Raw genomic sequence first — 910211 nt, 5'->3', positions numbered from 1 at the left:
GACCTGCTGAGCACGTACGGCGACCGCGGCAACGCCCTGGTCGTGGAGCGCCGGGCCCGCCAGCGCGGCCTCGGGGTGACCCGGATCGACGTCCGCTCCGACCAGGCGGTGCCGACCTCCGGCGACATCTACCTGATCGGCGGCGGCGAGGACCGCCCGCAGCGGCTCGCCGCCGAGCGGCTGCGCAACGACGGCGGCCTGGTCCGGGCCGCCGAGAACGGCGCGATCATCTTCTCGGTGTGCGCCGGTTTCCAGATCCTCGGCCACGAGTTCATCAACGACCTGGGACAGCGCGAGCCGGGCCTCGGCCTGCTGGACGTGTGGACCACCCGCGGCGAGGGCGCCCGGTGCGTCGGCGACGTGCTCGCCGACGTCGACCCGCAGCTCGGCCTGCCGCAGCTGACCGGCTTCGAGAACCACCAGGGCGTCACCCACCTCGGCGAGGGCGCCAAGCCGCTCGCCCGGGTGCAGGTCGGCCGGGGCAACGGCACCGGCGACGGCACCGAGGGCGCCTGGCGGGACACCGTCTTCGGCACCTACCTGCACGGCCCGGTGATGGCCCGCAACCCCGCCGTCGCCGACATGCTGCTCAAGCTGGCGCTGGACGTGAGCGCCCTGCCGCCGGCCGACACCACCTGGTACGACGCGCTGCGCACCGAGCGCATCGCCGCCACCACCCGTCCCGCGTAGCTTTCGGCCGGGCCCGCTGACCGCGATGTGGTCGGCGGGTCCGCCGAGGGGGCGATCCATAGCAGAATAGAGGGGCCCGGACGCACCACCCTCCTCGGCGTCGGGGCCAGCAGTTACGTGTGGCGCGTCGAGGATGCCGCTCCCGCGTCGGTTTCTGCCCGGCCGGACACAGGAACCGTATGCTGTGCAGCAGGCTGGTTTCGGGCGTTTTGTCCGTTTCCCACCCACCAGTCCGGCCGTCCGAACTTCCCCCAGCCCGACGGCTGGGAGGAGCCCCCAGGGGAGTTGGCAAAGCAATGCGTATTGGTGTCCTGACCAGCGGTGGTGACTGCCCCGGCCTGAACGCCGTGATCCGCTCCGTGGTCCACCGGGGGGTGGTCGACCACGGCGACGAGATCATCGGCTTCCAGGACGGATGGCGCGGTCTCCTGGAGGGTGTCCACCGCCCGCTGACCCTGGATTCGGTGAGCGGCATCCTGGCCCAGGGCGGCACGATCCTCGGCTCCTCGCGGGTCCAGCCCAGCCACCTGCGGGACGGCGTCGAGCGGGCCAAGAAGCTCCTCTCCGACCTCGGCATCGACGCGGTCATCCCGATCGGCGGCGAGGGCACGCTCAAGGCCGCGAAGCTGATGAGCGACGGCGGCGTCCCGGTCATCGGCGTCCCGAAGACCATCGACAACGACATCGCCTGCACCGACGTCACCTTCGGCTTCGACACCGCCGTCACGGTGGCCACCGACGCCCTGGACCGCCTCAAGACCACCGCCGAGTCGCACCAGCGGGTCATGGTGGTCGAGGTGATGGGCCGCCACACCGGCTGGATCGCCCTCAACGCGGGCATGGCCGCCGGCGCCCACGCGATCGTCGTCCCGGAGCGCCCGTTCCACATCGACAAGCTCACCGAGGTCGTCCGCGAGCGCTTCGAGCGGCAGAAGAAGTTCGCGATCGTGGTCTGCGCCGAGGGCGCCAAGCCCGAGCCCGGCACCATGCCGTGGGAGGAGGGCACCAAGGACATGTACGGCCACGAGCGCTTCACCGGCATCGCCACCCAGCTCTCCCGCGAGCTGGAGCACCGCCTCGGCAAGGAGGCCCGCCCGGTCATCCTCGGCCACACCCAGCGCGGCGGCACCCCCACCGCGTACGACCGGGTGCTCGCCACCCGCTTCGGCTGGCACGCCGTCGAGGCCGCCCACAAGGGCGCCTTCGGCCACATCACCGCCCTGCAGGGCACCGACATCAAGCTGGTGCCGCTCGCCGAGGCGGTCGCCGAGCTGAAGACCGTCCCCGCCGAGCGCTACGTCGAGGCCGAGACCGTCATCTGACGCACCGTCGGAGTCAGGCCCCCGCCTTGCCGCGGGGGCCTTTCTCCGCTCCCCTTTCTTGACCGATCGGTCCGGATCGGCCTAGGGTCGGGACCATGGCGAGGACCAAGGAGTTCGATCCCGACGCGGCACTGCGCTCCGCCCTGGACCTGTTCTGGGAGCGCGGGTACGAGGCCACCTCGATGGCCGACCTGACCGAACGTCTCGGGATCGGCCGGGCCAGCCTCTACGCCACCTTCGGCAGCAAGCACCAGCTCTTCCTGCGCGCCCTCGACCGCTACCGCGAGGTCGGCGACGGACGGCTGCTCGACGAACTCTCCGCCCCCGGCCCGGCGCTGCCCGCCGTCCGCGCGGTGGTCCGCCGCTTCGCCGAGGAAGGCGTCCACGACCAGCGCCGCCGGGGCTGCCTGGTCACCAACACCGCCGCCGAACTCGCCGGCCACGACCCCGACGCCGAACGCCGCGTCCAGGCCAGCTGGGACCGGCTCGAACTGCTGCTCGCCTCCGCCCTCACCCGCGCCCGCGCCCAGGGCGAACTCCCCGCCGGCCGCGACCCGCAGGCGCTCGCCCGGATGCTGCTGGTGCTGCTCCAGGGCCTGCGGGTGGTCGGCCGGACGGCCGGCGAGCCCGCCCGGCTGCGCCAGGCCGCCGAGCAGGCCCTGACCCTCCTCGACTGAGCTCCGCCGTCGCGCCGCCCTTTCCGCATCCTCATTCTGTACCGATCGTTCCAATCAAGGAGTACGCCATGACCCACTCCCGGACCGTCCTGGTCACCGGCGCCGGCAGCGGCCTCGGCCGGGGCATCGCGCTCGCCTTCGCCGCCGAGGGCGCCGCCGTCGCCGTCGCCGGACGCAGCGCCGAACCGCTCGCCGGGACCGTCGCCCTGATCGAGGCCGCCGGCGGCCGGGCCCTCGCCCTCCCCACCGACATCACCGACCCCGCACAGGCCGAACGCCTCGTCACCGACACCGTCCGGGCCTTCGGCTCACTGGACGTCGCGGTCAACAACGCCGGCATCTTCCGCGGCGGCCGCCCCCTCGCCGACCAGCCGCTCGACGACTGGCGCGCCGTCCTCGACACCAACGTCCTCGGCGTGGTCGCCGCGATGCGGCCGCAGATCGCCTGGATGCGCGCACACGGCGGCGGAGCCATCGTCAACATCGCCTCCAACCTCGGCGCGCACCGCCGCCGCCCCGGCCTCGCCGCGTACATCGCCTCCAAGGCCGCCGTCTCCGCGCTCACCCGGGCCGCCGCGCTCGACCACATCGCCGACGGCGTCCGCATCAACGCCGTCAGCCCCGGCGCCGCCGACACCACCATGTCGCTGCTCCCCGGCGAGACCCCCGAGGAGCGGGACGCCCGGATGAAGGAGCAGTCCCCGCTCGGCCGGGTCTCCACCGTCGACGAGGTCGCCGCCGCCGTCCGCTACCTCGCCTCCCCCGCCGCCGCCTCCGTCGTCGGCACCGACCTCGTCATCGACGGCGGAGCGGCCGCCTGACCCTCCGGCACGACCCGCCGCCCGCACCGGACCGGCGAGCCGCACTCCCGCGCGGTACGCCCCTCCGGCTAGCGTGGGCGCCATGGAGATCCTCGCGTACGGCGTGCTGGCGGACGAGCGACCCATCCTGGAGCGGGCCTTCGCGGCCCGCCACCGGCTGCGCTGCCTCGACGTCTTCCTCAACCGCGACACCGCGCCGCTCGCCGCCGGCTACCCGGCCGTCTCCAGCAGCGTCAACGGCGAACTCGACGCCGACACCCTCGCACTCCTCGCGGCCGGCGGCACCCGGCTGATCGCCCAGCGCTCCACCGGCTTCAACAACATCGACCTCGACGCGGCCGCCGGACTCGGCCTCACCGTCGCCCGGGTCTCCCACTACAGCCCCCACTCCGTCGCCGAACACGCCTGGACCCTCGCCCTCGCCGTCAACCGGCGCCTCTCCCGCGCCGCCAACCGCTCCCGCGAGTTCGACTTCCGGCTCGACGGGCTGCTCGGCCGGGACATCCACGGCATGACGGTCGGCGTCGTCGGCACCGGCAAGATCGGCGAGTGCTTCACCCGCATCGCCCACGGCTTCGGCACCGAACTCCTCGGCTGGGACATCACCGAGAACCCCGCCTGCCGCGACCTCGGCATGACCTACGTCGACCTCGACCAGCTCCTCACCCGCAGCGACATCGTCAGCCTGCACGTCCCGCTGCTCCCCGCCACCCACCACCTGATCGACGCGGCCGCCCTCGCCGCCATGAAACCCGACGCCATCCTGGTCAACTCCAGCCGCGGCGGCCTGGTCGACAGCGCCGCCCTCGTCGAGAGCCTCCGCGCCGGCCGCCTCGCCGGCGTCGGCCTCGACGTGTACGAGGAGGAGACCGGCGTCTTCTTCACCGACCTCTCCATCAGCGGCATCACCGACGACGTCCTCGCCCGTCTGGTGTCCTTCCCCCAGGTCGTCGTCACCTCCCACCAGGCCTACTTCACCCGCACCGCCGTCGGCCAGATCATCGACGCCACCCTCCGCAACGTCGACGACTTCGAGGCCGGCCGCCGCAGCGAGAACACCCTCATCCCGCTCGCGGAGTGAGGTCGGCGGCACCGAACCCGACCGAGAAGCGGTGGCACCACAGCACCGCGCTGCGGAACCTCGACAGATCGGTGCCGGCCGGAACGGTGTAGTTCTGGTTCCCCAGGTTGCCCTTCAGCCGGTCGAGTTCGAGCGCACCGTCGCCGAGGCTGTCCAGCCGGGAGACGGCGGCAGGCTCGGCGGACAGGTACACGCGGACATCCGGACCGTCCGAGGTGCTCAGGTTCTCCAGCCGCAGCACGGTGCTGCCGTCCGGGAGCCTCACCAGCCGCGCGGCGCCGGTGGTGGTGTGCTCGCCGGACCGGAAGCTCCCGCTCGCCAGCTCGACGGGCCCCGGGGCGGCCGCACCGGCGCTCGGCGTCCCACCGGCCGCACCGGCGCTCGGCGTCCCACCGGCCGCACCGGCGGGGGGCCACGCAGCGGCCGGGGAGACGCGCGCGGCACCCGCCGTCGGCAGTGCTTCGTCGACCGCCGTGTCCGTGAACGCCTTCCACGGCGCGAACAACCACAGCCCTACGGCGGCCGCAGCCACTGCCACGGCGCCGAGCAGCGCCCACAATCGGCGTCCGTTCACAGGTCGTCCCTCCGGGTCGGTGCGTCGTCAGGTCCCAGCCAAGCACGCGAACCGGCCGTCTCCCGGTGCCGGCGGCGGCCGGTCATCCTTCGGTAAGGAATCAGGGCACGACCGGCCGGGCGGGTGGTGCCCACGTGGGCCGCGGTGATCCCACTCCAAAGGGACCGGGCGCCCGCGCGCGGGCGACCCCGGCCCGGGGGTCGCGTGAAGGTCCGGTGTAAGCGGCACCTAGGCTGGACCGGAAGCAAAACGGGCGAAACGGAAAGCGGGACCCGCCGATGGGCGACGGCATGGCAGGGATGCACCACCACGGAGGGGGGAGCCTCGGCCCGTTCGGCCTCTCCTCCGCCCTCGGCTGGTCGCCCGACTGGCCCTTCCTGGTCGGCTGCCTGCTGGCCCTCGGCCTGTACGCCGCCGCCGCCGTCCGCCTGTGGCGGCGCGGCGACCGCTGGCCGGTCGGCCGCCTGATCGCCTGGGTGGCCGGCGTCGGCACCATCCTGCTGGTCACCTGCTCCGGGCTGAACGACTACGGCATGGTGCTGTTCAGCGCGCACATGATCCAGCACATGGTGCTCTCCATGCTGTCCCCGATCCTGCTGCTGCTCGGCGCGCCGATCACCCTCGCGCTGCGCGCCCTGCGCCCCGCCCCCAAGGGCAGCGGCAAGGGCCCGCGCGAGCTGCTGGTCGCCCTGCTGCACAGCCGGTACGTGCGGGTGGTCTCGCACCCGGCGTTCACCATCCCGCTGTTCATCGCCAGCCTGTACGGGGTGTACTTCTCCCCGCTGTTCGACTTCCTGATGCAGTACCGTCTCGGGCACATCGGGATGATGGTGCACTTCCTCGCGGTCGGCCTGGTCTTCTTCTGGCCGATCATGGGCGTCGACCCGGGCCCGCACCGGCCGGGCTTCGTGATGCGGATCATCGAACTTTTCATGGGCATGCCGTTCCACGCCTTCTTCGGCGTCGCCGTGATGATGGCCACCCACCCGCTGGTCGACACCTTCACCTCCGAGACGGCCCCGCCCGGCACCGACCTGCTCAAGGACCAGCAGATCGCCGGCGGCATCACCTGGGCGTTCGGCGAGATCCCCACCGCGATCGTGCTGATCGCGCTCACCCTGCAGTGGGCCCGCTCGGAGGAACGCCAGGCCCGCCGCGCCGACCGCGCCGCCGACCGCGACGGCGACGCCGAGCTCGCCGCGTACAACGCGTACCTCGCCTCGCTCGACCGGCGCGACCAGCAGACCGCGTCCTGATCCCGTCCGGCCCCGGCCCCGGCCCGCACCCGCGGACCGGGGCTCTTCGCTGCCCCCTGTCGGCAGTGTCGTCAGCCGATGCCCTGGCGGTCCGGGTCGAGCGCGAAGGCCCGGTTCTGCGGGTCGGCGACGTGCTCGCCGACAGCGCGCTCCAGCAGCTCGCGCTGGAGCAGCAGCGGGCCGCGCCGCTCCGGCGGGGTGATCCGCAGCAGGTCGTCCAGGGCCGCCACCAGCCGCCGGGTCAGCTGCGGCTGGCCGCCACCGCACACCCGGATCTCGGTGAACGCCAGGTCCACCGTCGCCGACCACCCCGGCACCGGCTGCACCAGGCGCACCGCGCCGTCCTTGTCCCGGTGCCGCAGCTCCCCCATCGGGCAAGGGGCCAGCATCGCCAGCAGCTGGTGGATCCGGTCCACCGCCTGCACCGCCGTCGTCGGATCGTTCACCGCCGGCGACAGCGCCCGGATCGCGATGTCCACCAGCTGGCGGAAGCCGAAACTCAGGTCCTGGTGCATCGTGCGGTCCACGCCGACGTTCAGCGCCCGGGTGATCCGCCACGGCCGCGGCGGCGTCCCGCCGACCACCACCACCGTCGGCGTACCCGGCGCGATGAAGTCACCGATCCGCGGCACCAGGTGCAGCACCGCGCCGTGCTTGCGCGCCAGCCGCAGCAGCCACGCGATGTTCACGTCCCGCAGCACCCCCGCCCGGCCCTCGTGCAGCAGCGTCAGCCCCTCGCCCGGCAGCTCCCCCGGCAGATCCCCCGGCAGATCCGCCTCCGGCACCAGCCGCCGGTACTGCGCCAGCACCGCCACCGACTCCCGGGTCACCCGGTCGATCACGTGCGGCACCCGCAGCAGCCGCAGCGTCGCCTGCACGTACAGCACGAACAGCGCCAGGCTCAGCATCACCAGCGCCAGCGCCACCACCGTCGAGAACACCTGGGCGGTCTGCGCCTGCGACGGGTCCGTGGTGTCCTCGTACGTCAGCTGCACCAGCAGCGTGAACACGAACGTCGCCAGGCACACCGAGAACGTCGCTTTCGTCAGCCGGCTGCGCACGTACAGGCGCAGCACCCGCGGGCTGAACTGGCTCGCCGCCATCTGCAGCGCCACCAGCGAGATCGAGAACACCACACCGATGAACGTCAGCATCGCCGAGCTGACGGTCGACACCACGCCCTTCGCCGCACTCGTGAACCGCAGCAGCGCCTCGGCGTCCTCCGTCTGCGCCGACACCTCCTGGAACAGCTGCTGGTCCAGCTCGCCGGTCAGACCCGCCAGCACCACCGCCACCGCACACGCCACGAACGGCGCCACCCAGAACGACTCGCGGACGTGCTCCCGCAACGGCGACAGCGGCCGGTACCTGCGCCCCCGCGACACCCGAGCCATCATCCCGCCAGGCTAGACGCCCGACCGCCCCCGCCCCGGAACCCCAAGATCACCTCTCGTATCGTGTCGCCATGAGCACCCCGGACGCCCCCGACCGGCACGACGACTCCGCCCTCGACGAAGCCCTCGCCCGCGCCGCCCGCGCCAACCGCCTCGGCTGGACCGCCGTCACCAGCGTCACCGGCTTCCTCGTCGTCCTGGCCCTCGCCCTGGCCATGCTCGTCGTCCTCGCGGTCCTCGCCGCCGGCTACCTCATGATCGTCAGCGACACCTGACCCACGGGCGACCACCATCGGCCCGTCCCCGTGGCGCGACTGCCCACCTTCTCGGATCGCTGCCACGTCGAGCTCATGCCGCGCATCGCCCGGCATCTCTGGAAATCGAGCCCCACAGCGGTGGCCGACGCACTGGGCCGGAAAATCACATTGCCGGCGGCGGCGTGACCTGACAGATGACTACGAGTTCAAGCCGGGGGACGACGTAGTAGGCGAGCAGGCCTCCAGTGACGTCCAGGTACCGCATCGGCTCTCCGCTGCCCTGGTATATGGTGCCGTCCAAGTACAGCGCCTCCGCAGCACGGACCAGCTCGGCTGCCCGATGCTCGACGGCGGTGAGAAAGTCTGCAGGACAACCGCCGGCGACCTGCGCCTCGTCCGGGAGGTACTCCCAGCTCCAGGTCATCCGTTCACCGCTGCGAATGCAGCTCTGTAGAGCTTGGCAACGGTGACTGCGTGCTCGCGGCGCTCGGCAACCGTCTCCGCGTGGTTCGCCAGGTAGTTCGCCCGGTGGTACGACTTGGCAGTCTCGGGGTGGCGCTCGATCTCCACAACGGCCGCCCAATGGGCGACGAACGCCCGAAGCGGCTGCACGCTGCCCGCACTGATGGCCTCGGCCATCGCCTTGGTCTGCCCGTCGACCATCTCCGGGAGCCGATCGACGGCAACAACCGCGAGCGCGGCCTTGAGCGCGGCTGGGCTCTGCTCGGGCCGGGGAATGAGCTCGACTCCATCGTGTGCCGGCTGACTCATCGCGGGGCACTCCTCTCCTCGGTAGTGAGGCTACTCGGTCTCCGTAGGCCGGTTGACAAGAACATCCCGGGCCGGCTGCGCGGCTCGCCGTCATGGTTGGGCACGGGCCGTACAGGTCACGTCGGGTAAGTGACCAGGACGGCGGCACCGCTCGTCCGGCGGGCACCGGCCCGCCGGACACTGTGAGGATCACCGGCATGGACAGTGGCGACGGCAATGGTCAGGCGCTGACACAGCGAACCTCACCGACACGCCGATGTCGGTCCTACGACCGCCGCCGCCGTCACCGGCTCCGGCTCCGGCGTCGATGTCGATGTCGATGTCGATGTCGATGTCGGAGCGTTCAGCCGTTGGCACTGACCTGAGAAGTCGTCACGTGGCCGCGGGCCCCACCAAGGTGCCGAAGGCAGAGGTTCCCCGTGTCAGTCCGAGTTGTGCCACATCAGGACGGCCGGGCCCTCCGGGGTGATCACCGGGATCCAGGCCTCGTCGGCCTCGCGGATCCGGCTCTCGTCCAGTCGCAGAGGGTGCGGCTCGTCGGCCGTCCCGTCGGACACCCAGTAGCGGATGGCGCCGACGATCCCGCGGAGCCTGTCCCGCTCGGCATCCGGCCAGCTGTGGTTCCAGGTGCCGGAGCCACGGAAATGCTTCTCGAACAGCTCGCGCAGCGCGTCGAGCTCGGCGCGGGCGAACAGCGGGACCAGGAAGCCCTCGACCTGCCCGTGCCGGCAGGCGGTTCCGTACGGGCTACCGGGCGGCGGGGTGGAGGAGGAGCCGGCGCAGGGCGAGGGCGTCGGGGGCGAGGGCGGTGAGGAGGGTGGCGTCGGGGGTGGGGAGGATGAGGAGGACGGCGTCGGTGTCGGGGGGCGGCGGGGGTGGGGCGGGGTCGCCGACGGTGAGGAGTTGGCCGGCGGTGCGGTGGGGGCCGAGGACGGCGGGGCCGTTCCAGGCGGGGGCGCCGGGGCCGATGTCGGTCTGCTGGTCGAGGACGGTGCGGCCGGTGCGGGTGACGGTGAGTCGGGTGGTGAGGCGGCCGGGTGGGGTGCCGGTGGACCAGTCGTGGTGGCGGCCGAGGACCTGTTCCTCGCGGTAGCGGAGCCGGGCACCGGCGGCGAGCCGGATCCGGACGCGGGTGATGAGGTGGCTTCCGCTCGCGGCGACGACCTGTTCGGGGAGCCAGTGGAGGGTGGCGTCCTCGCCGACGGTGAGGTCGAGGTCGTAGTGGGCGGGTACGGGGTGCGGTCCGGTGTGCGGTCCGGGGAGGCTGACGGTGGCGGCGGCGCTGGCGACGTGCAGGGCCGCACCGGCCCGGACGTCGATGCGCAGGCCGATCCGGTCGCCGCCGAGCGGCCCGGCCATCGAGCCGATGACGGTGACGCGGGCGGCGCCGCCTTCGCCGTCGCGGGTACGGCGGAGGGCGAGCGGCCCGGCTCCGGCGAGTTCGGGCAGGGCGGTGCCACCGCGGCCGTCGGGTTCGGCGGTGATCCGCGCCTGCGCACGGACGGTGGTGGCGGCGTTCGCGCTGCGGACAGGGTCGCTCCCGGCACCGGCGGCAGCCGTCCTGGCACGGGCGGGGACGCTCCCGGCACGGACAGGGTCGCTCCCGGCAGCGGCGGCAGCCGTCCTGGCACGGGCGGGGGCGGTCGCGGCGCGGGCGGTCGCGGGCGCGGGGGCGGTCGCGGCGCGGGCGGGGGCAGCGGTGGAGCCGCCGGCGGGGACGGGGGCGACCGCGGGCCTGGTCAGGTCCGCCATGCGGCGAGCCGTTCGCGGACCCAGGCGGCGACGGGTGCGACGCCGTCGGGGGCGGAGAGGGCGGTGAAGACGGTGGGCAGGGCGCCGCGCTGGGCCTCGGCGTCGCGGGCCATGACGTCGAGGTCGGCGCCGACCAGCGGGGCGAGGTCGGTCTTGTTGATGACGAGCAGGTCGGAGGTGGAGACGCCGGGGCCGCCCTTGCGCGGGATCTTGTCGCCGCCGGAGACGTCGATGACGAAGATCTGGTGGTCGACCAGGCCGCGGCTGAAGGTGGCGGTGAGGTTGTCGCCGCCGGATTCGACCAGGACGAGGTCGAGGGGGCCGACGGCGGCCTCGAGTTCCTCGACGGCTTCGAGGTTGGCGGAGATGTCGTCGCGGATGGCGGTGTGCGGACAACAGCCGGTCTCGACGGCGGCGATCCGGTCGGGCGGCAGGACGGCGTTGCGCAGCAGGAACTCGGCGTCCTCGGTGGTGTAGATGTCGTTGGTGACGACGGCGAGGGAGAGTTCCTCGCGCAGGGCACGGCAGAGGGCGGCGACGGTGGCGGTCTTGCCGGAGCCGACCGGCCCGCCGAGCCCGATCCGCAGCGCACGGCGCGCGGGGGATGCGGAGCCGGCTGCGGCGGACGCGGGGGCTGCGGGGACGGCGGTCGCGTAGGTGTGCCGGGTGGGGGCGTCGTGGAGGTCCACGTGGTCACGATGCAAAGAGACGCACCTTCCAAGTGCTGTGCTGTTCGGCGTGGATGTCGAGCAGCGGGGCGGAGGCGGCGGGCAGCCGGTGCTGCGCGGCCGCGCGGGTGGCCGCGGCGGCGACGGCGTCGACCTGCGGGGCGAGTTCGGCGAGTGCGGCGGCGACCTGGTAGGGGTCGAGGCCGAGCAGCCGGACGCAGGCGGTGGCGGGGCCGTTGACGCTCTCGTAGGCGGTGGCGGTGGCGGCGTCGCGGGGGGCGAGCCCGGCGGCGTAGGCGACGGCGCCGAGGACGACGGGGTGGTGGGCGCCGCCGGGGTACTGGGTGGCGAGGTGTTCGAGGACGGGGTGGGGCCAGGCGGCGCGGGCGGCGCGCAGGAGTTGCCGTCCGAGGCGGCGGCTGACGGACCGCAGGGCGGGTGACGGGGTGCGGGCTTCGGCGGCCTCGTCGAGTTCGACGAGGTCCTGGCCGTCGGCGCAGGCCCGGCAGGCGGCGGCCGCGAGTGCGGCGGCCGTCAGCCCGGCGGTGTGGAGGCGTCCGGTGAGGAACGCGGCCATGGTGGCGGTGTCGTGGATCCGTCCGGCTTTGACGGCGGCTTCGGCGCCACCGGAGTGGGCGTGTCCGCCGGCGGGGAAGCGGCCGTCGGCGAGGAGGAGCAGTGCGGCAGTGTTCACGGTGGCCGTCAGAACAGGAAGTACCGTTGGGTCATCGGCAGTTCGGCGGCGGGCGCCGGGACGACCGCTTCCCCGTCGACGGTCACGGTGAAGGTGTCGGGGTCGACCCGGACGTCGGGCCTCGCGGTGTTGTTGGCCATCTGGTCCTTGGTGACGCCGCGGGTGTTCCGGATCGCGGTGAACTGCTTGGCCAGGCCGAGCCGTTCGGGCAGTCCGTCGTCGAGGGCGGCCTGGGCGGTGAAGTTGAGCGAGTTGCGGCCGGGGGCGCGTCCGGTGGCGCCGAACATCGGCCGGGGCAGCACGGGTTGCGGGGTGGGGATGGACGCGTTGGCGTCGCCCATCTGGGCCCACGCGATCTGCCCGCCCTTGATCACCAGGTCGGGTTTGACGCCGAAGAAGGCCGGTGACCAGAGCACCAGGTCGGCGAGCTTGCCGGTCTCCACGGAGCCGATCTCGCCGTCCAGGCCCTGGGCCCTGGCCGGGTTGATGGTGTACTTGGCGACGTACCGCCTGGCGCGGGTGTTGTCGGCGCGTCCGTCGCCGTCGAGCGGGCCGCGCCGGGCCTTCATCACGTGCGCGGTCTGCCAGGTCCGCAGGACGACCTCGCCGATCCGGCCCATGGCCTGCGAGTCGGAGCTGATGATGGAGATCGCGCCGAGGTCGTGCAGCAGGTCCTCGGCAGCGATGGTGGAGGGCCGGATCCGCGATTCGGCGAAGGCGAGGTCCTCGGGCACGTGCGGGCTGAGGTGGTGGCAGACCATCAGCATGTCGAGGTGTTCGTCGACGGTGTTGACGGTGTGTGGGCGGGTCGGGTTGGTGGAGCTGGGCAGCACGTTGAGCGCGCCGACCACGGTGATGATGTCGGGTGCGTGCCCGCCGCCCGCGCCTTCGGTGTGGTAGGCGTGGATGCCGCGCCCGGCGATCGCCGCCAGGGTGTCGCCGACGAATCCGGCCTCGTTCAGGGTGTCGGTGTGGAGGGCGAGTTGGGCGCCGCTCTCCTCGCAGACCCGCAGGCAGGCGTCGATGGCCGCCGGTGTCGCGCCCCAGTCCTCGTGGATCTTGAATCCGAGGGCGCCGCCGCGCAGTTGGGCGTGCATGGCCGCGGTGTTGACGGTGTTGCCCTTGCCGAGCAGGCCGATGTTGACCGGCAGGTCGTCCATCGCGGCGAACATCCGGGCCAGGTGCCAGGAGCCCGGGGTGATGGTGGTCGCCTTGGTGCCCTCGGCGGGTCCGGTGCCGCCGCCGACCAGCGTGGTGATGCCCGCGGCCAGCGCCTCGTCCGCCAACTGCGGGCAGATGAAGTGCACATGGGCGTCGATGGCGCCGGCGGTGAGGATCTTCCCGTTCCCGGCGATCACCTCGGTCTCCGGGCCGATCACCAGGTCGGGGTGGACGCCGTCCATGGTCTCGGGGTTGCCGGCCTTGCCGAGCGCGGTGATCCGGCCGTCGCGCAGGCCGATGTCGGCCTTCACCACGCCCCAGTGGTCGAGCACCACCGCGCCGGTGATGACCGTGTCCGGTGCGCCGTCGGCGCGCGAGGCACGGCCCTGGCCCATGGATTCGCGGATCACCTTGCCGCCGCCGAACACCGCCTCGTCGCCGCCGCGGCTGCGGTCCTCCTCGACCTCGATCAGCAGGTCGGTGTCGGCGAGCCGGATCCGGTCGCCGACCGTGGGACCGTACAGGTCGGCGTAGCGCTCCCGGGTGAGGTACAGCGCGTGGCGGTCAGTCATCGAGCCGCCCTCCCGTCTCGCCGCGCAGCCCGTGGACCTCGCGCAGGCCGCCGAGCGGGACGAGTTCGACCTCCACGGGGATGCCCGGTTCGAACCGGACCGCGGTGCCGGCCGGGATGTTGAGCCGCTGCCCGCGGGCCGCGGCGCGGTCGAGCTCCAGGCCGGGGTTGGCCTCGGCGAAGTGGTAGTGCGAGCCGACCTGCACCGGCCGGTCGGCGGTGTTCAGGACCCGGACGCGGGTGACGGCGCGGTCCGCGTTCAGCCCGATCTCCCCCTCGCCGTACAGGACTTCGCCCGGGACGAAGGCCCCGCTCACCGGATCGGCCCGTGCACGGTGACCAGCTTGGTGCCGTCCGGGAAGGTGGCCTCCACCTGGACGTCGGGGATCATCTCGGGGATCCCGTCCATCACGTCCTTGCGGCCGAGCACCTCCCGGCCGGAGGCCATCAGTTCGACCACGGTACGGCCGTCGCGGGCGCCCTCCAGCACGTGGGAGGTGATCAGGGCGACGGCCTCGGGGTGGTTGAGCCGCAGTCCGCGTTCGCGGCGGGCGCGGGCCACGTCGGCGGCCACGTGGATGAGCAGGCGTTCCTGCTCGCGGGGGGTGAGCTTCATCGGGTTCGCACCTCGGGTGGGGAGTGCCGGACCTGCTGATCGGGACAGTCGATCAACAGATTGTTTACGCCGGATTACGGCGGACTTTCCCCGTCGTAACCGGCGCCGCACTCGCTATCGGGTGGGGGCTGAACCGGAGTCTCACGCCACGAACGTACTACGCCGACGGCCCGTTGACGCGGATGCGCGCGGCGACCGGCAGGTGGTCGCTGCCGGTCGCGGGCAGGGTCCAGGTCCGCACCGGGGTCAGGCCGCGGCACAGGATCTGGTCGATCCTGGCCACCGGGAAGGCCGCCGGCCAGGAGAAGTCGAAGCCGGAGCGGGCGGCGGTCAGCCGCGAGGTCACCGGGGCCAGCCCGCGGTCGTCCAGGGTGCTGTTGAAATCGCCCGCAAGGATGACGCGTTGCAGCGGCTCCGCGTCCAGCACGGCGGCCAGCTTCCCGGCGCTCTCGTCCCGCCGCTCGGAGGTGAAGCCGCCCAGGCCGCCGAACCTGACCGACGGCAGGTGCGCGACGTACACGGCGACCTCGCCGTCCGGGGTGTGCGCGACGACCCGCAGGCCGCGCTTCCAGTACACCTGCAGACCACTCGGCTTGAGGTCGACCGGGCGGACCTCCGACAGCGGGTGGCGCGACCACAGTCCGACCGTGCCCGAGCGGGCGCGGTACGGGTAGGCGGCCGCCAACTCCTGCTCGTAGACGGCCGTCGCGGGGTCCATCAGCTCCTCGACGGCGACCAGGTCCGCGCCGGTCGCGGCCAGCGCCCGGGCGGTACCTCGGGGATCCTCGTTCTGCGCGGCCACGTTGTGCTGCACCACCGTGAGGTCGTACGCCCCGTCGCCGCCGGGCAGCAGCCGGCCGCCGAACGCGAACGTCCAGGCCAGCGCGGGGAGCAGGGCGGCCGCCGCGAGCCGCCGCGAGCGCCTGAGCAGCGCGCCGAGCAGGAGGACCGGCACCGCGAGACCGAGCCAGGGCAGCAACGCCTCCAGCAGACTCCCCAGGTGCCACGGCGTGTTCGGCACCAGGCGGTGGCCGAGCAGCAGCACGGCGACCGCCACCGGGACGGCCCGTGCGGCCCGGACCCGCCGCAGCGTTCGCGCCCGCAGTCCGATCCGGCGCAGTCCGATCCGGCGCGACCCGATCCGGCGCAGTCCGACCCCGCGGAGCTCGGTCACCAGCCGCTTGATCATTCGCATGCAGGCGGGGACGCCGCCGCGTACGCTCGGGGTTCCACCCGTGGATCAGCGGCCCAACGAGGAGTACCGACGTGCCCGCCCGTTTCAAGGACCTGTGCATCGACGCCCACGACCACCACGCGCTCGCCGACTGGTGGTGCGCGGCGATGGGGTACGTCCGCCGTCCGGGCGAGCCGCGGCCCGAGGACTGGCCGGTGCCGATCGTCGACCCGGCCGGCGCGGGCCCGCTGATCTGGGTCAACCGGGTGCCGGAGCCGAAGACCGTGAAGAACCGCATGCACCTCGACGTGGTGGGCGACCCGGCCGAACTGCTGGCGCTCGGCGCGACCCTGGTGCGAGGGCGCGACGACGACATCGAGTGGGACGTCCTCGCCGACCCGGAGGGCAACGAGTTCTGCGTCTTCGCCCCGCGCGACTGAGTCGGGGCGGACCGGTCGGGGCGGGCGGGGCCGCTCAGCCCACCGGCGCGGGGGCCGGCTCGGGTGCGACCGGCTTCGCCACGTCGTCCAGCGAGCGGATCCGCAGGATCGGCGAGGGCAGCAGCCACAGCACGCACAGGGTGCCGCCGACCGCCGCCACCATCAGCGCGGTCCGCACCCCGAGCGTGGTGCCCAGCACGCCGCCGAGCAGCGCGCCCAGCGGCCGGATCCCGTAGTTGACGGTGTTGAACGCGCCGGAGACGCGGCTGCGCATGTCGTCCGGGATGACGCTCGCCTGCAGCGAGTTGAGGTTGATGTCGAACCACATCACCCCGATGCCGCCGAGGAACTGGGCCGCCGCCAGCGCCCCGGTCCGCGCCCAGAACGGGCCGCCGGCCACCGCCGTCAGCGCCATCGACGCGGGGAAGAGCACCGCGCCGAGCGCGATCGTCGGGCCGACGCCGAGCCGGCGCGACACGGCGGGGGCGACCAGCGCGGCCAGCAGGCTGCCGGTCGCGCCGACGCCGAAGGCGAGGCCGATCGCGCCCGCCGACAGCCCGAGGATCCGGCTCGCCAGCAGCACCGTCAGGCTGTAGCCGACGAAGGTGAACAGGTTGACCGTCGTGCACGTGCCGAGGCTCGCCCGCAGGACCGGGTGCCGGACGATGAACGCCAACCCCAGCCGTGCCCGGGTCAGCATCGACGGCCCGGCCGGCCCCGGCTCCGCCTCCTCCACCGCCGTCCGCCCGATCAGCACCGCCGACCCGACGAACGACACCGCGTCCACCAGCACCGCGAACGGCGCCGTCAGCAGCTGCACCAGCCCGCCGCCGACCGCCGGACCGGCCACGAACGACGCCGAACGGCTGGCGCTCAGACGGCTGTTGGCGGTGATGTACGCCGACTGCGGCACCAGCTTGGCGAAGTACGACGGGTAGGCGGTGTTGAACAGCACCCCGGCCGCACCCGTCACCACCGCCACCGCGTACAGCTGGACCAGGGTCAGCGCACCCGCGAGCGCGGCGGCCGGGACGGTGAGCAGCGCCGCCGCGCGCACCAGGTCCGCCACCACCATCAGCCGCCGCTTGCTGCGCCGCTGGTCCACCCAGGCGCCGAGGAACACCGCCAGCAGGTTCGGCCCCCACACCATGGCCGTCAGCGCCGACACCTCCGTCACCGACGCGTCCAGGGCGCCGACCGCGATCAGCGGCAGGGCGAGCTCGGAGATCCGGTCGCCGAACTGCGATATCGACTGGCCGGCCCACAGCCTGCGGAATCCCCGCGCGTGTCTGTCGTCACTCATCTACCAGGCTCCTTCTGCCCGTTGGCCGGTCGAAGGACGCGCGTGCGGAGCGCACGGCAGGGCCGCGGCGGGGCGCGTCCTCGATCTCGGCGAAGCCGGTGGCGGTACGAATCACCCACGCCACCCGTCCGGTCACTCGCGCCGCGGCCCCTCCAGGGATCGCCGGGCGCGCCGGATGCCCACACCGTATCCTGTTTCGACCCGAACCAAACACCTGATCAGTCGTCAACTTCGGTTCGGCTGCCGAGTCTCCGGTACGCCCGGGCCAGGTTCCCCCGGACGGACACCGCGCCCGGACCGGTGCCGCCGAGGACGAGCCCGCCCTGGGCCAGGGTGGTCCCGCACAGCGGCGCCGTGCGGGCGTCGCGGCCCACCGCCCTCGGCGGCAGGCCGTCACCCGGCCCCGTCCACCGCCTCCACCTCCGCCTCGACGCCCCGGCCCCGCAGCCGCCGCGCCAGCAGCGCGACCTCCGGCACCGTCGCCCCGTACGTGCCGGCGACGAGCGCCGTCAGTGCCGCACCGGCCGCGCCGAGGCCGAGCCCGAACAGTGTGCGGACCTCCGCCAGCGCCGCGACCCGCGAGCCCCCGGCGAGCAGCAGCCGGCCCCGTCCGCCCTCGGCGAGCAGGCGGGCCCGCAGGCCGGGCGGCTCCTCGCCGAACCCGTCGCCGCACACCATCGTCGCGGCCCCGCACGCGCAGCGGTACTCGATCCCCCACTCCAGCCGGTCGCGCACCAGCGCCTGCCCGCCCTCGCAGCGCATCGCTGCGCCGCAGCGCTCGCACGCCTCGGTCCACTCCACCCCCGCACCGATCATTCGCCGGCCGACTCCTTTGTCTTCATCCCGCCCTCAGTCGGTCTTCAGCTCGTCGAGGGAGGACCGCATCGCGGCGCGCGCCCGGGTGAACCAGTCGGCGAGGACGGCGACCTCGTCCGGCGTGTAGTCGGCGAAGAGCTCGCCGAGGCGGGCGTAGAACGGGCCGTAGACGGCCATGATCCGGTCCTGCGCGGTGTCGTCCATGACCACGCGGACCCGCCGCCGGTCGCCCGGGTCCGCCTCGCGGCGGGCGTAGCCGGCCCGTTCCAGGCGGTTGAGGACGCCGGTCACGGCGCCGGTGGTGAGCTGGGCTCGTTCGGCGAGGTCGCCGGCGGCGAGCTGCTCGCCGGCGAGGGCGGCCTCGATGACGAAGCCGAGGCAGGTGAGGTCGGTGACGTTGAGCCCGAGCCGCGCGGCGATGTCCTGCTGGCCGAACTGGGCCAGCGCGATCATGCGGTCCATCGCGTAGAGCGCCTGCTCGGCGGTCGCCTCGGGGCGCGGCTTGCCCTTCACGGGACATCTCCTTAGCATCTAAGTTACTTAGCTCGTGAGATAAATGCTCACACCGCGGGCCGGCCTTCGCACGCCCGGCCACGCGGACCCCATCACACCAAAGAAGGCGACATGGGCGCACACGACCACCACGACATGGGCCACACCGTCGCCGGCTGGACCGGCACGGCCGTCGCCGTCTTCGGCACCACCGCGACCGGCCTGGCGCTCATCGCCGGGTCCACCGCCGGACTGATCGCCGGCACCGCCCTCACCGCCCTCGGCAGCCTCGCCGCCTGGCTGCTCCACCTCGCCGGCTGGGGCAAGCCCAGCGGCCCCCGGCCTCCGCACGCCCGCAACTGGCGCCACCGCGACACCGCCGCCCGCACCGGCCACCCCGCCTGCCTCGGCTGCCGCCTCGCCGGCCGCACCCCGGCCGCACCGACACCGGTGCCGGCGCCGGCCCCTCGGGTGACCGACCTCCCGGGCGCCCCCGCCGACCGCCCGGCCCCGACCGGTGGGCCCGCCCCGACCCCGTCCGCCGTCGCCGGCTGACCGCCGGGCCACGCGCCGTCCCCCGCAGCCGCCTTCCGCCTGCCACCCGCTGCCGCCACCCGCCCGCCCCCTCCACCCGCCGTCGCGCGCGGACCCGCTCCCCGCCAGGCGGGCTCGCGGGCGCCTACTCCCCCTCCAACAGCCCGCCCACCGCGCGCTGCGCCGCCGCCACCATCGCGGGGCTGCGCCGCCGGTAGTACTGCAGCTCCATCAGGGCGACCGACACCGCCCAGCCCCGCCCGCGCGCCCACATCGCCTCGTCCGCGCCGGCCGCCGCCCGGAGCTCCTTCCGTGCCCCGCCCGGCAGCACGTACCAGGCGGGGAGCAGGTCCACCGCCGGGTCGCCGAGCCCGAAGCAGCCGAAGTCGATCACCGCCCCGAGCCGCCCGCCGGGCCCCAGCAGCATGTTGCCGGACTGCAGGTCGGCGTGGATCCACACCGGCTCGCCCGGCCGGTCCGGCGCCTCCAGGGCCGACTCCCAGACGGCGAGCAGTGCGCCCGGGTCCGGCACCAGGTCCGCTGCCGCCGCCAGCGCCGCGCGCGTGGCCGCGTCCCGCGAGGCGAGCGACTCGCTGCGGTACGCGGCGTGGCCGCCGGCCGTGCCCGCGCCGTGCAGTGCCCGTACGAAGGCGCCGAGCTCCCCCGCCAGCGCCTCGGGCTGCTCCAGCCGCCCCGGCACGGGCACCTCGCCGTCCAGCCACCGGTGCACCGCCCACGCCCACGGGTACGCGGCGTCCGCCTCGCCCAGCGCCACCGGCTCCGGCACCGCCGTCGGCAGCAGCGGCGCCAGCCGGGGCAGCCACGCGTCCTCGCGCGCCAGGTCCTCGGCCGCGGCGGCGATCCTCGGCAGCCGGACGGACAGCCCGTCCCCCAGCCGGTAGATCACGTTGGACGTCCCGCCCGAGCGCACCCGCGCCACCGGCAGCCCCGCCCACTGCGGGAACTGCTCAGCCACCAACCTCCGGACCAGCGCCTCGTCGATCTCCGGCTCACCCTCGTGCAGCCTGCTCATCCGCCCCGCCCCCTCCCGATCAAGACCGTCCACGCTACCCGCGCCCGCTCCCCGGGGCATCCGACATATCGGCCGGGTCGACTTGTCCGCGCCGCGGGGTACCGTCGGAAGAGGTGGCGCCGCTGTCGGGCCCACCGATCCGCCCGGTGGGCCGAACCTGGAGTACGCGTCGTGAACAACAAGGTGCCGCTCGACGACCTGGTCCGGCTGCGCCGCGCCCGGGACAGGATGGACCGCGACTACGCCGAGCCCCTAGACGTCCCCGCGCTCGCCCGGGTCGCCCTGATGTCGGCGGGGCACTTCTCGCGCAGCTTCCGCGCCGCGTTCGGCGAGACGCCGTACAGCTACCTCATGACCCGCCGGATCGAACGGGCGAAGGCGCTGCTGCGGCGCGGCGACCTGTCCGTCACCGAGGTGTGCATGGCGGTCGGTTGCACCTCGCTCGGCTCGTTCAGCACCCGGTTCACCGAACTGGTCGGCGAGAGCCCCAGCGCGTACCGCGCCCGCGACCACCGGCACAGCGCCGCCATCCCCGCCTGCATCGTCAAACTGCACACCCGTCCCGTCAGGAACGGAGAAGCCAAAGCCGCCGGCCGTCCGTAGCGTGAAGCCATGGAAAACAAGCTCTCGCAGTGCTTCATCGCCGTCGACGACCACGAGAAGGCCCTCGCCTTCTACCGCGACGCCCTCGGCCTCGAGGTCCGCAACGACGTCGGCTTCGAGAACATGCGGTGGGTGACCGTCGCCTCCCCCTCCCAGCCGGACGTCGAGATCGTCCTCGAACCCCCGCTCGCCGACCCGAACGCCTCCGACGCCGACCGGCAGGCCGTCGCCGAGCTGATGGCCAAGGGTCTGCTGCGCGGCGTCATCTTCCGCACCGACGACGTCGACGCCACCTTCGAGAAGGTCCGCGCCACCGGCGCCGACGTCCTCCAGGAGCCGATGGACCAGCCGTACGGCGTCCGCGACTGCGCCTTCCGCGACCCGGCCGGCAACATGGTCCGCATCAACCAGCCCAAGTAGTCCCGCCCGGCCGGCCACCGGCACGGCCCGCCGTCGGGCGCCGCCCTCTCCACCAGGAGAGGGCGGCGCCCCCGCACGTCCCGGCCGCTCCTCCCCGTCCCGGGTGGGCCGGGGCCGTCCTGCGTGGGCTAGGGTCGCTCCCGGCCGCGACCTTGATCATCCGCGCGGCGCGACCGGGGAGGGACCGAACGATGACGACGACCGCATTCGACGCCTACGAGCGCCGCACCTGGGCCGGACGGGCCGAAGCGTACGCGGGGAGCTTCGCGCGACTCTGCGCCCACCCCGTGCCGCAACTGCTCGACGCCGCCGCGGTCGGCGACGGCACCCGCCTCCTCGACGTCGGCACCGGGACCGGCACCGTGGCCGCCGCCGCCTGCGAACGCGGCGCCGAGGTCACCGCCGTCGACGCCGAACCCAGCATGCTCGCCCTCGCCGCGCAGGCCGCGCCGGCCGCCGGGGTGCTGCCCGCCACCCTCCCCGAACTCCCCTTCGAGGACGGGACGTTCGACGCCGTCGTCGGCAACTTCGTACTCAACCACGTGGGCCGCCCGCGCCAGGCCCTCACCGAACTCCGCCGCGTGCTGCGCCCCGGCGGCCGACTCGCCCTCACCATCTGGGCCGTCCCCGCCCCGCCCGGCCAGGCCCTCCTCGGCCGCGCCGTCGAAGCCGCCGGCCTCACCCGGCCCGCCCACCTGCCCCCGCTCGCCACCGAGGACGACTTCACCCGCACCCCCGACGGCCTCACCGCCCTCCTCACCGCCGCCGGCCTCCACGACGCCACCTGCACCACCCTCGCCTGGGACCACCGCGCCACCCCCGACGAATGGTGGAGCGGCCCGGAAGCCGGCGTCGCCTTCATCGGCCAACTCCTCCTCGCCCAAACCCCCGAGACCCGCGCCGAGGTCCGGCGCCACTTCGACACCCTCGCCCAGCCGTTCCTCGCCCCCGACGGCCTGCTCACCCTCCCCCACGCCGCCCTCCTCACCACCGCCCACCGCTGACCCCCTCCGCCTGACGGTCATCGCTCCGGCCATGCGTACGATCGCCCCCGTGAACGAAACGCAGGACATAGTCCAGTGGATGATCCATCTGCTCTGGAAGGACACGGCCCGGCAACTCGGAGTTGTCGCCCTCACCCTCGTCGGCATCGCCTCCCTCGCCCGGATCGAGCGGTCACGACGGACAGCGGGACGTTGACAGGCCCGGCCCTCGCGCGATCGGCGCCGAACCCCGGCGCACCGGAGAGATCACCGGCTAGGGTGGCCAGGTGCGTTCTACCGGGGGAAGGGACCAGCACATGACGAGGCGTCTTGTTCTGCTGATCGCGGCGATGTTGACCATCGCCGCCTGCAGCTCGGGCGGATCCGCCGACGGCGACGGCGAGTTGGCCTGCGCACTGGTGCGGAAGCTGCCCGACCGGATGCCCGACCAGCCGTCCGGCGACTCCTCGGACCACTCCTTCGACGTCGCGCTGGGCCGACTGAACACGGCTGCGGAACTGGCCCGGGTGGCCGCCCTCCAGGACACCAAGTACCAGCCGCTCGCCGACAACCTCGCCACCGCCCGGCAGACGTTCTCCACCACCTTCGACATCCACCGCGCCGAACCGGGCATCAAGCAGGCCCGCACCCACTGCTGACCACCGCCGGGCCCGCCCGCGCGTCCGACCTGCGCGAAACCGGGATGCCCTGAACGTCCGCCACTGCGACACTGGCCGCCGTGACGCGACCCGAACTCTCCGAACTCGACCACCTGCGAGAGACGGAACGGCTCGCCGACGCGGTCGTGTCCGCCGCCTCGGCCGAGGGCCTGCTCCCGTACGAGCCCGACGCCGGGGAGGCGACGCGCCTGCAGCGGGCCGTGAACGCGCTCGGCTTCGGCGGCCGGCCGTGACCTGGGAGGGAGTGCGCGAGCAGGTACTGGCCCTGCGGGAGGCGCCGTTCCCGCACCGGGCCTTCGGCGTCGGCGGGGCGGGGTCCGGGCGCGCCATCCACCTGGACCGGCCTCTCAGCGAGGCCGAGGTGGCAGCAGCCGAGCTGGAGCGACGCGTACGGAGGCGACCCTGAAGGGCGTCGTCTCCGCCCGCCGGCCGTACGCGCGAAGCCGCGTGGACGGTTCGCCCGCTGGTTCGGGGGGTGACGGCCCCGGTTGGGCCCGGGTGGGCGGTCCGCTCCCGCCGGTGGGCTCGTGGCGCTACCGTCGTCAGTGCGGGCCCGGGCCGGGTCCGGGTGGGTCGAGCGGGAGAGGGCGGTGGTGGGGATGAGCGCCCAGCCCACCGAGCACGGTGGGGGCCGTTTCGGGCTGCCGCCGATGGACACCGTGCAGGAGCTGCGGGCCGCGCTGCGGGCCGGCCACGGCTTCCCCGGTGACGCCGAGCGCCTGGACGGCGAGCTCGCCGCCCAGTTGCTGCGCCGGGTGCCGGTCGACCGGGTGGTCGACGTCGACGAGCTCGGCACCGTCGTCGACCTGGCCACGGTCGCCGAGATCCTGGCGGCCTACCGCGGCCGGGTGCTGCTGGCCGCCGACCCGGACGCCGTCGACGCGGTCGACCGGGCCGTCGCCGACCTGCTCGACCGGTCGGGCGCCGAGTGAGCGACCCGGACCACCAGGACGGCGACGCCGTCTCCGTCGTCACCGACCGGGCGGCCCGGCGGGCCAAGGAACTGGGCGCGGAGAACGTCCTGGAGCGGCTGCGCCGCGAGCTGCAGTTCCGGCCCCGTCTGGGCCGGCCGATCCGCACGGTCACCGAGGGCGGGTTGCGGGTCGAGCTGTACTCCACCCGCATCGAGGGCGACCCGGCCGCCGGCCGTCCCGCCGTCGACGTGGTCCATGCCTACTCCCCCGCACCACCGCGGCCGCCCACCGTGCGGATCGCCGCCGTCGTCCCCGAGGACCCGCCCCGGCACCACTCCCGCCCGCGGGGAGTCGACCCGACCGGGGGCCGCTAGCCGCTCTGCCGCATGGCGAACAGTTCCAGGTGGCCGCAGTGCGGGCAGCGGAAGGCGTCGATCTGGAAACGGGGCCGGCCCAGCCGCTTGGCGCCGCCGAGCGGGCCGCGCTCCAGCGGGCCGGCCACCCAGCGGGCGTAGCCGAGGCTGCCCTGGCCGCTGTCCTCGACGAAGCCTTGGTCGAGTCCGGTGTTCCCGCAGTGGGTGCACCTCAGGTCCGTGGTCACGGTGGGAGTGTAGGTCGGACCCGTGGCGGCGGGACAGGGGCCGGGATGCGTCAGCCGAGCAGTTGCTCGGCGCGGACGAGGGCCTGGTGCCACTGGTCGGCGACCGCGCGCAGCTGGGGTTCCCGGTCCTTGATCAGGGCGTTCTGCTGCTCGATCTCCACGGTCTGCCAGGCCGTCAGGTAGCCGGTGCTGCGCTTGCACTCCACGTCGCGCACGGCGACCGCCTTCTCGCGGGCGTCCGGCGTGGGGCCGACGCCCGGTGCGCCGGGGCGCCAGGCCGGATCGCCGGCGGCCTGGTGCGGGTCGGCGTAGTCGTAGCCGGAGCCGTGCATGCAGGCGCTCCACTTGGCGTCCGCGTCCTTGGCGCGCGGGTCGGCGGCGGTCTTGTTCCAGCCTTCCTGGACGGCGGTCTCCACGGCGTCGGTGCCGTCGGCGTACCCGCTCGGCAGGCCGAGCCGCTGTTCGGCCTCGCCGCGGCAGCCGCCCCGGCCGGCTTCCTGCGGGGTGGTCGCACCGGGCTTCTCCCCGGTGTACGCGGCGACGACGGCCTCGGTCATGGCCGCGTTCCGCGCCTCGACGGCGCGCTTGCGCTCGGCGAGTTGCTCGGCGGTCACCCCGGCCGGGGGCGGTACGCGGTAGCCGGTCGCGGCCACGGTGCGGGCGTCGCTGACGCCGTACCGCCGTTCGTCGCTGTCGTGCTCGACGCCCTGTGCGGCGGGCCTGGCGGGCCAGGTCAGGCCCTGGGCGCGCATGCAGTCGGCGGCGATCCGGTCGGCGGCCTGCTGGAGGTGGTCCTGCTGGGCCGCGGTGAGGCGGTACGCGTCGAGGGGCAGGACGGGGACGACCGCCCCGGCGACGGTCCGGGTCGGCAGTGCGGACGAGAAGGCGCTCGGTTCGGCGGGCGGCCGGTCGGCCTGGCAGCCGGTGACGGCCGTGACGGCGGTGACGGCGCAGAGCAGCGCGGCCGCGCCGAGCAGCCGGGGCCGGGGCCGGGGACGCAGGGCCACGTGGTTCTCCTGGATTCTGGAATTCCGGTCGGACGGCACGGGAAAGGGGCGCCCCCGTCATTTCGGGGGCGCCCCGGAATTCGTTACGGGCAGCCGGCGTTCGAGGTGAAACAGTGCGAGCTGAAGGCGTTGTTGAAGATGGTGTTGAGGGCGTTGAACTTGCCGCCGCCGGGCACGACCTTGACGCTGCCGGTGTAGTTGGCGCCGGTGAACAGCTTCAGCGAGCTGTCGGGGTCTCGGTTCCAGACGGACCCGACGCTGTCGTTGATCGGCATCTCGGTCCCGTAGTACGTGCCGGTGTAGCTGGGCTTGCTGTACAGGGTGTCGTACACCCAGCCCGCGTAGTCGTACGTGTAGTAGAGGCACGCCTCGCCGCCGCCGGCGGACTCGCAGACGCCGTTGTAGCTGCCGGCCGAGGCGGTGCCGGCCATGCCGACGGTGAGCGCGGCGGCGCCGAGCACGCCGACGACGGCCTTCTTGAAAGCTCGCATTCCCCACTCCTTGTAAAGGATGAAACGGACCCGAACTGTCTGTCGCGGAACTGAAGTTCACCAGCTCGCAACAATTCGATCCTATGCGTGCGCACATCCTTGACCAGAGCCATAACCAGCCATTGCCAAGCACCGCCCCGGGCATGACATCCGCCCGGCATCCGGAGACCGCTCGTCAACAGTCGGACGTTCGCGTGACAAATGGAACGGCTCGCGGAGCCAAACGTGAAGCGGACCACAGGGACCGGCGTGAAGGGAGTGGCTGGAATCAACGGCACTGCGGCAGGTCCGGAGCGGGGACTGCGCGGAGTTGGTGCGGGCTTCCGCCGGAGTTCACCCGGGGCGGGGCGTGGGGCGCCTAGGGTCCCCGGAGGGCCCCGCGGCGGCACCCGAAGCAGCGCGCGGGGCACGTCAGCGCCGATTCGCCACCGGGGAGAGCCAGATGACGCACCGTCCGATCGACGACCCGACCGCCTCGCGCCGGTCGTTCCTGCGCGCGAGCGGCGCGGTGGGCCTGGGCGCGGTCGCGCTCGGCGCCGGCGCGTCGCAGGCGTTCGCGGACGACAGCCTGGGCGGCCGGCCCGGCCAGGGCAACGAGGGCCGCCAGGGCGACGAGGGCGGCGGCGACGGCCGGCGGGCCGGCACCCGCCCGCCCGTCCGCACCGGCACCGCGCTGGACCGCCTGCCGCACCCGCTGGTGGTCGCGCACCGCGGTGCGAGCGGCTACCGCCCGGAGGAGACGCTCGGCGCGTACGAGCTCGCGCTGGAGCTGGGCGCGGACGTGATCGAGCAGGACCTCGTCCCCACCAAGGACGGGCACCTGGTCGTCCGGCACGAGAACAACATCGCCGAGACCACCGACGTCGCGGACCACAAGGAGTTCGCGGCCCGCCGCACCACCAGGACCGTGGACGGCACGGCGATCACCGGCTGGTTCACCGAGGACTTCACCCTCGCCGAGCTGCGCACCCTGCGCGCCAAGGAGCGCCTGCCGCTGCAGCGCCAGCGCAACACGCTCTACGACGGCCGCTGGGCGGTGCCGACCTTCCGCGAGGTGGTGGAGTTCGCCGACAGGCGCTCACGCACCCTCGGCCGCGACGTGTGGCTGTACGTGGAGACCAAGCACCCCTCCTACTTCCGCTCGATCGGCCTGCCGCTGGAGGAGCGCCTGGCGGACGAGCTGCGCCGCGGCGGCCTGGCGGGCCGGGGCGGCCGGGCGATCCTGCAGTCCTTCGAGCCGAGCAGCCTGCAGCGCCTGGCGAAGCTGGTCGACAACCCGCGGATCCAGCTACTGGGCGCCGCCAACACCCAGCCGTACGACTTCGTGCTGGCGGGCGACAGGCGGACGGTGGCGGACCTGGTGACGAAGGAGGGGCTGCGCTGGATCGCCTCCTTCGCGCACGGCATCGGCCCGACCACCCAGCTGATCGCGCCGGTCGACGCGACGGGCAGGCTGCAGCCGTCCACCACCCTGGCGCCGGACGCGCACGCGGCCGGGCTGCTGCTACACCCGTACACGGTGCGCAACGAGAACTCCTTCCTCCCCGCGGACTTCCGCAAGGGCACCGACCCGGCGGCGTACGGCGACGCGATCGGCTGGGCGCGGTACCTGTACGAGCAGGGCGTGGACGGCTTCTTCACCGACAACGCGGACACCTCCCTCCTCGCCCGCGCCGACTTCTGGGCCTCGCGCGGCGTGAGCTGACGGCCGGCCCGGCCCCGGACGGGCCTCGACAGGAATATGGCGATCGGTCTACTGTTTCCGGCATGGGAGCGAAGGGCGAGGAGACCCGGGCCCGGCTGGTCGCGGCCACCCGGCAGCTGATCGAGGCACAGGGCTACTACGGCACCGGCCTCAACCAGGTGCTGGCGGAGAGCGGCGCGCCGCGCGGTTCGCTGTACTTCCACTTCCCCGAGGGGAAGGACCAGCTGGTCGCCCAGGCGCTGGCCGAGGCCGGGCGGGACGTGGCGCTGCTCATCGCCGGGATGACCGGCGGCGAGCTGTCCGCCGCCGAGGTGGTGCGCGGGCTGCTGGACGCCTTCGGCGAGCGGATGGAGCAGTCCGGGTACGCCAGGGGCTGCCCGCTGGCCACCGTGGCGCTGGAGACGGCGGCCGGGCACGAGGAGCTGCGGCGGGTCTGCGGGAGCGCGTACGCCGAGTGGCAGGGCGCGCTCGCGGACCGGCTGGTCCGCGACGGCCGCGACCGCGACTCGGCGGACGCGGCGGCCGGCTCGGCGCTCGCCCTGGTGGAGGGCGCGCTGCTGCTCGCCCGGGTGCAGCACAGCCGCCTGCCGCTCGTGCAGGCCGCGCGCGCGGTCGACCTGCTGCTCGCCTGACCTGCGGGGAATCCGCGCCCACACCCTTCCATCGCTTCAAAATATGCAGATCGGTCCACTTAAATACCACAGGGAGCTGCACCATGACCGCACTCGTCCTCGGCGCCAACGGCTTCATCGGCCGCTGGCTGACCCTCCACCTGCTCACCCGCGAGGACACCGCCGCCCCCGTCACCGCCGCCGTCCGCGGCGAGGACACCGCCCTGCGCGCCTGGCTGCGCGACCACGGCGCGGACGACCGCGCGCTGACCACCGTCCGCGCCGACGTCTCCCGCCCCGACCTGGGCCTCTCCCCCGCCGACCACGAGCACCTGTCCGCCGCCACCCGCGACGTGTACAACCTGGCCGCGCTCTACCGCTTCGGCCTGACCCGCGCCGAGGCGGCGGCGGTCAACGCGGACGGCGCGGCACACACCGTCCGCTGGGCGGCGGGACTGCCCCGGCTGCGGCGCCTGGTGCACCTGTCCGGCTACCGGGTGGGCCTCGCGCCGTCCACGGCCTACCCGCTGCCGGACGCGGACGAGCGCTACCGCACCGAGGGCGCGTACGAGGCGTCCAAGCGCGAGGGGGACGCGGCGGTGCGCGTCCTCGCGCCGCGGCTGGGGGTGCCGGTGACGGTGGTCAATCCGGCCGTGGTGATCGGGCACTCGGTGACCGGCGAGTGCGAGCAGTTCCTCGGCCTGGCGCCGTTGGTCGAGCAACTGCACGAGGGCCGGCTGCCGGCGCTGGCGGGCAGCCGGCGGACGTTCGTCCCGGTGGTCGCGGTGGACCACCTGGCCGCGTTCCTGGCGGCCGTCCCGGAGCACGACATCGAGCCCCTGCAGCTGCACACCGTCCTGGACCCGGCGACCCCGCCGCTGCCGGAGCTGGTCGGGACGGTGGCCCGGCACCTGGGCGTGCGGGCGCCGCGCCTCACCGTGCCGCTCGCCCTCGTGCGGCTGCTGCCGGAGCGGCTGACCGGGGTCGACCGGGAGGCGCTGTCGTTCCTGTCGGAGGACCGGTACGACACCGCGTCGGCCGAGCGCCTGGAGGCGGCGGCCGGCCTGGCGCACCCGCCGGTGGACGAGCTGCTCGGCCGGTGGGCGGCCCGTCTGGTGGCCGACCGGTCGACCGTCCGGGACCGGCCCGCCCGATCGGCCCCGCGAGCGGCGACTACCGGCCAGTAGCTTCTGTTTCGGCCGAGTTCACCCGATGCTCGACCGATGTCTTGTAGCGCGTACGCGGGCCCGAGTTGACTACACAACAGCCCGCGAGTTGACGGGCACTCGACATACCTTTCCGGAGCATCCATGCCCCAGACCCACCCTCGTCGCGCCACGCGGCTGACCGCCGCCGTCGCCACCGCCGCCGCCCTGGCGACCGGCCCGCTGGCCGCCGCGCCGGCCCGCGCGGAGACCGCGCCGGCCACCGTGGCACCGCTCGACGTGCTGACGTACAACGTCTTCCTGATGAGCAAGAACCTCTACCCGAACTGGGGCCAGGACCACCGCGCCAACGCGATCGCGACCGCGGACTTCTTCCAGGGCCACGACGTGGTGGTCCTGCAGGAGGCGTTCGACAACGCCGCCTCCGACGCGCTGACCGCCAAGGCCTCGGCCGCGTACCCGTACCACACCCCCGTGGTCGGCCGGTCGACCGGCGGCTGGGACGCGACCGGCGGCAACTACAACGCGGCCACCCCCGAGGACGGCGGCGTCACGCTGCTCTCCAAGTGGCCGATCCTGCGCAAGGAGCAGTACGTCTTCAAGGACGCGTGCGGCGCCGACTGGTGGTCGAACAAGGGCTTCGTCTACGCCGTGCTGAACGTCGACGGGCAGCGCACCCACGTGGTCGGCACCCACCTGCAGTCCACCGACTCGGGCTGCTCCGGCGGCCAGCCGGCCACCGTGCGGGCGGCGCAGCTGGACGCGATGAAGGCGTTCCTGGACGCCAAGAACATCCCGGCGAGCGAGCCGATCGTGATCGCGGGCGACCTGAACGTGAACTCGCACGACTCCGAGTACCCGTCGATGCTGGCGCACGGCAACCTGGCGCCGGCCTCCACCCGGGACGGCTGGACGAACTCCTTCGACACGGTGGACAACTCCATCGCGGCCTACCGCTACCCGGGTGAGCCGAAGGAGGACCTGGACTACGTCCTGTACCGGGCCGACCACGCCCGCCCGCAGGCGTACACCAACACCGTGCACCGCTTCCACTCCTCGCCGTGGACGGTGACCAGCTGGTTCAAGGACTACACGTACACCGACCTCTCGGACCACTACCCGCTGATCGCGGGCTGACCGGCACGACCGGTGCGACACCGTTCCGCCCCGGGCAGGCGCCCGGGGCGGAACGGGTTCAGGGTGGACGTAGCCGGGCCCGTCCGCCCTCCGGAGGTGCAGTGCCGTGATCGTCCACCCCGCGTACCCGGTCGATCCGTGGTGCCTGCGCGAGGAGCGGCTGGACACCGACGTGCTGGCGCAGAGCGAGTCGCTGTTCGCGCTGTCCAACGGGCACCTGGGCTGGCGGGGCACGCTGGACGAGGGCGAGCCGCGCGGCCTGTCCGGCAGCTACCTGAACGGCGTGTACGAGGGGCACCGGCGGCACGCCCCGGAGCCGCAGTACGGCAGCCCGGAGACCGAGCAGACGGTGGTCGACGTCACCGACGGCAAGCTGGTCCGGCTGCTGGTCGACGACGAGCCGTTCGACCTGCGGTACGGCCGCCTGCGCGGCCACCGGCGGGTGCTGGACCTGCGCTCGGGCGTGCTGGAGCGGGTGGTGGAGTGGACCTCGCCGTCGGGCCGGACGGTCCGGGTGCGGTCCTGGCGGCTGGTGTCGCTGACCCAGCGGGCGATCGGCGCGATCGCGTACGAGGTGGAGCCGGTGGACGGCGAGGCGCGGATCGTGCTGCAGTCCGAGCTGCTGGCCAACGCCACCGCGCCCACCGACGACGACGCCGTGCTGGTCGGCGAGGAGCACGCCGCGCAGGGCACCGCCCTGCGCCTGGTGCACCGGACCCGGCACAGCGGGCTGCGGGTGGCGGTGGCGGCGGAGCACACCCTCGACGGCCCCTCGGGCACCGCGGTGCAGGCCTCCGCAGGGCCGGACCTGGCGCGGCTGACGGTGACCTCGCGGCTGCGGCCGGGGCAGGTGCTGCGGCTGGAGAAACTGGTGGCGCACGGCTGGTCGGCGGTGCGCTCGCGCCCGGCGGTGGCCGACCAGGTGGACGCGGCGCTGACCGTCGCCCGCGACACCGGCTGGGACGGCCTGGTGGCCGAGCAGCGGCGGTTCCTGGACGCGCTCTGGGCGGGCGCGGACGTCCGGGTGGACGGGGACGAGGAGCTGCAGCTGGCGGTGCGGTTCGGGCTGTTCCAGGTGGTGCAGGCGGCGGCCCGGGCGGAGGAGCGGGCGGTGCCGGTGAAGGGGCTGACCGGCCCGGGGTACGACGGGCACTGCTTCTGGGACAGTGAGCTGTTCGTGCTGCAGGTGCTCTGCTACACCTTCCCGTCGGCGGTCGCCCCGGCGCTGCGCTGGCGGCACCGGACGCTGCCGGCCGCGCTGCGGCGGGCGGCGCGCCTGGGCCTGGAGGGCGCGGCGTTCCCCTGGCGGACCATCAACGGCGAGGAGGGGGCGGGGTACTGGCCGACCGGGCTGGCGGCGTTCCACGTGAACGCGGACATCGCGGACGCGGTGGTGCGCTACACCTCCGCCACCGACGACCTGCTGTTCGACCGGGAGGCGGGCCTGGAGCTGCTGGTGCACACGGCGCGGCTGTGGCACTCGCTGGGGCACGTCGACCACCGGGGCGCCTTCCACCTGGACGGGGTGACCGGCCCGGACGAGTACAGCGCGGTGGTGGACGACAACGTGTTCACCAACCTGATGGCCCAGCAGAACCTGCGGGCGGCGGCGGACGCTGCCGAGCGCAACGCCGACCTGGCGCTGGCGCTCGGGGTGAGCGACGCGGAGACGGCGGCTTGGCGGGACGCGGCGCTGCACCTGGCGCTGCCGTACAACGGGCTGCTGGGGGTGCACGAGCAGTCCGCGGGGTTCACCGGGCACCAGGTGTGGGACTTCGAGGGGACCCCGCCGGACGCGTACCCGCTGTGGCGGCACCGGTCCTACTTCCAGCTGTACCGCAAGCAGGTGGTCAAGCAGGCGGACCTGGTGCTGGCGATGCAGCTGCGCGGGGAGGCGTTCAGTCCGGCGCAGAAGGCCCGCAACTTCGCGTACTACGAGGCGCTGACGGTCCGGGACTCCCCGCTGTCGGCGCACAGCCAGGCGGTGCTCGCGGCCGAGGTGGGGCAGCTGGAGCTGGCGTACGACTACCTGGCCGAGAGCGCCCTGACGGATCCGGCCGACCCGGAGCGCGACACCCGCGACGGCCTGCACCTGGCGGCGCTCGCCGGGACGTGGATCGGCCTGGTCGCCGGGTTCGGCGGGATGCGGCACCACGGGGACGCGCTCACGTTCGCGCCCCGGCTGCCGGGGCGGCTGACCGGGCTCTGCTTCACCGTGCGCTTCCAGCGGCGGCTGGTGCGCGTCGAGGTGGCGGCCGAGCGGGCCGAGTACCGGCTGCTGGACGGACCCGAGCTGGAGCTGTGGCACCACGGCGAGCCGTTCACGCTGACCCGGGACGCACCGGTCACACTGCCCGTACCCGAACCGCGTCCGCTGCCCAGGGCCGTCCAGCCGCCCGGACGCCGGCCGGTCCGCCGCACGCCCGAACCGCCCGAACCGCCCGAACCGCCCGAAGCACCCGAACCGCCCGACGACGAGGAGTGACCCCGCCATGCCGATCGCCACCGTCAACCCGGCCACCGGCCAGACCCTGGAAACCTTCGCTCCATTCAGCCTGGACGAGGTCGAACGGCGCCTCGCCCTCGCCGAGCGGACGTACGCGTCCTGGCGGACCACCGGCTTCCCCGAGCGCGCCCGGCTGCTGCACCGGGCCGCCGACCTGCTGGACGAACGGCAGGAGGACATCGCCCGCACCATGACGCTGGAGATGGGCAAGCCGATCGGCGCGGCCCGCGCGGAGGCCGCCAAGTGCGCCAAGGCGATGCGCTGGTACGCCGACCGCTCGCACACGCTGCTCGCCGACGAGCGCCCGGCGCCCGAGGACGTCGCCGACTCGGGCGGCACCGGCGCGTACGTGCGCTACCGGCCGCTCGGCCCGGTGCTCGCGGTGATGCCGTGGAACTTCCCGTTCTGGCAGGTGGTGCGGTTCGCGGCGCCCGCGCTGATGGCGGGCAACGTGGGGCTGCTCAAGCACGCGTCCAACGTGCCGCGCACCGCGCTGGCGCTGGAGGAGCTGTTCCTGGCGGCCGGCTACCCGGAGGGGTGCTTCCAGACGCTGCTGATCGGCTCCGCCGGGGTGGAGGGCGTCATCCGCGACCGTCGGGTGGCGGCCGTGACGCTCACCGGCAGCGAGGGCGCGGGCCGCGCGGTCGCGGCGGTCGCCGGCGACGAGGTGAAGAAGACCGTCCTGGAGCTCGGCGGCAGCGACCCGTTCCTGGTCATGCCCTCCGCCGACCTGCCCGCCGCGGTCGCCAAGGCCGTCACCGCGCGGGTGCAGAACAACGGCCAGTCCTGCATCGCCGCCAAGCGCTTCATCGTGCACGCCGAGGTGTACGCGGCGTTCCTCGCCGCCTTCACCGACCGGATGCGCGAGCTGGTCGTCGGCGACCCGATGGAGGAGGCCACCGAGGTCGGCCCGCTCGCCACCAGCCAGGGCCGCGCCGACCTGGAGGAGCTGGTCGCCGACGCGGTCGCGCAGGGCGCCGTCGTCGAGTGCGGCGGCGAGCGGCCCGAGGGCCCGACCGGCTGGTACTACCTGCCGACCGTGCTCTCCGGGGTGACGCCCGGGATGCGGATCCACCACGAGGAGGCGTTCGGCCCGGTCGCCACCGTGTACCGCGCGGAGAGCCTGGCGGAGGCCGTCGCGATCGCCAACGACTCGCCGTACGGCCTGAGTTCCAACGTCTGGACGACCGACCCGGCCGAACAGGCGGAGTGCGTCCGGGACCTGCAGGCCGGCGGGGTGTTCTTCAACGGCATGACCGCCTCGCACCCCGCCTTCCCGTTCGGCGGCACCAAGCGCTCAGGCTACGGACGGGAGCTGTCCGGGCACGGCATCCGCGAGTTCTGCAACATCACCACCGTCTGGAACGGCCGCTGACGCCGCACCCCCGCGGGGCCGGCGTCAGGCGAGGCGGTGCTGCGCCGCCTGGTGCCGGCCCCAGAACTGGGCGACCAGCCCGACGAAGGTGATGAACCAGATCAGTGCGAAGACCCCTGTCATCGCCGGGTGGTTGTCGTACTGCACCGCCACCATGAGCACCCCGATCGACAGTGCGACCAGGAACACCAGCGAGGTGTTGTGCTTCGCCGTCACGAAGTCGTAGAAGCGCCGGAACACGTTCGGCCGCTTCGGCCGCTTCCCCGCAGTCACGCCCTGGGCCATCTCGCCCACCTCCGCTCGCGATCGTCCCCCGCCCTCCGAGTATCGCCCCGCCCCACCGGGGCGGCAGCTCCACACCGGAAACCCCTTGCGGCGCCTTGCCAGCGTCGCGGCATGACCGATCCCGTCCCCACCGGCCCCGTCCCCGTCCCCGGCGTGCGCACCCCGCTCGGGGTGCTCCGCTTCTCGGCGGTGGTGGACGGCCACCGGGTACCCGGCGCGGCGGAGGAGGCGACGGCCGACGGTCTCCGCTGGTCGCACCCGCGCTTCGGGCTGGAGCTCGTGGTCAAGCCCTTCGAACCGCCCTGCTCGGACCCGGACCTGGCGCGGCCCGTGGACGGCTGCTGGGGCGCGGTCTGGCGGGTCACCGCGCACGAGCCGCTGCACCGGGTGCGCCTCGCCGCCGCGTTCGCCGCCGTGCCGCCGGGGGTCGAGGCGCAGTGGGACGGCGGCCAGGGCCTCACCGCGGTCGAGCTCCACGACGGGCGGACCGTGCTCCACCTGGGCGGGCCGGACGACGAGGACCTGTGCCTCCGGGCCGGCGCCGACGTCCCGGCCCGCTGGGGCGGGCTGCTGGAGCAGGTCTACCGGCGGTCGGCGAAGTGGGGCTCCGAGGTGCGGCCCGACCACCGGGGGCTGGCCTGGGTGCTGCCGCCGATGGAGCCCGGCGAGCACGTCCTGGTACAGGCCGCGGTGGCCTGGCGCGAGCTCCGGCCGGACGACCCGGAGGACGACATGTCGACCTGGTGGGCGGTGCTGGTGAACCCGGAGCACGTCCTCAGGGGCTGAGCGCCGCCCGGACGGTGCGGGTGAGCGCGGGGACGGCGGCACGCAGGTCGCCGTCGGGACCGGTGAGTTCGCGGGCCAGCGCGTCGTAGGTCTCGAAACCTGTCAGCGCGGCGAGCAGCGCGCCGGCGTCCTCGGGGGCGTCGGGCAGGCGCGCGGTGAGGACGCGGGCGCCCTGGTGGCGGCGGGCGTCGCGCTCCGCGACGACCCGGCCGGTCTCCTCGTCGAGCGCGGCGAGGGCACGCAGTCGGCGGGTGCACAGCCGGTCTGCGGCCCAGAAGTCGCCGAACGCGGCGACGAAGCCGTCGACCGCCTGCCACGGGTCGGCGGTGGTGAACACCTCGGGGAGCCGGTCCAGGCCGCCCTCGGCGGCGAGCGCGTCGCAGACCGCCTCCAGCAGGCCGGTGCGCGATCCGAACTGGTAGTACACGGTGGCGCGGGCGACGTCCGCCCGGCGGGCGACCGCGTCGAGCGAGAGCGCGCCGGTCTCGGCGAGGTGCCCGCGGGCGGCCTCGACGATCCGGGCGCGCGTCTCCTCGACGTCCGCCTGCCGCTGTCCCATCCGGTACGACCGGGGGCTCATCGCCTCGCCTCCACTGCGTCTGATCGAGCTGGTGAGACTGGCAGTATCCCCCGGACGGCCGGTCAGAGGATCACGCGGCCGCCGCTTACGTCCAGCGTCTGGCCGGTGATCCAGCCGGACGCGCCGGAGGCGAGGAACAGCGCGGCGTCGGCGATGTCCCGCGGTTCGCCGAGCCGGCCGAGCGGGTGCGCGGCGGCCACCTGGCGCTGCACCTCGGGCGGCATCTGCGCGGCGGTCCGCTCGGTGCGCACCGCCCCGGGGGCGATCGCGTTGACCCGCACACCGTCCGCGGCGACCTCGGCGGCGAGGTGGCGGGTGAGCATCAGCACCCCGGCCTTGGCGGCCGCGTACGCCGCGCTCGCACCGCCGGGCAGGCGGCCGGCTGTGGAGGCCATGGTGACGACCGAGCCGCGGCGCCGTCCGACCAGGCCGGGCAGGAAGGCGCGGACGGTGAGGAAGGTGGCGGTGAGGTTGCCGTCCAGGACCGAGCGCCAGTGCTGCTCGCTCTCCCGGACCGTCGGCACGGGGTGGCCGTCGCCGCCCGCGAAGGCGGCGAGCACCTCGACCGGTCCGAGCCGCTCGGCGACGGCGGCGGCCGCCCGGGCGAGCGCGTCGGCATCGGTGCAGTCGGCGGTGACGGCGAGCGCCTTCGCGCCGGCCGCGCGCAGCTGGTCCGCGACGGCGTCCAGCGCTGCGGTGTCGCGGCCGAGCACGGCGACGGCGGCACCCTGGCGGGCGAAGGCGCGGGCGGTCCCGGCGCCGATGCCCCGGCTGCCGCCGGTGATCACGACGACCTGGCCGGCCAGGTCGGGGTAGCGGGTGTCGTCCATGGTTCCTCACCCTTCGGTGCGGCGTGGTGGGTGTGGTTCACTGTTTTCAGTCATACAGCCTGTCTGACTGAATTGCCAAGGCCGACAGCGCGGCCACCGCCACCGTCGGCCCGCCGCCTTCCGGAAGGAACCACCGATGCGCATCGCCGTCCTGGGAGCCGCCTGCCGCACCGGCCGGCTCGTCACCGACCTCGCCCTCGCCGCCGGCCACCGGGTCACCGCCGTCGTCCGCGACCCCGCCAAGCTGCCCGCGTTCGCCCACGGCGCCCCCGAGGCGGTCCGGGCGGACGTCCAGCAGCCCGGCGCGCTGCGCGCCGCACTCACCGGGCAGGACGCCGTCGTCTCCACGCTCGGCACCGCGAGCCGCGCGGCCACCACCGTCTTCTCCGACGCCGCCCGCGAACTCACCGGCCTGCCGTGGCTGCGGCACGTCCTCGTGATGTCCTCGGCCGGACTGGAGAGCGACCACCTGCCGTTCGCCCAACGGGTGGTGACCCGGCTGGTGGTCGACCGCGTCTACCGCGAGGTGCACCACGACCTGCAGCGGATGGAGGGCGTTCTGGCCGCCTCCGACCTGCCGTGGACGGTCCTGCGCGTTCCGGTGCTCAAGGACGGCCCCGCCGCCCCCGAGCCCCTCACCGCCTATGACCGTCCGCTCCCCCGTGCCGGCACCGCCACCCGCGCCACCGTCGCCACCTGGCTGGTCGCCCACCTCTGCGACCCGGCGACCGTCCGCCACCGGATCGCCCTCGCCGACGGATGACCGGCCGACGGACGACCCGCCGACGGGTGATCAGCCGGCGCGTTCGCCCGCGGTGAGCAGCACCAGGCCGGCCGCCGACACCGCCAGGCCGCACCAGGACGCGGCGGGCAGCCGCTCACCGAGCACCACCACGCCCAGCACCGCCGCCACCGCAGGTTCGGCGAGGGTCAGCGCGGTGGCGGTCGCGGCGGGCGTGCGGCGCAGCCCGTACCCGAACAGGCGGTACGCGAGGAAGACCGTGAACAGCGCGAGGTAGCCGGCCACGGCGGCCCCGGCGCCGGTCGCCAGCCAGCGCGGGTCGAGGGCGAGCACCAGGGGGAGCACGGCCAGCCCGGCGCCGCCGAACAGCACGCCCATCACCGCGTCCGACGGCCGCCCGGCGCCGATCAGCCGCCCGCCGATCAGCGAGTACCCGGCGTACGCGAGCCCGGCTGCCGCCGCGAGCAGCACCCCCGCCAGGTCGATCCGCCCCGCGGCGCCGCCCAGCACCAGCAGCGCGCACCCGAGCACGGCGGCGGCCGTCCCGGCGGCCCAGCGGGCGGTCGGCCGGTGCCGGCCGGTGACCCGGGCGAGCAGGCCGGCGAAGACCGGGGCGCTGCCGAGGGCGATCACGGTGGCCACCGCGACGCCGGTGCGGGCGACGGCCGGGTAGAACGCCACCGGGTACCCGGCCACCGCCGGGACGCCGGCGGCGAGCAGCCACCGTTCGCGGCGGGTCCAGGTCGGGCGGGGGCGGCCGGCCAGGGAGGTCAGGTAGAGGAGCACGCCGCCGAGGGCGAGGCCCGCGCAGCCGATCGCGGCGGCGGGCGCCCCGGCGGGGGCGAGGGACGCGGTGGTCCCGGTGGTGCCCCACAGGACGGCGGCGCCGAGGACCGGCGCGGGGCCGGTCCGCAGGTCGGCGCGGGCAGGGGTGGGCGGGGAGGTGCGGTTCGGCACGGCGGTGACTCCTCCGTCGTCGCGGGCGTTCGGGATCTGCTCCGGAACGGGCGCACGGCGACGGGCCCCTCCGCGGGGCCGTCACACGGGTCGGATCGTCGCGCGCCCGGTCAGCCCGCGAGCGGCGGCAGGACGACGTGCCAGTAGCTGTTCACCCGGCGATCGTACCCGTCCGGCGGGCGCGGCCCGGGTCCGGCGGCGGGTACACGATCAGGTGTGGAGATCCGTCCGATGCTGGCCACGGCGAGTACGCGCCGCGCTTTCGACGAGCGCTGGGTACTGGAACGGAAACTCGACGGCGTCCGGGCCCTCGCCGAGCGGGACGGCGACCGGGTGCGGCTGTGGTCCCGGACCGGCAAGGCGTTGGAGGCCGGCTACCCGGAGCTGGTCGCGGCGCTCGCCGCCCAGCCCGTCCCGCGCTTCACCGTGGACGGCGAGATCGTCGCCCTCGACGGGGACGTCACCAGCTTCGCGCTGCTCCAGCAGCGGATGGGCCTGCAGGACCCGGTCCTCGCGGCGGCCAGCGGCGTCGCCGTCACGTACTTCCTCTTCGACGTGGTCTCCCTGATGGGGCACGACACCACCGCGCTGCCGCTGACCGACCGCAAGGCGCTGCTCGCCGAGTCGATCGCCTTCGCCGGCCCGCTGCGCTACACCGAGCACCGGCGGGCGCCGGCCGGGCCGGCGCCGCTCGCCGCGGCGTGCGCCGCGGGCTGGGAGGGGCTGATCGCCAAACGCGCGGACAGCCGGTACCTGCCGCGCCGCTCGGCGGACTGGCTGAAGCTCAAGTGCGAGGCCGGGCAGGAGCTGGTGATCGGCGGGTTCACCGACCCGGCGGGCTCCCGGGCCGGCTTTGGCGCGCTGCTGCTCGGCTACCACGAGGGCGGACGGCTGCGGTACGCCGGCAAGGTCGGCACCGGCTTCGACACCCGGACGCTCCACGCGCTGCGCGCCGTCCTGGACGGGCTCGTCCGCGCCGACAGCCCGTTCGGCGAGGACGTGCCGGTGCGCCGACCGCACTGGGTCGAGCCCCGGCTCGTCGCCCAGGTCGCGTTCACCGAGTGGACGCAGGACGGGCGGCTGCGCGCCCCGCGCTTCCTCGGACTCCGCCACGACCGTCCGGCCGGCGAGGTCGTCCGCGAATGACCGGCCGTCAGCCGGTCGCGGCCGCCTCCTCCGCCACCGCTTCGGTCTCCGCAGGCTTCTCCGGCTCCGCCGGCAGCGTCCGCACCGAGCGCAGCCCCAGCAGCGCCAGCGCACACGGCACCGCGACCGCCGACATCGCCACCAACCCCGTCCGCACGCCCACCACCTCCGTCAACGGGCCCGCCAGCGCGAGACCCAGCGGCATCAGCCCCGCCGACAGCAGGTGGTCGAAGGAACTCACCCGCGACAGCGACCGCTCCGGGATGTGCGTCTGCAGGGCGGTCTCCCACAGCACGAAGAACACCGACACCGCGACACCCGTCACCGCCTCCAGCACCGCGATCAGCACCACCGGACCGCCGCAGCCGATCACCACCGCCTGACAGGACGCCACCGCCAGCGCCGCGGCCGCCACCACCATCGGACGGTCCGGGCGCAGCCGGTACAGCCACAGGTCCCCGGCCAGCGCGCCGACCCCGAACGCGGCCGTCACCAGCGCCCAGCTGTTCGCGCCGCCCCACTCGCGGTCCGCGAGCACCGGACCGAGCACGAACACCGCCGGCAGCACCACCACGTGGTACATCGACATCCCCGCCATGCCCGCCCACACCCACGGGCGGCTGCGCACCTCGTCCCAGCCCTCGCGCAGCTCCCGCAGGAACGGCTCCCGCTCCGCCGGACGGTCCGCCGGACGCGCCACCCCCAACCGGGCCAGGAAGACCGCGCTCACCGCGAAACTCACCGCGTCGAACGCCAGCGCACCGCCCGGACCGACCGCCGCGATCAGCCCTCCCGCGACCGCCGGACCCACCACCACGCTGCCCGACATCACCACCCCGCGCAGCGCGTTCGCCTCACGCAGCCGCTCCGTCGGCACCAGCAGCGGCAGCAGCCCGCTCGACGCCGGCGTGAAGAACGCCGTCGCCGCCCCCGACACCGCCATCAGCGCGACCAGCTCGCCCACCCCGCAGCGGCCCGCCAGCAACAGCGCCGCCGCAGCCGCCTGCACCGCGAACCGCGCCGCGTCCGCCACCAGCATCACCCGGTGCCTCGGCAGCCGGTCCGCCCACACCCCGCCGACCGGCACCAGCAGGAGCAGCGGCACCAGCCCCGCCGCCGTCACCCACCCCACGTCCGCCGCCGAACCGCCCACCGACAGCACCGCGAACGGCAGCACCACGAACGTCACCCGGTCACCCAGCACCGACAGCGACTGCCCGAAGAACAACCGGGCGAACAACGGCTCGTCACGCAGAACCGACGGCAGGGCGAGTCTCACGGCAACACCGATCACGAAGCAGCAGGCAGGGCAGCCCACGACGCTAGACCAGCTCCCCGCCCCGCGGCACCCGCTTTTCCGCCGGGCTCGGAGTCGAGCGCCACGCGGTACCGCTCCGCGTCCCCGATCCCTGGCAAAGGGCGTTCCCCGGGCCCTGGGTGCCCTGGCCGGTCACGAGGCAGCCGACCGCCCGGCCGTCGAGGTAGGGGGCGGGGCGGTCGCGGAGCTCCTCCAGGTGGTCGAGGGCGTTCCTCAGCAGGCCGGAGACGGATCCGTGGCAGCAGGGCGATCCCAGCAGCAGGCCGTCTGCGGCGGCGACGGACCCGACCAGGTCGAGGGCCGCGCCGTCGGATGCCGCACCGGGGGTCCCGTGGAGCGGGAGGCGGAGGCGTTCACCGGTGAAGAGGTCCACCCGTGCGCCCAGCGCCTCGGCGTGGGCCGCCGCTCGGCGCAGCAGGCGCTCGGTGGACGAGGGGGTGGACGCGCTGCCGCACAGCGCGGCGATTCTGACCGGGCCTGTCATGGCGGCTGCCCCGCTTTCTGCTGGTCGGTTCGGATGCGGCGCGCGCGGCCGGATGCGGCGCGCGCGGCCGGACGCGGCGCGCGGCGGTCGCCGTCAGCCGGCGGCGGCGCATTCGGCGCTGAGGGCCTCCAGTTCCTCCCGGTCGGCGCCGGGCAGGGCGAGGGCGCGCCGGTAGTCGGCGAGGGCGAGGTCGGGGCGGCCGTCGGCCTGGTGGGCGATGCCGCGGTTGAGCAGGACGTCGGGGTCGTCGCCGATCAGGTCGAGGAGGGTGGTGAGGTCGGTGACGGCGTCCGGGTGGCGGCCCTGCGCGTGGTGGACGACGGCGCGGTTGAGGAGCGCGGCGGGGTAGTCGGGGTCGAGGGCGAGGGCGGCGTCGAGCGCTTCGCGGGCCCGGTCGAGTTCGCCGCACTGCAGGGCGACGGTGCCGCGCATGCAGAGCAGTCGGGGGTCCAGCGGGCGCAGGGCCAGCCCGGCGGTGACGTCGGCGTCCGCGGCCTCGAACTCCTCCAGGTCAAGGAGGAGTTCGGCGCGGGCGAGCCGGGTGTCGAGGTCGTCGGGTTCCATCTCCAGGACGTAGCCGAAGTCGGCGAGCGCACCCTTGGTGTCGCCGGCCTCGACGCGGGCGGTGCCGCGGTTGTAGTACAGCTCGGGGAAGGGCGGCGCGAGCTCGACCGCGCGGTCGTAGTCGGCGAGGGCGGCGTCGAAGTCGCCGCGGGTGCGGTGGATCCGGGCCCGCTCGGAGAGGTAGTCGGTGTAGTAGGGGTCGAGTTCGACCAGCGTGGAGTAGTCGGCGTACGCCTCGTCCAGCCGGTCGGTGGCGGTGAGCAACCGGGCCCGGTTGTAGAGCAGTTGGGAGCGGTGCAGCCGCCACTGCGCGTCGGTGAGCTTCGCGTCGAGCCGGGCGATGCAGGACTCGACCAGCTCCAGGGCCCGGCCGAGGTTGCCGCGGTGCATCTCGACCAGGGCGAGGCCGTTGTCGTGGAAGACGCTGTAGGTGAGCCGGTCGGCGGGGTCGGGGAGGATGCTCGCGATCGCGACGGCGTTGTTCTGCCAGCGCAGGGCGAGGTCGTGGTCGCGGGGCCGCAGGAAGCGGGTGTGCAGCATGGCGATGGAGTAGCTGGTCATCATGTGGACCTTGGGGTCCGTGAACCGCTGGATGACGTCGAGGTAGAGGTCCATCGACTGCTCGTGGCGGCCGAGCGGGATGCAGGCCGCGGCCGCCTGGTGGGTGAACTCCCAGAAGTCGTGCGGGTGGACGTCCGGGTCGGTGACGGCGCGGCCGCGCAGGCCGAGGTCGATCACCGCCGCCGAGAACCCGACCTCCACGCAGTGCCGCTGGGCCGCGAGCAGCGCGGTGCGGCCCGCCCCGGAGGGGTCGCTGCCGTGCTCGCGGTGGTACGTCAGCGCGCCGACCCGCACGCCCGGGTGGAGTTCGGCGGCCTCCAGCTCCTCGGCGCGCCGGTCGTGCAGGTGGGCCCGCAGCTCGGGCGGTGCCTGGCGGTAGGCGCGCAGCTCGGCGGGGTCGTCGGACGCGCAGTCGCCGCGGACGTACGCGCGCGCCAGCTCCTCGTCCGTGCGCACCGGCGGTTCTGCGCTCGACCCGTCCGCTTCCCGGGCCCGTTCGGCGCAGCGTTCGAGGGCGCGGTGGAGTTCCTCGGGCAGGTCGCCGGTGCCGGTGCGGACGGTCAGCCGCAGTCGGGCGGGGTCGGCCCGGCGCAGCAGGAGGGCGACCACTTCCTGGGTGGTCGGTTCGGCGCGGTCCACCTGGTGGAGGACGAGGTGCGGCGCGGGTTAGCCGGCCGTGTGCAGTCGGGCGGCGTGGGCGATCAGGAAGGAGACCACGCCCTGGCTCATGCAGCGGATCATCCCGGCGCCGAAGAACCGGGTGCGCTCCTCGAACGTGGACTCGATCGCCAGGGTCTGCGGCGCGGGGCCGATCAGGTCCGCCAGGTCGGGCATCCCGTACAGCAGCTCCACGCGGTGGAAGTCCACCAGGTCGGGCCACCGGCGGACGGCCTCGGGCAGCACGGCGCGCAGCACGGTGTCGACCCCGGTGTACGGCCCGCGCAGACGCCCGTGGCAGCCGGCGACGATCTCGCTGGCGGCAGGCTGCGCCGACTGCGGCGGCACCGCCGGGAGCTCGCTGACGATCCAGCGGTGACTGGGCATGTCGGTTCACCCTTCCATCGGGACGGTCGGAGTCGGTGCGGCCACGGGCGCCGCGGCGGACCCGCGCCCGGCGGGCCGGCGCTGCTCGCGGCGCTTGCGGCGGGCGAGGACGATCAGCGTGGCGCCCTGGGCCGCGTTCAGGAGCAGGGACAGCAGCGAGTCCCAGAAGTGCGCGTCGACGCGTCCGGAGCCGAGGGCGTGGGCGGCGATCCGCAGGTAGTCGAGGGTGATCGGGATGCTGGCGAAGGCGGTGATCCCCACCAGGACGCAGAACCCGAGCACGATGAACGGCCCGTAGAAGGTGCCGACCCGGCGGTCCTGCTCGGTCCACTGGTTCTCGTCGACCTGCCGCTCCGGACGGCCCAGCAGGCGCCAGATCCGGTTCCGCAGCACGGCCTTGGCGGCGTCGTGCAGGTCGTAGCAGTGCAGGGCGGTGGCGAAGACGTAGTACAGGTCGGTGCGCAGGTACAGCTGGAACTGCCAGCAGATCCGCATCACCACGGTGAAGCCGAGGGCGAGGCAGACCCGGCCGGTGGTGGAGAGGACGCCGTCGGCGTCGCGGCCGGCCTGGGCGATCAGGCCGAGTGCGGCCAGCACCACGGCGTCGCAGAGCATGCCGGCCAGGAACGGCAGGTAGCGCTTGCGGCGCTCGACGCTGAGCAGTCCGTTGGTCTCGGTCTCGGCCACGATGTAGGTCAGCCGGTTGCTCAGCCGCAGCTTGGTCGGCAGGCCCAGCCGGCGGCCGGCCAGGATGTGGAAGCCCTCGTGGGCGAGCAGCAGCGGCACCTGCCCGAAGGTGATCACCAGTTGGACCACCAGCAGCGACCTGACGAAGAAGATCTGCGACGGGTGCGGGCGCAGGTCGTCGTGCCCGGCGAGGGTCACCGACCACAGCGCCACGACCGCCAAGTAGCAGCACCACGCCACCGGGGAGAACGCCGCGCGGCCCAGCCCGCGGAACCGGACGGGCGCCGCGGGGGCGTCCGCCTGCTCGGCCCCGGCGTCGCGGACGAAGCCCAATTCACGGATCGTGTCGAGGAAATCCTCGACGTCGACCTCTTCCTCGAAGGTCTCCTCGTACCACTCGGCCGCCCGGTCCGGGGGCATCCCCTCGGCGATCCTCCGGAGCAGCTCCGCGCCGTCCGCCGGAAATACCGCGTACGAGCCGGTGTCGAGTCGGCCGACCAGCACCTCGTCGCCTTCCGGAACGAAACTCAACTCGTGCAGCGCGATGGTCGATTCGCTCACGGTGCTCCAAAACCTCGAATGAACCGATCTGCCCGGCATTCGGGCCGCACCCGCGCGCACCGGACGGATCCGGTGCGCGCGGGTGGACTCACGGGGTCACCGTCAGGCGTTGACGGAGTACGGACACTGGCACGCCGCCGAGGTCAGGCGCACATCGCCGGTCCGGCGGACGGTGATCTTCTTGGCCGTCTTCTTCAGTGCAGCAGTCGACTTCACAAGAACCTCCCTGCTCGCTGTTGTCCCGACCGGACGGCCGGGCGGGAGCAACCCTGCCCGTTTGAATATGACACGTCAATAGACGCGGTGTGAACTACGATGAACCACGGAGATCCAATTCCGGGACGCCCGTGATTGAGCTGCTGCGTTTCGCCTTCGAACCGACGGAAATTCCCTGACGGTCCGTCAGGAAGGCGAGTGGTAATCCTTTCTGGAGATACCGGAAGGAATGCCCGGGAAAACGCGCTGCCCCTGGTGCGCGTGGTGCCGGAACGGCGGGTGGGCCGACGGGCCGGCTCCCGCACCCGCAACCGAGCAGCCGCACCACGCGCGGATCACGGGCCCCGAGGCGCCCGGGGACGGCACCACGGGGTGCCGGCGGCCGGCTGCGGGCACGGCCGCACGATCGCCGGACCCATCGGGTTGCGGCCGGTCGGCCGTCAGCCCAGCAGCAGCATCGCGACACCGGGGCAGCGCGCCATCGGGGACCCGATCGCCCTTGCGCCACCGGCGCCCGATTCCTGCACCGCCGCACGGCCCCCGTCATGACGACTCGCCCGGCCGCGGCCCGGAGTGACCCGAATGCCCGTTCCGACGGGCAGTCACGGGAAGGTGACCCTACGTTGCCTTTCGAGGGGGCTTCCCGATGAGAGGTGCGCATTCCGATGGCAGGTAAGTTCGAGCTGTACGTGGACGAGTCCGGCAACCACCGCTTCCGCCTCAAGGCGAGCAACGGGGCGATCGTGGTGACGGGCGACCCGGAGGAGAGCCGGGAGCAGTGCCTGAAGAGCATCGAGTCGATCCGCAAGCTCGCGCCGTACGCGCAGCTGCAGGAGGCCTGACCGGGCTCGACGACGAGGGCGCCGGCCGCGATGTCGCGGTCCGGCGCCCTCGGCGTGCCGGCGGGTGCCGGCGGGGTGGTGGGGCGGTGGGGTCAGTACACGCTGACGCCGTAGGCGCTGAGCGCCTCGGTGACCGGCTGGAAGTACGTGGTGCCGCCGCTGCTGCAGTTGCCGCTGCCGCCGGAGGTGAGGCCGTGGGCGGTGTTGCCAGAGTAGAGTGCGCCGCCGCTGTCGCCGGGCTCGGCGCAGACGGTGGTCTTGATCAGGCCGCGGACGGTGCCCTCGGCGTAGTTGACGGTGGCGTTGAGGGCGGTGACCTTGCCGCTGTGCACCTTGGTGGTGGAGCCGCTGCGGTAGACGGTGGCGCCGACCGACGGGGTGGAGGCGGCGGTGATCCGCCGGGTGGTGCCGTTGTAGAGGTCGACGGCGGACGGGGGGACGGTGCCGTTGGTGTACTTCACCAGCGCGAAGTCGTCGCTCGGGAAGCGCGAGTTGCTGGTGGTGCCGAGCTTGGTGGTCTGCCCGCTGTTGGCGTACCAGGTGGAGACCACGTTGCCGCAGTGGCCGGCGGTCAGGAAGTAGTACGTGGAGCCGGAGCGCACGTTGAACCCGAGCGAGCAGCGGTAGCCGCCGCCCCAGATCGCGTCGCCGCCGGCCAGCCGGGTGGACAGGGTGTCGGCGGTGCGCTCGACGCGGACGGCCTGGCCGAGGCCGCGGGCGGTGTGCTGGAGGCGCTCCAGGGCGGCGCCGGTGACGGTGGCGTCGGCGGTGACCACCACCTGGTCGGTGGCGGGGTCGACGGCCCACGCCGTCCCGGGGATCGCGGCGGAGCGGTCGAGTTCCGCGGTGGCGGCCTGCAGCTGGGTGCCGCTGCGGGTGACGGTGCGCGGGACGGCGCCGGTGGCGCGGACGGCGTCGGCGGCCGCCCGGTCGGTGACGGTGACGACGAGCCGGCCCGCGTCGTCGAGGTAGGAGCCGGCCGTCCGGTCGGCGCCGAGGCGGGCGTCCAGGTCGGCGGCGACGGCGTTCGCGCGCTCGGCGGAGAAGGGGGTGGTGGGGGCGGCTTGGGCGGGCAGGGCGAGAGCGGTACCGGTGAGCAGGGTCGCGGCGGCGGTGACGAGGACGGCGGCGCGACGGCTGGTGCGGCGGTTCCTCATGCGGGTCTCCCTCGGTCCGGCGGTTGGGGGCCGGCGGTGCGGGCACGACCGGACGGCGCATGCCCGGGATCGACTGTGGGGAAGTGTCGAACTGTCACATGTCCACGTCAAGGGGGTCGGCCGAGGATTCGCCAAGCCGCCCGCGGCTCTGCACACACCGGTCCGCGTGCGCAAGGGATCTTCGCGAATGCCTCACAAGCGGCACCTGTCCCCGGTCGCCGTGCCATGCCTAGGCTCGGCAGATCCTCCCGAATCGTGGAAGCCGAAAGACACCCATGAGCTACTGCGCGCCGTGCCGGCGCTACCTCAACGGCGCACTCTCCTGCCCCGGCTGCGGCGCCCGGGCCACCGCCGGCCCCGGGCCGGACACACCGCACGGGCCCGGGCCGGACGGGCAGCACGGGCCCGTGCCGGACGCGCCGCACGCACCCCACGAGCCGTACGCGCCGCACCGGACCCACTCGCCGGACGCGCCCTACGCGCCGCACCCGCCGGAGGCGTCGACCGCCCCGCTGCCGTCCGTCCGGCCGTCCGGCTCCCCCGCGCCGGCCCCCGGTGGCGGCACCCGACGCCGCCGCCCGTCCGGCCACGCGGGCCGGCGGATCGCCATCCTCACGGCCGCCGGGCTGGTCCTCGGCGGCGCCGGTGTCCTCGCCGCCGCGAACACCGACACGGGTACGGATCCGGCCCAGCCCGCGCCCACGTCGCAGCCCGACCGGCTCCCGCAGCCCTCCGTCTCGACCGCCCTGCCGCTCCCGAGCAGCAGCGCCAAGCCGAGCGCCAGCACGGCCAAGCCCTCGCGCAGCGCGAGCAGCACCGCCAAGCCCAGCGGCAGCGCCACCCCGACCTCGGCCGCGCCTACGACCGCCACTCCCACCACCGCCGCGCCTCCGACCCAGGCGACCACGCCGCCGAGCCCGAAGCCCTCGCCCTCCCCCACCTGCACCCCGGTCCTGTTCTGGTGCCGCTGAGGCCCGGCGGACCCGCCCCGCGCTGATCCCCGCTCAGCCGCCGGACGTACCGGAGCCCCCGGACGTACCGGGGCCGCCGGACGCACCCGAGCCGCCGGGCACCAGCAGGACGGCGAGCTCGCCGAGCAGCCGGAAGAGCGTGTCGGTCCGGTCGCCGCGGCACTCGGTCGGCAGCAGGATCCGGACCGCGTCGACCAGCAATCGGTGCGGCCGTCCGTCGCCGAGGGCGCAGATCCAGGCCAGCGCGCCGAACAGGGCCGCCGAGGCCAGCGGCTCGGCCTCGGCCCACCGCTCGGCCGCCGTCCGCAACGCGCCGACCAGGCGCAACCCCCGTTCCCGGTCGCCCGCCTGCACGGCCGCCCAGGCGAACGCGGTCGCCAGGGCGACACCCGGAAGTGACACGTCCTGCAGGGCCTCGTCGGCCAGCTCCTCGATCTCCTCCTCCACGTCCTCGAACATCTCCGCGACGAGCTCGGCCGAGGGACCTCCCGAGGGAGTGCCCGGCGGACCGCCCGACGGACCGAACCAGGCGGAGGCCAGCACGATCGCCAGCCGCGCCACCAGCTCCACGTCGTCCTGCGCCCTGCCGCCGCCCGGGGCCCGGCCCAGCAGCCCTGCCGCCTGCCGCAGGAACTCCGCGGTGTCCGGTTCGCCCGCCAGGCCGCCGACCCAGAGCGCGGTGGAGTCGAGGGCGAGCCGGTCGGCGTCGCCCAGTCCTTCGGCGTCCGCCGTCGCCCGGGCCAGCCACTGCCGGTGCAGGTCGACGCGCCCGGACATGACCGCGATCAGTGCCGCCAGGACGTGCGCGAGGCTCCGGCCCGGCCCGTCCTCGCCCTTCAGCGTGTCGCCGTCCACGACCTCGCCGGCGGCGGTGGTCGCGAGGTCGTGCAGGCCCAGGTGGGCCGCCGCCCAGCCGGCGAGCAGGCCGAGCATGATCCGGTCGCCGACCCCGGTGCCCTCGGCGCGGGCCGCCTCCAGGGCGCGTTCCAGGTACGGCCGTCCCTGCTCCGGCTCGCCGGTCCGGCCGGCGAGCCAACCGAGCGCGGCCAGGCCCATGCCCTTCTCGCCGGCCTCCAGGTCGTCGAAGGCCGGTGCCAGCGTGGTGATCAGTTCGGCCAGGCGTCCCTCCGGGGCGCCCCGGGTGCCCGCCCACGCGCCGGCGACCCGCACGATCCGTTGGTCCTCGTCGTCGAGTTCGCGGCTCTCGGCCAGCCGGACCAGATCGGCCGCCCGGTGCGGCAGCCCGGCGGCCGCGTACAGCGTCGCCGCCACGGTCAGGACGAACGCGTGGCCCGCCTCGTCGCCGTCCGCGACGGCCCCGGCGAGCGCCAGGACCCGGTCCAGCTGGCCGCTTCCCCCGTCCGGCAGGCCCAGCCGGGCTCCCACCCAGGCGGCTCCGACCGCGAGGACGGCCCTGAACGGGTCCGACTCCTCCTCCGGGTCCGCGTCGTTCCGCACGGCCCCGCGCTGCGCGTCCTGGATCAGCCGGGCGTGCCTCGCCGCGCCCGGCCGGTCCCCGGCGCGGTCGAGCGCGAACGCGTACCCCGCGCCGGCCGCGGTCCGGAGGGTGCTGTCGGTGAGCGAGCGCAGCAGGTGCGGGACCGGCCGGAGGCAGCGGGCGGCCCGCCGACGCTCGCCGCACTGTTCGGCCACCAGAGCGAGCCCGGTCAGGGTGAGCAGTTCGCCGAGCGGGTTGCCGTGGACGGTGCGGGCCAGGTCGAACGCCCGGTCCAGCAGGCCGGCGGGGTCCGGCAGCGCCCAGCCGGTCACCGCGACCGTGGCCGTGCCGACCGGTCCGTCGAGCGTCACCCGGCCGTCGAGCGGGCCTGGTTCGACCCGGGCGGCGGTGACCCGCAGCCGGTCGCCGTCGATCCAGGCGCGGACGGGGCCCTCGGTCCGCAGCCGTGAGAGCCCGGCCAGCGGCAGCGCGCCGAGGGTGAGTTCGGCGGTCGGCCGGACGGCGCCCGGTCGGAGCAGACCGAGATCCACCGCGGTGGCGGGCAACTCCAGTCGGACGTGCGCCAGTTCGCGGTCGGCGGCGGTGGAGACCCGGCGGCTGTCGTCGCCGGACAGCTCCTCCAGGCGGCGCAGCGCGGCCAGTGCGACGGGCAGGTCGGCACTGCGGGCGAGCGCGCCGAGGTCGCCGATGCCGATCTCGCGGATCCGCGGGTCGGCTTCGGCGAGCAGCCGGGTCAGGTCGGCGGGCAGGTCGCCCTCGGTGATCGCGCGCCGGGGGCTGCGGGCCACGTACAGGCTCTTGCGGACGCCGAACTCCCAGCGGTCCGGGGTCTGCCGGGGGGATTCGGCGCGGACCCGCTCGGCGACGTACTCGTACAGCTCGCCGAGCGAGACCAGGCCGTCCTCGTCCCGGTCCGCGTCGCCGGAGCGGATGCCCTCGACCAGGGCGCTGGTGAAGACCGAGGCGGTGGGCTCGCCGTGCCGGCCGGTGCCGTCCTTCTCCAGGGCCCACTCGGTGGCGCTGGAGGCGGTGAGCACGGCGAGGCCGCGGCCGCCGGAGATCGCCTCGCCGACCCGCTCGCCGAGGTCGAGGGCGTCGGTGGAGCGGGCGAGCGTGCCGCGGGCGAACGCGCCGGCGAAGCAGCAGTCGAGCAGCAGCAGGGCGCTGGACGCCCGCCCGGCCCGCATCATGCGCAGGACGGCCGCGCTGTCGACGCCGGTCGACACCAGGCGCTGCGGGCGGGTGTTGCTCGCCGCGAGGTAGAGCCCGCCGCCGTCGTCCTTGAGGCCGTGGCAGCCGAAGTGCAGCAGGACGTCGTCCTGCCGGCCGCTGCCGGCGAGCAGTTCCTCCAGGTGCTCGGCCACTTCCCAGCTGCGCGGGTTGGCCAGCACCTCCACCTCGAAGGCGCCGAGCGAGGGGTCGGCCAGGACCTCGGCCAGCGCCTCGGCGTCCCGCAGCGGGGTGGCGAGGGCGGGGAGGCGGTCGTCCAGGTACGTGTCGACGGCGACGAGCAGTGCCCGGCGGCGGCCCGGCACGCCCTCAGTCCCTGCGGACGGCGGCGACGAACGCCTCCACGGCCCGCTCCTGCTGCTCCGCGGTGGCGTCGCCGAGCACCAGGGTGGCATCGCCGACCGTCAGTTCGACGGTCCGCTCGGGTCGCCGTTCCCGCCAGGCCCGCAGCACCTGGACGACGGTGCGCAGCAGCGCCGCGGAGGCGCCCATCGCCACGACCAGTTCGCCGACGGTGCCGCCGTCGACGGCCCGGGCGCCGTCCGGGGCCTCGGTGCGGGCCCGCGCCACCTCGGTCACCGGGGTGTCGAGCAGCTCGGTGCGCACCGCCGCGGTCAATTCGTCGAGTTCCTCCGGCTCGGCGCCGAGGTCGTCCAGCCGTATGCTCATCGTCACATCTGACACACCGCCACATGTTGCCACAGCACCGCCGCGCCGAGTCACCCGTTGTCCCCAACTCCGGTGAGGGAAGGGCGACACGGCCTACCGGACGACCGGGGAGGCGCGGCGGGTGCGGTATACCTGCGGGGGAACGGAGAGGCAGGTGGCCGCGGTGATCCGTCGGCGGGTGCTGGTGTCGGGGCTGGTGCAGGGCGTGTTCTTCCGGGACACCTGCCGCCGGGAGGCGGCCGGTGCCGGTGTCGCCGGCTGGGTGCGCAACCTGCCGGACGGGCGGGTGGAGGCGGCGTTCGAGGGCGAGCCGGAGGCGGTGGAGCGGATGATCGCCTGGTGCCGGCGCGGACCGAGCCGCGCGGTGGTCGGCGACGTCCGGGTCTCCGACGAGGAGCCCTCGGGCGCCTCCGGCTTCGAGGTCACCGGCTGAGGCACCTCCCTACCGCTTCGACAGTGCGGGGTAGCCGGGCAGCGGCGGGACGTCCCAGGCGGCGGCGACCCGGTCCAGCAGGCCGCGCATCGTGGCGGCGAACGCGGGGTACTCGGTCAGCCCGGCGGCCTGGCGCCAGCGGTGGACGAGCAGTTGGCGGACGGTGGCGACGGGCCGCCGGGTGCGGTGCAGCGGCCGGTCCTCGGCGCTGCGGGCGAGCAGCCGGACGGTGGCGTCCACCGTCCACACGGCGACGGCCTGCCGGATCCCGGCCTCCCAGACCGTGTCGTCCGCGAGCCGCGGGTACCGGCCGACGACCTCGGCGCGGTAAGCCCGTTCGGCGGCGTCGGCGAGGTCGGCGGGGAGGTCGAAGACGCACCAGCAGGTGGAGAACGGCATCCGGCAGTACGCGGCGGTGAGGAACACCGACTGGTAGCCGCAGGTCTCGAAGTCGATCAGCCGCAGGCCGCCGGCGGTGATCAGGTTGTTGTCGGGGCAGGTGTCGCCGGGGGTGAACGCGGGGTAGTCCGCGCCGCCGGCCGTGCCGATCGCGGCGAGTTCCCCGGCCAGGCCGGGTTCGACCGCGAGGCCGGCGGCCTCCAGCAGCTCGGGCAGCGATGCGGCGTTGCGGGCCTGCCACGGGTCGAGCGACCAGATCGGCAGCGCGGTGCGGGCGTAGCGGAGCGCCGACGCCTCGAACTCCCGTCGCCGGTCGACGGAGGCGGCGCCGAGCGCGCCGAGGCCGCGGGCCCAGGCGAGCAGCGCGTCCCGGACGGCGTCCGGGTCGTCGCCGAGCAGCAGGTCGGCGAGGGTCGGGGCGGTGCCCAGGTCGGTCATCACCAGGATCGGCCGGTCCTCGTCGGGGAGGGCGGCGAGCAGGTCGGGGCCGCCGAGGCCGAGCGCGAGTCCGGCGGCCTCGGCGGCGAACGCGCGCAGGGCGCCCTCCTCGTCGGCGAACGCCTTGAGGACCACCGTTCCGCCGTCGGCCGTCCGGCAGCGCAGGACGGTGCTGCGCGGGCTGCCGCCGAGGTCGAGGGGGTCGCTCAGGGTGGTGCCCAGAGCCCGGCCGGCCGAACGCGTGATCGTCTCCACCCGCGCCATCCTGGCAGGTTCACGCCCGCTTGGGCACCCGTATCAGCCTGCCGCCCCCGGCAGCCGCCGGGGGCGGTGCCGTCCGGCCGCGGTGGCCAGCGCGAGGGCCGCCAGCGCCTCGGGCGCGCCCGCCTGGCCGCGGACCCCGGGGAAGGCGTTCACGTCGACGACCACCGGCCGCCCGCCCGCGTCCAGGACGTCCACGCCGTACACGTCCAGCCCGAACGCCTCTCCGCAGGAGAACGCCAACTCCCGGTAGCCGTCCGGCAGTCGGTCGAGGTCCAGGCTCCGGGAGGCCCGCACCGGGCCGTCCGCCAGCTCGGAGTGGCGCAGCTCGGCGAAGAGCCGGCCGCCGACCACCCACAGCTTGTGGTCCCAGCCGTCCGCCGGGGCCGGCTCCTGCACCACCACGTCCTCGCCCGGCCACCGCTCGGCGAGCTCCGCCAGCTGCCGCGCCGAGGAGACCAGGGCCACCAGGTCCTGCTTGCTGCTGCGCCGGCTCTTCACCACCACCGGCCGCCGGTAGGCGAGTCGGTCGACCGGGCCGGCGTGGGAGGTCTCGGCGAACGGCAGTCCGGCGTCGCGGGCGCACCGCGCCATCGCCACCCGGTCCTGGCAGAACCCGGTCGAGGCGGCGGAGTTGAGGACGGGCGTGCCGGACTCCTCCAGCCGCCGGGCCTGTTCGAGCGCGGCCGGTGTCCGGGCCTTGAGCAGCACCACGTCGCAGCCCTCCCCCGCCGGCACCACCCGGTGGCCGCCGGCCCGCAGCACCTGCGCCGCGCCGGCCAGCAGCGGATGGTCCGGCGCGGGGGTCAGCAGCCCGACGGCGACCGTCACGACGCGGCCCGCACCGAGGGGACCGGCACCGGGACCGACGGCCAGGAGGAGCCGTTGGTCGCCAGCCGGACCACCGTCCGGGCCACCGTGGAGACCGCGTCCGGCACCTGTCGGAAGCTCGGGAAGTCGTTGACGTCGACCACCACCGGGCCGTCCGGGCCGAGCAGGATGTCCACGCCGTACAGGTCGAGCCCGAACACCTCGCCGACCTGCGCGGCCACCGCCGCGACCTCCGCGCCGAGCGCCACCGGCCGCTCCCGGTGCGGGTGGTGGGGGTGCAGCGGCGAGGTCCGTTCGGTGGCGAACAGCTCGCCGCCCGCGCAGTACACCTTCAGGTCCAGCCCGGCGTTGGGCACGTACGGCTGCGCGATCAGCAGGCCCTCGCCGTCCACCAGTCCGGCCAGCAGGGCGAGTTCCTCCGGCCGCTCGACCAGGTGCACCGACCGCCCCGAGCTGCCGTCGGCGGGCTTCACCACCAGCGGGTAGTGCGCCTCGGGTATCGCGGCGAACTCCGCCACGTCCACCGCCGCCCAGGTCGGCGGGACCGGCAGGCCCCGGTGTGCGGCGATCACGGCCGCCTGCGCCTTGTCGCGCACCGGACGGATCGACCGGGCGTCGTTGACCGTCGTCAGGCCCACGGCCGCGGCCGCCTCCAGCAGCCCCAGCCCGGGCCCGCCCGACACCGTCTTCAGCACCCAGGCGTCATGTCGGCCGGAACGGACCTCGGCGGCCAGGTCGACCAGCGAACCGCCGGGCCGCAGCACGTCCACCCGGTGGCCCCACTCGGTCAGCCGGCGCACCACGTCGAGCGGCATGCCGTCGTTGCGGTAGTGCTCCTCGACCAGAAAGCAGAACCTCATCCCCCACCACGCTCCCCTCCGCGCCCGGGGATCGCCCGGGGTTGTTCCAGCGCCCCAGGATGCCACGGATGGCCGAGCCAAGATCGCCCGACCGGTCCTGAAACCGCAACAACCGGGTCACAGCGGGCCACCGCACCCGGGCCGTCGTCACAACTCCGTCCCGAAGCCGTCCCCGCAGGCCACAGCCGTGAAACAGCCGCGCCCCCGACATGGCCACGGCATTACGCTCCCTTGGTGATTCCTTTCCCGAGCGGGGAAGACTACCGACGACGGCAAGGAGGCAGGGTGCGGGACTCCGCCAGAACGGTCCACGTGCAGGACATACCCACCACGCCCGCGCAGGGCGACCGGCCGGGCCCGGCCTGTGCCGGCCCGGCCGGGCCGGTCGGCGCGCTGCGGCCCAGCGGGCTGCACGACCTGCGCGGCCGCCCGGCGCCCGTCGTGCTCGGCTACCCGGCCGGCGACCTGGTGGTCGTCTCCGGGCTGCCCGGCGGCGGCAAGAGCACCCTGATGCGGCGCTGCGCCCGCGCCCCGATCATCGACTCCCAGCACTCCCGGCTGCTCTTCGAGCACCGGCTGCCCCGGCTGCTGCCGTACGCGCTGTACCGGCCGCTGGTCCGCGTCTTCCACTATCGGCGGCTGCGGCGGGCGCTCGCCGGCGGCGGGCCGCTCGTCGTGCACGACTGCGGGACGCTGCCGTGGGTCCGCACCTGGCTGTCGCGCACCGCAGCCCGGCAGGGCCGGGCCCTGCACCTCATCCTGCTCGACGCGAGCCCCGCCGAGGCCGCCGCCGGCCAGCGCGCCCGCGGCCGCCGCGTCTCCACCTACGCCTTCGCCCGCCACCGCCGCGCCACCGCCGCGCTGCGCACCCGGCTCGGCACCGCCGGCCCCACCACGGCCGGCTTCGCCACCGCCGTCCTCCTCGACCGTCCCGCCGCCCGTGACCTCCAGGACATCGAGTTCACCGACTGACGCCCCCTGAGCCCCGGCCGGCCCCGCCTGCGGCGGGCGACCGGCTCCGACCGGGCGGCCCGCAGCCGCCCACCGCCCCTGCGGCGGGCGGTGGCCTCCGGCCGGGGAACCCAGAAGCCGCGCTGCGCCGGGCCGCGCCGGCAGCGTCGCCTACCGGGGAATCCCGAAGCCGCGCTGCGGCGGGCCGCGCCAAGCGGCGTCTCCTGCCGGGGCGGCCGAGGGCACGACGCGGCGTGGCGGGCGGCCGAGGCCACGGCGGGGCGGGGCGGGGCGGGCGGTCGAGGCCACGGCGGGGCGGGGCGGGGCGGGCGGTCGAGGCCACGGCGTGGCGGGGCGGGGCGGGCGGTCGAGGCCACGGCGTGGCGGGCGGCCGAAGGCACGGCGGGGCGGTCGGCCGAGGGCACGGCGGGGCGGGGCGGGGCGGGCGGTCGAGGCCACAGCGCGGCGGGCGGCCGAAGGCACAACGCGGCGCGGCGGGCGGCCGAAGGCACAACGCGGCGCGGCGGGCGGCCGAAGGCACGGCGGGGCGGTCGGCCGAGGGCACGGCGGGGCGGGGCGGGGCGGGCGGTCGAGGCCACAGCGCGGCGGGCGGCCGAAGGCACAACGCGGCGCGGCGGGCGGCCGAAGGCACAACGCGGCGCGGCGGGCGGCCGAAGGCACGGCAGGGTGGGGCGGTTCACTCCTTCGCCCGGCGGATCGCCCGTTCCAGGGGGCCGGTCAGGTGAGCCGGAGCGTGCCGTCGCGCGGCGGCGCGGGTCGGCTGGCTACCGTACCGGCATGCCGACCCCCCAGCCCTCGTTCGGGCCGCGCGTCCGCCGGCTCGCGGACCGCCTGAGCGCCCAGTACCACACCGCGATCTCCCCGCAGTACGACCAGGGCCGGCGCTCCTGGACGCTGCGCTGGTACGACGGTCCGACGGCCGCGTCGGTCCGGGCCGCGCTCGGCCGGGCGGAGCCGGAGCACGCGGCCGTGCTGGTCCGGCGGGACGTGTCGACCCGGGCGCTGGCACTCGCCGCGATCCGGGAGACCCGGGCCGGAGCGATGCACCGCTTCGTCGGCAGCTGGGGCCAGCGCTACCACCTGGAGCAGCTGCTCGTCGACCGGGCCGATCCCGACCGCCCGGAGGGCCCGCGCGAGGCGGCGATGCTGGAGCGCCTGCTCACCGCCGCCACGGAGGGCGGCCGCTGGTCGGCGCCGGACGAGTCCCGCGCCTTCGAGCTCGTCGCCCGCCACGGGATCGCGTGGCTGCTGCCGGCCGACCGCCTCGCCGGCCCGGACGACCGGGACGGGCTGGCGCTCCGGCCGCTCGAGTACCTGACGGCCCGTTACGCGACCGGCGTGCACCGCACCGCGTGGGAGACCGCGCTGGCCACCCTGCCGCTGCGCACCGCGGTGGCGGCCGCGCAGGCGGACCCCGAGCCGGTGCCGGACGCCGCCCGCGCCGCGCTCGCCCTGCTGCCGGACCTGCGCGCGCAGCTCGCCGGGGAGCTCGACCGCGCCCAGGAGCAGCTCGCCCGCGCGGCGCACTCCTGACCCACCGTCATCATCCGCCGCTGCCACGGGAATTGCGTGTCACATTCACGCATCGGGCCCCTCCGGCTCCCTTGACGCCCCCTGCGGCCCGCCGTACGGTCACCTGGCTCACCGTCCTGGGGGAACAGGGGGAACGGCCATGGAGTGGTACCTCGCGGTGCTGAAGAACTACGTCGGATTCGAAGGCCGGGCGCACCGCCGGGAGTTCTGGATGTTCACGCTGGTGAGCGTGGTCATCTCGATCGTCCTGACAATCATCGACCGGATCCTGGGCATCCGGGTCATCGACAACCTCTACACCCTCGCGGTGCTCCTCCCGAGCCTCGCGGTGGGTGCCCGCCGACTCCACGACACCGGCCGCTCCGGCTGGTGGCAGCTGCTGTCGATCACCGTGATCGGCATCATCCCGCTGATCGTCTTCTGGGCGCAGGAGGGCAGCACGGAGGCCAACAAGTACGGCACCGTCCCGGCCCCCGCGGCCGTCTGACGCCCACCGACACCGACCGACACCGACACCGACGACGCGTGGTCGGCGGGTCCTTCCGGATCCGCCGGCCACGGCCGTGTCGCGTTCAGCGGCCCTTGGCCTCGAAGCGGGTGAAGTCCCGTCCGGCCGGGCCGGCCTGGCAGAACAGCGACTGCCCGACGACCGTGTCGGGCGCGCCGACCAGGGCGCAGAGGCTGCGCAGCAGCTCCTCGGAGGAGGTGCGGGTGCCGTCGGGCGCGGGGTCGTTGCGGATCGCTCCGAGCGCGTGGACGTCCGGCAGCCCGGCCTTGGCGGCGACCTTCGCGCAGCACTCGTGCCAGCCGCGCAGGTCGGCCTCGCGCGCTGCCGGGTCCTCGGGCGGGGTCCAGTCCTCGGCCCAGCCGATCGAGTCGTAGCTGCCGCCGGCGTAGCAGGCGGTGGCGCCCGCCCCGCCGTCGCCGGCCTCCAGCAGCCAGGTGGCGGTCTTGAGCTCGACGGCGAGCCGCCACGCGGGGTCGATCAGGCGGCCGCGGGAGATCCGGCCGAAGCGCGGCCTGGGCGGGTCGAAGAGCAGGGCCGTCCCGCCGGCCCGGTCGGTCCCGGGGTAGAGGTAGCCGCCGAGCTTGGAACTCTGCAGCGCGGTCAGCACCCGGTCGGCGGGGGCGGCGGTGACGACGGCGTAGGTGGGCACGGTGCTTCTCTCGTACGTCGGGGGCGGAACGGGCGCGGAACGGGCGCGGGACGGGCGCGGGTCAGTCGGCGGGGCGCAACGCCGAGGCCGCGTAGCGCAGTTCGGCGGGCACGGCGGCGTCGACGGCCCGCACCGCGGGGCCGAGGTCGGCCCACAGGTCGGGCAGCAGCGGGATGACGCAGGTGGAGCGGCCGAAGACGATCCGGCCGGGTCCGCGCATCTCGACCCCGACCACCTCGGTGTACGGGACGTGGTGCACGGTGCCGTCGGGCTCCCGGGCGTACAGCCCGGCGTCGGTGACGACCAGCCGGGCCCGGCGGGCGGCGCCGTAGCGCAGCCGGTCGAGCAGCGGGGCGCGGAAGACCCGGCCCCCGGCGGGCAGGCCGTCGGCGGTGGCGGTGCACGCGCTCTGCGGCAGCGGCGAGCCGTCCGGGCGGCGCACGTCCAGCTCGACGTCCTCGGGGACGACGACGAGCGCGGTGTCGAGGGCGGCGGCGAACGCCTGCCGGACCTGCTCGGGGGTGGTCGCGGCGGCCTCGGCGAGCCGGGCCTCGGGGGCCCGGTAGGTCCCGTCGAAGAGCAGTTCGGCGGCGGCCTCGCCGAGTTCGTACACGGTGGAGCGCGGGTCCTGCCAGACCTCGCGCAGGCTCTCCACCTCGTCCGCCAGTTCCTGTTCGGTCACGCCGTCGCGGGCGAGGCGCAGGGCCTCCTCCCAGAGCAGCTCGGCGACCTTCTGCTCCTGGCCCTCGCGGGCGTCCAGGCTGATGGTCCGTTCGCCCGTGCCGGGGCCGGTGTACACGGAGGCGGAGCCGACATCGTAGGAGAGCCCGTGCCGGTGGCGGACGGTCTCGCGCAGGCGCTGGGCGAGCACCTGGGTGGCGAGGGCCAGGGCCTGGTCGTCGAGGTCACCGCGCAGGGCGAGGCCGGGGCCGGGGACGCAGTCCTCGCCCCAGGAGGGGCCGGCGTTCAGGACCGGCTGGGCGGCGCCCCGCACGGGCCGCTCGCCGGCGGGCAGCGGCAGCCGCAGGCCGGCCGGCGGCGGGCCGGTGAGGACCAGCACCGCGTTGCCGGCGTGGAAGTAGCGGGCGGCGGTCTCCCGGACGGCCTCCGTCGGGATCCGGTCGGCGCCGGGCCCGCGGTAGGCGGCCAGGCCGACGCCCTGGATGCCGTACCGGCGGGAGAGCAGTTCGCCGGTCTGCGGGTCGGCGACCCGGCCGCCCTCGGCGGCCAGCACGCCGGCCTCCTGCTCGATCCGCTCCAGCGGGAGCGCGCCGAGCGCGGTGCAGACCCGCTCCAGGAAGGCGGCCACCTGCTCGGGGCGGCCGGTGCAGGTGAACTGGGTGAGGCTCAGGTCGACCGACGCGTTGTGGTCGTGGTGCAGCCGCGGCAGCGTGCTCATCGCCAGGTGCTCGATGAGGTGGGTGACGCCGAGCGTGCGCAGCGTCTCGTCGCGGGCCCCGCACCCGAAGACCAGGACGGCCTCCAGCGGGCCGGGCGCCTCCGCCCACAGAACCGGAATCGTGTCGATGACCTCGTGTTTCACCGGGCGATCATAGGCAGACCCAGGTCACAGGACGGCATCGCGGGCGAGCAGTGCGGCCTGGACCCGGTTCTCGCAGCCGAGCTTGGCGAGGATCCGGCTGACGTACGTCTTCACGGTGGCCTCGCTCATGTGGAGCCGGGCGCCGGTGTCGGCGTTGGAGAGTCCCTCGCCGAGCAGGTCGACCACCTCGCGTTCGCGCGGGGTGAGGGCGGCCAGCCGTTGCCGGGCCGCCTCGCCGCGGGCGGTGGCGGGGCCGGCGGCCAGCGAGTCGACGATGTGCCGGGTGGCGGCGGGCGAGAGGAAGGCGTGGCCGGTGGCGGCGGCGCGAACCGCCTGGATCAGTTCGCCGGGCGCGGTGTCCTTGAGCAGGAACCCGGCGCCGCCGGCGCCGATCGCGCGCAGCACGTTGTCCCGCTCGCCGAAGGTGGTGAGCACGATCGCCCGGGCACCGGGCGCCACCCGGGGCAGTTCGGCGAGGGCGGCGAGCCCGTCCAGGACGGGCATCTGGATGTCCAGCAGCACCACGTCCGCGCGCAGCGGGCCGGCGAGGTCGAGCGCCTGTCGGCCGTCGGCGGCCTCGCCGACCACCTCGATGTCGTCGGCGGAGGTGAGGATCATCCGGATGCCGGCCCGGATGAGCGGCTCGTCGTCGGCCACGAGGACGCGGATCACGTGCGGAGTCTCCCGGTGGGGGTGGTCGGGTGGTCGGGTGGTCGGGTGGTCGGCTACACCTTGCCACGGACGTGCTGCTTGTCGACCAGCACGCCGTCGCGGAAGCAGAACCGCACCGCGTCCTGGGTGGTGCTGAAGCCCACCTCGGTGTCGGTGGTGAACCAGCGGCAGTCCGCGCCCGGCGGCTCGTCGGGCAGCAGCTTGTGCAGGTCGCCGGTGAGGATCCGGCTGCCGCGCGGCAGCCTGGCGTCGACGGCCGCCTCGTCCTGCCCGACCTCGATCGACTCGTAGACGCTCAGCGGGACGGTCGAGTTCTCCGCCGCCTCGATGAACTGCACGACGCCCCACACCAGGACGCCGAACACCGCGGCGACCACCACCAGCGCGCCGCACGCGCAGCCCAGCGCGGGGCTGCGCCGGCGCGGTGGGTCGGGGACGGGCGGCAGCTGCGCGAGGTCCTCGTCCTCGGCGGTCCCGGCGCCGGGCCGGCCGTCCGCCCGGTACGGCAGCACCCCGGCGAGCCGGAACCCGCCGCCGGGCGTGGCGCCCGAGTGCACCATCCCGCCGAGCAGCCGGGCCCGCTCCCGCAGGCCGGTCAGCCCCTGGCCGCCGCTGACCGCGGCCGGCTGCCCGCCCTGCGGCGCGGGCCCGTTGACCACCTCGACCAGCAGCGCGTCCGGCTCCCAGCGCAGCGCCACGGTGATCGGCGCGGCCGGCGCGTGCTTGTGCGCGTTGGTCAGCCCCTCCTGGACGATCCGGTACGCGGCGTGGCCGGTGGCGGCGGCGAGCGGGTGCGGTTCCCCGTCGCGGCGCAGCTCGACGGCGGTGCCGGCGGCCCGGGAGGCCTCGACCAGCTTCTGCACCGCGTCGACGCCGCCCGCCTCGGGCACCGAGTCGTCCCGCAGCAGGCCGACCACCTCGCGCAGTTCGCGCATCGCGCCGGTGGCGGCCAGGCGCAGCACGGTCACCGTCTCGCGCTGGCGGTCGGTCAGCGTCCGGTCCACCTCCAGCGCGCCGGTGTGCACGGAGAGCAGGGCGAGCTGGTGGCCGAGGCTGTCGTGCATGTCCTGGGCGATCCGGTGGCGTTCGCGCAGCCGGGCCTGGTGGGCGATCATCGCGCGCTCGCGGACCAGCTGTTCGTTGCGCTCGTGGAGCGTGCTGAGCAGGGTGTGCCGCTGCGCGCGGTAGCGGCCGAACACGCCGGGCAGCACGGCGAGCAGCAGGAACCCGGTCACCGTGACCCCGAGCAGGCCGGGCAGCGGCAGGTCGTCCGGGTCGATCAGGAACGCGGTGGCCGGCACCAGCAGCAGCGAGCCGAGGAACCAGGCGGCGGCCGGCAGCGCGCGGACGATCCGCCGGCCGGCGGAGTACCCGGCGACGGTGAGCAGCGGGACGAACCCGCCCGGCCCGGCGGAGCAGAGCGCCGCGCCGGCCAGCACCGGGCCGGGCAGTCCCCGGCGCAGCAGGTGGAGCGCGGCCGTCGCCGTGCCGACCGCGGCCGCCCGCAGCGGCTGCCCCGTGCCGAGAATCTCGATCCCCGCCCCGAGCAGCGCCAGCAGGAGGGCCCCGGCCCCTTCCCGTACCCGGGCCCGCCGGTCCCACGGCCCGGGCAGCGCGCGCCGGACCAGCCCCTTCACCGTCTCGCTCACCCGCCGAGGCTAACCCGGACGGGCCGGCGCCGACTGCCCTCCAAAGTCGCCCCCGCCTCCGACGAAAGTCGCTCCCCCGTCGGTGCCCCGGGCCGGGTGCGCGGGGTGACAAGTGCCGCCGCTACCCGGAGGGTTCGCGGCGGGTGAGCAGGAGGGCGACATCGTCGGCGCGGTGCTCGATGCGGCTGGCGCGGCCGAGCAGCAGGTCGGCGAGGGCCTCCAGGTCGGGGGCCGCGGCGTGGGCGAGGGTGGTGCGCAGCCGGTCGATGCCTTCCGAGACGGCGGCACCGGGCCGTTCGACCAGGCCGTCGGTGTAGAGCGCGACGATCGCCCCGGCGGGGAGGGTGCCCCGGGTCACCGGGTACTCGACGCTGCGGTCGATGCCGAGCAGCGGGCCGCCGGCCACGTCGAGGATCTCGGTCCGCCCGTCCGCGTGGCGCAGGAGCGGTGGCAGGTGTCCGGCCCGGGCCGCGATGTAGCGTCCGTCGACGGGGTCGAGCCGCAGCAGGCAGCAGCTGGCGAGCAGTCCGGCGTCGAGGTCGACCAGCAGGTGGTTGGTGCGCGCGAGGACGTCCTGCGGCGAGCTGCCGCCGGTGGCGAACGCCCTCGCGGCGGAGCGCAGTTGGCCCATCACTGCGGCGGCGCCGACATTGTGGCCCTCGACGTCGCCGATGACCAGCCACACCCCGCCCGCGGTGGCGACGGCGTCGTACCAGTCGCCGCCGATCTCCATGCCGCGGGTGCCGGGCAGGTACCGGGCCGCGATGGTGAGTTCGGGGACTTCGGGGAGCCGGTGCGGGAGCAGCGCCTGCTGCAGTCCGCGGGCGAGGGCGAACTCGGCGTCGTAGAGGCGGGCCCGTTCGAGTGCCTGGGCGATCAGGCCGCCGAGGGCGGAGAGCACCGCCCGGTCCTCGGCGGTGAAGGTCCGCCGCTGTTCGAAGCCGAGGATGCAGCTGCCGACCGGGTGGCCGGAGGCGATCAGCGGCAGGAACGCCCAGGCGTGCATCTCGTCGCGGGTGATGCCGGGGTAGGCGGCGTCCAGCTCGCCCTCGGACTCGAAGAAGATCGGCGCGCCGGTGGCCAGGGCCTCGGTGCCGGGCAGCCGGGCGCGCAGCGGCGTGCCCTCGAAGGGGTCGAGGAATCCGGTGGGGTAACCGGTCTGGGCGACCAGGTGCATCCGTCCGGAGCGCGCCAGGTAGAGCGCGATCTCCTGCCCGCCGAAGCCGGGCAGGATCTGGTCGATCACGCAGTCGCAGACCTCCTGCACGGTGACGGCCTCGGTGAGCGCGCTGGCCAGTTGCAGCAGGTGGTAGACCGCGCCGACGCTGGCCCGGGTCGGCGGCGGCGCCTCGGGGAGGGTGGTGCGGTGGTCGCCGGGCGAGGAGGCGGGGATGATCCGTCCGGTCAGTCCGTGGGCGTCGGGGTAGAGCGAGAAGGCGAGCCAGTGGTCGGGCGGGCGGCAGGCGAGGAAGGCGGTCGGCTGCTGGGAGAGCATCGCGGCGCGGTAGCGGTCCTCGTAGGCGGGGTCGGCGAGCCAGGTGAGGACCGACCAGGGGTGCCGGCCGAGCAGCAGGTCCCGGTCGGTGTCGAGGAGCAGCTCGGCGCTGCGGTTGAGGTAGCCGAGCCGGCCCTCCGGGTCGAGGGCGAAGACCCCGTCGCGCAGCCGTTCGACGGCGGCGACCGCGGCGCCGGCCGCTCCGGCGTCGAGCACGGCGACGACCAGGTGCGAGCCGCCGCCCACCGCCCGGCCGCGCAGGTCCAGGATCCGGTGGCCGCCGCTGGGGTCCAGGGTGCGCACCTGGCGGGCGAACCCGCCGCCGCCGCGCGCCGCCGCGCGGGCGGTCTGGCGCAGCAGGTCGACGTCCTCGGGGACGATTCGCTCCAGCAGGGTGGCGCCGCGGCCGTCGAAGTCCTCGATGCCCAGGATCGTCGCGAGCTCGTCGTCCACGCTGAGCCGGTTGTCGGTGAGGTCCCACTCGAAGAAGCCCAGCCTCAGGGCGCCGCCGCTCGGGTCCGGCAGGGAGACGGCGGCGGGGTAGCCGTCACCGTGCACCCGCTCCCCGAACGGGGCGAGGGCGGCGCCCATCCGGTGGGCGGCGGCGCGCAGCTGGCGGCGGGCGGTGGGCGGCGGCCCGGCCGGGGAGGCGGGCCAGAGCACGGAGAGCACGCCGAAGACCTGTTCGCCGTCGACGATCGGGACGGCCGCCGAGGCGTAGGCGTAGGGCATGCCGACGGCGAGCCGGGGGTAGCGCCGCATCGCGTCGTCCGCGCCGGAGAGCAGCACGGTGCGGCCGGTGCGGTAGGTCTCGGCGACGGGCAGCGGGGCGGCGACCGGGATCCGCCGGAAGGCGTCGAGCAGGGCCAGCGGCACGCCCGCGACGGCGCTGATCACCAGCGAGCGGCGGTCGGCGGAGCGCAGGTAGAACATGCCGCCGTAGGCCGCGGTGGTGCGGACGGCCTGGACCAGGGTGTCCGCCAGCAGCGGCCCGACCTCCTCGGCCCAGGCTCCGGCCGGCTGCCCGTCCAGGACCTGCAGCAGTTCGTCGGAGGGAGGCAGCAGGACGTCGGGGGCCGCGGCAGGCGCCGGGTCGGGCCGGTCGCTGCCGCCGAGGGGTGGCGGGCTGTGCGGGTCCGCCGGCACGCCCTGGCGCATGTTCTTCTCTGTACGCCGCGCCGCCGGGGGCTGTCAACCGCTGCCGGGCCGGGCGCCCGTGGGGCCGTCCGGGTGAGAGCTGGTTGGTCCGGTCGTGGCGCGGGGACGATCCGCCGGTATGCCGATCGGATCATCCACCCGCCGTAGCCGGACGCTCACCGGCGCCGCCTGGCTGAGCGCCGTCCTGGCCGCCGCGCTGACCGGCTGCGGCACTTCGGCCGAGCAGGCCGCGCCGCCGCCCGACCAGGTCCCCGCCGCTCCCCCGGCCGTGCGGCCCGCCGTCCAGCCGGAGCGCGCCGACCGGCAGGAGCTGAACGCCCAGGCCGCCGCGGCCCAGCGCGAGGCGGCCGCGCAGCGCCGCGTCCAGACCGCCCGCCGCTGGGGCCTGGCCGCCGTCCCGCTGCGCGCCCCGGCCGCGCCCCGCAGCAAGCCGGAGCTGGCCGAGGGCCCCGGCGTGAAGCGGGCCGCCGGGCTGCCGCCGGTGGTGTACCGGGTGCCTACCCAGGACAAGGTGGTCTTCCTGACCGTCGACGACGGCGCCGAGAAGGACCCGGAGTTCAGCCGGATGCTGGCCGAGCTGGAGGTGCCGGTCAGCGCCTTCCTCTCCGACTACCTGGCCCGCTCCGACTACGAGTACTTCCGCCGGCTGGAGCGGCAGGGCGTCGCGATCCAGAACCACACCGTCAACCACCCCGACCTGCGCCGCCTGGACGACACCCGCCAGCAGCAGGAGATCTGCGGCCAGCAGGACCGCCTGGAGCACGAGATCGGCACCCGCCCGCGCCTGTTCCGCCCGCCGTACGGCGAGTACACCGCCACCAGCCTGCGGATCGCCGCCGGGTGCGGGATCACCGCCGTGCCGCTGTGGAACGAGGAGGCGTTCGCCGACCACCTCGAGTACCGCTACGCCGACCAGCGCCTGCACCCCGGCGACATCGTCCTCACCCACTTCCGCGGCCCGGACAGCTGGAAGGGCACCATGACCGACATGCTGCGCCGGTTCCTGGACGCCGCCACCGCGCAGGGCTTCGCCGTAGCCCGGCTGGAGGACTACCTCTGAGCCGCGCTCCGGGCGGCCGACCGTCCCACCATGCGAAAAGGCCCCACCCGGCGGGGCCTTGGCGTGATCGACTGGGCGCTCCACCTCCCCGGAAGGAGCCCCGCGATGCTGCCCTCCCTCGACGGACTGACCTTCGCCCCCACCGGCCGGGCCGAAACCGGTGAGGTCGACACGGCGACCCGGTTCGGCTACCGCGAGCAGGACGGCCGGATCTGGGCCTCGTACCGGGGCGGCGAGATCGTCCACGGCCACCTGGTCGGCACCCGGGTCGGCGACACCCTGGAGTTCCGGTACGTCCAGCTCAACCAGGCCGGGGAGACCAGCAGCGGACGCTGCGTCAGCGAACTGTCCCGGCTGGCGGACGGCCGGCTCCGGCTCGACGAGACCTGGGCCTGGGAGTCCCGCGAGGGCTCCGGCACCAGCGCGGTCGAGGAGATCCTGCCCGCCCGCCGCGAGACGCGCACCACGTACTGACCGCACCCCGCGGGCGTACCGCTCCAGCTCGGCGACCTGCCGCGACACCGCGGACCCGAGCACCTGCTCGGCGCCTGCCGGCAGACCTCGCGGAAGGGGCGGGGAGCGGCCGGTTCCGTGGCGGTCATGCCAGGCCCGGCGGTGAAACGTTTCCGGACATGCCGAAGGCCGCCCCTTCCCGACAACAAGGGGCGGCCGCGTTCCGGCGGTGCGTCAGACGCTCAGCACCTGGCCGGGGTAGATCAGGTCCGGGTTGGACCCGATGGTCTGGGCGTTCTTGGCGTACAGCGCGTCGGCGCTGGTGCCGTTGGCGCCGGCGATGGCGCTCAGGGTGTCACCGGACTTGACGGTGTAGCTGCCGGCGGCGGTGTCCTGCTCGGCGGCCTGCGGGGCCTGGGGGGCCTGCGCGCGGCTCTCGGAGCGGGAGGCCTTGGCCGAGGAGTCGGTGGTCGACGCCGAGGAGTCGGCGGTCGACGCCGAGGAGTCGGTGGTCGACTTGGTGGTGGTCGACTTGGAGGTGGCGGTGGACGAGGAGGTGTCCACGTCGGCGGCGGCGCCGCCCTTGGTCAGACCGGCCTGGACGGAGCAGACGGGCCAGGCACCCGGGCCCTGGTCGGCCAGCACCTTCTCGGCGACGGAGATCTGCTGCGCCTTGGTGGCCTGGTTGGCCTGCGGCGCGTACTGGGTGCCGCCGTAGGCGGCCCAGGTGCTGGAGGTGAACTGCAGGCCACCGTAGAAGCCGTTACCGGTGTTGATGGACCAGTCACCGGTGGACTCGCACTGCGCGACCTTGTCCCAGGTGGAGACGGGCGCGGCGGAAGCCGAGGTCGCCGCGACGAGGCCGGCCACCGGAAGGACTGCCACGGCGGTGCCGGCGACGATGGCCGCACGCAGGCGGTTGCGCTTGCGGCCGCCGTTCTCGGTGGTGGCGGTCGCGGTGGCGGTCTCGTTACGGAAGATCATGCGGTTCCTTTCGGAAGTCCCGGGGGCAGGCAGGCGGAACCAGGGCTCGGGAGAGCCCGTCCTCGCTCGTACCTGTTCGTCGCGGGCGGTCGGCCGAACCTGCCGGCCGGCCTGCGCCTCGGTCACCCCGCGTCCCTGCGGGCGGCGTGTTCGCCGCGCCGGGGAGTCTGTCCTGCTCGGGTGATCCCGGGTGGTGCGCCCTGCACCGGTTTCGAAGTTACGGGTCCTGGGCAGCCATGCCAAGCATTCACAGGTCTTCGCAGCTCAGAGCATGGTTACCGGCGGTACAGCACGCTCATCGGCAACGACCGGGCCGCATTTCACGCGGCCGGCCGCCGCGCCGAGTGACCCGCTTCACCCGGTTTCGGAGCCACTCGGACGGGTGGCGTCGACGGTCCGTGACCGCCGCCCCACGCTGCGCCCACCGTCAACCACCGCCGCTATGGGCCGGACCACACCGGCCACGGTCCGCCTCCCGGACGGCCACTCTCCGTGCCCGGTCAGCCCGGCCAGGCGAGCCGGATCGCCAGGCACGCCACCAGCCCGTAACCGGCCGCGTACGTCGCGCGCCGCACTCCCGGCCGCAGCCGGGCCCCGGCCAGCGCACCGGCCGCGGCGAGCAGCTCCTGCCACAGCAGCGAGGCCGCGAACACCGCCGCCACGTACACCGCCCCGCCCGATCCACCGGACCCGCCGCTGCCCCGGGCCGCGATCAGCGCGGTGAAGTAGAGCGCCGTCATCGGGTTCACCAGGGTGAGCAGCCCGAACCGGACGAAGGAGCGGAACGCGCCGCCCTCACCCCCGCCCGCGGCCTCCCCGGGCCCGGCCTGCGCCGACTGCGCGGCGCCGCGCAGCGAGAGCAGCCCGCGCACCGCGATCACCGCGAGCAGCACCGCCGACAGCAGCCGCACCCAGCCCTCGTACCCGGCCAGCGCCCGCGCCAGCTGCGGTCCGACCAGCACCGCCACCGCCGCGTACAGCCCGTCCACCACCGCGACCGCCGCCGCCCCGCTCGCGGCGGGCCGCCAGCCGCGCCGCCCCTCCTGGAGCAGCAGGACCCCGATCGCACCCAGGGGCATCGCCACGCCCAGGCCTGCCGCCGCGCCTTCGGCGGCCGTCGTCATCAGGGATCCCGTCATCGCGCCAGGGTGGCGCACCGACCCGGCGCGACGCACCGGGTTTTCGGTGGGCTAGGGTCCCTGGCCAGGCCGGCTCGAATTTTTCCAAACAGGTTTTCGTTATCGGAGCCGGGCCGCCGGATCTCCCAGTGCGTGAGGGCAGGACCGGACAGGCGACACACAGAGGTGGACCGCGCAGTGGAGAGCGAACGCGCAGCGGCGCTGGTCGGACAGGCACAGCTCGGCGACCGGCAGGCGACCGCCGAGCTGATCAGCGGGCACCTTCCGCTGGTGTACAACATCGTCGGGCGCGCCCTCTCCGGGCACCCGGACACCGACGACGTGGTGCAGGAGACGATGCTCCGCGCGGTCGACGGGCTGCCCGGGCTGCGCGACCCGTACGGGTTCCGCTCCTGGGTGGTGGCGATCGCGATGAACCAGATCCGCCGCCGCCACCGGGACGCCCAGCCCACCCTGCCGGGCGACGACATCGACTCGGCGTACGGGATGGCCGACCCGGGCTCCGACTTCGTGGGGCTGACCATCGTCCGGCTCGGCCTGTCCGAGCAGCGCCGCGAGGTCGCCGAGGCGACCCGCTGGCTCGACCCCGGCGACCAGGACCTGCTCTCCCTGTGGTGGCAGGAGGCGGCCGGCGAGCTCAGCCGCGCCGAGCTGGCCGCCGCCCTGGAGATATCGTCCGCGCACGCCGCGGTCCGGGTGCAGCGGATGAAGACGCAGCTGGAGGCGGCCCGGGTGGTCGTCCGCGCGCTCGCCGTCAACCCGCCCTGCCCGTGGCTGGCCGAGCTGACCGCCGGCTGGGACGGCGCGCCCAGCGCGCTGTGGCGCAAGCGGATCGGCCGGCACGCGAAGGAGTGCCACGGCTGCGGGCGGATGCGCGACGGGCTGATGCCGGCCGAGGGGCTGCTGGCGGGCCTGGCGATGATCCCGATCCCGGACGCCTTCGGCCACTCCGCCTGGGCGCTCACCGCCGCCGCGGGCAGCGGCGGCGGCACGGCCGGCCTCGCCACCGGCGGCGCGGGCACGGGCACGGGCGGTGCAGGTGCGGGCGGTGCAGGTGCGGGCGCGGGCGGCTCGGGCGCGGGCGGCTCGGGCGGTGGCCACGCGCTGCGTTCGCACCGGCGGGCCGGTGGCGGCGGGCGGCGCCGGGTCGCCCCGCGCGGCCGCAAGCCGCTGGCGGTCGGCGGTGCTGCGGTGGTGGTCGTGATCGCGGGCGTCCTCACCATCGGCCGGCCCGACCCCGCCCCGGCCCAGCCGGACGCGGCCCCGCCGGCCACCACCGAGGTCGTCCCGGCCGCGGTGACCTCCCCCTCCCCCACGCCGACCCCGACGCCCTCGCCCACCCCGACCCCCACCCCCACGCCGACCCCGACGGTGGCTTCCTCCTCCCCGGCGCCCCGCACGCCCACCGCCAGTGCCCAGCAGCAGGTGCTGGACCTGGTGAACAGCGAGCGCGCCCGCAACGGCTGCGGCCCGATGCGGGTGAACGCGCAGCTCCAGCAGGCCGCGCAGCGGCACTCGGACGACATGGCGGCGCGCGACTTCTTCGACCACACCAACCCGGACGGCGTCGGCCCGCAGCAGCGGATCGACGCGACGGGCTACCGCTGGAGCCGCTGGGGCGAGAACATCGCCCGCGGCCAGCAGGGCGCCTCCTCCGTGATGACCAGTTGGATGAACAGCCCGGGCCACCGCGCCAACATCCTGAACTGCTCGTTCACCGAGATGGGCGTCGGCATCCACACCGGCAGCGGCGGCCCGTGGTGGACCCAGGACTTCGGCACCCCCCTGTAGCGCGCGGCCCGTCCGGTCACTCGGTGGCGGCCGCCGCCGTGTCCCGCTGCCGGGGCACCGCGTCCTGCGGTGCGCCCGGCACGGTGCGGGCGTCGGCGAGGGCGTCCTCCACCGACTCGTGCACGTCGAAGATCCGCTCGATCCCGAACAGCGCGAGCACCTTGCGGGTGTGCGACTCGGCCGGCGGCAGGACGAGCCGCAGTCGGCCGCCGCGCGCGGCGAGCAGCCGCCGGGTGGCGACCAGCACCGCGAAACCGGTGGAGTCGCAGAAGTCGAGTCGACCGATGTCGACGACCAGGTGCAGGCAGCCCTCGGTGACCAGCCGCTGGAGGCGCTCGCGCAGGGCGACCACCCCGGCGATGTCGATCTCCCCCGCGACCTGGACCACTGTCCAGCCGTACCGCTCCCCGTAGCTCACGCTGAGTGCCACGCCCGTGCCTTTCTGCTGCCGTACTGCGACAAAAGCGATGTTGGTCCCGGTGGAGCCGACGGAGATTCCCCCCGGTCATTTGCGGGCCATGCGGCCTCTGCCCGGCCTCGCGCCCGCCAATCGCGCCGCAGGTGACGATTTCGCGGCTGCGGGGCGGATATTCCGCGAATTCCGGGCGCGGGGTGATCCGACCCGCTACCTGTCCGCTTCCCCGGGTGTGCACCCGACACGCAGGGCGGCCGGGGATCTTCGCGATATCCGCACGCACGGCCCCGGAGATCATTCCCAGCGCGCCCGGTGATACTCCTTTCCGGAGCGCGCGGATCCACCTCCGATGAGCCAGTCTGAAATTCGGAATGGTTCGCGAAGATCCACCGGAGGGAATCGCCATGATCACCACCGAATTCGTACCCGGCTCACCCTGCTGGATCGACCTCGGCGCACCCGACCCGACCGCCGCCGCGGCCTTCTACGGTTCGGTGCTCGGCTGGAAGTACCACCCGATCGCCGCCGAGGAAGGGGCCGAGGCCGGCGAGGAGGAGGGTGCCTACGGGCTGCTGAGCTCGGAGGGCGAGGCAGTCGGTGCGATCGGGCGGCTCACCGAGGAGGGCGCCCGCTCGGCCTGGATGATCTACTTCCGCACCGACGACGTGGAGGCCACCGCCCGGGCGGTCGAGGAGGCCGGCGGCACCGTCCGCGTCCCGCCGATGGACGCCGGCGGCTGGGCGTGGATGGCGCAGTTCAGCGACCCGCTGGGCGGGCAGTTCGCCGTCTGGAAGCCGGGGAAGTCGCCCGGACTGGAGGCGGTCGACCGCCCGGGCAGCCTCAACTGGGTCGAGCTGTACACCACCGACGCGGCCGACGCCCGCGAGTTCTACCGGCGCGTCTTCGGCTGGCGCTACGACGACACGGAGCTGCCCGGCGGCGGGGGCAGCTACAGCATGATCACCCCCGCCGGGCAGCCGATGGAGCGGATGCACGGCGGCCTGATGGAGCTCCCCGCCGAGGCGCTCGTCCTCACCGGCGGACGCCCGTACTGGCACCCGATCTTCGCGGTCGCGGACTGCGACGCGGCGGTGGCCGCGAGCACGGCCGGCGGCGGTTCCGTCCAGATGGGCCCGGACGACACGCCCGGCGTCGGACGGCTCGCGGTCTGCCTCGACTCCTCCGGCGCGGACTACGTCCTGCTCACGCCGGAGGGCCGCACCGACTGACGGGCCGTCACGTGCGGTCGTGGTCGCCCGTCGCGCCGTCCAGCAGCTCGCGCATGACGTCCAGGTGGCCGGCGTGCCGGGCGGTCTCCGTGGTCATGTGGATCAGCACCCAGCGCAGCGACACCGTCTCGCCGAACCACGCGGTGCCGGTGTCCTCCAGCGCCAGCTCGGCGATCACCCGGTCCGACGCCTCGCACGCCCGCCGGTAGAACGCCAGCACGTCCTCCGTCGTCTCGTCCGGCTCGATCCGCAGGTCGGAGTCCTGGTCCGCGTCCAGGTCGAAGGGCAGCGGGCCGGTCTCCCGGCCGAACGCCTCGCTGAACCAGCCGAACTCCGCGCCGCCCAGGTGCTTCACCAGCCCGAGCAGACTGTTGCCGCCCGGCGTCATCGGGCGGCGCAGTTGCTCGTCGTCCAGCCCCTCCAACTTCCACAGCACCGCGTCCCGGTGCCGGTCCAGCGCGACGTGGAGGCTGGTCTTCTCGTCCCCGGTGAACGGCACGCGCTTCATCATGATCGCGACCCTAGCAGCGCCCACCGACACCCCCGCCGCCCCACCCGACGGCAGCTCACCGGGCAACGGTGGAGCGGGAGACGAAGCGGCGCTGCCAGGGGGTCTCGACCGCGCGCGGGTGGTAGTGGTCGCGGACGAAGCCGACGGCCGCCGCCGGGGCGACGCCGTCGAGGACGGCGAGGCAGGCGAGGGCGGTGCCGGTGCGGCCGCGTCCGCCGCCGCAGGCGACCTCGACCCGCTCGTGCTCCGCCCGGGTCCACAGCTCGCGCAGCGCGGCGGCGAAGTCGACCGGATCGGCCGGGAGCCGGAAGTCCGGCCAGCGGACCCAGCGTTGCGGCCACGCCGTCGCCGCCGGCGGCCGCCCGAGCAGGTACAGGCCCCAGGCGGGCCGGGGGCCGTCCGGGACGGGCCGCCGCAGCGCCCGTCCGCGCACCAGCCGCCCGGATGGCAGCCGCAGCACGCCCTCCGCCGCCGGATCCCAGCTCTGCCCGTCACCACCGGTCGGTCCCATGACACGCATCCTGGCACCCCGTCCACCGCCGGCCCAGCGCATACCGTGGAACGGCCACGGCCCCCATCGCGCGAGGACAGCCATGCGGAAGATCATCCTGATGATGTCGGTCTCCCTGGACGGCTACATCGAGCGCCCGGACCGCCGGATCGACTGGCACCGGGTCGACGACGAGCTCCACGGCTTCCTCAACGACGAGCTGCGCACCATGGGCGCGTTCATCCACGGCCGGGTGACGTACGACCTGATGGCCGCGTACTGGCCGACCGCCGACCAGGACCGGCAGGCCCCGCCGGCGATCGTGGACTTCGCCGGGATCTGGCGGTCGATGCCGAAGGTCGTGTACTCGCGCACGCTCGACCACGCCGACTGGAACACCACCGTCCGCCACGAGGTGGACCCGGCCGAGGTGCGGGCGATGAAGGCCGGGCCGGGCGGCGACATCGTGGTGGGCGGCGCCGACCTGGGGGCCGCGTTCCGCGAGCACGGCCTCGTCGACGCCTACCGGGTGCTGGTGCACCCGGTGCTGATCGGCCGGGGGAAGCGGCTCTTCCCGCCGACCGACCTCGAACAGCCGCTCACCCTGACCCGCAGCCGCACCTTCTCCAACGGCGTGGTCCTGCTCGACTACGTCAGGGACGACGCCGCCTGACGCCGCCTGACGCAGCGCCGGTGGCGCGCTCCGGCTACCAGCGGCCGTGCACCTGGGCGCGGATCCGCCGGTCGTACAGCTCGCGGACCGCGTCCAGCGTCGCCTCCGGCAGCGCGGGGAGGTCGGCGGCGGACGCGTTCGCGCGGGCCTGCTCGGCCGAGCGGGCGCCGGGGATCACCGAGCTGACGCCGGGCTGCTGCAGGATCCAGCGCAGCGCGGTCTGCGCCGGGGTGGCCCCGGCCGGGGCGAGCTGCGCGAACTCGACGGCGGCCTCGACACCCGTCGCGTAGTCGACGCCGGAGAAGGTCTCGCCCTGGTCGAAGGCGGAGCCGTCGCGGTTGTAGGTGCGGTGGTCGTCCTTGGGGAAGACCGTCTCCGCGGTGTACCGGCCGGACAGCAGGCCGCTGGCCAGCGGCACCCGGGCGATGATGCCGACCCCGGCGGCCTGCGCGGCGGGCAGCACCGCCTCCAGCGGCTTGAGCCGGAACGGGTTGAGGATGATCTGCACGCTCGCCACGCCCGGCCGGGCGATCGCGGTGAGCGCCTCCTCGCAGGTCTCCACGCTGACGCCGTACGCGGCGATCTTCTGCTCGGCGACCAGGGTGTCCAGCGCGTCGAACACCTCGCCGGAGGAGTACACCGGGGTCGGCGGGCAGTGCAGCTGCACCAGGTCGAGCCGGTCGGTGTCCAGGTTGCGCAGAGAACGCTCCACCCAGGGGCGGAAGTTGTCCATCACGTAGTTCTCGGGCAGCTGCGGCAGGCGGCGGCCGAGCTTGGTGGCCACGAAGATGCCGGCGCCCGCGCCGGGCCCGTGCAGGTAGCGGCCGATCAGCTGCTCGCTGCGGCCGTCGCCGTACACGTCGGCGGTGTCGAAGAAGGTCACCCCGGCCTCGACGGCGGCGTCGAGGACGGCGAGCGCGGTGCTCTCCTCCACGTCGCCCCAGTCCGCGCCGAGTTGCCACGTGCCCAGGCCGACCACCGACACCGCGCGGCCGGTCCGGCCGAGCACTCGCTGCTCCACGTCGTCTGTTCCTCTCCACCGGGTCGCCGGCCGTCCGCGGCCGGACTCGTGCCACGATAACCCGCCCGGGGCCCCGATCCCGGGACGGACCCCGCCGATCCGCTTCTCCGCCGGCCCGCCCGCCACTGACCGGGCGCCCGGCCGACCGGGTTCGCCCTGCCCGACGGCTCCCGACCCGAAGGCGCCGCGATCGACCCGCCGCCCACCACGCCGTTCAACGTGGTTGCGGTGCCGCAGACCTGACGGACAGTCGGCCCGTAGAGTGGCCCCATGACCACGGACATACGGATCGAGCGGGCCAACCACCTCTACGAGCGCGCCGTCTTCACCGGCGACACCGACGCCCTCACCGTCGCGGAGGTCGGCCTCGATGCCGCCGAGGCCGACCTCGCCCTGGCCCGCGGCCGCCTGGTGCACGCCCGCTACCTCGACGACCGGGTCGAGGACGCACGGGAGTTGGAGCTGTTCGAGCGCGCCGCCGAGCTGTACGCCGAGCTCGGCGACGCGCGCGGCGAGGGCGAGGCGCTGTTCTGGATCGGCGCCTTCCACCAGGTCGTCCGCGAGGACGGCCCGACCGCCCTGCCCGCGTTCGAACGCGCCCTGGAGCTCGCCACCAGGGCCGGCGACCGGCTGACCGTCTCCTACGTCCTGCGCCACCTCGGCTTCGCCGAGCAGTACGCCGGACGACCGGAGGCAGCCCTCCCCCTCTTCGAGGAGTCCACCCGCCTGCGCCGCGAGCTGGACTTCCGGCCGGGCGTGGCCGCCAACCTCATCGCCCTCGCGCACGTCGCCGCCGACCAGCAGCGCCCCGCCGACGCCACCGCCCTCCTCGCCGAGGCCGACGCCCTCGCCGCCGCCTGCGAGGCCCACGCCGTCCGGCGCTGGGTCACCGAAGCCCGCGAGCGCCTCGACCTGCCGTAGGCCGCCCCGGCCCGGGGCACGGCGCCCGCTCCTCGCTCCGCGCCACGGTCAGCGCAGGGTGCGGAGGGACTCCCGCAGGCGGCGGGCGTCGTGCAGGCGCTGCTCGTAGCGGGCGCCGAGGGCCAGCAGCAGGAGGCCGGCGAAGGCGAGCGGCACCCAGCGCGGCAGCAGGCCGAGAGCCTGGACGACCGTCGGCGCGAGCTCGTGCCCGGCCGTGAGCAGGGCGGTCGCGGCACCCAGCAGCAGCGGCGCCTGGAGCCGCAGCCGGACGCCGGCCACCGTGACGGCGAGCGCGCCCACGCCGAGCAGCAGCGGCCGCACCCAGTGCCCGTCCGACCAGAGCGCGAGCACGCTCGGCAGGAACGCGAGCGACAGGCCGGGGCCGTACGTCGACCAGGACGCCGCGCCCGGGTCCTGCCGGTGCCGCCGGTGGCCGATCGCGAGGGCGACGACCGCGAGCGGGAGCGTGTACGCCTCCGGCGTCCGGACGTCCCAGAGGGCGAGCCGCACCCAGGAGGAGCAGGTCAGCAGCGCCCCCGCCGCCACGGCCGCCGGCACCCGCCGGTCGGCCCGCAGCGCCACGCCGAGCGCCGTCACACCGCTCACCGCCAGCGCGAACGCCAGCACCCCCGGGCGGCTCAGGAGCAGCGGCAGCGCCACCGCCGCCAGCGCGTACCCGGCGAACTCCACCGCGAGGGACAGCGCCCCGGCCGCCCGCCCGGACACCGCCGGCTCCGCCGCCCCGGGCTGCGAGGGCGCCGCCTCCGTCCGCAGCACGGCGGCGAGCGGCGCGGACAGGACCGCCACCGCCAGGACGGCGAGCACCACGCCGGACGCCGACAGGCCGCCGACCGTGCCGACCGCGGCCGCCTCACCGCCGAGCAGCAGCACACCGGCCGCGCCCGCCGCGGACGCCACCGTCGCGCCGCGCCACGCGAGCAGCGCTGCCAGCAGCACGCACACCCCGAGCACCACGACCGTCGCCGACCGGTCCGCCGACGCCCACAGCAGTGCCGGCGCGAGCCCGCCGCACAGCGCCGCGAGGACGCCCGGCCGGGCGCCGCGCAGCACCAGCGCCGCGGTGGCGAGCACCCCGAGCACCAGGGGCACCGCGACCGCGACGCCGTACGTCGCGCCGGCCGCCACCGGCAGCAGCGCCACCGTCACCACGCCGATCGCGGACGCCGCCGCCTCGGTGCCGAGGGGCCGCAGTCCGTGCGCGAGCACCACCGCGCCGGCGCACAGCGCCAGTCCGACCAGCGGCGCGGCGCCCAGCTCCCACGTCCAGCCGGGCGAGGGGGCACCGGCCCAGGCCGCGTCGGCGTGCGCCACGGGTTCCGTGATCGCCCGGAGCAGCGCGGGAACGGCCGCGAGCGTGGTCAGCAGCACCGCACCGCCGCCCGCCGCGGCCAGCCCGAGGGCGGTCTTGGCCCGTCGTGCGCCGACCGGCGTGCGGCGCAGGACGCTCACGGCGGCGAGCAGCAGCAGCGCCGGCGCCTCGTACGCGACGGCCGTCCAGTCCGTGCCCGCCAGGTGCCGCAGGACGCCGCCGAGGGCGACGACCAGGGCGGCCCCGGCCGCGGCGGCCGGGAGCGGCCGGACCGACGACGGCAGCGCGGCCTGCCCGGCGAGCACCAGCCCGAGCAGCGCCAGCCCGCCGAGCGGCAGCACCGCCCACGCGGCCTCCCCCGCACCGCCCGCCGCCGCGGAGCCGGCCCCGGCGAGCAGCCCGCCGGCCGCCGCCCACAGCGCGGCGAACCCCGCCACGCACTGCCACAGCACGGCCCGGCCGTCCCGCACCGGCCGCAGACCCACCGCGCCCGCCACCGGCCACGCCCCGCCGGGCCCGCCCGGGAAGGCACCCGTCGGCCACGCCCCGGCGGCACCGCCCGGCAGGCCCGTGCCCGCCGCCGACGGCGCGGCGCCCGCGGACGCCTGCGCCCCACCGGCACTCGCACCGTTCGAAGAACTGGTTGTAGTACTGGCCGCAGCACCCGGCAGCCCCGCGCCGCCGCCGGTCGGTCCGTCGCCCGCCGGCGTGCCGGCCTCCGCCGGAGCGACGGCCGCCGGGGCCGGTCGCGCCGGCCGCGCGGTCCGGCGGGCGACGCCGAGCAGGAGCACGTCGACCGCGGTCGCACCGACCATCGCCGCCGCGTACGCCTGCACGGCCACCACCTCCGCCGCGACGAGCGCGAGCAGGACGGGGATCCGCGTCATCAGGAAGCCGACCACCAATGGGAAGCGCAGGCTCAGCGCCCGTCCGTACCCGAGTGCGCCCGCCGCGACGACGCCGGTGACGACCGCCCAGTAGGCCGCGCCGTCGCCGCCGTCGAGCCCGGCCAGGCCGGCGGCGCGGGCCGCGTACCCGTCGAGCAGGACGAGGCCGAGGCCGATGCCTGCGGCCGCCTCGGCGGTGGCGGTGAGGCCGCGCCGCAGGAGCGGCCTCGGGACGGCGAGCGCGAGCGCGGTGAGCGCGAGCAGCACGGCCGCGCGCCCGCCGATCCCGAGGTAGCCCCAGCTGACCACGGTGAAGACCAGGGCGGCGACGCTGACCAGCAGGCCGCCGAGGACGAGCAGCACGGTCTGGGCCGACCGCCCCGACACCTCCGCCCGGCCGTCGCCGGCCTGCTGACCGGCACCGGCGGCCCACCCCGGACCTACCGGCCCACCGGCACCACCCGGGCCGGCCGCCCACCCCGCACCGGCCGGAGCTCCGCCCCACGCCGCGCCCGCGGGGCGGTCCCGCAGGGCCCGCAGCCGGGCCAGCAGTCCTTCCCGCTGGGCGAGCAGCGCGGCGCGCTGCTGCTCGACCATGCCGAGCGCGACCTCGATCTGCCAGAGTGCTCCGGCGTCGGGGCCGGTGAGCGGCAGGCGGCAGTGCGGGCAGGCGGTGTGTGCGCCGGGGCCGAGGGCGGTGCGGCAGTCGGGGCAGAGCGGCACGGGGCTGGTCATGCCGAGAGTGTGGCGGTCCAGGCGGCCGCCGTACATGAGTACGGCTACTCAACCTCGCGGATCACCGTGCGGCCGGGCCGGTCCAACCCGCCGGGACGTGGCCGAGCCGGACGCGCTGCGGGTGGTCGCCGACGGCGACGCTCGCGGTCGGCTGCCCGGTGGCGAAGTCGATGGCGGTGACCCGGTCGGCGCCGCTCTCGGAGATGACGCAGGACTTGCCGTCGCCGCTGACGGTGGCCCAGTAGGGCTTCTGGGCGGGGACGAGCGGGCCCTCGGTGAGGGTGGCGCGGTCGACGACGGTCGCGTAGTCGTCCATGGTGCCGGCGACGCACAGCTTGCTGCCGTCGGGGCTCGTGGAGAGGCCGTGGTGGCGGGAGTCGTTGACCCAGGTGGTGCGGTCCTCGCTGGTGGCGGGGTTCTTGGGCAGGGTCTTGACCCGGGTGATCCGGTCGGCGGCGACGTCGTACTCGACCAGGCCGTTGAAGAAGGAGACCTGGAAGTAGAGCTGCCGCCCGTCGGGGCTGAACGCGGCGGGGCGGACGGCGTCGGAGAGGTCGGAGCGGCCGAAGGCGTCGAGGCGCTCGCGCATGTCGACGGTGCGGATCGGCGCGTAGGTGTCGGCGTCGACGACGGTGATGTGCCGGTCGCCCTTGGTCCAGTCGAGCCAGGGGGCGTCGAGCGCGGTGGTGACCTCGCCGATGGACATGTTCCACAGCTGGTGGCCGCCGTCGGTGAAGAGGTTCTCGTGCGGCTTGTCGCCGGTGGCGAACGAGCCGAGCTGCCGTCCGGTGCGCACGTCGAGGACGTGCACGGTGTTGGCGGTGGAGGCGGAGACCGCGACGCGCGTGCCGTCGGGCGAGAGCGCCATGTGGTCGGCGCGGTAACCGGCGACCGGGAAGCGCCAGTTGATCCGCCCGGTGGCGATGTCGACGGAGACCACGTCGGCGAAGCTGGGGCGGGAGACGACCACGGCGGTGCCGTCGGGCGTGGAGTACATGTCGTCGACGAACTGGTCGTGGCCCTCGCCGGGGCCGAGCCGGACGCCGAGGAAGTACGCGAGCTTGACCGGGTTGAGGTAGATCTCGGTGAGCCGCTGGTCGCGGTCGGGGACGACGTCGATCCGGCCGATCCGGGCGAGGTCGCCGCCGGAGCGGATCACGTCGGCGGTGCCGTCCCAGTTGTTGCCGACGAACATCACCTCGCGGAGGTCCGCGGGTGCGGCGACGGCCGTGGGGGCGGCGGTGAGCGGGGCGAGCGTCAGGGCGGCGGCCAGGCCGCACACCGCCCGGAGGCGCAGAGAGCGGGAAAGGGCCATCGCCAACTCCTCGGCAGCGAGCACGAATTCTGAAACGAACGGTAGTCAGATTTGGCGCTACTCGACGGTAGGGACCGGCCCCGTCCGCTGGCAAGACCCCGGTCCGCCACAATTCACCGACGGCACACGAGGAGCGGGGACAGCACGTGGCGCGACCGGACAGGCAGTACGGCGGGCGGACGGCCGAGGCGCGCCGGGCGGAGCGGCGCGAGCGCTTCCTCGCGGCGGCGCTCGACCAGTTCGGCAGCCGGCCCGGCTACCGGGCGGCGTCGGTGGCGGGCCTGTGCGAGGCGGCCGGCCTGTCGACCCGCCAGTTCTACGAGGAGTTCCGCAACCTGGAGGACGTCCTCGCCCGGCTGCACCTGCGGGTCAACGACCTCGCCGAGCAGGCCGTCCTGAACGCCCTGCCGGCGGTCGCCGGGCTGCCGTTCGAGCAGCGGATCGCCGCGGTCCTGCGCGCGTACGTCACGGCGGCCACCGAGGACCCGCGGCGGCTGCGCATCGCGTTCGTCGAGATCGTCGGCGTGAGCGAGGCGCTGGAGACCCAGCGGCTGGACCGCCGGGCCCGCTGGGTGGCCCTGCTCACCGCCGAGGCGGACGCCGCCGCCGAACGCGGCGAGGCGGCGACCCGCGACTACCGGATCGCCGCCACCGCCTTCATCGGCGCCGTCAACGGCCTGCTCCACGACTGGACGGCGGGCCGCGTCACCGCCACCCTCGACGAGGTGGTCGCCGAGCTCACCGCACTGCTGAGGGGCGCCTCCCGCCCCGGGTAGGCGCGTGCCGGCCCTACTGGAGTTCGAGCACCAGCTTGCCGGTGTTCTCGCCGCGGAAGAGCATCTGCAGGGTGGCGGGGAAGTCCTCGACCCCGCCGCGGACGACGTGCTCCTTGACCTTGATCCGGCCCTCGCCGATCCAGCCGGCCAGCTCCAGCGCGGCCTCGCCGTAGCGCTTGGCGTAGTCGAAGACCACGAAGCCCTCCATCCGGGCCCGGCGCACCAGCAGGCTCAGGTAGTTGGACGGGCCCTGCACGCCGGACTCGCTGTTGTACTGGCTGATCGCGCCGCAGACCACCACCCGGGCGCGCATCGCGAGCCGGGTGAGCGCGGCGTCGAGGATGTCGCCGCCGACGTTGTCGAAGTAGACGTCGATCCCGTCGGGGGCGTGCTCGCGCAGCGCCTTGCGGACGTCCTCGGAGCGGTAGTCGATCGCCGCGTCGAAGCCCAGCTCCTCGGTGAGCATCGCGCACTTGTCGGCGCCGCCGGCGATCCCGACCACCCGGCAGCCCTTCACCTTGGCGATCTGCCCGACGATGGTGCCGACCGCGCCGGCGGCGCCGGAGACCACGACGGTCTCGCCCTCCTGGAGCGCGCCGACGTCCAGCAGGCCGAAGTACGCGGTCATGCCGGGCATGCCGAGCGCGCCGAGGTAGGTGGAGAGCGGGGCGAGGGCCGGGTCGACCTTGAGCGTGCCCCGGCCGTCGGAGACGGCGTGCTCCTGGACGCCGAAGGTGCCGACCACGAAGTCGCCGGGCTGGTACCCGGGGTGCCGCGACGCGGTCACCTCGATCACCGAGCCGGCCCGCATCACCTCGCCGAGGCCGACCGGCGGCAGGTAGGAGGGCCGGTCGTCCAGCCAGCCGCGCATCGCCGGGTCGAGCGAGACGTAGCGGGTGCGCCCGGCGAACTCGCCCTCGCCCGGCTCCCGCACGGGCTCCTCGGCGAGGCTCCAGTCCTCGGACTTGACCTCCCCGACCGGGCGGGCGGCGAGGCGGATCTGGCGGTTGGTGCCCGGCATGGAGGTCTCCTGACGTCGACGAGGGGTGGCAGCCCTGAGCCCGAGCATCATAAGCAAGCGCTTAGTCATCTGACCAGGCCGCACCGCTGTCCCCGGCTACCGGTACCGTCTCGGTGCGAGGGGACAGGTCGGAGTGGGGGGTGTGGGGGCATGGAGGCACTGGAGCCGGGCGACCCTCGCCGGGTCGGCGAGTACCGGCTGCTGCGGCGGCTGGGCGCGGGCGGCATGGGCGAGGTCTACCTGGGCCGCAGTCCGGGCGGGCGCACCGTCGCGGTGAAGCTGGTCCGCGGCGAGTACGCGGCCGACCGGGAGTTCCGCAGCCGGTTCCGGCAGGAGGTCGAGGCCGCCCGCCGGGTCGGCGGGCAGTGGACGGCGCCGGTGCTGGACGCCGACACCGAGGGCGAGCACCCCTGGGTGGCGACCGGGTACGTCGCCGGGCCCCCGCTGGGCGAGGCGGTCCGCGAGTTCGGCCCGCTGCCGCCCGCCGTGGTCCGGGCGCTCGGCGCGGGCCTGGCCGAGACCCTGGAGCACGTCCACGGCACCGGCCTGGTCCACCGGGACATCAAGCCGTCCAACATCCTGCTCGCCCTCGACGGGCCGCGCCTGATCGACTTCGGCATCGCCCGCGCGCTCGACGCGGCCACCGCCCTGACCCGCTCCGGGTACGTGGTCGGCTCGCCCGGCTACATGTCCCCCGAGCAGGCGGGCGGCCGCCCCGCCGGGCCGCCCGGCGACGTCTTCTCGCTCGGCGCCGCCCTCGCGTACGCCGCGACCGGCATCGCCCCGTTCGGCGAGGGCGTCAGCGCCGCCGTCCTGCTCTACCGGGTCCTGCACGAGGCCCCGGACCTCTCCGGGCTCGACGGGGAGCTGCGCGCGGTCATCCTCGACTGCCTCGCCAAGGACCCGGACGACCGGCCCGTCCCGGCCGAGCTGCGCCGCCGCCTGACCACCGCCGGCCCGGGCACCGTCCGGCTCGGCCAGCGCGGCTGGCTGCCGTCGGCCGTCTCCGAGTCGGTCGGCCGCCTCGCCGTCGAGCTCCTCGCCCTGGACACCGAACCGGCGCCCGCCGACGCCGTCCCGGCCCACCCGCCGACCGTCACCGACGGCGCGGCCGCCGTCGAACAGCCGCCGGGCGAGCAGCCGGTGGTGCTCGGCGCGCCGACCGCGCCGCACGGGCCGTCCGGGCGCCGGGCCCTGCCGATCGTCCTCGCCGCGGCCGCGGCGGTGGCCGCGACCGCCGGCGGGGTCACGCTCTGGCTCACCCGCGACACCGGCACCGCGGGCGACGGCGGGCGCACGGCCGCCGTGCCGCCCGCCTCCCCCAGCCCGTCGCCCTCACCGTCCCCCAGCCCCTCGCCCTCACCCAGCCCCTCCCCCACCAGCCTGGTGCCGGCCGCCTTCCTGGGCGTCTGGCAGGGCGACGTCCACCAGGTCGACCGGGACAACCAGGGCAAGTACCGGATCCAGTTCTCCCCCGGCAACCCGGGCGCCAACGTCGGCCGCGCCTCCACCACCTGGGAGTCCACCGGCGTCCCCTGCGCCGCCGTGGACGAGCTCGCCTCGGTGAGCGGCAACACGGTCACCGTCCTGGAGACCACCACCTCGGTCAGCGCGAGCTGCGCCGGCGACGTGGCCCTGAAGATCGTCTTCACCCTCACCGAGGACGGCCACCTGATCGCCCGGCAGGACGGGTTCGTCGACGTCCAGCTCTCCCGCCAGCAGTGACCGCCGCTAGGGTTGGCGGGGTGGACAGCCCCCTCGGCCCGGACCGGGTCGACGCCTACCTGCGGCGGATCGGCGCGGCCCGCCCCGCGCGGGCCGACGCGGACGCCCTCGCCCGGCTCCAGCACGCCCACCTGACCAGCGTCCCCTTCGAGAACCTCGCCATCCACCTCGGCGAGCCGATCGACCTCGACCGGGACGCGCTGCTCGGCAAGCTGCTGGACCGCCGCCGCGGCGGTTTCTGCTACGAACTCAACGGCGCTTTCGCCGAGTTGCTGCGCGCACTCGGCTACCGGGTGTCCCTGCTCGGTGCCCGGGTGTTCGGCGACGGCCGGCTCGGCCCGCCCTTCGACCATCTCGCCCTGCGGGTCGACCTCGACGAGCCGTGGCTGGTCGACGTCGGCTTCGGCCGCTTCAGCACCCGCCCGCTGCGCCTCGACGAACGCGGCGTCCAGCACGACCCGGCCGGTGGGTTCACCGTCACCGGGCACGGCCCCGACCTGGACGTCGCCCTCGGCGGCGAGCCCCAGTACCGCCTCGACCAGCGCCCGTACGAGCTCGCCGACTTCGCCCCCACCTGCTGGTGGCAGGCGACCTCGCCGGCGTCGCACTTCACCCGCTCCACCACCTGTTCCCTGCTCACCCCGGACGGCGGCCGGACCACCCTGAGCGGCCTGCGCCTGATCCGCACCGCCCCGGACGGCGCCCGCGAGGTCCACCGCCTCACCGGCCCCGAAGCCCTCGCCGCCTACCGCGACCACTTCGGCATCACCCTCGACCGCCTCCCCGCCGACCCCGCCGCGCAGCCCGCCCCGGCGCCGTGACCGGCGGTCCGGGCACCCGCGGGTGCCCGGACGGGCGGAAGGCCCCGCAGCCGGGGCTGCGGGGCCTTCGCGTCGGTCGCCCGGGTGTCAGGCGAGGGAGGCCAGGGCCTCGTTGAAGGTGGCGGACGGGCGCATCACGGCCGCGGCCTTGGCCGGGTCGGGCTGGTAGTAGCCACCGAGCTCGACCGGGGAGCCCTGGACGGCGATCAGCTCGGAGACGATGGTCTCCTCCTGCTCGGTCAGGGTCTTGGCGAGCGGGGCGAAGGCCTCGGCGAGCTGGGCGTCGTCGGTCTGCTTGGCCAGCTCCTGGGCCCAGTAGGTGGCCAGGTAGAAGTGGCTGCCGCGGTTGTCGATGCCGCCGAGGCGGCGGCTCGGCGACTTGTCCTCGTTGAGGAAGGTGCCGGTGGCGCGGTCGAGGGTGTCGGCCAGGACCTTGGCGCGCGGGTTGTCGGCGACCTGGGCGAGGTGCTCGAAGCTGGCGGCCAGGGCGAAGAACTCGCCGAGGCTGTCCCAGCGCAGGTAGTTCTCCTTGACCAGCTGCTGGACGTGCTTCGGGGCGGAGCCGCCGGCGCCGGTCTCGAACAGGCCGCCGCCGTTCATCAGCGGGACGACCGAGAGCATCTTGGCGCTGGTGCCGAGCTCCAGGATCGGGAACAGGTCGGTCAGGTAGTCGCGGAGCACGTTGCCGGTGACCGAGATGGTGTCCTCGCCGCGGCGGATGCGCTCCAGCGAGAAGGCGGTGGCCTCCACCGGGGAGAGGATCTCGATCTGCAGGCCCTCGGTGTCGTGCTGCGGCAGGTACTCGTTGACCTTGCCGATGAGCACGGCGTCGTGGGCGCGCTCGGCGTCGAGCCAGAAGACGGCCGGGGAGCCGGTGGCGCGGGCGCGGGAGACGGCGAGCTTGACCCAGTCCTGGATCGGCGCGTCCTTGGTCTGGCAGGAGCGGAAGATGTCGCCGGCCTGGACGACCTGCTCCAGCACGGTCTCGCCGTTGGCGTCCACCAGGCGGACGGTGCCGGCGGAGGCGATCTCGAAGGTCTTGTCGTGGGAGCCGTACTCCTCGGCCGCCTGGGCCATCAGGCCGACGTTCGGCACCGAGCCCATGGTGGCCGGGTCGAACGCGCCGTGGGCGCGGCAGTCGTCGATGACGGTCTGGTAGACGCCCGCGTAGCTGCTGTCCGGGAGGACAGCGAGGGTGTCGGCCTCCTGGCCGTCCGGGCCCCACATGTGGCCGGAGGTGCGGATCATGGCCGGCATCGAGGCGTCCACGATGACGTCGCTCGGCACGTGCAGGTTGGTGATGCCCTTGTCGGAGTCGACCATGGCGAGCTCCGGGCCGGCGGCGATCTCGGCGTCGAAGGAGGCCTTGATCTCCGCGCCCTGCGGGAGCGCGTCCAGGCCGGCCAGGATCGAGCCGAGGCCGTTGTTCGGGGTCAGGCCGGCGGCGGCCAGCACCTCGCCGTACTGGGCGAAGGTCTGCGGGAAGAAGGCGCGCACGACGTGGCCGAAGATGATGGGGTCGGAGACCTTCATCATGGTGGCCTTGAGGTGCACCGAGAACAGCACGCCGTCGGCCTTGGCCTTGGCGACCTGGGCGGCGAGGAACTCGCGCAGCGCGGCGACGCGCATCACGGAGGCGTCGACGACCTCGCCGACCTGGACCGGGACGGTCTCGCGCAGCACGGTGACGGTGCCGTCGGCGGCGACGTGCTCGATGCGCAGCGCGCCGGCCTCGGCGATGACGGCGGACTTCTCGGTGGAGCGGAAGTCGTTGACGCCCATGGTGGCGACGTTGGTCTTGGAGTCGGCCGACCAGGCGCCCATCCGGTGCGGGTGGGTCTTGGCGTAGTTCTTGACCGACAGCGGCGCGCGGCGGTCGGAGTTGCCCTCGCGCAGGACCGGGTTGACGGCGCTGCCCTTGACCTTGTCGTAGCGGGCGCGGGTGTCGCGCTCCTCGTCGGTCTTCGGCTCGTCCGGGTAGTCCGGCAGGGCGTAGCCCTGGGACTGCAGCTCGGCGATGGCGGCCTTGAGCTGCGGGATGGAGGCCGAGATGTTCGGCAGCTTGATGATGTTGGCGGCCGGGGTCTTGGCCAGCTCGCCGAGCTCGGCGAGGGCGTCGGCGATCCGCTGGCCCTCCTCCAGACGCTCCGGGAAGCTCGCGATGATGCGCCCGGCCAGCGAGATGTCGCGGGTCTCCACACTGACGCCCGCGGTCGCGGCGTAGGCCTGCACGACCGGCAGGAACGAATACGTCGCCAGGGCCGGGGCCTCGTCGGTGTGGGTGTAGATGATGGTCGAGTCTGTCACCGGTACTCCGCTTCCACGTCTAGAACGTCTTGACATCAAGATATCTCATCACGCCCACGGAGCACGCTCTCACCCGCCCGGCCGACCATGCCTCCCCACATCCGGGCCCGCCCGACGTAGCGTGGTGTGTCCGGGTTCGTCCCGTTCCCGCAGTGACTCCCTGGAGGTGGACCGTGGCGGTGCCCGCAGCCCGCATCGTGTTCGACGACGCCGACCGCGCCGCCGTGGCGGAGGCGGTGACCGAGATGCTCGGCACCGGCGCGCTGACCCTCGGACCGTGGACCCAGCGCTTCGAGCAGTCCTTCGCCACCGAGCACGGCGCCTCGCACGCCGTCGCGGTGGCCAGCGGCACGGCCGCGCTGGAGATCGTCCTGCGCACCCTGGACGTCCGGGGGCGCGACGTGGTCGTCCCGGCGGTCACCTTCTACGCCACCGCCGGCGCCGTGCTGCACGCGGGCGGGCGGCCGGTGCTCGCGGACGTAGACCCGGACACCCTGGCACTCAGCGCCGCCACCGTGGAGGCCGTGCTCACCCCCGACACCGCGGCGGTGGTCCTGGTCCACATCGGCGGGCTGGTCTCCCCCGGGGTGGACGCGCTCGCCGCGCTCTGCGAGGCCCGCGGCATCCCGCTGGTCGAGGACGCGGCGCACGCCCACGGCAGCAGCTTCCAGGGCCGCCCGGCCGGGACCTTCGGCGTCGCCGGGGCCTTCTCGTTCTACCCGACCAAGGTGGTGACCAGCGGCGAGGGCGGCATGATCCTCACCGAGTCGCCGGAGCTGCGCGACGAGGCCCGCATCCACCGCGACCAGGGCAAGGGCTCCTTCGGCACCAACCACCACGTCCGCGAGGGCGCCTCCTGGCGGCTCAGCGAGGCGAACGCCGCCGTCGGCACCGTCCACCTGCGCCGGCTCAAGGAGTTCGTCGAGACCCGCCGCCGGGTCGCCGGCCGCTACGACGCCGCGCTCACCGCGCTCGACGGGCTCACCCCGGTCCTGGAGCCGCCCGGCAGCCGGTCCAACTACTACAAGTACGTGGCGCTGCTGCCGTCCGGCGTCGACCGGGCCGAGTTCAAGCGGCTCTGCGCCGAGGAGCACGGCGTCCGCCTCTCCGGCGAGGTGTACGACCTGCCGCTGCACCACCAGCCCGTCCTCTCCGCCCACCGCGACCTGCGGCTGCCGGTCGCCGAGGACGTCTGCGCCCGGCAGGTCTGCCTGCCGGTGCTCTCCGACATGACCGAGGACGAGACCGACCAGGTCATCGACGCCGTCACCGCCGTCCACCGCCGCCTCGCCGGCTGACAGAGAAGGAGCACCGCCGTGCGCGTCGCCGTCACCGGGGGCTGCGGGTTCATCGGATCGCACGTCGTCGACCGGCTGCTGGCCGCCGGTCACGAGGTGCTGGTCGTCGACACCGCCGACCGCTACCTCAACCCGTCCGCCGAGCACGTCCGCCTCGACATCCTCGACCTGCCCGGCCTCACCGGCGCCTTCGAGGGCTGCGAGGTCGCCTTCCACCTGGCCGCCATGGCCGACGTGGAGAAGGTCACCGCCGACCCGGTCGGTGCGGTCCGCTGCAACATCGACGGCACCGAGACCGTCCTGGAGGCCGCCCGCCGCGCCGGGCTCGGCCACACCGTCCTCGCCTCCACCGTCTGGGTGTACGGCGCCGCCCTCGCCGAGCCCACCCTCGACGGCGAGGAGCAGGAACTCGACGAACGCACCCCCATCGACCTCGACCGCAGCGGCCACCTCTACGTCGCCACCAAGCTCGCCGCCGAGATGCTCATGCACAGCTACCGCGAGCTGTACGGCCAGCACTTCACGATCCTGCGCTACGGCATCCCGTACGGGCCGCGGATGCGCGACGAGCTGGTGGTCGCCCGTTTCGTGCAGGCCGCGCTGGCCGGCCGGCCGATCACCATCGCCGGCGGCGGCCTGCAGACCCGCAACTTCGTCTACGTCGAGGACCTCGCCGACGCCCACGTCCGGGCGCTGTCCCCCGCCGCGCAGGACCAGACCTTCGCCCTGGAGGGCGCCACCGCGATCTCCATCCGGGAGATCGCCGACACCGTCGACCGGCTGCTCGGCCCGATCACCGTCGAGGAGGTCGAGGCCCGCACCGCCGACTACGCCGGCCGCCGGATCTCCAACGCCGCCGCCAAGCGCCTGCTCGGCTGGTCGCCGCGGACCAGCTTCGCCGACGGCGTCCAGCGGTACGCCGACTGGTACCGCGCCACCACCGGCGGGCCGCGCTGAGCGGCGACCGCCCGCCGCACGCCCTGCTGGTCTCCGGCTCCCTCGGCCAGGGCCACGACGTGATGGCCCGGGCCTGTGCCGACACCCTGGAGGAACACGGCTGGACCACCGACACGGTGGACGCCATGGCCCTGCTCGGCGACCACTCCGGCGCGGCCGGCGAGGCGGTCTTCCGCCGGCTGCTCGCCCTTCCCGGCGTGTACGACGCCTTCCACTTCTCGGCGCTGCGGCCCGGCGCCCGGATCGCCCTCGCCGCCGACGCCGCAGCCCGGCGGCGCCTGGTCCCGGCGCTGCGCGGGCTCCTCGCCCGGCAGCGGCCCCGGCTCGTCGTCTCGGTGTTCGCCACCGCCACCTCCGCCGTCAACCAGCTGCTCGCCACCTGGCCCGCCGGTGTCCGGCACATGGTGCTGTGCACCGACGTCACCCCGCACCGGCTCTGGGTCCAGGACGGCACCGACCTCTTCCTGGTCACCTCGGAGGTCGCCGCCTGCGCCGTCCGCCGCTACCGGCCGCACGCCCCGGTCGCCGTCCTGCCCGCGCCGCTGCGCGACCCCTTCTACCGGCCGCCCACCCGGGCGGAGGCCCGCGCCGAGACCGGGGTGCCCGACGACGCCCGGTGCGTGCTGCTGATGTCCGGCTCCTGGGGCCTCGGGCCGCTCGCCCGCGCCGCCGCCGAACTCTCCGACGCCGGCCCGCACGTCCTCGCCGTCGCCGGCAGCAACACCGAGCTCGAGCGCCGGCTGCGCACCACCGCCCGCACCCGGCCCCGGCTGCACCCGTACGGCTGGACCGACCGGATGCCCGCGCTGATGGCCGCCGCCGACCTGGTCGTCACCAGCTCCGGCGACACCTGCAGCGAGGCCCGCGCGATCGGGCGGCGCCTGCTGCTGCTGGACGTCGTCCAGGGGCACGGCCGCGACAACCTCCAGCACGAACTGGAGCTCGGCCACGCCGACGTCACCTCCGCCCACCCCTCCGACGTCGTCCGCAGCGCCCTCGCCGCCCTCGACCGGCCCGCCCCCGCCCCGTCCCTGGGCGCCACCCCCGCCCCGTGGCGCACCGGCTTCACCAAGGCCCTCGCCGACCTGGGCCTGCCGACCGCCTGACCCGGCGGCCGGGCGCAGCCCCCCGTCAGGTGGGGCGGATCCCCTGCCGGGGGGCGTCGCTGCGGCAGCGCCGTTCGACGGCGGGATCCCCTCCACGGCCGCCGGCCGGGCAGCCGCCGTCCCGTGGCGCACCGTCTCCGCCAGGTGACCCGCCGCCAGGGCCGTCAGGCCGCCGGGACCGCGTGGTCGCGGAGGGGGCCGAGGGCCAGGCCGCGGGCGGCGCAGTGGTCGGCGATCAGGGGGAGGGCGGCCAGGGTGGTCCGCCAGGAGCCCGGGGCGGAGGTGCAGTCGGAGTCGTGCAGGAGCAGGGTGGCGCCGGGGCGCAGGCGGGGGGCGGCGGCGGCGAGCACCGAGGCGGGGGTGGCGTCGTCGGTCCAGTCGCGGCCCCAGGCCGTCCACAGCACGGGGCGCAGCCCGAGCCGGCGGGATGCCGCGGCGAGGCCCGCGGTGAGCACCCCGTACGGCGGCCGGTACCACTGCGGCTCCTCGCAGCAGTACGCGGTGACGGCGTCCCGGGTGCGGCGCAGCTCGGCCAGGTCGCGGCGGGGCGCCGGGTACCACGGGACGCGGTGGTGCCAGCCGTGCACGGCGACCTCGTGGCCGCGCAGGACCAGCTCGCGCCCCAGGTCGGGGTGGCGTTCCAGGGCGTCGCCGAGCAGGAAGAAGGTGGCGCGGGCGCCGATCCGGTCGAGGGCGTCCAGGACGGGCGGGGTGCCCGTCGGGTCGGGCCCGTCGTCGAAGGTCAGCGCGACGTGCCCGGGGCGTTCGCCGTACCCGGCGGTGCGCCGTGCCAGGTGGTGGCGGACGGGTGGCAGCCGGACGGCGGCCGGTGCCAGGTGCAGCAGCTCGACGCCCGCGGCCGCCGCAGCGGCCGCGCCCGTCGCGGCGGTGGCGCGCATCAGCCGAACCGGTCCGCCAGCCGCCGGAACGCGCCCGGGGCGAGGCCGTGGATGCGGGCCGGCCCGGCGAGCCACGCCGGCACGAACACCCGGTCGCGGCGGGTGGTGATGGTGGCGACCACCGAGTCGGCGACCTTCCCGGCGGACACCGGGCGGGGCCGCTCCCGCTGGTAGGGGGTGCCGCGCCGGGCGAAGAACGGGGTGTCGACCGGGCCGGGCAGCACGATCCGGACGTCGACGCCGGTGCCGCGCAGCTCGTACCAGAGGCTCTCGGCGAACATCGCCAGCCCCGCCTTGGTGGCGGCGTACGCGGTCTCGTCGCGGACGCCCACCTGGCCGGCCATCGAACCGAGCAGCACGATCCGGCCGTGCCGGCGGGCCAGCATGCCCGGCAGCAGCTCCCGGGCCAGGCGCAGCGGGGCGCCCAGGTTGACCTCCAGCATCCGGTCCACGGCGTCCGGCGGCGTCTGGACGAACGGGCCGCGCCAGCCCAGCCCGGCGCTGGCGACCAGCACGTCCACCTGGCCGGTGGCGGCGAGCGCCGCGTCGGCCAGCAGGCGTGGGCCGTCCGGGGTGGAGAGGTCCTGCGGCAGCGCCTTGCCGCCGGTGCGGTCGGCGACCTCGGCCAGCCGGTCGGGGTCGGTGCCGGAGAGGAGTAAGCGCCAGCCGGCTCCGGCCAGGCGGTCGGCGGTGGCGGCGCCGATGCCGGAGGAGGCTCCGGTGATCAGCGCCACCGGGGTTTCGCCCTGTCGGGTGTCGTCCGAGCCCATGTGCACCTGCCCGGTCGGGGGTACGTTCGGCTCCCCACGATCCCACCGCACCGCCCGACGGGCGACCGGGGTGTCAGCCCGTGGCGACCTGCTCGCGCAGGGTGGCGGTGAGCAGCGGCATGTACGCGGGGGAGCACGCGAACAGCACCGGCTCCCCGCGGTCGCGGCACTCGGCCACCTGCCAGGAGCGGCGGACCGCGGCGGGGTCGGTCTTCGCCCGCTCGCGCACCCGGACCAGCTCCAGGTGCACCAGCGGGACCGGCCGCCGGTTCAGGCCCGGCTCCTCGGTCGGCGCGACCGCGAGCGTGCTCCGGGAGGCGCTCAGGAAGCCGATCGTCGGCCGGCAGTACGGTCGGTCGCCGATCGCGCTGCCCTCGAAGCTCACCACCTGCCCCGCCTCGACCGCCGCGGTCAGCTTCCGGGCCCGCCGCCGCTCACCGCCGCCGGGCACCGGCAGCAGGGTCAGCACTCCGAGCAGGATGTCGAGCAGCATCCGGTCCCCCTGGTGACGTCGTGTCGACACGGACGACGAGCAACCGGGGCCGTCGGTTCCGGCGGCCGCCTGCCTCCGGCTGTCCGACGCGGTCCGAGGGCGACGGCCCGGCGGGAGCGGTCTAGCGGGGCGCGGGGGCGCGTTCGGCGGGGTGGTCGGCGGTGGGGTCGGTGCCGGGTTCGGGTTCGGCGAAGCGGGCGAGCAGGAAGGTGCCGCCGACCGCGAGGAGGAAGCCGAGCACCGCGCACCAGGCGTAGCCGGGCCTGGCGGTGTCGCCGAGCGCCAGCACCCCGACCACCGCCGGGCCGAAGGTCTCCGACAGGGTTCCGGCCGCGGTCGCGGCGGTGACGGTGCCGCGTTGCAGGGCGAGCGCGTACGCGACGTAGCCGCCGACCCCGCCGAGCGCCAGCGCGTACGTGGCCGGGTCGGCGAGCACCGCGGTGATGCTGCTCGCGTCGAGTACCCGGACGGCGAGGCTGGTGACGCCGAAGCCGACGCCCGCGAGCAGGCCGAGCCCGGCGGCGGCCGCGTTGCCGGCCCGGCGCGCGAGCAGGGCGGTGCCGACCAGCATCAGCGCGGTGGTGCCGAGCAGCGCCAGGTGGAACGCCGACGGGGCGTCCTCCCGGCCCTCGGTGCCGGAGCCGACGGTGAGCAGCAGCAGGCCGGCGACGACGGCGGTGATGCCCGCCGTGTCGCTGCGGTGCAGGTGGGTGCCGAGCATCCGGACGGCGGCCAGCGCGGTGACCGCGAGGCTGGCGTTGGTGACCGCCTGCACGGTGAACAGCGGGAGCGTGCGCAGCGCGACGATGCTCAGCGCGAAGCCCGCGATGTCCATGACGGTGCCGAGGACGAACGGCCAGCTGCGCACCAGCGCGGCCAGCAGCCCGGCCCGGACCCGGTCGGCGTGGGGCGCGGCGCGGGCGCCGCGCGCCTGGAAGACCGAGCCGAATCCGAAGCACGCGGTCGCGGCGAGGGCCGCGGTCAGTCCGAGCAGCATCGGCGCCTCCGGCCGGGTACGGCGGTGGGTGGTCCGCCACCAGTCTGGGCCGGGCGGGCCGCTCGGCGCAGGTCGGCGCGGGTCGACGCCGGGCCGCACCGGGGAGCCCGCGGGCGCCCCTCCCCCGGGGCGTCACCGGCTGCGTACACTCCGTCAGGTCAGCCTTCGCACGTCGTACGTCGCCGAGGAGCAGCCCGATGGCCACCGCAGTCGTCCGTGAGGTACCCGAGTTGGACGCCGCCGCGGTCGCCGAGTGGCGGGCCGGGCGGCGGCCGCTGGTGGAGTTGATGGCGCGGGCGCAGCGGGAGCTGGGCGGGGTCGCGGGGTTCCGGCTGGGCGAGGGGCCGCCGACGGTGGTGGTGACGGATCCGGCGGCGGTGCAGCACGTGCTGGCGCTGCACCCGGAAACGTACGCGAAGCGCTCGCACCGGGCGCGGATGCTGGTCGGCGACGGCGTGCTGTCGGCGTCCGGCGAGGCGTGGCGCAACCAGCGGCGGCTGCTGCAGGCGCAGTTCACCGGGCCGGGGATGCGCCGCTACCAGCACCGGCTGGAGGCGGCGGCCCGCGCGACGGCCGAGCGCTGGGCGGGCCACGCGCGGACCGGCGAGCCGGTGGACGTCGGCGAGGAGATGCGGCTCTTCGCGCTGGACACCGTCTGGCGGGCGCTGACCGGCCATCCGGTGGACGCGGCGACGGCGGAGCAGCTCGGCGGGGTCGCGGCGGTCGTCGAGGCGCTGCCGAGCCTTCCGGCCGACGCGGTGGAGCCGCCGCCGGCCGTCGCGGCGGACCTGGCGCGGATCGACGAGGTGGCGCACCGGGCGATCGCGGCCGCCCGGACGGGTGAGGCCGGTCCGGACGGGCCGGGGCTGCTGCACCTGCTGGTCGAGGCGGGCGAGGAGCGGCCGGAGTACACCGACGCGCTGATCCGCGACGAGCTGGTGACCCTGCTGATGGCCGGGCACGAGACCACGGCGTCCACCCTGACCTGGCTGTACCTGCTGCTCGACGGCGCCCCCGAGGCCCGTGCGTGGGCGCTCGCCGCCGGGCCGGACGGCTCCGCGGGGCGCCGCACGGCGATCGACGCGCTGGCGTCCGAGGCGCTGCGGCTGTACCCGTCGGCGTGGATGCTGCCGCGGCGGGCGATCGTCGACGACGTCCTGCTCAGCCACCGCATCGAGGCCGGCAGCGACGTCCTCAGCTGCCCGTACCTCACCCACCGCGATCCCGGGCTCTGGGCGGAGCCCGGGCGCTTCGACCCGCGCCGGTTCACCGAGCCCGGCGGGCGGCCCGCGCAGCAGGGCGCGTACCTGCCGTTCGGCATCGGCGCCCGCGCCTGCCTGGGCATCCGCTTCGCCCAGCGGGAGATGCTGGCCCTGCTCGAACTGCTGCTCCCCGCACGCACGGTGGCCTTCCACGGGCCCGCACCCGCCGCCGCCTTCGGGCTCACCGTCCGCCCCGCCGGCCCGACCCCGGCGACCGTCGGCTGACGGCGGACGCCCGCTAATTGCGTGGCCGGGCAGGCGGGTTGCTCCTAGACTCGGCTCCCAGAGCGCGCCGCCGGTTCGGGCCGCGCGCACCGTGACGGGTCCGGAGGGGGGCGAGGGGCATGCGTGAGCGCTGCGTCCTCGTCGTTCCCGCGTCGCGGTTCGAGGTGATCCTGGTGTCCCCGTCCGCCCGGTGCCGGCTGCGCGGCCGCCACCGGACGTCCTGACGCGACACCTCGCTCCGACGTTCCGTCAGGGCCAATTGCGCCGCCCTGTTCAGGTTCCACCTCGAAAGGCCATCGGGCCATGCGCATCGACCTCACCCGCAACCTCGGCATCCTCGCCCACGTGGACGCCGGCAAGACCACCGTCACCGAGCGGATCCTCTACCTGACCGGCCTGACGCACCGCCGGGGCGAGGTCCACGACGGCACCACCGTCACGGACTTCGACCCGCAGGAGCGCGACCGGGGCATCACCATCTTCGCGGCGGCCGCCAGCTGCGTCTGGGACGGCCACCGGCTGAACGTCGTCGACACGCCCGGGCACGTCGACTTCACCGACGAGGTGGAGCGTTCGCTGCGGGTGCTGGACGGCGCGGTCGCGGTGTTCGACGCGGTCGCGGGTGTCGAGCCGCAGAGCGAGACGGTGTGGCGGCAGGCGGACCGGCACGGCGTGCCGCGGATCGCCTTCGTCAACAAGCTCGACCGGGCCGGTGCGGACCTGGACCTCGCGGTCGCCTCGATCCGCGAGCGGCTGGGTGTCGTCCCGCTGGTGGTGCAGCTGCCGATCGGCGCCGAGGACGCCTTCACGGGTCTGGTCGACCTGGTCCGGATGACGGCCCTGAGCTGGCCCGACGGCACGGACGGGGTCGTCGCCGGCCCGGTGCCGGAGGAGCTGCGCGCCGAGGCGGGCCGCCGTCGCCGGCTGCTGGAGGAGGCGGTCGCCGAGCTGCACCCCGCGGCGCTGGAGGAGTACTGCGCCACCGCCGCGCTCTCCCCCGCCACGCTGACGGCCGCCCTGCGCGACCTGACGCACGGCGGGCAGGGCGTGGTGGTGCTGGCCGGCTCGGCGTACCGCAACCGGGGCATCGAGCCGCTGCTGGACGCGGTCACCGCCTACCTGCCCTCGCCCTCGGACGTGCCGCCGGTGCGCGGCCTGCCGGTCGGGGCTGCGGCGGTCGGGGCGGCGGACGGGGACGCGGTGGAGCGGCCGGCCGATCCGGCGGCGCCGTTCGCGGGGCTGGTGTTCAAGGTGACCGTCGGCGACAGCGGCCGGCTCGGCTTCCTGCGGGTGTACGCGGGGACGCTGCGCCGGGGCGACACCGTGCTGGACGCGGGGGCCGGCCGGACCGAGCGGGTCCGGCGGATCTTCCGGGTCCGGGCCGACCGGCACACCGAGGTGGCGGAGGCGGTGGCGGGCGACATCGTCGCCGTGGTCGGGCCGAAGGCGGCCGCGACCGGGGCGACGCTGTGCGCGCCGGACGCCCCGCTGCTGCTGGAACCGCCGACGGCGGCCGCCCCGGTGGTCTCGGTGGCCGTCGAGGCCCGGCGGACCGTCGACACCGACCGGCTGGCCGTCGCGCTGGCCCGGCTGGTGGAGGAGGACCCGTCGCTGACCGTCCGGACCGATCCGGAGACCGGCCAGACCGTGCTGTCCGGCATGGGCGAGCTGCACCTGGAGGTGGCGGTGGAGAAGGTCCGCCGCGCCACCGGGCTGGAGGTCGCCGTCGGCCGGCCGCAGGTCGCGCTGCGCGAGACCGTGGTGCGCGGGGTGAGCGGGCTGACGTACCGGCACGCCAAGCAGGACGGCGGCGCCGGGCAGTTCGCCCAGGTGGTGCTGGACGTGGCGCCGCTCGACCAGGCGAACACGGACTTCGTGTTCGGCTCGGCCGTGGTCGGCGGGCGGGTGCCGAAGGAGTACGTGCAGGCCGTCGAGGCGGGCTGCCGGGACGCCCTCGCCGAGGGGCCGCTCGGCGGCCACCCGGTGACCGGGCTGCGGGTGACCCTGACCGACGGGGCCACCCACGTCAAGGACTCCTCGGAGCTCGCCTTCCGCACCGCCGGGCGGCTCGCGCTGCGCGAGGCGCTGCGGCGCTGCGCGGTGCAGCTGCTCGAACCGGTCGCGGAGGTCACGGTGACCGTGCCGGAGGAGAGCGTCGGCGCGGTGGTCGGCGACCTGTCGGCCCGGCGCGGCCGGATCAGCGGCTCCACCGCCCGCGGCGGCAGCGCGGTGGTCACGGCGACCGTGCCGCTGGCCGAACTGTTCGGCTGGGCGACCCGGCTGCGCAGCCGTACCAGCGGCCGCGGCGGCTTCACCACCCGCCCGGCCGGCTACGCCCCGGCACCGCCGGCGGCAGCCGGATAGCGGCGGGCCCCCGTCCGGGCGAATGCGCGGGCGGGGGCCGTCCGGGGCACAGTGAAAGGGACGGAACTCGCACACCGGGGCGATCGTCACCGGGGCGATCGTCACCGGGACGGAGAGCGAGGGACTGCACCGCATGACACCGACCACCCTGCGCACCCGGCTCAGCCCCCGCCTGTTCTGGTCCGCCCTGGCGGTCGCCACGCTGCTGGTCGTGCTGCTCTCGCTGCTCTCCAGCACCACGGCCCGGCTCTCGCCGCTGCTGATCGTGCTGCCGGCGCTGGCCGCCGGCCTGGGCTCCGTCCGGCAGACGCTGATCGCCTCCGGCTGGGTGCTGGCCCTGCTCGGGGCGTCCTTCGCCTACGAGCCGCCCGAGCAGGTGACCGACGGGGTCACCGAGAGCGTCGCGGCGGTCGCCTTCCTGGCCCTGGCCGTCTCCGCCTGCCGCTGGCGCACCCACCGCGAGCAGGAGCTGGAGCGCCTGCGCACCACCCTGGTGGCACTGCAGCAGCAGATCCTGCGGCCGCTGCCGGTGGTCACCCGGGAGGTGCTGATGCACGGCGTCTACGCACCGGTCGAGGAGGACCGGCAGGTCGGCGGCGACATCTACGAGATCGTCCAGTCGCCGTTCGGCACCCGGGTGCTGATCGGCGACGTGCAGGGCAAGGGCCTGGCGGCGATCGGCGCCGGCTTCGCGGTGCTGGGCGCGTTCCGCGAGGCGGCGTACCGGGAGCCGACGCTGTCGGCGGTGGTCGACGCGCTCGAGGACGCGGTGGTGCGGCACAACGAGTTCGCCGAGCAGAACGGCGAGCCGACCCGCTTCGTCACGGCGCTGCTGCTCAGCGTCGACGGCGAACCCGAGGTGCAGGCCGTCAACTGCGGGCACGTGCCGCCGTTCGTGCTCGACGGCCCCGGCGGCCACGGCCCGCTGGACCTCGCGGACACCGCCGTCCCGCTCGGCCTCGCCGCGCTCGCCTCCGAGCCGCGGGTGGTGCAGTGGTTCGAACTGCCCGAGCGCACCACCCTGCTGCTGTACACCGACGGCGTCTCCGAGGCCCGCGACCGCAGCGGCGCCTTCTACCCGCTGGAGGAGCGGCTGCCCGAGCTCGCCGGGCTCCCCGCCGCCGACCTGGTCACCGCGCTGCGCGCCGACATCGACCGCTTCACCGCCGGGGCCCGCCGCGACGACATCGCGGCGCTCTCGCTGCGCCGCGCCCCGGCGCTGGGCTGAGCCCGCCGGCGGTGCGGACGCACACGGGTGCGTCACAGCGGTGCGCACCGCGTTCGGAGCTTGTGGAGATGGCGGCCGGGCCGCGTGGCCGGCCCGGAGGACGGGTACGCGCCGCCGGTACCGGCGCCCGCCCCGGCCGGGGCGGGGCCGGTCACAGAAGGGCGATCCGATGTCGAACTCCGCCGTCCACCCGGTGTCCGTCACGCTGCCGGAGAGCCCGCAGCCCGACGTCCCCGTCGCCGTGGAGCTGCGCTTCGACAGCGACCGTCCGTACGCGGCGTGCCTGGCGTTCCCGGTGGCGGAGTGCGGCTGCGCCGACGAGGGGCTGCGGCTGTGCTGGTACTTCAGCCGCGACCTGCTCAACGAGGGCCGGCACGCCCCGGCGGGGCTGGGCGACGTCGAGGTCCGGCCCGGGGGGCCGGGCAGCGTGCTGATCACCCTGCAGGGCCCGGACGGGCACGCGGTGCTCAACGCCCCGACCGACGCCGTGGCGGCGTTCCTGGCCGAGTGCTTCGCCCTGGTGCCCGCCGGGTCGGAGACCGACCACCTGGACATCGACGGCGTCCTGGTCCACCTCCTGGGCGGCGACGGACCGCGGACCGCCTGAGCCGGACTACGGATGATGGCGCACTGCCCAACCTCGGCGACCCGTATTGTTTCCGGCCCCCGGGTGCGCCGACCGTGGGACGCGTCAACCGTCCGGCCGTCACCCGGGAGAGCCGATGAACCGCGTCCACGTCCGCCCCGCCGCGGTCGACAGCGCCGGGTTCCGGCTGGAGCCGGGCGGGCACGCCACCGACCACCTGCGCAACTGGGTGTGCGGGAGCCTGCGCCGCTGGGGGCTGGAGCCGCTGGCGCCCGACCTCGAACTGATCGCCACCGAGCTGGCGGGCAACGCCCTGCGCCACGGTGAGCTCCCGGCCAGGGCCACGCTGGAGCTGCTGCCGGCCCGCGGGGTGCGCCTGGCGGTCACCGACGCCGGACCCGGCTTCCTCCCGGAGCCGGTGGTCGCCTCCTGGGAGGACGACGCCGAGGGGGCGGGCCGCGGCCGGGGGCTGATGATCGTCTCCGCGCTCAGCACCGCCTGGGGAGTGGACCGCCTGGACCTCGGCCAGCGGGTGTGGGCCGACCTCGTCCCGCACTGACCCGCACCGCCCCTCCCCCGCCGCGGGCCGGGCGCGCTCACGCCGTCGGCACCGGCCCGGTGGTCGAGCGGATCACCAGCTCCGGGTCGAACAGCAGCTCTCCGGTGGGTGTGTCCCGGCCGCCGACCAGGGCCAGCACGCTGCGCCCGACCTCCAGCGCGAGGCGGTCGGCGGGCTGGCGCACCGTGGTCAGCGGCGGGTCGACGAACTCGGTGATCATCGAGCCGTCGTAGCCGACCACCGAGAGGTCCTCGGGCACCGAGCGGCCGAGCCGGCGCGCCCCGCGCACCACGCCCAGCGCCATGAAGTCGCTGGCGGCCACGATCGCGGTGGCGCCCAGGTCGAGGAGCGCGCCGGCCGCGGCCTGCCCGCCCTCCACCGTGTACGACTGCCGGATCACCAGGCGCTCCGGGTCGACGGCGCCGCGCCGGGCCATGGCCTCCAGGAAGCCCTGCACCCGGCGGTCGGCCGGCTGGTTGCCCGCCGGGCCGGAGGCCATGCCGATCACCCGGTGGCCCAGCCGGTGGAGGTGGTCGACGGCCAGTTCGGCGGCCAGCCGGTCGTCGGTGGAGAACACCGGGACCGGGACGCCGTCCGCGAACTCGCCGTTGACCCCGAGGTAGGGGATGCGGCGGGTGCGCAGCATCTCGTAGATGTCGGTGTCCGCGCCGTCCACGGTGTTGGAGGCGGAGAGGAAGACCACCGCGGCGATGCCCTTGTCGATGATCGCGGCGATGTACTCGCGCTCCTGCACGCCGCCGGGGAAGGAGGGGCACAGGACCGTCTTGAGGCCGTGCGGCGCGAGCGCCGACTCGATGCGTTCGGCGACGTCCGCGAAGAAGGGGTTGGAGACGTGCTCGGTGACCACGGCGACGATCTGCCCCTGGACGGAGCGCTCGTAGCCGAGTTCGGCCATGGCCCGCTCGACCGCGTCCCGGGTCTTCTTCGCCACGCCCTGGCGGCGGTTGATCACCCGACTGACCGTCGCCTCGCTCACACCCGCGTGAGCGGCGATCTCGACGATGCCGATCTTCATGCCCTCCCCTTCACCGGACGGTCCACCGGGCCGTTCACACGCTGCTTCGAATCCGGGCCAGCCCCATCCGCGGGACCGGCACGCTGCGCAGGCCCGGCACGAGAGTGGTCTGGACCCGGTCGATCATACGGCCGTCGGCGGCGTGCACCTCGATCTCCGCGGCCAGCTCCCCGCCGTGCACCTCCAGCACCAGTCGGTCCGCCGAACTCCCGTTGACCAGCACGGTTTCGGTGAAGTCGGCCGGGCGCAGCGGCACCGCGCGCCCGGTGTGCACGTCGAGCACGCACACGCCGTCGGCGACGGACTCCACCACCGTGTAGAGCTCGTCGGGGCGGCCCGGCTCGACCCGGCCGTCCAGCAGCTGCGGCCGCAGGGCGCGCCACTGGGCGAGCCAGAAGCGCAGCGCGGCCAGGTGCTCCTCGGGCAGGGCGTCCAGGCGGACGGAGACCTGCGGGACGGCGTGCAGGGTGCTGATCAGGTGGCGGGCGCAGGACTCGACGGGCGCCCCGGCCTCCCACATCAGCGGGTCGCTGTGGACCGCTCCGCCGACGGCGAGCAGCGCGGTGTCGATGGTGCGGACCCGGTTGCCGGTGGAGTCGCCGGGGCAGTCGAAGGAGCGCAGCATGTTGCCGAAGGCGGCCATGCCGGGGCCGACGTAGGGCTGGCGCAGTTCGAGGAGCACGTCCGGGCGGACGGCCTCCAGGCCGGTGCGCAGGTCGGCGAGCAGCAGGGTCAGGGCCCGGCCGACGTCGCCGCCGCCGTCGTGGGCGTAGACCATCGCCTCGTCGAGGAAGTCGACCTTGAGGCCGTCGAGTCCGTGCTCGCGGACCAGGCGCACGCACAGGTCGACGACGTGGGCGCGGACCTCGGGCCGGCGCGGGTCGAGGACGTTCGCTCCGGGGACGCCGGCGGCGGTGGGGGCGTACGGCTCCCACCGGTCGTGGCAGGCGGCCTTGGGGCCGAGCAGCAGCGGGGCGACCCAAGCGAGGTAGCGCAGGCCGGTGTCGCGGACCCGGGCGACGTGGCCGGCGAAGTCGGGGAACTTGCGCGGGTCGGGCGTCCAGTCGCCGACGCCGGCGTAGCCGCGGCCGCTGCCGTGCTCCTGCCAGCCGTCGTCGAGGATCAGGGCGCCGAAGCCCAGGCCGGCGGCGAGCCGGGCCTGCTTCTCGACCTCGGCGGCGGTGACGTTCTGGTTGTAGGCGTACCAGGTGCAGTAGAGCGGGACGCGGGCGGCCTCCGGCACCGGCATCGCCCGGGTGCGGTCGGTGAACCAGGCGCGCAGCGGGCGCAGCGCGGCGGCGACCGAGGGGGCGCGCGGGACGAGCAGCAGGCGGTGCGGCTGCTCGGCGGGCGGCAGGTGGAGGTGGACGACGTGGGTGTCGTTCTCCTCCGAGACGCCGTAGCGCAGGGCCACTTCGGGCACCGGGTCGGCGGTGGCGAAGGTGAGCAGGGTGGCGCCCGCGTAGTCGTACAGGCAGCCGGCCGCCAGGCCGTCGACCAGGCTGACGGTGGAACGGCCCTCCCAGTCGGCGACCAGGGTGCGGCGCCAGTCGGCGCCGGGGTGCCAGTAGCCGGCGGCGTCGCCGAGCGGGACGGACAGCCGCACCTCGACCGGGACGCGCGGGGCGTCGATCCGCAGCACCCGGACGCCCGGTGCGGCCTCTTCCAGGGTCCAGTCCGCGTCGGTGCCGCCGGCCAGGACGGCGACCTCGACCTCGTCGAGCAGCGGCGCGTAGCGGGCCGGGGCGAGTTCGGCGGTGGTGACGGCCTCGGGGGCCTGGGTGGTCACGGTGGTCACTCCTTGACGGCACCGGCCAGCAGGCCGGAGACGAAGTGGCGCTGGAGGGCGAGGAAGACGATCGCCATCGGGATCGCGGCGACGGCGGTGCCGGCCATGATCGCGCCGTAGTCGGTGTCGACGACGCCCTTGAGCGAGGCGAGCGCCACGGGGATGGTCAGCGAGGCGCTGTCGCGCAGCACGATCAGCGGCCAGACGAAGTCGTTCCACTGGAAGAGGAACAGGAAGATCGCCAGGGCGGCGAGGGCGGGCCTCATCGGGGGCAGCACGACCTTGAGGAACAGCCGCAGTTCGCCGCAGCCGTCGACCCGGCCGGAGTCGAGCAGCTCGTCCGGGATCGTGCCCATGGACTGGCGCATCAGGAAGATCCCGAACGGCAGGGCCAGGTTGGGCACGATGACGGCCTGGTAGGTGTTGAGCCACTCCAGGTCCGCCATCATCTTGAACAGCGGCACCAGGGTGACCTGGGCGGGGATGACCAGGCCGAGCATCAGCAGCCCGAAGAGGGCGTCGCGGCCGCGGAAGCGGTACTTGGCGAAGGCGTAGCCGGCCAGGGTGCACACGGTGCCCGCGCAGAGGGTGTAGATCACCGCGATGAGCAGGGAGTTGAGCACGACCCGGCCGAACTGGGCGGTGGTCTGCAGGCTCTGCAGGTTGTCCAGCAGGTGCCCGCCGGGCATCAGCGGCGGCGGCGAGTCGAAGATCTCGTTGCTGCTGCGGGTGGCGGCGACGACCAGCCAGTAGAACGGCAGGAGCACCGCGGCCAGGGCGATGGCCAGGCTCCAGGTGAGGAGGATGCTGTTGCGCAGGCGGCCCGGGGCGGCCCGGGGCCCGGCGCGGTGGGTGGGCGTCATGACTTGTCTCCCAGCACCTTGAACTGGACCAGCCCGAGGATGCCGATCAGGACGGCCAGGGCGTAGGCGATGGCGGACGCGTAGCCGAAGTCGAAGAAGGTGAAGGCGTTCTGGTACAGGTACACGCCGATGGTCAGGGTGGCGTTGTCGGGCCCGCCGTGGGTGAGGATGAACGGCTCGTCGAAGATCTGCAGGGTGCCGATGGTGGAGAGCACCGTGGTCAGCAGCAGCGCGGGGCGCAGGCCCGGCAGGGTGACGTGGCGGAAGGCGCCGACCGCCCCGGCGCCGTCCACGGAGGCGGCGTCGTACAGCTCGCGCGGGATCGACTGCAGCCGGGCGAGCAGGATCACCGCGTTGTAGCCGGTGTAGTGCCAGGTCAGCGCCAGCCCGAGGGAGATCCGCGCCCAGAGCGGGTCGGTCAGCCACGGGACGGCGTCGAGGCCGACCGACTGCAGCAGCCAGTTGACCAGGCCGTACTTCTCGTTCAGCAGCACCGAGAAGATCACGCCGTAGGCGACCAGGCCGGTGACCATCGGCAGGAAGAAGCCGAGCCGGAAGACGGCACGTGCCCGCAGGACCGCGGAGTTGAAGGCGACGGCGAGGCCGGTGGCCAGGGCGAGCATGACCGGGACCTGGACCAGCAGGATGACGGCGGTGTTCTTCAGCGCGGTCCAGAACAGCGGGTCGTCCAGCAGCCGGGTGTAGTTGTCGGCGCCGACGAAGGTGTCGGTGCCGTCGATCGTCTTGTGGAGGCTGAGGACGAACGACCAGGCGATGGGGTAGAGCTTGAAGGCGGCGAACAGGGCCAGCGCGGGGAGGACGAACAGGTACGGGGCCAGGCGGCGGCCGGTCAGCCGGGGCGGCCCCGGTCGGGGGGCCGCCCTTCGCGCCGGGGCCGGCCGCCGGGTGGTGGCGGTGCTCATCGGACGACCTTGCGGCCCGTCTGCTGGCCGAGCTGGTCCGCGGCGGCCTTCAGGACCTCGGCGGGGTCGGCGCCCTTGAGCAGGACCTTGGTCTGCGCGTCGGTGACGACCTTGAGCGCGCGGGCGTAGTCGGCGCTGTAGTTGTACGCGGGGGACGGCGCCTCGAGGGCGTTCAGGAAGATCTCGCCCTTCTTCTGGCCGGAGAAGAATTCCGAGGGGGCGTGGAAGACCGGGTCCTCGTACGCCTTGATCAGCGCCGGGGCGATGCCCTTCTCCTTGTAGATCTTCACCTGGTTCTCGGGGCGGGTGAGCACGAACTCGACGAACTTCCACGCGGCGGCCTGCTGCTTGCTGCTGCCGGCGATCGCCAGGTGGGTGGAGTTGACGGTGGCGGCGTTGCTGCCGCCGCGGCGGACGGTCGGGGGCAGGCGCACGCCCCACTTGCCCTTCTCCTGCGGGACGGTCTCCTCGATGATGCCGCCGAACCAGGTCGGCCAGGGCACCACCGCGTTGGTGCCGGCCTTGATGGAGGAGATCAGCGCGTTCCAGCCGCCGGAGAGGTCGCTGACCAGGCCGGCGTCGTTGAGCTGCTTGATGAGGGTCATGGCGCGGACGGCCTGGGGCGAGTCCAGGGTGATGCCGCCGTCGAGGTCGAAGTAGAAGGCTCCCTGGAGCTGGAGCAGCATCTGGAAGAAGTTCGCGGCGTCCGGCTGGGAGGCGGGCTTGTCGATGCCGAGCAGGTACTTGCCGGTCTTCGCCTTGATGACCTTGCCGGCCTCGACGGTGTCGTCCCAGGTGTCCAGCGCCTTGACGTCCACGCCGGCCTGCTCGAAGACGTCGGCGCGGTAGTAGAAGCCCGCCGAGTTGGCCTCCCACGGCAGGGCGTTCACCCGGCCGCCCTTGGGGGCGACGGTGGCCCACATGCCCTGGGCGAAGGCGTCCTTGTACTGGTTCGCGCCGAGCTTGGAGAGGTCGGCCAGGCCGTTCGGGAACTTCTCCACGTAGCCGGGGAGGTAGTCGACGCCGATGTGCAGCACGTCGGCGAGGCCGCTGCCGCCGGCCGCCAGGGCGGTGGTGATCTTGTCCCAGATGGCCGGGTTGCCGATGTCCTGGACGGTCACCTTGATGTCCGGGTACTGCGCGTTGAACGCGGGGACCAGCGCCTTCATCTCGGCGGCCGGGCCGGCCCAGCTCCAGACGGTGATCTCGCCCTTGGTCGCCGACCCGGCCGCACCCGAGCCGCTGTCGCCCGCGGCCCCGCTGCCGCTGCAGGCCGTCAGGCCCGACAGCCCGGCGCCCGCCGCGAGCGCGCCACCGGCTCTCAGAACGCCTCTACGCGTGATGTCCATGATCGAACCACCTTGCTCCAGGTCGGCCGACGTGCCGACGGAGCAGGACGCTAGCAATCGCGCCACACCGCTTGCAAGATGTCATTGGAAGTTTTCTGACGGATCCGTCATCGAAAGCTTGCAAGTCTATTGAGCGCCTCCCAATCGGAGTGCTAGCGTCCGGCTCCACCCCCACCTCCCCCGGAGCCCCCATGCGCCCCTTCCGCCCCACGCGTGCGGCCCTGCTCGCCGCGATCTGCCTGACCGCCTCCCTCGCACCGCTCGGCGCCCTGCCGCCCGCCGCCGCCCTCTCCCCCGGCGCCCTCGCCGTGGCCAACCCCGGTTTCGAGCAGGGCGCCACCGGCTGGAACCTCACCGCCGGCACCGGCACCGCCACCAACAACCCGCACGCCGGCACCCGGCTGGCCTACCTCGACGCCGGCGCCGGCAAGAAGATCTGGCAGACCGTCACCGCCACCGGCGACGGCAGCTACGACGTCTCGGCGTGGATCGCCACCGGCGCCGCGGGCGGCGCGTTCACCGTCCGCGTCAACGGCACGGCCGCCGGCAGCCTCGCGCTGCCGTCCCGCGCCGCGTACGCCCGGTACACCCTCCCCGGGATCGCCGTGCACAGCGGCGACCAGGTGGAGATCGCCTTCACCTCCGGCACCGGCTGGATCAACGCCGACGACGTCTCCGTGGCGGCCTCCGGGCCCGCCGCGGTCAACCCGGGCTTCGAGCAGGGCGCCAACGGCTGGAACTTCACCACCGGCACCGGCACCGCCACCAACAACCCGCACGCCGGCACCCGGCTGGCCTACCTCGACGCCGGCGCCGGCAAGAAGGTCTGGCAGACCGTCACCGCCCGCACCTCGGGCGCCTACAGCGTCTCCGCCTGGATCGCCACCGGCGCCGCGGGCGGCGCGTTCACCGTGCGCGTCAACGGGACGACGGCCGGCAGCGTGGCCCTCCCCGCCCGGTCCGGCTACGCCCGCTACACCGTCGGCCGGTTCGGTGTGAACCCCGGCGACCAGGTCGAGATCGCCGTCACCTCCGGCACCGGCTGGATCAACGTGGACGACGTGATGGTCTCCCCCGCGCCCGCCGTCGACCCGCAGGTCACCTCCTCCGACCCCAGGATCGCCGCGCTGTTCGACTGGGCGAAGCGCAAGGCCGGCAGCTGGGTCCAGCTCCCCGGCTCCAGCGGCCCGGTCAACGTCGACGAGAACAACACCTCCGGCACCGGCAGCGCCACCTACGAGGCCTCCTACTGGGCGGGCTACGCGCACCGCAGCGCCTTCTACAGCCGCGACACCTCCCACCAGGTCGCCGGCGCGGCCGCGCTCGGCCTCGGCACCGAGAACCTGAGCATGCTCGGCGCGTTCGCCGCCACCTCCACCGCCGAGCAGCAGTACTACCCCGTGTGGGCGCTGAACTTCGACGACCGGACCAACCTGTCCATCGACTACTACTCCCCCACCAACTTCGTCCGCGAGGTGCCCGCGGCCTTCGACCTGGTCGAGCAGGCCGACAAGGCCTACCGCTGGAGCGGCGACCCGGCCTGGGTCGAGGACCGCGCGCTGTGGGACTACTACCGGCACGCCACCAAGGAGTTCGTCGAGCTGCACGACTCCGCCAAGCCCAACGGCGTCGCCGAGGGCACCGGGAACGGCATCTTCTCCGGCGCCGCCAGCTACGACGAGAGCGGCGGCGAGCACTTCGCCGAGGCCGGCGACTCGATCGGCGCCCAGTACCAGGCGTTCCTCGCCATGGCCGACCTCGCCGCCGGCAAGGGCGACAGCACGCTGTCCGCCCAGTACGCGCAGAAGGCCGCCGACCTAAAGACCTACTTCAACACCACCTGGAGCGGCACCGGCTCCGGCGCGGCCATGGTCCGCGGCTACTCCACCAGCGGCACCCCCGTCACCGGCTGGGGCAAGGAGAACAGCTGGTTCATGCCGATGAAGCGGATCATCGACCCCGGCCCCCGCAACGACGCCTACCTCGACTACGTCGACCAGCAGGCCGCCGGCGCCGACCGGCCCGCCAACATCGAGGCGTACACCTACCTGCCCGACACCTTCTTCGCCCACAACCGCAACGACACCGCCTGGAAGTGGATGCAGTACGTCTACGACCGGCGCGACGACCAGCACACCGTCGCCCAGCAGGGCCCCAACGGCGACTACCCCGAGGTCTCCTTCACCCTGGTCGGCCAGACCGTCGAAGGACTGATGGGCGTCGCCCCGAACGCCCCGGCCCGCTCCCTGGCCACCGCCCCGCACCTGCCCACCGGCACCGGCTGGCTGCAGATCAGCGACCTGGCGATCGGGCACAACACCTTCACGCTGCGCCACGACGGCGCGACCAGGTCCACCCTCACCAACACCACCGGCGCCGACGCCTACACCTGGGAGGCGCGCTTCCCCGGCACCCGGGCCACCGTCACCGTCAACGGGGTCGCCCGGGCGGCCACCACCCGGACCGTCGACGGCACCGTCTACAGCTGTGCCACCGTCACCGTCGCCCCCGGCGCCACCGTCACGGTCGACGCCTCCTGACCGGCTCCTGACGCGCTGTCCGCCGAACGCCTCCGCCCCCTCCGGACTGCCGGAGGGGGCGGAATCAGGTGGTCGGCGGGCGGCTCGGCCCCAGCACCGCCGCCAGGGCGAAGCCGAGCCCGGCGGCGAGCAGGTGGCCCACCGCGGTGAAGTCGGGCAGCGGGCCGCCGGGCCACTCGGCCCCGGCCAGCGGCCAGCCGAGGACGAACAGCGCCCACGGGAGCCGCGCCCACCGCGGCACCGCCAGGACACCGAGCGCCAGCACGGTCTGCGCGCCGTAGCTGATCCCGAAGTCCGAGGCGTGCCGCACCTCCGGCGGGTACCAGCCCCGGTGCAGCGCGAGCACGATCACCGCCGCGGTGAGCAGCGTCGCCGCGAGGTGCCCGCCGAGGAAGACCGCCGCCGCCCGGGCCGCGCCCCAGCGCCGCTCCGCCCAGGCGAGGAAGCAGCCCACGCCCAGCCCGAGCGTGATCAGCGTCCCGACGATCCCGGTCGAGGCGAGGTCGGTGAGCGTCCCGTCGAAGAACAGGGCACTGCCGAGCAGCGCGGGCACCGGGTGGTCGCCGAGGTTGTCCAGGTTGGTGCCGAGGTAGTCGAGCAGGCCGGCCGAGGGCCCGTACACCACCCAGGCGTGCCCGGCCAGCAGCAGGCACAGGTAGCCGAAGGCCAGGGGCGAGCGCCGCACGTAGTCCATGATCCGAGTGTGACCGGGTGCGGCACCGGCCCGTCAGCCGGCCGCCCGCTTCACCAGCTCGGCGATCCGGGCCTCGTCCTGCTCGGACAGCTCGGTCAGCGCGTACGCCACCGGCCACATCGCGCCGTCGTCGAGCCGGGCGACGTCGTTGAAGCCGAAGGTCGCGTACCGGCTCTTGAACTTCTCCGCGCTCTGGAAGAAGCACAGCACCTTGCCGTCCTTGGCGTACGCGGGCATGCCGTACCAGAGCTTCGGGGCCAGGTGGGGCGCGGCGGCCTTGACCACGGCGTGCAGGCGCTCGGCCATCACCCGGTCCTCGGGCGCCATCTCGGCGATCTTGGCGACCACGGCCGCCTCCTCCTCGGCGGCCTTCTCGGCCTTGCCGGCGCGGCGCGAGGCGGCCTTCAGCTCCCTCGCGTGCTCCTTCATCGCGTCGCGCTCTTCCTTGGTGAAACCGTCGTAGGACGCGGAGTCGGAGGTGGCAGCCATGGTGGGGTTCCCTTCGGGGTGGACGTGCTCTGACATCTTCACAGCGGACGGCCGCGCGGGCGGCCTCTTCGGAACTGACGGGTGTTCGGCGCGGCGCGGATCAGCCCCAGGCGCCGGCGATCTGGCGGGTGGTGGCGTTGAGCCGGTTGAACAGGTTGGTGACGCCCACCATCAGGACGATCGAGGCGAGCTGCTTCTCGTCGAAGTAGGTGGCGGCGGTGTCCCAGATCCCGTCGTCGACCGCGTCCGGGCGGTCGGCCAGCCGGGTGGCCGCCTCGGCGAGGGCCAGCGCGGCGCGCTCCTCGTCGGAGAAGTACGGGGCCTCCCGCCAGGCGGCGACGGTCGCCAGCTTGTCCTCGCTCACCCCCGCCTTGCGGGAGGTCTTCACCCCGCCGTCGACGCAGGCGCTGCAGCCGTTGATCTGGCTGACCCGCAGGTGCACCAGCTCCAGGACGTCGCCCTCGACACCGCCGGCCTCCGTCGCCTTCAGGAGGCCCTGGATCGACTGCATCGCGCCGGGCAGGACGGCGGCGGGGTTCTTCATGCGGGACTGCATCACGGTGACTCCCTCGTGGTGGTCGGTGCCCCGTTCCCCCGGGGCGTGACACCATCACAGCCGAGGCCGCCGTGCCGGACCACGGCCGTGGGACACTGTGGGACAGTCGATGCGGCCGCGACCAGCACGGATCCGGCCGGGACGATTTCTGTCGGGGCGGGACACGGGGGCGTGCAATGACCGGGACGGCACAGCAGGACGGGATCGCGGATCCCGCGGAGGAACTCGCCGGGCGGCTGCGACTGCTCCAGGAGCTCTCCGGCCGGGGCGTGCGCGCCCTCGCCCGGGACACCGGGCTCAGCTCCTCCTCGCTCTCCCGCTACCTCGGCGGGCAGACCGTCCCGCCGTGGCCCGCCGTGGTGGCGCTCTGCCGCCTGGTCGCCCGCGACCCCCGTCCGCTGCGCCCGCTGTGGGAGCGGACCGCCAACCCGCTGCCCGCGCCGCCCAAGGCCAGCCGCCAGGGCCGGCCCCGGCCGCGCAACGACCTGCCCCGCGACCTGCCGGACTTCACCGGCCGCGGCGCCCAGCTCGACGCCGTCCTCGCGGCGCTGGGCAGCCACGGCGCGGTGGCGCTGGACGGCATGGCGGGCGTCGGCAAGACCTCGCTCGCCGTGCACGCCGCGCACCGGCTCGCCGCCGAGTACCCGGACGCCCAGCTCTACGTCGACCTGCACGGCTTCACCGAGGGCCGCGACCCGATGGACCCCGGCTCCGCACTGCGGATGCTGCTCGGCGCGCTCGACGTCCCGTCCGAGAAGGTGCCGCAGGACAGCCTCGAGGAGCTCTCCGCCTGCTTCCGCTCCGAACTCGCCGGCCGCAAGGCCGTCGTGCTGCTGGACAACGCCGTCGACGCCGCCCAGGTCCGCCCGCTGCTGCCCGGCGCCGGACCGTCCGTCGTCCTGGTCACCAGCCGCAACCGGCTGCTCGGCCTGGACGAGGTGCCCCCGGTCTCGCTCGACGTGCTGACCGCCGAGGAGAGCGCCGAACTGCTCGCCCGCGCCAGTGGCGACCCCGCCGGCCCGGACGGCCGGCTCGCCCGCGAACCCGAGCACGCCGCCGAGGTCCTGCGCCTGTGCGGCCGGCTGCCGCTCGCCCTGCGCCTGGCCGCCGCCCGGCTGCGCCACCGCCCGGGCTGGACGGTCGGCATCCTGGTCGAGCGCCTGGCCGAGGGCGCCACCGAGTTCGACACCGCCTTCGCCATGTCGGTACGGCAGTTGGACCGCGCCCAGGCCCGGCTGTTCCGCCTGCTCGGGCTGCTGCCGGGCGGGACCTTCGACGAGTACCTGGCCGCCGCGCTCGCCGACCTGCCGCTGCGCACCACCCGGGCGATCCTGGAGGACCTGCTCGACGCGCACCTCGTCCAGCAGCCGACCGCCGGGCGCTACCGGCTGCACGACCTGGTCCAGCAGCACGCCCGCCGGGCCGGCGCCGAACAGGACTCCCCCGCCGAACAGCAGCGCGCCCTCGGCCGGCTGCTCGACTACTACGTCCACGCGGCCGCCGCCGCCGACGCCGCGATGCCCTTCCTGGTCCCCGGCCGGGCGCCCACGGCCGGCCCGGCGCCCGCCGAACTCCCGCGCTTCGCCGACAAGAACGCCGCCTTCGCCTGGCTGGCCGGCGAGTACGAGAACCTGATCGGCGCCTTCGAGGCCGCCTCCGCGGTCGGCGCCGACACCCACGTCCTCGAACTCCCCCGCTACCTGCGCTCGTACTTCGCCCGGCGCTGCGGCACCACCCACCTCAACGTGCTGTTCGAACGCTCCGTCGCCGCCGCCGAGCGCCTCGGCGACCCGCTGCAGCTGGCCGAGGCCCGCAGCGACCTCGGCTTCGCCCGCTGGAACGCGGGCCGGCTCGCCGAGGCCGACGCCGAGTACGCGGCCGCCGCCGCACCCATGTCCGCCGCCGGCGACCTCCGCCCGGCCGCCGAACTCACCATGCGGCGCGGCTACCTGAGCTGGGACCGCGGCGGCACCACCGAACCGCTGGAACTCTTCCGGGAGGCCGGCCGGCTGTACGAGCGCTCCGACTGCCCCAGCGGCGCGGCCCACGCCTCCGCCGCCCAGGCCTGGGCGCTGCTCCAGCTCGGCCACCGCGAGGAGGCGGCCGGACTCGCCCGCGAGGTCCTCGCCGTACCGCACCAGGACCCCGCCTGGCCGCCCACCCTCACCGCCCGGATCACCCTCGGCGTCGCCACCGCCGAGGAGCACCCCGAGGAGGCCGTCGCCCACCTGGAGCACGCGCTCGAACTCGCCCGCGCCGACGGCCACCTGAACAACCAGGCCTGGTGCCTCAACTGCCTCGGCGTCGCCCACCGCCAGGCCGGCCGCCACGAGGAGGCGCTCGCCCACCACCGCGAGGCCTTCGCCCTGCTCGACGAGCTCTTCGAGGAGCACTGGAAGCTCCGCTTCCTCAACGGCTACGCCGAGACCTGCCGCCTCGCCGGCCTCACCGAGGAGGCGCTGCGCCTGCACCGGCAGGCCCTGGACCTCGCCCCCAGGCTCGGCCGCCGGTACGAGGAGGCGCAGGCGCACGAGGGGCTCGCCGCGCTGCTCGCCGGCACCGACCCGGCCGCCGCCGAAGGGCACCGCACGGCCGCGCAGGCGCTGCGCGCCGACCTGGGCACCAGCTGCTGAGCCCTCCCCCGGGCCGTCCGACCGGCGTGCCGGTCGGACGATCCGGCCGGTCCAGCGGCGAGGATGGCGGGCGGGCCCGGCGACCCGGCGGGCCCGTACGGCACCCGACGGGAGAGACCGGAACGATGAGCGACCGCCACCACGTCCTGCTGATCGGCTTCACCGACGCCGCCGCCTGCCGCCTCGCGTACGAGGACGCCAAGCACCTGCCGGGCCTGCGCCAGGCCGCCGTGCTGGAGCGTTCCGCCGACGGCATCATCGACGTCCCCGAGAGCCACACCCGCGGCGCGGGGGTCCCCACCGTCGGCGGCGGCATGGTCGGCGGGCTCGTCGGCCTGCTCGGCGGGCCGATCGGCGCCCTGCTCGGCTTCGCCGCCGGCGCGGCCATCGGCAACGCCGCCGAGCAGAACTGGGAGCGCGACGGCGGCGCCGGACTCATCCTGCTCAGCGCGCAGGTGCAGGACGGCACCGCGATGCTCGTCGTCGACCTCACCGAGTCCGACCCCGGACCGGCCGACCGGCTGGCCGCCGACCACGGCGGCCACCTCGAACGCCGGGCGGCCGAGGAGTTCGCCGAGGAGGTCCGCAAGGCCCGCGAGGCGGCCGAGCAGGCCCCGCCCGAGGACGAGTAGACCGGCCCCCTAGACGGGCCCGGCGGCGGGCGAGGGGCGGCCGCCGCGCGGCTTCGGCGGCTTGGGCTGGTGGCTGTCGAGTGCGTGCCCGGTGCGGTCGTCGGTGTGCCACGCCTGCGACTGGAACGCCAGGAACACCCCCACCCAGCGCGACTCGGACGGCAGGCGGATCAGCAGCGCGCCGTCCTGCCACACGCCGTCGTCGCCGCGGAACCGGCCGCTGTTGCCCTGGTTCATGTGCACGTCGTGCACCCCGTTGCCCGGCTCGAAGCCGAACACCTTGTCCGGCTCGCCCGGCTCGGCCGGCCAGCGCTGGCCGAACACGTACAGCACCGCCGCCGGGTCCTCGATCGCCCGCAGCACCTGGCGGTCCAGCAGGTCGGGCAGGTCGTTGTCGGCACCCGGACGGTCCGGCGGCAGCGTCCGCATCGCCGATCGCTCGAACAGCTTGCCGCGGACGAAGTCCAGCGCGGCGCCGCCCTGCCGCGACGGCAGCGCCCGCCAGCCCGCCGCGGTGGCCGGCAGCAGCGCCGTCACCGGGTGCGAGAAGTCCTCGTCCACCAGGTACAGCAGCTCCGAGGGCGCCTGCTGGGACTCGACGTTGACCGCCGCGCGGAAGTGCGTGCCGGACTCGTCCAGCAGGTGGATCTGGTAGTGCGGGGTGTCCGTCGCCCCCTCACGGCGGCGGTCGACGGCCCGGGCGGCGAGCACGCCGTAGTGGTCGATGGGCATCCGGTGTCCTCCCGGCGGACGGGGTGTGGGCGGCTTCCTCGCCCACACCCTCTCGCACCCGGCCCCGGAGCGGACGCCCCGTCACCCGATGTTCACCCGCGGGAGCACCTGTCAGAGGCGTTCGGGCACCGGGTTGCCGACGGCTTCGACGGCGCGGCGGACGGGGACCTTCAGCAGGACCACGAAGCCGATCACGAAGAAGATCAGCAGCGAGATGATCGCGGAGCGGTAGCTGCCGGTGATCTGGTAGGCGAGGCCGAAGACGAGCGGGCCCATCCAGCTGGTGCCGCGGTCGCTGACCTTGTAGACGCTGAAGTACTCGGCCTCCCGGCCGGCCGGGATCAGGTGGGAGAACAGCGAGCGGGAGAGCGCCTGGCTGCCGCCGAGGACGAGGCCGATCATGCAGGCGAGGGCGTAGAACCAGATCGGCTCGTGGGCGGGCATCAGGTAGCCGAGGGCGAGGGTGAGGACCCAGGCGACCAGCGAGCCGAGGATGGTCTTCTTGGCGCCGTGGCGCGCGGCGATCCGGCCGAGCAGCAGGGCGCCGCCGATGGCCACGATCTGCACCAGCAGGACGGCGGAGACCAGCGTGGACTCCTCCATGCCGAGCTCCTTGCTGCCGTACAGCGAGGCCTGGGAGACCACGGTCTGGATGCCGTCGTTGTAGCAGAGGAAGGCGCCGAGGTAGAGCAGGGTCAGCGGGTACTTCCGCATGCCCCGCAGCGTGGCGGCGAGTTCGCGCAGGCTGCCGGAGGCGGGCCGGTCGGCGACGGCGGGGGTGTGACCGGGGGCGACGCCGGCCCGGGAGGGCAGGCGGAGCAGCGGCACGACGGTGAACAGCGCCCACCAGAGGCCGGCCGAGGCGAGGCAGATGCGGACGGCGGTGCCGGTGGAGAGTCCGAGCGCGTCGTGGCCCCGGAACAGGGCGAAGTTGGCGATCAGCAGGACTCCGCCGCCGGCGTAGCCGTACGCCCAGCCCTTGGAGGAGACCGAGTCGCGCTGGTCGGGGCCGGCGAGGCCGGGGAGGTAGGCGTAGGAGAGGGCGACGGAGACGGCGTACGCGATGTTGGCGACGATCAGCAGTCCGCCGCCGAGCAGGTAGTCGTCGCCGCCGAGGAAGAACATCGCCATGGTGGCGACGGCGCCTATGTAGGCGAAGCCGCACATCAGTTCCTTGTGCCGGCCGGTGCGGTCGGCGACGGTGCCGGTGAACAGCATCACGGCGACGGAGAGCAGCACGGAGAAGGAGACCGTGTAGGGGAAGAACGAGCCGGCCCGGATGGTGAGGCCGAGGGGGTGCACGTCGCCGGACGCGTCGGCGGCGCTCTCGGCGACCGAGGTCAGGTAGGGTCCGAGGAAGACCGTCAGGACGGTGGCCGAGAAGGCCGCGTTGGCCCAGTCGTTGATGTACCAGCCGAACTGCTGCCGGCGCAGGGTACGCCCGTCGTCGTCGGTCGCCGGGTGCTCCGGCAGGTCGGTCGCGGTGCTCATGGGGTTCCAATCACCGTGCTGGAGCCGGTGCTGCCGTCGGTCCAGCAGCCGCGCTCGCCGAGGACGTCCCGCAGGACGTCGATGCGATCGGCCATGATGCCATCCACGCCGAGGTCCAGGAGAGCCCGGATCCGGGCGGGATCGTCCACGGTCCAGACGTGCACCTGCAGGCCGAGGCGGTGGGCGGTGCGGACGAAGGACCGGTCGACCACCGGGACGCCCCACTGGCGTTCGGGGACCTGGGCGCAGATACCGGCGAACGGGGCCCGGCCGGCCGCCGGGCCGGCCAGCGAGCGCAGGCGCAGCCGGGCGACCTCGCGCGGGCCGAGCGAGGTGGCGAGCCGGGGGCCGGCGGCGGCCCGGACGGCGGCAAGCCGGCGGTCGGAGAAGCCGCCGACGCAGACCCGGTCCCAGGCGGCGGTGCGGCGGACCGCCTCGACCAGCGGGGCGACGGCGGGCGCCGCCTTCACGTCGATGTTGAACCGGGCGTCGGGGAAGGCGCCGAGCAGGTCCTCCAGCAGCGGGACGGGTTCGGTGCCGCCGATCCGGGCCTGCCTGACGGCCTGCCAGGGCAGGTCGGCGACGGCGCCGGTGCGGTCGGTGACCCGGTCGAGGCGGGAGTCGTGGAAGGCGACCAGCACCCCGTCGGCGGTCGCGTGCACGTCCGTCTCCAGGTAGCGGTACCCGAGGGCGACGGCGGCCTCGAAGGCGGCGAGCGAGTTCTCGGGGCGGCCGAGGTCGCCGCCGCGGTGGGCGAAGGCCAGCGGGCCGGAATGGTCGAGGAAGGGGTGCATGGCGTTACAGTATTACGCATCATGTCAACCAGTAACGTCGGTGCGCGGAAGGGGCCCGGTGCCGCAGACTCGGACCGAGCGTTTCTCCGACCCGAGGATGGTTTGTGATGGTTGACCGGCCCCTGACGCTGATGGCGGTGCACGCGCACCCCGACGACGAGGCCACCGGGACGGGGGGTGTCCTCGCCCGGTACGCGGCGGAGGGCGTCCGGACGGTCCTGGTCACCTGTACCGACGGCGGCTGCGGCGACGGTCCGGGGGGCGTCAAGCCCGGCGAGCCCGGGCACGACCCGGCGGCCGTCGCCGCGATGCGCCGCCGGGAACTGGAGGCCAGCTGCCAGGTCCTGAGCATCGATCACCTGGAGCTGCTGGGCTACGCCGACTCCGGGATGATGGGCTGGGCGGCGAACGAGGCCCCCGGCGCGTTCTGGGGCACCCCGGTGGAGGAGGGCGCCGCCCGCCTCGCCGAGCTGCTGCGGCACTACCGGCCGGACGTGGTGGTGACCTACGACGAGAACGGGTTCTACGGCCACCCCGACCACATCCAGGCCAACCGGATCACCATGGCGGCGCTGGAGCTGACCGGCCAGACCCCGAAGGTCTACTGGACCACCGCGCCGCGCTCCGCGATGCAGCGCTTCGGCGAGGTCATGCACGAGTTCGGCGGCACCGAGCCGGATCCGGCGGAGGCCGCCGCGCTGGCCGAGATCGGCCTCCCCGACGAGGAGATCACCACCTGGGTGGACACCACCGCGCACGCCGGGCAGAAGTTCGACTCGCTGGCCGCGCACGCCAGCCAGGGCGAGAACATCTTCTTCCTCAAGATGGGCAAGGAGCGCTTCGCCGAGCTGATGGGCGTGGAGACCTTCGTCCGGGTCCGGGACACCACCGGCGCCCCGCTGCCCGAGGACGACCTCTTCGCCGGCCTGCGCTGACCCTCCGCCGGCCCGTCAGGGCGCGTCGGCCGTGGTGATCCGGGGCAGCGCCTGCGGGTGGTTCTCGCACAGGTAGCCGATGAGGTGTTCGCGCAGCCGGCAGCGGAGCTCGAACGCGTCATCGGCGTCGGCCGCCGTGGCCAGCGCCCGGACGACGATGGTGGTCGGCGTGGTGTCGACCACCTGCAGGGCGGAGCCCTGCCCGTCCCACAGCTCGCACTTGGCCAGGAAGTCCTCGAACTCCTGCCGCATCAGCCCGACCGGCGCCCGGTGGTCCAGGTGGAACAGGGCGGTGCCGGTGATGCGGCGGGAGCGGCGCGACCAGTTCTCGAACGGGCGGCCGACGAAGTACGACATCGGCATCACCAGTCGGCGCTGGTCCCAGGTCGCGATCACCACGGAGGTGAGGGTGATCTCCTCGACCGTCCCCCACTCGCCGGCCACCACCACGATGTCCCCGATCCGGGCCAGGTCGCCGAAGGCCATCTGCACCCCCGCGAAGACGTTGGCCAGGGTGCTCTGCGCCGCCACGCCCGCCACCAGGCCGACCAGCCCGGCGGAGGCCAGCAGGCTCGTCCCGACCCCGCGCACCGCGGGAAAGGTCATCAGCGCGGCGCCCAGGGTCACCACGGCGACCACCGCCTGGCAGATCCGGCCGAGCAGACCGGCCTGGGTACGGGCCCGGCCCGCCAGCTCCGGATCGCGGCGGTGCACCGCCAGCCGGGTGCCGAACTCCACCACCAGCGCCGCCAGCCGGGCGCACAGCCAGCCGCCGGAGCCGATCGCGAGCACCACGGCCAGGTGCCGCAGCCCCTCGCGGGCGGCGGGCGGCGCGTCGATCCACGGCAGCGCGACCGCGAGCAGCAGGCACACGGTCAGCGCCAGCACCGGCCGCCGGCACCGGCGCACCAGGCCCGGCGCGCCGGTCGTGCTGCCGGGCACCCGCAACCGCCGGGCCAGCAGCTGCGCCGTCCGGTCGAGGCCGTACGCGACCAGGACGGCCGCGGCGACCACGACCGCGAGGCGGAGCAGGCTCCACCACATGTCCGGTTCTCCTTCCGCTCCCCGTTGCCGCGGCGGCTCAGGCGGCCAGCAGGCTCTTCAGTCCCCGGTCCCAGTCGATCAGCGCGTCCTCCGCCCCGGGCGGGACGAGCCGGGCGGTGGCGGCCAGCAGCCCGGAGACCGCCGCGGCGGGGGCGGCGAGCAGGGCGATGCCGTCGCGGCCCTCCAGCGCGATCAGCACCCGGGTCTCGTCGAAGGGCGCGACGTGCACGTCACCCTCGCCGACCGGGGCGTCCAGGCCGGCGATCAGCAGGTCGCGCGAGAGCATCCACACGGCGCCCGGTTGGAACGGGCCGAAGTCGAGCTCCACCGCGTGGGGGTCGTCGGTCCGGTACGTCCAGTCGACGTCCAGGTCGCGGCTGCGCTCGTCGCCGGTCATCAGGCGCATGGTGATCCGGGTGGTGAGTCGTTCCATGGGCGGGTTCCCCTCCTCGTCCGTCGTGGTCGCCGGGTCAACCGGCCATCGGGGTGGCCCGCGCCTCGACGTGGTGCTTGAAGTCGTTCAGGTCGTCGATGACGCGCCGGTCCACGAAGCCCAGGGCCTCCGCGAGGTGCTCCCAGAGCCCGTGCGGTTCGATCTCCAGCTGCAGCATCAGCCGGGTCGTGCCGGCGTCCACCTGGTGGAAGGTGACCACGCCGCTGTGGTTCACCGGGCCGGTCGCGCCCGCCCAGGCCACCCGTTCGCCCTCGACCACCTCGGTGGTCACGCTCTCGCTCCCGTCGGCCCGCATGAACTGCGGGAAGTCCTCGCAGCGGACCCAGTGCCGGTAGACCTCGTCGAGCGGCGCCGCCACCTCGACCGACTCCTCTATCCGTCCCATCGTCTCCTCCTCGGACTCCGCTCCCCGCCCCGCTGCCGCGAGGGCGCCGGGCGGCCTGCCGGGTTTCGGGTGCCCCGATCCCCCGCGGGCATGCACGACGGGCCGCAACCGTTACCGGGCCGGTCGGACCATCGGTCGTTCACGAAACCCTCACGACCGGAGGCCACATGGATGCCGCACCACCGGGTACCCGGGGACGGACCGTATGCCGAGGGGAAAGGACCGACATGGCCACGACCAGTGACGAACTCCTCCACCGCGCGACGCTTCCGGGCCGGCCCGCAGCCGTGGAGGTCGAGCCTCCGGGCACCCCTCGCACCACCGTGCCGGAGCTCGCCGACCTGGGGGACCCCCGGCAGGTCGCGCCCGCCGACGCCCGCGAGCTGACCCGGGTCCTGCTGGTCCGGCTCGCCTCGCTGGAGGAGGGCACCCGCGAGTACTCGTACGTGCGCTCCACCCTGATCGAGCTCAACCTCTCGCTGGTCCGGTACGCGATCCGCCGCGTCGGCAGCCGCGGGGAGTCGCAGGAGGACCTGCTGCAGGTCGGCTCGATCGGCCTGATCAAGGCGATCGACCGGTTCGACCCCGACCACGGCGTGGAGTTCACCACGTACGCCGTGCCGACCATCCTCGGCGAGATCCGCCGGCACTTCCGCGACACCACCTGGGCAGTCCACGTGCCGCGGCGCCTGCAGGAGCTGCGCATCACCCTCGCCAAGTCCCGCGACGTGCTGTTCCAGCGGCTCGGCCGGGCGCCGACCGTCCGCGAGCTCGCCGAGCACCTCGGCCTGCCCGAGGAGGAGGTGATCGAGGGGCTCGCGGCCGCCAACGGCCACACCGCAGGCTCCCTGGACGCCCCGGCGGCCGAGGGCCAGGAGGACTCCAACCCGCTCGCCCGGCAGCTCGGCCAGGAGGACTCCCGGTTCGTCACCACCGAGGACCTGGTCGTCCTCAAGCCGGCGATCGCCGCCCTGCCGGAGCGCGACCGGCTGGTCCTCTCGCTGCGCTTCGGCGAGGACCTCACCCAGTCGCAGATCGGCGACCGGCTCGGGCTGTCCCAGATGCAGATCTCCCGCATCCTCAGCCGCATCCTCAAGCAGCTCCACGCCGAACTCGTCGCCGACTGAGCCGCACTCGCGTAAACTCGGACGGCACAGCTGCGGGAGGGGAACACCACGACGATGCAGGCGGAGAAGACGATGCCCGAGCCGGGGTTGCTCGTCCGCACCTGGCACACCGACACCCGAGCGGCCGTCTGCGCGCTGGCGGGCGACCTCGACATCGAGACCCTCGCCCCCGCCGGGCAGGCGCTCGACGAACTGGTCGAGCAGCGCCCGCCGCTGCTCGTCGTCGACCTGCGCGGCATCGACTTCTGCGACTCCTCCGGGCTGAACCTGCTCCTGCAGACCCGGCTGGCGGCCGCCGCCGCGCAGGTGGGCTTCCGGCTCGCCGCACCCTCCGCGACCGTGCAGCGACTGCTGGAGCTCACCTGCGCCGACACCGTGTTCTCACTCCACCCGTCGCTCGACGAGGCCCTCGCCGCCCCGCTCTGACCCCCGCCGCCGACCGGCGGCGGGGGCGCACGGAGCACCTGGAACGCCCGGTCGCCGCGGGCAGCACGCATGATCCGGCCACAACCGGGAACCAGACGCAACGACCACCGCGCCGACACCGAAAGGGGGACCGCCCATGACGACCAGCCGGGCCGCCCTCCACGGCGACCGGCCGGGCACCGGCCCCACGCTGCCGCCCGGCGGTCAGCGCCGACGGCTGCACCTGGCCGGCCTGCCCAAGCCCGTCGCCCGCGCCCGGGCGTACACCGCGGAGGCCGTCGCCGACTGGTCGTGGCCGACCGGCGGCGCCGGTGCCGACGACATCGTGCTGCTGGTCGCCGAACTGGTCGCCAACGCGATGCTGCACGCCGGCGGCCCGGTGGACCTCGTCCTCGACGCCTCCACCAGCCGCCTGCGGATCGAGGTCAGCGACCGGTCGACCGACCTGCCCGAACCCCGCCGGCCGCACCGCCCCGGCCTACCGGGCGGTCACGGCCTCTTCATCGTCGAACGCGCCGCCACCCGCTGGGGCGCCCAGCCGCACACCGACGGCAAGACGGTCTGGGCCGAGATCGACGCCCACCCCCCGCACCCCGGCGACTGACCGCCCGCCACCGGTCGACCCACCGGCACCGGCCGTCCGATGACCACCGGCTGACCGGTGGTCATCGGTTTCCGGGCCCGGTGTACCGTCGGACGATGACCGGCTCCCCTCGGGTACGCGTCGCGACCTTCAACGTCCTGCACGGGCGACGGCTCCCGGGCCCCGAACCCGCCACCGCCGGACCGCTGGTCGACGCCGTCGCCGCGCTGGACGCCGACGTCCTGGCCCTCCAGGAGCTCGACCGCCACCAACCCCGCTCCGGCCGCCTCGACCAGGCCCGGGCGGTCGCCGAGGCCACCGGCGCCGCCGACTGGCGCTACGCCTCCGCCTTCCACGCCCGCGCCCTGCCGGGCCGAGCCTGGGCGCGCGACCCCGCCGAACCCGGGCTGCGGGTGCACGGCCCGCACGACGGGGGCCACGACGGCGGCCTCCCCTCGCACGGCATCGCGCTGCTCTCCCGGCTCCCGGTGCTGGGCTGGCACTCCCGGCGGTTCCCCGCGCCGCCGCTGGCCGTTCCGCTGCCACTGGCCGGGCGGGCCGGCCCCACCGTGGTCCGCGACCATCCGCGGGCCGCCCTCGCCGCCGTGCTGGCGGGGCCGCGCGGCCCGTTCACCGCGGTGGCGCTGCACCTGTCGTTCGTCCCGGGGTGGAACGTCCTCCAGCTCCTCGCCGTGCACCGATGGATCGCCGGCCTGCCCCGGCCGCACCTCCTGCTGGGCGACCTCAACCTCGCCGGGCCGCTCCCCGCCGCCGTGCTCGGCGCCGCCGAACTGCTCCGCCCGTCACGGCCGCGCTCCTCCTGGCGCGCGCTGGCCCGGGCCCGGACCTTCCCGGCGCACCGCCCGCGCGTCCAGCTCGACCACGTCCTCGCCGCCGGCCCGGTGCCGCCCGGTACCGCCCCCGCGCGGGCCCCCGGGGCCGCGGTCTCGGACCACCGGCCGCTGGTGGTCGACCTGCACCTGTAGCCACGCGGCACGCAGCCGTGCCCCGGGCCTGGGCCCGGGGCACGGCTGTCCAGCGGTCATCGCCTGCGATCAACGGCCCTGGAGGGACTTCACGTTGTCGCCGAAGGTCCAGCCCTTGGAGCCGTCCCAGTTGATCGACCAGGTCATCAGGCCCTTCAGCTGGCCGCTGTAGGAGCTGTACGCCTGGCTGACCAGGCTCGGCGCCATGTAGCCGCCGCCCGCACCGGGCTGGGCCGGCAGGCCGGGCACCTGCTTGTCGTACGGCACCTTGATGGTGGTGCCCTGGATGGTCAGGCCGTTGTTGAGGCAGGTGGTCTGGGCGGTGAAGCCCTGCACGGTGCCGGCCTGGTACGAGTCGCCCGAGCAGCCGTACATGCTGCCGTTGTAGTACTGCATGTTCAGCCACCACAGGCGGCCGTTGTCGACGTACTTCTTGATGATCGGCAGGTACGCGCCCCAGATCGAGCCATAGGTGACGCTGCCGCCGGTGACGTACGCGGTCTCCGGCGCCATGGTGAGGCCGAAGCCGGCCGGCATCTGCGCGAGGACGCCGTCGATGATGCGGATCAGGTTGGACTGCGAGGCGGACAGCGTGCCGATGCTGCCGCTGCCGGACAGGCCGGTCTCGATGTCGATGTCGATGCCGTCGAAGTTGTACTTCTTCAGGATCGGGACGACGGTCGCCACGAACTTGTCGGCGACGGCGCTGGAGCTCAGGTCGATGCCCGCGGTGGCGCCGCCGATCGACATCAGCAGCGTGGCACCGGCCGCCTTGGCCTGGCACATCTCGGCGGGGGTGGAGACCTTGACGCCGGCGTCCATGCCGTCCTGCCACAGGACGGTGCCGTCGGAGAGGATCACCGGGAACGCGGCGTTGATGACGTTGTAGCCGTGCGCGGCGATCCGGCTGTCCGTGATGGGCACCCAGCCCATGCCCGGGTGAACGCCGTTGGAGGCGCCGTCCCAGTTCTCCCAGTAGCCCTGGAGGACCTTGCCGGCCGGCTTGGGCTTGGTGGCACAGGTCTCGCTGCCCGTACCGCTCGGCGAGGGGCTGGTCGAGGTGCTGCTGGACGGGCTGGCACTGGTGCTGGTGCTCGGCGAGGCGCTGGTCGACGGGCTCGCGCTGGTGGACGGGCTCGCGCTGGTGCTGGTGCTCGGCGAGGGGCTGCTGCCGCCGGGGCCGGTGAGCGAGAGGTCGTCCGCGTAGTACGCGGGCTGGCCGTACCAGCCGTGCACGAAGACGGTCACCGAGGTGGTGCTCGCCCCGGTGGTGAAGGCGACGCTGAGCTGCCCGTACGAGGCGTTGCCCGGCGTCCAGGTGGAGGCGTTGACGCCGGTGCCGGTGGCGCCCAGGTAGACGTAGCTGCCCTGCACGTAGGCGCTGAGCGTGTACTGGGAGTTGGGCTGCACGCTGATGGTCTGGCTGCACTGCGCGGAGTCCTGGCCGGACGGGGTCGCCTTCAGGGCGGAGGTGCCGCCGTGCACCGGGCTGCCGACGACCGCGCCGGAACCGCCGGTGCAGGTCCAGCCGGAGAGCCCGTCCTCGAAGCCGGCGTTGGCCACGAGGTTGGGGACGGCGGCGCCGGCCGTGACCGAACCGGTGACGGCGAGGCCCGCGGCGATGACGGCGGCGGCGCTGACTCCGGCCAGCGAACGCCTCAGCGCCACTGGTCGGTTCTCGGCATGGCTGATCCGGTTCACCTGCGATGCGCGGAACATGCTGTGCTCCCTTCCCGCCGAGCGTCATGGGCATGACCGACGCGTGGGGGCGTGACGCCCGGCTCTGGGTGAGGTGGGGACATGTGGGGGTGTGCCGGACCGGATCGTAGGAAGGGGCGGCAAGTCTCGTCAATAGGTCTGGACCATTGCAAGGGGTATGGACCAATTGAGCGAGGGTCAGCCACCCGCCGCCAGGCCCGCGAGTCGCGTGGCGGCGCCGAAATCCGCCCGGGGCGGGCGCGCTTCGCGGCGCCCGTACGGTGCGTCCCGGGGCGTGACGGCCTAGCCGGGCAGCAGGCCCGACACCCCGCCGACCTGCTCCCACAGGCTGAACAGGCTGAAGGAGGCGGTCAGCGGCAGCACCGCGACCCCGGCGGCGGCGGCGCGCAGCCGGCCACGGGCCGTGCACACGGCCGCCAGCAGCGCCGGCAGCACCAGCAGTGCGAGCGGCCACCAGCCGTCCATCAGGTACCGCGTGCCGTAGCCGCCCTGGGCCCGCGTCAGCGCGAAGCCGGCCGCCAGGCCGGCGAGCACCAGCAGCCGGGAGCGCCGGTCCGGCCGCTCCAGCAGGTCGGGCGGGGCGGCGGTCAGCAGCACGCCGCCGAGCAGGTACGGCAGCAGGGCGGTGGCGCCGTACATCAGCTGCCAGCCGTCCGGCGCGCCGGCGGCCAGCAGGCCGATCCGCACCGTGCCGAGCAGGGCCGTCCCGAGGGCGAGCGTCCGGACCGCCCGCCAGGCGCCGAGCGCGGCCGCCGCGGCCAGCAGGACGGGGACCACGGTCAGGCCGAGCACGGCGAGGTGGCCGGGCAGTTCGGTCCAGGGCGCGGCGAGACCCGCCCGGGCGGCGACCCGCACCTCGCGGGTGCGCGGGTCGGCGAGGCCGGGCAGGGCCACCAGCCCCGCCAGCGCGCCGGCCAGCAGCGGTGCGGCGGCGGCCAGCAGCCGCCCGCCGACGGCGGTGGCGGCCACGCCGGTGCGCAGCCGCAGGCCGTACGCGGCGAGGTCGAACGCCTCCCGGGCGCAGGCCAGCGCCCCGGCGCCGGCCGTGGTGTCGGTGAACACCTCGGCGAGTTCGGCGCCGCGCTCGCGGCGGTAGCCGGCGGGGTAGAGCGCGAGGGCGGTGCGCAGCGCCGCCGTGCGAGCGGTCACGCGCCGGCCCCGCGCGGGCGGACCGCCGCGGTGCCGAGGCGGCGCTGCGCCTCGGCGGCGACGGTGCGCAGCCGTTCGGCCTCGACGGCCAGGACGTCGCGCCCGGCGGCGGTGAGGGCGTAGGTGCGGCGGGCCCGTCCGTCGACCACCTCCTCGGCGGCGATCTCGATCAGCTCTTGCTGGAGCAGCCGGTCGAGGGCCCCGTAGAGCGTGCCGGTGCGCATCCGCACCCGCCCCCCGGAGATCGCGTCGACCTCGCCGATCAGCGCGTATCCGTGCCGGGGGGCGTCGGCCAGGGCGGTGAGCAGCAGCAGGGTGGACTCCTGCATGGCACGTTCGGTCATGGGACTACATATACCGCCGGACGTCCTATCCGGGCCACCTCACGCCCACGGCCCCCACCGCCTCCACCACCTCGCACCGCCCGCTCACCGGTAGCGGTGCCCGCCGCGCTCCCGTCGGGCCGCGCCCAGCAGGCCGGCCAGCAGCGGGAGCACCAGGACCAGCAGGGCGATGGTCGGCCACGGCGCGTCGGACAGCTGGACCGACGGCGAGCCCGGCTGCCCGGCGGCCCGCGAGCGCAGCAGGGCGAAGGCCGGGACGGCTCCGCTGACCGTGCCGAGCACCGCGCCGAGCAGCGCGATCAGACCGGCCTGCAGTCCGGCCAGGGTGCGCCGGGTGCGCGGCCGGGCGCCGATCGCGCTGAGCACCGCCCGGTCGCGGCGGGCGTCGGCGGCGGCCAGCGCGGTGGCCACCACCGCGGCGCCCAGCACCACCAGGGCGGCGAAGCCGCTCAGCGCCACCCCGGTCAGGCCGGTGGTCGGCCGATAGCCGCGCTCCACCTCCAGGGTGGCGTACGGGGCGAGGCGGGAGACCGTGGCGGCGGCCCGCCGTTCGGCCTTCTCCGGGGTCGGGCTCGACGGGAGCCAGATCGAGCCGACCGGCTCGACCGCCAGCCCCATCCGGCGGACCGCCTGGGCGCCGATCACCAGGGGCGCGTAGCGCCGGTCGGCCGGCCGTTCGACCAGCACGCCCTCCACGCTCTCCTCCCGCACCGCGCCGTTCGCGCCCTGCATCCGCAGCAGCACCCGTCCGTCGTGCAGGTAGCCGGGGTCGGTGACGACCGCCTTCCCGGCGGCGAGCGCGGCCTCGGCGGCCGGGTCGCGCAGCGCCAGCAGGTTGTGCAGGACGGCCGCGTCGCCGACCGTCAGCGGGCTGCTGACGGTCTGTCCGTAGCGCTGGCCGCCGTCCGCGTACACGGTGGCCCGGCAGCCCTCGCAGAAGAGGTACTCCGCCTGGTAGAGGTCGGCGCGTTCGCCGAGGGCGGGCAGGTCCTGGGCGAGCGCGGTGCGCAGTCGGGGCAGCGCCGCCGTGTCGCCGTGGATCTCCAACTGGACGGCGTCGAGCGGCCGCTGGAGCCGGTAGGCGGCCCGGTCCTGGACCTGCGAGCCGGTGGTGTGCACGCCGACCGCGACGGCCCCGGCCACCGCGGCGAGCACGGCGGCCACCGCGGGAGCGGTCCGGGAGCGGTGCCGGGCGGTGTCGCGCAGCGCGAGCCTGGGGCCCAGCGGCAGCCGGCCGGCGAGCCGGCCGCACAGGGCCAGCAGCGACGGGGTGAGCAGCAGCAGCCCGAGTTCGGCGGTGACCGCCCCGGCCAGCACCGACAGGGTGCGCGGGGAGAGCCCGGCGAGCACCGGCTCCCCGCCGGCCTGCCCGGCGACCGCGCCGTACAGGGCGAGGCCCGCCCCGGCGGCGACGGTCAGCAGCCCGAGCAGCGGCACCCAGCGGCCGGGCGGGCGGACGGTGTCGCGGCCGTTCAGTCCGGCCAGCACCTCGCGCCGTCCGGCCTGGACGGCGGGCACCAGGGCCGCCAGCAGCGCGGTCGCGACGCCGGTCGCGGCGATCAGCGCCAGGTCGAGCGGACGCAGCGCCAGGTGCCCGAACCGGCTGCCGCCGAGCCCTTCGATCCAGGGCCGCAGCAGTGCCACCAGGCCGCAGCCGGCCGCCGTGCCGAGCCCGGCCCCGACGGCGCCCAGTACCAGGCCGCCGCCCAGCACCACCGCGCGGACGTGCCCGGGCCGGCCGCCCGCGGCGCCGAGCAGGGCGAGCCGGCGCCTGGCCTGCCGGGCGCCGATCGCGAACGCCGGGCCGGCCAGCAGGGTCACCTCCAGCAGCGCCAGGGCCGCGGTGGTCGCGGCCGCCATCGCGGTGCGCTCGCGCTGGTCCGCGGCGCCGATCGCCTCCTGCCGGTCCATCGCCGCGGCGGGCGGGTTCTGCGCCACCTGCCGGGCGGCCAGCGTGTAGCCGTAGCGGTTCAACTCCCGTACCCGGTCCCAGTCGAGCGTGGCACCGGCGGGCAGCTGGACCAGCCAGGCGGCCTTGCGGGCGGCGGCCTCGTCCGCCTGCGTGCCGAGCGGCGCGAGGCCCGCGGCGGCCTGGACGCCGTCCAACTGCCCGTACAACTGGCCCGGACGGGCAACCAGTTCGACCTTGCGCAGGTCACCGGGGTGCTCCACCGTCCCGGTCAGGGTGAACGGCGCGGACTCCAGGCCCTGGACGGTCACCGTGTCCCCCAGCCGCAGCCCGGTCTCCGCCAGGAACTCCCGGGTGGCGGCGGCCTCGCGCGGGGCGGTGGGTGCGCGGCCGGCCACCAGGTCCAGCCGCCCCTGCCACAGGGGCCGGGTCAGGTCCGCCTCGAAGGTCTCGACCGGCATCAGCCCGTCCGGGGTCCGCACCCCCGCCACCGGCCCGCTGCGGGCCGGCACCAACCAGCTGCCCGCCGGCAGCAACCCGCCCAGCAGCGCGACCGGTTCGGTCTCCATCGCGCGGCGCTGCTCGGCACTCGGCACGGCGCCGGCCGGCTGCGGCAGGGTGCGCACCCCGTCGTCGGGGAAGACCGCCTGCTCGACCGTCCGCCCCGGGGCGTAGGCCCCGATCAGCGCGTCGGCCCGGCCCATCAGCCGGTCCGAGCGCTCGGCCGCGGTCAGCTGTCCGCTGCGGTGCACCACGTCCGCGCCGGCCACGCCCAGCACCGGCAGCGCGACCATCGCCGCCACCAGCGCGCTGCGGCCGCGCGCCCGCCACGCGTCCCGGCGGGCGATCCGTAGCGCCACCCGCCACGACCCGGCGCTCACCGGGCCGCCCCGGCCTGCGCGTGCGGGGACCGGTCGGCGGTCCGCCGCTGCACCGCCTGGTCGACGATCCGGCCGTCGCGCAGGAAGACCACCCGGTCCGCCCAGGCCGCGTGCGCCGCATCGTGCGTGACCATCACCACCGCCGCCCCCGCGTCGCAGCGGGCCCGCAGCACGCCGAGGACCGCCTCGCCGGTGGCGGAGTCCAGCGCACCGGTCGGCTCGTCCGCCAGCACCAGGCGGCGTTCTCCGATCAGCGCGCGGGCGATCGCGACCCGCTGCTGCTGGCCGCCCGACAGGGCGTCGGGGAAGCGCTCGGCGAGCTCGCCGATGCCCAGCTCCTCCAGCGCGGCCAGCGCCTCGCGCCGGGCCGTGCGGGCGGAGCAGCCGTCCAGCTCCCGCGGCAGCGCGATGTTCTCGGCGGCGGTCAGCGCCGGGATCAGGTTGTAGCTCTGGAACACGTACCCGACCGAGCGGCGGCGCACATCGGCCAGCCGGCCGCGGCTCAGTCCGTCCAGCGGCGTGCCCTCGACCAGCACCCGGCCGCCGGTCGGCCGGTCCAGCCCCCCGGCCAGCGCCAGCAGCGTGGACTTGCCGGACCCGGACGGGCCCATCACCGCCACGAACTCCCCCGCGCGCACCGCGAGATCCACCTCGCGCAATGCGTACACCTCGGCCGCACCGCTGCCGTGCACCCGACTGACGCCCTCAAGGATCAACGAATCATGTTGCATACCGAGTATGTATAGCGAGGCCGCGCGCAATACTCAAGTGCACGACATAAGTAGTCTAGCTGACTATGCTCGACCGTCGGGGCAATTGACATGCCCGACACGCCCTCCCATGATGGGAGCGCTCCCACGCCCCATCCGTCGCACGCGTCGTCGACGGCCGGACGCGGCGCACCCGCGCCGCGCCGTCCTCCGTCCACCGACCGGCTCCGGGGCCTGGCCCCGGGTCGGCGTCCCCCACCCGGGAGGAACACCCATGCTGTTCCGCAGGAGATCGGACCGGCTCCGCCGCCCCCTCACCGTCACCGCCTCGGTCGCCCTGGCACTGGCGGCCGCCGCCCTGCCGCTGTCCACCCCCGCCGCGGCCGACCCGGCCGACCCGGCCGCCACCGGCGACACCACGGTCACGGTCAACGCCGGGGCCGGCCTGGGCACCGTCGGCCCCGCCGCGCTCGGCGCCAACACCGCCATCTGGGACTCGGCCATGAACGACCCCGAGGTGGCCACCCTCTACCGGGCCGCCGGGATCGGCGCGCTGCGCTACCCGGGCGGCTCCTACTCCGACATCTACCACTGGGTCGACAACACCGCGCCCGGCGGCTACGTCGCCCCGGGCACCGGCTTCGGCGCCTTCATGGGGACCGTCAGGGCCACCGGCGCCCAGCCGATCCTGATCGCCAACTACGGCTCCGGCACCGCCCAGGAGGCCGCCGACTGGGTCCGCTACGCCAACCTCACCAAGGGCTACGGGGCGAAGTACTGGGAGATCGGCAACGAGATCTACGGCAACGGCGTCTACGGCAGCGGCTGGGAGAACGACACCCACGCCGACAAGTCGCCCGACCAGTACGCCCGCGAGGTCAAGGCGTACGCCGCCGCGATGAAGGCCGTCGACCCGACCGTGAAGATCGGCGCGGTGCTCACCATGCCCGGCAACTGGCCGGACGGCATCGTCGCCGCCGGCGGCACCGGCGACTGGAACCACACCGTGCTCGCCGCCGTCGCCCACGACGTCGACTTCGTCAGCGTCCACTGGTACCCCAACACCAGCACCGGCGACCAGTCGCTGGCCGCCGTGCGACAACTGCCCGGCGAGCTCCGCGAGGTGCGCGACCTGCTGGACCGGTACGCGGGCGCCGACTCCGCCCGCATCGGCATCGCGATGACCGAGGTGAACTCCAACTCCGGCGGCGGCGCCTTCACCACCCGCCCCAACGGCCTGTTCGCCGCCGAGGCCATGAGCACCGCGCTGGAGAACGGCGTCTTCACCGTGGACTGGTGGGACACCCACAACGGCGCCGGCGCCATCACCACCGTGGGCGGCGAGACCGACTACGGCGACATGGGCATGCTGTCGAACGGCAGTTGCACCGGCAGCGTCTGCGAACCGGCGGTGAACACCCCGTTCGCGCCCTACCACGGCATCAAGGCGCTCGGCGCGCTCGGCGACCCGGGCGACACCATGGTCGCCTCGGGCTCCTCCGGCTCGGACGTCTCCTCGCACGCGGTGCTCCGCGCCAACGGCGACCTCGGCGTCCTGCTGCTCAACAAGAACTCCTCGGCCCAGCACACCGTCGACCTGCAGTACCTGGGCTTCACCGCCGGCCCCGCCGCCCCCGCCGTCCAGCGGTGGGCGCCCGGCGACGACGGCCTGGTGGACGCCACCGGCACCGCCACCGCCGCCTCGGTGACCCTGGCCCCGTACTCCCTCACCGTGCTGACCCTGCACCCGAAGAGCGGCACCGGCTCCTCCGCCGCCACCGTCGGCACCCCCGGCACCCCGCGGACCACCTCGGTGGACGCCAACACCGTCGCCCTCAGCTGGCCCGCCGCCACCGGCGCGGTCGACCGCTACGAGGTCTACGAGCAGCTCGGCACCACCCTCCAGCTGCTCGGCTCGTCCACCGGCACCACCGCCACCCTCCACAACCTGCCGCCGGGCTCCCGGCACACCGTCAACGTCCTGGCCCGGGACCAGGCCGGGCGCCTCTCCCGCCCCTCCGAGCCGCTGACCTTCACCACCGGCACGCCGAGCGACAGCACCTGCGCCGTCACCTACCGGGTCACCACCGGCTGGGGCAACGGCTTCGTCGCCGACGTCGCGGTGAGCAACCTCGGCCCGGCCGACATCAACGGCTGGACGCTCGACTTCGACTGGCCCTCCACCGGGCAGTCCGCCGCCTCCTGGTGGAACGCCGTCGTCCACGAGGACGGCCGGCACGTCCGCGTCACCAACGGCGACTCCAACGCGCGCCTCGCGCCGAACGGCGGCAACACCGCGAGCTTCGGCTTCGTCGGCGCCAACAACGGCGCCAACCCGACCCCGACGGTCTTCCGCCTCAACGGAACGGTCTGCCGCACCGTCAGCTGACCTGCACCACCCCGGGCGGGGGTCCTCGGCCCCCGCCCGGCACCGGGCGCTACGCTTCCGTCCCACGACCGTGGACCCGGGGGGTGCGACGTGCTGTTCGACCGACTGACGACCGCCTGGACGGCCCTCCCCTGGGACGAGGCGGTCGAACGCTTCCCGTTCCTGGCCGGCCCGGAGCTGGAGTTCGACGGACTCTTCAGCGAGGAGCCCTCGCACGTCCTCGTCCACGACGGCGACCTGCACGTCGCCGGCGGCGCGGCCCTCGCCGGACGCCCCCTCACCTCCCGGCCGCCGCGCGGCTGACAGTCCGTCGAGGGGCGCCCCGCTCAGTCGCCGACCCGCCCGGCCTGGATCTGGCGGCCCTCGGTGGTGGTGACCACCACCGGCACGCCGTCCGGGATCTGCCCCTGGAGCGCGGCCAGCAGCGACTCGACCGGCGGCAGATCCGCGGGCGCCCGGACCTGGACGTACAGGGTGCGCGAGTGCGCCTGGACGTTGACCACGGAGGCCCCGGGCGAGTCCGCCAGCCAGTCGGCCGTCGCGTTCGTGGCCCGCGTCGTCCACAGCTGGACCAGCAAGGCGCCCGCGGTGTTCGCCGCCAGCACCAGGCCGACCGCGGCGAACACCAGGCCGAGCGCCACGTAGGTACGGCGCACCGGACCCGCCTCGCGCTGCCGGCCCGCCGTCGCGTACCCCAGGCCGCCGAACACCGCGATGCCGGCCGCCACCATGGCCACCAGGTTGGACACGAAGAGCACGAACGAGCCCAGGGCCAGCCACCAGGCCCCCTGCCCGGCACAGACGCCGGTCACCACCAGCGGCGGCACCAGCGAGATCGCGATCGCCACCCCGGGCAGGACCGCCGCGACGTCCCGGCGGGAGAGGGCCACGGCCCCGGCGAGGCCCGTGGCGAGCGCGGCCACCAGGTCCAGCAGGCCCGGCGAGGTGCGGCTGGAGATCTGACTGTCCGACAGCAGGTCGTAGGAGGCGGGCACCACCAGCGAGGCCAGCGCGCCGATCGCCACCACCAGCAGGCCGCCGCCGGTCACGAACAGGGCCGCCGTCGACTTGCGGCGCTGCACCGCGCCGAGCGCGATCCCCATGATCGGCGTCGACAGCGGCGCGATGATCATCGCGCCGATCACGGTGGCCGTGGAGTCCGTCAGCACCCCGGCGGCCGCGATCACCGCCGCCAGGACCAGCATCGTCCAGAACGCCGACTGTTTCGAGCGCCGGTCCCCCGCCGACAGGTCCAGGTCCTCCTCCAACTCCTCCAGGGAGCGCCGCTGATGATCAGGGAGGAGGCGATCGCGGAGGCTGCTGAGCACCAGCCGATTGTCACACCGCACGGTCCCGGCGGCCGCGCGCCACGCGCGCCGTCCCTCCGGACGGGGCAACGACCGCTGGCTACGCTCGGGGCGTGAGCAACCCACTCCAGGATCCGGGGTTCTTCCGGAACCCGTACCCCGCCTTCGCGGCACTCCGCAGCGCCTCGCCGGTCCAGCGGGTACCCGGCGGCGGAGGCCGGTCGAGCTACCTCGTCACCGGATACGCCGAAGCCCGGGAGGCATTCGCCGACCCGCGGCTGTCGAAGGACACCGCGCGCTTCTTCGCCGGCCGGGACACCGGGCGCAACCTGCACCCGGCCGTCTCCCGGAGCATGCTGGCGACCGACCCGCCGCAGCACACCCGGCTGCGCGGCCTGGTGGCGAAGTCGTTCACCTCCGGGGCCGTCGCCCGGCTGCACCCGTACATCGAGAGCGTGACGGACGAGCTGCTCGACGCCTGGGTGCCCGGCGACCGGACCGACGCCGTCGCGAGCCTCGCCGTCCCGCTGCCCGTCACCGTCGTCTGCCGGCTGCTGGGCGTCCCCGAGGCCGACCGCGCGGCGGTCCGCACCTGGTCGGACGAGCTCTTCGCGGCCGGCCGTCCCGACCGGATCGACGCCGCCTCCCACGCCCTCGCCGACTACTTCGCCGACCTCGTCGCGGCCAAGCGCCGCAGCCCCGACGACAGCCTGCTCACCGAGCTGGTCCGGGTCCGCGACGGCGGCGACCGCCTCGGTGAGGACGAGCTGGTCTCCCTCGCGGTGCTCCTCCTCGTCGCCGGGCACGAGACCACCACCCATCTGATCGGCAACGGACTCCTGGCCCTGCTCCGGGCCCCGGAGGCCCTTCGCCGCCTGCGCGAGAACCCCGACCTGGTCGGAGCGGCCGTCGACGAACTGCTCCGGCTGGACTCCCCCGTCAGCACGGCCACCTTCCGGTTCGCGACCGAGGACATCACCCTGGGCGGCACCGGGATCCCCGCCGGATCGCCCGTCCTCATCGCGCCGGGCGCCGCCAACCGCGACCCCACCCGCTTCCCCGAGCCGGACCGCCTCGACCTCGACCGCGACCCCACCGGGCACCTCGCCTTCGGCCACGGCATCCACCGCTGCCTCGGCGCACCCCTGGCCCGCGCCGAGGGCACCGTCGCCCTCCGCGCCCTCGTCACCCGCTTCCCCGCGCTCCGCCTCGCCGTCCCCGCCGAGGACCTGCAGTGGCGCCACACCCGCCTGATGCGCGGCCTGGTCTCCCTGCCCGTCCTGCCGTGACCGGGCCGCCGCTCAACGGTGCGCAGGAATACGAGGGCCCCGTAAGTTGCTCAGTAGCAGCGCAAGCCGAAGTCCACCACTGAGGAGAAGACCATGGCGACCGAGAAGGCCGTCCTTGCCGGAGGCTGTTTCTGGGGCATGGAGGAGCTCTTCCGCCGCCAGCCCGGGGTGGTCTCCACCCGCGTGGGCTACACCGGCGGCGAGGTCCCGAACGCCACCTACCGCAACCACGGCAACCACGCCGAGGCCATCGAGGTGCTCTACGACCCGGCCCGGACGGACTTCCGGGCCCTGCTGGAGTTCTTCTTCCAGATCCACGACCCGTCGACCAGGGACCGCCAGGGCAACGACATCGGGGCCAGCTACCGCTCGGGGATCTTCTACCTCAGCGACGAGCAGAAGCGGGTCGCCGAGGACACCATCGCCGACGTCGACGCCTCGGGCCTGTGGCCGGGCAAGGTCGTCACCGAGGTCACCCCGGCCGGCGACTTCTGGGAGGCCGAGCCGGAGCACCAGGACTACCTGCAGAAGTTCCCCAACGGGTACACCTGCCACTTCCCCCGCCCCGGCTGGAAGCTCCCCCGCCGCGCGGACGCCTGACCCCGCCCCCGCCGAGGGCCGGCCGGGGTGCGGCCGGTCCTCGGCGGACGGCTCAGAAGTGCAGCGCGCCGATGGTGCGGACGGTCCGGGCGAGGGCCCGGACGAGTTCGTTCTCGTCGTCGCGGCGCCACACCAGGGCGTACGGAATCGTCCCCATCTCCGGCATGGGGACGAACTTCACGTGCGACATGGACCAGTAGCGGGTGACGTGGGACGGGAAGGGGTGGACGATCTCGCCGGTGATGACGAGGTTGATCAGCTCGTCGGCGTCGGTGGCCGATTCGATGCGTTCGATCGCCTTGCCCCGGGGCGTGTGGAACGACAGGTAGCCGTCCTCCCACCCGTCGGGCATCCCGGGGGGCATGGCGTGGCCGAAGTCGCCCAGCGCCTCGACCGGGATCTCCGGTCGGCCGGCGAGTTCGTGGTCCGCGGCGACGGCCAGCACGCGCGGGTCGTGGAAGAGGACCGGGCCGACGGTGAGATCCGGCTCGTCGACCGGTAGCCAGGCGACGAAGACGTCCATGTCGCCGTCGCGGAGCCGCTCGAACGGTTCGACGTACGGCGCCCTGCGGATCTGCAGCTCGCACTCGGGGTGCTGGGAGCGGAACGCTTCCCAGTAGTGGTGCAGGTCGGGCACGTTGAAGGGCATCATGCCGACCCGAAGGCGTACGGCCTTGCCGCGGGCGGCCAGCCGGGCACGTTCGAGACTGTCCCGCAAGTGCGCGTGGACCGGCCGCAGATCGGCACACAGCTGGCGGCCGAGCGGAGTCAGGCGGACCTGGCGGCGGTTGGAGCGGTCGAACAGCAGACCGCCGATCTGCCGCTCCTGACGGGCGATCACCTGGCTGACGCGCGCCTGGGTGAGGTGCAGCCGGGCGGCCGCCCGGCCGAAGTGCAGTTCCTCCGCCAGGGTCAGGAATATCTCGATCTCACGTAACTCCATGCGCCCCCGGACCCCCCGTCATAAGCCTGATTTATCGGATCCTACTGATCTTGGGCGTTGATGGCGGGGACGACCCACTGAAAGATCGCCAGCAGACCGAACCCCTGCCGGAGCGGAGTGCCATGACGATCGTCGACACCGAACCCACCAGCCGCGTCTGGTTCATCACCGGTGCGAGCCGCGGTCTCGGCCGCGCCTTCGCCGAGGCCGCCCTGACGGCCGGTGACCGCGTCGTGGCCGCCGCGCGCACCGCGCCGGCACTGCACGAGCTGGCGAGCGCCCACCCCGGCCGGGTCCTGCCGCTGACCCTGGACGTGACCGACCGGGCCGCCGTGTTCGCCGCCGTCGCCGAGGCGGTCGGCCGCTTCGGGCGGCTCGACGTCGTCGTCAACAACGCCGGAATGCTCTCGATGGGCATGGTCGAGGAGTTCACCGAGGCCGAGGCCCGCGCCCAGCTGGACGTCAACTTCTTCGGCGCGCTCTGGGTGAGCCAGGCCGTCATGCCCGTGCTGCGCGGACAGCGCTCCGGCCACCTCGTGCAGGTCTCCAGCATCGCCGCGCTGGGCGGCTTCCCCAGCACCGGGCTCTACAGCGCCAGCAAGTTCGCCCTGGAAGGCCTCAGTGAGGCCCTCGCCCAGGAGGCAGCCGGCTTCGGCGTCAAGGTGAGCATCCTTCAGCCCGGCGGCTACTGGACCGACCTGTACACCGCGATGCGCAGCACCAGCCCGCTGGAGGCGTACGGTCCGCTCCGCGAGGAGCTGGCCCGGCAGTTCGCCGAAGGGTCGGTCGACAGCGATCCGAAGCTCGCCGCGGCCGCGCTGCTCACGCTGGTCGACAGCGACGAGCCGCCGCTGCGCCTCCTCCTGGGCAGCATGGTCTACGACCTCGCCTTCGACATCGCCCGCACCCGGGCGGACACCTGGGCACGCTGGGAAGACGTCAGCCGCGCCGCGGAACACGCGATCGCCGGTCCGGCCTGACGGCCCGGGACGAGGCGGCATGTCGTTCCGCACCACGGCCGAGGTCGTCCACCGCTTCAACCGCGCCTTCCTCCACCACGACGTCTCGCTGCTCGCCGACGTGCTCGCCGACGACTGCGTGATGGAGGCGAAACAGCCGGCCCCCGACGGCGCCCGCTACGAAGGCCGCGCCGCGTGCCTGGAGTACTGCCGGGCCCTCGCCGAGGACCCCTCCAGGCAGTACGAGCCGGAGGCCGTCGTCGTCACCGGGGAGCGGGCGACGGTCCGCTGGCGGTGCCGCTTCGGCGACGACCCGGCCGATACGGTCCGCGGCGTGACCCTCGCGCTCGTCCGGGACGGCCTGATCGTCGAGGCCCTCGGCTACAGCAAGACCTCGGCCGGCGCCCCGCCGGTCGGGGACGGACACCCTGGACATCATCGGGAGCCATGACATGCGGGTGCTGTTGGTGGCGTACGGTTCGCGCGGAGACGTCGAACCGATGCTCGGACTCGGCGCGGCCCTGCGGGACCTCGACACGGAGGTACGGGTGTGCGCACCGCCAGACTTCGCGGAGCTGCTGGACGGCGCCGGCCTGTCCCTGGTGCCGCTCGGGCCGTCGCTGCGCGAGATGGCGACCGAGGCGGTGAACGGGACGGCGCAGCCCCCGGCGGAGAGCATGTCCGAGCGCGCGGCCCGGATGGTCTCCGCCACGTACGCATCCGTCGCCGCGGCGGCCGAGGGGTGCGACGCGGTGGTGGCCACCGGTCTGCTGCCCGCGGCCGCCGCCGCCCGGTCGGTGGCCGAGGAATGGGGCATCCCCTACCGGTTCGTCGCGTACTTCCCGTCCTACCTGCCGTCACCGCACCACCCGCCGCTCGCCTGGCCGGGCCGGCCGATCCCGCCGGACGTGACCGACAACCGGGTGCTGTGGGAGCAGAACGCGCAGCACCTGGACGAACTGTTCGGCGAGGCGGTCAACACCCACCGGGCGACCGTCGGCCTGCCACCGGTGGCCGACGTCCGCGGCCACGTCCTCACCGACCGTCCGTGGCTGGCCGCCGACCCGGTCCTCAGCCCGTGGCCGCGATCGGCGGACCTCGAGGTGCTGCAGACCGGCGCCTGGATCCGGCCGGACCGACGGCCGCTCCCCGCCGACCTGAAGGCCTTCCTGGACTCCGGCGAACCACCCGTGTACGTGGGCTTCGGCAGCATGCCCCTCCGCGACGCGCAGGGCGTCGCCCGGGCGGCCGTCGAGGCGGTCCGCGTCCAGGGACACCGCATCCTCCTCTCCCGCGGCTGGGCCGACCTGACCTGGACCGACGCGGACGGCGACTGCTTCCCGGTCGGCGAGGTCAACCATCAGGCGCTGTTCGGCCGGGTCGCCGCCGTCGTGCACCACGGCGGCGCCGGTACCACCACGACCGCCGCCCGGGCCGGCACGCCCCAGGTCGTGGTACCCCGGATGGCGGACCAGCCGTACTGGGCCGGCCGGGTCGCCGAGCTCGGCATCGGCGCGGCGCACGAGGGTCCGGAGCCGACCGCCGACTCCCTGTCCGCCGCGCTCGGCAAGGCTCTGACCCCCGACACCCGTTCACGGGCGAGGGAGCTGGCCGCCGCGATCCGCACCGACGGGGCGACGGTGGCCGCGAAGCTGCTGCGGGACGCCGTCGGTCCCTCGTGATGCCCGGTCTGCTCGCCCCTGCTGTCGAACACTCGAGAGGAACGGACAGGAAGGTCCTTGTGCTGGGTTCCACCGGCTACATCGGGTCCGCCGTGGCACGGCGGCTGACGGCGGACGGCCACCACGTGGTGCACTTCGTCAAGGACGCCGGGCGGCTCGGTCCCGACGCGGCGCCGCGCGTGGGTGACCTGACCGATCCGGCTTCACTGCGGGCCGCCGTCACCGACGACATCGACGCCGTGCCGAACCTCGCCACGCCGACCGGCGACGAGGTGGACGCGGCGGCCGTGGGCGCGCTGCCCGAGCGGTTGCGCGGCACGGGGCGGGCGTTCGTGTACACCAGCGGCGTGTGGGTGCTCGGCGCCACCGGGGACACCCGGTCGACGAGGACGCCGCCGGTGGCACCGGCCGGGCCGAGAGCTGGCCGCTCGACCAGGCCGCCGCCACCGTGGGCACCCCGTTCGCCGAGGCCCTGGCCCTGGACCAGGTCGTGTCCGGGCGCCGTGCCGTCACCGGCCTGGGCTGGCGGCCCGGCCGCCCGCACGTCCTGACCGAGCTCGCCGGTCCGGCCGGAGCGGCCGCGGCTGACGACCGGCAGCGGGCCACCCGCGCGGGCGGCTGCGCCGCCGTCAGCCGGCCGCCTGCAGGGGGACGGCGTCGTCCGTCCGGTAGTCGAGCCGGTTGGTGACGGAGACGACGCCGTCCACGCTCCGGCACAGCCGCTCCAGCACGGGGATCACGCTGCGGCGATCGACCCGGCCGGCGAGCGACACCTGCCCGTCCGCCACTTGGACGTCCAGCGAGTCCGGGGCGATCCCCAGGGTGTGGAGCAGGACGTCGTTGCGGATCTCCTCGCGGATGGCCCGGTCGTGGCGCAGGTAGACGCGCAGCAGGTCGGCGCGGCTGACGATGCCCACCAGGCGTCCCGCCTCGTCGACGACGAGGAGCCGCTTGAGCCGCTTGCGCTGCATCAGGCGGGCGGCTTCGACGACGGTCCACTCGGGCCGGGCGCACACGGCCGGGCTCGTCATGAGCTCGCCGGCGGTGGTGGCGCGGCTCCTGGACCGGGCGGCGGACGGGAGGTGAGGGGCGATCAGCAGCCCCGCGGGGTCCTCCTGGGCGGCCTGGTTGAGGATCAGGTCGGCCTCGGACACCAGGCCGAGCGGCCGGTCCTGGTCGTCGAGGACCGGCACCGAGGTGATGTCGTTCTCGGCGAGCAGCCGGGTGATCTCCTTGAATCCGGTGTCGGGCGCCACGTGCACGACGGCGGACGTCATCAGCTCTCCCACGATCCGGTGTCGCATCGCCGGTCCTCCTCTCGTCCGGGGGGCGGGCCTGCCGCCCCGACCGCCTCCAACCCTCGGCCCTGGGCCGGACCGCGAACAGGGCCGTCGGGTCCGGCCGTCCCGGGACCTTCAGTCCGGTGCGCACCGCCCACCCGCGCGGGGGCCCGGCCGCACCGTCCGGCTGGTCGCGAGCATGCCGGAGGCCCCCCGGGCGCCGTAGCCGCCCGGGGGACCTCCATGCCGTGCGTTCTCAGGCGGTGGCCGCCCGCCGTACCCGGACGGCGGTGAAGGCGAGGGCGGCGGCCGCGACGACGGTCAGTGCGGCCAGCCCGGCCGCATAGGTCTGGTACGCGCCGTAGAGCGCACCCATCACCAGCGGCGGGACGAACCCGCCGAGGCCGCCGGCCGCGCCGACGACGCCGATCGCCATACCGCGCCGCTCGGGCGGGTACCAGGCGTTGACGAACGGCACGCCGACCGCGAACGAGGTGCCGCCGGTACCCAGGAAGAAGCCGCCGATCAGCAGGGCGGTCAGCGAGGTGTGCCCGGCGAGGCCGAGGTAGAGCACCGGGACCACGGTGGCGGCGGACACCAGCGGCATCATCACGCGCCCGCCGTAGCGGTCGGTGAGCGCACCCACGGGGATCCGGCCGAGGGAGCCGACGATCACCGGGACGGCGACGAGCAGCGACACCTGGAAGGAGTCGAGCTGCAGAGCGTCCTTGAACCGCGTGCCGAGCGGGCTGAGCAGCGCCCAGGCCCAGAAGTTGAGCGCGAAGCCGAGGGTGGCCAGGGCCAGCATCAGCGCCCCTCGCCCGGGCCGCTGGACCACGGCACCGCCGTGCCCGTCGCCACCGGCGCCCGACTGCCGCCGGGCGCAACCGCGGTCCTCCGCCGCGAGCACGGCGGGCCGATGGCTCCCGACGGCCTCCTGCACCCGTCCCTGCCGGGTCCGTTGGCCCCGGGGCACGACATCCGGCCGCAGGGCCAGGAGTGCCGCCGGGGCGAGCTGCTCCTCCCGGCAGGCACCGTCGTCACCCCGGCCGTGCTGGGCCTGGCCGCGGCCGCCGGGTACGACCGCCTTGCGGTCCACCGCCGGCCCACCGTGGAACTGCTGCTGCTCGGCGACGAGTTGCTGGCATCGGGCCTGCCCGGACGGGGCCGGGTCCGCGACGTCCTCGGCCCGCTGCTGCCGCCCTGGCTGCGCGGCGCCGGTGCCGAACTCGTCGTCGTCCGGCGGCTGGTGGACGATCCGGCGGCTGTGCGGCCGGCGACGTCGTCGAGTTGCTGGACGTCCCCGGCAGCTGACCGCCGGTGCGTTCCGTTGTCAGCCGTTGGTGAGCGGCATGGAGCCGGGGCCGCACGACGCACCCGGCTCCTGGGTCTGCGGGCCCTGGACGTACGTGGTGAAGAACCTCTCCACCCGGGGGTCGGAGGCGCTGTCCAGGACGAGTTGGGTGCCCCAGGCGGTCAGGGTGACGGTGCCCTGCTGGTCGGGGTAGGGGCTCATGAAGGAGTACGGCGTGACCTCGACCTTCGCCGACAGGGCCCGGATGTCCTCCGGGGTGGCCCGGCCGTTGTAGGTGACCCAGACGGCGCCGTGCTCCAGGGAGTGGACGGCGTTCTCGTCGGTGACCGGCCGGTCGTAGACCTTGCCGGTGCAGTCGAGCCAGACCGGGTTGTGGTCGCCGCCGACCGGCGGGGTCTGCGAGTAGGCCACCGTGCCGGTGACGTGGGTCCGGAAGAGATGGTCGTAGGTCCGCACGCCGGGTGTCGAAGTGGGCGCCGCACAACACGAGTCCGGGCAGGTCCGCGAGGCCGACCGTGCGAGCCGGTTCCACGGCCTCCGGCTGCCGGGCGAACAGGGCCTCCGCCCCAGGCCGGTCGGTGCTCCGGCGATCTCGCCGGCCCGGAGCTTGCGCTGTTGATGTTCATGGCCGCCACCCTCGGGTGGCCGGCCGTGCCCCGGCCAGGGCCGAACGACCCCCGGTCCGGGTCATTGGGGCCGTTCGGCCCTTCCTGCCCGTGGACGGCCGGAACAGGGTTGGGGAACACGGGTGCGAATGCCCGTGCCCGGTATCGCGGAAGGATCGAGGATGTGAGCGAGCTGATCACCGGCACCCCGGGGCGGGCCCGGCGGATGGAGCCGCTCGACCCTGCCGAGTGCCTCCGCCTCGCCGGCAGCGTCCCGTTCGGCCGGATCGTCTTCACCCAGCGCGCGCTGCCGGCCATCAGGCCGGTCAACCACGTCGTCGTCGACGGGGCAGTGGTGATCCGGACCAACGAGGGCAGCGCGCTGACCATCGCCGCGCAGAACCCGGACACCCGGGGCGTGGTGGTCGCCTTCGAAGCAGACGCCATCGACCCGGTCGACCGCCTCGGCTGGAGCATCGTGGTCACGGGCTTCGCCGAACTGGTCACCGATCCGGCCGAGATCCGGCGGTACTCCCGGCAGGTCCACCCCTGGATCGAGGGCACGATGGACTCGGTCGTCCGCATCCGGCCCGACCTGGTCACCGGCTTCCGCCTCACCGCGGATTGACGCACCCGCAACTCGTCCACGCCCCACTGCCGCCCGCACCGGCCGGCCGGCCCGCCGCGGCACGATCGCGGCAGGCTCCGCCAGGCCTGCGGCCCGTTCTGCCCGGAACGCCCGTCTGCGAGAATCGGGCGGTCGAACACAAGGGCGGATACAGAGGTCGGGAGGTTCCCCTTGGGCGGGAACGAGGTGCGTCCGAGGATTCCGCAGCTGCGGCTGGACGAGCTGCTGACGGAACTCCAGGCGAGGATCGACGCTGCCCGGGGCACCCGGGACCGGGTGCACAGCCTGCTGGAGGCCGTGCTGTCGGTGGGCCGTGAACTGGATCTGACCCACGTGCTGCGGAGCATCGTCGAAGCCGCCGCCGTTCTGGTGGACGCCCAGTACGCGGCGCTCGGCGTGATCGGCCCCGACGGCGAGACCCTGTCGGAGTTCCTCACCGTGGGGTTGCCGGAGGAGGAGATCGCGAAGATCGGCCCGTACCCGACGGGCCGGGGCATCCTGGGCGAGCTGATCCGGCATCCCGAGCCGCTGCGGCTGTCCGACCTGTCCGCGCACCCGGGGTCCTACGGCTTCCCGGCGAACCATCCACCGATGCGGACCTTCCTCGGCGTACCCGTGCGGGTGCGTGACGAGGTGTTCGGCCACCTGTACCTCACCGACAAGCGCGGCGGCGGGGACTTCGAGGCCGATGACGAGTCGGTGATCTCGACGCTGGCGGTGGCCGCCGGTGTGGCGATCGACAACGCCCGGCTGTACGAGGAGGCGCAGCGCCAGCAGCGCTGGCTGAGTGCGAGTGCGGAGATCACCCGGGGGTTGCTGTCCGGCCGGTCGCGGTCGCAGGTGCTGGAGCTGATCGCCCAGCGGGCCCGGGAGATCACCGGGGCGGAGCTGGCGGACGTGTCGGTGCCCGTGCCGGGCACCGATACGGTGCGGGTGGAGCTCGCGCTGGGTGCCGACGAGGCCGCGCGGCTGGGCCTGGTGGTGCCGCTGGCCGGCTCGCTGTCGGGTGAGGCTTGCGCCCTGGGTGCGCCGGCGACGACGGCCGACCTTTCCGGTGATCCGAGGCTGTCGGCCGGCCCCCGGCGCTTCGACGGACTGGGGCCGGCGGTGGCGGTGCCGCTCGGCCGGACCGCCGGGCAGGTGGGGAGCGTGCTGCTGCTGGCCAGGCGTTCGGGTGAGCCCGCTTTCACCGAGCGGGAAATCGGCCCGCTGGTGGGCTTCGCGGACCAGGCCGCGCTGGCGCTGGAGCTGGCGGAGCGACGCAAGGACGCCGAGCAGCTGGCCATGCTGGAGGACCGCGACCGGATCGCCCGCGACCTGCACGACCTGGCGATCCAGCGGCTGTTCGCGACCGGGATGACGCTGCAGAGCGCGGCCCGCTTCATCGACCATTCCGGCGCCTCCGACCGGGTGCTGCGGGCGGTCGGCGACCTGGACGAGACCATCAAGATCATCCGATCGACGATCTTCGGCCTGCGCGCCCGGGACGAGCGCACGACCCAGGGCCTGCGCGCCCAGGTGGTCCGGGTGGTCGAGGAGGCACAGCCGGTGCTGGGCTTCGCGCCCAGGCTGAGCATGGAGGGCCTGCTCGACACCGACGTGCCGGCGCAGGTGGCCGATCACGTGGTGGCGGTGCTGGGTGAGGCACTCAGCAACGCGGCCCGGCATGCGCGGGCCCGCCAGGTCGAGGTGGCGCTGCAGGCCACCGGGAGCCGCGTCGTCCTGACGGTGCAGGACGACGGCGTGGGCATCCCGGAGCAGGGCCGGCGCAGCGGTCTGCGCAATCTCGCGGAACGCGCCGAGAGCGCGGGGGGCACGCTGGAGTTGGCGGCCGCGCCGGACGGCGGCACCCGGCTGGTCTGGTCGGCGCCACTGGGCTGACCTGGGCCGGTCTGGGCCGGCCGCCCCGGGGGCATGCCGGACCTGGGCGCGGACGACAGTCCGGTGGGCGGGGCTCAGCCCTGCCTGCGGCCGGCCCGGCCGGACCACACGGGTTCCACCTGGGCCCGCGGTGGGTGCTGGGGGTGGCCGGGGAGTTCCTTCGCCGGTGCCCGGGCGGCCGTCCGGGCGGTGACGGCGTCTCGGGCGCTCGTTCGGGCGGCGGCGGTGTCAGGCGTGGGACACCACGGCCACCGCGGCCTGCGCATGGTGGAGTACGGCGTGGGCGACCGATCCGAGCCTGGCACCGAGCCCGAGCGGCCGGTCGCGGCGGCCGACGACCACCAGGGCGGCTCCCGCGCTGTGGGTGAGGACGGCCTGGGCCGCTCCGCCGAGCCGGACCTCCTCGACCACCGCGGTGTCGGGGTACTTGGCCCGCCAAGGGGCCAGCGCCTCGGCCAGCGCGGCCTTCCGGCTCGCCTCCTGCTCGGCCGTGTCCACCTGGGGCGCCATCCAGCCGGTGGCCGACCAGGCCGGCACCAGGTCCCAGCCGTGGACGGCCCGCAGGCGGGCGCCCCGCAGTTCGGCCTCTTCGAAGGCCAGGTCCAGGACCTCCTCGGCGGGGTGGCGGAGGTCCAGCCCGACGACGACCTCGGGCTCGCCGTGCCCGGCCTCCTCGGCCCCGGCGGGCTTCGCGGCCCGGACCATGACCACCGGAACGTCGGCGCGCGCGGCCACCGAGAGTCCGACCGAGCCGACCAGGAGGCCGGCGAAGCCGCTGAGTCCGCGGGAGCCCAGGACCAGGAGCTCGTGGCCGCGCGCGACGGAGACCAGGCCGTCGGCCGGGTCGTCGCCCACCAGGGCGGTCTCCACGGCCAGGCCGGGGCGGGCGTCGCGGATCCGCCGCTCGATGTCGGTCAGGGCCCGCAGCGCCGCGGGCCGCAGGTCTCCGGGCCAGAACGCGTCGACGTCGCCGGTGCCGAGCCAGGGCCAGACGTGGACGATCAGCAGCGCGGTGCCGCGCCGCTCGGCCTCCTCGGCGGCCCAGAAGGCGGCGGCCTCGCTCTGCGGTGTGCCGTCGACCCCGGCCAGGATGTGACGTGACATCAGGAAGCTCCTCGGTGATGGGCCCGGGGTTCGGATCGCCGCAGGCCGCGCACCCTCACTCTCCCGGCGGTCGTCGGGGCGTCAAAGGGACTGGCCGGACCCTGTTCCCGGGCCACTGGTCCTGCCCGGCAGCTGCCGTACGGGCCGTCCGTCCGTTCGCCGGGGCGGGTGTCCGCACGCGGTGGCCGGGGTCGACGCCCGGCCGAGCGGCCTGCGGCGGGCCGACCGGCCCGGGACCCTCGGGGCGCCGAGCACGGGACCGGTGGCGTCCGCCGAGGGACGGACGGCCCTGGGGCGGGCCGGGCAGGCTGGCCGAAGATCGTCTCCGGCGGGCAGCGAGGACAGCGCCTCCCGTCCGGTCCTCTCCCGGGGACCTTCGCCCACGGCGCGGCCACCCGGTCCACGGAAGTGTGCGCACCGACCGAACAGGAGCACCTCTCATGAACCGTCAGACGATCCGGTCCGCCACCGACATCGTGGTGGAGACCCGGGTGACGTGTCCTCGGCCGACCCCGAGTATGCGAGGACGAAGCTCGCCGCCGTACTCGACCGGCTCGACGGGCCGATCCTGGCAGCACGGGTGAGGCTCACTCAGGATCCCAACCACGCCGCGGCCAGGCCCTCCCTCGCCCAGGCCGTGGTCGACCTCAACGGCCGCCCGGTGCGCGCCCACGTCGCGGCCGCCACCATGCCGGAGGCCGTCGACCTCCTCCATCCTCCAGGACCGGCTGCGCTCGCGGATCAACCGCCTTCGGCACCTCGGTGACGACCACCGCCGCCACGCCGTCGAGCCGCGGCTCCGGGACGAGGACCACGGCGCGGAGCACCGCCCGCAGCGCCGGGGGCTCGCCCCGGACGAGCAGCGGATCGTCCGTCACACGTCCTACAGCCTGCCCCGCCGGACCGCCTTGGAGGCGGTGCTCGACATGGAGGCGACGGGCTACGACTTCCACCTGTTCACCGACGCCACGACGGGCCAGGACAGCGCCGTCTCCCGCGACCCGGCGACCGGCGTCCACCACCCCGCCGCGGCCGGCCCGGCACCGGACGCGGGCGACCACGGCGCGCCGGAGCTCGCCGTCGGCCAGGCGGTCGAGCGCCTCGACCTGAGCGGGCTGCCGTTCGTGTTCTTCACTGCCCCGGCGACCGGCCGGGGCAACGTCCTCTACCACCGCTACGACGGCCACTACGGCCTCATCGTCCCCGCGCTGTAACTGCCGTCCTCCATCACCTCGACCCTCAAGGGGGAACCATGCTTTCCGCCGAATCGGCCACCCTGGTCCGCGCCACCCTGCCCGCCGTCGGAGCGGCCCTCGACGAGATCACCACCCGGTTCTACGCCACCATGTTCAGTGACCGCCCGGAGCTGCTGGACGGGATGTTCAACCGCGGCAACCAGGCCAGCGGCGCCCAGCGGCAGGCCCTGGCCGGCTCGGTCGCCGCCTTCGCGTCGGCGCTCGTCACGGAGCCCGGCACCTACCCGCAGGCCGTGCTGGACCGGATCGCGCACAAGCACGTCGCGGTGGGCGTCACGGAGGACCAGTACGTGATCGTCCACAAGTACCTGTTCGCCGCCATCGCCGACGTGCTCGGCGACGCCGTCACCCCCGAGGTCGCCGCCGCCTGGGACGAGGTGTACTGGCTGATGGCCGGCGCCCTGATCGCCCAGGAGGCCCGCCTGTACCAGGACGCCCGGGTCGAGCCGGGCCACACCTGGCGCCGGTGGGCCGTGGTGGAGCGCGTCGAGGAGACCCCGGACACGGTGTCCTTCCTGCTGCGCCCCGCCGACGGCGCCCCCGCGCCGCGTGCCACGGCCGGCCAGTACGTCAGCGTCCGCGTCCGGATGCCCGACGGCATCCACCAGCTGCGCCAGTACAGCCTCTCCTCCGCTCCCGGCGACGACCTGCGCCGGATCACCGTCAAGCGGGTCCACGGCCACGGCGCACCCGACGGCGAGGTCTCCACCCTGCTCCACGACACGGTGGACAGCGGCGACCAGCTCGACCTCTCGGCGCCGTTCGGCGCCGTGGTCCTCGACGACACCGCCGACCCGCTGGTCCTGGTCTCCGCCGGGATCGGCTGCACGCCGATGGTCGGCATGCTCGAACACCTCGCCGCGACGCACTCCACCCGCCCGGTCACCGTGCTGCACGCCGACCGCTCGCCCGGCGAGCACGCACTGCGTCCCCGGACCCGTGAGCTCCTCCGCCGACTCCCCGGCTCCCGGGCCGAGTTCTGGTACCAGGAGCCCGACGCGCAGGAGCCGGACGCCCACCCGGGCCTGCTCGACCTGACCGGCGCGGACCTGCCCGCGGACGCCCTGGTCTACCTGTGCGGCCCGCCGGCCTTCATGCGCGAGGCCCGCACGCAGCTGATCCGGGCCGGCATACCCGCGCGCCGCATCCGGTACGAGATGTTCGGCCCCGACCTGTGGCTGGCGGACGCCACCGGCTGAACGGCCGGCACCGGTGGGGCCACAGGTCCCGGTCGGCGGCCGCGGGGACGTATCCCGATCGGCCCTGTACCCGGCCGCCTGCGGAGCGTGACGATGGTCGCAGGCCCGAGGCGTCCCTTCCGGATGCAGGGGGACTACCGGGGGGCTACCGCAAGGAGACGATCACCATGGAACTGCCCGTCACCGTAGGGGTGGACGCCTCCCCCGCGAGCCTGGCGGCCGCCGACTGGGCGGCCCGTGAGGCCGAGCTGCGCGACCGTCCGCTGCGCGTCCTGCACGCACTGCCCCTGATGCCGCACCTGCTGCCCGGCCGGGAGGCCCGGCCGGCCGCGGAAAGCGCTGCGCTGCTCCACGAGGTCCGGCACGTCCTCGCCGTCCGCCGCCCGCAGGTGCGCACCCGCACCGAGGAGGTCCACGACCTCGCCACCGCCGCCCTGGTGGCGGCCGCCGAGGACGCCGAACTGCTGGTCCTCGGCGCCCGCGGCCACGGCGGCTTCCCCGCGCTGCGGGTCGGCGCCACCGCCCTGCACGTCGCCGCCCGGGCCGGCTGCCCGACCGTCCTCCTCCCGGTCGACCCGCCCGGCGACGGCCCGCGCGACCACGTCGTGGTCGGCGTGGACGCCCGCCGCCCCGCCGAGGCCGCGCTCGAGTTCGCCTTCGCCGCCGCCAGGCGCTACGGCCTGCCGCTGCGGGCGGTGCACGCCTTCCCCGCCCTGCCGTCCGGCGCGGCCGGCGGCCGCCGCGGCGAGGAGGCCGCGCTGCTCGCCGACGCCCTCGTACCCTGGGCGGCCGCCCATCCGGACGTCGAGGTCGCGGCGGACGCGGAGCCCGCGGGCGCGGGCCTGCTGCTGGTCGAGGCCTCGGCGAAGGCCCGGCTGCTGGTCGTCGGCCGCCGCCCGATCACCTCGGTGGGGCGCCTCGGCCCGGTCGCCCACGCGGTCCTGCACCACGCCGAGTGCCCGGTCGCCGTCGTCCCCGAGGCGTAGCCCGCCCACCCCTGACCGCACGAGTACCGACAACCAGTCAGCCGGAGGTCGAAGACATGTTCCAGTCCGTAGTGGTGGGAGTCGACGGATCGACGCAGAGCGCGGCCGCCGCCGAATGGGCCGCCCACCAGGCCCACCGCACCGGCCGCACCCTGCGGCTGGTCCACGTCGTGGCGGCCGACCGCAATGCTCCCGCGCCGGCCGACGATCCGGCGGACACCGTGCCGCAGGCGGTCACCGCGATCCGCGACCGCCTCGCGGCGCGGCTGCCCGGCCTGACGATCACCTGCCGGGAGGTCCCCGGCAACCCCGCGTACGCGCCGCCGCGGGCGAGCACGCGGGCCTGCTGGTGCTCGGCTCGCAGGGCCTGGGCAGCCTCGCGGCCGGCTGACCGGCTCGGTCGCCCTGCGGACCGGGGCCCACGCCACCTCCCCCACGGTGCTCGTCCGCCGATGCCACAGGCCTGGGCGGCCCGCACGGAGACGTGGTGGCGGGCGTGGAGGGCAGTCGGCCGTGCGACGCGGCGGTCCTCCGCTTCGCCTTCGAACAGGCGGCCGAGCGGGGCGCCGCCCTGCGCGCGGTCCAGAGCCGGACCGAGCCCACCGGCCCCTCCACCACTGAGGCACCCATCGATCACAGCGAGATCAGGGACTCGCTGGCGGCCACCGAGCAGCTGTGCCTCCAGGACACCCTCGCCCGGCGGCGGGAGAAGTTCCCCGAGGTCCGCACCGAGGCCCAGGTGATCGCCTGGAGTCCGGACCGGAGCCTGGCCGAAACCTCCCGCACGGCTGAGCCCGCCCCATCCGACTCTGCCGCACTCCGCCGGTCCGCCGCTCAGCGGTGCTCGGGGTTCTCGAAGTCGAAGCGGCAGCCGGCGTCCCAGGCGGAGCGCTGGTTGCCGTGGGCGGGGATGCCGCCGGCGTCCTTGAGCATGCGGGCGACGTGGAGCAGGTTCCAGGTCATGAAGGTCGCGTTGCGGTTGGTGAAGTCGTTCTCCGGCCCGCCCGAGCCCTCGTCGAGGTACGACGGGCCGGGGCCGGCGGGGCCGACCCAGCCGGCGTCGGCCTGCGGCGGGATGACGTAGCCGAGGTGTTGCAGGCTGTAGACGACGTTCATCGCGCAGTGCTTCGCGCCGTCCTCGTTGCCGGTGATCAGGCAGCCACCGACCCGCCCGTAGTACGCGTACTGGCCGTGTTCGTTGAGGATCGACGAGCAGGCGTACAGCCGCTCGATCACCTTCTTCATGACGGAGGAGTTGTCGCCGAGCCAGACCGGGCCCGCGAGGACCAGGATGTCGGCGGCCATCACGCGGGAGTAGACGACCGGCCACTCGTCGGTCTCCCAGCCGTGCTCGGTCATGTCGGGCCAGACGCCGGTGGCGAGGTCGAGGTCGACGGCGCGCAGTTCGTCGACAGTGACGCCCTGGCGCTGCATGATCCCGGTGCTGATGTCGATCAGGCCCTGGGTGTGGCTGCGTTCCGGCGAGCGCTTGAGCGTGCAGTTGATGAACAGGGCGGACAGTCCGTCGAATCGCGGCCCGGCCGCCCCGTCGCCGTGGCTGGTCATGCCCGCCATGCCAGCACACCGCCCCCGCGGGGTCGAGCATCCTCCCCCGTCCGGCCCATCCCGGCGGGTCGCCGAAGGATTCTCGGCGGGTCGGGAACATTCGAGGCGACGGGCGGGTTCTTGGCTGGCGGACCGGTCCCGTTCCGATTAGGAGAACCCTCATGAGCCTGTACGACGTCCCGCTGCGCACCCTGGCGGGCGAGCCCGCTTCGCTGGCCGACCACAAGGGGAAGGCGCTGCTCCTGGTGAACGTCGCGTCGAAGTGCGGGCTGACCCCGCAGTACGCGGGCCTGGAGCGGCTGCAGCAGCAGTACGGCGAGCGCGGCTTCACGGTGCTGGGCTTCCCGTGCAACCAGTTCCTGGGGCAGGAGCCGGGCAGCGCGGAGGAGATCCAGACCTTCTGCTCGACCACGTACGGGGTGTCGTTCCCGCTGTTCGAGAAGCTGGACGTGAACGGCGAAGACCGGCACCCGCTGTACGCCCGGCTGACCGAGGTCGCGGACGAGGCCGGCGAGGCGGGCGACGTGCAGTGGAACTTCGAGAAGTTCCTGGTGTCGCCGGACGGCGCGGTGGTGGGCCGGTTCCGCCCGCGCACCGAGCCGGAGGCGGCGGAGCTGGTCGCGGCCATCGAGGCGCAGCTGCCGGCGTGAGTCCGGTCCGGCCCGCCCCGCCGGTGCGGGGCGGGCCGGCCAGAGCGCAGGAACGATTCAGCAGGCGTTGAGCAGGCTGGTCAGCGCGGACTTCTCGGCGCTGTCGACGCTCAGGCTGTAGTAGTACTTCACCTGCACCCAGGCGCGGGTGTAGGTGCAGCGGTAGGACGACTGGGGCAGCCAGTGCGCCGGGTCCTGGTCGCCCTTGGCGCGGTTGGAGCTGGCGGAGACGGCGATCAGCTGCGGGCGGGTGAGGTCGTTGGCGAAGTTCTGGCGCTGGGCGGTGGTCCAGTTCCAGGCGCCGGAGCGCCAGGCCTCGGCGAGCGGCACCAGGTGGTCGATGTCGAAGCTGGAGGCGGTGGTGGTGGAGACGCCGTCGTACACCGAGTACCAGCTGCCACTGGTCGCGGCGCAGGCGGAGTCGGTGACCACGTTGCTGCCGTCGCGCTTGAGGACCGTCTCGCGGGTGTTGCAGGTGCCGGAGATGGTGATCCAGTGCGGGAAGAGCGCGCGGTCGTAGGTGGTGGTGTGCGACTCGGCGGCGACGGTGAGCGAGGCCAGGTAGGTCTTGGCGGTCGCGGTGGAGACGGGGGTCGGCAGGGCGGCGTCGGCGGTGCCCGCACCGGCGAGCAGGCCGGTCGCGGCGAGCAGGGCGGCGCTGAGGGCGGCGGCGGTGCGGCGTATCGCGGACATGCGTGACTCCCAGGGGGCGCGGGGGCAGGGGGAAGCATCCGGTGCTCGGGAACCCGGCCGGACGGTGTGTCAGCATGCCGCGCCCGGGGGCTACGCGGGTAGACCCGGGACGTTAACTTTTCCGAACACCCGAACCCCCGTCAGACGTCCGCCGGGCGACACCGGCTGTCGCACCCCGTCCGCGGAGCAGCGGGGCCGCACGACGAACCGCCCCCGCCGGCGGGGCCGACGGGGGCGGTGGGTGCGGTGCGACGGATGGACTGCGGTGGACGCGGGGGTGGATGCCCGGGAGCCGGACGGGCCGTCAGGCCTCGCCGGGGTGCCAGGCAGGCCACTCCCACGGGCGGTCGTCCCACACCACCTTGACCGGATCGTGCGGGTCGAGATCGGGGAAGTGGTGCTTGACCTCGGGTTCGAACTCCTCGGGCGCGAGGGGCTTCCACCCCGAGCCCTGGAAATGGACCAGGCGGTAGCGGCTGTCGGTGCGGAACTCCGCGACCTTGACGAGTGGTTCCTCGGTGCTGTTGCTCTGCATGCCGCCAGCATCGGGCGCCCGCCGCGCGGATGCACGCCCGCGTCCTCCGTGCGGTGGCAACGCCCGGCTCCCCCGGCGCGCCGCCGTGACACCGGGCTCCGCGCTGTGCGGACGTGCCGGATCCGCCCGCGGCTCGTTGAGCAGGTCGCCCCGCCGGGCCGACCGGTCGGCGGGGCCGGTGCGGCACGGAAGGACGGACGTGGACGAACAGTGGCAGCCGCCGTGGCAGTACGGCTGGGAGCAGCAGCCCGCTCCCCCGCCGCCCGCACCGTGGGCGCCACCGGTCGCCCCGCCGCCGCGCCGCCGCCGGCGGGCGGCCGGGGTCACGGCGGCCGCGCTGGGCGGCGCCCTGCTGCTCGGCGGCTCGCTCGCGATGTGCTCGGCGGGCGACGAGGACCCGGACCGGGCCGTGCTCACCGCCGGCCGCCTGCCCACACCGTCCGACCCGGCCCCGTCCTCCACCGGCGCCCCTGACGCCGCGAACCCGAGCCCGACCCCGCCGCCCTCGCCGCGGTCGGCGCCGGCCTCCGCGACGCCCGGCACACCGGGGGCCACCGGTGAGCCGTCGGCCTCGGCGGCACCGAGCCCGCGCCGTCCGACCCGCCCGAAGCCCTCGGCGTCCCGCCGCCCGGCCGGCGCGACGGCCTCGCCGAAGGCGCCGGACGGCGCCGCGCCGCTCTCCTCCGTGCAGCTCTGCGCGGCGGCGGAGCGCGTCGGCGAGTGGGCGCCGGGCTCGGAGCAGGCCCGGATCTGCCGCAGCCTCTACGGCGGTTGAGGCGGCCGGGACCACCGGTGCGCGGTGCACCCGGAGCAGCCCGCCCCGAGGCGCCCGGGACGCCCGGGGCGGCAATGACCCGTGCGGGCATCACGTGGGCCACGGTTCCGCTACACCCCTGGGGCGGGACGGGCCCGCTGCCGTACCGTGGAGGCCGCACCGCACCCGACCTGGAGGCCTCCGTGAGCAAGTCCGTTCCGTCCCGCCCCGCTTCCGGGCGCCGCGCGCGCGGACTCGACGGGGATGCCGTCAGCCGCTCCGCGTGGGGGCTGTACATGGAGACCAAGCGGCCGGGCGCGCCCGGGATGGGGTCGCGCCTGGCGGCGCTGCCCCGCCTGGTGCGGGACGTGCTGCGCGGCAGCTACCCGGGCGTGGGCCGCGGGAAGCTGCTGGTGCTGGCGCTGCTGGTCGGCGTGTACCTGGTGAGCCCGCTGGACGCGGTGCCGGACGTCATCCCGGTGCTCGGCTGGACCGACGACACCGCCGTCCTGCTCTGGTTCCTGTCCGGCCTGACCCGGGAGTCGGGCCGGTACGTGGAGTGGCTGGCCGGCGGTGCCGGTCCGGAGGGACGGGCCGCGCAGGCGGCTCAGAAGCCGCTGTCGTAGGTGTAGTGCCGGGTGTGGTCGAGCATGTCGGCCGGGGTGGTGTCGTTCCACGGCTTCATCGTGCCGGTCAGCGCGACCACGTTGCGGGTGGCGGCGGTCGGCAGGTAGCCCCGGTCCGGGTGGCGGCGCTGCCACTCGGCCCACAGCTTGTCGATGAAGCAGTGGTGCAGCCAGAACACCGGGTCGTTGGGCGACATCCCGGTGGCCATCAGGCCGCCCACCCAGACGTGCACCCGGTTGTGCAGGTTGGCGCCGCGCCACCCCTCCAGCCGGTTGCGGAACCCCTCGGAGGCGCTGTTCCACGGCGGGGCGTCGTACGTCTCGATCGCGAGCACCGTCTCCACCTCGGCCCGGGTGGGCAGTTGGGCGACGGCGGTGCCGAGCGAGCGCCGCAGGTAGTCGCGGGTGTCCGGGCGGACGCCGAGCGTCCAGCGCCCGCCGGAGGCGGCGAACGGCCCGGTGGTGACCCGCCCGTCGCTCGACCGGCCGTTGCCGCCGAGCAGGTCCGGCCCCCACGGGCCGGCGTCGGCGGCGCGGTCCGCGGTCCAGTCCCAGTACGGGAGGGAGACCTCGGGGTTGACGCTCTGCAGGTCCCGCTCGAAGTCGAGCAGGAAGCGGCGGTGCCAGGGCAGGAAGGACGGCGAGCGGTGCCCGGTCCGCTCGCCGTTGTCGGTGTCGCCGACGATGAAGCGGTTGTGGGTGGAGACGTAGGTGTCGTACTTGCCCTGGCGCTTGAGCTCCAGGACGGCGGCGACGAAGTCGCGCTTCTCCTTGGGCGTCAGGGTGGACTGGTTCTTGCGGACGGTGGCCATGCGTGGCTCCTCGGGGTCGGTCTGCTGCTGCGGGTGGTGCCGTACGGCTGACGGCGGTTCGGCGTCAGCCGATCGGGAGCAGCGCGGCGCCCTGGAGGTCGAGCACGGCGGCGCGGGCGAGCGCCCGCGGGGTGCCGTACGTCTGGTAGTGGTTGACGACGCTGATCCAGCTGCCGTCGGCGTTCTGCATCGCGTGCAGTTCCTGACCGTCGATCAGGACGGTCCAGCCGCCGTGGTGCTGGTGCTCGGCGGAGGGCCGGCCCTGGATGCGGCGGCCCCGGTAGACCTCGTCGAAGCCCTCGACGGGGTGCTGGTGGCCGGCGGCCGGTGCGGCCTGGGCCTCGGGGCCGGTACGGCCCACGACGGCCAGGCCGGCGACGGTGGCGAGGGCGACGCCGGAGCCCTGGAGCATCCGACGGCGCGTCAGTTCGGTGGTGGTGATGCCGGTTTCAGGCATGCGGGAACCCCCCGGGTTGCGAAGGTGGTGGAAGGCGCGCCCGCGAACGGTGGGCAGGCGCGCGCACCGCGACTCCCCGTTCGCGGCGACACCTTCATGATCGCAAACCGGTCCGGGCGGGCGGAACGGCCGATCGGCGGGGGTCGATCGGCGGAGTCGGACCAGCTGCTACCTGCGGCGGAGCGCCAGCCGGGCGTACCCCTTCAGCAGGGCGGGGACGACCAGGTAGACGGCGAGCGGAACCACGACCAGCGTCAGCACGAACGCCCGCAGCACCGGCGGCCAGTCGGCGGACACCGGGGCGATGGCGGTCATCGCGATGGCGACCAGCGGGAAGATCGCCAGCCAGGTGATCACCGCGCGGACGTGCACGGACGGCGGCGGGGACTGCGGTGCGGGCTGGGATGCGGGCTGCGGTGCGGGCTGGGACGCGGGCGACTGCGCGGACAGGGCGGGGCCTCCGGGGACGGGCGGACTGGGGACGGAGCGGGGCTCAGAGGGTCTTGGCGAGGCGCTCGAAGCGCAGGTCCGGCCGGAGCGGGATGCCGAAGCGCTCGTCGCCGTACGGGAAGGGCGAGAACTCGCCGGTCCGGCTGAAGCCGCGCCGCTCGTACCAGGCGATCAGGTCGGCCCGCTGCTCGATCACCGTCATCTCCAGCTCGGCGACGCCCCACTCCTCGCGGGCCAGCCGCTCGGCGCGCTCCAGCACCACCCGGCCGAGACCGCCGCCCTGGCGCACCGGGCGGACCGAGAACATCCCGAAGTAGGCGCTGTCGCCCCGCCGTTCGAGGTGGCAGCAGGCCAGCAGCTCGCCGTCCTGCTCGGCGACCAGCACCACCGAGTCCGGCTTGCCGATCACCTCCGCGACGCCGGCCGCGTCGGTGCGCTGCCCGTCCAGCAGGTCCGCCTCGGTCGTCCAGCCGTCCCTGCTGGCGTCGCCCCGGTACGCGGACTCCACCAGCGCCACCAGCGCCGGGACGTCCGTCTGCTCGGCGGTGCGGAAGGTCAGCTCGGGTGCCACGGTTGCTCCAGACGTCGTACGGAAACCGCCGCCATCGTGCCACAGCCGCCCACCGGACGGACCACGGGCAACCGATCACGGGCACCGGGCCGCTGCCCCCGCCGTTTCCCCCTCTGCCGTCGCTCCCAGCGCCTTCGCCGCGCACGCCAGGGCGGCGGGCAGGTCGCTGGCCCAGCCGTCGGTGGTGCGGCCCTCGTGCAGCGAGTGGCCGCGGCTGCGCGGAACGAGGTGGTAGCCGTCCTCGGCCAGCGTGCGCAGGTTCCGCCGCACCGCCGGCCGGCGCAGCGCGGTCGCCGGGATCGCCGGACCCACCACCACGGGCGCCTCCGTGTTCAGGACGGTGGTCAGCGCCAGGTCGTCGGCGATGCCGTTGGCCAGCTTGCCGACGAAGTTCGTGGTGGCGGGCAGCACCAGGACCAGGTCCGCCCAGGCGGCGAGCTCCTGGTGCGCGATGGTGCCCTGCCCGGTGTCCCAGCCCGGCCCGCTGACCGGCGCGCCCGTCGCCACCGCGACCGCGCGGCGGGACACCAGCGTCTCGGCGGACGCCGTCAGGCACACCCGCACCGACCAGCCGCAACTGCCCCGCAGCCACATCGCCCAGGTCGGCAGGTTCACCACCGCGAACGCGCCGGTGCCGACCAGCAGCACCTGCCCGCGCGGCAGTTCCAGCGGGGGCCGCGGGCCTGCGGCAGCCGGTTCGGTCGTCATGGCGAGCGGTCCTCCGGAACGGGAGCGGGAAGGGGACGTGGGAACGGGAAGAGGACGTGGGAGCGGGGTCAGGACAGGAGCAGGACGCGGTCCCAGACCGGGTCGGGGTCGTCCGGCTGCGGGAGCGCGGTGAGCAGCACGGCCCCGACCCCCGCAGCGCCCTCCAGGATGCCCGGGTTGTCCTCGCCGACCAGCGGCTGGGCGCGGTCCCAGCCGAGCGCGCGGTCCGCGGGGGCGTGGTGACGGAAGCCGTACGGGGCGCCGGCGTCCCACTGCCCGGCGAGCCGCGAGGCCAGCGCGAGGGCGTGACCGGTCAGCTCCGCGTCCCCGGCGATCCGGCCCGCCCGCCACAGGCACTGCACCAGGCCCGCCTCGCCGTGGCAGAGCGACGGCCCCTTCAGGTGCGCGAGCGTGTGCGGCCGGGCGAGCAGCGCGTGCGCGCCCGCCACCGCCAGCCGGTGCCAGGCGCCCGTACCGGTCACCAGCGCGGCCCGCAGCAGCGCGGTGGCGACACCGGCCGCGCCGTAGCACCACGCGCCACCGGACTCCGCGGCCGCGAACCCGGACGGCGGGGTGCGTTCGCCGCGGGCCCGGGCCAGCTCGTCGTCGTACGGGAGGCGCGGCTCCCAGTACGGGCCGTACGCGTCGTGGTCGGCCCGGTCGGCCAGCCAGTCACCGATCCGGTGCATCGCCTCCGGCTGGCCGTCGACGGTGACCCCCAGCTCGGCGCTGCGGGCGAGCAGCGCCAGCGGGCCGGCGATGCCGTGGGCCAGGCCCAGGTTCACGTCCCCGCGCGGGAAGTGGCGACGGTCGGCGTCCGTCGGCTGCCGGTGCGCGGGCACCCACCAGCCGGGCAGCCGGCGGCCGTCGACCGTCACCGGCCGGGACACCGCGACCAGGTGGCGGAGCGTGTCGCGGAGCGCAGGCTCGGCGGCGGCCCGCTCCTGCGCGTCGCCCTCCGTGACCGCGGCGAGCAGCAGCCGCCCGGTACCCGCGGCGCCGCTGATCGCGTCGTACGTGGACCAGCCCACCCCCGGGCCGGGCGGGTCCGCGGCGAGGCGCTGCTGCTGCTCGCCCGCGACGTGCGCGGTCAGGGTGTGCAGCAGCCGCGGGTAGTGGCCGCCCGGACGGGCCGCGACCTGGACGGCGGCGAGCACCGCCGCCGGACCGTACTGCAGCCCGGCGGAGCCGGTGCCCGCCAGCGCGTTCGCGGCGGCGACCACCTGCGTGTGCGCCGCCGCCCGCCACCGGGCGTCCCGCCGGGCCAGCTCCCCCAGGAACAGCGCCGCCCCGGCCGCCCCCTCCAACGCCACCGCCGACCCGCCCACCACCCCGCGGGCCAGGGCCGCCGCCACCCGCCCGACGACGTCACCGACCACCTCGCCCGCCGCCCCGGGAGCATCTGCAGCTACCCCGTCCACCGCCGCCCCGGGAGCACCCGCCGGACGGTCGGCACCGCCGCTCTGCGCCGCCCCGGTTCGCCGGGAGGCACCCGGCCCCGCCACCGCGTCCGAGGCGGCGCCTGTCCGCGCCGCAGCCCCGGCCGGCCGAGCACCCGTCGAATCCGCCGCAGGCGCCCCACCCGCCGGGCGGCCCGCGTCGCCGCCCGCGGTCGTCGCACCCGCCGCAGGCACCTCCCCCACCGGACGACCCAGGCTGCCGCTCGGCGCAGCCACCGTCCCCCGGGCACCCTCCGAGGCCGCCACAGCCGCCGGGCCCGCCGCAGGCACCTCCCTCACCGGACGACCCGGACTGCCGCTCGAGGCAGCCGCCAGCCGTGCGGTGCCCGGCTCGGGCGTGGGCGGGGTGTCCGTGGTCGCGGGCGGCTGGGTGCGCATGGGCGGGTCTCCCGGGTGGTCAGGCCTGGTGGCGGCGGCGGTCGGCGTTGCCGAGGACGCAGGCGCGGGCGAGGGCGAGGGCGCGGCGTTCGGCTTCGTGGTCGGGGCCGAGCAGGCGGTTGCAGGACATGTGCAGGAGTCCGGCGACGACCCGGGGCAGGGGTGACCAGTCGGCGTCGCGGGCGGCGAGTGCGTCGAGTTCCTGCCGGTAGGCGTGCAGGTGGGCGGCCTGGTCCTGGAGTGCGGCGCGGACGGCCGCCCCGGCGGGGTGGAGGTCGAGGGCGGGCCAGCCGCCGGCGGGGTCGACGAGGCGCAGCCAGTGGGCGCGCCGGGTGCGGAATCCGTCGGGCAGGTCGGCGCCGGCCGCGGCGCTGTCGGCGAGCCAGGCGGCGGCGGGTTCCCGGTAGCGGGAGGTGTCGCCGGGTGGCATGCCGGCCGCGTGGGCGATCGAGGCGAGGGACAGGGCGGTGAGCGTCTCCCGGTCCCAGGTGATGCCGTCGGTGGTGACGGGTGTGCCGCGGGCGACGCGGAGCAGGGTCAGGGCGGTGCGGCTGTCGGCGGCGAAGAACCGTTCGGCGGCGGGTTGGGCCTCGGGGCCGCCGTAGCGTTCCCATTCGGGCTCGTAGCTGTCGAGGACGACGCGTCCGACGAGGCCTTCCGCGGTCCAGCCGCAGACGGCGGTGCGGAGTCGGGGCAGCAGGTCGCCCCAGAGGCGTTCGGCGGGCCCGTGGAAGCGCAGGCGGACGTGGTCGTCGGGGTCGCGGTAGCGGATGTAGAACCAGCGGTCGATCACCTCGCGCACGTCGTCGGGGAGTGCGGCGAGGCAGGGGGTGAGGCGTTCGGTGAGGAAGGCCTCGGTCTGGCGTCCGGCGAGGTAGAGCTTGGCGTAGAGCCAGTCGCCGCCGGGTTCGGCGGCGCGGCTGCCGGCGTGGTCGCCGCAGGCCCGGCCGGAGGGCCGGTCGGCGGTCCGGTCGGCGGCCCGGTCGGCGGCCCGATCGGTGGCCCGGCCGGAGGGCCGCGCGGGCGGTTCGTCGCGGGCGGCGGTGAAGGCGAGGGCGAGTTCGGCGGTGTGCGGGTGGCCTTGGCGGTCGAGGAGCCAGCCGTCCGGCCGGTCCTCGCCGCCGGGGAGTTCGACGGCGAGGAGGTCGGGGTCCTTGGTGAGGGCGTCGCGCAGGAGTTCGCGGTGCCAGGGTTCGGCGAGGTCGACGGGAAGCCGCTGGTCCGCCCTGGTGAGGACGGTCTGCCGGGGTACGCGCCAGCGGCGGCGCCAGTCCGCGACGGCGTCGCGCCACCGGTCCGGGGGGAGGGTGACGTGGTCGGCGAGCTCGTCGAGCCGCCAGCGTGCGGGAGCGAGGACGGTGCGGCCGTACCGGACGCGCGGCAGGTAGGGCGCACCGGCGGCGGCGCCCCAGTCGAAGGCGGCGTAGCTGCGGTGGGCGTCGCGGCCGAGTTCGAGCAGGAGGCGGGCGGCGTTGGGGGCCTGGCCGTGGAGGTCGAGCGCGTGGTGGGCGTGCGGGCGCAGGCGCCGTCCGGACGGCATGTGGACGGCGTACAGGTACTCGGTGGTGGCGGCGACGCCGATCCGGTCCAGTGGCACCGTGGTGGCTTCGGGGTCGGGCGGCAACCCGATCGACACCTGGTGTGCCACCGTCCGCGGGCTGTTGGCGATGTTGAGCGCGCGCGTGGTGCGCGGCTGGTACGCGACGGCCAGCTCCAGCGGCCCGTCCCCGGTGCCCTGCCCCGTCTCCGTGGCCTCCGGGTGGAGCAGCGCGGCGAGTTCCTGGTGCACCCCGCCCGCCAGGCCCGCGAAGCGTCCGAACGTCGCGCCCGCCTCGGCCGGCCCCGGACCGTTCCCGCCGACCAGCAGGAACTCCCCGTTCGCCAGGGCTTTTTCGTCGGCGGCGACCAGGGCGCAGAAGAGTTCGCAGGAGTGCGGCGGCCGGGCCCGGTCCGCGCCGGCCGGGGCGAGGCGGTCCACCAGCGCGTCGTCGAGCAGGACCTCCCGGCGGCCGTCCCGGACCGCCTCCGCCGCCAACCGGCCGAGCAGCAGGTCGCGTTGGCGATCGGATGGCCGCGGCGGGTCCTCGCTCCGGGTGGACTGCGGCCACCGGTACCCGGCGGGTGCGCCCAGGCCCACGGTCTCGTCGAGGAGTTCGAGCAGCGGGACGACCCGGTCGGTGCCGTACCGCTCCAGGAAGTCGCGGTGGTAGCCGCGCAGCGTCGGCATCCCGGGGCCGGGCGGCGAGAGCCGCCACAGCGCGCCGAGGGCCCGGGCCGCCTCCTCGGCGACGGCCGGGGGCAGGTGCAGTTCCGCGCCGAGCGCCAGGTCGACGTGGACCAGCCGGTCGGAGTCGGCGAGCCTGCGCATGCCGTCCTCCAGCCCGGCGAGGGCGGCGGTCCGCCCGGCCGGGCGGGCGGCGTCGTACCGGTCGCGGTCGGCGGCGACCGAGCGCAGCGCGGCGAGCATCGGAAGCCGGGTGCCGGCGGCGCGCTCGGCGTCGGCCAGCACGTCCACCACCCGGCCGAGCGGGTCGCCGCCGTCGAGCACCGGGCGCAGGCCGGTGATCAGGAACTCCTGGCCCACCAGCGTGCTCAGCATCCCCGCGAACGCCCCGGCCGGAGCCTGCGGGAACCGCCGCTCCAGCTCCCCGACGACCGACCCGAACTCTGCGCCGCCGGCGCAGAGTTCGAGGGCCGCCGCGACGGCGGGCGTGAGCCGCACGGACACCTCGCTGCGTGCGGCGTCGCCGGCGCCCGCACCCGGGTTGGACGGCGCGGCCATCACCAGCCGGCCGCCGCGGGTGAGGATCCCGGCGTGCGCGTGCAGGGTGAGGTGGGGCAGCAGCTCGGGGTCCCGCTCCAACTGCTGGATGACCCGGAACAGCCAGTCGAGGTCGGCCCGGGTGCGGGTGGAGTCCGGGGCGTCCCAGGTCAGTTCGACGGGGGTGCCGCCGTCACCGAAGCGCACCGGCGCGACGCCCGCGAAGCGCCCGAACGGGGTGCTGCGCGAGCGCAGCCGCAGCTCGTACCGGAGCACCGAGACGACGGCGCGGCGCAGTTGGGCGTCGGTCCGGGTGGCGAGTCCGGCGGGGCGGGTGGCGGCGTCGACCAGCCGGGCGAGCGAGGGGCTGGCCACCCGCAGCGCGTCCATGAACGGGCCGTCGGCCGCCGCGCCGCGCAGCAGGTCCCGGCAGGCGGCGGGGCTCAGTCCGGCCCACGGGTCGGTGGCGGCGCCGACGGCGGGCCGCGCCCAACCGGGGCGGCGGTCGCGGCCGCGCGCGGGGGCCCGGAGCAGGGCGACCGGTGCGGGGCGGAAGAGCGGCGGATGCGGTGCGGCGTGCGGTGACGGCATCGGGTCGGTCCCCCGGGGTCGGAACGGTGGGCGGACGGAGCGGACGGCGGGCACCCGGGGCCCGGGGCCCGGCGGTTGAGGCCCGGGGCCCGGGGCCCGGCGGTCGGACGGGACCGCCGGGCCCGGTGCGGCGGGCTTCAGCACCCGCGACGGATCGTCGGCGAGCGACGGCGGCAGGTCAGCAGTAGCAGGTGCTCGGCACGCAGGAGCTGCAGGTCAGGCTGCAACCGAAACTGGTGAAGCCGGCCTCGGCGCCGGTCTCCGTCACCTCGATGCGCACGTCGAGGTCGAAGAGCTCGTCGAGCTGGGCCGCGTCGACGTCGACGGGGAGGGTCGCGGTGGGCATGGTGCCTCCTGGGGCTCGGTGGGATGGACGAACGGTTCCTTCGCACGTGCGCGGTCCCACTGTTCCCGGTTGCCCTCGAACCGATCTGCAGCTCCCCTGGAGCGCCGCCGGAGCACTCCCCCCACCGGGCGTGACAGGCTTGGGCCCATGGACACGGACGTGCAGCCGCCCCTCCCCCTGCTGGTCGTGGACGCCGCCAATGTGGTGGGCTCGGTGCCGGACGGGTGGTGGCGCGACCGCCGGGGCGCGGCGGAGCGGCTGCGCGACGCACTGGTCCCGGTCGCCGCCGACGGGCTGCCCGGCGGGCCGTGGGCCGGGCGGCTGGAGGTGGTCCTGGTGGTGGAGGGCGCCGCCAGGGCGGTGGACCCGGTGCCTGCCGTGCGGGTGGTGGCGGCGAGCGGCTCGGGCGACGACCGGATCGTCGAGCTGGTCGCCGGGGCGCTGGCCGCGACGCCCGGCCGCGCCTGCCTGGTGGTCACCGCGGACCGCGGACTCCGCTCCCGGGTCACCGCCCTGGGCGCCGAGGTCACCGGCCCACGCACTGTCCGCCCCGCCTGACCGACCGCCCCCGCCCCGCCTGACCGACCGCCCCCGCCCCGCCTGACCGACCGCCCCCGCCCCGCCTGACCGACCGCCCCGCCGGGCCGACCCCGCCCGCAGGCCGGCGATCGCAGGCGTGTTCGGAGTTCCGCGCCCGCCGCTCCGACCGTACGGGTACAGTCCGACCCAGGCGGGCCGACCTCCTGCGGCCCGATTCGCCTACCAGGAAGGCCTCTTGATGGACACTCAGCGCTGCCCGTTCCGGCTCGACCCGACCGGCGCGGACGTGCAGGGCGAGGGCGCCGCGCTGCGTGCGCTCGGCCCGGCGACGCCGGTCGAGCTGCCCGGCGGCCTGCGGGCGTGGTCGGTGACGGACCCGGGCCTGATCAAGCGGCTGCTGACCGATCCGCGGGTGTCCAAGGACGCCCACCAGCACTGGCCGGCGTACGTCGACGGGGAGATAGCGGAGGACTGGCCGCTGCGGATCTGGGTGGATGTCCGCAACGCGCTGACCGCGTACGGCAGCGAGCACACCCGACTGCGCCGGCTGATCGGCCCGGCCTTCAGCGCACGCCGGGTCCGCGCGCTCGCCCCGGCGATCGAGCGGATCACCGCCGAGCTGCTCGACCGGCTCGCCGAGGAGCCGGCCGGGGCGCCGGTCGACCTGCACGCCCGGTTCACCTGGGTGCTGCCGCTGATGGTGGTCAACACCCTGCTCGGCGTGCCGGAGGACCTGCACGACGCGTTCCGCACCACCGTGGGCAGCCTGTTCGACACCGGTGCCGACGCCGAGCAGGCCGTGCGCAACGCGCAGGCGGTGTACGCGCTGCTCGCCCGCCTGGTCGAGGCCAAGCGGCAGGAGCCCGGCGAGGACGTCACCAGCGCGCTCATCCAGGCGCACGACGACGAGACCGGCACCGGGCTGTCCGAGCAGGAGCTGCTGGACTCCGTCCTGCTGCTGATCGGCGCGGGCCACGAGACCACCGTCAACCTGCTCGACCACGCCGTGCTCAACCTGACCGCGCACCCGGAGCAGCTGGAGGCGGTCCGCAAGGACCCGGCCCGCTGGGCGGACGCGATCGAGGAGACTCTGCGCCACCAGGCGCCGGTCGCCAGCATCATCCCGCGCTTCGCCGTCGAGGACCTGCACGACGAGGAGACCGGCATCACCTTCCCGCGCGGCGAGATGCTGGTCGTCAACTTCGCTGCGGCCGGCCGCGACCCCGGCCTGCACGGCGAGAGCGCCGACCGCTTCGACCTCGACCGCGAGACCCGGCGCGACCACCTCTCCTTCGGCCACGGCACCCACTACTGCCTGGGCGCCGAACTCGCCCGCCTGGAGGCCCGGATCGCACTCGCCGCGCTCTTCGACCGCTTCCCCCGGCTCACCCCGGCCGTCCCGCCGGCCGAGCTGCGTCCGCTGGAGTCCTTCATCTCCAACGGCCACCGGGAGCTGCCGGTCCTGCTCCGCCCCTGAGGCCGGTCCACCGACGTCTGAAGTCCCAACTCCTGCCCACGGCACCAGATATGTGTGTTCGTCACACGTTCACACTTTCAACGATGTAACGTCAACACGCTGTTGAATGTCGCGGGCATGACTATATCTTGCTGCGTACGCGGCCGACCCCGGCCGCGTCCACGTCCAGATCCACGGACCGAGGAGACGTCATGCCCGCTTCCGGCACCACCGCACTCCTGCTCCGCCGCACCGCCACCGCGGTCGCCACCTCCGCCCTGCTGCTCGGCACCGCCGCCGCGGTGCCCGCGCAGGCGGCCAAGCCGACACCCGCGTTCCACCCCGAGCTCGACTACGCGGGTTCCACCGTCACCGCCCACGAGGGAAGAGGCGCCGGCGCGCCGATCGCCGCACTGGCCGCCACCCAGACGCCCGGCATGGACGTCTCCGGCTGGCAGGGCAACGTGGCCTGGAGCACGGCCCGGGCCAACGGCGCCCGCTTCGCCTACGTCAAGGCGACCGAGGGCACCGGCTACACCAACCCGTACTTCGCCCAGCAGTACAACGGCTCCTACAACGCCGGAATGATCCGCGGCGCCTACCACTTCGCCCTGCCGGACCGCTCCAGCGGCGCCACCCAGGCCAACTACTTCGTCGACCACGGCGGCGGCTGGTCGAAGGACGGCAAGACCCTGCCGCCGGCCCTCGACATCGAGTACAACCCGTACGGCGCGACCTGCTACGGCCTGAGCCAGTCCTCGATGGTCAGCTGGATCCGTTCCTTCTCCAACACGGTGCACACCCGCACCGGCCGGTACCCGGTCATCTACACCACCACCAACTGGTGGCAGACCTGCACCGGCAACAACTCCTCCTTCGGCACCACCAACCCGCTCTGGGTGGCCCGCTACGCGTCCACCGTCGGCACCCTGCCGGCCGGCTGGTCCTACCAGACCATCTGGCAGTACGCCGACTCCGGCGTCTTCCCGGGCGACCAGAACTACTTCAACGGCGCCTTCGACCGCGTCCAGGCCCTCGCGAACGGCTGACCCGCCACCGCCACCGGCGGGCCCGCGCACGCTGCACGCGTGCGCGGGCCCGCCCGGTCAGCCGGAGTTCCGGCTCGTGCGCCTGCGCACGCGCGCGGGCGCCGGCGCCCACTCCTCGGCGCGCTACCAGAACCGTCCCGAAGCACGCATCGGACCAGGTGGAGGCCGGGTGGGGAGCGCACAGAACCAGCCATGCCATGTCACATGGCGGACTTCCGGGGCAGACATCCGCAGATCTGGTTCGTTTCTTGACTTGGATCTTGTCCATCGTAGGATCGGTTCCGAGGACGTCAAACAAAATCGCTTCTTCAGCACCGTGATCCGCCCCGTTCCGGAAGGATTCCCATGTCTGAGAACAACGAGCCCATCGTCACCGAGGAGCCCCAGGGGGGTGGCGGCTGCCCGGTCCCGCACGGCAGGGCGCTGCATCCGACCCAGGGCGGCGGCAACCGCCAGTGGTGGCCGCAGCGGCTCAACCTGAAGATCCTCGCCAAGAACCCCGCGGTGGCGAACCCGCTCGGTGAGGACTTCGACTACGCGGCGGCGTTCACGGCGCTGGACCTGCCCGCGGTGAAGCGGGACATCGAGACCGCGCTCACCACCTCGCAGGACTGGTGGCCCGCCGACTTCGGCCACTACGGCCCGTTCATCATCCGGATGGCGTGGCACAGCGCCGGCACCTACCGGATCAGCGACGGCCGCGGCGGCGCGGGCGCCGGCCAGCAGCGCTTCGCCCCGCTGAACAGCTGGCCGGACAACGCCAACCTGGACAAGGCCCGCCGCCTGCTGTGGCCGGTCAAGAAGAAGTACGGCCAGAGCCTGTCCTGGGCGGACCTGATGGTCCTGGCCGGCAACGTCGCGCTGGAGTCGATGGGCTTCGAGACCTTCGGCTTCGGCGGCGGCCGCGAGGACGTCTGGGAGCCGGAGGAGGACGTCTACTGGGGCCCGGAGACCACCTGGCTGGGCGACGAGCGCTACACCGGCGACCGCAACCTGGAGAGCCCGCTCGGCGCCGTCCAGATGGGCCTGATCTACGTCAACCCGGAGGGCCCCAACGGCAATCCGGACCCGATCGCGGCGGCGCGCGACATCCGCGAGACCTTCCACCGGATGGCGATGAACGACGAGGAGACCGTCGCCCTCATCGCCGGCGGCCACACCTTCGGCAAGACCCACGGCGCCGGCCCGGCCGACAACGTGGGCGCCGACCCCGAGGACGCTCCGCTGGAGGAGCAGGGCCTCGGCTGGCGGAGCAGCTTCCGCAGCGGCAAGGGCGCGGACGCGATCACCTCCGGTCTGGAGGTCACCTGGACCACCACGCCGACCCGGTGGAGCAACGGCTTCTTCCACAACCTCTTCGAGTACGAGTACGAGCTCACCAAGAGCCCGGCCGGTGCCCACCAGTGGGTGGCGAAGAACGCCGAGGCGGTCGTCCCGGACGCCTTCGACCCGGCGAAGAAGCACCTGCCGACCATGCTCACCACCGACCTGGCGCTGCGCTTCGACCCGGTGTACGGGCCGATCTCCCGGCGCTTCTACGAGAACCCGGACCAGTTCGCGGACGCCTTCGCCCGCGCCTGGTACAAACTGACGCACCGTGACATGGGCCCGGTCGTCCGCTACCTGGGCCCGGAGGTGCCCAGCGAGGAACTGCTCTGGCAGGACCCGCTGCCGGCCCGCACCGGCGAGCTGCCCACCGCCGCCGACCTGGCCGCGCTCAAGCAGCAGGTGCTCGACTCCGGCCTGACCGTCGCCCAGCTGGTCTCCACCGCCTGGGCCGCCGCCTCGTCCTTCCGCGGCAGCGACAAGCGGGGCGGCGCCAACGGCGGCCGGATCCGCCTGGAGCCGCAGCGCAGCTGGGAGGTCAACGACCCGGACCGGCTCGCCCAGGTGCTGCGCACCCTGGAGGGCGTCCAGGCGTCCTTCAACACCGGCGGCAAGCACATCTCGTTCGCCGACCTGGTCGTCCTCGCGGGCAACGCGGGCGTCGAGAAGGCCGCCAAGGACGCCGGTTTCACGGTCGAGGTGCCGTTCCACGCGGGCCGCGTCGACGCCTCGCAGGAGCAGACGGACACCGAGTCCTTCGCCGCGCTGGAGCCGGCCGCGGACGGCTTCCGCAACTACCTCGGCAAGGGCACCCGCCTGCCCGCCGAGTTCCTGCTGATCGACAAGGCCAACCTGCTCACCCTGAGCGCGCCCGAGATGACCGTCCTGGTCGGCGGCCTGCGGGTGCTCGGCGCCAACCACCAGGAGTCGGCGCACGGCGTGTTCACCACCGCGCCCGGCACGCTGACGAACGACTTCTTCGTCAACCTGCTGGACCTCGGCACCACCTGGACGGCGACCTCCTCGGACGGCAGCGCGTTCGAGGGCCGCGACGCGAACGGCGCGGTCAAGTGGACCGGCACCCGGGCCGACCTGGTGTTCGGCTCCAACTCCGAGCTGCGGGCGCTGGCCGAGGTGTACGCGAGCGACGACGCCAAGCAGAAGTTCGTGGCGGACTTCGTCGCGGCCTGGGCCAAGGTCATGGACCTGGACCGGTTCGACCTGGTCTGACGCACTCCCCCGACCGGGCCGGCCCACCACGGGCCGGCCCGGTCCGGCGTTCCCGGAGCCGGTGCGCCCGGCTCAGAAAGTGTTGGGTAATCGGATGATCACTCGTTCTTGAGGTCGTCGGCGAGGCGGCGGGCCGCTTCGGTCTCGATGGGACCGTGCGGTTCGATCTCCTCGCCGGCGAGGCGGGCGGCCATGAGCCGGATCATCGCGACCTTGATCATCGCTTCGGCGTGCGCGGTCTTGCGCTCGTAGTCCCGTGCCAACCGTCTGCACCGTCCCAGCCAGGAGAATGTCCGCTCGACCACCCACCTGCGGGGCAGTACCTGGAACCCTTTCACATCGGCGTTGCGCGGCACCGCAACGATCTCCAGCCCTTCGTGCTCGGCCGCCCAGCCGACCAGTCCCGCGTCGACCACGTTCACGTATCCGCCGTCCACCCAGACCAGCCCGACCTGCGGAAACGAGCTCCGGATCCCGGCGAGAACCAACTTCGCGCCCGCCCGGTCCTGCACCGAGGCCGAGTGCACCACCGCCCGCAGCACCAGTCCGCAGGTGTCCACCAGCAGGTGCCGCTTGCGGCCCCGCACGCGCTTGCCCGCGTCGTAGCCGACCGCCTGCCCGCCCTGGTGGCTGCGGGCGGACTGCGAGTCCAGCACCGCCGCCGAGGGCTGCGGATCCCGCCCGTCCGCCACCCGCACCCGCTCGCGCAGCGTGTCGTGGACCCGGTTCCAGGTGCCGTCCGCAGTCCAGGCCCGGAACCACCGGTAGGCCGCGTCCCACGGGGCCAGATCGTGCGGCACCAACCGCCAGGCGCAACCGCTGACCAGCACATACAGCACCGTGTCCACGACCAGCCGGCGCGGGAACTTCAGCGGCCGACCCGCCCTGCGCGGATCCCGCACCGGCAGCAGCGGCTCGATCACCGCCCACTGGGCATCCGTCAACGACGAGGAATAGGAAGGCTTGCACGCACAGACACACATGGCGGTGATCTTCACGGACACCGTGGCCGCAAAGATCACCGCCAGGGCATCACACCAAGCAGTTGATCAATTACCCAACACTTTCTCAGGCGTGGTCGTGCCAGACGGCGGAGGTGATCCGCCAGCCCTCGGGGGTGCGCACGCACTGGAAGGCGATCGCCCCGCCGCCGGCGAACGGATCCCCGTCCAGGCGGCCCGACTTGGCGTACTCGGCGAAGCGCGAGGCGATCCCGCCGAACAGCTCGGTCCGCCCCCCGGTCTCCCACTCGGCGAACTCGGTGACCCGCCCGCCCGGCAGCAGCACCGCGCGCCGGGACTCGACGAACTCCTCCACGCCCCAGCACGCGTACGCGGGCGCGGTGACGGCCAGCAGCCCGCCCGGCACGAACAGCCCGCGCAGCGTCTCCAGCGGCGGCACCCGGCCTTCCCGGCTGTCGAAGGCGGCGAAGAACGCGCCGGTCAGAGCGGTGATCTCGGCAGTGGCATCGGCGGTGGTCTCGGCGGTGGCATCGGCGGTGGCATCGGGTCCGGACATGCGCGCGAAGCTAGCACGACCGGCGCGGCGCACTGCCCGTCGGGCGGGCGGTCGTCGATACTGGCAGGCATGCGGGTGGCGTTGATGACGGCCGGGTCGCGGGGCGACGTGGCGCCGTTCACCGGTCTGGGGCATGCGCTGGAGCAGGCCGGCCACCGGGTCACCCTGGTCACCCACGAGCGCTTCGCCGGGCTGGCCGCCGACGCCGGGCTGGGCTTCCACGCCCTGCCGGTGGATCCGCGCGCGGTGCTGGAGTCCGGCCGCGGGCAGGGCCTGCACCGCAGTGCCGGCGGCGCCGCGAAGCTGGTCCGGATGCTGTCGATGGCCCGCTCGCTGGTCGGCCGGATGACCGACGACCTGCTCGCCGCCGCCCGGGAGGCCGACGCGCTGCTGCTGTCCGCCTCCTTCGCGCCGCTCGGCCACGCGATCGGCGCCGGCCTGGGCCTGCCCACCGTCGGCCTGAACCTCCAACCGATCGACGCCACCGCCGTTTTCGCGCCGCCGCTGGTCACCGCCGGGTCCTGGGGGCCGTTCGCCAACCGGCTCGCCGGGCAGGGCGTGAACCTCGCGCTGGAGGAGGTCTTCCGCGGCGCGGTGCGCAACGTCCGGCACCGCCTCGGCCTGCCGCCGAGCGGTCCGCGGGCCTCCCGGCGGGCCCGCGAGCGCCAGGACTGGCCGGTGCTGCACGGTTTCAGCCCGCTGGTGGTCCCCCGGCCGCGCGACTGGCGGCCCGGGCTGCGGCTGGCAGGCTACTGGTGGCCGTACGACCCCCCGGACGCCCGGCTCCCGGCCGCGGTGGAGGATTTCCTCGCCTCCGGCCCGCCGCCGGTGTACGTCGGGCTGGGCAGCGCCACCGTGCCCGACCCCGAGCGGCTCAGCCGGACCGTGGTCACCGCGCTGCGCACCGCGGGCCTGCGCGGGATCGTCCAGCGCGGCTGGGCCGGCCTGCACGCCGAGGGCGAGGACGTGCTCACCGTGGACGAGCTGCCGCACAGCCTGCTCTTCCCGCGCACGGCCGCCGTGGTGCACCACGGCGGCGCCGGCACCACGGCCGCGACCCTGCGGGCCGGGGTGCCGTCCGTACCGGTGCCGGTCCAGTTCGACGCCGCGTTCTGGGCGTCCCGCCAGGTCGCCCTCGGCGTGGCCCCCGCGGCCCTCCCGCTGCGCCGGGTGACCCCCGGGCACCTCGCCGCCGCCCTGCGCGCCGCCACCGTCGACCCCGCCTTCACCGACCGCGCCCGCGCCCTCGCCACCCGCCTGGCGGCCGAGGACTCCACCGCACCCGTCCTGGCCGCCCTGCCCGGCTGAGCCTGTGCTACCGCGCGGCCGTCGGACGGCCGGTCCACCAGTTGCCGGGAGCGTCGGGATCGGTGCTGGTCCAGTACTCGAGGATCGCGGTGACGAACTCCTCGCGGGAGAGCGTGCCGTCGCCGTCCCGGTCCAGGTGCCGGAAGGCCTCGTCCGCCGCCGCGCGCTCCAGCAGCGGGAAGTGGCCGCGCTGGAAGACGAAGAACTCGTCGGCGTCCACCACTCCGTCGCCGTCGGTGTCCGCGAGGGCGAGGAAGGTCTCGGCGAGCCCGTCGAGCGCCGCGCGGGCGACCTCGGGGCGGTCGGCGAGCGAGCCGGTGGAGCGCAGGAACACCTCCCGGGTGACGGCGTCCGTGCCGGGCGGCAGGTGCGGCAGGTGCACCTCCCGCCAGATCCCCAGGTAGGCGTCGACCACCTTCCGCTCCTCGGCCGAGCCCTCCGGGTGGCCCAGCGAGCGGGCCACCGCGGTGCCCATCGCCCGGTGGTCCGCCTCGGTGAGCCGCCCGTCGCCGTCCGCGTCCAACTGGTCGAACCCCCGGGAGATCTTCGCCCGCAACAGGTCCAGCCCCACGACCGCCGCCTCTCGCCGCGCCGCCGCCACCGGCGGTCCGCCTCTACCGACGGTCCGTCATACCACGGCCGGTACGGGCAGGGTGAGCTCCCAGGTGTCGACGGCGAAGTCGACGGCCATGCCGTGCCGCCGGTAGAGCGCGGGCGCGCCGCTGCGGTTGGCGGTGTCGACGCCGAGGCCGACCCGGTCGCGGCCGCGCGCGGCGTACTGGGCGAAGAACCAGCGCAGCAGGTGCCCGCCGACGCCCCGGCCGCGGGCGTCCGCGAGGACGCCGAGCTGGGAGGCCCAGCCGCACGCCGCCCGGTCGTCGCGGGTGCGCAGCACCGCGACGTCGCCCCGGCCGGCGAGGGTGGCGATCCAGGTGAGCGTCCAGTCGGCGTGGGCGCCGTCGATGTCCGCCAGCCACTGCTCGTAGCCGCGCGGCTGGAAGTCGAAGTGCTCGGCGAAGGACTCCTGGAGCAGCCGGTGCGCGGTCCGCCGGTCGGCCTCGGTGCGGCACGCGCGCAGGGTGAGGCCGGGCAAGGGGGCCGGGGCCGGGTCGGCCGCCGGGTCGACGGCGCGGGTGAGCACGTGGTGGCGGCGGACCGCCTGCCAGCCGCGGTCCTGCATCGCGGCGGTGTCCACGGTCGGCGCGCTGTTCAGCAGCAGGTGCAGGACGGCCCGGTCGGCGCCGTTGGCGGCGGCGCGTTCGACCGCGCGGGCCTCCATCAGCTCGAACAGGCGCAGTGCCCCGGCCTGCTGCTCGGGCAGCACGTACTGGTCGAGGTCGAGCCGCCCTCCGCCGGACGGGTCGCGCAGCAGGCCGTAGCCGACCGGGCGGCCGTCCTCGCCGATCAGCAGCCAGGAGTCGCGGGCGAGGTCCACGTCGGGGTGGCGCAGGTCGGCGGCGACCTCGTGCAGCTCGGTCTCGGCGCGGCCGATCTCCAGCAGGTCGACCTGGTTGAGGAGGTCGCAGATCGCCTCGGCGTCGTCGACGGTGGCCGGGCGTACGGTGCTCACGGGGTTCGCTCCTTCGGGTGAGGGGTCGCTACCGGGACAGCGTGCCCGGGGCCGCGTGCAATCCGCGTGCAAGGTGTTCACGCGCCCTGCGAGACTGGTCGCCGGGATCTCGGGGAGCGACGGGGAAGGCGGTGGCACGGTGGCCGGCGAGCCGTGGGAGCTGGACGTGCTCGGGCCGCTGCGGGTGCGCTCCGCGGGCCGTCCGCTGCCGCTCGGCGGGGCGCGCCAGCGCGCCGTGCTGGCCGCGCTGCTGCTCGCGGCGGGCCGGACGGTCCCGCTCGCCGACCTGGTCGACGCGGTCTGGGACGGGCGCGAGCCCGCCAGCGCGGTGAACACCCTGCAGAGCTACGTCTCCCGGCTGCGCGGCCTGCTCTCCGCCGCGGGCCCGCCCCACGCGCCCCACGCGCCCCGCGAGCCCCGCGCACCGCGTGAGCCGCACGCGCCGGGCGGGCCCGAGGGCCCGGGCCGCCCCGCGCTGCTGGCCGAGCCGGGCGGCGGCTACCGCCTCGCGGTGGATCCCGAGCAGGTGGACGCCCTGCGCTTCGAGCGGCTGCTCGCCGAGGGCCGCGCCCGGCTGGCCGAGGGCGACGCCGAGGGTGCCCGCGACCCGCTCGCCGCAGCCCTGCGGTTGTGGCGCGGCCCGGTGCTCGGCGGGGACGCGGTCTCGGCGCGGCTGCGCTGGCCGTGCGAGCGGCTGGAGGAGCTGCGGCTGGCCGCGGTGGAGGCCGCCGCCGAGACGGACCTGCTGCTCGGCCGCCCGCAGGCCGCGGTCTCCCGGCTGTGGCAGCCCGCCGCCGAGTTCCCGCTGCGCGAGGCGCCGCTCGCCCTGCTGCTGCGGGCCCTGCACGCGTCCGGCCGCTCGGCCGAGGCCCTGGCGCTGTACGGCCGCACCCGCGTCAGGCTGGCCGAGGAGCTGGGCGTGGACCCCGGGCCGGGGCTGGTCGCCGCGCACCGCGCCGTCCTGACCGGCGAGTCCGCCCCGCCGGCCGTGCCGGCCGCGGCCCGGCACCGGCCGTTCGTCCCGGTCGACTTCGCGGTGCCGCAGGGGCTGTCGGCCGCCCGCTTCGAGCTGCGTCCGATCACCATCCGGGACGTCCCGGAGGACCACGCCCTGGTGACGGCCTCCCGCGACCGCCTCTGGGCGAGGTACGGCGAGTCCTGGCAGTGGCCGCCGCCGGGCCTCACCGAGGAGCAGGACCTCATCCAGCTGGCCTGGCACCAGCAGGAGTTCACCCGCCGCACCTCCTTCGCCTACGCGCTCACCGCCCCCGGCGACGGCCGCCAGCTCGGCTGCGTCTACCTCGACCCGGCCACCGGGGGCACCGCCGACGCCGAGCTCGCCTACTGGACGGCGGACGGCCACGGCCCCACGCTGGAGCGCGAGCTGGCCGCCGAACTGGACCGCTGGCTGGCCGCCCGCTGGCCCTGGCGCACCGTCGCCCGGCCGCGCCACCACGACCCGGCCCGCTGACGCCGGGTGGTCCTCCCGCGCGCGAACACGGGAGGACCACCCGCCCCTCAGCAGTCGGGAACGGTCACGCCGTTGTTGTCCTTGGCCACGTCGTTGCCCCACCGCGACAGGTAGAACGCCGACACCCACTGACCGCCCGGACCGACGTCCGGATCCGTCTTCAGCCACCAGTGGTTGAAGCTCCCACCACTGGAGATCTCCCGGCCCCACGCCTTGCAGAACACGTAGTTGGTGCCCTGGTACAGCGTCCCGGTCGCCGCCGTACTGGTCGGCGAACCGTAGACCGGGGCGTTGGCGAAGGTGTCCACCCAGTACTTGCCGGTGGCGGGCGGGGCGCCGCCTCCGGCGCAGTCGGGAACGGTCACGCCGTTGTTGTCCTTGGCCACGTCGTTGCCCCACCGCGACAGGTAGAACGCCGACACCCACTGACCGCCCGGACCGACGTCCGGATCCGTCTTCAGCCACCAGTGGTTGAAGCTCCCACCACTGGAGATCTCCCGGCCCCACGCCTTGCAGAACACGTAGTTGGTGCCCTGGTACAGCGTCCCGGTCGCCACCGTGCTGGTCGGCGAACCGTAGACCGGGGCGTTGGCGAAGGTGTCCACCCAGTACTGGCCCGGCGTGGACGGCGGCGGCGTGGTGCCGCCGCCACCGGGGCCGTACAGGCGGATGGATCCGTAGTAGTCGCCGTGCGAGTACAGCGTGGCGACCTGGACGCGGCCGCCGGAGTACGGGGCCTCCGCGATGTACCCCTGGCCGAGGTAGATCGCGACGTGGTGGATGGTCGATGCGGTGTCGCCGTAGAACACCAGGTCGCCGGGGAGCAGCGGTGCCGTGCCGTCGCCGCGGTAGTAGCGGGCGACGGCCCGTGAGGACGGCCACTGGGTGCGGGTGGTGCCGTTGATCACGTCGCTGCCGACGGCGAGGTAGTACGCGTAGCGGACCATGCCGGAGCAGTCGAGTCCGCGCACGTTGCAGTCGTTGGGCGCGCCGTTGGACGCGTCGCAGATGCCGTACGTGGGGCCGGGCGTGGCGCCGTGCCCGCCGCCCCAGGAGTAGGGGGTGCCGATCAGGCCGCAGGCGGAGCGGACCGCGGCCTCGGCCTGCGGGGCTGCGCCGGAGGAGAGGACGGCGCAGGCAGGGGCCGCCTGGGCCTGCTGGACGCCGGCGAAGAAGACCGCGAACGAGGCGAGCACCGAGAGGACCGCGGCGCACCGCAGCGGCCGGACCAGCCGACGGGGAAGAAGGTTTACGCGCGTAGCCATGGGACCGTCCGAAGGTGTCGGAGACGGGAGAGCGGATCGGCGGGCATCCTTCCGGTCCGCCGGCGGAGCGGTCAATGGGTCTGACACACACCTGACAGATTCCTGCACCGGCGGCCGACGGCACGTCAGCTGCCGTTCCACGGACCGAAACTGCGTGGACGCCCCGCCGGGGACCCGCCTAGCCTGCGGCGAAACCCCGGACCCCCGAGGAGGACCCCCATGCCGGCGACGCCGCAGTTCCGCCCCGCCCGCCCCGAGGACGCCGAGCAGGTGGCGCGGCTGCACACCGACAGCTGGCGCCGCCACTACCGCGGCGCGTACGCCGACGCGTACCTGGACGGCGACATCCTCTCGGACCGCCGCACGGTCTGGTCCGCGCGGCTGGCCGCCCCGGCCGGCGCGGTGACGCTGCTCGCCGAGGACCCGCCGGGGTCGCTGCTCGGCTTCGTCCACCTGGTGCCGGACGAGGACGCGGTGCACGGCAGCCTGGTCGACAACCTGCACGTCGTCCACGGCCGCCACCGCTCCGGCCTCGGCACCGAGCTGCTCACCCGGGCCGCCGCCGCGGCCGCCGAACGGGCCGCCGGGCCCGCCCTCCACCTGTGGGTGCACGAGCGGAACACCGCCGCCCGGGCGTTCTACCGCGCGCTCGGCGGCAGCCCGGTGGAGCGCGTCCCGGTCGCCCCGCCCGGCGGCCGGCCGGAGCGGCTCGACGGCACCCCGTACAAGCTCCGCCTGGTGTGGCCGGACGCCGCCGCACTGGCCGCCCGGCGGCTAACGTGAGCCGGATGACCGACGCCTACGAGCTGACGCTGTCCGTCCGCCTCCCCGCCACCACCCCCGGGCACCGACTGGCCGCCCTCCGCGGCCACCTCGGGGATCCCGGCTCCCCCGCGACGCCCGACGCCGCGCCGCCCTCCCCCGCGCCGCCCTCCCCCGCGCTGCTCGACTGCGCGGGCGAGCTCACCGAGGCGCCCGACGGCTGGGTGCTGACGGCGCACCGGAGCGTCCGCGCCGAGGAGTTCGGGCCGCTCGGGGAGCTGCTGGCGGAGCTCGCCGGGCTGACCGGGATCGAGGGCCCGGTGGTGCTGGGCCAGCTCCGGTCGCCGGCGAGCCAGGTCGCCGAGCCGCTGCTGACCCGCCGGGGCGCGGTGGTCTGGCCGGTCGGAGCCGCCTGACCTCGGCCCTCGCGCCGGGACACGACACAATGACGCCATGAGCGTGATCTTCACCCTGGCCGGGCTCGCCCTGTTCGGCATCACCATCGCGGGCATCCTGCGCACCCTGGTGGTGCCGCGCGGGCTGTACTCGGCGCTGGTGTTCCGGATCTGGGCGCTGCTGCGCGCCGGGCTGCGACTGGCGACGGCGCCGTTCGGCGGCGGGTACCCGGCGATCGACCGGGCGCAGACCTGGCTGGCGCCGCTGATCCTGGTCGGCATGCTGACCACCTGGCTGGGCGGGATGCTGCTGGCGTACACGCTGCTGCTGCACGGCACCTCGGACCTCACCTGGGCGGTGTCCTTCCGGGAGGCCGGGTCGAGCCTGTTCACGCTGGGCTTCGCGAGCGGCGAGCGGCTGCACCTGTCGGTGATCGACTTCATGGCGGCGGCCACCGGCCCGCTGATCATCGCGCTGCTGATCGCCTACCTGCCGACGCTGTACGGCGCGTACAACCGCCGGGAGCTGGAGGTCACCCTGCTGCAGTCCCGGGCCGGCGAGCCGGCCTGGGGGCCGGAGCTGCTGGCCCGGCAGTCGCTGGTGTCGACCGAGACCGCACTGCCGGAGCTCTACCGGGACTGGGAGCGGCTGGCGGCGGACCTCGGCGAGAGCCACTCCAACTACCCGGTGCTGATCTCCTTCCGCTCGCCGCAGCCGCACCGCAGCTGGGTGGTCGGCCTGACCGCGGTGCTGGACGCGGCCGCGATGCAGCTGGCCCTCGACCCGCGCACGGCACCGCCGGAGGCCCGGCTGGTGCTGCGGGCCGGCTTCACCGCGCTGCGCGACATCGCCCGGACGCTGCGCATCGACTTCGACCCGGACCCGGACCCGGACGGCCCGATCCGGCTGAGCTTCCACGAGTTCGACGCGGCGGTGGCGATGGTGGTGGCCAGCGGCTTCCGCAAGGAGCGGACCGCCGAGGAGGCGTGGCCGCACTTCCGGGGCTGGCGGGTCAACTACGAGGCGCTGGTGTACGAGCTGGCCCGCCGCAGCGACGCGGTGCCGGCCCTGTGGACCGGCTCCCGCGACTTCCCGTCCGTCCCCATCCCGCCCCGCCGCCCGGCGGACCGCCGACCGAAGCTCTAACCCCGGCCGCGCCCCCGCTCCCGCCAGGCCCGCTCCCACTGCCGGGTCAGCGCGGGGTAGACGACCAGGTACCGGAACGGGGCGATCAGCGCCATGTACAGCCGGCCGAGCCGCCCGTTCGACTTCACCAGGACGGCCATCCGCAGCTCGTACCCGCCGGCGTCGGCCGGCGCCCAGCCCAGGTGCATCACCGCGTGGACCGTCCGGTTGGCGATCTCGGCGGCGGACTCCGTCGGCAGCAGGTACACCGGGCTGAACGGGGTGCCGTCCGGGGCGACGCCCTCGGTGGTGCGGCGCAGCTCCTCGGGGATCCGCTCGCGCAGCGACCGGACCCGGGCGCCGAGTCCGGCCCGGTCGTCGTCCCAGCCGAGCAGCGCCCCGAGCTTCCAGCGCACTGCGAAGAGCAGCCGAGCGGCGGGCGACTGCCGGCCGAAGCCGCCGTCGGAGCGCATCGCGTCGAGCATCACCGGGAAGTCCTCGGGCCCGGCGCCGGGGGTGCGGAAGGACCAGACGTCCTCGACCCGGAAGTCGCGGGTGTACTCGTGGATCCGCCAAGGCTGTGCGGTGTAGGCCGTGCGGGCACGTTTCATGACTGCCTCCCCCATGTATACGCTTGCGTACAGAACCAGGCTAGACCTATTTGTACGGTGGCGTACACAGGCCCCGCCGGGCGGCGGGAGGAAGGCAGGAGAGGCCGTGGCGGCGACAGCGCGCACCCCGCGCGAGCGGTGGGTGGAGGAGGGCCTGCGGGCTCTGGCCGACGGCGGGCCGGACGCGGTGCGCGTCGAGGCGCTGGCGAAGCGGATCGGCGTCACCAAGGGCGGCTTCTACGGGCACTTCGCCGACCGCGACGCCCTGCTCGGCGAGGTGCTGGACGCCTGGGAGCGGGAGAGCGTCGACGAGGTGATCGCGCAGGTGGAGCGCGAGGGCGGCGACCCGCGGACCCGGGCGACCCGGGCGGGCACGCTGACCTTCTCCGAGCGGCTGCTGCCGGTCGACCTGGCGGTGCGCGACTGGGCGCGGCGGGACGCGGGGGTCGCGGAGCGGCTGCGCCGGGTCGACAACCGGCGGATGGCCCTGCTGCGCGAGGCGATCGGCGCCTCCTGCGCCGACCCGGACGAGGTGGAGGCCCGCGCGCTGCTCGCCTTCTGCGTGGCGATCGGCCACCACTGGCTGGCCGCCGACCACCCGGGCCGCACCCGCCCGCAGGTGCTGGCCCGGGCGGGCGACCTGGTCTTCGAACGCCCCTCGGACTGATCCGCGCTACGCGGTCAGCGCCCGCTCGGCCTCGGCGAGGAGTTCGACCACCCGCAGCCCGAAGGCGGCGTCGCACGGGTGCGCCGGGCCCCCGTCGGCGGCGGCGAGCAGCGCGTCCACGGCCCGGCCGAAGGCGGCCGTCGGGTGCTCGCCGCGCCCCGGCATGGCGCTCACGCCGCCGGCGCCGCGCAGCTCGAAGGCGACGCCGTCGACGGCGGCCCCGGGCGGGGCGGTGAGGCTGAGGGTGACGGTGCTGGAGGCGCCGCCGGCGTGCCGCAGCACCAGGTGGACGGTGTCCCCGGGCCCGGGCGCGGCGGTCAGTTTCTCGACGTCGCCGAGGACCGGCAGCAGGACGGACAGGGCGTGCGGGCCGACGTCCCACAGCGCGCCCTTCTCCCGCCGCCAGGCGGAGGCGGCGTACGGGCTGTCGGTGGTGAAGACCGCGCCGATCCACTCGCAGCGGGCGGTGAACCAGTCCTCGCGCGCGGCCTGCTCGGCCAGCCAGGGCGCCTGCTCGCCGCCGAAGCGGACGGTGAAGAAGACCACCGAGGCGAGGCCGCGCTCCTCCACCGCGCCGGCGACCGCGGCCGCGTCGGCGACGGTCACCGCGACCGGCTTGTCGAGCAGCAGGTGGCGGCCGGCCTCGGCGGCCTGCACCGCGTACCGGGCCTGGACCTCGGGCGGCAGGGCGATGGAGACCGCGTCCACGTCGGCGAGCAGTTCCTCGACGCTCCCGTACGCGCGCACGCCGTGCGCCTCGGCGAGTTCGCGGGCGGCCTCGGGGCGGCGGCCCCAGACGCCGGCGAACTCCGCGCCGGGGTGCGCGGCGAGGGCGGGGGCGTGCACGAAGCCCGCCCAGGGTCCGGTGCCGAGCAGTCCTATGCGCACGGGTCAGCCCTCCACGCGGATCAGGGTGAAGCCGTCGTAGCCCTTGGTGCCGACGGTCTGGACGGAGGTGGCGCTGACCCGCGGCTCGGCGGCGATCAGGTCGTGCATGTGCCGGGTGCCGACGATCGCCGGGTCGGTGCTGTCGGCGTCGGCGACCGCTCCGCCGCGCACCACGTTGTCGACGACGATCAGCGAGCCGGGGCGGGTGAGCTCCAGGGCGCGCTGGTAGTACAGCGGGTTGCTGGGCTTGTCGGCGTCGATGAAGACCAGGTCGAAGGGGTCGCCGCCCTCCTCGACCAGCTGCTCCAGGCTGTCGGCGGCGCGGCCGACCCGGACCTCGACGGTGTCGGCGAAGCCGGCGTGCGCCAGGTTGGCGGTGGCGACGGCGGCGTGCGCCGGGTCGAGCTCCAGGGTGATCAGCCGGCCGTCCTCGGGCAGCGCGCGGGCCAGCCAGATCGCGCTGTACCCGCCGAGGGTGCCGACCTCCAGGATCCGCCGGGCGCCGACGGTGCGGGCCAGCAGGTGGAGCAGCTTGCCCTGGTTCGGGGCGACGTTGATGTGCGGCAGCCCGGCGGCGTCGGCCGCGGCGAGGGCCGCTTCGAGCGGCTCGTCGTGGCCGATCAGCACCTCGCTGAAGTACTCGTCGACCGCTGTCCACTGCTGCTGGCTCACCGCTGCCTCCAGGGCTGGCTCCGTGTGCGCTCCGTCGGCCCGACCCTAGCGGACCTGCGATCACGGTCGGCGGCGACAGCCCGTCAGTCGGCGGGCTGCTCGACGGGCCGCGCGGGCTGCATCGGCGGCACGGGCTCGCCGCTCGGGCCGCCGGACTGCTCGGGGTGCGCGGCGCGGGACTTCGCGGCGCGGCGCTTGAGGACCAGCGCGGAGCCGGCACCGAACACCACGGCCGCGCCGAGGCCGATGTAGGAGGCGCCCTTGAGGTACTCCTCGGCGGCCTTGCCGACCTGGTACACCAGCAGCGTGGTGCCGCCGGCCCAGACCACGCCGCCGAGCACGTTGGCGATCAGGAAGCGCCAGTACGGCATCTTCAGGGTGCCGGCCAGCGGCCCGGCGAAGATCCGCAGCAGGGCGATGAAGCGGCCGAAGAAGACCGCCCACATGCCCCACTTGTCGAAGGCCCGCTCGGCGGTCGCCAGGTGTTCGGGCCCGAAGTGCTTGGGGAAGCGCCGGCCGAGCTTCTCGAACAGCGGCCGGCCGCCCCTGCGCCCGATGGCGTAGCCGATGGTGTCGCCGATGATCGCGCCGGCGATGGCGCACAGGGCGACGCCCCAGGGGCTGACGACGCCCTGGGCGGCGAGCAGGGAGGCGGTGACGAGGGCGATCTCGCCGGGCAGCGGGATGCCGAGGCTCTCCAGGCCGATGATCAGTCCGATGAGCGCGTACACCGAGGTCGGCGGGACGCTCTCGATCCACTGGTCGAGGTGCAGCAAGGCGGAGTACCTCCGTCGGTAAGGGCGGGTGGGGCCAGACTAACCGCTCTCACCGCCCTCCCGACCGCCCCGGTTCCGCCGGTCCGAAAGATCGTCCTCGGGGCGTAGGGCGGCTACACCTCGGAGAGGATGTCCTCCAGGTCCTGGGCCGCCGCCCGGGCGCCGAGGGTGGCGGCCACGCCGACGACGTTGAGCACCACCTCCGCCACCCCGGCGTCGGCGAAGCGGCGCAGGGCGTCCCGCACATCCCGGGCGGTGCCGTACGGGAACAGCCCGGCGTCGATCAGCTTGCGGGCGTCCGAGCGCTCGCCGGTGACCCGGATGCCGGCCTGCCGCAGGGTGTCCTGGTAGTGCGGCGCCTGGAGGTGCATGCCGCAGGTGGCGAAGGCGAGCTCCTCGGCGTCCCGGCCGTCCCGGGCGAGCGCGCAGGGCACGATGGCGGTCACCGGGACGGGCTCGCGCCCGGCCGCGGCGCTGCCCTTGCGCACGGCGGGCACCAGGACGTCGCGCAGGTGGTCGGGTGGGCAGAGCCAGGCCACCGCGTCGTCGGCGATCTCCCCGGCGAGCTCGGCCATCCTGGGCCGCAGCACGCCGAGGCCGATCCGGACGTCGGCGGAGCGGATCGGCACCATCCGGGCGGTGGTCGGGTAGTACGCGCCCCCGCTCTCCACGAACTCGCCGTTGACCAGGGCGCGGACGGTCGTCACGTACTCCCGCACGGCGGTCAGCGGGCTGCGGTAGGGCTGCCCGAGGATGCCGCGCTGGTAGTCCACCGCGCCCGGGCCGTACGCGGCGAGCACCTGCTGCCCGGTGGTCAGGGCGGTGCTGCGGGCCTCCATCGCCGCGTGGTACGGGGAGCGCAGCGGCGTCAGGTTGACCCCGAAGCCGCTGGGCACCCGGATGCCGATGCCCGCCAGCCAGCTGACCAGCTGGTGGTTGTCGATGACCTGGGACTGTCCCTGCCAGAACCGCGCGGCGCGGGTCCAGCGGACCAGGTTGGCGAACGGGACGGCCTGTTCGGGCCGGACCGCGGTGATCGGGAGCACGATCGAGTGGCGCACGGCCGGGTCTCCTAACAGGTCAGGGCGGCCGGGACCCCGTGGGCGAGGGCCTCGGGGTCGAGCAGCATCAGGTCGGTGTCGGCGACGCCGGACCAGCCGAGCAGGTAGCCGATCAGCGAGGTCCGGCCGGCGGCGCCGGTGTAGTAGCCGTGCTCGCGGGCCAGCTCGATCACCCGGCCCTGGTGGGCGAGCGCCTGCTCGGCGAGCGTGCGCTCGCCGGTGAGCCCGGCGGCGGCCAGCAGCGACTGCTGCACGCCGCTGCTGCCGTGGCAGACCGAGAGCTCCACCGGCCCGTCCGGGAGCTCGGTGGCGGCGTCGACCAGCGCGGCCAGCGGGCCGCGGGCCAGCCAGTCGGTGCGTCCGGCGGCCCGGCAGATCTCGGCGGCGGCCAGCAGCACCCCGGCGGCGCCCTTGCACCACCCGGTGACGGCGGGCCGGTGGCCGGGCAGCCGCTCGGCCAGCCAGTCGAAGGCCTCCCGGGCCGCGGCGGGCTCGTCGAGCACCCGGCCGGCCCGGGCCCGGGCCCACCACAGGCCGAGCTCGCCGTGGGCGAGTTCCATCGGGGCACCGCTCGGCCGCGCCCGGTCGGGGGCGAAGGCGAGGCGGCGGACCGCGTCCAGGTGCGCCCGGTCGACCGGCAGGCCGCGCTCGGCGCGGGAGAGCAGCACCATCAGGACGCCGGCCGGGCCGTTGGCCACGTCGGCCTCCAGCTTCTCGCCGCGCTGCTCCAGTTCGCGGACCAGGGCGTCCAGCCAGGCCCGGTCGACGGCGTGCGGGCGGGCCAGCAGCACGGACGCGAGGCCGGAGAACACCGATTCGGGGATGGTGGCGAGCGTGTGCGGGTAGTCCGCGACCAGCGCGGCGAGCCCGCGGTCGGACGCCTCGCGCAGCTCGGCGAACCGCGCGCCGCGGCGGGCGGCGGTGCGGTACAGCCGGGCGATGCCTCCCATGTCGTGGAAGGCGATGTGGTTGCCGGGGGTGACGGTGGCGGCGCCGCGGTCGGGTCCGATGCTGCCGAGCCAGCCCGCCTGCGGGCCGTCGGGCGCGTCGATCCGGACGGCGAGGTCGGCGATCACCTCGGCGATCCGCGGGCCCCAGGCGCCGGGGGCGGCCATGGTCAGGGCCGCGCCGTGGAAGACGCCGTGCGCGGACAGGCCCTCCGGGGTGCCGGTCAGGTCGCCGAGGCACTCCTCGATCAGGAACTGGTGGTAGTGCTCGTGCCGGCCGGCCGCCATCCGGACGCCCCGACGGGCGTTGTCGAGGGCCGAGACGGTGAAGAAGTCCTCGATGCCGCCGGTGTGCGAGGCGAGCCCGGTGGAGTCGCCCCGGGTCAGGAAGTACGGGATGTTCCCGCCGTCCAGCGACTCGGCCTCGGCCCGGCGCAGCCAGGCGGCCTGCCTGCTCTCCAGCTTCCGGGGGAAGCGGTGCAGGTGACCGTGGAGCCGGTCGGTCTCGGCCTGGGAGACGAGGTACTTGGGGTGGGTGGAGGCGTCCAGGTAGCGGGCGTACACCTCGGTGGTGCGCAGCACGCAGCGCACCGGCAGCCCGGGGTGGCGGGCCAGGACCTGCTCGGCACCGCCGGAGCGCAGGAAGGCCAGCGCGTCGCGGTAGCCGGCCATCAGGTCCGGGACGTGCGCGGTGATCGGCAGGGCGGTGGCCCCGAGCCGGGGCACGTTGAGGCGGTGGCTGTAGCTGATGCCGCCCCACTCGACCCTGACGGCGTCGGTGCCGGCGTCGACGACCTGGGGCTTGCGCATGGCCGACTGCTGCTCGCCGAGCACGCCGGCGCCGGAGACCATCACGTCGATCACGGCACCGGGGTTGACCACCGGGAGCAGCATGGTGGAGGTGACCGAGTTCTTCATGTGGTTGATCAGGGTGTTGGACAGGGTGTCGTTGTCCACGCCGGCGTCGGCCCGCACCAGGGTCTCGGTGTCGATCAGGCAGGGGTGCTCGCCGTGCGCCAGCAGGTTCTCGTCGTGCAGGTCGGTGGCGCCGACCGCGCTGAGCAGGCAGGTGAGCGCGCCGAAGCGGTAGAAGTAGCGCGCCGGCTGATCGGGTGCGCGCATCGGCTCGGGTGCGGTGAAGAGCTGCCAGCCGTGGCCGTCGGCGGTGACCGAGTCGGGGACGCAGCCGTCCATCGGGTGGGCGAGGTACGGCTGCGCGGCGGCCAGCAGGTCGCGGGCGAAGTCGTCGGCGGTGAGCGGCCGCGGCTTGTACACCAGGCGCAGGCCGCCCTCGGTGGTGACGAACAGGACGCTGCGGTTGTCGTTGTGCGGGTCGGACCCGGCGGGCTCCACGGCCGTGATCCGCTCCGCCGCGGCCGGGCCGAGGGCGGCGGCCAGCGGCGCGCGGTCCTTGAGGTGGGCGGTGAACACCTCGCCGTACGCGGCGGCGGTGTTGCGGGTGACCGTGGCGAGGCGCCGGGCCAGCACGGGGTGGCGCTCCAGCACCTCGGCGTACCGCCGGTCGGCCCCCGGCCCGGCGGTGAAGGCGTCGAGGGCGGTGGCGCTGTCCGGGTCGGGGGGCAGGCCCAGGGCCTCGCGGTGGCGGTGGAACTCCGCGATCAGCGTCCGGTAGGCGTGGCCCTCGACGGTGGACAGGGCCACCTCCCACAGCCGGTGGGCGACCGCGCCGCGGTGCTCGGCGGCGACGGCGTCCTCGAAGTCGGGGCCGAGCAGGTCGCGCAGCCGGGGCAGCGGCAGCGCCCGGGTGTAGAAGGGCAGGAAGGCCCGGATGGTGACGGCTGGCTCGGTCATGCTGTCCCGCCCGTGAGAGTGGTGGTGTCCGCGTCGGTGTACAGGGCGGCGTAGGCCGCCTGGTTGTCCATCAGTTCCTGGTGGGTGCCGTGCTCGATGACCCGGCCGCCGCTGAAGACGTAGATCCGGTCGGCGTGCCGGATGGTGGCCAGCCGGTGCGCGATGATCACCTGGGTGGCGCCGAGCTCCTCGATGATCTGCGCGACCCGGCGCTCGTTCAGGGTGTCCAGCGAGGCGGTCGCCTCGTCCATCACGATGATCCTGGGCCGCTGGAGCATGACGCGGACGATGGCGAGCCGCTGGCGCTGGCCGCCGGAGAAGTTGGCGCCCAGTTCGGAGACCAGGGTCTTCAGGCCCATCGGCAGGTCGTCGATGAAGTCGAGGATGCCGACGGAGGCGCAGTACTCGCGGACCGTGGCCGGGTCGATGTCCTGACCGAGGGTCAGGTTCTCCAGGATGGTCCGGTTGTGCAGGTGTACCTCCTGCGGGATGTAGCCGATCTGGCGGCGCAGGAAGGTGCGGTCGTAGTCGTCCGCGGGGCGGCCGGCGAACTCGATCGTCCCGCCGGTGGGCCGGTGCAGCCCGCAGATCAGCCGGCCGAGGGTGGACTTGCCCGAGCCGGAGGCGCCGACCAGGGCGATCCGGGCCCCGGCCGGGATGTCCAGCGACACCTCCTTGAGCACCGGGTCGCTGTGCCGGGTGTACCGGAAGCCGACCTCGCGCAGCCGGATCGAGGTGTCGGCGAGGGTGGTGAGCCCGCCGCCGGCGGGCTCCGGCTCGTGGGTGGTGATGTCGCTGATCCGGGCCATGTAGCGGGAGGCCTCGGAGAACTCGGTGAACATCTGGAAGACCGAGCCGGACAGCGAGAAGTAGGTGGCGGACACCGACTGGACGGCGATCGCCGAGCCGAGCGTCACCTCCCCGCGGGAGACCAGGTAGAGGCTGGCCAGCAGCAGCACCAGCGGCCCGAACATCTGGGTGGTGCCGGCGAGTCCGGCGATCCAGCCCTGCTGGAGCCGCATCCGGGCGCGCATCGCGTCCAGCGAGGCCTGGTAGGTGTGCTCCCACTCGTCGGCGAACTGCTCGGCGTAGCCGCCCATCTTGATCGTCGGGATGGAGACGATCGCGTCCAGCTGGGTGGACTGGCTGCGGCCGACCTGGCTGATCTCCGCGTCGGTCACCTCCTTGACTCGGGTGCGGGTCAGCCACAGGTGCAGCGCGTTGGCCGAGAACAGCGCGGCGGCGACCAGCCCCAGCCGCCACTCGACCACGAACAGGTAGCCGCCGATGCAGACCAGGGTGCCGACGTCGAGGACGCCCTGCGCGATCCGCGAGGAGAGCAGGTCGCGCACCGCGTTGACGGTGTTGAGCCGGAACAGCAGCTCGCCGGGCTGCCGGGTGGTGAAGAACTTGTACGGCAGCGCGAGCAGGCGGCGGAAGGTGTGCGCCATCAGGTGACGGCCCATCACCGAGATCAGCGAGGAGAGCACCGCCACCCGCAGCAGCCACAGCAGCAGGTAGCCGGCGCCGGCTGCGGCGAGCGCCCCGATCACCACCGCGAGCCCCGCCGCGTCCTGCCAGTGCTCCTGCCGGTCGACCGCCCACTTGGTGAGCGCCGGCACGCCCAGCACCGCGCCGTACCCGCCGAGCGAGAGCAGCGCCACCAGGGCCATCCGCGGCCGTGAGCGCTCGGCGAACAGCGGGACGGTGCGCCAGTCGCGGGTGGCCGGCAGGGTCTGCCGGCGGAACTCCGGGCCGGGCTCGGGGGCGATCACCACGTCGCTGAAGCCGCGCTCCAGTTCGGCGCGGGTCAGCCGGCGCCGGCCGACCGCCGGGTCCATGACGGTCGCGGTCCGGCCGTCGAAGCGCTCCAGGACGACGAAGTGGTACTCCTCCCAGTAGAGGATCACCGGGGTGGTGAAGCCCTTCAGCGCGTCGATGTGCCGGGCCCGGAACATCTTGGTCCGCATGCCGCGCGAGCGCAGGAAGTCGGCCAGCTGCTTGGCGCCGAGCCCGTCCCGGCCGGCCTCCAGGTCCTGCCGGACGGTGACGAAGTCCTCGGTGCGCCCCCAGTGGCGCATGATCGCGATGCAGCAGCACAGGCCGCACTCGGTCTGGGTGACCTGGGTGACCGTGGGGACGCGGCGGGCCATCAGGCACCCCCGCCGGTCAGCGCGAGCGGCGAGGTCCGCAGCTCGGGCGCGAGCCGGTTGACCAGGTGCAGCAGCACGCCCGAGGTGCCGACCATGACGCTGTTGGTGTGCGCGTAGCGGCTGTGCCGGTCGGCGAGCTTGCGCTCGAACACCTCCGGGACCAGCCACTCGCGCTCGACCCGCGCCAGCCGGGCGGCCAGCTCCCGGTCGCCGCGGGCGGCGGCGATCCCGGTGAGCACGTCGTGGTTGCCCAGGTCGCCGTGGCACCAGGTGAGGTTGCGGCCGAAACCGACCCGCAGGGTGTTGGCCACCGCCTGCTCCAGCCGCCGCTCGCGGTCGGGCGCGCCGGGGTGGGCGGCGAGCGCCAGCGCGATGCCGGCCGCGCCGTGGCACCAGCCGGTGGAGAACCGGTCGGGTGTCGCGGTGTTGGAGAACCAGTCGCCCACCGCGGGGTCGTGGAACGCCTCCAGCCGCTCCAGCAGCAGGCCGGTCGCGGCCCCGACCCGGCCGGCCGCCTCCTCGCCCGCCGAGCCGCGCAGCACGCCCAGCGCGTGCAGGATCCCGGCGACGCCGTGCGCGAACCCGGACTGCCCGGCCCACGCCGGGTCCGACCGCTCGACGGCCGCGCACAGCCGCCCGACCAGTCCGGGCAGCGCGGCGGCGGCGTGCGGGCCGCCGACCGCGGCGACCACCCGCGCGGTGCCGGCCAGGCCGCCGATCACGTCGGCCGGCCCGCCCTCGGCCGGGAGCTGGGCGAGCACCAGGGGCAGCGCCTCCTGCGCGGCCTTGGCCCAGGCCGGCTCGTCCAGCAGCTCCCCCGCCGCGTGCAGGGCGAACAGCAGGCCGGTCATCCCGGTGTACGCGCCCGGGCCGGTCTGCTCGACGCTGCGCTGCTCGTAACGCTGGGAGGCGAGGATGTCGGCGCTGGTCGAGAAGATCTGCCGGGCGACGTCGGCGTACCGCTCCTCGCCGAGCAGCCGGCCGGCCGCGGCGAGCGCGAGGGCCGGGCCGCTGCGCCCGGTGTACAGGTCGTAGCCGAGCACCCCGCACGGCCAGGGGCGCTGCGCGGCGGCCGAGGCCAGCGGTCCGATCCAGGTGCGCGGCAGGTGGGCGAACTTGTCGGGCAGGCTGGTGGCGACCAGCTCGTCGGCGATCCGGCGGGCCAGCGCGCGCAGGTCGCGCTGCTCGGCGGGCGCCCGCCGCGCGCTCCAGGCGGCCGCACCGCTCAGGTGGTTGTCGGGGAAGCGGGCGCAGAAGGTCGAGTAGAGCAGCGTCAGCTGGCGGTCCACCGCGGTCTCGTCCAGGGCCGCCGCCTTGGCCAGCGCCCGGTCCAGCGGCGAGGCGTCGAGCCGGGCCCCGGTGTCCGTGCCGTCGGCGTCGTACAGCGCGGTGCCGGTCGCATCCGCGGTGAAGTACGGGACGTCGCGTTCGGCGAGCTGGCGCAGTTCGGCCGCGACGATGCCGCGGTCGCTGGTCTTGGAGGCGATCGCGATCCGCTTGAGCAGCGCGAGGTTGGTCGCGGGGTCGGCCATCGCGGCGGCCGAGGCGGTCATCCGCAGGGTCTGCGCGTACAGCGCCGTCGGGTTGTGGACGTAGCGCACCCGCAGCGTGGCGGCGACCTCCCGGAGCATCGCCGCCCAGCCGTCCGGGTCGCGCCGCACCGCGCCGGTGACGGCGGTGAACCCCTCGGCCATCGCGTCGGCGAGGCGCAGGACCTGCCGCTCGTCGGCGGCCGGGACGACGGTGCCGCGCGGCTCGGCCGGCTGGGCCCGCAGGACCATCCGGATCCGGTCGGTGAACGGCTCCTCGAAGGTCAGTCCCTTGAACGGCGCGGTGCCCTGGTTGTCGCCGCCGAGGAAACCGAGGTCGACGTGGCCGGCGTCGCCGTCCTTCCCGGCGAGCACCAGCGGCAGGATGCCGACGCCGTACAGCGAGCGGGCGATGGTGTCGTACGCGTTGCCCTCGGCCTCCGGCCGGGGTCCGGCGTGCACCCTGGCGGGGTGCAGCAGCGTCTCCAGGTCGACCGGGACGGGGCCGCGCCGGGTGGCGACGATGTTCTCGAAGTGCATGTCCCGGGCGTCCAGCAGGTGGAGCAGCGCGCCGAGTTCGCCGCAGGCCCGCATGAACGGCCCGGCGTCCTCGCGGACGTCCTCGGCCTCGACGAACTCGACGTAGCCGTAGCCGTCCCGCACCAGGGTGCGGGCGGCCGGCAGCCGGGTGCCGGCGGTCCGGTCGAGGTGGGCGGCGATCCGCTCGTACGCGGCCTCGCCGGAGACGTCGCGGGGCTTGAGGACCAGCCGGGCGCCGGAGGCGAAGGTGAGGACGCCGACGCTGCGGCCGTGCGCGTGGCTGTCGCCGTCGGAGCGGCCGATCGAGGCGACCGGGTCGTCGGCGGCGATGCCGAAGTGCTCGGCGAGCGCCGCGCGGTCCGCGGTCAGCCGTTCGCACTGCTCGGTGAAGGCGTCGACGGTGTTGCGGACGATGTGCGAGACCGCCGCGCCGAGCACCGGGAAGTCGGCGAGGGAGTCCTGCCAGGCCCCGGTGACGAAGCAGCGGTAGCGGTCCTGCGGGGTGTCGCCGGCCAGCCGGCCCTCGCCGGACGCCTTGTTGACGGCCGCGACCAGCGCGCGGGCGCAGGTGTCCTTCAGCCGGGCCTCGGCGCGGGCGAGGAGTTCCCGGGTGACCTGCTCGGGGTCCTGGAACAGTGCCGCGTACCGGCCGACCGGGTCCGGTGCGCAGACGGCGGCGGCGAGCGCGCGGACGATCCGCTGGAACGGGTACGCCTCGTCGGCGACGGTCCATGCCCGAACGGTCGGTGATAGGCTGTCAGGTGGTGAGACGTGCGCGGCGGTGAGGTACGGCAGCACGGCGCCGTCGAAGGCGGCGAGCGGCTCGATGGTCTCCTGGATTTCCGCGCTGTCGAACTCCGGATAAAAACTGTTGAGAGAATTCACCTGTTCTGTGCTCCGTCAGACGTGGGCGCGGAAGGGAAACAGTCCGCCGGTGGAGTGGGGATCATTGCGGGATCCCCACTCCACCGGCTTTCTCATGCCTGGTTCACCGGGCGTGCGTCAGCACTTGCTGGTGCACTTGGTGGTGGGGCAGAAGGCGCTGCTGGCAGCGACCGTGATGGCGATGGAGCACGGAACGGTGGTGGTACCGCCGTGCGCGTCCTCCTCGCCCAGCTCGATCAGCTCCAGCTCGTCCCAGGCGCCCAGGAAATCCTGCTTCTCCATTGTCGAACTCCTCAGCCGAGTTGAATTCCGGACCTGCCGTTCCGCAACGTCAGTTGCAGTTCGGCTGGCACTCCTTGGTCAGGGTGCACCAACCACCCTTGTTGCCGAGCCAGTCGCTCAGCGAGAACGTGTTCGTGGTGCACGCGCCGTACGCGACACCGTCGAAGTCCTGCTCCGCGATCTCCTCGACAAGAGAAACGTCGCCGTCGAAAGCCATGGGAAATCACCTCCGATTCGAATCCCGAATTCCGTTTGACGCACCTCGGTCAGGTCGCCGGAAATGAAGTTACATGCCGTTCACACTCGACACAACGGAAAGTGTCATGTGATGCCCGTCACACAGCGGAATTCAATTGGTATTCGAGTTCCGCTCGAGTTGGCCGTGAATGGGCCCGCACGCGGGCGGGTAGAACACCGGGGACCGCACCGCAGCGCACGAGGAGAAATGCGATCATGTTCGGATTCGGAAAGAAGTCCAAGAACTCCGACACCCCCGAGGGATCCGAGCAGCAGGCCGACGGGGCCCGCCGCCGGCAGGAGGAGAAGGCCGCCCGCAAGGCCCGCCGGCGCGCCAAGTACGGCCCCGGCTCCGACGCGGAGACCACCGCCGTCGGCATCTCCGGCATCATCCACGGCTGACCGCACGCACGCGCAGGGGCCCGGGGAGCGAACTCCCCGGGCCCCTGCCGTCGCTGCGCGCTCAGGCGTCCCTGCGCCGCACCGCCGCGTACCCGGCGGCCACCACCAGCGCCGTCCACACCGCGAGCACGCCCAGGCCGCTCCAGGCGCCCAGCACGGTGTCCCCCGGCGGGTCGCGGTAGAGCGCCAGCCCGCCCGCCACGTCCGGCAGGAACTGCGCCACCACGCGCACCCCCGGCAGGTTGCTCAGCATCGTCGAGACCGTGAAGAACAGCGGCAGCAGGATGCCCAGCGTCAGCGCCGAACTGCGCAGCACGCCCGCCAGACCCATGCAGAACAGGCACAGCAGGGTCGCGTACAACACCGCCCCGACCAGCGACCGCAGCACGCCCGGGTCGGCCGGGCCGGCGGTCGGCGCCCCGCCCGCGGTCGCCTGCGTGGTGAAGAACGCGACCGGCACCGCCACCGCCGACGCCACCAGCGCGGCCGCCGCCCCGGTGGCGAGCTTGGCGGTGTAGAACACCTCGCGCCGGGGCACCGCCGCCAGCGAGCTGCGGATCGTCCCGGAGGCGTACTCGCTGGTGACGATCAGCACGCCGAACACCACCAGCGCGATCAGCCCCAGCCGCAGGCCACTGTGGCCCGCGGAGATCGGGTCGAACGAGGCGGGCGCCGGCCGGTCGGCGTAACTGCGGCGCAGCAGCAGACCGGTGAGCAGGCCCACCACGACGCTCAGCAGGACGTACCAGACCAGGCTCCACCACAGGGAGCGCAGCGTGCGCACCTTGGTCCACTCGAAGGCCACGGCCGGCCTCAGCCGCTCCACGGTCGCCGCCATCACTCCGCCCCCTGCTGACGCGCCCGGTACTCGACGGCACCGGCGGTGAACTCCATGAACGCCTCTTCCAGCGACACCGTCGCCGGGCTGATCCCGTAGACCACGACCTGGTGCTCGGCGGCCAGTTCGCCGACCGTCCGGACGTCCGCGCCGTGCACCTCGACGACGCTGCGCTCGGGCCCGTCCCGCAGCTCCAGGCCGCGCGCCGCCAGCACCTCGCGCAGCCGCTCCGGCTGCGGCGTGGTGACCACCACCCCGCCGCGGGAGCCCTGCGACACGAACTCCTCGACGGACATCTCCGCGAGCAGCCGGCCCCGGCCGATCACCACCAGGTGGCTCGCGGTCAGCGCCATCTCGCTCATCAGGTGGCTGGAGACCAGCACCGCCCGCCCCTCCTGGGCCAGGCCCTTCATCAACTGCCGGATCCACAGCACCCCTTCGGGGTCGAGTCCGTTGACCGGCTCGTCCAGCAGCAGCACCTGCGGATCGCCCAGCAGCGCGGCGGCGACACCGAGCCGCTGGGCCATGCCGAGCGACAACCCCTTGGCCCGCTGGTCCGCCACCGCCGCGAGGCCGACCAGCTCCAGCATCTCGTCGGCCCGACGGTCGGGGATCCGGTTGCTGCGGGCCAGCCCCAGCAGGTGGGCGCGGACGCTGCGCCGACCGTGCGCGGAGCGGGCGTCCAGCAGCGCCCCGACGGTCCGCAGCGGCGCGTCCAGGTCCTGGTAGCACCGGCCGCCGATCAGCACCTGGCCGGAGCTGGGCCGGTCGAGTCCGATGACGGCGCGCATGGTGGTCGACTTCCCCGCGCCGTTGGGGCCGAGGAAGCCGGTCACTCGGCCGGGTTCGACCCGGAAACTGAGGTCGTCGACGGCCAGGGTCCGTCCGTAGTACTTGGTGAGTCGCTGTACCTCGATCACGTCTGCCCCCATCGTGTCGGTAAGGCGGCCATCACGCGCTCCCCGCCCTCGCGGCGGCGGCGATCCGCTCCAGGACCGCGGCGTGGCGCCGGAACGCCTCCCGGCCCTGCGGGGTGAGCCGGACCTGGGTCCGGCGGGCGCCCGGCGCGTTCTGCTTGCGGATCTCCACGTAGCCTTCGCCGGCCAGCGCGGAGAGCTGCTTGGACAGGGCCGAGTCGCTGGTGGCGACCGCGTCCCGGACGAACCCGAACTCGGCCCAGCCGGCCGGCGCGAGCAGGGCGACGATCGCCAGCCGCGCCGGGACGTGCAGGAACTCGTCGAAGTCACTGTCCATCGGTGCCCGGATCCGGCTCCGCGGGCGCCCGGCCCGGCACCGTCGCCGCGGCCCGCACCCGGCCGGCCGCCACCAGACCGGCCAGGCAGACCGCGGCCGCCGCCACCGCGTGCGGCGCCGGCACCCCGGCCGCGCCCGCCGCCCCCGCCAGCAGCCGGAAGACCGCCACCAGGGCGACGCCCGCCGCGGCGGCCAGCACCGCCTGCCGCCCGCCGAGCGGCAGGCGCACCGGGGCCCGGCGCAGACAGACCGTCAGCTGCACGGCCAACAGGCCCACCGCGGGGAACAGCACCGCGCCGCCCCACGGGTTGGGCAGGTCGAAGGAGGCGAAGGAGATGAACAGGGCCACCGCCGCGACCAGCACGTTCGCCCCGGAGAACCCGTACCGCGCGGAGGCGGCTCGGGTCTGCCGGTGCCGGTACTGCAGGTCGTCGAGCGCGGCTCGAGCCTCGTCGGGTTTCATACGGCTGCCCGCCTTCCACGGCGTCGGATGCGACTTTCCTCTCAGGAAAGTAGCACGGACTTTCCCGACAGGAAAGAACCCCCGCCCTCCGAAAGGATGTCCGGTGGGCGGGGGTTGACGTCGCGTCAGACGAGTGGGATCAGCCGGCGGTCACCGTGACCGTGGCGCCCGGGGCGACGGTGACGGTGGCGGAGCTGTACGCCACCCCGTGGTCGCTGCCGGCGAGGGCGGTCTGCGGCACGCCGTTCACCGTGACGGTGGCGTGCGCGCCGGGGAAGCGGGCCTCCCAGGTGTACGTCCCGGTCGCCGAGTTGTTGGTGAGGGTGGTGCCGGTCGCGCCGTCCTGGCGCAGCGTGACGGTGTCCCCGCCGACCGGGATGTCGGCCACCTGCAGCCAGTCCATGCCGGAAGGCAGCCGGGAGATGGTGGTCAGCGACCGGTTCGGGGCGTCGGGGGTCAGGCCCAGCAGCCCGGCCACGGTCTGGCCGACCAGGGTGAACGACACCTCCGGGTAGTCGCCGTTGGGGCCCTGCGCGGCGTTGATGTGCTGGGTGTCGCGCTGGTCGTAGACGTAGCCCATCCACTTCCACGCGGTGTCGGGCCGGCCGTTGGCGAAGAAGGTGTCGGGCAGGTAGGTGTACGCCTCGATGTTCCGCGGGCGGGCCGGACCCTGCGCCTGCTGGTCGATGTAGTCGAGGTAGGCGTCGTTGCGCGGCCCCGGCTCGATGATCTGCTTCATCGGCATGAACCAGCTGTTCTCCTTGCCCCAGCCGGTGAACACCCGGCCGTCGGTGGAGTAGCCGCGCACCATCTCCGCACCCGAGCCGGATCCGCTCCAGTCGTCGTTGAAGTACGCCTTCAACGCGGCCGCCCGGGCGTCGTACGCCTCGGCGACCGCGGTGTCGCCACGGCCGCGCGCCAGCGAGGCGACCGCCAGCAGCGCCTGGTACTGCGAGGCGATGCCGTCGCCCGCCTCCGCCAGGCTCTCGCCGCCCTGCTCGTCGTAGCTGGCGGTGCCCTGGAAGATCCCGCCGCCGGTGCCCTCCGCGACCGCGACGCCCGGGCCGTTGTCCTTGGCGCCGTTGTGCAGGTCGATGAACTCACTTGTGGCGTGCCGGTAGAAGTCCCAGAGCGCCGGATCCTCCACGTACGCGCGGTCGCCGCTCCACCGGTACGCCTGGTTGGCCTTCTCCACCAGCTCGAAGGTGGCCGGCACCTCCCGGACGAAGCTGCCCGAGTTCTGGTAGTCGATCGCCAGGTAGGTGGTGGTGTCGAAGTTCAGCGCCCACACCGGGTAGTACTTGTGCGCCTCCGTGGCCGAAGCGGCGAAGGAGCGCAGCATGGCGCGGTTCTCCGCGTTCAGGCCCAGCACCTGGGCGCCGACCAGCTGGTGCGTCATGTCGCGCGAGTAGTAGCCGCTGCGGTTGGCGTAGCCCGCCCAGTACGACGGGCCGTACGCGCCGGTGCCGCTGCCGCTCGTGCGGTTCTCGTCCACGTTGATCGCGCCGACGGTGCCGGGCAGCTGCACCCAGGAGTTGGCCTTGCGCTTCGCCCAGTCGAACATCTCGACGACCTTCGGGTCGGAGGAGGTCGCGACCGGGTCGGCCGGAGCCGCCGGGGAGACCATCACGTCGTCCGCGTTGACCCAGGCGTCACCGGACTCGAACGCGATCTCCAGCAGGTCGCCGCGCTCCACCACGACCCGGCTCACCGTGTAGCGGGCGTACGCGGTGCGCGCCGGCAGCACCACCGAGCCCGCCCCGACACCGTTCACCTTCACTGTGAACCGACCGTTCGGGCCACCGGTGGCGATCCACGCGGAGATGTCGAAGCGCCCGGAGGCGGCCGCCGTGACGGTCTGACTGACCCGCTTCCCCGCACCCCCGTCCAGGTACGCCTGCCGGGCGCCGCCGTGCGGATGGTTGGTGCCGACACCGGTGCCGGCGCTGAAGGTCCAGCCCTTGGTGCCCTTCTCGAACCCGGGATTGGTGACGGCCAGAGGCACCATCCCCTTCGCCGGCGCGGCGTGCGCGGCGGTGGCGGCGGTGTACGGCGCGAGCGGGACGAGCAGGGCGATCGCGGTGAGCAGCGGCAGGTGGGCGCGCCTCATGGGTTCTCCCGGACGTGAGGGTGACGGTGGGTGGACCGCGAGGGACGCTAACAGCGGCGCTCGGGGGCCTGCAATGGATCGGTGGAATATTTCTCAGATTCAGCGAGTGCTGGACTGAAAACTTTCACCCATGCCGTGCAATCAGCCTCCCCGAGTCCGTCACGGCGCCGCCCGGCAGCCGTATGATGCAGGTCACCGCCGCCGTGGAAGGGGTCGCATGAAGGTCGGGATCACCGAGGTCGCCGCACGCGCCGGAGTCAGCGAGGCGACCGTCAGCCGGGTGATCAACCGGCGGCAGGGCGTCGCCAAGAAGACCCGCGACGCCGTCGAGGAGGCGATGGCCGAGCTCGGCTACGAACGCCCCCGGCCCGGCCAGCTGATCGCCGTGGTCACCGAGCACGTCTCCAACCCGTTCTTCGCCGACGTCGCCGAACGCATCGAGTCCGCGCTCGCCCCGCACGGCCTCAAGACGGTGCTCTGCCCGGCATTCCCCGGCGGCGTCCAGGAACGCGAGTTCATCGCCGAACTGGTCGACCGCGGCGTCGCCGCCGTCGTCTTCCTCTCCGCCAGCAACACCCTCGTCGGAGCCGACACCTCCACCTACGGCATGCTGCGCGACCGCCGCATCCCGTATATCGGCGTCAACGGCCCGTTCGCGGACGGCCACCCGGTACCCGTCTACTCCACCGACGACCGGCTCGCCGCCGAACTCGCCGTCGACCACCTCCACCGGCTCGGCCACCGCACCATCGGCATGGCCTCCGGACCGGCCGGCAACCACCCCGCCGACCGGCGCGTCGAGGGCTTCCTCACCGCGATGCGCCGACGCGGCATCGAGGACGCCGAACGCCGGGTGATCCGCCAGTCCTACACCGTCGAAGGCGGCCAGGCCGCCGCCGCCACCCTGCTCGGGCTCGGCGCCACCGCGATCGTCGCCGCCAGCGACCTCATGGCCCTCGGCGCGATCCGCGGCATCCGCCGCCACGGCCGCACCGTCCCGGACGACGTCTCCGTCATCGGCTACGACGGCACCACCATCACCGAGTTCACCGACCCGCCCCTCACCACCGTCCGCCAGCCCGCCGACCGCCTCGCCCTCGAAGTCGGCCGCTCCGTCCTCGCCCTCGTCACCGCCCGCGACGTCCCCCTCGGCGAACTCCTCTTCGACCCCGAACTCGTCATCCGCGCCACCACCGCCCCACCCCCCACAACCTGACCCACCCCCGGCCGAAGACGAACTCCCCGCCGACAGCACGCCCTCCCCCGCGGAGGCGGATCCGCTCTCGCCCAGGCCTCCCGCCGAAGGCGGCCCCCGCCGGAGGCGCCTCCACGCCAAAGGCGAGCTCCCCGCCGGAGGCGGATCCGCTCTCGCACGGGCCTTCCCCACCGAAAGTGAGCTCGCCGCCGAGAGCACGTTCCCCCGCCCGAGGCGGCCCCCGCCGGAGGCGCCTCCACGCCGAAGGCGAGCTCCCCGCCGGAGGCGGATCCGCTCTCGCACGGGCCTTCCCCGCCGAAGGCGAGCTCCCCGCCGAGAGCACGTTCTCCCCGCCGAAGGCGGCTCCGTTCTCGCGGGTCTCCCCCCGCCGGAGGCGCACGCACGGCAACCGCCGGAGCCCGGCTCGCCCTCCGGAGGGGTGGGCGAGCCGGGTCGGCGGATGCGGGTGTCAGCAGGTGACGGTGGTCTCCAGGCTGACCGGTCGCGGCGACCACGGGTAGCTCGCCACGGCGAAGCCGGCCTTCACGGTCGAGCCGCACGCGACCGTCCCGGAGATCCCCCGCACCTCGACGATCGAGGAGTTGAAGATCACCGACCGGCTCAGCGTCCCCGCGGGCGCCTCACTGGTCAGCGTGGTGAACAGCTCCTGCCCGAACGGCGACGGGCTGCCGGGGCTGGGCGGGCCGGCGAGCGAGACGCGGCCGTACACCTCGACCTGGTCGCCGGTGATGTCGGCGCAGACGCGGGTGTTGAGGCCGGCCTGCAGCCCGGACGCGCCGCACACCGTGGTGGTGGCGGTGGTCTGGGCGGACGCGGTGGCGGGCGCGACGGCGATCAGCGCGAGGCCGGCGGCACCGGCCGCGAGCACGAGCTTGCGAGACATGGGAAAAGTCCTCCCCTGGGCTTCGCATTTCCGGACCTTCCGGCGAATGCAATGTCACATTACAACCCCACTGTGACCGTGGGGTGACCGAACGGCCACGGAGTGACGCACACCACGCGAACAAACCGGATGCCCACCCTCCGGCGGCCCGCCTAGGGTGCTGCTCATGAACGCGCTCACCGTCACCACGCTCGCCGACCGTCCGCACCTCACCCCGGCCCTGTGGCAGATGCCGGACAGCTGGCAGCCGTTCATGCTGCATGACCCGGTCGCGGGCGCCCATCTGGGCCGGGTCCCGGAGCTGTTCCCCGAGTTCGTGCTGGTGGCGACGGACGCGGACGGCGAACTGGTCGGGCGCGGCCTGAGCGTCCCGTTCCACCAGGCGAACCCGAAGCGCGCCGCCGGCCTCCCCGACCGGGGCTGGGACATGGTGCTGCTCTGGGCGTTCGCCGACCACGCCCGCGGCGACCGTCCGGACCTGGTGACGGCGCTGGAGATCGCGGTCCGCCCGGACCTCCAGGGCCGCGGCCTGTCCGGCGTCCTGCTCGGCGCGATGCGGGACAACGCGCGCCGCCACGGGTTCCCGGCGGTGGTCGCCCCGGTCCGCCCGAGCGCCAAGCACCTGGAGCCGCAGTCCCCGATGTCGGAGTACGCGTTCCGGGTGCGCGAGCAGGACGGGCTGCCGCACGACCCGTGGCTGCGGGTGCACGTCCGCGCGGGTGCGACCGTGGAGAAGGTCGCCCCGGCGTCGATGACCATCTCCGGTTCGCTCGCCGAGTGGCGCGAGTGGACCGGCCTGCCCTTCGACACCGACGGCCCGGTGACCGTCCCGACCGCCCTCGCCCCGGTCCACTGCGACCTCGCCGCCGACAGCGCCGTCTACGTGGAGCCGAACGTCTGGGTCCGCCACACCCTCTGACGGGTCGGCACAGGGCCCCGACGCGTCAGCACACCGCCGTCAGGCCATCCACGGGCTCCGCCACGCCCGGTCGAAGACCGCCCGCAGCCAGGGTTCCCGGACTGCGGGCATCCACGCCAGGACCTCCCGGAAGACCTGCCTCGACGGCTCGAACACCCACACCGGCCGGAGCGGCAGCGGATCGTCCCGCTCGACTCCCTCCGGCAGTCCACCGACCACCGGCAGTCGACTCCGCTCGCCGGGGGACACCAGCCACGCCCACACCTCGGCCGCGAGCGGGACCAGGACCGCCTCACCGCCGCCTCCGGGCGGCGCCCACACCTCGCCGCTCTGCGGATGGAGTGGCACCAGCAGCAGCTCCGCGTCGGGTACGCCGAGCCCGGGCCCGGCCAGTGCCAGCCGTCGCTCCGGCTCCCCGCCCGGCAGCAGCGCGGCGAGCGCCCGTTCCAGGTACGGCGCGGCCTGCGGGTCCACGACGGCCACCGGCCGCCCGCCCGAGGCCGCGGCCACGTGGGCCAGCGCGGCCCCCGTCGCGGCCTGCCACCGGTCGCTCCACCAGCCGCGCGGCTCCACCGGCGGCAGCGCCCGGTCCTCCCCGGTGATCTCCTCCCACCCGGCGGGTGCGGGTTCCGACGGCGCTCCGGGCAGTCGGCGCACCGCGCGAGGGTCCAGCCGGACAGCCTGCCACTGCCCGCAGTCGTCGATCCGGCTGCCCACCGGCAGGCCGCACTCCGCGCAGGCCAGATTCGGCCGGTCCGCCCCGCCGACGCCCAGGCAGCCCTCGCCGCACCACTGCGGGACGAGCACCACCCCGCCGACGTCGCCGGGCGCGAGGACGACCGTCCCGGTCGGGCCGTCGGAGATTCCCCACAGCGGCGCGAACAGCCCGCGCTCCGCGGCCCGTTCCGCTCCGAGGTCCTCCCACTGCTGCCACGGCGGGCCGTACGGCCGGGGGTCGACGGCGTAGCTGCCGGGTTCCAGCAGCGGTGGCAGCAGGTCGTGTCCGCCGCGGAGGGCGGCGTGCGCCGGCAGGGCCACCTCCGACACCGCGGCCGTCAACCGGGCACCGCACTCCCCGCACCCGAACACCGCCAAGCGTCCGCCCCTCTCCTCGTCGGAGCCCGATTCTCACCGGCTCCCCGACCCGGGGCCAACGGGTTTTCAGCCGACGCTGAACGCCCCGGCGGGCGGTGGCGGGGAGTCCTGGGCCTCGGCGTCGGTGACCGGCCGGGCCCCGCGGACGAAGCGGGCCAGTTCCTCGTCGCCGACCATCCGCGCGGGGAACGGGTCGCCCGCGACCTTGCGCGCCAACTCGGCCTCGGGCAGCGGCCGGTCGGAGCCGAGCAGCATGACGTTGCCGTAGCGCCGGCCGCGCAGCACGCCGGGTTCGGCGACCAGGCAGCTGTACTCGAACACTTCCCGGACGGTGGCGGCCTGCGCCTTGGCGAAGGCGAGCGGCGGGCCGTCGGCGAGGTTGGCGGCGTACCGCCCGCCGGGGCGCAGCGCGGCGGCCGCGTGCCGCAGGAACTCGACGCTGGTCAGGTGCCCGGGGGTACGGGAGCCGCGGAACACGTCGGCGACCACCAGGTCGTACGTCGCCTCCCCTGCCTGCGCCAGTGCTTCGCGCGCGTCCCCGACCTGCACCGCGATGCCGTCCGGCCAGGGCAGCACCTCGCCGACCAGGTCCATCAGCGGCCCGTCGATCTCGGCGACCCGCTGCCGCGAGCCGGGCCGGGTGGCGGCCAGGTAGCGGGGCAGGGTGAGCGCCCCGCCGCCGAGGTGCAGCGCGTCGACGGCCTCGCCCGCCGGGAACCCGGTGTCCACCAGGTGTGCGATCCGCTGGACGTACTCGAACTCGAGGTGGGTCGGGTCCGCCAGGTCGACGTACGACTGCGGCGTGCCGTCGAGGGTGAGCAGCCAGCCGCCGTCCCGGTCCAGATCGGGCATCAGCTTCGCCGTGCCGAGCGCGACGGCCCGCTGCACCGGCAGCGGCTCGCCCGCACCGCTCCCGTCGCCCGCACCGCTCCCGTCGCTCACACCGCACCCGGCACGTACGCGCCGAGCCAGCGGTCGAGCTCGGCGAAGACCTGGTCGCGGGCCTGCTCGCCGCTGAGCACCAGGTCGTGCACGCCGCCCTCGATCCGGACGACGGTGACGTGCCGGCCGAGGCGGGGGCCGAGCGCGGCGATGTCGTCGGCGCGCAGCACAGCGTCGGCGGTGTGCAGCGTGGGGTGCCACTTGGTGGTGGCGATGGAGGCGGTGGAGGCCATCAGCAGGATCGGGCAGTCGACGGCGAGGCCGCGCCGGACCTGGCGGTGGCCGCGCTGGATGGCGGCGAGCCAGCCGGCGTACAGCGGGAAGCCCTCGGCGGGCTTGAGGGTGAGGTCGAACTCCCACGCGCCGCGGTGCTCGCGGTGCAGGCTGTGCACGTAGTGCGGGTTGAGCGTGGTGGGCAGCTTGCGGGTGGCGGAGAGCCGGCCGATCGCCTCGACCGCGGGGGCGCCGAGGGTGCGGACGGCCGGGGCGGCGGGCATCGACAGGAACGGGCTGTTGAGGAACAGCCCGTCGACGATGCCCCGCCCGGCGCGCCGGTTCGCCCACAGGGCGGTGACCAGGCCGCCGGTGGAGTGGCCGTTGACCACCAGGGTGCGGTGGCCGTCGAGTTCGCGGATGACGCGGGCGGCCTCGTCGAGCTCCTCGTCGTAGGCGGCGAGGTCGCGGATGAAGTTCGGCGAGTGGTGGGGGCGCAGCGAGCGGCCGTACTTGCGCAGGTCGAGCGCGTAGAAGGAGTAGCCGGCGGCGGTGAAGTGGTCGGCGAGGTGGGTCTGGAAGAAGTAGTCGACGTAGCCGTGCACGTAGAGCACGGCCTTGTCCGAGCCGGGGACGAGGCGCCGGACGAGGGTGGCGGAGACGGCGCCCTCCTCGTCGGGGCTCAGCGGCAGTTCCACGGCCTCGTAGGGTTCGCCGAGGATGTCCGTCCGAAACTCCATGCGCTCTCTCCCGTGCCCCTCACCGGGCGCGCCGCCTGCCGGCCCGCCCGGTGCCGACGATACCGTCCGGTAGCAAGGGTCAGCGCGTCCACTCCGCCGCGAGGAGGCCGAGGATCGTTTCGTCGGCGAACCCTCCGTACACCCAGGTCGAGCTGCGCAGGGTGCCCTCGACGGTGAAGCCGGCCCGCTCCGCGGCCTTGATCATCGGGGTGTTGTCGGCGAGCGTCTCGACCTGGAGCCGGTTGAGGCCGCGCACGGCGAAGCCGTAGTCGCAGAGCACCCGGACGACGTCGGCGCCCAGCCCCTTGCCGCGGTGCGCGGGGCGCAGTGCGAGGCCGAGGTGCGCGGAGCGCTTGTGCGGGTCGATGCCCCACAGCACGGCCTCGCCGAGGAGTTCGCCGCCGGCGAGGTCGACCGCCGAGAAGCAGACCACGTCCTCGGGCAGGTCGTCGACCCGGAAGGGGTTGCCGGCGGTGGCGCCCGGCGCCACCGGCCGCCACGGGCGGTCGTCGCCCCGGGTCCGGGTGACCACGTCACCGTGCAGTTCGTCCAGCAGGACGGGGATGTCGTCCTCGTGGCGGGCCCGCAGCCCGATCTTCGCTCCGTGCAACATGTGACATTGCTATCGACCACGATCCGCCGCCGGCAACTGAATTGGCAACCCCTGCCGGGCGTGCCATGCTCCTGCGGTGATCGACACGCCCCGTCTGCGGCTGCGCCGCTTCCGCCCCGAGGACGCGCCGGCGCTGGCCGCGTACCGCTCCGACCCGCAGGTGGCCCGCTACCAGGGCTGGGAGTCGCCGCTCTCCGCGGAGGCCGCCGCGGCGCAGGTCGCCTCGTACGCCGCCGGCGACCCGCGACGGCCGGGCTGGTTCCAGTACGCGATCGAACTGCGCGCCGAGGGCCGGCTGATCGGCGACCTCGGGGTGGGCCTGCACGAGAACCTGCGGCAGGCGGAGGTGGGCTTCACCCTGGCCGCCGACCGGCAGGGGCAGGGCTACGCGAGCGAGGCGGTCCGGGCGCTGGTGGACGCGCTCTTCGCGGGCGGCCTGCACAAGGTGTCGGCCGAGTGCGACGCGCGCAACGCGTCCTCGGCCCGGCTGCTGGAGCGGGTCGGCTTCCGGCGCGAGGGCCTGCGGCGCTCGCACACCTGGTTCAAGGGCGAGTGGACCGACGACCTGGTGTTCGGCCTGCTGGCGGACGACCCCCGGCCGACCGGCCCCGGGTCCTGACGCACCCCCCGGATCCTGACGGCCGCAGGCATTAGGTCGGTAACGTTCCGCGGTCTCCCCTGTCGCGGGCCCGGCGGATGCGCCTAGGCTTCCTCGGCATGCCGATCTTTGGACGACGCCGCACCTCCGCCCCGCGCCTGGCGCCCGAGCTGGACGACGCCGAGCTCGGGCGGGTCCGCAAGCACCTGACGGCCCCCCAGGTGCAGGGGCAGCTCGACCTGTCGGCGGGTCTGGTGGAGCAGTTGCTGCGGGACACCGGCACCGACTGGGACCTGCGCACCCACCGCCTGGCGGTGCTGGCGGAGGCGGCGTCGCCGGGTCTGGCGCAGGTGTGGCGTCGTCAGCGGCCGAGGGACGCCGATCCGTTGGTCTTCCAGGTCTGGGCCGAGCTGGCCCAGGCCCGGCGGGACGGTGCGGTGGAGGACCCGCGGGGGCTGTTGGAGCGCTGCCACCGCGCGGCCGACCTGGTCCCGGCCGACCCGACGCCGTGGATCGCCCGGCTGGGCGCACTGCGCCTGCTGAGCCGCCCGTCGGAGGAGGTCTACCCGGTGTGCCGGGAGATCGGCTCGCGCGATCCGTGGAACCGCGCCGCACACCTGGAGATGCTGGGCTACCTGTCGCCGGCGGAGTGCGGTTCGCACGCGCAGGCACTGGACTTCGTGGACGCGGTCCGGGCCGCGGCCCCGGCGAACTCCGCGGTGGCCGGCCTGGAGCTGGCCCTGCTGCTGGAGCGCTACCGGGCCACCCTGGCGGCCGGCGGGGTGACCGCGCTGGGCGCCCGCCGCCGCTGGACCCGGCCGGACGCGGAGGCCGCGCTGGAGCGCGCGCTCACCTGGACGCTGCCGGGCGCGCTGAGCCACGCCGGCGCTCCGGCCGACCTCAACCTGCTGGCGTACGCGCTGGTGCAGGCGGGCCGGCTGCGCGAGGCGGCGACGGTGTTCGAGGTGCTGGGCGCGACGGTGGCGCCCTGGCCGTGGGCGCTGGACGGCGAGCCGCTGCAGCAGTTCGAGTACTGGCGCGAGCAGGCCCTCACGGCGTGACCGGTCGCTCCCCCCGGCGTGACCGGGCCGCTCACGGCGTGACCGGGCCCGCCTGAGCGGTCCCGGTCCCCCCGTCGCCGCGCCGGCCGCGCCGCCCGATCTCCCCCGTGCGGCCGCGCAGCACCGAGACGATGCCCATCCCGGCGGCGCAGACCGGGACGGCGAGCAGCGCCCCGATGATCCCGGCGACGCCCGCCCCCGCCACCACGGCGATCATGATGGTGGCGGGGTGCAGTTCGACGGTGCGGCTCTGGATGACCGGTTGCAGCACGTTGCCCTCGACGGCCTGCACGGCCAGTACCACGCCGAGCGCCCAGAGCGCGGTGCCGAGCCCGCCGTCGGCGAGCGCGACCAGCACCGCGACGGTGCCGGACAGGAAGGCGCCGATGAACGGGATGTAGGCGCCGAGGAAGACCAGCGCGCCGAGGCCGGGCGCGCCGGGGACGCCGAGGACCACCAGGCCGACGGTGATGAAGAAGGCGTCGATCGCGGCGATCAGCGTGGTGCCGCGCATGAACCCGGCCATCGCGTTGAACGCCTGCCGGCCGCAGGCGACCACCGTCTCGGCCTGGGCGGGCGGCAGGACGTCGCGGACCAGGTCGCCGCTGCGGTGGCCGTCGCGCAGGAAGAAGAAGACCAGGGCCAGGGCCAGCACCCCGCCGGTGGCCAGCTGGGTGACGAAGCCGAGCCCGGAGATCACGCCGTTGGCGAGCTGGGTGACCATGGTGCTGCCGTTGCCGGCGCTCTGCTGGATGCCCTGCTGGATGCGGTCGCCGACCGGGCCGAGCCACTCGGCGATCCGGTTGCCCGCCTCGGTGAGCGCGGAGGCGATCTCGGGGGCGCTGTGCACCAGGGAGTTGACCAGCAGGGCGAGCACCCCGCTGACCGCCAGCACCAGCACCGCGCAGGTCAGCCCGGCGGCGAGGCCCCGGCGGACGCGGTGCTCCACCAGCCAGGGCATCACGGGGTGGAGCAGCGAGGTGGCCAGCAGCGAGATGATCACCGGGATGGTGGCGGCCCGCAGCGCGACGAAGGCGTAGACGACGAAGGCGGCGACGGCGATGAAGAGGATCACCGCCGCGGACCAGGCCGCGGCCAGGCGTACGGGGGGCGGCAACCGGTCTCTCATGAAGACATATCAGCACACAAGAGATCGAATGCCCCGAATCGCCCCGTTCCGGGCGTGCCCGCCGGCGGGCCGTCAGCCCGCCTGCACCTCCACCGGGCCCTCGCGCCCGGCGAACTCCAGCACCCGCCGGCCCTCCGCCGCCACCTGCCGGTCGACCGCGCTCCCCCAGGGCGCGAACGGCCGCACCCGCACCCGGTCCTGGTCCAGCCACCACTGCCCGGCGACCAGTCCGTCGACCAGGACCGTGCCGGCGACCAGCCCGTTCTGCGTCATCACCAGCGGCCGGTACTCCTCCGGCAGCACCCGGGTCCGGTCGGCGTGCGAGAGGATCAGGTTGTCGAACGGCGCGACCAGCCGGACCGGCACCGCCAGGTCCGCCGACGGGCGCGGCGCGTCCGGCAGGTCGTACAGCGTGCGGCCCGCCTCGTCCTCGAACCGCACGAGGTCGGGCGCCAGCCGCGCGAGCACCGCGGCCAGGCCGGTCAGGCCGCACCACTTCTGCACGTCCGCGGCGCTCGCCGGGCCGAACGCGGCCAGGTAGCGCAGCACCATCCGCTCCAGCGACGGCTCCCGCGCGGGCGCCGTCCGCCCGAGCCAGAGCTCGGCCGTGGTGTGGGCGGCCGGGCCGCTCCTGCCCCAGACCCCTCGCGGCGGCACCTGGACCAGCGTCAGCTCGGACCGCGCGGCCTGCGCCAGCGCGGCCGCCGGCAGGCCGGTGAACTCCTCGGCCAGCAGCTCGCCGAGCCGCTGGAAGGTCAGCGGCTCGGCCTCCACCAGCTTGCGGGCGGACGCCGCCAGCGCCGGGTAGTCGATCCCGGGCAACTGCCTGCCCCAGTTGCCGCGCACGGCCCGGTCGAGCACCGGCTGCACCAGGGGGCGCAGCTCCAGGCAGTCCTCGGCCGTGACCAGGTGGATGGTGCCGCGCTGCAGGGCGACCCGGACGGCCTCCCGCCGCTCGATCGACCCGCTCAGCCGCTCCGGCCGGAAGCCGTCGATCCGGGCCAGCAGCCCCAGGTACGGCGGCTCCGGCGCGGCCTGCGCCTGCAGGCCCACCAGGTGCTCCAGCACCGCGCCGACCGGCAGGTCGACCCGCTCGATCAGGTGCTGACGGGCCAGCAGCGCCCGTCCGAGCGCCCGTCGGCCGAGCACCGCGCTCACCGCACGGCCGCCCGCCGGTCGATGGTCGAGCGCAGCAGCGCGACGCGGTTGCTGGTCAGCGAGTCGACGCCGGCGGCCAGCAGGCGGTTCATGGTCCGCCGCAGGTCGACGGTCCAGGCGGAGACCCGCAGACCCGCGTCGTGCGCGGCGTCCACCAGGCGCGGCTCGGCCATCGCGAACGGCGGGTTGAGGTAGTGCGGGCGCAGCTCGTCCAGCAGGGTCCGGCCGGGCAGTCGGGGCTGCTTCCAGGTCAGTGACAGCTCGGCGTGCGGGGCGAGCTCCCGGACGGCCAGCATCGCGGCGACGGGGCCGCAGAAGCCGACCCGGTCCTCGGCGCCGAGCTCGGTGACGGTCCGCCAGGCGGCGGCGACCGGGCCCGCGTCGTCCAGGTCGAGCAGGAGCCGGCCGCCGCTCGCCGCGGCGGTCTCCAGCGCCTCCGCCAGGGTCGGCACCCGCAGGCCGGGGCTGCCGAGGTCGGCCAGCTGCTCGGCGGTGATCCCGGCCAGCGGGCGCGGGTCGTCCCACAGCCGCTCCAGCGTCGGGTCGTGCAGCAGCACCGGCACGCGGTCGCGGGTGAGCCGGACGTCCACCTCCACCAGGTCGGCGCCGGCCGCGAGGGCCGAGGCGATCGAGGGCAGGGTGTTCTCGCGGTACCGGTACGGGTCGCCGCGGTGGGCGACCGCCAGGACGGTACGGGACATGGGGGGCAGCAGACCTCTCTCCATCGCTCAGCGCCGCTCGATCACCACGTTGGTGGACTTCACCACGGCGGTCGCGGGCGCCCCCGGCACCAGGCCCAGCTCCTCCGCCGAGTCCCGGCTGATCAGCGAGACCACCCGGAACGGCCCGGCCTGCACCTCCACCTGCGCGGCCACGTCGCCGAGCACCACGCTGGTGACGATCCCGGGGAAGCGGTTGCGGGCCGACGAGCGACCCTCCGCCTCGGCGGTCTCGGGCCTGGCCAACTCACGGGCGAACGCCGCCAGTTCGGCGCCGCCGATGATCCGGTGGCCGTGCTCGTCGCGCTCCGCGGGCAGCCGGCCCGCGTCCACCCAGCGGCGCATCGTGTCGGCGCTGACGCCGAGCATCGCGGCGGCCTCGCCGATGCGGTACGAGTGGACCGGCCGGTCGGGCTTGGCCATGGCGCGCTGCTCCTGCGGGTCGGGGGCGCGGCGGGGTCCCCGCCGCTCGCCGCCATCCTGCCCTACCGGGCCCCGACCGGGCGACACACCCGCCCCTGACGCCCCGTCGGCCCCAGCGCCGCACCCGGGCCTACGCCTCCGCGCCGCCGAACAGCTCCCGCCGCACCGCGTCCCCGGCGGTGAGCACCGCCCCCGCGAGCACCGCGCCGCCGCCCGCCCTGCCGGCCCGCACCTCGGTGCGGATCGGGCCGAGCGCCGCCAACTGCCGCTCCACCCGCGCGGCGAGCACCGGCCCGCCGGCCCGGCCGAGCTCGCCGCCCAGCACCACGCACCCCGGGTCGAGCACCACGGTGACTGCCGAGACGCCGAGCGCGATCCGCCCGGCCAGCTCCTCCAGGAACTCCTCCGCCCCGCCCGCGACCGCCGCCGCCACCAGCGCCGCCGCCGCGGCCAGCACCCCGCCCTCGGGCACGGCCAGGCCCCGCCGCCGCCCGAGCGCGCAGATCGCCGCGCCGCTCACCAGCGAGTGGAAGCCGCCCTCGCACCCCGTCGCACTCGGCAGCCCGACCGCGCCCGGCACCGGCAGGAAGCCGATCTCGCCGGCGCCGCCGGACGCACCGCGCCGCAGCCGGCCGCCCAGCACCACCGACGCGCCGACCCCGAGGCCGAGCCAGAGCAGCGCGAAGTCGTCGCGGTCGCTGGCGGCGCCGATCCGGTGCTCGGCGATCCCGGCCAGGTTGACCTCGTTCTCCAGGATCACGTCGGTGCCGGGCCGGGAGCGCAGCGCCTCCAGCAGCCCGGCGTGCCAGCGCGGCAGCTTGCCGGAGTTGTTCAGCTCGCCGGTCGCCGGGTCGACCAGCCCGGGGATGCCGACCGCCACGGTGTGCAGCTCGCGCGCGCCCGCCTCCTCCGCGGCGGCGAGCAGCGCCTTCACCGCCCGCTCCGGCAGGTCCGCGTCGTCGGCCTCCGCGGCCAGTTCGGCCGTGGCGAGGGTGCGCCCGGCCAGGTCGGCGACCACCAGCGACACGCCGGTCGAGCGGACGTCGATGCCCGCCAGGTGCGCCCGGTCGGCGACCAGCGCGTACAGCCGGGCGTTCGGCCCGCGCCGCAGCTGCGCGCTCTCCCCGGCCGGGGCGACCAGGCCGCCGCGCTGCAGCCGCTCCAACAGGTCGGCGACGGTGGGCCGGGAGAGCCCGGTCAGGGTGCGCAGCTCGGACGCGGTCAGCGGCCCCCGCTCCAGCAGGAGGTCGAGAGCCAGCCGGTCGTTGATGGCGCGGGCGGTGCTCGGCGTGGCCGTACGCGCGGTCGTCATGAGCCTGCATCCTTCCAGAGGTTTCTATCAGGATCCCTTCCTGATAGTTTATCGGCATCACGACCACCCACAAGCACCGCAGTAGGGGGAAGCCCAGCCATGGGTGACGCATTGAAGGACGTACGCCGCGCCCGGGTGAGCGTCGCGCTGGTCTTCGCCGTGCACGGCGCGGTGACCGGTACGTTCGCCACCCGCATCCCGTGGATCCAGGACCACCTCGACCTCAGCCCCGGGCAGCTCGGCCTCGCCCTGGTCTTCCCCGCCGTCGGCGCCTCGCTCGCGATGCCGCTGGCCAGCCGGATCGTCCACCGCTTCGGCGCCCGGGCCGCGCTCCAGGGCCTGCTGACCCTCTGGTGCCTGGCCATCGTGCTGCCCGGCCTCGCGCCCGACCTGGCGCTGCTCTGCCTCGGCCTCTTCCTCTTCGGCGCCACCGCCGGCATGTCCGACGTGGCGATGAACGCCCAGGGCGTCGAGGTCGAGGAGCGGCTCGGCACCTCCATCATGTCCGGCCTGCACGGCATGTGGAGCCTCGGCGGACTGGTCGCCTCCGCCTTCGGCGTGCTCGCCGCGCACCAGCACCTCGACGCGCGCGTGCACTTCGCCGTCACCGCCGCCGTCCTCACGGTGCTCGCCCAGATCGTCTGCCGCGGCGTCCTCGACGTCCGCCCCGCGGCGGAGGAGGAGGCGCCGCCGCGCTTCGCCCTCCCGCCCAAGGAGGCGCTGCTGATCGGCCTGGTCGGGTTCTGCGCGGTGTTCGCCGAGGGCGCCTCGGCCGACTGGTCCGGCGTCTACCTGCGCGACGTCACCGGCTCCTCCGCCTCCACCGCCGCCGCCTGCTACACCGCCTTCGCCGCCACCATGACCCTCGCCCGGCTCTGCGGCGACGCCGCGGTCCGCCGCCTCGGCCCGGTCCGCGCCGTCCGCATCAGCGGCGCCGTCGCGACCACCGGCGGCCTGCTCGTCGTCCTCGCCGACACCCCGTACCTCGCCATCCCCGGCTTCGCCCTGATCGGCATCGGCATCGCCGTCGTCGTCCCGCTCGCCTTCGCCGCCGCCGGCCGGGCCGGCAGCAACCCCAGCCAGTCCATCGCCGGCGTCGCCACCATCACCTACACCTCCGGCCTGGTCGCCCCCGCCGTCATCGGCGGCATCGCCCAGGCCACCTCCCTCACCGTCTCCTTCGCCGTGGTCACCGTGCTCACCGCGGCCCTGGTGCCCAGCGCCACCGCCCTGCGCCGCCGCCGCAGCGAGCGCCCGGTCGCCGCGAACGTCCCCGAGCGCGTCTGAGGTCCACGCCCCGCACTCCCCGAAGGGGTGGACGTCCACCGACGTCCACCCCTTCGCCGTCGAACCGGTCCACCGGCCCCGGCCGAAGAACGCACCGCGAACCGCAGTGCTCCGCGGCGCCGCCCCGTACGACACCGCTTCCCCGCCCTCCCGGGCCACGCCGCCCCCGGCCGGAAGCCGATGCACCCACCACCCGCCGAGCGGCAACGCGCCCCGCCACGGGCTCGCCCCGCCTCCGGAGGCGCCCGCTCCCGGCCGCTGCCGGCCCGCGCCCGTCGCGCCCCGAAACCCGCTCGCCACCGGCCTGCCCCGCGGGGCAGCATGCTCGGGTGATCGTCTCCCCGCCGTCCGATGCGGCGCTCGCCTGGGCCGCCGAAGCCGTGGGCGGCCGTCCCGGCTCAGCCTCGACCGTCCGCCGACTCGCCGGTGGCGCCCACGCCTCGACCCACCTGATCCGCACCGGCACCGGCGACCTGGTGCTGCGCCGCTTCCCCGCCGGGGACACCGCGGCCGTGCAGGAGGCCCTGGTCCTGCGGGCGCTCGACGGCCTGGACGGCTGGGCGCCGCGCCTGGTCGCCGCCGACCCGGACGGCAGCCGGACGGGCAGCCCGGCCGTACTGATCTCCCGGCTGCGCGGTCGCGCGGACATCACCCCGCGCGACCCGCACGCGGCCGCCGCCCTCCTCGGCGCCGCCCTCGCCCGGGTCCACGCCGTCCCGCTCTCCCGCCTCCCGGCCCTGCGCGACGCGATGGCGGCGCCGAGCACCGCTCAGCACCCCGCCCCGGACGCCGGGCCGGCCGGCCCTCCGGTCGCCGCCGGCCGGCACCGGCTGGCCGCGCAGCCGTCCGTCCTGACCCACTTCGACTTCTGGACCGGCAACGTCCTGTGGACCGGCCCCGAGCTGACCGGCGTCGTCGACTGGTCCGGCGCCTGCCGCGCCCCCCGCGGCTTCGACGTCGGCTGGTGCCGCCTGGACCTCGCCGTCCTGCACGGCCCGGACGTCGCCGACTCCTTCCTCGCCGCCTACCAGCGCGCGGCCGGCACCACCGTCGCCGACCTCGCCCTGTGGGACCTGTTCGCCCTGGCGAACTCCCACCGCTCCGTCGAGACGTGGCTCCCCAACTACCACGACCTCGGCCGGGTCGACCTGACCACCGCCGACCTCCGCGCCCGCCACACCGCCTGGACCACCCACCGCCTCGCCGCCCACTGACCACCCGATTCCCCCGCCGGCCGCGCCCCGTGCGATGCTCACCGCCGTGAACAGTCCTGAACCGCGCAATCCGATCGGCGCCCACGTCCCCGTGGCGGGACGCGGTCTGGCCGGCACCGGCCTGCCGTACGCGGCCGGGGTGGGCGCCGAGACGGTGCAGGTCTTCGTCGCCAATCCGCGCGGGTGGGCGACTCCGGCGGGCAACCGCGCGCAGGACGAGGCGTTCCGCACGGCGTGCGCCGAGCAGGGCATCCGCTCCTTCGTCCACGCGCCGTACCTGATCAACTTCGGTTCGGACTCGGCGGCGACCCGCGAACGGTCCGCGGAGTCGCTGCGGCACTCCCTGCACCGCTCCCACGCGATCGGCGCCGAGGGCACCGTGGTGCACACCGGTTCCGCGCTGTGCGGGACCCGCGCCGAGGCGCTGGCGATGGTCCGCGAGAGCGTGCTGCCGCTGCTCGACGAACTGGACGGGCTCGGCCCGGACGCCCCGCGCCTGCTGCTGGAGCCGACCGCGGGCCAGGGCAGTTCGCTCTGCTCGCGGATGGAGGACCTGGCGGCGTACGCCGAGGCGCTGGACCACCATCCCCTGCTCGGCGTCTGCCTGGACACCTGCCACGCCTTCGCCGCGGGTCACGACCTCGCCGCGCCGGGCGGTGTCGCGGCGATGCTGGACGCCCTGACCGACGCGGTCGGGCCCGGACGCCTGCGGCTGATCCACGCCAACGACTCGAAGGACGTCGCCGGAGCCCGCAAGGACCGCCACGAGAACATCGGCGCCGGCCACATCGGCAGGTCCGCGTTCCGGGAGCTCCTCGCCCACCCCGCCACCGCCGGTGTGCCCCTCGTCATCGAGACCCCGGACGGCCGTCACGACCCCGACCGGGTCGAGGGCGCCCTGCACGCCCGGGACATCGCCACCCTCAAGTCGCTCCGCGCGTAGCAGCCGGTACGGTCCCACCGCCTTCCCCGGAAGACGGTCGGCTTTCCGCCCGGGTTAGGCTCACGCCTGTGCTCCGCTCCCCCTGGCTGCGTCTCGCGCTGCTGTTCGTCGTCCTCGCCGCGGCGGCGGCCTCCCTGCTGCTCTGGGATCCCGCGCAGGTGCTGGCCGCCGCGACCGGCCCGTGGCGGATGCCGATCGCGCTGGCCGCGTACGGTTTCGGCACCGTCGCCTTCCTGCCGCGCCCGGCGCTGAACGCGGCGGCGGGCCTGCTGTTCGGCGCGGTGTGGGGGGTGCCGCTGGCGGTGGCGGGCTCGGTCCTGGCGGCTGCGGTGTCGTTCTGGCTGGGGCGCGGGCTGGGCCGGGACGCGCTGCGCCGGTTCCTGCGCGGCCGGGTGCTCACCGCGATCGACCGCGGTCTCACCGATCAGGGTTTCCGCAGCGTCCTGCTGATCCGGCTGTTCCCGGGGGCGCCGTTCCAGGCGGGCAACTTCGTCTGCGCGTTCTCCGGCGTGCGGTTCCTGCCGTACGTCGCCGCGACCGCGCTCGGCGTGATCCCGACCACGACCGCGCACGTGGTGGCGGGCGCGAGCGCGGGCCACCCCGGTTCGCCGGCGTTCCTGATCTCGTCCTCGGTGATCGTCGCGATGTTCCTGTTCAGCGGCTACTCGTTCTGGCGGGCCCGGCGCCGCAGCCGCACCGCCGCCACGGCGGCAACCACCACCGCACCGGCCGCACCGGCGTCGACGACGGCCTGACCCCCGACCGCTTCGTCGGCTCACCGCCGCACCGACGGACTCCACTCCCCGAGCGCCCGCAGCGCCACCGTGTTGACCGCCATCAGCACCGCCAGCACCACCGCCCAGGTGCCGTGCCCGCTCAGGGCGAGCGCCGCGACGGCGCCGCCCCACACCACCGCCTGGGTCAGGTACCACGCGGCCACCGCGTCGGGCACCGACCGCCTGGGCGCCGCGTAGCGCCCCCACAGCACCGCCGCGCCGACCGGCAGCGCCAGCGCGACGAGCACCCGCACCGCCGTCGGCCCGGGCACCGCGTACCCGCCGACCGCGAGGGCGGCGAGCGCCGCCAGTTCGAGCAGGAAACGTCCCACCAGGTTGGCCCCGGTCAGCACTCCTCGCACAGCTCCCCCTCGGTTCCCCGTCCGGGCGCCGGCCGGTCCCTCGCCGCCGGCGCCCGGACAGGATAGGGGCTCCCGGCAAATCCACTGGCAGGACGTCCGCCGCCTGCCCCAGACTGGCCGTCATGACCACGACGACGCAGCGCGTAGACCCTCCCCTGTCCGCCGACGAGACCACCATGCTGACCGGGTGGCTCGACTACCACCGCGCGACGCTCGCCCTCAAGTGCGAGGGCCTGACCGACGAGCAGCTCCGCGAACGCTCCACCCCGCCGTCCACGCTCTCCCTGCTCGGCCTGGTCCGGCACATGGCGGAGGTGGAGCAATTCTGGTTCCTGGCGATCCTCGACGGGCAGGACCTCGGCGAGGACGGCATCTACTGGACCCGCGAGGACGAGGACGGCGACTTCAACAACGTCGACACCGCCGACCCGGCCGCCGACTTCGCGGTGTGGCGGCAACAGATCGAGCTGGCCCGCGCGGCCGCCGCCGGCCTGCCGCTGGACACCGTGGGCAAGCGGGAGCGGCGCGGCGAGAAGGTTTCGCTGCGCTGGATCCTGGTGCACATGATCGAGGAGTACGCGCGCCACAACGGACACGCCGACCTGCTCCGCGAGCGGATCGACGGCGCCACCGGGGAGTGAACCCGTTACGTGATCGTTGACAGACAGTCAACTGCGGTCTGACCTCCACCGATATGGTCTACGCGCGCAACCGTCGGGCGACCAGCGGCGTCACAGGCTTTTGTCCGGACTTTCCGGTATTTCCTGCACGCCACGACCCGTCCGGCGGTCGCGAGCGGGCACCAGAGCGATGATCAGTGCGATACTCGGACAGTTCCAACAAGTGGATGACGTGTCAAAACGACCCGTCGCCCCGGGGGACCAGTACGGGACGAGACAGGGAGGCCGCGGCAATGGGAGCACTGCGCGACGAGCACCACAACGGATGGCTGATGCCCTCCGGCAGCTACCCGGCCGCCGTGTACGAGGATCAGTGGGACGGTGAGGACACTCTGCCGAGCGCCCAGCCCGCACCCGCCCGGATCGTCTCGCTGCGCCCGACCGGCTTCGAGGCCGCCCGCACCGTGGGCGAGCACATCCGCGCCGCGACCCCGGTGGTCATGGACCTCACCGAGATGGACGAGGCCGAGGCCAAGCGTATGGTCGACTTCGCGTCCGGCCTGATCTTCGGCACCCGCGGCAACATCGAGCGGATCGCCCGCCGGGTGTTCCTGCTCACCCCGGCGGACGTCGAGGTGATGGTGATCGACCGCCCGCTCGACGACTCCGGCTTCTACAACCAGAGCTGACCCGCCCTCACCACCCCCTGGCCGGGGGCCGCCTGACGCGGCGCCCGGCCTTCACGCACGCCCCGGCCCGCACGCCCGGCCGGCGCGCTACTCGACCGAGCGGCCCGCGACCAGCCCGTCCATCACCTGGTCCAGGCCCCAGCGGAACTGTTCCCCGGTGACGTGGCGCGCGACGGCCCCCGCGCTAGCGGCCGTCCTCGGGTACGCCCCGGCCGGCACCCCGCGCAGCGCCGCCCGCCGCCCTGTTCGCCCTCGGCCTGGTCGACCGAACGGTCCGCGAGCCGGTGGAGATGCGCTACGAGTTCGCCGAGCCGTTCGTGGTCGACAGCTCCCGCTTCACCGCCGAGCTCGGCGGCCGCGCCACTCCGCTCGGCGAGGCCCTCGACCGCACCCTGCACGACCACCGTACGACCACCGCACGGCGGCCGCCTGAGACTCGCGCCGATAAAATGAGACATGGGTGTCTCATCTGCCCTACACTGGTCTCATGGCTACTGACCGCGACTCGGTGCTGGAGGCCGCCGTCGGCGTGCTTTCGCGACGCCCGACCGCCCACCTCGACGAGATCGCCCGCGCGGCCGGCATCAGCCGTGCCACGCTGCACCGGATCTTCCCGGGCCGCGAGGCGCTGATCCGCGAGGTGGGCGCGCTCGGCCTGCGCCGTTTCGCCGCCGCCCTGGACACCGCCCGGATCGAGGAGGGCGACGCCCAGGAGGCCTTCCGCCGCCTGGTGGACGCGGTCGTGCCCGACGCCGCACTGTGCGCCTTCCTCGCCGGCGAGAACCAGCTCTACGACGACCAGGAGATCAACGATCTCTGGGAGTTCCAGGACGCCCGGGTCCGCGCGCTCTTCCTGCGCGGCCAGCAGCAGGGCGTCTTCCGGGTGGAGCTCTCGGCCGGCTGGCTCAGCGAGGCCTTCTTCGACCTCGTGGCCGGCATCGGCTGGGCCGTCCAGGACGGACGCCTCGCCCCGCGCGACAGCGCCTTCTCGCTCGCCGAGCTCTTCCTCGGCGGCAGCCTACGGAGACCCGATACACCATGAGCACCAACCTGCCCGTCACCAACCGCCGCTGGGCCGGCCTGGGCGTCCTCGTCCTCGCCGTCACCCTGGTCGCGGTCGACGCCACGGTGCTGTCCCTCGCCATCCCGTCCATCAGCGAGACCCTCCGCCCCAGCGGTACCCAGCTGCTGTGGATCGGCGACGTCTACTCCTTCGTCCTGGCCGGCCTGCTGGTCTCCATGGGCGCCCTCAGCGACCGGCTCGGCCGCAAGCGGGTGCTGCTGGTCGGCTCGGCCGCGTTCGGCGCGGCCTCGCTGCTCGCCGCGTACGCCCCGAGCCCGGGCTGGCTGATCCTGGCCCGCGCCCTGCTCGGCGTGGCCGGCGCGACGATCATGCCGTCCACCCTCTCCCTGATCCGCACGCTCTTCCCGGACGCCCGCGAGCGGGCCACCGCGATCGGCATCTGGGGCGCCGGCGCGACCGCCGGCGCGGCGCTCGGCCCGCTGGTCGGCGGCGTGCTGCTGGAGCACTTCTGGTGGGGCTCGGTCTTCCTGCTGAACCTGCCGGTGCTGGCCCTGCTGCTGGTGTTCGGCGCCTGGCTGCTGCCGGAGTCGCGCGACCCGCGGCCGGGCCGCTGGGACGTGCTGAGCGTGTTCCTCTCGATGGCCGGTGTGATCGGCGTGGTGTACGCGATCAAGGAGCTGGCCGCCGACGGCCTGTCCTCCTGGTCGTCCCCGCTGGTGCTGCTGCTCGGCGCGGGCGCGCTGCTCTGGTTCGTCCGCCGCCAGCTGCGGCTGGAGACCCCGCTGCTGGACGTCCGGCTGTTCACCGACCGGCGCTTCACCGCGGCCGTGGTGGCCTCGCTGACCGCGCTGATCGGCCTGTCCGGCGTGATCTTCTGCGTCTCGCAGTACCTGCAGCTGGTCCGCGGCTACGCCCCGCTCACCGCCGGCCTGGCCGAGATGCCGGCCTTCGTCGGCGCGGTGGTCGGCGGTCTGCTGACCGCCCGGCTGGCGCGGCGCGCGGGCAACCGGGCGGCGCTGGCCGGCGGCCTGTTCGCGATGGGCGCCGGCATCGCCCTGCTCGGCCTGGTCCGGCAGGACAGCGCGTACCTGCTGTTCGGCGCGTCCTTCCTGGTGGTGGGCACGGCCGAGGGCGTGGTCTACACGCTCGCCTCCGACCTGGTGCTGGGCTCCGCCCCGGCCGACAAGGCGGGCGCGGCCTCGGCCGTCTCGGAGACCGCGTACGAGCTGGGCACCGCGCTCGGCATCGCGCTGGTCGGCTCGGTGGTGACCGCCATCTACGCGGGCGGCTTCACCGTCCCGTCGGGCACCCCGGCCGAGACCGGCGAGCAGGCCCGGGAGTCGCTGGGCGGTGCGGTCGAGGCCGCCGGCGCCCTGCCCGGCCCGGTCGCCGACCAGCTGCTGGACGGCGCCCGGACGTCCTTCGTCCACGGCATGAACGTCGCCGCCTGGCTGGCCGCCGCCCTGCTGCTCGCCGCGGCCGCCCTCTGCTGGCGCTTCCTGCGCACCCCGAAGGCCCCGACCGCCCCGGCCCCCGCCGAGGACAGGCAGCTCGTCGCCTGACCCCTCCCCCTTCCGGCGCGGCGGGCGGCACACTGAACCCGTGCCGCCCACCGCGCCGCGAGCGTCCGTCAGGCGCGGTTCAGCGAGCGGCTGACGCCCGCCAGGACGGCGGTGGTGAGCACCCAGCCGGTGGCGATCAGCGCGTAGCCGACCCACTGGTGGTAGTCGGTCCAGTACCAGGCCGTGCGCTGCCCGAAACCGCCGATCGGCACGAGCAGGTCGAGCGTGTACACGAAGGAGCTGAACGGCGCCTGCCCGGCCTGCACCGGCGTCGGGTGCCCGTGCCGGAACAGCACGGTGCCGGCGGCGGTGAGCACCAGCAGCCACACCCCCGCCTGCCACGGCCGGTAGCCGTACCCGACGGTGGTGTCCAGCAGCCGCCCCCACGCCCGCCCGAGCGGCCCGAGGGTGCGCCGCCGCCTGCGCTGCTTGGCCAGCAGCACCCGCCGCGCGTCGTCGTCGTGCCCGATCTTCCGGTACCAGGCGGCGAGTTGCTCGTACGGCTGCGGCGCGTACCCGGGCAGTGCGGCCAGCCAGGCGAGGCGCCGCCCGACCGGGTCGCTCTCGCCGGACGGCCGGTGGATGGAGGTGTAGGTGAAGCCGTCCAACCGGGTGTCGGCGGGCCAGCTGTGTTCGTTGTCGTGCAGCACGGCGGCCTGCGCCTCCTCCAGGTCGACCGGCCCGGTGGGGGTGGCGGCGACGGTGAGCCGCAGGTCGCCGGCCTGCAGCCGGCCGGCGTGCAGCGCCCCGTCGAGTACGGCGCGGTCCAGGGAGAGCAGGCTGCGCACGCTCGCCCCGGGCAGCCGGACGGCGCCGCGGGCGACGAAGCCGTCGGCGAGGACCATGGTGGTGGCGCTGAGGTCGTCGCCGCTGAAGGCCTCCCGCCCGGGGTTGTCGATCACGGCCCGTTCCATGAACAGCCCGCCGTTGAACTGGGCGCCGACCAGCCGCAGTCCGCCGCGTGCGACGAACCCGTGCCGGGCGAAGAAGCCGCCGTCCAGCACCATGCCGCCGGCCCACAGCGCCCACACGTCCGTGCCCTCGGCGGGCCGTCCGCCGTCCAGGAACTCGCGGGCGGTGAGCCGGGCGCCGCTGAGCCGGAGTTCGCCGGTGACGTGCGCGCGGGTGAGGGTGAGCCGTCCGTCGATCACCGAGTTCTCGAAGAACAGGTTGCCGTCGACCTTGAGCAGCCAGCCGTCCAGCCCGGGGACGAGGCAGCCGATCAGCCCGGTGGAGCGCATCGACGCCCCGCGCAGCACCACCGGCTCCTCGAAGTGGCATCCGGTGAACGTGACCGCGTGCGCGACCGCGCCGTCACCGAGGTCCAGCGCCCCGGTGATCCGCGCCCCGGCCAGCCGCAGCGCCCCGGGGGCGTCCCCCAGCAGCAACTCCCGCAGCAGCCGGGCCGGTACGGTCCGCTCCTCGCCCCACCGGCCGCCGGCCCGGACGTCCTCGTCCGGGCCTTCGCGCAGGTCGATCACGGCCCCGGCAGCGAACGCCGCCCGCACCCGCTCCTCGACCGGCGCGGCCGCCGGACCCGTCGTACCCGCTGTCGTCCCCGTCGTCGGCAACGCCGCGCCTCCCCGTCGAGCTCCCCACCCTGACGGGGCACGATCCTAGGCGGCGCAGCGCGGCGCGCGCGGTGACCCGCCGCCTGAGCTCTTGCTCACATCGCGGCCCGAGCGTTCGACAGAGCCACCGCACGCCTGCTTACGTGGGTGGACGAACCGTTGTCCGCCCACCGCCCGGAGGAGGCACCGCCGTGCAGCTGTCGTACGCCCTCGTCACCGAGGAGGACTTCCCCGGCGGTCTGGCCTGCTCCGGCTGCCACCGGCCGATCGCGGCGGGGCAGCCGTACAGCGAGACCGTCGGCGGGATGCTCGGGGACACCCCGGTCGTCGAGCTGGTCTGCGTCTACTGCTGAGGGTCAGTTCACCGAGCGGAGGATGACGTCCTCGTAGTCGCCGGCGTCCGGGAGGGTGTCGGCCGCGAGGGCCTCCAGACCCGGCTCGGCGTCGGATTCAGAAGCGGAGGTGGCCAGGAGGCCGTCCAGTTCGGTCTGCTCGTCGATGACCCGTCCAGTGTGCGTGTCCATGCACCCATGATCCCTCCGATCGCCCGTCACGGCCCGGAACGGGGCCGTGGTGACGCCCGATCGGGTGTACGACGCGCCGGACCGGGGGTACCGGCAACGCCCTTGCGGCTGTACAGAAGTGGCAACCCGCCCGGAGACGACCCTAGCTTCGACCTGGCGGCCCCGACCGGGCCGCGTTCCCACGTCTCCGAAGCGAAGCGGGTCATCCGCCCATGACTGCACGACTCGCCCCGGCCGCGATGCTGGCCGCCGCACTGCTCACCATCCCCGCCGCACCGGCCCAGGCGGCCGGTCCAACCGTCCACCGCCTGCGGGCGGGCGTCACCCCGCAGGCCGTCCAGGCCGTGCTGGACGCCGCCCGCCCGGGCGACACCGTGGAACTCCCCGCCGGGACCGTGCCCGGCGGTCTGACCGTCTCCGTCGACCGGCTCACCCTGCGCGGCCAGGGCCCCGGCCGGACGGTGCTGCGCCCCGACACCGGCGCGACCGGCGCGTGCGCCGCCGCCGGGCACGGGCTGTGCGTCACGGGCCTGCCCGGCAGCCCGGTGCACGGCGTACGGATCGAGGCCCTGGCCGTCGAGGGCTTCACCAAGGACGGTCTGCACGCCTCGCAGACCGACGCCCTGACCGTCCGCGCCGTCGCCGCCCGGGCCAACGGCCAGCAGGGCGTCTCCACCGACGCGTCCACCGGCTCGCTGCTGACCGCCGTGGAGGCGAGCGGCAACGGCCAGGCGGGCATCTTCGTCGCCAACGCGGTGGACCACGAGGGCGGCGCCCTGGACACCGACGGCAGCGAGGTCTTCGGCAACCGGCTGACCGGCAACCGGATCGGCGTGGTGCTGCGCCGGGTCCGGAACATCACGGTCGAGGCCAACCTGATCGGCGACAACTGCGGCGGGGTGTTCGTGGTCGGCGACGAGGGCGTTCCCCGGGCCGGCGCGCTGACCGTGCGCGACAACACGGTGGACGCCAACAACCGCTACTGCGCGCCCAATCCGCGCCTGGACTTCATCCAGGGCACCGGCATCCTGCTGACCGGCACCGAGGACACCGTGGTGACCGGCAACCGGGTGACCGGCAACACCGGCGCCTCGCCGATGTCCGGCGGCATCGTGCTGTTCCACTCGCTGGTCGGCGCGCCCAACTCAGGTGCCACGGTGACCGGCAACCTGCTGAGCGGCAACGGTCCGGCCGACATCGCCGACCGCGACACCGGCTCCGGCAACCTGCTGGACGGCAACGTCTGCCGCACCTCCCTGCCCGCCGGCCACTGCTGACCGCCCAGCGCCGCACCCCGCCGTACCCCGACACGCCCGACACGCCCACGACCGAAGGAGGCCGCACCCCATGGCCACCGCCACCGCCCCCGACACCACCGCCGCCGCCCCGCCCTCGATGCTGCTGCGCGAGCTGGTCTTCGGCGCCGCCTGCGCGGGCGCCCTGCGCGCCGCCGCCCGCCTCGGGCTGCCCGACGCACTCGGCGAGCAGCCCGCCGCACCCGCCGAACTCGCCACCGCGCTCGGGGTCGAGGCCCGCCCGCTGGGCCGCCTGCTGCGCGCCCTGGCCAGCTACGGCGTCTTCACCGAGACCCCGGACGGCCGCTACGCGCACACCCCGCTCTCCCGGCTGCTGCGCGAGGACGAGCCGGGCAGCCTGCGGGCCATCGCGCTGTGGTGCACCGAGCCGTGGACCTGGCAGTCCTGGTCCCGCCTGGACGACGCGGTGCGCACCGGGCGCAGCGTCTTCACCGACACCTTCGGCAAGGAGTTCTTCCAGTACCTGCACGACGACGCCCCGGACTCGGCGGCCGTCTTCGACCGGGCGATGAGCCAGTCCAGCCGCCAGTCCGCCGAGGACCTGACCGCCTTCCTGGACCTGACCGGCGTCTCCTCGGTCGCGGACATCGGCGGCGGCCAGGGCCAGGTGCTGGCCAACCTGCTGGCCGCCCACCCGGGCCTGCACGGCACGCTCCTGGACCTGCCGCAGGTGGTCGCCCAGGCCGACGAACGGCTCCGCCCCGGAGGCGAGTTCGCCGACCGGGCGCGGCTGGTCCCGGGCGACTGCCGGGAGGACGTCCCGGTCGGGGCCGACCTCTACCTGATCAAGAACATCCTGGAGTGGGACGACGGTTCCACCCGCCGCACCCTGGCCAACGTGATCCGGGCGGCCCGGCCCGGCGCCCGGGTGGTGATCGTGGAGAACCTGGTCGACGACACCCCCTCGATGCGCTTCACCACCGCGATGGACCTGCTCCTGCTGCTGAACGTCGGCGGCGCCAAGCACACCACCGCCAGCATGACCGCGCTGATCGAGCAGTCCGGTCTGCGGCTGCACGCGGTCGAGCCGGTCAACCCGTACCTGCACGCCTTCGAGTGCACGGTCTGACCGACCGGGGCAACGCGAGAGGGGCCGCGCACGGCGCGGCCCCTCTCGCGTTGCCGCCTCACGCCTTCAGGTGCGCGAAGACGACCACGTTGGCGGTGTAGTCCTTGGCCTTGTGGTCGTAGACGCCGCCGCAGGTGATCAGGCGCAGCTGGGCGTCGGGGGTGTCGCCGTAGACCCGGTCGTCGGGGAAGGCGTTCTTGGCGAAGGTCTCCACGCTGTCGACGACGAAGGTGGCGGTCGTGCCGTCGGCCCGGGTGACGTCGACGGTGTTGCCCGTGACCAGCAGGCTCAGCAGCAGGAAGACCGCCGGCCCGCTCTTGGTGTCCACGTGGCCCGCCATCACGGCGCTGCCGGCCTCCCCGGGGGCGGCGCCGCCGCTGTACCAGCCGACCAGGTTGCGGTTGTCGACGGGCGGCGCGGCGAGCCGCCCGTCGGCCTCCAGGCCGAGCTGGCTGACGGGGGCGTCGACGGCGATCTGCGGGATCCGGATCCGGGTGGGCTGCGAGCGCGGCAGCGCGGGCGCCCGGGCCCCGCGGGCGGCTGCGGCGGACGGAGCGGCGGAGGCGGAGACGGAGGTGGACGCGGCCGGTGCGGAGGCTTCGTCGACCGGCTTGGCGTCCACCGAGTTGTAGAGGACCAGCACGCCGAGCGCGGCCGCGCCGAGGCCGAGGCGCAGCAGCTTTCCGCCGGGCTGGGGGGTGGGTGGGTTCATCGGTGGTGCGTGCCTTCCTCGGCGGAGACGCCCGGCCGGGCCGGCTGCCCGGGTGGGCGGCCGGCCCGGCGGGTGTCCCGGGGTGGTGACGGGTCAGAGCGCCAGGCCCGGCTTGGCGGCGGTCCGGCGGCGGCGCATCGCCAGCACCGAGACGCCGACCCCGCCGGCCAGCAGGACCGCGCCGGTCGCGGCGCCGCCGCCGGACAGCGCGAGGCCGCCGCCGCCGGTGTGCACGCCGCCGTGCGGCTTGTGGTGCTTGCTGTCGGAGCCCTTCGACCCGTGCTCGGACGTCGCGGAGCCCGAGGAGCTCGACGAGCCGGCGGCGGCCTCGGCCGCCGGTTCGGCGGCTGCGGGTTCCGCGGCGGACGGAGCGGCGGGGGCCGGAGCGGCGGGGGCGGCCTCGGCGGCCTTGGAGCCGCCGTCCCAGCCGCCGCCCTGGTGGCTGCCGGCATCGGGCGGGACGTCGGCGAGGGCTGCGGGGGCGCCGAGCAGGAGGGTGGCGGCAACGGCCGCGCCGGTCACGAGGGTGCGTGCAGAACGCATGGGGGTGGGAACCTTTCCGATGGCCGCGCGGGCCGGCCCGTTGCCGGCCCGTGGTGTCGCGGCGCCGTGGACCACGCTGCGCCCGCCGACCGGGTGCCGCGAGCCGGGTGCGGCATCCCGGGCGTCCTGCTGGGCCCTTCGGGTGCGGGGGGTCAACCCGGGCGCGTGCCCTGCCGATAGGGGGTCAGACGGCCGTTTCCTCGGCCATGGCGGCGACCAGTCCGGTGGTGTGCCGCCCGGCCCGGTAGCGCGGGTCGGCCAGGGTGCGGCGCAGGTACCCGGCGGTGGTGCGCACCCCCGGCCCGTCGATCCGGAACTCGGCGAGGGCGCGGTCGAGTCGGGCGACGGCCTGTTCACGGTCGGGTGCCCAGGCGATCGTCTTGGCGAGCAGCGAGTCGTAGTCGGGGCCGACCACCCAGCCGGGGTAGGCGTGGGTGTCGACCCGGACGAACGGGCCGCCGGGCGGGGTGAACTCGCTGAGCAGGCCGGGGGTGGGCACGAAGTCCCGCTCGGGGTCCTCGGCGTTCACCCGGGCCTCCACCGCGCTCCCCCGCACCACCACGTCCTGCTGCCCGTAGCCGAGCGGCTCGCCGGCCGCGATCCGCAGCTGCTCGCGCACCAGGTCGATGCCGGTCACCATCTCGGTGACCGGGTGCTCCACCTGGAGGCGGCAGTTGACCTCCATCAGGAAGAAGCCGCCGTCGGGCGCGAGGACGAACTCGAAGGTGCCGGCGCCGACGTAGCCGGCGGCGAGGGCGCCCTGCACGGCGGCCGCACAGATCCGGTCGCGCAGCGCGCGGGGCAGGTTGGGGGCCGGGGACTCCTCGATCAGCTTCTGGTGGCGGCGCTGCACCGAGCAGTCCCGCTCGCCGAGGTGGACGGCGTTGCCGTGGCGGTCGCACAGCACCTGGACCTCGATGTGCCGGGCGCCGTCGACGTACCGCTCCAGGTAGAGCCGGTCGTCGCCGAAGACGGCCCGGGCGTGGGCGCGGGTGTCCTGGAAGGCGGGGGCGAGCTGGTCGCCGTCGCGGACCACGGCCATGCCGCGTCCGCCGCCGCCGGCCACCGCCTTGAGGATCACGGGGTAGCCGACCCGGTCGGCGAGCTGCCGGGCCTCGGCGGGGCCGGTGACCACGCCGGTGGAGCCGGGCAGGACGGGCAGTCCGGCCTCGGCCATCAGTCGGCGGGCCATCGCCTTGTCGCCGAGCCGCTCCATGACGTGCGCGGGCGGGCCGATGAAGGTCAGGCCGTTGGCCTCGCAGACCTCGGCGAAGTCGGGGTCCTCGGAGAGGAAGCCGTACCCGGGGTGGACCGCCTCGGCGCCGGTGCTGAGCGCGGCCTCGATCAGTGCGGGGATGTTCAGGTAGCTCGACTTCGCGGCGGGCGGCCCGAGGTGGACGGCCCGGTCGGCGAGCCGGACCACCGCCGAGTCGCGGTCGGCGGTGGAGTACGCGGCGACGGTGCGGATGCCCAGTTCGCGACAGGTCCGGGCGACCCGGACGGCTATCTCGCCGCGGTTGGCGATCAGTACGGTGGTGAACACGTCGGCCCCTCAGGCGAGTCGGACGGCGATCAGCGGCTGCTGGAACTCCACCGGCGCGGCGTCGGGGGCGAGGATCTCGACCACGGTGCCGGCCGCGTCGGCCTCGACGGGGGTCATCATCTTCATGACCTCCAGCAGGCCGATCGGCTGTCCGGCCGCGACGGTGTCGCCGACCCGGACGTAGGGCGGGGAGCCGGGTTCGGGCGCGTGGTAGAAGGTGCCGATCATCGGTGCCTTCACCTGGTGCGGGCCGGCGGTCTCCGGCTCGGCGGCGGCGGGTGCTGCGGGGGCCTCCGCCACGACGCCGACGGCCGGGGAGGTGACCGGCTTCCAGTGGATCTCGACCGCCGTGCCGAGGTGTTCGAGGCGGATCCGGGCGGGCAGCTCGGGCCTGATCCGGGCCAGTTCGGCGATGCTCCGGCAGAGCGCGGTCAGGTCCGCGGTCGGCCCGGCGGTCAGGTCGGCGGGGTCGCCGGTGAGCTCGGTGGTCACGGCTGGCTCCTCTCGGCAGGTGCCTCGGCGGCGGCGCCGAAGGCGTGGAAGCGGTTCCTGCGGTCGGCGAGCAGCCGCTGCGGGTCCCAGGGGATGAGTTCGTGCAGGGCGCTGACCAGGGCGGCCTCCAGCAGTCCGGCGGCGGCCGCGTGGTCCTGGTGGGCGCCGTCGGGCGGTTCGGGGACGACGCCGTCGACCACGCCGAGGGCGAGCAGATCGCGGGCGTGCAGGCGCAGCGCGTCGGCGGCGGTGGGGGCGGCCTGCGGGTCCTTCCAGAGGATCGCGGCGCAGCCCTCGGGGCTGATCACCGAGTAGATGCCGTTGGCACTGACCAGGACGAGGTCGGCGACCGCGAGCGCCAGGGCGCCGCCGCTGCCGCCCTCGCCGATCAGCACGGCGACGATCGGCACGGGCAGCCGGGCCATCAGCCGCAGGTTCTCGGCGATGGCGGCGGCCTGGCCGCCCTCCTCGGCGTCGGGGCCGGGGTTGGCGCCGGGGGTGTCGATCAGGGTGACCACCGGCAGGCCGAGCTTGGCAGCCAGCCGCATCAGCCGGGCGGCCTTGCGGTAGCCGGAGGGCGCGGCCATGCCGAAGTTGCGGCGGCGGCGCTCGCCGAGGTCGGGGCCGCCCTTGTGGTGGCCGATCAGCATCACGGACGTACCGGCGACGCGTCCGGTGCCGGCGACGATGGCGGGGCAGTCCTCGCTGAGCCGGTCGCCGTGGAGTTCCTGGAAGTCGTCGACCAGCCGCCGGACGTAGTCCAGGGTGGTGGGGCGTTCGGGGTGGCGGGCGAGCCGGACGCCTTCCCAGGCGTCCCGGTCGGTCAGTTCGTCGGCGGCGCGCAGGATCGCCTCGGTGGATCCGGCCTCCGGCGCGCTCGGGGCGAGCGGCGGGCGCAGCCCCAGCAGCCGGCCGAGCACCGGGCGGACCCCGATCCGCGGGACGACGTCGTCGACCATGCCGTGCTCCAGCAGGAACTCCGCGGTCTGGAAGCCCTCCGGCAGCCGCTCCCCCGTGGTCTGTTCGATCACCCGCGGGCCGGCGAAGCCCATCCGGGCACCGGGCTCGGCGATGATCACGTCGGCCAGGGTGGCGAAGGAGGCGGCCACCCCGCCGTACGTCGGGTCGGTGATCACCGAGACCGTCAGGATGCCGGCCTCGTCGAGTTCGGCGAGCGCCTGGGCGGTCTTGGCCATCTGCATCAGGGAGAGCACGCCCTCCTGCATCCGGGCGCCGCCGGAGGCGGTGACCATGACCAGCGGGACGCGCCGGGCGAGGGCGGTGTGCGCGGCCTGGGTGATCAGCGCGCCGACGGCGCAGCCGAGGCTGCCGCCGAGGAAGCGGAAGTCCATCACGGCGACCACCGCGGGCTGGCCCTCGATCAGTCCGGCGGCGCACAGCACGGCCTCGCTGAGACCGGTGTCGGCGCGGGCCTCGTCCAGCCGCTCCGTGTAGGAGCGGCTGTCGACGAAGTCGAGCGGGTCGTGCACCGCGGCGGCACCGTCGAGCGGCTCGGCGGTGCCGGGGTCGAGCAGCTGCGCCAGCCGCTGCGGTGCGGTGAGCCGGCCGTGCCGGCCGCAGTCGGGGCAGACCCGCAGGTTCCTGACCCATCGTTTTCCGTAGACCAGGGCGGCGCAGCCCTCGCAGCGCACCCAGTCGGGTTCCTGCTCGTCTCGGTCCACGTCCACGTCGGGTCTCCATTCCTCGGGCGGTCGCGGGGCCGGTCAGTGACCGGTCCGCTCCCAGCGGTAGAACTCCCGGGCCATGGCGTCCTTGGGCGAGCGCCAGGTGGCCGGGTCGTACGCGTCGACGTAGACCGCGAGCCGGTCGCTGATCGAGCGGAACTCGGGGTGCGAGGCGTACCGGGCGACCTCCGGCCCGGCCGGGCGCTCGGACTCGATCAGGTGCAGGTAGACGTCGCCGAACTGGAACAGGCTGCGGCCGGTGACCCCGATCAGGTGCGGCAGCTCGCCGCGGTCGGAGTCGGCGAACACGTCCGCGATGTGGTCGGCGGTGTCGGGCTTCATCCGGGCGACGATCAGCGACCGGTGGGGGCCGGTCACGAAAGACCCGCCCGGTGTTCGACCTTGGCGCGGATCAGCTCCATCTGGACCTTGGAGTTCTGGTTGATCCGGTCGGTCATCCCGGCGTCGTCGATCGGCGCGGTGGGCTTCATCGCGAAGTCCTGGATCCAGCGCATGCTGGTGCCCTGCGGCACCTCCTCGTACTCCCAGCGGATCTCCATGAACTCGAACGGTCCGGGTTCGACCCGGCGGGCCCGGACGGTGAGCTTGTCGCGGTCGGCCTCGCGCTCGGAGACCCAGCTCCACACCTGGCCGTTCTCGTCGGGGTGCATGGTGAGCCGGAAGCGGACCAGCTGGCCCTGCCGGTCGATGACCTCGACGGAGGCGTACTCGCTGAACAGCTGCGGCCAGTTCTCCAGGTCGTTGGTGACGTCCCAGACCAGGTCGACGGGCGCGTTGATGACGATGGTGTTGTCGGTGTGTCCGGGCATCTCAGGCGCTCGCCTTCACGGTGGAGTTGACGGTCTGCAGGAACTCGGCGACCGGGCGGCCGAGCAGGTCGGAGCTGTCGATGGAGACGCCGTAGCGGTTCTCCAGGTCGGCGAGGACGCCGAGCACGCCCAGCGAGTCCACGCCGAGGTCGAGGAACATGCAGCCGGGGTCGGCCAGTTCCTCGGGGGTGACGGTGACGCCGGCCCGGGTCTTGATCAGGGTGGCGAGGTCGTCATGGGTGATCTCGGAACTCATCGGATTCCTCCAGTGGGTGAGGGTTTGTCAGGCCCGGCGCAGCACGAGGGCCGCGTTCGAACCCATCAGTCCGCGGCTGAGCACCAGGGCGGTGCGCGGCTCGGCGGAGCGGGCGTAGCCGGTGACCAGGTCGATCTCCGCCTCGCACGCGGTGGTGTTCGGGGTGGGCGGGATCAGGCCGTTCTCCAGGGCGAGCACGGCGGCGGCCACGTCGAGCGCGGGCGAGCCGCAGTGCGCGCGGCCGGTGCCGGCCTTGGGGGCGGTGACGGGGACTCGGCCGGCGTGCTCGCCGAGCGCGTCGGCGAGCGCGAGCGCCTCGGCCCGGTCGGCCTCGGGGACGCCGAGGGCGTCGGCGAAGACCACGTCGACCTCGTCGGGCGCGCAGCGCGCCTCGGCGAGCGCCCCGCGGATCGCCCGGGCCAGCCCCTCCCGGGACTCCGCCCAGCGCGCCGCGCCGGTGAAGGTGGCGCCGTGGCCGGCCAGGTGGGCCCGCACCCGGGCGCCGCGGTCGCGGGCGTGCCGCTCGTCCTCGACCACGAACATCGCGCCGCCCTCGGCGGGCACGAAGCCGGCCGCCGCCCGGTCGAAGGGCAGGTAGGCCCGTTCGGGGTCCTCGACGAGCGACAGGCCCGGGTAGCCGAGCTGGCACACCATCGAGTACGGGGCGATCGGCGCCTCCGCGGCGCCGGCCACCACCGCCTCGGTGCCCCGTCCGATCGCTCGGGCGGCGTGCGCCAGCGCGTCCAGGCCGCCCGCCTCGTCCGCGGCGACCACCCCGCAGGGGCCCTTGAAACCGCCGCGGATGGAGATCTGACCTGTGGAGGCCGCGTAGAACCAGGCGATCGACTGGTACGGGCCGACGTGGTGCGGCCCGTTGCCCCAGAGCTGCTGGAGCTCGCGCTGGCCGAACTCGCCGCCGCCGGAGCCGGCCGCGGTGACCACGCCGACGGTGAACGGGTCCTCCACCTCCAGGGCCGCCTCGTCGATGGCCAGCGCGGCGGCGGCCATCGCGAAGTGGGTGAAGCGGTCGGTCTGCACCAGGTACCGCTCCTCGACGAACGACCTGGCGTCGAAGCCGCGCACCAGCCCGGCGACCCGCAGCGGGAGCCGGTCGCAGCCCTCCCGGTCGATCGGGGTGAGGGCCGAGCGGCCCTCCCGGGTGGCCTTCCAGTAGTCGTCGGCGCCGATCCCGGTCGGGGCGATCACGCCGACGCCGGTGAGCACCGCGCTGCGTCCGTTCACGCCGCCACCCCCGTCCGGCTGAGCACCACGGCGGACTGGAAGCCGCCGAAGCCGCTGCCGACCGAGAGCACGTGCCGCAGCGGCACCTCCCGCGCGGTGCGCGGGACGTAGTCCAGGTCGCACTCCGGGTCGGGCTTCTCGTAGTTGGCGGTCGGCGGGACCACGCCGTGGTGCAGCGCCAGCGTGCAGGCGACCAGTTCGATCGCGCCGATGGCGCCCAGCGAGTGGCCGACCATCGACTTGATCGAGCTCATCGGGGTGCGCCGGGCGTGCTCGCCGAGCGAGCGCTTGACCGCGGCGGTCTCGTGCCGGTCGTTCTGCTTCGTGCCGGAGCCGTGGGCGTTGACGTAGTCCACGTCCTCGCCGTTGATCCGGGCGTGGGCCAGGGCCCGGTCGATCGCCTGCGACATCTCCAGGCCCTCCTGGGTGAGGCCGGTCATGTGGTAGGCGTTGCCGAAGGTGGCGAAGCCGCCGAGTTCGGCGTAGATCCGGGCCCCGCGCCGGCGGGCGTGCTCCAGCTCCTCCAGCACCAGGACGGCGCCGCCCTCGCCGAGCACGAAGCCGTCCCGGGAGGCGTCGAACGGCCGGGAGGCGTGCGCCGGGTCGTCGTTGCGCGCCGAGGTGGCCTTGATCGCGTCGAAGCAGGCGACCGTGATCGGGGAGATCGGCGAGTCGCTGGCACCGGCGATCACCACGTCCGCGCGGCCCTCCTCGACGGCCATCGCCGCGTAGCCGACCGCGTCCAGGCCGGAGGTGCACCCGGTGGAGACGGTCTGCACCGGGCCGCCCGTGCCGAACCGCTCGGCCACCGCCGCCGCCAGCGAGCTGGGCTGGAACGCCCGCTCCAGGTGCGGCCCGGCCGGGCGGTGGTCGACCGCCCAACGCGCCCCGTGCGAGGAGACCTTGACGTAGTCGTGCTCCAGCCGGGTGGTGCCGCCGACGGCGGTGCCGAGCGAGACGCCGATCCGCCACGGGTCCTCGGCCGCCAGGTCGATCCCGCTGTCGGCGACCGCCTCGGCGGCGGCCACCAGCGCGAACTGCACGTAGCGGTCGTGGGTGGCGCACTGCTCGGCGTCCAGGCCGTGCGCCGCCGGGTCGAAGTCGCACTCGGCGGCGATCCGGGAGCGGAAGCCCTCCGGGTCGAACAGGGTGATCCCCCGGGTGGCGGTGCGCCCGGCGGTGAGCAGCGCCCAGAACGAGGGGACGCCGACACCGCCGGGAGCGACCACGCCGATCCCGGTCACCGCGACCCGGCGCGTCACGACACCGCCCCGAGGGGTTCCGGCGGACCCGCCTGGGTGGCCTCCACCACGGTCTCCTCGGTGTCCACGTGCCCGAGCTCGGGGCGCGGCGCCAGCGGGCCGAGGTGGAAGACCAGCCGGGCCTGGGTGGCGCCGACGTTGCGGAAGCGGTGCCGCATCCCGATCGGGATCATCAGCCCCTGGTCGGGCCCCAGCCGCTGGGTCTTCCCGTCCAGGTCCACCTCCAGGTCGCCCTCGACCACGAGGACGAACTCCTCGGAGTACGGGTGGTAGTGCTCACCGATCCGGTCCCCCGGCTCGACGAGCGCCATCCCCATGAAGCCGCTGGTCGCGCCGACAGTCGTCGGGGTGAGCATGGCCCGCAGGTCACCGCCGCGGCGGCAGTTCGGGGGTGCGTCGTCGACGTGGACGACGCGTGGGATCTCCGTGGTCATGGAACGTCCTCTCGGGAAGGTGCGGGCTGGGGATGGGGGCTCCGGGACCGGAGCGGAGGGACGGATCAGGCGGTGGGCGAGACCCGGTCGGTGATCTGCGTCATCGCGCAGGCGGCCAGCAGGTGGCGCATCCCGTCCGCGCTGGGCAGCGGGTGCTCGGCGGGGACGTCGACCAGCTTGGCCAGCACCGTCGAGGCGCGCGGGCCGGCCAGGCCGAGCGCGGTCTGCGGGTCGTCCTGCGGCGAGCCGGTCAGGTCGACCAGGCGGACCACCCGGTCCTCGCGCTGGAACACGGTGGCCCGTACCAGCGGTGACGCCGGGTCGGCGACGGCCTGCTCGTCCTGCCGGGCGAGCAGCTCGGCGACGGCGGCGCCGCAGCCGGTCCGTACCGGGTAGTTGAACGCGAACCGGGCCGTGGCGCCCGTCGGTTCGGCCGACCGGGCGTGGTGGTGGACGGCGGGCAGCGCGGCCTTCATGAAGAAGTCGCGGGCGGCCAGCGGGTCGTTCAGGTCGCGGGCGACCTCCAGGTGGGGGTTGATCGCCTCCTCGACCGCGCGGACCTCCGGCTGCATCGCCACGTGCCGCAGCGCCGCCACCAGGTCGCCGACCACTTCCACCGAACGGACCACCCGGTTGCCGTCCATGAACAGCGTGGTGCGCACCAGCCGGGTCTCGGCGTCCACCTGGGCGTTCGGCGAGCGGTAGCCCGCCAGGATCCCGGCCACCTTCTGCTCGCTGCCCGGCTTCACGGTGAAGGTCAGCGCGTGCCGGATCACCCCGTCCGGGCCGGGACGGGGCGCCAGCGGCACCCCGGCGACCGTCTCGCCGGGCGCCAGCGGGCGGTGCCCGCTGTCCACGGCGAGCCGGCCGGAGGTCTCGCGCATCACGTTGAAGCGCAGCGAACGGGTGTCGCGCACGCAGCCGTGCAGCGGCTTGACCATCTCGCGGTGCTCCGGGCTGTCCACCCAGCTGAGGAACGGCGCGGCGCTCTCCCACTCGCTGGTGATCAGCCACCGGGACGGGTCCTCGATGGACTGGCACAGCTGGTCGGTGATGTGCCCCGGCACCGCGGAGACCTGGTACCTGAGCTGCTCGTAGGCGGCGAGGAAGCGGTCCTGGGCGCCGTCCTGCACGTCGCACAGCAGAACGACCCGCAGCCGGGCGGCGCGGGGGTCGGTGGAGTCGATGGTGGATTCGGACAACAGGGTCATGGAAGTTCCCGTCAAGGCTCGAACAGGGTCAGGTCGATCGTGGTGGCGAGTGCGGGACGGCGCGAGAGTTCGCATCCATCCGAGCGAAGCACCCTCTGTGTCCGTCCGACCGTGGGAATCCATCAGCGGACGGGGGCAGTCGAGTGCAACGGAGAGACCAGAACTGATGGACACACAGACCGCCGGCCGGGTGCCGGTGCTGATCGCGGGCGGCTCCCTGGTGGGCCTGTCCGCCTCGCTCTTCCTCGGCCGGCTCGGGGTGCCGCACCTCTTGGCGGAGCGGCACGCCGAGACCTCGCGTCACCCGCGCGGACGCGGCAACAACCTGCGGACCATGGAGCTCTTCCGGGTCGCCCGGGTGGAGGACGACATCCGCGCCGCCGCCTCGGTGCTCGCCGACAACCACGGCATCCTGCAGGCCGACACGCTGACCGGTGCGGAGCAGGAGTGGCTGTTCCGGGAGATCGACCCCGGTGGGGGCCTCGCCCGGTTCAGCCCGTCCGGATGGTGCCTGTGCAGCCAGAACGACCTCGAACCGGTCCTGCTGCGGCACGCCCGGCAACGGGGTGACGTCCGCTTCGGGACGGAGCTGACCGGGTTCACGGTGGACTCCGAAGGAGTGGACTGCACGCTGTTGGACCGGGAGAGTGGCGCGGTGTCCACCGTTCGGGCGGACTACCTGGTCGCTGCGGACGGGCCGCGCAGCCCCGTCCGCACCGCGCTGGGCATCGCGCAGACCGGCCGCGGCGACCTGTTCCACAACATCAGCGTCACCTTCCGCGCCAAGCGGCTCGCCGACGCCGTCGGGGACCGGCTGTTCATCGCCTGCTACCTCACCGACCCGGCGGGCGCGGGCGCGCTGCTGCCCGTCGACAACCGCGAGCAGTGGGTGTTCCACCTGCCCTGGCACCCCGAGCGCGGCGAGACCGTCGAGGACTTCACCGACGAACGGTGCATCGCCCACATCCGCGCCGCCGCCGGCATCCCCGACCTCGAGGTGGAGATCACCGGACGCGCCCCCTGGCACGCCGCCGAACGGGTCGCCGAACGGTACTCCGCCGGACGGGTGTTCCTGGTCGGGGACGCCGCCCACGAAATGCCGCCGACCGGGGCGTTCGGTTCCAACACCGGCATCCAGGACGCGCACAACCTCGCCTGGAAGCTCGCCGCCGTCCTCGACGGCTGGGCCGGGCCGCGGCTCCTCGACACCTACGGGCCCGAGCGGCAGCCGGTCGCCGTCCACACCGCCGCACGGGCGGCCGAGCGCTCGGCGGAGCACAAGCACCCCGGCTTCGACGCCACGCCCGGCGGCGGGCGGCAGACCAACGTGCTCGCCGTCGCACTCGGGTACCGGTACGCGGCCGGCGCGCTCAGCGGAGCGGCCGCGGACGACCCGGTGATCCCCGAACGCTTCGCGCCCGACGGCTCGGTGGGCAGCCGGGCACCGCACGTCTGGCTCCGCCGGGGCGAGGAACGGCTCTCCACGCTCGACCTGTTCGAACGCGAGCCGGTCCTGCTCGCCACCGACCCCGCCTGGCGCGCCGCCGCGGCCACGGTCGCCGCCGAGACCGGCGTGCCGCTGCGCTGCCACGTCCTCGGCCCCGCCCCGGACGCCGACCTCCACCCCGAACCCGCAACCGGCCCCGCCGCAGGCGGTGTTCCGCCGGCGGCGGGCTCGGCGGGCGGCGACAGGGAAGGCAGCGGCCCTGCCGGGCACGCCGGAGCCGGGAGGCCGGGAGCCGCGGGCAACGTCGCAGGCGGCCACCTGGCTGCCCCGGTGGGCAGCGCCGCAGAGACTGCCGGCACCGCAAGGCACGCCGGAGGCGATGTTCCGCCTACGGCGGGCGCGGCGGCCGGCAGGGAAGGCAGCGGCCCTGCTGGCCACGCCGGAGCCGGAAGGCCGGGAGCCGCAGGCGGCCGCCTGGCTGCCCCGGTGGGCAGCGGTGCAGAGACTGTCGGCGGCGCCGGGGGTGGGACGCCGTCGGTGGGCGGGCGGCCTCCGGGGGCCGGGGCCGTCGTGGTGGGGTGGCCGGAGGGCTACGGGCTCGGTGCGGGCGGGGCGGTGCTGGTGCGCCCCGACGGGTTCGTGGCGTGGCGGGCCGCCGGGCCGGTGGCGGACCGGGCGGGGGCGTTGCGGGCCGCGGTGCGGGAGGTGTTCGCGCTCGCGTGACGGCATGGCGCGGCGGGCCGGCGACCTCGATCGGTCGCCGGCCCGCCGCGTCGGTTCAGGGCCGGGAGTCGGTGAGCGCGGTGGCCAGGGCCAGCAGCACCAGGCCGACGACCACCGCCAGGCTCAGCTGGAACGCCGCCGACCAGGAGCCGGTGACGCCGAGGCGGGCGAAGAAGACCGCGCCGACCGCCGCGATGCCGGCGGCGGAGCCGATCCGCTGCGCGGTCTGCAGGACGCCCGCCGCGCTGCCTGCCCGTTTCACCGGGACCTCTCCCAGGGTGAGCACCTGGTTGGGCGAGACCACCAGCCCGCTGCCGACACCGGCGAGCAGCAGCGGCCCGGCGGTCGCCCAGCCGACGTGCGGTCCGGACCAGAGGTGGACGGCGAGCGCGGCCAGGGCGAGGCCGACCGCCGAGAGGGCGAGGCCGCCGGCCACCAGCCGCCGCCCGTACCGGTGGACGACCCGCCCGCCGAGGTTCGACGCCACCGCCGAGGCCAGCGCGAACGGTGTGATCGCCAGGCCCGCGCCGAGCGCCGACCAGTGCTCGCCGTTCTGCAGGTACAGCGTGAAGACGAAGAACACGGCGGTGAACCCGGCGAAGTACACCAGCGAGACCAGCGAGCCGACGGTGAACGACCGGGCCCGGAACAGCTCGGGGTTGACCAGCGGTTCGCGGGTGCGGGCGTAGCGGCGCTCCCACCCGGCGAAGCCGGCCAGCAGCCCGGCGGCCGGCAGCAGGAGCAGCCAGGTGGACGCCCGGTGGACGTCCTCCACCAGCGGGAACAGCAGCAGCACGGTGCCGGTGCCGAGCAGCAGCACGCCGACCGGGTCGTAGTCCGGCCGGCGGCCGGTGCGCTGCGGCGGTGGCGGGAGCAGCCGGTGGGCGACGGGCAGGAGCGCCAGTCCGATCGGCAGGTTGACGTAGAACACCCAGCGCCAGCCCTCGTGCGCGCCGAAGAGGGCGATCAGCAGGCCGCCGAGCAGCGGTCCGACGGCGGTGGAGAAGCCGATGGTGGTGCCGAGCAGCCCGAACGCCCGGCCGCGTTCGGGTCCGCTGAACAGCTGTTGGATGAACCCGGAGACCTGCGGGACGAGCAGGCCGCCGGACAGGCCCTGCAGCAGGCGCGCGGCGACCAGCCAGGCCTCGTTCTGCGCGGCGCCGGCGAGGGCGCTGGTCGCGGTGAACAGGGCGAGCCCGGTGAGGAAGACCGGCCGTCGGCCGATCGCGTCGCCGAGCCGCCCGGCGGGCACCAGCACCAGTCCGAAGGCGAGTGAGTAGCCGGAGAGCACCCACTGCAGTCCGCTCTCGGACAGGTGCAGCCCGCCGCGCACGGACGGCAGGGCGACGTTGACGATCGACACGTCCAGCAGCGTCATGAAGCCGGCCACCAGGCAGACCGCCAGCGCCTGCCAGCGCCGGCGGTCTCCTGGTGCGGTGCGCTCAGCGGTCGGCAGCGGGGTCGCGCCGCTCACCGCCGGCTCAGGCGCCCGTGCGGGGGACGGCCAGGGTCAGCTGCTTGGCGTCGGCGGCGGCCGGCGGGGTGGCGCCGAGGTCGGTGACGGTGGCGACCACGATCCCGTCGATGCCGTCCAGCCAGTTGAAGGTCTTGGAGGAGACGATCACCTCCTGCGGGTGGGCGGTGCCGTCGCAGACCACCGTCGCGGGCGAGGTGCGGGTGCTGCCGAAGGCGACGTTGTCCTTGTCCTCGGGGTCGGTCTGCTCGACCGAGGTGTTCAGCGAGCGGGCGCCGTCCGGCGCGGAGCAGGTGTAGACGAGGTCGACCCTGACCCGCCCCGGGTACTTGCCGTCGATCGCCGCGCCCTTGATCTCGACCACCGTGGCGGACACGGGCGCCGGGCCGGAGGTGGGCGGGTCGTCCGTCGCGGTCGCCTGATTGACCGTCGCCACCACCGCGACGAGGGCGATCGCGCCGCCCAGGGCCTTGCCGAGCATGGGTCCTCCTCGGAACCGGGGGTATGCGACCGACTATCCGTCAGCCGCTCGCCTCCGGCGATCCGGGTGCGCCGAGCGGAGCACGCCCGTTCAGCGGTAGGGGAGTTCGATCTCGGCCCAGACGACCTTGCCCTCGCGGGTGGGGCGGGTGCCCCAGCGGTGCGCGAGCTCGCTGACCAGGTGGATGCCGCGGCCGCCCTCGTCCTCCTCCGCGGAGGCCCGCAGGCGGGGCGACTGCCCGCCGGCGTCCGCGACCTCCAGGGTGAGGGTGCGGTCGCGGAACAGCCGCAGCCGGCGCGGCGCGTCGGCGTGCAGCAGGGCGTTGGTGACCAGCTCGCTGACGACCAGTTCGGCGTAGTCGGTGAGCCCGGCCAGGCCCCACGCCTGGAGGGTGGTGCGGGTGAAGGCGCGGGCCTTCGCGGGCAGCGGGCCGTTGCCGGGCAGCTGCAGGGTGGCGATCCGGTCGGCGGGCACCGGCAGCACCCGCGCCATGATCATCGCGATGTCGTCGTCCGTGCCGTCGGTGACCAGGGCGCTCAGCACCGCGTCGCAGCTCTCCTCCAGGGTGCGGCCCCGGTCGGCGAGGGTGCGGGAGAGCAGTTGGATGCCGTCGTCCAGGTCGCGGCCGCGCCGCTCCACCAGCCCGTCGGTGTAGAGCGCGATCAGCGCGCCCGCGGGCAGGGTGAACTCCACGCTCTCGAACACCGCACCGCCCACGCCCAGCGGCAGCCCGGGCGGCAGCTCGACGATGTGCGGGGTGCCGTCCGGGTCGATCCGCACCGGCGGGAGGTGGCCGGCCGAGGCGATCGTGCAGGTGCGGTCCACCGGGTCGTACACCGCGCAGACGCAGGTCGCGAACTGGCCCTCGCCGATCGCCGACGCCGTCTCGTCGAGCCGGGTGAGCACCTGCTCGGGCGTCAGGTCCAGGGTCGCCAGGGTCCGCGCCACGGTGCGCAGCTGGCCCATGGTGGCGGCGGCCCGGATGCCGTGGCCCATCACGTCGCCCACCACCAGCGCCACCCGCCCGCAGGACAGCGGCACCACGTCGAACCAGTCGCCGCCGACCTCGCTGACCACGCTGGAGGGGATGTAGCGGTGGGCGATCTCCAGGCCCATGGTGCGGTGGATCTCCTGCGGGAGCAGGCTGCGCTGCAGGGTCAGCGCGGTCTCCCGCTCGCGGCGGTACAGGCGTGCGTTGTCGATCGCCAGCGCCGCGCGCGCCACCAGCTCCTCGGCGAGCGCCACGTCGGCGGCGGTGAACGCCTCCGGGTTGCGGGTGCGGACGAACTCAGCTCCGCCCAGCACCATGCCCCGGGCTATCACCGGCACCATCAGGTACGAGTGGATGCCGGCCTCGATGCCCGGCGCGACCCGGTCCGGCGAGGGCACCAGACCGCTCAGGACCTCCTCGTCCACGTACGGCTTCAGCAGCGGGCGGCCGCTGCGCAGGCACTGGGTGTAGATCCGCTTCGCGTCGTACTCGGCGCTCAGCCCGACCGCGTCCGCGACGTTGGTCAGCCCGGAGCCGTACGCCTCGCCGACGGCGACCGCGCGCAGCTGGACCGGGCGGTCCGGCTGGATCGGCGCGGGCTCCTCGCCGCGCAGCACCGGCTCCAGCAGGTCGACGGTGGCGAAGTCGGCGAACCGCGGGACGACCGCCTCGATCAGCTCCTCGGCGGTGCGCTTCAGGTCCAGCGTGGTGCCGATCCGGGCCGTGGCCGAGGCCAGCAGGGCGAGGCGCTCCTGCGCGCGGGAGGCGCGGGCCTCGGCGCGGAACCGCTCGGTCACGTCGATGATCGAGGAGCTGACGCCCAGCACCCGGCCGGTGGAGTCCTCCAGCCGGAAGTACGACGCCGACCAGGCGCGGTCGCGGCGCGGATCGCCCGGGGTGCGGCCGTGCGAACGGGCGTCCACGACGGGCCGGCCGGTCGCCAGCACCTGCCGCATCACGGCCTCGATCTCGGCGCTGTTCAGCCCCGGCAGCACGGCGCTTATCCGCCGGTTCAGGTGGTCGGCGATCGGCAGGCCGTTGATCCGCGCGAGCGCGTCGTTGAGGCGGACGAACCGCAGGTCGGTGTCGTACACCGCCAGGCCGATCGGCGACTGGGTGAAGAACCCGTCCAGGATCGCCAGGTCCGCCTCCACCTGGCGCAGCGACTCCACGTCCGAGGCGGTCGCCAGCAGCATCGGGCGCCCGCCCGGGCCGGCGATCGGGTAGGTGTGGAACTCCAGCTCGATCGCGTGGCCGTCGCGGTGGCGGACGGGGTAGACGCCCGACCAGCCGGGGCCCGACATGATCTCGGCGAAGAGGTTGAGCACGCCCTTGCGCTCGCCCTCCGGGACCAGGAAGCGCGCCACGTACGTGCCCACCACCTCGGCGGCGGGCCAGCCGGTGAGCGCCTCCGCCTCCTCGCTCCAGTGCAGCACCCGGCCGTCGTCCTGGACCAGGGCGGTGGCGAGCGGGACGAGGCGGTGGCCGGCCAGGCGCGCGGAAGCGGCGCCCGCCGCGTCGCGGCCGGGCGTCGATGCGGAGTGCTCGAAACCGTGCATGATCAGTCAATCACCCGCCCGGTTCCTTCCCACCGTGACCCGGCCCAATCCGGTTCCCACCCAGACTGCACGGCCCACCGCCGTCCGGCGACCCGCGGGACACGTCGGAGTGGCGGCCGAACGCCCGGCGGCCGACCCGCACGACGGCGACGGGAGCCCCCGGCGCCGCAGCCGCCGACCGGCGGGCCGCGGCGGGCTCCGGCCCGGTGTCAGCCGGTCGGGTGGAGGACGGACTCCAGGAGGGACGACCAGTGCTGGACGATGCCCTTGCGGCGGGGGGCGTCGTCGGTGAGGAGGTTGGCGAGGCCGAGGCCGCGGGCGAGGTCGAGGGTGGCCTGGACGGTCTCGCGCACGCCCGGGGTGGCCTCGTCCGCGCCGAGGAACTCCACGGCCGCCCGGTGGGCCTCGCGGCCGACGTGGTTCTCCAGGGTGACGATCCGCTCCCGCAGCGTCGCCTCGGTGGCGGCGGCCACCCACAGGTGGAGGGCGGCGCGGAACAGCGGCCCGGTGTACAGCCGGACGATCATCTCCACCACCGCCTCGGTCCGGGCCGGGCCGGCGGCCGGCAGCCCGTCCGCGTGCGCGCGGACGGCGGCCAGCCGCTCGGCGGCGACGTGCTCGACAGCCGCGGTGAACAGGTCCTCGCGGGTCGGGAAGTGGTGCTGCGCCGCGCCGCGGGTCACCCCGGCGCGCTCGGCGACGACGGCGACGGTGGAGCCGTTCCAGCCGAGTTCGGCCAGGCACTCCACGGCCGCCTCCAGCAGCCGGCGCCGGGTGGCGCGGCTGCGGTCCTGCTGGGGGGTGCGGGAGGCGGCGTGGGTGCTGGTCATCGGTGCTTCCTGCCGGTCGGTGCGGGTCGGGCCCGATCCTCTCAGACCGGCCGGGCGGCGCGGGCGCGCAGCTCCCGCCGGAGGATCTTCCCGCTGGCGGACTTGGGGACGGCGTCGAGGAACTCCACCGCGCGGACCTTCTTGTACGGGGCGACCTGCCGGGCGACGAACTCGATCACCTCCTGCTCGGCGAGATCGCAGCCGAAGGCGCGGACCACGTACGCCTTGGGCCGCTCCTCGCCGTCGGCGCCGACCTCGCCGACCACGGCGGCGTCGCTGATCTGCGGGTGGGTCAGCAGCAGGGCCTCGAGTTCGGCGGGGGCGACCTGGTAGCCCTTGTACTTGATGAGCTCCTTCACCCGGTCGACGACGTACAGGTAGCCGCGCTCGTCGACCCGGCCGACGTCGCCGGTGTGCAGCCAGCCGTCGGCGTCGATCATCGCGTCGGTCTCGCCGGGGCGGCCGAAGTAGCCCTTCATCACCTGGGGGCCGCGGAAGAGCAGTTCGCCGGCCTCGCCGACGCCGAGGTCGGTGCCGGGGTCGTCGAGGGAGACGATCCGCAGCTCGGTGGAGGCGATCATGCGGCCGACGGCGCCGGGCGGCGGGGCCGGGTCGTCCTTGGGGACGACGTGGGTGACGGGGCTGAGCTCGGTCATGCCATAGCCCTGGAGCAGGTGCGGCAGGCCGAGGCGGCGGGCGCAGGCCGCGGCGAGTTCGGCGTCCAGCGGGGCGGCGGCGCTGAGCACGTTGCGCACCGAGGAGAGGTCGTAGCGGTCGACCAGCGGGTGCTTGGCGAGGGCCAGGGCGATCGGCGGGGCGATGAAGACGCTCTCGATCCGGTGCTCCTGGATGGCGTTCAGGAACTGCTCCAGGTCGAAGCGCGGCAGCACGACCACGGTGGACCCGCAGCGCAGCGGCTGGTTGAGCAGCGCGGTGAGGCCGTAGATGTGGAAGAAGGGCAGGACGGCGAGGATCCGCTCGCCGGGGGCGGTGGTGTGCACCGCGGTGATCTGCGCCAGGTTGGTGGAGACGGAGCGGTGGGTGAGCATCACGCCCTTGGGCAGGCCGGTGGTGCCGCTGGAGTAGGGCAGCACGGCGATGTCGGTGCCCGGGTCGATGGCGGGCGCGGGCTCGGGGGCGGTGGAGGCCAGCAGGTCGGTGAGCGAGCGGTGGCCCTCCGCACTGTCGCAGACGAAGATCTCGGCGACGGGCGTGCCGTCCAGGGCCCCGGCGGCGGCGGTGGCGACCGGCAGGAAGGCTGCGATGGTGATGATCCAGCGGGCACCGGAGTCGCGGAGCTGGCCGGTGAGTTCGGCGGCGGTGCTGAGCGAGCTGACCGTGGTGACGGTGGCACCGGCCCGGGTGGCGCCGTAGAAGGCGGCCGGGTAGGCGACGGTGTTGGGGCTGAACAGCGCGACCACGTCGCCCGGGCGGACCCCCGCCTCGGCCAGGCCCGCGGCGATCCGGCGGCTGCCCGCGTCGAGTTCGGCGTAGCTGACGCTGCGGCCGGTGATGCCGTCGATCAGTGCCGGGGTGTCCGCGTGGGCGGCGGAGCCGCCGAGGACGGCGTCGTGGATCGGCAGGTCGAGCGGGGCGACGTCGGGGTAGTCGCTGCGGAACACCATGCGGGCCTCCTGGCCGGTCGGGCGGGGCGGTCCGCTCCAGGGTGACGTGCGGACCGCCGCGCCGACAGGGTTCTGTCATGAACTTCCGGTTGATCGACCCGTCGGTTCAGTAGGAGCGGGGCAGGCCGAGGGTGTGCTGGGCGACGTAGTTGAGGATCATCTCCCGGCTGACCGGGGCGATCCGGCCGACCCGGGTCGCGGTGATCAGGGCCGCCAGACCGTACTCCTGGGTCAGGCCGTTGCCGCCGAGGGTGTGCACGGCCTGGTCGACCGCGCGGCAGGAGGCCTCCCCCGCCGCGTACTTGGCCATGTTGGCGGCCTCCCCGGCGGCCAGGTCGTCCCCGGCGTCGTAGAGCAGGGCGGCCTTGCGCATCATCAACCGGGCCAGCTCCACCTCCACCGCGCACTGGGCGAGCGGGTGGGCGATGCCCTGGTGGGCGCCGATCGGGCGGTCCCAGACCGTCCGGGTCTTCGCGTACTCCACCGCGGTGTCCAGGGCGTGCCGGGCGATGCCGAGGGTGAACGCGGCGGTCATGATGCGCTCGGGGTTGAGACCGGCGAAGAGCTGCAGCAGGCCGGCGTCCTCGTCGCCGACCAGTGCCTCGGCGGGGAGCCGGACGTCGTCCAGGAAGACCTGGAACTGCTTCTCCGGGGCGGTGAGTTCCATCGGGATCGGGGTGTACTCGAAGCCCGGGGTGTCGCGCGGGACGACGAACAGCGCGGGCTTCAGCCGGCCGGTCCTGGCGTCCTCGGTGCGGCCGACGAAGAGCACGGCGTCGGCGTGGTCGATGCCGGAGACGAACACCTTGCGGCCGGAGAGCAGCCAGTCGTCGCCGTCGCGGCGGGCGACGGTGGAGATCCGGTGCGAGTTCGAGCCGGCGTCGGGTTCGGTGATGCCGAAGGCCATCCGGCGGCTGCCGTCGGCCAGGCCCGGCAGCCACTGGCGCTTCTGCTCCTCGGTGCCGAAGCGGGCGATCACCGTGCCGCAGATCGCCGGGCTGACGATCAGCATCAGCAGCGGACAGCCGGCCGCGCCCAACTCCTCGAGCACGATCGACAGTTCGGTCACTCCGGCACCACCGCCGCCGTACTCGGCGGGCAGGTTGACGCCGAGGTACCCCAGCTTCGCCGCCTCGGTCCAGAGTTCGTCCACGGGTTGGCCGGCCCGGGCCTTCGCCCGGAAGTAGGCGGGGCCGTAGCGGCGGGCCAGGTCGCCGACGGCGCGGCGGAGGGTCTGCTGTTCGTCCGATTCCAGGAGGACGTGCGCGGTCACGGTGCGGGTCCTTTCGGCGAGGGTGTTCGGGCGTGCGCGTGCGGGTGGTCCACGTGCGGTGGCGCTCGGGCGTGCGGGTGCGGTGGCGTGCGGGTGCGGTGGCGTGGGGGCGCGCTCAGGCGTGCGGGGTGATCACGGCGAGGGCCGTGCCGGGAGCGACCTGGTCGCCGGGGTTGGCGTGCAGCGCGGTGAGCAGGCCGTCGGCGGGGGCGGTGATGCGGTGCTCCATCTTCATCGCCTCCAGCCAGAGCAGCGGCTGGCCCGCGGTGACGGTGTCGCCGGGCTTGGCGGCGACCCGGACGACGGTGCCGGGCATCGGCGCGACCAGCGTGCCGGGGGCGAGCTGCTCGGCCGGGTCGGGGAAGCGGTCGAGCGCGGTCAGCACCGTGGCGCCGGCCGGCCCGTCCACGTACACCCGCCGGTCGTGGCGGGCGACGTGGTGGGTGCGGCGGACGCCCGCGACCAGCAGGGTGACCCGGTCCGGCGCGGAGTCGAGCAGGACGGTGCCCGGGTGGCCCTCGGCGCGCAGCCCGTCCCGGATGATCCGGTAGCGGACCTCCAGCTCCTCGCCGTCGGCGGCCAGGTAGCGCTTGGACTGCGGCTGGGAGGGCAGGTTGCGCCAGCCGGAGGGCAGTGCGGTGCGGCGCTCGGCGGCGTCCGCGAGCGCGGCGGCGAGCGCCGCCTCGCCGGCCGCCCCGGGCGCCTTTCCGGTCAGGTCGGCGGCGTGCTCGGTCAGGAAGCCGGTGTGCAGGTGCTCGGCGAGGAAGGCCGGGTGGCGCAGCGCGTCGACCAGCAACTGCCGGTTGGTGGCCGGGCCGTGGATCCGGGCGCGGGCGAGCGCGTCGGCGAGCCGGCGGGCGGCGGCGGCCCGGGTGGGTGCCCAGGCGATCACCTTGGCGAGCATCGCGTCGTAGTGGACGGTGATCTCGTCGCCCGCGCCGCAGCCCGCGTCCAGGCGCAGCCCGCGGCCTTCGAACTCCTGGTGCGGGAGCGTGAGTTCGAGGCGGTGCAGGGTGCCGGTGGCGGGCTGCCAGTCGCGTCGCGGGTCCTCGGCGTAGAGCCGGGCCTCGATCGCGCAGCCGGTGGCGGCGGGCGGTTCGGCGGGCAGCGTCCCGCCCTCGGCGACCTGGAGCTGGAGGGCGACCAGGTCGAGTCCGGTGACCGCCTCGGTGACCGGGTGCTCGACCTGCAGCCGGGTGTTCATCTCCAGGAAGAAGAACCGCCCGTCCGGGGCGAGCAGGAACTCGGCCGTCCCGGCGCCGACGTAGCCGATCGCCCGGGCGGCGGAGACCGCGGCGGCGTGCAGTTCGGCGCGCAGCGCGTCCGGCAGGCCGGGGGCGGGCGCCTCCTCGATCACCTTCTGGTGGCGGCGCTGCAGCGAGCAGTCGCGGTCGCCGACGGCGAGCACGGTGCCGTGGGTGTCGGCCATCAGCTGGACCTCGACGTGCCGCCCGGCGGGCAGGTACGGCTCGCAGAACACCTCGTCGGAGCCGAACGCGCCGAGCGCCTCCGCCCGGGCCGCGGCCAGCGCCTGCGGCAGCTCGGCCAGGTCGCGCACCACCCGCATGCCCCGGCCGCCGCCGCCCGCCGCCGCCTTGACCAGCAGCGGCAGGTCCGCCTCGGTCGGTTCGGCGCCGACGCTCAGCACCGGGACGCCGGCCGCCGCCATCAGCCGCTTGGCGCCGGTCTTGGAGCCCATCGCCTCGATCGCCGCGGCGGGCGGGCCGATCCAGCGCAGGCCGGCGGCCTCCACGGCGCGGGCGAAGTCGGCGTTCTCGGAGAGGAATCCGTACCCCGGGTGCACGGCGTCCGCGCCCGCCGCGCGGGCCGCGGCGACCAGCAGGTCGGCGCGCAGGTAGGTGTCGGCCGGTGCCGCGCCGGGCAGCCGGACGGCGGTGTCGGCCTCCCGGACGTGCGGCGCGCCGGCGTCCGGGTCGGAGTACACCGCGACGGTGGCGATGCCCAGGTCGCGGCAGGTGCGGAAGATCCGGCGGGCGATCTCGCCCCGGTTGGCGACCAGCAGAGAGGTGATCATCGGGTTGCAGTCCTCACGTCCTCGGCGTCCTGGGTCCTTCTCGGCGTCGCTCGCGGCGCACCTCACGGCGTACATCACGGCGTCGCCGGCGTCGTCGCTCGCGTCGTCACATCCGGAAGACGCCGTAGCCGCGCGCGCCCTCCACCGGGGCGCTGTGGATCGCGGACAGGCACAGGCCCAGCACCGTGCGGGTGTCCCGGGGGTCGATCACCCCGTCGTCGTACAGCCGGCCGGAGAGGAAGACCGGCAGCGACTCGGCCTCGATCTGCTGCTCGACCATGGCGCGGATCGCCGCGTCCGCGTCCTCGTCGTACGGCTGCCCCTTCGCCGCCGCCGACTGCCGGGCCACGATCGACAGCACCCCGGCGAGCTGCTGCGGGCCCATCACGGCCGACTTGGCGCTCGGCCAGGCGAACAGGAACCGCGGGTCGTACGCCCGGCCGCACATGCCGTAGTGCCCGGCGCCGTAGGAGGCCCCCATCAGCACCGAGACGTGCGGGACGCGGCTGTTCGCCACCGCGTTGATCATCATCGCGCCGTGCTTGATGATGCCGCCCTGCTCGTACGCCTGCCCGACCATGTAGCCGGTGGTGTTGTGCAGGAAGAGCAGCGGGACGTCCCGCTGGTTGGCGAGCTGGATGAACTGGGCGGCCTTCTGCGACTCCTCGCTGAACAGCACGCCCTGGGCGTTCGCCAGGATGCCCACCGGGTAGCCGTGGACCGAGGCCCAGCCGGTCGCCAGGCTCGTGCCGTACAGCGGCTTGAACTCGTCGAAGTCCGAGCCGTCGACCACCCGGGCGATCACCTCGCGCGGGTCGAACGGGACCTTCAGGTCACCGGGGACGACGCCGAGCAGCTCGTCCTCGTCGTACTTCGGGGTGAGCGGCGAACGCTCGGGCTCGGGGCCGGACTTGCGCCAGTTCAGCCGGCGGACGATCCGGCGGGCCAGGCGGCAGGCGTCCGGCTCGTCCAGCGCGAAGTGGTCGGCCAGCCCGGAGGTGCGGGCGTGCATCTCGGCGCCGCCCAACTCCTCGTCGTCCGCGTCCTCGCCGGTCGCCATCTTCACCAGGGGCGGCCCGCCGAGGAAGACCTTGGCCCGCTCCTTGACCATCACCGTGTGGTCGGACATGCCCGGCACGTACGCGCCGCCCGCCGTCGAGTTGCCGAACACCACGGCCACGGTGGGGATTCCGGCCGCGGAGAGCCGGGTCAGGTCGCGGAACAGCGCGCCGCCCGGGATGAAGATCTCCTTCTGGCTGGGCAGGTCCGCGCCGCCCGACTCCACCAGGTTGACCAGCGGCAGCCGGTTGCGCAGTGCGATCTCGTTGGCCCGCAGCGCCTTGCGCAGCGTCCACGGGTTGCTGGCGCCGCCGCGGACCGTCGGGTCGTTGGCGGTGATCACGCACTCGGTGCCCTCGATCACCCCGATCCCGGTGACCAGCGCGGCGCCCACCGGGTAGTCGCTGCCCCACGCCGCCAGCGGGGAGAGCTCCAGGAACGGCGAGTCCGGGTCGATCAGCAGCTCGATCCGTTCGCGCGGCAGCAGCTTGCCCCGCTTGCGGTGGCGCTCCACGTACTTGGGGCCGCCGCCGGCCAGCGCCTTGGCGTGCTCGGCGTCCAGCTCGGTCAGCCGCTCCAGCATCGCGGCGCGGTTGGCCGCGTACTCGGGCGCGGCGGTGTCCAGTCGGGTGGGCAGCACGGTCACAGCAGCACCTCCGGGATGTCCAGGTGGCGGGAGCGCAGCCACTCCCCCAGCGCCTTGGCCTGCGGGTCGAAACGGGCCTGCGCGGCGACGCCCTCGCCGAGCAGGCCGGCGACGGTGAAGTTCACCGCGCGGAGGTTCGGGAGCAGATGGCGTTCGATGTCCAAGTCGGCGGTCTCCGGGAGGAGTCGGCGGAGCAGGTCGGTGGTCAGGGTGTGCGCGAGCCAGCGCCACGCCTCGTCGGTCCGCACCCAGACGCCGAGGTTGGCGTCGCCGCCCTTGTCGCCGCTGCGCGCCCCGGCGACCGCGCCGAGCGGGCCCCGACGGGTGGCCGACTCGGGCAGCGGGGGCGGGAGTTCGGGGTGCGGGTGGTGCCCGCGCCCGGCGGGGTCGCCGGCGGCCGACCGCGGTTCGGCTGCCGACGGCGGGGCGACGGTCGACGGCGGGGCGACGGGCAGCCGCGTGCCGTCGGGCAGGACGGCGGTGTGCTCGACGTCCTTCTGGTCGACGTACACCGCCTCGAACACGCCGTACGGGCTGCCCGGCCCGGGCGGTGCGGTGAGGTGGAAGCCCGGGTAGCCGGCCAGGGCGAGCTCCACGGCGGCGGCGGAGAGCGCGCGGCCGACCCGGCGCTCCTCCGGGTCGCGGACGGTCAGCCGCAGCAGGGCGGCGGCCGTCTCCTCGGTGTCGGCGTCCGGGTGGTCGGTGCGGGCGAGGCTCCAGCGGACCTCGGCCGGTGGGTCGGCGGCGATCGCATCGTTGATCTGTCGCTTCGTCAACTCGGCTTTGGCGTCGATGTCCAGGCCGGTGAGGACGAACACCACCTCGTTGCGGTAACCGGCCAGCCGGTTCAGGCCGACCTTGAGCGCGGGCGGCGGTGCCTCGCCGCGCACCCCGTCGATCCGGACCCGGTCCGGGCCCTCCTCGGTCAGCCGGGCGGTGTCCAGCCGGGCGGTGACGTCCGGGTTGAGGTAGCGCGGACCGGCGGTCTCGTACAGGAGCTGGGCGGTCACGGTGCCGGTGGTGACGGCGCCGCCGGTGCCCGGGTGCTTGGTGATCACGCTGCTGCCGTCCGCGTGCAGCTCCGCGATCGGGAAGCCCGGCCGGAGGACGTCGTGCTCACGGAAGAACGCGTAGTTGCCGCCGGTCGCCTGCGCCCCGCACTCCAGCACGTGGCCCGCCACCACCGCCCCGGCGAGCGCGTCGAGGTCGTTCGGGCCCCAGCCGAAGTGCGCGATCCCCGGGCCGACCACCAGCGCCGCGTCGGTGACCCGGCCGGTGACCACCACGTCCGCCCCGGCCCGCAGGCACGCCGCGATGCCCTGGGCACCGAGGTAGGCGTTGGCCGCGAGCAGACCCGGCCCGGTGGGCGGGAGTTCGGCGCGTCGGGGCAGCAGGTCGTCGCCGGCGACGTGCGCGACCCGGGCCGCCAGGCCCTGCCGGTCCGCGAGCTCGCGCAGCGCGGCGGCCAGGCCGGCGGGGTTCAGGCCGCCCGCGTTGACGACGATCCGCACCCCGCGGTCCAGCGCCAGCGCGAGGCACTCCTCGGCCTGCCGCAGGAAGGTCTTCGCATAGCCGAGCCGCGGGTCCTTCAACCGGTCCCGGGCCAGGATCAGCATGGTCAACTCGGCCAGGTAGTCGCCGGTCAGGACGTCCAGCGGCCCACCGGTCAGCATCTCCCGGAACGCCCCGAACCGGTCCCCGTAGAACCCGGACGCATTGCCGATCCGCAACACCGCGCGCCTCCCCTTCGACCGCCTTCGAGGCAGCAGCCTGGCAGCGCACGGGAAACAAATCAAGCATGCATGCTTGTTTTTCTCCCGGACGATCGCCCGCCTCCCGAAGCCGGCCTCACCGTCCGTCCGCGGGTGATCCGGCGGATGCGCTGCCGACCCGCCAAGGGCCGTGGCCGGTGGGTCGGTCCGGCAGCCAGTGCAGCTCGTGTGCCAGGGCCTTGGCGACGGCACGGACACGGCGGTGCAGTGGCGACTGCTCGCTCGGGAGGACCAGGTGGTACGTCAGGCTGGGCGCGCCCCGCAGCGGTCGCCAGGTGAGACCGGCCGGCTGCGCCGTGGCCGCGGCTTCTCCGGCCGGGGCGAGGGTGACCCCGTCGCGCAGGTCGCGCTGGGACATGTCGAAGGAGACTGCGGGCGTGTGGAATCGGGGGTGCGGTCGGACGTCCCGGAACAGCGCGGACAGCTGGTCGTGGACCACGGGGTTGGCCGCGCGGTCCGGAAGTCGCAGCGGATACCCGGCCGCCTCGGCGATCTCGATCTCCGGGTGGTCGGCCAGCGGATGGTGCTGCGCCAGCTGGACCCCGATGCGCGCACGGCGCAGCAGGAACCGGCGCACGCCGCGGCCCGGCTGTTCACCGCGGGTGATCCCGGCATCGATGCGGCCGTCGGCGACCGCGGCGGAGATCTCCGGTGTCGCCATCGGGGCCGCGCCGACCTCGAGTCCGCGGTTGCCGCGCATCAGCCTGTCCACCAGGGCGGGTGCCGTCTCGGCCCCGGCGCTGAGGCTGTGTCCGATGCGCAGCGCGACCGGTCCACCGGCCGCCGCGCTCCGGGCCGCGTCCCACGCCCGGTCGAGCGCCGCCAGCGCGGGCGGCGCGGACTCCGCCAGAGCCGCACCGGCCGTGGTCAACGCGACGGTGCGCGTGTTGCGGACCAGCAGGGCCGTACCGAGTTCCGCCTCCAATCGGCGCATCCGGGCGCTGAGTGCGGGCTGTGCGACACCGATCCGGGCGGCCGCGCGGGTGAAGTTCAACTCCTGTGCCAGCACCAGGAAGTACCGCAGGCTCACCGTATCCGGCGCCACACGCCCTCCCCGCCGATTGATAACGATCCGTTCTGAGCCTATCCCGGACCGGTCTTTCCCCCGGCCGCACATCGAGCCCTAACCTGCGCATGCCGGGATCGATCCGAGTGCCGGTCCGAGGCCGGACGTGTCCGGCCGAACACGGGAGGTTTCCCATGGCCAAGGGCTACTGGGCGAGTGTCTACCCCGCCGCTTCCGACCCGGAGGGGCTGGCTGCCTACAGCAGGCTGGCGGGTCCGGCTGTCCGGGCCGCGGGCGGGCGGACCCTCTCCCGTGACGGTCGAGTCGTCGCCCACGAGGCCGGAACCACCCAACGCGTCGTCCTGATCGAGTTCGACAGCTTCGAACAGGCCGTCGCGGCGTACGAGAGCGAGGCGTACCAGGAGGCGCTGGTGGCCCTCCCCGACGGCTTCGAGCGCGACTTCCGCATCGTCGAAGGCGTCGACTGACCGGCCGACCCGCGCCGGCGGAACGCGGACGGGGGCGGCCGAGGGGGTCAGAGCCGGCGGAGCCGGAGGACGGCGGTGCGCATCGGCAGGGTGAACCCGCCGACGGCGGTCTCCGGGCGGCTCGCGAGGTAGCCGCGGATCCGGTCGAGCGCGGCCTCCCGATCGGCGTCCGGCATGACGAGCATGCCGGCGCGGGTCGCGAGGGTGGCGGCGAGGGAGTCGGCGGTGCGCGGCTGGCCGTGCGCGAACTCGGCCCGCTCCGGGGAGCCGAAGCGGACGTCGGCGCCGACCTCGGGGAGGTGCATGCCGGCCGTGGCGGCGCGCCACTCGGCGGGCGTGTCGCGCGGGCCGATGGCGGCGGTGCCGGCGATCCGGGCGAGCCCGGCGACCCACTCCACGTCGTCGTCCAGCACGTTCCACAGGCCCGCCAGGACACCGCCCGGCGCGAGCACCCGGGCGATCTCGGGCCCGGCGAGCGCCATGTCGAACCAGTGCATGGCGTTGCCGGCCAGGACCGCGTCGACGGATCCGTCGGGCAGCGGGACGCTCTCCGCGCTCCCCGGCAGGGCACGGACGCCCGGCAGCCCGCCCCGCAGTTCGGCGAGCATCGCCGGATCGGGCTCGACCGCGACGACCTCCGCTCCCGCGGCGAGCAGGGTGGCGGTCAGCTTGCCGGTGCCCGCGCCGAGGTCGAGGACGCGCGGGCCGGGCGCGGGTTCGAGGGCCCAGCGCACCGCGGCCCGCGCGTAGTCCGGGCGGTGCTCCGCGTACGCAACCGCCGCGCCGCCGAAGGACGATGCGTGCCGTGACCGTTCGCCGTGGTCCATCCGGTCACGCTAGCCGCGACAGCGGGCCCGGACAAGCAAGCGGACGGCCGGTCAGCTCCTCGGGAGGCCGACGTCGACCAGTCCGGCGGCCCGGTCCGGGTCCTGCTCGGCGCGGGCGAGCAGGGCTTCGACGTCCCAGGCGAGGTCGTCGGGAAGGCTGAGGGTGAGGCCCTGGTCGAAGCGGTCCACGGTGAGCCCGATGTCCAGGTCGGGGCGGATCCGGTCGAGGGTGGTGAGCAGTTGCCAGGCGGCGGCCAGGAGCTGCTCCTGGACGGACGGGTCGCAGGCGCGGAGGGCCTCGGTGACGCCGGGGTCGGCGGGGTCGTACTGCCGCAGCGCGGGCAGGAGTTCGGGGGCGCCGAGGATCCGGGCGGCGGTGAAGGTGAGGACGTGCGCCCCGTCCTCGTCCCGCAGCAGCTCGGCGAGGAGCGGGACGGCGTCCGGGTCGCGGCGGCGGGCCAGGCCGCGGACGGCCTCCTCGCGGGTCTCCCGGTGCGGGTCGGTGAGGCGGCCGCGGAGGGCCGCACGGACGGCCGGGCCGTCCACCGGGAGCTGGAAGCCGAGGGTGAAGGCGGCCCAGTTGCGGACGTCCGGCACCTCGTCCCCGGTCAGGGCGGTCAGCGCGGCGACGACCGGTTCGACGGGCGGGCAGGTGCCGAGCGCGACGGCGGTCTCCTGGCGGACGCCGGCGTCCGGGTGGGCGGCGAGGGCGCAGAGGACGGAGGTGGCGCGCGCGTCCTCGGTGCGGCCCAGGGCGCGGGCCAGGTCGGCCAGCACCTCCGGGTCGGACTCGCCGGCGGCCGCGGCGAGCAGGGCGGCCGACGCGGCCGTGCGCAGCCCGGGGTGCAGGTCGGCGGTGCGGCCGAGGAGGTCGCAGCCGGTGGCGCGCTCGCCGGTGTCGGCGGAGGCGGTCAGGGCGATCGCCAGGGGCAGGGCGGCCTCGCCGTCGTCGGCGGCCTCCTGGAGCAGTGCGTCGCGGTCACCCGGTGGGGAGGTGAGGGCCCGTTGGACGAGCTGCGCGGTGTTCATGGCGCCATTCTGCCCCGGGACGGCGGACGGCCCCGCCGACCGGGTGGGTGGTCGGCGGGGCCGTCGGTGCGCGGGGCGTCAGTCGGTGCCGAGCTCCATGGCGGCGCGGTCGAGGGCCTGGCCCTCCTCGCCGGTGGCGGTGCCGGCCGCGATGGCCTCGGCGCCGCCCTGCGGCATGGCGCCGATCAGGCCGGTCGCGGCGGCCTGGGCCGCGCCCTGCAGGGCGTCCCGGGTGTCGCCGAAGATGCCCAGGCCCGCGTACTGCTCGAGCTTGGCCCGGGAGTCGGCGATGTCGAGGTTGCGCATGGTCAGCTGGCCGATCCGGTCGACCGGGCCGAAGGCGGCGTCCTCGGTGCGCTCCATGGAGAGCTTGTCCGGGTGGTAGCTGAACGCCGGGCCGGTGGTGTCCATGATCGAGTAGTCCTCGCCGCGACGCAGGCGCAGCGTCACCTCGCCGGTGACGGCGGAGCCGACCCAGCGCTGCAGGGACTCGCGGATCATCAGCGCCTGCGGGTCCAGCCAGCGGCCCTCGTACATCAGGCGGCCGAGGCGGCGGCCCTCGTTGTGGTACTGGGCGACGGTGTCCTCGTTGTGGATCGCGTTGACCAGGCGCTCGTAGGCGGCGAACAGCAGCGCCATGCCGGGCGCCTCGTAGATGCCGCGGCTCTTGGCCTCGATGATCCGGTTCTCGATCTGGTCGGACATGCCGAGGCCGTGCCGGCCGCCGATCGCGTTGGCCTCCATGACCAGGTCGACCGGGGTGGCGAACTCGCGGCCGTTGATGGTCACCGGACGGCCCTGGCGGAAGCCGATGGTGACGTCCTCGGCGGCGATCTCGACCGACGGGTCCCAGAAGCGGACGCCCATGATCGGGTCGACGATCTCGACGCCGTTGTCCAGGTGCTCCAGGGTCTTCGCCTCGTGGGTGGCGCCCCAGATGTTGGCGTCGGTGGAGTACGCCTTCTCGGTGCTGTCGCGGTAGGGGAGGTCGTGGGCGAGCAGCCACTCCGACATCTCCTTGCGGCCGCCGAGCTCGGTGACGAAGTCGGCGTCCAGCCACGGCTTGTAGATCCGCAGGTGCGGGTTGGCCAGCAGGCCGTAGCGGTAGAACCGCTCGATGTCGTTGCCCTTGAAGGTCGAGCCGTCGCCCCAGATCTGGACGTCGTCCTCGAGCATCGCGCGGACCAGCAGCGTGCCGGTCACCGCGCGGCCGAGCGGCGTGGTGTTGAAGTACGCGCGCCCGCCGGAGCGGATGTGGAACGCGCCGCAGGTCAGCGCCGCCAGGCCCTCCTCGACCAACGCCGCACGGCAGTCGACCAGCCGCGCGACCTCGGCGCCGTACGCCAGCGCGCGGCCGGGCACCGAGTCGATGTCGGGCTCGTCGTACTGGCCGATGTTGGCGGTGTAGGTGCAGGGGACGGCACCCTTGTCGCGCATCCAGGCGACCGCGACGGAGGTGTCGAGTCCGCCGGAGAAGGCGATGCCGACGCGCTCGCCGGTGGGCAGGGAGGTGAGAACCTTGGACATGGGAAAAGTATGCATCATGCAGCATGCCCATGCAACGCCCGCCCGCCCGACGTCCGACAGGCGGACGGCCGGACCCCGGCCGCAGGACGGACGTACGGCGAGGATACCGACCGGCGGCGGAGGGAATGACGGCATGACGATCACCGCGACACCCCCGCGACCGGAGGCCGGTGCGCCGCTGCGCCAGGCGCGTTGCTGCTGGGACTGGCCGAGCAGCTCGACGTGCCGGTGCGGGAGCGGAACTCGCTGCTGCTCGCCGCCCAGGAGCCGTACCCGGCGCTGGTGGTGGGCGGCACGTACCAGGTGGCCCCGGCCGGGGCCTTTCGCGGCTGCCCGGCCGGGGACGGCTCCACCGTGCCGCCGAGGGCACGGGGTCGATTACCTGTCAGGTCATGCTCCGACCGCCCCGCCGGTCCCCCCGCCGACCGCTCGGCGCGTGCGGGCCCGGCGGGCCCGCCACCGGCGCAGCGCCCAGCAGAGCACCGCGGCGTACAGCCAGCCCGCGAGGATGTCGATGACGAAGTGTTCGGCGCCGTAGACCAGGGTGAACGCCATGGCGAGCGGGTACGCGGCGAGCAGCACGCGGACCGGGCGGGTGGCGGTCGGCCAGAAGAACACGGCCAGCATCATCGGGTACGCGGAGTGCAGCGAGGGCATCGCGGCGACGTCGTTGGCGAAGCGGCTGCCGTTCTCGAAGACCGAGCCGGCCCGGGGCAGTCCGCTGACGTCGAGGACGGCGGAGACGATCCGGGTGAGCTCGGGCAGGTGGCCCTCGGCGGAGGTGAGCCACGGCGGGTCGGCCGGGTAGAGCACGTAGGTGGCGAAGCCGGCGAAGGTGACCGCGAGGTAGAGCGCGAGCAGCGCCTTGAAGCGGTCGCGGCGGCGCCGCCACAGGACGGCGAGCAGCACGAAGACCGCGAAGAAGTGCGACATGTAGACGACGACCGCGGCGTAGTCGTACCAGTGCGGGCTGCCGGGGGTCCACAGCCAGTGCTGCAGGCGCACCGTCCAGGTCTCGCCGCCGCCGACGAAGGTGTCGAAGGCGAGCTGGGGCGCCCAGTGCGGGGCCCACGGGGTGTGGGCGCCGTAGCCGCGCAGCAGCGAGTACGTCCAGACGGCCGCCATCACCGGGATCCAGTCGCGCAGCACGCTCAGCCAGCCGGTGCGGCCGCCGCTGTGCACGGAGCCGGCGACCAGGGCGGCGATCAGCCAGCAGAACACCACGTCGTTCTGGTACGGCAGGCCGTAGGTGTTCAGGTACCAGAGCAGTGCGAGGGCGAAGAGCGGCCAGGCCAGCAGGCGGGGGCTCGGGCGCGGTCGGGTGCGCCGCGCCGGGCGGGTCAGGTCGATCATGTCCGCAAGCTAGCAACGCGACCTGGGAACCTTCCTTACGCGACTCACCTGCGGACTCAGTGAATTCTCAGACGTGCCGGTCATCCCGCTCAGTGGGCGGTGGGCGCGCCGAGGTCGAGGGTGAAGCTGAACCGGTCGCCCCGGTAGAGCGTCCGGACCTGCTCGAACGGGGCGCCGGCGGCGTCCCGGCTGCGGCGGTGCAGCAGCAGCATCGGCAGCGCGGGCGGGGTGCCGATCAGCAGCGCCTCGCGCGGGGTGGCGAGCACGGTCTCGATCCGCTCGTGGGCGCCGCCGAGCTCCAGGCCCTGGGCGCGCAGGTAGGCGTAGAAGGAGCCGGCCGGGTCGAAGTCGCCGTCCAGCCGGGGCACCCGGGCGACGGCCACGTAGGTGCTCTCCAGGCCGACCCGCTCCTCGTCGGCGTACAGCACCCGCTCCAGGTGCCAGACCGGCTCGTCCTCCTCGACGCCGAGCGCCCCGGCCAGGCCGGGGTCGGCGGGCAGCCGGTCCAGGGCGACCAGGGTGCGGCCGGGGCGCAGGCCCTGGCGGGTGACGCCCTCGGTGTAGCTGGCCAGCGAGAGCGGCTGTTCGATCTTGGCTCCGGCGACCACGGTGCCGCGGCCCAGGCGGCGCAGCCGGCCCTCCAGCAGCAGGTCGCGCAGGGCTTGGCGCAGGGTCGCCCGGGCCACCCCGTAGCGGGCCGACAGCTCGATCTCGGTGGGCAGCCGGCCGCCGGGGCCGAGCTCGCCGAGCAGGTCCTCCAGCTGCGTCTTGACCAGGTAGTACTTGGGGACGCGGCCGTGCTCGGGAACGCCGGAGCGGGCCGGGGCGACGGGTGGCCGGGGGCTGCCGTGGTTCACCGCGCCACCCTATTTCGAGACCCGCGGAGCGGGGAAGCCGCGCCGGCCCGACCGGTCCGGACTACGCCTGCTGGTGGCGTCCGGGGGTGGTGCCGAAGGCGTGCCGGAAGGCCTCGATGAAGGCGCTGGGTGACCGGAAGCCGCAGGCGGCCGCGGTCGCGGTGACGGAGCGGCCCTCGGCGAGCAGCACCAGGGCGTGCTGGAGCCGCAGCTGGGTGCGCCACTGCGGGAAGCCCAGTCCGAGGTCGCGGCGGAACAGTCGGCTGAGGGTGCGTTCGGCGGCGCCGACGGCCCGTCCGAGCTCGGCCAGCGACCGGTCGTCGGCGGGGTCCGCGGTCAGCAGCGCCGCGACGTCCCGCAGCCGCGGGTCCTCGGGCTGCGGAAGTCCCAGCGGGAGTTCGGGGGCGTGCACGAGCTGGTCCAGCGCCGCCTGCTCCAGGGTCCTGGCCGGGCGCCCGGCGGGGGCGTCGGGTCCGGTGAGGTGGGCGATGATCTCGCGCAGCAGCGGGGTGACGGCCAGCACGGCGGGCGAGGTCAGGCGCAGCGGATTGGTCCCGGCGGGGAACACCAGGCACCTCAACTCGCTCGGCCCGTGCGCCTGCTGGGCGTGCGGCACACCTGCGGGCAGCCACACCGACCGGTGCGGCGGCACCACCCACTGCCCGTGCGGCGTGCTCACCCGCAGCACGCCCCGGCCCGGGCTGATCAGCTGGTTGACGTCGTGCCAGTGCCAGTCGATCCGTTCGCGGTCCGCCAGCGGGCGGCGGCTGGGGGCGACCTCTTCGAGGTGCGCCGCCCCCGGGTCGGCCTCGGCGGATTGGCGGGTGGGCGACATGGGTTGGCAGAGTACCGGAAGCCCGCACGGGGATGCGGCGGCCAGGCTGGTCCCATGACGAGCGAAACGGCCGGCGTCTGGCGCCGGATGCGGATGTGGGGCGCGGCGCACGCCGTGGACGACCTGTACCAGGGCCTGGTGCCCGCCGTGGTCCCGTACTTCGTCCTCGAGCGCGGCTACGGGTACGTGGCGGCGGGCGGGCTGACGCTGGCGGCGACGCTGGGCAGCGCGGTTCCGCAGCCCCTGGTCGGACTGCTGGTGGACCGCCGGCCGCTGCCCTGGCTGTCCGCCGCGGGCCTCGCCCTGGCCGGGGTCGGCGCGGGGCTGAGCGGACTCGCCGACGGGTACCCGCTGGTGTGGCTGCTGGTGCTGCTCTCCGGCCTCGGCGTGGCGCTCTTCCACCCGGCCGCCGGGCGGGCCGCCCGGGAGGCCGCCGGGGACTCGGCCGGCGCGATGAGCGTGTTCGCGGCGGGCGGCAGCGTCGGGTTCTTCCTCGCACCGGTCCTCGCCACCCCGCTGCTGGCGGGCTGGGGCGTGCGGGCCACCGCGGTCTTCGTGCTGCCGGCCCTGCTGATGGCGGCCGTGCTGTTCCGCGCCCGGCACCGGACCCACGCGCACGCCGACGGAGGGGCGCGGCGCACCGGGAAGGACCGGTGGGGCCCGTTCGCGGTGCTGACCGGCGTGGAGGTCGTCCGCTCGGTGGTGTTCTTCGGCGTCAGCACCTTCATCGAGCTGTACTGGCTCCGGCACCTGCACGCCTCCCACCTGCTCGCGGGCGCGGCCCTCACCTGCTTCCTGCTCGGCGGCGTCGCCGGGACCCTCGGCGGCGGCCGGCTCGCCGACCGGATCGGCATGGTCCGGACCGCCCGGTGGGGCACCGCCCTCACCGTCCCGGCGCTGGTGCTGCTGCGGGTGGCGCCGGGCCAGTGGGCGCCGCTGCTGTTCGCGGTGGTGGCCGGCGCGATGCTCAACCTGCCGTTCGCCGTCCTGGTCAAGCTCGGCCAGGACTACCTGCCCACCCGCCCCGGCACGGCGGCCGGCGTGACCCTCGGGCTGGCCGTCAGCGTCGGCGGTCTGGTCGCCCCGCTGTTCGGGCTGCTCGCCCAGCAGTACGGGCCGCAGGGCGTCCTGACCCTGCTTCCGGCGGTGCCGCTGCTGGGCGTCGCGCTCGGCGCGTTCATGGTCGAACCGGGCCGCTGGGCGGCGCCGACCCAACCCGAAGAAGATAACGAATCGGTAACCGGTCTGGTCTGAATTTCGGAAGTTGTTCACTCAACCGTGGACTCGGAGTGGGGGCGGCCTCGCCCGGGCCGCCCATTCTCGGTGCCGGTGCAAGCCGCACCGCGACGTTCACTCCTCCAGGGAGCCCCCGTGCGCATCGCCCGTCCCGTCCGCACCGCACTCGCCGCCGCCGCCGTCACCGCCACCCTGCTGCCGGCCGTCGCCGGCACCCCCGCGTCCGCCGCCACCGGCCCGTACAACGGCCTGCCGAACGGCACCAAGTCGGCGAAGACGCTGGTCATCGGCATCGACGGCACCCGCTACGACAAGCTGCTCACCGCCGACGCGCCCAACGTCAAGGCGCTGATGGCCGGCGGCATGACCGCCACCAGCAACCTGTACGCCAACCCGCTGGCGCCCACCCTGTCCGGCCCGGGCTGGTCCACCATCGGCACCGGCGTGTGGCCCGACAAGCACAAGGTGGTGGACAACACCTTCGCCGGCGCGCGCTTCGACCTCTACCCGGACTTCGCCGGCCGCCTGGAGAGCGCCGACCCGGCCACCTCCACCCTGGTCATCGGCTCCTGGAACCCGATCACCGCCAACGTCTTCAACGGCAGCGCGGACGTGCGGATCGCCGAGAGCGAGAACGACGTCAAGACCGCCTCCGACGCCGCCGACTACCTCGCCCACGGCAACCCGGACGCCACCTTCCTGCACTTCGACGAGGTCGACGAGGCCGGCCACAACTACGGCGGCGCGTCCACCCAGTACCTGGCCGCCATCCACTCCGTCGACGGCCTGGTCGGCCAGGTGGTCAACGCCGTCAAGTCCCGTCCCACGTACGCCTCCGAGGACTGGACGATCCTGGTCACCACCGACCACGGCCACACCGACGCGGGCGGTCACGGCGGCAACTCCGCCAACGAGCGGCAGACCTTCGTGGTCGCCAACGGCGCCGGCTACGCCGCCGGTTCGACCCGCAAGGACGTCAAGCCCGTCGACATCGCGCCGACCGTCCTCAAGCACGAGGGCGCCGCGATCGACCCGGCCTGGGGCCTGGACGGCAAGCCGATCGACGAGATCACCCCGGACGCCTTCGACGCGCTCCGCCCCAGCCTGCAGTCCCGGGTCGACGAGACCGGCATCGCCACCACGGTCAAGGGCTTCACCCACACCCCGCCCACCGGGTGGACCGTCGACAACTCCCGGATGCCCAGCGGCGGCGTCACCGAGTGGCGCGGCTGGGCCTTCGCCACCGACGAGTTCTGGACCGCCGCGCAGCTCGGCCAGTCCCGCGAGACCAACGTCCGCGCCCGCAACGTCTTCGCCGTCGCCGACTCCGACGAGTGGGACGACAAGGCGCACGGCACCGGCCAGTTCGACTCGACCCTGATCAGCCCCAAGTACGCCGTCTCCGGCGCCGGTTCGGGCGTGCTGTCGTTCGCCGGCAACTACAAGGTGGACGGCCCGCAGACCGGCGACGTGTACGTGGTCTTCGACAACGGCACCCCGCAGCCGGTCAAGTCCTACCGCAGCGACCTGAACTCCTTCGAGAAGCTGCCGGTCACCATCCCGGCCGGCACCTCCACCGTCCAGTTCCAGTTCCGCTACACCGGCACCAACAGCGCCTTCTGGACCGTCGACCAGGTCGCCTTCACCTCCTGACCGCGAGCCGGATCCTGCCCGGCCGGTGGCGCCACCGGCCGGGCAGGGGCTAGGGTCGGCGCCATGTTCCTCGTCCGCGACTAGAGACGCGCACCGCGACCGCACCCGCCACCGGCGGTGCGGTCCTCCGCCGTCCCTGTCCACCGGCGCGCCGTCCGCGCGCCGTTCTTTTCGAGGAACTCCCGTGTCCTATCGCGCAGTTCTGCGTGCCCCCGGCGTGCGCCGGGTCTTCGTCGCCGCCATGGTCGGGCGGCTCTCCTACGGCACCGTCCCGCTCTCGCTGATGCTCGCCGTCTCGGGCGGCGGGGCCTACGCCCGCGCCGGGCTGGTGATGGCCGCCTTCGCCACCTCCTCGGTCCTCCTCACCCCCGTGCGGGCCGGCCTGGTCGACCGGTACGGCGCGCGGCGGGTGCTGCCGCCGATGGCGGCCGGGTACGCGCTGGTGCTGTGCGCCTTCGCGGCGGCCACCTGGCAGGGCGGCACGCCGGCCGCCGTCCTGTTCGCACTCGCCGTCGCGGCGGGCGTGTCCGCCCCGCCGCTCGGGCCGGTCACCCGCGCGCTGTGGAGCCACCTGCTCGGCGACGGGCCGCTCCGGCAGCGGGCCTACAGTCTGGACACCGTCTGCGAGGAACTCCTCTACGTCGGTGGCCCGTTGCTCGCCGGCCTGCTGGCCGCCACCGTCCGGCCCCAGTACGGGCTGCTGCTGAGTGCCGTCCTGGTGCTCGGCGGAACGGCCGCCCTCGCCGCGTCCGTCCGGGGCGGCGTCGCCGAACCGCGCGACACCCCGCGCCCGCGCGGCGGCGGTCTCGCGCTGCTGGCGCGGACCCGGCAGCCGCTCGCCGTGGCGGCGGGCGCCGGCGCCGGGCTCGGTGCGTTCGGCCTGCTGGTCGTGGTCTTCGCCGGGCACCACGGGCAGGCGGCCGACGCCGCCTGGGTCGAGGCCGCCCTGGCCGCGGGCAGCGCGGTCGGCGGGCTGACGCTCGGCGCGGTCGACTGGCGCGCGCCGGCGACGACCCGGCTCACCGTGCTCACCCTGACCCTGGCGGGGGCGCTCGCCCTCGCCGCGGCGGCGGCGAACGTCCCGCTGCTCGCCCTGTGCGCCGCGCTCGCCGGCCTGTCCGTCGCCCCCACGCTGACCACCGCCTACCTGGTCACCGACGGGCTGGCCGGCCCCGACCGGCGGACCCAGGCCGGGGCCTGGGTCAACGCGGCCTTCAACGCCGGCGGTTCGATCGGCACCGCCGCCATCGGCCTGGCCGCCGACCGGCTCCCGGCGGCACTCTGCTTCCTCCTCGCGGCGGCACCCGTCCTCGCCGCCCTCACCGCCACCACCCGCCCGGCCGGGCGGGAACGGCCGGCGCCGGCGGACCATCAGTCGGCGGCGGTCCCGTTCGGGGTGGAGGTGAAGTAGCCGAGCGGCCCCACGGCGGGTGCGGTGCCGGGCGACTGCCCGGGTTCCGGGGCGCTCCCGAACCGCGAGGACCGAGGCGGCAGCCGTCCGGCGGGAACCGCGCGGGTGCCACCGGCGGGCTGACGGGCGGTTCCCCGGGTTCCGGTGCGGAGCGGAGCGGCCCCACGGCGGGTGCGGTGCCGGGCGGCTGCCCGGGATCCGGGGCGCTCCCGAACCGCGAGGACCGAGGCGGCAGCCGCCCGGCGGGAACCGCGCGGGTGGCGCCGACGGGCCGCTCCGTCCGGCCGGTCAGGCTGCCGGGCGGAGCGGTGGCGCGGCGGGGTGCTCGGGTGCGGGCGGGGGCGGGAGCTGGGGGCGGCGGCGCAGGACGCTGCGCAGGACGGACGGGGCGAACAGCGCCTGCGGCGGCTGCCGCAGGTTGGCGACGCCGAGGAAGGCGGCGGCCACGGCGGGATCGTCGGCGGCCGCGCGGTGCAGCCGGGCGATGTAGCCGTTCAGGAAGCGGACCCGGGCGGTGCGGCGGCCCTGGACGGACGGGAAGCGGAGGTCGCCGCCGACGGACATGTCCCACGGGACGTCGGTGATCTTCGCGGCATGGCGGAAGAACCGGCGGGCGAGCCCGGGGCCCGGGTCGGCCGTGAGGCAGTCGCGCAGGGCGGCGGCCTCGCGGGCGGCGACCGTCATGCCCTGGCCGTAGCTGGGGTTGAACTGGCAGAGCGCGTCGCCGATCACCAGGTAGCCCTCGGGGAAGCGGGTCAGCCGCTCGTACCGGCGCCGGATGGAGACCGGGATCCGCATCCGGCGGGGCGGGCCGAGGGGCTCCAGGCGCTGCAGCAGCTCGTGCAGGTCGGGCGCGGGCAGGGTGCGGGCGAACTCGAGGTAGCCGTCCGGGTCGCCGGCCGGGTGGTTGCCGCCGAGGCCGAAGAGGGTGACCAGCCAGCGGTCGCCCTCGGCGCGCAGGGCGACGCCGCCGCGCGGGTTGCTGCCCTGGGCGCCGATGATGACGGCGTCGGCGTCCAGGTCGCCGGGGACGTGCCGGTACTCGCGGGAGGAGTAGACGAGTCCGGAGTCGATCCGCTCCTCGGGGGCAGGTCCGTAGCCGAGGCCGGCCAGCCAGGTCTCCCCGCGGTTGCCGCGCCCGGTGGCGTCCACGAACAGGTCGCTGGGCAGCAGTTCGGGTTCGGCGTTGACGCGCAGCAGGCGGACGGCGGTGACCGGCCCGCCGGGGCGTTCGGCGACGGGTTCGAGGACCTCGCAGTGCTGGCGGATCTCGACGCCCGGCAGCGCGGCGACCCGGGTGCGCAGGTAGTGTTCGAGGGCCGGGCGGCTGATCAGCAGGCAGGGCAGGTCGGAGCTGCCGGCGGCCATCCGGTGGCCGTCGTTGATCCAGCGGACGTCGGCCTGGGCGTCGCGGACCATCGCGCCGCGGGCGAGCAGGTCCTCGCGCAGCCCGGGGAAGAGGTCCTCCAGGATCTCGAATCCCTTGGCGAGCAGTCCGTGGGCGTGGTGGCTCTGCGGGACGCCCCGGCGGGCGCCGGCCTCGTCGGGCAGGGTGTCGCGTTCGATGATGCTGACGGTCCGGTAGGTGTCGCTGAGTACCCGCGCGGTGAGCAGTCCGGCGATTCCCGCTCCGGCGACGACGGCGTGGTCGTGTCCTGCCATGGTGTCTCCCTCGATCCGTCGACCTCCCGTCGACGGATTAAGCATGACGTCCGCGAGTAAGCATCCGATTGACGCCGGAAAAACGCAGGTCAGGCGTGGGCCCGGCGCTCAGGTGGGCAGGTGCCGGGCGGGGCTGGGCGCGATGGCGCGCGGCTGCTCGACGGTGAGGACCGGCGTGGGCCGGCTCGCGGGCCCGCGCGGACCGGCGCTGTTGTGGGCGAGGGCCACCACCCGCAGGCCGTCGGGGCGCAGCACGTCGACCACCCGGCGGCCGGGTTGCGGCCCACCTGGCTCTCCACGATCCGGGTGCCGTCCGGCAGGGTGCGAGCGCCGGCGTAGACCTGGGCGGCGGAGCCCGCCGTGAGTTCCAGGAACCCCGCGTCACCGTGCTCCGCCTCGCCCCGTGCCCGGGCCCGTCCCGTACGCCCGCTCCCCCTCGGCTGCGGCGGCCCCTGCGGGCCGCTCCCATCGGAAGGAGGTACCGGCGGGGGCCGGACGTTACAGCGGGGTTCGCGTTTTCTTCGCGGAGGGACGGGTCAGCTGAAGTTCAGGGTGCGGTCCGCGGTGATCCCGAGGGCCTTCAACCACTGCTGGCAGTTCTCGCAGGGCATCCGCTTGACCCAGAACCGGCCGGTGCTGCCGTGGACGGTGCGGGCGTCCATCGCGGCGATCCGGCCGTCCTTGAAGGTGGCCCGCGTCCCGCACAGCGCCTCGTACGCCGCGTCCGCGGTGGCGAAGCCGTTCTGGTACACCCACTGGTCGAGGGCGTAGGCCTCCGCGCAGCCGGTGGCGCTCCAGTCCTCCATCCTGGTGACCCGCGGGCGGATCAGGTCGTAGGTGACGTGGAGCAGGCCGCCGCCGCTGTTGGCGCCGGTGTACGCCCGTCCGCCGAGCACCAGGACGGCCTTCACCCGTGCCTCCCTCCCCTTCGGGGCGGGCCGTCCGAGGCGCTTGGTGAGCTCCTCGGCCAGGATGTCGGCGTTGCTCTTCTTGCCGGCCGCCTTCGGCGCGGCGGCCCGCGGTGCGGTGGCGTCCTTGGTCAGCAGGAGGCGGCGCAGCCGGTCGGCCAGGTCCTTGAAGGAGGCCCACTCCCCGGCGGTGAGCTTCCAGGCGGCCCACGCCTCGTAGGCGTCCAGCCCGGCCTGCGCCTCGTGGCCGGTGGTGAGGTCCTGGAGGTACCGGCAGACCATCCTCAGGTCGTAGGCCTGGTCGCCCGGGGTGCGGCCGTCCAGGGTCTGCCCGTCGTCCAGCTGCCGGATCGCCCGCCTGGCGATGCCGGCGACGGCCGCCAGCGCGGCCAGCGCCTCGGCGTCGTCGTCGGGTGCGGCGCCCTGGTCGCGCAGCCAGTCCTTCTCGACCTGCGTCAGGCCGGTGAGCACCGTCTCCAGGTGCGCGGGCGGGACGTCATTGGTCTCGTGCAGCATCGGAATTCGTTCCTTCCGCCGGTGGCAGCTCCGGTCGGCGACGCTACCCGCGCCACCCGGCCGCCACCGGCGGAAGTCCTGAACTCGCCCACGTCGATCGGGCATTGTGGCCGATCGCCGCCCCCTCGGCTCAGCCGGCGGCGATCCGCTCGACCACCGTCTCGCACAACTCGTGGGTGGCCAGGGCGTCGTGGGCGTCCAGCACCTTGCCGTGCCGCACCGCGTCCAGGAAGTGCAGCACCACCTGCTCGATGCCGCGCTGGCGGGCGACCGGCACCCAGTCGCCGCGGCGGCGCAGCGAGGGCTGGCCGTGGTGGTCGACCACCTCGGCGAGGTTGTGCACCTCGCGCTTGGCGTTGCCGCCGGAGACCTCCAGCACCTCCTCGGTGGAGCCGGAGACGCGGTTCATGATGCCGAGCGCGGTGAAGCCGTGACCGGCCAGGGTGAGCACCAGGTGCTCGACCAGGCCGTCGCGCACCCGGGAGCGGACGTCGACGTGCTCGATCTCGCCGGGGGCGAGGAAGCGCAGGGTGTCGACGACGTGGATGAAGTCGTCGTACACCAGGGTGCGGGCGGCCTCCGGCAGCCCCTCGCGGTGCTTCTGCAGGACGATCAGGTCGCGCGGCCGTTCCTGGGCGAGCAGGTAGCCGGGCGCGTAGCGGCGGTTGAAGCCGACCAGCAGCGACCGGCCGGTGGTGTCGGCGAGCTCGACCAGCCGCCGGGCGCCCGCCAGGTCGTACGCCAGCGGCTTGTCCACGTACACGTCGACGCCGGCCCGCAGCAGCTGTTCGACGATCGGCACGTGCTGGTCGGTGGCGGCGTGCACGAAGGCGGCCCGGATGCCGCTGTCGATCACCGCGCCGAGGTCGGTGTAGCGGTGCGGGATGCGGTACGCGTCGCCGATGCGCTCGACCTTGGCCCGGTCGCGGGTCATCAGCCGCAGATCCAGGCCGGGTTGGGCGGTGAGGACCGGGAGGTACGCCTTCTGGGCGATGTCGCCGAGTCCGATCACCGCCACCGGGATGGTCGCGCCGTCGAGGTCGAGAGAGTGGTCGCTCATCGCTTGCGCTCCTGCCGAGGGTGGGGTGGCGGCCGGGTGCCGTCACCCGACCCGCGCCGCCTGGAGCATATGCCAGAACCCTCGCTGAGCAGTCAGGATGTCGTGAGATCGGCCGATTCGGTTCGGTCCAGCCCGGCGGCGGCGCCGGCCAGCGCGTCCAGGACCGGGCGGATCAGGGGGTGCTGCTCGGCTCCGCTGCGCACCGCCGCGAACACCTTGCGGGTGGCCAGTTCGCTGTCCACCGGACGCACCGCCACCCCCGCCAGGTCGCTCCCGCGCAGTGCCGAGCGGGGCACCAGCGCGACCCCGGCCCCCGCCGAGGCGAGCGCGACGACCGCCCGGAAGTCGTCCGAGGAGTGCACCAGGCGCGGCTGGAAACCGGCGTGCTCGCAGGCGAGCAGCACCACGTCGTGGCAGGGGTTGCCCGGGTAGGGTCCGATCCAGGGTTCGGCGGCCAGGTCGGCGACCGCGAGCGGCGCTTCGGTGCCGGCCAGCGGGTGGGTCAGCGGCAGCACCGCCTGGAAGGGCTCCGCGTACAGCGGCAGCCGGGTCAGCCGGCGGTCGTCCGCGCGCGGCGCGCCCCGGTACTCGACGGCGACCGCCAGGTCCGCCTGGCCGTCCAGCAGCATCGGCAGGCTGGCGTCGCCCTCGGCGTCCAGCACCTTGAGCCGCACCCCGGGCGCGGACTCCGCGAGCGCGGCGATGGCGGGGGCCAGCACCAGGGCGATGCCGGTGGCGAAGGCCGCCACGGTGACCTCGCCGGCGGCGCCCGCGCTGTACGCCGCGAGGTCGGCCTCGGCGCGCTCCAGCTGGGCGAGCACCGCGTCCGCGTGGCCGAGCAGGATCTCCCCCGCCGCGGTCAGCCGCACCCCGCGGCCGTCCCGCAGCAGCAGGCTGTGCCCGGTCTCCTGCTCCAGCGCGGCCAGCTGCTGCGACACCGCCGAGGGCGTCAGGTACAGCGCCGCGGCGGCGGCCGTCACGGTCCGGTGGTCGGCCACGGCCCGCAGGGTCCGCAGCCGTCGTGCGTCGATCACGCGGTCAATTCTGCCAGCCGGGTGGAGGTGCCCTGCCCGTGAGCAGGCACTGGACCGCGACGCCCGCCGTCAGCACGGCCGCCCCGCCCACCGCGTCCAGCACCCAGTGGTTCGCGGTCGCCACCACCACGAACAGCGTGACCAGCGGGTACCCGACCGCCAGGGCCCGCAGCAGCGGGCCGCGCGCGGTGGTCACCACCGCCAGCGCGCACCAGGCCGCCCACGCGATGTGCAGCGACGGCATCGCCGCGTACTGGTTGGTCAGCACGGTCAGCGGGCCGAGCGGCGCACTGTCCGGTGTGCCGTACGGGGTGTCCCGCAGGCCGAGGCCGGGGGTCAGCCGGGGCGGGGCGAGCGGGTAGCCCCAGAAACCGACCAGGGCCAGGCCGGTCGCCGCGAACAGCACCGTCCGCGCGGGGCGGTAGCGGGCCGGGTGGCGCACGTACAGCCAGGCGAGGACGGTGAGCGGAACGGCGAAGTGCAGCAGGGTGTAGTAGCCGTGGGCCGCCTTCAGCAGCCAAGTCGCCCGGAGTGCCCAGGTGTTGACCGTCCGCTCGATGTCCAGGCCGAGGAGCCGCTCGACCCGGGCGACCTCCAGGGCGTGGGCCACGGCCTCGGAGGCGCGGGCGGGCGCGGCGTTGCGGACCCAGGTGTACCCCGCGTAGCAGACCTGGATCAGCAGCAGTTCCAGGAGCAGGTTGGGCCGGGACAGCGGGCGGAGGGCGGCGGGCAGCAGCGGGACGCCACGCCGGCCGGACGGGCGGGGCGGCGGCGCTGCGCGGCGGACCTCCCAGCACGGGTCCCGGCGGATGCGGAAGCGCAGCGCGCAGGCCACCGCGAGCAGGGCCAGGGCGGGGGCGTTGCGCAGCAGCACCCCGGTGAACGGTTCGATCCCGGGGTCCAGGACGCTGCTCGGCAGCAGGACCAGCACGGCTGCCGTGAGCGGCCAGAGCGTGCGGTCCTCCGGGCGGCGGCCGAGCCGTCCGCTGCCCGCGAGCAGCAGCCAGCCCAGGTCCGCCGGACGGGCCGTCGGGGCGAGCGCGGTGGCGGCGCAGCCGAGCACACCGAGCGCGAGCAGCCGCTGCCCGTCGGCGGCAAGCCGGGCGCTGCGGCGGAGCGCGAGCAGCACGGCGACGGCGGCGACCGCCGACCAGCCGAGCAGCAGTGGCAGCCCGTGGACGCCGAGCCGGTGCCCCACCCCGAGCAGCGACTGGTCGCCGAGGCCGGCCTCTCCACCCGGCGACCAGCGCCCGATCGCGCCGGCGGGGTCGGCGGCGAGGACGGCGGCCGGGACGGCGAGCGCGGTCAGCGCCGCGGTCCGGCCCCGGCACCGCCACAGCGGCAGGGCGAGGAGCAGCAGGCCGGGCTGGAGCGCGACGGCTCCGCCGAGCGCCGCGCCTGCGGCCACGGCGCCGCCACGCGGCACCGGCCGGGCGGGCAGGAGGGCGGCGAGCGCCAGCGCGAGGGCCGCGACCCCGCCGGCGGCGGCCGCGGGCGGGCCTCGGAGCGCCGCGACCGCGAGGAGGGCCGCGAGGCCGGCCGCCACGGCGGCCGGCCGGGGCACCGCGCGGGCGGCGCGGCCCGGGTACGGCACCCCGCGAGCGGTCGAACCCCCGCGCTGCCCGCCGCCGGCGACAGGCCCCGGGCCGTCCGCTCCCCCGACGGCAGGCCCCGCGCGCTGCCCGACGCCGGCCGCGGGCCCCGGGCCGTCCGCTCCCCCGACGGCGCGGCCGGGGTACGGCGCTCTTGGCGCGCGGGGGCCGTGGGCCACGCCGCCGGTCGCCTCGGGCGTCGCGGCGGACAGGTGGTCGCGCATCCCGCTCTCCTCTCGCCGGGTCCACCCGGGCGCCTGCCCGGGAAGCGGCCGCGAACCACGCGGACCGGGAAAGGAGCGAGCCGCCGGCCCCGGGGTGGTTCGAGGGTGGGGGGCCGGCGGCTCGGGGGAGGGTGGTCAGGCGTCGAGCGCCTCGCGGGCGTCGATGAAGGCGGCCACGGCGCGCTCCACGTCCTCGGTGGAGTGGGCGGCGGAGAGCTGGACCCGGATCCGGGCCTGGCCGTGCGGGACGACCGGGTAGGAGAACCCGATCACGTACACGCCGCGCTCCAGCAGCAGCTCGGCGAGCCGGCCGGCCCGCGCCGCGTCGCCGATCATGACCGGGGCGATGGCGTGCTCGCCGGGCAGGATCTCGAAGCCCGCCTCGGTCATCTTCGTCCGGAACAGCGCGGTGTTGGCCGCGAGCCGCTCGCGCAGGTCGTCGGAGGTCTCCAGCAGGTCGAGGACCTTCAGCGAGGCTGCGGCGATGACCGGCGCCAGCGAGTTGGAGAACAGGTACGGGCGCGAGCGCTGGCGCAGCAGGGCGACGATCTCGCGGCGCGCGGCGACGTAGCCGCCGCTGGCCCCGCCGAGGGCCTTGCCCAGGGTGCCGGTGATGATGTCGACCCGGTCCATCACGCCGTGCAGCTCGGGGGTGCCGCGCCCGCCGGGGCCGACGAAGCCGACGGCGTGCGAGTCGTCGACCATGACCATGGCGTCGTAGCGGTCGGCCAGGTCGCAGATCTCCGCCAGCGGGGCGATGTAGCCGTCCATCGAGAACACGCCGTCGGTGACGATCAGGCGGCGGCGGGCGTCCTGCGAGGCCTGGAGCTGCTTCTCCAGGTCGGCGAGGTCGCGGTTGGCGTAGCGGTGGCGGCGGGCCTTGGAGAGCCGGATGCCGTCGATGATCGACGCGTGGTTGAGCGCGTCGGAGATCACCGCGTCGCGCTCGTCCAGCAGGGTCTCGAAGACGCCGCCGTTGGCGTCGAAGCAGGACGAGTAGAGGATCGTGTCCTCCTGCCCGAGGAAGTGCGACAGCCGCTGCTCCAGCTCCTTGTGCACGTCCTGGGTGCCGCAGATGAAGCGCACGGACGCCATGCCGTAGCCCCAGCGGTCCAGCGCGTCCTTGGCGGCCGCGATCACCTCGGGGTGGTCGGCCAGGCCCAGGTAGTTGTTGGCGCAGAAGTTCAGCACCTCGCCGCCGGTGCCGGAGGTGACCGTCACGGAGGCGGACTGCGGGCTGCCGATGACCCGCTCGGGCTTGAACAGTCCGGCCTCGCGGATCTCGGTCAGCGTGGCGGCGAGGTCGTCGCGGACGTTGTCGAACACGGGGAGGGTTCTCCTAACGGGAGGTCGGGCGGGCGGTGCTCAGACGGTCCAGTCGAGGATGACCTTGCCGCAGTTGCCGCTCGCGGCCTCGTCGAAGGCGGCGTCGAAGTCGGCGGCGGCGTAGCGGCCGGTGATCACGGGGCTGAGGTCGAGACCGCCCTCCAGCAGGACGGACATCGCGTACCAGGTCTCGAACATCTCGCGGCCGTAGATGCCCTTGATGGTGATCATCGAGGTGACGATCCGCGCCCAGTCGACCGGGAAGTCGTTCGCCGGCAGGCCCAGCATGGCGATCTTCCCGCCGTGGGTCATGTTGGCGATCATCGACTGCATGGCCTCGGGGCGGCCGGACATCTCCAGGCCGACGTCGAAGCCCTCGCGCAGGCCGAGCTTCTGCTGGCCCTCCTCGATGGTGTGCTTGGAGACGTCCAGCGCCAGCGAGACGCCCACCTGGCGGGCGAGCTCCAGCCGGTACTCGGAGACGTCGGTGATCATCACGTTGCGGGCGCCGGCGTGCCGGGCGACGGCGGCGGCCATGATGCCGATCGGGCCGGCGCCGGTGACCAGCACGTCCTCGCCGACCAGCGGGAAGGAGAGCGCGGTGTGCACGGCGTTGCCGAACGGGTCGAAGATCGCGGCGACGTCCAGGTCGACCGGCACCCGGTGCACCCAGACGTTGCTCGCCGGCAGCGCCACGTACTCGGCGAAGGCGCCGTCGCGGTTGACGCCGAGGCCGACGGTGTTGCGGCACAGGTGGCGGCGGCCGGCCAGGCAGTTGCGGCACTTGCCGCAGACCAGGTGGCCCTCGCCGCTGACCAGGTCGCCGACGTTGACGTCGGCGACGGCCGCGCCGATCGCGGCGACCTCGCCGACGAACTCGTGGCCGATGGTCATCGGCGTGCGGATCGTCTGCTGGGCCCAGCCGTCCCACTTGCGGATGTGCAGGTCGGTGCCGCAGATGCCGGTGCGCAGCACCTTGATCAGCACGTCGCCGGGGCCGATCTCCGGCTCGGGGACGTCGATCATCCAGAGTCCGGGTTCGGCGTTCTGCTTGACGAGTGCCTTCACTGCGAGCGCTCCTGACGCACGGAGGGAGGGGCCGGGTGCGACCCGAGGTTGAAATCTGCCTGGTCGGAGGGGGTGCGGTCCATCGAGGAATTCTTAACGGGGGCCACAGCAGGGCTGAACGATCGTGCCCGGCCAGGGCCGCGACCCGGACGGCGGTGCGGCGAATGCCACCCGTACGGAGCAGCCCCGGGAACCCTGACGGAGGTTCAGCAGTGCGGTCCCGAACCGTGGGCGGGCCTTGACATGACCAATTGGTCCAGTCCATTTTGTTGTCCGCGCTCCCACGCACCTCCACCCCCACACCCCCACCGGAGGTCCCCCGTGCACGCCCGCACCCGCCGCACCCGCCTGCCCGCCGCCGGCGTGGCCGCCCTGCTGGCGGCGGCCGCCGCCGTCACCGTGCCGAGCACCGCGCACGCCGCGAACATCCTGACCAACCCCGGCTTCGAGACCGGCACGCTCTCCGGCTGGTCCTGCTCGGGCGGCACCGGCTCGGTCGTCACCACCCCCGTGCACTCCGGCAGCAAGGCCCTGGCCGGCGCCGCCAGTGCGAGCGACAACGCCAAGTGCACCCAGACCGTCCAGGTCCAGCCGAACACGACCTACAGCCTCTCCGGCTGGGTCCGCGGCGCCTACGTGTACCTGGGCGTCACCGGCGGCACCTCCACCTGGACGCCGTCCGCCGCCAACTGGCAGCAGCTGTCGGTCTCCTTCACCACCGGCGCCGCGCAGACCACCGCCGAGATCTACACCAACGGCTGGTACGGCCAGGGCACCTACTACGCGGACGACATCAGCCTGGACGGCCCCGGCGGGGGCGGCGACACCCAGGCGCCGACCGTGCCCGGCTCGCTGGCCTCCACCGGCAAGACCGCGAACTCGGTCTCGCTCTCCTGGACGGCCTCCACCGACAACGTCGGCGTCACCGCCTACGACGTCTACCAGGGCGGAGCCCTGGTCACCACGGTCACCGGCACCAGCGCCACCGTCGGCGGCCTGGCCGCGAACACCGCCTACACCTTCACCGTCAAGGCCCGTGACGCGGCCGGCAACGCCTCCGCCGCCTCCAACGCGCTGACCGTCACCACCAACCCCACCGGTGGCGACACCCAGGCGCCCACCGCGCCCGGCTCGCTGGCCTCCACCGCCAAGACCACCAGCTCGGTCTCGCTCTCCTGGACGGCCTCCACCGACAACGTCGGCGTCACCGCCTACGACGTCTACCGGGGCTCCACGCTCGCCACCACGGTCACCGGCACCAGCGCCACCGTCGGCGGCCTGGCCGCGAACACCGCCTACACCTTCACGGTCAAGGCCCGCGACGCGGCCGGCAACACCTCGGCGGCCTCCAACGCGCTGACCGTCACCACCGACCCGAGCACCGGCGGCACCGGCTTCAAGCAGGCCGCGCCGTACCTGTACAACGGCTGGGGCAACCCGCCGGCCGCCACCACCGTGATGAACGCGACCGGCATCAAGTGGTTCACCATGGCGTTCATCCTCTCCTCGGGCGGCTGCAACGCCTCCTGGGACGGGCAGCGCCCGCTGACCGGCGGCGTCGACCAGCAGACGATCAACTCGGTGCGGGCGGCCGGCGGCGACGTCGTCCCGTCCTTCGGCGGCTGGTCGGGCAACAAGCTCGGCCCGAACTGCGCCGACGCCAACGCCCTGGCCGGTGCCTACCAGTCGGTGATCAGCGCCTACAACCTCAAGGCGATCGACATCGACATCGAGAACACCGACGAGTTCGAGAACTACACCGTCCAGGACCGGATCCTCGGCGCCCTGAAGATCGTCAAGCAGAACAACCCCGGCCTGAGGACCATCGTCACCTTCGGCACCTCGACCTCCGGCCCGACCGCGGCCGGCAACCGCCTGATCGAGCAGTCCAAGGCGATCGGCGCCGACATCGACGTCTTCACCATCATGCCGTTCGACTTCGGCAACGCCTCGACCAACATGTACACCGCCACCGTGAGCGCGGCCACCGGCCTCAAGAACAAGCTGAAGTCCACCTTCGGCTGGGACGACGCCACCGCCTACGCCCACCTCGGCATCTCCGGCATGAACGGTCTCAGCGACAACAACGAGACCACCACCGTCCAGAACTGGACCGACATCCGCGACTGGGCCAACACCAACCACATCGCCCGCCTGGCGTTCTGGTCGGTCAACCGCGACCGCGGCTGCGCCGGCGGCGGCCTGCAGGAAACCTGCTCCGGCATCGCCCAGAACGACTGGCAGTTCACCTCCATCACCGCCGGCTTCACCGGCTGACGCACCGCCGCACCACCCCTGACGCCCCGCCGGTTCCCCCCGGCGGGGCGTCAGCCCGTGGGTGCGCTCACTCCGGCCGCGGGGCCGGCAGCTGCCAGATCGGGTGGTCGGCGGGCGGGCGGCCGACCGCCCGGGCCAGCGGCCGGTTGCCGGGCAGCAGGCCGGCCCGGGCCGCGTTGAGGAACGCCAGGTGCCGCGCCTCCAACTGCTCGCGCAGCGGCAGCCAGGCGTCCATGCCGTGCCGGCCGCCGCGCAACGCGTGGCTGATCACCCACAGTTCGGCGTCCATCGCGTCGGCGGCCGCCGCCACCTCCGGCGGGGCGACCAGCCGGACCAGGCCGAGCGCCCGGTTCCACTCCGACCAGTCGAACTCCTCCTGCACGCCGGTCCTGGCCCACCGGCTGAAGTACCGGTGCACCTCCACGTACCCGCGCAGCACGTCGGCGCACGCGTCCCGGCAGGCGTCGCGCCCCCACTGCCGCTCCTGCGCCCGGCTGCCGAGCCTTCCGCCGGCCACCACCCCCGCGAGGGTCGCGACCGCCCCGAACGCCGACCCGGCGATCTCCCACACACCCGTCATGCCCGCCAGTATCGACCGCCCGGCCGGCCCTCCGTCAGGCCGTTCCCGGCCAGGGACCGCTCGGCGGGACGCGTCGCCCGGTCAGGCCAGGCCACCGCTGGCGCGGATGTTCTGGCCGGTGACCCAGCCGCCGTCCGGGCCGACCAGGAAGGCCACCACGTCGGCCACGTCCGAGGGGCGCCCGAGGCGCCCCAGCGGGGTCAGCGCGGCGACCGCCTCCAGGGCCTGCGGCGGGTTGGCGCCGCGCAGCAGCTCGGTGTCGGTGGCGCCCGGCGAGACGGTGTTGACGGTGATGCCGCGCGCCCCGAGCTCCCGGGCGGCGATCGAGGTCAGCTGCTCGACCGCGCCCTTGCTCGCGGCGTACGCGGCGATGCCGGGGGCGGGCCGGACGGTGTTCACGGTGGAGATGTTGACGATCCGACCGCCGTCCCGCATGACCCGCGCGGCGTGCCGGACCGTCAGGAACACCGACCGCAGGTTGACCGCCAGCACCCGGTCGAAGTCCTCCGCCCCGGTCTCGGCGAGCGGGGTCGGCCGGTAGGTGGTCGCCGCGTTGTTGACCAGGACGTCCAGGCCGTCCAGGTGCTCGTCGGCGGCGGCCATCAGCCGCTCCGCCCCGTCCGGCAGCGCCAGGTCCGCCCGGACGGCGGTCGCCCGGCCGCCCGCCGCCTCCACCGCGCGGACCACCTCGGCGGCCGCCTCCTCGCCGGTCGCGTAGCCGAACACCACGTGCGCGCCGTCGCGGCACAGCCGCTCGACGATCGCCCGCCCGATCCCCCGCGACCCGCCGGTCACCACCGCGGTCCTCCCGGTCAGCACAGCCCCCGCCTCCGCATCCGCATCCGAACAGACCAATCGAGGGCGCAGCATCTCACGGACGGGCGGCCGGGCGGGGCCGGCGTGGTGGACTGGGGCCATGGCGGCTCAGGGCACCTGGATGTTTCCCGGCGGGCACACCCACGCGCGGCTGGGCCCGCTGCTGCTGGTGCTGACCTTCGCGGGCGGGCTGGTCGACGCGGTGAGCTTCCTGGACCTCGGCAAGGTCTTCGTCGCCAACATGACCGGGAACGTGGCCTTCCTCGGGCTCGCGCTCACGGGTGTGGACGAGCTCTCCGCCCCCGCGTCCGGGACCGCGCTGGCCGGGTTCCTGGCGGGCGCCGCGGTGGCGGGCCGGGTGGCGCCCCGGGCGGGCGGGCACCGCCTGCTGTCGCTGGTGGTGGGGGCGCAGGCGGCGCTGGTCGCGGTGTCGCTGGGCGCGCAGCTGGCGGGCGCGGGCCGGTACCCGGTGCTGGTGCCGCTGGCGCTCGGGATGGGGCTGCAGAACGGGGTGGTCCACCGCCTGGCCCTGCCGGACCTGCCGACCACGGTGGTGACCCGGGGCCTCGCCGGGCTGGCCGCCGACCCGCTCGGCCCGGCCACCGTCCGGCGGGCGCTGACCGCCCTCGCCCTGTTCCTCGGTGCGCTGACCGGCGGGGTGCTGCACTTCCACGTGGAGCCGCGCGCGGCGCTGGCCGCCGTCCTGGCCCTGCTGCTCGCCGTCGCGGTGGCGGCCCGGTTCCCGTCCCGCGGCAGCCAGTAGCACCTTCCGCACCTCAAGCGGCACACGTGTCCCGGTAGTCGGTCCCGGGCAGGTAGCGTGCCCACTCCTCGCGGTCCAGGCCGCCACCCGCCACCAGGCACGCGGTCCGGTCGAGGTGGTCGCGCAGGTCGTAGGCCGGCCTCAGGTCCCAGAGGGCCAGCTCGCCACTGGCACCCGCGGCCGTCAACGTCCTGCCGTCGGTCGAGAAGACCAGGCCCTTGACACTCTCAGTGCCACTCGTCAGCGGCACACTGAGTTGACGGGGCTGGGCGCGGTTGCCGAGGTCCCACAGCAGGACGGCGCCGCCGGGCCCACCGGTCGCCAGGATGTCCCCCGACGGCGAGACGGCCACGACGGGTGGGGTGAGGCTGGTGCCGTAGGGGGCGAGCGGATCACCGATGCGGCGGGCGCGCTCGGGATCCGTGAGGTCCCACAGGATGACGGCCCCCTTGCCGTCGACGCCGGCCAGCAGGTCTCCGTCCGGGGACATCGCGACCCCACCCACCTCGCTTCCTTGGCCGAACAGCACCGGTCCCACCTGGTGCGCACGGCCGGGATCGGTGATGTCCCACAGCCGGACGGCGTTCATGTCCCCGGGGTCCTCGGGAACACCGGGGACGGGCGACGGAGGGATTCCTGTGGGATCGACGGGTTCGAGCCGCAACTCTCCTTCGCTGTCCGAGACGGTGATGGTGGGTCGGGGTACCGGACTGCGCGTGGTCGCCGGGGCTCCGGAGCCGTGGACCAGCGCCAGGACGCGACCGTCGCGGACCCGCCAGACGCCCAGCAGGCTCATGTCCTGCAGTGCCTTTCCGATCTGTCGGGGCAGGCCCGGAGTCCCGACCTCCCAGAGGACCACACCCCAGTCGCCCGTCATGAGGGTCTTCCCGTCGGCGGAGAACATCAGGATCCGCGTCGGTCCGGCGGAGCCGAGTGACCAGGACTCCGACCGTCGTGGGTGCTCACGATCGGCGAGGTCCCACAGGATGACGGTCCCCTCGGTGTCGCTCGTGGCCAGGGTCCTTCCGTCGGGCGAGAAGGCAGCGGAGTAGACCCCCTGCCCGGTGTGTCCGGTGAGGGTGGCGAGGAGGCGCGGTCGGGCCGGATCAGCCGTGTCCCAGAGGTCGACGGTGTTGTCCTGGCTGCCCGTCGCCAGCAGCTTTCCGTCCTGGGACACGGCGAGTGACTCGAGCAGCCCCAGCTCGTCCTGGTGTCCACCGAACGGAGGCCCGAAGGTGCGGGGCTGGCCGACGCGGTCCAGGTTCCACAGGGTGACGAGGCCGTTGCCGCCTCCGCCGGCAACCCTCCTGCCGTCCGGTGAGAATGCCACGACGCTGGGTGACTGACCACCCGCCAGTAGGTCGACGGCCCGGGGCCGGCCGATCTGGGTGGCGTCCCACAGGACCAGTCCGACGCCTTGGTCGTCGGTGGTGGCCATCGTCGCGCCCGTCGGCGCGAAGAAGACCGTCCGCCAACCGATCGCATTCTGGGCCACCGCTCCGGCGGCACGTGGCTCGGCGGGATTGCCGATGTCCCACAGCTCCGGCCCGAACGTTCCCGCGACGACCAGGGCCCGGCCGTCGCCCGAGAAGGTGAGCGAGTGCACGTTATACGGCTGGGCGGGGACGATCCGCCCGACCTGCCGAGGGGCCTCGCGCTGTCGGACGTCCCACAGCAGCACCGGGTTCTTGTCGGTCCGGCCGGCGGCCGTGGCCATCATGGTGCCGTCCGGGGAGAAGGCCAGTCTGTCCACCGGTTCGGGGTAGGCGGTGAGGGGCGGCCCGATCGGCTGTGGCTGGGCGGGGTCTTTCAGGTCCCACAGCTGGAGCCCGGGCGTGGCCGTTACCGCCCTGGCGAGCACCGCGCCGTCCGGTGAGAACCAGGTGCCGGACGAGGCCGCCCGGTCAGCCGCCAGGGGTGTGCCGGCCAGGCTGGGATGCTGCGGGTCGGCCAGGTCCCAGACGGCGACGGCCCCCTTGGCATCCGCTGCGACCAGTCGGCTGTCGCGCACCGAGAACACGACCTTCTCGGCGCCGTCGCCGTCGGGGATGGCGAGGGGTTCACCCAGCTGACGCGCCTGGTGGGGCTCGTTCACGTCCCACAGCATGACGCCGCCCCGCTGGAAGCCGGCCGCCAGGTACCGGCCGCTGGGCGAGTACGCCACCGACCGGATCTCGCTGTCCACGCCGGTGAGCTGGCCCGCGTACGGAGTCGTGCTGACCACTCGTTGCAGTGACCCGTAGGTGTCCGCGTCGCCGTGCAGCCGATGGGCCGCGATGTCGAGCCTCAGCGCGCTCCGCGGGTCGCTGTTCATCGCTGCATCCGCCTTCGCCATCAGCAGCCGGACCGTGGCGACCTTCTGTTGCTCCTGTGCGGTGGAGCGCTGCTGGAGGGCTACGACGGCGGCGCCGGAAGCGAGCAGGGCCAGCACGGCCAGGACCGCGATCACCGCCCGCCGTCTGCGCACCGAGCGCCGGGCGTTACGGACGGACGCTGCGAGGAAGGCTGCGGCAGTGGTGCTCGGCCGGTCACCGTCCGCGTGTCCGGCCCACTCCCGGGCGGCCTGCAGACGGATACCGCGGTAGAGCAGGCTCGGATCGCGGCGGGCGTCGGCCCACTCCTGTGCGGCCTGTTCCAACTGTTGCCGGACGATCAGACCGCTCCGGTCGGTGTCGATTCACCGGCGGAGCCGCGGCCAGGCCCGGAGCAGGGCCTCGTGGGTGATCCCGACGGTGTTCTGACGCTGGGTCAACAGTCGGCCGCGGGTGAACGCGTCGACGACCACCGCGACGGTGTCCGGGTCGTCGCCGATACCGTCGAGCTCGGCACGCGCCACCTGGCGGCGGGTGTCCTGGGTCCCGTCTCCGATCCTCACCAGCCGGAGGAGCAGCGCGCGTGCGATCCGCTGCCCGGCCGGGTCGAGTGCGGCGAACCGGCGCTCGGCGGTGTTCGCGATGGCCTGGTGGATACCCCCGGTGGCCCGGTAGCCGTCCACGGTCAGGGTGCGGCCTTGCCGCTGCTGCCAGGTGGCCCGCAGGGCGTGGGCCAGGTAGGGCAGTCTCCCGACCTCATACGCACCGCTGCCGCTGTTGTCCGCAGTGGTGCCGGCCGCTGCGTCGTCGGTGTCCCCGCCGCGGTCACCGCCGCTCGGGTACGAGTCGGCGCCGAGGTCGCGCAGCAGTACCTCGACCAGGCCGGGCTCCACCTCCAGACCCACGTCCCTGGCGGGGAAGAGGACGGCCTCCCGCAGTTCGTCCTGCGTCATCGGCCCGACCAGCACCTGGCCTTGCCGAAGGGCTTCGCGCAGCTGGGGGAAGCCGGCGCAGGCACCGTAGAAGTCCGACCGCAGGCCATACACGACAACGGCCGGCGGGCTTTCCCGGCCGGTGCCCGTCCCTGCCAGCCCGGCCAGCACGTCGAGGAACCGGTGCTGTTCCCGCTCGTCGGCCCCGAGGGTGAACAGCTCCTCCAACTGGTCGACCACCACGACCAGCCTGCCATCCCGGCCACCGGCTCCGCCGAGCGCCGAGCGCAACCGCGCAGCTCCCGACGCGGAGCCGGCGTCCTCGACCTCCTGCAGCGTCAGTCCGGCGATCTCAGCGAGGCCTGCCTCCAGCGAGGCCATGGGCCAGTCCGTGGGGGTGATCAGCACCTGCGGCCAGTCGGCAGAGCCCGCGACCGGCAGCGCGCCCCGCCGGACGGCCGGCAGCAGTCCGGCCCGCAGCAGCGAGGACTTGCCGGCCCCCGAGGGCGCGGTCACCACCAACGGCCCGCCGGTGACCAGCCGCTCGTCCAGCCGCAGCAGCAGGTCGGCGGTCAGCCTGTCGCGGCCGAAGAACCAGCGGGCCTGGTCGGCCTCGAACGCGGCGAGCCCGGGGTACGGGCACTCACCGGCGTCCGCGTCCGGTGCGATCGGCACGGTCCGTCGGGTGCGGCGGACGCCGTCCTCGTAGTGCACATGCAGGTCGCGCTCGGCGATGTACTGGTCGCGGGCCGCCTGGAAGATCCGGCTACGGTCGGCACCCCAGGCCCGGAGGCCGGGCTCGCCGCTCCCTGTGTCGCTCACGAGTCGGTGATGTGCTGGTCGCGGCCGGCCTGGAAGACCCGTGCGTGGCCGGACGCCTCCGCTTTCATCGTCAGCTTCCCGATCCGGGTCCGCTCGTCGGCCGGCAGCACCGGGGTGAGCCGCTCCTCCAGCATCCGCCGGACCTCTTCGATCAACGCCGCGTCCTCCCGGACCAGTCGCTGAAGCTCGGCCTGCCAGGTGCCGGCCAGCGCCTGCTCGGTCTCGGCGTCGCCCGTCCGGCGGGCCTCCAGGACTTCCGCCCGTACGGTCTCCAGCTCGGCGCCCACCTGCTCGGCGCGCTCCGGATGCACCCTGCGCCACAGCCCGACGGCCGCGTCCCGGGCCTGTTCCCACGCACTGGTGGCCATGGCGGACACCAGCGTGGTGCCTGCGGCCATCACGATCGGATCCATCCGCACCTCCTCGGACCATTCCGAGGCACCACCGTAGGGAGACGGAAGACCGGATTCCGCACGCCTCACCGTGATCCGGCTGCCGACAACCCGGCCGGGTCAACGCGCAGGTCCGAGCGGTCCGCCCGCGGCAGCTGGTGAAGCCGGGTCAGTGGACCGGCTCGGCGTAGTCGGGCAGGTCGATGTCGGCGGCCTTGGCGAACTGGGCGGCCATCAGGGGGCGCATCGGCCAGCGGGTCATCCAGCGCATCGAGGCGGCCCGCATCCGGATGGCGAGGGCACTGTTGGGCGCGAAGCCGCCCATGCCGCCGGGCGGCAGCTCCTGGGCCTTGGTGACGTACGGGCGCATCAGCTCCTCGTACCGGGCCAGGGCGGTGCCGAAGTCGCCCCGGGAGGAGGCGAGTTCGCCGGCCAGCAGGTAGCCGCCGACCAGGGCGAGGCTGGTGCCGAGGCCGGTGAGCGGGGTGGGGCAGTAGCCGGCGTCGCCGACCAGGGTGACCCGGCCGCGCGACCAGCCGTCCAGGTGGACCTGGCCCATCGACTCGAAGAAGAAGTCGTCGGCGCGGTGCATCGCCTCGATCAGCCGCGGGGTCTGCCAGCCGGCGCCCGCGAAGCGCTCGGCGATCAGCCGGCGCTGGGCGCCGAGGTCGCGGCGGTCGTACGCGAGCGGGCCGGAGCGGAAGCTGAGACCGGCCTTGACCTCGCCGGGCCGGCGGCCGGGGCGGGCGGAGGAGACCAGGCCGCCGGGGGTGTTGTGCATCAGGTACCAGCCGTCGAGGTCGAGGTCGAGCTCGGCGGTGAACCAGGCGGTGTAGCCGCCGATCGGCCGGAAGCACCCGTCGGCGCGGCCGAAGGCGAGCCGGCGGACGGTGGAGTGCACGCCGTCGGCGCCGACCACCAGCGCGAAGCGGCGCGGGGCGGCCTTCTCGAAGGTGACGGTCACTCCGTCGGCGTCCTGGTCGAGGGCGGTGACGGTGTCGTCGAAGAGGTACTCGGTGTCCTGGCGGGTCGCGTCGTACAGCAGGTCGGCGAGGTCGCCGCGGAGGATCTCGATCTCCGAGACGATCCCCTCGCCGCCGAAGGCGTCGGCGGGCATCCGGGCGTCGATCCGGCCGCGGGAGTCGACCAGGGCGAAGCCGCGCTGTTCCAGGGAGACCGCGCGGGCGGCCTCCATCAGGCCCATCCGGGTGATGACGGTCCGTCCGGCACCGCGCAGGTCGACGGCCTGGCCGCCGGGTCGCGGCGCGGGGGCGCGCTCGACGACGACGGGGGCGAAGCCGGCTCGGCGTAGCCAGTACGCGAGAGCGGGTCCGGCGATTCCTGCACCTGAGACGAGGATGTCGTTGTTCTCCATGACTCGAATGTACGGTGTACGCGTGCACTACTGCAAGCCTTGATATGGCAGTTCAAGTGGCATCCGCACTAGTGCACCAGGGCGTCAAAGGGGCGCGCTGCGGGTATTCGCACAGGCCCGGCGCTAGGGTGAGTGCACTAGTACACGGAGGTGGTCGGTGGAGCGGTACAGCCAGATCGTGGCCGAACTGCGGGGTCGGATCGAGAGCGGGCGGCTGGCACCCGGCGACCGGGTGCCCTCCACCCGGGAGATCACCCGCGAGTGGGGCGTGGCGATGGCCACCGCAACCCGGGTGCTCACCGAACTGCGCACCGCCGGGCTGGTCCGGGCAGTGCCGGGCGTGGGCACGGTGGTGGCCGCCGTCGACCGCCCCGCCGGAGCCGCCCCGCCCTCCGAAGCCGCCCCGTCCGCGGCGCCGGCCGCCCCGGCCCGCAGGGGCGCCGCCGCGCCGCCGGCCGCGCCCCGCCCGCAGCCCGGGGAGCCCGCGCTGACGCCGGAGCGGATCGTGGCCGCCGCCGTCGCGGTGGCCGACGCGGAAGGGCTCGCCGCACTCTCCATGCGCCGGGTGGCGGCCGAGCTCGGCGCCGCCACCATGTCGCTGTACCGCCACGTGGCCGACAAGGAGGACCTGCTCTTCCGGATGCTCGACGCCGCCTTCGCCGGCCACCCGCTGCCCGCCGACCCGCCGCCCGGCTGGCGGGAGCGGCTCGACCTGGCGGCCCGCCGGCTCTGGGCGGCGTTCCGCCGGCACCCGTGGCTGGCCTCCGCGATGTCGCTGACCCGGCCGCAGCCGGTGGCGAGCGCCCTGCCGTACACCGAGTGGGTGCTGGCCGCGCTGGAGGACCGCGGGCTGGACGACCAGACCGTCTTCACCGCGCACCTGGTGCTGCTGAACTACGTCCGCGGCGTCGCGCTCAACCTGGAGCTGGAGCGGGAGGCGGAGGCGCAGACCGGCCAGACCAGCGAGGAGTGGATGGACGCCCAGGAGGACGAGCTGTCCGTCCTGCTCGACCCGGCCCGCTTCCCGCGGCTGGCCGCGATGGCCTCCGCGGGGTACGACTTCCAGCTGGACGGGCTGTTCGAGTTCGGCCTCGCCCGGATGCTGGACGGGCTGGCGGTCCTCATCGGCGAGCGGCCGTGACCGGCGGGCGGCCCTGACCGGCGGTCAGCGCAGCAGCTCCCCCAGGTCGTAGGAGACCGGTTCCTCCAACTGGACGTAGGTGCAGCTCCCCGGCTCCCGGTCCGGCCGCCAGCGCTTGAACTGCGTGGTGTGCCGGAACCGGGTGCCCTCCATGTGGTCGTACCCGACCTCCACCACCCGTTCGGGACGTAGCGGCACCCAGGACAGGTCCTTCTTCCCGGTCCACCGGCTGACCGCGCCGGGCAACCGGGAGGAGGCCTGCGCCTCCTCGTCCGCCCACGCCGCCCACGGATGGCCGCCCAGGTCGTCCAGCCGCAGCGGTGCCAGCTCCTCGACCAGTTCGCGGCGGCGGGCCATCGGGAAGGAGGCGCTCACCCCGACGTGCTGCAGTTGCCCGCCCTCGTCGTACAGGCCGAGCAGCAGCGAGCCGACGACCGGGCCGCTCTTGTGCTCGCGGTAACCCGCCAGCACGCAGTCCGCGGTCCGGACATGCTTCACCTTGAACATCGAGCGCTCGCCCGGGCGGTACGGCTGGTCGAGGGGCTTGGCCACCACCCCGTCCAGCCCGGCGCCCTCGTACTGGGCGAACCAGGTCCGGGCGGTGTCCAGGTCGGTGGTGGCGGGCGCCAGGTGGATCGGCGGGGCGACGCCGGCGAACGCGGCGGCCAGCGCCTCGCGGCGGTCCGCGAGCGGCTGCTCGGCGAGCGGGGCGTCGTCCAGCGCGAGCAGGTCGAAGGCGACGAAGGAGGCGGGCGTGCGCTCGGCGAGGGTGCGCACCCGGGAGGCGGCGGGGTGGATCCGCTCCAGCAGCTCCTCGAAGTGCAGCCGGCCGTCGTGCGCGATCACGATCTCCCCGTCCACCACGCAGCGCGGCGGCAGCACGGCCTTCACCGCCTCCACCAGCTCCGGGAAGTACCTGGTCAGCGTCTTGCCGGTGCGACTGCCCAGCTCGACCTCGTCGCCGTCGCGGAAGACGATCGCGCGGAAGCCGTCCCACTTCGCCTCGTACTGCATGCCGGGCGGGATCTCGGCGACCGACTTGGCGAGCATCGGCGCCACGGGCGGCATCACGGGGAGGTCCATGGCTCCGATGGTCGCCCGCTGGACGCGCGGCCGCCCGGCGGGAACTGCCGGACAGGCCTAGCGTGGGGGCCATGGCTGGAGCTGTGGAGCTGGAGGTGGACGGCCGGGCGGTGCGGCTGTCCAACCCCGACAAGGTGTACTTCCCGGAGCCCGGGTTCACCAAGCGGGACGTCGCCGAGTACTACCTGGCGGTCGCGCCCGGCGTGCTGCGCGGGCTGCGGAACCGCCCGACCACCCTGCAGCGCTTCCCGGACGGGGTGGAGGGCGAGTTCTTCTACCAGAAGCGCGCGCCCAAGGGCCTGCCCGAGTGGCTGCCGACCGCGCGGATCGCCTTCCCCAGCGGCCGCACCGCGGACGAGGTCTGCCCCACCGAACCGGCCGCCGTGCTGTGGGCGGCCAACCTCGGGTGCCTCACCTTCCACCCGTGGCCGGTCCGCAGGGACGACACCGAGCACCCCGACGAGCTGCGGATCGACCTCGACCCGCAGCCCGGCACCGACTTCCACGACGCCGTCCGGGCGGCGCACGCGCTGCGCGAGGTCCTCGACGCGTACGGGCTGCGCGGCTGGCCGAAGACGTCCGGCGGGCGCGGACTGCACGTCTACGTGCCCGTCGAGCCGCGCTGGACCTTCACCGACTGCCGGCACGCCGTCATCGCCCTCGGCCGCGAACTGGAGCACCGGATGCCCGGCGAGGTCACCACCCAGTGGTGGAAGGAGGAGCGGGGCGAGGCCATCTTCGTCGACTACAACCAGATGGCCCGCGACCGCACCATCGCCTCGCCGTACTCGCTGCGCCCCCGGCCGCAGGCCACCGTCTCCACCCCGCTGCGCTGGGAGGAGCTCGACGAGGTCTCCCCCGCCGACTTCACGCTGCGCACCGTGCCCGAGCGCTTCGCCGAACTCGGCGACGTGCACGCCGACATGGAGCAGCACGCGTTCTCGCTGGAGGCCGCGCTGGAGCTCTACGCGCACCAGGGCGCCGGCGACCTGCCGTACCCGCCGGACCATCCGAAGATGCCCGGCGAGCCGGACCGGGTGCAGCCCAGCCGCGCGAAGAAGCACTGACCGTGGGCGGCGCCGAACCGATGGCGGGCCGGCCGTACATGCCCGGGTACGGGATCCGGCCGGCCGCCGAGGGCAGCGGGCTGCTCTCCTGGTCCTGGGCGCGGCGGCAGCTGACCGACTCGCACGAGTACTGGGTGGCCACCACCCGGCCCGACGGGCGGCCGCACCTGATGCCGGTCTGGGGCGTCTGGCTGGAGGACGCGCTGTGGTTCAGCAGCGGGCTGCGCTCGCGCAAGGCCCGCAACCTCGCCGAGCAGCCGATGTGCGCCGTCGCCACCGACAACGCCCTCGACCCGGTCGTCGTCGAGGGCCACGCGGAGATCGTCACCGGCCTCGCCGACATCGGCCTGTTCCTGGACACCCTCAACGCCAAGTACCGGACGGCGTACCGGATCGACTTCCTCGACCCGGGCGTCAACGCCACGGTCCGGGTCGACCCGGTGCAGGCGATCGGCCTGGTCCAGCGGGACTTCACCGGCTCCCCGACCCGCTGGCGCTTCCGCTGACCGGCCCGGATATCCGCTTGTGCGGGCCGGGCGGCGCTGGGAGCCTTCCCCCCATGTCCGAAACCGCCCGCACCCCCGACGTGGCCCAGCTCTTCTCGCACGGCCGGCTGACCGCGATCCCCCGCCGCCCGGCCCGGCGCCGACAGCTCCTGGAGCACCTCGTCGAGACCCTCCTGGAGCCCGGCCGCACCTACACCGAGCCCGAGGTCAACGACGCGCTGCGCACCGTCCACGACGACTGCGCGGCGCTGCGCCGCTACCTGGTCGTCGCCGGCCTGCTGCTGCGCAGCCCCGACGGCGCGGAGTACCGCCGGGCGGCCTGAGCCTCCCGGCGGCCGGACGCTCAGCCGAAGGAGAGCGGGGCCCTGACCTCCCCGAGCAGCTCGCGGGTGCGGGAGAAGGCGCCCAGCCGCACCGCCGCGACGATCCAGGCGGCCCCGAACGTCCAGACCGAGAGGGCCTCGCAGAGGTAGAGGGGCGTGACGGTCCAACGGCTGCCCCAGCCGGTCAGACCGGCGACGACCGCGACGGCCAGGAAGAAGGGGATCAGGAGGCCCGCGGCCAGGTAGAAGCGGTTGACGGCCGGGCCCGCCGGGCCGGACCGGCCCCGGAACGAGACCAGGCAGAAGACCGCCAGCGCGCAGAGCAGCACTCCGGCGAACACCAGGTGCAGCACACCGACCACCTCCTGGAAGGCGGTGGCCGCCCTCGGCATGGTGGGGAACAGCGCGACGCCGATCGCGAACCACCCGGCGACGCTGGTCCACACGTCGTCACGCCGGTCGTAGCGGTAGCCGATCAGGAACACGCCGAGCGCGCACAGGCTGCCGACGAAGACGTTCCGGGTGCTGGTGTAGTACGAGCCGCTCATGCTGGCGGGCATGATGTCGGTGGGGTGGCCCAGCTGCACGAAGATCCAGTTGCCGAGCGGCAGGGCGATCGGGAGCAGCAGCCCGATCACGCCGACGCCGAGGCGCAGTCGCATCACCGTCCGCCGGTCCTGGTCGGCCGACCAGGACCGGACGCCGTCGTCGCCGTTGTCGCCGTTGCTCATGCCGACTCCCTCCCGGACACGGGGGTACCGCAGGGCAGTATGCCCGCGGAGCAGCACGATTCCACCTGCTCGGAGGGGGTGTCGGGCTCGGACCGGCCGGGTGTCGGGGTCGGACCGGCCGGGTGCCGGCGCGGGGCGCCGCTCGCGCGCCCCGGGATCGCTCCCCCGGGCCCCTCGCCCGGAATCACTCGCCGGGGTAGCGGACTCCGATCCGGTCGCGGACGGCGTCCAGGGTGCGCATCACGGCGAGGGTGGTGTCGAGCGGGACGAGCGGGGACTCGCTCTCGCCGGCCCGCAGGCAGCGGATCACCTCGGCGGCCTCCAGGCCGTAGCCGTGGCCGGTGCGGGCGGGGGCGACGTACGGCTCGGGCTCGCGGCCGGCGCGGTGCAGGGTGAAGCCGGCGGGGTGGAAGAAGTCTCGGTCGAGTTCGATCCGGCCCTCGGTGCCCTGGACGGAGGCGCGCTGGCCGCAGTGGGCGTCGAGCGAGCAGGAGAGCAGTGCGGTGGCGCCGCCCGGGTGGCCGAGCACGACGGCGGTGTTGGCGTCCACGCCGCGCTCGGTGAGGCGGGCCCAGGCCTGGACGGACTCCGGCTCGCCGAGCAGCAGTTGGGCGAAGGCCACCGGGTAGACGCCGAGGTCGAGCAGGGCGCCGCCGCCGACCGCCGGGTCCCACAGCCGGTGGCCGGGGTCGGCCGGGCCGGGGAAGCCGAACTCGGCCTGGACGGACCGGACCTCACCGATCGCGCCGTCGGCGACCAGCTCGGTGATCCGGCGGACCGCCGGGTCGAGGTAGGTCCACATCGCCTCCATCAGGAGGACGTCCCGCTTGCGGGCGAGCGAGACCAGCTCGGCGGCCTGCCCGGCGTTGAGCGTGAACGGCTTCTCGCAGAGCACCGCCTTCCCCGCGTCCAGCATCAGCGCGGTCGAGGCGTGGTGGTCGCTGTGCGGGGTCGCCACGTACACCACGTCGACCTCGGGGTCGGCGGCCAGCTCCGCGCGGCTGCCGTACGCCCGGGGTATGCCGTGGCGGCCGGCGAAGGCGCGGGCGGACGCCTCGGAGCGGGAGGCGACGGCGACCACCCGGGCGTCGGGTACGGCGGCGAGGTCCTCGGTGAAGGCGGCGGCGATCCCGCCGGTGGCGAGGATGCCCCAGCGGACCGGACGGTCGGTGATCGGCTGCACGGCGGGGTCCTTCGGTCGGTGCGGAAGCGGGTCCCGCCGAGCCTAAGGGCGGCGCAGGCTGCGCAGGTACTCCTGATTGAGGCGTGAGATGCCGGTCAGCGGGATGCCCTTGGGGCAGGCGGTGGCGCACTCGCCGGTGTTGGTGCAGCCGCCGAAGCCCTCGGCGTCCATGGTCTCCACCATGGACCGCACCCGGCTGCCGCGTTCCGGCGCGCCCTGCGGCAGCACGTTCAGGTGGACCACCTTGGCGGCGGTGAAGAGCATCGCCGAGCCGTTCGGGCAGGCGGCCACGCAGGCGCCGCAGCCGATGCACTCGGCGTGCTCGAAGGCCAGCTCGGCGGTGTCCCTGGGGACGGGCGTGGCGTGCGCCTCGGGGGCGGAGCCGGTGGGCGCGGTGATGTACCCGCCGGAGCCGATGATCCGGTCCAGCGCGGTGCGGTCGACCACCAGGTCCTTGACCACCGGGAAGGCGCCGGCCCGCCAGGGCTCGACGTCGATGGTGTCGCCGTCCTCGAAGTGCCGCATGTGCAGCTGGCAGGTGGTGGTGCGCTCGGGGCCGTGGGCGCGGCCGTTGATGACCATGCCGCAGGCGCCGCAGATGCCCTCGCGGCAGTCGTGGTCGAAGGCGACGGGCTGCTCGCCGCGCAGGATCAGCTCCTCGTTGAGGGTGTCGAGCATCTCCAGGAAGGACATGTCCGGGCTGATCCCGCTGACGCGGTACTCGGTCATCGCGCCGGGGGCGTCGGGCCCCGCCTGGCGCCAGATCCGCAGGGTGAGGTTCACGCGTAGCTCCGCTGGGTGGGGTGGACGTGTTCGAAGACCAGCTCTTCGCGGTGCAGGACGGGCGCGCCGCCGGTGTGCTCCCAGGCGGCGACGTAGGAGAACTCGCCGTCCCGGCGGGCGGCTTCGCCCTCCGGCGTGGCGGACTCGGCCCGGAAGTGGCCGCCGCAGGACTCGGTGCGGTGCAGCGCGTCCAGGCACATCAGCTCGGCCAGGTCGAAGTAGTCGACCAGCCGGTTGGCCTTCTCCAGCGCCTGGTTGAGCTCCTCGCCGGTGCCGGGCACCTTGATCCGGCGCCAGAACTCGGCGCGCAGCTCCGGGATCGCGGCGAGCGCGCGGCGCAGGCCGGCGTCGTCGCGGGCCATCCCGCACTCGTCCCAGAGCAGGTCGCCGAGTTCGCGGTGGAAGGAGTCGGGGGTGCGGTCGCCGTCCACGGCGAGGATCAGGTTCAGCCGGTCCGCGGCGTCCGCGGTGACCTCGGCGATCTCCGGGTGGTCGGCGGGGACGGGGTCGAGCCGGGTGGCGCCCAGGTAGTGGTTGAGGGTGGGCGGCAGCACGAAGTAGCCGTCGGCCAGGCCCTGCATCAGGGCGCTGGCGCCGAGCCGGTTGGCGCCGTGGTCGGAGAAGTTGGCCTCGCCGATCGCGAACAGGCCCGGGACCGTGGTCTGCAGGTCGTAGTCCACCCACAGGCCGCCCATGGTGTAGTGGATCGCCGGGTAGATCCGCATCGGCACGGTGTACGGGTCCTCGGCGGTGATCCGCTGGTACATCTCGAAGAGGTTGCCGTACTTGGCCTCCACCGCGGCCCGGCCCATCCGGGCGATGGCGTCGGCGAAGTCCAGGTACACGCCCTGTCCGCCGGGGCCGACGCCGCGGCCCTCGTCGCAGACGTTCTTGGCGGCGCGGGAGGCGATGTCGCGGGGCACCAGGTTGCCGAAGGCCGGGTAGATCCGCTCCAGGTAGTAGTCGCGCTCGTCCTCGGGGATCTCGCCCGGCGGGCGGGTGTCGCCCTTCGCCCTGGGCACCCAGATCCGGCCGTCGTTGCGCAGCGACTCGCTCATCAGGGTGAGCTTGGACTGGTGGTCGCCGGAGCGCGGGATGCAGGTCGGGTGGATCTGGGTGAAGCAGGGGTTGGCGAAGTACGCGCCGCGCCGGTGGGCCCGCCAGACCGCGGTGGCGTTGGAGTTCTTGGCGTTGGTGGAGAGGTGGAAGACGTTGCCGTAGCCGCCGGTGGCCAGCACCACCGCGTCCGCGAGGTGGGTGGTGAGCTCGCCGGTGACCAGGTCGCGGGCGAGGATGCCGCGGGCCCGGCCGTCCACCACGAGGAGGTCGAGCATCTCGGTGCGGGCGTGCATCTCGACGTTCCCGGCGGCGATCTGCCGGGAGAGCGCCTGGTAGGCGCCGAGCAGCAGCTGCTGGCCAGTCTGGCCGCGGGCGTAGAAGGTGCGGGAGACCTGGACGCCGCCGAAGGAGCGGGTGTCGAGCAGCCCGCCGTACTCGCGGGCGAACGGCACGCCCTGGGCGACGCACTGGTCGATGATCTCCACCGAGACCTGGGCGAGGCGGTGCACGTTGGACTCGCGGGCGCGGAAGTCGCCGCCCTTGACGGTGTCGTAGAACAGCCGGCGGATCGAGTCGCCGTCGTTGCGGTAGTTCTTGGCCGCGTTGATGCCGCCCTGGGCGGCGATCGAGTGGGCGCGGCGCGGGGAGTCCTGGAAGCAGAACTGCACGACGCGGTAGCCCTGTTCGGCGAGGGTGGCGCCGGCCGCGCCGCCGGCCAGGCCGGTGCCGACCACGATCACCGTGTGCCGGCGGCGGTTGGCCGGGTTGACCAGCTTGGCCTCGAACCGCCGGGTGTCCCAACGCTGTTCGATCGGCCCGGCGGGCGCGGCGGTGTCGGCGATCGGCGCGCCGACGGTGTAGTCGAGGTAGGAGCTCATCGGACCACTCCGGTCATCACGGCGACGGGGACGGACAGGAACCCGGCGGTCAGCAGCAGGGCGGTGGCATTGGCGACGGCCTTCAACGCCCGGTCGCGGCGCGGGTTGTTGGCACCCAGGGTCTGCGCCGCGCTCCAGAAGCCGTGCCGGATGTGCAGGCCCAGCGCCAGCATCGCGACGACGTAGATCCCGCCGCCGTACCAGGTGGAGAAGGACGCCACGACGTTCCGGTACGGGTGGCCCTCCTCGGCGGCCGGGTTCACGGTCAGCGTGGTCAGGTCGAGGATGTGCCAGACGATGAACAGGCCGAGGATCACCCCGCCCCAGCGCATCGTCCGGGTCGCGTAGCTCGGCCGCTGCCGCCGGTGGACGTACTGCTGCGGGCGGGCCCGCCGGTCGCGCCTGCTGAGCTGGTACGCGGCGGTGCCGTGCGCGAGCACCGCCGCCAGCAGGACGAACCGGGCCAGCCAGAGGAACCAGCCGTAGTGCAGGACGGGCTCGCCCAGGGTGCGCAGCCAGTGCGCGTAGCCGTCGATGTCCCGCGGGCCGAAGAAGACCTTGAGGTTGCCCAGCATGTGGGCGACCAGGTACAGCAGCATCAGCAGCCCGCTGACCGCCATGACCGCCTTCTTGCCGACGGAGGAGCGCCAGAGGGTCACCAGGGTGGACGGGTGCGGGGCCGTCCGGGTGGGGAGTGCCATGGTCGCAACGCTAGGCAGCGGCACCCGGGCGCGTCCAAGACATGGATCCCGGGCTTTCGATAGGCAGCACCTATGGTGGGAGGTGTGCAGCTACAACAGCTCCGGTACTTCCTGGCCGTCGCCGACGCCCGGCACTTCACCCGCGCCGCCGAACTGACCCACGTCTCGCAGCCCTCGCTCTCCCAGCAGATCCGGCAGCTCGAACGGGAGCTCGGCGCCGAGCTGTTCCACCGCGCGCGGGCCGGGGCCGAGCTCACCGACGCGGGCGAGGCCCTGCTGCCGCTGGCCCGCCGGATCATCGCCGACACCGAGTCGGCCCGGCTCGCCGTGCAGGAGACCGTGCAGCTGCGGCGCGGCCGGGTGCGGTTCGGGGCGACGCCCAGCCTGTGCGTCAGCCTGGTGCCGGACGTGCTGCGCGCCTTCCGCGCCCGCCACCCCGGGGTGGACCTGCTGCTCCGCGAGGACGGCTCCCGGGACCTGGTGCGCAGCCTGGAGGCCGGCGAGCTGGACCTCGCCCTGGTGATCACCCCGCGGGACGCGGACGCCCCGGCCGGGCTGCAGGTCACACCGGTGCTGCACGAGGAGCTGGTGCTGGTCTCGGCCGAGCCGCTGCCCCGGCGCCGGGCCCGGATCGAGGACCTGCGCGAGCGGCCGCTGGTGATGTTCCGCGAGGGCTACGACCTGCGCGAGGCGACGCTCGCCGCGTGCCGGGCGGCCGGGTTCGAGCCGAGGTACGCGGTCGAGGGCGGGGAGATGGACGCGGTGCTCGCCTCCGTCCGGGCCGGGATCGGGCCGGCCGTCCTGCCGGGGATGGTCGCCGCCCGCTCCGGCCTCGCGGTGGCGCCCTTCGCGGGCGCCGGACTGGGCCGCACCGTCTCGGTGGCGCACGGGCGGGAGGTGCCGCTCAGCCGGGCCGCCGCGGAGTTCCGGACGGTCCTGCTCTCCCATCTTGCGGACGTATGATATTGAACATGTTCGAAAAGATCTTGTTCGAGGCGGCGGCCGGCCGCTTCCCCACGCCCGACGGCTCGGTGACCGTCGTCCCGCAACCCTCCGACCGGGAGGCCGGGATCCTCTCGCTGACCGCGCACGCCGTGGTCTTCTGCGACGAGGACCCCGCCTGGATCCGGCGGATCATCGCCGAGGCACCGATCGACCCGTTCGCCGCGCCGCTCTCCCCGTACGTCCAGATCGCGCTCGCCGAACGCACCGGACGCAACCTCGGCAACATCGACATGCTCACCGTCGCCGACCGGCTGCCCGGCGCACCCGCGCTGCCGCTCACCGAGATCACCGACCGGGAGCACCCCCGGGTCGTCCGGGCGCTCAAGTACCGCGACGACGTCCGCGCCTGGACCGCCGACGGCGGGGTGCTCGCCCTCGGCCGCGGCGTCGCCGGCCGCTGGGAGGCCGCGATCGAGGTCGAGCCCGACGCCCGCCACGCCGGCCTCGGCCGCGCCCTCGCCCTGGCCGCCCGCCACCTCGTCCCGACCGGCGACGTCGTCTGGGCCCAGCAGGCCCCGGGCAACGCCCGCAGCGTCCGCGCCTTCCGCTCCGCGGGCTACCGCCCGATCGGCGCCGAGGTCCTGCTCGTGCGGCACAGCCTCGTCTGACCGCCCGGGGCCGGTGGCGGGTCAGTGGTCGTCGAGTTGGGCGAGTTCGGCGCGGGTGCGGACGTTGTGGCGGCGGTAGAGGCGGGTCAGGTTGGCCTCGACGGCCTTGACCGAGAGGTGCAGGGCGGCGGCGATCTCGCGGTTGGTGGCGCCCTCGCGGACGAGCTTGACCAGGTGGGTCTGGAGCGGCGTGGGGTCGGCGGCGGCGGGGTCGAGGTCGGCGAGGGCGGCCTCGGTGTGCCGCAGCCACGGGGTGCAGCCCGCCCGGGCGTAGCGGGCGGCGGCCTCGCACAGGGCGGTCCGCGCGGCGGCGCGGCGGCGGGCGCGGCGCTCCAGCTGGCCGAGCACGAGGTGGGCGCGGGCCAGTTCGAGCGGGTAGGGGTGCTCGGCGGGGATCCGCTCGCGGAGGGTGTCGGCGGCGGTGCGCGGGTCGCCGGTGGCGGCGGCGAGGACGGCCTCGGCGCGGTGCAGGCCGAGCCGGACGACCTCGCGGCCGAGCCGGTCGACCCGGACGGAGGCGTCGGCGAGGGCGTCGGCGGCCTCGCCGGGCCGGCCGGCGAGGGCGAGGGCCTCGGCCAGGTCGGCGTCGAGCAGGAAGAGCGAGGGGTCGGTGAACTGGAGCCGGCGCAGCAGCCGTCTCGCCTCCAGGAAGTGCCCGGCGGCGGCTTCGGGGGTGCCGGTGAGCAGGTCGACCCGGCCGCGCAGGCCGTGCGCGTAGGCGAGCCATTCGCGGTCGCGGTCGCTCTCGGCGGCGCGGATCGCGGAGTCGAGCAGGTCGGCGGCGCGTTCGGCGCTTCCGCCGGCGAGCTCGGCGGCGCCGCCGAGGACGCGGGCCGGTCCGGGGTTGGGTTCGATGCGCTCGCGCAGCTCGTACGCGGCCCGCCCGGCGGCGTAGGACTCGGTGCAGCGGCCGGCCCGCTCGTAGACCGAGGCGGCGATGTAGTGGACGTTGCACAGGTCCTCGGTGCGGCCGGCCCGTTCGACCTCGGTGCGCAGTGCCTCGACCTCGGCGAGGGCGCGGTCGACGGCGCCGGTGCGCAGGTGGGCGACGGCCAGGCCCTGGCGGACGAAGACGCCGGCGGCGGTGAGCGGGCGGCCCTCGGAGAGGCTGCGGCCGCGTTCGAGCAGGGCGAGGCCGTGGGCGGGGTCGGTGACGAGTTCGATCGGGGCGCGGACGGCGAGGAGTTCGACGAGCAGGTCGGTGTCGCCGGCGGCGGCGGCGTCGTGTTCGGCGGCGGCGAGTTCGACGAAGCCGGCGGTGTGGTCGGCGCGGTGCAGGGCGCGGACGGCCCGCTCCTGGTGGACGGCGGCGCTCAGCGCGGGGGTGCCGTGCGCGTCGTCGGCGGCAGTGGCGAGCAGCGGGTCGGCCCCGGGGTGGTCGGGGCCCAGCAGTCGGGCGAGCAGCAGCGCGGCGTGCACCCGGACGTCGGCGGCGGGGGCGTCCGCGAGGCGTTCGCCGCAGGCGCGGGCGAGGTCGGGCAGGCCGGCGGTGGCGGCGTTGCGGGCGGCGGCGAGCAGCCGGCGGGTGGCGGCGTCGGGGTCGTCGGGGGTGAGGTCGGCGGCGAGGCGCAGGAGTTCGGCGGCGGTGGCGGGGGCGCCGCGGGTGAGGGCGGTGGCGGCGGCCGCGTCGAGTTCGGCGGCGAGCGCCGGGTCGGGTTCGGCGGCGGCGAGGGCGCGGTGGCGGGCGCGTTCGACGGGGTCGGCGGTGCGGTCGGCGAGCAGCCGGTGGGCGGCGCGGCGGGCGGGTGCCGGGGTGTCGGCGGCGACCAGTTCGGCGAGCAGTGGGTGGCTGAACTGGAGGGCGCCGCCGGGCCCGTGGACCAGGACGCCGTGCTCGACGGCGACGGTGAGCGGGGCGGCGGTGTCGGCGGGCAGTCCGGTGCCGGTGCGGGCGGCGGCGAGCACGGTGAGGGCCTGCCGGGCGTCGGCGGGCAGCGCGGTGAGGCGTTCGGCCATCAGTTCGCGCAGCCGCTGCGGGACGCTGAGCGGCCGTCCGGGGTCGGTGGCGAGCGCGGCCTCGGCGCCGGGGGTGCCGAGCGCACGCCCCAACTCCAGTGCGAAGTAGGGGTTTCCGGCGCTGGCGGCGTGGATCCGGGTCAGTGTCAGGCCGGACAGGCGCAGGCCCAGGCGCTCCTGCAGCAGGGTGCCGACGGCGAGTTCGCCGAGCGGGCCGACGGGTATCTCGGTGACCGGTCCGGGGCAGAGTTCGGTCATCCGCGGTTCGCTGTCGGCGCGTTCGGTGCGCTCGGTGACGGCGAAGCGGATCGGGCGGCCGGCGAGCCGGCGGGCGGCGAAGGCGATCACCTGGCGGCTGGCCTGGTCGAGCCACTGGGTGTCGTCCAGCAGGACGAGCACCGGGCCGCGGTCGGCGAGCCGGCGCAGGGCCTCCAGCACGGCGACCCGGACCGCCAACGGGTCGGTGGCGGTGCCGGGTTCGGGTGCGCTGTGCAGCAGGGCCCGCTCCAGGGCGTGCCGCAGGTGGGCGGGAAGCTCCTCGGCGAGGCCGGGGAGGGCCTCGCCGAGGAGGTCGATCAGGGCCAGGTGCGGCAGTCCGGCTTCGGCGGCGGTCGGGCTGCTGCGCAGGACCGCCTCCCCCGCGGATCCGGCTTCGCTCCCCAGCGTGTCGAGCAGCGCCGTCTTGCCGATGCCCGCCGGGCCGTGCAGCAGCACGCTGCCCTGACCGTCGAGGGCCGACCGGATCCGGTTCAGCAGGTCGGTCCGGTCGACGAGTTGGGCACGGACCGGCCCGCCGCCCGGTGGGGCGACGCGGCCGGGGCCCTGGGGGGCGCTGGTCATGGCGGCCAGTGTGCCGCCTCCGGCGCCCGGGCGCGAGAGTACTCGGCGGTACCGAGTGGTTCAGACCACCGAGCACTCCCGGGGAGCGGGGCTCAGCCCAGCGCGACGTCGTCCACCAGGAAGGTGGTGGCGAGGTACGCGTCCTCCTGCCCGGCGAACTCCACCGTCACGTTCTGGCCCTTGTAGACGCTCAGGTCGACGGTGCGCTGCACGTACGAGGCACTCGCGTTGGCGTTGGAGTACGTCGCCAGGGTAGCGCCGTTGACCTTCACCTTGAGCGTGTCGTACGCGGTCGCGCCGCTCTCCGCGGTGGTGACCTTCAGCCAGAAGGTGAGCTTCGGGCTGCCGGCGGCGGGCACCGCGACGTTCGCCTGGGACACCGACTCGGTGGCGGCGCTGCCGTAGCCCATCATCCAGGCGTACCAGGAGCCGCCGTGCGCGGCCTGCTGGGTGGAGTTGGTGATGTCCTCGGCGCTCTGCGTCCAGCCGGTGGTGCCCTGCTCGAAGCCGCCGTTGACCAGGGCGTTCCCGCCCGGGCCCGTCGGGCTGGAGGTGGGGCTCGGGGACGGGTTGCCGTTGCCCGGGTCGGGCAGGGCGGTGCCGACGCTGACGGCCGCCCACGCCTTGGAGACCAGGTACCGCTCCTGGGAGTTGGTGCCGTACAGGTCGGCGGCCGCCTGCAGGGTCGCCGTGCGGGCGCCGGAGTAGTTGGTGGTGGAGGTCATGTAGGCGCTCAGCGCGCGGTACCAGACGGCGGCGGCCTTGTCCTTGCCGATGCCGGCGAAGGTGTCGTTGTTGCAGGTGGTGCCGTTGTGCGAGCGGCCGCCGATGGTCTTCGCCCCGGTGCCCTCGGACGCCAGGTAGAAGAAGTGGTTGCCGATGCCGGAGGAGTAGTGCACGTCCACCGAGCCGGCGCTGGAGTTCCAGCAGCCGAGGCTGCTGCCGTCGGCCGCGGGGTTGTCCATCCGGCGGAAGTAGCCGCTGGACATGTTGAGCTTCTCGCCGATGTAGTAGTCGCCCGGGTCGTTGGCGTTCGCGGCGTAGAACTCCACCATGGTGCCGAAGATGTCGGAGGTCGCCTCGTTGAGGCCGCCGGACTCGCCGGAGTAGTTCAGGTTCGCGGTGGCGGCGGTGACGCCGTGGCTCATCTCGTGGCCCGCGACGTCGAGCGAGGTCAGCGGGGTGTTGGCGTTCTGCGAGCTGCCGTCGCCGAACGACATGCAGAAGCAGCTGTCGTCGTAGAAGGCGTTCAGCAGGTTGTTGTCGACGTGCACGTACGCGGGCGCGCCGCGGCCGTCGTTGCGGATGCCGCTGCGGTTGAAGGTGTTCTTGTAGTAGTCCCAGGTCTTCGCCAGGCCGAAGGCCGCGTCCACGCCCGCCGACTCGCGGTTGGAGTTGCTGCCGTTGCCCCAGGAGTTGCTGGTCTTGGTGAACAGCCGGGCGTTCTGCCGCGGGTTGGACTGCGGGCTGTTGTTGGAGTCGTAGATCGCGGTGTTGCCGTGCAGCGCGTCGGTGAGGGTGTAGCTGCTGCCCGACTGGGTGGTCTCCAGCGACACCTGGCCGTCGTGGATGCCGTTGCCGGTGCCGGAGACGTCCTGGTGCAGCTCGTAGCTGTCCAGCAGCGTGCCTTGCGCGGCGTCGGTGATCACGGCCTCCCGGGTGTCCCCGCCGGCCTCGCCGGCGCCGGTCACGGTGGTCCGGTACGCCAGCACCGGCACCTTGCCGACCGCGTACACCACCAGCTGGCCCTCGGCGGTGTCCGCCTTGGCGTTCTTCACGTGCCGGGCGTGCCGGACGGCGGCCGAGGAGGCGTCCTTCGCCGCCTGCTTCGGCGTGGTGGAGGCGAGCACGATCGCCCCCTTGTGTGCCTGGTCCGAGCCGGTGATCCGGCCGTCCGCGGCGCGGTGCACCACCAGGTCGCCGCCGACCACCGGCAGGCCGCGGAAGGTGCGGTCGTAGCGGACGTGGCGGGCGCCGTCGGCGTCCACCAGGACGTCCTTCACCACCAGCTGCTCGTCGCCGCCGAGGCCGAGCGCGCGGGCCGTCGCCGACGCCTCCCGGTCGCCGGCAGAGAGCGCCTGCGCGCGGGCGTCGGCGGACAGGGCCTGGAAACCGGGGATCGCCCGGGCCGAGGCGGGACTGGCCAGGGCGGCGGACTGGCTGAGCGCGACGGTCGCCGTGCCCAGGGTCAGGGCAGCGGCCACGGCCGCCGCCAGGGCGGTCTTGCGGGTCATCACATTCCTCCCGCCGAGCCGGGGTTGAGGGGGACGGACACCCGTCGCCCATGGGGGAGAACGGCGGGGCCGGTGACAGCTCGGCGGGGAGGACGCTAGGACGGCGGCATGTCCATGCGGTACGCCTCACGGCGGGTGCAAGGGTTCCGCAAGGGGGCGGCCGAGGGGTCCGCACGGGGTGCGCCGAGGGCTCACTCCCCCTTCGGGACCCGCCGCTCCCCCGGGGGCAGCAGCAGGATCTCCAGGGCGTTCGCGCAGGCCAGGGCGCGGGCCAGCTGCCGGGGCAGGGCCGCGTCGGGGAGCAGCTCGGGCGTGGAGCGCAGCGCGAGCGCGGCGTGCGCCTCGCCCTTGGCGTTCAGCACCGGCACCGCGAGGGTGCGCACCCCGACCGCGGACTCGCCCTCGTTCAGGGCGTAGCCGCGCTCGCGGACCAGGGCGAGTTCGGCGCGCAGCGCGGCCGGGTCGGTGATGGTGCGCTCGGTGTGGGCGGTCAGCGCCAGGCCGTCCTCGGCCGGGGCGACGACACCTTCATCCTGTCCGGCTACCCCCTGCTGGAGGAGTCCTACCGGGTCGCCGAGACGATCCTGCCCGCACTGCGCGGGCAGCGCGGGCCGGGCGGTGTCACGGCGCGGTGGCGGCGATCACCCGGACCGCCTCGGCGATCTGGGTGTCCGTCAGGTCGGCGCGGGCCGTGAGCCGCAGGCGGGAGATGCCGTCGGGGACGGACGGGGGACGGAAGCAGCCGACGGCGAGGCCGGCGGTGCGGCAGTCGGCGGCCCACCGGACGGCGGCCTCCGGGCCCGGGGCGCGGACGGAGACCACCGCGGCGTCCGGCTCGGAGGCGTGCAGGCCCTCGGCGCGCAGCCGGTCGGCGAGGGTGCGGGCGACGTACCGGGCGCGCTCGGCGCGTTCGGGCTCGGCGCGCAACAGGCGCAGCGCGCCGAGGGCGGCGCCGACCGCCGCGGGGGCGAGTCCGGTGTCGAAGATGAAGGTGCGCGCGGTCTCGGTCAGGTGCCGGATCACCCGGCGCGGCCCGAGGACGGCCCCGCCCTGCGAGCCGAGGGACTTGGAGAGGGTCACGGTGGCGACGGTGTCGGGCTCGCCCGCGAGGCCGCCGGCGGCGGGGGCGCCGCTGCCGCCGGGGCCGAGCACGCCGAGCCCGTGCGCGTCGTCGACCAGCAGCGCGGCGCCGAACTCGCGCGCCACGGCCGAGTGTTCGCGCAGCGGCGCGGCGTTGCCGTCCACCGAGAACACCGAGTCGCTGACCACCAGGGCCCGCCGGTGGGTGCGCTCCGCGAGGATCCGCCGGACGCCCTCGGGGTCGCTGTGCGGGGCGCGGCGGACGTCGCTGCGGGCGAGCCGGCAGCCGTCGATCAGCGAGGCGTGGTTGTACGCGTCGGAGACGATCACGGTGTCCGGGTCGGTGAGCGCGGTGAGCGCGGCGAGGTTGGCGGCGTACCCGGAGGAGAAGACCAGGGCGGCCTCGAAGCCGCAGAACGCGGCGAGCTCGTCCTCGAGTTCGGTGTGCAGGGCGGTGGTGCCGGTGACCAGGCGGGAGCCGGTGGAGCCGCCGCCCCAGCGCAGTGCGGCCTCGGCGGCGGCGCCGGTGACGGCGGGGTGGTGCACCAGGCCGAGGTAGTCGTTGCTCGCCAGGTCGAGGACCGGGTCGTCGGCGGGCCGGCTGCGCAGGGTCCGGGTGAGTCCGGCGGCGGCCCGGAGGTCGGCCGCCTCGTCGAGCCAGTCGAAGACGGCGGCGGGGGCTAGGGCGGCGGACTGCTGCGGGGCGGAGTGGACCATGTTCGGCACTCTGTCACCCGGCGTCCGCTGCGGGCAATGTGCGGCGCGGCACACCGGGCGCGCGCCCTGCATCCGTCCCGGGCGCGTTCGGCGCGTGCTCCGGCGCGCCGCCGCGGTACGACCATCGGACGGTTGGACAGTCCGTGTCGCGCCGGTTGACCCGCCCCACCGGGACCGGCAAGATCGCCGCGGAGGAGACCATGACCCTGGATCCGGCCGCGCCCGTCCGCGAGGACGTGCCGCCCGTCATCGGCCCGGCGCACGCCCTGGGCACCGTCCTGGCCGAGCTCTTCGAGCCGGCCGTGCACCGCGTCGCCGTCACCGAACCACCGGGCGGGCCGCTGGACGCCGCCGCCGAGGCGTACGGGCTGCGCCGCTACCGGATCCCGCCCACCCCGCAGGGGCGGCTGGACGTCGAGCAGCTGCTGCGCCTGCCGGTGAAGGGCATCCTGCTGGCCGCCGACCCGCTGCACGGGCTGGACCGGCTGCTGGACCGCTTCCCCGGCCCGGTGATCGTGCTGGCCGGGCCCGGTGCGGCCCCTGCGCCGCACGAGCGACTGGTGCTGCTGCGGCAGCCGCCGGGCGGCGCGGCCCGGACGGGCGGGGCCTGAGCCGGCGTCGCCGACGGCCGCCCGGCCCGACGCTCTGCGCAGTCCGGTCTGCGGTCTCCGGACGCGGCACCCGTTGGCCGCCGGCCCCCGGGCTCCGCGACCTGCCGGTCCTGCTACCGATCGCCCGCCCGCCGTCACCGCCGTAGCGGAGCAGCGCCGCCCGGGTCCCCCGTCCCAACGGCGTTGCCCTCACGGCAGCGTCGCCCTCACGGCAGCGTCGCCGTCCGGCCGCAGCCGGCTCCGCCGGGGCCCGGCATCAGCGGCCGGTGACCCCGGTGGTGCCGGTGCCGCCGAGGGCGGCGGTGGTGGGGGCGACGGCATCGGGGCCGGGCCGGCCGCGGTGCACGCGGTCGAGGTGCAGGTCGCCGCCGGCGCCCCGCCCGGTGAGCCGGTGGGCCAGGGCGGGGGTGTCGAGCGGGGCCGGTTCGCCGCGGACGGTCCAGACGGCCGGGCGGCCCCAGAGTGCGTGCTCGACCTGTTCCAGCCAGCGGGTCACCCCACGGCGGGAGCCGAGCGCCGCGCCCGACAGCACCGCCGGTTCCTGCAGCAGCGCGCCCCAGCCGCCGAGGTCGGCGGCCGGCCCGCCGATGGTGAGCAGCGGGAGCCCGTGGCGGTGGACCAGCATCTCGGGCGCACCGTCGATGATCTTGTTGATGGTGAGGGTGGGCCGGTGCGCGACCCGTCCGGCTTCCTCCCGCAGGCCCGGCACCGGCAGCGGCGCGGCGCCCCAGAGCGCTCCCACCCGGTCCAGCCACTCCCGCAACTCGCGGTAGCTGCCCGGCCGGGGCTCCTCCAGCATCCGCGGCGAGCGGAGCAGCAGCAGGTCCCGTCCCAGCTCGGCGCGGGCGGCCTGGAGGAGCATCCGGATGCTCACGTTGCCGCCCCGCTCCGCCCGGGCGAGCGGGGTGAGCAGCAGCTGCGAGCTGTCGAGGCGGTGCTGGAAGGCCACCGCCATCGGCTCGGTGTACGACCGGGGCGACCAGCCCGCCTCCGGCAGGCCGCCGGGCAGCAGCGGCGACCAGGCCGCCAGCCAGGCGGCCAGCTCGGTGGGGGTGCGGACCGTGCCGTACAGCGGGACGGGGCCGGCCGGGGCGCCGTCGAGCGACACGAACTCGAAGGCCCGGTCCGGCCGGGAGGGCTCGCCGAGCGGGGCGAGCTCCAGCCGGGGTTCGCCGTGACGCAGACCGGCGCTGGTGCGCACGTGCACGCCGTCCGCGCCGAGCCCGGCCAGCCGGCGGGCGAGCTCGGCCCGGCCCAGCCCGCTGCCGAGGAGCTCTCCGTAGACGTGCTCCTCGGTGCGGCGGCCCCAGAGCGCGTACGCGCCCGGCCGGCCGACCAGTTGCTCCTCGATCCCGCCGAGCCAGTCCTCCAGCGGACCGTCCCCGCCCCGCCACTCCAGCGGATCACGCATCGCGCCCGCACCTCCCCCGTCACTGCCGGATGGTACGGCTCAGGCCCCCGCGTCGGGCAGGGCGGCCTGCATCCGGGCGCGGGCCCGGCGGCCGTAGCCGATCGTGTAGTAGATCAGTCCGCCGAGGAACGCCCACGGCATGATGCTGCTGACGGTCAGCATGGTGGCGGTGGACAGCACGAAGGTCAGGGCCGCCTTCACCACCGACTCGACCAGGAACGCCACGCCCCAGATCACGGTCAGCCGGCGCTGCCCGCGCCGGAAGCCCTCGTACTGCCACAGGCCGTTCCAGCGGGCGACGCCCTCGGGGGTGCCGCCGGAGGCGAACTTGCGGCCGAAGTAGAACATCGCCGGGCGGGCCGTGAACAGGGTGGCCAGGAAGCCGAGCCCGATCAGCGCGGTGAGCGCCGAGTCCTTGAGGAAGATCAGCTCGGTGGTGTTGTACGCCAGCGCACTGGCCGCGCCGAGCACCATGGTGACCAGGGTGAAGATGCCGAACTCGTCGAGTCGGCGGTGCAGGGCGAAGTACAGCCCCAGGTCGACGACCGGCCAGGCGGAGGAGATCAGCAGCGCGGTCGGCTCGGAGTGGCCGCTGCCGGTCAGCGCGTTGTAGGTGAGGATGGGCGCGAGGATGTTGAGCAGCAGCGTCGGGCCCCAGTCGAGGAGCAGCTTCAGACCCTTCGACGAGGGCTCTGGAACGCTCTGGGCGACGGTTTCTGACGTGGTTTCGGACATGCCGGAGTTCCCCCGAGGTGGATCTTTTCGAATGATCGGCCGAACAGCCGACGAGCAGTCATATCAGCATCCGGACCGCCAGGAAAAGATCATGAAAGTAAAATCCGCTTGCCCGCCCGGTCGACGTCCTGCCACGCTTCCGCCCATGACGAACCGAGAGGCGGTCTCCGCCGCCCGCCGATGACCGGCCGGACGCCCGCAGGACGGGCGCCCCGCACCCCGCTGCCCGACCGGCTCGCCACCGCCCTCGCCCTGCGCGAGGAGTGGCTGCGGCACGGACTGGCCGCCGCCCCCGCCGACCGGCCGCGTGCCGAAGCCGCCGTCCGCGAGCTGTACGCCCTCGCCGGCACGCCACCACCCCGGTTCACCTGGGTGGACTCCCCCGCCGCCGCCCGGCCGCTGCTGCCCGGCACCCGCACCCCGCGGTTCGCCGAGACCGCCCGGCTGCGCCCCGCCGACTGGCCGCTCGCCTCCCGGCTCGCCGCACTCCAGTCCGCCCTGCGGGAGCGGCTGGACGCCCGGGTCCGCGGCCGGCCCGCCACCACCTGGGGCACGCCGGCGCCGGCCCGGCAGCTGGCCCGGACGCAGCCGCCGCGGGCCGCCCTCGCCGCCGGCGTCGACCCGGACGTACTGGCCGACGTCGCGGTGCGCGAAGCGCTGTCCGGCACGCTGGGCGACGCGGTCCGCGGGCCGCTGCGCACCGCGCTGCTCGGCACCGCGGCTTCCGGGACGACCTGGTACGGGCAGCACGACGCCGCCTGGGTCGGCCCGTACGACGTCCTCGCCCGCGCCGGACTGGCCCGCTTCGACCCCGACGACCTCCGGCTGCTCGGCCCGTGGGCCGAACTCGCCCGCAGCACCGGCTGGTGGTGGCCCGACGCGACCCACTGCGTGCTCGCCGAGCGGCCCGCCGCCGTGCACACCGAGCCGCTCGCCCACGCCCACCACGGCGAGCGGCGGCTGCACCGGGCCGACGGCCCGGCCGTGCGCTTCGCGGACGGCGCGGCGCTGTACGTCGTGCACGGCACGCCGGTGCCGGAGTGGGTGGTGACCGGGCCGACGGTGGAACTGATCCACGCCGAACCGAACGTCGAGGTCCGTCGCTGCGCGATCGAGCGGCTCGGCTGGGACGCGTACATCGGGCTGGCCGGGCTGCGGCTGCTGGCCGAGGCCCCCGACCCGGGCAACCCGGGCTTCCGCCTGCGCCTGTACGACCTCCCCCGGGAGGCGGCGCCGGTGCCCGCCCGGCTGCTGCTCGCCGTCAACGGCTCCGCCGAGCCGGACGGCCGGCGCAGACGCTACGGCCTGGCCGTACCACCGCACTTCGACGACGCGCTGGCGGCGGCCGGCTGGTCGTACGGGCTGAGCGGGGCGCAGTACGCCACGCTCGTCCGCCGCACCTGAACCCCGACCGAGAGGTGAACCCCATGACCATGACCCTGGCCCAGCTCACCGCCCGCACCGGCCTCGACGTCCTCGACCACCTGGAACGGGAACTGACCGTCCCGGTGGTGGACGGGCTCCAGGCGCAGGGCGACCTGATCGTCGTCCCGCACCACCTGGTGCCCACCGTCACCGACACCTCGTGGACCGTCTGGCAGGACGTCCCACCGGACGGCGTCGAGCTGCTGCGCGGCGCCGGCGGCGGCAACCCGCACACCCTGGTCGCCGACCCCGGCACCTGCCGCTGGACCACCTCCGTCCGCGACCCGCTGCGGCTCGCCCTCGGCCTGCTGGAGACCACCGCCGTCGCCTACCTGATCCACCCCGAGCACGGCGGCACCGGCATCGCCCCGGGCCGCTACGTCGTCCGCCGCCAGCGCGAACGCGGCCGCACCACCACCGCGTTCGGCGCCGACCGCCTGGTGGCCGACTGATGGCCCGGTACTCCGTCGACCGGGTGCTCGGTGACCGTCCGTTCGCGCAGATCGGGCGGCCGAGCGTGGCCGAGCGCAGCGACGACCACGGCGTGGTCGTGGTCGGCGGCAGTCTCGGCGCCCTCCAGTGGCAGGGCCGCGACGCCGGCGCGGTGCGCCGCTACCGGATCGGCGTGTTCGACCTGGTCGGTCTGCGCTGCCGGGCCCTGGCCGACTCCCGGTGGCCGGTCAACGCGGTCGCGCTCCACCCCGAGCTCCCGCTCGCCGCCGTCGGCACCGGGTGCTACGACGGCGGCTACTCCTTCGAGGGCGAGCTGCTGCTGGTCGACCTGGCGACCGGGGAGAGCGTGCCGCTGCTGGAGGGCTGCCGGGAGGTCCGCTCGGTGCGCTGGCGCGACGCGCGGGTCCTGGAGGCCGTGCTGGCGCCGTACGACGACTACGAGGACGACGCCGCGCACCGGGTGGGCCACGCGGTCGCGATCGCGTGCGAGGACTGGACCGCCGCCCGACCGCGGATGGTCCCGCCGGGTCGGCAGACCGGTCCGCGGGTGCCGTGCGCCCGGCCCGAGGAGGGCCCGGCCGCCGAGGCGCTGCTCGCCGCGCTGTGTTCGGCGCACGGCGAGGAATGGACACCGCGCCGCCAGGTCTGGGCGGTGGAGGTCCTGCCGGACGGCCGGACCGTCGCCGTGCTGGACGGAGTGCGGGCCGAGTGCCGACTGCCGTCGGGCGAGGTGCAGTGGTCGCTGCCCGATCCGGACGGCGGCCGCCAGCTGCTCCTGGCACCCGACCGCCGGTCGGCGTGGGTGACCACCCCGCGCCGGGCCCGGTGGCTCCCGGGCGAGGGATGGCGGGCGCGCCCGGCACTGGTGGAGCGGCTGTCGCTGGAGGACGGGCGGACGCTGGCCGCCGTGGAGCCGGCCGCTCCGGCGGTGCTGGCCGCGAGCCGCGACGGGCGCCTGGCGGCCCGGGACTCCGACCACGGGGAGAAGAGCCCCCGGGTGCGGCTGCTCGCGCCGGACTCCGGCGCCGAGCTCGACTCGCTCGGCGTGGGCCGGTACGACCTGTTCAACCACTGGTTCGACGTCCGCGACTGCCCGGAGCTGCTGTTCCTGGTGGGCGGCGGGCGGCACGGCGTCGCGGGCAAGGAGGTCGCCGCGCTGGATCCCGAGCGGCGGCGGATGCGCCTGCTCTTCCCCCTGGAGTGGGACCGGACACGTCGTGGCCACCTGTTCGGCGGGCCGGGCGTCCACCTCGACGAGGACGGCGGCGGGGCGGCGCTGGTGCACGCCGGAGCGGTGCACGACGGGGCCGGACTGCTGCCCGGCAACGCCTTCGTGGTCCGCCGCCGGCTCCCCGACGGCGAGGCGACGTGGGTGTTCACCGCCGACCGCCACGTCCTGGCCGTCGCCGCCGACCCGGAGCACGTGTACGCGGGCATCGCCGACGGCGAGTTGGTGGTCCTGGACCGCCACGACGGCTCGGTGCGCCACCGCGGGCGGCTGACGGTCGACGGCCTTCCGGTGGTGCCGCTGTCGCTGGCCGCGCCGGGTGGCGGAAGGCTGCTGGTCGGCACGACGGACGGGCGGATCCTGGACGGGCGGATCCTGGACGGGCCGCTCGGGTCGGAGTGACCCCCGGTCGGGTCCGTGGCGCACGGACCCGACCGGGCGGCCGGTCAGCGGAACGCCGGGACGACGCTCGCGCCGTACGCGTCGATGGTGGACTCGACGGCGTCGTGCATCGCGTAGACCGCGAACTGGTCGACGCCCAGGGCCCGCAGCTCCTCCAGCCGCTCCAGGTGCGTCTCCACCGGGCCGATCAGGCAGAAGCGGTCGACGATCTCGTCGGGGACGAACGCGGTGTCGGGGTTGTCGACCCGGCCGTGGTGGCTGTAGTCGTAGCCCTGCCGGTCCTTGATGTAGGCGGTGAGGGCGTCCGGCACCAGGCCGGAATGCTCGCCGTAGCGGGCGACCAGGTCGGCGACGTGGTTGCCGACCATGCCGCCGAACCAGCGGCACTGCTCGCGGGCGTGCGCCATCGCCTCCGGCGAGTCGTCGGCGGTGACGTACGCCGGCGCGGCCACGCAGACGGTGACCGAGGCGGGGTCGCGCCCGGCCTCGACGGCGGCCGCCCGGACGGCCTTCACCATCCACTCGGTGAGGTACGGGTCGGCGAGCTGCAGGATGAACCCGTCCGCCTCGCGGCCGCACAGGGCGAGCGCCTTCGGGCCGTACGCGCCCATCCAGATCGGCAGTTCGGCGCCCGGCTGCACCCAGGGGATGTGCAGCTCGGTGCCGTCGATCTCGACGCTGCGCCCCTCGGCGAGCGCCTTGACGGCGCGCATGGCCTGGGAGAGCCGGTCCAGCGAGGCGGGCTTGCGGCCCGCCACGCGCTGCGCGGAGTCGCCGCGGCCGATGCCGCAGACCGTCCGGTTGCCGTACATGTCGTTGAGGGTCGCGAACAGGGAGGCGGTGACCTCCCAGGTGCGGGTGGCGGGGTTGGTGACCATGGGGCCGACGGTGAGCCGGGTGGTCTCGGCGAGGATCCGGCTGTAGATGACGAAGGGCTCCTGCCAGAGCACCACCGAGTCGAAGGTCCAGCCGTGGCTGAAGCCGGCCGCCTCCGCCCGTTTCATCCGGTCGATGAGCAGTCGTGCGGGCGGGTCGGCCTGGAGGACGAGTCCGATGTCCACTGATCTCCTTGCGGGGTGGGTCAGATGAGGTACTGGCAGGTGGCGCGCGGCTGGAAGCGGCCGTGGCCGGCCCGGCCGAGCCAGCGGTCGCCGTCGACCACCACGGTGCCGCGGGAGAGCACGGTGCGGACCCGGCCGGTGAGCTGCCGGCCCTCGTACGCCGAGTAGTCGACGTTCATGTGGTGGGTCCGGGCGGACAGCGTCTGGGTGGCGGAGGGGTCGTACAGCACGATGTCGGCGTCGGCGCCGGGGGCGATGGTGCCCTTGCGCGGGTAGAGGCCGAACATCCGGGCGGGGGTGGCGCAGGCGATCTCGATCCAGCGGCGGCGCGAGAGGTGGCCGTCGACGACGGCCTGGTGCAGCAGGTCCATCCGGTTCTCGACGCCCGGCAGGCCGTTGGGGATCTTCGAAAAGTCGCCGCGGCCGAGCTCCTTCTGCCCGACGAAGCAGAACGGGCAGTGGTCGGTGGAGACCACCTGAAGGTCGTTGGTCCGCAGGCCCCTCCAGAGCGCCGCCTGGTGCTCCTTGGGCCGCAGCGGGGTGGAGCAGACGTACTTGGCGCCCTCGAAGCCGGGCTCGGCGAGGTTGTCGGTCGACAGGTACAGGTACTGCGGGCAGGTCTCGCCGAAGACGTTGAGGCCCTGGTCGCGGGCGGCGGCGAGCTCGGCGACCGCGGAGGCGGCGGAGACGTGCACCACGTACAGCGGGGAGCCGGCCACCTGGGAGAGCTTGATCGCGCGGTGGACCGCCTCGGCCTCCAGCAGCTCCCGGCGGACCTCGCCGTGGTAGCGCGGGTCGGTGTGCCCGGCGGCCAGCGCCTGCTCGACCAGCACGTCGATGGCCAGGCCGTTCTCGGCGTGCATCATGACCAGGCCGCCGTTGTCGGCGCCGCGCTGCATGGCCCGCAGGATCCGCCCGTCGTCGCTGTAGAACACGCCCGGGTAGGCCATGAACAGCTTGAAGGAGCTCACCCCCTCCGCGACCAGCAGGTCCATCTCCTTCAGGCTGTGCTCGTTGACGTCGGCCAGGATCATGTGGAAGCCGTAGTCGATCGCGCAGTTGCCGTCGGCCTTCGCGTGCCAGGCGTCCAGCCCGGCCCGCAGGGTGGCGCCGACGCCCTGCACGGCGAAGTCCACGATCGTGGTGGTGCCGCCCCAGGCGGCGGCCCGGGTGCCGGTCTCGAAGGTGTCGGAGGCGGAGGTGCCGCCGAACGGCAGCTCCATGTGGGTGTGCGCGTCGACGCCGCCGGGGATCACGTACAGCCCGCGGGCGTCGATCTCGCGGTCCGCCGTCCAGCCCTCGGCCGCGGACGTCCCGAAGGCCGCCAGCGCCACCACCCGCTCGCCCTCGATCAGGACGTCGGCGTGCATCTCCTCGGCCGCGGTGACCACCAGGCCGCCGCGGATCACGGTACGGGTCACGGCTGCTCCCCTCACGCCTCGGTCAGCGGACCGTAGGCGTCCGGCCGGCGGTCGCGGTAGAAGGCCCACTGCCGGCGGACCTGGTCGATCAGGTCCAGGTCGAGGTCGCGGACGACCAGCTCCTCGTCCTTGTCGGAGGCGACCTCGCCGACGAACTGGCCGCGCGGGTCGACGAAGTAGCTGGTGCCGTAGAAGTCGTTGTCGCCGTACTCCTCGACGCCGACCCGGTTGATCGCCGCCACGTAGTACTCGTTGGCGACGGCGGCGGCCGGCTGCTCCAGCTGCCACAGGTACGCGGACAGGCCGCGGCTGGTCGCCGAGGGGTTGTAGACGATCTCGGCGCCGGCCATGCCGAGCGCCCGCCAGCCCTCCGGGAAGTGCCGGTCGTAGCAGATGTACACGCCGACCTTGCCGACCGCGGTGTCGAACACCGGCCAGCCCAGGTTGCCGGGCTTGAAGTAGTACTTCTCCCAGAAGCCCTTGACCTGCGGGATGTGGTGCTTGCGGTACTTGCCGAGGTAGCTGCCGTCGGCGTCGATCACGGCCGCGGTGTTGTAGTAGAAGCCGGACTGCTCGACCTCGTACACCGGCACCACGATCACCAGGCCCAGCTCCTTGGCGAGCGCGCTCATCCGCCGGACGGTCGGGCCGTCCGGCACCGGCTCGGCCCAGCCGTAGTGCTCGGGCTCCTGGACCTGGCAGAAGTACGGCGCGTTGAAGACCTCCTGGAAGCCGATCACCCGGGCACCCTGGGCGGCGGCCTCGCGCGCCGCCCGCTCGTGCGCCGCGATCATCGTCTCCTTGTCCCCCGTCCACGCGGTCTGGAACAGAGCGGCACGTACGACTCGACTCATGGCGGACTCCCTCGCAGCAGCGGTGTGACCGTGAGACTAGGAGTACTGCCCCGTTGTGACCCGCGTCACGCGCCGGGTGTCCGGAAGTTCTCTCTCGGATTGGAGAGCGCTCTCAACCCTTGTTCGACACCTGAACGCCGGATGCGAACGATGAGGTTCCGTCAGGGCCCTTCGCCCGCACGGGGAAAGAACTTGGCTCTTTGACATTGCCATGACTTGAAAGCCGCCCCTAGGATCCCGCCAGAGAGCGCTCTCAACGAGAAGGGTGACACCTCATGGCAACCCCCACCCGCCGCCGACTCTTCGGCGGCCTGCTGCCAGCCCTCGGCGCCGGCCTGCTCGCGGCCGCGCTGATCACCTCCCCCACCACCGCCACCGGCGCCGCGACCCCCGCCTCCGTCGCACCGGTCGCCGCGTCGACCTGGAACGACGACTTCGACGGGCCCGCCGGTGCGGCCGCCGACCCGTCCAAGTGGACGATGGAGACCGGCGGTTCCGGCAACGGCAACCACGAGCTGCAGTACTACACGCCGGGCGCCCAGAACGCCGCCCTGGACGGCCAGGGCCACCTGGTCATCACCGCCAAGCGGAGCAGCGGCGGCCTCAGCTGCTGGTACGGCACCTGTCAGTACACCTCGGCCCGGCTGAACACCGCCCAGACCTTCTCCCAGGCGTACGGGCACTTCGAGTCGCGGATCAAGATCCCGCGCGGCCAGGGCATCTGGCCGGCCTTCTGGATGCTGGGCAACGACCTCGGCTCGGTGGGCTGGCCCAACAGCGGCGAGATCGACATCATGGAGAACATCGGTCGCGAGCCGGGCACCGTGCACGGCACCATCCACGGCCCGGGCTACTCGGGCGCCGGCGGCATCGGCGCGCCGTACAGCCTGCCGGCCGGGCAGTCCTTCGCGGACGCCTTCCACACCTTCGCGGTCGACTGGAGCCCCACCGCGATCAAGTGGTCGGTCGACGGCAACGTCTACCAGACCCGCACCCCCGCCGACCTGGGCGGCAACCGCTGGGTCTTCGACCACCCGTTCTTCGTGATCCTCAACCTGGCGGTCGGCGGTGACTGGCCGGGCAGCCCGGACGGCTCCTCGACCTACCCGCAGACCATGGTCGTCGACTACGTGCACACCACCACCTGGGGCGGCAGCACCGGCGGCTCGTACACCGGGCGGATCACCGGCCCGGGCGGGATGTGCATGGACGTGGCCGGCGGCTCCAGCGCCGACAGCACGCCGATCCAGCTGCACAACTGCACCGGCAGCGCGGCGCAGCAGTGGACCGTGGGCACCGACGGCACGGTCCGCGCGCTCGGCAAGTGCCTGGACGTCGCGGCCGCCTCGCACAACGACGGCGCGGTCATCCAGCTGTACACCTGCAACGGCACCAGCGCCCAGCAGTGGAACCACCGCTCCGGCAACGACTTCCTGAACCCCGGCTCCGGCAAGTGCCTGGACTCGCCGAACGGTTCCTCGGCGGACGGCACCCGGCTCCAGCTGTGGACCTGCAACGGCACCGCCGCCCAGAAGTGGATCCTGGGCTGACCCCGGCCCCTTCCCGCGCGGCCGGCCCTCCCCCCGGCCGGCCGCGCACCCCCACCACCCCTTGACAGCTCCACCCCCGCAAGGAACGGACACCCCCACATGACCCCGTCCCACCGCGCGCCCCTCTCCCGCCGGAAGCTGCTCGCCGCGGCCGGCGCCGCGCTCGCCGTGCCGCTCACCGCCACCTGGCTGAGCGCCGGCGCCGAGGCCCAGACGCCCGCCACCCTGGCGATGGACCTGGCCAACACCACCGGCAGCAACACCGTCTACGCCTACGTGGTCGGCCGCGACCCGTCCGCGGGCGGCAGCTGGGCCTTCGTCCAGGCCGACGGCGCGAGCCTCTACCACCCGCCGAACCCGGCCAACGACCAGACGCCGCTGGGCGTGGACTGCGCCATCGCGCTGAACGCCTCGGGCGCCGCCCCGCGCCGGGTCACCCTGCCGCACCTGGACAGCGGCCGGATCTACTTCTCGGTCGGCGCGAAGCTCACCTTCCTGATGAACCGGGGCGGCGGCCTGGCCATGCCCTCGGTGCTCAACCCGAGCGACCCGAACGCGAACGTCCGCCACGACTTCTGCGAATTCACGTTCAACAACGACCAGTTGTTCGCGAACATCACCTTCGTCGACATGGTCTGCCTGCCGATCGCCTTCCAGCTGGAGACCCCGCAGGGCACCCAGACCGTGCGCGGCCTGCCGGCCGACGGCCTGGCCCGGGTGGCGTCCGCGCTGCGCGCGCAGTCCGCCTCGGACGGCAGCGACTGGAGCAAGCTGATCGTCAACCGCAACGGCTCGGACCTGCGGGTGCTCAGCCCGAACCTGGCGATCCGCGGCAACGGCGCGCTGTTCCCCGGGTACTTCGACTCCTACGTCGACCAGGTGTGGTCCAAGTACGCCGGCACCGACCTGAAGATCGACACCCAGTACACCTGGGGCGTGGTGACCGGCCGGGTCAGCGGCGGCACCCTGGCCTTCCCCGGGGTGGGCAGCTTCAGCAAGCCCTCCACGGCGGCGATCTTCTCCTGCAGCGACGCGCCGTTCACCACCGGCAACGACCTGATGGGCAACATCAGCGCCCGGCTGGCCGCCGCGTTCAACCGCACCACCCTGCTGGACAACGCCAACCAGCCGACCGGCGAGAACCCGGCCGCGTTCTACACCAAGGCGCGCACCAACCACTACGCCCGGATCCTGCACTCCACCACGCCCGACGGGCTCGGCTACGCCTTCCCGTACGACGACGTCCACCCGGCCGGGGTGGACTTCGAGGGCAAGGTGCAGCACGGCAGCCCGAGCCGGTTCGTGGTCACGGTCGGCGGCCTGTCCGGGTCCACCCCCTCGCCCTCGCCGAGCGCCAGCGCCACCGGCGGTGCGGTGAGCGCCTTCGCCACCGTCCAGGCCGAGTCCTACCGCGCCCAGTCCGGCTCGCAGACCGAGGCCTGCTCCGACACCGGCGGCGGCTCGGACGTCGGCTGGCTCGCCAACGGCGACTGGCTCCGCTACACGCTGGACTTCGGCTCCACCGGCGCCACCCGGTTCGACGCCCGGGTCGCCTCCGGCGCCGCGGCCGGGGTCAGCGGCCTGGTGCAGGTCCGCCTCGGCAGCCCCACGGCGACGCCGATCGGCAGCTTCGCGCTGGCCAACACGGGCGGCTGGCAGACCTGGCGGACGGTGCCCGCGGACATCACCCGCACCACCGGAGTCAAGGACGTCTACCTGACGTTCAGCTCCGGCCAGCCGGCCGACTTCGTCAACCTCAACTGGTTCGTCTTCTCCTGACGCACCACCGACTCCCCGGGCGGCCGCCGCCGCGGCCGCCCGGGGCTCCGTACGCCCGCTCCGGGGTCACTCCACCGTCAGCACGACCTTGCCGGTGACCCGGCCGGTGTCGCCGAGGGCGTGGCCCTTCGCCGCGTCCGCCAGCGGGAGGACCGCCTCCACCACCGGGCGCAGCCGCCCTGCCGCGAGCAGGCCGGCGATCTCCCGCATGCCCTGCTGGTCCGCCTCGACCAGCAGCGGCACCGCGCTCACGCCGAGCTCGGCGGCCCGTTCGGCGAGGTTGCCGGGCACGTCCATCAGCGCGATGGTGACCAGCCGCCCGCCGGGCTTCAGCACCTCCAGCGAGCGCAGCGCGGTGTCCCCGCCGATGGTGTCGAGCACCACGTCGACCTTGTCGACCGCGGTGAAGTCCTCGGTGCGGTAGTCGACCATCTCGTCGGCGCCGAGCCCGCGCACCACCTCGTGCTTGGCGGCGCTGGCGGTGCCGATCACGTACGCGCCGCGCTCCTTGGCGATCTGCACCGCCAGGTGCCCGACCCCGCCGGCGGCGGCGTGCACCAGGACCCGCTCGCCGGGCCGGACGTCGGCCGCGTCCACCAGGGCCTGCCAGGCGGTGAGCGCGGCCAGCGGCGCGGCGCCGGCCTGCACGTGGTCGAGGGCGGCGGGCTTGCGGACCAGGGCGCGGGCCGGGGCGACCGCGTACTCGGCGAAGGAGCCGACGCCGTACGGGTAGGGCAGCATGCCGAAGACCTCGTCGCCCGGCGCGTGCAGGGTCACGCCGGTGCCGACGGCCTCGACGGTGCCGGAGAGGTCCCAGCCGAGCACCAGCGGGAGGCGGTCGAGGAAGCCGGGGAACTGCCGGTGCTTCCAGTCGGTGGGGTTCATGCCGGCCGCGCGGACCCGGACCAGCACCTCGGAGGGGCCGGGGACCGGGCGCTCCACCTCGATCTCCGCGAGGACCTCGGGGGTGCCGTAGCTGTTCTGGCTGATCGCCTTCATCGTCGTCATGCGTCCAGCCTGCGCCGGGTCGACCTGCGGAAACAGTGGCCCGATGGCCATGATGTGCAAGAATTGGGCCATGCACCGTGTTGTCGTCCTCGCCCTGGACGGGGTCATCCCCTTCGAGCTGAGCCTGGCCTCCCGCCTGTTCGGGGCGGCCACCGACGCCGCCGGGCGGCCGCTGTACGAGGTGGTGACCTGCTCGCCGGACGGGCGTCCGGTGCGCACCGACGCCGACTTCTCGATCACCGTGGAGCACGACGCCACCGCCCTCGCCGGGGCGGACACCGTGGTGGTCCCGGCCTCCGAGGAGTTCGTCCGGATCACCGACCGGTCCTCCCTCCCGGCGCCCGCCGCCGAGGCGCTCGCCCTGATCCCCCCGGACGCCCGGATCGCGGCCATCTGCATCTCCGCCTTCCCGCTGGCCGCCGCCGGGCTGCTGGACGGCCTGCCCGCCGCCACCCACTGGCACCACGCCGAGCACTTCCGCCGCCACTACCCGCGGGTCGACCTGGCGCCGGACGTGCTCTACGTGGACGCCGGCCGGATCCACACCTCGGCGGGCGCCGCGGCCGGGATCGACCTGCTGCTGCACCTGATCCGGCTCGACCACGGCAGCGGCGTCGCCAACCAGGTCGCCCGCCGCTGTGTGGTCCCGCCGCAGCGCGAGGGCGGGCAGGCCCAGTACGTGGAGCGGCCGGTGCCGGAGCGCACCGACGCCGGCACCTCGGTCACCCGCGCCTGGGCCCTCGACCGCCTGCACGAGCCGCTGCAGCTCGCCGACCTCGCGGACCACGCGCGGATGAGCCGCCGCACCTTCACCCGGCGCTTCCGCGCCGAGACCGGCCTCAGCCCCGGCCAGTGGCTCACCCAGCAGCGCCTGGACCTGGCCCGCCACCTGCTGGAGACCACCGACCTGGCGGTGACCCGGATCGCCGAGCGGGTCGGCTTCGGCACCGACGTGACCCTGCGCCAGCACCTGCACACGGCGATCGGCGTCTCCCCGGGCACCTACCGGCGCACCTTCCGCGAGTGACGGGCCGGTGCCCGCCGGGCGGCCCGGTGCCCGCCATCTCCTTTGCCCCGGCCCCGGCCGAACAGGCAAGATAGGCCGGTGACCCTCCTGGACCTGATGCCGAAGCCCGCCACGCCCGACTCGCTGTTCGAGACCTTCGCCGAGTGGGCGACGGAGCGCGGCATCACCCTCTACCCGGCCCAGGAGGAGGCGCTGATCGAGCTGGTCTCCGGGAACAACGTGATCCTGGCGACCCCGACCGGCTCCGGGAAGTCGCTGGTCGCGGCGGGTGCGCACTTCGCGGCCCTGGCCGAGGGCAAGCGCACCTTCTACACCGCGCCGATCAAGGCGCTGGTGTCGGAGAAGTTCTTCGACCTGTGCAAGATCTTCGGCACCGAGCAGGTCGGCATGATGACCGGCGACGCCTCGGTCAACCCGACCGCGCCGATCATCTGCTGCACCGCCGAGGTGCTCGCCCAGATCGCCCTGCACGACGGCGACCGGGCCGACATCGGCCAGGTCGTGATGGACGAGTTCCACTTCTACGCCGAGCCGGACCGCGGCTGGGCCTGGCAGATCCCGATCATCGAGCTGCCGCAGGTGCAGTTCCTGCTGATGTCCGCGACCCTCGGCGACGTCCGCCGCTTCGAGGAGGACCTGACCCGGCGCACCGGCCGCCCGACCACCGCGGTCCGCTCGGCGACCCGCCCGGTCCCGCTGTTCTACGAGTACCGGCGCACCAACCTGCACGACACCCTGGAGGAGCTGCTGAAGACCGGTCAGGCGCCGGTCTACGTCGTGCACTTCACCCAGAAGGAAGCCGTCGAGCGGGCCCAGTCGCTGATGAGCATCAACATGTGCTCCAAGGCGGAGAAGGACGCCATCGCCGACCTGATCGGCAACTTCCGCTTCACCACCAAGTTCGGCCGCAACCTCTCCCGGTTCGTGCGGCACGGCATCGGCGTGCACCACGCCGGCATGCTGCCCAAGTACCGCCGGCTGGTCGAGCGCCTCGCCCAGGCCGGCCTGCTGAAGGTCATCTGCGGCACCGACACCCTCGGCGTCGGCGTCAACGTGCCGATCCGCACCGTGCTGTTCACCGCGCTCTCCAAGTACGACGGCCAGCGGGTGCGGATCCTGCGCGCCCGCGAGTTCCACCAGATCGCCGGCCGGGCCGGCCGGGCCGGGTTCGACACCGTCGGCCAGGTGGTCGCCCAGGCGCCCGAGCACGTGGTGGAGAACGAGAAGGCGCTGGCCAAGGCCGGCGACGACCCCAAGAAGAAGAAGAAGGTCGTCCGCAAGAAGGCCCCCGACGGCTTCGTCAGCTGGTCGGAGGAGACCTTCGAGCGCCTGATCGCCGCCGACCCGGAACCGCTGGTCTCCCGCTTCAAGGTCAGCCACGCCATGCTGCTGTCGGTGATCGGCCGCCCCGGCGACCCGTTCGACGCCATGCGCCACCTGCTCACCGACAACCACGAGGAGCGCCCGGCGCAGCGCCGCCACATCCGCTCGGCGATCCAGATCTACCGCTCGCTGGTCGAGGGCGGCATCGTCGAGAAGCTGGACCAGCCGGACGCCGAGGGCCGCACCGTGCGCCTCACCCTCGACCTGCAGGAGAACTTCGCGCTCAACCAGCCGCTGTCCACCTTCGCGCTGGCCGCCTTCGACGTCCTGGACCCGGAGTCCCCCTCGTACGCGCTCGACGTGGTCTCGGTGGTCGAGGCCACCTTGGACGACCCGCGGCAGATCCTCGCCGCGCAGGAGAACAAGGCCCGCGGCGAGGCCGTCGCCGAGATGAAGCGCGACGGCATCGAGTACGAGGAGCGGATGGAGCGGCTCCAGGAGATCACCTACCCGCGGCCGCTGGAGGAGCTCCTCGGCCACGCGTACGAGGTCTACCGCCGGGCGCACCCGTGGATCGGCGACCACCCGCTGCGGCCCAAGGCGGTGGTGCGCGACCTGTACGAGCGGGCCATGACCTTCTCGGACTACGTCGGCTTCTACGAGCTCGCCCGGACCGAGGGCATCGTGCTGCGCTACCTCGCGGGCGCGTACAAGGCGCTGGAGCAGACCGTCCCGGACGACCTGAAGACCGACGACCTCAAGGACATCATCGCCTGGCTCGGCGAGCTCGTCCGCCAGGTCGACTCCTCGCTGCTCGACGAGTGGGAGGCGCTGGCCAACCCGACCGAGCCGGAGGCGGGCGAGGTCCGCCTCGACGACAAGCCGGCGCCGGTCACCGCCAACGCGCGGGCCTTCCGGGTGCTGGTGCGCAACGAGATGTTCCGCCGGGTCGAGCTCGCCGCGCTGGAGCACTACGACGTGCTGGCCGAGCTGGACGGCGAGTACGGCTGGGACGCCGACCGCTGGGCGGACGCGATGGACGGCTACTGGGACGAGTACGACGACCTCGGCACCGGCCCGGACGCGCGCGGCCCGAAGATGCTGCTCATCGAGGAGGTCGAGGACGAGGGCCTGTGGCGGGTCCGGCAGATCTTCGACGACCCGAACGGCGACCAGGACTGGGGCATCAGCGCCGAGGTCGACCTCTACGGCTCCGACGAGGAGGGCCGGGCGGTCCTGAAGGTGACCGCCGTGGGGCCGGTCCGCTGAATCCGCCCCCGCCGGCCGGGGCGGCTACATCCAGCTGAAGGGGGCCCGGGCGACGTACGCCGCCGCCCGGGTGGACTCCTGCAGCGCCTGGTCCGGGGTGTTGCCGGCCCGCTGGTCGGCGTACCGGGAGACGGTGACGGTCAGGTAGTGGCCCGCCGTGGCCACCCTGGCGGCGGTCATCGGCTTCGCGGTGCCGTTCACCGCCGGGGGCGGCGTGCCGTCGGGCAGGGTGAAGGCGAACGCCGCCGCCTTGTCGCCGAGCGCCTGCGCGGCCTTCGCCGCCGCGCCCGCGTCGTTGAAGCGCAGCACCGTCACGCTGGTGACCACCGGCTGGTCGGCGCGGCTGAACGCGACCGCCACGTACGCCTGGCAGTCGAGGTCCTTCAGCGCGTCGTGCGCCCGGTCGGCCTGGGTCTCCACGCAGTCGGTGCCCTGCCGCGCGGCCGTCCGCCGGGCCCGGTAGCCGTCCTGGTCGACGATCCGCTGCGCCGGGAAGTAGCGTTCGGCGGTGAACGCCTGAGCCTCCGTCGGCGCCTGGGCCGCCTGCGCGCCCGGCGGCGGCACGGCGGCCGGCGCCTTGCTGCTGGTGGGCCCGAGGCCGGGCAGCAGGTCGCCCGGGTGCGGTCGCGACACCACCCACACCCCGCCCGCGGCCACTCCGGCCAGCGCGCACCAGAGCACTATGCGGTTGCGCCGGGGGCGGCGAGGTGTCGTCATGGCGCAGATTGTAGACATCCGATACGACCAATCCGACCGGCAGGGGCGCACGTACCTGCGGGTAGGGCGTACGTGACCTGTGCCACTACCGAGTGCTCCGACACTGTGACAACTCGCACACCCCGGCGGCGATCTTCTGGCGGGTTCCCTCTGGCGGAACGCGAGCCCCGCCAGGCAGGATCAGGCGCATGGATCTGCTCGACACCCTCACCGCCAAGGGCCTGCGCCGGGAACTCCCCACCCGCGAGGAAGCCCTGGCCGTTCTCGCCACCACCGACGACGAGCTGATGGACGTCGTCGCGGCCGCCGGGCGGGTCCGCCGGCAATGGTTCGGCCGCCGGGTCAAGCTCAACTACCTGGTCAACCTGAAGAGCGGCCTCTGCCCGGAGGACTGCAACTACTGCTCCCAGCGGCTCGGCTCCAAGGCGGAGATCCTCAAGTACACCTGGCTCAAGCCCGAGCAGGCGGCCGACGCGGCCCGGGCCGGCGTCGCCGGCGGCGCCAAGCGGGTCTGCCTGGTCGCCTCCGGCCGCGGCCCGACGGACCGTGACATCGACCGGGTCGCCGACACCATCGCCGCGATCAAGGACGCCGACGAGAACGTCGAGGTGTGCGCCTGCCTCGGCCTGCTCTCCGACAACCAGGCCGAGCGCCTGAAGGCGGCCGGCGCCGACGCCTACAACCACAACCTCAACACCTCCGAGGCCACGTACGGCGAGATCACCACCACGCACACCTACGCCGACCGGGTCGACACCGTCACCAAGGCGCACGGCGCGGGCCTGTCCGCCTGCTCCGGCCTGATCGCCGGCATGGGCGAGACCGACGAGGACCTGGTCGACGTGGTGTTCGCGCTGCGCGAGCTCGACCCCGACTCGGTGCCGGTCAACTTCCTCATCCCGTTCGAGGGCACCCCGCTCGCCAAGGAGTGGAACCTCACCCCGCAGCGCTGCCTGCGCATCCTGGCGATGGTCCGCTTCGTCTGCCCCGACATCGAGGTCCGGATCGCCGGCGGCCGCGAGGTCCACCTGCGCTCGATGCAGCCGCTCGGCCTGCACATCGCCAACTCGATCTTCCTCGGCGACTACCTCACCAGCGAGGGCCAGGCCGGCCAGGCCGACCTCGACATGATCAAGGACGCCGGCTTCGAGGTCGAGGGCGCCGAGCAGACCACCCTGCCCCGCCACCGGGTGGAGGCCGGCACGGGCGGCGGCTGCGGCTCGGTCTGCGGCTCCTCCGCCGCCCCCGCCGAGGCCCACGGCTGCGGCGACGCCTGCGGCGGCTGCGGCGGGCACGAGGAGCTCGCCGCGGCAGCGGCGGCCGTCGACGAGCAGGACGCCGACGACGAGGCCCGCACCGACCTGGTGAAGGTCCGCCGCCGCGGCGCCGGCACCGAGCTGGCCCCGAACGCCTGATGGACCCGCGCCACCTCCTCGACCTCGACCGGGCCCACGTCTGGCACCCGTACGCGCCGATGCCGGGCACCGTCGACCCGTACGTCGTCGAGTCCGCCTCCGGAGTCCGGCTGCGCCTCGCGCAGCCGGTCGCCGGCCGGGACGAACTCGTCGACGGCATGTCCTCCTGGTGGGCCGCCATCCACGGCTACGGCCACCCGGTCCTGGACGAGGCGGTCCGCGCGCAGCTCGGCCGGATGAGCCACGTGATGTTCGGCGGGCTCACCCACGAGCCCGCCGTCCGGCTCGCCGCCCGGCTGGTGGAGATCACCCCCGAACCGCTGCAGCACGTCTTCCTCGGCGACTCCGGCTCGGTCGCGGTCGAGGTCGCGATGAAGATGTGCCTCCAGTACTGGGTGTCCGTCGGCCGACCCGCCAAGCGCCGCCTGCTCACCTGGCGCGGCGGCTACCACGGCGACACCTTCCACCCGATGTCGGTCTGCGACCCCGAGGGCGGCATGCACGCCCTGTGGGGCGGCGTCCTCCCGCACCAGGTCTTCGCCGAGGAGCCGCCCGGCGGGTACGACGCCCCGCTCGACGGGGCGTACGCCGCGCACCTCGCCGAACTGATCGAGCGTCACGCCGGCGAGCTCGCCGCCGTGATCGTCGAACCGGTCGTCCAGGGCGCGGGCGGGATGCGCTTCCACTCCCCCGCGTACCTGCGGCTGCTGCGCGAACTCTGCGACCGGCACGACGTCCTGCTGGTCTTCGACGAGATCGCCACCGGCTTCGGCCGCACCGGCGAACTCTTCGCCGCCGACCACGCCCGGGTCTCCCCCGACGTGATGTGCCTCGGCAAGGCGCTGACCGGCGGCTACCTCACCATGGCCGCCACCCTGTGCACCTCGCGGATCGCCGACGGCATCAGCCGCGGCGAGGTCCCCGTGCTCGCGCACGGCCCGACGTTCATGGGCAACCCGCTGGCCGCCGCGGTCGCCAACGCCTCCATCGACCTGCTGCTCGGCCAGGACTGGCAGGTGGAGGTCAAGCGGATCGAGACCGGCCTGCGGGCCGGGCTCGCCGACGCGGCGTCCGTACCCGGCGTCCACGACGTCCGGGTGCTCGGCGCGATCGGCGTCGTCCAGCTCGACCACCCGGTCGACATGCGGGCCGCGACCGCCGCGGCGGCGGCCGAGGGCGTGTGGCTGCGGCCGTTCCGCGACCTGATCTACACCATGCCGCCGTACGTCACGGACGACACCGACCTGGGCCGCATCACGGCGGCGGTGCGTGCGGCGGCAGCCGCAGGCTAGCTTTTCGGGGGCGCGTGGGGGTACCTCCCGGCCGGAGGCAACCCCGGGGTTGGCCGCACCAGCGCTGTTGGCCAACCCCGTGGTCGGCGTCGCGGTTCCCCGAGCCCCCGATGACATCTCCCGCCGTTCGAAAGGAACCCCCTGTGTCCGTCCTCTTCATCACCGGGACCGGGACCGAGGTCGGGAAGACCGTGGTGACCGCGGCGGTGGCCGCGCTGGCGGGGCCGTCGGTGGCCGTGCTGAAGCCGGGGCAGACCGGCGTCGCGGTCGGCGAGCCGGGCGACGCCGCCGAGGTGGTCCGGCTGGCCGGCCCGCACGTGGCGACCGCCGAACTCGCCCGCTACCCCGAGCCGCTGGCCCCCGACACGGCCGCCCGCCGTTCCGGCCTGCCCACGCTAGGCCCGGACGCGGTCGCGAAGGCGGTCGCCGGCCTCGCCGCCGAGCACGCCACCGTCCTGGTGGAGGGCGCCGGCGGCCTGCTGGTCCGCTACGACGAACAGGGCCGGGGGCTGGCCGAGATGGCGGCGGCGACCCTCGCGCTCGGCGTGGACGTCGAGTTCCTGGTGGTGGTCGCCGCGGGCCTGGGCACCCTGAACTCGACCGCGCTGACCCTGGAGGCACTGCGCGCCCGCGGACTGCGCACCCGCGGCGTGGTGATCGGCAGCTGGCCCGAGGACGCCGATCTGGCGGCCCGCTGCAACCTGGCCGATCTGCCCGCGGCGGCGGAGGTGCCGCTGCTCGGGGCGCTGCCGGCCGGTTCGGCGGCCGAGGGCGGGGCGCCGTTCCACGCGGTGGCCCGGGCCTCGCTCGCGCCCGCGCTCGGCGGCGCGTGGGACGCGGCGGCGTTCGCCGCCCGGCACGCCCCGGGTGCTCACCCGGTCGGGTGAGTCCGCGGCGGGCACCGCGTGTGCACCGGCCGCACCGGCCGGGCGCGGCGGATCCTGGCGGGATGAACTCCCGCCCTCCGCTTGCCGCCCCGTCCGCCGCCGCCCGGACCGCCGTCGGCCCGACCCGGCGCGGTGTCCTGTTCGGCGCCGGCGGCGCTCTCGCGGCCGCCGTGCTCGCCGCCTGCTCCAGCGGCGACTCGAACGCTCCGTCGCCGTCGGCCACCACGGCGGCGTCCGGGTCGCCGTCCCCCACGGTGACCACCGGCACCGTCACCGTCACGATCAAGGACTTCGCCTTCAGCCCGACCCCGCTGATCGTCGCCCCGGGCACCCGGATCGTGGTGACCAACCAGGACTCGGAGTCCCACACGCTCACCGCGACGGCGTCCGGGGGAGGTGGCTTCGACACCGGGATCCTCACCACCGGCAAGTCCGTGGAGATCACCGCGCCGACGCAGCCGGGCGACTACCCGTACACGTGCAGCATCCACCCGACGATGAAGGGCACCCTCACCGTCGCCTGAGCCCAGCCGAGCCGATCGGAGCCGAGCCGCCGTCACCGCCGCCCGTCCGGCAGGGCCGTTGACACCCCGCCACCGGCTCTCTAGCGTGGCCTTCACCCATTACCGGCCAGTAGGGATCGGCATGCCCGCGCAGCGCCCGTACGACCTCGTCCTGTTCGGCGCGACCGGCTTCACCGGCGGGCTGACCGCCGAGTACCTGGCGCGGCACGCGCCGGCCGGCTGCCGGTGGGCGCTGGCGGGCCGCAACCCGGCCAAGCTGGCGGCGGTGCGCGGGCGGCTGGCGGCGATCGACCCGGCGTGCGCCGATCTGCCGCTGCTGACGGCGGACGCGTCCGATCCGGCGTCGCTGCGCGAGGTCGCCGGGCAGGCCCGGGTGGTGATCTCCACGGTCGGTCCGTACATCCGGTACGGCGAGCCGCTGGTCGCCGCGTGCGCGGAGGCCGGCACCGACTACGTGGACCTCACCGGCGAGCCGGAGTTCGTCGACCTGATGTACGTGAAGCACCACGCGCGGGCGGTGGAGTCCGGCGCCCGGCTGGTGCACGCGTGCGGCTTCGACTCGGTGCCCCACGACCTGGGCGCGCTGTTCACCGTCGGGCACCTGCCGAAGGGTTCGCCGATCTCGCTCCAGGGCTTCGTGCGCGCCGGCGGCTCGCCGTCCGGCGGGACGCTGGCCTCCGCGCTGGCCGCGATGTCCGGCCGCGCGGCATGCTGGAGGCCGCGCGGCGCCGGCGCGCGGTCGAGCCGCAGCCGCTGGAGCGCCGGGTGCGGATCGAGTACGGGCTGCCGCGCCGCTCCCGCGACGCCCGGGCGTGGATCGTGCCGATGCCCGCGATCGACCCGCAGGTGGTGGCCCGTTCCGCGGCCGCGCTGCCCGCGTACGGCCCGGACTTCCGCTACGGGCACTTCGCCGCCGTCAAGCACCTGCCGGTCGCGGTGGTCGGCGCCCTCGGCGTGGTCCTGCTCGCCCTGGCCGCCCAACTCCCGGCCCTGCGGCGGGCGGTGAGCGTGCTGCACCGGCCGGGCCAGGGCCCGGACGAGCGGCGGCGGGCCCGTTCCTGGTTCACCGTCCGGTTCGTCGGCGAGAGCGACGGGCAGCGGGTGTGGACCGAGGTGTCCGGCGGCGACCCGGGCTACGGCGAGACGGCGAAGATGCTCGCCGAGTCCGCGCTCTGCCTGGCCTTCGACGAACTCCCGCCCACCGCCGGCCAGGTGACCACCGCCACCGCGATGGGTCCGGCGCTGATCGAGCGGCTCACCGCGGCCGGGCTGCGCTTCACCGTGCTCCCCGCCCCGCCCACCGGCGCCCCCGGCCGCTGACCGGGCGCCCCCGGCGGGCGCCCGGCCGGCCCGGCCGTCAGCGGAAGGACTTCACCCAGCGGCGCCAGCGGGTCTCGCGGACGTAGCCGGCCGAGGTCCAGGCGTGCTGCGCGCGCTCGTTCGACTCCAGCACCATCGCGTCGGCGCGGCGCCCGCCCACCGCCGCGAAGCGGTCCTCCGCCGCCCGCAGCAGCGCGCCCGCGAGGCCCTGCCGCCGGTGCGCGGGCAGGACGGCCAGCCGGTAGAGCGAGCAGCGCCAGCCGTCGTACCCGGCGATCACCGAGCCGACCAGCAGGCCGTCGAGCTCGGCGAGGATCAGCGCCTGCGGGTCGCGCTCGATCAGCCGGGTCACGCCGTCCACGTCGTCGGTGATGGACGTGCCCTCGGCCGCCTCCTTCCAGAAGGCGAGGACGGGGTGCACGTCGTCGAGGGTGGCGGTCCTGATCCGCGGTTCGCTCATGACCGGCAGCCAAACACCCGGCCGGCCGGGCCCGCGCGCAATTCCGCTCCGCGAGACACCCGGCTCGGTCTACCCGAGGGGCTCGACGGGCTGGCGCAGCACGGTCCGCAGCTTCTCGGGCGCGGTGCGGCGGGGGTCGCCGAGGTAGATCTCGTGGTGCCGGCCGGTCGGCCGCAGGCCGTTGGCGGCGAGGTAGCGGTGGTGGAGTTCGTGCAGCAGCGGCGCCTCGTCGTCGTACGAGCCGGTGTGCAGCACCTGCGCGCTGGGGCCCTCGTGCAGGGTGAGGTGCCGGACCAGGGCGATCGCCGGGTTCTTCTTCCTGGCCAGCGCGGTCTCCCGGGCGTCCTCGATCGTCCGTTCGTCGATCCAGGGCGGCATGCAGATGAGCATGGTCCAGTTCCAGCTGTCCTTGGCACCGGTGGTGAACGCCTCGTACCGCTCCGCCCACCACAGGCCCTCCAGCGGGGGGACCACGAAGTCGCCGCCCCCGGTGCGCTTCGCCGCGAACTTCACGGTGTACGCGACCGCGTAGAGCGCCTCGACCGCCGCGGTGTACGCGGGCGCGGTGTTCGGGTTGCCGGTGCCGTCGACCGCGAGGAACTGCTGCTCGGGCACGTCGATCACGGCCCAGGCGGTGTTCCCGGGCGCGTAGAGCTCCTTCTGCTCGCGCTTGACGTCGTACGCCGCCATCGGGCGGGACCTCCTCGTGGTCAGCCGGCGAGACGCCAGACGGTGGTCGTCTTGCGGGCGGCGTCCTCCAGGTCGGCGACCACGGGGACGTCGTAGGCGGCGAGGGCGGTGAAGCGCTCGCGCGGGAGGTAGCGGCGGCCCGGATCGCCGACGACGACCTCGGCGCCGCGGGCGCGGGCCCGCTCCAGGAAGGGGAGGAAGCGGGCGGCCATCGCGCGCTCGTAGAAGACGTCCCCGGCGAGCACCACCTCGGCCGGGCCGCCGTCACCGTCCAGCAGGTCCTCCACGGCGGCCGAGATCCGGACGCCGTTCAGCTCCGCGTTGATGCCGATCGCGGTCACCGCGTACGCGTCGATCTCGGCGGCCCGCACCGAGCTCGCCCCGCGCAGCGCCGCCGCGACCCCGACCAGGCCGGAGCCCGCCGCCAGGTCCAGGACCGTACGGCCGGCGACCAGTTCGGGATGGTCCAGCACGTACCGGGCGACCCCGACCCCGCCGGCCCAGGCGAACGCCCAGAACGGCGGCGGCATGCCGATCTCGCCCCGCGCGGTCTCGGTGGTCTCCCACAGCGCGATGGCGTCCTCGGCCATGTGCAGGCGGACCTCCGGCACGAACGGCACCGGCTGGACCTGGGTGTGGGCCCGGACGAACGCCGCATCCGCGGCGGTGTCGGACGGCTGACGGACCCTCGTCGCGTTCGGCATGCCCGCAGCATAGAGGTAGCGGACAGCGCCCGGCGGCCATGACGTCGCGCCTCGCAGCTCACGGTCACGGATCACGTACCGTTTCGATACCGAAGCCGTTATGAGCTGCGGAAATGCTCGCGGCCGCGCAGACGCGCGAGTAGCATCCGCCAGGTGTCCCCCGGTCGCGGCGCGCCACCGCGCCGTGCCGTCGGGCGGCTCAGCACTCCCGGGCGGCCGGCGGCGGCGATCCGCCGTACCGGTGGCCCGCGTACTCGGCACCGCGCGCCAGGGCAGTCGCGCGAACGCGGAAGGGCAGCGACTTGGCGGATCGGCTCACCGGAGGGGACTCCTCGCTGCTGCGGCGGATCAACGCGGCGGTCACCCTGCGGGCGCTGCGCGACGGGCAGTCGCTCACCCTCACCCAGCTGGTCGGCGACACCGGGCTGTCCCGCCCCACGGTCGAGGGTGTGATCGAGGGCCTGGTGCAGTCCGGTCTGGTCGCCGAGGTGGACCAGGCGCAGGAGTCGGGGCGTCAGCGCGGACGGCCGGCCCGCTGGTTCCGCTTCCGGGCCGAGGCCGGGCACGTGCTCGGCATCGAAATAGGGGTCCACGACATCCGGGTCATCCTCGCCGACCTCACCGGCGAGCTGCTCGGCAGCCACGCCAAGCAGGTCGACGAGACCCTCGACGCCGAGGAGCGGCTCGGCCTGGTCCGCACCACCGTCGTCGAGGTGCTGCGCAAGGCCGGCGTCTCGCGCGACAACCTCTGGTCGGTCGCCGTCGGCACCCCCGGCATCGTCGACCGGGACGGCACCGTCAAGCTCGGCACCGCGATCCCCGGCTGGACCGGCCTGGACCTCGGCGCCCGGCTGCGCCGCTCCTTCCGCTGCCCCGTGGTGATCGAGAACGACGCCAACCTCGCCGCCATCGCCGAACAGTGGAAGGGCGCGGCGGTCGGCAAGGACGACATCGTCTTCGTCATGGCCGGACTCAGCCCCGGCGCCGGTTCGCTGATCGGCGGGCGGCTGCACCGCGGCTTCGGCGGCGCGGCCGGCGAGATCGGCGCGCTGCACCTGCTGGGCCAGGAGGCCACCCCGGAGCGGCTGCTCTCCACCACCGGCAAGCCGCTCGACCCGCTGGACGAGGCCGCCGTCGCCCGGGTGCTGCGGCTCGCCCGCGAGGGCGACGAGGTCGCCCAGGTCGCCACCGACCGCTTCCTGCGCCGCCTGGTGCACGACGTGACCGCGCTGGTCCTCGCCCTCGACCCCGAACTGGTCGTCGTCGGCGGCTGGGCCGCCGGCCTCGACGGCGTCCTCGAACCGCTGCGCGAGCAGCTCTCGCTCTACACCCTGCGCGCCCCCGAGGTCGCCCTCGCCGCCCTCGGCTCCGAGGTCGTCGCGATGGGCGCCCTGCGCGTCGCCCTCGACCACGTCGAGGAACAGCTCTTCGCCGTCGACCCCCCACCGGCGCGGTAGCGGCACCCGGGAACGCCGGAGGGCCCGTGCGCACCGGGTGCGCACGGGCCCTCCGCTCTGCCTGTCGTCCTTCGGCCGCGCTCAGGAGGCGGAGCGGACCGGGACGTCGGACTGGACCGGGGTGACCTCGACCAGGCCGGTCTCACCGAAGGTCAGCTTGCAGGTGTCGGCGCGGTAGGTGGAGACGGCCAGCGCGGCGAGCCTGCCACTCGCGGCGTACTGAGTGGTGACCACCAGCACCGGGGTGCCCGGGGGGCGCTCCAGCAGCGCGGCCGAGTCGGCCTCGGCGACGCCCAGCTCGACCGAGCGGGACTCGCCGTCGATGCCGAGCCGCTCCAGCTGGCGCAGCATCGCGCGGGCCCGGTCGCTCTCGGCGGCGAACTCGGCGAGGTGCGGCAGCGCGGCGGCCGGCACGTGCAGCGACTCGGTGGCCATGGTGACGCCCTGGACCAGGCGCAGGCGGCGCAGGGTGTGCACCGGCGCGCCCTCGGCCACGCCGAGCGCGCGGGCCAGCTGCGCGGAGGCGGGGGAGGTCACGCAGTCGACGATCCGCCAGGCCTGGCTGCGCGCCGAGCCCGGCCAGCTCGCCTCCCGCCCGTTGACGGGGACGCCGACCCGCGGGGCGGCGATCAGCGTGCCGATGCCGCGGCGGCGGACCAGCCGGCCCTCCAGCTCCAGCTGGTCGAGGGCCTGGCGCAGGGTGGCCCGGGCCACGCCGAAGCGGGCGGCGAGCTCACGCTCGTTCGGCAGGACCTGGCCGGTGGAGAACTCCGAGTCGATGGTGCGCACCAGCACCGTACGCAGGTGCCAGTACTTCGGCTCCGGTACTGCCGTGAGCTGTCCTTGCCCCACCGTGTCCTCCACCCTGAAAGGCGGCCGCCCGGCTCCCCCGTTTCGGCAGGTGGGGAGGGCGGGCTTTATCCGTCCTTCTTTATTAAAGGTCTTTGCAGTAAGTGACCCTAGGGGGTGGCGGCGGAGATGGTCAAGACCAATGACGTCAAGACCAGTGGCCGGACTCGCGGCGAACGCCGGGTACCCTCGCTGGGTGACCAGGGTTACCAGCGTGAACGTGAACGGCATCCGTGCGGCCGCCAAGAAGGGCTTCCTCGAGTGGCTCGCCGCCACCAAGTCCGAGGTGGTGTGCCTCCAGGAGGTACGGGCGGAGGTCGGGCAGTTCGCCGAGGTGCTGGCGGGGATGGAGGGCTGGCACGCGGTCTGGGCGCCCGCCGCCGCGAAGGGGCGGGCCGGCGTGGCCGTGCTCTCCCGCCGCGAGCCGGAGCGCCGGCAGATCGGCTTCGGGTCCGCCGAATTCGACAATTCGGGCAGATATGCCGAAATCGACCTCCCCGGTCTGACCGTGGCCAGCCTGTACCTCCCCTCCGGCGAGGTCGGCACCGAACGCCAGGACGAGAAGGAACGCTTCATGGCGGAATTCCTCGTCCACCTCGCCGAGCTGCGCACCCGGTCGGCCGAGGAGGGCCGCGAGGTCGTGGTCTGCGGCGACTGGAACATCGCCCACCGCGAGGCCGACCTCAAGAACTGGAAGGCCAACCAGAAGAAGGCCGGCTTCCTCCCCGAGGAGCGCGCCTGGTTCGGCCGCGTCCTCGACGAGGCCGGCTACGTCGACGTCGTCCGACAGCTCAACCCCGACCAGGAGGGCCCCTACTCCTGGTGGTCCTACCGCGGCCGCGCCTTCGACAACGACGCCGGCTGGCGCATCGACTACCTCATGGCCAGCCCCGGCCTCGCCGCCCGCGCCACCGAGGCCTTCGTCGAGCGCGCCGCCACCCACGCCGAGCGCTGGTCCGACCACGCGCCCGTCACGGCGGTCTTCGACCCCAAGCTCTGAGGTCGACGTTCGGCATCCGGCGGCTCTCCGCGCTGCGGAGGGCTGCTGGAGTACGTCGGCCAGTTGGTCGGGGGACGCCGCCCGCGCCGGACGGTCTCGGCGCAGTCCTCCTTGGCGTTGGCGCAGCGGACGTCGGCGTGGGCCGTCCGGCCGGGTCACCGGCTTCGCTCGTCCGGGCCTTCCGACGCCGCTCCCAGCCCGGGGGAGGTCTCCAGGAGGCCGTCCGGCGCGGCCTGCTTCCAGGAGTCCACGAGGATGTCGTACAACTCGTTCACGTCCTCCAGGGCTCCGAGCCGCACGCGCACCCAGGCGGAGGACGCCTCGTGGGCGGGAACCCAGAACTTCTCCGGCTCGGCAGCGATCAACTCCGCCCGTTCGTGCTTCGGGCACCGCACCGCGAACGAGGTCTGATCGTCCGGGACCGTGATGAACATCTTCCCGGCGAACCTGAAGGTCGGCATGCCCCATGCCTCCTTCTCCACGGTCTCCGGGAGGCGCAGGGCGATACGGCGGACGTCATCGGCATCGGGCACGCTCACCACCCTAGACCCGCGGCGGGGAGCGACCCGAGGTGACCGCGGAGTCCCGGCGACGACAGGCCGGAAGGACGTCCACGAGCAGTCGGTCGGGCCCGACACCCCGTCAGCGCCGCACGCCGTCGATCGCGAGCCGCAGCTGCCGGGGCCCGCGCAGCACCGCGTTGGTGCGGTACGGCGGCGGGTCCTCCACCAGCCTCGGCCGCTCCAGCCGGCGGGCGAGCTCAGCCAGCGCCAACTGCGCCTCCAGGCGGGCGAGCGGCGCGCCGAAGCAGCTGTGGATGCCGCTGCCGAGGCCGAGGTGCTGGATGTCCACCCGGTCGGGGTCGAAGCGGTCCGGGTCCGCGAACCGCTTCGGGTCGCGGTTGCCCGCGGCCACCACCAGCCAGAGCGGCGCCCCCTTGGGGATGGTCGTGCCGGCCACCTCGATGTCGGTGATCGGCGTACGGCTGGGGATCATCTGCACCGGCGGCTCGTACCGCAGCAGCTCCTCCACCAGAGGCACCGCCAGCCGCTCGTCGGCGCGCAGCCGCTCCAGCACCTCCGGGTGGCGCAGCAGGGTGAGCATGCCGTTGGTGATCAGGTTGACGGTGGTCTCGTGCCCGGCGATGAGCAGGAGGGCGGCGGTGCTGAGCACCTCCATGCTGCTCATCCGCCCCTCGGGGCCGTCGCCGACGGCGAGTTGGGAGAGCATGTCGTCGCCGGGCGTCTTGCGGCGTTCTTCGATCAGCCCGTTCAGGTAGAGACCGAGTTCGATCCGGGCCTGCTGGGCTGAGCGGTCGCGCTCGGTGGCGTCCTGGCCCGGCAGAGGGTCGAGGGTGGCGACGAGGGTGTCGGCCCAGCCGTGGAAGCGGCTCTCGTCCTCGCGCGGGATGCCCAGGAGGCGGCAGATCACGGTCACCGGGAACGGGTAGGAGAAGCGCTCGACCAGGTCGATCTCGTCGCCGTCCAGGGCGTCGACGAGGTCGGTGACGATGGTCTTCAGTTCGCCGCGCATGCCGTCGACGCGGTGCGGGCTGTGCGGCGGGCCGAAGGGGCGGTTGGTGATGGCCCGCAGCCGGTCGTGCTCGGGCGGGTCCAGCCGCAGGAAGTTCGGCGGCAGCACGCCGCCGGTGTCGTCCCCCTGCTCCCCGGACACGGCCGTGTCCGGCACTGTCCGGTAGCGGCGCTCGGAACTGATCCGCGGATCGTGGAGCAGGGCGCGCACCAGGTGGTAGCCGCCGACCGCGTACGGGCCGGTCGCGTCGTGGTGGACCGGCTTCTCCCGCAGGCGGGCGTACAGCGGGTACGGGTCGTGGCGGTTCGAGTAGTCGGTGATCTGTTGCAACAGCGAGAGGTCGGTCACGGCGGTCCTCGGATCGGTGGGGCACCACGCACGTCGTGCGGTACGCGGCGGGCGGCACGCGGCAGGCGGCAGGCGCAGGGGCAGGGGCAGGGGCAGGCAGGCGGGCGCCGGTCAGGCCCGGCCGGGGGTGAAGGCGACGGTCCGGTCGGCCGGGGAGTAGCCGCTGACGGTGACCGTGGGGCCGTGCGTGGGCACGGACGGGTCGGGGAACCCGGCCGGGCGCGGCCCTGCGCCCTCCTTGGGCGGGTCCATGGTCGGGAACGGCGGCGGGAAGGGAGCGGTGCGCTGGATCAGGTCCTCGTAGAACGGGAGCCAGCGGCCGTGGTCGAAGGTGACCGCGCCGATCACCCGCCCCTGGTGCCCGTACACCGCGGTGAAGCGGCGCCCGGTGAGGGAGCCCTGGGTGACCATGATCTCCTCACCCATCGACGGCACCCCGACCGACTTGATGTTCACCCCGAACTGGGACGACCAGAAGGCCGGCACCCACAGGTGGGGTCGCCGGTCGTGGGCGGCACTGATCATGTTGTGCGCGGCGATCTGTGCCTGCTCGACGGCGTTGCCCCAGTGCTCCAGGGAGAGGAACTGGTAGCCGAACAGCGGGTGCGGCGCGCGCGCCACGTCGCCGGCCACGAACACGTCGTCGGTGACGATGCCGCGCACGTCGAACGCCCGGCAGCCGGCGTCGCAGGCGATCCCGCGCGGACCGGCGCCCAGCCCCGAACCGGCGAGCCAGTCGGTGTTGCGGATCGCGCCGAGCGAGACGACGACGACGTCGGCGTCGACCGTCGAACCGTCCGACAGGGCGACCGAGCGGACCCGGCCCGCCGCGTCGCCCTGCAGGGCGGTGACGGTCACCGAGCACCGCAGGTCGACCCCGGCGTCGAGGTGCATCTGCGTCGCCACCTCGCCGATCACCCCGCCCAACGCGCCCACCAGCGGCGCGGACCCGCGCTCGGCGACGGTGACGGCCAGACCGCGTTCCCGGCACGCCGAGGCGATCTCCGAACCCGTGAACCCGGCCCCGATCACCAGCACCCGGCGCGGGCCCGCCGCCAGGCGGCGCTCCAGCGCCGCGGAGTCGTCGCGGCCGCGCAGCACGAACACGCCGTCCAGGGCGGCCTCGGCCGGGTGCGGCCAGGGGCGGGCCCGCACCCCGGTCGTGATCAGCAGCCGGTCGTACTCCACCTCGTCGCCGTCGGCCAGCTTCACCCGCCGAGCGGCCATGTCCAGCCCGGTCGCCGCGCTGCCGAGCCGCCAGTGCGCATCCAGCTCCCGCCGTCGCGGCAGCGCGGTGTGCTCGGCGGACGCCATGCCCAGCAGTACCTGCTTCGACAGCGGCGGCCGGTCGTACGGGCCGCACGGCTCGTCGCCGATCAGTGTGAGCGAACCCGTGAAGCCCTCGTCCCGCAGGGTCTCCGCTGCCCTCAGCCCGGCGAGGGAGGCACCCACGATCACGATGCGCCCCTCGCGTCGCAGCTGCTCCAGCCACCCGTCTCCGTTCACCGCCCACCACCTCCGGCGGTGCCCTCACCGTCGACCGGCGCGCTCCGCTCCTCGTCCCCGGCGTCGACGAGGATCGCCTGTACCGGACACGCCGCGACCGCCCGCGCGAGACGCTCGCGCTGCTCGGCCCCCGCCCGGGGGGCGTAGAGCAGCGCCTCCTCCCCGTGCATCCTGAAGACGTCCGGCGCGAGGAAGGCGCACTGCGCGTACCCCTGACAACGATTGAGATCAACGACCACCCTCACCCGGGCACCATCCTCACGACACGCAGTCAACGTCCACGCCAGCCTCCGTCACCGCGGCCGCCGCCGCCTGGTGTGAGACCCCCATCGAGTGACGCGCCCGGCCCCGCGCCGACCACCGCCCGGACCGGCACCAGAGCCGTCGTACTGCCACGAGTGACCCCCTCCGCCGAGGCGAGCAGACGCATCCGAGCCACCCGTGCTCGAACGGGTGGACCGTTTCAGGAGGCGCCACCGAGGCGTCGCGGCGGTCTTCGACCACAAGTTCCGACCGGACCGTCCGGACCCTGTTGCAGGGGCCGCTCACGGCAGGGGCCTCACGGCGCTGCGCGGGCTCCGCCTACTCCACGTGTGCGGCGGTCACGGTCCACGTTCCGTTCGACGTGCCGTCCAACCGCAGATCGAACGCGAGGGTGATCGGCCTGCGCTCGTGCGCGTCACCATGGAGCACCTGCTCGGTTCGCCGGTCGACTTCGTAGTAGACGCCCTCCGCGTCGACTGCGACACGGAAGACGATCGGGTCGCGCGAGACCAGCGAGCGCACCGTGACCGATGCGACGAGGGCGTCACGCATGACGGTTCGATCGACGGTGCGCACGGACGTGAAGTCCAGGCTGCCGTCGTTCATGACCCACTCCTCGAGGAACCGCTCCACGGCGACCTCGAGCACCGACTTGTCGAACCGGCCGTCGAGCACACTCAGATCGCCGGCGGCGGCGTCGGCGTCCGTGCTCCAGGAGACGTTGGTGAGCGACAGGACGTCGCTCACGCCCCGGGCCGCCGCGGTCTTCCCGGCCACCTCGAGCACTGCCTCCCGGGCGACCTCCTTCTGGTCCCAGCCGTCCGTCTCGATGGCGTTGGACAGGTGGTGCGCCCCCTCGGCCGCCTGCTCCACCGACGACGCGATCCACTCTCCGGCCGAGCTCTTGCGCAGCGTCCAGTACTCGACCGGGCGCGTCGATCCGTCCTTCCGCACGGCATCCCGGCCGTGCTCGCGGCGCACGTAGTCATCGAGCGTCGCGGTGATGCGGAACGTGACGGTGTCGTTCAGCTCGCCCGCGCGATTCGCGACATCGACCAACTCGACCTCCGGGCCGGAGACGATTTCCACGACGTTGACCTCGCCACGCGACTTGTAGTCGCGCAGCTGGTCGGCCCACTTGCCGTAGAGCACCGGGGAGAGGATGTCCTGCAGAGTGGCGTGGTCGTGTTCCGTCCACGCGCGTTGGGCAGTCACGTACAGCCATGCCGCGCGGCGCTCGAGCGCCGCGCGGTCGAAGGTCGCGTCCGTGTCGGCGAGCGCGTCGACCCGGGCCTCGACCAGGGCGGCGCGTTCGCCCGCCTGTGCGTCCGCGCGGTGCGCCGCCCGGTCCGACACCGTGTTCAAGCCGTCGGCCCGTTCCGCCTTCCGGCGACGGGACCTGAGCCACAGGACCAGGAGGAGCACGACCACGATGACCAACAGGGTCAGGAGCACACCGACTCCGGCTGCGTAGCCGAAGCCGCCGCTGGAACCATGGCCGTAGCCGCTGCCCTTCGACCCGCGGGAGCCGCCACCACGGCTGCCCCCGCCCCCGCTGAACCCGTGGCTACCGCCCCCGCCGCGGGCCTGCGCGACGGACGGGCTGCTCAGCGCGACGGCTCCGACCGCCACGGCCATCCATCGACCGGCGCGCACCCGGCTCCCCCTTCAAGAGTCAGGACCCTTCCCACGCCAGCCTACAAGCCGGACCACCCGGGACGTTCTGCGGCGAACGGCCGATGAGCCGGGGCAGCCGGTCGCCCGGGTCGAACTCCTCGCCACTCCGGGAGGGGACGATCAACGAGGACCGGGTGGACTCCGTCAGCGCACCGGCCTGCGGGCTCCCCGGGCTCCTCGGGCTCCGCCTCGTGGAAGACCACCGTCATCCGCGCACCGGCACCGTCCGGGGTGCACGGGGCGGCGTCCGCTCCACCGGCACCACCGTCCCGTCGGGCGCGCGCGAAGAAGGCGGGCACCTGCTCCGGGCCCGCCGAGGTCCACCCGGGCGGGCCGTACACCGGGCCCGTCCAGGTCGTTCTTCGGCGTCCCCGCTCCGGCCATCGGGCCGATTCTCCCGGTCCCGGGTCGCGGTGTCGCCGAATGACACGGGCAGGGCCTCTGGCTCTGGGATGGACGCCGTCCTTCCGGGCAGACGCGCAGCGGGAGGGCCGGTCGGCGGCCCGGTACGGCAGCACCGCACGGAGGACGACATGGGCTCCGCAGCCGACTCGTACGAGTCGTACTGGATGGCCACCGCGCCGGGACCGGAGTACCCGCGGCTGACCGAGTCGCTGGAGGTGGACGCGGTGGTGGTCGGCGGCGGGGTCGCCGGGCTGTGCACCGCGGGGGAGCTCGCCCGGGCGGGCTGCCGGGTCGCCTTGGTCGAGGCCGACCGGATCGCGTCCGGGGTCACCGGCCACACCACGGCGAAGCTCTCCGCCCTGCACGGCCTCCGGTACGCGCGGCTGGCCCGAGAGCAGGGCACCGACCGGGCCCGGTGGTACGCGCAGTCCCAGCAGGAGGCGGTCGAGCACGTCGTCCGCACGGCCGCCGAACTCGGCGTCGATTGCCAGTTGGAACGGGTGCCCGGCTACGTCTACACCGAGACGGAGGACGCGCTGGAGGACGTCCGGGCGGAGGCCCGCGCGGCTGCGGACGCCGGGCTGGCCGCGGTGTTCACGGAGGAGACCGGCCTGCCGTTCCGGGTGGCGGGCGCGGTGCGGGTGGCGGACCAGGCGCAGTTCCACCCGCGCCGGTACCTGCTGGCGCTGGCCGAGGACCTGGTGGCCCGCGGCGGGCTGGTCTTCGAGCACACCCGGGCGACCGGTCTGACCGAGGGTCGCCCCTGCCGGGTCACCACCGAAGGCGGGGCGGTGGTGAGCGCCGCCGAGGTCGTGGTCGCCACCCACTACCCGGTCTTCGACCGGGCGCTGCTGTTCGCCCGTCTGCGGCCGGTACGGGAACTGGTCGTCGCCGGCGCCGTGCCGGAGGACGCCGACCCGCAGGGGATGTACGTGACGCCGGAACACCGCACCCGCTCGGTGCGCACAGCGCCCTACGGGGACGGGAGGCGGCTGCTGATCGTCACCGGCGAGAAGTTCACCCCGGGCAGCAGCGGGGTGCGCCGCCGCCACGACCGGCTGGCGGACTGGGCCTGCGAGCGGTTCCCGAGCCTGCGGCCCGGCTACCGTTGGGCGGCGCAGGACAACTCCACCACCGACGGTGTTCCGTACGTCGGCCGCTTCCACGTCGGCACCCAGCACGTGCACGTCGCCGCCGGCTTCGACGGCTGGGGCATGAGTGGTGGCGTGATGGCCGGCCGGCTGCTGGCCGGTGTGATCATCGGCGACGAGCCGCGCTGGGCGCCGCTGTACGACCCCCGGCGGCTGAGACCGCTGCGCGAGGCCCCCGCCCTGGTGAAGTTCCAGGCCGAGGTGGCCCGACACCTGGTGGGTGACTGGATCGGAGTGCCGTCCATGCCGGACGACCAGGACCTCGGAGCGGGCGAGGGCGCGGTGGTACGGTTCCACGGCCGCCGGGTCGCGGTCTGCCGTGACCGGGAGGGCCGGTTGCACACGGTGGGCGCGCGGTGCACGCACCTGGGCTGCACGGTGCACTTCAACGAGGCCGAGCAGAGTTGGGACTGTCCGTGCCACGGCTCGCGCTTCGCACTCGACGGCACGGTGGTGCAGGGGCCCGCCACCCGCCCGCTCGAACCGCTCGACACCGATCCGCCCGGCCCCGCGCCCGGCCGGCAGGACGACGCCCGCTAGAACCCAGGGACGGTTCCGCGAACGGATCGCCCTGCGCGCCCTGCACTACGACGACAGGGTGGTCGGGCCGCACGTGCAGGCCTCGGGCCGCCCGGCGGCCGCCCGACTGGGGAGGCGCGATGTCGGCCGCGCCTCGCGGGTGTGCGGGCCGGTCCGGGGTAGCGTGCCGGAAAGCGTCCGCGCGGAAGTGAGTGCCCCGCATGTCGAACCTGCTCGGCCGCCACCGTGCGGTCATGCCGTCCTGGCTGTCGCTCTACTACGAGCAGCCGATCGAGATCGTGAGCGGCCGGGGCCGCCGCGTCACGGACTCCGACGGGCGCACGTACCTCGATTTCTTCGCCGGCATCCTCACCACCATGCTCGGCTACGACGTGCCCGAGGTCCGCGAGGCCGTGGAGCGGCAGCTGCGCACCGGGGTCGCGCACACCTCGACGCTGTACCTGATCCGCTCCCAGGTGGAATTGGCCGAGCAGATCGCCGCGCTGTCGGGCATCGCGGACGCCAAGGTGTTCTTCACCAACTCCGGGACGGAGGCCAACGAGACGGCGCTGCTGCTGGCCACCAACGCCCGCCGCTCCGACCAGGTGCTCGCGCTGCGCAACAGCTACCACGGGCGCTCGTACGGGGCGATGGCCGTCACCGGCAACCGGGGGTGGAAGAACTCCTCGCTGTCGCCGGTCAACGTGCACTACCTGCACGGCACCGACCGCGACCGCTTCCCGCACCTGTCGGACGAGGAGTTCCTGGCCTTCTGCGCGGACGACCTGCGGCAGGTCCTCGCCACCGCCACCGCCACCGACGTCGCGTGCCTGATCGCGGAGCCGGTCCAGGGCGTGGGCGGCTTCACCGTCGCACCCGACGGGCTGCTCGCGCGGTACCGGGAGATCCTCGACGAGCACGGGATCCTGCTGGTCTCCGACGAGGTGCAGACCGGCTGGGGCCGCACCGGCGAGCACTTCTGGGGCATCCAGGCGCACGGCGTGACGCCCGACGTGATGACCTTCGCGAAGGGGCTCGGGAACGGCTTCGCGATCGGCGGCGTCGTCGCGGACGGCGCGCTGATGGACGCCCTCCCGGCCAACGGCATCTCCACCTTCGGCGGCAACCCGGTCGCGACCGCGGCGGCGAAGGCCACCCTGGACTACCTGCTCGCCCACGACCTCCAGGCCAACGCGCGCCGGCTCGGCCGCCTGCTGGTCGACGGCCTGCGGACCGCGGTCGAGAAGCTCCCGGTGGTGGGGGACGTCCGCGGCAGGGGCCTGATGCTCGCCGTGGACCTGGTGGACCCGGACGGCGGCGCGCCGAGTCCGGCCCTGGCCGCCCGGGTGCTGGAGGAGGCGAAGCGGCGCGGCCTGCTCATCGGCAAGGGCGGCCTGCACGGCCACACCCTGCGGATGGCTCCCCCGCTCACCCTCACCGAGGACGAGGCGACGGAGGGGCTCGGCATCCTCGTCGACTCCCTCACGGCCGTCTGCTGAGACTCCCCCACCGCCTCCCCGGACGCTACGCCCGGCCCACCGTGCCGGGCCGCGCCTGCGCGGGCAGCTTGCCCGCCCTCATCAGCGCCCACTGGAGCAGCACGACCGCCAGGGCCGCCCCGACCGCCGCAGCCCTGCCCAGGGCGCTCGCCGACCCGCTGCGCAGCGCCGCCGAGAACGGCACGGCCAGCACCGTCACCGCGACGGCCGGACCGGCCGCGTACCAGGCGGCGAACATCAGCGGCCCGGTGCTCCCGCCGGCCCCCTGCGAGCGGTACAGCAGATCGCGGCGGGCCGCCCCGCGGCAGGCGTTCACCAGCCCGGCCGCGACCAGGGCCGGCACGGCGAGCGGCGCGACCCAGGCCGCCGCCCCTCCCCCGGACGCGAGCACCACGACCGACCCCGCCGCCGCCAGGACCAGGCCGAGCACGGTGGGCACCACCGCGTGACGCAGCATCAGCCCGGCGAACGGGTACGGGGACCAGGACGCGCGGCGCACGTCGTCGGTCTCGATCCGGGCGGGCTCCAGCAGCTGGGCGACGGCCAGGTAGCCGAAGACCAGGGCGACCGCCGTGACGCCCCAGGAGACCGGGCCCCGGGTGCCGTGCGCCAGCACCGCGCAGAGCAGGGCCGGTACGGTCAGCAGCACGGCACGCCCGAGCCGCGCGGGCGCGCGGAGCAGCGAGAGCGTGTCCCGCCAGTACAGCACCAGCCAGGACCGCCGGGGCACCGGCAGCCGGAGCCGCACCTGTCTGCCGCCGCCCTGGGCGCCGGCCACGGCCAGCCGCGCGGCGCGCAGCTCGACCGTCCGCAGCGCGGCCAGCACCCCCGCCGCCGTCCTGGCCCGCTCGCGCAGCAGGGGCAGCGACACCGCGGCGACGGACCGGTCCGCGAGCACCAGGCAGACCGCGGTCGGGACGACCAGCAGGACGGCCGCGACCGCACCGCCGGGAACGGCCGCGGGCGTCGGGGCCAGCGCGGCGATCCCCGCCCAGCCCCACGGGCCCGACCACAGCTCCACCCGCTCCAGCCAGTGGACGGGGTGCCCGGCGACCGCCAGTGCGCTCTGCACCGCGAGCAGCAGGATCACCACGGTCGCGTACGGGGTGAGCCGGCGCACCCAGCGGGCGGCCGCCCGGCTGCGCTGCACCAGCAGCCCCGCGCAGACGCCCAGCAGCGGCAGGCAGACCGCGCCGGCCAGGCACCAGCCGAGGGCCGCGGGCAGGCCGACCCGCACGGTCAGGCCGAGCGCCACCATGCCGCCGACCGCGATCAGCAGTCCGGGGAAGGCGGCCAGTCCGCAGGACAGCCAGAACCAGGGCCGCAGCACCGGGCGCGGCCGGACCGGGTGCGCCAGCAGCCAGTCGGTGGTGGCCCTCGGCGGCACCACCGGCCCCCGCCACAGCCCGTCACGGACCGCCAGCAGCACGGTCGCCAGCCCGACCGCGGCGACACCGCTGGGCAGGGCGGCCAGCAGCTCGGGGCCGTGCCCGGTGTAGTCGGCACCCATCGACGCCTGGAGGAAGAGGCCGAAACTGGGGATGCCGCCCCAGATCACCAGGATGAGCACGGTGCAGTAGAGCGCGAACGCGATCTGCTTGAACCGGTTGCGCCGGTGCGGTGCGCGCAGGGCGCGCAGCAGCGCGAGGGCCTCGTCGGTCCAGTCGTCGTCCGCCGTCCAGTCCTCCGCTTCCGCGGACACCGCTTCGGGCCCCGCGTCGATCCGGCTCACCGGGCACCCGCCGACGCGGCACCGGCCGGCGCGGTGTCGGCGAGGACCTCGGCGGGCGCACCCTGCCTGACGATCCGCCCCTCCTCCAGCACCACCACCCGGTCGGCGACCTCCAGGGCCAGGTCGGTGTGGTGGGTGACCAGCAGCACCGCCACCCCGTCGGCGAGCTCCGCCGTCAGCAGTTCGGCGAGCCGCCGACGCGCCTCGGGGTCGAGCCGCTGCTCGGGCTCGTCCAGCAGCAGCAGGTCGCGGGGCCGGACCAGCGCGCACGCCAGCAGCAGGGCCTGCATCTGTCCCGACGAGAGCGCCGACGGCAGCGCGTCGGCCCGCTCGGTGAGCGCCCGCATCTCCAGCACCTGCGCGACCCAGTCGGCGGCGTCCGCGACCCCGTGCGCGACGGCGACCAGCAGCAGGTGCTCACGCACGGTCAGGTCGGGGTAGCAGGCGACGGTGTCGCCGACCACCGCGACCCGGGCCCGGATCCGGGGGTCGTTCTCGTCCATCGCCAGACCGTCGAACCGCACCGTCCCCCTGGTCGGCAGGTCGCGGCCCGCCGCGACCCGCAGCAGCGTCGACTTCCCGGAGCCGTTGTGCCCGAGCAGCGCCACGCACTCACCGGCCGCCAGGTCGAGGTCGACGGGGTGCAGCACCTCCCGGTCGCCGTACGAGCGGCTCACCCCGGTCAGCCGGAGCAGGGCTCCGCGCGCGCGGGCGGCGGGTGGGGTGGAGTTCCTGGCCATGCGGGCAACGCCTCTCGACAAGCAGTTCGGCCAAGTCCGGCCCCGGGCGCTACAGTCTGCGCGACCGATCCGCATTCGATCAAACCCCGCGAGGAACACACGTGAACGTCCGTCTGGCAGTGCACCTGATCGCGTCGACAGCGCTGGCACTGGCACTGGTCTTCACCGGGCTGGCGCTCGGCGGCCCCGGCCTCGCCCTGCTGGGCTTCGTCCTCTGGTTCCTGGTGGAGGCAGTGATCAAGGCGCTGCTCCCGCACTCCTTCCACCCCGGCGTCGAGGGCGCCCAGCCGACCTCGGCCGTGTACCGGGGCTGGGCGGCCAAGCTCGTCGCCGGCACCGCCCTGGGCCGGACCCGGACGGTGGAGGGCGACGCCGCCCGCCTCGCGGCCGGCACCCGGCTGTGCACGCTCTCCTTCGGCGTGCGCGACGGCAGCCAGACCCTCGGCAACCTGCTGCTCCAGCGCACCCCCGACGGCACGACGGCCCTCGCCTGGCGCGGCCGCGGCAAGGACGTGGGCATCCACCCGATCGTCCCGCCCACCCCGGTCCTCCACGCGGGCCGGAACCAGCAGAACGCCACCCAGGCCCGCCTCGGCTACCGCACGGCCCTGCAGTTCGGCCAGGACACCTACTGGCTCCGCGACCACGACGCCGCCCTCCTGAAGGCCGTCCTCACCCCGGCGGCCCCGGGCGGCGCCGGGCCCGTCGCACCGGCCACCGCCTGAGCGGCTCCCCGCCGCAGCCCGGCCGGCCGCCTCAGCCGGCCGGGTCGTACCAGGTGTCGTCGCCGGCGAGGAGGGCGTCGGCCTCCTTGGGCCCCCAGGTGCCCCTGGCGTAGGGGTGCACCGGGACGGCGTCGCCGAGCACGGGGTCGACGATGCGCCAGGCTGCCTCGACCGTGTCCTGCCGGGCGAACAGCCAGCGGTCGCCGTCCAGCGCGGCGCCGATCAGGCGGTCGTAGGGGCGCATGTCCGATCCGGGGATCTCGCTGAAGGCCAGTTCCTCGTGCTTGGCCTGCCAGCCGCCGCCGGGCTGCTTGCCGGCGAGGGTGAACGCCACCTGGGTCTCGGGCCAGATCCGGAAGCGGAGCATGTTGGTCGCGGGCACCGGGCGCAGCCCGAAGACGTCGTGCGGGGCGCGGCGGAAGCGGATGCTGACCTCGGTGGCGGTCACCGGCAGGCACTTCCCGGCGCGGATGACGATCGGCACGTCGGCCCAGCGCCAGGAATCGGCGGCCAGCCGGATCGCGGCGTAGGTCTCGACGGTGGACTTCGGGTCGACGCCGGCCACGTCCAGGTAGCCGTCGTACTGGCCGCGCACGATGTGGTCGGCGTCGAGCGGTTGCAGCGAGGTGACGGCGAGGGCCTTGGAGTCCCGCCAGGCACTCAGGCCCTGTCCGGAGGGCGGGTCGGCCAGGACGGTGGCGAGGACCTGGAGCATGTGGTTCTGGATCACGTCCCGGACGGCGCCGGTGCGGTCGTAGAAGCGGCCGCGGTCGGAGACGTCGAACGCCTCGGCCATGGTGATCTGGATGCTCTCGACGTGCGTGCGGTTGAGCAGCGGCTCGATCACGGAGTTGGCGAAGCGTGCGAACAGCACGTTCTCGACGGGGTCGAGTCCGAGCCAGTGGTCGACGCGGTAGACGGCGTCCTCGGGGAAGTGCTCGTGCATGGTGGCGTTGAGCTCGCGGGCGCTGGCCAGGTCGGTGCCGAAGGGCTTCTCGACCATGATGCGGGCGTCCTTCGCCCGGCCGGCGGTGGCGATGCCCCGGGCGATCCGGCCGAAGAGCGGCGGCGGTACTTCCAGGTAGTACAGGGCCCGCCCGCCGGCGCCCATGGCCTCGGACATCGCCGTGTAGGTGGCGTCGTCGTCGAGGTCACCGTCGACGTAGCGCAGCAGGCCGAGCATCTTGGTCGCGGCGGGGCTCTTGGGGTCCATGCCGTTGAGGGTGAGCGAGGCCTCGGCGTAGCCGCGGAACTGCTGCAGGTCCCAGCCGGCCTTGGCCACGCCGACGATCGGTACGTCGAGGACACCGCGGTCGACCAGGCCGACCAGGGCGGGGAAGGTCTCCAGCTTGGCGAGGTCGCCGGTGGCCCCGAAGATCACCAGCGCGTCCATCTGTCGTGTCGTCATCGCGAACTCTCCTGTGGGGTCCGGGTGATGCGGGTGATCCGGTGGTCAGCGCAGCCGGTCGGCGATGTGGTCGCCGACCCGGAGCGCGTTGGCGATGGCGGTGAGCGAGGGGTTCACGGCGCCGATGCTCGGGAAGAAGGAGGTGTCGACGACGTAGAGGTTGTCCACGTCGTGGGCCCGGCAGTTGACGTCGAGGGCGGACGCGGCCGGGTCGGTGCCGAACCGCACGGTGCCCGCCTGGTGGGCGGTGGCGCCGATCGGCATGCCCTTGTGCAGGTAGATGCTGTGCGAGAGCAAGTGGTGCGGGTGCATGCCGAGTTGGCCCAGCATCCCCTGGAGCTTGTGGCGCAGCCGCTTGAGCCCGGCGGTGTTGTTCTTCTCGTCCAGGGCGAGGTGGATGCCGCCGTCGGCGTCCAGGGTCACCCGGTTGTCCGGGTGGGGCAGGTCCTCGCCGCAGAGCCAGAAGTCGACGGCGTGGTGGGCGAGCACCTCGAACGGCATGTCGGGCGAGACGGCGCCGGCCCAGCGCGGGGCCTCGCCGTGGATCTGCTCGGCGTCGGACTTGCCGAGCATCTGGATGCCGCCGAGCGGGTAGTCCCAGTCGTCGGCGCCGAGGTACCAGTCGTTCACGGCGAGCGTCTTCTGGAACAGGGTGGGGTTCGGCTCCTTCGACACCGCCATCAGCGCCAGGTTGTTGTGCCGCATGTAGTGGCGGCCGACGGTGCCGGAGCTGTTGGCCAGTCCGCCCGGGTGCTTGTCGTTGGCGGACCTCAGCAGCAGGACGGCGGAGTTGACGGCGCCGCAGGCGACCACGACGACGTCCGCGGCGAAGGTGGCGGTGCTGCCGTCCCCGAGTTCGGCGACCACGCCGGTGACGCTCCGGCCGGTGGGGTCGGTCTCGAGCCGGCGCACGTCCGCCCGGGTGACCATGGTGACGTTGTCGTGCTCCAGGGCCGGGTCGACGCAGATCACCTGGGCGTCGGACTTGGCACCGAGCAGGCACGGGAAGCCGTCGACCCGGTCGCAGCGGATGCAGGCACTGCCGTGGACCGCCCGGCCCTGGTCGTCCTGGATGAGGTTGACGCCGATCGGCAGGTGGAAGGGGTGCAGGCCGTGCTTCTCCAGGTCGTCGCTGAGCTGCTGGATGCGCGGCTCGTGTTCGACGGGTGGGAAGGGGTAGTCGGCGCTCGCCGGGCCGGCGGTCGGGTCCTCGCCGTGGCGGCCGTGCACCCGGTAGAGCTGCTCGGCCTGGGTGTAGTACGGCTCCAGATCCTGGTAGTCGATCGGCCAGGCCGGTGAGACGCCGCCGTGGTGGCGGAGTTCGCCGAAGTCCTCGGGGCGCAGCCGGAACAGGGCGGCGCCGTAGAACTTGGTGTTGCCGCCGACGTAGTAGTTGACCTCGGGCGGGAAGGCGTTGCCGTCCTTGTCGTACCAGTACTCGGGGGCGCGGTACTTGCCTTTGACGAAGACCGCTGTGGAGTCCCAGTTGTCCCGTTCGCGGGGCAGGTAGTCGCCGCGTTCGAGGACGAGGATCCGTTTGCCGGTCGGCGCCAGCCGATGGGCGAGGGTGCCGCCGCCGGCGCCGGTGCCGATGACGACGACGTCGTAGTGCTGGTCACCGGCCACGGAGAGTTCCGATCTGGAGTCGTTGCCTGCCCCGGGTCGGGTGTCCGCCCCCGCGGTGACCGCCGCGGCGGGGGTGTCATCACCGCTCCGCCGTCCGGCAGGACAGGTGCCGTCCTCTGCAAGCTACAACCGGCACGGCCCGGCGGCACCTCAGGGCCGGTCCGGGCCCTTCGGCGCGGCCCGGCCGCGGGAGTCCGCTGTCAGGGCCCGGAGGGCCGTCTCCACGGTCCGCTCCGCGCTGCCGGAGGCGTCCACGGTGGCGCCGGGCTCGTCGGGCCGGAGCGGTTCCAGGAGCCGGTACTGCGAGTCGAGCAACTGAGGTGGCATGAAGTGCCCGTGCCGGGCGGTGATCCGTTCCAGCGCCACGGCGGGATCGAGAGACAGGTGGAGGAACCACACCTCGGCGCCCGGCGGCCGCAGCCGGTCGCGGTAGTCGCGCCGCAGTGCCGAGCACGCGATGACGCCGCCGCCCTGCTCGGCGGTGGTGCGGATCCACGCGGCGACGGCCGCCAGCCAGGGGCGGCGGTCGGCGTCGTCGAGGGGCCGTCCGGAGGCCATCTTGGCGCGGTTCGCGGCCGGGTGGAGGTCGTCGGCGTCGGCGAACGGCACGTCGAGCCGGTCGGCGAGCAGGCGGCCGACCGTCGTCTTCCCGCTGGCGGAGACGCCCGTCACGATCACCACGCGGTTGCCGAGCCGGTTCCTGGCCATGGTGCGCGGGCCTCCCTGCGCCGGTTGCGGGACCATGGGTGCCGTATCCACTGTCGTCCAGCGGGGGCCCGGCCGCCGCCGGGCGCACCGGGGGCGGTTCTCCGGACCGCCGGGCACGGGAGGTCCCCGCATGGCTGCTGCGACCGGCGGTTCCACCGGGGCCGGGGTGATGCTCCCGTATCCGCCGTCGGAGCTCGGCGGCCTGCCCGAGGGCTGGCGGGCCCTCGTCTGGGACGGTGACGGCCCCGCTCCGGCCGACGGGGTGCTGGGCGACGTCGAGTTCCTCGTCGTCCCGTACACCCGTACCGGCGCGGCGCTGCCGCTGCTGGGTCGACTGCCGGCCCTGCGGGTGGTGCAGTCCCTGAGCGCGGGGGTGGAGAACCTGCTGCCGCACGTACCCGCGGGGGTCACGCTCTGCAATGCCCGGGGGGTGCACGACACGAGTACGGCCGAGCACGCGGTGACGCTGCTGCTGGCCGCGCTGCGCGGGATCCCCGGGCTCGTCCGGGCCCAGGAGGCGGGGCGGTGGTCGTCGGGGTTCCGTCCGGCGCTGGCCGACCGGACCGTCCTGGTCCTGGGCTACGGGGCGATCGGCAGCGCCGTGGAGGCCCGGCTCGCCCCGTTCGAGTGCGAGGTCCTGCGGGTCGCCCGGACCGCCCGCAGCGCGCCGCGCGGGCCGGTGCACGGGCTGGACGAGCTGCCGTCGCTGCTGCCGCGCGCCGACGCGGTGGTGCTGACCCTGCCGCTCACCGACCGGACCCGGGGCCTGGTCGACGCCGCGTTCCTGGCCCGACTGGGGGACGGCGCAGTGCTGGTGAACGTCGGCCGCGGCGCGGTCGTGGACACCGCGGCGCTGCTCGCGGAACTGCGGACCGGGCGCCTGGCAGCGGCGCTGGACGTCACGGACCCGGAGCCGCTCCCGCCGGGGCACGCCCTGTGGACGGCACCGAACACGCTGATCACCCCGCACGTGGCCGCGACCACCTCGGCCTTCCGCCCGCGCGCGCTGGCCCTCGTCCGGGCCCAGCTGGCCCGGTACGCCTCCGGCGAGCCACTGGCCAACGTGGTGGACCCGACGGCGAACCAGGAGTGATGACCTGTCAGAGGATCGCGATCGGGTTCACCGGCGAGCCGGTGGCCCGCAGCAGCCGCAGCGGCGCGACCACGCACAGGAAGGACCAGCGCCGCTCCCGTCCGCACAGCGGCACGAGGTCCTCGAACTGCAGGTAGTCGAGCAGGTGGACGCCCATCGCGTGCACGGCGAGCACGTGGACGGGGTAGTCCACGCCCTCGGTCCGGGACGGTGCGGCGTCGTTGTTGCCGTCGCTGCCCAGGGCCACCACCCGCCGTTCGGCGAGGAACTCCATCGCGCGGGGGTGGAGCCCGGCACGGGCCGCCGAAGCGTCCCAGGGGCCCTGTTCGGCCCTGCGGCGGCGGTGGCCGACCCGGACGAACAGCAGGTCGCCCGGGCCGACCCGGACCCCTTGGGCGGCCTCCGCCGCGGCCAGTTCCTCGGCCCCCACCTGGTCGCCGGGTTCCAGCCAGGGCACCCCGCGCAGCCGCGGGACGTCCAGCAGGACGCCCCGGCCGACGATCCCGTCCCGGAGCAGGTCCACCGAGAGGGCGTCGGCCCCGTGGGGGGTGAGGGTGTCCGCGTCGACGCCGCCGTACAGCGTTCCGTCGTAGACCACGTGGCACAGCGCGTCCAGGTGGCTGTCGGCGTCGCCGTGCACGTTCATGGCGATCCGGTCCCGGGCGAAGTCCAGTCCCTCGTCGGGCAGGTGGCCGGCCACCGCTCCGGTCATCCGGTGGACGGCCGGCTCGGGATTGTCCGGTCCCTCGCCGGTCTCCACCGGCGCCGCCAGCGAGACCCGCAGCCCCGCCCGCACCTCACGGGCGGCGGCCGCCACGCGCTGCGGGGTGAGCTCGGCGAGGGCGCCGTCCGGCCGGTCGCGGCGCAGCCGCCGGTACAGCGCGCGGAACTCGGCGGCGGTGACCGGTGCGGCCGTCGGGTCGACCGCCACTCAGGAGCCCCGCTTCCCGTCCAGCGCCGCGTCCAGGGTGTTGGCCGCCATGATCAGCGAGAGGTGGGTGAACGCCTGCGGGAAGTTGCCGAGTTGCTCGCCGGACGGGCCGATCTCCTCGGCGAACAGGCCGACGTGGTTGGCGTAGGTGAGCATCTTCTCGAAGGCGTAGCGGGCCTGCCGCAGGCGCCCGGCGCGGGCGAGCGCGTCGACGTGCAGGAAGGTGCAGAGGCTGAAGGTGCCCTCCGAGCCGCGCAGTCCGTCGGGCGAGGCGGCGGGGTCGTAGCGGTAGACCAGGCTGTCGGAGACGAGCTTGCGGTCCATCGCGTCGAGGGTGGACAGCCAGGCCGGGTCGCGCGGTGCGAGCAGGCCCACGCGCGGGATCAGCAGCAGGGAGGCGTCCAGGACGTCGCCGTCGTAGTGCTGGACGAGGGCCTGCTCCTTCTCGCTCCAGCCCCGGGTCATGATCTGGTCCAGGATCGCGTTGCGGGTGTCGCGCCAGCGCGCGATGTCGGCGGGGCGGCTGAAGTGCTCGGCCAGCTTGATGCCCCGGTCGAAGGCGACCCAGGTCATCACCCGGCTGTAGGTGAAGTCCTTGCGGCCGCCGCGGGTCTCCCAGATGCCCTCGTCGGGACGGTCCCAGTTGTCGGTGAGCCAGTCGAGCATCCGTGCGGTCGCCTGCCAGCCGCGGTAGCCGGCCTGGACGCCGATCTCGCGCCCCTCGGCGAGCGCGTAGAGCGCCTCGCCGTAGATGTCCAGCTGCAGTTGGTCCATCGCGGCGTTGCCCGCGCGCACGGGGTAGGAGCCGCGGTACCCCTCGAAGTGCTCCAGGACCTCCTCGGTCAGCTGCGGGTCGCCGTCCACCCGGTACATGATCTGCAGCCGCTCGCCGGGCATCTCCAGCCGTTCGTGGAGCCGGTCGCTGAGCCAGTGGGTGTACGCGCCGGCCTCCTCGGTGAAACCGAGGTCGAGCAGCGCGCGCACCGACAGCGACGCGTCCCGGACCCAGGTGAAGCGGTAGTCCCAGTTGCGCTCGCCGCCGACCTGCTCGGGCAGGCCCATGGTGGCGGCGGCGATCGGCGCACCCGTCGGGTGGTAGGTGAGCAGTTTGAGGGTGATCGCGGACCGCCGGACCATGTCGGGCCAGCGGCCGCGGTAGTTCGCCGTGCGGACCCAGTCCTGCCAGAAGTTGACGGCGTCCCAGAGCTGCTCGGTGATCGCGGCCTCGTCCGCCCGGGGCGGCGCGGCGCCGTCCGCCGCGCAGACGGTGAGCACGGCCCCGGCCGTCTCGCCGGCGCTGAGCGTGACCGTGGCGGCCACGTCGTCCCCGCTGCGCTCCACCGGGAAGGTGGTGCGCAGGTGCAGGGCCATGCCGGGGGTGTGGAAGGCGGCGTACCGGTCGTCGAGGTGCAGCTCGTGCTTCGCCCGGCCGTAGTCGAAGCGCGGACGGCAGTCCAGGGAGAACGTGACGGTGCCGCGGACCACGCGGATCGCCCGGATCACGGTGTGCCGGTCGGACGGGCTGCCGGAGGTGTTGGGCGGCATCCAGTCGATCAGCTCGCCGACGCCCTCGGGTGACATGAACCGGGTGACCAGGACGGCGGTGTCCGGGTAGTAGAGCTGGCGGTAGGTCACGTCGTCGGCCTCGGGGCCGATCCGGAAGTGCCCGCCCCGGTCGTGGTCCAGCAGCGCGGCGAAGATGCTCGGCGAGTCGACCCTGGGCGCGGCGAACCAGTCCATCACGCCCTTGGCGGAGACCAGCGCGACGGTCTGGAGGTCTCCCACCAGGCCGTGGTCGGCGATCGGCGGGTAGCGGTCCATCAACACACTCCGAACTCGAGATCCAACCCCCCTCCTGACGCCGGCCGGGGCCCTCCCCCGCCCGGTCCGTTCCACTGCGCGACGTCGGCCGGTCCGCCCCCGGACGGCCGGTCCGCCGCTACCCGTCGTCCCCGGGCGTTCCCGCCGCCGCGGTGTCGGCGTCGGTGAGCGGTTCCAACCGGCCCTGCGTGTCGAGCCGGTAGACCAGCACCAGGGCCGGGCCGACCAGGACGACCGCGATGAGCGTCACGATCCCCAGCCAGCGCAGGCTCTGGGCGGCCCCGGCCGCCTGGTCGACGGTCAGCGAGGTCGGCAGGAGGTAGGGCCGCTGGGCGAATCCCCAGGCCAGGACGGCCAGCGCGACGGTCGCCACCGCGGACCAGCGGGACGGGCCGTGGAGCCGGCGCAGCAGGAGCAGGACGGTGGCCAGACCGCAGACCCCGGACAGGACGACCATCAGCAGTCCGAGGCCGCCGGTGAGGCCGTCCCACACGTACCGCGCGTCGTCCCGGGTGACCGGCAGGGCGACCAGCGCCAGCACGACGAGGGCCGCGAAGGCGGCCCAGGCCCGCAGCCGGAAGTAGTCGACCAGGTCGTCCGCTCCGAAGCGTCGGGCGTCCGAGCTCAGGAACACCGCTCCGAGGAAGGCGGTGGAGGCGATGGCGAGCAGACCCGCCATGAGCGAGGTCGGGTTGGCCCAGGCGTCCGCGGACGCCGTGGTGCCGACCGCCACCCGCCCGGAGGCGATGCCGCCCAGCACCGCTCCGAGGAAGAACGGTGTCAGGAGCGAGGAGATCGCGAACGCGGCCCCGTAGACCCGCCGTTGGGCGAGCCGCCGGGTCGGCTTGCGCAGCGCGAAGCCGGCGCCGCGGAGCACCTGCCCGAGCGCCGCGAGGGCCAGCGGCAGCCACAGCGCCTCGAAGACCGCCTGGAACATCGAGGGGAAGCCGGTCCACATCAGGATCAGGACGAAGATCAACCAGACGTTGTTGACCTCCCACACCGGCGCCATCGCGTGGTCGATCAGCCAGCGGGGCCGCTTCCCGCGCTCGGCGCCACCGGCCAGCAGGTCCCAGAATCCGGCGCCGTAGTCGGTACCGCCGGCGCAGGCGTAGGCGGCGATGGCGAGCACGATCAGCCAGGCGACGAGGTCGGCCATCACCGGTCACCGCCCGACGTCGTGTCGGGTCCGTCGGGCGCCGCCCCCACCCGGTCGGGCGGACGCTGGCCCCTGGGGCCGTAGGGGGTGTCGGTCTCCGGATCGAGCGTCCCGCGGACCGCCTCGCCCGCGTCGGCAAGTCGCCAACGGGTGCGCATCTTCAACAGGACGGCCAGGAAGGCCGCGAACACGGCCGCGTACAGCACCACGACGATGCCGAGCATGGTCCAGATCCCCGGGGCCCGGGTAGAGGTGACGGCCTCGGACACCCGCATGTCGAAGTACACGATCCACGGCTGGCGGCCGACCTCCGTGGTGATCCATCCGCACTCCACGGTGATCAGGCACGCGGCACCCGCCAGCGCGGCGCAGCGGAAGAACCACCGGTTCGGGGGCAGGTCCCGGTGCCGCCACCAGATCCAGGCGTACCAGAGGGCGAGCAGGATCAGCACGCTGCCGATGGTGGCCATGATGTCGAACGCCCAGTGCGCGATGGTCGCCTGCGTGGCCGTGGGGCGGTCGGACGCGGCCACCGAGGTCAGCCCGGTGACCTCGGTGCTGGGCTTGAACCCGGCGAGGATCGAGTCCAGTTGCGGGATCTTGATCCCTCCGGAGACCGTCCCGTCCTCGTTCAGCCGGCCGAAGACGTACTCGGGCACGTGCGTGTCTGTGTCCCAGACGAGTTCCATGGCGGCGAACTTGACCGGCTGTTTGTTGAAGACCGCGCGGGCGGCGGAGTCGCCGAGGAAGAACTGGACGGGGGTGAGGATCGCGGCGACGGTGAACGGCACGGTGAACCCGAGCTTGTGGTAGCGGTCGCGTCTGCCGCGCAGCCAGCCGGTCGCGTACACGCCGGCGACCACGTAACCGGCGGTCATGAACATCGCGACCAGGAAGTGCCAGTACTGCGGCCCGAACATCGGGGTGAAGATCGCCTGGCGCACGTCGACGTCGACGGGGTTGCCCTGGGCGTCCAGGGTGAAGCCCTGCGGGGTGTTCATCCAGGAGTTGGCCGCGATGATGCCGAACGCCCCCAGGGCGGCGGTCAGCGGCAGCGGCACGGCCAGCCACCAGTGCGTCCACGGCTTGAGCCGCCGCCAGCCGTACAGGTAGATCGCGATCAGGACGGCCTCGAGGAAGAACGCCCACGCCTCCACGCCGAAGCCCACGCCGAAGACGTCCCCCCAGCGCCCCATCATCCCCGGCCACAGCAGACCGAACTCCAAGGACAGCACCGTGCCGGTGACGATGCCGATGGCGAACTGCACCGCCATCACCGCCGACCAGCGCCGGGCCAGCAGCAGGGCGACGGGGTCGTTGCGGCGCAGCCCGCGGTAGTGCATCAGCACCGTGATGAACGGCAGCGCGACCCCGAACGGCACCAGCAGGATGTGCGTGGCCAGGGTGAAGGCCATCTGCTCACGGGCCGGCAGGAGCTGTGGGGGTGTGCTCGCCAGCTGGACGGCGATGCTGAGCATGGACGCCTCGACGGTTCGCCCCGCACAGGGCGGGGCTGAGGGGAACGGCGGACGTACGACCATAAGCACGGTGCGCGGTCGGCCCCCGGTTCGGCACGCCAGCCGGCCGCCGCCCTCCGGTCACGTCACCGGTACGGGCCAACGGTCCGCCACGAGGGTGCCCACCGGCCCAGAGGGCCCGGCAGCGCCTGGACGTGCCCGCCGCACCCCGGGCGAGGAGCAGGTCAGTAGCGGAACGCCCCGACCACCCGGTCCTCGTCGCTGTCCGTTCTCCCGCCCGTGGCGCGGCATCCTCGCACGCCTCGCCGGCTCCGCGTCAGGGGCTTGCGCCCCCGGATCAGGCGGGGTAGCGGATGGAGCCGAGGGGCGGGCAGGGGACGAGGGTGGTGTCGGCACCGGGGCGGGGGACGTAGGCGCGGGCCTGGGCGGCCAGCCACGAGCGGGTGTCGTGGTCGTCGGCGTGCCAGGCGTCGTAGCGGGCGCGGGGGTGGTCCCAGTCGCCGTCGATGAGGTGGAGGCTGGTGTTGCCGGCGCTGCGCTGGAACTCCGCCTTCATGACGGCCTGTTGGAGTGCGGTCTGGGTGGCGGCGAGCTCGATGCGGGTGGCGAGGACGCCGGCGGTGTGGGGTTCGTGGGTGGGCAGGGGGGCCTTCGGGAGCGAGGAGACGCCGCTGTCGAGGCGGCCGATGTTGTCGACGGCCATGTCCTGGGCGGCGCGCGCCATGGTCTGCATCTCGTGGTGCAGCCAGTGGAACTCGTCGAGGTCGGCCTGGGTGATGCGCATGCGCCGGTACAGGGCCTGGAAGCGGGGGTCGTGGTGCAGTGGTCGCACGTGGGGGGGTGTGCAGTGCGACGCAGTCGTTGAAACCGGCCGTCACGGCGATGTCGAGGTGCTGGATCGCCAGGTCCGCCTGCCCGCGGACGAGGGCCAGGCCGGCGAGGGTGCCGTGGCTCGCGGCGGCGAGCCAGTCGGCGTCCGGGCCGAGTGCGGCGGCGAGCGGTATGACCTCCTGGATGCCCGCGGCGGCGGCGGTGCCCTGGCGGCCGGCGGGACCGTGGGTCAGCAGCGTGACCAGCAGTTCGTGGTAGCTGCCGGCCAGCGAGTCGACGGTGGTGCGGGCCATGGATCTCCTCGGGCGCCGGACGGGCCGGTGAGCGGACTGGACGTCAGTTCTGTGTGGTCCCGGTGGAGATGACGGACGGGCGGGGCGGGTGGTTCCTGCCACGGGGCGCTACGGCACCAGCACCACGAGCACCGGGCCGGTGGCGAAGGTCATGGCGCTGCCGTCGGGCAGGGTGAAGGCGGTGCCCGCGGCGGCGTCGGGCCGGTCCCAGTGGGTGTTCCAGACCTTGCCGTCGCGCAGCACCTGGGCGTCGCCGGACCCGACGGTCCGGGTGAACACCTCGTTGTCGGGGTGTCCGGCGTTGAAGTCGGTGAACGCCCCGGGGACGATGCTGACGTGCTGGACGACGACGGTCGCGGTGCCGGTCCAGCCGTGGCGGCCGTCGACGGTGACGTCGTACGTGCTGCCGTTGTGGTGGGCGCCGATGGAGGCGGCCGGCAGCCGCCAGGTCATGGCGGTGAGCGGGCTGCCGCCGTCCGGCGCGGGGCCGAAGACGAAGCCCGGGGAGCGGGCCGGTACGGACGGGTGTTCGGCCAGGATGCGGTGCGGGTCGACGAAGGTGGGGTCGACCCCGTTGTTGCTGAAGACGCCGGGGTCGGTGGCCGGGGTGACGTTCCGCAGGTCGGCGCGGGCTAGGAGCGGGAGGAGTCCGCCGATGGCGCCGCTGTAGGCGAAGTCGACGCGTCCGTACTGCTGGAGGAGCGGGATGTCGGTCTCCCGGGCGGAGCGTACGGGGCCGATCAGGGCGGGCAGGTGGTTGGCGTCGTACACGGCGAGGAACCGGGACTGGCCGCCCTCCACCTCGATCCAGTAGACGATGTCGGCCTGGGCGAGCCCCTGGTGGATCGCCTGGATGTGCGCGCCGACGTTGTCGATCTTCACGGCGAGCAGGTTGCCGGCCGTGCCGACGTTGTCGAGCGGGTTCCCGGACGGTGCGGACGGCTGCGCCGGTGGTTCGGACGGGGCGCCTGCGCACCCCTGGACGGCGGCGAGCGCGATGACCGCCGCGAGTATCGGGGCGAGCCGGTGAGGGGTGCGGCGGCGGGCTGCCGATGCGTGGGCCGTGCTGCGGATGTTCACCGGTGTTCCCTCTCCGTCGGCGGAGCGGGGCGGGTGTGCGTCGGGTGGGTCCGGGCCGCCGACATCGCGGTTCTCACCCGTCATTGTCGGACACGACGGGCCGGCCCGGGTCGGTTCCCGCCGCCGAGGACGGGGTGCGGTCAGTCGCCGTGCCGGCCGTCGCCGTCCGGGGGTGGCCAGGAGTGGTTGGCCTCGCCCGGGGCGAGGCGGTTCACCACCTCGGCGAGGGCGACGCAGGCCTGCTCGATGGTGCGCAGGGTGTTGTCGCGTTCGGTGGTGACGGCGGCGAGCAGCAGGCCGGTCAGGGCGGCGACGCCGTTGAGCGCCTGCAGGACGACCATGGTGGCGAGGACGCTGTGGCCGGCGAACGGGCCGGTGTGGTGGATGGCCGCGGGGACGGCGAAGACGGACACCACCAGGGCGCACGGCGCCGCGCCGAGCAGTTGGAAGCGCAGCGCCGCCCACATCACCACCGGGAAGACCAGGAAGAGCAGCGAGAGCGGACTGTGGGTGACGACGACGACCACACCCCCGGTGATCACCAGGAGCGCGAGGCCCTCGACCCAGCGGAGCAGCGGCACGTCGCGGGGCATCCGGGCGCCGTACAGCGCGAGCAGCAGCGGTGCGACGACCAGCACGCCCATCGCGTCCCCGGTCCACCAGGCCGTCCAGGCCGGCCAGAACTGGTCGACGGCCAGCGCGTCGTCGGCCACCAGGACGAGGCAGGCGACGGTCGCGCTGACGAGCGTGGAGGCGAGCGCCCCCAGGAAGACCAGCGCCACGCCGTCCCGCAGCCGGTCGAGCTCGACCCGGAAGTCCACCCGGGTGAGCAGCAGGGCGGCGACGACCGGGGCGAGCGTGCTGCCCGCCGCGATGCCGAAGGAGGCGGGGGTGAGCGCCCCGAATCCCGAGATGACCAGAAGGGCGCCGAGCGCGATCCCGGGCCACACTCGCAGGCCGAACAGCAGCAGACCGGCCACGGCGACGCCGGTGGGCGGCCACAGCGGGGTGACGTGGATGCCGCCGACCACGACCTGCGCGAGCAGGCCGAGCTTGCCCCCCGCCCAGTACGCGAGCGCGACGCCGAGGATCGACAGGCCGGTGACCGCGGTCCTCCGGGCCTTCGCGTTGCGCAGCACAGCAGCCATCAGACCGCACGCCGCCGCCCGGACCCGGCCGTGACACGCCCGCCGGGCCCGCCGGGGCCCGCACGATCACCCTCCGGCGGCGGCGTCACGCTTCGTCACGGCGGCGCACCGGGCCGGCGGCGTCACGGTTCGTCGTGGCAGATCACCAGGACGGCGGCGTCGTCGGAGTGCCCGGTGAGGTCGGCGACCTCGATCACCCGGGCGGCCAGCTCTCCCGGCTCGGTGCCGACCCCGGCGCGCACCCGCCGCAGGACCTGGTCCAACCCCTCGTCGAGCGGGAACGAGGGCCCCTCGACCACACCGTCGGTGACCAGGACGACCGCTTCGGTCCCCGTCAGGCGGCGCCGGGTCACCGGGTACTCCTCGCCGGGCTCGATGCCGAGCGGCAGCCCCACCTCCTCGGCCTCCTCGACGTCCTCCACGCCGGAGCGGCCGTCGGCGGTGGCCCAGATCGCCGGGACGTGGCCGGCCCGGGCGGCCGACAGCTCCCGGGTGGCGGGGTCGAACCGCAGGTAGCAGCAGGTGGCGAAGAGGCCGTCGGACAGCGACAGCAGCAGTTCGTTGGTCCGGCTCAGCACCTCGCCGGGGTCGCTCGCGGCGGTGGCCAGCGCCCGCAGGCCGATCCGGACCTGGCCCATGAACACGGCCGCCTCGACGTCGTGGCCCTGCACGTCGCCGATGGTCAGCCCGAGCGTCCCGTCCGGGAGCCGGAAGCCGTCGTACCAGTCGCCGCCGATGTCCAGGCCGTGGCGCGCGGGCGCGTACCGGGCGGCGGTCCGCAGCCCGGGCAGGCTCGGCAGCGCGGCGGGGAGCAGCTCGCGCTGCAGCGCCATGGCGAGCTCGACCCGGGCGCGCTGCATCTCGACGTGCTCCAGCGCCTGCGCGGTGAGCCTGCCGAGCCGGCCCAGCAGCTCGTGCGCGCTCGCAGGATGTGAGGGACGGCGACGGCTCACGGGCGGCTCCAGCACTGCGTCGGCTGACGGTCGGCGGTCGCTGCCCTCCCGCCGCACGTGTCCCATTGTCGCTTCACCCGATCGGACCCGCCCCCGCGCGCCCGGGGACCGCCCCGACCGACGGGCGGGGCGGCCGACCACCGCAGGCGAAAAGCCCTGGCCGCGGCCCGTCCACCGGGGACGTCGCGCGGCGGCTGCGCCTGCTCGCACCGCACATCCGGCTGACCGGGACCGTCGATCGGCTGGTGCGCGGCCGCGGCACCTCGGCCGAGGCCGGGTGGGGTCGCCGCGCGGTGCCGCGCAGCCGGTCAGGTGCGCAGGTGGGAGGCGCCGTTGAGGTCGAGGACGGCGCCGGAGGACCATTCGGCGGCGGGTGAGGCGAGCCACAGCACGGCGGCGGCGATCTCCTCCGCGGTGGCGACGCGGTCGAAGGGGCTCTGGGCGCGGATCGCGGCGCCCTCGGGCCCCTCCAGGCGCGGGGCGACCCGTTCGGTGGCGAAGAAGCCGGGTGCGACCGAGGCGACGGCGATGCCGTGCGGGGCGAGGGAGACGGCGAGCGACTGGCCGAGCGCGTGGACGGCCGCCTTGGTGGCGCCGTAGGCGGGGTGGTCGGGTTCGCCGCGGAAGGCGCCGCGGGAGCCGACGTTGACGATCCGTCCGCCGGTGCCCTGGTCGATCATGCGGCGGGCGGCGAGGTGGCTGAGGTTGGCGGTGGCGAGCAGGTTGACGTCGACGTGCTGCCGCCAGAGGGCCACCCACTCCTCGTACGGCGTCTCGGGGAGCGGGTGGCGGACGTTCACCGCCGCGTTGTTCACCAGGACGTCGATCCCGCCGAGCGCCGCGGCGGCCGCGTCGGCGACGGCGGCCGCGCCGGCCGGGTCGGTGAGGTCGCCGCCGGTGAGCGCGTGGCCGTCGCCGGCGAGCGAGTCGAGGGTGGCGCGGGCCTCGTCGGCGCGGGTGCCGTAGTGGACGGCGACCCGGTCGCCGTTGGCGGCGAACGCCTGGGCGACGGCGCGGCCGAGGCCCCGCGAGGCGCCGCTGACCAGGACGCGGCGGCCGGTGGCGGGAATCGTCATGGCAGCACCCTAGCGCCGGGAGAGCAGCTCGAAATATTGCTGTAATTTTCAGCAAGGCGTTGCCATGAGGTGGGGCCGTTGCTAGCTTCTGCGGCACCCACCCTCGTGTTTGGAGCCAACACGTGCGAAGACACCTCGCACTCCTCGCCGGAGCCGTCTGCCTGTCCCTCGGCCTGTCCGCCTGCGGTTCGACGGGCGCCGGCGCGGGCGACGCGGCCGCCAAGGACCGCACCCTGACGATCTGGGCCGACGAGAAGCGCGCCGACGTGCTGCGGCCGTTCGCCGAGGCCTTCGCCGCCAAGAAGGGCGTGCGGGCCGAGGTCGTCGGCATCCCGCAGAACCAGCAGCAGGAGTTCGTCGACGCCTCCAAGGCGGGCCGGGCGCCGGACGTGATGGTCGGCGCCCACGACTGGATCGGCAACCTGGTGCAGAACGACCTGATCGACCCGGTCGAGGTCCTCGACAACCGCCTCGGCGACTACGTCGACGTGGCCCGCCGCGCGGTGACGTACCAGGGCAAGTACTACGCGATCCCGTACGCGGTGGAGAGCCTGGTGCTGTTCCGCAACACCGCCCTCGTGCCGGAGGCGCCGCGCACCTTCGACGACCTGGTCGCCACCGGCGAGACCCTGCGCAAGGCGGGGAAGGTCTCCCAGGCGCTCGGGTACACCGTCAGCTCCCCGGACGGACAGGCCGGCGACACCTACCACATGTACCCGCTGTTCAGCTCGGCCGGCGGCTACCTGTTCGGCTCCGACTCCCGGGGCGACTCCGACCCGTCGGACCTGGGCGTGGGCAAGCCCGGCTCGGTCGCGGCCTTCGAGAAGATCGCGGCGCTCGGCGAGAAGGGCTCGGGCGTGCTCCGCAACTCCTACAGCTCCGACAGCTCGGCGGCCGCGTTCCTGTCCGGGAAGACGCCGTTCCTGGTGTCCGGCCCGTGGCGGCTGTCCGACGTGCGGTCCGCGGGCATGAAGTACGCGATCTCCCCGGTGCCGGGCTTCGCCGGCAAGGAGCCCGCGCGCTCCTTCGTCGGGGTCCAGTCCTTCTTCGTCGCCAGCAAGGGGAAGAACAAGGACCTCGGGCAGGAGTTCGTGCTCTCCACCCTCGGCAACCTCGAACTGGCCGACGCCCTGTTCAAGGCCGAGCCGCGGATGCCCGCGCTCAAGGAGGCGCTCGACCACGCCCGGCAGGGCGATCCCGACGTCGGCGCGTTCGAGCAGGCGGCCGCCGCGGGGGTGCCGCTGCCCTCCATCCCCCAGATGTCCGCGATCTGGGGACCGTTCAACACCCTGATCCACCAGGCGGTGAAGGGCGATCCGGTGCCGCCCGCCGTCGCCGCGGCGAACAAGGCGATCAAGGACCAGCTCGGCGTCAGGTGAGGACCGCCGCGGGCGGGCGTCCGGCGGGTCCGACGACCGGCCGGGGCCCGTCCGCCGTCAATCCGATGATCGGCTCATCGGCGCGGCCATCCGGGTTTCCGGCCCGGCGCGCGGCATCATGTGTGCCTGTGCGACGGGAGGAGGCCCATGTCCGTGGATGTCCCCGACCCCTGGTGGCGCCGGGTGGTCCCGGGGCTGCCCGGCCTGGCGGTGCTGCGCCGCTACCGGCGCGCCTGGCTGCGCGGCGACCTGCTGGCGGGCGTCACGGTGGCGGCCTACCTGGTGCCGCAGGTCATGGCGTACGGCAGCGTGGCGGGCCTGCCGCCGGTCACCGGCCTGTGGGCGATCCTGCCGGCGATCGTGCTGTACGCCGTCGTGGGCTCCTCGCGGCGCCTTTCGGTCGGCCCGGAGTCGACCACCGCGCTGATGACGGCGACCGTGGTGGCACCGCTGGCGGGCGGTGATCCCGCCCGCTACGCGGTGCTGGCGGCGAGCCTGGCCATGGTGGTCGGCATCCTGTGCGTCCTGGCGTGGGTCGCCCGGCTGGGCTTCGTCGCCGACCTGCTCTCGCGGCCGGTGCTGGTCGGCTACCTGGCCGGTGTGGCACTGATCATGATGGTGGACCAGCTCTCCAAGCTCACCGGGATCGACGTCGAGGGCGAGGGCTTCTTCCCCCAGCTGGTCTCGTTCGCCTCGAACCTCTCGGGCGCGCACGTGGCCACCGTGGTGTTCTCCGCGGCGACCCTGCTGTTCCTCTTCCTGGTGGCCCGCTTCCTGCCGAAGATCCCCGGTCCGCTGCTGGCGGTGGTGCTCGGCACGGCCGTCTCCGCCGCGTTCTCGCTGCAGGACCACGGCCTCGCGGTGATCGGCGACATCCCGGCCGGGCTGCCCCGTCCGAAGCTGCCGGACCTCGGCGAACTCAACCACCTGCTGCTGCCGGCACTCGGCATCCTGCTGGTCGGCTACACCGACTTCATCCTCACCGCGCGCGCCTTCGAGGCACGCGGCGAGGGCGAGAAGCTCGACGCCAACCAGGAGCTGCTGGGCCTCGGCGCGGCCAACCTCGGCGCCGGCTTCTTCCAGGGCTTCCCGGTCAGCAGCAGCGCCAGCCGCACCGCGCTGGCCGAGTCCGCGGGCGGCCGCACCCAGGTGTACGCGCTCGCGGCCGGGGCGGGCGTGGTCGCCGTCCTGCTCTTCCTCAGCCCGCTGCTGCACGACACCCCGGACGCGGTGCTCGGCGCCCTGGTGGTGTACGCCGCGATCCGGATGATCGACGTCGCGGGCTTCCGCCGCCTGGCGTCCTTCCGCAGCCGCGAGCTGCTGCTGGCGCTCGGCTGCCTGGTCGGCGTGCTCGCCCTGGACATCCTGTACGGCGTGCTGGTGGCCGTGGGCCTGTCGGTGGTGGAACTGCTCAGCCGGGTCGCCCGCCCGCACGACGCGATCCTCGGCGAGGTCCCGGGCCTCGCCGGGATGCACGACGTGGACGACTACCCGCAGGCGCGCACCATCCCCGGCCTGGTGATCTACCGCTACGACTCGCCGCTGTTCTTCGCCAACGCCGAGGACTTCCACCACCGGGCCCTGGCCACCCTCGACGGCCAGCCGGAGCCGGTGCGCTGGTTCGTCCTCAACACCGAGGCCAACGTCGAGGTCGACATCACCGCGCTCGACGCGCTGGACGCGCTGCGCCGCGAGCTCGCCGACCGCGGCATCGTGCTCGCCCTCGCCCGGGTCAAGCAGGACCTGCGCGACTCCCTGGACGCGTACGGGCTGAGCGGAACGGTCGGCGAGGAGCGGATCTTCCCGACCCTCGCCACCGCGGTGGCCGCCTTCCACGCGGCAGGCAACGGCCCGGGCTAGGACGCCTCGACGGCCTGGGGCCGGGCGCGGCGGGCGAGCAGCTTGCCGAGCTCCCAGAGCAGGAGGAAGGCGACGGCGGCCAGCAGCGCCCAGCCGAACTGCCGGGCGTTCAGGTCGGTGGTGCCGAGGATCCGGTGGAAGAGGTCCATCTGGGTGACCGCCACCGCGAGGACGAACTCGCCGAGGGCCGCCAGGTTCATCTGCTTGCTGTCGAAGGTGTCGGTGCGCAGCACCGAGCCGCGCTCGCTGCGGCACTCGAAGGCGGCCACGATCAGGCAGAGCGCGAAGGCGGTGAAGGCGATCGAGTTGCCGACGGCGGCGCTGTCGTAGAGGTGCTCGCCGAGCTTGATCAGGCCGAGCAGGGCGACGGTGACGGCGAGCCCGGCGAGTCCGACGGTGACCATCACGGGCGGGGTGAGCACGGTCTCCCCCCGCGGGCGCGGCCGGCGCCGCATCAGCCCCGGGCTCTCCCGGTCGAAGCCGAGCGCGAAGCCGAACGGCGCGTTGACCACGAAGTGGATCCACAGCACCTGGGGCGGGGTGAACGGCTCGCCCGCGGCGATGTTGAGGACGGTCGCGCCGAGGAAGGTCAGCACGAAGGTGACCAGCAGCAGCAGGACGAACCGGATGTACTTGGTGAGGTTGTCGTAGAGCTTCCGGCCCTCCTCCACCGCGTAGACGATGGTGGCGAAGTTGTCGTCGGCGAGGACCATCCGGCTGGCGTTCTTGGCGACGTCGGTGCCGCTGCCCATCGCGATGCCGATGTCGGCGGCCTTGATGGCCGGGGCGTCGTTGACGCCGTCGCCGGTCATCGCGACCACGTCGCCCTTCTTCTTGAGCGTGTCGGCGAGCAGCACCTTGTGCTCCGGGGCGACCCGGCCGACCACGCCGATGCCGTCGATCCTCGCCAGCCGCTCCTGCTCGGTCAGCGCGGCGAAGTCGGCGCCGAGCATGGCCTCGCCCTCGATGCCGAGCTGCCGGGCGATCGCCTCGCCGGTGGTGACGTCGTCGCCGGTCACCATCCGGACCCTGATGTGGGCGGCCTGCGCGGCGGCGACCGCGGCCTTGGACTCCTCGCGCGGCGGGTCGACCATGCCGACCAGGCTGGTCATCCTCAGGTCGGTGACCAGGCCGAGCAGGTCGCCGTCCGGGTCGAAGTCGGCCGGGTCCAGGTCGCGGACGGCGGCGGCCATCACCCGGCGGCCCTCGCCGCCCATCCGCTCGTTCTGCGCCTCGGCGCGGCCGCTCAGGTCGGCGTCCCACGGGACGCCCGCCCCGGCCGCGAGCGCCGATGTCGCCCGCGCCATCACCGCGGGCGCGGCACCCTTGACGAAGCAGCGCACCACCGGGCGGCCGTCGGCGTCCTTCGCCTCGTTGAAGGTGGCCATCAGTTTGTAGCCGGGGTCGAAGGGCAGGGTGGCCAGGCGCGGGTAGCGGTCCCGGGTGGCCTCGATGTCGAGCCCGGCCTTGTGGCCGAGCACCAGCAGCGCCCCCTCGGTGGGGTCGCCGACCACCTCGCCGTCCACCAGCTTGGCGTCGTTGGCGAGCAGGTACGGCAGCACCGCGTCCTCGATGGTCGGCGCGGAGCCCGCCGCGTGGGTGATCCGGCCCTCCAGCGCGTAGCCGGTGCCGGAGACGGTGTACCGGTCGGTGGGGCTGAGCACCTCGACGACCGTCATCTGGTTCATCGTCAGGGTGCCGGTCTTGTCGGAGTTGATCGCCGAGGTGAAGCCGAGCGTCTCGACCGAGGGCAGTTCCTTGACGATGGCGTTCCGCTTCGCCAGGTTGAGGCTGCCGACCGAGAGGATCACCTGGCTGACCGTGGGCAGCGCCTCCGGGATCGCGGCGATCGCCAGCGACACCGCGCTGACGAACAGGACGTCCCAGGCCTGGTCGCGGCTGCGGCCGAGCGCGAACATCACGATCATCGTCAGGCCGGCCGCCGCGGCGATCCACAGCGTCAGGGTGTTGAGTTCCCGGGTGAGCGGCGACTCCTCCTTCTCGGTCGCCGACAGCATGCCGGAGATCTTGCCGAGCTCGGTGTCGGCGCCGGTCGCGGTGACCACCATCAGGCCGCTGCCGTGGGTCACCGGGGTGTTCATGAACGCCATGTTGGTCTGGTCGCCCGGCGACAGCCGGTCGCCGGTGAGGGTGGCGACGTCCTTCACCGCGGGGACGCTCTCGCCGGTCAGCGCCGACTCGTCGATCTGCAGCGAACTGGCCGTGAAGATCCGTCCGTCGGCGGGCACCTCGTCGCCGGAGGCCAGGTGGACGATGTCGCCGACCACCAGCTGCTCGGCCGGGACCTCCGCCTCGCTGCCGTCCCGGCGGACCCGGGCGGTCGCCTCCATCATCTGCTTCAGCGCGTTCATCGCGCTCTCCGCCTTGCCCTCCTGCCGCAGGCCCACCACCGCGTTGAACACGGTCAGCACCAGCAGCAGGATCGCGGTGGACCACTCCTGGATGGCGAGCGAGACCACCGCCGCCGCCACCAGGATGATCTGCATGTAACTGCGGTACTGGGCGAGCAGCCGCAGCCAGCCGGGCGTCGGCTTCTCCTCGGGCAGCGCGTTCGGCCCGTTCGCGGCGAGCAGCTGCGCCGCCCGTCCCGCGCCGAGCCCCACTGCCGGGTCCACGCCGAACGCGGCCAGCGCCTCCTCGCCCGGCCGCGCGTACCACGGGCTCCCCTCCGTGCGCTCCGTCATGCCTGCTCCTCCAAACGGCGCCTGGCGTCGCCCAGCTGGGCCTTGGCCTCGTCGTCGAGCTCGGGGTACTGCGGGTCGATCTCCAGGAGGGTGTTGATCAGCACCGCCGCGGCGCAGATCCGCGCGAACCACTTGCGGTCCGCGGGCACCACGTACCAGGGCGCCCAGGGGGTGCTGGTGGCGGAGAGCATCTTGGAGAAGGCCCGCTGGTAGTCGTCCCAGCGGTCGCGCTCGCGGATGTCGGCGGCGGAGAACTTCCAGTTCTTCTCGGGCAGGTCGATCCGCTTGAGGAAGCGCTGGCGCTGCTCCTCCTCGGAGAGGTTGAGGAAGACCTTCACCACCTTGAAGCCGTTGTCGGTGAGGTAGCGCTCCCAGTCGTTGATCTCCCGGTAGCGGCGCTTCCACAGGCCCGGGCCCTGCGCCTCCTCGGGCAGCCGCTGCCGGTCGAGGTTCTCCGGGTGCACCCGCACCACCAGGACCTCCTCGTAGTGCGAGCGGTTGAAGATCGCGATGTCGCCGCGCGCCGGGAGGCGCTGGGCGTACCGCCAGAGGTAGTCGTGGTCGAGCTCCTCCGCGGAGGGCACCTTGAAGCTGCTCACGTGGACGCCCTGCGGGTTGACCCCGCTCATCACGTGGCGGATCGTCCCGTCCTTGCCGCCCGCGTCGATCGCCTGCAGGCAGAACAGGACGCCGTAGCTGTTCTGGGCGGCCAGCTTCCCCTGGAGGTCGGCCAGCATCTCCACCCCGGCGCGGAGCAGCTCCTGGCCGTCGCGCTTCTTCAGCCCGCCCTTGTACCGGGGGTCGAAGTCCCGGCCGAGATCGACCTTCGAGCCCGGCTCCACCCGGAGGGGCTCGATGAACTCCGTGATCCGTTGAGCCGCCCGTCTGTCCACCATCGCCGGCACCAGGTCCTCTCGGGTCCGAAGGCACTTCCTGCCACCGTCGGACCGCCGACCGGGCCCGTCAAACGGGCGGCGGCCGTTCGGGTTGCCGCGCAGTGCGGGCGCGCCCGGTCACAGGTGCGCGAGCAGGTCCCGGAGCGGGGCGGGGGTCCGCTCGGCGGTGAGCGCCTCGGCCAGCAGCCGGCCGTAGCGGATCTTGCGGCCCTTCCTGGTGCCGAGGAAGCGCCGCAGCTGCCGCTGCGCGGGCCGGCCCTGCTGGGCGGGCTGGCGCACGAAGGTCCGCCAGGCCGGCAGGTCGCCCCCGGCCGCCAGGATCTCCTCGACCGCGGGGACGCCCAGCGCGCGGACCAGCTCGTCCTCCAGGTCCGCCGCGCAGACGAAGAAGCCGTCGCTCGGCGCACCGGCCCGCTCCAGGCCGCGCACGTAGAAGCCCTGCTCGCCCTCGTCGGACAGCCCGGCGAGGCGCAGGCCCAGCCCCGGCGGCCCGAGCAGCTCGGCGTAGCGGGCGATGTTGGTGGCGCCGCCCATGGGCAGGACGCACACCCCTTCGGCGGCCAGGTCCCGGCCGCGGCCGGCGGCCAGCGCCTCGACGGCCGCCAGGTCGCTCAGCCCTTCCACCAGGACCGCCGTCCGGACACCGGCCGTGTCCGGCGGGGCCGCTCCGCGCATCACCCAGCCGGTGGCCGCCTCCCGGAACCGCTGCATGTCCGCCATGGCGGCGATTCTGCCCCGGCCCCGGGCGGGGGCGGCACCGGTTTTCCGGTCAGCCGGCCGTCCGGAGCCGCGGCCGGGCGTGCTGCTCCCAGTCGACGATCTGGATGGCGGCGCCGGCGGCCTCCTCGCCGCGGCAGTGGGCGTGGTGGCGGCGGGCGATCCCGTCCAGGTCGAGGTGGCGGCCGAAGGCGGGGTGGCCGGCCAGCCGCCCGGCGTAGGACCAGAGGTGCGGGTGGTCGGCGATCCGGTCGACGGCGTCGGCGTCGAGGTGCCAGCGGTGCACGGTGTCCAGCTGGACCAGGGTGGTCCAGAGCTGGACGTCGGCGAGGGTGAGGTCGTCGCCGAGCACGTGGTCGTGGGCGGCGAGCCGGCGCTCGACGGCGTCCAGGCCGTCGAGGAGGGCGCCCAGCGCCTCGGCGCGCTCGGCCGGGTCGGCGTCGACCCGGCCGGCCAGCTGGGCCGGGGCGTCGATGCCGCGCTCGCACAGCTGCCGGACCGCCTCGATCGCCCCGGCGGCGCCGCGCGGGCGGAGCTCGTCCGGTCCGGGGAAGCGGCGGGCCAGGTCGGTGAGGATCTCGACGGCGTCGGTGCTGACGATGCGCCCGCTCCAGCCGTCGCTGAGCACGGGCGCCTGGGCCGGCCCGGTGTACCGGTGCGAACTGGCCTCGTACAGCGGACGCAGCGCGGTGTAGCCGTCGGCTCCGGCGTCCGGCAGGGCGGGGAGGACGGTGATCGGGAGGGTGTCGTCGAGCCCGAGCAGGCTGTGGACCACGGCGATCCGCAGGGAACTCGGACAGGAGAGCGCCAGGTGGAGGCGGTAGCGGTGCGGCACCGGGTAGTAGCCGCTGCGGGCGTCGTGGCCGATCCGGCCGCGGAGGGAGGGCAGGGCGGAGGGGAACGAGGCGGACATGGGTCTCCCGGGGTGGAGGCACGCGGAAGCGCGCACGGCGAGGGGGTGTGCGGAGAGACGGGAGAACTCACGCCTCTGCCATGCTGCTGCACACCCGCTGCAGGTCGATGTGGCGACGGCTGGTCAGCATCGGGAGCGTCCGGACCGCACAGGCCGCGCCCTCGCCCACCGACTCCGTACGCCTCACGACACTCCCGCCCAGGTCCGAGGATTTCTCGCTCCGGAGTGTCGCCCCGCGGGCGCGCCCCGTCAAGGGTGCCCGCAGGGCGAGACGGCGATTGACGACGCGTCAGCCGATCGGTCGCCACCCCAGAGCGGGGGCCAGCCCGGTGGCGATGTCGGTGAGGATCTGCACGTAGTCCTCGTGGCCGAAGCTGAACGGCAGGGCGAAGGCCACCTCCTCGACCTCGCGGTACGCGGCGTGCCCGGACAGCCGTTCGGCGATCTCGGCGGACGTCCCGACCAGGTCCTCGGCGTACATGATCCGACCCGGGCCCTGCGGGGCGGTGGTGCGCGAGGTCCGGCCGCGGACGTACTCCACGTACTTGGCGCGCTGCGCCGCCGTGGCGCCGTCGGTCGGGATGACCACCAGCCCCTGCGAGACCCGGGCCTTGGCGCCCTCGGGGTGCTCGGCCCGGAAGGCGAGGATCTGCGAGCGCTGGATCTCGGCGAAGTCCTCCGACTCCTCGGCCCGGACCACGTTGCTGGTGAGCAGGTTGAGTCCCTGCCCGCCCGCCCAGCGGGCCGAGCCGAGGCTGCCGGCGCCGTACCAGACCCGCTCGGCCAGGCCGGGGGCGACGGGCTGCACCCGGTCGGAGTAGACCTCGATGCCCTCGACGCCGCTGAAGTCGGTGGCCGGCTCGCCGCGGAGGAAGGACAGCAGCCGCTCCGCCCGGCGGTGGCCGAACTCCTCGGCCCCGGCGGTGTCCGGGTGGAGCGCCGGCGCGATCCGGTCGTAGTGGTGGGGCCGGCCGACGCTGATGCCGGGCTGGAGGCGGCCGCCGGAGAGCAGGTCGACGGTCGCCAGGTCCTCGGCCAGCCGCAGCGGGTTCTCCCAGCCGAGCGGGATGACCGCGGTGCCCAGCCGGATCCGGCTGGTGCGCTGGGTGGCGGCCGCCAGCACGGCGACCGGTGAGGAGATCCCGTACTGCAGGTGGCGGTGGCGCACCCAGGCGCTGTCGAAGCCGAGCTGCTCGCCGAGTTCGATCAGCCGCAGCGTCGACTCGTGGCCCCGGCCCGGGTCGGCCGGGTCGAACAGTCCGATGGTCAGGAACCCGAGACGGCGCAACGGCCGCGGGGAGGTGGGCTGGGACATGGCGTTGCTCCGGTGCGACGGGGGCGGGCGGTTCAGAGGACCTTGGACAGGAAGGCCCGGGTGCGTTCGTGCCGGGGTCGGTCCAGGATCTCGGCGGGCGGGCCCTGTTCGACGACCACGCCGCCGTCCATGAAGACCACGGTGTCCGCGACCTCGCGGGCGAACCCGATCTCGTGGGTGACGACGATCATGGTGGTGCCGGTGCGGGCGAGGTCCCGGATCACGTCCAGGACCTCGCCGACCAGTTCGGGGTCGAGGGCGGAGGTCGGCTCGTCGAGCAGCAGCACCTTGGGTTCGAGCGCCAGCGCACGGGCGATCGCCACCCGCTGCTGCTGGCCGCCGGACAACCGGCCGGGGTAGGCGTCCGCGTGCTCGGCGAGGCCGACCCGGGCGAGCAGTTCCAAGGCCGACGAACGGGCCTTCGCCCGGGGGCGTTTGAGTACGTGGACCGGCGCCTCGACGATGTTCTCCAGGACCGTGAGGTGCGGGAAGAGGTGGAAGTTCTGGAACACGAAGCCGATGCCGGTGCGCCGGCGCAGCACCTCGCGCTCGGGCCGCTCGCGCAGCTTCCCGCCGGTGTAGCGGTAGCCGATCGGTTCGCCGTCGATGGCGACGTGTCCCCGGTCGGGCTTCTCCAGGTGGTTGACCGCCCGCAACAGGGTGGACTTGCCCGAGCCGGACGGGCCGAGGATCACGGTGACCGAACCGGCCGCGACCTGGAGGTCCACCCCGCGCAGCACGTCCAGCCGCCCGAAGCTCTTGTGCACGCCCCGGACGTCGACCATCACGGCGGCGCTCACGGGTGCTCCGGCGGGCTGATCAGGGACTCCTTGATCGCGGAGTCGGCGATGCCCCACTTGCGCAGGATGCGCTCGTAACTGCCGTCCTTGATCAGCTGGTTGACGGCCGCCTGGAAGGCCGGGGTGAGCGGCGAGCCCTTGGCGAAGGCGAAGCCGACGTCGAGCCGGTGGAACTCGCCGAGGAAGCGGGTGTTGGCCGCGGGCCGGCTCTCCTGGTACCGCAGGCCGTTGATGGTGGACATCACGGTGTCCACCCGGCCCTGCTGCAGGCTGGTCAGGACGGCGGCGCTGTCGGAGAACACCTTCACCTCGTACGGCTTGCGGCCGGCGGCGGCGCAGACGTCCTTGCGGGCGTTCAGCGTGGACTCGAAGGTCGTCCCGGCGCCGGTGCCGATGGTCAGCCCGCACAGCTGGAGCAGGTCGGTGACCGGCTTCAGCGAGGTGTCGTCCTTGCGGACCGCGAAGCCCTGGCCGTCGTCGATGTAGGTGACGAAGTCGATGGTCTTCAGCCGTGCCGTGGTGACGCCGAAGTTGCCGGTGCCCACGTCGTACTTGCCGCTGCCGAGCGCGGGCAGGATCGACTCGAAGGACGCCTCCTGCCGCTCCACGGTGATGCCCAGGACCTTGGCGACGGCGTCGGTGATGTCGATGTCGACGCCCGCCGCCTCCTTCTTCGCCGGGTCCGGGTAGTACGAGGACGGCGGGGCGCCGACCGAGGCGCCGACCTTCACCACGCCCGCCGCACGGACGGCCTCGGGCAGCAGCGCGGCCACCGCGTCCACCTTCCGCTCCGCCGCGACCACGTCCTCGCCTGGGCCGGGCGGGCCGGCCGGGGCCGGGGCGGTGGAGCCGCAGCCGGCGGCCAGCAGGACGGTCGCCACGGCGGCCAGGGGTGCGCGTCTCACGGGGGTGTTCCTCCTGGGGTGCGTCGCGGTCATGCCTGCACGGCGATCGGCTGGTGGCGGTCGCGCTCGGCGCGGGCGGCCTTCTCGGCGTCGCGCTTGGCGACCTCCTCGCGGACGATCGGGATGACGTACCGGCCGAAGTCGATCGCGTCGTCCAGCAGGTGGTAGCCGCGCGCGGAGAGGATGTCGACGCCCAGGTCGTAGTAGTCCAGCAGCGCCTGGGCGACCGTCTCGGGCGTGCCCACCAGGGCGTTGGAGTTGCCGGCCCCGCCGGTGGCGGCGGCGGTCGGCGTCCACAGCGCGCGGTCGTAGCGCTCGCCGGCCGCCGCGATCTCCAGCAGCCGCTGCGAGCCGGTGTTCTCCGGGCGGAAGGCGCCGTCCGAGCCCGGCCCGCCCCGCCGGAGCGGGCCGCCGCCACCCGCCCGGCGGGCGTGGATGGCTGCCACGGTGCGGTGCGCCTTCTCCCAGGCCAGCTCCTCGGTCGGCGCGATGATCGGCCGGAACGCCACCTGGATCCGCGGCACGTCGGTGCGGCCGGCCGCCGCTGCGGCCGTCTTCACCGCCTCGATCTGCTCGGCCGTCCGGGCCAGCGGCTCGCCCCACAGGCAGTAGACGTCGGCCTCGGCGCCGCCCACCGCGTACGCCGCGGGCGAGGAGCCGCCGAAGGAGATGCCGGGCCGCGGCTGCTGCACCGGGAAGACGTCCGAGACGAAGTCGCGGAAGCGGTAGTGCTCGCCCTCGTGGTCGAAGGGCTCGGTGCTGGTCCAGGCCCGCTTGACGATCCGGATGTACTCGCCGGTCCGGTCGTAGCGCTGGTCCTTGGTCAGGAAGTCGCCCTCGCGCTGCTGTTCGTGGTCGTTGCCGCCGGTGATGAAGTGCACGGTCAGCCGGCCGTCGCTGATCCGGTCGAGGGTGGCGAAGGTCTTGGCGGCGAAGGTGGGGTACGAGACGTTCGGGCGGTGGGCGAGCAGGATCTGCAGCCGGTCCAGCTTGGCGGCGAGGAAGGCCGCGGCCGGGGCCGGGTCGGGCGAGCCGGCGCCGTAGGCGAACAGCACCCGGTCCCAGCCGTTGTCCTCGTGGGCGCGGCCCAGCCGCAGGGTGTAGTCGCGGTCGAAGGAGGCCGTGGTGCGGGCGGTGGTCTCCGAACCGTCGCCGGTGGCGGCGATCCCGAGGAACTCGACGGGCATGGCGGGGCGGCCTTTCGGGAGGAGGCGCTGGGTAAGGGAGGCTTTCGGGCGGAGGGCGGGCTCCGCCGGCCGGCCCGCCCGGGATCGGGCGGCGGCGCGCGGGGCAGGACGGAGCGAACGGGGCGGGACGGCGCGGGGCAGGACGGAACGGCGCGGGGACGCGCGGGGCAGGACGGAACGGCGCGGGGACGCGCGGCGGCGGCCGGTCAGCTGGAGCGAACGGCGCGGGAGGGGCGGCGGGGTGCGGCCGACGACCGTCCGCGGACACCGGCTCCGCGACGCGGAGCGGCCGGACGGGGCATCGGCCCGCGGCGGTGACCGAGGGAGGCCACTGCGGGGAAGAACGGGCCGGTCGTCAGGCCCGCCGCCGGATCAGCCGCGACACGCCGCGGACCACACCCGACCGAAGTCGATGTGGTCGCGGGTGACCAGGGGCGGCACGGCGTACATGGCGCTAGTTGAACAGTGATCGTCCCGATCCGTCAACCACCCTCCCGGCGTCCGGAGCCCGGACCGCGGTTGACAACGCACATCCGCACCCCCGTACGATCGCGGACGGAGCGAGTGAGCAACGGGCCCGGGGCCCGGCCGCGTTGAGGGACGCGGAGTGCGCGACGGCAGTACCTCCATCCGCCCTGCCGCACGGGAGTCCCTCCGCCATGGCCACCTCGCAGCACCTCCTGCCCGCCTCCGCCGCCGCCCCACCGGGCGCGGTCCCCGCCGACACCCCGATCGTCCCCCGCCGCCGGCTCGGCCGGGCCGCCTCCGGCCTGCTGGTCGCCCTGCTCGCCCTGGCGGCGGTGGCCTCCGTCGCCCGCAACCGCGCCTTCCAATGGGACGTGGTGGCGCAGTACTTCGGCTCCGAGGCGGTGCTCGACGGGCTGGCGCTGACCCTGTGGCTGACCGCCCTCACGGTGGCCGCCGGCTTCGCCCTCGGCACGGTGCTGGCCGTCATGCGGCTCTCCGACAACCCGGTGCTGCGGGCCGTGAGCTGGGGCTACACCTGGCTGTTCCGCTCCACCCCGCCGCTGGTCCAGCTGCTGTTCTTCTTCAACATCGGCGCGCTCTACCCGACCGTCAGCCTGCGCGTGCCGTTCGGCGGACCCGAGCTGCTGCACGCGCGGACGGTGAACCTGCTCGGCCCGACCCTCACCGCGGTCATCGGCCTCACCCTGCTGGAGGCCGCGTTCGCCGCCGAGGTGGTGCGCGGCGGCGTCCTGTCGGTCGACCGCGGCCAGTTGGAGGCCGCCCGCTCGCTCGGGCTCGGCCGCGTCCGGGTGCTGCGGCGGATCGTCGTCCCGCAGGCGATGCGCGCGATCGTCCCCGCCGCCGGCAACATGCTGATCGGCGCCCTCAAGGGCACCAGCATCGTCAGCGTGCTGGCCGTCCACGACCTGCTCTACTCGGTGCAGCTGGTCTACAACCAGACGTACGAGATCATCCCGCTGCTGACGGTGGCCACGCTCTGGTACCTCGCGGTCACCGCCGTGCTCGCGGTCGGCCAGTACTACCTGGAGCGGCACTTCGGCCGCGGCTTCCGGACCGGCGGTGCGCGATGACCACCCTGGTGATCGTCGGCGCGGGGCCGCGCGCCACCGGGCTGCTGGAGCGGATCGTCGCCAACGCGGCCGAACTCCTGCCGCCCGAACGCCCGTTGCACGTCCACCTGGTCGACCCGCATCCGCCGGGCCCGGGCCGGATCTGGCGGCACGAGCAGTCCCCGCTGCTGCGGATGAACTCGATGGCCGAGGACGTCACCATGTTCACCGACGCCTCCTCGACCGTCGAGGGGCCGGTCCGCCCCGGCCCCTCGCTCGCCGAATGGGCCGCCGCCCAGCACGAGTTCGAGCCCTACCGGGAGCAGGACGACCCCGCGGTCGCCGCCGAACTGCGCGCCCTCGCCCCCACCGACTTCCCCACCCGGCGCGCCCAGAGCGCCTACCTGGACTGGGTGTTCCGCCGGGTGCTCGCCCAGCGTCCCGGGCACCTCACCGTCACCGTCCACCGGGCCACCGCCCTGGAGCTGACCGGACCGCCCGACGGACCCCAGGAGGTCCGGCTCACCAACACCACCCTGCGCGCCGACCACGTCGTCCTCACCCTCGGCCACCTGGGCTCCGCCCCCGCCGCCGAACACGAGGCGCTCGCCGACTTCGCCCACCGGCACGGCCGCTGCTACCTCCCTCCCGCCTTCACCTCAGACACCGACCTCAGCGCCGTCGCCCCCGGCGAGCACGTCCTCGTCCGCGGCCTCGGCCTCGCCTTCGTCGACCTGGTCGCCCTGCTCACCGAAGGCCGCGGCGGACGGTACGAACGCACCCCCACCGGCCCCGTCTACCGGCCCTCCGGCCGCGAACCCGTCCTCCACGTCGGCTCGCGCCGCGGCGTCCCCTACCACTCCAAGACCGGCTACCGCCTGCAAGGGCCGCCGGCGCCGCTCCCCCGCTACTTCGACGCCGCCGCCGTCGACGCCCTGCCCGGCGGCGACGGGCCGCTCGAACTGCGGCGCGACCTCTGGCCGTTGATGGCCAAGGAGATCGGCTTCGGCCACTACCACGAGCTGTTCCACGCCCACCCGGGGCGGACCGCCCTGCCCTGGCCGGACTTCCTCGCCGCGTACGACCGCCTCGACTGGTACTCCCCCGCCCTCACCGAGCTCGTCGCCGCCGCCGTCCCCGACCCCGCCGACCGGCTCGACCTGGAAGCCCTCGACCGCCCGCTCGGCGGCCGCACCTTCGACACCTCCGAGCAGCTCCAACGGCACCTGCGCGACCACCTCGCCCACGACGCGGACCGGCGCGCCGACCCGGCCCACAGCGCCGACCTCGGCGCCTTCCTCGCCCTGCTCTCGCTCTACGGCCAACTCCCCCGGATCGCCGCCGGCGGCCGGCTCACCGCCCGCTCCACCGCCGAGGAACTCGACGGCTGGTGGTCGGGGTTCTTCAACTCCGTCGCCTCCGGGCCGCCCGGCTTCCGCCTGCGGCAGCTGCACGCGCTCTCCGAGGCCGGCGTGGTCCGCTTCCTCGGCGCCGACCTGCGCGTCACCACCGACGAGACCACCGGCACCTTCCACGCCACCAGCCCCACCGTGCCCGGCCACCACGTCACCGCCACCGCACTCGTCGACGGCCACCTGCCCCGGCCGACCGTGACCCGCACCGACGACCCCCTGCTGCGCGGCCTCCACCGCGCCGGCGAGATCACCGAACGCACCCTCACCGACGCCACCGGGACGTACCGCTCCGGCCTGATCGCCGTCTCCCCGACCGACGGCCGGATCCTCGACCCCACCCTCGGCGGCGCCCCGCACCCCCGCCGCCGCGCCCTCGGCCCGCACACCGACGCCCGCGCGCAAGCCGCCTTCGCCCGCCCCCGCACCGACGCCCCGGCCTTCCGCCAGAACGATGCCGCGGCCCGGGCGATCCTGCGGAGCATCGCCCCGGCGCCCGTCCCGCCGCCGGCGCGACAGCGCCGACCGGCTCCGGTCCCGACCGGCTGACCGCGACGCACTGCACCGCCCCTGGAGCGCGCTGCGCCGTCCCGCCGGAGGCGGTCGCGGTGCGGGCGTGGCGCCGCGGACCCGGCGTCAGCCGCTGCGCGGGGCCGCGAGGCGGGCGAGGTCGGCGGGGTCGTGGGCGCAGATGAGGTCGAGACCCGGGTCCGCGGTGCGCTGGAGGTCGCGCAGGCGCTCCAGGTTGTGCAGGCGGGCCCGGTTGTCGGCCGCCATGAGCCGCTGGAAGGCGACCAGCGCCGGGGGCCGCCGCGCCGCGGGGTCGACGTCTCCGCGGGAGAACCAGGCGTCGCCGCCGTGCAGCAGCCAGCCGCCGTCCTCGCGCCGGACGGCGACGCCGCAGTGCCCGCGGGTGTGGCCGATCAGCGGCACCAGCAGGATCTCCGGGGTGACGCCGGGCAGCGGCCGGGCCGCCTCGAAGCCGTGCCAGCTCTCGCCTCCGGCCTTGTGCTCGACCCAGCGCGGCCCGTGCGCCCACTGCGCGGCGCGGTAGCGGTCGCGCTCGTTCCGGTTCGCCGGGTTCCGTGCGGCGGCCAACTCCTCGGCGAGGACGTGCACCTGGGCCTGCGGGAAGTCACCGAGGCCGCCGGCGTGGTCCAGGTCGAGGTGGGTGAGCACGATGTGCCGGACGTCCTCCGGCCGGTGACCGAGCGCCCGGACCTGGTGCAGGGCGGTCCCGGCGAGGTCCAGCCGGGGCCGGACGGCGGCCCGGAACGGCGCCCCGAGCCGCGCGGGGTCGGCGACGTCGCCCGTCCCGAAGCCGGTGTCGACCAGGATCAGTCCGTCGCCGCTCTCGATCAGCAGGCAGTGGCCGACCAGCCGCCCGACCAGGGCGCCGCCGCTGCCGAGCAGGGCCCGCCCACCGAACGGGCACATGGTGGCGCAGTCCAGGTGGTGGATGGTCATGCGGCCTCCCGGCTCGGTGACGGCGGCCCGTTCGGGACCACCGCTCGACATCGCGCGGATGTTACCACCGGGTCACCGCACCGCTTCCCGCGTTCCCGGATTCCAGACCTCCACACATGTGGCCGGGCTGTGAAGTCTGCGTGTCTGACGCCTTGTCATGTCGCCCTTCGGAACCTACCGTCGTGTGCCGGAAGCGGGCCCACCAGGCCCGCCCCGTCCACCACTTGGAGGCGTCACATGCCCGCAGCCCTGCTCGAACCGCCGTTTCTGATCGACGACGAGGCCCTCGCGTTCGAGGACGACGACCGCACCGACCGCGAGTGCACGGCGTGCCTCGCCGACCCCTGGGTGACCGCCACCACGCGGTTCGCCTGCGAGAACAACTCCTAGCGGTGGCGGGGTCCATCGCCGGCCGCCGCGCCTGGTCCGACGACACCTGGTCGTACCTGAACGATCCGCGGATGCCGGCGGTGGACCACGGCTGGAAACTGCACGTCTCGGCCCGCCCCGGCGACCTCGACCGGGTGACGGAGCTCGTCCTGCCGGTGCTGCTCCGGCACGTCTGCCACGCCAAGTGGGCCGTCGGCCCGGAGACCCTGCGGACGCTCAACTCCGGTGCGTCCGGCGCGGGCGCCGTCGGCAAGGCGGTCACGGTCTACCCCGCGCCGGGGACCGTCACGGCGATCGCCGACGAGCTGGTGGCGGCGCTGCGCGGCTGCGAGGGACCGCGGATCGTCAGCGACCGGCGGATCGACCCCGGAGCGCCGGTCTACTACCGGTACGGACCCTTCACCGGCGACTACCGGACCGGCCGCGGCGGCCGGCTGGAATCGGTGATGACCGGCCCCGACGGCCGGGCCTTCGACGGCCTCGCCACCGCCGCGTACCGGTGCCCGCCCTGGGCCCGCGACCCCTTCGCGGAACGGGATCCGGACACCGGACGGTCCGCGGCGCCCACGTCCGGGCCGACCGGCGGGCATCACCGCGTCACCGGCGGGCGCTACCGCGTCACCGGCGGCATCGCCCGCAAGCCGCAGGGCAACCTCTACCGCGCCGTGGACCTGACCGACGGCCGACCGGTCGTGATCAAGCAGGCCAGGGCCTTCGTCGCCGAGGACGCGTCCGGCTCGGACGCCCGCGACCGGCTGCGCCACGAGCGGGCGGTCCTGACCGCACTCGACGGCGTCCCCGGCGTTCCGCGCGTGCTCGACTGGTTCCGGCACGACGCGGACACGGACGCGGACGCGTACCTGGTGATGACCGACTGCGGCGACCGGGACCTGCGCCGGGAGGTCCAGGAGCGCGGGCCGTTCCGCAACGACGACAGCGGTTCGGCCCGGACGCTCCCCGCACTGGCGCGGGGGCTCCTGCGACTGCTCGACGACATCCACGCGCGGGGCGTGGTGGTCCGCGACCTGAAACCGGACAACGTGGTCCTCGACGCCGAAGGCCGCTGCCACCTCGTCGATTTCGGGATCGGCGCGCTCGGCGGCACCGCCCCGGACGGCGCCACCCCCGGCTACAGCGAGCCGGTCCGGCGGCCGGACGGACCGGCCGGGCCCGCGGACGACCACTACGCGCTCGGCGCCACCCTGCACTTCGCCGCGACCGGACTCGACCCGGTGGTCGTGGGCACCGACACCACGCTCCAGCGGGACCGCACCCTCGAATGCCTGGCCTGGGCCCTCCCCGGCGAGAAGGATTGGCAACTCCGCTCCCTGATCGATGACTTGATGAGCCTCGATCCGGCGGTGCGCAGCGCCGGCGCCGCCCGGCTGCGCTCCGGCGCCCCCGCGGCGGCACCGGTCCGGTCACGGGTGTCCCGGCCACCGCTGCCGGACGACGCGCTGCTCGCCGAGATCGCCGAGCACACCCTCGCGTACTGTGTCGAGGAGGCCCGGCGGATCATCGACCCGGCGAGCTCCGCCCGCGCCGGCGCCCCGACCGCGGTGGACGTCTACGGCGGCACGTCCGGCACCGGGCTGGAACTCCTGCACCACACCGGGCAGTCCGGGGTGCGCGAGACCGTCGACGCCCTGGCCCGGTGGACCGCCGGGCAGCGGCGCAACCTGTCGCCCGGCTTCTGGTCGGGCCGCACCGGCGTCGAACTGTTCCTCACGGCGGCAGCCCCTGCGCCCCACCCCGGCGGCAACCTGCCGGACGGCCGACGCCGCGAGGCGGACCTGGCCAAAGGCCCCGGCCGGTACCGAGGCGCCCGGCCCGAAGAGAACAGGCCCTCCGGCGCCCCGCCCGGGGGCGGCCACCCCGCACAGCCGGAACGGGGACCCGACGGCGGGCTGCGGCAAGGCCCCCGTCCCGGGGAGAACGCGCCCGCCGACCACCTGCCCCGGGCCGGCGGCGGCCCCGCACTGCCCGAGCGGGGGCCGGGCGGCGGGCCGCCGGAGGCGGACCTGATCGAGGGCGTCGCCGGGATCGGCGTCGGCCGGCTGCTGCTCGCCCGGCACGCCCGCGCGGCCGGTGACGACGCGCTCGCCGCCCGGCACCTGGACGTGGCCGCCGCGTGCGAGCGGATGCTGGCGACCGGCGGGGCCCGGCTGACCCCGGCCGGTGCCACGACCACCGGCAGCGCCGCACTGGCCGAGGGCATGGCCCACGGCCGGGCGGGAGTCGCCTACTTCCTGCTCGAGTACGCGGCCGCCACCGGCGACCCGGCGGCCGTCCGGCGGGCCCGGGAGGCGTGCGCGCAGCTGGCCGGGGTGACGCCGCGCGTCCTCGCTGCCGCCGCCCGGCCCGAAGCGACGCGCCGCTACGGCTCGTGGTGCCGCGGCCTGGCCGGGATCGGGACGGTCCTGGTCCGGGCGGCCGACCGGCTGGAGGAGCCCCGGTACCTGGAGCTCGCCCGGGACACCGCCCGCGCCTGCGCGGGCGTCGCACCGCGGATGCCGCTGGTGACCCAGTGCTGCGGGCTGGCTGGCGTCGGCGAGCTGATGGTGGACGTCGCGACGGCCACCGACGACGAGGAGTTCTGGGAAGCGGCCCGGACGGTCGCCGCCCTCGCCCTGAGCCGCAGCGGCGGTACCCGGGCCCGTCCCGTCCTCCCGGACGCGGACCTCGTCCGGGCGAGCGCCGGCTGGGCGGGCGGCTCGGCCGGGGTCCTCGCCTTCTTCCGGCGGCTGCGCGACCGGGGCGGCCCGCGCCTGGGTCTGCTCGACCCGGTCGGGTGAGCGGCCCGTCCGGGGGCGGGCCTGCGGTACTGTCGGCGCCATGAGCGAGATCGTGCGTGCACCGTTCGGCGAATTCCAGGTGGTCCGTAAGGCGTTGGAGGTCTGCGACGACCTCGCCGCGCCGGTGGCCGACGCGTTGAAGAACTGGGACGACCGCGAGGCGGCGGAGTCCGTCCTGTACGTGGACACCGACCCGGCGAATGCCGACACCGCGGTCTTCTGCGAGACGTACGCCGTGCCGCCGGAGCTCTCCGCGAACTGCGTGGTCGTCGCCGCCAAGCGCGGCGGCGAGGTCACCCTCGCCGCAGGCCTGGTCCGCGCCGACCGGCGGCTGGACGTCAACACGGCGGTGCGCAAGCACCTGGGCGCGCGCAAGGCGTCGTTCGCGCCGACGGACGTCGCGGTCGCCGACTCCGGCATGGAGTACGGCGGCATCACCGCGATCGGCCTGCCGGCCGGGTGGCCGCTGCTCGTCGACGAGGCGGTGACCGCGCTGCCGCACGTCCTGATCGGCAGCGGGCAGCGGCGCGGCAAGCTCATCCTCCCCGGCTGGGCGGTCGCCCGGCTCCCCCGCGCGGAGGTCCTCGCCGACCTGGCGATCTGAGGGCCGTTACCGGCCGGGGACGGCGCGGACCGGGTGCTTGCTCAGGATGGACACCCGGTTGAAGGCGTTGATGGCCACGGCCACCCAGATCACCGCCGAGAGCTGGTCGTCCGTCAGCACCTCTCGGGCGACGGCGTAGGCGTCCTCCTGGAGTGCGGCGTCGGCCGGGCTGGTGGTGGCCTCGGCGAGGCCGAGCGCGGCGCGCTCCTGCGGCGTGAACAGCTCGGTGTCGCGCCAGGCGGCGAGCACGCCCAGGCGCTGGGTGGTCTCGCCCGCCTGGATCGCGGCGCGGGTGTGCAGGTGGAGGCAGTACGCGCAGCCGTTGATCTGCGAGACCCGCAGGTTGACCAGCTCCACCAGACGGCGGTCGAGGCCGGCGTCGGCGGCCGTCGCCCGCACCGCCTCGGCGGTCGCCAGCATCGCTTGGTAGGCCCGGGGGCTCTGCTTGTCGACGTAGACGCGGTGCTGCGCGGTGGCGGTGGCGGTGGTCCGGTCGGTCAACCTGGGCTCCTCGGGTCGGCGGTGCGCTTCCTGCTCCATGATAGTTTAATCTGAAACCATTCTGTGAGTCTGGAGGCCGCCGTGACCACCGTCGAGACCGTCGAGACCACCGGGACCGGCCCGCAGGTCGAGGTCCTCCCCGCCCGCGACGTCCCGCTCGGCGGACCGCGCGCGATGACCGTCCGCCGCACCCTGCCGCAACGCGACCGCACCCTCATCGGCGCCTGGTGCTTCGTCGACCACTACGGCCCCGACGACGTCGCCGCGACCGGCGGCATGGACGTCGCCCCGCACCCGCACACCGGCCTGCAGACCGTGAGCTGGCTGTTCAGCGGCGAGATCGAACACCGCGACAGCCTCGGCGTCCACGCCTTCGTCCGCCCCGGCGAGCTCAACCTGATGACCGGCGGCCACGGCATCTGCCACTCCGAGACCTCCACCGCCGCCACCACCGTCCTGCACGGCGTCCAGCTCTGGGTCGCCCTCCCCGAGCAGCACCGGCACACCGCACGCGACTTCCACCACCACGCGCCCGCGCCCGTCCCGCTCGACGGCGGCGAAGCCCGCGTCTTCCTCGGCACCCTCGCCGGCGACACCTCGCCCGTCCCCACCTTCACCCCGCTGCTCGGCGCCGAACTCACCCTCGACCCGGGCGCCACCGTCACCCTCGCCGTCGACCCCGCCTTCGAACACGGCCTCCTCGTCGACCACGGCACCCTCACCCTCGCCGGCACCCCGCTCCACCCCGCCGACCTCGGCTACCTCGCTCCCGGCGCCGCCACCCTCGCCCTCACCAACACCGGCACCACCCCGGCCCGCGCCGTCCTGCTCGGCGGCCCGCCGTTCAGCGAGCAGATCGTCATGTGGTGGAACTTCATCGGCCGCACCCACGAGGACATCGCCCGCGCCCGCGACGAGTGGCAGCAGCAGAGCGACCGCTTCGGCGAGGTCCACGGCTACCCGGGCGACCGCCTCCCCGCCCCCGACCTCCCCAACCTCGCCCTCAAGCCCCGCGGCAACCGTCACTGACCTGCGGGTACCGCGGAGGGCGGCCGATGGGGCAGGGCCCGGCCACCGCCGCTCCTCCGCAGTACCGGCGGGGCCCCGCCCGCAGGTGTGCCGATACGTGACTGATTCGCCCGACGCCCCCGCCGCCTACGGTCGGAGGCATCGGACGGAACACCCCACGACACCCCGGGAGCACCACATGACCGCCTACGCGCTGGCCCAGGTCCACTCGGTCGAGTTCGGCCCCGACATCGTCGAGTACCTGGAGCGCATCGACGCCACCCTCGAACCCTTCGACGGCCGGTTCCTCGTCCACTGCGGCACCTCGGAGACCGTGGAGGGCGCCGGGCCGCAGGGCGGCTCGATCGTCATCGAGTTCCCGAACTACGAGCGGGCCCGCGCCTGGTGGGACTCGCCCGCCTACCGGCAGATCCTGCCGCTGCGCACCCGGCACATGGCCGCCGACATCGTCCTCGTCGAGGGCGTGCCGTCCGGCTACCGCGGCGCGGACGCGCTCGCGCACTGACCCGGCCCGCACAGTTCCCGGCCCGGACGGGAGGCGAGCCCTGTCCGGGCGCGAGAGACGGCGCCCCCGGGCCGGTCAGTGCGGCCGGTCTCCCGGCTCCGCGTTGAGCCAGGCGCCGATCCGCGGCAGGGCCTCGGGACCGCTGTCGCTCTCGACCGACGCGGCGAGGTCGGCGATCGTGACGGCCGCCAGCGACGCGCGCCACGCGGCGTCGGCCGCACCCATCGCCCGGGCGACGGGGCACGGCTTCGTGCACTGCTCCGGCGGCGTTCCCATCGGCCCGCGCTGGCGTATCTCGGTGCAGACGAAGGCCGGGCTCGCCCCGTCGACGGCCTGCACCACGTCCAGCAGGCTGACCTCCGCGGGCTTCTTGGTGAGCACGTAGCCGCCTGTCTTGCCCTGGACCGAGCGCACCAGTCCCGCTCGGGACAGCGCCTGCATCTGCTTGGCCAGATAGCTGGGGGACACGTCGTGCAGCGCGGCCAGCCGGGCCGCCGGCACCGGCTCGTCGGCCGCGGTCAGCACCACGCAGCAGTGCAGCGCCCACTCCACGCCACCCGACAGCTTCATGTCTCCTCCATTTGACTCGGATAAAGAGTATCCGAGTAGAATCCCGGATATCAGATGTCCGAGTTTGGGGGCTCGACCCACCCAGGAGGCGCACCATGAAGATCACCGTCATCGGCACCGGACTCATCGGCTCGCAGCTCGCCGCCGAGCTGACCGCACGAGGCCACGCGGTGACCTCGGCCTCGCTGTCCTCCGGTGTCGACCTGCTCACCGGAGCCGGCCTCGACACGGCACTCGCCGGCGCCGAGGTCGTGGTCAACGCGACCAACTCCCCCACCTTCGACGAGCAGTCGATCGCGTTCTTCCGGACCACCGTCGGCAACCTGCTCGCCGCGGGCGAGCGGGCCGGGGTGCGCCACCAGGTGGTCCTGTCCATCGTCGGCGTGGACCGGGTCCCCGACCTGGACTACTACCGGGCGAAGGTGCTCCAGGAGGAGCTGCTGCGCGGCGGTCCGACGCCGTACTCGATCGTGCGCGCCACCCAGTTCTTCGAGTTCATGGAGCCGACCATGGCGTGGACCTCGGACGAGAGCGCGGTGCGGCTGCCCGCGACTCCGCTGCGACCGATCGCCAGCCGCGACGTCGTCGACGCCCTGGCGGACGTGGCCACCGGTGCACCGCTCGGCGGGGTCCTCGAGGTCGCCGGCCCCGACACCTTCCCGCTCGACGAGATCGGCCGCATGACACTGGCCGCCCGGGGCGACCGCCGCCCCGTCGTCGTCGACGACCGGGCCGGCCTGTTCGCCGCCGTCCCCGGAGACGTCCTGACCCCCGGGCCCGGCGCCCGCATCGCACCGACCCGCTACCGGGACTGGCTCAACGGCTGACCGTGCCCGCGGCTCGCGGAGCCGGGCGGGACAGATCACCGAAGCGCCGTGACAGTCGGCACCGGCCCACGGCGCTTCCCGGAGCCGGACCTCCGGCACGTCGTCTCCCCGGCTGCGGGAGCAACCGATCGGAGTGCGCGGCGGGTGGCTACCCGACGAGGCGGCCGGAGCAGGCCGTACATGTCCTCCCGTCCGTGTCCGGGCACTGGTACCGCAGGCAGCCGAGACAGATGGTGATGTTCTCCGTCCGCCAGGTCACGCCGTGGCAGCGGCAGCGCACCCGGGTGCGGAGCAGGGCGTCCCAGCCCCGGGGGCCGCCGATGGCCGCGTAGCAGGCGTCCACGTACGCACGGGTGAGGTCGTCGTCGGCCCGGTCGTGGTGGCGGGCGTCGAGCCACCACAGGTGGAGGGCGAAGAAGGCGGCGCCGGACGCCAGCCGGTCCTGGCCGCGTCCGCTGCCCGTCCAGGCGGTCACGGCGCGGTCCACGCGCTCCTCGAACGGGGTGCCGCGCCCGTCCGCACCGAAGATCGTCTCGTCCGACGTCCCACCCCTGTTGATCAGACCGGATGCCGGCGTGCGCAGCACGCACGGCGGTTCAGCCTATGTCGCGCTCCTACGACCACTTCTGCCTCGTCGCAGTCCTCGCCCGGGTCGAAGCCGAACAGGGGACCCCGGCAACGACGCCGGCGGCGCACGCCGACGCGGGGTCGGGGTACGCCGCCGTGGGCGGGGCGGGGGCCGGTCACTGGGGATCGCGGTTGAACACCGCCTGCGACCAGCGGTAGCCGAGGACGGTCAGGCCCAGGCACCACAGCAGGGCGATCCACCAGTTGTTGCCGATCTCCGTGCCGAGCAGCAGGCCGCGCAGGGTCTCGATGGCCGGGGTGAACGGCTGGTACTGGGCGACCGGCTGGAACCAGCCCGGCATGGAGTGGACCGGGACGAAGGTGCTGGAGATCAGCGGCAGGAAGATCAGCGGCATGGCGGTGTTGCTCGCGGCCTCCGCGTTGGGGCTGATCAGTCCCATGCCGACGGCGATCCAGGTCAGTGCCAGGGCGAACAGGACGAGCAGCCCGAACGCGGCGAGCCACTCCAGCGGCGTGGCGCCGACCGAGCGGAAGCCGATGGCGACGCCGACGGCACCGACCAGGACCACGCCGGCGACCGCCTGGAGGACGCTGCCCGCGACGTGCCCGATCAGGACCGACCCGCGGTGGACCGCCATGGTGCGGAAGCGGGCGATGATGCCCTCGCTCATGTCGGTGGCGACCGAGACCGCGGTGCCGATGGTGGTGCTGCCGATGGTCATCAGCAGGATGCCCGGCACCAGGTAGGCGATGTACGCGGAGCGGTTGCCGCCGCCGATGCCCGCGCTCATGGTGTCGCCGAAGATGTAGACGAAGAGCAGGAGCAGCATGACGGGTGTCAGCAGCAGGTTGAGGGTGAGTGACGGGTAGCGCCGCGCGTGCAGCAGGTTGCGCCGGAGCATGGTCGACGAGTCGCGCACGGCGAGGGACAGGGAGCTCATCGGGAGGCCTCCTCGGGCTGGGCGGGGGCGGTGGGCGCGCCGGTCAGGGCGAAGAACACGTCGTCGAGGTCGGGGGTGTGCACGGTGAGTTCGTCGGCCTGGACGCCCGCCGCGTCGAGCCGGTCGAGGATCGCGCGCAGGTCGCGCTGGCTGCCGTCGCTGGGGAGTTGGAGCGCCAGCGTCTCGGCGTGCTCGGCGGCGTCGGGCAGCGCGGTGGCGGCCGAGCGGTACGCCGCCGGGTCGAGGAAGCGGAGCCGGACGTGTCCGCCGGGGATCAGTCGCTTCAACTCCTCGGCAGTGCCCTCGGCGACGATCCGGCCGTCGTTCAACACCGCGATGCGGTCAGCGAGTTCGTCGGCCTCCTCCAGGTACTGGGTGGTGAGGAAGACGGTCACGCCGTCGGCGACCAGCTCGCGGATGATGCCCCACATGGTGTGGCGGGAGCGCGGATCCAGGCCGGTGGTCGGCTCGTCGAGGAAGATGATCCGCGGGCTGCCGACCAGGGTCATGGCGATGTCCAGGCGGCGCTTCATGCCGCCGGAGTAGGTGGAGGCGGGCTTCTTCGCCGCCTCCACCAGGTCGAAGCGCTCCAGCAGCCGGGTGACGGTGCTCCGGCCCTCGCGCTTGGGGAGGTGGTGCAGGTCGGCCATCAGCAGCATGTTCTCCTCCCCGGTGATCAGCCCGTCAACGGCGGAGAACTGTCCGGTGACGCCGATCGCGGCCCGTACGGCCTGCGGTGCGCCGGCCAGGTCGTGGCCGGCGACCTGGGCCCTGCCCTCGTCCGCGCCGACCAGGGTGGAGAGGATCTTCACGGTGGTGGTCTTGCCGGCACCGTTCTGCCCGAGCAGGGCGAACACGGAGCCGGCCGGGATCCGCAGGTCGATCCCGTCGAGGACGACCTTGTCGCCGTAGGACTTGCGCAGGCCGGTGGCGGTGATGGCGGCGGGCGGCTGGGGGCCGCCCTGCTCGCGGGGCGCGGGCACGGCAGTTGAAGGCATGGGGCTCTCCCGTTCGAGGAGTGGAGTGACGGGTGGTCAGAGGCTGCGGGCGGTGATGTCGCCGCGCGTGGTGGTGGCGCGGATCCGGAGCTCGGCGGCGCCGCCGCCGCGCAGGGAGTTGCTGATCCGGCCGAGGGTGGTGCCGGCGTCCAGTGCGGCGGACGCTCCCGCGGCGGCGGCGACGGTGATGTCGCCGCTCAGAGTGGAGAGCACGACCGCGCCGCGCACGGCCTCGGCGATCCGGATGTCACCCCGGGTCGTGGAGATCTCCGCCGGGCCGTTGAGCCGGCCGACCTCCACGTCGCCGTCGACGGCGGCAAGGCGGACGGCCGCGGCCTCCTCGATCGCGATCCGGCGGTAGGCGCCCTCGACGGCGACCTCGCCGAGCCGACCGGTGCCGGCGAACTCGCAGGCGGAGGAGCGCAGTTCGACTCCGGAGTCGGCGGGCAGCAGGACGGTGACGTCCAGTGCCCCGGACGGGCCGACGAGCGAGCCGTCCGCCTGCGGGACGTGGATCCTCAGGACCCCGTCGGCGTACGAGACGACGGCCCGCTCGGCGGCCTGGACGTCCCGCTTCCGGCCCGGGTCGGCCGGCCGGACCTCGACCGCGGTGTCGGCGCGGTCGCCGGCGACCACCTGGAGACGACCGGCGGGGATGTCGAGAACGGCGGCGACCGGGGCGGGGGTGGCGAACTTCTGCATGACGAGCTCCTTGGGCTTCGCGGTTTCTTATGATGGAAACGCTACGTTGCTTTTCACAACCCGGCAATCAGCTCGGCGCGATGGATCTGCTTTTATACAGGTCAGAGCGGAGAATATGTTGCAATGGGGGCGGAAGTAACGCAACGTCAGTCGGCGGTGCATTGCAATGGATGGCGAGTGAACGCTACGCGGTGGGCGGGCCGCAGCCGAGCCGGTCGGCGATCACGGCCAGCACGTGCCGCAGGTCGCGGGACATCCGGGCCCGCAGGCCCGCCTCGGCGGTCCCGGCGGTGAATCCCGGGTGCTCGGGTCGGAGCCGGTGCACGCGGTGGGTCACCCGCGTGCCGGCGGCGCAGGCCTCGGCGGTGTGCACGCCGGCGTACCAGCTCTGCACCGCCAGCCGCGAACCGGGCCGGTCGACCTCGATGTCCACCGGGCTCAACGACCCGGCGAACTCGGCACGGTAGGCCCCGGCGGCGGCCCCCGCCACCACTGTCATCGCTCCCTGGCGCGCCGCCGGGGCCCGGGCCAGGACCAACAGGTTGTCGTCGCCGACCCGCCCCTCGGCGACGGAGAGCAGGAGCGCGACGACGGCGTCGACCGGCGCGGGGAGCGTCCCGTGCACCTCCCAGCGGGCCGGCAGCGCGTCCAGCTCGGCGAGCAGGGAGGGAGTTGTGGGCGTGGTGTCCATGGCGGAGAGCCTGGCCGCGACACGCCGGCCGGGGCCATCGGTGCCGGGTCGCCCGGGACAGCGCCCGGCCCGCCCACCCCTTGGCGCGGCTGCGCCCACGGCCCTGCCGCCGGCCGGCCGGCGGGTGTCCCGGGACGGGACGGGACAGCGCACCGCGCACGGGACCGGACGGAAACGGCCCCGCACGGGACCGGATGGGACCGGACGGGACAGCCCCGCACGGGACCGGACGGAACAACCCCCCACCGGACGGACGGGACAGCGCGCCCCGCACGGGACGGGACGGCTCAGCTCCGCCCTCCGCGGCGGGCCGGGACGGGAGCCGTCGTTCCGTGCCCGGGACGGCTCAGGACACCCGGGCCAGACCCGAACGCGCCGCCGGCACCAGGTAGTCGAGGGCGTGCGCGGCCGCGAGCTCCAGCACCGCCGCGAACTGCGGTGCGGCGGCCGCCCCGTCGCCCGCGGCCAGGCAGGCCTCCCCGTACGCGAGGTGGCTCCGGGCCAGCCAGTGCGGCTCGCCGACCCGTCGGAGGATCCCGGTGGCCTCGGCGTGCCCGGCGGCCGCCTCCGCGGCCCGGCCCAGCCGGCGCAGGGCGACGGCGGCGTCCGTGAGGCTCACCGCCTCGAACACCGCGTGCCGGGTGGTCCGGTTGATCCCGGTGGACCGCTCGGCGAACGCCAGGGCGCCCTCCGCGTCGCCCTCCCCGAGGGCGGCCCAGCCGAGCACGTCCAGGCACATCCGCTCGGTCTGCCCGTCCAGGCCCCGCGCGGTGTCGATCACCTGCGTGACGGCCTCGCGTGCCTCCGCGAACCTGCCCAGCTGCACCAGGGCCTGACCCAGGCCACCGAGCACCCGGACGCGCACCGCGACCGCGTCCGGCGGCACCAACTCCTCGGCCTGTCGCAGGAGTTCCACGGCCTCCGCCGCACGGTCGACGTACCCCAGGCTCTCGGCCAGCTGGTGGAGGGCCATCACCTCGCCGATCGTGTCGCCCTCCGCGGCCATCAGTCCGCGGGCCGACCGCAGTTCGGCCACCGCCTCGCCCGGCCGGCCGACCCGCATCAGCGTGACGCCCAGCAGGTACCGGTGCGAGGCGAGCATCCGGCGGTCGCCCAGCCGCTCCGCGGCGGCCAGGCTGAGCTCCAGTCCACGGCGCTGCTCCGCCACGCCGCCGCGGCGCGCGTTGGAGATCGTGCCGAGCTGGGCCAGGCCGACCGCCGTGGCGTCGATCCGCAGCTCCACGGCGAGGGCGAACGCCGCGGTGAGGTTGCCCCACTCGGCGTCCACCCAGTCGAGCGCCCGGTCGTGGTCGGCGAAGCCGGGGAGCGCGGGCGGCGGCTGGGTCACGGCGACCGGCAGCGGGACCAGCACCTCGGTCAGTGCCTTCACCGCCAGCAGGCCGCTCAGGTAGTAGTCGCCCAGCCGGGCGACCGCCGGCCCGGGGTCGACCTCCTCACCGTCCGGGGCGGCGTCCGCGCGGGCGGCCTGGCGCAGCAGGTCGTGCATCCGGTAGCGGCCCGCCGCCGGTTCCTGGAGCAGGTGGACGTCGACCAGGTCCTCCAGCAGGGAGCGGGCGTTTCCCAGCGGGATCCCGGCCAGGGCGGCCGCGCCGTACGCGTCGACGTCCTCGCCCGGCACCAGGCCGAGCAGCCGGAACATCCTGCGCTGCGCCGCGTCCAGCTGGCGCAGCGACATCGCGAACACGTCCGAGACAGCCAACTCCCCCTCGCGCAGGCGCTCCACCAGGGTGTCGACGGTCCACGCCGGGCGGTGCCGGAGCCGGGCGGCCGCGACCCGGACGGCCAGCGGCAGGTTCCCGCAGCGGCGCAGCACCTCGCCGACGTCGCCGGGCCGGCTGCCGCCGGCGGATTCCACGAACAGCTCCGCCGCCTCTCCGGCCGGCAGGACGTCCAGCGAGACCGGCCGGACGCCGTCCAGCTCCACCATCCGGCGGCGGCTGGTGACCACGGCGAAGCTGCGGCCCGCGCCGGGCAGCAGGTCGCGCACCTGGGCGGCGTCGGCGGCGTTGTCCAGCAGGACCAGCGCCCGCCGGGTCGACAGCTCCGACCGCCAGAGCGCGGCCCGCTCGGCGACCGCATCGGGGATCCGGCCGGGCGGCAGCCCGAGGGCGGACAGCAGCACCCGCAGTGCCTCGGCGGGTTCCAGCGGTTCCCGTCCCGGGGTGAAGCCGTGCAGGTCCAGGTAGAGCTGGCCTCCGGGGAACTCGGCGGTCAGCCGGTGCGCGGCGTGCACCGCCAGCGCGGTCTTGCCCACCCCGCCCATGCCGTCCACCGCCACCACCGACGACTCCCGTGCGGCGGACAGGAGTTCGTCCAGCGTCTCGCGCCGACCGACGAACGGGGTCACGTCGTGCGGGAGTTCGTTGCGCACCGGCGGGGCGGAGGGCGCGCTCGGCTCCGCCGGGCCGCTCCGGGCCCGCTCCCACACCTCGCGCAGCGGGCGCGGGTCGCGGCCCGCCGCCCGGCACAGCGCCACCACCGTGGGCCACGGCGGGACGGTCTGCCCGGAGAAGTACCGCGACAGCGAGGAGCTGCTGCCCCGGACGTCCCGGGCCAGCTCGCGCAGACTGCGTCCCGTCAGGTCGCGCAGCTGCCGCAGCTGCGCCGCCAACTCCTCGGCCATCCCCGCCCGCCCCTCGTCCGGTCGACGCCCCGATGGTAGGCGTTGCGATCTTCGACGGGCGCAGCCGGACCCCGGGCATCGGGGCGGCGGACGTCAGGGCGTGGCGGGCGGCTCGCCGTGCAGGCTGGGCAGGTTGACGACGATCGCCTCCTGGGTGGAGCGGGCGATCACCACCACGGCCTCGTGCTCGGGGTCGGGGTTCTCCTCGCGGTGCGGGACGAACGGCGGGACGAAGATGTAGTCGCCCGGACCGGTGCGCAGCCTGACCTCCTCCGGTTCGCCGGAGGAGTGGTCGAGGAAGACGAACTCGGGGTGGCCGCTGATCACGTGGATCGCGGTCTCCGACTCGCCGTGGTGGTGGTCGGAGGAGGCGGTGGCGGGGGCGACGTGGGTCTGCCCCATCCAGAGCTTCTCCGAGCCGACGGTGCTTCCGCTGATCGCCGCGAACCGCCGCATGCCGCCGGTCTGCGCGGTGTCGCCGTCGAGGGCGTCGGCGCGGATGTGGTGCAGGCGGGCGCGGAGCGGGGCGGTGTCGGACGGCGCGGGGAGGTGGGGGTGGAAGCCTTCGCCGGCACAGGTCTGCCCGCTCCCGTCGCTCGCCGGGGCGGGACGGTGGTGCTCGGCGGACATGGGTTCTCCCGGTGGTGGGCTGCGCGCGGAACGGGCGAGACGGGGCCCCCGAGGGGGTCGCGGGGTGCGGTCGCGGGGTGCGCGGATCGAGGGGAACGCTAGGCGTGTCCGGAAAAGGATGTCAAGAGGTATCCTTTCGGGCGGCTCCCCAAACCACATCCCCGGGGTGGCACTTGAAGGCGGTCCGGCCCGGGTGATACTCGGGGGTATGCATATTTCCGCGAAGGCGGACTACGCCACCCGTGCGCTGGTGGAACTCGCCTGCGACACGGAGCGTCCGCTCACCTGCGAGGCGATCGCCTCCTCCCAGGAGATCCCGTTCCGCTTCCTGAAGTCGGTGGTCGGCGACCTGCGCCGGGCCGGCCTGGTCCGCAGCCAACGGGGCTGCGAGGGCGGCTACTGGCTCGGCCGTCCCGCCGCGGACATCACCCTGCTGGACGTCGTCCGCGCGGTGGACGGCGAGCTGATCACTCTGCGCGGCGAGCCGCTGTCGGGGCTCGCCTACCCCGGACCGGCCGACGCCCTGCCGGGGATCTGGCGCGAGGTCGAGGAACGGGCCGGCGAGGTGCTGGCGGGCACCACCGTCGAGGCCCTGGTGCGCCGTTCCCGGCGGCCGGCCGCGCGCCTGGCCGTGGAGGCGGTGTGACCGGCGGGGCCTCCGCCCTGGAGGTGGTGGAGTACACCGACCCGTTCTGTCCGTGGGCCTGGGGGGCGGAGCCGGTACTGCGCCGGCTCCGCCGGGAGCTGGACGGGGTGGCCGTCCACCGCCGGGTGTTCGGCATCCTGTTCGACGAGGACGAGGAGCCGGCGCCGGACCCGGCCGCGGAGACCGCCTGGTACGCCGGGTTCGTGGCCAGGGTCTCCGGGCACACGGGCGCGCCGCGGCCGGTGCGGCTGCGGTGGGTCGCGGCGAGCAGCTGGCCCGCCTCGCTGGCCGCCGCGGCGGCCGAGCAGCAGGGGCCGGAGGTGGCCGAGCGCGTCCTGCGGCGGCTGCGCGAGTCGGCGTTCGTCCGCGGCGAGCCCGCCGACACGCCGGAGCGGATCGCGGCGGCGCTGCACGGGGTGCCCGGCCTGGACGCGGACCGGCTCGCGACCGCGGCGGCCTCGCCCGCGGTGCGGGAGCGGGTCGCCCGGGACCGTGCGGAGACCCGGGCGCCGCGCGCCGAGGTGGTGGGCCTGCGCGGGGACGGCCCGCATCCCGGCGGGGCAAAGGAGACCGAGGACGGCTACCGGTACGCGCTGCCCACGGTGGCCTTCCACGGCCCGGCGGGCTGCCGGGTGGTGCCGGGCTGGCGCGGGCTGGAGGAGTACCTGGCCGCCGCGCGGGCGGTCCGCCCCGGCCTGCCGTCCGCGCCGCGAGGGCGTCCGGACCCGGCCGAACTCCTCCACCGCCACCGGAGCCTGACGGCGCCGGAGGCCCCGGACGGCCCGCCGCCGGGCGCCGTGACGCTGACCACCGGCGCCGGACCGCTCCACCTGTCCGCAGCCGAGGCCGCCGTCTCCCCGCTGCTCAGCGATCCCCACTGACCCGGAGCTCCCCGGCCCCTCCCGGAGCTCGCGCCCGGCACCGGGCCCTGCGCGCCACCGGGCCCTGCGCGCCGCCGGGCGGCGTGCCACCGCGGCAGCGGCCGAGTCGCCGCGCATCCTCGACGGGACGCCCTGCGACGCGTCAACTCTCTTTCCCAGTAACGTGTTTAGCCCCCTTCTCGTCTCCTCGCAGCCCGCCGGGGCGACCCGGCGACCGCCCACCCAATGGGACACCTTTTGGTGTCCATTGACATCGGGCCCCGTCGCCCGACAGGATGACGCCATGCTTTCGACGCACCCCAACGTGGTGTGCCGCTACGTGGACTTCCGGCGCACCAGCAGCGATCTCTGTCTCTGAGTGCCCTTCTCCGCCGGCGGCACGGCCGCCCGCGGACCCCGGAGCGCGGTTCCCCCGCGCCGAACGGCCGGCTCTCGCCGCCGTGCCGGGCTTCCTCCCTCCTGGCACCGCCCCGCCCGTGACCGGGTGACGGCGTACGCCGCCCCCCCCTTTTCCCGGTGTCCTGTCGCGCCGCCGTGCCCCGCCCTCCGCCGTCCCCCGTCGACGGCGACCGTGCGGGCATCCGCCGCGCCACGAAAGGTGACGCACGCCCATGACCAGCACCGCCCTGCCCTCCTCGCCCCTTGCCAGACGCTCCTTCCTCGGCCTCGGACTCGGTGCGGGAGCCGCTCTCGCCCTCGCCGCGTGCGGCGGGACGACCGTCGCGCCGAGCGGCTCGGCCGACGCGGCCGGCTCCTCCGGAACCCTCAAGTGGGGCTGGGCGCTGCCCACTTCGTGGGACCCGGTGTTCTCCTCGGCGGGCTGGGACGTGCACGTGCTCTCCCTGGTGTACGCCGGTCTGACCAAGCTCGACGAGAGCGGGAAGGCCGTTCCCGCCCTGGCCGCCTCCTGGAAGTACGACGCCGACGGCACCCGTCTGACGTTCACGCTGCGCCCGGGGCTGGCCTTCGAGGACGGCTCTCCGCTGGACGCCACCGCGGTGAAGAAGAGCCTGGACCGCGGCCGCACCGACCCGAAGTCGCTGGTCGCCCCGCAGCTCACCCAGGTCAAGCAGGTGCTGGCGCCGGACGCCACCACCGTGGTGCTCGAACTGAGCTCTCCCGACTACCAGTTGCCGAACCTGCTGGCGGGCAAGACCGGTCTGGTGGTGAACCCGAAGGCGTTCGAGGTGGACGCCGCGGCGCTGGCGTCCAAGCCCGCCGGCGCCGGCCCGTTCAGCCTGGTCTCGTACGTGCAGAACAGCAAGGCCGTGCTCAAGCGCAATCCGCAGTACTGGGACGCTGGTTCGATCAAGCTGGAGAACTTCGAGGTCTACCCGCTGCCGGACGCCGCCACGGTGGTCAGCGGGCTGCAGTCCGGGCAGTTCGACGTCGCGCAGATCCCCGGCAGCCAGGTGGAGGCGGCCAAGGCCGCCGGATTGGAGGTACAGGAGATCCCGTCGCTGGTGGTGGCGGTGCTGGACGTCAACACCACCAAGGCGCCGTTCGACAACCCGGACGTGGTGGAGGCGCTGAAGTTCGCGATCGACCGCGAAGCGCTGGTGAAGACCCAGCTGTTCGGCCATGGCGAGGTCAACTACCAGCCTTTCCCCAAGGGTTACGTCGGCCACGACCCGGGCTCCGAGGACCTGTTCCGCTACGACCCGGACAAGGCCCGGGCGCTGCTGGCGAAGGCCGGACACCCGGACGGCGTCGACCTGACCCTCACCACCACCGCCGCGCAGGGCCTGCCCGAGCAGGTGCAGGCGCAGCTGAAGCAGGTCGGCATCCGGGCTAACATCGAGGTGATCCCGGCCGCCCAGGCCACCCAGATCGTCTACGTGCAGCACTCCAAGGCGCTGTTCACCGATCAGTTCGCGGGCCGCGACTCGGCCGCCCAGGCGTTCCAGGTGCTGTTCGGCGAGCAGGGGTTGATGAACCCGGGCCGCAGCACCCCGCCGGAGCTGGCGGCGGCGGTGAAGCAGGTCTCGCGCACCCCGCTGGACTCGCCGGACTACCCGAAGGCGCTGCAGGCGGCGACCGCGGTGGCGGTGCGCACCATGCCGAACGTGTTCCTGTACAGCGTGCCCCGGCTGCTGGCCCGGCGCCGCTCGGTATCGGCGATCCCCGCGTTCACCGTGGTGCAGCGGTTCGAAGGGGTGAAGGTCGGATGAGCGGGGCGGCGCTCCCCGTACCGGCCGGGCGGGCCGCGGGGTGGGTGGCCCGCCGCGCGGTGCGGACGCCCCGGTCGGCCGGGCGGGTGCTGGCGTCGGCCGTCACGGTGTTCCTGCTGTCGTCCGTGCTGACCTTCGGGCTCGGCGCGGTCTCCGACGCCAACCCGGCGGCCGCGGTGCTCGGCGAGACCGCGACGCCGGCCGACATCGCCCGGCTGGACCACGAGTTCGGCCTGGACCGGCCGCTGTGGGCGCAGTTCGGCAGCTGGCTGGGCCACGCCGTCCAGGGCGACCTCGGCCGGTCCTGGTTCACCACCCTGCCGGTGACGGACTCGATCACGGCCGCCCTGCCGGTCGACCTGTCGATGGCCGGGCTGGCTCTGCTGTTCGCCGTCCTGCTCGGCTCGGCGGCGGGCATCGCCGCCGCGCTGCGCCCCGGCGGGCGCCTGGACCGGGTGGTCACCGCCCTGTGCACGCTGCTGGGCACGCTGCCCGCGTTCGTGGTCGCGATCGGCCTGATCACCCTGGTCGCCGTGCAGTTGCGGCTGCTGCCGTCCGGCGGCTACGTGCCGCTCGACCAGGATCCGGCCGAATGGCTGCGGTACGCGCTGCTCCCGGCGCTGGCCCTGAGCCTGGACGCGGCGGCGGGCATCGCCCGGCAGCTGCGCACCTCGCTGGTCGGCGCGCTGCGGGAGAACTACGCGACCGGCGCGGTGATGCGCGGCCTGTCCCGGCGGCGGGTGCTCTTCGGGCACGTGCTGCGCAACGCGGCGGGGCCGGCGGTCACCGTGCTCGGGATGAGCGTGCCGATGCTGATCGGCGGCGCCGTGGTCACCGAACGGATCTTCAACCTGCCGGGGATCGCCCAGCTGTCGCTGCGCGCCGCCGAACAGCACGACGTCCCGGTGATCCAGGGCACCCTGCTGGTGACGGTCGCGGTGGTGCTGGTCGCCAACCTGGCCGTGGACGCCGGGCTGCTCGCCCTCAACCCCGCCGCCCGCAGGGCGCCGTCCCCGGCGGGTGCGCGGTGAGGGCCGTGCTGCGCCGCCCGGTGGTGGCCCTCTCGCTCGCGGTGCTGGCCGCGGTCGCGCTGCTGGCCGTCCTCGGCGGCCGGCTCGCCCCGCTCGACCCGCTCGCGCAGGACACCGCCCAGCTGCTCCGGGGCCCGAGCGCCGAGCACCTGCTGGGCACCGACTACCTGGGCCGGGACGTGCTGAGCAGGCTGCTGGCCGGCACCGGCCTCTCGGTGGCGGCAGCGGTGGAGGCGGTCGGCGCGGCGCTGCTGCTGGGCGTCCTGCCCGGGCTGGCCTCGGTGCGCTTCTCGGCCCCGCTCGCCTGGCTGTCGCTGCGCGCGGTGGACGCCCTGATGACCCTGCCGTTCGCGCTGTTCGCGATCGCCGCGGTCGGCGTCCTCGGCAACGGCCTGCACCAGGCGATGCTGGCGCTCGGCGTGCTGCTCGCCCCGCTGTTCTTCCGGGTGGCCCGGGCGGCGGCGCTCGGCCTGGACCGCGCCCAGTACGTCGAGGCCGCCGAACTGATGGGTGCGGGACGGCTGACGGTGCTGCGCACCCACGTGTGGCGCAAGGTGCTGCCGACCGTGGCGGTCACGGCCGCGCACGCGCTGGCCACCAGCCTGCTCACGGTCGCCTCGCTGACCTTCCTCGGCATCGGCGTCCAACCGCCCGCGCCGACCTGGGGCGGCATGCTCGCCGGCGACCTGGGCTTCCTCGCCCAGCAGCCGTGGGCACCCGCCCTGCCCGCCGCGCTGATCATGCTGACGGTCGGCGCACTCAACCTGCTGGCCGACGCCCTCCAGGACGCCGACCCCGCCGGAAGCGCCGACCCCGCCGGGGGCCGCGGGTCCGAGCGCCCCGCCGACGGGCCGTCAGCCCTGCGAAAGACGACGGAGAGGGAGGAGAGCCATGAGCGCCACCACGTCCACGCCTGACCTGGACACCCGGCCCGCCGCCGCGGCCGAACGCCCCGTACCCGGAGGCCCCGTATCCGGACAACCCGTACCCGGGCGGCCCGTGCTGGAGGTCGAGGGTCTGCGGGTCACCGTCGGCCGGGGCCGGACCGAGGCGGTGCGGGAGGTGTCCTTCACCGTCCGCGCCGGGGAAGCCGTGGGGCTGGTCGGCGAGTCCGGCAGCGGCAAGACGCTGACCTGCCGCGCCGTCCTCGGCCTGCCCGCGGCCGGCGTGTCCGCCACCGCCGACACGCTCGACCTCGGCGGCACCGATCTGCTCGGCCTGGACGGGCCCGGCTGGCAGCGGCTGCGCGGCAGCCGGCTCGGCGCGGTCTTCCAGGACCCGGGCTCGTACCTCAACCCGTCGCTCACCGTGGGACGGCAGCTCGCCGAACCGCTGCGGGCGCACGGCGGCCTGAACCGGACCGAGGCCCGCCGCCGGGCCGTCGAGCTCTTCGACTCGGTCGGGCTGCGCGACCCGGAGGCGGTGTACGACCGCTACCCGCACGAGCTGTCCGGCGGCATGCTGCAGCGGGTCCTGATCGCGATCGCGGTCGGCGGCGACCCGGACCTGCTGGTGGCCGACGAGGCCACCACCGCGCTGGACACCGTCGTCCAGGCCGAGGTGCTCGACCTGCTGGCACGGCTGCGCACCGAGCGCGGCCTCGGCCTGCTGCTGGTCAGCCACGACCTGGCCGTGGTCGCCGAAGTCACCGACCGCCTGCTGGTGTTCTACGCCGGCGAGGTCGTCGAGGACGGCCCCACCGCCGAGGTCGTCGCCTCCCCCGCCCACCCGTACACCGAGGCGCTGCTGGCGGTCGCCGGGCTCGGCGACCACCGCCGTGGCCCCCTGCCGGTCATCCCCGGCCACCCGCCGGCGCCGGGCGAGGCCCCCACCGGCTGCCGGTTCGCACCGCGCTGCGAGTACGCCGCCGAGGCGTGCACCGGCGCCCCCGTCGCCCTGCTCCCCCGCGGCGAAGGCCGCGCGGTCCGCTGCCGCCGCGCGGACGAGCTCACCCTCGGGCCCGAGCGCCCGGCCACCACCTGACGAACCGTCAACCCTGCTGGAGGGAGAAGACCATGACCACGTCCGTCGCCGCTCCCGAGGATCCGCTGCTCGACGTGCGCGACCTGCGGGTCGCGTTCGAACCGGGGACTCCGGTGCTCGACGGGGTCGACCTGGCGGTGCGGGCCGGGGAGGTCCTGGGGGTGATCGGCGAGACCGGCTCCGGGAAGACCACCCTGGCGCGGGCCGTCGTCGGACTCGCCCCCGTCGCCGCCGGGCGCATCACCGTCGACGGCCTCGACCGGACCGCCCTGCGCGGCCGGGCCCTGCGGGACGCCCGCCGGGCCGGAACGGTCCAGTACATGTTCCAGGACCCGCTGCGCTCCCTGGACCCCGACCTGACCGTCCTCCGGCTGGTCGGCCAGCCGCTCGCCATCACCGGGGTGCCCGTCGAGGAGCGCCGCCACCGGGTGCTCGCCGCGCTCGACCTGGTCGGCCTCGACCACGCCCTCGCCGACCGCCGGCCCGCCCAGCTCTCCGGCGGCCAGCGCCAGCGGGTCGCCCTGGCGCGGGCGATCGTCACCCGTCCCCGGCTGCTGCTCGCCGACGAACCGGTGTCCGCATTGGACGCCTCCAGCCGCAACCACGTGCTGCGGCTGCTCGACGAGCTGCGCGGCGAACTCGGCCTCGCCGTCGTCCTGATCTCGCACGACCTGGACTCGCTCGCCGGCGTCGCCGACCGGCTCGCCGTGCTGTACCGGGGCCGGGTCGTGGAGAGCGGGCCGACCGACGCCGTGCTGCGCAGCCCGCTGCACCCGTACACCGCGCTGCTCGCCGCCTCCGCACCCGGCGGCGGCCCGGCACGGCACGCCGAACTGGCCGTCCTGCGCTCCGCCGCCACCCGGCCGCCGGCCGCCTCCGGATGCGCCTTCGCCCATCGCTGCCCGTTCGCCGACGCCGCGTGCGCGCCTCGACCGGAGTTTCGTACGCCCGCCGCCGACCGCGCCGCGGCCTGCCACCACGCGCCCGACTGGCGTACCCGGCTCGCCGCCTGACGATCCGTCAGGTCCCGCGGCCACCGACCGGCCCCACCGCCGTACGGGCGGCCCGCCCGCCTGCGGCCCCTCCTGCCTACCCGCCGCCTGCCCACCGCCCGAGCACCCGAGCTCCCGATCCGCGCACCGACCCCCGTCCCGGAGGCCGACCGATGACCACCACCGCCCCACCGACCTTCCCCGCACCGGCCCTGGACCGCCTGCCCGAGCTCACCCGCGCCCTGGCCGCCTGCGCCGCCACCCACGACCGGGACGCCGAACTCCCCCTGCGGGACTTCGAACTCGTCCACGAGGCAGGCCTGTTGACGGCGACCGTGGCCGCCCGGCACGGCGGACCGCAGGCCGGGCTGGCGGACACCGTACGGATCCTGCGGGCCCTGGGCGCGGGCGACCCGGCGGTGGCGCTGGTCACCGCGATGACGCTGTTCACCCACGCCGCCGAGGCGCGGACACCGTCCTGGCCGGCGGGCCCGCTGGGCGAACTGCTCACCGAGTCCGCGCGCCGTCCGGTCCTGGTCAACGCGCTGCGGGTGGAGCCCGACCTGGGCAGCCCGGTCCGCGGCGGCCTGCCCGCGACGACCGCGCGCCGGGCGCCCGACGGCGGCTGGCGGCTGACCGGCCGCAAGATCTACTCGACCGGCGCGTACCTGCTGGACTGGCTGCTGGTCTGGGCCGTCACCGACGAGGACCGGCCGCGGGTGGGTTCGTTCCTGGTCCGCGCGGGCAGTCCGGGCCTCGCCGTCGAACCGGTCTGGGACCACCTCGGCCTGCGCGCCTCGCGCAGCGACGACGTGCTGTTCACCGACGTCCCGGTGCCGGCGGACCACGTCGCCGGCCTGTCCCACCCGGGCGTCGACGGCGGGCGCGACCCGGTCGGCGGCGTCTGGAACAGCCTCGGCCTGGCCGCGCTGTACCTGGGCGTCGCGGACGCCGCCCGCGACTGGCTGCTCGGCTTCCTGCACGAGCGGACCCCGAGCGCGCTCGGCGCGCCGCTCGCCACGCTGGCCCGCTTCCAGTCCGCGGTCGGCGAGATCGAGGTGGCGCTGGCCGGGGCGAACCGGCTGGTGGCCGCCCTCGCCGCGGCCGTCGACGCCGGGGAGCCCGGCGCCGCCGACGAGGCCGGCGGCGCGAAGGTGCTCGCCACCCGGGCCGCGATCGACGCCGTCCAGCAGGCCGTGGCCCTGGTCGGCAACCACGGCCTGGCCCGCCGCAACCCGCTCGAACGCCACCTGCGGAACGTGCTGTGCGCCCGCGTCCACACCCCGCAGGACGACTCGGTGCTGCTCACCGCGGGCCGCACCGCCCTCGACCGGTCCCGACCGGTCGCCTGACCTCCCGTCACCTCTCCCGGCAGTTCCCGTCCCGATCACGTGAGGAAACCACCGTGCCCGTCGAAATCATCGGCATGATCTCCACCCACGACGTCTCCGAGACCCGCCCGGCCACCGGTCCGGTGGTGGACGTCGACTACACCCGCCGCTTCGCCCGGGCGCACGAGCAGGCCGGCTTCGACCGGATCCTGATCGCCCAGTCCTCGGCGAGCCCCGACCCGAACCAGGTCGCGGCGTTCGCCGCCGCGAACACCGAGCGGCTCGGCCTGCTGGTCGCCCACCGCCCCGGCTTCCTCGCGCCGACCGTCGCCGCCCGCACCTTCGCCACCCTCGACCAGTTCTCCGGCGGCCGGGTCGCCGTCCACATCATCACCGGCGGCCACGACGCCGAGCAGCGCCGCGACGGCGACTACCTGAGCAAGGACGAGCGCTACGCCCGCACCGACGACTACCTGACGGTGGTGAAGAAGGCGTGGACCGAGGACGCGCCGTTCGACCACGACGGCCCCTACTACCGGCTGGCGGACTTCCACTCCGAGGTCCGGCCCGTCCAGCAGCCGCGCATCCCGCTGTACTTCGGCGGCTCCTCGGAGGCCGCGTACCGGGTGGGCGGCAAGCACGCCGACACCTTCGCGCTGTGGGGCGAGCCGCTGGCCGAGACCGCCGAGCAGATCGCCCGGGTCCGGGCCGCCGCGGAGGCCGCCGGACGCGACACCGCCCCGGGCATCAGCGTCTCCTTCCGGCCGATCCTCGGCCGCACCGACGAGGAGGCCTGGGAGCGGGCGCAGGGCATCCTCGGCACCATCGAGCGGCGCGGCGACGCGTTCGGCGGACGGCGCGCCGTGCTGCCGGTCGGTCCCGGCGCCACGCCGCAGAACGTCGGCTCGCAGCGGCTGCTGGCCGCCGCCGCCAAGGGCGACCGGCACGACCGCGCCCTGTGGACCGCCACCGCCAGGGCCACCGGCGCGGCAGGCAACTCGACCGCGCTGGTCGGCTCCCCGGAGACGGTGGCACAGGCCCTGCTGGACTACGTGGACATCGGCGCGACCACGCTGCTGATCCGCGGCTACGACCCGCTGGACGACGCGCTGGACTACGGCCGCGAGCTGCTGCCGCTGGTCCGCGCGGAGGTCGCCCGCCGCGACGCCGCCGCTGCCGCCACCGCCGTGCCGGCCGGGGCGGGCGCCCGATGACCGCGCCCGCACCCGAGCTGCTCCGCCAGGAGCGGTGGGAGCCCGCCGAGGGCACCGCCGTCCGCGGCACGGTGGTCCTGCTGCCCGGACGCGGCGAACACCCCGGCGTGTACGCCCGGTTCGGGCGGCGGCTGGCCTTCGACGGCTACCGCCTGGTGGTCCCCGACCCGGTCACCGCTCACCCGGCCGGTCCGGTGGACGTCCCGCGCACCGCGTGGGACGTCGACCCGGCCGACGGAGCAGGAGCCGACCCGTCCCCGGCATCCTGGTCCGACCGGCGGATCGAGCGACTGGGCCGCGACCTGGCGGTGCTGACCGCCGACGAACGGGAGCGGCACGGCGGCCCGGTGGTCCTGGCGGGCTCCGACACCGGCGCCCTGCTCGCCCTCGCCACCGCCACCGCCGTCCCGGCCGACGGGCTGCTGCTCGCCGGCCTCCCGACCCCGCGCAGTGAGGCACCGGCCCCCGCCCCGGCCCTGCTCGACGGGCCGGACGCCGCGGACCGCTCGGCGGCCACGGCCGTCGGGTCGTCGGGCGTCGGGTCGTCGGGCGTCGGGTCGTCACCGGACTGGGCGGACGACGAGCTGTCCGCGCGGACCGCGTGCCCGGTGCACCGCGGACTGCTCTCCGGGTCACCGGAGTTCCGACCCGGAGCCCTGTCCGACCCGGTGGCCGCCGAGCTCGTCGCCGCCGCCGCGGCGGCCCGGCCGACCGTCCCCGTCCTGGCTTTCCACGGCCTGGCAGACCAGGTCGCGCCGGCGGAGGCCCTCCGGGCGCTGGCCCGGCGGCTGCCGTCGGTGGACGCGGTCGGGGTCGCCGACGGCCGCCACGACGTGTTCAACGACGCCGCGCACCGCAGCGTCGCCGCCCGCACGGTGCAGTGGCTGGAGGCCCTGCGGGCCGGCCACGACCGGCAGCCGCAGGCACCGGCCCCGCTGCTCGTGCCGCTCGCGGCCACCGCCGCGCAGGGCCCGGTCCGTTGACCGCCACGCCCGCCGCTTCGGGCCCGCCCCGGCCCGGAGGCACCCGCCCCGCGGCCGGCGCCGCTCACGGCCGCCCCTTCGCGGTGCCCCGGCCGTCGACCGCCGCGCCCGCCGTCACGCCCGCCGCACGCCGCCGTGCCCTCCGCTCCGGGGGCCGGGCCCCGGGGCCCACCGTCCGTCCGAGGAAAGGACTCCGCCCATGACCGCCGTCGACGAACGGCCGCCCGCCACCGCGCCGGCCGAGCTGCTCCGCCGCACCCTGCGCCGGCACGCCGCCGGCGTGGTGGTGATCACCGCCGCCGGCCCGGCCGGGCCGGTCGGGCTGACCGCCACCTCCTTCACCTCGGTGAGCCTCGAACCCGCCCTGGTCTCCTTCTACCTGTCGACCACCGCGTCCACGGCGCCCGCGGTACGCGCGGCGGACGCGTTCACCGTGCACCTCCTGCACCGGGGGCAGGAGGAGCTGGCCCGGACCTTCGCCCGCAGCGGCGTCGACCGGTTCGCCGGCGTCCCGTGGTCCGCGGGCCCGCACGGCACCCCGCTGCTGGACGGCGCCGCCGCCCGCCTGACGGCCCGCCGGGTCGGTCTGCACCCGGTCGGCGACCACCTGCTGGTGGTCGGCGAGGTACTGGCGGCGGACGCCGAGGGCGGCGAGCCGCTGGTGCACCACGACGGCGGTTTCGGCGGGTTCGCGCCCGGCGCCGGGGAGGGTCCGTGGCGCTGAGCGTGCACTGGTTCCTGCCGACCACCGGTGACAGCCGCCAGGTGGTCGGCGGAGGCCACGGCTCGACCCCGGGGACGGCCGGTTCCGACCGGCCGCCGTCCCTCGGCCACCTCGGGCAGATCGCGCGGGCGGCCGAACAGCTCGGCTTCGCCGGTGCGCTCACCCCGACCGGCCCGTGGTGCGAGGACGCCTGGCTGACCACCGCGATGCTGACCGGCCTGACCGAGCGGCTCACCTTTCTGGTGGCGTTCCGGCCCGGCCTGGTCTCCCCGACGCTGGCCGCCCAGATGGCGACCACGTACCAGAACCTCTTCGGCGGACGGCTGGCGCTCAACGTGGTCACCGGCGGCGAGTCGGAGGAGCAGCGCGCGTACGGGGACTTCCTCGACAAGGACGGGCGCTACGCGCGCGCCGACGAGTTCCTGTCGGTGACCGGGCGGCTGTGGCGCGGCGAGCGGGTCGACCACGACGGCCCGCACCTGCGGGTCGAGGGGGCCCGGCTGAAACGGCTGCCCGACCCGGTGCCGGAGGTGTACTTCGGCGGTTCCTCGGCGGCGGCCGAGCGGGTCGCCGCCCGGCACGCGGACGTGTACCTCACCTGGGGCGAGCCCCCCGGCCGGGTCGCGGAGAAGATCGACCGGATCCGGACGCTGGCCGCCGCGCACGGGCGTCGGCCGCGGTTCGGCATCCGGCTGCACACCATCACCCGCGACACCTCCGCCGAGGCCTGGTCGGAGGCCGACCGGCTGCTCGCCGGGATGGACCCGGCACGGATCCGCGCCACCCAGGAGGCCCTGGCGCGGAGCGAGTCGGAGGGCCAGCGGCGGATGCGCGAGCTGCACGGCGGCGAGGTCGGGCGCCTGGAGGTCCACCCGAACCTGTGGGCCGGCTTCGGCCTGGTCCGCGGCGGCGCCGGAACCGCCCTGGTCGGCAGCCACGCCGAGGTCGCCGACCGGATCGAGGAGTACCACCGCCTGGGCGTCGACGAGTTCATCCTCTCCGGCGTGCCCCACCTGGAGGAGGCCTACCGGGTCGGCGAGGGCCTGCTCCCCGTCCTCACCGCCCGCGGCCTCCTGCCTGCGGCTGCCGGGCACCCCGGCTGATCCGGCCGTGCACCACGTGCCGGGGCGGCCGGAGAGCGGAGCGGTTCGAGTCGCACGTGGATCACCCCCAAGAACGGCCCGCCGGCCTGCACCCCTGCTGGCAGGGCGCTCCAGCCCGTACCGGCCTCGGCCAGGCCGTCGCCCAACCTGACGGTGCAGGCCCGGGCGATGGGACTGGCCGCACACCAGTTCCGCGCCTTCGACCTGGAAGGGCTCACCGCGGGCCGGAGCTGACGCCCGGTCGGGCGGTCGTCTCCATGATCGCGGTGGGCCGGGCCGCCGGAGGGCCCCCGGAGGGCCGGACCCGGCACAGCGTCGCGCGGCTGCGCTCCGCCCCTACGGAGGGACCATGACCACGCGGACTTCGTCGACCTGCTGTGCGACGCCGCCCGGCGGGGCGTCGCCGTCGACCTGCCGGTGCCCGGACGGCACACCTACAAGCGGGGGTGCCGACTGGCAGGCGAACGGCACTTCGACGAGGACCTGGCGTGCAGCGAGGTCGTCACTCCCGACCGCCGGCACCGCCGCGGCGCCGCACCGCGCGCCCCGGAGGCGGCGGTGGGGAGGTCCACGGGCGCCGGGCCGCGGGTGCCGTCATCCGGTTGCGGTCGGGGCGAGGTCGGGGCGGATGTCGAAGACGGCGTCGGTACCGGTCAGTTCGAGGAGCCTGGCCACGGGGCCCGACACGCGGACCAGGACCAGGGACAGCTCGGCCTTCAGGGCTTCGAGGCGCGTGGCGAGCAGCAGGTTGAGTCCGGTGGAGTCGCAGAACGACAGGCGCCCGCAGTCCAGTACGATCCGTCCGGCGGCCCGGGCGAGTGCCTCGTCCAGCTGTGCGCGGAGCACGTGGGCGCTGTCGTAGTCGAGTTCACCCACCGGGGACAGGACAACCGCGCCGTCCTCGGCACGCAGGCCGACGGTGAGCCGCACGTCCTCGGGTCCGGTGACCGGTGAGGAGGTCGCCCCGGGACGGGCGGGGTCGTTGTCGTGCATCGGCACTCCTTCGTTCGAACCGACGGCCGCGACCTGCGGCAGGCCGCAGGCGGTGTCGGTACGACCATACGGGTTGTTCCGCCGTCGGTCATGATCCTCCGGCGTCGCGGTCACCGGCCGCGCGGGGTCCGGTGCCGCACGGCGGCCGACCGACTGCCCCGGACCGTGCCGGCCCGCGTCAACCCGCGCTCTCCGGGCCGAAGCCGGCGGAGGCGGGCGGCAGGACGAAGGTGACCCGGATGCGCTTGCCCCCGACGGGCAGCGGCTGGACCTGGCAGGTCGAGGTGAGGGCCTGGACGATGGCCCAGCCGCGGCCGCCCCCGGAGGCCGGGTCGCGTCCGTGGAACGGCTGGGCGACGGGATGGCGGTCGTCGCCGTCCTCGACGTCGACGACCAGGCGGGCCCCGCCGGGCTCCAGGCGGGCGGCGAAGGCGGTCAGGCCGCCGCCGTGGCGCAGGGCGTTGGCGACGAGTTCGGTCACCACGAGCTGGACGTCGGCCAGGACGCGGCCGTCCGGGTGCACGTCGCCGCCCAGCAGCTGCGCGACGACGGCGCGGGCCTGCCCGGCGGTCCGCACGGCCCCGGGCGCCTGCTCCTGCCGGGCGGCGGTGTCCGGGGACGGCGGCCGGGCCTCGTCGTGGCGCATGAATGACCTCGAATCGTCTACGGCGCCGTACACCCCGGCCGACGGGTCCGGGCGGGGGATCGGGAGGCATGTGCCCCCGCGGGTGGGGATGATGCGGTGCGAACGGTGCCGCGTCACCCGGCTCCGGGCTCGCGCGGGGGTCGGCGCAGCAGTTCGGCGGCCGCCGTCCGGGCCCCGTGCAGACTGTCGGCGACGGTGAAGTAGTCGTCGGTCGCGGTGACCTCCAGCAGGCGCAGGACCGCGGGGGCGAGCGGCCCGAGCAGGACCAGGGCGCCGGCGGCGTCCTCCATGCGCTGCTGGGCGAGGACCAGGGTCCGCAGCGTGGAGGAGTCGGCGAAGGTGACCGCGGAGAGGTCCAGCACGAGCGCCTCGGCCCCGCCGGCCAGCGCGGAGTCCACGGCCTCGGCGAGTTCGCGTTCGCCGGTGAAGTCCAGCTCACCGCGCAGCCGGAGCACGGTGGTTCCGGGCGGCCCGCCGGGTGCTTCCGATGTGTCCGTCATGGCGGTCATGCTAGCCCGGCACGTCAACCTCGCTGTTCCGGGCCGTCGCGAGTCGCGGTGATTGCGTCGGCGCGGGGCGGGCATCCGGTGGGTCGCGGAGTGCGGGCCCGGCACAATGATCGGGCGGCGGCGCGGTCGGGCGGCGCCGGATCGGAGGGAGGCGGCCGGTGGCGGCTGGGCGGGGCGGCGGTCGGGCGGTCTTCGGTTCCGATCCGCTGGTCGGTGCCGATCTGGCGCGGGTGGACTGGGCGGCCACGCCGCTGGGCGATCCGGCGCACTGGCCGCAGAGCCTGCGCTCGGCGGTCGACATCCTGCTGTCCTCGCGGTTCGCGATGTGGATGGCGTGGGGGCCGGAGCTGACGTTCCTCTGCAACGACGCGTACCGGCGCGACACGCTCGGCAGCAAGTACCCGTGGGCGCTCGGCCGCCCGTTGCAGGAGGTGTGGGCGGAGGTCTGGGAGGACGCCGGGCCGCGCATCGAGCACGTCCTGACCGAGGGCGAGGCGACCTGGGACGAGGCGCTGCCGCTGCGGCTGCAGCGCTCCGGCTACGCCGAGGAGAGCTACCACACCTTCTCCTACAGCCCGTTGCGCGACGAGAGCGACGCCGTGGTGGGCGTGCTGTGCGTGGTCAGCGAGGAGACCCAGCGGGTGGTCGCGGAGCGTCGGATGGCCACGCTGCGCGACCTGGGCTCCGATCCGGGGGCGGTGCGCACCGAGGGCGAGTTCCTCGCCTTCACCGCCGAGCAGCTCGCCCGCAACCCCTACGACCTGCCCTTCACCCTGACGTACCTGTTCGACGACCGGGGCGGCGCGCACCTCGCCGCGTCCTCCGGGATGCCGGCGGGCCACCCCGCCGCACCCGCCCGGATCGGGCCCGACGACCCGGGGCCGTGGCCGACCGGCCCCGCCCGCGGCGGCGAGGCGGTGTCGGTGCCGCTGGAGGGCGGCCGGTTCGCCGACCTGCCGTGCGGGGCCTGGGAGGAGCCGCCCCGGCAGGCCCTGCTGGTGCCGCTGGACAGCCCGGGCGGCGGCGGGCCGAGCGGTTTCCTGGTCGTCGGTCTGAACCGGCACCGCCCCTCGGACGAGGCCTACCGCGACTTCGCGGGCCTGGTCGCGGGCCGGCTGGCGGCCGGGATCGCCAGTGCCCGCGGTCACGAGGCGCAGCAGCGGCGCGCGGAGCAACTGGCCGAACTGGACCGGGCGAAGACCGCGTTCTTCTCCAACATCAGCCACGAGTTCCGCACCCCGCTGACCCTGATCGCCGGGCCGGCCGAGGGTCTGCGGCAGCGGCTCGCGGACGCCGACCCGGACGTCCGGGAGGACGTGGAGACCATCCACCGCAACGCGCTGCGGCTGAGCCGGTTGGTGAACAGCCTGCTGGACTTCTCCCGGATCGAGGCGGGCCGGATGCGGGCCCGTCCGGAGCCGGTCGACCTCTCGCGGGTCACCGCCGAGCTGGCCGCCGTCTTCCGTTCGGCCGTCCGGCGCGCCGGGCTGGAGCTGGACGTCGACTGCCCGCCGCTCACGGCGCCGGTCATGGTGGACCCGGGCCTGTGGGAGAAGGTCGTCTTCAACCTGCTGGGCAACGCGCTGAAGTTCACCTTCGACGGGACGATCCGGGTGCGGGTGCGCGAGCGGGACGGACAGGCCCGGGTCACCGTCGAGGACACCGGGATCGGCATCCCGGCCGCGGAGCTGCCGCACCTCTTCGACCGTTTCCACCGGGTGGAGAACAGCCGTGCGCGCTCGCACGAGGGGAGCGGCATCGGTCTCGCCCTGGCCAAGGAACTCGTGGACCTGCACGGTGGGACGATCACCGCTGCCTCCGTCCCGGACCGCGGCACGGTGTTCACCGTCGCCCTGCCGTTGGCGGGCGGCCTTCCCGCCGGGCCCGTCCGGACCCTCCCGGACGGGCCGGCGGGTGACGGCGCCGCGGTCGCCGACGCCTACGTCCAGGAGGCGCTGCGGTGGGAGCCGCGCCCCGGCGACGGGGCGCACCGGGACGACGGGGGCCGGGGGCGCAGCGAGGACGCCGGGCCCGAGCCTGCCCCGCAGCCGGCCGGCGCCGGGCCCGCCCACGTCCTGGTCGTCGACGACAACGCCGACATGCGCGGCTACCTGGCCCGGATCCTGCGCGGCGCCGGGCACCGGGTCACCTCGGTCGGCGACGGCGCGCGGGCCCTGTCCGCCGTCCGCTCCTGCGCCCCCGACCTGGTGATCAGCGATGTGATGATGCCCGGCACGGACGGCCTGCAGCTCGTCGCGGCGCTGCGCGCCGACCCGCGCACCGCCGCCCTGCCGGTGCTGCTGCTGTCGGCGCGGGCGGGCCGCGACGACGCCATCGACGGCTTCGAGTCGGGGGCCGACGACTACCTCGTCAAGCCCTTCGCCGCCGCCGACCTGCTGGCCCGGGTGCGCGCCGCCCTGCGGCTGGCCCGGCTGCGCGAGCACCACGCCCGGTGGCACGAGGCCCTGGTCGACTCCTTGCAGGACGCCTTCTTCGTCTGCGACGAGGAGGGCACGGTGATCCGGACGAACGCGGCGTTCGCCGCCCTGCTCGGCCACGGCGCCGAGGGGCTGCCCCTCCGTCCGCCGCACCAGTGGTGGCCGGACCCGGACACCGACCCGGAGGGCCACCGGCGGGCGGCCGACGCCCTCGCGCTGATGACCTCCGCCGACCACGGCAGTTGCACCGTCCCCGCCGTCCACCGCGACGGGCGCCGCATCCTGGCCCACGTCACGTTCACCCGGGTCAAGGACCCGTCCACCGGACGCACCGTCACCGTCGGGACCTTCCGGGACGTCACCGCCGAGCACTACGCCGTCCGGCGCGAGAGCGCGCTGGCCTCCCTCGGCGACTGCCTGACCCGGGCCACCACCGCCGACGAGGCACTGGCCGGCGCGCTCGAAGAACTGCGCTCCCTGTGGAGCGCGCGCCGGGTGGTGGCCGCCCGCTTCGACCGCGCCGACACCACGGCCCCGCCCCGGATCACCGCCGCCCGCACCGCCCCTGACGGCCAGGAGACCGGACCGGCCGGCCCCGCGGCCGGACCGGACGCACCGGCCGGCGGCTGGGCGGACCTGTCCGGGGCCGAGCGGGACGCGCTGGGCGCGCTCGCCGTCGCGCCGCCCCTCACCCCGGCCGCCGGTCCCGCCGGGGCGGGCGTCCGGCTGGAGCATCCCGACGGGCCGCTCGCCCTGCTGGTGGACCTGGGCGGACGCCGCCGCTTCGGGCCGGAGGACGAACTGCTGCTCACCCTGCTGGCCGGTCGCCTGGCCCAGGGGCTGGCCCGCGCCCACCGGATCGACCAGGAACGCGAGACCGCGCTGGCCCTGCAGCGCGCCATCCTGGGCCCGGCCCGGCTGCCGGAGAACTTCGCCGTCCGCTACGAGCCGGCCACCCCGCCCCTGGAGGTCGGCGGCGACTGGTACGACACCGTGCCGCTGCCCGACGGCCGGATCGGCATCATCGTCGGCGACTGCGTCGGCCGCGGCCTGGCCGCCGCCAGCGTGATGGGGCAGTTGCGCAGCGCCTGCCGCGCCCTGCTGCTCCAGGACCACAGCCCGGCCCGGACGCTCACCGCCCTGGACGCGTTCGCCGCCGGCGTCCCCGGCGCGATCTGCACCACCGTCTTCTGCGGCGTCCTCGCCCCGGACACCGGCGAACTGCGCTACTCCAGCGCCGGGCACCCGCCCGGCGTGCTGACCCGGGCCGACCGCACCGCGGTCCTCCTCGACGCCGGACGCTCCCTCCCGCTGGCCGTCCGCCCCGGCCGGCCGCGCCCCGAGGCCACCGCGGTCCTGCCCGCCCGTTCCACCCTGCTGCTCTACACGGACGGGCTCGTCGAGCGGCGGCGCAGCGGCCTGTCCGACGGGATCGCGGAGGCCGGCCGCGCCGTCGCCGCGGGCATGCACCTGCCGACGGCGGACCTCCCGGACCACGTGATGGGCCGTCTCTCCCCCGCCGACGGCTACGAGGACGACGTGGCCGTCCTGCTCTACCGGCACCCGGGACGTCTGGAGCTGACGTTCCCCGGCCGCCCCGAGGCGCTTGCGGCCGTCCGCCGGGACCTGCGTGCCTGGCTGGCGGAGTGCGGCGTCCCGGCCGGCAGCGTCGGGGAGCTCCTGACCGCCGGCGAGCAGGTCCTCGCCACGGCGGCGGGCGGCCCCGGCACCACCGTGCGCCTGACCGCGGACGTGACCGCCGACCGGCTGCGCCTGGGCGTCGGGCCCGCCGGGGGCGCCACCGCCGTCGCGGTGGAGGCCGCCGTCCCGGGCTGAGCGGAGCCGTCCGGCCCCGCCGGCGGCCCGGGCCGCGCCCGGTGGCTCAGGCCGGCGGCCGGTCGGCGCACAGGTAGTCCGCCGTCCCGGTGAGGTGCAGCAGGCGGTCGAGCTGGGCCGGCCGGTGGTCGAGCAGCAGGCGGCGGCCGGCGGCGTCCATGTCGCGGCGTATCTGGAGCAGCACGGACAGGCCCATCGAGTCGCACAGCGACATGCCCCGGCAGTCGACCCGGAGCACCTCGGCCCCCGGCGCGGCGGCGAGGCGCTCCGCGACGGTCCGCAGGAAGTCCTCGCAGTTCTCGTGGTCGAGTTCGCCCTCCACCGGGACGGTGACCGTGCGCGGTGCGGAGTCGTCCGGTCGGGGTTCGGGGACGGGGTGGGTGGTCATTCGGGTGTCCCGGGGGTCGGCAGCGGGCGCGGGGCGGGGCCCGCCGGAGGCAGGGCGGACGTCAGCACCGAGACGCTGCGCGGCAGGTCGCGCAGCTGATCGCGCAGGACCTTCAGGGAGAAGGCGAGGAAGACGTCCGGGACGGAGCGGGCGACGAGGATCTCCCGGGTCCACCCCGTGAACGTGGTGAAGAGGTCCTGGTCCCCGGTGTAGAGGGCGACGGAGAGGTGCTCGACGATGTGGGCCAGGTCGTCGAGGGTGTGTGCGCGCTGCAGGTCGGTGTAGGACCGGACGGCGGGGAACTCCCGTTCCAGGGCGGCCATCACGGCGGCGACCAGTTCCCGGGAGCTCCGGCTGACCAGGGTGTACTCCTGGTCGGCGAGGTGCGGCAGGTCGTCGCAGGGCTGGTGCGGGCCGGCGGGCAGCGGGATCCCCCGGGCGAGGCGTTCGGCCGCCGCGCGGGCGTCCGGGGCCCAGGCGTCGGCACCGAGCAGCCGGGCGTGGCGGCCGTCGGGACCGAACGCCGCGCCGCCCGCGATGACCGGCACGCCCGCTGCCTGCGCCGCCGTGATCGCGGTGTGGGCGGCGGGAAGCCGGGTGGTCAGCGAGGCGGACAGGGCCAGCGCGTCGGGGGCGGTGCGGTGCAGGTGCGCGATGAGGTGGGGGGTGGGGCACTGGGCGCCGAGGTAGTCGACCCGCCAGCCGCGCAGCATCAGCACTTCGGCCAGCAGCCGGGCGGGGAAGGCGTGCCATTCGCCGTCGACGCAGGCCACCGCGATCCGGCCGCGGTCCGGCGGCCGGGCCGCGGAGAACGCCGGGTGCCCGGCGGCGACGGCCACCACCCGTTCGTTGACGGCGGTGGCGGCGTGCTCCTGGATCACCGTGATCCGGTCGGCCGCCCACTCCAGGCCGATCCGGGCCTGGAGCGCGCCGATCACGTCGAGCAGCAGCGACTCCGGAGGGAGGCCCTCGTCCAGGGCCTGCGTCGCGAGGGCGGCGGCCCGGGCCTGGTCGCCGCCGACGACGGCCTCCCAGAGGTCCTCGGTCCAGGCCGCCCCGGCGCCGGCCCGGTCGCCGGCCCGGGGGTGTGTCGTGGTCGGTGCTTCGACGGTCATGCCGCACGTCCTCGCTGTCCGCCGCCCACGGCCAGGTGGCCGCGCGGGGGCGCGGCGATGACCATGACCGCCATGTCGTCGTGCCGGCCCTCCCGGATCCACTGCGCGGTGAGCATCTGCACCCGTTCGACGATCGCTTCCGCGGGCATGCCCGCGCACTCGCCGAGCGCCTGGCGCAGCCGGTGGTCGCCGAACTGCTCCCGGCCGGTCGGCCCGCCCTTGGCCTCGGTGATCCCGTCGCTGTACAGGACGCAGGCGTCACCGGGGTCGAGCAGCACGGTGTCGGTCCGGGTGGTGGACTCCGGCAGGACGCCCACGATGCTGCCCAGAGTGCTGGAGTCGGCCACCCGGCCGTCCGCGCGGACGACCATCGGCGCGGGGTGTCCGGCGGCCGACAGCCGGACCCGGACCCGGTCGTCCTCACGGCGCACCGAGGCCAGCACCAGGGTGGCGAACCGGGCGTGGCGGGACGTCAGCAGCGCTTGGTTCAGGAGTTGCAGGACCCGCCCGTGGTCGTCGGCGAGCGGCAGCAGCGCGTGCAGCGTGTTGCGCACCTTGCCGGTCATGACGGCGGCCTCCATGCCCTTCCCGCTGACGTCGCCGAGCAGGGCGAGCGTCTCGCCGTCCGGGTCGACGGCCGGGTGGACGTCGTAGAAGTCGCCGCCGATCCGGTCCCGCTCGACGGAGGCCCGGTAGCCGCCCGCGAAGTCGACCCCGTTCAGGTGCTCGAGCCGCGGCGGGAGCAGCTCGCGCATCAGCAGGTCGGTGACGGAGGCCTGCTCGGAGTACATGACGGCCGCGGACACGGCCGCGCCCGCCCGGGCGGCGAACATCCGGGCGAAGACCTCCTCCTCGGTGGAGAACGGGCCGGCGCCCGCCGCGCGCAGCAGCACCAGCGCCCCGGCCGGGACGCCGTGGCCGGGCAGCGGGGTGACCAGCACCGAGCCCACCCGGCCGAGGCCGTCCGGCACCAGCCACCGCGGCGTGGCGTCCGGGTCGATCCACCGCGAGGGCACCGGCGGGAAGCCCTGCAGGGCCTCGGCCAGGCCCGGCACCTCGGACGGGTCGGCCCGCACCTGGACGCGGGCCGGGTCGCCGCCGCGCAGGCACGACACGAAGCGCAGCGTCCGTCCCGAGCCGGGGGCCACCACCACGGCGGCGTCGGCGAGGTGCAGCGCCGCCTGGCGGACCACGGTCTCCTGGATGCGGTCGACGTTCAGCGAGGACAGCAGGAGGCCGGACAGCCGGGTCAGCAGCTCCCAGTCGCAGGGGCCGCCCGTGGCCGTCCGGGGCAGCAGGCCCGCACAGCCGTCGGCGGCGACGAACCACCACACCGCGCTGCCGTCGTCCCGCGGCGAGGGGTGGGCCTCGATCGGGCCGGCCACCGGGTCGGTGTGCCAGGCGGTGCTCGGCCGGGTGCCGTCGGAGGGGAGGGCCAGGTGGGCCCGGCGCAGCCACTGCGGCACCGCGGCCGACGGCCGGCCGTCGGGCTCGCCCAGGAGGCGCCGGGCACTGTCGTTGGCGTGCAGCAGTCCGGCGTCGGCGCCGAGCACCGCCACCGGGTAGGGGGAACCGGCGAGGAACTCCCAGCCGGTGGTCGACGCGGGGGAAGTCGGAGAAGCCATCGTCCGGGCCCTGACGGACCCTCACCTCGCAATTCGGTTTCCGTCGCCCGGCCGGGCCCGAGGAGGGCCACCGCCGGTCGGCGGGTTCGGCGCGGCGGGCCGGACCCGGCAGCCGGATCCGACGGGCCGTGCCCGGACCCGCCATGCTACCCGCCGTCCGGCGGGCCCCCGGGCCGTACGTTCCCGGAGGGGCCCGGGAGGCGAGGGCTTACCATGCCCGTCATGACCGATCACACGCGCAGCGCCACCGGGGCGGGCCCGGTGGGCGTCGAGACGGTACGGGCGCAGGGCGAGCTCGACTGGGAGGACGCCCAGGAGTTCGCGCAGCGGTTGACGACCGCGCTGGCCCGCTCGCCCCGGCTGCTGGTGGTGGACCTCGCCCAGGTCACGTTCGCGGACTCCTCGGTGCTGCAGGCGCTGCTCACCGCCCACCGGCGGACCGCCGAGGACGGGGGGCGGCTCGTCCTGGCCGGCCCGCTGCCGGAGGCCGTCCGCAGGCTGCTCGACCTCGCCTCCGCCACCGGGTACTTCCACATCGCGGCGGACGCGGCCGCCGCGGCGGACAGCGGGGCCGGACCGGCCGCGACCCGGCCGCCGCAAGCGCCGCCGGTGTGACGTCCCGCCGTCCGGTCCCCCGGACACCCGAAGCGCCCCCGTCCCGTCCGATTCGAGGCCCCCACATGTCCCGTGCCGAGACCGACCCGACACGGTGGTGCGACCAGACAGCCCACCCGTTCCCGCCGGTGCGCACCGCGGCCCAGGCCAGGGCCGCCGTCGCCGTGGCGCTCGCCGGGCATCCCGGGGCCTGCGCCCGGCTGCGCGGCGACGCCCGGCTCGCCGTCACCGAACTGGTCACCAACGCGATCCGGCACGCCGGTGGGGTCACCGGGTTCGCCGTCCGGACGAGCGGCGGCGGGCGCGTCCTGACGATCGACGTGGAGGACGCCACCGACGCCCACCCGCGGGGCGACGCCGCCAACCTGCAGGACCCCACCCGGCTGGGCGGTCGGGGCTGGCCCCTGGTCCTGCTCCTCGCCGCCTCCTGGGAGATCCACCCGCTGCCGGGCGGCGGCAAGCGCATCCGGGTCACGCTGACGACCTGAGCCGGCGGCGGATCCCGGCACCGCCGCCCGCCCGGAAAAGAAATCCGGTTCCACCCCGCATACCTCGCCGCGAACGGGGCAGACGGCGCCCGGTGCTCCGGCCGACCCGGTCGGGGCACCTGTGCCGTCGTACGGACGGCCGGCCCCGACCACGGGCCGAACGAGCGAGGAGAACGCCTGATGGCGGTGGAGCATGGGTCGGAGCGGCTCGTCGAGCTGCTGACCCGGGACGACGCGGTGCAGGACCAGTGGGTGACGGCCGTGGCGGCGACCCTGGGCGGCCGGATCAGCCGCGCGGAGCTGGAGCGCGAGCTGACCGACTTCTTCCAGGCCCTGGTCCACGCCCTGGGCACGGGCGGCCTGGACTGGCAGGACGAGGCCTACTCCGAGGTGCGGGCGCTGCTCGTGGAGCTCTCCCGCAACCGGGCCAGGCACGGCTTCACGCCGAGCGAGACGGCCATCAGCGTCTTCGCCTGCAAGGACGTCCTGGCGCCCACCACGGACAGCACCGCCGCGGACATCACGGCCTACCTCCAGCTGACCCGGCTGCTCGACGCGCTCGGCCTGTTCACCATCGAGGCCTACGCCCGGACCCGGGAGGAGATCATCAGCGCCCAGGCCGAGCAGCTGCTCGAACTGTCCACCCCCGTGGTCAAACTGTGGGAGGGCGTGGTCGCCGTCCCGCTGGTGGGAACCCTCGACTCGGTGCGCACCCAGGTCGTGATGGAGAAGCTCCTGCAGAGCCTGGTGGACTCGGAGTCCGAGCACGCCATCATCGACATCACCGGCGTACCCGCCGTCGACACCGAGGTCGCCCAGCACCTGCTGAAGACCGTGGTCGCCGCCCGGCTGATGGGCGCCGAGTGCACCATCTCGGGCATCCGCCCGCAGATCGCGCAGACCCTGGTGGCGCTCGGCGTCCAGTTCGGCGACATCGTCACCAAGGCCACCCTGGCCGACGCCCTGCGCCACGTGCTGGACCGCACCGGCAACGCCGCGCCCGCCGGCGGCCCCCGGTGAGCGACCGCGTCCCCGTCCTGAAGATCGGGCGGTTCCTGCTGGTCTCGATCCAGATCGACCTGGAGGACCAGATCGTCCTGGACCTCCAGGACGACCTCGCCGAGCGCATCGTCGAAACCGGCGCGAACGGCGTCGTCATCGACATCACCGCGCTGGAGATCGTCGACTCCTTCGTCGGCCGGATGCTCGCCAACACCGCCGCCATCTCCCGCATGCTGGACGCGGAGACCGTGGTCGTCGGCATGCGTCCGGCGGTGGCCATCACCCTGGTCGAACTGGGGCTCTCGCTGGGCGGGGTGCGCACCGCGCTCACCTTGGAGAAGGGCCTGGCGCTGCTCGAACGCGACCGCGGCGCCCGTACGGTCAGCCCGTGACCGGGCAGACGGTGGAGGACGAGCAGACCGTCCCGATCGGTTCCAACGACGACGTGGTCCGGGCCCGGCAGACCGTCCGGACGTACGCCCAGCAGCGCGGGCTGTCGCTGGTCGACCAGACCAAGCTGGTCACCGCGGCCAGCGAGCTCGCCCGCAACACGCTGGTCTACGGCGGTGGCGGCCGGATGCGCTGCGCCACCGTCCGCAGCGGGGCCCGGGTCGGCGTGCACGCCGTGTTCGAGGACAGCGGGCCGGGCATCCCCGACCTGGACCTCGCCCTCACCGACGGCTGGACCTCGGGCGGCGGCCTCGGCCTCGGCCTCAGCGGCGCCCGGCGGCTGGTCGACGAGTTCGAACTGCACAGCGAGCCCGGCGTCGGCACGAAGGTGTCGGTGACCAAGTGGGCCCGCTGACCTCCCCCCTGACGGAGGGCGAGGACACCGTGTGGTTCCGCCACTCCGACTCGCTGCCCGCCGCCGCCCGCAGCGCGGCGCGTCAGCTCGCCCGCCGCATCGGCCTGCTGCCGGAGCGGGTCGCCGAAGTCGAGCTCGCCGTCAGCGAGGCCGCCACCAACCTGCGCCGGCACGCCGTCGACGGGGCGATGGTGCTGCGCGTGGTGCGCACGGACGCCGAGGCGGCGCTCGAGTTCGTCACCGTCGACAGCGGGCCCGGGATGGCGGACGTCCCCGCCGCGCTCGCCGACGGCTACTCCTCCGCCCTCAGCCTCGGCATCGGCCTGGGAGCCGTCTCCCGGCTCGCCGACGCCTTCGACCTGCACTCCCTGCCGGGCCGGGGCACCGTGCTGACCGCCCGGTTCTGGAACCGCACCCCGGCCGGCCGGGCGGCCGTCGCCGGGGGCGAGCCGGTCGCGGCCGGTCTGACCCGCCCGATGAGCGGTCAGGAACTCTGCGGCGACGCCTGGGCGACGCGCCCCGTCGGTCCCGCCCCGGCGGGGCCCCTCCCGGGCGGCCCGGACCCGCACCGCCCGGCCACGACGGCGGCGCGCCTCGACTGGTCGGTGCTGACCAACCGGACGCACCGCACCCACCCCTCCCCCGGGCCGGGCCGGGCGGACGCCGCCGGGGCCTTCCTGCTGATGTTCTGCGACGGCCTGGGCCACGGCCCGCTCGCCGCCCGGGCGGCCTCGGACGCGGTCGCCGCGTTCCACCGCAGCACCGCGTACCTGCCCGAGCAGGTGCTCTCCGACCTGCACCTGGCCCTGCGGACCGGGCGCGGCGGGGCCGTCGCCGTCGCCCTGGTCGAACCCGCCGCCGCGCGGCTCACGTTCTGCGGCGTGGGGAACGTCAGCGCCTTCCTGGTCGACACCGCGACCGGCGCCCGGCGCTCGTTGCCGTCCGCACCCGGCATCGTCGGCCACCAGCTGCGCGCGCCGCACACCGTCCGGCAGGAGCTCCCGCCCGGCAGCGCGGTCGTCCTGCACTCGGACGGGCTGACCGACCGCTGGAAGCCCTCCGACGTGCCCGGCCTGTTCGCCCACCTTCCCGTCACCACCGCCGCGCTGCTGCTGCGCGAGGCGGGGGTGCGCCGGGACGACGCCGGTGTGGTCGTCGCGAGGGGTGCCTGGTGAACGGACCGACCGATCCGCCGCCGGTGCGCCTGGACACCATGCCCGTCGCAGCCGTCCAGGACACCTTCGCGCTGCGCCGCAGCGCCTGCGCGGTCGCCGACCTGCTCGGCGCCGACAGCCAGGACGCCGTCCGGCTGGCCACCGCGCTGAGCGAGCTCGGCCGCGGCGTGCTCGGCGCCGACCGCCTCACCGCGGCGTTCTCCCTGCGCCCGGGGCCGGTGCCCGCCCTGCTCGTCACCCTGGCCTGGCAGGGCGGCCACCAGCTGCCCGCCGAGGCGTTGGAGGCCTCCGCGCGGCTGCTGCCCACCCACCACGAACACACCCGCGAGGGCGGCCGGGTGCGCGTCGAACAACGGCTCGGCCCGGCCCTCGACCCGGACCCGGACCTCGTCGACCGGGCGCGCCGCCTGCTCGCCGCCCACACCGGCCCGAGCGCCCTGGAGGACTCCCGGGAGCAGACCCGCGACCTGATCGCCGCGCTCGAGAAGACCCGCGCCCAGCGCGAGGAACTCCGCCGCCTCAACGCCGAGTTGGAGGAGACCAACCGGGGGGTGCTGGCGCTGTACTCGGAGCTGTCCGGGGAGCTGGAGGAGACCAACCGGGGCGTCGTCGCGCTGTACGCCGAACTCGACGAGAAGTCACGCCAGCTGCGCGAGGCCAGCGAGGCCAAGAGCAGGTTCTGGGCGAACGTCAGCCACGAGCTGCGCACCCCCGTCAACGCCGTCGTCGGCCTGGCCGAACTGCTGCGCAGCGACGCCGACGTCCCGGCCGACGAACGCGACCACCGGCTGTCGCTGATCGCCGACTCCGGCCGCACCCTGCTCGCCCTGGTGGACGAGCTGCTCGACGTCGCGAAGGCGGAGTCCGGCACGCTCGAACCGCACTGGGCGCCGCTGGACCTGCGCGCCGTGCTGAGCCACCTGGACGGCACCCTGCGCGGGCAGGCCCGCCCCGGCGTCGCCCTGCGCATCGGGCCGCCGCCGCCCGCGGCACTGCTCGGCGACGAGACGATGCTGACCCAGATCCTGCGCAACCTGCTGTCCAACGCGCTGAAGTTCACCGAGCAGGGGTGGGTGGGCCTGGACAGCCGGGTCGAGGACGACCCGGACGGCCGGCGGACCCTGGTGCTGACCGTGACCGACACCGGCGTCGGCATCCCGCCCGACCAGCACGAACGAGTCTTCGAGGAGTTCTACCAGGTGAAGGGCCCGCACCAGCGCGGCCGCCGCGGGACGGGCCTCGGCCTGCCCTACGCCCGCCGCCTGACCGAGATCCTGGGCGGCACGCTGCACCTGGACAGCGCCCCCGGGCACGGCACCACGATCACCGTCCGGCTGCCCGCCGACCCGGCCCCGGCGGACGGCCCGCGCCGCGAGCTGCTGGTCGTGGTCGACGACGACGCGGCGTTCCGGGACGTCCTGCGGCCGCTGCTGCACGAGTTCGCCGACCGGGTCGTCGAGGTCGGGGACGGCACGACCGCGCACGCCGCGGTCCGCGAGGTCCGGCCGGACGGGATCGTCCTCGACCTGCACCTCGGGGAGGTCGACGGCTACCGGGTCCTCGCCGAGCTGCGGGCCGACCCCGAACTGCGGCACATCCCGGTGGTCGTCCTGACCTCCGCCTCGCTCACCGCCGCCGACCGCGGCCGACTGGCGCACGCCCGCGCCGTGCTGTCCAAGTCCGGCCTCACCGGCGGCCGGATCGCCGCCGCCCTGTCCGACCCCCGCCCGGCCGCACCGCGCCGGCCGCGCCCACCCGAGGACGGATCGTGACCACGGCCAGCCCGGACGCCGGACCCGCCACCGTCCTGGTGCTCGACGACAACGACACCACCCGCTACATCGTCGGCAGTTGGCTGCGCCGCTCCGGGCACACCGTGGTCGAGGCGGTCGACGGCACCCAGGCCCTCGCCCTGCTGGACCGCACCCCCGCCGCCGAACTGCCCGAGATCGCCGTGGTCGACATCAGCCTGCCCGACATGACCGGGTTCGAGGTGTGCGAGCGCATCAAACGCCGCCCCCGCACCGCGGCCCTGCCCGTCGTGCACATCTCCGCCACCGCGATCGAGGCCAGCGACCGCACCCAGGGTCTGCACCGCGGCGCCGACGCCTACCTGACCGAACCCATCGACGCGGCCGAACTCCAGGCCACCGTCACCGCCGTGCTGCGCTACACCCGGGCCCGCCGCCGCGCCGAGCGCCTCGCCGCCCGGGTCGCCGCCCTGCACCGCAGCACCCTCGCCCTGTACGGCGCCGCCGACGCCGACGCCCTGGTCACCGCGGCCGCGCTCGGCGCGCTCGAACTCGGCGCCGCCCGGGCCACCGCGATCGCCCTCGGAGCGGACCGCGACACCCTGCACCTGGCGCACCACGGCCCCGACGACCCGGCGGCGCGCCTGCTCCAAGCCCCGCCCATCCTGCTCGACGCCCTCGCCCACCACACCCTGGGCGACGCCACCGGCACCGACACCGCCCCGCTCGACACCGACACGTGGCGGTCCCTGCTGGCCGACCACGGCCTGGCCGGCGCGGGCCTGCCCACCGGGCCGACCGCCCTGGTGGCGGCCCGCACCAAACCGGGCCGGCCGCTGCTCGCCGTGGCCGTCGACCGGGACGCGGTCGCCACCCCCGACGGGCGCAGCCTGCTCTCGCAGCTCACCCAGGCCGCCGCACTCGCCCTGGAAGCCCAGCGCAGCCAGGCCGAGGAGCACGCCCTCGCGCTCACCCTGCAGCGCAGCTTCCTGCCCAGCCGGCTGCCCGCCGTCCCCGGCGTCGAACTCGCCGTCCGGTACGAACCCGCCTCGGCCCGCAACGAGATCGGCGGCGACTTCTACGAGGCCGTCGACACCCCCGCCGGCCTGCTGCTGGCGATCGGGGACGTGGCCGGCCACTCCCTGGAGGCCGCCATGGCCATGGGCGAACTGCGCCACGCGCTGCGCGCCTACGCCATCGAGGGCCACGACCCGCAGACCCTGCTGCACCGGCTGGACACCCTGCTCACCCGGCTGCGCCCCGGCGTGACCGCGACGGTGTGCCTGGTGCTGATCACCCCCGACCGCCGCACCCTCGTGGTCGCGAACGCCGGCCACCCGCCGCCGCTGCTGCGGCTGCCCGACGGCACCACCCGCTACCTGACCGAGCACGGCATCCTGCTCGGCCTGAACATGCCGCAACCACCCGCCGCCGAGTTCGCGGTGCCCCCGGGCAGCACGCTGCTCCTGGTCACCGACGGCCTGATCGAAGTGCCCGGCGAGCACCTCGACACGGGCCTGGCCGCCCTGCGGGAAACCTTCGCCGCAACCCCGCCGGACCTGGACCGGACCGGCGACCTGCTGCTGTCCGCGTTCGCCGGCGCGCAGAGCGACGACATCGCGCTGCTCGTCGCCCGCCTGCACTGACCGCCCTCCCCCACTCCCTCCCGCACCGTACGGAGCACCCGTGCCCGAGTACGCCCTGACCGTCGAGGTCCGCACCCACCCTGGCGGGGCAACCGTCGTGGTGCTCGCGGGCGAGCTCGACTACCACACCGCACCGCGCCTGCACCGGGCCGTCGAGCGGACCCCCGAGACGCTGCCCCTCGTGCTGGACCTCGCGCTGCTGAGCTTCTGCGACTCCCTCGGCGTGGCCGAACTGCTCTTCGCGTTCCGCCGCACCCAGGCCGCCGGCACCTCGCTCGCCCTGGCCGGCACCACGGCCGACGTCGCGCGGCTGCTCGCCATGACCGGGGTGGACCGGCTGCTGCCCCGTCACGACACCGTCGATGCCGCCGTCGACGCACTGCGGTAGGTCCCGGTCGCGTCCACCGCGCACCTGTCGTCACCCGATCTCCGGGTGCGGGGCCCACGGGCCGGAGCCGGCCCACGGCATCGGCCGCGGAGCCGGCTCCCGGTGGGGCCTGCGAGCCGCCCTACCAGCGGTACCAGCGGTAGCGGCCCGAGGAGTGGGTGCCACGGGCGACGAAGCCGACCAGCCACACCACCAGGACGACGAGCAGGGGAACCATGAAGACCTCCACAGTCGGTGTCGGACCGCCGCTTGCCCCCGTCGGCTCCGAACATTCGGCGAATCTTCGGAGCCGACGGGGGCAGACGAGGTCCGGTGAACGACACCGACCGCGAGAACGCGATCGAGATCGAGGAGGAGCAATGAGCACCGGCGACAAGATCGAGAACACCGGCGACAAGGCCAAGGGCAAGGTCAAGGAGACCGTCGGCAAGGCCGTCGGCAACGAGCGCCTCGAGGCCGAGGGCAAGGCCGACCAGGTCAAGGGCGACCTCAAGCAGGCCGGCGAGCACGTCAAGGACGCCTTCAAGGGCTGACCGCGGACACCTGCCGGCCGGCGGGGTCCCACCCGGACGGGGTGGGACCCCGCCGGCCTGCGCGACCCTGCTCACCGGGATCACCCCGCGCGATCGTGCAGGACCGCCGATGGGGCGTCTCCGCGTCCCGGGTGGTGACCGGCCTCCGGGCCGTCCGCGCCGGGGGGGTGCCTCTATGGGGTTCGTCAAGGAAATCGGGCTGCGTCCGGGCGCGCTGGCCGGGCAGCATGGCGACATGCCGGATCTGCTGTGGGACAACGTCAGGAACTTCTTCGACCCTGAGCTGATAGGTGCTCTGCCGGACGTGTGTGTGGAGGGCACCACGGTCGAGGACTGGCAGGCAATGTTTGACCTGGTCCGGTCGAGCGGATGGACGTGGGATTACCTGGAGGGCGGAGTCGCGGGTCCGCTGCCTTCTGCGGCGGAGGTGCTGGCGCGGCCCGTTGATGCGGAGACGGTCGATCTGCGGGTCTGGCCGGTCCCGGGCGTGCTGGCGATCTTCCGTCCGATGTCTGTCGAGGAGATCGACTTCGATGTCGACCTTCGCGAACTGCAGGGCCAGGAAGGCGTAGACGTCCTGTGCGAGTTCCTGGCCGCGGTCGGTCGTCGGCTCGGCAAGCAGGTGGTCATGACGGCCGAAGGCGACTACGGGAACCCGGTGCTCGGTTTCGACCCTGCGGCGGACCGTGTGCTGCTGATGGCGGACCCGCAGCTCAGCTGACTGCTGTGGCCGGCCGGGACTCGTAGAAGGTCCCGTCGCGGAGCATCGCGAACAGGACGTCGACCCGGCGTCTGGCCAGGCAGAGGAGAGCCTGAGTATGGCGTTTCCCCTGACCGATCTTCTTGTCGTAGTAGGCGCGGGAGGCCGGATCGCCGAGCGAGGCGAACGCGGCCAGGAAGAACGCCCGTTTCAGCTGCTTGTTGCCCCGGCGGGAGGGTTGCTCACCGCGTATGGAGGACCCGGAACTGCGGGTCGCAGGGGCGAGCCCGGCGTAGGAGGCGAGGTGGGCGGCGGTCGGGAACGCGCTCGCGTCGCCGACGTCGATCAGAACCCGGGCACCGGTCCGGGTTCCGATGCCGGGCATGGAGGTGAGGATCTTCGAGAGGGGGTGCTCGTCCAGCAGTTCCTGGATCCGCTTCTCCAGGACCTTGCGCTGGTCGAGGACAGCCCGCAGCGAGCCGGCCAGACTCGGCACGATCAGCGCGGCTGCCTCGGTGCCCGGGACGACGACGGTCTGCTCGTCGAACGCGGTGAGGATGTCCTCGACCAGGCGCTCGAACATGCGCGGGGCCAACGGCCGGGCGATGTTCAGCAGGCGGCGGCGTCCGGCCTTGCGCAGGGCGGCCGGCGAGCCGAACCGCTCCAGCAGGGCCAGCACCGCGGGGTGGTCGAGCCGCGGCCCCAGCACGCGCTCCAGATGCGGGTGGATCTGGGTGAGCAGGCCGCGCAGCCGGTTGGCGATCCTGGTTGCCTCGCCGGCGAGGTCGTCGTCGAAGCCGACGATCATCTCCAGCTCGGCGATGGTCTCGTCGGCGAGCTCGATACCGCACAGGGTGTGCGGCATGGTGCGGGCGGCGTCCGCGATGATGGCCGCGTCACGGGCGTCGGCCTTGGCCTCGCCGGGGTAGAGGTCGGCGATGCGGCGCATCGTGAGGCCGGGTAGGCAGGCGACGCGGCAGCCGGCGTCCCGGGCGACCGCGAGCGGCAGGGCGCCGATGGAGGCCGGCTGGTCGACCACGACCAGGACGGTGCCGTGCTTCGCGGTGAGCTTGTCCAGCACGGCCCGCATCTTGGGCTCGCTGTTCGGCAGCCGCTTGTCGAAGACCCGTTTACCGGCCCGGGTCATCGCGGTTCCGTGGTGTTCGCCCTTGCCGACGTCCAGGCCGAGGAAGACGTCCACGTCGTCGGTGTCGATCACGCTGATCCCTTACGAGGTCGTGCTGTCCCGGCCTCGTTGGCGTGGCACCAGTTGCCGGCATCCACGTTACAAAGAGCCTCCCAGCGAGCTGGTGGTCCTGCCTCTATCAGCGGTCTACCGATGCCTCCGGCCCGGTGACACCACCCCCGGATCATGCGAACTACAGGGGGGAACAGTCATGCCGGACCGGAGGCCGAGAGCCCCGTTGCGGGGCCACGAAGACGGTAACGGGGGGGCGGACGGCCCGTCAGGAAGGGCGGCGGGCTACTTGGCGGCCGCGCCCTCGACGACGGCCGGCGGGGCGCCGTCCTGCGGTTGCGCCTGCCCGGTGGCCTTCGCGCGGCGGATGCCGGGGATGGCGAGGGTGACCAGGGCGGCGGTCACGGCCGCGCCCGCGCCGATCATGAAAGCGGTGCGGAAGCCGCTCTCGGACGGCAGCGCGTGGCCGTGGAAGTCGACGGTCATGTGGGCCAGCACCACGCCGATGACGGCGGAGGAGCTGGAGGTGCCGATGGAGCGCATCAGGGTGTTCAGGCCGTTGGCGGCGGCGGTCTCGGAGACCGGGACGGCGCCCATGATCAGCGCGGGCATGGCCGCGTAGGCGAACGCGATGCCCCCGCTGATCAGGCAGGAGAAGACCAGGACGCCCCAGGCGTGGCCCATCAGTCCGAGCGCGGCGAGGTAGCCGGCCGCGATGATCACCGTACCGACCAGCAGCGAGACCTTGGGCCCCTTGGCCTTGGAGAGCTTGGCGGAGAACGGGGAGATCAGCATCATCACCAGGCCGGCGGGGGCCATCCACAGGCCGGCGGCGACCATCGACCGGCCGAGGCCGTAGCCGGTGGCGGTGGGCATCTGCAGCAGCTGCGGGGAGACCAGGCTCATCGCGTACATCGCGAAGCCGACCACCACGGAGGCCAGGTTGGTCATCAGCACCTGGCGGCGGGCGCTGGTGCGCAGGTCGACCAGCGGCTGCTCGGTGCGCAGCTCCCACCAGCCCCAGACCGGGAGCACGATCACGGCGGCGGCGAGCATGCCGAGGGTGCCGGAGGAACCCCAACCCCAGTCGCTGCCCTTGGAGATGGCGAGCAGCAGGGCGACCAGGCCGATGGTGAGGCCGATCGCGCCGACGGTGTCGAAGCGTCCGCCGGAGCGCACCGGGGACTCGGGGACGAGCACCACGACGGCGGCGGCGACCAGCGCACCGAGCGCGGCGGAGATCCAGAACAGCGCGTGCCAGCTGGCGTGCTGGGCGATGACGGCGGACAGCGGCAGACCGAACGCGCCGCCGATGCCGAGCGAGGAGCTCATCAGCGCCATCGAGGAGCCGAGCTTCTGCGGGGGCAGCTCGTCGCGCATGATGCTGATGCCGAGCGGGATGACGCCCGCGCCGACGCCCTGCAGGGCCCGGCCGATCACCATCGGGGCGAGCGCGTCGCTGAAGCCGCAGATCAGCGAGCCGATCACCAGCAGGGTGAGGCTGACCAGCAGGATCCGGCGCTTGCCGTACATGTCGCCGAGTCGGCCGAGCACCGGGGTGGCGACGGCGCCGGCCAGCAGGGTGGCGGTGATCGCCCAGGACGCGTTGGCCGCCGAAGTGTGCAGCAGGTCGGGCAGTTCGGGGATCAGCGGGACGACCAGGGTCTGCATCAGCGAGACCACGATGCCCGCGCCGGCGAGCACTCCGACGACGGGGCCGGTGCGTGCCTGACTCATGGGGTTGTTCTCATCTCTCTAGCTCCATATGCATGATGCATATAATGTGTACCATACATATCAACCCGGTCGGGATATGCTGCTGAAAGGTGACGCACGGGACGGAGGAGCACGGAGGAGCATGCGGCGCGACAAGGAACTCGCCCTGATCGAGCGGGAGATGATGCTCCTCAGCCGCCACCAGGTGCTCGCCACCGCCCGCACCTCCAGCGGCCCCGACAGCCTGGAGCGCAGCGCCTACACGCTGCTCAGCCGGATCGAGACCGAGGGCCCCCTGACCATCGGCCAACTCGCCGAGGCCTTCGGCCTGGACACCTCCACCGTCAACCGGCAGACCGCCGCGATGCTCCGCTCCGGCCTGGTCGAGCGGATCCCCGATCCGGACGGCGGAATGGCCCGCAAGCTGCAGATCACCGCCGAGGGGCTGCGCCGTCTGCGCCAGGACCGCGACTGGTCGATCGAAGGCCTGTCCAGGGTCGTCACCGACTGGACGGCCGACGACCTGGCCGCCTTCGCCGAGGCGCTGGAACGCTTCAACCGGGACATCGAGAAGCTCCAGGGCCGCCCCTGGCCGCGCACCTGACCCCCGCGGCGCCTGCGGCGGGCGACCCCGGCCGGGGCCGTGCGGACAGCGGGAGGGCACCGGGCAGGTTGCCCGCCCGCCGGCCGGGTAGCCGGGATGCCGAAGCATCCGACGTGGGGAGAACTCCGATGACCGCACCGCGCAAACCCGGGCCCGACGAGCAAGGCCGGCGGGACGCCGAGGGCGACCGCAGCTACGGCGACCGGGCCGCGGGCACCCGGACGACCCGGGAGCACGATCCGGACGTCCGCGGCCCGCGCGCCGGCTACGACGCGACCGCCGACGCCGCCGACCGCACCGGCATCACCGCACCGGACGACCGGGACGACGACCCCGGGCAACAGTGAGCACCACGGAGCAGGCCGAGCGGCGCAACGAGGGCGGCCGCACCGGCCGCCTTCCTCCGGGCTGTGGCGGCCGCAGCCGTCGTCCCTGCCGGCCCCGGGGCGACCGCCGATCAGGTGGCCTCCACGTCCCCGGCCGTTAGGGGATGGGCAGGACGGGTACGCGACGGAGCCGGAGAGTCCGGTTTCGTCCTGGAGGCAACGGTGAAGGATTCGACCGATCGGATCGCGGACCCCTGGGGCGGCCGCACCCCGTACCCGCCCGGCGCCGCGTGGCCGGCGCGCACCGACACCCACCTCGCCGCCGGGGTGACGCCCGCCGCAGTGGACCGCTGGGTGCAGAGCGCCTCACTGCTGCACTCCAACGGCGACGCGATGGACATCGCGGTGAAGGACGGCCGGATCGTCGGCGTGCGGGGCCGGGCGGACGACCGGGTCAACCGGGGGCGGCTCGGCCCCAAGGACCTGTTCGGCTGGCAGGCCAACGCCTCCCCCGACCGCCTCACCCGGCCGCTGGTGCGCGAGGGCGGGCGCCTGGTGGAGTCCGGCTGGGACACCGCCATGGGCCGGATCGTCGCCCGTTCCAAGGAACTCCTGCGCGAGCGCGGACCCGGGTCGATCGGCTTCTACACCACCGGCCAGCTGTTCCTGGAGGAGTACTACACCCTCGCGGTCATCGCCCGCGCCGGCATCGGCACCAACCACCTCGACGGCAACACCCGACTGTGCACCGCCACCGCCGGCGAGGCGCTCAAGGAGACCTTCGGCTGCGACGGCCAGCCCGGCTCGTACGCCGACATCGACCACGCCGACACCATCGCCCTGTTCGGCCACAACATGGCGGAGACGCAGCCGGTCCTGTGGATGCGGGTCCTGGACCGGTTGGCCGGGCCGGACGCACCGCGGCTGCTGTGCGTGGACCCCCGGCCCACCCGGGTCGCCCGGCACGCCGCCGTCCACCTCGCGCCGCGCGCGGGCACCAACGTGGCGCTGCTGAACGCCCTGCTGCACGAGCTGATCCGCACCGACCGGGTCGACCACGCGTACGTCGAAGCGCACTGCGTCGGCTTCGACGAGCTGGCGGCGCGGGTCGCCGACTGCACCGCCGAGTGGGCTGCCGCGATCTGCGACGTCCCCGCCCGGACGATCACCGAGGCCGCCGAGTTGCTGGGCAGCGCCGAGCGGCTGCTCTCCACCGTCCTGCAGGGCTTCTACCAGTCCCACCAGGCGACCGCCGCCGCCGTCCAGGTCAACAACCTGCACCTGCTCCGCGGCATGCTCGGCCGCCCCGGCTGCGGTCTGCTCCAGATGAACGGCCAGCCCACCGCGCAGAACACCCGCGAGTGCGGCGCCAACGGCGACCTGCCGGGTTTCCGCAACTGGGAGAACGAGCAGCACGTCGCCGACCTCGCCCGGATCTGGAACGTCGCCCCCGAGAAGATCCCCCACTACGCGCCCCCGACCCCCGCGATGCAGATGTTCCGGTTCGCCGAACAGGGCAGCATCCGGATGCTGTGGATCAGTGGCACCAACCCCGCCGTCTCCCTGCCCGAACTGCACCGCATCCGCGACATCCTGGGACAGGATCGGCTCTTCACCGTCGTCCAGGACCTCTTCCTCACCGAGACCGCCCAGCTCGCCGACGTCGTGCTGCCCGCCGCGACGTGGGGCGAGAAGACCGGCACCTTCACCAACGCCGACCGCACCGTCCACCTCTCGGACAAGGCCGTGGAACCGCCCGGCGAGGCCCGCCCCGACCTGGACATCTTCCTCGACTACGCCCGCCGGATGGACTTCCGCGACAAGGACGACGGCCCGCTGATCACCTGGCACGACCCGCAGTCCGCGTTCCAGGCGTGGCAGAAGTGCAGCGCCGGCCGTCCCTGCGACTACACCGGGCTCAGCTACGACGGGCTCCGCGGCGGCAGCGGCATCCAGTGGCCCTGCACCGAGCAGGCCCCGGACGGCACCGAGCGCCTGTACACCGACGGGCCCGCCTGGGCGCACGCCGAAGCCTGCGAGAGCTTCGGCAAGGACCTGGTCACCGGCGCCCCCGTCACCGAGGTCGAGTACCGCGCCCTGAACCCCGACGGGAAGGCGGTGATCAAAGCCGCCGAGTACCTGCCCCCGCACGAGGACACCAGCGAGGAGTACCCGCTCCAGCTGAACACCGGCCGCACCATCTACCACTTCCACACCCGCACCAAGACCGGCCGCGTCCCCCAGCTCGACAGCGCCGCGCCCGACGTCTGGGCCGAGATGTCGGCGGCCGAAGCCGCCGCCCGGGACCTGCGGGAGGGCGACCTCGTCGAGGTCAGCACCCCGCGCGGGGCGGTGGCCGCCAGGCTGCGCATCACCGCCATCCGCGACGGCATGGTCTTCCTGCCGTTCCACTACGGCTACTGGGACACCGCCGAAGGCCACCGCCCGGCCCCGGACACGGCCGGGCGCGCCGCCAACGAAACCACCGTCACGGACTGGGACCCGGCGTCCAAACAGCCCCTCTACAAGACCGCCGCCGCCCGGGTCGCACTCCTCCGGCGCACCGACGGCACCCCCGGTCCCGCGCCCACCACCACCGCCTCCGCGCCCCTCGACCCCGGCAGCGCGCCGGCCACCACCGGTGGGCCCGCCGCCCACGCCACGCAGCACACCGACGACGAGGAAGGAACCCGGCCATGAGCGGCATCACCCTCGTCCTCAAAGCCCTGCACCACGGCGAACGGGACCTCGAGGAGGAACTCCTGAAGGCGGCCGAACGCCACCGCACCGACCACGAGATCCACCACGTCGCCACCGACATCGCCCGCTGGTCCCACGAGCACGCGGCGCGCCTGGCCGACACCGGCCGGCACTACGGCCTCGACCTGTCCGGCCCTGCCGACGACCCGTCACCGGGCTTCCTGGCGACCCTCCGCGAGAAGGCCGCCGAGGCCGTCGGCCGCCGTCCGGAACCCGGACTGCTGCTCCTGCACGACCTGCGCGACCTCCACCTGGCCGCCACCGGGAACTCCCTCCACTGGGAAATGCTCGCCCAGGCCGCCCGGGCGACCACCGACAGCCGCCTCCTCGACCTGGCGACCGCCTGTCACCCGCAGACCCTGCGCCAGATGCGCTGGACCAACAGCATGATCAAAACGCTCTCCCCGCAGCTGATCACGAGCGTGTGACCGGCCACCGCGCACGCGCGCCGGTCCGAATCGCACGCGGTCCCGCCCTGCCTGTCCGGGACATCACGGCCCGCTGCGATCTCACCGAGCAGGCCGCGCAGCGGATCATCGCCGGCCTCGAAGCCCCGTACGCGGGGCCCTCGGCGCTCCGGGTGCCGACGAGACCGGTCGCCCACGTCCCGAGTGGAACGGGTGGCACCGGGTAAGCGCACGCACCCCGCTGATCACGACACGCCGGAGGTGACCGCTCATGGCCGCCACAGACCCGAGCACCCGGACGGCCCCCGGCGGCTCCCGCACCAGGAGGCCGCCGATGATCGCCCGGGCCGCCAACGTCGGCCAGCGGACGGAGACCTGCGACGAGCGGGCGGACCGCCTCTGGATGGACCTGATGCACGAGGTCCGGGTGGTGCTGACCGCGGTGCAGCTGCTCTTCGCGTTCCTCCTCGCGGCCGTCTTCACCCCCGCCTACGAGCGGCTGGACCACACCGAGCGCCTCCTCTACCTGCTGTGCCTGGTGAGCGGTGCGGGTGCGCTGGTCGCGTTGACGGGCCCGGTCGCCCTCCACCGGCTGGTCACCGGGCTGAAGGTCAAGACCGAGGCGGTCGCCTGGGCCTCCCGCCTCGTCACGGTCGCCCTGGCCCTCCTGCTCACGATGACGTCCCTGGGCCTGCTGGTCGTCATGCGGCAGATCACCGGAGCGTTCACGGCCCTGCTGCTGACCATCGCGCTGACTCTCTGGTGCGGCCTGTGCTGGGGCGTTCCCGCGTTCCTGCTCCGGCGCAACCTGCGCATCGGACGGCAGCCCTCGCACCGGCACGACCCGGTGAGCCCCCACGATGTCCCGCGCCCGAGGAAGGGTTGCACGAGTCCTCGCCCCATGGGCCCGAAGGGCGCGTCGGCGGCCTGCCCCGAGGACCGTCGCGTGCCGCGGCGGGGCGCCCCCTGACGGGCGGGTGAACGCAGGCCATGGCGGCGAGAACACCTGAGCACCGCATCACCGCACCGGGCTTGCGGGTCGACGGGCCCCGGGCCGTCCGCCGGCGGCAGCGCCGACGCTTCCGGCCAGGCGGGCTCGTCGCGCCCCGTCGACGGCCCGAGCCGGATCCGCGCGGCAACGGTTCTCGAACGGCAGGCCCGGCCGGCCGATGACGTCCTTGCGCGGAAACTCTGTCGGCGGGGTGGCGGAGTGACCGGCCGCGGGTCGGGTAGGCGCGGTGATTCGTAAGGAAGGCCGGACCGGTACAGAGGAGGGATTGTCCGTGGTTGAGACACCAGGTTCGGGTGAGGACCGGGGCACCACCGCGGTGATGGCCCAGACCGCCCAGGAGAAGGCCGCCGAGAGCGCCGCCACCGTGGGCCGCCAGGCGTCCGAGGTGGCCGGCACCGCCAAGGAGCAGGCCGCGAAGGTGGTCGAGGAAGCCGGCACGCAGGCCCAGGAGTTGCTCGGCGGACTGCGCGAGCAGCTCGGGCAGCAGGCGCAGACCCAGGGCCGGCGGCTGGCGCAGACCATCCGCACCCTGGCCGGGGAGTTGGAGGAGATGGGCCGGCACGGGCCGGCAGGGTCGGTCACCACGTCCCTGGTCGGGCGCCTGGCGGACGGCGGGCACCAGGTGGCCGGCCGGATCGAGGAGCGCGGTCCGCAGGGGCTGCTGGACGACGTGCAGGACTTCGCCCGCCGTCGGCCCGGGATGTTCCTGGCCGGCGCCGCACTGGCGGGCCTGGCGGTCGGCCGCACCGGCAAGGGCGTGAGCACCGCACCCGACAACGACAGCGACAGCGGCGGCAGCAGCAGCGGCTCGAACGGCCCGTCGGGCGACGGCGGCTCGGCCGGGGTGTCGCGGGCGACTCCCGCACCCGCGGCGGGCCCGCTGCCCTCGGCGGTGGACGCGCCCACCGACCCCTACCAGGCGGCCGGGCAGTCGCAGCCGCCGCACATCACCCCCGACCCGCCGCACGCGCACCCCGACGGCCCGCCGCCGTCCGGGCCGGGCGGGCGGTGGCAGCAGCCCGACATCGGCAGGTGAGCCGTGGCCACCGCCTACGACCGGCCCCCGCACACCACCCGCACCCGCGACAACCCCGACGGCGCCGCCGCGCCGCACCCGGACCACGCGCCGGGCTCGCTCGGTGAGCTGGTCGGCGAGATCGCCCAGGACCTGAGCGCCCTGGTCCGGGAGGAGATCACCCTGGCGAAGGCCGAACTGAAGGAGGAAGCCGGCAAGGCCGGCAAGGCCGGCGGGCTGCTCGCCGGCGCGGGCTACGCCGCCCACCTGCTGGTGCTCTTCGGCAGCCTGACCGTCATGTTCGCCCTCGGCGAGGCCGTCGACCTGGTGTGGGCCGCACTGATCGTCGCGGCGCTGTGGGGCGCCGCCGCGGCCGTCCTCTACGCCAGGGGCCGCACCCGGCTCAGGGACGTCAACCTCAAACCCGAGCACACCGTCCAGACCCTGAAGGAGGACGCCGCATGGGCGCGACACCCGACCAGCTGAGAGGCGAAGTGGAGGCCCGCCGGGCCCACCTCGCCCACCACGTGGACCTCCTGGCCGACCGGATGGCGCCCCGCCGGGTCGCCAGGCGCCGCATCGACGCCTCCCGTCGGCGACTGACCGACATGAAGGAGCAGGTGATGGGCACTGCGAACGACACCGCCCACGGCACGCGCGACCTGGCCGAACGGGCCGGCGACACCGCCGGCCAACTGGCCCACCGGGTCGGCGACACCGCCGGCCAGCTGGGCCAGCGCATCGGCGACACCGCAGGCCAGGCGAGCGACGCCGTCCAGCACACCCCGGCCCGGGTGCGCCGGCAGACCCGCGGCAACCCGCTCGCGGCCGGCATCATCGCCTTCGGCGCCGGCATGCTCGCCGGAACACTCCTGCCGGTCTCCCAGGCCGAGCAACGCGCCGGCGCCCACCTGCGCGAACACGCCGACGACCTGGTCGAGCCGCTCAAGCAGGCCGCCGGCACGGCCGCGCAGGAGATCAAGGAAGAGATGACCGAGCCCGCCCGGGACGCCGTCGAATCCGTCAAATCCACCGCCCAGGACGCGCTGGACACCACCAAGGACACCGGCCGCCAGGCCGCCCGGACCACCGCCGAGGAGGTCAAACAGACCGGCCAGGACGCCGCCCGAGAAATCCGCGACCAAGCAGGCACCTGACACCACAGCTCACAGGCCCGTCGAAACACAGTCCGCGGCGCCGCACCCGTACGGGGAGCGGCGCCGCGGCGGTCCCGGCACCGGCGCTCAGCCGACGGGCACGGCGTGCAGACAGGCGGGCGGGGCCGGGCCGGAGCCGGGAGCGAGGACTCTGGCGGCGCCGCCATGGATCTCCACCTGCAGGCCGGTTTCCGGGTCTCCGTAGACGGGGGAGCCGGCCGCGGTGTGGCCGCCGGTGTACTCGACGATCACGACCTGGGGCGGGGAGTGCGAGCCGAACGGTGCCGGCACCGTGACCGCGTAGCGCGGGTTGCCGGTCATGACGGTTCCTCATCGCGTGTGTGGGCGTCGGTGAGGGCCGCACCGACGCTCGGGCTGATGGCGAAGACCGCGTCCGTACCGGTGGCGTCCAGCAGGTCCTTCACCGGTCGGGAGGGCGCGGCCAGCCCGGATCGACCGGGCACGGCCATGGGGCGGCCAGGGCGGCAGCTGAGCCGCACCGGCTCCCGCACGCTCTTCCGCGCTCCGGGGGCCGCCACCGGCACCGGGCCTGGCGGGCGTGTCAGGCCGCGGCGGTGAGTTCGGCGCGGCCGAACAGCAGGGCCCAGCCGCGGGGCAGGTGGTCCAGGAGCCGGCTGGTGAGGTGCTCGCCGGCGAGGTCGCCGACGGCGGCGAGCACGGTGGAGACGTCCCAGCGGGCGGCGGTCAGGCTGGTGCCCAGGGCGTCGGCCACCGCTTCGACGAAGGCGGGCGCGGTGACCGGCTCGGGCAGCGGGATCTGCGCGGCGAAGACGGTCCGCTCCCGTTCGGGCAGGACGGCTGCGAGGTCGCACCGGTCTTCCGCGGTGAGCTGGGAGCCCAGCAGGGCCAGGACCGCGTCCAGGACGCGCCGGGCCTCGTCGTCGCTGGGGTAGCGGCCGAGGGTTCGGACCTGCTGCAGCAGGCGGCGGTGCCGTGTCATGGGTGTCGGCCTTTCCGGGTCGGGCCGCGCCGGGCGGCGGTGTGCGGCGCGGGGAGCGGTGGTGGAGGTCAGGGGCGGTGGCCGGGTTCGGGCCGGCCGAACAGCAGGTCGTAGCCGGGCGGCAGCTGGAACAGGACCCGCTCCATCAGGTCGTCGCCGGCCGCGTCCGCCACGGTGGACAGGACCGCGCCGACGTCCCACAGGGCCGTGGTCTCGGTGGCGCCGTCGATCCAGGCGGCGGTGGCCCGGACGAACCGGTCGGGACTGAGCGGTTCGGCGGCCTGCAGCGGGTTGAGCAGGATCAGCGAGAGGGTCTCCGGGAGGCATCGGGCCAGGTCGGCCCGGACGTCACCGACGAGATGGGCGCCGAGCAGCGCCAGAACGACGCGGGCGGAGCGTTCCGCCTCTTCGGGCGTCTTGTACTCACCGCGTTCCTGGACGTCTTCGAGGAACGCTTCCCATCGCAGCGTCACTGCGGTCTCCTCCCTCAGGGGTCGGAACCGGGGGTGTTCCGCGCCGTCCCCTGGGGAGGCGGGACGGCGCGGGACGTCCGGTGGGTGCGGCCGGTCAGGCCTGGATCTGCTTGCGGCCGCCGCTGTGGCTGATCGCGATCTTGCGGGGCTTGGCCTTCTCCGCGACCGGGATCCTCAGGGTCAGCACACCCGCGTCGTAGTCGGCGCTGATCCCGGCCGGATCGAGGGTGTCGGAGAGCATCACCTGCCGGGAGAACACACCCAGCGGCCGCTCGGACAGCTCCCACTTCACCTCATCGCCCTGGTGACGCGGACGGCGCTCGGCCTTCACCGTCAGCATGTTCCGCTCGACGTCGATGTCGATCGCCTCCGGATCGACACCCGGCAGGTCGAAGCAGACCACGTACTCGTCCCCCACCCGGTAGGCGTCCAACGGCATCGGCGCCGGACGCGACCAGGTCCCGTTCGTCCCCAGGAACTGCTGGGTCAGCCGGTCCAGTTCGCGGAACGGGTCAGTGCGCATCAGCATCGCGAAACACCTCCAACTGGTTCAAAGGGTGCCAGTGCGCTTCACCTGAATCCGTTCTAACATGTCATCCATCCGATGACAACCATGCGAGTCACCCAAGGAGTGACAGACGTGGGGAAGCCCCCGAACACACCCGACACCACCGGACCGGCGTCCTTCCTCGCCGCCGCCACCGCCCTCGCCGCCATCGACCACGCCGTCCACACCGCCCGCACCACCCCCACCACCGACACCCACGCCACCACCACCGACACCGGCCCCCAACCCGCCCTCGCCGCCCTCCTCCTGCTGCGCGAACTGCGCACCGAACTCGCCGGCTGGGAAGCCGGCCTGGTCGAGACCGCCCGCGCCCAAGGCGCCACCTGGGCCGACCTCGCCCACCCCATGGGCGTCGCCAGCCGCCAGGCAGCCGAGAACCGCTACCTGCGCCTGCGCCCCCACCACCCACACCCTACCCACCAGACCGGCGCCGAACGCGTCAAAGCCGTCCGCGACCGCCGCGCCGCCGACCGCGCCGTCACCGCCTGGGCCCGCGACCACGCCACCGACCTGCGCATCCTCGCCGCCCGCATCACCACCTGCAACGACATCGCCCCCGCCGGCCACCCCACCCTCACCGCCCTCACCACCGCCCTGGGCACCACCGACCCCGCCGACCTGATAACCCCCCTCACCGACATCCGCCCCCACCTCGGCACCGCCCACCCCGACCTCACCGCCCGCCTCGACGACCTCACCCACCGAACCGACCGACTCCGCCATGACAGCGACCAACAACGCGCCTGACCAAACCACCACCGACGAGGGCGACCGCTGGCAGCACCTCCTCGACCGGCTCACCGCCCTCGAACACCGCATCCACCAGCTCAACGCCGCCACGATCTCCGCACTCGACACCCACCTCGCCCGCCTCGAAACCCTCCGCCACCACCTCGCCCACCGACCGTGGCCCCCCGGCGCGGCCGACTCCCCCGGTCCCCGGCGGCCGCCGCTTCGCCCCCGCGGAGGACCGGACCCGGCACCGGCAGCGCACCGGCCGGACGCCGGCGGCCCGGCCGGGCGGCGTCGGGAGGCCGCGTCGGCGGGAGGCCCGCGGACCCGCGCCCCGGCGCACCCATGGCCGTCCGTCGGGTGAACCCGCGGGGCGGACGCCGGCGCCCCGCCCTCCCGGCCGGCCACCGGCCGCCGATCGGGATCCCGCGCGGCACGGGCGATCCGGGCCGCCGGCCTGCGGCTGGGCTACCGGGCGATGTGCAGGACGCAGATGTCGTCGCGTCGTCCGCGGGCCGGGTCGAGCTCGTCGAGGATGCCGTCGAGCGGGCGCGGATGGCCGACGCAGGCTTCCGCGGTGGAGGCGAGGCGGGCCAGCCCTTCGTCGAGTGCCTGCCCGCGCTGCTCGATCAGGCCGTCCGTGTAGATCAGCAGGTGGTCGCCCGGTTCGAGGGTCAGGGTGGCGGCCTCGTAGCGGGGGGTGGCGGTCGCGCCGAGCAGGATGCCCTCCGGCAGCGGCAGGTAGCGGGCGCGCCCCCGGCGGACGAGCAGCGGCGGCGGGTGGCCGGCACGGGCCCAGGTCAGCTTCGCGGTGTCGGGTTCGTAGCGGGCCAGGATCATGGTGGCGGTGGTGGGGTTCTGCTGAGCGGTGTGCAGGAGGAGGGTGTTGAGGCGGCCGAGGATCGTCTGCGGGGGGATGCCGGCGGTGATGGCCATGCTTTTGGCGCTGAAGCGCAGCTGCGCCATCGTGGCGACCGCGTCGAGGCCGTGGCCGGCGACGTCGCCGACGACCAGCAGGGCGCTGCCGTCGGGGAGTTCGATCGCGCTGTACCAGTCGCCGCCGACGTCGAGGTCCTGCTGCTGGGGGCGGTAGGAGACGTCCACGGTGAGGCCGGCGAGGAGCAGGGACCGCTGGTCGAGCGGTAGCAGGGCGTGCTGGAGGCGGGCGGCGAGCTGGCGCTCGGACGTGAGCCGGGTCTGCTGGGCGAGCGCCGTGCGCTCCTGGTCGAGCAGGCGCTGTTCGGCCTGCTTCTCGGCGGTGCGGTCCTGGAAGAACCCGTGGACCTCCACCGGATTGCCGTGGGCGTCGCTCTCGGCCTCGGCGACGATCCGCACGTGCCGCACCTGTCCGGCCGGGGTGGTGATCCGGAAGGTGTGGTCGATCGGCTCCCCGTCACCCAGGAGCCGCTGCACGGTTTCACCCAGTGCGGGCAGGTCCTCCGCGAGGACGTGGCGGGGCAGCTCCTCCAGGGTCATCGGCCCGAGCTCGGGATCGCGGTCGAAGACCGCGTAGGTCTGCTCCGACCAAGTGATCACGTCGCGGACCAGGTCCCAGTCCGCCCAGCCCATGCCCCCCAAGCGCTGCATCACGGTGAGCCTGCGCTGCTCGCGCTCGCCGCTGTCCAGGCGGGCCCAGGAGACGACCAGTCCGCCGCGGCAGGCCGCGGCCCGGACGGCGAAGCGGGAAAGCCGCGGGATCCCTGCGAGGACCTCCTCGTACTGGAACGGCTCGCCCTCCCAGCGGCCCCCGGTGGCCAGGGCCCGCAGGTACCCGTGCCACAGCTCGGTGCCCACCACGGTCGGGTACGTCTCCACGACGCTCAGGCCGACCAGGTTGCCGCCCCGGCGCCCGCCGATGTCGACCGCCTCGGGCGAAGCCGCGGCGATGCGGAAGTCGACCACCTCGCCGTCCGCGTCGCGCACCGGCAGCAGGAAGGTCACCGAGCCGGGGAGGGCGTCCAGCATCTCCTGGACCGCCGGTACCGCCGGCGTTCCTGCGCCGTCGTCGGCGGGCGTCGGTCGGGAGAGAAGGTAGCGGGCGCGCGAGAACGCGTCGCCGGTGATGTCCACGGCCCCACCCTAGTGACCGGCCCAGTCGCCCCACCAGGCCGCACGGTGGCGGGTCGGACGACCGGAGGCCGTCCACGGTCTCATCGACGGTGTCAGGTGGTGCTCGGGGGTGTGCGAAGTGCCCGGGGTGGGCGAAGCCCCACCGTGCCGCGGACCCGGTGACCACGGAGGTGTCGGCCGACGTCGCGTTCGATGCCACCGGGAACGCGTCGGGCTGACCCGGGCGTGATCTGCAGCCGTCCGGCGAGGACGGCCCCCGCCGACGGCTGAGCCGGCTGTCGTCGGTCAGCGCGGCGGCGGGGCGCCGGGGCGGCGGGGCGGCGGGGCGGCTACGGAGCGTGGGTCGCGGGAGGTGGTAGGTCGCATTCGGCCCAGACGGTTTTGCCGCCGTCACCGGGGTGACAGCCCCAGGCGTGGGCGAGGCGGTCGATGATCCGCAGGCCGTGGCCGTGCGGGGTGTCCGGCGACAGGGACTGCACGCGCGGTCGGGCGGGGGTCGCGTCGGTGACCTCGATCCGGATCCGGTTCACCGGGGTCCGGCACAGCTCCAGGGCGAGCGGGCCGCCGGCGTGCTCGGCAGCGTTGGCGAGGAGTTCGGCGGCCACCAGGACGATGTCCGCGATGGCGGCCGGGTCCGCGCCGGGGTGCCAGGCCCGGAGGGTTCCACGGGTGAAGTCGATGCCCGCGCTCACGTCGGGCGCCGACCTCGCAGGGAAGGCGAGGCGGCGGTGGAAGGCCGGTTCGACCGGCAGCGGACGCAAGGGCACTCCCGAAATGGGCCGGATGCTGCCGGGCGTCTTCCCGCTCGCGGTCGGGCCACTCCTCGTGGCGCCTGCTGGTCCTCACGTGCTCAGTGCGTGCGCCGGAGTACGGGCTGCGGGCTGCGGGCAGGACGGTGTCGACCTCGGTGATGCGCAGGGCGCGGCGGGCGGGCCCCGGAGGGGCGACCAGGACCAGGCGCACGCCCCGGCCGTCTCGAGCTCGAGGAGCCCGCCGAGCTCCGCCACAGCAGCCAAAGTCGGGTGAGTCCACGAGCAGGTCGCACAGGTGGGCGACCGTCAGAGGCCGAAGTCGCCGCCTTCGACAGAGGATGGGCAGGCCGATGGCGGTCAGGACGACGGGAGCAGGATGTGGCCCCGGCGGCTGAGCGCCTTGGCGATGACGGCACCGTCGGCGAGGTGGGCACCGCTGCGGCGGCCGCCGGTCGCTGGTGACCGAAGTCCTGGGCCGGTAAAACGATGGCGCACCCCGGAGACGCTGCCTCACCTCAGGTCACTGGGCGGGCAGGCCCGCCATCACCTGCCGCCAGGCCGGATCGAGGGCGATTGCGGACAGCTCGGACAGGCCCAGCAGCGGGGCATTGGTGTACGGCCGCGTCCCGTCCTCCCCGTCCCCCCCGGGATTATTGCTCGCCGTCACCATCACCTGCGACCCGTCCGGCCACTCCAGCACTGCGCTCCAGGTCTGGAGCCCTGAGGCGTCCGCCAGCTGCCGGACCATCAGCGTTGTGCCGTCCGGCTGCCGGGTCGCTGTGCAGGTGGGCTTCGTGCATTTGGCCGTGGAGAGCAGGGAGGTGCGGGAGAAAGTGATGCCGACGCCGCCCCGGCCGCTGCCCTTGGTGAGGGCGAAGCCGGCGGCCAGGACCTTGGAAGGCTCACCCGAGGGCCACTGTCCGCCCGGGTCCACCCGGAACGGCGCGCTGAGCTGCAGGTCGGACGGTAGCTTCCCCCGCAGCAGATCGAGCAGCTGCGCCGAGTCGGTCGGCGCCACGGGCGCGGTGCTGCTCGGAACCGGGCCGGGCGAGGTGCTCATCGCGGCCGGCGGGAGCGGCCCGGGAGCGGCCGCCGGCCCCAGCCGGCTCAGGCCCAGCCCGGCCGTCCCGACCACCAGCACCGCGGCGACCGCCAGCTGGGCCTGCCGGATCCGGCGCAACCGCCGTCCCCGGACCGCGGCCCGGTGGACCAGGTCGGGACTGTGCGGGGAGAACCCCCGCACGGCGAGGTCGAAGGCGTCGTGCAGCTCGTGGTCGGACTGCTGCTCGTGGATCACGGTGCTCTCCGGTCCGTCGGGGGGCGTGGGCTGCGGGTGCTGGTTCGAGGCCGTCATGACCGGCTCAGTTCTGCGAAGTCGTGGCCGAGGACCTGCCGCAGCCGGTCCTTGGCCCTGAGGCTGCGCGACCGCACCGAACCGACGCTGATCCCGGTCAGCTGAGCGGTCTCCTCCACCGAGCGGTCCTCCCAGTAGCGCAGGACGAGCACCGTGCGGTCCTTGGCCGACAGCTGGGCCAGCGCCTCCAGCAGCGCCATCCGCAGCGTCGGGTCCTCCGGCCGACCGCTCTTCTCGGGCAGGTCGCCCACCGGGCGCTCGCCGGAGCGGCGCAGCCTGCGCTGGGAGATGAAGGTTCGGGTCAGCACCGTGTGGGCGTACGCCACGGGTGCCTCGGTGCGGTCGATCCGCCACCAGGACCGGTACATCTTCGCCAACGTCTCCTGGACCAGGTCCTCCGCCAGGTGCCAGTCGCCGGTCAACAGGCAGGCCGTGTGGAACAGCCTGCGGCTGTGGGCGTGTGCGAACTCCAAATAGCCCGCGGGTGCTTCCCCCACCAGATGATCCTTCCGAGCTCGGTTGTCACAGCACCCACGCCGCGACCCCGGGCGGACGTTACACACCCAGCCTGAAGAAGCTTTCTCCCCTTGTCCCTCTCCGACGCCGTCGCCGACCCGACCTCGCCGAGGAGCACCACCACGCCGGCCCCGCTGCCGGCGGGTGACGCTGGGAGGAGGGGGACGGCCGCGGACCCCGAGCGCGGCCGTCCCCCTGACCTCCGGTCAGCGGGGTTGCGCGGAACGGTCCGCGTCGGCGCCAAGCAGCGCTAGAAGTCTGATGAAGATGTTGGGTTCTGGCCTCGTCGCGTGTGCGGTGGGGCCAGACTCGTTTCGTGGCGATGGGGGAATGGGCTGGGGAGTTGGTCGGGCCGGATGTGTGGGAGACCTGCCGGGAGTTGATCCCGGCCGGGAGTGTGTTCGCGTTCCTGGCCGAGCACCGGGAGGCCCTGTTCCCGGGCTCGATGTTCGCGGACATGTATCCGTCGAGGAACGGGCGGCCGAGTATGCCGCCGCAGGTCCTGGCGGCGGCCGTGGTCCTGCAGAGCCTGCACGGCCTGTCGGACGTCGACACGGTCCAGCAGTTGCGGTGCGACCTGCGGTGGAAGGCCGCGTGCGGGCTCGGCCTGCACGACACCGCGTTCGACCCGTCGCTGCTGGCCTACTTCCGGCGCCGGCTGCAGCGCTCACCGGATCCGAACCGGTTGTTCGCCCGGGTCAAGGAGGTGGTGGCGGCCACCGGCGTGCTCAGGGGCAGGCAGCGGCGGGCGCTGGACTCCACCGTGCTGGACGACGCGGTGGCCACCCAGGACACCGTCACCCAGCTGATCGCCGCGATCCGCCGGGTGATCCGGGACGTCCCCGACGCGGAGCGGACCGCCGCCGCGTGGTGCACCGCCCACGACTACACCGACCCGGGCAAGCCCCGCATCGCCTGGAGTGACGAGGCCGCCCGCACCGCACTGGTGGACGCCCTGGTCACCGACGCGCTGAACCTGCTGGGCCGCCTGCCCGAACGGCCACTGGACGAGAAGGCCGCGGACGCCGTCGGACTGCTGGCCCTGGTCGCCGGTCAGGACGTCGAGGTCGCCGACGGCTCCGACGGACGCGACGGCCGATGGCGGATCGCCCGCGGCACCGCCCGCGACCGCATCGTGTCCACGGTGGACCCCGAGGCCCGGCACATCCACAAGAACCGCACCCGCCACCAGGAGGGCTTCCGCGCCCACGCCGCGTTCGAGCCCGAGACCGGTCTGCTGACCGAGGTCGCCCTCACCGCCGGCACCGGAGCGGACAACCACGAGGCCGCCGTCGCCCAGGACCTGCTCGCCGACGAGACCGGGACCCTGACCGTCCTCGGCGACACCGCCTACGGCACCGGCGACCTGCGCGAAGCCCTCGAGGACGACGGCCACACCCTGATCATCAAGCCCCCGCCACTGCGGCAGGCCGTCCCCGGCGGCTTCACCGGCGACGACTTCCACGTCGACACCCACGCCGGCACCGTCACCTGCCCCGCCGGCCACACCAAACCCCTCGGCCGCCCGGATGCCAAGGGCGCCCGGGCAGCCCAGTTCAAGAAGCTCTGCACCGACTGTCCCCTGCGCGATCGGTGCACCCGCTCCAAGACCGGCCGAGCATTCCAGGTCCACGCCCACTACGACCGCCTGAAAGCCGCCCGCGACCAGGCAGCCGACCCCGACTGGCAGGCCGAATACCGCCGCTGGCGGCCACCGGTCGAACGCGCCATTGCCTGGCTCACCGCACAGGCCAACCGCCGCGTCCCCTACCGAGGCGTCCTGAGGAACGACACCTGGCTCCACAACCGCGCCGCCGCACTCAACCTCCGCCGACTGATCAACCTCGGACTCACCCGCACCCGCCACACCTGGACCATCACCCCCACCACCACATAGCGCAGAAGGGCCGCCCCAACCGGGACAGCCCTCCCAATGCCAAGATCTTCATCAGACTTCTAGATGCCGCCGTGCTGCTTCAGCGCGCGCCTGCTCTGGGCGAACAGCATGCCGCCATTGACGCTCTTGCGGCAGACCACGACGGCGACGACGTCTCGTGCCACCGCCTGTGGGATTTCCTCAAAGAGGCAGGCGACCGACAGGCCGGCATTCTGCGCTCCCGGATGAGGGTGCCGGCGCGGGGAATGCGCCTACCGCTCAGGAGGCGGGTCTGGCGACCAGGATCTGGATGGGTTTCCCCGCTGCCGCGAGCCGGTCCGCGGTGACGGTCAGGTGGCCGTCGAAGCCTCCGGTGATCTCCGCGACCACCGCGAGCCCGCCGCCGGTGAATGTCAGGGTGACATCCCGGCAGCGGGTGTGGCGGACCGTGTTGGTGACCAGCTCGGTGACGATCAGCTGGACGGCGTCGAGCACGCTCCTGCCCGGGGGCACGCCCCAGGCGATGAAGGCCGTTCTGGCGGTGCGGGCCGCCCACGGGATCGATGCCGCGGTGTTGGCGAGCTCCACCCGGTAGGTCCGCCCCTGCGGCGGTTCCGGACGCCGCACGTCAGGCACCTGCCGCGGGATGGCCGTGCAGGTGGCGTCTGGCACAGGAGATCGCATCGGGGGTGGCGGCGAACACGCGGTGCCCGGCGTGGAGGGCGTCGAGGACACCGAGGGCGTCCAGCGTCTTGAGGTGGCCCTCCTGCACGCCGGAGACCAGGACGAGGATGCCCCGCCGTTCCAGTTTGGTGATGGCGTCGCCGAGGACCAGGGCTCCGGTGGCGTCGATCGCGCTGACTCGGGACAGGCGCAGGATGACGGCCTTGACGTCGGTGGTCTCGGCGAGTTCCAGCAGGAAGCGGTGGGCCCCGGCGAAGAAGACGGGACCGTCGATCCGGTAGGCGACGATGTGCTCGGCGAGCAGCGCCTGCTCCTCGGCGTGGTGGTCGGCCGGTGGGAGCCCCTCGTGCAGCGGCACCCTGGTCAGTGCGGCGGAGCGGGCCACCTGACGCAGGGCCAGCGCGCCGGCGACCAGGAGGCCGACGATGACGGCGGTGACCAGGTCGAAGGCGAGCGTCGCTCCGGCGGTCAGGACCAGGATCGCGGCCTCGCCGCGGCCGCTGCGGGCCAGGGCCCGCAGCGAGGCGACCTCGACCATGCGCACCGCGGTGGCGATCAGCACACCGGCGAGCGCGGCGAGCGGGATGCCGGAGACGAGCGGGGCCGCGGCGAACACGACCAGGGCCAGCGCGGCGGCGTGGACGAGTGCGGCGAGCCGGGAGGCGGCTCCCGAGCGGACGTTGACGGCGGTGCGGGCGATGGCGCCGGTCGCGGCGACGCCGCCGAACAACGGGGCGAGGAGGTTCGCGATGCCCTGGCCGAACAGTTCGCGGTCGCTGTCGTGCCGCTCCGAGACGCTCATCGCATCCGCGGCCGTGGCCGACATCAACGACTCGAGCGCCGCCAGGGCCGCCACCGCCAGCGCGGCACTCGCCAGGTGCGGGATCTCACCGACGTGCAGGAAGGCCAGCGAGGGCGCGGGCAACCCTGCGGGCAGGTGCCCGATCGTGGCCACGTCCAACCCGGCCGAACCGGCGACGACGGTGGCCGCGGCGACCGCCGGCAACGAGAACGGGATGCCCGGGCGCAGCCGGGCGCCGATCAGCATCACCGCCGCCACGCCGGCCGCGAGTGCGGCACTCGCCAGGTGCGGTCCGGCGGCGAAGGCGACGACGGCGTCCCAGGCGCCGATCACGACGTTCTCCGCCCCGGAGGGCCGCACTCCGAGCGCGGCGGGCACCTGCTGGAGGCCGATCACTCCGGCGATGCCGAGGGTGAATCCTTCCACCACCGGTGCCGGCACGTAGGCCATGAACCGGCCGGCCCCGCCGAGCGCGGCGGCGACCAACAGGACGCCCGCGAGCAGTCCGACCGTCAGAACGCCCGCACTGCCGTACTGGTGGACGATCGGGACCAGGACGACGGTCATCGCACCGGTCGGACCGCTCACTTGGAGGTTGGAGCCGCCGAAGAACGCCGCCAGCGCGCCCGCCACCACCGCGGTCGCCAATCCGGCCTGGGCACCCGCTCCGGAGGCCACGCCGAAGCCGAGGGCCAGCGGCAGCGCGACGATCGCCACCGTCAGCCCGGCCAGCAGGTCCTTGCGCGGGGAGCGGCCCATCGTCGCCAGGACGTCCCGGGTCGGCAGCACCGCCCGCAGCCGTCTTCCCGTGCGCCGGACGAGAACCGCGAGGACGGGGGCGGCCGTGAGGTCCGCGGAAGTCCCGCTCATGCCCGGTGCACCTGGTGGTCGGGCTCGCGCAGCTCGGCGAGCAGCGCCTCCTGATCGGTGATCATCTCGGTGAGGATCCGGCGGGCGGCGCGCAGCAGGTCGACCACGTCCGGCGTGCTCAGCGCGTACACGACGGTGTTGCCCTCCCGGGTCGCCGTCACCAGCTGCGCCCGGCGCAGCACGCCCAGCTGCTGGGAGAGGTTCGAGGGCTCGACCTCGATGGCGGCCAGCAGCTCGCGCACCGGGCACGGCCCGTCCTGGAGCAGCTCCAGGACCCGGATCCGGACCGGGTGACCGAGCGTGCGGAAGAACTCCGCCTTGGCCTGGTAGAGCGGGACCGCCATCGCTCAGCCCTCCTCCTCTTCGTCCACCGAGTGACCCGGACCACCGGATTCACAGATAAAGCATCTCTGAATGTGAAGAATTCTTCAACTCACGATCATTGCAAGTCGGCGCCGGGCCGGAACCGTTCAATCACGGTCGGTCTCGATCGGCAGGGCGCGCCACATCGCTGCGATCCGTAGCCTCACGGACACGATCGGTCGACCGCCACGACGGCAGCGGGCCGGCACCCACGTGCACCGACCAACAGCAGGGAGCAGCGAACCGTGAACGGAGTCGACCAGGCACTCAAGGACGCGATGGCCATCGACGGGGCGCTCGGCGTGGCACTCGTCGACCTCGAGAGCGGCATGGCCCTGGGCACCCGGACGACGCTCTCCACCCTCGACCCGGCCCTCGCCGCCGCCGGCCACACCGACATCGTCCGGGCCACCCAGCAAGCCCTCGCCACCACCGGCCTCGACACCGAGACGATCGAGGACATCCTCACCAGCCTCACGGCCCAGTACCACCTCATCCGACCGCTCCGCCGGAGCAACGGCAGCCGCCTGTTCCTGTCCCTCGTCCTCGACCGCACCCGCGCGAACCTCGCCATGGCCCGGCACCACCTGCACCTCATCGAAACCGGGCTCGACGTGTAGGAGGAGCGCCGTCCACGAGGCCGGAGCCGTGACGCGGGCGTCTGGGACGCGGCGGCCTCCGCGTCCCACCGGCGGGGAAGCCGGTGGGCGCGCCGGTCACGTCACGTCACGCCACGTCGCGGTGGACGTCGGGATGCGTGGCGTCGCCCGCGAGGACCGCGTCGACGGTCCGGGTGAACTCGACGAGCTTGTCGGCGCTCAGCCCGGCGGCCGTGACCAGCGGCCCCTCCGAAGCGACCAGCCACGACCGGTAGTCGCGCAGGAACGCCCGGAACCGGGCGACCCGGTCGTCGTCGGTGAGGTGCTCGTCGGCGCCCAGGTCGGAGAGGCCGTTGGCCTGCCGCCCGATCGCGCCCAGCCAGAAGGCCTGCCATTCGCGCAGCCAAGGCACCGTGCGGTAGTCGGCGTTGGCCTCGACGTACATCGCCGCCAACGCCATGAAGGTCTCCTGCTGGACGTCGTGGGCGTGCGCCCAGTGCCCGCAGAACCTGAACATCGACCAGCTCACGCCCTGTCCGCCTCTCCGTAGCCGTGGCCTCCTCGGTAGCCCGCCGGGCTCCGCGGCCCCACGGAATTCCCGACCCGGGTAGGGTGGGCAACTCGGTGAGCGGAGGGGGTACTTGATGGCTTCGTCGGCCGACAGTCAGCAGACAGTCGTGGCCAGGCTCTACTGGGACGGCGTGGAAGCCCGCTCCCGGGCGCAGCGGGCCGAGGGCGCGGAGCAGCGCCGTCTGCTCCTCCGGTCGCTGGACCTGCACGGCCGGGCGGCGGACATCCTGCGCGCGGAACTCGACGGCTGCCCGGACGAACCGCTGCTGAGCGAGCAACTCGCCTCCCTGCTCTACTCCCTGGGCTCCTCGCAGACCGCTGCGGAGCTGACCGGGGACGCCGTGTCGTCCCTCGACGAGAGCGAGCACCACTACCAGCGCTCCGCCCTCGCCCCGGCGGACCTCGCCTCCCGGATCGGCGACGTCCGGGCGCGCCGCGCGGCCGCGCACTCCGCCGCCGGGCACGCCGCCTCCGCCCTCGTGGACTGCGACCGGGCGGTGGAGGTGTACGCCGGAGCCGGGTTGCCGTCGGCGCCGCCCCCTCGCTCGCTCGACTTCGCCCGCCTGCTCAGTGTCGTCGCGGTCGTCCAGGCGCGGTACGGCGACCCCGACCAGGCCCTGTTCTGCGCCGGAGAGGCCCTCGCCCGGTACCGGGAAGCGATCGACGCCGTGGCCGCCGACCCCGACGCCCACCTCCCGTACGCCAACGGCATGGCGGCGGACGTCGCGTCCCGGATCGAGGCCGCGCGGGGTAACTGGGACCACGCGCTGGGTGTGGACGGCTTCGTGCTGAGCATCGCCGAACAGGGCCTCGGCGACCTCGCCGGCGCGCTGGCCCGCACCGGCGTCCACCTGCGTGCCGCCGGCCGCCCGGCCGACGCCGCTCCCCTGCTCGCCAGAGCCGCCGGGCTCGATCCGGCGGCCGTCCCCGCCCAGCAGCGCGTCCTCGACGAAGGGGTGCCGGTCACCCTCGGCGAGGCCCTCCTGCGCGCGGGGTCCGCCCTGGGCGAACCCGTCGAGGCCCTTCACCGCGCCCTGGTCTCCGGCGGGTCCGCCACCGTGACGGGCCGCCTGGGCGACCCCCGGGAGGCCGCACCGTATGCCCGCCGCCTGGGCCTGCTCGCCTCGGACCTGGTCCGGGCGGACGGCGACCCGGACGTCGCGTGGCGGCTCGCGCTGGAAGGCCACCTGCTGTACGACACCGCCCTCCGGCACCTCGGCGGGTCCCCCGGGGATTGGCTGCGCGCACACGGCGAGGGGTGGGCCCGCACCGGGATCACCGCCCTGCGACTGGCCGGATCACGGCACGAGCCGGCTGTCCGCGACGATCTGCGCCGACTGCTGGCGGCGCTCTCCGACCGCCTGGAGGAACTGGCCGCGTCGGGCCACCCCGTCGCGGGAGCCGCGGAACTCGCGCGCCTGACGGCCCGGTGAGCCCGGCGGGCCCGCCGCCCGGGTCGACCCCGCCGGGCCGGGCCGCCCCCGGCCGGGGGTCCTGCGGTGCGTTCCGCGATCAGGGGGCAGCCATGGACGAGACCTCGGACGCACGTGCCGAACTGGACCGGCTGGGCCGGGCACTGCGTGGGCAACTGGTCGCGCTGGTGAAGGATCTGACGGTCCGCGTCCACCTCCGCCGGCTGTCCCTGGACGAGCCGGAGGTCGCCGACCGGCGCGAGCCGCTGCGCTACCACTACGCGACGGTGTACCAGGGCGACCGCCCGGCCACCGTCACGGCTGCCGAGACGGCTTCCCGTGCGTCCCGCCTCCTCCGCGCGGCCGGCTGGGAGGTCACCGTGTCGGAGGAGGACGATGACGGCAGGCGCTGGAGGGTGGTCGTCGCCCACCGGGACGGCAACCGCATCCGCATCGGGACCTGTGACGAAGTACCCGCGGTGGCGTTCCGCGGCCGGACGCCGGCGCTGGTCATCCGGCCACCGCGGCCACCGGCCTCGCGCGCGGATCGGCTCAGGGCACGGCGCGGGCGATGAGGAGGGCGACGTCGTCCTGGTTGTCGGGGCGGCGAAGAGCGCTGAGGAGAAGGTCGCAGGTGTCCTCCAGGGGCCGGCGGGGGCCGGCGAGGAGGTCGGTGAGGGTTTGCAGGCGCTGGTCGATGTCCTGGTCACGGACTTCGACGAGGCCGTCGGTGTAGAGGACGAGGTCGTCGCCGGTGCGCAGGGTGAGGTCACGGGCCGGGAAGGGCAGGCCGCCGACGCCGAGCGGCGGGCCCGGGTCGAGGCGGACGGGGTGGGGGGCGTGGCCGGGGCGGGCGAGCACGGGGGGCGGGTGGCCGGCGCAGGCGAGGCGGCAGCGGCCCGTGGCGGGGTCGTAGAGGGCGATCACGGAGGTGGCCATGGCGTCGCCGAGGTCGCGGGTGACGGCGTCGAGGTGGGTGAGGAGGTCGGCCGGGTCCGAGGTGAGGCGGGCCAGGGCGCGGATGGTGGTGCGGAGCTGTCCCATGGTGGCGGCCGCGGTGATGCCCGAGCCCATGACGTCGCCGACGACCAGCAGGGTGCGGCCGCCGTCGACCGGGATGACGTCGAACCAGTCGCCGCCGGTCTCGTCGGTGGCGCTGGCGGGCTGGTAGCGGTGGGCGATGGACAGGCCCGGCGGGTCGGGGGCGTGCCGGGGCGGCAGCAGGTGGCGCTGGAGGGCGAGAGTGGCCTGGCGCTGGTGCTGGTACCAGCGGGCGTTGTCGATGGCGACGGCGGCGCGGGCGGCGAGTTCACTCGCGAGCAGGACGTCGTCCTGGTCGAAGGGAGCGGGCGTCCGGGTGCGTTTGAGGTCGAGGGCGCCGAGGACCCGGCCGCGGGCGATGAGGGGAACGGCCAGGTAGGAGTGGACGCCGGCTTCGGCGAGGAGGCGAGCGGCGTTCTCGTCCCGGGCGATCCGGGTCAGGTCCGCGGCGGTGACACGGGGGACGAGGACGGGGCGGCCGCCGACGGCGGCCTGGGTGACCAACCGGTGCGGGTGGTAGCGGGTGACCTCGCCGATCGGGTCGGCGGCGTCGGTGGCCGGAGTGCTGTCAGCGGCTTTGATCGCCATCGCGCGGAACTGGGCGGACCCGTCGTCCGCGCGGGTCGTCGCGCCCGGCAGGGCGGCGTCGAGCAGGTCGACGGCGGCGATGTCGGCCACTTCCGGCACGGTCACCTCTGCGAGCTCGCGGGCGGTGGTGGGCAGGTCGAGGGTGGTGCCGACCCGGATGGAGGCGTCGGCGATCAGCGACAGGCGGCGCCGGGCCCGGGCAGCGGCGACGGACTGCTCGTAGGGTTCCGTGATGTCGATGACCGAGACCGCCAGCCCGATCACCCGGTGGGCCTGGTCCTCCAGGCGGTAGAACGACGAGCTCCAGGCGTGGGTGCGGTCGTCGTGCGGCACGCGGCCGACGGCGAACTCGTCGAGCACCGGCCGGCCGGTGGCGAGCACCTGGCGCATCCGGTCCTCGATCGCACCGACGTCCAGGTGCGGCAGGACCTCGTGCGGGGTGCGGCCGCGGTGTTCGGCGGCGGGCAGGCCGTTGATCTTCTCCAGGGCGGGGTTGACCATGACGTAGCGCAGGTCCTCGTCCAGGACCGCGAGTCCGATGGGTGCCTGGTCGACGATCCGCGCGGCCAGGGCCAGGTCGCGTTCCAGGCGTCGCACGGTCTCGCGGGGGGAGGCGAGGCCGAGGGCGTACAACGTACCGGAGGCGGCTTGCAGGCGGGTGTTGCGGAACTCGACCAGCATGGTGCGGCCGTCCTTGTGCTGGACGGGGAACGCCCCGGCCCAGGTGCCCCCGCCGGCCATCACCTGTTCGAACGCCTGGTGCACCTGTGCGCGGCGCCCTTCCTCCACCAGCAGCCGCGAAGCCTCGCGGCCCAGGGCCTCCTCGCAGGTGTAGCCGAACAGGTCCTCGGCGGGTGGGCTCCACAGGGTGATGCGGCCGTGGTCGTCGAGGACGACGGCGGCCACCCCCAGGACGTCCAGCAGCCCGCCGGCCGCCATCGCGGCATCCGCCGGGCCGAGTCGGCGCGCCATCACCACCACCTCCATCGCCCCTTCGACTGCGGGGCCGCTGGTCCCTCCATCGTGCGCCGCCCCCCTCCGGACGCCAGTCGGCCCGGCGGCCGGCAGGTCCGGGCGCCGTCCCGGCGACTGCAGCCGTCCGCACCACCGCCCGCGCCGAAACGGCGGCCGCCGGTGGGCGGGGCCCTGCTCAACGAGGCGTTCAGCGACGACGGCCCCACGATCGTCAACGACTGCTTCGACGAGTGACGGCTGCGGTCCGGCCACCGACGCGACTGAAAGATTTTTCGCCAACTTGCGCAAGAAGCGCGCCCGGCTCCGCAACCGGGGGCACGATCGCCCGACGTGCACACAGGGGGCGCGCCGCACCCTCCTCGATCGTTCAAACATTGAACGAAGCACAGGACAGGCGCCCCAAGTTGCGGCCGATTCTCTTCTATAAATGAACGAATGAGTCGGCTTGAGTCCGCCCTTTGCTCCAAGTCATGTTGAGATGTGGCGCAGAGAGCGGCCCCCGTGCCGCCGTCCTCGTGCTCTTGAAGGGAACCCTCATGACCCTGACCCATGCCCGAGCCGCCCTCCTCGGACGAGCGCTCCTGTTCGCCGCGTTGCTCCTGGCCCTACTCGGCGGCACCGTCGCCCGCTCCCACGCCGCCGACTCCGGGGACGCCGCCCCCCTCACCAGCTTCCGGGCCACCGCCACCACCGTGTGGGGCCAGGGCCTCTTCGTCGTCGGCGACCTCGCCGAACTCGGCGCGTGGGACCCGGCCAAGGCCGTCCCCCTCAGCACCGACGCGGGCACCTACCCGCTGTGGACCGGCACGGCCCCACTGCCGCCCGACACGGCCGTCCAGTACAAGTACCTGAAGAAGAACCCCGACGGCACCGTCATCTGGGAGGGCGGCGACAACCGTACCGGCGTCACTCCGCCGACCGGCGCGCCCACCTTCACCGACACCTGGCAGGAGACCGCTCCCCCGTGCCTGAGCTACTCCAGTGACTGGCGCTACACCTTCGTCACCAATGCCTGCGCCCAGCCCTACTCCGTACAACTCACCTACGTCAGCGGCACGTCCAGCCCCTGCCGGTACACGGAGCCCGGGGACGTGGTCACGTTCGCCGGCTACGGCACCAACGGCAACTACGTGACGCAGCTGCGGCTCTGCTGATCCCGTGCGAGCCCGACCCGGGTGGAAGCTCGCCGGTCACTCGGGCGCCGGGGCCGATGCCGATGCCGATGCCGGGGAAACGGCGTGCGCGAGCTGGACCCGCGAGTGGACGCCGAGTTTCCGGTAGACCCGGGTCAGGGTCGCTTCCACGGTCTTGACGCTGACGGTGAGGGCCGCGGCGATGTCGCGGTTGCTCGCTCCGCCGGCGGCGAGCCGGGCGCAGCGCTGTTCGCCGGGGGTGAGGCGCGGACCGGGGGCGCCGTCCGCGGGGGTGCGGTCGAGGCGGTCGAGGGCTCGTGCGGCTGCTTCGGCCCACGGGTGGGCCTCGTGGGCGGTGAAGAGGTCGGCGGCGCTGCGGGCCGCCGCGCGGGCGCTCGCGCGGCGGCGTCCGCGCCGTTCGGTGTGGCTGAGGGCCAGCAGGGTCCGCCCGCGTTCGATGGGGAGGTGCAGGAGGCGGTCGGCCGTGTCGGTGAGGCGGTGGGCGGCCGTGTCGTAGTCGCCCCAGGCGGCATCCAGGAGGGCCCGGGCGCGTTCGAGCGCGGGCAGCGCGGAGTGTCGGCCGAGGTCGGTGGCGGTGCGGTGGGCGTCGGTCAGCAGGCGGTGGGCCTGGTCGCAGCGGCCCAGGGCGATGAGGGCTTCGGCAAGGTCGGCGTGCCAGCGCAGGACGGTCGGGTCGTGGACGTGCTGGAGTTCCTCCAGGGTGCGTACCTCCTCCAGGGCCTCCAGGGCTTCCTTGGGACGTCCGGTGACGAGCAGGAGGTGCCCGAGGGCGAAGAGGTTGCGGGAGAGGAAGACCCGGTTGCGCTCCTGCCGGGAGGCGTCCGCTCCGCGGCGGGCGTGGGCGAGCGCGAGGTCGGTGCGCGAGGCGGTGCCCTCGACGAGGGCGGAGGTGTAGCAGGCCGGCCCGGGCGGGAGAGCGGCCCGGTCGGTCAGCGTCTGGGCTCGGGCGGCGTAGTCGAGGGCCCGGCCGCACCGGCCGGCGCGGATCTCCACCTCGGCGAGGCTGCGCAGGACGTCCACGGTGCCCTCGGCGTCCCCGGCCCGCTCGGCCTGGACGAGCAGGGGCAGCAGTGCGGTTCGGGCGTCGTCCGGGCGGTCGTCGAAGAGGGCGTGGCGGGCGGCGAGGTGTTCGGGCCCGGCGTTGGCGGGGACGGGGCTGGTGCGGGGCAGGGACAGCGCGCGGTCGAGCGTGGTCTCGGCGTCCGGGCTGCCGAGGATGCGTTGGACGCGCGCCTGCATGGTCAGGGCCAGGGCGGCGGTGGTGGTGTCCCCGGCGGCCCCGGCGAGGTCGGCTGCCTGGGCGGCCAGGGCGGCGGCCTGGGCGGGGGCGCCTTCGTTGATGTTGGCCCGGATGGCTCGGCGGAGCAGGATCCGGGCGATCAGGTCGGGTCGGCCGGCCGCCTCGTGGACGGCCCCGGCGAACAGTTCGTCGGCGCCGTCGAGGCGCTGTCCGCTGGCGTCGAGCAGGATCAGGAGGGCGCCGACGCGTTCTGCGGGGCTGCTGTCGTGGTCCAGGACGAGGCGGGCGGCGGCCCGACCGCGCCGGAGGTCGCCGCACCGGGCGGCGTCGTGCGCGGCCGTCAGGGCCCGTTCGGTGAGCAGCCCGGTGTCCTCGCGCGGGGTGCGTTCGGCGGCGAGGAGGGAGAGTTCGGCCGCCAGCGGGTGCTCGCCGCGCAGCCGGGCGTGGCCGGCTGCGCGGGCGGCGTCGCGCGCGGTGTGCCGGGCCGTACGCGGGTCGCCGGTGTCGGCCGCCAGCGCGGTGTGCCGGTCGCGCCTGACGCTGTCGTGGCTGGCTTCGGCCAGGCGGGCGTGCAGGGCCCTGCGGACGGCGGCCGGCAGCCGGGTCGCCAGTTCCGTGGCGGTCGCCGAGGCGGTGAACCGCAGCGTTCCGCCGCGCTGCCCGATCTCCAGCAGCCCGGCCGCCTCGGCCTCGGCCAGGAGGTTCCCGGCTGCCGGTCCGGCGAGGCGGGTGAGCAGCTCGACGTCGGGCCGGTCGTCCAGCGCCGCGAGCGTCAGCAGCTCCTGCACCCGGTCCGGTACCTCGTCCAGCCACTCCCCGACCAGTCGTCGGGCGGTCGGTGGAAGGACCGGGTCGTCCCCGCCGTCCGGGTCGGCGGTCGGGCCCGCGGCGTCGGCGAGCGCCAGGGCGAGCGCCGGGTTCCCGCCGCTGAGGGCGTGGATCCTCGCGACCTCGCGGGGGGCGGGCCGGTACGGCGACAGCAGCGCCGCGACCTGATGGGCCGTCAGGGCGGGGACGCGGACCGCGCAGGCGTCCGCTCCGCACCAGTGGCCGCCGGCTCCGGGCCGCCAGGTGCGCTCGGCCGCGATGACGGGAAGCTCCGGGGCCAGGCGCAGGGCCCAGCCGAGGACGGCCGCGCTGGCCGCGTCCAGCCACTGGGCGTTGTCGACCAGCAAGGTCATGGCCGGTGCGTCCCGCAGCAGTGCGGCGGTCAACCGGCGGAGCCGGAGGGCCGGGCCGGCGTGGTCCGAGGGGCGCGGCTCGCCGGACGCCTCGTCCAGCGCCGCCGCGAGTTCCCGCGCGGCCGGCAGCGACGGGAGGGCCATCGCGAGTTCCAGCAGCCCCGCGTAGGCGACCCGGGTGTCCTGCGGGCCCGGGGCCAGCCGCAGGACGGGCAGGCCGAGCCGCCGTGCCAGGACACCGGCCGCGGTGGTTTTCCCGATCCCGGGCGGCCCGAACAGCACCGCGCGGCGGGTGCCGTCCACCTCCTCCGGCACCACCGGCAGCACGGCGCCGGCCGTCCCGTCGAGCACGCTCACCCACGTCGCAGAGTCTGGCATCGGGCCATGGTGCGCCCTCGGGACCGTTCCGGTCCAGGTCAAGGGGTTGCCCTGATTTCGGCCACCCCCCGCTTTCCCTAACGTCATCGCCACAGTCGAGCTGTCCCCGGCTGCCGGACGTCCCCCCACCCCTCCGACGACGTCCTGCGGCTGCCCCCTCTACCCCAGCTCGGCGGGAGGATTGCGATGTCCCGCAAGAACGCCCTGGCCGCCGCCGTCGCGGCCGCCCTCGCCCTCGGCACCGTGACCGTGGTGGCGACCCAGTCCACCGCGGCGGCCCGCGGCTCCTCCGCCCGACCCGGCGCCGGGTTCCGGGCGATGGCGGCCGAGGTCCGTGGCGAGGCGATGCGCACGGCCGACCGGGAGGCCGCCGCGACGGCCCGCGCGCTCGGCTTCGGCGCCGACGAGAGGCTGGCGGTGAAGGACGTCCTGGTGGACGCCGACGGTGCCCGTCACGTGCGCTACGACCGCACCTTCCGGGGCCTGCCCGTCATCGGCGGCGACCTGGTCGTCCACTACGACGCGAACGGCAGGGCCACCGGCTCCGACCAGGCCCACCGGGGCGCGCTCAAGGTCGTCGGCACCACGCCGAAGCTCAGCGCGGCCGACGCCTCGGCCGCGGCCGTCCGGCACGCCAAGCACGTCAAGAACGCCAAGCCGGACGCCGCGGACAGCAGCGCCCTGGTGGTGTACGCGGTCGGCAAGGTTCCGGTGCTGGCGTACCGCTCCACCGTCACCGGCGAGGGCGATGCCGGCGCCGCCTCGCGCGAGGCCGTGATCGTCGACGCGGCCAGCGGCGCGCCGCTGGACCAGTACGAACTGCACCAGGGCGTCACCGGGACCGGCAACGGCACCACCGTCGGCCAGGTCTCCATCGAGACCACCCAGTCCGGCAGCAGCTACACCCTGACCGATGCCGCGCACGGCGGCACCATCGTCTACGACTCGTACAACAGCTCGCAGTCGAACCCGAAGCAGAACGCCCGGACGTTCTCCAAGTCCACCAACTCCTGGGGCAACGGCACCACGTCGAGCCGCGAGAGCGCCGCCGTCGACGCCTCCTACGGCCTGGCGAAGACCTGGGACTTCTACAAGGACACCTTCAACCGCTCCGGCATCCGCAACGACGGCCGCGGCGCGCCCGCGTACGTGCACGTCGACACCAGCCTGCTGAACGCGTTCTACGACGACGACTGCTTCTGCATGTTCTTCGGCGACGGCTCCTCGCAGAACAGCAACACCCCCGTCACCGCGCTCGACGTGGCCGGCCACGAGATGAGCCACGGCGTCACCGCCGCCACCGCGAACCTGAACTACTCGGGCGAGTCCGGCGGCCTCAACGAGGCGACCTCGGACATCTTCGGCACCATGGTGGAGTTCTACGCCAACAACGCCGGAGACCCGGGCGACTACTACATCGGCGAGAAGCTCAACATGTCCGGCGGCTACATGCGCCGGATGGACAACCCCTCGCTCGACGGCTCCTCGTTGTCCTGCTACAGCTCCAGCGCCGGCTCGGTGGACGTCCACCTCTCCTCCGGCATCGGCAACCACTTCTTCTACCTGGCGTCCGAGGGCACCGGGGCGAAGACCATCGGCGGCCGCTCGCACAACGGCACCACCTGCAACAACGACACCTTCGCCGGCATCGGCAAGGACAAGGCCGCCGCCGTCTGGTACCGGGCGCTGAGCGCCTACATGACCTCCACCACCAACTACTCCGGCGCCCGCACGGCCACCCTGCAGGCGGCCGCCGACCTGTACGGCACCAACTCCCAGGAGCGGTACCTGGTCTCCAAGGCGTGGGCGGCGGTCAGCGTCGGCACCGCCCTGCCCGACCCCGGCACCGGGACCCCGAGCCCGAGCCCCACCTCCAGCTCGACCCCGGCCCCGAGCCCGACCCCTAGCCCGACCGCGACCTCCACCCCGGCCCCGACCGGGAACGCCCTGGTCAACGGCGGCTTCGAGCAGGGCACCACCGGCTGGACGCAGAGCGACAACGACATCACCAACTCCACCCTGCAAGCGGCCCACGGCGGCTCCTGGTACGCCTGGATGATGGGCTACGGCACCTCCGCCGTCGAGTCCCTCTCCCAGAGCGGCATCGCCGTGCCCGCCACCGGCACCCCCAAGCTCACCTTCTGGCTGAAGGTCACCACCCAGGAGACCGGCACCACCGTCTACGACACCCTCAAGGTCAACGTCAACGGCACCACCCTGGCGACGTACTCCAACGCCAACGCCGGCACCTCGTACGTGCAGAAGACCGTCGACCTGTCCGCCTACAAGGGCCGGACGGTGCAGCTCGAGTTCGCCGGTACCGAGGACGCCTACCTGGCGACCACCTTCCTGGTCGACGACATCGCCATCGGCTGACCGGCCTGCGGGGCCCCGTGACCCGGCCGGGTTGCGGGGCCCCGCGCGGTTTCCGCTGCCGACCGGGGGGCGATGAAAGGTATTGCTGAAAGTTTCAGTCACGCATAAACTCTGCCGATACGACCGGATAGGGCGTAGCGCACTCCAGACTGCCACCGCACCAGGGTGCCCCTGCGCATCGGGCGCACCCGCGGCCCACCCCCCTCGCCGCGGCCATGCACCTGCGCACGGCGTGTCCCGCGCCCATCGGCTGCCCCAGCACTGGAGATGCCATGGCTTTCGCCTCCGCAGCAACCGCACCCGACACCACCTGCCGGGCCGCGCCCACCGCCCGGCCATCCGGCGGGTCCCCGCTCCCGGAGCCGTTCTGGCTGGTGACGGCACCGACCCTTTCCCATCACGGGACCACGGGCATCCAGACCTTCGCCGTCCGCGCCGCTTCCCTGCGCGTCGCCCTGGGCCGCGCCCGCGAGGCGGCGCACACCGAGACCGCCGTGCTGCGGCGCCGCGCGGCGCTGATCGACGTCTCCGCGGCGACCGCCACCCGCCTCTGAAGGGGCACCCGCACCAGCCCGGAAGTTGCAGACATGCATGGCCCGGTCGAATCGCTCACGGGCTCGGCGGCGTCGTGCGCAGGCCTTCGAGGAGGGTCGCGAGGTAGCGGCGCGCGGTGTCGACGCGGTCGGCGGGGGCGCCACCGTGGACGCTCACCGCGTGGGCGATGCCGCACATGAGCGGGACGAGGTCGGCGGCGGTGAGGTCGGGGCGGACCACTGCGGCGTCGCGGGCCCGGGCGAGGAGTGCGGCGCCGGTCGCCGCGAGCGACCTCTTGAGTTCCGTCGTTCGCGGCACGGCGTCCGTGGCCGCGGCCGCGACCGGGGGCAGGGCGGCGTCGGTGACCTGCGCCTCGACGGTGCGGAACAGGAAGCCCGTCAGGCCGCGCCAGGGGTCGGCGTCGTCCAGGGCCTGCCGTCCCTGGGCGGCCAGGGCCTCCAGGCAGGGGGTGGCGACGGTCTCCAGCAACGCCTCCGGCGTGGCGAAGTGCCGGTAGACGGTGCCGACCCCGAGGCCGGCCCGGCGGGCGACGTCGTTGAGCTGCAACGGTGTTCCCTCGTCGACCAGGTCGCGGGCGACGGAGACGATCCGCTCCCAGTTGCGGGCCGCGTCCTTGCGCAGAGGAGTCGTCATGGGGCCATGCTAATCGGATGGTTGATCCGGTTGACCGCCGACCGCCCCCGTCCGCCCGCACCGCGGCGGTACGCCGCTCAGACGGGCGCGAGGGGTGCGTGCAGTTCGCTCAGCCGGCGCACGGCTTCGGCGACGCGGGGATCGACCGCCGCCCGGTGCGGGGCGATCGGCCGCGCCCGGGCGCCGATGACGATGCCGGTCCGGCCCGCCAGTGCGCCGTCGGCGGCGGCCACGATGGAGGGCCTGGCCGCCGTGGACGCCGGACCGGAGGTCGAGCGTTCGAACCTGCGGCGCACCAGCGGCCACAGCAGCCGCAGGGCGGGCGAGACGATCTTCGGGTCGGTCATGGTGCCGTTGGTCATGCCGGTCGCGGCCCCTCCGGGATCGGCGGCGAAGACCGAGACGCCCGTGCCGTCCAGCCGGGCGGCCAGGTCCAACGTGTAGGCCAGGTTGGCGAGTTTGGCCCGCCCGTACCAGTGGAAGCCGTAGTAGCCGCCCGGCGGTTCGACGGCGTCGAACCGCCGCTTGGCCACCGCGACCGCGCCCGACGTCACGTTCACGATCCTGCTCGGCGCACCGGCCGCGAGCGTGGGAAGCAGCAGTTCGGTGAGGAGGTAGGGCGAGAGGTGGTTGACGAGGAACGACGCCTCGACACCGCCCCGGGTCCGGCGCTCGGCGAACATCGCCCCGACGTTGTTGACCAGCACCGCCAGCGGCTCCCCCGAGGAGGCCTGATCGAGAGCGATCCTCCGGGCGAGCGCACGCACCTGCTCGAGCGAGGCGAGGTCCGCGGGCAGGAACCGGGCCGGGGACGCCGGGCGCGTCGCGTTGATCCGCTCGACGGCCTCGGCCCCCCGCTCTTCGTCGCGTCCGATCACGGTGACCGCGAATCCGGCGGCGGCCAGCCCCAGCGCCGTCTCCAGTCCGATGCCGCCTGTTCCGGCCGTGACCACGGCAGCCTTTCCCATGCGCTCCTCCACGGGCAGTCAATCGGATAAGTAATCCGCTTAGGCGCGACGGTAGCACACATCCGGATGAACTATCCGCTTGAAGCTCCGGCCGCGCAGCGCAGCCGCCCGCAGGGGACGGACCGAGCACCCGGCGCCCGGTGTCAGCGGCCGTGTCGACGCCGGCGACCGACCTGCCCGCGGCCGCACCGGCTCCTGAGGACCAGGACGGCGGCACCGGCCGCGGCCGCGGCCGCCAGGAGTACGCCACGGACTCTTCACCGGGGGGCTTCCTGGGGGCGGCGGAAAGGACGGCGGTGCCGGCGCTCTCCTCGGAGGCGCCGGCACCCGGTCGGATCAGCCGGTCACGCGGAACGTGGCGTCAGCGCGTCCGGTCGTGGTGGTGATCGGGTCGAGTCGCAGCTCGTACGCGTAGTGCCGGAGGTAGCGGTCCGGGAAGTTGTACGACTGAAAGGAGGACCAGGTCGGGTCGGCGAGCCCGGCGACCCGGCGGAAGGTCGCGTCCTGGGCGAACCGGCTGCTGCCGTCGTTGCGGACGAGCTGGAAGTCGTAGTCGGAGTGCCGCAGGAAGTAGCCGGGGAAGTTCACCGACTCGAAGGAGACGGTGCCGGCACCGGCGAGGCCGGGTCGGAGGCGGAACCGGGAGTCGTCGAGCGGGCTGACGTTCGGGTCGAGGCGCACGTCGAAGTCGGCCTGCCGGACGTAGCGGTCCGGGAAGTTGAACGACTGGAGCCGCTGCGCCGGGGTGCCGGGCCAGCGGGCGAGGACGCGGCTCTCCTCGGCGGCCGTCAGGTTGAGGATCCAGCCGTGGCGCTTCTTCGTACCGCCCATGGTGTAGTCGCTGGACGCCTGCTTCCGGTAGGCGGCCGGGTCGGACGGGTCGGTGGTCAGGACGGGCATGTAGCCGCCGCCGCTGGCGTACTGGTCGAGGTAGAGGGCCCACTTGTCGGTGCCGTTGAACTTCATCCACATCGGGCCCTCGACCTGCCTGCCGGTGAGGCCGATGCCGGAGAGGTTGCCGAGGTCGGTCCACGTCCCGAAGATCGAGTCGCTGCCTTCGAGGGTGATCTGCCCGTCGCCGGAGGCCCGCACGTAGCGGTAGTGGCCGACGCCGGCCGGAACCCCGATGATCTGGGTGTCGATGATTTCCTGGGTGCCGGGGCGGTCGATGTACAGCTGCGGGGTGGTGATGGTGCGGAAGTCACTGGTGCGGGCGGCGAAGATGCGGTGCTTCTTCGTGCCGTTCAGGGGCACGTTCGTCGCCCAGTAGAGGACGTAGTCGTTGGTCTCGGGGTTCCAGATCGCCTCGGGCGCCCAGGCGTTGCGCCCGTCCGGGATCGCGCCGGCGACGTTGAGCAGCCACGGGTCCGACCAGGTGACCAGGTCCGTCGACTCCCACACCACCAGGTTGCGGCTGGCGTTGTTGACGGCCTGGTCCCAGTTCTGCCCGCAGCCGATGCACAGGTCGGTCGCGATGATCCAGTACCGGCTTCCGTCGGGAGAGCGCACCAGCGCGGGGTCGCGCACCCCCTTGGTGCCGATCGTCGAACGCAGGACCGTCCCGCCGCCGTTGAGGTCGTTCCAGTGCACGCCGTCCGTGCTGTGGGAGAGGTACATCTGCTGGTTGGCCGCCCCTTCCCCGATGAAGTGCACCATCAGGTAGCCGGGGCCGGCCGCGGCGGCACGCTGGGGTGCGGCCACCGCCAAGCCGGTGAAGAGGAGGCAGACGGCGAGCAGTGTCGCCGACAGCCGTGCGCGGAGCGCGGGCATGGGCATCTCCTGTCGTTCTCGGAGGAGTGTTAGCGCTAACAATTCAGCAGGCAAGACGTCGGACCGGCCGTTACCCAATCTTGATCCAGCGCAGGAGAACGACCGGCTCGCGATCGCTCCGGGCGGGACGGCGAACTGCCGTGGCTACTGTGTGCGTTAACAGTTAGATGTCTTGACGGTACATCAACGTGTGGCCATAGTGATGTCGGCGCAGCACCACCAGGGCGTCCGACCCGTCTTGCGCGCTCCCATTTCCCGGCAAAATTGTTAGCGTTAACAATATATGGGGGCGCCTTCTTCCTTCTCCACCCGCGAAGGAGTCCGTTCATGACCATGAGATCGTGGCCGAGCCGCGCCCGGCGGGCGCTGTCGGTGACCGGAACGACGGCCGTGCTCCTCGTCGGGCTGCTCACCGGAGCGGCTACCGCCCGGACCGCCGCCGGCACCGGCCGGTTCGCCGCGGACGCCACCTTCTGCGCCAAGCCGGGGAACAGCGGCACGGGCTCCTCCCGGCAGTCACTCGACCACCCGGCCGAGTACCTGCGCCACTACCGCCTCGCCGGCTGCACCGCGAGCGACGGCGGCACCAATGCCTGGGACAACCCGCCGTCATGGGCCCAGGACTCCAGCCGGCTCGCCGTCTCCCCCTGGGGCTGACGAGCGGCCCGTGCCGACCGGCTGCCGAAGACGGCCCGCCGGCAGGCACCCGGAGGCGTCAGCGCCGCCCGCGCCGCCCGCTCGGACGGACGCCGGCAGGTGCGTGGACGCCCACCCCCACCCCCACCCTGTGAAGGAGACCTTCATGGTCGAACTGTCGATCCGCAGGCTCGGGCGAGCTCTGCTCGCAACGGGCGCGACCGCCGCCCTCGCCGTCGGCATGCTCACCGCCACGGCCGCGACCTCGCAGGCCGCCACCCAGGGGCCCTGCGACATCTACGCCTCGGGCGGCACCCCCTGCGTCGCCGCGCACAGCACCACCCGCGCCCTGTACGGGACGTACAACGGACCGCTGTACCAGGTCAGGCGCGCCTCCGACAACGCGACCAGGGACATCGGCCTGCTCAGCACCGGCGGGTACGCCGACGCCGCGCAGCAGGACTCCTTCTGCGCGGCCACCAGCTGTGTCATCACCGTCATCTACGACCAGTCGCCCAAGGGCAACCACCTCACCCAGGCGCCCGCCGGCGGCGCGGCGGGCGGGCCGGACAACCTCGCCAACGCCTTCGAGGCGCCGGTCACCGTCGCCGGGCACAAGGCGTACGGCGTCTACGTGGCCCCCGGCACCGGCTACCGGAACAACAACACCCACGGCATCGCCACCGGCGACCAGCCCGAGGGCATGTACGCGATCTTCGACGGCACGCACTTCAACGGGGGCTGCTGCTTCGACTACGGCAACGCCGAGACCAACAACCTGGACACCGGCAACGGCCACATGGAGGCCCTCTACTTCGGCAACAACAAGAGCTGGGGCTCGGGCAGCGGCAACGGGCCCTGGGTCATGGCCGACCTGGAGAACGGCCTGTTCTCCGGGGTCAACCGCGGGTTCAACGCGGGCGACCCCAGTGTCAGCAACCGGTTCCTGACCGCCATGCTCAAGGGCGGCCCGAACCAGTGGGCGCTCCGCGGCGGCGACGCCCAGTCGGGTGGCCTGTCCACCTTCTACAACGGGGTGCGGCCCAATGCCACGGGTTACAACCCGATGCACAAGGAGGGCGCGATCATCCTCGGCATCGGCGGTGACAACAGCAAGTGGGCCCAGGGCACCTTCTACGAAGGCGTCATGACCTCGGGCTACCCCTCGGACGCCACCGAGAACGCCGTCCAGGCCAACATCACCGCGGCCGGCTACACCAGCGGCTCGACCGGCACCGGCACCCTCGCCCCCGGCTCCCGGATCTCGCTGCGGGCCACCACGGCGCCGTGCTGCACCTCGCACTACCTGCGCCACGACGACGCCGACACCAAGGTCGTCATCTCCGCCGCCAACGCCTCCAGCCCGGCCGTCGACAGGGCCGACGCCACCTGGATCGTCCGCACCGGCCTGGCCGACGCCTCCTGCGTGTCGTTCGAGTCCGCCAACAGCCCCGGGCAGTTCCTGCGCCACTACAACTACCAGCTCAACCTGAACACCGACGACGGCGGCGGCGCGTTCGCGCAGGACGCCACCTTCTGCCCCACCGCGGGCAACAGCGGGACCGGCACCTCCTTCCGGTCCGCCAACTTCGCGACGAAGTACCTGCGCCACTACAACTACACGGCCTACATCGCGAGCAACGGCGGTTCCAACGCCTGGGACAGCGCCAACAGTTGGGCCGCCGACACCAGCTGGCTGGTCACCCAGCCGCTGGGCTGACCCGCACCGCCGTCCCAGCAGGCCAACCCGCCCGGCCGCAGGCCCCCGCCCGCGGCCGGGCCCTCCCGGGAAGGATCCCCCGCCATGCTCCCCCCACGGTTCAACGGGCGGCGGCTGCGCCTCCTCGCAGCCGCCGCACTGATGCTCACCGCCTGCGTCACCGCCTCCACCACCACGACCGCCGAGGCCGCGCCGGGCAGCCCCGCGTCCACCCCGCCGCTGGGCTGGAACAGCTGGAACAGCTTCGGGTGCGGCGTCGACGAGTCGAAGGTCCGCCAGGCCGCCGACGCGATGGTCTCCTCCGGCATGAAGGACGCCGGCTACCGCTACGTCGTCGTCGACGACTGCTGGTTCGACCCGCAGCGCGACGGCGCGGGCAACCTCCGGGCAAACCCGACCAAGTTCCCCGGCGGCATGAAGGCGCTCGGGGACTACATCCACAGCAAGGGCCTGAAGTTCGGCCTCTACGAGGCGCCCAACGAGCGCACCTGCGCCCAGGCCGTGGGTTCCTACTCCGGCTCCACCGGCAGCAAGGGCCACGAAGCCCAGGACGCCACCACCTTCGCCTCGTGGGGCGTGGACTACCTCAAGTACGACTGGTGCTCGTCCGCCGGCACGCTGGACCAGCAGGTCGCGCAGTTCACCCTCATGCGCGACGCCCTGCGCGCCACCGGCCGCCCCGTCGTCTACAGCATCAACCCCAACAGCCTGCACGCCATCACCGGCTCCTCGTACAACTGGGGTGAGGTCGCGGACCTGTGGCGGACGACCGAGGACCTGCTCGACATCTGGCAGAACGGCAACACCAACAGCTACCCGATGGGTGTGGGCAACGTCCTCGACATCGACGCGCCGCTGGCCGCCCAGTCGGGCCCCGGCCACTGGAACGACCCCGACATGCTCGTGGTCGGCCGCCCCGGCCTGTCCCTGACCGAGTCCCGCTCCCACTTCGCCCTCTGGTCGCTGCTCTCGGCGCCCCTCATCGCGGGCAACGACATCCGGACCATGTCCGGCGACGTGAGCGCGATCCTGCGCAACCCCCGTCTGCTGGCGGTGAACCAGGACGCGCTCGGCGCCGGCGGCCGCCGGGTGCGCGACGACGGCGACACCGAGGTGTTCGCCAAGCCCCTGTCCGACGGCTCGGTCGCCGTGGGCCTGTTCAACCGCGGGAGCGGCACCGCGACCGTCACCGCCACGGCCGCGCAGATCGGCCTCGGCGGAGGGCCGTTCACCCTCACCGACCTGTGGACCGGCGGCACGTCGAGCACGTCCGGCACGGTCTCGGCCGGCGTCCCGGCGCACGGCGTCGCCGTGTACCGGGTGTCCGGCGGCAGCCCGCTGGCCTCCACCACCGCACGGCTGCGCGGCACCGGGTCCGGCCGCTGCCTGGACGTGGACCGGGCCGCCACGGCGGCCGGGACGGCGACGCTGATCTGGGACTGCCACAGCGCCGCCAACCAGCTCTGGACCACCTGGGCCGGAGGCGAGATCCGCGTCTACGGCGACAAGTGCCTGGACGCCTCCGGTCGGGGCACCGCCGACGGCACGCGGGTCGTCATCTGGCCCTGCAACGGCCAGGACAACCAGAAGTGGACCGTGCAGTCCGACGGGTCGGTCCGCAACGTCCACGCCGGGCTGTGCCTGGACGCCGACCACGCGGGGACCGCCAACGGCACCGCGGTCATCCTGTGGACCTGCAACGGCCAGAACAACCAGAAGTGGACGGCACTCCGGTAAGCCGCGTCCTCGTCCGGGAGGAGTGAACGGGGGCACGGTGGATGCGCGGCCCGGCCGGGCCGCGCGTCCACCGCGGTTCAGCCCGGGTACGGGAGGTGGGCCTCCTGGGTGCCGCCCGGCCGGCTGTGCAGGGCGCCGTCGGGGCCTCCGACGCGCACGTGCCACGGGTGCGGACTGTCGGTGGTGACGGTGAGCCGCTCGCCGGTGCGGCGGAGGTGGAAGCGGGCGGCGTCGCCGAGGCCCTCGGTGCGGGGGACGGTGACGGTCCGCTCGGCGCCGTCGGCGAACGCGTGGACCCGCAGTTCGACGCCGTCGGCCCACGCGGAGACCGGGCGCCGGTCGTCGGCGGCGAGCGGGACGACGGAGTCGGGGCGGGCGAGCAGCGGCAGGGTGTGGAAGCCGTGCCGTTCCCTGGCCCAGCGCGGGCCGACGACCTGCTGTCCGGTCAGCAGGTTGGTCCAGGTGCCCTCGGGCACGTAGTACTCGACGGTGCCGTCGTCGGTGAACACCGGGGCGACCAGCAGGTCGTCCCCGAGCAGGTACTGCCGGTCGAGGGTGGCCGCGGCCGGGTCGTCGGGGAACTCGAGCACCATGGCGCGCATCACCGGGATGCCGGTGGTGTGCGCGTGCTGGGCGGCACGTTGCAGGTAGGGCGCGAGGCGGTGCTTGAGCAGGGTGAACTCGCGGGTGACCTCGACCGCCTCGTCGCCGTAGTCCCAGGGCACGCGGTAGGACTTGCTGCCGTGCAGCCGGCTGTGCGAGGAGAGCAGGCCGAACTGCACCCAGCGTTTGAAGACGGTCGGCGTGGGGGTGCCTTCGAAGCCGCCGATGTCGTGGCTCCAGAAGCCGAAGCCCGACAGTCCGAGGGAGAGGCCGCCGCGCAGCGACTCCGCCATGGCGTTGAAGTGCGACTCGCAGTCGCCGCCCCAGTGCACCGGGTACTGCTGGCCGCCGGCGGTGGCGGAGCGGGCGAACAGCAGGGCCTCGCCCTCCCCGCGTTCCTCGCGCAGCAGCTCGAAGACGGCCCGGTTGTACAGGTGGGTGTAGTAGTTGTGCATCCGCTCGGGGTCGGAGCCGTCGTGCCAGACGACATCGGTGGGGATGCGCTCGCCGAAGTCGGTCTTGACGCAGTCCACGCCGTGCGCGAGCAGGCCGCGCAGCCTGCCGGTGTACCAGTCGCGGGCGGCGGGGTTGGTGAAGTCCACCAGGGCCATGCCCGGCTGCCACAGGTCCCACTGCCAGACGCTGCCGTCCGCCCGGCGGACCAGGTACCCGGCCCGCCTGCCCTCCTCGAAGAGGGCGGACTTCTGCGCGATGTACGGGTTGATCCAGGCGGAGATCCGCAGGCCCTGCTGCTTGAGCCGGGCCAGCATGCCCACCGGGTCGGGGAAGGTGCCGGCGTCCCAGTCGAAGTCGCACCACTGGTACTCGCGCATCCAGAAGCAGTCGAGGTGGAACACGCTGAGCGGGATGCCGCGCTCGAGCATGCCGCCGACGAAGCGGTTGACGGTGGCCTCGTCGTAGTCGGTGGTGAAGGAGGTGGTCAGCCAGAGTCCGAGCGCCCAGGCGGGCGGCAGGGCGGGCCGGCCGGTGAGCGCGGTGTAGCGCCGCAGGATCTCCTTGGGGGTGGGACCGTGGACGACGTAGTACTCCAGTTCCTGGTCCTCGACGCTGAACTGCACCTGGCCGACCGACTCGGAGCCGACCTCGTAGGAGACCTTCCCGGGGTGGTTGACGAAGACGCCGTAGCCGCGGTTGGTCAGATGGAACGGGATGTTCTTGTAGGCCTGTTCGCTGCTGGTGCCGCCGTCGGCCTGCCAGATGTCGACCACCTGGCCGTTGCGGACGAACGGGGTGAAGCGCTCGCCGAGGCCGTAGACCAGCTCGCCGACGCCCAGGGCGAGTTGGCCGAGCATGTGGTGCCGGCCGTCGGCGTCGGTGGCGAAGCCGGTGCCGCGTTCACCGGCGCTGGTCAGCACCCGGCCGCCTGCGGTGAACTCCAGGTGCCAGGGCCGGGAGGTGTCGATGCGCAGCGTCAGCTCGCCGGCGCCGAGTTCCAGCACGTCCCCCTCGCGGCGGACCTTTCCGCTGCGCGGCTCGGCGCCGGGCAGGGCGAACTCCGGCCCTCGGCGGACGGAGCCGGCGTGGTGGGTGGTGCGCACCCCGATCACGCCCTCGGCCGGCGACCAGCACTCGACGGTCAGCAGCGGGCTGTTGAGCGTGTCGCCGCGGCCGCGGACGTGCTTGACCGGGGCGTAGAGGGTGATCCGGTGCTCCTCGGCCCGGACGTCGGCGACCTCGGCGGCGTAGCGGGCGGTGCAGCCCGGGCGCATCAGCCAGTAGCCGTCGGTGAACTTCATCGGGCGGTGTCCTCCGTCCGCGCGCGGTGCGCGGTGATCAGGGCCCGGTACCAGTGGTAGCTGTCCTTGGGCAGGCGGGTCAGGGTGTCGTAGTCGACGCGGACCAGACCGAAGCGCTGGTCGTAGCCGCGCGCCCACTCGAAGTTGTCCAGCAGCGACCAGAGGTAGTAGCCGCGGACGTCGACCCCGGCGGCGGCCGCGTCGGCCACGGCGGCCAGGTGCGCGGCGAGGTAGCGGGTGCGCTCCGGGTCGTGGACGGATCCGTCGGGGCGGACCGTGTCCTCGAAGGCCGCGCCGTTCTCGGTGATCCAGACCGGCGGCAGCTGCGGGTAGCGGGTGTGCAGGTTGCACAGCAATTCGGTGAGCGCGCCGGGGACGACGGGCCAGGCCATGGTGGTGTGGGGCGTGCCGTACGGGTCGAGTTCCGCGACGCCGATGTCCACGGCCGTGCGGGCTCCGGGGTCCTCGGTGCGGTGCGCGGCGGCGGCGACGGTGATCGGGCGGTAGAAGTTGACGCCGAGGAAGTCCAGCGGCGTGCCGATCACTTCCAGGTCGCCGGGCAGCCGCCACGGGCCGTCCGCGAGGCCGCCCCAGGTCTCGGCCTCCTGGGCGGGGTAGCGGCCGGCGAGCAGCGGCTCGGTCCAGACGTCGTTGTGCAGCACCTCGGCGCGGCGCCGGGCCGCCTGGTCCTCGGGGCGGCCGGAGGCCGCGTGGATGCGGTCGAGGTTGAGGGCGATGCCGACCTCGCGGGCCCCGGCGGCCCGGAGCTCCCGCACCGCCAGGCCGTGGGCGAGGAGGAGGTGGTGCGCGGCGGCCAGTGCGCCGCGGCCCTCCCGGGCGCCGGGGGCGTGCCTGCCCTCGGCGTAGCCGACGAACGCGGAGCAGTACGGCTCGTTGAGGGTGATCCAGCGGGCCACCCGGTCGCCGTAGCGCTCGGCGGCGAGCGCCGTGTAGTCGGCGAACGCCTCGGCGGTCCCGCGGACCCGCCAGCCCCCGCGGTCCTCCAGGGCCTGCGGCAGGTCCCAGTGGTAGAGGGTGACGGCGGGCTGGATCCCGGCGGCCAGCAGCTCGTCGATCAGCCGGTCGTAGAAGTCCAGGCCCTTCGGGTTGGCCGGGCCGGTGCCCCGGGGCACCAGGCGCGGCCAGGCGATCGAGAAGCGGTAGGTGTCGACGCCGAGCCGGTGGAGCAGGCCCACGTCCTCCCGGTAGCGGTGGTAGTGGTCGCAGGCGGTGTCGCCGGTGGCGCCGCCGAGGGTGCGGCCGGGGGTGTGGCTGAAGGTGTCCCAGATGGAGGGGGCCCGGCCGTCCTGGTCGTGGGCGCCCTCGATCTGGTACGCGGCGGTGGCCGCGCCGAACCGGAATCCGGCGGGCAGCGCGGGGAAGTCCGGCGTCTCCCAGGGGGTCATCGCGGTCACCGCCCCGGCGCGAGGCCGCGCTGCTGCAGCCAGGCGAGCTGGACGGGCGGGTTGGAGCCGCAGCCGCCGGCGTGGTCGGCGAACGGCCAGACCGTCATGGTGCGGTCCTCGCCCGCGTAGCGGTTGAACGCGGCGTAGACCGTACGGGGTGGGCAGACCGGGTCCATCAGTCCGACGCTGAACAGGGCGGGGGCGGTGGCCCGCTGGGCGAAGTGGACCCCGTCGAAGTGGTCGAGGGTGTCGAAGGCCTGCTGGACGCGGTGCCGGCTGTGCCACCGCAGGTACTTGACGATCTCCTGGTACGGGCCTTCCAGGGCGGTCTGCGCGCCTTGGCGGTAGTGGCACAGGAACGGGACGTCCGGCATCACCGCCGCCACCCGGCTCCCGGACAGGCCGGCCGCGGCGAGGGCGAGGCCGCCGCCCTGGCTGCCTCCGGTGAGCACGATCCGGTCACCGTCGAGACCGGGCAGCTGTCCGACGGCGTCGACGGCGCGCACGCAGTCGGTGATCAGCCGCCGGTAGTAGTGGTTCTCGGGGGACTCGATGCCCCGGGTCATGAAGCCCTCGACCCATTGGGTGCCCTCCCCCGCGTCCCGGTCGGGGGTGTCGTGGCCCTGGCCGCGGCTGTCCACCACGAGTTGGGCGTAGCCCGCGGTGGGCCAGAACAGGTGCTCGGTGGGCAGGCCGCGGCCGCCGCTGTAGCCGATGTACGTGACGACGACCGGTAGCGGCCCGTCCGCGCCGCGCGGGCGCAGCAGCCAGGCCGCCACCGGCTCCCCGTCCCAGCCGGGGAACCGTACGTCGTCGACCTCGAGGGTGCGCAGTCCGTACTGCGCGGTGACGCGTTCGGTCTTGGCCGCCCCGTCGTGCGACCGGGCCTCGGCGAGGGTGCGCCGCCAGAACTCGTCGAAGTCCTGCGGGGCGCTCGAATCGGGCCGGTAGTCGACGAGTTCGTCGATTCCGAGATCGGTGACAGGCATCGGGTCGTCCTCCGGGTGGCGCGATGACGAGGTGGTGTGGTGGGGGGTGGGGGGTGACATGCGGGACGCCTCCGGGGTGGTGGGGCTCAGCCGGCGGTGTCGGTGGCGCCGAAACGGAACGCGGCCAGGCGCACACCGCCGTGCAGGGTCACCTGCAGGTCGTGGACCCCGACCAGCGGGGTGGACAGCTCGGCCACCACCGTGGTCCAGCTGTACCGGTCGCCGGTGACCGGGACGTCGATCTTCGCCACCGGCTGGTCGCCGACCCGGAACTCCAGCCGTGCCGCGCCGGTACCGACGGCCTCCCGGGCGGTCTCCACCTCCACCCGGGCAGCGCCCGACAGATCGAGGCGGCGGAAGGACAGCACGGCGGGGCGGGCCGGGTCGGCCGGGGTGACGGCGTCGCCCTCGGTGCGGGTGGCGTCGACCAGGGCGCTGTCCGCCTGCTCGTCGAAGTCCGCGGCCAGGACGCGGCGTTCGATCACCGCACGGGGCCGCGGCGGCGGTCCGGTCACGGTGAGCGGCGCGGTGAGCACCGGGTGCTCGGCCGAGCGGGCGACGACGATCTCGTACGCACCGGGGTCGACGGTGAAGGCACCGGTGGCGACGTCCCAGTGGGCGAACCGGTCGGCCGGCAGGTGGAAGCCCAGCTCGCGGCTCTCGCCCGGCTCCAGGCGGACCTTGGTGAAGTCCGCCAGGCGCAGCCGGGGTGCCCGGTAGCGGGCGTCCAGGGCGCGGACGTAGAGCTGGACCACCTCGCTGCCGGCCCGCCGTCCGGTGTTGGCCAGGGTCAGGGTGGCGTCGAGGGCACCGTCCCGGTCGATCGAGGTCTCGGACAGCCGCAGGTCGCGGTGGGTGAACTCGGTGTAGGAGAGGCCGTGTCCGAAGGGGTAGAGCGGCGCGGCGCGGTGGTACTGGTAGGTCCAGCCGGCCGTGATGATGTCGTAGTCCAGCGGTGCCGGCAGGGTGTCGTGGCCCCGGTACCAGGTCTGCGGGAGGCGGCCGGCGGGCTCGGCGTCACCGAGCAGCACGGCGGCCAGCGCGTGGCCGGTCTCCTGGCCGCCGTGGGAGGTCCACAGCACGGCGGGCAGGTGGGCGTCCGCCCAGTCGAGCGCGTACGGGTAGCTGCTCATCACCACCAGCGCGGTCTGCGGGCGGACGGCGGCGACGGCGCGCAGGAGCGCCTCCTGCCCGGCGGGCAGGGCGGTGTCGACCCGGTCCTCGGTCTCGCGGCCGTTGATCAGCGGGTGGTTGCCGAGCACCACGACCGCCGCGTCGGCGTCCTCGGCCGCCGCCCGGGCCTCGGCGGTGCCGTCGCGCAGCACCTCGCGCCGGAAGCGCTCGGCTGCTTCCGGGCTCTCGGCGGTGACGGTGACCCGGCCGCCGGCCGGGTCGACGGCGGCGTAGCGGCCGGTGAACACCGAGCGCACCAGCACGGCGCCGTCCTCGGCCGGCTCCAGGTGGAAGGTCTCCCGGACGGACCAGCTCTTGATCACCCGCGTGGAGGCCGCCAGGGTGGCGTCCTCCTGGAGGCAGAGGTAGCGGCCGGTGTCGGCCTCGCGCAGGGTCAGCACGGCGCGTCCCCAGTCGGTCACGTCGAACGCGGCCCCGCCGAGCAGTTCGCCGGTGGTGCGCGAGCGCAGCGTGATCCGGTCGCTGCCCTCCACCCGGACCACCTCGCCGCCGAGGTCGCCGAGCGCGGCGGTCAGGCCGTCGGCGACCGTGGCCCGGTAGGGCAGGGTGCCGCTGTACCAGTCCTCGCACAGGGTGTCGGAGAGCGGACCGATCACGGCGACCCGTGAGGTGCGGGCGGACCCCAGTGGCAACAGGCCGTCGTTCTTGAGCAGCACCGTCGACTCGACGGCGGCCCGCCGGGCCAGCTCGCGGTGCTCGGGGCAGTTCACCACGTCCGGACCGATGCCGGCGTACGGGTCCAGCTCGGGGTCGAACTCGCCGAGGCGGAACCTCACGTCGAGCTGGCGGCGGACCGCGGCGTCGACGTCGTCCTGGGAGACCAGGCCGCGCTCCAGGGCTTCGCGCAGCCGGCCGACGACCGTGTCGCTGTCCTCGCCGTGGTCGGTGAAGTTGTCGATGCCCGCCTTGAGCGCGGCCGCGTGCCCCTCCGCGTGGTCGTCGAAGTAGTGCTCGGGGTCGACCAGGTTGGACGGGGCCTCGGCGTCGCTGACCACGAACAACTCGTGCCCGGTCCCGCGCGCCCAGCGGCGCAGCTCGTCCTCGATCAGCGGGCTGACGTGGCACGGGCGGCCGTTGACCAGGTTGTAGGCGGCCATCGCGCCGGTGGCGGCGCCCGAGGCGACGACCGGGCGGAAGGCCGCCAGGTCGTACTCCTGCAGGACCCGGGGGCGCAGGCCCGAGGAGGTGGTGCAGCGGCCGTCCTCGTTGTTGTAGGCGAGGAAGTGCTTGAGCACCGGCGCCGTCCGCAGGTAGGTCGGGTGGTCGCCGGCCAGGCCGCGGCAGTATGCCGTGCCGAGCCGGGCGGTGTGCACCGGGTCCTCCGAGTAGCCCTCCTCGTTGCGTCCCCAGCGGGGGTCGCGCAGCAGGTTCAGCACGGGGGCCCAGGCCTGGAGGCTGGTGGGCCCGCGGTCGGGGGCGACCGCGGGCGGGCGGGTCCGGTGGAAGGCGCGCAGCTCGACCGAGACCGCCTCGGCGACCCGCCTCAGCAGCGCTTCGTCCCAGCTCGCGCCGAGGCCGACGGCCTGCGGGAAGACCGTCGCCTCCCCCAGCCAGGCGACGCCGTGCAGCGCCTCGCTGCCGGTGCGGAAGGCGGCGATGCCCAGGCGCGGCACGGCCGGCACGTACTGGTGCAGCATCGCGAGGCGCTCCTCGGGCGTGAGCCGCCCCAGCAGGTCGTCGATGCGCTTGCGCAGCGGCAGCGCGGAGTCGCGGAACGGATGCAGCTCGGCTGCGGGTACGGACGCGGAGGTCACCGGGAGAACCCTTCGGGCTGGTGGGGCGCAGGGGCCGTTCGTCGAAGCGCTTCGACGCTGACACGCTCTCTTCCCCATGTCAATTATCTTGCAAGTGAGGGATTTTGTATTTGTTCAGCCTCTTGCCGAATCGGAAACGCGTCGTTAGTGTCACCGCAACATTCAAGCGCTTCGACGCTTTCGGCGGAGAGGGGGTCGCACCACCATGGGATCCGGCTTGAACCGCAGGAGCTTCCTGAGCACGGCCGCCGCGGTCGCGGGAACCGCCGCGACCACCGAGGAGGCCTGAAGGCATCCCCGGCGCCACCTTCTACCGCCGGGACGTCCTGGAAGCCCGGGGCATCACGGCCGAGCAGGCGAGGTCCGCCGACGACCTGATGAACCTCGGAAAGGAACCGACCACGTGTCAGAGCAGCTCCAACCGGCCGCCACCGTCCCCAACCCGGTGATCCCCGGTTTCCACCCCGACCCCAGCGTCTGCCGCGTGGGCGACGACTACTACCTGGTGTGCTCCAGCTTCGAGTACTTCCCCGGCATCCCGGTCTTCCACAGCCGCGACCTGGTGAACTGGACGCAGATCGGCAACGCCCTCGACCGGCCGAGCCAGCTGCGCCTGCCGCGCGACATGCCGTCCTCCGGCGGCATCTACGCGCCGACCCTGCGCCACCACGACGGCCGCTTCTGGCTGATCGTCACCAACGTCGGCGACGGCGGCAACATGCTCTTCACCGCCACCGACCCGGCCGGCCCCTGGTCGGACCCGGTCCGACTGCCCGGGGTGCCCGGGATCGACCCGGACCTGGCCTGGGACGAGGACGGCACCTGCTGGTGCACCGTCGCCGGCGTCTCCCAGGTCCGCATCGACCCGACGACCGGCGAGACCCTCGGCGAGCCGTACCGGATCTGGTCCGGCACCCCCGGCGCGATGGCCCCCGAGGCCCCGCACCTCTACCGGATCGGCGACCACTGGTACCTGGTGATCGCGGAGGGCGGCACCGAACGGAGCCACGGCGTCTCCGTCGCCCGCGGCCGGACGCCCTCCGGCCCGTTCGAGCCCTGCCCGGCCAACCCGGTCCTGACCCACCGCGGCATCGCCAGTCCGATCCAGAACACCGGGCACGCCGACCTCGTCCAGGCGCCCGACGGCTCCTGGTGGATGGTGCTGCTCGCGGTCCGGCCGCGCGGCGGCACCCCCGGCTGGCACGTCCTCGGCCGGGAGACCTTCCTCGCCCCCGTCGAGTGGGTGGACGGCTGGCCGGTCGTCGGCGGGGTCACCTCCGAACTGCCCACCCCGGCCTGGCCGCTGCACCCCGCCGTCGCCGCACCGGCCCGGGACGACTTCGACCAGGCCGAACTGCACCCCCGGTGGATCTCGGTGCGCGAGCGCCCGGAGGGCTCGTGCACCACGAAGGAACGATCCGGCTGGCTCACCCTGCGCGCCGTCGGCGCCTCCCTGGACGACAACGACGCGGTGTTCGTCGGCCGGCGCCAGCAGCACCTCGCCTGCCGGGCCCGCACCCTGATCGATCCCGCCGACGGCCGCGGCGGTCTGGCCGTCCGCCTGGACGAGGAGCACCACTACGAGATCGAGGCGGCCGACGGCGAGGTGAAGGTCTTCGCCCGGATCGGCCCGCTGCGCACCGAGGTCGCCACCCGGCCGGTGCCCGCCGGAGCGGTGGTGCTCGGCGTGGAGATCGCTCCGGAACCCCCGCGTGGCGCAAGGACCGGGCCGGACACCCTCTCCTTCGGCATCGAGGAGCACAACGGCACGTTCACCGTGCTCGCCACCCTCGCCGGACGCTACCTGTCCACCGAGGTCGCCGGCGGCTTCACCGGACGCGTCATCGGCATGTACGCCGCGGCCGGCACCGTCCACTTCGACCGGTTCGACTACGAGCCGCTCCCGCTCCCCTGACCTCCCGTCGGGGATCCCCGCACCCTGCCCACCCTGAAGGGACACCCCGGTCGCCGTCCGGTACGTGGAGCCCGGCACCTCGCAGGTGCCGTCCGCCCGGCAGTTCGCCGTCGAGCAGCCGGCCGCCCGGGGTCTGACGGAGGAGGCGTTCGTCACCGAGCTGGTCGTCAGCGAGCTGGTCACCAACGCCGTCAAGTACGGCGGGCCGCCGACCGGGCTGCGACTGATCGGGGACGCGGCGCTGATCTGCGAGGTCTCCGACGCCGGCAAGGCCACCCCGCACCTGCGCCGGGCCCGCGACTTCGACGAGGGCGGCCGAGGCCTCATGCTCGTCGCCCAGCCGGCCCAGGGGTGGGGCACCCGGCACAGCAGGAGCGGCAAGACGATCTGGTGCGCCCGGGCCATCGAGCCCCGGTAGCGAACGCCGGCTGCCCCGCCCTCGCGGCGGCCGCGCCCCGCTCGGAGAAATTTCCCGATCGAGGACGGCAACCTCTTCGCGACCGGTGGCCACTGGGAGGTGACACGACGACCTGGCCTACCGGACGGACGAGGATGAGCACAACGAAGCACGGCGCTGCGCACAGGCGCGGGCACAACCGCGGCAAGACCGTCGGCATCCCAGTGGCGCTGAGCGCCGCGGCAGCGCTGGTCTGCCTGGTGTTCGCAGTGCTCCCCGGCGGCGGAGCCGCCACGGGCGGGCCGGCCGGCGCCACCGTGGGCGCCCCGGCGGCGGGCTCCACGGCGGGGTCGGGTTCCTCCGCTCCGGCGGCCGGAGCGCCGTCCGACCCGGCGCAGCCGTCGGCCTCCGCTCCGGCCTCCCCGTCCTCCTCCGCCTCCCCGTCCGCTTCCGTCCCGGCCCGGGCCTCCGCCTCGGCCGCGGCGAAGCCGGCGGCTCCCGCGGCGGCTCCCGCGGGAGGACGGATCCGCCCCGGGGTCGGCTACCAGGGCGTGGCGACCGCCTACGAGGCCGCCGACGGCAACGGCGCCTGCCTGTTCGGCCCGTCCGGCGACATGATGATCGCGGCGATGAACCACACCGACTACGAGACGTCCCGGGCGTGCGGGGCGTACGTGCGGATCAAGGCGTCCAACGGCGCCTCGATCACGGTGCGGATCGTCAACGAGTGCCCGCTGCCCTGCGCCCCGGGGCAGATCGACCTCAGCCAGCAGGCGTTCGCCGAGCTCGCCGATCTCAAGGTCGGCCGGCTCCCGATCACCTGGAGCCTGCTGAGCCCCGCCGACGCGCCGCAGACGCTCTCCGTCCGGTACCAGACCGGGTCCAGCCAGTACTGGTGCGCCATCCAGGTGATCGGCCACCGGAACCCGGTCGCCGCCCTGGAGGTGCAGACCGGGACGGGCTGGCGGCAGCTCCCGCGCACCGGCTACAACTACTTCACGGCCGCCGACGGCAAGGGCTGCGGCGCCCGGATCAGGATCACCGACCTCTACGGCGAGCAACTGACCGTGGACGGCATCGCGGTGAGGGCGAACGTGGTGCAGGCCACCCCGGTCCAGTTCTCCCGGCACTGACGTGGCATCCATCCACCACGGCCACGCCGCCGGCCGCCGTTCGGACGCGGTGGCGGGCGCTGTTACGCTTCGGCCGATTGTTAACGCACACACCGCGAGGAGAGGGCGACCGAGGGAGATGCGCCTGGACGAGGCGTCCGCGGAGTTCCACGACTTCTTCGAACGCCACTACGCCGAACTGGTCCGCCTGGCCTACCTGCTGACCGGCGAGCCGCACGCGGCGGACGACATCGCCGCGGACGCCCTGGTGGCGCTGTGGCAGAACTGGGACCGCTTCCGCGCGGCCCGCCACCCGCAGGCCTACGCGCGGGGCGTGGTGGCCAACCTGGTGCGCGAGCGCATCCGCAGCGCCGTCCGCGAACGGCGCAGGATCACGCTGTTCTGGTCGCGGTCCCCCGAGACGACCGACCTGCCGGACATGGCCGGCTCCATGGACGTCCGGGCGGCGCTCGCCCGGCTGCCGTTCCGCAAGCGGGCGTGCGTCGTGCTGCGCCATGCCTTCGACCTGTCGGAGAAGGACACCGCCATGGCGCTGGGCATATCGGTCGGTACGGTGAAGAGCCAGACTTCGAAAGCGATGGCCGAGTTGGAGCGACTGCTCGGCACACCGGCGACCGGTGAGCCGGTACTGGGAGGGAGGAGCAGGTGAACGAGGAGATCAGCCGGCAGCTGCGAGAGGCTGCCGCACACCACCACCCCGACCGGGCCACGATCGTCGCGCTGGTCGAGCAGCGCGCGGCGGGCCCGACGCTCCCGCACCGCGCGCCCTCGATCGCCCGGTCCGGGCGCAGGGTCCTCCTCGCCGCCCTCGCCACGGCCGGCCTCCTGGCCACCGGCGGCCTCGCCGTCGCCGGCATCGTGAACGGCCAGCCGCCGGCCCCCGCGGTGACGACGGCACCCGCCGCTTCGGCCCCCCTCGACAGCCCCGTGCCGTCCGCGCCCTCCACCGCGACCGGTCCGGCGCCGAGCACCACCGGAGGGTCGCGCCCGAGTGCGACTCCGACGCTCCCGACCGGGCGGGTCCAGAACGGTCCGCTGTGGACCGAGGGTTCGGTGGACGCGAAGAGCACGGTCTACTGGGGCCAGAGCAGCGTTGCCGTCGGCACCTCCCAGCAGCTCGGCTCGCTCACGGTGGAGCTGCGGATCACGCAGACCGGCGGGGTGCGCGAAACGGGTTCCTGGCGGACCCTGCCGGCCGACGACTTCACCGTCACCGTCCAGGAGACCGGCGGTGCGCTGGTGTACCGCTGGGTTCTCAAGCCCGGCCGCACCGTGCCGGCCGGGCAGCACGTGTTCGCCGCGCAGTTCAACCACGCCACCGGCGTCCGGGCCACGGCCGGCGACAGCTACCGCGTCGATGCCAGGACGGCCGCCTCCTCCCCCACCCTCCGAGGAGGCTTCGCCCCGGCCCACTGACGGCTCCACCGCGCCGCTCGCCGACCCGCCACCTCATCGGGAACTCGGGTTCGGCACGCCCGGTCCGATGGGGCCCCGGGCGCGGAGGCCGTCCCAGAAGGTCGGGGGACGTGCGGGATGGGTGCAGGGGAGGGCGATGGCGGCGGGGAGGACCTCGTCCAGGGCGAACTGGTCGAGGAGGGCGCAGCGGCCGGCGGGCATCACGTCGTCCCGCCCGGGGGCGGCCCCGGGGATCTCCCGGAAGCAGTGCCCGGAGCGCTGTCGCTCATCGTGGTGCCCGGGACTCCCCGGCGATGTCCGGCTCGCCCGCGTGGTCGAGCACCTGGGCAGGCCGGAGAAGCGTCCGACCGGCCGGATCGCCTGCTCCAGCCGCTCGACCGCCACCAACCCTCGTTCGGCATCGTCTCGTTGAAGCCGTTCCCGGGCCCGGCACGCCCTGGAGCAGGCTGCGCAGCGACCGGAGGTGGCCGCCCCCCGGCCGGGTGCCGGGGGGCGGACTCTCACTGGGAACCGACGGTCGCCCCGACGGGGTCAGGACGGGTCGCCGTACTGGAGGCCGCGTCCATTGGTGCCGATGTAGACGCGACCGTAGACGTCGGGGTCGCCGGTGATGATGCCGATGCTGCCGATGGCCCCCCACTGGTGGGCGTCGTCGTTGATGCGGAGCCAGGTGGCGCCCTTGTCGACGGAGCGGAAGACCCCGGTGACGTCCTTGACCGTGCCGATCAGGTACAGGGCCTGGTAGGAGGCGCCGGGCGCCGCCTTGCCGAAGCCGAGGGCGGAGGCGGACTGCACCGGGGCGACCGGGGTGAAGGTGCGGCCGCCGTCGATGGAGTGCAGCAGCCCCTTTCCACCGCCGGAGATCCACAGGTCTCCCGCGATGCCCGGGGCGGCCGTCAGCCGGCCGGAGGGCAGGTCGGCGGCGCGGGCGGTGAAGGTCGCGCCGCCGTCGGTGCTGGCGTGGAGCACGCCGCCGGACAGCGAGTAGAACGTGGCGGCCGCGGAACGGTCGGCGACCACCTCGGCGTCGGTGCCCAGGCCGTTGACCCGCGACCAGCTCGACCCCCTGTCGGTCGAGCGGTACGGCACCTGGCCCGCCCCCGTCCAGACGGTGGTGGAGCCGTCCGCCGAGAGGGCGACACGGCCCGCCTGGGCCCCTGCCGGCTTCGCCCTGAAGCCCGTCCAGGTGAGGCCGCCGTCGGTGGAGTAGGCGCCGTCCTGTTCACCGCCGCGGCCGACCCGGACCATCACCGAGGGGTTGGACTGGGCGAAGTCGATGTCGGTGCTGCTGCTCATCAGCGGGTTCTTCAACCGCCCGGCGGGCACCTCGGTCAGGGAGTCGTACCGGAAGCCGCCCTGGTCGCCCATCGAGGTGATCAGGGCGGCGCCGCCGGGCGGGGCGATCGCGTCCGCGAGCGCCGTCTCCTCCAGTCCGCGGGCCCCCGCGGTCCAGTGGCTGGTGCCGCCGCCGTCGGTGGCGGTGACGTCCTTGCTGCGCCAGATGCCGTTGCCGGTGCCGTACAGCGCGTGCCCGGAGTCGAAGGGGTCGATGGCCAGGGCGGTCATCCAGTGCCCGATGCCGGTACCGACGTACGGAGCGCCGGAGGCGTCCCGCACCGACGTGCCCGCCAGCGCCTTCCAGGTCGCGCCGCCGTCGGTGGACCGGTAGACCTCGTCCTCGGGCCACCAGCGGTCGAGGGTGGTGACCATGACCGTCGACGGCTTCTGCGGGTCGACGGCCAGACCGGAGAACCCGTAGCCGCCCTTGGACGGGGAGACGTCCTTCCACGCCCCGCCGACCGGCGCGTACTTCCACACCGACCCGCCCGTCACGCCGTTGGGGCCGAGGGCGTTGGTGTACGTCAGGTACAGCGAGCCGTCACCGGAGAGCACGCCGTGCTGCGGCAGCTGGCCGGTGGGCTGCCCGGGGACGGCCTGCCAGGTGCTGCCGCCGTCGGTCGAGCGGTAGAGGGAGGTGGACCTGTCGCCGACGCCGACGTAGACCGTCCTGCTGCCGGAGGGGCCGTACGTCACGAAGGAGACGCCCCCGCCGCTGCTCGCCCCGTCCTTGACCGGGAACGAGGAGACCTGGCTCCACGTCGCACCGCGGTCGGTGCTGCGCCACAGCCCGTTCTTCCGGGTGCCGAGCAGCAGGGTGTCGTGGTTCGCGGGGTCGACCGCCAGCCGCTCGCCGGCGCCCCGCCCGTCCTCGTTGCCGCCCAGCTTGAACGGCAGCTCGGTGCGCTGGAAGGTGCGGCCCCGGTCGGTGGAGCGCAGGATCGCGGCGTTGCCGGCCCACTCGTTGGTGTAGGTGCCGGCCGCGAGGTAGAGCCGGTCGGGGTCGACGGGGTCGGTGGCCAGCGAGTCAATTCCCAGCAGGTTCCAGTCCTTCTCGCCGATCCAGTCGGTCAGCGGGATCCACTGCTCGGCCCCGGTGTCCCAGCGGTAGGCGCCGCCCATGTCGGTGCGCGCGTACAGCAGGCCCTTCTCCCGCTGGTTGAACACCAGCCCGGTGACGTAACCACCGCCCACCACCTGGGCGTTCTTCCACGCGTACGACCCGTTCCCGGCGGTGCTCGCACCGCCCGTCTTCACCAGCTTCCACTGCTGGTTGGCGCCGCCCCAGCCGGGATACTGGATGACGGCCGCGCCCTGGTCCGTGGAGCCCGCGGACACGTCCAGCACCTGACCGCTCCTGCGGGAGGTGAAGGTCACCGCGTCGGATCCGCTCACGTCGTCGATCCGCCACTGCTGCGACGCCGAGGACCTGTCCGTCTGCTGCTCGGCGGCGGCCGTCCGGGCGGTCGAGTCGCCGGCTGTGCCCAGGACCTTGCCGCTGTTGCGGTTCACCAGCTCGTAGTAGCCGTCCCCGACGGGCTTCAGGCGCCACTGCTGGTTGGCGGTGTTCTGATCGGTCCACTGCTGGATGCGGGTGCCGTCGGCGGTGGAGAAGCCGTTGACGTCCAGCACCTTGCCGCTGCGCACCGAGACCAGCCGGTAGTACGCGTCGCCGTCGACCGTCGCGGCCTGGGACTCCTCGTGGGTGACCACGAAGTACGACCCGACCGCGACGGGCACGCCGAGCAGCAGGGCGGTCGCGCTCACGCGACGGCGGTGGCGTCCGCGGCGGCCGCTGTGGGGGGAGTTGCTCATGGGTAGACGTTTCTCCTTGCGAACCGTGCACGAGGGAACAGCGGATCCCGGCACCGAACCGGCAGGATCCGTCTCCTTGTGGCCGCAGACCCCGCAAAGGGTTGCCGCGAGCGGGTGCGGCGCCGGGTGAACCGACGCGGAAGGACCCTCCGACAGGCCGTCAGCACACGGCTCCGAAGCGATTGATGGGTCCGATCCGGCCCGTAGACCTACCCGATCGTCCGCAACGGGCCACTTCCCCGGCCTTCTTGCTCGACGCCTGGACAGCACCCCCGGCGGTCACCTGTACATACATCCCATCTCTCCGATGCGGCGGCACGCGATGGTCGTGGTCGAGCACGACTGACCGGACCGACCGCTGCCCGTCGGGGGGGGTGGGTCCGCGGGTCACCCGGCGGGCAGCAGGGTCGGGTTCGCCATGATCCGGCGGACCGTCGTCAGCGCCGCGCCCAGCAGAGGCCCGCGTCGGCCCAGGGCGGAGGGGCGCAGCGCGTCCGGGGCCCAGGGGCGGACGGTGACCCGGGCGGCCAGTTCGGCGCGGACGGACGGCAGCAGCCAGTCGGCGAGTTCGGCGTAGGCGCCGCCGAGAACCAGCCCGTCCGGGTCGATGAGGTCGACGGTGGCGGTGAGGGCCAGGCCGAGGGCGCGGCCCGCGCGGTCCAGCGCCGCCAGGGTCGGAGCGTGAGCGGCGCCGGCCCGCTCGGCCAGCAGGGCGACCGGATCCGCGCCGGGCGGGGTGAGGCCGGCCTCGCGCAGCACGGCCGCCTCCCCCGCGTACTGCTCCAGGCACCCGCGGCCTCCGCAGGCGCAGTCGGGGCCGTCGGGGTGGACGGGGAAGTGGCCGAGCTCGCCGGCGAATCCCCGGGTGCCCCGGAACAGCCGCCCGTCGAGCACCAGGGCCGCTCCGATCCCGGCCGCGGCGGAGACGTGCACGAAGGTCGCCGAGGGCCGCCCCGCGGTCCAGTACTCGGCCAGCGCACCGAGGTTGGCCTCGTTCTCCGGCTCGGGGACGGTGTCGGGGTCGGGCCAGTGGTCGGCGAGCCGGACGCCGCGCCAGCCGAGGTTGGGAACGATCTCGACAAGTCCGCCGGGCTCGTTCGACACCACTCCGGGCAGGGCCAGGACACGGCCCTCGACGCGCAGCCCGAGGGCGGACGCCTCGGCTTCGGCCTCGGCGGCCAGCGCCGCCGCGTCCTCCAGGACCCGCCCGGCGGGGCGCCCCGCGTTGGCCCGCTCCACCCGGCGCCACACCCGGGTGTCGCCGCGCAGGTCCACCACGCACGCGGCGAGGTGGGCGACGCCGATCTCCAGGCCGAGGCCGGCCGGTCCTTCGGAGCTCATGGCCAGGGCTCGGCCGGGTCGGCCGACCCGGCCGCTGGCGGTGGCCGCCGCCTCGGTCACCGCGCCCCGGCTGATCAGTTCGTCGACCAGGGAGGAGACGGCTGCCCTGGTCAGCCCGACGTGCCCGGCGAGGTCCGCGCGGGACACCGGGCTGTGGGCGGCGACCGCGCCGAGGACGACGGCCAGGTTCTGTCGGCGCATGTCCTGGAGCGACGCCGGCCCGCTCGTCGCGCTGACGCTCGCCCTGCCGCCCACTGCCATGCGCCGCCCCCTGCCGCCCCCCGGCCGGGGCTCCCTGCTGGGCCCCGGCCCGACGCAGGCTACCGCCATCCGTCGGGCCGGGTGACGGCCTTGCGGCGAAGGGCGCCAGGGACGGCACGGATGCGGTAGGAGCACGGGCCGGTCCCTCCTCACACGGTGCGGGGGCCGTCCCCGTGGTCGGGGATCGGCAGGCGTGCTCCGCCCTGGAGGGCGGACTGGTGGGCGATGATGCCGGGGAGGGTGTAGCGGGCGGCGGTCCACGCGTCCACCGGCGGCGGCGTCCGCGTGGTCACCGCGGTGGCGAAGTCGTCGGCGAGGAAGTGGTGGCTGCCTTCGTGCCCGTTGGGGGCGTGCGCGAACTCGCGCGGGAGCCGGGAGCGGTCGTGGACGGGGGCGGTCCCGGAGGCGAAGGCGGCCCGGAGCTCCGGGGCGAGGTGGGCGAGCGAGGGGTCGTCCGGTGCGAGGGTGGGGGCGGGGCGCAGGTGCGCGGTGACGTCCTGCTCGCCCTTCTTGTCCTGCCACAGGCTGACCGGGCCGAGTTGCTCGAAGACCGCCTCCGTGCCGAAGTAGCGGAAGCGCGACTCCTTGCCGATGTACCCGACCCTGCGGAACTCGTTCGTGCGGAAGCTGCCGCCGCCCGCGACCTCGAACAGGGCGGTCGCGTTGGAGAAGTCGTTGTCGAACCGGCTGATCCCGCGGTCGAAGACGCCGTCGCCCCGCTCGTCCGGGACGCCGATCGCCGAGACGCTCACGGTGTGCGTCCGCCAGGCCCCGAGGACTCCGCCGATCGAATGGGTGGGGTAGAGCAGCGGCGGGTAGCTGGCGGTGGCCTTCCAGTCCGCACCGCCGCTGTACTTGTACGCGTCGTAGAAGCCCCAGTCCATGTCGTGGACGTAGTCGCCCTCCGCGTAGAAGATCCGGCCGAACGCCCCCGAGGCGATCCGCTCCCGCGCGTAGACGGTCGCCGGGTGGTAGTGGCTCGTCTCGCCCATCATGTAGATCCGGCCGGTCTCCTCGACCGCCGCGATGATCTCCGCGATCTCGGCCTCGGTCACGGCCATCGGGACCGCGCTGTACACGTCCTTGCCCGCGCGCAGCGCCCGCACGGCGAGCGGGCCGTGCGTCCAGCGCTGGGTGAGGATCGCGACGGCGTCGAGATCGGAGTCGAGCACGGCCTCGAACGAGGGGAGCGTGCCGGCCAGGTCGTAGTCGGTGACGAGTCGCTCGGCACGTTCCGGCAGGAGGTCGGTGACCCTGATGTCACCGACGTCCGGGTGCAGGCGCCAGAGCTTGGCGAACGAACCGGCGAACTGGCCGGCGCCGACGATGCCGAGTGAGAACACGTGATCCTCCGTCAGGGTGGCGAGGGGCAGGCGGCTTCGCCCGCGCGCGGCAACACCTGCGCGGACGCCGCTCCACGACGATAGGATCCGAGTTCACGCGACGTCTGTACCGCTACGAAGTGGGAACTTCTTGGATCCTCAGGGTGCCCTGGTCGACGAACCGTCCTACCTGCGGAGCTGGTCCGGGCAGCCGACGCCGATGACGGCGGCGCACCGGCACGACGACCTCGAAATCAACTTCGTGGCCGACGGCGGCCCGATGCTGTACCTCTACGGCGGTGAACTCCTCGAAGTCGCCGCGGGCGGCCTCGCCGCGTTCTGGGCCGCCGTCCCGCACCAGTTGGTGGAGAGCCGGGCGACCCGGGTCCACTGGCTGCACGTGCCGTTCGACCGGTTCCTGGCCTGGGGACTGCCGCAGTCGCTCGTGGCCCGGGTGCTCTCGGGCGCGCCGGTGGTCTCTCCGGCGGACCGTGCCGACGCGAGCGACCCGGCGAAGTTCACCCAGTGGGCCGCCGACCTGGGATCCGGAGACGACGAACTGCACCGCATCGCGATGCTGGAGATCCAGGCACGGGTCCGGCGCCTGGCGCTCGCCACCGTCGGCGATCCGGTGCACCGCTACGCCGGGGACGATCCGGCGCTGCGCCAGGCGGTGTCGATGGCACGGCACATCGCGCGCCACTTCCGCGAACCGATCACCGTCGCGGACGTCGCCGCGGCGGCGAACGTCCACCCGACCTACGCCATGACCCAGTTCCGCAAAGTCGTCCGCACCACGATCGGCGACTACCTGAGGCTGTACCGGCTCGCCGAGGCACGCCGACTGCTCGTCACCACCGACCTCACCGCGAGCCAGGTCGCCACGGCCGCCGGCTTCGGTTCCGTCAGCCGCTTCTACCGGGTCTTCACCGACGCCTGTGGCGTCACTCCGGCACGGTTCCGGCGCAGCCGCGGTCTCTGACGGCGGGTCGGCGGGGCAGGGAGGAGAGCCGGGGCCGGTCCCCGTCTCCCGCTGGGCCCCGGACGGCCCGCGCCCCGGTACGCCGTCCGTTCATTCCCCGCAACCTTGACACCACTGTCCGTCAAGCCTGAGGATCACATCTGTGAACCTGTCAGACAGCCAGACAGGTGGCCCCGCTCCCCGTCGCGTCAGCGCGATGGAAGCGGTCTTCGGCCACCTCCGCAACGCCATCGAGCGCGGCGAGTACGCGGTCGGCGACAAGCTCCCCTCCGAGGCCGAGCTGTGCCGCACCCTGGAAGTCAGCCGACCGGTCCTGCGGGAGGCGCTCCGGGCCCTGCAAGCCGTGGGACTGACGGCGTCGAAGACGGGCAAGGGCACCTTCGTCCTCGCCAACACCGTCGACGACCCGACCTTCGGCGACTACGCCGCCAGCCATCTCCTCGAAGTGCGACGGCACATCGAGATCCCGGTCGCCGGGTACGCGGCCCTGCGGCGCACCCCCGAGGACCTCGACCACCTGGCCCATCTCCTCGACCGGATGGAGCGGGAGACGGACACCACCGCATGGGTCGCCATGGACTCCCTCTTCCACCTGGCCCTGGCCGAGGCGGCCCAGAACCCGGTCTTCCGCCGGATCATCGAGGAGATCCGCGACGCGCTGGCCCGCCAGTCGGCCTTCCTCAACGAGCTGTGCGGCCGGCGCGACCAGTCCAACTGCGAGCACCGGGCGATCCTCGAGGCCCTGGTCGACGGTTCCGAACAGGACGCGATGGCGGCCATGTCCCACCACCTGCAGGTCGTCGAGTCGACCCTCACCGACATCGTGCGCCCCCGTCGCACGGACTCCCCCACGGAAGGCGGACCACAGGCGTGAGCGAGCAGCTCCTCGAGGACGGGACGCACCACCCGTCCCCCGGCCACGTCGACGCCGGTGACACCGGCTACAGCAAGTCCCTCAAGGCCCGGCACGTCAACATGATCGCCATCGGCGGCGCCATCGGCACCGGCCTCTTCCTCGGCGCCGGCGGCCGGCTCGCCGACGCCGGCCCCTCCCTGTTCGTGGCGTACGCCGTCTGCGGCGTCTTCGCCTTCCTGGTGGTCCGGGCCCTCGGCGAACTGGTGCTCTACCGCCCGTCCTCCGGCGCCTTCGTGTCGTACGCCCGGGAGTTCCTGGGCGAGAAGGGCGCGTACACCGCGGGCTGGATGTACTTCCTCAACTGGGCCACCACCGGCATCGCCGACATCACGGCGGTCGCCACCTACACCCACTACTGGGGCATGTTCTCCGACGTGCCGCAGTGGGTGATCGCGCTGGTGGCGCTGGCCGTGGTGCTCACCGTCAACCTCATCTCGGTGCGGATCTTCGGCGAGCTGGAGTTCTGGTTCGCCATCGTCAAGGTCGGCGCGCTGCTCGCCTTCATGGGCATCGGCGTCTTCCTGCTGGCCACCCGGCACCCGATCGACGGCAGCGTGCCCGGCCCCGCGCTGATCACCGACCACGGCGGCGTCTTCCCCAACGGCCTGCTGCCGATGCTGCTGATCATCCAGGGCGTGGTCTTCGCCTACGCCTCCGTCGAACTGGTCGGCGTCGCTGCCGGGGAGACCGAGCACCCCGAGCAGATCCTGCCGAAGGCGATCAACTCGATCATGTGGCGGGTGGGCCTGTTCTACGTCGGCTCCGTCGTTCTGCTGTCGATGCTGCTGCCCTGGAACAAGTACAGCGCGGGCCAGAGCCCGTTCGTGACCGTGCTGTCCCAGATCGGCGTCCCGGCGGCCGGCGACGTGATGAACCTGGTCGTGCTGACCGCCGCGATGTCCTCGCTCAACTCCGGTCTGTACTCCACCGGCCGCATCCTGCGCTCGATGGCCGTCAACGGCTCAGCACCCGCGTTCACCGCCCGGATGAGCCGCAGTCAGGTCCCGTACGGCGGCATCCTGCTGACCAGCGGTGTGTGCGTGCTCGGCGTCGGGCTCAACTTCGTCGTCCCGGCCGAGGCGTTCGAGATCGTGCTCAACTTCGCGGCGATCGGCATCCTCACCACCTGGGGCATGATCATGGTCTGCCACCTGCTGTTCTGGCGGAAGACCCGGGCCGGCGAGCTGACCCGCCCGAGCTACCGGCTGCCCGGCTCCCCGTGGACCGAACTGGTGACGCTGGCCTTCCTGGTCACCGTGCTGGTCCTGATGTACGCCGACGGCGGCGCCGGCCGCACCACCGTGCTGTGCCTGCCGCTGATCGCCGGCGTGCTGGTCGCCGGCTGGTACGCCATCCGCGGCCGCCTGGCGAAGGCCGGCGCGCCGGCCCCCGCCGACTCCGCCGACTCCGGCGACTGACCGGTCCCGCCCACTCCGACCAGCGACGAACCCCCACCGATCGAGGCAGCATGCGCAGCAGCATCCCGGCGGACCCGCCCGCCGTCCGCGAACCCCAGCACGTCCCCGTGGCCCACGTGGTCCGCGGCGGGCTGGTCGAGGGGGTGCACCACGGCTCCGTGGTCGTCCTCGACGCCGACGGCACCGTCCGCCACCGGCTCGGCGACGTCGAGGCGGCCTGCTACCCGCGGTCGGCCCTCAAGCCGGTCCAGGCCGTCGCGATGGTCCGCGCCGGGCTGCCGCTCGACGGCGCTCTGCTCGCCCTCGCCATGGGCAGCCACTCCGGCGAGGAGCGGCACCTCGCCGGCGCCCGCCGGATCCTGGAGCTGGCCGGCCTCACCCCGGACGACCTGCGCAACGTCGCCGACCTCCCGTACGCGCCGGCCGTCCGCGACGCGTGGCTGCGCGAGGGCCGCCGGCCCTCCCGGCTGGCCCAGAACTGCTCCGGCAAGCACGCGGCGATGCTCTACCTGTGCGCGCTCAACGGCTGGCCGCTGCAGACCTACCTCGACCCCGGGCACCCGCTGCAGACCTCGATCGTCGACGTGGTCGAGCACCTGACCGGCCAGCGCATCGCCCGGACCACCGTGGACGGGTGCGGCGCCCCGCTGTTCGCCGTCTCGCTGACCGGCCTGGCCCGCGCCGCCGCCCGGATCGGCGCCGCCGCCCCTGGCACCCCGGAGCGCCGGGTGGCGGACGCCCTGCGCGGCCACCCGGAAATGGCCTCCGGCATCGGACGCGACGTCGCCGCCCTGATGCGAGCGGTGCCCGGGCTGATCGCCAAGGACGGCTTCGAGGGCGTCCAGGTCGCGGCGCTGCCCGACGGCCGCGCCGTCGCCGTGAAGATCGCCGACGGGGCGGACCGGGCCCGGGTCCCGGTCGCGGCCGCCGCCCTGGCCCGGGCCGGCGTCGACCCGGCGCTGCTCACCGCCTTCACCGGGGAGAGCGTGCTCGGCGGCGGCCTCCCGGTCGGCGCCGTCCGCGCCGTCGACGCACCTGCGCTGCGCCCCACTCCCGTCGACTGACGCACCGACAGCCGAGGGACGCGCCGACCACCGAGGCCGTCCCTCACCCCCGGCGTGCCCGCCGACCCGATCCCAGGACGAGGAGCCCACTCCGATGAACGACGCCACCCGCAGCGAGCACGACCTGCTGGGCGACCGCGACGTCCCCGCCGACGCCTACTGGGGCGTCCACACCCTGCGCGCCACCGAGAACTTCCCCATCACCGGGACGCCGATCTCCACCTACCCGCACCTGATCGACGCCCTCGCCGCGGTCAAGGAGGCCGCCGCGCTCGCCAACGAGGAGCTCGGCCTGCTCACCCCCGAGAAGGCGGCCGCGATCACCACCGCCTGCCACGAGATCCGCTCGGGCCGACTGCACGAGCAGTTCGTGGTCGACGTCATCCAGGGCGGTGCCGGCACCTCGACCAACATGAACGCCAACGAGGTGATCGCCAACCGGGCGCTGGAGCTCCTGGGCCGCACCAAGGGCGACTACCGGCATCTGCACCCCAACGAGGACGTCAACCTCGGCCAGTCCACCAACGACGTCTACCCGACCGCCGTCAGGATCGCGACCGTCATCGCGGTGCACGGCCTGCTCGACGCGATGGCCGTCCTCCAGGACGCCTTCGCCCGCAAGGCCGTCGAGTTCCGCGACGTGCTGAAGATGGGCCGGACCCAGCTCCAGGACGCCGTGCCGATGACGCTCGGCCAGGAGTTCTCCGCGTTCGCGGTGATGCTCGACGAGGACCGCAGCCGGCTCGCCGAGGCGGTCGAACTGATCCACGAGATCAACCTCGGCGCGACGGCGATCGGGACGGGTCTCAACGCCCCGGCCGGGTACGCCGAGGCGGCCCGCCGTCACCTGGCCGCGATCACGGGGCTGCCGCTGGTCACCGCCGCCAACCTGGTCGAGGCCACCCAGGACTGCGGTGCCTTCGTCCAGATGTCCGGGGTGCTCAAGCGGATCGCGGTCAAGCTGTCGAAGACCTGCAACGACCTGCGGCTGCTCTCGTCCGGGCCGCGCGCCGGGCTCGGCGAGATCAACCTCCCACCGGTGCAGGCCGGTTCGAGCATCATGCCGGGCAAGGTCAACCCGGTGATACCCGAGGTGGTCAACCAGGTCGCGTTCGAGGTGATCGGCAACGACATCGCCGTCACCATGGCCGCCGAGGCCGGGCAGCTCCAGCTCAACGCCTTCGAGCCGATCATCCTGCACTCCCTGTCGGAGTCCGTCACGCACCTGCGGGCCGCCTGCCTCACCCTGGCGGAGCGCTGCGTGTCAGGCATCACCGCCAACACCGAGACGCTGCGGGCGACCGTCGAGAACTCCATCGGCCTGGTCACCGCCCTCAACCCGCACATCGGGTACACGGCCGCGACCGACATCGCCAAGGAGGCCCTGGCCAGCGGCCGGGGTGTGGCCGAACTCGTCCTGGAGCGAGGCCTGTTGCCGGCCGAGCGGCTCGCGGCGCTGCTCCGCCCCGAGGTCCTCGCGGGCAGCGGGACGCCGGCCTGACGCATCGCGGCAGCGAACTCCTCCTCGGCACCGCGCGGCCCTCGACCGGCACCGGCGGGTGGTGGGCCGCCACCCGGGCCCGGGGCGTGAACCTCGCGGACGGGCGACGGTCAGCGCTGGGTGTGGATCAGGCCGAGCTTGTCGACGTTGTCGCCCGAGCGCCCGGTGAAGCCGGTGATCTGCCACCCGGCGGGCGCGGTCCTGGTGACGCAGTCGGAGGTGGTGGTGCCGCCGGTCAGGGCGCGGCCCAGGTTGGTGGTGAACGTCGCGGAGAAGATCCGGGTCCGCCCGTTGTACCGGCCCTGGCAGAGGGTCACCGAGTCGAGGTACTCGCCGCTTCCCAGGACGAGCGAGGCGGCGGTGCCGCCGGTGCCGCCGTGAACCGGCCCGGTGCCGTCCGCGAGCGTGAGCCCCACCTGGTCGACGCGTGCGCCGGCGCGCAGCGTGACCGCCGACACCCGGGCGCCCGGCGCGATGCGGTCGACGTCGTTGAAGTGGTCGCCGTGCGGGCCGCCGAACTGCTCGCTCGCCCGGTAGGCGGGATTCGCGCTCCAGGTGAGGCCGACGGCGATCGGGTCGTGGTCGGAGAGCATCAGGCCGGCCCGGTCGAGGAAGTCGGCGTGCCTGTTGGCGTACGACGTCGCGGTGAGCGCGACCAGTCGGCTGCCGCGGTAGAGGACCTTGTCGACGACCTCGCAGGTGTCGGTCACCGCGTCCCCGTCGCACAGCAGCGGGTCGGTGCCGGGCTCGGGCGCCACTCCGCCGCGTTCCAGGGCCACCCAGGCATCGGTGAGTCCGTTGTCGGCGGCGAAGGCGGCGATGGTGTCGGCGGCCCGGGTGTACCGGGTGTTGGTGTCGCCCGCCACCAGGACCGCGTTGCCGGCCGAGTGGGTCCGGATGTGGGCGGTGAGCTGGGCCAGGTTCGCGGCGCGGGCCTGCTCGTCGCCGTCCTTGGTACCGGCGTTGGCGTGCAGGTTGTACGCGTCCAGGTAGACGCCTTCGGCGAGGCGTACCCGCATGAAGGTGAAGCCCTTGGGCGTGAGGCAGTCGCCCGAGTCGAGTCGGCAGTCGTCCCACCGCACCCGTTCGAAGTCGTCGCCGTCGTGGGCGGACCGGGAGAGGGTGTTGAGGCCGCTGCCGATGCCCGCGCCGCCGCTGGTCGCGGTGCGGTAGGGGTGCGAGTCGGCCGCGTAGAGGGCCGCGTGGTAGTTGAAGTCCTCCTGGACGTGCACCAGGTCGTAGGGCGCGAGCCGCCGGCCGATCGCGGTGGTGCTCGTCTGCCTGTCGGTGGAGGCGCTGGACAGCACCTGGGGCAGCCCGGCCACGTTGTACGTCAGCACGGACAGCGAGCCCTCGGCCGCGACCGGCGCGGCATGGGCGGGAACGACGCCGAGCAGGCAGGCCGCGGCGGCCGCGGTGACGACTCCGGCGAGGCGGCGGACGAGGTGTTCCATCGGACTCCGATCAGGAGGCGCAGTGACCCGGCGCCCGGAGCGTACGAGTGCCGAATGTCCGCGTCAACATCGCCCGGCCATGGCGATCACTTCTCTGACCTGCTGTTTTCTCTGAGAATGCCTGGTGGCCGGGGCACCGGAAGTGAGCGTGAACAGGCAGGTCCGGGCAGCGTGTCGCCATGCGGCGGTTCCGTCCGGGCGGCGGGCGTCTGGTTCGATGAGGTCGCGACCGTCGCATGTCGAGAAGGGATCGGGTCCTGAGTACGTCGTTCGCCGAGGCGCTGTCCGTCGGCCTGCTGGTGCTGGTGCTGGTCTGCGCGGTGGCGCGCCCCTTCGGCTGGCCGGAGGCGGTGGTCGCGGTGCCCGCCGCCGCGGTGGTGGTCGGCACCGGCGCGATCTCCCTCGACCACGCGGCGGAGGAGGTGGCGCGGCTCGGCCCGGTGATCGGCTTCCTCGCGGCCGTGCTGGTGCTCGCGCAACTGTGCGACGACGAGGGCCTGTTCCACGCCTGCGGGGCATGGATGGCCCGCACGTCGGCGGGCCGGCCGGGGCGGCTGCTGGTCCAGGTGTTCGCCGCCGCCTCGGTGATCACGGCGGTGCTGAGCCTGGACGCCACCGTGGTGCTGCTGACCCCGGTGGTGTTCGCCACGGCGGCCCGGCTCGGGGCCCGTCCGAAGCCGCACGTCTACGCCTGCACCCACCTCTCCAACACCGCGTCCCTCCTCCTGCCGGTCTCCAACCTGACGAACCTGCTGGCGCTGGCGGCCAGCGGGCTGAGCTTCACCCGGTTCGCGGCGCTGATGGCCCTGCCCTGGGTGGTGGCGATCGCCGTCGAGTACGCGGTCTTCCGGCGTTTCTTCGCCGCCGACCTGGACGCCGGCGCCACGGCGGCGGCGACCGGCGAGGAACCGGAGATGCCGCTGTTCGCGCTGCTGACCGTCGCCGGCACCCTGGCGGGCTTCGTGCTCACCTCGGTCATCGGCATCGACCCGGCCTGGGCCGCACTGGCGGGCGCCCTGGTGCTCGGTGTCCGGGCGCTGGCCCGGCGCCGCACCACCCCGCGGGCGGTCCTGCGGTCGGTGAGCGTGCCGTTCCTGGCGTTCGTCCTGGCGCTCGGCGTGGTGGTGCGGGCGGTCGTCGACAACGGCCTCGCCGATGCGCTCGGCGACCTGGTGCCGAGCGGCCACGGTCTGGCGGCGCTGCTCGGCATCGCCGCGCTGGCCGCCGTCCTGGCGAACGTCATCAACAACCTGCCCGCCACCCTCGTCCTGCTCCCCCTCACCGCTCCGGCCGGGCCGGGCGCGGTCCTGGCGGTCCTGCTCGGCGTCAACATCGGCCCCAACCTCACCTACGCGGGCTCGCTCGCCACCCTGCTGTGGCGGCGCATCGTCCACGCGCACGACAGCGCGGTCGGCCTCAAGGAGTTCACCCTGCTGGGCCTGCTGACCGTGCCTGCTTCCCTGCTCCTGGCGGTCCTGGCACTGTGGGGATCACTTCACGCGATAGGAGTGTGACACCGTGGCAGTCGTCGTGTGGATCACCGAGGGCACCTGGCCGGCCTGCGTCGACGCGGCCCGCACGGGCGTCCCGCAGGGGGCGGAGATCGTCCTGCTGTACGTCGCGGGGACGGAGGTGCCGGGCGCCGCGCACGGGGCGTTCGCGGGACTGCTCGGCCGGGGACACCCCGGCCCGCGGCACCCGGCGGCCGGTTGGGGCAGCGATCCGGGCGACCGCATGGAGGAACTCGCCTCCGCCACCGGCGAGAACCTGCTGCGGGCCGCCGCCGAACGCCTGACCCGGCCCTGCACGGTCCGCGTCGCGCACGGCCGGGTCGAACGGGAGGTGGTCGCCGCCGCGGAGGGCGCCGAGCTGCTGGTGCTCGCCCGCGACGGCTCCCGCGCCCACCCCGGACCGCACAGCCTGGGCCCGGCCGCCCGCTACGTCGTCGACCACGCCCGCTGCCCCGTCCTGCTGGTCTGGCCCGACCCCCTGCCGGACCACTAGGGACCACCGGAGGCCCACCCGGCCGCCCCGCGGGCGGCCGTCCCCAGGACGGCGCCGGCGTCCGCGCTCCCGCCGCGGGCGCCGCGCCGGCCGTGTCCGACGGATCTCCAGCCCTCCGACCGCCGGTCAGCCGCGCGGGCGGCTCCACGGGGCGAAGGTCAGCGGCGGATTCGCGTTGCGCACCAGGGTCATGGCCTGCTCGGGCCACCAGGCGCCGGCCGCCGGGTCGACGGTGCCGTACTCCGGGTCGACCGTGCCGCCGGGGATGTTGCGGTTGCACTGGCCGTCGGACTGGCCGATGGTCTTGATCCACAGGTAGGCGTCGACCAGCGGGGTGCCGGTGGCGGCGGTGGGCCGGTCGCCGATGCCGCGGCCGGGCGGGTTGCACCAGACCTGCGGGTCTCCGCTGTACTTGCCGGGCGGCGGAGTCCAGGCGCCCTTGCCGTTGCGCCCGGTGTCGACGACGAAGTGGGTGAGCTGGTCGATCGGCGGGGTGCCGACGTTCTGCCGGAACCAGTCGTCGGTCCAGTGCCAGGTGCCGGGGTCGTCGGCGTCGACCGCGTTGCCGGGCTGCCCGTCGTTGGGAGCGGCGGGCGAGTAGTACTGGCTGGCGCACCAGTCGGTGTGGCCGCGGGCGTGCTCCGGGCCCTTGGTGGCGAACCACAGGCAGTCGGAGACCCAGGTGCCGTACCGGTCGGACGGGCCGGTGGCGAAGAAGTTGGAGACGTTCAGCGAGAAGCCCTGCGCGCGTTCGACGCCCGCGTCGAGCAGTCGCTCGGCGGCGTTCCCCACGCTCTGCCAGTGGCTGTTGCCGGCGTCGAGGTAGACGACCGTGTTGGGCTGCTGTTCGAAGGCGTCGATCCCGTGGCGCAGGTCGGCGAGCCGTCCGGCCGTGAGCACGCCGGTGGGGTCGCTGGTCGGCGAGCAGTCGGAGGGCAGGTTGGCGAGGGCGTCCGGTTCGAGGACGATCACGGCCTTCTCCTTGCCGACCCCTCGGGCCAGGGCCGAGATCCACTCCCGGTACTCGGCGTCGGACTGCGCGCCTCCGCTGGAGTACTGCGAGCAGTCCCGCAGCGGCACGTTGTAGGCCACGATCACCGGGACGGTGCCGGTCCGGGCCGCGCGGCGGACCAGGGAGCGGGCGCGGGACTCCGCCTCGGCGGGGGTGCCGTCGGTGAACCAGTGGGCCTGCGGCCAGCTCGCCAGCTCGGCCATCGCGGTGGCACCGGCGAAGTCGTGCTTCAGCAGGTAGCGGACGGCCTGCTTCGCGGCATCGCTGTCCGGGTCGACGTAGAAGCGGGTGCCGGCGGGCAGGGTGTGTCCGGTTCCCGGCCGGTCCTGGGCGTGGGCCGGGCCCGGCACGGCGAGCCCGGTCACCAGGGCGGCCAGTGCGACCGGGACCAGCGGGCGGGGGATGCGCGGTTTCATCGGGTTTCCTCGGGTGGGCGCCCGGGGCCGGCGCGACGGGCCGGCCCCGGGCGGGGGATGGTGATCCGCGGTCAGTAGCCGTAGATCAGCTTGTAGGCGACCTCGGGCAGGAACTGCCCGGCGGTGGATCCGGTGCCGGTGCCGCAGTTGCCGTCGGACTCACCGGGGGACTTGACCCACAGCAGCATCTCGGGGCCGCCGCCGGCGCGGGTGGTGGGTGTGCCGATCCGGCGGCCCGGCGGGTTGCACCAGGTGCCGTCGGAGCCGTTCCCGTTGCGGCTGGTGTCGACCACGTACGGCTTGGTGTAGCCGTACGAGGACTTCAGCGCCGAGCTGACGGCGTTGCCGTAGGTGGTGTTCTGAGCGGTGGTGTAGAAGTTCGACACGTTCAGCGAGAACCCGTGGGCTCCGCCGACTCCCGCGTCGGCCAGCAGCCTGGCCATGGTGGTGGCGCCGAGCCAGCCGGGGTTGCCGGCGTCCAGGTAGACCCAGGTGTTGGGGGCCTTGGCGGTGAACTGGGCGATGGCGTTGCGCAGCATGCCGTTGCGCTCGGAGATCTGGGCGGGTGTCATGCAGCTCTCGTGCCCGAGCGCGTCGGGTTCGAGGACGACCAGCGCGGGCCGGGTGCCGATGCCGCCGGCGAAGGCGGCGATCCAGGTGTTGTAGTCGGCGGCCGATCCCGCACCGCCGCCGGACTGACCGGCGCAGATGTCCCGGTTGGGGATGTTGTAGGCCACCAGGACGGGCAACTTCCCGGAGGCTGCCGCGGCGCCGACGTAGGAGCCGGTCGCCGTTCCGATGGTGCCGCTCCAGTTCCCGAACCAGCGGGCGGCCGGAACGTTGGCGATCGACGCCTGGATGGCGGCGGCGCGGCCGTCCCCGCGGTGGGAGTTGACCCACTGCTGGGCGCTGGAGTTCGGGTCGGTGTAGAAGCCGTTGGTCATTCCGGTGGGGTCGGCCGCGTACGCCGTCCCGGGGTGGACCGCGACCAGGAGGGCGGTCAGCGCTGGTGCGATGAGCAGAGCCGTGCTGCGGCGCGAGCGGCGCATGTGGCTTCCTCCGCTGTGGGTGGGGTGGGGGTGGAAGCGCTTCCAGTTGCCAGATGATTGATGCTTCCCAATGTGATGTCAAGAGTTCGGCACAACTTCCACCCGGCGCCCGGCGGCTGTACAGTCCCGAAACTGGAAGCGCTTCCAGTCGTTCCGGACGGACGGCGGTACGCTGTGCAACGGCATCACAACCGAGGTGGATCACCATGACGGACGAAGCGACGCACCGAAGGCCGACCCTGGACGAGGTCGCCGAGCGGGCCGGCGTGTCTCGCACGGCGGCGTCCAGGGCGCTCAACAACGCCCCGAACGTGAGCCGCGACAAGCGCGAGGCCGTGCTCCGCGCGATCGAGGAGCTCGGGTACGTCCCGAATCCGACCGCCCGCGCACTGGCGACCCAGCAGGCCGGGGCGGTGGCCCTGATCATCTCCGGCGAGGACCCGGCGGTGCTGGCCGACCCGTTCTACGGACAGGTCATCGCCGGCGCCTCGACCGTGCTGGAGGAGACCGACCTGCACCTGGTGCTGTGCCTGGCCACCTCCGCCCGCGGACAGGTCCGGGTCAAGCAGTTGCTGCGGACCCGCGCGGTCGACGGGGTGATGCTGATGTCCCTGCGCGGGGACGATCCGCTCACCCGGCTGGCCCTGACGGCCGGTGTGCCCGCCGTCTTCGGCGGCAAGCCGCTGCACGGCGACGTCCCGTACTACGTCGACGTCGACAACGTCCTCGGCGCCCGACAGGCGACGGAGCACCTGATCTCCCGCGGCCGCACCAGGATCGCGACCCTCACCGGGCCGCTGGACACCGACGTCGGCCGGGCCCGCAGGCGCGGCTACCTGGAGGCCATGACCCTCGCGGGCCTCCACTACCGCGCGGAGGAGAGCGGCGACTTCACCGAACGCAGCGGAATCGCCGCCATGGAGGCCCTGCTGGCCCGCCATCCGGACCTCGACGCGGTGTTCGCCGCCAACGACAACATGGCGGCCGGGGCCCTGCGGGTGCTGGACCGTGCGGGCCGGGCCGTTCCGGCCGACGTCGCCCTGGCCGGCTTCGACGGCCTGGCGGTTTCCGAGATCACCGAGCCACCGCTGACCACGGTCCACCAGCCGATACGGAACATCGGCCGGGAGATGACCCGCATGCTGCTCGCGCTGATCGCGGGTGAGAACCCGAGCCCGCTCGTCCTGCCCACCACGCTCGTCCAGCGCGATTCCACCTGACCTTCCGCCACCCCACCGCCCGCGCCGCACCGTCCTGCGGCGCGGCGGTCGACCACGCCCCTGACCAGCGGCTACACGTCCGGGGATCAGCCAAGATCACCTCTTGACAGCCGCCCACCACCGGGAGCAGGGTTTCACCCAACCTCCTGGGAGCGCTCCCATCCACCGCGCTCCACGGCCCCCGGCCGTGTCCCTCCGGGCGGTTTCCCACCCTTCGCGCCCCGCCACCACTCCTGGAGGATCCATGTCCCCGCACCGCCGTCCCCGCAGAACGGCCGCCCTCGTCTCCGCCGCCGCCGTCACCGCGCTGCTGGCGACCGGCTGCTCCTCGTCCGGCTCCGGCTCGGACGACCCGAACGCGAAGATCACGCTCAGCGTGGGCGACTTCGGCACCTTCGGCTACAAGGAGGCCGGGCTCTTCGACGAGTACATGAAGGCCCACCCGAACATCACCATCACCGAGAACACCACCACCCAGGAGGGCGACTACTGGACCGCCCTGCAGACCCGGCTGTCGGGTGGCGGTCTCGACGACATCCAGGCCCTGGAGGTGAGCCGGATCGCCCTGGCCACCTCCGACCAGCTCAGCGGCGCGTTCACCGACATGTCGAAGGCCGCGGGCGTCGAGAAGGACGCCTACCTGCCGTGGAAGTGGCAGCAGGCGACCACCGCCGACGGCCGGACCATCGGCCTCGGCACCGACGTCGGCCCGATGGCGATCTGCTACCGGCAGGACCTGTTCGCCGCCGCCGGCCTGCCCTCCGACCCGGCGCAGGTCAGCGCCCTGTGGGCGGGCGACTGGGCGAAGTACGTGGAGACGGGCCGCCAGTTCCAGGCCAAGGCGCCCAAGGGCACCTACTTCATGGACACCGCCACCGGGCTCTACAACGGCGTCGTCTCCTCCAGCGCCGAGCAGTACTACCGCAAGGGCAAGCTCGCCTACCAGGACTCCGCCGGTGTGCGCAGCGGCTGGAAGCTGGCCGCCGAGGCGGTCCAGGCCGGAGTCACCCAGGGGCTCAAGGAGTTCGACACCCCCTGGCAGACGGCGTTCTCCAACTCCACCTTCGCCACCACGGTCTGCCCGTCCTGGCAGCAGGCGAACATCGAGAAGTTCTCCGGCCCGGGCAACGCCGGCAAGTGGAACATCGCGCAGGCGCCCGCCGCCGGCAACTGGGGCGGCTCCTTCCTCGCGGTGCCGGCCTCCGGCAAGCACGTCGCCCAGGCCCAGGCGCTGGCCGTCTGGCTGACCGCGCCGGAGCAGCAGGCCAAGGTCTTCCAGAAGGTCGGCAACATCCCGGCCAACCAGAAGGCGTACGCGCTGCCCGGCGTCACCGACTTCACCAACCCCTACATCGGCCCGAAGGCCCCCACCGGCCAGATCTTCTCCACCGCGGCGAAGGCCATCACCCCGGCGGAGACCGGCCCCCACCACGGCGACCTGCACGGGGCGTTCAGCAACGGCGTGCTGCTGATGGAGCAGAACCACAAGAGCGCCGACGAGGCCTGGGCCGCCACCCTCAAGCAGGTGGCGAGCAGCGTCCAGTAGGTCCCGGGCGCAGCGCCGTACGGGCCCGACCGCCGGCTGCCCGTGCGGCGCCGCCCCGCCGCGGGCGGCCGGCCGGTTGCCCGCTCTCCCCACCCCTTTCACGAACGACGCGTCGAGCCACCCGGCGGTCGACACGGCACGGAGGAAACCTGTGGCCACCCCCACCCGCACGGACCGGAGCGACCCGGCCGGTCCGCCGCCCACCGCCCCGCAGGGCCGCCGGGAGCCGACCGCCCTGCGCAGCCGCCTGCACCGCTGGGGCCATCTCGCGTCGCCCTACCTGTTCGTCGCGCCCTTCTTCCTGGTGTTCGCCGCCTTCGGCCTCTTCCCGCTGCTGTACACCGGCTGGCTGTCCCTGCACCGGGTCAGCCTCTACAACGTGGACAAGGCCGACTGGGTGGGTCTGCAGAACTACTCGGACCTGCTGTTCGGCCCGCCCAGCCACTACTTCTGGAACGCCCTGGGCAACACCGTCACCCTCGGCGTGCTGTCCACCGTCCCGCAGCTGCTGGCCGCGCTCGGCCTCGCGCACCTGCTCAACTACCGGCTCCCGGCCCGCGGTTTCTTCCGCACCGCACTGCTCGCGCCGTACGCGACCTCGGTGGCCGCCGCCACCCTGGTGTTCGCGCTGATCTTCAGCCCCGAGGGCGGCATGGCCAACTGGCTGCTCGGCCTGGTGGGGGCGGGCCCGGTCCGCTGGGAGGCCGGACCGTGGAGCTCGCAGATCGCCGTCTCGGTGATCGTCATCTGGCGGTGGACCGGCTACAACGCGCTGATCTACCTCGCCGCGATGCAGGCCATCCCCCGCGAACTGTACGAGGCCGCCGCCATCGACGGCGCCAACCGCTGGCAGCAGTTCCGCAACGTCACCGTTCCCGAACTGCGCCCCACCATCCTGTTCACCGTCGTGGTCTCCTCCATCGGGGCCACCCAACTCTTCGGCGAGCCCTACCTCTTCGGCGGCCAGAGCGGCCACCAGGGCGGCGCGGACCACCAGTACGAGACCCTCGGCATCTTCATGTACGACCAGGGCTTCCACAGCAGCATGCTCGGCCGCGCCTCCGCCATCGCCTGGATCATGTTCGGCCTGCTCCTGCTGGTCGGCCTGGCCAACACCCTGATCGCCCGCCGCCTGCGCTCCGCCACGTGAGCGGGAAGGACCGGACCATGACCACCGCCTCCGACATCCCTGCCACCCGCCGCCGAGCGGGGCGACGGCCGCGGCTGCGCGCCTCCGGCGCGGGCGACCAGCACCGGGCCGGCCCGCTCGCCCTGACCACGCTGGTGCTGGTCGCGCTCGCCTCCCTGTTCCCGCTGTACTGGACCCTGGTCGCGGCCTCCACCGACAGCCACCGGGTGATCTCCACCCCGCCGCCGCTGCTTCCCGGCGGGAACCTGTTCCACAACGTCGGCTACGTCTGGCACAACGCCGGAGCGCGCGGCATGGGCGTCGCGCTGCTCAACTCGACCCTGGTCGCCGGTACCGTCGCGCTCAGCACCGTGGCGTTCTCCGTGCTGGCCGGCTTCGCGTTCGCCAAGCTGCGCTTTCCCGGCCGCGGCGCGCTGCTCGCCCTGGTGGTCGCCACCATGGCGGTTCCCGCCCAGGTCAGCATCGTCCCGCTGTTCATCCTGATGAAGCACCTCGGGCTGGGCAACCAGCTCGGCGCCCTGATCCTGCCGACGCTCGTCACCGCCTTCGGCGTGTTCTTCATGCGCCAGTACCTCACCCAGGCCCTGCCCACCGAACTGCTGGAGGCCGCCCGGGTCGACGGAGCCAACTCGCTCCGGGTCATCTGGCACGTCGTCGTCCCGGTCGCCCGGCCGGCCATGGCGGTACTGGGAATGCTCGCCTTCGTGCAGTCCTGGAACGACTTCCTGTGGCCCATCATCGCGATGAACGGCGCCACCAACCCCACCGTCCAGGTCGCCCTGGCCGGGCTGGGCACCGGTTGGTCCACCGACTGGTCGGTCATCACCGCCGGCGCGCTCGTCGGCACCCTACCGCTGCTGCTGGTGTTCACCGTCTTCGGCCGGCAGATCGTCGGCGGCATCACGCAGGGTGCCCTCAAGGGCTGATCAGGCCCCCTCCGCCACCTCCGCACACCTTCCTGGAGCGCCTCCCCCATGACCACCGCGTCCCCCTCCCCCCAGTCCCCGCGCCGCCCGTTCCCCGCGCACTTCGCCTGGGGCGCGGCCACCGCCGCCTACCAGATCGAGGGCGCCGTCGCCGAGGACGGCCGCACCGCATCGATCTGGGACACCTTCAGCCACACCCCCGGCAAGGTGGTCGGCGGCGACACCGGCGACATCGCCGTCGACCACTACCACCGGTTCCGCGAGGACGTCCGGATGATGGCCGACCTCGGCCTCACCTCCTACCGCTTCTCGCTCGCCTGGCCCCGGATCCAGCCCACCGGCCGCGGCCCCGCCGTCGAACGCGGCCTGGACTTCTACCGCGCCCTGTGCGACGAACTGCTCGCCCACGGCATCGCCCCCGTCGCCACCCTCTACCACTGGGACCTCCCCCAGGAACTGGAGTCCGCCGGCGGCTGGCCCCACCGCGAGACCGCCTTCCGCTTCGCCGAGTACGCCGGCCTCGCCGCCGAGGCCCTCGGCGACCGGGTCTCCACCTGGACCACCCTCAACGAACCCTGGTGCAGCGCCTTCCTCGGCTACGGCTCCGGCGTGCACGCCCCCGGCCGCACCAACCCCGCCGACGCCCTCAAGGCCGCCCACCACCTCAACCTCGGCCACGGCCTCGCCGTCGGCGCCCTGCGCTCCGCCCTCCCGGCCGGCTCCCGGATCGCCGTCTCGCTCAACCTGCACGCCGTCCGCCCGCTCAGCGGGCACCCGGACGACCTGGAGGCCGCCCGCCGGATCGAGGCCGTCGGCAACCGGATCTTCACCGGCCCGATGTTCGAGGGCGAGTACCCGGCCGACCTGATCGCCGACACCTCGCACCTCGTCAAGTGGGAGGAGCTCGTCCACGACGGCGACCTCGCCGAGATCAGCCGGCCGATCGACCTGCTCGGCCTCAACTACTACAACCCGACCGTGGTCTCCTCCGCCGGCAACGCCAAGGACCTCCCCCGGCACGACGGCCACGGCGACAGCACGCACAGCCCCTGGCCGGGCGCCGAGGACGTCGCCTTCCACCTCGCCAACGAGGACGTCACCGCCATGGGGTGGCCGATCGACCCGACCGGCCTGTCCGACTCGCTGACCTCGCTGTACCGCAAGCACGGGCTTCCGCTGCTGGTCACCGAGAACGGCGCCGCGTTCGAGGACGTCGTCTCCGCCGACGGCAGCGTCCACGACCCGGAGCGGATCCGCTACATCGAGGGCCACCTCGGCGCGATCGCCGACGCCATCGAGGCCGGCGCCGACGTCCGCGGCTACTACCTGTGGTCGCTGATGGACAACTTCGAATGGGCCTACGGCTACGGCAAGCGCTTCGGCATGGTCCACGTGGACTACGACACGCTGGCCCGCACCCCGAAGTCCAGCGCCCACTGGTACTCGCAGGTGATCCGCCGGGGCGGGCCGGCCTGACCGCCGCTTTATCGAAAGTTTCGAAGACACTTGGTCGAATGTTTCGCGTTGCCTTGCCGACGCCTGCGACATCCAGAAGATTCGACCGATTTCCTCCTCCAGGAATCTTCTGCGACACCGTACTGACCAGGGATTATTTGAATCAGGGTGGGGCGGGGCAGAGTTCGAATCTATCGGACCATCGACCGAAAGTATTGACAGCCCGTCAGGCTCAGGCCAACACTGTCGCCGTCGACAAATCCGAAGAGCCCGGACAGGGCTGTTTGCGCCAACTGGCCTGGCCTGCTTGGTCGTTCAGTCCATCCGACGCTCTGCACCGCCGCGCGACAGCGCCGCTGCCGACCGCCCCCACGGCCGGCAGCGGCCAGGTCCGCACTCCCCACCCACCCCCCAGCAGGACGGATCACTCCCGTGAACCTCCCCCGCACGAAGAGCCGCACGTCCGGCCGCCTCCGGCGGCACGCCCGCAAGGCACGCGCCCTCGCACCGGCCCTCGCGATCGTCCTGGTCCTGCCCGGCACGGCCGAGGCCGCGACCGTCACCGGGAACCAGACCGGTAGTGACGGCGGGTACTTCTACTCGTTCTGGACCGAAGGCACCGGAGCGGCGTCGATGTCCCTGAACGGCGGCGGCAACTACAGCACGTCGTGGACCAACGCCGGCAACTTCGTGGCCGGAAAGGGCTGGAGCACCGGCTCACGCAACCCGGTGACGTACTCGGGTACGTGGAGCACCAACGGGAACGCGTACCTGTCGCTCTACGGCTGGAGCACCAACCCGCTCGTCGAGTACTACATCGTCGAGAACTACGGCTCCTACAAGCCCACCGGCACCTACAAGGGCACCGTGACCAGTGACGGCGGGACGTACGACATCTACGAGACGACGCGCTACAACGCACCGTCCATCGAAGGCGTCAAGACGTTCAACCAGTACTGGAGCGTCCGTCAGGCCAAGCGGACGGGCGGGACCATCACCGTCGCGAACCACTTCGACGCGTGGGCCCGGTACGGCATGAACCTCGGCACCATGAACTACGAGATCATGGCGACCGAGGGCTACCGGAGCAGCGGCAGCTCCAACATCACGCTGGGCTCCTCCACCGGCGGCGGTACGGGCGGCGGTGGAGGCTGCACCGCAACGCTCTCCGCCGGCGCCTCGTGGAGCGACCGCTACAACCTGAATGTCTCGGTCACGGGGGCGAGCACCTGGAAGGTGACCGTCAAGGTCCCGTCCCCGGAGAAGATCAGCTCGACCTGGAACATCAACTCGTCCTACCCCGACGCCCAGACACTGGTCGCCACCCCCAACGGCGCGGGCAACAACTGGGGCATGACCATCATGAAGAACGGCAGCACCACCTGGCCCACGGTCTCCTGCAGCGTGGGCTGAGCCCGGCGAGGAGGGCCGGCTCCCTGCGCGCTGCACTGCCGTTCTCCCAGCTGCCAGGCAGGGCGAAGTGATGTGGGAGCGACAACACGACGCCCTGCCTGGTGCCCCGCAGCCTCCTCGGTGGGCGTCAGTTGCTCCCGTGGGCGGCGAGGGTGGCGGTGACGGTGTCGAGCAGCTCGTTCCAGGAGGTCTCGAACTTCTCCACGCCCTCGTCCTCGAGCACCTGGACGACGTCGTCGTAGTCGACGCCGGCGGCCGCGACGGCCTCCAGGACGGCCTTGGCGTCCGCGTAGTTCGGGCGGACGGTGTCACCGGTGACCACGCCGTGGTCGTCGGTGGCGTCCAGGGTGGCCTCGGGCATGGTGTTGACGGTGCCGGGGGCGACCAGCTCGGTCACGTACAGGGTGTCCGGGAGGTTCGGGTCCTTGACGCCGGTGGAGGCCCACAGCGGACGCTGCGGCTTGGCGCCGGCGGCCTCCAGCGCCTTCCAGCGGTCGGAGGGCTCCTGACGACCGTCGGCGGAGCCGAACACCTCTTCGTAGGCCTGGTAGGCGAGGCGGGCGTTGGCCAGGGCGGCCTTGCCCTTGAGCTCCTTGGCGGCGCCGCCGACCTTGTCGAGGCGCTTGTCGATCTCGGTGTCCACGCGGGAGACGAAGAAGGACGCGACCGACTCGATCGAGGAGAGGTCGAGGCCGGTGGCCTTGGCCTGCTCCAGACCGGTCAGGTAGGCGTCCATCACCTCGCGGTAGCGCTCCAGCGAGAAGATCAGCGTGACGTTGACGCTGATGCCCTTGGCCAGCACGGCGGTGATGGCGGGCAGGCCGGCCTTGGTGGCCGGGATCTTGATGAACACGTTCGGGCGGTCGACCAGCCACCACAGCTGCTTGGCCTCGGCCACCGTCGCCGCGGTGCTGTGGGCCAGGCGCGGGTCGACCTCGATGGAGACCCGGCCGTCGCGGCCGCCTGTGGCGTCGTAGACCGGGCGCAGCACGTCGGCGGCGTCGCGCACGTCCGAGGTGGTGATCATGCGGACGGCCTCGTCGGTGGTCAGCTTGCGGACCGCGAGGTCCTCCAGCTGGCCGGCGTAGGCGCCGTTGCCGCCGATCGCCTTCTGGAAGATGGTCGGGTTGGTGGTCACGCCGACCACGTGCTTCTCCTGCACCAGCTCGGCCAGGTTGCCGGAGTTCAGTCGCTCGCGGCTCAGGTCGTCCAGCCAGATCGCCACGCCCTCGTCGCTGAGGCGCTTCAATGCATCGGTCATGGGGGTCCTTTCGTTCTGTCCTGCGGGGAGCCGTCCGTCCGGGCGTGTGCCGCTCCGTCAGCGGCCGGCGGTGAACCGGTAGACCGTGGTGGAGCGGTACGCCTCGCCGGGGTGCAGGACGGTGGAGGGGTATTCGGGCCGGTGCGGCGAGTCGGGATAGTGCTGGGTCTCCAGGGCGATGCCCGCGTGGGCCAGGTAGGGGCGGCCGGAGCGCCCGGTGACCGAGCCGTCGAAGTGGTTCCCGGTGTATACCTGCAGGCCTGGCTCGGTGGTCCGGCACTCGAGGCGGCGTCCGCTGGCAGGGTCGGTCAGGACCGCTACGGTCCGCAGTCCCGTACCGTTCAGTACCCAGTTGTGGTCGTAGCCGCCGCCGGCCCGGTCGAGCTGCGGGTGGCGGGCGGCCAGCCGCTCGCCGATCGGACGGGTTTCCCGGAGGTCGAACGCGGTTCCGGTGACGGATTCGACGGGGCCGAGCGGGATCAGGTCCTCGTCGACGGGGAGGTAGCCGGAGGCGTCGACCCTCAGCAGGTGTTCGAGGACGGTACCGCTGCCTTCGCCCGCGAGGTTGAAGTAGGCGTGGTTGGTGAGGTTGACCACGGTGGACGCGTCGCTGGTGGCCCCGTACTCGATGGTCAACTCGCCGTCGGCATCGAGGAGGTAGCTGACCTCGGCGGTGAGTGCGCCGGGGAAGCCCTGGTCGCCGTCCGGGCTGTGCAGGCGCAGCCGGACCCCGACGCGCCCGTCCTTCCGGACGGGCACGCCTTCCCACAGCCGGGTCGCGAAGCCGTCCGGTCCCCCGTGCAGGGTGTGCCCGGTGTCCTGGGTGGCGAGCTGGTGGACGGCACCGCCCAGGGGCAGCTCGCCACCGGCCACGCGGTTGGCGTACCGGCCGACCGTTGCCCCGAAGTACGCCGCTCCGCCCAGCAGTTCCGCGACCTGCCCGCCTCCGAGGACGACGTTGGTGCGGTGACCGTCCCGGTCGGGCACGTGGATGGCTTCGAGGCGGGCCCCGAGGCTCAGCACTTCCGCCATGACGCCACCCGGAGCGCCGAAGGTCCAGCGGGTGATCCACCGGCCGTCGGGGAGCGGCGCGACCTGGGACTGGGCGATTCTCAGTCGCGCGGGACTGGCACCTGATTCGAGCGGCACGGCAACTCCGTTGGGCCTACGGCACGGGAAGGGACGACGACGCCCCGGGTACACGGGCGCCGTCGGTCCTGGGTGACAGGGATCGCCATCCGGAGGCATACGGTTCTCATCCCGTCCGGACGAGAGCGGCGCAGCAGACTGCGGATCGGCGGTGCGTGTGGGCGGCTTCGGCTCAGAAGCCCTGGGCGAGGCGGTAGTAGGCCTGGTTCCAGCGCAGTTCGCGGGTGAAGCGGCGGATGCTGGTGTCCTGGTCGATCACCACCAGCTCGGTGGCGAGCATCTCGGCGAGGTCCTCCAGTTCCTCGGTGCCCACGGCGCGGGAGAGCACCGTGTGGTGGGGCGCGCCGGCGGTCAGCCACGCCTCGGTGGAGGTCCGCAGGTCCGGGCGGGGCTTCCAGACCGCGCGGGCGACCGGCAGGGCGGGCAGCGGCTCCGCGGGGTCGACCACGTCGATCTCGTTGGCGACCAGCCGGAACCGCTCGCCCATGTCGGCCAGACCGACCACCACCGCGGGGCCCGGCTCGGCGTCGAAGACCAGCCGCACCGGGTCCTCCCGGCCGCCGATCCCCAGCGGGTGCACCTCGCACGACGGCACCGCGGCGGCGATCGACGGACAGACCTCCAGCATGTGCGCGCCCAGGATCACCTCCCGCCCCGGCTCCAGGTGGTAGGTGTAGTCCTCCATGAAGGACGTGCCACCGGGCAGGCCGGAGGCGACCGTCTTCAGGGTCCGCAGCAGCACCGAGGTCTTCCAGTCGCCCTCACCGCCGAAGCCGTAGCCGTCGGCCATCAACCGCTGGACCGCCAGCCCCGGAAGCTGGCGCAGGCCCCCCAGGTCCTCGAAGTTGGTGGTGAACGCCCCGAAGCCGCCCTCCTGAAGGAAGCCCCGCAGGCCGGCCTCGATCCGGGCCGCGTAGCGCAGCGAGGCGTGCCGCTCGCCACCGGGGCGCAGCTCGGGCGCCAGACGGTAGCGCTGGTCGTAGTCCTTGACCAGCTCGGTGACCGCGCTGTCGGCGACCGCGTCCACGGCGGCGACCAGGTCGTTGACGCCGTAGGTGTTGACGGAGACGCCGAAGCGCCGCTGGGCCTCGACCTTGTCGCCCTCGGTGACGGCGACGTCGCGCATGTTGTCGCCGAACCGGGCCAGGCGCAGGGTGGCGAGTTCGGCGCGGCCGGCGGCCGCGCGGGCCCAGGCGCCGACCCGGCGCGCCACGGTCGGGTCGGAGACGTGGCCGGCGACGGTCTTGCGGGAAACGCCGAGGCGGGCCTGCACGAAGCCGAACTCGCGGTCGCCGTGGGCGGCCTGGTTCAGGTTCATGAAGTCCATGTCGATGGTGGACCAGGGCAGTTCACGGTTGGCCTGGGTGTGCAGGTGGAGCAGCGGCTTGCGCAGCGCGTCCAGGCCGGCGATCCACATCTTCGCCGGGGAGAAGGTGTGCATCCAGGCGATCAGGCCGATGCAGGTGTCGTCGGCGTTGGCGTCCAGGCAGATCCGGCGGATCGCGTCGGCGTCGGTGAGGACCGGCTTCCAGACGATCCGCACCGCCACGGCCGGATCAGCGTCCAGCTGGTCGGCGATGGCGCGGGACTGGTCGGCGACCTGGCGCAGGGTGTCCTGGCCGTAGAGGCCCTGGCTGCCGGTGAGGAACCAGATCTCGCGGCCTGCGAATGCGTGGGTCATCGGGGTTCGGCTCCTTAGCGGGCAGCGGGCTGCTGGCCGTAGACGTGCTGGTAGCGGTGGTTGAGGTGGTCGATGTCGGCCTGCGCGATCGGCACCGGCTCGCCCAGCTGACGACAGATGTGCACGGTGCGGGCCACGTCCTCGCACATCACCGCGGCCTTCACCGCGGCCTTCGCGTCCGCTCCGATGGTGAACACGCCGTGGCTCTTCATCAGCACCGCCGGCGAGCGGTGACCGGTCAGGGTGTCCACGATGCCCCGGCCGATCGAGTCGTCACCGATCAACGCGAACGGGCCGACGGGGATCTCCGCGCCGAACTCGTCCGCCATCGCGGTCAGCACGCACGGCACCGCCTCGCCCCGGGCGGCCCAGGCACTGGCATACGTGGAATGGGTGTGCACCACACCCCCCACCCCGGGCATCGCGCGATACACGTAGGCGTGCGCGGCCGTGTCCGAGGACGGCGAATGCTCGCCCTCCACGACATTGCCGTCCAGATCGCACAGGATCATGCTCGCCGGGGTCAGCTCGTCGTAGGACACCCCGCTGGGCTTGATGACCATCAGGTCCTCACCCGGCACCCGCGCGGACACGTTCCCCGCCGTCCACACCACCAGCCCGTAACGGACCAGCTCCTGATGCAGATCACTCACCTGACGCCGGATCAGTTCAATGGTGTCGCTCATGGGTGTGTCAGTCCTCGCTGTCGTGGGTGAGGGCGGCGTTGCGGATGCGGCGCAGGCGGTGGAGCTGCTTGTCGGGGCCGGTGCCGAAGTGGTCGTGCAGGGCCCGGTACTCGGCGAACAGCGCGTCGTAGGCGTCCGCGCGGGCGGTGTCGGGCCGGTAGGCGGCGCGCTCGACCCGGCCCATCGCCGCGGCGGCGGCCCGCACGTCCCGATGGGCGCCGGCCGCGACCGCGGCGTGGATCGCCGAGCCCAGCGCCGGGCCCTGCTCGGAGAGCGCGAGCGAGACCGGGCGGCGCAGCACGTCCGCGTAGATCTGCATGAGCAGGGTGTTCTTCTTCAGGCCGCCGGTGACCACGAACTCGGTGACCGGCACGCCGCCGGCCTCGAGTGCTTCGACGATCACGCGGGTGCCGTAGGCGGTGGCCTCCAGCAGGGCGCGGTAGATCTCCTCGGGGCGGGTGGCCAGGGTCAGGCCCACGATCACGCCGGACAGGTGGTGGTCGACCAGGGTGGAGCGGTTGCCGTTCATCCAGTCCAGGGCGACCAGGCCGTGGCCGCCGACCGGCTGGTCGGCGATCTTGCGGGTCAGGAGCTGGTGCAGGTCCTCGCCGCGCGCCTGCGCCTCGGCCAGGTAGTCGGCGGGCACGCCCTGGCGCAGCCACCAGGCGAAGATGTCGCCGACCGCGCTCTGCCCGGCCTCGTAACCCCAGGCGCCGGCGACGATGCCGCCCTCGACCACACCGCAGATGCCGGGGACCTCCGCCGGCGCGGGGCCGTTGACCACGTGGCAGGTGGAGGTGCCCATGATGGCCAGCAGCCGGCCGTTGTCCACCGCCTGCGCGGCCGGCGCCGCCACGTGCGCGTCCACGTTCCCGGCGGCCACCGCGATACCCTCCGGCAGGCCCGTCCAGGCCGCGGCCTGGGCGGTCAGCGACCCGACCCGCGAGCCCAGCGGCGCGAGCGGGTGCTCCAGCCGGGTCCGGGCGAAGTCCGCGAAACCCGGGTGCAGGGCCGCCAGGTACTCCTCACTCGGATAGGAGCCGTCCTGATGGATCCCCTTGTACCCGGCCGTGCAGGCATTGCGGGACTCGGCACCGGTGAGCTGCCACACGATCCAGTCCGCCGCCTCGATCCACCGCTCGCACGCCGCATAGACCGCCGGGTCCTCCTCCAGCACCTGCAACGCCTTGGCGTACTGCCACTCCGCGGAGATCCTCCCGCCGTAACGGTGGATCCACTTCTCACCCCGCGCACGGGCCAGCGCATTGATCCGGTCCGCCTGCCCCTGCGCCGCATGGTGCTTCCACAACTTCGGCCAGGCATGCGGACGACCCGCCCACTGCGCAAGCTCGGCAAGCGGCGTGCCGTCCGCCAGCACCGGCAACACCGTGCACGCCGTGAAATCCGTCGCGATACCGACCACCGCAGAAGGATCGACACCCGCCGCCGCCACCGCCGCCGGAACGGCCTCGCGCAACACCTCACGCCAATCCTCGAAATGCTGCAACGCCCAATCCGGAGGCAGCCGCAAACCCGAACCGGGCAACCGCTCCTCGATCACCGCATGGGCATACGGATGCACGGCGGTACCCAACTCCTCGCCGTCACGGACCCGCACCACCACCGCACGGCCCGACAGAGTCCCGAAGTCGATACCGACCACATAGCTCTCCGGTCCACTCGCCTGGTCTCGGGAGAAGGTCACGGTCACTGTCTCTTCCTCGGTGCATCGAAACGGAAGCTGCATGGCAGCTGAATGGGCGCCGGCCGCCGGCGGTCCCGCAGCACTGCGGGGCCGGCGGCCGGCAAATGTTCCGCCGACCTCACCCTCAAGAGGGACGGAACAGGGACCGCTCGGGCCGTCCGACGAAGCGGAGACGGTTGGCCCGGCGGAGTCGCAACAGGATTGTCGGCACTGGCACATGGCCTGTCGGGCGCACGCGGAGGAGCGCCGGTGGCACCTGGTCGGTCGTTACCTGCGCCGGGTGGTGATGACGCGCTGCAGGACGATGAAGACGAACAGCAGGCAGCCGATCACGATCCGGGTCCACCACGAGCTGAGGGTGCCCTGGAAACTGATGACGGTCTGGATGAGGCCCAGGACCAGGACGCCGAGGACGGTGCCGAGCAGGTAGCCGGAGCCGCCGGTGAGCAGGGTGCCGCCGATCACCACCGCGGCGATCGCGTCGAGTTCGAGTCCGACCGCGTGCAGCCCGTACCCGGAGAGCATGTAGAAGGTCAGCAGGACGCCGCCGAGCGCCGAGCAGAAGCCGCTGATCGCGTACACGGTGGTCTTGGTCCGCCCGACGGGCAGTCCCATCAGCAGGGCGGACTGCTCGCTGCCGCCGATCGCGTACACGTTCCGTCCGAGCCGGGTGTGGTGGAGCACCACGAATCCGGCCGCGATCACCAGCAGGGCGATCACCACGCTCGGCGAGACGAACAGGTCGCCGAGCGGGATCCGGGTCTGCGCCATCGCCGTGTACGACGGGTCGGTGATCGAGATCGACTCGATGCTGATGGTGTAGCAGAGGCCGCGGGCCAGGAACATGCCCGCCAGCGTGACGATGAACGGCTGGATCTCGAAGGTGTGGATCACCCACCCCATCACCCATCCGCCCGCCGTGCCCATCAGCAGGACCAGGGGGATGACCAGCAGCGGCGGCCAGCCGTGCCGTTCGACCAGCCAGGCGGAGACCATGGTGGACAGGGCGACGACGGCGCCGACGGACAGGTCGATGCCTCCGGTCAGCACCACGAAGGTCATGCCGACCGCGACGACGAGCAGGAAGGCGTTGTCGATCAGGAGGTTGAGCAGGACCTGCCCGGAGAAGAAGCCGTCGTACTGGACCGAGCCGACGGTGAACATCGACACCAGCAGGACGGAGGTGACCAGCAGCGGGACCTGTCCGCGCATCCTGGTCAGCAGGGTGTTGGCGTTCATGCGCCGACCTCCCGGTTGGTCGTGGCGGTGGTCGCGCCGGCCGTGGACCGCTGCCGGGGGGCGGCGCCCCGTCCCGCGCCGCCGCGGCGGCGGGCCAGCTTGGCGCGGAAGTTGGGCGACTGGATCAGGCAGACCGTGATCACCACGAAGGCCTTGAAGACCAGGGTGGTCTCCGGCGGGATGCCGACGGTGTAGACGGTGGTGGAGAGCGTCTGGATGATCAGCGCACCAAGCACGGTGCCGCCGATCGAGAACCGGCCGCCGGTCAGCGAGGTCCCGCCGACCACCACCGCGAGGATGGCGTCCAGCTCGATCCACAGGCCGGCGTTGTTGCCGTCGGCCGCCGAGACGTTGGAGGACACCATCAGTCCGGCGAGGGCCGCGCACAGCGCGCTGAACACGTACACCAGCCCGATCAGGCGCATCGCCCGGATACCGACCAGCCGGCTGGCCACCGGGTTGCCGCCGACCGACTCCAGCAGCAGGCCGAGCGCGGTGGAACGGGTCAGCAGCGCGGTGAGCACCGCGACCAGGCCGCTGAGCAGGATCGCGAACGGCATGGCCAGCCAGTAGCCGCCGCCGATCAGCTTGTACGGCTCGCTGGTGACGGTGATGATCTGCCCGTCGGTGACGAGTTGGGCGACCCCGCGGCCGGCGACCATCAGGATCAGGGTCGCGATGATCGGCTGCACCCCGACCTTCGCCACCAGGACGCCGTTGGCCAGACCCAGCACGAGCGCCGTTCCCAGCGCGATGCCGACGGCGGCGAGGACCGTGCCGAGGCTGCCGGGATCCGAGGACTCACTGATGTGCAGGCACGCCAGCGCACCGGCGATCGCGACGGTGGAGCCGACCGACAGGTCGATGCCGCCGGTGGCGATCACCAGGGTCATGCCGAGCGACACCAGGATGAGCGGCGCGCCGAAGTGCAGGATGTCGATCAGCGAGCCGTAGAGGTGGCCGTCCTTGAGGTGGACGGCGAAGAAGTCCGGCGTGAAGGCGAGGTTGGCCAGCAGCAGGACGGCCAGCACCGCGGCCGGCCAGAACAGCCGGTGCCGGACCACTGCCCCGACCCCTCGAGTGGTCGTGGTGCTCACTGTTCCGCTCCGCTCGCGATGGTGGCCATGACGCGCTCCGGGGTGAGAGCGCCGTCGTTGCGCAACTGGGCGACCATCCGGCGGTCGCGCAGCACCCCGACCCGGTGGCTCAGCCGCAGCACCTCGTCCAGTTCGGCGGAGATGAACAGCACGGCCATGCCCTTCTCGGCGAGGTCCGCGACCAGCTTCTGGATCTCGGCCTTGGCGCCGATGTCGATGCCGCGGGTGGGCTCGTCGAGGATCAACAGCTTGGGGTCGGTGATCAGCCAGCGGGCCAGCAGGACCTTCTGCTGGTTGCCGCCGCTGAGGTTGCGGACCAGTGCCTCCGGATTGCCCGGGCGGATGTCCAGGGCGCGGATCCAGCGCAGTGCCAGCTCGTCCTGCGCGGTGCGCGACAGCGGCCGGGCCCAGCCGCGGGCCGCCTGGAGGGCCAGCACGATGTTCTCCCGGACGGTCAACTCGCCGACCAGGCCCTCGGTCTTGCGGTTCTCCGAGCAGAAGGCGATGCCGTGCGCGATCGCGTCGCGCGGGCTGCGCAGCTCGGTCTCGGTGCCGTTGATCCGCACGGTGCCCCGGTCCTTGTGGTCGGCGCCGAACAGCAGCCGGGCCGCCTCGGTCCGGCCGGACCCCAGCAGGCCCGCCAGGCCCACCACCTCGCCGGGCCGGACGACGAGATCGTACGGTTCGACGGCACCGCGCCTGGCCAGGCCCTCGGCCTGCACGAAGGCCCGGTCGGTGGTCGGCACGGCACGCTCGCGGCGCTTGCCGCCGGCGAGTTGGTCGAGCCCGGCGAGTTCCGCGCCGATCATCCGGGAGACCAGCTCGACCTGGTTCAACTCGCTGGTCAGGTACTCGCCCTCGTGCCGTCCGCCCCGCAGCACGGTCATCCTGTCGCAGATCTCGTAGATCTGGTCGAGGAAGTGCGACACGAACAGGATGGCGACCCCCTGGTCGCGCAACCTCCGCATCACGGTGAAGAGTTGGAGGACCTCGTCGCGGTCCAGGCTGGACGTCGGCTCGTCCAGGATCAGCACCTTCGCCGAGACGGCCACCGCGCGGACGATGGCGACCAGCTGCTGGACGGCGATGGAGTGGCTGTCCAGCGGCGCACTGACGTCGATGTCCAGCTCCAGCGTGCGGACCAACTCGGCTGCCCGGCGCCGCATTTCGGCCCAGTCGATCATTCCGAGGCGGCGCGGCTCGCGGCCGATGAAGATGTTCTCCGCGACCGACAGGTTCGGGCAGAGGTTCACCTCCTGGTAGACGGTGCTGATGCCCGCCTGCTGGGCCTGCAGCGGACCGGCGATCCGCACCCGCCGCCCGGCCAGCAGCACCTCGCCACCGTCCGCCGGGTGGACGCCGGTCAGCACCTTGATCAGCGTGGACTTGCCGGCGCCGTTCTCCCCCATCAGGGCGTGCACCTCGCCGGGGAAGAGCCGGAAATCGACTCCGTCCAGCGCCACCACCCCGGGGAACTCCTTGCGGATCCCCCGCACTTCCAGGACCGGTTGCCGATGCACCCCGGTTCTCCTCTCCTCGTGCGAACCCGGGCCCGTCCGGGGAGCGGTCCGCCGACCGCTCCCCGGACGGGCGGGCCCGGTCAGTACTGGCGGGACGGCAGCGCGGCCGTGGCCTGCTCGGGCGTGAACGTGCCCTCCTCGGTCTTGATCCGGCGCGGCACCTGCTCGCCGGCCTTGACCTTCTTCACCAGGTCCATCAACTGGTCGCCCAGGAGCGGGTTGCACTCCACGTCATAGTTGATCTTGCCCTGGCTCATCGCCGTGAACGCGTCCTTCACGCCGTCCACCGACACGATCTTGATGTCGGTACCGGGCTTCTTGCCGGCCTCCTCGATCGCCTGGATCGCACCCAGCGCCATGTCGTCGTTGTGCGCGTACAGCACGTCGATCTTCGGCTGCGCCTTCAGGAAGGCCTGCATGACCTCCTTGCCCTTGGCGCGGGTGAAGTCACCGGTCTGCGAGGCGACCACCTTGAACTTCGCGTCCGCCTTGATCACGTCGCCGAACCCGGCCTTGCGGTCGTTGGCCGGCGCCGAACCGGTGGTGCCCTGCAGCTCGACGATGTTCACGTCGCCGGACTTGCCCTGGTACTCCTTCACCAGCCAGTCGCCCGCCTTCTTGCCCTCCTCGACGAAGTCCGAGCCCAGGAAGGACACGTAGAGCGACTCGTCCTTGGAGTCCACCGCCCGGTCGGTCAGGATCACCGGGATCTTGGCGTCCTTCGCCTCCTTCAGCACGGTGTCCCAACCCGACTCCACCACCGGCGAGAAGGCGATCACGTCCACCTTCTGCTGGATGAACGAGCGGATCGCCTTGATCTGGTTCTCCTGCTTCTGCTGCGCGTCGGAGAACTTCAGCTCGATGCCCGCCTTCTTCGCGGACTCCTGCACCGACTTGGTGTTCGCGGTGCGCCAGCCGCTCTCGGCGCCGACCTGCGAGAAGCCCACGACGAGCTTGTGGCCGGAGCCCTTGTCGGCCGAGTTCCCGCCACCGCCGGAACCACACGCAGCGAGAACGGTGACCATCGCACCGGCGACCAGGGCCGCCGCAGCTCTCTTGGACATGGTGGGACTTCCTCTCGGGATCGTCGATCGCACGGACGGCACGGCCGGCCGGCGTTCACGGGAATGGGCGAGACGACCAGGGGCGGGGCGCGACCGGTGGGGGCGCACCATCTCGTCCGTGTGAACGCGGTGTGGCGACGCCGTTTCGCTTGATGGAGATTGTTAGCGCTCACAATCAGTGCGGACAACCCCCGCGTCGCGCCGTTATCCAATCTTGACCCTCTACGGCAGGCACAAGGGGCAAAGGCCGCAGGCCACTTGGCCGGCCGGAGCCGCGGACCGGGTCCGCGGGTCGCACCTGCGCGGCCACCGCCCGCCCCGACCCCGGCGACTCGGCCACCGGGCCGTCCGCGCATCGTGATCAGGTTTACCCGGAACGCCTTGACACCCCGGCTCCCCCGGTGCTTTTCTCCGTGCCACGGGTCGGCTCCGAGGCTTTGTTGTGAGCGCTAACAGGATCCGTCCGTCTCCCCCACCCCAGGGCCTGCCCCGCCCCCGTCGAACGGGCGCCTCGTACCCCGATCCGCTCCGGATCCCGTACACCGGCGGTCGGGCCCTGCCCCGAACCCCCCCACAGGAGGGTGCACATGAAGACTCGCGGTGAGGTCCACAGGGCCTCGCATCGGCGAGGCTGGCGGTCGCAGCTGGCAGCAGTTCTGTCGGTGGTCTTCCTGGCCGGCTTCCTGGTCGCGGTCGACACCGGCAGCGCCTCGGCGGCCTCGGTCGACACGGCCAAGTGGTACGTGCTGGTCAATCGCAACAGCGGCAAGGCGTTGGACGACTACAACTTCGCCACCGCCGACGGTTCGCCCGTCGTCCAGTGGGCCCGTTCCGACAACCAGGCGCAGCAGTGGCGCTTCCTGGACTCGGGCAACGGCTACTACCGGTTGCAGAACCGCAACTCCGGCAAGGTCCTGGACGACTACAACCTCTCCACCAGCGACGGCGCCGCCATCGTCCAGTGGAGCGACCTGAACGGCACCAACCAGCAGTTCAGCCTCGCCGACTCGGCCGGCGGCTACGTCCGCCTCCTCAACCGGCACAGCGGCAAGGCCGTCGAGGTCCAGGGCGCCTCCGCCGCGGACGGCGGCAAGGTCGTCCAGTACGCCGACTGGGGCGGCAGCAACCAGCAGTGGCAGCTCGTCCCGGTCGCCGACGCCGGCTCGGGCGGCACCGGCTCGCTGCCGTCCACCTTCCGCTGGACCTCCAGCGGAGTGCTGGCCGGCCCGAAGCCCGACACCGCCCACAACGACATCGCGGCCATCAAGGACTTCTCCGTCATCCGGCACAACAACAAGTGGATCGTGTACGCGACCACCGCCAGCAAGACCGCCGGCTGGAACCTCGAGCAGTTCACCTTCTCCGACTGGTCCCAGGCCGCCTCCGCGACCCCGACCTACCTGGACGCTTCCGGGATCGGAACCGGCTACCGCGCCGCCCCCCAGGTCTTCTACTTCGCGCCGCAGAACCTCTGGTACATGGTCTACCAGACCGGCCCGCCGTCCTACTCGACCAGCACCGACCCCAGCAACCCGGCCCTGTGGACCGCGCCGAAGCCCTTCATCGCGAACGAGCCGGCCGTCGTCACGCAGAACAAGGGCGACGGCACCTGGATCGACTTCTGGACGATCTGCGACACCGCCAACTGCCACCTGTTCTTCGCCGACGACAACGGCCACATGTACCGGGCGCAGACCACCCTGGCCAACTTCCCGAACGGCTTCGGCAACACCCAGCTCATCATGTCGGACACCAAGAACAACCTCTTCGAGGCGTCCAACGTCTACAAGGTCCAGGGCAAGGACCAGTACCTGATGATCGTCGAGGCCATCGGCTCGACCGGCCGCCGCTACTTCCGGTCCTGGACCTCCAGCAGCCTCACCGGGACCTGGACCCCGCTGGCCGCCACGGAGAACGAGCCCTTCGCCGGACGCAACAACGTCACCTTCAACGGCACCGCCTGGACCCAGGACTTCAGCCACGGCGAGATGGTCCGGGCGAGCAACGACCAGAGCCTCACCATCAGCCCGTGCAAGCTCCAGTACGTCTACCAGGGCCTCGACCCCGCCACCCCCTGGCAGACTCCGTACATCGAACTCCCTTACCGGATGGGCCTGCTGACCCAGAGCAACAGCACTTGCTGAACCCGCCGGACATTCCGGGTGGCCCGGTCGCGGAACGCGACCGGGCCACCCGGCCCGCAGCACCGCCCAGGTCGGCCACCCGCCCCGGCCCCGTCGTCGCGAGCATGGGCGAACACCACAGGCGGGTACTCTTCCGAGGTACCGATGCGCGCGACTCCACTGCTTCCCCCGCACCCCGCGAGGCGGAACAGCCGCCCGGTACACGTCCGCAATCGCTGAGGGAGTGACAGGTTGGGGACCGAAACGGCAGGCCCGGACGCGCGGCAGCCGGTGATGGCGGACGTCGCGAAGCTGGCCGGGGTGTCGCACCAGACGGTGTCGCGGGTGCTCAACGGTGCCCCGCACGTCCGGCCCGGGACCAGGAAGCGGGTCCTCGCGGCCATCCGCGAGCTCGACTACCGCCCCAACTCGGCCGCACGTGCGCTGGCCACCCGCCGCTCCCAGACACTCGGCGTGGTCAGCTTCGGCTCCACGCTCTACGGGCCGGCGTCGATGCTGGACGGCATAGAGCGGGCGGCCCGCAGCGCCGGGTACTTCGTCAGCGTCGCCAGCCTGCGCTCACTGGACAGCCGCTCCCTCCAGGAGGCCGTCGACCGGTTGCGCGACCAGGGCGTCGAAGGCGTCGCGGTGATCGCCCCGCAGACGTCAGCGGTCAGCGCCGTCACCAAGCTGTCCAGCTCGGTGCCGATCGTCGCCGTCGGCTCCGGCACCCGCTCGAGCATTCCGATGGTCTCGGTCGACAACCGCGCCGGCGCGGAGGCCGCCACCCGGCAACTGCTCGACCTCGGCCACCTCACCGTCCACCATCTGGCCGGCCCCTCCGGCTGGTTGGAGAGCCAGGACCGTCAGCAGGGCTGGCAGCGCGCGCTGGAATCCGTCGGCGCCCGCACACCGGTCGTGGAGACCGGCGACTGGAGCGCCCGCTCCGGATACGAGGCGGGGCAGCGGATCGCGCGTCTGCCCGAGGTCACCGCGGTGTTCTGCGCCAACGACCACATGGCCCTCGGCCTGCTCCGGGCCCTGCACGAGGCCGGCCGCGCGGTGCCGGGCGACATCAGCGTCGTCGGCTTCGACGACATCCCCGAGGCCGCCTACTTCACCCCGCCGCTGACCACCGTCCGCCAGGACTTCGGCGAACTCGGCCGCCGCGCCCTCGAACTCCTCGTCGCCGAACTCTCCGGCAGCCCCCACCCCGGCACCCGCGTCCGGATCGCGCCGGAGATGGTCCTGCGCCGCAGCACCGGCCCGGCGCTTCGCCCCGATCGGTGACACGGCTGCGACCAGGGGGCACCGCACGGCGACGGGTCCAGCCGCGGTGCGGCCGGCGCCGTCGCGGACCCGGCCGGGCGGATGCCGATCGAGTGGGCGGTGCCGAGGAGGCCGAACACCCCGACGACGGCGGCAGCGCCGGAATGCGGCCCGGCACCGGCTGCCCGCGCGGCAGCGGGCGGCACGATGCCCCGACCATCGGCATCCTGCCGCCCGCACCCACCGCCCGCGCCCCGGGTGCGCGGGCATCAGATCAGAGGAAGCGCCAGAGGTGGTCCGACGTGCCGTTGTCGTCCCACAGGACGATCTGGGCGCCCTGGGAGGCGGACGCACCGGAGACGCCGAGGACGCGACCGCTCGTGGCGGACTGGATGCGGAAGGTGTCGCCGCCGCCGTGGCGCAGCCGCCAGCGGTGGTCCCCGGCCCCGTCGTCCGTCCACTGGACGATCCTGGCGCCGTTGGCCGTGCCGCCGCCCTCCACGGCGAGGACCTTGCCGCTGTGGGAGTTCTTGAACCGCAGGTGGCCTCCGGAATCGACCACGGCCGTCCACAGGTGGTCGGCGGTGCCGTTGTCGCCCCACTGGATCACCTGGGCGCCGTCGGCGGTCGACATGGTCTGCACGCCGAGCAGCAGCCCGCTGCCCACGTTCTGGATGCGCCGGGTGCCGGTCGGGACGAACCACCACCGGCTGGTGGCCGAGCCGGTGTCCGGGACCTGGACGGCGAACGCGCCCTGGGCGGTGGAGGCGCCGGCGATGCCGAGCAGCTTGCCGCTGTTGGCGTTGCGCAGGCCGTGCGAGCCGTCGGCCGTCCCGACGACCGTCCACCGGTGGTCGGCGGTGCCGTTGTCCGACCACTGGAGCACGGAGGCGTTGTCGGCGGTGGACATGTTCTGCACGCCCAGGACCTTGCCGCTGTTGGCGTTGCGCAGGCGCAGCGCGTCGCCGTCGACGACCGGGGCCCAGTCGTGGTCGGCGGTGCCGCTGTCGCCCCACTGGAGGGCGGGCCCGCCGTCCGCGGTGGACATGTTCTGCACGCCGAGCACGAGCCCGCTGCCCGCGTTGAGCAGGCGGAACCCGCTGCTCCTGGTGTTCCAGTAGACGGAGTAGTTGAAGCCCTGCGCGTCGTGGAAGGGACTCAGGCCGACGGGGGCTCCGTTGGCGGTCGCGGTGAAGGCGAGGCCCGTGGTGCCGGTGCGGGTGACCGACGCCGGGTCGAGGACCGGGAGCGCGGACAGCGCGGTGCTGCCGTAGTTGCCGCACAGCACGACCGGGCCGTAGGTCACCGCGGCGACGTCCGGGTTGTCGTTGGCGGCCCGGAGCGTGACCCGCATGGGCAGCTTGACGGTCACCGTGTCGCCGGAGGCCCAGGCACGGGTGACGGTGGCGTAGCTGCCGGGCGCGGTGGCGACGTTCTGCACCGTGCCGTTGACGCTCACGGTGGCGCCGGACGTCCAGGCCGGGATCCGGATGCGCATCGACCAGGTGTCGCCCGCGCTGCCGCCGATCGTGAGCGTGGTGGTGTCCTCCGCGGGGTAGGCGGTGGTCTGGGTGACCGTGAGGCCGCGCTCCGCCCAGGTGAGGACCGTGGGCGCGAACAGGTTCACGATCAGCGTGGTGCCGTCGTGGAAGTAGACGGAGTCCGCCAGTTTGGTGTTGGACTCCATGCCGGTGCCCTGGCAGCACCAGAAGGAGTCGTAGTCGGTGCTCCAGGTGCCGCCGCCCCAGGCCGGGCCGACCCCGCGGCGGCCGCCGGGCCTGAGCGGGGTGAAGTAGGTGACGTGCCCGTGCGGGTCGGCGGGGTTCTGCGCACCGACGACGTGGTTGAGCAGGGTGCGCTCGTAGAAGTCGAAGTAGCCGGCTCGGCCCGGGTCCAACTGCCAGAGTTCGCGCGTGAGTTTGAGCATGTTGTACGAGTTGCAGAGTTCGCAGGTGTCGTTGGTCAGCTGGGTGGCGATCGCGTCGGGTGCGCGGAAGTGCTCGGCCTGGCTGTTGCCGCCGATGGCGTAGCTGTGCGCGGTGGTGCAAATGTTCCAGGCCTGGGAGGCGATGTCGCGGTAGCGCGCCGTCCCGGTGGCGCGGTATTCGCGGACGGCTCCGATCCACTTCGGCACCTGGGTGTTCGCGTGCAGGCCGTTGAGCTGGTCCTGTCCGGCGGCCAGCGGGTCGAAGACGGCCGCGTGGTCGAAGCGTTGGGCGACCGTCAGCCAGCGCGCGTCCCCGGTCTGCAGGTGGAGGTCGGCCAGGACCTCGTTCATGCCGCCGAACTCGGTGCCCATCAGCGCCTGCATCTGGCTCCGGGTGAGCCGGCCGGTGCGCAGGTCGACCCAGCCGGCGAGGCCCAGCAGGACGTCCCGGGCCTGGCTGCTGCCCAGCAGGCGCCACACGTCGAGCAGACCGGCCATGGTCTTGTGGACGCAGTAGTAGGGGACGTTGCCGTTCTTGAGCGAGCCGGACTCGAGCTGGGCGAAGTCGTTCTCGGGGAAGCCCGACAGGTAGCCGGCGGAGAATCCCGCTGCGGCGTTGTTGGCCTGGCACTTGGCCAGCTCGGCCACCATGTGGGCGGCCTTGTCCCGGCAGACGGTGTCGCCGGCGCCCGCGTACGCCTGGGCCCACGCGCTGAGGAAGTGCCCCTGCACGTGGGTGCGGAACGGGAACGACGGCGCGTCCCAGCCTCCGGTCGCGGCAGCGGCGTTGGTGGACAGCCGGTGGTTCGCACGGAAGTTGTACAGCAGGCGGTCGACGTCGACGAAGCGCAGGTACGCCAGGGTCCGGTCCTGGTTGTCGCGCAAGCGGCCGGCCGTGAGCCGGACCTGGCCGAGGTCGAAGGGCTGCGTCGAGGAGCCGGCGGCTTCGGCTGCCTCCGCGGCCGCCGGGGCGAGGCCGAGACCGATGGCGGGGGCGAGGGTCAGCACGCCGGTCGCCTTGAGCAGGCTGCGGCGGTTCAGGGGAACGGGCGACATCGCGGGGACTGGTCCTTCCGGGTGGGGAGGAGACCGATGCACAGCACGGCGCGGAGTGTTAACGCTAACAACTGACGTCGGACGAAAGCGCGCCGGTCGGCGGAGGCGCACGTGGAGATGGCGCCGAAGGACCGCGGACCGCGGAGAGCGCCAGGTCCGACCTTCGACGAGTGCCACGTTTATACCCCCGCCGTCCGGACCCCGTCCAGAGGTGCGGCAGAACGGCGCGGCCTCGAAACATTTCGATCCCCCATGACCTTCCCAGGCCCGGACTGCCACCCCAGGCCCCTCAACTGCTTCCGGACGCACGACCATTGACTGGAGAATATCCGCACAGATAGCTTCCGAATCATTCGCAGAGATTTCGAAACTTTCGAAATCCCTTGGCAGCCACGAGGAGTCCACTGTGCAACTACGCCGTCAGCTGGGGGCCGCGGTAGCCGCAGCCGCCGTTCTCCTGCTCGCCCCCTCCGCGGTCGCGACCGCCGGAGACGCCGGGGACAAGAGGCCGTCCGCGGCCGGCGACTCGCTGCGCGCCCTCGGCGCCCATCAGGGCCTGGGCATCGGAACGGCCGTCGACATGGCCCACTTGGGCTCCGACCGGAACTACACCGACATCGTCGCCGACCAGTTCTCGGTGGTGACGCCGGAGAACGCCATGAAGTGGGAGGCGGTGGAGCCCACCCGGGGCGCCCACGACTGGCGGCCGGCCGATCAGCTCGTCCAATTCGCCCGGCAGCACGGGCAGTCGGTCCGGGGCCACACCCTGATGTGGCACAACCAGCTGCCCGCCTGGCTCACCACCGGGGTCGACAACGGCACCATCAGCGACCCGCAGCTGCGCGAGATCCTCCATCGGCACGTCACGGACGAGGTCGGCCACTTCCGCGGCCAGGTCTGGCAGTGGGACGTGGTCAACGAGGTCTTCGCCAATTCCTGGGACAAGGCTCTGCCCAACGGCCTGAACAGCGAAGACTTCTGGATCAGGCACCTGGGCGAGGGCATCGTCGCCGACGTCTTCCGCTGGGCCCACCAGGCGGATCCGAAGGCCCTGCTGTTCTACAACGACTACAACATCGCGGGCCAGGACGGCAGCAACGCGAAGTTCACCGCGGTCCACGACTACGTCGAGCGGCTCCTCGCCCAGGGCGTGCCGATCGACGGCATCGGCGAGCAGGGCCACCTGGACACCCAGTACGGATTCGACCCCCAGCGCTTCCAGGCCGACCTGCAGTCCTACGCGGACCTGGGCCTGAAGGTCGCCGTCACCGAGGCCGACGTGCGCACCTTCGTGAACAACGCGACGGAGCAGGTGCCGACGAGCCAGCTCGCCGCGTTCGCCCAGCCGTACGAGTTCTCCGAGATGCTGAAGGCCTGCCAACTCGTCCGGCAGTGCGTCTCGTTCACCGCCTGGGGCGTGTACGACGGCGACTCGTGGATCCCCGGCACGTTCAGCGGCACGGGCTACGGCCTGCTCTACGACGTGGACATGCGGCCGAAGCCCGCCTACTTCGCCCTCCGGAAGGACCTCGCCCTGGCCGCCGACAGCGCGCGTCACGACGGCGGCAGGAAGTAGCTCCCCCACCGGCTCCGCGGCCCGGCGGAAGGTCCGGCGGCCTCCGGTCCGGCACACCTGCGGCAGCCGGCCCCCGGCACGCGCGGCCGGCCCGCACGGGCGCCACCCCCGTGGGCGCCCGGCGGGCCGGCCGACGGGTCACCCCATCGACCACTGTTGGTTCGTGCCGCCACTGCAGCTCCACAGCTGGACGGGGGTGCCGTCGGCGGTCCCCAGCCCGGCCACGTCCAGGCAGAGCCCCGACTGCACTCCGGTGACGGTCCCGTTCGGGTTGACCTGCCACTGCTGGTTGGGCTGCCCGTTGCAGGACCAGACGATGACCTTGGTGCCGTTGGTGGTGCCCTTGGCGCTGGCGTCCAGGCACAGCGTGCTGCCACCGACGGCCACGGTCAGCTGGTTCGACGCCGTTCGGGTCCAGGTCTGGTTCGCGCCGCCGCCGCAGGCGGAGATCTGCTGCTGGGTCCCCGCCGTCGTGCTCGGGTCGGTCAGGCACTTGCCCGCGGCCACCGCGCGCAGCGCGCCTGTCGTGCTCCCCGAGGAGGCCGCGTCCAGCCCCATGAAGTGGACCGCGTTGGCGGCCATCCCCGCTCCCTGGACCGGCAGTTGGTGCCCGGCTCCGGCAATGCTGTACGCCTCGACCTGGGTGGTGCCGGCGCTGTTGTTGTACCGGGTCCGGGTCCAGCCGGAGGCGGGGGTGTCGGTGGCCGACGGCGTCCGGCTCACGCCGAGGACGTCGGTCCACTGCTTGATCTCTTCACCGAAGTTGTTGTAGTTCAGGATGGTGTCGGCGGTCCCGTGCCAGAGCTGCACGCGCGGCCGCGGACCGGTGTAGCCGGGGTAGGCCGTGTTCCGCACCAGGCCGCCCCACTGCTGCGGGGTCATGGACACCCGGCCCTGCGCACAGGCCGAGTTCCAGCCGCGCACCGTTCCGGTGGCGAAGCAGTGGTAGGGCACTCCCATGAAGGCCGCGCCGGCCTTGAACACGTCGGGGTAGTCGGCGAGCATGACGTTGGTCATCATGCCGCCCGAGGACTCCCCGGTGACGTAGACGGCGTTGGCGTTGCCGCCGTAGTGCTGCTCCGCGTAGGTGATCATCGACATCAGCCCGACCGGATCGCTGCCGCCGTTGCGGGTCAGCGCCTGGTCCGAGGAGACGTCCCAGCAACTGCCGCTGGGGCTCGTCGAGGGGTAGATGACGAGGAACCCGTACTGGTCGGCGAGCGAGGCGAAGTCGGTGCTCGAGTACATGTAGGGGCCCGTGCCCTGGCAGCCGTGGAGGGCCAGCAGGATCGGCGGGTTGGGCTTGACGCCGGCCGGCACGTACACGTGCATCAGCAGGCCGGTCGGGTTGGTGCCGAAGTTCGTGACCTGGGTGAGCGAGGCGGCAGCGGCCCGTGGGGCCGCCTGCAGGCTCAGGCCCACCGCGAGGCCGACCACGGCGATGACGCCGATCAGCCTGGACACGAACGAGCGGGATCGGGACATGGGACCTCTCCGTCGATTGCATGAGCGTGAGAAGGTTCCGGCGCCACCACGGATGAAACGTCAACGATACTCGTGCCAGTCGGTCGCCGGCGTCAACAACCGTGCAGCGAACGCCCGGTGGGAGGGAGCGACAGCCTCCGAAGGCCCGGGGCCGCCCCGGCGGCCCGGACCCCCGGGCCGTCGCCCCGGCTGCGGGTTGACCGCTGCGCGGAGTATTGACAACTGGCAATGCCTGATACAGATTTCACCGAGGCAAACTTGGAGAGGCTTGCCCCGCAGAAAGTTTGTTAGCGCTAACAGGAGTGCTCGAGGGCCCGGCGCCCACCCCTTCCCTCGAGCCCCCGCCCACCCCACTCCGCGCGCCACCCGGCGGAACACCCGCGCTCGCACGACCGCCGGCACGCCCAGCCTCTCCCGGCGCGTGACTCCCCCCACCCAAGGAGAACGATCCGTCATGCCCTGGCTCAACGGAACAACCCGTCTCCGCAACGTTCTGGCGCCGGCTGCCTGTACCGCAGTCGGCGTGATCGCCGCCCTCGTCCCCGTCCCCGCCGCGCAGGCCGCCGGGGCAGGCACCCTCGGCGACGCGGCGGCCGGGAGCGGCCGCTACTTCGGCACCGCGGTGGCTGCCGGAAGGCTGGGCGACGCGACGTACGCCACCGTCCTCGACCGGGAATTCAAGATGGTCACCCCGGAGAACGAGATGAAGTGGGACACCGTCGAACCGTCCCGCGGATCGTTCAACTTCGCCCCCGCCGACGCGATCGTCAACCACGCCACCGCCCACGGCCAGCGCATGCGCGGCCACACCCTGGTCTGGCACTCCCAACTCCCCAACTGGGTCAATGCCATCGGCGACGCGAACACCCTGCGCACCGTGATGAACAACCACATCACCACCGAGATGAACCACTACAAGGGGAAGATCTACGCCTGGGACGTGGTCAACGAGGCCTTCGCCGACGGCGGCAGCGGCCAGCACCGCCCCTCGGTGTTCCAGAACCTGCTGGGCAACGGCTTCATCGAGGAGGCCTTCCGCACCGCCCGCAGCACCGATGCCTCGGCCAAGCTCTGCTACAACGACTACAGCATCGAGAACTGGACCGACGCCAAGACCCAGGGCGTCTACCGGATGGTCAAGGACTTCAAGTCCCGGGGCGTGCCGATCGACTGCGTCGGCTTCCAGAGCCACTTCGGCGCGGGCGGCCCCCCGGCGAGCCTCCGGACCACCCTCGCCAACTTCGCCGCCCTCGGCGTCGACGTCCAGCTCACCGAGCTCGACATCGCCCAGGCCTCCCCCACCGCCTACACCGCCACCGTCCAGGCCTGCCTCGACGTCCCCCGCTGCACCGGCATCACGGTCTGGGGCATCCGCGACAGCGACTCCTGGCGCACCGGAGAGAACCCCCTGCTCTTCGACAACAACGGCAACAAGAAGCCGGCCTACAGCGCCACGCTCGCCACCCTCGGCGGAGGCGGCAGCACCGGCGGCGGCATCGTCTCCGGGGCCGCCTACTCACTCACCGACGTGGCAGCGGGACGCGTCCTCGACGAGCCCGCCGGACAGAACGGCAACGGCACCGTCCTCCAGGTGTGGGACGCCAGCGGCGCCGCCAACCAGCAGTGGCGCGCCGGCCAGAACAGCGACGGCTCCTACACCCTCACCAACATCGCCAGCGGCCGCGTCCTGGACGAACCCGGGGGCAGGACCACCAACGGGACGAGGATGCAGGTCTGGGACGCCAACGGCGGCGCCAACCAGCACTGGAAGGCCACCCGCAACAGCGACGGCTCCTACACCCTCACCAACGTCGCCAGCGGCCGGGCACTGGAAACCCCGGGAGGCCAGACCGCCAACGGCACCCCCGTCCAGATCTGGGACTCCACCGGCGGCGCCAACCAGCACTGGACCCTCAGGTGAGCCCAGCCACCGGGGCGGCGCCGCAGCAGACCGATGAGGACCACGGAATCCGGCACCATCCCGGGCACTGACCCGCGTCGGGCGTGCGCGCGCTCACGGCGGCCGCGCATGTGAGCGCCAACAGAAGCCGTGTGGCAGACATCCCTACTCTCAGGAGGTTCCCGTGCGCAGACGACGTTCCAACCACCGTCGGCTGACCGTGCTGTTCACAGCGCTGCTCGCGGCCGTGGCGGCCCTGGCGACGGTGCTCGTCGCCAACCCGGCCCAGGCCGCCACCACCGGCGCCCTGCGCGGTGTGGGGTCCAACCGGTGTCTCGACGTGGCGAACGCCAGCCAGAGCGACGGCGCACCGGTGCAGATCTACGACTGCTGGAACGGTGCCAACCAGCTCTGGACGGCGACCGACAGCGGCCAGCTGACCGTCTACGGCAACAAGTGCCTGGACGTTCCCGGCCACGCCACGACGGCCGGTACCCGGGTGCAGATCTGGACCTGCAGCGGTGGCGCCAACCAGCAGTGGAAGGTCAACGCGGACGGCTCGATCGTCGGCGTCGAGTCCGGGCTGTGCCTGGACGTCACCGGCTCGGGCACGGCCAACGGCACCGCCGTGGAGATCTGGACCTGCAACGGCCGCAGCAACCAGCAGTGGAGCGGCCTGTCGTCCACCCCGACCACGCCTCCGACCGGGACGTGCGCCCTCCCCTCGACCTACCGCTGGACCTCCACCGGAGCACTCGCGCAGCCGGCCAACGGCTGGGCGGCGGTGAAGGACTTCACCGACGTCGTCTACAACGGCAAGCACCTGGTCTACGCGTCCAACGTCAACGGCTCCTCCTACGGCTCGATGATGTTCAACCCCTTCACCAACTGGTCGGACATGGCCACCACCGGCCAGACCGGCATGAACCAGGCCACCGTGGCACCCACCCTGTTCTACTTCGCACCCAAGAACATCTGGGTCCTCGCCTACCAGTGGGGCGCCTGGCCGTTCATCTACCGCACCTCCAGCGACCCCACCAACCCCAACGGCTGGTCCGCGCCGCAACCCCTGTTCACCGGCAGCATCCCCGGCGCCGCCCCCATCGACCAGACCCTGATCGCCGACGGCCAGAACATGTACCTGTTCTTCGCCGGTGACAACGGCAGCATCTACCGGGCCAGCATGCCCCTCGGCAACTTCCCCGGGAACTTCGGCTCCTCCTACACCACCGTCATGACCGACACCGTGAAGAACCTCTTCGAAGCACCCCAGGTCTACAAGGTCAAGGACCAGAACCAGTACCTCATGATCGTCGAAGCCCGCGGCGCCAACGAGCAGCGCTACTTCCGCTCCTTCACCGCCACCAGCCTGGGCGGCACCTGGACCCCCCAGGCCGCCACCGAGAGCAACCCCTTCGCCGGCAAGGCCAACAGCGGCGCCACCTGGACCAACGACATCAGCCACGGCGACCTCGTCCGCACCAACCCCGACCAGACCATGACCATCGACCCCTGCAACCTCCAACTCCTCTACCAGGGCAAGTCCCCCACCGCCACCGGCCCCTACGACCAGCTCCCCTGGCGCCCGGGCCTGCTCACCCTCCAGCGCTGATCCGCCCCGATCCCCAGCCGCCCGTCGGCTGGGGATCCTTCCTGTGCCGAGCCCCAAGCCGCCGCCGCGAACCGTCGCGGGGCGCTTTCTGCGGTTCTGCGCGGCCGACGGCTCCGGCGCGCGCGGTCCGAGGCATCCCGGAGGGACGCCGACCAGCTCGTCGAGATCTTCGAGAGCCGTGCTCCCAGCGTTCTGCGGTTGCAGTAACGAGATCGCTCATGGCTCAGGCCGCCTTCCCGTGTCACGAAGACTCCCAGTAGAAGCGTCCCTCCAACCGGTCGGGGCTGAGGAAGCCGAAGCCGTACCCGTATCCGAAGTTGAGGAAGTACCTGTCGCCGTCGTCAGGGCTGTCCTGAAGCCGGATGAAGAAGAGCCACGGCTCCTCGACCTGCGCTGTTGTGTGCGGGAACGACGCGGTCCCGCCGAGATACTCCACCAGGTCGGCGCCGAAGAAGTCGACGTCGTCAGGACTGTCGCCGCGCATGAACGCCTCCCACGCCACATCGCGGGCCACCTGCCGCTCAAGGTGGTCCGGCGCTGTCGCGAAGTCCACATGGAACTCGACAGGGATCTCCTCTTCGTCGGGGCCCCACCGCCACAGGGTCCGACCGCGGGTGTCGGTACTTCCGATGGACGCGAACGGCGGGATCCGGCCGCCAGGCTGCACGAGCAGCAGGCCGTCACCGTCCTGCGGGCCGAGGCCGCCCATGATGCGGCCGTCCTCTCCGACAAAGAGGTACGCGAGCCGGAGCTCGTCCCCGGGTACCGGAAACTGGCCGATGAACACCAGGGGGTGGCCAGTGACCGGATCGACTGGCCAGCAGGGCTCTTCGAGCCAGACCGGCTCGCCACCGAGCTTCGCGACCGGCGCGGTGACGGGCTCGTCCGCCGCCCGGAGTGTCAACGTCAGCCGGGGCAGGAACGCCGCGTCATAGGGGCCGCGCGCCCCCGCCGATGGTCGGGAGAACATGGCGAGAGCCTACGGCTCCGCGATGACAGATCGGGGCCGGCCTCCCCACGCTCGGCCGGGCCCAAGCCGGCGCTTGGACCGATCGGACGCCTCCAGTGTCGCAAGATCGGCAGCAGAGCCCGCGACTTCGCACCCGCCCGGGCACAGGAGTCAGTACCCCGACGCCAGGAACCGGCCCGGCCGGTCTCTCCCCATGATCCGGAGAACCCCGGCCGTTCGTCGGCCGGGGTTCTGCGGGTCGGGTGGGAGGGATCCGGTCAGCGCTGGAGGGTGAGCAGGCCCGGCCGGTAGGGGAGCTGGTCGTAGGGGCCGGTGGCGGTGGGGGACTTGCCCTGGTAGAGGAGTTGGAGGTTGCAGGGGTCGATGGTCATGGTCTGGTCGGGGTTGGTGCGGACGAGGTCGCCGTGGCTGATGTCGTTGGTCCAGGTGGCGCCGCTGTTGGCCTTGCCGGCGAAGGGGTTGCTCTCGGTGGCGGCCTGGGGGGTCCAGGTGCCGCCCAGGCTGGTGGCGGTGAAGGAGCGGAAGTAGCGCTGCTCGTTGGCGCCGCGGGCTTCGACGATCATGAGGTACTGGTTCTGGTCCTTGACCTTGTAGACCTGGGGTGCTTCGAAGAGGTTCTTCACGGTGTCGGTCATGACGGTGGTGTAGGAGGAGCCGAAGTTCCCGGGGAAGTTGCCGAGGGGCATGCTGGCCCGGTAGATGCTGCCGTTGTCACCGGCGAAGAACAGGTACATGTTCTGGCCGTCGGCGATCAGGGTCTGGTCGATGGGGGCGGCGCCGGGGATGCTGCCGGTGAACAGGGGTTGCGGCGCGGACCAGCCGTTGGGGTTGGTGGGGTCGCTGGAGGTGCGGTAGATGAACGGCCAGGCGCCCCACTGGTAGGCGAGGACCCAGATGTTCTTGGGTGCGAAGTAGAACAGGGTGGGTGCCACGGTGGCCTGGTTCATGCCGGTCTGGCCGGTGGTGGCCATGTCCGACCAGTTGGTGAAGGGGTTGAACATCATCGAGCCGTAGGAGGAGCCGTTGACGTTGGACGCGTAGACCAGGTGCTTGCCGTTGTAGACGACGTCGGTGAAGTCCTTCACCGCCGCCCAGCCGTTGGCCGGCTGCGCGAGTGCTCCGGTGGAGGTCCAGCGGTAGGTCGAGGGGAGGGCGCACGTCCCGGTCGGAGGCGTGGTCGGGGTCGTCCCGGACAGGCCGGTCCACTTCTGGTTGCTGCCGCCGGACCAGCAGGTGTACAGCTGGATCTTGGTGCCGTTGCCCGTGCCCGCGCCCACGGCGTCGAGGCAGAGCCCGGACCGGACGCCGGCGATCGAGCCGTCCGCGTTGGCGTTCCACCGCTGGTCGTCGCCGCCGGTGCAGTCCGTGATGACCACCGCGGTGCCGTTGCCGGTGCCCTTGTCCTTGGCCGCCAGGCACTTCTTGCCGTAGACCGTCAGCTGCTTGTCGGCGGTGTAGGTCCAGCGCTGGTTGGTCTGCCCGTTGCAGTCCCACAGCTGGGCCTGGGTGTTGTTGGCGCTGCTGAAGCCGTTGATGTCGATGCACCGCCCGGAGGCGACGCCCTTGATCTGGCCGGTGGTGTTCCCGCCGCCCGCGCCGGTGTCCGTACCAGTGCCGGGGGCCGCCTTGAGGGCGTTCATGACGGCGGTGTACGCCGCCTTGGGCTTGCCGCTCCTGTCGAACAGCAGCGGGTTCTCGCCGCCGCGCCAGGAGTCGCTGTCCCGAACTCCCCAGACCGTGATGCCGGTGCAACGGGCGACCGCCAGGCACGAGTTGACCGCATTGGCGTAGTGGGTGGCCGGGGCCTGGGCGATGTCCAGCTCGGTGATCTGGACGTCCACGCCCAGTGCGGCGAAGTTGGCGAGCGTGTTCTGGTAGCCGGCCGGTGCCCCGCCGCTGCCGAAGTGGCTCTGGAAGCCGACGCAGTCGATCGGCACGCCCCGGGACTTGAAGTCCTTGACCATCCGGTAGACGCCCTGGGTCTTGGCGTCGGTCCAGTTCTCGATGTTGTAGTCGTTGTAGCAGAGCTTGGCCGCCGGGTCGGCGGTCCGTGCGGTGCGGAACGCCTCCTCGATGAAGCCGTCGCCCAGCACGTCCTGGAAGACGGAGCTGCGGTGCTTGCCGCTGCCGCCGTCCTCGAACGCCTCGTTGACCACGTCCCAGGCGTAGATCTTCCCCTTGTAGTGCGACATCTCGGTGGTGATGTGGTTGTTCATCACACTGCGCAGGCCCGCCGCGTCCTTGATGGTCCCGACCCAGCCGGGCAGTTGGGAGTGCCAGACCAGGGTGTGGCCGCGCATCCGCTGGTTGTGTGCCGAGGCCCGGTCGACGATCCGGTCGGCGGCCCCGAAGGTGAAGTTGTTGCGGGAGGGCTCGACGGCGTCCCACTTCATCTCGTTCTCCGGGGTGACCATGCTGAACTCCCGGTCCGCGATCGCGGTGTACGCCGAGTCGCCGAGCCGCCCGGCGGCCACCGCCGTACCGAAGTACCGGCCGGACGGGGCGGCCTGGGTGCCCAGCGCGGCCGCTCCTGCGGATTCGGGGAGGAGCGCGACGACACCGGCCACCAGAGCGGCGGCCGAGGTCCCTGTCGCCACCACCCTGCGGCGCCGGCTGAGCCGGTGCATGCCCCTCATGACTCTCCTCGGGAACCGCGGGTCGTCCGGGGCGCCGCAGCGGCGTGCCCCTCGGTCGGGGGTCGGTGGGTGTGTCGCGTCATGCGGGTGGCTCTCTTCCGGGATGCCTCGATGGGAATGTCGGGGCACCCGCCACACCGGCCAGTCGGTCGGCGGGACGAGTGCCCCACACAATGAGGAGGCTTCCGGACCCGCAGGTCCGTAACGGAAAATCGGCGCCGCGCACAGGATTTCCCGGTGATGCATCTCGCAGGCGAAAAGCGTTACGCCGGGCCCGGTCGTCCGGTCGTCCCGGTCACGGCCGGGCGCCGCGCACGAGGAAGGAGGCTTGGGCGGCGAAGGCCGGGGTGCCGTCGGAGCCGTCGAGCCGGATGCCGCCGTCGCGGTGGCGCAGGACCGACCCGGGGTAGTTGTGCGCGTGCAGGGTCACCGACCCGGCGACCGATCCGGGCTCCGGGCAGAAGGTGGCGTCCTCACGGAACAGTTCGCTGCCGTCGTCGGTGCTCAGCCGCAGCCGCAGGTCCCGATGGCGCAGGTAACGGCCGTCGGCGGCCCGGAAGGTGACGCACCGCGGGTCGGCCAGGCCGGCCAGCACCGTGAAGGCGGCCCGCTGCCGGGCCTGGGGGCTGCTGGACGCGTCGACCCGGCCGAGGGTCGCGACGTCACCGGTGTACGTGAGGTACTGGCCGGGCTGGTCCACCGCCTCCAACGACTGGACGCCCAACGGGACGACAGCCGGCACTACGGACGGACCGGCGGACGGACCGGCGGACGGACCAACGGCGGACGGTCCGGCGGACGGAGTCACCGGGGCCTGCGCGCCGCCCGTGGGGGCGGCGGTGACAGCGGGCTGCCGGGGCCCCTGTTCGGGCCAGACCGCGTAGGTGGTGGCGGCCCCGGCGACGAGCACCGCCGCGGTGCCGAGCGCGGCCAGCGGATGCGCGGTCACCGCGGAGAGCTTGGCGACCAGCGGCCCGTGCAGACCGGCTCCCCCGGTCGCCGTGCCGGCGGCGACGGGCGACCCGGCCGAGCCGAAAGCGACGGGCGGCCCGACGGCGGCGGACGCGACCGAGCCGAAGCCGGCCCCGGCGGCGCCCGCGGCCGCCGCCCCCGGCAGCAGACCCTTGGCGACCAGCGCGGCGAGCAGCCCGACCGGGACCACCAGCGGTGCGACACCGAGCAGCAGGCGCTCGGCCGGGATACGTTCCGCCGTCGGGGCGCAGAGCGGGCACTCCCGGGTGTGTCGCGCGATCCGTTTGCGCCACACCGACGACGGGAGACCGTCCCAGCCGCCAACGGTCCCGTCCAACTGCGGACAGCGCGGGTCGGCGTTCAGCGCGGCCACGATCGTCCGGCTCAGGTCCAGTTGCTCGCGCATGCGTTGCAGGCGCACCCCGACGTGGGCGGCGGTGAGCCCCGTCGCGGCGGCGATCTCGTCACGGCTCAGCGCGCCGGCGCCCTCCTGCCACCAGAGCGCCCACAGTGCCCGGTGGTCCGGGTCGAGCCAGCGGCCGGCTTCCACGACCTGGCGCCGCTCGTCCGACACGTGCAGCCTGAGGATCGTCAGGTCCTCGAGGCGGGCGTGGGCGTCCGGTATCCGCTCCGCCTCCTCGATCACCGCGCGCCGGTCCGCGACGACGCGCTGCCGGTGCCGGTGGGTGCTGATCTGACGGAGCGCGATCAACACCAGCCAGGACCGGAAGCTCTCCGGCTCGCGCAGGGCGGGCAGGTCCCGCACCACGCGCAGCAGGGTCTCCTGGACGACGTCGTCCACGTCGGCGTGGCCGCTCAGCGCCCGCCCGACGATGTTGTAGAGCAGCGGCAGGTACGCGGCGAGCAGGTCCTCGCGCGCCCGCTCGTCCCCCGCCCGTGCCGCGGCCACCAGGTCCGTGCGGTCCGTGTCGATGAGCCCCATCCCCACCTCGCTCAAGGGGAGTCCGCCGCCGAGTGCGGCGCTGACGCGCCGTCGCGTCAAGGCGCCACACCCTAGCGTCGGCAGCGGACCCGGCCAAAACCCGGCGCGGCCGGGTTGCTCCGGGACGAGGCCCCTCGGGGCTGCCGGAGCGGCAGCCCCGAGACCGGTGCCGCCTGCCCCTTCGCTCCGCGCCCCGGCCACCGGGTGGGCCCACCGCCCCGCCCGGGCAGGGGGAGGAGCGGCGGACAGGTCGGGTCATGTGCCGGCGCCGGGCTCCTGGTCTCCGTGGGCCTGGCGGAGCTGTTCGTTGATGCGCAGGGCCTCTTCGAGCTGGTCCTCCAGGACGACGATGCGGCAGGCCGCCTCGATGGGGGTGCCCTGACCGACCAGGTCCCGGGCGCGCATGGCGATGCGCAGCTGGTAGCGGGAGTAGCGGCGGTGTCCGCCGTCGGAGCGCAGTGGGGTGATGAGGCGGTGTTCGCCGAGGGCCCGTAGGAAGGCGGGGGTGGTGCCGGTCATCTCGGCGGCGCGGCCCATGGTGTAGGCGGGGTAGTCGTCGTCGTCGAGTTTGTCGGGTGTGTCGGAGCTGGCCGTTGTAGTCACTGCACCTCTCTGGTTCTCGGGGAGAACGCGTCGAGGGGCCCCGGCGCCGTCTCGGCTCCGGGGCCCCGAAGGGGAACAACACCATCTACCGGCCTCGGGCCGGCCCTCTTGCTTCCGCGCCGCCCCGGGGGGATGGGGTGCGCGGGGATCGCGTGTGCGTGACCGGAAACCACCGTCCTTCGTGTCTTGAGGGAGGTCTGCGGTGTCCGCCCGGACGAGACGCTGCTCGCGGGCCGGGCGATCCTGATGGCGCTTGTGCCCTCCGTTCATCCTCTGCACTGCTCGGTCGTTTTTCGGGTCCTGCGTACCCGGCACGCGCGCCCGCAGCCTGGACGCCTTTGCCGGGATCCTGCTCGTTCTCCGGCTGCTGTCACCACTGGTGGCGGCCCCTGACACCTGCGGGCCGCCCGGTCCGGCGGCCAGCCCCGTCGCCTGTCGTGCACACCTGGCTTCGGAACTCCACCGCCGGACCGATCCTGCGAACTTCCGTCCAACAACCCGGCCAGTTCGTGTCTGGCGGGTATCGCCGACTGCTGTCTACGAGAGAAACGTTAGACCGACCAACGGGCAATGTCTACTCCCGCGAGAACAGATTTTGCCGCACGGGCGAGACAGGTAGTCTTCCGCTGCGCGGGCGGCCACCCCGGCCGGCCGCCGCGCATCCGAGGCGACGACGGCACCGCACAGGGAGGCGGCAGTGGAACACCCCGCACCCGCGGCACCGGCCACGACCCGGGACGGGCAGACGGACCTCATCGGGGCGATCACCGAAGCGGTCCGCGACGGCGACGGCCGCACCGTCCGACGGTTGCTGGCCCGCTTCGCCGACAGGGCCACCGTCACCGACCTCTACGCCCTGTGCGACGCCCTCCACACCGTCCGGCGCCGGACCGTGTGACCCCGCGCCGCTCCGGGCCTGCCCGGTCGAGCCGGCCACCCGACCGGGGGCGGGCCCGCGCAGGGCGAAGGGAGCAACACGCACTCGGGTGCCGCCCGGTGTATGGCCGGAGGCGCCAGTGGGTAGAACCCGGTCAGGAAGAGGACCCGGCCGGCATTCCCCCCACGGAATGCACGACCGGGCCCAGGTAAGGCACCCGGGCCGCCCCAGCGCTCCCCCCACGGAGCAGGCAGAGGCGGCCCGCTCCTTGCGCGCTCACCGACACGCACAGTACATGCCAAATCGACGGAGCGCTACCAGGGGCCCACCGATCGTTCGGTAGCCGGTGATCGACCGTCAGCCCTCGGCATCCGATCGCGGAAACAGGGCCGGGAAAACCGGAACACGGGTTCACACTTGTGGTGTGGCGGAGAACCTCGGGCCGCGCACGAGCTGGACCTTCCTGACCCAGCACGCCCGGGTCCTGATGCCGATCTCGCGCGACACGGAGGTGCGCGTGCGGGATCTGACCGCCGCGTGCGGGCTGACCGAGCGGGCGGTGCAGGCGATCGTCACCGACCTGGAGAGCGCCGGCTACCTGACCCGCTCCCGCCACGGGCGCCGCAACCACTACCAGGTGGTGCGGCACACCTTCTTCCGGCACCCGGCCGAAGCCGGGCACGAGATCGGCGACTTCCTGGCGCTGTTCGCCGACCCACCGTCCGGCCCAGGCCCCGACGCCGACCGTGACCTTCGTCCCCGGGGTGATCATCATGAGGACCACGACCAGTGATCGCGCCCTCGGCCGGTTCGTCGGCCGCGCGCTCCCATGCCCCGACTGCGGCATGCCGCGGGCGTGGGAACAGGCGGCCGTCGGGACGCTCGACGGACATCCGACCGGCATCTGGCAGCCGGCCGCCTGCCCCGATCCCGTCTGTCGGGCCGCCTCGCGCCGCAACGCCGCCGATCGCCACCGGGCAGGGGGTGGGCGCGATGGACGATGAGTTCGTCGAGGTGAGCGAGGACGGCCTGCCGGTGGCGGCCTGCGCCAAGCTCACCGAGCTGAGGGACCTGGCCCACTCGGCAGCGGCCTGCTGGGACACCGGTGACCGACCCGGCGCGTTCGCCGCAGTCAGCGCAGCCATCCCGGTGGCCGCCGCGGCCGCGACCGCGTTGAACATCCTGCTCGAACTCGAACAGGCCGAGATCCGGTTCGCGGAGAGACAGCGCCGGCACCGGCAGGACGGTGCGGCCGCGTGGTCGGCCGAGCCTTCCACCCGCCCGTGAGGCGGCGATGCGCCCGAGCGACCCGGACGGGGAACGCACGCCGTGAGGACGTGAGGACCCGCGACGCCTCGTCCACCCACCGCCCTGTCAGCGCGCCGGCGCTGCGGACCACCGCCGAGGTGCGCATGGAACCGCGCGTCCGGGGCATCCGACCGACGCGGGCCCGACCGATTCCCCCCCTCGGCCGGGCCCGCCAGCCCCGGCGGTCGGCGCGGGCGCTGGATCTTCACCGGTCCGGACCCGGTGGCACCAGCCGCCCGTCCGAGCAGTCCATGTGCGGACGGCACGTCAGATCTGCTGCGGGCAATGGCACTTGCAGGCGGGCAGTCCCGTTCGGGCGCGCCTGCGGGGGCGGAGGCTTCGAGGCGGTGCGGTTGCGGCGGCGGCGAGAGCGGTGCCGAATCGACAGGGGCCCACCCGGCCCACACCAGCTCCGGGCCCTGACACGAGGGCCGGTCACCGAACCGAAGGATTTCGTAATGAGCAAGGTGCAGGAATCGATCGACGTGGACGTGCCGATCAGCACCGCCTACAACCAGTGGACGCAGTTCGAGGACTTCCCGCTGTTCATGGACGGCGTCGAGGAGATCACGCAGATCGACGACCGGCACAACCACTGGAAGACGAAGATCGCCGGTGTCAGCCGGGAGTTCGACACCGAGATCGTCGACCAGGTCCCGGACGACCACGTCAGCTGGCGCACCACCAGCGGCGACGTGAAGCAGACCGGCATGGTCTCCTTCCAACCCCTGGACGCCCGCCACACCCGCATCGTCATGTCCATGGACTACCAGCCCGAAGGACTGGCCGAGAAGGCCGCCGACATGATGAACATGCTCGACCGACAGGTCAAGGGCGACCTCAAGCGCTTCAAGCACTTCATCGAGGAACGCGGCACCGAGACCGGCAGCTACCGCGAACGCCTCTGAACGACGTCCGACACCCCACCACGCCGGGGCGGGCCCACCACCCGGTGGACCCGCCCCGACGCCGTTCACCGACCCCGGCGGGCGGTCAGGTGTGCAGGAGACTGTTGCGGCCGTCGTGGCCGTCGGCCGCCTCCTCGTCGAACCAGTAGTCGCCATGAGCGAGGTAACGGAAGCCGAGCCGCTGGTCGTGGGGGAGCGCGACCGTCACCGCCCGGCTGCCGTCCGGGCGTGCGGTCAACGGGTGGGCACCCGGCCGCCACTCGTTGAAGTCCCCCACCACACTGGCCTCCCCCGCCGGGTGGCCGACGGGGAGAACGAAGGTGACCTGGGTGTGCTTCTTGTTCCGGCTGCGTTCCAGCATGGGGACTGATCACTCCTCGGAGTTCAGGACGATGTCCCTCGATACTCACCCCGTCGGCGCGGAAAGCACGGCGCGCAGGCGCGGGGACGGCCCCGATGTCACCCGGGCGCAGCAGCCGCGGACGCTACGGCCGGCTCTGCCGTAGCCCCAGGCCACGCCCCGGCCGGTCGGTGGGGCCGGCCGCCCTGCGGCCTTCGCCGCGCGGGCCCGGTTCAGCCGCGCGGGCCCGGTTCAGCCGGGGCGCACGCCGTGGTCGCACGTCGGGCAGATCCGTCCAGCCCAGCGCGGCGGCCACCAGCGCCCGTTCGGTCCGGCCGGCTGCCAGGGATCGCTGAGCATCAGCGCGGTGTCCCGCCCGCACACCGTGACCAGCCCGGGGTCCCGGGGCACCTCGGGGTCGGAGGGCGCCGCGTGCACCAGATGGACCTCCGAGGGCTCCGGGGGCTCGCCGGCGATCAGCATCAGCGGGGCGTCGGCGGGCTCCGTCAGCTCGAGCAGGACGACGACGGGCATGGGCACCACCCTGAGGCCACCCACGCGGATCCGCACCCCGTGCCCGACCTGCCGCCGTCAGGGGAGGACGCCCGTGGGACGCGCCCCTCCCGTTCCTACCCGCGGGAGCCGGACCTCCCCCTGAAGAAGAAGCCCACCAGCCACAGCACCAGGAGTCCCAGGGCGACCCACCACAGCACGTGGACCGCGAAGCCGGCGCCGAACAGGATCAAAATCAACAGCAGGACAAGCAGCAGAGCGACCATCGTCATCACCTTCTCGAACCGCGTATGTCCGGCTGCCGGCGGCCGCAATCGCCACCCTGCCCACAAGGTTCCGGGCGCCGGGTACGCGGGAACGTGCCCGTGCGGCGGGGCGGCTGCACGTGCGGCCCCTCGCGGGGCCTGCGGCGGCACCTGGGATCATGAACGCATGCCCGAGGAATCGAACCTGCTGTCAGGCCTGTGGCCGCTTGTGCCGTCCGGTGCGACCGACTGGTTGCTGGAGCTGTGCGGCGATGGTGCGACCGGGTTCATGCCGCCGGCGATGCCCGATGCCGTCTGGGTGCTCAACGCCATGTACGAGCACGAGCAGGGGCCGTCCGAGGTGTCGTACCACGAGTACCGCCAGGCGCGTCTGGCGGACGGGAGCGTCCGACCCGCCACCTTTGCGGGCATCGACCTCGAAGCGGGTGTCACCACGGGAGGCGGACTGGGCCGCGCCGAGCACCCCGGCCGCAACTGGCGGCGGCTGCGCTGGGCGGAACTCGCCCGGCGCACCGGCAATCCCGTCGTGCCCGACGGGCTGCTGCCCTCCCGCCGCTGTTTTCCCTCGGCCAAGAAAGAGGGCAGCTGGCCGCTCGGTATCGTCCCGCCCACCGAGGGGAGCCTGGACCGTGAGACATGGACCCGGCTGATCGCCGTCCTCACCGAGCACAGCCCCGCAGGTCCGGACACCCGCTGCCTGGCGTACCACAACCCGTTGATGCTCAGGACCGCCGACTTCGACAACCTCCATGTGCGGGCGGGACGCCTCGGCGATGCCGCGGTCCTGTACGACCATCCCGAGGTCGACTTCAGCCCCTCCAACCTCTGGGCGGAGGACCGCTCATGGGTCCTGTGCACCGACTACGACCTGTGGGCCACCAAGGTCGCCGGACCCCCGTGCCTGATCGAAGAGCTGCTGAACGACCCCGGGATCGAAGCGGTACGACTGCCCTGGGCTCCCTGACGACGAGCTGCACCGGGCCGTCCCCGGCCTCGGAGCGGCGTGGTGGAGCATCACCGGCCGGGGTGCGGCTCCTGGAGTCGCCGGGAATGGGACGAATCGGTAGGAGTCGGGAATACCGGCCGGGAGTCGGGGCATGCGATGCCCGACCGATCAATCGACTCGAAGGGGAGTGCAGCCATGAGCAAGCTGCAGGAATCGATCGACGTGGACGTGCCGATCAGCACCGCCTACAACCAGTGGACGCAGTTCGAGGACTTCCCGCTGTTCATGGACGGCGTCGAGGAGATCACGCAGATCGACGACCGGCACAACCACTGGAAGACGAAGATCGCCGGTGTCAGCCGGGAGTTCGACACCGAGATCGTCGACCAGGTCCCGGACGACCACGTCAGCTGGCGCACCACCAGCGGCGACGTGAAGCAGACCGGCATGGTCTCCTTCCAACCCCTGGACGCCCGCCACACCCGCATCGTCATGTCCATGGACTACCAGCCCGAAGGACTGGCCGAGAAGGCCGCCGACATGATGAACATGCTCGACCGACAGGTCAAGGGCGACCTCAAGCGCTTCAAGCACTTCATCGAGGAACGCGGCACCGAGACCGGCAGCTACCGCGAACGCCTCTGAACGACGTCCGACACCCCACCACCCCGGGGCGGGCCCACCACCCGGTGGACCCGCCGTGTAGGCCCGGTGCTCCGGGGCAGGCGTACAGGTCGAACCCGCCACGATTCGCACGGGCACCGTTAGTGGAGAGACGAACGGAGGCTGTCGGATGATCGAGATCGCCGACATCCGCGAATGGCGCGAGCACGACGTCACCGACACGGACGGAAAGAAGATCGGGACCCTGGAGTCGATCTACGTGGACACCGCGACCGACCAGCCGTCGTTCGCGACGGTGACCGTCGGCCTGCCCACCCGGCACCGCCTGGTCTTCGTCCCCCTCGCCGGGGCCCAGGTCGGCCCCGGATACCTGAAGGTCGCCTTCGCCAAGGCCACGGTGAAGGACGCCCCGGCCATCGACACCGACGGCGAGCTGCTCGCCGGCCAGGAACCCGAGGTCTTCGCGTACTACCGCCTCGAATACCTGCCCGGCGCAGGCGGGGAACGCCGCCTGGCCAGGCGCTGACCGGATGGGAGAAGACAGATGGCCTGGATCCTGCTGCTCGTCCTCGTGGCGGTCGTCCTCGGCATCGTGGGAGCCGTAGCCGACGGACTGCTCTACCTGCTCGTCATCGGTGTGCTCGTGTTCGTCGCCGCGATCGCCCTGGGGGCCGCCCGTTTCCGGCGCGGCGGGCGGCGCCCCGTGCGGTGAACCGTCCCACCGGGTCTCGTCACCACTTGCTCCAGGGCGTGTTCCAGCCGCTGTAGCCGTTCGAGGGGTCGACGTCCTTCCCGACCGAGTTCTTGATGGTGACGACGTCTCCGACCATGGAGTCGGCGTAGAACTTGCCGGCCGGGGAGCCGTCGTCGCCGTAGTCGCCCTTGGCGTCCTGCAGCCCGACGCAGCCGTGGCTGACGTTCTCGTGGCCGAAGACACTCGGATCCGACCAGTTGTTGCCGTGGACGTACGTGCCCGAGTCGGTCAGGCGCAGCGAGTGCGGGACGCGCTCCTTGTAGGCGTCGCCTTCCAGGCCGGGGACGGTGGAGGAGTCCATCACCTCGGAGGGGATCTTGGCCATGACGACCATGGTGCCGTTGTAGGCGTTCCAGGACGCGGGGCTGCTCTTGCCGGTGCTGATGGGGACGGTCTCGACGACGCGGCGGTCCTTCTCGACGGTCATCAGGTGGGTGGCGGCGTCGACGGTGCTGCGCTTGTCGCGGCCGATGGTGAAGGTCTGGTCGCTGTCGATACCGCCGTAGACGCCGGGTGCGACCTCGACGCTCTTGAGGCGGTAGTGGACGGTGACCTTGCTCCCGGCGCTCCAGAAGTTCTCGGGGCGGAAGTCGACCCAGCGGTCGCTGAACCAGTGGCCCTTCACCTGGACGCCGTCGGGCGTGTCGAAGGAGACGGCCCGCTCGACGGCGTTCCGGTCCTTGACGTCCCGGTCGAACCGCAGCCGTACGATCATGCCGACGCCGTAGGTGGCGCCGTCGGTGATGTTGTCGTGCGGGCCCGCGTCCTTGGTCGGGGTGAGGGTCGAGAACGAACTGTCGGAGGCGGTCGGCCTGCCGGCGGTGTCCACGCCCTCGGCGTGCACGGCGTACCGGGAGGAGACCGCGAGGCCGCCCGTCGGGGCCCAGGCGGTGTCGCCGTCACCCAGTGAGCCGGGCACTTCCTTGCCGGACTGGTCCGTGACCGTGACCTTGGTCAGCTTCCCGCCGGCAACCGACACCTTCAGCCCGTCGGCCGGCTTGACGTTCTCGGCGCCGGCGGCCGGCGCGATGCTGATCCGAGCGGCCGAGACCGCGCTCGCTGAGGAACCCGGGCCTCCCTGCCCCCCACCCGTCGACGCCGGGCCGGCGCTACCGCTGCAAGCCGCCGTACACCACAGCACGCCTGCGACGGCCCCGGCCCCCATGACCTTTCCCAGCCTGTTCATCGTGCTCCCCCTTCTGGCTACTGCAGACGTACACGTAGTGACGGGCACGACGGTTTCACCGCGTCCCGTCCCAGTGCGTCCGCCGAGCCCGTGGTCGCGTCGGCGGGGTGCCGGCGGCCGGTGCCCTCGGGACGTCCGGAGCACCCTGAAGCCGCGCTCCGGACGTCCGCGACGTACGGTGAGGAGGTCGAGCTGCGGGGACGGGCGCGACGGACTCCCGGCCCTCGGTGCCCGCCCCCGGGGGTGGTGGTGGGCGGGACGGACTTCCGAGGAGCAACACCGCGCGTGGCCGACGGTGTGCACGCACCGACCATGCGGTCGGCCCCGGGCACGGCACCATGGTCGATACGCACCGGCGCACGGCTGTCCGTCCAGGAAAGGAACGATCATGGCCGCCACCCTTCGCGTGTCCTTCCGCCAGGCGCTGCCCGGAACGGTCCTGCTGGTCCTGGACGGTCCCGCGGACTACGACAACGTCGACCGCCTCCGCCATGCCCTCGCCTCGGCCCTCGCCGGCCCCCCTGTCCCCGACACGGTGGTCGTCGACTGCTCCCGCCTCGGGTTCTTCTCCTCCACCGGGCTCAACGAGTTCATCAGGGCGCGACGCAACGCCCTCGACGCCGGAATCGACTTCCGTCTGACCTCGCCGAGTGCCCAGATGGCGCGCGTGCTGCAGATCACCGAGGCCGACAGCCTCTTCCACATCGCCCCGCCCCTCCCGCCCCAGTAGGACCACCGGCCCGCGTCAGCGCCGGGCGTGGGTACCGCGCGCGGCCGGCAGCCTCATCTCCACCCAGACCACCTTGCCCGCCCCCGCCCGGGTGGTGCCCCAGGCCCGTGCGAGCCGGTCGACGATCCGCAGGCCGTAGCCCTGCAGCTCACCCTGCTCGGGGTGGCGCAGCCGCGGCGGGGTGTACGCCGCGTCCGTCACCCCGATCCCCAGACCGTCGCCGTCCACGTCGAAGCGCAGGTCCAGGGCCAGCGGGCCCCCGGCGTGCCCGGCGGCGTTGGCGAGCAGCTCGGCGGCCACCAGGAGGACGTCGTCCACGGCTGCGGGATCCGCGCCGGGCCGCCGCCGCGCCAGAGCACGGCGGGTGAAGGCCACCCCCCGGCGCACACACCGCCGCGCACCGGGCGGAAAGCCCAGCCGGTAGTAGAAGGCCGGGGCGGGGAGGAGTCTGCGCATGACGGTGTCCGTGCCAAATGCGTGTCGGGTCGGTCGAGTCGGTCGGGTCCGTGCCACAGGCGTCTGCCCGGGGGGAAGGCCGCTACACGGCGAGTGACCGGTCGGCTCTGTCCGCGCGGTTCGGGCCGCGTCGTCGCGGACGCCGCCGAGCGGGCGGTCCGGGCTCCTGCGGTCATCCGGTCGGCGTCCTCGGCCCGCCCGGCGTCCGCAGCGGCTCCTGGTCCGACCCGCACAGCGGCAGCAGGCCCGCGCCGGGGGGACATCGTGGTGTGGAATGTGGTCGGCGGACGCGTGGGTCGGGGCGACGGGGGTAGGTGCGAGGTACCGGCTCGGCGTCATCTCGGCGTTCGCCGGATGCCCGTCGGCTGTCGCCGCACTGTCTCCCGATTCCCGCGCGGATGCGATGCCCCGGCCCACAGGATCGAACCGTGGAGCCGTTGGTGGGTTCGGAAGGAACGTGCGCCATGACCGTCGAGGATTCGCCTCTGCCTGCCGACCGGACCGTGGTGGGCGGGATGCCCGACGCCGCGATCACCGTCACCAACCGCGACGGCTCGGTGGTGTGCGCGCTCGCCGGGGCCCTGCACCACGACAACGTCGGCCAGGTCCGCCGGGCGCTGAACCGGGCGCTCCGACTGCAGCCCGGAGTGCTGGCCGTCGACCTGTCCGCCGTCGACCTGCTCACCTCCGCCGGGCTCAACGCCTTGCTGACCGTCCGCCGCGAGGCGCTCGAACGCGGCGTCCGCCTGGTCGTGGTCGCGCCCTCCAGGCCCGCGCGTCACGTCCTGCGCATCACGCAGGTCGACACCGTCCTGCCGATGGCGCCCACCCTCGAGCACGCGCTGCGCGACGGGGGCGAAGACCCACCGGCCCGCGAGGGGTAGCCCGGCGGCCGGCGGAAAGACGCGAGGGCAGACTCCGTCCCTCCGGGGGTGCTTCCCGTGTGTGCCATGCCGCCCGCACCAGCCTTCCACCGCCAGCTCTCCTTCCCGGCCGGGCCCCTGCCGGTGAGCGAGGGCATCGGCTTCACGCGCCGCACCCTCACCGCCTGGTTCCCCCGTGCGAACCCCGCCGCCTGCGCCGAGATCGTCCTGATCGCCGCCGAACTCCTCGCCAACGCCGTCCAGCACGCCGGCGGCCCCCTCACCCTGGGCCTGCGCATGACGCAGAGCGGCCGGATCCGGATCACCGTCACCGACGCCGGCGCCGAAGCCCCGCAGGTCGGGCCGGCACTGCCGGAAAGACCCGGCGGGCACGGCATGCGGATCGTCGACCACCTCGCCCGCGCCTGGGGCACCGACCCCGTGGCCGGCGGCAAGGGCGTCTGGGCCGAGTGCGACCCGCCGACCACCTCCGTCCCGTAGCCGCACCCGGCGGCGGACGGCCGGCACACCGGGCCGGCTCCCGGGCCCTTCGCCCTGCGCGACAAAAGGTCGCGGGCGTTGCGCACCGCCCGGGCCGGAAGGGCGAGGACGTGACGGCCGTACGTCGACGCTGAGTCATCGCCGCAGGTCGGACGGGTGACTACGGATGATTTCCTGGGGGTGCCCAAAGGTGCGCACCCGCATTGTTACCGCGGTGGTGGTCACGGAACGTGGGGACGGGGAAAGCCCGCTCATCTCGGGAGCACCGATGTTCACCACCGACACCACCACCGACCGCACCGGCGCCGTCGGTGCGCAGCCCGGCCGGACCAGGACGGCGGAGTACTCGATGGCGGCGACCGCCGTCGCGGTGTCCGGTTTCCGGAACTTCGCCCGTGACACGGCGGCCCGGTGGATGATCTCACCCGACGACACGGGGCTGGCCCTGGTGGTGAGCGAGCTGGTCGGCAACGCGGTCCGGCACAGCGGCAGTGCGGACGTCAGCCTGCTGCTCTCCGCCACGGTGACCACGCTGACCGTCGAGGTGCGGGACTCCGGCCGGTGGCGGCGGCCCTCCGCGCCCGTGACGGACGGGCTCGCCTGCGGGGGGCGCGGGCTGGACATCGTCGAGGCCTGCGCCACCCGGACGACCGTCCACCGGACGCTCGCCGGCACCCGGGTGATCGCCGTCCTGCCGCTCGGCTGACGGGACGCGCCCCGAGCGCCGCCCCGGCCCCGCAGGACACGCGCCCTGTGCGTGATGGAGCCTCCCGGGGGCCGGACTGCGGTGAGGACAACGGGGCAGGTGATCGTCCTGGCCGAGGTTCCCGAGCGTCCGAGGACGTCCACCAGGTCTACGCGGTCATCGACCGGCTCCGCGCCGCCCACCGCACCTACGCATCGAGGCCTGAGCCCTCCGGGGACGCCGGGGCGTCGGCCCGTGCGCTGGGGGCGAACCCGCTCCCCTGCTCGGCGAACACCCTGATCGCGGCGCCCATGAACTCCACCATCCCGGGGTGGTAGGAATCGTGGAACGCCCTCATGGCCTCGTCCTCGGCGTAGAAGAGCGACATGCCGACGTAGGCCTCCCTGGAGGGGGTGTAGAAGCGGCAGGCGATGTCGAAGTGCCTGCGGACGAGTTCCTGGATCTCCGGATCCCCGGGCAGGGAGCCGCCGTCCAGGAGCGCGGTGATCTCCCGGTACAGGACGTCCCAGTCCCGGTGGACCCCCTCCCTGTCCACGTGTTCCCAGTGGTTGGTCCCGGCCAGGCTCCTCGCCTGCTCCTGCGCCAACGACCGGCGACACTCGTCCTCGTAACTGTTCCCCACGGCACCCGATCCCATCGTTTCGTCGTCGACCGGCCACCGATGATCAACTTGCCGGTCCGGGGCGAAGGCTGACACACAGCCACCGGACCGGCAAACCAATTACCGGACCCTCCGGCGCTCCGTCACGGGTGGCCGGCCGGCGCAGAATCTGAAGCAGGCAATACATCTGGTGAAACTATCGCCGTATCTGTATCTTCTGTTCCACCCCTGCAGGGTCCTCAGGCATCCCCCCACAGCCGAGAGTTGGAGGCCCCATGTCCTTCGGAAGCCCCTCCCGTCGCCGCACCGGCCGCGTGCTGGTCGCCACCACCCTGGCAGCCACGGCAGTGCTGTCACTGCCGGCGGTCGCGGAGGCGAAGGTGACGCGCTACCGCCAAGGAAGCGCGAGCGACGTCAGCCGCCCGGCCTGGAGCGGCCCGGCGTACACGATGAACGGCTCGGGTGCGGTCGTCCCCGCGACCATGACCAAGGCCGTGGACGCCATCAGGGGAGGCAGCGGGAGCATCGACGTCACGGTGCTCGCCGCGTCCGCGGCGTCCGGCAGCCCGACGCCGGAGTGCGACGTGATCATGGGCCTGCCGAACGTCAACTCCTGCACCACCTACGTCCTGACCTCGACCCAGGACGCGTCGAACTCCCAGGTGAACACCGACGTGCGGAACTCGGAGTTCGTCTACTTCGCCGGCGGCAACCAGTGCAACTACGCCCGCTGGAAGGGCACCCCCCTCCAGGCGTCGGTCCAGTCGGTCGTCGCCAAGGGCGGCGGCGTCGGTGGCGGCAGCGCGGGTCACCACATCAACAGCTCCGTCGTCTACGACGCCTGCACCGCGAGCACCGACTCCGCGACCGCCCTCGCCAATCCTTACGACCGGAGCGTCACCTTCACCACCGGCATGTTCAGCTGGCCGAACTACGGCGACACCGTCAACGACTCCCACTTCGTCAGCCGCGACCGGATGGGGCGCACCATGGCGTTCGTCGCCAGGGCGTTGAAGGACGGCCTGACCTCCTCCGGCAAGGCCTGGGGGGTGGGCGTCGAGGAGGGCGGCTCGCTGTTCGTCGACAAGAACGGGCTCGCGACGCTGTCGGCCGAGGACGCCTACGTCGTCCTCGGCGACCACCAGCCCGAACAGGCCGCCTCGGGCAAGCCCCTGACGTTCTCGAACTTCAAGATCTGGCGTCTGACGCCGGGCAGCACCTACGACTTCGCGAACCGTCCGACCTGCGGGTACTACACCCGCAGCGTCGTCAACGGTGTCGCGGACTCCAACCTCTACTCCGGGACGCCGGTCTGCTGACCGTCCGCCCGTCGCCCGTGCGGTCCGCCGAATCGTCCGGCGGGCCGCACGGGTTCGCGCCGGGGCGGTGCGTCAGGTGAGGCCGGAGCGGGTGGCGATCTCCTCGCTGTGCCGCATGTGCTGGTGGGCACGGTCGCCGAGCTCCGATATGAGGCCGGCGACCACGCTCTCGACCACTGCCAGGGTGGGCACGAGGCTGTCGTACGGGGACGGGGCTCCGACCTGGCTGGAGAAGACGACTTCCGCGTGGGTGCTCACCGGGGAGAGCCAGGTGTCGGTGAACAGGACGACGCGCCCCCCTGCTTCCTTGACCAGTTCGGCGACGGTGACCTTGTCCTCCTCGTAGCGCCGGTAGTCGAAGACGACGAGGACGTCCCGGCGCGCGAGGGAGGCGAGCAGGGCGGTGCGTTCGACGGCCCGGTCGGGCAGGAAGCGAACGTTGTCGCGCACCTGCATCAGGTGCAGTCCCAGGTACTGGGCGAAGAGGTTGGTGAAGCGGCCGCCGGCGAGGGTGATGCGCCGCTTGGGGTCGGCGAGGAGCTGCACCGCGCGGTCCAGGTCGTGCGGGGTCACCTCGGCGAGGGTGCGGTCGACCGCCGCGGTGAAGACCTTGCGGCCGTGGGCGAGCAGCCCGGCCGCTCCGGCCTGCACGTCGGCGGAGTCGGATCCGGCGGCCTTGTAGTTGCCGGCGCTGTAAAGGGTGACGGGCGAGGCGTGGCGTTCGTCGAGCTCCGTGCGCAGCGCCGCCTGGAAGTCGGGGAAGCCCCGGTAGCCGAGGCGGTTGACGAACCTGATGACGGTGGGGGCGCTGACGTCGGCACGCTCGGCGAGGGTGGCGATGGTCTCGAATCCTGCGGCCGGCCAGCCTGCGAGCAGGATCCTGCCGACCTTGCGCTCGGCGGGGCTGCAGTCGCCGAGCCGTTGGCGGATGTCCTCGGCGAGCGTGACGGTGGGCATGGGCGGGGTTCCCTTCCCGGTCTTCGGGCGGATCGTCGGTGGTGCTCGGTGGTACGCGGTGGATCGTGTCTCCGCAGCCTAGCGAAGTGCCGGGCTGCGGAGATCCCCGAGCGGGCGGGCTGGTGCGGCGCGGGTCCGCCGGGCCGTCAGCCGGCGGCGGGGCGGACGCCGATCTCGAGGTCGGCGAAGGTGGCGGTGGTGGTGCCGTCGGTGGTCCAGGCGCGGGTGTCGCCGCGCTTGCGGAAGAGGACCTCGAAGGCGGGGCCGGTTTCGAAGGTGCCGGCGGTCGCGGTGCGCTGGGCGGTGGTGGCGGTGAGGGCGCGGGCGGTGCCGGAGAAGGAGTAGGGGACGCCGTCGGGGTTGTCGACGGAGTAGAACGCGTCGTGGTTGGCGGGCACGGCGGTGGCGGCGGAGGCGGCGAGGGGCTTCTTGCCGTCGGCGGCGTGGACGTGCCAGGTGCGCGGGTCGTAGTGGTCGCCGTCGGTGAGGTAGCTGTAGCGGACGCCGTCGATCGCCCAGCGGCCCTGGACGGTGCTGGTGCGGGCCGAGCGCAGGTCGAAGACGGAGACGCCGTGGGTGCCCAGGACCCGCAGGCTCTCGTCGCGGGTGCCGGCGTGCTCGACCTCGATCGCGGTGTTCTCGTCGAGGGCGAAGACGCGCTTGTGGCCGGTGTCCGCCGCCAGGCGGATCGCGCGGCCCTCCCGGCCGTAGGTGCCGGTGTGGGTGTCGAGCAGGCCGGCGTCGAAGAGGCCGAAGCCGCCCTGGGGGATGTAGCCGAGGCGAGTGGGGTCCTCGAAGTAGCCGGGGGCGCTGCCGTCGCGCAGCGCCTGGTAGCTGTCGCCGCCGCTGACCATGTCGGGGCCGGAGGCGATCTGGGCGCCGGCGCTGGAGCCTGCGACGACGGCGCCGGCGGCGAGCTTGCGGCGGATGGCGGCCATGACCTCGGAGTCGGTGTGGGCGTCGCCGTGCAGGAGGCTGGTGATGTACCGGTACTGGTCGCCGCCCCCGAAGAAGAAGCCGGTCATCGACTCGACCTGGGCGACGACGGCGTCGGAGTCGGCTGCGTCGACGTGCTCGATGTCGATGGGCACCCACTGGGCGTCGGCCGCGCCGTAGTGCTTGAAGAGGTCCGCGTAGTAGAGACCGTTGCAGTGCGAGTTGGAGCAGGCGTTCGGGTCCGCGGCGTCGGGGTCCTGGCTCTCGGGGACGGAGGCGGCGGTCAGGACGCCGATGCGTGCCTTTCCGACGCCGCCGGCCTTGTGGACGATCTCGCCGTAGATCTCGCTGTTGCCGTCCTTGAGGCCTCCGCCGACGAGGATCAGGGTGCCTCCGGCCTCGGCGGGCCGGGCGTCGGCGGTCTGGGCGGTCGAGGCGAGGACGGTCAGTGCGGCCGCGAGGGCGAGAGCGGTCCGCCCGCAGCGGGTGCGGAGGTGTCGGTTCATCCGGAGCTCCATGGGGTCGTGTGAGGGAACCGTGCGTCGCCGGGTGCGCGCCCGAGGGCGGCGCACACCCGGCGATGGGTGGCCCGGGCGGGCGGGCGAGCAGCCCGCCCGGGCCGGTCGTGGTGGCCGGTGGGCCCGTGTGCGGTTGCGCGGCGGGGTCAGCGACGCCCGAGGCGCTCGGTGAGCGTGGCCAGCAGGGCGATGCGGCCCGGAGCGCTCACGATGTCCAGCCACTCCTCGGGGGTGTGGTCGGCCCCGCCGACCGGGCCGAGGCCGTCGAGGGTGGGGATGCCGAGGCCGGAGGTGAAGTTCGCGTCACCGACACCGCCCGTGGAGGCGCCGTGGATCTGCATGCCGAGATCGGCGGCGGTGCGCAGCGCGAGGGCGAGCACGGCCGCCGCCTCGCAGGTGTGCTCCATGGGCGGGCAGAGGTCCAGCTGCTCGACGCGGGCGGTGGTGCCCTCGACGACGGTGCGGGCGGCGGCCGTGCGGATCTCGGCGATCGCGGTGTGCAGGCCGGCGGTGGTGGCGGCCCGGACCTCGACCTGGAGCTCGGCCTGGGGACAGACGATGTTGGTCCGGGTCCCCGCCCGCACCACGCCGACGTTCAGGGTGACCCCTGGCCAGCGGCCGTTGAGGGCCTGCAGGGCGACGACGAGGTGGGCGGCGGCGAGTGCGGCGTTGGCGCCCCGCTCGGGCTCGATGCCGGCGTGGGCGGCCCGGCCGGTGACGGTGATCAGGAGGTCGGCGACGCCCTTGCGTTCGATGACCAGGTCGCCGTTCTCGCGGGCGCACTCCAGGCCGAGGGCGACGTGCGCCCCGGCCGCGACGCGCTCGGTCACCGGACGGCTGGCCGGCGAGCCGACCTCCTCGTCCGGGGTGGCGAGGACGACGAGTTCGGCGAACCCGGTGCGGCCGTGGCGGGTGAGGAGTTCGGCTGCGGTCACCCCGGCCAGGAGGCCGCCCTTGTCGTCACTGACGCCCGGGCCGTGCGCGCGGCCGTCCGCCGAGCGGAAGGGGCGGGCGGCGGCGGTGCCGTCCTCGAAGACGGTGTCCATGTGCCCGATCAGGACGATCCGCGCTCCCCCCTCCTCGACGGGCACGGAGCCGGTCAGTCTGGCGACGAGGACGTCTCCGAAGCGGCGCCCCTGCACCTGTGCGGGCGTGATGCGCTCGGTGCTGAACCCGATCGAGCGCAGCCGCTCCTCGAACCAGTCGGCGACCCGGTTCACGCCGTCGGCGTTGTAGGACCCGGAGTCGATGGAGACGAGGTGGGCCAGGTCGTCGAGGTAGCGGGGAAGGGCTGCCTGCGCGGCGGCCGACAACTCGGCCGCGGCCGTGCGGTGCGCCTGGTCGGCGGGGGCGCTCACAGGACCTTGGAGAGGAACGCCTTGGTGCGCTCCTGTTCCGGGTCGACCAGGACCTTGCGCGGGTCGCCGGCCTCGACGACGACGCCCTCGTCCATGAACACGGCCGTGTCGCCGACCTCGCGGGCGAAGCCGATCTCGTGGGTGACCACGACCATGGTCATGCCGTCCGCGGCCAGGTCGCGCATGACGTCGAGGACGTCGCCGACCAGCTCGGGGTCGAGCGCGGAGGTGGGCTCGTCGAACAGCATCAGCTTGGGCTTCATCGCCAGCGCGCGGGCGATCGCCACGCGCTGCTGCTGGCCGCCGGACAGCTGCGCCGGGTAGTGGTCGGCGCGGTCGCCGAGGCCGACCCTGTCCAGGAGCAGCTGCGCCTCGGCCCTGGCGGTCGCCGTGTTCACCTTGGCGACCCTCACCGGTGCCTCCATGACGTTCTGGAGGGCGGTCAGGTGGGGGAAGAGGTTGAAGCGCTGGAAGACCATGCCGATCTCCCGGCGGCGCTCGGCGACCTCCGACTCCCGCAGCTCGTGCAGGCGGTTCCCGGCCTGCCGGTAGCCGACCAGGTCGCCGTCGACGGACAGGCGGCCGCCGTCGACCTTCTCCAGGTGGTTGATGCAGCGCAGGAAGGTGGACTTGCCGGAGCCGGACGGGCCGAGCAGGCAGCAGACCTGGCCGCGTTCGACGGTGAGGTCGATGCCCTTGAGGACCTCGAGCTTGCCGTAGTGCTTGCGCACGCCCTGGGCGTGCACCATGGGCTGGGCCATCGGATCAGCCCTTCCGGTTGCGGTTCGACGGGAGGAGGTCCGCGACGCCGACGAACATGCGGCGCAGCGGGGAGACGTGGCCGGCACGGCTGGTGCCGCGACCGTAGCGGCGCTCCAGCCAGGCCTGGGGGACGCTCAGGACGGTGGTCAGGGCGAGGTACCACAGGGCGGCGACGACGAGCATCGGGATGACCTGGTAGTTCTGCGCGTACACGTCCTGGATGTTGGACATCAGGTCGTGGGCGGCGATCACCGACACGTAGGCGGTGGTCTTGAGCATGTTGATGGTCTCGTTGCCCATCGGCGGGATGATGACCTTCATCGCCTGCGGGAGGACGATGCGGCGCATCGTCAGGGCGGGCTTCATGCCCAGCGAGTGGGCGGCCTCTGTCTGGCCGGGGTCGACGGACTGGATGCCGGCGCGGACGATCTCGGAGGCGTAGGCGGCCTCGTTGAGGCCGAGCGCCAGCAGGGCCGCGATCGACGGGGTGAGCAGCTGGTTGGTGTCGAACTCGACGAAGGTGATCGTCGTGAACGGGATGCCGATCATCAGGTGCTTGTAGAGGGCGGCGGCGTAGGCCCAGAAGATGATCTGGACCAGCAGCGGGGTGCCGCGGAACAGCCAGACGAAGAGGGTGGACAGCCCGTACAGGACCGGGTTGCTCGACAGGCGCATGACGGCGACGAGGGTGCCGAGCGCCAGGCCGACGGCCATGGCGGCGACGGTCAGCCACAGGGTGGTGACGAGTCCGTCGAAGATGAGGTCGGCGAACAGGTAGTGGCCGACGACGTCCCAGTGCAGGTTCGGGTTCTTGGCGAGCGAGCCGACCAGGCCGACCAGGGAGACCAGGGCGAGGGCGGCGGCGATCCAGCGGCCCCAGTGGCGCACGGGGACGGCGACCAGCTGGTCGGGGTCGGGCGTGCCCGTCGTGGTGGCCCCGGTGGAGCGGTGTGCGGTGGTCGGCATGTCAGTCCACCGCGCCGTTCTTGGTGGCGGACTTGACGGCGATGGACGCGACGCCGTACTTGTCGAAGATCTTGGCGAGCGAGCCGTCGTCGATGAGCGACTGCAGGGCCTTCTGGACGGCGTCGGTCAGCTGCGGCAGGTTCTTGGCGATCGCGATGCCGTTCGGGGAGGCGTTGTAGCCGCCCTGGGCCGCCGGGTCGTCGACGACCTCGAAGGTCGCACCGTTGTCGGCGGTCTTCGCGGTCCAGCCCGCCGCCGGCTTGGTGAGGACGTCGGCGACCACCTTGCCGGAGCGCAGCGCGAGCTGGGCGTCGGAGTCCTTGGGGAACGCCTGGACGTCGATCGGCGCCCTGCCCGCCGCCTTGCAGGCGTCCTGGTGCTTGTCGAGGAGCTTCTGCTGGTTGGTGCCGGTCTGGACGGCGGTCTTCTTCCCGCACAGGTCGTCGAGGGTGACGATCTTGTCGGGGTTGCCCTTGGCGACCATGATGCCGGTGCCGGAGGCGGAGTAGTCGACGAAGTCGACGACCTTCTCCCGCTCCTTGTTGTCGGTGATGGCGCTGATCGCCGCGTCGTACTTGCCGGCCTGGATGGCCGGGACGATGCCGTCGAACTTCTGCGCCTGGAACTCGAAGGCCACACCGAGCTTCGCGCCGAGGGCCTGGCCGAGGTCGTAGTCGAGGCCGGTCATCTCGCTCTTGCCCTCGGCCACGTACATCTCGAAGGGCGGGTACGGGATGTCGGTGGCGACCCGCACCTTGCCCGCCTTCTTGATCGCGTCGGGCAGGGCGCCGTGCAGGGCGGCGTCGGGGCTGATGGCGACACCTGCCACCGTGACCGCGGTCGCGGAGGCGGCGGCGGGGGCCTTGGCGGCGTCGGCGGGGGCGTCGTCCCCCTTGCTCCCGCAGGCGGTCAGGGTGAGGGAGCCGCACAGGGCGAGGGCGGCCAGCAGGGCCGATCTGCGAGAGGCAGAGGAGTTCACGGAGCAACCTTTCGAGAACCTGAGCGGCGCCGAGGGGCTGCGCCGCAAGCCAGGACGTTACAGGTAAACCATGTTGATGGCCATATGTAATGAAGGATACGAATAGGTAACGCTCGACAAGCCCGAGGCAAAGCCCTGATGGAAGCTCAGATGGTCAAGGTTTCGCCGCATCCGCTCGTTACATCTATCGCCATCATGACTTGATCTGTATGTTCCGTTCCCAGTGCGACGCAGGGCATCTCGCCTCTGCCAGCGCGCCCCCCGTCCTGCCCGGCCCCTCTCCGGGCGGACGCATCCCTCCTCGCCCGGCCTGCCACGAACGGCGGCCCGGCCTCCCCCACAGGAGCACGCATGACCATGTCCGCACGCCCCGCAGCCCGCCGCCGCGCCGCCGGACCCGCGGTCGCCGCGATCGCGCTGGCCACCGCCCTCGTGTCGCCCGCCTCCAGCGCCCGGGCGGCCACCCCCGTCACCGGCAGCCTCATCCTGGCGGGCGGCGCCGTCGCGGCCACGAACTCCGCGGTCTACGGCACCTTCCTCAGCAAGGCGGGCGGCGCGTCCAACGCCCGCATCGGCATCATCACCGCGGCCTCCGACGTGCCCGCCAACGACCCGAACGCGGCCGACCCGAACACCTGCAGCAACTCGGTGTGCAACGGCACCTACTACGCGAACCTGCTGAAGAACACCTACGGCGCGGCCGACGCCCAGTGGATCCCGATCGACCTCGACCACGTCTCCAACAACTCCAGCCAGAGCGTCATCAACCAGATCAACTCCATGACCGGGTTCTTCTTCGGCGGCGGCGACCAGAGCCGGCTCGTCACCACGCTCCTCAAGAGCGACAACACCGACTCCCCCGCCCTCGCCGCGATCCGCGCCAAGTTCACCGCCGGCGCGGCGATCATGGGCACCAGCGCCGGCACCACCATCGCCAACGGACGCGACATGGTCACCGGCGGCGAGAGCTGGGACGCCCTGCGCTACGGCTCCTACACCAGCATCAGCAGCAGCTACCCCGACGACCTGTCCTACCGCCCCGAAGGCGGCTTCAACTTCTTCACCTCCGGCCTGCTCGACACCCACTTCGCCGCCCGCGGCCGCGAAGGACGCATCACCCGCCTCGCCGCCGACACCGGCCACACCCGCGCCTTCGGCATCGACGAGGACACCGCCCTCGTCGTCACGAACCCCGGATCCACCAACGAGACCGACACCGTCGTCGGCACCAACGGCGTCTCCGTCTTCGACCTGCGCACCGCCACCATCGGCACCCACAGCGGCTACTGGTCGATCGACAACGTCAAGTGGTCCTACCTCACCAGCGGCGACAGCTACAACCCGACCACCTGGACCCAGACCTCCCCCAAGCCCGCCCACAACCCCGGCACCGGCACCGTCGGCAGCCGCTGGAGCGACGTCTTCTCCTCCCCCGAGCCCACCACCGGCCACCCGTACCAGATGGTCAAGATGGCCACCGAACTCGTGAACGCCGGCCGCAGCACCTACCAGTACGGCATCAGCTACGAGAGCGGCCCGACCTTCGAGGCCGACCTCACCAAGGGCACCGGCTACCAGGCCTGGAAGAGCGGCACCACGGTCTCCTTCGCCAACCTGACCACCCACCTCTACGTCTACTGATCCCGAACACCGGGCCCGGGAGGGCTATCGCACCTCCCGTCATGCGGTCAGCAGCCGCTCGATGTGGTCCAGGGCGCCCGTCAGATCGTGGGGCCGAACCAGACCCTGCGGCCTGGACGGGGCCCACCCCGGGCCCGCGGCCAGCACGAAGGGGTGCGAGCGGCTGCCCCGGCCTCCCCAGGCCGCCTCCATCGCCTGACGGGCGAGCGCGTGATCGGCGGTCCGGTCGGTCTGGGACCAGAGGGCCACGGCAGCGGGCCCGGTTCTGCGGACCGCTTCCAGCAGGGCCTGCGCCGGAACGGCGGGGCCGAGCATTCGACTGGGCAGCCCGCGTTCGGCGAGTCCGGCCACCAGGGCGTCCAGCGGCAGGGTGTGGAGTTCTCTCGGGGTCCCGGCGAGCAGCGCGAAAGGCCCGGGGCGGGGATCGCCGCAGCGGTCGGCGACCACGCGGAGCGCCGTGGAGACGTGCCAGGACAGGAGGTGCTCGACCTCCACGTACCGCTCCCCCTCGGCGGCCCACTTCCGGCCGGCAGCGCGAAGCGCGGGAGCCATCACCTCGGTCCAGGCACCCACGACCCCCAGGTCCGCGACCACCGTCCGCAGGATCCGGGAGACCTCCACCGAGTCCAGCCGCACGGCGGCACGCGCCAGCCCGCGGCACTCGGGCCTGACGGGCCCGACCGGCAGCGCAGAACTGCCTCCCGGCGCAGCCGGGCGCTCCGTGGACACCGGCCGACCCCGGACGGCTCCAGCCGTGCCGCCGGAGACCGTCCGGTCGGACGCGGACCGCAGCGCCGACCGTGCCGCTTCACCCGGTGCGACGCCCCGGGCCGTCAGGGCGCACATGGTCTCGAGCACCGCAATGTCCTGCGGGCTCCACCGGCGGTGCCGACCGGTCTCGTGGTGCGCGGGGCCGATGCCGTAGCGCCGCTCCCAGGACCGGACGGTCGTCGGCGACACCCCGAAGCGGCGGGCCACGTCACCGGTGGTGACGCCGACTCCTCCGGCGTGGTCGCCGAGGGCAGCCGGCCTCTCGGGGGACTGGGATGTCACTGGTCCCGCCATCTGAAGATCCTCCTCGTCCTGACGGACAGACCGGTCCGGGCGGGTTGCGTCCGGGCAGGCGGCCGCAGGAACCACCGGCCGCGCCACCGCCCTGCGACGCCGGAGAAGTCGATCGGGCGAAGGGCCGGTCGTACGCGCCGCGGCCTCGAACCCGCCCGGGAGGCGCAGCTCTCCAGTGCCGAGGTGGACTGCCATCACGATCACGCCCCGTCGACGGTGACGGGTCGAGCTTGGCACTGCCCTCCGTCGTTCTCCCTTCGCACCGCTTGTGCAGTGGAAGCCGGCGCCCCTGCCCTGCGCCTGGCGGCGGCCCTGTCACCGCAGCCTGGTTGGGTGCGGCCATGACGGACTGGTCGCTCTTCACCCACGCTCACGGCTCTGCCGACGACATTCCGGCGCTGCTGGAGCGGGTCGAAGCCGAACCCGGAACGGAGCGTCGGAGCGATCTGTGGCAAGGGCGGACCGCCCGCTCCGTGGTCTCCGACCCCGCCGACTACGGTCACCCGACGGAAGCCGTCCTCGGCTTCGAAGGCGTCCCCAAGTGGAGCGAGGGCGACCTGCACGGCGTGCGGCGCCGATTTCTGCGTGGCGGACCAGGTGTGAGGTGGCTCCTTCCCCTTGCGGGGGAGGAGCCACGGACCGGCAGTCGCGGTGCTTCGCGGCGCAACCCTCAGGGGAGGGCCGGCGTGCTCACCGGGTCGGGCCTGCGATGCCGGCAGGAGCCGAGCCGCTCAGCCGGCGCGAGGTCGCGGGGGCCGCCGCCTCGGGATGGCGGTGTCGCCAGTAGGGGTTGTCCAGGGGCAGCTTGGCACTCACCCGCCCGTACATCCCGAAGGTGGCGATGACCAGGCCCATCACGAAGCTGAAGAGGACGTTGGGGATCCGGAACGCCAGTACGTTGGCGCCCGAGTCGAGCAGGGCGAGGTTGACGAACCCGCTCAGGACGAAGAGGGTTCCTACCACGATGTTGATCGTCGAAGCGGTGTTCCCGCCGATGGCCGCGCCGACGATCAGCACCGCCGCGGTGGCGATGGAGATCCAACTCAGCAGTCCGTTGCTGGTCAGTCCGGCCACGCTCTGGCCGGTGGTGCTGAAGAACGCCAGACCGTCGGCCAGGCCCAGGCAGCCGAAGACCAGCAGCACCACGCCGCACAGACCGGCACCGATCCGGTAGACGTTGGCGAGGCGGTGGTCGACGGGAAGCTCGTCGCGGAAGTCCATGACAGTCCTCCTTTTCGCTCCTCGGAGACGGGCGCCTCCGCTCTCCACCATCGGCGGTGCGCGTTCGGGGGGGACAGTTGCACCGCTTGCGCACCGCTTGGTGGACGCAGGGCGGTCGGCCTGCGGAGGGGCTATCCGCCGACCAGGCGACGCGGATCGAGCAGGTCGTCGAGGACCTCGGCCGGAAGGACCTCCGCTTCGCGCGCCACGTCGCGGACCGGGCGCCGCTGCGCGACCGCGCGGCGGGCGAGCTCGGTGGACAGCTCGTACCCGAGGACGGGGTTGAGCGCGGTGGCCAGGACGGCGGACCCACTGGCCTGGCTGTAGGTCCGTTCGGCGTCCGCCCGGATGCCGGCGATGCAGGCTCCGGCGAGGAGCGAGCAGGCCGCCGCGAGCCGGCGCTGGGCGGTCAGGAGGGTGTGGGCGATCAGCGGCTCGAAGGCGTTGAGCTGCAGCTGGCCCGCCTGGGCGGCGAGCGAGACGGCGGTGTCGGCGGCGATGACGTCGAAGCAGACCTGGGTGACGGCTTCGGGGATGACGGGGTTGACCTTGCCGGGCATGATGCTGGATCCGGCCTGCAGTTCGGGGAGTTTGATCTCGGCGAGGCCGGCCTGGGGTCCGGAGGCCAGCAGGCGCAGGTCGTTGCAGAGCTTGACCAGGCGCAGCGCGAATCGCTTGAGGGCGCTGGAGAGTTCGATGAACGCTCCGGTGCTCTGGGTGGCTTCGACGAGGTCGCGGGCCGGGTGGACGGGGACGCCGGTGATGCGGGCGAGGTGGTCGGCGCAGGCCTGTGCGAAGCCGGGGTGGGCGTTGAGGCCGGTGCCGATGGCGGTGCCGCCCATGTTGATCTCGCACAGGGCCTCGGCGGAGCGGTGCAGGACGGTGATGTCGTCGCGGACTCCGAGTTCGAAGGCCCTGAATTCCTGACCGAGGGTCATGGGGACGGCGTCCTGCAGTTGGGTGCGGCCGAGTTTGACGATGTCTTCGAAGGCGGTGGCGCGTTCGGCGAGCGCGGTGGCGAGGCGGTCCATGGACGGCATGAGCACGCGGGTCGCTTCGTGGAGCGCCAGTTTGACGGCGGTGGGGTAGGCGTCGTTGGTGCTCTGTCCGAGGTTGACGTGGTCGTTGGGGCTGAGCAGCGCGTAGTTGCCGGGCTCGCTCCCCAGGAGTTGCAGGGCCCTGTTGGCGATGACCTCGTTGGCGTTCATGTTGGTCGAGGTCCCGGCGCCGCCCTGGAGGACGTCGACGACGAAGTGCTCGTGCCACAGGCCGGAGCGGATCTCTTGGCACGCGGCGGCGATGGCGTCACCGAGGCCGGTGTCGAGGACGCCGAGGTCGCAGTGCGCGAGTGCGGCGGCCTGCTTCACCGCGGCGATGGCGGCGACGAGTTCGGGGTGCACGGAGATGGGGGTCCCCGTCAGGGGGAAGTTCTCGGCGGCCCTGAGGGTGTGGATGCCGATGTAGGCGTCGGCGGGCAGTTCGCGGTCGCCGAGGAGGTCGTGCTCGACGCGCTGGGCGCTGTTGCCGGGCGCGGGAGGTGTCGGGTGAGGGTTCACGGTCTTCCAGGGTCTGTCACGGGGACCGCACAGCTGGTACTGAGCGTTTCAGATCTAGTAACTAGCAGAGCAATCGTAATTTCCGCAACAGCCCCACCGCGTCGAACCCCGGCCCGAGGACACCGTTGCGGGAATGTAACTCTCGATACATTCACTCACGTCATGCTTCAGATGTAACTTCTGTTCGCGCCGCGTCACCTTCCTCCCCGGCGCACGACCGAAGGACTCCCGCCATGACCTCGCACAGCACCGCTGCGACCAGAGTGATCACCTCCCTGGCCCTGGCGACCGCCTGCAGCCTCGCACTCACCGCGTGCGGCTCCTCCAAGGCCGACACGCCGGCGGACGGCAAGGCCGCGGCCCCGGCCGCCGCGGCCACCTCCATCAACGGCGTCACGATCTCCACGGACCCCAAGCTCACCGAGCGGCTGCCCGAAGCGATCAAGAAGGCCGGCAAGGTCCGGGTCGCGACCGACCTGCCGTACCCGCCCTTCGAGATGTACATCGCCGAAGGAAGCAAGGAGATCACCGGCATCGACTACGACCTGGGACAGGCGATCGGCGCCCGACTGGGCGTCAAGTTCGAGTTCGCGAGCCAGAAGTTCGACGGCCTCCTCCCCGCGGTGCAGGCGGGCAAGTTCGACGCCGTCATGTCCGCCATGACGGACAAGAAGGAGCGCGAGCAGGCCGTCGACTTCGTCGACTACATCAACGCGGGCCCCGGCTGGCTCGTCAAGAAGGGCAACCCCGACGGCATCAAGGTCGTCACCGACGTGTGCGGCAAGAGCGTCTCGGTGCAGACCGGCACCAACCACCAGAAGATCCTCGAGCAGCGCCAGGAGCTGTGCAAGCAGCAGGGCAGGCCCCCGATCACCGTCCTCGCCTTCCCGAAGGACTCCGAGGCGCAGCTGGCGCTGCGGGCGGGCAAGGTCTCCGCGGACTTCCTCGACGAGGTGACGGCGGCGTACGTGGCGGACACGGCGGACGGGGGCACCACGTTCGAGACCGTCGTCGGCAAGGAGGCCGTCGGGCCGACGAGCTCCTCCCCGATCGGGATCGGTGTGGCCAAGTCGGTGCCAGGTCTGAAGGAGGCCATCCAGGCGGCGCTGCAGTCGCTGATGGACGACGGCTCCTACGGCAAGATCCTCGCGGGCTACCACGTGTCCAACATCGCGATCCCGAAGGCGACCATCAACGGCGCCCTCGACTGACCTGACGGTCCGCGACCGGCAGCCGCAGCCCGTCTCCCCCATGCGGGGAGACGGGCTGCGGCTGCTCCGTCGTCCCGCGCGCGCCTCGACCGCGGCCGGCAGGCCCGCCGTTCCTGGGACGCGTTCCCACCGTCCCTCCGACGCGCGGTCCGCCCCACCGGGCGGGGCGGCCGCCGGGGCCCCAGGCGCCGAAAATCAACCGGGTGAGTTGCGTGAGGTCCGGGGAAGAAGCCCCTCATGAGACAGCTCAGCGAATCTGCCGGGGCACCGTCCGCGCCGACGTGGCGGGCCCATGCGGCGGCCACTGCGGCGGTGGCCGTCGCCGCCACCACGGCCTCGATCCCCAGCGGGGGCGGCAGCGACTGGTACCGCCGGCTGGCCAAACCGGCCTGGCAGCCGCCCTCGTGGCTGTTCGGCGCCGTGTGGACCCCGCTGTACGCCTCGATCGCGTACGCCGGCGGGCGCGCCCTGGCCCGCGCCGACGGGGCCCGCCGCCGGCACTACGCGTTCAGCCTGGGCGTGAACCTCGCGGTCAACGCCTCGTGGTCCTGGCTCTTCTTCCGCTTCCACCGACCATGGGCCGCGGCCGCTTCCACCCTCCTGCTCGACATCTCCAACGCCGACCTCGTCCGCCGCAGCGCCCGGATCGACGCCACGGCGGCGCGCGTGCTGGTGCCGTACGCGACGTGGTCGCTGTTCGCCACCGCCCTCTCCGCCGACATCGCGGTGCGCAACACGTGAGGCCGACCCGGTGACGCCGCTCCGGCGGCGGTGCACGTGGCCGGCGACCTCGCTCCGGCGAACGGTTCGCGGGGCGTGGGCACGGTCCGCTCCTCGGGGCGGTCCGTGGACAGGTCGGGGGCGGGACGGCGCGCCGCAGGGGGGTCGGCGCGCCGTCCCGCCGATTCAGGTGGTCGAGGGTTCCTTCGCGGGGCGGGCGGTCTCGGGCTCGCCGGGCCACCAGAAGCGCCGCCCGGTGAGCAGGACCAGCGCGGGAACGAGGACGGTGCGCACCAGGAGGGTGTCGAGGAGCACACCGATGCCGACGATGATGCCGATCTGGGTGAGGGTGATGAGCGGCAGGACGCCGAGGACGGCGAACACGGCGGCGAGGAGGATTCCGGCGCTGGTGATGACGCCTCCGGTGGAGGCGAGGGCGCGCAGGACCGCACGGCGGGTGTCGTGGCCGGCGACGGTGTCCTCGCGGGTGCGGGCGATGAGGAAGATGTTGTAGTCGACTCCCAACGCGACGAGGAAGAGGAAGGACAGCAGGGGGACGTTGGTGTCCATGGCGGGGAAGTCGTAGAACGTGCGGAAGATCGTCCAGCTGGCGCCGAGGGCGGCGAAGTAGGACAGGATCACGGTCGCGACCAGCAGGAGCGGTGCCACGACGGCGCGCAGCAGGGCGACGAGCACGATCAGGACGATCGCGAGGACGAGGGGGACGACGACGCGGGTGTCGTGGGCGTTGGCGCGGGAGGTGTCGTAGGCCTCTGCGGTGGTGCCGCCGACGAGGGCCCGGGAGTCGGGGACCTGTGCGACGCTCCGGCGCAGTTGGTCGATGGCGCGGTCGGAGGCGGCGGTGCCGGGGGCGGCGTCGAGGACGACGTCGGCGCGGGCCCAGCGGTCGGTGTGGGCTCCGGGGGTGACGGAGACGACGCCGGGGACCTGGCGGGCGGCTTCGAGGACCTGGTCGGCCGCCGCGGGGGTGGAGACCAGGGTCAGGGGGTCGACGGCCCCGGCGGGCTGGACGGCGGCGAGGGTGCGCTGTCCGAGGATGGCCTCGGGGGTCTTGCGGAAGGAGTCTTCCTGGGCGAGGCCGGTCTTGAGGCCGAGCGTTCCCGAGGCGAGGACGAGCAGGACGGCGGTCCCCGCGAGGGCGACCTGGGCGGGCCGCTTGGCGACGCCCTGGCCGATGCGGGACCACAGGCCGCGGCGGTCGGCGGTGACCGGGTCGCCGACCTTCGGGATCAGCGGCCAGAACAGCCACCGGCCGGGCAGGACGAGGGCGGCGGGCAGGACGACGAGGCCGAAGAGCATGGCGGTGAGGATGCCGACGGCGCCCGCGAAGCCGAGGCCGCGGTTGCCGGTGAGTTCGGCGGCCAGCAGCGTGAGCAGGCTCAGCACCACCGTGGTCCCGCTGGCGAGTACGGCGGGGGCGGTGCCGCGCCAGGCGCGTGCCATGGCGGTGAACCGGTCGTCGGTGAGGTGGAGTTCGTCGCGGTAGCGGGAGACCAGCAGCAGGGCGTAGTCCGTGCCGGCGCCGAAGACCAGGACGGAGAGGATGCCGGAGGCGGAGGCGTCGACTTCGACGCCGGCGTGCGGGGCGAGGACGCCGACCAGGATGCCGGCCATGCGGTCGCCGGCGCCGACGACGAGCAGCGGCACCAGCCACAGGACGGGGCTGCGGTAGGTGATCAGGAGCAGCACCGCGACGACGGAGGCGGTGGCGATGAGCAGGGTGCTGTCGGCGCCGGCGAAGACCTTGGTGATGTCGGCGCGGACGGCGGGTCCGCCGGTGACCTGGGCCTGCAGGGGCGCGGTGAGGTTTTCGGAGGCGCTCTGGCGGATGCGGTCGATGGTGGCGGTGTTCTCGTCGTCGCCCGCCCCGGTGGGCAGCAGGACGGCGACGGTGGCGACCTTGTTCTGGACGATCTGCGGGCGGGCGGCTCCGGGTGCCAGTCCGAGGGTGCCGAGGGTTGCGGACCGTTGGGTGATGAGCGCCTGCTGGTCGGCGGTGAGCGGGCTGCCGTCGCTGTTGCTGTAGACGACGATCGCGGGTGCGGCGGCACCGGTCGGGAAGGTCTTGACGATCTCGGCGACCTCGGCGGACTGGGCGGAGGCGGGGAGGGAGGTTCCGGTGGCCTCCGTGGTGGTGGCGTCCGAGGGGCCGAGGGTGAAGGCGGCGCCCAGGCCGATGACGGTCAGCAGGAGGACCAGCCAGGCGACGGCGCGGGGGCGCGCGGGGCCGACGGTGTGGTCGCTGTTGGCGGTGGACCGGCTCGGGCGGCCGGTCGTGGTTCGGGACACGGGAACGCACCCTCTAGAGTCGTTAAGTAACTTAGCGATCCCTACCGTGTCAGAATTGCCGGTATGGCGCAACACCACTCGTTCGGAGCCGCGGCCGATGCGGATGGGACCGCCGCACGGCCCCTCCCCCGCGCCGGCGCGCCGGCGGGTGACGACCTCTCCGCCGCGCTGCGCCAGGTCCTGACCCTCACCCAGCTGGCGCGCGCCGAACTCGCCGAGCGGCTCGGCATGCCGCTGACGAACGTCGAGGCGGTCGAGCACGTGCTCATCGCCAGGAACGCCGGGGCGCCGATCGGCCCGGTCGAACTGTCGCGAAGGCTCGGAGTCACCAGCGCCGCCGGGACGCAGTCGGTGAACCGGCTCGTTGCGGAGGGCCACCTGACCCGCGGCCCCCACCCCGACGACCGGCGCCGTCAGATCCTGGACGTGACGACGTCCGGCTTCGAGCACGTCATGGGCGAACTCGCGCCGCTGCTGGGCCTGGTCCTCGGCGCCGCCGACGGCCTGACCGACGAGGAACGGGCGGGCGCCAAAAGGTACTTGGAGCTTGTGGCAGCCGCCTACCGCCGATACCTCGAGCCGCAGGCCCGAGGCGAAGAGGAAGCCGGGCCCGGCGCGCACCGCACCGGGCCCGGGTCGGAACGGAAGGCCTCGCCGGCCGCCCGGCAGGCACCGCCGACGGCGGGTCCTCAGCCGGTCCCGGCACTGACCCGGCGGTCGAAGCGGGTACTGCGGTCGCCCTCCGGCCCGCCGGTGACCCCGTCCTCGTAGTGCGCGAGGGCCAGGCCCAGGCCGAAGAAGGTCGGCGCCCACTCGCCGACGAAGATCCCCCACCGGTCGGCGCGTTCGATGCCGGCCTGCTCCGCCTTCATCGACACGATCCAGCTCGCCAGGGAGAGTCCCACCGAGCCGAGCGCGGCCGCGTAGGCGTGCTCACTGGTGATACCGGCTTCGTGAAGCTTGCGAACGATCATCATGGCGATCACTCCTCCTCGGGATGCCCTTGCGACTCAGCCTGCGCGCAGCCGCTCCCCAGCGGCAGTCGCATCGGTTGCGCACGCATTGGCCGCTCCGAGGCCGGGCGGGTGCGGCTACGACGGCGCGCGGGTCGCGCCGCGCATCGCACGGATCAGCCGCTCGGCGGCGAACCGGGGGCCCGCGGCGAGGGCCTCGGCGCGCCTGGCCGCACTCCCGCGCGTGCCCGCCGCCAGCAGCTCCCGCAGGGCCGCGCCGGCGGCTTCGACATCCACGGTGTTGGGATCCCCCGAGATGCCGAGGCTGGCTCGCTCGGCATCGTGGGCAATGGCGAACTGGTCGCTGGAGAACGGCAGGACGAGCGCCGGCACGCCGGCCGTCAGGCATTCCGTGAAGGAGTTGTTGCCTCCGTGGTGCGCCATCACAGCGGTGTGCGCCAGGAGCTGCTGTTGCGGGACGGACTCGGCGATGCGCAGCCGCTCCGGCGGCGCTGCCGCCAGCCGGGGATCGCGGGCCAGCTCTTCGACCCGGTCGCCCGCTGCGACGATCACCGACGCGTCCGTGTGGTCGAGTGCTGCCCGGGCGATCGTGCGCAGGACGTCGTGGCGGGCGGAGAGGAAGGTGCCGAAAGCGATCAGGACCAGCGGGCGCCCGCCGGAGGTCAGGCGGTCGACCGTGGCCCGCCAGCTGTCGTCCAGCCCGGATTCCGCGGGCTCGGGTGTGCAGTGCCCGGCGTAGATGGGCACCGGGCCCTTCGGGGCGGGAGGAAGCCACGGCAGGGGAAGGTAGTTGAACACCACGGCGTGGGGCGAGCACAGGGCGAAGGCCCGTCCGGGCGGGGGCCGGTCCGGCGCATGCCGTTCGGCCACGCGGTGGAACGCCTCGGTGAACGCCTCGTCGTTCACGGCCGCTTCCGCTCGGAGGTGCGCGAGGTCGCCGGGGTCCGGGCGGACGGTGTCGGGCCAGGCGTACGGCAGTCCGAAGAACGCCTCCGGGCCGGCGGGGATGTAGCTGGGATGGCCGGGGCAGAACGTGGCGTACGGCAGGTCCAGGCAGTGCATGGCCAGGGTCACCGGGTAGCTGAGCTGGTCCACCAGGTACCAGTCGGGTCGCACGGTCCGGTCGAGGTCGCGGATCTCCGTCAGGATCCGGTCGGGGTCGGCGAGCATGTCGGCCCGTCGGTGACGTGCCTGGGCGAGCAGGGCCGCGACGGCGCCCGTGCGGGTCGCGTCCAGGAATTCCCGCAGCCGTTCGGCTTCGCTGCCGGCCTGCTCCGTCCGCTCCGCGATGCCGGTGTTGGCGTTGCGGGTGACGGTGAGCCCGGCGAAGCCGAGGCCGTGGGCCCGGGCCAGGCCGGCGAACGCCGGTGCGCAGGCCAGCGTGACGTCCGCCCCGGTGTCGCGCAGCGCCGCGCCCAGAACGCTCAGGGGCGTGGCGTGCGAGCGGAAGGGCGGGCTGATGACGACGACTCGAGGCACGGATCCTCCGTTGCCGGCACGTTCAGCGGTCGCGGGCGGCGGCCGGGAGCGGGTGCCGCTCCTGTCGATGATGCCACGCGGGCATGCGCGGGTCCGCCCACGCGCTCCCTTCGACCCGCACCATCCGATGCGGGGCCCGGTTCCGAAACCGTCTGTGGCAGCGCCACCGACGAAGGGCCCACCCCGATGCCGCGTGACACCTCCGCTCCGTTCGACGCGACCCCCTCCGCGACTCCCCACGAGGACGTGGCGGCCCGGTGGCGCCACCACTGGTGGAACCCCGGAGCGCCCGTCCCGGAGGGCGACGACCTCCTGTCACTGCTGGCCCGGGCCGAGTACGGCCACGGTCCCCACCGCCGGAACGGCCACACGCCCCCTCCCGACGACCTCCTGGCAGCGGACCTGCGCAGGGCCGCGCGATCCGCAACGCCCACCGCTCCGCTGACGCTGGTGGCCGCGGCCGGCGGCACCCCGGTGCTGCAGACCGCCCTCGCCGAAGCCTGGGCGGTCACCGTCGCCGCGGGCCACCGGGAGCACGCGACCTCCGCCCTGCGCAGCAGGCTCCTGCTGCCCGTCGCCGCCGCGGAGGCCGCGTGCCTGCTCGACCTCGCCGAGGCCCACGCCCTCCGCCCCCTCACCGCCTCCGAGTGCGCCGCCCGAGCCCGCAGCAGGGATCCGCGCGAACGGCACGCGGCCTGGCGCTACCTCTCCGGCATCCCCGACGGGGGGCGTGTCCTGCCGCCCGGCCCAGGCGCCGCCGCCGGCCCCTACGAGGCACTGCTGCTGTCGGCGGCCTGGGAGCGGGCGGTGCCCGACGCGCAGCCGGGCGCCCTGTTCCGCCGAGCCGTCCATGACCTGCCCGAACGCACCGGCGCAGGGCTCGTCGCGGCGCAGTCGATGATGATGGGGCAGCTGGGCGACCCCGGGGTCGGTCTCAGCGGGGGGATGAGCGTCCTGGTCGCCGGCCTGGGCGATGCCATGGCGGCCACCCGCCAGGTCTCACGGGTCCTCACCCTCGTCCTGCTGGACTCCGAGCACCTTCGCCGCGGTCGTCCGCTGGTCGAGCAGATCGGCTCCGGGCACTGGGCGTTGGGGATCCCGGTGCGCGGCGGGGGGCCGGTCGATCCTGCGACGGCGCTGTGCCTGCGCCCTGCCGTCGCCTGGTGGGCGAGTCGCCTCCTGGCGCTTCCCGGCGCCGCTCCGGACGTCGTGCACGCACGCTTCGCGGACGACTGTTCGCTGGCCGTGGCCGACGCCGCCCGACGCCGCGGCGCCCGATTCGTGTTCACCGCCACGCCCGATCCGCACCGCACCATGACCGAGCGGCACCGGGGCCTGCCCCGCACCTCGCGCAGCGAACCCGCCGACGCGCTGCGCCTGGACCTGCACCGGATCTTCGTCGCCGACCGCCTGGTGGCCCGGTCCGACCTGCTGGTCGCCATCCCCGGGCGCGCCGGCGACGGCGACCTCGCGGAGCACTTCCCCCAGATCCGCGCCGGGGCGCCCGCACGGCGCATCGCCTCCCCGCCGGAAGGGATTCCCCCCTTCACCCCGATGCCCGGCGACGAGCAGGTCGCCGACACCCTCATGGCCCGGCTCTACCGGGACGGCGACCGGCCCGACGGCCTCGACCCCGCGGCACGCGCCAGGCGCCTGATCCTCAGCGTCGGCCGTCTGCACCCCGTGAAGCAGCAGGACAGGCTGGTGGAGGCCTGGCTCGAATCGGGCCTGCACCGCTCCACGACGATGCTGCTGGTCGGAGGATCGGCCACCCGCGCCACCCCTGTCGAGACCGAGATGCGGGCCAGGATCGCCAAGCTCCTCTCCGGACATCCGCAGGCGCGCCGCCACATCGCCCTGTGGCCCGCCCTGCCCAACCGCCAGGTGAGGCTCCTCGAACGCACGCTCGCGGGCCTGCGCGCCGGCCAGGCCCTGTACGTCTGCCCCAGCGCCAAGGAGGAGTTCGGTCTCGCCGTCCTCGAAGCGATGGACTCCGGACTCCCCGCGGCAGGCCCACGGCGCGGAGGCGTGCCCCACTACATCCATGACGGCGCCAACGGTTTCCTCCTCCCCACGGAATCCACCTCCGCGTTGGCGAAGCGGCTGGCCGCACTCGCCGACCTCGCCGACGGCGAGCTGGCCCGTGTCGCCGATGAGGGCCGCAAGAGCGTGGCCCTGCGCTTCTCGGCGTCGACGATGGCCGAGTCCCTCGTCGCCGAATACAGCCGGCTCACCGGACCGTCCTCCGGCGCTCGCCCTCACGAGTGATCGGCAGTGGGTCCAACCGGCCGTGCACGCCGCCCCGTTCGGCCCACGCACCGCGGGCTCACGCGGGGTACGGACCCGCTCCCCGGCCGGGGACCGCTCCCCGGCCGGGCCCGCAAGGAGATGGGCTGCGGTGTGCCGAGTGGCGGCGGACTGCGCAGGCGCCGCGGCCTTCGAACGGTGATGCGGCCAACCGGTCCGGCCTTGGCAGGGCGCCCGCCGTGCCAAGGCCGGATGTGCGCACCGAGCGGGGGGTCGGCCGCAGCTCGCGGCAGCCACGGGTGCGCCGGGCGGGGCCTCGCGGGTGGTTCGGTGGTCAGTGCGACGGGCCGCAGCTCGCCGGCGGCTTCGACGGCCGCGTTCGGATCGGGGCCAGCACGACCCCGTGTCTTCCAGCAGGAGCGCGACGGCACCGGCTTTCCGGCTCTCGGTGGGACATGGGCGGAGGATTTCGGGCCGCGTCTTCAGCCGTGACGGCTTGGGTTCGTCCTGGCCGCACGGCGGGCTGGTGCGGCTGGACGGGCGTCCGGGGCCGGGGACAGCACTGCCGGCCGCCGCTCGCGGGGAGCGGCGGCCGACGGGGTGCGGTCGGTCAGGAGGTGGGCATCAGGACGGTGTCGACGATGTAGACGGTGGCGTTCGAGGTCTGCACGTTGCCGCACACGACCTTGGAGTTGCCGTTGACGGTGAACGCCTCGCCCGAGCCGGTGACGGTGAGGTTGCTGCCCTCGAGGGTCTTGTGGTCACCGGGCAGGGACGCCGGGGTCAGCCGGTCGGGGGTCACGTGGTAGGTGAGGACCTTGGTGAGCTTCGCCTTGTCGGCGAGAAGCGCGTCCAGCTGGTCCTTCGGCACCTTGGCGAAGGCGTCGTTGGTCGGCGCGAACACCGTGATGTTCTGGGCGGAGTTGAGGGTGTCGACCAGACCGGCCTGCTTCACCGCGGTCACCAGCGTGGACAGGGCGGGGTTGTTCGACGCGGCGGTGGCGACGGGGTCCTTCGCCATGCCGGCGAACGAGCCCGCGCCGTCCGCCGGCACGGCCGCACACCCGGCGCCGAACGGCTGGTCCGCCATGGCGGCGCCGGAGGCGGCGGAGCCGGCGGCCGAGGACGCGGCAGAGGACGGGGTCGTCGTCGGGGAGGCCGCGGAGCCGGACGAGTCACTGCTGCAGGCAGTGAGGCTGAGCGCCAGCGCCCCGGCGGCGAACAGGGCTGCGAGCGAGGTGCGTCGGGAGACGACGGAGCTCATCGGGATTCTCCTCGTATCGTTTGCCATTGCTGGGAAAATGGGCCGTCGCGGGTTGTTCCGGCGCGGCGGCGGCTTACAACTGTCATTCGGCGCGACACGGGCCGCGGATGGGTGCCGGTTCCTGATTTTTCTCAGGACGCGACCGGGACCCGGCTGGGGACGCACGTACCGGGGCGCCGCGGCGCGGCCGGCGGGGCGCGGTCAGGAAGTGGGCACGACGGCGACGAGGGCGGGCGGGACGGCTTCGGTGATCTGCTTGCCGCTGAGCATGCCGCGCCCCATGGGCGCCGGGGGGACGACGAGCCGTTCGACGCCACCGAGGCCGGCGGACCGCACCGGGTAGCGGACAGACCCCGGTCCCTGGCTGACGTCACCTACACCGACGTCAGCCTCACCGACACCGCCAACGGCGTCGCGGGGACCGTCGCCGGTACCTCCAGCGCGTGTTCTCCACCTTCCGCAAGCAACCCCGCTGTCCAGCCGTCAGGGCGAACCGTCTCGCGTGGACTTGCCGGCGGCAGCGGAGGTCGGTGGATGGGCGCGTCGTTCTTCCACGCCGGTGGCGGCATCTACCGGTGCGGCCGGGACGGCGGCGTGTTCGCCGTGCACGCCGGGCAGGCGCCGGACGGCTTCGCGCACCCCGATGCCACGCAGGCAACGACCGTGCCGACGGCGAGGCGACCTGAACGCCCTCCCGGCACAGGACGGGCCGTCGGCGCAGACTCGCCCCCCGTCGGCGCCCCGCGGTCACGGTGACAGCCCCCGGCCGCAGCGACTGCGGGCGGGGGCCGCCGTGGTGGTGCGGGTCGGGTCAGAGGGCCTTGCCGTTGACGTACAGCGTGGCGGGGCCGTTGGGGGTGCGGGCGCCGGCCGCGACGGTGCCGTAGGTGATCGCGCCCTCGGCGATCGCTCCGTCGGTGGTGGTGCCGGGGGTGATGGCGCCGTCGACGACGACGCCGTCGGTGACGGGGCCGTCGGTGACCGCGCCGGGCGTGATGACGTTGCTGAGGGCCGTGATCTTGTCGGCGTTGGAGCTGCGGAGGCAGTCGTCCGGGTTCTCGCCCGGCGCGGCGTCCCACGCCCCCCAGGCGACGCTGGTCACCGGGGCGAACGCGTAGTCACCGAACGCGTAGTCACCGAAGGCGTAGTCACCGAACGACCAGGTCCCGAAGGCGTAGTCGCCGAACGACCAGTCGCCGAAGGACGGGGCGTTCCAGTCGGCGGTGCCGGTCTCGTACGTCGGCTCGCCCTTCCAGCCCTTGAGGATGAACCCCGTGTACTGGTTGGCCTTGCGGGCGTCGACGTCGATGTCGTAGCCGAGCGTGCCGGTGACGGTCCCGGCGCGGCTGCCGGTCCGGGTTCCCTCACGGGAGGCGTCCCGGCTGCCGTCACGGCTGCCCACCCGGGAGCCGCTCCGGCTACCGGTGCGCTCGCCGTCGCGCACCCCGTCGCGGTGGAACGTCTTGGTGCCGCTGCCGTTGGTGAACGTGCAGGTCAAGTCCTGCGAGACGGCCTGGGTCGCCGACTGGGTGCCGGCCTGCGCCGCCACCTGGCTGCCGGCCTGGGTGCCTGCCTGCGTCCCGGCCTGGGTGGCGGCCTGCGACAACGACTGGATCGTCGGCTGCTTGGCGGTGAACACCAGGCTCTTGCTGTCCACCGCCTTCTGCAGGGCCGCGTTGTTGTAGCCGAGCGCGGTCTGGACGTCGCCCTTGCCGACGAAGCCGGTACCGGTCGCCGAGTCGAAGCCGACCGACGCCGAGGCGGGGGTGGCCCCGAGGGCGATCGCCACCGCGGACACGGCGACGCCGCCGGCGAGCTTGCTGCGCATGTGCATGTAATCGAATCTTTCTTCGTGTCGAAATTCGAACACAATGGCCGACCTCGGGGCGCCCTTGCGCCCCTCCCCCGGGTTCCCGGCCGGCGGCCGCGGCAGGATCCGCGCCGCGAGACCAATTGGCCCAGAACGCAGATCCGAAGTACAGCGCAAACCGGCTTTCGCGACCATCTCGTGGCGGAGCGTCAGCTCATTCGAGGGGTATTTCCGGATTCCCTGACACGGGGACGCATGAGCCATAGGCTGGCACGGCCTGACACCCGATCCGCGAAGCCCCGATCGCGGGCTCTGGACGCGTCCGCGACAGAACGCGTCTCTACGGCTCGATTTTCCGGCCGCTGATTACCCGCGGCCGGCATGCGCATGGACAGACTCGCTTGCGACAGGCGCCACCCATGCCCTCCCGATCCCGGAATCAGGATTCGGCGCTCCGCTCACAGCCGCCTTTCAGCTTTCCTTCAGCCCCCGTGCAGGCTGAATGAATCCACCGGATTATTGCCGTGCACATGGAGAATTCCCCGGGTGGCCCCACAGCCTGAAGGGCCCATCCACGCCCGCCGGCCGTCGGGCCGCGGCGCGCCCGGTGGGCGCGTCGGTGGCGCCGCGCGGCGGGCGGGCCGTACGGTCGGGCTGCCGGGACGGGACGACGAGGGGTGTGCGGACGATGGGTGCGAGCGGGGAGTTCGACCTGGTGGTGGTCGGCGGCGGGCCGACCGGCGAGAACCTGGCCGACCGGGCGGTGGCCGGCGGGCTGAGCGTCGCCCTGGTCGAGCACCAGCTGGTCGGCGGCGAGTGCTCGTACTGGGCGTGCGTCCCGAGCAAGGCGCTGCTGCGCCCGCCCGCGGCGCTGCGCGAGGCCCGCAGGCTGCCCGGCGCCGGGGAGTCGGTGCGCGGGGCGATCGACGCGGACGCGGTGCTGCGGCGCCGGGACTCGTTCGTCGGGGACTGGAAGGACGACGGGCAGGCCGAGTGGCTGGCGTCCGTCGGGATCGAGCTGGTCCGGGGGCACGGGCGGCTCGACGGCGAGCGCCGGGTCGTGGTGGAGGGCCGGGACGGGGAGCGGCGGGTGCTGACCGCGCGTCACGCGGTCGCGGTCTGCACCGGGACGACGGCCGCGCTGCCCCCGCTCCCCGGGCTCGGCGCGGCCGGGGTGTGGACCAGCCGGGAGGCGACCAGCGCCCACGAGGTGCCCGGACGGCTGGCGGTGGTCGGCGGCGGGGTGGTGGCCGTGGAGATGGCCACCGCCTGGGCCGGGTTGGGCAGCCGGGTGACGGTGCTGGTGCGCGGATCGGGGCTGCTGCCGCGGATGGAGCCGTTCGCGGGCGAGCTGGTCGCCGAGGCGCTGGCCGACGCCGGGGTGGACGTGCGGTTCGGGGTGTCGGTGGGCGGCGTGGAGCGGGCCGGGGAGCTGGTCCTGGACCTCGGCGAGGGCGGTGAACTGCGGACCGACGAGGTGCTGTTCGCCACCGGCCGGCGGCCGGCCACCGGTGACCTCGGGCTGGAGAGCGTCGGCCTGGAGCCCGGCGGCTGGATCGAGGTGGACGACACCGGGCTGGCCACCGGTGTGCCGGGCGGCTGGCTGTACGCCGCCGGCGACGTGAACCACCGTGCGCTCCTCACCCATCAGGGCAAGTACCAGGGCCGGATCTTCGGCGCCGTGATCGCCGACCGGGCGGCCGGCCGGGAGCTCGACATGGCGCCGTGGGGCCGCAGCGTGGCGACCGCCGACCTCGCGGCCGTCCCGCAGGTGGTCTTCGCCGACCCGGAGGTCGCCGCCGTGGGCCTCACCCTGGCCGAGGCGGAGGCCGCGGGCCGGCGGGTCCGGGCAGTGGACTACGACCTCGGTAATGTGGCCGGCGCCGGCCTGCACGCCGACGGCTACCGCGGCCGGGCCCGGGCCGTCGTGGACCTCGACCGCGAGACCCTGCTCGGCGTCACCTTCGTCGGCCCCGGCGTCGCCGAACTCCTCCACTCCGCCACGATCGCCGTCACCGCCGAGGTCCCGCTCGCCCGGCTCTGGCACGCCGTCCCCGCCTTCCCCACCATCAGCGAGGTCTGGCTCCGCCTCCTGGAGACCTACCGCGGCTGACCGCGCCCGGCCACGACCGGCCACGGCATCCACGGAGGACGCGGTGGGCACAGCAGCGGACCGCGGCGGGGGACTCGTCCCCAGGCCGCCGAGGACTCCTGCAGCGCCGAAGGCCGCCCTGGCGGTCGTGGCACCGGGACGGCGCGCCCCCACCACCGGAGTCCGTCCCTGGCACAGCGGTCGGGCGGCCCCGAGGAGGCGCGCTCGCACCTGACGGTCTCCAGCGAGCTCCTGCGCGCCGCCACGCGGGCGGCCCGGAGGCCGCCGGCCGCGGGGCGGCGTGATGTGCGCCACAGAGGTTGGTGTCCGTGCGCGGGAACGGCGTTGGTGCGTGCAGCGACGAGGCGTGCGGAGCGGGGGCGTGCGGCACCGGTGGCCGGGGTGGGGGCAGGGTAGGGGCGAGGCGCGGCGGGGTGGTTGTCCGCGGGTGGCGCTAGGTTTCCGACATCAGCGCGAACGGGGTGGATTCTCCCCCGGTCTGTCGCGGTGGTTCCGAGACGTGTGGCGCAGGATGTGGGGACCGTTATGGGCTGGGTGGCGGCGGGCGACGGGTACGAGGTCGCTCTCGTGGAGGGTCGGGTGACGGCGCGTTCGACGGCCGGGCGTTCGGCGGGCCGGCAGTTGAAGACGCTGCCGAAGGCGGTGCGGGAGCATCCGGAGACGGACCGGCTGCGCCGGTTCGCGGAGTGGCTGGACCGTCACGCCGCGTCCTGCCGGGAGCAGGTGGACGCGTGGATGGTCTCCTCGCTGCCGGTGCCGACCGGCCTGCTGGCCCGGGTGTGGCCGGACGAGGCGTGGCAGGCGGCGCTGCGCGACCTGGTGGTGGTCGGTGACGGCGAGGACGAGGTGGGTTTCCTGCGCGACGCGACGCCGGACGGCGAGTTGCGGCTGGTCGACCTGGACGGCGAGACGGTGCGCATCTCCCCCGCGGTGGTGACCCTGCCGCATCCGGTGCTGCTCGACGACCTGGACGAACTGCGGGAGTTCGCGGCGGAGTTGGGTGTCGTCCAGGGGGTGGACCAGATCCACCGGGCGACCTGGCTGCGGCCGGCGGAGCTGCCGGAGAAGGACACCGAGGTCAAGGAGTTCGCGGGCGGGCGGTTCCCGTCGCGGTTCCGGCTGGCGGCGCGGGCGACCTCGCTGGGCTACAAGGTGTCGGGCGGTTACGCGACGACCCGGGTGCGGGACGGCGGGCGGACGGTGGAGCCGGCGGTGTGGATCGGCGAGCCGTACTGGGACGGCGATTCGGAGACCGGGGCGCTGTGCTGGCGGGACGCCGAGGGCCGGCAGCTGGCGCTGCGCGAGGTCGGGCCGGTGGCCTGGTCCGAGGGGATGCGGATGGCCGCCGCACTGCACGCCGGCCGCACGGTCGAGGAGGGGAAGAACGCGTGAGCACCGGGAACGAGGACATGATGACGGGCAACCAGGCGGACGAGCTGCTGCTGGCCGGTGCGGTGCTGGCGCCGGGCACCCGGGGTGCGGGTGAGCGCGCGGTGGCGCTGACCGCCCGCAGCTACCGCCACCCCGCCCTGGACGACCGGGTGGTGGTCCGGCTGGTGCCCGGCGAGCTGGGTGTCGCGGAGGACCAGGCGGCCGGTTTCCTGGGCCTGGTGCCGGCGGCCGAGCCGGTCGAGGTGGGCCTGGGCCTGCGGCAGGCGCTGGGCTTCCCGGAGTGGGTGCTGGCGCACCACCCGGAGGACGGCCACCACGCGCTGGGCATCGTGCCGGAGCTGGAGCGGGTCGCCAAGCAGGCGGTCTCCAAGCCGAAGGCGGCGATGGAGGCGTACCAGCAGATCGGCGAGCGGCTGGCGGCTGCGGTGCCGCACTTCCTGCCGACCTTCTACGAGCAGGCCGGCCGGGTGTTCCTGGGCGCGGAGAACGCGCAGTACGCGGCGCAGCTGTTCGCCCGGGCCCGCCGGGCGGAGGCGCAGCACGGCCTTCCGCTGGACGAGCAGCGGCTGGACGCGGTGTTCCTGGAGTTCGCGCTGGCCGGCGCGCTGCCGGTGAAGGTGCTGTCGGGGTACGCCAAGGAGCTGAGCGCCCGGGTGCCGGCGGCGGAGGCGTTCGAACGGTTCCGGCGGCTGTGCGTGCGCCGCACGGCGGGCGGTCTGGAGCCGTCGCCGGTGATGGCGACCGACCTGCGCCGCCTGGCGAAGGCGGCGGGCGCGGACCCGGAGGCCGCGGAGGGCGACTACCTGGCCGAGCTGCTGACCCTGCCGGCGACGCTGCGGGCGGGCGCGGGCTGGTGGCAGAAGCACCGCGGGGCGCTGGTGGCGCTGGCGCGGCGCGACGAGGTGGCGCGCGGGCGGCTGCTGGAGGTGATGCCGTCCTCGTACGACACCTCGATGCCCGGTTCCTGGGTGGAGCTGCTGGAGGAGTCGGGTGCCTCGGCCGCGCTGTACGACGGCGCGGAGGGCGGCCCGTCGGACGGGGTGGCCGGCTGGTTCGCCCGGTTCCAGGCCTGGCGCGGTGAGCGCTGGGGCTCGGCGCACATCCGGGCGCTGTACCCGCTGGTGGAGCGGATCGCCGGGCGGCTGCGGGCGGAGCACGAGGCGGCCGGTACGGCCGTGAAGTTCACCGGCGCCGACGTCGACCTGCTGGACCTGCTGCTGGCGCTGGGCGTGCCGGTCGCGGACCCTTCGGAGCACGACGCGCTGCGCCTGGAGCAGTGGGCGCAGGAGGAGGAGCGGCGCGACCTGGTGGCGCTGGCGGCCGATCCGCGGTTCCGGCCGGCGTTCCGGCACGGCGCGAACCGGTTCTCCGACGACCCGTCGGGCCGGCAGGCGCTGAAGGTGCTGGTGGAGTCGCCCGGCGGCCGTCCGATGCTGGCCGAGTGGATGGCGCAGGTCGCCCGGGAGCCGCTGGCCGCGGGCCTGCCGGAGCTGTCGGGCGCGTTCAACCGGCTGGGCTGGCTGCCCGGCGAGGTGCTGGTGCTCGCCGAGGACGAGGTGCGGGCCGCCGCGGCGACCGAGGTCGCGCCGGTGCTGGCGCGCGCCCTGCGGGCCGGTCTGCTGGACGAACTGGCCTGGCCCGCCTGGGAGGAGGCGGCGAGCGAGCTGGTGCCGCGGCCGAAGGTCGACGAGATCGTCGTCGCGGACGCCTGGCCGAACCTGATCGCGGCCGGCCCCTCGCAGGTCCGGGTGATCGGCGCCGAGGGCACCGTGCTCAGCCACGACCTGCGGATCCCCGCCGGGGACAGCAGCAACGACCTGGGCTTCCACCACGTGGACGGCTCGCTGCTGGTGCAGTGGGTCTCGCGGGCCAACAACCACCGCTGCATGGGCTACTGGCACACCGACGCCGACCGGGTGTTCGCCATGCCGGAGAACACGGCGCGGCGCGGCACCCGCACCACCTGGCTGGGTTCGATGACCAGCCACAGCCTCCCGCTCGCGGGCGGCGGCTGCACCGGCGGCCACGGCGTGGTGCACGCCGGGGACACCGCGCTGCCCTCCGAGCGCACCGTGATCAGCGACGGGCGCTCCTTCTGGGTGTGGGCCGACCCGGGCGGCGACGACCCGTACACCTGGATGGAGTACGACCCGGCGAGCAACACGGTGGGCCGCGCCGGCGGGCCGGCCTTCCTCGCGGACGCGCTGCGCGGCGCCCCCGCCGGGAGCAGCCTCTCCTCGGGCTGGGTGATGCCCGCGCCCGGCGCCGTGCCCGCCCCCGCCGGGGTGCCGGTCGACGGCGTGCTGGGCTGGCGCACCGTGGCGCTGCCGGACGGCTCGCACCGCGGCGAGGACCTGGCCGGACGCAGCGTCACCCTGGCCGAGGGCCAGGGCCGACCGGTGCGGATCGTCGACTTCCCGGGCGCCGACCGCCCGGTGACGGTCGTCCAGGACGGCACGTACAGCATCCGGCTGGTCGACGCCGACGGCGTCACCACCGCCACCGCCCGCACCGACGACGCGCCCGGCGTGTTCGCCGAGGGCACCCCGATCCTGCCGCCGCTGCGCTTCTGGCACCTCCTGCAGGCCCGCGACCCGGAGGGTTCGGCGGCGCTGCGCCGGATGGACGACGGCACCGCCGGCAAGCTGATGCAGGCCGCCGCCGCGGCCGACCCGCAGCGCCCCGAGGAGCTGCTCGCCGCCGTCCGCGCCGTGCTGCCCGAGGTCACCGCCGACGGCCTGGTGGCCGGTGTCGCCGGGCTGCTGCGCTACGCGGTCGGCCCGCAGCAGCGGCTGGCCGCGGTCGCCGAGCGCCTGGAGCTGGAGCTGTCCGGCGGCGGCGAGCCCGTCGAGGAGGCCCCCGGCCCCGGCGACGCGGAGCTGCAGTCCGCGCTCAACGGCCTCGGCGCGCTCAACCGCTGGTACAACAACGGCCGGTACGCCGCCGAGCAGGTCCGCTTCCTGGCCCGCGCCACCGACCCGGAGGCCGGGGCCGCCGCGCCCGGCACGACCCACCTGGACGCCACCGAGCTGCCGGGCGAGCGGATCGACTGGGAGGTGCTGCCGGTCCTGCCCGCGGCGATGGCGCTGCGCGCGGTGTCCACCGTCGTCCCGGAGGAGGACCGGGAGGCCGTCCGCGGCCTGTTCGAGGTGCTGGCCGGGCTCGGGCTCACCACCGCGGCGGGGGCCGCCCGCTGGCAGCGCCTCCGGCTGCACGTCGAGGCCCGCCACCTGGCCGCGCCGGACGGCTCGACCCGCTGGGGCAACCGCGACGCGCTGCTGCCGCTCGGCGGCGGGGCCTTCCTGCTCTTCGTCGACGCGGCCGTGGCCACCAACGGCGACACCACCTCCAAGGCCTTCATGCACGACCCGACCGGCCGGTTCGAGGTGCCCGCGCCGTACACCGTGCAGTCCCGCGAGCCGGTCGACGGCGCCATGACCGACGACCGGGCGACCGCGTTGCTCGCGTACGGCGAGGGCCGGGAGCCCGCGCCGTGGCTGCCCGCCGCCGCCGAGCGCTTCGCCCAGCTCACCGGCGTCACCCTGACGCTGGCCACCCTGGTGACCGCCGGCCTGCCGCACGTCGACGTCTGGGAGCGCAGCTTCCTGCCCGCCGGGACCCGCAAGCTGCTCGGGGTGAAGGTCGCCGACGCGGCCCTCGCCAAGGACGAGCTGCGCGCGCTCGGCGCCCCGACCCGCCGCGCGCTGCTCGCCGCCCTGCTGCCCGCCGACCCGGCCCGGCTGTGGACCGAGGGCCCGGACGTGGCCGCCGCCGCCCAGGTCTGGAACGACAAGGTCGGCCGCCGGACCGCCGTCCCGGAGGCGCTGCTCGCCGAGGCGGTCCGCGCGGTCCGCACCGGCCGGCAGGCCCGCGAACTGCTCGGCGCCGTCCTCGACCCGGCCGGCTCCCCCGAGCTGACCGAGGACCTGGAGTGGACCGTCCGCGGCGACCGCTGCGTGCCGGTCGAGAACCGACCCGGCTTCACCGCCGCCACCCTGGTCGGCACGGTCGCGATGGCCGGCTGGCTCGCCCACCGGCTGCCCGCCGGCGACCCGCTGCGCGCCGCGCTGCCCGCCGCGCTCGCCGCCGTCCGCGACCGGCTCGCCCACCCCGACCTGCTGCTCGACCTCGGCAGCTACGTCAGCCTGACCGACTTCCGCAAGGTCGCCGGCACCCCGACCGAGGTCGCCGAGGGCTACGAGCGGTACGGCGCGGTCATCATGGCCACCCACGACCTCCAGCCCGCCCCCGGCATCCGCACCGCGCTGCTCGACGCGGCCGGCGAGGACCCGTACCTGCCCGCGCTGCGCGCCAACCCCGCCGCGCTGTTCCCGGCCGAGGCCGCGCTCCGGGCGGTCCGCTCCGCCGGGTTCGAGGCCCTGCTCGCCGACCCCGGCGACCCCGCCGCCGGCGAGCGCGGCCAGGACGGCACCTGGTGGCCGCAGGACCCGTCCCGGTCGGCGCCCGACCTGGTCGCCGCCGCCGGCGAGAAGCACGGCCTCGGCGCGGACGCCGCCACGCTCTACCTGATGCTGCTCGCCCAGCCCGACCCGACCGACCGCAACACCGCCCGCTGGACCGGCTGGCGGCCCGCCCGCCTCAAGGCCGCCCGCGCCGAACTCGCCGCCACCGACCTGGTCGTCCAGGCCACCCGCAGCCGCGCCGGCCGGACGCTCTTCCTGCCCGGCGGCTGGAGCGAGCAGCGCAGCCCGCGCCTGCCGCTGGAGACCTGGAAGCTCCCGCTGCTCAGCGACGGCGGCGACGCCCTCGGCGTGCTGCTGCCCGCCGAACCGGCGGCCGCGCTGTACCGGCGCGCCTGGCAGCGCCTGCTCGACGGCGACCTGCCGCGCTTCGAGGAACTCAAGGCGCCCAAGGCCCGCCGCGGCCGCCGCCGCTGACCCCCTCGTCCGACCGTCACAGAGGACCCACGCATGAGCCCCACCACCGACCAGGCCACCGACCAGGCCGCCCCGCAGGCCCGGCAGATCCTGCCGGCCGAGGAGCGCCACGACCTGGAACTCGCCTTCCTCGCCGCCCACGACGAGGGCCCCCGCCCGCCCGGCTGGGCACTCACCCCGAGCGCCGTCGTCACCTTCGTCTGCGGCAGCGACGGCACCGCCCTCACCCTGCCGCCCAAGCGGCGCAAGGACGGCGCGCTGCCCGCCAAGCTGGTCGTCGCACCGAAGTTCGTCGGCGAGCGCGCCCTCGTCGAGCGCTGCGTCGTCACCCTCGCCGGCGAGCGCGGCCTGCTGCTCGTCGGCGAACCCGGCACCGCCAAGTCGATGCTCTCCGAGCTGCTCTCCGCCGCCGTCAGCGGCACCAGCGAGCTCACCGTGCAGGGCACCGCCGGCACCACCGAGGACGCCTTCCGCTACGGCTGGAACTACGCGCTGCTGCTCGCCCAGGGCCCCACCCCGCAGGCCCTGGTCGCCTCCCCCGTGATGACCGCGATGCGCACCGGCAGGGTCGCCCGGATCGAAGAGGTCACCCGCTGCCTGCCCGAGGTGCAGGACGCACTGGTGTCCATCCTGTCCGACCGCCGGGTCAGCGTGCCCGAACTCGCCGGCACCCCCGACGCCACCGTGGCCGCCGTCCCCGGCTTCACCGTCATCGCCACCGCCAACCTCCGCGACCGGGGCGTCTCCGAGATGTCCGCAGCCCTCAAGCGGCGCTTCAACTTCGAGACCGTCCACCCGATCGCCGACGCCGACGCCGAGACCACCCTGGTCCGCACCCAGGCCACCGCCGCCGTCCAGCGCGCCGGAGCCGCCTTCGGCGTCGACGACGCGGTGCTCGACGTCCTCGTCACCGTCTTCCGCGACCTGCGCACCGGCCGCTCCGCCGAGGGCTGGGACGTGGAGCGGCCCGGCACCGTGATGTCCACCGCCGAAGCCGTGCACGTCGCCGCCTCGCTCGGCCTCGCCCGCGCCTACCTGCCCGGCGGCGACGTCCTCGACCTCGTCCCCGGCCACCTGCTGGGCGCCGTCCGCAAGGACGACCCCGCCGACCACGGCCGCCTGCTCGGCTACTGGGACGGGCCGGTGCGACGCCGCGCCGAGGACGGCTCCGCGATGTGGCGCCGCCTCTGGGACCTGCGGGAGAACCTTCGTTGACCGCTCCCGCCCCCTCCCCCGCCGCCCTTCCGGACGACGCCGTCGCGGCCGTGGTCGCCGACCCGCGGGACGCGGTGGAGGCGCTCGCCGCCTCCACCCGGCCCCACCTGATCGGCGTCCGCCACCACAGCCCCGCGCTGGCCGCCGTCCTGCCCGCGCTGCTCGACGCCGCCGACCCGCAGGTCGTCTGCGTCGAGCTGCCGGCCGACTTCCAGCACTGGCTCCCCCACCTCGCCGACCCCGGCACCGTCGCCCCCGTCGCCCTCGCCGGCGCCGACCGGGACGGACGGCTCGGCTTCTACCCGTTCGCCGACTTCTCGCCCGAACTCGCCGCGATCCGCTGGGCGCGCGAGCACGGCGTCGACGTGCTCTGCTGCGACCTGCCGCTCGGCGACAAGGGCTGGCACGCCGGCTCCGACCCGGCCGCCCACCGCGCCGGGCCGACGTACGCGGACGGCCTCCAGTCCGCCGGCACCGGGCGCGACGGCGACGACCTGTGGGACCGCTCCGTCGAGGTGCGGGCCCCCGGCAGCACGCCCGACGCGGTCCGCCGCGCCGCGCTCGCCGTCGGTTGGGCCCTCCGCCAGGACGCCGCCGCCCGCGGCGGCGTCCCCGCCGGCGACCTCGCCCGCGAGGCCCGCATGCGCGAGGTGATCGCCCACGCCGCCACCGGCGGCCGCCGCGTCACCGCCGTCATCGGCTCCTTCCACGCCCCGGCCCTGAGCGCACCACCCGCACAGCCGGACGCCCCGTCCGCCGACGGCGGGCCGCAGGCTCGGCCGCTCGACGGAACCACTGCCGGGACGGACGTGCCCGACAGCGGGCTACCGGCCGACACCCCGTCCGCCGGGGCGGGCCCGGGCGCCGGAGGCCCACCGGCCACGCTGCCGGAAGCTGCTTCGGCCGACGTCCCGTCCACCGGGGCGGAACCGGGCGCCGTGCCGGTCGGGCTGCTCGACGTGCCCGCCGGCGAGGACGGGCCGGTGACCTCGCTCGTGCCCTACACCTTCGACCTGCTCGACGCCCGGTCCGGCTACCCCGCCGGGATCCGCGACCCGCGCTGGCAGCAGGCCGTGCTCACCGCGCAGGGCGACCCCGGGCGGGTGTACGAGGCCGCCGCGCGGGCGATCACCGACGTGTGCCGCGAGCTGCGCGGCGCCGGCCACCCGGCCGGCACCGGCGAGGCCGCCGAGACGCTGCGGCTGGCGGGCGACCTCGCCCGGCTCCGCGGACTGCCCGCCCCCGGCCGCGGTGAACTGCTGGAGGCGGTGAGCAGCGTGCTCGGCCAGGGCGAACCGCTCGGCCGCGGCCGCGCCCTCGCCCGTGCGCTGGAGACCGTCCTGGTCGGCGCCGACCGCGGCCGCCTCGCGCCGGGCACCCCGCGCTCGGGCCTCGGCCCGTCCGTCGAGGCGGAGTTGGCCGAACTGCGGCTGCCCTGCCCGGACGACCCCGAGTCGCGCGAGCTGCGGCTGGACCCGTTGCGGTCCGCGCTGGACGGCCGCCGCGAGGTGCTGCTGCAGCGCCTCACGGTCTGCGGTGTCGGCTACGGCACGCCGATCGACGTGTCCGGCACCGGGGACGGCTCCGCGCTGACCACCCGCTGGCGGATGGCGTGGACGCCGTCCGCCACCGCCCGCCTGGACCTGGCGGGCGTCCGGGGCGTCACCGCCGAGCTCGCCGCCGCCGGCACCCTGCGGGAGACCGCCCGCCGCCAGGCCGCGGACGGCGGTCCGACCTGTGCCCAGGCGCTGGACGGGCTGCGCGCCGCCGCCCGCTGCGACCTCCCGGCCCTGGTCGCCGAACGGCTCGACGAGGCCGGGCAGCTGCTGCCCGCCTCCGCGACGCTGCCCGAACTCCTCGACGCGCTGGAGCTGTTGGAGGCGCTGCGGCGCGCCCACCTGCCCGGCACCACCGAGCCGTCCCGGGAGCGGGCCGGCGAGCTGGCGGTCGTCCTGCTGGACGCCGCGGTCCGGGCACTGCCGGGCCTGGCCGGCAGCGAGGAGGCGTCGGACGCCGCCGCGCTGGTGGCGCTCGCCACCCGGGCCGGCGACCACCGGCTCGGCCTGCGGATGGACGACGCCCTCGACGGCCTCGCCCGTACCGGCTCGCCGCTGATCCAGGGCGCCGCGCTCGCCTCCCGGGTCCTGCTCGACCTGGACACCGCGGACCGGTTGGGCACCCGCGCCGCCGGCTGGGTCGACGCGGCGGCGGACGCCGTCGGACGGCTCCGGCTGGCCCGGCTGCTGACCGGCCTGCTCACGGCCGGCGGCCCGCTGCTGCAGTACGCGCCGGACGCGCTCGGCCCGCTGCTGGGACGGATCGACGCCCTCCCGGACGGGGGCTTCCTGGAGCGGCTGCCCGCCCTGCGGGCCGGGTTCGACGCGCTCAGCCCGGCCGGGCGCGGCCGTCTGCTGGACACCGTCGCCGAACGCCTCGGCGAGCGGCCCGACCTGACCCTCGCCGCGCCGCCCGCCCTGCTCGCCCTCTGGACGGCCGCCGACACCGCCGCGGCCGCCGCCCTCACCGCCCTCGGCCTCCCCGGCCTTCCGGCCACCACGGCGCAGCCGTCACCGGTCGGCCCGCCCAGCGACGCGCGCGCCGGTTCCGTCGATCCGGCGGCCGGCCGGGCCGCTGACCCGGCTCCGCCATCGGCAACCGCCGCCCCCGGCGGAGCGCACAGCGGCAGCCCCGTCCCGGCGCCGGACGCAACCGGCACGGCGCTGCCCACGCAGGACGGGCCGGCCGCCGATGCCGCACCCGGCCCGGCGCAGCCCGTCACCGACCCGGTGCCCGGGACCGCTCCGCGGCTTGCGCCGGCGGACCGTTGGCGGCTGCTGCTCGGCCGGGAGCCGGAGCGGCTGCCCGAGCACGCCCGCCGCTACGCGCACGCGCTGGACGAGCTGTACGGCGCGGGTCGCGGCGAGGGCGCCGGCGATCTGACCGGCGGGTCCGGCAGCGGTGGCGGCCAGGAGGCGTCGTTCCCGACGGCCCGCGAGTGGTCGGCGGAGCTGGAGGCGCTGTTCGGCGCGGACGTGCGGGAGGAGGTGCTGGCGGCGGCGGCCGATGCGGGCCGTACCGATGTGCTGGCGGAGCTGGACCCGGCGTCCGTCCGCCCGTCGGTGGAGCTGCTGACCTCGGTGCTGAACCTGGCGGGCGGCATGCCGGAGCACCAGTTGGCCCGGCTGCGCCCGCTGGTGCGCCGCCTGGTCGACGAGCTGGCGCGGGAGTTGGCGACCCGGCTGCGGCCCGCGCTGACGGGTCTGGCGACGCCGCGGCCGACCCGCCGTCCGGGTGGCCGGATCGACCTGCCGCGCACGCTGCGGGCGAACCTGGCGCACACCCGGCGGCTGGAGGACGGCCGGACGGTCGTCGTGCCGGAGCAGCCGGTGTTCAGCACCCGTTCCCGCCGGGAGGCGGACTGGCGGCTGGTCCTGGTGGTCGACGTCTCCGGCTCGATGGAGGCGTCGGTGATCTGGTCGGCGCTGACGGCGGCGGTGCTGGGCGGGGTGCCGACCCTGTCGACGCACTTCCTGGCGTTCTCCACGCAGGTCGCCGATCTGACGGAGCGGGTGTCGGATCCGCTGTCGCTGCTGCTGGAGGTGAAGGTGGGCGGCGGTACGCACATCGCCGGCGCGCTCGCCCACGCCCGCTCGCTGGTGACCGTGCCGAGCCGGACCCTGATGGTGGTGGTCAGCGACTTCGAGGAGGGCTACCCGCTGGGCGGCCTGCTCGGCGAGGTCCGGGCGCTGGCGTCGTCGGGGGTGCACCTGATGGGCTGCGCCGCGCTGGACGACGCCGGTGCGCCGCGCTACTCGGTGCCGGTGGCACGGCAGTTGGTGGCGGCCGGGATGCCGGTGGCCGCGCTCAGTCCTCTCGCCCTCGCCCGCTGGGTCGGCGACCGTCTCCGCGGAGAGCCCCGATGACCGACGTTGTTGAACTGCCGCCCGTCGCACCGGAGGTGCTGGCGACCGCGGTGGAGTCCCTGACGTCCCGGCTGCGCAGGAAGCTGGACGCGGCGGTGGAGCAGTACGCGGCGCTGCCGGTGCTGCCCGCACCGGACGGCGCCGGTGTCGCGGTGCAGTGCGGCGAGGACGCCGTGGTGGTCCTGGCGCCGGGGCCGGACGGTACGGTCCGCGAGGACGGGCAGGCCCGGTGCAGCTGTCTGCTGGCGCCGCGCTGCCTGCACCGGGCGGCGGTCCTGGGCTGCTGCCCGCTCGCCGACCCGCCGGCCGCGGCCCCGGCCGCTCCGGCGGACGCCGAAGCCGCGACCCGGGCAGCCGCCGAGCCCGCCGCCGGGCCCGAGCCCCGGTCCGAGCCGTCCCCCGCCCCGGGCGAGCCGGCCCGGCCGGAGCCGGTCGAGCCGACGCCCGCCCAGCGGCGGGCCGCCGCGGAGCTGTGGGCGGCGGCCGCGGCGGTCCTCGCCGCGGGGGTGCCGGCGGCCGGGGCGGTTCCGCAGGCGGAGCTGCTGCGGGCGGCGCACACCGCCCGCCTGGCGGACCTGCACCGGGCGGAGGCGGCGGCGCTGCGCGTGGTGCGCGGCCTGCGCAGCGCCCGCGCCCGGTACAGCAGTCACCGGACGGCCGATCTGGCCGCGTCGCTGCGCGAACTCCTGCTGGTCACCGCGCTGTTGCGGTCCGGTCCGGCCGACCGGTCGGTGCTGGGCACGGCGCGGCGGGCGTACAGGCCGGGGGGCGCGCTGCGGGTGCAGGGCGTGTTCCGGGAGCCGGTGCTCTCCGCGACGGGTTACGGCGGTGTGGTGACGTACCTGGTGACCGAGGACGGCCGCTGGGTGTCGGTCTCGGACGTCAAGCCCGGCGGCCCGTCGCGGGCCCGGGCCGCGGGTACCGCACCGGTGTCGGTGGGGGCGGCGGCGCTCGACCACGAGCAGCTCTCCCGGGGCGGTCTGCTGGTCTCGGGCGCGACCGTGTCCGCGGACGGCCGGCTGGGCTCCGGCCGGGGTGTGCGGGCCAATCCGATCGCCGGCCTGGAGTGGGGTGCGGGGCCGTTGGCGGCGGTGTTCGCCCGTCCGCTGGCGCAGGCGGCGGCGGAGCGGTTGGCGGACGGCGTGCTCGCGGATCCTGAGCTCGGCGAGGGGGCGCGCCGACCGGTCGGCTGCGACCTGGTGCTCCTGGGCGCCGACCGGGACAGCGTGCTGGCCCGGGAGCTGGACCCCGCCACGGGCGGTGCCCGGGGTCCGCTGGTCCGGCTGGTCGCGGCGAACAGCCACCCCGAGCTGGCGCACGCCGCCAACCTGGCGCGGTTGGCGGAGCACCCGGGGCTGCGGGTCCGGGTGCTCGGCCGGGTCGACCCGGACCGGGCCGCGACGCTTCGACCGCTGGTGGTGGCGCCGGTGCCCGGTACGGAGGACACGCTGCGCCTGCCGCCGGAGTGGAAGGGCCGCGCGGACCTGGGGTACCAGCTGCTCCAGGGCGCGAACTTCCCCGCCGCGACCGGGGACGGGCCGCTGCTCGGGGCGGCCGGTGCGGACCTGCTGCGCGACTCCCCGCTGTGGCGCCTGCGGCGCCAGGTGGAGCTCGCGGTCGCCGGCGGGCGGCGGGCGGTCGCCGAGGCACAGCGCAGCGGCGGCGCCCGGACCGACGACGCCGCGCTGCGGCGCACCGGCTTCCGGACGGCGGCGGAGCTGACCGGCGCGCTGGCGGCCGAGGCGGACCGACGGCAGCGGGACGTGTTCGGCCGGCTGGGCGACGCCGACGCCGACCGGTACGCGGAGTGCTGGCTGGCGGCGGCGGTCCACCTGACGGCGGCCGAGCGGGAGCTGGTCCGGGCCAGCTGGTACGCCGGGGACGAGTGGGGCGACAGCTCCTCCGGTGACGGCCGGGGCCCGGTCCCGGTCCCGTCCCCGGGCTGACCGCGGCGCCCGTCCCGGCTGCCCGCCGGCCGGACCGGCGGGCCGGACTCCGCCGGGGCACAGGCCGCCCGGCGGGCCGGGCTCCGGGTGCAGGCCCGGTGCGGGGCGGGCTGACCGCGGCTCCCGTCCCCCGCCGGACCCCGGGCGAGCACACCGGCGCCGGGCCGGTCGGCATCACCGCCCGATCCGCAGCGGCACAGGCCGCCCGGCAGCGCCCGCTCGCCGGCGGGGCGCCCGGACGGGGCCGCGGGGTGACGACGGATCAGCCGGAGCGCGGGACGTACCACTGCTGGTACGTGTTGCCCGGCGTGCAGGTCTGCATGGTCGGGGCCTTGCCGGCGCCGTTGTCGGTGAGGCAGGTGGAGCCCATGTAGTCGCGGAGGTAGACGGCGCCCTGGGTGGGGGCGCCCACGATCGACCAGCTGGTCAGCACGCTGAAGCCGTCCTTGAGCCGGACGCCGCCGTCGTTGGTCTGTTCCAGCGGCGGCTTGCTGAGGCTGCACGGGTAGAGGGTGTACCAGCCACCCGGGTCGGGGGCCGAGCGGGCCCAGCCGTAGCCGGTGTTGCGGTCCATCAGGGTGCCGGTGCCGCCCGCCAGCGAGTCGGCGGCGAGACCGAGCCGCTTCCCGCTGCCGACGCCGGTGACGTACCCCCAGCTGCTGCCGCCGCAGCCCTGCGGCGGGGTGCCCTGGGCGGGGCTCGTCGTGGTCTGCTGGGGGGCGGGGGTGGTGGCGGGCGGCCGGGTGGTCCCGGTGCCCGCGCTGCCGCCGCCCGCCCCAGCGCCGGCCCCGGCTCCCGTACCCGCTCCGGTGCCCGTGCCCGCGCCGGTACCCGCTCCGCCCGCGGCGCCCTGCTCGGGCGCCGGGCTGCCCGACGGCCGGCCGGGCGCGGCCGAAGGGCTGCCGGTGTCCGCCGCCGCGGACGGCGTGCCGCTGCCGCCCGTCGCGCTCGCGGAGCCGGGGGTCAGCGGCGCGGAGGCCGAGGCGGACGACTGCGGGCCGCTTCCCTGGGCGTTGGACTGCCAGGGCGCCTGCTGGATCAGCAGGGCGGTGCCCACGCCGGTGGTGATCACCACCGGGATCACGATCGGGACGAGCAGCCGGCCGCGCCGCCGTTCGCGGCCACCGGCGGCGGTCGCGGCGTCCGGGGCCGGTCGGGGTCGCGGGGCGGGCACGGTGGCGAACACGGTCGGTTCGGGGACGGCGACGCCCGCGCCGGGTCCGGCGGCGGCCGCGCGGGCGGCGGCCGCCATCGCGGCGGCGTCGGGGAACCGGTCGGCGGGGTCCTTGGCGAGTGCGGTGGCGACGAAGTCCCGGACGGCCTGCGGGAATCCGTCGTTCAGCTGCGGCGGGGGCTGCTGGATGTGCTTGAGCACCACTTCCAGCACCGAATCGCCGGTGAACGGCAGTTGGCCGGTGAGCAGTTCGAAGCAGACCACGCCGATCGAGTACAGGTCGCACTGCGGGGTGGCGGCCTTGCCGTCGGCCTGCTCGGGGGCGATGTACAGGGCGGTGCCGAGCACGGAGTTGGTGGTGGTGATCTTCGTACCGGCCATCGCCGCTGCGATGCCGAAGTCGGTGACGGTGACGCCGCCGTCCTCGCGCAGCATCAGGTTGGACGGTTTGACGTCGCGGTGCACGATGTTCAGCTGGTGGGCGGCGTGCAGCGCGTCCAGGGCGTCGGCGAGGATGCCGAGCGCCCGGCCGGGGACCAGCGGGCCCTCGTCGGCGAGCACCCGGTGCAGCGGCCGGCCCTCGATGAACTCCATGACCAGGTAGGCGACCCGGGTGTCGGATTCCTCGTCGTCGTCGGCCGGTTCGGCGTAGTCGTGGACGCGGACGATGCCCGGGTGCTCGATCGCCGCCAGTACCCGGGCCTCGCGGCGGAAGCGCTCGGTGAAGCTGCGCTCCTCCGCCATCCCGGGCTGCATGATCTTGACGGCGACCTGCCGCTTCAGCACGCCGTCGTCGGCCCGCCAGACGTCGCCCATGCCTCCGCTGCCGACCCGCTCGACGAGCGTGTAGCGCCCGCCGAGCACGGTCCCCCGACCCCGCATCCCCGCATCCCCCGTCACTGTTGTCCGACGATCCGTCAGTTGGCGCGGTCAGTCTGCCAGATCACGGACAAACGGCCGGACCCGCCGGAGTACCGGCTCTGCAACAGCGTGCAGTGGTACACCCGACGGGCCCGGCCGTTCCGCCGGTCAGGTCCCGTACACCCCGACCTCGTAGAGCGAGTAGCCCCACTGGGTGCCGCGCTGGGCGCCGTGCACCCGCACCCAGCGGGCGTTCGCCGGGTCGAAGCGGGCGGTGTCCAGGCCGCCGTTGCCGCTGTCGGTGGACCACACGGTCCGCCAGTTCGCGCCGTCGGTGGAGACCTCGATGCGGTAGCCCTTGCCGTAGGCGCGCTCCCAGTCGAGGGTGACCCGGTCGATCCGGCGGACCGCGCCGAGGTCGACCTGCCACCACTGGTCGTCGTTCCAGTCGCTCGCCCAGCGGCTGCCCCGGTCGCCGTCCACCGCCCGGTCGGGGCGGTAGCTGGTGAACAGGTTCCACTCCGAGGAGCTGGCGGAGGCGGAGGCGCCGCGCGCCAGGTCGGTGCCGGCGTCGTGCCGCTCGGTGGCCTTCCAGGTGGTGAGGTACGACTCGGCGCCGTGCATCAGGTCGTCGATCACTCCCTGGCCGCCGCTGAGCCGGATCTGCTCGATCCAGTCCGGCACCATCCCGTCGTGCGCGACGCCGTCGGTGTTGACGTCCCAGGTCCGCTGGCCGGTGACCTGGCGGTCGATCACCGAGCCGCCGTCGGCGCTGCGGAAGGGGTACTTCACGGCGTTGGGCGCGTCCGCGCCGACCGGGCCGGGCCAGCCGCCGACGCCGTTGAGGTCGGTGCCGTAGCCGTAGCCGACGCCGTACTTGTCGCGCAGCGCCTTGGTGCGGGCGGCCTCGGCGACGAAGCCCTCGGCGGAGTGGTCGTACTGAGCGATGAAGCCGCCGAGCCGGTACAGCCGCTCGGTCCACTGGAGGTCCATCCAGGAGTGGCTGGAGATCACGCCCGGGTAGTTCGAGGTCTCCAGGATGTCGAACGCCCGGTCGGCCGCCTTGACGCTCATGTGGTCGACTTCCAGCATCATGTGACGCTGCATCATGCCGCGCACCGCGTACTCGCCGAGCCTGGTGAGGCCGCGGGTGTTGCACTGCGCGTCGCCCGCGTACGAGGGCACGGTCACGCCCGCCGGGAGCATCGCGTTGGCCTGGGCGGTGGGCAGCCCGATCGGGTTGTCGTGCTGCGGGCCGGTGCACTTCTCGGTCTGCCAGAAGGTGCCGGTGGACAGGAACTGGCCGGCGTTGACCGCGACGCCGATGGTGCCCTCGTCGAACCGGACGCCGCACAGCGCGTTGTCGAACTTGTGGCAGAGGAACATGCTGCGCACCCCGAGCCGGTACAGCTCGTCGAGGCCGCGGTCGATGGCGTCCTCGTCGCACTGCGGCACGTCCAGGATCATCTTGCAGCCGAACGGCTCGGAGGTCTCCACGCCGAGCACCACCGCGAGCTTGCCCTGGGCGACCACGTCGCGGGCCTGGGCGGAGTCGGTGACGATCCGGAACCAGCCCTTGCCGGGCCCGCCGTACATCGTGTCGACGTAGTCCTGGAGCTCGTAGCTCTTGCGGGCCTCCAGCCGGATCGCGTCCATCTCGTCGCAGCCGCGGTCCTTGTACGGGTAGATGGAGCAGAGCAGCCCGTTGGTGACCAGGTCGTTGACGAGCACCCGCTGGCCGCCGCGCCAGGCGCGCTCCACCCAGGCGTAGTAGTTCTGCTGGTGGCTCAGCGAGTCGTGGGCCGGCCAGTCCTTGAACGTCGGCCAGCCGACCGGGTCGTGGTGGCCGTCGGCGCCGCCGGTGACGTTCTCGAAGAGGGCGAGCGCGCCGTCGGGGTAGTGCTCGGGGCAGTCCTTGAGCGCGTCGGCGACGCCCTTGGTGGAGAACACCGACCCGCAGATGATCCGGCCGCCGAAGCCCTCGGCCGACATCAGGTGGTTGTGCGCGTCGACGAAGCCGCGGACCTTCCCGGCGGAGTCGGTGCCGCGGAACGGCTCGCCGGTGACGTTGATCTGCGAGTCCGGCGCGGGCCTCGCGGTCGGGTTCCACCATCCGTCGGCGGCCCGGGCCTGCCGCGCCGGGCCGGCGAACAGTGCCGCGGTCAGGACCAGTAACAGGGACAGCACCGACGTGACGACACGTCGGACCTTCGCGTGCGCAGCCAAAACAACACCTCTGCTCGGGGTGGGGGGAGGGTAGTCGCGCGATGGTGCTGGATCCATCGGAAGAATCCCGAGCGGTAAACGGCGCGTCAAGGCTTGGGGACGAATTACTTACCAGTCAGTATCAATGTCTGAGGTCGCAGCACCGCGGGGGCTCCACGGCACCGGGCCAGGAGGAATTACTTTCCGGGTCACGAAACCGCGCGCCGGTTCAGTAATGGGGATCTTCCTGACCCGGGAGCCCCCCGCTTCCGCCGCCGTCAGGGGGTGACGGGAACGTTGGTCAGACCCGACACCGCGCCGGTGGCCGTGTTCGAGGCGTACACCGTGTTGGGGCGGCCGGCGCACGCCGAGACCGAGGTCACCTTGATCGCGTAGGCGCCGACCCCGCCGAGGTCGGAGCGGTTGCCGCGCCAGGTGTTGCCGCAGCCGTTGGCGAACGCCGGTGTGGTGGACGGGTTGTGGGTCTCGTAGCCGTTGGCGAAGGTGCCGGGCGCGGCGAACGTCCCGGTGTTGTTCTCGATCAGGTAGTCGACGCCTTTGACGTCCACCCAGGAGTCCGCGGAGTTCTGCCCGCTGATGCCCCGGCCGTCGAAGGTGTTGCCGCGGATCGTCCCGCCGGTGGTGCCTTCCTTGACGTCGATCAGCTCGGCGGCCACGTACGGGCCGATCCGGTTGTTCTCCACCAGCACCCGGTCGGAGCGGTCCACTCCCCCGGAGTTGCCGTGGCAGCCCCAGTTGGAGCCGGCCGACCCGAGGTAGACGCCCTCGCCGTACCCCGGCTGGACCAGGCCGGTGTACTCCACCACCGAGTTGCGGATCACCCCGTCGGCGGAGGACCGGCGGAAGTGCACCCCCTCGTCCTCGGTGTGGTGCACGTAGAGGCCGTCGATCGTCACGTGCGGCGAACTGTCCAGCACCACGCCCTTCTTGGCGTCCCGCACGGTGAAGCCGGTGAGGTTCCAGTACGGGGCGCCGTACAGCCACAGGCCGTAGCCCGGGTCCCAGCCCGCGGTGGGCGCGGGGCAGGCCGGGGCCTCGCCGGACGGGCCGTCGTTGACCAGCACGGCGGTGCGCGGACCGGTCAGGGTGATCGGCGCGGCCGCCGTGCCGGCCCGCTGCGCGAGGAACGCGCCGTGGTACTCGCCGGGGGCCAGCCGGATCGTCCGGCCGGGCGCCGCGTCCGCCAGCGCGGCGGACAGCTGGGCGGCCGTGGCGACGTCCACCACCGGGCCGGTCGGCGTCGGGGTGGGGGTGGGTGACGGATTCGGGGAGGGGCTCGCCGTAGGCGTCGGTGTCGGCGTCGGCGCGGGTGTGCCGCTCCCGCCCCCGCCGCACGGGGCGCCGTTGACCGTGCAGTTGAGCGGCAGGCCGCCGCCCGCGGCGTTGAAGCCGAAGCTCTGGGTGGCGCCCGGCGCGACGGTGCCGTTCCAGCCCAGGTTGACGAAGGTGTAGTGGGTACCGCTCTGCGACCGGGTGGCGGACCAGCTGCCGGCGACGGTCGTGCCGGCGGGCAGGTCGAACTCCACCGTCCAGCCGGTCGCGGCGGCGTCACCGCTGTTGCCGACGGTGATCCGGGCACCGTAGCCGGTGTCCCAGACGGAGGACTGGGCGAACGCGGCGGTCAGGTGGGGCGCGGCCGCGTGGGCGGGCAGGGCGGTCACCGCCGCGCCGACGGCGAGCGCGGCGGCGAGGGCCCCGATCAGGGGTGTGCGCAGGGTGGGCAAAGGTCCTCCACGGTACGGGAGTCGACGGGGGGAGGTGCAGGGAGCCCGTCAGCCCCGGTACTGGGCCACGATCTTGGTGAAGGCGTACGGCGACTGCGCGATGCCGCTGCAGGCGTCGGCGTCCGTGCCGCTGCCGCAGGCGCGGTCACGGTTGACCGACCAGAAGGAGAAGCGGGCCAGGTGGTGCTGCTGGGCGTAGGCGAGGATGGTCCGGAAGTCGCCGGTGGTGACGGTCTCGCCGGGCTCGTCGGTGGTGCCGTTCATCGAGGAGACGCCGGTGTGCCGCCAGGCCGCGTCGTCGCTGTAGCCGTACGCGCTCTTCACCGCGGCCTTCAGGCCGTTCAGGGCGGAGACGGTCGCCTGCCCCATGGTGCCGGTGTGCCCGCCGAAGTCGAACGGCATCACCACCCAGCCGTCGTTGGCGAGTCCGGCGGCGGCGGCGCGCCTGATCAGGTCCTTGCCGGTGGCGTCCGGGCCGCTGGGCGTGGTGCCCATGGTGATGTAGGTGACCAGCCCGGGGTTCTTCGCCCTGACCGCCTTCAGCGCGTCGACGACCCGCTGGCGGACGGTGGCGTCGGAGAACTCGGTGTCCTCGATGTCGATGTCGAGCGCCTTGAGGTGGTAGGCGTCGATCACCTTCTGGTACGCACCGGCCAGCGCGCCGGCGCTGCGGCACTTCTCGCCCAGCTTGTTGCCGCTCCAGCCGCCGACCGAGACCACGATGTCGCCGCCGGCCGCCCTGACGGACTTGATCGCGGCCTCGTCGGAGCCGCCGAGCAGCGGCCGGCTGCCGTCCCACTTGGGGTTGCAGCCGCCGTCGGACAGGACGAAGGCGAAGGTGAACCAGGTGACGCCGGTCGCGGCCATCACGTCGGTGGGCTTCTGCGGGCTGCCCCAGCCGAGGTACTCGTACGGGGCGGCGGCCATCGCGCCCGGCGCGGCGGCAGCCGGGAGCGGGGCCGCACCGGCGGAGGCGGGGAGCAGGGCGAGCACGGTGGGGGCGAGTACCGCGGCCGCGAGGGCACGCGTGGGTCTGGGCACGTCTACTCGATTCTCTGGTCACGGGGAGGACAGAGCATGCGGACACGGGTGGCCACCGGCGACGCGGAACTCAGCATCCCGAGCTGACAGCAGAGGGTCAAGAGGAATAGTCAGGAAACTTTACTGATGGTGCCGAAGGCCCGCGCAGGGTCTCGGGTACGCTGTGTCATGATCATCTCCGGGGGTGAACGGGGGCGGACCAGGCAGTGTGCGATCGATCGCCACCGCAGCGGGATTGATCGCTGACGCTCCGTCAAATCCTGTTGATGACATGCGCATTCGGCGTACTCGCAGGTTACCGTCCGGTCATCTGCGGCTGGTAGGAGTGACCGGGCCAGCGGTCGCACGGGGAGGAATCACATGACGGGACCCATCGTCGAACACGAGTCGGCGGTGCTGATCATCGGCGCCGGACCGGCCGGCCTGGTGCTCGGGAACCTGCTGCTGGCGGCGGGCGTGGAGTGCGTCGTCGTCGAACGGCGCAGCCGCGCGTACGTCGAACAGCGGGCCCGCGCCGGGTTCCTGGCCTCGGACACGGTCCGCACGCTGAGCCGGCACGGCCTCGCGGACGGGCTGCTGGCCGGGGGGCAGACCCACGACGTCTGCCAGTTCCGCACCGAACAGGGGGAATTCACGCTCAAGTACGGGGAGTTGGGCAACCGCGAGGCGCACACCGTCTACCCGCAGCAGTTCCTGGTCCGCGACCTGGTCGCGGAGTACCTGCGCCGGGGCGGCGAGTTGCACTTCGACACCCCGGTGACCGGGCTGGGCGGCCTGGACGGCGAGCGGCCGTGGCTGCTGGCCGAGGCGCCCGACGGCACCGCGCACCGGTTCCGCGGCCGCTACGTCGCCGGGTGCGACGGGCGGCAGGGCGTGGCCCGCACCGCGCTGCCCGACGGCGCGGTCGGGCGGCTGCGGCGCGGCCACGGCGTCTCCTGGCTGGCGCTGCTCGCCGAGGCCCCGCCGAGCCTCGGCGCGGTCGCGTACGCCGTCCACGAGCGCGGCTTCGCCGGGCACATGGCCCGCACCCCCTCGGTCACCCGCTACTACCTGCAGTGCGAACCGGGCACCGACCCGGAGAGCTGGGACGAGGACCGGATCTGGGCCGAACTGGAGCTGCGGATGCGCGCCGACCGGCACGGGCCGCTCAAGCGCGGGCCGATCGTCGAACGCGCGGTGGTCGACCTCGAGTCCGACGTGCTGGACCCGATCCAGTACGGTCCGCTGTTCCTGGTCGGAGACGCCGCGGCGCTGATCAGCCCGTCCGCCGCCAAGGGCGCCAACCTCGCGGTGATGGCCGCCGAGGTGCTCGCCCGGGCCTTCACCGCGGACCTGCGCGACGGCGACCCGGCACCGCTCGCCCGCTACTCCGCCGACTGCCTGCCGGTGATCTGGCGCGCCCAGGAGTTCTCGCACTGGATGATCGGCCTGCTGCACGCACCGCCCGGCGACGACGAGGAGTCCCGCTTCCTGCGCGCCCTGCGCACCGCCCGTCTGGAGAGCCTGCGCACCTCCCGCACCCATCAGGACCACTTCGCCGAGAACTACGTCGGCCTCGGACCGACACCGAACCACGGGGAATCACGATGACCACGACCGCCGCACCCGGAACCGCGCTGCCCGCCCAGGCGGTGGCCGGTGCCGACCTCGCCCGGATCGACCGCGCCACCGCGTTCGTCCGCGCCCACGACACCCGCAGCGCGCTCGCCGAGCTGCTGCCCGACCTGGACGATTGCGAACTCACCTCGCTCGGACGGCACTTGCGCCTGGCGCACACCGCCGTCCTGGTCTTCCCGCCCTCCCTGGAGGCGCTCCGCGCCGAGCTGGCCGGCCGCGGCATGACGCCCGGCGAGACCGTGCCGAGCGTGGTCGTCCGCCAGCGCCTCGCCTCGCGGTACCGCCGCCCGACCGCCGAGCTGGAGGTCGGCATCCTGCACACCCGGGTACCCGACGCCGCCGCTGGTGGCGCCGACGAGGTGGAGATCTTCGCCCTCCCCGTGCCCGAGCACTCCGGCCTGGCTCCGGTCGCCGACGCCGAACGGGCCGCCGACCACGAGGCGCACACCGCCTTCGACCTGCCCGCGCCCGACGACGTGGTGCTGGCCGGCCTGTCCGCGCTGCTCACCGACCGGGCCGGCGCCCGCGCCGACGGCGGCGGCTACAATGCGCACGAGAACGCCACCGTCCTCTACTTCCGCACCGACCGGCACCGGCTGGAGCTGTACGCGGCCGGCCAGCACGCCGCCGCCCTCTCCGCCCACCTGCGGCGCTCCGCCGCCGACACCACCGCCGAACCCGCCGACCGGCTGCTGCGGCAGCTGACCGGCGCCTGGGAGACCCAGGCCATCGCGGTCGCCGCCGAGCTGCGCCTGGCCGACCTGCTGGACGCCCACCCCGGCGCCACCGCCGCGCAGTTGGCCACCGAGACCGGGACGCACGCGGAGAGCCTGGGCCGGCTGCTGCGCTACCTGGCGAGCCTCGGGCTGCTCACCCGCCACGACGGCGACGACGGCCACGGCGGCGACCCGGGCGACGCCGGGTACCGGCTCACCGCGACCGGCCGGCTGCTGCACGCCGACACCCCGGAGTCGCTGCGCCCGCTCGCACTGCTGTACGGAGGAACGTTCTACCAGTCCTTCGGCCACCTGCGGCACGCCGTACGCACCGGCGAGGAGGCGTTCGCGGAGCTGTTCGGCGAGCACCACTTCCCGTACTTCGCGCGGAAGCCGGAGTCGGCCGACCTGTTCGACCGGGCGATGGCGGCCAGCGCGCGGATGTTCGGCCCGGTCGCCGAGCTGGTCGACTTCTCCGCCGCCGAGCTGGTGGTCGACGTGGCCGGCGGCAACGGCACGCTGCTCGGCCGGGTGCTGCGCGCCGCCCCGCACCTGCGCGGCCTGCTGCTGGAGCGCCCGCACGCGATCGAGGCGGCCCGCACCGCGCTGGGCGCGGCCGGCGTCGCGGACCGCTGCGCGTTCGTCGCCGGGGACTTCACCGCCTCCGTCCCGGCGGGCGGGGACGTCTACATCCTCTCCCGGGTGCTGCACGACTGGGACGACCGGCGGTGCGCCGAGATCCTCGGCCGGGTCGCCGACGCGATGGCCCCCGGCAGTGAACTGCTCGTGGTGGAACGGCTGCTGCCCGCGGACGACAGCCCCTCGCTGGCCGTCGCCTGGGACGTCCACATGCTCTGCAACGTGGGCGGCCGCGAGCGCACCGAGGCGCACTACGCCAGGCTGCTGGCCGACGCGGGCTTCGACCTGGTGGCCCGGCACGACCTGCCGCTCGACGGCGCCCTGCTGCGCGCCCGGCGGCGCTGATCGGCGGCGCTGACCGGCGGCGCTGACCGGCGGCCCGCCGGTCCCGGGCCCGTCCGCGCACCTCGGACGGGCCGGGGCCCGGCGGGCGCGGGCCGACGGGCGCGGCCCGGCTCGGGGCCCGAGGTCAGCCCGGCCCGTTCAGGCGGCGGCGAGCTGCGCGGTGCCGGCCAGCGCCGACGCGAACCGGGCGACCGTCCCGGCCAGCGCGGCGGCGCTGTCCCCGGCGAGGAACGCGGCACCGTCCGGCGCCGTGCCCAGCTCGCGGTCCAGCACGTACCGGCCCGGCGCGACCTGCGCGCCGAGCGCGGTCAGCACCGGCCGCAGCGCGTAGTCCAGCGCCAGCACGTGGGCCGCCGACCCGCCGGTGGCCAGCGGCAGCACCGGCTTGCCCTCCAGCCCGTGCCGCGGCAGCAGGTCGAGGAAGACCTTCAACAGCCCCGAGTACGCGGCCTGGTAGATCGGGGTGGCGACCACCAGCGCGTCCGCCTCGGCGACCAGCCGCACCGCGCGGGCGATCGACGGGTCCGCGGTGCGCGCGGCCAGCAGCGGCTCGGCGGGCAGCTCGCGCAGCGCCAGGCTGTGCACCCGGTGTCCCCGGGCGCGCAGGTCGGCGGCGGCCAGCTCGGCCAGCCGGGCGGTCCGCGAGGCGGGTGACGGGCTGCCCGAGAGGGCGAGGACGGTGGCCATGGCTGCCTTCCGGAACGGCGGGGTGGTTCGGACACTATCGGGCCGACCGGCGGCCGTCGCCGGCCGGCCGGCCCACTTCGTCAACTCGCGCTGCGTCAGCCCGCGCTGCGGGCCGTGCACTCGGCGCGACGCCCGCGGAGCCGGGACAGCTCCGTCACCACCTCCGCCGAGTCCGCCTCGTCCTGCGCCGCCGCGACCTCGGGCAGCAGCAGGTCGATCGCAGCCGCGTAGTCCGCGGCGGCGGCCGCCCAGTCGCCGCAACTCTCGTGTGCCAGAGCCCGGTTGGCGCGGACCACCGGGTCGTCCTCCAGCCGCAGCGAGCGGCCGAGGCAGCGCACCGACTCCTCGGCCTCGCCCCGCTCGTACGCCAGCACACCGAGCGCGGCCCAGGCGGCGGGCAGGTCGGGGTCACCGGCGAGCGCGGCCTCCAGGTCCGCGCGGGCCTCCTCGGGACGGTCGTCGTCCTGGGCGAGCAGGCCGCGCAGCGCCAGCAGGTGCGGCTGCCCGGCCTCGCGCGCCAGGCCCGCGGCGATGTCCTCGGCCGCGCCCCGGGCGTCGCCGAGCGCGTGGCGCAGCCCGGCCCGGTTGACGTACGCGTCGAGGAACTCCGGGTCCAGCTCCAGCACCCGGTCCAAGTCGGCCAGGGCTGCGTCCAGGTCGCCGAGTTCGAGCCGCAGGTCGGCCCGGTTGTAGACCGCCTCGGGGTACGGCGGGGAGGTCCGGATGGCGTGCTCGTAGTCCGCCAGCGCCTCCTCGTCGCGGCCCAACTTGCGCAGCAGCACCGCGCGTTCGAAGTAGTACTCGCTGTGGTGCGGGTCCTGGTCGATCACCCGGTCGTACGCGGCGGCGCCGGCCTCCGGGCCGACCAGGCGGGCCAGCAGCTGGGCCCGGTTGTACTCCAGGACCGAGCGGTGCTGGCCCTGGTCCTCCGCGTCCAGCGCGCCGTCCATCCGCTCGATGCCGGCCTCGACCAGTTCGAGGGCGCGGGCCGGGTCGCCGAGGTGCATCTCGATCAGCGCCAGGCCGTTCTCGTTGAAGGTCCGGTTGTAGGCGCGCCGGGCGTCGGTGTCGGCGAGGCGGGAGAGCGCGACCGCGGTGTTGACCCACCCCTTCGCCTTGCGGTGGTCGCGCCGCTCGGGCTCCAGGTAGCGGGTGTAGACCATGGCGCGGCCGTACGCCGCCGACATGTGGACGGCGGGCAGCGCGGTGCTCGCGCAGGCGTCGTCGTACAGCGCGAGGGCCTCGTCGGCGCGGCCGCCCATCACGCTGTAGGCGATGGTCATCCGGGCCGTGACCAGCCAGCACTCCTCGGGGCGGGTCGTCCAGTCGAGCACCGCGTGGGTGAGCGGGCCGAGTTCGGCCAGGGCGTCGTAGAAGCCCTCCAGCAGGCACTCCTGCAGGGCGTCCTGAAGGGCGAGGGCGCCCGCGCCGGCCGGGTCGGTGCCCAGCGCGCGGTGGTGGGCGAGCGGTCCGCGCAGCAGCGACGCCTCGCCGGCCAGGGCGGCGGCCGCCAGCTCCTCGGCGCGGGCCTCGTGCAGCCGGGCGCGTTCGGCGGGCTCCAGCTCGGCGTAGCAGGCGGCGGCCGCCGGGTCGTCGGTGCTGCGGTCGGCGGCGACCCAGCCGGCGGCCAGCTCCCAGCGGGCGGCCGGGTCGTCGGGCAGCGGCCCGAGCGGCGTGGCGGGCGCCTCGCGCGGCGTGGTGTGCGCGGCCAGCGCGTCGGCCAGCGGCTGCGGGACGTCCCGGCCCGCGGTGCAGATCACGATCCGCAGGCGCTGCGGGTCGGCGCGGCGCAGCAGCAGGGCCAGCCAGTCGGCATCCGTCCGGTCGGCGTGCTCGGCGTGCCGCACCACCAGGGTCGCGGGCGCGTCCAGCACCGCGGTGAGGAAGTCGATCAGCCCGTGCGCGATCCGGGTGGTGCGGATGTACGGGTAGTAGCGGGTGCGCTTCTGCGGGGCGGTCAGCGAGGTCAGGGTCTCCCGGCGGCACGGCAGGACGGTGCGCAACTCCGGTGCGGCGGCCAGGATCTCGATGTCGTGCCGGACGGCCGGCTCCGGGTCGGCGGCCAGCACCCCGGGTACCAGCTGCCGCATCAGCGCCCCGGCGGCGGTGAACGGCCCGCGCAGCCGGCGGTGCGCGTCGAGCACGGCGAGCACCGGCGGCACGCCCGGCTCGGCCAGCGCGTCGGCGACCAGCGCGCGTGCGGCGCTCTCGTCGGGCGCGATCAGCCAGTGGTGCGGGCGCCGCGCGGCGGCGGACGGCGGACGGTCAGACGGGCCGGACATGGACTCCCCCTTGGTGTGCCTCGGTCGAACTCGTACTCGTGCTGCCTGTGCTCGTCGTGCTCGTGCTCGTGCCTGTGCTCGTCGTGCTCGTGCTGCCTGCGCTCGTCGTCGCGCCCGTGCTCGTGTCTGTGCTCGTCGTCGCGTCCGTGCTCGTGTCGTGGGCGGCGCGGCTCCGTCGCCGCCAGGCCCGCCAGGCGCCGTACGCCACCGCGAGGAGCTGCACCCCGACCATCGCCAGGGCGAACGCCGCGTCCGCGAGCCGGGTGAACGGCACCGAGCCGTCCCGGACCGTCGCCAGCGCGGAGGCGGTGAACCGCCAGCCGACCGGCAGCACCACGGTCGCCAGCATCACCGTCATCGCGGCGTACCCGAGCAGGTACGCCGGGGCGTACCAGCGCACCGCGGCGGCGTCCTTCGGGTGCCAGCGGCTCTCGTCGGTCAGCAGGTCGGCGCGGCCGCGCAACCGGTTCAGCCGGTTGGCGACGTACGCGCGGGCCGTGCCGTGCGGGTCGCTGCCGCCGAGCACGACGAGCGCGAGGTGGTACAGGTCGGTGCGCAGGAAGAAGTAGAACTGGGCCAGCAGCCGCGGGATCGCGGTGAACGCCAGCGCCAGACAGACCCGCCCGGCGGTGCTCGGCGTGCCGTCCGGCCCGCAGCCCGCCCAGGCGGCCAGCGTCAGCGCGGCCATGCCGAGGACGTCCACCAGCATCCCGGCCAGCACCGGCAGCAGGCGGCTGCGCCGGGGCAGCACCACCAGGCCGTCCAGCGCGGTCTCGAAGGTGACGAAGTACAGGCGGCGGCTGATCCGCAGCGTGGTGCGCAGGCCCAGCCGGCGGCCCGCCAGGACGTGCCCGTACTCGTGCAGCAGCATGAACACCGGCTGGCTGACGAACACCACCAGCTGGACCAGCAGCGCGTACGGGCTGAAGAACAGGTTGCCCGGGCGCGGCAGCAGCACCGGCCGGTCCGCGCAGGCGAGGACGGCGGCGGCGAGCAGCGCGACGTACGCGAGCCAGGCGGGCCGGGAGAACAGGGCCCGGCCGAGCCACTGCAGCGGCACCGCGCGGGAGGCGGCCCCACCCGCGTCCCGGTCCTCCGCCTCCGCCTCGCCGAGCAGGAAGTCGAGTTCGCGCAGGGTGTCGAGGAAGTCGTCGAGGTCGACCTCCTCGCCGAACTCGGCGCGGTACCAGTCGGCCGCCTGCCGCGGGTCGGTGCCGGTCTCCAGGCGGCGCAGCAGCGCGGCCCCGTCGGGCGGGAACGCCCCGTAGGAGTCGATGTCGGTGCGGCCGACCACCACCTCGTCCCCCTGGTCGAGGTAGGTCAGCCGGTGGAAGCGGAGCGGTGCGTCGTTCACCATCGGGTGCCCCTGTCCTTCGGCGGGTCCGGCCCCGTCCGGCGGGCCGGGGGCACTGCACGCCCCCGGTCCGCCGGACGGTCGCTGTCAGATGCAGCAGCAGTTGCCGTAGCCGTAGTTGGTGCACAGCGCGGTCAGCCGCACCGCGCCCGGCTTGCGGACGACGATCTTCTTGCCGGTGACGACCTTCTTCACGGTGGAATCCCCCTTCTGGTTCGGTGCGCTGCGCCGGTCGGCGCCTCGCATGTGACCAGAGTGCGACGCCGCCGTTTACACGGGATAAACACCGGGTTGCCCCGCAGCTCAGGCGTATCTTTACGTGAACAACCTTTGCTGGAAAGGCACTTGAGGATCACTGGGCGGGGCGCCGGCCCGGCCCCGCCGCACCCCCGTACGCTCGGACCATGACCTCGCCGGACTTCATCGTCCTCACCACCACCCACGACGACCAGGACGCCGCCCGCGCCCTGGCCGCGTCGCTCGTCGGCGAGCGGCTCGCCGCCTGCGCCCAGGTGTACCCCGTCGAGTCGGTGTACTGGTGGGACGGCGCGGTGCGGAACGCCACCGAGTGGCGGATCGACCTCAAGACCCGCGCCGACCGCGCCGACCGCCTCACCGCCCGGATCGCCGAGCTCCACACCTACGACACCCCCGAGGTCGTCGCCGTCCCCGTCGTCACCGGCTCCCCGTCCTACCTCGCCTGGCTCGCGGCGGAGACCGCCGGCTGACCCACGACCCGCTCCGCGGGGATGGTCGTTCCTCCGTCGCCGAGGGGCCGGGCCGGAGGCCGGGCGGGCCGTCAGTGCGCGGGCCGCGGCCGCTCGACGGGGCCCTGGGCGACCTCGATGTTGTCGTGGAGCGCGTCCGCCGCCTCGGCGGTGGCGGTGGCGGAGACCAGCAGCAGGAGCAGCACGACCGCGCCCGCCCGGCGGGCGAGCGGGCCGGCGCTCGGCGGGGGCGCGAGCAGGGCGCTCATCCGCCGCGGCACCGGGCCCGCCGTCGCCGTGAGGACGGAGGCGGGACGCCGCGCGAGCGGGGTCGCGGAGGCGGCGAGCGCGGCCCTGCCGACCGCCCGCGCGGCCAGCCGGCGGTCGCCGACGGCGGCGGCCGCCTGCTCGTCGGCCCACCGCTCGCACTGGTAGGCGATCGGCGCGCGGAGCGCCCGCAGCGCGGGGTGCAGGCAGGCCGCCAGGTCGGCGGTCAGCGCGAGCAGGTGGTGGCGGCAGCGGAGGTGGGCGCGTTCGTGGGCGAGCAGGACGGCCTGCTCGTCGGGGGCGAGGCTGCCCAGCATCCCGGAGGTCACGACGACGGTTCCCGGCCGGCCGGGGAGGGCGAAGGCGTCGGGCTTGGCGTCGGGGAGGACGACCAGGTCGCCGGCGCGGCCGGCCGCCGCACCGCGGATCGCCGCGTGGTAGCGGCGGGAGTCGTGCCGGCGCAGGGTCCGGACGGCGGCCCAGGCGGACGCGGCGCCGACGGGCAGCGCGGCGCAGCCGAGCGCCAGGGTGACCGGGCCGTCGGGCAGCAGCGGCGGGGAGAGGTGGCCGAGGGCGGCGACCGGCGGCAGGTGCAGCAGGGCGTCGGCGGCCAGCAGGGCGACGGCGGTGCCGGCCAGGACGCCGGCGACGGCGGTGGCGAGGGTGAGCAGGAGCGCCGCCCAGCGGGGCGGGAGCAGCGCGGCGAGCCGGCGGGCGGCCGGGACGGTGATCCACGGGGCGAGGAGCGGTGCCCAGATCGCCCAGGTCACCGCGGGTCCTGCGGGTCGGCGGAGGCGGCGAGCAGGGCGCGGACGACTTCCTCGTCGTCGGCGCTGAGCCGGGAGATGAAGCGGGCGAGGGTGCCGGGGCGGTCGCCGCCGCGGTCGAGTTCGCTGTGCATCCGCTGGGCGGAGAGCGCGGCGGGGTCCTCGACGGCGGCGCTGTACGCGAAGCCCCGACCCTGCCGGGTGCGCCGCACGCTCCCCTTGTCGTACAGGCGGGCGAGGATGGTGGCGACCGTGGTGCGGGCCAGCTCGCCGGGGAGGGACTGCTGCACCTCGGGCGCGGTGAGCGGCCGGTCGGCGGCCCACAGGGCGGCCAGGACCGCGCTCTCCAGTTCGCCCGCCTGGCGTCGTGTCGGGTCGTTCACCTGGCCCGGCCTCCCTGTGCCGTCTACATCGGCGTAGTCCGTCGACGGGGTCTAGTATCGCCCGTCCGGGTCATTCGTCCTACCGGCGGCCGCCAGCAGCGGCACCGTGAGCGCCAGCCACCCGGCCGCCAGCAGCCACCCGCCGAGGATGTCCAACGGCCAGTGCACGCCCAGGTAGACGCGGGTCGCGCCGACGGCGGCGGCCACCACGCCGATCACTGCCACGACGGCGCCGGTCCACGCCCTGCGGACGCCCCGCAGCAGCGCCCAGCCGAGCAGACCGCCGGCGAGGGCCGCGGTGAAGGCGTGCCCCGACGGGAAGGACCAGCCGGACGGCGAGGCGCCGATCCAGTCCGCGACCGGGGGCCGGGGGCGGGCGAAGGCGTGCATCAGTCCGTTCCGGACCAGCTGGCCCGCGGCCAGGACCAGGACGGGCGCGCCGACGGCGAGCAGCACCGGCCGGCGCGGGGTGCGCGGCAGCGGCCGGGCGAGGAGCAGGCCCGCGGCGGCGGCCGCGAGGTACGGCGCGACTCCCGCGCCGAGGACGGTGACCGCCTCGGCGGTACTGACCGCCCAGGCCGGGCGGTGCGCGACCGACCAGTCGTGCAGGGCCGACTCCGCCGGGAGGGGCGCCCAGTCGCGGGCGGCGAGCAGGACGGCGAGCACGGCGAAGAGCAGCAACGGCACGACGACCGCCCCGGTCCGGCGGGTACGGAGGGCGGGGCCGGGCACCGTCACGTCCCGAGCAGCAGGCGCAGCCGGCCCGCCCGCAGGGACGCCACGGCCGGGCCCGCGAGCAGGGCCGCACGGGCCAGCAGTGCACCGAGGGCCAGCCCCAGCAGCGCGCCCGCCAGGACGTCGTGCGGGTAGTGCACGCCGACGAACACCCGGGAGGCGCCCATCGCGACCGCCGCCAGGGCGGCCGCCGCGCCGAGCCGCCGGTCGCACCGCCACAGGACCGCGGCCGCGGCGAAGGCGATCACCGTGTGGTTGCTCGGCAGCGACCAGTCGCCCGGGCCCGGGCAGGCTTCCAGGGTGGTCCCGGCCGGGAGCACCCGGCACGGGCGCGGCTCGCGCAGCACGGACTTCAGGGCGGTGTCGACGGCGAAGACGGCCACCACGATCAGCGGGGCGGCGAGCGCCACGGCCATGCCCGGGGCGGACGCCCGGCGGGCCCGCCACCACGCGGCGAGCATCAGCATGGCGAAGACCGCCAGGCCGTAGGCGGACCACAGCGCCACCGACTCCCCGACCGCGGCCGGGGCACGGTGGGCGAGGCCGGTGACGTCCAGGTAGAGCGAGCCGTCGATGCGCGAGCCGTCGAGGGCGAGGAGGGTGGTGCTCACCGGCATGGGCGGGCGCCTCTCGTCGGGGACGCCTCGGCGCCCGGTTGTGTCTACAGCAATGTAGACACAAGCGGGCTGTCGAGGCCAATCCGGCGGCTACCCGGCGAGGGCGCCGTCGCTCCTCCGCAGCCCGGTGCGCCTCGGGCCCACGGCCCGCACCCCAGGAGCCGGGGGCCGCTCCCAGCGGCCCGCCAGGTCGGCGTAGCGGGGGGACTCGGCGAGCAGCCGGTCGTGGGTGCCGAGGCGGGTGTCGCTGCCGTCGAGGAGGAGGACGCGGCGGGCCCGGCGGGCGGAGCCCATCCGGTGGGCGATCACGATCAGCGCACCGTCGCGGTCGGCGAAGGCCTGCTCGGCGCGGGCCTCGGCGGCCGCGTCGAGGTGGCAGGTCGCCTCGTCGAGGACGACCAGCCGGGCCGGCGAGAGGTGCACCCGGGCGAGGGCCAGGAGCTGGCGCTCGCCCTCGGAGAGCGCGGACGGGGAGTCGATCGGCGCGTCGTAGCCGCCCAGGCGTTCGACCAGCGGCTCCAGGCCGAGCGCCCGGACGGACGCGTCGAGCGCCGCGGGGTCGGCGTCCGGGGCGAGGTAGGTGAGGTTCTCGCGGACGGTACCGGTGAAGACGTACGCCTCCTGCGGGATCAGCGCGACCTCGCGGCGCAGCCACGCGGACGGCACCCGGTCGAGCGGCACCCCGCCGTACGTGACCGTGCCGCCGGTCGGTGCCTCCAGGCCGGTGAGCAGCAGGGCGAGGGTGGACTTCCCGATGCCGCTCGGTCCGACCACGGCCAGGTGGTCGCACGGCTCCAGCCGGAGGTCGAACCCGTCGACGACCGGCGCGGCGTGCGGCCCGTACCGGAAGGTGAGTCCGCGCACGGCGAGCCCGCCCGGGCCGGGCACGCCGTCCGGAGCCGGGTCGGACGCCGCCGGAGCGGTGGTCGCCTCGGCCAACCGGCGCAGGACCGCGTCGAGTTGGACGCCCCAGGTGCCCAGCAGGGTGGAGAGCGAGCGCAGCGCCGGGTCCAGTCCGGTGATCAGGTACGTCACCGCGCCGGCCGCCGCTCCGGCGCTCAGCCGGCCGGAGCCGACCAGGCCCGGCAGGGCCGGCACCACGACGAGCAGCGGGAGTTGGGAGCCGAGCAGGACGACCGCGCGGCGGCCCGCACCCGCCCGGCCGAGCGCGGCGACAGCGCGGGCCTGCGCCTCGGTGGCGGCGTCGACGGCCGCCCGGGCCCGGTCGCGGGCACCGCACGCGACCACGTCGCGCAGGGCGTCGAGGACCCCGCCGGCCTCCCGGGCGAGCGCCTCGTCCGCCAGCAGCACGGCGCGCTGGCGGGCCGCCAGGGTACGCAGCAGCAGGGCGAGCAGCAGCAGGGCGGCGGCGACGCACGGCAGCACCAGCAGGGCGACCGCGCCGGACAGCGCGGCGAGCCCGACCACCGCCGCGACCAGGGCGAACGCCACCTGCCGGACGGTGCGCAGCAGCGCGGCGACCAGGTTGCGGACGCTCTCCACCTGCTCGGTGAGACGGGCGACCGCGGCCGGGTCCCGCGGTTCGCGGCCGGTGGCCCAGGCGTGGACGGAGCCGGACACGGTCCGCCGGACGAGGGCGTCGCGCAGCGGCTCGACCACGTCGCTCAGGGCGGGGAAGATCCGGCGCACCGCGAACGCGCGGACGGCGAGCGCGGCGCCGAACAGCAGCAGCCAGCCGAACCCGGCCCACGGACGCTGCGCGAGGAACCCCCGGTCGAGCGCGGCGGCCAGCAGCACGCCGGACAGCAGCGGCGGCGCGGCCTCCACCAGCGACCAGCCCGCCACCCGCGCCAACGGACCCGGACGGGAGGCGAGTTCGGCACACAACAGGCGCAGCCCGGCGGTCCGGCGGGGCGGAACGGGCCGCGCCGCAGCCGGGTCGACGGGGGTCAACGCGCCGGACATGGCGCTCCTTCCGGTACGGCGGACTCCGAGGCCGCCGGGTCGAAGACCGCCCGGTACGCCGGGTCGGTGTCCCACAGCTCCGCGTGGCGGCCCGTACCGCGCACCCGGCCCGCGTCCAGCCAGACCACCAGGTCGGCGCGGGCGGCGGTGGCGGCGCGGTGGGTGACGAGCAGCCGGGTGCGGTCGGCGAGGCCCTCGACGATGGCCGTCTCCACCCGGGCGGCGGTGACGGTGTCCAGGCTGGAGAGGGCGTCGTCCAGCACCAGGACCCGGGCGTCCTGGGCGACGGCGCGGGCCAGTCCGAGGCGCTGCGCCTCGCCGCCGGACCTCGGCGCCTCGGCGAGCGGGGTGTCGTACCGGCCCGGCAACCGGTCGACGAACGCGGCGATCCCGGCCGCCCCCGCGGCGGCCCGGACCGCCGCCGCGCCGGCGGCGCCCGCACCCCCGTCGGGGCGGCCGTACCCGATCGCCGCCGCGACCGTGTCGCCGGGCAGGCCGGGCCGGGCGAACGCGCAGGCCACGGCGGAGCGCAGGGCGTCCTCGCGGAGTGCGGTGAGCGGGATTCCGTCGAGCAGGACGCTGCCCCCGTCGGGGTCGAGCAGCCGGGCGGCGAGCCCGGCGAGGGTGCTTCGCCCGGAGCCGGACCGGCCCACCACGGCGACCAGCGCACCCGGCGGCAGGGTGAGCCGCACACCGTCCAGGACCGTCCGGTCGGCTGCCCGGACGGTCACCGAGCGGAACTCCAGCAGGCCTTTGGGGCGAGGGAGTTCACGTGTTCCGGCGGGGGGAGGCGGCAGGTCGAGGACCTCGGCGAGCCGACGGGCGCCGGCCCGCGCCTGGGCGACGCCCATCAGCGCGTCCGCCTGGTTGAACAGGGCGGTGCCGAGCAGGGTGTACGAGGCCGCCGCGAGCAGTTGGCCCGCGCTCAACCGGCCGGCCGCCACGCCCGCGCCGCCGGTGGCCAGCACGGCCACCTCGACCAGCGGCAGCAGCAGGCCGAGCCGCCACGCCGCACCCGCCTGCGCCAGCCACAGGCTCCGTCCGGCAGTGGAGAGTTCGGCCAGCGGGGCGAGCACCCGCTCGGTCTCCCGGGCGGCGGTGCCGCAGGCGCGGACGGTACGGGCACCCCGCATGGCGTCCGCCAACAGCGCGGCGATCCGGCCCAGGTGGCGCTGGTAGGTCAGGGACAGCTCCGAGGAGCCGGCCACGAACCGGCGCATCACCGCGACCGCCGGGACGGTGCCCAGCAGGAACGCCACCGCGAGCGGCCAGTCGATCAGTGCCAGCGCCAGCAGCCCGCCGAGCGAGGTGAGGGCGGCGGTCGCGGCACCGACCAGCGCCGGCGCGACCGAGGCCGCGCGGGAGGCCGCGCCGATCAGGCGGCTGTTGAGGTCGCCGGCCGGAACGGCCCGCAGCGCGGACGGCCCGGCCGCCAGGACGTGGGCGGTCAGGTCGCGGCGCAGCCGCGCGGTGACGGCGGCGGAGGCGGCGGGGCCGGCGGCCGCCGCCAGCATGTCGGCGAGGGCGGCGAGCAGGAGCAGCGCGGCGAGGACGGCGACGGCGCCGACCGGGACGGTGCCGCGCAGGGCGCCGTCGACGGCGGCGGACGCGGCGGCGGGCAGGGCGAGGCCGGCGCCCGCGGCGGTGAGGGTGGCCGCGGCGAGGGCGACGGTCCAGCCGGGTGTCCGGCGGACCGCATCGGCGAGCAGTCGGTCGCCGGTCCGGGCCGGGCCCGGCGGCCGGGCGGCGCCTGCGGTGCGGCGTCGGGGCTTCATCGGTGGGCACTCCTGGTCACGGGCGGCGGGTGGCCGACTCGGCGGACGGCGGGGCAACGGCGATGCGGCAACGGCGGCGGGGCCGGGTCCGGCGGGCGGGGCGGGAAGGTGTCCCGCCCGGCCCCCGGGCCCGGCCCCGGGATCAGCCCGGCGTCGACGCCGGATCCGCGCCGCCCGCCGGGGCGGCGCGGGTCCGGTCGTCAACGCGCGGTCAGCGCGGCGTGGTTCAGCCGGTCCAGGTGCAGGTGAACCAGCAGGTGTCCTCGCAGCGGCCGAGACCCGCGGGCTCCTCCTCGGTCAGCTGCTGCAGGGCGTCCAGCTCCAGGTCGAACTCCATGACGAACTCCTTCTCCGTGGTGGGTGACGGTGCTTGTGGGGTGGTTCAGCCGGTCCAGGTGCAGGTGAACCAGCAGGTGTCCTCGCAGCGGCCCAGGCCCGCGGGCTCCTCCTCGGTCAGCTGCTGCAGGGCGTCCAGCTCCAGGTCGAACTCCATGACGAACTCCTTCTTCGGTTTCTTCGATGTCACGTGGGTGTGCGGGTCGGTCAGTTGGTCCAGGCGCAGGTGAACCAGCAGGTGCTCTCGCAGCGGCCGAGGCCGGCCGGCTCCTCCTCGGTCAGCTGCTGCAGGGCGTCGAGCTCGAGCTCGATGTCCATGGGTGTCCCCCCTTTCTCCGTCGGTGTGCGGGTGGTGCGGGTGCGCCGGTGTCGGCGCTCCTCCGGGCGGGGCGTCAGAGCGCGCCCGTACGGAGGAAGTCGGTGAGGGCGGTGCGGACGGCCGCGCCGCCGGGGCCGCCGGGCGGGTAGTGCCCGGCCCCGGGGATCTCCCGGTGGGCGAAGTCCGTGCCGGGGCGGCGGCCGAGGGCGAGCAGCCGGTCGCGCAGCTCGCGGGACTGGCCGACGGGGACGACCTCGTCCCGTTCGCCGTGGAGCAGCAGCAGGGGCACCCGGATCCGCTCCGCCTGCCGGTACAGGTCGCGTTCGGCGGCCGTCTCGGCGGGTGCGGCGAGCCGGTCCAGCAGCGAACGCACCCCGGGCGAGCCGGCGGCGGCCAGGCGCGGTACGGAGAGGAACGGTGCCACGGCGGCGCAGCGCGACCAGCGGTCGGGCGCCCCGGCGGCGGCCAGCACGGCGAGCCAGGCGCCGTAGCTGATGCCGTACAGGGCAGGCGCCTCCAGGCCGTTGGCCGTCCGCCAGGCGGCGAGTTCACGGCCGGCCCGCTGGACGTCGTCGAGGTCGGGGCCGCCCCAGTCGTCACGGATCGCGTCCCGGTGGGCGGCTCCGTAGCCGGTGCTGCCGCGCTGGTTGAGGGCTACGACGGCGATGCCGGCGGCGGCGAACTCGCGCAGCAGCGGGTCGAACTCGTACCGCCAGGCGGCGGACGGGCCGCCGTGCAGGGCGAGTACGGCCCGTTCGGCCGTCCACGGGTCGCCGTACACCACGGCCTCCGAGCCGGCGACCTCCCGCAGGGCGGCCGAGGGTCGCCCGGCCGGCCGGGCCCGGTGGCGGCCGGGCACGGTGACCGGGGCGGCGGGCGTGTCGGGGGTGGAGTGGATCAGCTGCAGCCCCGCCCTCCCCCAGTGCGCGCGGTCGCCGAACGTGCCTGGGGCGGATGGCAGTTCGACGGCCGTGTCGGTCGCGAGGTCGTGGACGAGCAGCCGGTCGACCGCGCCGTGCCCGGAGCGGACCGCGAGTCGGCCGCCGGACGGGTCGATGGCGAGCGGCCGGACCGTCCCGGGAAGGGAGTTGAGGCCGTCCGGGTACGCGGTCGGCGTGCTGCCGTCGAGCGGGCGCAGGCCCAGCCGGTGGCCGCCGCCGGCGGTGGGGACGGCGACCAGGGCCCGTCCGCCGCCGGTGAGCAGCAGGCGTTCGCCCGCTTCGGCGCCGGGCAGCGGGGTGGTCCGGCCGGTCGCCGTGTCGACGATCGCTCCGTGGGCCGCGCCGCCGGCGACGACCAGTCCGGCCAGGTGCCGCCGGTCGAGCCAGCTGCCGCCGAGCAGGCCGCCGGGGATCCCGGCGAGGTCGGCCAGCTCCGGGCCGGGGCCGGTGAGCAGGCGCAGGGTGGAGCGGCGGTCGCCGTCGGTGGTGACCAGGACGGCCAGGGCGTCGCGTCCGGGCCAGGGCAGCAGCCGGACGGCGGCGTGGTGCACGGTGCCGAGCGGCCGGGGCCGGTCGTCGCCGGGGGTGGCGGTGAGCAGGTCGTGCCGTCCCCCGCCGCCGCGGCAGAGCAGCAGGCGGCCGTCGGGCAGCGGCAGGCACTGGGTGCGCGGGGTCTCAGCGTCCCCGGCGGCGGGCAGGTGCGCCCGCTCGGGGGCGCCGTCGCGCAGCGTCCAGAGCTCGGCGGTGTAGCGGCCGTCGGCCCGGGCGGCGAGGCAGCCGAGCCGGTCTCCGTCGGCGGAGTACGCGATGCCCAGCCGGGCGTGGACCGCGGGCGCGGCGGTGAGCGTCGTCGCGGTCATCGGGCCGCCTCCGGGCCCGGGACGGGAAGCCAGGGGCGCGGGCCGCCGTGCTGCAGGCGGTGCAGGAAGTCGAGGGCGCCGGCGGTTCCGGTCTGGTAGTCGGCGACCACGTCCACGGCGGTCTCGTCGGGGATCAGCCGCCGGCCGTCGCGGACGGTGTGCCGGACGTCGATGCAGGCGGCCAGCTCCTCGGCGTGCCCGAGCCAGCGGGGTTCGCCCAGCAGGTGGGCGAGGTCGAGCAGGAACTGGCCGTTCCCGGCGAGGCCGTGGCAGGTGGCGGGCGAGGTCTGCCAGCGCTGCCGCACGACGGCCGCGCCCGCCGCCTCCGCTGCCGTGCGGAAGCGGGCCTCCCCGGTGGCGGCCCACAGCCGGACCAGGAAGGTCCCGACGCCGGACGAGCCGCTGCACCAGTTCGGCAGCCGGCTGTCGGTGCCGGACGCGGCGCCCTCGCCGGTGCCCCACCAGGCGGCGTCGCCGTCGTGGTCGGCGGCGGCGAGCAGGCTGTCCCCGGCGCGGACCGCGAGGGCCCGCAGGTCCTCGCGGTCCGCGGCCCGGCCGGCGGCGAGCAGGAAGGTGCCGATGCCGGCGGTGCCGTGCGCGAAGCCGTGGTGGGTGAGGCCGGCCAGCGCCGAGTCGAAGTCGGCGGGGATCGGCCAGCAGACCCGTCCGCCGGGGTGCTGCTCGGTGCGCTCGGCCAGGCCGTCGGCGGCCTGCTCGGCGCGGACCAGGAAATCGGGGTCGCCGGTGGCGTGCCAGAGGTGGAGCTGGGTGAGCCCGGCCCCGGCCGCGCCGTGGCAGACGTCGGGATTCGGCCAGCTCAGCGGTGTCCGGCGGGCCAGGTCGAGGGCGCGGCCGGCCATCGCCGGGTCGCCCAGCACGCGGGCGGCGTCGTACAGCGCCCAGGCGGTGCCGGAGCGGCCGAAGTAGAGGCCGGGCAGCACGGTCGGTTCGGCGGGCAGGGCGCGCTCCAGCCAGTCGGCGGCGGTGCGCAGCCCGGCGAGCGCGGCGGCGCTGCGCGGCGCCAGGCGGGTGAGCAGGGCGACCGGCCCGGCGGCGCCGTGCTGGACCGCCACCGGGTCGGTGGTGGCGCCGAACCCGCCGGTGGTCCACAGGCGTTGGGCGTCGGGTGCCATGGTGGCGAGCAGGTGGTCCAGGCCGTCGGCGAGCAGCCGCTCGCACCGTTCGGGCGCGATCGCGGCCCGGGCCGGTCCGGCGGTCAGGCCGGCGGGCACCGCCGCGGGCGGCACCGGTCGCGGGTCGGCGAGTTCGGCGCGCACCGCGTCGAGTCCCGGCCGCCGGGCGGGATCCTCGTCCAGCAGCGCGAGGACCAGCGGCGCCAGCCGCCGTACGGCGCGGCTGCGGACCCCGGCGACGGCGAGCAGCTCGCCGAGCCGGACCGCGAAGGGCCGACCGGGCGGGTCGTCCGGGGCGAACACCGGGTCCGCGCCGGTGGCGAGGTGGAACAGCACCGCGCCGAGGCTGTACAGGTCGGCGCCGAAACCCGGTGCGGGCGACCACCGTTCGGCCGCCATCTGCTCGGGCGCGGCGTAGCCGGGAGTGCCCGCGCGGTGGACGTACGTGCCGGGCGCGGTGGCGAGTTCGACGTCGACCAGGGCGACCAGGTCGCCACCGTCCACCATCAGGTTGTTGGGGGTGAGGTCGCGCAGCACCAGGCCGTGCCCGTGCACCTCGGCGAGCAGGTCGGTGATCCGGCGGGCCAGGGCGAGCACCCGCCCGACGGGCGGGCCGGTGAGCCCGGCGGGGCCGGTCAGGTGGTCGGCGGTCCAGCGGCGCAGCGGGACGCCGGGCACCACGCTCTGGGCGAGGAAGAGGTCCTGGCCGTGCTCGAAGAGGGCGAGGCCGCGCGGGGCGCGGTCGAGGTCGGCCAGCCGGTCGAGGACGGCCGCCTCGCGCCGCAGCGCGTCCCGGGCGTCCTCCCCGTTCGGCCGGGCCGCGGTGTGCGGGCGAGCCTGCTTGAGGATCACGGCCGCGCCGGTCACCCGGTCGACCGCGCGGAAGACACCGCCCTTGTTGGCGTGCCGGATCGCCCCGCGCACCTCGTACCGCCCGCCGAGCAGCACCGGCCCGGCGGTCCGGGCCGCCGCCTCCGGGGCGGGGAACGGACAGGTGGCCCACGCGGGCGGCGTGTACGCGGGCCGCCGCTCGTCGCGCACCGACCCGCCGTCCGGACCGGTGAGCCGCAGCTCGTAGCTGCCGTCGTTGCCGAGCTCCCGCCGACCGCGGAAGACGCCGTAGCGGTAGTGCACCAGGCTGCCGGGGCGGTACGGACGGTCGGAGAGGATCCGCTGGCCCGGCAGCCCGGCGGTGGCCCGGTCGAGCGCCTCGGCGACCCGCAGCGCCTGGTCGTCGTCCACCGGGTAGGCGGTGAGGAACTTGCCCGCCCCGGCCCGGTCGTAGCGGCCGGAGACCAGCGCCTCGACCCGCTCCAGCGTGCCGGCGAACTTGAACGCGCAGTCCAGCGCGAACAGCTGCTCGGCGGCCCGGGCCAGCACGTGCGGCGCGGACAGCGGGGTGGCCGACACGTGCAGCTTCCAGCCCTGCGGACGGGGCCGGTGGGCGGGCGGCAGCAGCCGGGTCCAGAACTCCTCGGCCCGCAGCTCCCAGCCGGTGGCACCGGCACGCTCCATCACCAGCCGCACCTGCCCGGCCAGCGGGAACTCCGCCGCGCCCGTCGCAACCGCAGCCGCACCCGCCGGCGCGCCCTGCCCGATCTCCCGCTCGTCCGTGACCGCCTGTCGCCCCGTCACTTCCCCGCCTCCCCCGTTGCCGTCCCCCTTGCAGGCACTACGGTGCTGCGCCGCGGACGCCGGGCACAGAGCAGTCCACTACTCAACCGGGCGGCGCCCACTACTCACCCCGGCGCGACACGACCGGAACGCATCGGTTCGATTCCGCCGGACGCTGCGACAATGGCCTGCGGCACCGCATCCGAACCGGGGGGTAAACGATGACTGCCGCGTACCGACGCCTGCCCATGTCCCTGTCCGGCCTGCCCTTCGTCGGGCGCCGCGCCGAACTCTCGGCCCTTCGCTCGGCGTTGCGCCGACCGACCGTACGGGCGGCGGTCGTCACCGGGCCGCCCGGCGCCGGGAAGAGCCGCACCGGTGAGGAGTTCCTGGTCGCCGCCGAGCAGGCCGGACACCGATGTTGGCGGATCAGAGCCACCGAGGCGGCGGCCGCGGTGCCGCTGCTCGCCCTGGCGCCGCTCCTGCCGCCGCAGCACGCCGACGACCCGGTGGAACTGTTCCGCGAGGTCGCCCGGAAGGTCACCGGCGGCGGACCCCGCCCGGTCGTCCTGGTCGACGACGCCCACCGGCTCGACCCCACCTCGCTCTCCCTGCTCGGCCTGCTCGCCGAACAGGCCGGGCTCTTCCTCGTCGCCACCCTGCCCGCCGAGACCGACCTGCCGGAGATCCTGCGCACCTGGTGGCGGCAGGACACCCTGCGACACGTCCCGCTCGACCCGTTCGGCCCGCAGGAGACCGGCGAACTGCTGCACGCCGCACTCGGCGGCCCCGTCGCCGCACCGGCCCGGGCCGCCTTCGACACCGCCGGGGGCGGAAACCCGCTCCTGCTCCGCGAGTTGCTGCGCACCGCCGTCACCGCCGGCACCCTGCGCGACATCCGCGGCATCTGGTGCCTCGACGGCTCCCTCGACCAACTCACCGTCGACGGCCTCGTCCCCGACCTGCTCCGCGACCTGCCCCGCGAACAGCGCACCGTCCTCGAACTCCTCGCCCACTGCGGCCCCGTCGGCCTCGACGACGCCCTCCACCACGCCACCGCCGACGCCCTCGCCGAACTCGAGGAACTCGACCTGCTCACCGTCTGGACGGACGACCGCCGCACCCACACCGCCCTCGCCCACGCCTGGCACGCACCCCTGCTCCGCGCCCGCACCACCCTCGTCCGCGCCCGCGCCCTGCTGCTCGGGCAGGCCGCCCGGGTCCGCGCCCACGGCGCCCGCCGCGGCGGCGACGAACTCGCCCTCGCCTGCTGGGACCTCGACGCCACCGGCACCGCCTGCCCCGATCTGCTGGTGCGCGCCGCCGGGCAGGCCCTGCGCAGCGACGACGTCCCCACCATGTGCCGGCTCGCCCGCGCCGCCCTCCTCCACGGACCGAACGTCGCCGCCGGCCTGATGCTCGGCGAAGCCCTCGGCCAGCAGGGCGACTTCGCCGAAGCCCTGCCCGTCCTGCGCGACGCCTTCGCCGCCGCCCGCACCGGGACCGACGTCGCGGCCGCCGCCGTCACCCTCGCCACCACCCTCTTCTACGGCGTCGAACAGCCCGCCGACGCCATGGCCGTCCTCACCGGAGCCACCACCCGCATCGGCCCCCACCCCGCCCTCACCGCCTGCGAAGCCACCCTCCTCACCGCCGCCGGCCGCACCGCCGAGGCCCAGCTGGCCCTCACCCGCCACCCCGCCGCCGCGACAACCGCAGAGCAACCCGCCACAGGCGCCGCCGTGCCCGCAACCGCCAGCGCGCTCCACCAGCCCGCCGCAGGCGCGAGCGAGCCCACGTCCGTGCCCGCCGCACGCGCAGGGCAGCCCGCACCCCCGCCGCAGCAGCAGCCCGCCGCAGGCGCGAGCGGCCCGGCAGCCGTCACCGAACCCCCCGCCGGAGGCGGGTCGCAGGGGAGCGTCCTCGAACTCCAGGCCCGCCTGCGCGTCGAGATGGCCTCCGGCCGCGTCGCGGACGCGGTGGAGACCTGCCGGACCGCCTACGCCGCCCACCGGCGCCTCGCCGACCGGTCCGCCGTCTACTACCCGGCCCGCAACCTCTACCTCCTCGCGGTGGCCCTGTTGGAGGCGGGCCGGCTGCCGGAGGGCGAGGCGGCGGCCCGGGAGGGCCAGGCGGCGATGCTGCGTTCGCCCGTTCCGGCGCTGACCGCGTGGTTCCCGTGGGCGCTGGGCCGGATCGCCCTGGAGCGGGGCCGTCCGGCGTCCGCGCTGGCGCATTTCCGTGAGGCCCGCGCGCAGGCGCGGTTGCGCCGCCAGCCGTTCGTGGAACGGCGTGCGCTCGCGGGCGCGGTGCTGGCGGCGGCCCATCTCGGGCAGGTCGCCCCGGAGGCGGCGGAGCTGGACGGTCCGGCCGGGCCGGACGCGCCGGTCCGTGCCTGGGACACCGTCCGCGCGCAGGCGTGGGCGACGCTGTGCGCCGGCAATCTGCCGACGGCCGCGGCGCTGCTGCGGTCCGCCGCGGGGCACGCGCTCGCGGACGGGGAGGTGACGGCGGCGGTCGCGATGCTGGACGACCTGGTGCGCTGGGGCGTGGCCGAGGAGGCGGACGCGCTCGCGGCGGCGGCGGCCCGGATGCAGGGCCCGTACGCGGCGGCCCGCGCCGAGTTGGCGTTGGCGGCGGGCGCGGGCCGCGCGGAGGCGCTGGAGGCTGCGGCGGAGCGGCTCGCCGGGCTGGGTGCGGACCTGCGGGCGGCGGAGGGTTTCGCGGCGGCGGCGCTCGCCTGGCAGGCGGCGGGGCACCGGGGCCGGTCGGCGCGGGCGGCGCAGCGTTCGCAGGATCTGGCGGCGGGGTGCGAGGGTGCCGCGACGCCGGGTCTGACGCCGTTGCCGGGTGCGGATCCGCTGAGTTCCCGCGAGCGGGAGATCGCGCTGATGGCGGCGCGGGGCCGGACGAGTCGGGAGATCGCCGCGGAGTGCGTCCTGTCGACCCGTACGGTCGACAACCACCTGGCGCGGATCTACCGCAAGCTCGGCATCTCCAACCGCACGGAGCTGCCGGGCATCCTGCTCCCCGCCGCCGGGGTCTGACACCTCTCCCCTGCCATGTGACCGGCGAGTAGGGTGGCGCGGGACGGTACTGCGCGAACGGGGGTCGGCCGGGATGGGCGAGCTGCACACGGGCTTCTTCGGCTCGGTGGACGAGGTGGTCGAGCGGCTGGCCAAGGCGGGCTACCTGGCCTCGCAGGCGGTGGCCACCACCGTCTTCCTGGCGGACCGCCTCGGCAAGCCGCTGCTGGTGGAGGGCCCGGCGGGGGTCGGCAAGACGGAGCTCGCCAAGGCGGTCGCGGCGGTGGCGGACGCGCGGCTGGTCCGTCTGCAGTGCTACGAAGGCATCGACGAGTCCCGGGCGCTGTACGAGTGGAACCACGCCAAGCAGTTGCTGCGGATCACCGCGGGCCGTGACGGCGGCTGGGACGCCGCCCGGACCGACGTGTTCGGCGAGGAGTTCCTGCTGCCGCGCCCGCTGCTGACGGCGATCCGGAACGACGGGCCGACGGTCCTGCTGGTGGACGAGACGGACAAGGCGGACCTGGAGGTGGAGGCGCTGCTCCTGGAGGTCCTGGGCGACTTCCAGGTGACCGTCCCGGAGTTGGGGACGATCCGGGCCGCGCGGCGCCCGTTCGTGCTGCTCACCTCGAATGCGACCCGCGAGCTGTCGGAGGCGCTGCGCCGCCGCTGCCTCTTCCTCCATCTGGGCTTCCCGGACGCGGAGTTGGAGGAGCGGATCGTCCGCCTGCGGGTGCCCGGGCTGGACGCGGCACTGGCCGCCTCGCTGGTCCGGGTGGTGAACGCGCTGCGGGCGATGGACCTGCGCAAGGCCCCGTCGGTCGCCGAGACCGTCGACTGGGCGCGCACCCTGCTCGCCCTGGGCGCCGACCGGCTGGACGAGGAGGTGGTCCGGACGAGCCTGGGCGTGGTCCTCAAGCACCAGGAGGACATCGTGCGCGCCGCCGAGAAGCTCACCCCGGCATGACCGGCGCGACCGGCACGAATGACCCGGCGGCCCGACTGACCGGCCTGGTCCGGGCGTTGCGCGGGCACGGCATCCCGATCGGGCCGGCCGAGACCGTGGACGCGGCGGCGGTCGCCGGGGCGCTGGGCTTCGCCGACCGCGAGCGGCTGCGCGAGGGGCTGGCCGCCGCAGTCCTCCGCTCCTCGACCCAGCGGACCGTCTTCGACCCGGTGTTCGACCTGTTCTTCCCGCTCGGGGTGGGCCGACCGGAAGCCGCCCGCGAGCAGGCGGCCGCGCCGGACGTCGAGGAGCTGCGCGCCCGCCTGGCCGAGGCGCTGGCGAGCGGGGACCGCACCGCGCTCGCCCGGCTGGCCGGCGAGGCGGTGGACGCGCTGGGCCGCTACGGATCGGCCCCGGGCTCGGACGGCTTCTCCGCGCACCAGGCGCTCGGTCGCCTCCAGCCGGAGACGCTGCTGGCCCGGGTGCTCGCCGGCCTGGGCCGGGACAGCGCCGGAACGGGCAGCGCCGGCGCCGCCTTCACCGACCGCCTGGAGGCGGACGAAGTGCGCCGCCGGATCCGCGAGTTCCGCGCCCGGGTCGGCACCGAGGCACGCCGCCGGGTGGCCGAGCTGCGCGGTACCGAGCGGATCGCCGCCCGCGCCGTCGCGCCCACCGTCGACCAACTCGACTTCCTCACCGCGGGCCGCGAGCAGCTCGCCGAACTGCGGCGTGCCGTCCAGCCGTTGGCCCGCAAACTGGCCACCCGGCTGGCCGCCCGGCGGCGCCGGGCGGCGCGCGGGCAGCTGGACCTGCGGCGGACGCTGCGCCGCTCGCTGTCCACCGGCGGAGTGCCGCTGCGGCCCGCCTACCGGCAACGGCGGCCCGGCAAGCCGGATTTGGTGCTGCTGTGCGACGTCTCCGGCTCGGTGGCGGGGTTCTCTGACTTCACCGTGCTGCTGGTCCGGGCGATCAGCGAACAGTTCGGCCGGGTCCGGGTGTTCGCCTTCGTCAACCGCACCGCGGAGGTCACCCACCTGCTCACCGGTCCGAGCGCGGCGCCCGCCGGGGCGGCCCGTCGCATCCTCACCGAGGCGAAGGTGGCGGGCTACCACGGCAGCAGCGACTACGGCGCGGCGCTCCGCCAGTTCGCCGACGAGCACCTGACCGCGGTCGGCCCCCGCACCGCGGTCCTGGTCCTCGGCGACGCCCGCACCAACGGCTTCGACCCCGACACCGACGCCCTGCGCCGGATCGCCGCCGCCGCGCGCCGCGTCCACTGGCTCAACCCCGAGCCGCCGTCCCAGTGGGGCTCCGGCGACTCCGCGGCCCTCGCCTACGCCCAGGTCGTCCCCATGCACCCCTGCCGCAACGCCCGCCGGCTCACCGCCCTCGCCTCCCGCCTCCTCCCCGTCTGACGACCGGGGGCCACCCGGCACCCGGGGCCACCCGGCAGCTGCGGCTCACGGGCGGCCGGTGAGGGTGACGATGGAGGAGTCCCAGTCGGGGCCGTGCGGGACGACGGCGCTGAGCACGACGTCGGTGTGGTGGGTCCAGGAGTTGATCCGGGCGTGGACGTTCTGCTCGCAGGTCTTCTTCACCACGTCTCCGCCCAGGTAGGAGCCGAGGTGCATGTTGACGGCCCTCAGCTCGACGCAGCCGGAGACCGCCTCGATGTAGCCGCGCAGCCGGTAGCCGTTGTTCTCCTTGGTGACGGTCAGGTCGGCGACGCCGTCGCTGGAGCCGTCGCCCGCGGTCGCGTGCAGGTAGATGCTCTGCTCCTGCACCGTCCCCCGGCCGGTGCCCGCCGCTGCCGCGCCGGGCAGGGCCGCGCAGAGGACAAGGGCCAGTACTGCTGCACCACGACGCACGGACGCTCCCGATTCCCCGAAGGCTCACGATCGACGTGGCGCTCAACGGCGCCGGCGCCCGCCGGGACACGGTCCACTGCTCCGTCCGGACGACGCGGCCGGACTACCCTGGGCGCATGCGCGTACGTCCGATGCTCGACAGTCCGGTGGACGGCGGCGGTCCGCCGGCCGCCCGCCCCGGCGGCCCGGAGGACATCGCCGGGCTGCTCGCCGCGCGCGGTGTCGCGGTGCTGAGCGGGGCGGGACTGTCCACCGAGTCGGGGATCCCCGACTACCGGGGTGCGACCGGCCGGCACCGCCGACACCGGCCGATGACGTTCCAGGAGTTCACCGCGGGCGAGGAGGCCCGCCGCCGGTACTGGGCGCGCAGCCACGTCGGCTGGCGGACGATCACCGGCGCCCGCCCGAACGCGGGCCACCACGCGGTAGAGGCGCTGCGCCGCACGGGCCACGTCTCCGCGGTGATCACCCAGAACGTGGACGGCCTGCACCGGGCGGCCGGCACCGCCGACGCGGTCGAGCTGCACGGCGGCCTGGACCGGGTCCTCTGCCTGGGCTGCGGGCGCACCTCCACCCGGGAGCGGCTGGACGCGCGCCTGCACGAGCTGAACGGCACGCCGGGCCGGGCGGAGGGTGTCCGGGTGAACCCGGACGGCGACGTGGAACTGCCGGACGAGCTGGTGGCCGGTTTCCGGGTGGCGCCGTGCGAGGCGTGCGGCGGCGTCCTCAAGCCGGACGTGGTGTTCTTCGGCGAGAACGTGCCCAAGCCCCGGGTCGAGCACTGCTACCGGCTGGTGGAAGCGGCGTCCGGCCTGCTGGTGCTGGGGTCCTCGCTCACCGTGATGTCGGGCCTGCGCTTCGTCCGGTACGCCGCCAAGGCCGGCAAGCCGGTGGTGATCGTCAACCAGGGTCCGACCCGCGGCGACGGGCTGGCCACCGCCACGGTCGACCTCCCGCTCGGCCCGACCCTGACCGCCCTCGCCGACCGTCTCAAGGGCTGACGGCCGTCGGGCGACGCCGGCTCAGCGCGGGTACCCGAGCCCGTCCAGCACCTCGGGCGCCAGGCCGAACGCGGTGGTCATGCCGATGCCGGAGGTGACCGAGACGACCCGGACGCCCTCGGCGGGCTCGGCGATCAGGAACGGCTCCGGCGCGGAGGCGTACACGCCGCGCCAGCGCTCGCGCACGGTGAGGCCGTCGACGCCGAGCAGCTCGGCGGTCTCGGCGAGCACGGCGGCGTCCAGCGCCTCGTCCTCGAACGGGTCGAGGGTGGTGCCGTAGGCGTGGGTGTCGCCGATGGTGAGGGTGCCGTCGGGGCGCTGGGTGTACATCAGGTTGAGGCCGATGCCGATCAGGTCGGGCCGTTCGGCGGTGAGGCGCTCGCGGACGGCGGGCAGGCTCGGGCAGGCCTCGTAGCCGCTGTAGCGCAGCAGCGAGTAGCCGGTCTGCACGGCGGGTTCGACGGTGGCGCCGCCGGGGGCGTCGACCCGCAGCATCCGCAGCGCGCAGCGCCGGACGCCGAACCGCGCGGCGAGCTCCGGGTAGTGCCGGTCGACGTCGTGGCCGGTGGCGAGGACGATCGTGCGGGCGGTGAGGGTGCCGCGGCTGGTGTGGACGGCGCCCGGCTCGATCGCGTGGGCGCTGGTGGTCCAGTGGAAGGCGGCGCCGCGCCCGGCCAGGTGGCGGGCGATGGCGTGGGCCGCGGCGCGCGGGTCGACCCGCAGGTCGTCGGGGAGGAGGGCGCCGCCGAGGACGCCGGTGCCGACCGGGATCCGCTCGGCGACCTGTCCGGCGGTGAGCGGGCGGACCTCGTCGCCGCGCAGCTCGGCGAACTCGCGCAGGACGGCGAGTTCGTCCTCGGCGCGGGCGACCATCACGGTGCCGGTACGGCGGTGCCAGAAGCCGGCCTCCTCGGCGAGGCGGGCCCAGGTGGCGCGGGCGTTGCGGGCGTAGCGCAGGGCGTCGCCGTCCTGGGCGGTGCCGCAGGCGTGGCCGAAGTTGCGGACGGAGGCGCCGGTGGCGCGGTCGCCGCGTTCCACCACGGCGACCGTGAGGCCTCGCTCCAGGGCTTCGTGGGCGTGGGCGAGGCCGACGATGCCGGCGCCGATGACGACGACGTCCGCCGAGCCGAGCGGGGAGGGCATGTGCTGGGGTCTCCGTTCCGGGTTCTCCGCGCCCAAGCCGTCCAAGTTGTATGGACAACTGGGCCTACGCGGAGAATCTATGATCACCACCCGCACCCCGCCGAGAGACGGCCCGTGAACAGCCGGTGAACACCACCGCCCCTCAGAGGGGCCGCTCCGTGCTGAGCGCGGCCAGCAGCGGGGCGAGGAACTGCCGCTCCAGGCGCCCGGGCGGCAGCTGCTCGGGCTCCACGTACGCCTGGGCGAGCGCGCCCTCGCGCAGGGCGATCAGCAGCCGGGCCACCTCATCGGGGTCCGCGGTGAGGGTGCGCCCGGCCCGGGCCAGGTACTCGGTGAGACCGCGGGCGATCTCGGCACGCAGCCGGGCGTCGTGCCGGGCGAGCACCCAGGCGGCCTGCGGGTCGCGGATCGCGTGCAGGGTGAACTCCATGGTGACCAGGTACCAGGCGCGCTCGGCGGGCTCGACCTCGGCGAGCGCCTCGGCGACCCCGTCCAGGGTCAGCGCCCCGTCCGCCACGGCGTCGATCCGCTCCCGGATCCGGGCGACGATCCGTTCGCTGTGCTGGTCGAAGAGCGCCAGGAACAGCTCTTCCTTGCTGCTGAAGTTGGAGTAGAAGGCACCCCGGGTGTACCCGGCCCGCTCGCAGATCTGCTCGATGGTGGCGGCACGGAAGCCCAGCTCGGCAAAGGTCTCCAGGGCGGCGTCGAGCAGCGCGGCGCGGGTGCGCGGGCGGCGCCTGGTCTCTCCCTTGGGCATGGGCGGGCCTTCCTCGTGCGGTGATCGACTCACGATACCGCTCCCGATCCGATCGGATGCATCGACGTATCCGATACGCGCGTGTATCTTTTGGCCCGTCCCACCCTCCGGCCAGCCCCCACCCCCCGCAGGACTCTGGAGCCCCCATGAGCACTCCCGAAGCCCTCTCCGCCGCCATCGGCCCGGTCCCCGCCGGCGTGACGATCCCGCTGCCGCCGACCTTCGAGGACGTGGCGGCCGAACGCCAGTACCGCAAGGAGCAACTGGCGGCCGGATTCCGGCTGTTCGGCCGCTTCGGGTTCTCCGAGGGGGTGGCCGGCCACATCACGGTGCGCGACCCGGAGCACCCGGACCGGTTCTGGGTGAACCCGTTCGGCATGAGTTTCCACCAGATCAGGGCCTCCGACCTGATCCTGGTCGACCACGAGGGCACCCTGGTGCACGGCAACCGCCCGGTGAACAAGGCAGCCTTCGTCATCCACTCGCAGGTGCACGCCGCCCGCCCGGACGCGATCGCCGCCGCGCACTCCCACTCGCTGCACGGCAAGGCCTTCTCCAGCCTCGGCATCCCGCTCGACCCGATCACCCAGGACGCCTGCGCCTTCTTCGAGGACCACGCCGTGTACAGCGACTACCGCGGCGTGGTCAACGAGATCGAGGAGGGCAAGCGGATCGCCCAGGCGCTCGGCCCGCACAAGGCGGTGATCCTGCAGAACCACGGCCTGCTCACGGTCGGGCAGTCGGTCGCCGAGGCGGTCTGGTGGTTCGTCACCATGGAGCGCTCCTGCCAGGCGCAGCTGCTGGCGATGGCGGCGGGCACCCCCAAGCTGATAGACCGGGAGACCGCGCTGATCACCCGTGGTCAGCTCGGCAGCTCGCTGGCCGGCTGGTTCCAGGCCCGACCGCTGTGGGACCAGATCACCGCCTCCGACCCCGACCTGTTCGACTGACCCTCTCCACTCGACGCCGAGCCCCGAGGACGTACCCGTGCCGGACCCCGCCCGCCGCCCCCGGATCGCCGTCCTCGGCGCCGGCTCGATCGGCTGCCACCTCGGCGGCCTGCTCGCCTCCGCCGCCGAGGTCACGCTGATCGGCCGCCCGGCCGCGATGGCCGCGATCGAACGGGACGGACTCACCCTGACCGGCCCGGGCGACGCCCGGCGCACCGTCCGCGACCTGCGCCTGGCCACCGACCCGGCGGCTGCCGCCGGGGCCGACCACGTGCTGGTCGCGGTGAAGTCCGCCGACACGGCCGCCGCGGGCCGGGAGCTGGCCGCGGCCACCGGCCCGGAGACGGTCGTGGTCAGCTTCCAGAACGGGCTGCACAACCCGGAGCTGCTCCGCGGCGAACTGCCCGGCCGCACGGTGCTCGCCGGGATGGTGCCCTACAACGTGGTCCGCAGCGGGGAGGCGGGCTACCACCAGGGCAGCGCGGGCCGGCTGATGGTCGAGGACGGGCCGGGTGCCGCCGACCTCGCGGCCACCGCCGCGCGGGCCGGGCTCGGCCTGGAACTGCGCTCCGACATGCCGGGCGTGCAGGCGGCCAAGCTGCTGATGAACCTCAACAACGCGGTCAACGCGCTCTCCGGGCTCCCGCTGCGCGAGCAGCTCGGGCAGCGCGCCTACCGGGCGTGCCTGGCCCGCTGCCAGCGCGAGGCGCTGGCGGCCTTCGCCGCGGAGCGGATCGTCCCGGCGCGGCTCGGGCCCGTCCCGTCGCGGTTGATGCCTGCCGTGCTGGGCCTGCCCGACGGGCTGTTCCGGCGGCTGGCAGGGGCGAGCCTGCGGATCGACGCGCAGGCCCGCTCCTCGATGTGGGAGGACCTGGAGCGGTCCCGGCCCACCGAGATCGGCAGCCTCCAGGGCGAGATCACCGCCCTCGCCGAGCGCCACCGGCTGCCGGCGCCCGCCAACGCGCGGCTGGCCGAACTGGTCCGCGCCGCCGAGTCCGGGGGCCGCCGCGACTGGGGCGGCCCCGAACTGCTGGCGGCGCTCGACGCCTGATCGGGCGCCGGGCGGGTGACGGGAGCCGGTCAGGTGAACAGGTCGGGGAACAGGTCCTCGAACGGCTGGGTGGTCACCGAGACGCCCCGGCCGAAGGGATCGTCGAAGTCCCAGATCAGGAACAGCAGGAAGGCGATCAGCGCGGCGAACGCGCCCGCCAGGAACAGCTCCCGCGCCGAGCGGCGGATCTGCAGCGTGAACACCATGCCGACGGTCACCACCGCGCCGACGATCAGTCCGAACCACACCAGGCCCGGCATGGTCGGCCCGGTGCTCTGGCCGCGCGCGTTGCGGGCCTCGTCGGCGGCGGCGATCCGGTCCAGCATCGGCTGGTACGCCTGCGCCTCCAGGTCGTTCTGCGGCGCCCGCTCGGCGACGTCGGTCCGCAGCTTGGCCAGCAGCGCGGTGCCCTCCGGCGCGATCGAGCCGTGGTCGCGCATGTACTGCCACTCGGTGTCGACCACGTACGAGACGTAGGCGTCGACGTCCTTGCGGACCTGGTCCCGGTAGTCGGCCGGGAAGACCTGGACCCGCTGGCTGACCTCGCGCAGCGTCTGGGCCTCGTGCAGGGTGTCGTCCTGCGCCGCGGCCCGGCCCTCCCACACACCGGCGATGGCGAGGCCGAGGACGATCGCGTAGATGACGCCGATCATCATCGTGATGTACTCGATGACGTCCGGCGTCTGGGACGGGTCGTCGTCCTCGGGTACCCGTCGCTGCCTGAGCACCACCACCGCGATGACCACGGCGCAGGCCGCGGACATCGCGATGGCGAGCGCCAGCCACTCGGACATGGCGTCTCCTGTTCGGTCTTCACTGAAGGGTTGGTAGAACGTTTCCCCGCGCCGTCGGGAGCGGGGACCGGGTCAGGACCGGCCGCGGCCCATGCCTCCGGCCCGGCCGCGCGGCTTGAGCGCGGCGGCCGCGAGCACCGCGGGCACCGTGACGACCGCCATCGTGGTGGTGGTCGGGAGCGTGCGGCGGCGCGGCGGCTCGGCGCGCGGGGGCGGTGGCGGGTAGCGCAGGGCGACCGGCCGCGGGCTGGGCGGCGCGGAGCTCGGCGGGGGCGGCGGCACCGCGGCGACGCTGCGCGAGGGCGGCGGTGCGGGCCGGCTCGGGGTCGGCGTCGGGGTCACCACCGGCCGGGGGACGACCGGCGGCACCGGGGTGGGCGTCGGGGTCGGCGTGGGCTTCGGCGCGGCCGTGGGTGTCGGCTTCGGCGAAGGCGTCGGCTCGGGTGTCGGCGTCGGGCAGGGGTGGGTCGGGTGCGGCGGATGGCTCGGGTGCGCCGGGTGGGTGGGGTGCGGCGGACGGTCCGGGTGGCCCGGCCCGACACCGACCCCGACGCCGCCTCCGGCCCCGACCGACACCCCGTTGCCGACGTGCACCGAGACGCCGCCCGCCACCACGGTGGTGTCCACCCCGACCTCGACGCAGACGTGGACGTGTCCGTGCCCGCGGTCGCTCGCGGGCGCGGCGGCCGCGCCGGACAGCACGCCGCAGATCGCGGCCGCACCGGCGAGCGCACCGGCTATCCGGGCGGAGGGTCTGATCCTGGGCTGCATGGGGCGGGACGGCCCTTCCTGGTGTCGGCCGGAGGGCGCACCCCACCGGATCCAAGATCCAACTGACGCACCCTCAACTGGTCCCAGCGCCGACTGGTTACGGCCGCGGGCGATTTCGACGCCATCGGACAGCGCACCCCTCACCGTCGACCCCCACGCCTGACGCCCAGTCAGCTCGACTGCGTCCGTGCGGAACAGTAGGTCGTCCGGCGCCTCCGCGGCCGCCCCGGGCGCCCGCCTGCACCCGATCAGGTGAACCTGGCCGCCCCGGCGGTTGGCGGCACCCGGAAACGGAAACAACCACCGCCCGGCGCAGGAGAGGCACGCCGGGCGGTGGGGCCCGAGGGGAGGCTCGGGAGGAGGGGGCGGATCGGGGGTCGGAGCGAGGGGTCAGAGCAGCGGGCCGGTGACCGGCAGCACCACCTGGCAGGGGATCGGCCGCGGGTGGGCCGGGTCCAGCGCGTTCAGCACGTCGGTCAGCGCGATCGGGTCGTAGGCGATCTCCAGGTGGTCGGTGGCGTCCAGCGCGCACTGCTGCTGCACCGTGATGTTGGTGACGTGCGGCCCGTCCGGCAGGAAGGCGTTGGTGTACGGGGTGACCACCTCGTCGAACCCGGTGGCGATCACGGTGTACTCGACGCCGGGGACGGTCTGCCCGCCCGCGTTGAGCGCGGTGATGAAGTCCGAGCCGATCTCCTGCTGCACGCAGGCCTGGCACGGCCCGCTCAGGAAGTCGTTGGCGGGCGCCAGGACGTGCAGCCGGCGGGCGAGTTCGGTGATGCCGTCGAGCGTGGTGCCCTGGTTGCTGGGCGCCAGGCCGACCAGCTTGCCGACCTTGGCGGCGCCGCCCAGGTTCTTCAGGTAGTACCGCGGCAGCATGCCGCCCTGCGAGTGGCCGACCAGGTCGACCTCGGCCGCACCGGTGGCGGTCAGCACCCGGTCCACGAAGCCGGCCAGCACGGCCGCGCCGTCCTCGATCGCCCCGGTGCCCTGGATCGGCGACCAGGCCGCCGGGCCGCCGTAGTCGAACGCGTAGACGCAGTACCCGGCGTTCGCCAGCAGCGGTGCGGCTCCCCGCCAGTTGTCGTTCATGTTCTCCAGCGTGCCGTGCACCAGCACCACCGGCGCGGGGTGCGCGGCGCTCGGCCGGCAGGACCAGTCGTTGGCGCCCGGCGGCGACTGCTCGGGGGCCGGGAAGCCGGCCAGGAAGCCGGTCGAGAAGTGCGTCTCGACCTGGTACCCGCCCGCCGCCGCGGCGGGCGGGGCACCCGTCGCCGCCAGACCGGCCACCGCGACGAGTGCCGCCGCCGCCATCCGCGCTCTCTTCGCTCTCATTTCCGCACCGACTTCCGCGTCGCCGGAATTCCCTGGCATCCGGACCGGCCACGAAAACTAGGAGCGCCCCACCGGTCCGTCAACAGACCCGCCACTGGTCCGGAAGAAGTGCGACCGCGGGTGCACGCAATTTCCCCGCCCACGCCCGAAACCTGTCACGACCCTGAGCACTTTGCACCGCATCCCCCCTCCAAGTGCCGCACAACGTCACGTCAGACCTATTGACCCGTCGGTAACATCAGCTCCATACTCCAACCGGCCGCCCGCCCGCCACCCACCCGAAGGAGTCGACTTGACCGGCCCCTGGGGCAACCTCCCGCGGAATTTCGCGGCGGAACTCAGACCCGAGCAGAAGACCCTCGCAGCCGAGATCATCCGCGAGATCCGGGCGGCCGTTCCGGAATTCTCCCGGCCGCTCGCGGGGAAATTCGGGACGGGAATACAGCACGGCGTGGAGACCGCGCTGGCCGAGTTCGGCGATCTGGTCGAGGGCACCGCCGCGCCCGATCCGGCACGGCTGCGGGTGTACCGCTCGCTCGGCCGCGGCGAGCTCGCCGAGGGCCGCAGCCTGGACGCGCTGCAGGCCGCGTACCGGATCGGCGCCCGGGTGGCCTGGCGCCGGTACGCCCGGGTGGCCCGGCGCTGCGGGCTGAACTCCGAACAACTGGCCACCCTGGCCGAGGCGGTGTTCGCGCACATCGACGAGATCGCCGCCGCCGGCGTGCAGGGCTACGTCGAGGCGCGGGCCGACCGGGCCGGGGCGCTCGGGCGCTCCCGCCACCGGCTGCTGGCCCTGCTGCTGGCCGGCGCCCCGGCGGAGGAGATCGAGCAGGCCGCGACCGCCGCCGACTGGCCGCTGCCCCGGCGGGTCGCCTGCGTCGCCCTGGACGCCCCCACCGCCGAACGTCCGCGCGGCGAGCGGCTGCCCGACCCGGTGCTCGCCGCCCTCGACCAGCCCGAGCCCCACCTGCTGGTCCCCGAGCCGGAGTCGTACCTGGACGACATCCGGGTGGTGCAGGCGCTGGCCGGGCGCGGCGCGGTGGTCGGCCCGGCCGTCCCGCTGCACCAGGCCGCCGACTCGCTGCGCTGGGCCCGCCTGGTCCGCGCGCGGCTGCCGCTCCCGCCGCAGCAGCCGGTCGACTGCCGCGACCGGCTGCCCGACCTCCTGCTGCTCGCCGACCCGGCGCTGGTCCGGCTGATCGCCGAGCACCGGCTGGCCCCGCTGGCCGGGCTGACCGCCAAGCAGCGCGAGCGCCTCGCCGCCACCCTCTCCGCGTGGCTGCGCACCGAGCACGGCACCGCGCCGGAGGTCGCCGCCCGGCTGGGCATCCATCCGCAGACCGCGCGCCGGCGGCTGCACCGGGTCCAGGAGCTGTTCGGGCCCGCCCTCACCTCGCCGGACGCCCGTTTCGAGCTGGAGATCGCGCTCCGCGCGGCCCTCTGACGCCCGAGCCCTTCATGTGGGAGCGCTCCCAGAAGTATTGACGGACCATCTGCTCTCTGGCTTTATATTGACGGCTTCCGCAGTCAGGGTGTGGGAGCGCTCCCGGACGACCCCCCACACGTCCAGAGAGGACCAGACCATGCGCATCCAGCTGCGCCGTCGCCTGCGCCGGCTCGGCGCGGGCACCGCGGCCTTCGCCGCGGCGCTCGCCGTGCTCGCCTCCCCCGTCGCGGCCGTCCCCGCCCAGGCCGCCGCCGCACCCGGCACCGGGTACTGGCACACCAACGGCCGGCAGATCCTGGACGAGGCCAACCAGCCCGTCCGGATCGCCGGCATCAACTGGTTCGGCTTCGAGACCGCCAACTACGTGGCCCACGGCCTGTGGAGCCGCGACTACAAGTCGATGATCGACCAGATGAAGTCGCTCGGGTACAACACCATCCGGCTGCCCTACAGCGACGACATCTTCAAGGGCACCACCCCGGTCAGCATCAACACCTCCGGCGGCATGAACGCCGACCTGGTGGGCCTCAACTCGCTCGGCGTGATGGACAGGATCGTCAACTACGCGGGCAGCACCGGCCTCAAGGTGATCCTCGACCGCCACCGCCCGGACTCGGGCGGGCAGTCCGCGCTCTGGTACACCGCCTCGGTGCCCGAGTCCACCTGGCTCGCCAACCTCAGGTCCATCGCCACCCGGTACAACGGCAACCCCGCCGTGATCGGCATCGACCTGCACAACGAGCCGCACGACCCGGCCTGCTGGGGCTGCGGCGACCAGACGACCGACTGGCGGCTGGCCGCACAGCGCGGCGGCGAGGCGGTCCTGGCCGGCAACCCGAAGCTGCTGGTCTTCGTCGAGGGCGTGCAGACCTTCAACGGCAGCTCGTACTGGTGGGGCGGCAACCTGCAGGGCGCCGGCCAGTACCCGGTCCAACTCAGCGTCGCCAACCGGGTGGTGTACTCGGCGCACGACTACGCCACCAGCGTCGCGCAGCAGAGCTGGTTCTCCGACCCGTCCTTCCCCGCCAACATGCCCGGCATCTGGGACAAGAACTGGGGCTACCTGTACAACCAGAACATCGCCCCGGTCTGGCTCGGCGAGTTCGGCACCACGCTGCAGTCCACCACCGACCAGACCTGGCTCAAGGCCCTGGTCCAGTACCTGCGGCCGACCGCCACCAGCGGCGCCGACGCCTTCCACTGGACCTTCTGGTCCTGGAACCCCAACTCCGGTGACACCGGCGGCATCCTGAACGACGACTGGACCAGCGTCAACACCGCCAAGGACGGCTACCTGGCCTCGATCAAGGCCCCCGGCTTCGGCAGCTCCACCGGAGGCGGCGGCGACACCCAGGCACCCACCGCGCCCACCGGCCTGGCCGTCACCTCCACCACCAGCAGCAGCGTCTCGCTCTCCTGGACGGCCGCCACCGACAACACCGGCGTCACCGGCTACGAGGTCTACCGCGGCACCACCAAGGTCGCCACCGTCACCGGCACCGCGTACACCGACACCGGCCTGACCGCCGCCACCGCGTACGCCTACAGCGTCCGGGCCCGGGACGCGGCCGGGAACGTCTCCGCCGCCTCCGCCGGCGTCACCGCGACCACCGCCACCTCCGGCGGCGGCACCGGCAGCGGCTGCACCGCCACCATCGGGCTCAACGACTGGGGCAGCGGCCTGACCGCGACGGTGACCGTCACCAACACCGGCACCCGGCCCACCACCGGCTGGCAGGTCAGCTGGAACTGGCCGACCTCCCTGACCGTCACCGGCTCGTGGAGCGCCACGGTCACCCGCAGCGGCCAGAGCATCACCGCGACCAACCTGTCCTACAACGGCGCGCTGGCGCCCGCCGCGAGCACCAGCTTCGGCGTCCAGGCCTCGCGCTCCGACGCCGGCGCCCCGGCGACCGCGACCGCGGTCTGCACCGCGCTCTGACCCACTCCCCCCACCCGCGGTGTGCGGCAGCCCCTCCCCCGGAGCTGCCGCACACCGCTCACTCCGTTCCGGCCCCGGCCTCCCGGCTCCGGCGCGCCCGGGCCACCAGGACCGCGACCACCGCGCCGCCGGCACCCACCAGCACCACCAGCCCGCCGAGCAGCGGCCGGCGGAACCCGCCCGACGACGCCACCGGGTCGGCCACCGTCCGCACGGCCGCGGCGGCAGGGACGGACGCCCCGGCCGACGTGGACGGCGAAGCGGACGCCGACGGCGAGGCCTCGGCGGTCGTCGAGGCGCTGGGCGACGGCGACGCGACAGCAGCCGGCGCGGCGCTGCTCGGGGACACCGCCGCACGCGACGCGGACGGCACCGCGGCGGCCGTCCGCGAGGCCGTGGCCTTCGGCGCGGCCGAGCGGGTGGTCGGCGCGGGCGCGGCGGCCCCGCCCCCGTAGCGGAAGGTGGCCGTCGGGCTGCTCCCGATGCTGTCGAGCGTGCCGTAGACGTACTGCGGGCCGTTCATCAGCGAGTAGCTGATGACGCCGTTGCCCAGCACGTGCACGGTCCCGCGGGACGCGTCGGGGCCGAACGTCACGGTGGCCCGGACGGTCATGGAGCCGTGCGGCTCGATGAACAGCACCCGCTCCCGCTCGTTGAGCGACCAGCCGCCGTTGCCCTCGACGTGGTCCGAGGCCCGCCAGGCCCCGGTCGCCGGGTCGTTCCACAGCACGGTGATGCCGGTGTCCTGCCTCCCGCCCTGCTGGGCGAAGTTCCACATGCTCAGGTAGAAACCCGTCACGTTGATCCGGTACTGGGACGTCGACCGGACGGTCATCGTCACCGTGAAGCTCCCGCCGACCGGCAGCGAGCCGGGCACGCCGGTCATCGTGGTGCTGATCGAGCCGTTGCCCGCGGCCGAGGCCGACCCCGGCAGGAGCAGGAGCAGCAGGGCGGCCGCGGCGAGCACGACGACACGGCGGGCAGGACGGTGCACGGAATCCCCCAGGTGAGCCGCGGCTCCGCCGTATGCGGAGCGAGCGGTGCCGCATGCTAGCAGTGCCCCGGCGGGTGATCCGCGCGGGCGGGGTGCGAGGATGGGGGCTTCCGCCCCCGGTGGCGGACCACGTCGACAGGCCGCGCCCATCCCGCAGCGGCCACAGGGCACGCGACGCGGTCCGGCTGCGAACCCCGGCAGACCCCCGGCGGTGCTCTCTCCTTCCCTCCACGCAAGAAGAGTGCGATGCGCCCTACCCTCATCCCCTTCCCCCTTTCCCTCCCGCTCCGCGCCCTGGCGGCGGCCGGCACCGGTTCGCTGCTGCTGGGTGCCTGCTCGGCGCCGACCAGTCCGGCCGACCGGACGGCGGCCGAGCTGCGGGCCCGCGTCCCGCAGCCGGTGCGTGCCGCCGGTGTGCTGCGGATCGCTTCCGACCTCAACTACCCGCCGGTCGACTTCAGGACCCCGGAGGCGCCCTGGGCCGGCCTGGACCCGGACCTCGCGGCGGCGATCGGCAACTACCTGGGCCTGAAGATCGAGTTCGTGAACATGCCCTTCGACCAGGTGATCCCGTCCGTCCAGCAGAAGAAGATCGACCTGGCGATGTCCGCGGTGATCGACACCCGGCGCCGCCAGGAGGGCACCGACGACAACCACCAGCAGGTCGACCCGGGGGTGGACTTCATCGACTACTTCATGACGGGGACGTCGATCCTGGTCCGCAACGGCAACCCGCTGGGCATCTCCTCCCTGGACAGCCTGTGCGGCCGGACGGTGGCCGTGCAGCGCGGCACCATCCAGGCCGAGGTGGGCCGGCGGCAGATCAACGCCTGCCTGAAGGTCGACAAGCCGATGAAGCTCCACGAGCTGGAGACCGACGCGCTGGCCCAGGCCGAGGTGTCCGCCGGCACCGCCGCCGCCGACCTGAACGACTATCCGGTCGCGGTGTACAACACCGCCCCGGAGCGCGGCGGCCGGTTCGCCATGGTCGGCGCGTACGGGCAGTCCAGCCCGTACGGCATCACGCTGAACAGGCGCGACACCGAGCTGCGGGACGTGCTGGCCCACACCCTGGACCAGCTGATCCGCAACGGCGACTACGACCGGATCCTCACCAAGTGGGGCGTCCAGCGCGGCGCGGTGACCAGCGCCGTGGTCAACGGCGGTCTGTAGCCCCGGCGGTTCGGGCGCGGTTCAGGCGCCGAGCGCCACCGGTGCGCCGACCAGTGAGCCGTACTCGGTCCACGAGCCGTCGTAGTTCTTCACGTTGCCGTAGCCCAGCAGCTCGGTGAGTGCGAACCAGGTGTGCGCGGAGCGCTCGCCGATCCTGCAGTACGCGACCACCTCACGTCCGCCGTCGATGCCCGCGCTCCCGTACAGGGCGCGCAGCTCGGCGGCGGACTTGAAGGTGCCGTCGTCGTTGGCCGCCTGCGACCAGGGGATGTTGACCGCGCCGGGGATGTGGCCCGGCACCTGGGCCTGTTCCTGCGGCAGGTGCGGCGGGGCGAGCCGCTCGCCGCGGTACTCCTCGGGCGAGCGGACGTCCACCAGGCCGAGTTCGCCGCCGGTGCGGGCGAGCACCTCGTAGCGCAGCGCGCGGATCTCGGGCCGTTCGCGGCCGTCGACGGTGTATCCGGTGTGCTGGTAGTCCATCACCTCGTGGGTGAGTCCACGGCCCTCCGACTCCCATTTCCTGCGGCCGCCGTCGAGCAGTTTCACCGCCTCGAAGCCGCGCAGTCGCAGGATCCAGTACGCGTACGCCGCGAACCAGTTGTCGTTGCCGCCGTACAGCACCACGGTGGTGTCGTCCTCGACCCCGGCGGCGGACAGCAGCCGGCCGAGCGCCTCCCGGTCGAGGTGGTCCCGGCCGACGGGGCTGTGCAGGTCGGTGGTCCAGTTCCAGCCGACCGCGCCCGGGATGTGGCCCCGGTCGTAGGCGGCGGTGTCCTCGTCGACGTCGACGATGCGAACGGTGCCGTCCGTCAGGTGGGCGGCCAACCACTCGGTGGAGACCAGCCGTTCCGGGTGCGCGTAGCCGTTGCCGCTCATCGCCCGGTCCTCCTCTCCTCCCCCGCTCCGATCAGATCGGCCGCGCCGCCGGTCACCACGGCGGTCACCGGCACTCCCGCCCGCGCGAGCAGTCCGGCGGCGACGGCGGCCCGCCGCCCCCGGCCGCACACCGTCCACACCTCACCCGTGAACTCCCCGGCCCGTTGGGCTATTTGTCCGAGCGGGACGGCCAGCGCGCCGGGCACCGGCGGCTCCGGCCGGGTGCGGACGTCCAGCACGGTCACCGCGCCGGGCCCGCGCGCGGCCAACTCCCGCACGTCGGCGGTCGCGAAGGACGCCACCGGCCGTCCGGTCGCCGCCCAGGCCCCGACCCCGCCCGCCAGGTGCCCGAGCGCCCGGTAGCCGATCCGCAGCAGCTGCCGGACGGCCTCGGCGGCCGCCTCGGCCAGCGGCTCCGGCAGCACCAGCACCAGGTCGGTGCCGAACGGGACGGTCTCCCCGACCACCGCGGCGAACGCGTCGTCCAGCTCGTGGCCCAGCGAGCCCGGCAGGTGCGCGTCGGCGTACCCGCGGCGGTCGCGGGCGTCCACCACGGTCGCACCGCGCAGCGCCAGGTGCTCCGCCTCGCCGGGCGTCAGCGGCGGCAGCACCGGCGGGTGCCCGAGCACCGGCGGCCCGGCCCGGTTGATCGGCGCCATGTGCCGGTAGTAGCCGGGCACCGGCGGCAGCCCGCGCAGCCGCCCGGCCAGGAACTCCGCCTCGTCGGCGGCCAGCAGCCCGGGGTTGCCGAGCCGCTGCGCGCCGACCGTGCTGGTCCGGGCCCCCGGCGCCGCGGCGGCCGCGCAGGAGCTGCCGGCGCCGTGGGTGGGCAGCACCCGGGTGGCGTCCGGCAGCGCGGCCAGCCGGCGCAGCGAGCGGTACTGCGCCCGGGTCAGCTCCTCGGTGCGGCCCGGGCCGAGCAGGTCGGTCCGGCCGGAGGCGCCGACCAGCAGGCTGCCGCCGGTGAACACCGCTTCGGGCCCGTCCTGCGGCCGCTCCCGGTGGTGCACCAGGTACGCGGTGTGCTCGGCCGTGTGCCCCGGCGTCTCCAGCGCGCGGACGACCGCGTCGCCGACCGCGACCTCGTCGTCCTCCACCAGCGGCAGGTGGGCGAACCCGTACCCGGCCGCCGCCGGCCCCGCCACCGTCGCCCCGGTCGCCTCCCGCACCTCCAGCGCCCCCGAGAGGTAGTCGTTGTGCACGTGCGTCTCCAGCACGTACCGCACCCGCACCCCGCGCCGCCGGCACGCCTCCAGCACCGGCCAGCAGTCCCGCTGCGGATCCACGTACGCCGCCTCGTCACCGCTCACCAGCAGGTAGCTGGAGTCGCCCAGCCCGGCGGTGACGATCGCCTCGTAGCCGATCCCGTCCACCCGCGCTCACCCGCTCCCGTTCAGTGCGCGACCACGTCCAGCGCCGCCGCCGGATTGCAGCCGTAGCCGTCCGCGTTCCACGGCGCCCGGAGCGGCTGCGCGGCGCCGCTCGCGTCCGTCGCCCGGACCTCGATCCGGTGGCCGCCGGGGCGCTCCGGCAGCCAGCGGTACGACCAGTCGCACCACGCGTACCGGCTACCGCCGCGCAGCCGCGCCGGCCGCCAGGCGCCGCCGTCGATCCGCACCTCGACCCGTTCCACCGGCCCGGCGCCCGACCACGCGTGCCCGCGCAGCTCCGTCTCCGCGCCGACCCGCAGCCGCGCACCCGGCGCCGGCTCGGTGATCAGCGAGCGGACCCGGACGGTGGTGACCGGGCCGTCCTCGGTGCCGCCGTCGGTGCCGTGCGAGTCCCGGTAGACGTACGAGCCGCCCTGGAACGGGCCGCTGAACGGCTGCTCCACCGACCGCACCGCCACCAGCCACTTCACGTCCGCGACCCCGTACAGCCCGGGTGCCACCAGCCGGACCGGCGCGCCGTGCTCGGCGGTCAGCGGGCGGCCGTTCAGTTCGAGGGCGAGCAGGGTGTCCGGGTGCAGGGCGGCGGCCACCGGCAGGCTGCGCTCGAACGGGGTCCGCCGGCCGCCGACCGTCCCGCTGTCGGCGCCGGTGAACACGTACTCGGCGGCCCCCGGGTCCAGCCCCGCCCGCTCGGCGACCGCGGCGAACGGAACGCCGGCGAACAGCGCGCACCCCACCGCCCGCTCGTCCCACGGCACGCCGGGCGCGGGCGGCCGCATCAGGCTCCGCCCGTTGCCCGCGCACTCCAGCACCGCCTCCACCTCGCGCCGGCCCGAGGCCCGCAGCTCGGCGAGGCGGAACTCCGCCGCACCGACCCGCAGCCGCCAGCCGTCCGGGTCGATCCGGGGCACCGCGAAGTGCGAGCGCACGAACAGCGCGTCCGCCGCCGTGCGGTGCGCCGCGAGCGCCGCCGCAGGCGTCTGCGCGTTGAACGGCTCCGCCGTGACCGTCTCGGGCCCGCCCATACCTCGAATCTACGCCCGGGGGGTGGCGGGGAGCGCGTCGTCGGGGGCCCCGGGCGCGTGCCGCCGCAGGTAGCCGTCGACCGCGGCGGCGGCCGCCAGCATCGCCCGCCCGCGCGCCGTCACCCGCTCCCGCCAACCCTCCAGCGCTGCCCGCAGCGGCTCCGCGCCGCCCGCCTCCCGGACCCGCCCCAGCACCCGGGCGATCTGCTCCAGCCCGTACCCGCCACGGCGCAGCTGGTGCGCCAGCAGCACGTCCCGCACGTCCGCGGGCGCGTACACCCGGTACCCGGTCCGCCGGTCCCGGGCCGGCGCCACCAGCCCGGCCCGCTCCCACGCCCGCAGCGTCGCCGCCCGCACCCCCAGCCGCCGCGCCAACGGCCCGATGGACGTCTCCGCCGCGGCGACCGGATCCGCCTCCACCAGGTGGCCGACCGCCGCCGCCACCTCGTCGAGCGTCCGCCGGTCGGCCGCCAGCTGCTCGTGGCTCCCGTCGATCAGCCGCAGCGCCTCCCCCGGCTCCCCCGCGTTCAACGCCCCCATCACCGCCGTCGCCGTCGCGTGCCCGTGCGCGGGCACCAGCGCCAGGAACGTCCGCAACGCGGCCGCGTGCCGCGGCCCGTACCGCCGGTACCCGTGCGCCGAACGCTCCGCGGGCGGCAGGATCCCCGCGTCCTCGTAGTTGCGGACCGCCTGCGTGGACAGTCCGTGCTCCCGCGCCAGATCGACCGGCCTCAATGCGGTGTTTGAAACTTTTCCCACCACTACCGCCCGAACTCGCGTCAAAGCCTCCACCGAACCTTCAACGATAGCGTTGAAGGCATGACCACCCAGCTGCAGGACGCCGCCCGGCCCTACTCCCCCGCCGCCCTCACCTCACTGCTCTCCCCCGACACCCGCGTCCTCGCGCTCGGCGAACCGACCCACGGCGTGGACGCCTTCCTCGACCTGCGCAACGAGCTCCTCGTCCACCTCGTCGAGCACGAGGGCTACCGCTCCGTCGCCGTCGAGAGCGACTGCCTCGCCGCCCTGACCGCCGACGCGTACGTCACCGAGGGCGCCGGCGACCTCGACACCGTCATGGCCACCGGGTTCAGCCACGGGTTCGGCGCCTCCGCCGCCAACCGCGCCCTGCTGAGCTGGATGCGCGACCACAACGGGACGTGCGCGCCCGAGGACCGGGTCCGCTTCCACGGCGTCGACGGCCCGCTGGAGATCACCGGCGCCGCCTCGCCGCGACCCGTGCTCACCGCCCTCCGCGACCACCTCGCCACCCACCTCGGCCCCGGCCTCGTCCCCTCCGCCGAAACCCTCGACGCCCTGCTCGGCCCCGACGGCCGCTGGACCCACCCGGACGTGATGACGGACCCCGGCGCCTCACCCGGCCGCACCGACGACGCCCGCGAACTGCGCCTGCTCGCCGACGACCTGCAGTCCCTGCTCACCGCCCACGCCCCGCAGCTCCTGGCCGCCGCCTCCACCGAGGCCCACCGCCGCGCCGAGCTGTACGCCCGCACCGCCACCGGCCTGCTCCGCTACCACGCGGCCCTCGCCGACACCTCGCCCCACCGCATCGCCACCCTGCTCGGCCTGCGCGCCACGATGATGGCCGACAACCTCGACGCGGTCCTGCGCACCGAGGAACGGCGGGGCCGCACCCTGGTGTTCGCCCACAACGCGCACCTGCAGCGCAACCTCAGCAGCCTCACCATGGGCGGCACGCTCTTCGAGTGGTGGAGCCTCGGCGCGATCCTCTCCGCCCGCCTCGGCACCGGCTACGCCTTCGCCGCCACCACCTTCGGCACCCGCAACGGCACCGACACCCCCGCCCCCACCACCCTCGAAGGCCTCCTCGCCGCCCTCCCCCACCCGCGCACCCTGGTCGACCCCCGCCGCCTCGCCACCGCCCTGCCCCAGCAGCCCGACCTGCGGACCCCCGCCGACCACACCTACTTCCCCCTCGACCCGGCCACCACCGACCTCACCGACGCCGTCGTCTTCCTCCCGGAGATCTGACGCCCCGGCCGGGGCCGCCGGGCCGGACCCGGCCCTGCCGGGCGGCCGTCAGCTCCCACGGCGACTCGACCGGGTGGTGCCGCCGCGGCCCGGTCGGCAGCAGGTCCGTGGCCGCGAGCACGGCCGGCCGGGCGGTTTCGCCGCAGCTCGCGGACCGGACGCTCCCGTGGCCGACGGCCACGGTCGCGGCGCACAACTCCTCGGCGGTGCGTCCCCGCCGCCGGCAGCAGCGCCGAACGTGCCGGCGGAACCAGAGCCTGACGCTTCATCATCCCCCGGATTCGGTCGGGACGCTCTACGTCCCGACCGGCCCGGCGGGCGGGCGTCCCCCTATGGTCCGTACCGCCAGGGCGCCGGCCTCGCAGGCGGCGGTGGCGGCGTCGGCCGGGCCGGCGCCCCTGAGCCTCGCGGCGAGGTAGGTGCCGGTGAACGCGTCGCCCGCGCCGGTGGTGTCGAGCGGTTCGACCGGACGGGCCGGTACCCGGGCGGCGATCCGGTCGCCGACGGCGACGACCGCGCCGTCCCCGCCGAGTTTGACCACCGCCTCGCCGAAGCGCCGCGCCAGCGCCAGCGCGGCGGCCTCCGGTTCCTGCTCGCCGCTGAGCAGCCGCGCCTCGTCGAGGTTCGGCAGCAGCAGCCCGGCGCCGACGACCGCCGCGAGGAACCGGTCCCGTCCCAGCCCGGCGATGAATCCGGCGGACGCCGGGTCGACGCTCACCGGCACCCCGCGCCGCGCCGCCTCCCGGGTCACCGTCGCCGCCAACTCCCGTCCGGGCCCGGTGAAGCAGAGGTAGCCGGACAGGTGGACGCGGCCCGCGCCGTCGAGCAGCGACGGGTCCCAGTCGGCGGGGCCGAGGTGCGCGGTGGCGCCGCTGTCGGTGAGGAAGCTGCGTTCGGCGGTGGCGTCGACCAGGGCGATCACCACGGCCGTGGCCGTCTCCCGGTCGACGGTCAGGAACGACCGGACGCCGCTCGCCGCGAGCTCCCGCCGGTGCCAGTCCGCGGCGTCCGCGCCGACCCGGCCGAGCAGCCGGACGGCCGCCCCGGCGCGGGCGGCCCAGGCGGCGGCGTTCGCCCCGGCGCCGCCGGGCCGGACGGCGATCCGGGCGGCGGTGTCGGTGCGCGGCGCCGGCGGGTCGCCGTGCCGGGCGACGATGTCGGTGACCACGTCCCCGACGACCAGCAGCGCACCGGCCGCGCCCCCGCCGAGCCCGCCGCCCGCCCCACCGGCGGTGCCGGCACCGGTCCCCGCTGCCTGACCGCCGGTGCCGTGGCCGGCTCCGGCCGCACCTCCATCGGCTCCGCCGCCCGGCTCGGCGTCCGGCTCGGCGCCCGTCATCCGCGCGCCCACTCCACCGCGATCCGCGCGGCGAGCCGGACGTTGCCGCGGACGGCCGCGAGGTTGGCCTCCAGTGAGGCGCCCGCGGTGTGCTCGGTGAGGTACGCGAGCAGGAACGGGGTGGCGGCCTGCCCGCCGACGCCGGCGCGTTCGGCGGCGGCGAGCCCGTCCGCGAGGACGCGGTCGTGCAGGGCGGGGTCGAGCTGTTCGGCCTCGTCGACGGGGTTGGCCACGACCAGCGCGGTGTCGAGGCCGCCGAGCGCGTCCTGGGCCCGCATCGCGGCGGCGACCTCGGCGGGGCCGTCCACCGTCCAGTCGACCGGGCGGCCGGAGCGGGTCAGGTAGAAGCCGGGGAAGTCGCCGGTTTGGTGGCCGGCCACGGCGACGCCGAGGGTCTCCAGGCGTTCCAGGGTGGCGGGTACGTCGAGGATGGACTTGACGCCGGCGCAGACCACGGTGATCCGGATCCGGGCGAGCAGCCCGAGGTCGGCGGACTCGTCCATGGTGGTCGCCCAGCCGCGGTGGACCCCGCCGAGCCCGCCGGTGGCGAACACCCGGATCCCGGCCCGGGCGGCGAGGAAGGCCGTGCCGGAGACGGTGGTGGCCCCGCTCGCGCCGGCCGCGACGGCGAGGGCCAGGTCGCGGTGGCCGAGCTTGCGCAGGCCGTCCTCGGCGGCGACCCGCTCCAACTCGGCTTTGCCGAGGCCGATCCGGGGCACCCCGTCGAGCACCGCGACGGTGGCGGGCACCGCCCCGCCGGCCCGGACCAGCGCCTCCAACTCCTCCGCGACCGCGAGGTTCCGCGGCCGGGGCAGCCCGTGCGCGATGATCGTCGACTCCAGTGCCACCACGGGTCGCCCGTCCGCCAGGGCGTCCCGTACCTCCTCCGAGATCTCCATGCGGAGATACCTGGCACGCCGGAGCCCTCCCGAAACCCCTTCGGGGGCCCGCGCGCTCGCGGGCCCCCGAAGGGTCGTGCTCAGCCGATGAGGGCCGGCCGGTGGAGGATCAGCTGCTGGTGGCGACCGCCGGGCGGGGCGCGGTGGTGCCGGGCTTGCTGAAGAAGAAGTAGGCCAGGGTCGGCACCAGGTAGAGCGCCCAGACGCCCACCTGCAGCCAGGTCGGGTCGGGCTGGAAGTTGAACACGCCCTTGAGCAGCGTCCCGTACCAGCTGTCCTGCGGGACGGTGGAGCTGATGTCGAAGGCGAGCTCGTGCAGGCCCGGCACCCAGCCGGCCTCCTGCAGGTCGTGCACGCCGTAGGCGAGCACGCCGGCCGCCACCACGACGAGCATCGCGCCGGTCCAGGTGAAGAACTTGGCGAGGTTGATCTTCAGGGCGCCGCGGTAGAACAGCCAGCCGAGCACCACCGAGGTGAGCAGGCCGAGCACCGCGCCGACCAGCGGGTTCCAGCCGTCGCCGGTGGCCTGCACGGCGGTCCAGATGAACAGCGCGGTCTCCAGGCCCTCGCGGCCGACCGCCAGGAAGGCGGTGACGACGAGCGCGACGGTGCCCATCGCGAGCGCGGCGTCCAGCTTGCCGTGCAGTTCGGACTTCAGGTGCCGGGCGGTGCGGCGCATCCAGAAGACCATCCAGGTGACCAGGCCGACGGCGATGATCGACAGGCTGCCGCCGAGCGCCTCCTGGGCCTCGAAGGAGAGCTGGGAGGAGCCGAACTGCAGCACCGCGCCGAACGCCATGGACAGCGCGACGGCGACGGCGATGCCCGCCCAGACCGGCGCGAGCCGGTCCTTGCGGCCGGTCTTCACCAGGTAGGCGATCAGGATGCAGACGACCAGGCTGGCTTCCAGGCCCTCGCGCAGGCCGATCAGGTAGTTGGCGAACACGTCGGCTCTCCTCGGAAACGGTGGTACGGACGGCGGACGGGCTCAGCCGAAGAGGGCCTGGCCCCACCACTCGCCGGGCTTGCGGATGCCGGGCGGGCAGGCGAAGTGGCCGGAGCCGACGTGCTCGATGTACTCGTTGAGCGCGTCGTTGGCGGCCAGCTTGGTCTGCAGCGGGACGAACGCCTTGCGGGTGTCGCGCTGGTAGGCGAGGAAGAACAGGCCGGCGTCGAGGCGGCCGAGGCCGTCGCTGCCGTCGGTGAAGGAGAAGCCGCGCCGCAGGATCATCAGGCCGTCGTTGCTGTCGGGGTGGGCGAGGCGCACGTGCGCGTCGTCCTTCATGGCCTTCAGGTCCGGGGTGTCGCGCTCCTTCTGCTTGCCGATCGGGGCGCCTTCGAGCTTGGTGCGCCCGATGACCTCCTCCTGCTCCTTGAGCGAGGTGCGGTCCCAGGTCTCGATGGTCATCCGGATGCGGCGGGCGACCAGGTAGGAGCCGCCGGTCATCCACTCGGGGCCGTCGCCGGCGCCGACCCAGACGTGCTTCGCCAGCGCGGCGTCGTCGGTGCCCGCGATGTTGTGGGTGCCGTCCTTGAAGCCCATCAGGTTGCGCGGGGTCTGCGCGTCGGGCGTGGTGGAGGAGGTCTTGCCGAAGCCGAGCTGCGACCAGCGGACGTTGACCACGCCCATGCCGATCCGGGCCAGGTTGCGGATCGCGTGGACGGCGATCATCGGGTCGTCGGCGCAGGCCTGGACGCAGATGTCGCCGCCGACCCGGTTCGGGTCGAGCCGGTCGCCGCGGAACTTGGGCAGGTCGACCAGGGCCTCGGGCCGCTTGGCCTTCAGGCCGAAGCGGTCGACGCCGTCCTTCTCGAACAGGGTGGGGCCGAAGCCCACGGTGAGGGTGAGCCGGGAGGCCGGCAGGCCGAGGGCCTCGCCGGTGTCGTCCGGCGGGGCCTCGGGCAGGCCGCCGGTGGCGCCGGCGCCGACCTCGCGGCCGGCGGTCATCGCGGCGGCGGCCTTGGTCCACTCCTTCAGCATCTTCACCAGGGCGTCGCGGTCCTTGGTGATGACGTCGAACGCGGCGAAGTGCAGCCGGTCCTGGACCGGGGTGGAGATGCCCGACTGGTGCTCGCCGTAGAACGGGACGTCCACGGCCTGCTTCGCGGGCACCGGGTCCTCGGCGTGCCGGGTGGCGGCGGCGACCGTGCCGACACCGGCGGCGCCGATCGCCACGCCCGCTCCCGCCCAGCCGATGACGGCGCGTCGGCTCAGCCCGGGGCGCTGCTCGGCGCCCTCGGTGCCGCTTCCGGCGTTCTCCGTGCTGTCCGCGTGCTCGGCGGTCATCGTCTGTGTTCCTTCGCGCTGGGGGGAGTGGGACTCGGCGGTGAAACTACCGGACCTACTGGACGACGACGGCGGCGGCCAGCTTGGACAGCGGCTCGCCCAGCGAGTTCACCGCGTCCTGGAAGGTCTTGCGCTCGGCCTCGGTGACCTTGTCGTACGAGGTGTAGGCGTCGCCCTGCTTGTACTTGGCGAGCAGCGCCTGGATCGCGTCGAACTCGCCGTCCAGGGTCTTGGCCAGCGCGGCGTCCTTCTCGGCGGCGACCGGCTTCAGCAGCTCGTACGCCTTGCGGGCGCCCTCGACGTTGGCGGCGAAGTCGGACAGGTCGGTGTGGGAGTAGCGGTCCTCCTCACCGGTGATCTTGTTCTTGGAGACCTCGTCCAGCAGTTCCTTGGCGCCGTTGGCCATGCCGGTGGCGGTGATCTCGGCCTGCGGGATGCGCTTCTGCCAGTCGGTCAGGTCGGCGACCAGCTGGTCGGCGAGCTTCTTGTCCGAGTCGTCGATCTTGTTGTCGGCCCAGAGCGACTTCTCGATCTTGTGCCAGCCGGTCCACTCCTGGCCGGGCTCCAGGGCGTCCTCGCGGGTGTCGGTCTTCGGGTCGACGTCGCCGAAGCTCTCGGCGACCGGCTCGGTGCGCTCCCAGCCGACCCGGGAGGCGGCGAACAGGGCCTTGGCCTTCTCCAGGTCGCCGGCCTTGACGGCGTCGGCGAACTGGGTGACCACCGGGATGGTGGCGTCGGCCTGCTCCTGGGCGTACTTGCGGTACGCGTCGACCGCGGACTCCAGGCGCGGGTCCTTCTTGGCCTCGGTGCCGCCGGTGACGGTGATCTTCTGGCGGATGCCGTCACCGGTCTGGCCGGGCTTGCAGGCGACCTCGTAGGTGCCGGCCTTGACCTCGGCGTTGATGGTGGCCTTGGTGCCGGGGCCGATGTTCTCGCGCTCGGTGACGATCTTGTCGCCCTCGCCGTAGATGTAGACCTCGGTGGTCTTCGAGCCCTTGTTGGCGATGGCGAGCTCGATGTGCCCGGCGGGGAAGGTGGTCTTCGACAGCTCGCAGGCGGTGTCGGTCGCGTTCACCTGGATCGCGTCGGCGGAGCCGCCGTCCTTCTTGGAGGAGCAACCGGCCAGCGCGGCACCGGCCACGGCGATGGAGAGCAGCGTGACTGCGGTCGAACGACGGGCGGACATGAACACTCCACGGGCGGGGGTCGGAACGGGCGGGACTCGCAAGGCCGGGCAGCGGGGATCAGGTCCGATCCCCGCTGCCCGGTAAGCTAAGGCATACCTTAGAGGCAGCCGGGAACGCCGTCGATATCGGGGCGGCCACGAAACGGATATCCGCCACCCGGCCACCGCTCCCCCGCTGTTCGGCGGGTGCCTGCGGATCCGTCAACCAGCGACGGAAATTGTCGACTTGACGCCACGTCGGCTCGCCGCGCCGTCCGCCCCGGATGTGACCGGCACCACCCCTCCGCCCACGAACGCAGACGCCCGGACCCAGCCCGTGGCACTCAGTGCCGCAGGCCGTGCCCGATTTCCAAGGATCCGGCACTCAGTACCTTTACAGGCGGCACTGAGTGCCATAGCGTCCTCCTCGGCAGGCGCCACGACCGCACGCCCGGCGACGGGCGGCGGTACGGCGGCGCACCCGGGCTCGAAGAGGAGACGGCCATGACCCCGCTCGTCGCGATCGCACCCACCTCGCCCTCCACCCCGGAGGACGGCGAACTGACCTACCGCCGGTGCCACTGGTGCCGCTCCGCGGCCGCGGTCACCTGCATGCTCTGCCCGGTCTGCGGCTCGGCCGACCTGGAGCCGGCCCGCGGCGCCGGCCAGGGCACGGTGCAGCGCCTGCTTCGCCCGACCCGCCGCGGCTCGCACCCCGACCGCCCCTACCTGGTGACCCTGGACGAGGGCTTCTCCGTCCAGGCCGCGGTGGTCGGCGGCCTCCCGGGCGCCGTCCCGATCGGCACCCGCGTCCAGCTCACCACCAGCGAGGACGAGGGCCGCCACCTCACCTTCCGTCCGGTCCCGCGCGCCTACTAGACCCTCCGCCGGGCCCCGCGGGCACGACTCCCCCGCACCTCCTCCGCCGTTCCCCCACGACTTCGGCCGAAGGGCGCCGGGTCCGGGGACGGATCCGGCCTACCTGTCAAGAACTCGTGCACGCACCACACCGGCTCGGTTACTGTCGGCTCCGTTGCCTGGACCGGGGGAAGGTGCACGGAGACGTGGTTGAGCTGACACTGCCTCAGCGGGCATGTTCGGAAGTGAAGTTGACGGCCGCCGCCGGCGGGGAGGCGGCGCTGCGGCTGGCCTGGCCCACCGGGCTGGCCGCCAACCCGGCGGCCCCGGCCGCCGTGCTGGACCGACTGCTGGCCGCCGAGCGCCGACCCGACGAGGACCGCTGGCTCTCCGCCCGTGCGCTGCCGGCCGGCACCGTGGAGGCGGCCCTCGCCCACCCGGCCCCGGCGGTGCGCCGCCGGCTCGCCGACAACCCGCACCTGCCGCCCGCCCTGCTCGGCCGGCTCGCCCTGGACCGCGACCGCACCGTGCGCCGCGCCTGCGCGCTGGCCGCCGCCGAGCGCCAGGTGGTGCTGCCCGTCGAGGCGCTGGCCGCGCTGGCCGGCGACCGGGACGCGAACAACCGCCGCCTGGTGCCCGCCTGCCCGGGCCTGCCGGCCGACCTGCGGGCGGCGCTGGCCCGCGACCCGCAGCCCGCCGTCCGGGCCGCCGCGATCACCCGCGAGGGCTGGCCGCAGCTGCCCGCCGGGCTCCGGCACGAGCTGACGGCCGACCGTGACCCGGTGGTGCGGGCGGCCGTCCGGCTGGCCCGCCGCACCGAGCGCCCGCTGCCGCGCACCCTGGCGGAGTACATCGCCGAGAGCGACCCGCGCCGCCGCGAGCGGGCCGCCGCCCGCGCGCCGATCGAGCGCCGGCTCGGCGAGTGGCTGCGCTACGACGACGACCCGTGGATCCGCACCGCCGTGGCCGGCAACCCGCACCTGCCGACCGACCTGGCGCTCGCCCTGGCCGTCGACCCGGTCGAGCAGGTGCGCCTCGCGGTCTCGGTCCGCCCGGACCTGACGGAGCCGCAGCGGGCCGCGATCCGGATCTCCGTCCCGGACGGCCGCACCGCCGCACCGGCCTGGGTGACGGCCCGGCACGGCGACCCCGTGGCGCTGGCCGAACTGGCGGCCTCCGCGCACCCGCTGCTGCGCCGCGGCGCGGCCGCGGCGCCGGGCCTGCCGGCCGAGGCGGTCCGCGCGCTGGCCGCCGACCCGGACCCGGGGGTCCGCCTGGCGCTGGCCGAGCACTGCCCGGACGCCCCGCACGAGCTGCTGGTGGAGCTGTACGCGGGCGGCCGCGGCCGGGCCCACGACGCGCTGGCCGAGCGGCCGAACTTCGCCCGCCCGGGCCTGGCCCGGTTCGCCGGCCACCCGGACGCCCGGCTGCGCCTGGCCGCGCTGCGCGACCCGCAGGTGGCGCCCGAGCTGGTGGAGCGGCTGACCGCCGACCCGGACCGGGCGGTGGCCCGGGCCGCCGCCCGCCACCCCCGGCTGCCGCTGCCCGCGCTGCGCCGGCTGCTGGCCTCGGAGCTGGCGGAGGCCGCGGCGGCCAACCCGGCCCTGCCGCTGGAGCTGATGCACTGCCTGCTCGACCTGTCCGACGTGCCCCCGGCGGCGGAGCGACCCGGGGTGTGACCGGGGAATGACTCCCGATCGGTGAATGTTCAACGAGTCACCGAGAGAGGAGCCACCCGTGAGCACCACCCGCGAGGAGACCACCGTCCAGCGCTGGGAGCGCGCCCGCCTGTACTTCGACTCCAAGGCGTACGCGGACGCGGCCCCGATGCTGGCCGAGGTGGTCGCCGAGGTCCCCGAGCAGGTCGCCCCGCGCCTGCTGCTGGCCCGCGCCTACTACCACTCCGCCCAGCTGCGCCGGGCCGAGGAGCAGCTGCGCGAGGTGATCGCGCGCGACCCGGTCGAGCACTACGCCCACCTGATGCTGGGCCGGGTGCTGCAGCGGCAGGGCCGGGCCGCCGAGGCCGCGCCGTACCTGCGGCTGGCCGCGGCCTTCGAGGGCGGGTCCGCAGAACTGTGAGCGGCCGCCCCCGGGCCGGGCGTTTGCCCGGCCCGGGGGCCGGAGGCAGGCTGGACGCGAGGAGGAGGTGCGCATGACCACCCTCGAGGAGCAGATCGACGTCACCACCCCGGTCGGCCGGACCTGGGAGCAGTTGCACCGGGTCGCCGACTACCCGCGGTTCGTCGCCGGGCTGCGGCACGCCGCCGCGCACGGCCGCAACCGGGCCCGGCTGGACGTGGAGATCGGCGGGGTGCGGCGGTCGTTCGTCGCCGAGCTGACCGATCACGGCCGGGGGCGGGTGATGACCTGGCAGACCGTGGACGGGGTGCACCTGAAGGGCACCTTCGCGCTGCGTCCGCTGGACGAGACGCACACCCAGGTGCAGCTGCGCCTGGAGTACGACCCGGAGACGCTGCGGGACGACCTGGGCGGCGGCCCGGTGGGGTTCGCGCAGAGCCACACCATCGAGGAGGCGGTCCGGACCGACCTGGCGCTGTTCAAGGAGCTGGTCGAGCACCGCTGAGCTCGGCCCAGATCACCTTGCCGGTGGCGGTGTACCGGGTGCCCCAGCGTTCGGCGAGCTGCGCGACCAGGAACAGGCCGCGGCCGCCCTCGTCGGTGTCGGCGGCGTAGCGCAGGTGCGGCGAGGTGGAGCTGCCGTCGGCGACCTCGCAGATCAGCGCCCGGTCGAGGATCAGCCGGACCCGGATCGGCCCGCTGGCGTACCGGATCGCGTTGGTGATCAGTTCGCTGAGGATCAGCTCGGCGGCGAAGCCCTGCTCGACCAGTCCCCACGCCTCGATCTGCCGGGTGGCCTCGGCGCGGACGCCCGCGACGGCGGCCGGGTCCTCCGGGACCTCCCACTGCGCGACCAGGTCGGCGGGCAGCGCGCGGGTGCGGGCGACCAGCAGCGCGATGTCGTCGGTGGGGGTGACGGGCAGCAGCGTGGAGAGCACGTCGGCGCAGGTCTGCTGGGGGCTGCGGTCGGGGTGCGCGAGGGTCGCGCGGAGCAGCTCCAGGCCCTCGTCGATGTCCCGGTCGCGGGACTCGACCAGTCCGTCGGTGTAGAGGACCAGCCGGCTGCCCTCGGGCAGGAGCAGTTCGGCGGTCTCGAAGGGGTGGCCGACCAGGCCGAGCGGCGGTCCGGCGGGGACCTCGGGGAACTCCACCCGGCCGTCGGGGTGGACCAGGGCGGGCAGCAGGTGTCCGGCCCGGGCCACCGCGCACTGCCGGGAGACCGGGTCGTAGACCGCGTACAGGCAGGTGGCGCCGGTGATCGGGACCTGTCCGTCGGTGTCCCGGTCCTGGTCGAGCCGGTTGACCAGGTCGTCGAGGTGGCCGAGGAGCTCGTCGGGCGGCAGGTCGAGGGCGGTGAAGTTGTGCACGGCGGTGCGCAGCCGGCCCATGGTGGCGGCGGCGTGCAGGCCGTGGCCGACCACGTCGCCGACGACCAGGGCGACCCGGGCACCGGGCAGCGGGATGACGTCGAACCAGTCGCCGCCGACCCCGGCCTGCGCGGGCAGGTAGCGGTAGGCGACGTCCAGCGCGGACTGCTGGGGCAGGGCGCCGGGCAGCAGGCTGTGCTGCAGGGTGACGGCCATGCCGTGCTCGCGGGTGTAGCGGCGGGCGTTCTCGATCGAGATGGCGGCGCGGGCGACCAGCTCCTCGGCGAGCGAGCGGTCGTCGGCGTCGAAGGACTCCGGGCGGGCGGAGGCCCGCCAGAAGGTGGCGATGCCCAGCACCACGCCGCCGACGGTGAGCGGGACGGCGATCAGCGAGTGCAGGCCCTGCTCCCGGGCGCCGGCGGCGGCCGTGGGGTGGGCGTCGGCCCAGCGGCGGATCGCGTCGGTCAGGTCGGTCTCCAGCACCGTGCGGTGTTCGGCGAGGGCGCGGGCGCGGGGGGTGCCGGGCACGATCGGGACGTCGGCGCCGACCGGCAGCAGCAGCGGGGCGGGGGTGACGCCGGTGAGCGCGGTGCGGCGCATCGGGGAGGCCGGGTCCGGGCCGGGCGGTTCGCCGCGGAGCACGGGCTCGGCGAGGTCGACGGCCGCGTAGTCGGCGAGCGCGGGGACCAGCGCCTCGGCCAGCTCCTCGCAGGTGCGGCCGATGTCGAGGGTGGTGCCGATCGCGCCGCTGGCGTCGTACAGCTGCTGCAGGCGGCGGCGGGCCAGGTCGGCCTTGCCGCCGAGCACCCGCAGTTCGGTGGTGTCGCGGAAGGTGGCGACGTAGCCGGGCGGGCCGCCGCCGCGGTCGGTGGGGCGGACGTTGACGGCGAGCAGCCGGTCACCGGCGGTGACCACCTCGTCGCTGGCCTCGCCGCCGGAGGCGAGCAGTTCGGCGACCGGGCGGGCCAGGCCCAGGTCGGGGACGCGGCGGCCCTCGGAGTCGGACGGCAGGGCGAGCAGTCGGCGGGCTTCGTCGTTGGCGAGCAGCAGGCGCTGTTCGGCGCCGATGATCAGGACGCCCTCGCGGACAGCGTGCAGCACCGCGTCGTGGTGCTCGTACATCCTGGTCATCTCGGTCGGGCCGAGGCCGCGGGTCTGCCGGCGCAGCCGTCGGGAGATCAGGAAGGCGCCGCCGCCGGCGCACAGCAGGGCGGCCGCGGCGGCGCCGATCAGCACCGGCAGCTGGCGGTCGGCGCTGGCGCTGATCTGGCTGATCCGGACGCCGGAGGAGACCGCGCCGACCACGGTGCCGTCCTGGTCGGTGACCGGGACGACGGCCTGGACCAGGCGGCCGATGGTGCCGTTGACGGTCTCGGTGACGACCTGCCCGCGCAGCGCCGGCTCGTAGGTGCCGACGAACTTCTTGCCGATCCGGTCGGGCAGCGGGTGGGTGTAGCGGATGCCGTCGGTGGAGAGCACCACCAGGAAGTCGACACCGGACTTGACCCGGGCCTCCTCGGCGCTGGGCTGCAGGACCGCGGTCGGGTCGGGCGAGCGGAGGGCCGCGACGATGCCCGGCGAGCTGGCGTAGGTCTGGGCGACCGCGACGGAGCGGTTGCGCGCCTCGTCGGCGCTGTCGGCCCGGGACTGCAGGACGGACTCGACCGCGGCGGCGGCCACCACCAGCAGCAGGACGACCAGCTGCAGCACGAAGACCTGGCCCGCCACGCTCCGTACGTCGAGGGCCGCCCGGAACCGGGCCATCCGGGTCATGGGTTATGTCTACACTCCCCTCCCCCCGTGGGCCAATGAGTCGGTCAGGGTCGGCCGTCCTGGAGTCCGGCGAGGTCGGCGTCGCCCTGGACCAGGGCGCCGGCCTGTTCGACGGTGAGCGGCCTGGCGAACAGGTAGCCCTGGCCGAGCGGGCACCCCATGGCGGCGAGCAGCTGCCGCTGGGCGTCGTTCTCGATGCCCTCGGCGATCACCTGGACGCCGAGCGTGTCGGCGATCCGCGTGATGCCCTCGACCAGGGCGTACTGCTGCTCGGACAGGCCCAGGCCGTCGATGAAGGACTTGTCGATCTTCAGCACCGAGATCGGGAACTCGCGCAGGTAGCTGAGCGAGGAGTAGCCGGTGCCGAAGTCGTCGATGGCGATCCGCACGCCGAGGTCGCGCAGGGTGCGCATGTCGGTGCGGACGCGTTCGTCGCGCCGCATCAGGACGCTCTCGGTGAGCTCCAGGATCAGGGTGCCGGGCCTGATGCCGCTGCTCTCCACGACGCGGCGGACGGTGTCGACGAAGCCGGCGTCGCGGAACTGCCGGGCCGAGACGTTGACGCTGACCCGCAGCGGCAGCCGGCCGCCGGCGGTGCGCCGGTCGCCGCTGAGCTTCTGCCAGGCGGTGGCCTCGGTGACGGCCCGCTCCAGCACCCAGGCGCCCAGCGGGACGATCTGGCCGCTCTCCTCGGCGAGCGCGATGAAGTCCTCGGGCAGGACCATGCCGCGGCGCTCGTGCGGCCAGCGGACCAGCGCCTCGAAGGCCACCAGGTCGCCGCTGGCCAGGTCGACGATCGGCTGGTAGTACAGCGCGAAGGCGGATTCGGCGATGGCGGTGTCCAGGCTCTCGTTCAGCTCGTGCCGCTCGACCAGCCCGGCCTGCAGCTGCGGCTGGTAGCGGCTCCACTGCCGCTTGCCGGCCGCCTTCGCCTCGTACAGCGCCAGGTCGGCGTGGGTGAGCAGCTCGGCGGCGTCCACGCTGTCCTCGGTGGTGGCCACGCCGATGCTGGCGGCCACCCGGACGGCGCCGGAGGAGAGCCGGAAGGGCTCCTCGAAGACGGCGAGCACCGCGTCGGCGGTGCGGCCGACGTCCGCCGGGGAGAGCGCGTCCTCGACCAGCACCGCGAACTCGTCGCCGCCGAGGCGGGCGGCGGTGTCGGAGGTGCGCAGCGCGGTGGAGACCCGCAGCGAGACCGCGACCAGCAGCTCGTCGCCGATCGCGTGGCCCTGGGTGTCGTTGACCACCTTGAAGTCGTCCAGGTCGATGAAGAGCACCCCGGTGACGGTGCCGCGGCGCTCGCTGCGGGCCAGCGCGTGGCCGACCCGGTCCAGGAACAGCACCCGGTTGGCCAGGCCGGTCAGCGAGTCGTGGAAGGCCCGGTGGGTCAGCTCGCGCTCCATCTGCCGCTGGTCGGTGACGTCGCGCAGGGTGAGCACCAGGCCGGCCACGGTGGGGTCGGCGCGCAGGTCGTTCCAGCGCACCTCGGCCTCGATCACGCTGTGGTCGCTGCGCAGCAGCCGCCAGTGCTCGCGCTGCTCGGCCTGCTCGCGGGTGCGCATCCGGGCCAGCGCCTGCTGGACGGCGCGGACGTCCTCGGGCGGCACCAGGTCGGTCAGCGGGACGCCGGCCGGCTCGTGGTGGCCGAGCACCCGCTCGGCCGAGGAGGAGGCGTACCGGATGCCGTCCTGGTCGTCGAGGATCAGGATCACGTCCGAGCCGGACTGCACCAGGGTGCGGAAGTAGAGCTCGCTGTTGTGCTGGTTGACCTGCCGGCTGAGCATCACCCGCTCGACGGCGAGCGCGGCCTGCCCGGCCAGGATGTCCAGGGAGCCCCATAAGGCGGTCAGCCGGTGCTCGGTGCCGCCGACGACCAGGACGCCGATCAGCGGCTCGCCGAGGGCCCGCTGCTCCAGCGCCAGCGGGCAGACCAGGACGGACGGCGAGCCGGCGAACTGCTCCTCCAGGCCGCCGCCCAGCTCCTCCACCGGCAGCAGCCGGCTGGTGCGCACCTCGTCCATCCGCGGCACCCGCAGCACCCCCTCGCACGGGTTGCGCCCGGCCTTCAAGGCGCCGTCCTCGCAGACCGCCAGCAGGGCGGCTCCCGGCTCGTTGGGCGGCAGCAGCGAGGCCGCCGCGGACTGCACGGAGTCGGCGACCTCGCTGACGGTGACCGCCCCGGCCAGCCGGGCGCCGGCCATCCGCAGCGCCCGCTCCCGGTCCAGCTGGTTGCGGTGCACCACCACGATCCCGGCCAACCGGGCCAGCACCAGCAGGAACAGCACCGCCGAGAACGCGGCGATCACCCCGGCGTGGCTGCTGTCCCCGCGGTAGACGTCGAACAGCAGCATCGCGGGGGCGATCAGCGAGGCCAGGGTGAGCAGCGCCAGCCGGCCCTTGGTGATGTCGGTCGGCTGGGTGGGGATCGGCCGGGTCAGCTCCACCATCGACGGGTGCAGCGCGGCGGCGCCCCACAGCGTGTAGAACGCGGCCCAGCCGAAGTCCACCGGGGTGCCGATGTGCCACACGCCGTGCAGCTGGATCAGGCCGTACAGGACGTCGGAGGCCAGCATGCCGAGCGAGCCGACGGTGAGCAGCAGCAGCGCCCGGCTCTTGCCGCCGCGCGGCACCAGCAGCCGCATCAGCATCAGCAGCAGCAGCACGTCGCCCAGCGGGTACGCGATCGAGACGGCCTTCTGGAACCAGCTCAGGTCCGGGTTCCGCTCGTACGGGACGATCAGGTACAGCCAGACCAGCAGGGCCAGACCCACCGTGAGGATGAGCGCGTCCAGCATCGAGCCGCGGTCCTGGTGGGCGGTCCGCCAGCGGATGAAGCCGGCCACGCCGAGCGCGTACAGCAGGTACTCGGCCAGGTAGAAGGCGTCGGCCAGGGTCGGGTAGGTCAGGACGTGCAGGTACTCGGTGTAGACGACCTGCGTGACCTCGCCGATGGTGAAGCTCAGGTTGGCCGCGGCCAGCACGTACCAGTAGCCGGGGTGCGCCGGCCGGTTCATCCGGGTGCCGAGCACGATGGCGCCGACCCCGCTGAGGCCCATCGCCGTCCACCAGATGATCCGGTCGTCCGGGTTCAGGTAGTAGACGAGCGTGAGCAGGCCCATCCAGCCGAAGTAACAGACCGTCAGGCGCTGTCGACTGCGAGTCAACCGACTACCTCCCTCACGGAGGCTCCGGGGCACTGCCTTCCCAATATACCCAGCGATATCGCTGTCGCGCCGGACGTGCCTATAGTCGGAATGTCGGCGCCGATTTCCCGGACGCCGTCCACTTCCGCATCACCCGAGGTCAGTGCCGGTGGAAAAGGAACCCTCCCCCCAGCCGCCCGGATCGGGTCCGAGCACGGTGGTGAGCAACGACGAAGGATCGTACGCGATCTGGCCGGACGCGCTGCCGGTCCCTGCGGGCTGGACCCGGGAATGGGGCCCGGGCGGCCGCGACGGCTGCCGCGACGCCGTCGCCCGCCTCGCCGCCGGGACCCGCCTCCACGGTGTGCGACCGGACCTGCGCGGCGGGTACGGGCCCACCGTGCCCGCGCTGTTCCGCCGCCAGGCCCAGCGGACGCCCGACGCGCCGGCCCTGCTCTCCGAGGGACGGCGGATCGACTACCGCGAGCTCGACGAGCGCAGCGACCGGCTCGCCGCCGGGCTGCGCCGCCGCGGCGCCGCGGCCGAGACCGTGGTCGCCGTCCGCCTCGAACGCTCCGTGCCGCTGGTGGTCGCCCTGCTCGGGGTGCTGAAGGCCGGCGCCGCCTTCCTGCCGCTCGACCCGGACCACCCTCCGCAGCGGTTACGGCAGTTGACCGCCGACGCGGAGGCGGTCCTGGTGCTCGCCGACCCGAACGCCGTGGAAGAGCTCTCCTGTGACGGTCCGGTGCCCGCCGACCCGCTGCCCGAGGACCTGGCGTACCTGATCTACACCTCCGGCACCACCGGCACCCCCAAGGGCGTCCCGGTCAACCACCGGGCCTTCGCCCTCACCCTCACCCGGGTCGCCGAGGCGTACGAGCTCTCCCCCGCCGACCGGGTCCTCCAACTCGGCGCGCTCGGCTTCGACACCGCGCTGGAGCAGATCTTCGCCCCGCTGCTCAGCGGATCCACCCTGGTACTCGGCGGGCGGCACACCTGGGCGCCGATCGAGCTCGCCCACCGCATCCCCGAACTCGGGATCACCGTCGCCGACCTGACACCCACCTACTGGCACCGGCTGCTCGACCTGCTGCCCGAGGACGCCCACGGCGCCGACTGGCTGCGGCTGCTGATCGTCGGCGGCGAGACCGTGCACGCCGAGGACTGCCGCACCGCGCTGCGCCGCCAGCCGCACACCAGGCGCATCAACGCCTACGGCCTCACCGAGACCGCCATCACCTCCACCCTGTGCGAGCTGCACGACGAGCTGGTCGGCGGCCTCGGACACGCCCCCGTCCCGGTCGGCCGCCCGCTGCTGGGCACCTACGTGCACGTCCTGGACGGCGAGTTGAACCCGGTGCCGCCCGGCCGCAAGGGCGAGGTCTACCTCGGCGGGGCGGCCCTGGCCCGCGGCTACTGGAAGAACCCGGTGCTCACCGCCGAGCGCTTCCTGCCCGACCCGTACGCCGGCCGGCCCGGCGAGCGGATGTACCGCACCGGCGACACCGGGCGCTGGCGCCCCGACGGCAACCTCGAACTGCTCGGCCGGATCGACGACCAGGTCAAGATCCGCGGCTTCCGGGTCGACCCCGCCGAGATCGAGGCCGTCCTCACCGCCCACCCCGCCGTCGGCCAGGCCCGGGTGATCGCCACCGACGGCGCTGGCGCCGGACGCGCCCTCACCGCGTACTACACCGGCACCGCGACCCCCGCCGCCGAACTGCGCACCTTCCTCGCCGGGCACCTCCCCGACCCGCTCGTCCCGGCCGCCTACGTGGCCGTCGACGGGATGCCGCTCACCCCCGGCGGCAAGATCGACAACCGCCGGCTCGCCGAGATCGCCCGGCCCGCCGCCCGCCCCGGCAACGGAAGCGCCGCCGCGGAACACGGACTCGCCTACCTGTGGGCCCAGTTGCTCGGCGTCGACGAGGTCGCCAGCGAGGACGACTTCTTCCAGCTCGGCGGCAACTCGCTGCTCGCCATGGAGATGCTCGCCCGTGCCCGGATCATGTTCGGCCTCGGCGTCGACCGGGTCCGCGAACTCACCCGCGCGCTGCTGAGCGACCCCACCCTCGGCTCCTTCACCGTCGCCGTCCACGCCGCCCGCACCGGCCACGCCGCCGACCCCGGCACCGACGCCGTCGACTTCACCGCCGAAGCCGAACTCGGCGTCCCCGTCCGGCGGACCGACGGCGGCCCGAACTGGGCCGACCCCGCCGAACTGCTGCTCACCGGCGCCACCGGCTTCTGCGGCGCCCACCTGCTGCACACCCTGCTCGCCACCACCGACGCCCGGATCCACTGCCTGGTCCGCGCCGCCGACCCCGAACACGCCCTGGAGCGCCTGCGCGCCGCCCACCAGCACTTCCTGCACCGCGACCTGCACGCCCCGGACCGGGTCGTCCCCCTGGTCGGCGACCTCGCCGAACCCCTGCTCGGACTCCCCCGTGCCGTCTTCGAGGACCTGGCCGGCCGGCTCGACACCGTCCACCACCTCGGCGGACAGGTCAACTTCCTCTACCCGTACCGGCAGCTGCGCGCCGCCAACGTCGGCGGCACCCGCGAGATCGTCCGCCTCGCCGGCCACTCCCGGGGCATCCCCGTCCACTACCTCTCCAGCATGGCCGTCCTCGCCGGACACGGCGCCGCCGGACAGCGCCACGTCGACGAGACCACCCCGCTCGACCACCCCGACCTGCTCTCCGTCGGCTACGTCGAGAGCAAGTGGGTCGCCGAGGCCCTGCTGCACAACGCCGCCCGCGCCGGCCTCCCGGTCGCCATCCACCGGGTCAACGACGTCACCGGCGACCTGGCCACCGGCACCATGAACCCCGGCACCGAACTCTGCGCGCTCATCCGCTACTTCGCCGACAGCGGCACCGTCCCCGACGTCGACCTGCCGCTCGACTTCGTCCCCGCCGACACCTTCACCCGCGCCCTCGCCCACCTCGCCACCCACGCCCCCGCGGACGGCCGCGTCCACCACCTCACCAACCCGAACCCCGCCGACCTGCCCAGGCTCGCCGACCGGCTCCGCGCCCACGGCCGGCCGGTCTCCGAACTCGCCTACGGGGACTGGGTCGAACAGCTGGTCGCGTTCGCCGCCGACCACCCCGAGCACCCCATCACGCCCTTCGCGCCGCTCTTCGTCGACCGCTGCGCCGGACCCACCCGGCTCACCATCAGCGAGATGTACTTCCGGCCCACCTTCCCGCAGTTCAGCCGCACCAACGCCGAGAAGGGGCTGGCCGGCAGCGGCATCGAGTTCCCGCCCGTCGACACCGAACTGCTCGACTTCTACCTCGACCGGATGACCACCAACGGCCAGCTGGACCCCGTCCCGTGACCGACGACCCCCCGGCGCACCCCGTGACCGCCGCCGGCCGGCCCGAGGCCGACCCGGCCGCCTGGTGGAGCACCGTCGACCCCGCCCGCGCCCCCGCCGACGCCCCCGCGGCCTTCTGCCCCGACCTCGACCCGCGGACCCTGCTCGCCGCCTACGCCCACGGGCTCTTCCCGCTCCCCGCCGCCGACCTCTACGGCGAACTGCTCAACGAGACCCGGTACGAGCCGCTGGTCGCCGCCGGCGCCATCGCGCTGCACGGCCCGGGCCCCACCTCCCCGTACACCGTCGCCTGGTGGTCCCCGGACCCGCGGCCCGTCATCCCCACCGCCACCGGAGTGCCGCTCAGCCGCCGGCTCAGGCGGCGACTGCGCAACTCCGGCTGGACCACCACCGCCGACCACGCCTTCCCCGAGGTCGTCGCCGCCTGCGCCGCCGACCGCCGCCCCCGGTGGCTCACCGACGACCTGCAGGCCTCGCTCCGCGAACTGCACACCGCCGGACACGCCCACAGCGTCGAAGTCCGCGACCGCGAGGGCGAGCTGATCGCAGGCGCGTTCGGCATCCGGGTCGGCGCGGTGCTCAGCCTGGACTCCATGTTCCACCGCCGCCCCGACGCCGCCCGGGTCGCCCTCGCCGACCTCGCCACCCGCTTCGCCGCCGCCGGCGGCCACCACCTCGACGCCCAGTGGGACAGCCCCCACATCCGCACCCTCGGCGCCGCCCCCGTCCCCCGGGCCGACTACCTCGCCCTGCTGCGCACCCCGCACACCGCCGGCCCGCCCGACCCCGCGCCCCGGCCGGCGGCCCGCCTCGCGCCGCCGGAGCAGCACTGAGCCACCCCGGCGACGCCTCCGGCTCAGTTCCGACCCGGGCTCCGGCTCCGGCCTGGCGGACCGCACAGCGTGCCCGAGCTCGGCGCCGGCCCGGCCCCGGCTAGCGCACCGCGGGCACCGGCGCCCGGACCGCGCGGCCCGAGCCCATCGGGATCAGTGCCGCCGCCAGCAGCGGGAAGGCCACCACCGCCGCGAAGGTCCACCCGTACCCGTGCCCGGTGATCGCCGCGCCCGCCAGCGGCGGCACCAGCACCACCATCGCGTGCTGCCACACCCCGTGCACGCCCAGCGCCCGGCCCGCCCAGACCGGGCCCGCGTACTCGGCGACCGCCGTGTTGTGCAGCCCGTTGGTGGACACCGTCAGCCCCGACGCCAGCAGCAGCGCCGTCGCCCCCGCCCAGGAGCCCCACCACGCGCCCAGGGCCAGCAGCCCCAGGTCCGCCGCCGTGGCCAGCGCCAGCCGCCGCATCGGCACCACCCGGCTGCCCGCCCGGTCGGACCACCAGCCCGCCAGCAGCCGCACCCCCGCGCCCGCCAGGTTCGCCACCGCCAGCACCGTCCCCGCCGTCGCCGGCGCCCAGCCGCGCGCCTCGATCAGGAAGACCAGCGCGAACCCGGTCACCACGAACTGCGGCACGCACAGCAGCCCCGCCGCCGCGTGCAGCCGCCACAGGTACCAACCCCGGTACGGCGAACGGGTCCGCGCCGCCTCCGCCCGCGAGGGCCGCGGCGGATCCACCGCCGCCACCGCGATCGCCAGCCCGGACCCGCCGCACAGCACCGCGCAGAACCCCAACGCCCCGGCCACACCCACCTGTTCGGCGATCGGCGGCAGGCAGACCGCCGCCAGCCCGGTGCCCAGCGGCTGCGACGCCTGCCGCACGCCCATCGCCACCCCGCGCCGGTCCGGCGGGAACCAGCCGATCACCAGCCGGCCGGACGCCGAGTTCACCGACGACCCGGCCACGCCCGCCAGCACCAGCAGCGCCCCCAGCCACCGCACGTCCCCCGCCGCCGGCACCGCGGCCGCCAGCACCACCGCCGCCGACAGCAGACCCGCCGACAGCGCGAACCGCTCCCCGTACCGGTCCGCCACCACTCCCCAGCCGACCAGCCCGGCCAGGATCCCGAAGATCGGACACGCCACCAGCACCCCGGCCCCCGCGAGCGAGAGGCCCAGGTCCCGGCGGAACGCCGGTATCAGGTACGGCAACCCGTACAGCACGACGGTGCTGGCCGTCTGGCCGCCCGTCCCGAGCGCCAGCATCAGCCATCTGCGGTGGTTCCGGTTCTCCTCCATGCCCGGAACGATAGGGATCTCCCACATGTCGAGACCGGACATTTCACATCCCGAGACGGCCGGTTCACGACCCTTTCCCTGTCAGCCCGCCGCGGCACAATCGGGGCATGACGAAGATGCCGCGCACGACCTGCGAGTTCTGCCGCCGAACCGTCGCCGCCCTCCCCCACGGTGTGGCCCAGTGGCGGGCCAGTCGCCACGACGCACCGGACGTGCCGCGCGAGTCCACCGGCGCGCTGGTCAGCTGCATCGGCTCGCTGCGCCCGGTCGAGCCCGCCGCCCTCGACCTCCAGCTCCCCCTCCCCGGCCAGGAGCAGCAGGCCGCCGGCACCACCCTGTTCTGACCCTCAGGGCCTCAGGACCTCAGGGCCTCAGGCGGCCTTCGACGCCAGCGTGATGACCGTGATGTCCGACGGCGCACCGACCCGCACCGGCGGCCCCCACGCACCCGCGCCCCGCGTCACGTACAGCTGCGTGTCGCCGTACCGCTCCAGCCCGGCGACCGTCGGATTCGCCAGCTCCGCCAGGTAGTTGCCCGGCCACAGCTGCCCGCCGTGGGTGTGGCCGGAGAGCTGCAGGTCCACGCCCCACTTGACGGTGTCGTGGATGGTGACCGGCTGGTGCGCGAGCAGCACCGACGCACGGGCCCGGTCGCGGTCGCCCAACGCCCTGGCGTAGTCCGGGCCGTGGCCCTCCGCCGTGCCGGCGATGTCGTTCACCCCGGCCAGGTCGAAGTACGGCAGCTCGGTGCGGTCGTTCTCCAGCGGGTGCACGCCCAGCTCCCGGACGAACTCCACCCACGGCGCCGCACCGGAGAAGTACTCGTGGTTGCCGGTGACGAAGAACGCGCCGTCCCGGGCCCGCAGGTCCGCCAGCGGCCGGGCGGCCGGACCGAGGTCGGGCACGCTGCCGTCGACCAGGTCACCGACGACGGCGATCAGGTCCGGCTGGGTCGCGTTGATGGTGTCGACGATCCGGCGGGTGTGCCCCCGACCCAGGATCGGCCCGAGGTGGATGTCGCTGACCACCGCGATCCGGTAGCCGTGCGCGGCCCGCGGCAGCTTCGCCAGCGGCACCGTCACCTGCTTCACCCGCGGCCCGCGCAGCACCCCGTACGCGCCGTTGCCCACCACGCCCGCCGCGACGCCGCCCGCCGCGACGGCGACCGCCCGCGACACGAACAGCCGCCGCGACGCGTCGACCGGCTCCCGTCCGCGCTCGGGCTCCCCCGCCGTCGTCCCCGCCGTCGTCTCCGCCGCGCCCGTGGGGTCCGCCGGGTCAGCCGGACCGCTCCCCGCGCTCGCCGCCACCGGCACCGCAACCGCCGCCGGCTCGGCCGCCCGCCGCCGGGGCCACCGCAGCAGCACCGGCCGGACCAGCTCGCCGACGGCGAGCGCCAGCACCAGGTACAGCATCACCGGCAGCCACAGGTACCCGGGCCACGCCAGCCACCGCTCGGCCGCCATCGGCAGCACCCGCCCACCGAGCAGCGCCCCGAACGACAGCACCGGGAGCACCACCGCCAGCACCGTGCCCGCCCGCCGCCACCGGCCGCCCGGACGCGACACGTCCCGCACCAGCCGCCGCCACAGGTACCACTGCCCCGCACCGATCAGCACGAGGGCGACCACCAACACCACCACGATCACCATGCCAGCCAGTATCGGCGCCCCCGCCCCCCGCACCGCCACCGCCCCTGACCGGGCCGGCGGGCGTCAGGCGGCGAGCCTCGCGCGCTGCCGGGCGGTCAGGGCGCGGATCACCAGGACGGCCAGGACGCCGGCGACCGCACCGGTGATCTGGTCGAAGGCGGAGTAACCGTCCGGGTGGGCCTGGGTCTGCATGAGGACGGCCGCGCCGAGGGTCTTCGCCAGCCAGGCGGCCCACCAGGCGTTGAGCAGCCACTCGCCGCCGCGCGGTCCGCTCGCCCGCCAGATGTCGAGCGTGACGCGGTACGGGATCCAGAAGTTCGCCAGCGGGACGAACCAGCCGCCGACCGCGAGCCCCGGCCCGAACCGGTGCCCGGCCGGGTCGAAGGCCCGGGCGTTGTGGCGGCAGCGGCTGAACCAGCGGAGGAAGAGCACGACGCTCCCCACCATCAGCACCAGGCCGACCGGCACGTACGCCGCGAAGAACCCGGACCGCGTCCCGCCCGCCAGTCCCACCGCGAGCTGGGCGACCGTGTACGCCGCGATCACCGCCTGCGCGGCGACGGCCGCGGGCCCCGGGTCCACGACCGGCTTCTCCACGACCGGCTGCTCCCCGACCGTGACGTCCTGACGCGCCGCCTCGCCGACTGCTTCCGTACTCACCCGAGCTCCTGAGCGTCCGCCCGCGTTGTCGATCATGCGCGGGACCGGATGGAGCGTAGCCCCGCCGGCTCGGGCCGGTGAGCCCGGGGCGCCGGTGGCGGAGGCGACATCGGGCGGATCCCCGGACGACGGTTCCCGCACCGACTAGCCTCGGGCCCGGGACCGAAGGTCTCGGCCCGTCGGGACGTTCGGGAGGACGACGTGCTCCGGCTCCACCTCACCGCGGCGGACATCGGACGCACCCGGCTCACCCTGCTCGGGCCGCTCGCCGAGACCCAACTCGCCCTGAGCACCGCCCAGCACCGCGGCGAGGACGACCTCCTCGGCGGCTGGCGCCGGCGCGTGCGCAGCCAACTGCACGGCGAGGCCCGGGAGCTGGCCGTCGGCATCGCCCACCCCGCCGGACCGCTCGACCTGCTCACCGTCGCCGGGCCGGCGGACCGGCTCGACGACGGCCTCGACCGGCTGACCGCCCGCCGCGGGCTGATCGCCGCCGAGATCGCCGACGCGCCGGACGGACTGCGGGCCAGGATCCCCCGCTTCGTCGCGGGCGCCGCGCGGGGCGAGGCACAGGCCACGGCGAGCCTGACGGCGGCGTTCCGGACCGCCCACCGGGTGTCCGTGGCACCGCACTGGGACCGGATCGAGCGGGTGCTGACCGCCGAACGGGCCGCCAAGGCCACCGAGATGGTCACCGGCGGCACGGACGCGCTGCTCGGCTCGCTCCACCCCGGCGTCCGCTGGCGCCCGCCCGTCCTCGAAGTGGACTACCGCCCGCACACCCCCGGCCGGACCGACATCCACCTGTGCGGGCAGGGCCTGCTGCTCGCACCCTCGGCGCTCGCCCGCTCGATCCACCTCTACCTGCCCCTGCACGAGGACGAGCAGTTGCTGCTCGTCTACCCCGTCCTGCGCGACACCCTGGCGGCGGCGCGCGTCCTCACCGCCGACGCACCGGGCGGCCGGGCGCTCGACGCCCTGATCGGCACCACCCGGGCCGCCGTCCTGCGCACCGCCGACGGCGGCACCACCACCGGCGACCTCGCCCGCCGCCTCGGTATCTCGGCCGGCGGTGCCAGCCAGCACGCCACCGTGCTCCGCGACGCCGGGCTGCTCCACAGCCACCGCCTCGGGCGCCGGATCCAGCACACCCTCACCCCGCTCGGCGAAGCCCTCCTCTCCCGGGACGACCGGACTTCCACCTGACCGGCCCGGGCCTCGCACCCACGCGCCGCCGACGGCGGAGGAGCCGCGCCGCCGAGTGCGGCGAGTTGCCGCTCGGGCCGCGCGCCCTCGCGCCTCGGACGGTCGCCCGGGGGAAGGGGACGAGCCGGTCGGTCACCCGCGCGGGCAAGGGCGAGGTGGCGCGCCGGTACGCCGCCGGTAACCGGCGGCCGCGTCGGCGGGCGAGGGTTCCCGTCCGGGTCTCGCGCCTATGCGTGGTCGGCGGTCGCGCGGTGGAGGAGGTCCAGGTGATCGGGGCCGAGGCGGTCGGTGAGGGCGGCGGCGAGGGCGAGGAGTTCGGCGCGGGTGGCGGGGTCGGGGCGGAGTCGGCAACTGGCCGCGGCCCGGCGGACGAGGCCAACGGCGTCGGCGGCGGCTCGGGCGGCGAGGCGCGGGTCGGGGTCGGCGGCGACCCGCAGCTGCACCAGCAGCCGGGCGACCGGGTCGGGTTCGTGGAGCAGGTGGTAGCCGGCCCGACGGACGACCGCCCGGTCCTCGTCGTCGAGCAGGGCGCGGGCGTATCCGTCCGGAAGGCCGGCTGCGAGGGGTCGCAGCAGGTCCGCGGCGGCCCGGACCACGCGCGGTGAACGGTCCCGCAGCAGCGGCAGGACGGGCGCCACGGGCGCTTCGGTGCCGGCGAGTTGCCGCAGCCCGCGCAGCGCCCGGGCCCGAACGGCGTCCGCCGGATGCGCCAGCAGGCCCGTCAGCAGCGGGATGTCACCGCGCCCGCCGGTTTCGGCCAGCCCGTCGATCACAGCGAGCACCGCCGGCCCGCCACCGCCCCCGCCCGCGACCGCGCCGCCGGCCCGCGCCGAGGCCCCGGCCGCGCCCGGGACATCCGTCATGTCCCAGATGTCCCGGGCGCCGCCGCGGGCGCTGTCCGTCACGGCGCCCGTCACGGCCCCGCTCCCGTCGGGCGCGCTCGCCGGGCGAAGGGCCTCGCCTGCCGCCGCCAGTTCGGCGACGCGCGCGCGGTAGAAGCCGAGCGGTTCGGCTCCGCTGCGGCGCGCGGCGTCGCGGGCCCGGGCCCGGACCAGCGCGTCGGGGTCGTCCAGGTGCCGGGTGACGTCGTCCAGGTGTCCGAGCCGGGCGAGGCCGGTGAGGGCGGCGGCGCGGACGTAGCCGTGCGGGGAGCGGGCGAGCCGGCGCAACGGGTCGGGCTGTCCGGACCAAACAGCGGCCTTGGCGGTCGATTCGGCGGCGGCGGCCCGCAGGCCGGGGTCGGCACCGTGTTCGGCGAGGGCGAGCAGGTCGCGCGGGCCGAGCCGCCGTCCGCCTTCGCGGAGCGCGAACTGCCGGACGGCGGCGACCGGTGAGGCGAGGAGCAGGGCGAGCAGGTCGGGTTCGTTGCGGCCGGGTGGCTCGGCGAGGGCGGCAACGAGTTGCCGGCGGGGGAAGCTGCCGCGATTGCGCGCGGTGAGCAGCAGGGCGGTGGGTGCGGCGGCGGGCCCGTACGTGGCGGGGGCACGGTCGAGGAGGCGGAGCAGACCGGTGCGGGCGAGGTCGCGGACGGGTTCGACCCAGTCGGCGGTGCGCAGGACGAGCCAGGGGGTGAGCTCGGGGTCGGGCGAGGCGATGATCTGCCGCACAGCCAGCTCCCGGACCCAGCCGTTGGCGTGGGAGGCGGCGAGGGCGAGGGCGGCCCGGTCGGCGCGGCCTCCCCGGACGGCGGTCTCGGCGGCGGTGAGCTGCGGGAAGGCGCGGGCGTCCCAGCGGTGGACCCGGCGGATCCGGTCGTCCAGGGCGGCGAGTTCGCGCGGGTGCCGGGCGAGCCGGGTGAGGGCTCGGCCGGCCCGGTCGGGGTCGTCGCTGGTCAGGGCGCCGATCAGGGCCTGGTTCGTCCGCATGTCCGCCGTCCTTCAGGGCGTCCGCCTCCAGCCCGACAGGTTTTCACATCCGTGAACACCAAACACATGTGCAGTCGCACCTCTTGACCGCCCCTCAGAATCGCCCCTACCTTCGGCCCACAGACAAGTCCACCGTTCATACACGTGAACATCCACTCGAGGGACTTCCATGCGTATTCCCCGCTCGCTCCTCCTCGGCACGGCGTCGCTGCTCGCCGCGGCGATCGCGTTCCCCGGCACCGCGTCCGCCGCGTCCACGGTCACTCCGCACTGGGAGGGGATCGGCCGGGCGGCCCTGGCGGCGTCCGACGGCTGGGGTTCGGCGACCACCGGCACGACGGGCGGCGGCGCGGCGGACGCCGGGCACGCGTTCCTGGTGCACGACCGGGCCGAGCTGGTGGCGGCGCTGGGCGGCGACAACGCCACCAACGCGGGCAACGCCACCCCCAAGATCATCTACTTGGCCGGGACGATCGACCTGAACACCGACGACGCCGGCCGCCCGCTCACCTGCGCCGACTACGCCGCGGGCACGGGCTACTCGCTCCCCGCCTACCTGGCGGCGTACGACCCGGCGACCTGGGGGACGGCCACCGAGCCCAGCGGGCCGCTGGAGGACGCCCGGGACGCGGCGCAGAAGGCGCAGGCCCGGCAGATCCAGATCAACGTCGGCGCGAACACCACGATCGTCGGGCTGCGGCACACCGCGCGGATCCTCGGCGGCGGGTTCGTGGTGAAGAACGTCGACAATGTGATCATCCGCAACACCACGTTCGAGGACGCCGCGGACTGCTTCCCGTCCTGGGACCCGAAGGACGGCGCGACCGGCAACTGGAACTCCGAGTACGACTCGGTGACCCTCTACAACGCCACCCACGTCTGGGCGGACCACAACACCTTCACCGACGGCCGCAACCCCGACGCGGCGCAGCCGCAGTACTTCGGGCGGCCGTACCAGGTGCACGACGGCCAGCTGGACGTCACCAACGGCTCGGACTACGTCACCGCCTCGTGGAACGCCTTCGAGGACCACGACAAGACCAACCTGGTGGGCAGCAGCAACACGTCCAAGGTCGACCCGGGGCACCTGCGAGTGACCTTCCACCACAACCTGTGGTCCAACACCGTGCAGCGGGCCCCGCGGGTGCGGTTCGGGCAGGTGGACGTCTTCAACAACTACTACGCGGTCGGCGCGGAGGAGTACGAGTACAGCATCGGCGTCGGCAAGTCCTCGCAGATCGTCGCGGAGGCGAACTACTTCGAGCTGCCGGCGAACGCCCCGGCCGGGAAGGTCCTCTACAACTGGGGCGGCACCGGGCTGAGCGCGACCGGCAACCTGGTCAACGGCGCGCCGGTCGACCTGGCGGCCGCCTTCAACGAGGCGCACCCGGCCACGCCGCTCGCCGCCGAGAGCACCTGGACGCCGACCCTGCGCCTGCGGGTCGACCGCGCGGACAAGCTGCCGCACCTGGTCGGCCACCACGCCGGCATCGGCCACCTCTGACCCCTGCGGGGCCCTCCCCCGCCGGTCACCGCCGTGCGGTCACCCCCGGGTGACCGCACGGTCGCGCTGCGCCGAAGGTCCTCCGCGGTTCCTGTGAGCCCGCCCACACGCCCCACCGCGACTACGGCCCTGCATAGTCGTCGCCCCCGCCCGGCGGACGCCGACGACCGGGCCGGACGGCCGGGCGGCTCCGGACGCTCCCGGAATTCCGCAGGTCAGCCGGGAAATCGGCGCCAATCGGACATCCCGGGTTTGGTCGGCGCGGGGGCCGGGTAAACCGGGGTGACGCGCCCGAGTCGATCACGGGCGCACTGCCGTGCCTACTACCGGCAGTAGTTTTCGAGCCCGTTGCGCCGCCATAAGGGCCTCTGCCAAGAATGTCCCGGTCGCAAGGCGGCGCGGCTCTCTCCCGCCGCGCCAACCCGCCCGCCCCGCGCCGTACGGCCGGGGCGCACGGCCGTCCGACACGGTCCGCGGGCCTGTTCCCCGAACACGCTTCGCGATGCCCGTGTGCCCGGATACGGCACCGCGAGACGGAAGAGGTCGCCCGCCCATGCAGCACCGCAAGACCCACCAGCTCCGCGCGAAGCTGCAGAACCGCCGCAACGCGCTGATCACCGGCGTCGCCACCCTGGCGGTGGCGGGCTCCGCCACGCTGGCCATCGCCCTGCCGCAGGACGCCACGACCGCCGAGGCCGCAGCCCCGCCCACCGCCGTCGCCGCCGCCACCCCCGACGTGGACCAGCTGGCCGCCGCGCAGGCCCAGGCCGCCGCCGAGGCGCAGGCCTCGGCCGAGGCCTCGGCGAAGGCGTCCGCGGAGGCCCAGGCCGCCGCCGAGGCGTCCGCGAAGGCGGAGGCCGACGCGAAGGCCGCTGCCGACGCCAAGGCGGCCGCGGACGCGAAGGCCGCCGCCGACGCGAAGGCCAAGGCGGACGCCGAGGCCAAGGCGAAGGCCGCCGCACAGGCGAAGGCCGCTGCCGCCGCCAAGGCCGCCGCCGACGCGAAGGCGAAGGCCGACGCCGAGGCCGCCTCCCGCTCGCAGGCCCGCTCCGCGCTGACCTCGACCTACTCGGGCACCCCGCAGCAGATCGCCGCGCAGATCGTCCCGGCCTCCCAGCTGCAGTGCTTCTCCAACATCGTGGAGCGCGAGTCCAGCTGGAACGTGCACGCCACCAACCCCTCCTCGGGCGCGTACGGCCTGGTCCAGGCGCTCCCGGCGTCCAAGATGGCCTCGGCCGGCGCGGACTGGCGGGACAACCCGGCCACCCAGATCAAGTGGGGCCTGCAGTACATGAACGAGACCTACGGCAGCCCGTGCGCGGCCTGGTCGTTCTGGCAGGCGCACAACTGGTACTGATCCAGTCAATACCGACCCGTACCGGTCGGTAGTTGTAGAGCGGGCGTGCTCGCGGAGTGAAGATTCCGCACACGTCCGCTCGATCTTGTCCCGGCTTGGGCGTTTTCGCGCGGCTTCCGGCCTTTGCGTGCTGGTGTCCCCGCCCATAGCCTCTGCGGCCATGGCCGACTCACCTCTGATCTCCGTCGTGGTCCCCGCCTACGACCTGCAGCAGCAGCTCAAGGAATGCCTGGACTCGCTGCTCGCCCAGTCCTTCCGCGGCTTCGAGATCGTCCTGGTGGTCGACCGCTCCCCGGAGTGCCCCGAGCGGCTGGTCGAGGCGTACGAGATGCGCGACCCCCGGGTCACCGTGCTCCGCCTGAACGCGGCCGTCGGCATCGGCCGCAGCCGCAACGCCGGCGCCGCCCAGGCCCGCGGCCGGTACGTGCTCTTCCTGGACAGCGACCACCTGCTCGCCCCGGACGCGCTGCAGGCGATGGCCGACCGGCTGGAGGAGACCGGCGACCTCGACGTCCTGCTGTTCGGCCACAACCGCGAGCACCGCGGCCGGATCTGGCCCGGCGGCGCGTCCGAGCTGCTGGCCGCGGCCGGCCCGGAGGTGTTCGCCCCGCTGGAGCGGCCCGAGCTGCTCGGCGCCCCGCCGCTCGCCTGGGACCGGCTGATCCGCCGCGAGGCCGTCCCCGCCTTCCCGGACGGGCACTACGAGGAGGTGCCCGCCGTCCACGAGTCGCTGCTGGCCGCCGGGCGGATCGCGGTGCTGGACCGCGAGTGCGTGACCATCCGCCGCCGCCACACCCTGCACCCGGTGGGCTCGCCGGGCAGCAGCCACTTCGACGTCTTCGACCAGTACGAGCACAGCTTCGGCCTGCTGGAGCGCACCGCCGACGCGGAACCGGCCCGCCCGCACCTGTTCACCCGGATGATCCGGCACTACCTCTTCGTCTTCGACCTGGCGGGCTGCGTGCCCCGGGCCGAGCGGCCGCAGTTCTTCCACCGCGCCGCCGAGCACTACCGGCGCTTCGTCCCCGAGGGCTACCGCCGGCCGGACGGGCGGGAGGGCATCAAGTTCTCGCTGCTCGCCACCGGGGCGTACGCGGCCTTCGAGGTGGCCAAGCTCTCGCACATCGCGCGCGGCGCGGTCGGCCGGCGGTAGCGGCGACCCAGGCCGTTCCCCGGTCGGTCCCGGCCCGGTAGAATCGACGGACAGTCAGTTTCGCCCGACAGATCGGGACTTCCATGTCGGAGCCGAACACCCCGTCGCGACACCCCGGGCCGGCCGGGCCCCGGACGCTCTCCGTCCGGTCCACCACGCTGCTCGGCTTCGTCCTGATCGCGGAGGCCGCGCTCTGCCTCGCGGTGCTGATCTCGATCTGGGCGCCGCTCAGCGACCTCACCTCGCCGCAGGCGCCGAAGGCCGTCGTCTGGTGGCCGCTGGGCCTCGGCCCGGTCCGGCTGACCGCCAACACCGCACTGCTGGTCGTGGTGGTGGCCACCAGCGGCCTCGGCAGCTTCGTGCACGCGGCCACCTCCTTCGCCACCTACGCCGGCAAGCACAGCCTGGTGCGCAGTTGGGTGCCCTGGTACCTGCTGCGCTCGGGGATCGGCGCGGCGCTCGCGGTGCTGGTCTACTTCCTGCTGCGCGGCGGCCTGTTCGCGGGCGGCACCGAGGGCAACGCCACCAACCCGTACGGCTTCGCCGGGGTCGCGGGCCTGTGCGGCCTGTTCTCCAAGCAGGCGACCGACAAGCTGCGCGAGGTCTTCGACACCATCCTGGCCACCCACGACGAGCCCGACCCGAAGGACCACCGGGGCGGCGAGCTTCCGCCCGCCGCCCCGGTGGTGACGGTGGTGCCGGTGGTGCCGACCATCCCGACGGTCCCGGCCCCGCCGACGCCCTAGCAGGACAGGTTGCCCCCGGTCGGCACGCCCAGGATCGCGGTGAAGTTCTGGTAGGAGTTGATCCGGGACTGCACCTGGGCGGGGTTGCCGCCGTTGCACTCGATCGAACCGTTGATGGAGCGGATGGTCTCGCCGAAGCCCGCGCCGTTGACCATCGCGTTGTGCGCGGTCATGGTGCCGGGTCCGTTCTGGGTCATCCAGTACCAGATGCCGGTCTTCCAGGCAACGGCGGCGTCGGTCTGCACCAGGTTCGGGTTGTTCAGCAGGTTGATGCCGAGCGCGTCGCCGGCGGCCTTGTAGTTGAAGTTCCAGCTGAGCTGGATCGGGCCGCGCCCGTAGTACGCGGCCTGGCCGGCCGGGCACCCGTACGGCTGCGAGGTGTCGCAGTAGTGCGGGTAGTTGGCGGTGTTCTGCTCGACGATGTGGACCAGCCCGCCGGTCTCGTGGTTGACGTTGGCGAGGAACGCCGCCGCCTCCTGCTTCTTCACCGTGTCGCTGCCGGTCTTGGCGAAGCCGGGGTAGGCGCTCAGGGCCGCGACCAGGCCGGAGTAGGTGTAGAAGGAGTTCCGGTTCGGGAACATCCGGTTGAACTGGGCCTCGGAGACCACGAACCCGCCGGGGTTCGGCGGGGTGGAGGTGGAGCCGCCACTGCAGCTGTACGGGTCCCAGTACCAGGTGGAGACGACCGGGTCGTAGCCCGGGTTGTCGTGCTCGGCGATGTACAGGTTGCCGTCGGTGTAGCGGACCACGGTGCCGGTGGTGTAGTTCTGGCCGGCTTTCCACGCGGGGTAGGTGCAGTTGCCGGTCGGCGTGGGGGTGGGGGTCGAGCCGCCGCCGCAGGTGCCCTGGTCGGCCCAGACGCCGGAGCCGCCGGTGGAGGGGGTCTCGCCCTGGGTCCACCACTTGGCCTGCCAGTTGTGGCCGTTGTAGGAGGCGGTCATGCCGCCGGTGTAGACGGTGGCGGCCGCGTAGGGGGTCGCGCAGCTCGCCGCGTAGGCGGGGGAGGCGAGCGGGGTGAGCGCGGCGAGCCCTGCGGCGGCGGCCGCCGAGGCGAGCATCGCGATGATCCTGCGCTTGGACATGTGCCACTCCTCGTGGGGGATCGAGTGGGGGTGCCACGCACTCAAGCGCTTTGGTCCAGACCTGTCAAGAGGTCTGGACCATAACGGGATTGAGGGTCCGTCACTACACGTGCGCGGTGCCGCCGCCGGCCGCCATCGCGGCGGCGATCCGGCGGTTGTTCTCCCGCCACTCCTCCTCCGGCAGCCGCGGCAGCATCTCCTCCCACAGCGGCAGCAGCGAGCCGCGCAGCTGCAGCATGCCTTCGGGCCGGGCGGTCAGCCACAGGTGGAAGTGGGCGGCGCCGTCGCCCCAGCGGTTGACGTGCACCCGGGCGACGCCGTCCAGCGAGCGCACCGCGCGCTCCACCCGCTGCAGCAGCGGGCCGATCTCGGCGGACCGCTCGGCCGGCAGGTCGGCCAGGTCGTGGTGGGCCCGCGGCTGGAGCAGCAGCACCGCGGGCACGCCGGGCGCCTCGCGGACGCCGGTCAGCCGCCAGTTCTCGTCCGTCCACAGGTAGCTGTCGTCCGCGCGGGCGCAGATCGCGCAGTCGTCCGGACCGTCCTCGCCGTCCCGGGGCGGCTCGGGCAGTGCGACCGGATCCAGGACGCGGCCGGTCGGCCCGCCCTCGTAGGGGAAGATGTCCCAGCTGGCGGCGCCGTCCTCGGGGACGACCAGGCGCTCGCCGATCGGCTGGCGCGCGAGGTACGGGGTCGGGGCGGTTCCGTTCGTTTCGATCATGTGCGCGAGCCTGCCAGACGACGCCGCGTCGCCGCATGCGGATACCGATCGCCTGCGATCATCGACACCATGGCCACCTCCGACGCCGTCGGCCGTACCGCCGACCTGGCCCGTGCCCTGCGCTCGACCCTCCGCGGCGAGGTCCGCTTCGGGGCGGCCGAGCGCGCGGTCTACAGCCAGGACGCCTCCAACTACCGCCAGGTGCCGCGCGGCGTGGTCAAACCCGCCGACGCGGACGACGTCCGGGCCGCGGTGGCCCTGTGCCGCGAGTACGGGGTGCCGGTGGTGCCGCGCGGCGCGGGCACCAGCATCGGCGGGCAGGCGACCGGACCCGGCGCCGTGGTGCTGGACTTCCGCCGCCACCTGAACCGCGTCCTCGCCGTCGACCCCGGCACCCGCACCGCCCGGGTCGAACCCGGCGCCGTCCTGGACGACCTGCAGGCCGCCGCCCGCCCGTACGGGCTGCGCTTCGGGCCCGACCCGTCCACGCACAGCCGCTGCACCCTCGGCGGCATGATCGGCAACAACGCCTGCGGCGCCCATTCGGTCGCCTGGGGCCGCACCTCGGACCACCTGCACTCGCTCGACCTGCTGCTCGCCGACGGCACCGAGCTCACCGTCGGCGGCCCGCTCACCCCGGCCGGGCGCGACCGGCTCGCCGCCCGGACCGGCCGCGCCGGCGAACTCCACCGCGCCCTGCAGGCCCTGGCCGCCGACCACCTGGCGCTGCTGCGCCGCGCCATGCCCGCCCTGCCGCGCCGGGGCTCCGGCTACGCGCTGGACGCGCTGCTGCCCGAGCACGGCCACGACCTGGCGCGGGCGCTCGCCGGGTCGGAGGGCAGCTGCGCGGTGCTGCTGGGCGCCACCGTCGGCCTGGTCGACGCCCCCGCCGCCCGGGCGCTGGTGGTCGCCGGGTACCCGGACGAGGCGGCCGCCGCCGACGCGCTGCCCGACCTGCTGCCGCTCGGGCCGCTCACCGCCGAGGGGATGGCCGCCGACCTGCTCGCCGCCCTCGCCGCGGCGGGCCGCCGGCCGGCCGTCCTCGACCGGCTGCCGGACGGCGCCTGCTGGCTGTTCCTGGAGACCGGCGGGGCGGACACCGCCGAGGCCGCGGACCGGGCCCGCACGCTGGCCGCCGCCGTCCGCCGCACCCCGCGGGCCACCGTCACCGTGCTGGACGACCCCGGGGAGCAGCGCCGGCTGTGGGCCGTGCGGGAGGCGGCCGCCGGGATCGTCACCCGGCTGCCCGACCCGGCCGTGCCGGGCGGCGTCCCGGCCTGGCCCGGCTGGGAGGACTCCGCGGTCCCGGTCGAGCGGCTCGGCGACTACCTGCGGGCGCTGCGCGGGCTGCTGGCCCGGCACGGCCTGCGCGGCGTCCCGTTCGGGCACTTCGGGGAGGGCTGCGTCCACCTGCGGCTGGACTTCCCGCTCGCCGAACGGCCTTGGGTCTTCCGGGAGTTCATGGAGGAGGCGGCCGACCTGGCGGTGGCGCACGGCGGCTCGCTCTCCGGTGAGCACGGCGACGGGCAGGCCCGCTCCGAGCTGCTGTCCCGGATGTACCCGCCCGAGGTCCTGGCGCTGTTCGGCCGGTTCAAGCGGATCTGGGACCCGGAGAACCTGCTCAACCCCGGCGTCCTGGTCGACCCGCGCCCGCTCGACGCCGACCTGCGGGTCGCCGGCCGCTTCCGCGCGCTGCCGCTCGCCCTGCCGTACGAGCGCGACGGCGGCAGCCTGCTGAACGCGGTGCACCGCTGCGTCGGCGTCGCCAAGTGCGTGGACACCGCGAGCGGCGTGATGTGCCCCAGCTACATGGCGACCGGCGAGGAGCGGCACTCCACCCGCGGCCGGGCCCGGCTGCTGGCCGAGATGCTGCGCGGGGAGCTGGTCACCGACGGCTGGCGCTCGGCGGAGGTCCGGGAGGCGCTCGACCTGTGCCTGGGCTGCAAGGGCTGCGCGAGCGAGTGCCCGGTCCAGGTCGACCTGGCCACCTACAAGGCGGAGTTCCTGCACCAGCACTACCGGTGGCGGCCGCGCCCGCGCTCGCACCTGGCGCTCGGCTGGCTGCCGCTCTGGCTGCGCGGCGCCGCGCTGGCCCCGGGCCTGTTCAACGTCCTCGCGCGGCACCGCGGCGCGGCGGCGGTGCTGCGCCGGGCGGCCGGCATCGACCGGCGCCGCTCGCTGCCGGCGCTGCCGCCGGAGACCTTCGGACGCTGGTTCCGCCGGTACCGCGCCGCCCACCCCGAACCCGTGGGGGCCACCCCGGTGCTGCTCTGGCCGGACTCGATGGCCGACCTGCTCGACCCGGCGCCCGCGCGGGCCGCCGTGCTGGCGCTGGAACGCCTCGGCTTCGCGGTCCGGCTGCCGGCCGGCCGGGTCTGCTGCGGCCTCACCCTGGTCTCCACCGGCCAACTCTCGCTCGCCCGATGGGTGATGCGCCGCAGCCTGGCCCGGCTGCCGCCCGACCTCCCGGTGGTCGGCCTGGAGCCCAGCTGCACCGCCACCCTGCGCGAGGAGTGGCCGCGCCTGATCGGTGAGCACCGGCTGCCCGCCAGGGTGCGGACCTTCGCCGAGCTCCTGGACGACCACGGGGTGGACCTCCCCCGCCTGGGGGACACCGCCCTCACCCAGGTGCACTGCCACCAGCACGCGGTGCTCGGCACCGACGCCGACCGCCGGGTGGCCGAGCGCCTCGGCCTCGCCAACACCGTCCTGGACTCCGGCTGTTGCGGCCTGGCCGGCAGCTTCGGGATGGAGCGCGGCCACTACGAGGTGTCGGTGGCCGCCGCCGAACGGGTGCTGCTGCCCGCCGTCCGCGCGGCGGCTCCGGACACCCTGCTGCTCGCCGACGGGCTCAGCTGCCGCACCCAGATCAACGACCTGGCCCCGGGCCACCGCCCGCTGCACCTGGCCGAAGTGGTCCTCCGAGCGCTCGGGATCAACTGAATCGTGGGCGAATTGGTGAAACATGTCACCACTTCGCACCGTGCCGGTGGGCAGCTCGGACGTGTAGGTTCCTGCGTCCAAGGGGAGGCGCTCACCACGCGTCAGTCCCCGCGCAGATCCCCCCGTCAACAGCTCCTCCGACGAGAGAGACACGAGAGATGTCTGCACACGACCCTACGGACCACCCACCGCAGCGCCTCGGCGTCGTCGCCGAGTCGACCGCCGGTGAGACCCGCGTGGCCGCCACCCCGGCGACCGTCCGCGGGCTGCTCGCGCTCGGCTACGAGGTCGTGGTCGAGTCCGGAGCGGGCTCCGCGTCGGGTTTCACCGACGCGGCGTACGTCGAGGCCGGCGCGGGCATCGGTGACGCCTGGGCCGCCGACGTCGTGATCAAGGTCAACGCCCCGAGCACCGGCGAGATCGCCCGGCTGCGGGACGGCGCCACCCTGGTCGGCCTGCTGTCCCCCGCGCTCCGCCCGGACCTGCTGGAGGCCCTGTCGGCCCGTCCGGTGACCGCGCTGGCGCTGGACGCGGTGCCCCGGATCTCGCGCGCCCAGTCGATGGACGTGCTCAGCTCGATGGCGAACATCGCCGGCTACCGGGCGGTGATCGAGGCCGCGCACGTCTTCGGGCGCTTCTTCACCGGCCAGGTCACCGCCGCCGGCAAGGTCCCGCCCGCGAAGGTCCTGGTGGCCGGCGCGGGCGTGGCGGGCCTCGCCGCGATCGGCGCCGCGTCCAGCCTCGGCGCGATCGTCCGGGCCACCGACCCGCGGCCCGAGGTCGCCGACCAGGTGAAGTCGCTCGGCGGCGAGTACCTGCCGGTGAACGTCACCCAGGAGGCCAGCACCGACGGCTACGCCAAGGCCACCTCCGCCGACTACGACCGCGCCGCCGCCGAGCTCTACAGCGAGCAGGCCAGGGACGTGGACATCATCGTCACCACCGCGCTGATCCCGGGCCGGCCCGCGCCGCGCCTGATCACCGCCGAGGACGTGGCGGCGATGAAGCCCGGCAGCGTGATCGTCGACATGGCGGCCGCCCAGGGCGGCAACGTCGCGGGCACCGTCGCGGGCCGCACCGTGGTCACCGACAACGGCGTGACCATCATCGGCTACACCGACCTGGCCTCCCGGCTGCCCGCCCAGGCCTCGCAGCTGTTCGGCACCAACCTGGTCAACCTGCTGAAGCTGGTCACGCCCGGCAAGGACGGCCGGCTCACCCTCGACTTCGAGGACGTGGTGCAGCGGGCGGTGACCGTGGTCCGCGAGGGCGAGACCACCTGGCCGCCGCCGGCCGTGTCGGTCTCGGCCGCCCCGGCCGCCCAACCCGCCGCCGCGCCGGCCGCCGCCGCGCCCGAGCCGTCCCGGCTGACCCCGGCCGTCCGGTACGGCCTGATCGGCGCCGGCATGCTGGCGATGTTCCTGCTGGTCGCCTTCGCCCCGGCCCAACTGGCCGCCAACTTCACGGTGTTCGCACTGGCCGTGGTGATCGGCTACTACGTGATCGGCAAGGTCCACCACGCGCTGCACACCCCGCTGATGTCGGTGACCAACGCGATCTCCGGAATCGTGATCATCGGCGCGCTGCTGCAGATCGGGCACGAGAGCACGCTGGTCACCGTACTGGCGTTCGTCGCGATCCTGCTGACCAGCGTGAACATCTTCGGCGGCTTCGCCGTCACCCGCCGCATGCTGAACATGTTCTCGAAAGGCTGAGCCACGATGACATCCACGACGGCCTCCCACGCCGCCGACCTGGTCGCGGCACTGCTCTTCATCCTCAGCCTGGCCGGGCTCTCCCAGCACCGCACCTCCCGCGCCGGCGTCGTCTACGGCATCGCCGGCATGGCCCTCGCCCTGGTCGCCACCGTGGTGGTGGCCGCCCAGTCGATCTCGGCCGGCGCGGTCGCGCTGATCCTGATCGCGATGGCGATCGGCGCCGTGCTCGGCATCTGGCGGGCCCGCAAGGTCGAGATGACCGAGATGCCCGAGCTGATCGCCGTGCTGCACAGCTTCGTCGGCCTGGCCGCGGTGCTGGTCGGCTGGAACAGCTACCTGGAGGTGGAGGCGCACGGCGCCGCGCAGACCGCGGTCGGCGCCGACCTGCTGGGCATCCACCACGCCGAGGTGTTCATCGGCATCTTCATCGGCGCGGTCACCTTCACCGGCTCGATCGTCGCCTTCCTGAAGCTGTCCGCCCGGATCGCCTCCCGGCCGCTGGTCCTGCCCGGCAAGAACCTGCTCAACCTGGGCGCGCTCGGCGCCTTCGTCGCCCTGACCGTCTGGTTCACCGTCAGCCCGAACCTCGGCCTGATGATCGCGGTCACCGTGCTGGCCCTGCTGCTCGGCTGGCACCTGGTCGCCTCGATCGGCGGCGGCGACATGCCGGTCGTCGTCTCGATGCTCAACAGCTACTCCGGCTGGGCGGCGGCGGCAGCGGGCTTCCTGCTCGACAACAACCTGCTGATCGTCACCGGCGCCCTGGTCGGCTCCTCCGGTGCGTACCTCTCGTACATCATGTGCAAGGCGATGAACCGCTCCTTCATCTCCGTCATCGCCGGCGGCTTCGGCATCGAGGCGCCGTCCGGCGGCGACCAGGAGCAGGGCGAGCACCGCGAGATCCGCGCCCAGGAGGCGGCCGAGCTCCTCTCCCGGGCCGGCTCGGTGGTGATCACCCCTGGCTACGGCATGGCGGTGGCGCAGGCCCAGCACCCGGTCGCCGAGCTCACCCGCCGGCTGCGCGAGCGCGGCGTCGAGGTCCGCTTCGGCGTCCACCCGGTGGCCGGCCGGCTGCCCGGGCACATGAACGTGCTGCTCGCCGAGGCCAAGGTGCCGTACGACATCGTCCTGGAGATGGACGAGATCAACGACGACTTCTCCGACACCACCGTGGTGCTGGTCATCGGTGCCAACGACACCGTCAACCCGGCCGCCACCGAGGACCCGACCAGCCCGATCGCCGGCATGCCGGTGCTGAAGGTGTGGGAGGCGGAGCACGTGGTCGTGTTCAAGCGCTCGATGGCCTCCGGCTACGCGGGCGTGCAGAACCCGCTCTTCTTCCGGGAGAACAGCAGCATGCTGTTCGGCGACGCCAAGCAGAGCGTGGAGGACATCCTGCGCGCCCTCGACGCCGACGCCCCCGACGAGGCGGCGAACCGCAGGCCGACCGCGGTCGGCCGCTGAGAACGGGCACGACGGAGGCCGGGTGGATCGTCCACCCGGCCTCCGGGCCGTTCAGTCCTGGATCCGCCGCCAGGGCTGCTCCGCCTCCAGGGCGTAGGCGAGTTCGAGCAGCGTCCGCTCCCGGCCGTGCCCGGCGGAGAGGTGGACGCCCAGCGGCAGTCCGGACGCCGTCACCCCGGTCGGCAGCGACAGGCCCGGACCGCCGGAGACGTTGTTGACCGGCGTGAACGCCACGTAGTCCTGCAGCCGTCGCAGCAGTTCCTCGAACGGCACGTTCGGGCTGAGGTGGCCCAGCTCCGGGGTGGTGTGCGCCAGGGTCGGCGACAGGATCGCGTCGTACGTCCGGAACAGCCCGGCGTACTCCGCCTCCACCGCCCGCAGCCGGCGCAGCACGCCCGGGATCCGCGTCCACTCGCGGGTGAAGACGCCGCGCAGGCCCAGCGTCAGTCCGTCCAGCCGCTTGGCGCGGAAGCCGCGGTCCAGCACCAGCCGGCCACTGGCCGCGATGACGAACGCGATGTAGCCCCAGTACAGCGTGAAGTCCCGCTGGAACTCGGCGCCGAACGGCAGCACCACCGGGTCGATCGTGTGGCCGAGCGCCTCCAGCCGGGCGGCCGTGCGCTCGACCGCGGCCCGGGTCTCGGCGTCGCTGGCCACCACCGGGGAGTCCAGCACCAGCCCGATCCTCCTGGGCTTGCCGCCCGGCCCTTGGACCAGGCCCAGCGGCGGCAACGAGGCGTTGCGGTGGTGGAGTTCGGCGGCCGCCAGAAAGGCGGCCGTGTCGCGCACCGAGCGGGTCAGCACCCCGTCCGTCACCAGGTCGATCGGCAGCCGGCGGCCGTCCTCGTTGAGCACCAGCCGGCCGCGCGTCGGCTTCAGGCCGACCAGCCCGCAGGCCGCGGCCGGGATCCGGATCGACCCGCCGCCGTCGTTGGCGTGCGCGATCGGCACCACCCCGGCGGCGACCAGCGCGGCCGAACCGCCGGACGACGCGCCCGCCGAGTGGCCGGTGCTCCACGGGTTGCGCACCGGGTCGGCGGCCGCGTACTCGGTGGAGGCGTTCAGCCCGAACTCCGGCAGCCGGGTCTTTCCCAGCACCTGCAGACCGGTGGACAGGAACTGGCCGGCGAACCCCGCCGTCCGGCGGGCCGGCCCGGCCCGGAACGCCGCCGAGCCCTGGTTGGTCGGCAGGCCGCGCAGGTTCACGTTGTCCTTGAGGAAGCTCGGCACGCCGTACAGCGGCGCATCGCGCTGCGCCGCCAGCCGGGGCGCGTGGTACGCGGCGTGCGCCACCGGGTTGAGCGCGCCGTCCACCGACTGCGCCCGCCGGGACGCCGCCGACGCCAGCTCCGCCGGGCTGACCTCGCCCTTGCGGACCAGCTCCGCCAGCGCCACCGCGTCGTGCTCCCCGAGCGCGTCGTCCCCGAACGCGTGCACCCGCTCCGCCGCCATCCGGCTCCCCCTCGTCGCTACCAGTCGGTAATACCGCACAGTTGGCTGGAGTGTAGGCCGCCCGCGCTCCGACCCGGAACCCCCCGCGCCGTCCGCCCTCCGCCGACGCCCCGACGCCCGACCTGCACGCCGTCCGGCCGGGGGCCGCGAAACACCCTCGGTCGAACGGGATCCGGCGGCGCGGGCTTCGCCCTACCATCCCCTCATGGCGACTCTCAGCACCGTCGAGGCGGACAAGATCCTGGCCGACAACTTCGCGCCCTGGGTGCAGGCCCTCGGCCTAACCGTCACCGAGACCGGGGAGCGGCACGCCGTGCTGCGGCTGCCCTGGTCCGACCAACTCGCCCGGGAGGGCGGCGGCATGTCCGGGCAGGCGCTGATGGCTGCGGCCGACACCGCGACCGTGGTGGCGATCTCCGCGGCCCGCGGCGGCTTCGGGCCGATGACCACCATCCAGCAGTCCACCACCTTCCAGCGCGCCGTGGTCGGCACCGACGTCCTGGTCACCGCCCGGGTCACCAAGCTCGGCCGGCGGCTCGGCTTCATCGAGGTGACGCTGTGCGCCGAGGGCGAGGAGGAGCCGGCCGCGCACGCCACCACCGTGTACGCCTTCCCGGGCTGAGGTCCACGCCTCCTTCGGCCGCACGCCCGCGAACCGGCGCCGTCCAACCCCTGTTCGCCGCCCCTACCGCGCAGTAGCCTCGCCGGGCCGAACCACCCACCGGCCGGCCCGACCTGGAGGCTGCATGCGCACCGCCCCGCCCACCCGCCGCCCCGCCCGCGTCCTGCTCACCGCCGCGCTCTGCGCGCTGACCCTCGGGGCGGCCGCCACCCCCGCCGCCGCCGACTCCGCCGCCTCGGCCCGCAACCACCCCGCCGAGTACTACCTGGCGCTCGGCGACTCGCTCGCCGCCGGCTACCAGTCCCTGCCGGGCGGCGGCCACGTGGTGGGCCGCGGCTACGCCCAGGACCTGGCCCGCACCCTGGAGGGCCGCGCACACGCCGCGGGCCGCCCGTTCTCCTTCACCGACCTGGGCTGCCCCGGCGAGACCTCCGGGTCGATGGCGGACGGCGGCTGCCGCTACCCCCACTCCTGGTCCGGATCCCAACTGACCAACGCCGTCTCGTACTTGAAGGCTCATCGCAAGGACCGGGTGGTGGTCACCCTGGACATCGGCGCCAACGACGTGGACGGCTGCGCGAGCGGCGGCAGCCTCGACCTGCCGTGCGCGCTGAACGGCATCGCCACCGTCCGCCGCAACCTCGACCGGATCCTCGGCGAGCTGCGGGCCGCCGCCGGGCCGCACACCCGGATCGTCGGCATGAACCTCTACGACCCGTTCCTGGCCGCCTGGTTGACCGGCGACCAGGGCAAGGCACTGGCCACCCTCTCGGTCCCGCTCGCCGGGGCGCTGAACGGCGTCATCGAGCAGGTCGACGCCGCGCACCGGGTGCCGACCGCCGACGTGGCGGGCGCCTTCGACACCGGCGCCTTCCTGCCGATGGTCCCGCTCGGCGGGCAACTCGTGCCGCTCAACGTCGCCCGGGTCATGCAGTGGACCAACATGGCGCGCGGCGACATCCACGCCAACGACGCCGGCTACCAGGTGATCGCGGACGCCTTCCTCGCCGAACTCTGAGCCCCGGGCACCGCCGGGCCCCGGGCCTCACCGGGCGCTGCGCCCTCGGCCCCGCCGGGCTCCGCGCGCACGGGTGTGGCTCCGCGCGCACGGGTGTGGGCGCCGGCCTCTCCAGCCGGCGCCCACCCGCTCGGGGCCCGTTCCCGCTACTCCGCGCAGATCGTCGTCACGAACTCCGCCACCCGCTCCTGCGGCAGGTGCCGGGCGATGTCCGCCTCACTGATCATCCCCACCAGCTTGTGGTCGGGGTGGTTGATCACCGGCAGCCGCCGCACCAGGTGCTGCTCCATGATCCGCAGGACCTGCTCGGCGTCCTCGTCCTCCTCGACCACCATCGGGCGTCCGACCGCCAGGTCGACCGCCAGGACGGTGCTCGGGTCGTGGCCCTCGGCCACGCACTTGAGGACGATGTCCCGGTCGGTGAGGATCCCCAGCAGCTTCTGGTTCTCCCCGCAGATGGGCAGCGCGCCCACGTCGCGCTCCCGCATGATCCGCGCCGCATCGGCCAGCGTCTGCTGGTCGCCGATGCACTCGGCCCCCGCGTGCATGATCTCTCCGGCTGTGGTCATCTCGGGCCTCCCGCGTCCGTGGCCGATCGCCCCGCCCTCTCCTCTCCATCCTCTGCCGCTCCGCCCGCACCCGCCACCGGGGCCCCGTCGGCGGCCGCCCGGGCCGTCGGGGGCTCCAGCGGGTCGCGGGCCAGCACCTCGTCCAGGGCCGGGAGTTCGAGCTGCTCCATCTCGCGCTCCACCTCCTTGACCGCCTCCACGGGCGACTTCCCGTTGCGGTCGGTGGCGCTCTCCAGGAAGCGCAGCAGCTCCACCGGGAACGGCAGGACCAGGGTCGAGTTCTTCTCCGCCGCGACCTCCACCACCGTCTGCAGCAACCGCAGTTGGAGTGCGGCCGGGGTCGCGCTCATGATCGCCGCCGCCTCCGAGAGCCGCGCCGACGCCTGGAACTCGCCGTCCGCGGTGATGATCCGGGCCCGCCGCTCCCGGTCCGCCTCGGCCTGCCGGGCCATCGAGCGCTTCATCGACTCGGGCAGCGCCACGTCCTTGATCTCCACCCGGTCGATCTCGACGCCCCACCCGAGGGCGGGCGAGTCCAGCATCAGCTCCAGGCCCTGGTTGATCGGCTCGCGGTTGGCCAGCAGGTCGTCCAGCTCGCTCTTGCCGATGATCGACCGCAGCGAGGTCTGCGCCACCTGCGACATCGCGAAGCCGTAGTCCTGCACGTTGACGATCGCCTTCACCGGGTCGACCACCCGGAAGTACACCACCGCGTCGACCCGCACGGTCACGTTGTCCCGGGTGATGCCCTCCTGCGCCGGGATCGGCATCGTGACGATCTGGACGTTCACCTTCCGTATCCGGTCCGCCACCGGCATCAGCCACGCCAGACCCGGACCCCGCACCTCGTCCTGCACCCGGCCGAACCGGAACACCACACCCCGCTGGAACTGCTGCACCATCCGGACGCTCAGCCCGGCGCAGACGGCCAGCACCACCAGCAGCGCCACCAACGCGTCAACAACGATCATCGCCGTCACCTCGGACCCGACAGAACCCCGGACCCCACGTCCACGCTACTCCGCGCGTGCCCGGTCGCCGCGCGTCCTACCATCGGCGCCATGGAGCACCCGCCCGTCCTCGACCCCGCCCCCGCCGCCGAGGCCGCCCGCACCGTCGCCGAGCTCGACGACCAGGTGGTCCACTGCCGGGCCTGCCCCCGCCTGGTCGCCTGGCGCGAGGAGGCCGCCCGCACCAAGCGCCGCGCCTACCTGGACCAGGAGTACTGGGCCCGCCCGATCCCCGGCTTCGGCCCCACCGACGCCCCGCTCGCCCTGGTCGGCCTCGCCCCCGCCGCCCACGGCGGCAACCGCACCGGCCGCATCTTCACCGGCGACCCCTCCGGCGACCTGCTGTACGCCACCCTCCACCGGCTCGGCCTGGCCAACCAGCCGCACTCCACCTGGCGCGACGACGGCCTGCGGCTGCACGGCGTGCGGATCACCGACCCGGTGCGCTGCTGCCCGCCCGACAACAAGCCCACTCCCGGGGAGCGCGACACCTGCCGGCCCTGGATCGTCCGCGAGCTGCTGCTGATGCGCCCCACCCTGCGCGCCGTCGTCGCCCTCGGCGGCTTCGCCTGGCAGGCCCTGCTCCCCGCCCTCGCCGCCGCCGGCTGGCAGCTCCCCCGCCCCCGTCCCGCCTTCACCCACGGCGCCCACGCCGTCCTCCCCGCCACCGACGGCGGCCCGCCCCTCCACCTCTACGGCTGCTTCCACGTCAGCCCCCGCAACACCTACACCGGCCGCCTCACCCCCGCCATGCTCACCGACCTCCTCGCCGAGGCCGCCGCCACCGCCGGCCTCCGCTGACCGGCGCTGACCGGCGCTCCCGGGGTCAGCGCAGCTCCGGCGGCCGCTGCCCGGCCTCCCGCCACACCGCCGGGAGCTGTTCGCGGACCAGGTGCATCTCGCCCAGCTGAAGCCCGTACAGCACCCCGTACCCGAAGCCGCCGTCCGAGAGGGTGCGGACGGTGCGGGCGGCGACGGCCGCGTCCTGGTGCCGGCCGAGCAGGTCCTGCAAGGTCTTCATCCGCGCGGTGAACCCGGCGGCCGGTTCGCCGACCGCCTCCCCCGCGTAGCGGGCCCGCTTCGCGGCCTTCCGCGCCTCGTGCAGGGCGCCCTCGGTCGCCCCGCCGGGCCCGGCGGCCAGCGCGGCCTCCACCCGGACCGCGGTCCGGCGCCACTCGCGGCGCAGCACCCGGGTCGCCTCCGGCCCGGCCGGCTGCCGGGCGCGCTTCGACAGCCTCGGGTCCCGGGCGAGCTCGGCGAGCTCCCGGGTCAGGTCCCGCCACCGTCCGCCGCCCAGTTCGGCGAGCACCTGCGGTCGGCTGTCCGCCGCCTGCCGGGCGGACCACCGGGCGAGGTCGGCGAGCACGCCGTCGCGCCCGCCGTCCGCCGGCAGCTCCCGCGCCTGGGCGAGCAGCCGCTCCGCGAGCACCTCCCCGTCGCGCGCGTCGCCGAGCGCCGCGCCGACCTCGCGCAGCCGCCGGACCGTCCCGCCGCGGTCCCCGTCGAGCAGGCCGCGGTAGGAGCGCAGCGCGCCGCGCAGCCGCCGGGCCGCGACCCGGAGCTGGTGCACGGAGTCGGCCTCGTCGGCACGGACGGCCGCCTCCAGGTCGAGGACCCGCGCGGCCTGCTCCCGGATCCGCGCGGCCAGCAGTTCCCCCGCCGTCCCCCGCACTCTCCGCGCCAAGGCCGTCCACCTCCCGCCGTCTCCCAGCGTAGGCCCGCGCGACGGCGCGCGATCGGCCCGGCGCGCCGCCGACCGGGGCCTGCGGCCGGCTGCCTACGGTGTGCTGCATGAGCGATCCGGAGCAGAACAAGGCGACCGCGAAGGCCTTCTACCACCTGATGTTCAACGAGTGCCGGCCCGCCGACGCGGTCGAGCGCTTCGTCGGTGACACCTACATCCAGCACAACCCGCACGTCGGCGACGGCAAGCAGGCGTTCGTCGCGTACTTCGAACGGATGGCGGCGGAGTACCCCGGCAAGCGGGTGGAGTTCCGGCGGGTGGTGGCGGAGGGCGACCTGGTGGTCCTGCACTGCCACCAGGTGTGGCCGGCCGAGGAGTACGCCGGGATCGACATCTTCCGGTTCGACGCGGACGGCCGGATCGTCGAGCACTGGGACGTGCTGCAGGTGATCCCGGCCACCTCCGCGAACGGCAACTCGATGTTCTGACACGGCCTTCACACGCCCTCTGGCATACTCCAACACCATGACCGACAACCGTGCGACCAGGGCCCTGCGGGCCGCGGTGTTCACCGCGCTCGCCGTGCCGCTGGCCGCGCTGGGGCAGGTCGTGGTCACCGGGCGTGCGCTGCCGCTCACGCTGGTGGCGGTGGCGGGAGTCGCGGTCTTCGCGCTGGCGCTCGCGCTGGACGGCGCACGGCACCGGTTCTGGCAGCTCGCCGCGATCCTGGTGCCGGTCGAGCTGGTGCTCAACACCGTGTTCAACCTCGGCCAGGATGCGTGTGCCAGTGCCGCGCAGACCCACGGCATGAACCTGCTGGTCTGCGGTGGCGACTCGCTCACCGACGGCTCGCCGCTGGCCGGCCTGACCGGCACCTCCACGGGCGCCCTCCAGGCCCTGGTCCTGGCGGTCCACCTGGCGCTCGCACTGGCCGCCGCCGCCTGGCTGCGCCTGGGCCACGCCGCGCTGTCCGGCCTCGCCGACGCGCTCTCCGCACTCGCCGCGCTGCTGCCCTCCCCGTGGCGGTCGCTGCTGCTCGCGGTGCTCCCGGCCTGCCCGGCCGTCCTCCTCCCCCCGCCCGGCCACGCGGACTCCCCGGTCCGGCCGCAGGGCGTGGTCCCCTCTCCCGCTCCCCGGCGCGGTCCGCCGGCGCTCGCGCTCGCCGCCTGACACCGTCCGTTCGCACGGACCTGTCGGCCGCGACGCCCTCCCAGCGCCCCCTTTCCCTTCACCGGTACGAGGCCGCGCCGCGCGCGCCCGTACGCCGAGGAGTCGACGGACCACCATGAGCAACAACAACACCACCACCGGCAACAACCGCCCGACCGCCCGCCAGCGCCTGCAGGAGGCGCAGCGCCGCGAGGCCAAGGCCGCCGCCGTCCGCCGCCGCGCGGTGATCGGCGTCAGCGTCCTCGCCGCCCTCGCGGTGGTGGGCGGCGCGACCGCGATCGCGATCTCCACCGCCGACGGCGGCAGCTCCGCCGCCGCCTCGTCCGCACCCGTGGTCACCCCCGCCAACACCTCCGGCCCGGACGGCACCGTGGTCGTCTACGGCAAGGCCGACGCCCCGCACACCCTCGCGGTGTACGAGGACTTCCGCTGCCCGGTCTGCCAGAAGCTGGAGGCCGGCGCCGGACAGTCGATCACCCAGCTCGCCGACGACGGCACCTACAAGATCGAGTACCACCTGGCCGCCTTCCTCGACAGCAACCTGGGCGGCAAGGGCTCGCACACGGCGCTGGCCGCCGCCGGTGCGGCGCTGGACGAGGGCCCGGACAAGTTCAAGAAGTTCCACGACGTCCTCTACGCCAACCAGCCCGAGGAGCGCGAGGACGGCTTCGGCGACGTCAACCGGATCCTCGAACTCGCCGACCAGGTGCCCGGCCTGAAGACCGAGGCCTTCACCAAGGCCGTCACCGAGGGCACCTACCTGCCCTGGGCCGACAAGGTCGCCGCCGCCTTCGACAAGAGCGGCGTGCGCGGCACCCCGACCGTCCTCCTCGACGGCAAGCAGCTCAACGTCTTCGGCCAGAACGGCAGCCCGCTCAGCGGCGACCAGTACACCGCGCTGGTCCGCCAGACGGTCGGGGCCTGACCCATGACCGACAGAACCCCCGCCACCAGCGGCGCCCCCGTCACCGACGGCGCCCCCGTCGCGGTGCCCGTCGCCGCGAGCCGCCGCTTCGGCTGGCTGCTGCTGATCGGCGGCCTGCTCGGCCTGGCCGCGTCCGCCGTCCTCACCGTCGACAAGATCCGGCTGCTGAAGGACCCGTCCTACTCGCCGTCCTGCAACATCAATCCGATCATCAGCTGCGGCTCGATCATGCGCACCGCGCAGGCCGAGGCCTTCGGCTTCCCCAACTCGCTGATCGGGCTCGCCGCGTTCGGCGCCGTCACCGCGATCGGCGCCGGCGTCCTCGCCGGCGCCGCCCACCGCCGCTGGTTCTGGCTCGGCCTCCAGGCCGGCACCACCCTCGGCCTCGGCTTCGTACTGTGGCTGATCGACCAGGCCCTCTACGAGATCGGCGCGCTCTGCCCGTACTGCATGGTCGTCTGGGCCGTGGTCTTCCCGCTCTTCTGGTACACCACCCTGCACAACCTCCGCACCGGCGTCGTCCCCGCCCCCCGCTGGTGGCCCGCCGTCGCCCGCCGGCACTGGATCGCCCCCGCGCTCTGGTACCTGGGCATCGCCCTGCTGATCCTCAACCGCTTCTGGTACTACTGGCGCACCCTGCTCTGACCCGGCCCGCACGACGGCCCCCACCTGCGGCTTCGCAGAGGGGGCCGTCGGCATGCTCCCCGCGGGCCGTCCGCGCGCTCGACCGGGCTCCGCACGCGGCGCCAAGGGCCCGAGTGGGCCCGTCTGGCCATCAGAGGCGCCGCGCGGTCCAGGACTTGCGCCACGGATTGCACGGGCCGAGGCTTGAAGCAGGTGGTGTTGGCCCGCAGCATCGCGGCGGCTGGACATCAGGTCGTCGAGTCCGCCGCTTCCCGCTCGTCCTCATGGAGGAGCCATGGCTGTCAGGATCGGGGCCGATGTGCAATCCGACGTCACCGGGAGAGGCAAGTCCTCCTGGCGTCAGAGATGTGCCTCGTACATTGCGGACCTGCAATCCCAGGTTGACAGGCTGCGCCCCCTGGTGGCACACGAGAACATCAGCATCGTCAACATGGCCGACAAGCATCTGGAAGCTGCCCGGCAGGCCGTCACGACACCGGTGGGGCTGCGGGCGATATGGTCGGGCTCCGCCGTGGACAGGGCCTGGCCGAATCTCCACAAGACCGAAGAGGCGATTCTCCGGATATCCCCCAGGGCCGACCTCCGATGGTGCGGGGCGACCGTGCTCGCCAAGGCGGAGCAGCACCTCGGAGCGCAGGACCCCCGGAGGAGGCTCCTGGAAGGCCACCTGAACGACAACAGCCACGAACTGGACGAGCACTTCCGGGATCTGGCAGTTCGCACGCTGCAGGCGGCCAATGATGCGGCGGACTCGGAGCGGGCCCAGGTCCGGACGTTCCGCAATTTCCTGCTGTGCTCCGTGTTCGCCCTGACGATCCTCGTCGTCCTGTCCCTGGCCTGGGGATTCCTCTACCCGGAAGCCCTGCCGGAGAAGACGTGCTTCTACCCCAACGGCCAGCGGCAGTGCCCTGTCGGCGCCGGCGCGCCTTCAGGTGCCGACCTGATGCTCGTGGAGTTCATCGGGATGTGTGCGGCCGCGGTGGCGGGCGCGATCTCGCTCCGGCACATCCAGGGCACTGCGACTCCCTACATGGTGCCGATGGTGCTCATGCTGCTGAGGCTTCCGATCGGCGCGCTCTCGGCCCTCCTGGGAATCATTCTGGTGCGCGGGCAGTTCGTCCCCGGCCTCACCTATCTGGACACCAGCGGCCAGATCGCCGCGTGGGCGATATTCTTCGGCGTCGCCCAGGAGTCCATCACCCGGATGATCGATCAGCAGGGAAACCGCGTGCTCGACAATGCCCGGGGATCCATGAAGGAATTTGCCACCGTGCCGACGCGGGAGTGACAGGGGACCGACACAGTAACCGTGGACGGCAAGACCGCGCGGCTCGCGCACCGACCACGGCTCGGCGCCGGAGACGACCAGGTTGGGCCGGAACCGGTCCATCGGAACGGCCGGGTCTCCGGTGTCCACGGCGATGTGCCGGTTGAGCGCGGCGAGCGAGGCGGTGGTGGTCAGCAGCACCGGGTAGCCGTCGGCCATGCTGGTGCTGGCGTGCCCGCGGCCGTTGTCGTAGTCGACGGGCCGGCTGGTCGCGGGGTCGCCGAGGTGGAGCAGGCGGACGTCGCCGAGCCGCGCGCCGAGCCATGGCTCGGTGCGGCTGTCGGCCGGGAGCACGGGGAAGCGGGAGCCGAAGACGTCGGCGAGGGCGGGCGCGGCTCCTGTCGGCGCGCTCGGCCGGGCCACGTGGATGGACTCGCCCGCCGGGTCGAGGACGGTCAGCGAGCCGTCCGGATGCGGCAGTGCCCGGTAGCGGGCGAGAGCCGGGTTCTGGCGCTGGGTCAGTGCGCGGCCGGCAGGGTCGGCGAGCATCCGTCTCCGGTCCCCGGCCAGGCCCCACGGCTCGGCCTTGACCTGCGCGGGGTCCAGGCCGCGGGCCGACTTGAGCGGGTAGACGTGGAGTGCGGTCAACCGGGGCACGACGGTGATCCCTCTGCGGGAGGGGTGTGCCGCCCCCGGGGCCGGGTGGCTGATCCCGGGGGCGGCACGTTGTCGATCAGGGTCGGCGGTCAGTGATCGGCCTTCCCGCCCCGCACCACGCAGGAGGCGTTGTTCTCCCAGCCCCAGCCGTCACCGTCCGGGTCCGACGACGCACTCGCGCAGTACGGGTACCCGTTCGGCGCCTTGCTCGGCAGCGGCGACGCCGTCGCACCGGTGTCGGCCTTCCCGCCCCGCACCACGCAGGAGGCGTTGTTCTCCCAGCCCCACCCGTCACCGTCCGGGTCCGACGACGCACTCGCGCAGTACGGGTACCCGTTCGGCGCCTTGCTCGGCAGCGGGTCGACGACCGGGGACTGCGACTGGCTGGGCCGGTCGTAGATCGTCGCGGGCCGGGCGGTGGCGGCGATGCCGTTGGCGCCGTTGAAGAAGCGGTTGCCCCACGCGGTCAGCGAGTTCTTGTCGAAGTTGTTGACCAGGTCGAGGTACTCCACGCCGCCGCCGTTGCCGCTCCAGGACCAGCCGATGTAGCCGACCGAGAGCGACTGGGCGGTGGCCATGATGGCGTCCTCGTCGGGGTTGCCGTCACTGTGCTGGGCACCGAACTCGCCCACCACGATCGGCAGTCGGGCGTTGACGTAGCTGCCGAGGTAGCTCTGTACCTCGGCCGCGGTGTCGTAGACGCCGTACATGTGGATCGAGAAGATCGTGTTGCGGTCGGTGTCCGCAGCGAACACCGATGCCGCGTTGTCGCGCATGGTGTTGGACCAGTCCTGGCCCCAGTTCGGGCCGTCGACCATCAGGGCGTGGTGCAGGCCGGCACCGCGGATCTTGGCGACGGCACTCTTGGTGGCCGCCGTCCAGGCGCTGTAACCGGTGTTGCCCCAGGGCTCGTTGGCGATGTTGACGACGGCGTAGCTCTCCTGGCCGTCGAGGACGCTCTTGTTGTCGACCCAGAACTGTGCGGCCCGGTCGAGGGTGGTGGCGGCACCGTCCTCGCCGTACCCGGTGGCGTCGTGGACCTCCAGGACGCAGACGACCTTGGCGGCCTTGCACTGCGCGATCAGCGCGGAGATCTGCGCGGAGCTGGTGCGGGTCCAGCGGTCGCCGTTGCTGAGCACGACCCGGACGGTGTTGGCGCCCTTCGCGGCGATGTCGGCGATCGCGGTGGTCTGGCCGGGGTACCAGGCGTACGCGTGGTTGACTCCGCGCATCACGAACTGGCTTCCGTTGGCCTCGTAGATCCGGCCGTTGCTGACGTGGATGCCGGAGGCGGCGGCCTCGGCGCTGTTCGGGGTGAACCCGAAGACCGAGAACAGCAGCCCGAGGACGGCTGCGACCGCTGCTCCGACGGCCGTGAGCGCCCTGCGGCTCGGCGGCTTTTCCATGGCTCTCCTCACATCGTGGGGGTGGGGGTCCGGCCGGCCGACGCAGGTCGAGGCAGGGCCCCGGGCAGCGGGGCCCTCGACAGGCGGAGGGAGCACGGTCAGGCCGATCGTCAACGGCGCGCTCGTCTACCCGCCAGAGGTGGCGGCGGGGACCTGGCAACGTTGTCGAAGAGATGCTGACACGCCGCCAGTCACTGGTCAATGGAGGGCACTTAACCGATTAATCTTCCGCGTCCTCCGCATCCCGGAACGACGTCGGGCCGGACCCGCCCGAGGGCGGACCGGCCCGCAGGGGGTCGGAGCACGGCGCTGCGCCTACAGCACCGCTCGCGTCGGTTCGACGCAGAAGACCGCCTCCCGCACCTGCTCGGCGGTCGGCACGCCCGCACCGCGCACCCGGACGGTGGTGCGCTCACCGGGCAGCAGGGTGATCAGCCCGCGGTCGGCCGAGGCGGCGGGGTCGATCCGGTCGGCCTGCAGCAGCAGGTCGCGGACCAGCGTGCGCGCGGTGACCACGACGTCGACGGCGGCACCGCCGGCGGCATCCTCCACGGCCTCGACCGCCAGCTCGAACTCGGGCTTGGGATAGGCGAACACCTTGTCGGCGACCGGGAAGTGGACGGCCCGCAGGCCGTCCGCGTCGGCGACCAGGTACTCCCTGGCGGAGCCCTCCCCGGGCAGCAGTTCGGCCGGAACGGGCAGCTGGTGGACGGCGCGGGGTCCGGCGGTGAGCTGCACGGCGCTCTCGGCCAACAGCCGGCCGTCGGCATCCAGGCGGCGCAGGCGCAGCGTGGTGCTCCAGGCCTCGGCGGCCTGGTTGACCAGGGCGATCCGGGGAGCGCCGTCGCGGTCGGCGGGCTGCAGGGTGAGCAACCGGTCGGCGTAGAGCCTGCGCAGTTCGTGGTGGAGCGGCTTGAGCCGACCGTCGCCGTCGATCGCCGCCCAGGAGGAGACCGGCCAGCAGTCGTTGATCTGCCAGACCACGGTGCCTGCGCAGCGCGGCCAGTGCGAGCGCCAGTGCTCGATGCCGGTGGCGACGGCGCGGGCCTGGACCACCTGGGTGAGGTAGTGCCAGCGGTCGAAGTCGGCGGGCAGCTCGAAGTGCCGCGCCACGCCCCGGTCCAGCTTGCCGTTGCCGTCCTCCGCCTTCTGGTGGTGCAGCATGCCGGGCGAGTCGGCGGCGAGCGCCTCGGTGGGCAGCGCGCGGCGGATGGTGGCGTACGCGGGCGGGGCCTGCCAGCCGAACTCGGCGACGAAGCGGGGGACGGAGTCCCGGTACTCGGCGAAGTCCTGCCGGTTCCAGACCTCCCAGGAGTGATGGGTGCCGTGGTCGACGTCGTTGGGGTGGTGGTCCCAGCTGTCGGACCACGGGCTTCCGGCGGCGTAGGGGCGGGTGGGGTCGAGTTCGGCGACGATCCGGGGCAGCACGCCCAGGTAGTAGCCCTCGCCCCAGGAGTCGCCCCCGAGCTCCTCCTCCCAGCCCCAGTCGCGGAAACCCCACAGGTTCTCGTTGTTGCCGTTCCACAGCACCAGCGACGGGTGCGGCATCAGGCGGACGACGTTGTCGCGGGCCTCGGCCTCGATCTCGCCGCGCAGCGGCTGCTCCTCGGGGTAGGCGGAGCAGGCGAACAGGAAGTCCTGCCAGACCAGCAGGCCGAGTTCGTCGCAGGTCTCGTAGAAGGCCTCCTGCTCGTAGATGCCGCCGCCCCAGACCCGGATCAGATCCAGGTTGGCGTCGGCGGCCTGCTGCAGGCGGGTGCGGTACCGGTCGGGGGTGACCCGGGTGATCAGGGTGTCGTCCGGGATCCAGTTCGCGCCGCGGACGAACAGCGGTTCGCCGTTGACCGCCAGGGTGAAAGGGGTGCCGGTCTCGTCGGCGGTGCGGTGCAGCTCGACGGTCCGGAAGCCGATCAAGCGGCTCCAGCCGTCGAGCGGGGCGTCGCCGTCGGCGAGGGTCACGTCGAGCTCGTAGCGGGGCTGGTCGCCGTAGCCGCGGGGCCACCAGAGGGCGACGTCGGCGGCCTCCAGGGTGAGGACGCCGGTGTCGCCGTCGAGGACGGCCTCGGCGTGCGCGCCGGCGACGGAGGCGCGGACGGTGAGCGGGCGCCCGGCGCCGTTCTCGGTGCGCTCCAGGGTGAGGTGGAGCTCGACCCGGCCGGTGGAGCCGTCGACGGTGACCAGCGGGCGGACCTCGGCGAGCCGGGCCGTGGACCAGTGCTCCAGGCGTGCGGGCTTCCAGATGCCCGCGCCGGGCAGGGTCGGGCCCCAGTCCCAGCCGAAGCTGCTGGCCATCTTGCGGATGTACTGGAAGGGCTCCGGGTACACGTTGGGCCGGTCGCCGACCAGGGCGCGGACCCGTTCGGCCTCGGTGTAGGCGCTGGTGAACCGCACCTCCAGCTCGCCGGCCAGGCCGGTGGCGTCGAAGCGGTAGCGGCGGTGCATGTTGCGGGTGGAGCCGAGCTCGGTGCCGCCGAGGGTGATGGTGGCGGCGGTGTCGAGGCCGTCGAAGACCAGGTCGGTGCGCTCGTGGCGGCTGTCGTGGGCGGGCAGGTCGAGGGTGTAGGTCCAGTCGCGGCGGCCGACCCAGGCCACGTCCGACTCATTGGCGTCCAGGAACGGGTCGGGGATCAGCCCGGCGTTCAGCAGGTCGGTGTGGACGCAGCCGGGCACCGCGGCGGGCAGCCGGTCCTCTCCGTGGTGCAGGCTCCAGCCCTGGTCGAGCGGGGTGGTGTCCTTCATCTGTGCGGCTCCTCGTGGACGTCGGGCGGACCGGTGGTCGAATGTGCGGCGCGAGCAGAACCGTAACCCGGCGGGGCGACCCTGTCTATAAACCGGTTACGTGAATACCTTGATGGTTTCAGTCGTCGCCATTAAGGCATCAAGCTGCGAGTATGCTGGGGTCCAGCCTCCAGGGATGGCCACAGAGGCCGCTCCGACCAAGGAAGAGCTTTACCGGTTCATGCAGGATTCGGCCGGCAGGCCGCCGTCGGCGGCGCACGTCGCTCCCCGCCGCCGAACGCCCGCAGCCGGCCTGCGGGCGCGGGGTGGCGCGCGCCGCAGGCCGGCGGAGGGACCGTCGGGGCGTCAGTACGTGCTGCAGGTCGTCCCGTTGAGGGTGAAGGCGGTCGGGGTGCCGTTGGTGCCGGCGGTGGAGGTACCGCTGAAACCGAAGTTCACGCTGCCGCCGGCCGCGATGGCGGTGTTGTAGGACGCCGGGTTGCCGGCCGTCACCTGCTTGCCGGACTGCGTGCTCACCGCGTTCCACATGGAGCTGACCTGCTGGTTCCCGGGGAACGAGAAGACCAGCTGCCAGCCGTTGACGGTGGCGCTCCCGGTGTTCTTGATGGTCACGTCGCCGTTGAAGCTGCCGCCCCAGTCGGACAGGACGTAGTGCACCGCACAGTTCCCGGCCGGGGCCGGGGTGCTGGACGAGGCGGAGGGGGACGGCGGGGTCGACGCCGAGGCGGAGGGCGACGGCGAGGCCGACGCGGAGGTGGACGCGGACGGGCTCGGGCTAGGGCTCGGGCTCGACGTGCCGTCCATCAGGCCGGACTTGGCCCGCATCCGGTCGGAGTGGGCGCGGAACAAGGCGAGTTCGGGGGCTCCGGCCATGACGCCGAACTTGCCGTCCACGTTGTGGTCCTCGTACCACCAGAACGCGCTGCCGTCACCGCCGGCCGCTTCGAAGTCCGGGAAGATCTGGCTCCACCAGGCCGATCGGTCCACGTTGTGCACGTTGAACTCGCCCATGAAGAAGGGCTTTCCGACCTTGCCGTGGGAGTCGGCGATCCACGACCGGATCAGCGCCTTGGTCTGGTCGATGCTCAGGTTCGCCCAGGCCTCGGTCGGGTACGGGTGCGCCGAGGCGTAGTCGATGTACGGCGACTGCTGCACATACACGAACGGGTTGCCCTCGTCGCCGCCGAAGCCGTACGCGGTGCCGTGGCCCTCGATGCCGACGCCCAGCAGGTGCTTGGAGTCGATGCCCTTGACGAAGGCCCCCATCTCGTCGACCCAGGCCCGCAGCGTGGTGCCGTTGACGTTCTCGGCGGCGCTCTGCCCCTCGTAGCGGGGCTCGTTCATCAGGTCCCAGGCGAAGACGGTCGGGTCGTCCTTGTACTTGACGCCGCTGTAGTGGTTGACCCTGTTGAGCGCGTAGGACACGTAGTTCTTGTACGAGGTGAAGCAGCCGGGGCAGCGAGCCCGGTCGAAGAACGCGGCCCGGCCGGGCTGGCCGCCGGACACCCCCTCCCACTGGAGACGGGCGTCGATCCCGCCGTACGCCTCCCAGTAGTTCTCGAACACCGGGATCAGCCGGATGCCGTGGGCCTTCGCCGACTGGATGATGTAGTCGAACTGGGCGAACTCCTGCTCGTCGTAGACCCCCTTGGACCTCTCGAAGCCGTGCCAGTTCTCGTGGTTGAACATCCACAGCCGCACCACGTCGACCTTGTCCGCCTGCAGGTTGGCGAACTGTGCGTCGATCCGCGCCTTGTCCATGAACTGCGACTCGGTGTCCCCCGACGCCGAGCCGTAGGTGAACATGTCGTAGGTGTTGGTGCCCGCGAAGTAGTACTCCTTGCCGTTCAGGCAGAAGTGGACACCGCACCGGGTGGCGAACGCGTCGGCCGTGTCCGCCTGCGCGGTGTCGGCCCGTCCGAGGGTGAGGCCGCCCGCCGCGACGGCGGCGGCGAGCAGGAAGGCCGTCGGCGCGAGGCGCGAGGCGCGGCGGGTCCGGATTCTCTGGTGCACGCTGATCCCTTTCGTCCCGTGAGTGGGGGTGGGAGGGGCGGGTGGAAGAAGCGGTGCGGACGGCGACGGGTGTTGGGGCGTGACCGTCCGCACCGGGTCTTGCGGGGAGGTGCTCCTGACGCATGGGGCGGGGTTGTCAGCCACCCGCCAGATCGGCTGCTTAACCGATTAATGCACGGAGACCGTACGGGCGGTTAGACATCGTTGTCAACGGGTGGTTAACCGCTTGTTTCCAAGCTGGCCGGTCGGCGGGTACCGGGCTGCAGTGCGCGGGGCGCGCGTAGTAGCTTGAGGGCAGAACAGACCCGCACCACCCGTGCGACGAACCGTCCCGAAAGGTCCCGTGGAGCAGGTGTCCCAGCAGCAGAGCCCGCCGGCGAAGCGGCCCACCATCGCCGACATCGCCAGGATCGTCGGCGTGTCCAAGGTCTCCGTCTCCAACGCCTTGAACGGTCAACCGGGTGTCTCGGACGCGACCCGCGCCAGGATCGCCGCCGTCGCGGAGGAGCTCGGATTCGTCCGCAACAGCGCCGCCCGCGCCCTCAGCGGCGCCAAGTCCGCCGCCGTCGGCCTCGCCCTGTGCCGACCCGCCCGGATGCTCGGCACCGAGCCGTTCTTCATGGAACTGATCGGCGGGATCGAGAACGTCCTCTCCGACGCCTCCTACTCCCTCGCGCTCCAGGTCGTCTCCGACCACGAGCGCGGCCTGGAGGCCTACCGCCGGTGGTGGGGCGAACGCCACATCGACGGCGCGATCCTCGTCGACCTGCGCGAGAACGACGCCCGGATCCCGGCCATGGAGGAGATGGGCCTGCCCACCGTGGTCATCGGCCACCCCTCCGGCTCGGGCCGGCTGACCCCCGTCTGGTCGGACGACGCCGCCGCCGTCCGCGAGACGATGGAGTACCTGGCCGCCCTCGGCCACCGCCGGATCGCACGGATCGCCGGCCTCACCGGCCTGGTCCACACCGCCATCCGTGACCGCGCCTACGACGCCGCCTGCGCCGACCTCGGCCTCGAATCCCTCCCGGTCGCGCACACCGACTACACCGGGGAGGAGGGCGCCCGCGCCACCCGCCGGCTGCTCCTCTCCCCCACCCGTCCCACCGCGATCCTCTACGACAACGACATCACCGCCGTCGCCGGACTCTCGGTCGCCCAGGAACTCGGTCTCTCCGTCCCCCGCGACCTCTCCCTGGTCGCCTGGGACGACTCGCCGCTCGTCCAGGTCGTCCGGCCCCCGCTGACCGCCCTCACCCGCGACATCCACGCCTACGGTGCCAACGCCGCCCGGACCCTGCTCGCACTCGTCGAAGGGCGCCCGGTCGACGGCTACCAGGACCGGGCGCCGCAGCTCACCCCCCGCGGATCCACCGCGGCACCGGCCGCCGCGGGCTGACGGCCCGCCGGTCCCAGCCGGGCGATCCGGACGGTCCCCCGACTGCCGGACGGCCCCCGGCTACCGGCCCGGCGCCGGCCCCGTGGTGCCGCGTGGCACCAGCACGGGCGTGCCCGCGGGACGGGAATCGGCACGGCCCGTGTCGATCAGTTCCAACAGACAGCGGGCCACCTCCTCACCCACGGCGAAGGGGTCGTGGCTGAGGGCGGACAGCTGCGGGCGGGTGATCCGGCAGAGGTCCGAGTCGTCCCAGGCGACCAGCGAGACGTCCCGGGGGACGGAGAGCCCCAGCTCCTCGGCCACCGCGATGCCCGCGACCGCCGTCAGGTCGTTGTCGTAGACGATGGCGGTGGGGCGGTCCGCGGCGGTGAGCAGGGTCCGGGTGGCCCGGGCACCGGCCTGGGCCGAGAGGTCGGTGGGGAGGATGCGCGCGGTGACGTCGGGGAGGGCCGCGACCGTGGCGGTGAAGGCCTCGGAGCGCAGCAGCGTGCGCCCGAGGGTCTCGGGGCCGGCGACGCGGGCGATCCGGCGGTGGCCGAGCAGGGCGAGGTAGCGGACGGCCTCGGCGACGGCGGTGGCGTCGTCGGTCCAGACCGCGGGGAACGGGCCGGACAGCGCCGGCTGGCTGACCGCCACGACCGGCATGCCGAGCCGGTGGAGCGGGTCGAGCCGGGGGTCGTCCGCGACGACCCCGACCAGCACCGAGCCGTTGACCCGGCCCGACTGCCACCACTGCCGGTAGAGCGCGATCTCCGCGTCCCGGTCCGGGGCGGTGTGGAGCAGCAGCGAGCAGGGCCGCTCGGCCAGCACCTGCTCGATGCCGCCGATCAGTGCCATCTGGACCTGGTCGAGCCCGGCAGCGGCCGCACCGCGGGTGAGGGCCATGCCGATGGTGTGGACCCGGTCGCCCTGGGCGAGGGAACGGGCCGCGAGGTTCGGCGACCAGCCGAGTTCGCGCGCCGCGTCGACGATCCGCTGCCGGGTCGCCTCGGAGACGCCCGGCCGGTCGTTGAGGGCGAGCGAGACCGCCCCGGCGGACACGCCGGCCCGCGCGGCCACGTCCCGGATCGTCACCCGACGCTGCATCCTCCGCCTCACTCCCGTCCGGGCCACCGCGGCCACCTGCTGGTCCCCATCCTGTCAGGTGTCCGCGGCCGTGCGGGCACCCGCTCCCGCCGCCGCGCGGCATCCGCCGACCGCGCCCCGGGGCGACTCCGGACGGCGCCGCGGCTGCCGCGAGACGGGCGTCAGCGCCCCGGCGGGACCTCGCCGGAACCGCGCGGGATCAGCACGGTGGGGATCTCCAGCCGGGCCGGGGCGGCGGCGTCGCCGCCCAGGCGGTCGAACAGGCGCCGGGCGGCGAGTGCGCCGAGCGCCGTGGGGTCCTGGGCCACCACGGTGAGGGCGGGGGTGAGCAGGTCCGCGAGTTCCAGGTCGTCGAAGCCGACCACCGCGGGGCGGCCCGCGGCGGGAAGGTGGTGCAGCGCGGCGAGGGTGACCCGGTTGTTGGCGGTGAACAGGGCGGTGACGGCCTCGGGGCCGGTGGTGAGGCGACGGACAGCGGCGGCGACCCGGGCCCGGTCGGTGGTCCCGCAGTCGATCCAGCGTTCGTCGACCGGCAGCCCGGCCTCGGCCATCGCCTCCCGGTAGCCGCGGGCGCGCTCGGCAGCGGTGTGGATGCCCGGCTGGTCGCCGATGAAGCCGATCCGGCGGTGTCCGTGGGCGATCAGGTGGGCGGTGCCCTGGCGTGCCCCGCCCGCGTTGTCGCTGAGCACGGCGTCCGCGTCGATGTCGCTGCCGGGCCGGTCGAGGAAGACCACGGGTGTGCCCGACTCGACCTCGGGCAGCAGGTAGCGGTGGTCGTCCCCGGCCGGGACGACAATCAGCCCGTCCACCCGGCGGGCGCAGAAGGCGAGCGCCAACTCCCTTTCACGGTCGGGGTCCTCACCACTGGAGCCGGTGAAGAGCAGGCATCCCTCGGCCGCCGCGACCTGCTCGACGGCCCGTGACAGCGCGGAGGAGAACGGGTCACTGATGTCCTCCAGCAGGAGCGCGACACTCGCCGTCCGGCCGGTCCGCAGCAGCCGCGCGCTGTCGTTGCGCCGGAACCCGAGCTCCGTGATCGCCGCCTGCACCCGCGCGGCCATCTCGGGGGTGACCCCGCTCTCGCCGTTGACCACCCGGGAGACGGTCTTCAGCCCGACGCCGGCGGCTGCCGCCACGTCCTTCATGGTCGGGCGGGCACCGGCGCGCTGGTTTCCGGAAGGGGTGCTGGTCATGGCAGGAAGGATAGTGCGACGACGCCTTCCGCCGCCCGGGACGGCGGTCACCGGGCGGCGGAGGCCGATCGACGACGGTGTGTCGGATCAGGCCGACATCGCCTTGGCGTGGGCGGCGAACAGCTGGGCGGTGGTGCGGGTCGGGTTGGCCGGGTCGTTGTTCCACATGACGCTGTGCCCGTCGTAGTCGGGGTAGAAGGACCCGTCGTCGACCCGGGAGGTGAGCAGCCAGAACTGGTCGCCGGCGCCGCCGCCGGTACGGACGGCCTCGGTCCACGCCGCGTAGGCGCGGTCGCGGGCGGCGGTGTCGGGGATGTCGCGCCCGGCGTCGATCTGCAGGCCGAACTCCTCGACGACCACCGGCTTGCCGAGGGCGCGGCCGTCCGCGAGGTGGTCCGTGATCCAGCGGGTGCCCCAGTCGGTGGCGTCGGTTCCGGGCTTGCCGCCGCTGGTCTCGCCCCAGTTCTGCGGGTAGACGTGCACGGTGCCGTAGTCGACGGCCGGCAGCGCGGTGAGCTTCAGCCAGTCGTTGCCCTCGTAGTCCGAGTACGGGTAGTCGCTGTGGCCGGCCCGGCCGTAGAAGCCCTCGTCGCCGACGGCGAGCAGCTGGCGGGGGGCCAGCGACTTGACGTACGCGCTCATCTCGCGGGCCCAACCGAGCAGGTTCGCACCGGACTTGTCGCTGCGGCAGCGCGGCTCGTTGGCGAGTTCCCAGGCCATGACGGTCGGGTCGGCGTCGTACCGCAGGCCGGTGTAGCGGTTGCGGCGCTGGATCACGTGCTTGGCCCAGGCCCGGTAGGCCTTCCGGCAGTTGGCGTCGGTGTAGAAGCGGTCGTGGTTGGTGCCGTCGCCGTAGGAGTCGTCGGGGAGACCGAGGAACCAGGAGACGTACTGCTGCATGCCGCCGTAGTCGGGCCAGTTGTTGACCAGTGGAAGGACCAGGCGCAGGCCGAGCAGGCCGGCCTTGTGGACGGTGTAGTCGAGGCTGTCGAAGGCCGCCTCGTCGTAGCTGAACGGCTTCGGCTGCAGGGCGCGGTAGGAGCGGCCGTCGCCGTCGGCGAAGGCCCAGGCGCGGACCACCGTCAGGCCCATCGCGGCGGCGTCGTCCAGAACCGCGTCGATCATGTAGTGGGACTGCTGGTGGAGGTAGTAGCAGTTGGTGCCGCCGAAGCGGAACTTCGATCCGCCGATCCGCAGTTCGCCGCCCCTGGCGGTGACGAACGGGCGGTTCCCGCCGTTCCCGCGGGCCTGGCCTTCCGGGATCCCGGACTCGGCGTCCCGGTCGGCGGCGAACGCGGTGCTGCCGAGCAGCGGGGTGGAGGCGAGGCCGAGGGCGGCCGCGCCCAGCAGGGTGCGGCGGCTGGTGGTGCGGGGTCGGTCGTTCACGTGCGTCCTCCGGACAAGGGGTGGGGTGGTGCCTGGGGGTCGTGAAGTCTGGGGCGGCGCGCGGTTCAGCGGGCCTCGGGGACTTTCGCGCGGAACACGGTGGCGTCTCCGGCCAGCCGGAGCGGGGCCGCGCAGGCCGGCAGGTACGCGGATTCGCCGGGGCCGAGCGCCGGGCCACCGTCGATCCGCGCGATGCCGCGCACGCACAACAGGATCTGCGGACCGTCGTCGGCGATCTCCGCGGGCGGGCCTAGCTCGATCCGGGAGAGGCTGAACTCCTCGGCGGGCGTCCGGAACTCGAGCTCACCGGGGCCGATCGGGACGGCCGGCGCGAACTGCGGGACGGTGGGCCGGAAGTCGACCACCGCGGCGAGCGCCGCGGTGTCGACGTGCTTGGGCGTGAGCCCGCACCGCAGCACGTTGTCCGAGTTGGCCATGATCTCGACCCCGAGACCGCGCAGGTAGGCGTGCGGGACGCCGGCGTCGAGGTAGAGAGCCTGTCCGGCGACCAGTCGGACGTGGTTGAGCAGCATCGCGGCGAGGATCCCCGGGTCGCCCGGGTAGTCGCGGGCGGCATCCCGGTAGACGGCCCAGGTGGGCGCGTCCGCGCCGTCGCCCGAGGCCAGCCGGACGAGTACGGGCGGCAGTTCGGCGGCAGCCCGTTCTCCCCGCGCACGCTCCCCCGCGAGTGCCGAGGTCAGGACTGAGCGCAGGGCCTGCTCGGCCGGCTCCTCGCGAAGCACCTCGATCCACGGATCCAGTACCGGCAGCGCCAGCCGCGCCCAGAGCCCGGCGGTCTCCCGCGGGTCGCGGAATCCGCAGAGGGCGTCGAACTCGCCCAGTGCGCAGATCAGTTCGGGCTTGTGGCTGCGGTCGCGGTAGATCCGGTGCGGGGCGTCCAGCGGGATGCCTGCGGCGTCCTCGGCGGCGTACCCCGCCGCGGCCTGCCCGGCCGTCGGGTGGACCTGCACGGAGAGCGCGTGCTCGGCCGCCAGCACCTTCAGCAGGAAGGGCAGCCGGGGTCCGAAGCGCCCGGCCACCCGCGGTCCGACCTCGCGCTGCGGATCCCGGGCGATGACGCTGTCGAGCGTCTCGCCGCCGTGGCCGCGGTCGATCCGGGAGGGCGCGCCGGGGTGGGCACCCATCCAGAGTTCGGCCTCGGGTTCACCGGTGGGCCGACGGCCCGTCAGTTCCGCCAGAGCGGTGGTCGAGCCCCAGGCGTAGGGGCGGACGGTGGTGGCGAGCAGGTCGGCGGTCATGCGGCGCTCCGGAGGGACGGGCCCCGGCCCGGCCCCGAACTTCCTTACCCTCAAAAGAAGTCGGGGACGGGCCGGGAGTCTTGGAAAGGTGGATCAGTGGGTCGGCGGGGCACTGCTGCCACGCGGCACCAGGACGGGAGTGGGGGCCGGCCCGGTGGGCGCTCCGCGGTGCTCGACGACGTCGAACAGGGTGCGGGCGACCTGGGCGCCGTACCCGTGGACGTCGTGGCTCATCGCGGACAGCGCGGGGTGGGTGAGCCGGCACAACTGGGAGTCGTCCCAGGCGATCAGCGACAGGTCGCCGGGTACCTGGAGGCCGAACTCGGCGGCCACCGAGATCCCGGCCACGGCCATGATGTCGTTGTCGTAGATGATCGCGGTCGGGCGCTCGGCGGAGGCCAGCAGCATCCGCGTGGCCCGGGCGCCGGCCTGACCGGAGAAGTCGGTCGGGACACTGCGCGGCGGTTCCAGCCCGAGCTGCTCGGCGACGGCGGCGAGGGCCCGGGTGCGGATCGCGGTGTGACCGAGGTCCGGGTCGCCGCCGACCCGGGCGATCCGGCGGTGGCCGAGCATCGCCAGGTAGCGGACGGCGTCCTCGACGGCGGCGGAGTCGTCGGTCCACACCGCAGGCAGCTCATCGCCGACCAGTCCGGGGTGTCCGGCGGCGACGGCGGGCATGCCGAGCGCGCGGAGCGCGGGGATCCGCGGATCGGCCTCGGTGAGGTCGACCAGGACGGAGCCGCTGACCCGACGAGTGCGCCACCAGGTGCGGTGCACGGAGATCTCCTGCTCGCGGTCGCGCACCAGGCGCAGCAGCAGGGTCGCCGAGCGTTCCTCCAGCACGCTCTCGATGCCGGAGATGAACTCCATGTAGAAGGGCTCCAGGCCGAGTTGGCGGGCCGGCCGGGTGATGACGAGTCCGACCGTCTCGCTGCCCGGGGCGAGTCGGGCCAGGCTCCGGGCCGCCTGGCTCGGGACCCAGCCCAGGTCGGCGGCGGCGGCCCGGATGCGTTCCCTGGTGGGGCCGGACACCCCGGGCCGGTCGTTGAGGGCCAGCGACACGGCCCCGGCGGAGACACCGGCGAGAGCGGCGACGTCGCGGATGGTGACGCGTCCGTTCATCACCCCGCCTCCTTCGCGGTGCCGGCCGCCGCCGGCCGGTCCGGCGGCGGCACCGCGGCGCAGGTGCGGTGCGGCCGCCGGACCGGCTCCTCCGGCGGTCCGCTCACTTGCTCGATCCGGCGGCGAAGCCGGCGTAGATCAGACGCTGCAGGGCGAGGAAGACCACCAGGGTCGGCAGGATGACCAGGATCGTGCCGGCCGAGATGATCTCCCAGTTCACGCCGAACGGCCCCTGGAAGCGGAACAGCGAGGTGGAGATGGTGCCGAGGTCGCTGGACGGCATGTAGAGGAAGGGGATGAAGAAGTCGTTGTAGACGGTCACACCCTTGACGATCACCACGGTGGCGATGGCGGGCTTCAGCATCGGCAGGATGATCCGCCAGTAGACGGTGAAGGTGTTGGCGCCGTCGAGCCGGGCCGCCTCGTCCAGCGAGATCGGGATGGAGCGGATGAACTGCAGGAAGATGTAGATCGAGATGATGTCGGTGCCGAGGTACAGCAGGATCGGCGCCCAGCGGGTGTTGAACGCGCCCAGGTCGTTGACGATCTGGAAGGTCGCGACCTGGGTGGTGACGCTGGGCACCAGGCTGGCGAGCAGGAACAGCGCCATCACGAGCTTCTTCAGCCGGAACTCGAACCGGTCGATGGCGTAGGCGGTCATCGAGCCGATGACGACCGTGCCGGTCACCGAGATCAGCAGGATGAACGAGGTGTTGAGGAAGGCGGGCAGCATCTTGCCCTGGGTGAAGGCGATCCGGAAGTTCTCGAGGTTGAGCCAGTTGCCCGGCAGGTCGAGCGGCCCGGTGTTGAGCGCCTCCGAGCGGGTCTTGAGCGAGGTGAGGAGGATCACGACCAGCGGGACCAGCACGACGGCGGAGGCCAGGACCAGCGACAGGTACTTGGCTCCGCTCGCGGCGGCCGAGCGGGCGTGGATCCTCCGCCCGGTGCGCGGGGGCTTCACGGGGGTGGCGGGGGCGGTGGTCACGAGAGTTCAACCCTCTCCTCCGGCACCAGACGGCGCTGGATCCAGGTGACGAGCAGGATCATGGCCAGCAGCACCACGGCGCTGGCCGAGGCCAGGCCGAACTTGTCGAACTTGAAGGCCATGTTGATGCTCTGGATGACGAAGGTCTGCGAGCCGTTGGCGCCGCCGGTCATGATGTACGGGATCTCGAACACCGCCAGCGAGCCCGAGACCGCGAGGATCGCGCTGAGGCTGATCACCGGTTTGATGCTGGGCGCGATGATGTGCCGGAACTGCTGCCAGCGATTGGCGCCGTCCAGCGCGGCGGCCTCGTACAGGTGCGGCGGGATGGACTGGACAGCGCCGAGGAACAGCACCAGGTTGAGACCGGTGTAGCGCCAGACCGACACGCCGGCCAGCGACTTGTTGACCAGGTCGGGGTCACCCGTCCAGAGGAACTTGCCGTGGATGCCCACGAGTTCGAGCAGCGAGTCGAGCGTTCCGTGGGGCTGGAAGAAGTACAGGAAGACGAAGCCGATCGCGACGCCGTTGATCAGGTAGGGGAAGAACAGGATGCCCTTGAACAGGTTCCGGAACTTCGTGTTGAAGCTGAGCACGGTGGCGAAGTACAGGGCCAGACAGATCTGCACCACGGCGGCGAGCAGGTAGACACCGCTGACCAGGAACACCTTGAACAGCTCGGGCCGGGTGAACAGGTCGGTGTAGTTCTTGAGCCCGACGTTGTTCTTCTCCGGGCTGATGCCGTCCCAGTCGCTGAAGCTGTAGCCGATCATGTCGCCGATCGGCAGGTAGGTGAACGTCACCAGCAGCACGAGCGGTACCAGCAGGTACAGCCACGGGGTGAACCACCAGTGCCGGCGGACGCCCTTGCGCCGGGAGGCGCGGCGGCGGGTGGTCGGGGCCGACGCGCCGGTCGCGGCGTCGGTCGCCCTCGCCCCGCCTGTCGCGGCGGTCTGCGCGGGGGGCGTTCCGGTGCCCCGGTCCCTCTGCAGTGCAGTCATCTTCGTTCCTTCGTAGGTCCTGGCACCCGGTGAGCGGCGCGGCCCGGCGCTCTCGCCGTCAGGGCCGGGCACGGGTCGCGCCGCTCGGTCGGGTCGGTCAGCCGACCGTCTTCTGCGACGCGGACCACTTCTTGTTCAGCTCGGCGAAGTAGCTGTTCTGGTCGCCGGCGGCGGCGCCGCGCGCGATGTCGACCAGCTTCTGCCGGTAGTCCGGTGCGTCCAGGTTGATCTCCGCACCCTTGTCGATCTTCTTGACCGTGGCCAGCTTCTCCTGGTTCTGGCCGATCATCTGCACCCCCTTCTCGGTGAAGGGCTTGAGCGCGCCGGGGAGTTCGGTGCCCTTGACGGAGGAGATGCCCTGCTCGTTCTGGGCGGCACCGGACTTGTTGATGAACCAGTCGACCCAGGCGCGGGCCGCCTCCTGGTTCTTGGAGTGCTTGTTGATCGCGTACTTGTAGTCCGGCTGCAGGACGGTGCACGGCTTGCCACTGGTCGACGGGAACGGCATGTAGCCGATGTCGTCCGGGCTCGCACCGGCCTTGGTGGCGGCGTCGCGCATCTGCGAGATGGACCACGAGCCCAGGTACATCGACCCGATCTTGCCGGTGGCCAGCAGGCTCTTCGAGTTGTCCCAGTTGGTGGTGGTCGGGTCGTCCTCGGTGAGCTTCTCGTGGACGGCCGAGTACAGCAGGCTGTCGATGGTGAATATGTCGTTGCCGCCGGTCCACGGGGTGGCGGTGGAGGCCATCGCGTCCTTGGCGGCGGGGTTGCAGCTCGGCGAGCCGATCGCGTCGGTCCACTGCCGCAGCGGCCAGCCGTCGTGGTAGTTGGTGTAGTACGGGGTCGCCTGGCCCTTGGCCTTGATGGCCTTCAGGTCGGTGACGAACTCCTCGGGGGTCTTCGGCCACTCGGTGACGCCGGCGTCCGCCCAGACCTTCTTGTTGTAGACGAAACCGGTCACGGTGCCGTAGTTGGCGATGCCGTAGACCTTGCCGCCGACCGTCGAGTAGTCGGTCCACTGGTACTGCTTCGACAGCTCGGCCGCGTCGCCCAACGGCGAGAAGAAGTTCGGGAACTGGGCGATCGACAGGTCCGAGGGGATCGGCAGCACGTCACCGTAGTTCTCGGTGTTCATGCGGATCTTGACTTCGCCCTCGTAGTCCTTCATCCCCTCGAACTTCACCTTGACGTTCGGGTAGATCTTGGTGAACGCGGCGGCGTACTTGTCGAGGGTGCCGTCGCCCAGCTGATCCGTACGGTTCGTCAGGACCGTGATGGTGCCGGACACCTTGCTCGCGTCCGAGTTGACCGTCTGGGCGGAGGAAGCGCTGCCGCCGCCACTGCTACACGCCGTGAGCACCACCATGGTCGCGGCCGCAACGGCCACCCATCCTCTGCGCATCTCGCTCATCCTTCGCGCTGATCGTCTTGTGACACGGGGGAGAGACAGCCACCGGGGTGCAATCGGCCTCCCTGGCTGCTGGACGCTTAACGTAGACGTCACATCCCGGCCATGTCCATAGAGCGGTCAACATTGATATCCACGAGATTTGTTACTCGCAAAGCCCTTATTTACTAAAACTTTGCCTAACGAGTAAGTGGATCAGGTTCGTTATCGGACCGCGACCGAGACTCGCTGGACAACGTTGTCAGAGGGGGTCAGAATCGGCGGGAAGGACCGGCAGCGCCCAGCCCAGGCACCGTGGCGCTCCCCTGCTACACCCGCGGAGACGTCACAATGAGTTACGACATGGCCGGTACCGACCTCGCCGCCGGACCCCCGTGGTCAGCACCCGGCGGGGCCGCTCACAGGCCGCTGCTGGCGGCCCTCGACATCGGCGGCACCAAGATCGCGGGCGCCCTGGTCGGCACCGACGGTTCGCTGCTGCACCAGCTCCAGGTGCCCACTCCCGCCGACGGCGACCGGCACGAGCTGATGGCCGCCGTCGACCACGTCCTCGACGACCTCGCCCGGCTTCCCGAGTGGCAGGGCGTCCGGGCCCTCGGCATCGGCAGCGCCGGCCCGGTCGACATCGCCGCCGGCACCGTCAGCCCGGTCAACCTGCCCGGCTGGCGTGACTTCCCGCTGCGCTCCGAGGCCGCCGAGCACCCCGCCGTCCACGGTCTGCCCGTGGTCCTCGGCGGCGACGCGGTCGCGATGGCCGCCGCCGAACACTGGCGGGGCGCCGCCCGCCCGTACCGCAACGCCCTCTGCCTGGTGGTCTCGACCGGCGTCGGTGCCGGGCTCGTCCTCGACGGCCGCCTGCGCACCGGCACCACGGGCAACGCCGGACACCTCGGGCACATCAGCGTCGACCTCGACGGCCGGCCGTGCCCCTGCGGCTCCCGCGGCTGCGTCGAGGGGATCGCCTCCGGCACCGCCATCGCCCGCACGGCCGACGAACTCGGCTGGCGGCCGGGCCGCGGCGGCGATGCCACGGCGGGTGCCGTCGCCGCCGCGGCCCGGGCCGGCGACCCGCTCGCCCTCACCGCTTTCGACCTCGCCGCCCGAGCCCTGGCAGCCGGCATCGCCGCCACCGCCACCCTGGTCGAACTCGACGCCGCGGTCGTCGGCGGCGGCGTCGCCAAGGCCGGGCCCGTCCTCTTCGAGCCGCTGGCCCGGCACCTCGCCTCCTACACCGCGCTGTCCTTCACCCGCGGCCTGCGCCTGCTCCCGGCCGAGCTCGGCACCAACGCCGGCCTGGTCGGCGCCGCCGCCTTCGCCCGCACCGCGCTGCCCGCCCACCGCTGACCGCCCACCGCTGACCGCCCACCGCCGAGGGCGCTGCCGCCGACCGTCGGCCGGAACCGGCGCGACCGCTGCCCGGACGGCCGTCGCCCCCGTACGTTCCGCGGTGGACGCCGACAGGCGGGACGACGACAGGCGGGACGACGGCGGGCGGGACGACGGCGGGCGGCGGCAGACAGGGGCGAGCGTGCGGGAAGGCATCATCCGCAATCCGGTGCTGCCCGGGTCGCATCCGGATCCGTCGATCCTGCAGGTGGGTGACGACCACTACGTGGCGGCGTCCACGTTCGAGTGGTTTCCGGGAGTTCGGCTGCACCACTCCACCGACCCGGTCGACTGGCGTCCGCTGGGCGGCGCTCACCGACGCGGCTGCTGGACCTGACCGGCTGCCCGGACTCGGCCGGGGTCCGGGCGCCCAACCTGTCCTACGCGGACGGGCTGTTCCACCTGCTCTTCTCCAACGTCTCCAGCTGCACGGGCGGTTTCACCGACTGCCCGAACTTCCTGGTCACCGCGCCGGCGATCGACGGCCCGTGGTCGGATCCGGTGCCGCTGCACGCGCGCGGTTTCGACACCTCGCTGTTCCACGACGGCGCGGACAGCCGGCTGCTCAACCTGGTGCACGACTGGCGTCCGGGGTACGGGGGTTCGGCCGGGCTGGAGGCGACCCGGTACGACCGGGCGGCCCGCCGGCTGGTCGGGGGGCCGAGGCCGCTGGCGCTGCCGCCGCGGGCGGGCTGGACCGAGGGCCCGAACCTGTACCGCCGGGGCCCCTGGTACTACCTGCTGACGGCGGACGGCGGCACCGGCTGGGAACACCGGGTGACCGTCGCCCGCTCGCGCGCCCTCACCGGCCCGCACGAACGCGACCCGCGCGGCCCGCTGGTCACCGCCCGCGACCGTCCCGGCCTGCCGTTGCAGAAGGCCGGCCACGGCAGCCTGACGGAGGCCGCGGACGGCCGCTGGTGGCTGGCGTACCTGGTCGCCCGCCCGCTCGGCCGGTGCGGTCCGTGCGTCCTCGGCCGGGAGACGGCGCTCGCGCCGGTCGAGTGGACGGCCGACGGCCGGCTCCGCGTCCCCACCGGCCTGCCCGCCGTGGCGGTCCACCTCGCCACGCCGCCAGTCGCAGCACCGCACGTACCGGCGCCGCCCTCGGTCGACGTGCCGCCGCCGACACGCCCGCGCCGACAGGCCGCCCCGACCCGCCCCCGCAGCAGCCGGACTCGGACGACTTCGACCGCCCGGTGCTCGGCCCGGCATGGTCCACGCTGCGCCGCCCCGCCGGCGCGGACTGGCTCAGCCTCACCGAGCGGCCCGGCCGTCTGCGGGTGCGCGGCGGCCGCTCCCCGCAGAGCCTGGTCGGTCCGAGCCTGGTGGCCCGCCGGATGACCGCGCCGCGCTGCTCGTTCACGGCGGAGGTGGAGTTCCGGCCGCGGTCGTTCCAGCAGTCGGCGGGCGTCACCGCGTACTACACCACGCTCAACTGGTATTTCCTGCACGTCACCGCGGGCGACGCCGGCCGGCGCGTGCTGCGGCTCGTGAGCAGCGACCGCGGGGTGGTCCGGTTCGAGGAGGCGGCCGACGCGGTCCTCGCGGAAGGCGCCGCGCCGCGGCTCGGTGTGGACGTGGACTGCGGTGAACTGCGGTTCCGCCACCGGGCGGACGCGGCGTGGCGCCCGTTCGGCCCGGTGCTCGGCGCGACGGTGCTGTCGGACGAGCACGCGGAGCACGTGGAGCACGGCGTGATCCGCGAGACGGGCTCCACCGGCGCCTCCGTCGGCCCGTGGGTCCGGGACCTGACCGGCGGGTCGGGGAGTGTCTCCCACCTCTTCCCCGAATGATGATCCCAAGTCGTATCAACACCAAGGTTCACCTGATCGAGTACATGGCGAGGCGCATCGCTCTGATGGAGCATCAGATCGTTTAGCGTTCTCTGCGGAGCCGGGATCAACTCCGGACCCTCACAAAGCCTTTTCACCCCCTCCTCTCACCCCGGTGTCACGCCATGCTGCCCTGACGCCGGCCGTTCCCGAAGGAGTGCACTGCCCGATGTCCGTGGAGACGAGCCCGGAGGCGCAGGCGGCGCAGCCGGCGCAGACCAGCCTTGCGACTGCTGCTGCCCGCAACCTGGCGACGACGACCAAGTCGGCGCCGCAGATGCAGGAGATCACCTCGCGGTGGCTGCTGCGGATGCTGCCGTGGGTGCAGACCTCCGGTGGTACCTACCGGGTCAACCGGCGGCTGGTGTACACCGTGGGTGACGGCCGGATCGAGTTCGTGCAGACCGGCGCGCAGGTGCGGGTGATCCCGCAGGAGCTGGGCGAGCTGGCGCTGCTGCGCGGCTTCGAGGACGTCGAGGTGCTGACCGCGATCGCGGACCGGTGCGTGCAGCGGGACTTCCGCGCCGGCGAGGTCCTGGTCGAGCGCGGCGCCCCGGCGGCCGAGATCCACCTGATCGCGCACGGCCGGATCAACCAGGTCGGCACCGGCAAGTACGGTGACGACGCGGTCGTCGGCGTCCTGGCGGACGGTGACCGGTTCGGCGAGAACGCCCTGTTGGACGAGGACGCCACCTGGGACTACACCGCCACCGCGAAGACCAACGGCACCCTGCTCACCCTCACCCGCGCCGACTTCGCCCGGATCGTCACGCTGTCGCCGGCGCTCCAGGCGCACCTGGCGGAGTTCTCCTCGCTGCCCCTGCAGCGGCAGAACGAGCTCGGCGAGGCCGAGATCGCGATGTCGTCGGGCCACACCGGTGAGGTCGAACTCCCCAGCGCCTTCGTGGACTACGAGCTCAACCCGCGCGAGTACGAGCTGTCGATCGCGCAGACCGTGCTGCGCGTCCACACCCGCGTCGCGGACCTGTACAACCACCCGATGAACCAGGTCGAGCAGCAGCTCAAGCTCACCGTCGAGGCGCTCCGCGAGCGCCAGGAGCACGAGCTGATCAACAACCGCGAGTTCGGCCTGCTCCACAACGCCGCGTTCGACCAGCGCATCCAGACCCACTCCGGCCCGCCCACCCCGGACGACCTGGACGAGCTCCTCTCGCGCCGCCGCGACAGCGAGTTCTTCCTGGCCCACCCCAAGGCCATCGCGGCGATCGGCCGCGAGTTCAACTCCCGTGGCCTGTACCCGGACCACGTCGACCTGCATGGGCACAAGATCCCCGCCTGGCGCGGCATCCCGATCCTGCCCTGCAACAAGATCCCGATCAACGCCGACAACACCAGCTCGATCCTGGTGATGCGGACCGGTGAGGACAACCAGGGCGTCATCGGCCTGCACCAGACCGGCATCCCGGACGAGTTCCAGCCGAGCCTGTCGGTGCGCTTCATGGGCATCGACGAGAAGGCGATCATCAACTACCTCGTCACCGCCTACTACTCGGCCGCCATCCTGGTCCCCGACGCCGTCGGCGTCCTGGAGAACGTCGAGATCGCCCACGGCCGCAGCTGACGGCCCGTCCGGGGGTTTCCCCGCGCCACGTGATCCGCGACCGGTCGTACGCCGCACGGCAGTCGGCGGGCGGCCGGTCGTGGACGCGCCGTGTCCGCGCGCGGCCGGAAGGCGGCGGTGCGCGGGCACGCGCCTGACGAACGACGTTGACGGACCACTGCGGACAGAGGCGGTACGGCGATGAGCGCCACCAACCTGGAACAGATCCTCCGCGGCCCGCGCGGCCTGGGCACCGCGGGCCTGTACCTGACGCCCGGCACACCGGCCGCACCCACCACGCCCCAGGACCTCGAACAGCCCGCCGACGGGGCGACCGGGGCGGCCGAGCTGCCGGCCGGGCCGACGGTCCCCGCGCCGACCGGGCCCACCGCCGCGCTGCTCGCGCACGCGGTCCCCGCGCCGGCCCCTGCCCCTGCGAGCGGGAAGCCGAAGCTCGGCGACCCGATCCCGGGCCTGTACTACCACCCGGTGCCGGAGCCGGACGCGCTGCGGGTGGCCGAGGTCGGCCGCCGGATCAAGGAGTGGGCGCTGGAGGAGGTGGAGCTCTACCCGCCGGAGTGGGAGGACCAGTTCGACGGCTTCTCGATCGGCAAGTACATGGTGGCGTGCCACCCGGACGCTCCCACCATCGACCACCTGATGATCGCCACCCGGCTGATGGCGGCCGAGAACGCGGTGGACGACTGCTACTGCGAGGACCACGGCGGTTCGCCGATCGGCCTCGGCGGCCGGCTGCTGATGGCGCACACCGCGCTGGACCCGGTGCACACCACGGCCGAGTACCAGGCGCCGTGGGAGGCGTCGCTGTCCGCCGACCCGCCGCGCCGGGCGTACCGGTCGGCGATGGAGTACTTCAACCGGGCGGCCACCCCGTCCCAGGCGGACCGTTTCCGCCACGACATGGCCCGGCTGCACCTCGGCTACCTCGCCGAGGCGGCGTGGGCGGAGACGGACCACGTCCCGGAGGTCTGGGAGTACCTGGCGATGCGCCAGTTCAACAACTTCCGGCCGTGTCCGACCATCACCGACACGGTCGGCGGCTACGAGCTGCCGATCGACCTGCACGCCCAGCCGGCGATGCAGCGGGTGATCGGCCTCGCCTCCAACGCGACCACGATCGTCAACGACCTCTACTCGTACACCAAGGAACTCGCCTCCCCCGGGCGGCACATGAACCTGCCGGTGGTGATCGCCGAGCGCGAGGGCTGCTCCGAGCGCGAGGCGTACCTGAAGGCGATCGAGGTCCACAACGACCTGATGCGCGCGTTCGAGGCGGAGGCCGCCCAACTGGCCGCCGCCACTCCCCTCCCGGTGGTGCTGCGCTTCCTGCGCGGCGTGGCGACCTGGGTGGACGGCAACCACTACTGGCACCAGACCAACACGTTCCGCTACAGCCTGCCCGACTTCTGGTAACCCGAAGTCGTCCCGTATCCCAAGGAGCCCGTTTTAATGACCATGACCGACCTCTCCGCCGCTGCCATCCCCGGTCCGGCCACCCCGTACCAGGGCGACATCGCCCGGTACTGGGACCACGAGGCCCGGCCCGTCAACCTTCGCCTCGGCGACGTCGACGGTCTGTACCACCACCACTACGGCATCGGCGAGGTCGACCACGCGTCCCTCGGCGACCCGGAGGACAGCGAGCACGAGAAGAAGGTCGTCGCCGAGCTGCACCGACTGGAGTCCGCCCAGGCCGAGGTGCTGCTGGACCACCTGGGTCCGATCGGCCGCGACGACACCCTGCTGGACGCCGGCTGCGGCCGCGGCGGCTCCTCGGTGATGGCGCACCAGCGCTTCGGCTGCAAGGTCGAGGGTGTCACCCTCTCCGCCAAGCAGGCCGAGTTCGGCAACCGGCGGGCGCGCGAGCTGGGCATCGACGGCTCGGTCCGCGCGCAGGTCTGCAACATGCTGGACACCCCCTTCGAGAAGGGGCAGATGGCGGCGTCGTGGAACAACGAGTCGAGCATGTACGTCGACCTGGACGACCTGTTCGCCGAGCACTCCCGCCTGCTGCGGGTGGGCGGGCGCTACGTCACCATCACCGGCTGCTGGAACCCGAAGTACGGGCAGCCCTCGAAGTGGGTGTCGCAGATCAACGCGCACTTCGAGTGCAACATCCACTCCCGCCGCGAGTACCTGCGCGCGATGGCCGACAACCGCCTGGTGCCGCAGGCCGTCATCGACCTGACCCCGGACACCCTCCCGTACTGGGAGCTGCGGGCGACCTCCTCGCTGGTCACCGGCATCGAGGAGGCGTTCCTGGAGTCCTACAAGGACGGCTCGTTCCAGTACGTGCTGATCGCGGCCGACCGGGTCTGACCGACCCCCGCCGAGCCGGCCTCCCGGGACGCCGCCCGGGAGGCCTTCAGCCGTCCTCCGGCAGATCCTCCTCGTCCTCGTCCCGGTCCTCGTCCCGGTCCTCGTCCCGGGCGTCGTCGAGCGGGCGGCGCCGGACCGCGGCCGCGACCAGCGCGGCGATCACCAGCAGCGGTCCGAGCACGGCGGCGCTGATCTCGTCCCAGCCGCCCTGGTGGGCGAGTCGGACGCTCATGCGCCCGCCAGCAGGGCGATCCCGGCGGTGGTGTAGCCGATCATCACGGCCAGCATCGGGTACTGCCCGGTCCGCGCGTACCGGCGCGGCATCAGCGCCACCGACCGGTCGTGCGCGGCGATCACGCCCACCAGGTGGCCGGCCACGATCGCGCCGACCTGGACCAGCGCGATGCCGCCGGCGGGCAGCAGCAGGTAGTCGATCCGCCGGCCGGCCAGTCCGAACGGGTCCCAGCCGCGTCCCAGCGGGTCACCCGCCAGCAGCATCCCAACCTGCCCCTGGAACAGCGCGAACGAGAAGTAGTGCGCCACCGTGTAGCCGAGCATCACGGGCACCAGCGTGTGCCCGAACTCCGCGTACGGGCCAGTCGATCGACGCAGGTACGGCAGGCTGAGCCGGACCGCGAGCAGGTACGTCAGCGCCACCGCGCCGACCGAGCCCGCGAGCCCGGCGGTGCCCAGCAGCAGGTACGCGGCCCGGCCGGTGCCCTGGACGGCGTCGGACCACAGGGGGGTGCGGCTGAGGCCGTCGAAGGCGGTGGAGCCGAGCAGCAGCACCACCGCGCGGGTGGTCGCGCCGCTCCGCGGCAGCCCGGCGAGGCCGTCGAGCGGGTTGCGCAGCACGGGAGTTCCGTCGGCGCGCCGGCCGAGCGGCGAGACGGCGCCGATCAGCGCGGTGTACGCGCCGAACGCCTCGGCGCGCTCGAACCACGCCGGGCCGTACCGGGCGCCGGCGAGGACCTGGACCAGCGCGTAGCCGGTGACGAACACCGCCACGGCCCGCGGCGAGGCGGAGTGGTCGTACACCAGCTCCAGCCAGAGGAAGGCCGAGAGCCCGGCGAGCGCGGGCCGGTTCGAGACCCGCTCCGGCAGCGGACGGCGCGGCAGGGCCCGCCCCGCCAGGGCGGCGAGCGGGCGCAGCGGGTCGAGCCGGCGCCAGGCCCCCGCGCCCAGCAGCAGGGTGAGCGGTACCAGGCCGACCCAGAACCAGACGTACCACCAGGTCGGTGCCGGGTTGCGGGCCGGGTCGTCGGGCCCGGCCCAGGCGGCGGCGAGCAGCGCGGTGAGCAGGGCGCCGCCGAGCAGCCGGCCGGCGGTGCGGGTCGCCCGGTGGTCGAGGGTGCGGACCACGCCCGGTGGCAGCGGGCGTCCGGCGTCCGGTCGGCCGAGCCGGGGGGGTGCTCCAGAACGCGCCGAGCACCAGGAAGGACGCCAGCAGCGCGAGGGCCGCCCCGCCGACCGCGAGCCAGAGCGGCAGCGGCAGGTCGGAGCGGCCGCCGAGGCCGTGGGCGAGCGTGGTCACCGGACCTCGAAGCGCAGCAGGCTCAGGTGCGCCTCCTCCAGCTCGACCTCGAACCGGCCGGGGATGTCTGCGGTGAACCGGATCGTCACCGGCCGGCCGGGGGCGGCGTCGCCGTGCAGGTCGTAGCCGTGGACGTGCACCTCGTCGCTGACGTCGGCCTCCACGGTGAGCACCACGGCCCGGCCGAGCGGCACCACGGGCCGCCCGGCCGGGCCGCTGACCTGCCCGCCGCTCACCCGCACCCGCAGCTCCACGTCGGTCGGGGACGCCGCCGGGGCGGCCGTCGCGCCGGCCGGCGAGGGCCCGTCCGCCGCCCCCGTTCCGTTCGACGCCGGGGCGGCAGCGGACGGAGGCGCCGGGGTTGCGGGCGGGGCCGCCGGGGCGGCGGTGCCGCATCCGGTGGCGAGCAGCAGCGCGGTGAGCGCTCCGGCAGTGCCGACGGCGGCGGTGCGGGCGGGGGTCCTGGGCATGGTGGCGGACGGGTCCTTCGGTGTCAGGCGGTACGGGCCGCGGGGCCGGTTCGGGCGGCGGCGGGCCGGGAGGCCCGGGCGAGCACCAGCACGGTGGTACCCAGCATCAGGGCGAAGACCACGGCGACCGCCAGGTAGCCGGTGGTCCAGGCCCAGCCGGGCACGTCCAGCCGGGTCTCGCGCTGGAGGATGCTCTGCTCACGGACGAACGGCCGGACGGCGCCGTCCTCGGCGGGCACGGCGGCGGCCGGGATGGCCGGGTCCGCGGGCAGGTAGACCGGGACGGCGACCAGGTCGCCGGTGCCGCGGTGCAGCCGGATCAGCGTCTTCCACTTGGCGCCGCCGGCCCGGACGGGCTTCTCGGTCCGGTACAGGCCGTCGCCGATGCGCTGCAGGTCCTGCCGTTCGATGGCGCCGCCCTGCCAGGAGAAGACGCTGAACCACACGGCGCCTTCGGCGAGTCCGGCGGGCTCGACGCGGACGGTGAGGTTCACCTCGCGGTCCGCGGGGTCACCGGTCGCCGGCCCGGCGTCGGTGAGGGAGAGCGCGGCGGTGCCGTGCGTGTCGGCGGTCGGCGGGATCACCCAGGCGCAGGCGGCGAGCACTGCGGCGAGGCCGAGCGCGGCCGCCGTCCGGCCGGGTGTGCTGCGGGCGGGTTCCGGGTCCGCGCCGGGGGCGACGGTGTCCAGCCGTCCGGCGAGCCACACCCCGGCGAGCGCTCCGGCGGCGCCGACGGCCGCGCACAGCGGTACGGCGGTGGCGAGCAGGCCGGCCGGCCAGGCGAGCGGCATGCCGATCCGGGTCCACCCGGCCTCGACGAGCACCCCGACGGTGCCGATCAGCAGGCCGGACACCAGGGCGAAGCGGGTCCGGCGCGCCGTGCCCAGGGTCAGGGCCACCGCCTCGACCAGCAGGGCGGAGCCGAGCACCAGCGGGATGTGCGGCACGCTGGTGTCCAGCAGCCGGTCGATCCCGCCGATGGTCAGCCGCAGCACGAAGTACACCGCCCAGACCAGCAGCAGGCTGCCGCGGAACAGCCGGGCGCGGGCGGCCGGCAGGGCGATCGCGGCGAAGGCGGTGAGCAGCACCGGGTCGGCGAGCAGCGGGAACTGCGGCCCGCCGAGGTCGAACTCCATCAGGTAGGCGGAGAGGCAGAGCACCACCCAGGCGGCGGTGCCCAGTTCGTAGCCGACCAGGAAGCCCTTCCGTCCGACGACCTGCTGCGCCTCCGCGCACAGCAGCCAGGAGCCGAAGAGCGCGAACAGCGCGCCGCCGAGCAGCAGCACGTGGGTCGGGCCCCACAGGGTGACGTCCTGGCCGAACATCCGGTGCCAGACGTCGTCCATCGGGAAGGCGACGAAGCCGAAGAGTCCGCCGATCAGGATCAGCGCGGCCCCGTACGGGACCCTCCAGCCGCGCCCGATCCGCAGCGGCCGCCGGGGCAGCGGGCGGCGGGCCAGGGCGATGGCGAAGCCGCCGGTGGCGACCATGCCGAGCAGGCCGAAGAAGATGAAGTAGTGGGCCGGGTTGGCCAGCGGGCCCTCGTCGCGGCCGAAGTCGTAGTGGTACGGGACGTCCCAGTAGACGCCGATGCCGGCGAGCACGATCGACTGCAGGTGCAGCGGCCCGGTGAGCGCGGCCCAGCGCGGCACGTCGGTGAGCGCGGCCAGCCGGTCGGCCAGCTTGCCGACCGGGGTGGCGCGGCCGAGGGCCTCGCGCCACACGACGTGGGCGACCGCGGCGAAGACCAGCATCGTCACGCCGAAGACGACCAGGATCTGGGTGAACGGGGCGCCGCCGGCCGGTGCGGGGCCGGCGGCGGCCAGCAGGTGCCGCATGGTCAGGCGCTCCCGTCCGTCGCGGCGCCGACGGCGCTGCCGCCCGCACCGGCCGCTCCGCCCGCGCCGACCGGCCGCAGCCGGTCGGCGGCGGTCGCGGCGAGCCGGGGTTCGAGGCGCGCGACCTCGCGCGGGCCGAGCCGCCCGAGCACGCCGGGGACCGCGCCGCGGACGGCCTGCATGCCGCGCAGCCACCACTGGGCGTAGACGTGCGGGGAGCGCCGCGCGATGCCGGCGACGATCCGCTCGACGGCCGGCTCCAGCGGGTAGGTCTTGTTGGCGGGCCACGGCAGCCGGGCCCGCATCTCGCGCAGCACCTCGTCCCGGTCGGCGCCGCGGACCATGTCGGTGTCGGTCCAACTGAGGTACCCGACGCCGACCTTGACGCCCTTGTGGCCCGTCTCGGCGCGCAGCGCGTGGGCGAACGACTCGACGCCGGCCTTGGAGGCGCAGTAGGCGGTCATCAGCGGGGCGGGGGTGAGCGCGGCGAGCGAGGCGACCTGCAGCAGGTAGCCGCCGCTGTCGATCAGGGCGGGCAGGAAGGCCCGTGCGGTGGCGACGGAGCCGAGCAGGTTGACCTCGATCACCCGGCTGAACATCCGGTGGTCGGCGTCCAGCAGCGGGCCGCCGAGGGCGATGCCGGCGTTGGCCACGACGGTGTCGATCCGGCCGTAGTGCGCGCGGATCGCGTCGGCGACGGCGGCGAGCGTCTCCAGGTCGGTGACGTCGGCCTCCCAGCTGGTGGCGTCGGGCCCGCAGGTCCTGGCGACGGTGGCGAGTTCGTCCGGCTCCAGGCCGACCAGGGCGACCTTGGCGCCGCGGGCGGCGAGGCGCTGGGCGAGCAGTGCGCCGACGCCGCGGGCGGCTCCGGTGACGACGGCGACCTGGTCGGACAGCGGCGGGGTGCGGGTCATCGGGCGGCTCTCCCCTGCTCGGACCGCGGCCGGGTGGGGGCGGCGGCGGTGGGACGGTGGGGTGCGGTGAGGTGGTCCGCCACCAGGCGGCGGATCTCGGCGGCGACGGCGTCGGGGCTCTCCACCGGCGACATGTGGCCGATCGAGGGGAGTTCGACCAGGCGCTCGGGTCGCGGCAGCGCGGCGTGCAGGCGGTGGGCGTGCGGGGGCGGGGTCATCCGGTCGCGGGTGCCGTAGAGCACGCTGGTGGGGACGTCCAACTTCGGTACGTTGCGGTCGAGTTCGAGGCCGGCCAGGACCCGGCCCCAGTGCGAGCGGGGCACCCGGGCGGTGCCGTGCACGATCCGCGCGCACTGCTCGACCTCAGCCGGCGCGGCGCCCGGACCCATGACCGCGTACTTGACCAGGGCACGGCTGGCGGCGTTGACCGGGCCGAGCGGCAGCGCGGCCGTGAGCAGCGCCCGGTGCGCGGCGCGCCGCGCGGCGCGGCCCGGCACCGGCAGGACGCGGGCCTCGGCGGCCAGGTTGCCGCTGCCGGTGGAGGCGAGCAGCAGGGCCGCGGCCTTCTCGCGCAGTTCGGGCCGGTCGGCGGCGGCCATCAGCGTCATGCCGCCCATGCTGTGTCCGGCGATCACGGCCCGCTGTCCGGCCGGCACGGTGGCGCCGAGCACGGTCACCAGGTCGTCGGCGAGGGCGTCGGTGGAGCAGCCGGCGGCGCTGGGCGCGGCCTCGCTGCGGCCGTGGCCGCGCTGGTCGTACGCGACCACGCGGTGGTCCTGGGCGAGCCGCTGGACGACCGGCGCCCAGAACCCGGTCGAGCAGGCCCAGCCGTGTACCAGGACGACCGTCGGCGCGTCCTGCGGTCCGGAAGTCTCGACGTGCAGCCGCGTCCCGGCGGCGCTGCGCAGCTGGGTGGTGCTCATGCGCCGACCTCCTGGGCTCGGGCCTCGGCCTGGGCGGGCACCGCGGCGGGGTGCGGCACCAGCTCGTACTCGGCGGGGTCGATCCGGCGGGTGGCGCGGCGGAAGTGGCCGGTGGTGCCGGGCCAGACGGTGGTGTTGCGGCCCTGGGCGTCCTGGTACCAGCTGGTGCAGCCGCCGGTCTCCCAGACGGTGGTGCGCATCCGGCGCTGGACGTCCTCGGTCCAGCTGCGCTGGGCGTCGGGCGTGGGGTGCAGGGCGGCCGCGCCGAGCCCGTCCAGGCGTGTCAACGCGTCGATGATGTAGTTCAGTTGGGACTCGATCATGAGGATCATCGAGCTGTTGCCGAGACCGGTGTTGGGGCCGATCACCAGGAACAGGTTGGGGAAGCCGTGCACGGTGGTGCCGCGCAGCGCCGTCATGCCGTCCTTCCACTCCTCGGCGAGGCTGCGCCCGGCGGCGCCGGTGATCCGGCTTCCGATCGGCATGTCGGTGACGTGGAAGCCGGTGCCGAAGACGATCGCGTCGACCTCGTGCTCGGTGCCGTCGGTGGCCACCAGGGTGGAGCCGCGCACCTCGCGCAGTCCGGCCGCGACCACCTCGGTGTTGGCGGCGGCGAGCGCCGGGTAGTAGTCGTTGCTGATCAGGATCCGCTTGCAGCCGATCCGGTAGTCCGGGGTCAGCTTCGTCTTCAGGGCAGGGTCCTTGACGGACCGTCCGATGTGCCACTCGGCGATCTGCTGGACGGCGGCGAGCAGGCGGGGCCGGCGGACGAAGGCGTCGACCTGGAGCTCGCGGACGCCGAACAGGATCCCGCGGCGCAGCGTCCGGGTGAAGGGCAGCGCCCGGTGCAGGGCCCGTTCGACGGCCGGGATCCGCCGGTCGGCGCGCGGCAGGACCCAGGCGGGGGTGCGCTGGAAGACGGTGAGCTTCCCGACCTCCGGCTGGATGTTGGGGACGATCTGGATCGCCGAGGCGCCGGTGCCGACCACGGCGACCCGCTTGCCGGCGAGGTCGTAGTCGTGGTCCCAGCGGGAGGAGTGGAAGACCTTGCCGGGGAAGGCGTCGAGGCCGGGCAGGGCGGGGATCTGCGGGTCGGCGAGCGGGCCGGTCGCCGAGACCAGCGCCTCCGCGGTCCACCGCCCGGCGGCGGTGGTGATCTGCCAGCGGGCCGTGGCGTTGTCCCAACGGGCTTCCGTCACCTCGGCGTTGAAGCGCAGGTGCGGGCGGAGGCCGAAGTCGGTGGCGACCTTCTCCAGGTAGGCGCGGATGTGCGGCTGGCCGGAGAAGCTGCGCGGCCAGTCGGGGTTGGGTGCGAAGGAGAAGGAGTACAGGTGGGAGGGGACGTCGCAGGCGCAGCCGGGGTAGCTGTTGTCGCGCCAGGTGCCGCCGACGGCGTCGGCGCGCTCCAGGATCACGAAGTCGGTGATGCCCGCCCGGCGCAGCCGGACGCCGGCGCCGAGGCCGCCGAAGCCGGAGCCGATGACGGCGACCTTCACGTGCGGGACCGCGGGCGCGGGGGGTGCGGATGGCATGGGTCTCCTCCGAGGAGGGCCGAGGGTGGGGGATTGGCGCCGGAGGTGCGGCGTGGTCGGAGGTTAGCCCCGCCGACACTATTGACGGTAGATCTAATAACCGGATGTGACGCGGGCCACACCCGGCCGACCCGGACGGCCGAGCTCCACATGTCGGCATGCCCTGGTCGTACCGGCGGGTCGGTGATAGCTCTGACCCGTCGCCGGGCCCCGACCCGCGACCCCAGGGGAGAACACACATGAACACCGACTGGCGGCTGGTCCGCGGCAGGCCCGGTCCGGCGCTCGCGGACGCGGTGCTCGGCTACCGGGCCTTCGACCTCACCCTCGACCGGGTGCAGCGACGCCTGGAGGTGCCCGTCGGCGCGGTCACCCTGGTCGCCAACCTCGGCCGGGGCACGCTGCGGATCGGCCGGCCCGGCGAGAGCGGCGACTGGAGCTCCGCCGACTCCTTCGCGGTCGGCCCGCGCACCCGCGCCGTGATCGGCGAGCACAACGGCGTGATGCGCGGCATCGAGGTCAACCTGACCTCCTGGTTCGCCCGCACCGTGCTCGGCGTCCACCTGGGCGAACTGCGCGACCGCCAGGTCGAACTGGACCAGCTGCTCGGCCGCAGGTGGCGGCACCTGGAGGAACAGCTCGCCGAACTCCCCACCAGCCAGGCCCGGTTCACCCTGCTCGACCGCCACCTGCTGCGCCTGCGCGCCGCCGGCCCGGAACCCGCCCCGCAACTGCGCGCCGCCTGGCGCCACCTGCTGCGCGGCACCACGCCGACCACCGTCGCCGCCCTCGCCCACGAGGTCGGCTGGAGCCCCCGCAGCCTGGAGCTGCGCTTCGCCGAACACATCGGCCTCACCCCGAAGTCGGCCGCCCGCGTCACCCGCCTCGCCCGCACCCTGCGGATGCTCACCGCCGGGCACCCGCTCAGCACCGCTTCCACCGCCTGCGGCTTCTACGACCAGGCCCACCTCAACCGCGAGTTCCGCGCCCTGACCGGCGGCACCCCGCGCGAGTTCCTGCACCACCGCCGCACCCCGGGCCGCCACCTCGACCGCCTCCCGGGCTGGGTCACCAGCGCCCTGCTCCCCTGAGCACCCGGCAGCCGGCACCGCGCGGTCAGAGCGACCAGCCCGCCGGCCGCATCGTGGTCGACAGCCCCAGCGCCGCACGGACCGCCAGCGCCGGGTCCATCGCCTGGTGCTCGGTGTCCCGGGCCGCCTCGGCGAGGCGGCGGGCGCCCGCGGAAGTCCGGGCCGAAGCGACCTGCTGCCAGTCCGACTGCGCCGCCCGGTGCAGCTCGACGACCCGGGTGAACGCCTGCTCGGCCCCGGCCGGGGCACCCAGCTGCTCCAGCCGCTCCACCATGGTCTGCTCGGCGGCCGCCATCTCGCCCGCCCAGGCGGACAGCCGGTCGACCGACACCCCCGCGAGGTCGAGGGCATCACTCGAGAGTTCGTTGTACGGATCGACGGCCTCCAGGTAGCGCCGCTGCCCGTCGGTCAGCCGGGAGGTGTCCGCCCGCAGGCCGCCGTTGATCACGAAGCTCTTGCCCATGTAGAGGCAGGTGACGTCCGGCTGGTCGGCCAGGTGGCCCTTCCACGGCGGCACGGCCACCATCGCGACGTTCGCGGGCAGCGCCCAGTAGTCCGGGTTGGCCCGGGTGAACGCCCGCCCGCAGGCCGCAGAGGCACCCGGGGGGTCGTCGGCCGCGGCTGCGGCCCGCGCGGGTTCGACCGCGATCCGGTCGACCACCTCGCCGTCGTGGTCACCGGCGCAGGAGGCCCGCGCCACCATCCGCGGGAAGCCGTCGAACTCCTCCGCGCGCTTCTCCACGTACTGCTCCGAGGGCCAGCGGAAGCACTCACCGGGCCCGAGCGAGCCGAGCGCGACCGGACGCGCGTCGGCCCACAGCCACCCGGCCCCCGCCAGCACGGCGCCGGCGACCACCGCGACGACCGACCGCCGCAGCCACGGCCGCCCCCGCAGTCCCGCCCGGCGTCCGGCGTCCTGCCGCGCGGCGGCCTCGGCGAGCCGGGAGGGCGCCGGCGTCGCAACGGCCGCAGCCGCGTCCTGATCCGACCTCGGCGACATACCGGACACTCCCTCACGAGGCCCGCGCGGAGGGCGGGCAGCGGCTCGACCGCGCGACCCTACCGCAGCCCGCGACGGGCCGTCGGCGCAGGTCAGCCGTCGAGCACGGGGGTGCTACCGGGTGATCCGGTACAGCACGCTCGCCCGCAGCGGGCCCTCGGGGACCGTCGGGTCGTCGAAGTCGTCCGCCGGGTCGCGGGTCATCCCGATCCGCTCCATCACCGCCTGCGAGCGCAGGTTGCCCGCCGCCGTGACCGCCAGGATCTCCGGCAGGTCGAGCGTCCCGAAGCCGAACGCCAGCGCGGCCCGCGCCGCCTCGGTCGCGTAGCCGTGCCCCCAGGCGGAGCGGGCCAGCCGCCAGCCGATCTCGACACCGTCGAACGGCATCTCCTCGTCCACCGGGTCCAGCCCGGTGAACCCGATGAACTCCCCGGTGGCGACGGCCTCCACGGCCCACCAGCCCCAGCCGCGTTCCGCCAGCTCGGCCCGGAAGTACGCCAGCGAGGCCGCGCTCCGCTCCGCGGTCAGCACCTCGGGGAAGAACTCCCGCACCTGCGGGTCTGCGTTCATCGCCGCCCACGGCTCCAGGTCCGTCTCCCGCCACTGCCGCAGCCGCAGCCGCTCCGTCCGCAATTCACGCAGTTCCGCCATGGGGCGGACCCTAGCCCCGCGCACCGCCCCCGAACAGCGAATATCCGTTGTACGGTGCGCCCGGGGGTGCCACGATCGCCGGATGGACCACCTCGCCGCCCTGCTCGGCCGCCGCCTCGACCGGGTCACCGACGGACCGGAGGGCCTGCTGCTGCACTTCGACGGCCTCCCGCCGCTGCGCCCGGAGGCCGTCGACCACCGGCTGGTCCTCTCCCCCGCGACACCCGCGCCGTCCGCCACCAGCATCCCCGGCCACCCGCTCGCCGCCTTCCTCGGCGAACGCGTCACCGGCGTCCGCCCGGTGCGCCGGCGGTCGACCGGCCGGGAGGTCGGCGGCGAGCTGCGGTTCCCGTCCGGCGCGGTCCGCCTCCTCGCCGCCACCGACGGACTGCGCTGCGAGGCCGAGCCGTTCGCCACCGCCCCCGACCTGGTCACGGCGGCCGGTCCGGGCCTCGACGAGCACGGCTTCTTCGTCCGCGAGGGATCCCTGCGCCGCGTGCAGCCCGGGTACGCGCCGGTGGTGGCCGCCGCCCGCGAGCGGGTCGCCGCCGCCTTCGGCCCCGAACGCCTGCACAGCGCCTACCTGTACGGCAGCATCCCGCGCGGCGCGGCCGTCCCGGGCGTCTCCGACCTGGACCTGCTGATCGCCCTGCACGGCGAGCCCACCCCGGCGGACCGGCAGCGCGCCGACGCCCTCGAAGCGGAGCTCGACGCCGCGTTCCCGCAGCTGAACGGCGCCGGCGTGCTGCTGTTCGGCGCGGCCGGGCTGCTCAGCGAGCGGGAGCGGTACGACCTCGGCTGGTTCCTCGCGTGCCTGTGCACCCCGCTGCTCGGCCCGGACCTCGCCGAGCACCTCCCCCGCTACCGCCCCACCTCGCTGCTCGCCCGGGAGACCAACGGCGACCTGGCACTCGCCCTCCCGGGCTGGCGGGAGCGGCTGGCCGGCGCCGACGGGGCCGGGCTGGCGGCACTCGGCCGCGGCGCCTCCCGCCGGCTGGTCCGCACCGGTCTGACGCTGGTGATGGACCGCTGGGGCGGCTGGACCAGCGACCTGGAGGCGTCCGCCGCCGTCATCGGCCACTACTACCCCGGCCGCGCCGACCAGTTCGCCCTCGCCGCGCGCACCGCCCGCACCCCCGCCGCCACCGACCGCGCCGAAATGGCCGTCCTGATCGAGGACCTGGCGCCGTGGCTGGCGGCCGAGTACGAGTCCGTGCACGGCCGCAAGGCCCCGCGGCCGCGGCCCGCACCGGTCCGCGAGGCGACCCCCGCCGATCTGCCGCTGCTCCAGGACGTCGAACGGGCCGCCGGCCGGCCCTTCCGCGACCTCGACATGGCCGCGATCGCCGACGACGAGCCCTTCACGCTCACCGAACTCGGCCGCTACCAGCGGGCCGGGCTCGCCTGGGTCGCCGTCGACCCCGACGACCCCGACGGCCGCCCCGTCGCCTACCTGGTCGCCGAACCCGCCGACGGCGCCCTGCACATCGAGCAGGTCTCGGTCCACCCCGACCACGCCCGCCGGGGCATCGGCCGCGTCCTGATCGAGCACGCCGCCGCCCGGGCCACCGCCCTCGGCCTGCCGGCGCTGACCCTCACCACCTTCGCCGAGGTGCCCTGGAACGCGCCGTACTACCGCCGTTGCGGCTTCCGCGTCCTCGACGAGGCCGCCCTCGGTCCGGACCTGCGCCGGATCCGCGCGGCCGAACGGGCCCACGGCCTCGACCGGTGGCCCCGGGTCACCATGCGACGCGCGCTCGAATCTCCGGGAGGAGCGCACCGCGAACGCTCCTGACGGGAAGCCGGTCCACCGCGGCCCGGACCGCGGGCCGTCGGCCTCGGCGCCGCGCCCGGCCGCACGTCGGCTCGCCCGGTAGGGCGAAGGAGCCGGGCCGCCCGACGCCACGCCGGTCGAACGGCCCGGGCGGGTGGGGCAACGACGGGCCCCGCGGCCTCGGACCCCCGGCCCAGCGGCGCCGGCGCACCCGGCCGGTGCACCGGCTCGCGACCGGTCGACGGCTCGCGTTCCGGGCGTCCGTGACGCCGGGTCAGCCCAGCGCGTCCTGGACGAGCGCGAGCGCCGCGTCGACCGCGCCGTTCAGGTCGTCCCCGGCGAAGACCGCCCGCACCCGCTCCGCGAAGTGCTCCGGCGCGCCGGGCAGCAGCGCGGCCGAGGCCACCGCGCCCTTCTCGTTGATCAGCCACTGCCCCGCCCGCCCGTGCATCGCCTGCACCAGCGCCCCGACCGCGCGGAACAGGCAGCCGTGCACGTAGAACGCGTCCCCGCGGGCCGCGCCCTTGCGGGCGCCCGCGAGGACGAACGGCGCCTCCCAGCGCGCCTGGGCGACCAGCGCCTCGCCGAGTGCCACCGGGTAGTCGGCGAGTTCCGCGCGCAGCCGGGTCACCTCGCCGCCGGGGTCGGCGAGGACGCGTCCGAGGGCGAGCTCCCCGGCGTACGCGTGCGAGTGGACGCCGAGCGGGTGGCCGGGCTGGGTGCCGATCTCGTACCGTCCGGCGCGGGCCTCGCGAGCGCTGTGGGCGACCCGGTCGAGGTCGCGGTAGAGCCAGTCGACCCGGTGCCCGTCGACGGTGAGCCAGGCCCCGCCGTCGACCCAGGGGCCCCAGCCGCCGGGCTCGGTGACGTCGACGTCCTTCCCGGTCAGCTGCCGGGCGAGGTCGCGCAGTTGCCCGGTGTCGAGCGGGCGGCGGTAGTAGAGGCCGAGGTCGTAGTCGGAGTCGGGCCGGTGGGTGCCGCGGGCGCGGCTGCCACCGAGGCAGACTCCGACGACGCCGTCGACGCGGGCGAGGCGCCCGGCCAGGTCCATGAGTTCGTCGTCCATCAACCCGTGATCATGACCGGCCGCCCCGCCCGCGTCCAGCCGTTTCCCGCCGCCCGTCAGAGCCGTCAGACCAGCTGCTTGCCCATGCAGACGCTGTCCGGGTGGTCCTTGTAGTACCCGAACTTGCGGATGTCGGCGTAGCCCTCGGAGAGGTACAGGGCGATCGCCTCGGGCTGCTTGTTGCCGGTCTCCAGCACCAGCCGGGTCCGCCCGGCCGCGACCGCGCGCTCCTCCAGGTGGCGCAGCACGGCCCGGGCGAGGCCCTTGCCGCGGGCCTGGGGCACCACGAACATCCGCTTCAGCTCGGCGTCGCCGTCGAGCAGGCCGTCGTCGTCCTGTTCCTTGGCGCGCCAGCCGCCGCAGGCCACCGGCTCGCCGTCGAGGTAGGCGACGACGAAGAGCCCGGCCGGCGGGTCGAAGTGGTCGGTGTGCATCGAGGTCTGGTCCCCGTCCCCGTACCGGCGGACGTACTCCTGCTGCACCTCGTCCGACAGCTTCACGCCGTCCGGATGGCCGAAGCCGGTCATACGAATTTCCATGGCCCCAGCCTAGGTGACCGGGTCAGCAGGCCTCGAAGCGCTCCAACAGCGCGTCCTTGCCGAACATCCGCGCGGTGTCGAGCGCGGACGGCGTGCCGGCCTTCGGGTCGGCGCCACCGGCGAGCAGCGCGTCGACGACGGCCTCGGCGCCCTTGAAGACCGCGCCGGCCAGCGGGGTCTGCCCGCGGTCGTTGACCCGGTCGGCGTCGGCGCCGCGCTCCAGCAGGACCCGGACCGCGTCGACGTGGCCGTGGTAGGCGGCGAGCATCACCAGGGTGTCGCCGCGGTCGTTGGCGAGGTCGGCGGGCGCCCCGGCGTCCAGGTAGGCGGCGAGCAGCGGGGCGTCGCCCGCCCGGGCGGCGTCGAAGAGCTTCCCGGCGAGCTCGATCACCTCGGGGTCGAACGCGGCGTCGGCGGAGTCGGTCACGGCATGGCCTCACTGGTCGGTCTCAACAGTTCGTGTCACCACGCACGGTAGCGGAAGCGGTCGGCCCCGCGGGTCACGCGTCCATCCGGGCGAACTTCCGAACGGGCCCGCACGCCCCGTCCGGGCCCGGGGAGCCCTGTCCGTACGGCCCCGCACGACGACCGGGGGGCCGGACGTATACCGCCGATGTGCGACACCGGCCGAGATCCACCCATTTGCCGCGCCACATCATCTATTACTTTTTGTCACCATAAAGGCACTTTCTGTAACACTGTCCCCCTCCCCTCATCGAGGAGCAGACCCGTGATCCTTTCCATCTCCGGAATCGTCCTGTTCGGCGTCATCGCCTTCCTGTTCTTCCGCCGGGACGGCCTGAAGATCTCGCACGCCCTGGTGTGCGCGCTCTTCGGCTTCTACGTCGCGGGTTCCTCGATCGCCCCGAGCATCCAGGCGGGCGGCGCGAGCCTGGCCAGCCTGATCGGCGGCCTGAAGTTCTGAGCGAGCGCTCCCCCTGTCGGCCCGGGCGCGGATCCCACCGCCCGGGCCTTCTTCGAATCCGAACGCCCCCGTCCCACCGGGCCCGCCCCACAGTCAACGGAGCCTGCATGTCCCTCACCCGCCACCTCACCCGGGGTCGCGACCTCGCCCGTACCGCCGGCGACCACGCCGCCGACATGTTCGCCCCGCTGTCGCTGATCGGCCGGGGCCTGCGCCGCCACGCCGACTGGGCGAAGGGCCGCTGGGCGGCCACCCCGAAGGAGCGGCGCGGCCCGACGCTGTTCCTGGCCGCCGCCGCGGTGCTCGGCGTCTTCCTGCTGCCGCACGGCCCGCTGCTCGCGGTGGTCGCGCTGATGGCGAGCGCCGCGTGGGTGGGCCGCGACCCGAAGCCCGCGGCGCCGCCCGAGCCGGACGTCGCGGACATCAAGCTGACCGCCCTGTACGCGGCGCTCACCCCGTACCTGGCCGGTCTCGACGACCCGTGCCCGCTGTACGGGGCCGAGGGCGGCTACAAGGACGCGTTCTCCTCCTGGGAGTTCGACGACGAGGGCCGGCTGGCGGCGCTGGAGCTCGCCTACCCGCCGTACTTCACCGACACCGAGCCGGCCGCCCGGGCCCGGATCGAGCAGGTCGTCCAGGGCAAGGCGGGCCGCTCCCGCGAGTACCGTTTCGACTGGGACGAGGAGTCCAACCGGCTGCGGGTGGCCGCGCTGGCGGCGCTGCCCACCGACATCGCGGCGCAGCCGTTCGTCACCGCGCCGGGCGAGATCGTCCTGGGCTTCACCGACGGACAGGGCAGCCGGCGGACCATCCCGGTGACCCAGGCCGGGGTGACCGCGCAGCAGCCGCCGGTGGTGTGGCGGGTCGGGCCGCGGTCGGCCGAGCCGCACCTGCTGGCGCTCGGCGCCGCCGGGTACGGGACGTCCACCCTGCTGCGGTCGGTCGCCCTGCAGGCCCTGCCGCACGGCGACCTGGTGGTGATCGACGGCGCGGGCACCGGCGAGCACGCCTGCCTGGTGAACCGGCCCGGCGTGCACACCGTGGAGACCAGCCTGCACGGCGCGGTGGCCGCGATGGAGTGGGTGGCGAAGGAGACCGAGCGCCGGCTGGTGGCGCTCAACGCCGCCCGCCACCACGGGATGGCCGCGCCCGAGGACGTCACCCGCCCGCTGTGGCTGCTGCTCGACCACCCGACCGAGCTGAGCGAGCTGGCCCAGGCGGAGGGCCGCCCGGATCCGCAGGAGCTGCTGGAGACCCCGCTGCGGCACGGCCGGGCGGCCCGGGTCACCGTGGTGTTCGTGGACGACCTGGAGGCGCGGGACCGGATCTCGCCCACCGTCCGCTCGGCCGCCCGGGCCCGGGTGGTGCTCGGCCCGGTGACGCCGGAGACCGGCTCGTCGGCGCTGGGCGTGCCGCTGGACATCGTGCCCGCCGCGCAGACCCCGGCCGGTCGCGGCTACGCCCGGATCGGCACCGCCGCCCCGGTCCGGCTGCAGGTCCCGGCGACCGTCGACCCGTTGGACGACGAGGCGCCGGCGGCACTGCGCGACGCGGTGATCGCCCTGCTGCCGCACCGCGACACCCGCACCGAGGCGGCCGCCCCGCAGGCCTCCCCCAAGGCCGCCCCGCAGCCCACCGCGCCGGCTGCCTTGCAGGCCGTCCCGCAGAACGTCGAACAGCTCGTCGCCGTCGTCCCCGACGCCGACGAGGAGGCGCGGCTGACCAAGGAGTCGCCCGCCGTGCGTCCGCGCCCGGTCTGGTGACCCGGCGGCGATAGGGTGATCCTCCAGATCCGGTCGCCCACCGACACGGTCACGATGTGCACAATATGTGACACACCGGGTGATATGAACGATCAGATGTGACAAATCGGGCGACGATGGGTACAAACAGGGGCGGCACGACAGGCGACGCATGTCCCGGGACGGGAATCTTCGTCGGTGGCCGAGCGTTGACCGAACGACGAAGACAGCGACCACTAGTCCTGTGGGCCAGAAGCCCGGGAGGCACGATTCATGAGCGAGCGAGCTCTCCGCGGCACGCGACTCGGGGCGACCAGCTACGAGACCGACCGCGGCATTGATCTGGCGCCGCGCCAGACCGTCGAGTACGCATGTCAGAACGGACACCGTTTCGAGGTGCCCTTCTCCGTCGAGGCGGAGATCCCGGCGGTGTGGGAGTGCCGGTTCTGCGGTCAGGAGGCCGCACTCCTCGACGGTGAGGAGCCTGAGGAGAAGAAGATCAAGCCCACCCGCACCCATTGGGACATGCTGATGGAGCGCCGGACGCGGGAGGAGCTCGAGGAGGTGCTGGCCGAGCGGCTGGCCGTCCTCCGCTCCGGCGGCATGAACCTCGCGGTCCACCCGCGGGACAGCCGCAAGAGCGCGTGACCGTCTAGGCGACACGCGCGACACACCGTCAGACGGAAAGGGGCCCCGGGCGATTCGCCCGGGGCCCCTCCCGTTTCCCGGCCCCGGTGGTCATCTCCCGGTGGTCATCGTTCCCGGTCGCCGGTCGTTCTCAGTTGGTGATCGGCGGGCGGTACTCGGTGTCCGGGCCCTGCGGGCCGCGGGCCGGGTCCACCACCTCGCCCTGGATCACCTTGCCGTCGGGGCGGTGGATCCGCATCTGCTCCTGCAGGCGCACCGCGTCGGCGAACCGGTCCGCGCCGACCGGGGCGGTCGAGCGCAGCGCGCTGCCCGCCAGCCTGCGGCCCGCCATCCGCCACAGCGCCCGGGTCGGCGGCAGCAGCAGGGTCAGCGCGACCAGGTCGGAGAGGAATCCCGGCACCATCAGCAGCACACCGGCCAGCACCGTCATGGTGGTGCCGGTCTGCGGCTGGGCCGACTGCGGGTTCTTGGACTGCTCGACGGCCGCCGAGAACGCCCGGGCACCCGCCCGCTTGATCACCGCGCCGCCCACGAACACGCCGGCGATCAGCAGCAGCAGCGCGGGGCCCCAGCCGAGCGCACCGGCGACCACCGTCACCAGCCAGATCTCCAGCACCAGCCAGGCGGCGGCCAGCAGCGGCAGCGCCCGGCGCAGCGGGCCGCGGCGCTCGGGACGGGTCGGGGTTGCTTGCTGGGACACGGGCGACTTCACTCCAACGCGGCGCTCTCCACCGGCCGGCAGCTCCCGGCCGCGACTACGGCGCCACCTGGGACAACGGCTCGTCGGCGTCGCGTGTTCCGCCCTTGCGCCGCCCGCGGGCGCCGAGCGCGACCGCGGCCCCGGCGGCCAGCAGGCCGGCGATCGCCAGCGTCCACTCGGGCACCGCGCCGACCCGGTCGGCCACCGTGCGCGCGTCGCGCAGCGGCACCGTGGCGGTCAGCACCTCGGCGGTCATCTGCCGGCTCTGCGTGACGACCGTGCCATCCGGGGCGACGACCGCGCTGATGCCGCTGGTCGCCGCGATCAGCACCGCGCGGCCGTGCTCGACCGCGCGCAGCCGGGACATCGCCAGCTGCTGCTCGGGCTGCCCGCTGTTGGCGTACGTCGCGTTGTTGGTCTGGACGACCAGCACCCGGCCGCCGTCGTTGACGGTGTCCCGGATGATCTCGTCGTAGGCGACCTCGAAGCAGATCACGTCGCCGACCCGGGCCGGGCCGACCTGCATCACGCCGTTGCCGGTGCCGGGGTAGAAGTCCCGGCCGACCCGCTGCAGCCGGGTGATCACCTTGGAGAGCTCGTCCCGGAAGGGCACGTACTCGCCGAACGGCACCGGGTGCTGCTTGGTGTAGGAGGCGCCGGGGCCGGTCACCGGGTCCCAGACGATGCCCTCGTTCTGGACGTGGACCGCGTCCGGGCCGTCCACCAGCGCGCCGACCAGGGTGGGGACGCCGACCGCCTTCACGGCCTCGTCGATGCGGCGGTAGGCGGCCGGGTCGAGGAAGGGGTTGAGGTCCGAGGAGTTCTCCGGCCAGATCACCAGGTCCGGCTTGGGGGTGCGGCCCGCCGCGACGTCCGCGGCGTACTGCTCGGTGGCGGCGGCGTGGTTGTTCAGCACCATCATCGGGCGGCCGAGGAAGTCCATGCCGGGCTTGTCCACGTTGCCCTGGACGAGTGCCACCTTCACCGCGTCGTCGGCGGCCGTGGGCACCGGCATCAGGTAGCCGCCGAGCAGCGCGGCGAGCGCGCCGGTCGCACCGGCGGCGGTCAGCAGCGGCGCCCGGCGCGGCGCGGCCCGCAGGCGCAGCGCGGTCCACGCCAGCAGCGTGCCGCAGAGCGCGACCGCGAAGGTCACCAGCGGGGCTCCGCCCAGCGCGGCGAGCGGGGTGAACGGGCTCGCGGTGTTGGCGAACGCGAGCCGGCCCCACGGGAAGCCGCCCAGCGGCAGCCGGTCGCGCGCCCACTCCTGGGCGACCCACAGGCAGGCGCCCCACAGCGGCCAGAGCGGCAGCCGCGAGGTCAGCGCGAGGCCGGCCGCCATCGCGGCGACGAACAGCGCCTCCACCACGGACAGGCCGACCGTCGCGTCCCAGCCGATCACGGCGAGCCACTTCAGCAGGCCGAGGAAGAACGGCAGGCCGAACGCGAAGCCGGTCCACGCCGCCTGGCGGACGGTGCGGCCCCGGGTCAGCAGCGACAGGCCCGTGACGGCGACGATCGACAGCGGCCACAGGTCGTACGGCGGGAAGGCGAGCGCCATCAGGACGCCGCTCACCGCCGCGGCGGCGGTCCTGGGCAGTCCGGCCCGCAGGCGCGCGAGCCGTCCCGGCCCCGCCGGCACCGGCGGCTCCACGTCCTCCGCCACCGGGCGCTCCTGCTCCACGGGCAGTGCCACGCGCGCACCACCTCTCTGGCCGTTATCCGATCAACACTGACCAGCAAAGGTACCCCAGTGTCCGGAGCGGCGGCCCGGCCGCTCCGGCCTATCCGCCGAGGTGGACGGTCCGGCCGCGGACCACCGTGCGGCGGCAGACCGGCAGCGGCCCGCCCGGGGTGAGGTCGGGCAGGCCCGGGGTGCCGGAGCGGGGGTCGGTGGACCAGCCCGCCACCCGGTCGTCGGGTGCCTGGACGACCAGCTCGGCGACGTCCCAGACCGCGTAGCTGGCGACCGCGCCGGGCACCAGCACCCCGTCCTGGTCCCGGCCGAGCGCGCGCCAGCCGCCGCGGGTGTGCGCGGTGAACGCGGCCCGCGCGGAGATCCGGTGCTCCGGGGTGCGGTGGAAGGCCGCGGCCCGCACGGTGCCCCACGGGTCGAGCGGGGTGACCGGCGCGTCCGAGCCGAAGGCCAGCGGGACGCCGGCCCGCAGCATCGCCGCGAACGGGTTCAGCGCGGCCGCCCGCTCGGCGCCCAGCCGCTGGACGTACATGCCGTCCGGCCCGCCCCAGGCCGCGTCGAAGGCGGGCTGCACCGAGGCGGTCAGCCCCAGCTCGGCGAACGCGGCGACGGTCTTGTCGTCCAGCGCCTCGGCGTGCTCCACCCGGTGGCGCAGCGCCTTCACCCGGGCCGCGCCGACCCGCTCCCCGGCCGCCCGGACCCCGTCCAGCACGGCGGTGATCGCCGCGTCGCCGATCGCGTGGAAGCCGGCCTGCAGCCCGGCCTCGGTGCACGCCGCGACGTGCTCCGCCACCTGCTCGGCGCTCAGGTACGCCGTCCCGGTGTGCTCGGCGTCGGCGTAGGGCGCGTGCAGGCAGGCGGTGTGCGAGCCGAGCGCCCCGTCGACGAACAGGTCGCCGCCGGCGCCGACCGCACCGAGCCGCTTGGCGGTGTCGACCGCGCCCAGCTCGCCCCAGTAGCCGAAGACCTCCGGCCCGTGGCCCTCGGCCGCGAGGGCGAGCAGCGCGGTCAGGTCCTCCTCGGAGGAGATGTCGGGTCCGGCGCACTCGTGCAGCGCGCCGATGCCGAGCTCGGCGGCCCGCCGGAGCGTGGCCAGCTGCGCCTCCCGGCGCTGCTCGGGGGTGATCCCGGCGAGCGCGGCGCGACGCACCGCGTGGTGCGCGTCCCGGCTGAGCGGGCCGTCGGGCGCGTACCCGGCGAGCCCGTCCAGGCCCGGCACCAGCCAGCGCAGGGCGGTGGAGGCGAGGGCAGAGTGCACGTCGGTGCGCGACAGGTAGACCGGTACGCCGCCGGCGACCGCGTCCAGTTCCGCGAGGGTCGGCGGGCGGCCCTCGGTCCAGGTGGTCTCGTCCCAGCCGTGACCGATGACGGAGGTGCTCCGGTCGCCGACGAAGGCGGCGATCCGCTCCAGGGCCTCCGCCAGCGAGGCGCAGCCGCCCAGGTCCAGGCCGGTCAGGGCGAGGCCGGTGGAGGTGGCGTGCACGTGGGCGTCGACGAACGCGGGGGTGACCAGGGCGCCGTGCAGGTCGACGATCTCGTCGGCGACGTCGGCGTACGCCTCGGCGGCGCCGTCACTGCCGACCCAGGCGACGTGCTCGCCCTCGACGAGCATCGCGGTGGCGAACGGGTCGGCGGGGCTGTAGACGTTGCCGCCGCGCAGCAGCACGGTCCGGTTGGTGCGTTCGGTCATGCCGCCAGTCTTCCACCTGCTCGGTTTCCGTCAGAGCTTCGGGGGCCTGGCCTCGTACGGGGTGGACAGGACGACGGTGGTGCGGGTCGAGACGCCGGCCGCGGAGCGGATCCGGGCGAGCAGGTCCTCCAGGTCTCCGGGGCCGGGGACGCGCACCTTGAGGATGTAGTTCTCGTCGCCGGCGACGCTGTGGCAGGCCTCGATCTCGGGCAGGCCGACCAGCCGCTCCGGGGTGTCGTCCGGGGCGCTCGGGTCGAACGGCTTGACCGAGATGAACGCGGTCAGCGCCAGGTCGACGGCCTCGGGGTCGACGATCGCGGTGTAGCCGCGAATCACCCCGCGCTGTTCGAGGCGGCGCACACGCTGGTGCACGGCCGAGGTGGACAGGCCGGTGGCCTTGCCCAGGTCGGTGTAGCTCATCCGGCCGTCCTGGAGGAGCAGCTGGACGATGCGCTGGTCGAGATCCTCCACGGGCGCCAACCTACTCGATCGGGCGCCCGGCGTGTCGATACCCCGCAGGGGGCGCATTCGGGGGGCACATGCCGAGGGAATGTGGCGAACGCCACACCCGGTGCATCACCGTGCGCTCCTGCGCAGGATTATGACGCCGTGTCGGCGGGAAATGCTGCTGGTGGCTCGGACCGCAGGTGGTCCGGCCCGATCCGAGGGGGATCACATGCCTGCCACTGACCAGCGTTCCAGCAACGCCGAGGGCGAACGTACCGAGCCCGAGACCACCTTCGGGGTGGACCCGGGCGACGCCGACACCTGGGAGATCGTGCGGGTGCACTGCCCCGCCTGCGACCGTCCGATCGCGCTGCTGTCCGACGAGGAGCGCCTCCCGCAGCACGCCGTCCTGCCGTCCGCCTGGCACCCCTTCTCCCCCGCGCTGTGCCAGGGCTCCGGCGCGCCGACCGACGACCTGCCCGAGTGCGAGGAGCACCAGGGCCGGGGCACCGGCCTGGAGGCGCTGCTGACCGCGCCGGGCGCGCTCGACTGGCGCACCCAGCCGTTCTCGCACGCCGCCGTCCACCGCGCCGTCCGCGCCCACGTGCCCGCGCAGCGGAAGGCCCAGGTGCGCGGCTGAGCCGCGCACCTGGCCCGCTCGCCGGGCCCCGGGGTCACCGGCCGGTGAGGTGCCGTCCGATCACCAGGCGCTGGATCTGGTTGGTGCCCTCGACGATCTGCAGCACCTTCGCCTCCCGCATGAACCGCTCGGCCGGGTAGTCCCGGGTGTACCCGTACCCGCCGAGCACCTGCACCGCGTCGGTGGCGACCCGCATCGCGGTGTCGGTGCAGAACAGCTTGGCCATCGCCGCCTCCTTGGTGAACGCCCGCCCGGCGTCGCGGCGGCGTGCGGCGGCCAGGTAGAGCGCGCGCCCGGCCTCGATCCGGGTGGCCATGTCCGCCAGCAGGAAGGACAGCCCCTGGAAGTCGGCGATCGGCCGGCCGAACTGCTGCCGGGTGCCCGCGTACTCCACCGCCAGGTCCAGGGCCGCCTGGGCGACGCCGATCGCGCAGGCGGCGATGCCGAGCCGGCCGGAGTCCAGCGCGGCGAGCGCGATCCGGAAGCCCTGGCCCTCGCCGCCGACCAGGCGCTCGCGGTCGACCCGCACCCCGTCGAAGTGCATCTGCGCGGTCGGCGAGGACCACATGCCCATCTTCCGCTCCGGCGGGGCCGCCGACAGGCCCTCGCTGCCGGCCGGGACCAGCAGGCAGGAGATGCCGCGGGCGCCCTCGTCGCCGGTGCGGGCCATCGTCGAGTAGAAGTCGGCCCGCCCGCCGTGGGTGATCCACGCCTTGGTGCCGCTGACCACGTACTGCTCGCCGTCCAGGTCGGCGCGGGTGCGCAGCGAGGCGGCGTCGGAGCCGGACTGCGGCTCGGAGAGGCAGTACGCGCCGAGCTGCTCGCCGCCGAGCATGCCGGGCAGCCAGCGCCGCTTCTGCTCCTCGCTGCCGAAGCCCGCCAGCGCGTGGCAGGACAGGGTGTGCACCGAGACGCCGAGGCCGACCGCGAGCCAGCCGTTCGCCAGCTCCTCCAGCACCTGCAGGTACACCTCGTACGGCTGGTCGCCTCCGCCGTACTCCCCGGCGTAGGGCAGCGAGAGCAGGCCGGCCCGGCCGAGGGTGCGGAACACCTCGCGGGGGAAGCGGGCGGCGGCCTCGTCCTCCGCGGAGCGCGGGCGGACCTCGCGGTCCACCAGGTCGCGGGTGAGCGCCAGCAGCTCCCGCGCCTCGTCGCTGGGCAGCTGGCGGTCCACGGGCTCGGGACGTCCGGCGGTCACGGGCACAAGCCTCCTCGGTCGGGTGCCGGACCCGGGATTCGCCGGGTGCGGCACGGATCGTCGCCGGCCGGAGCGGCCGGCACCGGGTCGCGGTGAACGGCCGTTCACATCAAGCGGTGCGAGTATGCCGCACACCGGACGTCCCGTCACCGGCGGCGACCGAGCGGGCCACCCGGCCGCCGCCCCGTACCCTGGCGGGATGACCTCGCGCCCCGCTCCCGCCGAACTCGCGGCCGTCCTGCGCGCGCTGCCCCCGTCGCTGGGGCCGGTGCGCCTGGTCGCCGTCGACGGGCACGCCGGCTCCGGCAAGACCACCTTCGCCGCCCGGCTGGCCGCCGCGCTGGACGACGCGCCGGTGGTGCACCTGGACGACCTCGCCACCCACCGCGAGCCGTTCGGCTGGGTCGGCCGGCTGCGGGAGCAGGTGCTGGGGCCGCTGGGCCGCGGCGAGGCCGCCGAGCACCGGGTGTACGACTGGACCGCCCGCCGCTTCTCGGGCACCCGGCGGGTGGAGCCCGCGCCGGTGGTGCTGGTCGAGGGCGTCGGCGCCGGCCGCGCCGAGCTGCGGCCGCACCTGGCGGCGCTGGTCTGGATGGAGCTGGACGCGGACGCCGCGAGCGCCCGCGGCCTGCTGCGGGACGGCCCCGGGCTGGCCGACTTCTGGCAGGGCTGGATCCGTGCCGAACGCGCCCACTTCGCCGCCGACCCCAGCCGCCCGCACGCCGGGATCCGGGTCGACGGAGTCACGGGGCGGATCCTCCGATGCACCGTCAGTGAGACCTCCACCCCCCTCTTGACCTGGGACGTCGCCGGGAACTAGGTTCTCCCTCGTCGCGAGATTCAGTTGAACTCGCAACATTAGACGCGGCACCTCCGGCTTGTTCCCCCGTGAGCCGGAGGTGCCGTTCTCCTTTCCCCGCCCCGTCCGCCCCCGCGGGGACCGCCTCCCCCGGCGGGCCCAACTCCGGTGCGCGCGCGGCGATCCGACTTGTCTCCGTACCCTTCCGGATCAGCCGTGCGCCGGTACGATTCCACGAAGGCGCGAATGCGCCCCGGGGGCTGCGCACACGGGGGGCGTCAGTGACGGTGGAGAGTTCCGGCGGCAGGAAGCCGCCCGGCGCGGGGCCGGACCGGGAGGCCGACCGCGCGTGGCTGCGCGCCATGGACGCGTACGCGGCGGGCTCCTACGCCCGCGCCGAGGAGGAGTTCCGCACGGCCGCCCGGCTCGACCCCGGCATGGCCGACGCCTGGCTCGGCCTGCACGCCCTGCGCAGCGACACCTCCGGCGCCCTGCTCGCCATGTACCGCGGCCGCTCCCGCTTCGGCGAGCAGCGCGCCCGCCACGGCCGGCCGCTCAGTTCCTGGTACTGGCTGGGCTGGTGGGTGCAGCCCGTCCTGGAGACCCCGCACGACCTCGCGCTCGCGCACGCCTCGCACTGGCTCGACGGCCGTCACCTGCCCGAGCTCGACCAGGCGCTCGCCGACCTGCCGCCGCCCGAGCAGGACGGCGCGGTGCGCTTCCTGTACGCCTGCCGCTCCTACCTGCTGAAGGACTGGGAGCAGCTGATCCGCGACACCGACCGGCTGCTCGACGACCCGGTGCTCGGCATCGAGTCCGGCCTGTTCGCCGGGATGGCCCGGGTCCGGCTCGACATGTGCGCCCAGGCCCAGGCGCCGCTCGCCGCCTCGCTCGCCCGCTGCCGCTCCGAGCAGCCGCAGCGCAAGGAGCTGCGCTACTGGCTCGCCCGCTCCTACGAGGGCGCCGGGCGCTCCGCCGCCGCCTTACCGCTCTACCGCGCGGTCCACCGGGCCGACCCCGCCTTCATGGACACCGCCGCCCGGCTGGCCGCCATCGCCGCCGAGGACGGCCTGCTGGAGGAGGGCACCGCCGACCCCGCCGCCGACGACGTCGACGTGCTCGACGACGGCTACCCGGACGGGCTGGAGGAGCGCGCCGAGGAGCCGGTCGCCGAGCGCGGCCAGGGCGACGGCACCGCCGAACGCCCCGGCCCCGCCGAGCCGGCCGCGCCGATGCCGGTCCGCACCACCGGCAGGGCCGCCTCGCCCTCGCCGTTCGCCCCCGGCCCGGCCGCGGCTCCCGCCGCCGTCCCGGCCGCCCCGGCGCAGCGCGGGACGGACGGCGAACTGGCCGCCGCGCTCGCCCAGCTGGAGCAGATGGTCGGCCTGGATCCGGTCAAGCGGCAGGTCCGGGCGCTCTCCGCGCAGCTGCGGATGGCCCGGCTGCGCGCCGAGCGCGGCCTGCCCGTCCAGCCGCCCAAGCGGCACTTCGTCTTCTCCGGCCCGTCCGGCACCGGCAAGACCACCGTCGCCCGGATCCTGGGCCGGGTCTTCCACGCCCTCGGGCTGCTCAGCGGCGACCACCTGGTCGAGGCCCAACGCGCCGACCTGGTCGGCGAGTTCCTCGGCCAGACCGCCGTCAAGGCGAACGAGCTGATCGACTCGGCGCTCGACGGCGTGCTCTTCATCGACGAGGCCTACAGCCTCTCCAACTCCGGCTACAGCAAGGGCGACGCGTACGGCGACGAGGCGCTCCAGGTGCTCCTCAAGCGGGCCGAGGACAACCGCGACCGGCTGGTCGTCATCCTGGCCGGCTACCCGGAGGGCATGAACCGGCTGCTCGCCGCCAACCCCGGCCTCAACTCCCGCTTCACCACCCGGGTCGACTTCCCCAGCTACCGGCCCGCCGAGCTCGCCGAGATCGGCCGCGCGCTGGCCGCCGGCGACGGCGACACCTGGGACGACGACGCCGCCGACGAGCTCACCTCGATCTGCCGGCACGTCGTCACCGAGGGCTGGATCGACCAGCTCGGCAACGGCCGCTTCATCCGCACCCTGTACGAGAAGTCCTGCGCCTACCGCGACCTGCGCCTGTCCGCCCAGCCCGACCTGCCCACCCGAGACGACCTGGCCACCCTGCGCCTGTCCGACGTCCTCCAGGCCTACGGCGAGCTGATCGACGGCCGCTGAGGCCCGCACGGGGCGTCAGAGCCGCCCGTCGGAGCCGACCGCGGCCTCGCACGGCCCGCACAGCGTCAGCGTGATCCACCGGCCCTCCCGCAGCTGCGCGCCCACCGCGCCGCACCGCTCGCAGGTGGCGCGGCTGCGCTCGACGAAGACCGCCAGGATCCCGTTCAGCCGCCGGTCCGCCTCCTGCCCGGCCCCCGGCCGGGCCCGGAACGCCAGCTCGCCGTACTTCTGCTTCACCGCGAGCAGCTCGTACGCCGGGAACTGTGCCTCGACCGCCCGGTGGCACTCCAGCACCAGCTCCCACCAGCCCGGTGCCACGTCCGGCGCGTACTCCGGCCGGCGGAAGTGCGCCTGCAGCGGGGCGAGCGCGTCGGGTGTGCCGGGGATCCGCCAGCCCGGGTGCCGGCCCATGTGGGCGAGCAGCGAGGTGGCCCGGGTCGGGAAGCGCTGCCCGATCGCGCCGGCGTAGACGCCGTACTCCTCGCGCACGTCGTCGACGAAGTGCCGGGCGACCGGCCACAGACCGTCGGCGAGCCCGTCGTCGAGCGGGGAGGGCTGCCCGGTCGCGACCGCGATGTCCCAGGCGTGGACGGCGCAGTCCAGCGCGGCGGCGGTGGCGCCCAGCCAGACCGGCAGCTCACCGAGCGGGGTGCGGACGGCCTCCGCGCCGGCCGGCAGCCCGGCGTAGGCGTCGGCGGCGCACCGCAGGCCCGCCTCCAGCAGCTCGGCGGGGTCGCCGTCCAGCGCGTCGAGGGGGTTGAAGCGCACCTCCACCGGGAGGATCTCCTCCCCCAGCGCGGCCCCGCCGTACCCGACCTGCCCGAGCCGGGCGTGGTTGAACACCTGCCGGACCGTCCACTCCGCGCACGGGGTCGGCCCACCCCAGCCGTCGGCGGGTACGCCCGCGACGACCCGCCTCAGCCGGTCGTGCGCGGCGGCCAGGACGTCCAAGGCCCGGGCGGTCTCCATGAAGCCCCCAACTCCAGTGATCCGTGCGCGACCTGACGGTGGAGCCTGTCACTCCGCAGCAGTAGGGTGCCGCCATGTCCTCCGACACCACCGAGTCCAGCGAGACCCCCGCCGCGGCCGCCCCGCGCCGCCGCGTTCCCTGGTACCTGAGCATACCGATCACCTTCGCCGTGATCCTCGCGCTCTTCCTGGCCGCCGCCCGCTTCGACCTCTTCCCCGGTCTGCCGAACCCGTTCGCCACCGAGGACAAGGACCGCAGTCAGCCGGTGGTGCTCAAGTCCATCCAGAACATGAGCCGTTACACCGCGGCGACCGGCAACTTCCAGGTGATCGTCGACCTCGACCAGGAGGCGAAGTTCCTGCCGTCCGCGCTGCTCGGCACCCGCAGCCTGTACGTCGGCGCGGGCAGCGTCGCCGCGTACGTGGACCTCGGCAAGCTCGCCGCCGGGTCGGTCACCGTCTCCGAGGACCGCCGGACGGCGACCATCGTCATCCCGCACGCCCAGCTGGCCGACGCCGCGCTGGACGTGAAGCGCTCCTACATGTTCTCCCAGCAGCGCGGCCTGTTCGACCGGATCGGCGACTTCTTCTCCTCCGACGGCGGCTCCGAGAACCAGCACAAGGTCGAGCTCCTCGCCGTCGACAAGATCCAGGCCGCCGCCAAGGAGACCAACCTGACCTCCGCCGCCGAGACCAACACCGTGGCGATGCTCCAGGGCCTGCTGCACTCCCTGGGCTTCACCACGGCGACCGTCACCGTCACCCCCTGAGCAGCGCGGGGCCGGCCGGCCCCGCCACGGCTCAGCGGGCCGCGGTGGGGCGGTGGTCGGGGTCGTGGACCTCGCCGACGAGCTCCTCCAGGACGTCCTCCAGGGCGACCAGGCCGAGCTGGCGGCCCTCCGGGTCGGTGACGGCGGCGAGGTGGGCGGCGGCGTGGCGCATGGCGGCCAGGGCGCCGTCCAGCGGCAGGGTGCCGCGCAGGACGGTGATCGGCCGCCAGAGGTCGGCCGGGACGGGGGCGTCCTGGTCCTCGACGTCGAGGGTGTCCTTGATGTGCAGGTAGCCCCGCACGTCACCGTCGTCGCCGAGCACCGGGAAGCGCGAGAAGCCGGTGCGGACGGCCAGCGCCTCGACCTCGCGGGCGGTGACGGTGGTGCCGACGGTCACCAGCTGGTCGGGCTGGAGCAGCACGTCGGTGACCGGCCGGCGGCCGAGTTCCAGGGCGTCCTCGAGGCGTTCGCGGCGGCTCTCGTCGAGCAGGCCGGCGTCGCCGGAGTCGGAGAGCAGGTGGAGCAGCTGCTCGCTGGTGAAGACGGAGTCCACCTCGTCCTTGGGCTCGACCTTGAACAGCCGCAGCACCGCATTGGCGAAGGCGTTGAGGAAGCGGATCGCCGGCGCCAGCCAGCGGGCGAGGCGGTCCAGCGGCGGGCCGAGCCACAGCGCCGCCTTCTCGGGCCCGGCCAGCGCGATGTTCTTCGGCACCATCTCGCCGAGCACCATGTGCAGGAAGACCACCACGGCCAGCGCGATGACGTAGCTGAGCAGGTGCATCGCCGACGCGGGGACGCCCAGCGCGTGGAACGGCCCCTCCAGCAGGTGGGCGATGGTGGGTTCGGCGAGCGCGCCGAGCAGCAGCGAGCAGACGGTGATGCCGAGCTGGGCGGCGGCGAGCATCGCGGACACGTTGGACAGCGCGTGCAGCACGGTGCGGGCCCGCCGGTTGCCGGCCTCGGCGAGCGGTTCGATCTGGCTGCGCCGCACCGAGATGACCGCGAACTCGGCCCCGACGAAGAACGCGTTGCCGAGCAGCAGCAGGAGCGCGGCGGCGAGTTGCAGCAGCGCGGTCATCGGTGGTCGTCCTTGTCGTCGTCGCTGTCGTAGGGGAAGCCGTCGTCGGTCCGTTCGATCCGGACCCGGCTGGTGCGGTGCCGGTCGACGGCGAGGACGGTGAAGCGCCAGCCGGGCAGTTCGGCCTGCTCCCCGACCTCGGGGAGCTTGCCGAGCAGGTCGGCGAGCAGGCCGCCGAGGGTCTCGTACGGGCCCTCGGGGCAGTGCAGGCCGATGGTTTCGAGCTGGTCGACGCGGGTGCGGCCGTCGGCGTCCCACACGGGGTGGCCGTTCTCGGGCGGCAGCGGGACCAGTTCGGGGATGTCGGCGGGGTCGTGCTCGTCCTGCACCTCGCCGACGACCTCCTCGACGATGTCCTCGATGGTGGCGACGCCGGCGGTGCCGCCGTACTCGTCGACGACCACGGCCATCGGCTCGCGTCGGCGCAGCAGGTCCAGCAGCCGTTCGACGGGCAGCGTCTCGGGGACGAGCAGCGGCGGGCTGGCGAGGTGGCGGACCCGGGTGCGGTCGCGGCGCTCGGCGGGGACGGCGAGGGCGTCCTTGAGGGTGACGGTGCCGGTGACCTCGTCGAGGCTGTCGCTGTAGACCGGGAAGCGGCTGAGGCCGGTGGCCCGGGTCAGGTTGACCACGTCGGTGGCGGTGGCGTCCTGCTGCAGGGCGGCGACGTCGATCCGCGGGGTCATCACGCTCTCGGCGGTCAGCTCGCGCAGGCCCAGGGTGCGGACGAACAGGGTGGCGGACTCCTCGTCCATGGCGCCGGCGGCGGCGGAGTGCCGGGCCAGCGAGACCAGCTCGTCGGGGGTGCGGGCGTGCCCGAGCTCCTCCTGCGGTTCGATGCCGAAGCCGCGGACGATCCGGTCGGCGCTGTTGTTGAGCGCGGCGATCAGCGGCCGGCAGGCGCGCGAGAACGCGCGGTGCGGCCCGACCACGGCGTACGCGACGCGCAGCGGGGTGGAGATCGCCCAGTTCTTGGGGACGAGCTCGCCGATGACCATCTGCAGCACGGTGGCGCCGACCATGCCGACCAGCACGGCCACGCCGGTGGCGGCGGACTCGGGCACGCCGACGGCGACGAAGACCGGGGAGAGCAGCACGGACAGCGCCGGTTCGGCGAGCATGCCGACCACCAGCGAGGTGATGGTGATGCCGAGCTGGGCGCCGGAGAGCTGGAAGGAGAGCTGCTTGAGGGCCTTCAGCAGGCTCCTGGCGCGGCGGTCGCCGGAGGCGGCGGCCCGTTCGACGGTGCCGCGCTCGACGGTGACGAACGCGAATTCGGCGGCCACGAAGAGGCCGTTGGCGAGGATCAGCAGCATCGCGGCGGCCAGCAGCAGCCAGGCGGTGATCACTGGGCCGCCCGCCTTCCGCTGGTCGTCGGGAAGGCGGCGGCGCGGGTACTACCGGACGGATCGTCCATCGAGGGGAGGTGTCACTCCTCAGGTCGCAACGGGTTCTACCAGCCTAGACGATACCGGCAGGCGGTTAAGGATCTTGTCGGGTCGGTTCAGCGGCGTGCCGTGGACCGCTCGTCGACCAGGTCGCGGAGGGTGCGGGCGGCGGTGATCGCCTGCTCGCGGCCCCCGGCGGGCTGGATGCCGACGGCGGCCAGCGTGGTGCCGTCTGCGAGGTCGAGGATCACCCAGGGGTCGCCGGCCCGCAGGTTGACCCGGACCACCTCGGCCCAGGCCAGCCGGCGGCTGCGGACGAAGTTGACGACGGTCAGCCCGTCCTGGTCGGCGGTCACCCGGGGGCGGGCCAGCATCAGCCCGACCCCGGCGAACAGCAGGCCGCTGACCACCATCATGATCCGGTCGTTCAGGTGCCAGTTGGGCGGCAGCACCGCGGCGAGCACGGCGAAGAGCACGACCAGGGCGCCGCTGAGCGGCAGCAGCACGGCACGGTTGCGGCGCGGGGCCCAGGTGACGGGCAGCCCGGCGGTCACGGGGTTGTCGACGGTGGCCACGGCGGTCAGAGGCGGCAGGCGTGGATGTTGGTGACCAGGATGGCGCGGGCGCCGATCGCCCACAGGTCGTCCATGATCCGCTGGGCCTCCTTGCGGAGCACCATCGAGCGGACCGCGACCCAGCCCTCGGTGTGCAGCGGGGAGACGGTCGGCGACTCCAGGCCGGGGGTGAGGGCGACCGCGTCGCCCACCTTCTCGGCGCGGATGTCGTAGTCCATCAGCACGTAGCGGCGGGCCACCAGCACGCCCTGCAGACGGCGCAGGAACTGGTCGACGCCCGGGTCCTCGCCCGCGCCCTTGGGCCGGATGACCACCGCGTCGGAGATCAGGATCGGCTCGCCGAACACCTCCAGGCCGGCGTTGCGCAGGCTGGTGCCGGTCTCCACCACGTCGGCGATCACGTCGGCGACGCCCAGCTGCACCGCGGTCTCCACCGCGCCGTCCAGCTTGGTGACGGTGGCCTTCACGCCGTGCTCGGCCAGGTGCTGCTCGACCAGGCCGGTGTACGAGGTGGCGATCCGCATCCCGTCCAGGCCCTTGACGTCGTCGACGTCGACGCCGACCGGCTTGGCGAAGCGGAAGGTCGAGCCGGCGAAGCCGAGCGCCAGCACCTCCTCGGCGTTGGACGCGGAGTCCAGCAGCAGGTCGCGGCCGGTGATGCCGACGTCCAGGCGGCCGGAGCCGACGTACACCGCGATGTCGCGCGGGCGCAGGAAGAAGAACTCGACCTGGTTGTCCGGGTCGACCAGGACGAGTTCCTTCGCGTCCTTGCGCTGCCGGTAGCCGGCCTCATGCAGCATCTCCGCCGCGGGACCCGAGAGAGAACCCTTGTTGGGGACGGCGATGCGGAGCATGAGTCGGTAACCCTTCGCTGGGGTGGCAGGTGTGCGGTGCAGGGGTCGGTCGGTCAGAGGTACTTGTACACGTCGTCGAGCGTCAGCCCGCGCGCGATCATCATCACCTGAAGGTGGTACAGCAGCTGCGAGATCTCCTCGGCGGCCTCGGCCTCCGACTGGTACTCGGCGGCCATCCAGACCTCGGCGGCCTCCTCGACCACCTTCTTGCCGATGGCATGCACGCCCTGCTGGACGAGCTGCGCGGTGCGGGAGGTCGCGGGGTCGCCGGTGGCGGCCTTCTGCTGGAGCTCGACGAAGAGCTCCTCGAATGTCTTCGAAGCCATGATGAGCTCACCTTACGGGGTGCGGGCGAGGCGGCGGTAAACGATTCCGGACCGTGGACAGTCCGGTGGACAACGCGTACCGGTACGGGCTAGCGCGAGGGCTCCGCGAGCGCGCGCAGGGTGGCGGCGGTGGTGACGGCGGCGGTGACCGCCTCGTGGCCCTTGTCCTCGGCGGAGTCGGGCAGGCCCGCCCGGTCCAGCGCCTGCTGCTCGTTGTCGCAGGTGAGCACGCCGAAGCCGACCGGGACGCCGGTGTCGACGGAGACCTGGGTGAGGCCGAGGGTGGCGGCCTCGCAGACGTACTCGAAGTGCGGGGTGCCGCCGCGGATCACCACGCCGAGCGCGACCACCGCGTCGTAGCCGCGGCCGGCCAGCGCCTTGGCGGCGACCGGCAGTTCGAAGGTGCCGGGGACGCGGACGACGGTCGGCTCCTCGATGCCGAACTCCTTCAGCGCCCGCTCGGCGCCGTCCAGCAGGCCGTTCATGACCTGGTCGTGCCACTGCGCGGCGACGACCGCGACCCGCAGGTCGGCGCAGTTCTTCGGGGTGAGGACGGGGGCTCCGTGGCCGGCCATGGTTGCTCTTCCTTCGGTCTGTGGTGCGGGCGGGGTCTGGTTCAGTGCTGGTCGTCGTCGAGCCAGGGCAGCTCGTGGCCCATCCGGTCGCGCTTGGTGCGCAGGTACCGGAGGTTGTGCTCGCCGGCCGCGGTGGCGACCGGCAGCCGGCCCTTCACCTTGAGGCCGTGCTCGGTGAGCGCGGCGAGCTTGTCGGGGTTGTTGGTGAGCAGGGTGAGCGAGCGCACGCCCAGGTCGCAGAGCATCTGCGCGCCGATCGAGTAGTCCCGGGCGTCGGCGGGCAGGCCGAGGTCGAGGTTGGCGTCGACGGTGTCGCGGCCCTGCTCCTGCAGCTGGTAGGCGCGCAGCTTGTGGCCGAGGCCGATGCCGCGGCCCTCGTGGCCGCGCAGGTAGAGCACGACGCCGCGGCCGGCCTCGGCGACCTGGCGCAGCGAGGCCTGCAGCTGCGGGCCGCAGTCGCAGCGCAGCGAGCCGAACACGTCGCCGGTCAGGCACTCGGAGTGCAGCCGGACCAGCACGTCCTCGCCCTCGGGCAGCTTGCCGTCCTCGGTGAGGCCGCCGGCGACCAGGGCGAGGTGCTCGACGCCGTCGAGGGTGCCGCGGTAGCCGACGGCGGTGAACTCGCCGTGCTCGGTGGGCAGCGAGGTGACGGCGGCCCGGTCGACGTGCAGTTCGGTGCGGCGGCGGTAGGCGATCAGGTCCTCGATCGAGATGATCGCCAGGCCGTGCTCGCGGGCGAAGGCGACCAGCTCGGGCAGCCGGGCCATGGTGCCGTCGTCGTTGACCACCTCGGCGATGGCGCCGGCCGGGGCGAGGCCGGCGAGGCGGGCGAGGTCGACGGCGGCCTCGGTGTGGCCCGGGCGGACCAGCACGCCGCCCTCGACGGCGCGCAGCGGGAAGACGTGCCCGGGGCGGGTGAGGTCGGCGGCCTCGGTGCCCGAGGAGGCCAGCAGCCGGACGGTGCGGGCCCGGTCGGCGGCGGAGATGCCGGTGGAGACGCCGTCCCGGGCATCGACGGAGACGGCGTACGCGGTGCCCTTGCGGTCCTCGTTGACCTGGGTCATCGGGGGCAGCTTGAGCCGGTCGAGCTCGTCGCCGGTCATCGGGACGCAGATCACGCCGGAGGAGTAGCGGATGGTGAAGGCCATCAGCTCGGGCGTGGCGGCGGAGGCGGCGAAGACGATGTCGCCCTCGTTCTCGCGGTCCTCGTCGTCCACCACGATCACCGGGCGGCCGAGGGCGATGTCGGCGACGGCGCGCTCGACGGGGTCGAGGACCAGCTCGTCGCGGGTCGGGTCGGCGGTCATGCCAGGGCCCCCTTCGGGGTGGTGACGGTACGGGTACGGGCCTTCGTCCACCAGGTGGCCAGGCCGAGCAGGACCAGGACGAAGTAGATGGAGTAGGTGAGCGCGGAGAAGACGTAACCGTGGGTGAAGGAGTACGGGACGCCGACCAGGTCGACGGCGATCCAGGCGAACCAGAACTCCACCCAGCCGCGGGCCTGGGCGTACATCGCGGCCAGCGTGCCGACGAAGATGTACGCGTCCAGCCAGGGCGCCCAGGAGAGCTTCGGGAAGGCGGTGAAGAGCTCGGCGACGGCGGCGGTGCCGAGCGCGGCGCCGGCCACCAGGACCGCCCGCTCGCGCCAGTCGGCGAAGCGCACCGCGATCTCGCCGGTGTCCCGCTGCCCGCGGCGCCACCGGGCCCAGCCCCAGACCGCGGCGGTGATCACGATCAGCTGCTTGCCGATCTGGCCGGGGACCTGGCCGCCCCAGTACGCCGTGATCAGCACTGCGCCGGCCAGCAGCTGGAGCGGCCAGCTCCACACCGAGCGGCGCCAGCCGAGGGCCAGGGCGCCGAGGCCGATCAGGTTGCCGATCATGTCGGCCCAGATCACCTTCTGGTCGAAGGCGGTGAACGCGGTGCCGGTCAGCCAGCTCATTCGGTGCCTCCGGCCAGGGTGTCGGGGAGGGTGCGGGTGTCGAGCAGCCGCTCGACGTACTTGGCGAGGACGTCCACCTCCAGGTTGACCGGGTCGCCGACGGACTTGGCGCCGAGCGTGGTCAGTTCGAGGGTGGCCGGGATGAGCGAGACGGTGAAGGAGTCCAGGGCCGCCTCGACCACGGTGAGGCTGACGCCGTCGACGGTGATCGAGCCCTTCTCCACCAGGTAGCGGGTGATGGACTGCGGCAGCGAGAAGCGCAGCACCTCCCAGCGCGGGTTGCCCTCGGCGTCCAGGTCGCCGGGCTCGCGGGAGAGCAGGGCGCCGGTGGCGTCCACGTGGCCCTGCACCAGGTGGCCGCCGAGCCGGGCGCCGAGCGCCATGGCGCGCTCCAGGTTGACCCGGGAGCCGGGCCGCAGGCTGCCGAGGCTGGAGCGGACCAGCGTCTCGCGCATCACGTCGGCGCTGAACTCGCCGGTGGCCTTCGCGAGTTGCTCGTTGTCGTCGAGGACGGTCAGGCAGACGCCGTTGACCGCGATCGAGTCGCCGTGCCGGGCGTCGGACACGACGACCGGGCCGCGCAGGCGGATCCGCGAGGAGTCGCCGATCTCCTCGATGGAGACGACCTCGCCGAGCTCTTCGATGATGCCGGTGAACACCCGGGTTCTCCTCGCGCTGGTAGGGCGCGGACTCCGGGGCGGCACATGGGAGTTGACACGGACAGGCGGTACGCGCGGCGACGGGCCCGCTCCACCTCCGGGCGTCGTCGCCACGGAAGGGAGTTCTCCCGTTCCGTTCCGCGCAGGCACCCCGGGAGGGGCCTGCGGTCGTACCTCGTCCGTCGCGCACGCCTCCCATCCGGACTTTAACCGTCGGTCCAGGAATTTCACCTGGTCAACCGGCCGCTGGCTGCGGACGGGTCGCGGACTGTAACCGCCGGTTCGGATTTTCACCGACCCCGGAGTGCGCTGAACGTCACTGCTACTGCTGCCAGCATTCTGCCACGCCGGACACCGCAGCAGGAGGGCTGTGTCATGTGGCCTGTTTCACGCCGCGACCGCCCGGTCACGGGGAATAGCCGGCCCCCGCCCGGACGCGACACACCACCGGACCGGGCGCACCCTGGGAGGAGCGAACGAGCGACCCCGCACGGAGGTGTGAGCGCGATGCCCATGTTCATGGATGTCCACCACGGGATGACCGGCATCACCGAGGAGCAGCTGAAGGCGGCGCACCAGGCCGACCTGTCGATCGAGGGCGAGGAGGGCGTGCACTTCCAGCAGGCCTGGGCCGACCCGGAGTCGGGCACGGTCTACTGCCTGTCCAGCGCCCCCAGCCGGGAGGCCGTGCAGAAGATCCACGAGCGGACCGGCCACCCGGCCGACGAGGTCCACCCGGTGCCGCTGGTGGTCTGAGCCCCGACCGGCGACCCGTTCCCCGGCGGTCTCCCGTCGGCTAGATTGCCGGTACGTGACGACGACTCCGCCGCAGACCGGCTCCCTGTTCGACGCCCTTCGGTCCACCGCCGTCCGCGACACCGCGCGGCTGCGGGAACTGTACGAGCGGCCCAGCGACCTGGTGAGCCGCAAGGCGGTGGACCGGATCCACGAGGCGGCCCGGCGCTTCATCGCCTGCGCCTCGCTGGTGTTCGTGGCCAGCGCCGACGCGGACGGCCACTGCGACGCCACCCCGCGCGGCGGCCCGGCCGGCTTCGTCGCGGTGCTCGACGAGTTCACCGTCGCCGTCCCGGACGCCACCGGCAACAAGCGGCTCGACACCCTGCACAACATCGTCTCCACCGGCCGGGCCGGACTGCTGTTCGTCGTCCCCGGCCGGGAGAGCACCCTGCGGATCAACGGCCGGGCCTGCGTCTCCGAAGACCCGGAGCTGCTCGCCCGGCTCACCCCGGTCGGCAAGCCGCCGCGCAGCGCGATCGTGGTGGCCGCCGAGGAGGTGTACCAGCACTGCCCGAAGTCCTTCCTGCGCGGCAACGCCTGGAAGCCCGAGCGGTGGCTCGCCCCGGACGCGATGCCCAGCTCCGCCGAGATCACCCTCTCCCACCTGCGCGACCCCTCGCTGACGATGGAGGACATCGTGCAGTCCGAGCGCGAGTCGCTGCTGTACCGGTACGAATAGCCGGCACCAGCAGGGCACCAAAGCAGTTCTTCGAGTCACCATAGGTCCGGCTTATGGCCCCATAAGCCGGACCCCCGTACCGGCCGGACACCGGCGGCGAAAGGCTGGGCCCGTCCCCACCAGCCCCAGCCGAAGGAATCCGCCCATGCCTCGCCCCGTCCGGGTCGCGATCGTCGGTGCCGGCCCCGCCGGGATCTACGCCGCCGACGCGCTGCTGAAGTCCGAGCTCGCCGCCGACCCGGGGGTGTCCATCGACCTGATCGAGCGCCTCCCCGCGCCCTTCGGCCTGATCCGCTACGGCGTCGCCCCCGACCACCCCCGGATCAAGGGCATCGTCACCGCCCTCCACCAGGTGCTCGACAAGCCGCAGGTCCGCTTGTTCGGCAACGTCGACTACCCGAACGACCTGGCCCTGGAGGACCTGCACCGGTTCTACGACGCCACGGTCTTCGCCACCGGCGCCGACGCCGACCGGGACCTGCCGATCCCCGGCATCGACCTCGACGGCTCCTACGGCGCCGCGGACTTCGTCTCCTGGTTCGACGGCCACCCCGAGGTCCCCCGCACCTGGCCGCTGGAGGCCGAGCAGGTCGCCGTCCTCGGCGTCGGCAACGTCGCCCTCGACGTCGCCCGGATCCTCGCCAAGACCGCCGACGAGCTGCTGCCCACCGAGATCCCGCCGAACGTGTACGACGGCCTCGCCGCCAACCGCGCCGTCGAGGTCCACGTCTTCGGCCGCCGCGGGCCCGCCCAGGCCAAGTTCTCGCCGATGGAGCTGCGCGAACTCGACCACTCCCCCACCATCGAGGTCGTCGTCGACCCCGAGGACATCGACTACGACGAGGGCTCGATCGCCACCCGGCGCGCCAACAAGCAGGCCGACATGGTCTCCTCCACCCTGGAGAACTGGGCGATCCGCGACGTCGGCGACCGGCCGCACCGCATCCACCTGCACTTCTTCGAGAACCCGGTCGAGGTGCTCGGCGAGGACGGCCGGGTCGTCGCGCTGCGCACCGAGCGCATGCGCCTCGACGGGCAGGGCGGCTCGGTCGGCACCGGCGAGTACCGCGAGTGGCCGGTCCAGGCCGTCTACCGCGCGGTCGGCTACCGCTCCGACGAGCTCCCCAAGCTCCCCTTCGACGCGCTGACCGCCACCGTCCCGCACCGGGCCGGCCGGGTGCTGGAGAACGGCACCCACCTGCCGTCGCTGTACGTCACCGGCTGGGTCAAGCGCGGCCCGGTCGGCCTGATCGGCCACACCAAGGGCGACGCCAACGAGACCGTGGCCTGCCTCGTCGAGGACCAGCGGGCCGGCCGGCTGCTCGCCGCCGCCGACCCCGCCGAGGACGCCGTCGTCGCGCACCTGCGCGAGCGCGGCACCGACTTCACCACCTGGGAGGGCTGGCAGCTGCTCGACGCGCACGAGAAGGCGCTCGGCGGGGCCCAGGGCCGCGAGCGGGTCAAGGTCGTCGAGCGGGACGCCATGCTCGACGCCTCCGCGAGCGACCTGCGCACCCCCTGACACCCCGTCCGGCACTCCGGCCCGGCCCGCCCCACCCGGCGGGCCGGGCCGGAGTGCCGGAGCGCGGCTACTTGGCGACGTCCGTCACCGTCGCACCGGCCGCGGCGCGCTGGACGGCCTCGCACCCCTTGTGCGCCGCCTCCTTGGTGGGGTAGCCCTGGCCGCTCGCCACGATCTCGCCGTTCCCGGCCTTCAACCGGAACCGGTACTTGCCGCCGGCGTCCCGGTAGACCTCGAACTTGCCCGCCATCTCGGCACCGCCTCTCCTCGGGACGCCCGGTGCGCGCCCACGACGCCACCGTCCGCCCCCGAACGGCGGGGCGCCCGCCGCAGTACCGCCGTCCGGGTGAACCCGTCACCGCCCGCCCGACACCCCCTACCCTGAGCGCTCATGGGATCCCCCGCGAAGACCTCGTACGTCTGCCTGCCCTGCCGCGCCTCCTACAAGCAGCCCTACCGGGGCGACCACGAACGCCGCTGCCCGCGCTGCGCCGCGCCGCTGATCCACGTCGGCTCCGCCTTCGCCGCCCCCAAGCGCCGCGACACCGCCGCCTGGCGCACGCTCGCGGTCCTGCTGGAGGCGGGCGTCCGCTTCCACAAGAGCTGCTGCGGCGGCCCCGGCCACCGGCCGCGCACCCGCTTCGAGCTGCGCGAGTACGTGTCCGGGGCCGCCACCCCGTCGGCCCCGCGGCTGGTGGTGACCGGCGTGCGCCAGGTGCCCGGCGCGGACCTGGCGGTCACCGGCCGGCCGACGGCGGGCCGCCTCTCGGTCGGCGACCGGCTCTGGGTGCGCTGCGCCGAACCGCGCTTCGCGACGGTCACCGCCGTCGAGCCCGTCCGGGACAGTGCGGAGCTGCTGGTGCGGGTGTCGGGCGCGAGCGAGGGTCAGGTGCGGGTGGGCATGGTGCTGGAGGGCTGATGAGCGCCGCGTCACGCGGCGTGGGGACTGGCCATTTGGCACGGAGTGTGGTCTTCTTGGGGAACTAAGTTCCCTACAGTTCGGATCATGTTCCGCAGCCCACCGGTTCGCGGGGCGGACTGGAGCGCCAGACCATGAGCGACACTTTCGACCTCTTCCGGCTGTCCGAGGAGCACGAGATGCTCCGGGAGTCGGTGCGTGCGCTGGCGGAGGCGAAGATCGCGCCGTTCGCCGCGGAGGTGGACGAGCAGGGCCGGTTCCCGCAGGAGGCGCTGGACGCGCTGCGGGCCAACGACCTGCACGCGGTGCACGTGCCGGAGGAGTTCGGCGGTGCGGGCGCGGACGCGCTGGCGACCGTGCTGGTGATCGAGGAGGTCGCCCGGGTGTGCGGCTCGTCCTCGCTGATCCCGGCGGTGAACAAGCTCGGGTCGCTGCCGGTGCAGCTGTCCGGTTCGCCGGAGCTGAAGGCGAAGTACCTGGGGGCGCTGGCCCGCGGCGAGGGCATGTTCTCGTACTGCCTGTCCGAGCCGGAGGCCGGCTCGGACGCGGCGGGGATGAAGACCCGCGCGGTGCGCGACGGCGACTTCTGGGTGCTGAACGGCGTGAAGCGCTGGATCACCAACGCCGGCGTCTCCGAGTTCTACACCGTGATGGCGGTCACCGACCCCGAGCTGCGCTCCAAGGGCATCTCCGCGTTCGTGGTGGAGAAGGGCGACCAGGGCGTGTCGTTCGGCGCGCCGGAGAAGAAGCTCGGCATCAAGGGCTCGCCGACCCGCGAGGTGTACTTCGACAACGTCCGCATCCCCGCGGACCGGATGATCGGCGCGGAGGGCACCGGCTTCGCGACCGCGATGAAGACCCTGGACCACACCCGGGTCACCATCGCCGCGCAGGCGATCGGCATCGCGCAGGGCGCCCTGGACTACGCCAAGGGCTACGTCAAGGAGCGCAAGCAGTTCGGCAAGGCCATCGCCGAGTTCCAGGGCGTGCAGTTCATGCTCGCCGACATGGCGATGAAGCTGGAGGCCGCCCGCCAGCTCACCTACGCCGCGGCCGCGAAGTCCCAGCGCACCGACGCCGACCTGACCTTCTTCGGCGCGGCCGCCAAGTGCTACGCCTCGGACGTCGCGATGGAGGTCACCACCGACGCGGTCCAGCTGCTCGGCGGCTACGGCTACACCCGCGACTACCCGGTCGAACGGATGATGCGCGACGCCAAGATCACCCAGATCTACGAGGGCACCAACCAGGTCCAGCGCATCGTCATGGCCCGCAACCTCCCGTAACACCATCCCGATCACACCTCTAGACAAGGAGCAGGCACCGTGACTCTGAAGATCGCTGTCTGTGTGAAGTACGTGCCCGACGCGACTGGTGACCGTCGCTTCGCGGACGACACCACCACCGACCGGGAGGGCGTGGACGGCCTCCTGTCGGAGCTGGACGAGTACGGCGTCGAGCAGGCCCTGCGGATCGCCGAGGCGAACGAGGGCGCCGAGGTGACCGTGCTCACCGTCGGCCCGGACGACGCGAAGGACGCCCTGCGCAAGGCCCTGTCGATGGGCGCGGACAAGGCCGTCCACGTCAACGACGACGACGTCCACGGCTCCGACGTGATCGCCACCTCCGCGATCCTGGCCGCCGCCCTCACCAGGACCGGCTTCGACCTCGTCGTGTGCGGCATGGCCTCCACCGACGGCACCATGGGCGTGCTGCCCGCCCTCCTCGCCGAGCGCCTGAACATCCCCCAGGCCACCCTGCTCTCCGAGGTCGCCGTCACCGGCACCACCGTCACCGGCCGCCGCGACGGCGACGCCGCCTCCGAGCAGGTCCAGGCCGCCCTGCCCGCCGTGATCTCCGTGACCGACCAGTCCGGCGAGGCCCGCTACCCCTCCTTCAAGGGCATCATGGCCGCGAAGAAGAAGCCCGTCACCTCCCTCGACCTCGACGACCTCGACATCGACGCCGACACCGTCGGCCTCACCGGCGCCTGGACCAAGGTCGAGCAGATCACCGCCCGCCCCGCCCGCACCAAGGGCACGATCGTCACCGACGAGGGCGACGGCGGCAAGCAGCTCGCCACCTTCCTCGCCGACCAGAAGTTCATCTGACCAGGACCCCCGCAGGAGACCACTGTCATGTCTGAGATTCTCGTCCTGGTCGACCACGCCGACGGCCAGATCCGCAAGCCCGCCCTCGAACTGCTCACCCTCGCCCGCCGCCTGGGCACCCCCGCCGCCGTGGTCCTGGGCGCCGGCGACAGCGCCCCGGCCATCGCCGCGAAGGCCGCCGAGTACGGCGCCGCCACCGTCCACACCGCCGACGCCGACGAGTTCACCACCCAGCTCGTCGTCCCCAAGGTCGACGCCCTCACCCAGATCGCCAAGGCCCTGAACCCGGCCGCGATCCTCATCACCTCCAGCGGCGAGGGCAAGGAGATCGCCGCCCGCACCGCCCTGCGCCTGGGCTCCGGCATCATCACCGACGCCGTCGACCTCGAACCCGGCGACAACGGCCCCGTCGCGACGCAGTCCGTGTTCGCCGCGTCCTACCAGGTCAAGTCCACCGTCACCCACGGCGCCCCGGTCATCACCGTCAAGCCCAACGCCGTCGCCCCCGAGCCCGCCCCGGCCGCCGGCACCCTGGAGAGCGTGACCGTCGCCCTCACCGGCAACGCCGCCACCGTCACCGCCCGCACCCCCCGCGTCTCCTCCGGCCGCCCCGAACTCACCGAGGCCGCCATCGTCGTCTCCGGCGGCCGCGGCGTCGGCGCCGCCGACGGCTTCACCGTCGTCGAGGACCTCGCCGACGCCCTCGGCGCCGCCGTCGGCGCCTCCCGCGCCGCCGTCGACGCCGGCTGGTACCCCCACACCAACCAGGTCGGCCAGACCGGCAAGCAGGTCTCCCCCCAGCTCTACATCGCCGCCGGCATCTCCGGCGCCATCCAGCACCGCGCCGGCATGCAGACCTCCAAGACCATCGTCGCCGTCAACAAGGACCCCGAAGCCCCCATCTTCGACCTCGTCGACTACGGCGTCGTCGGCGACCTCTTCACCGTCCTCCCGCAGGTCACCGCGCAGGCCAAGGGCTGACACCCGCAGCAACGCCGGAAGGGCCCGGTCGGCAGTCGCCGACCGGGCCCTTCCGCATTCCCGGTGGGCGCTCAGCCCAGGCCGGCCTCGATGTCCCGGACCACCCGCCACATCGGGGTGGACTTCCGGGTGATCACGATCACCACGTCCTCGTCCTCCTCGGCCGCGCCGCCGCCAGCGGGACGCTCCCCCGACCAGGCGTCCGTGACGTACGCGAGGGCGTGGTCCATCTCGGTGGCGGCGTCGCCCTGGCCGTCGGCGCGCAGCCAGGAGCGCAGCGCGTGGTTGTGGGCGGCGACGACGGCGGCGGCGATCACGTCGGCCCGCAGCGTGCCGTCCCGGCGGGCGGAGAAGCGGGCCCGCAGGTAGTCGGCGAGGGTGCGCTCGTAGCGCCAGACCACCGACAGCTCGTAGGTGCGCAGGCCCGGGACCTGCTTGGTGAGGCGGTAGCGCTGGACCGAGAAGGTGGGGTTCTCGGCGTACATCCGCAGCACCAGCCGGGCGGCGTCGCAGACCCGGAGCACCGGGTCGTCGCCGTCCTCGCTGGCCTGCAGGAAGGCCGTCATGTCGGCGAGGCACTTCTCGTGGTCGGGGAAGACCACGTCCTCCTTGGAGGGGAAGTACCGGAAGAAGGACCGCCGGCCGACGCCCGCCAGCGAGACGATGTCGTCGATCGTGGTCTGCTCGTAGCCGCGCTCCAGGAAGAGCCGGAACGCCGCAGCGATCAGCGAGTCCCGCATGGCGGGCTTGGCCGCCCCGTTCGCGGCCTTCTGGTCGGCGTGCTGCGCCTGCGACTCGGTCATGCTGCCGAACTTAGCAGGGAAGCCGCCGGAACGGCACTCGGTGCGCCGCGAGCGGGGCACCGAGTGCACATCCGGGAGGAGGTCAGCCGGTCTGGATCGCGGTGTCGTCGATCACGAAGCTGGTCTGCAGCGAGGAGTCCTCCACGCCGTTGAACTTCACCGTGACGCTCTGCCCGGCGTAGGCCGACAGGTCCACCGTCTTCTGGGCGTAGCCGGTGTTCTTGTTGAGGTTGGAGTACGAGGCCACCGTGGTGCCGTTGGCCGTGACGGTCAGCTTGTCGTACGCGGTGGAGGTGGTGGTCTCCGCGGTGTCGACGTGCAGCCAGAAGCTGAGCGTCGCCTTGCAGCCGGCCGGGATCGAGACGGTCTGGCTGGCCGAGTCGGTGTGGGCGGAGCCGTAGCCGTTCATCCAGGCCTTCCAGGAGCCGCTGTGGGCGGCCTGCGAGGCGCTGTTGTCGACCACGCCGCTGGTGGTGGTCCACGGGGCGGCGGAGCCGGTCTCGAAGCCGGCGTTGCCGAGCAGCTGCGCCGGGGTGCAGGTGCCCTGCGAGGTGGTGACGGTCCAGCCGAAGGTGGCGGAGGCGGTCCGGTTGCCGGCGTCCTTCACGGTGACGGTGACGTTCGAGCTGCCGGCGGTGGTGACGGTGCCGCTGATCAGGCCGGTGGAGGCGTTGATCGACAGGCCGGCCGGCAGGCCGGTGGCCGAGTAGGTCAGCGGGGCGGTGCCGCCGCTCGCCTGGATCTGCAGGTTCACCGCGCCGTTGACCGCGGTGGACTGGTTGCCCGGGCTGGTGACCGTGGGGGCGGTACCGGCGGGCTTGGTGAGCAGGCAGCCGCTGACGTTGAGGTCGATCGCCCGCCCGGCGCCGAGGCAGGTGGTGAACCAGTAGGTCTCCTGGCCGTAGCTCTGGCCCTTGGTGGCGGTGGTGGTGCCGTCCGCCGCGACCTCGCACGGGTTGTTGAGGGTGCACATGGCGCCGTCGTCGTTGCCGGTGTTGTTGATGCCGACCACGCGCTTGGTGGCGGCGTCGACGATCGGCGAGCCCGAGGTGCCGTGGGTGGTGTTGCAGCCGGAGCTGTAGCGGAGCGAGTCGCGCCAGGTCCACTGGTCCTCGCGCAGGGTCGGCACGAAGCCGTTCACCGAGCAGTTCCAGACCTGCTTCCAGTACCCGGACGGGATGAACATCGAGGAGCCGTCGACCGGGTGGGCGTCGTTGATGGTCAGCGCGGTGGCGCCGAATTTGCTGCTGATCGAGGCGAAGGTGTCGGTCAGCTGGTAGAGCGCCACGTCGGTGCCGGTCATGGTCGCGTACAGCACCTTGTCCGCGTTGACGGTGCCGAGCGAGCTGCCGGCGCCGTTCAGCAGCGTGCCGCTGCGGCTGGCGGTCTGGTTCTGGATCACCTGTCCGGCACTGGGCATGGTCGGCAGGCAGTGGCCGTTGGTCAGCATCATCGCCCGGTCGGTGTCCACCGAGGACGGGTAACGCACCAGCGAGGCCGAGCAGTTGCTCAGCGCGATGGTGGAGGTCAGGTCGTTCGCCTGGACGGCCTGCGCGGGTGCGGCGGCGGTCAGCGTGCCCGCGACGGCCGCGACGGTGCCCACCGTCGCAGCAAGTGCCTTGAACATGGCTCTCCTTGTGGGGGACGCCGGGTGCGCGACGGTTTCGGGCACCCGACCGCACGAAGCTGCCATGGTCACTTCAATACGGTCAAGAGGGCGGACGCGGCAATGCCTGAGCAGGTGTCAGAAATTGCGCGTGGCATGGCCTTCTCAAGCACGGGTGCTTGCTGTCACGCTGCGAGGTGGCTCACCGGGTACCCCCACATCCCTCTGAGAGGATCCGATGACACACAGCCTCGGGCACCTCGCCCGCCGCTGCTCGACGGCGCTCACCACCGCGCTGATCCTGACCGCCGCCGGCGCCGGCCTCACCGCCGCCCCCGCCACCGCCGCGGACTGCACCCCCGCCCAGGTCATCGCCAACGGCGGCTTCGAGAGCGGCACTTCGCCCTGGACGGCATCCAGCGGCGTGGTCGACAACAGCACCTCGCAGGCCGCCCACAGCGGCTCCTGGAAGGCCTGGCTGGACGGCTACGGCTCCAGCCACACCGACACCCTCGCCCAGAGCGTCACGCTGCCGGCCGGCTGCACCACCGCCTCGCTCTCCTTCTGGCTGCACGTCGACACCGCGGAGACCACCACCTCCACCGCGTACGACAAGCTGACCGCCAAGATCGGCACCACCACCCTGGCGACGTACTCCAACCTGGACAAGGCCGCCGGCTACCTGAAGAAGACCTTCGACGTCTCCGGCTACGCCGGACAGACCGTCACCCTCTCCTTCACCGGCGTCGAGGACTCCGGCCAGCAGACCAGCTTCGTCCTCGACGACCTCGCCCTCGACGTCTCCGGCGGCGGCACCACGCCCCCGCCCACCACCGACGCGATCCGCACCCCCGCCGCCCCCGCGTACACCGTCAGCCTCGCCAGCGACGCCTCCGGCGCCAACTGGAGCGGCCACGAGAGCGTCGCCTTCACCAACGCCTCCACCGCGCCGCTCACCGAGGTGTACCTGCGGCTGTGGGACAACTACCACGGCGCCTGCCCGACCACCCCGATCACGGTCAGCAACGTCACCGGCGGCACCGCGAGCCCGCTCAGCGTGAACTGCACCGCGCTCAAGGTCACCCTGCCCGCCCCGCTCGCCCAGGGCCAGAGCGGCACCGTCGGCTTCGACCTCGCCATCGCGGTGCCCAGCGGCGCCGACCGGTTCGGCCACGACGGCGCCTACAACTTCATCGGCAACGCGCTGCCGGTGCTGGCGATCCGCGACGCCGCCGGCTGGCACCTCGACCCGTACACCAACAACGGCGAGTCCTTCTACTCGCTCGCCGCCGACTACGCGGTCACCCTCGACCACCCGAGCAGCCTCCAGGTGCCCGCCACCGGCACCTCCGTCGACACCCCCGGCAGCTCCGGACGCACCGTCACCAAGGCCACCGCGAGCAAGGTCCGCGACTTCGCCTGGGCCGCCGGGCCGTTCACCAGGATCTCCGGCAGCTCCACCGCCGGCGTCAAGCTGAACGTCTACTCCGTCAGCGGGATCAGCTCCACCGACGCCCAGTCGATGCTCACCACCGCCAAGACCGCGATGGACGCGCACTCCGCCCGGTTCGGCGCCTTCCCCTACCAGGAGGTCGACACCGTCCTCGACAACAACTTCTGGTTCGGCGGCATGGAGTACCCCGGCTTCGTCCTCGACCTGGTCTCCACCACCGCGCTCACCCACGAACTCGCCCACCAGTGGTGGTACGGCATCGTCGGCGACGACGAGTACGCCGCCCCCTGGCTCGACGAGTCCTTCACCGACTACGCCACCGACCTCGCCCTCGGCAAGACCGGCACCAACTGCTGGAACTCCACCAGCTGGGCCTCCAGCGCCGAGAAGCTCACCAACTCCATGGCGTACTGGGACGCCCACTCCAGCCGGTACTCCACCGTCGTCTACGGCTACGGCAAGTGCGCCCTGCACGACCTGCGCCGCCTGATCGGCGACACCGCCATGGCCGACCTGCTGCGCACCTACGCCCAGTCCCACTGGTACGGCGTCTCCACCACGGCCGAGTTCAAGGCCGCCGCCCAGGCAGCCACCAGCACCGACCTCACCACCTTCTGGACCCAGCACCGCATCGAGGGCTGAGCCTCCTCACACCCGCGCCGCGACGGCGAAGCCGTCCGTACCGGCGGCCGGTCGCCCGTGCTCCCAGACGGAGTCGAACTCCCTCCGGAAGTGCTGGAACCACTCGCCGTCGCGGCGCGGGAGCACGGTGAAGACGGCGTCGCCGCTGGCCGAACCGTGCGAGTAGATGTCCACGTGGATCCGGCCCTCGGGCCCCTCCGGGTCGAGCAGGACCAGCCCGAACGCCGGGACGAAGTCGAGGAAGCGCACCTCCACCCGGCCCCGCGCACCCGGCGCCTCGGCGAGCTCGCGCAGCAGGTCGACCGAGGCCAGCAGCCGGTTGCGGTACATCCCGGCCCGGTCGGGGATGGTGCTGCGCCGGGCCGCCTCCTCGGGCGCCGAACCGGCCGGGTCGATCAGCGCCACCTTCACCACGGCGCCGGCCGCCACCCGGCGCTGGAGCTCGTCGACCAGGTCGCGCAGGGTGCGGGAGAGCGTCACCCCCACGATCCGGATGTCCTGGGCCTCCCGCACCTGCTCCGGGAGCCGCACCCGGCCCCGGCCGAGGAAGTCGTCGACCGCCGCCTCGCCCCTGCCGCGGGCCCGCACCTCGGCGATCAGCTCCGCCACCTGCCGGCGGCTGCCGAGCGTGCCGCCGGCGAGCAGCGCGAGGGTCGCCAGCGTGGCCGCGGCCAGCACCTCGCCGCCGACCGTGCCGAGCACCCCGAGGACGGCCAGCACCAGGGACAGCAGGGCCGTCGTGTAGATCTCCAGGTTCTGCCCTGCCGACAGATCCGCCCGCAGTCGCCGAAGAAAACGCATGGACCCCATCGTTGATCCACCGCTGACGGCGTGTCAACGACGGTAGACGACCTCGGGGAGGCCGTCCGGATCGCCCGCCCGCCAGGTGGTCAGCTGCCCGTCGAACGGTCCAACCTTGGTCACCGCGCGCCCGCCCCGGAACACCAGTTGCAGCCCGTGCTCGACCTCCCACGAGCACTCGCACTCCACCGAGACGTACACCTGCCCGTCGTCGTCCCGCTCCACCGTCGCGTACCCGCCCGGCCGTACGTGCGCCAGGACGTCCTGCGGCCCGGCGATCTCGACCAGGTCCCCGTGACCGGCGAGTTCCGCCCTGGTGTCCAGGTAGTAGGCGAAGATCGGCGGCGCCGCGGCGCGCAGCACCGCGGCGTCCAGCGCGAGGAACGCGGCCGCGGCGGCGTGGAAGTCCTCCGGGGCGTCGTCCCCGTCGTAGCCGACGGCCACCAGCGCGAGGGGCGGGCCGCCGAGCACCGGTACGGGCACCGGCTCGCTGCGGTAGCCCTCGAAGTCGGGGTCGACGGTCACGGGGCCGAGGCCGGGGATCTCCATCGGCCCACCGTACGCGCGGGAGGGCACCCGCCCACCGGCGGGTGCCCTCCGGTCCGGGCTCCCCCGGTCAGGCGCGGGCGGCGGCCTTGCGGCGGGCGCCGACGATCCACGCCGCGACCAGCACCACCGCGGCGGCGACCAGCGAGAGGACCATCTGCTCGCGGCCGTCCGCGGTGGTGAACATGTAGCCCAGCACGAAGACGACCAGGCCGATGGTGACCCAGGTCAGGTACGGGTACAGCCACATCCGCACGGTCAGCTTCTCGGGCGCCTCGCGCTCCAGGATCCGACGCATCCTCAGCTGCGAGACGCAGATCACCAGCCAGACGAAGAGCGCCACCGCGCCGGAGGAGTTCAGCAGGAAGCTGAACACGGTCTTCGGCGAGGTGTAGTTGAAGAACACCGCGACGAAGCCGAAGACCACCGAGGCGAGGATCGCGGTGCGCGGCACCCCGCGCCGGGTGACCTTGGCGAAGGCCCTGGGCGCGTCGCCGCGGGTGCCGAGCGAGAAGGCCATCCGGGAGGCGGTGTACATCCCGGAGTTCAGGCAGGAGAGCACGGCGGTGAGCACGATGAAGTCCATCAGCGGCGCGGCGCCGGGCAGGCCGACGTGCTTCAGCACGGCGACGTACGGGCTGGACGAGACGTCGGCGGAGTCCCAGGGCAGCAGGGTGACCACGATCAGGATGGATCCCAGGTAGAAGACGCCGATCCGCCAGATCACGCTGTTGGTGGCCTTGCTGACCGCGCGGGCCGGGTCGGCGGACTCGCCGGCCGCCAGGGTGACGATCTCGCTGCCCATGAAGGCGAAGACCACGGTGAGCATGCCGGTGAAGACCGCGCCGACGCCGTGCGGCAGGAAGCCGCCGTGGTGCAGCAGGTTGTCGGTGCCGACCGCGTGCGTCCCGGGCAGCACGCCGAACACGGCGAGCGCGCCGACCACCAGGAAGGCCGCGATCGCGACCACCTTGATGCCGGCGAACCAGAACTCGAACTCGCCGTAGGAGGCGACCGAGAACAGGTTGGTGGCGGTCAGCACGGCCATCACGACCAGCGCGAAGGCCCACTGCGGCACGCCGGGCACCCAGCCGTGCAGGATCTTCGCGCCGGCGGTCGCCTCGACGGCGAGCACCACGACCCAGAAGAACCAGTACAGCCAGCCGATGGTGAAGCCCGCCCAGCGGCCGAGCGCCCGGTCGGCGTAGGCCGAGAACGAGCCGGACTGCGGGTCGGCGGCGGCCATCTCGCCGAGCATCCGCATCACCAGGACCACCAGCGCGCCGGCCAGGGTGTAGGAGAGCAGGATGCCCGGGCCGGTGGCGGCGATGCCCGCGCCGGAGCCGACGAACAGGCCGGCGCCGATCACGCCGCCGATCGCGATCATGGACAGGTGCCGGTTCTTCAGGCCGGCCTTGAGGTGGTCGGGGCCGGGCGACCCGGCCGGGGTCTCCGGCGGGGCCTGGGGGCTCTGGGTGGTCATCGGGTTCTGCTGCCTCTCTGCGCGACGAGGGTGGTGGCGCGCAATGCGAGGGAAGCTAATCTCCCGTCCTTCGATTCGTAACCCCTACCCGAAAGTCTCCCCGGAAACTTGAGGTACATCTGAGAAAACAACGGCGGGGCGGGCCGTCCGGCCCGCCCCGCCGCCCGTCACCCCGTGTCAGGAGGTGGTGACGGCGACGTCGTCGATCAGGAAGCTGGTCTGCAGGGAGGAGTCCTCGGTGCCCAGGAACTTGACGGTGACGGTCTTGCCCTTGAAGGCCGACAGGTCGAGCGTGCGCTGGACGTAGCCGGTGGTGGCGTTGGCGTTGGAGTAGGTCGCCAGGGTGGTCGTGGTGGTGCCGTCGACGACCTGGACCTTGAGGGTGTCGTACGCCGTGGTGCCGGTCTCCGCGGTGGAGATGCGGTTCCAGAAGGTGAGCTTCGGCGCGGTGGCGGTGGCGGGGACGGTCACCGACTGGGACAGCGTGTCGGTGTGGGCGGAGCCGTAGCCGTCCAGCCAGGCGTAGTAGGTGCCGCCGTGGGGGGCCGCGTTGGCGCTGTTGGTGACGACGCCCGAGCTGGAGGTCCACGAGGTGGCACCGGACTCGAAGCCGGGGTTGGCCAGCAGGTTGCCGCCCGGGGTCGGGGTGGGCGTCGGGGTCGGGGTCGGGGTGGCGCCGCCGCAGGTGGTGGCGGTCGGGGCGACGCTGACCGCGCCCCAGGCCTTCTCCACCGCGCTGCACTGGGTGGAGCCCGCGCCGTACAGGTCCTTGGCCGCCTTGATGGTCGCGGTCCGGGCACCCGGGTAGTCGGTGTTGGAGGTCATGTAGGTCGACAGGGCGCGGTACCAGATCTTGGTGGCCGCGTCGTTGCCGAGGCCGGCGACGGAGGAGCCGTCACAGGTCGGGCTGTTGCCCCACTGCGACTGGCCGGAGCCGACCGCGAGCAGGTAGAAGAAGTGGTTGCCGACGCCCGAGGAGTAGTGCGGGTTGAGGTTCTTGACCGTGCTGGACCAGCACTTGGCCGACTTGCCGTCCTTGCTCGGGTCGTCCATCCACCGCAGCGGGGTGCCGTTGCCGTTGATGTTGATCTTCTCGCCGATGAGGTAGTCCGGGGCGTCCGCCGCGATGTTCGCGTTGAACTCCACCATGGTGCCCATGATGTCCGAGCTGGCCTCGTTCAGGCCGCCCGCGTCGCCGGTGTACACCAGGCCGGCGGTGGCGGCGGTGACGCCGTGGGTCATCTCGTGGCCCGCCACGTCGACCTCGGTGAACGGGTTGGCGCCGGTGTCGCCGTCGCCGTAGATCATCGAGAAGCTGTCGTCGTCCCAGCCGGCGTTGCCGTAGTTGGTGCCGTAGTGGACGAAGGAGCGGGCGCCGACACCGTCGCCCCGGATGCCGTTGCGGCCCAGCACGTTCTTGTAGAAGTCCCAGGTGGCCTGGATGCCGTAGTGGGCGTCGACGGCGACGGTGGCGCGGTCGCTCAGCGCGCCGCTGCCCCACGCGTTGTCGGTGTCGGTGAAGGCCGAGCCCCAGCCGGCCGGCGGCGAGTCGTTGGTGGCGGTGAGGTTCTTCGCGTCGCGGGTCTCGCCGTTGCCGCGGTTGGCGTCGGTGAGGGTGTAGCTGGTGCCCGAGCCGCTGGTGGACAGGTTCACCTGGCCGACCATGTAGCCCTTGCCGGTGCCGGAGGCGGCGACCGAGGTGAGGGTGTTGGCGGTGGTGCCGCCGGTGCCGCCCTTGGCCTTCACGCCCTCGGGCAGGAACGCCGAGTAGGTGTCCCAGGTGGAGCCGATCGCGCCGGTCCGGGCGTCCACCAGGACGTGCAGGTGGCTGGGGGCCTGGTCCGGGCCGGTGCCGTCGACGACGACCTCCCAGACCAGCTTGGCGGTGTCGCCGAGCGCGTCCACCTTGAGGGTGGCCGCGGCCTTGCTCTGCCTGCCGGTGAAGAGCCGGGTCGCCGCGGCGACCGCCTGCCGATCGGTGATCGAGGGGGTCACCGAGAGGCTGAGCGGGGTCTGCAGGCTGAGCGTGGCGGTGTCCAGCGAGCCGCCGGGGGCGGAGTGGACGATGACGTCACCGCCGAGGACCGCCAGGCCCTGGTAGGTGCGGTCGAAGTGGACGTGCCGGGTACCGTCGACGTCGACCTGGACGCCCTTGGCGTGGAACGCGTCGTGCGCGCCGGCCCGGACCGCCTGGGGGTGGGCGGAGACCTGGGCGGTGGCGTCCTGCAGCGCCTGGGCCTCGGAGACCTTGGGCTGCGCGGCCGGGGCGGCCGGGGCCGCGTGCGCGGTGATGCCCGCGCCGGCTATCACGAGGGTGCTGACCGCGAGGGTCAGCGAGCCCGTCAGAAAGGGTCGCTTCATGGGGCGGCAGCCTGCCGGGCCCGTGCCGCGGCGGTCTATGCATGACAACTCTGTTTAATCAACAGGTCAGACGTCTTTACACTGGCAAGGCCCCGGCGGTGGACGAAGTACCGTTCGCACGACGCGATTTCGGCGATCATCTGACGGCCCGTACGTTACTCACCAGTAAGGCATGGTGTGACGCGGCTCACACCGCTGGAACGGCCTTTCGGGGTTTGAACGCCGTTCCAGCGGCACCGGCGGGGCGTCAGAAGTCGCGCAGCCGGCCGAAGGGCACGATCGCCACCCAACCGCCCTTCTGCACCTGGTAGATCGACGCGACCTGGTTCCGGGTGTCACCGAACTCGTCGAACGAGACGTCGCCGGTGACGCCGAAGAAGGAGACCTCCTGCATCGCCTCCACCACGGCCTTGCGCAGGTCGGCGCCGGTCAGGTCCTGCCCGCCCTTGCCCTGCCGGGCCTTGCCGACCGCCTCGATCAGCGCCCAGGTGGAGTCGTAGGCGTACGGGCCGAACGGGCCGGGCTCCTCCTTGTGGCCGGCGGCGCGGTAGGCGTCGAGATAGCCGTACGCCGAGGCCAGCCCCTCCACCGAGACGCCCGGCTGGCTGGAGAGGTCGCCGGTGGCGGCCGCGCCGGCCGCCTTCAGGTACCCGTCGGTGTGCAGCCCGTCGCCGCCGGCCACCGGCGCCTTCACCCCGGCCGCCTTGAGCGCGACGGCCAGCGGGCCGCCCTCCGGGTGCTCACCGCCGTAGTAGACGACGTCGACCTTGGCGGCCGCGATCTGCTGGGCGATCCTGGTGAAGTCCGTGGTGCCCTGCTCGATCGTGGCCCGGTAGGCGACCTTGCCGCCGACGTCCTCGAAGGCCGCCACGAACTCGGCCGCCAGGTTGGCCCCGTACGCCTTGCTGTCGTTCACCACCGCCGCCTTCCCCGCCTTCAGCTGGCTGTGCGCGTAGCGGGCGAGCAGCGGGCCCTGGACGGCGTCGGTGGTGACGGTGCGGAAGTACGTCGGGTACTGGCGCTTCTTCCCGTTGGCCCGGTAGTCGGCGCCCCAGGTCAGCGCGGGCGCGGTGTTGGACGGGGAGACCTCGGCGAGCCCGGCCTTGGCCAGCACCGGCGCCATCTGGAGCGCGCCGGAGGAGGTCAGCGGGCCGACCACGCCCATCACGTCCGGGTTCGCGGCGAACGCCTCGCCGTTGGCCTTGGCGATCTGCTCGTCGGCCTGGTCGTCCTTGACGTCGAGGACGAACTTCACGCCCGGTACGGTGTTCTTGGCGTTGGCCTTGGCGACCGCCAGTTCGGCCGAGTACCGGATGCCGAGCCCCAGATCGGCGAGCTTGCCGGTCAGCGGACCGTCCACGCCGATGGTGACCGTGAGGGTCGATCCGGATCCGATGCCGACCGAGGAGCAGCCGGACAGCATCAGTGCGACAACCACGCCCGGTACGGACGCTCTGAGCAGGGTGGAACGGGTCACCGGTGCATCCCTTGCGACGACGGAACTTGCGGGGGACGCCGGACCGCGCGCAGCCTCGACCGCATCGCGGGAGGGCACCGCGGCAGGGCAGCGCGCAGGAAGGTGCGGTCAACCGCTCCGCCCGGGTGGAACCGGCACAGCACGAAGGCGGTTGGCACCTCGATGGACCGTCCGGCGAGGGACGGCGGACCGGGTCCGCGGGCGTGCCGCACCCCCGGTCCGGACCGCCGACCGGCGTCCATTGGGGCGTGACCCTACGGCTCGGCCGTCAGGCGCGTCAACGGTCCTGACGGCTGTACCCGAACGAACGGTCGATCTGCCCGGCCGGGCGGAAGTCCCCTTCCGCAGTAGGCTCTTGATCATGGGGGAACCGATGCACACCGCCGGCGCGGTCCGCGCCGTCCAGTCCGTCCTGGACCGCCTCGGGAAGGACGGCCAGGCCGAGGTGCGGAACTGGTCCGTGGTCTGGATCGGGGTCGACCTGCTGCAGGCCGCCGGCCCGGTCGCCACCGGCCTGGCCATGACCTTCCTGGTCGAGCTCCCGGCGTCGCTCGCGCCGGCGGCCCTGGCCCGGCGCGGCCTGGACTGGTGAACGCACGGTGAGCGGACGCTCACCACCGGCGATATCGTCGCCCGTGTGAGCACACGCCCCGCAGACACCCTGGTGATCTTCGGCATCACCGGCGACCTGGCCCGCAAGATGACCTTCCGGGCGCTCTACCGACTGGAGGCGGCCGGGCTCCTCGACTGCCCGATCGTCGGGGTGGCCCTCGACGACTGGTCCCACGCGCACCTGGTCTCCGCCCTGCGCGACGCCCTGCGGACCGCCGGCGAGACGGTGGAGGACGCGCCGTTCCGGCGGCTGGCCGACCGGATCTCCTACCTCCGGGGCGACTTCCTCGACCCCGCCACCTACCGGGCGCTGGGCGGGCGGCTGGCGGGCGCCGAGCGGCCGCTGTTCTACCTGGAGATCCCGCCGTCGCTGTTCGCCCCGGTCGTGGAGGCGCTGGCCGCGGCGGGGCTCACCGAGCACGCCACGGTGATGCTCGAGAAGCCGTTCGGCCACGACCTGGCGTCCGCCCGGGAGCTCAACGCGCGCCTGCACCGGGTGCTGGCGGAGGACCGGATCCTGCGGATCGACCACTTCCTCGGCAAGCAGCCCGTGCTGGACATCCAGTTCCTGCGGTTCGCCAACGCCCTGCTGGAGCCCGTCTGGAACCGCGACCACGTGGCGGCCGTGCAGATCACCATGGCCGAGGACTTCGGCGTCGAGGACCGGGGCTCGTTCTACGACCCGGTGGGCGCGCTGCGCGACGTGGTGCAGAACCACCTCCTGCAGGTGCTCGCCCTGATCGCGATGGAGGCGCCGGTCGGTCCCGGGTCCGACGCGCTGTGGGACCGCAGGGTCGACGTCTTCCGGGCGATGGCCGACGTCGACCCGGCCCGCTGCGTCCGCGGCCAGTACGAGGGCTACCTGGACGTCCCCGGGGTCCGGCCCGGATCGACCACCGAGACCTACGTCGAACTCGAGCTGGAGGTGGACAACTGGCGGTGGAGCGGCGTGCCGTTCGCCGTCCGGGCCGGCAAGGCGCTGGCCGCCCGGGCCACCGAGGTGCGCGTGGTCTTCAAGCGTCCGCCCCGGCTGGCCTTCCTCGACCAGCCCGAGCACCCGGCGCCCAACGAGCTGGTGCTGCGGATCGACCCCGACCCGGGCCTGCGGCTCGGCATGCTCTCCAAGAAGGCCTCCGGGCACTCGGCCATGCCCGTGCACCTGGGCCTGTCCTTCGCCACGGAGCTCGGCAAGCCCCCCGAGCCCTACGAGCGGCTCCTCAACGACGCGCTGACCGGCGACCGTTCGCTGTTCACCCGGCAGGACGTGGTGGAGGAGACCTGGCGCGTCATCCAGCCGCTGGTCGACCACCCGCCCGCGCCCGTGCCGTACGGGCGCGGGACCTGGGGGCCCCCGGCCGGCCCCGGCCGCACCCCCTGGCAGCCGCCCTGGCTGGGCCCCCCTCAGCCGCCGGTGGCGGGGTCGTCGTAGCCGGAGGTGCCCTCGTCCAGCAGCGGCCCGTCGGCCGCCGCGCGCTTCATGTGCGCCGGGGCCATCCAGCGCAGCGCGTGGTAGCCGATCAGGGTGATCAGGGTGCCCAGCGCGATGCCGCTGAGCTCGAAGTCGTCGCTGAACTCCAGCGTCACGTTGCCGATGCCGACGATGACGCCGGCCGCGACCGGCACCAGGTGCAGCGGATTGGTCAGGTCCACCCGGTTGTGGATCCAGATCTGCGCGCCCAGCAGGCCGATCATGCCGTACAGCACCACCGTGATCCCGCCCAGCACCCCGCCCGGGATCGCCGCCACCACCGCGCCGAACTTCGGGCACAGGCCGAACAGGATCGCGAAGCCCGCGGCGCACCAGTACGCGGCCGTCGAGTACACCCGGGTCGCCGCCATCACGCCGATGTTCTCCGCGTACGTGGTCGTCGCCGGACCGCCCACCGAGGTGGCCAGCACCGTCGCCGCGCCGTCCGCCATGATCGCCGTGCCCATCCGGTCGTCCAGCGGATCACCCGTCATCTCGGCCACCGCCTTCACGTGGCCCGCGTTCTCCGCGATCAGCGCCACCACCACCGGCAGCGCCACCAGCACCGCCGACAGCTCGAAACTCGGCGCGTGCAGGGTCGGCAGGCCGATCCAGTCCGCCTTCCCCACCCCCGACAGGTCCAGCCGCCAGTGGTCGGTGACCTCTCCCCCACCCGTCGCCGAGTGGATCCGCCCGAAGACGCGGTCGAACAGCCACGAGACCACGTACCCGAAGACCAGCCCCAGGAAGATCGCGATCCGCGACCAGAAGCCCCGCAGCACCACCAGCGCGAGGCCGGTGAAACACATCGTCAGCAGCGCCGTCCACTGGTCCTGCGGCCAGTACGTGCCCGCCGCGACGGGAGCGAGGTTGAAGCCGATCAGCATCACCACCGCGCCGGTCACCACCGGCGGCAGCACCGCGTGGATCACCCTGGCACCGAAGCCCTGCACCACGGCGCCGCACGCCGCCAGCACCACGCCGACCACCAGCAGCGCACCCGTCAGCGTCGCCGAATCACCGCCCTGGGCCTTGATCACCGCCGCCACCCCGACGAACGACAGGCTCGACCCCAGGTACGACGGGATCCGACCCCCCGTCACCAACAGGAAGAAGACGGTGGCGACGCCGGACAGCATCACCGCGAGGTTCGGGTCCAGCCCCATCAGCACCGGTGCCACGAACGTCGCGCCGAACATCGCCACCACGTGCTGCGCCCCGAGCCCGACCGTCCGCCCCCAGGTCAGCCGCTCGCCGGGCCTGACGGCCTGCCCCGGCAGGGGTGACTTCCCGTCACCGTGGACTGTCCACCCGAACGCCGTCTTCATCGCTCTCCCTCACCAGCCGGATGCCCGTCGACCACGGTCAGAATAGGTCGCGGCGGGTCCGGGGACGGTCAGCGCAGGACCAGCAGGTCCATCCAGCTGACGGCGGGCCCGTCGGAGTCCTCCGCGGCGGCGCGGAGGGCGGACAGGCCGCGCTCCCAGGCCTCGTCGGTGAGGGCGCGGAGCTTGGAGTCCGCCTCGCGGCGGAGCGAGTCGGCGTACGCGGCGAGGGTCGGCGCGGACTGCTGGGGCAGCTCGCGCAGCGCGGTGCGGCGGAAGCCGGCGGCGGCGAAGGCCCCGGTGACCTCCTCGACGCTCGGGTAGCCGTCGACCATGGCGGCGGTCTCCGGGAAGAAGCGGACCCGCAGGTCGCGGCGGCCCCGGCCGGCGAAGGTGTTGCGGATCAGCACAGGGGCGCCCGGCCGCAGCACGCGGCGCAGTTCGCGGGCGGCGGCCTCCAGGTCGGGCAGGTGGTGGACGACCGAGCCGAGCCAGGCGAGGTCCGCGCTCGCGTCCGGCACCGGCAGCGCGTCCGCCCGGCCGTCCAGCGGGACGACGCCGGCGGAGGCCGGGATCAGCGCGCGCATCGCGGGGGACGGCTCGACGGCCAGCACCCGGACGCCGAACCAGTCGTGGAAGGCGGTCGCGAATCCGCCCGTCCCGGCGCCGACGTCGAGCAGGGTCAGGCCGGGGGCGGGCGCGGCCTCCTCGGCGACCGCCTGCCGCCAGGCCTCCAGCGCCTCGCGCGGGATCTCGCGGGCGGCGCGGTAGGCGGCCGCGGACGCGGCGTCGTACGTGGTCTCTGCCATGGTCGGTCTCCGGTCCACGGGGTGGGAGGGGTGCGGGGGCGGCGGGTGTCAGGCGACGGCGGCGAGCAGCGGATCCAGGTCGGGGACGTCCGCGGCCGCGTCGCCGAGGACCGCGTAGAAGAGCCAGCCGCGCGGCGGCACGAGGGTGGAGGCGGCGAGCGGCAGCACGCCGGGGCGGCCGGCGCGGGCCAGCAGCCCGGCGTCGTCCAGCGCGGTGACCAGCCGCTCGTAGCAGCCGGGCCGGGTGACCGGCAGGACGCGCAACCGGAGCGGGGCGCCCAGCAGTTGGGCGATCATGCCGGGCGAGAGCCGGGCGTTGACCTCCAGGACGGGGATCAGCCCGCCGTCGGCCGTCGTCATCGAGTCGACCGACATCGGCCCGCGGTAGCCCTCCGCGGCGGCCGCGGCCGCGACGGCCTCCACGGTGTCGCGGTAGCCGTCACGCTCCAGCCGGTCGACCAGCGCGTCCCCGGGCGGGGCCGAACCCCGGTAGGAGTGGCCGTCGTTGAGGATCTGCCGGATGCCGTGCCAGACCGTCGCGCCGTCCGGGGCGACCGTGAGGTGCGCGGCGAAGTCCGCCGCGCGCTCGTAGCGCGGCTGCACGATCAGTTCGATCCGCTCCGCGGCCCGCCCGAGGTGGCGTCCGATCATGTCCAGCCGGGCCGGCGAGTCGACGGTGATGTTGCCCAGCCCGGAGACGCCGTACGGGTCCTTGACCACGCAGGGGCCGAACTCCTCGACGGCCTCGCACAGTTCGTCCACCGAGGTGACGACCCGTCCGGAGCCGGGCAGGCCCAGCGCGGTCGACCACACCTTGGAGTTGACCCGGCGGACGGCCTCCGGGTCGGGCAGCTCCCCGGCCAGCCCGAGCCGGGCCGCGGCCTCCCGGGTGCCGGGCAGCACGGCGTACGGCCGCGCCGCCGCCCCGGCGAGGCCGGGCATCCCGTGCTCGGCGAGTCTCGCCTCGACCGGCAGCCCGGGGTCACCGGGGACGGCGAGGTGCCGGGCGGGGAAGCCTGCGGCGGCCATCGCCTCGGTGAACGCCGCCGGGGGCTGCCGGGCGGTCAGCAGGACGTCCTCCGGCCGGCACAGCACGGCCTGGAGTTCGTCCATGGCCCGGGTGAGGACCTCGGCGTGCGGGTCGCGCAGGGCGGGCAGCCGGGCCAGGCCGGGCGGCCGCCAGCGCTGCTCGGCGTCGCAGCTGCCGAAGCGGACGGCGGCGGGCCGGGCGGCGTCCGCCGTCACGAGGCCCCCTGGGCGGCCGGGGCGAGGAAGCGCTCCTGGATGCGGTCCAGGGTGCGGAAGTCGTCCACGGTCACCTCGGTCAGGTCGATCGGCTGCCCTGAGACGTTCTCCAGCAGGTAGATGAACTCCAGGAAGTCCAGGGAGTCGATCAGCCGGCCCTCGATGAGGTCCTCGGCCGGGTCGACCGCCCGGTCCAGGCCGGGGTTCTTGGACGCGATCCACTCGGAGATCTGCTGCATGGCGGTGCTCACTGCTCCTTCGCTGGTACTGGATGCGGATCGGTACGGGGGCCGTTCGCCAGTCCGGCGGCCACGGCGATGGCCCAGTCCCCTTCGTGCGTGATGCTGACGGTCCACCGGTCGACCCCGGCCTCGCGCAGTTCGCGCAGCGCCGTGCCCCGGGGGTGGATGCCGGGGGCGCCGCCCGGGCCGCGCAGCACCTCGATGTCCCGGGTGAGGACGAGGGCGCGGGCCGGGGCGAGCAGCTTGACGAAGGACTCCTTCGCGGCGAGCCGCCCGGCCAGGGTGGCCATCGGGCGGCCGCGCACGGCGGCCAGCTGCTCGCGTTCGCGCGCGGTGAAGTGGTCCGCGAGCCAGCGCTCGCCGTGCTCCCGGGCGAGCGCCTCGACCCGCGGGATGTGCACCAGGTCGACGCCGACCCGCAGCCCGGCCGGTTCGGTGCCGGGGCCGATCAGCCGGTCCAGTGCGGCCCGCAGCGGATGTCCGTTCATCGTTCGGCGGGGACGGGCCCGGCAGGAACGGGCGCGCCGGGAACGGGCGCGACAGGAACGGGCGCGCCGGCCGGGCCGCCGCCGAGGGCCGCCGCGAACTCGGCGCGGAGCCGTCCGACGACGGCGGCGGCCGGCTCCACGGCGGTGACGGCTCCGCAGCCCAGCCCGGCGTACCGGGCCATCTCGCCGACCAGTCCCTCGGCCTCCGCGGTCGGCGCGGCGGCCGATCCGCGCGGCACCGGGCGGCGCGTCCCCATCACCGTGGTCCAGGCGATCAGGGCGGCGGGGAGCGGCTCGGCGGACTCGGTGACCGGGCTGCGCAGCACCCGGTGCGGGCGGCCCGGCCAGCCGATGGAGAAGCGTTCGGTCACCACGGTGTCCGCGGCCCGGGCCGCGGTCAGGGCCGCCTTGTAGTCGGGGTGGGCCGCGGACTCGGCGGCGGCGACGAAGAGCGTCCCGCACAGCGCGCCCGAGGCGCCGCGCCGGACCGCCTCCGCCAGGTCGCGCCCGGTGGCGACGGCCCCGGCGGCGAACACCGGGACGCCGACCCCGGCCGCGTCGGCCAGCAACTCCTCCAGCGGCTGCCCGCCCAGGTGGTGGCCGCCCGCCTGGACGCCCTGCACGACGACGGCGTGGGCGCCGAGTCCGGCCGCGGCCCGGGCGTCGGCGGTGCTGCCGGTCTGGACGATCAGCCGGTGCCCGGCGGCGAGCACCGCGGCGGCGGTCCGCTCGGGCGGCAGGCCGTAGCTGTTGACGGCGATCCGGCGGTCGGCGCGGTCCAGTACGGCGGCGATCTGGGCGTCCAGCAGCCGGTCGGCCACCTCGGGGATGACGTTCACCGAGAAGGTGCGGTCGGTGCGGGCGGCGGTGTCGTCCACCAGGGCGGCGGCCAGCGCGGCGTCGCTCTTGTAGAGCGCGACGGTGCCCAGCGCCCCGGCCCCGCTCACCGCGGCGGCCAGTGCGGGCCCGGCCACCCCGCCCATCCCGGCCTGGATCAGCGGGAAGGGGACGCCGAGGGCGGCGGCGCCGCGCTCGGCGGCCGCTCGGAGGTCAGCCGGTGCGGTCATCGCCGCCGACCGCGCCGTCGCGCACCGCGCGGACCCGCTCCAGGGCCGCCTCCGGGCTGCCGTGCGACAGGACCATGGCGTGCACCCAGCGCTCGACCCCGAAGGCGGTGCAACTGCTGTGCGCCGTCTGTCCGTCGGCGGTGATGTCGAGCCGCTCGCCGAAGAAGTTGCGGTGCCGGTTGACCGAGGCGATGGCCGTGCCGTCCTCGGCGGTGAACTCGTACTTGACCGGGTCGAGGGCCATCAGCTTGGCGCGGGAGCCGCTCTTGTCGTAGAAGGGGTCGTTCGCGGGCCGGTAGGAGAGCGGGACGCCCAGCCGGTCGGCCAGCTCCTCGACGAAGACCTTGGAGTCGGCGAGGTGGGCCCTGGCCCCGTCCGCGGAGCCCAGGTAGAGCACCTCGCGCATGTGGAAGCCCCAGAGCCGGCGCAGGCCGTCGTAGTGGTCCTCGTTGCGGAAGCACCGGCCGACCGCGGTCACCCGCAGCTCGGTGCCGATGTCCTGCGCGGCCAGCGAGAGCAGCAGGCCGTAGCAGGTGGCGGAGGGCAGCAGGTAGCCGGTGGGGCGGACCGGTCGGTCCTCCACCGCCCCGCCGGCGGCGAGGGCGTCGAGCGCCTCGTCCTGGAAGCGGGCGGCGGCCACGCCGAGGTGCGGGAAGTTGCGGAAGTAGTCGAGCCTGGCCAGCCCTTCGGCGGGCAGCAGCGGGGGTCCGACGACCGGGGCGGCGGCCGTCAGCTCCGCCAGGCCGGTGAAGAGGGCGTCGAGTTCGGTGAGCAGCGTGGCGCGGACCGGGTCGAGCACCACGAGCCCGGGGCCCGGCTCGCGCAGCGCGGCGGCGAAGGCCGGCCCGGTGGCGGTTGCGGTGTGGGGAGGCATGGGAGTCCTTCGGGAGGGGCGGGGGCGCGGGGTCAGGCGGCGGGGGTGTCGAGCACCCCGATCCGGCGGTAGAAGGCTCGGGTGCGGGCGGTGATGGCGTCGTGCACCGCCGGGCGGGCGGGGTCGGCCAGCACCCGAGCGCGGAAGGCGAACGGGTCGGGGATGCCGGCGTCCCGGTACGCGTCCACGCTGTAGAGCTGCTGGATCGAGGCGTTGATGTACTTCTCGACGTAGCTGCGGGCGGCGGCGGTCTCCCGCTCGTCGCCGGCCTCCACCAGCCGCTCCCACAGGGCGCGGACGAGCTGGGCGCCGAAGGCGATGTGCCGGGACTCGTCCTGGTGGTGGACCCGGTTGATGGCGCGGATGGTCTCCGGCAGCGCGGTGTCGGCCGCCATCCGGCTGTTGAAGTGGTCCACGATCTGCTCGAAGATCAGGATGCGGCTGAAGACGGTGAAGTTGTCCAGCTGCGGGGAGGGCCTGTCGCCGGGGAAGGCCATCGCCCGGTTGGGGAACAGCTTTCCGCCGTACCGCAGGCAGAACTCGGCGAAGAACCACATGTGTTCGTTCTCCTCACCGAGGAAGTGGTGGAAGAACGGGGTGGGGATCTCGTAGCCGGGGGTGTGGATGCGCCGCACCACCTCCTGCATCAACTCGCGGATGCCGTGCACGTTGAGGCTGTAGAAGTTGATGCTCTCCCACTTGGTGAGGGCGAGGTACTGCTCGCGGGTGAGTTCCGCGGCGGCCGCGGTGCCGTGCACGGTGACGAGGTCCTCGCTCATCCACAGCGCGTCCTCGGGGATGCTCTCCGGCCACTCGAATGCCTGGTAGGGGTTGTAGTACTCGTTCTCGGCGGCGGTCGTCAGCCGGGCCACGGCGGTGGCGACTTCCTCGTCCCAGATGGGGGCGGTGGTCATCGGGTGCTCCTCAGCGGCTTGCGTTCGGTACGTCAGTCGTTCGGTCGTCCGGCCCGGGGCGCGGCGGACCGGAAGGCGGCCAGTTCCACGGGCGCGTCCGCGCTGTCCACCAGCAGGGCCTCGAAGGCGCGCAGCAGGCGCTCGATGTCCGGGCGCGGGATCAGGTCGGTGTCGGCCATCAGGTAGAGCAGGCAGGTGTCCGGGGCGTAGCTGGTGTGCACGAAGAAGGTGGCGTCCTGGCGCTCCCAGGAGCCGACGTGGAAGACCCGGGTCTTCCCGGCGAGGTCGGCGAGCCGGGCCGGGTCACCGCCGGTGTCCGGCAGGTCCTCCCAACGGTCGTGCAGCCGCTTGTCGTTGAAGAACTGGCCGAGGTTGAGGGTGTCGCCGCTGCGGGCCCGGGCGTCATCGAGCACCTCGTCCACCGCGATCGGGTCGTAGTGGGCGTGCCGGTAGGCGTTCATCCCGGCGAGGAAGGCGCGCCCGACGGCCTGGTCGAAGGTCCCCTCGGCCACGTCCAGGGAGAACAGGGCGTTCTCGGCCATGGCGGCCACCAGCCGGCGGGTCCGGTCGTCGTGCCGGTTGACGGCGATGAGCTGGAGCGGGACGGTGCCGTGCCCGGTGTAGGCGCCGAGGACGGCGGCGGTGGCCGCGAGCAGGACGGTGCCGGTGCTGGTCCGGCAGCGGTCGGCGAGCGCGGTGGCGGCCAGCGCGGCCGCCGGGGAGTCCATGCCGAGCCGGACGAAGCGTTCGGGCCGTCCCCCGTCCCCGGCCGGGGCCGGCGGGAAGAGCGTGGCGGGGACCTTCTCCAGGGTCTTCCGCCAGTACGCGACGGCCGCGGCGCCGCGGGCCGCGCCGACGCCCTCGGCCTCGTACCGGGCCTGGTCGACGGGCTGCCAGTCCGGCTCCGGCGCCGTCGTCCCGGCGAGCAGGTCGCCCAGCTCGCGGAGGAGTTCGCGGACGCCCCAGAAGTCGACTCCGAGGTGCGAGAAGACCAGGACGAGCCTGGCCGGGCGGTCGTCCTCCAGCACCAGGGCGGCGCGGAAGGGGACTTCGGTGTCGTGCCGGAAGGTGCGCCGGACCAGGGTGTCCGCCGTGCGCTCGGCCAGCTCGTCGGCGCCGCCGGGCGCGGCCCCGACGATCTCCAGCGGGACGCTGCCGCGGTCGGTGACCTCCTGCGTCCAGCCGCCGTCCGCGCCCTCCCGGAAGAACGTGCGCAGCGCCTCGTGCCGGGTGACCAGCGCGGTGAGCCCGTCGACGACCTGATCGACGGTCGCCCCCGGTGGGACGTCGGCGATCCGCCGGATGTTGAAGTAGTGGGCCTCGTCGTCCAGCCAGCGGATGGACTTCCAGATGGCGCGCTGGCCCCAGGTCATCGGTGCGGTCGCGGCTCTGCTCCCGTGGAAGTCCAGGGAGCGGGCGCCTCGGTGGTCCATGGCGTTTCCTCACGCAGGCTGGGGCCGCGGCCGGACGGCACGCGGAGCGGTGCCCCCGGCGGGCGGGGGCACGAGGACGTGGCAGGGCTGGGACGGGATGCCCGCGCGGCGGGCGGCGAAGGGGGCAGCCGGCCCGGGATCGCCGGGCGGGCGGCAGCGGGAGCCTGGCTCGACCTGGCCCGATGACGGACGTTACCCACCGCCGCCAGCGAATGTCTAGACCATTTGACCAGTCCTTTGTTGGCCCGTTCGTCACCCAACGTTCACCGCAAGGATCCTGATCGTTCATCAGCGGACACGCCTTGACGCCCCGCACCGGTCTGGACCAGACTCCAGGACTCGTGCCGCACGGCGACAGCGCCGTCCCGTTCGCCCGGCACTTCCCAGGCCCTCGCCTCCCTGCCGACCGCCCACCGAACCGGAGGCGCTCCACCGTGCCCGCACGCACCTCCCCACCCCGTACCGGACGGCCGCTCCTGCACCGACGGGCGCAACGCTGGGTCTCCACCGCCCGGTTGCTCCGGCAACTGCCCGCGGGAGCGCCGGTGGCCGTCGCCGCCCTGCACCTCGCGGTCGGACTGCTGCCCATCGGGTTCATCCTCGCCACCAGCCACGTCATCGCCGGGCTGCCCGACGTCATGGGCGGCCACCCGTCCGAGCGGGCCACCGCCCGGATCGGGCTCGCCGTGCTGCTGGCCGGCTGCGCCTTCCTGCTCCAGCAACTCCTGGCGCCCTTCCAGACCTTGGCCGCCGAGCTGGTCGCCCGCAGGGTGGACGGCGCGCGGATCAGCGGGCTGATGGCCTGCGCCCTGGACGGCCTGCCCCCCGAGGACCTGGACCGGCGGGAGGTGCTGGACCTGCTCGCGGAGGCCCGCGGCGGCTTCGACCGGACCTCCCCCACCCCCGGCGAGGCCACCGCCGGAGCGCTGGCCCTGCTCGCCCGCTACGCCCAACTCGCCGGTGCCACCGCCATGGTGGCCGTGGTGCTGGGGCCGCTCCCGGCCGCCGTGGTCGCCGTCACCGCACTGGTCATCCGGTACGGGCAGCGCGACTCGCTCCGCCGGTTCGGCGCCGTCCGGTCCACCATGGCCGGACGGCGGCGCCGGCTCGCCTACCTGCGGCGGACCGCCAGCGGCAGCGGGCTCGCCAAGGAGGCCAGGCTGCTGGGGCTGGTGCCCTGGCTGCGCGAGCGGCACGGCGAGGAGGCCCGGGCCTACCTCCAGCCGCTCTGGGCCACCCGGCGGCGGCTGCTCCTCAAGCCCTTCGTCGCGCTCGCCGCGCTCGGCCTCGTCGGCGGCGCCACCGCGCTCGTCCTGCTCGCCCGCGGCGGCTCCACCGGCACCCTCTCACTGCTCCAACTCAGCGCCGCCCTGCAGGCCGTCCTGATCCCCATGCGCTTCGGGGTCTTCTTCCCGGAGAGCGACATGCAGACCCTGTACGGACTCACCGCGGAGGACGCGCTGCGGCAGCTGGAGGACCGCGTCCCCGCGCCACGGACCGCCACCGACGGCCCGGCCGCCCCGCACGGCCCGATCCGCTTCGAGCAGGTCGGCTTCCGCTACCGCCCCGACACCCCCGAGGTGCTCCGCGGCCTCGACCTGGAGCTGGCCGAGGGCGCGTCCACCGCGATCGTCGGGCTCAACGGCGCCGGCAAGACCACCCTGGTGAAGCTGCTGGCCGGGCTGCACGGCCCGACCGGCGGCCGGATCACCGTCGGCGGCACCGACCTCGCGGCCGTCCCGCCCGCCGCGTGGCACCGGCGGATCGCCGTCATCTTCCAGGACTTCGCCCGCTTCGAGCTGACCGCCGCCGAGAACATCGCGCTGGGCCGCCCCGAACTCCTGGCGGACACCGCCGCGCTGCGCACCGCCGCCGAGCGCGCCGGCGTGCTCGACACCCTGGACGGGCTGCCGCACGGCCTGTCCACCGTGCTCAGCGCCCAGTACGAAGACGGCACCGACCTCTCGGGCGGGCAGTGGCAGCGGGTCGCACTCGCCCGGGCCATGCTGGCGCTCGCGGACGGCGCCTCCCTGCTCATCCTCGACGAACCCACCGCGCAGCTCGACGTCCGCGCCGAGGCCGCGTTCTTCGACCGCTTCCTGGACCTGTCCCGCGGCGTGACCAGCGTGATCATCGCCCACCGCTTCTCCAGCGTGCGCCGCGCGGACCGCATCGTCGTCCTCGCCGACGGAGCCGTCGCCGAGTCCGGCACCCACGAGGAACTGCTCGCGCTGGACGGGCAGTACGCGACGCTCTTCCGCGCCCAGGCGGAGCGCTTCACGGAAGGGGCCCTGCGATGACCGTCCTGCTCCTGGCGGTGCGCCACCTGCTCCGGCTGGCCTGGCGCTGCGACCGCCGACGGCTGCTGCGCGCCTGCGCGATGATGCTGCTCGGCTACCTCGCCACACCGCTGATCGCGCTCAGCCTCAAGGGCCTCACCGTGGCGGCGGTGGCCGGGCACACCGGCACGGCCGCCGTGCTCGGGCTGACCGCCGCGGTGCTGCTGGTCCTCGAACTGATGATGAACCACTTCGCGCACCTGTCGTACTTCGAACTGGGCGACCTCGGCGAGGTCGAGCTGCAGAACGAGCTGCTCGCCCTCGCGCACGGCGATCCGCACCTGGAACGGCTGGAGTCGGCCCGGTTCGCGGACGCCCTGGCCCTGGTCCGCGAGGAGCTGCCGCGCACCCGGGCCTCCCTCGAAGCCGTCCTCCAACTCGGCGGGCTGGCCCTGCAACTGGCGCTGACCGCCGTGCTGCTCGGCGGCCTCAACCCCTGGCTGCTGCTCCTGCCGCTCACCGGTGTCCTGCCGGTGCTCGCCGGCAACCGCGCGCAGCGCCTGCTGGACGCCGCCAAGGAGCGCACCGCCACGCACGTCCGGTTCGGACGGCACCTGCTGGACGCGGCCACCTCCCCCTCCACCGCCCGGCAGATCCGGCTCGCCGGGGCCGGCCCGCTGCTCGTCGAGCGGCACCGCGAGGCATGGGCCCGGACCACCGCCGAGCTGCGACGCGCCCACACCGCGGCCGCGGCGCTGCGCGCCGGGGGCCAGCTGGCCTTCGCCGCCGCGTACGGCGCCGCGATCTGGACCGTCGTCCGGCAGGCCGAGCACGGCACCTCCGGGCTGGGCGACGTCATCCTCGTCATCACCCTGGCCGCGCAGCTCTCCCTCCAGGTGGCCACCGCGCTGGGCCTGCTGGCCGTCCTCCAGGACGCCGGCCGGACCGCGCGGCGGCTGGCCGGGCTGCGCGAGCGGGCCCCCGCCCCGGGCGTCCCCGCCGAGGTCCCGCTCCGCCCGGCACCCGCCGCGCTCACCGGGGGCATCCGGCTGGAGAACGTCGGCTTCGCCTACCCGGGCAGCACCCGGCCCGTCCTGGAGGGCGTGGACCTCGACATCCCCGCCGGCAGCGCGCTGGCCGTCGTCGGCGAGAACGGCGCCGGCAAGTCCACCCTGATCAAGCTGATCTGCGGGCTCTACCGGCCCACCGCGGGACGGATCCTGGTGGACGGGGTCGACCTCGCGGAGATCGACCCCCGTGCGTGGCAGAGCCGACTGGCCGCACTCTTCCAGGACTTCGCCCGCCTCGAACTCCGGCTCCGCGACAACACCGGCATCGGCGACCTGGACCGGATCGACGACGACGAGGCGCTGCGCGCCGCGCTGGCCGCGGCGGACGCGGCCGGCATCGAGGCGACCGTCCCCGGCGGCCTGGACGGGCTGGTCGGCCGCGGCTACGGCGACGGCTCCGACCTCTCCGGCGGGCAGTGGCAGAAACTCGGCCTGGCCCGGACCCTGCTGCGCCGCGAACCGCTCCTCCTCACCCTGGACGAGCCCGCCTCGGCGATGGACGCCACCGCCGAGCAGGCCCTCTTCGAACGCTTCGCCCGGCTGGTCGCCGACTCCGGTGCCCGCACCGGCGCGGTCAGCCTGCTGGTCTCGCACCGCTTCTCCACCGTCCGGATGGCCGACCGCATCGTCGTCCTGGAGCACGGCCGGGTCCGCGAGAGCGGCACCCACGCCGACCTGGTCGCGGCCGGGGGCCTCTACACGGAGCTGTACGCCCTGCAGGCCCGGATCTACGCCTGAGCCGCGACCCGGCAGCGGCCGGAGCCGCGGCGCCCCCGCCGGTGGTGGCGCCGCTCCCCCTGACGGAGGGCTACCTGTGGGAGCGGGACCTGCTCCAGGCGGGGGCGACCACGCCGACCAGCAGGACGGCGAAGCCGATCTGCAGCAGGTGCCGGATCCAGTCGATGCCGCTGGTGTGGCGTACGCCGATCCAGCCGGCGACCGCGTTGCCGAGCAGGGCGCCGGCGGCGCCCAGCAGCATGGTCAGCCACCAGGGGATCGACTGCGGACCGCGGAGGATCAGCTTGGCGAGGATGCCCAGCACGAAGCCGATGAGGAGGATCCACAGGAGTTGGAACATCGCGTCGGTCCCTTCCCGGTCGTCCGCCGTCCGGACGACGGCGGGCGATTTCCATGATCGGCCCGTTTCGCCGGAGGGGCATCTCGACCCGCCGGTCGGGCACCCGGACCGGGAGTGGCTGGCAAGCCGCGCCGGGAGTCTTGTAAGGTTCCTCGCGAATCATCCAGAGGGGTGGAGGGACCGGCCCTACGAAGCCCCGGCAACTCCCCGGTCGTCACGGCGCTCGAAGCTCGCGCCGCGCAACCGGGTCCAGTGCCAACTCCGGCCTGTCGCCAACGTGGCGGCGGGGAAGATGAGGAGTGCTTCTGTGCTGCCCCGTGCCGCGGCCCCTGCCGCCCCCTGCGCCGTGCCCGTCCCCGGCGCCCTGCTGATCCCCGGCTCGCTCCCGGTGCCGGTGTCCACCCGTCTCGTCCCCGACGCGGGCTCCTCGCCGTCCTCTTCGGCCCTCCCCCGCTGACCGACCCCGCTCCCCCTGCCCGGAGCCCCGGGGGCGTCAGGCCCCCGGGTACGAGACTGGAGTACCCCCACCCATGGACACCTTGAGCGGCGTCGGCGTGCTCGACAAGACCACCGCGATCCTCGGCACCCTGGAGGCCGGCCCCACCTCGCTGGCCGGCCTGGTCGCGGCGACCGGCCTGGCCCGGCCGACCGCCCACCGCCTCGCCGTCGCCCTGGAGCACCACCGCCTGGTCGCCCGCGACCTGCAGGGCCGGTTCGTGCTCGGGCCGCGGCTGGCCGAGCTGTCGGCGGCGGCCGGCGAGGACCGGCTGCTCTCGGCGGCCGGGCCGGTGCTGACCGAGCTGCGCGACCTGACCGGCGAGAGCGCGCACCTGTACCGGCGGCGCGGCGAGCAGCGGGTCTGCGTGGCGGCGGTCGAGCGGGTCGCCGGGCTGCGGGACACCGTGCCGGTCGGCTCCTCGCTGTCGATGAAGGCGGGTGCGGCCGCGCAGATCCTGCTGGCCTGGGAGGAGCCGGAGCGGCTCTACACGGCGCTGCGCGGGGCCCGGTTCACCGCGACGGCGCTGAGCGGGGTGCGCCGCCGGGGCTGGTCGCAGTCGGTGGGCGAGCGCGAGCCGGGGGTGGCGTCGGTGGCGGCGCCGGTCCGCGGCCCGGGCAACCGGGTGGTGGCGGCGCTCGCGGTCTCCGGTCCGATCGAGCGGCTCACCCGGCACCCGGGCTCGCGGTTCGCCGACGCGGTGGCCGAGGCCGCCGAGCGGCTCTCCGCGGCGGTCACGCCCCACCCCTGACGCGACCAGCCCCCGACCGGGGCCGTGTGCGCGGCGGCTCGGAGCGGCGGCCCTCACTCCGCGCCGAGGCGGATCGTTGCCCCGTCGGGGACCGCGTGGATCTTCTGCGCGATCGGCCCGCGGATCTGCAGGGCGTCGGCAGCATCGTGGACTGCCATGGTGTCGAAGTCGTAGGTGCCGCCCGGCGGGAAGAACTGCGACGGGGTCAGGCGCCCGTTCGGCTCCAGCGGGCCGCGGGCCCGGCCGAGCAGCTGGTCGAGTGCGTTCTGCGTCATGCCGTCTTCTCCGCTTCGGGGCCGATCGGCCGGGTCAAGTAGTGCTCGCGTACCCGGTCGGTCACCACCAGGCGCAGGGTCGGCTGCAGGACCGGAGCATCCGGAATCGCGTCCCACCTCATGTAGGGCCACCACCGGTCGTGGGCGGCCAGCAGCATCCGCTCACCGCGGGGCACGTCGCCCCGCACCGCGTACCAGCCTGCCATCCAGAGGCAGGGCGAGTGTCGGTCAGGTGTTCGGCCTGACGATTCGACCAGACGGTGGGCCCGATCGAAGTCGTTGGCCTTGGCCAGCGCCTCCCACAAGGTGTACCTGTCGTCCGCGTCCAACGTGCTGAAGTCGCGCTCGGCCAGCTGGACCGCGACCTCGTCCAGCGGCTCAGCCGGGCCGCCCCAGTCGAAGGGGCTGGGCAGCAGTTCCTCGACGGGGCGCTCGGGGAGCTCCTCCGCGAGCCACAACAGGTCGTCGCCCAGGTTCCGGCCTTCGGGAACGCGGGCGGCCCCGGCCAGGAGGCGCGGTCGGGCCGGCGTTCCCGCATGGAGCTCACCTGCCAACAACGCGGTGCGGAAAGGCATGTCCTGGTCGCAGAGCTCGCCACCGAGCGGACCGTCCTGGGCAATGAGCGCCTCGGCCAGGTCGGCTGCTTCAGCGAACCGGTCCTGCCAGAACAGGACCTGAATGGCCGCTGCGGTGGCCTCCCAGGCTTCGTCCCGGTCGCCACCCGGGCGGCCGGCCATGTCCAGCAGGTCGGGCAGCAGCTCGTTGAACCGGCCGCGGCGGGCCCCGGAGATCAGCCGCTCAGCAGCGTTCACCCGCCCTCCTTCCGCTCTCGTCGTCCCGTTCCGATCTCGTGAACGACCGGGGTCGACCCGCACGGTATCGGACGGCGGTGACTCCGCGGTTGCCCGCGCCGTCCGCCCCCGGTCGGGGCCGTGCGCGCGCGGCAGCTTGGAGCGGCGGAGGTCCGGTGCGACAGTGGGGCTTCCGGACGAGCCGATGGGACGACCGTATGACGATCAGCCAGCTTCCGACGGTGGACCAGGTGATCGAGCGGATGGCCGCGCTGTCGGCCGGGCTCCCGCCCACCGACGGGGTCGCGGTCTTCAACGCGATGTACCTGACGGTGACCCGGCTGGTCCGCGCGCAGCTGGACGCGGTGTACTTCGACGACCCGGCCGCCCTGGCCGACCTCGACTCCGGCTTCGCCGTGCGCTACCTGGACGCGGTCGACGCCGACCGCTCCGGCCGCCGTCCGGAGCCCTGCTGGCGCCCGCTGTTCGAGCTGCGCGCCACCCCGGGCATCCACCCGCTGCAGTACGCGTTGGCGGGCATGAACGCCCACATCGAGCACGACCTGCCGCTCGCCGTGCTGGACACCTGCCGGCGGCTGGGCCGCGAGCCCGAGCAGCTGGCCGCCGACTACCGGCGGGTCAACGACCTGCTCGCCCGGGTCGAGGACGAGGTCCGCGACGCGCTGCTGCCGGGCCCGGACGACCTGCCGGTGGCCGACCCGCTGATGCACGTGGTCGGCGTCTGGTCGGTCGACCGCGCCCGGGACGCCGCCTGGGCGAGCGTCCTCGCGCTGTGGGGGCTGCGCCGCGTGCGGCCGGCGTACGACGCGGTGGCGGACGCGCTCTCGCACTCGGTCGGCATGGTGAGCCGGGCGCTGCTCACCCCGCTGGACGGCAAGGTCTGAGCACGCGTGAGGGCCGGGCCCCGCCGGTGCGGCGGGGTCCCGGCCCTCGGCGCCGGATCAGGCCCAGCTGGAGTGCAGCGGCTTGCCCTCGGCGTAGCCGGCCGCGCTCTGCACGCCGACGATCGCCTTCTGGTGGAAGTCCTCCAGCGAGGAGGCGCCCGCGTAGGTGCAGGACGAGCGGACACCGGCCACGATCGAGTCGATCAGGTCCTCGACGCCGGGGCGGGCCGGGTCGATGAACATCCGCGAGGTGGAGATGCCCTCCTCGAAGAGGCCCTTGCGGGCGCGGTCGTACGCCGACTCGTCGGAGGTGCGGTTGCGCACGGCGCGGGCGGACGCCATGCCGAAGCTCTCCTTGTACTGGCGGCCGTCGGCGGCGGTCTGCAGGTCGCCGGGCGACTCGTAGGTGCCGGCGAACCAGGAGCCGATCATCACGTTGGAGGCGCCGGCGGCCAGCGCCATCGCCACGTCGCGCGGGTGGCGGACACCGCCGTCGGCCCAGACGTGCTTGCCCAGGCGGCGGGCCTCGGCGGCGCACTCCAGCACCGCGGAGAACTGCGGGCGACCGACACCGGTCATCATCCGGGTGGTGCACATCGCGCCGGGGCCGACACCGACCTTCAGGATGTCCGCGCCGGCCTCGACCAGGTCGCGGACGCCGTCGGCGGAGACCACGTTGCCGGCCACGATCGGCACCTGCGGGTCGAGGCCGCGCACGGCCTGCAGCGCGCTGATCATCGACTCCTGGTGGCCGTGCGCGGTGTCGACCACCAGCACGTCCGCACCGGCCTCCAGCAGCGCCTTGGCGCGGCCCGCCACGTCGCCGTTGATGCCGACGGTGGCGGCGATCCGCAGCCGGCCGTTCGCGTCCACGGCGGGGGTGTACAGGGTGGCGCGCAGCGCGTTCTTGCGGGTCAGCAGGCCGACCAGGGTGCCGTCGGGGGCGATGACCGGGGCGAGCTTGCGGTGGTGCTCGTTGAGCCGGTCGAAGGCGGTGCGCGGGTCGATGCCCTCCTCCAGGAGCAGCAGGTCGCGGCTCATCACCTCGGAGAGGCTGGTGAAGCGGTCGACGCCGTGGCAGTCGCCCTCGGTGACCACGCCGACCGGCTTGCCGCCCTCGACCACCACGAGCGCGCCGTGGGCGCGCTTGGGCAGCAGGGAGAGGGCGTCGGCGACGGTGTGGCCGGGGTTCAGGGTGATCGGGGTGTCGTGCACCAGGTGCCGCTGCTTGACCCAGCCGATGACCTCGGAGACCACCTCGATCGGGATGTCCTGCGGGATGGCCACCAGGCCGCCGCGGCGCGCCACCGTCTCGGCCATCCGGCGGCCGGCGATCGCCGTCATGTTGGCCACCACGAGCGGGATGGTGGTGCCGGTCCCGTCGGTGGACGCCAGGTCGACGCCCTGCCGGGAGCCCACGGCGGAACGGCTGGGGACCATGAAGACGTCGTCGTACGTGAGGTCGTACGCGGGCTTGAGGTCGTTCAGGAAGCGCATGAAGGGGGCTCTCTGGCTGGGGAAAGGTACACCTCGGGCGCGGTAGCGGCGTTGCCGCAGGGCGCTCTCGGGCGCCCCGCACCCAACGTTCAATACTCCGTGATACCCGGGTCCGAAGCCAGCTCATGCGCGGATTTCGAAGATCAACACAATCGTCGTACGAATCCGGGCACACTCAGTTGGAGGTTCCTCCAGCGGCGAGGTCGCGGCCCTCGGCGAAGAAGCCGGTCAGGTCCGCCCGGGTGGGCAGGTCGGCCAGGCGGCGGGCGGCGCCGAACGGGGCGTTCCAGAAGGCGCCGGTGCGCGGGGTGTGCGGGCCGACGTAGGCGTACGGCTCGGGCAGGAAGCCGTCGCCCGGGGAGACGCCGTGGTTCACCTCGGCGACGGTGACGCCGAGGTCGAAGTGCTCGGGCCAGAGCACCGGGTCGCAGCCCGGGAAGACCTCCCGCAGGGCGGCGTCGCCACGGGCGAAGGCGTCGGCGATCAGCCGGGCGCAGGCCGGTTCGACGTGCAGGGGCTCGTCGGGGGCGACGCCGGAGCCGTCCGCGTACAGGCCCTGCGGGCCGCCGGGGGTGATGCCCGCCGCGGCCGCGAGCTCCGCGCAGGTGGATCCCGCCAGCGGGTGGCCGGTGCCGTCGGGGGTGAGCAGCGCGCCGTCCACCACCAGGAGCGGCGGGTCGGTGCGGGTCGCGAACCCTCCCGGGACGGGGCGCAGCCGAATGGTCGCGGCCGGCCCGCGGTACTGCGGGCCGGCCAGCAGGGTCTCGGCGACGCCGTGCAGCGCGCGCCGGGTGCGGGCGAGGGAGTCGAGGTCCATGCCCCGCATCCTGCCCGCGGTCGGGCGTCGGATTTAGTAGCCGCGCCAGTGCGAGCCGTAGCCGCGGGCCGCGGCCATCTTGTCCATGCCGCCGTACTTGGCGTCGCAGTAGCGCGAGCTGGCGATCAGGTTGTCGACGGGGTTGCGGATGTCGTTGTGGCCCGGCAGCGCGTAGGTCTTGAAGGTCGGCTGGATCACCTGGGTCAGACCGATGGACGGGGTGCCGATCTTGGCGTTGGAGTCCCAGCCGTTGACGGCGTTCGGGTTGCCGGTCGACTCGGCCATCGCGGTGGCGTACATCGCCTTGTAGGACGGCACCGGCTTGCCGGCGGCGGCCAGCACGTCGCGGGCCTCGCGGATCCAGCCGTCCAGGTTGTTGGAGTAGCTGGGCTTCTCCGGCTCGGGGGCCGGGGCCGGGGCCGGGGCGGGGGCCGGGGCGGGGGCCGGGGCCTGCTCCGGCTGGGCGGCCGGGGCCTGCTCGGCGGGGGCGGCCGGGGCGGCCTCGGCGGCCTGCGGGGCGGCTCCGCGGGCCTCGCCGCGGCTGGCGGCCTCGTCGCCCTGCGGGGCGGGGGCCTGCTGCGCGGCGTCGGCGGGGGCAGCGGCAGCGGCAGCGGCCGGCACCCGCTCCGGGGCGGCAACCGCTTGGGCGACGGGCAGCACCGTGCCGAGCAGCACCGCACCGGCGACACCGGCGCCCAGCATGTAGTCCGGCATCCGGCGGTGTCCGAGCTGCTTGGGCAGATGGCGCAGGCCGTGCTTGATCTGTCGCATGTCCGAGTACCTCCGAGGTGTCGTCCAGGTCACTTGCCGACCCGGTTGGACACATGCGGAAGCCCCGCGACTGAACGGGGACCCACAAGACCGGGGGCGGCCGGGCCCGGCGGCAACCCTGCTCACCGGGTGCGCAGCCCGCGTCGATTCGCGGACGGCTGCGCCATGGCGCCCGTCACTGGGGCTCGACTGGTCGGCCCGGGGCGCAATCACGATCCTGCGTGAGCCCTCGCCGGGCGGCAAGCAGCCCTTTTTGTCCGGATTTGACCTGATTGATTCGGGAATGCCGTTCGGAGTTCTGCGAGTTGACGACGGGTCACCCGGTCGGCGGCGCGCCGCCTATGAGCAGGCTCACAGGGGGTGACGGACGTCTCCCGCGGCCGGGAATTCGGCCTCCGGCCTTGCCGCGCAAGGGTTCCGGGGCGGTCGGCGGCCTCCGCCCGGACCCCGGAGCGGCGCGGCGGGCGTGGTGATCCCCGCCACGGCCCGCCGCCCCGAAGGATGCGCCAGGTCACACCGCCGGCGCCGACGGAGTGACCGCGGTCACCGACCGCCGGGCCGGGAGGCGCGCCGGGCGCCTCCCGCGGCACCCCGCCGGGCACCGGAAGGTGAGCGGGGTCACCGGCCGCCGGACTTGCGGCCCGCCGCGAGGTGACCGGGGTCACCCGCGGTCAGCCGCCGGCCGTCCCGGCGGTGCGGCCGGCGCGGAGGGAGAGGAGGAGCGCGAGCAGGACGACCGCCGCGCAGGCGGCGGTGGCGTGCCAGTAGGCGTCGCGGTGGCCGAGCAGGCCGGCGGTGGCCCCCCGGAGGTAGACGCCGGAGACGGCGGAGATGCCCACGGCGGCCGCGATCCGCTGGGACATCTGCAGGATGCCGCCGGCCACCCCGGCGGCCTCGGCGGGGGCGTGGCGCAGGGTGAAGGCCTGGTTGGGGGCGACGATCAGGCCGGAGGAGACGCCCTGGGCCAGCTGCGTGCAGGCGAGCACGTACGGGAGGGCGGAGCCGGGGACGTACAGGCCGGCGAGGCCCGCGGTGAGGAGGGCGGAGAGGGAGAGGCCGAGACCGAGGGAGACGGCGCTGCGGCCGTAGCGCTGGACGACCCGGCCGGCCTGGGAGGAGGTGGCGGCCATGGCGAGCGCGGCGGGCAGCGCGACCGCGCTGGTGGCGAGCGCGGAGAGGCCGAGCGCGTCGCGCAGGAACATGGTCTGGATCAGCGAGCCGGCGATCGAGGTGCCGAACTGGGCCATCGCCACCGTCGTCCCGAGGGCGTACGGACGGGAGCGGGCGAGCGCGGGGTGCAGCAGCGGGTGCCGCCCGGTGCGGGCGTAGTGCCGCTGCCACCACGCGAAGGCGAGCGCGACGGCCACCGCGGCGACGGCGAACGCGGCGCCGCCGAGCGCGCCCGGCGGCCGGATGAACGGCAGCATCACCAGCAGCGTGAGCGCCGCGACCAGGGCCAGGCCGACCGCGTCCAGGTCGGAGTGGCGGGCGCTCGGGCGCGGCGCGGGCAGGTGACGGGCGGCCAGTACGACCGTCGCCAGGCCGAACGGCGCACTGAGCAACAGGGTGAGCCGCCAACCGAGTTCGGGGCCGGCGAGGGCGAGCAGCAGGCCGCCGAGCGGCGGTCCGAGGGCGGTGGACAGGCCGCCGGTCAGGACGTACAGGCCGAGCGCGCGGGCCCGGCGGGTGCCGGTGAAGACGTCCTGCAGGGTGCCGATCATCTGGGCGTTGACCAGGCCGGCGCCCGCGCCCTGGAGCAGCCGGGCGGCGACCAGGACCCAGGCGCTCTGGGCGGTGCCGGCGAGCGCGCCCACCGCGGTGAACAGCGCGAGGCCCGCGACGAACAGCCACTTGCGGCCGCGGACGTCACCGAGCCGCCCGCCCGGGACCAGCGCGAGACCGAAGGCCAGCGAGTAGCCCGCGACGATCCAGGCGATCTGCGCGGAGTCGGCGTGCAGCGAGTCCCGGACGTCGGATATCGCGATGTTGAGCACGGACTGGTCGAGCAGCGTGGTGAAGCCCGCCGCCATGCAGACCGCCAGGACCCGGCGTCCGGCGGCGTCGAACCGGGAGTCGTCGGCGGACGGAGCGCCGGACCCGGCGGTGGCGGGCCCGGGGTGGTCGGGGAGGGTGTCGGGAGATCGGTTCGGCACGTCCGGAAGACTATCCGCGTCCGATCCATCGCCCCGCCGTCGGCCCGGCCACCCGCCGGGCGCCCCGTGGCCCGCCAGACCGAGGACCCCGCGATGCCCGACCTGCAACCGCTGCTCGCCGCCTTCGTGCCGATCTGGGTGCTGACCGCGATCGGCTACCTGGTCAGCCGGACCGGGGTGCTCGGCGAGCAGGCGGAGCAGGTGCTGGTGAAGTTCGTCTTCCTGGTGGCGATGCCCGCCCAGCTGTTCACCGTGGTCGGGCGGACCCCGCTCGGCGCGTTCGCCAACGCCTCGATGCTGGCGTTCGCGGCGGGCACGGTCGCGGCCTCCGCCCTGGGACTGGCCGCGGGGCGCTGGCTGTTCGGCCGCCGCAGTGCGGACCAGGCGATCAACTCGATGGCGGCCGGGTACGTGAACTCCGGCAACCTGGGCATCCCGGTGGCGGTCCAGGTGCTCGGGGACGCCTCGCTGATCGCCCCGGTGCTGCTCTTCCAGGTCCTGCTGGTCACCCCGCTGGTCCTGGCCGCGCTGGACGCCGGCACCGGCGGGGAACGGCGGCCCGCCGCGCTGGCCCGGCGGGCGCTGCTGCTGCCGCTGCGCAACCCGATCATCCTCGGCGCCGGGCTCGGCGCGCTCTGCTCGGCGACCGCCTGGCACCCGCCCGCCGCACTCGGCCGCTCCTTCGAACTGCTCGGCAACGCCGCCGTACCGACCGCGCTGATCACCCTGGGCATGTCGCTGCACGGCCGCTCCGCCGCGAGCAGCACCGCGCTGCGGGCGGAGACCGGGGTGACGGTGGCGATCAAGACGCTGGTGCAGCCGCTCGCCGCGCTCGCGTTCGGCGCGCTGGTCCTGCACCTGCCGGAGCACCAACTGCTCGCCGTGGTGCTGCTCTCCGCGCTGCCGACCGCGCAGAACGTCTTCACCTACGCCAAGCAGTACGGCCTGGGGACGGCGCTGGCCCGCGAATCGGTCCTCGGCTCGACGCTGCTGTCGATGGTGACCCTCTCCGGCATCACCTGGCTGCTGTCCACCAGCGGGCACTGAGGCGGCGTCAGAAACGCACCGGCAGGCGGGTCAGGGCGCGGCTGCGCAGCGAGCGCATCCAGGGCGGGGAGCCGGCGGGTTCGGCGAGTTCGAGCCGCGGGAAGCGGCGGAGCACCGCCGCCACGGCGATCCGGTTCTCCAGCCGGGCGAGGGCGGCGCCGACGCAGAAGTGCGGGCCGCGGCCGAACGCCAGGTGGCCGGGGCCGTCGCGGTCGGGGTCGAACAGCTCGGGCCGGGAGAAGACGTCGGGGTCGCGGTTGGCGGCCGCCCAGGAGAGCCAGACCCGTTCACCGGGCGGGACCGTCGTCCCGGCGAGGGCGACCGGTCCGGTGGTGAAGCGCCGGACGGCGAGCATCGCGGGCGGGTTCCAGCGCAGCACCTCGTCGGTGAGCCGGTCCGGGTCGAGCCGCCCGGACCGGGCCGCCGCCAGCTGCGCGGGATGGGTCAGCAGCGCGTACAGCGTGCCCGAGATCAGCCCGGCGGAGTTGTGGTAGCCGGCGAAGAGCAGCAGGAACGCCATCGCGACCAGCTCGCTCCCGCCGAGCGCCGCCCGCTCCCGGTGGGCGGCGATCAGGTCGGACAGCAGGTCGTCGCCGGGGGCGTCCCCCTTCTCCGCGACCAGCCCGGCCAGGAAGGCGTGCATCGCGCGCATCGCCTCGCGGGAGCGGCCGGGTGCGCCGGGGTCGGGGGAGAGCAGGGTGTCGGTCCACGCCCGGAAGTCGGTCCGCCGGGCGGCCGGCACGCCCAGCAGGTCGCAGATGACCGTCATCGCCAGCGGCATCGCCAGGTCGGCGACCAGATCGGCGCCGCCGCGCCCGGCGAGGGGGTCGAGCAGCCGGTCGGCGGTAAGCCGGATCCGGTCGCCGAGGGCGAGGATCCGGCGCGGGCCGAGCGCCTCGGCGACCAGGCGGCGCAGCCGGGCGTGGTCGGCGCCGTCGCGGTTCAGCAGGTGGCCGTCGAGCTCCGGCGGCAGCGAGTCGCCCGCGCCGCCGGCGGTCCGGGCGTGCCGCCTGTCCAGGGCCAGCCGGGGGTCCGCGGCGGCGGCCCGGACCTCGTGGTACCCGGTCACCAGGTGGACCGGCGCCCCGTCCGGCGCCACCGCCAGGTGCACCGCCCCGCCCGCCCGCAGCCCCGCGAAGCCCGCGTGCGGGTCGCGCAGGTGGCGGTCGTCCAGCGCGTACGGGCACCCGGTCGGCGGCACGGAGGACGATGCGTCGGTCACCGACCGCACGCTACCGCCACCGGCCGGCCCACCCGGGCCCGTAACGGATGATCGTGATTTCCAATACTTACTTCGCGGCGGCCCGGCCCACTCCCGTAGGCTTCGCCGGTACACAGGGCGCGAGAAGGAAGTACCAGCGGGCATGGACAACGAAGAGATCGACTACGGCAAGGGCATCGACCCGCAGCGCCTGGAGCTCTGTCTCAGCGTCCTCGCCGAACTGGACGGCATCCACGTCGACCACCCGGACGCGATCACCGTCCGCCAGGCCGTCGGCGGCGTCTTCCGGACGCTCAAGCAGCGCCGCCGCCAGGAGATGCGGGCCCGCAAGACCGCCAACGACCGCGCCGTCACCGCGAAGACCGCGACCGGCGCCCCGGGCCGGATCGACGACGAGACGGCCGGCGTCTTCGGCCTGACCACCGAGACCACCTCCGAGCTGGCCGGGATACTCGAGCGCCCGCGCTCCTGCTACACCTGCAAGCAGCGCTACGTCGAGGTCGACGCCTTCTACCACCAGCTCTGCCGCAGCTGCGCCGCGCTCAACCGGGCCCGCCGCACCGCCCGCGCCGACCTGACCGGCAAGCGCGCGCTGCTCACCGGCGGCCGCGCCAAGATCGGCATGTACATCGCGCTCTGCCTGCTGCGCGACGGCGCCCACACCACCATCACCACCCGGTTCCCCAACGACGCGATCCGCCGCTTCACCGCGATGCCGGACAGCGACCAGTGGCTGCACCGGCTGAAGATCATCGGCATCGACCTGCGCGACCCCGCGCAGGTGATGGCCCTCGCCGACGAGGTCGCCGCCGACGGTCCGCTGGACATCCTGATCAACAACGCCGCGCAGACCGTGCGCCGCTCCCCCGAGGCGTACCGCGAACTGGTCGCCGCCGAGTCGGCCCCGCTGCCGGCCGGCGCCCTGCCCGCGTCCACGGTGATCGGCCGGTTCGGCAGCGGCTCGGTGGACGTGCCGGCACTGCCCGGCCAGGCCACCGGCGGCAGCGAGCGGATCAGCGCCGAGGAGGTCACCTCGCTCGCCCTGGTCACCGGCTCCGCCTCCCCGGCCCGGATCGAGGCCGGCACCGCGATCGACGCCGGCGGCCTGGTGCCCGACCTGGCCGCGTCCAACACCTGGATCGAGACGGTCGAGCAGGTCAGCCCGATCGAGCTGCTGGAGGTGCAACTCTGCAACTCCACCGCGCCGTTCATCCTGATCAGCCGGCTCCGCCCGGCGCTGGCCGCCTCCCCGGCGCGCCGCAAGTACATCGTCAACGTCTCCGCCATGGAGGGCGTGTTCAACCGGGGCTACAAGGGCGCCGGGCACCCGCACACCAACATGGCCAAGGCTGCGCTCAACATGCTCACCCGCACCAGCGCGGACGAGATGTTCGAGACCGACGGCATCCTGATGACCGCCGTCGACACCGGCTGGATCACCGACGAGCGGCCGCACCCCGACAAGATGCGGATGCACGAGGAGGGCTTCCACGCCCCGCTCGACCTGGTCGACGGCGCCGCCCGGGTCTACGACCCGATCGTCCGCGGCGAGGCCGGCGAGGACCTCTACGGCTGCTTCCTCAAGGACTACTCCAAGGGCAAGTGGTGACCTCGGGTCCGAGCACCCCGCCCCCGCCGCTGATCGGGGCCGGCGTCATCGTCCCCTCGACGGACGGGCGCTCGGTCCTGATCGGGCGCCGCACCACCGCCGGGGAGCCTCCCACCTGGAGCCTGCCCGGCGGCAAGGTCGACCACCCCGGCGAGTCCTTCGAGCAGGCCGCCGCCCGGGAACTCGCCGAGGAGACCGGCATCGAGCTGCCCGCCGAGCGGATGCGGGTGCTCGCCGTCCTGCTCGACCACGGCCTCGGCCGCACCCGGCTCACCGCCGCCGTCCTCGCCCCGCCCAGCGACGCCCCCGCGCACGTCACCGAGCCGCACGCCTGCGCCGGCTGGGAGCGGGTGCCGGTGGACGCCCTGCCGGAGCCGATGTTCTACCCCTCCGCGCAGGTGCTCGCCGCCTGGCTGCCGGACTACCGCGCCCCCGGGGGCACCTTCCGCTACCGGGTCGGCCCGATCGGGTGAGGCCCCGGGCGTGGCGCCCGCCACGGCGGCGGCGCCACCCGGTCCGGGCGGCATAGTCGGCCCTGTCACACCACCCGATGATGGGACTGGCCGATCGTGCGACTGCTCCCCACCGCCGCGCTCGCACTGCTGCTGGCCGCGGCGGGCTGCGCCCGACCCGCCGGGCCGGCCACCCCGCCGCCCGCCGGCGAACCCGCCGCCGCGCCCGCCACCACCGCCGCGACCGGGCCCCGCCCGTTCACCCTGGTCGCCACCGGCGACGTCCTGCCGCACACCGAGGTGATCCAGCGGGCCCACCAGGACGCGGGCGGCACCGGGTACGACTTCGCCCCGATGCTCGCCGGGGTGAAACCGCTGATCGCCGCCGCCGACCTGGCGATCTGCCACATGGAGACCGTCTACGGCCGCGACGGCGGACCGTACACCGGCTACCCCGCCTTCAAGTCCCCGCCCGAGGTGGCCCGGGCGCTCAAGGACGCCGGGTACGACTCCTGCTCCACCGCCTCCAACCACACCCTCGACGACGGGACCGACGGCATCCGCCGCACCCTCGACGCGATGGACGCCGTCGGCCTGCGCCACACCGGCTCCGCCCGCACCGAACAGGAACGGGCCACCCCCGCCCTGCTCACCGCCGGCGGCGCCACGATCGCCCAACTCGCCTACAGCTACGACACCAACGGCATCCCGCTGCCCGCCGGCCGGCCCTGGGCGGTCAACCTGATCGACCGCGACCGGATCCTCACCGACGCCCGGGCCGCCCGCGCCGCCGGCGCCGACCTGGTCCTGGTCAGCCTCCACTGGGGCACCGAGTGGCAGGACAGCCCCAACGCGCAACAGCTCGACCTCGCCCGGGAGCTGACCGCCGCCCGGACCGGCGACCGGCCCGACGTCGACCTGATCATCGGCACCCACGCGCACATCCCGCAGGCCTACGAGAAGGTCAACGGCACCTGGGTGGTCTACGGCCTCGGCGACCAGATCGCCGGCGAGATGTTCAACCCCACCGGCGCCCAGGACGCCCGCGGCAACTGGAGCTCCATCGCCCGCTTCACCTTCACCCCGCCCACCGACCCCGGCGGGCGGTGGACGGTCGGCAGGGCCGAGTTCGTCCCGCAGCTGATGGACCTCACCACCTTCCGCGTGCTCGACCTGCCCGCCGCCGTCCGCAGCCGACCGGACCGCGCCGACTGGGCGCAGGCACTGGAGCACATCCGCTCGGTGGTGCTCAGCCGCTCCGGCGCCGAGGCCGGACTCACCATGTCCGAGTGAATCCCGAGCACACTGTCAGTCGCATCTGATGTCATGTCACCAACTTGTCCCGATCACCGGCCACTCCCTGTGGTCAGGTAGTCGGCACTGAGTTCGATGTGTATCGTCGCAGTGCGCGATCAGTGAACGCGACGCCGGTGGTCAGGGGGCGGTTATGGCAATCGAGTTACCTTCAGAGCTCTCGTTCGTGCTCAACCTGCTGGGGATCAAGTGGCCCCAGGCCAATGAGGACGAACTCATCAAACTGGCAGACCAGTTGAAGAAGCTCGCCACCCAGATCGACTCCACCCAGATGGCGGCGGACAAAGCCATCGCCACGCTCGGCGAGTACTACCACGGCGACGCCGCCGACAAACTGGCCGAAGTGTGGTCCGGGATCAGCAAGTTCTCCGGGATCATCGTCGACGCCTGCGAGACCGCGTCCAAGGTGCTGCAAGGGGCGGCGCTGGTGATCGAGGTCTGCAAGGGCCAGTGCATCGTCCAACTGGTGAACATCCAGGCCCAGCTGGCAGCCTCCTCGGCCACCTTCGGGCTCAGCACCGGCGCCATCATCGCGATGGGCCGCGAGATCATCTCCCGGATCCTCGACGAGGCCGTCTCCCGGCTCGCCAAGATGATCGCCGAGCCGGTCGCCGACCTCGCCGAGAAGGCCGTCAAGGAGGTCCTCGGCACGCCCCCGGGCAAGTCCAACGGCCAGAGCTTCGGCATCGACCTCGCCAGGATGACCGCCACCGCCGTCGAACTCCGCCGCCACAGCGACGACATCGACTCGCACGGCTCCTCCTTCCGCAGGATCGTCGACAGCCTGGACATCGGCGACCCCAGCGAGATGTTCGGCAAGATCGCCGTCGAGGCCGCCGAACAGATCGCCCGCGCCGTCGGCGTCGAAATCATCAACCGGCTGCTCAACCACTTCCGCGACACCGCCGGGAAGATGGACACCATCGTCCGCAACCTCAGCGACCACGAGGACTCCCAGCGGCACGCCATCGGGGCCCTCGGCTCGCAGCAGGCCTCCCCGCTCAGCCCGCTCCAACTCGCGGGCGGGGCCGGCGGAGCACTCGGCGGCGGCCACGCCCGCGACGCCGGGCTCTCCGCGTTCGACGGCCTCCGCCCGCACCTCGCCGGCGGCGGCAGCGCCCTCGGCGGCGGCCACGGCGGCTCCGGCACCAGCGTCCTCGGCGGGATCAACCTCTCGCCCCACCTCGGCGGCCACGGCGGCGGCTCCGGCGGAGGCTCCGGTGGCGGAGGCGGCGGCGGCACCGACGGCCCCGACCGGGCGGCCGGCGCCCTCCCGCACCAGGGGCAGGGGCTCCGGCTCGGCACCGGCACCGGGCGTCGCGCCGGAGGCGGAGGCACCCAGACCGACCTCGAAGCCGGCACCGGCGGCCCGCACGGCGGCTCTGCCGGCGGCACCAACGGCGTGGTCGGCGCGGGCGCCAACGGCAGCGGGTCCGGCAACGGCTCCGGGGCCGGCGCCCGCGGCATGGCCGCCCCGCCGCCCGGCATGATGGGCGGCCACTACGGCCCCGTCGGCGGCAGCAGTTCCGGCAACGGCAACGTCCGCTCCGCCGTCGCGCAACAGCGCGGCAACCGCCGTCACGAGGACGACGAAGAGGACGAGACCCGCCGCACCGTCCCCATCGGCGAGGACCTCGACGACGCCGTCGAGACCCACCACCAACTGGGCCCCGTCCACATCTTCACCCCCACCGACTGACCCCGACGCCCTCCCGGCCCCCAGCCGGGAGGGCGTCCCACGTCGGCACCGCCGCAGACGCAACGGCGCAGCCCACCCGCCGCAGACGCGGCCCAGGTACAGCCCCCGCAAGCTGAGGCCGGCCGACGGTCAACGCCTCTACGGCGCTCCGGCCCGCCGCAGACGCGGGCCAGTCTTCCGCGCAGGCGCAGGCGCCGGACCCGGCCAGCCGTAGTCGCCCGCACGACTGATCACCCCGCCGCAGGCGCAAGGGCGCAGCCCACACCGCCGCAGGCGCAAGGGCGCAGCCCACACCGCCGCAGGCGCAAGGGCGCAGCCCACACCGCCGCAGGCGCAAGGGCGCAGCCCACACCGCCGCAGGCGCAAGGGCGCAGCCCACACCGCCGCAGGCGCAAGGGCGCAGCCCACACCGCCGCAGGCGCAAGGGCGCAGCCCACACCGCCGCAGGCGCAAGGGCGCAGCCCACACCGCCGCAGGCGCAAGGGCGCAGCCCACACCGCCGCAGGCGCAAGGGCGCAGCCCACACCGCCGCAGGCGCAAGGGCGCGGCGCAGCGCAGCGGTTGGCGTTACGGCGTGCGCGCGTGGGGGAGGTCGTCGTCGAGCCAGCAGGCGGAGGTCTCGGTGACGACCAGGAGTTCCTCGAAGGCGACCCCGACCCCGCGGAAGGCGACCCTGGGGCTGACGGCCCACAGGCCCGGCGGGAGGCGGTGGGCGTAGGAGGCGGGTCGGGCCGGGCCCGTACGGCGTTGCAGGTCGCCGGCCCGGGCGGGCGCCGAGCGGGCGATGACCCCGCCGAGCAGGCCGCGGTCGGGGTTGTCGTAGCCGTGCCTCGCGGCGAGTGCGTCCACGGCCCGGCCGAGCCGGTGGAGCGGGCTGCCGCGCCGCACTTCGCGCAGGACGAGGTCCCGGTACGCGGGCAGGTCGGCCCGCAGCACGTCCCAGACGGGGTTGCCGCCGAGTCGCCCGGCGAGCGTGACGCCGACGGTGCGGCCGCCGGCGGTGAGGACGCAGTCGAGCAGGTAGGGCGTCCCGTCCCGGAGCCGTTCCGGTTCCCGGAGCCGCGCCAGGAGGCGCCCGCCCATTCCCGGAAGCCCGCCCGGCGTGCCGGCACCGGCGGTCCGCCGCCCGAAGCGGGCCGCCGGCCGCCGGGCGAACGCGCCGAGCCCGGCTGCCCGCAGCTCCTGTCGGAGCCGTTCGGCCGCGTCGCTCTCCCGCATGCCGGCGCGCAGCTGACCGGCGGCCCGTTCGGCCGCCCCGTAGGCGAGTTGTTGCAGGTCGCGGTAGCGGTCGAGGTCGGATTCCTCGTACGGGAGCGCGGGCCGCCGGACGCGGTCCGGTGCCGTGCCGGGCGACCGGAGGGGGCTGCTGGGCATGGCGGTACCTCGCCTCGCGGGTCGGCCGGACGGGTGCTTGTTGAGTAGTACTCAAAAGTAGCCACGCCCGGGGGGAAGTCAATAGGATGCGCACGTGCGTCCCCTCCCCCAGCCCGGCCCGCAGCCCGGACGGCGACTGTCGGCGGATCAGCGCCGCCGCCAGATCCTGGAATCCGCCCGGGAGTTGGTGCACTCCGACGGCCTGGACACGCTGTCCGTGGAGTCGGCGGCCCGCTCGGCGGGGGTCTCGCCGGGCCTGTTGTTCCACTACTTCGGCTCCCAGCGCGGTTTCCGGGCCGCCGTGGTGCGGTTGGTGGCGGACGAGGTGCTCGGCCAGGTCTCGCCGGATCCGACGCTCAGCGGGTCGGCGCAACTGCGCGGCGGCATCGAGACGTTCATCTCCTTCGTGGGTCGGCACCCGTCGCTGTACCTGGCGGTGGTCCGGCACGTGGACCGCGGCGGCACGGGCACGATGGCCACGCTCCACCGGGACGTCCGGGCCCGCTTCGCGGAGTGGATCCTGGCGGCGCTGACCGGCGCCGGCACCCCTCGTACGCCCGCCGTCGTCGCGACCGTGCACGGCTGGCTGGCGTACGTGGAGGAGCTGCTGGTCGGCTGGTTGGACGGCGCGGAGGTGCCGGCGGATCAGCTCGCCGACCTGTGCGAGCGCAGCGCGTACCAGCTGGTCGCGGTGGCCGTGGACGACCCGGACCGCTGGCGGGCGATCCGCACGGCCCTCGACCGCCGTCCCTGAGCCCGGCTCCGCCCGGGGTCTTCCGCGACGGGCGGCCGCACCACTACCGTCCCACCGCACCGCACCGCACCGCACAGCACCGCACCCGCATCTGCATCCGCCGGCCCCCTCCCCCTCAGGAGTGCCCGATGTCGACTCCCCGGCCCACCAAGGACGTTGACGCCGCCGACCGGCCGCGCCGGCGGACCACCCGCCTGCTGCTCGGCGTGCTCGTCGGCGCCGCGGTCGGGTGCGTGCTCGCGGCGGTGGCGACGGCCGCGCTCGCGGTGCGGGTGGACGGTTCGAGCATGCGGCCGACGCTCGCGGACGGTCAGCGACTGCTGGCCGTGCCGGGCAGCGGCGGGGCGGCGGTGCACCGGCTGGACGTGGTGCTGCTGCACCGTCCGGGCCGGGACGAGGTGATCGTCAAGCGGGTGATCGGCCTGCCGGGCGACCGGGTGGAGATCTCCTCGACGCCGCAGGACCCGTTCCTCGTCCTGGTGCAGCCGGGCGGCAGCGGCCCGTGGTTCCGGGTCGGCCTGCCGGCCTGGGCCGAGCAGGCGCACCGGACCGGCAGCTGCTGCACGCCGGACGGCACGCGGACCGCCGCCGCGACCGCGCAGACGGTGCCGCCGGGCAGGCTGTTCTTCCTCGGCGACAACCCGGACGGCTCCGAGGACTCCCGCAGCTTCGGCTGGGGCGACCTGGCCACCGTCTCCGGCCGCATCGGCCTGCGGGTGTGGCCCCCGGCGGCCGTCGGCACCCTGGACACCACGCCGACCCTCACCGAGGTCCCCGCCCCACCGGACTGAGAGCCCGGGCCCCACGGGCCCGCCGAGTCGCCTCAGGCGCGGGCGACGCGGACGAAGACCTCGGCGATCCGGCGGGCGGAGGTGGCGGGGTCGCCCGCGCCCTGGACGATGTGGCTGGCGGTCAGCCGGACGGCGGTGTCGACGGCGAGTTCGCGGGAGTCGGGGTCGATCGCGGGCCAGGCGGTGGCGGCGTAGCCGTCGAGCATGGCGGTGGCGGTGGTGAAGGCGGACTCGGCGCGGGTGGTGAGGTACGGGAGGAGGCCGTCCTCGCCGTCCCGGGTGGCGGTGAGCATGGCCTTGACCAGGGGGTTGCGCCCGGCGAGCCGGAGGGTGAAGAGGGCGGCGGCCTCGGCAGCGGCGTGCGGGTCGCCGGGGTGTTCGTCGAGCTGCTGCTCGATGCCGTTGAGGCAGAGTTCGAGTTCGCGGCGGAAGAGCGCTTCGCCGAGCGCGTCCTTGGAGCCGAACTCGTTGTAGACGGTCTGCCGGCTGACGCCGGCGACGGCGGCGATCTGGGTCATCCGCAGCCGGTCGAAGCCGTCGGCGGCGACCAGGTCCCGGGCGGTGTCGAGCAGCCGGTCCCGCAGCAGCGACCTGACGGTCTCCCTGATCCATGCCATTCGCCGAGTCTAGCCACGCCCCTGCGGCGCGGAGCGGACACGCGTACCGACTCCTGCCAACTCTATTGACACTCCATCACCCCCTGCTTACTTTCTGGACACGCAGCCGAAATATGTAAAGCACTCCGGGAGTGTCGGGGATGGGCGCTCCCGGAGCCGGCCGCGCCTCAGGTACCCGCGCAAACCCTCAGCCGCGCGGGACGACGGTTGGAGACCCCATGCAGGAAGAATCAAGAGGTGTCACGCGCTGGCGCAGATCCGCGCTGATCGCGCTGCCGGCCACGGCCGCGATCGCCGCGATGACGGTGGCGATGGCCCAGGGCGTGCTCGCCGCGAACCTCTCGCTCACCAGCGTTCCGTTCACCCTGTCCTCGGCCACCGTCGCGGCCCCCAAGGGCCTCGGCGCGGTCCTGACCACCGTGACCGCGGGCAGCTCCACCGCCGCGGCCGAGGTCGGCCTGCCCAAGGCGGGTCTGGACGGGATCTGCATCCACGCGGTCCAGTCGGTCAACCTGCCGGTCGTCGGCACGGTCGGCACCTGGTCGCTGAACATCTCCTCGCCGGCCGCGGCCACTCCCCTCACCTCCGCCCAGCTCGCCTCCGGACAGGGCATCCAGGCGAACAACCTGATCCTGGACGCCCAGTCGGTGAAGGGCGCCACCGCGACCCTCAACGCGACCGCCACCACGCCGAACCAGATCGGTGCGGCGGCCGACAGCGCCAACATCAAGGGCACCGGCATCAGCGACGGCACGGCCGGCCAGTTCGGCCTGGACGCCACCGGCGGCCAGACCGACATCAGCGGCCTGAAGGCCAACGCCAACGGCGCCACCATCGGCGGCGCCATCACCTTGCCCAACCTGGCGATCAACCTGGCCAACGGGGACACCGCCGGCAAGGGCGCGGGCGGCGGCGACTGCTGACGGACGGCCCCGTCCGCGGCACCGCAGCACCCGGGGTGGGGCGCCGTCCCCGGACGGCGCCCCACCCACCCCCGCCCCTCCCGACGCCCCCAGCGAGGACCCCGATGGCACCCACCCCGCCCACCCCCGACACCTCGACCGGTCCCGGAACCCCGCCCCCGACCGGCCCCATCGCCCCGGCGGGTTCCGGCACCCCCGCGACCCCCGCCACCCCGACGGCCCCCGGCACGCCCGGCACGTTCACCCGCGGGCGCCTCGCCCTGCGCCGCTGGCGCCGCACCCGCCCGTTCTGGGCCTCGGTGTGGACCGGGCTCGGCGGCTTCGTGATCCTCTACCTGCCGCTGGCACCGGTCGGCCGGATCCTGCACGTCGGCGTCGGCGGGATCACCGGCATGGCGGGCGGCGCGATCCTGCTGGCGCTGGCCGCGCTGATGCTGCTGCTGCCGGGCCAGCGGCACACCGCGGGCGTGGTGGCGGTGATCGTCGGCGTCGCGTCGTTCCCGCTGACCAACCTGGGCGGGTTCTTCGTCGGCATGTTCCTCTCCGTGCTGGGCGGTTCGATGGCGGTCGGCTGGCTGCCGGAGAAGCCGTCCCCCCGGCCCGGGCACCTCCGGCTCGGCCGCCGCCCCGCCGCGACGCCCGCCGCGGCCGCACCCGAGACCGCGGAGGCGTGAGATGACGTTCCGTCTGCCGGACCTGCGCCGGTACCCGCTGCGCCTTCGCCGATCGGCGGCCGACTGGAACCGGGCGATGCGCGCGGAGGCCGCCGACGGCACCGCGCGCGGCACCCGCTGGGCCCGTTCCGCGGCCGTGCTGCTGCCGGCCACACTGACCGTGGGCGCGCTCGGCGCGGCGCTCGCGAACGGCGCGCTGGCCGCGGGCTTCAACGTCACCAACACGCCGTTCACCCTCACCTCCAACGGAGTGTCCGGCACCGGCTTCGGCGCGATCCTCAACACCCCGACCATCGAGGCGGCCAACGGCTCGACCTCGACCGGGACGGCGATGGCCCGGGTCGGGTTCGCCAGTGCCGGGCTGGCCGGGCTGTGCGGCATCGTCCACCAGTCGATCGCGGGCGTGCCGTACTCGCTGCTGCTGACCGCCGGTCAACCGGTGACCGCGGCGCCGCCGGCCACGGTGACCACCGACATCAACGCCTCCAACCTGTACATCGAGGCGCCGGCGCTGTCCGCCGCGGGCAACACCACGCTGCAGAACGCGGTGCTCGGCATGTCTGCGGACCAGGTGATGGTCGCCGGGCAGCCGCTGGCCGGGGCGCAGGCCGGCGGGTTCGGCCTGGGCTCGGCCGGGTCGGGGCCGACCGGGTCGACGGTCAACCTGGCGGGGCTGAACGCCAACGCCTACACCGCGGAGATCGCCGGTTCGCTCACCCTGCCCGCCCTGAACATCCGGGTGGTCGCCGGATCGGCCGGCACGTGCTGACCCGGACGCGCTCCGCCGTCGGGGCCGGGTGGCGCTGGTTCACCGCCTTCCGCCGGACCCGGCCGTTCTGGGGCGGGCTGTGGCTGGTGCTCGGCGGCTGGACGGTGCTGAAGTTCTCGCTCGGCGCGATCCAGCTGGTCACCGCGGTCGGCTTCAACGCGGTGGCCGGGTACCTGGTCGGCGGCGGGATGATGCTGTGCGGGCTGATCCCGATCGCCGCGCCGCGCCAGCGGGTCACCTTCGGGCTGATCGGCACCGTGCTGGCGGTGGTGTCGCTGGTGGTGTCCAACCTGGGCGGCTTCCTGCTCGGGATGCTGCTGGGGGTGCTCGGCGGGGCGATGACGGCGGGCTGGGGTCCGCGCCGGGCCCGCGCCCGGGCGGTCGCCGGGGGCGTGGAGTGAGCCGGGCGCGGCGGGCGGCCGCCGTCACCGGCGCCTTCGCGGCCCTGGTCGCGACGGCCCTCGCCCCCGACCAACCGGCAGGTGCCGCCGCGCCGCCCAGGGCCCCGGCCGCCGCCGCGGTCCAGGCCGCCCGTGCCGCCCCGGCCGCCCTGCCGGGCGAGCCGCAGCCGCTCGGGATGCCGTTCCTGCCCACCCCCACGCCGATGCGCGTGACCATCGACAGCATGCTCGCGGTCGGCCTCACGGTGAAGAACGACGTCACGATCCGGCTGTCCGACGGCACCACCCGGGTGACCACCCAGTACACCTTCACCCAGCTGCGGATCCGCAGGAACATGCAGGTCAGGCACACCGCGCCGGACGGCACCGCGATCGCCATCTCGGTGCCCGACACGGGCTCGCTCGGCGGCATCGACAGGGCGGGCCAGCCGGAGACCACCATCATGTGGGGCGACATCAGGCAGATCTGCGTGCCGGTGCTGCTGATCCCGATCTGCGGCATCCAGGGCCTGCTGAACTTCTTCGGTTCCTTCATCCAACTCACCGCCGGCGCCACCAACTTCGACGCCGACGTGTACGGCATCCAGACCATCGACGACCACTCCGACCTGAGCAACACCAACAACCCGGTGCACCTGCCCGGCACGATCACGGTGACCGGCCCGTGAACGGCGGGGCGGGGCGCACCCACTGGCGGCGCAGCGCGCTGGTCGCGCTGCCGGCGCTGGTGGCGGCGGGTTCGCTCGGCGGCGCGCTGGCGGACGGGGCGCTCGCGGGCGGGCTGCGGATCCAGTCCGGGACGGTCCGGTTGACCACCAGCAGCCTGTACGGCACGCGGTACGCGGCGGCCGTCGTCGACCAGACCGCGGTCCGGGCGGACGGCACCACCACGACCGTCCACCCGCTGCGGATGGGCTTCGCCCAGGGCGTGATCAACGGGCTGTGCCTGGCCCAGCAGCAGCAGATCATGGGGGCCACCTACACGCTGCTGATCACGCTCGGCGACAGCGACACCGGCACCTGGGAGATCGTCACTGAGAACACCGTGCTGGACCTGCACAGCGCCACCGGCGAGCTCGACATGGACGGCCTGGTGGACCTCAACATCAACGGCCCGGACACGGTGATCGCCCCGGACGGCACCACGCCGGTGCCCAATCCGCTGGGCAGCCCGGAGCACCGCTTCGGCATCCAGGCCGGCTACGCCAAGTTCGACCGGGTCACCGCGACCGTCCACGACCTGCAGCTGCCCGGTCTGCTGCGCACCCCGGGCCTGCGCATCACGGTGCGGCCGGGGGCGGTGGACTGCCCGGCCCCGGCGGCCCCGACCGGCACCCCGGGCAGCCGTTGACCGGCCGCGCGCCGTCGCTCACCGGAGCGGTGCGAGCGGGCCGATCCGGAAGCCGGTCTCCAGCCGGGCCTCGACCTGGACGGGGACTGCGGGGCCGGTGCGGCGGACGGCCAGCGTCCGCCCGTCGGCCTGCCAGCCGGGGCCCCGGACGTCGATCCGGGTGACCCGGCGGCTCCCGGCGGCGAGCAGGTAGTCCTCGCCGACGGCGGAGCGCCACCAGGTCCACCCCACGGTGTCCTGCTCGAAGCGGCTGCAGGCCCGGCCCGGGGCGCCTCCGGTGCGCCGGGCCCGGCCCTCGGCGGGCAGCAGCACCGCGGTGGCGGCCGAGCCGTCACCCGCCCAGCGGTCGGCGCGCAGGCACATCCAGGTGGCCCGGCCGGCGTCGGCGGGCAGCTGCTGGACGGCGAACGCCCACAGGTTCAGCGCCCGGACGCCGGGCGAGGCGTCGGGCACCGCGCAGCCGGCCGCCGCCCAGGCCCGCAGCGCCTCCGCCCCGACCGCCTCGCGCGGCGCCCGGGCCGGTGCCTGCTCCGGCGGCGGGGTGTACGTCAGGTGGGCGGGGAGCAGCCCGCCGACGTCCGCGAGCGCGAAGGCGTGCTGCTCGGCGATCTGCGGCGAGGAGCGCAGGTGCAGGAGGGTGCCGCCCGGGCAGCCCGGGGCGCCCCCGGCCGGGAGCGGGGCGGTCACGCCGTCGGGTGCGGCGAGGCCGTGGGCCGGCTCGTCCGGGCGGTCCAGCGGGCGCGACTGCGCCTCGGCGATCCACGGGGCCAGCAGGTAGCGGACCGTGCCGCCGGTGCGGCGCAGGGTCACCGCCGCGGCGGTGGTGACGTCCGAGCTGTCGGCGCGGGCGAGCCGCAGGCCCTCGCCGTCGGTCCAGCGGGCGATCCGGGTGGCGTCGTACAGCAGCACGACGGCCGCGCCGTCCACGTCGCCGGCGTACAGCACCCGCGCGTCGCCGCCGGGCGGCCCGGCGGGGGTGCCGGGCTCGGCGGCGGACGCGGCCGGGCCGGCGGCGCGCCAGGCGTCCAGGGCACGGCCGAGCAGGGCCCGGTCGGTGCGGCGGTCACCGCGCGCGGGCCACGCGGAGAAGTCGATCCGGGCGGTGTGCCGCCAGGCGTCCGGCGGCACGGTGTCGAGCGCGGCGAGGCCGCCGGGCGGGCCGGTCACCGGGCCGGCCGGGCGGCCGTCGGCGGATCCTCCGTCCGCCCGGGCCGGTCCGTCCGCTCCCGCCAGCCGGGGCGCCAGCGCGGCGGTCGCGGCCAGCAGGACGGCGGCCAGCGCGGCGCCGAGGACCCGGCGGCCGGTCGGCGGGTCGGTCCGGCGCACCTGCACCCGGCAGGCGTCGAACGCGGCCGGGAGCCCGGGGCCGCCCCAGCCGCCGGGCGGCGGTCCGGGCACCGCCGCCGCCGTGGCGGCCGCGGCCTCCGCCCGGGTCACCCCGGCGGCGCGCAGCACCTCGACGGTCTCGCCGGTCGGGCACCCCCACAGCGCGCGCAGCGCCCAGGCGGCCCGGCCCGGGCCGTCCAGGGTGCGCAGGGCCTGGTCGAACGCGGTCTCCTGGCCGTCGGCGGCGGGCGGGAAGAGCCGCAGCCCGAGGGCCCGGGGCAGCAGCGGGCGGCGGCCGGCCAGCGCGGTCCGCAGGACGCGGCCGCGCAGTTCGGTCCCGTCCGCCGGGCGGCGCCGGCCCAGCGGCAGCGCGCGGCGCGACGGGAGCGAGCGGCGGACCGCCGCGTGGGCCGTCAGCACCCGGGAGTGCCGCCCGCGCTCGGCCGGGAGGGTCAGGTAGGCCAGGGCCACCAGGCGCCGGTAGTCGTGCACCAGGGCCGCCTCGGTCGGCCGGAACGGTTCTTCGGGGAGGTGTGGCTCCATCTGGGCCTTCCGCACTGCAGGTGATGAGCTCCGCCGATGATCCAACGAGTCGATCATGCGATGGTTGCGCAGCACCCCCGGCCGCCCGGTTCACCCGGTCGGCCCACCCGGTCACCCCGGTCCGGTCACCCCGGTCCGGTCAGCCGCCGACCGCCTCCCGCGGCGCCGCGGGCCACAGCGCGGTCAGGGCGTAGACGGCGACCACGTCCAGCGCGATGACGATCACCGCCCAGAGCGGGTACGCGGGCGTGAAGGCCAGCTGCGCGAAGGCGTTGAGGCCGAGCGCGCCGACACCGGTCCAGCGGGCCCACTCCGCGCGCTCGCTCAGCACGCCCCAGGCGGCGGCCAGTTGGACGAAGGCCAGGGCCAGCAGCACCCAGCCCCAGGCCCGCAGGCCGCCGATCACGAAGTGGGCGTCGGCGACGAAGACGTGCGACCGGGCGATCGCCGCGGTGCCGTCCAGGGCGTTGAGCGCGCCGAGCAGGGCGAGCAGCACACCGGCGAAGGTGACCTGTCCTGAGCGGGCCATGGTGTCCTCCGGGACGGACGGCGGTCAGTGTCCGGGTCGGGCGGGCAGTGCCCGGGTCGGGCGGTCAGTGTCCGACGGCCACCTTGGCCGCCACGATGAGCAGGCCGAGCACCAGGTTGACCGCGCCCTCGGCGGTGGTCTGCCCCCAGGTCGCACCGGCCCGGCGAGCCCCCAGGGTCGCCCAGCCCACCTGCTGTGCGATGGCGACGCCGAGCGCCAGCCAGGCGGTCTCCCCCATCCCGAGCCAGGGGCTGACCAGCACCGCCAGGGCCGGCAGCACCGCCGCCTCGACCAGCGACCACTCGCGGACACCGACCCGGTGCACCTGGGCGAAGGTGATCGGGCGGCCGATCTCGCGCGAGCCGGCGACGTTCGCGTAGACGTGCGCGGCCCAGAAGACCAGGCCGGTGATCAGCAGCAGCACGATCAGCGACACCCGCGGGTGCGGCCCGGTGACGCTGGAGGCCGCGATCACCGAGGCGGCCAGCATGGATCCGTACACCGCGCCGGAGTAGTCGGTCCGCTTTCCGGACCGGTCCCGGGACGGTTCGGGCGGGGCGGGGGTACGGCTGTGGGACGTGGTCACGGCTTCTCCTCCCGGTCACCGCGCCGGGGCCGACCGGTCGGCCCCTCCTGGCGATCCTCGCTCCTTCCGGCCGGTTCGGCCTCACCTGTTCCGGGTGAGGCGGCGTGCGGCACCCGGACGGGCGACACCCGCGGGGCCGGGCTACGGTCGGAAACGATCACGTCCCCGGGCGGAACCAGGCGGTAGCCGATGTCTCTGATGCCCAACGGCGACCCGATGCTGACCACCCGCCTGCGGCCGCCTCGCCCGCCGGAGGCCTTCCTGCGCCGCGAGCGCCTGGTCCACCGGCTCGACGAGGCGGTGCGGCGGCCGGTCACCCTGGTCACCGGGCCGGCCGGCGCGGGCAAGACCCTGCTGGTGGCCGACTGGCTGGCGGCCGGACGCGCGCCCGGCGCGGTGGGGTGGCTGACCGTCGAGCCGAGCGACAACCGGCCCGGCAACTTCTGGGCGTACGTCCGCGAGGCCCTGCGGGCCGGCGTCCCCGGGCTGCCGGAGGACCTGGCCGTCCCGGCCGAGGCCGACCACGTCGAACCGTCCCTGCTGATCAGGCTGGCCGCCTGGATCAACGGGCGGCCCGAGCCGCTGGTCCTGGTCCTGGACGAGTTCGAGAACATCGACGACCCCCGGCTGACCGAGCAGCTCCACGACCTGGTCCGGCACACCGCCGGGCACCTGCGGCTGGTGCTGGTCGGGCGCAGCGACCCGCTGCTTCCCCTGCACCGCTACCGGGCGGCCGGCGAACTCGCCGAGGTGCGCGCCGCCGACCTGGCGCTCACCCCCGACGAGACCTCCGCCGTGCTCGGCCGCCACGGCCTGCGGCTCGGCGACGCCACCGCCGCGGCGGTGCACCGCGCCGTCTCCGGCTGGACGGCCGGGGTGCGGCTGCTCGCGCTCGCCGCGCAGGCGGCCGACGACCCCGACACCTACCTCAAGCGGGTCGACGCCGAGCACACCGTGCTGTCGGACTTCCTGCTGGCCGAGGTGCTGCGCACCCGGCCCGCGCCCACCCAGGACCTGCTGCTGTGCTGCAGCATCCTCGCCCGGGTCCACCCCGACCTCGCCGACGCGCTCACCGGCCGCCGCGACGGCCTGCGGATCCTCGGCCGGCTGGACCAGGAGAACGCCTTCACCGAGGCCCTGGGCGACGGCTGGTACCGGCTGCATCCCGTGTTCGCCGCCATCCTCCGGCTGCACCTGCACGCCGCCGACCCGGAGCGGGCCGAGCGGCTGCACGTCCGGGCCGCCCACTGGCTCGCCGGGCACGGGCAGTACCGGGCCGCGCTGGACCACGCCGCCGAGGGCGGTGACTGGGCCCTGGCCGCCCGGATCCTGGTCGACCAGCTGGCGCTCGGCGAGCTGTTCGCCGGACGGGACGCCACCCGTCTGGGCGAACTGTTCTCCCGGATGCCGCCGACCGTCCGCACCCCGGCCGCGGAACTCGTCCGGGCGGCCGTCCACCTGGCCCGCGACGACGCCGCGGCGGCGCTGCAAATCCTGGACCGGGCCGAACCGGAGCTGCCGCCCGAGCGGACGACCCACCAGCTGGCGGCCGCGTTCGTCCGCACCGGGGCCGCCCGCGCGGTGGGATCGGCCGCGCTCGCCGACCGGTCCGCCCGCCGGGCCCACGAACTCTGCCGCGCCGCACCGGCCGAGCTGCTGGAGCAGCACCCCGAGCTGCTCACCCAGGTCGACGCCGACCTGGGCTCCGCCCTGCTGTGGCACGGCCGCCTCGACGAGGCCGGCCGCGCCCTCGGCGCCGCCGCGCAGGTGCCGCCCTCGCCCGCCACCGCCCGGCTGCGCCACGACGCGCTGTGCCGGCTGGCCCTCATCGACTGCCTGCGCGGCCGGCCGGGCCGGGCCGAGCGGCGCGTCCACGAGGCCGACGAGGCGGCCGACCGCTCCAGCCTCCCGCCCGAGGGCCGGACCGGCGTCCGCAACCTGGTGCTGGCCGCCACCGCGCTCGAACACGACGAACCCGCTGCCGCCCGCGCGGCACTGGACCGGCTGGCCGCCCACCCCGACCCGCGGCACGACCCGGTGGTCGCCCTCGGCGCCGCCGTGATCCGCGCCGAGCTGCACCTGGCCCGGGGCCGCCCCGACGCGGCGCTGCGGCTCCTGGAGGAGTCGGCCCGGGAGCCCGGACTCGCGGACCGTCCGACCGGGTGGAGCCGCGAACGCCTCGCCGTCGCCGGCTGCGCCGCGCTCCTGGCGGCCGGCCGGCCCGACGCGGCGGTCCGGGCGCTGGACGGCGTGCCGGCCCGGGCCCCGGAGTCCGTCCTCACCGCGACGCGGGCCCGCCTGGCCGCCGGACACGACCGGGAGGACGCCCTGCGGCAGCTGCGCGCCCTGCGCGACGCCCCCGCCGTCGGCACCGCGACCCGAACCCGGGCGCTGCTGCTGCTCGCCCGCGCCGACCCCGCGGCGGACGGCCCGGAGGGCCTCCGGCTGCTCGCCCAGGCGTTGGCCACCGCCGAACCGGAGCTGCTGCGCCGGCCGTTCCGCGAGTCGGCCGGCTGGGTGCGCCGCCAACTGCGCCGGCGGCCCGAACTCGCCCGCGCCCACCCGTGGCTGCCGGACGACCTGCGGCCCCCGGCTGCGGCCCTGGCCCCGGCCCCGACCGGGGCCCCGACCTCGGCCCCGGCCGACCTCGGGGGAGCGCCCGAGGACGAGGCGCCGCCGGCCGAGCCGCTGACCGGGCGCGAGCGGGAGGTGCTGGCCTGCGCCGCCCGGATGCTCTCCACCCAGGAGATCGCCGAGGAGCTGTTCCTCTCGCCGAACACCGTCAAGACGCACCTGAAGAGCATCAACCGGAAGCTGCTGACCGGCAGCCGCCGCGAGGCGGTGCGCCGCGCGGCACGGCTGCGCCTGCTCGACGGCGGCTGAGCCGCTCACTCCGGCAGCCTGCGCAGCTCGGTCACCGTCAGCCCGAGCACCTGGAAGCGCCTCAGCAGCCCGTACAGGTGCGCCTCGTCGACCACGTCGCCGAACAGCATCGTCTGGCCGGGAACGGTCACGCTCTCCAACTCGGGGAAGCCCTCCCTGCGGGTCTCCTCCCGGAGGACGCCGGACACGCGGATCTCGTAGCGCATGGGGCCGGCTCCCTTCGCCTCGGCGGACCTCCAGCCTCCGGCCCCGCCGGGGCCCCGGCATCACCCGCGACAGGTGATCCGGCGCCCGCCCGCCGGCCCGTAGCCTGGCGGGGAGCACGGTCCTCCTCCGGAAGGGAGCCCGTCCATGGCCGCACCCCCGCCCCCGGCGGCGCCGCGCCGGAACCTGCTGCCCTTCGCGGGCGTCGCGCTGGTCCTGCTGGCCCTGTTCAACGGCCTGGACGCGATGGCGGCGCTGACCGACTCGAAGGTCCTCACCGGCACCGACCGCTACGTCTTCGGCGACCTGCACAGCCTGGGCTGGACGGTGCTCGCCCTGGCGATCGCCCAGGGACTGGCCGGCATCCGGCTGCTCACCGGCGACCTGCCCAGCCGCTGGTTCCCGACGGCGGTGCTGTGCGCCGACCTCTTCGTCCAGTTCGTCTTCCTGCCGAGCTACCCCGTCTGGTCGCTCCTGATCATCGCGATCGACGTGGTCGCGCTCTGGGCCGTCCTCACCGCACCCGACCCGCGCTGACCGGCACCGCCGGGCCTCAGCGCACCCGGCCCCGGGACTTCAGCGGGCCCGGCGGCAGCTCGGGCGCGCGCAGCCGGGCACCGTCGTAGCCGCGGACCTCGCCGAACGTCATGCCCGCGTTCCACTCCTCGCGGGCCTGGGCGATCTCCTCGTGGCTGCGGCCGATGAAGTTCCACCACATCACCAGCCGCTCCTCGAACGGCTCCCCGCCGAGCAGCAGCACCGAACCGTCGGTGTGCGCCAGCAGCGGCACCTCCCGCCGCCCGCACCCGAGGTAGAGCATCGAGCCCGGCTCGACCCGCACCCCGTCCACCTCCACGCTGCCGGCCATCGCCAGCACCGCGTACTCGAAACCGGGCTCCAGCGGCAGCCGGTGCGAGGCGCCCTCGCGCAGCGTCAGGTCGGCGCCGACCAGCGGGGTGAAGGTGGTTCCCGGCGAGACGGCGCCGTCCAGGGTGCCGAGGATCAGCCGGGCGGTGAGGCCGTCCGCGGTGACCTCCGGCAGGTCCGGGTGGTGCTCGAAGGCGGGCGCGGTGTGCCGGTGCGCGTCCGGCAGGGCCACCCAGAGCTGGGCGCCGTGCAGCAGGGGCGCGTGGTCGCGCGGGGACTCCTCGGAGTGCGCGATCGCCCGGCCGGACGTCATCAGGCCCAGCTCGCGCGGGCGCACCGTCTGCAGACTGCCCAGGCTGTCGCGGTGCAGAACCGAGCCCTCGTGCAGCCAGCTGACCGTCTGCAGGCCCATGTGCGGGTGCGGCGGGACCTGCATGCCCGGCTCGTCGGCGATGTCGTCCGGGCCGTAGTGGTCGACGAAGCACCACGCGCCGACCATCCGCCGCCCGAGGTTCGGCAACAGCCTGCGGACCTGCGTCGACCCGCCGAGCGGGACCGTCCGGCCGGTCAGCAGCTCCCTGACCGGACCGTCCGGCGCCTCCCGGCCGCACACGTCCTCCGCGGGCTTGGTGTCCAGGTTGCTCATGCCCGCCACCGTACGCGCCCCCACCGCCGTCACCGGCCGAGAACCGCCGGGCGGCCACGGACCTCGCGGCGGCCGGGCTCCGCCCGGCGGGTCAGACGGTGCCGAGGAAGCCGATCGCCTCGGGCAGGACGCGGCGCCAGAAGCCGTCGGTGTGGGCGCCGCGCGGGAAGCGGGCCTCGGCGGCGCGGCCGGTGAGCGTGCGGGCCGCCGGGCAGAACGGGTCCTCGGTGCCGCACCACACCCCGAGGCGGCGTACGGGCGTGGCGTCCGGGTGCAGCAGCGGCTCGTGTTCGCGCCAGTCCGCCTCGTCCCGGAAGCCGTCCACCGTGCGCGCGTCGCCCCAGCTGCGGAAGAGCGCCGGGCTGAGCAGCGCGACCGCGTCCAGCCCGCCGCGCGCCCGCGCGTACCGCAACGCGCCCGAGCCGCCCATCGAGATGCCGAGCGCCCGGGTCGGCGCGGGCAGGCCGCGCTGCCGCAGCCAGCCGGGGAGCTCACCGGTCAGCATCGCCATCGGGTCGTCGCCCGGGGTGCGCGCGTGCCAGTAGGTGGCGTCGCCGCCGTCGACCGCGACGATCCGCATCGGCGCGCCGACCGCGGCGAGGAACTGCGGCAGGCCCAGGTCGAGCAGCGCCCGCGCGCTCCCGCCGCGCCCGTGCAGGGCCAGACAGACCGGTAGGTCGGGGCGGACCGGACCGGCCGGGTCGATCGTCACCAGCCCGACCTCCCGGCCGCGCGCCGCGGAGCGGACCCGCTCGGTGCGCACCGCACCCGCGTCGACCGCAGGCACCGCCCCGTCCGGGCCGGTCATCCCGAGCAGCCGCCGCAGCCGGGGCCCGCCGGGCAGCACGTCCTCGACCACCGCCCCGCCGACCGCGACGGCGCCGATCCCGGCGACCGCCAGCGCACCCAGCAGCCGCCGCCGACCGACCCGCACCGGCTCCACCGCCCCGCGCTCCACCGCCCCGCGCTCCGGCTGCACGACGGCATCCGCCTCCGGGTCGGCGGTTCGAGGTGCCCGGCTCACGTCTCGGTGATCATTGCGTGTCACGGACCGTCAGACGCCGTCGCCGTCCGGCCGGTTGCGGTCTCAGTGCGCGCAGGCCCAGGGCGCCGCCGCGGTCGCCGCGTCGGCCTGCGCGCGCAGCGCCCGTACCGCCTCGGCCGGGTCGGCCGCGCCGTACACCGCCGAGCCGGCCACGAAGACGTCCGCGCCGGCCTCGGCGCAGCGCTCGATGGTCGCGGGCGCGACGCCGCCGTCGACCTGCAGCCACAGTTCCAGGCCGTGCTTGGAGATCAGTTCCCGGGTGCGGCGGATCTTGGGCAGCATGATGTCCAGGAAGGCCTGTCCGCCGAAGCCCGGCTCCACGGTCATGATCAGCACCATGTCGAGCTCGGGGAGCAGGTCCTCGTACGGCTCGATCGGGGTGGCCGGCCGGAGCGCCATCGACGCCCGCGCGCCCTTGGCACGGATCTCCCGGGCCAGGCGGACCGGGGCGGCCGCCGCCTCGACGTGGAAGGTCACCGAGCCGGCGCCGGCCTCCACGTACTGCGGCGCCCAGCGGTCCGGCTGCTCGATCATCAGGTGGCAGTCGAGCGGGATGTCGGTGGCCCGCGCCAGCGACTCGACGATCGGCACGCCCAGCGTCAGGTTGGGGACGAAGTGGTTGTCCATGACGTCCACGTGGAGCCAGTCCGCGCCGTGGACCCGCTCCGCCTCCTGCGCGAGGCGGGCGAAGTCGGCGGACAGGATGCTGGGATTGATCTGCGCCATGTGCGGGTACCTTCACGAATCGGTGCGGCGGCTGGAGCGGCTGCCCCGGTCCATCATCCCCGGAAGGACGCCGATGGCCGAACCGGCCCACCCCGCCCGCTCGCTGTGGTGGCTGTTCGAACCCGTGCACGCCGTCACCTACTTCGCCCCCGAGGGCCGGGCCGCGTACGAGGAGGCGGGCCTGCGCGGATACTGGCGCGGCTACTTCGGCGGCCGGGCCGCCCCGCTCGGGCCGGTGGACGCCGCGCCGGTGGTCGCCGCCTTCTTCAACTTCGCCCCGCGGATGGTCGAGCGCGCCCTGCCCGAGATCTGGACCCGCGCCACCCCGGAACGAGCGCTCGCCGCCCGGGTCGAGGGCGCCACCGCCGCCCTGGCGCGCCTGCTCGAACCCGTCGGGCCCGGCCCGGTCGACCGCGCCGTCGGCCTGCTGGAGCGTGCCGTCGCCGGGCTCGACTGCTCGGGCCGGGTGCTGGCCGCGGCCAACGCCGCCCTCCCCCGCCCCGAGCCGCCGCTGGCCCGGCTCTGGCAGGCCACCACGGTCCTGCGCGAGCACCGCGGCGACGGCCACGTGGCGGCCCTGGTCGCCGAGGGGCTGGACGGGTGCGAGGCGCTGGTCCTGCGCTGCGCGCTCGACACCCGTCGCGAGACCCTGCAGCCGCACCGCGGCTGGACCGACGAGGAGTGGGACGCCGCCGCCGGCCGCCTCGCCGAGCGCGGCTGGCTGGGGGCGGACGGATCCGCGAGCCCGGCGGGCCGGGCCCGCCACGGCGCGCTGGAGGCCGCCACCGACCTCGCCGCCGCCCGGGTCTGGTCCGGCTTCCACCGCGCCGAACTCGACGAGCTGGCCGCCGCGCTCGGCCCGATCGCGACCGCCTGCCGCGCGGCCCTCCCCGCGCAGAACCCGATCGGCCTGCCCGGCTGAGCCCCCGGCCCCGCCGAAGCCCCGGCCCGGCAGGCCCGGCCCGACAGTCCCCGTCCGACCGCCGGACCGCCCGACCCGCCTGGCCCGTCCGGCCATTCGACCCGTCCGCCCCGTCCGGCGTCGGCCACACGGCCCGGCCACCGACCCCCGACCACCCGGCGTCGGCCACACGGCCCGACCGCCCGGCTACCCGACTACACGACCACCGGGCTACCCGACCACCCGGCTACCCGACCGCCCGGCGTCCGCCACTCGGCCCACCCGCTCAGCCGGTTCAGCCCGCGCAGCGTCGGCCCGCTCAGCCCGCAGCAGCGGTCGCGGTCCAGCTGTGCGCCACGTCGACCACCAGCCGCCCGTCCAACGGGAACACCCGGAACGGCAGCCGCGCCCGGACGCCGATCCCGAGCTGCGTCCGGCCCTCGAAACTGCCGCCGAACTTGGCGTCGCGCAGCGTCCGGTACCCCGTCAGGTCGACCCCCGGAAGCGGCTGCCCGGCCAGCGCCGGGTACGTCACCGCGCCGGTCGCCGGGTCGTACGCGGGCGCCTCGGCCACGATCTCCAGGATCGCGCCGCCGGCGACCGGCACGATGGCCCCCGACCCGTCCTGCACCAGCGCCGGCACGTACCGCACGTGGTAGCCGACGGGCCGCGCCGCCGAGCTGCCGGGCACGTCCAGCACGATCCGGTCGTAGCAGTCGTGCCTCCCGGTGCGCACCCCGGTGAGCGGCTGCAGCGGGTCGCCCGTCCGGTCCTCGGGCAGGCTGCCCCACCCGACCGGGCAGCTGACCGTCGCGGCGGCCGCGGCCGGGGCGGGCGCGGAGAACGCCGCCGGAGCCGCCACCGCACCCGCGCCCGTCACGGCGAGCGCCATCGAAACCACCAGTAGCCGTCTCATCGTCTGCCTCCCTCGGCAGCGCCGGATCCTTCACCGGGGAGGACGATCCGCGCGGGCCCCGCGGTTTCAGTCCGGCGGGCCCAGCACGATCCCGCGGCCGGCGTAGAACCGTTCGAGGTCCGCCCACGGGACGGCCGCGAACTGCTGCGACCCGTCCGGGAAGCCCGACGGGTTGTGGATCAGCAGTTCGTCCTCCCCCGCGCCGACCGCGAGCACCAGGTGCCCGCCCTGCCGGGGCGGGGCCGGGTCCAGGGTGCGGATGCTCGGGTGGACCGAGAGCATCACCAACCGCCCGCCGGTCACCTCCGCCCGCACCTCGGCGGCGGTCAGCGGCGCCCGGGCCTCGGCCTGCAGCCCCCACCGCTCGCGCACGTAGGTGGCGAACGGCGCGTGGATCAGCCCGTCCAGACGCCCGTCGGGGTGGCGGACGTACGCGCCGGCGGCCACGGACTCCTCGGCGAGCCGGACGGCGGCCGGCGCCACGCCCCACCAGTAGTCGAGGGCCATCCGCAGGCAGGCCATCCCGCACAGCCGCCAGGACCAGTATTCGTACTCCTCCTCGCTGGGCGCGCCCGAGCGCTCCCACAGCGGGTCGTCGGCGGCCCGGACCGTCCCGTCGAGGATGTCGGGGACGAGCTCGGGCGACTCCCACTGGGAGTAGTAGGGCACCTGATGCGTCATCGGCTTCACCCGGTCATCCTGACGCACTGGCGCCCGGCTGCGGGGTACCGGACGGCTGCGGCTGCTTCGGGTTGATCGCCTCGAAGTACACCAGGTCGCTGCCGGCGTCGAAGGTGACGTGCATCCGGGCGCCCAGGGAGGCATCGAAGTCCTCACTGCGCACCCAGGTCGCCTCCCCCGGCGCGACCGGGGCCAGGTGCTTCGCGGTGAAGCCGTCCAGGTTCAACTTCGGGACCGGTTCGAAGGCGTACCGGCCCTTCAGCTCGGCGAACAGCCCGGGGCGGGTCCGCAGGAACCCGACCACCACGTGGTCGGGGCTGGGGATCGACCGGGAGCCGTCGAGGTCGGAGTCGATCAGCCACTGCGCCTCGCGCAGCGGGGCGAGCGAAGGGAGGAGCCTGTCGAGCTCCGCGGTCGCGGTGCGCGGCTTCGGCCCCTTCGCCCCGGACGGCGGGGCGTCCTCACCCCAGGACGGCACTGTCGCCACCGCGACCGCCGTCGCCGCCCCGCCCAGGAACAGCAGCAGATTCCGCCTCTTCATCCGGTCCCCCCGCGTCGTTCTCAGCCGGTCGATCTGATGATCATTTCTACCAGGCGTAGTCCTCGGGCGCCGTCTTCCGCCCCGGGAAGATCTCGTCGAGCCGCTCCAGCGTCTTCGCGTCCAGTTCGACGTCCAGCGCCCGCACCGCCGCGTCCAGCTGGTCCATCGTCCGCGGGCCGACGATCGGTGCGGTGACGGCCGGCCGGGTCAGCAGCCAGGCGAGGGCCACGTCGCCCGGCTCCCGGCCGAGTTCGGCGGCCAGGTCCTCGTACGCGGCGAGCTGGTCGCGGTGCTTCTCCAGCCGGTCCGCGGCGTAGCCGTTGACCCGCCGGACGCCCTCGCGCTCCTTGCGGATGACGCCGCCGAGCAGCCCGCCCGCCAGCGGCGACCACGGGATCAGGCCGAGCCCGTAGTGCTGCGCGGCCGGGACGACCTCGGCCTCGATGTCGCGGACCAGCAGGTTGTAGAACGACTGCTCGCTGGTCAGGCCGAGGAAGTTCCGGGCGCGGGCGGTCTCCTGGGCCTGCGCGAGGTGCCAGCCGGCGAAGTTGCTGGAGCCGACGTAGAGGATCTTGCCCTGGGCGACCAGCACCTCCATCGCCTGCCAGATCTCGTCCCACGGGGTGTCCCGGTCGACGTGGTGCATCTGGTAGAGGTCGATGTGGTCGGTCTGCAGCCGGCGCAGGCTCGCGTCGACGGCCCGTCGGATGTGCAGCGCGGAGAGCTTGCCCTCGTTGGGCCACTCCCCCATCTCGCCGTAGACCTTGGTGGCGATCACGGTCTTCTCCCGCCGCCCGCCGCCGCGGTTGAACCAGTCGCCGATGATGGTCTCGGTGAGGCCCTTGTTCTCGCCCCAGCCGTAGACGTCGGCGGTGTCGAAGAAGTTGATGCCGTGGTCGAGCGCGGCATCCATGATCCGGTGGGCGTCGTGCGGCTCGGTGTGCGGGCCGAAGTTCATGGTGCCGAGGCAGAGACGGGACACGGTCAGGCCGGTGCGGCCGAGGTGGGTGTACTCCATGTCCCCAACCCTCCGCCGCACCAGCCGAATTGTCCAGCACAAAAAGGATCAGCGGCCCGCCGACGCGAACCGGCGGACGGCGAGCGGGACGAACACCGCGAGCAGCAGGGCGCACCAGCCGAGGGTGGCGGCGACCGGGTGCTGCATCGGCCAGGCGCCGCCGAGTTCGACGGGGTTGCCGAAGAGCGTGCGGCAGGCGGCGGCCACGGCGCTGATCGGGTTCCAGTCGGCGACGGCGGCGAGCCAGCCGGGCATCCCGCCGGTGGGGACGAAGACGTTCGCGACCATGGCGAACGGGAAGACCAGGACCGCGAGTTGCCCGGCCGTCTCCTCCTTGCCGACGGCGAGCCCCAGCGTGGTGCCGACCCAGGTGACGGTGAACCGGAAGAGCAGCAGCAGCGCGAAGGCGCCGAGCGCCGGCCCGAGGCCGTCGCGCACCCGCCAGCCGGCCGCCAGCCCGACGGCGGCGGTGGGCACCAGCACCACGGCGGCGACCAGCAGGTCCGCGAGCGCCTGGCCGAGCAGCAGGCCGAACCGGGAGACGGACATCGAGCGCAGCCGGTCGGTGACGCCGCGCCCGGCGTCGCGGGCGGCCCCGACCATGGTGGGCATCAGGCCGTTGACGGCGACCAGGGCGAACAGACCGGGCATCAGGTACTCCCGGTAGTTGCCGCCGCCGGGCACCCGGACGGCGCTGCCGAAGACGTACCCGAAGACGCCGACCATGGCGACGGGCACGGCCAGCGAGGCGGCCATCAGCCCGGGCGAGCGCCGGTAGGTGAGCAGGATGCGCCGGGCGGCGGCGGCGGTGTCCACGGGGACGGTGGCGAGCACGGTCATGCGGCACGCTCCACGGCAGCGGTCGAGGCGGTCGGCGCGGTCGGTGCGGTCGGTGCGGTCGGTGCGGTCAGCGCGAGGAAGACGTCGTCCAGGGTGGGCGGGCGCAGCGCCACGTCGTGGACGGCGACGCCCGCGCCGTCCAGGTCGCGGACCAGCTGCGGCAGGGCGAGGCCCCGGCCGGGGGCGGAGACCGCGGACACCCGGCCCTCGACGGGGTCGGGTTCGGGGTGGCCGCCGGTCAGGGCGGCGAGCACGGCGGCGGCCCGTCCGAGGTCGGCGTCCTCGGCGAGGACGAGTTCCACCCGGGTGCCGATCCTGGCCTTGAGCGCGGCGGGGGCGCCGTCGGCGATGGCGGCGCCGCGGTCGACGACGACCACCTGGTCGGCGAGCCGGTCGGCCTCGTCGAGGTACTGGGTGGTGAGCAGCACCGTGGTGCCGCCGTCGGCGAGCTCCCGCACGGCGTTCCAGATCTCGCGGCGGCTGCGCGGGTCGAGTCCGGTGGTGGGCTCGTCGAGGAAGAGCACCGGCGGTCGGGTGATCAGGCTGGCGACCAGGTCGAGGCGGCGGCGCTGGCCGCCGGAGAGGGTCCGCACCGGGCGGTCGGCGGAGGCGTCCAGGCCGAAGGCGGCGAGCAGCTCGGCGGTGCGGGTCCGGGCGCGGGCGGCGCCGAGGTGGTGCAGGCGGGCCAGCAGGTCGAGGTTGTCCCGGCCGGTGAGGCCTTCGTCGAGGGCGGCGTGCTGCCCGGCGAGGCCGATCCGTCGCCGCACCTCGGCAGGTTCGCGCAGCACGTCGTGGCCGGCGACCCGGGCGGTGCCGCGGTCGGGTCGGACCAGGGTGGCGAGCACGCGCACCGCGGTGGTCTTGCCGGCGCCGTTGGGGCCGAGCAGGCCGCAGACGGTGCCGGCGGGGACGGTCAGGTGGAGCCCGCGCAGGGCCTCGGTGGCGCCGAAGCGCTTGTGCAGGTCGTGGACGGAGATCGCCGGGTCGCTCATGGCAGGCCCTTCTCTGGGTACAGCGTACGTAGAAGCACTCTGCGCGCCACCTTACTAGGTACGCCGTACGGAGAAAAGGGGAGCTCTAGGATGAGCGGCGAGGTGATCCACGCATGCCGTCCACACCGCCGGACGTTCCCGAGCTGATCTGGCTGCGCCCCGAACACTCCGGGCGGGGCCCCCGGCCGGCCCACAGCCGCGCCTCGATCGCGGCCGCCGCGGTGGCCATCGCCGACGCCGAGGGGCTGGACGCGGTCTCGATGCGGCGGGTCGCCGCCGCGCTCGGCGCGGGCACCATGTCGCTCTACAACTACGTGCCCAAGAAGGAGCACCTCTTCGACCTGATGGTCGACCAGCTGGCCGGCGAGTACGAGCTGCCGGACCGCCCCGGCACCGACTGGCGGGCCGAACTCACGATGCTGGCAAAGCAGTTGCGCGCCATCCTGGCCCGCCACCGGTGGGCCGCGACGGTCGTCGCCGAACGCCCCGGGCTCGGGCCCAACGGCCTGCGCTACACCGAGTACTTCCTCGGCGCGCTCGCCGGCACCACGCTCGGCGGCGCCGCGAAGATGGAGGCGCTGTCACAACTGAACGGCTACGTCTGCCAGTTCAGCGAGTGGCAGCACAAGTCGGCCGACTCCGGCGCCAAGTGGCTGGCCGACCTGGTGCGCTACCTCACCCAGGTGACCGCCACCGGCGCCTACCCCCACCTCACCGCGGCACTGGCCGAGCAGGCCGCGCCCGCCGACCTCGACCAGGTCTTCGACCGCTCCCTCCAGCGCCTGCTGACCGCCCTGGTCGGCCCCGCCACCCAGTGACGCGCCGAGGTACCGGGCGCCGGGGGCGGGCGGGCAGTCGGGTCAACGGCCGACCAGCCGTGGACCCGGGGCCCCGCCCGCGGGTTCCACGTCGGCGTGGTCGGCGTCGATGCCGACCGGGCCCCGGGGAAGCATCCGGTCCAGCCACCCCGGCAGCCACCAGTTGGCCCGGCCGAGGAGTGTCATGGTCGCCGGCACCAGCACCATGCGCACGACCGTGGCGTCGATGAAGATCGCGGCGGCCAGGCCGAGCCCGAACATCTTGGCGGAGGGGTCCTCGGCGACGGCGAAGGACAGGAAGACCGCCACCATGATGAGGGCGGCCGAGGTGATGATCCGGGCGGTGCCCGAGACGCCCTCGACAATCGCCGTGCCGTTGTCGCCGGTGCGCAGGTACTCCTCGCGCACCCGGGAGAGGAGGAACACCTCGTAGTCCATCGACAGGCCGAACAGGATGGCGAAGAGGAACATCGGGATGAACGACACGATCGGAACCGTCGCTTCCAGCCCGATGAGCGCGCCTGCCCAGCCCCACTGGAAGACCGCGACCATGATGCCGTAGGCCGCGCCGATGCTCAGCAGGTTCAGCAGTACCGCCTTGAGCGGTACGAGGACCGAGCGGAAGACCAGCATCAGCAGCAGGAACGACAGCGCCAGCACGGCGGCGACGAACAGCGGCAGCCGTTGGCTGGTGCGCCGGCCCACGTCGGACAGGCTCGCGGCGGCGCCGCCGACGTGGACCCTGGCCGTGCCGTGCCCGATCGCCGCGGGCAGCACCTCGGCGCGCAGCCGGGCGACGGTGTCGGCCGTGGCCTTCTCCTGCGGGCCGGTGGTCGGGAACACCACGAGGGTCGCGATGCCGCCGGCCCGATCGATGTGCGTCGGTGCGACGGATGCGATGCCCGGATCCGCCGCGACCGCCGCGACGAGACGGTCCAGCACTCCCGGATCACCGGCGGGGTCCGCGGCGATGACGAGGGGACCGTTGGCGCCCGGGCCGAACCCCTCGGCGACGAGGTCGTACGCGCGGCGCTCGGTACGGCTCCGGGGCAGCGACCCGTCGTCGGGCAGGCCGACCCGCAGGCCGAGCACGGGCAGCGCCGCCGTCAGCAGCAGCCCCGCCGCACCGGCCGCGTACGGCACCGGGTGCCGGCTGACGTGCCCGATCCAGCGCCGCCACCCGGCGGCGGGGACGGCGCCCGCCTCCGTGTCCCGCCGCCGGCCGGACCGGCCCGGCCGCCCCGCCCGAAGCGTCCGGGCGATCCGGCCGGCCCGGCCCAGACGCGGGCCGGCCACGGCGAGGAAGGCCGGCAGCAGCGTCACCGACGCCAGCACCATGGTCAGGACGACGATCGAGACGGCAAGGCCGCCCACCGTCATGAACGGCACGTTCGCGACCGCCATGCCGAGGATCGACACGACGACGGTGCCGCCGGCGAAGACCACGGGCCGCCCCGCCGTGGCCACCGCGCGTCCGGCCGCCTCCTGCGGATCGAGCCCGCGCGCGAGGTGCTCCCGGTGCCTGGCGAGCACGAACAGCGCGTAGTCGATGCCCACCCCGAGCCCGACCATGCTGCTCAGGACCGGTGCGAAGGTGGGGACGTCCGTCACCCCCGCCAGTACCGTCATCGTGGCGACCCCGACGGTCAGCCCGAAGACCGCCATGCCGATCGGCAGCGCGGCGGCGACGAGCGAACCGAACGCCAGGAACAGGATCGCGGCCGCGGCGAGAAGGCCGATCAGCTCGCTCACGCCGCCGTCGGGGTCGGAGAACGCGTAGAAGAGGTTCCCGCCCATCTCGATGCGCAGGGGCAGTTCGGCGCGCAGCCGGCCACCGAGTTCGACGAGGGCGTCGAGGTCCTCGGCCGACAGCCGGCTCTGGTCGGGGTACTGCACCCGGACGACCGCGATCCGCCCGTCGGCCGAGACGAGGCCGCCGCGCACGGCGCTGTCCCCGCCCGCGTCGAGCGCCCCCGCCGGGTCACTCGCGCCGAGCACGTGGGGCAGCCCCCGCACCTCGGTCCGCAGCCGCGCGAGAGCGGTACGCGCGGCGGCGTCGCCGAAGAACGTCGCACCGCCGTCGAGGGGGGTGACGACCACGTGGGCGGTCATCCCCTCCTGGCCGGTGCCGGCCCGCTCGATCAGTTCCGCGGCCCGCTGGGAGTCCAGTCCCGGGGCGGTCATCGAGTCCGCGGCCCGCCCGCCGAAGGCGACGGCGGCGAGGACGGTGAGCGTGGCGGCGACCAGCCATGCCGCGATCACCCGCCAGGGATGACGGACGGCGCCTGTGCCCAGGCGCAGCAGGGCTTTCGAGAGCATCGGGTCCTCCAACCACCTCGTCGGCCGTCCTTGTGCGGCCGCCGGTTCCGAGGCTCGTCGCCGCGGCGCTCCGCGGCATCGGCCCGCGGGCCGCGGATCCGTCGGCCCCGAGCCGGAGTGACGACCCGTCCTTTCGGCCGATGCGCGGCACGCCGCGGTCCCTAGGCTGAGTACGTGCTGCGAGACGACCTGCGAACCCTGTGGACCGAACCCCGACCGCCCGGCGCGCCCGCCCGGGTGCGGCGGGACTGGGCGCTGCTCGCCGCGGGCCTCGCCGGTGTGGCGCTGGAGGCCGCCCTGCGCGAGAACGTCGTGTGGCGGCCGGTGGCGACGGTGTTCGCCGCATGGCTGTGCCTGCTGCCGCTGTGGCGCCGGACCAGCCCGCTGGCGACGGCCACGCTGGCGTTCGGCTCGGTGATCCTGCTTCAGGTGGCCGCGCTCGTCGCCGCACCGGGCGGGCCCGTCGGCCTGAACACCGGCGCGGTCGTGCTCGTGCTGGTGTACGCGCTGCCCCGGTGGGGATCGGGACGGGAGGTCGTGCTGGGCGGCGCGGTGATCGTCGCGGCGTGCGCGCTGTGTGCCGTCACGGCCGAGACCTCGGTCGTCGAAATGGTCGTGGGCTTCCTCTTCGGGCTGCTGCCCGGCGTGGTCGGGGCTGCCGTGCGGTTCCGGGTGACCGCCCGCGAGCGGCAGTTGGACCAGGTGCGCTCCCGCGAGCGCGAGCAGCTCGCCCGGGAACTGCACGACACGGTGGCCCACCACGTTTCGGCCATGGTGATCATCGCCCAGGCGGGCCGGGTGCTCGCGGGCACCGACCCGTCCGCCGCCGTCGAGGCGCTGGAGGGGGTCGAGGAGGAAGGGGCGCGCACGCTGGAGGAGATGCGCGCCATGGTCGCCGCGCTGCGCGACCGCGGGGTCGGCGCCGAGCTGGCGCCGCCTGCCGGTGTCGCGGATCTGGAGCGCCTGGTGCGCACCCCGGGTGGTCGCCTCAGGGTCGACCTGGGGCTCGACGGCGAACTGGACGCGCTGCCCCCGGCCGTGGACGCGGCCGTCTACCGGATCGTGCAGGAGTCGGTGACCAACACGCTGCGCCACGCGGTCGACGCGACCGAGCTCGTCGTCCGGGTCGCCGCGGAACGGCACACCGTACGGGTGAGCGTGCGCGACGACGGCAGGCGCGCCGGCCGGGGCCGCGACGGATACGGACTCACCGGACTGCGCGAGCGCGCCACCCTGCTCGGCGGCACACTGCGCGCCGGCCCGGGCGCCGACCGGGGCTGGCACGTCGAAGCCGAACTGCCGAGGGCGAGGAGCGGGAGCGGTGTCCGTACGCGTCCTCGTCGCTGACGACCAGACGATCATCCGCACCGGGTTGCGGATCATGCTGAACGCCCAGCCCGGCATCGAGGTGGTCGGCGAGGCCGCCGACGGACGCGAAGCGGTCCGCCTGGCCCGCGAACTGCGCCCCGACGTCTGCCTGTTCGACATCCGCATGCCCGTGCTCGACGGGCTCGAAGCCACCCGGCTGCTCGCCGGCCCGGGGGTCGCCGACCCGCTGGCCGTGGTCGTCATCACCACGTTCGACCTCGACGAGTACGTCTACGGCTCACTGCGTGCCGGCGCCCGCGGATTCCTCCTCAAGGACACGGGACCGGACCTTCTGGCGCAGGCCGTACGGTCGGCGTCCGACGGTGAGGCGCTCATCGCGCCCAGCGTCACCGTCCGCCTGCTCCAGGCGTTCGCCGACCTGCCCGCCGGCCGGCCCGCGACCCAGCCGGTCTCCCCCGTCACCGCCCGCGAGGAGCAGGTGCTCCTCGCCGTCGCCCGCGGGCTGACCAACACCGAGATCGCCGACGCGCTGCACATCAGCCTCAGCACGGTGAAGACGCATCTGGCGAGCCTGATGGCCAAACTCGGCGCCCGCAACCGGGTCGAGATCGCGATGTGGGCCTACGAGACGCGCCGCATCCGCCCCGGAACCTGAGGCCGGACGCCGGCCGGCGCCACCGGGCCCGGCCGGCGTCCGGCCTCAGCCGGTGCGGCGCAGCAGGGCCAGGTACATCGCGTCGGTGCCGTGCAGGTGCGGCCACAGCTGCACGTCCGGGCCCTCGCCGAGCGCGGGCAGGCCGGGCAGCAGCGGACGGGCGTCGATCCACTCCACACCCGGCTCGCCGCGCAGCACGTCGTCCACCACGGCGCGGGTCTCGGCCAGGTGCGGCGAGCAGGTGGCGTAGCCGACCACGCCGCCGACCCGGGTGGCGGCGATCGCGCCCCGCAGCAGGTCGCGCTGGAACGGGCCGAAGCCGGCGATGTCCTCGGGCCGGCGGCGCCAGCGCGCCTCCGGGCGGCGGCGCAGCGCGCCGAGGCCGGAGCAGGGCACGTCGACCAGCACCCGGTCGAAGGCGCCCTCGCGCCAGGCGCGCTTGGTGCCGTCCGCCGCGATCACGGTGTACGGGCCGGGGTTGCCAGCCAGCGCGCGGGCGACCAGGCGGGCCCGGTGGGGCTGCTTCTCGGAGGCGACCAGGGCGGCGCCGCGCTCGGCGGCCAGGGCGGCGAGCAGCGCGGCCTTGCCGCCGGGGCCGGCGCAGCCGTCGAGCCAGACCTTGTCCGGCCCGTCCAGCGGTGCGGCGGCGAGGGCGAGGGCGACCAGCTGGCTGCCCTCGTCCTGGACGCCGGCCCGGTTCTCCCGGACGGCCTCCAGCCCGGCCGGGTCGCCGCCCTCGGCGAGCCGCAGTGCGTACGGCGACCAGCGGCCGTCCTCGGCCTCCGGCAGCGCCTCGCGCAGCTCGTCCACGGTGGCGCGGCCCGGCCGGGCCACCAGGGTGACCTCGGGCCGCTCGTTGTCGGCGTGCAGCAGCTGCTCCATCGCGGTGCGCCCGGAGGCGTCCGGCTGCCAGCGGCCGAGCGAGTCCCACAGCGAGGAGACCACCCAGCGCGGGTGGGAGTGGACGACCGCGAGGTGGTCCTCGGCGTCCTCGTCGTACGGCGGGGCGACCTGCTCGACCCAGGTGTCCAGGTCCTGGGCGCTGATCTTGCGCAGCACCGCGTTGACGAACTTCGCCCGGCCGTCGCCGAGCACCGCGCGGGCCAGTTCGACGGTGGCCGAGACGGCCGCGTGGGTGGGGATGCGGGTGGCGAGCAGCTGGTGGGCGCCGAGCGAGAGCACGTCCAGCACCGGCGGGTCGACCTCGCGCAGCGGCCGGTCGATGCAGGCCGCGATGATCGCGTCGTAGGTGCCCTGCAGGCGCAGCGTGCCGTAGACCAGCTCGGTGGCGAGGGCGGCGTCGCGCCGGTCCATGCCCTTCTGCTCCGCCTCGCGCAGCAGCGAGGGCAGGATCAGGTTGGCGTACGCGTCGCGCTCGTCGACGGCGCGCAGCGCGCGGAACGCGACGGTGCGGGCCGGGTCCTTCTTGGGACGGCGGTGCGGGCGGGGGGCGCGCTTGGCGCCGGAGGGGGTGCTCACGGGGTGCCTCGGAAAGGTGCTGGCGGAATCAGTCGGTACCAAGAACTCTAAGGCTTCGGCGCGGGGTCACTCCCCGAGCCGCTCACCGGACTCGATCCGGACCCCGCGGGCCCAGTCCGCCGCGCGCATCGGCTTCTTGCCCTGCGGCTGCACCTCGCCCAGCTCGATCTCGTGGCTGCCGGTGCCGACCCGCACGCTGTTCTTGCCCACCGCCAGCTCGCCGGGCGCCAGCTCGGCCGCGCCGGGGTGCAGGGTCACCGGGCCGGAGACCTTGAGCCGCTCGCCGCGGAAGACCGTCCAGGCGCCGGGCGCGGGGGCGCAGCCGCGCACCAGGCGGTCCACCCGCAGCGCCGGGTGGGTCCACTCGATCCGGGCGTCCTCCGGGTTGATCTTGGGCGCCAGGGTGACGCCGTCGAGCGGCTGCGGCACGGCGTGCAGCGAGCCGTCGGCGATCCCGTCCATGGTCGCCGCGAGCAGCCGCGCGCCCGAGTGCGAGAGCCGGGTCAGCAGGTCGCCGCTGGTGTCGGTGGGGCGGATCTCCTCGGTGACCACGCCGAAGACCGGGCCGGAGTCCAGGCCCTGCTCGATCAGGAAGGTCGAGGCGCCGGTGACCTCGTCGCCGGCCAGCACCGCGTGCTGCACCGGGGCGGCGCCGCGCCACGCGGGCAGCAGCGAGAAGTGCAGGTTCACCCAGCCGTGCTCGGGGATCTCCAGCGCGCCGGGGCGCAGCAGCGCGCCGTACGCGACCACCGGGCAGCAGTCCGGGGCGAGCTCGGTCAGCCGGGCGAGGAACTCCGGATCGCTCGGCTTCGCGGGCTTCAGCACCTCGATGCCGGCCTCCTCGGCGCGCCGGGCGACCGGGCTGGCGACCAGCTTGCGGCCGCGCCCGGCGGTCCCGTCGGGGCGGGTGACCACCGCCACCACCTCGTGCTTGTCCGAGGCCAGCAGGGCGTCGAGGGCGGGGACGGCGACCTCGGGGGTGCCGGCGAAGACGAGGCGCAAGACGGTGCCTTTCGTGAACTGCTGGGTTCGGTCGGCGGGCCGGGGCCCGCGGGGTCAGCGGGCGGAGCCGAAGGTGGAGTGCGGCGAGATCCGGACCGTCGGCGCGGGGCCGTCGCCCCACTCCGCGTCCCGGATGGCCTTGAGCGCGGCCTTGCGCGTCTCCCGGTCCAGCCGGTCGATGAAGATGATCCCGTCCAGGTGGTCGGTCTCGTGCTGGATGCAGCGGGAGAGCAGCTGCGTGCCCTCGATCTCCACCGGGTCGCCGTGCATGTTGAAGCCCTTGGCCACGACGCCGTACGCGCGCTTGGTGTCGAAGCTCAGGCCCGGCAGCGACAGGCAGCCCTCGGGGCCGTCCTGCTCCTCGTCGCTGAGCGACAGGTCCGGGTTGATCAGGTGACCGACCACACCGTCCACGTTGTACGTGAAAACCCGCAGCGAAACGCCGAGTTGGGGCGCGGCGAGGCCGGCGCCCGGGGCTTCCAGCATGGTGTCGGTGAGGTCCTTGACCAGCCGCCGCAGCTCCTTGTCGAAGGTGGTGACGGGCTTGGCCGTGGCCCGGAGCACGGGGTCGCCGAAGATCCGGATCGGCTGGACGGCCATGGCCTGGGCTCCTGTCGGTGCGGGGTCGGGCGGACGGACCGCCGACGGGCGATCATCAGGCAGTCTATGCAATCCCGCCCGCCGGCTCGGCCCGGGTTCCGGCACATCCCGTCCCCCCGCTCGCCGTGACCAGCCGGGCTCTCGGACGTTGGTCAAGTGGAATTGACCTCAGCCGATCCGAAGGAGAGGTGGCAACCAGGCCATGGCCGAACAGATGAACCACGACGCCCGGGCCCGGGCGAGCCTGCACCTGCTGGTGCGGGACATCGAACGGGTCCGGCGCCAGGTCGACGCCCTGCGCACGCTCACCGCGCAGCTGGGCAACGTCTACCGCCCGCGCCGGCCCAGCACCTCCGCCGGTTTCGTGGTGTACGGGCGGGCGCCGGCGCCGACCGTCCGGCTGGCCCAGGAGCTGCGCGAGAGCGTCGAGACGCTGGTCGCCGCGGCGGTCGAGTTCGACCGCGCGCTCGGCTTCTCCTGGGACTCGGTCGGCTCGGCGCTCGGCGTCACCAAGCAGGCCGTGCACCGGCGGTACGGCATGCGCCGGCCGAGCGGCGACCTGCTGCCGCCCGGAGCCGTTCCGACGCCCGGCACGCCCCGCGACGAACCGGTCCTGCCGCTGCCCCGCGACGAGGCGGCCGCCCCGGCGCTCTCCAGCTCCGTCCCGCAGGCCCGCCAGGGCGGCCTGGCCCCGCAGGCCCCGGTCCGCCTCGCCCGCTGACGCCGGCGCCCTCCGCGCCGGGCTCGCTACGCCCCGGCCGTGCTCAGATCCGGGCCCACAGCGCCGGGACGTTCGGCGGCTCCCACCCGGCGTACGCGGTGTGCGCCTGGACGCAGCGGTAGGCGACCCCGTTGTACGTCACCACGTCGCCGACCCGGTAGCTCGCCCCGACCCGCCAGGTGCCGCCGGACACGGTGGGCGAGGGCGAGGGCGAGGCGGTCGGCGACCCGGTCGCCGTCGGGCTCGGGCTCGGCGACTGCGGCACGTCCAGGACGAAGTCGAAGCTCGCCTCCCGGCCCGGCCCGTTCTGCCGGACCGTCATCACCAGCCGCGGGTCGAAGATGGTGTCGGTGGAGTTGCGCGGCTCACCGGGGAAGTACAGCTGGGTGGTGAGCACCGGACGGCCGGGCGCCTGCAGCTTCACGTGGATGTGCCGGGTCCGCCCCGGGTACAGCCCGGGCACGATCGCGGTGAGCGTGAACGCACCCTGCGCGTCGCTGAACTGGTGGCCGCGCATGGTGTAGCCGGTGTTGTCGTACGCGCCGTCGGTGTCCGCCTGCCAGAAGTCCAGCAGCACCCCGGGGATCGGCCGGCACGCCCGGCCGAACACGTAGCCGGTGACGGTCAGCGGGGTGCCGCGGGTGCCGGGCACCGCCAGGTTGGTGCGCAGCGGCGAACCGGGCTTGAAGTACGGGCCCTCGGTCTGCTCGATGGTCGGCGCGTCGCCGTCGTGGCACTCCGGGGTGAGCTCCGGCGCGCCGGCGGTGTCGCGGGCCAGCGCGGTGCCGGCACCCAGCAGCAGCGGTGCCGCGCCGGCCAGCGCGGCCGCCTTCAGCAGGCTCTTGCGGCTCAACTGCGGCCCGGGTACCGGGTCGTGGGACGAAGGGGTCACGGCAGGTGGGTCCTTCCGCTCGAAGAGTGGGGGTGTGGGGGATGCCGTGCACCTCGGCGCCATGTGCACGACACCGACGACGCTACGGCCGCCCCGCGGCCCGGTCGATGGACTCAGCTGCCCCCTCGTGGTGCATTCCTCCACCCACCTCCGCCCGGTACTCCCCCGGCGTGCGCCCCACCTCCCGCCGGAAGAACCGGCAGAAGTACGCCGGGTCCTCGAACCCCACCACGGCGCCCACCTGGCGCACCGTCAGCCCGGTCGCCGCCAGCAGCCGCTTCGCCTCCAGGATCCGCCGCCCCCGGATCAGCTGGGCCGGCGTCCGCCCGGTCCACTCCTTCACCGCGCCGTGCAGGTGCCCGGCCGAGACCCCCAGCTCCCGCGCCGCAGACTCCACCGTCCACTCCGGCCCGAGCGCCCCGTCCACCAGCCGTTCGAACCGCCCCGCCAGCACCGCCGCCCGCCCGCCCGGCCCGACCCGCTCCCGCACCCGCGCCTCCACCCCGCGCACCGCCCGCACCAGCGCCTGCAGCACCCCGAGCCGCCCCGGCCCCGCGCCCCGGTACTCCTCCGCCACCTCCGCCAGCAGCCCTTCCAGCGCGGTCCGCCCGCCCTGGCTCGCCACCAGCCGGCGCAGCAGCCCCACGTCCTCCGGGTACCGCAGCAGGAAGTCCTCGGTGAACAGCAGCACCCAGCCGGCCACCCCGCCCGCGCCCGCCCAGTGGTGCACCTGCCCCGGCGCGATCACGTACAGGTTCGGCGGCCGCAGCGGGTAGTCCACCAGGTCCACGGTGTGCACCCCGCTCCCCCGGCTGACGTACGCCACCTCGTAGAAGGTGTGCCGGTGCGGGAAGTCCGCCCGCGCCAACGGCCCGATCGAGTCGAACGACCCCGCCGCGAACGGCAGCAGCACCGGGTCCGGCACCTCCAGGTCGTGCGACTCGATCCCGCCCACCGCTCCCCGTCCGCCCATCCCCGCAGTCTCGACCACCCCACCCCGAGTGGTCCAGACCTCCTGGCGAGTAGGGGCCGACGCGGCCGGTCAGCCGATGTCGAGCGGGTCGATCCGGATCCGCACCGGGTCGGCGGTGCGCAGGGCGAGGCGGGCGATCTGGGCGGCCTTCAGGGCCGAGGCCAGGGCGGCGCCCTGGCCGGGGGCGACCCGCAGCAGGGCGCGCTCCAGCTCCTCGCCGCGGGCGGGGCCCGCGACCGGGACCGGGCCGAGGACGTCCGCGCCGTCCGGCAGCCGGACCAGCCCCAGCAGATCGGCGACCGCCTGCGGGGCGCCGGTCACCGAGGCCATCCGGGAGACCGGCGGGAAGCGCAGCTGCTCCCGCTCGTCGAGCTCCAGCCCGGCGTGCCCCGCCGGATCCCAGCGGACCAGCGCCTGCACCGCGCGCGCCGTCGGCTCCGCGACCACCACCACCGTGCCGCCCTCCCCCGCCGGCCGGACCAGCGCCGCGGCGGTCAGCCAGCGCCGCAGCGCCTCCTCGCCGGCCCGCAGGTCGGGCCGGTTGAGCAGCGCCCAGCCGTCCAGCAGCAGGGCCGCCGCGTACCCGGCGCCCTCGGCGACCGGCTCGGCGCCCGGGGTGGAGATCACCAGCGCCGGCGCGTCGGGCACCGAGGCGAGCACCGACTCCCGTCCGGAGGTGCGGACCGGCACCCGGGGGAAGGCCCGCCCGAGCTCCTCCGCGGTCCGCCGGGCACCGACCACCTGCGCCCGCAGCCGGAACGACCCGCACTCCACGCAGTGCCAGTCGCCCTCCGCCTCGCCGCACCACGCGCACGCCAGCGGCTCGTCCGCGCCGCCCGCCTGCAGCGGCCCGCCGCAGCGCCGGCACCGGACGGGCGTGCGGCAGCGGCCGCACGCCAGGCTCGGCACGTACCCGCGCCGGGGCACCTGGATCAGCACCGGCCCGCGGGTCAGCGCGTCGTGGGCGGTCTCCCACGCCACGGACGGCAGCCGGGCAGCCTGCGCCGCGGCGTCCCGGCCCTGGTCGAGGTCGGTCACCGTGCGGACCCGGGGCGCCAGTTCGCGGACGGTCGCCCGCTCGGCGGCCAGCGGCCGGGCCCACCCCGTGCGGACCAGCTGGGCCGCCTCCACCGTGGTCGACAGCCCGCCGATCAGCGCGCCCGCGCCCTCCTCGGCGGCGCGCAGCAGCGCGACCTCGCGGACGTGCGGATGGGGGGCGTTGGGGTCGCTGTGGCTGGAGTCGCCGTCCGACCACACCACGACCAGGCCGAGGCCGCGGACCGGCGCGAACATCGCCGCCCGGGTGCCGATCGCCGCGTGCACCGAGCCCCGGCTGACCGCCAGCCACCGCCGGTACCGCTCCTGCGGGCCGGCGTCGGCCGCCAGCACCACGTGCCGGCCCTCGCCGAGCAGCGCGTTCAGCGCCGCGTCCACCCGCGCCACCGACCGCCCGTCGGGCAGCACCACCAGCGCGCCGCGCCCGGACGACAGGGTCGCCGCCACCGCCCGCGCGATCTCCTCCGGCCAGCCGGGGCCGGGCAGCGCCGTCCAGACCGCGCGCGGGCCGTGCCCGGCGGCCAGCGAGGCGAGGTACGCCGGGCCGTGCCCGTACCGCGCCCAGCCGCCGGGTTCCGGCGCGGCGGGCGGCGGCAGCGGACGCGGCGACGGCTCCGCCTCGGCGCCGGCGTGGCGCGGCGGGACGGCGAGCTGCAGGACGTCCGCCAGCGACCCGGCGTAGCGGTCGGCGACCGCCCGGCACAGCCGCAGCAGGGCCGGGGTCAGCACCTGCTCCGGCGAGAGCACCCGGGCGAGCGGGGCCAGCGGCCCGTTGTAGTCGGAGGTGTCCCGGCGCTCGACGATGAAGCCGTCGTGCAGCGCCCCGCCCTCGCGCCGGCCGTGCGCGCCGACCCGGCCGCCGAAGCGCACCCGCACCCGGGCACCGGGGCGGGCGTCGTCCGCCATGGCCGCGGGCACCGCGTAGTCGAAGAACTGGTCGAGGCTGAGCACGCCCTTGTCCACCAGGACCCGCGCCACCGGCGCCTGCTCCGCCAGCCGCACCCCCCGGGCGGCGCGGGGCTTCGCCTTGCGCACCGTCTCCCGGATGAACGCCAGCTGCTCCCCGGCCCCGTCCGCGCTGCTCATCCGGTCACCTTAACGCAGGCCGCGGACACCACAGGGGCGCGAGGAACCGCGTTCCTCGCGCCCCCGGGACGAACCCCTACTGCGCGGCGACGGCCGCCTTCAGCTCCTCGACGCGGTCGGTCCGCTCCCAGGTGAAGTCCGGCAGCTCCCGGCCGAAGTGGCCGTACGCGGCGGTCTGCGAGTAGATCGGCCGCAGCAGGTCCAGGTCGCGGATGATCGCGGCCGGACGCAGGTCGAAGACCTTGGTCACGGCGGCCTGGATGGCCAGCACCGGCGCGGTCTCGGTCCCGAAGGTCTCGACGAACAGACCCACCGGCTCGGCCTTGCCGATCGCGTACGCGACCTGCACCTCGGCGCGCTTGGCGAGGCCGGCGGCGACGATGTTCTTGGCGACCCAGCGCATCGCGTACGCGGCGGAGCGGTCGACCTTGGACGGGTCCTTGCCGGAGAAGGCGCCGCCACCGTGGCGGGCCATGCCGCCGTAGGTGTCGATGATGATCTTGCGGCCGGTGAGGCCGGCGTCGCCCATCGGGCCGCCGATCTCGAAGCGGCCGGTCGGGTTGACCAGCAGGCGGTAGCCCTCGGTCACCAGCTTGATGCCGTCGGCCTCCAGGCGCTTGAGCTCCGGCTCCACGACGAACTCGCGGATGTCGGGGGTCAGCAGCGAGTCGAGGTCGATGTCCGAGGCGTGCTGCGAGGAGACGACCACGGTGTCGAGGCGGACGGCCTTGTCGCCGTCGTACTCGATGGTGACCTGGGTCTTGCCGTCGGGGCGCAGGTACGGGATGGTCCCGTTCTTGCGGACCTCGGTCAGGCGGCGCGAGAGGCGGTGCGCGAGGGTGATCGGCAGCGGCATCAGCTCGGGCGTGTCGTCGCAGGCGTAGCCGAACATCAGGCCCTGGTCGCCGGCACCCTGACGGTCCAGCTCGTCCTCGACGTCACCCTCGACGCGGTGCTCGTGCGCCGTGTCGACACCCTGCGCGATGTCGGGCGACTGCGAGCCGATGGACACCGAGACGCCGCAGGAGGCGCCGTCGAAGCCCTTCTTCGACGAGTCGTAGCCGATCTCGAGGATCTTGTCCCGGACGAGCTGCGCGATCGGGGCGTAGGCCTTGGTGGTGACCTCACCGGCGATGTGGACCAGGCCGGTGGTGATCAGCGTCTCCACGGCGACGCGCGAGGTCGGGTCCTCCTTGAGGAGGGCGTCCAGGATGGTGTCGCTGATCTGGTCAGCGATCTTGTCGGGGTGCCCCTCGGTGACGGACTCCGAGGTGAACAGGCGGCGAGACACAGCGCTCCCTGGGGTTGCAGCGGCTGCTGACTGAATGCGCACGAGGATCGAGGCATCCGGAAAGACTTGATTCCTGGAGTGTAACGGTCAGCTACCGGCCGCGGGCACTCCCGACCCATGAGCGGGGCGTCACACCGTCACCTCGGCACCCCGCGCGACTCCGCGTTTCCCTGCAATTCAGGGCAAGCGGGCGGCCACCTGGTCCCAGACGGCGTCCGCCAGATCCTCCTTGGGGCCGTCCGCGATGTGGACTTCCGTCCCGTCCGCGGACAGCACGACCGCCGCGTTGGTGTCCAGGCCGAAGCCGCGGGACTCGCCGACCTCGTTGACCACCAGCAGGTCGCACCCCTTCCGGGTGAGCTTCGCGCGCCCGTTCGCCAGCACGTCGTCGGTCTCGGCGGCGAAGCCCACGACCAGCTGGCCCCCGCGCTGCCGCTGCGCGGAGAGCTCCGCCAGGATGTCGGGGTTGCGCACCAGCGCGACCGGCGCCGGGTCCACCCCGTCCACCTTCTTGATCTTCCCGCCGGCGTACTCGGCGGGCCGGAAGTCGGCGACCGCGGCCGCCATCACCACCACGTCGGCGTCGACGGCGGCCTTCAGCGCGGCCTCGCGCAGCTGCAGCGCGGTCGACACCCGCACCACGTCGGCGCCGGCCGGGGCCGGCAGCTCCACGTTGGCGGAGAGCAGGGTCACCCGGGCGCCGCGCGCCACCGCGGTCGCGGCCAGCGCGTAGCCCTGCTTGCCGGAGGAGCGGTTGCCCAGGAAGCGCACCGGGTCCAGCGGCTCGCGGGTGCCGCCCGCCGACACCACCACGTGGCGCCCGGCCAGGTCCTGCTCCAGGCCGCCGCGGGCCAGCACCCGGCGACAGGCCTCGAAGATCTCGGACGGCTCCGGCAGCCGGCCCTTGCCGGTGTCCTTGCCGGTCAGCCGGCCGACCGCCGGGTCGAGCACGATCGCGCCGCGCCGCCGCAGGGTGGCGACGTTCTCCTGGGTGGCGGGGTGCTCCCACATCTCGGTGTGCATCGCGGGCGCGAACACCACCGGGCAGCGCGCGGTCAGCAGGGTGTTGGTGAGCAGGTCGTCGGCCATGCCGTGGGCGGCCTTGGCCATCAGGTCGGCGGTGGCGGGGGCGACGACCACCAGGTCGGCGTTCTGCCCGATCCGCACGTGCGGGACCTCGTGGACGCTCTCCCAGGTCTCGGTCGCCGCGGGCCGCCCGGAGAGCGCGGCCCAGGTGGCCTCGCCGACGAAGTGCAGCGCGGCGGCGGTCGGCACCACGGTGACCTGGTGCCCGGACTCGGTGAGCCGGCGCAGCAGCTCGCAGGCCTTGTACGCGGCGATGCCGCCGCTGACACCGAGGACGACGCGGGGGGCGCTCATGGTGGTCGGTTCTCCTCCGAGACGGCCGGGACGGTTCCGACGCCCACCTTACGACCCTTCAGACACCCCGGGCGACGTGGCCCGGAGCACAGCGGAGGGCCCGCCGGAGCAGCAGCTCCGACGGGCCCTCCTTGACGACTGCGAGGCTCAGGCGGCCTCGATGGCCTCCGCCGTGAGCAGGCCGGCGTTGATCTCGCGCAGCGCGATCGACAGCGGCTTCTCGTGCACGTGGGTGTCGACCAGCGGGCCGACGTACTCCAGCAGGCCCTCACCGAGCTGCGAGTAGTACGCGTTGATCTGGCGGGCACGCTTGGCCGCGTAGATCACCAGGCTGTACTTGGAGTCGGTGGCCTCGAGGAGCTCGTCGATCGGCGGGTTGATGATGCCCTCAGGCGTGGTCATCGAAGAGGACACGCGAAAACCTTCCGAAGAGAGAAAATCTGACGGTCGGACCGGCTTGCACAGCCGATCCGGTCAGGCTACACCGAGCAAGGCTAGCAGTTCGGCCGCTACCTGCTCGACCGAGGTGTTGACAAGGGTCGTGTCGAACTCCGACTCGGCCGCCAGCTCCACCTTCGCCTGCGCCAGCCGCTCGTCGATCACGTGCTGCGGCTCGGTGCCCCGGCCGGTGAGCCGGCGGACCAGCTCCTCCCAGCTCGGCGGGGCCAGGAAGACCAGCTGCGCGTCGGGCATCGACTCGCGCACCTGGCGCGCGCCCTGGAGGTCGATCTCCAGCAGCACCGGCTCGCCGCGCTCCAGCTTGTCGAGCACCGCCTGCCTCGGGGTGCCGTACCGGTTCCCGGCGAAGACGGCCCACTCCAGCAGTTCGCCGTTGGCGACCAGCTTGTCGAAGTGGTCGTTGTCGACGAAGTGGTACTGGACCCCGTCCCTCTCGCCGGGCCGCGGGTGGCGGGTCGTCGCCGACACCGACAGCCAGACCTCGGGGAACTGCTTCCTCATATGAGCGACGACCGTGCTCTTGCCGACCCCCGAGGGGCCGGAGAGCACGGTCAGCCGCGGACGCTCACTCATGCACCGATTATCCCGGATCGCGGACGTTCCGGAGACACCGGCCCGGGATCAGGAGGCGGCGGCGCCGAACTCCCGCTCCAGAGCGGCGATCTGGTTCGTCCCGAGGCCGCGGACGCGGCGGCTCTCGGAGATGCCCAGACGCTCCATGATCTGCTTGGCGCGGACCTTGCCGACGCCCGGGAGGGACTCCAGCAGGGCGGAGACCTTCATCTTGCCGATGACCTCGTCGTCGGCCTTGCCGGCCTTGATCACGTCGTGCAGCGAAGCGCCCGAGTGCTTGAGCTTGTTCTTGACGTCGGCGCGCTTCCGCCGAGCCTCAGCGGCCTTGGCGAGCGCGGCGGCGCGCTGTTCAGGAGTAAGGGGCGGAAGAGCCACGCCGTTCACCTCAGGTGTGGATGGAAGGGATGATCCATGACTGGTGGTGCCCGGCCGCCGACAGAGCTCTGACCTGCGACAGCGACGTGAAATCGCTGCCGTTCGGCGACCTACCGCCGGACACTACCCAACTTGAGGCGCCACGTCAGGAAAAGAACACGAAAAGTCCTGGTCAGCAGGGGCCGACCCAGGACTTTCCGGGCAAAACCACCGCCTTGCGGCGGTCATTCTCACGCGTTTGTGACGGTGCTCACATCGTCGACGAATGCCTGGGCCGCCGCGCGAAGTGCCTGCACGGACGGTCCGTGCTTCAGCACGTCACGGCTGACGGACGGGACGACGTTGCGCACCGAGGCCCCGAAGACCCGCGGCAGGTCCTTCGCCGTGGCGCCCTGGGCACCCACGCCGGGGGCCAGCAGCGGGCCGTTGATCGCCAGGTCCACCCCGGCCTCGGCGAGGGTCGCGCCGACCACCGCGCCGAAGGACCCGAGCGGCTCGGCGCCGGCGTTCTCGGCCGCGAGCCGGCGCAGCACGGCCTGCGCCACGCTCTCCCCGTCCGCGCCGACGGCGCGCTGCACCTCGTGGCCCTCCGGGTTGGAGGTGAGTGCCAGCGCGAAGATGCCGCAGCCCTGCTCGCGGGCCAGGTCCAGGGCGGGCCGCAGGGAGCCGAAGCCCAGGTACGGGCTGACCGTGAGGGCGTCGGAGAACAGCGGGCTGCCGGGCGCCAGGAAGGTCTCGGCGTACGCGGCCATGGTGGAGCCGATGTCGCCGCGCTTGGCGTCCATCAGCACCAGCGCGCCGGCCTCGCGGGCCTCGGCGACGGACCTCTCCAGCACCGCGATGCCCTTGGAGCCGAAGCGCTCGAAGAAGGCGGCCTGCGGCTTGAGCACCGCGACCCGGTCGGCCAGCGCCTCCACGACGGTGCGGGAGAACGTCTCCAGGCCCTGGACGTCGTCGTTCAGGCCCCAGGCGGTCAGCAGGGAGGCGTGCGGGTCGATGCCGACGCACAGCCGGCCGCGGGTGTCCATGGCGGCGCGCAGGCGGGCGCCGAAGGGAGCGAGGGTGGTCACGGGGTTCCTTTCCGGAGTCGGCGGGGGTCAGACGCTCTTGGCGGTGCCGACGGCGTCGGCGATGGTCGGGTGGCCGCTGGCCCGCAGCCGCGCGGAGAGGCCCTTGTGCACCCGGCGCATCCAGAACGGGCCCTGGTAGATGAAGGCGCTGTAGCCCTGCACCAGGTCGGCGCCGTGCAGGATCCGCTGCCAGGCGTCCTCGGCGGTCTCGATGCCGCCGACCGAGACGATGGTCAGCCGGCCCTCGGTGCGGGCGCGCAGGCGCTTGAGCACCTCCAGCGAGCGCTCCTTCAGCGGGGCGCCGGACAGGCCGCCCATGCCGATCTCCTCGATCCGCGCGGGGTCGGCGAGCAGGCCGTCCCGGCCGATCGTGGTGTTGGTGGCGATGATGCCGTCCAGGCCCAGGTGCAGGGCCATGTCGGCGATCTCGTCGATGTCCTCGTCCGCCAGGTCGGGGGCGATCTTCACCAGCAGCGGGACGTGGTGGTGGGTGACCTCGTCGGCGGCCTTGCGGACGTCCCACAGCAGCGGTCCGAGCACCTGCACGGCCTGCAGGTTGCGCAGCCCGGGGGTGTTCGGCGAGGAGACGTTGACCACCAGGTAGTCGGCGTACGGGGCGAGCGCCCGGGTGGACTTCAGGTAGTCCTCGGTGGCCTCGGTCTCCGGCACCGCCTTGGTCTTGCCGATGTTGACGCCGACCACCGGGGTGGAGGTGGTGTGCTGGCGCGCCCCGAGGCGCGCGGCGACCCGTGCCGAGCCCTGGTTGTTGAAGCCCATCCGGTTGATCAGCGCCCGGTCCTCGACCAGGCGGAACAGCCGCGGCGCCGGGTTGCCGGGCTGCGGCTCACCGGTGACGGTGCCGATCTCGACGAAGTCGAAGCCGAGCATCGCCAGGCCGTCGATCCCGATGCCGTTCTTGTCGAAGCCCGCGCCGAGCCCGAACGGGCCGGGCAGGTCGAGGCCGAGCGCCGCGGTGCGCAGCTTGGGGTCGCGCGGTGCGAGCACCAGCCGCACCAGCTGCCGCAGGCCCGGCACCGAGGCGGCCAGCCGGATCCAGAAGAAGGCGAGGTGGTGGGCCTTCTCCGGGTCCATCTTCTTGAAGACCAGGTCGAACAGGAGCTTGTACACGGCGCCCTTTCCCGAGTGTGGACATGGAAGTGGGGGGCACCCCTGGTGCGGTGTGCCCCCCACTGCTTGGGTCTTACTTGCGGCCTGCGTTGATCAGGGCCGCGTGCTCCTGGAGCGACATCACCCCGACCTCGCCGCGCAGCAGCGCGTCGACGCCCTGGACCGCGGCGCCCATCGCCTGGACGGTGGTCAGGCACGGCACGCCGCGCGAGACGGCGGCGGTACGGATCTCGTAGCCGTCCGCCCGGCTGCCGGTGCCGTACGGGGTGTTGATGATCAGGTCGATCGCGCCGTCGTGGATCAGCTGCACGATGGTCTTCTCGCCGTTCGGGCCCTCGCCCTCGCTGTGCTTGCGCACCACGGTGGCGGGGATGCCGGCCCGCTGCAGGACCTCGGCGGTGCCAGCGGTGGCCAGCACCTCGAAGCCGAGCTCGACCAGCGCGCGGGCCGGGAAGACCAGGTTGCGCTTGTCGCGGTTGGCGACCGAGACGAAGACCTTGCCCTTGGTGGGCAGCGCGCCGTAGGCGCCGGCCTGCGACTTGGCGTACGCGGTGCCGAAGACCCGGTCGATGCCCATGACCTCGCCGGTGGAGCGCATCTCGGGGCCGAGCACGGTGTCCACGCCGCGGCCGTGCACGTCGCGGAAGCGCGACCACGGCATGACCGCCTCCTTGACCGAGATCGGCGCGTCGGCGGGCAGGGTGCCGCCGTCGCCCTCGGCCGGCAGCAGGCCCTCCGTGCGGAGCTCCGCGATGGAGGTGCCGAGCGAGATCCGGGCGGCGGCCTTGGCCAGTGGCACGGCGGTCGCCTTGGAGGTGAACGGCACGGTCCGGGAGGCGCGCGGGTTGGCCTCCAGGACGTACAGGATGTCGCCGGAGAGCGCGAACTGGATGTTGATCAGGCCGCGCACGCCGACGCCCTTGGCGATGCCCTCGGTGGCGGTCCGCAGGCGCTTGATGTCGTACCCGCCGAGGGTGATCGGGGGCAGCGCGCACGCCGAGTCGCCGGAGTGGATGCCGGCCTCCTCGATGTGCTCCATCACGCCGCCGAGGTAGAGCTCCTCGCCGTCGTAGAGCGCGTCGACGTCGATCTCCACCGCGTCGTCGAGGAAGCGGTCGATCAGCACCGGGTGCTCGGAGATCAGGCCGGCGTGGCGCTGCAGGTAGTCGGCGAGCGAGGGCTCGTCGTAGACGATCTCCATGCCGCGGCCGCCGAGCACGTACGAGGGGCGGGCCAGCACGGGGTAGCCGATCTCGTCGGCGATCGCCTTGGCCTCCTCGAAGGAGAAGGCGGTGCCGTGCTTGGGCGCGGGCAGGCCCGCGTCGCGCAGCACCCGGCCGAAGGCGCCGCGCTCCTCGGCGAGGTGGATCGCCTCGGGCGAGGTGCCGACCACCGGCACGCCGTTGTCCTTGAGCGCCTGCGCCAGGCCCAGCGGGGTCTGGCCGCCGAGCTGCACGATCACACCGGCCAGCGGGCCGGCCAGCTGCTCGGCGTGGACGATCTCCAGCACGTCCTCCAGGGTGAGCGGCTCGAAGTAGAGCCGGTCGGAGGTGTCGTAGTCGGTGGAGACGGTCTCCGGGTTGCAGTTGACCATCACGGTCTCGTACCCGGCCTCGGCCAGCGCGAAGGACGCGTGGACGCAGGAGTAGTCGAACTCGATGCCCTGGCCGATCCGGTTCGGGCCGGAGCCCAGGATGATCACGGCGGGCTTGGTGCGCGGCGCGACCTCGGACTCCTCGTCGTAGGACGAGTAGAAGTACGGGGTCTTGGCGGCGAACTCGGCGGCGCAGGTGTCGACGGTCTTGAAGACCGGGCGGATGCCCAGCGCGTGCCGCACCTCGCGGACCACGTCGGGCTTCAGGCCGCGGATCTCGCCGATCTGCAGGTCGGAGAAGCCGTGCCGCTTGGCGTGGCGCAGCAGCTCGGGGTCGAGCTTCTCGGCCGCGGCGAGCTCGCCGGCGACCTCGTTCAGCAGGAAGAGCTGGTCGACGAACCACGGGTCGATCCGGGTGGCGTCGAACACCTCCTCGGGGGTGGCGCCGGCCCGGATGGCGTCCATCACGGTGTTGATCCGGCCGTCGGTCGGGACGACGGCCTTGGCCAGCAGCTCGGCCTTGTCGCCGACCTCGCCCACCCAGGAGAACTGGGAGCCCTTCTTCTCCAGCGAGCGCAGCGCCTTCTGCAGCGCCTCGGTGAAGTTGCGGCCCATCGCCATGGCCTCGCCCACCGACTTCATGGTCGTGGTGAGGGTGGCGTCGGCCGACGGGAACTTCTCGAAGGCGAACCGCGGGACCTTGACGACCACGTAGTCGAGCGTCGGCTCGAAGGAGGCCGGGGTCTGCTCGGTGATGTCGTTCGGGATCTCGTCCAGGGTGTAGCCGACCGCCAGCTTGGCCGCGATCTTGGCGATCGGGAAGCCGGTGGCCTTGGAGGCCAGCGCCGAGGAGCGGGAGACGCGCGGGTTCATCTCGATGACGATGACCCGGCCGTCGTCGGGGTTGACCGCGAACTGGATGTTGCAGCCGCCGGTGTCGACGCCGACCTCGCGGATGACCGCGATGCCGATGTCCCGGAGGATCTGGTACTCGCGGTCGGTGAGGGTCATCGACGGGGCGACGGTGATCGAGTCACCGGTGTGCACGCCCATCGGGTCGAAGTTCTCGATGGAGCAGACGACCACGACGTTGTCGTGCTTGTCGCGCATCAGCTCCAGCTCGTACTCCTTCCAGCCGAGGATGGACTCCTCCAGGAGCACCTCGGTGGTCGGCGAGAGGGCCAGGCCCTGGCCGGCGATCCGGCGCAGGTCCTCCTCGTCGTGGGCGAAGCCGGAGCCGGCGCCGCCCATGGTGAAGGACGGGCGGACGACGACCGGGTAGCCGCCGAGGGTGTCGACGCCGGCGAGGACGTCCTCCATCGAGTGGCAGATCACCGAGCGGGCGGACTCGCCGTGGCCGATCTTGGCGTTGACCGCCTCGACCACGCCCTTGAAGAGCTCGCGGTCCTCGCCCTTGTTGATCGCCTCGACGTCGGCGCCGATCAGCTCGACGTTGTACTTCTCCAGCGTCCCGGCCTTGTGCAGCGAGATCGCGGTGTTCAGCGCGGTCTGGCCGCCGAGGGTCGGCAGCAGGGCGTCGGGGCGCTCCTTGGCGATGATCTTCTCGACGAACTCCGGGGTGATCGGCTCGACGTAGGTGGCGTCGGCGATCTCCGGGTCGGTCATGATCGTGGCCGGGTTGGAGTTGACCAGGATCACCCGCAGGCCCTCGGCCTTGAGGACGCGGCAGGCCTGGGTGCCGGAGTAGTCGAACTCCGCCGCCTGGCCGATGACGATCGGGCCGGAGCCGATGACCAGGACGGACTTGATGTCGGTGCGCTTAGGCACGCTGGCCCTCCATAAGGCTCACGAAGCGGTCGAAGAGGTAGGCGGCGTCGTGCGGGCCGGCTGCCGCTTCGGGGTGGTACTGCACGCTGAAGGCGGGGACGTCGAGCGCCTGCAGGCCCTCGACCACGTCGTCGTTGAGGCAGACGTGGGAGACCTCGACCCGCCCGAAGGGGGTGTCGCTCACCTTGTCCAGCGGTGCGTTCACGGCGAAGCCGTGGTTGTGCGCGGTGACCTCGACCTTGCCGGTGGTGCGGTCCTGCACCGGCTGGTTGATGCCGCGGTGGCCGTACTTGAGCTTGTAGGTGCCGAAGCCCAGCGCGCGACCGAGGATCTGGTTGCCGAAGCAGATGCCGAAGAACGGGGTCTTCCGCGCCAGGACGCCCTTCGCCACCTCGACCTGGTGGTCGGCGGTGGCCGGGTCGCCCGGGCCGTTGGAGAAGAACACGCCGTCGGGGGCGACCGCGTAGACGTCCTCGATGGTCGAGTTGGCGGGGAGCACGTGCACCTCGATGCCGCGCTCGGCCATCCGCTGCGGGGTCATCGCCTTGATGCCGAGGTCCAGCGCGGCCACGGTGAACTTCTTCTCACCGATCGCGGGCACGACGTACGGGGAGGTGGTGGCCACCTCGGCGCACAGGTCGGCGCCCTTCATCTCCGGCGCGGACTGCACCTTCGCCAGCAGCGCGGCCCGGTCGCCCAGCGCCTCGCCGGAGAAGATGCCGACCCGCATCGCACCGCGCTCGCGCAGGTGGCGGGTGAGCGCGCGGGTGTCGATGCCGCTGATGCCGACGACGCCCTGGCGCTCCAGCTCCTCGTCCAGCGAGCGGACCGAGCGCCAGTTGGAGGCGACCCGGGCGGGGTCGCGGACCACGTAGCCGGCCACCCAGATCTGCTGCGACTCGTCGTCCTCGTCGTTCCAGCCGGTGTTGCCGATCTGCGGCGCGGTCATCACGACCACCTGGCGGTGGTACGAGGGGTCGGTGAGGGTCTCCTGGTAGCCGGACATGCCGGTGTTGAAGACCGCCTCGCCGAAGGTCTCGCCGATCGCGCCGTACGCCTGGCCGCGGAAGGTCCGCCCGTCCTCCAGGACGAGCACGGCGGGCACACGCGCCCGCCGTGCGCTCTGAGTGGTGGGGGCAGGTGCGGTCATGGTGCGGCCTCTTCCGTCTTCTTCGTCTTCGTTCGTTCGATCAGGGCGTCGATCGCCTCGACCCAGGCGGTGTGCTCCTCGGCGTGGTCGAGCCGCAGCCCGGAGTCCAGCCGTGTCCCCCGGAGGTCCCAGGTGACCACCAGCAGTCCGGACGGTACGACCTTTCCGGCGATTCCCGAGTCGAGGCGCGCGGCGGTCAGTGCCGCGGCCGGGATCCACAGGTCGACATCACCCGGGCGGCGGACCAGCAGGCCCCGCTCGGTGAGGGTCGGTCCGGCCAGGCTGCGGGTGCCCAGGCCGTGCGCGACGACCCGGTCCAGCCAGTTCCCCGCCGTGGTGGTGCCGTGGTAGCGCCCGTCCGCCGTGAGGATCTCCCCGCCGAGCTCGGCGGGGACCTCCGGCAGCGGCGGCAGCGCGGACTGCTGGGTGCGGCGCCAGTTCCATCCCTGGCGCATCAGCCAGTACACCAGGCCGATCACGATCAGCAGCCCGACCGACCAGCCGATGTAGCCCGGCCAGTCGGTGACCCGTGCCTGCTCCTGGGCCAGCAGGCCCGTCACAGCTCGACCAGTTCGCCGGCCAGGACGGTGGCGCTGCCGCGCAGGAAGGTGGCGTGCACCCGTCCCGGGAGGTCCATGCCCTTGTACGGGGTGTTGCGGCTGCGCGTCGCGAAGGTGTCCGGGTTCACGGCACCACGGTACGCGGGATCGAACAGCACCAGGTTGGCCGGCTCACCCACCGAGATCGGGCGTCCATGACCCGAGAGGCGGCCGATCCGGGCCGGGCGGTGCGACATCCGGTCGGCGACGCCCTCCCAGTTCAGCAGGCCGGTGTCGACCATGGTCTGCTGGACGACCGACAGCGCGGTCTCCAGGCCGACCATGCCCATCGCGGCGACCGCCCACTCGCAGTCCTTGTCCTCCGCCGGGTGCGGCGCGTGGTCGGTGGCGACCGCGTCGATGGTGCCGTCGGCCAGCGCGGCGCGCAGCGCCTCCACGTCGGCGGCGGTGCGCAGCGGCGGGTTGACCTTGTACGCCGGGTCGTAGGTGCGGACCAGCTCGTCGGTGAGCAGCAGGTGGTGCGGGGTCACCTCGGCGGTGACGTTCCAGCCCTTCTGCTTGGCCCAGCGGACGATCTCGACCGAGCCGGCCGTGGACAGGTGGCAGATGTGCACCCGGGAGCCGACGTGCGCGGCGAGCAGCACGTCGCGCGCGATGATCGACTCCTCGGCGACGGCCGGCCAGCCGCCCAGGCCCAGCTCGCCGGAGACCTGGCCCTCGTTCATCTGGGCGCCCTCGGTCAGGCGCGGCTCCTGGGCGTGCTGGGCGACGACGCCGTCGAAGGCCTTCACGTACTCCAGGGCGCGGCGCATGATCACCGCGTCGTCGACGCACTTGCCGTCGTCGGAGAAGACCCGCACGCCCGCGGCGGACTCGTGCATCGCACCGAGCTCGGCGAGCTTCTTGCCCTCCAGGCCCACGGTGACCGCGCCGACCGGCTGGACGTCGCAGTAGCCGGACTCCTGGCCCAGGCGCCAGACCTGCTCGACCACGCCGGCGGTGTCGGCGACCGGGAAGGTGTTGGCCATCGCGTGCACGGCGGTGTAGCCGCCCATCGCGGCGGCCTGGGTGCCGGTCAGCACGGTCTCGGCGTCCTCGCGGCCGGGCTCGCGCAGGTGGGTGTGCAGGTCGACCAGGCCGGGCAGGGCGATCAGGCCGTGCGCGTCGATGTCGATGTCCGCCTCGGCGGTCAGGTCGTCGCCGATCTCGGCGAAGACGCCGTCGCGGATCAGGATGTCCTTCGCGGCGCCACCGAGGATCTGGGCGTTGCGGATCAGGTAGGTGGTCACTGCGCGGCCTCCGCGGAGTCGGTGGTACGAGGTGCGTCGGCGAGGGTGGCCCCGCCGAGGAGGAGGTAGAGGACGGCCATCCGGATCGAGACGCCGTTGGCGACCTGCTCGACCACGGTGCAGCGCGGGGAGTCGGCCACCTCGGCGGTGATCTCCATGCCGCGGACCATCGGGCCGGGGTGCATCACGATGGCGTGCTCGGGCAGCTGCGCCATCCGGATGCCGTCCATGCCGTAGCGGCGGGTGTACTCGCGGGCGGTCGGGAAGAACGCCGCGTTCATCCGCTCCTGCTGGACCCGCAGCATCATCAGCGCGTCGGTCTTCGGCAGCACCGCGTCCAGGTCGTAGGAGACCTGGCAGGGCCAGTTCTCGATGCCGATCGGCAGCAGGGTCGGCGGGGCGACGAAGGTGACCTCGGCGCCGAGCGTGTTGAGCAGGTGGACGTTGGAGCGGGCCACCCGACTGTGCAGGATGTCGCCGACGATGGTCACCCGGCGCCCCGCCAGGTCCTTGCCGGTGCCCGGGTTGAGGTGGCGGCGCATGGTGAAGGCATCGAGCAGCGCCTGGGTGGGGTGCTCGTGGGTGCCGTCGCCGGCGTTGATCACGCTGCCGTGCAGCCAGTCGGACTGGGCGAGCCGGGCGGGCGCGCCGGAGGCGTGGTGACGGATCACCACGGCGTCGGCGCCCATCGCCTGCAGGGTCAGCGCGGTGTCCTTGAGGGACTCGCCCTTGGAGACCGAGGAGCCCTTGGCGGAGAAGTTGATGACGTCGGCGCTGAGCCGCTTCTCGGCGACCTCGAAGGAGGTCTTGGTGCGGGTCGAGTCCTCGAAGAAGAGGTTGACGACGGTCCGGCCGCGCAGCGTGGGCAGCTTCTTGACGGCCCGCCCGGAGAGCTGGGCCAGCTCCTCGGCGGTGTCCAGGATCAGCAGCGCGTCGTCACGGGTCAGGTCGGCGGTGGAGACGAGGTGGCGCTTCACGCGATCACTCCGGGAGGTGCTGGTCGGCGGCGAGCGCCTGGGTGGATCGGGCGGCGTAGTCGCGGTCGCCGACCAGGACGGCGTCCCGGCCGTCGTTCTCGGCGAGCTGGACCTGGACGGCCTCGCGCAGCGAGGTGGGCAGGTTCTTGCCCACGTAGTCGGCGCGGATCGGGAGTTCGCGGTGGCCGCGGTCGACCAGGACGGCCAGCTGCACGGCGCGCGGGCGGCCGATGTCGCTGAGCGCGTCGAGCGCGGCGCGGATGGTGCGGCCGGAGAACAGCACGTCGTCGACCAGGACCACCAGCTTGCCGTCGATCCCGTCGGCCGGGATCTCGGTGTGCTCCAGGGCCCGCGCGGGCTTCAGCCGCAGGTCGTCCCGGTACATGGTGATGTCGAGGGTGCCGAGCGGGATCTCGCGCCCGGTGATCTGGTTCAGCTTGTCCCGCAGCCGGCGGGCGAGGTGCACGCCCCGGGTGTGGATGCCGAGCAGCACGACGTCCTCCGCGCCCTTGGCGCGCTCGACGATCTCGTGCGCGATCCGGGTGACGACCCGGGCGACGTCGGTGGCGTCCAGCACCTGGTGCGGTGGGCGCGGCGTCGTTGATGCGTGTGTGGTCATGCCGAAGCGGACCTCCTTCCCCGCCTCACGGGACGGGTCTTAAAGGATGTCTGGGAAGGTCGCCGGCCGCAGCCGGAGCCTCGCCCATGGTAGCAGTGCGCTGATGGGGGCCCATTCGCACGACTGCCCCATTCGGCTTGACGACCCACCCTCACTCTACGTAACCTCACAGTGAGTTACGAAGGACGTTCTCGTGGGCTCGCCACTGAACGCGAAGCAATGAAGCAATCTCGTCCGGGGAGATCAATGTCCAGCGACTACGCGAAGCAGCTCGGGGCCAAGCTCCGGGCGATCCGCACTCAGCAGGGGCTCTCCCTGCACGGCGTCGAGGAAAAGTCCCAGGGTCGCTGGAAGGCCGTCGTCGTCGGTTCGTACGAGCGCGGCGACCGTGCGGTGACCGTGCAGCGCCTGGCGGAGCTGGCCGAGTTCTACGGCGTCCCGGTGCAGGAGCTGCTGCCCGGCGGCACCCCCGGCGGCGCGGCCGAGCCGCCGCCGCGCCTGGTCCTCGACCTGGAGAGACTGACCCAGGTCCCCTCGGAGAAGGCCGGCCCGCTGCAGCGCTACGCGGCGACCATCCAGTCCCAGCGCGGCGACTACAACGGCAAGGTGCTCTCCATCCGCCAGGACGACCTGCGCACGCTGGCCGTGATCTACGACCAGTCGCCGTCCATCCTGACCGAGCAGCTGATCAGCTGGGGCGTGCTCAACCCGGACGCCCGCCGCGCGGTGCGCGAGGAGGACGCCGGCTGACCCGGCCGTTCCGAAGAAACGAATCAGCGGGGCGTACGGCCGTGGCCGTGCGCCCCGCCGTCGCTCCCGCGTTCAGCACACCGTGCCCAGGCTGAAGCCGGGGCGGGCGTCGATCTCGTCCAGCCGCAGCGCGGCCGGCGTCCAGTCCAGGCCGGTCGAGCGCCACGCCCAGGCCACCGGGCGGTACTCCCCGCAGGTGGCGGCCGACCCCTGGACGCCGTGCAGCAGCGCCGCGCCGGGCAGCTCCCGGTACAGGCCGGCGCAGAGCACCGCGCAGACCAGGTCCAGGTCCTCGTCGTTGATCCGCACCACGCCGTCCTCCCAGTGCAGCACCCGGGCCTGCGCCTCCAGCCGGCCGCCCGGCTCCTCCACCACGCAGCGCAGCTCGTACGCCCCGCAGCCCGCGCCGACCAGCATCCGGCGGAAGACCTCGGCCGCCCGGTCGTGCAGCATCCGCACCTCGGGGTCGGCTCCGTCCGGACCGCACAGCGCGCCGTCCAGCAGCAGGTCGGCGTGGCGCAGCGTCAGACCGCCCTCGCGGGCCCGGACCAGCCGGGGCAGGAAGTCGCCGGACAGCTCCTCCCCCCGGTAGGGCAGCAGCTGGGTCTGCAGCGCCGGGTTGACCAGGTACCGGTCGCGGGCGGAGGACTCGGCCGGGTCCAGCCCGTGCAGCAGGCAGAAGTCCGCGAAGTCCGCGGGGTGGAACATCCGGGCCTGCACGGTGCCGAAGACCCGGAGCGCGTCGGCCAGCAGCACGGCCGTGTCCAGCAGGTAGGCGTCGAAGTCCGCGGCGTCGGTCAGGTGCCAGGGCCGGGCCAGCTCGAAGTCCTCCGCGCTGGCCAGGATGCCGGTGACGAACGCCTCCTCCGACCGGCGGACGGCGGAGGTGCTGCAGCGGATCTGCCGACGGCGACTGCTGGACATCGGTGGCTCCCGGGGCGCTGGTGCGAGTGGTGCTGACTCCGTCCTCCCCCGCTCCACCCGACGCACACGCACCCTGTGTCACAGACCTGTAACCGAATGCGACCACGCACCGTCACGACCGCCGGGTGCCCCACTGCCTCGGTGCGCGGGCGAGCTGACGGGACTGGGCGACCAGCCGGCCGTCCGCGTCCCAGACCTCGGCGTCCTCCTCGAAGTAGCCGCCGGCCAGGTTGCGGGTGGCGTGGACGACCCGCAGCCAGCCCGCCGCCGGACGGCACCGGACGTGCACGGTCAGCTCGACGGTGGGCGCCCAGCCGGGCAGCCCGAGGTCGAAGGTGACCGGCGGCAGGGCGTCGGCGACCAGCAGCAGCGAGAGCGGGTCGGCGTCGCGGCCGTCCGCGAGCCGGAACCAGCCCTGGATCCGGCCCTCCTTGGACGGCTGCCCGAGCGCCCAGCCGACGGTCGCCGGGTCGAGCCGCAGGTCGAACCGCTCCAGCAGGGCCGCCTCGGCGATCATCTCCTTCGGGGCGTGCTCGACGCCGATGCACTGCTCCGGCGGCGGCATCACGGGCGGCTGCGCGGTGGTGCGCACCTCGCCCTCGAAGGCGTCCAGGTCGCCGTAGGTGGCGAGGACCCGCAGCCGCTCCTCGCCGTCCTGGAGGAGCACGGCGGTGCCGGTGGTCAGCGAGCCGCCGCGGCGGACGATCTCGGTGTCGACGGTGGCGGGGCCCGGCACCGAGGCGGAGAGGTAGTACCCGCTGACCGAGACCGGGTCGCGGTGCGGACCGGCCGCGAGCGAGAGCGCGTGCCCGGCGAAGGCCAGCAGCAGGCCGCCGTTGACGCCCCCGCCGATCCGCCAGCCCTCCCCCAGCTCGCCCTCGTACCGCCCCCCGCCCCGCGCGGTCAGCGCAATGCCCCGGTCGAACTCACTCATCGCCCTCGCACCCTCCATCGACATTACTCATGGGTAGGGTACGCGCGAAGGCCGCCGGACCGACAGGTCCGGCGGCCTTCGAAGGCGGCCGCTCAGGCGCGGCGGATGGTCGGCTTGAGCTCCAGGAAGCGGGCGAGCAGGCCGTTCACGAAGGCCGGCGACTCGTCCGTGGAGTACTCCTTGGCGATCTCGACGGCCTCGTCCAGGACGACCGCGTCCGGGACGGAGTCCTCCCAGATCAGCTCGTAGGTGCCGAGGCGCAGGACGTTGCGGTCCGCGATCGGCATCCGGTCGAGCGTCCAGCCCACCGCGTAGGTGGCGATCAGGTCGTCGATCGTCCGGGCGTACTGCGAGTACCCCTCGATCAGCTGCATGGTGTACTCGGCGACCTGCGGAATGCCCTCGTCCGGCTTGGGGTCGCGCGAACGGGCGACCCAGTCGGCGAGCACCCGCTCGGGCGACACACCGCGGTGGTCGGCCTCGAACAGGATCTGGAAGGCCCGGGTGCGGGCCTTGCTACGAGCAGCGGCCACGATTACTTGACCCGGCCGAGGTAGCTGCCGTCGCGGGTGTCGACCTTGACCTTCTCGCCGGTGGTGACGAAGAGCGGGACCTGGATCTCGGCACCGGTCTCCAGGGTGGCGGGCTTGGTGCCACCGGTGGAGCGGTCGCCCTGCAGGCCCGGCTCGGTCTCGGCGATGGTCAGCTCGACCGCGGCCGGGAGCTCGATGTACAGCGGCACGCCGTCGTTCTGCGCGACCAGGGCCTCGAAGCCCTCGAGCAGGTACTTGGCGGCGTCGCCGACGGTGCCCTCCTCGACCGGAACCTGGTCGTAGGTGTCCATGTCCATGAAGATGAACTGGTTGCCGTCGCGGTACGAGTACTGCATGGTCCGCTTGTCGACATTGGCGGTCTCGACCTTGACGCCCGCGTTGAAGGTCTTCTCGACGACCTTGCCGGTCAGGACCTCCTTCAGCTTGGTGCGCACGAAGGCGGGGCCCTTGCCGGGCTTCACGTGCTGGAACTCGACGACGGACCACAGCTTGCCGCCGTCCAGCTTGAGGACCATGCCGTTCTTGAGATCGTTCGTGGAAGCCACGGGCGCACTAACTCCTGTGTATAGCTGTCAAGGAACCAAGGGCTGCGTCCACCGCCCACGCCGGGTGGGCTAGAGGGCGAGGAGCTCCTTGGTGGTGATGGTGAGCAGCTCGGGCCCGCCCTCTTCGAGGGGGCGCACCACGAGCGTGTCCTCGATCCGGACCCCGCCCCGGCCCGGGAGGTGGACTCCTGGACCGACGGTGACCGGCACGCGATTGTCCAGTTTACCCATGTCGGCGGGCCCGAGGCGCGGAGCCTCCCGGATCTCCAGGCCGATGCCGTGTCCCAGCGGGTGGACGGAGCGCTCGGCGTGCCCGGCGGCCTGCAGGATCGAGCGCGCCGCGTCGTCCGGGACGTGCTGTTCCACGCCCGGGCTGAGCGCCTCCCGGCCGGCCCGCTGGGCGCGGAAGACCAGCCGGTGCAGCTCGACCTGCCAGGGCGCCGGGGCGGCGCCGATCACGAAGGTGCGGGCGGTGGAGATGCCGTAGCCGCGGTACTGGGCTCCGAGCACCACGGTCAGGAAGTCGCCCTCCTCGACCCGCCGGTCGGTGGGCTGGTGGTGCTCCAGGCCGCTGTGCGAGCCGGTGCCGACCGAGACCGGGAAGGCGGCCCGGTCGGCGCCGTGGTCGATCATCCGGCGCTCCAGCTCCATCGCCAGGTGCCGCTCGGTGCGGCCGACCAGGATCGACTCCAGCAGCTCGCCGAGCGCCTGGTCGGCGATCTCGGCGGCGATCCGCAGGTCGGCGATCTCGTGCTCGTCCTTGACCACCCGCAGCCGTTCGACCGCGCGGTCCAGGTCGGTCAGCCGGACGCCCTCGGCGAGCGCGGAGATCGAGCGGTGCCGGGCCACCGTGACGTCGTGCTCCTCGACCGCCAGGTCGCGCACCCGCAGCCGGGCGGCCTGCTCGGCGACCGCGTCGGCGGTGTCGAGCTCACCGGGGACGGGCAGGCGGGTGACGTCGTCCGCGATCAGGTGCTCGCCGCTGTCGTCGGGCGGCAGGTCGTCGGGGACGGCCAGCAGCACCCGCTCCCGGGTGACCAGCAGGCTCGCCCCGCAGGGCGGGCAGCCAGTCAGGTAGCGGACGTTGGCGGCGCGGGTGACCAGCGCCGCGTCGACCCCGGAGGCGCTGCAGTACTCCCTGAGCCGTTCCCTGCGGGCCGCGTGCGCATCGGACATGTTCCGAGCCTACGAAGCAGCTCGCCGCCCCGCCCGTCGGGCACGCCGGACGGGCGGGGCGGCCCCGGCCGGCGGGCGCCGATCAGATGGCGCCGTTGACGACCGAGTTCTGGATCGCGCCGGCGGTGAGCGCCCGCTTGGCCAGGATCTGGTCGTAGGTGCCGTCCATCACCAGCTGGTTCATCGCCTTGACCAGGACGTCGCGCAGGTCGCGGTCGCCCTTGCGCACGGCGATCCCGTACGGGCGCGGCTGGAGCTGGTTGCCGCCGATGTCGAGGGCCTTGCCGCCGCCCACGGTCTGGGCGCTGTAGGCGGCCTTGGGGAAGTCGGTGACGTAGGCGTCGGCCTGGCCGGATTTCACGGCCTCGACGGCGTCGTTGTCGCTGTTGGTCTGGATCACCTTGAGCGGCTTCGAGCCGTGCTCGCAGGCCTTGACCTGGCGGCCGGCCAGGTCGTCGTGAGTGGTGCCCTTCTTGACCGCGACGGTGTGGCCGCACAGGTCGTCGATCCGGGTGATGGTGCCCGGGTTGCCCTCGCGGACCACGATGCCGATGCCGGCCATGAAGTAGTCGACGAAGTCCAGGCCCTCGTTGACCTGCTTGCCCTCCTTGTCCACGCCCTGCTCGCGCTCGCGGGTGTCGGTGACGCCGGACATCGCGATGTCGTACTTGCCGCCCAGCAGGCCGGGCAGCACGTTGGCGAACGGGCCGACGTCCTGGAAGTCGAAGCGGACGCCGAGCACCTTCTCCAGGGCGGCGGCCAGGTCGGGGTCGAGGCCGTCCGGCCTGCCGTCGGGGGTGCGGAAGACCACCGGCGCGGCGGTGAACGAGGCACCGACCCGGATCGCGCCGGCCTTGCGGACCGCCTCCGGCAGCTGGTCGTGCAGCGAGGCCTGTCCGGCCCCGGCGATGCCGCAGGCGCTCAGCAGCAGGGCGCCGACGACGGCCCCGCTGACGGTGACGTTGGTGCGGTGGCGGCTGGACATGGGGGACACCCCTCGCTTCTCCCGTGGCTGGACGCGGCATGCGCGGACCCACGGGACCCGGCGACGGGCATGGCTCACCCCCGGACATCCCCACCCGGCCCCCGCTCCGGTGTGATCTTCCGACTATAACCAGCCATGGTCACGTCACTGCGCATTCCGACCGACAAACCTTCGACTTCCACAACTTCACCACCAGTCAGCTGGCGCTCCGTCAACTCGGCTCCGGCCCCCACCGGTCCTCTCCGGACGTTCCCACCCGAACGGCCGCCAGGGCCGCCGCCACGCCCGCCTCCACGTCGGTGACCGGATAGAGCACCTCGCGGACCACCCGCGCCGGGTCGACCACCAGGGTCAGCCGCTTCAGCCGGGTGGTGCCGGCCGCCCGCAGGGTGGGCAGCCGCAGGGCCGCGGTCAGCTCCAGCGCGGTGTCCGAGAGCAGCGGGAAGGTCAGCCCCTCGGCCTCCGCGAAGGCCCGCTGCTCGTCCGGGCGCTGGGTGGACACCCCGCGCACCGCCGCCCCGGCGGCGGTGAACTCGGCCAGCCGGTCGCGGAAGGTGCGCGCCTCCAGGGTGCAGCCGGGCGCCCCCGGCACCGCGCCCCAGCCCGGCGGGTACGCGTCCGGGCGGGCGAACGCGCCGGGGAAGCAGTACAGGACGGTCCAGGCCCCGGCCGCCAGCGGGTCCCCGGGCGCCGCCCCCGGGTCCGTCGAGTCGACGAGGGCGAGGGCCGGCAGCCGGGCGCCGCGCAGGGCGTGCACCCGGGCCGCCTCCCGGGAGTCCTCGGCGGCGGTGGCACTCGCCTCCCCGTCGCCCAGCACCCAGGTGTCGCCCCAGTCCTGCAGCGCCACCAGCACCGGCAGCAGCGCCCGGCCGCGGGCGGTCAGCCGGTAGTCGTGGCGCACCGGCCGGTCCTGGTACGGCTCGCGGACCAGCACCCCGCCGTCCACCAGCAGCCGCAGGCGCTCGGCGAGCACCTTGCGGGACAGCCCCAGCTCGGCCTGGAAGCCGTCGAAGCGGCTCACCCCGCGCGCCGCGTCGCGGACGATCAGCAGCGTCCACGGGTCGCCCACCACGTCCAGCGCCCGGGCGATCGCGCAGTCCGCGTCACCCGCCTCGCTCCGCCTGACCATCCGCTCACCCCGGGGTGCGTCTCGATCCCTGTTGACCTCAGTCCTACCAGGTCGGCATAGTCAGTTCCCCAAAGGAACTCACTCGGGGGGCAAGCGGTGCGCACCGTGCCACGGCCGGTCTGGCTGCTGTCGGCGGGCAGCTTCGTCAACATGCTGGTGACCTTCACCTTCGTCTACCTCTTCGTCTACCTGACCGAGGGGCGCGGGCTGCCGGTCACCACCGCGGGCACCATCGCCGGGATCGGCGGCATCGGCCTGGTCGCGGGCAACTTCACCGGCGGCTGGTTCGGCGACCGCTACGGCCACCGGCGCACCCTGCTGGCCGGCTCGGCGCTCTCCGGCGTCGGCCTGCTCCTGCTGCCCGAGCTGCCCACCCCGGCGCTGCCCGCGCTGCTCGCCCTGGCCCAGTACGCCGCCGGCGCGGCCCGCGCCGCCAACAGCGCACTGGTCGCGGTCGCCATGCCACCGGGCGCTCGGCGCCAGGGCGTGGCCGTGATGCGGTTCGCCGCCAACGCCGGGTTCACCCTCGGCCCGCCGCTCGGCGCGCTGATCGCCGCGCACTGGTCGTACGAACTGCTCTTCCGCCTGGACGGCGCCAGCACCCTGCTGTTCGCCGCCTACGCCGCGCGCGTGCTCGGCGCGGACCCGCCGCGCCGCGCCCCCGCCGCCGGGCCGCAGCGGGCGGGCGGGCCCGGGCCGGGCCTGTGGACGATGCTGCGCCGCCGGCCGGCCCTGCTGGCGCTGCTGCCCGCGATCGTCGTGGTCGACACCGTCTACCGCCAGCAGTACTCCACCCTGCCGGTCTTCCTCGCCGACCACGGCCACTCCACCGGCGTGTACGGCGCGCTGCTCGCCGTCAACGGCGGCGCGATCCTCTGCCTGGAGATCCCCGCCGCCCTCGCGCTGCGCCGGATCGCCCCGCTGCGGATCATCGGCACCGGGCTGCTGCTCGTCGGCGCCGGCTTCTCGGTCCTGGCCGGAGCCGCCTCGGTGGCCGCCGCCGCGGCCATGATGCTGCTGGTCACCCTCGGCGAGATCCTCTACAAGACCCCGGCCACCGCGTACGTCGCCGACTGCGCGCCCGAGGGCTACCAGGGCCGCTTCCAGAGCCTGTACGCCGGCGCCTCGATCAGCGGCAGCGTGCTCGCCCCGCCGCTCGGCGCCGCGCTGTACGACCACGCGCCCGGCCTGCTGTGGCCGGTCTGCGGGGCGCTGGCCGCCCTGGCGGGCATCGCCGTGCTCGGCGCCGGGCGGCCGCGGGCCGGCGGGAATGCCCAGGCCGGCCCGGCGGTTGAGACGAAGGTGGAAACGGTTCCCGTTTCCTGAAACGCCGCGAACGAGGAGGACCCCATGGCCGCCGGCGACCTGCGCCCCGTCGTCAAGCTCCGCTCCACCGCTGGGACGGGCTACACCTACGTCACCCGCAAGAGCCGCCGCAACGACCCCGACCGGCTCACCCTCCGCAAGTACGACCCGGTCGCCGGCCGGCACGTCGACTTCCGCGAGGAGCGCTGACGCCGCACGGTCGGAGCGGCACCGCTCCCGCCCCCGGCCGGGTCAGGCCGGGGGCGGGACCAGCACGACCAGGGTGAGGCGGACCGGGTCGGTGCCGGCGTTGCGGTAGGCGTGGGCGGTGCCGGCCTCGTAGGAGGCGGTGGAGCCGGCCGGGACGAGGTGGTCGCGGCCGTCGAGGGTGAGGGTGAGGACGCCCTCGTCGACGCGGGCGATCTCGACGGTGCCGGGCGGGTGGGGGTCGGAGGTGTGGCCCTCGCCGGGGTTGAGGCGCCAGGTCCAGAGTTCGAGCGGGCCGGGCGCCTCGATGCCGTTGAGCAGGGTGCCGCTGCCGCCGTCGGGGCCGGTCCAGAGCTGGACGGCGTCCTCGGCGGGGACGATCCGCACGGTGGAGGTCTCGTCGTAGTCGAGCAGCCGGGCGATGGAGACCCCGAGCGCGTCGGCGAGCCGGACGACGGTGCCGACACTGGGGTTGGTGCGGGCCTGTTCGATCTGGACGACCATGCCGCGGCTGACGCCGGAGCGGGCGGCGAGCGCGTCCAGGGTGTGGCCGCGCTCGGTGCGCAGGCGCTTGAGGTTGCGGGCGAGGGCCTGGGTGACGAGGTCGGGGTCCGGCACGGCGCAGTATCAGCCTCAGTTCAAAATATTGGCTCGGGAAGTCCAGCACAGTGAACTACCCTTGCTCTTGCAAGCAGAGTCCACCTGACTGTACTGCGGAGTCCACCATGCTGTCCCGAATCGTCGCGCACCCGTGAGCGCCGCCCTCGCCCTCACCGCCAGCCTGCTCTGGGGTGTGGCCGACTACGGCGGCGGCGCGCTGACCAGGCGCCTGCCGGCCCTCACCGTGGTGGTGGTCTCGCAGACGGCCGCCGCGGTCCTCCTCGCGGGCGCCGTCCTCGCCACCGGCGGCCTCGCCGACCTCTCGCCCAGGCTGTGGTTCGCCGTCGCCGCTGGCGTGATCGGCCCGTTCGCGCTGCTCGCCTTCTACCGGGCGCTGGCCCTCGGCCCGATGGGCGTGGTCTCGCCGCTGGCCACCATCGGCGTGGCGGTGCCGATCGGCGTCGGGCTGTTCCTCGGCGAGCGCCCGGGCGCGGTCCAGGCGGCGGGCATCGCGGTGGCACTGGCCGGCGTGGCCCTGGCCGGCGGACCGCAGCGCGGCGGCGGGGGCATCGGCCGGGAGGCGCTGCTGCTCACCCTGGGCGCGGCGATGGCCTTCGGCGCCGTGCTGGCGCTGATCGCGCACGGCTCCAGCGGCGGCGGGCTGCTGCTGACGCTGTGCGTGCAGCGGCTGTGCAACGCCGCGGTCGGGGCCGGGATGCTGGCGTACGCGGCCCGGCGGCGACGCGAGCCGCTCGGGCTCGCGGACGCCCGGCGCAGCCTTGCGGCGCTGACCGCGGTGGGCCTCGCGGACGTGGCGGCGAACGGCGCGTTCTCGGCCGCCTCGCACCGCGGTTCGGCGGCGGTGGCGGCGGTCCTCGCCTCGCTGTACCCGGTGGTGACCGCGCTGATGGCGCGCGGCCTGCTGAAGGAGCGGCTGCGCCGGGTGCAGGTGGTCGGCGCCGGCCTGGCGGTCGCCGGGACGCTGCTGCTCGCCGCGGGTTGACGCGCGCCCGCGAGCCACTGCTGGAAGGATTCTGCAGAGCGGGGCCGGTCCTGCACGGCCGCTCCTGCACGGCCACTCCTGCGCCACCGCTCCTGCGCGACCGCTCCTGCGAGGTGAGTCCGATGCCGAAGTTCCTGATCATGGTCCAGGCCACCCAGTCCGACTACGACGCGATGGCCGGCAGTCCGACCCCCGGGTACCCGGCCTGGGACCGGGAGACGCTGACCGCGATGGTCGAGCACATGGACGGGATCAACCGGGAGCTGTCCGAGGCCGGCGAGCTGGTGGACGCCCGGGGCCTGGCCGAGCCGGCCCGCGCGGTCGTGGTCACCGCCGGTCCGGACGGGTCACCGACCGTCTCCGACCGCCCCTACGGCGCGGACCGGCCGGTGCTCGCCGGCTACTGGGTGATCGAGTGCGCGGGCCCCGAGCGCGCGGTGGAGATCGCCCGGCGCGCGTACGCCGCCCCGATGCCAGAGGGCAGCACACCGACCGATGTGGTGGTCCGCCCGGTCGAGGACGAGCCGCCGGGGACGTGACCGCCCGCGGGGCGGGCGGGGGGACGGACCGGCGCCGGGCCCTCCCCCCACGGGAGCCCGGCGCCGGAGACTGTGCGCGGCCGACGGACCGTCAGCCGCGGGCCGTCCAGCGCTGTTCCACCCGGGCGAGGCGCCAGTAGCCGATCGCCGCCGCCCAGACCACCACGAACAGGCCGACGATCGCGAAGCCCACGTTGTCCAGGCTCAGTCCGGCGATCCAGCCGGTCACCGGGTCGGTCAGGTCCAGCTTCTCGTGCAGCACCGCGACCAGTTCGATGGTGCCGATCACGAACGCCACGGCGATCGACAGGCCGGTGATGGTCAGGTTGTAGAACACCTTGCGGACCGGGTTGGAGAACGCCCACTGGTAGGCGAAGTTCATGAAGGTGCCGTCCAGGGTGTCGAACAGGCTCATCCCGGCGGCGAACAGCAGCGGCAGGCACACGATCGCGTACCAGGGCAGGCCGGCCGCCGCGCCCGAGCCCGCCATCACCATCAGCGTCACCTCGGTGGCGGTGTCGAAGCCCAGGCCCAGCACCATGCCGACCGGGAACATCTGCCCCGGGCGGGTGATCGAGCGGGTCGCCCGACCGAGGATCCGGTTCATCAGGCCGCGCGACTCCAGGTGCTTCTCCAGCTCCTTCTCGTCGTACGTGCCCTCGCGCATCTTCCGGAACACCCGCAGGATGCCGGTCAGCGCGGCCAGGTTCAGCGCGGCGATCAGGTAGAGGAAGACGCCCGACGCGGTGGTGCCGACGGTGCCCAGCACCTGGTGGGTGGTGGACTCGTCGTCCATCAGCACGCCCGCGAGCTGGGCGCCGCCGGCCACCAGGGCCGCCATGAGCACCACCATCGAGGAGTGCCCGAGGGCGAACCAGAAGCCCACCGACACCGGCCGCTTGCCGTCCGCCATCAGCTTGCGGGTGGTGTTGTCGATCACCGCGATGTGGTCCGCGTCGAAGGCGTGCCGCATGCCCAGGGTGTACGCGGTGATGCCGAGGCCCACCCCGAACACCTGGGTGCCGACCTCGTACTTCTCCGGCACCACCAGCAGGAACAGGGTGCCGAAGGCCGCCACGTGCATCAGCACGATCACGGCCATCAGACCGGCCGTGCGGACGGTGTCCTCGCGGCGCCAGCGGAAGGACGGAAGGGCACCGGCCACGGCGGGCACGGCGGTTTCGGGCAGGCTCATCTGCGGGTCACGCTCCAGCACCTCGTGGAATCACTTCGTGAGCTGCCGTGGCCGGTCTCCTGGCTGACGGGGTGCTGAGCGCCCGTACCCCGCCTTCCCAGGCGCGGTGCGCCCAGTGGCGGATGAGGGGTACGGACATTCCCCGATCACAGTGGCGAGGGCCGCTCCGGTCTTGCACCGGTCTTCCCGAACACCACGGCTGGACCACCCTAGAGCTGACGGATCGACGGCTGCAAGCCTGCACAGCTGCGCAGGTGTGACGGGTGGCGAAGATCACCACCGGACCGCCTGCGAGAATGCCCCCATGCACCTCGTACCGGCCGACCGCGCCGCCCACCGGCCCATCGACGGCCACCGGGTGTGCGAGGCGATCGCCGCGATCGGCGACGCCGAGCACGTCCGGTCCTGGGCCGAGCGCTTCTCCCTGCTCGCCGACCCCGGACGGCTCTCGCTGCTGCTCGCCCTGCACGAGACCGGCCCGCTCGCCGTCACCGACCTCGCCATCGCCACCGGCATGCGCGACCCGGCGGTCTCCCAGGCGCTGCGGCTGCTGCGGGCCGCCGGGCTGGTCGTCGGCGAGCGGGACGGGCGGGTGGTGCGCTACCGGCTGGTCGACCTCGCCGTCGCCGAGGTGCTCGCGCACGGCGTCCTGGGCGAACGGGACTGATCCCTACTCCTGAGTAGCTGTATTCGGACAGTCTTCCTCGTCATGACACCGGAAGGACGCCCGGATCCTCCATGCTCTCCTCGGCGGTCGCCCGGCGGAAAACCCCGCCACCGCCCGGCACCTGACGAGGAGACACCCGTGACCGTACGCCGCGCCATCGCCGCCGGACTGCTCACCGCAGCCGCCCTCGCCCTCACCATGGCCCCCGGCACCACCGCCGGGGCCGCCGGGACCGGCGACCTGCCGTTCGGCTCCGCGACCACGGTCGGCCTGCACAACACCTACGACCCCGCCGCCTTCCCCTACCTCGCCCAGGGCCTCGACACCGGCACCGGCATGATCGAGCTCGACGCCTGGACCGACACCGTCACCACCGAGTGGAAGGTCAGCCACTCCAACCCGCTCGGCAACGCCAACAACTGCGTCACCGCCACCACGCCCGCCCAGCTCTACACCGGCGGCGCCAACAAGAACCTCGAAACCTGCCTCGACGACGTCCGGGTCTGGCTCGGCGCCCACCCCGGCAGCGGCCCCCTCGTCATCAAGCTCGAACTCAAGGGCGGATTCGCCGCCAACCGCGGCATGGGCCCCGCCCAGCTGGACTCGCTGATCGCCGCCCACCTCGGCTCCACCGCCTTCCGCCCCGCGGACCTGCTCGCCAAGCCCGGCGGCGGCGCCCACGCCACCCTCGACGAAGCCACCCGGGCCGGCAACTGGCCCAGCCGCACCGCCCTCGCCGGCCGCGCCCTGGTCTACGTCATCCCGGGCTCCTTCGAGGAGGGCAACCCCTTCGACACCCTGCACACCGACGTCGAGTACGGCCGCCACCTGCGCGACCTCTCGGCCACCGGGAAGATCGGCCAGGCCCAGGTCTTCCCCGCCTACCACGGCGCCGCCGGCGGCGACCCGCGCTCGGCCTACGAGGCCGACGTCCGCCCGTGGTTCGTCGTCTTCGACGGTGACGCCTCCGCGTACACCGCCGTCGACACCTCCTGGTACGACACCCGGCACTACCTGCTCACCATGACCGACGCGCAGAACGTCGCCCCCGCCATCAGCGGCACCACCCCCACCGCCGACCAGGCCACCGCCCGCACCCGGCAGCTCGCCGGCGCCCACGCCTCCATCGTCTCCAGCGACTGGCGCTCGCTGCCGACCGTCCAGTCCCTGGTCCTCCCCCGCGGCTGACCCCTCCCAGGTGTTCAGCCCAGGAAGTCCACCCGCTCGATCAACCCGTCCCGGACCCGGTGGGCCACCGGGGCCCGCACCGGTTCCTCCGCCACCCCCTCGGCGACCTCCCGGTCCACGACCCAGTCGCCCTCGGCAAGCCGTCCGGTGATCCGGGCGCGGCACCGGCCCTGCGCGAACTGTCGTACGTACGGCTCGCGCAGGGCCTCCCGGCCTTCCCAACGGCTGCCATCCCGCGGTTCACCAGCACGCCGTCCGCGTAGGTGGCGAGGAACGTCTCCGGGTCGTGGGAGTTGCACGCGGCGAACTGCCGATCCACCATCCCCCGAGCACCGTCCACCATCGCCCGCCGTCCTTCCGTCCCCGAACGTCCGCTGTCGGCGGACACGCCGCGCTACCGACCGCGGCCGGGCCACCATGAGGGGATGGACCAGAGCATCCGGATCCACCGCCTCGACCTCGGGTACTTCGTCCGCCCCTCCTCCGAGACCGGCGGCTCCCACCCCCGCGTCGAACCTGTCCTCGCCTACGCGGTCCGCCACCCCGATGGCGTCCTCCTCTTCGACACCGGCATCGGCGACGCCGGGCCCGAAACCGAGGCCTACTACCGCCCGCACCGCCGGCCCCTGGACGCCGCCCTCGCCGGCGCCGGCCTGACCCGCGCCGACATCACGCTGATCGTCAACTGCCACCTGCACTTCGACCACTGCGGCGGCAACCCGCTTTTTCCCGGCATCCCGATCCTGGTCCAGGCCGCCGAACTCGCCACCGCCCGCCGCGGCGGCTACACCGCCGACCACTGCGTCGACTTCCCCGGCGCGACGTACCAGGAGCTCGACGGCGAGGCGAAGCTCCTCCCCGGCATCCGTGTTCTCCCCACCCCCGGCCACACCCCCGGCCACCAGTCCCTCGCCGTCACCACCTCGGACGGCACCACCGTCCTGGCCGGCCAGGCCCACGACACGTCAGCCGAGTACGGCGCCGCCCACCTCGCCCGCCATGCCACGCTCGGCGGCCTCGAACCGCCGCTCCCGCCCTGTCCCACCTGGCACGATCGCCTCGCCGAACTGGACCCCCGGCGGGCGTTCTTCGCCCACGACTCCGCCGTCTGGGAGTCCGTCACATCGTGACCTTTGCCGGGAGTCCCCAGGCCGGGCCGGGCAGCGGTAGCGTCATGCCCGCAGAGGCCCGCCGTCCCTGCTGCCGCGCGTGCCACCGAAGACCCCACCTGCGAAGAACCGCCTCAGGAGCCGACCATGGACGACGAGATACAGCTGATCAGCGACGGCGACGGCCTGGCCGTCATCGGGAACCCCGCAGCCGTCGACCGCTTCCTCGTCTCCGAGGGACTGCCCTCGAAGGACCTCGGACTGCCCAGGCTCGGCCCGACTGTCAACGCTGCGGCCGGCGTCGCGCAGGCGAGGTCCGAGATCGCCGCCAACGCGGGCCGATGGGTGAAACTGACCGAGAAGTCCGCCCAGGCACTCAAGAAGTACCCGCTGATGAAGGGCTCGGAGAAAGGAGTCAGCCGCGCCGTCCTGACCGACAGGGGCAAGACGAAGGGACTGCTCGAGATCGTCAGAGCACCCGGGTCCTTCTTCACCAACCCTGCGGTCCTGGCCGGTGCCGCAGGGCTCATGGCGCAGCTCGCCATGCAACAGACCATGGACGAGATCACGGACTACCTCGCCACGATCGACGAGAAGGTCGACGACGTGCTCCGTGCCCAGAACGACGCGGTGCTCGCCGACATGGTCGGAGCGGGCATCGTCATCGACGAGGCCATGATCGTCCGGGCCCAGGTGGGGCGGGTCTCCGAGGTCACCTGGTCAAAGGTGCAGGGCACCTCCACGACCATCGCCCGGACCCAGGCCTACGCACTACGACGACTGGACGCGCTCGCTGAGAAGATGGAGCAGAAGACCAAGGTCGGCGAACTCGCCAAGACTTCCAAGGACGCCGAGTCCACCGTCAGCGAGTGGCTGGCCGTGCTCGCCCGCTGCTTCCAACTCAACGATGCGCTCGCCGTCCTCGAACTCGACCGTGTCCTGGACACCGACCCAGACGAGCTGGAACTGCACCGCCTCGCGCTCCGCACCGCACGGCAGAACCGGACGGAACTCATCTCCCGGAGCACCGAACGACTGCTGGGCCGCATCGACGCCGCCGTCGGCACGGCCAACACCAAGGTCCTGCTGCACCCCGCCGCCGCCCCCGCCGTGGTGCAGGCCGGCAACCACGTGGCCGTCGCGGTCGTCGAGTTCCAGGGCCGGCTCGGCATCGACCGCGACCGTCGGGCCCTGGATGCCCGTCGCTGGGCCGACGCGGCAGCAGAGGCCCGCGACAAGGTGCTCGAGACCGGGGCGGAAGGTGTCGACGCGGCCAAGCGCCTCGGCATCGACACCTTTGTCCGGGCCCGGTCGGCGACCGGGAAGCTCTCCACCGGGATCACCGACCGGGTCCGGCGCCGACGCGGTGACCAGGTGGGGCGGGACGAGGAGAGCTGAGGTCACCCGGTCCTTCCGGGCATGGCGCGGGGGTCCACCGTAGGCATCACCCGGTCAGCCGCGGCGGACCTCCGCGGACGGTGGCTGTGGTGCGGGGCGCCGCGCTCCAGCCGGACACCGGTGAGGGCGGGGTTGTCGACCAAGGGGTGGAGGTCGCCGTCGGTGACGGTGGTGGAGCCGGTGACGGCGACCTCGCGGAGGCCGGCGACGGTCTCGATCCCGACCTGCGGCGGGGCCTGGAGCTCGGCGAGGCGGGTGAGGCCGGAGAAGTCGACCCGGCCGCGCTGGTCGAGGCCGATGTGGAGCAGCGTCAGCTCGGGGCAGTCGCCCACCGGGGCGGGGTCGGCGACGCCCGGGCCGAGGCGGACGGAGTGCAGGCCCGGCACGTCGCGGACGAACCCGATGTCGACCGTGCCGCGGCCCGGCCCGGCGGTGCCGAGCAGGAGGCCCTCGCACTCGCCGGCGGCGAAGCGGTCGGCGTACGCCGCGTCCCGCTCCTCGCCGTCGAGCTGCATCTCGCGCAGGCCGGAGGCCACTGTCCTGATCCTCACCCGCCCGGTGTGCCTGCCGGGTCGGACGGCCCGCGGCTACGCCATCCAGAAGAAGACGGCGGTCATCCGCTTGTCCTCCAGGGTGCTGCCCCAGTAGCCGGTGGCGGTGTGCATCAGGTTGGCGCTGTAGAGGAGCAGCCGGTTGTAGCGGTGCGGGACGGCGAAGTCCTCGGTGAAGGAGTCGGCGGGGACGTACCGGGTGCCGAGCGCCTCGACCAGGTTGTTGTGCGGCGGCAGGACGACGTTGCCGCCGAGGCGGCCGCCGGGGAGGCTCTGGCGGTAGAAGCTGGTGCCGGCCTGCTTGGGGACGCCGGGGTTGAGGTAGAGGACGGCGGCGTAGCGGCACAGGGCGCGGGAGTCGGTGTGCGGGCGGGGTTCGCTCTCGCCCTCGCCGACGACCTGGACGCAGTTGTGGTTGAAGGTGCCGCCCTCGGCCTGCCCGAGGGCCCAGACCCGGTCGACGCCGACGGTGCGGGCGACCAGGGCCTCGACGTGGGCGAGTTCGTCGGGTTCGAGGGCGGGCATGGCGCGCATGCCGGGCCAGGCTTCGGGCTTGTGCGGGTAGCCGAGGTCCCAGTCCTGCTTGGCCAGGCAGCGGGCGCGGATCTCGTCGATGGTGGGGAGGACGTCGTCGAGGACCCAGTAGTCGCGGCCGCGGGTGGGCTTGCGGTAGGGCAGGACGGGCAGTGCGGGCCCGGGTGGCCGCCGGAGCTGTGGGGGCATGCGGCGAGGTTAGGAGCCACATGCCCCACGACTCGCCCCCGATCCGGTCAACGCTCGGTCAAATTGTCCGAGGTCAGCCAGCCGTCGAGGGTGGTGATGGTGCGGTGGTACGGGCCCTCCGGGCCGGTCGAGCGGTAGTCCTCGTACGAGGATCCGGTGCGGACGGTGGCCGTTCCGTCGGCGCGGTGGGCGCTGGGGCGCAGCACGTGGTCGACGGTGGCGCGGGTCAGCACGTGCGCGCCGGTGGCCTCGGTGGTGTCGCGGTGGTAGCCGAGCTCCATGGCGGTGCGCTGGTCGCTGCCGCCGGCGGCGTCGTGGGCGTAGCGGTAGGTGACGTCGAGCGGTTCGCTCTCGTGCACGGTGGTGGTGCGCCGGGGGCCGCCGCCCCAGGTGGCGACGGTGTGGGTGAGGTCGGCGGTGTTGTGCAGGACGAGGTCGTTGCCGCTGTCGCGCAGGGCCTGCCGGGAGGTGAAGGCGAGGTCCTCGCGGACCTCGGTGGTGATCCGGCCGTGCGAGGTCTGCACCCAGCCGCGGGCGAGGTCGTGCCGGGCGGCGGTGACCTGCCAGTCCCCGCTGCCGCCGCCGTGGTCGGTGAGGGCGGTGGAGACGGCGGCGTGGTCGGCGACCGCGTGCTCGGTGAGCGCGCCGGTGGTGCGGGCGCTGCCCCGGTCGAGGGTGGCGAGCAGGTTGACCTGACCGGTCCACAGGTCGTTGGACTGGCTCTCGGCCGCGTTGACCTCGATGCCGATCCGGTGCGGGCGGCCGTCGGTGAGCAGGCCGACGTACGGGGTGAGGTCGAGGCGGTAGGCGGGCAGCTCGAAGGCGAAGATGCCCTGGGTGGGCCGCCACAGCAGCGGGTCCCAGCCGCCGGTGTAGATCACCGGGTAGGGCTGGACGGCGCCGGCGGTGCGGCCGTCGACGGAGAGCCGCAGTTCGCGGAACGGGCCCTTGCCGCACCAGCCGAGGCCGGGGTTGGCCCGGACGAACTCGTCGGGGGCGGAGGCGTAGGCGAACTCCTCGCAGGCGCCGCCGCCGCGGGCGTACACCTCGGCGGTCAGCCGTTCCAGGTTGGGCGGGAACACCAGGTCGGAGGAGCTCGCCGGGGCGGCCTGGGTCAGGCCGAACGGCGCGGTGGTGAGCACCCGGTCGGCGGTGCGGGCGGCGGGGTGCGCGGCCGAGGCGGTGTAGAAGGTGAGGGTGGCGGTGATCGTGAAGACGCCGGTGTAGGTGTCGTCGACGACGTTGGCCAGGTCGAAGGCGAACGGCTGCGGGCGGTCCAGCAGTGCGGCGTACCGGGTGAGGTCGTGTTCGGTGTGCCACTCGATGCCGTCCCGGGACGGCTCGGGGGTGGAGGAGAGCAGGACCTCGACGCCGCCGATCCGGACGGTGAACAGCCGGTCGAACTGACGGCCCGCCACCGAGCCGCGCAGGTCGAGGACGACCGCCGACCACGGCCCGGGGCAGTCGGCGGGCGGGCTGACGGTGGCGGTGTACGGGGTGTCCGGCGGGTTGCCGTAGCCGCTGCGGAACGGCCGGTCGTGCATCGCCTCGACCGTGCAGGACCGGGTGTCCGGCCTGGTCAGCGGCTTGGCCGCGGTGACGGGGTCGTGGTAGTCGGTGCCGAAGTCGGCGTGGGCGGGTGCCGCGCCGCCCAGGGCGGCGGCGAGGGCGAGCGCGGCGGTCACGAGGACGCGGCCGGCGCGCTGGGCGAGGGTCGGTAATGCCACGACGGGCCTTCCTGGCTGGGGACGGTCGCGGCATCCTCCCGCCGATGGCATGGCAGCGTCAACGGCCTCGGGGGTCAGCGCCGCTCACCGACCAGGGCCTCGAAGCGGCGCAGCGCACGGCCCCCGAGCGGACGGAGGGCGGGAGCGAGCAGCCCGGCCGCGGGCAGCCGCAGCGTGCCCAGGAAGGCGAAGCGGGTGCCCTCCCCGTCGGGACGGGCGGCCATCCCGCCGAGCACGAAACGGCTCTGCATCAGGCACCAGCCCGGCTCCAGCCGGACGTCGAACCGGGCCCGCAGGCGCGAGTGGCCGACGATCAGCGCCTCGGTGGCGTCGGCGTTGGCGCGCACGGTGCGGATGTCCGGCAGCCAGCGCGGCAGGGCCCCCTCCAGGTCGGTGGCCACCTCCCAGACCCGCTCGAACGGCGCCGCCAGCACCGCCTCGTGGATGCTCGCACCGGGTACGGTGGCCGCCAGCACGCGCAGCCGCCGCACCGGGTCGAAGTCGGCGACCGGCCAGTCGGGGTGCATCGGTTCGGTCACTGCTGCCACGCCCTTCGGAAGCTCAGCCGGGCCCGGGAGAGCCGCGACTTCACGGTGCCGGCCGCCACGCCGAGCAGGTCGGCGGTCTGCCGCTCGTCCAGCCCCTCCAGGTCGCGCAGGACCAGCACGGCCCGGTGCTCGGGGGTCAGCCGGTCCAGGACGTCCCGGATGTCGGCGGCGAGCTGCGGGTCCCCCGGCGCGGGCACCTCGGCCAGCTCGCTGGGGACGCTGCGCGCGGTGCGCCGGACGTGCCGGACCGCCTCGCGCACCGCGATCACCCGGACCCAGCCGAACAGCGCGGCCGGGTCGTCGAGCTGGCGCAGCTTGCGGAAGACCGCGATCAGCGCCTCCTGGGTGGCGTCCGGGCCGTCGTCCAGCGCGATCGGGCCGCACAGCCGGCGCACGTACGGGGTGACCAGCTCCAGCAGCTCCGCCAGCGCCAGCCGGTCGCCCCGCTGCGCGGCGCGCACCAGCCCGGCGGTGCGAGCGGGTGTCGGATCCACGGCAGCCTCCTTCCGGTTCTCCCAGGGGAGGCCGGTGACGGGCCGGAGGTTCCCCCGGATTTCGTGACCCTGATCACAGGAACGGACCGGGGCGGCCACGGCTCCTGGATGTGTCGGATCGTCAGAACACCGGAGGAGAGCCTCGGATGAGGAAGAGTCGGATCGCAGGGGGGCTGGCGGCGGTGCTCGGCGCGGACAGCGCGGCGCACCTGTACTGGACCACCGGCGCGACCTGGCCCGCCGGCGACGCGGCGGGCCTGTCGCAGGCGGTGCTGGGCGCGGACGTGCCGTTCACCCCGCCCGTGCTGGTGCCGCTGGCCGCGGTGCTGGCGGGCGGGGCGGCGCTGGTGCTCGCGCAGGGCGGGCTGGTGCGGCTGCCCGCGCCTGCGGCGCTGCCGCGCTGGGGCACGCGCGCGGTCGCTGCGGGGCTGACCCTGCGGGCGGCCGCGGGGCTGGTCTGGGCGACCGGCACCGGCATGGAGACCGGGTCGGTGTTCTACGCCCTCAACGTCGCGCTGTACACGCCGCTGTGCCTGGCCGCGGCTGCGGCCGCCTGGCACCTGGGCCGGGCGTAGCCGCCGGCGGGTGCGCCCACGCTACGGGCGCACCCGCCGGGGGCGCGGGGGCACCTCCCGCGCCCCCGGCGGTTGCCCCTAGCCGGCCTGGCAGCTCGCGCACCAGAAGAGGTTGCGGGAGGCGTGTTCCTCCGTGCTGACCGGGGTCTCGCAGACCAGGCAGGGCTGCCCGGTGCGACGGTAGACGTACACCTCGCCGCCGTGGTCGTCGACGCGCGGGGGGCGGCCCATCGCCTCGGGGGTGTGCTCGGGTCGGACGGTGTCGATCCGGCCGGCGGCGACGCCCTCGTGCATCAGGGCGACGAGGTCGGCCCAGATCGCGTCCCACTCGGCGCGGCGGAGCAGGCGGCCGGGGCGGTGCGGCCGGATCCCGTGCCGGAACAGCACCTCGGCGCGGTAGACGTTGCCGACGCCGGCGAGGACCTTCTGGTCCATCAGCAGGGCGGCGACCGTGGTGGAGCTGTTGGAGACCCGCCGCCAGGCGGTGTCGGGGTCGGCGTCGGCGCGCAGCGGGTCGGGCCCGAGGCGGCGCTGGACGGCGGCCTTCTCGCCGGGGGTGAGCAGCTCGCAGGTGTTGGGCCCGCGCAGGTCGGCGTAGCCGTCCTCGTTCTCCAGGCGGAGCCGGATCAGGCCGACCGGCTCGGGGGCGGGGCCGGTGCCGAAGGTGAAGCCGCCGTAGAGGCCGAGGTGGATGTGCAGCCAGGCGTCGCCGAAGCCGAGGAAGAGGTGCTTCCCGTGGGCCTCCGCCGCGTCCAGCACCCGGCCGTCGATCAGGGCGGCGCCCTCGGCGAAGCGGCCCTGCGGGCTGGTGACCCGGACCGGGCGGTCGCCGAAGGCGGCGTGGTTCTGGCCGGCCAGGCGGTGGATGATGTGGCCCTCGGGCACGGGCGTCAGCTCCTCGGGAGTTCCGTTGCGATGTCCCCAGTCTCCCAGTCGGCACTGACAGCCTTCTGCCGCCGGTAGTGCCGGGCGACCCGGGCGCGGTTGGAGCAGGAGGGCTTGCAGTACTCCTGCCGGCCGTGGCCCTTGAGGAAGTACCGGACGCAGCGCGGGGCGGTGCAGGCCCGCAGCTGTTCGCGCCCGGGGCCGGCGAGGAACTCGGCGGTGGCCCGGGCGAGGGCGGCGGTGACCCGGGTGAGCGGGTCGGCGGCGGCGCCGAGCTGCACGAGCGCCGGCGGCGCCTGCTCGGCCCACTCCAGGCGGGGGGCGACGGGCCGGCGGGCGGCGGCGGTGTTGATCCGCTCCAGGGCGCGGTCGAGCGGCAGCAGCCGGTGGGCGTCGGCGGGGCTGGGCGGGGCGGGGCTGACGGCGCGGGCGAACAGCGCCCGGACGGCCTCGCGCAGGGCGCGCACCTCGGCCAGCGCGGCCTCGTCCGCCGTGAAGCCCCCGGCGTCCAGCGCGTCGGCCCGGTCGCGGACCCAGCCGTCCAGCTCGGCGGGCGTGGTGAGGTCGTCGGCGACGCCGCCGTGCCCGTCGTGGCGGACGGTGCTCGCCAGCTCCAGCGCCAGGACCCGTTCGGTCACCGCGTTCCTCCCGTCCACTTGATCGACTGCCGAGCCATAGCCTACCGTCCTAACGCATCCAATCGGAACAACCGTTAGGACGGATCACCGCCATGGTTCTGCTCGCCCAGCTCAGCGACCTCCACCTGGACGGCACCGCACGCACCGCCACCCGGGCCGCCCGGGCCGTCGAGCACCTGCGCGCCCTGCCCACCCCGCCGGACGCGCTGCTGGTCACCGGCGACATCGCCGACCACGGGGCGCTCGCCGAGTACGAGCTCGCCGCCCGGCTGCTCGACCTGCCGTTCCCGGTGCTCACCTGCCCGGGCAACCACGACGTGCGCGCCGCCTTCCGCGAGGGCCTGCTCGGCGAGGCCCCGTCGGACCGGCCGATCAACCGGCTGCACCTGGTCGGCGGGCTCGCCGTGCTGATGTGCGACGTCACCGTGCCCGGCCGGGACGAGGGCGTGCTGTCCGAGGAGACCCGGGAGTGGATCGACGAGGTGCTCGGCGGCCTCGCCCCCGGCACCCCGTCGGTGCTGGCCTTCCACCAGCCGCCGGTCCCGATGCACCACCCGCTGCCGGACGAGGGCCGTCTGCGCGAGCCGGAGCGGCTCGCCGCGCTGGTCGAGCGGCACCCCGGCGTGGTCGCGGTGATCACCGGCCACGCGCACACCGCGGCGGCGGCGCGCTTCGCCGGCCGCCCGCTGGTCGTCGGCCCGGCCACCACCTGGACCCTGCGCCTGCCCTGGGAGGGCCCGGACGCCGCCGACCGCGACCAGCCGCCCGCGCTCGCCTACCACGTGGTCAAGGGCGGGGAGCTCACCACGCACTTCCGCGTCCTGCCGTGACCGCCCGGATCGCCGGCTTCCTGCTGGCCGTCCTGCCGCTGGTCGCCGTCCCGGGCGCCAGTCTGACCCTGCTGGTCTCGCAGGTCGCGGCGGGCGGGCGGCGGCGCGCCGTCCCGGTGGTCGCGGGGACGGTCTGCGGGCTGGCCGTGCACGCCTGCCTCGCGCTGGCCGGGCTGTCCGCCGCGGTGATGCACTCCGCCGAGGCGTTCACCGCGGTCCGGCTGGCGGGCGCCGCCTACCTGCTGGGCCTGGGCCTGTGGACGCTCCGCCCGCCGCGGACCGCCCGGCCGCGCCGGGCCCGCGGCTCGGCGTTCACCCAGGCGCTGCTCGGCAACGTGCTCAACCCCAAGGCGGCGTCGATCTTCCTGACCGTGCTGCCGCAGTTCCTCGACCCCGCCCGCCCGGTGGCACCGCAGGTCGCGGCGCTCGCGGCCGCCCAGGCGCTGCTGGTGGCCGGCTGGCTGCTCGGCTGGACGGCCCTGCTCGCCACCGCCGAGCGCGCCCTGCGCGACCCGGTGGTGCGCCGCCGCACCGGACAGCTCGGCGGCGCCGTGCTGATCGCCCTCGGACTGCGCGCCGCACTCGCCTGACGACGGACCGGCGGGCGGCCCGGGCTCGGCGGCTCGGCGGCTCAGCGGCTCAGCGGCCGGTCAGCCGGGACATCACCGCGTGGTCCAGCGCCGCGGCCGTCTCCTCCACGGTGAGCTGCGAGTTGTCGATGATCGGCAGGCCCGAGGTGCGCCAGCCGGCCATCCGGCCGTGGATCCGGGCCACCTCCTCGTCGCTGAGCCGCCGGTTGCCGCTGCGTTCGGCGTTGCGGGCGAGCACCCGGTCGAGGCCGGGCAGCAGGACGACGGGCAGCATGCCGGGGCCGATGTGCCGCTTCCAGCCGCCGAGGCCGATGGCCGGGCGGTCGGGGAAGACGGCGTCGTCGATGATGCAGGAGATGCCGTTGGCGAGGTAGTTGCGGCAGGCGAAGCCGCAGGTGCGGCGGGCCAGCCGGTACTGCGCCTCGGAGGCGGTGTTCCAGCCGGACTGCGGGTTGGCGAAGCCGGACTGCACCCACTCGCGGACGTCGTCCAGGCTGATGTGCGCGGTCGGCGTCGGGCGGCGCTCCGCCCAGTAGCGGGCCACGGTGGTCTTGCCGGCGCCCGCGGGGCCGATCAGCAGCACGGCGACCGGCGGGCTCGGCAGGGGCTGCTGTGGCGGGTACGCGGGCAGCTGCACGGGCGCTCCGGCGGGAAGCGTGAAATGTCCGGTCGCCCCGGCGGGCACCGGGGGCACGGCCTTGAGCGGCACGGTCGGCCGGTCCCGGCGGACCGGCTGCGGCTGGTACCCGGGCTGCGGCACGCCCGCCATGACGGGCTGCCCGCCGGTCGGGTACGGCGGCGCGAGCGGCCGCGGCGGCACCGCCCCTCCTGCTGCGAACTGCTGCGACACGGTCACCTCCCGACGTGAATCTACACGTCGACCCGGTGGCAGGCACAGCCCACCACCGGGTCGTTGACCTGCCGTCAGCGCGTGGCGAGCTGTTCGGCGAGGGCGCGCAGGGCCAGTTCGTACGAGCCGATGCCGAATCCGGCGATGGTGCCGGAGGCCACCGCGGCGATCACCGAGGTGTGCCGGAAGGCCTCCCGCGCGTACGGGTTGGAGATGTGCACCTCGATCAGCGGTGCGGTCCGCTGGGCGGCCGCGTCCCGCATGGCGTACGAGTAGTGCGTGAACGCACCGGGGTTGATCACCACCGGGACCCGCCCGTCCGCCGCCTCGTGCAGCCACTGCACCATCTGCAGTTCGGAGTTGGTCTCGTGCACCTCGACGTCCAGGCCGAGCTCGGCGCCGAGCTTCGTGCAGCGGTCGACCAGCCCGGCGTACGAGGTGGCGCCGTAGACGTCCGGCTCGCGGCTGCCGAGCCGGCCGAGGTTGGGGCCGTTGAGCACCATCACCCGGGTGGTCATCCGGAGACCTCCGCGTACGCGGCGACCAGCAGGGACGGGTCCGGGCCCTCCAGGATGGAGGTCTTGGCCAGACCGTCCAGGACGACGAAGCGCAGCAGGTCGCCGCGCGACTTCTTGTCGATCTTCATGGCGTCCAGCAGCTTGGGCCAGGCGTCCGCCCGGTAGGTGAGCGGCAGGCCCACCGCGCCGAGCACGGCCCTGTGCCGGTCGGCGGTCTCGTCGTCCAGCCGGCCGGCCAGCCGGCCGAGCTCTGCGGCGAACACCATGCCGATGGAGATCGCCGCGCCGTGCCGCCACTTGTAGCGCTCGTTGCGCTCGATGGCGTGGCCCAGGGTGTGCCCGTAGTTGAGGATCTCCCGCTTGCCGGCTTCCTTGAGGTCGCCGGAGACCACGTCCGCCTTGACCTGGATGGCCCGCCGGATCAGCTCCGGTGTGTGGGGGCCGGCCGACGTGGTGGCGGCCTCCGGGTCGGACTCGATCAGGTCGAGGATCACCGGGTCGGCGATGAAACCGGCCTTGATCACCTCGGCCAGGCCGGAGACGTAGTCGTGCTTGCCCAGCGACTCCAGGGTGCCCAGGTCGGCCAGCACGCCCGCGGGCGGGTGGAAGGCGCCGACCATGTTCTTGCCCTCGGCGATGTTGATGCCGGTCTTGCCGCCGACCGCCGCGTCCACCATGCCGAGCAGGGTGGTCGGCATGGAGATCCAGCGCACCCCGCGCAGCCAGGTGGCCGCGACGAAGCCAGCCAGGTCGGTGGTGGCGCCGCCGCCGAGACCGACGATCACGTCGGAGCGGGTGAACCCGGTCTGGCCGAGCACCGACCAGCAGTACGCGGCCACCTCGGCACTCTTCGCCTCCTCGGCGTTGGGCACCTGCAGGGCGATCGCCTCGTAGCCCTCGGCGGCCAGGTCCTCGCGGATCGCCTCGCCGGTGGCGGCCAGCGCCTCCGGGTGGATGACCGCGACGCGCTTGGCCTTCGCGCCGATCAGCGGCGCCAGCTCACCGAGCAGCTGGTGCCCGATCAGCACGTCGTAGGGGTCGTGTCCGGCGCTGCCGCCGACGTGGATCCGGACGATGTCAGTGGTCATGACTGCTTGAGCTCCAGTGCTTCCAGTACGGCGTCCGCGACCTGCTCGGGGGTGCGGCCCTCGGTGTCGACCACGGCGGTCGCCACCTCCAGGTAGAGGGGGCGGCGGGCCTCCATCAGCTCGCGCCAGCGGGCCCGCGGGTTGATCGCCAGCAGCGGGCGCGGCGCGTCCAGGCCGACCCGCTTCACGGCGTCGCCCAGCGCGACCTCCAGGAACACCACCGGCAGCTCGCGCAGCAGTTCGCGGGTGGCGTCCGCCATCACCGCGCCGCCGCCGAGCGCCAGCACCCCGGCGTGGCCGGTGGCGGCGTCGCGGACGGCCCGCACCTCCAGCTCGCGGAAGTGCGGCTCGCCCTCGTCGACGAAGATCTCCGGGATCGGCTTCCCGGCCAGCTGCTCGATGTCCGCGTCGGTGTCCCGGAAGCCGACGCCCAGGCGCTCGGCGAGGACCCGCCCGACGGTGGACTTGCCACTGCCGGGCGGGCCGACCAGCACCACGCGAGGTGACGTCATCGGACGATCAGGTTGTCGAGGTAGCTCTGCACGTTGCGGCGGGTCTCGGAGACGTTGTCGCCGCCGAACTTCTCCGCCACCGCGTCCGCCAGCACCAGCGCGACCATCGCCTCGGCGACGATGCCGGCCGCCGGCACGGCGCAGACGTCCGAGCGCTGGTGGTGCGCCTTGGCCTCCTCGCCGGTGCGGGTGTCGATGGTCCGCAGGGCACGCGGGACGGTCGCGATCGGCTTCATCGCGGCGCGCACCCGCAGCAGCTCGCCGGTGGACAGGCCGCCCTCGGTGCCGCCCGAACGGCCCGAGGTGCGCTTGACGCCCTCCGGGCTCGGGACGATCTCGTCGTGCGCCTGCGAGCCCGGCACCCGGGCCAGGTCGAAGCCGTCGCCGACCTCGACGCCCTTGATCGCCTGGATGCCCATCAGCGCGGCCGCGAGCCGCGCGTCCAGCCGGCGGTCCCAGTGCACGTGCGAGCCGAGGCCCACCGGCACGCCGTACGCCAGCACCTCGACCACACCGCCGAGGGTGTCGCCGTCCTTGTGCGCCTGGTCGATCTCGGCGACCATCCGCTTCGACGCGTCCGCGTCCAGGCAGCGCACCGGGTCCTCGTCGAGGCGGGCCTCGTCCGCGGGCAGCGGCAGCACGCCGGCCGGGGCCTTGGCGGCGGCCAGCTCGACCACGTGGCTGACGATCTCGATCCCGCAGGTCTCCTTGAGGTACGAGCGGGCGACCACGCCGAGCGCGACCCGGGCCGCGGTCTCGCGGGCGCTGGCGCGCTCCAGGATCGGGCGGGCCTCGTCGATCGAGTACTTCTGCATGCCCGCGAGGTCCGCGTGGCCCGGCCGCGGCCGGGTCAGCGGCTCGTTGCGGGCCAGGCCGGCCAGCACCTCGGGGTCGATGGGGTCGGCCGACATGACCTGCTCCCACTTCGGCCACTCGGTGTTGCCGACCATGATCGCCACCGGCGAGCCCATGGACAGACCGTGGCGGACACCGCCGAGGAAGGTCACCTCGTCCTGCTCGAACTTCATCCGCGCTCCGCGGCCGTAGCCGAGCCGGCGGCGGGCCAGCGCGTCGGCCACCATCTCGGTGGTGACCGGCACACCGGCCGGCAGGCCCTCCAGCGTCGCGACCAGAGCGGGGCCGTGCGACTCCCCCGCCGTCAGCCAGCGCAACCTACCCAACGGAGCTCCTTCGTCAGCGGTCCGGTCCCGCGCAGGCGGGCCGGGCCGAGCGTCTCAACTGCTCCGATCCTTTCACGTCCGACCCGCGAGAGGCGGCACGGTCCGCGTTGCGGACAGCAACCGTCCGTGAAAACGGCGGCAGTCTGTCAGGTGGGACGGCCCGCGGACGGCCTGGCGGTCACTCCGCCGCCAGCGCCGCCTCGCCGGCCGCCCGCATCGCCGCCAGCGGCCCGGCGGCGACCCCGGTGAACTGCTCGAACTGCAGCACCGCCTGGTGCACCAGCAGGTCCAGCCCGCCCAGCACCGGCGCGCCCGCCCGCGCCACCGCCGCCGCCAGCGCGGTCGGCCACGGGTGGTACAGCACGTCGAACAGCGCACCCGGCGCCGCCGGCAGCTCCGCGGCGAAGCCGTCGGTGGCGCCGACCGGCGTGGTCGAGACGGTCAGCGGACCCGCCAGCGCCTCGGCGCCGCGCTCCCAGGCCGCCACCCTCAGCTCCAGCCCCAGGCGCTCGCCCAGCCCGCGCATCTCCGCCGCCCGCTCGGCGCTGCGCACGTACACCGTCACCGGGCCCTCGCACACCACCGCGAGCGCCGCCAGCGCGGACGACGCGGTCGCGCCGGCGCCCAGCACCGCAGCCTCGGCGACCCGCTCGACGCCGCGCTCGCGCAGCGCGTTCACCAGGCCCGGGACGTCGGTGTTGTCACCGCGCAGGCCACCCTCCGGGGTGAACACCACGGTGTTGACCGCATCGACGGAGCGGGCGGTGTCGGTCACCGCGTCCAGCAGCGGGAGGATCGCCCGCTTCAGCGGCATGGTCAGCGACAGGCCCGCCCACTCGGCGCGGTCCAGACCCGCGACGAACGCCGGCAGGCCGGCCTCGTCCACCTCGAACCGGTCGTAGCGCCACTCGCCCAGTCCGAGGGCGGCGTACCCGGCCCGGTGCAGCGTCGGCGACAGCGAGTGGGCGATCGGCGAGCCGAGCACGGCGGCCCGGTGGACGGTGGTCACAGGTGGCACCTCTCCTGGGGCGCCCGACAGGGCGCGTAGCACTGCCCGACGTGCGGCTCCGCCGCTGGGCGCGAATCGGAAGGGAGCCTACCGGGCGGCCGCGGACGGACCGGGACCCGTCCGACGGGCGGTCAGCGCCGCGCGGAGGGTCGGCGCCGCGCGGGCGGTCAGCGCCGCGGAAGGTCAGCGCCGCGGAAGGTCAGCGCCGCGGAAGGTCAGCGCCGCGTCCGCGCCGACCAGCGGCCGTCCTCGCGGGTGATCAGGATCGGGTGCCGGAAGGCGTCGCTCACCGGGCCGCTGCGCAGCACCTCGTCGGCCGTCCCGCAGGCCACCGCCTCGCCGTCGCGCAGCAGCAGCGCGTGCGTGGTGGAGGCCGGCAGCTCCTCCAGGTGGTGGGTGACCAGCACGCTCGCCAGCTCCGGGTAGCGGCCCCGCAGGTCGTCCAGCGCCCCGAGCAGTTGCTCGCGGGCGGTGAGGTCGAGCCCGGTCGCGGGCTCGTCGAGCAGCAGCAGCCGCGGCAGGGGCATCAGCGCCCGCGCGATCAGCACCCGTCCGCGCTCCCCCTGCGACAGGGTGGGCCAGGCCGCCTCGGCCCGGTGGGCGACGCCGAGGGTGTCGATCAGCTCCTCCGCGTGCGCCAGCTGCTCGGCCGACGGCTTGCGGAACGGGTCGGGCTCGATCGTGCCGGTGGCGCCGGTGAGCACCACCTGCCGCGCGCTGAGCGGCGAGCGCAGCGGGTGCCGCGGGTCGACGTGGCCCAGGTGTGCGCGCAGGTCCCGGATGTCGACCCGGCCGAGCTGCCGCCCGAGCACCTTCACCGTGCCCCGGGTGGGGTGGTTGACGGCGCCGAGCAGCCCGAGCAGCGTGCTCTTGCCCGCGCCGTTGGCGCCGAGCACCGCCCAGTGCTGCCCCGCCTCGACGCTGAACGTGATCCCGCGCAGCAGGTACCTGCCGTCGCGGACCACGTCGACCCCGTCCGCTTCGAGCAGCCGCACTACTTGCACTGACCGGCCTTCTGGTCGAAGCCCTTGCCCTGGCCGGTGCACCACTCCTGGACGTTCTTCAGGTGCTCGTCCCAGGTGCCGGCGAAGCGGGTCTCCTGCGGGTTCATCGCGATCCAGTAGATCCAGTTGCCCGGTGTCGGGTTCAGGACGGCCTTGATCGCGTCGTCGCCGGGGTTGGCGATCGGGGTCGGCGGCAGGCCCTTCCGCTTGTACGTGTTGTACGGGGTGTCCTTGTCGTGCTCCGCCGCCGTGAAGGTGGTGCGCCCCAGCTCGTACTGCAGGGTCGTGTCCAGCTCGAGCCGGCCCCACGTCCCGCTGGGCGGACCGGCGTTGGTGTTGAGGCGGTTGGACATCGCCCGGGCCATCTTGCCGAAGTCGGCCGAGTTGTTGCCCTCGGCCTGGAGGATGCTGGCCTCGATGATGACCTCGTAGCCGCTCTTCAGGCCGATCTTCTGGGCGCCCTCGTCGAGTTTGAGCTCCGAGTAGTGCTGGGTGGCGTTGGCCACCATCTGCTTCAGCAGCTCCTCTGGCTTCATGCCCTCGGTGATCGAGTACCGGGTGGGCCACAGGAAGCCCTCCGGGTTGCCGTTGGCGTACGCGGGCAGGCCGAGCGAGGCGACCTGGTCCTTGGCGACGGTGGCGGTGGTGCCCTTGGCCAGCTTCAGCTTGGTGTCGATGGTGGCGTAGATGTCGGCGGCCTTGCGGCCCTCCGAGATGATCAGCACGTTGCCGCCGTTGGACTCCACCAGCCGCTGCACGGCGTCCGTGCCGGACATCTGGTGCTGCATCGTGTAGATGCCCGGCTGGATGGTGCCGGCCTTCGGGTTCTTGCCGAACGCGGCGGTGAACGCCTCGACGCTCTTGACCACACCGGCGTTCTTCAGCGTGAGACCCATCTGGGTACCGGTGCTGCCGCCCTTGATCTCGACGTTGACCGAGCCGCTGCCGGCGCCCGCGAAGTCCGGCGGCGGGCCGAAGTGGTCCTGGTAGAAGCCGTAGCCCCACCAGCCGGCGCCCGCGACGCCGCCCATCAGCACCAGGGCGACGACCAGGCAGGCACCGCGGTTGCGCCGCCCGGACTTCTTGCCCTTCTCCTTGCGCTTGCGCTCGGCCTCGCGCGAGTTGTCCTGCTCGCCGCCGAAGAAGGAGTCGTCCTCGGGGGCCTGCTCGGCCTCGTCCTCCCAGTCCTCCGGCTCGGGCTCCGCCTCGTGCGCGGGCGCGGGGGCGTCCAGCGCGGCGGCCTCGGCCTCCCAGTCGATCCCGTCCGGGCCCGGCCCGGACGGCGGCGCCGGCTGCCGGACCTGCTGCTGCGGCGGCTGCGGCCGCTGCTGCACCGGCTGCTGGGCTTGCTGCTGCACCGGTTGCTGCTGGCCGTACTGCGGCTGGGGCACGCCCTGCTGCTGGTACGGCTGCTGCGGCATCGGCTGCTGCTGCTGCGGGTAGCCCTGCTGGCCGTACTGCGGCTGCTGCGGCATCTGCTGCTGTCCGTACGGGTCGCCGTACTGCGGGTACTGCTGCTGCGGGTAGCCCTGCTGCCCGTACTGCGGCTGCTGCTGACCGTACGGGTCGCCGTACTGCTGGGCCTGCTGCGGCTGCTGCGGGTAGCCCTGCTGTTGCTGCTGCTGGGGGTACCACGGCTGGTCGCCCTGGGCCGCGAAGCGCCCGCTCTGATCAGTCATCGAACCCCTTACAGCGTTCCGGCACCTGTCGAACCGGCGTGCTACCGCAGCACTCGGTGGGAGACGTTACCGTACCGCAGAAGGGCAAAAAGCCCAGCGCACTCGGGGTCAGCGCCCCGCTGCGGGGGGTGAGGAACTCTGCTGCGCCTGGTAGGCGTTGAACTCTGCGACGTTCTTCGCGTGCTGGTCGGTGCTGTCGGTGAAACGGGTGTCCCCGGGTTTCACCGTGACGAAGTAGAGCCAGTCGCCCTCCGCCGGGTCCAGGGCCGCGCGCAGCGCGTCCCGCCCCGGGTTGCCGATCGGGGTGGGCGGCAGCCCGGCGTGCAGGTAGGTGTTGAACGGCGAGTCGAGCTTGGTGTCGGCCTCCGTCGTGGTGAGGGTGGAGCGGCCGAGCGCGTAGTTGATGGTCGAGTCGAGCTGCAGCGGCATGTTGCGGCGCAGCCGGTTGTAGATCACCCGGGCGACCCGGGCCATGTCCTCGGGGTTGTCGGCCTCGGCCTGGGCGAGGCTGGCGACGGTGACGAGGCCTTCCGGGGTGGTGCCGTTGTTCTTGGCGGCGGCCTCGACCTGGCCGTAGCGGGTGACGGCCTCCTTGACCATCTGCTGGAGCAGGCCGAGCGGGGTGGTGTCGCCGGTGACCGGGTACGTCGCCGGGAAGAGGTAGCCCTCGACGTGGCCGCCGGCGGCCGCCGGCAGGCCGAGCCGGTCGAGCTGCTGCTCGGCAACGGCCTTGGTGGTGCCGGGCCGGGCCTTCAGCCGCTCGTCGACGGCGGCGTAGATCCGGTCGGCGCGCCAGCCCTCGGGGATGGTCAGGGCGTTGGCGTTGGCCGGGTCGAGCAGCACGTTGAGCGCCGAGGCGGCGGACATCTTCTGCTTGAGGGTGTAGGTGCCGGGCTGGATCCGGTCGCCGGCCGGGCTCTTGGCGGCCGCCTCGGTGAAGGCCCGGGTGGAGGCGACCACGCCGCCGTCGACCAGGGCCTGGCCGATCTGGGTGAGGCTGGCGCCGCGGGCGACCGAGACCTGGGCCTGGCCGCTGCCGTTGCCGGGGAAGTCGGCGGCCGGGGGCCTGCCCTCGGGCCAGAGGAACAGCACGACGAGGGCGGCGGCGCCGAGCACCGCGAACAGGCCGGCGAAGGCCAGGCAGCAGGCGGCGCCGGTGCGCAGCCGCCGCGGGTCGGGCGGTTCGACTCCGTACGGCTGCCCGGGTGGCATCCCCTCCGGTTCGGGCGCGGGGGCGCCCAGGTGGCCGGGGGTGAGTCCGGGTGCGGCGTACGGGTCGGTCAAGGCAGCCCTTCCAACGGGGATAACCGTCGGGGGCCCGTGCGGACGCGTCCGCACGGGCCCCCGAGAGGAAGGTATGCCAGGTCGATCAGATGACCGGCTCGACACTCTCACCGGGTGCGCGTCCGCTCACCCGTTCGGTCTCAAGCGCGTTCTGCAGGATCACCACGGCGGCCGCCTGGTCGATCACCGAACGGCCCTTCTTCGACGAGCGGCCGGAGGCCCGCAGGCCCTGCGCCGCCGTCACCGTGGTCATCCGCTCGTCGACCAGCCGGACGCCGACCGGGTAGAGCCGGCCGGCCAGCCGCCCGGCGTACTCCCGGACCTTGGCCGCGGCCGGGCCCTCCTTGCCGCTCAGCGAGCGGGGAAGGCCCACGATCACCTCGATCGCGTCGTACTCCTCGACGATCGCCTGGATCCGGGCCTGGGAGCGGCCCCCGGCGGGCACGGTCTCCACCGGCGTGGCGATCAGCCCGTCGGGGTCGCAGGACGCGACCCCGATCCGGGCGTCCCCCACGTCGACGGCGATCCGCCGCCCCCGCCGGAAGACCTTCTCCTCGGGCTCCATCAGCCGGCACGCTCCGCGACCAGGGCGCGCACGGCCTCGATCGCCTCGGCGACCGCACCCGGGTCGGTGCCACCGCCCTGGGCGACGTCGTCCTTGCCGCCACCGCCGCCACCGAGGGTCTTCGCCGCCACGCGGACCAGCTCGCCGGCCTTCACACCGCGGCCGCGGGCGTCCTCGTTGGTGGCGATCACGGTCAGCGGGCGGTCGTTCGCCACGGTGAACGCGGCGACCACGGCCGGGCGGGAGCCCAGTCGGCCGCGCACGTCCAGCACCAGCTTGCGCAGTTCGTCCGCGCCCACACCGTCGGCGACCCGGGCGGCGACCAGGGCCACGCCCCGGACGTCCTCGGCGCCCTCGGCCAGGCCGGCGGCCGCCGCGAGGACCTTCTCGGCGCGGAAGCGCTCGATCTCCTTCTCGGCGTCCTTGAGCTTGGTGAGCATGCCGGCGATCTTCTCCGGCAGCTCCTCCGGGCGGCCCTTGACCAGCTCGGTGAGCTGCGAGACCACGGTGTGCTCACGGGCCAGGAACTTGTACGCGTCGACGCCGACCAGCGCCTCGACGCGGCGCACGCCGGAGCCGATCGACGACTCGCCGAGCAGCTTCACCAGGCCCAGCTGGGCGGTGTTGCCGACGTGGGTGCCACCGCACAGCTCCTTGGAGAAGTCGCCGATGGTCACCACGCGGACCGCGTCGCCGTACTTCTCGCCGAACATGGCGATCGCGCCCTGCTTGCGGGCCTCGTCCATGGTCATCACCTCGGCGGTGACGTCCAGCTCGCGGACCAGCACCTCGTTGATCTTCTGCTCGACGTCGACCAGCACCGAGCCGGGGACGGCGGTCGGCGAGCCGAAGTCGAAGCGGAAGCGGCCCGGCGCGTTCTCGGAGCCGGCCTGGGCGGCCGTCGGGCCGAGCGCGTCGCGCAGCGCCTGGTGGGTCAGGTGGGTGGCCGAGTGGGCGCGGGAGACCGCGCGGCGGCGGTCGACGTCGATGGTGGCGTACGCGGACGCCCCCAGCACGACCTCGCCGAACAGCACGCCGCCGGAGTGCACGGTGACACCCGGGACCGGCTGCTGGACGTCGCGGACCTCGACGACCGCGCCGGAGTCCAGCCGGATCCGGCCGTGGTCGGCGAGCTGGCCGCCGCCCTCGGCGTAGAACGGGGTGCGGTCGAGGATGATCTCGACCTCGTCGCCCTCGGTGGCGGCCGGCGCCGGGACGCCGTTCACCAGCAGGCCGACCACCGTGGCCTCGCCCTCGGTGGCGGTGTAGCCGGTGAAGACCGACGCGCCGGACTTGTCGGCGACCTCGCGGTACGCGGCGACGTCGGCGTGGCCCATCTTCTTCGCCTTGGCGTCCGCCTTGGCGCGGTCCCGCTGCTCCTGCATCAGGCGGCGGAAGCCGGCCTCGTCGACCTGCAGGCCCTGCTCCTCGGCCATCTCCAGGGTCAGGTCGATCGGGAAGCCGTAGGTGTCGTGCAGCTTGAACGCCTGGTCGCCGGAGAGCACCGCGCCGCCGGACTGCTTGGTCTCGGTGACCGCGGCGTCCAGCAGGCTGGTGCCGGACTTCAGGGTCTGCAGGAAGGCGTTCTCCTCCGCGACCACGACCGTCTCGATGCGCTTGCGGTCGGCCTCCAGCTCCGGGTACTGCGGAGCCATCGCCTTGATGGAGATGTCGATGAGCTCCTTGGCGACCGGCTCGGTGGCGCCCAGCAGGCGCATGTTGCGGATCGCGCGGCGCAGGATGCGGCGCAGCACGTAGCCGCGGCCCTCGTTGCCGGGGGTGACGCCGTCGCCGACCAGCATCAGCGCGGTGCGGAAGTGGTCGGTGACCACGCGCAGCGAGACGTCCGACTTGTGGTCGGCGCCGTAGGTGTGGCCGGTGAGCTCGGCGGCGCGGTCGAGGATCATCCGGCTGGTGTCGATCTCGAAGAGGTTGTCGACGCCCTGCAGGATGGCGGCGAGGCGCTCCAGGCCGAGGCCGGTGTCGATGTTCTTGCTCGGCAGGTCGCCGAGGATCTCGAAGCCGTCCTTGCCGTCGCCGTGGCCGCGCTCGTACTGCATGAAGACCAGGTTCCAGATCTCCAGGTAGCGCTCGCCGTTGACGGCCGGGCCGCCCTCCTCGCCGTACGCGGGGCCGCGGTCGTAGTTGATCTCCGAGCACGGGCCGCACGGGCCGGGGACGCCCATCGACCAGAAGTTGTCCTTCATGCCGAGGCGCTGGATGCGCTCGGACGGCACGCCGATGACGTCGCGCCAGATCTGCTCGGCCTCGTCGTCGTCCTTGTAGACGGTGATCCAGAGCTTCTCCTTCTCCAGGCCGTAGCCACCGTCCGCGACGGGCGTGGTGAGCAGCTCCCACGCGAACTTGATGGCTCCTTCCTTGAAGTAGTCGCCGAAGGAGAAGTTGCCGCACATCTGGAAGAACGAGCCGTGCCGGGTGGTCTTGCCGACCTCCTCGATGTCGAGGGTCCGCACGCACTTCTGCACGCTAGTGGCGCGCTGGAACTGCGGCTTGATCTCGCCGAGGAAGTAGGGCTTGAAGGGCACCATGCCCGCGTTGACCAGCAGGAGGGTCGGGTCGTCGGCGACCAGCGAGGCCGACGGTACGACGGTGTGGCCGCGCTCCTCGAAGAAGCGCAGCCAGCGGCGGCGGATCTCTGCCGACTCCATCAGAGGTGGTCCTTCCGGTTGTTCGCGCCGCCCGGCAGCGCCTGGCGCTGTGCGGACGTCGCATCAATGGCTGGGGGGGTCTTGCGCGTCTGGGGGAGGGCGACGCCCGGGGAGCCGGGGGCCGCCGAGATAGCTCGGTAGGTGGGTTCCCCACGCAGGGCCCGGCGGGCGCGCGGCGGCTCGACCACGGCGGTGCCGTCCAGGCCGAGGTCGGCGCGCAGCTCGGCCTCGCGCTCGGCCATGCCGGCGCGGACGTCGGCCGCGAAGCGCTTGGCGGCGTCGCCGAGGTGCAGCGCGCCGCGCGCCGCGGTGCCGGACAGGCTGTCGGGGGTGAGCCGGTGGACGGCCTCGTTGGCCTTGTTCATGGCCCAGACGGTCGCGCCCGCGCCGACCGCCATCCAGAAGATGCGTCGTACCACTGCGTTCAGCCCCTCACCGCGCGGCGCACCCGGGAGAGCAGGCCGGTGCCGCGCGGCGCGGTGGCGGCCCTGACCTCGGCGCGGATCATCCTGGCCAGCGCGTCGCGCTCGGCGCTCTGCTGGGGGACCGTCACCGCGGCCTGCTGCTTGCTGACGGCCTTGCGGACGCCGTAGCTGAACGCGGCCATCTTGACCAGCGGCCCGCCCAGGGTGGCGGCGACGGTGGAGGAGAGCGCGTTGGCGTTGGCGGCGGCGTCCTGCACGTTGGCGGTGATCTCGTCCACCCGCTCCAGCTGCTCGTTGGCGCTGCGCACGGCGGCGGAGGCGTCGGCGAGCAGCGGCACGGCCTGCTCGGTGACGGCGGAGACCAGGACGGTGGCCTCCCGCAGCACCTTGGAGAGCCGCACCAGCACCACGGCGAGCAGGGTCACCAGTACCGCCCAGAAGACGGCGACCAGCAGACCGGCCAGCTCTCCCACGGACACCTTGCGCGCTCCCTCGCTGTTCGTTCCTCGAAACAGAACCCTAGCGGATGCGGCCCCCGCCCCAGGTGGGACATTGCCGCCGACGGCTCGGCCCTGTGTGCGAACACCCTGCGTAACCTACCGAGCGGTCACCTCGTTGGGCCCGATGGCCCGCGGATCGCGGGCGACACGTTTCGGGTTCCCAGAGACGGGGGCGTCAGGTTGTCCAGCGGATCGGCACCGGTGCAGCGGCACGGCAGGCTGCCCGCCGAGCTCACCAGCTTCATCGGCCGGGAGGCCGAACTCCGTTCGGTGGCGGAGTTGTTGAAGGTGTCACGGCTGGTCACCGTGACCGGCCCCGGCGGGGTCGGCAAGACCCGGCTGGCGCTGCGCGCGGCCGCGGCGGCGGCCGCGGACCATCCGGACGGCGCCCACCTCGCCGAGGTCGGCCCGGTGCAGGACCCGCTGCTGCTCGGCCACGCGGTGCTGGAGGCGCTGCGGCTCACCGACCACACCGCCCGCCCGCCGCAGGACGTGCTGGTCGAGCAACTCGCCGACCGCCGACTGCTGCTGGTGCTGGACGGCTGCGAGCACCTGGTCGACGCCTGCGCCGAGCTGGTGGACGAGCTGCTGCGGGCGGTGCCGGGCCTGTCGGTGCTGGCCACCAGCCGCCAGTCGCTGCGGGTGGACGGCGAGCACCTGGTGCCGCTGGCGCCGCTGCCCGCCGAGCCGGCCTTCCCCGGCGCGGAGGCCGAGGCGGTGACGCTGTTCGCCGACCGGGCCGCCGCGGTGGTGCCGGGCTGGCGGCTGTCGGCGGCCAACCGGGCCGAGGTCGCGCTGCTCTGCCGCCGTCTCGACGGCATCCCGCTGGCCGTCGAGCTGGCCGCCGGCCGGCTCCGCGCGCTGTCGGTGGAGCAGATCGCCGCCCGGCTGGACGACCGCTTCCGGGTGCTCACCGGGGGCTCGCGCTCCGCTCCCCCGCGCCACCACACGCTGCGCACCACGATCGGGTGGAGTCACGAGCTCTGCACGATGCAGGAACGTTTACTCTGGGCCCGCCTCTCCGTCTTCGCGGGCGGCTTCGACCTGGACGCCGCCGAGTACGTGTGCGCCGGTGACGGCCTGGAGGCCGACGAGGTCCTGGAGCTGCTCGACTCGCTGGTCGACAAGTCGGTCCTGTTGCGGATCGGCGACCCCGGCGGCGTCCGGTTCCGGATGCTCGACACCCTGCGCGAGTACGGCGGCCAGTGGCTGCGGGCCGGCGGCGAGGACCACCGGCTGCTGTGCCGGCACCGCGACTGGTACCTGGGCGTCGCCACCTGGGGCGAGGTCGAGTGGTTCGGTCCCCGCCAGGCCGAGACCGCCGAGCGCACCCGGCTCGCCCACGCCAACCTGCGCGCCGCGCTGGAGTTCTGCCTGGCCGAACCGGGCGAGGAGCAGCTCGCCCTGGTGCTGGCCGGCACGCTCTGGTTCTACTGGGTCGGCTCCGGCCACCTCGGCGAGGGCCGGCACTGGCTGGACCGGGCACTGGCGCTCGCCCCCGAGCCCACCGAGGCCCGGGCCAAGGCGCTCTGGGTGACCGGCTACATGGCCACCCTGCAGGGCGACCTGACCCGGGCCCGCCCGGCCCTGGAGGAGTGCCGGCGCCAGGCGCTGGTCACCGGCGACGACCGGGCGCTGGCGTACGCGGTGCACCGGCAGGGCTGCGCGGCGCTGATCGGCGACGACCCGCAGCGCGCCGCCGAGCTGTTCGAGGAGGCGCTGTGGCACTACAACACCATCGGCGAGCTGAACAGCAACGTGCTGATGGCGATGTTCGAACTGGGCGTCGCGTACCTGTTCCTCGGTGACACCGACAACGGCGACGCCTGGATCGAGCGGGTCCGGGAGATCTGCGAGGAGCACGGCGAGCAGTGGGCGTACGCCTACGGCCTCTACGCCATGGCGTACTCCAAGTGGGCCACCGGGGAGGTCCGGCTCGCCCGCGCCTTCGCCCGGGAGTGCGTGCGGCTCAACCACCTCTTCCGCGACCTGCTGGGCATCGTGCTCGCGATGGACGTGCTCGCCCTGCTGGAGACCGAGGGGCCGGACACCGACCTGGTCGAGGCCCGGGTGCTGCAGGGTGCCGCGCACCGGCTCTGGCAGGCGGTCGGCACGCCGTTCTTCGGCTCGCGGACCTTCGGCGGCCCGCACCGCGAGTGCGAGCAGCGGGCCCGCGCCGGGCTGACCGACCAGGAGTTCACCGAGGCCTTCCGGCTCGGCAGCGGCCTCGACCTGGACGCGGCGGTCCGCCGGGCGCTCGGCGGCGAGCTGTCCGGCCCGCCCGGCGGCGAGGGCCGCTCCGGCCCCCGCCCGCCCGTCCGGCCCTTCCCCGTTCCGGCCCGCTGACGTCCCGGCCCGCTGACGTCCGGGCCCCGTCCCGGCCCGCTGAGGCCCGGGGAACGGGAAAGCCCCCGTCCGGTCCGAGGACCGTACGGGGGCTTCCGCTCGCGGGTCAGCGCGAGTAGTACTCGACGACGAGCTGCTCGTCGCAGACGACCGGAACCTCGCGGCGCTGCGGCGCGCGGTCCAGACGGAAGGCCAGGGCCTTCAGGTTGACCTCGAGGTACTTCGGGGTCTGGCCCTCGCCGGCGTTGCCGCCCTCGCGAGCCACCTGGAAGGGGACCTTCTCCTTGGACTTTTCCTTCACCGTGACGACGTAGCCCGGCTTCATCTGGAACGACGGCTTGTTGACCTTCGAGCCGTTGACCTCGATGTGACCGTGCACGACCATCTGGCGGGCCTGGTAGATGGTGCGGGCGATGCCCGAACGCAGGACCAGGGCGTCGAGGCGGACCTCCAGCAGGGCGACGAGCGCCTCACCGGTCTTGCCCTCGACCTTCTTGGCGGCCTCGAAGGCACGCGCCATCTGCTTCTCGCTGAGGTCGTACTGCGCGCGCAGACGCTGCTTCTCGGTCAGACGGACCTTGTAGTCAGAGTTCTGCTTGCGGCCACGGCCGTGCTGGCCGGGCGGGTACGGGCGGGCCTCGAAGTACTTGACGGACTTCGGGGTCAGCGGGACGCCAAGCGCGCGAGCGATCTTGACCTTGGGGCGCTTCTGGTTCGCCATGGAACCAATACCTCTTTCGGTTTTGCGAATACGGCTGTCACCAGGTGTTGACGGAGGACGCTTCTCGCGGTCCGGAGAAAACCGTCCGTCGCCGGATGGTCAGCCGCTCTCCGCGACCGGGCACTATGTGCTTGCACACGAGCGGCCCACCGACCGGGAAGGTGGTGGGCTGCCCGCGACACCGAAGACCGGTGCGCGTCGCTCCCGGGGAACCCCCTCGCGGGGGACCCCATTCGCTGCCCCGCTGGTGCGGTCGGTGGCTCCTCGCGGAACCCCGGACCCGGGACACACTCCCCGCAGTCTACAGGGCGGTCACTCGTCCCTGAGCCGCCCCCTGGTCCACTCCACGATGTCCGCGTACCGCGCCTCCCCGCCCCGCCGGGTCGGCCGGTAGTACTCCTTGCCGTGCACCGCGTCCGGCGCGTACTGCTGCGCGGCGATGCCCTCCGGCAGGTCGTGCGGGTACTGGTACCCCTTGCCGTGGCCCAGCTTGCCCGCGCCGCCGTAGTGCGCGTCCCGCAGGTGCGGCGGCACCGCCCCGGCCAGGCCCTGCCGGACGTCCGCCAGGGCCGCGTCGATCGCCAGGTACGCGGCGTTGGACTTCGGCGCCAGCGCCAGCGCGATCGCGGCCTGGGACAGGATGATCCGCGCCTCCGGGAAGCCGATCAGCGCCACCGCCTGGGCCGCCGCCACCGCCGTCTGCAGCGCGGTCGGGTCGGCCAGCCCGACGTCCTCGCTGGCCGAGATCATCAGGCGCCGGGCGATGAACCGCGGGTCCTCCCCCGCCTCGATCATCCGCGCCAGGTAGTGCAGCGTGGCGTCCACGTCGCTGCCGCGGATCGACTTGATCAGCGCGCTCGCCACGTCGTAGTGCTGGTCGCCGTCCTTGTCGTAGCGGACCGCCGCCTGGTTGACCGCCGTCTCCGTGGTCGCCAGGGTGAGCTCCGCCTCGCCCTTCTCCAGCGCCGCGCCCGCCGCCGCCTCCAGCGTGGTCAGCGCCCGGCGCGCGTCGCCGCCCGCGAGCCGCACCAGGTGGTCCTCCGCCTCCTGGGTCAGCTGCACGCTCCCCGCGAGCCCCCGCTCGTCCGTGACCGCCCGGCGCAGCAGCGCGCGGATGTCCTCGTCGGTCAGCGACTCCAGGGTCAGCAGCAGCGAGCGGGAGAGCAGCGGCGAGATCACCGAGAAGTACGGGTTCTCCGTGGTCGCCGCGATCAGGGTCACCCAGCGGTTCTCCACGGCGGGCAGCAGCGAGTCCTGCTGGGCCTTGGAGAAGCGGTGGATCTCGTCCAGGAACAGGACCGTCTCGCGGCCGCTCATCCCGACCGCCCGGCGGGCGCCCTCGATGACCGCGCGGACCTCCTTCACGCCGTGGGTGATCGCCGACAGCTCCACGAAACGGCCCTCGACCGCCTGGCTGATCACGTGCGCCAGCGTCGTCTTCCCCGTCCCCGGCGGGCCCCAGAGGATCACCGAACTGGTCGCCGCCGGCCCCCGGGATCCGGCCACCAGGCGGCGCAGCGGCGAGCCCTCCTTGAGCAGCTGGCGCTGGCCCGCGACCTCGTCCAGCGTGCGCGGGCGCATCCGCACGGCGAGCGGGGCGCGGCCCGGCTCGGAGGTCTGGCGTTCCTCGGCGGCGGCAGTGAAGAGGTCGGGTTCGTCCACGGGGGAAGCCTATGCGAGGGGGACGACACCACCGGTAGTTCGAATTTGAACCTGAACGGCGTACGCTGGGGGCATGTCTGTACGCCGCCTCAACCACGCAGTGCTCTGGATCCGCGACCTCGACCGGTCGGTGGAGTTCTACCGCGACGTCTTCCGCTTCCAGGTCGACCACCTGATCCCGGGACGGGCCGCGTTCCTCTCCGCCCCCGGCAGCCTCAACGACCACGACCTCGGGCTCTTCGCCATCGGCGCCGCCGCCCCCGGCCCCGAGCAGGGCCGGGTCGGCCTCTACCACCTCGCCTGGGAGGTCGGCACCCTCGCCGAACTCGCCGAGCTCGGCGCGGAGCTCGCCGAACGCGGCTCGCTGGTCGGCTCCAGCGACCACCTGGTCTCCAAGTCCTTCTACGCGAAGGACCCCGACGGCAACGAGTTCGAGCTCATGTGGCGCGTCCCCCGCGAGGACTGGCCCCCGGCCGACAGCGACCTCCGCCCCGGCCCCCTCGACCTCCCCGCCTCCCTCGACCGCTGGGGCCCCGACCTCGCCACCGGCTCCGCGGCCGGCTCGGCGACGTGAGGGGTCGGGAGCCCCGGCGGTAACGCCCTACGGGCGGTGCAGCAGTGCCACGTCGAACTCCTCGATGCTCCGCACCCGCACCCCCGCCGCCTCGGCGGCCTTCGCGCGGAGCAGCGCCTGCGGCCCGCGCGAGGCGTCGAGCGCCGCCCGGTCGCGGAAGATCACGCCGACGCTCCCGGTGCCCTTGTCGCGGTCGACCAGCAGTGCCCCGCCGATGAACCCGTCGAGCGCCTCCAGCCCCTTCACCGCGGTCGCCTCGAAGGAGGCGGCCAGCCGGTCCGCCCCGCTCCCCGGTTCGAACTCGAGTCGCACCAGCCGGAAGGCCCCGCCCTCGACGGGGTCGCCGCGCCGGGCGACGGCCGCCTCCCAGACGTCGACGGTCGCCGTGCCGCCGAACGCGCCGAGGACGTCCTCCCGCCAGCCCTTCATGGCCGTCAGGCTGGCCTGCTCGGCCTCCCGGGTCTCCCACCAGGAGCCGAGCAGGATCGTGCCGACCGTCCGGTCCACGAAGATGCTGGCGCCCCGGTACCCGTCCTGCTCGGTCAGCAGGCCCACGGCGTCGTCCTTGATCCGCTCGACGGTCCGGTCGACGCGTGCCGGATCGCCGGTCAGGTAGATGGTGCGGACATACATGATGTGGCCTCCGTCCTGCCACCTTCCATCGCACGCCCGCCCCGGCCCGCCGGTCAACCGCTGAGCGTCGCCGCGTGGTCGGGGACGTACTTCTGCTGGTCGCGCGGGGGCCGCTGGTAGCCCTTGGACGGCGGCCGGGCCGGCAGTTCCACCCGGGGCCGGGCGACCTCCCGGTACGGCACCGAGGCGAGCAGGTGGGCGATCATGTTGATCCGGGAGCGCCGCTTGTCGTCGCTCTCCACCACGTTCCACGGCGCCTCGGGGATGTCGGTGTAGACGAACATCTCGTCCTTGGCCCGCGAGTAGTCCTCCCAGCGGGAGATCGACTCGACGTCCATCGGGGAGAGCTTCCACTGCCGCATCGGGTCGCCCAGCCGGTCGCGGAAACGCTTCTCCTGCTCGACGTCGCTGACCGAGAACCAGTACTTGCGGACCAGGATCCCGGCCTCGACCAGCATCCGCTCGAAGGTGGGGCACTGGTGCAGGAACTGCCAGTACTCCTCGTCCGTGCAGAAGCCCATCACCCTCTCCACCCCGGCCCGGTTGTACCAGGAGCGGTCGAACAGCACGATCTCGCCGCGGGCGGGCAGCTGCTCGACGTACCGCTGGAAGTACCACTGGCCGCGCTGGCGCTCGGTGGGGGCGGGGAGGGCGGCGATCCGGGCGACGCGCGGGTTCAGGTACTCCGTCACCCGCTTGATGGCGCCGCCCTTTCCGGCCGCGTCCCGGCCCTCGAAGACCACCACCAGCCGGACGCCCTCGGCCCTGACCCACTCCTGGAGCTTCACCAGCTCGTACTGCAGCCTGAGCAGTTCGCGCTCGTACGGCTTCTTGGCCAGCCGCGCCGGCTTCGCCGACCGCCGCTTCTTCCCCGGATCCGCCACCCGCCACCCTCCGATCGACAAGCCGCTGACGATCACTCAGGCTACGTCCGGGGCGGCCCGGCCGCAGGCCGGACACGCGTGCGGGGCCGGCACCGGCAGCCCCCCCCCCAGCCTTGGGGCATGGACATGGACACCCGGCTGCTGCGGTACTCCGCCGCGGTCTGCGAGGAGGGACAGCTGACCGCCGCGGCCGCGCGGCTGGCCGGCTGGGACGAGGCGCTGCGTGCCACCCGGGAGGCGGCGAACCGGGCCGGCGGGGTGCTGCGGGGCGGGTTCGAGGGGGCCACCATCAACCTGGTCGGCCGGGCCATCGTCGAGGAGTTCGTGGCGATCCCCCAGGAGGTGGGCCACTGGCGGGACTACTGGCTGGGCGTCGAGGAGCGGCGCGGTCACCCGGTGCGGATCGGCGCGGTGGCGCACAACGCGGACGAGTGGCTGGCGGCGGTGGCGTGCGGGCAGGGCATCGGGTTCGCCCCGCAGTCGATGAGCCGGCTGGCGGCCCGACCGGACGTGGCCCACCGTCCGGTGCGCGGGCTGAGCGCGAGCCGGGTGGGCTGTACTGGCCGCTGGACCGGCCGCTGACCCCGGCGATGGCGGCGTTCGCGCGCTGCTGCCAGGGGCACTTCGAGGTCCAGCACCGGCCGTCGGATCAGACGGCGGCGAACGGGGTCGGGTAGCGGCAGACGCCCTTGGGCGTGCCGTCGTACCCGGAGAGCGGGAGCGTCTGGAAGTACGCCGCGTCGACCGGGAACGGGCCGCTGACCCCGTGCCGGGCGGCCGGGCCGAAGCCGAACCGGGCGTAGTACGCGGGGTCGCCGAGCACCACCACCAGCTTCTCGCCGGCCTGTTCGGCGGCGTCCAGCGCGGCCCGGACCACCAGGGTGCCGATGCCCTTGCGCTGCCACTCCGGCGCGACCGCGACCGGCGCCAGCGCCAGGCCCCGGCCGTTGCCGATCTTCAGCCGGGTGAGCAGCGCGTGGCCGATCACCACGCCCCGGGCGTCCACCGCGACCACCGAGAGGTCCGGCAGGAAGGCCGGGTCGCGGCGGAGCGCGTCCACCAGGTCGGCCTCCTCCGGCCCGGGGAAGGCCGCCATGTGCACCCGCCTGGTCTCGGCGGTGTCCGACGGAAGTTCAACTCTGGTTCGTACGGTCATCGTTCGACCCCTCTTACGGTCTGCACGGCACTGTGCAGCACGCCGGCCCCGGGCGGTGCGAGCCTACCGTGAAGCAGGTCACACCGGCCGGGGCCGGGGAAATCGTGGCGGGCAAATCGTTACCCGGGATCAGCTCTCGCCGGCCTCGGCCTTGGCGGCCTCCTTGGGCTCCTTGGCCTTCGGCTGGGCGTCCACGCCGGCCTCCCGGCGCTGCGCCGGGGTGATCGGGGTGGGCGCGCCGGTCAGCGGGTCGCCACCGGTGGACGTCTTCGGGAAGGCGATGACGTCGCGGATGGTGTCGTAGCCGCCGAGCAGGGTGACCACGCGGTCCAGGCCGAGGGCGATGCCGCCGTGCGGCGGCGGGCCGTAGTTGAAGGCGTCCAGCAGGAAGCCGAACTGCGAGGCCGCCTCCTCCTCGGAGAGGCCGATCGCGTCGAAGGCCCGCTTCTGCACGTCCCGCTGGTGGATACGGATCGAACCGCCGCCCAGCTCCGAGCCGTTGAGGACCAGGTCGTAGGCGTTCGACAGGGCGGAGCCCGGGTCGGTGTCGAAGGTGGCCAGCGACTCGGCGGTGGGCGCGGTGAACGGGTGGTGCACCGCGTGCCAGCCCTGGAACTCGCCCTTGTCGTCCTCGATCGGCTCGAACATCGGGAAGTCGACCACCCAGAGGAAGGCCCACTGCGACTCGTCGATCAGGTTGCAGCGGCGGCCGATCTCCAGGCGGGCGGCGCCGAGCAGCTCCTGCGAGGGGGTCTTCTTGCCGGCCGCGAAGAACACCGCGTCGCCCGGCTTGGCACCCGCGGCGGCGGCGAGGCCGGCCAGGTGCTCCTCGGAGAGGTTCTTGGCGACCGGGCCGCGCAGCTCGCCGGTCTCGGCGTCCACCAGGACGTACGCCAGGCCGCGGGCACCGCGCGCCTTGGCCCAGTCCTGCCAGGCGTCCAGCTGCTTGCGCGGCTGCGAGGCGCCGCCCGGCATGACCACGGCGCCGACGTACGGGGCCTGGAACACGCGGAACTCGGTGCCCTTGAAGTACTCGGTGAGGTCGGTCAGCTCCTGGCCGAAGCGGACGTCCGGCTTGTCCGAGCCGTAGCGCGACATCGCGTCGGCGTAGGACAGGCGCGGCAGCGGGTTCGGGACCTCGTAGCCGTGCGTCTCCTTCCAGATCCGCGCGACGATCTTCTCGCCGAGGGCCAGGATGTCCTCCTGGTCGACGAAGGACGCCTCGATGTCCAGCTGGGTGAACTCCGGCTGCCGGTCGGCGCGGAAGTCCTCGTCGCGGAAGCAGCGGGCGATCTGGTAGTAGCGCTCCATGCCGGCCACCATCAGCAGCTGCTTGAACAGCTGCGGCGACTGCGGCAGGGCGTACCAGTGGCCCGGCTGCAGGCGGACCGGCACCAGGAAGTCGCGCGCGCCCTCGGGGGTCGAACGGGTCAGGTACGGGGTCTCGATGTCGAGGTAGTCGTTCTCCTCCATCACCGTGCGGATGATGTGGTTGACCTTGGAGCGCAGGCGCAGCGCGCGGGCCGGGCCCTCACGGCGGAGGTCCAGGTAGCGGTAGCGCAGGCGCACCTCCTCGTTGACCGAGCCGGGCTCGTACTCGGCGACCTGGAACGGCAGCGGGGCCGCCTCGGAGAGCACCTCGATGGACTCGACCACGACCTCGACCGAGCCGGTCGGGATGTCGGGGTTCTCGTTGCCCTCGGGGCGGACCCGCACGTCGCCGACGACCTTGACGCAGTACTCGGAGCGCAGCCCGTGCACCGACTCCAGGTCGCGGACCACGACCTGCACGGTGCCGGAGGCGTCGCGCAGATCGATGAAGGCCACACCGCCGTGGTCACGGCGGCGGGCGACCCAGCCGGCCAGGGTGACGGTGGTGCCGGCGTGCTCCGCGCGGAGCGTGCCCGCGTCGTGCGTGCGGATCACAGCTGCTTCTCCTTCAGGGTGGGGACGAGCGCCTCGAGGGCGACGGGGGTCTGCTCGCCGGACTCCATGTCCTTGAGCTGGACCACGCCTTCGGCGAGGTCCCGGTCGCCGGCGACGACGGCGAACCGGGCGCCGGACCGGTCGGCGGACTTCATGGCGTTCTTGATGCTCTTGACGCCGAACGCCAGGTCGGTGGCGACGCCGGCCCGGCGCAGCTCGACGACCTTGGCGAACAGGACGTTCTTGGCCTCCTCGCCGAGCGCGACGGCGTACACCGCCGTGGCGGCGGGCAGGTCGGGGGCGACGCCCTCGGCCTCCATCGCCAGGAAGGTGCGGTCGACGCCGAGCGCCCAGCCGACCGACGGCAGCGCCGGTCCGCCGATCATCTCGGACAGGCCGTCGTACCGGCCGCCACCACCGATCGCGGACTGCGCGCCGAGGCCGCCGTGCACGAACTCGAAGGTGGTGCGGGTGTAGTAGTCGAGGCCGCGGACCAGCTTCGGGTCGTCGGTGAAGGCCACCCCGGCGAGGGTCAGCAGCTCGCGGACCTTCTCGTCGTACGCCTTGCACTCCTCGCAGAGGAAGTCGCGCAGCATCGGGGCGTCGGTGAGCTGGGCCTGCACCGACTCGCGCTTGTCGTCGAGGACCCGCAGCGGGTTGATCCCGGCGCGGCGGCGGGTGTCCTCGTCGAGGTCGAGGCCGGACAGGAAGTCGATCAGTGCGGCGCGGTAGACCGGCCGGCACTGCTTGTCGCCGAGGCTGTTGAGCAGCAGCGAGTAGTTCGACAGCCCGAGCGAGCGGAAGGCGTCGTCGGCCAGGATGATCAGCTCGGCGTCCAGCGCCGGGTCCTCGGCGCCGATCGCCTCCGCGCCGACCTGCGAGAACTGGCGGTAGCGGCCCTTCTGGGCGCGCTCGTAGCGGTAGTACGAGCCGGAGTACCAGAGCTTGACCGGCAGGTTGCCCTGCTTGTGCAGGTTGGCCTGGAGGGCGGCGCGCAGCACCGAGGCGGTGCCCTCGGGGCGCAGCGCGAGCTCGTCGCCGCCGCGCGTGGTCAGGTTGTACATCTCCTTGGTGACGATGTCCGTGGACTCGCCGACACCGCGGGAGAACAGCTTCACGTCCTCGAAGACCGGGGTCTCGATGTAGCCGTAGCCGGCCCGGCGCGCGGGGGCGGAGATCGCCTCGCGGATCGCCAGGAACGTCGCCGAGCTGGGCGGCAGCAGGTCGTAGGTGCCCTTGGGGGCGGTGAAGGTGTTCAACTTCTCTTCCGTCACATTCCTCGTCGCGGGAAGGCCGGAGCGCTCTGCGCTCCCGCCGCCTGCTGGAGGTAGGGGTTGGAGGCGCGCTCTCGGCCGATGGTGGTCTGGGAGCCGTGGCCGGAGAGGACCACGGTCGCGTCGTCGAGGGGCAGGCACACCCGGGCCAGCGACCGCATGATCGCCGCGCTGTCCCCGCCCGGGAGGTCCGTGCGCCCGATGGAGCCGGCGAACAGCAGGTCGCCCGAGAACAGCACCGGTGGGATGTCGTCCTGCGAGGGCGTCCGGAAGGTCACCGACCCCTTGGTATGGCCGGGCGCGTGGTCGACGGTGAGCTCCAGGCCCGCGAGCTCCAGGACGCTGCCGTCCTTCAGCTCGCGGACGTCGTCCGGCTCGCCGACCGTGATCGAGCCCATGATCTGCTGGCCCAGCGAGCGCCCGAGGCCGCGGGCCGGGTCGGCCATCATGTAGCGGTCCTCGGGGTGGATCCAGGCCGGGATGTCCTTGGCTCCGCAGACCGGCACGACCGAGGCGATGTGGTCGATGTGGCCGTGGGTGAGCAGCACCGCGACCGGCTTCAGCCGGTGCTCGCGGATCAGCTCCTCGACGCCCCCGGCCGCCTCGTGGCCCGGGTCGACGATCACGCACTCCTCGCCGGCGGCGGGCGCAACCAGGTAGCAGTTGGTGCCCCAGGCCCCGGCGGGGAATCCGGCGACGAACACGGCGGGTCCTCGTATCGATTCGGTAGCGGTCGGTGCGGTCTCCCCGCAGCCTACCGGCGGGACGGCGCCGGTAGCGAACCAGATAGCGGTGCGCCAGTCAGGGGATTCTCATTCACGGCTGATCTCGTACTTACGCACGGGATCCCTACACTTGGCCGCCGATGGGTGCGATGATCCGCACCGCAAGGATTTTCGTCAGCTATGTAGGAGACACGGCCGGTGGTCACCAGCGAACAGCGGCGGCGGCAGCTCGCCCGCGAGAAGTACGAGCGCCAGACGGAGCGCCGGGCGCAGGCCGCGAAGAAGCGCAAGCAGCGCAACGCGATCACCGGCGGCGTGCTCGCCCTCGTGGTCGTCGCGGGCGTCACCGCCGCGGCGACGGGCGTCTTCTCCTCCGACGGCAAGAAGGACTCGGGCGCGCAGGCCGCCCCGACCGCGGCGGTCACCCCGGTCAAGGGCTGCTCCGCCCCGGCCGCCGGCCAGCCGAACGGCAAGCAGTGGCAGACCGAGCCGGCGATGTCGATCGACGCCAAGGCGACCTACACCGCGACGCTGGACACCAGCTGCGGCAAGATCACCGTCCAGCTGGACGCCGCCAAGGCCCCGCACACGGTCAACAGCTTCGCCTTCCTCTCCGGCGAGCAGTACTTCGACCACACCAAGTGCCACCGCCTGACCACCGAGGGCATCTACGTCCTGCAGTGCGGCGACCCGCAGGGCACCGGCATGGGCTCCCCCGGCTACAAGTTCGCCGACGAGAACCTGACCGGCGCGACCTACCCGGCCGGCACCCTGGCGATGGCCAACTCCGGCCCGGGCACCAACGGCAGCCAGTTCTTCCTGGTCTACAAGGACACCCAGCTGCCGCCCAGCTACACCCCGTTCGGCAAGATCACCGGCGGCATGGACGTGCTGCAGAACATCGCCGCCGGCGGTGTCCAGGGCGGTGGCGGCGACGGCGCCCCGGTCGCCAACGTGGCGCTCAACGCGGTCACCATCGCCAAGGGCTGAGCCACCGGCTCAGCGCCGCGCGAAATTCGACCAGCGCCGGATGCGGACAGCACCGGCGCTGGTCGCCTATGTTGCTGTTGTATAGGGTGCCCAGACCGTCGGCCGTCACCCTCGGCACAACAACCACGACGGCTCGGACGGCGGGCTCCATCGGTCCGCCGCACATCAACTGTGGACGACGTCCGCGATCCCGCGGGACCGGACGTCATGTGGAGGAGGCGCTGTGAGCAGCGATCCGTGGGGCCGTGTCGACGAGCAGGGGAACGTCTACGTCAGGACGGCCGAGGGCGAACGCCTCGTCGGCTCCTGGCAGGCGGGCTCGCCCGAGGAGGCCCTCGCCTACTTCGAGCGCAAGTACCAGGGCCTGGAGGCCGAGATCGGCCTGCTGGAGCACCGGGTCCGCAAGACGGACCTGGCCGCCAAGGAGGCGCACACCGCGCTCGAGCACCTGCGCGCGCAGGTGGTCGAGGCCCACGCGGTCGGCGACCTGGACGCGCTCGCCAAGCGCCTCGACACCCTGAACGGCGAGATCGACTCCCGTCAGAACGAGCGCAAGGCCGCCCGCGCCAAGGCCCAGGAGGAGACCCGCGCCGCGAAGGAGGCGCTGGTCGCCGAGGCCGAGCAGCTGGCCGAGTCCCAGCAGTGGCGGGAGGCCGGCGACCGGCTGCGCGCCCTGGTGGACAGCTGGAAGGCCATGCCGCGCCTCGACCGCAAGAGCGACGACGAGCTGTGGCACCGCTTCTCGCACGCCCGCTCGGTGTTCTCCAAGCACCGCAAGGCGCACTTCGCCGCGCTCGACTCCGAGCGCGACCAGGCCCGCGCGGTCAAGGAGAAGCTGGTCGCCGAGGCCGAGGCGCTCTCCGACTCGACCGACTGGGGCGCCACCGCCGCCGAGTACCGCGACCTGATGACGCAGTGGAAGGCCGCCGGCCGCGCCCAGCGCGACGCCGAGGAAGAGCTGTGGGCCCGCTTCCGCGGTGCCCAGGACGTCTTCTTCCAGGCCCGTTCCGCCGCGTTCAGCGAGCGCGACGCCGAGCAGGGCGAGAACCAGAAGGCCAAGGAGGCCCTGCTGGTCGAGGCCGAGGCGCTGCTGCCGATCTCCGACCTGAAGGCCGCCAAGGCCGCGCTGCGCGAGATCAACGAGCGCTGGGAGGCGATCGGCCACGTCCCGCGCGACGCCCGGCCGAAGCTGGACGGGCGGCTCAACACCGTCGAGCGCGCGATCCGCGAGGCCGAGGACGCCGAGTGGCAGCGCACCAACCCCGAGGCCAAGGCCCGCGCCGCCGGCATGACCGGCCTGCTCCAGGCCGCCGTGGACAAGCTCCAGGGCGACCTCGACAAGGCCCGCGCGGCGGGCAACGCGAGCAAGGTCGCCAAGCTGGAGTCCGAGCTGGCGGGCCGCAAGGCCCTGCTCGACCAGGCGCAGAAGTCCCTCGAGGAGTTCTCCGGCTGACGGCGGTCGCGGCCCGCGAGGGGCGCGGGGGCCGGAGACGGCCCCCGCGCCCCTCGCGCGTTCCGCTAGCGGGTCCAGGCCACCAGCTCGTCGAAGGCCGCGACGAAGTCCTGCTGCATCGGCCGGGTCCCGGCCGGGTCCAGCGCCACCAGCCCGTCGGTGTGGGTGCCGCCCTCGATCCGGTGGTACCGGTGCAGCGGCCCGCGTCGCGGACCATCGCGTCGTAGACGTCGCCGCTCCGGGTGCCGGGCTGCCGGGTCGTCATGCTGACCACCTTCGACGACCGGGCGTACGTGGCGGGCGCGCTGCGCGCCGGCGCCGTCGGCTACCTGCTGAAGAACCTCCCGGCCGCCGAGCTCGCCCACGCCGTCCGGCTGGCCCGCGCCGGGGTCGCCCAGCTCGACGCCGGCGTCCTGGCCGGGCTGGCCGAGGCCCCGGCCGCCGCCCCCGCCGAGCTGACCGGCCGCGAACGCGAGGCCCTGCGGATGGTCTCCTCCGGCGCGACCAACCGCGAGATCGCCGCCCGGCTGTACGTCAGCGAGGGCACGGTGAAGAACCACGTCTCGCGGATCCTCGACCGGCTGGGCCTGCGCGACCGCACCCAGGCCGCGCTGTACGCCCGCGACCACGGCCTGCTCTGAGCCGGGCGGCCGGTCAGACGGTCGTGGGGCCGCCGCCCGAGCCGGTCCTCCGCCGCAGCTCGTCCAGGTCGACCGACCGGTCCGGCGGCGGGGCGGCGGCCGGGACCGGCACGCCGAAGTCGGTGAAGTCGATGCCGCCCACCTCCGGGCCGGTGGCCTTCTCCAGCCGCAGCGGGTACGGGCGGCCCTCGGTGGCGACGTACAGGGTGCCGGGCTCGCCCTCGTTGCGGCCGGTCACGGTGACCGCGGGGATGCCGCGCAGCGTGGTGCGCGGGCCCTTGGCCACGTCGACGGCGTTGCGGCCGATCGAGTCGGCGAGGTCGTCGAGGTCGCAGAGCGAGGCGACGTCGGCGAAGTCGGCGTCGTCGGCGGTGGTCCTCAGGTAGCGGTCGCCGACCAGGTCGGAGACGGCCGAGCCGCCGTGGGTGGCCCAGAACGCCGCGTCCGGCTTGATCCACAGGTCGTTGCCGATCTTGACCAGGGCGAAGCCGCCGTCCGGGCCGAGGGTCATGGTGCCGGCGCAGTTGGCGCCGGTGTCCAGCGCCAGGTCGAGGCCGATCTGCTCGCCCTCGCTGGTGAGCGACCCGGCCGCGCGGGCCGAGCGGCCCTCCTTGAGCGCCTGGACGGACCGGCCGACCAGCTGCTGCGCCGAGAGTTCGGCGACCCCGTTCTCACCGGTCGGGTTCGGGGCGGGGGCGGCCGCCTGTTCGGTGCTCTCCCCGCACCCGGCGGCGCCCAGCAGCGCGCAGCCCGCCAGTGCGAGGGTGCCCAGTATCCTGCCGCTGCCCACGGAACCTCCTCGGTGTGCGCCCGCCCCCGTCCGGCCAGTGTCGGCGGGACGGGGGCGGGGCGCACTCCGGGCTGGGCTACTTGCGGGCGGAGGTCACCCGGTACACGTCGTAGACGCCCTCGACCCCGCGGACGGCCTTGAGGACGTGGCCGAGGTGCTTGGGGTCGCCCATCTCGAAGGTGAAGCGGCTCATCGCCACCCGGTCGCGCGAGGTCTGCACGGCCGCCGAGAGGATGTTGACGTGCTGGTCGGACAGCACCCGGGTGACGTCCGAGAGCAGCCGGGAGCGGTCCAGCGCCTCGACCTGGATGGCGACCAGGAAGACCGAGGACTGGGTGGCCGCCCACTCGACCTCGATCATGCGCTCCGGCTGCTCCTTCAGGGACTCCACGTTGACGCAGTCGGCGCGGTGCACCGAGACGCCGTTGCCACGGGTGACGAAGCCGACGATCGGGTCGCCGGGCACCGGGGTGCAGCAGCGCGAGAGCTTGACCCAGAGGTCGTCCACGCCCTTGACGATCACGCCCGGGTCGCCCTTGGCCCGGCGCCGCATGGCGCGCGGCTGGTGCGGCGGGGTGGCCGTCTCGGCGAGGTCCTCGACCGCGCCCTCCTCGCCGCCCATGGCCTGGACGAGCTTCTGGACGATGTGCTGCGCGGCGACGTGGCCCTCGCCGATCGCCGCGTAGAGCGAGGAGATGTCCGGGTAGCGCATCTCGTGCGCCAGGGTGACCAGGGAGTCGCCGGTGAGGATGCGCTGGATCGGCAGGCCCTGCTTGCGCATCGCCCGGGCGATGGCCTCCTTGCCCTGCTCGATCGCCTCCTCGCGGCGCTCCTTGGAGAACCAGGCGCGGATCTTGTTGCGGGCGCGCGGCGACTTGACGAAGGTGAGCCAGTCCCGGGAGGGGCCGGCGTTCTCCGCCTTGGAGGTGAAGACCTCGACCGTGTCGCCGTTCTCCAGGGTCGACTCCAGCGGCACCAGGCGGCCGTTGACCCGGGCCCCTATGCAGCGGTAGCCGACCTCGGTGTGCACCGCGAAGGCGAAGTCCACCGGGGTGGCCTGCGCGGGCAGGGCTATCACGTCGCCCTTGGGCGTGAAGACGAAGACCTCGTTGGTGGAGAGGTCGAAGCGCAGCGACTCGAGGAACTCGCTCGGGTCCTCGGTCTCCTTCTGCCAGTCGAGCAGCTGGCGCAGCCAGGCCATCTCGTTGACCGCGTCGGCCTTGTCGTGCTTGCGGCTGGCCGCCGGGCTGTCGGTCCGGACCTTGGAGGCGCCCGCGACGGCCCGCTGCTTGTACTTCCAGTGCGCGGCGATGCCGTACTCGGCGCGGCGGTGCATGTCGAAGGTGCGGATCTGCAGCTCGACGGGCTTGCCACCGGGGCCGATCACCGTGGTGTGCAGCGACTGGTACATGTTGAACTTGGGCATCGCGATGTAGTCCTTGAACCGCCCCGGCACCGGGTTCCACCGCGCGTGGATGGTGCCCAGCGCCGCGTAGCAGTCGCGGACGGTGTCGACCAGGACCCGGATGCCCACCAGGTCGTAGATCTCGGCGAAGTCGCGGCCCCGCACGATCATCTTCTGGTAGACCGAGTAGTAGTGCTTCGGCCGACCGGTGACCTGCGCCGTGATCCGGGCGCCCCGCAGGTCTCCCTGGACCTGGTCGATCACGGTGGCCAGGTACTCGTCGCGCTTGGGGGCGCGCTCGGCGACCAGCCGGACGATCTCGTCGTACATCTTGGGGTAGAGGATCGCGAAGGCGAGGTCCTCCAGCTCCCACTTGATGGTGTTCATGCCCAGCCGGTGCGCCAGCGGGGCGTAGATCTCCAGGGTCTCGCGGGCCTTCTTCTCCTGCTTCTCCCGCTTGAGGTAGCGCATGGTGCGCATGTTGTGCAGGCGATCGGCCAGCTTGATCACCAGGACGCGCGGGTCCTTGGCCATCGCGACGACCATCTTGCGGACGGTCTCGGCCTGCGCGGCCTCGCCGAACTTGACCCGGTCGAGCTTGGTGACGCCGTCCACCAGCAGGGCGACCGAGTCGCCGAAGTCCTGGCGGAGCGTCTCCAGGCCGTAGTCGGTGTCCTCGACGGTGTCGTGCAGCAGGCCCGCCATCAGCGTCGGGGCGTCCATGCCCAGCTCGGCGAGGATGGTGGCCACGGCGAGCGGGTGGGTGATGTACGGGTCGCCGCTCTTGCGCTTCTGGCCGCGGTGCCACTTCTCGGCGACCGCGTAAGCCTTCTCGATCTCCTTGAGCAGCGCGGGGTCTGCCTTGGGGTCGTTCGCCCGGATGGTGCGGAACAGCGGCTCCAGCACCGGGTTGACCGTGGTGGAGCGCTGGCCGCCGAGTCGCGCCAGTCGGGCGCGCATGCCACCCGGCGAGGGGCGCGGCGCGGTGGTCGGCGTGGGCACAACCTCGTCCGGCAAGAACACTCCTAGAGAGAAGGGTGAACCTTCATGGTACCGACTGGTCGGCCCACCCCGCGCTCGGCACCCGCACGGCGGCGGGCCGGTCGGTTCAGACCGTGATCAGGGTCTCCAGGGGCGCGCCGCCCAGGTGCGGCACCAGGCGCTCGCGGCCGGGCAGGAAGCCGAGCTCCATCAGCACGACCACGCCGACCAGCTCGGCGCCGGCCTCCTGGACCAGGTCCAGCGAGGCGGCGATGGTGCCGCCGGTGGCCAGCACGTCGTCGACGACCAGCACCTTCTCACCCGGGGCGAAGGCGTCGCACTGCACTTCGAGGGTGGCCGAGCCGTACTCCAGGTCGTACGAGCGGGCGAAGACCGCGCCGGGCAGCTTGCCCTTCTTGCGGATCGGCACGAAGCCGAGCCCGGCGGCGAACGCCGCCGGGGCCGCGAGCACGAACCCCCGCGCCTCCAGACCGACCACCTTGGTCGCACCCAGTGCCGCGGCCCGGTCGGCGAGCGCCCGGGTCAGGGCCCCGAAGGCCTCGGCGTCCGCCAGCAGCGGAGCGATGTCCTTGAACAGGACGCCGGGCTTCGGGTAGTCGGGGACGTCCTTGATCCGGCTGTTGAGCAGCTCGGTCAGGGCGGTGTCGGTGGAGGTCACGGGGGTTCCTAGCGTCGGGGCGGGGTCAGCGCTTGCCGGACGGGCGGCCCTTGGCACGGGACCGGCTGACCGGCTGGTTACGCTGACCGACCATACCCGCCGGCAGCTCATCGTCCTCGAACTCCTCGCCGTCGGGGACGTCGCCCCGCTCGGCGGCCTCGGCCGCGGCCTTGGCGTCGGAGGCGCGGCGCAGCGCGACCTTCTTGGCCAGCGCCTTCATGTCCGGCTGCATCTCCTTGAGCTGCGCGAGCAGCGGGGTGGCGACGCAGATCGAGGAGTAGGCGCCGGCCGCGAGGCCGATGAACAGCGCGAGCGAGATGTCGTTCAGGGTGCCGGCGCCGAGCAGGCCGCCACCGATGAACAGCAGCGCGGCGACCGGGAGCAGCGCGACGACCGTGGTGTTGATGGAGCGCACCAGGGTCTGGTTGAGGCCGTGGTTGGCGGCCTCGGAGTAGGTCAGCTTGCTCTGCTTGGTCAGGCCCCGGGTGTTCTCCTTCACGGTGTCGAAGACGACGACCGTGTCGTAGAGCGAGTAGCCGAGGATGGTCAGGAAGCCGATCACGGTGCCCGGGGTGACCTCGAAGCCCACCAGGGCGTACACGCCGATGGTGATCAGGAGGTCGTGGATCAGCGCGACCAGGGCGGCCAGTGCCATCCGCCACTCGAAGGCGATCGCCAGGTAGACGGTGACCAGCACCATGAAGATCACCAGGCCGAGCAGGGCCTTCTTGGAGATCTCGTCACCCCAGCTGGGGCCGATCACCTGGGCGCTGATCTGATCCTGCGGCACGCCGAGGTCCTTGGACAGCTCCGTGGTGAAGGTGCTCGCCTCGATCGAGTTCTCGGCGCTCACCTGGATCCGGACGTCGCCCTTGTCGGTCGACTGGACCAGCGGGGTGGTCGAGTTGGTGATCTTGTTGGCGGCGTCCTGGGCCTGCGAGACCGTCAGGCCGGGCTTGTGCACGGTGTAGACCGAGCCGCCCTTGAACTCGATGCCCAGGTGCAGGCCCATGGCCAGGCCGATGGCCGCGACCAGGACGATCACACCGGAGATCGAGTACCAGATCTTGCGCTTGCCGACGAAGTCGAAGCTGACCTCGCCCTGGTAGAGCCGGTGACCGATGTTGCGCAGGGACATGGGTCAGGCCTCCTTGACGGCGGCGGGACGGCGACGGCCGCCGCGGACCGGCGGACGGGCGCCGAGGCGCTTCGGGTCCAGGCCGGACCACGGGTGGCCACTGGCGAAGAACTTGGTACGGGCGAGCAGGGTGATCAGCGGCTTGGTGAACAGGAAGATCACCACGACGTCGAGCAGGGTGGTCAGACCCAGGGTGAAGGCGAAGCCCTGCACCTTGCCGACCGAGACCAGGTACAGCACCGCGGCACACAGGAAGGACACGAAGTCCGAGACCAGGATGGTGCGGCGGGCGCGCGGCCAGGCGCGCTGCACGGCGGCCTTCAGCGGAGCGCCCTCGCGGACCTCGTCGCGGATGCGCTCGAAGTACACGATGAAGGAGTCCGCCGTGATGCCGATCGCGACGATGGCGCCGCAGACCGCGGGCAGGTTGAGCGCGAAGCCGATGCCGGCGCCCAGCAGGCTCATGATCGAGTAGGTCAGCGCCGCCGAGACGACCAGACCGGCGATCGACACCAGGCCGAGGCCGCGGTAGTAGACCAGCGAGTAGACGACCACCAGGACCATGCCGATCAGGCCGGCGATCAGGCCCGCCTTCAGCTGCTCGCCGCCGAGCTGCGGGGAGACGGTGGTGACGTCGCTCTTCACGAAGTCCAGCGGGAGGGCGCCGAAGCTCAGCACGTTGGCGAGCGACTTGGCCTCCTCCTGGCTGAACGAGCCGGAGATCTGCGCGGAGCCGCCGGTGATCGCGGTCTGCACGTACGGGTGGGAGACCACCTTGCCGTCGAGCACGATCGCGAACTGGTTGGCCGGGGTGGCCTGGGCGGCGAGCTTGCCGGTGGTCTCGGCGAACGCCTTGGAACCGGCGTCGTCGAAGTTCAGCAGGACCTGCCAGCCGCCGGCGCTCTGGGTGTCGAAGGCGGCCTGCGCCTTGGAGACGTCCGAGCCGTTCACGGCGACGCCGCCGAGCGCGAACTTGTACCAGAGGCCGCTCTCGGCGTCGTACGAGCAGGCCACCGTGTTGGCGGCGGTGTCGTTCGACTTCTGGTAGTTCAGGCGCTGCGCGGGCTGCGAGCAGTCCAGCGCGGTGAACTGCTGCTGCAGGTCGGCCGGGACGGTGCCCTGGGTCATCGCCGCCGACATGTCGGCGGCGGACGGCGCGGAGGCGGCGGCGCTCGGGGAGCCGGCGGCGGCGCTCGGCGAGGCGGCACCGGAGGCGCTCGCGGAACCCGACGCGGTCGGGTCGGCCATCAGCGCGCCGGAGACGGCGCGGCCGGCCTTGGAGGCGCTGGCGCTCGGCGAGGCGGCCTTCGAGGCGCTCGCGCTCGGGGAGCCGGCGGCCGCCGAGGCGGACGCGGAGGCGCTCGGCGAGGCGGCACCGGAGGCGGTGGCCGACGGCGACGGGGAGGCCTGGGCCTGGACACCGGTCGGGGCCAGCGCCAGCACCGGACGGAAGTAGAGCTTGGCGGTCTCGCCGACCTGCTCCACCGACGCCTGCGTGTTACCACCGTCGGGGATGTTGACGATGATGTTGCTGTCGCCCTGGGTCTGGACCTCCGCCTCGGAGACACCCATGCCGTTGACGCGCTTCTGGATGATCCCGACCGCGATGTCCATGTTGGACTTGTTGATGGCGGAGGGATCGTCCGACTTCGCGGTCAGCGTCACGCTGGTACCACCGGCGAGGTCGATTCCGAGACGCGGCGTCTTGTGGCCCGTCCCGAACATGAGGGCGACCAGCCCGACGGTCACCACCAGGATGAGCGCCAGCGCCCGTCCCGGGTAGCCGTCGCGCGGGCGCGACTTGGGTGTTGCCACCTTGCTCGTTTCTCCCTGTCCATGCCGCCGCGCATCGCGCCCTCCTCCCCCTCGCAGAGGGCGGGCGGGACCGGCGCGCGGCGGCCCTGAGGTCCTGTGGGCTTGCGGCGGGGTGCCGCAGTGGTCGGGGTTGCGCCCCGAACCGTACTACTTGCTCTCGGGAGCCTCGCCGTTGGCGGTGGCCTCGTCCGAATCGCCGGTCTTGTCGAGGCTCAGCGGCTTCTCGGCGGCGTCGTCCGCCTCCGGCTCGCTCTCCTCGAGCGGGCGGCCGTTGATGATCGCGTCGTACTCGAGGGGCTCCAGGACGGCCGCGATGGCGCCCTTGATGTAGTGGGCCACCACACCCGGGGCGATCTCGAGCTCGACGGTCTCCTCGTTGACCGCCTTCACCATGGCGTACATGCCGCCGATGGTGCGCACGCCCGATCCCGGCTGCAGCGCGGTCTGCATCTGCTGCTGCTGGGACTGGCGCTTCTTCTGGGAGCGGAACATCAGGAAGATCGCCACGAGCGGGAGGAGGAAGATAAGAAGGTTAGCCACAGCCAGGGTCCTTTACGGGCCGCCTGCCGGGCGGCCAGTGCGTGTACGTCGGCCCGTCGGGTGAGAGGGGCGGTCCGGCGGAGTCTAGGCGACCCGCACTGATCGGACAACGCCAAGCATGCCAGTGTGCCGCCGAAAGTGGCGACCCTTGGCATGCACAGTTTCTCTCAGCGCTCCTCCGCGGATCCCCACAGTTCGGCCTGGGCGGGCACCGCGCCCCGCCCCTGCTGCGGCGGCGGGGTCAGCCCCAGGTGCCGCCAGGCCGCCGCGGTCGCGATCCGGCCCCGCGGCGTCCGGGCGAGCAGGCCCTCCCGGACCAGGAACGGCTCGGCGACCTCCTCGACCGTCTCCGACTCCTCGCCCACCGCCACCGCCAGCGTCGACAGGCCCACCGGGCCGCCGCCGAACAGCTTCAGCAGCGCCTCCAGCACCGCGCGGTCCAGTCGGTCCAGACCACGGGCGTCCACCTCGTACACGTCCAGCGCCCGGGCGGCGATCTCCACGGTCACCACGCCGTCGTGCCGCACCTGGGCGAAGTCCCGCACCCGGCGCAGCAGGCGGTTGGCGATGCGCGGCGTCCCGCGCGAGCGCCCCGCGATCTCCGCCGCGCCGGCCGGGTCGATCTCCACGTCCAGCAGGTCCGCCGAGCGGTGCACCACCCGCTGCAGCTCGGCCGGCGCGTAGAACTCCATGTGCCCGGTGAACCCGAACCGGTCCCGCAGCGGGGGCGGCAGCAGGCCCGCCCGGGTGGTCGCCCCGACCAGGGTGAACGGCGGCAGCTCCAGCGGGATGGCGGTCGCCCCCGGCCCCTTGCCGACGATCACGTCGACCCGGAAGTCCTCCATCGCCATGTAGAGCATCTCCTCGGCGGGCCGCGACATCCGGTGGATCTCGTCGAGGAACAGCACCTCGCCCTCGGTGAGCGAGGAGAGGATCGCCGCCAGGTCGCCGGCGTGCTGGATCGCCGGGCCGGAGGTGATCCGGATCGGGGCGTTCAGCTCCGCAGCGATGATCATCGACAGCGTGGTCTTGCCCAGCCCGGGCGGGCCGCTGAGCAGCACGTGGTCCGGCGCCGTGCCGCGCTGGCGGGCCGCCTGCAGCACCAGCGACAGCTGCTCGCGGACCCGCTCCTGCCCGATGAACTCGTCCAGCAGCTTCGGCCGCAGCGCCGCCTCCACCGCCTGGTCCTCACCGTCGGCGGACGCCGCCACGATGCGGTCGGCGGGGTCGGACTCGTACGGGCTCATCGGGAACCGCTCCATTTGTCGACAGGGGGACAGATCGTCAGGGAGATTCAGCGGGCCTTGTTCAGACCGCGCAGCGCCAGCCGCAGCAGGACGCCGACGTCCGGCGCCGACTGCGACTCCGCCTCCGGCGCGACCGCGGCGACCGCGTCGTCCGCCTCGCGCGGGGCGTAGCCGAGGCCGACCAGGGCGGCGTGCAACTGCTCGTGCCACGGCGCCGGGCCGGACGCCACCGGCTTCTGCGCCGGCACCGTCCCGTGCGGGGCGCCGAGCTTGTCCTTATACTCCAGCAGCAGCTTCGCCGCCTTCGCCTTGCCGATGCCCGGCACCGCGATCAGCGCCTTCTCGTCCCCGGACGCGACCGCGACCCGCAGTGCCTCCGGGCTGTGCACGCCCAGCATCGCCTGCGCCAGCTTCGGCCCCACACCGGGCGCCGCCTGCAGCACCTCGAACGTCGCCCGCTCGTCGTCGTCCGCGAACCCGAACAGCGTCAGCGAGTCCTCCCGCACCACCAGCGACGTCGCCAGCCGCACCGGCTCCCCCACCCGGAGCCCGGCCAGCGTGGTGGGCGTGCACAGCACCGCCATCCCGACGCCCCCGACCTCGACGACGGCGACTCCGCCCGCAATGGCCGCGACCGGCCCCTGCACAAAGGCAATCAACGTAGAACCCTTTCGCTGAACAGATGCCCGATCAGGGGCGCGGCCGACCATGGACCCAGCTCGTACCGGGCCGGGCGCGCCCCTGGTGGCCGGCCGTGAGCGCTGCCTCGATCCGCGTCTTCGCCCCGCCGCGCCAGATGTGGCAGATGGCCAGCGCCAGCGCGTCCGCCGCGTCGGCGGGCTTGGGCGGCGCGTCCAGCCGCAGCAGCCGGGTCACCATCGCCGTCACCTGCGCCTTGTCGGCCCGCCCGGATCCGGTGACGGCCGCCTTGACCTCGCTCGGCGTGTGCAGGGTGACCGGTATCCCCCGCCGGGTGGCGCAGAGCATGGCGACGGCCGAGGCCTGCGCCGTGCCCATCACCGTCCGGACGTTGTGCTGCGCGAAGACCCGCTCGACCGCGACCAGCTCGGGTCGGTGCTCGTCGAACCAGCGCTCCAGGCCCTGCTCGATCTGCAGCAGCCGCTGCCCGATCTCGGCGTCCGCCGGAGTCCGGACCACGCCCACGCCGACCATCCGCAGCGGCCGCCCGGGTGCGCCGTCGACCACGCCGACTCCGCACCTGGTCAGCCCAGGGTCCACGCCCAGCACCCGCACCATGTGGCCTCGCCTCTCGTCCGACTGCGAAGGCTACCCGTCGGGTCGGACAACCGGCCGAACGACACCGGCCCGGTGCTCCCCGAGGGGAGCACCGGGCCGGGCGGTACGGCGTCTCACTCGGCGTCGAGCTGCGCACCGACCTCGTCGCTGATGTCGAAGTTGGCGAAGACGTTCTGCACGTCGTCGCTGTCCTCGAGGGCGTCGATCAGCTTCAGGATCTTGCGGGCGCCGTCGACGTCCAGCTCGACCTGCATGCTGGGGACGAAGTTGGCGTCGGCCGAGTCGTAGTCGATGCCGGCATCGACCAGGGCGGTGCGGACCGGGACCATGTCGGTGGCCTCGGAGATGATCTCGAAGGACTCGCCGAGGTCGTTGACCTCCTCCGCGCCCGCGTCCAGGACGACCTCGAAGAGCTTGTCCTCGTCCACGCCGTCCGCCTTGGGGACGATCACGACGCCCTTGCGGTTGAAGAGGTACGAGACCGAGCCCGGGTCGGCCATCGAGCCGCCGTTGCGGGTCATGGCGACGCGCACGTCGGAGGCGGCGCGGTTGCGGTTGTCGGTGAGGCACTCGATCAGCACGGCGACGCCGTTCGGGCCGTAGCCCTCGTACATGATGGTGGAGTAGTCCGCGCCACCGGCCTCGGCACCGGAACCGCGCTTGACGGCGCGGTTGATGTTGTCGATCGGGACGGAGCTCTTCTTCGCCTTCTGGATGGCGTCGTAGAGGGTCGGGTTGCCGGCCGGGTCGCCGCCGCCGGTGCGCGCCGCCACCTCGATGTTCTTGATCATCTTGGCGAAGAGCTTGCCGCGCTTGGCGTCGATCACGGCCTTCTTGTGCTTGGTGGTAGCCCACTTAGAGTGGCCGGACATCGCCAGCTCCTTTACGTCGCCAAAAGGGAATTGAACAGAAGAGATCTTACCGGTGACCCTCAGGAACCACTGACCATGCGCACGAAGTACTCGTGCACCCGGTGGTCGCCGGTCAGCTCGGGGTGGAACGAGGTGGCGAGCAGGTTGCCCTGGCGGACCGCGACGATCCGGCTGTCCGGGCCGTCGGCCGCCGGCAGCTCGGCGAGCACCTGGACGCCGGCGCCGACCGCCTCGACCCAGGGGGCGCGGATGAACACGCCGTTGACCGGGCCGCCCTCGAGTCCCTCGAACGGGATCGAGGTCTCGAAGGACTCGTTCTGCCGGCCGAAGGCGTTGCGGCGCACGGTCATGTCGATGCCGCCGACGGTCTCCTGGTCGTCCCGGCCGTCGAGGATCTTGTCGGCCAGCATGATCATGCCCGCGCAGGTGCCGTAGACCGGCATCCCGGCGGCGACCCGCTCGCGCAGCGGGTCCATCAGGCCGAAGAGGACGGCCAGCTTGGAGATGGTGGTCGACTCGCCGCCCGGCATCACCAGGGCGTCGACCTCGGCCAGCTCCTCGGGCCGGCGCACCTGCCGCGCGACGGCGTCGGCGGCGGCCAGCGCCACCAGGTGCTCGCGGACATCGCCCTGCAGGGCCAGGACGCCGATGACGGGGGTGCTCACTGCTTACCTCTTCGGTTGGATCGGGGTCGTACGTGACGCGGCCCGCCGCGCGCCCGGGGCGCTGCGGCGGGCCGACGGGGCGGAGCGATTACCAGCCGCGGTTGGCGTAGCGCTCGGTCTCCGGCAGGGTGTCGCAGTTGATGCCGACCATGGCCTCGCCCAGGTTGCGGGAGGCGTCGGCGATGATCTTCGGGTCGTCGAAGAAGGTGGTGGCCTTCACGATGGCGGCGGCGCGCTTGGCCGGGTCGCCGGACTTGAAGATGCCGGAGCCGACGAACACGCCCTCGGCGCCGAGCTGGCGCATCAGGGCGGCGTCGGCCGGGGTGGCGACGCCACCGGCGGAGAACAGCACGACCGGCAGCTTGCCGAGCTCGGCGACCTCGCGGACCAGCTCGTACGGGGCGCGCAGCTCCTTGGCGGCGGCGTACAGCTCGTTGTTGTCGAAGCCGCGCAGCTTGGCGATTTCGTTCTTGATCTGGCGCAGGTGGCGGACCGCCTCGACGACGTTGCCGGTGCCGGCCTCGCCCTTCGAGCGGATCATGGCCGCGCCCTCGGCGATGCGGCGCAGGGCCTCGCCCAGGTTGGTGGCGCCACAGACGAAGGGGGTGGTGAAGGCCCACTTGTCGGAGTGGTTGACCTCGTCGGCCGGGGTGAGCACCTCGGACTCGTCGATGTAGTCGACACCGAGCGACTGGAGGACCTGGGCCTCGACGAAGTGGCCGATGCGCGACTTGGCCATGACCGGGATGGAGACCGCGGCGATGATCTCCTCGATCATGTTCGGGTCGGACATCCGGGCCACGCCGCCGTCCTTGCGGATGTCCGCGGGGACCCGCTCCAGCGCCATGACGGCGACCGCACCGGCGTCCTCGGCGATCTTCGCCTGCTCGGCGTTGACCACGTCCATGATCACACCGCCCTTGAGCTGCTCGGCCATGCCGCGCTTGACGCGGGCGGTGCCGATCTGCGGCTGGTCTGCGGTGATGGGGGTGGTGGACACGTGAGACCTCACTCGAAGATGAACCAGTGCTATCGCCCTATCGTAGGCCCGAAACGGTGCTTACCCATGCTCCATCCGGTCCAGACAGGCGCTCCGCATACGACAAACAGGCAACAGAATCCTACGCGGGAGCACCCTCCGGAGTGAGCGCCGCCGGGGGTTCGTCGTCCATCTCGAAAGCCATCGGGAACGGCGCCCGGCCCGCAAGTCGGAAATAGCGGACCAAACGGTGCTCGCGCACCGCGCGCGCCGCCCGGACCGCGTCGTTGTGGAACCTGCGGGCCATCGGCACCCGGCGCACCGCCGCCGTGAGATCCTTCACAGCCTCCGCGCCACCGGGCGCCTCCAGCAGCGCCGTCACCTGCTCCGGCTGCTCCAGCACCGCGCGCAGCGCCAGGCTCAGCGCGCTCTCCGCCACCTCGCGGTGCTCGTCCTCGCTCTGCCGGGCAGCGTGCGCCGCCTCGTACAGCAGGATCGACGCCGCCGGGTCCAGCAGCGAGGAGGTGGCCAGCTCCATCGCCACCGACGCCCGGCGCACCAGCTGCGCGTCCAGCGAGGCCTTCGCCGCGTCGATCCGGGCGTGCAGCCGGTCGAGCCGGCCCGCCGTCCAGCTGAGGTAGACGGCGAACAGCACGACGGCCGCGATGGCCCAGATCCAGGTACTCACGGGGCGTTACGGTACCGGGTCGCTCAGGGCGCCAGGACCGTGCCGCGGTAGCAGTCGCGGTCGATGTCCTTGATGTCCACGGCCGCGTCAACCGGCGCCGACCGGTCGCCCAGGTGCGCCGGCAGCTCGGCGAGCACCGCCTCGCTCAGCGCCGCCTTCGCCTCGGGCGACCGGCCGGGGAAGATCTGGAACTGCACGAAGACCAGCGCGTACGTGTCGGCGTCCACCCCCACCACCGGCTCCTCCACCCGCCGGAAGCGCACCTTGCAGCTCTCGGGCCTGGCGTCGATCAGCTCCACCGCGAGCCGGTTCAGCGCGAGCCCGAAGGCCCGCCGGTCGAAGGAGTCGGCGAGCCGCTCGGAGTAGTCAACGGAGATCTGAGGCATGGGCCCCACCCTACGGGGCGGTCGCGGGGTCGTGGCCGGTGGTCGCCCGCAGGAAGGCGTGCAGCGCCCCGATCACGTCCTCCCGGGTGCGGCGGCCCGCCAGGATCTCCATCTGGAAGCCGTCCTCCATCGCCACCAGGCTCGCGGCGAGCAGCCGGGGCGACTCGGCGAGCGCGAAGTGGCCCTGGGCCTGGCCGAGCACCAGCACCCCGTAGTAGACCGCGACCTGCCGTTCGGTGAGCGCACTGTCCAGCGCGGCCGCCTTCGGGTCGCGCAGGCTGCGCGGCCAGTACTCGAAGAGCAGTCGGGGCAGCAGGTCGTCCGGCCCGGTGGCGACGCCCGAGTCCACGCAGACCCGCAGCCGCTCCCGGGCGTCCGGCAGCGCCTCGACGGCCGCCTCGCGGGCCCGGCAGAAGCGCTCGATCGCCTGCTGGAAGGTCTCGTACATCAGCTCGTCGAGGTCGCCGTAGTAGTACAGCACCGCGGCGGGCGTGATCCCGGCCTCCTCGGCGACGTCCTTCAGCCGCAGGCCCTCCAGGCCGCGCCGCAGCAGGGCGCGCTGCGCCGCCTCGCCGAGCGCGGCCCGTCGGCCCTCCTGATCCTTGCGCCTGCCCATCGGCGACCTCCGTCCGGCTGAACTTGACCGTAACGATACCCCAGCAGCTCTTGACGCCCAGGAGGACCTTTTCTTAAATCAGCGTTTAAGAAATTGCCTGCTACCTCCGGAGCACCCCATGACCATCGGCACGAGACTCGACGACCCACCCACAGGCACCGGCGGCAAGGGACTGCGGCGCGACTCCGTGGGCCTGCTCGGCGCCGTCGCCCTCGGCCTGTCGTCGGTCGCCCCGACGTACTCGATCGCCGTGACGCTGGGCCTCGTCACCGTGGTGTCGGGCACCACCGCTCCCTCGGCCCTGCTGCTGGGCTTCGTCCCGATCCTGCTCACCGCCTTCGCCTTCCGGGAGCTCAACCGGGAGATGCCGGACTGCGGCACCACGTTCGTGTGGACCACCCGGGTCTTCGGGCCGTTCGCCGGCTGGGTGTCCGGCGGCTGGGTGGTCCAGTTCGCCACCGTGCTCGCCATGACCGCCCTGGCCCAGGTCGGCGCGGCCCACCTGCTCGACCTGGTCGGCGCAGGCCCGCTCGCCGACAGCCCGCTCGCCGTCACCGTGACGGCGGTCCTGCTGCTGGCCGGCGCGACCCTGCTGGCCCGGCGCGGGCTCCAGCTCGCCGCCGCGGTGCAGTACGCGCTGCTGGGCCTCCAACTGCTGGCCCTGGCCGCCTTCGGGGTCGCCGCCCTCGGCGCCGACGGTGCCGCCGCGCCCTCGCTCTCCTGGCTCGACCCGCGCGGCTTCGACGGCTTCGGCCCGTTCGCCGAGGCGGTCGTGCTCTGCCTGTACATCTACTGGGGCTGGGACGCCCTGATCACCGCCAACGAGGAGACCCGGGACAGCGCCCGCACCCCCGGCCGGGCCGCCGTGATCTCCACCCTGGTGCTGCTCGCCACCTACCTCTTCACCGCCTTCGCGGCCATTTCCTACGCGGGCACCGGAACCGCGGGCCTCGGCCTCGGCAATCCGGACAACGCCGCGGACGTGCTCGCCGGACTGGCGCCCTCCGTCCTCGGCGGCGCGGCGGCCGAGGTCGTCCGGCTCGCGGTCTGCGTCTCCGCCGTCGCGGCACTGCTCACCTGCCTGGTCGGCAGCTCCCGGGCCACCCTGTCGATGGCCGGACACGGGGCGCTGCCCGCCCGCTTCGCCCGGATCCACCCCCGGCACGGCACCCCGGCCTTCGGGACGGCCGTCTTCGGGGTGCTCGCCGCCGTGCTGCTGACCGTACTCACGGCGGTGTCCGCCGACTTCCTCGGCGACGCCGTCCTCTCGATCGGCCTGCTGATCGCCTTCTACTACGGCGTCACCGGCCTGGCCTGCGCCTGGTACTTCCGGCGGCGGCTCCACCGCTCCGCCCGCGACCTGCTGCTCTGCGGCGTCCTGCCGCTGGCGGGCGGCCTGATGATGATCGCCGCCTTCGTCCGGACCGCGGCCGACACCTACGACCCCGGCTACGGCACCACCTCGGTCGGCGGTGTCGGCGGCGTGTTCCTGCTCGGCATCGGCTCGATCGTGCTCGGCGCCCTCGCCGCCGCCGCGGCCCGCCTCCGCTTCCCCCGCTTCTTCCGCGACGGCCGCACCGCCGTCGTCGCCGCCCCCGTCACCGACCCCGCCCCGGAGGACTGATCCCGATGCGCACCCTCGCCGTCGCCGCCCTGCAGACCACCCCCGTCCCGTACGACCTGGAGGCCACCTGGCAGCGCTTCGCCGACCGGGTCCGGGCCACCCGGGACACCTTCCCGCACGTCCAGCTGGTGGTCGTCCCCGAGCTGATGCTCGCCGCCGAGGCACCGCTGCTCCAGGCCCGCGCCGCGTGGGCGGCCGAGGCCGCCGTCAGCATCCCCGGCCCGCTCACCGATCGGATCTGCGCGCTCGCCCGGGAGACCGGGCTGTGGCTGGTCCCCGGCAGCCTGTACGAGCGCACCGCCGAAGGCCTGATCCACAACACCGCCGTCGCGGTCTCCCCGGAGGGCGAGATCGCCGCCGCGTACCGCAAGGTGTTCCCCTGGCAGCCGTACGAGACCACCGAGCCCGGCACCGGGTTCACCGTCTTCGACCTTCCCGGGATCGGCCGGGCCGGGCTCGCCGTCTGCTACGACGGCTCGTTCCCGGAGACCGCCCGGCAGCTCGGCTGGCTCGGCGCCGAGGTCATGATCCAGCCGACCCTGACCACCACCCGCGACCGCGAGATGGAGCTGGTCTGCGCCCGCGCCAACGCCTGGACCAACCAGCTCTACGTGGTCAACCTCAACGCCGCCGACCCGGCCGGCGTCGGCCAGAGCGCGATCGTCGACCCCGAGGGCATCGTCCGCCAGCAGGCCGGCACCGGGGAGGAGATCCTGGTGGACGTGCTCGACCTGGACGCCGTGAGCCGGGTCCGCACCTACGGCAGCGCCGGGATCAACCGTCCCTGGGCGCAGCTCGACCGCTACGGCCACAGGATCGAACTCCCGGCCTACGGCGGCACCTTCCGCCCGCGCCCGGCCTGACCGCCCGCGGAGCGGATCAGCCCTTGAGGCGGGCCCGCCAGCCGGTGGGCTCGACGTCGGCGACCGGCGGGCGGCCGTCGGTGACCGTCTCGTAGACCGAGAGCACCTCGGCGCCGACCGTCTCCCAGTCGAAGCGGCGCACGTGCCGGGAGGCGGCCTCGCGCAGCTCGCGCAGCCGCTGCGGGTTGCCGAGCAGCTTCACCGCCGCGTCCGCCAGCGCGTCCGCGTCCTCGATCGGGAACAGCTCGCCCGCCGAGCCGCCGTCCAGCACCTGCCGGAACGCGTCCAGGTCGCTGGCCAGCACCGGGGCGCCCGCCGACATCGCCTCGACCAGGATGATGCCGAAGCTCTCGCCCCCGGTGTTGGGCGCCACGTACAGGTCGACGCTGCGCAGCAGCCTGGCCTTCTCCTCGTCGGTGACCATCCCGAGGAACTCGACCTGCGCCCGCACCTCGGGCGCCAGGCCGGCCACGGCCTCCGCCTCGTCGCCCTTGCCGGCGACCAGCAGCCGCACCCCGGGCCGCTCGGCGAGGATCCGCGGCAGTGCGGCGAGCAGCGTCGGCAGTCCCTTGCGGGGCTCGTTGATCCGGCCGATGAAGCCGATCGTTCCGGCGCCGCCGTCCAGCGCGCGGCCCTGCCAGGCCGGCTCGGGCTCGGCGTCGGCGAAGAACCGCACGTCGACGCCGTTGGGGATGACCACCGCGTCGCCGCCCAGGTGCTCGACCAGGGTGCGCCGGGCGTACTCGCTGACCGCGATCCGGGCGCTCATCTTCTCCAGGCTCGGCTGGAGGATCGGCGAGGCCGCGATCATCGCCCGGGAGCGCGGGTTCGAGGTGTGGAAGGTGCCCACCATCGGCCCGTTCGCCGACCAGGCGGCCAGCATCGACAGGCTCGGCGAGGCCGGCTCGTGGACGTGCAGGATGTCGAACCGGCCGTCGTGCAGCCAGCGCCGCACCCGGGCCGCCGACAGGAAGCCGAAGCTGAGCCGGGCGACGGAGCCGTTGTAGGGCACGGCGACGGCCCGCCCGGCGGAGACCACGTACGGCGGCAGCGCCTCGTCGTCCTCGGCGGGGGCCAGCACCGACACCTCGTGCCCGAGCCGGATCAGGTGCTCGGCGAGGTCCCGGATGTGGAACTGCACGCCGCCGGGGACGTCCCAGTCGTACGGGCAGACGATGCCGATCTTCACTTCCCGGTCCCCCTCGGCGTCAGGTCCGCCAGCCACAGCTTCTGCAGCATGTGCCAGTCCACGGAGTGCTCGCGGATCCCCTCCGCCCACACGTCGGCCATCGCCTGGGTCATCGCGGCGCTCCGCTCCCGCCGGTCGCCCTCGCCGGAGGGGACGACCTCGGGGTGGATCTCGGCGCGCATGTACGGGCCGTCGTACCAGAGCGTCACGGGGAACAGCGCGGCGCCGGTGCGCAGCGCCAGCGCCGCCGGGCCGGCCGGCATCCGGGTCGGCTCGCCGAAGAAGTCCACCTGGACGCCGGCCTCCGACAGGTCGCGGTCACCGACCAGGCAGACCAGCTTGCCGTCGCGCAGCCGCCGCGCCAGGGTGCCGATCACCGACAGGTCGGAGCCGGTCAGCGCCAGCACCTCCATGCCGAGGCTCTCGCGGTAGGCCACGAACCGGTCGAACAACGACTCCGGCTTGAGCCGCTCGGCGACGGTGGTGAACGGGTACCCGCCCGCCGAGGCGATCCACGCCCCGGCCAGGTCCCAGTTGCCCATGTGCGGCAGCGCGAGGATCGCGCCGCGCCCGGCCGCCATGGCCTCGTTCAGCTGCTCCATGCCCTTGACGGTCATCGCGCCGGCGATCCGCTCCAGGCTCCAGGTCGGCAGCCGGAAGGACTCCATCCAGTACCGCAGGTAGGACCGCATGCCGGCCCGGGACAGTTCGCGCAGCCGCGCCGGGCCGGCGTCCGGGTGGACGCGGGCCAGGTTGGCCTCCAGCCGCAGCACGCCCTTGCCCCGCTTGCGCCAGGCGGTGTCCGCGATCGCGTTGAACAGGCCGCGGGCGACCGGCTCGGGCAGGTGCCTCAGCCCGGCCCAGCCCGCCGCGTACGCCCCGTCGACCAGCCGTTCCCTCACTCCTGACCCGCCCCCTCCGCCACGGCCGCCGCGCCCTCCAGCTCGAAGGACTCGCGGCGCACGGTCAGCATCCGCTGCAACACGGTCACCAGGCTGCCCGCCGCAACCACCCACAGGGCGAACGGCAGCAGCCACTCCACGTACGGCACGCCGAAGGTCGCCAGGCCCGCGACGCCCGCCGCGACCAGGCTGATCACCAGCCGCTCGGCCCGCTCGACCACCCCGTTGACGTTCACCGGGAAGCCCAGCGACTCGCCGCGCGCCTTGGTGTACGACACCACCTGGCCGCTGGCCAGGCAGAAGATCGCCACCGCGCAGAGCAGCTCGTTGGCGCCCTTGCCCGCGTACCACATGGCCAGGCCGCCGAAGATCGCCGCGTCGGCGACCCGGTCCAGCGTCGAGTCCAGGAACGCGCCCCACTTGCTGGAACGCCCGGCCTGGCGGGCCATGTTGCCGTCGACCAGGTCGGAGAAGATGAACAGGGTGATCGTGATGGTGCCCCAGAAGAACTCCCCGCGCGGGAAGAACACCAGCGCACCGGCGACCGAGCCGGCCGTACCGATCAGCGTCACCGCGTCCGGGCTCACTCCCCAGCGCAGCAGCAGCGCGGCGAACGGCGTCAGGACACGTGTGAAGAAGGCACGCGCGTACTTGTTGAGCATGGCCTTCCGGTCCGCTCCGATCTCACCGGTCTCCACCCGGGCCACGGCGGCCGGCGGGCGGCCGAGCGGATCGGCCCGCCCGGCTGGACAATGGTATCCACGCTGATCGCGAGCTCTGCCGCCCCACGCCCCCTCGGAGGTCAGCCATGCCTGACCGTTCAGCCACGCACGCCCCCGCACCGACCGTCGAACGACCCGACCGGCTCCGCAACGTGGTGCTGGTCGGAGCCAGCGGAGCCGGAAAGACCACCCTCGCCGAGGCCCTCGCCCTCACCGCCGGCGCCCTCACCCGGGCCGGCAGCGTCCCGGAGGGCAGCACCGTCGCCGACCACGAGGAGATCGAGCACCAGCAGCAGCGCTCGGTGCAGCTCTCGCTCCTCCCGCTGGCCTGGCAGGACACCAAGATCAATCTGCTGGACGCGCCCGGCTACGCCGACTTCACCGGCGAGCTCCGGGCCGCGCTGCGCGCCGCCGAGGCCGCCGTCCTCGTCCACAGCGCCACCGACGAGGTCTCCCGGCCGGTCCTGGCGCTCTGGCGCGAGTGCGCGGCCGCGGGCATCCCGCGGGCCGTCGTGCTCACCCACCTCAACACCGCCCGGGTCCGGCTCGACGAGACCCTGCTGGTGCTCCAGGACGCCCTCGGCGACGGCCACCCCGACACCGTCCGGCCGCTGCACCACTGGGACCTGCGCGAGGGCCACCTGCACGGGTCCACCGAGCTGCTGACCGGCCTGCGCCGCGGCGATCCGCAGGACCCGGGCGACCTCACCGAGGAGCGCACCGCCCTGGTCGAGGCGATCGCCGGCGAGGACGACACCCTCCTGGAGCGCTACCTGGAGGGCGAGGAGCTGGACACCGCCGCCCTCACCGCCGCCGTCCGCCGGGAGTTCCTCCAGGGCACCCTGCACCCCGTCCTGGCCGCCTCCCCCGCCCCCGAGGCGGGCGGCTGCGCCGAACTGCTCGACCTGATCGC

At 74.2% G+C, this 910211-nt stretch carries 825 protein-coding genes, 16 pseudogenes and 3 riboswitches (2 of these 844 only partly in view); of the genes and pseudogenes, 348 read left to right on the top strand and 493 right to left on the bottom strand.

Annotation, left to right across the window (positions count from 1 at the left end):
• The 5 genes from ABEB06_RS35315 to ABEB06_RS35295 form a co-directional block, all read left to right on the top strand.
• Positions 1–690, top strand: the 3' portion of a protein-coding gene (locus ABEB06_RS35315; protein WP_345702093.1) for a type 1 glutamine amidotransferase. Its footprint begins 39 nt before the window's first position; the window shows 690 of its 729 coding nt (coding positions 40–729); the start codon falls outside the window, past its left edge; its stop codon occupies positions 688–690.
• A 296-nt stretch (positions 691–986) separates the two neighbouring features.
• Positions 987–2012 carry a 6-phosphofructokinase gene (locus tag ABEB06_RS35310; RefSeq protein WP_345701009.1) on the top strand — a complete coding sequence of 342 codons (1026 nt, stop codon included), beginning with the start codon at positions 987–989 and terminating at the stop codon, positions 2010–2012.
• A gap of 95 nt (positions 2013–2107) precedes the next feature.
• Positions 2108–2689: a TetR/AcrR family transcriptional regulator gene (locus ABEB06_RS35305; protein WP_345701008.1), complete on the top strand. Its 582-nt coding sequence runs from the start codon at positions 2108–2110 to the stop codon at positions 2687–2689.
• Between the two features lie 68 nt (positions 2690–2757).
• Entirely contained in the window at positions 2758–3510 is a 753-nt protein-coding gene (locus ABEB06_RS35300; RefSeq protein ID WP_345701007.1) for an SDR family NAD(P)-dependent oxidoreductase, read from the top strand.
• Positions 3511–3592: 82 nt separating this feature from the next.
• Positions 3593–4591: a 2-hydroxyacid dehydrogenase gene (locus ABEB06_RS35295; RefSeq protein WP_345701006.1), complete on the top strand. Its 999-nt coding sequence runs from the start codon at positions 3593–3595 to the stop codon at positions 4589–4591.
• Here ABEB06_RS35295 and ABEB06_RS35290 read toward each other — a convergent pair.
• Positions 4572–5165: a DM13 domain-containing protein gene (locus ABEB06_RS35290; RefSeq protein WP_345701005.1), complete on the bottom strand. Its 594-nt coding sequence runs from the start codon at positions 5163–5165 to the stop codon at positions 4572–4574. The genes ABEB06_RS35295 and ABEB06_RS35290 overlap by 20 nt on opposite strands.
• 299 nt (positions 5166–5464) lie before the next feature.
• On the opposite strand from ABEB06_RS35290, the gene ABEB06_RS35285 reads away from it, so the two are divergent.
• Positions 5465–6421, top strand: coding sequence for a cytochrome c oxidase assembly protein (locus ABEB06_RS35285; RefSeq protein WP_345702092.1), 957 nt, complete (start codon positions 5465–5467; stop codon positions 6419–6421).
• 71 nt (positions 6422–6492) lie between these two features.
• Here the strand turns inward: ABEB06_RS35285 and ABEB06_RS35280 are convergent, their stop codons facing one another.
• Positions 6493–7818, bottom strand: coding sequence for a DUF2254 domain-containing protein (locus tag ABEB06_RS35280; RefSeq protein WP_425559735.1), 1326 nt, complete (start codon positions 7816–7818; stop codon positions 6493–6495).
• 68 nt (positions 7819–7886) lie between these two features.
• On the opposite strand from ABEB06_RS35280, the gene ABEB06_RS35275 reads away from it, so the two are divergent.
• On the top strand, positions 7887–8090 hold the full coding sequence (locus ABEB06_RS35275) for a hypothetical protein (RefSeq protein WP_345701004.1): 204 nt from the start codon (positions 7887–7889) through the stop codon (positions 8088–8090).
• Positions 8091–8235: 145 nt separating this feature from the next.
• Here ABEB06_RS35275 and ABEB06_RS35270 read toward each other — a convergent pair whose 3' ends face one another.
• The 10 genes and pseudogenes from ABEB06_RS35270 to ABEB06_RS35225 all read right to left on the bottom strand — a co-directional run bounded on the left by ABEB06_RS35270 (position 8236) and on the right by ABEB06_RS35225 (position 15410).
• Complete coding sequence (locus ABEB06_RS35270) at positions 8236–8496, bottom strand: hypothetical protein (protein WP_345701003.1); 261 nt, start codon at positions 8494–8496, stop codon at positions 8236–8238.
• Positions 8493–8843 (bottom strand): hypothetical protein, encoded by a 351-nt coding sequence (locus ABEB06_RS35265; RefSeq protein WP_345701002.1) that lies wholly within the window; start codon positions 8841–8843, stop codon positions 8493–8495. Before ABEB06_RS35265 ends, ABEB06_RS35270 begins: the two co-directional genes overlap by 4 nt.
• A gap of 422 nt (positions 8844–9265) precedes the next feature.
• Positions 9266–9571: pseudogene (locus ABEB06_RS35260) on the bottom strand (DUF6210 family protein); the annotation flags it as partial.
• A gap of 19 nt (positions 9572–9590) precedes the next feature.
• On the bottom strand, positions 9591–10595 hold the full coding sequence (locus ABEB06_RS35255; RefSeq protein ID WP_345701001.1) for an urease accessory protein UreD: 1005 nt from the start codon (positions 10593–10595) through the stop codon (positions 9591–9593).
• Positions 10583–11299, bottom strand: a complete 717-nt coding sequence (gene ureG, locus ABEB06_RS35250; protein ID WP_345701000.1) for an urease accessory protein UreG — start codon at positions 11297–11299, stop codon at positions 10583–10585. Before ureG ends, ABEB06_RS35255 begins: the two co-directional genes overlap by 13 nt.
• On the bottom strand, positions 11289–11957 hold the full coding sequence (locus ABEB06_RS35245) for an urease accessory protein UreF (protein ID WP_345700999.1): 669 nt from the start codon (positions 11955–11957) through the stop codon (positions 11289–11291). Before ABEB06_RS35245 ends, ureG begins: the two co-directional genes overlap by 11 nt.
• Positions 11958–11965: 8 nt before the next feature.
• A complete protein-coding gene (locus ABEB06_RS35240; protein WP_345700998.1) occupies positions 11966–13690 on the bottom strand; it encodes an urease subunit alpha in 1725 nt (574 codons plus the stop codon).
• The gene (locus ABEB06_RS35235; RefSeq protein WP_345700997.1) at positions 13683–14006 is read right to left on the bottom strand and encodes an urease subunit beta; all 324 of its coding nucleotides are present in this window, start codon (positions 14004–14006) and stop codon (positions 13683–13685) included. The genes ABEB06_RS35240 and ABEB06_RS35235 overlap by 8 nt, the downstream gene beginning before the upstream one ends.
• Positions 14003–14305: an urease subunit gamma gene (locus tag ABEB06_RS35230; protein ID WP_345700996.1), complete on the bottom strand. Its 303-nt coding sequence runs from the start codon at positions 14303–14305 to the stop codon at positions 14003–14005. Before ABEB06_RS35230 ends, ABEB06_RS35235 begins: the two co-directional genes overlap by 4 nt.
• A 157-nt stretch (positions 14306–14462) precedes the next feature.
• Positions 14463–15410: an endonuclease/exonuclease/phosphatase family protein gene (locus ABEB06_RS35225; RefSeq protein WP_425559829.1), complete on the bottom strand. Its 948-nt coding sequence runs from the start codon at positions 15408–15410 to the stop codon at positions 14463–14465.
• A 161-nt stretch (positions 15411–15571) separates the two neighbouring features.
• On the opposite strand from ABEB06_RS35225, the gene ABEB06_RS35220 reads away from it, so the two are divergent.
• Entirely contained in the window at positions 15572–15919 is a 348-nt protein-coding gene (locus ABEB06_RS35220; protein WP_345700994.1) for a VOC family protein, read from the top strand.
• Between the two features lie 34 nt (positions 15920–15953).
• On the opposite strand, the gene ABEB06_RS35215 is transcribed toward ABEB06_RS35220, so the two are convergent.
• The 3 genes from ABEB06_RS35215 to ABEB06_RS35205 all read right to left on the bottom strand — a co-directional run bounded on the left by ABEB06_RS35215 (position 15954) and on the right by ABEB06_RS35205 (position 18551).
• Complete coding sequence (locus ABEB06_RS35215; RefSeq protein WP_345700993.1) at positions 15954–17222, bottom strand: MFS transporter; 1269 nt, start codon at positions 17220–17222, stop codon at positions 15954–15956.
• A 393-nt stretch (positions 17223–17615) separates the two neighbouring features.
• Positions 17616–18038, bottom strand: a complete 423-nt coding sequence (locus ABEB06_RS35210; RefSeq protein ID WP_345700992.1) for a hypothetical protein — start codon at positions 18036–18038, stop codon at positions 17616–17618.
• A gap of 33 nt (positions 18039–18071) precedes the next feature.
• Complete coding sequence (locus ABEB06_RS35205) at positions 18072–18551, bottom strand: MarR family winged helix-turn-helix transcriptional regulator (protein WP_345700991.1); 480 nt, start codon at positions 18549–18551, stop codon at positions 18072–18074.
• A 111-nt stretch (positions 18552–18662) separates the two neighbouring features.
• Here ABEB06_RS35205 and ABEB06_RS35200 point away from each other — a divergent pair, with 111 nt between their 5' ends.
• On the top strand, positions 18663–19085 hold the full coding sequence (locus tag ABEB06_RS35200) for an HGxxPAAW family protein (protein WP_345700990.1): 423 nt from the start codon (positions 18663–18665) through the stop codon (positions 19083–19085).
• 124 nt (positions 19086–19209) lie between these two features.
• On the opposite strand, the gene ABEB06_RS35195 is transcribed toward ABEB06_RS35200, so the two are convergent.
• On the bottom strand, positions 19210–20097 hold the full coding sequence (locus ABEB06_RS35195; RefSeq protein WP_345700989.1) for an aminoglycoside phosphotransferase family protein: 888 nt from the start codon (positions 20095–20097) through the stop codon (positions 19210–19212).
• Between the two features lie 183 nt (positions 20098–20280).
• On the opposite strand from ABEB06_RS35195, the gene ABEB06_RS35190 reads away from it, so the two are divergent.
• From ABEB06_RS35190 to ABEB06_RS35150, 9 genes are all read left to right on the top strand, one after another.
• Complete coding sequence (locus tag ABEB06_RS35190; RefSeq protein WP_345702090.1) at positions 20281–20700, top strand: helix-turn-helix transcriptional regulator; 420 nt, start codon at positions 20281–20283, stop codon at positions 20698–20700.
• A 9-nt stretch (positions 20701–20709) separates the two neighbouring features.
• Positions 20710–21120, top strand: a complete 411-nt coding sequence (locus ABEB06_RS35185; protein ID WP_345700988.1) for a VOC family protein — start codon at positions 20710–20712, stop codon at positions 21118–21120.
• Positions 21121–21311: 191 nt separating this feature from the next.
• Entirely contained in the window at positions 21312–22124 is an 813-nt protein-coding gene (locus tag ABEB06_RS35180) for a class I SAM-dependent methyltransferase (protein WP_345700987.1), read from the top strand.
• A 49-nt stretch (positions 22125–22173) separates the two neighbouring features.
• Entirely contained in the window at positions 22174–22320 is a 147-nt protein-coding gene (locus ABEB06_RS35175; RefSeq protein WP_345700986.1) for a hypothetical protein, read from the top strand.
• A gap of 100 nt (positions 22321–22420) precedes the next feature.
• Positions 22421–22762 carry a hypothetical protein gene (locus ABEB06_RS35170; RefSeq protein WP_345700985.1) on the top strand — a complete coding sequence of 114 codons (342 nt, stop codon included), beginning with the start codon at positions 22421–22423 and terminating at the stop codon, positions 22760–22762.
• Between the two features lie 80 nt (positions 22763–22842).
• Positions 22843–23016: a hypothetical protein gene (locus ABEB06_RS35165; RefSeq protein WP_345700984.1), complete on the top strand. Its 174-nt coding sequence runs from the start codon at positions 22843–22845 to the stop codon at positions 23014–23016.
• Complete coding sequence (locus tag ABEB06_RS35160; protein ID WP_345700983.1) at positions 23013–23189, top strand: hypothetical protein; 177 nt, start codon at positions 23013–23015, stop codon at positions 23187–23189. The genes ABEB06_RS35165 and ABEB06_RS35160 overlap by 4 nt, the downstream gene beginning before the upstream one ends.
• A 193-nt stretch (positions 23190–23382) precedes the next feature.
• On the top strand, positions 23383–23715 hold the full coding sequence (locus tag ABEB06_RS35155) for a hypothetical protein (RefSeq protein ID WP_345700982.1): 333 nt from the start codon (positions 23383–23385) through the stop codon (positions 23713–23715).
• On the top strand, positions 23712–24071 hold the full coding sequence (locus tag ABEB06_RS35150) for a hypothetical protein (RefSeq protein WP_345700981.1): 360 nt from the start codon (positions 23712–23714) through the stop codon (positions 24069–24071). Before ABEB06_RS35155 ends, ABEB06_RS35150 begins: the two co-directional genes overlap by 4 nt.
• Here ABEB06_RS35150 and ABEB06_RS35145 read toward each other — a convergent pair.
• From ABEB06_RS35145 to ABEB06_RS35135, 3 genes are all read right to left on the bottom strand, one after another.
• Positions 24068–24298, bottom strand: a complete 231-nt coding sequence (locus ABEB06_RS35145) for a hypothetical protein (RefSeq protein ID WP_345700980.1) — start codon at positions 24296–24298, stop codon at positions 24068–24070. The two genes, ABEB06_RS35150 and ABEB06_RS35145, sit on opposite strands and share 4 nt — an antisense overlap.
• A gap of 50 nt (positions 24299–24348) precedes the next feature.
• Positions 24349–25305 carry a hypothetical protein gene (locus ABEB06_RS35140; RefSeq protein ID WP_345700979.1) on the bottom strand — a complete coding sequence of 319 codons (957 nt, stop codon included), beginning with the start codon at positions 25303–25305 and terminating at the stop codon, positions 24349–24351.
• An 83-nt stretch (positions 25306–25388) separates the two neighbouring features.
• Entirely contained in the window at positions 25389–25796 is a 408-nt protein-coding gene (locus ABEB06_RS35135; RefSeq protein WP_345700978.1) for a peptidase inhibitor family I36 protein, read from the bottom strand.
• A 442-nt stretch (positions 25797–26238) separates the two neighbouring features.
• Between ABEB06_RS35135 and ABEB06_RS35130 the strand changes: the two genes are divergently transcribed.
• The 6 genes from ABEB06_RS35130 (at position 26239) to ABEB06_RS35105 (ending at position 34296) form a co-directional block, all read left to right on the top strand.
• Entirely contained in the window at positions 26239–27501 is a 1263-nt protein-coding gene (locus ABEB06_RS35130) for a glycerophosphodiester phosphodiesterase (protein WP_345700977.1), read from the top strand.
• Between the two features lie 62 nt (positions 27502–27563).
• Complete coding sequence (locus ABEB06_RS35125; protein ID WP_345700976.1) at positions 27564–28133, top strand: TetR/AcrR family transcriptional regulator; 570 nt, start codon at positions 27564–27566, stop codon at positions 28131–28133.
• Positions 28134–28216: 83 nt separating this feature from the next.
• Positions 28217–29299, top strand: coding sequence for an SDR family oxidoreductase (locus ABEB06_RS35120; protein WP_345700975.1), 1083 nt, complete (start codon positions 28217–28219; stop codon positions 29297–29299).
• A gap of 123 nt (positions 29300–29422) precedes the next feature.
• Positions 29423–30415 (top strand): sphingomyelin phosphodiesterase, encoded by a 993-nt coding sequence (gene sph / locus ABEB06_RS35115; protein WP_345700974.1) that lies wholly within the window; start codon positions 29423–29425, stop codon positions 30413–30415.
• Between the two features lie 106 nt (positions 30416–30521).
• Positions 30522–32900, top strand: a complete 2379-nt coding sequence (locus ABEB06_RS35110) for a glycoside hydrolase family 65 protein (RefSeq protein WP_345700973.1) — start codon at positions 30522–30524, stop codon at positions 32898–32900.
• Between the two features lie 7 nt (positions 32901–32907).
• Positions 32908–34296 carry an NADP-dependent succinic semialdehyde dehydrogenase gene (locus ABEB06_RS35105; RefSeq protein ID WP_345700972.1) on the top strand — a complete coding sequence of 463 codons (1389 nt, stop codon included), beginning with the start codon at positions 32908–32910 and terminating at the stop codon, positions 34294–34296.
• Positions 34297–34320: 24 nt separating this feature from the next.
• Here ABEB06_RS35105 and ABEB06_RS35100 read toward each other — a convergent pair whose 3' ends face one another.
• A complete protein-coding gene (locus ABEB06_RS35100; RefSeq protein WP_345700971.1) occupies positions 34321–34581 on the bottom strand; it encodes a hypothetical protein in 261 nt (86 codons plus the stop codon).
• Between the two features lie 111 nt (positions 34582–34692).
• Here ABEB06_RS35100 and ABEB06_RS35095 point away from each other — a divergent pair, with 111 nt between their 5' ends.
• Positions 34693–35367 carry a hypothetical protein gene (locus tag ABEB06_RS35095; protein ID WP_345700970.1) on the top strand — a complete coding sequence of 225 codons (675 nt, stop codon included), beginning with the start codon at positions 34693–34695 and terminating at the stop codon, positions 35365–35367.
• Here the strand turns inward: ABEB06_RS35095 and ABEB06_RS35090 are convergent.
• Both ABEB06_RS35090 and ABEB06_RS35085 read right to left on the bottom strand, forming a co-directional pair.
• On the bottom strand, positions 35357–35947 hold the full coding sequence (locus tag ABEB06_RS35090) for a TetR/AcrR family transcriptional regulator (RefSeq protein ID WP_345700969.1): 591 nt from the start codon (positions 35945–35947) through the stop codon (positions 35357–35359). The genes ABEB06_RS35095 and ABEB06_RS35090 overlap by 11 nt on opposite strands.
• A 62-nt stretch (positions 35948–36009) precedes the next feature.
• Complete coding sequence (locus tag ABEB06_RS35085) at positions 36010–36777, bottom strand: SDR family NAD(P)-dependent oxidoreductase (protein ID WP_345700968.1); 768 nt, start codon at positions 36775–36777, stop codon at positions 36010–36012.
• A gap of 136 nt (positions 36778–36913) precedes the next feature.
• Between ABEB06_RS35085 and ABEB06_RS35080 the strand changes: the two genes are divergently transcribed.
• Positions 36914–37540, top strand: a complete 627-nt coding sequence (locus ABEB06_RS35080) for an NAD(P)-dependent oxidoreductase (protein WP_345700967.1) — start codon at positions 36914–36916, stop codon at positions 37538–37540.
• Positions 37541–37570: 30 nt separating this feature from the next.
• On the opposite strand, the gene ABEB06_RS35075 is transcribed toward ABEB06_RS35080, so the two are convergent.
• Positions 37571–38476, bottom strand: coding sequence for an EamA family transporter (locus ABEB06_RS35075; RefSeq protein WP_345700965.1), 906 nt, complete (start codon positions 38474–38476; stop codon positions 37571–37573).
• Between the two features lie 216 nt (positions 38477–38692).
• Here ABEB06_RS35075 and ligD (ABEB06_RS35070) point away from each other — a divergent pair, with 216 nt between their 5' ends.
• The gene (gene ligD, locus ABEB06_RS35070) at positions 38693–39622 is read left to right on the top strand and encodes a non-homologous end-joining DNA ligase (RefSeq protein ID WP_425559734.1); all 930 of its coding nucleotides are present in this window, start codon (positions 38693–38695) and stop codon (positions 39620–39622) included.
• Positions 39623–39629: 7 nt separating this feature from the next.
• Here the strand turns inward: ligD (ABEB06_RS35070) and ABEB06_RS35065 are convergent, their stop codons facing one another.
• The 5 genes from ABEB06_RS35065 to ABEB06_RS35045 all read right to left on the bottom strand — a co-directional run bounded on the left by ABEB06_RS35065 (position 39630) and on the right by ABEB06_RS35045 (position 44841).
• Positions 39630–40901 carry an MFS transporter gene (locus tag ABEB06_RS35065; protein ID WP_345700964.1) on the bottom strand — a complete coding sequence of 424 codons (1272 nt, stop codon included), beginning with the start codon at positions 40899–40901 and terminating at the stop codon, positions 39630–39632.
• A gap of 43 nt (positions 40902–40944) precedes the next feature.
• Positions 40945–41424 (bottom strand): NADPH-dependent FMN reductase, encoded by a 480-nt coding sequence (locus ABEB06_RS35060; RefSeq protein ID WP_345700963.1) that lies wholly within the window; start codon positions 41422–41424, stop codon positions 40945–40947.
• A gap of 93 nt (positions 41425–41517) precedes the next feature.
• Positions 41518–43188, bottom strand: a complete 1671-nt coding sequence (locus tag ABEB06_RS35055; RefSeq protein WP_345700962.1) for a tetratricopeptide repeat protein — start codon at positions 43186–43188, stop codon at positions 41518–41520.
• 27 nt (positions 43189–43215) lie between these two features.
• Positions 43216–43593 (bottom strand): hypothetical protein, encoded by a 378-nt coding sequence (locus ABEB06_RS35050; protein WP_345700961.1) that lies wholly within the window; start codon positions 43591–43593, stop codon positions 43216–43218.
• A 6-nt stretch (positions 43594–43599) separates the two neighbouring features.
• Positions 43600–44841, bottom strand: a complete 1242-nt coding sequence (locus ABEB06_RS35045; RefSeq protein WP_345700960.1) for a hypothetical protein — start codon at positions 44839–44841, stop codon at positions 43600–43602.
• Between the two features lie 881 nt (positions 44842–45722).
• Here ABEB06_RS35045 and ABEB06_RS35040 point away from each other — a divergent pair.
• Positions 45723–45899, top strand: a complete 177-nt coding sequence (locus ABEB06_RS35040; RefSeq protein WP_345700959.1) for a YegP family protein — start codon at positions 45723–45725, stop codon at positions 45897–45899.
• A gap of 92 nt (positions 45900–45991) precedes the next feature.
• On the opposite strand, the gene ABEB06_RS35035 is transcribed toward ABEB06_RS35040, so the two are convergent.
• The gene (locus tag ABEB06_RS35035) at positions 45992–47056 is read right to left on the bottom strand and encodes a S1 family peptidase (protein WP_345700958.1); all 1065 of its coding nucleotides are present in this window, start codon (positions 47054–47056) and stop codon (positions 45992–45994) included.
• A gap of 275 nt (positions 47057–47331) precedes the next feature.
• Here ABEB06_RS35035 and ABEB06_RS35030 point away from each other — a divergent pair, with 275 nt between their 5' ends.
• Positions 47332–48027 carry an SCO2400 family protein gene (locus ABEB06_RS35030; RefSeq protein ID WP_345700957.1) on the top strand — a complete coding sequence of 232 codons (696 nt, stop codon included), beginning with the start codon at positions 47332–47334 and terminating at the stop codon, positions 48025–48027.
• Positions 48028–48060: 33 nt separating this feature from the next.
• Here the strand turns inward: ABEB06_RS35030 and ABEB06_RS35025 are convergent, their stop codons facing one another.
• Together ABEB06_RS35025 and ABEB06_RS35020 are read right to left on the bottom strand one after the other, a co-directional pair.
• A complete protein-coding gene (locus tag ABEB06_RS35025) occupies positions 48061–51021 on the bottom strand; it encodes a caspase, EACC1-associated type (RefSeq protein ID WP_345700956.1) in 2961 nt (986 codons plus the stop codon).
• A gap of 4 nt (positions 51022–51025) precedes the next feature.
• Complete coding sequence (locus ABEB06_RS35020; protein ID WP_345700955.1) at positions 51026–51385, bottom strand: hypothetical protein; 360 nt, start codon at positions 51383–51385, stop codon at positions 51026–51028.
• 163 nt (positions 51386–51548) lie between these two features.
• Between ABEB06_RS35020 and ABEB06_RS35015 the strand changes: the two genes are divergently transcribed.
• Positions 51549–51818, top strand: coding sequence for an acylphosphatase (locus tag ABEB06_RS35015; RefSeq protein WP_345702088.1), 270 nt, complete (start codon positions 51549–51551; stop codon positions 51816–51818).
• A gap of 9 nt (positions 51819–51827) precedes the next feature.
• Here ABEB06_RS35015 and ABEB06_RS35010 read toward each other — a convergent pair whose 3' ends face one another.
• Genes ABEB06_RS35010 through ABEB06_RS35000 form a run of 3 tightly spaced genes read right to left on the bottom strand, consistent with a single transcriptional unit; the run spans position 51828 to position 54607 of the window.
• Positions 51828–52910 carry a hypothetical protein gene (locus ABEB06_RS35010; protein ID WP_345700954.1) on the bottom strand — a complete coding sequence of 361 codons (1083 nt, stop codon included), beginning with the start codon at positions 52908–52910 and terminating at the stop codon, positions 51828–51830.
• 42 nt (positions 52911–52952) lie between these two features.
• On the bottom strand, positions 52953–53747 hold the full coding sequence (locus tag ABEB06_RS35005; RefSeq protein WP_345700953.1) for an ATP-grasp domain-containing protein: 795 nt from the start codon (positions 53745–53747) through the stop codon (positions 52953–52955).
• Complete coding sequence (locus ABEB06_RS35000; RefSeq protein ID WP_345700952.1) at positions 53744–54607, bottom strand: ATP-grasp domain-containing protein; 864 nt, start codon at positions 54605–54607, stop codon at positions 53744–53746. Before ABEB06_RS35000 ends, ABEB06_RS35005 begins: the two co-directional genes overlap by 4 nt.
• A 312-nt stretch (positions 54608–54919) precedes the next feature.
• Between ABEB06_RS35000 and ABEB06_RS34995 the strand changes: the two genes are divergently transcribed.
• The 3 genes from ABEB06_RS34995 (at position 54920) to ABEB06_RS34985 (ending at position 57599) form a co-directional block, all read left to right on the top strand.
• Complete coding sequence (locus ABEB06_RS34995) at positions 54920–55579, top strand: P-loop nucleotide/nucleoside kinase family protein (RefSeq protein ID WP_425559733.1); 660 nt, start codon at positions 54920–54922, stop codon at positions 55577–55579.
• A 777-nt stretch (positions 55580–56356) separates the two neighbouring features.
• Entirely contained in the window at positions 56357–57112 is a 756-nt protein-coding gene (locus ABEB06_RS34990) for a hypothetical protein (protein ID WP_345700951.1), read from the top strand.
• Between the two features lie 139 nt (positions 57113–57251).
• On the top strand, positions 57252–57599 hold the full coding sequence (locus tag ABEB06_RS34985; RefSeq protein ID WP_345700950.1) for a DUF805 domain-containing protein: 348 nt from the start codon (positions 57252–57254) through the stop codon (positions 57597–57599).
• A gap of 85 nt (positions 57600–57684) precedes the next feature.
• Here the strand turns inward: ABEB06_RS34985 and ABEB06_RS34980 are convergent, their stop codons facing one another.
• The 5 genes from ABEB06_RS34980 to ABEB06_RS34960 all read right to left on the bottom strand — a co-directional run bounded on the left by ABEB06_RS34980 (position 57685) and on the right by ABEB06_RS34960 (position 64786).
• On the bottom strand, positions 57685–58269 hold the full coding sequence (locus tag ABEB06_RS34980; RefSeq protein ID WP_345700949.1) for a hypothetical protein: 585 nt from the start codon (positions 58267–58269) through the stop codon (positions 57685–57687).
• A gap of 61 nt (positions 58270–58330) precedes the next feature.
• Complete coding sequence (locus tag ABEB06_RS34975) at positions 58331–59812, bottom strand: M16 family metallopeptidase (RefSeq protein ID WP_345700948.1); 1482 nt, start codon at positions 59810–59812, stop codon at positions 58331–58333.
• Positions 59813–59836: 24 nt separating this feature from the next.
• Positions 59837–60484, bottom strand: coding sequence for a response regulator (locus tag ABEB06_RS34970; RefSeq protein ID WP_345700947.1), 648 nt, complete (start codon positions 60482–60484; stop codon positions 59837–59839).
• Between the two features lie 53 nt (positions 60485–60537).
• Complete coding sequence (locus ABEB06_RS34965) at positions 60538–62133, bottom strand: sensor histidine kinase (protein WP_345700946.1); 1596 nt, start codon at positions 62131–62133, stop codon at positions 60538–60540.
• A gap of 121 nt (positions 62134–62254) precedes the next feature.
• The gene (locus ABEB06_RS34960; RefSeq protein WP_345700945.1) at positions 62255–64786 is read right to left on the bottom strand and encodes a SpoIIE family protein phosphatase; all 2532 of its coding nucleotides are present in this window, start codon (positions 64784–64786) and stop codon (positions 62255–62257) included.
• 118 nt (positions 64787–64904) lie between these two features.
• Between ABEB06_RS34960 and ABEB06_RS34955 the strand changes: the two genes are divergently transcribed.
• Together ABEB06_RS34955 and ABEB06_RS34950 are read left to right on the top strand one after the other, a co-directional pair.
• Positions 64905–65846, top strand: a complete 942-nt coding sequence (locus tag ABEB06_RS34955) for a polysaccharide deacetylase family protein (protein WP_345700944.1) — start codon at positions 64905–64907, stop codon at positions 65844–65846.
• A gap of 105 nt (positions 65847–65951) precedes the next feature.
• Positions 65952–66320, top strand: a complete 369-nt coding sequence (locus ABEB06_RS34950; RefSeq protein ID WP_345700943.1) for an avidin-fold protein — start codon at positions 65952–65954, stop codon at positions 66318–66320.
• Positions 66321–66533: 213 nt separating this feature from the next.
• On the opposite strand, the gene ABEB06_RS34945 is transcribed toward ABEB06_RS34950, so the two are convergent.
• Both ABEB06_RS34945 and ABEB06_RS34940 read right to left on the bottom strand, forming a co-directional pair.
• Positions 66534–67283 carry a LysM peptidoglycan-binding domain-containing protein gene (locus ABEB06_RS34945; RefSeq protein WP_345700942.1) on the bottom strand — a complete coding sequence of 250 codons (750 nt, stop codon included), beginning with the start codon at positions 67281–67283 and terminating at the stop codon, positions 66534–66536.
• 500 nt (positions 67284–67783) lie between these two features.
• The gene (locus ABEB06_RS34940; protein ID WP_345700941.1) at positions 67784–68422 is read right to left on the bottom strand and encodes a LysE family transporter; all 639 of its coding nucleotides are present in this window, start codon (positions 68420–68422) and stop codon (positions 67784–67786) included.
• A 177-nt stretch (positions 68423–68599) separates the two neighbouring features.
• Here ABEB06_RS34940 and ABEB06_RS34935 point away from each other — a divergent pair, with 177 nt between their 5' ends.
• The gene (locus ABEB06_RS34935) at positions 68600–70213 is read left to right on the top strand and encodes a sigma-70 family RNA polymerase sigma factor (protein WP_345700940.1); all 1614 of its coding nucleotides are present in this window, start codon (positions 68600–68602) and stop codon (positions 70211–70213) included.
• 16 nt (positions 70214–70229) lie between these two features.
• Here the strand turns inward: ABEB06_RS34935 and ABEB06_RS34930 are convergent, their stop codons facing one another.
• Positions 70230–70643: an STAS domain-containing protein gene (locus ABEB06_RS34930; protein ID WP_345700939.1), complete on the bottom strand. Its 414-nt coding sequence runs from the start codon at positions 70641–70643 to the stop codon at positions 70230–70232.
• Positions 70644–71032: 389 nt separating this feature from the next.
• Here ABEB06_RS34930 and ABEB06_RS34925 point away from each other — a divergent pair, with 389 nt between their 5' ends.
• Complete coding sequence (locus ABEB06_RS34925; RefSeq protein WP_345700938.1) at positions 71033–71857, top strand: VOC family protein; 825 nt, start codon at positions 71033–71035, stop codon at positions 71855–71857.
• Positions 71858–71864: 7 nt separating this feature from the next.
• Here the strand turns inward: ABEB06_RS34925 and ABEB06_RS34920 are convergent, their stop codons facing one another.
• A complete protein-coding gene (locus ABEB06_RS34920; protein ID WP_345700937.1) occupies positions 71865–72368 on the bottom strand; it encodes a DinB family protein in 504 nt (167 codons plus the stop codon).
• Positions 72369–72423: 55 nt separating this feature from the next.
• Positions 72424–72879: a protein-tyrosine phosphatase family protein gene (locus tag ABEB06_RS34915; RefSeq protein ID WP_345700936.1), complete on the bottom strand. Its 456-nt coding sequence runs from the start codon at positions 72877–72879 to the stop codon at positions 72424–72426.
• An 82-nt stretch (positions 72880–72961) separates the two neighbouring features.
• Here ABEB06_RS34915 and ABEB06_RS34910 point away from each other — a divergent pair, with 82 nt between their 5' ends.
• Positions 72962–73531, top strand: coding sequence for a dihydrofolate reductase family protein (locus ABEB06_RS34910; RefSeq protein ID WP_345700935.1), 570 nt, complete (start codon positions 72962–72964; stop codon positions 73529–73531).
• A gap of 34 nt (positions 73532–73565) precedes the next feature.
• Here the strand turns inward: ABEB06_RS34910 and ABEB06_RS34905 are convergent, their stop codons facing one another.
• Entirely contained in the window at positions 73566–74552 is a 987-nt protein-coding gene (locus ABEB06_RS34905; protein ID WP_345700934.1) for an aldo/keto reductase, read from the bottom strand.
• Positions 74553–74822: 270 nt separating this feature from the next.
• On the opposite strand from ABEB06_RS34905, the gene ABEB06_RS34900 reads away from it, so the two are divergent.
• The gene (locus tag ABEB06_RS34900) at positions 74823–75473 is read left to right on the top strand and encodes a tetratricopeptide repeat protein (RefSeq protein ID WP_345700933.1); all 651 of its coding nucleotides are present in this window, start codon (positions 74823–74825) and stop codon (positions 75471–75473) included.
• A gap of 48 nt (positions 75474–75521) precedes the next feature.
• Here the strand turns inward: ABEB06_RS34900 and ABEB06_RS34895 are convergent, their stop codons facing one another.
• Positions 75522–78425, bottom strand: a complete 2904-nt coding sequence (locus ABEB06_RS34895) for an SCO7613 C-terminal domain-containing membrane protein (protein ID WP_345700932.1) — start codon at positions 78423–78425, stop codon at positions 75522–75524.
• Positions 78426–78486: 61 nt separating this feature from the next.
• Positions 78487–79740, bottom strand: coding sequence for a YncE family protein (locus ABEB06_RS34890; protein ID WP_345700931.1), 1254 nt, complete (start codon positions 79738–79740; stop codon positions 78487–78489).
• A gap of 146 nt (positions 79741–79886) precedes the next feature.
• Here ABEB06_RS34890 and ABEB06_RS34885 point away from each other — a divergent pair, with 146 nt between their 5' ends.
• A complete protein-coding gene (locus ABEB06_RS34885) occupies positions 79887–80516 on the top strand; it encodes a TetR/AcrR family transcriptional regulator (protein ID WP_345700930.1) in 630 nt (209 codons plus the stop codon).
• Between the two features lie 13 nt (positions 80517–80529).
• Here the strand turns inward: ABEB06_RS34885 and ABEB06_RS34880 are convergent, their stop codons facing one another.
• Positions 80530–81537, bottom strand: a complete 1008-nt coding sequence (locus ABEB06_RS34880) for an NADP-dependent oxidoreductase (RefSeq protein WP_345700929.1) — start codon at positions 81535–81537, stop codon at positions 80530–80532.
• A gap of 150 nt (positions 81538–81687) precedes the next feature.
• Here ABEB06_RS34880 and ABEB06_RS34875 point away from each other — a divergent pair, with 150 nt between their 5' ends.
• Together ABEB06_RS34875 and ABEB06_RS34870 are read left to right on the top strand one after the other, a co-directional pair.
• On the top strand, positions 81688–83262 hold the full coding sequence (locus tag ABEB06_RS34875; protein WP_345700928.1) for a serine/threonine-protein kinase: 1575 nt from the start codon (positions 81688–81690) through the stop codon (positions 83260–83262).
• Positions 83263–83282: 20 nt separating this feature from the next.
• A complete protein-coding gene (locus ABEB06_RS34870) occupies positions 83283–84083 on the top strand; it encodes an arylamine N-acetyltransferase family protein (protein WP_345700927.1) in 801 nt (266 codons plus the stop codon).
• Positions 84084–84170: 87 nt separating this feature from the next.
• Here ABEB06_RS34870 and ABEB06_RS34865 read toward each other — a convergent pair whose 3' ends face one another.
• Positions 84171–86390, bottom strand: a complete 2220-nt coding sequence (locus tag ABEB06_RS34865; protein ID WP_345700926.1) for an NADP-dependent isocitrate dehydrogenase — start codon at positions 86388–86390, stop codon at positions 84171–84173.
• Positions 86391–86563: 173 nt separating this feature from the next.
• On the opposite strand from ABEB06_RS34865, the gene ABEB06_RS34860 reads away from it, so the two are divergent.
• The 3 genes from ABEB06_RS34860 to ABEB06_RS34850 all read left to right on the top strand — a co-directional run bounded on the left by ABEB06_RS34860 (position 86564) and on the right by ABEB06_RS34850 (position 89751).
• Entirely contained in the window at positions 86564–87688 is a 1125-nt protein-coding gene (locus tag ABEB06_RS34860) for a DegT/DnrJ/EryC1/StrS family aminotransferase (RefSeq protein ID WP_345700925.1), read from the top strand.
• A gap of 18 nt (positions 87689–87706) precedes the next feature.
• Positions 87707–88645, top strand: coding sequence for an NAD-dependent epimerase/dehydratase family protein (locus ABEB06_RS34855; RefSeq protein WP_345700924.1), 939 nt, complete (start codon positions 87707–87709; stop codon positions 88643–88645).
• A 62-nt stretch (positions 88646–88707) separates the two neighbouring features.
• A complete protein-coding gene (locus tag ABEB06_RS34850; RefSeq protein WP_345700923.1) occupies positions 88708–89751 on the top strand; it encodes a glycosyltransferase family protein in 1044 nt (347 codons plus the stop codon).
• Between the two features lie 164 nt (positions 89752–89915).
• Here the strand turns inward: ABEB06_RS34850 and ABEB06_RS34845 are convergent, their stop codons facing one another.
• The 4 genes from ABEB06_RS34845 to ABEB06_RS34830 all read right to left on the bottom strand — a co-directional run bounded on the left by ABEB06_RS34845 (position 89916) and on the right by ABEB06_RS34830 (position 92910).
• A complete protein-coding gene (locus ABEB06_RS34845) occupies positions 89916–90650 on the bottom strand; it encodes a polysaccharide deacetylase family protein (RefSeq protein ID WP_345700922.1) in 735 nt (244 codons plus the stop codon).
• A complete protein-coding gene (locus ABEB06_RS34840) occupies positions 90650–91420 on the bottom strand; it encodes an SDR family NAD(P)-dependent oxidoreductase (RefSeq protein ID WP_345700921.1) in 771 nt (256 codons plus the stop codon). The genes ABEB06_RS34845 and ABEB06_RS34840 overlap by 1 nt, the downstream gene beginning before the upstream one ends.
• Before the next feature lie 73 nt (positions 91421–91493).
• Complete coding sequence (locus ABEB06_RS34835; protein WP_345700920.1) at positions 91494–91913, bottom strand: hypothetical protein; 420 nt, start codon at positions 91911–91913, stop codon at positions 91494–91496.
• A gap of 121 nt (positions 91914–92034) precedes the next feature.
• Entirely contained in the window at positions 92035–92910 is an 876-nt protein-coding gene (locus ABEB06_RS34830; protein WP_345700919.1) for a hypothetical protein, read from the bottom strand.
• Positions 92911–93107: 197 nt separating this feature from the next.
• On the opposite strand from ABEB06_RS34830, the gene ABEB06_RS34825 reads away from it, so the two are divergent.
• The 5 genes from ABEB06_RS34825 to ABEB06_RS34805 all read left to right on the top strand — a co-directional run bounded on the left by ABEB06_RS34825 (position 93108) and on the right by ABEB06_RS34805 (position 99134).
• Complete coding sequence (locus tag ABEB06_RS34825) at positions 93108–94397, top strand: cytochrome P450 (RefSeq protein WP_345700918.1); 1290 nt, start codon at positions 93108–93110, stop codon at positions 94395–94397.
• A 303-nt stretch (positions 94398–94700) separates the two neighbouring features.
• Positions 94701–96761, top strand: a complete 2061-nt coding sequence (fusA, locus tag ABEB06_RS34820) for an elongation factor G (RefSeq protein WP_345700917.1) — start codon at positions 94701–94703, stop codon at positions 96759–96761.
• Positions 96762–96894: 133 nt separating this feature from the next.
• Positions 96895–97989, top strand: coding sequence for a PP2C family protein-serine/threonine phosphatase (locus ABEB06_RS34815; RefSeq protein ID WP_345700916.1), 1095 nt, complete (start codon positions 96895–96897; stop codon positions 97987–97989).
• Between the two features lie 169 nt (positions 97990–98158).
• Positions 98159–98596 carry an SsgA family sporulation/cell division regulator gene (locus tag ABEB06_RS34810; RefSeq protein WP_345700915.1) on the top strand — a complete coding sequence of 146 codons (438 nt, stop codon included), beginning with the start codon at positions 98159–98161 and terminating at the stop codon, positions 98594–98596.
• Between the two features lie 115 nt (positions 98597–98711).
• The gene (locus ABEB06_RS34805; protein WP_345700914.1) at positions 98712–99134 is read left to right on the top strand and encodes an ATP-binding protein; all 423 of its coding nucleotides are present in this window, start codon (positions 98712–98714) and stop codon (positions 99132–99134) included.
• A gap of 37 nt (positions 99135–99171) precedes the next feature.
• On the opposite strand, the gene ABEB06_RS34800 is transcribed toward ABEB06_RS34805, so the two are convergent.
• Genes ABEB06_RS34800 through ABEB06_RS34780 form a run of 5 tightly spaced genes read right to left on the bottom strand, consistent with a single transcriptional unit; the run spans position 99172 to position 105094 of the window.
• Positions 99172–100170, bottom strand: a complete 999-nt coding sequence (locus ABEB06_RS34800) for a LacI family DNA-binding transcriptional regulator (protein WP_345700913.1) — start codon at positions 100168–100170, stop codon at positions 99172–99174.
• Between the two features lie 34 nt (positions 100171–100204).
• Complete coding sequence (locus ABEB06_RS34795) at positions 100205–101959, bottom strand: glycoside hydrolase family 36 protein (protein WP_345700912.1); 1755 nt, start codon at positions 101957–101959, stop codon at positions 100205–100207.
• Between the two features lie 5 nt (positions 101960–101964).
• Positions 101965–102822 (bottom strand): carbohydrate ABC transporter permease, encoded by an 858-nt coding sequence (locus ABEB06_RS34790; protein WP_345700911.1) that lies wholly within the window; start codon positions 102820–102822, stop codon positions 101965–101967.
• Complete coding sequence (locus ABEB06_RS34785; RefSeq protein WP_345700910.1) at positions 102819–103745, bottom strand: carbohydrate ABC transporter permease; 927 nt, start codon at positions 103743–103745, stop codon at positions 102819–102821. The genes ABEB06_RS34790 and ABEB06_RS34785 overlap by 4 nt, the downstream gene beginning before the upstream one ends.
• A complete protein-coding gene (locus tag ABEB06_RS34780) occupies positions 103742–105094 on the bottom strand; it encodes an ABC transporter substrate-binding protein (protein ID WP_345700909.1) in 1353 nt (450 codons plus the stop codon). The genes ABEB06_RS34785 and ABEB06_RS34780 overlap by 4 nt, the downstream gene beginning before the upstream one ends.
• 191 nt (positions 105095–105285) lie before the next feature.
• Between ABEB06_RS34780 and ABEB06_RS34775 the strand changes: the two genes are divergently transcribed.
• Positions 105286–107634 (top strand): carbohydrate-binding protein, encoded by a 2349-nt coding sequence (locus tag ABEB06_RS34775; RefSeq protein WP_345700908.1) that lies wholly within the window; start codon positions 105286–105288, stop codon positions 107632–107634.
• A gap of 64 nt (positions 107635–107698) precedes the next feature.
• On the opposite strand, the gene ABEB06_RS34770 is transcribed toward ABEB06_RS34775, so the two are convergent.
• The 3 genes from ABEB06_RS34770 to ABEB06_RS34760 all read right to left on the bottom strand — a co-directional run bounded on the left by ABEB06_RS34770 (position 107699) and on the right by ABEB06_RS34760 (position 109373).
• Positions 107699–108328, bottom strand: coding sequence for a rhomboid-like protein (locus ABEB06_RS34770; RefSeq protein WP_345700907.1), 630 nt, complete (start codon positions 108326–108328; stop codon positions 107699–107701).
• A 33-nt stretch (positions 108329–108361) separates the two neighbouring features.
• Entirely contained in the window at positions 108362–108817 is a 456-nt protein-coding gene (locus ABEB06_RS34765) for an iron chaperone (protein ID WP_345700906.1), read from the bottom strand.
• A gap of 100 nt (positions 108818–108917) precedes the next feature.
• Positions 108918–109373: a carboxymuconolactone decarboxylase family protein gene (locus ABEB06_RS34760; RefSeq protein ID WP_345700905.1), complete on the bottom strand. Its 456-nt coding sequence runs from the start codon at positions 109371–109373 to the stop codon at positions 108918–108920.
• Positions 109374–109549: 176 nt separating this feature from the next.
• Between ABEB06_RS34760 and ABEB06_RS34755 the strand changes: the two genes are divergently transcribed.
• Together ABEB06_RS34755 and ABEB06_RS34750 are read left to right on the top strand one after the other, a co-directional pair.
• On the top strand, positions 109550–112006 hold the full coding sequence (locus tag ABEB06_RS34755; protein ID WP_345700904.1) for a tetratricopeptide repeat protein: 2457 nt from the start codon (positions 109550–109552) through the stop codon (positions 112004–112006).
• Positions 112007–112131: 125 nt separating this feature from the next.
• A complete protein-coding gene (locus ABEB06_RS34750; protein WP_345700903.1) occupies positions 112132–112638 on the top strand; it encodes a histidine kinase in 507 nt (168 codons plus the stop codon).
• Positions 112639–112647: 9 nt separating this feature from the next.
• Here ABEB06_RS34750 and ABEB06_RS34745 read toward each other — a convergent pair whose 3' ends face one another.
• From ABEB06_RS34745 to ABEB06_RS34735, 3 genes are all read right to left on the bottom strand, one after another.
• Positions 112648–113370 (bottom strand): DUF2278 family protein, encoded by a 723-nt coding sequence (locus ABEB06_RS34745; RefSeq protein WP_345700902.1) that lies wholly within the window; start codon positions 113368–113370, stop codon positions 112648–112650.
• Between the two features lie 111 nt (positions 113371–113481).
• The gene (locus tag ABEB06_RS34740) at positions 113482–114861 is read right to left on the bottom strand and encodes an MFS transporter (RefSeq protein ID WP_345700901.1); all 1380 of its coding nucleotides are present in this window, start codon (positions 114859–114861) and stop codon (positions 113482–113484) included.
• The gene (locus tag ABEB06_RS34735) at positions 114858–115655 is read right to left on the bottom strand and encodes a glycerophosphodiester phosphodiesterase family protein (RefSeq protein ID WP_345700900.1); all 798 of its coding nucleotides are present in this window, start codon (positions 115653–115655) and stop codon (positions 114858–114860) included. The genes ABEB06_RS34740 and ABEB06_RS34735 overlap by 4 nt, the downstream gene beginning before the upstream one ends.
• 107 nt (positions 115656–115762) lie before the next feature.
• Here ABEB06_RS34735 and ABEB06_RS34730 point away from each other — a divergent pair, with 107 nt between their 5' ends.
• Positions 115763–116590, top strand: a complete 828-nt coding sequence (locus ABEB06_RS34730; RefSeq protein WP_345700899.1) for a PIG-L family deacetylase — start codon at positions 115763–115765, stop codon at positions 116588–116590.
• A gap of 15 nt (positions 116591–116605) precedes the next feature.
• On the opposite strand, the gene ABEB06_RS34725 is transcribed toward ABEB06_RS34730, so the two are convergent.
• From ABEB06_RS34725 to ABEB06_RS34715, 3 genes are read right to left on the bottom strand one after another with little or no spacing between them, the layout of a single operon-like run.
• The gene (locus tag ABEB06_RS34725) at positions 116606–117634 is read right to left on the bottom strand and encodes a mechanosensitive ion channel family protein (RefSeq protein ID WP_345700898.1); all 1029 of its coding nucleotides are present in this window, start codon (positions 117632–117634) and stop codon (positions 116606–116608) included.
• Positions 117635–117671: 37 nt separating this feature from the next.
• Complete coding sequence (locus ABEB06_RS34720; RefSeq protein WP_345700897.1) at positions 117672–118067, bottom strand: SsgA family sporulation/cell division regulator; 396 nt, start codon at positions 118065–118067, stop codon at positions 117672–117674.
• Positions 118068–118104: 37 nt separating this feature from the next.
• Positions 118105–118473 carry an SRPBCC family protein gene (locus tag ABEB06_RS34715; RefSeq protein ID WP_345700896.1) on the bottom strand — a complete coding sequence of 123 codons (369 nt, stop codon included), beginning with the start codon at positions 118471–118473 and terminating at the stop codon, positions 118105–118107.
• Positions 118474–118700: 227 nt separating this feature from the next.
• Here ABEB06_RS34715 and ABEB06_RS34710 point away from each other — a divergent pair, with 227 nt between their 5' ends.
• From ABEB06_RS34710 to ABEB06_RS34695, 4 genes are all read left to right on the top strand, one after another.
• On the top strand, positions 118701–119600 hold the full coding sequence (locus ABEB06_RS34710; protein ID WP_345700895.1) for a SigB/SigF/SigG family RNA polymerase sigma factor: 900 nt from the start codon (positions 118701–118703) through the stop codon (positions 119598–119600).
• 54 nt (positions 119601–119654) lie between these two features.
• Entirely contained in the window at positions 119655–120026 is a 372-nt protein-coding gene (locus ABEB06_RS34705) for an STAS domain-containing protein (RefSeq protein WP_345700894.1), read from the top strand.
• A gap of 136 nt (positions 120027–120162) precedes the next feature.
• Positions 120163–120630 (top strand): ATP-binding protein, encoded by a 468-nt coding sequence (locus ABEB06_RS34700; protein ID WP_345700893.1) that lies wholly within the window; start codon positions 120163–120165, stop codon positions 120628–120630.
• A gap of 95 nt (positions 120631–120725) precedes the next feature.
• Positions 120726–121595, top strand: coding sequence for an endonuclease/exonuclease/phosphatase family protein (locus ABEB06_RS34695; RefSeq protein ID WP_345700892.1), 870 nt, complete (start codon positions 120726–120728; stop codon positions 121593–121595).
• Positions 121596–121664: 69 nt separating this feature from the next.
• Here the strand turns inward: ABEB06_RS34695 and ABEB06_RS39455 are convergent, their stop codons facing one another.
• From ABEB06_RS39455 to ABEB06_RS34665, 5 genes are all read right to left on the bottom strand, one after another.
• Positions 121665–123314 (bottom strand): carbohydrate binding domain-containing protein, encoded by a 1650-nt coding sequence (locus tag ABEB06_RS39455; protein ID WP_425559732.1) that lies wholly within the window; start codon positions 123312–123314, stop codon positions 121665–121667.
• Positions 123315–123596: 282 nt separating this feature from the next.
• Positions 123597–124463: a hypothetical protein gene (locus ABEB06_RS34680; RefSeq protein ID WP_345700891.1), complete on the bottom strand. Its 867-nt coding sequence runs from the start codon at positions 124461–124463 to the stop codon at positions 123597–123599.
• Positions 124460–124807 carry a PadR family transcriptional regulator gene (locus ABEB06_RS34675; protein ID WP_345700890.1) on the bottom strand — a complete coding sequence of 116 codons (348 nt, stop codon included), beginning with the start codon at positions 124805–124807 and terminating at the stop codon, positions 124460–124462. The genes ABEB06_RS34680 and ABEB06_RS34675 overlap by 4 nt, the downstream gene beginning before the upstream one ends.
• Before the next feature lie 84 nt (positions 124808–124891).
• Complete coding sequence (locus ABEB06_RS34670) at positions 124892–127576, bottom strand: FtsX-like permease family protein (RefSeq protein WP_345700889.1); 2685 nt, start codon at positions 127574–127576, stop codon at positions 124892–124894.
• A gap of 17 nt (positions 127577–127593) precedes the next feature.
• Positions 127594–128328 (bottom strand): ABC transporter ATP-binding protein, encoded by a 735-nt coding sequence (locus ABEB06_RS34665; RefSeq protein WP_345700888.1) that lies wholly within the window; start codon positions 128326–128328, stop codon positions 127594–127596.
• A 253-nt stretch (positions 128329–128581) separates the two neighbouring features.
• Between ABEB06_RS34665 and ABEB06_RS34660 the strand changes: the two genes are divergently transcribed.
• Together ABEB06_RS34660 and ABEB06_RS34655 are read left to right on the top strand one after the other, a co-directional pair.
• Positions 128582–130696, top strand: a complete 2115-nt coding sequence (locus ABEB06_RS34660; RefSeq protein ID WP_345700887.1) for a cellulose binding domain-containing protein — start codon at positions 128582–128584, stop codon at positions 130694–130696.
• A 90-nt stretch (positions 130697–130786) separates the two neighbouring features.
• Positions 130787–130999: a hypothetical protein gene (locus ABEB06_RS34655; protein WP_345700886.1), complete on the top strand. Its 213-nt coding sequence runs from the start codon at positions 130787–130789 to the stop codon at positions 130997–130999.
• A 23-nt stretch (positions 131000–131022) separates the two neighbouring features.
• Here ABEB06_RS34655 and ABEB06_RS34650 read toward each other — a convergent pair whose 3' ends face one another.
• On the bottom strand, positions 131023–132024 hold the full coding sequence (locus ABEB06_RS34650; protein WP_345700885.1) for a DUF389 domain-containing protein: 1002 nt from the start codon (positions 132022–132024) through the stop codon (positions 131023–131025).
• A gap of 92 nt (positions 132025–132116) precedes the next feature.
• On the opposite strand from ABEB06_RS34650, the gene ABEB06_RS34645 reads away from it, so the two are divergent.
• Positions 132117–133292, top strand: a complete 1176-nt coding sequence (locus ABEB06_RS34645; RefSeq protein ID WP_345700884.1) for a cytochrome P450 family protein — start codon at positions 132117–132119, stop codon at positions 133290–133292.
• A 93-nt stretch (positions 133293–133385) separates the two neighbouring features.
• On the top strand, positions 133386–133892 hold the full coding sequence (msrA, locus tag ABEB06_RS34640) for a peptide-methionine (S)-S-oxide reductase MsrA (protein ID WP_345700883.1): 507 nt from the start codon (positions 133386–133388) through the stop codon (positions 133890–133892).
• Positions 133893–133944: 52 nt separating this feature from the next.
• Here the strand turns inward: msrA and ABEB06_RS34635 are convergent, their stop codons facing one another.
• Positions 133945–134835, bottom strand: a complete 891-nt coding sequence (locus tag ABEB06_RS34635) for a LysR family transcriptional regulator (RefSeq protein WP_345700882.1) — start codon at positions 134833–134835, stop codon at positions 133945–133947.
• Positions 134836–134957: 122 nt separating this feature from the next.
• Between ABEB06_RS34635 and ABEB06_RS34630 the strand changes: the two genes are divergently transcribed.
• From ABEB06_RS34630 to ABEB06_RS34615, 4 genes are read left to right on the top strand one after another with little or no spacing between them, the layout of a single operon-like run.
• Entirely contained in the window at positions 134958–135815 is an 858-nt protein-coding gene (locus ABEB06_RS34630) for an SDR family NAD(P)-dependent oxidoreductase (RefSeq protein ID WP_345700881.1), read from the top strand.
• Positions 135816–135834: 19 nt separating this feature from the next.
• A complete protein-coding gene (locus tag ABEB06_RS34625; protein WP_345700880.1) occupies positions 135835–136245 on the top strand; it encodes a nuclear transport factor 2 family protein in 411 nt (136 codons plus the stop codon).
• Position 136246: 1 nt separating this feature from the next.
• Positions 136247–137476, top strand: coding sequence for a glycosyltransferase (locus tag ABEB06_RS34620; RefSeq protein ID WP_345700879.1), 1230 nt, complete (start codon positions 136247–136249; stop codon positions 137474–137476).
• Between the two features lie 59 nt (positions 137477–137535).
• A complete protein-coding gene (locus ABEB06_RS34615; RefSeq protein WP_345700878.1) occupies positions 137536–138027 on the top strand; it encodes an NAD-dependent epimerase/dehydratase family protein in 492 nt (163 codons plus the stop codon).
• 78 nt (positions 138028–138105) lie between these two features.
• Here the strand turns inward: ABEB06_RS34615 and ABEB06_RS34610 are convergent, their stop codons facing one another.
• Both ABEB06_RS34610 and ABEB06_RS34605 read right to left on the bottom strand, forming a co-directional pair.
• The gene (locus ABEB06_RS34610) at positions 138106–138780 is read right to left on the bottom strand and encodes a CBS domain-containing protein (RefSeq protein WP_345700877.1); all 675 of its coding nucleotides are present in this window, start codon (positions 138778–138780) and stop codon (positions 138106–138108) included.
• Positions 138781–139054: 274 nt separating this feature from the next.
• Positions 139055–139564: pseudogene (locus tag ABEB06_RS34605) on the bottom strand (MFS transporter); the annotation flags it as partial.
• Between the two features lie 21 nt (positions 139565–139585).
• On the opposite strand from ABEB06_RS34605, the pseudogene ABEB06_RS34600 reads away from it, so the two are divergent.
• Positions 139586–140047: pseudogene (locus tag ABEB06_RS34600) on the top strand (molybdopterin molybdotransferase MoeA); the annotation flags it as partial.
• 42 nt (positions 140048–140089) lie between these two features.
• On the opposite strand, the gene ABEB06_RS34595 reads toward ABEB06_RS34600, so the two are convergent.
• Entirely contained in the window at positions 140090–140527 is a 438-nt protein-coding gene (locus ABEB06_RS34595) for a thioredoxin-like domain-containing protein (RefSeq protein WP_425559731.1), read from the bottom strand.
• A 375-nt stretch (positions 140528–140902) separates the two neighbouring features.
• Here ABEB06_RS34595 and ABEB06_RS34590 point away from each other — a divergent pair, with 375 nt between their 5' ends.
• Together ABEB06_RS34590 and ABEB06_RS34585 are read left to right on the top strand one after the other, a co-directional pair.
• Complete coding sequence (locus ABEB06_RS34590) at positions 140903–141304, top strand: pyridoxamine 5'-phosphate oxidase family protein (RefSeq protein WP_345702086.1); 402 nt, start codon at positions 140903–140905, stop codon at positions 141302–141304.
• A gap of 171 nt (positions 141305–141475) precedes the next feature.
• Entirely contained in the window at positions 141476–143185 is a 1710-nt protein-coding gene (locus ABEB06_RS34585; protein WP_345700876.1) for a GAF domain-containing sensor histidine kinase, read from the top strand.
• A 228-nt stretch (positions 143186–143413) separates the two neighbouring features.
• Here the strand turns inward: ABEB06_RS34585 and ABEB06_RS34580 are convergent, their stop codons facing one another.
• On the bottom strand, positions 143414–144289 hold the full coding sequence (locus ABEB06_RS34580) for a universal stress protein (RefSeq protein ID WP_345700875.1): 876 nt from the start codon (positions 144287–144289) through the stop codon (positions 143414–143416).
• 596 nt (positions 144290–144885) lie between these two features.
• Between ABEB06_RS34580 and ABEB06_RS34575 the strand changes: the two genes are divergently transcribed.
• The 5 genes and pseudogenes from ABEB06_RS34575 to ABEB06_RS39445 all read left to right on the top strand — a co-directional run.
• Positions 144886–145503 (top strand): sigma 54 modulation/S30EA ribosomal C-terminal domain-containing protein, encoded by a 618-nt coding sequence (locus ABEB06_RS34575; protein ID WP_345702085.1) that lies wholly within the window; start codon positions 144886–144888, stop codon positions 145501–145503.
• 38 nt (positions 145504–145541) lie between these two features.
• Positions 145542–146744 (top strand): globin domain-containing protein, encoded by a 1203-nt coding sequence (locus ABEB06_RS34570; protein WP_345700874.1) that lies wholly within the window; start codon positions 145542–145544, stop codon positions 146742–146744.
• 167 nt (positions 146745–146911) lie between these two features.
• Positions 146912–147730, top strand: a complete 819-nt coding sequence (locus ABEB06_RS34565; RefSeq protein WP_345700873.1) for a universal stress protein — start codon at positions 146912–146914, stop codon at positions 147728–147730.
• Between the two features lie 56 nt (positions 147731–147786).
• A pseudogene (locus ABEB06_RS39450) lies at positions 147787–148032 on the top strand (universal stress protein); the annotation flags it as partial.
• Between the two features lie 182 nt (positions 148033–148214).
• Positions 148215–148493 (top strand): annotated as a pseudogene (locus ABEB06_RS39445) (universal stress protein); the annotation flags it as partial.
• Between the two features lie 71 nt (positions 148494–148564).
• Here the strand turns inward: ABEB06_RS39445 and ABEB06_RS34560 are convergent.
• Positions 148565–149296 carry a flavodoxin family protein gene (locus ABEB06_RS34560; RefSeq protein ID WP_345700872.1) on the bottom strand — a complete coding sequence of 244 codons (732 nt, stop codon included), beginning with the start codon at positions 149294–149296 and terminating at the stop codon, positions 148565–148567.
• Between the two features lie 161 nt (positions 149297–149457).
• On the opposite strand from ABEB06_RS34560, the gene ABEB06_RS34555 reads away from it, so the two are divergent.
• Positions 149458–149946: a glutathione peroxidase gene (locus ABEB06_RS34555; protein WP_345700871.1), complete on the top strand. Its 489-nt coding sequence runs from the start codon at positions 149458–149460 to the stop codon at positions 149944–149946.
• 57 nt (positions 149947–150003) lie between these two features.
• On the opposite strand, the gene ABEB06_RS34550 is transcribed toward ABEB06_RS34555, so the two are convergent.
• Both ABEB06_RS34550 and ABEB06_RS34545 read right to left on the bottom strand, forming a co-directional pair.
• On the bottom strand, positions 150004–150639 hold the full coding sequence (locus ABEB06_RS34550) for an HNH endonuclease family protein (RefSeq protein ID WP_345700870.1): 636 nt from the start codon (positions 150637–150639) through the stop codon (positions 150004–150006).
• A gap of 304 nt (positions 150640–150943) precedes the next feature.
• A complete protein-coding gene (locus ABEB06_RS34545; protein ID WP_345700869.1) occupies positions 150944–151174 on the bottom strand; it encodes a hypothetical protein in 231 nt (76 codons plus the stop codon).
• Positions 151175–151373: 199 nt separating this feature from the next.
• Here ABEB06_RS34545 and ABEB06_RS34540 point away from each other — a divergent pair, with 199 nt between their 5' ends.
• Together ABEB06_RS34540 and ABEB06_RS34535 are read left to right on the top strand one after the other, a co-directional pair.
• Positions 151374–151949: a hypothetical protein gene (locus ABEB06_RS34540; RefSeq protein WP_345700868.1), complete on the top strand. Its 576-nt coding sequence runs from the start codon at positions 151374–151376 to the stop codon at positions 151947–151949.
• A gap of 182 nt (positions 151950–152131) precedes the next feature.
• Positions 152132–152554, top strand: a complete 423-nt coding sequence (locus tag ABEB06_RS34535; RefSeq protein ID WP_345700867.1) for a YkvA family protein — start codon at positions 152132–152134, stop codon at positions 152552–152554.
• On the opposite strand, the gene melC2 is transcribed toward ABEB06_RS34535, so the two are convergent.
• The 8 genes from melC2 to ABEB06_RS34495 all read right to left on the bottom strand — a co-directional run bounded on the left by melC2 (position 152536) and on the right by ABEB06_RS34495 (position 161088).
• Entirely contained in the window at positions 152536–153366 is an 831-nt protein-coding gene (melC2, locus tag ABEB06_RS34530) for a tyrosinase MelC2 (RefSeq protein ID WP_345700866.1), read from the bottom strand. The genes ABEB06_RS34535 and melC2 overlap by 19 nt on opposite strands.
• A 64-nt stretch (positions 153367–153430) precedes the next feature.
• Positions 153431–153823, bottom strand: coding sequence for an apotyrosinase chaperone MelC1 (gene melC1 / locus ABEB06_RS34525; protein WP_345700865.1), 393 nt, complete (start codon positions 153821–153823; stop codon positions 153431–153433).
• 168 nt (positions 153824–153991) lie between these two features.
• The gene (locus ABEB06_RS34520) at positions 153992–154180 is read right to left on the bottom strand and encodes a putative antibiotic biosynthesis monooxygenase (RefSeq protein ID WP_345700863.1); all 189 of its coding nucleotides are present in this window, start codon (positions 154178–154180) and stop codon (positions 153992–153994) included.
• A 136-nt stretch (positions 154181–154316) separates the two neighbouring features.
• Positions 154317–154844 (bottom strand): GNAT family N-acetyltransferase, encoded by a 528-nt coding sequence (locus tag ABEB06_RS34515; protein ID WP_345700862.1) that lies wholly within the window; start codon positions 154842–154844, stop codon positions 154317–154319.
• A gap of 75 nt (positions 154845–154919) precedes the next feature.
• Positions 154920–155552 carry a flavoprotein gene (locus ABEB06_RS34510; RefSeq protein WP_345700861.1) on the bottom strand — a complete coding sequence of 211 codons (633 nt, stop codon included), beginning with the start codon at positions 155550–155552 and terminating at the stop codon, positions 154920–154922.
• A gap of 68 nt (positions 155553–155620) precedes the next feature.
• Positions 155621–156931, bottom strand: a complete 1311-nt coding sequence (locus ABEB06_RS34505) for a lanthionine synthetase C family protein (protein WP_345700860.1) — start codon at positions 156929–156931, stop codon at positions 155621–155623.
• Between the two features lie 478 nt (positions 156932–157409).
• Positions 157410–160742 carry a lantibiotic dehydratase gene (locus tag ABEB06_RS34500; protein ID WP_345700859.1) on the bottom strand — a complete coding sequence of 1111 codons (3333 nt, stop codon included), beginning with the start codon at positions 160740–160742 and terminating at the stop codon, positions 157410–157412.
• 178 nt (positions 160743–160920) lie between these two features.
• Complete coding sequence (locus ABEB06_RS34495) at positions 160921–161088, bottom strand: hypothetical protein (protein WP_345700858.1); 168 nt, start codon at positions 161086–161088, stop codon at positions 160921–160923.
• 147 nt (positions 161089–161235) lie between these two features.
• Here ABEB06_RS34495 and ABEB06_RS34490 point away from each other — a divergent pair, with 147 nt between their 5' ends.
• The 4 genes from ABEB06_RS34490 to katG all read left to right on the top strand — a co-directional run bounded on the left by ABEB06_RS34490 (position 161236) and on the right by katG (position 166689).
• Complete coding sequence (locus ABEB06_RS34490; protein ID WP_345700857.1) at positions 161236–161646, top strand: NTP pyrophosphohydrolase; 411 nt, start codon at positions 161236–161238, stop codon at positions 161644–161646.
• Between the two features lie 220 nt (positions 161647–161866).
• Positions 161867–163105 carry a cytochrome P450 family protein gene (locus ABEB06_RS34485; protein WP_345700856.1) on the top strand — a complete coding sequence of 413 codons (1239 nt, stop codon included), beginning with the start codon at positions 161867–161869 and terminating at the stop codon, positions 163103–163105.
• 191 nt (positions 163106–163296) lie between these two features.
• Entirely contained in the window at positions 163297–164133 is an 837-nt protein-coding gene (locus ABEB06_RS34480; RefSeq protein ID WP_345700855.1) for a lysozyme, read from the top strand.
• 345 nt (positions 164134–164478) lie between these two features.
• Positions 164479–166689 (top strand): catalase/peroxidase HPI, encoded by a 2211-nt coding sequence (gene katG, locus ABEB06_RS34475; RefSeq protein ID WP_345700854.1) that lies wholly within the window; start codon positions 164479–164481, stop codon positions 166687–166689.
• Positions 166690–166787: 98 nt separating this feature from the next.
• Here the strand turns inward: katG and ABEB06_RS34470 are convergent, their stop codons facing one another.
• Both ABEB06_RS34470 and ABEB06_RS34465 read right to left on the bottom strand, forming a co-directional pair.
• Complete coding sequence (locus ABEB06_RS34470; RefSeq protein ID WP_345696298.1) at positions 166788–167672, bottom strand: IS5 family transposase; 885 nt, start codon at positions 167670–167672, stop codon at positions 166788–166790.
• Positions 167673–167757: 85 nt separating this feature from the next.
• Entirely contained in the window at positions 167758–168207 is a 450-nt protein-coding gene (locus ABEB06_RS34465; RefSeq protein ID WP_345700853.1) for a DUF4440 domain-containing protein, read from the bottom strand.
• 69 nt (positions 168208–168276) lie between these two features.
• Between ABEB06_RS34465 and ABEB06_RS34460 the strand changes: the two genes are divergently transcribed.
• Positions 168277–169515 (top strand): glycosyltransferase, encoded by a 1239-nt coding sequence (locus ABEB06_RS34460; RefSeq protein ID WP_345700852.1) that lies wholly within the window; start codon positions 168277–168279, stop codon positions 169513–169515.
• 7 nt (positions 169516–169522) lie between these two features.
• On the opposite strand, the gene ABEB06_RS34455 is transcribed toward ABEB06_RS34460, so the two are convergent.
• Both ABEB06_RS34455 and ABEB06_RS34450 read right to left on the bottom strand, forming a co-directional pair.
• A complete protein-coding gene (locus ABEB06_RS34455; protein WP_345700851.1) occupies positions 169523–170086 on the bottom strand; it encodes an EF-hand domain-containing protein in 564 nt (187 codons plus the stop codon).
• Between the two features lie 57 nt (positions 170087–170143).
• Positions 170144–171085 (bottom strand): GNAT family N-acetyltransferase, encoded by a 942-nt coding sequence (locus ABEB06_RS34450; RefSeq protein ID WP_345700850.1) that lies wholly within the window; start codon positions 171083–171085, stop codon positions 170144–170146.
• Between the two features lie 139 nt (positions 171086–171224).
• On the opposite strand from ABEB06_RS34450, the gene ABEB06_RS34445 reads away from it, so the two are divergent.
• Positions 171225–172556: a GNAT family N-acetyltransferase gene (locus ABEB06_RS34445; RefSeq protein WP_345700849.1), complete on the top strand. Its 1332-nt coding sequence runs from the start codon at positions 171225–171227 to the stop codon at positions 172554–172556.
• Positions 172557–172603: 47 nt separating this feature from the next.
• Here ABEB06_RS34445 and ABEB06_RS34440 read toward each other — a convergent pair whose 3' ends face one another.
• A complete protein-coding gene (locus ABEB06_RS34440) occupies positions 172604–173821 on the bottom strand; it encodes a C40 family peptidase (protein WP_345700848.1) in 1218 nt (405 codons plus the stop codon).
• A gap of 219 nt (positions 173822–174040) precedes the next feature.
• Between ABEB06_RS34440 and ABEB06_RS34435 the strand changes: the two genes are divergently transcribed.
• Genes ABEB06_RS34435 through ABEB06_RS34425 form a run of 3 tightly spaced genes read left to right on the top strand, consistent with a single transcriptional unit; the run spans position 174041 to position 176125 of the window.
• A complete protein-coding gene (locus ABEB06_RS34435) occupies positions 174041–174604 on the top strand; it encodes a GNAT family N-acetyltransferase (protein WP_345700847.1) in 564 nt (187 codons plus the stop codon).
• Positions 174605–174609: 5 nt separating this feature from the next.
• Positions 174610–174999: a hypothetical protein gene (locus ABEB06_RS34430; RefSeq protein WP_345700846.1), complete on the top strand. Its 390-nt coding sequence runs from the start codon at positions 174610–174612 to the stop codon at positions 174997–174999.
• A 37-nt stretch (positions 175000–175036) separates the two neighbouring features.
• Positions 175037–176125, top strand: a complete 1089-nt coding sequence (locus tag ABEB06_RS34425) for a hypothetical protein (protein WP_345700845.1) — start codon at positions 175037–175039, stop codon at positions 176123–176125.
• Here ABEB06_RS34425 and ABEB06_RS34420 read toward each other — a convergent pair.
• A complete protein-coding gene (locus ABEB06_RS34420) occupies positions 176122–176715 on the bottom strand; it encodes a DUF2867 domain-containing protein (protein WP_345700844.1) in 594 nt (197 codons plus the stop codon). The genes ABEB06_RS34425 and ABEB06_RS34420 overlap by 4 nt on opposite strands.
• A 106-nt stretch (positions 176716–176821) precedes the next feature.
• Between ABEB06_RS34420 and ABEB06_RS34415 the strand changes: the two genes are divergently transcribed.
• The gene (locus ABEB06_RS34415; protein WP_345700843.1) at positions 176822–177382 is read left to right on the top strand and encodes a TetR/AcrR family transcriptional regulator; all 561 of its coding nucleotides are present in this window, start codon (positions 176822–176824) and stop codon (positions 177380–177382) included.
• A gap of 6 nt (positions 177383–177388) precedes the next feature.
• Here the strand turns inward: ABEB06_RS34415 and ABEB06_RS34410 are convergent, their stop codons facing one another.
• The 9 genes from ABEB06_RS34410 to ABEB06_RS34370 form a co-directional block, all read right to left on the bottom strand.
• Complete coding sequence (locus ABEB06_RS34410) at positions 177389–178270, bottom strand: Gfo/Idh/MocA family protein (RefSeq protein WP_345700842.1); 882 nt, start codon at positions 178268–178270, stop codon at positions 177389–177391.
• 3 nt (positions 178271–178273) lie between these two features.
• Complete coding sequence (locus ABEB06_RS34405; RefSeq protein WP_345700841.1) at positions 178274–178942, bottom strand: O-methyltransferase; 669 nt, start codon at positions 178940–178942, stop codon at positions 178274–178276.
• 83 nt (positions 178943–179025) lie between these two features.
• A complete protein-coding gene (locus ABEB06_RS34400; RefSeq protein ID WP_345702084.1) occupies positions 179026–179715 on the bottom strand; it encodes a DedA family protein in 690 nt (229 codons plus the stop codon).
• A gap of 116 nt (positions 179716–179831) precedes the next feature.
• Entirely contained in the window at positions 179832–180779 is a 948-nt protein-coding gene (locus tag ABEB06_RS34395) for an LLM class flavin-dependent oxidoreductase (protein WP_345700840.1), read from the bottom strand.
• Between the two features lie 11 nt (positions 180780–180790).
• Positions 180791–183538, bottom strand: a complete 2748-nt coding sequence (lanM, locus tag ABEB06_RS34390; RefSeq protein WP_345700839.1) for a type 2 lanthipeptide synthetase LanM — start codon at positions 183536–183538, stop codon at positions 180791–180793.
• Complete coding sequence (locus ABEB06_RS34385; RefSeq protein WP_345700838.1) at positions 183535–185691, bottom strand: peptidase domain-containing ABC transporter; 2157 nt, start codon at positions 185689–185691, stop codon at positions 183535–183537. The genes lanM and ABEB06_RS34385 overlap by 4 nt, the downstream gene beginning before the upstream one ends.
• On the bottom strand, positions 185691–188645 hold the full coding sequence (locus ABEB06_RS34380) for a type 2 lanthipeptide synthetase LanM family protein (protein ID WP_345700837.1): 2955 nt from the start codon (positions 188643–188645) through the stop codon (positions 185691–185693). The genes ABEB06_RS34385 and ABEB06_RS34380 overlap by 1 nt, the downstream gene beginning before the upstream one ends.
• 117 nt (positions 188646–188762) lie before the next feature.
• The gene (locus ABEB06_RS34375) at positions 188763–188927 is read right to left on the bottom strand and encodes a class II lanthipeptide, LchA2/BrtA2 family (RefSeq protein WP_345700836.1); all 165 of its coding nucleotides are present in this window, start codon (positions 188925–188927) and stop codon (positions 188763–188765) included.
• Positions 188928–188976: 49 nt separating this feature from the next.
• Positions 188977–189144 (bottom strand): plantaricin C family lantibiotic, encoded by a 168-nt coding sequence (locus ABEB06_RS34370; RefSeq protein ID WP_345700835.1) that lies wholly within the window; start codon positions 189142–189144, stop codon positions 188977–188979.
• Between the two features lie 236 nt (positions 189145–189380).
• On the opposite strand from ABEB06_RS34370, the gene ABEB06_RS34365 reads away from it, so the two are divergent.
• Positions 189381–189566, top strand: coding sequence for a hypothetical protein (locus ABEB06_RS34365; protein ID WP_345700834.1), 186 nt, complete (start codon positions 189381–189383; stop codon positions 189564–189566).
• 61 nt (positions 189567–189627) lie between these two features.
• On the opposite strand, the gene ABEB06_RS34360 is transcribed toward ABEB06_RS34365, so the two are convergent.
• The 5 genes from ABEB06_RS34360 to ABEB06_RS34340 all read right to left on the bottom strand — a co-directional run bounded on the left by ABEB06_RS34360 (position 189628) and on the right by ABEB06_RS34340 (position 194231).
• Positions 189628–190404 (bottom strand): ABC transporter permease, encoded by a 777-nt coding sequence (locus ABEB06_RS34360; protein ID WP_345700833.1) that lies wholly within the window; start codon positions 190402–190404, stop codon positions 189628–189630.
• The gene (locus ABEB06_RS34355) at positions 190404–191324 is read right to left on the bottom strand and encodes an ATP-binding cassette domain-containing protein (protein ID WP_345700832.1); all 921 of its coding nucleotides are present in this window, start codon (positions 191322–191324) and stop codon (positions 190404–190406) included. The genes ABEB06_RS34360 and ABEB06_RS34355 overlap by 1 nt, the downstream gene beginning before the upstream one ends.
• A gap of 31 nt (positions 191325–191355) precedes the next feature.
• The gene (locus ABEB06_RS34350) at positions 191356–191658 is read right to left on the bottom strand and encodes a transcriptional regulator (RefSeq protein WP_345700831.1); all 303 of its coding nucleotides are present in this window, start codon (positions 191656–191658) and stop codon (positions 191356–191358) included.
• Positions 191648–192121 (bottom strand): hypothetical protein, encoded by a 474-nt coding sequence (locus tag ABEB06_RS34345; protein ID WP_345700830.1) that lies wholly within the window; start codon positions 192119–192121, stop codon positions 191648–191650. Before ABEB06_RS34345 ends, ABEB06_RS34350 begins: the two co-directional genes overlap by 11 nt.
• Positions 192122–192260: 139 nt before the next feature.
• A complete protein-coding gene (locus ABEB06_RS34340) occupies positions 192261–194231 on the bottom strand; it encodes a carbohydrate-binding protein (RefSeq protein WP_345700829.1) in 1971 nt (656 codons plus the stop codon).
• A gap of 217 nt (positions 194232–194448) precedes the next feature.
• Here ABEB06_RS34340 and ABEB06_RS34335 point away from each other — a divergent pair, with 217 nt between their 5' ends.
• Entirely contained in the window at positions 194449–195447 is a 999-nt protein-coding gene (locus tag ABEB06_RS34335) for a LacI family DNA-binding transcriptional regulator (RefSeq protein ID WP_345700828.1), read from the top strand.
• 448 nt (positions 195448–195895) lie between these two features.
• Here ABEB06_RS34335 and ABEB06_RS34330 read toward each other — a convergent pair whose 3' ends face one another.
• On the bottom strand, positions 195896–196330 hold the full coding sequence (locus ABEB06_RS34330; RefSeq protein WP_345700827.1) for a hypothetical protein: 435 nt from the start codon (positions 196328–196330) through the stop codon (positions 195896–195898).
• 166 nt (positions 196331–196496) lie between these two features.
• Between ABEB06_RS34330 and ABEB06_RS34325 the strand changes: the two genes are divergently transcribed.
• On the top strand, positions 196497–197249 hold the full coding sequence (locus ABEB06_RS34325; protein ID WP_345700826.1) for an N-acetyltransferase: 753 nt from the start codon (positions 196497–196499) through the stop codon (positions 197247–197249).
• Between the two features lie 39 nt (positions 197250–197288).
• Here ABEB06_RS34325 and ABEB06_RS34320 read toward each other — a convergent pair whose 3' ends face one another.
• From ABEB06_RS34320 to ABEB06_RS34305, 4 genes are all read right to left on the bottom strand, one after another.
• Positions 197289–198338, bottom strand: coding sequence for a hypothetical protein (locus ABEB06_RS34320; protein WP_345702083.1), 1050 nt, complete (start codon positions 198336–198338; stop codon positions 197289–197291).
• 72 nt (positions 198339–198410) lie between these two features.
• Positions 198411–199196: a spermidine synthase gene (locus tag ABEB06_RS34315; protein ID WP_345702082.1), complete on the bottom strand. Its 786-nt coding sequence runs from the start codon at positions 199194–199196 to the stop codon at positions 198411–198413.
• Positions 199197–199282: 86 nt separating this feature from the next.
• On the bottom strand, positions 199283–200239 hold the full coding sequence (locus tag ABEB06_RS34310) for an alpha/beta hydrolase (RefSeq protein WP_345700825.1): 957 nt from the start codon (positions 200237–200239) through the stop codon (positions 199283–199285).
• A gap of 79 nt (positions 200240–200318) precedes the next feature.
• On the bottom strand, positions 200319–200852 hold the full coding sequence (locus ABEB06_RS34305; RefSeq protein WP_345700824.1) for a GNAT family N-acetyltransferase: 534 nt from the start codon (positions 200850–200852) through the stop codon (positions 200319–200321).
• Positions 200853–200928: 76 nt separating this feature from the next.
• On the opposite strand from ABEB06_RS34305, the gene ABEB06_RS34300 reads away from it, so the two are divergent.
• Both ABEB06_RS34300 and ABEB06_RS34295 read left to right on the top strand, forming a co-directional pair.
• Positions 200929–201471 carry a GNAT family N-acetyltransferase gene (locus tag ABEB06_RS34300; protein WP_345700823.1) on the top strand — a complete coding sequence of 181 codons (543 nt, stop codon included), beginning with the start codon at positions 200929–200931 and terminating at the stop codon, positions 201469–201471.
• Positions 201472–201569: 98 nt separating this feature from the next.
• Positions 201570–202511 (top strand): hypothetical protein, encoded by a 942-nt coding sequence (locus ABEB06_RS34295; RefSeq protein WP_345700822.1) that lies wholly within the window; start codon positions 201570–201572, stop codon positions 202509–202511.
• Positions 202512–202542: 31 nt separating this feature from the next.
• Here the strand turns inward: ABEB06_RS34295 and ABEB06_RS34290 are convergent, their stop codons facing one another.
• The 5 genes from ABEB06_RS34290 to ABEB06_RS34270 all read right to left on the bottom strand — a co-directional run bounded on the left by ABEB06_RS34290 (position 202543) and on the right by ABEB06_RS34270 (position 207252).
• Positions 202543–203640, bottom strand: a complete 1098-nt coding sequence (locus ABEB06_RS34290) for an AI-2E family transporter (protein ID WP_345700821.1) — start codon at positions 203638–203640, stop codon at positions 202543–202545.
• A 72-nt stretch (positions 203641–203712) separates the two neighbouring features.
• The gene (locus ABEB06_RS34285; RefSeq protein WP_345700820.1) at positions 203713–204798 is read right to left on the bottom strand and encodes a winged helix DNA-binding domain-containing protein; all 1086 of its coding nucleotides are present in this window, start codon (positions 204796–204798) and stop codon (positions 203713–203715) included.
• On the bottom strand, positions 204795–205499 hold the full coding sequence (locus ABEB06_RS34280; protein ID WP_345700819.1) for a glycerophosphodiester phosphodiesterase: 705 nt from the start codon (positions 205497–205499) through the stop codon (positions 204795–204797). The genes ABEB06_RS34285 and ABEB06_RS34280 overlap by 4 nt, the downstream gene beginning before the upstream one ends.
• A gap of 27 nt (positions 205500–205526) precedes the next feature.
• On the bottom strand, positions 205527–205940 hold the full coding sequence (locus ABEB06_RS34275; RefSeq protein ID WP_345700818.1) for a TOBE domain-containing protein: 414 nt from the start codon (positions 205938–205940) through the stop codon (positions 205527–205529).
• 130 nt (positions 205941–206070) lie between these two features.
• Positions 206071–207252 carry an ROK family transcriptional regulator gene (locus ABEB06_RS34270; protein WP_345700817.1) on the bottom strand — a complete coding sequence of 394 codons (1182 nt, stop codon included), beginning with the start codon at positions 207250–207252 and terminating at the stop codon, positions 206071–206073.
• 99 nt (positions 207253–207351) lie between these two features.
• Here ABEB06_RS34270 and ABEB06_RS34265 point away from each other — a divergent pair, with 99 nt between their 5' ends.
• From ABEB06_RS34265 to ABEB06_RS34250, 4 genes are all read left to right on the top strand, one after another.
• Positions 207352–208539 (top strand): MFS transporter, encoded by a 1188-nt coding sequence (locus ABEB06_RS34265; RefSeq protein ID WP_345700816.1) that lies wholly within the window; start codon positions 207352–207354, stop codon positions 208537–208539.
• A 329-nt stretch (positions 208540–208868) separates the two neighbouring features.
• The gene (locus ABEB06_RS34260; RefSeq protein ID WP_345700815.1) at positions 208869–209753 is read left to right on the top strand and encodes a phosphotransferase family protein; all 885 of its coding nucleotides are present in this window, start codon (positions 208869–208871) and stop codon (positions 209751–209753) included.
• A gap of 34 nt (positions 209754–209787) precedes the next feature.
• A complete protein-coding gene (locus ABEB06_RS34255; RefSeq protein ID WP_345700814.1) occupies positions 209788–210696 on the top strand; it encodes a deoxyribonuclease IV in 909 nt (302 codons plus the stop codon).
• Positions 210697–210764: 68 nt separating this feature from the next.
• Positions 210765–211451, top strand: coding sequence for a TVP38/TMEM64 family protein (locus ABEB06_RS34250; RefSeq protein WP_345700813.1), 687 nt, complete (start codon positions 210765–210767; stop codon positions 211449–211451).
• A 20-nt stretch (positions 211452–211471) separates the two neighbouring features.
• On the opposite strand, the gene ABEB06_RS34245 is transcribed toward ABEB06_RS34250, so the two are convergent.
• On the bottom strand, positions 211472–211834 hold the full coding sequence (locus tag ABEB06_RS34245) for a YrdB family protein (RefSeq protein ID WP_345700812.1): 363 nt from the start codon (positions 211832–211834) through the stop codon (positions 211472–211474).
• A 122-nt stretch (positions 211835–211956) separates the two neighbouring features.
• On the opposite strand from ABEB06_RS34245, the gene ABEB06_RS34240 reads away from it, so the two are divergent.
• From ABEB06_RS34240 to ABEB06_RS34225, 4 genes are all read left to right on the top strand, one after another.
• Complete coding sequence (locus tag ABEB06_RS34240) at positions 211957–212475, top strand: DinB family protein (protein ID WP_345700811.1); 519 nt, start codon at positions 211957–211959, stop codon at positions 212473–212475.
• Positions 212476–212747: 272 nt separating this feature from the next.
• Complete coding sequence (locus tag ABEB06_RS34235) at positions 212748–213143, top strand: cell division protein SepF (RefSeq protein ID WP_345700810.1); 396 nt, start codon at positions 212748–212750, stop codon at positions 213141–213143.
• 487 nt (positions 213144–213630) lie between these two features.
• Positions 213631–214185 (top strand): TetR/AcrR family transcriptional regulator, encoded by a 555-nt coding sequence (locus ABEB06_RS34230; protein WP_345700809.1) that lies wholly within the window; start codon positions 213631–213633, stop codon positions 214183–214185.
• The gene (locus tag ABEB06_RS34225; RefSeq protein ID WP_345700808.1) at positions 214182–215729 is read left to right on the top strand and encodes an MFS transporter; all 1548 of its coding nucleotides are present in this window, start codon (positions 214182–214184) and stop codon (positions 215727–215729) included. Before ABEB06_RS34230 ends, ABEB06_RS34225 begins: the two co-directional genes overlap by 4 nt.
• Before the next feature lie 68 nt (positions 215730–215797).
• Here ABEB06_RS34225 and ABEB06_RS34220 read toward each other — a convergent pair whose 3' ends face one another.
• On the bottom strand, positions 215798–217300 hold the full coding sequence (locus ABEB06_RS34220; RefSeq protein ID WP_345700807.1) for an oxidoreductase: 1503 nt from the start codon (positions 217298–217300) through the stop codon (positions 215798–215800).
• Positions 217301–217491: 191 nt separating this feature from the next.
• On the opposite strand from ABEB06_RS34220, the gene ABEB06_RS34215 reads away from it, so the two are divergent.
• Positions 217492–217653, top strand: coding sequence for a hypothetical protein (locus tag ABEB06_RS34215; RefSeq protein WP_345700806.1), 162 nt, complete (start codon positions 217492–217494; stop codon positions 217651–217653).
• Between the two features lie 3 nt (positions 217654–217656).
• Here ABEB06_RS34215 and ABEB06_RS34210 read toward each other — a convergent pair whose 3' ends face one another.
• A complete protein-coding gene (locus ABEB06_RS34210) occupies positions 217657–217824 on the bottom strand; it encodes a hypothetical protein (RefSeq protein ID WP_345700805.1) in 168 nt (55 codons plus the stop codon).
• Between the two features lie 212 nt (positions 217825–218036).
• Between ABEB06_RS34210 and ABEB06_RS34205 the strand changes: the two genes are divergently transcribed.
• Complete coding sequence (locus ABEB06_RS34205; RefSeq protein WP_345700804.1) at positions 218037–219101, top strand: right-handed parallel beta-helix repeat-containing protein; 1065 nt, start codon at positions 218037–218039, stop codon at positions 219099–219101.
• Between the two features lie 70 nt (positions 219102–219171).
• Positions 219172–220209 carry a methyltransferase gene (locus ABEB06_RS34200; RefSeq protein ID WP_345700803.1) on the top strand — a complete coding sequence of 346 codons (1038 nt, stop codon included), beginning with the start codon at positions 219172–219174 and terminating at the stop codon, positions 220207–220209.
• Positions 220210–220267: 58 nt separating this feature from the next.
• Here the strand turns inward: ABEB06_RS34200 and ABEB06_RS34195 are convergent, their stop codons facing one another.
• The 12 genes from ABEB06_RS34195 to ABEB06_RS34140 form a co-directional block, all read right to left on the bottom strand.
• Complete coding sequence (locus ABEB06_RS34195; RefSeq protein ID WP_345700802.1) at positions 220268–220921, bottom strand: class F sortase; 654 nt, start codon at positions 220919–220921, stop codon at positions 220268–220270.
• Positions 220922–221014: 93 nt separating this feature from the next.
• Positions 221015–221464, bottom strand: coding sequence for a hypothetical protein (locus ABEB06_RS34190; protein ID WP_345700801.1), 450 nt, complete (start codon positions 221462–221464; stop codon positions 221015–221017).
• Positions 221465–221648: 184 nt separating this feature from the next.
• Positions 221649–223007: an acetyl-CoA carboxylase biotin carboxylase subunit gene (locus ABEB06_RS34185; RefSeq protein ID WP_345700800.1), complete on the bottom strand. Its 1359-nt coding sequence runs from the start codon at positions 223005–223007 to the stop codon at positions 221649–221651.
• 9 nt (positions 223008–223016) lie between these two features.
• Positions 223017–223499, bottom strand: coding sequence for an acetyl-CoA carboxylase biotin carboxyl carrier protein (locus tag ABEB06_RS34180; protein WP_345700799.1), 483 nt, complete (start codon positions 223497–223499; stop codon positions 223017–223019).
• Positions 223496–225187: an acetyl-CoA carboxylase, carboxyltransferase subunit beta gene (gene accD, locus ABEB06_RS34175; RefSeq protein ID WP_345700798.1), complete on the bottom strand. Its 1692-nt coding sequence runs from the start codon at positions 225185–225187 to the stop codon at positions 223496–223498. Before accD ends, ABEB06_RS34180 begins: the two co-directional genes overlap by 4 nt.
• Positions 225188–225223: 36 nt before the next feature.
• Positions 225224–225562 carry a TcmI family type II polyketide cyclase gene (locus ABEB06_RS34170; RefSeq protein ID WP_345700797.1) on the bottom strand — a complete coding sequence of 113 codons (339 nt, stop codon included), beginning with the start codon at positions 225560–225562 and terminating at the stop codon, positions 225224–225226.
• Complete coding sequence (locus ABEB06_RS34165) at positions 225559–226014, bottom strand: SRPBCC family protein (protein ID WP_345700796.1); 456 nt, start codon at positions 226012–226014, stop codon at positions 225559–225561. The genes ABEB06_RS34170 and ABEB06_RS34165 overlap by 4 nt, the downstream gene beginning before the upstream one ends.
• Before the next feature lies 1 nt (position 226015).
• Positions 226016–226270, bottom strand: coding sequence for an acyl carrier protein (locus tag ABEB06_RS34160; protein ID WP_345700795.1), 255 nt, complete (start codon positions 226268–226270; stop codon positions 226016–226018).
• Between the two features lie 27 nt (positions 226271–226297).
• The gene (locus tag ABEB06_RS34155; RefSeq protein ID WP_345700794.1) at positions 226298–227512 is read right to left on the bottom strand and encodes a beta-ketoacyl synthase N-terminal-like domain-containing protein; all 1215 of its coding nucleotides are present in this window, start codon (positions 227510–227512) and stop codon (positions 226298–226300) included.
• On the bottom strand, positions 227509–228774 hold the full coding sequence (locus tag ABEB06_RS34150) for a beta-ketoacyl-[acyl-carrier-protein] synthase family protein (protein ID WP_345700793.1): 1266 nt from the start codon (positions 228772–228774) through the stop codon (positions 227509–227511). Before ABEB06_RS34150 ends, ABEB06_RS34155 begins: the two co-directional genes overlap by 4 nt.
• Complete coding sequence (locus tag ABEB06_RS34145) at positions 228771–229208, bottom strand: cupin domain-containing protein (protein WP_345700792.1); 438 nt, start codon at positions 229206–229208, stop codon at positions 228771–228773. Before ABEB06_RS34145 ends, ABEB06_RS34150 begins: the two co-directional genes overlap by 4 nt.
• A 65-nt stretch (positions 229209–229273) precedes the next feature.
• Entirely contained in the window at positions 229274–230419 is a 1146-nt protein-coding gene (locus ABEB06_RS34140) for a SchA/CurD-like domain-containing protein (RefSeq protein ID WP_345700791.1), read from the bottom strand.
• Positions 230420–230585: 166 nt separating this feature from the next.
• On the opposite strand from ABEB06_RS34140, the pseudogene ABEB06_RS34135 reads away from it, so the two are divergent.
• Together ABEB06_RS34135 and ABEB06_RS39440 are read left to right on the top strand one after the other, a co-directional pair.
• Positions 230586–231725: pseudogene (locus tag ABEB06_RS34135) on the top strand (FAD-dependent oxidoreductase); the annotation flags it as partial.
• Positions 231726–231746: 21 nt separating this feature from the next.
• Positions 231747–232589: an aromatic-ring hydroxylase C-terminal domain-containing protein gene (locus tag ABEB06_RS39440; protein ID WP_425559828.1), complete on the top strand. Its 843-nt coding sequence runs from the start codon at positions 231747–231749 to the stop codon at positions 232587–232589.
• Between the two features lie 55 nt (positions 232590–232644).
• Here the strand turns inward: ABEB06_RS39440 and ABEB06_RS34125 are convergent, their stop codons facing one another.
• The 10 genes from ABEB06_RS34125 to ABEB06_RS34080 form a co-directional block, all read right to left on the bottom strand.
• Positions 232645–234063, bottom strand: a complete 1419-nt coding sequence (locus ABEB06_RS34125) for an MFS transporter (protein WP_345700790.1) — start codon at positions 234061–234063, stop codon at positions 232645–232647.
• A gap of 7 nt (positions 234064–234070) precedes the next feature.
• On the bottom strand, positions 234071–234544 hold the full coding sequence (locus tag ABEB06_RS34120) for a hypothetical protein (RefSeq protein ID WP_345700789.1): 474 nt from the start codon (positions 234542–234544) through the stop codon (positions 234071–234073).
• Between the two features lie 90 nt (positions 234545–234634).
• The gene (locus tag ABEB06_RS34115; protein WP_345700788.1) at positions 234635–237094 is read right to left on the bottom strand and encodes a SpoIIE family protein phosphatase; all 2460 of its coding nucleotides are present in this window, start codon (positions 237092–237094) and stop codon (positions 234635–234637) included.
• 209 nt (positions 237095–237303) lie between these two features.
• Positions 237304–237924 (bottom strand): TetR/AcrR family transcriptional regulator, encoded by a 621-nt coding sequence (locus ABEB06_RS34110; RefSeq protein WP_345700787.1) that lies wholly within the window; start codon positions 237922–237924, stop codon positions 237304–237306.
• 41 nt (positions 237925–237965) lie between these two features.
• Positions 237966–239549, bottom strand: coding sequence for a 4-coumarate--CoA ligase family protein (locus ABEB06_RS34105; protein WP_345700786.1), 1584 nt, complete (start codon positions 239547–239549; stop codon positions 237966–237968).
• 106 nt (positions 239550–239655) lie between these two features.
• A complete protein-coding gene (locus tag ABEB06_RS34100; protein ID WP_345700785.1) occupies positions 239656–240822 on the bottom strand; it encodes an acyl-CoA dehydrogenase family protein in 1167 nt (388 codons plus the stop codon).
• 115 nt (positions 240823–240937) lie between these two features.
• Positions 240938–242857 (bottom strand): acetyl/propionyl/methylcrotonyl-CoA carboxylase subunit alpha, encoded by a 1920-nt coding sequence (locus ABEB06_RS34095; protein WP_345700784.1) that lies wholly within the window; start codon positions 242855–242857, stop codon positions 240938–240940.
• Between the two features lie 106 nt (positions 242858–242963).
• Entirely contained in the window at positions 242964–244562 is a 1599-nt protein-coding gene (locus ABEB06_RS34090) for an acyl-CoA carboxylase subunit beta (RefSeq protein WP_345700783.1), read from the bottom strand.
• Complete coding sequence (locus tag ABEB06_RS34085; protein WP_425559827.1) at positions 244559–246328, bottom strand: acyclic terpene utilization AtuA family protein; 1770 nt, start codon at positions 246326–246328, stop codon at positions 244559–244561. Before ABEB06_RS34085 ends, ABEB06_RS34090 begins: the two co-directional genes overlap by 4 nt.
• Before the next feature lie 82 nt (positions 246329–246410).
• A complete protein-coding gene (locus ABEB06_RS34080) occupies positions 246411–247379 on the bottom strand; it encodes a LysR family transcriptional regulator (RefSeq protein WP_345700781.1) in 969 nt (322 codons plus the stop codon).
• A 155-nt stretch (positions 247380–247534) separates the two neighbouring features.
• On the opposite strand from ABEB06_RS34080, the gene ABEB06_RS34075 reads away from it, so the two are divergent.
• Positions 247535–247828, top strand: a complete 294-nt coding sequence (locus tag ABEB06_RS34075) for a DUF1330 domain-containing protein (protein WP_345700780.1) — start codon at positions 247535–247537, stop codon at positions 247826–247828.
• Positions 247829–247875: 47 nt separating this feature from the next.
• On the opposite strand, the gene ABEB06_RS34070 is transcribed toward ABEB06_RS34075, so the two are convergent.
• From ABEB06_RS34070 to ABEB06_RS34045, 6 genes are all read right to left on the bottom strand, one after another.
• Positions 247876–248655, bottom strand: coding sequence for a class I SAM-dependent methyltransferase (locus ABEB06_RS34070; protein WP_345700779.1), 780 nt, complete (start codon positions 248653–248655; stop codon positions 247876–247878).
• A 51-nt stretch (positions 248656–248706) separates the two neighbouring features.
• Positions 248707–249684, bottom strand: coding sequence for a HEAT repeat domain-containing protein (locus ABEB06_RS34065; protein WP_345700778.1), 978 nt, complete (start codon positions 249682–249684; stop codon positions 248707–248709).
• Positions 249685–249762: 78 nt separating this feature from the next.
• Positions 249763–251211 (bottom strand): argininosuccinate synthase, encoded by a 1449-nt coding sequence (gene argG / locus ABEB06_RS34060; protein ID WP_345700777.1) that lies wholly within the window; start codon positions 251209–251211, stop codon positions 249763–249765.
• A 390-nt stretch (positions 251212–251601) separates the two neighbouring features.
• Positions 251602–252564, bottom strand: a complete 963-nt coding sequence (locus ABEB06_RS34055; RefSeq protein WP_345700776.1) for a phosphatase PAP2 family protein — start codon at positions 252562–252564, stop codon at positions 251602–251604.
• 89 nt (positions 252565–252653) lie between these two features.
• Positions 252654–253421 carry a GntR family transcriptional regulator gene (locus tag ABEB06_RS34050; protein WP_345700775.1) on the bottom strand — a complete coding sequence of 256 codons (768 nt, stop codon included), beginning with the start codon at positions 253419–253421 and terminating at the stop codon, positions 252654–252656.
• A gap of 61 nt (positions 253422–253482) precedes the next feature.
• Complete coding sequence (locus ABEB06_RS34045) at positions 253483–254256, bottom strand: AraC family transcriptional regulator (protein WP_345700774.1); 774 nt, start codon at positions 254254–254256, stop codon at positions 253483–253485.
• Positions 254257–254310: 54 nt separating this feature from the next.
• Here ABEB06_RS34045 and ABEB06_RS34040 point away from each other — a divergent pair, with 54 nt between their 5' ends.
• From ABEB06_RS34040 to ABEB06_RS34030, 3 genes are all read left to right on the top strand, one after another.
• The gene (locus tag ABEB06_RS34040; protein WP_345700773.1) at positions 254311–255510 is read left to right on the top strand and encodes an MFS transporter; all 1200 of its coding nucleotides are present in this window, start codon (positions 254311–254313) and stop codon (positions 255508–255510) included.
• A 117-nt stretch (positions 255511–255627) separates the two neighbouring features.
• The gene (locus ABEB06_RS34035) at positions 255628–257145 is read left to right on the top strand and encodes an alkaline phosphatase family protein (protein ID WP_345700772.1); all 1518 of its coding nucleotides are present in this window, start codon (positions 255628–255630) and stop codon (positions 257143–257145) included.
• A 184-nt stretch (positions 257146–257329) separates the two neighbouring features.
• A complete protein-coding gene (locus tag ABEB06_RS34030) occupies positions 257330–258556 on the top strand; it encodes an MFS transporter (RefSeq protein WP_345700771.1) in 1227 nt (408 codons plus the stop codon).
• Positions 258557–258844: 288 nt separating this feature from the next.
• On the opposite strand, the gene ABEB06_RS34025 is transcribed toward ABEB06_RS34030, so the two are convergent.
• The 8 genes from ABEB06_RS34025 to tdh all read right to left on the bottom strand — a co-directional run bounded on the left by ABEB06_RS34025 (position 258845) and on the right by tdh (position 267946).
• Entirely contained in the window at positions 258845–260218 is a 1374-nt protein-coding gene (locus ABEB06_RS34025; RefSeq protein WP_345700770.1) for an NAD(P)/FAD-dependent oxidoreductase, read from the bottom strand.
• Between the two features lie 108 nt (positions 260219–260326).
• Positions 260327–260473 carry a hypothetical protein gene (locus ABEB06_RS34020; protein WP_345700769.1) on the bottom strand — a complete coding sequence of 49 codons (147 nt, stop codon included), beginning with the start codon at positions 260471–260473 and terminating at the stop codon, positions 260327–260329.
• A gap of 281 nt (positions 260474–260754) precedes the next feature.
• Entirely contained in the window at positions 260755–261642 is an 888-nt protein-coding gene (locus ABEB06_RS34015; protein ID WP_345700768.1) for a hypothetical protein, read from the bottom strand.
• 130 nt (positions 261643–261772) lie between these two features.
• Positions 261773–262666, bottom strand: coding sequence for a Gfo/Idh/MocA family protein (locus ABEB06_RS34010; RefSeq protein ID WP_345702080.1), 894 nt, complete (start codon positions 262664–262666; stop codon positions 261773–261775).
• 128 nt (positions 262667–262794) lie between these two features.
• Positions 262795–263736, bottom strand: coding sequence for a LysR family transcriptional regulator (locus ABEB06_RS34005; RefSeq protein ID WP_345700767.1), 942 nt, complete (start codon positions 263734–263736; stop codon positions 262795–262797).
• Between the two features lie 4 nt (positions 263737–263740).
• Positions 263741–265552 carry a phosphatase PAP2 family protein gene (locus ABEB06_RS34000; RefSeq protein WP_345700766.1) on the bottom strand — a complete coding sequence of 604 codons (1812 nt, stop codon included), beginning with the start codon at positions 265550–265552 and terminating at the stop codon, positions 263741–263743.
• Positions 265553–265687: 135 nt separating this feature from the next.
• Positions 265688–266878 (bottom strand): glycine C-acetyltransferase, encoded by a 1191-nt coding sequence (locus ABEB06_RS33995; RefSeq protein ID WP_345700765.1) that lies wholly within the window; start codon positions 266876–266878, stop codon positions 265688–265690.
• A gap of 39 nt (positions 266879–266917) precedes the next feature.
• Positions 266918–267946, bottom strand: coding sequence for an L-threonine 3-dehydrogenase (gene tdh, locus ABEB06_RS33990; protein ID WP_345700764.1), 1029 nt, complete (start codon positions 267944–267946; stop codon positions 266918–266920).
• Between the two features lie 321 nt (positions 267947–268267).
• On the opposite strand from tdh, the gene ABEB06_RS33985 reads away from it, so the two are divergent.
• Positions 268268–270223 (top strand): fibronectin type III domain-containing protein, encoded by a 1956-nt coding sequence (locus tag ABEB06_RS33985; RefSeq protein ID WP_345700763.1) that lies wholly within the window; start codon positions 268268–268270, stop codon positions 270221–270223.
• A gap of 67 nt (positions 270224–270290) precedes the next feature.
• Here the strand turns inward: ABEB06_RS33985 and ABEB06_RS33980 are convergent, their stop codons facing one another.
• Together ABEB06_RS33980 and ABEB06_RS33975 are read right to left on the bottom strand one after the other, a co-directional pair.
• On the bottom strand, positions 270291–270803 hold the full coding sequence (locus ABEB06_RS33980; RefSeq protein WP_345700762.1) for a hypothetical protein: 513 nt from the start codon (positions 270801–270803) through the stop codon (positions 270291–270293).
• 81 nt (positions 270804–270884) lie between these two features.
• Positions 270885–271673, bottom strand: a complete 789-nt coding sequence (locus tag ABEB06_RS33975) for a glucose 1-dehydrogenase (RefSeq protein WP_345702079.1) — start codon at positions 271671–271673, stop codon at positions 270885–270887.
• Between the two features lie 46 nt (positions 271674–271719).
• Between ABEB06_RS33975 and ABEB06_RS33970 the strand changes: the two genes are divergently transcribed.
• The gene (locus tag ABEB06_RS33970; protein ID WP_345700761.1) at positions 271720–272382 is read left to right on the top strand and encodes a YoaK family protein; all 663 of its coding nucleotides are present in this window, start codon (positions 271720–271722) and stop codon (positions 272380–272382) included.
• A 13-nt stretch (positions 272383–272395) separates the two neighbouring features.
• On the opposite strand, the gene ABEB06_RS33965 is transcribed toward ABEB06_RS33970, so the two are convergent.
• The 4 genes from ABEB06_RS33965 to ABEB06_RS33950 all read right to left on the bottom strand — a co-directional run bounded on the left by ABEB06_RS33965 (position 272396) and on the right by ABEB06_RS33950 (position 278215).
• A complete protein-coding gene (locus ABEB06_RS33965) occupies positions 272396–275020 on the bottom strand; it encodes a WD40 repeat domain-containing protein (protein WP_345700760.1) in 2625 nt (874 codons plus the stop codon).
• Between the two features lie 39 nt (positions 275021–275059).
• Positions 275060–276448, bottom strand: a complete 1389-nt coding sequence (locus ABEB06_RS33960) for an ATP-binding protein (RefSeq protein WP_345700759.1) — start codon at positions 276446–276448, stop codon at positions 275060–275062.
• Entirely contained in the window at positions 276445–276861 is a 417-nt protein-coding gene (locus ABEB06_RS33955) for a hypothetical protein (protein ID WP_345700758.1), read from the bottom strand. The genes ABEB06_RS33960 and ABEB06_RS33955 overlap by 4 nt, the downstream gene beginning before the upstream one ends.
• Positions 276862–277009: 148 nt before the next feature.
• Positions 277010–278215, bottom strand: coding sequence for an FAD-dependent monooxygenase (locus tag ABEB06_RS33950; RefSeq protein WP_345700757.1), 1206 nt, complete (start codon positions 278213–278215; stop codon positions 277010–277012).
• A gap of 157 nt (positions 278216–278372) precedes the next feature.
• On the opposite strand from ABEB06_RS33950, the gene ABEB06_RS33945 reads away from it, so the two are divergent.
• Positions 278373–279356: a TetR/AcrR family transcriptional regulator C-terminal domain-containing protein gene (locus ABEB06_RS33945; protein WP_345700756.1), complete on the top strand. Its 984-nt coding sequence runs from the start codon at positions 278373–278375 to the stop codon at positions 279354–279356.
• Positions 279357–279380: 24 nt separating this feature from the next.
• On the opposite strand, the gene ABEB06_RS33940 is transcribed toward ABEB06_RS33945, so the two are convergent.
• Complete coding sequence (locus ABEB06_RS33940) at positions 279381–280439, bottom strand: ATP-dependent DNA ligase (RefSeq protein WP_345700755.1); 1059 nt, start codon at positions 280437–280439, stop codon at positions 279381–279383.
• 71 nt (positions 280440–280510) lie between these two features.
• Between ABEB06_RS33940 and ligD (ABEB06_RS33935) the strand changes: the two genes are divergently transcribed.
• From ligD (ABEB06_RS33935) to ABEB06_RS33925, 3 genes are read left to right on the top strand one after another with little or no spacing between them, the layout of a single operon-like run.
• Positions 280511–281506 carry a non-homologous end-joining DNA ligase gene (gene ligD, locus ABEB06_RS33935; protein WP_345700754.1) on the top strand — a complete coding sequence of 332 codons (996 nt, stop codon included), beginning with the start codon at positions 280511–280513 and terminating at the stop codon, positions 281504–281506.
• A 2-nt stretch (positions 281507–281508) separates the two neighbouring features.
• Positions 281509–282012, top strand: coding sequence for a pyridoxamine 5'-phosphate oxidase family protein (locus ABEB06_RS33930; protein WP_345700753.1), 504 nt, complete (start codon positions 281509–281511; stop codon positions 282010–282012).
• A 53-nt stretch (positions 282013–282065) separates the two neighbouring features.
• On the top strand, positions 282066–282335 hold the full coding sequence (locus ABEB06_RS33925; protein ID WP_345700752.1) for a DUF2087 domain-containing protein: 270 nt from the start codon (positions 282066–282068) through the stop codon (positions 282333–282335).
• A gap of 20 nt (positions 282336–282355) precedes the next feature.
• Here the strand turns inward: ABEB06_RS33925 and ABEB06_RS33920 are convergent, their stop codons facing one another.
• The 5 genes from ABEB06_RS33920 to ABEB06_RS33900 all read right to left on the bottom strand — a co-directional run bounded on the left by ABEB06_RS33920 (position 282356) and on the right by ABEB06_RS33900 (position 287670).
• A complete protein-coding gene (locus ABEB06_RS33920) occupies positions 282356–283066 on the bottom strand; it encodes a hypothetical protein (protein ID WP_345700751.1) in 711 nt (236 codons plus the stop codon).
• A 184-nt stretch (positions 283067–283250) separates the two neighbouring features.
• Positions 283251–284249 carry a Gfo/Idh/MocA family protein gene (locus ABEB06_RS33915; protein WP_345700750.1) on the bottom strand — a complete coding sequence of 333 codons (999 nt, stop codon included), beginning with the start codon at positions 284247–284249 and terminating at the stop codon, positions 283251–283253.
• A gap of 42 nt (positions 284250–284291) precedes the next feature.
• Entirely contained in the window at positions 284292–285032 is a 741-nt protein-coding gene (locus ABEB06_RS33910) for a succinate dehydrogenase/fumarate reductase iron-sulfur subunit (RefSeq protein ID WP_345700749.1), read from the bottom strand.
• Entirely contained in the window at positions 285029–286969 is a 1941-nt protein-coding gene (locus ABEB06_RS33905; protein ID WP_345700748.1) for a fumarate reductase/succinate dehydrogenase flavoprotein subunit, read from the bottom strand. The genes ABEB06_RS33910 and ABEB06_RS33905 overlap by 4 nt, the downstream gene beginning before the upstream one ends.
• On the bottom strand, positions 286966–287670 hold the full coding sequence (locus tag ABEB06_RS33900; RefSeq protein ID WP_345700747.1) for a succinate dehydrogenase cytochrome b subunit: 705 nt from the start codon (positions 287668–287670) through the stop codon (positions 286966–286968). The genes ABEB06_RS33905 and ABEB06_RS33900 overlap by 4 nt, the downstream gene beginning before the upstream one ends.
• Before the next feature lie 84 nt (positions 287671–287754).
• Between ABEB06_RS33900 and ABEB06_RS33895 the strand changes: the two genes are divergently transcribed.
• Positions 287755–288633, top strand: coding sequence for a LysR family transcriptional regulator (locus tag ABEB06_RS33895; RefSeq protein WP_345700746.1), 879 nt, complete (start codon positions 287755–287757; stop codon positions 288631–288633).
• An 8-nt stretch (positions 288634–288641) separates the two neighbouring features.
• A complete protein-coding gene (locus tag ABEB06_RS33890) occupies positions 288642–289283 on the top strand; it encodes a GNAT family protein (RefSeq protein ID WP_345700745.1) in 642 nt (213 codons plus the stop codon).
• Positions 289284–289304: 21 nt separating this feature from the next.
• Here the strand turns inward: ABEB06_RS33890 and ABEB06_RS33885 are convergent, their stop codons facing one another.
• From ABEB06_RS33885 to ABEB06_RS33865, 4 genes are all read right to left on the bottom strand, one after another.
• Positions 289305–292079, bottom strand: a complete 2775-nt coding sequence (locus tag ABEB06_RS33885; RefSeq protein WP_345700744.1) for an ATP-binding protein — start codon at positions 292077–292079, stop codon at positions 289305–289307.
• Positions 292080–292171: 92 nt separating this feature from the next.
• Positions 292172–294313 carry a M4 family metallopeptidase gene (locus ABEB06_RS33880; RefSeq protein WP_345700743.1) on the bottom strand — a complete coding sequence of 714 codons (2142 nt, stop codon included), beginning with the start codon at positions 294311–294313 and terminating at the stop codon, positions 292172–292174.
• A 191-nt stretch (positions 294314–294504) separates the two neighbouring features.
• A complete protein-coding gene (locus tag ABEB06_RS33875) occupies positions 294505–294765 on the bottom strand; it encodes an IclR family transcriptional regulator domain-containing protein (protein ID WP_425559826.1) in 261 nt (86 codons plus the stop codon).
• A gap of 169 nt (positions 294766–294934) precedes the next feature.
• Positions 294935–296110 carry an 8-amino-7-oxononanoate synthase gene (locus tag ABEB06_RS33865; RefSeq protein ID WP_345700742.1) on the bottom strand — a complete coding sequence of 392 codons (1176 nt, stop codon included), beginning with the start codon at positions 296108–296110 and terminating at the stop codon, positions 294935–294937.
• A gap of 143 nt (positions 296111–296253) precedes the next feature.
• Here ABEB06_RS33865 and ABEB06_RS33860 point away from each other — a divergent pair, with 143 nt between their 5' ends.
• Positions 296254–296721 carry a hypothetical protein gene (locus ABEB06_RS33860; protein ID WP_345700741.1) on the top strand — a complete coding sequence of 156 codons (468 nt, stop codon included), beginning with the start codon at positions 296254–296256 and terminating at the stop codon, positions 296719–296721.
• A gap of 256 nt (positions 296722–296977) precedes the next feature.
• Here ABEB06_RS33860 and ABEB06_RS33855 read toward each other — a convergent pair whose 3' ends face one another.
• Together ABEB06_RS33855 and ABEB06_RS33850 are read right to left on the bottom strand one after the other, a co-directional pair.
• On the bottom strand, positions 296978–298132 hold the full coding sequence (locus tag ABEB06_RS33855; RefSeq protein WP_345700740.1) for a hypothetical protein: 1155 nt from the start codon (positions 298130–298132) through the stop codon (positions 296978–296980).
• A gap of 39 nt (positions 298133–298171) precedes the next feature.
• Entirely contained in the window at positions 298172–298867 is a 696-nt protein-coding gene (locus tag ABEB06_RS33850) for a VC0807 family protein (RefSeq protein WP_345700739.1), read from the bottom strand.
• A gap of 180 nt (positions 298868–299047) precedes the next feature.
• Here ABEB06_RS33850 and ABEB06_RS33845 point away from each other — a divergent pair, with 180 nt between their 5' ends.
• From ABEB06_RS33845 to ABEB06_RS33835, 3 genes are read left to right on the top strand one after another with little or no spacing between them, the layout of a single operon-like run.
• Positions 299048–300271 (top strand): DUF6745 domain-containing protein, encoded by a 1224-nt coding sequence (locus ABEB06_RS33845; protein WP_345700738.1) that lies wholly within the window; start codon positions 299048–299050, stop codon positions 300269–300271.
• Positions 300272–300294: 23 nt separating this feature from the next.
• The gene (locus tag ABEB06_RS33840) at positions 300295–300744 is read left to right on the top strand and encodes a hypothetical protein (RefSeq protein WP_345700737.1); all 450 of its coding nucleotides are present in this window, start codon (positions 300295–300297) and stop codon (positions 300742–300744) included.
• Complete coding sequence (locus ABEB06_RS33835; RefSeq protein ID WP_345700736.1) at positions 300744–302375, top strand: PQQ-binding-like beta-propeller repeat protein; 1632 nt, start codon at positions 300744–300746, stop codon at positions 302373–302375. Before ABEB06_RS33840 ends, ABEB06_RS33835 begins: the two co-directional genes overlap by 1 nt.
• Before the next feature lie 44 nt (positions 302376–302419).
• Here ABEB06_RS33835 and ABEB06_RS33830 read toward each other — a convergent pair whose 3' ends face one another.
• The 3 genes from ABEB06_RS33830 to ABEB06_RS33820 are packed head-to-tail and all read right to left on the bottom strand — an operon-like array spanning position 302420 to position 305711.
• Positions 302420–303436, bottom strand: coding sequence for a TIGR03842 family LLM class F420-dependent oxidoreductase (locus ABEB06_RS33830; RefSeq protein WP_345700735.1), 1017 nt, complete (start codon positions 303434–303436; stop codon positions 302420–302422).
• A 20-nt stretch (positions 303437–303456) separates the two neighbouring features.
• Complete coding sequence (gene hydA / locus ABEB06_RS33825; protein WP_345700734.1) at positions 303457–304857, bottom strand: dihydropyrimidinase; 1401 nt, start codon at positions 304855–304857, stop codon at positions 303457–303459.
• Between the two features lie 11 nt (positions 304858–304868).
• Entirely contained in the window at positions 304869–305711 is an 843-nt protein-coding gene (locus ABEB06_RS33820) for a nitrilase-related carbon-nitrogen hydrolase (protein WP_345700733.1), read from the bottom strand.
• 275 nt (positions 305712–305986) lie between these two features.
• On the opposite strand from ABEB06_RS33820, the gene ABEB06_RS33815 reads away from it, so the two are divergent.
• Both ABEB06_RS33815 and ABEB06_RS33810 read left to right on the top strand, forming a co-directional pair.
• Positions 305987–307261: a ricin-type beta-trefoil lectin domain protein gene (locus ABEB06_RS33815; protein WP_345700732.1), complete on the top strand. Its 1275-nt coding sequence runs from the start codon at positions 305987–305989 to the stop codon at positions 307259–307261.
• 99 nt (positions 307262–307360) lie between these two features.
• Positions 307361–309040, top strand: a complete 1680-nt coding sequence (locus ABEB06_RS33810) for a glycoside hydrolase family 64 protein (RefSeq protein ID WP_345700731.1) — start codon at positions 307361–307363, stop codon at positions 309038–309040.
• Between the two features lie 66 nt (positions 309041–309106).
• Here ABEB06_RS33810 and ABEB06_RS33805 read toward each other — a convergent pair whose 3' ends face one another.
• Positions 309107–310039, bottom strand: a complete 933-nt coding sequence (locus ABEB06_RS33805; RefSeq protein ID WP_425559825.1) for an NADP-dependent oxidoreductase — start codon at positions 310037–310039, stop codon at positions 309107–309109.
• Positions 310040–310118: 79 nt separating this feature from the next.
• Between ABEB06_RS33805 and ABEB06_RS33800 the strand changes: the two genes are divergently transcribed.
• Together ABEB06_RS33800 and ABEB06_RS33795 are read left to right on the top strand one after the other, a co-directional pair.
• Positions 310119–311075, top strand: a complete 957-nt coding sequence (locus ABEB06_RS33800) for a GlxA family transcriptional regulator (protein WP_345700729.1) — start codon at positions 310119–310121, stop codon at positions 311073–311075.
• A gap of 96 nt (positions 311076–311171) precedes the next feature.
• Positions 311172–313667 (top strand): DEAD/DEAH box helicase, encoded by a 2496-nt coding sequence (locus ABEB06_RS33795; protein WP_425559824.1) that lies wholly within the window; start codon positions 311172–311174, stop codon positions 313665–313667.
• Between the two features lie 24 nt (positions 313668–313691).
• Here the strand turns inward: ABEB06_RS33795 and ABEB06_RS33790 are convergent, their stop codons facing one another.
• Positions 313692–314384 carry a hypothetical protein gene (locus ABEB06_RS33790; protein WP_345700727.1) on the bottom strand — a complete coding sequence of 231 codons (693 nt, stop codon included), beginning with the start codon at positions 314382–314384 and terminating at the stop codon, positions 313692–313694.
• 188 nt (positions 314385–314572) lie between these two features.
• Here ABEB06_RS33790 and bioB point away from each other — a divergent pair, with 188 nt between their 5' ends.
• From bioB to ABEB06_RS33765, 5 genes and pseudogenes are all read left to right on the top strand, one after another.
• Positions 314573–315799 (top strand): biotin synthase BioB, encoded by a 1227-nt coding sequence (bioB, locus tag ABEB06_RS33785; protein WP_345700726.1) that lies wholly within the window; start codon positions 314573–314575, stop codon positions 315797–315799.
• Positions 315799–317091: an adenosylmethionine--8-amino-7-oxononanoate transaminase gene (locus tag ABEB06_RS33780; RefSeq protein WP_345700725.1), complete on the top strand. Its 1293-nt coding sequence runs from the start codon at positions 315799–315801 to the stop codon at positions 317089–317091. The genes bioB and ABEB06_RS33780 overlap by 1 nt, the downstream gene beginning before the upstream one ends.
• A 143-nt stretch (positions 317092–317234) precedes the next feature.
• Positions 317235–317978, top strand: a complete 744-nt coding sequence (bioD, locus tag ABEB06_RS33775) for a dethiobiotin synthase (RefSeq protein WP_345700724.1) — start codon at positions 317235–317237, stop codon at positions 317976–317978.
• 62 nt (positions 317979–318040) lie between these two features.
• Positions 318041–318502: a cupredoxin domain-containing protein gene (locus ABEB06_RS33770; protein ID WP_345700723.1), complete on the top strand. Its 462-nt coding sequence runs from the start codon at positions 318041–318043 to the stop codon at positions 318500–318502.
• A gap of 121 nt (positions 318503–318623) precedes the next feature.
• Positions 318624–319822, top strand: a pseudogene (locus tag ABEB06_RS33765) (saccharopine dehydrogenase family protein).
• 37 nt (positions 319823–319859) lie between these two features.
• Here the strand turns inward: ABEB06_RS33765 and ABEB06_RS33760 are convergent.
• The 3 genes from ABEB06_RS33760 to ABEB06_RS33750 all read right to left on the bottom strand — a co-directional run bounded on the left by ABEB06_RS33760 (position 319860) and on the right by ABEB06_RS33750 (position 321676).
• Positions 319860–320282, bottom strand: coding sequence for a GNAT family N-acetyltransferase (locus ABEB06_RS33760; RefSeq protein ID WP_345700722.1), 423 nt, complete (start codon positions 320280–320282; stop codon positions 319860–319862).
• A gap of 69 nt (positions 320283–320351) precedes the next feature.
• On the bottom strand, positions 320352–320972 hold the full coding sequence (locus tag ABEB06_RS33755) for a GyrI-like domain-containing protein (protein WP_345700721.1): 621 nt from the start codon (positions 320970–320972) through the stop codon (positions 320352–320354).
• 20 nt (positions 320973–320992) lie between these two features.
• Entirely contained in the window at positions 320993–321676 is a 684-nt protein-coding gene (locus ABEB06_RS33750; protein ID WP_345700720.1) for a class I SAM-dependent methyltransferase, read from the bottom strand.
• Between the two features lie 302 nt (positions 321677–321978).
• Between ABEB06_RS33750 and ABEB06_RS33745 the strand changes: the two genes are divergently transcribed.
• Positions 321979–323133: an ROK family protein gene (locus ABEB06_RS33745; RefSeq protein WP_345700719.1), complete on the top strand. Its 1155-nt coding sequence runs from the start codon at positions 321979–321981 to the stop codon at positions 323131–323133.
• Between the two features lie 81 nt (positions 323134–323214).
• Here ABEB06_RS33745 and ABEB06_RS33740 read toward each other — a convergent pair whose 3' ends face one another.
• On the bottom strand, positions 323215–323985 hold the full coding sequence (locus ABEB06_RS33740) for a GntR family transcriptional regulator (RefSeq protein WP_345700718.1): 771 nt from the start codon (positions 323983–323985) through the stop codon (positions 323215–323217).
• Between the two features lie 193 nt (positions 323986–324178).
• Between ABEB06_RS33740 and ABEB06_RS33735 the strand changes: the two genes are divergently transcribed.
• Entirely contained in the window at positions 324179–324982 is an 804-nt protein-coding gene (locus ABEB06_RS33735) for an exodeoxyribonuclease III (RefSeq protein WP_345700717.1), read from the top strand.
• Between the two features lie 155 nt (positions 324983–325137).
• Here the strand turns inward: ABEB06_RS33735 and ABEB06_RS33730 are convergent, their stop codons facing one another.
• The 5 genes from ABEB06_RS33730 to ABEB06_RS33710 all read right to left on the bottom strand — a co-directional run bounded on the left by ABEB06_RS33730 (position 325138) and on the right by ABEB06_RS33710 (position 330088).
• Positions 325138–325515, bottom strand: coding sequence for an MmcQ/YjbR family DNA-binding protein (locus tag ABEB06_RS33730; protein WP_345700716.1), 378 nt, complete (start codon positions 325513–325515; stop codon positions 325138–325140).
• A gap of 109 nt (positions 325516–325624) precedes the next feature.
• A complete protein-coding gene (locus ABEB06_RS33725) occupies positions 325625–326863 on the bottom strand; it encodes a cytochrome P450 (protein WP_345700715.1) in 1239 nt (412 codons plus the stop codon).
• 111 nt (positions 326864–326974) lie between these two features.
• Complete coding sequence (locus ABEB06_RS33720; protein ID WP_345700714.1) at positions 326975–328369, bottom strand: NAD(P)/FAD-dependent oxidoreductase; 1395 nt, start codon at positions 328367–328369, stop codon at positions 326975–326977.
• Positions 328366–328614, bottom strand: a complete 249-nt coding sequence (locus ABEB06_RS33715; protein WP_345700713.1) for a ferredoxin — start codon at positions 328612–328614, stop codon at positions 328366–328368. The genes ABEB06_RS33720 and ABEB06_RS33715 overlap by 4 nt, the downstream gene beginning before the upstream one ends.
• Positions 328615–328951: 337 nt before the next feature.
• On the bottom strand, positions 328952–330088 hold the full coding sequence (locus ABEB06_RS33710; RefSeq protein WP_345700712.1) for a TIM44-like domain-containing protein: 1137 nt from the start codon (positions 330086–330088) through the stop codon (positions 328952–328954).
• 755 nt (positions 330089–330843) lie between these two features.
• On the opposite strand from ABEB06_RS33710, the gene ABEB06_RS33705 reads away from it, so the two are divergent.
• Together ABEB06_RS33705 and ABEB06_RS33700 are read left to right on the top strand one after the other, a co-directional pair.
• Positions 330844–332406 (top strand): FAD-dependent oxidoreductase, encoded by a 1563-nt coding sequence (locus ABEB06_RS33705; protein ID WP_345700711.1) that lies wholly within the window; start codon positions 330844–330846, stop codon positions 332404–332406.
• Between the two features lie 200 nt (positions 332407–332606).
• Positions 332607–333884: an aspartate aminotransferase family protein gene (locus tag ABEB06_RS33700; protein ID WP_345700710.1), complete on the top strand. Its 1278-nt coding sequence runs from the start codon at positions 332607–332609 to the stop codon at positions 333882–333884.
• A 25-nt stretch (positions 333885–333909) separates the two neighbouring features.
• On the opposite strand, the gene ABEB06_RS33695 is transcribed toward ABEB06_RS33700, so the two are convergent.
• Together ABEB06_RS33695 and ABEB06_RS33690 are read right to left on the bottom strand one after the other, a co-directional pair.
• Entirely contained in the window at positions 333910–335586 is a 1677-nt protein-coding gene (locus ABEB06_RS33695; RefSeq protein WP_345700709.1) for a hypothetical protein, read from the bottom strand.
• Between the two features lie 26 nt (positions 335587–335612).
• Entirely contained in the window at positions 335613–336356 is a 744-nt protein-coding gene (locus ABEB06_RS33690) for an ABC transporter ATP-binding protein (protein WP_345700708.1), read from the bottom strand.
• Between the two features lie 101 nt (positions 336357–336457).
• On the opposite strand from ABEB06_RS33690, the gene ABEB06_RS33685 reads away from it, so the two are divergent.
• Positions 336458–337081, top strand: a complete 624-nt coding sequence (locus ABEB06_RS33685; RefSeq protein WP_345700707.1) for a hypothetical protein — start codon at positions 336458–336460, stop codon at positions 337079–337081.
• Between the two features lie 31 nt (positions 337082–337112).
• Here ABEB06_RS33685 and zwf read toward each other — a convergent pair whose 3' ends face one another.
• From zwf to ABEB06_RS33670, 3 genes are all read right to left on the bottom strand, one after another.
• On the bottom strand, positions 337113–338489 hold the full coding sequence (zwf, locus tag ABEB06_RS33680) for a glucose-6-phosphate dehydrogenase (RefSeq protein ID WP_345700706.1): 1377 nt from the start codon (positions 338487–338489) through the stop codon (positions 337113–337115).
• 45 nt (positions 338490–338534) lie between these two features.
• Positions 338535–340115 (bottom strand): GMC oxidoreductase, encoded by a 1581-nt coding sequence (locus ABEB06_RS33675; RefSeq protein WP_345700705.1) that lies wholly within the window; start codon positions 340113–340115, stop codon positions 338535–338537.
• Between the two features lie 150 nt (positions 340116–340265).
• Positions 340266–340823 carry a gluconokinase gene (locus tag ABEB06_RS33670; protein WP_345700704.1) on the bottom strand — a complete coding sequence of 186 codons (558 nt, stop codon included), beginning with the start codon at positions 340821–340823 and terminating at the stop codon, positions 340266–340268.
• Between the two features lie 130 nt (positions 340824–340953).
• On the opposite strand from ABEB06_RS33670, the gene ABEB06_RS33665 reads away from it, so the two are divergent.
• Complete coding sequence (locus ABEB06_RS33665; RefSeq protein ID WP_345700703.1) at positions 340954–341916, top strand: 2-hydroxyacid dehydrogenase; 963 nt, start codon at positions 340954–340956, stop codon at positions 341914–341916.
• 7 nt (positions 341917–341923) lie between these two features.
• On the opposite strand, the gene ABEB06_RS33660 is transcribed toward ABEB06_RS33665, so the two are convergent.
• The 9 genes from ABEB06_RS33660 to ABEB06_RS33620 all read right to left on the bottom strand — a co-directional run bounded on the left by ABEB06_RS33660 (position 341924) and on the right by ABEB06_RS33620 (position 352686).
• Positions 341924–342847: a cyclase family protein gene (locus ABEB06_RS33660; protein ID WP_345700702.1), complete on the bottom strand. Its 924-nt coding sequence runs from the start codon at positions 342845–342847 to the stop codon at positions 341924–341926.
• The gene (locus ABEB06_RS33655; protein WP_345700701.1) at positions 342848–344668 is read right to left on the bottom strand and encodes a glycoside hydrolase family 15 protein; all 1821 of its coding nucleotides are present in this window, start codon (positions 344666–344668) and stop codon (positions 342848–342850) included.
• 118 nt (positions 344669–344786) lie between these two features.
• Positions 344787–345827 (bottom strand): cytochrome d ubiquinol oxidase subunit II, encoded by a 1041-nt coding sequence (locus tag ABEB06_RS33650; protein WP_345700700.1) that lies wholly within the window; start codon positions 345825–345827, stop codon positions 344787–344789.
• Entirely contained in the window at positions 345827–347305 is a 1479-nt protein-coding gene (locus ABEB06_RS33645) for a cytochrome ubiquinol oxidase subunit I (protein WP_345700699.1), read from the bottom strand. The genes ABEB06_RS33650 and ABEB06_RS33645 overlap by 1 nt, the downstream gene beginning before the upstream one ends.
• 337 nt (positions 347306–347642) lie before the next feature.
• Positions 347643–348137: a hypothetical protein gene (locus tag ABEB06_RS33640; protein ID WP_345700698.1), complete on the bottom strand. Its 495-nt coding sequence runs from the start codon at positions 348135–348137 to the stop codon at positions 347643–347645.
• A gap of 400 nt (positions 348138–348537) precedes the next feature.
• Positions 348538–349509 carry a DUF3048 domain-containing protein gene (locus ABEB06_RS33635; protein WP_345700697.1) on the bottom strand — a complete coding sequence of 324 codons (972 nt, stop codon included), beginning with the start codon at positions 349507–349509 and terminating at the stop codon, positions 348538–348540.
• 140 nt (positions 349510–349649) lie between these two features.
• Positions 349650–350657: an MASE1 domain-containing protein gene (locus ABEB06_RS33630; protein ID WP_345700696.1), complete on the bottom strand. Its 1008-nt coding sequence runs from the start codon at positions 350655–350657 to the stop codon at positions 349650–349652.
• A gap of 122 nt (positions 350658–350779) precedes the next feature.
• Positions 350780–351610: a PP2C family protein-serine/threonine phosphatase gene (locus ABEB06_RS33625; protein WP_345700695.1), complete on the bottom strand. Its 831-nt coding sequence runs from the start codon at positions 351608–351610 to the stop codon at positions 350780–350782.
• Between the two features lie 308 nt (positions 351611–351918).
• Complete coding sequence (locus tag ABEB06_RS33620; RefSeq protein WP_345700694.1) at positions 351919–352686, bottom strand: SDR family NAD(P)-dependent oxidoreductase; 768 nt, start codon at positions 352684–352686, stop codon at positions 351919–351921.
• 122 nt (positions 352687–352808) lie between these two features.
• On the opposite strand from ABEB06_RS33620, the gene ABEB06_RS33615 reads away from it, so the two are divergent.
• Together ABEB06_RS33615 and ABEB06_RS33610 are read left to right on the top strand one after the other, a co-directional pair.
• On the top strand, positions 352809–354065 hold the full coding sequence (locus ABEB06_RS33615; RefSeq protein ID WP_345700693.1) for a sugar ABC transporter substrate-binding protein: 1257 nt from the start codon (positions 352809–352811) through the stop codon (positions 354063–354065).
• Positions 354066–354212: 147 nt separating this feature from the next.
• Positions 354213–355925, top strand: a complete 1713-nt coding sequence (locus ABEB06_RS33610; protein ID WP_345700692.1) for a SulP family inorganic anion transporter — start codon at positions 354213–354215, stop codon at positions 355923–355925.
• Here the strand turns inward: ABEB06_RS33610 and ABEB06_RS33605 are convergent.
• The 9 genes from ABEB06_RS33605 to ABEB06_RS33565 form a co-directional block, all read right to left on the bottom strand.
• Positions 355922–358630, bottom strand: a complete 2709-nt coding sequence (locus ABEB06_RS33605) for a cation-translocating P-type ATPase (protein ID WP_345700691.1) — start codon at positions 358628–358630, stop codon at positions 355922–355924. The two genes, ABEB06_RS33610 and ABEB06_RS33605, sit on opposite strands and share 4 nt — an antisense overlap.
• On the bottom strand, positions 358627–359526 hold the full coding sequence (locus ABEB06_RS33600) for a polyphosphate kinase 2 family protein (RefSeq protein ID WP_345700690.1): 900 nt from the start codon (positions 359524–359526) through the stop codon (positions 358627–358629). Before ABEB06_RS33600 ends, ABEB06_RS33605 begins: the two co-directional genes overlap by 4 nt.
• A gap of 117 nt (positions 359527–359643) precedes the next feature.
• Positions 359644–360246: a TOPRIM nucleotidyl transferase/hydrolase domain-containing protein gene (locus ABEB06_RS33595; protein WP_345700689.1), complete on the bottom strand. Its 603-nt coding sequence runs from the start codon at positions 360244–360246 to the stop codon at positions 359644–359646.
• Between the two features lie 49 nt (positions 360247–360295).
• A complete protein-coding gene (locus ABEB06_RS33590; protein ID WP_345700688.1) occupies positions 360296–361156 on the bottom strand; it encodes a glutathione S-transferase C-terminal domain-containing protein in 861 nt (286 codons plus the stop codon).
• A 67-nt stretch (positions 361157–361223) separates the two neighbouring features.
• Entirely contained in the window at positions 361224–361286 is a 63-nt protein-coding gene (locus ABEB06_RS39435) for a putative leader peptide (RefSeq protein WP_425559823.1), read from the bottom strand.
• 159 nt (positions 361287–361445) lie between these two features.
• Complete coding sequence (locus ABEB06_RS33580; protein WP_345700687.1) at positions 361446–362471, bottom strand: LLM class flavin-dependent oxidoreductase; 1026 nt, start codon at positions 362469–362471, stop codon at positions 361446–361448.
• A gap of 32 nt (positions 362472–362503) precedes the next feature.
• Entirely contained in the window at positions 362504–363256 is a 753-nt protein-coding gene (locus tag ABEB06_RS33575; protein ID WP_345702076.1) for an amino acid ABC transporter ATP-binding protein, read from the bottom strand.
• Between the two features lie 11 nt (positions 363257–363267).
• Positions 363268–364209 (bottom strand): ABC transporter substrate-binding protein, encoded by a 942-nt coding sequence (locus ABEB06_RS33570; protein ID WP_425559730.1) that lies wholly within the window; start codon positions 364207–364209, stop codon positions 363268–363270.
• Positions 364206–365363, bottom strand: a complete 1158-nt coding sequence (locus tag ABEB06_RS33565) for an LLM class flavin-dependent oxidoreductase (protein WP_345700686.1) — start codon at positions 365361–365363, stop codon at positions 364206–364208. The genes ABEB06_RS33570 and ABEB06_RS33565 overlap by 4 nt, the downstream gene beginning before the upstream one ends.
• A gap of 659 nt (positions 365364–366022) precedes the next feature.
• Here ABEB06_RS33565 and ABEB06_RS33560 point away from each other — a divergent pair.
• Entirely contained in the window at positions 366023–366922 is a 900-nt protein-coding gene (locus tag ABEB06_RS33560; protein ID WP_345700685.1) for an amino acid ABC transporter permease, read from the top strand.
• Positions 366919–368862, top strand: coding sequence for an FAD/NAD(P)-binding protein (locus tag ABEB06_RS33555; RefSeq protein ID WP_345700684.1), 1944 nt, complete (start codon positions 366919–366921; stop codon positions 368860–368862). Before ABEB06_RS33560 ends, ABEB06_RS33555 begins: the two co-directional genes overlap by 4 nt.
• Positions 368863–368949: 87 nt before the next feature.
• Here ABEB06_RS33555 and ABEB06_RS33550 read toward each other — a convergent pair whose 3' ends face one another.
• Entirely contained in the window at positions 368950–369831 is an 882-nt protein-coding gene (locus ABEB06_RS33550) for an MBL fold metallo-hydrolase (protein WP_345700683.1), read from the bottom strand.
• Between the two features lie 186 nt (positions 369832–370017).
• Between ABEB06_RS33550 and ABEB06_RS33545 the strand changes: the two genes are divergently transcribed.
• Genes ABEB06_RS33545 through ABEB06_RS33535 form a run of 3 tightly spaced genes read left to right on the top strand, consistent with a single transcriptional unit; the run spans position 370018 to position 373569 of the window.
• Entirely contained in the window at positions 370018–370170 is a 153-nt protein-coding gene (locus tag ABEB06_RS33545) for an SflA family class IV lanthipeptide (protein ID WP_345700682.1), read from the top strand.
• 2 nt (positions 370171–370172) lie between these two features.
• The gene (locus ABEB06_RS33540) at positions 370173–372965 is read left to right on the top strand and encodes a class III lanthionine synthetase LanKC N-terminal domain-containing protein (protein ID WP_345700681.1); all 2793 of its coding nucleotides are present in this window, start codon (positions 370173–370175) and stop codon (positions 372963–372965) included.
• 40 nt (positions 372966–373005) lie between these two features.
• Positions 373006–373569 (top strand): YbaK/EbsC family protein, encoded by a 564-nt coding sequence (locus ABEB06_RS33535; protein ID WP_345700680.1) that lies wholly within the window; start codon positions 373006–373008, stop codon positions 373567–373569.
• A 6-nt stretch (positions 373570–373575) separates the two neighbouring features.
• On the opposite strand, the gene ABEB06_RS33530 is transcribed toward ABEB06_RS33535, so the two are convergent.
• Complete coding sequence (locus tag ABEB06_RS33530; protein WP_345700679.1) at positions 373576–374070, bottom strand: carboxymuconolactone decarboxylase family protein; 495 nt, start codon at positions 374068–374070, stop codon at positions 373576–373578.
• Between the two features lie 81 nt (positions 374071–374151).
• On the opposite strand from ABEB06_RS33530, the gene ABEB06_RS33525 reads away from it, so the two are divergent.
• Both ABEB06_RS33525 and ABEB06_RS33520 read left to right on the top strand, forming a co-directional pair.
• Entirely contained in the window at positions 374152–375099 is a 948-nt protein-coding gene (locus ABEB06_RS33525) for a pirin family protein (RefSeq protein ID WP_345700678.1), read from the top strand.
• A 178-nt stretch (positions 375100–375277) separates the two neighbouring features.
• Entirely contained in the window at positions 375278–375604 is a 327-nt protein-coding gene (locus ABEB06_RS33520; protein WP_345700677.1) for a DUF1330 domain-containing protein, read from the top strand.
• Between the two features lie 75 nt (positions 375605–375679).
• Here ABEB06_RS33520 and ABEB06_RS33515 read toward each other — a convergent pair whose 3' ends face one another.
• The gene (locus ABEB06_RS33515; protein ID WP_345700676.1) at positions 375680–376174 is read right to left on the bottom strand and encodes an RrF2 family transcriptional regulator; all 495 of its coding nucleotides are present in this window, start codon (positions 376172–376174) and stop codon (positions 375680–375682) included.
• A 95-nt stretch (positions 376175–376269) separates the two neighbouring features.
• Between ABEB06_RS33515 and ABEB06_RS33510 the strand changes: the two genes are divergently transcribed.
• Positions 376270–377001, top strand: coding sequence for an SDR family oxidoreductase (locus ABEB06_RS33510; RefSeq protein WP_345700675.1), 732 nt, complete (start codon positions 376270–376272; stop codon positions 376999–377001).
• Positions 377002–377149: 148 nt separating this feature from the next.
• Here ABEB06_RS33510 and ABEB06_RS33505 read toward each other — a convergent pair whose 3' ends face one another.
• The 7 genes from ABEB06_RS33505 to ABEB06_RS33475 all read right to left on the bottom strand — a co-directional run bounded on the left by ABEB06_RS33505 (position 377150) and on the right by ABEB06_RS33475 (position 384195).
• Positions 377150–377587 (bottom strand): hypothetical protein, encoded by a 438-nt coding sequence (locus tag ABEB06_RS33505; RefSeq protein WP_345700674.1) that lies wholly within the window; start codon positions 377585–377587, stop codon positions 377150–377152.
• A 157-nt stretch (positions 377588–377744) separates the two neighbouring features.
• Positions 377745–378530: an ABC transporter permease gene (locus ABEB06_RS33500; protein ID WP_345700673.1), complete on the bottom strand. Its 786-nt coding sequence runs from the start codon at positions 378528–378530 to the stop codon at positions 377745–377747.
• Complete coding sequence (locus ABEB06_RS33495; RefSeq protein ID WP_345700672.1) at positions 378527–379528, bottom strand: ATP-binding cassette domain-containing protein; 1002 nt, start codon at positions 379526–379528, stop codon at positions 378527–378529. The genes ABEB06_RS33500 and ABEB06_RS33495 overlap by 4 nt, the downstream gene beginning before the upstream one ends.
• 36 nt (positions 379529–379564) lie before the next feature.
• On the bottom strand, positions 379565–380230 hold the full coding sequence (locus ABEB06_RS33490) for a DUF4097 family beta strand repeat-containing protein (RefSeq protein WP_345700671.1): 666 nt from the start codon (positions 380228–380230) through the stop codon (positions 379565–379567).
• Positions 380231–380414: 184 nt separating this feature from the next.
• Positions 380415–380921 carry a hypothetical protein gene (locus ABEB06_RS33485; RefSeq protein ID WP_345700670.1) on the bottom strand — a complete coding sequence of 169 codons (507 nt, stop codon included), beginning with the start codon at positions 380919–380921 and terminating at the stop codon, positions 380415–380417.
• Between the two features lie 346 nt (positions 380922–381267).
• On the bottom strand, positions 381268–383565 hold the full coding sequence (locus tag ABEB06_RS33480; protein WP_345700669.1) for an ATP-binding protein: 2298 nt from the start codon (positions 383563–383565) through the stop codon (positions 381268–381270).
• A gap of 93 nt (positions 383566–383658) precedes the next feature.
• Positions 383659–384195 carry a cupin domain-containing protein gene (locus tag ABEB06_RS33475; protein WP_345700668.1) on the bottom strand — a complete coding sequence of 179 codons (537 nt, stop codon included), beginning with the start codon at positions 384193–384195 and terminating at the stop codon, positions 383659–383661.
• Positions 384196–384403: 208 nt separating this feature from the next.
• On the opposite strand from ABEB06_RS33475, the gene ABEB06_RS33470 reads away from it, so the two are divergent.
• The 12 genes from ABEB06_RS33470 to ABEB06_RS33415 all read left to right on the top strand — a co-directional run bounded on the left by ABEB06_RS33470 (position 384404) and on the right by ABEB06_RS33415 (position 397254).
• Positions 384404–384841, top strand: coding sequence for an RrF2 family transcriptional regulator (locus ABEB06_RS33470; protein WP_345700667.1), 438 nt, complete (start codon positions 384404–384406; stop codon positions 384839–384841).
• Complete coding sequence (locus ABEB06_RS33465) at positions 384838–385722, top strand: DsbA family oxidoreductase (protein WP_345700666.1); 885 nt, start codon at positions 384838–384840, stop codon at positions 385720–385722. Before ABEB06_RS33470 ends, ABEB06_RS33465 begins: the two co-directional genes overlap by 4 nt.
• A 611-nt stretch (positions 385723–386333) precedes the next feature.
• Positions 386334–387893 (top strand): ABC transporter substrate-binding protein, encoded by a 1560-nt coding sequence (locus tag ABEB06_RS33460; protein WP_345700665.1) that lies wholly within the window; start codon positions 386334–386336, stop codon positions 387891–387893.
• Entirely contained in the window at positions 387890–388924 is a 1035-nt protein-coding gene (locus ABEB06_RS33455) for an ABC transporter permease (protein WP_345700664.1), read from the top strand. The genes ABEB06_RS33460 and ABEB06_RS33455 overlap by 4 nt, the downstream gene beginning before the upstream one ends.
• Positions 388925–388929: 5 nt before the next feature.
• The gene (locus ABEB06_RS33450) at positions 388930–389841 is read left to right on the top strand and encodes an ABC transporter permease (RefSeq protein ID WP_345700663.1); all 912 of its coding nucleotides are present in this window, start codon (positions 388930–388932) and stop codon (positions 389839–389841) included.
• Complete coding sequence (locus ABEB06_RS33445; RefSeq protein ID WP_345700662.1) at positions 389816–390907, top strand: ABC transporter ATP-binding protein; 1092 nt, start codon at positions 389816–389818, stop codon at positions 390905–390907. The genes ABEB06_RS33450 and ABEB06_RS33445 overlap by 26 nt, the downstream gene beginning before the upstream one ends.
• 32 nt (positions 390908–390939) lie before the next feature.
• Positions 390940–391920 (top strand): ABC transporter ATP-binding protein, encoded by a 981-nt coding sequence (locus ABEB06_RS33440; RefSeq protein ID WP_345700661.1) that lies wholly within the window; start codon positions 390940–390942, stop codon positions 391918–391920.
• Positions 391921–392072: 152 nt separating this feature from the next.
• Positions 392073–393251 carry an acyl-CoA dehydrogenase family protein gene (locus tag ABEB06_RS33435; RefSeq protein WP_345700660.1) on the top strand — a complete coding sequence of 393 codons (1179 nt, stop codon included), beginning with the start codon at positions 392073–392075 and terminating at the stop codon, positions 393249–393251.
• A gap of 53 nt (positions 393252–393304) precedes the next feature.
• Positions 393305–394444, top strand: coding sequence for an LLM class flavin-dependent oxidoreductase (locus tag ABEB06_RS33430; RefSeq protein WP_345700659.1), 1140 nt, complete (start codon positions 393305–393307; stop codon positions 394442–394444).
• Positions 394441–395427: an alpha/beta hydrolase gene (locus ABEB06_RS33425; RefSeq protein WP_345700658.1), complete on the top strand. Its 987-nt coding sequence runs from the start codon at positions 394441–394443 to the stop codon at positions 395425–395427. Before ABEB06_RS33430 ends, ABEB06_RS33425 begins: the two co-directional genes overlap by 4 nt.
• 199 nt (positions 395428–395626) lie before the next feature.
• Positions 395627–396151 carry a flavin reductase family protein gene (locus ABEB06_RS33420; protein WP_345700657.1) on the top strand — a complete coding sequence of 175 codons (525 nt, stop codon included), beginning with the start codon at positions 395627–395629 and terminating at the stop codon, positions 396149–396151.
• Positions 396142–397254, top strand: coding sequence for an LLM class flavin-dependent oxidoreductase (locus tag ABEB06_RS33415; protein ID WP_345700656.1), 1113 nt, complete (start codon positions 396142–396144; stop codon positions 397252–397254). The genes ABEB06_RS33420 and ABEB06_RS33415 overlap by 10 nt, the downstream gene beginning before the upstream one ends.
• A 594-nt stretch (positions 397255–397848) precedes the next feature.
• On the opposite strand, the gene ABEB06_RS33410 is transcribed toward ABEB06_RS33415, so the two are convergent.
• From ABEB06_RS33410 to ABEB06_RS33400, 3 genes are all read right to left on the bottom strand, one after another.
• Entirely contained in the window at positions 397849–398247 is a 399-nt protein-coding gene (locus ABEB06_RS33410) for an STAS domain-containing protein (protein ID WP_345700655.1), read from the bottom strand.
• 178 nt (positions 398248–398425) lie between these two features.
• Positions 398426–398893 carry an ATP-binding protein gene (locus ABEB06_RS33405; RefSeq protein ID WP_345700654.1) on the bottom strand — a complete coding sequence of 156 codons (468 nt, stop codon included), beginning with the start codon at positions 398891–398893 and terminating at the stop codon, positions 398426–398428.
• 113 nt (positions 398894–399006) lie between these two features.
• Positions 399007–399393, bottom strand: coding sequence for an STAS domain-containing protein (locus ABEB06_RS33400; protein ID WP_345700653.1), 387 nt, complete (start codon positions 399391–399393; stop codon positions 399007–399009).
• 332 nt (positions 399394–399725) lie between these two features.
• Between ABEB06_RS33400 and ABEB06_RS33395 the strand changes: the two genes are divergently transcribed.
• Positions 399726–403676, top strand: a complete 3951-nt coding sequence (locus ABEB06_RS33395; RefSeq protein WP_345702074.1) for a SpoIIE family protein phosphatase — start codon at positions 399726–399728, stop codon at positions 403674–403676.
• A gap of 46 nt (positions 403677–403722) precedes the next feature.
• On the opposite strand, the gene ABEB06_RS33390 is transcribed toward ABEB06_RS33395, so the two are convergent.
• Genes ABEB06_RS33390 through ABEB06_RS33380 form a run of 3 tightly spaced genes read right to left on the bottom strand, consistent with a single transcriptional unit; the run spans position 403723 to position 406804 of the window.
• Positions 403723–404064 (bottom strand): STAS domain-containing protein, encoded by a 342-nt coding sequence (locus ABEB06_RS33390; RefSeq protein ID WP_345700652.1) that lies wholly within the window; start codon positions 404062–404064, stop codon positions 403723–403725.
• Positions 404061–405179, bottom strand: coding sequence for a cobalamin B12-binding domain-containing protein (locus ABEB06_RS33385; RefSeq protein WP_345700651.1), 1119 nt, complete (start codon positions 405177–405179; stop codon positions 404061–404063). The genes ABEB06_RS33390 and ABEB06_RS33385 overlap by 4 nt, the downstream gene beginning before the upstream one ends.
• Positions 405176–406804: a PP2C family protein-serine/threonine phosphatase gene (locus tag ABEB06_RS33380; RefSeq protein ID WP_345700650.1), complete on the bottom strand. Its 1629-nt coding sequence runs from the start codon at positions 406802–406804 to the stop codon at positions 405176–405178. The genes ABEB06_RS33385 and ABEB06_RS33380 overlap by 4 nt, the downstream gene beginning before the upstream one ends.
• A 222-nt stretch (positions 406805–407026) precedes the next feature.
• On the opposite strand from ABEB06_RS33380, the gene ABEB06_RS33375 reads away from it, so the two are divergent.
• From ABEB06_RS33375 to ABEB06_RS33320, 11 genes are all read left to right on the top strand, one after another.
• Complete coding sequence (locus ABEB06_RS33375) at positions 407027–407419, top strand: STAS domain-containing protein (RefSeq protein ID WP_345700649.1); 393 nt, start codon at positions 407027–407029, stop codon at positions 407417–407419.
• Between the two features lie 65 nt (positions 407420–407484).
• Complete coding sequence (locus ABEB06_RS33370; RefSeq protein ID WP_345700648.1) at positions 407485–407907, top strand: ATP-binding protein; 423 nt, start codon at positions 407485–407487, stop codon at positions 407905–407907.
• 180 nt (positions 407908–408087) lie between these two features.
• A complete protein-coding gene (locus ABEB06_RS33365) occupies positions 408088–408927 on the top strand; it encodes an STAS domain-containing protein (RefSeq protein ID WP_345700647.1) in 840 nt (279 codons plus the stop codon).
• Positions 408924–409301, top strand: coding sequence for an STAS domain-containing protein (locus tag ABEB06_RS33360; protein WP_345700646.1), 378 nt, complete (start codon positions 408924–408926; stop codon positions 409299–409301). The genes ABEB06_RS33365 and ABEB06_RS33360 overlap by 4 nt, the downstream gene beginning before the upstream one ends.
• On the top strand, positions 409298–409714 hold the full coding sequence (locus ABEB06_RS33355; RefSeq protein ID WP_345700645.1) for an anti-sigma regulatory factor: 417 nt from the start codon (positions 409298–409300) through the stop codon (positions 409712–409714). Before ABEB06_RS33360 ends, ABEB06_RS33355 begins: the two co-directional genes overlap by 4 nt.
• Entirely contained in the window at positions 409702–410889 is a 1188-nt protein-coding gene (locus ABEB06_RS33350) for an ATP-binding SpoIIE family protein phosphatase (RefSeq protein WP_345700644.1), read from the top strand. Before ABEB06_RS33355 ends, ABEB06_RS33350 begins: the two co-directional genes overlap by 13 nt.
• Positions 410886–412661: a hybrid sensor histidine kinase/response regulator gene (locus ABEB06_RS33345; protein ID WP_345700643.1), complete on the top strand. Its 1776-nt coding sequence runs from the start codon at positions 410886–410888 to the stop codon at positions 412659–412661. Before ABEB06_RS33350 ends, ABEB06_RS33345 begins: the two co-directional genes overlap by 4 nt.
• On the top strand, positions 412655–414286 hold the full coding sequence (locus ABEB06_RS33340) for a SpoIIE family protein phosphatase (RefSeq protein ID WP_425559822.1): 1632 nt from the start codon (positions 412655–412657) through the stop codon (positions 414284–414286). The genes ABEB06_RS33345 and ABEB06_RS33340 overlap by 7 nt, the downstream gene beginning before the upstream one ends.
• 40 nt (positions 414287–414326) lie before the next feature.
• Positions 414327–414674, top strand: a complete 348-nt coding sequence (locus tag ABEB06_RS33335; protein WP_345700641.1) for an anti-sigma factor antagonist — start codon at positions 414327–414329, stop codon at positions 414672–414674.
• A gap of 359 nt (positions 414675–415033) precedes the next feature.
• Positions 415034–415207 carry a CsbD family protein gene (locus ABEB06_RS33325; RefSeq protein WP_345700640.1) on the top strand — a complete coding sequence of 58 codons (174 nt, stop codon included), beginning with the start codon at positions 415034–415036 and terminating at the stop codon, positions 415205–415207.
• Positions 415208–415442: 235 nt separating this feature from the next.
• Positions 415443–415928: a hypothetical protein gene (locus ABEB06_RS33320; protein WP_345702073.1), complete on the top strand. Its 486-nt coding sequence runs from the start codon at positions 415443–415445 to the stop codon at positions 415926–415928.
• Here the strand turns inward: ABEB06_RS33320 and ABEB06_RS33315 are convergent.
• Both ABEB06_RS33315 and ABEB06_RS33310 read right to left on the bottom strand, forming a co-directional pair.
• Positions 415921–417126, bottom strand: coding sequence for an IS110 family RNA-guided transposase (locus tag ABEB06_RS33315; RefSeq protein ID WP_345700639.1), 1206 nt, complete (start codon positions 417124–417126; stop codon positions 415921–415923). The genes ABEB06_RS33320 and ABEB06_RS33315 overlap by 8 nt on opposite strands.
• 264 nt (positions 417127–417390) lie before the next feature.
• Complete coding sequence (locus tag ABEB06_RS33310; RefSeq protein WP_345700638.1) at positions 417391–418842, bottom strand: MFS transporter; 1452 nt, start codon at positions 418840–418842, stop codon at positions 417391–417393.
• A 121-nt stretch (positions 418843–418963) separates the two neighbouring features.
• On the opposite strand from ABEB06_RS33310, the gene ABEB06_RS33305 reads away from it, so the two are divergent.
• From ABEB06_RS33305 to ABEB06_RS33270, 8 genes are all read left to right on the top strand, one after another.
• The gene (locus ABEB06_RS33305; protein ID WP_345700637.1) at positions 418964–419425 is read left to right on the top strand and encodes a MarR family winged helix-turn-helix transcriptional regulator; all 462 of its coding nucleotides are present in this window, start codon (positions 418964–418966) and stop codon (positions 419423–419425) included.
• Between the two features lie 128 nt (positions 419426–419553).
• Positions 419554–419772 carry a hypothetical protein gene (locus ABEB06_RS33300; protein WP_345700636.1) on the top strand — a complete coding sequence of 73 codons (219 nt, stop codon included), beginning with the start codon at positions 419554–419556 and terminating at the stop codon, positions 419770–419772.
• A gap of 201 nt (positions 419773–419973) precedes the next feature.
• Positions 419974–422451, top strand: a complete 2478-nt coding sequence (locus tag ABEB06_RS33295; protein WP_345700635.1) for a molybdopterin oxidoreductase family protein — start codon at positions 419974–419976, stop codon at positions 422449–422451.
• A complete protein-coding gene (locus ABEB06_RS33290; protein WP_345700634.1) occupies positions 422448–422939 on the top strand; it encodes a hypothetical protein in 492 nt (163 codons plus the stop codon). Before ABEB06_RS33295 ends, ABEB06_RS33290 begins: the two co-directional genes overlap by 4 nt.
• A 250-nt stretch (positions 422940–423189) precedes the next feature.
• On the top strand, positions 423190–423888 hold the full coding sequence (locus tag ABEB06_RS33285; protein ID WP_345700633.1) for a DUF6328 family protein: 699 nt from the start codon (positions 423190–423192) through the stop codon (positions 423886–423888).
• Between the two features lie 313 nt (positions 423889–424201).
• On the top strand, positions 424202–424966 hold the full coding sequence (locus ABEB06_RS33280) for a hypothetical protein (protein ID WP_345700632.1): 765 nt from the start codon (positions 424202–424204) through the stop codon (positions 424964–424966).
• A 3-nt stretch (positions 424967–424969) separates the two neighbouring features.
• On the top strand, positions 424970–425431 hold the full coding sequence (locus ABEB06_RS33275; protein WP_345700631.1) for a phage holin family protein: 462 nt from the start codon (positions 424970–424972) through the stop codon (positions 425429–425431).
• Positions 425407–426102, top strand: a complete 696-nt coding sequence (locus ABEB06_RS33270; RefSeq protein WP_345700630.1) for a DUF3618 domain-containing protein — start codon at positions 425407–425409, stop codon at positions 426100–426102. Before ABEB06_RS33275 ends, ABEB06_RS33270 begins: the two co-directional genes overlap by 25 nt.
• Positions 426103–426189: 87 nt before the next feature.
• Here the strand turns inward: ABEB06_RS33270 and ABEB06_RS33265 are convergent, their stop codons facing one another.
• The 4 genes from ABEB06_RS33265 to ABEB06_RS33250 form a co-directional block, all read right to left on the bottom strand.
• The gene (locus ABEB06_RS33265; protein ID WP_345700629.1) at positions 426190–426423 is read right to left on the bottom strand and encodes a DUF6296 family protein; all 234 of its coding nucleotides are present in this window, start codon (positions 426421–426423) and stop codon (positions 426190–426192) included.
• A gap of 241 nt (positions 426424–426664) precedes the next feature.
• On the bottom strand, positions 426665–427063 hold the full coding sequence (locus ABEB06_RS33260) for a DUF2267 domain-containing protein (protein ID WP_345700628.1): 399 nt from the start codon (positions 427061–427063) through the stop codon (positions 426665–426667).
• A 68-nt stretch (positions 427064–427131) separates the two neighbouring features.
• On the bottom strand, positions 427132–427536 hold the full coding sequence (locus ABEB06_RS33255) for a DUF2267 domain-containing protein (protein WP_345700627.1): 405 nt from the start codon (positions 427534–427536) through the stop codon (positions 427132–427134).
• Between the two features lie 94 nt (positions 427537–427630).
• Positions 427631–428065 carry an Hsp20/alpha crystallin family protein gene (locus ABEB06_RS33250; RefSeq protein WP_345700626.1) on the bottom strand — a complete coding sequence of 145 codons (435 nt, stop codon included), beginning with the start codon at positions 428063–428065 and terminating at the stop codon, positions 427631–427633.
• 75 nt (positions 428066–428140) lie between these two features.
• Here ABEB06_RS33250 and ABEB06_RS33245 point away from each other — a divergent pair, with 75 nt between their 5' ends.
• Positions 428141–428851, top strand: a complete 711-nt coding sequence (locus tag ABEB06_RS33245; protein ID WP_345700625.1) for a type III effector protein — start codon at positions 428141–428143, stop codon at positions 428849–428851.
• A complete protein-coding gene (locus ABEB06_RS33240) occupies positions 428826–429200 on the top strand; it encodes a hypothetical protein (protein ID WP_345700624.1) in 375 nt (124 codons plus the stop codon). The genes ABEB06_RS33245 and ABEB06_RS33240 overlap by 26 nt, the downstream gene beginning before the upstream one ends.
• Before the next feature lie 104 nt (positions 429201–429304).
• Here ABEB06_RS33240 and ABEB06_RS33235 read toward each other — a convergent pair whose 3' ends face one another.
• The 4 genes from ABEB06_RS33235 to ABEB06_RS33220 form a co-directional block, all read right to left on the bottom strand.
• On the bottom strand, positions 429305–430906 hold the full coding sequence (locus ABEB06_RS33235; RefSeq protein WP_345700623.1) for a PP2C family protein-serine/threonine phosphatase: 1602 nt from the start codon (positions 430904–430906) through the stop codon (positions 429305–429307).
• A 329-nt stretch (positions 430907–431235) separates the two neighbouring features.
• Complete coding sequence (locus ABEB06_RS33230; RefSeq protein ID WP_345700622.1) at positions 431236–431667, bottom strand: ATP-binding protein; 432 nt, start codon at positions 431665–431667, stop codon at positions 431236–431238.
• A gap of 511 nt (positions 431668–432178) precedes the next feature.
• Entirely contained in the window at positions 432179–433012 is an 834-nt protein-coding gene (locus ABEB06_RS33225) for a hypothetical protein (protein ID WP_345700621.1), read from the bottom strand.
• Positions 433009–433509, bottom strand: a complete 501-nt coding sequence (locus tag ABEB06_RS33220; RefSeq protein ID WP_345700620.1) for a SigE family RNA polymerase sigma factor — start codon at positions 433507–433509, stop codon at positions 433009–433011. The genes ABEB06_RS33225 and ABEB06_RS33220 overlap by 4 nt, the downstream gene beginning before the upstream one ends.
• A 341-nt stretch (positions 433510–433850) precedes the next feature.
• Here ABEB06_RS33220 and ABEB06_RS33215 point away from each other — a divergent pair, with 341 nt between their 5' ends.
• The gene (locus tag ABEB06_RS33215; RefSeq protein ID WP_345701881.1) at positions 433851–435425 is read left to right on the top strand and encodes an IS1182 family transposase; all 1575 of its coding nucleotides are present in this window, start codon (positions 433851–433853) and stop codon (positions 435423–435425) included.
• A gap of 258 nt (positions 435426–435683) precedes the next feature.
• Here the strand turns inward: ABEB06_RS33215 and ABEB06_RS33210 are convergent, their stop codons facing one another.
• Genes ABEB06_RS33210 through ABEB06_RS33200 form a run of 3 tightly spaced genes read right to left on the bottom strand, consistent with a single transcriptional unit; the run spans position 435684 to position 438104 of the window.
• Complete coding sequence (locus ABEB06_RS33210) at positions 435684–436031, bottom strand: ATP-binding protein (RefSeq protein ID WP_345700619.1); 348 nt, start codon at positions 436029–436031, stop codon at positions 435684–435686.
• A 1-nt stretch (position 436032) separates the two neighbouring features.
• A complete protein-coding gene (locus ABEB06_RS33205) occupies positions 436033–437760 on the bottom strand; it encodes a SulP family inorganic anion transporter (protein ID WP_425559729.1) in 1728 nt (575 codons plus the stop codon).
• Positions 437757–438104: an ArsR/SmtB family transcription factor gene (locus tag ABEB06_RS33200; RefSeq protein ID WP_345700618.1), complete on the bottom strand. Its 348-nt coding sequence runs from the start codon at positions 438102–438104 to the stop codon at positions 437757–437759. The genes ABEB06_RS33205 and ABEB06_RS33200 overlap by 4 nt, the downstream gene beginning before the upstream one ends.
• Before the next feature lie 297 nt (positions 438105–438401).
• On the opposite strand from ABEB06_RS33200, the gene ABEB06_RS33195 reads away from it, so the two are divergent.
• On the top strand, positions 438402–438743 hold the full coding sequence (locus ABEB06_RS33195; protein ID WP_345702071.1) for a hypothetical protein: 342 nt from the start codon (positions 438402–438404) through the stop codon (positions 438741–438743).
• Positions 438744–438849: 106 nt separating this feature from the next.
• Here the strand turns inward: ABEB06_RS33195 and ABEB06_RS33190 are convergent, their stop codons facing one another.
• A complete protein-coding gene (locus ABEB06_RS33190; protein ID WP_345700617.1) occupies positions 438850–439251 on the bottom strand; it encodes a hypothetical protein in 402 nt (133 codons plus the stop codon).
• A 115-nt stretch (positions 439252–439366) separates the two neighbouring features.
• On the opposite strand from ABEB06_RS33190, the gene ABEB06_RS33185 reads away from it, so the two are divergent.
• Together ABEB06_RS33185 and ABEB06_RS33180 are read left to right on the top strand one after the other, a co-directional pair.
• Positions 439367–440725 (top strand): hypothetical protein, encoded by a 1359-nt coding sequence (locus ABEB06_RS33185; RefSeq protein ID WP_345700616.1) that lies wholly within the window; start codon positions 439367–439369, stop codon positions 440723–440725.
• A gap of 92 nt (positions 440726–440817) precedes the next feature.
• The gene (locus ABEB06_RS33180; protein ID WP_345700615.1) at positions 440818–441279 is read left to right on the top strand and encodes a hypothetical protein; all 462 of its coding nucleotides are present in this window, start codon (positions 440818–440820) and stop codon (positions 441277–441279) included.
• Here ABEB06_RS33180 and ABEB06_RS33175 read toward each other — a convergent pair.
• On the bottom strand, positions 441257–443305 hold the full coding sequence (locus tag ABEB06_RS33175) for a SpoIIE family protein phosphatase (RefSeq protein WP_345700614.1): 2049 nt from the start codon (positions 443303–443305) through the stop codon (positions 441257–441259). The two genes, ABEB06_RS33180 and ABEB06_RS33175, sit on opposite strands and share 23 nt — an antisense overlap.
• Before the next feature lie 51 nt (positions 443306–443356).
• Here ABEB06_RS33175 and ABEB06_RS33170 point away from each other — a divergent pair, with 51 nt between their 5' ends.
• Both ABEB06_RS33170 and ABEB06_RS33165 read left to right on the top strand, forming a co-directional pair.
• Positions 443357–443542, top strand: a complete 186-nt coding sequence (locus ABEB06_RS33170; RefSeq protein WP_345700613.1) for a hypothetical protein — start codon at positions 443357–443359, stop codon at positions 443540–443542.
• Positions 443543–443844: 302 nt separating this feature from the next.
• Positions 443845–444462, top strand: a complete 618-nt coding sequence (locus ABEB06_RS33165; protein ID WP_345700612.1) for a carbohydrate-binding module family 20 domain-containing protein — start codon at positions 443845–443847, stop codon at positions 444460–444462.
• Positions 444463–444498: 36 nt separating this feature from the next.
• Here ABEB06_RS33165 and ABEB06_RS33160 read toward each other — a convergent pair whose 3' ends face one another.
• Positions 444499–447261 (bottom strand): helix-turn-helix transcriptional regulator, encoded by a 2763-nt coding sequence (locus ABEB06_RS33160; RefSeq protein WP_345700611.1) that lies wholly within the window; start codon positions 447259–447261, stop codon positions 444499–444501.
• Between the two features lie 186 nt (positions 447262–447447).
• Here ABEB06_RS33160 and ABEB06_RS33155 point away from each other — a divergent pair, with 186 nt between their 5' ends.
• Positions 447448–449637, top strand: a complete 2190-nt coding sequence (locus ABEB06_RS33155) for a M4 family metallopeptidase (protein ID WP_345700610.1) — start codon at positions 447448–447450, stop codon at positions 449635–449637.
• Between the two features lie 272 nt (positions 449638–449909).
• A complete protein-coding gene (locus ABEB06_RS33150; protein ID WP_345700609.1) occupies positions 449910–450191 on the top strand; it encodes a hypothetical protein in 282 nt (93 codons plus the stop codon).
• A gap of 55 nt (positions 450192–450246) precedes the next feature.
• Here ABEB06_RS33150 and ABEB06_RS33145 read toward each other — a convergent pair whose 3' ends face one another.
• The 3 genes from ABEB06_RS33145 to ABEB06_RS33135 all read right to left on the bottom strand — a co-directional run bounded on the left by ABEB06_RS33145 (position 450247) and on the right by ABEB06_RS33135 (position 453563).
• Positions 450247–450825: a TetR/AcrR family transcriptional regulator gene (locus tag ABEB06_RS33145; RefSeq protein WP_345700608.1), complete on the bottom strand. Its 579-nt coding sequence runs from the start codon at positions 450823–450825 to the stop codon at positions 450247–450249.
• A gap of 77 nt (positions 450826–450902) precedes the next feature.
• The gene (locus ABEB06_RS33140; RefSeq protein WP_345700607.1) at positions 450903–451793 is read right to left on the bottom strand and encodes an SDR family NAD(P)-dependent oxidoreductase; all 891 of its coding nucleotides are present in this window, start codon (positions 451791–451793) and stop codon (positions 450903–450905) included.
• 336 nt (positions 451794–452129) lie between these two features.
• Positions 452130–453563: a glycoside hydrolase family 43 protein gene (locus ABEB06_RS33135; protein WP_345700606.1), complete on the bottom strand. Its 1434-nt coding sequence runs from the start codon at positions 453561–453563 to the stop codon at positions 452130–452132.
• Between the two features lie 327 nt (positions 453564–453890).
• Here ABEB06_RS33135 and ABEB06_RS33130 point away from each other — a divergent pair, with 327 nt between their 5' ends.
• The 3 genes from ABEB06_RS33130 to ABEB06_RS33120 all read left to right on the top strand — a co-directional run bounded on the left by ABEB06_RS33130 (position 453891) and on the right by ABEB06_RS33120 (position 457656).
• Positions 453891–454220 carry an AbfB domain-containing protein gene (locus tag ABEB06_RS33130; protein ID WP_345700605.1) on the top strand — a complete coding sequence of 110 codons (330 nt, stop codon included), beginning with the start codon at positions 453891–453893 and terminating at the stop codon, positions 454218–454220.
• Between the two features lie 145 nt (positions 454221–454365).
• A complete protein-coding gene (locus ABEB06_RS33125) occupies positions 454366–455919 on the top strand; it encodes an alpha-L-arabinofuranosidase B (RefSeq protein WP_345700604.1) in 1554 nt (517 codons plus the stop codon).
• 84 nt (positions 455920–456003) lie between these two features.
• Complete coding sequence (locus tag ABEB06_RS33120; protein WP_345700603.1) at positions 456004–457656, top strand: glycoside hydrolase family 27 protein; 1653 nt, start codon at positions 456004–456006, stop codon at positions 457654–457656.
• Between the two features lie 77 nt (positions 457657–457733).
• Here ABEB06_RS33120 and yicI read toward each other — a convergent pair whose 3' ends face one another.
• From yicI to ABEB06_RS33100, 4 genes are all read right to left on the bottom strand, one after another.
• The gene (gene yicI / locus ABEB06_RS33115) at positions 457734–460016 is read right to left on the bottom strand and encodes an alpha-xylosidase (protein WP_345700602.1); all 2283 of its coding nucleotides are present in this window, start codon (positions 460014–460016) and stop codon (positions 457734–457736) included.
• Positions 460013–461422 (bottom strand): GH1 family beta-glucosidase, encoded by a 1410-nt coding sequence (locus tag ABEB06_RS33110; protein WP_345700601.1) that lies wholly within the window; start codon positions 461420–461422, stop codon positions 460013–460015. Before ABEB06_RS33110 ends, yicI begins: the two co-directional genes overlap by 4 nt.
• A gap of 5 nt (positions 461423–461427) precedes the next feature.
• The gene (locus tag ABEB06_RS33105; RefSeq protein ID WP_345700600.1) at positions 461428–462411 is read right to left on the bottom strand and encodes an acetylxylan esterase; all 984 of its coding nucleotides are present in this window, start codon (positions 462409–462411) and stop codon (positions 461428–461430) included.
• A gap of 86 nt (positions 462412–462497) precedes the next feature.
• Complete coding sequence (locus ABEB06_RS33100) at positions 462498–465359, bottom strand: glycoside hydrolase family 3 C-terminal domain-containing protein (protein ID WP_345700599.1); 2862 nt, start codon at positions 465357–465359, stop codon at positions 462498–462500.
• A 205-nt stretch (positions 465360–465564) separates the two neighbouring features.
• On the opposite strand from ABEB06_RS33100, the gene ABEB06_RS39430 reads away from it, so the two are divergent.
• The 6 genes and pseudogenes from ABEB06_RS39430 to ABEB06_RS33075 all read left to right on the top strand — a co-directional run bounded on the left by ABEB06_RS39430 (position 465565) and on the right by ABEB06_RS33075 (position 470220).
• On the top strand, positions 465565–465648 hold the full coding sequence (locus ABEB06_RS39430; RefSeq protein ID WP_425559821.1) for a twin-arginine translocation signal domain-containing protein: 84 nt from the start codon (positions 465565–465567) through the stop codon (positions 465646–465648).
• A 114-nt stretch (positions 465649–465762) separates the two neighbouring features.
• On the top strand, positions 465763–467274 hold the full coding sequence (locus ABEB06_RS33095) for a glycoside hydrolase family 43 protein (protein ID WP_345700598.1): 1512 nt from the start codon (positions 465763–465765) through the stop codon (positions 467272–467274).
• A 64-nt stretch (positions 467275–467338) separates the two neighbouring features.
• Positions 467339–467692: pseudogene (locus tag ABEB06_RS33090) on the top strand (ATP-binding protein); the annotation flags it as partial.
• A gap of 134 nt (positions 467693–467826) precedes the next feature.
• Positions 467827–468804, top strand: coding sequence for an expansin EXLX1 family cellulose-binding protein (locus tag ABEB06_RS33085; RefSeq protein WP_345700597.1), 978 nt, complete (start codon positions 467827–467829; stop codon positions 468802–468804).
• A 118-nt stretch (positions 468805–468922) separates the two neighbouring features.
• The gene (locus ABEB06_RS33080) at positions 468923–469453 is read left to right on the top strand and encodes a SigE family RNA polymerase sigma factor (protein ID WP_345700596.1); all 531 of its coding nucleotides are present in this window, start codon (positions 468923–468925) and stop codon (positions 469451–469453) included.
• Positions 469450–470220: a hypothetical protein gene (locus ABEB06_RS33075; RefSeq protein ID WP_345700595.1), complete on the top strand. Its 771-nt coding sequence runs from the start codon at positions 469450–469452 to the stop codon at positions 470218–470220. The genes ABEB06_RS33080 and ABEB06_RS33075 overlap by 4 nt, the downstream gene beginning before the upstream one ends.
• 33 nt (positions 470221–470253) lie before the next feature.
• Here ABEB06_RS33075 and ABEB06_RS33070 read toward each other — a convergent pair whose 3' ends face one another.
• The 4 genes from ABEB06_RS33070 to ABEB06_RS33055 form a co-directional block, all read right to left on the bottom strand.
• The gene (locus ABEB06_RS33070) at positions 470254–470604 is read right to left on the bottom strand and encodes a hypothetical protein (protein WP_345700594.1); all 351 of its coding nucleotides are present in this window, start codon (positions 470602–470604) and stop codon (positions 470254–470256) included.
• Positions 470605–470751: 147 nt separating this feature from the next.
• Positions 470752–473373, bottom strand: coding sequence for an RICIN domain-containing protein (locus ABEB06_RS33065; RefSeq protein ID WP_345700593.1), 2622 nt, complete (start codon positions 473371–473373; stop codon positions 470752–470754).
• Between the two features lie 387 nt (positions 473374–473760).
• Positions 473761–474915 carry an ROK family transcriptional regulator gene (locus tag ABEB06_RS33060; RefSeq protein ID WP_345700592.1) on the bottom strand — a complete coding sequence of 385 codons (1155 nt, stop codon included), beginning with the start codon at positions 474913–474915 and terminating at the stop codon, positions 473761–473763.
• 209 nt (positions 474916–475124) lie between these two features.
• Entirely contained in the window at positions 475125–476318 is a 1194-nt protein-coding gene (locus ABEB06_RS33055) for a Gfo/Idh/MocA family protein (protein WP_345700591.1), read from the bottom strand.
• 130 nt (positions 476319–476448) lie between these two features.
• Between ABEB06_RS33055 and ABEB06_RS33050 the strand changes: the two genes are divergently transcribed.
• From ABEB06_RS33050 to aspA, 5 genes are all read left to right on the top strand, one after another.
• Positions 476449–477279 carry a helix-turn-helix domain-containing protein gene (locus ABEB06_RS33050; protein WP_345700590.1) on the top strand — a complete coding sequence of 277 codons (831 nt, stop codon included), beginning with the start codon at positions 476449–476451 and terminating at the stop codon, positions 477277–477279.
• A 196-nt stretch (positions 477280–477475) separates the two neighbouring features.
• The gene (locus ABEB06_RS33045; protein WP_345700589.1) at positions 477476–478153 is read left to right on the top strand and encodes a FadR/GntR family transcriptional regulator; all 678 of its coding nucleotides are present in this window, start codon (positions 477476–477478) and stop codon (positions 478151–478153) included.
• Positions 478150–479613 (top strand): amino acid permease, encoded by a 1464-nt coding sequence (locus tag ABEB06_RS33040; RefSeq protein ID WP_345700588.1) that lies wholly within the window; start codon positions 478150–478152, stop codon positions 479611–479613. Before ABEB06_RS33045 ends, ABEB06_RS33040 begins: the two co-directional genes overlap by 4 nt.
• Before the next feature lie 50 nt (positions 479614–479663).
• Positions 479664–480677, top strand: a complete 1014-nt coding sequence (locus ABEB06_RS33035; RefSeq protein WP_345700587.1) for an asparaginase — start codon at positions 479664–479666, stop codon at positions 480675–480677.
• A 94-nt stretch (positions 480678–480771) separates the two neighbouring features.
• Entirely contained in the window at positions 480772–482178 is a 1407-nt protein-coding gene (gene aspA / locus ABEB06_RS33030; protein ID WP_345700586.1) for an aspartate ammonia-lyase, read from the top strand.
• A gap of 110 nt (positions 482179–482288) precedes the next feature.
• On the opposite strand, the gene ABEB06_RS33025 is transcribed toward aspA, so the two are convergent.
• Positions 482289–483632: a jacalin-like lectin gene (locus ABEB06_RS33025; RefSeq protein ID WP_345700585.1), complete on the bottom strand. Its 1344-nt coding sequence runs from the start codon at positions 483630–483632 to the stop codon at positions 482289–482291.
• A gap of 236 nt (positions 483633–483868) precedes the next feature.
• On the opposite strand from ABEB06_RS33025, the gene ABEB06_RS33020 reads away from it, so the two are divergent.
• Both ABEB06_RS33020 and ABEB06_RS33015 read left to right on the top strand, forming a co-directional pair.
• Positions 483869–485146, top strand: a complete 1278-nt coding sequence (locus ABEB06_RS33020; protein WP_345700584.1) for an SLC13 family permease — start codon at positions 483869–483871, stop codon at positions 485144–485146.
• 4 nt (positions 485147–485150) lie between these two features.
• Positions 485151–485636, top strand: a complete 486-nt coding sequence (locus ABEB06_RS33015; RefSeq protein ID WP_345700583.1) for a universal stress protein — start codon at positions 485151–485153, stop codon at positions 485634–485636.
• Positions 485637–485762: 126 nt separating this feature from the next.
• On the opposite strand, the gene ABEB06_RS33010 is transcribed toward ABEB06_RS33015, so the two are convergent.
• Both ABEB06_RS33010 and ABEB06_RS33005 read right to left on the bottom strand, forming a co-directional pair.
• Positions 485763–487064 carry a glycoside hydrolase family 6 protein gene (locus tag ABEB06_RS33010; protein WP_345700582.1) on the bottom strand — a complete coding sequence of 434 codons (1302 nt, stop codon included), beginning with the start codon at positions 487062–487064 and terminating at the stop codon, positions 485763–485765.
• A gap of 71 nt (positions 487065–487135) precedes the next feature.
• Entirely contained in the window at positions 487136–488113 is a 978-nt protein-coding gene (locus ABEB06_RS33005; protein ID WP_345700581.1) for a glycoside hydrolase family 6 protein, read from the bottom strand.
• A gap of 206 nt (positions 488114–488319) precedes the next feature.
• Here ABEB06_RS33005 and ABEB06_RS33000 point away from each other — a divergent pair, with 206 nt between their 5' ends.
• From ABEB06_RS33000 to ABEB06_RS32975, 6 genes are all read left to right on the top strand, one after another.
• Positions 488320–489333 carry a LacI family DNA-binding transcriptional regulator gene (locus ABEB06_RS33000; RefSeq protein ID WP_345700580.1) on the top strand — a complete coding sequence of 338 codons (1014 nt, stop codon included), beginning with the start codon at positions 488320–488322 and terminating at the stop codon, positions 489331–489333.
• Between the two features lie 244 nt (positions 489334–489577).
• Positions 489578–490879 carry an ABC transporter substrate-binding protein gene (locus tag ABEB06_RS32995; protein WP_345700579.1) on the top strand — a complete coding sequence of 434 codons (1302 nt, stop codon included), beginning with the start codon at positions 489578–489580 and terminating at the stop codon, positions 490877–490879.
• Positions 490880–491030: 151 nt separating this feature from the next.
• The gene (locus ABEB06_RS32990; RefSeq protein WP_425559728.1) at positions 491031–492029 is read left to right on the top strand and encodes a carbohydrate ABC transporter permease; all 999 of its coding nucleotides are present in this window, start codon (positions 491031–491033) and stop codon (positions 492027–492029) included.
• 17 nt (positions 492030–492046) lie between these two features.
• Positions 492047–492955: a carbohydrate ABC transporter permease gene (locus ABEB06_RS32985; RefSeq protein ID WP_345700578.1), complete on the top strand. Its 909-nt coding sequence runs from the start codon at positions 492047–492049 to the stop codon at positions 492953–492955.
• A gap of 48 nt (positions 492956–493003) precedes the next feature.
• The gene (locus ABEB06_RS32980) at positions 493004–494431 is read left to right on the top strand and encodes a GH1 family beta-glucosidase (RefSeq protein WP_345700577.1); all 1428 of its coding nucleotides are present in this window, start codon (positions 493004–493006) and stop codon (positions 494429–494431) included.
• Positions 494432–494842: 411 nt separating this feature from the next.
• Entirely contained in the window at positions 494843–495823 is a 981-nt protein-coding gene (locus tag ABEB06_RS32975) for a glycoside hydrolase family 11 protein (RefSeq protein WP_425559727.1), read from the top strand.
• Between the two features lie 127 nt (positions 495824–495950).
• Here the strand turns inward: ABEB06_RS32975 and tal are convergent, their stop codons facing one another.
• The 9 genes from tal to ABEB06_RS32930 form a co-directional block, all read right to left on the bottom strand.
• Positions 495951–497084: a transaldolase gene (gene tal / locus ABEB06_RS32970; RefSeq protein WP_345700576.1), complete on the bottom strand. Its 1134-nt coding sequence runs from the start codon at positions 497082–497084 to the stop codon at positions 495951–495953.
• Between the two features lie 57 nt (positions 497085–497141).
• Entirely contained in the window at positions 497142–498233 is a 1092-nt protein-coding gene (locus tag ABEB06_RS32965; RefSeq protein ID WP_345700575.1) for an aldose epimerase family protein, read from the bottom strand.
• Positions 498234–498405: 172 nt separating this feature from the next.
• Positions 498406–499914 carry an L-arabinose isomerase gene (gene araA / locus ABEB06_RS32960; protein WP_345700574.1) on the bottom strand — a complete coding sequence of 503 codons (1509 nt, stop codon included), beginning with the start codon at positions 499912–499914 and terminating at the stop codon, positions 498406–498408.
• Between the two features lie 14 nt (positions 499915–499928).
• Positions 499929–500600 (bottom strand): L-ribulose-5-phosphate 4-epimerase, encoded by a 672-nt coding sequence (locus ABEB06_RS32955; RefSeq protein WP_345699672.1) that lies wholly within the window; start codon positions 500598–500600, stop codon positions 499929–499931.
• Positions 500601–500607: 7 nt separating this feature from the next.
• Positions 500608–502347 (bottom strand): ribulokinase, encoded by a 1740-nt coding sequence (locus ABEB06_RS32950; protein WP_345700573.1) that lies wholly within the window; start codon positions 502345–502347, stop codon positions 500608–500610.
• Positions 502348–502572: 225 nt separating this feature from the next.
• Positions 502573–503544 carry a galactofuranose ABC transporter, permease protein YjfF gene (gene yjfF, locus ABEB06_RS32945; RefSeq protein WP_345700572.1) on the bottom strand — a complete coding sequence of 324 codons (972 nt, stop codon included), beginning with the start codon at positions 503542–503544 and terminating at the stop codon, positions 502573–502575.
• A complete protein-coding gene (locus ABEB06_RS32940) occupies positions 503541–504641 on the bottom strand; it encodes an ABC transporter permease (RefSeq protein WP_345700571.1) in 1101 nt (366 codons plus the stop codon). The genes yjfF and ABEB06_RS32940 overlap by 4 nt, the downstream gene beginning before the upstream one ends.
• On the bottom strand, positions 504638–506161 hold the full coding sequence (locus tag ABEB06_RS32935) for a sugar ABC transporter ATP-binding protein (protein WP_345700570.1): 1524 nt from the start codon (positions 506159–506161) through the stop codon (positions 504638–504640). Before ABEB06_RS32935 ends, ABEB06_RS32940 begins: the two co-directional genes overlap by 4 nt.
• An 80-nt stretch (positions 506162–506241) precedes the next feature.
• The gene (locus tag ABEB06_RS32930) at positions 506242–507225 is read right to left on the bottom strand and encodes an ABC transporter substrate-binding protein (protein ID WP_345700569.1); all 984 of its coding nucleotides are present in this window, start codon (positions 507223–507225) and stop codon (positions 506242–506244) included.
• Between the two features lie 587 nt (positions 507226–507812).
• Between ABEB06_RS32930 and ABEB06_RS32925 the strand changes: the two genes are divergently transcribed.
• Together ABEB06_RS32925 and ABEB06_RS32920 are read left to right on the top strand one after the other, a co-directional pair.
• Entirely contained in the window at positions 507813–509369 is a 1557-nt protein-coding gene (locus ABEB06_RS32925; protein ID WP_345700568.1) for a non-reducing end alpha-L-arabinofuranosidase family hydrolase, read from the top strand.
• Between the two features lie 231 nt (positions 509370–509600).
• On the top strand, positions 509601–510638 hold the full coding sequence (locus ABEB06_RS32920; RefSeq protein ID WP_345700567.1) for a LacI family DNA-binding transcriptional regulator: 1038 nt from the start codon (positions 509601–509603) through the stop codon (positions 510636–510638).
• 253 nt (positions 510639–510891) lie between these two features.
• Here ABEB06_RS32920 and ABEB06_RS32915 read toward each other — a convergent pair whose 3' ends face one another.
• Positions 510892–513600, bottom strand: a complete 2709-nt coding sequence (locus ABEB06_RS32915; RefSeq protein ID WP_345700566.1) for a beta-L-arabinofuranosidase domain-containing protein — start codon at positions 513598–513600, stop codon at positions 510892–510894.
• Positions 513601–514006: 406 nt separating this feature from the next.
• Here ABEB06_RS32915 and ABEB06_RS32910 point away from each other — a divergent pair, with 406 nt between their 5' ends.
• Entirely contained in the window at positions 514007–515176 is a 1170-nt protein-coding gene (locus ABEB06_RS32910; protein WP_345700565.1) for an endo-1,4-beta-xylanase, read from the top strand.
• A gap of 138 nt (positions 515177–515314) precedes the next feature.
• Here ABEB06_RS32910 and ABEB06_RS32905 read toward each other — a convergent pair whose 3' ends face one another.
• The gene (locus tag ABEB06_RS32905; RefSeq protein WP_345700564.1) at positions 515315–516661 is read right to left on the bottom strand and encodes an extracellular catalytic domain type 1 short-chain-length polyhydroxyalkanoate depolymerase; all 1347 of its coding nucleotides are present in this window, start codon (positions 516659–516661) and stop codon (positions 515315–515317) included.
• A 454-nt stretch (positions 516662–517115) separates the two neighbouring features.
• Here ABEB06_RS32905 and ABEB06_RS32900 point away from each other — a divergent pair.
• A pseudogene (locus ABEB06_RS32900) lies at positions 517116–518579 on the top strand (glycoside hydrolase family 10 protein); the annotation flags it as partial.
• Between the two features lie 166 nt (positions 518580–518745).
• Positions 518746–520173: a non-reducing end alpha-L-arabinofuranosidase family hydrolase gene (locus ABEB06_RS32895; RefSeq protein ID WP_345700562.1), complete on the top strand. Its 1428-nt coding sequence runs from the start codon at positions 518746–518748 to the stop codon at positions 520171–520173.
• A gap of 241 nt (positions 520174–520414) precedes the next feature.
• On the opposite strand, the gene ABEB06_RS32890 is transcribed toward ABEB06_RS32895, so the two are convergent.
• The 4 genes from ABEB06_RS32890 to ABEB06_RS32875 form a co-directional block, all read right to left on the bottom strand.
• The gene (locus ABEB06_RS32890) at positions 520415–521143 is read right to left on the bottom strand and encodes a hypothetical protein (protein WP_345700561.1); all 729 of its coding nucleotides are present in this window, start codon (positions 521141–521143) and stop codon (positions 520415–520417) included.
• 257 nt (positions 521144–521400) lie between these two features.
• On the bottom strand, positions 521401–523779 hold the full coding sequence (locus tag ABEB06_RS32885) for a non-reducing end alpha-L-arabinofuranosidase family hydrolase (protein WP_345700560.1): 2379 nt from the start codon (positions 523777–523779) through the stop codon (positions 521401–521403).
• Between the two features lie 295 nt (positions 523780–524074).
• On the bottom strand, positions 524075–525694 hold the full coding sequence (locus tag ABEB06_RS32880; protein WP_345700559.1) for a sigma-70 family RNA polymerase sigma factor: 1620 nt from the start codon (positions 525692–525694) through the stop codon (positions 524075–524077).
• A gap of 255 nt (positions 525695–525949) precedes the next feature.
• Positions 525950–526231, bottom strand: a complete 282-nt coding sequence (locus ABEB06_RS32875; RefSeq protein WP_345702068.1) for a helix-turn-helix domain-containing protein — start codon at positions 526229–526231, stop codon at positions 525950–525952.
• A gap of 763 nt (positions 526232–526994) precedes the next feature.
• Between ABEB06_RS32875 and ABEB06_RS32870 the strand changes: the two genes are divergently transcribed.
• From ABEB06_RS32870 to ABEB06_RS32855, 4 genes are all read left to right on the top strand, one after another.
• The gene (locus tag ABEB06_RS32870) at positions 526995–527195 is read left to right on the top strand and encodes a hypothetical protein (protein ID WP_345700558.1); all 201 of its coding nucleotides are present in this window, start codon (positions 526995–526997) and stop codon (positions 527193–527195) included.
• Between the two features lie 403 nt (positions 527196–527598).
• The gene (locus ABEB06_RS32865; RefSeq protein ID WP_345700557.1) at positions 527599–527967 is read left to right on the top strand and encodes a helix-turn-helix transcriptional regulator; all 369 of its coding nucleotides are present in this window, start codon (positions 527599–527601) and stop codon (positions 527965–527967) included.
• A 200-nt stretch (positions 527968–528167) separates the two neighbouring features.
• On the top strand, positions 528168–528461 hold the full coding sequence (locus ABEB06_RS32860) for a hypothetical protein (RefSeq protein ID WP_345700556.1): 294 nt from the start codon (positions 528168–528170) through the stop codon (positions 528459–528461).
• A gap of 479 nt (positions 528462–528940) precedes the next feature.
• On the top strand, positions 528941–529390 hold the full coding sequence (locus tag ABEB06_RS32855; RefSeq protein ID WP_345700555.1) for an SRPBCC family protein: 450 nt from the start codon (positions 528941–528943) through the stop codon (positions 529388–529390).
• Positions 529391–529475: 85 nt separating this feature from the next.
• Here the strand turns inward: ABEB06_RS32855 and ABEB06_RS32850 are convergent, their stop codons facing one another.
• From ABEB06_RS32850 to ABEB06_RS32840, 3 genes are all read right to left on the bottom strand, one after another.
• Positions 529476–529751 (bottom strand): isoamylase early set domain-containing protein, encoded by a 276-nt coding sequence (locus tag ABEB06_RS32850; RefSeq protein ID WP_345700554.1) that lies wholly within the window; start codon positions 529749–529751, stop codon positions 529476–529478.
• A 231-nt stretch (positions 529752–529982) separates the two neighbouring features.
• Entirely contained in the window at positions 529983–530264 is a 282-nt protein-coding gene (locus ABEB06_RS32845; protein ID WP_345700553.1) for a hypothetical protein, read from the bottom strand.
• Between the two features lie 95 nt (positions 530265–530359).
• Positions 530360–530509, bottom strand: coding sequence for a hydrophobic protein (locus tag ABEB06_RS32840; RefSeq protein WP_345702067.1), 150 nt, complete (start codon positions 530507–530509; stop codon positions 530360–530362).
• 166 nt (positions 530510–530675) lie between these two features.
• On the opposite strand from ABEB06_RS32840, the gene ABEB06_RS32835 reads away from it, so the two are divergent.
• The 4 genes from ABEB06_RS32835 (at position 530676) to ABEB06_RS32820 (ending at position 532791) form a co-directional block, all read left to right on the top strand.
• Positions 530676–531473: a hypothetical protein gene (locus tag ABEB06_RS32835; RefSeq protein ID WP_345700552.1), complete on the top strand. Its 798-nt coding sequence runs from the start codon at positions 530676–530678 to the stop codon at positions 531471–531473.
• 177 nt (positions 531474–531650) lie between these two features.
• Positions 531651–532100 (top strand): SRPBCC family protein, encoded by a 450-nt coding sequence (locus ABEB06_RS32830; RefSeq protein ID WP_345700551.1) that lies wholly within the window; start codon positions 531651–531653, stop codon positions 532098–532100.
• 148 nt (positions 532101–532248) lie between these two features.
• Positions 532249–532605, top strand: coding sequence for a PRC-barrel domain-containing protein (locus ABEB06_RS32825; protein ID WP_345700550.1), 357 nt, complete (start codon positions 532249–532251; stop codon positions 532603–532605).
• 18 nt (positions 532606–532623) lie between these two features.
• On the top strand, positions 532624–532791 hold the full coding sequence (locus ABEB06_RS32820) for a hypothetical protein (RefSeq protein WP_345700549.1): 168 nt from the start codon (positions 532624–532626) through the stop codon (positions 532789–532791).
• A gap of 19 nt (positions 532792–532810) precedes the next feature.
• Here ABEB06_RS32820 and ABEB06_RS32815 read toward each other — a convergent pair whose 3' ends face one another.
• A complete protein-coding gene (locus tag ABEB06_RS32815) occupies positions 532811–533998 on the bottom strand; it encodes a L,D-transpeptidase (protein WP_345702066.1) in 1188 nt (395 codons plus the stop codon).
• Between the two features lie 409 nt (positions 533999–534407).
• Here ABEB06_RS32815 and ABEB06_RS32810 point away from each other — a divergent pair, with 409 nt between their 5' ends.
• A complete protein-coding gene (locus ABEB06_RS32810; protein ID WP_345700548.1) occupies positions 534408–534749 on the top strand; it encodes an STAS domain-containing protein in 342 nt (113 codons plus the stop codon).
• A gap of 15 nt (positions 534750–534764) precedes the next feature.
• On the opposite strand, the gene ABEB06_RS32805 is transcribed toward ABEB06_RS32810, so the two are convergent.
• The gene (locus ABEB06_RS32805; RefSeq protein WP_345700547.1) at positions 534765–535205 is read right to left on the bottom strand and encodes an ATP-binding protein; all 441 of its coding nucleotides are present in this window, start codon (positions 535203–535205) and stop codon (positions 534765–534767) included.
• A gap of 464 nt (positions 535206–535669) precedes the next feature.
• On the opposite strand from ABEB06_RS32805, the gene ABEB06_RS32800 reads away from it, so the two are divergent.
• The 3 genes from ABEB06_RS32800 to ABEB06_RS32790 all read left to right on the top strand — a co-directional run bounded on the left by ABEB06_RS32800 (position 535670) and on the right by ABEB06_RS32790 (position 537275).
• Entirely contained in the window at positions 535670–536089 is a 420-nt protein-coding gene (locus ABEB06_RS32800; protein ID WP_345700546.1) for an STAS domain-containing protein, read from the top strand.
• 66 nt (positions 536090–536155) lie between these two features.
• Positions 536156–536569 (top strand): ATP-binding protein, encoded by a 414-nt coding sequence (locus ABEB06_RS32795; protein WP_345700545.1) that lies wholly within the window; start codon positions 536156–536158, stop codon positions 536567–536569.
• Between the two features lie 268 nt (positions 536570–536837).
• Positions 536838–537275 carry an ATP-binding protein gene (locus tag ABEB06_RS32790; protein WP_345700544.1) on the top strand — a complete coding sequence of 146 codons (438 nt, stop codon included), beginning with the start codon at positions 536838–536840 and terminating at the stop codon, positions 537273–537275.
• Positions 537276–537462: 187 nt separating this feature from the next.
• On the opposite strand, the gene ABEB06_RS32785 is transcribed toward ABEB06_RS32790, so the two are convergent.
• On the bottom strand, positions 537463–537897 hold the full coding sequence (locus tag ABEB06_RS32785) for a TipAS antibiotic-recognition domain-containing protein (protein WP_345700543.1): 435 nt from the start codon (positions 537895–537897) through the stop codon (positions 537463–537465).
• A gap of 254 nt (positions 537898–538151) precedes the next feature.
• On the opposite strand from ABEB06_RS32785, the gene ABEB06_RS32780 reads away from it, so the two are divergent.
• Entirely contained in the window at positions 538152–539195 is a 1044-nt protein-coding gene (locus ABEB06_RS32780) for a hypothetical protein (RefSeq protein ID WP_345700542.1), read from the top strand.
• Between the two features lie 72 nt (positions 539196–539267).
• On the opposite strand, the gene ABEB06_RS32775 is transcribed toward ABEB06_RS32780, so the two are convergent.
• From ABEB06_RS32775 to ABEB06_RS32750, 6 genes are all read right to left on the bottom strand, one after another.
• Complete coding sequence (locus ABEB06_RS32775) at positions 539268–540152, bottom strand: MurR/RpiR family transcriptional regulator (RefSeq protein ID WP_345700541.1); 885 nt, start codon at positions 540150–540152, stop codon at positions 539268–539270.
• Between the two features lie 146 nt (positions 540153–540298).
• Positions 540299–541594 carry a cyanophycinase gene (locus tag ABEB06_RS32770; RefSeq protein ID WP_345700540.1) on the bottom strand — a complete coding sequence of 432 codons (1296 nt, stop codon included), beginning with the start codon at positions 541592–541594 and terminating at the stop codon, positions 540299–540301.
• A 158-nt stretch (positions 541595–541752) separates the two neighbouring features.
• Positions 541753–542964 carry a M20 family metallopeptidase gene (locus tag ABEB06_RS32765; RefSeq protein ID WP_345700539.1) on the bottom strand — a complete coding sequence of 404 codons (1212 nt, stop codon included), beginning with the start codon at positions 542962–542964 and terminating at the stop codon, positions 541753–541755.
• Complete coding sequence (locus ABEB06_RS32760) at positions 542961–543725, bottom strand: amino acid ABC transporter ATP-binding protein (protein WP_345700538.1); 765 nt, start codon at positions 543723–543725, stop codon at positions 542961–542963. The genes ABEB06_RS32765 and ABEB06_RS32760 overlap by 4 nt, the downstream gene beginning before the upstream one ends.
• Before the next feature lie 4 nt (positions 543726–543729).
• Positions 543730–544692, bottom strand: a complete 963-nt coding sequence (locus tag ABEB06_RS32755) for an amino acid ABC transporter permease (protein WP_345700537.1) — start codon at positions 544690–544692, stop codon at positions 543730–543732.
• Position 544693: 1 nt separating this feature from the next.
• Positions 544694–545671, bottom strand: a complete 978-nt coding sequence (locus ABEB06_RS32750) for an ABC transporter substrate-binding protein (RefSeq protein ID WP_345700536.1) — start codon at positions 545669–545671, stop codon at positions 544694–544696.
• 351 nt (positions 545672–546022) lie between these two features.
• On the opposite strand from ABEB06_RS32750, the gene ABEB06_RS32745 reads away from it, so the two are divergent.
• Complete coding sequence (locus ABEB06_RS32745) at positions 546023–547312, top strand: cyanophycinase (RefSeq protein ID WP_345700535.1); 1290 nt, start codon at positions 546023–546025, stop codon at positions 547310–547312.
• Between the two features lie 39 nt (positions 547313–547351).
• On the opposite strand, the gene ABEB06_RS32740 is transcribed toward ABEB06_RS32745, so the two are convergent.
• The 3 genes from ABEB06_RS32740 to ABEB06_RS32730 all read right to left on the bottom strand — a co-directional run bounded on the left by ABEB06_RS32740 (position 547352) and on the right by ABEB06_RS32730 (position 551154).
• Positions 547352–548377 carry a MerR family transcriptional regulator gene (locus tag ABEB06_RS32740; protein ID WP_345700534.1) on the bottom strand — a complete coding sequence of 342 codons (1026 nt, stop codon included), beginning with the start codon at positions 548375–548377 and terminating at the stop codon, positions 547352–547354.
• Positions 548378–549067: 690 nt separating this feature from the next.
• On the bottom strand, positions 549068–549598 hold the full coding sequence (locus ABEB06_RS32735; protein ID WP_345700533.1) for a DUF4383 domain-containing protein: 531 nt from the start codon (positions 549596–549598) through the stop codon (positions 549068–549070).
• 131 nt (positions 549599–549729) lie between these two features.
• Positions 549730–551154: an aspartate ammonia-lyase gene (locus ABEB06_RS32730; protein WP_345700532.1), complete on the bottom strand. Its 1425-nt coding sequence runs from the start codon at positions 551152–551154 to the stop codon at positions 549730–549732.
• Positions 551155–551387: 233 nt separating this feature from the next.
• Here ABEB06_RS32730 and ABEB06_RS32725 point away from each other — a divergent pair, with 233 nt between their 5' ends.
• On the top strand, positions 551388–552365 hold the full coding sequence (locus ABEB06_RS32725; RefSeq protein ID WP_345700531.1) for an ABC transporter substrate-binding protein: 978 nt from the start codon (positions 551388–551390) through the stop codon (positions 552363–552365).
• A gap of 237 nt (positions 552366–552602) precedes the next feature.
• The gene (locus ABEB06_RS32720; protein ID WP_345700530.1) at positions 552603–553106 is read left to right on the top strand and encodes a TspO/MBR family protein; all 504 of its coding nucleotides are present in this window, start codon (positions 552603–552605) and stop codon (positions 553104–553106) included.
• A 165-nt stretch (positions 553107–553271) separates the two neighbouring features.
• On the opposite strand, the gene ABEB06_RS32715 is transcribed toward ABEB06_RS32720, so the two are convergent.
• Positions 553272–555395 carry an MMPL family transporter gene (locus ABEB06_RS32715; protein ID WP_345700529.1) on the bottom strand — a complete coding sequence of 708 codons (2124 nt, stop codon included), beginning with the start codon at positions 555393–555395 and terminating at the stop codon, positions 553272–553274.
• A gap of 63 nt (positions 555396–555458) precedes the next feature.
• Between ABEB06_RS32715 and ABEB06_RS32710 the strand changes: the two genes are divergently transcribed.
• A complete protein-coding gene (locus tag ABEB06_RS32710) occupies positions 555459–556166 on the top strand; it encodes a MarR family winged helix-turn-helix transcriptional regulator (RefSeq protein WP_345700528.1) in 708 nt (235 codons plus the stop codon).
• Here ABEB06_RS32710 and ABEB06_RS32705 read toward each other — a convergent pair.
• Positions 556085–556369, bottom strand: coding sequence for a hypothetical protein (locus ABEB06_RS32705; protein ID WP_345702065.1), 285 nt, complete (start codon positions 556367–556369; stop codon positions 556085–556087). The two genes, ABEB06_RS32710 and ABEB06_RS32705, sit on opposite strands and share 82 nt — an antisense overlap.
• 117 nt (positions 556370–556486) lie before the next feature.
• Positions 556487–557848 (bottom strand): glycosyltransferase, encoded by a 1362-nt coding sequence (locus ABEB06_RS32700; RefSeq protein ID WP_345700527.1) that lies wholly within the window; start codon positions 557846–557848, stop codon positions 556487–556489.
• 186 nt (positions 557849–558034) lie between these two features.
• Between ABEB06_RS32700 and ABEB06_RS32695 the strand changes: the two genes are divergently transcribed.
• Positions 558035–560116, top strand: coding sequence for a glycosyltransferase (locus ABEB06_RS32695; protein ID WP_345700526.1), 2082 nt, complete (start codon positions 558035–558037; stop codon positions 560114–560116).
• A gap of 589 nt (positions 560117–560705) precedes the next feature.
• On the opposite strand, the gene ABEB06_RS32690 is transcribed toward ABEB06_RS32695, so the two are convergent.
• Positions 560706–561359, bottom strand: coding sequence for a fasciclin domain-containing protein (locus tag ABEB06_RS32690; protein ID WP_345700525.1), 654 nt, complete (start codon positions 561357–561359; stop codon positions 560706–560708).
• Between the two features lie 811 nt (positions 561360–562170).
• Complete coding sequence (locus ABEB06_RS32685; protein ID WP_345700524.1) at positions 562171–563193, bottom strand: hypothetical protein; 1023 nt, start codon at positions 563191–563193, stop codon at positions 562171–562173.
• Between the two features lie 664 nt (positions 563194–563857).
• Here ABEB06_RS32685 and ABEB06_RS32680 point away from each other — a divergent pair.
• From ABEB06_RS32680 to ABEB06_RS32655, 6 genes are all read left to right on the top strand, one after another.
• Positions 563858–565282 carry a dihydrolipoyl dehydrogenase family protein gene (locus ABEB06_RS32680; RefSeq protein WP_345700523.1) on the top strand — a complete coding sequence of 475 codons (1425 nt, stop codon included), beginning with the start codon at positions 563858–563860 and terminating at the stop codon, positions 565280–565282.
• Positions 565283–565807: 525 nt separating this feature from the next.
• Entirely contained in the window at positions 565808–566674 is an 867-nt protein-coding gene (locus ABEB06_RS32675; RefSeq protein ID WP_345700522.1) for a DUF4132 domain-containing protein, read from the top strand.
• 20 nt (positions 566675–566694) lie between these two features.
• Positions 566695–571572 (top strand): DNA-binding protein, encoded by a 4878-nt coding sequence (locus tag ABEB06_RS32670; protein ID WP_425559820.1) that lies wholly within the window; start codon positions 566695–566697, stop codon positions 571570–571572.
• A 33-nt stretch (positions 571573–571605) separates the two neighbouring features.
• Entirely contained in the window at positions 571606–572787 is a 1182-nt protein-coding gene (locus tag ABEB06_RS32665) for an ATP-binding protein (protein WP_345700521.1), read from the top strand.
• A 50-nt stretch (positions 572788–572837) separates the two neighbouring features.
• The gene (locus tag ABEB06_RS32660; RefSeq protein ID WP_345702063.1) at positions 572838–576710 is read left to right on the top strand and encodes a vWA domain-containing protein; all 3873 of its coding nucleotides are present in this window, start codon (positions 572838–572840) and stop codon (positions 576708–576710) included.
• Positions 576707–578656 (top strand): hypothetical protein, encoded by a 1950-nt coding sequence (locus ABEB06_RS32655; RefSeq protein ID WP_345700520.1) that lies wholly within the window; start codon positions 576707–576709, stop codon positions 578654–578656. The genes ABEB06_RS32660 and ABEB06_RS32655 overlap by 4 nt, the downstream gene beginning before the upstream one ends.
• Positions 578657–578918: 262 nt before the next feature.
• Here ABEB06_RS32655 and ABEB06_RS32650 read toward each other — a convergent pair whose 3' ends face one another.
• The 4 genes from ABEB06_RS32650 to ABEB06_RS32635 all read right to left on the bottom strand — a co-directional run bounded on the left by ABEB06_RS32650 (position 578919) and on the right by ABEB06_RS32635 (position 585682).
• Complete coding sequence (locus tag ABEB06_RS32650; protein ID WP_345700519.1) at positions 578919–580712, bottom strand: serine/threonine-protein kinase; 1794 nt, start codon at positions 580710–580712, stop codon at positions 578919–578921.
• A 147-nt stretch (positions 580713–580859) separates the two neighbouring features.
• Positions 580860–582875 (bottom strand): discoidin domain-containing protein, encoded by a 2016-nt coding sequence (locus ABEB06_RS32645; protein WP_425559819.1) that lies wholly within the window; start codon positions 582873–582875, stop codon positions 580860–580862.
• Between the two features lie 299 nt (positions 582876–583174).
• Positions 583175–584641, bottom strand: coding sequence for a cellulose binding domain-containing protein (locus ABEB06_RS32640; protein ID WP_345700518.1), 1467 nt, complete (start codon positions 584639–584641; stop codon positions 583175–583177).
• Positions 584642–584689: 48 nt separating this feature from the next.
• Positions 584690–585682: a chitinase gene (locus tag ABEB06_RS32635; RefSeq protein WP_345700517.1), complete on the bottom strand. Its 993-nt coding sequence runs from the start codon at positions 585680–585682 to the stop codon at positions 584690–584692.
• 360 nt (positions 585683–586042) lie between these two features.
• Here ABEB06_RS32635 and ABEB06_RS32630 point away from each other — a divergent pair, with 360 nt between their 5' ends.
• The gene (locus ABEB06_RS32630; protein WP_345700516.1) at positions 586043–587272 is read left to right on the top strand and encodes a 4-hydroxybenzoate 3-monooxygenase; all 1230 of its coding nucleotides are present in this window, start codon (positions 586043–586045) and stop codon (positions 587270–587272) included.
• A complete protein-coding gene (locus ABEB06_RS32625; protein ID WP_345700515.1) occupies positions 587269–588999 on the top strand; it encodes a methyltransferase in 1731 nt (576 codons plus the stop codon). Before ABEB06_RS32630 ends, ABEB06_RS32625 begins: the two co-directional genes overlap by 4 nt.
• Positions 589000–589137: 138 nt before the next feature.
• On the opposite strand, the gene ssuE is transcribed toward ABEB06_RS32625, so the two are convergent.
• The 4 genes from ssuE to ABEB06_RS32605 all read right to left on the bottom strand — a co-directional run bounded on the left by ssuE (position 589138) and on the right by ABEB06_RS32605 (position 593568).
• Positions 589138–589686, bottom strand: coding sequence for an NADPH-dependent FMN reductase (gene ssuE / locus ABEB06_RS32620; RefSeq protein WP_345700514.1), 549 nt, complete (start codon positions 589684–589686; stop codon positions 589138–589140).
• 95 nt (positions 589687–589781) lie between these two features.
• Entirely contained in the window at positions 589782–591968 is a 2187-nt protein-coding gene (locus tag ABEB06_RS32615) for a tetratricopeptide repeat protein (protein ID WP_345700513.1), read from the bottom strand.
• Positions 591952–593325: a hypothetical protein gene (locus ABEB06_RS32610; RefSeq protein WP_345700512.1), complete on the bottom strand. Its 1374-nt coding sequence runs from the start codon at positions 593323–593325 to the stop codon at positions 591952–591954. Before ABEB06_RS32610 ends, ABEB06_RS32615 begins: the two co-directional genes overlap by 17 nt.
• 84 nt (positions 593326–593409) lie before the next feature.
• Positions 593410–593568, bottom strand: a complete 159-nt coding sequence (locus tag ABEB06_RS32605) for a hypothetical protein (protein ID WP_345700511.1) — start codon at positions 593566–593568, stop codon at positions 593410–593412.
• A gap of 158 nt (positions 593569–593726) precedes the next feature.
• Between ABEB06_RS32605 and cutA the strand changes: the two genes are divergently transcribed.
• Complete coding sequence (cutA, locus tag ABEB06_RS32600; RefSeq protein ID WP_345700510.1) at positions 593727–594050, top strand: divalent-cation tolerance protein CutA; 324 nt, start codon at positions 593727–593729, stop codon at positions 594048–594050.
• 71 nt (positions 594051–594121) lie between these two features.
• Here cutA and ABEB06_RS32595 read toward each other — a convergent pair whose 3' ends face one another.
• The 8 genes from ABEB06_RS32595 to lanL form a co-directional block, all read right to left on the bottom strand.
• Positions 594122–595066 (bottom strand): M56 family metallopeptidase, encoded by a 945-nt coding sequence (locus ABEB06_RS32595; RefSeq protein ID WP_345700509.1) that lies wholly within the window; start codon positions 595064–595066, stop codon positions 594122–594124.
• A complete protein-coding gene (locus ABEB06_RS32590; protein WP_345700508.1) occupies positions 595063–595446 on the bottom strand; it encodes a BlaI/MecI/CopY family transcriptional regulator in 384 nt (127 codons plus the stop codon). The genes ABEB06_RS32595 and ABEB06_RS32590 overlap by 4 nt, the downstream gene beginning before the upstream one ends.
• Positions 595447–595497: 51 nt before the next feature.
• Complete coding sequence (locus tag ABEB06_RS32585) at positions 595498–596184, bottom strand: phosphatase PAP2 family protein (RefSeq protein ID WP_345700507.1); 687 nt, start codon at positions 596182–596184, stop codon at positions 595498–595500.
• Positions 596181–596798 carry a phosphatase PAP2 family protein gene (locus tag ABEB06_RS32580; protein WP_345700506.1) on the bottom strand — a complete coding sequence of 206 codons (618 nt, stop codon included), beginning with the start codon at positions 596796–596798 and terminating at the stop codon, positions 596181–596183. Before ABEB06_RS32580 ends, ABEB06_RS32585 begins: the two co-directional genes overlap by 4 nt.
• A gap of 90 nt (positions 596799–596888) precedes the next feature.
• Positions 596889–598724, bottom strand: a complete 1836-nt coding sequence (locus ABEB06_RS32575; protein WP_345700505.1) for an ATP-binding cassette domain-containing protein — start codon at positions 598722–598724, stop codon at positions 596889–596891.
• Positions 598709–600499, bottom strand: a complete 1791-nt coding sequence (locus ABEB06_RS32570) for an ABC transporter ATP-binding protein (RefSeq protein WP_345700504.1) — start codon at positions 600497–600499, stop codon at positions 598709–598711. The genes ABEB06_RS32575 and ABEB06_RS32570 overlap by 16 nt, the downstream gene beginning before the upstream one ends.
• A 728-nt stretch (positions 600500–601227) precedes the next feature.
• Complete coding sequence (locus ABEB06_RS32565; protein ID WP_345700503.1) at positions 601228–602955, bottom strand: alpha/beta hydrolase family protein; 1728 nt, start codon at positions 602953–602955, stop codon at positions 601228–601230.
• Positions 602952–605723 (bottom strand): class IV lanthionine synthetase LanL, encoded by a 2772-nt coding sequence (lanL, locus tag ABEB06_RS32560; protein WP_345700502.1) that lies wholly within the window; start codon positions 605721–605723, stop codon positions 602952–602954. The genes ABEB06_RS32565 and lanL overlap by 4 nt, the downstream gene beginning before the upstream one ends.
• A gap of 200 nt (positions 605724–605923) precedes the next feature.
• Here lanL and ABEB06_RS32555 point away from each other — a divergent pair, with 200 nt between their 5' ends.
• From ABEB06_RS32555 to ABEB06_RS32545, 3 genes are all read left to right on the top strand, one after another.
• Positions 605924–608749 (top strand): helix-turn-helix transcriptional regulator, encoded by a 2826-nt coding sequence (locus tag ABEB06_RS32555; RefSeq protein WP_345700501.1) that lies wholly within the window; start codon positions 605924–605926, stop codon positions 608747–608749.
• Between the two features lie 73 nt (positions 608750–608822).
• Entirely contained in the window at positions 608823–609695 is an 873-nt protein-coding gene (locus tag ABEB06_RS32550; protein WP_345700500.1) for an AAA family ATPase, read from the top strand.
• Positions 609692–611089: a VWA domain-containing protein gene (locus ABEB06_RS32545; RefSeq protein ID WP_345700499.1), complete on the top strand. Its 1398-nt coding sequence runs from the start codon at positions 609692–609694 to the stop codon at positions 611087–611089. The genes ABEB06_RS32550 and ABEB06_RS32545 overlap by 4 nt, the downstream gene beginning before the upstream one ends.
• 45 nt (positions 611090–611134) lie before the next feature.
• On the opposite strand, the gene ABEB06_RS32540 is transcribed toward ABEB06_RS32545, so the two are convergent.
• A complete protein-coding gene (locus ABEB06_RS32540) occupies positions 611135–611542 on the bottom strand; it encodes a hypothetical protein (RefSeq protein ID WP_345700498.1) in 408 nt (135 codons plus the stop codon).
• A 116-nt stretch (positions 611543–611658) separates the two neighbouring features.
• Between ABEB06_RS32540 and ABEB06_RS32535 the strand changes: the two genes are divergently transcribed.
• Positions 611659–612543, top strand: a complete 885-nt coding sequence (locus ABEB06_RS32535) for an NAD-dependent protein deacetylase (protein WP_345700497.1) — start codon at positions 611659–611661, stop codon at positions 612541–612543.
• A 21-nt stretch (positions 612544–612564) separates the two neighbouring features.
• Here the strand turns inward: ABEB06_RS32535 and ABEB06_RS32530 are convergent, their stop codons facing one another.
• Both ABEB06_RS32530 and ABEB06_RS32525 read right to left on the bottom strand, forming a co-directional pair.
• Positions 612565–613686: a TIGR03364 family FAD-dependent oxidoreductase gene (locus ABEB06_RS32530; protein ID WP_345700496.1), complete on the bottom strand. Its 1122-nt coding sequence runs from the start codon at positions 613684–613686 to the stop codon at positions 612565–612567.
• Positions 613687–613828: 142 nt separating this feature from the next.
• Entirely contained in the window at positions 613829–614443 is a 615-nt protein-coding gene (locus ABEB06_RS32525; RefSeq protein ID WP_345700495.1) for a TetR/AcrR family transcriptional regulator, read from the bottom strand.
• A 146-nt stretch (positions 614444–614589) separates the two neighbouring features.
• Between ABEB06_RS32525 and ABEB06_RS32520 the strand changes: the two genes are divergently transcribed.
• Together ABEB06_RS32520 and ABEB06_RS32515 are read left to right on the top strand one after the other, a co-directional pair.
• A complete protein-coding gene (locus ABEB06_RS32520) occupies positions 614590–615393 on the top strand; it encodes a class II aldolase/adducin family protein (protein WP_345700494.1) in 804 nt (267 codons plus the stop codon).
• 37 nt (positions 615394–615430) lie between these two features.
• The gene (locus tag ABEB06_RS32515) at positions 615431–616444 is read left to right on the top strand and encodes a 2-dehydropantoate 2-reductase (protein ID WP_345700493.1); all 1014 of its coding nucleotides are present in this window, start codon (positions 615431–615433) and stop codon (positions 616442–616444) included.
• A gap of 29 nt (positions 616445–616473) precedes the next feature.
• On the opposite strand, the gene ABEB06_RS32510 is transcribed toward ABEB06_RS32515, so the two are convergent.
• The 3 genes from ABEB06_RS32510 to ABEB06_RS32500 all read right to left on the bottom strand — a co-directional run bounded on the left by ABEB06_RS32510 (position 616474) and on the right by ABEB06_RS32500 (position 619344).
• Positions 616474–617238 (bottom strand): bestrophin-like domain, encoded by a 765-nt coding sequence (locus tag ABEB06_RS32510; protein ID WP_345700492.1) that lies wholly within the window; start codon positions 617236–617238, stop codon positions 616474–616476.
• 72 nt (positions 617239–617310) lie between these two features.
• Positions 617311–618009, bottom strand: a complete 699-nt coding sequence (locus ABEB06_RS32505; RefSeq protein WP_345700491.1) for a hypothetical protein — start codon at positions 618007–618009, stop codon at positions 617311–617313.
• Between the two features lie 390 nt (positions 618010–618399).
• On the bottom strand, positions 618400–619344 hold the full coding sequence (locus ABEB06_RS32500) for an esterase/lipase family protein (protein ID WP_345700490.1): 945 nt from the start codon (positions 619342–619344) through the stop codon (positions 618400–618402).
• Positions 619345–619636: 292 nt separating this feature from the next.
• Here ABEB06_RS32500 and ABEB06_RS32495 point away from each other — a divergent pair, with 292 nt between their 5' ends.
• Positions 619637–620788, top strand: a complete 1152-nt coding sequence (locus tag ABEB06_RS32495; RefSeq protein WP_345700489.1) for a helix-turn-helix domain-containing protein — start codon at positions 619637–619639, stop codon at positions 620786–620788.
• Between the two features lie 139 nt (positions 620789–620927).
• Positions 620928–622733, top strand: coding sequence for a cellulase family glycosylhydrolase (locus ABEB06_RS32490; RefSeq protein ID WP_345700488.1), 1806 nt, complete (start codon positions 620928–620930; stop codon positions 622731–622733).
• 58 nt (positions 622734–622791) lie between these two features.
• On the opposite strand, the gene ABEB06_RS32485 is transcribed toward ABEB06_RS32490, so the two are convergent.
• Positions 622792–623727 (bottom strand): hypothetical protein, encoded by a 936-nt coding sequence (locus tag ABEB06_RS32485; protein WP_345700487.1) that lies wholly within the window; start codon positions 623725–623727, stop codon positions 622792–622794.
• 246 nt (positions 623728–623973) lie between these two features.
• Here ABEB06_RS32485 and ABEB06_RS32480 point away from each other — a divergent pair, with 246 nt between their 5' ends.
• Positions 623974–624900, top strand: a complete 927-nt coding sequence (locus ABEB06_RS32480; protein ID WP_345700486.1) for an ABC transporter substrate-binding protein — start codon at positions 623974–623976, stop codon at positions 624898–624900.
• Between the two features lie 21 nt (positions 624901–624921).
• Here the strand turns inward: ABEB06_RS32480 and ABEB06_RS32475 are convergent, their stop codons facing one another.
• Genes ABEB06_RS32475 through ABEB06_RS32460 form a run of 4 tightly spaced genes read right to left on the bottom strand, consistent with a single transcriptional unit; the run spans position 624922 to position 628927 of the window.
• A complete protein-coding gene (locus tag ABEB06_RS32475; RefSeq protein ID WP_345700485.1) occupies positions 624922–625776 on the bottom strand; it encodes a sulfurtransferase in 855 nt (284 codons plus the stop codon).
• Positions 625773–627149: an MBL fold metallo-hydrolase gene (locus ABEB06_RS32470; RefSeq protein ID WP_345700484.1), complete on the bottom strand. Its 1377-nt coding sequence runs from the start codon at positions 627147–627149 to the stop codon at positions 625773–625775. The genes ABEB06_RS32475 and ABEB06_RS32470 overlap by 4 nt, the downstream gene beginning before the upstream one ends.
• Positions 627150–627169: 20 nt before the next feature.
• Positions 627170–628192: a sulfite oxidase gene (locus ABEB06_RS32465; protein ID WP_345700483.1), complete on the bottom strand. Its 1023-nt coding sequence runs from the start codon at positions 628190–628192 to the stop codon at positions 627170–627172.
• 9 nt (positions 628193–628201) lie between these two features.
• On the bottom strand, positions 628202–628927 hold the full coding sequence (locus tag ABEB06_RS32460) for a MerR family transcriptional regulator (RefSeq protein WP_345700482.1): 726 nt from the start codon (positions 628925–628927) through the stop codon (positions 628202–628204).
• 84 nt (positions 628928–629011) lie between these two features.
• Here ABEB06_RS32460 and ABEB06_RS32455 point away from each other — a divergent pair, with 84 nt between their 5' ends.
• Positions 629012–630205, top strand: a complete 1194-nt coding sequence (locus ABEB06_RS32455; protein WP_345700481.1) for an erythromycin esterase family protein — start codon at positions 629012–629014, stop codon at positions 630203–630205.
• Between the two features lie 295 nt (positions 630206–630500).
• On the opposite strand, the gene ABEB06_RS32450 is transcribed toward ABEB06_RS32455, so the two are convergent.
• The 5 genes from ABEB06_RS32450 to efeO form a co-directional block, all read right to left on the bottom strand.
• Positions 630501–631544, bottom strand: coding sequence for a carbohydrate kinase family protein (locus ABEB06_RS32450; RefSeq protein WP_345700480.1), 1044 nt, complete (start codon positions 631542–631544; stop codon positions 630501–630503).
• The gene (locus tag ABEB06_RS32445; RefSeq protein ID WP_345700479.1) at positions 631541–632443 is read right to left on the bottom strand and encodes a pseudouridine-5'-phosphate glycosidase; all 903 of its coding nucleotides are present in this window, start codon (positions 632441–632443) and stop codon (positions 631541–631543) included. Before ABEB06_RS32445 ends, ABEB06_RS32450 begins: the two co-directional genes overlap by 4 nt.
• A 109-nt stretch (positions 632444–632552) precedes the next feature.
• Positions 632553–633389, bottom strand: coding sequence for an iron uptake transporter permease EfeU (gene efeU / locus ABEB06_RS32440; protein ID WP_345700478.1), 837 nt, complete (start codon positions 633387–633389; stop codon positions 632553–632555).
• A 42-nt stretch (positions 633390–633431) separates the two neighbouring features.
• Positions 633432–634730 (bottom strand): iron uptake transporter deferrochelatase/peroxidase subunit, encoded by a 1299-nt coding sequence (gene efeB / locus ABEB06_RS32435; RefSeq protein ID WP_345700477.1) that lies wholly within the window; start codon positions 634728–634730, stop codon positions 633432–633434.
• A gap of 55 nt (positions 634731–634785) precedes the next feature.
• Entirely contained in the window at positions 634786–635916 is a 1131-nt protein-coding gene (gene efeO, locus ABEB06_RS32430; RefSeq protein ID WP_345700476.1) for an iron uptake system protein EfeO, read from the bottom strand.
• A gap of 483 nt (positions 635917–636399) precedes the next feature.
• On the opposite strand from efeO, the gene ABEB06_RS32425 reads away from it, so the two are divergent.
• The 4 genes from ABEB06_RS32425 (at position 636400) to ABEB06_RS32410 (ending at position 639337) form a co-directional block, all read left to right on the top strand.
• The gene (locus tag ABEB06_RS32425; protein ID WP_345700475.1) at positions 636400–636774 is read left to right on the top strand and encodes a Zn-ribbon domain-containing OB-fold protein; all 375 of its coding nucleotides are present in this window, start codon (positions 636400–636402) and stop codon (positions 636772–636774) included.
• A gap of 230 nt (positions 636775–637004) precedes the next feature.
• Entirely contained in the window at positions 637005–638432 is a 1428-nt protein-coding gene (locus ABEB06_RS32420; RefSeq protein ID WP_345700474.1) for a hypothetical protein, read from the top strand.
• Between the two features lie 58 nt (positions 638433–638490).
• Positions 638491–638832 carry a tetratricopeptide repeat protein gene (locus tag ABEB06_RS32415; RefSeq protein WP_345700473.1) on the top strand — a complete coding sequence of 114 codons (342 nt, stop codon included), beginning with the start codon at positions 638491–638493 and terminating at the stop codon, positions 638830–638832.
• 73 nt (positions 638833–638905) lie between these two features.
• On the top strand, positions 638906–639337 hold the full coding sequence (locus ABEB06_RS32410) for an SRPBCC family protein (RefSeq protein ID WP_345700472.1): 432 nt from the start codon (positions 638906–638908) through the stop codon (positions 639335–639337).
• On the opposite strand, the gene ABEB06_RS32405 is transcribed toward ABEB06_RS32410, so the two are convergent.
• Together ABEB06_RS32405 and ABEB06_RS32400 are read right to left on the bottom strand one after the other, a co-directional pair.
• The gene (locus ABEB06_RS32405; protein ID WP_345702061.1) at positions 639312–641963 is read right to left on the bottom strand and encodes a SpoIIE family protein phosphatase; all 2652 of its coding nucleotides are present in this window, start codon (positions 641961–641963) and stop codon (positions 639312–639314) included. The genes ABEB06_RS32410 and ABEB06_RS32405 overlap by 26 nt on opposite strands.
• A 53-nt stretch (positions 641964–642016) precedes the next feature.
• Positions 642017–645136 (bottom strand): putative bifunctional diguanylate cyclase/phosphodiesterase, encoded by a 3120-nt coding sequence (locus tag ABEB06_RS32400; RefSeq protein WP_345700471.1) that lies wholly within the window; start codon positions 645134–645136, stop codon positions 642017–642019.
• Between the two features lie 199 nt (positions 645137–645335).
• On the opposite strand from ABEB06_RS32400, the gene ABEB06_RS32395 reads away from it, so the two are divergent.
• Both ABEB06_RS32395 and ABEB06_RS32390 read left to right on the top strand, forming a co-directional pair.
• Positions 645336–648461 carry an amino acid adenylation domain-containing protein gene (locus ABEB06_RS32395; RefSeq protein ID WP_345700470.1) on the top strand — a complete coding sequence of 1042 codons (3126 nt, stop codon included), beginning with the start codon at positions 645336–645338 and terminating at the stop codon, positions 648459–648461.
• The gene (locus tag ABEB06_RS32390) at positions 648458–649294 is read left to right on the top strand and encodes a leucyl/phenylalanyl-tRNA--protein transferase (RefSeq protein ID WP_345700469.1); all 837 of its coding nucleotides are present in this window, start codon (positions 648458–648460) and stop codon (positions 649292–649294) included. Before ABEB06_RS32395 ends, ABEB06_RS32390 begins: the two co-directional genes overlap by 4 nt.
• 100 nt (positions 649295–649394) lie before the next feature.
• Here ABEB06_RS32390 and ABEB06_RS32385 read toward each other — a convergent pair whose 3' ends face one another.
• Positions 649395–650594: an MFS transporter gene (locus ABEB06_RS32385; protein ID WP_345700468.1), complete on the bottom strand. Its 1200-nt coding sequence runs from the start codon at positions 650592–650594 to the stop codon at positions 649395–649397.
• Positions 650595–650701: 107 nt separating this feature from the next.
• Here ABEB06_RS32385 and ABEB06_RS32380 point away from each other — a divergent pair, with 107 nt between their 5' ends.
• Positions 650702–650938: a hypothetical protein gene (locus tag ABEB06_RS32380; RefSeq protein ID WP_345700467.1), complete on the top strand. Its 237-nt coding sequence runs from the start codon at positions 650702–650704 to the stop codon at positions 650936–650938.
• Between the two features lie 27 nt (positions 650939–650965).
• Here the strand turns inward: ABEB06_RS32380 and ABEB06_RS32375 are convergent, their stop codons facing one another.
• Both ABEB06_RS32375 and ABEB06_RS32370 read right to left on the bottom strand, forming a co-directional pair.
• Complete coding sequence (locus ABEB06_RS32375) at positions 650966–652246, bottom strand: metallophosphoesterase (protein WP_345700466.1); 1281 nt, start codon at positions 652244–652246, stop codon at positions 650966–650968.
• 63 nt (positions 652247–652309) lie between these two features.
• Complete coding sequence (locus ABEB06_RS32370; RefSeq protein ID WP_345700465.1) at positions 652310–652906, bottom strand: DUF4328 domain-containing protein; 597 nt, start codon at positions 652904–652906, stop codon at positions 652310–652312.
• 201 nt (positions 652907–653107) lie between these two features.
• Here ABEB06_RS32370 and ABEB06_RS32365 point away from each other — a divergent pair, with 201 nt between their 5' ends.
• Positions 653108–654112 (top strand): ArsR/SmtB family transcription factor, encoded by a 1005-nt coding sequence (locus ABEB06_RS32365; RefSeq protein ID WP_345700464.1) that lies wholly within the window; start codon positions 653108–653110, stop codon positions 654110–654112.
• Positions 654113–654339: 227 nt separating this feature from the next.
• Here ABEB06_RS32365 and ABEB06_RS32360 read toward each other — a convergent pair whose 3' ends face one another.
• Positions 654340–655977 carry a HEAT repeat domain-containing protein gene (locus tag ABEB06_RS32360; RefSeq protein ID WP_345700463.1) on the bottom strand — a complete coding sequence of 546 codons (1638 nt, stop codon included), beginning with the start codon at positions 655975–655977 and terminating at the stop codon, positions 654340–654342.
• 169 nt (positions 655978–656146) lie between these two features.
• On the opposite strand from ABEB06_RS32360, the gene ABEB06_RS32355 reads away from it, so the two are divergent.
• The 4 genes from ABEB06_RS32355 to ABEB06_RS32340 all read left to right on the top strand — a co-directional run bounded on the left by ABEB06_RS32355 (position 656147) and on the right by ABEB06_RS32340 (position 660737).
• Positions 656147–657481, top strand: a complete 1335-nt coding sequence (locus ABEB06_RS32355; protein ID WP_345700462.1) for a pectate lyase family protein — start codon at positions 656147–656149, stop codon at positions 657479–657481.
• Between the two features lie 553 nt (positions 657482–658034).
• Positions 658035–658838, top strand: coding sequence for an aggregation-promoting factor C-terminal-like domain-containing protein (locus tag ABEB06_RS32350; RefSeq protein ID WP_345700461.1), 804 nt, complete (start codon positions 658035–658037; stop codon positions 658836–658838).
• 160 nt (positions 658839–658998) lie between these two features.
• Complete coding sequence (locus ABEB06_RS32345; RefSeq protein WP_345700460.1) at positions 658999–659991, top strand: glycosyltransferase family 2 protein; 993 nt, start codon at positions 658999–659001, stop codon at positions 659989–659991.
• 83 nt (positions 659992–660074) lie between these two features.
• Entirely contained in the window at positions 660075–660737 is a 663-nt protein-coding gene (locus tag ABEB06_RS32340; RefSeq protein ID WP_345700459.1) for a hypothetical protein, read from the top strand.
• Here ABEB06_RS32340 and ABEB06_RS32335 read toward each other — a convergent pair.
• Together ABEB06_RS32335 and ABEB06_RS32330 are read right to left on the bottom strand one after the other, a co-directional pair.
• On the bottom strand, positions 660734–661819 hold the full coding sequence (locus tag ABEB06_RS32335) for a glycoside hydrolase family 19 protein (protein ID WP_345700458.1): 1086 nt from the start codon (positions 661817–661819) through the stop codon (positions 660734–660736). The genes ABEB06_RS32340 and ABEB06_RS32335 overlap by 4 nt on opposite strands.
• Before the next feature lie 103 nt (positions 661820–661922).
• Positions 661923–662537: an HIT family protein gene (locus ABEB06_RS32330; protein ID WP_345700457.1), complete on the bottom strand. Its 615-nt coding sequence runs from the start codon at positions 662535–662537 to the stop codon at positions 661923–661925.
• Between the two features lie 69 nt (positions 662538–662606).
• Here ABEB06_RS32330 and ABEB06_RS32325 point away from each other — a divergent pair, with 69 nt between their 5' ends.
• From ABEB06_RS32325 to pntB, 3 genes are all read left to right on the top strand, one after another.
• Positions 662607–665480: an FAD-binding and (Fe-S)-binding domain-containing protein gene (locus ABEB06_RS32325; protein WP_345700456.1), complete on the top strand. Its 2874-nt coding sequence runs from the start codon at positions 662607–662609 to the stop codon at positions 665478–665480.
• Between the two features lie 158 nt (positions 665481–665638).
• Positions 665639–667195 carry a Re/Si-specific NAD(P)(+) transhydrogenase subunit alpha gene (locus ABEB06_RS32320; RefSeq protein WP_345700455.1) on the top strand — a complete coding sequence of 519 codons (1557 nt, stop codon included), beginning with the start codon at positions 665639–665641 and terminating at the stop codon, positions 667193–667195.
• Between the two features lie 6 nt (positions 667196–667201).
• Positions 667202–668662, top strand: coding sequence for a Re/Si-specific NAD(P)(+) transhydrogenase subunit beta (gene pntB / locus ABEB06_RS32315; RefSeq protein WP_345700454.1), 1461 nt, complete (start codon positions 667202–667204; stop codon positions 668660–668662).
• 51 nt (positions 668663–668713) lie between these two features.
• Here the strand turns inward: pntB and ABEB06_RS32310 are convergent, their stop codons facing one another.
• Positions 668714–670114 (bottom strand): amidase, encoded by a 1401-nt coding sequence (locus ABEB06_RS32310; protein ID WP_345700453.1) that lies wholly within the window; start codon positions 670112–670114, stop codon positions 668714–668716.
• A 205-nt stretch (positions 670115–670319) separates the two neighbouring features.
• Between ABEB06_RS32310 and ABEB06_RS32305 the strand changes: the two genes are divergently transcribed.
• Positions 670320–670736: a PaaI family thioesterase gene (locus tag ABEB06_RS32305; protein ID WP_345700452.1), complete on the top strand. Its 417-nt coding sequence runs from the start codon at positions 670320–670322 to the stop codon at positions 670734–670736.
• 124 nt (positions 670737–670860) lie between these two features.
• Positions 670861–671754 (top strand): SGNH/GDSL hydrolase family protein, encoded by an 894-nt coding sequence (locus tag ABEB06_RS32300; protein ID WP_345700451.1) that lies wholly within the window; start codon positions 670861–670863, stop codon positions 671752–671754.
• Positions 671755–671900: 146 nt separating this feature from the next.
• On the opposite strand, the gene ABEB06_RS32295 is transcribed toward ABEB06_RS32300, so the two are convergent.
• Both ABEB06_RS32295 and ABEB06_RS32290 read right to left on the bottom strand, forming a co-directional pair.
• Complete coding sequence (locus ABEB06_RS32295) at positions 671901–672323, bottom strand: CBS domain-containing protein (protein WP_345700450.1); 423 nt, start codon at positions 672321–672323, stop codon at positions 671901–671903.
• Positions 672320–673294, bottom strand: coding sequence for a slipin family protein (locus ABEB06_RS32290; protein WP_345700449.1), 975 nt, complete (start codon positions 673292–673294; stop codon positions 672320–672322). Before ABEB06_RS32290 ends, ABEB06_RS32295 begins: the two co-directional genes overlap by 4 nt.
• Before the next feature lie 90 nt (positions 673295–673384).
• On the opposite strand from ABEB06_RS32290, the gene ABEB06_RS32285 reads away from it, so the two are divergent.
• Entirely contained in the window at positions 673385–674134 is a 750-nt protein-coding gene (locus ABEB06_RS32285) for a uracil-DNA glycosylase (protein WP_345700448.1), read from the top strand.
• A 25-nt stretch (positions 674135–674159) separates the two neighbouring features.
• On the opposite strand, the gene ABEB06_RS32280 is transcribed toward ABEB06_RS32285, so the two are convergent.
• Positions 674160–675017 (bottom strand): CHAD domain-containing protein, encoded by an 858-nt coding sequence (locus ABEB06_RS32280; RefSeq protein ID WP_345700447.1) that lies wholly within the window; start codon positions 675015–675017, stop codon positions 674160–674162.
• 107 nt (positions 675018–675124) lie between these two features.
• Between ABEB06_RS32280 and ABEB06_RS32275 the strand changes: the two genes are divergently transcribed.
• The 5 genes from ABEB06_RS32275 to ABEB06_RS32255 all read left to right on the top strand — a co-directional run bounded on the left by ABEB06_RS32275 (position 675125) and on the right by ABEB06_RS32255 (position 679045).
• Entirely contained in the window at positions 675125–675505 is a 381-nt protein-coding gene (locus tag ABEB06_RS32275; RefSeq protein ID WP_345700446.1) for a nuclear transport factor 2 family protein, read from the top strand.
• A gap of 37 nt (positions 675506–675542) precedes the next feature.
• Positions 675543–676187, top strand: a complete 645-nt coding sequence (locus tag ABEB06_RS32270) for a hypothetical protein (protein WP_345700445.1) — start codon at positions 675543–675545, stop codon at positions 676185–676187.
• 115 nt (positions 676188–676302) lie between these two features.
• The gene (locus ABEB06_RS32265; protein WP_345700444.1) at positions 676303–677112 is read left to right on the top strand and encodes a DsbA family protein; all 810 of its coding nucleotides are present in this window, start codon (positions 676303–676305) and stop codon (positions 677110–677112) included.
• Positions 677113–677115: 3 nt separating this feature from the next.
• Complete coding sequence (locus ABEB06_RS32260; RefSeq protein WP_345700443.1) at positions 677116–677757, top strand: vitamin K epoxide reductase family protein; 642 nt, start codon at positions 677116–677118, stop codon at positions 677755–677757.
• Positions 677758–678031: 274 nt separating this feature from the next.
• Entirely contained in the window at positions 678032–679045 is a 1014-nt protein-coding gene (locus tag ABEB06_RS32255) for a hypothetical protein (protein WP_345700442.1), read from the top strand.
• Between the two features lie 69 nt (positions 679046–679114).
• Here ABEB06_RS32255 and ABEB06_RS39425 read toward each other — a convergent pair.
• From ABEB06_RS39425 to ABEB06_RS32240, 4 genes and pseudogenes are all read right to left on the bottom strand, one after another.
• A pseudogene (locus ABEB06_RS39425) lies at positions 679115–679681 on the bottom strand (MOSC domain-containing protein); the annotation flags it as partial.
• 89 nt (positions 679682–679770) lie between these two features.
• Positions 679771–681087: a cellulase family glycosylhydrolase gene (locus tag ABEB06_RS32250; RefSeq protein WP_345700441.1), complete on the bottom strand. Its 1317-nt coding sequence runs from the start codon at positions 681085–681087 to the stop codon at positions 679771–679773.
• A gap of 315 nt (positions 681088–681402) precedes the next feature.
• Positions 681403–683826, bottom strand: coding sequence for a glycosyl hydrolase 2 galactose-binding domain-containing protein (locus tag ABEB06_RS32245; protein ID WP_345700440.1), 2424 nt, complete (start codon positions 683824–683826; stop codon positions 681403–681405).
• A 345-nt stretch (positions 683827–684171) separates the two neighbouring features.
• Positions 684172–685839 carry a cellulose binding domain-containing protein gene (locus tag ABEB06_RS32240; protein WP_345700439.1) on the bottom strand — a complete coding sequence of 556 codons (1668 nt, stop codon included), beginning with the start codon at positions 685837–685839 and terminating at the stop codon, positions 684172–684174.
• A 352-nt stretch (positions 685840–686191) separates the two neighbouring features.
• Between ABEB06_RS32240 and ABEB06_RS32235 the strand changes: the two genes are divergently transcribed.
• Complete coding sequence (locus tag ABEB06_RS32235) at positions 686192–687238, top strand: LacI family DNA-binding transcriptional regulator (RefSeq protein WP_345700438.1); 1047 nt, start codon at positions 686192–686194, stop codon at positions 687236–687238.
• A gap of 60 nt (positions 687239–687298) precedes the next feature.
• On the opposite strand, the gene ABEB06_RS32230 is transcribed toward ABEB06_RS32235, so the two are convergent.
• From ABEB06_RS32230 to ABEB06_RS32195, 8 genes are all read right to left on the bottom strand, one after another.
• Positions 687299–688324, bottom strand: a complete 1026-nt coding sequence (locus ABEB06_RS32230) for a LacI family DNA-binding transcriptional regulator (protein WP_345700437.1) — start codon at positions 688322–688324, stop codon at positions 687299–687301.
• Positions 688325–688485: 161 nt separating this feature from the next.
• Complete coding sequence (locus ABEB06_RS32225; RefSeq protein WP_345700436.1) at positions 688486–689517, bottom strand: LacI family DNA-binding transcriptional regulator; 1032 nt, start codon at positions 689515–689517, stop codon at positions 688486–688488.
• Positions 689518–689604: 87 nt separating this feature from the next.
• A complete protein-coding gene (locus ABEB06_RS32220; RefSeq protein ID WP_345700435.1) occupies positions 689605–690903 on the bottom strand; it encodes a glycoside hydrolase 5 family protein in 1299 nt (432 codons plus the stop codon).
• Between the two features lie 65 nt (positions 690904–690968).
• Positions 690969–692162, bottom strand: a complete 1194-nt coding sequence (manA, locus tag ABEB06_RS32215) for a mannose-6-phosphate isomerase, class I (protein WP_345700434.1) — start codon at positions 692160–692162, stop codon at positions 690969–690971.
• Between the two features lie 93 nt (positions 692163–692255).
• Entirely contained in the window at positions 692256–693284 is a 1029-nt protein-coding gene (locus tag ABEB06_RS32210) for a LacI family DNA-binding transcriptional regulator (RefSeq protein ID WP_345700433.1), read from the bottom strand.
• A gap of 103 nt (positions 693285–693387) precedes the next feature.
• Positions 693388–694218: a carbohydrate ABC transporter permease gene (locus ABEB06_RS32205; protein WP_345702060.1), complete on the bottom strand. Its 831-nt coding sequence runs from the start codon at positions 694216–694218 to the stop codon at positions 693388–693390.
• 47 nt (positions 694219–694265) lie between these two features.
• A complete protein-coding gene (locus tag ABEB06_RS32200; RefSeq protein ID WP_345700432.1) occupies positions 694266–695270 on the bottom strand; it encodes a carbohydrate ABC transporter permease in 1005 nt (334 codons plus the stop codon).
• 97 nt (positions 695271–695367) lie between these two features.
• Positions 695368–696672 (bottom strand): ABC transporter substrate-binding protein, encoded by a 1305-nt coding sequence (locus ABEB06_RS32195; protein WP_345700431.1) that lies wholly within the window; start codon positions 696670–696672, stop codon positions 695368–695370.
• Positions 696673–697020: 348 nt separating this feature from the next.
• Between ABEB06_RS32195 and ABEB06_RS32190 the strand changes: the two genes are divergently transcribed.
• From ABEB06_RS32190 to ABEB06_RS32160, 7 genes and pseudogenes are all read left to right on the top strand, one after another.
• Positions 697021–698022 (top strand): ROK family protein, encoded by a 1002-nt coding sequence (locus ABEB06_RS32190; protein ID WP_425559818.1) that lies wholly within the window; start codon positions 697021–697023, stop codon positions 698020–698022.
• A 103-nt stretch (positions 698023–698125) separates the two neighbouring features.
• Positions 698126–698401, top strand: coding sequence for a family 43 glycosylhydrolase (locus ABEB06_RS32185; protein WP_345700429.1), 276 nt, complete (start codon positions 698126–698128; stop codon positions 698399–698401).
• Positions 698311–699024, top strand: a pseudogene (locus ABEB06_RS32180) (family 43 glycosylhydrolase); the annotation flags it as partial. The gene ABEB06_RS32185 and the pseudogene ABEB06_RS32180, both read left to right, overlap by 91 nt.
• Positions 698985–699860, top strand: a complete 876-nt coding sequence (locus tag ABEB06_RS32175; protein ID WP_345702059.1) for a beta-xylosidase family glycoside hydrolase — start codon at positions 698985–698987, stop codon at positions 699858–699860. The pseudogene ABEB06_RS32180 and the gene ABEB06_RS32175, both read left to right, overlap by 40 nt.
• Positions 699861–700068: 208 nt before the next feature.
• Positions 700069–701481: a family 2B encapsulin nanocompartment shell protein gene (locus tag ABEB06_RS32170; protein ID WP_345700428.1), complete on the top strand. Its 1413-nt coding sequence runs from the start codon at positions 700069–700071 to the stop codon at positions 701479–701481.
• Positions 701482–701665: 184 nt separating this feature from the next.
• Positions 701666–702894 (top strand): annotated as a pseudogene (locus tag ABEB06_RS32165) (family 2 encapsulin nanocompartment cargo protein terpene cyclase); the annotation flags it as partial.
• Positions 702895–702930: 36 nt separating this feature from the next.
• A complete protein-coding gene (locus ABEB06_RS32160; protein WP_345700426.1) occupies positions 702931–703800 on the top strand; it encodes a geranyl diphosphate 2-C-methyltransferase in 870 nt (289 codons plus the stop codon).
• Positions 703801–703846: 46 nt separating this feature from the next.
• Here ABEB06_RS32160 and ABEB06_RS32155 read toward each other — a convergent pair whose 3' ends face one another.
• The 7 genes from ABEB06_RS32155 to ABEB06_RS32125 all read right to left on the bottom strand — a co-directional run bounded on the left by ABEB06_RS32155 (position 703847) and on the right by ABEB06_RS32125 (position 711011).
• Positions 703847–704032 carry a hypothetical protein gene (locus tag ABEB06_RS32155; protein ID WP_345700425.1) on the bottom strand — a complete coding sequence of 62 codons (186 nt, stop codon included), beginning with the start codon at positions 704030–704032 and terminating at the stop codon, positions 703847–703849.
• Positions 704029–705162, bottom strand: a complete 1134-nt coding sequence (locus ABEB06_RS32150; protein WP_345700424.1) for a hypothetical protein — start codon at positions 705160–705162, stop codon at positions 704029–704031. Before ABEB06_RS32150 ends, ABEB06_RS32155 begins: the two co-directional genes overlap by 4 nt.
• Before the next feature lie 168 nt (positions 705163–705330).
• Positions 705331–705804, bottom strand: a complete 474-nt coding sequence (locus ABEB06_RS32145) for a cupredoxin domain-containing protein (protein WP_345700423.1) — start codon at positions 705802–705804, stop codon at positions 705331–705333.
• Between the two features lie 23 nt (positions 705805–705827).
• The gene (locus ABEB06_RS32140; protein WP_345700422.1) at positions 705828–707642 is read right to left on the bottom strand and encodes a hypothetical protein; all 1815 of its coding nucleotides are present in this window, start codon (positions 707640–707642) and stop codon (positions 705828–705830) included.
• A 2-nt stretch (positions 707643–707644) separates the two neighbouring features.
• Positions 707645–708556 (bottom strand): SDR family oxidoreductase, encoded by a 912-nt coding sequence (locus tag ABEB06_RS32135; protein WP_345700421.1) that lies wholly within the window; start codon positions 708554–708556, stop codon positions 707645–707647.
• Positions 708553–709479, bottom strand: coding sequence for an alpha/beta fold hydrolase (locus ABEB06_RS32130; RefSeq protein WP_345700420.1), 927 nt, complete (start codon positions 709477–709479; stop codon positions 708553–708555). Before ABEB06_RS32130 ends, ABEB06_RS32135 begins: the two co-directional genes overlap by 4 nt.
• Positions 709476–711011, bottom strand: a complete 1536-nt coding sequence (locus tag ABEB06_RS32125) for a flavin-containing monooxygenase (protein ID WP_345700419.1) — start codon at positions 711009–711011, stop codon at positions 709476–709478. Before ABEB06_RS32125 ends, ABEB06_RS32130 begins: the two co-directional genes overlap by 4 nt.
• 239 nt (positions 711012–711250) lie before the next feature.
• Here ABEB06_RS32125 and ABEB06_RS32120 point away from each other — a divergent pair, with 239 nt between their 5' ends.
• Entirely contained in the window at positions 711251–712102 is an 852-nt protein-coding gene (locus tag ABEB06_RS32120; RefSeq protein ID WP_345700418.1) for a helix-turn-helix transcriptional regulator, read from the top strand.
• 25 nt (positions 712103–712127) lie between these two features.
• Here the strand turns inward: ABEB06_RS32120 and ABEB06_RS32115 are convergent, their stop codons facing one another.
• Both ABEB06_RS32115 and ABEB06_RS32110 read right to left on the bottom strand, forming a co-directional pair.
• Positions 712128–713102 (bottom strand): hypothetical protein, encoded by a 975-nt coding sequence (locus tag ABEB06_RS32115; protein ID WP_345700417.1) that lies wholly within the window; start codon positions 713100–713102, stop codon positions 712128–712130.
• Between the two features lie 114 nt (positions 713103–713216).
• A complete protein-coding gene (locus tag ABEB06_RS32110; protein WP_345702058.1) occupies positions 713217–713744 on the bottom strand; it encodes a GNAT family N-acetyltransferase in 528 nt (175 codons plus the stop codon).
• Positions 713745–715029: 1285 nt separating this feature from the next.
• On the opposite strand from ABEB06_RS32110, the gene ABEB06_RS32105 reads away from it, so the two are divergent.
• Positions 715030–715548 carry a GNAT family N-acetyltransferase gene (locus ABEB06_RS32105; protein WP_425559817.1) on the top strand — a complete coding sequence of 173 codons (519 nt, stop codon included), beginning with the start codon at positions 715030–715032 and terminating at the stop codon, positions 715546–715548.
• A 253-nt stretch (positions 715549–715801) separates the two neighbouring features.
• On the opposite strand, the gene ABEB06_RS32100 is transcribed toward ABEB06_RS32105, so the two are convergent.
• The 3 genes from ABEB06_RS32100 to ABEB06_RS32090 all read right to left on the bottom strand — a co-directional run bounded on the left by ABEB06_RS32100 (position 715802) and on the right by ABEB06_RS32090 (position 717559).
• Positions 715802–716593 carry a nucleotidyltransferase domain-containing protein gene (locus ABEB06_RS32100; RefSeq protein WP_345700416.1) on the bottom strand — a complete coding sequence of 264 codons (792 nt, stop codon included), beginning with the start codon at positions 716591–716593 and terminating at the stop codon, positions 715802–715804.
• Positions 716594–716658: 65 nt separating this feature from the next.
• Positions 716659–717132 (bottom strand): GNAT family N-acetyltransferase, encoded by a 474-nt coding sequence (locus ABEB06_RS32095; protein ID WP_345700415.1) that lies wholly within the window; start codon positions 717130–717132, stop codon positions 716659–716661.
• Between the two features lie 22 nt (positions 717133–717154).
• Positions 717155–717559, bottom strand: coding sequence for an ankyrin repeat domain-containing protein (locus ABEB06_RS32090; protein ID WP_345700414.1), 405 nt, complete (start codon positions 717557–717559; stop codon positions 717155–717157).
• A 303-nt stretch (positions 717560–717862) separates the two neighbouring features.
• Here ABEB06_RS32090 and ABEB06_RS32085 point away from each other — a divergent pair, with 303 nt between their 5' ends.
• The 3 genes from ABEB06_RS32085 to ABEB06_RS32075 all read left to right on the top strand — a co-directional run bounded on the left by ABEB06_RS32085 (position 717863) and on the right by ABEB06_RS32075 (position 720447).
• Positions 717863–718057 (top strand): hypothetical protein, encoded by a 195-nt coding sequence (locus ABEB06_RS32085; RefSeq protein WP_014134294.1) that lies wholly within the window; start codon positions 717863–717865, stop codon positions 718055–718057.
• 107 nt (positions 718058–718164) lie between these two features.
• On the top strand, positions 718165–719820 hold the full coding sequence (locus ABEB06_RS32080) for a hypothetical protein (RefSeq protein WP_345700413.1): 1656 nt from the start codon (positions 718165–718167) through the stop codon (positions 719818–719820).
• A 252-nt stretch (positions 719821–720072) separates the two neighbouring features.
• The gene (locus tag ABEB06_RS32075) at positions 720073–720447 is read left to right on the top strand and encodes an RNA polymerase-binding protein RbpA (protein ID WP_345700412.1); all 375 of its coding nucleotides are present in this window, start codon (positions 720073–720075) and stop codon (positions 720445–720447) included.
• Positions 720448–720577: 130 nt separating this feature from the next.
• On the opposite strand, the gene fxsA is transcribed toward ABEB06_RS32075, so the two are convergent.
• The 4 genes from fxsA to ABEB06_RS32055 form a co-directional block, all read right to left on the bottom strand.
• Positions 720578–721147 carry an FxsA family membrane protein gene (gene fxsA, locus ABEB06_RS32070; protein ID WP_345700411.1) on the bottom strand — a complete coding sequence of 190 codons (570 nt, stop codon included), beginning with the start codon at positions 721145–721147 and terminating at the stop codon, positions 720578–720580.
• Positions 721148–721202: 55 nt separating this feature from the next.
• The gene (gene lnt / locus ABEB06_RS32065) at positions 721203–722840 is read right to left on the bottom strand and encodes an apolipoprotein N-acyltransferase (protein ID WP_425559726.1); all 1638 of its coding nucleotides are present in this window, start codon (positions 722838–722840) and stop codon (positions 721203–721205) included.
• An 88-nt stretch (positions 722841–722928) separates the two neighbouring features.
• Positions 722929–724530, bottom strand: coding sequence for an amidohydrolase (locus tag ABEB06_RS32060; RefSeq protein ID WP_345700410.1), 1602 nt, complete (start codon positions 724528–724530; stop codon positions 722929–722931).
• A 30-nt stretch (positions 724531–724560) separates the two neighbouring features.
• Complete coding sequence (locus tag ABEB06_RS32055) at positions 724561–725001, bottom strand: Lrp/AsnC family transcriptional regulator (protein WP_345700409.1); 441 nt, start codon at positions 724999–725001, stop codon at positions 724561–724563.
• A 205-nt stretch (positions 725002–725206) separates the two neighbouring features.
• On the opposite strand from ABEB06_RS32055, the gene ABEB06_RS32050 reads away from it, so the two are divergent.
• Positions 725207–725617: a hypothetical protein gene (locus ABEB06_RS32050; RefSeq protein WP_345700408.1), complete on the top strand. Its 411-nt coding sequence runs from the start codon at positions 725207–725209 to the stop codon at positions 725615–725617.
• Positions 725618–725651: 34 nt separating this feature from the next.
• On the opposite strand, the gene ABEB06_RS32045 is transcribed toward ABEB06_RS32050, so the two are convergent.
• Entirely contained in the window at positions 725652–726815 is a 1164-nt protein-coding gene (locus tag ABEB06_RS32045; protein ID WP_345700407.1) for an acyl-CoA dehydrogenase family protein, read from the bottom strand.
• A 199-nt stretch (positions 726816–727014) separates the two neighbouring features.
• Between ABEB06_RS32045 and ABEB06_RS32040 the strand changes: the two genes are divergently transcribed.
• Positions 727015–727635, top strand: a complete 621-nt coding sequence (locus tag ABEB06_RS32040) for a uridine kinase family protein (RefSeq protein ID WP_345700406.1) — start codon at positions 727015–727017, stop codon at positions 727633–727635.
• Between the two features lie 341 nt (positions 727636–727976).
• Entirely contained in the window at positions 727977–729803 is a 1827-nt protein-coding gene (locus tag ABEB06_RS32035) for an AAA family ATPase (RefSeq protein ID WP_345702055.1), read from the top strand.
• 15 nt (positions 729804–729818) lie between these two features.
• Here the strand turns inward: ABEB06_RS32035 and ABEB06_RS32030 are convergent, their stop codons facing one another.
• Positions 729819–730772, bottom strand: coding sequence for a TIGR03086 family metal-binding protein (locus tag ABEB06_RS32030; RefSeq protein WP_345700405.1), 954 nt, complete (start codon positions 730770–730772; stop codon positions 729819–729821).
• 74 nt (positions 730773–730846) lie between these two features.
• On the opposite strand from ABEB06_RS32030, the gene ABEB06_RS32025 reads away from it, so the two are divergent.
• Positions 730847–731542, top strand: a complete 696-nt coding sequence (locus ABEB06_RS32025) for a DUF4230 domain-containing protein (RefSeq protein ID WP_345700404.1) — start codon at positions 730847–730849, stop codon at positions 731540–731542.
• A 31-nt stretch (positions 731543–731573) separates the two neighbouring features.
• Here the strand turns inward: ABEB06_RS32025 and ABEB06_RS32020 are convergent, their stop codons facing one another.
• From ABEB06_RS32020 to ABEB06_RS31980, 9 genes are all read right to left on the bottom strand, one after another.
• Positions 731574–732620: a hemolysin family protein gene (locus tag ABEB06_RS32020; RefSeq protein WP_345700403.1), complete on the bottom strand. Its 1047-nt coding sequence runs from the start codon at positions 732618–732620 to the stop codon at positions 731574–731576.
• Positions 732617–733966 (bottom strand): hemolysin family protein, encoded by a 1350-nt coding sequence (locus ABEB06_RS32015; RefSeq protein WP_345700402.1) that lies wholly within the window; start codon positions 733964–733966, stop codon positions 732617–732619. The genes ABEB06_RS32020 and ABEB06_RS32015 overlap by 4 nt, the downstream gene beginning before the upstream one ends.
• A 155-nt stretch (positions 733967–734121) precedes the next feature.
• Complete coding sequence (locus ABEB06_RS32010; protein WP_345700401.1) at positions 734122–734580, bottom strand: PH domain-containing protein; 459 nt, start codon at positions 734578–734580, stop codon at positions 734122–734124.
• Positions 734581–734585: 5 nt separating this feature from the next.
• Positions 734586–735434 carry an ATP phosphoribosyltransferase gene (gene hisG, locus ABEB06_RS32005; protein WP_345700400.1) on the bottom strand — a complete coding sequence of 283 codons (849 nt, stop codon included), beginning with the start codon at positions 735432–735434 and terminating at the stop codon, positions 734586–734588.
• 53 nt (positions 735435–735487) lie between these two features.
• Positions 735488–735760 carry a phosphoribosyl-ATP diphosphatase gene (locus ABEB06_RS32000; protein WP_345700399.1) on the bottom strand — a complete coding sequence of 91 codons (273 nt, stop codon included), beginning with the start codon at positions 735758–735760 and terminating at the stop codon, positions 735488–735490.
• A gap of 89 nt (positions 735761–735849) precedes the next feature.
• A complete protein-coding gene (gene ribH, locus ABEB06_RS31995; protein WP_345700398.1) occupies positions 735850–736335 on the bottom strand; it encodes a 6,7-dimethyl-8-ribityllumazine synthase in 486 nt (161 codons plus the stop codon).
• Positions 736336–736376: 41 nt separating this feature from the next.
• The gene (locus ABEB06_RS31990; RefSeq protein WP_345700397.1) at positions 736377–737642 is read right to left on the bottom strand and encodes a bifunctional 3,4-dihydroxy-2-butanone-4-phosphate synthase/GTP cyclohydrolase II; all 1266 of its coding nucleotides are present in this window, start codon (positions 737640–737642) and stop codon (positions 736377–736379) included.
• Entirely contained in the window at positions 737639–738277 is a 639-nt protein-coding gene (locus tag ABEB06_RS31985; RefSeq protein ID WP_345700396.1) for a nicotinamide mononucleotide transporter family protein, read from the bottom strand. The genes ABEB06_RS31990 and ABEB06_RS31985 overlap by 4 nt, the downstream gene beginning before the upstream one ends.
• Positions 738274–738936 carry a riboflavin synthase gene (locus ABEB06_RS31980; RefSeq protein WP_345700395.1) on the bottom strand — a complete coding sequence of 221 codons (663 nt, stop codon included), beginning with the start codon at positions 738934–738936 and terminating at the stop codon, positions 738274–738276. The genes ABEB06_RS31985 and ABEB06_RS31980 overlap by 4 nt, the downstream gene beginning before the upstream one ends.
• Positions 738937–739119: 183 nt before the next feature.
• Positions 739120–739247: riboswitch (FMN riboswitch) on the bottom strand.
• A gap of 196 nt (positions 739248–739443) precedes the next feature.
• On the opposite strand from ABEB06_RS31980, the gene ABEB06_RS31975 reads away from it, so the two are divergent.
• The 3 genes from ABEB06_RS31975 (at position 739444) to ABEB06_RS31965 (ending at position 741935) form a co-directional block, all read left to right on the top strand.
• Positions 739444–739692, top strand: coding sequence for an SCO4226 family nickel-binding protein (locus ABEB06_RS31975; protein ID WP_345700394.1), 249 nt, complete (start codon positions 739444–739446; stop codon positions 739690–739692).
• Between the two features lie 55 nt (positions 739693–739747).
• Entirely contained in the window at positions 739748–740413 is a 666-nt protein-coding gene (locus ABEB06_RS31970) for an MSMEG_1061 family FMN-dependent PPOX-type flavoprotein (RefSeq protein WP_345700393.1), read from the top strand.
• A 145-nt stretch (positions 740414–740558) separates the two neighbouring features.
• A complete protein-coding gene (locus ABEB06_RS31965; protein ID WP_345700392.1) occupies positions 740559–741935 on the top strand; it encodes an FAD-dependent oxidoreductase in 1377 nt (458 codons plus the stop codon).
• Positions 741936–742002: 67 nt separating this feature from the next.
• Here the strand turns inward: ABEB06_RS31965 and ABEB06_RS31960 are convergent, their stop codons facing one another.
• Positions 742003–742185, bottom strand: a complete 183-nt coding sequence (locus tag ABEB06_RS31960) for a YegP family protein (protein ID WP_345700391.1) — start codon at positions 742183–742185, stop codon at positions 742003–742005.
• A gap of 141 nt (positions 742186–742326) precedes the next feature.
• Here ABEB06_RS31960 and ABEB06_RS31955 point away from each other — a divergent pair.
• From ABEB06_RS31955 to ABEB06_RS31940, 4 genes and pseudogenes are all read left to right on the top strand, one after another.
• Positions 742327–742623: pseudogene (locus ABEB06_RS31955) on the top strand (deoxyxylulose-5-phosphate synthase); the annotation flags it as partial.
• A gap of 365 nt (positions 742624–742988) precedes the next feature.
• Positions 742989–744140, top strand: coding sequence for an acyl-CoA dehydrogenase family protein (locus tag ABEB06_RS31950; RefSeq protein ID WP_345697410.1), 1152 nt, complete (start codon positions 742989–742991; stop codon positions 744138–744140).
• Between the two features lie 39 nt (positions 744141–744179).
• Complete coding sequence (locus ABEB06_RS31945) at positions 744180–744965, top strand: electron transfer flavoprotein subunit beta/FixA family protein (RefSeq protein WP_345700390.1); 786 nt, start codon at positions 744180–744182, stop codon at positions 744963–744965.
• A 27-nt stretch (positions 744966–744992) separates the two neighbouring features.
• Positions 744993–745946 carry an electron transfer flavoprotein subunit alpha/FixB family protein gene (locus ABEB06_RS31940; protein WP_345700389.1) on the top strand — a complete coding sequence of 318 codons (954 nt, stop codon included), beginning with the start codon at positions 744993–744995 and terminating at the stop codon, positions 745944–745946.
• Between the two features lie 71 nt (positions 745947–746017).
• On the opposite strand, the gene ABEB06_RS31935 is transcribed toward ABEB06_RS31940, so the two are convergent.
• The 3 genes and pseudogenes from ABEB06_RS31935 to ABEB06_RS31925 form a co-directional block, all read right to left on the bottom strand.
• Positions 746018–746686 (bottom strand): TetR family transcriptional regulator, encoded by a 669-nt coding sequence (locus tag ABEB06_RS31935; RefSeq protein WP_345702054.1) that lies wholly within the window; start codon positions 746684–746686, stop codon positions 746018–746020.
• A 145-nt stretch (positions 746687–746831) separates the two neighbouring features.
• Positions 746832–747560, bottom strand: a pseudogene (locus ABEB06_RS31930) (Ig domain-containing protein); the annotation flags it as partial.
• 201 nt (positions 747561–747761) lie between these two features.
• A pseudogene (locus tag ABEB06_RS31925) lies at positions 747762–748202 on the bottom strand (trypsin-like peptidase domain-containing protein); the annotation flags it as partial.
• Positions 748203–748593: 391 nt separating this feature from the next.
• Here ABEB06_RS31925 and ABEB06_RS31920 point away from each other — a divergent pair.
• Positions 748594–750450 (top strand): M1 family aminopeptidase, encoded by a 1857-nt coding sequence (locus ABEB06_RS31920; protein ID WP_345700388.1) that lies wholly within the window; start codon positions 748594–748596, stop codon positions 750448–750450.
• Positions 750451–750456: 6 nt separating this feature from the next.
• Here the strand turns inward: ABEB06_RS31920 and ABEB06_RS31915 are convergent, their stop codons facing one another.
• The 5 genes from ABEB06_RS31915 to ABEB06_RS31895 form a co-directional block, all read right to left on the bottom strand.
• Positions 750457–751251, bottom strand: coding sequence for a hypothetical protein (locus tag ABEB06_RS31915; protein ID WP_345700387.1), 795 nt, complete (start codon positions 751249–751251; stop codon positions 750457–750459).
• A 33-nt stretch (positions 751252–751284) separates the two neighbouring features.
• Positions 751285–751800, bottom strand: a complete 516-nt coding sequence (locus tag ABEB06_RS31910) for a DUF6985 domain-containing protein (protein WP_345700386.1) — start codon at positions 751798–751800, stop codon at positions 751285–751287.
• Positions 751801–751867: 67 nt separating this feature from the next.
• The gene (locus ABEB06_RS31905) at positions 751868–753280 is read right to left on the bottom strand and encodes an amino acid permease (RefSeq protein WP_345700385.1); all 1413 of its coding nucleotides are present in this window, start codon (positions 753278–753280) and stop codon (positions 751868–751870) included.
• A 177-nt stretch (positions 753281–753457) separates the two neighbouring features.
• Positions 753458–755641, bottom strand: coding sequence for a M4 family metallopeptidase (locus ABEB06_RS31900; protein WP_345700384.1), 2184 nt, complete (start codon positions 755639–755641; stop codon positions 753458–753460).
• A 247-nt stretch (positions 755642–755888) separates the two neighbouring features.
• On the bottom strand, positions 755889–757118 hold the full coding sequence (locus tag ABEB06_RS31895) for a branched-chain amino acid ABC transporter substrate-binding protein (protein ID WP_345700383.1): 1230 nt from the start codon (positions 757116–757118) through the stop codon (positions 755889–755891).
• 361 nt (positions 757119–757479) lie between these two features.
• Between ABEB06_RS31895 and ABEB06_RS31890 the strand changes: the two genes are divergently transcribed.
• Entirely contained in the window at positions 757480–757710 is a 231-nt protein-coding gene (locus tag ABEB06_RS31890) for a hypothetical protein (RefSeq protein WP_345700382.1), read from the top strand.
• Positions 757711–757755: 45 nt separating this feature from the next.
• Positions 757756–759159, top strand: a complete 1404-nt coding sequence (locus ABEB06_RS31885; RefSeq protein ID WP_345700381.1) for a glucose-6-phosphate dehydrogenase — start codon at positions 757756–757758, stop codon at positions 759157–759159.
• On the opposite strand, the gene ABEB06_RS31880 is transcribed toward ABEB06_RS31885, so the two are convergent.
• From ABEB06_RS31880 to ABEB06_RS31840, 9 genes are all read right to left on the bottom strand, one after another.
• Positions 759132–760526, bottom strand: coding sequence for a uracil-xanthine permease family protein (locus ABEB06_RS31880; protein ID WP_345700380.1), 1395 nt, complete (start codon positions 760524–760526; stop codon positions 759132–759134). The two genes, ABEB06_RS31885 and ABEB06_RS31880, sit on opposite strands and share 28 nt — an antisense overlap.
• 68 nt (positions 760527–760594) lie before the next feature.
• A complete protein-coding gene (locus ABEB06_RS31875) occupies positions 760595–761332 on the bottom strand; it encodes a class I SAM-dependent methyltransferase (protein ID WP_345700379.1) in 738 nt (245 codons plus the stop codon).
• A 48-nt stretch (positions 761333–761380) separates the two neighbouring features.
• Positions 761381–762577 (bottom strand): ATP-grasp domain-containing protein, encoded by a 1197-nt coding sequence (locus ABEB06_RS31870; protein WP_345700378.1) that lies wholly within the window; start codon positions 762575–762577, stop codon positions 761381–761383.
• On the bottom strand, positions 762574–762816 hold the full coding sequence (locus ABEB06_RS31865) for an acyl carrier protein (RefSeq protein ID WP_345702053.1): 243 nt from the start codon (positions 762814–762816) through the stop codon (positions 762574–762576). Before ABEB06_RS31865 ends, ABEB06_RS31870 begins: the two co-directional genes overlap by 4 nt.
• Positions 762817–762824: 8 nt before the next feature.
• Positions 762825–763307, bottom strand: coding sequence for a holo-ACP synthase (locus tag ABEB06_RS31860; protein ID WP_345700377.1), 483 nt, complete (start codon positions 763305–763307; stop codon positions 762825–762827).
• The gene (locus tag ABEB06_RS31855; protein ID WP_345700376.1) at positions 763304–764374 is read right to left on the bottom strand and encodes an NAD(P)H-dependent flavin oxidoreductase; all 1071 of its coding nucleotides are present in this window, start codon (positions 764372–764374) and stop codon (positions 763304–763306) included. Before ABEB06_RS31855 ends, ABEB06_RS31860 begins: the two co-directional genes overlap by 4 nt.
• Positions 764358–765248, bottom strand: coding sequence for an aminoacyl--tRNA ligase-related protein (locus ABEB06_RS31850; protein ID WP_345700375.1), 891 nt, complete (start codon positions 765246–765248; stop codon positions 764358–764360). The genes ABEB06_RS31855 and ABEB06_RS31850 overlap by 17 nt, the downstream gene beginning before the upstream one ends.
• 32 nt (positions 765249–765280) lie before the next feature.
• Positions 765281–766162, bottom strand: a complete 882-nt coding sequence (locus ABEB06_RS31845) for a diiron oxygenase (protein WP_345700374.1) — start codon at positions 766160–766162, stop codon at positions 765281–765283.
• A gap of 32 nt (positions 766163–766194) precedes the next feature.
• Positions 766195–767595, bottom strand: a complete 1401-nt coding sequence (locus ABEB06_RS31840; protein WP_345700373.1) for a condensation domain-containing protein — start codon at positions 767593–767595, stop codon at positions 766195–766197.
• Between the two features lie 545 nt (positions 767596–768140).
• Here ABEB06_RS31840 and ABEB06_RS31835 point away from each other — a divergent pair.
• Both ABEB06_RS31835 and ABEB06_RS31830 read left to right on the top strand, forming a co-directional pair.
• Entirely contained in the window at positions 768141–769895 is a 1755-nt protein-coding gene (locus ABEB06_RS31835) for an ABC transporter ATP-binding protein (protein ID WP_345700372.1), read from the top strand.
• On the top strand, positions 769892–771682 hold the full coding sequence (locus ABEB06_RS31830) for an ATP-binding cassette domain-containing protein (protein WP_345700371.1): 1791 nt from the start codon (positions 769892–769894) through the stop codon (positions 771680–771682). Before ABEB06_RS31835 ends, ABEB06_RS31830 begins: the two co-directional genes overlap by 4 nt.
• 70 nt (positions 771683–771752) lie before the next feature.
• Here the strand turns inward: ABEB06_RS31830 and ABEB06_RS31825 are convergent, their stop codons facing one another.
• Positions 771753–772022: a GlsB/YeaQ/YmgE family stress response membrane protein gene (locus ABEB06_RS31825; RefSeq protein ID WP_345700370.1), complete on the bottom strand. Its 270-nt coding sequence runs from the start codon at positions 772020–772022 to the stop codon at positions 771753–771755.
• Positions 772023–772178: 156 nt separating this feature from the next.
• Positions 772179–772321: riboswitch (SAM riboswitch) on the top strand.
• Between the two features lie 8 nt (positions 772322–772329).
• Between ABEB06_RS31825 and ABEB06_RS31820 the strand changes: the two genes are divergently transcribed.
• Positions 772330–772479, top strand: coding sequence for a hypothetical protein (locus ABEB06_RS31820; RefSeq protein WP_345700369.1), 150 nt, complete (start codon positions 772330–772332; stop codon positions 772477–772479).
• A gap of 73 nt (positions 772480–772552) precedes the next feature.
• The gene (locus tag ABEB06_RS31815) at positions 772553–773269 is read left to right on the top strand and encodes an IclR family transcriptional regulator (RefSeq protein ID WP_345700368.1); all 717 of its coding nucleotides are present in this window, start codon (positions 772553–772555) and stop codon (positions 773267–773269) included.
• A 53-nt stretch (positions 773270–773322) separates the two neighbouring features.
• Here ABEB06_RS31815 and ABEB06_RS31810 read toward each other — a convergent pair whose 3' ends face one another.
• Together ABEB06_RS31810 and ABEB06_RS31805 are read right to left on the bottom strand one after the other, a co-directional pair.
• Entirely contained in the window at positions 773323–773544 is a 222-nt protein-coding gene (locus ABEB06_RS31810; RefSeq protein ID WP_345700367.1) for a hypothetical protein, read from the bottom strand.
• Positions 773541–774356 carry a hypothetical protein gene (locus ABEB06_RS31805; protein ID WP_345700366.1) on the bottom strand — a complete coding sequence of 272 codons (816 nt, stop codon included), beginning with the start codon at positions 774354–774356 and terminating at the stop codon, positions 773541–773543. Before ABEB06_RS31805 ends, ABEB06_RS31810 begins: the two co-directional genes overlap by 4 nt.
• 197 nt (positions 774357–774553) lie before the next feature.
• Between ABEB06_RS31805 and ABEB06_RS31800 the strand changes: the two genes are divergently transcribed.
• Positions 774554–775240 (top strand): DUF5995 family protein, encoded by a 687-nt coding sequence (locus ABEB06_RS31800; protein ID WP_345700365.1) that lies wholly within the window; start codon positions 774554–774556, stop codon positions 775238–775240.
• Positions 775241–775297: 57 nt separating this feature from the next.
• Here ABEB06_RS31800 and ABEB06_RS31795 read toward each other — a convergent pair whose 3' ends face one another.
• The 4 genes from ABEB06_RS31795 to ABEB06_RS31780 form a co-directional block, all read right to left on the bottom strand.
• On the bottom strand, positions 775298–776737 hold the full coding sequence (locus ABEB06_RS31795; RefSeq protein ID WP_345700364.1) for a GuaB1 family IMP dehydrogenase-related protein: 1440 nt from the start codon (positions 776735–776737) through the stop codon (positions 775298–775300).
• A gap of 175 nt (positions 776738–776912) precedes the next feature.
• Positions 776913–777554, bottom strand: a complete 642-nt coding sequence (locus tag ABEB06_RS31790) for a hypothetical protein (RefSeq protein WP_345700363.1) — start codon at positions 777552–777554, stop codon at positions 776913–776915.
• Between the two features lie 33 nt (positions 777555–777587).
• Positions 777588–778325, bottom strand: a complete 738-nt coding sequence (locus ABEB06_RS31785; RefSeq protein WP_345700362.1) for a transglycosylase SLT domain-containing protein — start codon at positions 778323–778325, stop codon at positions 777588–777590.
• Between the two features lie 671 nt (positions 778326–778996).
• On the bottom strand, positions 778997–780478 hold the full coding sequence (locus ABEB06_RS31780) for an MFS transporter (protein WP_345700361.1): 1482 nt from the start codon (positions 780476–780478) through the stop codon (positions 778997–778999).
• Positions 780479–780571: 93 nt separating this feature from the next.
• On the opposite strand from ABEB06_RS31780, the gene ABEB06_RS31775 reads away from it, so the two are divergent.
• Positions 780572–781525, top strand: a complete 954-nt coding sequence (locus tag ABEB06_RS31775; protein WP_345700360.1) for an AEC family transporter — start codon at positions 780572–780574, stop codon at positions 781523–781525.
• Between the two features lie 7 nt (positions 781526–781532).
• Here ABEB06_RS31775 and ABEB06_RS31770 read toward each other — a convergent pair whose 3' ends face one another.
• A complete protein-coding gene (locus tag ABEB06_RS31770; protein ID WP_345700359.1) occupies positions 781533–782747 on the bottom strand; it encodes a cytochrome P450 family protein in 1215 nt (404 codons plus the stop codon).
• A gap of 142 nt (positions 782748–782889) precedes the next feature.
• Between ABEB06_RS31770 and ABEB06_RS31765 the strand changes: the two genes are divergently transcribed.
• The 4 genes from ABEB06_RS31765 to ABEB06_RS31750 all read left to right on the top strand — a co-directional run bounded on the left by ABEB06_RS31765 (position 782890) and on the right by ABEB06_RS31750 (position 787821).
• Positions 782890–784356 (top strand): SDR family NAD(P)-dependent oxidoreductase, encoded by a 1467-nt coding sequence (locus ABEB06_RS31765; RefSeq protein WP_345700358.1) that lies wholly within the window; start codon positions 782890–782892, stop codon positions 784354–784356.
• Positions 784353–784829, top strand: a complete 477-nt coding sequence (locus tag ABEB06_RS31760) for a nucleotide triphosphate diphosphatase NUDT15 (RefSeq protein WP_345700357.1) — start codon at positions 784353–784355, stop codon at positions 784827–784829. Before ABEB06_RS31765 ends, ABEB06_RS31760 begins: the two co-directional genes overlap by 4 nt.
• A gap of 96 nt (positions 784830–784925) precedes the next feature.
• A complete protein-coding gene (locus ABEB06_RS31755; RefSeq protein ID WP_425559725.1) occupies positions 784926–786101 on the top strand; it encodes a CapA family protein in 1176 nt (391 codons plus the stop codon).
• Between the two features lie 154 nt (positions 786102–786255).
• Positions 786256–787821 (top strand): WXG100-like domain-containing protein, encoded by a 1566-nt coding sequence (locus ABEB06_RS31750; protein ID WP_345700356.1) that lies wholly within the window; start codon positions 786256–786258, stop codon positions 787819–787821.
• Positions 787822–788388: 567 nt separating this feature from the next.
• Here ABEB06_RS31750 and ABEB06_RS31745 read toward each other — a convergent pair.
• Positions 788389–789195 (bottom strand): M24 family metallopeptidase, encoded by an 807-nt coding sequence (locus ABEB06_RS31745; RefSeq protein WP_345700355.1) that lies wholly within the window; start codon positions 789193–789195, stop codon positions 788389–788391.
• A 94-nt stretch (positions 789196–789289) separates the two neighbouring features.
• Between ABEB06_RS31745 and ABEB06_RS31740 the strand changes: the two genes are divergently transcribed.
• Both ABEB06_RS31740 and lepB read left to right on the top strand, forming a co-directional pair.
• Entirely contained in the window at positions 789290–789949 is a 660-nt protein-coding gene (locus tag ABEB06_RS31740) for a TetR/AcrR family transcriptional regulator (protein WP_345700354.1), read from the top strand.
• A 128-nt stretch (positions 789950–790077) separates the two neighbouring features.
• Positions 790078–790740: a signal peptidase I gene (lepB, locus tag ABEB06_RS31735; protein ID WP_345700353.1), complete on the top strand. Its 663-nt coding sequence runs from the start codon at positions 790078–790080 to the stop codon at positions 790738–790740.
• A 32-nt stretch (positions 790741–790772) separates the two neighbouring features.
• Here lepB and ABEB06_RS31730 read toward each other — a convergent pair whose 3' ends face one another.
• The gene (locus tag ABEB06_RS31730; protein WP_345700352.1) at positions 790773–791357 is read right to left on the bottom strand and encodes a TetR/AcrR family transcriptional regulator; all 585 of its coding nucleotides are present in this window, start codon (positions 791355–791357) and stop codon (positions 790773–790775) included.
• Between the two features lie 218 nt (positions 791358–791575).
• Between ABEB06_RS31730 and ABEB06_RS31725 the strand changes: the two genes are divergently transcribed.
• The 6 genes from ABEB06_RS31725 to ABEB06_RS31700 all read left to right on the top strand — a co-directional run bounded on the left by ABEB06_RS31725 (position 791576) and on the right by ABEB06_RS31700 (position 795475).
• A complete protein-coding gene (locus ABEB06_RS31725) occupies positions 791576–792280 on the top strand; it encodes a DUF6230 family protein (protein ID WP_345700351.1) in 705 nt (234 codons plus the stop codon).
• A gap of 104 nt (positions 792281–792384) precedes the next feature.
• Entirely contained in the window at positions 792385–792954 is a 570-nt protein-coding gene (locus ABEB06_RS31720; protein ID WP_345700350.1) for a DUF6114 domain-containing protein, read from the top strand.
• Between the two features lies 1 nt (position 792955).
• Positions 792956–793723: a DUF6230 family protein gene (locus ABEB06_RS31715; protein WP_345700349.1), complete on the top strand. Its 768-nt coding sequence runs from the start codon at positions 792956–792958 to the stop codon at positions 793721–793723.
• The gene (locus ABEB06_RS31710; protein ID WP_345700348.1) at positions 793717–794124 is read left to right on the top strand and encodes a DUF6114 domain-containing protein; all 408 of its coding nucleotides are present in this window, start codon (positions 793717–793719) and stop codon (positions 794122–794124) included. Before ABEB06_RS31715 ends, ABEB06_RS31710 begins: the two co-directional genes overlap by 7 nt.
• Positions 794121–794792 (top strand): hypothetical protein, encoded by a 672-nt coding sequence (locus ABEB06_RS31705; RefSeq protein ID WP_345700347.1) that lies wholly within the window; start codon positions 794121–794123, stop codon positions 794790–794792. Before ABEB06_RS31710 ends, ABEB06_RS31705 begins: the two co-directional genes overlap by 4 nt.
• A complete protein-coding gene (locus ABEB06_RS31700) occupies positions 794789–795475 on the top strand; it encodes a DUF6230 family protein (protein WP_345700346.1) in 687 nt (228 codons plus the stop codon). The genes ABEB06_RS31705 and ABEB06_RS31700 overlap by 4 nt, the downstream gene beginning before the upstream one ends.
• Positions 795476–795493: 18 nt before the next feature.
• On the opposite strand, the gene ABEB06_RS31695 is transcribed toward ABEB06_RS31700, so the two are convergent.
• The 3 genes from ABEB06_RS31695 to ABEB06_RS31685 form a co-directional block, all read right to left on the bottom strand.
• Entirely contained in the window at positions 795494–797344 is a 1851-nt protein-coding gene (locus ABEB06_RS31695) for a hypothetical protein (RefSeq protein ID WP_345700345.1), read from the bottom strand.
• Positions 797345–797483: 139 nt separating this feature from the next.
• The gene (locus ABEB06_RS31690) at positions 797484–797873 is read right to left on the bottom strand and encodes a DUF7144 family membrane protein (RefSeq protein ID WP_345700344.1); all 390 of its coding nucleotides are present in this window, start codon (positions 797871–797873) and stop codon (positions 797484–797486) included.
• 64 nt (positions 797874–797937) lie between these two features.
• The gene (locus ABEB06_RS31685) at positions 797938–798459 is read right to left on the bottom strand and encodes a hypothetical protein (RefSeq protein ID WP_345700343.1); all 522 of its coding nucleotides are present in this window, start codon (positions 798457–798459) and stop codon (positions 797938–797940) included.
• A gap of 189 nt (positions 798460–798648) precedes the next feature.
• On the opposite strand from ABEB06_RS31685, the gene ABEB06_RS31680 reads away from it, so the two are divergent.
• Positions 798649–801342, top strand: coding sequence for a winged helix-turn-helix domain-containing protein (locus ABEB06_RS31680; protein WP_345700342.1), 2694 nt, complete (start codon positions 798649–798651; stop codon positions 801340–801342).
• Positions 801343–801347: 5 nt separating this feature from the next.
• On the opposite strand, the gene ABEB06_RS31675 is transcribed toward ABEB06_RS31680, so the two are convergent.
• Positions 801348–801548: a hypothetical protein gene (locus ABEB06_RS31675; protein WP_345700341.1), complete on the bottom strand. Its 201-nt coding sequence runs from the start codon at positions 801546–801548 to the stop codon at positions 801348–801350.
• Between the two features lie 145 nt (positions 801549–801693).
• Between ABEB06_RS31675 and ABEB06_RS31670 the strand changes: the two genes are divergently transcribed.
• Positions 801694–802083 carry a DUF7144 family membrane protein gene (locus ABEB06_RS31670; protein ID WP_345700340.1) on the top strand — a complete coding sequence of 130 codons (390 nt, stop codon included), beginning with the start codon at positions 801694–801696 and terminating at the stop codon, positions 802081–802083.
• 16 nt (positions 802084–802099) lie between these two features.
• On the opposite strand, the gene ABEB06_RS31665 is transcribed toward ABEB06_RS31670, so the two are convergent.
• The 3 genes from ABEB06_RS31665 to rpe form a co-directional block, all read right to left on the bottom strand.
• Entirely contained in the window at positions 802100–803059 is a 960-nt protein-coding gene (locus tag ABEB06_RS31665) for a pirin family protein (protein ID WP_345700339.1), read from the bottom strand.
• A gap of 91 nt (positions 803060–803150) precedes the next feature.
• Positions 803151–804083: an alpha/beta hydrolase gene (locus ABEB06_RS31660; RefSeq protein WP_345700338.1), complete on the bottom strand. Its 933-nt coding sequence runs from the start codon at positions 804081–804083 to the stop codon at positions 803151–803153.
• Between the two features lie 63 nt (positions 804084–804146).
• The gene (rpe, locus tag ABEB06_RS31655; RefSeq protein ID WP_345700337.1) at positions 804147–804830 is read right to left on the bottom strand and encodes a ribulose-phosphate 3-epimerase; all 684 of its coding nucleotides are present in this window, start codon (positions 804828–804830) and stop codon (positions 804147–804149) included.
• Between the two features lie 73 nt (positions 804831–804903).
• On the opposite strand from rpe, the gene ABEB06_RS31650 reads away from it, so the two are divergent.
• The gene (locus ABEB06_RS31650; protein WP_345700336.1) at positions 804904–805752 is read left to right on the top strand and encodes an SCO6745 family protein; all 849 of its coding nucleotides are present in this window, start codon (positions 804904–804906) and stop codon (positions 805750–805752) included.
• Between the two features lie 298 nt (positions 805753–806050).
• On the opposite strand, the gene ABEB06_RS31645 is transcribed toward ABEB06_RS31650, so the two are convergent.
• The 6 genes from ABEB06_RS31645 to ABEB06_RS31620 form a co-directional block, all read right to left on the bottom strand.
• A complete protein-coding gene (locus ABEB06_RS31645; RefSeq protein WP_345700335.1) occupies positions 806051–806647 on the bottom strand; it encodes an AMIN-like domain-containing (lipo)protein in 597 nt (198 codons plus the stop codon).
• A gap of 66 nt (positions 806648–806713) precedes the next feature.
• Entirely contained in the window at positions 806714–807328 is a 615-nt protein-coding gene (locus ABEB06_RS31640; protein WP_345700334.1) for a C39 family peptidase, read from the bottom strand.
• A gap of 13 nt (positions 807329–807341) precedes the next feature.
• A complete protein-coding gene (locus ABEB06_RS31635; protein ID WP_345700333.1) occupies positions 807342–807869 on the bottom strand; it encodes a hypothetical protein in 528 nt (175 codons plus the stop codon).
• Positions 807870–807915: 46 nt separating this feature from the next.
• The gene (locus ABEB06_RS31630; protein WP_345700332.1) at positions 807916–808887 is read right to left on the bottom strand and encodes an aldo/keto reductase; all 972 of its coding nucleotides are present in this window, start codon (positions 808885–808887) and stop codon (positions 807916–807918) included.
• 48 nt (positions 808888–808935) lie between these two features.
• Complete coding sequence (locus ABEB06_RS31625) at positions 808936–809727, bottom strand: ABC transporter permease (protein ID WP_345700331.1); 792 nt, start codon at positions 809725–809727, stop codon at positions 808936–808938.
• A complete protein-coding gene (locus tag ABEB06_RS31620; RefSeq protein WP_345700330.1) occupies positions 809724–810719 on the bottom strand; it encodes an ATP-binding cassette domain-containing protein in 996 nt (331 codons plus the stop codon). The genes ABEB06_RS31625 and ABEB06_RS31620 overlap by 4 nt, the downstream gene beginning before the upstream one ends.
• A gap of 113 nt (positions 810720–810832) precedes the next feature.
• Here ABEB06_RS31620 and ABEB06_RS31615 point away from each other — a divergent pair, with 113 nt between their 5' ends.
• Positions 810833–811537, top strand: a complete 705-nt coding sequence (locus ABEB06_RS31615) for a TetR/AcrR family transcriptional regulator (protein WP_345700329.1) — start codon at positions 810833–810835, stop codon at positions 811535–811537.
• Positions 811538–811579: 42 nt separating this feature from the next.
• On the opposite strand, the gene ABEB06_RS31610 is transcribed toward ABEB06_RS31615, so the two are convergent.
• Positions 811580–813856 carry an MMPL family transporter gene (locus ABEB06_RS31610; protein ID WP_345700328.1) on the bottom strand — a complete coding sequence of 759 codons (2277 nt, stop codon included), beginning with the start codon at positions 813854–813856 and terminating at the stop codon, positions 811580–811582.
• Between the two features lie 174 nt (positions 813857–814030).
• Between ABEB06_RS31610 and ABEB06_RS31605 the strand changes: the two genes are divergently transcribed.
• A complete protein-coding gene (locus ABEB06_RS31605) occupies positions 814031–815203 on the top strand; it encodes a sensor histidine kinase (protein WP_345700327.1) in 1173 nt (390 codons plus the stop codon).
• Positions 815178–815840, top strand: coding sequence for a response regulator (locus ABEB06_RS31600; RefSeq protein WP_345700326.1), 663 nt, complete (start codon positions 815178–815180; stop codon positions 815838–815840). The genes ABEB06_RS31605 and ABEB06_RS31600 overlap by 26 nt, the downstream gene beginning before the upstream one ends.
• Positions 815841–815885: 45 nt before the next feature.
• On the opposite strand, the gene ABEB06_RS31595 is transcribed toward ABEB06_RS31600, so the two are convergent.
• The 3 genes from ABEB06_RS31595 to def form a co-directional block, all read right to left on the bottom strand.
• Complete coding sequence (locus ABEB06_RS31595; protein WP_345700325.1) at positions 815886–817319, bottom strand: RsmB/NOP family class I SAM-dependent RNA methyltransferase; 1434 nt, start codon at positions 817317–817319, stop codon at positions 815886–815888.
• A gap of 66 nt (positions 817320–817385) precedes the next feature.
• Complete coding sequence (gene fmt, locus ABEB06_RS31590) at positions 817386–818321, bottom strand: methionyl-tRNA formyltransferase (protein ID WP_345700324.1); 936 nt, start codon at positions 818319–818321, stop codon at positions 817386–817388.
• Positions 818322–818375: 54 nt separating this feature from the next.
• On the bottom strand, positions 818376–818921 hold the full coding sequence (gene def / locus ABEB06_RS31585; protein WP_345700323.1) for a peptide deformylase: 546 nt from the start codon (positions 818919–818921) through the stop codon (positions 818376–818378).
• A 202-nt stretch (positions 818922–819123) separates the two neighbouring features.
• Between def and ABEB06_RS31580 the strand changes: the two genes are divergently transcribed.
• A complete protein-coding gene (locus ABEB06_RS31580; protein WP_345700322.1) occupies positions 819124–819642 on the top strand; it encodes a hypothetical protein in 519 nt (172 codons plus the stop codon).
• Positions 819643–819685: 43 nt separating this feature from the next.
• Here ABEB06_RS31580 and ABEB06_RS31575 read toward each other — a convergent pair whose 3' ends face one another.
• From ABEB06_RS31575 to pyrR, 16 genes are all read right to left on the bottom strand, one after another.
• Positions 819686–820597, bottom strand: coding sequence for a dioxygenase family protein (locus ABEB06_RS31575; protein ID WP_425559724.1), 912 nt, complete (start codon positions 820595–820597; stop codon positions 819686–819688).
• Between the two features lie 19 nt (positions 820598–820616).
• Positions 820617–821507 (bottom strand): AraC family transcriptional regulator, encoded by an 891-nt coding sequence (locus ABEB06_RS31570; RefSeq protein ID WP_345700320.1) that lies wholly within the window; start codon positions 821505–821507, stop codon positions 820617–820619.
• Positions 821508–821576: 69 nt separating this feature from the next.
• Positions 821577–823649: a primosomal protein N' gene (locus tag ABEB06_RS31565; protein ID WP_345700319.1), complete on the bottom strand. Its 2073-nt coding sequence runs from the start codon at positions 823647–823649 to the stop codon at positions 821577–821579.
• A 76-nt stretch (positions 823650–823725) separates the two neighbouring features.
• Positions 823726–824940 (bottom strand): methionine adenosyltransferase, encoded by a 1215-nt coding sequence (gene metK, locus ABEB06_RS31560; RefSeq protein WP_345700318.1) that lies wholly within the window; start codon positions 824938–824940, stop codon positions 823726–823728.
• A gap of 177 nt (positions 824941–825117) precedes the next feature.
• On the bottom strand, positions 825118–826320 hold the full coding sequence (gene coaBC / locus ABEB06_RS31555; protein ID WP_345700317.1) for a bifunctional phosphopantothenoylcysteine decarboxylase/phosphopantothenate--cysteine ligase CoaBC: 1203 nt from the start codon (positions 826318–826320) through the stop codon (positions 825118–825120).
• Positions 826321–826467: 147 nt separating this feature from the next.
• Entirely contained in the window at positions 826468–826734 is a 267-nt protein-coding gene (gene rpoZ, locus ABEB06_RS31550) for a DNA-directed RNA polymerase subunit omega (RefSeq protein WP_345700316.1), read from the bottom strand.
• Positions 826735–826794: 60 nt separating this feature from the next.
• Complete coding sequence (gene gmk / locus ABEB06_RS31545) at positions 826795–827352, bottom strand: guanylate kinase (protein WP_345700315.1); 558 nt, start codon at positions 827350–827352, stop codon at positions 826795–826797.
• Positions 827353–827400: 48 nt separating this feature from the next.
• Entirely contained in the window at positions 827401–827727 is a 327-nt protein-coding gene (mihF, locus tag ABEB06_RS31540) for an integration host factor, actinobacterial type (protein WP_345700314.1), read from the bottom strand.
• A gap of 230 nt (positions 827728–827957) precedes the next feature.
• On the bottom strand, positions 827958–828797 hold the full coding sequence (gene pyrF / locus ABEB06_RS31535; RefSeq protein ID WP_345700313.1) for an orotidine-5'-phosphate decarboxylase: 840 nt from the start codon (positions 828795–828797) through the stop codon (positions 827958–827960).
• Positions 828798–828824: 27 nt separating this feature from the next.
• Positions 828825–829925, bottom strand: coding sequence for a quinone-dependent dihydroorotate dehydrogenase (locus ABEB06_RS31530; protein ID WP_345700312.1), 1101 nt, complete (start codon positions 829923–829925; stop codon positions 828825–828827).
• A 73-nt stretch (positions 829926–829998) separates the two neighbouring features.
• Positions 829999–833307, bottom strand: a complete 3309-nt coding sequence (gene carB, locus ABEB06_RS31525) for a carbamoyl-phosphate synthase large subunit (protein WP_345700311.1) — start codon at positions 833305–833307, stop codon at positions 829999–830001.
• A complete protein-coding gene (gene carA, locus ABEB06_RS31520; protein ID WP_345700310.1) occupies positions 833300–834457 on the bottom strand; it encodes a glutamine-hydrolyzing carbamoyl-phosphate synthase small subunit in 1158 nt (385 codons plus the stop codon). The genes carB and carA overlap by 8 nt, the downstream gene beginning before the upstream one ends.
• Positions 834454–835017, bottom strand: coding sequence for a PH-like domain-containing protein (locus ABEB06_RS31515; RefSeq protein ID WP_345700309.1), 564 nt, complete (start codon positions 835015–835017; stop codon positions 834454–834456). The genes carA and ABEB06_RS31515 overlap by 4 nt, the downstream gene beginning before the upstream one ends.
• Positions 835014–836306 carry a dihydroorotase gene (locus ABEB06_RS31510; RefSeq protein WP_345700308.1) on the bottom strand — a complete coding sequence of 431 codons (1293 nt, stop codon included), beginning with the start codon at positions 836304–836306 and terminating at the stop codon, positions 835014–835016. The genes ABEB06_RS31515 and ABEB06_RS31510 overlap by 4 nt, the downstream gene beginning before the upstream one ends.
• Positions 836303–837283, bottom strand: coding sequence for an aspartate carbamoyltransferase catalytic subunit (locus ABEB06_RS31505; protein ID WP_345700307.1), 981 nt, complete (start codon positions 837281–837283; stop codon positions 836303–836305). Before ABEB06_RS31505 ends, ABEB06_RS31510 begins: the two co-directional genes overlap by 4 nt.
• Positions 837284–837287: 4 nt before the next feature.
• Complete coding sequence (gene pyrR, locus ABEB06_RS31500) at positions 837288–837902, bottom strand: bifunctional pyr operon transcriptional regulator/uracil phosphoribosyltransferase PyrR (protein ID WP_345700306.1); 615 nt, start codon at positions 837900–837902, stop codon at positions 837288–837290.
• Positions 837903–838148: 246 nt separating this feature from the next.
• Here pyrR and bldD point away from each other — a divergent pair, with 246 nt between their 5' ends.
• Positions 838149–838652 carry a transcriptional regulator BldD gene (bldD, locus tag ABEB06_RS31495; RefSeq protein ID WP_014134541.1) on the top strand — a complete coding sequence of 168 codons (504 nt, stop codon included), beginning with the start codon at positions 838149–838151 and terminating at the stop codon, positions 838650–838652.
• 72 nt (positions 838653–838724) lie between these two features.
• Here bldD and ABEB06_RS31490 read toward each other — a convergent pair whose 3' ends face one another.
• The 7 genes from ABEB06_RS31490 to ABEB06_RS31460 form a co-directional block, all read right to left on the bottom strand.
• Positions 838725–839576, bottom strand: a complete 852-nt coding sequence (locus tag ABEB06_RS31490; RefSeq protein ID WP_345700305.1) for a hypothetical protein — start codon at positions 839574–839576, stop codon at positions 838725–838727.
• 112 nt (positions 839577–839688) lie between these two features.
• On the bottom strand, positions 839689–840510 hold the full coding sequence (locus tag ABEB06_RS31485; RefSeq protein ID WP_345700304.1) for an acyl-CoA thioesterase: 822 nt from the start codon (positions 840508–840510) through the stop codon (positions 839689–839691).
• A gap of 92 nt (positions 840511–840602) precedes the next feature.
• The gene (gene nusB, locus ABEB06_RS31480; protein WP_345700303.1) at positions 840603–841043 is read right to left on the bottom strand and encodes a transcription antitermination factor NusB; all 441 of its coding nucleotides are present in this window, start codon (positions 841041–841043) and stop codon (positions 840603–840605) included.
• Positions 841044–841045: 2 nt separating this feature from the next.
• Positions 841046–841609, bottom strand: coding sequence for an elongation factor P (efp, locus tag ABEB06_RS31475; protein ID WP_345700302.1), 564 nt, complete (start codon positions 841607–841609; stop codon positions 841046–841048).
• A 69-nt stretch (positions 841610–841678) separates the two neighbouring features.
• Positions 841679–842785: an aminopeptidase P family protein gene (locus tag ABEB06_RS31470; protein WP_345700301.1), complete on the bottom strand. Its 1107-nt coding sequence runs from the start codon at positions 842783–842785 to the stop codon at positions 841679–841681.
• An 82-nt stretch (positions 842786–842867) separates the two neighbouring features.
• Positions 842868–843770 carry an ABC transporter substrate-binding protein gene (locus ABEB06_RS31465; RefSeq protein WP_345700300.1) on the bottom strand — a complete coding sequence of 301 codons (903 nt, stop codon included), beginning with the start codon at positions 843768–843770 and terminating at the stop codon, positions 842868–842870.
• 211 nt (positions 843771–843981) lie between these two features.
• The gene (locus ABEB06_RS31460) at positions 843982–844899 is read right to left on the bottom strand and encodes a winged helix-turn-helix transcriptional regulator (RefSeq protein WP_345700299.1); all 918 of its coding nucleotides are present in this window, start codon (positions 844897–844899) and stop codon (positions 843982–843984) included.
• Between the two features lie 150 nt (positions 844900–845049).
• Between ABEB06_RS31460 and ABEB06_RS31455 the strand changes: the two genes are divergently transcribed.
• Together ABEB06_RS31455 and rpmG are read left to right on the top strand one after the other, a co-directional pair.
• Positions 845050–846225 (top strand): MFS transporter, encoded by a 1176-nt coding sequence (locus ABEB06_RS31455; RefSeq protein WP_425559816.1) that lies wholly within the window; start codon positions 845050–845052, stop codon positions 846223–846225.
• A gap of 24 nt (positions 846226–846249) precedes the next feature.
• Positions 846250–846414 carry a 50S ribosomal protein L33 gene (rpmG, locus tag ABEB06_RS31450; protein WP_345700297.1) on the top strand — a complete coding sequence of 55 codons (165 nt, stop codon included), beginning with the start codon at positions 846250–846252 and terminating at the stop codon, positions 846412–846414.
• A 42-nt stretch (positions 846415–846456) separates the two neighbouring features.
• Here the strand turns inward: rpmG and ABEB06_RS31445 are convergent, their stop codons facing one another.
• Positions 846457–847029: a helix-turn-helix domain-containing protein gene (locus ABEB06_RS31445; RefSeq protein WP_345700296.1), complete on the bottom strand. Its 573-nt coding sequence runs from the start codon at positions 847027–847029 to the stop codon at positions 846457–846459.
• Positions 847030–847162: 133 nt separating this feature from the next.
• Here ABEB06_RS31445 and ABEB06_RS31440 point away from each other — a divergent pair, with 133 nt between their 5' ends.
• Both ABEB06_RS31440 and ABEB06_RS31435 read left to right on the top strand, forming a co-directional pair.
• Positions 847163–848014, top strand: coding sequence for an EamA family transporter (locus ABEB06_RS31440; RefSeq protein WP_345700295.1), 852 nt, complete (start codon positions 847163–847165; stop codon positions 848012–848014).
• 122 nt (positions 848015–848136) lie between these two features.
• Complete coding sequence (locus ABEB06_RS31435; protein WP_345700294.1) at positions 848137–848553, top strand: YciI family protein; 417 nt, start codon at positions 848137–848139, stop codon at positions 848551–848553.
• A gap of 91 nt (positions 848554–848644) precedes the next feature.
• Here ABEB06_RS31435 and nicT read toward each other — a convergent pair whose 3' ends face one another.
• Positions 848645–849748: a Nickel transporter NicT gene (gene nicT, locus ABEB06_RS31430; RefSeq protein ID WP_345700293.1), complete on the bottom strand. Its 1104-nt coding sequence runs from the start codon at positions 849746–849748 to the stop codon at positions 848645–848647.
• Between the two features lie 32 nt (positions 849749–849780).
• A riboswitch (cobalamin riboswitch) is annotated at positions 849781–849961 on the bottom strand.
• A 91-nt stretch (positions 849962–850052) separates the two neighbouring features.
• Between nicT and ABEB06_RS31425 the strand changes: the two genes are divergently transcribed.
• The 4 genes from ABEB06_RS31425 (at position 850053) to ABEB06_RS31410 (ending at position 854110) form a co-directional block, all read left to right on the top strand.
• Entirely contained in the window at positions 850053–850415 is a 363-nt protein-coding gene (locus tag ABEB06_RS31425; protein WP_345700292.1) for an ArsR/SmtB family transcription factor, read from the top strand.
• A gap of 138 nt (positions 850416–850553) precedes the next feature.
• Positions 850554–851603 (top strand): phosphatidylinositol-specific phospholipase C domain-containing protein, encoded by a 1050-nt coding sequence (locus ABEB06_RS31420; protein ID WP_345700291.1) that lies wholly within the window; start codon positions 850554–850556, stop codon positions 851601–851603.
• Positions 851604–852028: 425 nt separating this feature from the next.
• On the top strand, positions 852029–852733 hold the full coding sequence (locus ABEB06_RS31415) for an N-acyl homoserine lactonase family protein (protein ID WP_345700290.1): 705 nt from the start codon (positions 852029–852031) through the stop codon (positions 852731–852733).
• 126 nt (positions 852734–852859) lie between these two features.
• On the top strand, positions 852860–854110 hold the full coding sequence (locus tag ABEB06_RS31410) for a hypothetical protein (protein ID WP_345700289.1): 1251 nt from the start codon (positions 852860–852862) through the stop codon (positions 854108–854110).
• A 2-nt stretch (positions 854111–854112) separates the two neighbouring features.
• On the opposite strand, the gene ABEB06_RS31405 is transcribed toward ABEB06_RS31410, so the two are convergent.
• The 5 genes from ABEB06_RS31405 to ABEB06_RS31385 all read right to left on the bottom strand — a co-directional run bounded on the left by ABEB06_RS31405 (position 854113) and on the right by ABEB06_RS31385 (position 858153).
• Positions 854113–854661, bottom strand: coding sequence for a hypothetical protein (locus tag ABEB06_RS31405; protein WP_345700288.1), 549 nt, complete (start codon positions 854659–854661; stop codon positions 854113–854115).
• Positions 854662–854697: 36 nt separating this feature from the next.
• Positions 854698–855384 carry a DUF6445 family protein gene (locus ABEB06_RS31400; protein WP_345700287.1) on the bottom strand — a complete coding sequence of 229 codons (687 nt, stop codon included), beginning with the start codon at positions 855382–855384 and terminating at the stop codon, positions 854698–854700.
• A 47-nt stretch (positions 855385–855431) separates the two neighbouring features.
• Positions 855432–857111 (bottom strand): peptide-N4-asparagine amidase, encoded by a 1680-nt coding sequence (locus ABEB06_RS31395; RefSeq protein ID WP_345700286.1) that lies wholly within the window; start codon positions 857109–857111, stop codon positions 855432–855434.
• A gap of 74 nt (positions 857112–857185) precedes the next feature.
• Positions 857186–857650 carry an SRPBCC family protein gene (locus ABEB06_RS31390; protein ID WP_345700285.1) on the bottom strand — a complete coding sequence of 155 codons (465 nt, stop codon included), beginning with the start codon at positions 857648–857650 and terminating at the stop codon, positions 857186–857188.
• A complete protein-coding gene (locus ABEB06_RS31385) occupies positions 857647–858153 on the bottom strand; it encodes an RNA polymerase sigma factor (protein WP_345700284.1) in 507 nt (168 codons plus the stop codon). The genes ABEB06_RS31390 and ABEB06_RS31385 overlap by 4 nt, the downstream gene beginning before the upstream one ends.
• 146 nt (positions 858154–858299) lie before the next feature.
• On the opposite strand from ABEB06_RS31385, the gene ABEB06_RS31380 reads away from it, so the two are divergent.
• Positions 858300–858728, top strand: a complete 429-nt coding sequence (locus ABEB06_RS31380; RefSeq protein ID WP_345700283.1) for a DUF3995 domain-containing protein — start codon at positions 858300–858302, stop codon at positions 858726–858728.
• A gap of 78 nt (positions 858729–858806) precedes the next feature.
• On the opposite strand, the gene ABEB06_RS31375 is transcribed toward ABEB06_RS31380, so the two are convergent.
• Together ABEB06_RS31375 and ABEB06_RS31370 are read right to left on the bottom strand one after the other, a co-directional pair.
• Positions 858807–859613, bottom strand: coding sequence for an Fpg/Nei family DNA glycosylase (locus ABEB06_RS31375; protein ID WP_345700282.1), 807 nt, complete (start codon positions 859611–859613; stop codon positions 858807–858809).
• Positions 859614–859618: 5 nt separating this feature from the next.
• Positions 859619–860251 (bottom strand): CGNR zinc finger domain-containing protein, encoded by a 633-nt coding sequence (locus ABEB06_RS31370; protein WP_345700281.1) that lies wholly within the window; start codon positions 860249–860251, stop codon positions 859619–859621.
• A 92-nt stretch (positions 860252–860343) separates the two neighbouring features.
• Between ABEB06_RS31370 and ABEB06_RS31365 the strand changes: the two genes are divergently transcribed.
• On the top strand, positions 860344–861081 hold the full coding sequence (locus ABEB06_RS31365; protein WP_345700280.1) for a metallophosphoesterase: 738 nt from the start codon (positions 860344–860346) through the stop codon (positions 861079–861081).
• Positions 861078–861671: a LysE family translocator gene (locus ABEB06_RS31360; RefSeq protein WP_345700279.1), complete on the top strand. Its 594-nt coding sequence runs from the start codon at positions 861078–861080 to the stop codon at positions 861669–861671. Before ABEB06_RS31365 ends, ABEB06_RS31360 begins: the two co-directional genes overlap by 4 nt.
• A gap of 49 nt (positions 861672–861720) precedes the next feature.
• Here the strand turns inward: ABEB06_RS31360 and ABEB06_RS31355 are convergent, their stop codons facing one another.
• From ABEB06_RS31355 to ABEB06_RS31295, 13 genes are all read right to left on the bottom strand, one after another.
• Entirely contained in the window at positions 861721–862527 is an 807-nt protein-coding gene (locus tag ABEB06_RS31355; protein WP_425559723.1) for an AAA family ATPase, read from the bottom strand.
• A 68-nt stretch (positions 862528–862595) separates the two neighbouring features.
• Positions 862596–863039 (bottom strand): type II 3-dehydroquinate dehydratase, encoded by a 444-nt coding sequence (aroQ, locus tag ABEB06_RS31350; RefSeq protein WP_345700277.1) that lies wholly within the window; start codon positions 863037–863039, stop codon positions 862596–862598.
• Positions 863036–864127 (bottom strand): 3-dehydroquinate synthase, encoded by a 1092-nt coding sequence (gene aroB / locus ABEB06_RS31345; RefSeq protein WP_345700276.1) that lies wholly within the window; start codon positions 864125–864127, stop codon positions 863036–863038. The genes aroQ and aroB overlap by 4 nt, the downstream gene beginning before the upstream one ends.
• The gene (locus tag ABEB06_RS31340) at positions 864124–864639 is read right to left on the bottom strand and encodes a shikimate kinase (RefSeq protein ID WP_345700275.1); all 516 of its coding nucleotides are present in this window, start codon (positions 864637–864639) and stop codon (positions 864124–864126) included. The genes aroB and ABEB06_RS31340 overlap by 4 nt, the downstream gene beginning before the upstream one ends.
• Entirely contained in the window at positions 864636–865820 is a 1185-nt protein-coding gene (aroC, locus tag ABEB06_RS31335) for a chorismate synthase (protein WP_345700274.1), read from the bottom strand. Before aroC ends, ABEB06_RS31340 begins: the two co-directional genes overlap by 4 nt.
• Positions 865821–865998: 178 nt before the next feature.
• Positions 865999–866829 (bottom strand): shikimate dehydrogenase, encoded by an 831-nt coding sequence (locus ABEB06_RS31330; RefSeq protein ID WP_345700273.1) that lies wholly within the window; start codon positions 866827–866829, stop codon positions 865999–866001.
• 215 nt (positions 866830–867044) lie between these two features.
• Positions 867045–867833 (bottom strand): ABC transporter ATP-binding protein, encoded by a 789-nt coding sequence (locus ABEB06_RS31325; protein WP_345700272.1) that lies wholly within the window; start codon positions 867831–867833, stop codon positions 867045–867047.
• Entirely contained in the window at positions 867824–869512 is a 1689-nt protein-coding gene (mltG, locus tag ABEB06_RS31320; protein WP_345700271.1) for an endolytic transglycosylase MltG, read from the bottom strand. The genes ABEB06_RS31325 and mltG (ABEB06_RS31320) overlap by 10 nt, the downstream gene beginning before the upstream one ends.
• 108 nt (positions 869513–869620) lie before the next feature.
• Positions 869621–870796: an endolytic transglycosylase MltG gene (mltG, locus tag ABEB06_RS31315; protein ID WP_345700270.1), complete on the bottom strand. Its 1176-nt coding sequence runs from the start codon at positions 870794–870796 to the stop codon at positions 869621–869623.
• An 85-nt stretch (positions 870797–870881) separates the two neighbouring features.
• Complete coding sequence (gene ruvX, locus ABEB06_RS31310) at positions 870882–871361, bottom strand: Holliday junction resolvase RuvX (protein WP_345700269.1); 480 nt, start codon at positions 871359–871361, stop codon at positions 870882–870884.
• The gene (alaS, locus tag ABEB06_RS31305) at positions 871361–874030 is read right to left on the bottom strand and encodes an alanine--tRNA ligase (protein ID WP_345700268.1); all 2670 of its coding nucleotides are present in this window, start codon (positions 874028–874030) and stop codon (positions 871361–871363) included. The genes ruvX and alaS overlap by 1 nt, the downstream gene beginning before the upstream one ends.
• Positions 874030–874449 carry a DUF6167 family protein gene (locus ABEB06_RS31300; protein WP_345700267.1) on the bottom strand — a complete coding sequence of 140 codons (420 nt, stop codon included), beginning with the start codon at positions 874447–874449 and terminating at the stop codon, positions 874030–874032. The genes alaS and ABEB06_RS31300 overlap by 1 nt, the downstream gene beginning before the upstream one ends.
• 5 nt (positions 874450–874454) lie before the next feature.
• Positions 874455–874934: a DUF948 domain-containing protein gene (locus ABEB06_RS31295; protein WP_345700266.1), complete on the bottom strand. Its 480-nt coding sequence runs from the start codon at positions 874932–874934 to the stop codon at positions 874455–874457.
• A 201-nt stretch (positions 874935–875135) separates the two neighbouring features.
• Between ABEB06_RS31295 and ABEB06_RS31290 the strand changes: the two genes are divergently transcribed.
• The gene (locus ABEB06_RS31290) at positions 875136–877301 is read left to right on the top strand and encodes an ATP-binding protein (protein WP_345700265.1); all 2166 of its coding nucleotides are present in this window, start codon (positions 875136–875138) and stop codon (positions 877299–877301) included.
• Positions 877302–877407: 106 nt separating this feature from the next.
• On the opposite strand, the gene rpsD is transcribed toward ABEB06_RS31290, so the two are convergent.
• Positions 877408–878022 carry a 30S ribosomal protein S4 gene (rpsD, locus tag ABEB06_RS31285; protein WP_035860039.1) on the bottom strand — a complete coding sequence of 205 codons (615 nt, stop codon included), beginning with the start codon at positions 878020–878022 and terminating at the stop codon, positions 877408–877410.
• Positions 878023–878334: 312 nt separating this feature from the next.
• The gene (locus ABEB06_RS31280) at positions 878335–879684 is read right to left on the bottom strand and encodes a replication-associated recombination protein A (RefSeq protein WP_345700264.1); all 1350 of its coding nucleotides are present in this window, start codon (positions 879682–879684) and stop codon (positions 878335–878337) included.
• 73 nt (positions 879685–879757) lie between these two features.
• Here ABEB06_RS31280 and ABEB06_RS31275 point away from each other — a divergent pair, with 73 nt between their 5' ends.
• Positions 879758–880258 (top strand): VOC family protein, encoded by a 501-nt coding sequence (locus tag ABEB06_RS31275; protein ID WP_345700263.1) that lies wholly within the window; start codon positions 879758–879760, stop codon positions 880256–880258.
• A 27-nt stretch (positions 880259–880285) separates the two neighbouring features.
• Here the strand turns inward: ABEB06_RS31275 and ABEB06_RS31270 are convergent, their stop codons facing one another.
• Positions 880286–880891 (bottom strand): antibiotic biosynthesis monooxygenase, encoded by a 606-nt coding sequence (locus ABEB06_RS31270; protein WP_345700262.1) that lies wholly within the window; start codon positions 880889–880891, stop codon positions 880286–880288.
• Positions 880892–880944: 53 nt separating this feature from the next.
• On the bottom strand, positions 880945–881730 hold the full coding sequence (gene ppk2, locus ABEB06_RS31265; protein ID WP_425559815.1) for a polyphosphate kinase 2: 786 nt from the start codon (positions 881728–881730) through the stop codon (positions 880945–880947).
• 165 nt (positions 881731–881895) lie between these two features.
• Here ppk2 and ABEB06_RS31260 point away from each other — a divergent pair, with 165 nt between their 5' ends.
• The gene (locus ABEB06_RS31260) at positions 881896–882357 is read left to right on the top strand and encodes a LysR substrate-binding domain-containing protein (RefSeq protein WP_345700261.1); all 462 of its coding nucleotides are present in this window, start codon (positions 881896–881898) and stop codon (positions 882355–882357) included.
• A 67-nt stretch (positions 882358–882424) separates the two neighbouring features.
• Here ABEB06_RS31260 and ABEB06_RS31255 read toward each other — a convergent pair whose 3' ends face one another.
• From ABEB06_RS31255 to ABEB06_RS31240, 4 genes are all read right to left on the bottom strand, one after another.
• A complete protein-coding gene (locus ABEB06_RS31255) occupies positions 882425–882931 on the bottom strand; it encodes a GNAT family N-acetyltransferase (protein ID WP_345700260.1) in 507 nt (168 codons plus the stop codon).
• 129 nt (positions 882932–883060) lie between these two features.
• Positions 883061–884857 (bottom strand): aspartate--tRNA ligase, encoded by a 1797-nt coding sequence (gene aspS / locus ABEB06_RS31250; RefSeq protein WP_345700259.1) that lies wholly within the window; start codon positions 884855–884857, stop codon positions 883061–883063.
• Complete coding sequence (hisS, locus tag ABEB06_RS31245; protein ID WP_345700258.1) at positions 884854–886116, bottom strand: histidine--tRNA ligase; 1263 nt, start codon at positions 886114–886116, stop codon at positions 884854–884856. Before hisS ends, aspS begins: the two co-directional genes overlap by 4 nt.
• Positions 886117–886127: 11 nt before the next feature.
• A complete protein-coding gene (locus ABEB06_RS31240) occupies positions 886128–886835 on the bottom strand; it encodes an MBL fold metallo-hydrolase (RefSeq protein ID WP_345700257.1) in 708 nt (235 codons plus the stop codon).
• Between the two features lie 219 nt (positions 886836–887054).
• On the opposite strand from ABEB06_RS31240, the gene ABEB06_RS31235 reads away from it, so the two are divergent.
• The 3 genes from ABEB06_RS31235 to ABEB06_RS31225 all read left to right on the top strand — a co-directional run bounded on the left by ABEB06_RS31235 (position 887055) and on the right by ABEB06_RS31225 (position 889940).
• Positions 887055–887846 carry a peptidylprolyl isomerase gene (locus ABEB06_RS31235; RefSeq protein ID WP_345700256.1) on the top strand — a complete coding sequence of 264 codons (792 nt, stop codon included), beginning with the start codon at positions 887055–887057 and terminating at the stop codon, positions 887844–887846.
• Between the two features lie 223 nt (positions 887847–888069).
• Positions 888070–889299, top strand: coding sequence for a DUF349 domain-containing protein (locus tag ABEB06_RS31230; protein WP_345700255.1), 1230 nt, complete (start codon positions 888070–888072; stop codon positions 889297–889299).
• 263 nt (positions 889300–889562) lie between these two features.
• Positions 889563–889940: a response regulator transcription factor gene (locus ABEB06_RS31225; protein WP_345700254.1), complete on the top strand. Its 378-nt coding sequence runs from the start codon at positions 889563–889565 to the stop codon at positions 889938–889940.
• A gap of 13 nt (positions 889941–889953) precedes the next feature.
• Here ABEB06_RS31225 and ABEB06_RS31220 read toward each other — a convergent pair whose 3' ends face one another.
• The 15 genes and pseudogenes from ABEB06_RS31220 to ABEB06_RS31150 form a co-directional block, all read right to left on the bottom strand.
• Positions 889954–890730, bottom strand: a complete 777-nt coding sequence (locus ABEB06_RS31220) for a hypothetical protein (RefSeq protein WP_345700253.1) — start codon at positions 890728–890730, stop codon at positions 889954–889956.
• A 76-nt stretch (positions 890731–890806) separates the two neighbouring features.
• Positions 890807–893095: pseudogene (locus ABEB06_RS31215) on the bottom strand (RelA/SpoT family protein); the annotation flags it as partial.
• 148 nt (positions 893096–893243) lie between these two features.
• Positions 893244–893795, bottom strand: a complete 552-nt coding sequence (locus tag ABEB06_RS31210) for an adenine phosphoribosyltransferase (RefSeq protein ID WP_345700252.1) — start codon at positions 893793–893795, stop codon at positions 893244–893246.
• Positions 893796–893820: 25 nt separating this feature from the next.
• The gene (secF, locus tag ABEB06_RS31205) at positions 893821–894933 is read right to left on the bottom strand and encodes a protein translocase subunit SecF (RefSeq protein WP_345700251.1); all 1113 of its coding nucleotides are present in this window, start codon (positions 894931–894933) and stop codon (positions 893821–893823) included.
• 3 nt (positions 894934–894936) lie between these two features.
• Entirely contained in the window at positions 894937–896748 is a 1812-nt protein-coding gene (secD, locus tag ABEB06_RS31200) for a protein translocase subunit SecD (protein WP_425559722.1), read from the bottom strand.
• Between the two features lie 147 nt (positions 896749–896895).
• Positions 896896–897288, bottom strand: coding sequence for a preprotein translocase subunit YajC (gene yajC / locus ABEB06_RS31195; protein ID WP_345700250.1), 393 nt, complete (start codon positions 897286–897288; stop codon positions 896896–896898).
• A 167-nt stretch (positions 897289–897455) separates the two neighbouring features.
• Complete coding sequence (ruvB, locus tag ABEB06_RS31190) at positions 897456–898535, bottom strand: Holliday junction branch migration DNA helicase RuvB (RefSeq protein ID WP_345700249.1); 1080 nt, start codon at positions 898533–898535, stop codon at positions 897456–897458.
• A 47-nt stretch (positions 898536–898582) separates the two neighbouring features.
• On the bottom strand, positions 898583–899194 hold the full coding sequence (gene ruvA / locus ABEB06_RS31185; protein ID WP_345700248.1) for a Holliday junction branch migration protein RuvA: 612 nt from the start codon (positions 899192–899194) through the stop codon (positions 898583–898585).
• Between the two features lie 31 nt (positions 899195–899225).
• On the bottom strand, positions 899226–899789 hold the full coding sequence (ruvC, locus tag ABEB06_RS31180; protein WP_345702049.1) for a crossover junction endodeoxyribonuclease RuvC: 564 nt from the start codon (positions 899787–899789) through the stop codon (positions 899226–899228).
• A 116-nt stretch (positions 899790–899905) separates the two neighbouring features.
• Positions 899906–900664 (bottom strand): YebC/PmpR family DNA-binding transcriptional regulator, encoded by a 759-nt coding sequence (locus tag ABEB06_RS31175; RefSeq protein WP_345700247.1) that lies wholly within the window; start codon positions 900662–900664, stop codon positions 899906–899908.
• Positions 900665–900723: 59 nt separating this feature from the next.
• Positions 900724–901329, bottom strand: a complete 606-nt coding sequence (pdxT, locus tag ABEB06_RS31170; RefSeq protein WP_345700246.1) for a pyridoxal 5'-phosphate synthase glutaminase subunit PdxT — start codon at positions 901327–901329, stop codon at positions 900724–900726.
• Between the two features lie 88 nt (positions 901330–901417).
• Positions 901418–902329: a pyridoxal 5'-phosphate synthase lyase subunit PdxS gene (pdxS, locus tag ABEB06_RS31165; RefSeq protein ID WP_345700245.1), complete on the bottom strand. Its 912-nt coding sequence runs from the start codon at positions 902327–902329 to the stop codon at positions 901418–901420.
• Between the two features lie 121 nt (positions 902330–902450).
• Entirely contained in the window at positions 902451–902996 is a 546-nt protein-coding gene (locus tag ABEB06_RS31160) for a hypothetical protein (RefSeq protein WP_345700244.1), read from the bottom strand.
• Between the two features lie 23 nt (positions 902997–903019).
• The gene (locus ABEB06_RS31155) at positions 903020–903382 is read right to left on the bottom strand and encodes a 5-carboxymethyl-2-hydroxymuconate Delta-isomerase (RefSeq protein WP_345700243.1); all 363 of its coding nucleotides are present in this window, start codon (positions 903380–903382) and stop codon (positions 903020–903022) included.
• Positions 903383–903392: 10 nt separating this feature from the next.
• Positions 903393–903998, bottom strand: coding sequence for a TetR/AcrR family transcriptional regulator (locus ABEB06_RS31150; RefSeq protein WP_345700242.1), 606 nt, complete (start codon positions 903996–903998; stop codon positions 903393–903395).
• Positions 903999–904116: 118 nt separating this feature from the next.
• Here ABEB06_RS31150 and ABEB06_RS31145 point away from each other — a divergent pair, with 118 nt between their 5' ends.
• Both ABEB06_RS31145 and ABEB06_RS31140 read left to right on the top strand, forming a co-directional pair.
• On the top strand, positions 904117–905622 hold the full coding sequence (locus tag ABEB06_RS31145; protein WP_345700241.1) for an APC family permease: 1506 nt from the start codon (positions 904117–904119) through the stop codon (positions 905620–905622).
• 5 nt (positions 905623–905627) lie between these two features.
• A complete protein-coding gene (locus tag ABEB06_RS31140; protein ID WP_345700240.1) occupies positions 905628–906485 on the top strand; it encodes a carbon-nitrogen hydrolase family protein in 858 nt (285 codons plus the stop codon).
• A gap of 16 nt (positions 906486–906501) precedes the next feature.
• Here the strand turns inward: ABEB06_RS31140 and ABEB06_RS31135 are convergent, their stop codons facing one another.
• From ABEB06_RS31135 to pgsA, 3 genes are read right to left on the bottom strand one after another with little or no spacing between them, the layout of a single operon-like run.
• Positions 906502–907674 (bottom strand): glycosyltransferase family 4 protein, encoded by a 1173-nt coding sequence (locus tag ABEB06_RS31135; RefSeq protein WP_345700239.1) that lies wholly within the window; start codon positions 907672–907674, stop codon positions 906502–906504.
• Entirely contained in the window at positions 907671–908576 is a 906-nt protein-coding gene (locus ABEB06_RS31130; protein ID WP_345700238.1) for a phosphatidylinositol mannoside acyltransferase, read from the bottom strand. Before ABEB06_RS31130 ends, ABEB06_RS31135 begins: the two co-directional genes overlap by 4 nt.
• On the bottom strand, positions 908573–909238 hold the full coding sequence (gene pgsA, locus ABEB06_RS31125; RefSeq protein ID WP_345702048.1) for a phosphatidylinositol phosphate synthase: 666 nt from the start codon (positions 909236–909238) through the stop codon (positions 908573–908575). Before pgsA ends, ABEB06_RS31130 begins: the two co-directional genes overlap by 4 nt.
• A 146-nt stretch (positions 909239–909384) precedes the next feature.
• Between pgsA and ABEB06_RS31120 the strand changes: the two genes are divergently transcribed.
• A protein-coding gene (locus ABEB06_RS31120) for an elongation factor G-like protein EF-G2 (protein WP_345700237.1) crosses the window boundary here: on the top strand, positions 909385–910211 show its 5' portion. It continues 1201 nt past the right edge of the window; the window shows 827 of its 2028 coding nt (coding positions 1–827); the start codon lies at positions 909385–909387; its stop codon lies off the right edge, out of view.

Origin of the sequence: Kitasatospora terrestris, from assembly GCF_039542905.1 — a bacterium.
In the GTDB taxonomy this organism is placed as follows: Bacteria; Actinomycetota; Actinomycetes; order Streptomycetales; family Streptomycetaceae; genus Kitasatospora; species Kitasatospora terrestris.
The sequence above is the reverse complement of the archived record's forward strand: the minus strand, read 5'-3'. Positions and strand labels throughout refer to the sequence as shown.

Coding starts and splice junctions, on each gene's coding strand:
- ABEB06_RS32345 (WP_345700460.1), top strand. CDS start 658,999: ATGGCCGACTCACCTCTGATCTCCGTCGTGGTCCCCGCCTACGACCTG.
- ABEB06_RS34425 (WP_345700845.1), top strand. CDS start 175,037: ATGAGCGTGATCTTCACCCTGGCCGGGCTCGCCCTGTTCGGCATCACC.
- ABEB06_RS34490 (WP_345700857.1), top strand. CDS start 161,236: ATGGACACGGACGTGCAGCCGCCCCTCCCCCTGCTGGTCGTGGACGCC.
- ABEB06_RS33215 (WP_345701881.1), top strand. CDS start 433,851: ATGGGGGAATGGGCTGGGGAGTTGGTCGGGCCGGATGTGTGGGAGACC.
- rpsD (WP_035860039.1), bottom strand. CDS start 878,022: ATGGCGAACCAGAAGCGCCCCAAGGTCAAGATCGCTCGCGCGCTTGGC.
- ABEB06_RS32125 (WP_345700419.1), bottom strand. CDS start 711,011: ATGCCATCCGCACCCCCCGCGCCCGCGGTCCCGCACGTGAAGGTCGCC.
- ABEB06_RS33750 (WP_345700720.1), bottom strand. CDS start 321,676: ATGCCGAACGCGACGAGGGTCCGTCAGCCGTCCGACACCGCCGCGGAT.
- ABEB06_RS35180 (WP_345700987.1), top strand. CDS start 21,312: ATGACGACGACCGCATTCGACGCCTACGAGCGCCGCACCTGGGCCGGA.
- ABEB06_RS34195 (WP_345700802.1), bottom strand. CDS start 220,921: ATGAACCCACCCACCCCCCAGCCCGGCGGAAAGCTGCTGCGCCTCGGC.
- ABEB06_RS34275 (WP_345700818.1), bottom strand. CDS start 205,940: ATGGCCAAGCCCGACCGGCCGGTCCACTCGTACCGCATCGGCGAGGCC.
- ABEB06_RS34485 (WP_345700856.1), top strand. CDS start 161,867: ATGGACACTCAGCGCTGCCCGTTCCGGCTCGACCCGACCGGCGCGGAC.
- ABEB06_RS31750 (WP_345700356.1), top strand. CDS start 786,256: ATGGCAATCGAGTTACCTTCAGAGCTCTCGTTCGTGCTCAACCTGCTG.
- ABEB06_RS34310 (WP_345700825.1), bottom strand. CDS start 200,239: ATGGAGTTTCGGACGGACATCCTCGGCGAACCCTACGAGGCCGTGGAA.
- bioB (WP_345700726.1), top strand. CDS start 314,573: ATGGATCTGCTCGACACCCTCACCGCCAAGGGCCTGCGCCGGGAACTC.
- ABEB06_RS31850 (WP_345700375.1), bottom strand. CDS start 765,248: ATGCCTCCCCACACCGCAACCGCCACCGGGCCGGCCTTCGCCGCCGCG.
- ABEB06_RS34900 (WP_345700933.1), top strand. CDS start 74,823: ATGACCACGGACATACGGATCGAGCGGGCCAACCACCTCTACGAGCGC.
- ABEB06_RS34430 (WP_345700846.1), top strand. CDS start 174,610: ATGACCGACGCCTACGAGCTGACGCTGTCCGTCCGCCTCCCCGCCACC.
- ABEB06_RS32335 (WP_345700458.1), bottom strand. CDS start 661,819: ATGTCCAAGCGCAGGATCATCGCGATGCTCGCCTCGGCGGCCGCCGCC.
- ABEB06_RS35085 (WP_345700968.1), bottom strand. CDS start 36,777: ATGGACGACACCCGCTACCCCGACCTGGCCGGCCAGGTCGTCGTGATC.
- ABEB06_RS32080 (WP_345700413.1), top strand. CDS start 718,165: ATGTCCCTCACCCGCCACCTCACCCGGGGTCGCGACCTCGCCCGTACC.
- ABEB06_RS32500 (WP_345700490.1), bottom strand. CDS start 619,344: ATGAGAGCGAAGAGAGCGCGGATGGCGGCGGCGGCACTCGTCGCGGTG.
- ABEB06_RS32995 (WP_345700579.1), top strand. CDS start 489,578: ATGTCCCCGCACCGCCGTCCCCGCAGAACGGCCGCCCTCGTCTCCGCC.
- ABEB06_RS32060 (WP_345700410.1), bottom strand. CDS start 724,530: ATGACCGAACGCACCAACCGGACCGTGCTGCTGCGCGGCGGCAACGTC.
- ABEB06_RS32705 (WP_345702065.1), bottom strand. CDS start 556,369: ATGATCGTTCGCAAGCTTCACGAAGCCGGTATCACCAGTGAGCACGCC.
- ABEB06_RS32820 (WP_345700549.1), top strand. CDS start 532,624: ATGGCCTGGATCCTGCTGCTCGTCCTCGTGGCGGTCGTCCTCGGCATC.
- ABEB06_RS33290 (WP_345700634.1), top strand. CDS start 422,448: ATGAGCGGCATCACCCTCGTCCTCAAAGCCCTGCACCACGGCGAACGG.
- ABEB06_RS33790 (WP_345700727.1), bottom strand. CDS start 314,384: ATGACGACACCTCGCCGCCCCCGGCGCAACCGCATAGTGCTCTGGTGC.
- ABEB06_RS32155 (WP_345700425.1), bottom strand. CDS start 704,032: ATGAGCGTCCGACTCGCCCACCAGGGCGGCTGGGACGAGATCAGCGCC.
- rpe (WP_345700337.1), bottom strand. CDS start 804,830: ATGGCGCAGATCAATCCCAGCATCCTGTCCGCCGACTTCGCCCGCCTC.
- ABEB06_RS31830 (WP_345700371.1), top strand. CDS start 769,892: ATGACCGTCCTGCTCCTGGCGGTGCGCCACCTGCTCCGGCTGGCCTGG.
- ABEB06_RS31620 (WP_345700330.1), bottom strand. CDS start 810,719: ATGAGCGACCCGGCGATCTCCGTCCACGACCTGCACAAGCGCTTCGGC.
- ABEB06_RS31810 (WP_345700367.1), bottom strand. CDS start 773,544: ATGACGCAGAACGCACTCGACCAGCTGCTCGGCCGGGCCCGCGGCCCG.
- manA (WP_345700434.1), bottom strand. CDS start 692,162: ATGACCGCCGACCTGCTCGCCACCACCGTCCGCCCCTACGCCTGGGGC.
- ABEB06_RS33500 (WP_345700673.1), bottom strand. CDS start 378,530: ATGAGCTCCCTGTCCCTCGCCGTGCGCGACTCGTCGACCATGCTCCGG.
- ABEB06_RS32140 (WP_345700422.1), bottom strand. CDS start 707,642: ATGCGGCACCTGCTGGCCGCCGCCGGCCCCGCACCGGCCGGCGGCGCC.
- ABEB06_RS34495 (WP_345700858.1), bottom strand. CDS start 161,088: ATGCCCACCGCGACCCTCCCCGTCGACGTCGACGCGGCCCAGCTCGAC.
- ABEB06_RS33865 (WP_345700742.1), bottom strand. CDS start 296,110: ATGGTCCACTCCGCCCCGCAGCAGTCCGCCGCCCTAGCCCCCGCCGCC.
- ABEB06_RS34940 (WP_345700941.1), bottom strand. CDS start 68,422: ATGACGGGATCCCTGATGACGACGGCCGCCGAAGGCGCGGCGGCAGGC.
- ABEB06_RS33385 (WP_345700651.1), bottom strand. CDS start 405,179: ATGACCGTCGAAGCACCGACCACGACACACCCCCGGGCCGGCGACCGG.
- ABEB06_RS32855 (WP_345700555.1), top strand. CDS start 528,941: ATGAGCAAGGTGCAGGAATCGATCGACGTGGACGTGCCGATCAGCACC.
- ABEB06_RS34955 (WP_345700944.1), top strand. CDS start 64,905: ATGCCGATCGGATCATCCACCCGCCGTAGCCGGACGCTCACCGGCGCC.
- ABEB06_RS32025 (WP_345700404.1), top strand. CDS start 730,847: ATGTCCTCCGACACCACCGAGTCCAGCGAGACCCCCGCCGCGGCCGCC.
- ABEB06_RS33840 (WP_345700737.1), top strand. CDS start 300,295: ATGACCATGACCCTGGCCCAGCTCACCGCCCGCACCGGCCTCGACGTC.
- ABEB06_RS34335 (WP_345700828.1), top strand. CDS start 194,449: ATGAAGGTCGGGATCACCGAGGTCGCCGCACGCGCCGGAGTCAGCGAG.
- ABEB06_RS33140 (WP_345700607.1), bottom strand. CDS start 451,793: ATGGGAAAGGCTGCCGTGGTCACGGCCGGAACAGGCGGCATCGGACTG.
- ABEB06_RS32260 (WP_345700443.1), top strand. CDS start 677,116: ATGACCGACAGAACCCCCGCCACCAGCGGCGCCCCCGTCACCGACGGC.
- ABEB06_RS31985 (WP_345700396.1), bottom strand. CDS start 738,277: ATGAGCTGGCTGACCGGCACCGCGTTCACCGCCTTCGACCAGAAGGTG.
- ABEB06_RS34580 (WP_345700875.1), bottom strand. CDS start 144,289: ATGTCACGTCACATCCTGGCCGGGGTCGACGGCACACCGCAGAGCGAG.
- ABEB06_RS32355 (WP_345700462.1), top strand. CDS start 656,147: ATGCGTATTCCCCGCTCGCTCCTCCTCGGCACGGCGTCGCTGCTCGCC.
- ABEB06_RS32760 (WP_345700538.1), bottom strand. CDS start 543,725: ATGGCCCAGCCCATGGTGCACGCCCAGGGCGTGCGCAAGCACTACGGC.
- ssuE (WP_345700514.1), bottom strand. CDS start 589,686: ATGGCCACCGTCCTCGCCCTCTCGGGCAGCCCGTCACCCGCCTCGCGG.
- tal (WP_345700576.1), bottom strand. CDS start 497,084: ATGACCGATGCATTGAAGCGCCTCAGCGACGAGGGCGTGGCGATCTGG.
- hisG (WP_345700400.1), bottom strand. CDS start 735,434: ATGCTCCGCATCGCCGTCCCCAACAAGGGTTCTCTCTCGGGTCCCGCG.
- ABEB06_RS34780 (WP_345700909.1), bottom strand. CDS start 105,094: ATGGACATCACGCGTAGAGGCGTTCTGAGAGCCGGTGGCGCGCTCGCG.
- ABEB06_RS32030 (WP_345700405.1), bottom strand. CDS start 730,772: ATGGAGACCGCCCGGGCCTTGGACGTCCTGGCCGCCGCGCACGACCGG.
- ABEB06_RS34770 (WP_345700907.1), bottom strand. CDS start 108,328: ATGGACTACGTGCGGCGCTCGCCCCTGGCCTTCGGCTACCTGTGCCTG.
- ABEB06_RS32720 (WP_345700530.1), top strand. CDS start 552,603: ATGAGACAGCTCAGCGAATCTGCCGGGGCACCGTCCGCGCCGACGTGG.
- ABEB06_RS33195 (WP_345702071.1), top strand. CDS start 438,402: ATGGCCATCGACGGGGCGCTCGGCGTGGCACTCGTCGACCTCGAGAGC.
- ABEB06_RS33770 (WP_345700723.1), top strand. CDS start 318,041: ATGAACTCCCGCCCTCCGCTTGCCGCCCCGTCCGCCGCCGCCCGGACC.
- ABEB06_RS33665 (WP_345700703.1), top strand. CDS start 340,954: ATGGCTGCTGCGACCGGCGGTTCCACCGGGGCCGGGGTGATGCTCCCG.
- yicI (WP_345700602.1), bottom strand. CDS start 460,016: ATGAAGTTCACCGACGGCTACTGGCTGATGCGCCCGGGCTGCACCGCC.
- ABEB06_RS34280 (WP_345700819.1), bottom strand. CDS start 205,499: ATGTCCCGTACCGTCCTGGCGGTCGCCCACCGCGGCGACCCGTACCGG.
- ABEB06_RS34070 (WP_345700779.1), bottom strand. CDS start 248,655: ATGGACCACGGCGAACGGTCACGGCACGCATCGTCCTTCGGCGGCGCG.
- ABEB06_RS31865 (WP_345702053.1), bottom strand. CDS start 762,816: ATGCAGCAGATCTCCGAGTGGATCGCGTCCAAGAACCCCGGCCTGGAC.
- ABEB06_RS33655 (WP_345700701.1), bottom strand. CDS start 344,668: ATGGACCGCTACCCGCCGATCGCCGACCACGGCCTGGTGGGAGACCTC.
- ABEB06_RS31840 (WP_345700373.1), bottom strand. CDS start 767,595: ATGGACCACCGAGGCGCCCGCTCCCTGGACTTCCACGGGAGCAGAGCC.
- ABEB06_RS35135 (WP_345700978.1), bottom strand. CDS start 25,796: ATGCGAGCTTTCAAGAAGGCCGTCGTCGGCGTGCTCGGCGCCGCCGCG.
- ABEB06_RS32835 (WP_345700552.1), top strand. CDS start 530,676: ATGCCCGAGGAATCGAACCTGCTGTCAGGCCTGTGGCCGCTTGTGCCG.
- ABEB06_RS35100 (WP_345700971.1), bottom strand. CDS start 34,581: ATGGCCCAGGGCGTGACTGCGGGGAAGCGGCCGAAGCGGCCGAACGTG.
- ABEB06_RS34015 (WP_345700768.1), bottom strand. CDS start 261,642: ATGCTGCACGAGACCAATGACGTCCCGCCCGCGCACCTGGAGACGGTG.
- ABEB06_RS32250 (WP_345700441.1), bottom strand. CDS start 681,087: ATGGAAAAGCCGCCGAGCCGCAGGGCGCTCACGGCCGTCGGAGCAGCG.
- ABEB06_RS33670 (WP_345700704.1), bottom strand. CDS start 340,823: ATGGCCAGGAACCGGCTCGGCAACCGCGTGGTGATCGTGACGGGCGTC.
- ABEB06_RS32850 (WP_345700554.1), bottom strand. CDS start 529,751: ATGCTGGAACGCAGCCGGAACAAGAAGCACACCCAGGTCACCTTCGTT.
- ABEB06_RS33920 (WP_345700751.1), bottom strand. CDS start 283,066: ATGAGCAACGGCGACAACGGCGACGACGGCGTCCGGTCCTGGTCGGCC.
- ABEB06_RS32610 (WP_345700512.1), bottom strand. CDS start 593,325: ATGGTGAACGACGCACCGCTCCGCTTCCACCGGCTGACCTACCTCGAC.
- ABEB06_RS32815 (WP_345702066.1), bottom strand. CDS start 533,998: ATGGGGGCCGGGGCCGTCGCAGGCGTGCTGTGGTGTACGGCGGCTTGC.
- ABEB06_RS33155 (WP_345700610.1), top strand. CDS start 447,448: ATGTCCCGCAAGAACGCCCTGGCCGCCGCCGTCGCGGCCGCCCTCGCC.
- ABEB06_RS33145 (WP_345700608.1), bottom strand. CDS start 450,825: ATGACGACTCCTCTGCGCAAGGACGCGGCCCGCAACTGGGAGCGGATC.
- ABEB06_RS33425 (WP_345700658.1), top strand. CDS start 394,441: ATGACCGCGCCCGCACCCGAGCTGCTCCGCCAGGAGCGGTGGGAGCCC.
- ABEB06_RS34440 (WP_345700848.1), bottom strand. CDS start 173,821: ATGGCTACGCGCGTAAACCTTCTTCCCCGTCGGCTGGTCCGGCCGCTG.
- ABEB06_RS32530 (WP_345700496.1), bottom strand. CDS start 613,686: ATGCCCTCCCCGCTCGGCTCGGCGGACGTCGTCGTCATCGGCGCCGGC.
- ABEB06_RS31380 (WP_345700283.1), top strand. CDS start 858,300: ATGAGGAAGAGTCGGATCGCAGGGGGGCTGGCGGCGGTGCTCGGCGCG.
- ABEB06_RS32320 (WP_345700455.1), top strand. CDS start 665,639: ATGTCTGCACACGACCCTACGGACCACCCACCGCAGCGCCTCGGCGTC.
- ABEB06_RS31340 (WP_345700275.1), bottom strand. CDS start 864,639: ATGACGTCACCTCGCGTGGTGCTGGTCGGCCCGCCCGGCAGTGGCAAG.
- ABEB06_RS31640 (WP_345700334.1), bottom strand. CDS start 807,328: ATGACGCATCAGGTGCCCTACTACTCCCAGTGGGAGTCGCCCGAGCTC.
- ABEB06_RS33390 (WP_345700652.1), bottom strand. CDS start 404,064: ATGACCACCCACCCCGTCCCCGAACCCCGACCGGACGACTCCGCACCG.
- rpmG (WP_345700297.1), top strand. CDS start 846,250: ATGGCCGCCGGCGACCTGCGCCCCGTCGTCAAGCTCCGCTCCACCGCT.
- ABEB06_RS32135 (WP_345700421.1), bottom strand. CDS start 708,556: ATGACCCGCACCCCGCCGCTGTCCGACCAGGTCGCCGTCGTCACCGGA.
- ABEB06_RS34630 (WP_345700881.1), top strand. CDS start 134,958: ATGACGATCGTCGACACCGAACCCACCAGCCGCGTCTGGTTCATCACC.
- ABEB06_RS34345 (WP_345700830.1), bottom strand. CDS start 192,121: ATGAAACCCGACGAGGCTCGAGCCGCGCTCGACGACCTGCAGTACCGG.
- ABEB06_RS34660 (WP_345700887.1), top strand. CDS start 128,582: ATGCTGTTCCGCAGGAGATCGGACCGGCTCCGCCGCCCCCTCACCGTC.
- ABEB06_RS34950 (WP_345700943.1), top strand. CDS start 65,952: ATGCTGCCCTCCCTCGACGGACTGACCTTCGCCCCCACCGGCCGGGCC.
- ABEB06_RS34140 (WP_345700791.1), bottom strand. CDS start 230,419: ATGACCCTGTTGTCCGAATCCACCATCGACTCCACCGACCCCCGCGCC.
- ABEB06_RS34890 (WP_345700931.1), bottom strand. CDS start 79,740: ATGGCCCTTTCCCGCTCTCTGCGCCTCCGGGCGGTGTGCGGCCTGGCC.
- ABEB06_RS35120 (WP_345700975.1), top strand. CDS start 28,217: ATGACCGCACTCGTCCTCGGCGCCAACGGCTTCATCGGCCGCTGGCTG.
- ABEB06_RS32480 (WP_345700486.1), top strand. CDS start 623,974: ATGCGCCCTACCCTCATCCCCTTCCCCCTTTCCCTCCCGCTCCGCGCC.
- ABEB06_RS33545 (WP_345700682.1), top strand. CDS start 370,018: ATGCCCGCAGCCCTGCTCGAACCGCCGTTTCTGATCGACGACGAGGCC.
- ABEB06_RS33120 (WP_345700603.1), top strand. CDS start 456,004: ATGCTCCCCCCACGGTTCAACGGGCGGCGGCTGCGCCTCCTCGCAGCC.
- ABEB06_RS32200 (WP_345700432.1), bottom strand. CDS start 695,270: ATGACTGCACTGCAGAGGGACCGGGGCACCGGAACGCCCCCCGCGCAG.
- ABEB06_RS32505 (WP_345700491.1), bottom strand. CDS start 618,009: ATGCAGCCCAGGATCAGACCCTCCGCCCGGATAGCCGGTGCGCTCGCC.
- ABEB06_RS31645 (WP_345700335.1), bottom strand. CDS start 806,647: ATGAGACGGCTACTGGTGGTTTCGATGGCGCTCGCCGTGACGGGCGCG.
- ABEB06_RS34210 (WP_345700805.1), bottom strand. CDS start 217,824: ATGGACACGCACACTGGACGGGTCATCGACGAGCAGACCGAACTGGAC.
- efeO (WP_345700476.1), bottom strand. CDS start 635,916: ATGTCCGCCCGTCGTTCGACCGCAGTCACGCTGCTCTCCATCGCCGTG.
- ABEB06_RS33300 (WP_345700636.1), top strand. CDS start 419,554: ATGACCGCACCGCGCAAACCCGGGCCCGACGAGCAAGGCCGGCGGGAC.
- ABEB06_RS31765 (WP_345700358.1), top strand. CDS start 782,890: ATGGACAACGAAGAGATCGACTACGGCAAGGGCATCGACCCGCAGCGC.
- ABEB06_RS32160 (WP_345700426.1), top strand. CDS start 702,931: ATGACCATGACCGACCTCTCCGCCGCTGCCATCCCCGGTCCGGCCACC.
- ABEB06_RS31825 (WP_345700370.1), bottom strand. CDS start 772,022: ATGTTCCAACTCCTGTGGATCCTCCTCATCGGCTTCGTGCTGGGCATC.
- ABEB06_RS32340 (WP_345700459.1), top strand. CDS start 660,075: ATGTCGGAGCCGAACACCCCGTCGCGACACCCCGGGCCGGCCGGGCCC.
- pgsA (WP_345702048.1), bottom strand. CDS start 909,238: ATGCTCAACAAGTACGCGCGTGCCTTCTTCACACGTGTCCTGACGCCG.
- ABEB06_RS33320 (WP_345702073.1), top strand. CDS start 415,443: ATGCCGGATCTGCTGTGGGACAACGTCAGGAACTTCTTCGACCCTGAG.
- ABEB06_RS33270 (WP_345700630.1), top strand. CDS start 425,407: ATGGGCGCGACACCCGACCAGCTGAGAGGCGAAGTGGAGGCCCGCCGG.
- ABEB06_RS33150 (WP_345700609.1), top strand. CDS start 449,910: ATGGCTTTCGCCTCCGCAGCAACCGCACCCGACACCACCTGCCGGGCC.
- ABEB06_RS35300 (WP_345701007.1), top strand. CDS start 2,758: ATGACCCACTCCCGGACCGTCCTGGTCACCGGCGCCGGCAGCGGCCTC.
- ABEB06_RS34740 (WP_345700901.1), bottom strand. CDS start 114,861: ATGAGCACCGCGACCGACCTGCCGGAGCACCCGGCGACCGACGACGAC.
- ABEB06_RS35125 (WP_345700976.1), top strand. CDS start 27,564: ATGGGAGCGAAGGGCGAGGAGACCCGGGCCCGGCTGGTCGCGGCCACC.
- ABEB06_RS31965 (WP_345700392.1), top strand. CDS start 740,559: ATGCCTCGCCCCGTCCGGGTCGCGATCGTCGGTGCCGGCCCCGCCGGG.
- ABEB06_RS33820 (WP_345700733.1), bottom strand. CDS start 305,711: ATGAGTCGAGTCGTACGTGCCGCTCTGTTCCAGACCGCGTGGACGGGG.
- efeB (WP_345700477.1), bottom strand. CDS start 634,730: ATGACCGCCGAGCACGCGGACAGCACGGAGAACGCCGGAAGCGGCACC.
- ABEB06_RS35155 (WP_345700982.1), top strand. CDS start 23,383: ATGAGCGCCCAGCCCACCGAGCACGGTGGGGGCCGTTTCGGGCTGCCG.
- ABEB06_RS32615 (WP_345700513.1), bottom strand. CDS start 591,968: ATGTCCGGCCCGTCTGACCGTCCGCCGTCCGCCGCCGCGCGGCGCCCG.
- ABEB06_RS35090 (WP_345700969.1), bottom strand. CDS start 35,947: ATGAGCCCCCGGTCGTACCGGATGGGACAGCGGCAGGCGGACGTCGAG.
- ABEB06_RS32800 (WP_345700546.1), top strand. CDS start 535,670: ATGACCGTCGAGGATTCGCCTCTGCCTGCCGACCGGACCGTGGTGGGC.
- ABEB06_RS31720 (WP_345700350.1), top strand. CDS start 792,385: ATGGCACCCACCCCGCCCACCCCCGACACCTCGACCGGTCCCGGAACC.
- ABEB06_RS35020 (WP_345700955.1), bottom strand. CDS start 51,385: ATGAGCATACGGCTGGACGACCTCGGCGCCGAGCCGGAGGAACTCGAC.
- ABEB06_RS31910 (WP_345700386.1), bottom strand. CDS start 751,800: ATGGAGATCCCCGGCCTCGGCCCCGTGACCGTCGACCCCGACTTCGAG.
- ABEB06_RS34465 (WP_345700853.1), bottom strand. CDS start 168,207: ATGTCCGGACCCGATGCCACCGCCGATGCCACCGCCGAGACCACCGCC.
- ABEB06_RS33240 (WP_345700624.1), top strand. CDS start 428,826: ATGACAGCGACCAACAACGCGCCTGACCAAACCACCACCGACGAGGGC.
- ABEB06_RS33550 (WP_345700683.1), bottom strand. CDS start 369,831: ATGTCGAGCGGTGGTCCCGAACGGGCCGCCGTCACCGAGCCGGGAGGC.
- ABEB06_RS31270 (WP_345700262.1), bottom strand. CDS start 880,891: ATGTATGTCCGCACCATCTACCTGACCGGCGATCCGGCACGCGTCGAC.
- ABEB06_RS33610 (WP_345700692.1), top strand. CDS start 354,213: ATGTCCGTGGATGTCCCCGACCCCTGGTGGCGCCGGGTGGTCCCGGGG.
- ABEB06_RS32255 (WP_345700442.1), top strand. CDS start 678,032: ATGGCTGTCAGGATCGGGGCCGATGTGCAATCCGACGTCACCGGGAGA.
- ABEB06_RS33905 (WP_345700748.1), bottom strand. CDS start 286,969: ATGAGCTCCTACCTCGACTACACCGTCGGCGCGCCGATCGCCGACACC.
- ABEB06_RS31990 (WP_345700397.1), bottom strand. CDS start 737,642: ATGACCGCCGACCCGACCCGCGACGAGCTGGTCCTCGACCCCGTCGAG.
- ABEB06_RS35105 (WP_345700972.1), top strand. CDS start 32,908: ATGCCGATCGCCACCGTCAACCCGGCCACCGGCCAGACCCTGGAAACC.
- ABEB06_RS32915 (WP_345700566.1), bottom strand. CDS start 513,600: ATGTCGCCCGTTCCCCTGAACCGCCGCAGCCTGCTCAAGGCGACCGGC.
- ABEB06_RS31845 (WP_345700374.1), bottom strand. CDS start 766,162: ATGACCACCGCCCCCATCTGGGACGAGGAAGTCGCCACCGCCGTGGCC.
- ABEB06_RS31410 (WP_345700289.1), top strand. CDS start 852,860: ATGGACGACGAGATACAGCTGATCAGCGACGGCGACGGCCTGGCCGTC.
- carA (WP_345700310.1), bottom strand. CDS start 834,457: ATGACCGCACCTGCCCCCACCACTCAGAGCGCACGGCGGGCGCGTGTG.
- ABEB06_RS33700 (WP_345700710.1), top strand. CDS start 332,607: ATGTCGAACCTGCTCGGCCGCCACCGTGCGGTCATGCCGTCCTGGCTG.
- ABEB06_RS33035 (WP_345700587.1), top strand. CDS start 479,664: ATGCGCAGCAGCATCCCGGCGGACCCGCCCGCCGTCCGCGAACCCCAG.
- ABEB06_RS35040 (WP_345700959.1), top strand. CDS start 45,723: ATGGCAGGTAAGTTCGAGCTGTACGTGGACGAGTCCGGCAACCACCGC.
- ABEB06_RS33455 (WP_345700664.1), top strand. CDS start 387,890: ATGAGCGGGGCGGCGCTCCCCGTACCGGCCGGGCGGGCCGCGGGGTGG.
- ABEB06_RS34745 (WP_345700902.1), bottom strand. CDS start 113,370: ATGCCCATCGACCACTACGGCGTGCTCGCCGCCCGGGCCGTCGACCGC.
- ABEB06_RS33370 (WP_345700648.1), top strand. CDS start 407,485: ATGTCCCGTGCCGAGACCGACCCGACACGGTGGTGCGACCAGACAGCC.
- ABEB06_RS34895 (WP_345700932.1), bottom strand. CDS start 78,425: ATGACCAGCCCCGTGCCGCTCTGCCCCGACTGCCGCACCGCCCTCGGC.
- ABEB06_RS33880 (WP_345700743.1), bottom strand. CDS start 294,313: ATGACCCGCAAGACCGCCCTGGCGGCGGCCGTGGCCGCTGCCCTGACC.
- ABEB06_RS35060 (WP_345700963.1), bottom strand. CDS start 41,424: ATGACAGGCCCGGTCAGAATCGCCGCGCTGTGCGGCAGCGCGTCCACC.
- ABEB06_RS34270 (WP_345700817.1), bottom strand. CDS start 207,252: ATGACGACCGCGCGTACGGCCACGCCGAGCACCGCCCGCGCCATCAAC.
- ABEB06_RS33010 (WP_345700582.1), bottom strand. CDS start 487,064: ATGAAACCGCGCATCCCCCGCCCGCTGGTCCCGGTCGCACTGGCCGCC.
- melC2 (WP_345700866.1), bottom strand. CDS start 153,366: ATGGCCACCGTCCGCAAGAACCAGTCCACCCTGACGCCCAAGGAGAAG.
- nicT (WP_345700293.1), bottom strand. CDS start 849,748: ATGAGCCTGCCCGAAACCGCCGTGCCCGCCGTGGCCGGTGCCCTTCCG.
- ABEB06_RS34715 (WP_345700896.1), bottom strand. CDS start 118,473: ATGGGACGGATAGAGGAGTCGGTCGAGGTGGCGGCGCCGCTCGACGAG.
- ABEB06_RS32655 (WP_345700520.1), top strand. CDS start 576,707: ATGACCGACGTTGTTGAACTGCCGCCCGTCGCACCGGAGGTGCTGGCG.
- ABEB06_RS33485 (WP_345700670.1), bottom strand. CDS start 380,921: ATGGACACCACGCCCACAACTCCCTCCCTGCTCGCCGAGCTGGACGCG.
- ABEB06_RS33630 (WP_345700696.1), bottom strand. CDS start 350,657: ATGGCTGCTGTGCTGCGCAACGCGAAGGCCCGGAGGACCGCGGTCACC.
- ABEB06_RS31950 (WP_345697410.1), top strand. CDS start 742,989: ATGAGCGACACTTTCGACCTCTTCCGGCTGTCCGAGGAGCACGAGATG.
- melC1 (WP_345700865.1), bottom strand. CDS start 153,823: ATGCCTGAAACCGGCATCACCACCACCGAACTGACGCGCCGTCGGATG.
- ABEB06_RS32605 (WP_345700511.1), bottom strand. CDS start 593,568: ATGCGAGGCGCCGACCGGCGCAGCGCACCGAACCAGAAGGGGGATTCC.
- ABEB06_RS35000 (WP_345700952.1), bottom strand. CDS start 54,607: ATGAGGTTCTGCTTTCTGGTCGAGGAGCACTACCGCAACGACGGCATG.
- ABEB06_RS34160 (WP_345700795.1), bottom strand. CDS start 226,270: ATGAGTTCCGAGATCACCCATGACGACCTCGCCACCCTGATCAAGACC.
- ABEB06_RS32270 (WP_345700445.1), top strand. CDS start 675,543: ATGACCGACAACCGTGCGACCAGGGCCCTGCGGGCCGCGGTGTTCACC.
- ABEB06_RS33805 (WP_425559825.1), bottom strand. CDS start 310,039: ATGAAGGCGATCAGCCAGAACAGCTACGGCACCCCCGAGGTCCTCGCG.
- ABEB06_RS32985 (WP_345700578.1), top strand. CDS start 492,047: ATGACCACCGCCTCCGACATCCCTGCCACCCGCCGCCGAGCGGGGCGA.
- ABEB06_RS31255 (WP_345700260.1), bottom strand. CDS start 882,931: ATGACCGTACGAACCAGAGTTGAACTTCCGTCGGACACCGCCGAGACC.
- ABEB06_RS34510 (WP_345700861.1), bottom strand. CDS start 155,552: ATGACGACCGAACCGGCTGCCGCAGGCCCGCGGCCCCCGCTGGAACTG.
- ABEB06_RS34840 (WP_345700921.1), bottom strand. CDS start 91,420: ATGGGCTCGGACGACACCCGACAGGGCGAAACCCCGGTGGCGCTGATC.
- ABEB06_RS33025 (WP_345700585.1), bottom strand. CDS start 483,632: ATGGAACACCTCGTCCGCCGCCTCGCCGGAGTCGTCACCGCGGCCGCC.
- ABEB06_RS32570 (WP_345700504.1), bottom strand. CDS start 600,499: ATGAAGCCCCGACGCCGCACCGCAGGCGCCGCCCGGCCGCCGGGCCCG.
- ABEB06_RS34200 (WP_345700803.1), top strand. CDS start 219,172: ATGGCCACCGCCACCGCCCCCGACACCACCGCCGCCGCCCCGCCCTCG.
- ABEB06_RS39455 (WP_425559732.1), bottom strand. CDS start 123,314: ATGTTCCGCGCATCGCAGGTGAACCGGATCAGCCATGCCGAGAACCGA.
- ABEB06_RS34290 (WP_345700821.1), bottom strand. CDS start 203,640: ATGAGAGACCGGTTGCCGCCCCCCGTACGCCTGGCCGCGGCCTGGTCC.
- ABEB06_RS33135 (WP_345700606.1), bottom strand. CDS start 453,563: ATGCCCGCGCTCCGCGCACGGCTGTCGGCGACACTGCTCGCCGTCTGC.
- ABEB06_RS34225 (WP_345700808.1), top strand. CDS start 214,182: ATGAGCACCAACCTGCCCGTCACCAACCGCCGCTGGGCCGGCCTGGGC.
- ABEB06_RS33130 (WP_345700605.1), top strand. CDS start 453,891: ATGACCATGAGATCGTGGCCGAGCCGCGCCCGGCGGGCGCTGTCGGTG.
- ABEB06_RS31855 (WP_345700376.1), bottom strand. CDS start 764,374: ATGACCGCACCGGCTGACCTCCGAGCGGCCGCCGAGCGCGGCGCCGCC.
- ABEB06_RS34695 (WP_345700892.1), top strand. CDS start 120,726: ATGACCGGCTCCCCTCGGGTACGCGTCGCGACCTTCAACGTCCTGCAC.
- ABEB06_RS33980 (WP_345700762.1), bottom strand. CDS start 270,803: ATGACGGGTGTGTGGGAGATCGCCGGGTCGGCGTTCGGGGCGGTCGCG.
- ABEB06_RS34960 (WP_345700945.1), bottom strand. CDS start 64,786: ATGCGCCAGGGCGTGCCGGCGGACCCGCACAGCCCGCCACCCCTCGGC.
- ABEB06_RS35210 (WP_345700992.1), bottom strand. CDS start 18,038: ATGATCGGTGCGGGGGTGGAGTGGACCGAGGCGTGCGAGCGCTGCGGC.
- ABEB06_RS34055 (WP_345700776.1), bottom strand. CDS start 252,564: ATGATCGACCTGACCCGCCCGGCGCGGCGCACCCGACCGCGCCCGAGC.
- ABEB06_RS31875 (WP_345700379.1), bottom strand. CDS start 761,332: ATGGCAGAGACCACGTACGACGCCGCGTCCGCGGCCGCCTACCGCGCC.
- ABEB06_RS31565 (WP_345700319.1), bottom strand. CDS start 823,649: ATGAGCAGCGCGGACGGGGCCGGGGAGCAGCTGGCGTTCATCCGGGAG.
- ABEB06_RS31665 (WP_345700339.1), bottom strand. CDS start 803,059: ATGAGCAACCTGGACACCAAGCCCGCGGAGGACGTGTGCGGCCGGGAG.
- ABEB06_RS35215 (WP_345700993.1), bottom strand. CDS start 17,222: ATGAGTGACGACAGACACGCGCGGGGATTCCGCAGGCTGTGGGCCGGC.
- ABEB06_RS31635 (WP_345700333.1), bottom strand. CDS start 807,869: ATGAAGAGGCGGAATCTGCTGCTGTTCCTGGGCGGGGCGGCGACGGCG.
- ABEB06_RS31460 (WP_345700299.1), bottom strand. CDS start 844,899: ATGGTCAGGCGGAGCGAGGCGGGTGACGCGGACTGCGCGATCGCCCGG.
- ABEB06_RS34925 (WP_345700938.1), top strand. CDS start 71,033: ATGATCACCACCGAATTCGTACCCGGCTCACCCTGCTGGATCGACCTC.
- ABEB06_RS32805 (WP_345700547.1), bottom strand. CDS start 535,205: ATGCGCAGACTCCTCCCCGCCCCGGCCTTCTACTACCGGCTGGGCTTT.
- ABEB06_RS31940 (WP_345700389.1), top strand. CDS start 744,993: ATGTCTGAGATTCTCGTCCTGGTCGACCACGCCGACGGCCAGATCCGC.
- ABEB06_RS33285 (WP_345700633.1), top strand. CDS start 423,190: ATGGCCGCCACAGACCCGAGCACCCGGACGGCCCCCGGCGGCTCCCGC.
- ABEB06_RS32000 (WP_345700399.1), bottom strand. CDS start 735,760: ATGGCTTCGAAGACATTCGAGGAGCTCTTCGTCGAGCTCCAGCAGAAG.
- ABEB06_RS33110 (WP_345700601.1), bottom strand. CDS start 461,422: ATGACCCCCTGGGAGACGCCGGACTTCCCCGCGCTGCCCGCCGGATTC.
- ABEB06_RS33780 (WP_345700725.1), top strand. CDS start 315,799: ATGGACCCGCGCCACCTCCTCGACCTCGACCGGGCCCACGTCTGGCAC.
- ABEB06_RS32795 (WP_345700545.1), top strand. CDS start 536,156: ATGCCGCCCGCACCAGCCTTCCACCGCCAGCTCTCCTTCCCGGCCGGG.
- ABEB06_RS34825 (WP_345700918.1), top strand. CDS start 93,108: ATGGCCACCGCAGTCGTCCGTGAGGTACCCGAGTTGGACGCCGCCGCG.
- alaS (WP_345700268.1), bottom strand. CDS start 874,030: ATGGAGTCGGCAGAGATCCGCCGCCGCTGGCTGCGCTTCTTCGAGGAG.
- ABEB06_RS34720 (WP_345700897.1), bottom strand. CDS start 118,067: ATGGAACGACTCACCACCCGGATCACCATGCGCCTGATGACCGGCGAC.
- ABEB06_RS31575 (WP_425559724.1), bottom strand. CDS start 820,597: ATGGCGCCGAGGTGCACGGCATCCCCCACACCCCCACTCTTCGAGCGG.
- ABEB06_RS34735 (WP_345700900.1), bottom strand. CDS start 115,655: ATGCACCCCTTCCTCGACCATTCCGGCCCGCTGGCCTTCGCCCACCGC.
- ABEB06_RS33650 (WP_345700700.1), bottom strand. CDS start 345,827: ATGGCCGACCTCGTCGCCTGGCTGATCGTGCTCGCCATCGCCGCCTAC.
- ABEB06_RS31695 (WP_345700345.1), bottom strand. CDS start 797,344: ATGGAGCCACACCTCCCCGAAGAACCGTTCCGGCCGACCGAGGCGGCC.
- ABEB06_RS32745 (WP_345700535.1), top strand. CDS start 546,023: ATGACCATGTCCGCACGCCCCGCAGCCCGCCGCCGCGCCGCCGGACCC.
- ABEB06_RS33535 (WP_345700680.1), top strand. CDS start 373,006: ATGAGCGAGATCGTGCGTGCACCGTTCGGCGAATTCCAGGTGGTCCGT.
- ABEB06_RS31630 (WP_345700332.1), bottom strand. CDS start 808,887: ATGGAGTACACCCACCTCGGCCGCACCGGCCTGACCGTGTCCCGTCTC.
- aroQ (WP_345700277.1), bottom strand. CDS start 863,039: ATGACCACCCGGGTGATGGTGCTCAACGGCCCCAACCTCGGCCGGCTC.
- ABEB06_RS34145 (WP_345700792.1), bottom strand. CDS start 229,208: ATGACCACGGAGATCCCACGCGTCGTCCACGTCGACGACGCACCCCCG.
- ABEB06_RS33440 (WP_345700661.1), top strand. CDS start 390,940: ATGACCACGTCCGTCGCCGCTCCCGAGGATCCGCTGCTCGACGTGCGC.
- argG (WP_345700777.1), bottom strand. CDS start 251,211: ATGTCCAAGGTTCTCACCTCCCTGCCCACCGGCGAGCGCGTCGGCATC.
- ABEB06_RS33260 (WP_345700628.1), bottom strand. CDS start 427,063: ATGACACGGCACCGCCGCCTGCTGCAGCAGGTCCGAACCCTCGGCCGC.
- ABEB06_RS33020 (WP_345700584.1), top strand. CDS start 483,869: ATGTCGAGAAGGGATCGGGTCCTGAGTACGTCGTTCGCCGAGGCGCTG.
- ABEB06_RS35080 (WP_345700967.1), top strand. CDS start 36,914: ATGCGCATCGCCGTCCTGGGAGCCGCCTGCCGCACCGGCCGGCTCGTC.
- ABEB06_RS32905 (WP_345700564.1), bottom strand. CDS start 516,661: ATGTCCCGATCCCGCTCGTTCGTGTCCAGGCTGATCGGCGTCATCGCC.
- ABEB06_RS32845 (WP_345700553.1), bottom strand. CDS start 530,264: ATGCCCGTCGTCGTCCTGCTCGAGCTGACGGAGCCCGCCGACGCCCCG.
- cutA (WP_345700510.1), top strand. CDS start 593,727: ATGACCTCGCCGGACTTCATCGTCCTCACCACCACCCACGACGACCAG.
- ABEB06_RS35050 (WP_345700961.1), bottom strand. CDS start 43,593: ATGCCCAGTCACCGCTGGATCGTCAGCGAGCTCCCGGCGGTGCCGCCG.
- ABEB06_RS32450 (WP_345700480.1), bottom strand. CDS start 631,544: ATGACGGGCGCCGAGCCGGACGCCGAGCCGGGCGGCGGAGCCGATGGA.
- ABEB06_RS32775 (WP_345700541.1), bottom strand. CDS start 540,152: ATGCCCACCGTCACGCTCGCCGAGGACATCCGCCAACGGCTCGGCGAC.
- ABEB06_RS32245 (WP_345700440.1), bottom strand. CDS start 683,826: ATGAAGGACACCACCCCGCTCGACCAGGGCTGGAGCCTGCACCACGGA.
- ABEB06_RS34340 (WP_345700829.1), bottom strand. CDS start 194,231: ATGAGGCGCGCCCACCTGCCGCTGCTCACCGCGATCGCCCTGCTCGTC.
- ABEB06_RS34850 (WP_345700923.1), top strand. CDS start 88,708: ATGGCCCGGGCCTGTGCCGACACCCTGGAGGAACACGGCTGGACCACC.
- lanM (WP_345700839.1), bottom strand. CDS start 183,538: ATGACCGAGCCAGCCGTCACCATCCGGGCCTTCCTGCCCTTCTACACC.
- ABEB06_RS35230 (WP_345700996.1), bottom strand. CDS start 14,305: ATGAAGCTCACCCCCCGCGAGCAGGAACGCCTGCTCATCCACGTGGCC.
- ABEB06_RS34555 (WP_345700871.1), top strand. CDS start 149,458: ATGAGCCTGTACGACGTCCCGCTGCGCACCCTGGCGGGCGAGCCCGCT.
- ABEB06_RS34435 (WP_345700847.1), top strand. CDS start 174,041: ATGCCGGCGACGCCGCAGTTCCGCCCCGCCCGCCCCGAGGACGCCGAG.
- ABEB06_RS33940 (WP_345700755.1), bottom strand. CDS start 280,439: ATGGACCTCCCCGTGATGCCGCCCGTGGCGCCGATGCTCGCCAAGTCG.
- ABEB06_RS31905 (WP_345700385.1), bottom strand. CDS start 753,280: ATGACCACCCAGAGCCCCCAGGCCCCGCCGGAGACCCCGGCCGGGTCG.
- ABEB06_RS34990 (WP_345700951.1), top strand. CDS start 56,357: ATGCCGACCCCCCAGCCCTCGTTCGGGCCGCGCGTCCGCCGGCTCGCG.
- ABEB06_RS34750 (WP_345700903.1), top strand. CDS start 112,132: ATGAGCGACCGCCACCACGTCCTGCTGATCGGCTTCACCGACGCCGCC.
- aroB (WP_345700276.1), bottom strand. CDS start 864,127: ATGACCACTGACATCGTCCGGATCCACGTCGGCGGCAGCGCCGGACAC.
- ABEB06_RS34805 (WP_345700914.1), top strand. CDS start 98,712: ATGAACCGCGTCCACGTCCGCCCCGCCGCGGTCGACAGCGCCGGGTTC.
- ABEB06_RS34915 (WP_345700936.1), bottom strand. CDS start 72,879: ATGGGACCGACCGGTGGTGACGGGCAGAGCTGGGATCCGGCGGCGGAG.
- ABEB06_RS32100 (WP_345700416.1), bottom strand. CDS start 716,593: ATGGACGACGAACTCATGGACCTGGCCGGGCGCCTCGCCCGCGTCGAC.
- ABEB06_RS35185 (WP_345700988.1), top strand. CDS start 20,710: ATGGAAAACAAGCTCTCGCAGTGCTTCATCGCCGTCGACGACCACGAG.
- ABEB06_RS32555 (WP_345700501.1), top strand. CDS start 605,924: ATGACTGCCGCGTACCGACGCCTGCCCATGTCCCTGTCCGGCCTGCCC.
- ABEB06_RS33060 (WP_345700592.1), bottom strand. CDS start 474,915: ATGCGCCGACAGAACCTGGCCGTCGTCCTCGGCGCGGTCGCCGCCCAC.
- ABEB06_RS32225 (WP_345700436.1), bottom strand. CDS start 689,517: ATGACCAGCACCCCTTCCGGAAACCAGCGCGCCGGTGCCCGCCCGACC.
- ABEB06_RS33205 (WP_425559729.1), bottom strand. CDS start 437,760: ATGAGCGGGACTTCCGCGGACCTCACGGCCGCCCCCGTCCTCGCGGTT.
- secF (WP_345700251.1), bottom strand. CDS start 894,933: ATGTCCCTGCGCAACATCGGTCACCGGCTCTACCAGGGCGAGGTCAGC.
- ABEB06_RS31725 (WP_345700351.1), top strand. CDS start 791,576: ATGCAGGAAGAATCAAGAGGTGTCACGCGCTGGCGCAGATCCGCGCTG.
- ABEB06_RS31455 (WP_425559816.1), top strand. CDS start 845,050: ATGCTGGTGACCTTCACCTTCGTCTACCTCTTCGTCTACCTGACCGAG.
- ABEB06_RS33445 (WP_345700662.1), top strand. CDS start 389,816: ATGAGCGCCACCACGTCCACGCCTGACCTGGACACCCGGCCCGCCGCC.
- ABEB06_RS33225 (WP_345700621.1), bottom strand. CDS start 433,012: ATGACGGCCTCGAACCAGCACCCGCAGCCCACGCCCCCCGACGGACCG.
- ABEB06_RS32310 (WP_345700453.1), bottom strand. CDS start 670,114: ATGGCGGCGGAGCGGGTGCACGCGTTCGGGGACGACGCGCTCGGGGAG.
- ABEB06_RS33605 (WP_345700691.1), bottom strand. CDS start 358,630: ATGACGGAGCGCACGGAGGGGAGCCCGTGGTACGCGCGGCCGGGCGAG.
- ABEB06_RS33470 (WP_345700667.1), top strand. CDS start 384,404: ATGCATATTTCCGCGAAGGCGGACTACGCCACCCGTGCGCTGGTGGAA.
- ABEB06_RS33815 (WP_345700732.1), top strand. CDS start 305,987: ATGGCAACCCCCACCCGCCGCCGACTCTTCGGCGGCCTGCTGCCAGCC.
- ABEB06_RS34570 (WP_345700874.1), top strand. CDS start 145,542: ATGCTTTCCGCCGAATCGGCCACCCTGGTCCGCGCCACCCTGCCCGCC.
- ABEB06_RS32885 (WP_345700560.1), bottom strand. CDS start 523,779: ATGAGGGGCATGCACCGGCTCAGCCGGCGCCGCAGGGTGGTGGCGACA.
- ABEB06_RS35035 (WP_345700958.1), bottom strand. CDS start 47,056: ATGAGGAACCGCCGCACCAGCCGTCGCGCCGCCGTCCTCGTCACCGCC.
- ABEB06_RS33925 (WP_345700752.1), top strand. CDS start 282,066: ATGTCCGAAACCGCCCGCACCCCCGACGTGGCCCAGCTCTTCTCGCAC.
- ABEB06_RS32545 (WP_345700499.1), top strand. CDS start 609,692: ATGACCGGCGCGACCGGCACGAATGACCCGGCGGCCCGACTGACCGGC.
- ABEB06_RS32860 (WP_345700556.1), top strand. CDS start 528,168: ATGGACGATGAGTTCGTCGAGGTGAGCGAGGACGGCCTGCCGGTGGCG.
- ABEB06_RS31400 (WP_345700287.1), bottom strand. CDS start 855,384: ATGCCCCCACAGCTCCGGCGGCCACCCGGGCCCGCACTGCCCGTCCTG.
- ABEB06_RS35195 (WP_345700989.1), bottom strand. CDS start 20,097: ATGAGCAGGCTGCACGAGGGTGAGCCGGAGATCGACGAGGCGCTGGTC.
- ABEB06_RS32445 (WP_345700479.1), bottom strand. CDS start 632,443: ATGGAGATCTCGGAGGAGGTACGGGACGCCCTGGCGGACGGGCGACCC.
- ABEB06_RS34265 (WP_345700816.1), top strand. CDS start 207,352: ATGGGTGACGCATTGAAGGACGTACGCCGCGCCCGGGTGAGCGTCGCG.
- ABEB06_RS34810 (WP_345700915.1), top strand. CDS start 98,159: ATGTCGAACTCCGCCGTCCACCCGGTGTCCGTCACGCTGCCGGAGAGC.
- ABEB06_RS32020 (WP_345700403.1), bottom strand. CDS start 732,620: ATGACCGCGCTGCTGCAACTCGCCGCCGCGCTCCTGCTGCTGCTCGGC.
- ABEB06_RS33085 (WP_345700597.1), top strand. CDS start 467,827: ATGAGCACAACGAAGCACGGCGCTGCGCACAGGCGCGGGCACAACCGC.
- ABEB06_RS33475 (WP_345700668.1), bottom strand. CDS start 384,195: ATGTCCGCCGAGCACCACCGTCCCGCCCCGGCGAGCGACGGGAGCGGG.
- ABEB06_RS33575 (WP_345702076.1), bottom strand. CDS start 363,256: ATGGTCGACGTCCGGGGCGTGCACAAGAGCTTCGGGCGGCTGGACGTG.
- ABEB06_RS34785 (WP_345700910.1), bottom strand. CDS start 103,745: ATGAGCACCGCCACCACCCGGCGGCCGGCCCCGGCGCGAAGGGCGGCC.
- ABEB06_RS34565 (WP_345700873.1), top strand. CDS start 146,912: ATGGAACTGCCCGTCACCGTAGGGGTGGACGCCTCCCCCGCGAGCCTG.
- ABEB06_RS32525 (WP_345700495.1), bottom strand. CDS start 614,443: ATGCCCAAGGGAGAGACCAGGCGCCGCCCGCGCACCCGCGCCGCGCTG.
- ABEB06_RS33105 (WP_345700600.1), bottom strand. CDS start 462,411: ATGCCTGTCACCGATCTCGGAATCGACGAACTCGTCGACTACCGGCCC.
- ABEB06_RS34760 (WP_345700905.1), bottom strand. CDS start 109,373: ATGCAGTCCCGCATGAAGAACCCCGCCGCCGTCCTGCCCGGCGCGATG.
- ABEB06_RS34115 (WP_345700788.1), bottom strand. CDS start 237,094: ATGCACGGTTTCGAGCACTCCGCATCGACGCCCGGCCGCGACGCGGCG.
- ABEB06_RS31960 (WP_345700391.1), bottom strand. CDS start 742,185: ATGGCGGGCAAGTTCGAGGTCTACCGGGACGCCGGCGGCAAGTACCGG.
- ABEB06_RS31900 (WP_345700384.1), bottom strand. CDS start 755,641: ATGAAGCGACCCTTTCTGACGGGCTCGCTGACCCTCGCGGTCAGCACC.
- def (WP_345700323.1), bottom strand. CDS start 818,921: ATGGCCGTCCAGCCGATCCGGATCTTCGGCGACCCCGTGCTCCGGGCC.
- ABEB06_RS34315 (WP_345702082.1), bottom strand. CDS start 199,196: ATGCCCGATCTGGACCGGGACGGCGGCTGGCTGCTCACCCTCGACGGC.
- ABEB06_RS34040 (WP_345700773.1), top strand. CDS start 254,311: ATGACGAGCGAAACGGCCGGCGTCTGGCGCCGGATGCGGATGTGGGGC.
- zwf (WP_345700706.1), bottom strand. CDS start 338,489: ATGACGACACGACAGATGGACGCGCTGGTGATCTTCGGGGCCACCGGC.
- ABEB06_RS32790 (WP_345700544.1), top strand. CDS start 536,838: ATGTTCACCACCGACACCACCACCGACCGCACCGGCGCCGTCGGTGCG.
- ABEB06_RS31145 (WP_345700241.1), top strand. CDS start 904,117: ATGACCATCGGCACGAGACTCGACGACCCACCCACAGGCACCGGCGGC.
- ABEB06_RS32725 (WP_345700531.1), top strand. CDS start 551,388: ATGACCTCGCACAGCACCGCTGCGACCAGAGTGATCACCTCCCTGGCC.
- ABEB06_RS32475 (WP_345700485.1), bottom strand. CDS start 625,776: ATGAGCGGCAACGGCTACGCGCACCCGGAACGGCTGGTCTCCACCGAG.
- katG (WP_345700854.1), top strand. CDS start 164,479: ATGTCTGAGAACAACGAGCCCATCGTCACCGAGGAGCCCCAGGGGGGT.
- ABEB06_RS39430 (WP_425559821.1), top strand. CDS start 465,565: ATGGGATCCGGCTTGAACCGCAGGAGCTTCCTGAGCACGGCCGCCGCG.
- msrA (WP_345700883.1), top strand. CDS start 133,386: ATGGCGACCGAGAAGGCCGTCCTTGCCGGAGGCTGTTTCTGGGGCATG.
- ABEB06_RS32210 (WP_345700433.1), bottom strand. CDS start 693,284: ATGAACGGACGCGTCACCATCCGCGACGTCGCCGCTCTCGCCGGTGTC.
- ABEB06_RS32360 (WP_345700463.1), bottom strand. CDS start 655,977: ATGCGGACGAACCAGGCCCTGATCGGCGCCCTGACCAGCGACGACCCC.
- ABEB06_RS32425 (WP_345700475.1), top strand. CDS start 636,400: ATGACCCCGCTCGTCGCGATCGCACCCACCTCGCCCTCCACCCCGGAG.
- ABEB06_RS31570 (WP_345700320.1), bottom strand. CDS start 821,507: ATGGGCGGACGGGGAGCGGTGGGCGGGATCGAGTCGCACGACCTGGAG.
- ABEB06_RS35265 (WP_345701002.1), bottom strand. CDS start 8,843: ATGAGTCAGCCGGCACACGATGGAGTCGAGCTCATTCCCCGGCCCGAG.
- ABEB06_RS33410 (WP_345700655.1), bottom strand. CDS start 398,247: ATGCACGACAACGACCCCGCCCGTCCCGGGGCGACCTCCTCACCGGTC.
- ABEB06_RS32265 (WP_345700444.1), top strand. CDS start 676,303: ATGAGCAACAACAACACCACCACCGGCAACAACCGCCCGACCGCCCGC.
- ABEB06_RS34550 (WP_345700870.1), bottom strand. CDS start 150,639: ATGTCCGCGATACGCCGCACCGCCGCCGCCCTCAGCGCCGCCCTGCTC.
- ABEB06_RS32980 (WP_345700577.1), top strand. CDS start 493,004: ATGACCACCGCGTCCCCCTCCCCCCAGTCCCCGCGCCGCCCGTTCCCC.
- ABEB06_RS32830 (WP_345700551.1), top strand. CDS start 531,651: ATGAGCAAGCTGCAGGAATCGATCGACGTGGACGTGCCGATCAGCACC.
- ABEB06_RS31425 (WP_345700292.1), top strand. CDS start 850,053: ATGCACCTCGTACCGGCCGACCGCGCCGCCCACCGGCCCATCGACGGC.
- ABEB06_RS33200 (WP_345700618.1), bottom strand. CDS start 438,104: ATGGCGGTCCCGCTCTACCAGGCCAAGGCGGAGTTCTTCCGCACGCTC.
- ABEB06_RS34625 (WP_345700880.1), top strand. CDS start 135,835: ATGTCGTTCCGCACCACGGCCGAGGTCGTCCACCGCTTCAACCGCGCC.
- ABEB06_RS34000 (WP_345700766.1), bottom strand. CDS start 265,552: ATGCGCGACCACCTGTCCGCCGCGACGCCCGAGGCGACCGGCGGCGTG.
- ABEB06_RS32880 (WP_345700559.1), bottom strand. CDS start 525,694: ATGGGGCTCATCGACACGGACCGCACGGACCTGGTGGCCGCGGCACGG.
- ABEB06_RS34665 (WP_345700888.1), bottom strand. CDS start 128,328: ATGCAACATGATTCGTTGATCCTTGAGGGCGTCAGTCGGGTGCACGGC.
- ABEB06_RS34725 (WP_345700898.1), bottom strand. CDS start 117,634: ATGTGGTGGAGCCTGCTCCGCCTCGCGGTCGTGGTCGCCGCGGCCGTC.
- ABEB06_RS31225 (WP_345700254.1), top strand. CDS start 889,563: ATGCTGACCACCTTCGACGACCGGGCGTACGTGGCGGGCGCGCTGCGC.
- ABEB06_RS34910 (WP_345700935.1), top strand. CDS start 72,962: ATGCGGAAGATCATCCTGATGATGTCGGTCTCCCTGGACGGCTACATC.
- ABEB06_RS33310 (WP_345700638.1), bottom strand. CDS start 418,842: ATGAGTCAGGCACGCACCGGCCCCGTCGTCGGAGTGCTCGCCGGCGCG.
- ABEB06_RS35240 (WP_345700998.1), bottom strand. CDS start 13,690: ATGACTGACCGCCACGCGCTGTACCTCACCCGGGAGCGCTACGCCGAC.
- ABEB06_RS31675 (WP_345700341.1), bottom strand. CDS start 801,548: ATGCGCTACGAGATCCGCGTGTCCGGCGTCCTCCGGGAGGAGACCCGC.
- ABEB06_RS31975 (WP_345700394.1), top strand. CDS start 739,444: ATGCCCATGTTCATGGATGTCCACCACGGGATGACCGGCATCACCGAG.
- ABEB06_RS35130 (WP_345700977.1), top strand. CDS start 26,239: ATGACGCACCGTCCGATCGACGACCCGACCGCCTCGCGCCGGTCGTTC.
- ABEB06_RS31680 (WP_345700342.1), top strand. CDS start 798,649: ATGTCTCTGATGCCCAACGGCGACCCGATGCTGACCACCCGCCTGCGG.
- ABEB06_RS34460 (WP_345700852.1), top strand. CDS start 168,277: ATGCGGGTGGCGTTGATGACGGCCGGGTCGCGGGGCGACGTGGCGCCG.
- ABEB06_RS31670 (WP_345700340.1), top strand. CDS start 801,694: ATGGCCGCACCCCCGCCCCCGGCGGCGCCGCGCCGGAACCTGCTGCCC.
- ABEB06_RS32380 (WP_345700467.1), top strand. CDS start 650,702: ATGACGAAGATGCCGCGCACGACCTGCGAGTTCTGCCGCCGAACCGTC.
- ABEB06_RS33460 (WP_345700665.1), top strand. CDS start 386,334: ATGACCAGCACCGCCCTGCCCTCCTCGCCCCTTGCCAGACGCTCCTTC.
- ABEB06_RS31920 (WP_345700388.1), top strand. CDS start 748,594: ATGACACACAGCCTCGGGCACCTCGCCCGCCGCTGCTCGACGGCGCTC.
- ABEB06_RS33125 (WP_345700604.1), top strand. CDS start 454,366: ATGGTCGAACTGTCGATCCGCAGGCTCGGGCGAGCTCTGCTCGCAACG.
- ABEB06_RS32780 (WP_345700542.1), top strand. CDS start 538,152: ATGTCCTTCGGAAGCCCCTCCCGTCGCCGCACCGGCCGCGTGCTGGTC.
- ABEB06_RS32040 (WP_345700406.1), top strand. CDS start 727,015: ATGACCTCGCGCCCCGCTCCCGCCGAACTCGCGGCCGTCCTGCGCGCG.
- ABEB06_RS32490 (WP_345700488.1), top strand. CDS start 620,928: ATGCGCATCCAGCTGCGCCGTCGCCTGCGCCGGCTCGGCGCGGGCACC.
- ABEB06_RS34710 (WP_345700895.1), top strand. CDS start 118,701: ATGGCCACGACCAGTGACGAACTCCTCCACCGCGCGACGCTTCCGGGC.
- ABEB06_RS34480 (WP_345700855.1), top strand. CDS start 163,297: ATGCCCGCTTCCGGCACCACCGCACTCCTGCTCCGCCGCACCGCCACC.
- ABEB06_RS33045 (WP_345700589.1), top strand. CDS start 477,476: ATGGAAGCGGTCTTCGGCCACCTCCGCAACGCCATCGAGCGCGGCGAG.
- ABEB06_RS31935 (WP_345702054.1), bottom strand. CDS start 746,686: ATGCGGGACTCGCTGATCGCTGCGGCGTTCCGGCTCTTCCTGGAGCGC.
- ABEB06_RS34800 (WP_345700913.1), bottom strand. CDS start 100,170: ATGAAGATCGGCATCGTCGAGATCGCCGCTCACGCGGGTGTGAGCGAG.
- ABEB06_RS32145 (WP_345700423.1), bottom strand. CDS start 705,804: ATGCCCAGGACCCCCGCCCGCACCGCCGCCGTCGGCACTGCCGGAGCG.
- ABEB06_RS33590 (WP_345700688.1), bottom strand. CDS start 361,156: ATGTCCGCCTCGTTCCCCTCCGCCCTGCCCTCCCTCCGCGGCCGGATC.
- ABEB06_RS35305 (WP_345701008.1), top strand. CDS start 2,108: ATGGCGAGGACCAAGGAGTTCGATCCCGACGCGGCACTGCGCTCCGCC.
- araA (WP_345700574.1), bottom strand. CDS start 499,914: ATGACCCACGCATTCGCAGGCCGCGAGATCTGGTTCCTCACCGGCAGC.
- ABEB06_RS32295 (WP_345700450.1), bottom strand. CDS start 672,323: ATGACCACAGCCGGAGAGATCATGCACGCGGGGGCCGAGTGCATCGGC.
- ABEB06_RS34240 (WP_345700811.1), top strand. CDS start 211,957: ATGACCACGACGACGCAGCGCGTAGACCCTCCCCTGTCCGCCGACGAG.
- ABEB06_RS33885 (WP_345700744.1), bottom strand. CDS start 292,079: ATGACCAGCGCCCCCCAGGGCCCCGGCCGCGTCGCCCCACCGGGCGGC.
- ABEB06_RS33560 (WP_345700685.1), top strand. CDS start 366,023: ATGGCCACCTCGCAGCACCTCCTGCCCGCCTCCGCCGCCGCCCCACCG.
- ABEB06_RS32520 (WP_345700494.1), top strand. CDS start 614,590: ATGAGCACTCCCGAAGCCCTCTCCGCCGCCATCGGCCCGGTCCCCGCC.
- ABEB06_RS34610 (WP_345700877.1), bottom strand. CDS start 138,780: ATGCGACACCGGATCGTGGGAGAGCTGATGACGTCCGCCGTCGTGCAC.
- ABEB06_RS32735 (WP_345700533.1), bottom strand. CDS start 549,598: ATGGACTTCCGCGACGAGCTTCCCGTCGACCACCGCCTCGCCAACGTC.
- ABEB06_RS32190 (WP_425559818.1), top strand. CDS start 697,021: ATGGCCGGTACCGACCTCGCCGCCGGACCCCCGTGGTCAGCACCCGGC.
- ABEB06_RS32675 (WP_345700522.1), top strand. CDS start 565,808: ATGGGCTGGGTGGCGGCGGGCGACGGGTACGAGGTCGCTCTCGTGGAG.
- ABEB06_RS32665 (WP_345700521.1), top strand. CDS start 571,606: ATGAGCCCCACCACCGACCAGGCCACCGACCAGGCCGCCCCGCAGGCC.
- ABEB06_RS31365 (WP_345700280.1), top strand. CDS start 860,344: ATGGTTCTGCTCGCCCAGCTCAGCGACCTCCACCTGGACGGCACCGCA.
- ABEB06_RS31860 (WP_345700377.1), bottom strand. CDS start 763,307: ATGAACGGACATCCGCTGCGGGCCGCACTGGACCGGCTGATCGGCCCC.
- ABEB06_RS34845 (WP_345700922.1), bottom strand. CDS start 90,650: ATGCGCGCCACCGCCGCGACGGGCGCGGCCGCTGCGGCGGCCGCGGGC.
- bldD (WP_014134541.1), top strand. CDS start 838,149: ATGTCCAGCGACTACGCGAAGCAGCTCGGGGCCAAGCTCCGGGCGATC.
- ABEB06_RS31485 (WP_345700304.1), bottom strand. CDS start 840,510: ATGAGTGAGTTCGACCGGGGCATTGCGCTGACCGCGCGGGGCGGGGGG.
- ABEB06_RS31470 (WP_345700301.1), bottom strand. CDS start 842,785: ATGTCCGATGCGCACGCGGCCCGCAGGGAACGGCTCAGGGAGTACTGC.
- ABEB06_RS31800 (WP_345700365.1), top strand. CDS start 774,554: ATGACGATCAGCCAGCTTCCGACGGTGGACCAGGTGATCGAGCGGATG.
- ABEB06_RS32955 (WP_345699672.1), bottom strand. CDS start 500,600: ATGAGCGACACCATTGAACTGATCCGGCGTCAGGTGAGTGATCTGCAT.
- ABEB06_RS33180 (WP_345700615.1), top strand. CDS start 440,818: ATGGACGAGACCTCGGACGCACGTGCCGAACTGGACCGGCTGGGCCGG.
- ABEB06_RS33435 (WP_345700660.1), top strand. CDS start 392,073: ATGACCACCACCGCCCCACCGACCTTCCCCGCACCGGCCCTGGACCGC.
- ABEB06_RS32680 (WP_345700523.1), top strand. CDS start 563,858: ATGGGTGCGAGCGGGGAGTTCGACCTGGTGGTGGTCGGCGGCGGGCCG.
- ABEB06_RS33400 (WP_345700653.1), bottom strand. CDS start 399,393: ATGACGGACACATCGGAAGCACCCGGCGGGCCGCCCGGAACCACCGTG.
- ABEB06_RS34880 (WP_345700929.1), bottom strand. CDS start 81,537: ATGCCGGGCACCAACCGCCAGATCCGCCTCGCCGCCCGCCCGGTCGGG.
- ABEB06_RS33600 (WP_345700690.1), bottom strand. CDS start 359,526: ATGGTGGACAGACGGGCGGCTCAACGGATCACGGAGTTCATCGAGCCC.
- ABEB06_RS31155 (WP_345700243.1), bottom strand. CDS start 903,382: ATGCCTCAGATCTCCGTTGACTACTCCGAGCGGCTCGCCGACTCCTTC.
- ABEB06_RS33245 (WP_345700625.1), top strand. CDS start 428,141: ATGACAACCATGCGAGTCACCCAAGGAGTGACAGACGTGGGGAAGCCC.
- ABEB06_RS33970 (WP_345700761.1), top strand. CDS start 271,720: ATGGCGGCTCAGGGCACCTGGATGTTTCCCGGCGGGCACACCCACGCG.
- ABEB06_RS33900 (WP_345700747.1), bottom strand. CDS start 287,670: ATGGCACTCCCCACCCGGACGGCCCCGCACCCGTCCACCCTGGTGACC.
- ABEB06_RS33165 (WP_345700612.1), top strand. CDS start 443,845: ATGACCCTGACCCATGCCCGAGCCGCCCTCCTCGGACGAGCGCTCCTG.
- coaBC (WP_345700317.1), bottom strand. CDS start 826,320: ATGAGCGCCCCCCGCGTCGTCCTCGGTGTCAGCGGCGGCATCGCCGCG.
- ABEB06_RS34255 (WP_345700814.1), top strand. CDS start 209,788: ATGCTCACCGCCGTGAACAGTCCTGAACCGCGCAATCCGATCGGCGCC.
- ABEB06_RS34205 (WP_345700804.1), top strand. CDS start 218,037: ATGACTGCACGACTCGCCCCGGCCGCGATGCTGGCCGCCGCACTGCTC.
- ABEB06_RS33265 (WP_345700629.1), bottom strand. CDS start 426,423: ATGACCGGCAACCCGCGCTACGCGGTCACGGTGCCGGCACCGTTCGGC.
- ABEB06_RS32840 (WP_345702067.1), bottom strand. CDS start 530,509: ATGGTCGCTCTGCTGCTTGTCCTGCTGTTGATTTTGATCCTGTTCGGC.
- ABEB06_RS33515 (WP_345700676.1), bottom strand. CDS start 376,174: ATGAAGCTGTCGGGTGGCGTGGAGTGGGCGCTGCACTGCTGCGTGGTG.
- ABEB06_RS33955 (WP_345700758.1), bottom strand. CDS start 276,861: ATGGATCCGATCGTGATGGCCGCAGGCACCACGCTGGTGTCCGCCATG.
- ABEB06_RS33375 (WP_345700649.1), top strand. CDS start 407,027: ATGACCGATCACACGCGCAGCGCCACCGGGGCGGGCCCGGTGGGCGTC.
- ABEB06_RS32305 (WP_345700452.1), top strand. CDS start 670,320: ATGGCGACTCTCAGCACCGTCGAGGCGGACAAGATCCTGGCCGACAAC.
- ABEB06_RS32685 (WP_345700524.1), bottom strand. CDS start 563,193: ATGCACATGCGCAGCAAGCTCGCCGGCGGCGTCGCCGTGTCCGCGGTG.
- ABEB06_RS35295 (WP_345701006.1), top strand. CDS start 3,593: ATGGAGATCCTCGCGTACGGCGTGCTGGCGGACGAGCGACCCATCCTG.
- ABEB06_RS33380 (WP_345700650.1), bottom strand. CDS start 406,804: ATGGCTTCTCCGACTTCCCCCGCGTCGACCACCGGCTGGGAGTTCCTC.
- ABEB06_RS31490 (WP_345700305.1), bottom strand. CDS start 839,576: ATGTCCAGCAGTCGCCGTCGGCAGATCCGCTGCAGCACCTCCGCCGTC.
- ABEB06_RS34830 (WP_345700919.1), bottom strand. CDS start 92,910: ATGCTGCTCGGACTGACCGCGGCCCTCGCCGCGACCGCGTGCTTCGGA.
- ABEB06_RS31795 (WP_345700364.1), bottom strand. CDS start 776,737: ATGCGCTTCCTGAACGACCTCAAGCCCGCGTACGACCTCACGTACGAC.
- ABEB06_RS31815 (WP_345700368.1), top strand. CDS start 772,553: ATGGACACCTTGAGCGGCGTCGGCGTGCTCGACAAGACCACCGCGATC.
- ABEB06_RS35280 (WP_425559735.1), bottom strand. CDS start 7,818: ATGATGGCTCGGGTGTCGCGGGGGCGCAGGTACCGGCCGCTGTCGCCG.
- ABEB06_RS32130 (WP_345700420.1), bottom strand. CDS start 709,479: ATGAGCACCACCCAGCTGCGCAGCGCCGCCGGGACGCGGCTGCACGTC.
- ABEB06_RS32950 (WP_345700573.1), bottom strand. CDS start 502,347: ATGCAGCTTCCGTTTCGATGCACCGAGGAAGAGACAGTGACCGTGACC.
- ABEB06_RS32170 (WP_345700428.1), top strand. CDS start 700,069: ATGTCCGTGGAGACGAGCCCGGAGGCGCAGGCGGCGCAGCCGGCGCAG.
- ABEB06_RS31610 (WP_345700328.1), bottom strand. CDS start 813,856: ATGCTCTCGAAAGCCCTGCTGCGCCTGGGCACAGGCGCCGTCCGTCAT.
- ABEB06_RS32925 (WP_345700568.1), top strand. CDS start 507,813: ATGAAGACTCGCGGTGAGGTCCACAGGGCCTCGCATCGGCGAGGCTGG.
- lepB (WP_345700353.1), top strand. CDS start 790,078: ATGTCGACTCCCCGGCCCACCAAGGACGTTGACGCCGCCGACCGGCCG.
- ABEB06_RS31260 (WP_345700261.1), top strand. CDS start 881,896: ATGGACATGGACACCCGGCTGCTGCGGTACTCCGCCGCGGTCTGCGAG.
- ABEB06_RS33705 (WP_345700711.1), top strand. CDS start 330,844: ATGGGCTCCGCAGCCGACTCGTACGAGTCGTACTGGATGGCCACCGCG.
- ABEB06_RS33570 (WP_425559730.1), bottom strand. CDS start 364,209: ATGACCGCGACGCACCCCAGGAGGAACACCCCCGTGAGACGCGCACCC.
- ABEB06_RS32035 (WP_345702055.1), top strand. CDS start 727,977: ATGGACGCGTACGCGGCGGGCTCCTACGCCCGCGCCGAGGAGGAGTTC.
- ABEB06_RS34985 (WP_345700950.1), top strand. CDS start 57,252: ATGGAGTGGTACCTCGCGGTGCTGAAGAACTACGTCGGATTCGAAGGC.
- ABEB06_RS34920 (WP_345700937.1), bottom strand. CDS start 72,368: ATGATGAAGCGCGTGCCGTTCACCGGGGACGAGAAGACCAGCCTCCAC.
- ABEB06_RS34235 (WP_345700810.1), top strand. CDS start 212,748: ATGGGAGCACTGCGCGACGAGCACCACAACGGATGGCTGATGCCCTCC.
- ABEB06_RS33495 (WP_345700672.1), bottom strand. CDS start 379,528: ATGCCTTCAACTGCCGTGCCCGCGCCCCGCGAGCAGGGCGGCCCCCAG.
- ABEB06_RS31625 (WP_345700331.1), bottom strand. CDS start 809,727: ATGACCGTGCTCGCCACCGTCCCCGTGGACACCGCCGCCGCCGCCCGG.
- ABEB06_RS32330 (WP_345700457.1), bottom strand. CDS start 662,537: ATGATCGAAACGAACGGAACCGCCCCGACCCCGTACCTCGCGCGCCAG.
- ABEB06_RS34620 (WP_345700879.1), top strand. CDS start 136,247: ATGCGGGTGCTGTTGGTGGCGTACGGTTCGCGCGGAGACGTCGAACCG.
- ABEB06_RS34945 (WP_345700942.1), bottom strand. CDS start 67,283: ATGATCTTCCGTAACGAGACCGCCACCGCGACCGCCACCACCGAGAAC.
- ABEB06_RS34375 (WP_345700836.1), bottom strand. CDS start 188,927: ATGGAGAAGCAGGATTTCCTGGGCGCCTGGGACGAGCTGGAGCTGATC.
- ABEB06_RS31140 (WP_345700240.1), top strand. CDS start 905,628: ATGCGCACCCTCGCCGTCGCCGCCCTGCAGACCACCCCCGTCCCGTAC.
- ABEB06_RS31415 (WP_345700290.1), top strand. CDS start 852,029: ATGGACCAGAGCATCCGGATCCACCGCCTCGACCTCGGGTACTTCGTC.
- ABEB06_RS35285 (WP_345702092.1), top strand. CDS start 5,465: ATGCACCACCACGGAGGGGGGAGCCTCGGCCCGTTCGGCCTCTCCTCC.
- yjfF (WP_345700572.1), bottom strand. CDS start 503,544: ATGAACGCCAACACCCTGCTGACCAGGATGCGCGGACAGGTCCCGCTG.
- ABEB06_RS35270 (WP_345701003.1), bottom strand. CDS start 8,496: ATGACCTGGAGCTGGGAGTACCTCCCGGACGAGGCGCAGGTCGCCGGC.
- ABEB06_RS34420 (WP_345700844.1), bottom strand. CDS start 176,715: ATGAAACGTGCCCGCACGGCCTACACCGCACAGCCTTGGCGGATCCAC.
- ABEB06_RS33620 (WP_345700694.1), bottom strand. CDS start 352,686: ATGACGATTCCCGCCACCGGCCGCCGCGTCCTGGTCAGCGGCGCCTCG.
- ABEB06_RS33850 (WP_345700739.1), bottom strand. CDS start 298,867: ATGTCCGAAACCACGTCAGAAACCGTCGCCCAGAGCGTTCCAGAGCCC.
- ABEB06_RS34110 (WP_345700787.1), bottom strand. CDS start 237,924: ATGACCAGCACCCACGCCGCCTCCCGCACCCCCCAGCAGGACCGCAGC.
- ABEB06_RS33760 (WP_345700722.1), bottom strand. CDS start 320,282: ATGAGCGAACCGCGGATCAGGACCGCCACCCTCGACGACGTGCACCCC.
- ruvX (WP_345700269.1), bottom strand. CDS start 871,361: ATGGAGCCCGAGGAGAAGGTCTTCCGGCGGGGGCGGCGGATCGCCGTC.
- ABEB06_RS35310 (WP_345701009.1), top strand. CDS start 987: ATGCGTATTGGTGTCCTGACCAGCGGTGGTGACTGCCCCGGCCTGAAC.
- ABEB06_RS35200 (WP_345700990.1), top strand. CDS start 18,663: ATGGGCGCACACGACCACCACGACATGGGCCACACCGTCGCCGGCTGG.
- ABEB06_RS34590 (WP_345702086.1), top strand. CDS start 140,903: ATGGAGCCGCTCGACCCTGCCGAGTGCCTCCGCCTCGCCGGCAGCGTC.
- pyrR (WP_345700306.1), bottom strand. CDS start 837,902: ATGACCACACACGCATCAACGACGCCGCGCCCACCGCACCAGGTGCTG.
- ABEB06_RS33950 (WP_345700757.1), bottom strand. CDS start 278,215: ATGGAGAACAACGACATCCTCGTCTCAGGTGCAGGAATCGCCGGACCC.
- ABEB06_RS34065 (WP_345700778.1), bottom strand. CDS start 249,684: ATGAACACCGCGCAGCTCGTCCAACGGGCCCTCACCTCCCCACCGGGT.
- ABEB06_RS33250 (WP_345700626.1), bottom strand. CDS start 428,065: ATGCTGATGCGCACTGACCCGTTCCGCGAACTGGACCGGCTGACCCAG.
- ABEB06_RS32875 (WP_345702068.1), bottom strand. CDS start 526,231: ATGGGCCGCGCCGCCGAGATGACCGGCACCACCCCCGCCTTCCTACGG.
- ABEB06_RS32285 (WP_345700448.1), top strand. CDS start 673,385: ATGGAGCACCCGCCCGTCCTCGACCCCGCCCCCGCCGCCGAGGCCGCC.
- ABEB06_RS31615 (WP_345700329.1), top strand. CDS start 810,833: ATGCCGTCCACACCGCCGGACGTTCCCGAGCTGATCTGGCTGCGCCCC.
- ABEB06_RS32670 (WP_425559820.1), top strand. CDS start 566,695: ATGACGGGCAACCAGGCGGACGAGCTGCTGCTGGCCGGTGCGGTGCTG.
- ABEB06_RS33835 (WP_345700736.1), top strand. CDS start 300,744: ATGGCCCGGTACTCCGTCGACCGGGTGCTCGGTGACCGTCCGTTCGCG.
- ABEB06_RS31435 (WP_345700294.1), top strand. CDS start 848,137: ATGCCGAAGTTCCTGATCATGGTCCAGGCCACCCAGTCCGACTACGAC.
- ABEB06_RS32465 (WP_345700483.1), bottom strand. CDS start 628,192: ATGGGCGGGCCCGAGACGGTCACGGCGGAGCCGTTCAACGCGCAGACG.
- sph (WP_345700974.1), top strand. CDS start 29,423: ATGCCCCAGACCCACCCTCGTCGCGCCACGCGGCTGACCGCCGCCGTC.
- ABEB06_RS33365 (WP_345700647.1), top strand. CDS start 408,088: ATGGCGGTGGAGCATGGGTCGGAGCGGCTCGTCGAGCTGCTGACCCGG.
- ABEB06_RS34025 (WP_345700770.1), bottom strand. CDS start 260,218: ATGGCAGGACACGACCACGCCGTCGTCGCCGGAGCGGGAATCGCCGGA.
- ABEB06_RS33800 (WP_345700729.1), top strand. CDS start 310,119: ATGCACCGTGTTGTCGTCCTCGCCCTGGACGGGGTCATCCCCTTCGAG.
- ABEB06_RS35170 (WP_345700985.1), top strand. CDS start 22,421: ATGACGAGGCGTCTTGTTCTGCTGATCGCGGCGATGTTGACCATCGCC.
- ABEB06_RS31790 (WP_345700363.1), bottom strand. CDS start 777,554: ATGGACCTCGACTCCCTCGCCCGCACCCGGCGCGCGCTGCACGGCGTC.
- ligD (WP_345700754.1), top strand. CDS start 280,511: ATGGCTGGAGCTGTGGAGCTGGAGGTGGACGGCCGGGCGGTGCGGCTG.
- ABEB06_RS32810 (WP_345700548.1), top strand. CDS start 534,408: ATGGCCGCCACCCTTCGCGTGTCCTTCCGCCAGGCGCTGCCCGGAACG.
- ABEB06_RS32580 (WP_345700506.1), bottom strand. CDS start 596,798: ATGCCGGTGAGCACCACCCTCCTCGCCCTCGACGGCTCGCGCATCGAC.
- ABEB06_RS32375 (WP_345700466.1), bottom strand. CDS start 652,246: ATGGTGATCGTGGTGGTGTTGGTGGTCGCCCTCGTGCTGATCGGTGCG.
- ABEB06_RS34165 (WP_345700796.1), bottom strand. CDS start 226,014: ATGCCCGGACACACCGACAACACCATCGTCATCAACGCGCCCGTCGAC.
- ABEB06_RS34120 (WP_345700789.1), bottom strand. CDS start 234,544: ATGCTCGGCAAGGCCCTGGGCGGCGCGATCGCCCTCGTCGCGGTGGTG.
- ABEB06_RS33325 (WP_345700640.1), top strand. CDS start 415,034: ATGAGCACCGGCGACAAGATCGAGAACACCGGCGACAAGGCCAAGGGC.
- ABEB06_RS33065 (WP_345700593.1), bottom strand. CDS start 473,373: ATGAGCAACTCCCCCCACAGCGGCCGCCGCGGACGCCACCGCCGTCGC.
- ABEB06_RS34545 (WP_345700869.1), bottom strand. CDS start 151,174: ATGCAGAGCAACAGCACCGAGGAACCACTCGTCAAGGTCGCGGAGTTC.
- ABEB06_RS33000 (WP_345700580.1), top strand. CDS start 488,320: ATGACGGACGAAGCGACGCACCGAAGGCCGACCCTGGACGAGGTCGCC.
- ABEB06_RS32350 (WP_345700461.1), top strand. CDS start 658,035: ATGCAGCACCGCAAGACCCACCAGCTCCGCGCGAAGCTGCAGAACCGC.
- ABEB06_RS34790 (WP_345700911.1), bottom strand. CDS start 102,822: ATGACGCCCACCCACCGCGCCGGGCCCCGGGCCGCCCCGGGCCGCCTG.
- ABEB06_RS32325 (WP_345700456.1), top strand. CDS start 662,607: ATGGCCACCTCCGACGCCGTCGGCCGTACCGCCGACCTGGCCCGTGCC.
- ABEB06_RS32575 (WP_345700505.1), bottom strand. CDS start 598,724: ATGTCCGGCGCGTTGACCCCCGTCGACCCGGCTGCGGCGCGGCCCGTT.
- ABEB06_RS33520 (WP_345700677.1), top strand. CDS start 375,278: ATGACCGCCTACGCGCTGGCCCAGGTCCACTCGGTCGAGTTCGGCCCC.
- ABEB06_RS31785 (WP_345700362.1), bottom strand. CDS start 778,325: ATGCGACAGATCAAGCACGGCCTGCGCCATCTGCCCAAGCAGCTCGGA.
- ABEB06_RS32075 (WP_345700412.1), top strand. CDS start 720,073: ATGAGCGAGCGAGCTCTCCGCGGCACGCGACTCGGGGCGACCAGCTAC.
- ABEB06_RS32050 (WP_345700408.1), top strand. CDS start 725,207: ATGCCTGCCACTGACCAGCGTTCCAGCAACGCCGAGGGCGAACGTACC.
- ABEB06_RS32690 (WP_345700525.1), bottom strand. CDS start 561,359: ATGAGCTCCGTCGTCTCCCGACGCACCTCGCTCGCAGCCCTGTTCGCC.
- ABEB06_RS33595 (WP_345700689.1), bottom strand. CDS start 360,246: ATGGCGGACATGCAGCGGTTCCGGGAGGCGGCCACCGGCTGGGTGATG.
- ABEB06_RS33175 (WP_345700614.1), bottom strand. CDS start 443,305: ATGGCGCGCCGACTCGGCCCGGCGGATGCCGCGATGGCGGCCGGCGGG.
- gmk (WP_345700315.1), bottom strand. CDS start 827,352: ATGAGTGAGCGTCCGCGGCTGACCGTGCTCTCCGGCCCCTCGGGGGTC.
- ABEB06_RS34075 (WP_345700780.1), top strand. CDS start 247,535: ATGGCCAAGGGCTACTGGGCGAGTGTCTACCCCGCCGCTTCCGACCCG.
- ABEB06_RS35275 (WP_345701004.1), top strand. CDS start 7,887: ATGAGCACCCCGGACGCCCCCGACCGGCACGACGACTCCGCCCTCGAC.
- ABEB06_RS32565 (WP_345700503.1), bottom strand. CDS start 602,955: ATGACCGCGACGACGCTCACCGCCGCGCCCGCGGTCCACGCCCGGCTG.
- ABEB06_RS32115 (WP_345700417.1), bottom strand. CDS start 713,102: ATGTCGCCGAGGTCGGATCAGGACGCGGCTGCGGCCGTTGCGACGCCG.
- ribH (WP_345700398.1), bottom strand. CDS start 736,335: ATGGCCGGCCACGGAGCCCCCGTCCTCACCCCGAAGAACTGCGCCGAC.
- ABEB06_RS31890 (WP_345700382.1), top strand. CDS start 757,480: ATGGGGGAACCGATGCACACCGCCGGCGCGGTCCGCGCCGTCCAGTCC.
- ABEB06_RS31880 (WP_345700380.1), bottom strand. CDS start 760,526: ATGAAGACGGCGTTCGGGTGGACAGTCCACGGTGACGGGAAGTCACCC.
- ABEB06_RS34325 (WP_345700826.1), top strand. CDS start 196,497: ATGAACGCGCTCACCGTCACCACGCTCGCCGACCGTCCGCACCTCACC.
- ABEB06_RS33690 (WP_345700708.1), bottom strand. CDS start 336,356: ATGGCCAGGAACTCCACCCCACCCGCCGCCCGCGCGCGCGGAGCCCTG.
- ABEB06_RS34815 (WP_345700916.1), top strand. CDS start 96,895: ATGACACCGACCACCCTGCGCACCCGGCTCAGCCCCCGCCTGTTCTGG.
- ABEB06_RS34700 (WP_345700893.1), top strand. CDS start 120,163: ATGACGACCAGCCGGGCCGCCCTCCACGGCGACCGGCCGGGCACCGGC.
- ABEB06_RS33420 (WP_345700657.1), top strand. CDS start 395,627: ATGACCGCCGTCGACGAACGGCCGCCCGCCACCGCGCCGGCCGAGCTG.
- ABEB06_RS32535 (WP_345700497.1), top strand. CDS start 611,659: ATGCGCGTACGTCCGATGCTCGACAGTCCGGTGGACGGCGGCGGTCCG.
- ABEB06_RS34470 (WP_345696298.1), bottom strand. CDS start 167,672: ATGTGTGTCTGTGCGTGCAAGCCTTCCTATTCCTCGTCGTTGACGGAT.
- ABEB06_RS34835 (WP_345700920.1), bottom strand. CDS start 91,913: ATGCTGCTCGACATCCTGCTCGGAGTGCTGACCCTGCTGCCGGTGCCC.
- ABEB06_RS32625 (WP_345700515.1), top strand. CDS start 587,269: ATGACCACGACCGCCGCACCCGGAACCGCGCTGCCCGCCCAGGCGGTG.
- mltG (WP_345700271.1), bottom strand. CDS start 869,512: ATGACTGATCAGAGCGGGCGCTTCGCGGCCCAGGGCGACCAGCCGTGG.
- ABEB06_RS31745 (WP_345700355.1), bottom strand. CDS start 789,195: ATGCCCAGCAGCCCCCTCCGGTCGCCCGGCACGGCACCGGACCGCGTC.
- ABEB06_RS35030 (WP_345700957.1), top strand. CDS start 47,332: ATGAGCTACTGCGCGCCGTGCCGGCGCTACCTCAACGGCGCACTCTCC.
- ABEB06_RS31175 (WP_345700247.1), bottom strand. CDS start 900,664: ATGTCCGGCCACTCTAAGTGGGCTACCACCAAGCACAAGAAGGCCGTG.
- ABEB06_RS34190 (WP_345700801.1), bottom strand. CDS start 221,464: ATGCGTTCTGCACGCACCCTCGTGACCGGCGCGGCCGTTGCCGCCACC.
- ABEB06_RS33405 (WP_345700654.1), bottom strand. CDS start 398,893: ATGCGCCACGACGAGGCCCGGCCGCCGTCCCCGGACACCGCCGCCCGG.
- ABEB06_RS32300 (WP_345700451.1), top strand. CDS start 670,861: ATGCGCACCGCCCCGCCCACCCGCCGCCCCGCCCGCGTCCTGCTCACC.
- ABEB06_RS32630 (WP_345700516.1), top strand. CDS start 586,043: ATGACGGGACCCATCGTCGAACACGAGTCGGCGGTGCTGATCATCGGC.
- ABEB06_RS33565 (WP_345700686.1), bottom strand. CDS start 365,363: ATGCCCGTCGAGTTCCTCGGGATCGCCGCCACCGGCGACGGTTCGGAG.
- ABEB06_RS33490 (WP_345700671.1), bottom strand. CDS start 380,230: ATGCAGAAGTTCGCCACCCCCGCCCCGGTCGCCGCCGTTCTCGACATC.
- ABEB06_RS34635 (WP_345700882.1), bottom strand. CDS start 134,835: ATGGAGTTACGTGAGATCGAGATATTCCTGACCCTGGCGGAGGAACTG.
- pntB (WP_345700454.1), top strand. CDS start 667,202: ATGACATCCACGACGGCCTCCCACGCCGCCGACCTGGTCGCGGCACTG.
- ABEB06_RS34330 (WP_345700827.1), bottom strand. CDS start 196,330: ATGTCTCGCAAGCTCGTGCTCGCGGCCGGTGCCGCCGGCCTCGCGCTG.
- ABEB06_RS32195 (WP_345700431.1), bottom strand. CDS start 696,672: ATGCGCAGAGGATGGGTGGCCGTTGCGGCCGCGACCATGGTGGTGCTC.
- ABEB06_RS33645 (WP_345700699.1), bottom strand. CDS start 347,305: ATGCTCAGCATCGCCGTCCAGCTGGCGAGCACACCCCCACAGCTCCTG.
- ABEB06_RS34230 (WP_345700809.1), top strand. CDS start 213,631: ATGGCTACTGACCGCGACTCGGTGCTGGAGGCCGCCGTCGGCGTGCTT.
- ABEB06_RS34775 (WP_345700908.1), top strand. CDS start 105,286: ATGCGCCCCTTCCGCCCCACGCGTGCGGCCCTGCTCGCCGCGATCTGC.
- ABEB06_RS31275 (WP_345700263.1), top strand. CDS start 879,758: ATGTCTGTACGCCGCCTCAACCACGCAGTGCTCTGGATCCGCGACCTC.
- ABEB06_RS32650 (WP_345700519.1), bottom strand. CDS start 580,712: ATGCGGGGTCGGGGGACCGTGCTCGGCGGGCGCTACACGCTCGTCGAG.
- aspA (WP_345700586.1), top strand. CDS start 480,772: ATGAACGACGCCACCCGCAGCGAGCACGACCTGCTGGGCGACCGCGAC.
- ABEB06_RS33395 (WP_345702074.1), top strand. CDS start 399,726: ATGTGGATGGCGTGGGGGCCGGAGCTGACGTTCCTCTGCAACGACGCG.
- ABEB06_RS32510 (WP_345700492.1), bottom strand. CDS start 617,238: ATGTCCGAGTGGCTGGCGCTCGCCATCGCGATGTCCGCGGCCTGCGCC.
- ABEB06_RS32755 (WP_345700537.1), bottom strand. CDS start 544,692: ATGCCGACCACCGCACACCGCTCCACCGGGGCCACCACGACGGGCACG.
- ABEB06_RS31775 (WP_345700360.1), top strand. CDS start 780,572: ATGCCCGACCTGCAACCGCTGCTCGCCGCCTTCGTGCCGATCTGGGTG.
- ABEB06_RS34045 (WP_345700774.1), bottom strand. CDS start 254,256: ATGTCGCCCACCCGCCAATCCGCCGAGGCCGACCCGGGGGCGGCGCAC.
- ABEB06_RS34675 (WP_345700890.1), bottom strand. CDS start 124,807: ATGACCGAACGTGCCATGCAGGAGTCCACCCTGCTGCTGCTCACCGCC.
- ABEB06_RS34705 (WP_345700894.1), top strand. CDS start 119,655: ATGCAGGCGGAGAAGACGATGCCCGAGCCGGGGTTGCTCGTCCGCACC.
- ABEB06_RS33855 (WP_345700740.1), bottom strand. CDS start 298,132: ATGCGTGATCCGCTGGAGTGGCGGGGCGGGGACGGTCCGCTGGAGGAC.
- ABEB06_RS33810 (WP_345700731.1), top strand. CDS start 307,361: ATGACCCCGTCCCACCGCGCGCCCCTCTCCCGCCGGAAGCTGCTCGCC.
- ABEB06_RS32095 (WP_345700415.1), bottom strand. CDS start 717,132: ATGGAAATTCGTATGACCGGCTTCGGCCATCCGGACGGCGTGAAGCTG.
- ABEB06_RS31730 (WP_345700352.1), bottom strand. CDS start 791,357: ATGGCATGGATCAGGGAGACCGTCAGGTCGCTGCTGCGGGACCGGCTG.
- ABEB06_RS34765 (WP_345700906.1), bottom strand. CDS start 108,817: ATGGCTGCCACCTCCGACTCCGCGTCCTACGACGGTTTCACCAAGGAA.
- ABEB06_RS33555 (WP_345700684.1), top strand. CDS start 366,919: ATGACCACCCTGGTGATCGTCGGCGCGGGGCCGCGCGCCACCGGGCTG.
- ABEB06_RS34385 (WP_345700838.1), bottom strand. CDS start 185,691: ATGGCCCGCCGCGTCCCCACGGTCACCCAGGTCACCCAGACCGAGTGC.
- ABEB06_RS33185 (WP_345700616.1), top strand. CDS start 439,367: ATGGCTTCGTCGGCCGACAGTCAGCAGACAGTCGTGGCCAGGCTCTAC.
- ABEB06_RS31650 (WP_345700336.1), top strand. CDS start 804,904: ATGGCCGAACCGGCCCACCCCGCCCGCTCGCTGTGGTGGCTGTTCGAA.
- ABEB06_RS31915 (WP_345700387.1), bottom strand. CDS start 751,251: ATGCGTTTTCTTCGGCGACTGCGGGCGGATCTGTCGGCAGGGCAGAAC.
- ABEB06_RS34500 (WP_345700859.1), bottom strand. CDS start 160,742: ATGCCGTCACCGCACGCCGCACCGCATCCGCCGCTCTTCCGCCCCGCA.
- ABEB06_RS32890 (WP_345700561.1), bottom strand. CDS start 521,143: ATGTTCTCCCGACCATCGGCGGGGGCGCGCGGCCCCTATGACGCGGCG.
- ABEB06_RS31715 (WP_345700349.1), top strand. CDS start 792,956: ATGACGTTCCGTCTGCCGGACCTGCGCCGGTACCCGCTGCGCCTTCGC.
- ABEB06_RS32385 (WP_345700468.1), bottom strand. CDS start 650,594: ATGGAGGAGAACCGGAACCACCGCAGATGGCTGATGCTGGCGCTCGGG.
- ABEB06_RS31690 (WP_345700344.1), bottom strand. CDS start 797,873: ATGGCCCGCTCAGGACAGGTCACCTTCGCCGGTGTGCTGCTCGCCCTG.
- ABEB06_RS31465 (WP_345700300.1), bottom strand. CDS start 843,770: ATGTCCAGCCGCCACCGCACCAACGTCACCGTCAGCGGGGCCGTCGTC.
- ABEB06_RS35255 (WP_345701001.1), bottom strand. CDS start 10,595: ATGGCGGACCTGACCAGGCCCGCGGTCGCCCCCGTCCCCGCCGGCGGC.
- ruvB (WP_345700249.1), bottom strand. CDS start 898,535: ATGAGCCCGTACGAGTCCGACCCCGCCGACCGCATCGTGGCGGCGTCC.
- ABEB06_RS33160 (WP_345700611.1), bottom strand. CDS start 447,261: ATGCCAGACTCTGCGACGTGGGTGAGCGTGCTCGACGGGACGGCCGGC.
- ABEB06_RS33480 (WP_345700669.1), bottom strand. CDS start 383,565: ATGGCCGAGGAGTTGGCGGCGCAGCTGCGGCAGCTGCGCGACCTGACG.
- ABEB06_RS32695 (WP_345700526.1), top strand. CDS start 558,035: ATGCCGCGTGACACCTCCGCTCCGTTCGACGCGACCCCCTCCGCGACT.
- ABEB06_RS32120 (WP_345700418.1), top strand. CDS start 711,251: ATGAACACCGACTGGCGGCTGGTCCGCGGCAGGCCCGGTCCGGCGCTC.
- ABEB06_RS33755 (WP_345700721.1), bottom strand. CDS start 320,972: ATGGCGGCGTACGACGTCAAGCGCGAGCAGAAGGAGCTCTACGCGCCC.
- ABEB06_RS32275 (WP_345700446.1), top strand. CDS start 675,125: ATGAGCGATCCGGAGCAGAACAAGGCGACCGCGAAGGCCTTCTACCAC.
- ABEB06_RS31580 (WP_345700322.1), top strand. CDS start 819,124: ATGGCCGAACAGATGAACCACGACGCCCGGGCCCGGGCGAGCCTGCAC.
- fusA (WP_345700917.1), top strand. CDS start 94,701: ATGCGCATCGACCTCACCCGCAACCTCGGCATCCTCGCCCACGTGGAC.
- ABEB06_RS33580 (WP_345700687.1), bottom strand. CDS start 362,471: ATGTCCCAGCCCACCTCCCCGCGGCCGTTGCGCCGTCTCGGGTTCCTG.
- ABEB06_RS34370 (WP_345700835.1), bottom strand. CDS start 189,144: ATGGCTTTCGACGGCGACGTTTCTCTTGTCGAGGAGATCGCGGAGCAG.
- ABEB06_RS34095 (WP_345700784.1), bottom strand. CDS start 242,857: ATGATCACCTCTCTGCTGGTCGCCAACCGGGGCGAGATCGCCCGCCGG.
- ABEB06_RS35095 (WP_345700970.1), top strand. CDS start 34,693: ATGACCGATCCCGTCCCCACCGGCCCCGTCCCCGTCCCCGGCGTGCGC.
- ABEB06_RS34875 (WP_345700928.1), top strand. CDS start 81,688: ATGGAGGCACTGGAGCCGGGCGACCCTCGCCGGGTCGGCGAGTACCGG.
- ABEB06_RS34730 (WP_345700899.1), top strand. CDS start 115,763: ATGGTTGACCGGCCCCTGACGCTGATGGCGGTGCACGCGCACCCCGAC.
- ABEB06_RS33305 (WP_345700637.1), top strand. CDS start 418,964: ATGCGGCGCGACAAGGAACTCGCCCTGATCGAGCGGGAGATGATGCTC.
- ABEB06_RS32550 (WP_345700500.1), top strand. CDS start 608,823: ATGGGCGAGCTGCACACGGGCTTCTTCGGCTCGGTGGACGAGGTGGTC.
- ABEB06_RS31150 (WP_345700242.1), bottom strand. CDS start 903,998: ATGGGCAGGCGCAAGGATCAGGAGGGCCGACGGGCCGCGCTCGGCGAG.
- ABEB06_RS34350 (WP_345700831.1), bottom strand. CDS start 191,658: ATGGACAGTGACTTCGACGAGTTCCTGCACGTCCCGGCGCGGCTGGCG.
- ABEB06_RS32825 (WP_345700550.1), top strand. CDS start 532,249: ATGATCGAGATCGCCGACATCCGCGAATGGCGCGAGCACGACGTCACC.
- ABEB06_RS34295 (WP_345700822.1), top strand. CDS start 201,570: ATGCCGATCTTTGGACGACGCCGCACCTCCGCCCCGCGCCTGGCGCCC.
- ABEB06_RS32290 (WP_345700449.1), bottom strand. CDS start 673,294: ATGATCGTTGTTGACGCGTTGGTGGCGCTGCTGGTGGTGCTGGCCGTC.
- ABEB06_RS34305 (WP_345700824.1), bottom strand. CDS start 200,852: ATGTTGCACGGAGCGAAGATCGGGCTGCGGGCCCGCCACGAGGACGAC.
- ABEB06_RS33890 (WP_345700745.1), top strand. CDS start 288,642: ATGTTCGAAAAGATCTTGTTCGAGGCGGCGGCCGGCCGCTTCCCCACG.
- ABEB06_RS33845 (WP_345700738.1), top strand. CDS start 299,048: ATGACCGGCCGGACGCCCGCAGGACGGGCGCCCCGCACCCCGCTGCCC.
- ABEB06_RS32710 (WP_345700528.1), top strand. CDS start 555,459: ATGGCGCAACACCACTCGTTCGGAGCCGCGGCCGATGCGGATGGGACC.
- ABEB06_RS34105 (WP_345700786.1), bottom strand. CDS start 239,549: ATGGTGTTCCGCAGCGACTACCCCGACGTCGCCCCGCTCGACCTGCCG.
- ABEB06_RS32455 (WP_345700481.1), top strand. CDS start 629,012: ATGACCACCCAGCTGCAGGACGCCGCCCGGCCCTACTCCCCCGCCGCC.
- ABEB06_RS34560 (WP_345700872.1), bottom strand. CDS start 149,296: ATGACCAGCCACGGCGACGGGGCGGCCGGGCCGCGATTCGACGGACTG.
- ABEB06_RS33005 (WP_345700581.1), bottom strand. CDS start 488,113: ATGCGCCGCTCGCGCCGCAGCACGGCTCTGCTCATCGCACCAGCGCTG.
- ABEB06_RS32740 (WP_345700534.1), bottom strand. CDS start 548,377: ATGGCGGGACCAGTGACATCCCAGTCCCCCGAGAGGCCGGCTGCCCTC.
- ABEB06_RS34365 (WP_345700834.1), top strand. CDS start 189,381: ATGTTCGGATTCGGAAAGAAGTCCAAGAACTCCGACACCCCCGAGGGA.
- ABEB06_RS33795 (WP_425559824.1), top strand. CDS start 311,172: ATGCCGAAGCCCGCCACGCCCGACTCGCTGTTCGAGACCTTCGCCGAG.
- ABEB06_RS32405 (WP_345702061.1), bottom strand. CDS start 641,963: ATGGCCCGGTTCCGGGCGGCCCTCGACGTACGGAGCGTGGCGGGCCAG.
- ABEB06_RS32930 (WP_345700569.1), bottom strand. CDS start 507,225: ATGTCCAAGAGAGCTGCGGCGGCCCTGGTCGCCGGTGCGATGGTCACC.
- ABEB06_RS32770 (WP_345700540.1), bottom strand. CDS start 541,594: ATGAACCGACACCTCCGCACCCGCTGCGGGCGGACCGCTCTCGCCCTC.
- ABEB06_RS33080 (WP_345700596.1), top strand. CDS start 468,923: ATGCGCCTGGACGAGGCGTCCGCGGAGTTCCACGACTTCTTCGAACGC.
- ABEB06_RS34755 (WP_345700904.1), top strand. CDS start 109,550: ATGACCGGGACGGCACAGCAGGACGGGATCGCGGATCCCGCGGAGGAA.
- ABEB06_RS33975 (WP_345702079.1), bottom strand. CDS start 271,673: ATGCTGCGCCCTCGATTGGTCTGTTCGGATGCGGATGCGGAGGCGGGG.
- ABEB06_RS33510 (WP_345700675.1), top strand. CDS start 376,270: ATGAAGATCACCGTCATCGGCACCGGACTCATCGGCTCGCAGCTCGCC.
- ABEB06_RS32410 (WP_345700472.1), top strand. CDS start 638,906: ATGACCACCCTCGAGGAGCAGATCGACGTCACCACCCCGGTCGGCCGG.
- ABEB06_RS32230 (WP_345700437.1), bottom strand. CDS start 688,324: ATGCAGCGTCGGGTGACGATCCGGGACGTGGCCGCGCGGGCCGGCGTG.
- ABEB06_RS34360 (WP_345700833.1), bottom strand. CDS start 190,404: ATGGCGGCGACCGTGGAGCGGCTGAGGCCGGCCGTGGCCTTCGAGTGG.